This window comes from Cellulomonas sp. URHB0016 (genome assembly GCF_054057935.1).
This window is the reverse complement of sequence record NZ_JBSRZU010000001.1, coordinates 3718686-4432254: the sequence shown is the minus strand read 5'-3', so window position 1 is coordinate 4432254 and position 713569 is coordinate 3718686. Positions and strand designations below refer to the sequence as shown.

622 protein-coding genes, 6 tRNA genes, 3 rRNA genes, 1 other RNA gene, 13 pseudogenes and 1 riboswitch (1 of these 646 running past the window's edge) are annotated in these 713569 nt (G+C 72.8%); of the genes and pseudogenes, 237 read left to right on the top strand and 408 right to left on the bottom strand.

Annotated elements, in window-relative coordinates; genetic code table 11:
- Positions 1 to 352: 352 nt before the first annotated feature.
- From tyrS to argC, 11 genes are all read right to left on the bottom strand, one after another.
- Positions 353 to 1615, bottom strand: coding sequence for a tyrosine--tRNA ligase (gene tyrS, locus ACVW07_RS20300; RefSeq protein WP_456820997.1), 1263 nt, complete (start codon positions 1613 to 1615; stop codon positions 353 to 355).
- A gap of 82 nt (positions 1616 to 1697) precedes the next feature.
- Entirely contained in the window at positions 1698 to 2405 is a 708-nt protein-coding gene (locus tag ACVW07_RS20295; protein WP_456820996.1) for a DNA-3-methyladenine glycosylase, read from the bottom strand.
- Positions 2406 to 2546: 141 nt separating this feature from the next.
- Complete coding sequence (locus tag ACVW07_RS20290; protein ID WP_456820995.1) at positions 2547 to 3143, bottom strand: uridine kinase; 597 nt, start codon at positions 3141 to 3143, stop codon at positions 2547 to 2549.
- Positions 3144 to 3148: 5 nt separating this feature from the next.
- Positions 3149 to 4570, bottom strand: a complete 1422-nt coding sequence (argH, locus tag ACVW07_RS20285) for an argininosuccinate lyase (RefSeq protein WP_456820994.1) — start codon at positions 4568 to 4570, stop codon at positions 3149 to 3151.
- Positions 4563 to 5801, bottom strand: a complete 1239-nt coding sequence (locus ACVW07_RS20280; protein WP_456820993.1) for an argininosuccinate synthase — start codon at positions 5799 to 5801, stop codon at positions 4563 to 4565. The genes argH and ACVW07_RS20280 overlap by 8 nt, the downstream gene beginning before the upstream one ends.
- A 30-nt stretch (positions 5802 to 5831) precedes the next feature.
- Positions 5832 to 6401: an arginine repressor gene (locus ACVW07_RS20275; RefSeq protein WP_456820992.1), complete on the bottom strand. Its 570-nt coding sequence runs from the start codon at positions 6399 to 6401 to the stop codon at positions 5832 to 5834.
- Positions 6398 to 7336: an ornithine carbamoyltransferase gene (gene argF / locus ACVW07_RS20270; RefSeq protein ID WP_456820991.1), complete on the bottom strand. Its 939-nt coding sequence runs from the start codon at positions 7334 to 7336 to the stop codon at positions 6398 to 6400. The genes ACVW07_RS20275 and argF overlap by 4 nt, the downstream gene beginning before the upstream one ends.
- Positions 7333 to 8631: an acetylornithine transaminase gene (locus tag ACVW07_RS20265; RefSeq protein ID WP_456820990.1), complete on the bottom strand. Its 1299-nt coding sequence runs from the start codon at positions 8629 to 8631 to the stop codon at positions 7333 to 7335. Before ACVW07_RS20265 ends, argF begins: the two co-directional genes overlap by 4 nt.
- Positions 8628 to 9614, bottom strand: a complete 987-nt coding sequence (gene argB, locus ACVW07_RS20260) for an acetylglutamate kinase (protein ID WP_456820989.1) — start codon at positions 9612 to 9614, stop codon at positions 8628 to 8630. Before argB ends, ACVW07_RS20265 begins: the two co-directional genes overlap by 4 nt.
- Positions 9611 to 10816, bottom strand: a complete 1206-nt coding sequence (argJ, locus tag ACVW07_RS20255; RefSeq protein ID WP_456820988.1) for a bifunctional glutamate N-acetyltransferase/amino-acid acetyltransferase ArgJ — start codon at positions 10814 to 10816, stop codon at positions 9611 to 9613. The genes argB and argJ overlap by 4 nt, the downstream gene beginning before the upstream one ends.
- Before the next feature lie 97 nt (positions 10817 to 10913).
- Entirely contained in the window at positions 10914 to 11978 is a 1065-nt protein-coding gene (argC, locus tag ACVW07_RS20250; protein WP_456820987.1) for an N-acetyl-gamma-glutamyl-phosphate reductase, read from the bottom strand.
- Positions 11979 to 12060: 82 nt separating this feature from the next.
- Between argC and ACVW07_RS20245 the strand changes: the two genes are divergently transcribed.
- Genes ACVW07_RS20245 through ACVW07_RS20235 form a run of 3 tightly spaced genes read left to right on the top strand, consistent with a single transcriptional unit; the run spans position 12061 to position 14311 of the window.
- Positions 12061 to 13044, top strand: a complete 984-nt coding sequence (locus tag ACVW07_RS20245) for a quinone oxidoreductase family protein (RefSeq protein ID WP_456821134.1) — start codon at positions 12061 to 12063, stop codon at positions 13042 to 13044.
- Complete coding sequence (locus ACVW07_RS20240; protein WP_456820986.1) at positions 13041 to 13814, top strand: DsbA family oxidoreductase; 774 nt, start codon at positions 13041 to 13043, stop codon at positions 13812 to 13814. The genes ACVW07_RS20245 and ACVW07_RS20240 overlap by 4 nt, the downstream gene beginning before the upstream one ends.
- On the top strand, positions 13811 to 14311 hold the full coding sequence (locus tag ACVW07_RS20235; protein ID WP_456820985.1) for a GNAT family N-acetyltransferase: 501 nt from the start codon (positions 13811 to 13813) through the stop codon (positions 14309 to 14311). Before ACVW07_RS20240 ends, ACVW07_RS20235 begins: the two co-directional genes overlap by 4 nt.
- A gap of 15 nt (positions 14312 to 14326) precedes the next feature.
- On the opposite strand, the gene ACVW07_RS20230 is transcribed toward ACVW07_RS20235, so the two are convergent.
- The 19 genes from ACVW07_RS20230 to infC all read right to left on the bottom strand — a co-directional run bounded on the left by ACVW07_RS20230 (position 14327) and on the right by infC (position 40280).
- The gene (locus tag ACVW07_RS20230) at positions 14327 to 15136 is read right to left on the bottom strand and encodes an FHA domain-containing protein (RefSeq protein ID WP_456820984.1); all 810 of its coding nucleotides are present in this window, start codon (positions 15134 to 15136) and stop codon (positions 14327 to 14329) included.
- On the bottom strand, positions 15133 to 16410 hold the full coding sequence (locus tag ACVW07_RS20225; RefSeq protein WP_456820983.1) for a VWA domain-containing protein: 1278 nt from the start codon (positions 16408 to 16410) through the stop codon (positions 15133 to 15135). Before ACVW07_RS20225 ends, ACVW07_RS20230 begins: the two co-directional genes overlap by 4 nt.
- A gap of 17 nt (positions 16411 to 16427) precedes the next feature.
- Positions 16428 to 17579: a PP2C family protein-serine/threonine phosphatase gene (locus tag ACVW07_RS20220; protein WP_456820982.1), complete on the bottom strand. Its 1152-nt coding sequence runs from the start codon at positions 17577 to 17579 to the stop codon at positions 16428 to 16430.
- A complete protein-coding gene (locus ACVW07_RS20215; RefSeq protein ID WP_456820981.1) occupies positions 17564 to 19882 on the bottom strand; it encodes a tetratricopeptide repeat protein in 2319 nt (772 codons plus the stop codon). The genes ACVW07_RS20220 and ACVW07_RS20215 overlap by 16 nt, the downstream gene beginning before the upstream one ends.
- On the bottom strand, positions 19879 to 21006 hold the full coding sequence (locus ACVW07_RS20210; protein WP_456820980.1) for a hypothetical protein: 1128 nt from the start codon (positions 21004 to 21006) through the stop codon (positions 19879 to 19881). The genes ACVW07_RS20215 and ACVW07_RS20210 overlap by 4 nt, the downstream gene beginning before the upstream one ends.
- The gene (locus tag ACVW07_RS20205) at positions 21003 to 21977 is read right to left on the bottom strand and encodes a glutamate ABC transporter substrate-binding protein (protein WP_456820979.1); all 975 of its coding nucleotides are present in this window, start codon (positions 21975 to 21977) and stop codon (positions 21003 to 21005) included. Before ACVW07_RS20205 ends, ACVW07_RS20210 begins: the two co-directional genes overlap by 4 nt.
- Positions 21974 to 23290: a hypothetical protein gene (locus ACVW07_RS20200; RefSeq protein WP_456820978.1), complete on the bottom strand. Its 1317-nt coding sequence runs from the start codon at positions 23288 to 23290 to the stop codon at positions 21974 to 21976. The genes ACVW07_RS20205 and ACVW07_RS20200 overlap by 4 nt, the downstream gene beginning before the upstream one ends.
- Complete coding sequence (locus ACVW07_RS20195) at positions 23287 to 24801, bottom strand: AAA family ATPase (RefSeq protein WP_456820977.1); 1515 nt, start codon at positions 24799 to 24801, stop codon at positions 23287 to 23289. Before ACVW07_RS20195 ends, ACVW07_RS20200 begins: the two co-directional genes overlap by 4 nt.
- The gene (locus ACVW07_RS20190; RefSeq protein WP_456820976.1) at positions 24798 to 25331 is read right to left on the bottom strand and encodes a hypothetical protein; all 534 of its coding nucleotides are present in this window, start codon (positions 25329 to 25331) and stop codon (positions 24798 to 24800) included. The genes ACVW07_RS20195 and ACVW07_RS20190 overlap by 4 nt, the downstream gene beginning before the upstream one ends.
- 35 nt (positions 25332 to 25366) lie before the next feature.
- A complete protein-coding gene (locus tag ACVW07_RS20185; protein ID WP_456820975.1) occupies positions 25367 to 26596 on the bottom strand; it encodes a toxic anion resistance protein in 1230 nt (409 codons plus the stop codon).
- A gap of 225 nt (positions 26597 to 26821) precedes the next feature.
- Positions 26822 to 27637: a class I SAM-dependent methyltransferase gene (locus ACVW07_RS20180; protein ID WP_456820974.1), complete on the bottom strand. Its 816-nt coding sequence runs from the start codon at positions 27635 to 27637 to the stop codon at positions 26822 to 26824.
- Between the two features lie 94 nt (positions 27638 to 27731).
- Positions 27732 to 32711 (bottom strand): ExeM/NucH family extracellular endonuclease, encoded by a 4980-nt coding sequence (locus ACVW07_RS20175; protein WP_456821133.1) that lies wholly within the window; start codon positions 32709 to 32711, stop codon positions 27732 to 27734.
- A 215-nt stretch (positions 32712 to 32926) separates the two neighbouring features.
- Positions 32927 to 35491 (bottom strand): phenylalanine--tRNA ligase subunit beta, encoded by a 2565-nt coding sequence (pheT, locus tag ACVW07_RS20170; protein WP_456820973.1) that lies wholly within the window; start codon positions 35489 to 35491, stop codon positions 32927 to 32929.
- Positions 35491 to 36549 carry a phenylalanine--tRNA ligase subunit alpha gene (gene pheS / locus ACVW07_RS20165; protein ID WP_456820972.1) on the bottom strand — a complete coding sequence of 353 codons (1059 nt, stop codon included), beginning with the start codon at positions 36547 to 36549 and terminating at the stop codon, positions 35491 to 35493. Before pheS ends, pheT begins: the two co-directional genes overlap by 1 nt.
- Positions 36550 to 36866: 317 nt before the next feature.
- Positions 36867 to 37511: an RNA 2',3'-cyclic phosphodiesterase gene (thpR, locus tag ACVW07_RS20160; protein ID WP_456820971.1), complete on the bottom strand. Its 645-nt coding sequence runs from the start codon at positions 37509 to 37511 to the stop codon at positions 36867 to 36869.
- Positions 37508 to 38344: a TrmH family RNA methyltransferase gene (locus ACVW07_RS20155; protein ID WP_456820970.1), complete on the bottom strand. Its 837-nt coding sequence runs from the start codon at positions 38342 to 38344 to the stop codon at positions 37508 to 37510. The genes thpR and ACVW07_RS20155 overlap by 4 nt, the downstream gene beginning before the upstream one ends.
- A gap of 40 nt (positions 38345 to 38384) precedes the next feature.
- Complete coding sequence (gene rplT, locus ACVW07_RS20150) at positions 38385 to 38768, bottom strand: 50S ribosomal protein L20 (protein WP_456820969.1); 384 nt, start codon at positions 38766 to 38768, stop codon at positions 38385 to 38387.
- A gap of 70 nt (positions 38769 to 38838) precedes the next feature.
- Positions 38839 to 39033 (bottom strand): 50S ribosomal protein L35, encoded by a 195-nt coding sequence (gene rpmI, locus ACVW07_RS20145; protein ID WP_013883985.1) that lies wholly within the window; start codon positions 39031 to 39033, stop codon positions 38839 to 38841.
- A 92-nt stretch (positions 39034 to 39125) separates the two neighbouring features.
- Positions 39126 to 40280, bottom strand: coding sequence for a translation initiation factor IF-3 (infC, locus tag ACVW07_RS20140; RefSeq protein ID WP_456820968.1), 1155 nt, complete (start codon positions 40278 to 40280; stop codon positions 39126 to 39128).
- Positions 40281 to 40746: 466 nt separating this feature from the next.
- Here infC and ACVW07_RS20135 point away from each other — a divergent pair, with 466 nt between their 5' ends.
- The 4 genes from ACVW07_RS20135 to ACVW07_RS20120 all read left to right on the top strand — a co-directional run bounded on the left by ACVW07_RS20135 (position 40747) and on the right by ACVW07_RS20120 (position 43261).
- Positions 40747 to 41106 carry a DUF1844 domain-containing protein gene (locus tag ACVW07_RS20135; RefSeq protein WP_456820967.1) on the top strand — a complete coding sequence of 120 codons (360 nt, stop codon included), beginning with the start codon at positions 40747 to 40749 and terminating at the stop codon, positions 41104 to 41106.
- A gap of 112 nt (positions 41107 to 41218) precedes the next feature.
- Positions 41219 to 41980: a hypothetical protein gene (locus ACVW07_RS20130; protein ID WP_456820966.1), complete on the top strand. Its 762-nt coding sequence runs from the start codon at positions 41219 to 41221 to the stop codon at positions 41978 to 41980.
- A 29-nt stretch (positions 41981 to 42009) separates the two neighbouring features.
- Entirely contained in the window at positions 42010 to 42726 is a 717-nt protein-coding gene (locus ACVW07_RS20125; protein WP_456820965.1) for a S1C family serine protease, read from the top strand.
- A gap of 13 nt (positions 42727 to 42739) precedes the next feature.
- Positions 42740 to 43261, top strand: coding sequence for a hypothetical protein (locus ACVW07_RS20120; protein WP_456820964.1), 522 nt, complete (start codon positions 42740 to 42742; stop codon positions 43259 to 43261).
- Between the two features lie 123 nt (positions 43262 to 43384).
- On the opposite strand, the gene ACVW07_RS20115 is transcribed toward ACVW07_RS20120, so the two are convergent.
- From ACVW07_RS20115 to hisD, 12 genes are all read right to left on the bottom strand, one after another.
- Positions 43385 to 44122, bottom strand: coding sequence for an SseB family protein (locus ACVW07_RS20115; protein ID WP_456820963.1), 738 nt, complete (start codon positions 44120 to 44122; stop codon positions 43385 to 43387).
- A 12-nt stretch (positions 44123 to 44134) separates the two neighbouring features.
- Complete coding sequence (gene priA, locus ACVW07_RS20110; RefSeq protein ID WP_456820962.1) at positions 44135 to 44875, bottom strand: bifunctional 1-(5-phosphoribosyl)-5-((5-phosphoribosylamino)methylideneamino)imidazole-4-carboxamide isomerase/phosphoribosylanthranilate isomerase PriA; 741 nt, start codon at positions 44873 to 44875, stop codon at positions 44135 to 44137.
- Positions 44876 to 44909: 34 nt separating this feature from the next.
- A complete protein-coding gene (gene hisH, locus ACVW07_RS20105) occupies positions 44910 to 45560 on the bottom strand; it encodes an imidazole glycerol phosphate synthase subunit HisH (protein WP_456820961.1) in 651 nt (216 codons plus the stop codon).
- Between the two features lie 109 nt (positions 45561 to 45669).
- Entirely contained in the window at positions 45670 to 46833 is a 1164-nt protein-coding gene (locus tag ACVW07_RS20100; protein WP_456820960.1) for a GH12 family glycosyl hydrolase domain-containing protein, read from the bottom strand.
- Between the two features lie 86 nt (positions 46834 to 46919).
- Complete coding sequence (locus tag ACVW07_RS20095) at positions 46920 to 48602, bottom strand: cellulase family glycosylhydrolase (RefSeq protein WP_456820959.1); 1683 nt, start codon at positions 48600 to 48602, stop codon at positions 46920 to 46922.
- Positions 48603 to 48794: 192 nt separating this feature from the next.
- Complete coding sequence (locus ACVW07_RS20090; protein WP_456820958.1) at positions 48795 to 49280, bottom strand: hypothetical protein; 486 nt, start codon at positions 49278 to 49280, stop codon at positions 48795 to 48797.
- Entirely contained in the window at positions 49277 to 49888 is a 612-nt protein-coding gene (hisB, locus tag ACVW07_RS20085; protein WP_456820957.1) for an imidazoleglycerol-phosphate dehydratase HisB, read from the bottom strand. Before hisB ends, ACVW07_RS20090 begins: the two co-directional genes overlap by 4 nt.
- Before the next feature lie 39 nt (positions 49889 to 49927).
- Positions 49928 to 51073 carry a histidinol-phosphate transaminase gene (locus ACVW07_RS20080; protein WP_456820956.1) on the bottom strand — a complete coding sequence of 382 codons (1146 nt, stop codon included), beginning with the start codon at positions 51071 to 51073 and terminating at the stop codon, positions 49928 to 49930.
- A gap of 67 nt (positions 51074 to 51140) precedes the next feature.
- Positions 51141 to 52121, bottom strand: coding sequence for an NAD-dependent epimerase/dehydratase family protein (locus ACVW07_RS20075; protein ID WP_456820955.1), 981 nt, complete (start codon positions 52119 to 52121; stop codon positions 51141 to 51143).
- Complete coding sequence (locus ACVW07_RS20070; RefSeq protein ID WP_456820954.1) at positions 52118 to 54748, bottom strand: alpha/beta fold hydrolase; 2631 nt, start codon at positions 54746 to 54748, stop codon at positions 52118 to 52120. The genes ACVW07_RS20075 and ACVW07_RS20070 overlap by 4 nt, the downstream gene beginning before the upstream one ends.
- The gene (locus tag ACVW07_RS20065; RefSeq protein ID WP_456820953.1) at positions 54745 to 55767 is read right to left on the bottom strand and encodes a 3-oxoacyl-ACP synthase III; all 1023 of its coding nucleotides are present in this window, start codon (positions 55765 to 55767) and stop codon (positions 54745 to 54747) included. The genes ACVW07_RS20070 and ACVW07_RS20065 overlap by 4 nt, the downstream gene beginning before the upstream one ends.
- 132 nt (positions 55768 to 55899) lie before the next feature.
- Positions 55900 to 57222, bottom strand: a complete 1323-nt coding sequence (gene hisD, locus ACVW07_RS20060) for a histidinol dehydrogenase (protein ID WP_456820952.1) — start codon at positions 57220 to 57222, stop codon at positions 55900 to 55902.
- A 91-nt stretch (positions 57223 to 57313) separates the two neighbouring features.
- Between hisD and ACVW07_RS20055 the strand changes: the two genes are divergently transcribed.
- On the top strand, positions 57314 to 57532 hold the full coding sequence (locus ACVW07_RS20055) for an RNA-binding S4 domain-containing protein (RefSeq protein ID WP_456820951.1): 219 nt from the start codon (positions 57314 to 57316) through the stop codon (positions 57530 to 57532).
- Between the two features lie 61 nt (positions 57533 to 57593).
- Here ACVW07_RS20055 and ACVW07_RS20050 read toward each other — a convergent pair whose 3' ends face one another.
- The 22 genes from ACVW07_RS20050 to mraZ form a co-directional block, all read right to left on the bottom strand.
- Positions 57594 to 58091, bottom strand: a complete 498-nt coding sequence (locus ACVW07_RS20050) for an SRPBCC family protein (protein WP_456820950.1) — start codon at positions 58089 to 58091, stop codon at positions 57594 to 57596.
- Positions 58088 to 58432 carry an ArsR/SmtB family transcription factor gene (locus ACVW07_RS20045; protein WP_456821132.1) on the bottom strand — a complete coding sequence of 115 codons (345 nt, stop codon included), beginning with the start codon at positions 58430 to 58432 and terminating at the stop codon, positions 58088 to 58090. Before ACVW07_RS20045 ends, ACVW07_RS20050 begins: the two co-directional genes overlap by 4 nt.
- A gap of 58 nt (positions 58433 to 58490) precedes the next feature.
- A complete protein-coding gene (gene dnaE / locus ACVW07_RS20040; RefSeq protein ID WP_456820949.1) occupies positions 58491 to 62030 on the bottom strand; it encodes a DNA polymerase III subunit alpha in 3540 nt (1179 codons plus the stop codon).
- An 86-nt stretch (positions 62031 to 62116) separates the two neighbouring features.
- On the bottom strand, positions 62117 to 63055 hold the full coding sequence (locus ACVW07_RS20035) for an RluA family pseudouridine synthase (RefSeq protein WP_456820948.1): 939 nt from the start codon (positions 63053 to 63055) through the stop codon (positions 62117 to 62119).
- On the bottom strand, positions 63048 to 63749 hold the full coding sequence (lspA, locus tag ACVW07_RS20030; RefSeq protein WP_456820947.1) for a signal peptidase II: 702 nt from the start codon (positions 63747 to 63749) through the stop codon (positions 63048 to 63050). Before lspA ends, ACVW07_RS20035 begins: the two co-directional genes overlap by 8 nt.
- 20 nt (positions 63750 to 63769) lie before the next feature.
- Entirely contained in the window at positions 63770 to 64231 is a 462-nt protein-coding gene (locus ACVW07_RS20025) for a TraR/DksA family transcriptional regulator (protein WP_456820946.1), read from the bottom strand.
- A 136-nt stretch (positions 64232 to 64367) separates the two neighbouring features.
- Positions 64368 to 65036 (bottom strand): DivIVA domain-containing protein, encoded by a 669-nt coding sequence (locus tag ACVW07_RS20020; protein WP_456820945.1) that lies wholly within the window; start codon positions 65034 to 65036, stop codon positions 64368 to 64370.
- A 140-nt stretch (positions 65037 to 65176) separates the two neighbouring features.
- Positions 65177 to 65461, bottom strand: a complete 285-nt coding sequence (locus ACVW07_RS20015; RefSeq protein ID WP_456820944.1) for a YggT family protein — start codon at positions 65459 to 65461, stop codon at positions 65177 to 65179.
- 3 nt (positions 65462 to 65464) lie between these two features.
- Positions 65465 to 65950: a cell division protein SepF gene (locus tag ACVW07_RS20010; RefSeq protein ID WP_456820943.1), complete on the bottom strand. Its 486-nt coding sequence runs from the start codon at positions 65948 to 65950 to the stop codon at positions 65465 to 65467.
- A gap of 175 nt (positions 65951 to 66125) precedes the next feature.
- Positions 66126 to 66869, bottom strand: coding sequence for a peptidoglycan editing factor PgeF (gene pgeF / locus ACVW07_RS20005; RefSeq protein WP_456820942.1), 744 nt, complete (start codon positions 66867 to 66869; stop codon positions 66126 to 66128).
- Positions 66869 to 68122, bottom strand: coding sequence for a cell division protein FtsZ (gene ftsZ / locus ACVW07_RS20000; RefSeq protein WP_456820941.1), 1254 nt, complete (start codon positions 68120 to 68122; stop codon positions 66869 to 66871). The genes pgeF and ftsZ overlap by 1 nt, the downstream gene beginning before the upstream one ends.
- 219 nt (positions 68123 to 68341) lie before the next feature.
- Positions 68342 to 69109, bottom strand: coding sequence for a cell division protein FtsQ/DivIB (locus tag ACVW07_RS19995; protein ID WP_456820940.1), 768 nt, complete (start codon positions 69107 to 69109; stop codon positions 68342 to 68344).
- Between the two features lie 314 nt (positions 69110 to 69423).
- Positions 69424 to 72048, bottom strand: a complete 2625-nt coding sequence (murC, locus tag ACVW07_RS19990; protein WP_456820939.1) for a UDP-N-acetylmuramate--L-alanine ligase — start codon at positions 72046 to 72048, stop codon at positions 69424 to 69426.
- On the bottom strand, positions 72041 to 73288 hold the full coding sequence (ftsW, locus tag ACVW07_RS19985; RefSeq protein WP_456820938.1) for a putative lipid II flippase FtsW: 1248 nt from the start codon (positions 73286 to 73288) through the stop codon (positions 72041 to 72043). The genes murC and ftsW overlap by 8 nt, the downstream gene beginning before the upstream one ends.
- A gap of 6 nt (positions 73289 to 73294) precedes the next feature.
- Positions 73295 to 74710, bottom strand: coding sequence for a UDP-N-acetylmuramoyl-L-alanine--D-glutamate ligase (gene murD, locus ACVW07_RS19980; protein WP_456820937.1), 1416 nt, complete (start codon positions 74708 to 74710; stop codon positions 73295 to 73297).
- The gene (gene mraY / locus ACVW07_RS19975) at positions 74711 to 75793 is read right to left on the bottom strand and encodes a phospho-N-acetylmuramoyl-pentapeptide-transferase (RefSeq protein WP_456820936.1); all 1083 of its coding nucleotides are present in this window, start codon (positions 75791 to 75793) and stop codon (positions 74711 to 74713) included.
- Complete coding sequence (locus ACVW07_RS19970) at positions 75790 to 77244, bottom strand: UDP-N-acetylmuramoyl-tripeptide--D-alanyl-D-alanine ligase (protein ID WP_456820935.1); 1455 nt, start codon at positions 77242 to 77244, stop codon at positions 75790 to 75792. The genes mraY and ACVW07_RS19970 overlap by 4 nt, the downstream gene beginning before the upstream one ends.
- Positions 77241 to 78812: a UDP-N-acetylmuramoyl-L-alanyl-D-glutamate--2,6-diaminopimelate ligase gene (locus ACVW07_RS19965; protein WP_456820934.1), complete on the bottom strand. Its 1572-nt coding sequence runs from the start codon at positions 78810 to 78812 to the stop codon at positions 77241 to 77243. The genes ACVW07_RS19970 and ACVW07_RS19965 overlap by 4 nt, the downstream gene beginning before the upstream one ends.
- 73 nt (positions 78813 to 78885) lie before the next feature.
- Entirely contained in the window at positions 78886 to 80880 is a 1995-nt protein-coding gene (locus ACVW07_RS19960) for a peptidoglycan D,D-transpeptidase FtsI family protein (protein ID WP_456820933.1), read from the bottom strand.
- 56 nt (positions 80881 to 80936) lie between these two features.
- Positions 80937 to 81362, bottom strand: a complete 426-nt coding sequence (locus tag ACVW07_RS19955) for a hypothetical protein (protein WP_456820932.1) — start codon at positions 81360 to 81362, stop codon at positions 80937 to 80939.
- Positions 81359 to 82363 carry a 16S rRNA (cytosine(1402)-N(4))-methyltransferase RsmH gene (rsmH, locus tag ACVW07_RS19950; RefSeq protein ID WP_456820931.1) on the bottom strand — a complete coding sequence of 335 codons (1005 nt, stop codon included), beginning with the start codon at positions 82361 to 82363 and terminating at the stop codon, positions 81359 to 81361. The genes ACVW07_RS19955 and rsmH overlap by 4 nt, the downstream gene beginning before the upstream one ends.
- 218 nt (positions 82364 to 82581) lie before the next feature.
- Positions 82582 to 83058, bottom strand: coding sequence for a division/cell wall cluster transcriptional repressor MraZ (gene mraZ, locus ACVW07_RS19945; protein WP_456820930.1), 477 nt, complete (start codon positions 83056 to 83058; stop codon positions 82582 to 82584).
- 379 nt (positions 83059 to 83437) lie between these two features.
- Here mraZ and ACVW07_RS19940 point away from each other — a divergent pair, with 379 nt between their 5' ends.
- The 3 genes from ACVW07_RS19940 to ACVW07_RS19930 are packed head-to-tail and all read left to right on the top strand — an operon-like array spanning position 83438 to position 88013.
- Positions 83438 to 84439, top strand: a complete 1002-nt coding sequence (locus ACVW07_RS19940) for an AAA family ATPase (RefSeq protein ID WP_456820929.1) — start codon at positions 83438 to 83440, stop codon at positions 84437 to 84439.
- Positions 84439 to 85707 (top strand): DUF58 domain-containing protein, encoded by a 1269-nt coding sequence (locus ACVW07_RS19935; protein WP_456820928.1) that lies wholly within the window; start codon positions 84439 to 84441, stop codon positions 85705 to 85707. The genes ACVW07_RS19940 and ACVW07_RS19935 overlap by 1 nt, the downstream gene beginning before the upstream one ends.
- Complete coding sequence (locus ACVW07_RS19930) at positions 85704 to 88013, top strand: transglutaminase family protein (RefSeq protein ID WP_456820927.1); 2310 nt, start codon at positions 85704 to 85706, stop codon at positions 88011 to 88013. Before ACVW07_RS19935 ends, ACVW07_RS19930 begins: the two co-directional genes overlap by 4 nt.
- Positions 88014 to 88252: 239 nt before the next feature.
- Here ACVW07_RS19930 and ACVW07_RS19925 read toward each other — a convergent pair whose 3' ends face one another.
- A complete protein-coding gene (locus ACVW07_RS19925) occupies positions 88253 to 88651 on the bottom strand; it encodes a DUF3040 domain-containing protein (RefSeq protein WP_456820926.1) in 399 nt (132 codons plus the stop codon).
- Between the two features lie 462 nt (positions 88652 to 89113).
- Positions 89114 to 89593: an SAV_6107 family HEPN domain-containing protein gene (locus ACVW07_RS19920; RefSeq protein ID WP_456820925.1), complete on the bottom strand. Its 480-nt coding sequence runs from the start codon at positions 89591 to 89593 to the stop codon at positions 89114 to 89116.
- A 202-nt stretch (positions 89594 to 89795) separates the two neighbouring features.
- Between ACVW07_RS19920 and ACVW07_RS19915 the strand changes: the two genes are divergently transcribed.
- Complete coding sequence (locus ACVW07_RS19915; protein ID WP_456820924.1) at positions 89796 to 90620, top strand: spermidine synthase; 825 nt, start codon at positions 89796 to 89798, stop codon at positions 90618 to 90620.
- A 93-nt stretch (positions 90621 to 90713) separates the two neighbouring features.
- Here ACVW07_RS19915 and ACVW07_RS19910 read toward each other — a convergent pair whose 3' ends face one another.
- From ACVW07_RS19910 to ACVW07_RS19890, 5 genes are all read right to left on the bottom strand, one after another.
- A complete protein-coding gene (locus ACVW07_RS19910) occupies positions 90714 to 90917 on the bottom strand; it encodes a cold-shock protein (RefSeq protein WP_456820923.1) in 204 nt (67 codons plus the stop codon).
- 272 nt (positions 90918 to 91189) lie between these two features.
- The gene (locus ACVW07_RS19905) at positions 91190 to 92125 is read right to left on the bottom strand and encodes a proteasome assembly chaperone family protein (RefSeq protein ID WP_456820922.1); all 936 of its coding nucleotides are present in this window, start codon (positions 92123 to 92125) and stop codon (positions 91190 to 91192) included.
- A 100-nt stretch (positions 92126 to 92225) separates the two neighbouring features.
- Positions 92226 to 92663 (bottom strand): response regulator, encoded by a 438-nt coding sequence (locus ACVW07_RS19900; protein ID WP_456820921.1) that lies wholly within the window; start codon positions 92661 to 92663, stop codon positions 92226 to 92228.
- 34 nt (positions 92664 to 92697) lie between these two features.
- Positions 92698 to 94260, bottom strand: a complete 1563-nt coding sequence (locus ACVW07_RS19895) for a sensor histidine kinase (RefSeq protein ID WP_456820920.1) — start codon at positions 94258 to 94260, stop codon at positions 92698 to 92700.
- Positions 94257 to 95453: a PP2C family protein-serine/threonine phosphatase gene (locus ACVW07_RS19890; protein ID WP_456821131.1), complete on the bottom strand. Its 1197-nt coding sequence runs from the start codon at positions 95451 to 95453 to the stop codon at positions 94257 to 94259. The genes ACVW07_RS19895 and ACVW07_RS19890 overlap by 4 nt, the downstream gene beginning before the upstream one ends.
- 217 nt (positions 95454 to 95670) lie before the next feature.
- On the opposite strand from ACVW07_RS19890, the pseudogene ACVW07_RS19885 reads away from it, so the two are divergent.
- Both ACVW07_RS19885 and serA read left to right on the top strand, forming a co-directional pair.
- A pseudogene (locus ACVW07_RS19885) lies at positions 95671 to 97915 on the top strand (HelD family protein).
- Positions 97916 to 97977: 62 nt separating this feature from the next.
- The gene (gene serA, locus ACVW07_RS19880) at positions 97978 to 99177 is read left to right on the top strand and encodes a phosphoglycerate dehydrogenase (protein WP_456820919.1); all 1200 of its coding nucleotides are present in this window, start codon (positions 97978 to 97980) and stop codon (positions 99175 to 99177) included.
- Positions 99178 to 99240: 63 nt separating this feature from the next.
- Here serA and ACVW07_RS19875 read toward each other — a convergent pair whose 3' ends face one another.
- The 4 genes from ACVW07_RS19875 to ACVW07_RS19860 all read right to left on the bottom strand — a co-directional run bounded on the left by ACVW07_RS19875 (position 99241) and on the right by ACVW07_RS19860 (position 102643).
- On the bottom strand, positions 99241 to 99432 hold the full coding sequence (locus ACVW07_RS19875; RefSeq protein ID WP_456820918.1) for a DUF5302 domain-containing protein: 192 nt from the start codon (positions 99430 to 99432) through the stop codon (positions 99241 to 99243).
- Between the two features lie 144 nt (positions 99433 to 99576).
- On the bottom strand, positions 99577 to 101589 hold the full coding sequence (locus ACVW07_RS19870) for a S9 family peptidase (protein WP_456820917.1): 2013 nt from the start codon (positions 101587 to 101589) through the stop codon (positions 99577 to 99579).
- Positions 101590 to 101598: 9 nt separating this feature from the next.
- Positions 101599 to 102114 carry a transcriptional regulator NrdR gene (gene nrdR / locus ACVW07_RS19865; protein WP_456820916.1) on the bottom strand — a complete coding sequence of 172 codons (516 nt, stop codon included), beginning with the start codon at positions 102112 to 102114 and terminating at the stop codon, positions 101599 to 101601.
- A 118-nt stretch (positions 102115 to 102232) separates the two neighbouring features.
- Positions 102233 to 102643 (bottom strand): LysM peptidoglycan-binding domain-containing protein, encoded by a 411-nt coding sequence (locus ACVW07_RS19860; RefSeq protein ID WP_456820915.1) that lies wholly within the window; start codon positions 102641 to 102643, stop codon positions 102233 to 102235.
- Positions 102644 to 102973: 330 nt separating this feature from the next.
- On the opposite strand from ACVW07_RS19860, the gene lexA reads away from it, so the two are divergent.
- Complete coding sequence (gene lexA, locus ACVW07_RS19855; protein ID WP_456820914.1) at positions 102974 to 103729, top strand: transcriptional repressor LexA; 756 nt, start codon at positions 102974 to 102976, stop codon at positions 103727 to 103729.
- Between the two features lie 104 nt (positions 103730 to 103833).
- Here the strand turns inward: lexA and ACVW07_RS19850 are convergent, their stop codons facing one another.
- The 3 genes from ACVW07_RS19850 to hflX form a co-directional block, all read right to left on the bottom strand.
- Positions 103834 to 104835: an L-lactate dehydrogenase gene (locus tag ACVW07_RS19850; RefSeq protein ID WP_456820913.1), complete on the bottom strand. Its 1002-nt coding sequence runs from the start codon at positions 104833 to 104835 to the stop codon at positions 103834 to 103836.
- 70 nt (positions 104836 to 104905) lie between these two features.
- Positions 104906 to 107041 carry an ATP-dependent DNA helicase gene (locus ACVW07_RS19845; RefSeq protein ID WP_456820912.1) on the bottom strand — a complete coding sequence of 712 codons (2136 nt, stop codon included), beginning with the start codon at positions 107039 to 107041 and terminating at the stop codon, positions 104906 to 104908.
- Between the two features lie 89 nt (positions 107042 to 107130).
- Complete coding sequence (gene hflX / locus ACVW07_RS19840) at positions 107131 to 108651, bottom strand: GTPase HflX (RefSeq protein WP_456820911.1); 1521 nt, start codon at positions 108649 to 108651, stop codon at positions 107131 to 107133.
- Positions 108652 to 108758: 107 nt separating this feature from the next.
- Between hflX and ACVW07_RS19835 the strand changes: the two genes are divergently transcribed.
- Positions 108759 to 109370 (top strand): class I SAM-dependent methyltransferase, encoded by a 612-nt coding sequence (locus ACVW07_RS19835; RefSeq protein WP_456820910.1) that lies wholly within the window; start codon positions 108759 to 108761, stop codon positions 109368 to 109370.
- Between the two features lie 28 nt (positions 109371 to 109398).
- Here the strand turns inward: ACVW07_RS19835 and ACVW07_RS19830 are convergent, their stop codons facing one another.
- From ACVW07_RS19830 to ACVW07_RS19810, 5 genes are read right to left on the bottom strand one after another with little or no spacing between them, the layout of a single operon-like run.
- Positions 109399 to 109707, bottom strand: a complete 309-nt coding sequence (locus ACVW07_RS19830; protein WP_456820909.1) for a thioredoxin family protein — start codon at positions 109705 to 109707, stop codon at positions 109399 to 109401.
- Positions 109708 to 109712: 5 nt separating this feature from the next.
- Positions 109713 to 110732, bottom strand: a complete 1020-nt coding sequence (gene dapF / locus ACVW07_RS19825; RefSeq protein ID WP_456820908.1) for a diaminopimelate epimerase — start codon at positions 110730 to 110732, stop codon at positions 109713 to 109715.
- The gene (gene miaA / locus ACVW07_RS19820) at positions 110729 to 111685 is read right to left on the bottom strand and encodes a tRNA (adenosine(37)-N6)-dimethylallyltransferase MiaA (protein ID WP_456820907.1); all 957 of its coding nucleotides are present in this window, start codon (positions 111683 to 111685) and stop codon (positions 110729 to 110731) included. The genes dapF and miaA overlap by 4 nt, the downstream gene beginning before the upstream one ends.
- 4 nt (positions 111686 to 111689) lie before the next feature.
- Complete coding sequence (locus ACVW07_RS19815) at positions 111690 to 112130, bottom strand: YbjN domain-containing protein (protein WP_456820906.1); 441 nt, start codon at positions 112128 to 112130, stop codon at positions 111690 to 111692.
- A gap of 43 nt (positions 112131 to 112173) precedes the next feature.
- Positions 112174 to 112935 carry a hypothetical protein gene (locus ACVW07_RS19810; protein WP_456820905.1) on the bottom strand — a complete coding sequence of 254 codons (762 nt, stop codon included), beginning with the start codon at positions 112933 to 112935 and terminating at the stop codon, positions 112174 to 112176.
- An 84-nt stretch (positions 112936 to 113019) separates the two neighbouring features.
- On the opposite strand from ACVW07_RS19810, the gene ACVW07_RS19805 reads away from it, so the two are divergent.
- Both ACVW07_RS19805 and ACVW07_RS19800 read left to right on the top strand, forming a co-directional pair.
- Entirely contained in the window at positions 113020 to 113631 is a 612-nt protein-coding gene (locus tag ACVW07_RS19805; RefSeq protein ID WP_456820904.1) for a YbjN domain-containing protein, read from the top strand.
- A gap of 13 nt (positions 113632 to 113644) precedes the next feature.
- Entirely contained in the window at positions 113645 to 114166 is a 522-nt protein-coding gene (locus ACVW07_RS19800; RefSeq protein WP_456820903.1) for a YbjN domain-containing protein, read from the top strand.
- Positions 114167 to 114206: 40 nt separating this feature from the next.
- Here the strand turns inward: ACVW07_RS19800 and miaB are convergent, their stop codons facing one another.
- On the bottom strand, positions 114207 to 115832 hold the full coding sequence (gene miaB / locus ACVW07_RS19795; RefSeq protein ID WP_456820902.1) for a tRNA (N6-isopentenyl adenosine(37)-C2)-methylthiotransferase MiaB: 1626 nt from the start codon (positions 115830 to 115832) through the stop codon (positions 114207 to 114209).
- A gap of 129 nt (positions 115833 to 115961) precedes the next feature.
- On the opposite strand from miaB, the gene ACVW07_RS19790 reads away from it, so the two are divergent.
- From ACVW07_RS19790 to ACVW07_RS19775, 4 genes are all read left to right on the top strand, one after another.
- On the top strand, positions 115962 to 116771 hold the full coding sequence (locus ACVW07_RS19790; RefSeq protein ID WP_456820901.1) for an amino acid ABC transporter ATP-binding protein: 810 nt from the start codon (positions 115962 to 115964) through the stop codon (positions 116769 to 116771).
- A gap of 64 nt (positions 116772 to 116835) precedes the next feature.
- A complete protein-coding gene (locus tag ACVW07_RS19785; protein ID WP_456820900.1) occupies positions 116836 to 117696 on the top strand; it encodes a glutamate ABC transporter substrate-binding protein in 861 nt (286 codons plus the stop codon).
- A 90-nt stretch (positions 117697 to 117786) separates the two neighbouring features.
- Complete coding sequence (locus ACVW07_RS19780; protein ID WP_456820899.1) at positions 117787 to 118476, top strand: amino acid ABC transporter permease; 690 nt, start codon at positions 117787 to 117789, stop codon at positions 118474 to 118476.
- Positions 118473 to 119339: an amino acid ABC transporter permease gene (locus ACVW07_RS19775; protein WP_456820898.1), complete on the top strand. Its 867-nt coding sequence runs from the start codon at positions 118473 to 118475 to the stop codon at positions 119337 to 119339. The genes ACVW07_RS19780 and ACVW07_RS19775 overlap by 4 nt, the downstream gene beginning before the upstream one ends.
- Before the next feature lie 25 nt (positions 119340 to 119364).
- On the opposite strand, the gene rny is transcribed toward ACVW07_RS19775, so the two are convergent.
- The 6 genes and pseudogenes from rny to ACVW07_RS19745 all read right to left on the bottom strand — a co-directional run bounded on the left by rny (position 119365) and on the right by ACVW07_RS19745 (position 126152).
- On the bottom strand, positions 119365 to 120900 hold the full coding sequence (gene rny / locus ACVW07_RS19770; RefSeq protein WP_456820897.1) for a ribonuclease Y: 1536 nt from the start codon (positions 120898 to 120900) through the stop codon (positions 119365 to 119367).
- Between the two features lie 256 nt (positions 120901 to 121156).
- Positions 121157 to 121729: a regulatory protein RecX gene (locus tag ACVW07_RS19765; RefSeq protein ID WP_456820896.1), complete on the bottom strand. Its 573-nt coding sequence runs from the start codon at positions 121727 to 121729 to the stop codon at positions 121157 to 121159.
- Positions 121730 to 121797: 68 nt separating this feature from the next.
- Positions 121798 to 122787: pseudogene (gene recA, locus ACVW07_RS19760) on the bottom strand (recombinase RecA); the annotation flags it as partial.
- A gap of 296 nt (positions 122788 to 123083) precedes the next feature.
- Entirely contained in the window at positions 123084 to 123851 is a 768-nt protein-coding gene (locus tag ACVW07_RS19755; protein ID WP_456820895.1) for an MBL fold metallo-hydrolase, read from the bottom strand.
- Positions 123848 to 125905 carry an alkaline phosphatase family protein gene (locus tag ACVW07_RS19750; RefSeq protein WP_456821130.1) on the bottom strand — a complete coding sequence of 686 codons (2058 nt, stop codon included), beginning with the start codon at positions 125903 to 125905 and terminating at the stop codon, positions 123848 to 123850. The genes ACVW07_RS19755 and ACVW07_RS19750 overlap by 4 nt, the downstream gene beginning before the upstream one ends.
- A 13-nt stretch (positions 125906 to 125918) precedes the next feature.
- The gene (locus tag ACVW07_RS19745) at positions 125919 to 126152 is read right to left on the bottom strand and encodes a DUF3046 domain-containing protein (protein WP_456820894.1); all 234 of its coding nucleotides are present in this window, start codon (positions 126150 to 126152) and stop codon (positions 125919 to 125921) included.
- Positions 126153 to 126217: 65 nt separating this feature from the next.
- Here ACVW07_RS19745 and ACVW07_RS19740 point away from each other — a divergent pair.
- Together ACVW07_RS19740 and ACVW07_RS19735 are read left to right on the top strand one after the other, a co-directional pair.
- Positions 126218 to 131139, top strand: a pseudogene (locus tag ACVW07_RS19740) (ATP-dependent helicase).
- Positions 131140 to 131163: 24 nt separating this feature from the next.
- On the top strand, positions 131164 to 131949 hold the full coding sequence (locus tag ACVW07_RS19735) for a DNA-formamidopyrimidine glycosylase family protein (protein ID WP_456820893.1): 786 nt from the start codon (positions 131164 to 131166) through the stop codon (positions 131947 to 131949).
- 123 nt (positions 131950 to 132072) lie between these two features.
- Here ACVW07_RS19735 and ACVW07_RS19730 read toward each other — a convergent pair whose 3' ends face one another.
- The 6 genes from ACVW07_RS19730 to ACVW07_RS19705 form a co-directional block, all read right to left on the bottom strand.
- Positions 132073 to 132414 (bottom strand): helix-turn-helix domain-containing protein, encoded by a 342-nt coding sequence (locus tag ACVW07_RS19730; protein WP_456820892.1) that lies wholly within the window; start codon positions 132412 to 132414, stop codon positions 132073 to 132075.
- A gap of 235 nt (positions 132415 to 132649) precedes the next feature.
- The gene (locus tag ACVW07_RS19725) at positions 132650 to 133144 is read right to left on the bottom strand and encodes a CinA family protein (protein WP_456820891.1); all 495 of its coding nucleotides are present in this window, start codon (positions 133142 to 133144) and stop codon (positions 132650 to 132652) included.
- A 4-nt stretch (positions 133145 to 133148) separates the two neighbouring features.
- On the bottom strand, positions 133149 to 133742 hold the full coding sequence (pgsA, locus tag ACVW07_RS19720; protein WP_456820890.1) for a CDP-diacylglycerol--glycerol-3-phosphate 3-phosphatidyltransferase: 594 nt from the start codon (positions 133740 to 133742) through the stop codon (positions 133149 to 133151).
- Positions 133743 to 133861: 119 nt separating this feature from the next.
- Positions 133862 to 136057, bottom strand: a complete 2196-nt coding sequence (locus ACVW07_RS19715) for a putative bifunctional diguanylate cyclase/phosphodiesterase (protein ID WP_456820889.1) — start codon at positions 136055 to 136057, stop codon at positions 133862 to 133864.
- On the bottom strand, positions 136054 to 138771 hold the full coding sequence (locus tag ACVW07_RS19710) for a DNA translocase FtsK 4TM domain-containing protein (protein WP_456820888.1): 2718 nt from the start codon (positions 138769 to 138771) through the stop codon (positions 136054 to 136056). The genes ACVW07_RS19715 and ACVW07_RS19710 overlap by 4 nt, the downstream gene beginning before the upstream one ends.
- Positions 138772 to 138953: 182 nt before the next feature.
- Positions 138954 to 139745: an MBL fold metallo-hydrolase gene (locus ACVW07_RS19705; RefSeq protein WP_456820887.1), complete on the bottom strand. Its 792-nt coding sequence runs from the start codon at positions 139743 to 139745 to the stop codon at positions 138954 to 138956.
- A gap of 70 nt (positions 139746 to 139815) precedes the next feature.
- Between ACVW07_RS19705 and ACVW07_RS19700 the strand changes: the two genes are divergently transcribed.
- Together ACVW07_RS19700 and ACVW07_RS19695 are read left to right on the top strand one after the other, a co-directional pair.
- Positions 139816 to 140865, top strand: coding sequence for a GlxA family transcriptional regulator (locus ACVW07_RS19700; protein ID WP_456820886.1), 1050 nt, complete (start codon positions 139816 to 139818; stop codon positions 140863 to 140865).
- Positions 140866 to 140980: 115 nt separating this feature from the next.
- Positions 140981 to 141964, top strand: coding sequence for a DMT family transporter (locus tag ACVW07_RS19695; protein WP_456820885.1), 984 nt, complete (start codon positions 140981 to 140983; stop codon positions 141962 to 141964).
- 93 nt (positions 141965 to 142057) lie between these two features.
- Here ACVW07_RS19695 and ACVW07_RS19690 read toward each other — a convergent pair whose 3' ends face one another.
- The 4 genes from ACVW07_RS19690 to ACVW07_RS19675 form a co-directional block, all read right to left on the bottom strand.
- Positions 142058 to 143743, bottom strand: coding sequence for a ribonuclease J (locus ACVW07_RS19690; protein ID WP_456820884.1), 1686 nt, complete (start codon positions 143741 to 143743; stop codon positions 142058 to 142060).
- Positions 143744 to 143756: 13 nt separating this feature from the next.
- The gene (gene dapA / locus ACVW07_RS19685; RefSeq protein ID WP_456820883.1) at positions 143757 to 144674 is read right to left on the bottom strand and encodes a 4-hydroxy-tetrahydrodipicolinate synthase; all 918 of its coding nucleotides are present in this window, start codon (positions 144672 to 144674) and stop codon (positions 143757 to 143759) included.
- A gap of 73 nt (positions 144675 to 144747) precedes the next feature.
- The gene (locus ACVW07_RS19680) at positions 144748 to 145212 is read right to left on the bottom strand and encodes a dihydrofolate reductase (RefSeq protein WP_456820882.1); all 465 of its coding nucleotides are present in this window, start codon (positions 145210 to 145212) and stop codon (positions 144748 to 144750) included.
- Between the two features lie 36 nt (positions 145213 to 145248).
- Positions 145249 to 146073: a thymidylate synthase gene (locus ACVW07_RS19675; RefSeq protein ID WP_456820881.1), complete on the bottom strand. Its 825-nt coding sequence runs from the start codon at positions 146071 to 146073 to the stop codon at positions 145249 to 145251.
- Between the two features lie 100 nt (positions 146074 to 146173).
- Here ACVW07_RS19675 and ACVW07_RS19670 point away from each other — a divergent pair, with 100 nt between their 5' ends.
- The 4 genes from ACVW07_RS19670 to ACVW07_RS19655 all read left to right on the top strand — a co-directional run bounded on the left by ACVW07_RS19670 (position 146174) and on the right by ACVW07_RS19655 (position 149378).
- The gene (locus ACVW07_RS19670) at positions 146174 to 147643 is read left to right on the top strand and encodes an NAD-dependent succinate-semialdehyde dehydrogenase (protein ID WP_456820880.1); all 1470 of its coding nucleotides are present in this window, start codon (positions 146174 to 146176) and stop codon (positions 147641 to 147643) included.
- A 78-nt stretch (positions 147644 to 147721) separates the two neighbouring features.
- A complete protein-coding gene (locus ACVW07_RS19665) occupies positions 147722 to 148462 on the top strand; it encodes an AzlC family ABC transporter permease (RefSeq protein WP_456820879.1) in 741 nt (246 codons plus the stop codon).
- Complete coding sequence (locus tag ACVW07_RS19660) at positions 148459 to 148779, top strand: AzlD domain-containing protein (RefSeq protein WP_456820878.1); 321 nt, start codon at positions 148459 to 148461, stop codon at positions 148777 to 148779. Before ACVW07_RS19665 ends, ACVW07_RS19660 begins: the two co-directional genes overlap by 4 nt.
- 38 nt (positions 148780 to 148817) lie before the next feature.
- The gene (locus tag ACVW07_RS19655) at positions 148818 to 149378 is read left to right on the top strand and encodes an N-acetyltransferase family protein (RefSeq protein WP_456820877.1); all 561 of its coding nucleotides are present in this window, start codon (positions 148818 to 148820) and stop codon (positions 149376 to 149378) included.
- A 39-nt stretch (positions 149379 to 149417) separates the two neighbouring features.
- Here ACVW07_RS19655 and ACVW07_RS19650 read toward each other — a convergent pair whose 3' ends face one another.
- The 11 genes and pseudogenes from ACVW07_RS19650 to ACVW07_RS19600 all read right to left on the bottom strand — a co-directional run bounded on the left by ACVW07_RS19650 (position 149418) and on the right by ACVW07_RS19600 (position 162232).
- Positions 149418 to 149891, bottom strand: coding sequence for a hypothetical protein (locus ACVW07_RS19650; protein WP_456820876.1), 474 nt, complete (start codon positions 149889 to 149891; stop codon positions 149418 to 149420).
- A 1-nt stretch (position 149892) separates the two neighbouring features.
- Positions 149893 to 150648 (bottom strand): 4-hydroxy-tetrahydrodipicolinate reductase, encoded by a 756-nt coding sequence (gene dapB / locus ACVW07_RS19645; protein WP_456820875.1) that lies wholly within the window; start codon positions 150646 to 150648, stop codon positions 149893 to 149895.
- A gap of 17 nt (positions 150649 to 150665) precedes the next feature.
- Entirely contained in the window at positions 150666 to 151493 is an 828-nt protein-coding gene (locus ACVW07_RS19640; protein WP_456820874.1) for a hypothetical protein, read from the bottom strand.
- Between the two features lie 189 nt (positions 151494 to 151682).
- Positions 151683 to 153029 (bottom strand): M16 family metallopeptidase, encoded by a 1347-nt coding sequence (locus ACVW07_RS19635; RefSeq protein WP_456820873.1) that lies wholly within the window; start codon positions 153027 to 153029, stop codon positions 151683 to 151685.
- A 1-nt stretch (position 153030) separates the two neighbouring features.
- Positions 153031 to 155262 carry a polyribonucleotide nucleotidyltransferase gene (locus ACVW07_RS19630; RefSeq protein WP_456820872.1) on the bottom strand — a complete coding sequence of 744 codons (2232 nt, stop codon included), beginning with the start codon at positions 155260 to 155262 and terminating at the stop codon, positions 153031 to 153033.
- A gap of 227 nt (positions 155263 to 155489) precedes the next feature.
- Positions 155490 to 155759, bottom strand: a complete 270-nt coding sequence (gene rpsO / locus ACVW07_RS19625; protein WP_203755123.1) for a 30S ribosomal protein S15 — start codon at positions 155757 to 155759, stop codon at positions 155490 to 155492.
- Between the two features lie 92 nt (positions 155760 to 155851).
- Complete coding sequence (locus ACVW07_RS19620) at positions 155852 to 156955, bottom strand: bifunctional riboflavin kinase/FAD synthetase (protein WP_456820871.1); 1104 nt, start codon at positions 156953 to 156955, stop codon at positions 155852 to 155854.
- Positions 156956 to 157129: 174 nt separating this feature from the next.
- A complete protein-coding gene (locus ACVW07_RS19615; RefSeq protein WP_456820870.1) occupies positions 157130 to 159679 on the bottom strand; it encodes a glycoside hydrolase family 9 protein in 2550 nt (849 codons plus the stop codon).
- A 397-nt stretch (positions 159680 to 160076) separates the two neighbouring features.
- A pseudogene (locus tag ACVW07_RS19610) lies at positions 160077 to 160298 on the bottom strand (carbohydrate binding domain-containing protein); the annotation flags it as partial.
- A gap of 399 nt (positions 160299 to 160697) precedes the next feature.
- Entirely contained in the window at positions 160698 to 161651 is a 954-nt protein-coding gene (gene truB / locus ACVW07_RS19605) for a tRNA pseudouridine(55) synthase TruB (RefSeq protein WP_456820869.1), read from the bottom strand.
- Positions 161648 to 162232, bottom strand: a complete 585-nt coding sequence (locus ACVW07_RS19600; protein ID WP_456820868.1) for a TetR/AcrR family transcriptional regulator — start codon at positions 162230 to 162232, stop codon at positions 161648 to 161650. The genes truB and ACVW07_RS19600 overlap by 4 nt, the downstream gene beginning before the upstream one ends.
- Before the next feature lie 71 nt (positions 162233 to 162303).
- Here ACVW07_RS19600 and ACVW07_RS19595 point away from each other — a divergent pair, with 71 nt between their 5' ends.
- Positions 162304 to 163761 (top strand): DHA2 family efflux MFS transporter permease subunit, encoded by a 1458-nt coding sequence (locus ACVW07_RS19595; protein ID WP_456820867.1) that lies wholly within the window; start codon positions 162304 to 162306, stop codon positions 163759 to 163761.
- A gap of 100 nt (positions 163762 to 163861) precedes the next feature.
- Here the strand turns inward: ACVW07_RS19595 and rbfA are convergent, their stop codons facing one another.
- The 5 genes from rbfA to ACVW07_RS19570 form a co-directional block, all read right to left on the bottom strand.
- Positions 163862 to 164302, bottom strand: coding sequence for a 30S ribosome-binding factor RbfA (gene rbfA / locus ACVW07_RS19590; protein WP_456820866.1), 441 nt, complete (start codon positions 164300 to 164302; stop codon positions 163862 to 163864).
- Positions 164303 to 164383: 81 nt separating this feature from the next.
- A complete protein-coding gene (infB, locus tag ACVW07_RS19585) occupies positions 164384 to 167263 on the bottom strand; it encodes a translation initiation factor IF-2 (RefSeq protein WP_456820865.1) in 2880 nt (959 codons plus the stop codon).
- Positions 167264 to 167368: 105 nt separating this feature from the next.
- Positions 167369 to 167716: a YlxR family protein gene (locus ACVW07_RS19580; protein WP_456820864.1), complete on the bottom strand. Its 348-nt coding sequence runs from the start codon at positions 167714 to 167716 to the stop codon at positions 167369 to 167371.
- 107 nt (positions 167717 to 167823) lie between these two features.
- Positions 167824 to 168891 carry a transcription termination factor NusA gene (gene nusA / locus ACVW07_RS19575; protein WP_456820863.1) on the bottom strand — a complete coding sequence of 356 codons (1068 nt, stop codon included), beginning with the start codon at positions 168889 to 168891 and terminating at the stop codon, positions 167824 to 167826.
- Position 168892: 1 nt separating this feature from the next.
- Positions 168893 to 169513 carry a ribosome maturation factor RimP gene (locus ACVW07_RS19570; protein WP_456820862.1) on the bottom strand — a complete coding sequence of 207 codons (621 nt, stop codon included), beginning with the start codon at positions 169511 to 169513 and terminating at the stop codon, positions 168893 to 168895.
- 128 nt (positions 169514 to 169641) lie between these two features.
- Here ACVW07_RS19570 and ACVW07_RS19565 point away from each other — a divergent pair, with 128 nt between their 5' ends.
- Positions 169642 to 170673 carry a DUF4439 domain-containing protein gene (locus ACVW07_RS19565; protein WP_456820861.1) on the top strand — a complete coding sequence of 344 codons (1032 nt, stop codon included), beginning with the start codon at positions 169642 to 169644 and terminating at the stop codon, positions 170671 to 170673.
- A 25-nt stretch (positions 170674 to 170698) separates the two neighbouring features.
- Here the strand turns inward: ACVW07_RS19565 and ACVW07_RS19560 are convergent, their stop codons facing one another.
- A complete protein-coding gene (locus ACVW07_RS19560) occupies positions 170699 to 172489 on the bottom strand; it encodes a proline--tRNA ligase (RefSeq protein ID WP_456820860.1) in 1791 nt (596 codons plus the stop codon).
- Between the two features lie 90 nt (positions 172490 to 172579).
- Here ACVW07_RS19560 and ACVW07_RS19555 point away from each other — a divergent pair, with 90 nt between their 5' ends.
- Positions 172580 to 173470, top strand: coding sequence for an Fpg/Nei family DNA glycosylase (locus ACVW07_RS19555; protein WP_456820859.1), 891 nt, complete (start codon positions 172580 to 172582; stop codon positions 173468 to 173470).
- 9 nt (positions 173471 to 173479) lie between these two features.
- Here the strand turns inward: ACVW07_RS19555 and ACVW07_RS19550 are convergent, their stop codons facing one another.
- The 3 genes from ACVW07_RS19550 to ACVW07_RS19540 form a co-directional block, all read right to left on the bottom strand.
- The gene (locus ACVW07_RS19550; RefSeq protein ID WP_456820858.1) at positions 173480 to 174379 is read right to left on the bottom strand and encodes a GNAT family N-acetyltransferase; all 900 of its coding nucleotides are present in this window, start codon (positions 174377 to 174379) and stop codon (positions 173480 to 173482) included.
- Between the two features lie 69 nt (positions 174380 to 174448).
- The gene (ispG, locus tag ACVW07_RS19545; protein WP_456821129.1) at positions 174449 to 175585 is read right to left on the bottom strand and encodes a flavodoxin-dependent (E)-4-hydroxy-3-methylbut-2-enyl-diphosphate synthase; all 1137 of its coding nucleotides are present in this window, start codon (positions 175583 to 175585) and stop codon (positions 174449 to 174451) included.
- Between the two features lie 108 nt (positions 175586 to 175693).
- Entirely contained in the window at positions 175694 to 177004 is a 1311-nt protein-coding gene (locus ACVW07_RS19540; protein ID WP_456820857.1) for a M50 family metallopeptidase, read from the bottom strand.
- A gap of 260 nt (positions 177005 to 177264) precedes the next feature.
- Here ACVW07_RS19540 and ACVW07_RS19535 point away from each other — a divergent pair, with 260 nt between their 5' ends.
- Both ACVW07_RS19535 and gabT read left to right on the top strand, forming a co-directional pair.
- Positions 177265 to 179019: an APC family permease gene (locus ACVW07_RS19535; RefSeq protein WP_456820856.1), complete on the top strand. Its 1755-nt coding sequence runs from the start codon at positions 177265 to 177267 to the stop codon at positions 179017 to 179019.
- Positions 179016 to 180351 (top strand): annotated as a pseudogene (gene gabT, locus ACVW07_RS19530) (4-aminobutyrate--2-oxoglutarate transaminase). The gene ACVW07_RS19535 and the pseudogene gabT overlap by 4 nt, the downstream one beginning before the upstream one ends.
- Positions 180352 to 180355: 4 nt before the next feature.
- Here gabT and ACVW07_RS19525 read toward each other — a convergent pair.
- Entirely contained in the window at positions 180356 to 181627 is a 1272-nt protein-coding gene (locus tag ACVW07_RS19525; RefSeq protein WP_456820855.1) for a saccharopine dehydrogenase C-terminal domain-containing protein, read from the bottom strand.
- Positions 181627 to 183063: an aminobutyraldehyde dehydrogenase gene (locus ACVW07_RS19520; protein WP_456820854.1), complete on the bottom strand. Its 1437-nt coding sequence runs from the start codon at positions 183061 to 183063 to the stop codon at positions 181627 to 181629. Before ACVW07_RS19520 ends, ACVW07_RS19525 begins: the two co-directional genes overlap by 1 nt.
- 249 nt (positions 183064 to 183312) lie before the next feature.
- Here ACVW07_RS19520 and ACVW07_RS19515 point away from each other — a divergent pair, with 249 nt between their 5' ends.
- Genes ACVW07_RS19515 through ACVW07_RS19505 form a run of 3 tightly spaced genes read left to right on the top strand, consistent with a single transcriptional unit; the run spans position 183313 to position 186541 of the window.
- Positions 183313 to 183789 (top strand): Lrp/AsnC family transcriptional regulator, encoded by a 477-nt coding sequence (locus tag ACVW07_RS19515; RefSeq protein WP_456820853.1) that lies wholly within the window; start codon positions 183313 to 183315, stop codon positions 183787 to 183789.
- Positions 183786 to 185165, top strand: a complete 1380-nt coding sequence (locus ACVW07_RS19510; RefSeq protein WP_456820852.1) for an aspartate aminotransferase family protein — start codon at positions 183786 to 183788, stop codon at positions 185163 to 185165. The genes ACVW07_RS19515 and ACVW07_RS19510 overlap by 4 nt, the downstream gene beginning before the upstream one ends.
- Complete coding sequence (locus ACVW07_RS19505) at positions 185162 to 186541, top strand: NAD(P)/FAD-dependent oxidoreductase (protein WP_456820851.1); 1380 nt, start codon at positions 185162 to 185164, stop codon at positions 186539 to 186541. The genes ACVW07_RS19510 and ACVW07_RS19505 overlap by 4 nt, the downstream gene beginning before the upstream one ends.
- A gap of 23 nt (positions 186542 to 186564) precedes the next feature.
- Here the strand turns inward: ACVW07_RS19505 and dxr are convergent, their stop codons facing one another.
- From dxr to rpsB, 8 genes are all read right to left on the bottom strand, one after another.
- On the bottom strand, positions 186565 to 187728 hold the full coding sequence (dxr, locus tag ACVW07_RS19500; RefSeq protein WP_456820850.1) for a 1-deoxy-D-xylulose-5-phosphate reductoisomerase: 1164 nt from the start codon (positions 187726 to 187728) through the stop codon (positions 186565 to 186567).
- Between the two features lie 95 nt (positions 187729 to 187823).
- The gene (locus ACVW07_RS19495) at positions 187824 to 188378 is read right to left on the bottom strand and encodes a DivIVA domain-containing protein (RefSeq protein ID WP_456820849.1); all 555 of its coding nucleotides are present in this window, start codon (positions 188376 to 188378) and stop codon (positions 187824 to 187826) included.
- A complete protein-coding gene (gene rlmN / locus ACVW07_RS19490) occupies positions 188375 to 189502 on the bottom strand; it encodes a 23S rRNA (adenine(2503)-C(2))-methyltransferase RlmN (protein WP_456820848.1) in 1128 nt (375 codons plus the stop codon). Before rlmN ends, ACVW07_RS19495 begins: the two co-directional genes overlap by 4 nt.
- Positions 189503 to 189539: 37 nt before the next feature.
- Positions 189540 to 190385: a phosphatidate cytidylyltransferase gene (locus ACVW07_RS19485; RefSeq protein ID WP_456820847.1), complete on the bottom strand. Its 846-nt coding sequence runs from the start codon at positions 190383 to 190385 to the stop codon at positions 189540 to 189542.
- Positions 190385 to 190942, bottom strand: a complete 558-nt coding sequence (frr, locus tag ACVW07_RS19480) for a ribosome recycling factor (protein ID WP_456820846.1) — start codon at positions 190940 to 190942, stop codon at positions 190385 to 190387. The genes ACVW07_RS19485 and frr overlap by 1 nt, the downstream gene beginning before the upstream one ends.
- A 52-nt stretch (positions 190943 to 190994) precedes the next feature.
- Positions 190995 to 191738, bottom strand: a complete 744-nt coding sequence (pyrH, locus tag ACVW07_RS19475; protein WP_456820845.1) for a UMP kinase — start codon at positions 191736 to 191738, stop codon at positions 190995 to 190997.
- Between the two features lie 102 nt (positions 191739 to 191840).
- The gene (gene tsf, locus ACVW07_RS19470; protein WP_456820844.1) at positions 191841 to 192686 is read right to left on the bottom strand and encodes a translation elongation factor Ts; all 846 of its coding nucleotides are present in this window, start codon (positions 192684 to 192686) and stop codon (positions 191841 to 191843) included.
- Positions 192687 to 192791: 105 nt separating this feature from the next.
- A complete protein-coding gene (gene rpsB, locus ACVW07_RS19465) occupies positions 192792 to 193772 on the bottom strand; it encodes a 30S ribosomal protein S2 (protein WP_456820843.1) in 981 nt (326 codons plus the stop codon).
- A gap of 647 nt (positions 193773 to 194419) precedes the next feature.
- On the opposite strand from rpsB, the gene ACVW07_RS19460 reads away from it, so the two are divergent.
- Complete coding sequence (locus tag ACVW07_RS19460) at positions 194420 to 194947, top strand: peptidoglycan DD-metalloendopeptidase family protein (protein ID WP_456820842.1); 528 nt, start codon at positions 194420 to 194422, stop codon at positions 194945 to 194947.
- 57 nt (positions 194948 to 195004) lie between these two features.
- Here ACVW07_RS19460 and whiG read toward each other — a convergent pair whose 3' ends face one another.
- From whiG to ileS, 30 genes are all read right to left on the bottom strand, one after another.
- Positions 195005 to 195976, bottom strand: coding sequence for an RNA polymerase sigma factor WhiG (whiG, locus tag ACVW07_RS19455; protein ID WP_456820841.1), 972 nt, complete (start codon positions 195974 to 195976; stop codon positions 195005 to 195007).
- Positions 195977 to 195996: 20 nt separating this feature from the next.
- Positions 195997 to 196929 (bottom strand): tyrosine recombinase XerC, encoded by a 933-nt coding sequence (locus ACVW07_RS19450; protein ID WP_456820840.1) that lies wholly within the window; start codon positions 196927 to 196929, stop codon positions 195997 to 195999.
- Between the two features lie 143 nt (positions 196930 to 197072).
- Entirely contained in the window at positions 197073 to 198233 is a 1161-nt protein-coding gene (gene dprA, locus ACVW07_RS19445; protein ID WP_456820839.1) for a DNA-processing protein DprA, read from the bottom strand.
- A 41-nt stretch (positions 198234 to 198274) separates the two neighbouring features.
- Positions 198275 to 199795: a YifB family Mg chelatase-like AAA ATPase gene (locus ACVW07_RS19440; protein ID WP_456820838.1), complete on the bottom strand. Its 1521-nt coding sequence runs from the start codon at positions 199793 to 199795 to the stop codon at positions 198275 to 198277.
- On the bottom strand, positions 199796 to 200152 hold the full coding sequence (locus ACVW07_RS19435; protein WP_456820837.1) for a YraN family protein: 357 nt from the start codon (positions 200150 to 200152) through the stop codon (positions 199796 to 199798).
- Between the two features lie 109 nt (positions 200153 to 200261).
- Positions 200262 to 200585, bottom strand: a complete 324-nt coding sequence (locus ACVW07_RS19430) for a DUF2469 domain-containing protein (RefSeq protein WP_456820836.1) — start codon at positions 200583 to 200585, stop codon at positions 200262 to 200264.
- A gap of 60 nt (positions 200586 to 200645) precedes the next feature.
- On the bottom strand, positions 200646 to 201530 hold the full coding sequence (locus ACVW07_RS19425) for a ribonuclease HII (RefSeq protein ID WP_456820835.1): 885 nt from the start codon (positions 201528 to 201530) through the stop codon (positions 200646 to 200648).
- Positions 201527 to 202408: a signal peptidase I gene (gene lepB, locus ACVW07_RS19420; protein WP_456820834.1), complete on the bottom strand. Its 882-nt coding sequence runs from the start codon at positions 202406 to 202408 to the stop codon at positions 201527 to 201529. The genes ACVW07_RS19425 and lepB overlap by 4 nt, the downstream gene beginning before the upstream one ends.
- Positions 202409 to 202539: 131 nt before the next feature.
- Positions 202540 to 202905 (bottom strand): 50S ribosomal protein L19, encoded by a 366-nt coding sequence (rplS, locus tag ACVW07_RS19415; RefSeq protein ID WP_456820833.1) that lies wholly within the window; start codon positions 202903 to 202905, stop codon positions 202540 to 202542.
- A 268-nt stretch (positions 202906 to 203173) separates the two neighbouring features.
- A complete protein-coding gene (gene trmD, locus ACVW07_RS19410; RefSeq protein ID WP_456820832.1) occupies positions 203174 to 203956 on the bottom strand; it encodes a tRNA (guanosine(37)-N1)-methyltransferase TrmD in 783 nt (260 codons plus the stop codon).
- A 1-nt stretch (position 203957) separates the two neighbouring features.
- Positions 203958 to 204533: a ribosome maturation factor RimM gene (rimM, locus tag ACVW07_RS19405; RefSeq protein WP_456820831.1), complete on the bottom strand. Its 576-nt coding sequence runs from the start codon at positions 204531 to 204533 to the stop codon at positions 203958 to 203960.
- Positions 204534 to 204627: 94 nt separating this feature from the next.
- Positions 204628 to 204867 carry an RNA-binding protein gene (locus ACVW07_RS19400; RefSeq protein WP_203754940.1) on the bottom strand — a complete coding sequence of 80 codons (240 nt, stop codon included), beginning with the start codon at positions 204865 to 204867 and terminating at the stop codon, positions 204628 to 204630.
- Positions 204867 to 205295, bottom strand: a complete 429-nt coding sequence (rpsP, locus tag ACVW07_RS19395) for a 30S ribosomal protein S16 (RefSeq protein WP_456820830.1) — start codon at positions 205293 to 205295, stop codon at positions 204867 to 204869. The genes ACVW07_RS19400 and rpsP overlap by 1 nt, the downstream gene beginning before the upstream one ends.
- A 268-nt stretch (positions 205296 to 205563) precedes the next feature.
- Entirely contained in the window at positions 205564 to 206655 is a 1092-nt protein-coding gene (locus ACVW07_RS19390) for an amidohydrolase family protein (RefSeq protein WP_456820829.1), read from the bottom strand.
- Positions 206656 to 206658: 3 nt separating this feature from the next.
- Positions 206659 to 208260, bottom strand: a complete 1602-nt coding sequence (gene ffh, locus ACVW07_RS19385; protein WP_456820828.1) for a signal recognition particle protein — start codon at positions 208258 to 208260, stop codon at positions 206659 to 206661.
- A 24-nt stretch (positions 208261 to 208284) separates the two neighbouring features.
- A complete protein-coding gene (locus ACVW07_RS19380; RefSeq protein ID WP_456820827.1) occupies positions 208285 to 210084 on the bottom strand; it encodes a [protein-PII] uridylyltransferase in 1800 nt (599 codons plus the stop codon).
- A gap of 22 nt (positions 210085 to 210106) precedes the next feature.
- The gene (locus tag ACVW07_RS19375; RefSeq protein ID WP_456820826.1) at positions 210107 to 210448 is read right to left on the bottom strand and encodes a P-II family nitrogen regulator; all 342 of its coding nucleotides are present in this window, start codon (positions 210446 to 210448) and stop codon (positions 210107 to 210109) included.
- A complete protein-coding gene (locus ACVW07_RS19370) occupies positions 210448 to 211767 on the bottom strand; it encodes an ammonium transporter (protein ID WP_456820825.1) in 1320 nt (439 codons plus the stop codon). Before ACVW07_RS19370 ends, ACVW07_RS19375 begins: the two co-directional genes overlap by 1 nt.
- Before the next feature lie 183 nt (positions 211768 to 211950).
- On the bottom strand, positions 211951 to 213174 hold the full coding sequence (gene ftsY, locus ACVW07_RS19365) for a signal recognition particle-docking protein FtsY (protein WP_456820824.1): 1224 nt from the start codon (positions 213172 to 213174) through the stop codon (positions 211951 to 211953).
- Between the two features lie 168 nt (positions 213175 to 213342).
- Positions 213343 to 213678, bottom strand: a complete 336-nt coding sequence (locus ACVW07_RS19360) for a hypothetical protein (RefSeq protein ID WP_456820823.1) — start codon at positions 213676 to 213678, stop codon at positions 213343 to 213345.
- 93 nt (positions 213679 to 213771) lie between these two features.
- Positions 213772 to 217335, bottom strand: a complete 3564-nt coding sequence (gene smc, locus ACVW07_RS19355) for a chromosome segregation protein SMC (protein ID WP_456820822.1) — start codon at positions 217333 to 217335, stop codon at positions 213772 to 213774.
- Positions 217336 to 217409: 74 nt separating this feature from the next.
- Complete coding sequence (ndk, locus tag ACVW07_RS19350; protein ID WP_456820821.1) at positions 217410 to 217844, bottom strand: nucleoside-diphosphate kinase; 435 nt, start codon at positions 217842 to 217844, stop codon at positions 217410 to 217412.
- A 52-nt stretch (positions 217845 to 217896) separates the two neighbouring features.
- Positions 217897 to 218280 (bottom strand): DUF4233 domain-containing protein, encoded by a 384-nt coding sequence (locus ACVW07_RS19345; protein ID WP_456820820.1) that lies wholly within the window; start codon positions 218278 to 218280, stop codon positions 217897 to 217899.
- A gap of 9 nt (positions 218281 to 218289) precedes the next feature.
- Complete coding sequence (locus ACVW07_RS19340) at positions 218290 to 220095, bottom strand: MDR family MFS transporter (protein ID WP_456820819.1); 1806 nt, start codon at positions 220093 to 220095, stop codon at positions 218290 to 218292.
- A gap of 57 nt (positions 220096 to 220152) precedes the next feature.
- Positions 220153 to 220821 carry a TetR/AcrR family transcriptional regulator gene (locus ACVW07_RS19335; RefSeq protein WP_456820818.1) on the bottom strand — a complete coding sequence of 223 codons (669 nt, stop codon included), beginning with the start codon at positions 220819 to 220821 and terminating at the stop codon, positions 220153 to 220155.
- A 102-nt stretch (positions 220822 to 220923) separates the two neighbouring features.
- Positions 220924 to 221634 (bottom strand): dihydroxyacetone kinase phosphoryl donor subunit DhaM, encoded by a 711-nt coding sequence (dhaM, locus tag ACVW07_RS19330; RefSeq protein WP_456820817.1) that lies wholly within the window; start codon positions 221632 to 221634, stop codon positions 220924 to 220926.
- A complete protein-coding gene (gene dhaL / locus ACVW07_RS19325) occupies positions 221631 to 222263 on the bottom strand; it encodes a dihydroxyacetone kinase subunit DhaL (protein ID WP_456820816.1) in 633 nt (210 codons plus the stop codon). Before dhaL ends, dhaM begins: the two co-directional genes overlap by 4 nt.
- Before the next feature lie 37 nt (positions 222264 to 222300).
- A complete protein-coding gene (gene dhaK, locus ACVW07_RS19320) occupies positions 222301 to 223296 on the bottom strand; it encodes a dihydroxyacetone kinase subunit DhaK (RefSeq protein WP_456820815.1) in 996 nt (331 codons plus the stop codon).
- Between the two features lie 148 nt (positions 223297 to 223444).
- Positions 223445 to 224830, bottom strand: coding sequence for a bifunctional folylpolyglutamate synthase/dihydrofolate synthase (locus ACVW07_RS19315; protein WP_456820814.1), 1386 nt, complete (start codon positions 224828 to 224830; stop codon positions 223445 to 223447).
- A complete protein-coding gene (gene ileS / locus ACVW07_RS19310) occupies positions 224827 to 228093 on the bottom strand; it encodes an isoleucine--tRNA ligase (protein WP_456820813.1) in 3267 nt (1088 codons plus the stop codon). Before ileS ends, ACVW07_RS19315 begins: the two co-directional genes overlap by 4 nt.
- Before the next feature lie 386 nt (positions 228094 to 228479).
- Here ileS and ACVW07_RS19305 point away from each other — a divergent pair, with 386 nt between their 5' ends.
- Both ACVW07_RS19305 and ACVW07_RS19300 read left to right on the top strand, forming a co-directional pair.
- Positions 228480 to 229148, top strand: a complete 669-nt coding sequence (locus ACVW07_RS19305; RefSeq protein ID WP_456820812.1) for an HAD hydrolase-like protein — start codon at positions 228480 to 228482, stop codon at positions 229146 to 229148.
- A 57-nt stretch (positions 229149 to 229205) separates the two neighbouring features.
- A complete protein-coding gene (locus ACVW07_RS19300) occupies positions 229206 to 229961 on the top strand; it encodes a MerR family transcriptional regulator (RefSeq protein ID WP_456820811.1) in 756 nt (251 codons plus the stop codon).
- 47 nt (positions 229962 to 230008) lie between these two features.
- On the opposite strand, the gene ACVW07_RS19295 is transcribed toward ACVW07_RS19300, so the two are convergent.
- From ACVW07_RS19295 to ACVW07_RS19245, 11 genes are all read right to left on the bottom strand, one after another.
- Positions 230009 to 231823 carry an ABC transporter ATP-binding protein gene (locus ACVW07_RS19295; RefSeq protein WP_456820810.1) on the bottom strand — a complete coding sequence of 605 codons (1815 nt, stop codon included), beginning with the start codon at positions 231821 to 231823 and terminating at the stop codon, positions 230009 to 230011.
- Positions 231820 to 233592, bottom strand: a complete 1773-nt coding sequence (locus ACVW07_RS19290; RefSeq protein WP_456821128.1) for an ABC transporter ATP-binding protein — start codon at positions 233590 to 233592, stop codon at positions 231820 to 231822. The genes ACVW07_RS19295 and ACVW07_RS19290 overlap by 4 nt, the downstream gene beginning before the upstream one ends.
- A gap of 195 nt (positions 233593 to 233787) precedes the next feature.
- Positions 233788 to 234552 carry an SDR family NAD(P)-dependent oxidoreductase gene (locus tag ACVW07_RS19285; RefSeq protein ID WP_456820809.1) on the bottom strand — a complete coding sequence of 255 codons (765 nt, stop codon included), beginning with the start codon at positions 234550 to 234552 and terminating at the stop codon, positions 233788 to 233790.
- A 36-nt stretch (positions 234553 to 234588) separates the two neighbouring features.
- Positions 234589 to 235905 carry an aminotransferase class III-fold pyridoxal phosphate-dependent enzyme gene (locus ACVW07_RS19280; protein ID WP_456820808.1) on the bottom strand — a complete coding sequence of 439 codons (1317 nt, stop codon included), beginning with the start codon at positions 235903 to 235905 and terminating at the stop codon, positions 234589 to 234591.
- A gap of 76 nt (positions 235906 to 235981) precedes the next feature.
- Positions 235982 to 237145 carry an ABC transporter substrate-binding protein gene (locus ACVW07_RS19275; protein ID WP_456820807.1) on the bottom strand — a complete coding sequence of 388 codons (1164 nt, stop codon included), beginning with the start codon at positions 237143 to 237145 and terminating at the stop codon, positions 235982 to 235984.
- Between the two features lie 109 nt (positions 237146 to 237254).
- Entirely contained in the window at positions 237255 to 238016 is a 762-nt protein-coding gene (locus tag ACVW07_RS19270; RefSeq protein ID WP_456820806.1) for an ABC transporter permease, read from the bottom strand.
- Positions 238013 to 238822 carry an ABC transporter ATP-binding protein gene (locus ACVW07_RS19265; protein ID WP_456820805.1) on the bottom strand — a complete coding sequence of 270 codons (810 nt, stop codon included), beginning with the start codon at positions 238820 to 238822 and terminating at the stop codon, positions 238013 to 238015. Before ACVW07_RS19265 ends, ACVW07_RS19270 begins: the two co-directional genes overlap by 4 nt.
- Complete coding sequence (locus tag ACVW07_RS19260) at positions 238819 to 239688, bottom strand: ABC transporter permease (RefSeq protein WP_456820804.1); 870 nt, start codon at positions 239686 to 239688, stop codon at positions 238819 to 238821. The genes ACVW07_RS19265 and ACVW07_RS19260 overlap by 4 nt, the downstream gene beginning before the upstream one ends.
- Positions 239685 to 240731: a TIGR03842 family LLM class F420-dependent oxidoreductase gene (locus ACVW07_RS19255; RefSeq protein WP_456820803.1), complete on the bottom strand. Its 1047-nt coding sequence runs from the start codon at positions 240729 to 240731 to the stop codon at positions 239685 to 239687. The genes ACVW07_RS19260 and ACVW07_RS19255 overlap by 4 nt, the downstream gene beginning before the upstream one ends.
- A 26-nt stretch (positions 240732 to 240757) precedes the next feature.
- The gene (gene hydA, locus ACVW07_RS19250; protein WP_456820802.1) at positions 240758 to 242176 is read right to left on the bottom strand and encodes a dihydropyrimidinase; all 1419 of its coding nucleotides are present in this window, start codon (positions 242174 to 242176) and stop codon (positions 240758 to 240760) included.
- Between the two features lie 36 nt (positions 242177 to 242212).
- Positions 242213 to 243061: a nitrilase-related carbon-nitrogen hydrolase gene (locus ACVW07_RS19245; RefSeq protein WP_456820801.1), complete on the bottom strand. Its 849-nt coding sequence runs from the start codon at positions 243059 to 243061 to the stop codon at positions 242213 to 242215.
- 448 nt (positions 243062 to 243509) lie between these two features.
- Between ACVW07_RS19245 and ACVW07_RS19240 the strand changes: the two genes are divergently transcribed.
- The 4 genes from ACVW07_RS19240 (at position 243510) to cofD (ending at position 247368) form a co-directional block, all read left to right on the top strand.
- Positions 243510 to 244511, top strand: coding sequence for a putative F420-0 ABC transporter substrate-binding protein (locus tag ACVW07_RS19240; RefSeq protein WP_456820800.1), 1002 nt, complete (start codon positions 243510 to 243512; stop codon positions 244509 to 244511).
- Positions 244512 to 244595: 84 nt separating this feature from the next.
- On the top strand, positions 244596 to 245642 hold the full coding sequence (locus tag ACVW07_RS19235; RefSeq protein WP_456821127.1) for a putative F420-0 ABC transporter permease subunit: 1047 nt from the start codon (positions 244596 to 244598) through the stop codon (positions 245640 to 245642).
- Positions 245633 to 246412: a putative F420-0 ABC transporter ATP-binding protein gene (locus tag ACVW07_RS19230; RefSeq protein ID WP_456820799.1), complete on the top strand. Its 780-nt coding sequence runs from the start codon at positions 245633 to 245635 to the stop codon at positions 246410 to 246412. The genes ACVW07_RS19235 and ACVW07_RS19230 overlap by 10 nt, the downstream gene beginning before the upstream one ends.
- On the top strand, positions 246409 to 247368 hold the full coding sequence (gene cofD / locus ACVW07_RS19225; protein ID WP_456820798.1) for a 2-phospho-L-lactate transferase: 960 nt from the start codon (positions 246409 to 246411) through the stop codon (positions 247366 to 247368). Before ACVW07_RS19230 ends, cofD begins: the two co-directional genes overlap by 4 nt.
- A gap of 35 nt (positions 247369 to 247403) precedes the next feature.
- Here the strand turns inward: cofD and cofC are convergent, their stop codons facing one another.
- On the bottom strand, positions 247404 to 248081 hold the full coding sequence (cofC, locus tag ACVW07_RS19220) for a 2-phospho-L-lactate guanylyltransferase (protein ID WP_456820797.1): 678 nt from the start codon (positions 248079 to 248081) through the stop codon (positions 247404 to 247406).
- Positions 248082 to 248196: 115 nt separating this feature from the next.
- Here cofC and ACVW07_RS19215 point away from each other — a divergent pair, with 115 nt between their 5' ends.
- Both ACVW07_RS19215 and ACVW07_RS19210 read left to right on the top strand, forming a co-directional pair.
- The gene (locus tag ACVW07_RS19215; RefSeq protein WP_456820796.1) at positions 248197 to 248772 is read left to right on the top strand and encodes an HhH-GPD-type base excision DNA repair protein; all 576 of its coding nucleotides are present in this window, start codon (positions 248197 to 248199) and stop codon (positions 248770 to 248772) included.
- Between the two features lie 62 nt (positions 248773 to 248834).
- Positions 248835 to 249215 (top strand): YbjQ family protein, encoded by a 381-nt coding sequence (locus tag ACVW07_RS19210; RefSeq protein WP_456820795.1) that lies wholly within the window; start codon positions 248835 to 248837, stop codon positions 249213 to 249215.
- Between the two features lie 52 nt (positions 249216 to 249267).
- On the opposite strand, the gene ACVW07_RS19205 is transcribed toward ACVW07_RS19210, so the two are convergent.
- From ACVW07_RS19205 to ACVW07_RS19185, 5 genes are all read right to left on the bottom strand, one after another.
- Positions 249268 to 250074 (bottom strand): coenzyme F420-0:L-glutamate ligase, encoded by an 807-nt coding sequence (locus ACVW07_RS19205; RefSeq protein ID WP_456820794.1) that lies wholly within the window; start codon positions 250072 to 250074, stop codon positions 249268 to 249270.
- Positions 250071 to 251087 (bottom strand): TIGR03557 family F420-dependent LLM class oxidoreductase, encoded by a 1017-nt coding sequence (locus ACVW07_RS19200; RefSeq protein WP_456820793.1) that lies wholly within the window; start codon positions 251085 to 251087, stop codon positions 250071 to 250073. Before ACVW07_RS19200 ends, ACVW07_RS19205 begins: the two co-directional genes overlap by 4 nt.
- A gap of 134 nt (positions 251088 to 251221) precedes the next feature.
- On the bottom strand, positions 251222 to 252784 hold the full coding sequence (locus ACVW07_RS19195) for an outer membrane protein assembly factor BamB family protein (RefSeq protein WP_456820792.1): 1563 nt from the start codon (positions 252782 to 252784) through the stop codon (positions 251222 to 251224).
- Positions 252785 to 252793: 9 nt separating this feature from the next.
- Positions 252794 to 254107, bottom strand: coding sequence for a M1 family metallopeptidase (locus tag ACVW07_RS19190; RefSeq protein ID WP_456820791.1), 1314 nt, complete (start codon positions 254105 to 254107; stop codon positions 252794 to 252796).
- Complete coding sequence (locus ACVW07_RS19185; RefSeq protein WP_456820790.1) at positions 254104 to 258033, bottom strand: Pls/PosA family non-ribosomal peptide synthetase; 3930 nt, start codon at positions 258031 to 258033, stop codon at positions 254104 to 254106. The genes ACVW07_RS19190 and ACVW07_RS19185 overlap by 4 nt, the downstream gene beginning before the upstream one ends.
- A gap of 224 nt (positions 258034 to 258257) precedes the next feature.
- Here ACVW07_RS19185 and valS point away from each other — a divergent pair, with 224 nt between their 5' ends.
- From valS to ACVW07_RS19165, 4 genes are all read left to right on the top strand, one after another.
- Positions 258258 to 260930: a valine--tRNA ligase gene (valS, locus tag ACVW07_RS19180; protein ID WP_456820789.1), complete on the top strand. Its 2673-nt coding sequence runs from the start codon at positions 258258 to 258260 to the stop codon at positions 260928 to 260930.
- 256 nt (positions 260931 to 261186) lie between these two features.
- Positions 261187 to 263322: a M43 family zinc metalloprotease gene (locus ACVW07_RS19175; RefSeq protein WP_456820788.1), complete on the top strand. Its 2136-nt coding sequence runs from the start codon at positions 261187 to 261189 to the stop codon at positions 263320 to 263322.
- Complete coding sequence (locus ACVW07_RS19170) at positions 263319 to 263681, top strand: hypothetical protein (RefSeq protein ID WP_456820787.1); 363 nt, start codon at positions 263319 to 263321, stop codon at positions 263679 to 263681. The genes ACVW07_RS19175 and ACVW07_RS19170 overlap by 4 nt, the downstream gene beginning before the upstream one ends.
- A complete protein-coding gene (locus ACVW07_RS19165; RefSeq protein ID WP_456820786.1) occupies positions 263678 to 264961 on the top strand; it encodes a M28 family metallopeptidase in 1284 nt (427 codons plus the stop codon). The genes ACVW07_RS19170 and ACVW07_RS19165 overlap by 4 nt, the downstream gene beginning before the upstream one ends.
- Positions 264962 to 265014: 53 nt before the next feature.
- Here ACVW07_RS19165 and ACVW07_RS19160 read toward each other — a convergent pair whose 3' ends face one another.
- The 8 genes from ACVW07_RS19160 to ACVW07_RS19125 form a co-directional block, all read right to left on the bottom strand.
- Positions 265015 to 266205 carry a baeRF2 domain-containing protein gene (locus tag ACVW07_RS19160; protein WP_456820785.1) on the bottom strand — a complete coding sequence of 397 codons (1191 nt, stop codon included), beginning with the start codon at positions 266203 to 266205 and terminating at the stop codon, positions 265015 to 265017.
- Positions 266206 to 266338: 133 nt separating this feature from the next.
- On the bottom strand, positions 266339 to 266653 hold the full coding sequence (locus tag ACVW07_RS19155) for a chorismate mutase (RefSeq protein WP_456820784.1): 315 nt from the start codon (positions 266651 to 266653) through the stop codon (positions 266339 to 266341).
- 46 nt (positions 266654 to 266699) lie between these two features.
- Positions 266700 to 267980: an ATP-dependent Clp protease ATP-binding subunit ClpX gene (gene clpX / locus ACVW07_RS19150; protein ID WP_456820783.1), complete on the bottom strand. Its 1281-nt coding sequence runs from the start codon at positions 267978 to 267980 to the stop codon at positions 266700 to 266702.
- A 232-nt stretch (positions 267981 to 268212) separates the two neighbouring features.
- Positions 268213 to 268926 (bottom strand): ATP-dependent Clp protease proteolytic subunit, encoded by a 714-nt coding sequence (locus ACVW07_RS19145; RefSeq protein WP_456820782.1) that lies wholly within the window; start codon positions 268924 to 268926, stop codon positions 268213 to 268215.
- Positions 268927 to 268972: 46 nt separating this feature from the next.
- Entirely contained in the window at positions 268973 to 269590 is a 618-nt protein-coding gene (locus tag ACVW07_RS19140; protein WP_456820781.1) for an ATP-dependent Clp protease proteolytic subunit, read from the bottom strand.
- 221 nt (positions 269591 to 269811) lie between these two features.
- Complete coding sequence (tig, locus tag ACVW07_RS19135) at positions 269812 to 271179, bottom strand: trigger factor (protein WP_456821126.1); 1368 nt, start codon at positions 271177 to 271179, stop codon at positions 269812 to 269814.
- A gap of 165 nt (positions 271180 to 271344) precedes the next feature.
- Positions 271345 to 272889 carry a GAF domain-containing protein gene (locus tag ACVW07_RS19130; RefSeq protein ID WP_456820780.1) on the bottom strand — a complete coding sequence of 515 codons (1545 nt, stop codon included), beginning with the start codon at positions 272887 to 272889 and terminating at the stop codon, positions 271345 to 271347.
- Positions 272890 to 273008: 119 nt separating this feature from the next.
- Positions 273009 to 273081, bottom strand: a tRNA-Pro gene (locus ACVW07_RS19125).
- 211 nt (positions 273082 to 273292) lie between these two features.
- Here ACVW07_RS19125 and ACVW07_RS19120 point away from each other — a divergent pair.
- Together ACVW07_RS19120 and ACVW07_RS19115 are read left to right on the top strand one after the other, a co-directional pair.
- A tRNA-Gly gene (locus tag ACVW07_RS19120) sits at positions 273293 to 273363 on the top strand.
- A gap of 217 nt (positions 273364 to 273580) precedes the next feature.
- Entirely contained in the window at positions 273581 to 274285 is a 705-nt protein-coding gene (locus tag ACVW07_RS19115; RefSeq protein WP_456820779.1) for a helix-turn-helix domain-containing protein, read from the top strand.
- A gap of 26 nt (positions 274286 to 274311) precedes the next feature.
- On the opposite strand, the gene ACVW07_RS19110 is transcribed toward ACVW07_RS19115, so the two are convergent.
- From ACVW07_RS19110 to pflB, 4 genes are all read right to left on the bottom strand, one after another.
- Positions 274312 to 275109 (bottom strand): hypothetical protein, encoded by a 798-nt coding sequence (locus ACVW07_RS19110; RefSeq protein WP_456820778.1) that lies wholly within the window; start codon positions 275107 to 275109, stop codon positions 274312 to 274314.
- The gene (locus ACVW07_RS19105; protein ID WP_456820777.1) at positions 275106 to 275846 is read right to left on the bottom strand and encodes a PKD domain-containing protein; all 741 of its coding nucleotides are present in this window, start codon (positions 275844 to 275846) and stop codon (positions 275106 to 275108) included. Before ACVW07_RS19105 ends, ACVW07_RS19110 begins: the two co-directional genes overlap by 4 nt.
- A 991-nt stretch (positions 275847 to 276837) precedes the next feature.
- On the bottom strand, positions 276838 to 277722 hold the full coding sequence (gene pflA / locus ACVW07_RS19100; RefSeq protein WP_456820776.1) for a pyruvate formate-lyase-activating protein: 885 nt from the start codon (positions 277720 to 277722) through the stop codon (positions 276838 to 276840).
- A 42-nt stretch (positions 277723 to 277764) separates the two neighbouring features.
- Positions 277765 to 280020, bottom strand: a complete 2256-nt coding sequence (pflB, locus tag ACVW07_RS19095) for a formate C-acetyltransferase (RefSeq protein WP_456820775.1) — start codon at positions 280018 to 280020, stop codon at positions 277765 to 277767.
- A 259-nt stretch (positions 280021 to 280279) separates the two neighbouring features.
- Here pflB and ACVW07_RS19090 point away from each other — a divergent pair, with 259 nt between their 5' ends.
- The 4 genes from ACVW07_RS19090 (at position 280280) to ACVW07_RS19075 (ending at position 288841) form a co-directional block, all read left to right on the top strand.
- On the top strand, positions 280280 to 280924 hold the full coding sequence (locus tag ACVW07_RS19090; RefSeq protein WP_456820774.1) for a hypothetical protein: 645 nt from the start codon (positions 280280 to 280282) through the stop codon (positions 280922 to 280924).
- Between the two features lie 270 nt (positions 280925 to 281194).
- Positions 281195 to 283657 (top strand): sodium-translocating pyrophosphatase, encoded by a 2463-nt coding sequence (locus ACVW07_RS19085; RefSeq protein ID WP_456820773.1) that lies wholly within the window; start codon positions 281195 to 281197, stop codon positions 283655 to 283657.
- Positions 283654 to 284706, top strand: a complete 1053-nt coding sequence (locus ACVW07_RS19080; RefSeq protein WP_456820772.1) for a glycosyltransferase family 1 protein — start codon at positions 283654 to 283656, stop codon at positions 284704 to 284706. The genes ACVW07_RS19085 and ACVW07_RS19080 overlap by 4 nt, the downstream gene beginning before the upstream one ends.
- A gap of 124 nt (positions 284707 to 284830) precedes the next feature.
- On the top strand, positions 284831 to 288841 hold the full coding sequence (locus ACVW07_RS19075; protein ID WP_456820771.1) for a choice-of-anchor L domain-containing protein: 4011 nt from the start codon (positions 284831 to 284833) through the stop codon (positions 288839 to 288841).
- A gap of 46 nt (positions 288842 to 288887) precedes the next feature.
- Here ACVW07_RS19075 and ACVW07_RS19070 read toward each other — a convergent pair whose 3' ends face one another.
- Positions 288888 to 289880: a glycerate kinase family protein gene (locus tag ACVW07_RS19070; RefSeq protein ID WP_456820770.1), complete on the bottom strand. Its 993-nt coding sequence runs from the start codon at positions 289878 to 289880 to the stop codon at positions 288888 to 288890.
- Positions 289881 to 289976: 96 nt separating this feature from the next.
- Entirely contained in the window at positions 289977 to 291305 is a 1329-nt protein-coding gene (locus ACVW07_RS19065) for an MFS transporter (RefSeq protein WP_456820769.1), read from the bottom strand.
- A gap of 278 nt (positions 291306 to 291583) precedes the next feature.
- Between ACVW07_RS19065 and ACVW07_RS19060 the strand changes: the two genes are divergently transcribed.
- The 5 genes from ACVW07_RS19060 to ACVW07_RS19040 all read left to right on the top strand — a co-directional run bounded on the left by ACVW07_RS19060 (position 291584) and on the right by ACVW07_RS19040 (position 296905).
- On the top strand, positions 291584 to 292438 hold the full coding sequence (locus ACVW07_RS19060; protein ID WP_456820768.1) for a DeoR/GlpR family DNA-binding transcription regulator: 855 nt from the start codon (positions 291584 to 291586) through the stop codon (positions 292436 to 292438).
- Positions 292438 to 293469, top strand: a complete 1032-nt coding sequence (locus ACVW07_RS19055; protein ID WP_456820767.1) for an alcohol dehydrogenase catalytic domain-containing protein — start codon at positions 292438 to 292440, stop codon at positions 293467 to 293469. Before ACVW07_RS19060 ends, ACVW07_RS19055 begins: the two co-directional genes overlap by 1 nt.
- Positions 293470 to 293542: 73 nt before the next feature.
- Positions 293543 to 294382: a class I fructose-bisphosphate aldolase gene (locus tag ACVW07_RS19050; RefSeq protein WP_456820766.1), complete on the top strand. Its 840-nt coding sequence runs from the start codon at positions 293543 to 293545 to the stop codon at positions 294380 to 294382.
- Positions 294383 to 294422: 40 nt separating this feature from the next.
- Positions 294423 to 295913 carry a xylulokinase gene (locus tag ACVW07_RS19045; protein ID WP_456820765.1) on the top strand — a complete coding sequence of 497 codons (1491 nt, stop codon included), beginning with the start codon at positions 294423 to 294425 and terminating at the stop codon, positions 295911 to 295913.
- Positions 295914 to 295936: 23 nt separating this feature from the next.
- Complete coding sequence (locus tag ACVW07_RS19040; protein WP_456820764.1) at positions 295937 to 296905, top strand: 2-hydroxyacid dehydrogenase; 969 nt, start codon at positions 295937 to 295939, stop codon at positions 296903 to 296905.
- A gap of 46 nt (positions 296906 to 296951) precedes the next feature.
- Here ACVW07_RS19040 and ACVW07_RS19035 read toward each other — a convergent pair whose 3' ends face one another.
- The 8 genes from ACVW07_RS19035 to ACVW07_RS19000 form a co-directional block, all read right to left on the bottom strand.
- Positions 296952 to 299045: a PQQ-dependent sugar dehydrogenase gene (locus ACVW07_RS19035; RefSeq protein ID WP_456820763.1), complete on the bottom strand. Its 2094-nt coding sequence runs from the start codon at positions 299043 to 299045 to the stop codon at positions 296952 to 296954.
- A gap of 163 nt (positions 299046 to 299208) precedes the next feature.
- Positions 299209 to 300519, bottom strand: coding sequence for a ferredoxin reductase family protein (locus ACVW07_RS19030; protein WP_456820762.1), 1311 nt, complete (start codon positions 300517 to 300519; stop codon positions 299209 to 299211).
- A gap of 166 nt (positions 300520 to 300685) precedes the next feature.
- On the bottom strand, positions 300686 to 301621 hold the full coding sequence (locus ACVW07_RS19025; protein ID WP_456820761.1) for a hypothetical protein: 936 nt from the start codon (positions 301619 to 301621) through the stop codon (positions 300686 to 300688).
- Between the two features lies 1 nt (position 301622).
- Positions 301623 to 303044, bottom strand: coding sequence for a hypothetical protein (locus ACVW07_RS19020; RefSeq protein ID WP_456820760.1), 1422 nt, complete (start codon positions 303042 to 303044; stop codon positions 301623 to 301625).
- A gap of 247 nt (positions 303045 to 303291) precedes the next feature.
- Complete coding sequence (locus ACVW07_RS19015; protein WP_456820759.1) at positions 303292 to 303702, bottom strand: cupredoxin domain-containing protein; 411 nt, start codon at positions 303700 to 303702, stop codon at positions 303292 to 303294.
- 403 nt (positions 303703 to 304105) lie between these two features.
- Entirely contained in the window at positions 304106 to 305632 is a 1527-nt protein-coding gene (locus ACVW07_RS19010) for an alpha-N-arabinofuranosidase (protein ID WP_456820758.1), read from the bottom strand.
- A gap of 82 nt (positions 305633 to 305714) precedes the next feature.
- The gene (locus ACVW07_RS19005) at positions 305715 to 306719 is read right to left on the bottom strand and encodes a LacI family DNA-binding transcriptional regulator (protein WP_456820757.1); all 1005 of its coding nucleotides are present in this window, start codon (positions 306717 to 306719) and stop codon (positions 305715 to 305717) included.
- A 274-nt stretch (positions 306720 to 306993) separates the two neighbouring features.
- The gene (locus ACVW07_RS19000) at positions 306994 to 308649 is read right to left on the bottom strand and encodes a GH39 family glycosyl hydrolase (RefSeq protein ID WP_456820756.1); all 1656 of its coding nucleotides are present in this window, start codon (positions 308647 to 308649) and stop codon (positions 306994 to 306996) included.
- Between the two features lie 133 nt (positions 308650 to 308782).
- Here ACVW07_RS19000 and ACVW07_RS18995 point away from each other — a divergent pair, with 133 nt between their 5' ends.
- The 3 genes from ACVW07_RS18995 (at position 308783) to ACVW07_RS18985 (ending at position 311573) form a co-directional block, all read left to right on the top strand.
- Positions 308783 to 309844 (top strand): LacI family DNA-binding transcriptional regulator, encoded by a 1062-nt coding sequence (locus tag ACVW07_RS18995; protein ID WP_456820755.1) that lies wholly within the window; start codon positions 308783 to 308785, stop codon positions 309842 to 309844.
- Between the two features lie 178 nt (positions 309845 to 310022).
- Positions 310023 to 310439 (top strand): nitroreductase/quinone reductase family protein, encoded by a 417-nt coding sequence (locus tag ACVW07_RS18990; protein ID WP_456820754.1) that lies wholly within the window; start codon positions 310023 to 310025, stop codon positions 310437 to 310439.
- A gap of 63 nt (positions 310440 to 310502) precedes the next feature.
- Positions 310503 to 311573, top strand: coding sequence for a hypothetical protein (locus ACVW07_RS18985; RefSeq protein WP_456820753.1), 1071 nt, complete (start codon positions 310503 to 310505; stop codon positions 311571 to 311573).
- A 35-nt stretch (positions 311574 to 311608) separates the two neighbouring features.
- Here ACVW07_RS18985 and ACVW07_RS18980 read toward each other — a convergent pair whose 3' ends face one another.
- Positions 311609 to 312547 carry an NAD-dependent epimerase/dehydratase family protein gene (locus ACVW07_RS18980; RefSeq protein WP_456820752.1) on the bottom strand — a complete coding sequence of 313 codons (939 nt, stop codon included), beginning with the start codon at positions 312545 to 312547 and terminating at the stop codon, positions 311609 to 311611.
- A gap of 156 nt (positions 312548 to 312703) precedes the next feature.
- Here ACVW07_RS18980 and ACVW07_RS18975 point away from each other — a divergent pair, with 156 nt between their 5' ends.
- The 8 genes from ACVW07_RS18975 (at position 312704) to ACVW07_RS18940 (ending at position 318936) form a co-directional block, all read left to right on the top strand.
- On the top strand, positions 312704 to 313453 hold the full coding sequence (locus ACVW07_RS18975; RefSeq protein WP_456820751.1) for a TetR/AcrR family transcriptional regulator: 750 nt from the start codon (positions 312704 to 312706) through the stop codon (positions 313451 to 313453).
- 214 nt (positions 313454 to 313667) lie between these two features.
- Positions 313668 to 314042 carry a PASTA domain-containing protein gene (locus ACVW07_RS18970; RefSeq protein ID WP_456820750.1) on the top strand — a complete coding sequence of 125 codons (375 nt, stop codon included), beginning with the start codon at positions 313668 to 313670 and terminating at the stop codon, positions 314040 to 314042.
- Positions 314043 to 314533: 491 nt separating this feature from the next.
- A complete protein-coding gene (gene cysK, locus ACVW07_RS18965; RefSeq protein WP_456820749.1) occupies positions 314534 to 315469 on the top strand; it encodes a cysteine synthase A in 936 nt (311 codons plus the stop codon).
- A 53-nt stretch (positions 315470 to 315522) separates the two neighbouring features.
- Complete coding sequence (gene epsC, locus ACVW07_RS18960; RefSeq protein WP_456820748.1) at positions 315523 to 316107, top strand: serine O-acetyltransferase EpsC; 585 nt, start codon at positions 315523 to 315525, stop codon at positions 316105 to 316107.
- 45 nt (positions 316108 to 316152) lie between these two features.
- Entirely contained in the window at positions 316153 to 316521 is a 369-nt protein-coding gene (locus tag ACVW07_RS18955) for a GntR family transcriptional regulator (RefSeq protein WP_456820747.1), read from the top strand.
- Positions 316522 to 316845: 324 nt separating this feature from the next.
- Complete coding sequence (locus tag ACVW07_RS18950) at positions 316846 to 317520, top strand: hypothetical protein (protein ID WP_456820746.1); 675 nt, start codon at positions 316846 to 316848, stop codon at positions 317518 to 317520.
- Positions 317521 to 317566: 46 nt separating this feature from the next.
- Positions 317567 to 318604 (top strand): LLM class F420-dependent oxidoreductase, encoded by a 1038-nt coding sequence (locus ACVW07_RS18945; RefSeq protein ID WP_456820745.1) that lies wholly within the window; start codon positions 317567 to 317569, stop codon positions 318602 to 318604.
- A 2-nt stretch (positions 318605 to 318606) separates the two neighbouring features.
- Positions 318607 to 318936 carry an MGMT family protein gene (locus ACVW07_RS18940; RefSeq protein WP_456820744.1) on the top strand — a complete coding sequence of 110 codons (330 nt, stop codon included), beginning with the start codon at positions 318607 to 318609 and terminating at the stop codon, positions 318934 to 318936.
- Between the two features lie 25 nt (positions 318937 to 318961).
- On the opposite strand, the gene ACVW07_RS18935 is transcribed toward ACVW07_RS18940, so the two are convergent.
- On the bottom strand, positions 318962 to 320050 hold the full coding sequence (locus tag ACVW07_RS18935; RefSeq protein ID WP_456820743.1) for a PP2C family protein-serine/threonine phosphatase: 1089 nt from the start codon (positions 320048 to 320050) through the stop codon (positions 318962 to 318964).
- A 94-nt stretch (positions 320051 to 320144) separates the two neighbouring features.
- Here ACVW07_RS18935 and ACVW07_RS18930 point away from each other — a divergent pair, with 94 nt between their 5' ends.
- Positions 320145 to 321410: a GNAT family N-acetyltransferase gene (locus tag ACVW07_RS18930; protein ID WP_456820742.1), complete on the top strand. Its 1266-nt coding sequence runs from the start codon at positions 320145 to 320147 to the stop codon at positions 321408 to 321410.
- Between the two features lie 84 nt (positions 321411 to 321494).
- Here ACVW07_RS18930 and ACVW07_RS18925 read toward each other — a convergent pair whose 3' ends face one another.
- On the bottom strand, positions 321495 to 321944 hold the full coding sequence (locus ACVW07_RS18925) for a ribose-5-phosphate isomerase (protein ID WP_456820741.1): 450 nt from the start codon (positions 321942 to 321944) through the stop codon (positions 321495 to 321497).
- A gap of 122 nt (positions 321945 to 322066) precedes the next feature.
- Between ACVW07_RS18925 and ACVW07_RS18920 the strand changes: the two genes are divergently transcribed.
- Complete coding sequence (locus ACVW07_RS18920) at positions 322067 to 324064, top strand: M13 family metallopeptidase (protein ID WP_456820740.1); 1998 nt, start codon at positions 322067 to 322069, stop codon at positions 324062 to 324064.
- Between the two features lie 13 nt (positions 324065 to 324077).
- Here the strand turns inward: ACVW07_RS18920 and ACVW07_RS18915 are convergent, their stop codons facing one another.
- Together ACVW07_RS18915 and ACVW07_RS18910 are read right to left on the bottom strand one after the other, a co-directional pair.
- Positions 324078 to 324602 (bottom strand): hypothetical protein, encoded by a 525-nt coding sequence (locus tag ACVW07_RS18915; protein ID WP_456820739.1) that lies wholly within the window; start codon positions 324600 to 324602, stop codon positions 324078 to 324080.
- Positions 324603 to 324726: 124 nt separating this feature from the next.
- Positions 324727 to 325344 (bottom strand): mycothiol-dependent nitroreductase Rv2466c family protein, encoded by a 618-nt coding sequence (locus ACVW07_RS18910; RefSeq protein WP_456820738.1) that lies wholly within the window; start codon positions 325342 to 325344, stop codon positions 324727 to 324729.
- Between the two features lie 188 nt (positions 325345 to 325532).
- Here ACVW07_RS18910 and pepN point away from each other — a divergent pair, with 188 nt between their 5' ends.
- Complete coding sequence (pepN, locus tag ACVW07_RS18905) at positions 325533 to 328133, top strand: aminopeptidase N (RefSeq protein WP_456820737.1); 2601 nt, start codon at positions 325533 to 325535, stop codon at positions 328131 to 328133.
- A 45-nt stretch (positions 328134 to 328178) separates the two neighbouring features.
- Here the strand turns inward: pepN and ACVW07_RS18900 are convergent, their stop codons facing one another.
- Positions 328179 to 328763, bottom strand: a complete 585-nt coding sequence (locus tag ACVW07_RS18900; protein WP_456820736.1) for a toxin — start codon at positions 328761 to 328763, stop codon at positions 328179 to 328181.
- 150 nt (positions 328764 to 328913) lie between these two features.
- Between ACVW07_RS18900 and ACVW07_RS18895 the strand changes: the two genes are divergently transcribed.
- A complete protein-coding gene (locus ACVW07_RS18895; protein WP_456820735.1) occupies positions 328914 to 329915 on the top strand; it encodes a DsbA family protein in 1002 nt (333 codons plus the stop codon).
- Between the two features lie 34 nt (positions 329916 to 329949).
- Here ACVW07_RS18895 and malQ read toward each other — a convergent pair whose 3' ends face one another.
- Entirely contained in the window at positions 329950 to 332088 is a 2139-nt protein-coding gene (malQ, locus tag ACVW07_RS18890) for a 4-alpha-glucanotransferase (RefSeq protein WP_456820734.1), read from the bottom strand.
- Between the two features lie 244 nt (positions 332089 to 332332).
- Here malQ and ACVW07_RS18885 point away from each other — a divergent pair, with 244 nt between their 5' ends.
- Both ACVW07_RS18885 and ACVW07_RS18880 read left to right on the top strand, forming a co-directional pair.
- Positions 332333 to 334495 carry a prolyl oligopeptidase family serine peptidase gene (locus ACVW07_RS18885; protein ID WP_456820733.1) on the top strand — a complete coding sequence of 721 codons (2163 nt, stop codon included), beginning with the start codon at positions 332333 to 332335 and terminating at the stop codon, positions 334493 to 334495.
- Positions 334492 to 335688: a mechanosensitive ion channel family protein gene (locus ACVW07_RS18880; protein ID WP_456820732.1), complete on the top strand. Its 1197-nt coding sequence runs from the start codon at positions 334492 to 334494 to the stop codon at positions 335686 to 335688. The genes ACVW07_RS18885 and ACVW07_RS18880 overlap by 4 nt, the downstream gene beginning before the upstream one ends.
- Before the next feature lie 3 nt (positions 335689 to 335691).
- Here the strand turns inward: ACVW07_RS18880 and ACVW07_RS18875 are convergent, their stop codons facing one another.
- Together ACVW07_RS18875 and ACVW07_RS18870 are read right to left on the bottom strand one after the other, a co-directional pair.
- Complete coding sequence (locus ACVW07_RS18875) at positions 335692 to 336135, bottom strand: PTS sugar transporter subunit IIA (protein ID WP_456820731.1); 444 nt, start codon at positions 336133 to 336135, stop codon at positions 335692 to 335694.
- Between the two features lie 43 nt (positions 336136 to 336178).
- Positions 336179 to 336589: a glucose PTS transporter subunit EIIB gene (locus ACVW07_RS18870; protein ID WP_456820730.1), complete on the bottom strand. Its 411-nt coding sequence runs from the start codon at positions 336587 to 336589 to the stop codon at positions 336179 to 336181.
- Here ACVW07_RS18870 and ptsP point away from each other — a divergent pair.
- From ptsP to ACVW07_RS18845, 5 genes are all read left to right on the top strand, one after another.
- Complete coding sequence (ptsP, locus tag ACVW07_RS18865; protein ID WP_456820729.1) at positions 336555 to 338246, top strand: phosphoenolpyruvate--protein phosphotransferase; 1692 nt, start codon at positions 336555 to 336557, stop codon at positions 338244 to 338246. The two genes, ACVW07_RS18870 and ptsP, sit on opposite strands and share 35 nt — an antisense overlap.
- A 61-nt stretch (positions 338247 to 338307) precedes the next feature.
- Positions 338308 to 338691: a globin gene (locus ACVW07_RS18860; RefSeq protein ID WP_456820728.1), complete on the top strand. Its 384-nt coding sequence runs from the start codon at positions 338308 to 338310 to the stop codon at positions 338689 to 338691.
- A gap of 3 nt (positions 338692 to 338694) precedes the next feature.
- A complete protein-coding gene (locus tag ACVW07_RS18855) occupies positions 338695 to 339561 on the top strand; it encodes an acyl-CoA thioesterase (RefSeq protein ID WP_456820727.1) in 867 nt (288 codons plus the stop codon).
- A gap of 101 nt (positions 339562 to 339662) precedes the next feature.
- A complete protein-coding gene (locus ACVW07_RS18850; protein WP_456820726.1) occupies positions 339663 to 340679 on the top strand; it encodes a DNA topoisomerase IB in 1017 nt (338 codons plus the stop codon).
- Positions 340657 to 342342, top strand: coding sequence for an SDR family oxidoreductase (locus ACVW07_RS18845; protein ID WP_456820725.1), 1686 nt, complete (start codon positions 340657 to 340659; stop codon positions 342340 to 342342). The genes ACVW07_RS18850 and ACVW07_RS18845 overlap by 23 nt, the downstream gene beginning before the upstream one ends.
- A 31-nt stretch (positions 342343 to 342373) precedes the next feature.
- Here the strand turns inward: ACVW07_RS18845 and ACVW07_RS18840 are convergent, their stop codons facing one another.
- The 7 genes from ACVW07_RS18840 to ACVW07_RS18810 form a co-directional block, all read right to left on the bottom strand.
- Positions 342374 to 342868 carry an acyl-CoA thioesterase gene (locus ACVW07_RS18840; protein ID WP_456820724.1) on the bottom strand — a complete coding sequence of 165 codons (495 nt, stop codon included), beginning with the start codon at positions 342866 to 342868 and terminating at the stop codon, positions 342374 to 342376.
- A gap of 137 nt (positions 342869 to 343005) precedes the next feature.
- Positions 343006 to 344823 (bottom strand): GTP-binding protein HSR1, encoded by a 1818-nt coding sequence (locus ACVW07_RS18835; protein WP_456820723.1) that lies wholly within the window; start codon positions 344821 to 344823, stop codon positions 343006 to 343008.
- Positions 344820 to 346766 carry an ABC transporter gene (locus ACVW07_RS18830; RefSeq protein ID WP_456820722.1) on the bottom strand — a complete coding sequence of 649 codons (1947 nt, stop codon included), beginning with the start codon at positions 346764 to 346766 and terminating at the stop codon, positions 344820 to 344822. Before ACVW07_RS18830 ends, ACVW07_RS18835 begins: the two co-directional genes overlap by 4 nt.
- 181 nt (positions 346767 to 346947) lie before the next feature.
- Positions 346948 to 348630, bottom strand: coding sequence for an energy-dependent translational throttle protein EttA (ettA, locus tag ACVW07_RS18825; protein ID WP_456820721.1), 1683 nt, complete (start codon positions 348628 to 348630; stop codon positions 346948 to 346950).
- A gap of 221 nt (positions 348631 to 348851) precedes the next feature.
- Entirely contained in the window at positions 348852 to 349403 is a 552-nt protein-coding gene (locus ACVW07_RS18820) for a single-stranded DNA-binding protein (protein WP_456820720.1), read from the bottom strand.
- Between the two features lie 228 nt (positions 349404 to 349631).
- Complete coding sequence (locus ACVW07_RS18815; RefSeq protein WP_456820719.1) at positions 349632 to 351191, bottom strand: GTPase; 1560 nt, start codon at positions 351189 to 351191, stop codon at positions 349632 to 349634.
- Positions 351188 to 352957: a GTPase gene (locus ACVW07_RS18810; RefSeq protein ID WP_456820718.1), complete on the bottom strand. Its 1770-nt coding sequence runs from the start codon at positions 352955 to 352957 to the stop codon at positions 351188 to 351190. The genes ACVW07_RS18815 and ACVW07_RS18810 overlap by 4 nt, the downstream gene beginning before the upstream one ends.
- A 168-nt stretch (positions 352958 to 353125) precedes the next feature.
- Between ACVW07_RS18810 and ACVW07_RS18805 the strand changes: the two genes are divergently transcribed.
- Positions 353126 to 353201: transfer RNA gene (locus ACVW07_RS18805), tRNA-Arg, on the top strand.
- Here the strand turns inward: ACVW07_RS18805 and ACVW07_RS18800 are convergent.
- Positions 353160 to 353426, bottom strand: coding sequence for a helix-turn-helix domain-containing protein (locus tag ACVW07_RS18800; RefSeq protein WP_456821125.1), 267 nt, complete (start codon positions 353424 to 353426; stop codon positions 353160 to 353162). The two genes, ACVW07_RS18805 and ACVW07_RS18800, sit on opposite strands and share 42 nt — an antisense overlap.
- A 109-nt stretch (positions 353427 to 353535) precedes the next feature.
- On the opposite strand from ACVW07_RS18800, the gene ACVW07_RS18795 reads away from it, so the two are divergent.
- From ACVW07_RS18795 to ACVW07_RS18685, 23 genes are all read left to right on the top strand, one after another.
- Positions 353536 to 353739, top strand: a complete 204-nt coding sequence (locus ACVW07_RS18795; RefSeq protein WP_456820717.1) for a helix-turn-helix domain-containing protein — start codon at positions 353536 to 353538, stop codon at positions 353737 to 353739.
- Between the two features lie 103 nt (positions 353740 to 353842).
- The gene (locus ACVW07_RS18790; RefSeq protein WP_456820716.1) at positions 353843 to 354253 is read left to right on the top strand and encodes a hypothetical protein; all 411 of its coding nucleotides are present in this window, start codon (positions 353843 to 353845) and stop codon (positions 354251 to 354253) included.
- Between the two features lie 130 nt (positions 354254 to 354383).
- Entirely contained in the window at positions 354384 to 354641 is a 258-nt protein-coding gene (locus tag ACVW07_RS18785) for a hypothetical protein (protein ID WP_456820715.1), read from the top strand.
- Positions 354642 to 354935: 294 nt separating this feature from the next.
- Entirely contained in the window at positions 354936 to 355085 is a 150-nt protein-coding gene (locus tag ACVW07_RS18780) for a hypothetical protein (RefSeq protein WP_456820714.1), read from the top strand.
- Entirely contained in the window at positions 355082 to 355378 is a 297-nt protein-coding gene (locus ACVW07_RS18775) for an HNH endonuclease (RefSeq protein ID WP_456820713.1), read from the top strand. Before ACVW07_RS18780 ends, ACVW07_RS18775 begins: the two co-directional genes overlap by 4 nt.
- A 2-nt stretch (positions 355379 to 355380) precedes the next feature.
- Positions 355381 to 355635 (top strand): hypothetical protein, encoded by a 255-nt coding sequence (locus ACVW07_RS18770; RefSeq protein ID WP_456820712.1) that lies wholly within the window; start codon positions 355381 to 355383, stop codon positions 355633 to 355635.
- Positions 355636 to 355780: 145 nt separating this feature from the next.
- Positions 355781 to 356143 carry a hypothetical protein gene (locus tag ACVW07_RS18765; protein ID WP_456820711.1) on the top strand — a complete coding sequence of 121 codons (363 nt, stop codon included), beginning with the start codon at positions 355781 to 355783 and terminating at the stop codon, positions 356141 to 356143.
- A 19-nt stretch (positions 356144 to 356162) separates the two neighbouring features.
- Positions 356163 to 357482 carry a hypothetical protein gene (locus ACVW07_RS18760; protein WP_456820710.1) on the top strand — a complete coding sequence of 440 codons (1320 nt, stop codon included), beginning with the start codon at positions 356163 to 356165 and terminating at the stop codon, positions 357480 to 357482.
- A gap of 69 nt (positions 357483 to 357551) precedes the next feature.
- Entirely contained in the window at positions 357552 to 357749 is a 198-nt protein-coding gene (locus ACVW07_RS18755) for a hypothetical protein (RefSeq protein ID WP_456820709.1), read from the top strand.
- Positions 357749 to 358840: a hypothetical protein gene (locus tag ACVW07_RS18750; RefSeq protein WP_456820708.1), complete on the top strand. Its 1092-nt coding sequence runs from the start codon at positions 357749 to 357751 to the stop codon at positions 358838 to 358840. Before ACVW07_RS18755 ends, ACVW07_RS18750 begins: the two co-directional genes overlap by 1 nt.
- A gap of 3 nt (positions 358841 to 358843) precedes the next feature.
- Entirely contained in the window at positions 358844 to 360409 is a 1566-nt protein-coding gene (locus tag ACVW07_RS18745) for a hypothetical protein (RefSeq protein ID WP_456820707.1), read from the top strand.
- The gene (locus ACVW07_RS18740; protein ID WP_456820706.1) at positions 360406 to 360792 is read left to right on the top strand and encodes a hypothetical protein; all 387 of its coding nucleotides are present in this window, start codon (positions 360406 to 360408) and stop codon (positions 360790 to 360792) included. Before ACVW07_RS18745 ends, ACVW07_RS18740 begins: the two co-directional genes overlap by 4 nt.
- Positions 360792 to 361136, top strand: coding sequence for a hypothetical protein (locus tag ACVW07_RS18735; protein ID WP_456820705.1), 345 nt, complete (start codon positions 360792 to 360794; stop codon positions 361134 to 361136). The genes ACVW07_RS18740 and ACVW07_RS18735 overlap by 1 nt, the downstream gene beginning before the upstream one ends.
- A 14-nt stretch (positions 361137 to 361150) precedes the next feature.
- Complete coding sequence (locus tag ACVW07_RS18730) at positions 361151 to 361639, top strand: hypothetical protein (protein ID WP_456820704.1); 489 nt, start codon at positions 361151 to 361153, stop codon at positions 361637 to 361639.
- Positions 361636 to 362016 carry a hypothetical protein gene (locus ACVW07_RS18725; RefSeq protein WP_456820703.1) on the top strand — a complete coding sequence of 127 codons (381 nt, stop codon included), beginning with the start codon at positions 361636 to 361638 and terminating at the stop codon, positions 362014 to 362016. The genes ACVW07_RS18730 and ACVW07_RS18725 overlap by 4 nt, the downstream gene beginning before the upstream one ends.
- The gene (locus tag ACVW07_RS18720; RefSeq protein ID WP_456820702.1) at positions 362013 to 362321 is read left to right on the top strand and encodes a hypothetical protein; all 309 of its coding nucleotides are present in this window, start codon (positions 362013 to 362015) and stop codon (positions 362319 to 362321) included. The genes ACVW07_RS18725 and ACVW07_RS18720 overlap by 4 nt, the downstream gene beginning before the upstream one ends.
- 138 nt (positions 362322 to 362459) lie before the next feature.
- Positions 362460 to 363536, top strand: coding sequence for a hypothetical protein (locus ACVW07_RS18715; protein ID WP_456820701.1), 1077 nt, complete (start codon positions 362460 to 362462; stop codon positions 363534 to 363536).
- Positions 363536 to 364801 carry a hypothetical protein gene (locus ACVW07_RS18710; protein WP_456820700.1) on the top strand — a complete coding sequence of 422 codons (1266 nt, stop codon included), beginning with the start codon at positions 363536 to 363538 and terminating at the stop codon, positions 364799 to 364801. Before ACVW07_RS18715 ends, ACVW07_RS18710 begins: the two co-directional genes overlap by 1 nt.
- A gap of 1 nt (position 364802) precedes the next feature.
- Complete coding sequence (locus ACVW07_RS18705) at positions 364803 to 365333, top strand: hypothetical protein (RefSeq protein WP_456820699.1); 531 nt, start codon at positions 364803 to 364805, stop codon at positions 365331 to 365333.
- Between the two features lie 25 nt (positions 365334 to 365358).
- Positions 365359 to 365640 (top strand): hypothetical protein, encoded by a 282-nt coding sequence (locus ACVW07_RS18700; protein WP_456820698.1) that lies wholly within the window; start codon positions 365359 to 365361, stop codon positions 365638 to 365640.
- Positions 365637 to 366230: a hypothetical protein gene (locus ACVW07_RS18695; RefSeq protein ID WP_456820697.1), complete on the top strand. Its 594-nt coding sequence runs from the start codon at positions 365637 to 365639 to the stop codon at positions 366228 to 366230. Before ACVW07_RS18700 ends, ACVW07_RS18695 begins: the two co-directional genes overlap by 4 nt.
- Positions 366230 to 366430, top strand: a complete 201-nt coding sequence (locus tag ACVW07_RS18690; protein WP_456820696.1) for a hypothetical protein — start codon at positions 366230 to 366232, stop codon at positions 366428 to 366430. The genes ACVW07_RS18695 and ACVW07_RS18690 overlap by 1 nt, the downstream gene beginning before the upstream one ends.
- The gene (locus tag ACVW07_RS18685; RefSeq protein WP_456820695.1) at positions 366427 to 366678 is read left to right on the top strand and encodes a hypothetical protein; all 252 of its coding nucleotides are present in this window, start codon (positions 366427 to 366429) and stop codon (positions 366676 to 366678) included. Before ACVW07_RS18690 ends, ACVW07_RS18685 begins: the two co-directional genes overlap by 4 nt.
- Here the strand turns inward: ACVW07_RS18685 and ACVW07_RS18680 are convergent.
- From ACVW07_RS18680 to ACVW07_RS18660, 5 genes are all read right to left on the bottom strand, one after another.
- Complete coding sequence (locus ACVW07_RS18680; protein WP_456820694.1) at positions 366675 to 367142, bottom strand: hypothetical protein; 468 nt, start codon at positions 367140 to 367142, stop codon at positions 366675 to 366677. The genes ACVW07_RS18685 and ACVW07_RS18680 overlap by 4 nt on opposite strands.
- Positions 367139 to 367312 (bottom strand): hypothetical protein, encoded by a 174-nt coding sequence (locus ACVW07_RS18675; protein WP_456820693.1) that lies wholly within the window; start codon positions 367310 to 367312, stop codon positions 367139 to 367141. Before ACVW07_RS18675 ends, ACVW07_RS18680 begins: the two co-directional genes overlap by 4 nt.
- Entirely contained in the window at positions 367309 to 368235 is a 927-nt protein-coding gene (locus ACVW07_RS18670; protein WP_456820692.1) for a tyrosine-type recombinase/integrase, read from the bottom strand. The genes ACVW07_RS18675 and ACVW07_RS18670 overlap by 4 nt, the downstream gene beginning before the upstream one ends.
- The gene (locus tag ACVW07_RS18665; RefSeq protein ID WP_456820691.1) at positions 368232 to 368567 is read right to left on the bottom strand and encodes a hypothetical protein; all 336 of its coding nucleotides are present in this window, start codon (positions 368565 to 368567) and stop codon (positions 368232 to 368234) included. Before ACVW07_RS18665 ends, ACVW07_RS18670 begins: the two co-directional genes overlap by 4 nt.
- Positions 368568 to 368749: 182 nt before the next feature.
- Positions 368750 to 370246, bottom strand: coding sequence for a leucyl aminopeptidase (locus ACVW07_RS18660; RefSeq protein ID WP_456820690.1), 1497 nt, complete (start codon positions 370244 to 370246; stop codon positions 368750 to 368752).
- 184 nt (positions 370247 to 370430) lie between these two features.
- Between ACVW07_RS18660 and ACVW07_RS18655 the strand changes: the two genes are divergently transcribed.
- The 4 genes from ACVW07_RS18655 (at position 370431) to orn (ending at position 372432) form a co-directional block, all read left to right on the top strand.
- Positions 370431 to 370865, top strand: a complete 435-nt coding sequence (locus ACVW07_RS18655) for an META domain-containing protein (RefSeq protein ID WP_456820689.1) — start codon at positions 370431 to 370433, stop codon at positions 370863 to 370865.
- Positions 370866 to 370995: 130 nt separating this feature from the next.
- Positions 370996 to 371199, top strand: coding sequence for a hypothetical protein (locus tag ACVW07_RS18650; protein ID WP_456820688.1), 204 nt, complete (start codon positions 370996 to 370998; stop codon positions 371197 to 371199).
- Between the two features lie 190 nt (positions 371200 to 371389).
- A complete protein-coding gene (locus tag ACVW07_RS18645) occupies positions 371390 to 371641 on the top strand; it encodes a hypothetical protein (protein ID WP_456820687.1) in 252 nt (83 codons plus the stop codon).
- Positions 371642 to 371841: 200 nt separating this feature from the next.
- Entirely contained in the window at positions 371842 to 372432 is a 591-nt protein-coding gene (gene orn, locus ACVW07_RS18640) for an oligoribonuclease (protein WP_456821124.1), read from the top strand.
- 74 nt (positions 372433 to 372506) lie between these two features.
- Here orn and ACVW07_RS18635 read toward each other — a convergent pair.
- The 3 genes from ACVW07_RS18635 to ACVW07_RS18625 form a co-directional block, all read right to left on the bottom strand.
- Positions 372507 to 372582, bottom strand: a tRNA-His gene (locus ACVW07_RS18635).
- Positions 372583 to 372660: 78 nt separating this feature from the next.
- Entirely contained in the window at positions 372661 to 373584 is a 924-nt protein-coding gene (locus ACVW07_RS18630; RefSeq protein ID WP_456820686.1) for an ATP-grasp domain-containing protein, read from the bottom strand.
- On the bottom strand, positions 373581 to 374750 hold the full coding sequence (locus ACVW07_RS18625) for an ABC transporter ATP-binding protein (RefSeq protein ID WP_456820685.1): 1170 nt from the start codon (positions 374748 to 374750) through the stop codon (positions 373581 to 373583). Before ACVW07_RS18625 ends, ACVW07_RS18630 begins: the two co-directional genes overlap by 4 nt.
- 119 nt (positions 374751 to 374869) lie before the next feature.
- Here ACVW07_RS18625 and ACVW07_RS18620 point away from each other — a divergent pair, with 119 nt between their 5' ends.
- The 3 genes from ACVW07_RS18620 to ACVW07_RS18610 are packed head-to-tail and all read left to right on the top strand — an operon-like array spanning position 374870 to position 377386.
- Positions 374870 to 375541 (top strand): ABC transporter permease, encoded by a 672-nt coding sequence (locus tag ACVW07_RS18620; RefSeq protein WP_456820684.1) that lies wholly within the window; start codon positions 374870 to 374872, stop codon positions 375539 to 375541.
- 1 nt (position 375542) lies between these two features.
- Positions 375543 to 376343 (top strand): ABC transporter permease, encoded by an 801-nt coding sequence (locus ACVW07_RS18615; protein ID WP_456820683.1) that lies wholly within the window; start codon positions 375543 to 375545, stop codon positions 376341 to 376343.
- 38 nt (positions 376344 to 376381) lie between these two features.
- Positions 376382 to 377386 (top strand): glycine betaine ABC transporter substrate-binding protein, encoded by a 1005-nt coding sequence (locus ACVW07_RS18610; protein WP_456820682.1) that lies wholly within the window; start codon positions 376382 to 376384, stop codon positions 377384 to 377386.
- A gap of 47 nt (positions 377387 to 377433) precedes the next feature.
- Here the strand turns inward: ACVW07_RS18610 and ACVW07_RS18605 are convergent, their stop codons facing one another.
- The 5 genes from ACVW07_RS18605 to ACVW07_RS18585 all read right to left on the bottom strand — a co-directional run bounded on the left by ACVW07_RS18605 (position 377434) and on the right by ACVW07_RS18585 (position 384046).
- Positions 377434 to 378876 (bottom strand): dihydrolipoyl dehydrogenase family protein, encoded by a 1443-nt coding sequence (locus tag ACVW07_RS18605; RefSeq protein ID WP_456820681.1) that lies wholly within the window; start codon positions 378874 to 378876, stop codon positions 377434 to 377436.
- A 220-nt stretch (positions 378877 to 379096) separates the two neighbouring features.
- The gene (locus ACVW07_RS18600; RefSeq protein ID WP_456820680.1) at positions 379097 to 382963 is read right to left on the bottom strand and encodes an Ig-like domain-containing protein; all 3867 of its coding nucleotides are present in this window, start codon (positions 382961 to 382963) and stop codon (positions 379097 to 379099) included.
- A gap of 352 nt (positions 382964 to 383315) precedes the next feature.
- Positions 383316 to 383391: transfer RNA gene (locus ACVW07_RS18595), tRNA-Lys, on the bottom strand.
- A 66-nt stretch (positions 383392 to 383457) separates the two neighbouring features.
- Positions 383458 to 383661 carry a hypothetical protein gene (locus tag ACVW07_RS18590; RefSeq protein ID WP_456820679.1) on the bottom strand — a complete coding sequence of 68 codons (204 nt, stop codon included), beginning with the start codon at positions 383659 to 383661 and terminating at the stop codon, positions 383458 to 383460.
- An 88-nt stretch (positions 383662 to 383749) separates the two neighbouring features.
- On the bottom strand, positions 383750 to 384046 hold the full coding sequence (locus tag ACVW07_RS18585) for a GroES family chaperonin (protein ID WP_456821123.1): 297 nt from the start codon (positions 384044 to 384046) through the stop codon (positions 383750 to 383752).
- A gap of 110 nt (positions 384047 to 384156) precedes the next feature.
- Between ACVW07_RS18585 and bcp the strand changes: the two are divergent.
- Both bcp and ACVW07_RS18575 read left to right on the top strand, forming a co-directional pair.
- Positions 384157 to 384625 (top strand): annotated as a pseudogene (gene bcp / locus ACVW07_RS18580) (thioredoxin-dependent thiol peroxidase).
- 48 nt (positions 384626 to 384673) lie between these two features.
- Positions 384674 to 384759: transfer RNA gene (locus ACVW07_RS18575), tRNA-Leu, on the top strand.
- A 6-nt stretch (positions 384760 to 384765) separates the two neighbouring features.
- Here ACVW07_RS18575 and ACVW07_RS18570 read toward each other — a convergent pair.
- A complete protein-coding gene (locus ACVW07_RS18570; RefSeq protein WP_456820678.1) occupies positions 384766 to 385917 on the bottom strand; it encodes a sensor histidine kinase in 1152 nt (383 codons plus the stop codon).
- Positions 385914 to 386576, bottom strand: a complete 663-nt coding sequence (locus ACVW07_RS18565; protein ID WP_456821122.1) for a response regulator transcription factor — start codon at positions 386574 to 386576, stop codon at positions 385914 to 385916. Before ACVW07_RS18565 ends, ACVW07_RS18570 begins: the two co-directional genes overlap by 4 nt.
- A gap of 161 nt (positions 386577 to 386737) precedes the next feature.
- On the opposite strand from ACVW07_RS18565, the gene ACVW07_RS18560 reads away from it, so the two are divergent.
- The 4 genes from ACVW07_RS18560 (at position 386738) to ACVW07_RS18545 (ending at position 390337) form a co-directional block, all read left to right on the top strand.
- Entirely contained in the window at positions 386738 to 387337 is a 600-nt protein-coding gene (locus tag ACVW07_RS18560) for a hypothetical protein (RefSeq protein WP_456820677.1), read from the top strand.
- A gap of 2 nt (positions 387338 to 387339) precedes the next feature.
- Positions 387340 to 388389 (top strand): peptidoglycan-binding protein, encoded by a 1050-nt coding sequence (locus tag ACVW07_RS18555; RefSeq protein ID WP_456820676.1) that lies wholly within the window; start codon positions 387340 to 387342, stop codon positions 388387 to 388389.
- Complete coding sequence (locus ACVW07_RS18550) at positions 388386 to 389102, top strand: ABC transporter ATP-binding protein (protein WP_456820675.1); 717 nt, start codon at positions 388386 to 388388, stop codon at positions 389100 to 389102. Before ACVW07_RS18555 ends, ACVW07_RS18550 begins: the two co-directional genes overlap by 4 nt.
- 62 nt (positions 389103 to 389164) lie before the next feature.
- Complete coding sequence (locus tag ACVW07_RS18545; protein WP_456820674.1) at positions 389165 to 390337, top strand: ABC transporter permease; 1173 nt, start codon at positions 389165 to 389167, stop codon at positions 390335 to 390337.
- Between the two features lie 60 nt (positions 390338 to 390397).
- Here ACVW07_RS18545 and ACVW07_RS18540 read toward each other — a convergent pair whose 3' ends face one another.
- Positions 390398 to 393406: a glycosyl hydrolase gene (locus ACVW07_RS18540; protein ID WP_456820673.1), complete on the bottom strand. Its 3009-nt coding sequence runs from the start codon at positions 393404 to 393406 to the stop codon at positions 390398 to 390400.
- Positions 393407 to 393652: 246 nt separating this feature from the next.
- A complete protein-coding gene (gene trxA, locus ACVW07_RS18535) occupies positions 393653 to 394024 on the bottom strand; it encodes a thioredoxin (RefSeq protein ID WP_456820672.1) in 372 nt (123 codons plus the stop codon).
- Between the two features lie 122 nt (positions 394025 to 394146).
- On the opposite strand from trxA, the gene ACVW07_RS18530 reads away from it, so the two are divergent.
- Positions 394147 to 394701 (top strand): NUDIX hydrolase family protein, encoded by a 555-nt coding sequence (locus ACVW07_RS18530; protein ID WP_456820671.1) that lies wholly within the window; start codon positions 394147 to 394149, stop codon positions 394699 to 394701.
- Positions 394702 to 394717: 16 nt separating this feature from the next.
- Here ACVW07_RS18530 and ACVW07_RS18525 read toward each other — a convergent pair whose 3' ends face one another.
- The 12 genes and pseudogenes from ACVW07_RS18525 to clpS form a co-directional block, all read right to left on the bottom strand.
- A complete protein-coding gene (locus tag ACVW07_RS18525) occupies positions 394718 to 396547 on the bottom strand; it encodes an ABC-F family ATP-binding cassette domain-containing protein (RefSeq protein WP_456820670.1) in 1830 nt (609 codons plus the stop codon).
- Between the two features lie 177 nt (positions 396548 to 396724).
- Positions 396725 to 397351 carry an RdgB/HAM1 family non-canonical purine NTP pyrophosphatase gene (gene rdgB / locus ACVW07_RS18520; RefSeq protein ID WP_456820669.1) on the bottom strand — a complete coding sequence of 209 codons (627 nt, stop codon included), beginning with the start codon at positions 397349 to 397351 and terminating at the stop codon, positions 396725 to 396727.
- Positions 397348 to 398130 carry a ribonuclease PH gene (gene rph / locus ACVW07_RS18515; RefSeq protein ID WP_456820668.1) on the bottom strand — a complete coding sequence of 261 codons (783 nt, stop codon included), beginning with the start codon at positions 398128 to 398130 and terminating at the stop codon, positions 397348 to 397350. The genes rdgB and rph overlap by 4 nt, the downstream gene beginning before the upstream one ends.
- Before the next feature lie 185 nt (positions 398131 to 398315).
- Positions 398316 to 399716: a S1 family peptidase gene (locus tag ACVW07_RS18510; protein ID WP_456820667.1), complete on the bottom strand. Its 1401-nt coding sequence runs from the start codon at positions 399714 to 399716 to the stop codon at positions 398316 to 398318.
- A gap of 26 nt (positions 399717 to 399742) precedes the next feature.
- A complete protein-coding gene (locus ACVW07_RS18505; RefSeq protein WP_456820666.1) occupies positions 399743 to 400261 on the bottom strand; it encodes a hypothetical protein in 519 nt (172 codons plus the stop codon).
- 32 nt (positions 400262 to 400293) lie between these two features.
- Positions 400294 to 400803 (bottom strand): hypothetical protein, encoded by a 510-nt coding sequence (locus tag ACVW07_RS18500; RefSeq protein ID WP_456820665.1) that lies wholly within the window; start codon positions 400801 to 400803, stop codon positions 400294 to 400296.
- Between the two features lie 5 nt (positions 400804 to 400808).
- Positions 400809 to 404534 carry a hypothetical protein gene (locus ACVW07_RS18495; protein ID WP_456820664.1) on the bottom strand — a complete coding sequence of 1242 codons (3726 nt, stop codon included), beginning with the start codon at positions 404532 to 404534 and terminating at the stop codon, positions 400809 to 400811.
- Positions 404535 to 405207: 673 nt separating this feature from the next.
- Positions 405208 to 405615, bottom strand: coding sequence for a hypothetical protein (locus tag ACVW07_RS18490; protein WP_456820663.1), 408 nt, complete (start codon positions 405613 to 405615; stop codon positions 405208 to 405210).
- 58 nt (positions 405616 to 405673) lie between these two features.
- Positions 405674 to 406462 carry an MBL fold metallo-hydrolase gene (locus tag ACVW07_RS18485; protein ID WP_456820662.1) on the bottom strand — a complete coding sequence of 263 codons (789 nt, stop codon included), beginning with the start codon at positions 406460 to 406462 and terminating at the stop codon, positions 405674 to 405676.
- Positions 406459 to 407275, bottom strand: a pseudogene (gene murI, locus ACVW07_RS18480) (glutamate racemase). The gene ACVW07_RS18485 and the pseudogene murI overlap by 4 nt, the downstream one beginning before the upstream one ends.
- Before the next feature lie 10 nt (positions 407276 to 407285).
- Positions 407286 to 407990 carry a DUF2017 domain-containing protein gene (locus tag ACVW07_RS18475; RefSeq protein WP_456820661.1) on the bottom strand — a complete coding sequence of 235 codons (705 nt, stop codon included), beginning with the start codon at positions 407988 to 407990 and terminating at the stop codon, positions 407286 to 407288.
- The gene (clpS, locus tag ACVW07_RS18470) at positions 407990 to 408283 is read right to left on the bottom strand and encodes an ATP-dependent Clp protease adapter ClpS (protein WP_456820660.1); all 294 of its coding nucleotides are present in this window, start codon (positions 408281 to 408283) and stop codon (positions 407990 to 407992) included. The genes ACVW07_RS18475 and clpS overlap by 1 nt, the downstream gene beginning before the upstream one ends.
- Positions 408284 to 408370: 87 nt before the next feature.
- Here clpS and ACVW07_RS18465 point away from each other — a divergent pair, with 87 nt between their 5' ends.
- Complete coding sequence (locus tag ACVW07_RS18465; RefSeq protein ID WP_456820659.1) at positions 408371 to 409747, top strand: nicotinate phosphoribosyltransferase; 1377 nt, start codon at positions 408371 to 408373, stop codon at positions 409745 to 409747.
- Between the two features lie 81 nt (positions 409748 to 409828).
- On the opposite strand, the gene ACVW07_RS18460 is transcribed toward ACVW07_RS18465, so the two are convergent.
- The 3 genes from ACVW07_RS18460 to ACVW07_RS18450 all read right to left on the bottom strand — a co-directional run bounded on the left by ACVW07_RS18460 (position 409829) and on the right by ACVW07_RS18450 (position 412480).
- On the bottom strand, positions 409829 to 409984 hold the full coding sequence (locus tag ACVW07_RS18460) for a hypothetical protein (protein WP_456820658.1): 156 nt from the start codon (positions 409982 to 409984) through the stop codon (positions 409829 to 409831).
- 268 nt (positions 409985 to 410252) lie between these two features.
- Positions 410253 to 412079 (bottom strand): DEAD/DEAH box helicase, encoded by a 1827-nt coding sequence (locus ACVW07_RS18455; RefSeq protein WP_456820657.1) that lies wholly within the window; start codon positions 412077 to 412079, stop codon positions 410253 to 410255.
- Positions 412076 to 412480 (bottom strand): DUF3039 domain-containing protein, encoded by a 405-nt coding sequence (locus tag ACVW07_RS18450; RefSeq protein WP_456820656.1) that lies wholly within the window; start codon positions 412478 to 412480, stop codon positions 412076 to 412078. The genes ACVW07_RS18455 and ACVW07_RS18450 overlap by 4 nt, the downstream gene beginning before the upstream one ends.
- Positions 412481 to 412577: 97 nt before the next feature.
- On the opposite strand from ACVW07_RS18450, the gene ACVW07_RS18445 reads away from it, so the two are divergent.
- Both ACVW07_RS18445 and ACVW07_RS18440 read left to right on the top strand, forming a co-directional pair.
- Positions 412578 to 413048, top strand: coding sequence for a PadR family transcriptional regulator (locus ACVW07_RS18445; RefSeq protein WP_456820655.1), 471 nt, complete (start codon positions 412578 to 412580; stop codon positions 413046 to 413048).
- On the top strand, positions 413045 to 413764 hold the full coding sequence (locus ACVW07_RS18440) for a hypothetical protein (RefSeq protein WP_456820654.1): 720 nt from the start codon (positions 413045 to 413047) through the stop codon (positions 413762 to 413764). The genes ACVW07_RS18445 and ACVW07_RS18440 overlap by 4 nt, the downstream gene beginning before the upstream one ends.
- Before the next feature lie 8 nt (positions 413765 to 413772).
- Here ACVW07_RS18440 and nagB read toward each other — a convergent pair whose 3' ends face one another.
- From nagB to ACVW07_RS18410, 6 genes are all read right to left on the bottom strand, one after another.
- Positions 413773 to 414555, bottom strand: a complete 783-nt coding sequence (gene nagB / locus ACVW07_RS18435; RefSeq protein ID WP_456820653.1) for a glucosamine-6-phosphate deaminase — start codon at positions 414553 to 414555, stop codon at positions 413773 to 413775.
- On the bottom strand, positions 414555 to 415511 hold the full coding sequence (locus ACVW07_RS18430; RefSeq protein ID WP_456820652.1) for an ROK family protein: 957 nt from the start codon (positions 415509 to 415511) through the stop codon (positions 414555 to 414557). Before ACVW07_RS18430 ends, nagB begins: the two co-directional genes overlap by 1 nt.
- 2 nt (positions 415512 to 415513) lie before the next feature.
- Entirely contained in the window at positions 415514 to 416458 is a 945-nt protein-coding gene (locus ACVW07_RS18425) for a carbohydrate ABC transporter permease (RefSeq protein WP_456820651.1), read from the bottom strand.
- The gene (locus tag ACVW07_RS18420) at positions 416455 to 417435 is read right to left on the bottom strand and encodes a carbohydrate ABC transporter permease (protein WP_456820650.1); all 981 of its coding nucleotides are present in this window, start codon (positions 417433 to 417435) and stop codon (positions 416455 to 416457) included. The genes ACVW07_RS18425 and ACVW07_RS18420 overlap by 4 nt, the downstream gene beginning before the upstream one ends.
- 80 nt (positions 417436 to 417515) lie before the next feature.
- The gene (locus tag ACVW07_RS18415) at positions 417516 to 418859 is read right to left on the bottom strand and encodes an extracellular solute-binding protein (RefSeq protein ID WP_456820649.1); all 1344 of its coding nucleotides are present in this window, start codon (positions 418857 to 418859) and stop codon (positions 417516 to 417518) included.
- Between the two features lie 86 nt (positions 418860 to 418945).
- Positions 418946 to 420124, bottom strand: coding sequence for an ROK family transcriptional regulator (locus tag ACVW07_RS18410; RefSeq protein ID WP_456820648.1), 1179 nt, complete (start codon positions 420122 to 420124; stop codon positions 418946 to 418948).
- A gap of 150 nt (positions 420125 to 420274) precedes the next feature.
- On the opposite strand from ACVW07_RS18410, the gene ACVW07_RS18405 reads away from it, so the two are divergent.
- Positions 420275 to 421348 (top strand): LLM class flavin-dependent oxidoreductase, encoded by a 1074-nt coding sequence (locus ACVW07_RS18405; RefSeq protein ID WP_456820647.1) that lies wholly within the window; start codon positions 420275 to 420277, stop codon positions 421346 to 421348.
- An 18-nt stretch (positions 421349 to 421366) separates the two neighbouring features.
- On the opposite strand, the gene ACVW07_RS18400 is transcribed toward ACVW07_RS18405, so the two are convergent.
- Positions 421367 to 421690, bottom strand: a complete 324-nt coding sequence (locus ACVW07_RS18400; protein WP_456820646.1) for a hypothetical protein — start codon at positions 421688 to 421690, stop codon at positions 421367 to 421369.
- A gap of 279 nt (positions 421691 to 421969) precedes the next feature.
- Here ACVW07_RS18400 and pgi point away from each other — a divergent pair.
- Both pgi and ACVW07_RS18390 read left to right on the top strand, forming a co-directional pair.
- Positions 421970 to 423692: pseudogene (pgi, locus tag ACVW07_RS18395) on the top strand (glucose-6-phosphate isomerase).
- A gap of 269 nt (positions 423693 to 423961) precedes the next feature.
- Positions 423962 to 424333 (top strand): RNA-binding S4 domain-containing protein, encoded by a 372-nt coding sequence (locus ACVW07_RS18390; RefSeq protein WP_456820645.1) that lies wholly within the window; start codon positions 423962 to 423964, stop codon positions 424331 to 424333.
- Positions 424334 to 424340: 7 nt separating this feature from the next.
- Here the strand turns inward: ACVW07_RS18390 and ACVW07_RS18385 are convergent, their stop codons facing one another.
- Positions 424341 to 425234 (bottom strand): DUF72 domain-containing protein, encoded by an 894-nt coding sequence (locus ACVW07_RS18385; protein WP_456820644.1) that lies wholly within the window; start codon positions 425232 to 425234, stop codon positions 424341 to 424343.
- Between the two features lie 60 nt (positions 425235 to 425294).
- On the opposite strand from ACVW07_RS18385, the gene ACVW07_RS18380 reads away from it, so the two are divergent.
- The 3 genes from ACVW07_RS18380 to ACVW07_RS18370 all read left to right on the top strand — a co-directional run bounded on the left by ACVW07_RS18380 (position 425295) and on the right by ACVW07_RS18370 (position 427456).
- Positions 425295 to 426290, top strand: coding sequence for a DNA-3-methyladenine glycosylase family protein (locus tag ACVW07_RS18380; RefSeq protein WP_456820643.1), 996 nt, complete (start codon positions 425295 to 425297; stop codon positions 426288 to 426290).
- 120 nt (positions 426291 to 426410) lie between these two features.
- A complete protein-coding gene (locus ACVW07_RS18375; protein ID WP_456820642.1) occupies positions 426411 to 426638 on the top strand; it encodes a hypothetical protein in 228 nt (75 codons plus the stop codon).
- 8 nt (positions 426639 to 426646) lie between these two features.
- Positions 426647 to 427456 (top strand): pentapeptide repeat-containing protein, encoded by an 810-nt coding sequence (locus tag ACVW07_RS18370; RefSeq protein WP_456820641.1) that lies wholly within the window; start codon positions 426647 to 426649, stop codon positions 427454 to 427456.
- 108 nt (positions 427457 to 427564) lie between these two features.
- On the opposite strand, the gene ACVW07_RS18365 is transcribed toward ACVW07_RS18370, so the two are convergent.
- Together ACVW07_RS18365 and ACVW07_RS18360 are read right to left on the bottom strand one after the other, a co-directional pair.
- On the bottom strand, positions 427565 to 428962 hold the full coding sequence (locus ACVW07_RS18365) for an ATP-binding protein (RefSeq protein ID WP_456820640.1): 1398 nt from the start codon (positions 428960 to 428962) through the stop codon (positions 427565 to 427567).
- Between the two features lie 33 nt (positions 428963 to 428995).
- Positions 428996 to 429649, bottom strand: coding sequence for a response regulator transcription factor (locus tag ACVW07_RS18360; protein ID WP_456820639.1), 654 nt, complete (start codon positions 429647 to 429649; stop codon positions 428996 to 428998).
- 83 nt (positions 429650 to 429732) lie between these two features.
- On the opposite strand from ACVW07_RS18360, the gene ACVW07_RS18355 reads away from it, so the two are divergent.
- Genes ACVW07_RS18355 through ACVW07_RS18345 form a run of 3 tightly spaced genes read left to right on the top strand, consistent with a single transcriptional unit; the run spans position 429733 to position 432846 of the window.
- Positions 429733 to 431004 carry a LolA family protein gene (locus ACVW07_RS18355; protein WP_456820638.1) on the top strand — a complete coding sequence of 424 codons (1272 nt, stop codon included), beginning with the start codon at positions 429733 to 429735 and terminating at the stop codon, positions 431002 to 431004.
- Between the two features lie 8 nt (positions 431005 to 431012).
- The gene (locus ACVW07_RS18350) at positions 431013 to 431996 is read left to right on the top strand and encodes an ATP-binding cassette domain-containing protein (protein WP_456821121.1); all 984 of its coding nucleotides are present in this window, start codon (positions 431013 to 431015) and stop codon (positions 431994 to 431996) included.
- Positions 431983 to 432846: an ABC transporter permease gene (locus ACVW07_RS18345; protein ID WP_456820637.1), complete on the top strand. Its 864-nt coding sequence runs from the start codon at positions 431983 to 431985 to the stop codon at positions 432844 to 432846. Before ACVW07_RS18350 ends, ACVW07_RS18345 begins: the two co-directional genes overlap by 14 nt.
- A 1-nt stretch (position 432847) precedes the next feature.
- Here the strand turns inward: ACVW07_RS18345 and ACVW07_RS18340 are convergent, their stop codons facing one another.
- Positions 432848 to 433699 carry a UbiA family prenyltransferase gene (locus tag ACVW07_RS18340; RefSeq protein WP_456820636.1) on the bottom strand — a complete coding sequence of 284 codons (852 nt, stop codon included), beginning with the start codon at positions 433697 to 433699 and terminating at the stop codon, positions 432848 to 432850.
- Positions 433700 to 433820: 121 nt separating this feature from the next.
- Between ACVW07_RS18340 and ACVW07_RS18335 the strand changes: the two genes are divergently transcribed.
- The 5 genes from ACVW07_RS18335 (at position 433821) to ACVW07_RS18315 (ending at position 437706) form a co-directional block, all read left to right on the top strand.
- Complete coding sequence (locus ACVW07_RS18335; RefSeq protein WP_456820635.1) at positions 433821 to 434894, top strand: type III polyketide synthase; 1074 nt, start codon at positions 433821 to 433823, stop codon at positions 434892 to 434894.
- Positions 434891 to 435427, top strand: a complete 537-nt coding sequence (locus ACVW07_RS18330) for an isoprenylcysteine carboxyl methyltransferase family protein (protein ID WP_456820634.1) — start codon at positions 434891 to 434893, stop codon at positions 435425 to 435427. Before ACVW07_RS18335 ends, ACVW07_RS18330 begins: the two co-directional genes overlap by 4 nt.
- Positions 435424 to 436467 carry an NAD(P)/FAD-dependent oxidoreductase gene (locus ACVW07_RS18325; RefSeq protein WP_456820633.1) on the top strand — a complete coding sequence of 348 codons (1044 nt, stop codon included), beginning with the start codon at positions 435424 to 435426 and terminating at the stop codon, positions 436465 to 436467. The genes ACVW07_RS18330 and ACVW07_RS18325 overlap by 4 nt, the downstream gene beginning before the upstream one ends.
- 85 nt (positions 436468 to 436552) lie before the next feature.
- On the top strand, positions 436553 to 437005 hold the full coding sequence (locus ACVW07_RS18320) for an S-ribosylhomocysteine lyase (RefSeq protein ID WP_456821120.1): 453 nt from the start codon (positions 436553 to 436555) through the stop codon (positions 437003 to 437005).
- A complete protein-coding gene (locus tag ACVW07_RS18315) occupies positions 437002 to 437706 on the top strand; it encodes a 5'-methylthioadenosine/adenosylhomocysteine nucleosidase (protein ID WP_456820632.1) in 705 nt (234 codons plus the stop codon). The genes ACVW07_RS18320 and ACVW07_RS18315 overlap by 4 nt, the downstream gene beginning before the upstream one ends.
- Before the next feature lie 53 nt (positions 437707 to 437759).
- On the opposite strand, the gene ACVW07_RS18310 is transcribed toward ACVW07_RS18315, so the two are convergent.
- The 4 genes from ACVW07_RS18310 to ACVW07_RS18295 all read right to left on the bottom strand — a co-directional run bounded on the left by ACVW07_RS18310 (position 437760) and on the right by ACVW07_RS18295 (position 440154).
- The gene (locus ACVW07_RS18310; RefSeq protein WP_456820631.1) at positions 437760 to 438137 is read right to left on the bottom strand and encodes a hypothetical protein; all 378 of its coding nucleotides are present in this window, start codon (positions 438135 to 438137) and stop codon (positions 437760 to 437762) included.
- 119 nt (positions 438138 to 438256) lie between these two features.
- A complete protein-coding gene (locus ACVW07_RS18305) occupies positions 438257 to 439132 on the bottom strand; it encodes an LLM class F420-dependent oxidoreductase (RefSeq protein ID WP_456820630.1) in 876 nt (291 codons plus the stop codon).
- A 62-nt stretch (positions 439133 to 439194) separates the two neighbouring features.
- Positions 439195 to 439470, bottom strand: coding sequence for an acylphosphatase (locus ACVW07_RS18300; RefSeq protein ID WP_456820629.1), 276 nt, complete (start codon positions 439468 to 439470; stop codon positions 439195 to 439197).
- Positions 439471 to 439548: 78 nt separating this feature from the next.
- Positions 439549 to 440154 (bottom strand): TetR/AcrR family transcriptional regulator, encoded by a 606-nt coding sequence (locus ACVW07_RS18295; RefSeq protein WP_456820628.1) that lies wholly within the window; start codon positions 440152 to 440154, stop codon positions 439549 to 439551.
- A gap of 68 nt (positions 440155 to 440222) precedes the next feature.
- Between ACVW07_RS18295 and ACVW07_RS18290 the strand changes: the two genes are divergently transcribed.
- From ACVW07_RS18290 to ACVW07_RS18275, 4 genes are all read left to right on the top strand, one after another.
- Entirely contained in the window at positions 440223 to 441266 is a 1044-nt protein-coding gene (locus ACVW07_RS18290) for an ABC transporter permease (RefSeq protein WP_456820627.1), read from the top strand.
- The gene (locus ACVW07_RS18285) at positions 441263 to 442087 is read left to right on the top strand and encodes an ABC transporter ATP-binding protein (protein ID WP_456820626.1); all 825 of its coding nucleotides are present in this window, start codon (positions 441263 to 441265) and stop codon (positions 442085 to 442087) included. The genes ACVW07_RS18290 and ACVW07_RS18285 overlap by 4 nt, the downstream gene beginning before the upstream one ends.
- Positions 442080 to 442958 (top strand): ABC transporter ATP-binding protein, encoded by an 879-nt coding sequence (locus tag ACVW07_RS18280; protein ID WP_456820625.1) that lies wholly within the window; start codon positions 442080 to 442082, stop codon positions 442956 to 442958. Before ACVW07_RS18285 ends, ACVW07_RS18280 begins: the two co-directional genes overlap by 8 nt.
- A gap of 118 nt (positions 442959 to 443076) precedes the next feature.
- Positions 443077 to 444384: a glycoside hydrolase family 6 protein gene (locus ACVW07_RS18275; protein WP_456820624.1), complete on the top strand. Its 1308-nt coding sequence runs from the start codon at positions 443077 to 443079 to the stop codon at positions 444382 to 444384.
- A gap of 121 nt (positions 444385 to 444505) precedes the next feature.
- On the opposite strand, the gene ACVW07_RS18270 is transcribed toward ACVW07_RS18275, so the two are convergent.
- The 5 genes from ACVW07_RS18270 to ACVW07_RS18250 form a co-directional block, all read right to left on the bottom strand.
- On the bottom strand, positions 444506 to 444952 hold the full coding sequence (locus ACVW07_RS18270; RefSeq protein WP_456820623.1) for an SRPBCC family protein: 447 nt from the start codon (positions 444950 to 444952) through the stop codon (positions 444506 to 444508).
- Positions 444945 to 445313 carry an ArsR/SmtB family transcription factor gene (locus tag ACVW07_RS18265; RefSeq protein WP_456820622.1) on the bottom strand — a complete coding sequence of 123 codons (369 nt, stop codon included), beginning with the start codon at positions 445311 to 445313 and terminating at the stop codon, positions 444945 to 444947. Before ACVW07_RS18265 ends, ACVW07_RS18270 begins: the two co-directional genes overlap by 8 nt.
- 120 nt (positions 445314 to 445433) lie before the next feature.
- Positions 445434 to 446240: a hypothetical protein gene (locus ACVW07_RS18260; protein ID WP_456820621.1), complete on the bottom strand. Its 807-nt coding sequence runs from the start codon at positions 446238 to 446240 to the stop codon at positions 445434 to 445436.
- 38 nt (positions 446241 to 446278) lie between these two features.
- Positions 446279 to 446361: riboswitch (cyclic di-GMP riboswitch) on the bottom strand.
- Between the two features lie 126 nt (positions 446362 to 446487).
- On the bottom strand, positions 446488 to 448002 hold the full coding sequence (locus ACVW07_RS18255) for an MDR family MFS transporter (RefSeq protein WP_456820620.1): 1515 nt from the start codon (positions 448000 to 448002) through the stop codon (positions 446488 to 446490).
- Positions 448003 to 448249: 247 nt separating this feature from the next.
- Complete coding sequence (locus ACVW07_RS18250; protein WP_456820619.1) at positions 448250 to 448762, bottom strand: mycothiol transferase; 513 nt, start codon at positions 448760 to 448762, stop codon at positions 448250 to 448252.
- 202 nt (positions 448763 to 448964) lie between these two features.
- Here ACVW07_RS18250 and ACVW07_RS18245 point away from each other — a divergent pair, with 202 nt between their 5' ends.
- A complete protein-coding gene (locus ACVW07_RS18245; RefSeq protein WP_456820618.1) occupies positions 448965 to 449444 on the top strand; it encodes an Hcp family type VI secretion system effector in 480 nt (159 codons plus the stop codon).
- A gap of 3 nt (positions 449445 to 449447) precedes the next feature.
- Here the strand turns inward: ACVW07_RS18245 and biuH are convergent, their stop codons facing one another.
- From biuH to ACVW07_RS18215, 6 genes are all read right to left on the bottom strand, one after another.
- On the bottom strand, positions 449448 to 450146 hold the full coding sequence (gene biuH, locus ACVW07_RS18240; protein WP_456820617.1) for a biuret amidohydrolase: 699 nt from the start codon (positions 450144 to 450146) through the stop codon (positions 449448 to 449450).
- A 20-nt stretch (positions 450147 to 450166) separates the two neighbouring features.
- Positions 450167 to 450751, bottom strand: a complete 585-nt coding sequence (locus tag ACVW07_RS18235) for a cysteine hydrolase family protein (RefSeq protein WP_456820616.1) — start codon at positions 450749 to 450751, stop codon at positions 450167 to 450169.
- An 86-nt stretch (positions 450752 to 450837) separates the two neighbouring features.
- On the bottom strand, positions 450838 to 451989 hold the full coding sequence (locus ACVW07_RS18230) for a BMP family ABC transporter substrate-binding protein (RefSeq protein WP_456820615.1): 1152 nt from the start codon (positions 451987 to 451989) through the stop codon (positions 450838 to 450840).
- Positions 451990 to 452101: 112 nt separating this feature from the next.
- Positions 452102 to 453016: an ABC transporter permease gene (locus ACVW07_RS18225; RefSeq protein WP_456820614.1), complete on the bottom strand. Its 915-nt coding sequence runs from the start codon at positions 453014 to 453016 to the stop codon at positions 452102 to 452104.
- The gene (locus tag ACVW07_RS18220) at positions 453013 to 454095 is read right to left on the bottom strand and encodes an ABC transporter permease (RefSeq protein ID WP_456820613.1); all 1083 of its coding nucleotides are present in this window, start codon (positions 454093 to 454095) and stop codon (positions 453013 to 453015) included. Before ACVW07_RS18220 ends, ACVW07_RS18225 begins: the two co-directional genes overlap by 4 nt.
- Positions 454092 to 455624, bottom strand: coding sequence for an ABC transporter ATP-binding protein (locus ACVW07_RS18215; RefSeq protein ID WP_456820612.1), 1533 nt, complete (start codon positions 455622 to 455624; stop codon positions 454092 to 454094). The genes ACVW07_RS18220 and ACVW07_RS18215 overlap by 4 nt, the downstream gene beginning before the upstream one ends.
- Before the next feature lie 159 nt (positions 455625 to 455783).
- Here ACVW07_RS18215 and ACVW07_RS18210 point away from each other — a divergent pair, with 159 nt between their 5' ends.
- Positions 455784 to 456551, top strand: coding sequence for a hypothetical protein (locus ACVW07_RS18210; protein ID WP_456820611.1), 768 nt, complete (start codon positions 455784 to 455786; stop codon positions 456549 to 456551).
- 25 nt (positions 456552 to 456576) lie between these two features.
- Here ACVW07_RS18210 and ACVW07_RS18205 read toward each other — a convergent pair whose 3' ends face one another.
- From ACVW07_RS18205 to ACVW07_RS18175, 7 genes and pseudogenes are all read right to left on the bottom strand, one after another.
- Positions 456577 to 456816 carry a TOBE-like domain-containing protein gene (locus ACVW07_RS18205; protein ID WP_456821119.1) on the bottom strand — a complete coding sequence of 80 codons (240 nt, stop codon included), beginning with the start codon at positions 456814 to 456816 and terminating at the stop codon, positions 456577 to 456579.
- 39 nt (positions 456817 to 456855) lie between these two features.
- Positions 456856 to 457512 (bottom strand): annotated as a pseudogene (locus ACVW07_RS18200) (sulfate/molybdate ABC transporter ATP-binding protein); the annotation flags it as partial.
- Positions 457509 to 458372, bottom strand: a complete 864-nt coding sequence (locus ACVW07_RS18195) for a sulfate ABC transporter permease subunit (RefSeq protein WP_456820610.1) — start codon at positions 458370 to 458372, stop codon at positions 457509 to 457511. The gene ACVW07_RS18195 and the pseudogene ACVW07_RS18200, both read right to left, overlap by 4 nt.
- A complete protein-coding gene (gene cysT, locus ACVW07_RS18190) occupies positions 458365 to 459228 on the bottom strand; it encodes a sulfate ABC transporter permease subunit CysT (RefSeq protein WP_456820609.1) in 864 nt (287 codons plus the stop codon). The genes ACVW07_RS18195 and cysT overlap by 8 nt, the downstream gene beginning before the upstream one ends.
- Complete coding sequence (locus ACVW07_RS18185) at positions 459225 to 460286, bottom strand: extracellular solute-binding protein (protein ID WP_456820608.1); 1062 nt, start codon at positions 460284 to 460286, stop codon at positions 459225 to 459227. The genes cysT and ACVW07_RS18185 overlap by 4 nt, the downstream gene beginning before the upstream one ends.
- A 131-nt stretch (positions 460287 to 460417) precedes the next feature.
- Positions 460418 to 463003 (bottom strand): polynucleotide kinase-phosphatase, encoded by a 2586-nt coding sequence (locus ACVW07_RS18180; RefSeq protein WP_456820607.1) that lies wholly within the window; start codon positions 463001 to 463003, stop codon positions 460418 to 460420.
- Positions 463000 to 464499: a 3' terminal RNA ribose 2'-O-methyltransferase Hen1 gene (locus ACVW07_RS18175; RefSeq protein ID WP_456820606.1), complete on the bottom strand. Its 1500-nt coding sequence runs from the start codon at positions 464497 to 464499 to the stop codon at positions 463000 to 463002. The genes ACVW07_RS18180 and ACVW07_RS18175 overlap by 4 nt, the downstream gene beginning before the upstream one ends.
- 194 nt (positions 464500 to 464693) lie before the next feature.
- On the opposite strand from ACVW07_RS18175, the gene ACVW07_RS18170 reads away from it, so the two are divergent.
- From ACVW07_RS18170 to ACVW07_RS18160, 3 genes are read left to right on the top strand one after another with little or no spacing between them, the layout of a single operon-like run.
- On the top strand, positions 464694 to 466226 hold the full coding sequence (locus tag ACVW07_RS18170; protein WP_456820605.1) for an MmgE/PrpD family protein: 1533 nt from the start codon (positions 464694 to 464696) through the stop codon (positions 466224 to 466226).
- Positions 466226 to 467119, top strand: coding sequence for a methylisocitrate lyase (gene prpB / locus ACVW07_RS18165; RefSeq protein WP_456820604.1), 894 nt, complete (start codon positions 466226 to 466228; stop codon positions 467117 to 467119). The genes ACVW07_RS18170 and prpB overlap by 1 nt, the downstream gene beginning before the upstream one ends.
- A gap of 35 nt (positions 467120 to 467154) precedes the next feature.
- A complete protein-coding gene (locus ACVW07_RS18160) occupies positions 467155 to 468276 on the top strand; it encodes a bifunctional 2-methylcitrate synthase/citrate synthase (RefSeq protein WP_456820603.1) in 1122 nt (373 codons plus the stop codon).
- Positions 468277 to 468331: 55 nt separating this feature from the next.
- Here ACVW07_RS18160 and ACVW07_RS18155 read toward each other — a convergent pair whose 3' ends face one another.
- From ACVW07_RS18155 to ACVW07_RS18145, 3 genes and pseudogenes are all read right to left on the bottom strand, one after another.
- Positions 468332 to 468547, bottom strand: a complete 216-nt coding sequence (locus tag ACVW07_RS18155) for a hypothetical protein (protein ID WP_456821138.1) — start codon at positions 468545 to 468547, stop codon at positions 468332 to 468334.
- 35 nt (positions 468548 to 468582) lie between these two features.
- Positions 468583 to 468885: pseudogene (locus ACVW07_RS18150) on the bottom strand (mycothiol transferase); the annotation flags it as partial.
- 89 nt (positions 468886 to 468974) lie between these two features.
- Positions 468975 to 469583 (bottom strand): GNAT family N-acetyltransferase, encoded by a 609-nt coding sequence (locus ACVW07_RS18145; RefSeq protein WP_456820602.1) that lies wholly within the window; start codon positions 469581 to 469583, stop codon positions 468975 to 468977.
- 140 nt (positions 469584 to 469723) lie between these two features.
- On the opposite strand from ACVW07_RS18145, the gene ACVW07_RS18140 reads away from it, so the two are divergent.
- The 6 genes from ACVW07_RS18140 to ACVW07_RS18115 all read left to right on the top strand — a co-directional run bounded on the left by ACVW07_RS18140 (position 469724) and on the right by ACVW07_RS18115 (position 474677).
- Complete coding sequence (locus tag ACVW07_RS18140) at positions 469724 to 470476, top strand: DUF6345 domain-containing protein (RefSeq protein WP_456820601.1); 753 nt, start codon at positions 469724 to 469726, stop codon at positions 470474 to 470476.
- A gap of 14 nt (positions 470477 to 470490) precedes the next feature.
- Complete coding sequence (locus ACVW07_RS18135; RefSeq protein ID WP_456820600.1) at positions 470491 to 471414, top strand: hypothetical protein; 924 nt, start codon at positions 470491 to 470493, stop codon at positions 471412 to 471414.
- 298 nt (positions 471415 to 471712) lie between these two features.
- Positions 471713 to 472336, top strand: a complete 624-nt coding sequence (locus ACVW07_RS18130; RefSeq protein WP_456820599.1) for a hypothetical protein — start codon at positions 471713 to 471715, stop codon at positions 472334 to 472336.
- Entirely contained in the window at positions 472303 to 473778 is a 1476-nt protein-coding gene (locus ACVW07_RS18125; RefSeq protein ID WP_456820598.1) for an ice-binding family protein, read from the top strand. Before ACVW07_RS18130 ends, ACVW07_RS18125 begins: the two co-directional genes overlap by 34 nt.
- Positions 473779 to 473865: 87 nt before the next feature.
- Positions 473866 to 474354: an SRPBCC family protein gene (locus ACVW07_RS18120; RefSeq protein WP_456820597.1), complete on the top strand. Its 489-nt coding sequence runs from the start codon at positions 473866 to 473868 to the stop codon at positions 474352 to 474354.
- Positions 474351 to 474677: an ArsR/SmtB family transcription factor gene (locus tag ACVW07_RS18115; RefSeq protein ID WP_456820596.1), complete on the top strand. Its 327-nt coding sequence runs from the start codon at positions 474351 to 474353 to the stop codon at positions 474675 to 474677. The genes ACVW07_RS18120 and ACVW07_RS18115 overlap by 4 nt, the downstream gene beginning before the upstream one ends.
- Positions 474678 to 474747: 70 nt before the next feature.
- On the opposite strand, the gene ACVW07_RS18110 is transcribed toward ACVW07_RS18115, so the two are convergent.
- The 3 genes from ACVW07_RS18110 to ACVW07_RS18100 form a co-directional block, all read right to left on the bottom strand.
- Positions 474748 to 480747, bottom strand: a complete 6000-nt coding sequence (locus tag ACVW07_RS18110; RefSeq protein ID WP_456820595.1) for an Ig-like domain-containing protein — start codon at positions 480745 to 480747, stop codon at positions 474748 to 474750.
- A 110-nt stretch (positions 480748 to 480857) separates the two neighbouring features.
- Positions 480858 to 481514, bottom strand: coding sequence for a response regulator (locus ACVW07_RS18105; RefSeq protein ID WP_456820594.1), 657 nt, complete (start codon positions 481512 to 481514; stop codon positions 480858 to 480860).
- Positions 481511 to 482650 carry a sensor histidine kinase gene (locus ACVW07_RS18100; RefSeq protein ID WP_456821118.1) on the bottom strand — a complete coding sequence of 380 codons (1140 nt, stop codon included), beginning with the start codon at positions 482648 to 482650 and terminating at the stop codon, positions 481511 to 481513. Before ACVW07_RS18100 ends, ACVW07_RS18105 begins: the two co-directional genes overlap by 4 nt.
- Positions 482651 to 482832: 182 nt before the next feature.
- Here ACVW07_RS18100 and ACVW07_RS18095 point away from each other — a divergent pair, with 182 nt between their 5' ends.
- Positions 482833 to 485025 (top strand): MMPL family transporter, encoded by a 2193-nt coding sequence (locus ACVW07_RS18095; protein ID WP_456820593.1) that lies wholly within the window; start codon positions 482833 to 482835, stop codon positions 485023 to 485025.
- A gap of 107 nt (positions 485026 to 485132) precedes the next feature.
- On the opposite strand, the gene ACVW07_RS18090 is transcribed toward ACVW07_RS18095, so the two are convergent.
- Both ACVW07_RS18090 and ACVW07_RS18085 read right to left on the bottom strand, forming a co-directional pair.
- Positions 485133 to 485747: a hypothetical protein gene (locus tag ACVW07_RS18090; RefSeq protein WP_456820592.1), complete on the bottom strand. Its 615-nt coding sequence runs from the start codon at positions 485745 to 485747 to the stop codon at positions 485133 to 485135.
- 162 nt (positions 485748 to 485909) lie between these two features.
- A complete protein-coding gene (locus tag ACVW07_RS18085) occupies positions 485910 to 486206 on the bottom strand; it encodes a WXG100 family type VII secretion target (RefSeq protein ID WP_456820591.1) in 297 nt (98 codons plus the stop codon).
- A 201-nt stretch (positions 486207 to 486407) separates the two neighbouring features.
- Here ACVW07_RS18085 and ACVW07_RS18080 point away from each other — a divergent pair, with 201 nt between their 5' ends.
- From ACVW07_RS18080 to ACVW07_RS18060, 5 genes and pseudogenes are all read left to right on the top strand, one after another.
- Positions 486408 to 486893, top strand: a complete 486-nt coding sequence (locus tag ACVW07_RS18080; RefSeq protein ID WP_456820590.1) for a hypothetical protein — start codon at positions 486408 to 486410, stop codon at positions 486891 to 486893.
- A gap of 36 nt (positions 486894 to 486929) precedes the next feature.
- Positions 486930 to 487314: pseudogene (locus ACVW07_RS18075) on the top strand (VOC family protein).
- Positions 487315 to 487347: 33 nt separating this feature from the next.
- Complete coding sequence (gene dinB / locus ACVW07_RS18070) at positions 487348 to 488547, top strand: DNA polymerase IV (protein ID WP_456820589.1); 1200 nt, start codon at positions 487348 to 487350, stop codon at positions 488545 to 488547.
- An 89-nt stretch (positions 488548 to 488636) separates the two neighbouring features.
- Positions 488637 to 489899: a hypothetical protein gene (locus tag ACVW07_RS18065; RefSeq protein WP_456820588.1), complete on the top strand. Its 1263-nt coding sequence runs from the start codon at positions 488637 to 488639 to the stop codon at positions 489897 to 489899.
- A complete protein-coding gene (locus ACVW07_RS18060; protein ID WP_456820587.1) occupies positions 489896 to 490318 on the top strand; it encodes a hypothetical protein in 423 nt (140 codons plus the stop codon). The genes ACVW07_RS18065 and ACVW07_RS18060 overlap by 4 nt, the downstream gene beginning before the upstream one ends.
- Before the next feature lie 154 nt (positions 490319 to 490472).
- Here ACVW07_RS18060 and ACVW07_RS18055 read toward each other — a convergent pair whose 3' ends face one another.
- The 4 genes from ACVW07_RS18055 to ACVW07_RS18040 are packed head-to-tail and all read right to left on the bottom strand — an operon-like array spanning position 490473 to position 493395.
- Positions 490473 to 490769 (bottom strand): DUF1905 domain-containing protein, encoded by a 297-nt coding sequence (locus ACVW07_RS18055; protein WP_456820586.1) that lies wholly within the window; start codon positions 490767 to 490769, stop codon positions 490473 to 490475.
- Complete coding sequence (locus tag ACVW07_RS18050; RefSeq protein WP_456820585.1) at positions 490770 to 491963, bottom strand: acetyl-CoA C-acetyltransferase; 1194 nt, start codon at positions 491961 to 491963, stop codon at positions 490770 to 490772.
- Complete coding sequence (locus ACVW07_RS18045; protein WP_456820584.1) at positions 491960 to 492619, bottom strand: CoA transferase subunit B; 660 nt, start codon at positions 492617 to 492619, stop codon at positions 491960 to 491962. The genes ACVW07_RS18050 and ACVW07_RS18045 overlap by 4 nt, the downstream gene beginning before the upstream one ends.
- On the bottom strand, positions 492616 to 493395 hold the full coding sequence (locus ACVW07_RS18040; RefSeq protein WP_456820583.1) for a CoA transferase subunit A: 780 nt from the start codon (positions 493393 to 493395) through the stop codon (positions 492616 to 492618). The genes ACVW07_RS18045 and ACVW07_RS18040 overlap by 4 nt, the downstream gene beginning before the upstream one ends.
- A gap of 228 nt (positions 493396 to 493623) precedes the next feature.
- Here ACVW07_RS18040 and pdhA point away from each other — a divergent pair, with 228 nt between their 5' ends.
- Genes pdhA through ACVW07_RS18025 form a run of 3 tightly spaced genes read left to right on the top strand, consistent with a single transcriptional unit; the run spans position 493624 to position 497242 of the window.
- Complete coding sequence (pdhA, locus tag ACVW07_RS18035; RefSeq protein ID WP_456820582.1) at positions 493624 to 494772, top strand: pyruvate dehydrogenase (acetyl-transferring) E1 component subunit alpha; 1149 nt, start codon at positions 493624 to 493626, stop codon at positions 494770 to 494772.
- Entirely contained in the window at positions 494772 to 495779 is a 1008-nt protein-coding gene (locus tag ACVW07_RS18030; RefSeq protein ID WP_456820581.1) for an alpha-ketoacid dehydrogenase subunit beta, read from the top strand. The genes pdhA and ACVW07_RS18030 overlap by 1 nt, the downstream gene beginning before the upstream one ends.
- Positions 495776 to 497242, top strand: coding sequence for a dihydrolipoamide acetyltransferase family protein (locus tag ACVW07_RS18025; protein ID WP_456820580.1), 1467 nt, complete (start codon positions 495776 to 495778; stop codon positions 497240 to 497242). The genes ACVW07_RS18030 and ACVW07_RS18025 overlap by 4 nt, the downstream gene beginning before the upstream one ends.
- Before the next feature lie 14 nt (positions 497243 to 497256).
- Here the strand turns inward: ACVW07_RS18025 and ACVW07_RS18020 are convergent, their stop codons facing one another.
- The 3 genes from ACVW07_RS18020 to ACVW07_RS18010 all read right to left on the bottom strand — a co-directional run bounded on the left by ACVW07_RS18020 (position 497257) and on the right by ACVW07_RS18010 (position 500449).
- Entirely contained in the window at positions 497257 to 498435 is a 1179-nt protein-coding gene (locus ACVW07_RS18020) for an NAD(P)/FAD-dependent oxidoreductase (RefSeq protein WP_456820579.1), read from the bottom strand.
- 86 nt (positions 498436 to 498521) lie between these two features.
- Positions 498522 to 499484 carry an RNA polymerase sigma factor SigJ gene (sigJ, locus tag ACVW07_RS18015; protein ID WP_456820578.1) on the bottom strand — a complete coding sequence of 321 codons (963 nt, stop codon included), beginning with the start codon at positions 499482 to 499484 and terminating at the stop codon, positions 498522 to 498524.
- A gap of 359 nt (positions 499485 to 499843) precedes the next feature.
- Entirely contained in the window at positions 499844 to 500449 is a 606-nt protein-coding gene (locus tag ACVW07_RS18010; RefSeq protein ID WP_456820577.1) for an SACE_7040 family transcriptional regulator, read from the bottom strand.
- A 110-nt stretch (positions 500450 to 500559) separates the two neighbouring features.
- Between ACVW07_RS18010 and ACVW07_RS18005 the strand changes: the two genes are divergently transcribed.
- Genes ACVW07_RS18005 through ACVW07_RS17980 form a run of 6 tightly spaced genes read left to right on the top strand, consistent with a single transcriptional unit; the run spans position 500560 to position 506868 of the window.
- Positions 500560 to 502167, top strand: coding sequence for a carboxyl transferase domain-containing protein (locus ACVW07_RS18005; protein WP_456820576.1), 1608 nt, complete (start codon positions 500560 to 500562; stop codon positions 502165 to 502167).
- Between the two features lie 5 nt (positions 502168 to 502172).
- Positions 502173 to 504224, top strand: a complete 2052-nt coding sequence (locus tag ACVW07_RS18000; RefSeq protein ID WP_456821117.1) for an acetyl/propionyl/methylcrotonyl-CoA carboxylase subunit alpha — start codon at positions 502173 to 502175, stop codon at positions 504222 to 504224.
- The gene (locus ACVW07_RS17995) at positions 504221 to 505396 is read left to right on the top strand and encodes an acyl-CoA dehydrogenase family protein (protein WP_456820575.1); all 1176 of its coding nucleotides are present in this window, start codon (positions 504221 to 504223) and stop codon (positions 505394 to 505396) included. Before ACVW07_RS18000 ends, ACVW07_RS17995 begins: the two co-directional genes overlap by 4 nt.
- Positions 505393 to 505869, top strand: a complete 477-nt coding sequence (locus ACVW07_RS17990) for a MaoC family dehydratase (protein ID WP_456820574.1) — start codon at positions 505393 to 505395, stop codon at positions 505867 to 505869. Before ACVW07_RS17995 ends, ACVW07_RS17990 begins: the two co-directional genes overlap by 4 nt.
- Positions 505866 to 506741, top strand: a complete 876-nt coding sequence (locus tag ACVW07_RS17985; RefSeq protein WP_456820573.1) for an HpcH/HpaI aldolase/citrate lyase family protein — start codon at positions 505866 to 505868, stop codon at positions 506739 to 506741. Before ACVW07_RS17990 ends, ACVW07_RS17985 begins: the two co-directional genes overlap by 4 nt.
- A 1-nt stretch (position 506742) precedes the next feature.
- Complete coding sequence (locus ACVW07_RS17980) at positions 506743 to 506868, top strand: hypothetical protein (RefSeq protein WP_456820572.1); 126 nt, start codon at positions 506743 to 506745, stop codon at positions 506866 to 506868.
- Positions 506869 to 506980: 112 nt separating this feature from the next.
- On the opposite strand, the gene ACVW07_RS17975 is transcribed toward ACVW07_RS17980, so the two are convergent.
- A complete protein-coding gene (locus tag ACVW07_RS17975; RefSeq protein ID WP_456820571.1) occupies positions 506981 to 508111 on the bottom strand; it encodes a hypothetical protein in 1131 nt (376 codons plus the stop codon).
- A gap of 478 nt (positions 508112 to 508589) precedes the next feature.
- Between ACVW07_RS17975 and ACVW07_RS17970 the strand changes: the two genes are divergently transcribed.
- Positions 508590 to 509138, top strand: a complete 549-nt coding sequence (locus tag ACVW07_RS17970) for a pentapeptide repeat-containing protein (RefSeq protein ID WP_456820570.1) — start codon at positions 508590 to 508592, stop codon at positions 509136 to 509138.
- Between the two features lie 19 nt (positions 509139 to 509157).
- On the opposite strand, the gene fucP is transcribed toward ACVW07_RS17970, so the two are convergent.
- Positions 509158 to 510507, bottom strand: a complete 1350-nt coding sequence (gene fucP / locus ACVW07_RS17965) for an L-fucose:H+ symporter permease (protein WP_456820569.1) — start codon at positions 510505 to 510507, stop codon at positions 509158 to 509160.
- Between the two features lie 38 nt (positions 510508 to 510545).
- Positions 510546 to 510857 carry a putative quinol monooxygenase gene (locus ACVW07_RS17960; RefSeq protein WP_456820568.1) on the bottom strand — a complete coding sequence of 104 codons (312 nt, stop codon included), beginning with the start codon at positions 510855 to 510857 and terminating at the stop codon, positions 510546 to 510548.
- 90 nt (positions 510858 to 510947) lie between these two features.
- Between ACVW07_RS17960 and ACVW07_RS17955 the strand changes: the two genes are divergently transcribed.
- Positions 510948 to 511409, top strand: coding sequence for a hypothetical protein (locus ACVW07_RS17955; RefSeq protein ID WP_456820567.1), 462 nt, complete (start codon positions 510948 to 510950; stop codon positions 511407 to 511409).
- Between the two features lie 105 nt (positions 511410 to 511514).
- Here the strand turns inward: ACVW07_RS17955 and ACVW07_RS17950 are convergent, their stop codons facing one another.
- The 6 genes from ACVW07_RS17950 to ACVW07_RS17925 all read right to left on the bottom strand — a co-directional run bounded on the left by ACVW07_RS17950 (position 511515) and on the right by ACVW07_RS17925 (position 517742).
- Positions 511515 to 511943 carry a nuclear transport factor 2 family protein gene (locus ACVW07_RS17950; RefSeq protein WP_456820566.1) on the bottom strand — a complete coding sequence of 143 codons (429 nt, stop codon included), beginning with the start codon at positions 511941 to 511943 and terminating at the stop codon, positions 511515 to 511517.
- 78 nt (positions 511944 to 512021) lie between these two features.
- Positions 512022 to 513494: an aldehyde dehydrogenase family protein gene (locus ACVW07_RS17945; protein ID WP_456820565.1), complete on the bottom strand. Its 1473-nt coding sequence runs from the start codon at positions 513492 to 513494 to the stop codon at positions 512022 to 512024.
- 17 nt (positions 513495 to 513511) lie between these two features.
- Positions 513512 to 514672 (bottom strand): MFS transporter, encoded by a 1161-nt coding sequence (locus tag ACVW07_RS17940; RefSeq protein ID WP_456820564.1) that lies wholly within the window; start codon positions 514670 to 514672, stop codon positions 513512 to 513514.
- Entirely contained in the window at positions 514665 to 515882 is a 1218-nt protein-coding gene (locus ACVW07_RS17935; RefSeq protein WP_456820563.1) for a putative PEP-binding protein, read from the bottom strand. The genes ACVW07_RS17940 and ACVW07_RS17935 overlap by 8 nt, the downstream gene beginning before the upstream one ends.
- Before the next feature lie 4 nt (positions 515883 to 515886).
- Complete coding sequence (locus tag ACVW07_RS17930; RefSeq protein WP_456820562.1) at positions 515887 to 517035, bottom strand: hypothetical protein; 1149 nt, start codon at positions 517033 to 517035, stop codon at positions 515887 to 515889.
- Positions 517032 to 517742: an L-threonylcarbamoyladenylate synthase gene (locus tag ACVW07_RS17925; protein WP_456820561.1), complete on the bottom strand. Its 711-nt coding sequence runs from the start codon at positions 517740 to 517742 to the stop codon at positions 517032 to 517034. The genes ACVW07_RS17930 and ACVW07_RS17925 overlap by 4 nt, the downstream gene beginning before the upstream one ends.
- 328 nt (positions 517743 to 518070) lie before the next feature.
- Between ACVW07_RS17925 and ACVW07_RS17920 the strand changes: the two genes are divergently transcribed.
- From ACVW07_RS17920 to ACVW07_RS17905, 4 genes are all read left to right on the top strand, one after another.
- Complete coding sequence (locus tag ACVW07_RS17920) at positions 518071 to 518781, top strand: hypothetical protein (RefSeq protein ID WP_456820560.1); 711 nt, start codon at positions 518071 to 518073, stop codon at positions 518779 to 518781.
- 413 nt (positions 518782 to 519194) lie between these two features.
- Positions 519195 to 519854 carry a hypothetical protein gene (locus tag ACVW07_RS17915; protein ID WP_456820559.1) on the top strand — a complete coding sequence of 220 codons (660 nt, stop codon included), beginning with the start codon at positions 519195 to 519197 and terminating at the stop codon, positions 519852 to 519854.
- A gap of 112 nt (positions 519855 to 519966) precedes the next feature.
- Positions 519967 to 520734, top strand: coding sequence for an enoyl-ACP reductase FabI (gene fabI, locus ACVW07_RS17910; protein WP_456820558.1), 768 nt, complete (start codon positions 519967 to 519969; stop codon positions 520732 to 520734).
- Between the two features lie 106 nt (positions 520735 to 520840).
- Positions 520841 to 522292 (top strand): nitronate monooxygenase, encoded by a 1452-nt coding sequence (locus ACVW07_RS17905; protein WP_456820557.1) that lies wholly within the window; start codon positions 520841 to 520843, stop codon positions 522290 to 522292.
- A gap of 49 nt (positions 522293 to 522341) precedes the next feature.
- Here the strand turns inward: ACVW07_RS17905 and ACVW07_RS17900 are convergent, their stop codons facing one another.
- From ACVW07_RS17900 to ACVW07_RS17890, 3 genes are all read right to left on the bottom strand, one after another.
- Positions 522342 to 522722, bottom strand: coding sequence for a PH domain-containing protein (locus tag ACVW07_RS17900; RefSeq protein ID WP_456820556.1), 381 nt, complete (start codon positions 522720 to 522722; stop codon positions 522342 to 522344).
- Positions 522723 to 522989: 267 nt separating this feature from the next.
- On the bottom strand, positions 522990 to 524606 hold the full coding sequence (locus ACVW07_RS17895; protein WP_456820555.1) for a hypothetical protein: 1617 nt from the start codon (positions 524604 to 524606) through the stop codon (positions 522990 to 522992).
- An 80-nt stretch (positions 524607 to 524686) separates the two neighbouring features.
- Positions 524687 to 525265: a hypothetical protein gene (locus tag ACVW07_RS17890; RefSeq protein WP_456820554.1), complete on the bottom strand. Its 579-nt coding sequence runs from the start codon at positions 525263 to 525265 to the stop codon at positions 524687 to 524689.
- A gap of 481 nt (positions 525266 to 525746) precedes the next feature.
- Here ACVW07_RS17890 and ACVW07_RS17885 point away from each other — a divergent pair, with 481 nt between their 5' ends.
- Both ACVW07_RS17885 and ACVW07_RS17880 read left to right on the top strand, forming a co-directional pair.
- On the top strand, positions 525747 to 527969 hold the full coding sequence (locus ACVW07_RS17885; RefSeq protein ID WP_456820553.1) for a toxin glutamine deamidase domain-containing protein: 2223 nt from the start codon (positions 525747 to 525749) through the stop codon (positions 527967 to 527969).
- Positions 527966 to 528226: a hypothetical protein gene (locus ACVW07_RS17880; protein ID WP_456820552.1), complete on the top strand. Its 261-nt coding sequence runs from the start codon at positions 527966 to 527968 to the stop codon at positions 528224 to 528226. The genes ACVW07_RS17885 and ACVW07_RS17880 overlap by 4 nt, the downstream gene beginning before the upstream one ends.
- Before the next feature lie 195 nt (positions 528227 to 528421).
- Here the strand turns inward: ACVW07_RS17880 and ACVW07_RS17875 are convergent, their stop codons facing one another.
- Positions 528422 to 529315 carry an HNH endonuclease gene (locus ACVW07_RS17875; protein WP_456820551.1) on the bottom strand — a complete coding sequence of 298 codons (894 nt, stop codon included), beginning with the start codon at positions 529313 to 529315 and terminating at the stop codon, positions 528422 to 528424.
- 128 nt (positions 529316 to 529443) lie between these two features.
- Here ACVW07_RS17875 and ACVW07_RS17870 point away from each other — a divergent pair, with 128 nt between their 5' ends.
- The 5 genes from ACVW07_RS17870 (at position 529444) to ACVW07_RS17850 (ending at position 538483) form a co-directional block, all read left to right on the top strand.
- A complete protein-coding gene (locus tag ACVW07_RS17870; protein ID WP_456820550.1) occupies positions 529444 to 535812 on the top strand; it encodes a DUF3320 domain-containing protein in 6369 nt (2122 codons plus the stop codon).
- 64 nt (positions 535813 to 535876) lie between these two features.
- Positions 535877 to 536344 carry a phage tail protein gene (locus ACVW07_RS17865; RefSeq protein ID WP_456820549.1) on the top strand — a complete coding sequence of 156 codons (468 nt, stop codon included), beginning with the start codon at positions 535877 to 535879 and terminating at the stop codon, positions 536342 to 536344.
- A 25-nt stretch (positions 536345 to 536369) separates the two neighbouring features.
- Entirely contained in the window at positions 536370 to 537089 is a 720-nt protein-coding gene (locus tag ACVW07_RS17860; protein WP_456820548.1) for an MSMEG_4193 family putative phosphomutase, read from the top strand.
- Positions 537090 to 537099: 10 nt separating this feature from the next.
- On the top strand, positions 537100 to 537654 hold the full coding sequence (locus tag ACVW07_RS17855; protein ID WP_456820547.1) for a DUF3090 domain-containing protein: 555 nt from the start codon (positions 537100 to 537102) through the stop codon (positions 537652 to 537654).
- Between the two features lie 55 nt (positions 537655 to 537709).
- Entirely contained in the window at positions 537710 to 538483 is a 774-nt protein-coding gene (locus ACVW07_RS17850) for an SCO1664 family protein (RefSeq protein ID WP_456820546.1), read from the top strand.
- Positions 538484 to 538492: 9 nt separating this feature from the next.
- Here the strand turns inward: ACVW07_RS17850 and ACVW07_RS17845 are convergent, their stop codons facing one another.
- The gene (locus tag ACVW07_RS17845) at positions 538493 to 540514 is read right to left on the bottom strand and encodes a vWA domain-containing protein (protein ID WP_456820545.1); all 2022 of its coding nucleotides are present in this window, start codon (positions 540512 to 540514) and stop codon (positions 538493 to 538495) included.
- Entirely contained in the window at positions 540507 to 541892 is a 1386-nt protein-coding gene (locus ACVW07_RS17840; protein WP_456820544.1) for a magnesium chelatase, read from the bottom strand. The genes ACVW07_RS17845 and ACVW07_RS17840 overlap by 8 nt, the downstream gene beginning before the upstream one ends.
- Positions 541893 to 541969: 77 nt before the next feature.
- On the opposite strand from ACVW07_RS17840, the gene ACVW07_RS17835 reads away from it, so the two are divergent.
- From ACVW07_RS17835 to ACVW07_RS17825, 3 genes and pseudogenes are all read left to right on the top strand, one after another.
- The gene (locus ACVW07_RS17835; RefSeq protein WP_456820543.1) at positions 541970 to 543637 is read left to right on the top strand and encodes a phospholipase D family protein; all 1668 of its coding nucleotides are present in this window, start codon (positions 541970 to 541972) and stop codon (positions 543635 to 543637) included.
- Positions 543638 to 543795: 158 nt separating this feature from the next.
- Positions 543796 to 543983, top strand: a pseudogene (locus tag ACVW07_RS17830) (VOC family protein); the annotation flags it as partial.
- A 241-nt stretch (positions 543984 to 544224) separates the two neighbouring features.
- Positions 544225 to 544482 (top strand): YciI family protein, encoded by a 258-nt coding sequence (locus ACVW07_RS17825; protein ID WP_456820542.1) that lies wholly within the window; start codon positions 544225 to 544227, stop codon positions 544480 to 544482.
- 197 nt (positions 544483 to 544679) lie between these two features.
- On the opposite strand, the gene ssrA is transcribed toward ACVW07_RS17825, so the two are convergent.
- Positions 544680 to 545048: a transfer-messenger RNA gene (gene ssrA, locus ACVW07_RS17820) on the bottom strand.
- Between the two features lie 703 nt (positions 545049 to 545751).
- Between ssrA and istA the strand changes: the two genes are divergently transcribed.
- The 5 genes from istA to ACVW07_RS17795 all read left to right on the top strand — a co-directional run bounded on the left by istA (position 545752) and on the right by ACVW07_RS17795 (position 550518).
- Positions 545752 to 546978: an IS21 family transposase gene (gene istA / locus ACVW07_RS17815; protein WP_456819289.1), complete on the top strand. Its 1227-nt coding sequence runs from the start codon at positions 545752 to 545754 to the stop codon at positions 546976 to 546978.
- Complete coding sequence (gene istB, locus ACVW07_RS17810; protein WP_456819288.1) at positions 546978 to 547766, top strand: IS21-like element helper ATPase IstB; 789 nt, start codon at positions 546978 to 546980, stop codon at positions 547764 to 547766. The genes istA and istB overlap by 1 nt, the downstream gene beginning before the upstream one ends.
- 125 nt (positions 547767 to 547891) lie before the next feature.
- Positions 547892 to 548494: a DUF6318 family protein gene (locus tag ACVW07_RS17805; protein WP_456820541.1), complete on the top strand. Its 603-nt coding sequence runs from the start codon at positions 547892 to 547894 to the stop codon at positions 548492 to 548494.
- 140 nt (positions 548495 to 548634) lie between these two features.
- Entirely contained in the window at positions 548635 to 549405 is a 771-nt protein-coding gene (locus tag ACVW07_RS17800; protein ID WP_456820540.1) for a hypothetical protein, read from the top strand.
- 48 nt (positions 549406 to 549453) lie between these two features.
- A complete protein-coding gene (locus tag ACVW07_RS17795; protein WP_456820539.1) occupies positions 549454 to 550518 on the top strand; it encodes an ATP-dependent DNA ligase in 1065 nt (354 codons plus the stop codon).
- Between the two features lie 18 nt (positions 550519 to 550536).
- Here the strand turns inward: ACVW07_RS17795 and ACVW07_RS17790 are convergent, their stop codons facing one another.
- The 18 genes from ACVW07_RS17790 to ACVW07_RS17705 form a co-directional block, all read right to left on the bottom strand.
- Positions 550537 to 551274, bottom strand: a complete 738-nt coding sequence (locus tag ACVW07_RS17790; RefSeq protein WP_456820538.1) for an alpha/beta fold hydrolase — start codon at positions 551272 to 551274, stop codon at positions 550537 to 550539.
- A 111-nt stretch (positions 551275 to 551385) separates the two neighbouring features.
- A complete protein-coding gene (smpB, locus tag ACVW07_RS17785; protein ID WP_456820537.1) occupies positions 551386 to 551856 on the bottom strand; it encodes an SsrA-binding protein SmpB in 471 nt (156 codons plus the stop codon).
- A 160-nt stretch (positions 551857 to 552016) separates the two neighbouring features.
- The gene (locus ACVW07_RS17780; RefSeq protein ID WP_456820536.1) at positions 552017 to 553315 is read right to left on the bottom strand and encodes a peptidoglycan DD-metalloendopeptidase family protein; all 1299 of its coding nucleotides are present in this window, start codon (positions 553313 to 553315) and stop codon (positions 552017 to 552019) included.
- 1 nt (position 553316) lies between these two features.
- Positions 553317 to 554231: a permease-like cell division protein FtsX gene (ftsX, locus tag ACVW07_RS17775; protein WP_456820535.1), complete on the bottom strand. Its 915-nt coding sequence runs from the start codon at positions 554229 to 554231 to the stop codon at positions 553317 to 553319.
- Positions 554231 to 554920 carry a cell division ATP-binding protein FtsE gene (gene ftsE, locus ACVW07_RS17770; RefSeq protein ID WP_456820534.1) on the bottom strand — a complete coding sequence of 230 codons (690 nt, stop codon included), beginning with the start codon at positions 554918 to 554920 and terminating at the stop codon, positions 554231 to 554233. Before ftsE ends, ftsX begins: the two co-directional genes overlap by 1 nt.
- Before the next feature lie 170 nt (positions 554921 to 555090).
- A complete protein-coding gene (prfB, locus tag ACVW07_RS17765; RefSeq protein ID WP_456820533.1) occupies positions 555091 to 556206 on the bottom strand; it encodes a peptide chain release factor 2 in 1116 nt (371 codons plus the stop codon).
- A 156-nt stretch (positions 556207 to 556362) separates the two neighbouring features.
- A complete protein-coding gene (locus tag ACVW07_RS17760) occupies positions 556363 to 557136 on the bottom strand; it encodes an ATP-binding cassette domain-containing protein (protein ID WP_456820532.1) in 774 nt (257 codons plus the stop codon).
- A 65-nt stretch (positions 557137 to 557201) separates the two neighbouring features.
- Positions 557202 to 558404, bottom strand: coding sequence for an ROK family transcriptional regulator (locus tag ACVW07_RS17755; protein ID WP_456820531.1), 1203 nt, complete (start codon positions 558402 to 558404; stop codon positions 557202 to 557204).
- Positions 558405 to 558437: 33 nt separating this feature from the next.
- Positions 558438 to 559664 (bottom strand): multiple monosaccharide ABC transporter permease, encoded by a 1227-nt coding sequence (gene mmsB / locus ACVW07_RS17750; protein WP_456820530.1) that lies wholly within the window; start codon positions 559662 to 559664, stop codon positions 558438 to 558440.
- Positions 559661 to 561220 carry a multiple monosaccharide ABC transporter ATP-binding protein gene (mmsA, locus tag ACVW07_RS17745; protein WP_456820529.1) on the bottom strand — a complete coding sequence of 520 codons (1560 nt, stop codon included), beginning with the start codon at positions 561218 to 561220 and terminating at the stop codon, positions 559661 to 559663. The genes mmsB and mmsA overlap by 4 nt, the downstream gene beginning before the upstream one ends.
- A gap of 113 nt (positions 561221 to 561333) precedes the next feature.
- Complete coding sequence (gene chvE, locus ACVW07_RS17740) at positions 561334 to 562461, bottom strand: multiple monosaccharide ABC transporter substrate-binding protein (RefSeq protein ID WP_456820528.1); 1128 nt, start codon at positions 562459 to 562461, stop codon at positions 561334 to 561336.
- A 284-nt stretch (positions 562462 to 562745) separates the two neighbouring features.
- Positions 562746 to 563234, bottom strand: a complete 489-nt coding sequence (locus tag ACVW07_RS17735) for a pilus assembly protein TadG-related protein (RefSeq protein WP_456820527.1) — start codon at positions 563232 to 563234, stop codon at positions 562746 to 562748.
- Positions 563231 to 563713 (bottom strand): pilus assembly protein, encoded by a 483-nt coding sequence (locus tag ACVW07_RS17730; protein WP_456820526.1) that lies wholly within the window; start codon positions 563711 to 563713, stop codon positions 563231 to 563233. The genes ACVW07_RS17735 and ACVW07_RS17730 overlap by 4 nt, the downstream gene beginning before the upstream one ends.
- Positions 563710 to 564024: a pilus assembly protein gene (locus ACVW07_RS17725; protein ID WP_456820525.1), complete on the bottom strand. Its 315-nt coding sequence runs from the start codon at positions 564022 to 564024 to the stop codon at positions 563710 to 563712. The genes ACVW07_RS17730 and ACVW07_RS17725 overlap by 4 nt, the downstream gene beginning before the upstream one ends.
- Positions 564025 to 564083: 59 nt before the next feature.
- Positions 564084 to 564335 carry a hypothetical protein gene (locus tag ACVW07_RS17720; protein WP_456820524.1) on the bottom strand — a complete coding sequence of 84 codons (252 nt, stop codon included), beginning with the start codon at positions 564333 to 564335 and terminating at the stop codon, positions 564084 to 564086.
- A gap of 84 nt (positions 564336 to 564419) precedes the next feature.
- Positions 564420 to 565301: a type II secretion system F family protein gene (locus ACVW07_RS17715; RefSeq protein WP_456821116.1), complete on the bottom strand. Its 882-nt coding sequence runs from the start codon at positions 565299 to 565301 to the stop codon at positions 564420 to 564422.
- A gap of 47 nt (positions 565302 to 565348) precedes the next feature.
- On the bottom strand, positions 565349 to 566209 hold the full coding sequence (locus ACVW07_RS17710; RefSeq protein WP_456820523.1) for a type II secretion system F family protein: 861 nt from the start codon (positions 566207 to 566209) through the stop codon (positions 565349 to 565351).
- Positions 566210 to 566215: 6 nt separating this feature from the next.
- A complete protein-coding gene (locus ACVW07_RS17705) occupies positions 566216 to 567442 on the bottom strand; it encodes a CpaF family protein (protein ID WP_456821115.1) in 1227 nt (408 codons plus the stop codon).
- 188 nt (positions 567443 to 567630) lie between these two features.
- Here ACVW07_RS17705 and ACVW07_RS17700 point away from each other — a divergent pair, with 188 nt between their 5' ends.
- Positions 567631 to 568566 (top strand): aldose 1-epimerase family protein, encoded by a 936-nt coding sequence (locus tag ACVW07_RS17700; protein ID WP_456820522.1) that lies wholly within the window; start codon positions 567631 to 567633, stop codon positions 568564 to 568566.
- Between the two features lie 44 nt (positions 568567 to 568610).
- On the opposite strand, the gene ACVW07_RS17695 is transcribed toward ACVW07_RS17700, so the two are convergent.
- From ACVW07_RS17695 to ACVW07_RS17685, 3 genes are all read right to left on the bottom strand, one after another.
- The gene (locus ACVW07_RS17695; protein ID WP_456820521.1) at positions 568611 to 569435 is read right to left on the bottom strand and encodes a M15 family metallopeptidase; all 825 of its coding nucleotides are present in this window, start codon (positions 569433 to 569435) and stop codon (positions 568611 to 568613) included.
- 843 nt (positions 569436 to 570278) lie between these two features.
- The gene (locus ACVW07_RS17690; RefSeq protein WP_456820520.1) at positions 570279 to 571322 is read right to left on the bottom strand and encodes a hemolysin family protein; all 1044 of its coding nucleotides are present in this window, start codon (positions 571320 to 571322) and stop codon (positions 570279 to 570281) included.
- The gene (locus ACVW07_RS17685; RefSeq protein WP_456820519.1) at positions 571319 to 572623 is read right to left on the bottom strand and encodes a hemolysin family protein; all 1305 of its coding nucleotides are present in this window, start codon (positions 572621 to 572623) and stop codon (positions 571319 to 571321) included. The genes ACVW07_RS17690 and ACVW07_RS17685 overlap by 4 nt, the downstream gene beginning before the upstream one ends.
- Positions 572624 to 572873: 250 nt before the next feature.
- Here ACVW07_RS17685 and ACVW07_RS17680 point away from each other — a divergent pair, with 250 nt between their 5' ends.
- The 5 genes from ACVW07_RS17680 to ACVW07_RS17660 all read left to right on the top strand — a co-directional run bounded on the left by ACVW07_RS17680 (position 572874) and on the right by ACVW07_RS17660 (position 580691).
- Positions 572874 to 573641 carry a response regulator transcription factor gene (locus tag ACVW07_RS17680; RefSeq protein WP_456820518.1) on the top strand — a complete coding sequence of 256 codons (768 nt, stop codon included), beginning with the start codon at positions 572874 to 572876 and terminating at the stop codon, positions 573639 to 573641.
- Positions 573638 to 574741: a HAMP domain-containing sensor histidine kinase gene (locus ACVW07_RS17675; protein ID WP_456820517.1), complete on the top strand. Its 1104-nt coding sequence runs from the start codon at positions 573638 to 573640 to the stop codon at positions 574739 to 574741. Before ACVW07_RS17680 ends, ACVW07_RS17675 begins: the two co-directional genes overlap by 4 nt.
- A 27-nt stretch (positions 574742 to 574768) precedes the next feature.
- Complete coding sequence (locus ACVW07_RS17670) at positions 574769 to 575806, top strand: ABC transporter ATP-binding protein (RefSeq protein WP_456820516.1); 1038 nt, start codon at positions 574769 to 574771, stop codon at positions 575804 to 575806.
- Positions 575806 to 576621 carry an ABC transporter permease gene (locus ACVW07_RS17665; RefSeq protein WP_456820515.1) on the top strand — a complete coding sequence of 272 codons (816 nt, stop codon included), beginning with the start codon at positions 575806 to 575808 and terminating at the stop codon, positions 576619 to 576621. The genes ACVW07_RS17670 and ACVW07_RS17665 overlap by 1 nt, the downstream gene beginning before the upstream one ends.
- 284 nt (positions 576622 to 576905) lie before the next feature.
- A complete protein-coding gene (locus ACVW07_RS17660) occupies positions 576906 to 580691 on the top strand; it encodes a multifunctional oxoglutarate decarboxylase/oxoglutarate dehydrogenase thiamine pyrophosphate-binding subunit/dihydrolipoyllysine-residue succinyltransferase subunit (protein WP_456820514.1) in 3786 nt (1261 codons plus the stop codon).
- A 54-nt stretch (positions 580692 to 580745) separates the two neighbouring features.
- Here the strand turns inward: ACVW07_RS17660 and ACVW07_RS17655 are convergent, their stop codons facing one another.
- A complete protein-coding gene (locus tag ACVW07_RS17655; protein ID WP_456820513.1) occupies positions 580746 to 581705 on the bottom strand; it encodes a GlxA family transcriptional regulator in 960 nt (319 codons plus the stop codon).
- 93 nt (positions 581706 to 581798) lie between these two features.
- Between ACVW07_RS17655 and ACVW07_RS17650 the strand changes: the two genes are divergently transcribed.
- Together ACVW07_RS17650 and ACVW07_RS17645 are read left to right on the top strand one after the other, a co-directional pair.
- A complete protein-coding gene (locus ACVW07_RS17650; protein WP_456820512.1) occupies positions 581799 to 581963 on the top strand; it encodes a hypothetical protein in 165 nt (54 codons plus the stop codon).
- A gap of 166 nt (positions 581964 to 582129) precedes the next feature.
- A complete protein-coding gene (locus ACVW07_RS17645; RefSeq protein ID WP_456820511.1) occupies positions 582130 to 582726 on the top strand; it encodes a GDSL-type esterase/lipase family protein in 597 nt (198 codons plus the stop codon).
- Positions 582727 to 582838: 112 nt separating this feature from the next.
- On the opposite strand, the gene ACVW07_RS17640 is transcribed toward ACVW07_RS17645, so the two are convergent.
- The 3 genes from ACVW07_RS17640 to ACVW07_RS17630 form a co-directional block, all read right to left on the bottom strand.
- Entirely contained in the window at positions 582839 to 583447 is a 609-nt protein-coding gene (locus tag ACVW07_RS17640) for a PadR family transcriptional regulator (protein ID WP_456821114.1), read from the bottom strand.
- Between the two features lie 2 nt (positions 583448 to 583449).
- The gene (locus ACVW07_RS17635; RefSeq protein ID WP_456820510.1) at positions 583450 to 584265 is read right to left on the bottom strand and encodes a DUF4097 family beta strand repeat-containing protein; all 816 of its coding nucleotides are present in this window, start codon (positions 584263 to 584265) and stop codon (positions 583450 to 583452) included.
- Between the two features lie 135 nt (positions 584266 to 584400).
- On the bottom strand, positions 584401 to 585504 hold the full coding sequence (locus ACVW07_RS17630; RefSeq protein ID WP_456820509.1) for a type IV pilus twitching motility protein PilT: 1104 nt from the start codon (positions 585502 to 585504) through the stop codon (positions 584401 to 584403).
- Positions 585505 to 585613: 109 nt separating this feature from the next.
- Here ACVW07_RS17630 and ACVW07_RS17625 point away from each other — a divergent pair, with 109 nt between their 5' ends.
- Positions 585614 to 585688 (top strand): 50S ribosomal protein bL37, encoded by a 75-nt coding sequence (locus tag ACVW07_RS17625; RefSeq protein WP_456821113.1) that lies wholly within the window; start codon positions 585614 to 585616, stop codon positions 585686 to 585688.
- A 93-nt stretch (positions 585689 to 585781) separates the two neighbouring features.
- Here the strand turns inward: ACVW07_RS17625 and rsrA are convergent, their stop codons facing one another.
- Both rsrA and ACVW07_RS17615 read right to left on the bottom strand, forming a co-directional pair.
- Complete coding sequence (gene rsrA, locus ACVW07_RS17620; protein ID WP_456820508.1) at positions 585782 to 586066, bottom strand: mycothiol system anti-sigma-R factor; 285 nt, start codon at positions 586064 to 586066, stop codon at positions 585782 to 585784.
- Positions 586063 to 586815, bottom strand: a complete 753-nt coding sequence (locus ACVW07_RS17615; RefSeq protein ID WP_456820507.1) for a sigma-70 family RNA polymerase sigma factor — start codon at positions 586813 to 586815, stop codon at positions 586063 to 586065. The genes rsrA and ACVW07_RS17615 overlap by 4 nt, the downstream gene beginning before the upstream one ends.
- A 232-nt stretch (positions 586816 to 587047) precedes the next feature.
- Between ACVW07_RS17615 and ACVW07_RS17610 the strand changes: the two genes are divergently transcribed.
- From ACVW07_RS17610 to ACVW07_RS17590, 5 genes are all read left to right on the top strand, one after another.
- On the top strand, positions 587048 to 587557 hold the full coding sequence (locus tag ACVW07_RS17610) for a DoxX family protein (protein WP_456820506.1): 510 nt from the start codon (positions 587048 to 587050) through the stop codon (positions 587555 to 587557).
- A 63-nt stretch (positions 587558 to 587620) separates the two neighbouring features.
- Positions 587621 to 588949 carry a 3-phosphoshikimate 1-carboxyvinyltransferase gene (gene aroA / locus ACVW07_RS17605; RefSeq protein WP_456820505.1) on the top strand — a complete coding sequence of 443 codons (1329 nt, stop codon included), beginning with the start codon at positions 587621 to 587623 and terminating at the stop codon, positions 588947 to 588949.
- On the top strand, positions 588949 to 590022 hold the full coding sequence (gene rsgA / locus ACVW07_RS17600; RefSeq protein WP_456820504.1) for a ribosome small subunit-dependent GTPase A: 1074 nt from the start codon (positions 588949 to 588951) through the stop codon (positions 590020 to 590022). The genes aroA and rsgA overlap by 1 nt, the downstream gene beginning before the upstream one ends.
- Positions 590023 to 590051: 29 nt before the next feature.
- Positions 590052 to 590855: a histidinol-phosphatase gene (gene hisN, locus ACVW07_RS17595; protein WP_456820503.1), complete on the top strand. Its 804-nt coding sequence runs from the start codon at positions 590052 to 590054 to the stop codon at positions 590853 to 590855.
- A 48-nt stretch (positions 590856 to 590903) separates the two neighbouring features.
- Positions 590904 to 591692 carry a class I SAM-dependent methyltransferase gene (locus ACVW07_RS17590; protein WP_456820502.1) on the top strand — a complete coding sequence of 263 codons (789 nt, stop codon included), beginning with the start codon at positions 590904 to 590906 and terminating at the stop codon, positions 591690 to 591692.
- Here ACVW07_RS17590 and ACVW07_RS17585 read toward each other — a convergent pair.
- From ACVW07_RS17585 to ACVW07_RS17555, 7 genes are all read right to left on the bottom strand, one after another.
- Entirely contained in the window at positions 591646 to 592698 is a 1053-nt protein-coding gene (locus tag ACVW07_RS17585) for an ankyrin repeat domain-containing protein (protein ID WP_456821112.1), read from the bottom strand. The genes ACVW07_RS17590 and ACVW07_RS17585 overlap by 47 nt on opposite strands.
- A gap of 40 nt (positions 592699 to 592738) precedes the next feature.
- Positions 592739 to 593476 carry an HAD family hydrolase gene (locus tag ACVW07_RS17580; RefSeq protein WP_456820501.1) on the bottom strand — a complete coding sequence of 246 codons (738 nt, stop codon included), beginning with the start codon at positions 593474 to 593476 and terminating at the stop codon, positions 592739 to 592741.
- The gene (gltX, locus tag ACVW07_RS17575; RefSeq protein ID WP_456820500.1) at positions 593473 to 594981 is read right to left on the bottom strand and encodes a glutamate--tRNA ligase; all 1509 of its coding nucleotides are present in this window, start codon (positions 594979 to 594981) and stop codon (positions 593473 to 593475) included. The genes ACVW07_RS17580 and gltX overlap by 4 nt, the downstream gene beginning before the upstream one ends.
- Before the next feature lie 40 nt (positions 594982 to 595021).
- Positions 595022 to 595207: a hypothetical protein gene (locus ACVW07_RS17570; protein WP_456820499.1), complete on the bottom strand. Its 186-nt coding sequence runs from the start codon at positions 595205 to 595207 to the stop codon at positions 595022 to 595024.
- On the bottom strand, positions 595204 to 595989 hold the full coding sequence (locus tag ACVW07_RS17565) for a fumarylacetoacetate hydrolase family protein (RefSeq protein WP_456820498.1): 786 nt from the start codon (positions 595987 to 595989) through the stop codon (positions 595204 to 595206). The genes ACVW07_RS17570 and ACVW07_RS17565 overlap by 4 nt, the downstream gene beginning before the upstream one ends.
- Positions 595990 to 596047: 58 nt before the next feature.
- Complete coding sequence (locus ACVW07_RS17560) at positions 596048 to 596869, bottom strand: methyltransferase domain-containing protein (protein ID WP_456820497.1); 822 nt, start codon at positions 596867 to 596869, stop codon at positions 596048 to 596050.
- A gap of 73 nt (positions 596870 to 596942) precedes the next feature.
- Positions 596943 to 597329 (bottom strand): DUF1304 domain-containing protein, encoded by a 387-nt coding sequence (locus ACVW07_RS17555; RefSeq protein ID WP_456820496.1) that lies wholly within the window; start codon positions 597327 to 597329, stop codon positions 596943 to 596945.
- 396 nt (positions 597330 to 597725) lie between these two features.
- Here ACVW07_RS17555 and ACVW07_RS17550 point away from each other — a divergent pair, with 396 nt between their 5' ends.
- From ACVW07_RS17550 to ACVW07_RS17520, 7 genes and pseudogenes are all read left to right on the top strand, one after another.
- Complete coding sequence (locus ACVW07_RS17550) at positions 597726 to 598430, top strand: hypothetical protein (RefSeq protein ID WP_456820495.1); 705 nt, start codon at positions 597726 to 597728, stop codon at positions 598428 to 598430.
- 88 nt (positions 598431 to 598518) lie between these two features.
- Positions 598519 to 599220: a nicotinamide riboside transporter PnuC gene (pnuC, locus tag ACVW07_RS17545; protein ID WP_456820494.1), complete on the top strand. Its 702-nt coding sequence runs from the start codon at positions 598519 to 598521 to the stop codon at positions 599218 to 599220.
- Entirely contained in the window at positions 599217 to 600296 is a 1080-nt protein-coding gene (locus ACVW07_RS17540) for an AAA family ATPase (RefSeq protein ID WP_456820493.1), read from the top strand. The genes pnuC and ACVW07_RS17540 overlap by 4 nt, the downstream gene beginning before the upstream one ends.
- Complete coding sequence (locus ACVW07_RS17535; RefSeq protein WP_456820492.1) at positions 600293 to 600958, top strand: NUDIX hydrolase; 666 nt, start codon at positions 600293 to 600295, stop codon at positions 600956 to 600958. The genes ACVW07_RS17540 and ACVW07_RS17535 overlap by 4 nt, the downstream gene beginning before the upstream one ends.
- 54 nt (positions 600959 to 601012) lie before the next feature.
- Positions 601013 to 601291 (top strand): annotated as a pseudogene (locus tag ACVW07_RS17530) (3-methyladenine DNA glycosylase); the annotation flags it as partial.
- A gap of 175 nt (positions 601292 to 601466) precedes the next feature.
- Positions 601467 to 602534, top strand: a complete 1068-nt coding sequence (locus ACVW07_RS17525; protein ID WP_456820491.1) for a right-handed parallel beta-helix repeat-containing protein — start codon at positions 601467 to 601469, stop codon at positions 602532 to 602534.
- A 60-nt stretch (positions 602535 to 602594) separates the two neighbouring features.
- Entirely contained in the window at positions 602595 to 603635 is a 1041-nt protein-coding gene (locus ACVW07_RS17520) for a heparan-alpha-glucosaminide N-acetyltransferase domain-containing protein (protein ID WP_456820490.1), read from the top strand.
- Positions 603636 to 603706: 71 nt separating this feature from the next.
- Here the strand turns inward: ACVW07_RS17520 and ACVW07_RS17515 are convergent, their stop codons facing one another.
- The gene (locus tag ACVW07_RS17515) at positions 603707 to 604636 is read right to left on the bottom strand and encodes a helix-turn-helix transcriptional regulator (RefSeq protein ID WP_456820489.1); all 930 of its coding nucleotides are present in this window, start codon (positions 604634 to 604636) and stop codon (positions 603707 to 603709) included.
- Between the two features lie 82 nt (positions 604637 to 604718).
- On the opposite strand from ACVW07_RS17515, the gene ACVW07_RS17510 reads away from it, so the two are divergent.
- Complete coding sequence (locus ACVW07_RS17510) at positions 604719 to 605708, top strand: alpha/beta fold hydrolase (RefSeq protein ID WP_456820488.1); 990 nt, start codon at positions 604719 to 604721, stop codon at positions 605706 to 605708.
- 132 nt (positions 605709 to 605840) lie between these two features.
- On the opposite strand, the gene ACVW07_RS17505 is transcribed toward ACVW07_RS17510, so the two are convergent.
- Positions 605841 to 606578, bottom strand: coding sequence for a glutamine amidotransferase (locus tag ACVW07_RS17505; protein ID WP_456820487.1), 738 nt, complete (start codon positions 606576 to 606578; stop codon positions 605841 to 605843).
- A 130-nt stretch (positions 606579 to 606708) separates the two neighbouring features.
- On the opposite strand from ACVW07_RS17505, the gene ACVW07_RS17500 reads away from it, so the two are divergent.
- The 8 genes from ACVW07_RS17500 to ACVW07_RS17465 all read left to right on the top strand — a co-directional run bounded on the left by ACVW07_RS17500 (position 606709) and on the right by ACVW07_RS17465 (position 612814).
- Positions 606709 to 609261, top strand: coding sequence for a DEAD/DEAH box helicase (locus ACVW07_RS17500; RefSeq protein WP_456821111.1), 2553 nt, complete (start codon positions 606709 to 606711; stop codon positions 609259 to 609261).
- 82 nt (positions 609262 to 609343) lie between these two features.
- Positions 609344 to 609916, top strand: coding sequence for a VIT1/CCC1 transporter family protein (locus ACVW07_RS17495; protein ID WP_456820486.1), 573 nt, complete (start codon positions 609344 to 609346; stop codon positions 609914 to 609916).
- A 16-nt stretch (positions 609917 to 609932) separates the two neighbouring features.
- Complete coding sequence (ybaK, locus tag ACVW07_RS17490) at positions 609933 to 610424, top strand: Cys-tRNA(Pro) deacylase (RefSeq protein WP_456820485.1); 492 nt, start codon at positions 609933 to 609935, stop codon at positions 610422 to 610424.
- Positions 610425 to 610445: 21 nt separating this feature from the next.
- Complete coding sequence (locus tag ACVW07_RS17485; protein WP_456820484.1) at positions 610446 to 611189, top strand: YggS family pyridoxal phosphate-dependent enzyme; 744 nt, start codon at positions 610446 to 610448, stop codon at positions 611187 to 611189.
- Positions 611190 to 611490: 301 nt separating this feature from the next.
- Positions 611491 to 611685, top strand: a complete 195-nt coding sequence (locus ACVW07_RS17480) for a helix-turn-helix transcriptional regulator (RefSeq protein ID WP_456820483.1) — start codon at positions 611491 to 611493, stop codon at positions 611683 to 611685.
- Positions 611672 to 612115, top strand: a complete 444-nt coding sequence (locus tag ACVW07_RS17475) for a hypothetical protein (RefSeq protein ID WP_456820482.1) — start codon at positions 611672 to 611674, stop codon at positions 612113 to 612115. The genes ACVW07_RS17480 and ACVW07_RS17475 overlap by 14 nt, the downstream gene beginning before the upstream one ends.
- 7 nt (positions 612116 to 612122) lie before the next feature.
- A complete protein-coding gene (locus ACVW07_RS17470; RefSeq protein WP_456820481.1) occupies positions 612123 to 612512 on the top strand; it encodes a YidH family protein in 390 nt (129 codons plus the stop codon).
- The gene (locus ACVW07_RS17465) at positions 612509 to 612814 is read left to right on the top strand and encodes a DUF202 domain-containing protein (protein ID WP_456820480.1); all 306 of its coding nucleotides are present in this window, start codon (positions 612509 to 612511) and stop codon (positions 612812 to 612814) included. Before ACVW07_RS17470 ends, ACVW07_RS17465 begins: the two co-directional genes overlap by 4 nt.
- Before the next feature lie 50 nt (positions 612815 to 612864).
- On the opposite strand, the gene ACVW07_RS17460 is transcribed toward ACVW07_RS17465, so the two are convergent.
- Positions 612865 to 613941, bottom strand: a complete 1077-nt coding sequence (locus ACVW07_RS17460) for a lipoate--protein ligase family protein (RefSeq protein WP_456820479.1) — start codon at positions 613939 to 613941, stop codon at positions 612865 to 612867.
- 55 nt (positions 613942 to 613996) lie between these two features.
- Positions 613997 to 615616, bottom strand: coding sequence for a citramalate synthase (cimA, locus tag ACVW07_RS17455; RefSeq protein ID WP_456820478.1), 1620 nt, complete (start codon positions 615614 to 615616; stop codon positions 613997 to 613999).
- A 361-nt stretch (positions 615617 to 615977) separates the two neighbouring features.
- Here cimA and ACVW07_RS17450 point away from each other — a divergent pair, with 361 nt between their 5' ends.
- Positions 615978 to 616571, top strand: coding sequence for a hypothetical protein (locus tag ACVW07_RS17450; protein ID WP_456820477.1), 594 nt, complete (start codon positions 615978 to 615980; stop codon positions 616569 to 616571).
- A gap of 52 nt (positions 616572 to 616623) precedes the next feature.
- On the opposite strand, the gene ACVW07_RS17445 is transcribed toward ACVW07_RS17450, so the two are convergent.
- The 11 genes from ACVW07_RS17445 to ACVW07_RS17395 form a co-directional block, all read right to left on the bottom strand.
- The gene (locus tag ACVW07_RS17445) at positions 616624 to 617733 is read right to left on the bottom strand and encodes a branched-chain amino acid aminotransferase (protein ID WP_456820476.1); all 1110 of its coding nucleotides are present in this window, start codon (positions 617731 to 617733) and stop codon (positions 616624 to 616626) included.
- Between the two features lie 188 nt (positions 617734 to 617921).
- Complete coding sequence (locus ACVW07_RS17440) at positions 617922 to 618983, bottom strand: 3-isopropylmalate dehydrogenase (RefSeq protein WP_456820475.1); 1062 nt, start codon at positions 618981 to 618983, stop codon at positions 617922 to 617924.
- A 72-nt stretch (positions 618984 to 619055) separates the two neighbouring features.
- On the bottom strand, positions 619056 to 619595 hold the full coding sequence (locus ACVW07_RS17435) for an ASCH domain-containing protein (protein ID WP_456820474.1): 540 nt from the start codon (positions 619593 to 619595) through the stop codon (positions 619056 to 619058).
- Between the two features lie 385 nt (positions 619596 to 619980).
- The gene (gene ilvC / locus ACVW07_RS17430; RefSeq protein ID WP_456820473.1) at positions 619981 to 621009 is read right to left on the bottom strand and encodes a ketol-acid reductoisomerase; all 1029 of its coding nucleotides are present in this window, start codon (positions 621007 to 621009) and stop codon (positions 619981 to 619983) included.
- A gap of 46 nt (positions 621010 to 621055) precedes the next feature.
- Positions 621056 to 621580, bottom strand: a complete 525-nt coding sequence (gene ilvN / locus ACVW07_RS17425) for an acetolactate synthase small subunit (RefSeq protein ID WP_456820472.1) — start codon at positions 621578 to 621580, stop codon at positions 621056 to 621058.
- A gap of 3 nt (positions 621581 to 621583) precedes the next feature.
- Positions 621584 to 623464 carry an acetolactate synthase large subunit gene (locus ACVW07_RS17420; protein WP_456820471.1) on the bottom strand — a complete coding sequence of 627 codons (1881 nt, stop codon included), beginning with the start codon at positions 623462 to 623464 and terminating at the stop codon, positions 621584 to 621586.
- 215 nt (positions 623465 to 623679) lie between these two features.
- Entirely contained in the window at positions 623680 to 624264 is a 585-nt protein-coding gene (locus ACVW07_RS17415; RefSeq protein WP_456820470.1) for a pyridoxamine 5'-phosphate oxidase family protein, read from the bottom strand.
- 112 nt (positions 624265 to 624376) lie between these two features.
- Entirely contained in the window at positions 624377 to 625003 is a 627-nt protein-coding gene (locus ACVW07_RS17410; RefSeq protein ID WP_456820469.1) for a response regulator, read from the bottom strand.
- Positions 625000 to 626205 carry a sensor histidine kinase gene (locus ACVW07_RS17405; protein WP_456820468.1) on the bottom strand — a complete coding sequence of 402 codons (1206 nt, stop codon included), beginning with the start codon at positions 626203 to 626205 and terminating at the stop codon, positions 625000 to 625002. The genes ACVW07_RS17410 and ACVW07_RS17405 overlap by 4 nt, the downstream gene beginning before the upstream one ends.
- 42 nt (positions 626206 to 626247) lie before the next feature.
- The gene (locus tag ACVW07_RS17400) at positions 626248 to 627105 is read right to left on the bottom strand and encodes an ABC transporter permease (RefSeq protein WP_456820467.1); all 858 of its coding nucleotides are present in this window, start codon (positions 627103 to 627105) and stop codon (positions 626248 to 626250) included.
- Complete coding sequence (locus tag ACVW07_RS17395) at positions 627102 to 627989, bottom strand: ABC transporter ATP-binding protein (RefSeq protein WP_456820466.1); 888 nt, start codon at positions 627987 to 627989, stop codon at positions 627102 to 627104. Before ACVW07_RS17395 ends, ACVW07_RS17400 begins: the two co-directional genes overlap by 4 nt.
- Positions 627990 to 628151: 162 nt before the next feature.
- Here ACVW07_RS17395 and ACVW07_RS17390 point away from each other — a divergent pair, with 162 nt between their 5' ends.
- Positions 628152 to 628895: a DUF2306 domain-containing protein gene (locus ACVW07_RS17390; RefSeq protein WP_456820465.1), complete on the top strand. Its 744-nt coding sequence runs from the start codon at positions 628152 to 628154 to the stop codon at positions 628893 to 628895.
- A gap of 25 nt (positions 628896 to 628920) precedes the next feature.
- On the opposite strand, the gene ACVW07_RS17385 is transcribed toward ACVW07_RS17390, so the two are convergent.
- The 6 genes from ACVW07_RS17385 to ACVW07_RS17360 form a co-directional block, all read right to left on the bottom strand.
- Positions 628921 to 629259 (bottom strand): Rieske (2Fe-2S) protein, encoded by a 339-nt coding sequence (locus ACVW07_RS17385; protein WP_456820464.1) that lies wholly within the window; start codon positions 629257 to 629259, stop codon positions 628921 to 628923.
- Positions 629256 to 631760: a nitrite reductase large subunit NirB gene (gene nirB / locus ACVW07_RS17380; RefSeq protein ID WP_456820463.1), complete on the bottom strand. Its 2505-nt coding sequence runs from the start codon at positions 631758 to 631760 to the stop codon at positions 629256 to 629258. Before nirB ends, ACVW07_RS17385 begins: the two co-directional genes overlap by 4 nt.
- 1 nt (position 631761) lies before the next feature.
- On the bottom strand, positions 631762 to 634359 hold the full coding sequence (locus ACVW07_RS17375) for a molybdopterin oxidoreductase family protein (RefSeq protein WP_456820462.1): 2598 nt from the start codon (positions 634357 to 634359) through the stop codon (positions 631762 to 631764).
- 145 nt (positions 634360 to 634504) lie between these two features.
- Positions 634505 to 636871, bottom strand: a complete 2367-nt coding sequence (locus ACVW07_RS17370) for a hypothetical protein (protein ID WP_456820461.1) — start codon at positions 636869 to 636871, stop codon at positions 634505 to 634507.
- On the bottom strand, positions 636868 to 637518 hold the full coding sequence (locus ACVW07_RS17365) for an ABC transporter ATP-binding protein (RefSeq protein ID WP_456820460.1): 651 nt from the start codon (positions 637516 to 637518) through the stop codon (positions 636868 to 636870). The genes ACVW07_RS17370 and ACVW07_RS17365 overlap by 4 nt, the downstream gene beginning before the upstream one ends.
- Before the next feature lie 60 nt (positions 637519 to 637578).
- Positions 637579 to 639294 (bottom strand): glycoside hydrolase family 13 protein, encoded by a 1716-nt coding sequence (locus ACVW07_RS17360; protein ID WP_456820459.1) that lies wholly within the window; start codon positions 639292 to 639294, stop codon positions 637579 to 637581.
- 177 nt (positions 639295 to 639471) lie between these two features.
- Between ACVW07_RS17360 and ACVW07_RS17355 the strand changes: the two genes are divergently transcribed.
- Both ACVW07_RS17355 and ACVW07_RS17350 read left to right on the top strand, forming a co-directional pair.
- Positions 639472 to 639924: a hypothetical protein gene (locus ACVW07_RS17355; RefSeq protein ID WP_456820458.1), complete on the top strand. Its 453-nt coding sequence runs from the start codon at positions 639472 to 639474 to the stop codon at positions 639922 to 639924.
- On the top strand, positions 639924 to 640247 hold the full coding sequence (locus ACVW07_RS17350; protein ID WP_456820457.1) for a winged helix-turn-helix domain-containing protein: 324 nt from the start codon (positions 639924 to 639926) through the stop codon (positions 640245 to 640247). The genes ACVW07_RS17355 and ACVW07_RS17350 overlap by 1 nt, the downstream gene beginning before the upstream one ends.
- 63 nt (positions 640248 to 640310) lie before the next feature.
- On the opposite strand, the gene ilvD (ACVW07_RS17345) is transcribed toward ACVW07_RS17350, so the two are convergent.
- The 4 genes from ilvD (ACVW07_RS17345) to ACVW07_RS17330 all read right to left on the bottom strand — a co-directional run bounded on the left by ilvD (ACVW07_RS17345) (position 640311) and on the right by ACVW07_RS17330 (position 646500).
- On the bottom strand, positions 640311 to 642005 hold the full coding sequence (gene ilvD / locus ACVW07_RS17345) for a dihydroxy-acid dehydratase (protein ID WP_456820456.1): 1695 nt from the start codon (positions 642003 to 642005) through the stop codon (positions 640311 to 640313).
- Positions 642006 to 642096: 91 nt separating this feature from the next.
- Positions 642097 to 643959, bottom strand: a complete 1863-nt coding sequence (ilvD, locus tag ACVW07_RS17340) for a dihydroxy-acid dehydratase (RefSeq protein WP_456820455.1) — start codon at positions 643957 to 643959, stop codon at positions 642097 to 642099.
- A 197-nt stretch (positions 643960 to 644156) separates the two neighbouring features.
- The gene (locus ACVW07_RS17335; protein WP_456820454.1) at positions 644157 to 645470 is read right to left on the bottom strand and encodes an extracellular solute-binding protein; all 1314 of its coding nucleotides are present in this window, start codon (positions 645468 to 645470) and stop codon (positions 644157 to 644159) included.
- A 136-nt stretch (positions 645471 to 645606) separates the two neighbouring features.
- Positions 645607 to 646500, bottom strand: a complete 894-nt coding sequence (locus ACVW07_RS17330) for an oxygenase MpaB family protein (protein ID WP_456820453.1) — start codon at positions 646498 to 646500, stop codon at positions 645607 to 645609.
- Between the two features lie 218 nt (positions 646501 to 646718).
- On the opposite strand from ACVW07_RS17330, the gene ACVW07_RS17325 reads away from it, so the two are divergent.
- The gene (locus tag ACVW07_RS17325; protein ID WP_456820452.1) at positions 646719 to 648062 is read left to right on the top strand and encodes a cryptochrome/photolyase family protein; all 1344 of its coding nucleotides are present in this window, start codon (positions 646719 to 646721) and stop codon (positions 648060 to 648062) included.
- 40 nt (positions 648063 to 648102) lie between these two features.
- On the opposite strand, the gene ACVW07_RS17320 is transcribed toward ACVW07_RS17325, so the two are convergent.
- The 5 genes from ACVW07_RS17320 to ACVW07_RS17300 all read right to left on the bottom strand — a co-directional run bounded on the left by ACVW07_RS17320 (position 648103) and on the right by ACVW07_RS17300 (position 652619).
- Positions 648103 to 648651, bottom strand: a complete 549-nt coding sequence (locus tag ACVW07_RS17320) for a GNAT family N-acetyltransferase (protein WP_456820451.1) — start codon at positions 648649 to 648651, stop codon at positions 648103 to 648105.
- Positions 648652 to 648828: 177 nt separating this feature from the next.
- A complete protein-coding gene (gatB, locus tag ACVW07_RS17315; RefSeq protein WP_456820450.1) occupies positions 648829 to 650337 on the bottom strand; it encodes an Asp-tRNA(Asn)/Glu-tRNA(Gln) amidotransferase subunit GatB in 1509 nt (502 codons plus the stop codon).
- Complete coding sequence (gene gatA, locus ACVW07_RS17310) at positions 650334 to 651848, bottom strand: Asp-tRNA(Asn)/Glu-tRNA(Gln) amidotransferase subunit GatA (protein WP_456820449.1); 1515 nt, start codon at positions 651846 to 651848, stop codon at positions 650334 to 650336. Before gatA ends, gatB begins: the two co-directional genes overlap by 4 nt.
- Positions 651845 to 652144, bottom strand: coding sequence for an Asp-tRNA(Asn)/Glu-tRNA(Gln) amidotransferase subunit GatC (gene gatC, locus ACVW07_RS17305; protein ID WP_203756998.1), 300 nt, complete (start codon positions 652142 to 652144; stop codon positions 651845 to 651847). The genes gatA and gatC overlap by 4 nt, the downstream gene beginning before the upstream one ends.
- A gap of 52 nt (positions 652145 to 652196) precedes the next feature.
- Complete coding sequence (locus ACVW07_RS17300) at positions 652197 to 652619, bottom strand: pilus assembly protein CpaE (protein WP_456820448.1); 423 nt, start codon at positions 652617 to 652619, stop codon at positions 652197 to 652199.
- 202 nt (positions 652620 to 652821) lie between these two features.
- Here ACVW07_RS17300 and ACVW07_RS17295 point away from each other — a divergent pair, with 202 nt between their 5' ends.
- A complete protein-coding gene (locus ACVW07_RS17295) occupies positions 652822 to 653991 on the top strand; it encodes an ROK family protein (RefSeq protein WP_456820447.1) in 1170 nt (389 codons plus the stop codon).
- A 16-nt stretch (positions 653992 to 654007) separates the two neighbouring features.
- Here ACVW07_RS17295 and ACVW07_RS17290 read toward each other — a convergent pair whose 3' ends face one another.
- The 6 genes from ACVW07_RS17290 to ACVW07_RS17265 form a co-directional block, all read right to left on the bottom strand.
- Positions 654008 to 655444: a GNAT family N-acetyltransferase gene (locus tag ACVW07_RS17290; RefSeq protein WP_456820446.1), complete on the bottom strand. Its 1437-nt coding sequence runs from the start codon at positions 655442 to 655444 to the stop codon at positions 654008 to 654010.
- A 1-nt stretch (position 655445) separates the two neighbouring features.
- On the bottom strand, positions 655446 to 657662 hold the full coding sequence (gene ligA, locus ACVW07_RS17285) for an NAD-dependent DNA ligase LigA (RefSeq protein WP_456820445.1): 2217 nt from the start codon (positions 657660 to 657662) through the stop codon (positions 655446 to 655448).
- Positions 657663 to 657804: 142 nt separating this feature from the next.
- Positions 657805 to 658152, bottom strand: coding sequence for a hypothetical protein (locus tag ACVW07_RS17280; RefSeq protein ID WP_456820444.1), 348 nt, complete (start codon positions 658150 to 658152; stop codon positions 657805 to 657807).
- Positions 658153 to 658223: 71 nt separating this feature from the next.
- The gene (locus ACVW07_RS17275; protein WP_456820443.1) at positions 658224 to 659237 is read right to left on the bottom strand and encodes a hypothetical protein; all 1014 of its coding nucleotides are present in this window, start codon (positions 659235 to 659237) and stop codon (positions 658224 to 658226) included.
- The gene (mnmA, locus tag ACVW07_RS17270; protein WP_456820442.1) at positions 659234 to 660358 is read right to left on the bottom strand and encodes a tRNA 2-thiouridine(34) synthase MnmA; all 1125 of its coding nucleotides are present in this window, start codon (positions 660356 to 660358) and stop codon (positions 659234 to 659236) included. Before mnmA ends, ACVW07_RS17275 begins: the two co-directional genes overlap by 4 nt.
- Entirely contained in the window at positions 660358 to 661554 is a 1197-nt protein-coding gene (locus tag ACVW07_RS17265; RefSeq protein WP_456820441.1) for a cysteine desulfurase family protein, read from the bottom strand. The genes mnmA and ACVW07_RS17265 overlap by 1 nt, the downstream gene beginning before the upstream one ends.
- Before the next feature lie 80 nt (positions 661555 to 661634).
- On the opposite strand from ACVW07_RS17265, the gene ACVW07_RS17260 reads away from it, so the two are divergent.
- Entirely contained in the window at positions 661635 to 662624 is a 990-nt protein-coding gene (locus tag ACVW07_RS17260) for a phosphotransferase family protein (protein ID WP_456820440.1), read from the top strand.
- 68 nt (positions 662625 to 662692) lie between these two features.
- On the opposite strand, the gene ACVW07_RS17255 is transcribed toward ACVW07_RS17260, so the two are convergent.
- Positions 662693 to 663685: an electron transfer flavoprotein subunit alpha/FixB family protein gene (locus ACVW07_RS17255; protein ID WP_456820439.1), complete on the bottom strand. Its 993-nt coding sequence runs from the start codon at positions 663683 to 663685 to the stop codon at positions 662693 to 662695.
- A 47-nt stretch (positions 663686 to 663732) separates the two neighbouring features.
- Entirely contained in the window at positions 663733 to 664524 is a 792-nt protein-coding gene (locus ACVW07_RS17250) for an electron transfer flavoprotein subunit beta/FixA family protein (RefSeq protein ID WP_456820438.1), read from the bottom strand.
- Positions 664525 to 664627: 103 nt separating this feature from the next.
- Between ACVW07_RS17250 and glgX the strand changes: the two genes are divergently transcribed.
- A complete protein-coding gene (gene glgX, locus ACVW07_RS17245) occupies positions 664628 to 666829 on the top strand; it encodes a glycogen debranching protein GlgX (protein WP_456820437.1) in 2202 nt (733 codons plus the stop codon).
- A gap of 11 nt (positions 666830 to 666840) precedes the next feature.
- Here the strand turns inward: glgX and ACVW07_RS17240 are convergent, their stop codons facing one another.
- The gene (locus ACVW07_RS17240; RefSeq protein WP_456820436.1) at positions 666841 to 668496 is read right to left on the bottom strand and encodes an FAD-binding dehydrogenase; all 1656 of its coding nucleotides are present in this window, start codon (positions 668494 to 668496) and stop codon (positions 666841 to 666843) included.
- A gap of 42 nt (positions 668497 to 668538) precedes the next feature.
- Positions 668539 to 671112, bottom strand: coding sequence for an alpha-glucan family phosphorylase (glgP, locus tag ACVW07_RS17235; protein WP_456820435.1), 2574 nt, complete (start codon positions 671110 to 671112; stop codon positions 668539 to 668541).
- Between the two features lie 90 nt (positions 671113 to 671202).
- Here glgP and ACVW07_RS17230 point away from each other — a divergent pair, with 90 nt between their 5' ends.
- Genes ACVW07_RS17230 through ACVW07_RS17220 form a run of 3 tightly spaced genes read left to right on the top strand, consistent with a single transcriptional unit; the run spans position 671203 to position 676510 of the window.
- Complete coding sequence (locus ACVW07_RS17230) at positions 671203 to 673467, top strand: alpha-1,4-glucan--maltose-1-phosphate maltosyltransferase (protein ID WP_456820434.1); 2265 nt, start codon at positions 671203 to 671205, stop codon at positions 673465 to 673467.
- Entirely contained in the window at positions 673464 to 675242 is a 1779-nt protein-coding gene (gene treS, locus ACVW07_RS17225) for a maltose alpha-D-glucosyltransferase (RefSeq protein WP_456820433.1), read from the top strand. The genes ACVW07_RS17230 and treS overlap by 4 nt, the downstream gene beginning before the upstream one ends.
- Positions 675239 to 676510: a maltokinase N-terminal cap-like domain-containing protein gene (locus ACVW07_RS17220; protein WP_456820432.1), complete on the top strand. Its 1272-nt coding sequence runs from the start codon at positions 675239 to 675241 to the stop codon at positions 676508 to 676510. The genes treS and ACVW07_RS17220 overlap by 4 nt, the downstream gene beginning before the upstream one ends.
- A gap of 4 nt (positions 676511 to 676514) precedes the next feature.
- Here ACVW07_RS17220 and ACVW07_RS17215 read toward each other — a convergent pair whose 3' ends face one another.
- Positions 676515 to 677753, bottom strand: coding sequence for an ROK family protein (locus ACVW07_RS17215; protein ID WP_456820431.1), 1239 nt, complete (start codon positions 677751 to 677753; stop codon positions 676515 to 676517).
- Positions 677754 to 677943: 190 nt separating this feature from the next.
- Between ACVW07_RS17215 and ACVW07_RS17210 the strand changes: the two genes are divergently transcribed.
- From ACVW07_RS17210 to glgB, 3 genes are all read left to right on the top strand, one after another.
- A complete protein-coding gene (locus tag ACVW07_RS17210; protein WP_456820430.1) occupies positions 677944 to 680508 on the top strand; it encodes a glycoside hydrolase family 2 protein in 2565 nt (854 codons plus the stop codon).
- A gap of 52 nt (positions 680509 to 680560) precedes the next feature.
- Positions 680561 to 681457, top strand: a complete 897-nt coding sequence (locus ACVW07_RS17205) for a LacI family DNA-binding transcriptional regulator (protein WP_456820429.1) — start codon at positions 680561 to 680563, stop codon at positions 681455 to 681457.
- A 97-nt stretch (positions 681458 to 681554) separates the two neighbouring features.
- On the top strand, positions 681555 to 683744 hold the full coding sequence (glgB, locus tag ACVW07_RS17200) for a 1,4-alpha-glucan branching protein GlgB (RefSeq protein ID WP_456820428.1): 2190 nt from the start codon (positions 681555 to 681557) through the stop codon (positions 683742 to 683744).
- Positions 683745 to 683995: 251 nt separating this feature from the next.
- Here the strand turns inward: glgB and rrf are convergent.
- The 6 genes from rrf to ACVW07_RS17170 form a co-directional block, all read right to left on the bottom strand.
- A 5S ribosomal RNA gene (rrf, locus tag ACVW07_RS17195) occupies positions 683996 to 684112 on the bottom strand.
- A 75-nt stretch (positions 684113 to 684187) separates the two neighbouring features.
- Positions 684188 to 687297, bottom strand: a 23S ribosomal RNA gene (locus tag ACVW07_RS17190).
- Between the two features lie 429 nt (positions 687298 to 687726).
- A 16S ribosomal RNA gene (locus ACVW07_RS17185) occupies positions 687727 to 689249 on the bottom strand.
- Together the 16S, 23S and 5S rRNA genes form the textbook arrangement of a ribosomal RNA operon.
- 588 nt (positions 689250 to 689837) lie before the next feature.
- Positions 689838 to 690776 carry a co-chaperone YbbN gene (locus ACVW07_RS17180; RefSeq protein ID WP_456820427.1) on the bottom strand — a complete coding sequence of 313 codons (939 nt, stop codon included), beginning with the start codon at positions 690774 to 690776 and terminating at the stop codon, positions 689838 to 689840.
- A gap of 76 nt (positions 690777 to 690852) precedes the next feature.
- On the bottom strand, positions 690853 to 691863 hold the full coding sequence (locus tag ACVW07_RS17175; protein WP_456820426.1) for a hypothetical protein: 1011 nt from the start codon (positions 691861 to 691863) through the stop codon (positions 690853 to 690855).
- Entirely contained in the window at positions 691860 to 693734 is a 1875-nt protein-coding gene (locus ACVW07_RS17170) for a hypothetical protein (protein ID WP_456820425.1), read from the bottom strand. The genes ACVW07_RS17175 and ACVW07_RS17170 overlap by 4 nt, the downstream gene beginning before the upstream one ends.
- Before the next feature lie 232 nt (positions 693735 to 693966).
- Between ACVW07_RS17170 and ACVW07_RS17165 the strand changes: the two genes are divergently transcribed.
- Complete coding sequence (locus tag ACVW07_RS17165) at positions 693967 to 696648, top strand: hypothetical protein (RefSeq protein WP_456820424.1); 2682 nt, start codon at positions 693967 to 693969, stop codon at positions 696646 to 696648.
- A 10-nt stretch (positions 696649 to 696658) separates the two neighbouring features.
- Positions 696659 to 697084: a hypothetical protein gene (locus ACVW07_RS17160; RefSeq protein WP_456820423.1), complete on the top strand. Its 426-nt coding sequence runs from the start codon at positions 696659 to 696661 to the stop codon at positions 697082 to 697084.
- A 146-nt stretch (positions 697085 to 697230) separates the two neighbouring features.
- On the opposite strand, the gene ACVW07_RS17155 is transcribed toward ACVW07_RS17160, so the two are convergent.
- The 5 genes from ACVW07_RS17155 to ACVW07_RS17135 form a co-directional block, all read right to left on the bottom strand.
- A complete protein-coding gene (locus ACVW07_RS17155) occupies positions 697231 to 698025 on the bottom strand; it encodes an alpha/beta fold hydrolase (RefSeq protein WP_456820422.1) in 795 nt (264 codons plus the stop codon).
- On the bottom strand, positions 698022 to 698846 hold the full coding sequence (locus tag ACVW07_RS17150) for an alpha/beta hydrolase (protein ID WP_456820421.1): 825 nt from the start codon (positions 698844 to 698846) through the stop codon (positions 698022 to 698024). The genes ACVW07_RS17155 and ACVW07_RS17150 overlap by 4 nt, the downstream gene beginning before the upstream one ends.
- A gap of 15 nt (positions 698847 to 698861) precedes the next feature.
- The gene (locus tag ACVW07_RS17145) at positions 698862 to 699731 is read right to left on the bottom strand and encodes an HAD family hydrolase (RefSeq protein WP_456820420.1); all 870 of its coding nucleotides are present in this window, start codon (positions 699729 to 699731) and stop codon (positions 698862 to 698864) included.
- Positions 699732 to 699740: 9 nt separating this feature from the next.
- The gene (locus ACVW07_RS17140) at positions 699741 to 700046 is read right to left on the bottom strand and encodes a hypothetical protein (RefSeq protein ID WP_456820419.1); all 306 of its coding nucleotides are present in this window, start codon (positions 700044 to 700046) and stop codon (positions 699741 to 699743) included.
- 113 nt (positions 700047 to 700159) lie between these two features.
- Positions 700160 to 701608 (bottom strand): glycoside hydrolase family 1 protein, encoded by a 1449-nt coding sequence (locus ACVW07_RS17135; RefSeq protein WP_456820418.1) that lies wholly within the window; start codon positions 701606 to 701608, stop codon positions 700160 to 700162.
- Positions 701609 to 702476: 868 nt separating this feature from the next.
- On the opposite strand from ACVW07_RS17135, the gene ACVW07_RS17130 reads away from it, so the two are divergent.
- A complete protein-coding gene (locus tag ACVW07_RS17130; protein WP_456820417.1) occupies positions 702477 to 703481 on the top strand; it encodes a LacI family DNA-binding transcriptional regulator in 1005 nt (334 codons plus the stop codon).
- 8 nt (positions 703482 to 703489) lie between these two features.
- Here ACVW07_RS17130 and ACVW07_RS17125 read toward each other — a convergent pair whose 3' ends face one another.
- The 10 genes from ACVW07_RS17125 to ACVW07_RS17080 all read right to left on the bottom strand — a co-directional run.
- Positions 703490 to 704734 (bottom strand): N-acetylglucosamine-6-phosphate deacetylase, encoded by a 1245-nt coding sequence (locus tag ACVW07_RS17125; protein ID WP_456820416.1) that lies wholly within the window; start codon positions 704732 to 704734, stop codon positions 703490 to 703492.
- Positions 704735 to 704996: 262 nt separating this feature from the next.
- Positions 704997 to 706406 carry a YndJ family transporter gene (locus ACVW07_RS17120; RefSeq protein WP_456820415.1) on the bottom strand — a complete coding sequence of 470 codons (1410 nt, stop codon included), beginning with the start codon at positions 706404 to 706406 and terminating at the stop codon, positions 704997 to 704999.
- An 8-nt stretch (positions 706407 to 706414) separates the two neighbouring features.
- Positions 706415 to 707071, bottom strand: coding sequence for a TetR family transcriptional regulator (locus ACVW07_RS17115; RefSeq protein ID WP_456820414.1), 657 nt, complete (start codon positions 707069 to 707071; stop codon positions 706415 to 706417).
- An 80-nt stretch (positions 707072 to 707151) separates the two neighbouring features.
- Complete coding sequence (gene nucS, locus ACVW07_RS17110; RefSeq protein ID WP_456820413.1) at positions 707152 to 707847, bottom strand: endonuclease NucS; 696 nt, start codon at positions 707845 to 707847, stop codon at positions 707152 to 707154.
- 25 nt (positions 707848 to 707872) lie between these two features.
- Positions 707873 to 708277: a DUF2550 domain-containing protein gene (locus ACVW07_RS17105; protein ID WP_456820412.1), complete on the bottom strand. Its 405-nt coding sequence runs from the start codon at positions 708275 to 708277 to the stop codon at positions 707873 to 707875.
- Positions 708278 to 708290: 13 nt separating this feature from the next.
- Positions 708291 to 708584 (bottom strand): F0F1 ATP synthase subunit epsilon, encoded by a 294-nt coding sequence (locus ACVW07_RS17100; RefSeq protein ID WP_456820411.1) that lies wholly within the window; start codon positions 708582 to 708584, stop codon positions 708291 to 708293.
- Positions 708585 to 708685: 101 nt separating this feature from the next.
- A complete protein-coding gene (gene atpD / locus ACVW07_RS17095) occupies positions 708686 to 710167 on the bottom strand; it encodes a F0F1 ATP synthase subunit beta (RefSeq protein ID WP_456820410.1) in 1482 nt (493 codons plus the stop codon).
- Positions 710168 to 710231: 64 nt separating this feature from the next.
- Complete coding sequence (locus ACVW07_RS17090) at positions 710232 to 711128, bottom strand: F0F1 ATP synthase subunit gamma (RefSeq protein WP_456820409.1); 897 nt, start codon at positions 711126 to 711128, stop codon at positions 710232 to 710234.
- A 1-nt stretch (position 711129) separates the two neighbouring features.
- The gene (gene atpA / locus ACVW07_RS17085) at positions 711130 to 712758 is read right to left on the bottom strand and encodes a F0F1 ATP synthase subunit alpha (protein WP_456820408.1); all 1629 of its coding nucleotides are present in this window, start codon (positions 712756 to 712758) and stop codon (positions 711130 to 711132) included.
- A 69-nt stretch (positions 712759 to 712827) separates the two neighbouring features.
- Positions 712828 to 713569 carry the 3' portion of a F0F1 ATP synthase subunit delta gene (locus ACVW07_RS17080; protein WP_456820407.1) on the bottom strand. 71 nt of this gene lie beyond the right edge of the window, so 742 of the gene's 813 nt are visible here — the last part of the coding sequence; its start codon lies beyond the right edge, outside the window; it ends in the stop codon at positions 712828 to 712830.

Here is a 713569-nt window from a genome sequence, read left to right as displayed (position 1 = left end):
CAGGCCTTCCGGCCTATCTTCGAGGCTTTGTCGTTCTCCATCGTAGCGGACTTTCTCAGCGCTTCCGTCCGGCCCTTTCGGGCGGCGGTTGCGGACCGAGGTCCGGACCCGAACCGTACCAGGGCGCACGAAGCGCCGAGATCCATGTTCGGGGGCGGCCACCCTCGGGACCAGCCACCCGGGTTCGTTCCCTGGTGTCTGTTCCTCCCTGCCGGGCGACATCGAGAACATTACGCGCGGCCTGCCTCGCGTGGCAAATCGGTGTGCAGTGACGCCGCTCACCGGGCCCCCGGGTCGCTGCTGACCTGCGCGAACGCGCCCGGACCGCCCTCGGTGGACGGCCCGGGCGCCGTCACGCCCCGGCGTCGACGACGGCGAGCGTGCGCTTGCCGCGCCGCAGGACCGCCCAGCGGCCGTGCAGGAGGTCGCCGGCGGACAGGACCGCGTCCTCGTGGGACACGCGGACGTTGTTGACCGACGCACCGCCCTCGCTGATGGCCCGACGGGCGGCGGCCTTGCTGGAGACGATCCCGGTCGCCGCCAACAGGTCGACGATCGGCACGCCGGCGCCGCCGGTCGCGAGAGGGAGCTCGGCGACCGCCGCGGCGAGCGTCGGCGCGTCGAGGTCGCCGAGCGAACCCCGCCCGAAGAGCGCCTGGCTGGCTGCGACGACCTTGTCGGCCGTCTCGGCACCGTGCACGAGCGCCGTCACGTCGTAGGCCAGCGTCCGTTGCGCCTCACGGGCGCCCGGCCGCTCTGCGACGGCCTCGGCCAGGGCGTCGATCTCGTCGCGCGTGCGGAACGTGAAGACCTTGAGGTAGCCGACCACGTCGGCGTCCTCGGCGTTGAGCCAGAACTGGAAGAAGGCGTACGGGCTGGTGAGGTCCGCGTCGAGCCACACCGTGCCGGACTCCGTCTTGCCGAACTTGGTGCCGTCCGCCTTGGTGATGAGCGGCGTCGTGAGCGCATGCACAGCGGTGCCCTCGACCTTGCGGACGAGCTCGACGCCGGAGAGCAGGTTGCCCCACTGGTCCGAGCCGCCCGTCTGCAGGCTCACGCCGTGCCGGCGGTGCAGCTCGAGGAAGTCCATCCCCTGCAGGATCTGGTAGCTGAACTCGGTGAAGCTGATGCCTTGGTCGCTGTTCAGGCGCCGGGCGACGGTGTCCTTCGCGAGCATCGTGCCGAGGCGGTAGTGCTTGCCCACGTCGCGCAGGAAGTCGATGGCCGACATGGGCGCGGTCCAGTCGAGGTTGTTCACCATCGTCGCGGCGTTCTCCCCGGAGAACAGGAGCAGCGGCTCGATCTGCCGCCGGATCCGCTCGACCCAGCCCGCCACGACGTCGTGCGAGTTGAGCGTGCGCTCGCCCGTCATCTTGGGGTCACCGATGAGGCCTGTCGCGCCACCGACCAGGGCGTACGGGCGGTGGCCCGCGTCCTGCAGGCGGCGGACGGTGAGGATCTGCACCAGGTTGCCGATGTGCAGGCTCGGGGCGGTCGGGTCGAAGCCGCAGTAGAGGGGGACGGAACCCGCCGAGAGGGCGGTCTGCAGGGCGGCACGGTCGGTGGTCTGCGCGACGAGGCCGCGCCACTCGAGCTCGTCGAGGATGTCGGTCACGAGTTCTCCAGGTCAGGTGCAAGGCAGGTACGGGGAGCCGCAAACGCGCGGGCAGTGACGGGCACCGCCGACGTCGTCGCCCTCACGGGGCGTCTACCGACGTCGGCCTCCGATACGCCGGTCGGTACGCGGACACCGTGCGCTCGTCTGTCAGCCAGTAGCGCCACGGGTAGTGCTGCGGGTCGCCGCCGTGCCCGGCCACGCCGACACGGGGGCCGGTCGCCAGCGTCGGCTGCATGGTGGACTGGTCGCGGTGCAGGACGACGTCGCCGCCGGCCTCGGTCAGGTCCGCGCCGTTCGCTGCCATGTCCAGGGCCAGGCACACGGCCAGGCGGGCAGGTCCGCGGGCGAGCTGGCGGAACGAGTCGACCACGCCCACACGCTCCCGCCGCCGCCAGGCGAGCTCCGCTCCCTCCACGACCTCTCCGGCCCGCAACAGCACCGCGGCCGGGCTCCCCGTCGGCTGGGCGACCACGTTCAGGCAGTGGTGCAGACCCAGGTGCCGGTAGACGTAGAGGCGGCCGGGCTCGGCGAACATGACCGCGTTGCGGGGGGTCCGGCCCCGGTGCGCGTGCGAGCCGGGGTCCTCGGACCCGCCGTACGCCTCGACCTCGGTGATGCGGACCGTCACCTCGCCCTCCTCGGACCGGGCGGTGACGTGGGCGCCGAGCAGGTCGCGTGCGACGGCGTGCACCTCGCGGCTGTACCAGACCCGGGCGGGCACGGAGACGAACGCGCGCGGGTCAGCCGGTCCAGGCGGACCCGTCGGGGATGCGGACGGCGTGCTCACCCGCTCATCCTGCCGCACGACGAGCGGGAACCTCGCTCGAGCGCGCGACGGCGGACGGCCGCCGGACCCGCGGAGCGGTGCCGGCCGCCGCGGTGGCAGGCCGGCTGGGCGCGGCGCGTCGACGTGCGGGCGGGTCAGGCCTTACGCCAGCGGCACGCCGAACGCGTCGAGGTGCACGTCGGCTCGCTCCCGGGTGCGCTCCCGGGCGAAGTGGGCGGCTTCGTCGAGCATCCACTGCTCCCACCGCGCTCGGGCGTCGGTGCCGTCCCGGGCCAGCCCGCGCGCGAGGCGCACAGGGTCGGGTGCCTCGACCCACACCCGGAGCACGGCGATCGGGTCGGCGAGGCGCTGGCCCGCGCCGCAGCCCTCGAGCACGAGGACGTCCGGCACCGGGACGTCGACCCAGCCGTCGAACCGTGACGCACTCCAGTCGTAGCGCTGGAACCGGCCCGGCAGGCCGCGGCGCAGCGGTTCGAGGACCTGGGCTGCGAGCCGGGGCCACAGCGAGCCGTCGAGCCCGGACCAGCCCTCGTACAGGTCGTCGAGGTGGACCACCTCGGCCACCCCGCCCGTGGCTCGAGCGGTCGCGACCAGGGCGGCGGCGGTCGTCGTCTTGCCGGAGCCCGCCGGCCCGTCGACGCAGACCAAGCGGACCGGGCCGAGCCGCGGCTGCCGGGACAGCGCACGGGCGACGAGGTCGTCCGTGACCCGCCGGGCAGCCGCGCTCGAGTCCGCCACCAACGTCAGGACGCCCAGGAACGCAGCTCGGTCGCCCGCGCGCGCGCCCGGTCCAGCTGCTCGGCGACACGTGCCGGAGCCGTTCCGCCGTACGCCGACCGGGAGGCCAGCGAGCCGGCGACCGTGAGCACCGACCTGACCTCCGGCGTGAGGTGTGCCGAGACCGCAGCAAGATCGTCGTCCGTGAGGTCCCACAGCTCGATCGCCGGCTCGTGCTCCTCGCACGCGCGGACGCAGGCGCCCGCGACCTCGTGCGCCACGCGGAACGGCACGCCCTCACGGACCAGCCACTCGGCGATGTCCGTCGCCAGCGAGAAGCCCTGCGGCGCCAGCGCGGCCATGCGGTCCGTGTCGAACGTCAGCGTCGCGACCATCCCCGCGAACGCCGGCAGCAGGACCGTGAGCTGGTCGACCTGGTCGAAGACCGGCTCCTTGTCCTCCTGCAGGTCGCGGTTGTACGCGAGCGGCAGGCCCTTGAGGGTGGTGAGAAGACCCGTGAGGTCGCCGACCAGACGGCCCGCCTTCCCGCGCGCGAGCTCGGCGATGTCCGGGTTCTTCTTCTGGGGCATGATGCTCGACCCCGTGGAGTAGGAGTCGTGGAGCCGGACGAAGCCGAACTCCTTGGTGGCCCAGAGGATGACCTCCTCCGCGAACCTCGAGACGTCGACCGCGGTCATCGCTGCGACGAAGGCGAACTCGGCCGCGACGTCACGGGACGCGGTGCCGTCGATCGAGTTCTCCACGGGGCCGTCGAAGCCCAGGTCGGTCGCCACCGCCGCCGGGTCCAGGCCCAGCGACGACCCGGCGAGGGCACCCGAGCCGTAGGGCGACAGCCCCGCCCGGGTGTCCCAGTCGACCCAGCGCTCGACGTCGCGCATCAGCGGCCAGGCGTGGGCGAGCAGGTGGTGCGCGAGCAGCACCGGCTGCGCGTGCTGGAGGTGGGTGCGCCCCGGCATCGGCGCGTCACCCGCGGCGTCGGCCTGCGCGACGAGCGCGTCGACCACGTCGAGGACCAGCCCGGCGAGCACGCGTGCCTGCGACCGCAGGTACATCCGCACGAGCGTGGCGATCTGGTCGTTGCGGGAGCGGCCTGCGCGCAGCTTGCCGCCGAGGTCGGCACCCGCGCGCTCGATGAGCCCTCTCTCCAGCGCCGTGTGCACGTCCTCGTCGTCGGGCGCCGGCCCGAACGCCCCCGACGCCACGTCCGTCCGCAGCCGCTCGAGCGCGTCGACCATGCCGTCGCGCTCCTGGTCCGTGAGCAGGCCGGCCGCGTGCAGCACGCGGGCGTGCGCGACCGAGCCGGAGATGTCGTGGTCCGCCAGACGCCAGTCGAAGTGCGTGGAGCGCGACAGCTCGGTGAGGGCCGCGGCCGGGCCGGAGGCGAACCGGCCGCCCCACAGCGCGAGCGGGCCGGACTCGTCAGCCACCGATCCCACCCTGCGTGCCGAGGTCGACCCCGTTGCCGAAACGCACGTCGCGCGCCGCGGCGAGCTTGGAGCTCAGGCCGTAGATCTCGATGAAGCCCTTGGCCGCGGACTGGTCGAACGAGTCGCCGGTGTCGTAGGTCGCAAGGTTGAAGTCGTACAGGCTGGCGTCCGAGCGGCGGCCCGTGACGGTCGCGCGGCCACCGTGCAGCACGATCCGCACATCGCCCGAGACGTAGCGCTGGGTGTCGGCGACGAACGTGTCGAGCGACTTCTTCAACGGCGAGAACCACTGGCCGTCGTAGACCAGCTCCGTCCACCGCTGCTCGACCGTCCGCTTGAACCGGGCCTGCTCGCGCTCGACCGTGACGTTCTCGAGCTCCTGGTGCGCGGCGATGAGGGCCACCGCACCCGGTGCCTCGTAGACCTCGCGGGACTTGATGCCGACGAGCCGGTCCTCGACGATGTCGATCCGGCCGACGCCCTGGGCACCCGCCCGGCGGTTCATCTCCTGGATGGCCTGCAACGGCGTCACGGGCACGCCGTCGAGCGCCACGGGGACGCCCTGCTCGAACGTGATGACGACCTCGTCGGCGACCGGCGGGAAGGTCGGGTCGTCCGTGTACGTGTAGACGTCCTTGGTGGGGCCGTTCCAGATGTCCTCGAGGAACCCCGTCTCGACCGCGCGGCCCCACACGTTCTGGTCGATGGAGAACGGGTTGTGCTTGGTGGTCTCGATCGGCAGCTGCTTGCGCGCCGCGAAGTCGATGGCCTTGTCGCGCGTCAGGGCGAGGTCGCGGACGGGCGCCAGGCACGTCAGGTCGGGGGCCAGCGACGTGATACCGACCTCGAAACGGACCTGGTCGTTCCCCTTGCCGGTGCAGCCGTGGGCCACCGTCGTCGCACCGAACTGGCGGGCCGCGCGGACCAGGTGCTTGACGATGACCGGCCGGGACAGCGCCGAGACGAGCGGGTAGCGGTCGAGGTACAGCGCGTTGGTCTGCAGCGCGGGCATGCAGTACTCGGTCGCGAACTCGTCGCGGGCGTCCGCGACGTACGCCTCGACGGCGCCGCAGTCGAGCGCCCGCTGACGGATGACCGACAGGTCCTCCCCGCCCTGGCCCACGTCGACGGCGACCGCGATCACCTCGGTGCCGGTGGCCTCGGCGATCCAGCCGATGCCGACAGAGGTGTCCAGGCCGCCGGAGTAGGCGAGGACGACGCGCTCAGTCATGGGGAGTTCTTCTTTCGTGGTGGTGGGTGGTCAGTCGGTGGTCCGGCCGGCGACGGCTCGGGCCGGCTCGGGACGGGGGTCGGTGGCGAGGGACAGGAACCGGGCGGCCAGGGCGGCGCCGGCGGTGCTGGGTCCCTCGTCGGCCTCACGGGCGATCACGAGGACCGTGTCGTCGCCCGCGATGGTCCCGAGGACCGCCGGCAGCACCGAGTGGTCGATCGCGGACGCGAGGAACTGCGCGGCCCCGGGCGGCGTGCGCAGGACGACGAGGTTGCCGGACGCCTCGGCGGTGACGAGCAGCTCGCCGCACAGCCGTGCGAGCCGGGCGGCGAGCATCTCCTGGTCGGGGCCCGCGACGGGGGCCCGCACACCGCCCTCGGCGGGCACGGCGTACGCCAGGGCGCCCGTCGGTGTGCGGATCTTCTCGGCGCGCAGCTCGACCAGGTCGCGCGAGAGCGTCGCCTGCGTGACCTGCACGCCCTCGGCCGCGAGCAGCTCGGCAAGCTGCTGCTGGGAGTGGACCTGGCCGCGGGTGAGCAGCGCGGTGACGAGGGCCTGCCGGGCCGCCTTCGTCGCCGGGACGGGGCTCGTGACGCTCACGACCGCTCCAGCAGGAACGACAGCAGCGCCTTCTGGGCGTGCAGGCGGAACTCCGCCTCGTCCCAGACGACCGACTGCGGGCCGTCGAGCACCTCGGCGGTGATCTCCTTGCCGCGGTACGCGGGCAGGCAGTGCAGGACGAGGGCGTCCGGAGCCGCCAGCGCCATGGCCGCCCCGTCCAGGCGGAACGGCACGAACGGGGTCTCCCGCTCCCCCGCCTCGTCCTCCTGGCCCATGCTGACCCAGGTGTCCGTCGCCACGGCGTCGGCACCCGCGACGGCCTCCTCGATGCTGTGCACCACGCGGACCGAGCCGCCCGTGCGCCCGGCCAGCGCCGCGGCGTCGGCCATGACCTGCGGGTCCGGGAGGTAGGCGGGCGGCGTGCCGATGCGCACGTGCATGCCCGCGTTCGCTCCTCCGAGCAGGTAGGAGTGCGCCATGTTGTTGGCCCCGTCGCCCACGTACGCGAGCGTCCTGCCGCTCAGGCGCCCGACCCCGCCGCGGTGCTGCGCGATCGTCGCGAGGTCCGCGAGGACCTGGCAGGGATGGAACTGGTCGGTGAGCGCGTTCACGACCGGCACACGGGAGACCGTGGCCATCTGCTCGAGGCGGGACTGCGCGTGGGTGCGCCAGACGATCGCCGCCACCTGCCGGTCGAGGACCCGCGCCGTGTCCGCGATGGACTCGCGCTTGCCGATGCCGGCGAGCTTGCCGTCGACGACGAGCGGGAAGCCGCCGAGCTCGGCGATGCCCGCGGTGAACGACACCTGGGTCCGCAGCGTGGGCTTGTCGAAGATCACCGCGACCGCCCGGGGGCCCGCCAGCGGCGAGCGGATGAACCGGTCGTCACGGAACGCGAGCGCGAGCTCGAGCACGGAGCGGAGCTCGGCCGGGGAGAGGTCGTCGTCGCGCAGGAAGTGCCGGGTCGCGCTCACGGCTGCACCGCCAGGTCGTGCGGGAGGCCCGCGAGGAAGTCGACGAACGTGCCTGCCTGCTCGTCGGTGAGGACGAACGGCGGCGCGAGCCGCACGGCGGTCGGCGTGCACGGGTTGACGATGAACCCCGCCTCGAGCGCTCGCCGTGCGACGTCGGCCGCGACCGGCGACGTGAGCTCGACGGCGATCAGGAGGCCCTCGCCGCGCACCTCCGCCACCAGCGGGCTCGCACCGGAGAGCCGCTCGCGCAGCCGTGCACCGAGGTCGGTGACGTGGGCGAGGAGCCCGTCGCGCTCGATGACCGACATGGTCGCGAGAGCGGCCACCGACGCCACCGGGTTGCCGCCGAACGTCGTGCCGTGCTGCCCGCGGCCCACGAGCGTGGCCACCGGTTCGCCGAGGGCGACGAGCGCGCCGACCGGGAAGCCGCCGCCGAGTCCCTTCGCGACCGTGACGACGTCGGGGACGATCCCGCCACCGAGGTGCGGGAGCTGGTGGGCGAACCACGCACCCGTGCGGCCCATCCCGGTCTGCACCTCGTCGAGCACGAGCAGCGCCCCGCTCTCCGCGGTGAGCCGGCGCGCCAGGGCGAGGTAACCAGGGGGCAGCGGGCGCACACCGGCCTCCCCCTGGATCGGCTCGACGAACAGGGCCGCGACCTGCTGCCCCGCACCGTCGGCGAACGCCGCCTCGAGCGCGTCGGTGTCACCGAACGGCAGGAACTCGACACCGCCCGGGAGCGGCTCGAACGGCTCGCGGTACGCGGCCTTCGACGTCAGCGCCAGGGCGCCCATCGTCCGGCCGTGGAACGCACCCTCGAGCGCGAGGATGCGCGGCCGGCCGGCGCCACCGTTGCGGCGCGCGAGCTTGAAGGCCGCCTCGTTCGCCTCGGTGCCCGAGTTGGTGAGGAACACGCGTGAGCCGGCAGGGGCGCGGACGAGCGCGAGCAGACGCTCGGCGAACGCGATCTGCACCGGGCTGGCGAAGAAGTTCGAGACGTGGCCCAGCGTGCCGAGCTGGGCGCTGATCGCCGCCGTCAAGGTCGGGTGCGCGTGACCCAGCGAGTTGACGGCGATGCCCCCGAGCAGGTCGAGGTAGCGCTCCCCGTCGGCGTCCCACACGTACGGGCCCTCGCCACGGACCAGGACGCGCTGCGGCGCCCCGAACGTGTCCATCAGCGCGTGCGTGTACCGGTCGGTCCACTCGGCGACGGAACCCTCCGTCGCCGGCACCGGAAGGTTGGCGTCCGGTACGGACGGGGCCCGGTGCCGGGCTCCTGCGACGTCGGCGGTCATGCGGTCACCTCGTGGCTGGGGGTGGCGTGCGGCACGACGGGCACCGGGGCCGTGAACGGGGCGCCGGCAGGCTCCTCGTCGGGCAGCACCATCGTGCCGATGCCGTCGGACGTGAAGACCTCGACGAGGATCGAGTGGGGGGCCCGTCCGTCGATGACGTGGGCGCGGCCCACGCCACCCTCGACGGCCCGCCAGCAGGCCTCCATCTTCGGCCGCATGCCCGAGTCGAGGCCGGGCAGCAGCTCAGCGAGCGCGCTGGCCCGCAGGCGCCGCACCAGCGACGTCCTGTCCGGCCAGCTCGTGTACAGGCCCTCGACGTCCGTGAGGACGATGAGCTTGCGGGCGCCGAGCGCCACCGCGAGCGCCGCGGCGGCGGTGTCGGCGTTGACGTTGAGCACCTGGGTGGGGTCGTCGATGTCGGGCGCGACGGTGGACACGACGGGGATCCGGCCGGCGTCCAGCAGGTCGAGGACCGCACCCGGGTTGACCTTGACCACGTCGCCAACGAGTCCCACGTCGACCGGCTGCCCGTCGACGAACGCCTCGCGCCGGCGCGCCTGGAACAGCGCGCCGTCCTCGCCCGAGAGCCCGACGGCGTGCGGGCCGTGCGCGTTGAGGAGCCCGACGAGCTCGCGCGACACCTGGCCCGTGAGCACCATGCGGACCACGTCCATGGCCTCGGGCGTCGTGACGCGCAGCCCTCCGCGGAACTCCGACTGGATGCCGAGCCGGTCGAGCATCGCGTTGATCTGCGGACCGCCGCCGTGCACGACGACGGGCCGCAGCCCCACCTGGCGCAGGAACACCATGTCCTCGGCGAACGCACGCTTGAGGTCGTCGTCGATCATGGCGTTGCCGCCGTACTTCACCACCACGAGCGCGCCCGAGAACTTCTGCAGCCACGGCAGGGCCTCGACGAGCACGTGGGCCTTCTGGTCGGGGCGCAGGTCGGTCCGGGTGTCGAACACGAAGTCGTCGCTCACGTGGAGTACTCGCTGTTCTCGGTGACGTAGGCGTGCGTGAGGTCGTTGGTCCAGACGGTCACGACCTCCCCGCCCGCCTTGAGGTCGACGAGGACCTGCACGAGCCGGTTGGCGGCGAGGTCCACCTCGGAGCGGGGCGCGTGCGCGGCACCGTCCTTGCACACCAGGACGCTGTTGATCGACACGTCGAGGGTCGCGGGGTCGAACGCCGCGACCGACTCCGGGACCGTCCCGACCTGGGCGAGCACACGACCCCAGTTCGGGTCGTTGCCGTACACCGCGGCCTTGAACAGGTTGGAGCGGGTGACCGCGCGGGCGACCGCGAGCGCGGCGTCCTCGGTCTCGGCCCCCATGACGGTGACGGCGATGTCGTGGGTCGCACCCTCGGCGTCCGCGATGAGCTGGCGGGCGAGGTCTCCGCAGACCGCCGTGAGGCCCGCGACGAACCCCTCGGGGTCGGGCGCCGCACCGCTCGCACCGGAGGCCAGCAGGACGACCGTGTCGGAGGTGGACATGCACCCGTCGGAGTCGATGCGGTCGAACGTCTGCCGGGTCGCGGTGCGCAGCGCGCGCTCGGCGGTCTCCGCGTCGACGACCGCGTCCGTGGTGAGGACGCAGAGCATCGTCGCGAGAGCGGGGGCCAGCATGCCGGCGCCCTTGGCCATGCCGCCCACGGTCCACGTGCCGAAGTCCCCGTCGACCGTGAGGTGGGCGGTCTTCGGGACGGAGTCCGTCGTCATGATCGCGACGGCCGCGTCCGGCCCGCCGTCGTCGCTGAGCGCGGCCGCGGCCAGGTCCACGCCGTCGAGGAGGAGCTGTCGCGGGAGGCGCTCGCCGATCAGCCCGGTGGATGCCACGACCACGTCACCGGCGGACACGCCGAGCGCCAGCCCGACCCGTTCAGCCGTCGCGTGCGAGTCCTGGAAGCCCTCCGGCCCGGCGAACACGTTGGCCCCGCCCGAGTTCAGCACCACGGCACGGACCACGTGGTCCTGCACGACCTGGCGGGACCAGACGACCGGCGCCCCGACGACCCGGTTGGTGGTGAAGACCGCGGCGCCGACATCGAGCGGTCCCTCGTTCACGACGAGGGCGAGGTCCCGGCGGCCCGAGGGCTTGAGCCCCGCGGTCACACCGGCGGCGACGAACCCCGCAGGGGCGGTGACCCCCGGGGACGGGAGCTCTTGGGTCTGGTCGATCACGGCGTCTCCTCGGTCGTGGTGGTCGGACGGGCACCAGCCTGCTGGTCGTGTGCTCGTCGAGCGCGCCGGAGCGCCGCCGGGTCGGCGGCGAGGGCGCTCACGGGGCCACCCCGTCCAGTGGGAGGCCGAGGGTCTCGGGAAGCCCGAGTGCCACGTTGAGGGACTGCAGGGCGCCGCCGGCGGTCCCCTTCACGAGGTTGTCGATCGCGGTGACGGTGACGACACGGCCGGCCCGGTGGTCCACCGCGACCTGCACCAACGCCGTGTTGGCGCCCAGCGTCGACGCGGTCGTCGGCCACTGGCCCTCAGGCAGGAGGTGGACGAACGGCTCGTCGGCGTAGGTGTGCTCCCAGGCCGCCCGGACCGCGGCGGGGTCGACTCCTTCGACGAGCCGCGCCGTGGCGGTCGCGAGGATGCCGCGGGCCATGGGGACGAGCGTCGGCGTGAACGAGATGGTCACGGCCGGGGCACCGGCGGAACGCAGGTTCTGTGCGATCTCCGGGATGTGCCGGTGGCTGCCGCCGACCGCGTAGGGCTGGGCCGCACCGAGGCCCTCCGCGGCGAGCAGGTGGGTCTTGAGGGAGCGGCCCGCCCCGGAGTAGCCGTTGGCCAGGACCGCGACGAGATCGACGGGATCGACGAGACCCGCGGCGACGCCCGGCTGCAGGCCGAGGGTCACCGCCGTCACGTTGCAGCCCGGCACGGCGATCCGGGTGGCGCCCGCGAGCTGGTCCCGGTGCGCGGCGGCGACCGTCTCCCCCGCCGTCAGCAGCTCGGGCAGCCCGTACGGCCAGGTGCCCGCGTGCGGGGTGCCGTAGAACTCTTCCCATGCGGCCGGGTCGACGAGCCGGTGGTCGGCCCCGAGGTCGACGACGACCGCGTGGTCGCCGCGTGCGGCGAGCTCGGCCGCGACTGCGCCGCTCGCCCCGTGCGGCAGCGCGAGGACCACGACGTCGTGCCCGGCGAGGGCGTCGACGTCCGTCCTGTCGAGCACGCGGTCCGCGAGCGAGCGCAGGTGCGGCGCGTGCTCGCCGAGGCGGGTGCCCGCGTTGGAGTGCGCGGTGACGGAGCCGATGCGGGCCTCGGGGTGGGCCAGCAGGAGGCGGAGCATCTCTCCCCCGGCATAGCCGGAGGCACCGGCGACCGCGACCGTGAACGTCATGTGCATGACCATACACGGTGGTGCAGAAGGATGCGACGAGGATATCGGGATGACACAGGGCCTGTGCGTCGTTGCGTCCGACGTGCGCGCCATCATCGCCACCGCCGCGGGCGGTCCCGAGGTCCTGCAGGTCACCGACGCCGCCGACCCCCGGCCCGGCCCGGACGAGGTGCTGGTCCGCGTCGCCGCGGCGGGTGTCAACTTCATCGACACCTACCGACGGTCCGGCACCTACCCGATGACGTTCCCGCACGTCGTCGGGTCCGAGGGTGCGGGAGAGGTCGTCGAGATCGGCTCGGAGGTCACCACGGTGGCGGTCGGTGACCGCATCGCCTGGTCGTCGGCCCCCGGCTCCTATGCGGAGCTCGTGGTCGTGCGCGAGGACGCGGCCCTCCCCGTCCCGGAGGGCGTGGGCGACGAGGTCGCCGCGGCCCTCCCGCTCCAAGGGCTCACCGCGCACTACCTCGTCACCTCCACGTTCCCGGTCGGCGTCGGGCACGACGTGCTGGTGCACGCGGCCGCCGGTGGAGTCGGCCTCCTGCTGACCCAGCTCGCCGCCCAGCGCGGGGCGCGCGTGATCGCCACCGTCGGGAGCACGGACAAGGAACGGCTCGCCCGGGCGGCCGGCGCCGCGGCCGTCATCCGGTACCGCGAGCTCGCGGACCTCACCGCCGACCTGCCCGCCGAGGTCCGCGCCCTCACCGGTGGTCGTGGCGTCGACGTCGTCTACGACTCCGTGGGCAAGGACACGTTCGACGCGTCGCTCGCCTCCGTGGCCCGGCGAGGAATGCTGGTGCTGTTCGGGGCCTCCTCCGGGCCCGTCCCGCCGTTCGACGCGCAGCGGCTCAACGCCGCCGGGTCCGTGTTCCTCACCCGCCCCAAGCTCGACGACCACACCGCCACCCGCGACGAGCTCGTGTGGCGCTCGACCGAGCTCCTCGAGGCGGTCCGCGCCGGGACGCTCGACGTCCGCGTCGGCGCCACCTACCCGCTGGCCGAGGCGGCCGACGCCCACCGCGCGCTCGAGGGGCGCGCCACCACCGGAAAGGTCCTGCTCCTCCCGTGACGACTCCTGCCACTCCCCCTGTCACGCTCGCCCCGACCCGCACGCTGCGGGTCGAGGTGTGGTCCGACATCGCGTGCCCCTGGTGCTACATCGGCAAGCGCCGGTTCGCCGCCGCGCTCGACGCGTTCCGGCATCGCGAGCACGTGGAGGTGACCTGGCGCTCGTACGAGCTGTCCCCGGGCACGCCCGCCGGGCCGGGCCGCCCGGAGATCGACGCCCTCGTCGAGCACAAGGGCCTGCCCCGTGACCAGGTGCGGAAGATGTTCGCGCACGTCGCGACCGTCGCCGCGGGCGAGGGCCTGACGTTCGACTTCGACCGGGCGCTCGCCGCCAACACCTTCGACGGCCACCGGCTGCTGCACGTGGCCCGCGAGGTCGGCGGGGCGGCGCTCGCCGAGACGTTCGTCGAGGCGGTCTTCGACGCGCACTTCGCGCAGGGTGCCGATCTCGGTGACCACGAGACGCTCGTGCGGCTCGCACGCGAGACCGGCTTCGCGGCTGCCGGGCTCGACGACGCGGCCGTGCGCGACGTGCTCGCCGGTGACCGGGCTGCGGACGCGGTGCGGCGCGACGAGGCCGAGGCCCGGGCGCTCGGCGTCAGCGGCGTGCCCTTCTTCGTCGTCGACCGCCGGGTCGCCGTGTCCGGCGCGCAGCCCGCCGAGGTGTTCTCGCAGCTGCTCGAGGCCGGTTGGCGCGAGGCGAACCCGCTCGCCGTGCTCGCCGGCGACCCCGAGGCCGCCGCGTGCACCGACGACAGCTGCGCGGTGTGAGCACCCCGCTGCGGGCCGTCGCGGCCGGCGACGTGCCGGCGCTGGCCGCTCTCAACGACGCCGCCGTCCCCGCGGTCAACGGGCTCGGGGTCGACGGGCTCGCCGCCCACGTGCCGGCGTGCGACCTCGCCCTGGTCGCCGACGGCGACGACGGCCCGCTCGGCTTCCTGCTCGCGCTCGCACCGGGCGCCGGGTACACCAGCGAGAACTACCGGTGGTTCGCCGAGCACGTCCCCGGGTCGCTGTACGTGGACCGCGTCGTCGTCGCACCGCACGCCCACGGGCGCGGCATCGGGAGGATGCTCTACGCCGCCGTCGACGACCGGGCGCGCGAGCTCGGGCTCACGACGGTCACCTGCGAGGTGAACCTCGAACCGCCCAACCCGGGCTCGCTCGCCTTCCACAGCCGGCTCGGGTTCGCGCAGGTCGGCGAGCAGGCCACCAAGGGCGGCACCGTCCGCGTCGCCCTGCTCGCCAGGACGCTGCCCCGGGCCTGACCGGCGCCCTGGTGGTCACACCTCGCCCGGCAGCGCCTTGCGGATGACGATCCGGGTCCATGCGCCGACGTACAGCCGGTCCCCGTCCTGGAGCTCACGGCGCTGACCGCTCGGGATCGGCTGCGTCGGGATCGGGTCCCCCACCCGGCTGACGTACGTACCGTTCGACGAGTCGAGGTCCTCGACCCACCAGCGCTGGCCGTCCGTGTTCAGCTGGCACTGCCGGCGCGACACGCCCGAGTCCGCCCCGCAGTCGACCTTCGGGTGGATGTTGCGGGACACCGACGGGCGCCCGACGAGGACGCTGCGCTCACGCAGCGGGACCAGTGCGGGGGGTCCGGGAGACGGGATCGGGTCCTCGGGCTTCTGCACGGCGTACCAGTCGGGGTCGACCCAGATCTCGGCGACCCACTCGTCCGGCCCGGCGGGCGGCGGGGTGTCGAGGCCCGTCGGGGCGAGGGCGTTCGGCGTCTGGCCGGACGGGTCGGGAGCCGACGTCGACACGAGCGCCGGGGTGGGAGCGGGCGCCGGGGTCGGGTCCGGGGCCGACAGGCCCAGGGCTGACGGGACCGTCGAAGGGGCCCCGGACGTGCTCGCGACAGGCGTCGACGCCACCGGCAGGGATCCCGTCGTGAAGTCATAGCCGCAGTTCTCGCAGAACAACGCACCCGCGGCCGCCGGGAAGCCGCAGTGGGCGCAGGTGCTGGGCTCCGCCGCTGCGGGCGGCGCGGGTGCTGCGGCGGCCGCGACGATGGGCGTCCCGCACACGTCGCAGTAGTCGGTCGAGTCCGACGTGTGGCCCTGCGGGCACCGGACGGGGCTCACCGGCGCACCCTGGTCGTCTTCGTCGACGCCGTGTCCAGCGCCATCTCGTCGAGCTTGGCCGCGTTGCGCTTGAGCCGCACGGTGCCCTGCTCCTCGTCGTCGATCTCCACCACGCGTCGCAGGCGCGAGGTCGCCTCGTCGTTGCCCGTCTGCTGCGCGAGCTGGACGGCGCGCCCGAGCTTCACCGTCGCCGTCGCCTCGTCGCCCGCGGCCTTGGCGGCGAGCCCTTCCTGGATGACGGACGCGAGCTCGGCCTGGCCCGTGTAGTGGGCGACCTCCGGGTTGATGCGCGCGGAGAGCGCGTCGTCGTCGGTCCACCGGGCCTTGACCAGGCCCGACGTGAGGACCTCTCCCCCGACGGCGACCTGCACCCGTGCCGCGAGCTGTTCCGAGCCGACGGGCTTGGACGCCACCCGCACCGCCACGTGGTAGTCCCGCGACTCGTCACCCCAGGACCCGGTCGGGTACGCCCCCGTGAGCGCGTTGACCTCCGTACGGCGCGTCGTGAGGTCCTCGACGGTGGGCGCGACCTGCCGCACGAACAGGACCTGCGCCCCCTGCGGCGCCCAGACCCGCAGCTCGGCGGACGCCACCCCGCGGGCCATCGACGTCTGCACGATCTTGCGGAAGTCCTCGGCGATGTCGGCCGGGTCCGCGATCAGGTCGACCGTGCCGAGCAGCGCCGTCGAGATCTCCCGCAGCTCGTCGACCTCCCAGTGCTCCCCGACACCGCGCGCGTCGCACTGGAAGTGACCGGTGAGGTCCCGGACCGCGCGCGACAGCTCCGTGCGTGCCTCCGACTCGTTCTTCCCGTCGGTGAGCAGCACGGCGTGCCGCTGGGCGACCTGCGGAACGGTGGCGAAGATGATGTCCGCGAGGCGCAGCCAGGTGCTCATCGCCGTGCCGCCCGACGACCGGATGCCGGCGATCGCCTGCTTCGCGTCGTGGCGGGAGCGGTCGTCCAGAGGCACCATCGCGACCGCCCAGCTCGGCGGCGGGAAGACCCGCTGCGCGACGTGGCTGCCGCCGACGACCGCCACGAACGTCCCGTCCGGGATCTGGTCGATCGCGACCTGCGCCGCGCGCTTCGCCGCCGCCAGGTTCGCACCCTCCATCGAGCCCGACGTGTCGATGATGACGATCTCCGCGACCGCCCCCTGCGCGGCACCCGCCGGGCCGGCGCCCGAGGCGGCGACCGTGACGATCGCGTGCACGTCGGTGGCACCGTCGGACAGGAACTCGTTCTGGAAGACCTCGGTGCGGAACTCGGCCACGGTGGCTCCTTCGTGAATCAGCGGTCGGTCGGGTCGAGGTCGGGGCGCTGCTCCGCCTGGAGGGTATCGAAGCCCGGCACGCGGGCCAGCGCCACGGTGATGTTGTCGTGGCCGCCCTGTGCGTTGGCCCACCTCACGAGCTCGCCGGCGATGTCCCCGGGCGCAGGGCCGACGCGCGACCCGGCGTCCCGGACGAGAGCGTCCACGTCGGCCGCCTCGGAGCAGTAGTTCCACAGACCGTCGGAGCACACGAGCACCCAGCCGGGGCCCTGGGTGTGCGTCGCCGTGGTCCGCGGGACGATGTCGGGCGCGTCCGGGCCGAGCCACCGGGTGATGGCGTGCGCGGTCGGGGCGCGCTCCGCCTGCGCCCGCGGCACCCCGTCGGCCATGAGCTCGTTGGCCCCCGAGTCGTCCACGCTCAGCTGACGGGGCGCGTGACCGGGCACGCCTCCGTCGGGCAGCCAGTACGTCCGGGAGTCGCCGAGCCATCCCGTGACCACGAGCGGGCCGTCCACGACCGCGGCGACGAACGTGCACGACGGAGGCTCCTGCCGACCGGCCATGTCGCCGACGGCGCCACGGATCGCGCGGTCCGCGGCGGCCGCCGACTCGACGAGGAGCGCCGACCAGGCGGCCGTGCGGCCCGCGTCACCCGGACTGCCGGACGCGGCACCGTCGGCCAGCACGTCCCGGGCGGCGCGCGCCGCGGCGAGGCTCGCGATGTCGGAGTCCGGTGCCGTGGACACGCCGTCGCACACCACCAGGAACGTCAGTGTTTCGGTCGCGTGCAGCGCCATCGCGTCCTCGTTGCGCGCGTGCCTGCGGCCCCGGTCGCACACGCCCGCGACGTGCGCCGCCGGCGTCTCGGACCAGTGGTCGCGCCCGCTCACGGCGACGGCCCCGCACTGCTCGCAGTAGCCGTCCGCCGCGACGGCGCCGCCGCAGGACGCGCAGGGGGCGACACCGCCGGAGGCGGGCTCGGCGCCGGCGGGTCCCACAGCCGGGGCAGGGGCGGGCTCGACGGGCGCCGCCGGGGCCGGGGCGGGCTCGACGAGCGCCGCCGGGTCCGTCGGTGCGGTGAGCGGCACCCCGCACCCCTCGCAGAACCGGTCGGCGTCGTGCACCGCCACCCCGCAGGAGGGGCACACCGCGCTCACCACGTGGTCCACCGCCGCACCTCGTTGGCCCGGTCGACGAGGTCGATCCGTTCGTCGGGCGACTGGGCGAGGCCGGCGAGCCGCCGGAACGCGGTCTCGAGCGCGTCACGGAGCTCGGGCTCGCGGGCCGGGACGCCGTCGATGGTCACCGTCGTGGACGGTCCGTGCGCCAGGACCGTGTCGAGCGCGGACCCCAGCACGTCGACCTGCAGCACGGCCCGGTCCCGCGGCGCGATCGTGACCGCCTGCACGCTGCGCAGGGCGTCGGCGAGCGCGGACAGGTCACGCCGGGACTCCGCCAGGATCTGGGCGCGCAGCACGCGCGCATCGACGTACGAGCTGCGGGTGGGCGTGACGAGGTCCAGCGCGGCGAGCGCACCCTGCGCGTCGTCGCGGCCGCGCCGGATCCGGGCCAGCCCGAACGCCGCCGGCGCGGTGTAGTTGGCGTCGGACCGGGCGCAGACGACGTACAACGACTCGGCGATGTCCGGCTCACCGCTCAGCTCGCACGCGGCGGCCAGCGCGAGCTTGGGGGCGAGCTCGCCGGGCACCTGCCCGTACACGGCGTTGAACGAGGCGCGGGCGGCGACCGGGTCGCCCGAGGCGAGCTGCGCGAGGCCCCCGAGCCACGCCGCTCGCCACTCCCACGGGTCGTCGGCGAGCACCAGGCCGACGGCCTCCTGGAGCACGTCCGGCCTGCCTGCCTCGATCGCCGCACCGGCCCGCCGCAGGCGCACCTCGACGGTGTCCTCGGGTGCGTCGGCCAGCACGGCGAGGCGCTGGACCGGGTCGCTCACGTTGACGCCGGCCAGCCAGCTCGCGGCGGGGTCGTTCGCGTCGACACGCAGTGGGGGCAGCTCGTCCCACGTCAGCGGCCGGGTGGCCTGGTCGGACTGCGGCACCTCGAACAGCACGGACGCGGCCGAGTGAAGGGCAGGGCTGCCGTCGCCGCGGTCGGTCGCGACGACCTCCCGCAGCACGCCGAGCACCTGGGCGCGGAGCTCGTCGACCGTGCCGAACCGGTCCGCGGGGTCCGGCGCGCAGGCCTTGGCGAGCAACCGGTAGAAGGAGTCGTACCGCTGGAACACGGGGGTGTCGGCGACGTCGGGCAGCGACGCCGCGTACGTCGTGGTGTTGCCCCGGAAGTCGAGGACCAGCGTGGCGAGGGTCCGGCCGATCGTGTAGATGTCGGACGCCACCGACGTCCCCACCTCCGGGACCTCCGGTGCCTGGTAGCCGACCGTGCCGAAGATCGCGGAGTCGAGGTCGTCGACCCGCCGTACCCCGCCGAGGTCGATCAGCTTGACCGCGTCGCCCTGCTGGATCATGTTGTCCGGCTTGAAGTCGCAGAACAGCAGCCCGATGTCGTGCAGGTACGCGAACGCGGGCAGGATCTCGAGCACGTAGGCCAGGGCCTGGTCGACGGGGAGCGGGTCGTTGACGCCGCCCCCCGCGTCACGCCGCTGGCCGAGGATCTGCTTGAGCGACCGGCCGCCCACGAACTCCATGACGATGTAGCCGGCACCGTCGTGCATCGCGAAGTTGTAGATCTCCACGATGAGCGGGTGCTCGACCTCTGCGAGGAACTGGCGCTCGGCGATGGCCGCCGCGTAGGCATCGGGGTCACCGGCGTTCAGCAGACCCTTCAGCACCACCCACCGCCCCGAGACGTTCTGGTCCCGGGCGAGGTAGATCCACCCGAGACCACCGTGCGCGAGGCAGCCGACGACCTCGTACTGTCCGCCGACGAGGTCGCCCGGTGCGAGCCGGGGTGCGAAGTCGAACGCGTTGCCGCACTGCGGGCAGAAGCCCTCGGTGCGGCCCGGCACGCCGTCCCGGCCGCGACCGACCTTCTCCCCGCATGCCGGGCAGAACCGCTTCGCCTCGGGCACCTCCGGGTTCGCCATCACGGAACCGAGGGGGTCCGGAACCGGCGCCGGCGGGACGGTCGTCAGGCCGGCCCCCAGCCGGGCGCCACGCAGGCGCGTGGAGGACGTGCCGACCCGGCGGGTGGTGGTCGAGCCGGTGGCGGCGGTACGGGCGGAGCCGAGGGCCGCCGTGGCGAGACGGCTGGAGCTGGTGCGACCGGTGCGCGTCGACTGCTCCGCACCCGGCTCGCCGGCCGCGGCGCCACGGTCCGGGGCGGCCTGGCGGAAACCCGTGCCCAGCAGCGTCGTCGCCGACGCAGGTCCCGCCGTCGACGTCCGCGTCGAGGGCGCGCCCGACGGGGCCTGGGGCGACCCGCAGACGTTGCAGTACCCGTCCTCGTACGTTCCGGTGCACCCGAGCTCGGTGCAGGCGACGTCGGTGGTCATCGTCGGGCCCCTTCCGGCCCCGTGTGGGGCAGGTCGCGCGTGAGGTACAGGTACTGCTCGACGAGGAAGCGCGACAGGTCGACGTCGCACGGGGTCTGCTCGACCGCGGTGTGCGCCTCCTCGTAGCCGGCACGGACCGTGGGCGATGCGCTGCGGCCGTTGGCGTCGGCGGCCGCCCGGGCCTTCTCGAGCCGGTAGCGCAGCTCGGCGCGCTCGCGCAGCGGTGCGCTGTAGGCGTCGGCGACCGCGTCGAACGCGCGCTGCACGGCGGCCAGCCGGTCCAGGTACGCGTCGAGCTCGGTACGGGTCGCCGGGGGCGGCCCCAGGCGGGAGACGTCCGGGACGGCGAGCTTGGGCGGCCGCAGCACCTCGCGGCGACACCGGTCGGCCAGGTCGTGCAGGGTCGGCTCGCGGGTCTCGAGGGCGTCGAACGTGGTCCGCGCGGCGGCGCGGCCCGTCGCCAGGGTCCTGCGCTGGGAGACCTGGACGATCAGGTCGCGCTCGGCACGCGCCGCTGCTGCCTCGAGCTCGGCGAGCGGTCCGCCGACGTCCGCACCGCGGGCTGCCTGCTCGACCAGGCGGCGCTCCCGGTCGCGCAGCGCCCCGACGGCGGCCAGCGGCCCTTCTTCGACGCCGGCGAGGTCCTCGCACCGGACCAGCGCGGCCCGCAGCTCGCGCAGCCGCGCGACGTCGTCGGCCGTGCTCGGGTCGAACGCGAGACGCACCCGGACCTGGCCGATCATCGCGTCGCACAGGGTCACCGCCTCGACGAGCGACACGAGCGCGGACCCCAGGCCCGAGTCGAGCCGGCCCCAGACGAGCTGCGACATCTTCTCGCGGGCCACCGCGTCGGCGCGGCCGGCGTCCCACACCGCGACGAGCTCGTCGGCCCGGGTGCGGATCGCCTGCCACATCGCGAGCGCGAGCACGAGGTCGGGCGTCAGCGCGTCCCCGGTGCTCGACGCCTGCGCGGCGGTGTCGAGCCGGTCGAGCTCCGCGCGCCGGTCGGTGAGCCAGCGCTCCAGACCGGCCAGGTACCCGGCGAGCTCCTCGGCGGGTACCGCGTCCCCGAGCCTGCCGGGGGCCGGCGGCGGCGCCACCCGGCCCGAGGTCGTGCCCGTCACGGTGCTCGGCCGTACACGGACGTCGGCGGTGCCGGCGCCGGGCCGAGCGCCCCGAGCCAGCGGTCGTAGAGCGCGGTCCAGGTCCCGTCCGTCTTCGCCTGGTCGAGGACCGCGTTGACGAACCGCACCATGTCGACGTTCCCGGCCGGGACGCCGATGCCGTACGGCTCGGCGCTGAACGCGTCGCCGACGACCTTCGCGTACGGGTCCTGCGCGACGAAGCCGGCGAGGACCGTGTCGTCACCCGTGATCGCGTCGACCTTGCCCTGCTGGAACAGCACGAGGCACGCCGTGTGGGTGTCCGCGGCGACCGCGGTGAGGTCCGGGTACTGCGCGAGGCGGTCGAGCGTCGTCGTCCCCTTCGGCGCGCACACCTTGCTGCCGCCCAGGTCCTCGATGCCGGTCGCCGTGGAGTCCCGCGTGACGAGCACCTTCTGGCCGGCACGGAGGTACTCGGCCGAGAACGCGATCGACTGCCACCGGTCGCAGTTCATGGTGAACGTGCGCGCGACGAGGTCCACCTGGCCGTCCTTCAGCACGTCGAGACGCTGACCGGACGTGATGACCCGGAACTGGAGCCGGTTCGGGTCGCCGAACAACGCACGGGAGACCTCGTGCAGGACGTCGATGTCGAAGCCCTCGATCTGGCCGCTGAGCGGGTTGCGCGACCCCATGCGCAGGGTGTCGGCGGACACGCCCACCACGAGCGACCCGCGCTTCACGATCGTGTCCATGGTGCTGCCCGGCGCGATCGCCGTCCCTGCCTCCGGCGCGTAGGACGTCGTCGCGTCGTCGCACTGGACGGCCGCCGGTGCCGCGGTGGGTGCCGGTTCGGCACTCGCAGTCGGCGTGGGTGCGGGCGTGTCGTCCGCGGGGTCGCAGCCGGTCAGGAGCGCCAGGCCGACGAGGGCGACGAGGACCGCCGCCGTCCGGCGCGCCCGTCCGGCGGCGGTGGTGCGTGTCGTGGTCACCGGTACTCCTCCAGTCGCCTGCCGATACCGCGCCACCCGAGGACGGCCGCCGCGACACCCGCGAGGAGCGCGAGCCAGCCGAGCAGCACCACCGCGCCGACCGTGTTCGAGAGCGCCTCCTGGGTGGCGGCCACGTCCTCGTCCACGGCCGACGCGGCCGCCGAGGTGAAGGCGTCGAACGAGGTCCGCGGCTCCCCGGACGGGTCGACGGCCAGGGCGACGGCACCGTCCCAGTCACCGCCGTCGTCCCGTGCACGGATCTGGCCGTGGGCGCCGACCCACGCGGACAGCTGCTGCCCGAGCTGGTCGGCGGGTCCCGGCGCCGCGGCGAGCACGGCGCCGGCCGCGTCCGTCTCGGTCACGAACGTCTCCTCGAAGGCTGCGCCGGAACCGCGCTTGATCAGCGTGAACGACTCCATCGACTTGGCGTCCGTCGCCAGCGACAGTGCCTGCGAGACCGCCACGGCGCGCGCGTACGGTCCGTCGCGGGCCTCGTCGGCCCGTGCGCTCGCGCGGCCGAGGACGACCGCGCCCACGACCGTGGCCACGAGCAGCACCACGGTCGCGGCCGCCAGGCCGGCGTTGAGCCGCCGGTGCGTCAGCCGGGCCAGCCACGCCTGCACGACCACCAGCACGACGACCGCCAGCACGCACAGCGCCAGGACCCAGAGCACCGCCGAGACCGCGCCGAACGAGCTGCCGACGCGTACCCCGTTGTCCTCCACCAAGGTGTCGAGCGCGGGCAGCACCTCCGAGCGCAGGACGGCGGACGCCTGGTCGAGGTAGGCCGCCCCCACCGGGAAGCCCTGGCGGTTGTTGGCGCGCGCCTGCTCGACGAGGCCGGTGTAGGTGGTCAGGCCCGCTGTCGCCTGGCCCAGCAGCTCGGCGTCCGCCGCGTTCGAGCCCGCGAGCCGGACCAGACCCTCCGAGGCCTCCGCGATCGCGGCGTCGTACCGGGCTCGTTGCTCCGGCGGCTCGAGCCCACCGACGAGGAACGCGTTCGTGGCCGCCGCGTCGGCCGTCACCAGGTCGTTGCGGACCTCACGGACCCCGATGAGCTGTGCGGTGTCCGCCCGCGCCGCGTCGAGCGCCGCCGCCTGGGCCAGCCCTGACGCCAGACCCGCAGCACCGGCGACCAGCGCGGCGAGCACCACGAGGACGCCCGCGACACGCAGCCTGCCCGGCGTCCGCCGCAGAGCCGCGCGCAGTCCGTGAGCCGGTGCCGGCTCCCCCGGCGGAACGGCCGGCACCGGACCGGCCTGCGCCGGACGGATCGGGCCCGTCGTGGGGCCGGCAGGGGCGAGCGTCGTCACGCGAACTCCTCGAGATGGTCGGGACCGGCCGGGCGGGCCGCGGGTTCGGCGTCCGGACCGGAGTCCGGTTCGGCGTCCGGTCCGGAGTCCGGTTCTGCGTCCGGTCCCGCCTCCGGTCCGTCGTCCGGCTCGGCGACGAGGTCCTCGGGCAGCAGCAAGCGCAGCTGGTCGAGGCTGGGTCGCGCCACGTCGCGCAGCCGCCAGGCGTGCCGGGTGATGGCCCTGTCGAGCACGTTGCGGGCGTACCGGCCGTTGCCGAACCCCTCGTCACGGACCTGCGCCGAGGCGAGCCGCTCGAACTGTGCCAGACACTCCGGCGACGGCGCGAAGTCCGCCGTGCGCGCGGCGCGGTCGAAGATCTCCCGCAGCTCGGCGTCCGTGTAGTCGTCGAACTCCAGCGTGGTGGAGAACCGGCTCTCGAGGCCGGGGTTGACCTCGAGGAAGCGCGCCATGGGCCCGGGATACCCCGCCACGACCACCACGAGGTCGTCGCGGTGGTCCTCCATGTCCTTCACGAGCGTGGTGACCGCCTCGGCGCCGTACTGGTCCTCGGCGAGCCCGTACGCCTCGTCCACGAACAGCACGCCGCCCACCGCGGACGCGACGACCGCGGACGTCTTCTCGGCGGTCTGTCCGAGGTAGCCGGCGACGAGCTCCGAGCGGTCCACCTCGACCAGGTGACCCTGGCTGAGCAGGCCGAGCGCGCGGTACAGCTTCGCGACGAGGCGGGCGACGGTCGTCTTGCCGGTGCCCGGGTTCCCGAGGAACACGAGGTGCCGCGTGATCGTCGGGGTCGCCAGCCCGGCGTCCTGGCGGAGCTTCGCGACGCGCAGGAGCTGGGCCTGGTGCCGGACCTCGCGCTTGACGCGTTCCAGGCCGACGAGCGCGTCGAGGTCGGCGAGGAGGTCGTCGAGCGTCGGTGCCGGCTCGTCGGGCACGGGCACGGGCACGGGCACGGAGCCGGGTCGGGCGCTCTGGGCGACCGTCCCGGACGCGAGGGTCTCGGGCGTGGCGGGCAGCACCGAGCCGTCGGGTCCGTCCGGCGGCCACGGCTCGGGAGCCGGTCGCACCGTCACCTGCGGCGACCCGGGGTGGCGGGCGGCGCCCTGCTGCACCGCGGCGGTGGCCGAGGCGCGCGCGATCACGTCGATCGACGCGGGACCCAGGTCGCAGGCGGCCGCGACCACGCGCACCAGGGCGGTCGCGTAGGCGTCGACGTGCGGGGACCGCTCCGTGACCAGTCCCGCAAGGTGAGCGGTCGGAGTCGTGCGCCACCGCCTCGCGACCGAGGCGGACTCGAAGAACCGGTCCAGCCCCGGGCCCGTGATCCCGAGGGCCGCGTTCCACGCCGCAGCCGCCCCTGGGACGGCCTCCGCCACGGCGGCTGCCAGCGCCGCACCCTCGTCGCGGGCCTGTGCCCGGTCGAGGCCGGCTGCCGTCGCAGCCCCCTCGAGCGCGTCGAGCGCCGCACGCAGCTCGTCGACCGGGGAGCGGCTCGTGTCGGTGCTCACAGCCCGTCCCCTCGGATCGCACCCGGGCCGTCCGGCGTGATCGCCAGCGCCGACTCCCCGAACTTCTCCGCGAGGAACTGCCCGTGCGCGACGAGTGCCTGCGCGTCCTCACGGGACACGGCGTCGGAGATCTTGCCGAGCGTCACGCCGAGGAGGTCGAGCTGGTCGCACAGCACCATGAGCGACGTCTTTCCTCGGGACACGACCCGCCGGTCGGCGAACTCCCGCGGCAGCCGCAGATACCCGCCGACCGCCTCGGGGAGGTAGCTCGTCGCGGTCGCGACGACGGTGTGCGCCTGCCGGGAGCCGACACCGAACCGGTCGAGCCGAGGGGCCATGTCCTCGATCGTGCGGGCGATGCCGTGCACGCGCGCCGCGACGGCCGCCGGGACGCGTCCCGCGACCTGCTGCTCGACCGTCCGCACGGATTCGAGGATCTCCGCGGAGGTCGGGGCGGCGGGCGCAGCGGAGATCTCCGCCGGGCGCGGTCGGCCGCGCAGGCGCTCCACGACGTCACCGATCCAGCTCATCCCCACCCGATCCGACCGTCGACCCGACCCGTCCTTCAGCTGCCGCCGAGGTCGAACGAGCTCGACGACGGCAGCCCCTCACGAAGAGGCGTGTCGTCCCGCGACACCCGGTCGAGGTACGCCTGGGCCTTCGTCGTCTCCGCCTGCAGCACGCCGACGGTCTGCGCCATCGAGTCCAGGGCCTTGACCTTGAACTCGTCGATGGACTCCATCGTCGCGTAGATGTCGGCGAAGGCCTGCTGCAGCTGCGGCAGGCCGAGCGTCGACGACGCGGCCTGCTGCTGGATGGTCGCCGACTGGTCCTTGAGCATCTTGGACGTCGACGCGATCATCCCGGACGTCGTCGTGTTGAGCGCCGTGATCTGGTCGAGCACGAGCTTCTGGTTGTTGAGCGCCTGTGCCACGAGGACGGCCGTGCGCAACGCGGACACCGTGGTGGTCGTCGCGCGGTCGACACCCTTGATGAGCTCGATGTTGTTCTTGAGGATGATGTCGACCGCGAGGTAGCCCTGGATCGAGACGACGAGCTGCGTGAGCAGGTCCTGGTGCTTCTGGCGCACGTAGAACAGCACGTCCTTGCGCAGCGAGTCTGCCCGCTGCGGGTCGGCGACCTCGATCTCGGCGATCTTCGCCGACAGCTGCGTGTCCAGGCGCTCCGCGACGTACACGTACTGGTTGAGGCGGCCCATGGTCTCCCAGAGGCGCTGCTTCTCGAGGTTGAGCGCCGCGTTGTCCTTGCGGAGCTCGTCCTGGCCGTCGTAGAGGGCCTTCACGATGGCGTCGAGCTGCTTCTGCGCGCTCTCGTAGCGGCGGAAGTAGTCGGTGAGCTGCGAGCCGAACGGGATGATGCCGAGGAGCTTGCGACCGACGCTCGCCTCGGCGGGATCGAGGTCCTCGACCGTCCGGCGCAGGTCCAGCAGCGACCGGCTGACCTGCGAGGTGCCTGAGACACCGCCCTCACGCAGCTCGCGGACGGGGACCTGCAGAAGACGGTTCGACGAGTCGGCGGCCGTGCGGATGTCGGCCTCGCCCATGAGCCGCACGTCGTCCGCCTTCGCGGCGAGCTCGGGCGAACCCGGCTGCACCGCGAGGAGGCCGTCGACGTAGGCGGACACCTTCGCGTTCAGTCCGGGCAGCGCCGCCTCGTCGATCCGCGGCGCCATCGCGGGGGCCTGCGTGGCGGCGACCGGCTGCGCCGGCGCGGGCGGGTCCAGCGCGAACGACGACTGGGCCGCCGGAGGGGTCAAGGGGGCCGCGTCCGTCATGTGATCCTCCACGTCAGCCGTTCGTCGATCGGTACGCAGGTGCGGCGCACAGAGCAGCACCGGGCCGCTGCGTCGCGCCGTGCGGCGCTGCCGGACGATGGTCACGCGATGGTCAAGCGCTCCGCTTGCGGACGCTAGCACGGCGACGTGCACGCCAGAGGGTGGATTCCGCGCCCGGCGAAACCGGCGACCTGTGGTCCTCGGTGCGGCTGGGGGCCACCCGGGTCAGCGACGGACCCCCCGGACCAGCAGGTGGGCGCTGGCACCGAGCAGGCTCGGCTCCCGCTCGACCCGCCGGACCGCGTCCAGCACCCGCTCGCGCAGGGTGACGTCGTCGAGCAGCTCGTCGAGGGCCGTCGCGAACGACCCCGGCCCTTCGACCGCGACGGGCCCGTCGAGCTCCAGTCCCGCCTCGCGGACCTCGTCTGCCAGCCCTTCGGCGCGGTGGAAGTAGGCGGTCGCGAACCACCCGGGCACGCGGTCGTCGTTCACGTGCTCCCCTGTCTCGACGTCGCGACGCACCACCTCCGCGAACCGCTCGTCCCGCAGCAGGCCGTGGACGATCCCGTCGGTCGTCGACGCGAACCGGCCGATCGCGGCCGCCACCACGACGCCACCCGGTCGGAGCACCCGCCGCGCCTGCGCCCACACCCTCAGCCGGTCGCTCCGGGACGGCAGGTGGTACAGCGGGCCGAGCAGCAGCACGGCGTCCGCCGAGGCGTCGTCGAACGCGAGGGCGCGAGCGTCGCCCTCCGTCACGGACGCGAGAGGCCGGCGCGCGGCGGCCGACGCCGCCCGTGCCTGGTCGAGGTGGAGCGGCACCGGCTCGACGAGGTGCACCTCGTAGCCCTCGTCGGCGAGGGGCAGCGCGTATCGGCCCGCCGCCCCGCCGACGTCGAGCACGACCGCGGGGGCGGCAGGGAGCCAACGGTGCAGCAGCTCCGTCGTACGCAGGGCCTCGAGCCGGCCCGGACCGGAGTCGAGCCGGGACTCCTCCTCGCCCAGCGCGTAGTGGGCGAGGACGTCGGGCGGGATCTCCATGACGACACGGTCCCCGCCCGGGTCGACCGTGTCCACCGAGCTCCGCCGAGGCGGGCCCGCGTCCAGGTGCGGACGCGGGCCCGCCTCGTGGTGGTCAGCGGCTGCTTGCCGGTGCGCTCGTGCTCGGCGAGACGTTCGCAGGATCGTTCGGGACGAACGTCGCCGTGTAGGTGTGCCGCCCGGACGGCAGGGTGCCGAGCGCGACGCCGAGCACGACGTCCAGCGTCCTGACGACCGTGCCGCCCTCACGGATCTCCACCTTCCCGGCGGGGAGCCTCCCGTTGTCGGTGGTGACAGTGGCGATCGCCAGCGACGGCAGGACCAGGAAGCTGCGCGTCACCGTCAGGCCGGTCGTCGTGGTCACCTTGTGTACCACGACGGTGACCGGGGCGGACTCGGAGCCCGCCACCGTCTCGTCCCCCGCGAAGCGCGCGACCACCTCGTAGGTGCCCGCCGGGGTCGAGGACGGCAGCCGGAGGGTCGCCGTCCCGTTCCGCAGCGTGGCCGTCCCGAGCTCGTCGTCACCCACCATGAACACCACCGGGCCGGAGACCGGCGCGTCGGCCGTCACCGTCGCCGTGAGCGTCACCCGCGACGACGAGCCGAACACCTGGCCGCCCGGCGATGCCGTGAGCGCCGTGGAGGACGACGGGATGCCGGCCTCGACGGTGAGCGGCAGCGTGACGGTCGTCCCGCTGGGGCTGGCGACGAGCGTCAGGGCGTGGGCCCCGGCATCCGTGCCCGCCGGGACGGTGACGGACACGTCCGCGTTCCCGTCGGTCACCGTCGCCGTCCCGATCGACGTGCCGTCGAGCTGCACGTCGAGCGCGGTGTTCCGCGGCGACCCCAGGCTCGTGAGGTCGAGCTTCGACACCCGGAACGCGAGCTTGTCGCCTGCGGTGACCGAGCCGGGCAGGGCGGGGACGCCCACGGCCTGCCGGGCGAAGTCGGGCGCGAGGCCCGGGTGGGCCTGCAGGTAGGCGATCCAGCCGTCACGGTCGACGAGCCCCGAGTCCCGGGCGTCCGTGCCCTGCGTGAAGACGCGGAAGTTGTCGCCACCCGTCACGAGGAACGAGAACGTCCCGATGCGGTAGTCCGCCGCCGGGTCGAGCGGGACCCCGTCCACCGTGACCGACGTGATGTGCGACCCCATCGGCGCCGCGGCGTCGTAGGTGTACGTGACGTTGTCCGACAGGCCCAGCTGCAGGTACGGCCGCGACGGGATCGTGCCGTCCGCGTTCGTCTGCCACTGCTGCTCCAGCATCGTCTTCACCTGGGCGCCCGTGAGGGTGGTGGTCCAGAGGTTGTTGACGAACGGGAGCACGGAGTTCGCCTCGGCGGTGGTGACGACCCCGTCGGGCGCGTACAGCAGCTCCGCCCTCAGGCCGCCCGGGTTGACGACGCCGATCTGGGCGCCGCCGAGGTTGTCCGGTGCCAGGGTGTCCCGCAGCGCGTTGGCCACGAGGTCGCCGAGCGTCGACTCGCTCGCCCGGTCGTCGCGCCCGGACGTCACGTCCGGGCCCGGGCCCGTGTAGCCGTCCGCGGTGTAGGTGCCGCCCGAGAACGCCGTCGTGATGTCGTCGGTGACCGAGCCGACGGGTACGGAGCCGACCGTGCTCGCGTAGGCGAGCGCGGCGTCGACGATCGACTTCACCTCGGCGACCCGTGGGTAGGTGGCGGCGAGCTGCGCGGCGAACGCCGCCTCGCTCGTGCCGGCCGGTGCGACGAGCCGCGGGATGTTGGACTGCGTGTGCGCGAGCACCTCGTCGGTGCTCGGGTCGTACGTGAGCACGATCTTGCCGATGTTCTCGCCGTAGCTGCCGGTCTGCAGGACCGGACGCGTCTTGCCGGCCTCGCCCGGGACGGGCGCGTCCCACGCGTACACCTTGTGCGTGTGGCCGGTGAAGATGGCGTCCACCGACGGGGCGGTGTCGTTGACGATCTCCTCGAAGGCGCCGCCGGCGGCGAGCTCCTGCTCCAGCGTCGCGCCGTCCGGCGTCCCCGCCCCGGCACCCTCGTGGTACGTCGCGACGAGCACGTCGGCCTCGCCGTTCGACGGGTCCCCGTCGGTCAGCTCGCCCGCGACGCGGTTGACGGCCTCGACCGGGTCGCCGAACGACAGCTCGGTGATGCCACCCGGGCTGACGAGCGACGGCGTCTCCTCGGTGACCGCGCCGATGATGCCGACGGTCACGCCGTCCATGTCGAGCAGCGCGTACTCGGGCAGCGCCGGCGTCGTGGTGCCCGCGAGGTACACGTTCGCCCCGAGGTAGTCCCACGTGGCGTTCGCCCCGCCCGCGATGATGCGGTCCCTGAGATCGGCGAAGCCCTTGTCGAACTCGTGGTTGCCGACCGCCGACGCGTTGAGCTCGATCGCGTTGAGCACGTCGATCGTCGGCTGGTCCTGCTGGACCGCGGACGCGAACAGCGACGCGCTCACGTTGTCGCCCGCGGAGACGAAGGCGACGGGGCCGCCGGCGGCGACCGCTGCGGCCTTCTCCTTCTCGACGGTGCCCGCGAACTTCACGGTGTTCGCGTCGATGCGCCCGTGGAAGTCGTTGATGTCGAGCAGCGTGAGGTTCACCGGCACGGCCGCGCCGGTGACCAGGCCGACCACCACCGGGTCGTGGTCGGAGGACCGGTACGGGTCCGCCGCGTAGAACAACGTGCCGTGGTAGTTGTACCGGCTGTACTCGAGCGCGATGGACTCCTCGGCGTTGATCTCCCAGATGTCCGCGCCCGTGGCCCGGGCGAGCGCCGGGCCGTTGAGCAGCACGTGGTCCAGCGACCCCGACAGGCCGCTGAACGAGTACGAGTACTGCCCGGGTGCGAAGTGCGACCCGGCGTCGGTGTACCCGGCGTCGTACAGGAGCCGCAGCGGGTCCTCCTGCGTGTAGGAGTTGAAGTCACCGACGAGCGCGACCGCGTCGGCGTCGCCCTGGATCGTCGGCACCCAGTCGCGCAGCGCGGTCGCCTGCCGGACCCGGGACTCGTTCGAGGCACCCTGGCCGTCCCCGGTGTCGGCGTCGCCCGGCCACGGGCCCGCCGACCCCTTCGACTTGAAGTGGTTGACGACGACGAGGAACGGCTCTCCCCCGCCGGCCGGCGTGAACGCCTGGGCGACGGGCTCGCGCGCGTTCCCGAACGCCTGGTCGTCGGCGCTCAGCGTGCCGAGCGCGTGTGACGGGCCGGTCCGGGTGACGGCCGCGGTCCGGTAGATGATCGCGTTCGTGATGACGTCCATCTGCGCGGCAGGCGGCAGCTCGCTCGACGACGGGACGTACGCCCACACGGTCGAGCCCGCGTCCGCGTTGAGCGCGTCGACCAGGGTGCCGAGGGCCTCGTCGGCGACGCCGTCGACGACCAGGGAGTTCTCGATCTCCAGCAGCCCCACCACGTCGGCGTCCAGGCCGTTGATGGCCTTGACGATCTTGGCCTGCTGCCGGGCGAGGTCCGCCGGGTCCCATGCGCCGCGCGGCTCGCAGCCGCTGTTGACCGTCACCGGGTCGCCGGTGCGGTCGTTGAACGACGTGCACCCGGCGGTCCCGGCGCCGAGCGTCGTGAAGTAGTTGAGGACGTTGAACGACGCGATCCGCAGGTCGCCACCGATCGCGGCCGCGTCCGGCGCGGCCGTCCGGTCGCTCGTGAAGGACACCGGCGCGGGCAGGCCGGCGACCACCTGCGACGTCGGGTTGAGCTTCCAGGCGTTGTTCCGGTAGTCCACCACCAGCGGTGCGGCGAACGTCACGGCCTCACCGACCCGCACGGGGCTCGCCAACGAGACGTACGGCGGCGTCTGGCTCTGGTTCACGGCGGACAGGAAGTTCGTCGAGGCGCCGTCGTCGAGCACCACGCCACGCGCGGCGTCGTCGGCCGCGGCGGCGGCCGCCTCGGCGGACCCGGGCGCCCCGACCTCGGTCGGCTGGAGCAGCGGCGTGGTGCCGGAGGCGAGCCCGACCTCCCCGTACTGGTTGGTGCTGAACGTGTTCGACACGGTGAACGACCCGGTCGGCGTGAAGAGCATCGACTCCAGCGACTCGCGGTCGGCGTCTGTCGTCGGCCACGCGCTCGCGACGGGGGTCACCGCGGGAGCGGGGTCGCGCAGCTGCTCGAGGCCGTCGGCCGCGACCGTCAGCTCGGTGAGCCCGTTGAACTCGCTGACGACGCCCGTCACCTGGACGTGGTCGCCGATCCGGACCGCGCCGACGGTCGAGGCCGAGAACACGAACACCGCGTCGGACGCACCGGGCGTCGCGTCGGACGCCCCGCCGGTGCCGGGCGTCTGGATCACGTAGCCGTTGAGGCCGCCCGTCGGATACGCCGCCGTGACGACGCCCGCCGTGATCACCGTCTCGCCCACCAGCGGCGAGACGGCACCCGTGCCCTGGATCTCGGCGATCGTGCGCACGGTCGGCGTACCCGGGCCGCTGCCGCCACCGGCGCCCTGCGGGGTCGGAGTCCCCGTCGTGAAGTCGGCCGCGTTGTTCGCGGTGTTCGTGTGAGCAGCGTCGCGGGAGACGGACGTCGAGCTGGAGGTGCCGGACGCGGGGGCGGCACCGGCGAACACCACCGTGCTGCTGCCCCACCCGACGAGGTCGACGACGGCGGCATCACCCGCGCACGACGCCGCAACCGCGCAGACCAGCGTGTCCGAGGTGGTCGTCAGCGCCACCTTGCCGGCGCTCCCGGAGATCGCGATGGTGCCGTCGATGTCCGGCGTGATGGCCGGCTGGCTGGTGTCCGCCCCCGGTGCCTCCCCGACGAGCAGCGACCCACCGGCGGCGATCGTGCCGGACAGCACGGTCTTCGCCCCGAACGTCGTGTTGCCCGCCGCCCCGTACTGCACGGCCCAGCCCGTCACGTCGACAGCGGTGGTCTGGGTGTTCACGAGCTCGATGAAGTCCCGGTTGAACTGGCCGCCGGAGTTCCCCCCGCCGCCGTACACCTCGTTGACGAGGACCCGGGGCGTCGTGCCCGTCGAGGCGTGCGCGCCCCCCGCGCCGACGACCACTCCTGCCACCGCGAGCGCGAGGGCCGCGATGCCCCCGGTCGTCGACCTGACCCCTGCGTGCACGTGGTGCTCCTTCGTCGGGAAGCGCTCGACCACCCTCACGGGTGGCCATCGTTCACTCTCACGGGTTGTCCGATGTGTCGCAACTACTCATCGGTAACCATTTGGTGAACTCGTCCCACGACTCGTAGCCGCCCGGCACGTCACGACCCCGCGGCCGGTCCGGCTCGCGGGGTCGTGACGGTGGGCCCGCAGGTCAGCGCGGCTCAGGCCGCAGGTCAGGCGCGCAGCGTCGCTCCGAACCGCTCGTGCGTCTCGGCCACGACGGCGTCCCGCACCGACGCCTGCTCCTGCGCGGTGAGCGTCCGGTCGGCCGCGCGCAGCCGCAGCGCGAACGCGAGCGACCTCGTCCCGGCGGGCACCTGGTCCCCGACGTACACGTCGAACAACCGGACGTCCTCGACGACGTCGCCGGTCGGGCTCGACGCGGCACCGACCCGGACGGCAGCGAGCACGTCCGCCGCCGGCACCTCGGCGGGCACGACGAGCGCGATGTCCTCCTTGGCCACCGGGAAGGGCGACACGGGGTGCGCCTGGACGGGGTCGTGCGGTGCGTGTGCCAGGAGCACGTCGAGGTCGAGCTCGAACGCCACCGCCCGCGCAGGCAGGTGGTGCGCGGCGACCACCGTCGGGTGCAGCTCACCGGCGTGCCCGACGAGTGTCCCGTCTGCCGTCGTCAGGCGCGCGCACCGTCCGGGGTGCCACGGCGCGTGGCCGGGGTCCGCCGACACGACCAGCGGCACACCGACGATCTGCGCGACCTTCTGTGCGGCCGCGATCGCATCGGTGTGGTCGGCCTTGCGTCCGGGCCCCCACCACCCGGCCGGGAAGACGTTCCCGGCCAGTACTCCGGCGATCCGGCGCGGCTGCGGCGGGACGGCCGCCCGGATCGCCGCGAGGTCGTCGTCCGAGGGCCGGGCCCCGCCCGGGAGCCGGGGTGCGACCGGCGCGTCGGCGAGCGGCCGGGTGACCAGCCCGATCTCGAACAGCGCGATGTCCACGACACCTCGCGAGACGTTCCGCCGCGCGGTGTCGAGCAGCGTGACGAGCAGGTTGGTCCGCAGGTACGGCTGCGCGTCGGACATCGGGTTGACGAGCCGCACGGCCCTGCGACGCGCGTCGTCCTCGGGCAGCCCCAGAGCGTCGAGCTGCTCGGTCGAGACGAACGGGTAGCTCAGCACCTCGACGAGCCCCGCCTCGGCCAGCGCGCGGGCGACCGAGCGCCGGGTCCGCTGGCCGTCCGTCAGACCCCGACCGATCGGCGCGTCCGGGACGATGCTGGGGATCGCGTCGTACCCGCGCAGGCGCGCGACCTCCTCGACGAGGTCGACGCCGGCCACGAGGTCCGGCCGCCACGTCGGGGGCTGCACGGCGACGGTGCCGTCGACGACGTCGCCGACGTCGCAGCCGATCTGCGTGAGCGTCGCCACGACCTCCTCGGCCGTGTAGGGCACACCGACCAGGCGGGCCGGCAGCGTGACGTCCAAGGTGATCGGTGCCGGTGCTGCCGTGCGGTCCACGTCCGTCAGCTCGTCGTCCGCGACGCCACCGCCGTGCTCGACGAGGAGAGCGACCGTCCTGGCCACCGCCACCCGAGGCAGCTGCGGGTCGACCCCGCGCTCGAAGCGCCTGGCGGCCTCGCTCGACAGCTTGTGCCGACGTGCCGTCCGGGCGACCGTGATCGGGTCGAAGTGCGCGGCCTCGATCAGCAGGTCCGACGTGCCCGCCCCCACCTCGCTGTCGCCGCCGCCCATGACGCCCGCGAGCCCGATGACCCGCGACGCGCGGACGCCCGACGGGCTGTCGGTGATGAGCAGGTCCTCCGGGTCGAGGGCACGGTCGACGTCGTCGAGCGTGCGCATCCGCTCCCCCGGGACTGCTCGCCGGACCACGACCGGTGCGGCCACCTTCGCGAGGTCGTAGGCGTGCAGCGGCTGCCCGAGGTCGAGCATCACGTAGTTCGTGACGTCGACCGCGAGGCCGATCGGCCGCATGCCGGCCTGGGTCAGCCTGCGCTGCATCCACTGCGGGGACGGGTCGTTCGCCCGGACCCCGCGGACGACCTGCGCGACGAACCGGTCCGCGCCGGGCACGCCGTCGATCGGCGCAGCGTCGTCGATCTCGACGGGGAACCCGCCGGTCGCAGGCGCACGCTGGGCCTGCGACGCCAGACCGTGGTCGGTGAACCGTGCGCCCGTCGAGTGCGCGTACTCGCGGGCGACGCCGCGCATCGAGAAGCAGTACCCGCGGTCGGGGGTCACGTTGATCTCGAGCACCTCGTCGCCGAGGCCGAGAAGCTCGCGGGCGTCCGTGCCGATCTCGGCGTCGATCCCCAGCGCGGACAGGACGATGATCCCGGCGTGGTCGTCCCCGAGCCCGAGCTCGCGGGCGGAGCAGATCATGCCGTCGGACACGTGCCCGTACGTCTTGCGGGACGCGATCGCGAACGGCCCGGGCAGCACGGCACCGGGCAGCGCGACGACCACGCGGTCGCCGACGACGAAGTTGTGCGCGCCGCAGACGATCCCGCGGGGCGAGCCGTCCGGCTCGTTGTGGGCCGGACGCACGTCCACCCGGCACCAGTTGATCGTCTTGCCGTTCTTCTGCGGCTCTGCGGTCAGCTCGACGACCTCACCGACCACGAGCGGCCCGGTGACCGCAGCGGCGTGGATGGCCTCCTCCTCGAGCCCGACACGGACGAGGTCCGCCGCCAGCTGCTCGGCCGTGAGGCCCTCCGGCAGGTCGACGTGGTCGCCGAGCCACGTCAGGGGAACGCGGGGCATCAGATCTCCGTCCCGAACTGGATGGAGAAGCGCACGTCGCCCTCCACCATGTCGTGCATGTCCGCGATCCCGTGGCGGAGCATGAGCGTGCGCTCGACGCCCATGCCGAAGGCGAAGCCCGAGTAGACGTCGGGGTCGACGCCACAGGCGCGCAGCACGTGCGGGTTGACCATGCCGCAGCCACCCCACTCGATCCAGCCGGGTCCGCCCTTCTTCTGCGGGAACCACAGGTCCATCTCGGCGCTCGGCTCCGTGAACGGGAAGAACGAGGGCCGCAGCCGTGTCCGGGCGTCCGGACCGAAGATCGTCCGCGCGAAGTGGTCCAGGGTGCCCTTGAGGTGCGCCATCGTCAGGCCCTTGTCGATCGCAAGGCCCTCGACCTGGTGGAACACCGGCGTGTGCGTCGCGTCGAGCGCATCCGTGCGGAACACCTTGCCCGGGCACGCGATGTAGACGGGCAGCTCACGCTCCAGCAGCGTGCGCGCCTGCACGGGCGACGTGTGGGTCCGCAGCACGAGGCCCGACTCGGCCCCGGCTCCCCCGTCGACGAAGAAGGTGTCCTGCATCTGCCGGGCGGGGTGGTCCACGCCGAAGTTCAGGGCGTCGAAGTTGAACCACTCGGCCTCGAGCTCGGGGCCTTCGGCGATCTCCCAGCCCATCGCGACGAACATGTCGGCGATGCGCTCCTGCAGGGTCTCGAGGGGGTGCCTGGCGCCCTGCGGCCGGCGGTCCGTCGGGAGCGTGACGTCGACCGTCTCCTCGACCAGGACACGGGCGTCGCGCTCCGCCTCGAGCACGGCCTGCCGTTGGGCGAGCGCGCCGGTCAGCCGACCACGGGCAGCACCGAGCAGCCGCCCGGCGGTGCCCTTGTCGGCCGCGGCCAGGCCGCCGATGGCACGGTTCGCGAGCGCGACCGGGCTGTGCTCCCCGAGGTGCGCGAGACGCGCCTGCTTCAGCGCGTCGAGGTCCGTCGCGGCGTCGAACGCCTTGAGCGCGACCTCCACGGCGGCAGCGATGCCGGGCTCGTCGAGCGGGGACAAGGGGGTGTCGTCGGACATCCGGACCTTCCAAGGAGGTTGCGGGCGGCCCTGCCACGCCAGCGCGCGGCGACGGGCCGTGGCCGGGCGCGAGGCGCACGGCCAGCAGGGAAGTCTAGTGGCGCCCGTCCCGGAGCCTGTGTCTGTCCGTGCGCCGTCCGCCTGCACCGGCGGACCTGCTCACGTGCGCGTCAGCGCGGCCCGGAAACGGGCCGCGGAAATCGACGGGGGCACGGCGTCATGCCCGCCATCCTGCCACGCGAGCCCCTGGGCCGACCAACGCCTTGCTGTCGTCGGTGGTGAGCGGGCCGAGCGTCGCCCGCCCGGCCCCCGCCCGCTCAGCGGCCGAGCGGGAACCGCTCGACGGTGGTGTACAGCGGGCCACCACCGCGGCCGGCGCCCGGACGCGACTCGACGAGCACCACGTCCTGCACGAGCCACGACGGACCCTCGTACACCGCGAGAGCGCGAGCCACGCCGGCGGCGACGTCCTCGTCGGTGACCGATGCGCCAGGTCGACCGGGCACCTCGGGCCGACCGGGCCGCGACGGCCTGCGCCGCGGCGGGCGGCTCCCGGGCCGGATCCGTCCGACGGTCAGGTGGGCCCGGTCCCGCGGGCGCAGATCCTCGCGCGCCCCGGCGGCCGCGCCGGCGTCGACGCAGTGGGCAGTGAGCGCCCGCTGCGCCTGGAGGTCACCGGCGACCCCCACCCACATCGTCCGGTGGGAGAACACGCCGGCACCCCGCAGGGCCAGCGAGAACGGCGTCGTCTCCTGCGCCACGGCCGCGAGGTCTGCCGTGAGCCCGGGCACGGCGCCGTCCGGCACGTCGCCGTAGAACGCGGCCGTGAGGTGCCATGTCTCGCGCGCCGACCACCGGATCGCCGAGGACGAGCCCGCAGGACCGCCCCGCACCGATGCCAGCGCAAGGTCGAGGTGGTCGAGCACGTCGTCCGGCGGCCACACCGCGGCGAACAGCCTCATGCCGGCCGCCGCCGCTGGGCCCGGGAGCTCGCGTACAGGCACACGGTTGCCGCGGTCGCGAGGTTCAGCGACTCCGCCCGCCCACGGATGGGCACCCGCACCACGGCGTCGGCCAGCGCGCGCTCCTCGTCGCGCAGCCCCCACGCCTCGTTGCCGAACAACCAGGCTGTCGGGGCCGCGAGGTCCGGCACACCGTCGGGCGCGTGGCCGGCGAGATCGAGCAGGTCGTCGAGGTCGTGCTCACCCGCCCCGTCGGCCGCCAGGACGGTCAGCCCCGCGGCGCGCAGCCCGGCGACGGTCTCCGCCAGGGCAAGACCTGTCAGCACGGGCAGATGGAACAGCGAGCCGGCGGTCGAGCGCACCACCTTGGGGTTGTGCACATCGACGCTCTCGCCCGTGAGCAGAGCGGCGTCGGCACCAGCCGCGTCGGACGCCCGGACGACGGTCCCGGCATTGCCGGGGTCGCGCACGTGCGCGAGCACGGCGAGCAGCTGGGGAGAGGCGTCCAGGACGTCCGCGAGCGAGAACTCGAGCAGGTCGGCCACCGCCACCACCTGCTGCGCGTCGGGGCTCATGGCGTCGAGCACCTCGGCCGAGCCCGTGCTCAGCCGGATCCCGCGGTCCTGCGCGTCGCGCACGATCTCCGGATACCGGCGGGCGGCCGCCTCGGTGACGTACACGTCGTGCACCCGGGCACCGGCCGCGGCGACCGCCTCACGGACCGCTTGCGGACCCTCCACGACGAAGCGACCGGCACGCAGACGCGCCGAACGCCCAGCCAACGCCCTCACCGACCGCACCCGCTCAGCACGGGGGTTGGTCAGCTCAGGCATCGGCCGGGCGTCCGGGACAGTGCGGCTCCGGGCAGGAGCGTCACGCAGCCGAGGGCGCGTTGACGTCCGCCGGCAGCGCCTTCTTGGCGACCTCGACCAGCGTCGCGAACGCCTGGGCGTCGTTCACGGCAAGGTCGGCGAGGACACGACGGTCCACCTCGACGCCCGCGAGCTTGAGGCCCTGGATGAGACGGTTGTACGTCAGGCCCTGCTCCCGGGAGGCCGCGTTGATCCGCTGGATCCACAGCTTGCGGAAGTCGCCCTTGCGCGCCTTGCGGTCGCGGTACGCGTAGACGAGGGAGTGGGTGACCTGCTCCTTCGCCTTCCGGTACAGACGCGAGCGCTGCCCGCGGTAACCGCTCGCGCGCTCCAGGGTCGTACGACGCTTCTTCTGGGCGTTGACCGCCCGCTTCACGCGTGCCACGTGATGCTCCTTGCTGGTCTAGGGCTCGCAGAGCGACACCGACCGGGGCGCGAGGGGCGCCCCGACAGCGTCACTTGCCGAGCAGCTTCTTGATCTTCGGGGTGTCTGCGGCGGAGACGACGACGTCGCCGGCGATCCGGCGCGTACGGCGGCTCGACTTGTGCTCGAGAAGGTGGCGGCCGTTGGCCTGCTCACGCATGACCTTCCCGGTGCCGGTCACCCGGAAGCGCTTCTTGGCACCGGAGTGCGTCTTGTTCTTCGGCATGGCTGCCGTGTCTCCTTGTCGTTCTCATCGCACGGGTTCGTGCGACTCGTGTCGTGCGGTCCGGCTGGCGGCCGGGCCGTTCGTGGGGCGGGTCAGCTCTTGTCGTCGGAGGTCGACGAGGTGGGACGCCCGGCGGCCGGACCCGGTCGCGGGACAGGCTTCGGAGCCGCCGGCGTGGCCCGAGGAGCCGCCGGCGTAGCCCGAGGAGCCGCCGGCCGCGGCGTCGGGGATGCCGGACCGGCTGCCGGTGACGCGGACGCCGCCGGGCGGGCGGTGCTCGGACGCGGCGTCGCAGGTCGGGCTGCAGCCGGACGTGGTGCCGGCGTGCGCGGCGCTGCGGCCCGGGCCGGCGCGACGGCGGCAGGCTCGGGCGCTGCCACCGGCTCGGCGACGGGTGTCTCGGCGACGGGCGCGGCAGCAGGCGTCTCCGCAGCAGGCGTCTCCGCAGCAGCCGTCTCAGCGACCGGCGCCTCGGCAGCAGGCGCGTCGACGGCGGCCGGTTCCACGGCTGCGTCCTCGACCGGCACCGCGACGGGCTCGCTCGCGACGGGCGCAGCAGGGGCGGCGGACGCCGCGGCCGGGACAGGAGCCGACGCGGACGCGGCAGCGGCAGCGTTCGCCGCGCGCGCTGCGTCGGCCTGAGCCTGACGACGCTGCTCCTGCTTCTGGTCGGCCTTCTTCTTGACCGGCCCGAGCACCATGATCATGTTGCGACCGTCCTGCTTCGGCGCGCTCTCGACGAAGCCGAGGTCGGCGACGTCGTCTGCGAGACGCTGCAGCAGGCGGATGCCCATCTCCGGGCGCGACTGCTCGCGACCGCGGAACATGATCATGACCTTGACCTTGTCGCCGGCGGCGAGGAACCGCGTGACATGGCCCTTCTTGGTGCCGTAGTCGTGCGGGTCGATCTTCAGCCGGAACCGGATCTCCTTGAGAACCGTGTTGGTCTGGTTCCGCCGGGCCTCACGGGCCTTCATGTCCGCTTCGTACTTGAACTTGCCGTAGTCCATGATCTTGCAGACCGGCGGACGGGCTTCCGGGGCGACCTCGACCAGGTCGAGATCGGCGTCCTGGGCCAGGCGCAGTGCGTCTTCCACGCGGACGATGCCGACCTGCTCGCCGTTCGGGCCGACCAGGCGGACCTCGGCGACGCGGATCCGATCGTTGATGCGGGGCTCGCTGATTGTTGCTCCTCGGGTTCGTCGTGACCGACCGCCAGGAACGAGGAAGGCCCCCGTCCTGAGCACAGGAGGAGGCCTCGACGTCCGCACGACGGAGTCCGGCACACGGCCGTGCTCACGCCACCGGGAGGCGAGGCCGTCCGGCGCGGACTGTGACCCGGTCCCTGTTGTCGGCGTGAACCGAGCGGTCGAGACCCAGGTGGGAGGAGCTCCACTTGTGCGCCTGAGCCGCCGGTTCCGGAAGTCCGCAGAGATCTGCGGGCGTCCGGACAGACGACCCAGGTCAGTCGACCGCCAACACTACCAGAATGCGGACGCAGTCCACGCCCGGCAGTTGCGCCGTCAGCCCCGCCGTCAGCCCTGCCGTCAACCACGCCGTCAGCCACGCCGTCAGCCACGCCGTCAACCACGCCGTCAACCACGCCGTCAGCGACCGACGCGGAGCGGCCTCGCGGCTGCCCGGCCACGGCAGGTGCCCTCCGGACGCCCGCATGCACCGTCGCCCCTCTCACCCGGTGAGAGGATCGACGCCATGAGCAGCTCCTCCGACCCCACCGCCGCCGCGACGCGCGACATCGCGGACGTCGCCGCGGTCGAGGTCATCACGACCGCCGCGGTCCATCTCATGAGTGCAGCCGCCGTGAAGTGCGGACTGGCCGAGGACGGCCCTGGCGGCGCGGGCGCGGCGTACCTGGACCTGGACGAGGCGCGCAAGCTCATCACCGCCCTGGCCGCCCTGGTGACGGCGGCGGCTCCCGACATCGGCAACCAGCACGCGCGCTCGCTGCGCGACGGGCTGCGGTCGCTCCAGCTGGCGTTCCGTGAGGCCTCTCCGTTCCCCGACGCGCCGGGCGAGGGACCGGGCGAGAAGTTCACGGGTTCCGTGGTCTGACAGTTCACCGGCCGGCGGTGGCAGCCGTCCACGTCGCGCCCACGAAGCCACCGCCGGACAAGGGACGTGCGACCCTCGCCAGATGCACAGCGGGCGTCCCTATCCTGGGCGGATGCCGTCCGACGACCCCGAACCGGACCAGATCGACCCGCGGAGCGAGCCCACGAGCACCGTCGCTCCGCCCGTCGTCCCCCAGGCCGCAGCCATCACCGCCCTCGGACCGCCTCGCGAGCCCGTCGCGACACCCGCTGCGGCCAGGACGCCCTCGGACCCGCCGCACCCGGCAGTCGTGGCCCTCGCGCCGTCCGACGGGACGGAGCCGTCCACCACGACGGCGCTCGCACCGGATCGGGCCGCTCGTCCGCCTCGGCGCGCGGTCCTGCTGCTCGCGGCCGCCCTCGTGGTCGCGCTCGCCGTCGGGGGTGCGCTCGTCGGCCGGATGGTCGTGACGACGCACGCGTGGCAGCGGTCGAGCGCGGACTGGGAGGCGCTCGCCCGGACGCACGGGGCCGACCTCGCGACGGCCCAGGCGCAGCTCGCCGACTCCCAGGCGCAGCTCGCCGACGCGCAGACCCAGCTCACGGCGGCACAGGCGCGCATCACCGAGCTCGCCGACGAGAAGGCGCAGCTCGGCGACAGCAACGCGGCCCAGCTCCAGCTCGCGGACTACCAGGCCCGCGTGTCGCAGGCGGCGGGCGACGTCGCGACCGCACTGGCCCAGTGCATCACCGGCCAGCAGAGCCTCATCGGCTACCTCGAGGAGTCCGACCGGTACGACGCCGCGGCTCTCGCTCAGTACAAGAAGGACGTCACCACGGTGTGCGGCGCGGCGACCGACGCGAACGCCGCCCTGCAGCGTGAGCTCTCCCAGTGAGGTCGGCCCCGGTCCCACACCGTTCACTGGTGCTGGTGCTCGTACTGGCCGGGACGCTGGCCGGCCTGGCGGGGTGCGGCGCGCTGCCGGAGCTCCCGCCACCGGTCCCGACGAGCGTCGTGCCGACGGACAGGGCCGTGCCGACGCCGACCTCGTCCGGGAACCTGTCGCCCGACGGCTTCGACGCGGCGCAGCGGATGGCCGTCCGCATCCGGAACATCGGCTGCGGCTCCGTCTCGACGGGCTCGGGCTTCGCGATCGACGACCACACCCTCGTCACCAACCGCCACGTGGTCGCGGACTCCTCCACCCTGCAGCTCAGCACGTACGACGGCCGGGACGTCGCCGCGACGGCCGCCAGCACGGCCGGGCTCGCCGACCTCGCGATCGTCCGGACCGCCGATGCGTTGCCGTCGGCGCCGGAGCTGTCGACGACGGACCCCGTCGCGGGGGACGACGTCACGGTGGTCGGCTACCCGCTCGGCCATGCCCTCACGGTGACCACCGGGCACGTGCTCGAACCGACCACGGATCCCCTGAACGAGAACCTCGGCCAGGTGTTCCTCACGGACGCGGCGGTGGAGTTCGGCAGCTCCGGGTCCGCGGTCCTCGACACCGACGGCCGGGTGGTCGGCGTCGTCTATGCGAAGGACGAGCACAACCGGAGCTTCGTCGTGCCGGTGAGCACGCTGCGCGCCATGCTGGACGACGACTCGGCGTTCACCCCTGCGCCCACCTGCAGCTGACCCGGAGGTTCCTATGGCCGACGTCCCACGTTTCGACCCCGCCACGCTCACGGGGGCCGTGAACGACACCGTCACCGTCCGCCGCGTGTTCGGGGACGCGTACGAGCGAGGCGGGGTCACCGTCATCCCCGTCGCCCGTCTGTGGGCGGCGACCGGACTCGGTCTCGGCGACGGAGAGGGTGGCGTCCCGCTCGGTCTGGGCGCTCGTCTGCGCGGTCGCGTCGGGTCTGCGGAGAGCGACGACGCACCCCCGTCCGACACCTCGGCCACGCAGCAGGGCTACGGCGGGGGTCACGGCGGAGCGGGCGGGTACGGCGCCTACGTCAAGGCCGTCGGCGTGTACGTCGTGGACGACGCCGGAGTGCACTGGAAGCCGTCGATCGACGTGAACCGGGTGATCCTCGGGGGCCAGGCGGTCGCGGCCACCGCCGTCAGCGCGTTCGCCATGGCCGTCGCCGTGAAGGCCCTCGCCGGCGCGATCGCGTCGGCCACCGGGACGATCGCGACCGCCCTGTCGCGCTGGGGGTCCGCCTGACGTCCGAGCAGGAGGTACAGGGCCGGGCTCACGGAGCAGCACGACGACCGCGCGGGTCCTGCTCGTGCTCGGCCGTGCACGTGTCCTGAGCCGGCGGCGGTCGCCGGCACGCCCAGAGCCGCGTCAGGCAGGCCCTGCCGCGCGCAGCCGCAGGTCGAGGGAGTCCACCCTCGTCGCGACCGTCTCGTCGGCCGCGAGGGCTGCGTTCACCTGTGCCAGGACCGCGTCGAGCCCGGCCCGGTCGAGGCCGGGGACGAGAGTGAGGACGACGGCCACCTCGGCTCGCGTGCCGGGAACCGTCGAGGCGCCGACCACCCCGGCGACGGCGGACAGCGCCTCGCGGACGGCCCGGTCGATGTCCTGGTCCACACGTCCGTCGGCGACGGCGGGGACCCAGGGCAGCTGCTGCGCGAGCGCCCAGACGGCAGGCCTGGGGACGAGCGCCGTAACCGGGCCGCCCGGGTCCACGACGACGACGTCCCACCCCTCGCTGACCACGGACAGGGCCGCGCGCGCGACGTCCGACGGCACCGGCCGGGCGTCGGGCCGCCACGCCGCCACGGTGGCGACGCTGGTGAAGACCGGCAGCGCGGTGCGTCCGTCAGGGGTCCGCAGCGCCACGACCCCGGCGGACGCCTCCTTGTCCACCACGTGCGCGTGCCCGCCGTGCACCACCACGTCGGCCGTCTCGAGCTCGGCGAGCACCGGGACGAGCACCCGCGTCCCGGCGAGAGCGGCGACGACGTCCGCGAGCGGACCGCTGCCGGCGCCGTACGCCTCCAGCGCCGCCGTGACCACAGGGTCGGCCGTGCCGTCGTCACCGGCGAACGGCGACGACGGGGGCAGCTCACGACCGGCCACGAGGGGACCGCCTCAAGGACGGCCGGCGACGTCGAGCGCCTCCGGGAGCGTGAACGCCCCGGCGTACAGCGCCTTGCCGACGATCGTCCCCTCCACGCCGAGGGGGACGAGGGTGCGGAGCGCGCGCAGGTCGTCGAGGCTCGAGATCCCGCCGGAGGCCACGACCGGCGCGTCGGTCCGGCTGCACACCTCCCGCAGCAGCTCGAGGTTCGGGCCACGCAGCGTGCCGTCCTTGGTGACGTCGGTGACGACATAGCGCGAGCAGCCGGCCTCGTCGAGACGCGCGAGCACCTCCCACAGGTCCCCGCCGTCCTTCGTCCAGCCGCGTGCCGCCAGGGTGGTGCCACGGACGTCCAGGCCGACGGCGATCTGGTCACCGTGGCTGGCGATCACGCGCGCAGTCCACTCCGGGTCCTCGAGCGCCGCTGTGCCGAGGTTCACGCGCGTCGCGCCCGTGCCCAGCGCGTGCGCGAGCGACGCGTCGTCCCGGATGCCGCCGGACAGCTCGACCTTGACCCCTCGACCCGCGAGCTCGACCGCCACGTCCACCAGGAGCGGCGCGTTGGAGCCACGGCCGAACGCCGCGTCGAGATCGACCAGGTGGATCCACTCGGCACCTCCTTCGGCCCAGTCGAGGGCGGCGGTGAGCGGGTCGCCGTAGCTCGTCTCCGACCCCGCCTCCCCCTGGACGAGTCGGACGGCCCTGCCGTCAGCCACGTCGACGGCAGGCAGGAGCTCGAGACGATCGGTCATGGGTGTGTTCTCCGATGGTGTGGGGAGGGCCGGGTCAGCGGAGCGAGTCGACCCAGTGGGACAGCAGCTGCGCGCCGGCGTCGCCGGACTTCTCCGGGTGGAACTGTGTCGCAGCGAGAGGGCCGTTCTCGACGGCGGCGACGAACCGGTCGCCGTGCTGCGCCCACGTCACGAGGGGGGTCGTGAACGGGACGGCGCCGGCGCCCTCGTCGGTCAAGGGGAACGAGCGGGCCGCATACGAGTGCACGAAGTAGAAGCGCTCGTGCTCCAGCCCCTTGAACAGGGTCGAGCCCGGGGCGGCCTCGATCGTGGCCCAGCCCATGTGCGGAACGACGTCGGCCTCCAGGCGGTCGACGACGCCGGGCCACTCCCCCAGCCCGTCGGTGCGCTCACCGTGCTCGACCCCCTCGGCGAACATCACCTGCATGCCGACGCAGATGCCGAGCACCGGGCGCCCGCCGGCGAGCCGCCGGTCGACGACCTGGTCCCCGTCCACGTCGCGCAGCCCCGCCATCACGGCCGCGAAGGCCCCGACGCCTGGCACGACCAGCCCGTCGGCCTCGCCAGCCGCACGCTTGTCCGCCGTGAGCTCCACCTGGGCGCCGACGCGTTCCAGGGCGCGCACCGCGGAACGGACGTTGCCGAATCCGTAGTCGAGGACGACGACCTGAGGCTGGGAAGGCACCCGCCCAGGTTACCCGTGGGTGCCGGTCGTGCTTCGGCGCGTCCATGCACGACGGCGGGCCCGGCGACCAGGTCGCCGGGCCCGCCGTGAGCCGTGAGTCAGCGAGACCTCACGAGGCGGTGCAGGTGAAGCCCGACGGCGGCGAGCTGCCGTTGGCGACGAAGCCGAACGTCGTCGAGGCGCCGCCGTTGAGCAGCCCGTTGTACTGCGCGTTCTTCACGGAGATCGCCGACCCGCTCGTGCTGAGCGTGCCGTTCCAGAGGTTGGAGATGGTCGTGCCGCTCGGGAGGGTGGCCTTGACCGTCCAGCCGCTGATCGTCGACGAGCCGGCGTTCTTCACGGTGACGGTCCCCTGGAACCCGCCGTTCCACGGGTTGTCGACCTTGAGCGTCGCGGAGCAGCCCGAGCCGCTCGGCGGCTGGCTGGTGGTCGTCGGGGTCGGGGTCGGGGTCGAGGTCGGCGTCGGGGTCGGCGACGACGTCGGCGTGGAACCACCCGTGGTGACCGAGAAGTTCGTCACGGCGAGACCCGCGCCACCGATCCACGGCTCGAAGCCGGCCTGGATGCTGGTCAGGTACCAGCTCGTCGAGCCGTACCCACGGCTCACGACGTCGTTCCAGAAGGAGCTCACGGGGAAGCTGAGCGAGCTCGTGGGCGACTGGCGCACGTAGGAGATGACGTTCCAGCCCACCGACCCGTACCAGACGTCCCACGTGGCACCGGCGACGTTGGCCGTCCCGACCTTGGAGCCGATCGGCTGGATCGACCCCGTGTGGTTGAGCCACACCATCAGCTCGGCGCCGTCGTTCTGCTGCGTCGTGCTGCTCGGCCGCGACTTGTTGAACCAGATGTCGTAGGCGGCGTCGTACGTCCCGCTGCTCGGGTACGTCATGCTCACGCTCGTGCTGATCCCGGAGAACCGGGAGTCGCTGGCCTGCACGCCGTTCGGGCTGAGGATGTCGTCGGACGGCGAGCAGTTGCCGTAGTGGCAGCCGTAGTACACGGCCGGGTACGACTTCGGCGCGCCGTTGGTCGCCGTCTGGCCGTCGGCCTGGGTCACCGCGAAGCCGTTCGACGTCACGTCGATGCACTGCGTCGAGCTGGTGCCCCAGCGGTTGTTCATGACGACGTAGCGGCCGCCCTGGATAGTCGTGCTGCCGTACTGCTCACAGATGACTGGTGAAGCGCTGGCGACCTGCGCGCCGGACAGGCCGACGAGGCCCAGGACGGCGGTGAGCAGAGCGGTCAGCACCACGCGGGATCGGGAAGTCATGTCACTCCTAGGGCTAGGTGGACGAGACGGCACGATGCGTCGTCGGGCGACGGGCAGGGGACCCGCCGCCCGACGACGTGGTCAGCTCAGGAGCACGTGACCCCGTTGAGCTTGATGTTGCTCGCGACCGGGCTCGACGGGCCGTTGGCGACCAGTCCGACGCTCGCGACCGCACCCGCAGCCAGCGACGGGCTCCAGGTCGGCGCCGTGACGGTCACCGTGGTGCCGCTCTGGCTGAACGTGCCGTTCCAGCCGCTGCCGACCGTGACGCCGGACGGCACCGTGAACGTGATCACCCACGGGTTGAGAGCGGCCGACGAGCCGTTCTTCGCCGAGATCGCCGCCTGGAAGCCGCCCTGCCAGGTGTTGGTCAGCTGGACGGTCGACGTGCACGCGCCCGGGTTCTGCGTGGGCGTGGGAGTCGGCGTCGGCGTCGTCGGGGTCGGCGTCGGCGTCGTGGGGGTCGGCGTCGGCGTGGTCGGCGTCGGCGTCGTCGGCGTCGGCGTCGGCGTGCTGCCACGCTTGACCGGCGGGATGAGGGCCGACTGCAGGATCGACTGCTTGGCGGTCTGCACCGTCACCCAGTCGTCCTTGACGATGCCGCCGGTGTCACCCGAGTCCGGGTTCCACGACCAGTACGTGAACGACATGCCGTTGGTCTTCATGTAGCTGACGAGCGCCGTGAGCCACTTGGTGTCGCGCGGGTCGGCGAGCGTGCTGCCGAACTCGCCGACGAGCACCGGCGCGATGTTGTCCTTGACCAGGTAGCCCCAGTAGTGGTCCCAGGTGCTGGGGAGGTTTGCCGGGAAGTCCGGGTGCTTGGTGGTGTCGAACCACTCCTGGTGGTCGTACACCGAGATGCCATAGTCGTGCGCGGAGTACACGAGCTTGTTGGTCGCGCTCAGCCGCACCGGCTGCGTCCCGGCGTTGGCGAGGTTCCCGCCCCACCAGCTGCAGTTCGCCGGGTCGTCCGGGATGCTGTCCCACTGGTTCGCGACGCCGCCCGAGAGGCACGAGACGCCCTCGACGATGATGAGCCAGTTCGGGTTGGCGGCCAGGACGGCGTTGCCGATGCGCTCGGCGGCGAGCCGCCAGTCGCGCGCGGTGTCGCCACAGCCCCAGCAGGAACCGGTCGAGTTGGGCTCGGTGCCGTCGGCGTGCGGCTCGTTGAACAGGTCGGCGCCGATCACCGTCGGGTTGCCGGCGTAGCGCGCTGCGAGCAGCTTCCAGTCGGCGATCTCGCTGGCCTCGGACACCGTCGGGGTGTACCAGAGGGCCGTCTGGCCGGCGGCCGTCGGGCGGTGCCGGTCGAGGATCACGCGCATGCCGAGCTCACCGGCGTAGTCGACGACCTTGTCGAGGATCTGCAGCGGCGAGAGCCCGACGAGGTCGGGGTTCGTGGCGGTGTTGACACTGGTGGCGGTGGCGCCGGACTTGAGGGCGTCACCGGCGAACGGGACACGCAGCGTGTTGTAGCCGAGCTCGGCCATGTGCTCGAGCTGCGACTTCCACGTCACGCCCGCCCACAGTCCGTGGAACGTCTTGTTGTCCGTCTCCATCCCGAACCAGTTGATGCCGGTCAGGGTGACCGTCGCTCCCGTGGAGTCGACGATCTTGCTGCCCTTGGTGCTGAGGTAGCCGGTTCCGGTGCCGCCCGAGGCGGCCACCGCCGTGGTGCCGGTGACGGCGACCATGGTGGTCACGGCGACGGCCAATGCCGCTGCCGCGCTGACCAGACGGGCGACGGCGCCGCGTCTCGTGCTTGTCATGAAGGCTCCTGTGAGGGAGAGGGGAGCTTCCGCCTCTCCTGTGAGGCGGGCGAGCCAGCACGATGCATGGCGGGGCGGAAGGCTTGTGGGCAGCGTCATGCAAGCAGGAGTCGAACCGATCCGACAGCAGCCTGAACGTTTAAGCAGTGCAATCGGCCCGGTGCACGCGCGGATCGAGCAGAGCCCTGTGGGTCAGGACGCCGGGCGGCGCCGGACTCCCCCGGCCAGCATCCGCGTCGCCCGCCACCGCGACAGCCCGACGCTGGACACGGCGTCGTCGACGGTCGTGGGGTCGAGGGAGTCGAGCAGCAGGTCTTCGAGCACGGGCGGCGCGTCCGACATCACCAGGCCGGCGGGCAGCATCTCCCCCTGCTGGCCCCCGGCCCACCGGCTGGCCGTGATCCGCCCCTCCCGACGCTCCAGCAGCACGACCGGCACGGCACGCAGCAGCTTCGAGATCGCGGCGGCCCCGGCGCTCGCCGCCGCAGGGTCCCGCAGCACCGCGATCGCGCCCACCGGGGACGGCACCACGTCGACGTCGACCTTCGCGAGCGCACACGCCGCAGCGAGCGGACCCGGTGCGCCGACCTGCGTGAGCACCAGGGCGAGCGACGGGGGCTCGGCGGGGCCGTCGACGAGGCCCGACGGGTCGTCCGGCACCACGATGTCGTCGCTCACAGCGCACCCTTGGTGGACGGGATGCCCTCGACGCGCGGATCGAGGGCCACGGCGGACCGGAGCGCTCGGGCCAGCGCCTTGAACTGCGCCTCGACGACGTGGTGCGGGTCGCGTCCTGCCAGCACCCGCACGTGGATGCTGAACGCCGCGTGGTGGGCGATCGACTCGAGCACGTGACGCGTCAGGGACCCGGTGAAGTGGCCGCCGATGAGGTGGTGCTCCTGCCCCGGCGGCTCACCGGTGTGCACCAGGTACGGGCGGCCCGACACGTCGACCACCGCCTGCGCGAGCGCCTCGTCGAGCGGCACGGTGGCATCCCCGAAGCGCGAGATGCCGCGCTTGTCGCCGAGAGCCTGGCGCAGCGCCTCGCCGATCGTGATCGCGACGTCCTCGACCGTGTGGTGCGCGTCGATGTGCGTGTCACCGGTCGCCTTGACCGTGAGGTCGATGAGCGAGTGCTTGCCCAGGGCGGTGAGCATGTGGTCGTAGAACGGCACGGTCGTCGAGATGTCCGTCCGACCGGTGCCGTCGAGGTCGAGCTCGACCAGCACGCTCGACTCGCTCGTGGCGCGCTCGATCCGCGCCGTCCTGCGCTCCGCTGGGCTCACTGTCTCTCCTCGTCCAAGGCTCTGCACGTCACCTGCTCGTCACCTGCTCGTCGCACCCGGGCCATCCGTCCGGAGCCTCGCCACGTCGACCAGGGCGTCCTTGAAGGCCGCCGTCTCGTGCGGGGTACCGACCGACACACGCAGCCACCCGTCCGGCCCCGACTCACGGATCAGCACGCCGCGGTCGAGCAGACCCTGCCAGATCGCGTGCCGGTCGTCGAACGGCCCGAACAGCACGAAGTTCGCGTCGGAGTCGGCGACCGTCAGGCCGAGCTCCCTCAACCAGCCGACCAGGGCGTCCCGCTCGTCGCGGAGCGAGCCGACCTGGGCCATCAGCGTGGGGGCGTGGCGCAGGGCAGCACGGGCGACGGCCTGTGTGACCGCCGACAGGTGGTACGGGAGCCGCACCACCCGGAGCGCGTCCACGAACGACGTCGACGCGGCGAGATACCCCACGCGCGCCCCCGCCAGGCCGAACGCCTTCGACATCGTGCGGCTGACCGCGAGGTGCGGGTGGCCCCCCAGCAGCTCGAGCGCCGACGGCGTGCCACGGCGGCGGAACTCGCCGTACGCCTCGTCGACCACGACCACGCAGCCGCCCGGGACCTGCGCCGCGGCCTCGAGGACCGCGAGGACCGTCGACGCCGGCAGGGCGGTCCCCGTCGGGTTGTTGGGGCTGGCGAGGAGCACCACCGACGGCGCGAGCTCGGCGATCGTGTCCCGGGCCACCCCGGGGTCCAGGCTGAAGTCGGCCTCCCGCCGTCCCGTCACCCAGCCGGTGTGCGTGTCCCGCGCGTACTCGGGGTACATCGAGTAGGTGGGCGCGAAGGAGACCGCCGTGCGTCCTGGGCCGCCGAACGCCTGCAGGACGTGCAGCATGATCTCGTTCGACCCGTTCGCTGCCCACACCTGCTCCGGGGCGAGCGTCACGCCCGACTCGACGGCGAGATAGGCTGCGAGGTCCGCGCGCAGGTCCAGGAACTCCCGGTCCGGGTACCGGTTGAGGCCGGTCGCCGCCTGCGCCACTGCGGCCGCGATGTCCGCCACGACCTCGTCGGACGGCGGGTAGGGGTTCTCGTTGACGTTGAGCGCGTGCGGGACGTCGAGCTGCGGGGCACCGTACGGCTCGACCCCGGCCAGCTCGGGACGCAGGGGCAGCGAGGGGCGGGCGAGGTCGTGGGGCACGCACCGATTCTAAGGACGCCCCGGCGACGCCCGTCCCACCGTCCGCGCGACGGAGGCCGGACAGCGGTCAGGACGCAGCAGCGAGCCGGCGGAGACCCTCGTCGAGCGACAGCCGCGGAGACCAGCCGAGCGCCTCGCGGGTGCGGCGCTGGTCGAACCAGTGCGCGGTGGAGAGCTGCTCCGCGACGAACCGGGTGAGCGGCGGCTCGCCGTCCAGGGCCCACCGGGCCCAGACCGCGTCGAGGCCGCCCCCGAGCGCGCGGGCGAGGAACGCGGGGACGTGCACCGTCGGCCCGGGGGCACCGGACGCCGCGCAGATCGCGCGCAGGAGATCCAGCACCGGGCGCGGCTCGCCGTTGCTCACCACGTACGCCTGCCCGCACACGTCCTGGGGGGCGGACAGCGCTGCCACCAGCGCCTCGGCGGCGTTGTCCACGTAGGTCGTGTCGACGAGCGCCGCACCCGTGCCCAGCACCGGCAGGCGACCGGTCCGCGCCCGCGCCACGATGCGGGCCACGAGCTGGGTGTCACCGGGTCCCCACACGAGGTGGGGGCGCAGGGCGACCACACGCATCGCCGGGGTGTCCGCCGCGAGCGCGAGCAGCTCCGCGGCCGCCTTCGTGCGCGCGTACGGCCCGCGCGCCAGACCCGGCTGCGCCGGACCCGCCGGGGCGGCGACGAGCGAACCTCCGACGTGCGCGACCGACGGGGACGACACCTGCACGAACCGAGCGACCCCGGCAGCGCGGGCGGCCACGAGCAGGTGACGGGTGCCGTCGACGTTGACGCGGCGGTACTCGTCCTCCGGCCCGGTGATGTCCACCTTGGCAGCGAGGTGCACGACGGCGTCGCAGCCCTCGACGGCTCGCGCCACCGTCGCCGGGTCGGTCACGCTGCCGAGCACGTCCCTCGCCCCGTCGACCCCGGCCGGTCGTCGCTGGAGCGTCCGGACGCGCACGCCGCCCTCCACGAGCGTACGCGCGACGGCACCCCCGAGCATCCCGCTGCCGCCGGTGACGAGGACGGTCGACGCCGCGCCGGGCGTCACAACCGTGCTCGCCTGCCCGCGAGAACCGCCTCGGCCCAGCGCGCCACTGCCGTCCTGTCGATCTTCGAGTTGTGCCGCAGGTCCGTCGGCAGGCGCGCGGCGACGAGCACGGCCGCGACCGGCACCGGTGCCGCCGCCGCCCGGACCGAGGCGGTGAGCTCCTCCTCGGCGACGACCCCGGCCCGGGAGGGCGTGTCGTGCTCCACCACGACGACCACCTGCTGCGTGCCCCGTGGTCCGACACCGACGACGGCGGCCCGGGCCACCCCGCGGATCGCCTCGACCCGCCGCTCCGGCCCGACCGGCGACACGACACCGTCCGCCGTGACGACGACGTGTGCCAGCCGCCCGCCGACCCAGAGCCGGCCGTGCCCGTCGAGGTGCCCGACGTCACCGGTCCGGTGGCGGCCGGCGTCTCGCGACGACGCCTCCTCGGTGAGCCAGAGCAGGTCGTACCGGGCCTTGCGGTGCGAGCCGGAGACGAGGATCTCGCCGACGACACCCGGCGCGACGGTCGGCGCCCCGGTCGCGCGGCCTTGGCCGTCGAGAGGGCTGATCTCCACCCGGGCGCCGGTCACCGGCCGACCGACGCAGACACCGTCCCCCGCGCCTGCCGCCCGGATCTCGTCGAGGTCGACGTCGGTGACCGGGAGCATCTCGGTCATCCCGTACGGCGTGTGCAGCCTCGCTCCCGGAAACAGCGTCGTCGCCTGCCCGAGGAGGCGCTCGGGCACGGGCGCGCCGGCCGACAGGAAGGTCGTCACCTCCCCCAGGACGGTCCGACCCGCCCTGCCCAGGTCGTCCCTCGTCGCGAGCACGCCGGCGAGCGCGGCCGGTGATGCGAACACCACGCGGCCGTCGACGGCCCGAACCGCGTCGGCGAGCGCGCGGGCGGTCAGGGTCCGCGGTGCGGTGACGTCCATGTCCGGGCTCGCGGTCGTCGCGCCCAGCGCCGGACCGAGGAGCGCGAACGGGGCGAACGCAGCCACGAACGGGTTGTCGGGGCCGACCCCGTACGTCGTGCCCACCGCGTCACGCATCGCGCTCAGGCCGCGCTGCGTGTAGACCGCGCCCTTGGCCGGTCCCGTGGAGCCCGAGGTGAACAGGACGGCGGCGTCGTCGTCGGGCTCCGGCGCACGCATGTCGACCTCCGACACACGCCCCAGGTCGGCGAGCTCGGCGAGGCTGGCGACGACACCGAGGGCGCGCCTGGCCCGGCGGTGCAGCGGACCGGCGGCGACCAGGACGGGTGACCAGCCGAGCGCACGGGCCGCCAGCAGCGCACGCTCGACGCCGACGACCGCGGCCGGTCGCGCGGAGCGCACCGCCCGGCTGAGACCACGGACCCCGAGACCTGCGTCGGCGACGACGACGACAGCACCGAGCCGCAGGCAGGCGTACAGGACGGCCGTGAGCTCGCCGCCCGGAGGGACGAGGACCGCGACCCGGTCGCCCTTGCTGATGCCGAGCGTGGCCAGTCCCCTGGCGAGCTCGTCGACACGGGTCGCCAGCAGCGACCACGAGATGGTCCGCGTCGAGCCCTCGCGCAGCTCGACCAGCGCCGGACCGTCGTCGTCGTGCCGGTCCGCGAGCGCCGCACCGAGCGCACGCCACCCTTCGGGCGCCCGGGCATCGTCGGTGCCGGTCGGGTCGTCGGCCCGCGGCTGACCGGTGCCGCTGGCGGCGGGAGCACCGCACGGCAGCCGGGCGTCCAGCCAGCGGAGCACACCGCCGCCGAGGTCCTCGTCCTCCCCCACGAGGTGCCCGGCGACCGGCGACCGGTGCACGTCCGCGTGCGGCAGCCGCTCGAGGAGGTCGTCCAGGAACCGGTCGGAGAACACGGGGTCGCGGGCACCCCAGAGCAGGAACGCCGGGACGTCGATCGTCGCGACGTCCGCAGCGAGCCGGTCGAGCGTCGGCCGGCTCGGATGGTCGGGCGTCACCGGGATGTCGGCGACGAAGTCCCCGACCGCCTGGCGCCGGTCCGCGGTGCGGTACGGCGACCGGAAGGCGGCGCGGACGTCGTGCGGCAGGGCCGGGTGCGCCAGGGCGAGGGTCGTGTCCAGGAAGCCGGTCGTGGTCACCGTCGACGCGGCCCGGAGGGCCGGTGCCATCGCGGGCCGCAGCACCGCGGGAGCACGGTCGCCCGGCGCCAGGTGGATCGCGGTGTTGAGGAGCACGACCCCCGCGAGCAGGTCACGATGCCGGACGGCCCAGCCGAGGCTCACGACACCGCCCCAGTCGTGCCCGGCCGTGACGACCGGACCGTCGAGCCCGAGAGCGTCGGTGAGCCCGCCGAGCTCGGCGACCCGGTCGGCGAGGGTGCGCACGCGACCGTCACGCTCGGAGAAGCCCATGCCGAGCTGGTCCACCGCGACCACGCGCCACGGCCGCTCGGCGCGCGCCCCGGCAGCGACGAGACGACGCCACAGGTACGACCACGTCGGGTTGCCGTGCACGCACAGCACGGTGCCGACGGGCTCGGCGGACAGCGACTTCCCGTTGTCCAGCACGTGCCAGGTGCCACCACCGGGGACCTGGACCAGTCGGGACCACGCCGGGTCGAGGCCACGCAGACCGACGGGTGGCAACGACGCCGGCGTGCGCCGGCCGTCACCGGAGCTCACCAGACGATCTCGGTCATCGCGGTGTTGAGGCCGGACCCGACGCCCATGCAGAGCACCCTGTCGCCCGCCGACAAGCTGCCCTGCTCGGCGACGAGCGTCATCGGGAGGGACGCCGGCCCCACGTTGCCCCAGCGCGGGAACGTGACCGGCACCCGGGCCGGGTCGAGGCCGAGCGACTGGACGAGCGCGTGCGTGTGGACCGTCGAGACCTGGTGCGTGACGAACCGGTCCACGTCCGCCCAGCCGCGCTGCGGCGCAGCCTCGTTCCATGCGTCGACCACCAGCTCCAGGCCGCCGTCGAGAAGTCCTCGGGGGTCGGTGCTCATGCCGTCGACGCCGCCGACGCACAGGTCGTGGTGCTGGGTTGCCGCGCGGGAGATGCCGCCGACCAGGCGGTGTGCCCCGGGGTGCGCGGACGCCCGTCCGAGCACCGCCGCCGCGGCACCGGCCCCGAGGGTCAGCGTCGCGAATTCCCGCAGGAAGTCGGCGCGCGTGCTCGACGGCGCGGACAGCCGGCGGATGGTCGCCTCCTGGGTGGGCTGCGGGTCCTCACCGTCGACCACGACCGCGTAGTCCACCTGCCCCGCGTCGATGAGCTGGGCGGCCAGCGTCATGCCGTTCACGAAGCCCAGGCACGCGTTCGTCAGGTCGAAGTTCTGCGCTCGCGACGGCAGGCTCAGCCCGTCGTGGATCCGCGACGCGACCGACGGCTCCAGGTGGGTCCGTGTCACCGAGGTGTTGACGAGGAGGCCGACGGCGTCACCGTCGATGCCTGCCTCCGCGAGAGCCTTGGCCCCCACGGCGACGGCCGCGTCGTCGAACGTGGTGCCGGCGTCCCACCACCGCCGCTCGTGGACGCCCGCGACCCGGCCCAGCAGACCTCGCGGGAGACGCAGGCGCCTGAGGGTGGGACGCAGCTGCTCGTCGAAGGTCGACGAGGGGACCGGGACCGTGGCCTCGATCGCGGTCACTGCGAGCAGTGCCACGTCGTGGTGCTCGAACGTCGCGTTCCCGTTCACCTGGGCGCCCTCCGGAGTACGGACAGTCCGGGCGCACGCGAACGTCGTCCCGTCACCGCCCATGAAATCAGGTGCGCGGCGATGTGGCCTGGTCGGGGCGTTGTCTGCAAGATCACAGGGCCGCGCAGGCGGTCAGAGCCGAGCCTGGACTGCGTCGCCGTGCGCGGGCAGACCCTCGGCGTCCGCGAGCGCGACGATCCGGTCCGACACGGCGCGCAGCGCGTCCGCGTCGTACTCTACGACCTGGACGGCCCGGAGGAACGAGTGCACACCGAGCCCGCTCGCGAAGTGCGCGCACCCGCCCGTCGGCAGCACGTGGTTGGAGCCCGCCATGTAGTCACCGAGGGACACGGGAGAGAACGGTCCGACGAAGATGGCGCCCGCGCTCGTCACCCGCTCCGCGACCGCGGCGGCGTCCGCCGTCTGCACCTCGAGGTGCTCGGCGCCGTACGCGTTCACCACGTCGAGACCTGCGTCGAGGTCGTCCACCAGCACGATCGCCGACTGACGACCGTCGAGGGCGGTCGTGACCCGCTCCTTGTGCCGGGTGGCCCCGACGAGGTCGACCAGCTTGGCCTCGACCGCGCCCGCGAGCTCGACAGACGGCGTGACGAGCACGGCGGCGGCCAGCGGGTCGTGCTCCGCCTGCGAGACGAGGTCGGCGGCGACGTGCACGGCGTCGGCCGTCCCGTCGGCCAGCACGGCGATCTCCGTGGGCCCGGCCTCCGCGTCGATCCCGACGACACCGCGGACCAGGCGCTTGGCCGCGGCGACGTAGACGTTCCCCGGGCCGGTCACCACGTCGACCGGTTCGCAGAGGGTCTCGCCGTCCACGTCCTCCGTGCCGGCCGCGCCGAACGCGAGCATCGCGACCGCCTGAGCGCCGCCCACCGCGTACACCTCGTCCACGCCGAGCAGCGCGCACGTCGCGAGGACCACGGGGTCAGGCAGGCCGTCGCGGTCCTTCTGCGGCGGGGACGCGACCGCGAGCGAGCCGACGCCCGCTGCCTGGGCGGCGACCACGTTCATGATCACCGACGACGGGTAGACGGCGAGCCCGCCGGGCACGTACAAACCGACGCGGCGCACGGCGATCCAGCGCTGGCGGACCTGTGCACCCGGCGCGACGTCCACGGTGAAGTCCGCGGGCACCTGCGCGGCGTGCACGACACGCACCCGCCGGATGGTCTCCTCGAGCGCAGCGCGCACGTCGGGGTGGAGCGCGTCGACCGCCGCCGCCACCTCGTGCGCGGGCACCCGCAGGTGCACCGGGCGCACTCCGTCGAACCGCTCCGCGAGATCCCGCAGCTCGGCGGCGCCGCGCGCGCGGACCGCCGCCAGGATGGGGGCCACCACCTCGGTGGCGTGCTCGACGTCCACCTCGGCACGGGGCAGCACCTCGAGCAGCTCACGTCGGGACAGGGAGCGACCGCGCAGGTCGATGCGGGTGATCACCCCGCCGAGTCTAGGTGCGGCCAGGACCTGCGGGGACGGCCTGACCGTGCAATGAGCACCGAGCCGGTAACCGAGCGGGCAGACTGCTGCCATGACCCAGGTCCCCATCGCCGACGACTCCATCCGGCTCGGCCAGTTCCTCAAGCTCGCCGACCTCGCCGAGTCCGGTGCCCAGGCGCGTGAGCTCCTCGAGGACGGCGCCGTCACGGTGAACGGCGAGCCCGAGGCCCGGCGCGGCCGTCAGCTCGTGCGCGGCGACGTCGTGGACGTGGATCTTCCGGGGGGCCGGGGGCGCGCGACGGTCGGCTGACGGCAGGCGCCGCCACGACGTGCGCAGGCTCCCTCGCCGGTCCGGCGCCGGGCCGCGGCGCTCACGCCTGCCGGTAGCGAGGGAGGGCGGCGTCGAACGCGTCCTGCCACGCACGGACGGGACGGCCACCCAGCGCGTCGTCCAGCAGGTCGAGGCTGGCGTGCCAGCCGGCGCCGTACCCGCGGGCCGCAGGTTCCTGCAGGCCGCTGTGCTCGAGGACGAGCACGGTCTCGTCGCCGTCGGGACGGAGCCGGACCTCGATGCGCGTCACGACCTCGCCGGGGAACGCCCACGAGATCGCGAAGCCCCACGGCGGATCGCACGTGAGCACCTCGCCGACGGCGTTCTGGTCGGCCCCCGGCACGTCGTCGCCCATGCGCAGCTCGAACCGAGCGCCCGGTGCGAGGTCGCCGTAGAGCGGGCCCAGCCATCGCCGGACACGGTCCGGTTCTGTGGTCGCGGCCCACAGGTCGTCGACGGTCGTCGCGAATCGTCGCTCGAACCGCACCGTCGTGCCGTCCTGGTCGGGGACGAGCACGCCCCACACGTCACCGTTCATCGGGCCGCTCCCTCCTGGTCGTCGCGGCGCCTCGTCCGCGCTCCACGCGCCACCTCGGTCTCCAGAGCATCGAGCCGCGAGACCCAGAAGCGGCGGACGCCGTGCACCCACGTCTCGATCTCGTCGAGGCGCTCGGCTCGGACCGAGTAGAGCCGCACGGCCCCGTGCGCCTCGGAGGTGACCACCCCGGCCTCCCGCAGCACCCGCAGGTGTCGGGACGTGGCCGGCTGACTGATGCCGAACTCGGCGCCGACGGCCGTGGCGAGGTCGCCCGCCGTACGTCGACCGTCGGCGAGCAGCTCCACGAGCCGTCGCCTCACGGGGTCCCCGAGCGCGTCCATCACATGCACGCGGACGATGTTTCCACTCCGCGTTATATAACGCAACAGTGATATGCAGTCAGGACGACAGGCAGCTCGGGCCGAGCAGCGCCTTGAGGTCGCCGTACAGGGACGGCGAGCGGCCCACCCGCAGCCCTTCGTCGAGCCGCATCACCGTGGCCCGGCCCGGGCTCGTGAGGCGCAGGTGGACCTCGGTGACCCCGGGGTGAGTCGAGAGCACCTCCCGCAACCGCTCCACCACGGGTGGCGTGCAGCGCGCGACAGCCATCGACACGACCACGGGCGAGTCGGCGGCCTGGGACACGTCCGGCAGGGAGACCTCCATCGCCTGCAGCTGCATCGTCTCGTCGCGACGCCGCACCCGTCCCCGGATCACCACGACGGCGTCCTCCGCGAGGATCGTCGAGTACGCGAGATAGGTCTCGCCGAAGAACATGATCTCGACGGAGCCCTCCATGTCCTCGACCGTGACCGCCGCCCACGGGTTGCCCTGCTTGGACATCTTGCGCTGCAACGACGTGACCAGGCCCGCGACGACCACCGTCGACCCGTCCGGCCGGGCCTCGTCCGCCAGCAGCGTCGCGATGGACACGTCCGACGCGGCCGCGAGCACGTGCTCGATCCCCGACAGCGGATGGTCCGACACGTACAGCCCGAGCATCTCGCGCTCGAACGCGAGGCGCTGCTTCTTGTCCCAGTCCGGCAGCTCGGGGATCGTCACCGCGAAGCCCGGGCCGTCGTCTCCCCCGCCCATCAGGTCGGCGAACAGGTCGAACTGGCCCTCCGCCTCCTTGCGCTTGACACCGATCACGGAGTCGACCGCCTGCTCGTGCACGAGCAGCAGCGCCCGGCGCGGGTGGCCCAGCGAGTCGAACGCCCCCGCCTTGATGAGCGACTCGATGGTCCGCTTGTTGCACACGACCGCGGGCACCTTGTCGAGGAAGTCGGTGAACGACGTGAACGCACCCTTCTCCTCGCGCGTCCGCACGATGGCGTCGACCACGTTCGCGCCGACGTTGCGCACGGCGGTCAGGCCGAAGCGGATGTCGCTCCCGACGGCGGTGAAGTTCGCGGACGACGAGTTCACGTCCGGCGGCAGCACCGTGATGCCCATGTGCCGGCACTCGCCGAGGTAGAGCGCCGACTTGTCCTTGTCGTCGCGCACGCTCGTGAGCAGCGCCGCCATGTACTCGGTCGGGTAGTTGGCCTTGAGGTACGCGGTCCAGTAGGAGATGACGCCGTACGCCGCCGAGTGCGCCTTGTTGAAGGCGTAGTCGGAGAACGGCAGCAGGATGTCCCACAGCGTCTGCACGGCGGCCATCGAGAACCCGCGCTCGACCATGCCGTTCGAGAATCCCTCGAACTGCTTGTCCAGCTCTGACTTCTTCTTCTTGCCCATGGCGCGCCGCAGGATGTCGGCCTGGCCGAGCGAGTAACCGGCGACGCGCTGGGCGATCGCCATGACCTGCTCCTGGTACACGATCAGGCCGTACGTGGTGCCGAGGATCTCCTCGAGCGCCTCGGCGAGCTCCGGGTGGATGGGCGTCACCTCCTGCACGCCCGTCTTGCGCAGCGCGTAGTTGGTGTGCGAGTTCGCACCCATCGGGCCCGGCCGGTAGAGCGCACCGACGGCCGAGATGTCCTCGAAGTTGTCGGGGCGCATGAGGCGCAGCAGCGACCGCATGCCGCCGCCGTCGAGCTGGAACACGCCCAGCGTGTCGCCGCGGCCCAGCAGCTCGTACGTCCTGCGGTCGTCGAGCGTGAGGGCTTCGAGCTCGACCGGGTCCTTGCCGTTCATCACGATGTTCTCGAGCGCGTCGTCGAGGATCGTGAGGTTGCGCAGCCCGAGGAAGTCCATCTTGATCAGGCCGAGGCCCTCGGACGTCGGGTAGTCGAACTGCGTGATGACGGCGCCGTCCTGAGGGCGCCGCATGATCGGGATGATGTCGATCAGCGGGTCGCTCGACATGATGACGCCCGCCGCGTGCACGCCCCACTGCCGCTTCAGACCCTCGATGCCCTTGGCCAGCTCGACGACGCGCTGCGCGTCCGGGTCCACGGCGTGGATCTGCCGGAACTCGTCGGCCTCGTTGTACCGCTTGTCGGCCGGGTCGAAGATGCCCGTGAGGCTGATGTCCTTGCCCATGATCGCGGGCGGCATCGCCTTGGTGAGCTTCTCCCCCATGGCGAACGGCATGCCGAGCAGCCGGGCGGAGTCCTTGAGGGCCTGCTTGGCCTTGATGGTGCCGTAGGTGACGATCTGCGCGACGCGGTCCTCGCCGTACTTCTCGGTCACGTAGCGGATGACCTCGCCGCGCCGGCGCTCGTCGAAGTCGACGTCGAAGTCGGGCATCGAGACGCGGTCCGGGTTGAGGAACCGCTCGAAGATCAGGCCGTGCTGCAGCGGGTCGAGGTCCGTGATGCGCATGGCGTACGCCGCCATCGAGCCGGCACCGGAACCACGGCCCGGCCCGACGCGGATGCCGTTGTCCTTGGCCCAGTTGATGAAGTCGGCGACCACGAGGAAGTACCCCGGGAAGCCCATCTGGGTGATGACCTCGGTCTCGTACTCGGCCTGCCGGCGCACCTCGTCCGGGATGCCGTCCGGGTACCGGAAACGCAGGCCCTGCTCGACCTCCTTGACGAACCAGCTCGTCTCGTCCTCGCCGGGCGGGCACGGGTAGTTCGGCATGTAGTTCGCCGACGTGTTGAACGAGACCTCGCACTGCTCCGCGATGCGCAGCGTGTTGTCGCACGCCTCGGGCAGCTCGGCCCAGATCCGCCGCATCTCGGCGGCCGACTTCACGTAGTAGCCGTCGCCGTCGAACTTGAACCGGTCCGGGTCGGAGAGCGTCGAGCCCGAGTTGATCGCGAGCAGCGCCTCCTGCGACGCGCTGTCCTCCTGCTTCACGTAGTGCAGGTCGTTCGTCGCGACGAGCGGTGCGCCGATGGTCTCCGACAGGCGCAGCAGGTCCTTGAGCACGCGCGTCTCGATGTCGATGCCGTGGTCCATCAGCTCGACGTAGAAGTAGTCCTTGCCGAAGATGTCCTGCAGCTCGCCGGCCGCGCGGACCGCCTCGTCCCACTGGCCGAGCCGGAGCCGCACCTGGATCTCGCCCGACGGGCACCCCGTGGTGGCGATCAGGCCCTTGCCGTAGCGCTCGAGCAGGTCCCGGTCCATGCGGGGCCACTTGCCCATCTGGCCCTCGAGCGAGGCCAGCGAGCTCGCGCGGAACAGGTTGTGCAGGCCCTCGTTGTTCCGGGCCCACATGGTCATGTGCGTGTACGCGCCGCGTGCCGAGACGTCGTCCTGCTCCTGACCCTGCGTGCCGTACCGCACGCGGGTCTGGTCGAACCTGCTGGTGCCCGGCGTGACGTACGCCTCGATGCCGACGATGGGCTTGACCCCGGCCGCGGTGCCCTTCGCCCAGAAGTCGTACGCACCGAACAGGTAGCCGTGGTCGGTGGTCGCGATGGCCGTCTGGCCCTGTCGCTGGACCTCCGCGAACAGGTCGCCCAGCCGCGCCGCACCGTCCAGCATCGAGTACTCGGTATGGACGTGGAGGTGGACGAAGTCGGAACCTCCAGCAGCTGCCATGCGGGCCATCCTAGGTCGCCGCTCCCACACTCCTGAGCCCACCGTCCCGTGTCGGAGGCGACACGCCGGGAGCCGTCAGACCGTGCTCAGCGGTACCCGGCGGAGAGCGTCTCGAGGGCCGCCGCCAGGTCCTGCGGGTAGTCGCTGGTCAGCTCCAGCCACTCCCCGGTGCCGGGGTGCTCGAAGCCGAGGCGGACCGCGTGCAGCCACTGCCGTGTGAGCCCGACCCGGGCCGCCAGGGAGGGATCCGCACCGTACGTGAGGTCGCCCACGCACGGGTGCCGCAGCGCCGAGAAGTGCACCCGGATCTGGTGCGTGCGACCCGTCTCGAGGTGCACCTCGACGAGCGAGGCCGCCGGGAGCATCTCCAGCACCTCGTAGTGGGTGATCGACGGCTTGCCGTCCGCCACCACCGCGAACTTCCAGTCGGCGGACGGGTGGCGGCCGATCGGGGCGTCGATCGTGCCCGTCGTCGGCTCGGGGTGGCCCTGCACGAGCGCGTGGTAGACCTTCTCGACCGTGCGCTCCTTGAACGCGCGCTTGAGCACCGTGTAGGCGTGCTCGCTCTTCGCGACGACCATGAGGCCCGAGGTCCCGACGTCGAGCCGGTGCACCACGCCCTGCCGCTCCGCAGCGCCGGACGTCGAGATGCGGTACCCGGCTGCAGCGAGCGCTCCGACCACGGTCGGCCCGCTCCAGCCCGGCGACGGGTGCGCCGCCACCCCGACGGGCTTGTTCACGACCACCACGTCGTCGTCGTCGTGCACGATCACCATCCCGGGGACCGGCTCCGGGACCACCTGGACCCCCGCCGGTACCGTGGGGTCCGGAAGCTCGACCTCGAGCCAGCCCCCCGCCGTCAACCGGTCGGACTTGCCCACCTCACGGCCGTCCACGCGCACCCCGCCCGCCGCGGCGAGCTCGGCCGCACGCGTCCGGGACAGGCCCAGCAGGCGGGACAGGCCCGCGTCGACCCGCTCGCCCGAGAGGCCGTCGGGCACGGGCAAGGACCGGAGCTCAGGCACCCTTCGGTCCCGTCGCCGAGTCGTCCGGGAGAGCCCCGTAGGACGCCGGGGCGCCCGGCTCGTCAGCCGGGGGGCGCTCCCCGAGGCCGTCGTGCGCCGCACCGAGCTCGTCACCCGGCGCGTCGTCGTGCGGGCCGTCCGGGTTGCCGGTCGCGTCGTCGTCGCGCTCCCGCGTCCCGTCGATCCGGATGCCGAGCACCGCCAGCAGCACCACGAGCGCCGCCGCGACGACGATCGCGATGTCGGCGACGTTGCCGACGAACCAGTTCCCGTACGCGATGAAGTCCACGACGTGACCCCGAGCCACACCGGGCGACCGGAAGAGACGGTCGACGAGGTTGCCGAGCGCCCCGCCGAGCAGCAGCCCCAGGGCCACGGCCCACAGCGTGGAACCGATCCTCCGGGCGGCACGGACGACGACGACCACGACGGCGATCGCGACGAGCGTCAGCAGCCACGTCATGCCCGTCGCGATCGACAGCGCGGCTCCCGGGTTCCGGACCAGCTCGAACCCGAGGAGCGTCCCGAGGAGCTCCCGGCGCCCTTCGCCCTCGAGGGCCGACAGTGCCCAGATCTTGCTCAGCTGGTCGAGGACGAGCACGGTCACCGTGATCGAGACGAGCGTCAGCAGGAGGCGACGACGACGGCGTGGGGTGAGTGCTGTCTCGACCGGATCGTCCGTGGTGGTGGGCACCGGTGGAGTCTACGTGCGGGTCAGCGCCGCTCTTCGCGCTGCTTGCACTCGACACACAGCGTCGCCCGCGGGAACGCCTGCAGCCGCGCCTTGCCGACCGCGCGACCGCACGACTCGCACGTGGCGAACGTCCCGGTCGCGATACGGCCGAGGGCACGCTGCGTCTGGGCGAGCAGGTCGCGCGTGTTGTTGACCAGCGTGAGCTCCTGCTCGCGCTCCAGGGCGGAGGAACCCGAGTCCGCCTGGTCGTCGCCGGCGCCGTCGCCGGAGTTGCGCAGCAGGTCCGAGAGCTCGGCGTCCGCCGCGGCCAGTTCGCCGGTCAGCCGGTCGATGTCGCCCGTCAGCTCGTCCGCGATGTCCTTCACCTCCCGAGCGGTCCACGGCTTCTCGCCGTCCCGCACCGGGAACTGTCGGACGAGCTTGGAGAGCTCCTTGGCGTCGACCGTCGATGCGACGGCACTCAGTGAGTCGTTGATGGCCACGACCGGGCCCCCCTAGTCCTTGAAGTCACGTGACTCTAAACGGGCAATGTGCATCGCACAACACACCACGCCGGGTGAAACCCGGCGTGGTGTGTGTGTCGTGACCTGCTCGGACGCTCGCAGGACGGGCGAAATCTCAGAGATTCTGTCCGTCGCCGACCGGCTGCGCCTGACCGGAGCGCGGCGGCAGGGCGTTGCCTCGGTTGTCGAGATCGCCCAGGAGGTTCTCGAGGTAGCTCTTGAGGCGCGTGCGGTAGTCCCGCTCGAAGACCCTCAGCTCGTCGATCTTGCGCTCGAGGAGCGAACGCTCCTGCTCGAGCTGCCCGAGAGTGCGCTGCGACGTCTCCTCGGCCTCACGCACGATCCGGTTGGCCTGGGACTTCGCCTCGCCGATCAGACGGTCGGACTCCTCCTGGCCGCTGCGCACGTAGTCGTCGTGCAGCTTCTGCGCCAGCGCCAGCATCCCGGTGGCCGACTCGGGCTCGTTCGGGCGCTGCGGGGCGGACGCCACAGGTGCGACGACCGGCGGCGCCACCGGTGCCACCACGGCGGCGACCGGCTCGGGCGTGGGCTCGGGCTTCGGCGCGGGTGCCGACTGCTGGGCACCGGCGCGGCTCAGCTCGGCGATCCGGCGCTCGGCGGCGGCCAGCTTCGTCTTGAGGTCCTCGTTCTCGTTCTGGAGCTCGCGGAGCGTGTTGACGACCTCGTCCAGGAAGTCGTCGACCTCGTCCTGGTCATAGCCCTCGCGGAACTTGGTGGCCTGGAACTTCTTGTTCAGGACCTCGTCTGCGGTCAGCAGTGCCATCGTCGTCACCTCTGTCGGTCGAGCTCTCGGTCGGGCCGGCGGCAGCTTTCCTGCGACCGTCTCGGATCACCGTAGCGGACAATCTTCGGGCAGTCCGCCCCGCCCGACACGAGGTCAGACGTCGTGGAGGGACGTGTCGGTCAGAGGCTCCGGAGCACGGACAGCGCCACCGAGCACAGCAGGATCAGCACGAAGAACGCCAGATCCAGCCGCACAGAGCCGATGCCGACCGGGGGCAGGAATCGCCGGAGCAAACGCAACGGCGGGTCGGTCACGGAGTACGTGACCTCGGCGATGATCAGGGCCACACCCCGCGGCCGCCATTCGCGCGCGAAGAACTGCACCCAGTCGAGGACCAGCCGGACCAGGAGCAGCAAGAAGAACGCCAGGACGACGAAGTACAGCAGTGACCAGACGAGCTGCACGCGTCAGCTCTGGTTGTAGAAGCCCGCACGGGTGGCGGGCTCGGTCGCAGGGGCGGCGTCGCCGGCCACCTCGACGTGCGCGGGCGAGAGCAGGAACACCTTGCTGGTGACGCGCTCGATGGCTCCGTGCAGGCCGAAGATCAGACCGGCGCTGAAGTCGACGAGACGCTTGGCGTCAGCGTCGTCCATGTCGGTCAGATTCATGATGACCGGCGTGCCCTCCCGGAATGCCTCGCCGATCTTGCGGGCGTCGTTGTACGAGCGCGGGTGGATCGTCGTGATGCGGCGCAGCTCGCCCGTCGGGGCGGGCGCGGGCACGGCGACCGGGACGGCCGAACGGGCGGCACGGTGCAGCGGTGTGACCTGGGCCTCGTACTCGTGCTCCACCGTGGCTTCTCCCCCGTCGAACTCCTCGAGGTACTCCTCGTGCTCCGACCGGTCGTCGGCCAGGCCGAGGTACAGCATCGTCTTGCGCAGCGCTCCGGCCATCGGTCGCTCCCTCCCCGGATCAGCTCCGGACTCCCCCGGAGCCCGACTCACGGACCGGTGGACCACCGGCTCGGGCGGGGACGGGCTCCCTCTGCCGAGCACGCTAGCAACGCGCACGCGTGACGACGCGGCGACACGCCCGACACGCGCGCACCTCGCCTGCGACGGCGCGTCGTCAGGTCGCGACGGGCCGGACGACCCCTGCGAACCGGCCTGTCACGGCCGACCGCCGGTAGGAGAACAGCCGCTCGTCGGTGTAGGTGTCCCGGGACGAGACGGACACCACGGCCACACCGTGGCGCTCCAGGACCGCACGCACGCCGGCCGGCAGGTCGAGCGACGGCGTCCCCCACGACGTGGTCGACCACGTCGCGGGCACCACCCGGGCCACCTCCTCGCGCAGCCGGTCCGGGACCTCGTACGACGCGCCCGCGATCGCGGGGCCGACGGCCGCGCGGATCCGCTGTGTCTGCGCACCGCGGCCCACCATCGTGCCGATCGCGGACCGGAGCACCCCGGACACGAGACCGCGCCGCCCGGCGTGCACGGCCGCCACGACCCCCGCCACGGGGTCGGCGAGCAGCACCGGCACGCAGTCGGCGACGACCACGGCCACCGCGAGGCCGGGCGAGGCCGACACGAGGGCGTCGGCCTCGGGCGGCTGCAGAGGCAGCTCGTCGAGCACTGCCACGACACAGCCGTGCACCTGGCGGCCGTAGGCGACGGGCGCCCCGACCCACCGCTCGACCCGTGCGCGGTTCTCGCGGACCGCCCCAGCGTCGTCACCAACCTCAGCACCCAGGTCGAGCGACGCATAGGGCCCTTCGCTGACACCGCCGTCTCGCGTCGTGAACGCGGCACGGACGCCGGGGCCGAGGTCGACGAGCTCGACCGGGAGCTCGTCGTCCTCGCGCGCCACTACTTGAGGAAGTCCGGCACGTCGAGCTCGTCGCGCTCGCGGCGCGGGACCTCGTCGGTGAAGATCCTCGGGACCTCGAGAGCCCCGGTGATCGGCGTCGGCTCGGCCTCGGTCGACAGGAAGGCGGGGACGTCGGGCCGAGCCGAGCGGCCGGCGGCGGCGAACGAGGCGACGGGCACCACGTCGTCGTCGGGATCCAGGACCGGACGGGGCGTCGGCAGCCGCGGCGCCTGGACGGGCGGCACCTGACGAGGAGTCCCGCCGCTGATCTGCCCGAGGGCGCGCGCGTCCCGCCGGACGACCGGGGAACCTCCGTCGAAGCCCGCGGCGATCACCGTGACGCGGACCTCGTCGCCCAGTGCGTCGTCGATGACCGCGCCGAAGATGATGTTCGCCTCCGGGTGCGCCGCTTCCTGGACCAGCCGGGCGGCCTCGTTGATCTCGAACAGCCCGAGGTCGGAACCACCCTGGATGGACAGCAGCACGCCGTGCGCCCCGTCGATGCTGGCCTCGAGCAGCGGCGACGAGATCGCCATCTCGGCAGCCTGCACCGCACGGTCCTCGCCTCGGGCGAAGCCGATGCCCATCAGCGCCGATCCCGCACCCTGCATGACCGACTTCACGTCGGCGAAGTCGAGGTTGATGAGGCCCGGCGTGGTGATGAGGTCGGTGATGCCCTGGACGCCCGAGAGCAGCACCTGGTCCGCGGAGTGGAAGGCGTCGAGGACGGAGACCGAGCGGTCGGAGATCGACAGCAGCCGGTCGTTCGGGATGACGATGAGCGTGTCGACCTCGGCTCGGAGCGCCTCGATGCCGGTGTCCGCCTGGACCGAGCGGCGGCGGCCCTCGAAGGTGAAGGGGCGGGTCACGACGCCGATCGTCAGCGCGCCGAGCGAACGGGCGATGCGTGCGACGACGGGCGCACCGCCGGTGCCGGTCCCGCCGCCCTCGCCCGCGGTGACGAAGACCATGTCCGCCCCACGCAGGACGTCCTCGATCTCCTCCTTGTGGTCCTCCGCCGCTTTCTTGCCGACCTCGGGGTCGGCGCCGGCACCGAGGCCGCGGGTCAGCTCGCGGCCCACGTCGAGCTTCACGTCGGCGTCGGACATGAGCAGGGCCTGGGCGTCGGTGTTGACGGCGATGAACTCGACACCCTTGAGGCCGACCTCGATCATGCGGTTCACGGCGTTCACGCCGCCGCCGCCGATGCCGACGACCTTGATGACCGCCAGATAGTTCTGGGGAGCTGCCACGGTGGGTGCCTCTCGTTCTGTGCCGGTCGTGGTCGGTCGCGGGTCCGGCCACGGGGTCCGGCCGCGACACGCCGCGGCCGGCCTTCAACCTTCACCCTCAGGTTGAGGGTTATAGTTATGTCAGGTGCGCTGTCAGTGCGTGACGCTAGGTCCGCTTGCGCGGCGGAGCAACGACCGCGCCGCGCGTGTCTCCATCCGGTGCCAAATCGCCCGGTGCGCTCAGCGGGTGATCGGCAGTCGGGGCGCGGACACGTCGAACACCGAGGCCCCCTGGGTCGCGGGCGACGCCCGCAGCGTCCCGAGCACGGCGATCTTCAGCGGCGTCTCGACCGCGCTCCCCCAGTCGACCTCGACCCCGTCACGCAGCGTCATCGTGACCGTGTCCTGCGTGTGCGCGGACACCCCTGCGACCTGCGCGAGCAGGTCAGCGGGCAGCCGCTCCAGCACGCTCAGCACCGCGCGCAGCGCGCGCTTGTCCCCCACCGGCACGTCGACCACCGGCAGGCCGTCGGGCGCCACGTCCACGCGGCCCACCTGGATGCCGTCCATGTCCAGGAGCGCATAGCCGGGTGCGGCGCCGGATCCGCCAGGCTCCGGCACGGCCGCGACCGGCTCCCGGGCGACCAGCACCACGGTCAGACCGTGGGGCCAGGCGCGCGTCACCCGGGCCTCTCGCACTCCCGGGACCTCCAGCACCCGGTCGCGCAGCCCGACCGTGTCCAGCCGGGGCAGGGGCGTGCTCGCGTGCGTGTCGACGACCCGGAGGACCTGGTCGACCGCGACCACGGTCCCCGCGCCACGGACCTCCACCTCGCCGGGCTCCAGGGCCAGGACCGGTGACAGGAGCAGCAGCCATCCCGTGGCGGCCGCTGCCCCCACGCCGCACGCCGTCAGCGCGACCTTGCGGCGAGCCACCGTGCGGCGGGCCTGCGCCCGCTCCGCGAACCGGGCGACCGAGGTCGTCGACACCACGGACGGGCGGACCACGGGTCCGCCGCGGCCGCCGGTGTAGGTCGTGACCGCACGCCCGAAGGGCGTCGGGGCGGTGTCCGTCGAGACGGGGGGCGTGGCTGACGTGCGAGGGCGCGCGCCGGCGCCCCCCGTCCCGCTCGCCTGGCGCGGGACCGTGCCGGGAGGCGGCGCATGTCCGGCCCTCGAGGCAGGAGCGGCACGACGCACGGCGCCCTCGCTCAGCGTGCGCGCCGCGGCGCTGCCTGCCTGACGCGTCGCGGACAGGTCGGTGACCGGGAGCGCCGGACGCTCCGGCCGGGGCACGCGCGGGCGCGGCGGCCGTGACGGGCTCATGCTCTGCCCTGCTCCGTGGCCCGGCCGAGCTCGTCGAGCACCACGGGGGCGAGCGCCGTGACGTCGCCCGCCCCGACGGTGAGCAGCAGGTCGCCGGGCCGGGCGCAGGCCGCGACGGCGCGGGCCGCCGCCACGCGGTCCGCCACGAACGTGGCCTTGCCCGCGGTCGGGACCCGGTCGACGAGCAGGGCTCCGGTGACCGCCGGGTCGGGGTCCTCGCGTGCCGCGTAGACGTCGGTGACCACCACGACGTCCGCGAGGTCCAGGGCTCGGCCGAACTCGTCGGCGAACGTCCGGGTCCGCGAGTACAGGTGTGGCTGGAAGAGGATCAGGACGCGCCCGCCACCGACCACGGAGCGGGCAGCTTTCAGGATGGCTGCGACCTCCGTCGGGTGGTGCGCGTAGTCGTCGACCACCCGGACGCCCGCCGCGGTCCCGCGGTCCTCGAACCGCCGACCGGTCCCGCGGAAGGCCCCGAGCGCCTCGGCGGCGACGTCCGCCGGCACACCCAGCCGCCGGGCCACCACCCATGCCGCGGCGGCGTTGAGTGCGTTGTGCTCACCGGGCACCGACAGCGTGACGACGGACCGGGCGTCGGACGCCGTGAGCTCGACGCTCCAGCCCGTCTGCACCGGCAACAGGTCGCCGACGCGGACGTCCGCTCCCGCCGAGGTGCCGTACGTGACGACCTCCACCCCGCGCGCGGCGAGGCCAGCGCCCACCGCGTCGACGAGCCGGGCGGCACCGTCGTCGTCCACGCACGCGACGAGCACCCCACCAGGACGCACGCGGCCCGCGAACGCCACGAACGCGTCCTCGAAGGCGTCGGCCGACCCGTAGTGGTCGAGGTGGTCCGGCTCGACGTTCGTCACGACCGCCACCAGCGGCTCGTAGGCGAGGAAGGACCCGTCGGACTCGTCCGCCTCGGCCACGAACGCCGGACCGGCACCGTCCCGGCTGCCGCCGAGCGGGCCGTCGTCGGACAGGACGGTGCCGCCGATCGCGAACGACGGGTCCGCCCCGGCACGGAGCAGGGTCGTCGCCACCATCGCGGACGTCGTGGTCTTCCCGTGCGCGCCGGCCACCGCGACCGCGTCCCGGTCCGCCATGAGTGCCGCCAGCGCCTGCGAGCGGTGCACGACGCGCAGCCCGAGCGCTCGGGCGCGTGCGAGCTCCGGGTTCGTCTCACGGACCGCCGTCGACACGACGAGCGTGTCGACCTCGTCCACGAGCGCGGCGTCATGCCCGACGTGCACCGTGACACCCGCGGCCCGCAGGCCGGGCAGCGCCGGCCCGTCGATCGCGTCCGAGCCACTGACGGCAAGACCGCGGGCCGCGAGGAGCGCCGCGATCGCGGACATCCCAGCACCGCCGACGCCGACGAGGTGGACGCGCCCGAAGGTCGACAGCAGCGCGGGCTCGTCGGGTCGGGGCACCGGTGCCAGCGGCGCCACGACGTCCTGCAGGGGCGGGGCAGCGCCTGAGGCAGGCAGCTCGCGCTCGACGAGCGCTGCGACCCGCCCAGCCGCGTCCCGCACACCGACGCCCGCCGCGGCCGCCGCCATCCGACCTCGGGTCTCCGCCGCCGTGTCGCCCACCAGCAGCACCGGGACGTGCGCGCGGACCCATGCGGCGTCGAGCTCGTCGTCCTCCACGAGGAGGCCGCCGCCGGCCGCGACCACCGGTGCCGCGTTGAGCCGCTGCTCACCGTTGCCGATGGGCAGCGGGACGTAGACGGCAGGGATGCCGAGCGCCGCGAGCTCGCTCACGGTGCCCGCTCCGGAACGGCCGACCACCACGTCCGCGACGGCGAGAGCCAGGTGCATCTCGGCGAGGTACTCGAGCACGTGGTACCGCTCGGCACCGGGCACGCCGCCGATCGCGGCACGGACCGGGTCGTCCTTGCCGAGCCCGGTCAGGTGCAGCACCTGGGCGCCTGCCGCGAGCAGCTCCGGGGCCGCACCGGCCACCGCGGCATTGATGCTCGCCGCACCGAGCGAGCCACCGAACACCAGAAGCGTCGGGAGCGTCGGGTCGAGCCCGAGCAGGTCCGCCGCCGACGTCCGGGTGCCCGCGGCGTCCACCGCGCGGGCGTCGACGAGCTCGGCGACGGCCGCCCGCAACGGCAGGCCCGTGACCTGGGCGCCGCGCAGACGCGTCGCCGGGAACGTCACCGCGACGGCCTTGGCCCACCGCGCGCCCAGCCGGTTCGCGAGGCCCGCGCGCGCGTTCTGCTCGTGGATCACGACGGGGATCCCACGCCGCCGCGCAGCGAGGTAGGCGGGCGTCGACACGTAGCCGCCGAAGCCGACGACCACGTCCGCCCCTGACTCGACGATCGCCCGGTCGGCGGCGCGGACCGCGGCTCGGAGCCTGGCCGGCAGCCGCAGCAGGTCGATGCTCGGCCTTCGCGGCAAGGGCACGCGCGGGACCACGCTCAGCGTCAGCCCGTGCTCGGGCACGAGCCGGGCCTCGAGGCCCTCGGACGTGCCCAGGACGGTGAGCCGGACGTCAGGCCGGCGGCGCCGGAGCTCGTCGGCGACGGCGAGCAGGGGGTTGACGTGCCCGGCCGTCCCACCGCCCGCCAGCAGCACCGACCCGGACACGTGCCCGTCAGCCACGGGCCCGCCCCACGACGGCGAGCGACCGGCGCACGGCGGCACCCCTGGCCGCGAGCGCCTCGGCCGCCCCGGGCTCGTCCCGCGCGAAGGCGATGACCACGCCGAGCGCCGCCATCGTCATGATGAGCGCGGAGCCACCCGCCGACACGAGCGGCAACGGCAGCCCGATGACCGGTGCGAGACCGATGACGACGGCGATGTTCACGAGGGCCTGGCCGATGATCCAGCAGAGGATCGCGCCCGTGGTGATCTGGACGAACGGGTCGGGATGGCGGCGGACCACCCGGATCATGGCGAAGGCCAGCAGTCCGAAGAGGCCGACGACGAGCAACGTGCCGATCAGTCCCAGCTCCTCACCGATGATCGCGAAGATGAAGTCGTTGTGGGCGGCGGGCAGGTACGACCACTTCTCGGCGCTCTCACCGAGCCCCTTGCCGCCCCAGCCTCCGCTCGCGAGACCCCAGCCGCCGTGCAGCGTCTGGTAGCACGCGCTCTGGGCGTCGCACTCGTTGGAGAGCCAGCTCATGATGCGGGCCGTGCGGTTGGCGCTCGTCACGGTGAGCAGCGTGGCCACCCCGGCACCCGCGAGCGCGGCGAGCGCGAACATCCGCAGCGGCACCCCTGCCACGAACAGGGCTCCGGCGACCAGCATCAGCAGCACGAGGGCCGTCCCGAGGTCGTGGCCCGCGAGGACGACGAGCACGGCGAGCCCGGCGACGGGCACGGCGGGGATCAGCGCGTGCTTCCACTCCGAGATGAGGTGCAGCTTGCGGGTCAGCACGGCACCGAGCCACACCGCGAGGGTGAGCTTGATCGTCTCGGACGGCTGCGCGGTGATACCGCCGACGCGGATCCAGTTCTGGTTCCCGCCGACCCCTTGGCCCAGACCCGGGACGAAGACGAGGAGCTGGAAGACGAGGGCGGCGCCGAGCGCCGGCCACGCGAACATCTGGAGGATCCGCACCCTCGTCCGTGACAGGACGAAGAGCAGCGGGAGCCCGACGAGCGCGAACTTCGCCTGGTCGAAGAACACCGAGTAGGCGGAGTGGCCCTGGTCGAGCGACTCGACGCTCGAGCTCGACAGGACCATCACGAGCCCGATGACGAGCAGCAGCGCGGTGGCACCGACCAGCACGTAGTAGCTGGTCACGGCACTGTTCCACTGGCCGACCACCGAACCCGTGCGTTCCGTCTCCCGGTACGGCGCAGGCGCGCGCGGGCCGGTGCGGACGTCAGTCACGGCGGGTCACGCACCCTCGCCGAGCGCACGCACGGCGGCGGCGAACTCCTCACCCCGGACGGCGTACGACGCGAACTGGTCCATCGACGCGCACGCCGGCGCGAGCAGCACGCTCGACCCGGCGACCGCCAGGCGGCGGGCCTCCTGCACGGCACGGGTCATCACCGCCCCAGTGTCACCGGCGTCGACCTCGACGACCGGGATGTCCGGTGCGTGTCGGGCGAGCGCGTCGCGCAACGGCGCCCGGTCGGTCCCGATCAGCACGACGGCCCGGAGGCGGTCACGGCGGCTCCGCACGAGGTCGTCGAACTGGGCTCCCTTGGCGAGGCCGCCGGCCACCCAGACCACCGAACGCTCCGGGAACGACGCCAGCGACGCCGCGGCCGCATGGGCGTTGGTCGCCTTGGAGTCGTCCACGAAGGCCACGTCGTCGACGGTCGCGACCCGCGAGATCCTGTGCGCCCCGGGCTCGTAGGCCCGCAGCCCTGCGCGGACAGCGGCGGGGTCGACGCCGTGCGCGAGGGCGAGGGCGGCCGCGGCCAGGGCGTCGGCGACGACGTGCGGGGGCACGGTCCCGTCCGGGCCCGCGAGCCGCTCCAGGTCGCCGAGGGTGCCGAGCTCCGCGGCGTGCGTGTGCCGCAGTCGGGTGAACCCGCGGTCGACGAGGACGTCCTCGACGAGACCGACCTGCCCGACAGCGGGCGTGCCGAGCGTGAAGCCGACCGCGAGCGCCCCGTCGACGACGTCGACCCCCCGGACGAGGTCCGCGGTGCGGGGATCCGCCACGTTGTAGACGCAGGCGAGCTGTGCGCGCTCGAAGATCCGGCCCTTGTCGCCGGCGTAGGCGTCGAACGAGCCGTGCCAGTCGAGGTGGTCGGGCGCGACGTTGAGGACGGCCGCGGCCTGGGCAGACATCGTGTGCGTGAAGTGCAGCTGGAAGCTCGACAGCTCCACCGCGAGGACGTCGAGCGCAGGGTCGGTGGCCGCGAGCACGACCGGCGTCCCCACGTTGCCGACGGCCGACGCACGCTCGCCCCCGGCCTGCAGGATCGCCTCGAGCATGCCGACCGTGGTCGTCTTGCCGTTGGTCCCCGTGACCGCGAGCCACGGCGCGTGGCCGTTCGGTCGGGAAGCGCGCAGCCGCCAGGCGAGCTCGACCTCGCTCCAGACCGGCAACCCGCGTCCGAGGGCGGCCGTGAGCAGCGGGTGGTGCGGGGGCAGGCCGGGTGACGCCACGACGAGATCAGCCCGGTCGAGCCCGGCTCCCGCCAGGAACTCCTCCGCACCGATGACGTCGTCCGCGGCGTCGTCGACAGGCACCACGCGGGCGCCCTCGGACGCGAGGACGTCCGCTGCCGCACGGCCGGTGACGCCGAGCCCCGCGACGACGACGTGTGCGCCGTCGAGGTCGAGGGCCGCCATCTAGCCCGCCACCCACTCGGCGTAGAAGATCCCCACCCCGAGTGCCACGAACAACCCCGCGATGATCCAGAAGCGGATCACGATGGTGACCTCACCCCAGCCCTGCAGCTCGAAGTGGTGGTGCAACGGCGCCATCTTGAAGACCCGTCTCCCGGTCATCCGGAAGAACCCGATCTGGATGACGTCCGAGAGGACCTCGAGGACGAACAGGCCGCCGATGATGGCCGCGAGGATCTCGGTGCGGGACACGATCGACAGGCCGGCGAGCGCACCGCCGAGGGCGAGCGACCCGGTGTCGCCCATGAAGATCTTCGCCGGGCTCGCGTTCCACCACAGGAAGCCGAAGCAGGCACCGGTGATCGCGGCGGCGACGACCGCCAACGACAGCGGGTCACGTGCCTCGTAGCAGCGGGGACCGGCCGAGGCGAGCTCCTGGCAGGTCTGGTTGAACTGCCACACGCCGATGATGACGTACGCGCCGAACACGATGAGCGACACCCCGGTCGCGAGGCCGTCCAGGCCGTCGGTGAGGTTCACCGCGTTCGACCACGCGGTGATCAGGAAGTTCGCCCAGAGGACGAACAGCAGCAGAGCCACCGTCGCCCCGGCGAACGCGAGGTCGACGTTCGTGTCGCGGATGAAGGAGATCCGGGTCGACGCGGGCGTACGGAACGTGCTGTTCGCGAACTGCAGCGCGGCCACCGCGAACGTCACGCCGACGACGCCCTGCCCGACGATCTTCCATCGTGCCTTCAGGCCCAGGCTGCGCTGCCGGGAGATCTTGATGTAGTCGTCGAGGAACCCGACGACCCCCAGCCCCGTCATGAGGAACAGGACGAGCACGGCCGACGCCCGCGGCGGCGTGCCGGTCACCAGCAGTGCGCCTGCCCAGCCGACGACGGTCGCGCCGATGATGACGACGCCGCCCATGGTGGGGGTGCCACGCTTGGTGAAGTGGGCGGTCGGTCCGTCCTGCCGGATGAACTGGCCGTACTGCTTGCGGACCAGGAACCGGATGAACAGCGGTGTGCCGAGCAGCGCGATGAGCATCGAGAGGCCGCCGGCGAGCAGGACCGCCCTCACGTGACGGCCTCCCCCACCAGCCGGTCACCCAGCTGCCACAGGCCCGCGTCGTACGAGGACTTGACCAGCACGACGTCGCCCGGGCGCAGCTCCTGCTCCAGGAAGCGTCCGGCGGTCTCGAGATCGTCCGCGAGGACCACCTCGTCACCCCAGGAGCCCTCGTGGTTGGCGCCGTCGCGGATCGCACGGGCACCCTCCCCGACGACGACAGTGAGACCGATGTTGAGCCGGACCACGAGCCGGCCGATCTGGTCGTGCGCCTCCCGGGAGCCGGGCCCGAGCTCGAGCATCTCGCCCAGGACCGCGACGGAGCGGCGGTCCTGGCCCGCCAGGACGGCGAGCGCCTTGAGCGCGGCCCGCATGGAGTCCGGGTTCGCGTTGTACGAGTCGTCGACGACCGTCACGCCGTCGGGGCGGTCCACGACGTGCATGCGGTGCGGGCTCAGCGCGTCCGCCGCCGTCAGGCCCGCAGCCACCTCGGTCGTGGTCAGCCCGACCGAGCGTGCCGCCGCCGCCGCGGCGAGCGCGTTGTGCACGTGGTGCTCGCCCACCAGGCGCAGCTCGACGTCGGCGAGCTCCTCGCCCTCGGGCGTGCGCACCACCAGCGTGAACCTCGGCCGCCCGCTCCGGTCGAGCCGTACGTCGCGCGCGCGGACGACTGCGTCCGACGCCTCGCCGAACAGCACGACGTCCGCGGGTGCGAGCTCCGCCATGGCCCGGACCCTGAGGTCGTCGCCGTTGAGGACGGCGACGCCACCCGGCACCAGGCCCGCGACGATCTCCGACTTCGCCCGGGCGACCGCCTCGATCCCGCCGAACTCGCCGATGTGCGCCTGTCCGACCACGAGCACGACCGCCACGTCGGGAGGTGCGATGCGCGTCAGGTAGGTCAGGTGGCCGAGGCCGCTCGCCCCCATCTCGAGCACGAGGAACCGGGTCGACTCGTCCGCCCGCAGGACGGTCAGCGGCAGGCCGATCTCGTTGTTGAACGACCTCACAGGTGCGATGGTCGGGCCGACGCTGCCGCACAGCTGCGCGAGGAGGTCCTTCGTCGTCGTCTTCCCGACCGAGCCGGTGACGCCGACGACTCGCAGCCCGCTGCCTCCCGGTTCGAGCGCCGCCTCACGGAGCCGCTCGAGGACGGTCCGGGCGAGCTCACCGAGGGCCACCTGGACGTCGTCGACGACGACAGTGGGGAGCACCACCTCACCGTCGCGCAGCTCACGGTTCGCGAGCACGAGCGCCGCACCTGCGCCGACCGCCCTCGCAGCGAAGTCGTGCCCGTCCACGTGCTCGCCGGGCAGGGCCACGAACAGGCCACCCGGCAGGACCTCGCGCGAGTCGACCACGACGGGGCCGCTCACCAGCAGCGACGCAGGGTCGGTGTCCGGCTCGGCGTGCAGCACGCCGCCTGTCGCGGCCGCGATCTCGGCCGCCGTGAGTGCGATCACGCGTGCTGCTCCGCCCGCTCGTCGGCCTCGCCCGCACAGGCGGCCTGGAGCACGTCACGGTCGTTGTACCGGTGGAACACGCCGGCGATCTCCTGTGTCGGTTCGTGGCCCTTGCCCGTGATGATCACGGTGTCCCTCGCGGTGGCGAGGGACAGGGCGTCGCGGATCGCCTGGGTACGGCTCGCCGCCTCGTGCACGTCGGTCAGGTGCGGACGGACCGCCCGCACCCCGTCGAGGATGGCGGACCGGATGGCCTCCGGCTGCTCGGAACGGGGGTTCTCGTCGGTGACGACGATCACGTCCGCGAGCCGCGCGGCGATCTCACCCATGATCGGGCGCTTCCCCTGGTCCCGGTCGCCGTCCGAGCCGAACACGAGCACGAGCCGTCCGGGCGTGATCGGGCGCACCGCCTCGAGCGCCAGCACGAGCGCGTCGGGGGTGTGCGCGTAGTCGACGAGGGCGAGGGGCCAGCGGTCGTCCCGCTCGATGACACGCTCCATGCGGCCGGGGATCTCGCGCGCGTGGGCCACGGCGTCGATGACGACGTCGAGGTCCACGCCCGCGGCGTGCGCGAGGACGATCGCCAGCGCCGCGTTCGAGACGTTGACGAGACCCGGGAGCGGGCTCGCCGCGGCGTGGTCCACGCCGTCGGGCCCTCGCAGCACGAAGGACGAACCGACACCGTCGAGCCCGATGTCGGCCGCGACCACCGTCCAGTCCGCCGTGACGTCCGTCCCGACGCGGGTGGCCACCGACTCGACGGGGATCGGGGACTCCTCCACGAGGCGACGACCCCACTCGTCGTCGACGACCACGACGCCCCGACGGGCCTGACCCGCCGCGAAGAGGCGGGACTTGTCCCGGAAGTAGCCCTCCATGTCGCCGTGGAAGTCCAGGTGGTCGCGCTGCAGGTTGGCGAACCCGGCGACGTCGAAGGTGAGCCCCTGCACCCGACCCAGGGCGAGCGCGTGCGACGACACCTCCATCGCGACTGCGGTGGCGCCGCGCTCACGGGCGAGGGCGAGGATGGCCTGGAGCGCCGGCGCCTCGACCGTGGTGCGAGGGCTCTCGACGGCCTGCTCGCCGATCCGCAGCTCGACCGTGCCCAGCAACGCCGTCAGGGCGTGCGCCGCCCGCAGCGCCGCGTCGACGAAGTAGGTCGTCGTGGTCTTGCCGTTGGTGCCCGTGACGCCGACGGTCACCATCTCGGTCGCCGGCTCCCCATAGGCCCATGCGGCCACCCGGCCCGCCAACGCGCGCGGATCGGCCGTGACCAGCAGGGGGACGTCGAGGTGGACGACCTGTTCTGCCCCGACCGGGTCGGTCAGCACCGCGACGGCGCCTGCCTCGACGGCCTGGGCCGCGTACGCCGCACCGTGCACCTTGAGCCCCGGGACCGCGACGAACAGGTCACCGGGCACGACCTCGCTGCTCGCCACCGTCACACCGGTGAAGCTGACGTCAGGGTCGACCGGACGACCGGCGCTCACCAGCGAGAACACGCTCAGCAGATCAGTCACCCGGTGGGCGACGGGATGCTCTGGGCGCATCCGGACCGGGGACGTCATGGGGAGAATCTACCGTGCAGGCACGCGGCCCACGGCCGTCCGGGGGGCCGTGCGCGGACCCCCGCCACCGACGTCACCACGTCGTCGGGAACAGGTGCGTCGTCGCCCCGGACGGCGCCACGCCCAGGTCGCCCAACGCGTAGCCGGCGACGTCGCTGAACACCGGTGCCGCGACCGTCCCGCCGTAGATGGACGACCGCGGGTTGTGCAGGATGACGGCCACGGCGATCCTCGGGTCGTCCGCCGGCGCGACGCCGATGAACGACGCGGTGATGCCCTGCACGCCGTCGACCCAGTTCTGTGCGGTCCCCGTCTTGCCGGCGACCTGGTACCCGGGGATCGCGGCGCTCGCGCCCGTGCCGTCGTCGACGACGCTGCCCATCATCGTCAGGACGGTCTCGGCCGTCTCCCGCGAGACGACCTGGGTGGTCGGTGCGGCCGCGGTGGGGGTATAGGTGCCGTCCGCCGACGTCCAGCCCTTGATGATGTGCGGCTGCACCCGGACCCCGTCGTTCGCGATCGTCGCGAACACCTGGACCGCCTGGACCGCCGTGACCGACACCGACTGGCCGAACAGCACGGCGAACTTGTCGCGGCGCTGCCAGTCCTCGACGGGATGGAGCTGGCCCGCGGACTCGTTGGGCATCTCGATGCCCGTCCTGGACCCGAAGCCGAACTTCGCCAGGTAGTCATAGCGGGTCTGCACGGGCAGCTGCTGGCCGATCATCACCGTGCCGGTGTTCGAGGACTCGGCGAGCACGCCGGTCGTCGTCAGGTTCAGCACCCCGTGCTCGTGGGAGTCCTTGAACGTCTCGTGGCCGTCCGGCGAGTACGTGTACGGCACCTGCCACTGGTCGGTGGGCGTGGCCACGTGGTTCTCCAGGATCGCCGACATGGTGACGACCTTGCCGGTGGAGCCCGGCTCGAACACGTCGGAGACGGCGCTCGACAGCGACCCCTTGGACTCGCCGGGGTGGTTGGGGTCGACCGTGTTCGAGTCGGCCAGGGCGTAGATCTCGCCCGTCCGCGTGTCCATCACGATGATCGAGCCCGAGTCCGCCCCGGTCGCGGCCACCTGCGCCGTGAGCGCCTGCTGCGCCTTCCACTGGACGTCGGAGTGCAGGGTCAGCTGGACGGAGTCGCCCTGCTTCGCGGGCTCTTCCTTGGAGTAGCCGCCCGGGATCGCCTGGCCGTGGATCCCGCTCTCGTACGTCTCGGAGCCGGCCGTCCCCTTCAGCCTGTCGTCGAGCGACCGCTCCAGCCCGGCCAGGCCGGACCCGGAGGAGTTCACGTAGCCGATGACGTTCCCGGCCAGGTTCCCGTTCGGATAGACGCGCTCGGCGACCTTGTCGACGTAGATGCCCGGCAGGCGCAGCTCGTGGATCTGCCGAGCCACGTCGGGGAGGACGCCCTTGCGGATGTACTTGAAGGAACGGTCACCCACGAGCATGCCGCCCAGCTCCGCGGCGCCCATGTCGAGCAGCGGTGCGAGCCTGGCCGCGGCGCCGGCCGCACCGTCGGGCACGGCAGGCGTCCCGGTGCTCCTGAAGGTCCCGATGAGCTTCTGGTTCACCGAGATGTCGTAGCGCTCGACCGACGCCGCGAGCGCCACACCGTTCGCGTCGGTGATCTGGCCGCGGGTGCCGAGCTGCGTGAAGGAGAGCAGCCGCGCCTCGCGCGCCTGTGCGGCGATCTCCGGGCCTCGGAGGCCCTGCACCCACACCAGGCGCGCGGCGAACACACCGATGACGACGACGATCGCGATGGTCAGGAAGGCCATCCGACCCCGTGCACCCGAGCGGACGGGCAAGGGGCGGCCCTGCGGAGTCGGTACGCCGGCGGCCGCCGCCCGCACCCGGCCGGCCGGCCGGCGCCCGGGGACGACGTCCGAGCCCGGTGCCCGGCCACCGGCACCGGGTGTGCGGGTCCCGGTCCTGCCGGCGCTCCCGGTGGCGCCGGTCCGGGCACGCGGGACCAGCGGCGTGCCGGACCCCTCCGGGTCGGCTCTGGTGGCCGCGCGGGCCCCGCTCGGGGCGCGGGTGGCTCCGGACGGTCGGTCGGCGGGCATCCGCCCAGTGTGCGGGGCGCGCGGCGAAGACCGTGTCGACCCGCCGACCGGCGTCGTCATCCGCCGGCTCCGGCGGGTGCCGGCGCCCCCTGCACGGTGCCGTCGGCGAGAGAGACCCAGCCGGTGCCGTCGGCGGGCACCATGCCGAGTGCCTGCGCTGCGTCGGCGAGCTGCGCCGGGGCCGCCTTGCGGTCGAGCTCGGCGACCAGGTCCTTCTGGTCCTGGTTCAGCCGCCCGAGCTCGTTCGCGAGGCGGTACTGCTCGTAGGAGCCCTGCGCCATCTGCGTGTTCAGCAGCAGCGCCGACAGCAGCGCCCCGGCGAGGACCGCCATGCACGCGAGCACGAACGGCACGCGTGTCCGGGTGGTCTGCGGCGCGCGGACGAGCAGGAGCCGAGGAGTCGGGCTCTGCTCCGGACGGGGACGTGCGGGTGCCGGGTAGGCGCGCGCGGCGCTGGTACGGGCTGCCGACTGAGCGCTCATGCTGCCCTCCTGCCTGGCTGGGGACCACGCATGTGGTCGGGGGTGGGACGGATCCGCTCGGCCGCCCGGAGACGGACGGACTGTGAGCGGGGGTTGCGGGCGAGCTCGGCCTCGTCGGCCTCCTCGGCCCCCCGGGTGACGAGCCGCAGGTACGGCGCGTGCGTGGCGGGCTCGACCGGCAGGTCGGGCGGGGCGCTCGACGTGGCACCGGCCGCGAACGCGCGTTTGACGATCCGGTCCTCGAGCGACTGGTACGCCTCGACGACGATGCGGCCACCGACGGCGAGCGTCTCGATCGACGCGGGCACGGCGCGCTCGAGAACCTCCAGCTCGCCGTTCACCTCGATGCGCAGGGCCTGGAACGTGCGCTTGGCCGGGTGACCGCCCGTCTTGCGGGTCGCTGCGGGGATGCTCGCCCGGAGGAGGTCCACGAGCTCCCCCGTGCGGGTCAGCGGCGCCGTGGATCTCGCGCGGACGATGTTCCGGGCGATGCGCGGGGCGAACCGCTCCTCGCCGTAGACGCGCAGGATGCGGGCGAGCTCGCGCTCGTCGTAGCCGTTGACGACGTCCGCGGCGGTCGGGCCTCCGCCTGTGGCGTCCATCCGCATGTCCAGCGGCGCGTCCTGCGCGTAGGAGAAGCCGCGTTCGGTCTCGTCGAGCTGCAGCGAGGAGACGCCGAGGTCCATCAGGACGCCCTGCACCTGCGCGATGCCGAGCCGGTCGAGGACGTCGGCGATCTCGTCGTAGACGGCGTGCACCGGCATGAAGCGGTCGCCGAACGGCGCGAGCCGACGGCCCGCGAGGTCGAGCGCCTGCGTGTCCCGGTCGAGCCCCACGACACGCACGTGCGGGAACGCCCGCAGCACGCCCTCGGTGTGACCGCCCATGCCGAGCGTCGAGTCGACCATGACGGCCCCGTCCGCGGCGAGCGCGGGCTCGAGCAGCTCGAGGCAACGCCGGAGCAGCACGGGCGTGTGCCGGGTGGCGGCGTCGTCGGTCATGTCTGCTCCTCTCGTACGGTGCCGGACAGGTGCGTGGTCGGGCGGCCCCTGCGCCGTCCGACCAGATCCCCCACCGACCCTCTGACGCCGGGGAAGTGCGTCAGGAGGACGGGAGGAGGTCTCGTCGGACGGGAGCTCGGCCTACGTGCTGGACGGTGCTGCGGGTCGTGCGGTCGGGCAGGTGCTGTGCGAGTGCGAGCAGGCGGTCACGCGTGCGGTCAGAACGGGCCGTTCGGGAAGACCTCCTCAGCGGTGTCGGCATAGCCGGCCTCCTGCTCCGCGAGGTACGTCTCCCATGCCTCGAGGTCCCAGATCTCGACCCGCGTGCCCGCTCCGATGACGGCGACGTCGCGGTCGAGCCCGGCGTACCTGCGCAGCATCGGCGGGATCGAGATGCGGCCCTGTCGGTCCGGGAGCTCGTCGCTCGCGCCCGACAGGAACACGCGCAGGTAGTCGCGGGCCTGCTTGCTGGTGACCGGCGCCTGTCGGAGCTGGTCGTGCATGCGGCGGAACTCGTCCATCGGCAGCAGGAAGAGGCACCGCTCCTGTCCGCGTGTCATGACCAGCCCCGGAGCGAGCTGACCGCGGAACTTGGCCGGAAGGATGAGCCGCCCCTTCTCGTCGAGGCGCGGTGTGTAGGTACCGAGGAAGGGCGCGAACGACCCCACGAAGCCGACGGACGCGTCATGCGTCACCCCGCCTCCCTCCCAGGTGTCACGTGCAGGTCGCGTGCCGGTCGAGGTGCTGCACCCCCCGCCTCACCACGTGCCTCCACGGTACTCCACTTCCCTCCACCGGCCACTTGGGAAAGACCCCTTTTCACCCGCTCTTCACCATAAACGCGCAGGTCACGGCGGTGGAGTGAAGTGGAGGGCCAGTCGGCTCCCCGGGGCGCGCGGGCGTGTCGGGAACGTGCAAGACCGGACGCTCCTGGACGAACAGGACGCTCGACCGGCACGCTGCGTGCTGCCGCGGGCGCGACGCACGTCCGTGGTGGGGCGAAGTGGAGGGGACGTGGGTACCTCGGGCCCGCCCTTCGCTTAGGCTCGTCACAGTTCCGCCAAGGGAGGCGCCATGCTGCAGGCCGTGCCGTCGTCGAGCGAGCTCGACGACGTCGTCGACACCACGACCCGGATGCAAGCGGGCATCGAGACGGTGATGACCGGGCGGCCCGAGCTCGTCCGCACCACTCTCGCCGTGCTGCTCGCCGAGGGTCACCTGCTGCTCGAGGACGTCCCGGGTGTCGGCAAGACGACCCTCGCCAAGGCGCTCGCCCGGACGATCGACTGCTCGGTGGGCCGGATCCAGTTCACGCCGGACCTGCTGCCGAGCGACCTCACGGGCGTCAACATCTACCGCACGCAGACGCACGAGTTCGAGTTCCGACCAGGGCCGGTGTTCGCGCACGTGGTGATCGGCGACGAGATCAACCGCGCGTCCCCGAAGACCCAGTCGGCGCTCCTCGAGTGCATGCAGGAGGCGCAGGCCACCGTCGACGGCCGCACGTACCCCCTGCCGCGCCCGTTCCTCGTCGTGGCGACACAGAACCCCGTGGAGATGGAGGGCACGTACCCGCTCCCCGAGGCGCAGCGCGACCGCTTCATGGCGCGGCTCACGGTCGGCTACCCGAGCATCGACGCCGAGCTGGACATGCTCGACCTGCAGGAGACCTCCGACCCCCTCGACCAGCTGCGCCCCGTGACGGACGCGGCCGCCATCGGCGCGCTCATCGACACGGCCCGCCGCCTGTACGCGGCACCCTCGGTCAAGCGGTACGTCGTCGACCTGGTCACCGCCACGCGCGACGACCACGGGCTGCGACTGGGCGCCTCCCCGCGCGCCGCGATCCAGCTGCTGCGGGCCGCGAAGGCGCTCGCCGCCATCGGCGGTCGCGACCACGTGCTGCCCGACGACGTGCAGCAGCTCGCCGAGCCGGTGCTCGCGCACCGGCTGCTGCCCAGCACCGAGTCCCGCCTCTCGGGGCGCAGCACGTCGGACATCGTGGCGGAGATCGTCGAGCGGATCCCGCTCCCGGTGAGCGTCGGGACGGCGCGCGCCCGTCGCGCGACCGGCTGATGCGTCTCCGACCCACCGCCCGTGGCTGGGGGCTCGGGTTCGCGGGCATCCTCGTGCTGCTGGTCGGCGTGTTCCTCGGTGCGGTCGACCTCGTACGGATCGGGTCGCTCGCGCTGCTTCTCGTCGTCGGAGCGGCGATCGGCGTCGGCATGCTCGATCCGGGCCGCGGTCGGCACCGCCTCTCGATCATGCGCAGCACGACCCCCAACCCCGTGCACGCCGGCGACGAGGCGCGGGTCGAGGTGGTCATCACCGCCGCCGACCAGGCGGCCCGCGTGCGGCTCGCCGGCCTGCGCTTCGCCGAGCAGGCCGCCACCGAGCTCTCCGCGGGGCGGCCGCTGCGGGCCCGCGTCACCCGCAGCTCGCAGCGCGTCGCCGTCAGCTACACCGTCCAGGCCGCCCGCCGGGGGCGCTGGCCGCTCGGCCCGCTCGTGGTGACGCGCACGGACCCGTTCGGCGTCGCCCGGACGTCGGCAACCCTCGGCGACCCGGCCGAGGTCGTCGTGTGGCCCGCCGTGGTGCCCCTGCCCACGCCGTCCGACGTCCTCGTCGGCGAGCCCGACCGCGTCGCGCTCGGCGCGCGCACCCCGTCCACCGACGACGCCTCGCTGCGCGACTACCGCGAGGGTGACGACCTGCGGCGTGTGCACTGGAGCAGCAGCGCCCGCCGAGGGGCGCTGATGGTCCGGTCGGACGAGCGTGCGGGGATGCGGCCGGTCTCGGTCCTCCTCGACCTCCCGGCGAGGCCTGCGGCCCTGGAGTGGACCATCTCGCTCGCCTCGTCGATGGCGCTCGCGATGCTGGACGCAGGGCATCCCGTCCGCATGGTCGGCGGTTCCGCCTCGCAGGCCGGTACGGGCAGTGCCGGCCGGTCCTCCGTCGGGTTCGTGCATGCCCGCACCGGACCGTCGGTACGCGCCGCCCTCCTGGACCGCACGGTCGACCTGGAGCTGCCGCGCTCCGTGGAGCAGGCCGACGCAGAGCTCGTCGCGGCGGCGCACCTCCTCGAGAGCACCGACGCGGGTGGCGAGATCGTCCTGGCCGTCCTGGGACCGCTCGGTGCGACCGCCCGGGCCGCGCTCGCGCACGTCGCAGACACCGCTCAGGGCTGGGCAGTCGTCCGTGCCGAGGGATCCCACCCCGGCCAGCAGCGCGAGGCCGAACACACCGTGCACGCCCTGCACAGGGCCGGCTGGCGGGCCTGCGTCGTCGTCCCCGGTGAGGACATCGTGGCGTGCTGGCTCCGCCTGCTCGGGAGCGTGCGATGACCGCGCGCGCTCGGATCCCTCGGGGCCCCCGCGCCACGGTGGCGACCGGGCTGTGCGGCGTCGCCACCGGTGCGAGCCTGCTGGCCCTCACCGGCCTCATCGACGGCACGACGTGGCTCGTCAGGGCCTGGGTCGCGATCGTCCTCGTCGCCGCCGTGTGCGCCGGCGTCCGGTCCGTGACGCGCTCCTGGTGGGCACCGACGCTCGCAGGGCTCCTCGTCTCGGTCGCCGGCCTCGTGGTCCGGTACGGCGCTCCCCCGGGACGGATCCAGGTGCTGCCCGACGTCGGTGCGCTCGAGCGGACGATGGCGACGGCCCGCGAGGGGTTCACCGTCATCAACCAGTCGCTCGTCCCGATGCCGGGCATCCGTCCGGCCGAGCTCCTCGTCGTGACGGGCGCGCTGGCCGTGCTGCTCGTCTCCGACCTGGTCGCGGTCGGGCTCGGCTCACCCGCGTGGGCCGGTCTCGTCCTGGTCACGCTCTGGTTCCCCGCCGTGGTCCTCGGTTTCCCGGCGAGCCCGTGGGCGCTGGCGTGGTCCGGCCTCGCCTACCTCCTTCTCCTCGCCCTGAGCGCGGCACCGGCAGCGGCGCACAGCGACGGGGGCCGGCGGGTCGGCACCGCCGTGGTCTGCGCCGCCGCCGTCGTCGTGGCCACCCTGGTCGCCGGCCCGGTCGTCGCGGCCCTGCCGGGATGGGCGTCCCTGAGCCTGCCGGACTTCGGCACCGGCCCGGTCGGTCCGCTGCAGCTCAGCGACAGCCTCGATCTGCGGGAGAGCCTCGGCACGCGGTCGGGCCAGGTGGTGCTGCGCTACACGGTCGAGGGCGCCGACGGCGTCGAGCCCTCGCTCGCGCCTGCGCCCGACGAACCGTCGCCGAGTGCGTCGGCCGACCCCGTCGAGACCGTCACCGCGCGGCTCGTGGGCCCGCTGCGGGCGTTCACCCTCACGTCGTTCGACGGGCAGAGCTGGCAGCGTGACGACGGTGATACGAGCACCGCGTGGGACCGCGACGAGCTCCTGACGTCCGACCGCACCATCCGCGGCAGCGCGCCGGACGCCTCGCGGGGCACGCTCGCGACGGTGCAGATCGAGGTCGGCTCGCTGCGCGAGCGGCACCTGCCGGTCAGCACCTTTCCCCGGACGGTCGACGTGGGTGGAGCCTGGGGATACGACGAGCTGCGCGACGAGGTCGTGGGCCAGCGCAGCACGTTCGACGGGATGCACTACGCGATGGTCGTCCAGGTCCCCGCGCTGACGGCCGACGAGCTGGCGGATGAGGAGATCGGCGACCCGGGCGACGACGGGGCGTCGCTCACCGTCCCGACCACGTCCCACTCCGACGACATCGCCGCCCTGGCCCGGGAGCTGACGCAGGACGCGACGACACCGTACGAGCAGGCCATGGACCTGCAGTCGTACTTCCGCGCGGACACCAACTTCGCGTACGACACCCGGGTCGCGCCCGCCCGCAGCACCGACGCCGTATGGGACTTCCTCCGGTCGCGACGCGGTTACTGCGTCCAGTTCGCCACATCGATGGCGGTGCTCGCCCGCACCCTCGGTATCCCCGCACGCGTGGGCGTCGGGTTCCTGCCTGGGGACAACGACGGTGACGGGCAGTACGTCGTCACCGGACGCAAGTCGCACGCCTGGCCCGAGCTCTACTTCGAGGGCTCCGGCTGGGTCCGCTTCGAGCCGACCCCTGCCGTGCAGACCGGCGCACCCCCGATCTGGAGCGACCCGTTCACCGCGATCTCGCAGCCCGGCAGCCAGCCCTCCGAGGCTGTGCCCAGCGGCGTGGCGCCGTCGGTCGCAGCGACCCAGCAGGGCGGTGCGCCGGCCACCAGTGCCCCGCAGTCGACCGACAACGACTGGGTGACCGTGGGCGTGGTCGCCGGCTTCGTCCTGATCGCGGGCATCCTCGGCCTCACCGTCGCGCGGCGCCGGACCCGGACCCGGGCCGACCTGACGCCCGAGAGGGCCTGGCTGCGGGCCCGGCGCGGACTCGCGAACCGCGGCCTCACCTGGACCGACTCGACGACTCCCCGTGGCGCCGTCATCACCGTGCAGGACCAGCTGCGCACCGTCTCGGGTGCGGCACTGAGCGGACCACCCGAGGCCGCGCTGGTCTCGCTCGCCCGCACCGTCGAGCACGAACGGTACGCACGTGAGCCCATCGACTTCGATCCGGATCAGCTCGACCAGTGGGTCGTGGAGCTCGTCGGCGGGGTCGAGGCGCACCTCAAGGAGCGCCCGGCCGCGGCCGGCGAGCCTGCGGGGACCGACGCCGCCTCCCGCACGACCTGACCCCCAGCGACCTGTCCCCAGGCGCTGCGGCGCGGATCGCCCACAGCCTGCCGGTGCGACGTCCGTCCGGCGCACGGCTCCGTGGGGCTGCTCCGTGCCGCGGCGGTCGAGGCCCAGCACGGTGCGTCGTCACCGGCTGAGCCGATCCGGCGACCAAGGCAACGTCCGGGCGCCGGAGTGTCGGAACAGTTCAGGCGACCGCCGGCACGTCGTCGTGCCGGCGGTCGTCGCGATTCAGGTCAGCGGCCGCTCTCGCCGCGGCGACGGTCCCAGCGCTCTTCGAGCCGCGCCATGAGGCCGGCCTTCTTCGGACGTGACGCTGCCGAGGGCTTGATGGCGCCGTCCGGCTGCACGGTGCCCTGAGGCCCGCGACGCGCCGCGCTGCGTGGCTTCGCGAAGGCGAACGCGACAGCCGCGAACATCACGACGAACCCGATCACACCCAGCCATGCCGTGCTGTTCGCAGCACCGAGCACGAGAACGAGCAGACCGACGACCGCTCCAGTCCCTGCGATCGCGTAACGGCCGAACGGGCGTCGCCCGCGTTGCGTCAGCGTGTTCGCGAGCCGAGGGTCGTCAGACGTCAGCTGGCGCTCCATCTGCTCAAGTACGCGCTGCTCGTACTCGGAGAGAGGCATCCTGACCCCCGTTGCACCAAGGAAAACCCATGACGGGTTCAGGATAGATCGGCGGGAACGATGGTGGTAGTCGAACGGACCTGCAGACACACCCTTCGAGGGCCTGTCTGGACCGCTGCGGCCCCGGACCGGCCACGAGCCCACGCCGACACACGACGGGCATCCCGGTGCGTGGCGGGCGGCTCGCCCGTCGCCTGGCCCGGGGTCGATCGCCGGACCAGGACAGATACCCGCGGCAACGCGTCGACTCCCGTCTCCCACGAACCGCACCGGCCGCCCTCCGAGATCGCCATGGGTGAAAGACTCGCGCGCGACGAGATCCACCCCCTGCTCCCTGCGCGTGGGTTGGAGAGCCGGAGCGAACGGGTGAGTGTCCGGCGGTCGGACGCGCGGCGTGCGTGCGGACCGGCCGCGCCGAGCTCAACGCCGGTCCCGCGTCGGAGCACCTGCCGTACTGGTTCCTCAGGACGCGTCGGCGGCGACCCTCCCGGGAGCCCAGCCCCCGGTGGCGGAGCCCAGCTGGAGCATGGCGCGAGCAGCGTCGACGAAGTCCTCGGCGTCGCACACCGCCTGCTCGGCACGCTCGGGAGAGATCACGTCGAACCGCCCGGCATCGACGGCCGAACGTAGCGTCGCAGCGGCCGCAAAGGAGGCGGACCAGCGCGCGAGCTCGGGCGCGACGACGTCGAGCAGCTCCCAGACCGACCGCGGGGCGCGTCGGCTGCCCGGACGGCCCTGGGCAGCGACGACGGCAGCGCCCGCTCGCAGCGCCGCGAGATGCGCGTGCGAGAACTGCTCCCACGCCTCGGGAGAGAACTGTGCGGCGAGCAGCTCCCCGTCGGCACGCCTCAAGAGCTCGGCGACCCGATCGGAGCCCGGAGCGGTTCCCGGACCCGTGCCCAGGGTCGCACCCGGTCCTTGTCGGTGGATCTGGCGTGCCATCTGGTACCTCCATCCCTGGGGCAGTAGCGGATTCCGTCGACCCACTATCGAACACGTGTTCGAGACCCGTCAAGCGCAGCGGTCCGAGCGCGCGTCCGTGCTGCGTACCGTGTGTCGCATGCCAGGCCGTGAACGCAGTGCTCGACGCGCGCAACTCTCCCAGCGACCACCGACACGACGGGCGTCCTGGCCGACGGGGCCCGTGCCGATCCCGACGGGGACCGTCGAGCTCGTCGTCGACCCCGACGACCCGGACGCCGTCACGGTGCTGGTCAACGACGTGCCGAGCTCCTACCTCGACCTGGCCGATCCCACGCGGCTCGTGTTCGAGTACATGCAGCAGGTGGCGGCCGTCGTGGACCGCATCGGCCTTCCTGGCGAGCCGCTCGCCGTGGTGCACCTCGGCGCAGCCGGATGCACGCTCGCCCGGTGGGTGCACGCCACACGGCCGGGCTCGCTGCAGGTGGCCGTCGAGCTCGACACCACGCTTCCCGAGCTCGTCCGGGGCTGGTTCGACCTGCCCCGGGCTCCGGCGCTCCGCATCCGGGCGGGCGACGCCCGGGAGCAGCTCACCACGATGGCGTCGGCGTCGGTCGATGTGGTGGTGCGCGACGTGTTCGCGGGCGACGCCACCCCGGCGCACGTCCGGACGCTCGAGTTCACCCAGGACGTCGCGCGGGTCCTGCGGCCCGGCGGGGCGTACCTCGCCAACTGCGCCGACCGGCCACCGTTGGCGACGACACGTTCCGAGGTCGCGACCCTGGCTGCCGTGTTCAGGGACGTCGCCGTGGTCGCCGAGCCCGCGCTGCTGCGGGGGCGCGGGTACGGCAACGTGGTGCTCGCGGCGACCGACGACCCGGTGCTGCTCGGGTCCGCCGCGCTGGAGCGGGCGATCCGCAGCCTTCCGGCGCCGGCGCGACTGCTCCACGGCGCCGACGTCCTGGCATTCCGTGCCGGTGGGCAGGCGCTGCGGGATCCCGAGGTGGACCCGTCGGCCGGCCGCGGCTCGCAGTCGGCCGACCGCTGAGCCGGCGAACGGCCGGGAACGACGCGAGGGCCGCACCAGACGGTGCGGCCCTCGCGTCACACGATCGGCCGCCGGGCGACCGTCAGCAGGGCGTCAGAGCGGTCGGACGCTCTCCGCCTGCGGGCCCTTGTCGCCCTGGGTGATCTCGAACTCGACGCGCTGACCCTCGTCGAGCGAGCGGTAGCCGGACGAGTCGATCGCGGAGTAGTGGACGAAGACGTCCGCGCCGCCGCCGTCCTGGGCGATGAATCCGTAGCCCTTCTCGGCGTTGAACCACTTGACAGCACCCTGCGCCATGTTCTGTTCCTTCTGTCCAACCGGTGACGGCCGCGCCTTCTGCCCGTGCCGTGCCGCAATGCCTCACGTCCTGCACCGGGTGGCCCAGCCTGGACGGCTGGCGGGATCCGACCCTGGAGGACACCCCGGGATCGGCGCCGGTCGAGCGAGCATGTCACTGCAACGCAGGAATCCTTGCACGGCAGTGTGGGCTACGCCACGTTTTCGGACACCCGTCTGGCTCACTCCGACAACGATCCGGTAAAGGTGCCGCCACGAGCGCTGGCCCGCCCTCACGGACGAGGGTCGTCGTCCCCTTGCTGGGCGAGGAACCGCTCGAACTCCGCGCCCAGCTCGTCGGCTGTCGGCAGGTCCGCCGACCCTGCGAGGAGGTTCGTCCGGCCGGCGCTCCGGGCGAACGCGTCGTACTGCTCCTCGAGCGCCTGGACCACTGTCGAGACCTCCTCCGAGCCCGCCACCTGGCGCTCGATCTCGCGCATCGCCTCGTCGGCGGCCTCCGTGAGAGCCCCTGCCCTCAGATCGAGCCCCGTGGCCCGCTCGACACTGTGCAGCGCCGCGACCGTCGCCTGCGGGAAGGCCGACTGGGCGAGGTAGTGCGGGACGTGCACCGCGAAACCCATCGCGTCGTGGCCCGACTGCCCGAGCCGCAGCTCGAGCAGCGCGCTCGCGCTCGCGGGGACCTGCACCGTGCCGAACCACGCGGCGTGGTCGGCGACGAGCTCGGGACGGGTCGCGTGCGCCGTGACCGACATGGGCCGGGTGTGCGGGATGCCCATCGGGATGCCGTGCACGCCGACGGTGAGCTGCACGTCGAACCGTTCGACGATCTGCCTGACGGCGGCGACGTAACGCTCCCACTGCACGTCGGGCTCGACCCCGTGCAGGAGCAGGAACGGGACCCCGTTGACGTCGTCGACCACGTCGATCACGAGCTCGGGCTCCTCGTACGCGCTCCAGGTGCTCGCGTCGAACGTCATCATCGGCCGCCTCGACCGGTAGTCGAGGAGCTGGTCCACGTCGAAGGTCACGAGGCGCGTGCTGGACAGCTCGTCGGTCACGTGCTCGGCCAGCAGGGTGCCGGCGCTCCCGGCGTCGACGAAGCCTCGGACGGCGTGCACGAGCACCGGGCCGGAGCCCTCCGGCGCACGAGCCGCCAGCTGCGCGGCGACCTCCGGGTCGACGTCGTAGATGTCCGAGGGGTTCAACATGCGTGTGCACTCACTTCCGTCCACCGCCTGCCTCGTCGGGCAGGTACACCGGGCCACAACGCAGCGGGGCGGCGAACTCTTCCCCGGGAGAGCGGCCCAGTCAGCGACCCGGGAGGCGCACCACCTCGACGAAGAACTCGTCGATCTGGCGGACCACGTCGATGAAGCGGTCGAAGTCGACCGGCTTCGTGACGTAGGCGTTCGCGTGCAGGGAGTAGCTCCGCACGACGTCCTCCTCCGCCTCCGAGGTCGTGAGGACGACGACCGGGATCGAGCGCAGCGCTTCGTCGGCCTTCAGCGCCTGCAGCACCTCACGCCCGTCCATCCGCGGCAGGTTGAGGTCCAGGAGGATCAGGTCCGGGGTGGGGGCGTCGGCGTGCTGACCCTCCTTGCGGAGGAACTCCAGCGCGCTCACACCGTCCGGGACCACCGACAGCCGGTTGCGGAGCTTGTTGTGCTCGAAGGCCTCGGTGGTCATGAGGACGTCACCCGGGTCGTCCTCCACCAGGAGGACGTCGATCGTCTTGGGGTTCGGCACAGGTGCTCCGTTCTCGCCCTGCCGGGCGCTCAGCTCACAGTCGGTCGGGCAGCGTCCAGCAGATCCTCGTCCCGGCAGCCTCCGGCGACTCGATCCAGATGCGGCCGCCGTGGAACTCCACGATCTTCTTGCAGAGGGCGAGACCGATGCCCGTGCCCTCGTACACGTCCTTCGGGTGCAGCCGTTGGAAGATGACGAACACGCGGTCAGCGTACTGTGCGTCGATCCCGATGCCGTTGTCGCGGCACTCGAGCTGCCAGCCGTCGTCGGCGCGCTGCGCGCTGATGTGGACGCGCGGCTCACGGTCCGGGTGCCTGAACTTGACCGCGTTGCCGACCAGGTTCTGGAACAGCTGGACGAGCAGGGCGCCCTCGCCGCGGACGACCGGCAGCTCGTCGTGCGTGACGACTGCGCCCGACTCCTCGATCGACTGCTCCAGGTTGCTCGTGGCCTCGGCCAGCGCGCTGCCGAGGTCGACCTCGACGACCTCTCCCCCGAGCCGGCCCACCCTCGAGAACCCGAGCAGGTCCTGGATCAGGCGTTGCATCCGCTTGGCACCGTCGACCGCGAACTCGATGTACTGGTCGGCCCGTTCGTCGAGCTGGCCGCCGTAGCGCTTCTGCAGGAGCTGGGTGAAGCTGGCGATCTTGCGCAGCGGCTCCTGCAGGTCGTGGGACGCGACGTACGCGAACTGCTCCAGGTCACGGTTCGAGCGCCGCAGCTCCTCCGCCTGCTCGGTGAGCAGGTCGTGCGCCTGCACGATCTGCGCCCGGCTCGCCTCGACCGTCTGCACCTGGCGCACGAGCGCCACGCGCATCTTCTCGACGTCTGCCGCCAAGGTGGCGATCTCCCCGGGGCCCGTGGCCTCGACGGGGTGTTCCAGGTCCCCCGACGACACGGCGCGCGCGTCGGCGGCCAGCGCGTCCACCGGGTTCACCACCCAGCGCTTCAGCGCGATCCAGAGGAGGATCCCGACGGCGACGGCGGCGAGCACGAGCACCGCGACGATGGACGACGCGATGCCCGTCCACCGGTCCAGCTCGGCGACGGCGGAGGACCGGATCACCCCGAGGCGGTCGAGGTACGCGTCCGCCGCCGCCCGCGTGTGGTCGAACAGGTCCGTGCCGGCCTCGACCTGCGCAGGCTGCACCGACTCGGGGCCCTGGTCCTCGATCTGCGCGACCAGCGGCGCCGCGAACTCGTCCTCCCACCGCTCGGCCGCCTGCGCGGCGACCCGGGCGGCCTCGACCAGCTCGGCGTCGTCCGCCGTGGTCGACACCCGGTCCGCCAGGTTCGCGAAGTCGACGTCCGACTCCTGCGCCCGCTCGAAGGGCTCGAGCGTGACGGGGTCGCCCGTGAGCGCGTAGCCGCGGACGGCCGTCTCCGCGTCGACGAGCTGGACGTAGGCGGCGTTCGCCTGCGTGATGGCGATGAAGTACTCCTGCGTGACCGTGCGCTGCACGTCGACGAGGTGCGCGAACACCAGACCGGTGGCCGTCAGCACCAGGCCGAGCACCACGCCGGCCGTCACGAGCAGTGTCAGGAGGCGTCCGCGCAGCGTCGACGTCCGCCGCACGAGCGGCCGGGCAACGCTCACGCGTTCCACCCGACGACGACCACGGCGGCGTCGTCGACCAGGTTCCCGCCGTGCAGCTCGCGCACGTCACGCAGCACGCGGTCGACCAGCACGTCAGGCCCTGCGTCACCGTCGGAGGCCACGGCCGCGTCCACCAGCGCGAGCAGTCCCGCCTTGCCGACCCGCTCCGGACCGCCACGCACCGTCGCCTCGAGGATGCCGTCCGTGTACAGCAGGATGCGCCACCGCTCACCGAGCTCCAGCCGGTGAGGCACCCAGTCGCCCGCGACCGGGATCCCGAGCGCGCGCCCCCGCAGCTGCGTCGGCAGGAGCGACGACGGTGCGCCGAGCAGCAGCGGGACGGGGTGACCGGCGAGGTAGAGGTCCGCCGACGTCCGGTCGGGGGCGACGGCGAGCATCGAGACCGTCGTGAAGATCTCCGGCCGCGCCCGCTCGGAGGCCAGGACTCGCTCCAGGAGAGGCAGGACGGCCTCGGCGGGCACGTCGGCCAGCACCAGCGTGCGCCACGCCGTCCGCAGGGTCGCTCCGAGGGCCGCCTCATCGGGGCCGTGCCCGCACACGTCGCCGACCATCGCCAGGACGGTCCCGTCGGGCCGCTCGACGACGTCGTAGAAGTCACCGCCCAGCAGGCCGTCGCGCCCCGCGCGGTAGCCGACCCCGACCTCCAGGCGCTCGTCGCGCACGGCGGGGGTCGGCAGGAGCGCCCGCTCCAGCCGGTTGGTCTCCTCGGCACGGACCATGCCGCGGTACAGCTCGCGGCCCGCGTGCTCCAGCTGACGGCGTTGCACGGCGTAGCGCACCGAGCGCCCGAGCAGCTCGCCGTCGACCTCGCCCTTGACCAGGTAGTCCTGGGCACCGGCCGCCACGGCCCGCAGGCCGGCGTCGTTCCCCGCGAGGCCCGTCAGCACGACCACCGCCGGCGCCCCCGCGGCGAGCAGGCGCTCCAGGGCGCCGATGCCCATGGCGTCCGGCAGTCCGAGGTCGAGCAGCACGCAGTCGACGTCGAGGTGGTCGAGGGCGTCGTCGAGCGTTCGGCTCCAGACGAGGTCCACGACGAGGCCCGCGTCGTCGAGGTGCTCGCGGACGAGCATCGCGTCGCCGTCGTCGTCCTCGACGAGCAGCAGCTTGATGACGCCGTCGCGCGCGGTGGCCGGGGCATGACTGTGGCGCTCAGGACCTGCCGTGGTGGGGATCTGGGTCACTGGGCTCCTCTCTCCAGGCTCGACAGAGCGTAGAGCGTGACCGGGGCTCGCGCGCCTCGGAGGCACGGCGCCACCCGGACGGATGCGTGCGTTCGCGCCCGTCAGGCGGATAATGGACGGCCGCCCGCGCGCCCGCGCCGCCCCCGCCGCCGGACGCTGCTGCGGCGGGACGTCGACGCCGGTTCCCCGGCGGACAGGAGAACACGTAGTGGCAGGGATAGACAGCGAGCTCGCCGGTGAGCAGGCGGCCGTGGACGAGCGCTACGCCCGCCTGGACGCGCTGCGTGCGGCGACGCGTGAGCGCCTGGCGCACGTGCGCCGGACGGGCCCCTCGGGCTCACCCCAGAACCGCAGCGAGCGCGACGCGTTCGCCACGCTGTACGAGGACCGCATCGCGCAGCTCGAGGCCGTCGAGGAGCGGCTGGTGTTCGGCCGGCTGGACCTCGAGGACGAGTCCCTGCGCTACATCGGCCGGCTCGGGCTGACGGACGAGGACCAGACGCCGTTGCTGACCGACTGGCGCGCACCGGCGGCCCAGGCGTTCTACCGGGCCACGGCGGCGCATCCCGACGGTGTCGTCCTGCGACGGCACGTCGTCACGCAGGGTCGCACGGTGACCGGCGTCGAGGACGAGGTGCTGGACCTGGACCTGCTGGGCGGCGAGGGCGACGACCGCCTCTCCGGCCTGTCCGGGGAGGGCGCCCTGCTCGCGGGCCTCGCCGCCGGTCGCACCGGTCGGATGGGAGACATCGTCGCCACCATCCAGGCGGAGCAGGACGCGATCATCCGCTCCGAGCTGGGAGGTGCACTCGTCGTCCAGGGCGGTCCCGGCACCGGCAAGACCGCCGTGGCGCTGCACCGCGCGGCCTATCTGCTCTACGCGCACCGCAGGACCCTCGAGCGCTCGGGGGTGCTGCTGGTCGGGCCCAGCCGGACGTTCCTGCGGTACATCGACCAGGTGCTGCCCTCGCTCGGGGAGACCGGTGTCGTGACGAGCACGATCGCCGAGCTGTTCCCCGGCATCAGCGCGACCGGCGCCGAGGACGAGGCCGTCGCGGAGCTCAAGGGCCGGGCACTGATGGCCGACGTCGTCGCCCGAGCCGTCCAGGACCGGCAGCGGGTGCCGGCCCAGGCCACCCGGATCCGCGTCGACGGCCGGACGGTCGTCGTCCGCCCGCAGGACGTCGCGCAGGCCATCGCCCGGGCACGGCGCAACCACCGCCCGCACAACCTGGCCCGTGTCAGCTTCGTGCGCCGACATGCTCGCGCGGCTCGCGGACCAGTACGTGAGCCAGCTGCAGTTCGAGGTCCCCTCCGACGAGCGCAGCGAGATCGTCGAGGAGCTCCGCACCACGCGGGAGGTACGTATCGCGCTCAACCTGGCGTGGATGCCCCTGACCCCCGAGAAGCTCCTGGCGGACCTGTGGTCGAAGCCCGCTCGCCTCGAGTCGGCCGCCCGCGGGCTGTCCCCCGTCCAGCGACAGATGCTCGCGCGCCCGGCGGACGCGCCGTGGACCCCCGCCGACGTCCCGCTGCTCGACGAGGCGGCGGACCTGCTCGGCGAGGACGACCAGGCCGCCCGGGCGCAGGCCCGCGCCGCCGCCGAGCGGCGGGCGTCCGAGCTGGCGTACGCCCGTCAGGTGCTCGAGTCGACCGGCAGCGGAGCGATCGTCTCGGCCGAGATGCTGGCCGACCGCTTCGCCACCACCGGACCGAGCCTCACGACCGCCGAACGGGCCGCCGCCGACAGGTCGTGGACGTACGGGCACGTGGTCGTCGACGAGGCGCAGGAGCTGTCGGCGATGGCGTGGCGCAGCCTCCTGCGCCGGGTCCCGACCCGGTCGTTGACGATCGTCGGCGACGTCGCCCAGACCACCGCGGCCGCGGGTGCGCGCGACTGGGGGCGGATGCTCGACCCGGTGCTGCGATCGTCGTGGCGGCTGTCCGAGCTCACGGTCAACTACCGGACCCCCGCGGCGGTGGCCGACGCCGCCCGCAGCGTGGCCGTCGCGGCAGGCCTCCCGGTGAGCCCGCTGACGTCGGCGCGGGTGGTGCCCGACTCCCTCGTCGTCGAGCAGGTACCGGCGGACGGACTGGCGGTCGCCGCCGCCCGGCGCGCCGAGAAGGCCGCCGCGGAGGTCCGCGACGCGGCCGGCGCCGGCCGGGTGGCGATCCTCGCCGCCGCCCCTCGGGTGGCCGGGCTCGCGCAGATGCTCGCCGACGCCGGCGTCCCGGCCGTGGTCGGCACCACCTCGTCGGCCGCCGACCTCGACGCCACCCTCGTGGTGCTGACCCCTCGCGAGGCGAAGGGCCTCGAGTTCGACGTCGTCGTGCTCGTGGAGCCCGCCGAGGTGCTCGCCGCGAGTGCCGGCGACCTGTATGTCGCCATGACCCGTCCCACCCGCAGCCTGCACGTGCTCCATGCAGCACCACTTCCCGCAGGACTCGCCTGAGCTCCGTGTCCGAGGGCCGGACCGCCCGAGGTTCCGGCCCTCGCGGGGCGCACCATAGGGGCGTGCTGAAAGCCCTCCTGCTCGAGAACCTCCACCCCCAGGCCCGTCAGATCCTCGAGGCGGCCGGCTTCGACGTGACGACGCGCACCGGGGCGCTCGACGAGCCCGAGCTGATCGAGGCGCTCGACGGCGTCCACCTGCTCGGCATCCGGTCCAAGACCCACGTGACGTCGCACGTCCTCGAGAGCGCGCCGGACCTCGCCGCGATCGGTGCGTACTGCATCGGCACCAACCAGATCGACCTCGCGAGCGCCGCCGCACGAGGCGTCGCGACGTTCAACGCGCCGTTCTCCAACACGCGCTCCGTGGTCGAGATCGCGATCGCCGACATCATCGCGCTCACGCGCCGGCTCACCGAGTTCGACAAGGCGATGCACGACGGCGTCTGGAACAAGTCGGCCACCGGCGCACACGAGGTCCGCGGCCGGACCCTCGGCATCATCGGCTACGGCAATATCGGCACCCAGCTGTCCGTGCTCGCGGAGAACCTCGGCATGTCCGTCGTGTTCTACGACACCGCGGAGAAGCTCGCCCTCGGGAACGCCAGGCGCATGCACACGCTCGACGAGCTCCTGGAGACGGCCGACGTCGTGACCTTGCACGTGGACGGGCGCAGCGGCAACGCCGGGCTGTTCGGCGCCAAGCAGATCGCCCACATGCGTCCGGGGTCCGTCCTCCTGAACCTGTCGCGAGGCTTCGTGGTGGACCCGGCGGCGGTGCGCGACGCCATCGTCTCCGGCCACCTCAGCGGTGCGGCGATCGACGTGTTCCCGGTCGAGCCGAAGCGCAAGGGCGACCCGTTCGAGTCGCCGCTGCGGGGCCTGCCCAACGTCATCCTGACCCCGCACACCGGCGGATCGACCGAGGAGGCGCAGGAGGCGATCGGCCAGTTCGTCTCGCAGAAGGTGCGCGACTACCTGGCGACCGGGTCCACCACCCTGTCGGTGAACCTGCCCAACGTGGCGCTCGACCAGCCGCCCGGTGTGCACAGGCTCGCCTACCTCCACCGCAACGTGCCCGGCGTGCTCGCCGCCGTCAACGCGACGCTCGCCGAGCACGGCGTCAACATCGAGGGCCAGTTGCTCGCCACGCGCGGTGAGCTCGGCTACGTGGTCACGGACGCCGGTTCCGCGGTCGACCCGGTCGTGGTCGAGGCCCTCTCGTCGCGCCCCGAGTCGGTGCGGTTGCGGGTGCTCTCCTGACGCGCTGACATGCCGAACGCCCCCGACCTCGAGAAGAGGCCGGGGGCGTTCGTCGTCATGGGGTCAGGCGGAACCGCTCTTGCGCTGGAACCGACGCTGCGACGGGCCGGCCGTCTCGGAGCCGTGCACCTGACCGGTGTTCGAGCTTCCGTCGGCAGTCCGGTGCTGCGTGGACTTCTTGCGCTCCAGCGCCTCCCGGAACTTCGCCTTCGCGTCCTCGGTCACCGCCCCGGGCTTGCTCTCGTCGTTCGCCATGGGCGTCTCCTCCTGTGGGGTGCTCGGTGCTGGGGGCGTCGTCGGCCCCGACCGTCAGCCTGACCGACCCGAGCCGTGGACGCCAGGGCAATGGTCCCACCGCCGGGACCGTGCCGGTGACCGGCGGGCTCGTCGGCCCCGCCGTCAGGCCTGCTGTACAGGCAGGTGACGGCCCCACCAGGCGAGCACGTGCTCGAACCGCTGGTGGCGGTGACGCGGCCGGCCCGACCGCGTCAGCTCGTGCCCCTCCCCCGGGAAGAGGAGCAGCTCGGCCCCGACACCGCGGCGCTTCAGCTCGACGAACCAGCGCTGCCCCTGCTCGACCGGGCAGCGCCAGTCCTGCTCGGAGTGGATCACCAGCGTCGGCGTCCGCACGTCCCCGACGTGCGCCATCGGCGACTGCGCCGCCACCGCCACCTCGCCCCCGTCCCGGCTGTCGCCCAGGTAGGCCAGACCGAAGTACCAGCCGATGTCGCTGGAGCCCACGAAGCTCACGGGGTCCAGGAAGCCGCGCTCGACGATCGCACCTGCGAAACGATCGGTCCGGGTCGTCAACCACGCGGTCATGTAGCCGCCGTACGACCCACCCATCACGCCCACCCGGTCACCGTCGAGGGCCGGGTCCGCCAAGGCGCCGTCCAGGAGCGCGAGCACGTCGTCGGCGTCCACGGTCCCGAACCCACCACGGATCGCGCGACCGTGAGCACGTCCGTACCCCGACGACCCGCGAGGATTGCCGAGCACCACCGCGTAGCCGGCCCCTGCCAGCACCTGCACCTCGTCGAACAGCGCGTGCGTGTACTGGGCGAACGGTCCGCCGTGGATCAGGAGGATGGTGGGGTGCGGACCGCCGCCGAACCGCTCGGAATCTGGGCGGACCACCCAGCCATGCACCGCGTACCCGTCCGGCGCGTTCGCCGTCAGCTCGACCGGCACCCGCAGCCCGCCTGAGCGGACGAGGGGCGCCGACAGGTCCGTCAGCGCCCGGATCCGACCCGTGCCGAGATCCACCTCGAGAAGGTCACCGGACGACGACGGCGCGGCCGCCGTGACCACTGCCCTGCGACCGTCCGCCGTCACCGCGACTCCGGACACCACGTGCGTCCCCCCGAGCACCGTCCGGAGCCGTCCGTCAGCGTCCAGGCGGGCCAGGTGCACCGACCCGCGTGTCTCGACGGCGACCAGCGGCAACCCGTCGACCTCGACGAGCACGGAGCGCAGCAGCGCCGTGGAGTCCTCGTCCGTCAGGCGTTCCGGTGAGGTCACGGGCATGGCCGTCGCATCGAGTGCCACGCGGTAGAGCCCCGTGTGTGCGGCCACGAACTCGAGACCCGACTCCCGAAGGTCGGTCGCGAGGAGCCACAGCGTGCGCCCGTCGCCGGACGGCTGGGCGAGGTGGACGTCGAGGGTGCTGCCCGCGTCGGCATCGGTGATCGGCCGGGGTGCCGACGGCGGCCCCTCGGGACGAGCTTGCACGAGCACCACGTCGGCGCGCAGGTCGTGCTCGCGCGCGCTGTGCCGGGCGGTCGTGGCGACGAGCGCGTCGCCGGAGGGGAGCCAGCGGAACTCGTCGAGCTCCAGGTCTCCCGCGGTCAGCGCGACCGGTCGCGGCACCTCGATGCCGACGAGGTCGCCCTCGGGGACGTCGACCGCGAAGAGGCGCCTCGGACGGTCCCGGAGGAAGCCGACGTCGTCCGCCCGGTAGCGGAGCTCGGTGATGTGACGCGGAGGCTCCGCCGCAGGATCACCGTCAGGCAGGTAACGACCCTCGTCCGGCACGCGGGCGAGGAAGGCGACACGGGTGCCGTCCGGCGAGAAGCGTGGCGACGATGCGCCGAGCGGGGCGTCCGTCAGGCGCACCGGCTCGCCACCGGTCGCCTCCACGACGTACACCTGCGGCTTGCCCTTCGGCTCGGCTCGGCAGAAGACCACCCAGCATCCGTCCGGCGACACGTCCGGTGCGGTGTCGCGGTGCCCACGCGTGAGCCGGTGCGCGTCGGGCATGTCGTCCCCGGTGAGCGGTACCGACCAGAGCTGCCCGACGTACTCGTCGGCGTCGAGGTCGGGGTGGGTCACGGAGACGATCGCCGCGCTCCCGTCGGGGAGGACGGCGGCGACGCCGGGAACACGGAGCAGCGGCAGGTCGTCGGCGATCATCAGACGAACCTACGACGCCGACGCGCCCCCCGGCGCAACGGTCGCGTCCTCTCCGGTCGGGTCACCGGCATCGGTGGCGGTCCGGTCGGCGCGCAGCACGGTGATCGCCGCCTCGAAGTCCTCCAGGGAGTCGAACGCCTGGTACACGCTCGCGAACCTCAGGTAGGCGACCTCGTCGAGCTCCCGGAGCGGACCCAGGATCGCGAGCCCGATCTCGTACGCGTCGATCTCCGCCGAACCCGAACCGCGGAGCGCCTCCTCGACGCGTTGCGCGAGGAGCGCCAGGTCGTCCTCGCTCACAGGCCGGCCCTGGCACGCCTTGCGCACGCCCCCCGTGATCTTCGCCCTGCTGAACGGTTCGGTGACGCCCGAGCGCTTGACGACCGAGAGGCTCGCGGTCTCCACGGTGCTGAACCGCCGGTTGCACTGGGGGCACTGGCGGCGTCGCCGGATGGACGAGCCGTCGTCGGACGTACGGGAGTCGACCACCCGGGAGTCTGGATGTCGGCAGAACGGACAGTGCACCGCGATCCCCTTCGAGCTGACCTGACGACGCGGGACCGCGTTCGCCGTGGACGTCCAGGCGACGCTAGGCCACCGCCTTCGCCGCGTGCAAGGCGACCCGTGACCTGGAGACCGACGGTCAGGCCACAGGGACGACGATCGACTGCCCGGCCATGAGGCCGGCGCTCGGCAGGTTGTTGAGCTCGACGAGCCGCACGACCACGTCCCGCACGTCGTCGCCCGGACCTGCGACCTCACGCGCGATCCCCCAGAGCGTCTCGCCCGGCTGCACGACATGGCGCACGACCTCGACCGCTCCGGACGGCCCGTCGGCCGACGCCCGGCCCGCCTGCCACGGCACGATGCCGGCGCCCACGACGAGCAGGGTCAGCACCCCGAGCACGATCCGGCCCCGGGCAGTGAGGCGGAGCGGACCGTCACCGGCCGGAGTCGACGCGCGACCGGCGGGCGGGCGACCGGCACGGCGGACGGAGGATGCGAAGCCGGGCGCCCGGCCGAGCCAGGGCTGGTCGGTCACCAGTGCGGTCATCGTCGCTCTCTCCCTTACGTCCGGGCCGGCGTCGGGGCCGGTCTCGCTGCACGGTGCGGCGCTCCGCGATCCCCGTGTTCGAACGGGTGTTCGTCGAACGTCTGTACGATGTCTACCACTCACCGCCGACACGTGTCGAGACCGGATCGAACATGTGTTTGATCTGGACGACTGTGATCTCTACGCTGGCGGTGCGGGGACAGCCCACCACCGACCACTGACAGGACGGTGACCGGTGCGGGAGTGCTCGCAGGGCGACCAGCCCGAGAGCCGTCGGCGGCTCGCAGGACCGGACAGGGAGCCCACGCGGCCCCGACCAAGGAGGGTGCAGTGGCGGACACACGGGACGCGTCCCGGCACGACGCAGATCTGGCGACCATCTACGAGCTGCCCGACGGCGCCCAGGGACCCGACGAGCTCTCGGCGCGGCAGCGCCTGGTCCTGGACACCATCCGGACGTCCGTCGAGTCGCGCGGATATCCCCCGAGCATGCGAGAGATCGGGAAGGCCGTCGGACTGACGAGCCCGTCGAGCGTCAAGCACCAGCTGACCGCCCTGGAGCGCAAGGGCTACCTGCGCAGGGACCCCCATCGGCCCCGGGCGATCGAGGTCGTCCACCCCGACGACTCGCGCGGCGTCGGGGCCTGGACGGCTCCCGACGGGACGCGCAGCGGGCTGCTCGGCGGGATGGACGGAGACGAGTCGGTGCCCACGCCGTCGTACGTGCCCGTCGTCGGGCGCATCGCGGCGGGCGGTCCGATCCTCGCCGAGCAGGTCGTCGAGGACGTGTTCCCGCTCCCCCGCCAGCTCGTCGGCGACGGCGAGCTGTTCCTGCTCCGCGTGAGCGGCGACTCGATGATCGAGGCGGCGATCTGCGACGGTGACTGGGTGGTCGTCCGACGCCAGCCGGTCGCGGAGAACGGGGAGATCGTCGCGGCCATGATCGACGGCGAGGCGACCGTCAAGACGTTCAAGAGAGCCGACGGCCACGTGTGGCTGCTGCCGCACAACGCCGCGTACTCGCCGATCCCGGGCGACGACGCCACCGTGCTCGGTCGGGTCGTGAGCGTGCTCCGCAGCCTGTGATCGCCCCCGGGTGCCCGCGTCGCGCGGGCACCCGGGGCTCCACCGGGGATCCCGGACCCGTCAGGCGTCCCGTGCCTCGCCCGCCCGGTGGCGACACCGCGGAGTCAGAGGCCGAAGCGCTGCGCGACGGAGCGCAGCGCGTCCGCCGAACGACGCAGCCCGGCGAGCTCGTCCACGGACATCGGCACCGCGAGCCGGTCCATCACGCCTCGCGCGCCGACGATCGTCGGGACGGACAGGCAGACGTCGCTGATCCCGTAGAAGTCGTCGAGCAGCGACGAGACCGGCAGGACGCGGCGCTCGTCGTTGAGGATCGCCTCGATGATCCGTGAGCCGGCCAGCGCGACGGCGTAGTTCGTCGCCCCCTTGCCCTCGATGATCCGGTACGCCGAGTCGATGACCTCGCGGGCGATGACGTCGCGGAGCTCTGCGGTGAGCGGCCCGTGCCCACCGAGACCGTCCCACTCGAGCAGAGGGACGGCCCCGATGCTCGCGGAGCTCCACAGCGGAAGCTCGCTGTCGCCGTGCTCGCCGGCGATGTACGCGTGGACGTTCTGGACCGCGACGCCCGTCTGCTGGGCGATGAGGTAGCGGAGCCGCGACGAGTCGAGCACCGTGCCGGAACCGAACAGCTGTGTCGGGGGCAGCCCGGAGAGCTTGAGCGCGGCATAGGTGACGATGTCCACGGGGTTCGTCACCATGACGTAGATCGCGTTGGGCGCGACCTCGACGAGCGAGGGCAGCACGGTGCGGACGAGCGAGATCGTCGCCTCGGCGAGATCCATCCGGCTCTGCCCGGGCTTCTGCTTGGCACCGGCGGTGAACATGACGACGTCCGCGTCGGCGCACACCGCGATGTCGTCCGAGCCCACGACCTCCGCCATCGGCATGAACTGGATGCCGTGCCCCAGGTCCAGGACCTCGGCCTGCACCTTCGCCGAGTTGATGTCGTAGAGCGCGACGGTCCGGGCGGCGCCACGCATCAGGGCGGCGTACGCCATCGTCGACCCGACCGCGCCCGCACCGACGATCGCGAGCTTGGACGTGCGGCGGCGTGGTGGTGACGGTGCCAGCTGTACCTCGTCGCTGTCGCGGCTCTCGGTCATGCATCCTCCTCGGATCGCACGGCTGCGCGGTGCTGCCGACGTGTTCGGCACCCCCGCCGACACGTCGAGGCTAGCCGGACGCGGCCAGCCGCCGCAGGGCGGAGACGGCCACGTCCCGCTCGGTCGTCCGCCAGAACTCCGGCAGCGACCGCGCCAGGAACTCGCCGTAACGGGCCGTGCTGAGCCGCGGGTCAAGGACGGCGACGACGCCCCTGTCCTCGACGGTGCGGATGAGCCGGCCTGCCCCTTGGGCGAGCAGGAGCGCCGCGTGCGTGGCGGACACGGCCATGAAGCCGTTGCCCCCCGCGGCGGCGACCGCCTCGGACCGGGCGGACCGGACGGGGTCGTCGGGACGGGGGAAGGGAATCCGGTCGATCAGTACCAGGCGGCACGCAGGTCCGGGCACGTCGACCCCCTGCCACAGCGACAGCGTGCCGAACAGGCACGTCGGCTCGTCGGCGGCGAACCGGGCCACGAGGGTCGGCAGCTGGTCGTCGCCCTGGAGCAGGACGGGCACGTCCAACCGGTAGCGCATGGCCGCCGCGGCGGCGATGGCCGCCCGCCGCGACGAGAAGAGGCCGAGCGTCCGTCCGCCGGCGGCACCGACGAGGGCCTCGATCTCGTCGAGCTGGGCGTCGGTGGCGGGCTCGCGTCCGGGCGGTGGCAGCCGTCGCGCGATGTAGAGGATCCCCTGGCGGGCGTAGTCGAACGGGCTGCCCACGTCGAGACCGAGCCACGGCGACCCGGCGGCACCGGACGCGGACCGCGTCGGCGCCATGGTCGTCGTTGACGTCGTGGCAGCGCCGTCCGAGGCACCGTCGACGACGAGGGACGGCGGGCCGACAGGCTCGGCGTCCGGCCGCACCTCCAGGCCGACGGCACGTGCCACGGGATCGAACGATCCCCCGATCGCCAGGGTCGCGGACGTGAGGACGCCGGAGCGCCCGGCCAGCAGGTTGCTCCGGATGAGACCGTTGACGGCGAGCGGCGCAGCGTGCAGCCGGGTGAGGACTGCTCCGCGACGGTCCTCGCTCCGGGCGCACCAGAGCACCGTGTGCCGGTTGTCCTCCGGGTCGGCCGCCATGCGCTCCGCGGTCTCGTAGAGCGCGAGCATGGCGGACGACGCCATCTTGATGCCGCCGTCGGCAGCCACCTGCTTGCCGCCCGTGGCGGTGTCGGGCCTCAGGACGCTGAGCAAGGTGCGCGACGCGTCGCGCACCGCAGCCACGGCGTCCCGCGCGCCGTCGGGCAGGCCCTGCGGGAACCGTCCCTCCGGAAGGTCGACGAGCACCGTCGCGAGCGCCTGGCCCGCGGAGTCGAGGTCGGTCGTCGGCACCCCGCCGTACCGCCTGGCGAGCCGGGCCGCGTGGTCGACGCTGGCGAGCGACAGGTCGGAGGTCGCCTGGGCGGTCACCCGGTCCGTGAGCTCGTGGGCCTCGTCGACGACCAGGACGTCGTGCTCGGGCAGCACCCCCGGCGACCCGGACGCCGCGATGCCGAGCATCGCGTGGTTGGTGACCACGACGTCGGCGTCCCGTGCGGCGGCCCGGGCGCGCTCGGGGAAGCACTCGTCGAGCATCGGGCACCTCGAGCCGAGACACTCCAGCGACGTGACGGACACCTGGCGCCAGGCCCGGTCGCTCACCCCGGGGACGAGGTCGTCGCGGTCGCCGGAGCCGGTCTGCTCCGCCCACGCGCGCAGCCGGACGACCTGGTCACCGAGCGACTCGCCCCCGCCGCCGCGGCCGGTGCCGCCGAGTGCGGGATGCTCCGCGGCGCCGGCGTGCTCACCGAGGTCGAACAGGGTGCCCGCATCGTCCTCCGGGTACCCGCCCGCGACCTTGTGCACGCAGACGTAGTTGTGCCACCCCTTGAGCAGGGCGATCTTCGGTGCGCGGGGCAGCCGGGGCGCGAGCGCGTCCGCGACGAGGGGCAGGTCGCGCGTGATGACCTGGCGCTGCAGCGCGAGCGTCGCTGTGGATACGACGACCCGCTCGTCCGCCACGACGGCGTGCCGTACCGCGGGGACGAGGTAGCCGAGGGACTTCCCGGTGCCGGTGCCGGCCTGGACGAGCAGGTGCTCGCCGGTCTCCAGGGCGTGCGCGACGGCGAGCGCCATCTCGTGCTGGCCCTCGCGCCGCGACCCGCCGAGCGCGCCGACCGCCACGTCGAGCAGGTCGCCGACGGACGGGTCTGCGGGAGGCACCGCGTCAGCCTAGTGGGCGGCCGACGGGGTCCCGACCGGCGCGGAACCGCGGCCGCCGAGGCGAAGAGCGGGTCGACGGGTCGGTCGGGTCAGGCACGCGGCTGCGCGGCCGCCTGGAGCTCGGCAGCGAGGCCGGCGTCGACCCGTGCCCGCAGCGCGGTCCCGTCGGCGACGTGCTCCTCGGAGTCGATGTCGCCGTGCTCGTGGACGCGGCTCACGAGGTCGCCCCGGTGGTACGGGACGACCACGTCGACGGCGACGCCCGGACGAGGAAGCTGGTCGGCGACGAGCGCCTGGAGCTCCTCGATGCCCTCGCCGGTGTGCGCGGAGACCACGACCGAGTGCACCTCGCGGGACCTGAGCCGGGCGATGACCTCGGCCGAGGCCGTGTCGGCCTTGTTGAGCACGATGATCTCGGGCACGTCCATCGCGCCGGGGATGTCCGCGAAGACGTGCCGCACTGCGGCGATCTGCCCCTCGGGGTCGGGGTGCGACGCATCGACGACGTGCAGGATGAGGTCGGCGTCGGCGACCTCCTCGAGCGTCGACCGGAACGCCTCGACGAGCTGGTGCGGGAGCGCCCGGACGAACCCGACCGTGTCCGCGAGCGTGTACACCCGACCGTCGACGGTCTCGGCGCGGCGGACCGTCGGGTCCAGCGTGGCGAACAGCGCGTTCTCCACGAGCACGCCGGCGTTCGTCAGCCGGTTCAGCAGCGACGACTTGCCTGCGTTCGTGTAGCCGGCGATCGCGACGGACGGGATCGCGTGCTTCTTGCGCGACGCCCGCTTGGTGAGCCTGGCCGGCTCCATCGCGGCGATCTCCCGGCGCAGCTTGGCCATGCGGTTGCGGATGCGCCGCCGGTCGAGCTCGATCTTCGTCTCGCCGGGACCGCGCGAGCCCATGCCGGCACCGGCGCCGCCGACCTGGCCACCGGCCTGCCGCGACATCGACTCACCCCAGCCGCGCAGGCGCGGGAGCAGGTACTCCAGCTGAGCGAGCTCGACCTGCGCCTTGCCCTCCCGTGACTTGGCGTGCTGAGCGAAGATGTCGAGGATCAGCGCGGTGCGGTCCACGACCTTCACGCGCACGATGTCCTCCAGCGCTCGCCGCTGCGACGGTGCCAGCTCGCCGTCGACCACGACCGTGTCCGCGCCGACCGCCGCGACGAGCTGGGCCAGCTCGGCCGCCTTGCCCGAGCCCAGGTAGGTCCCCGGGTCCGGTGAGCGGCGCTTCTGCAGCAGTGCGTCGAGAACCTCGGAGCCGGCCGTCTCGGCGAGAGCGGCGAGCTCGCGCAAGGAGATCTCGGCCTCGTCGGCCGACCCGCTCGCCAGGCCGACGAGCACGACGCGCTCGAGTCGCAGCTGCCGGTACTCGACCTCGGTGACGTCCTCGAGCTCGGTCGACAGACCGGCGACACGGCGCAGCGACGTGCGCTCCTCGAGGTCCAGCTGGTCACCGTCGTACGACGAGTGGACGGTGCGGCCGTCGTGCACCGCCGTCCCGGCCCGGGCGAGCACCCGGGCGACGACGTCGTCGGCCACCTCCTGCGGCGTTCGAGGCGTCACGGCGACCTCGGCGTCGCTGGTGGTGTGCTGCGGGTCGTTCACGCGGTTCCTCTCGTCCGGGGGTGCCTCCAGGGTCGCACGCGCACCACGGACGGGCGACGCATTTCGCTCCGGGCCGAGCGCCCGCACGAGCAGGTAGGGTCGGCGCCGTGACCGGGCACGACCACTACTTCACCGCGCAGCCCGCGTCCACGGTCGAGCGCCGCTCGATCTCGGTCGAGCTGGCAGGCCGGACGCTGCAGGTCGAGACCGCCGGTGGGGTGTTCTCCCCCGACCACGTGGACCTCGGCACGCAGGTGCTGCTGCGGACGGCGCCGGCGCCGCCCCGCACCGGCGACCTGCTGGACCTCGGCTGCGGGTGGGGTCCCGTGGCCCTCAGCCTCGCCCTGGCGTCCCCGGGGGCGCGCGTCTGGGCGGTGGACGTCAACGAGCGTGCGCTCGACCTCGTGCGTCGCAACGCCGAGCGGCTCGGTGCCGACAACGTGGTGGCCGCGCTGCCCGACGACGTCCCCGACGACGTCGGCTTCGCCGCCATCTGGTCCAACCCGCCCATCCGGGTCGGCAAGGAGGCCCTGCACGAGCTCCTGCTGCGGTGGCTCCCGCGGCGGGCGCGCTCCGGCGAGGCGCACCTCGTCGTCGGGAAGAACCTCGGCGCGGACTCCTTGCAACGGTGGCTCGCGGCGCAGCTCGGCCCGGGCGTGAGCGTGGACCGGACAGCGAGCGCGAAGGGCTTCCGCGTCCTGGCGGTGCACGACCGCTGAGCCGGCGCGCCGTGGCGTCGGCCGCGCGTCAGCCGCCCGCGACGGCGATCGCCGCGCGGACCTGCGCCAGCGTCGGCGTGCCCGTCGCCCGGCGACGTACGGCACCCGTGGCGTCGAGCACGAGGACGGTCGGGGTGGTCTCGATGCCGAGCCGCTCGCCCAGCTCGAGGTGGCGGGCGACGTCGAGGTCCACGAACGCGACGCCCCAGGTGGTCGTGACCGCCCGCTCGACGACCAGCCGCGTGGCGCGGCACGGCGCGCAGAACGCGCTCGAGAACTCCACGACCGTGGCCCGCGCCCCCAGGGGTGCACCGAGCTCGGCCGGGGTGAGCTGCACGGCGGTCAGCGGCCGGCGGTCAGAGCGGTCAGGTCGACGGTGGCCTCCGCGACGAGCACGGCCGGACCCGCGAGCTCGACGTGCCCGTCGGGCAGCACCGTCACGCGCACCGTGCCGCCGGGCACCTCGACGAGCCACACGTCCGGCGCACCGGGCCCCGCCCAGGTCCGGACGGCGAGCGCCGCGGCGCACGCTCCGGTGCCGCACGAGCGCGTCTCGCCGACGCCCCGCTCGTGGACCCGCATCCGGACCCGCCCCACGAGCGCACCGTCCGCGGCCCGTTCCTCGCCCAGCGGGACGACGAGCTCGACGTTCGTGCCGTGCGGTGGCACGGGCGTGACGACCGGCGCGCGGGTGAGGTCGGCGGCGGCGAGCTCGGACTCGTCCGGCAGGGCGAGCACGGTGTGGGGGTTGCCGAGGTCGATGCTCAGCGCAGCGCGGGCGACCTCCAGGCCGGCGACCTCGACGTCCGCGTCGGCGCCGGCCTGCACGGCCGCCGCGCCGCCCGGGATCGACCAACGCCCCATGTCGACCGCGTACCAGACGTCGTCATCGACCCCGGCGGGCACCGGGACGCGCCGGACACGACGCACGCCCGCCCGGGTGCCGAGCGCGAGGGCACCCGCTGCGGGGTCCCACAGGCCGAGGCGCTCCAGGTAGGCCGCGAACACGCGCACGCCGTTCCCGCACATCTCCGCGACCGAGCCGTCCGCGTTCCGGTAGTCCATGAACCACGTGGCAGCGGGCTCCTCGGTGAGCGCCGCGACCCCCTCCGGGAGCCGCTCGCTCGCGACGACGCGGATCACGCCGTCGCCCCCCAGCCCCGCGCGGCGGTCCGCGAGCTCGCGCACGAGCGTCGCTCCGAGGTCGACGGAGCCCGTGCGGTCGTCCAGGAGGACGAAGTCGTTCTGCGTCCCGTGGCCCTTGGTGACCTGCAGGGTCGCCCCGTGCGCGGGCGCCCCGAGCGGGGCGGCGTCGGTCGTCGCAGCGGCGGAGGCCACCGTGGGAGCGGGCTGGGGGGTCACGAACCCAGACTACGACGCGGCGCCGGATCGTCCGTGGCAGGCCCGAGCCGCCCGTCGTCGGCCCGCTCGACGAGAGCGAGCGCGCGCCCGAGGAGGTCGGGGTCCTGCGCGTCGAGCCAGTGCACCCGGGGGTCACGGCCGAACCAGCCCATCTGCTTGCGAGCGAGCCGACGCGTGCCGGCCGTGATCGCGGCACGGGCCTCGTCGGGCGTCGTCTCCCCGCGCAGCATCGCCAGGACCTCGGCGTAGCCGACGGCGCGGGACGCGGTCCGGCCCAGACCGGTCGCGGAGAGCGTCCGGACCTCGTCGACCAGCCCCCGCTGCCACATCCGCTCCACCCGGGCGGCGACGTGCTCGTCGAGCGTGGGCCGGTCGCAGTCCAGCCCGATCTGCACGGCGGGCACCTCGTAGACGTGCTGGGGGAGCGACGCGGAGTAGGGACGGCCGGTGAGCGCGAAGACCTCCAGCGCCCGGACCACACGCCGGGCGTTGCGCGGCCCGATCCCCTCGGCTGCGAGCGGGTCGACGGCCGCCAGCTCGGCGTGCAGGGCCCGCGACCCCTCGGCCTCGACCCGTTCCTCGAGCCGGGCCCGGACCGCAGGGTCGGTGCCAGGGAACTCCATGTGGTCGAGGAGCGACCGGACATACAGGCCGGACCCACCGACGGCGACCGCGCGCCGGCCGCGGGCGTCGATCTCTCCCAGGGCCGCTCGCGCCCGGGCCTGGTAGTCAGCCACGGAGGCGTCCTCATGGGGGTCCAGCACGTCGAGCAGGTGGTGCGGCACGCCCTGTCGCTCGTCAGGGGTGAGCTTGGCGGTGCCGATGTCCATGCCGCGGTACAGCTGCATCGCGTCGGTGTTGACCACCTCGCCGTCGAGCGCGTGCGCGAGCGCCAGGCCCAGGTCCGACTTGCCGGTCGCCGTCGGGCCGACCACCGCCACGACCAGGGTCACGGCGTCACTGGTCGGCGGGGTACTGCTCGTCGAGCGCCTGGAAGAAGCCGAGAGAGGCACCCAGTCCGCATCGGATGTGCAGGTCCAGCTGCGCATCCGTGACCCCGTGCGTGTAGTCGACGCTGTGCTCGGTGTAGACGCGGACGACGTCGTCCTCGACGCGCACGTAGATCTTCGGCCAGATCACGTTGTCCGCCCAGCCGTTGGCGGCGAACAGCACCGAACCGAACTCGCTGCGCGGCAGCTCGCGCGCCCAGCGACCACGGATCTGGAGCACCTCGCCGTCGTTCCCGAGCGAGAAGAACCGGAACAGGTGCGCGTCCCACTGGCCGATGAGGTTGCCCTCCTCGTCCACCTGGTACGTGTCACCGTGCTCCTCGAGCCGAGCACCGACCCGGCTCATCGCGAAGGCGTGCAGCTGGTGCTCGGGGGCATCGGTGGGCATCGGGACCTCGTGGGGTGCGATCGTGTCGGGGGGCACGCAGAGATTACCCGGCGTTCGGCAGGCCGTTCGCCGAGTCGTGCGACGACTCGGCGACCGACCACAGGACGACGGCGTGGTGCGCGCCGGCAGGTGTCCCGACGGCCAGCACGGTCGAGCGGACGTCGGCGTCCGCCGCGGCACCGACGAGGACCATCCAGGGCGCCCGCCCCGTCACCGCGAGATCGGCAGCCAGCGCGGAGTCGAGCCCGGCGAGCACCGCCCTCGCGTCGGGACCTGCGTCGGCCAGGGCGGCGAGCAGACGCTCGTCGAGCGACGGCGCACGAGGGTCGTCGGCGAGCGGTGCGTCCGGCCCGTGGCGGCCGCTCCCGGAACCGACGACGACCATCGCGACCCGGTCCGCGGCGGCGAGGTCGCGGCCGAACGACACGAGACCGTCGTCGCCGGCCACCTCGACGACGCGCAGGGGCCCCTCCCAGCCGGTCCGCGCCAGCAGGTGCAGGGCGACGGCGGCCGGAACACCGAGCGGGCCGTCGTCGCCCGGCGGCCCGACGAGCGTCCGCACGGGCGCGGGCCAGCCCAGCATCGCGTCCGGGACCCCGGCAGGGCCCAGCGACGCCCGGACCGTTCCGCCGAGCTCGCGGACCGCGCTGCCGGGCGCGACGACGACCACCCGCGACGCCGCCGAGACCGCCTTCGCCACCGCCCGCAGTGCCGCCTCCCTCAGGTCGGCGGCCGGGTCGGCGGCTCCGGCGGCTCCCGGCACGAGGAGGGCGGTGTCCGGCACGAGGGCCGCGGCGACGAGCATGAGCCGACGCTACTGGCCCGGGGCAACCCGCCACCTGAGCGACACCGGGCCCGGCCGTCGGCGGCCCCCGGTAGTCTCGTGCGCATGGCCTCGTTCGCCCACCGCGCACGCCGATGGATCGCGCGTCGCCCGCTCACGGCCTCCCGCGCGGGCACACGCAGACCCGCGCCCGTTCGCCGTCCGGAGCAGACGGACGACGAGCTGCACGACCAGGTGGCGCAGCTCCTGGCCCGAGAGCTCGGCGTCGCCGAGCCCGCGGAGGACCTTCCGACGCCGGTCAGCCCCGCCCGCATCGCACGGTGGATGACGCAGAACCAGTTCAGCTACTTCGTCGACAACGACGGCGACCTCGGGGGGCTGTGGCGGGGCCGGCTGTTCTACTTCTTCCTGTTCGGTGAGGAGGCCGAGATCCTTCAGGTACGGGGGCAGTGGCACCGCGAGATCGCGATCGAGAGGCTCGAGGAGGTCCTCGACCTCTGCAACGAGTGGAACGCGGACCGCATCTGGCCCAAGGCGTACGTGCGGGTCCGCGACAACGGCCGCGTGCACGTGGTGTCGGAGGTCGCCACCGACCTGGAGCACGGCGCGACGGACGCTCAGCTCAGCCAGGTGCTGTTCTGCGGTCTGTCGACGGGCAGCATGTTCTTCGACGCGCTCGACGAGCGCTACCCCGACCCTGCGGGGGTCGCACCGTGACGGGGGTGGCGCGATGAGCGGGCCCGGTTGGCTGCTGCGCGTGCTGGGCGGCCTGCCCAAGCCCACGAAGCGTCCGTCCCCCGACGACGAGCCGCCGCGGCCCCTGTCGCGCGACCGCGTCGGCGAGTACCTGCTCGGCCGGGGCTACCGGTTCGTGGTCGACGACGACGGTGACCTCACCGGCACCTGGGACGGCAGCCGGTTCTGGTTCCTGCTGCTCGGCGAGCAGAACGAGATCCTCCAGGTCCGGGGCCGCTGGCACCGCGTGCTTCCCCTCGAGCAGCGCGCCGCCGTGGCGCTCGCGGTGAACGACTGGAACCGTGAGCGGATCTGGCCCAAGGCGTACCTGCGCGAGGAGGAGGGTGCGCTCGCCCTGTACAGCGAGGTCTCGTCCGACTTCGAGCCGGGCGCCACGGACCTGCAGCTCGCGCAGCTGGTCGCCTGCGGCCTGGGCACCGGGGTGCAGATGTTCACGGCGCTGGACGGACTGCTCCCCCGGGACGACGCGCCACCCACGGACCTGCCCGACAACTGACGCGCCGCCATGCGTCGGCGGACCGCCGTCCGGCTGCCCGTCAGGAGCGGGGCGAACCGAGCGTCGGCAGGCCGAGGCTCACCGGCCCAGCAGGCGCACCGGCTCCCGTGCTGCAGGACCCGGCCCCGTGCGAGTGCTCGTCGTTCGCATCCCGACGTGCGACCCAGGCGTCGCCGGCGCGGGTCCGGCGCACCGAGAAGGTCCCGCCGACCAGCGTTCCCGAGTCCGCGACCAGGTGGTGCGGCGCACCGTGCGTCACGTCGACGGTGACCAGGTCGCCCGGACGCGGAGCGTCTGCGTCCGGCAGCCCTGGCGGCAGCGTCAGGTGAACGAGCCGGTTGTCCGCGGCGCGGCCGGTGAGCCGGTGCGTGGCGCCGTCCTTGCGACCCTCGCCCTCCGCGAGCAGCACCTCGACGGTCCGGCCCACCTGCGCCAGGTTCTCCTCGAGGGAGATGCGCTCCTGCAGAGACACCAGGCGCTCGTACCGTTCCTGGACCACCGCCTTCGGCAGCTGGTCCGGGAGGTCGGCGGCAGGTGTGCCGGGCCTGGGCGAGTACTGGAAGGTGAACGCCGACGCGAAGCGCGACTCCTCGACGACCCGCAGCGTCTCGACGAAGTCCTCTTCCGTCTCCCCCGGGAAGCCCACGATGATGTCCGTCGTGATGGCGGCGTGCGGCATCGCGGAGCGGACCCGCTCGAGGATGCCGAGGAACCGGTCCGACCGGTAGGAGCGGCGCATGGCCCGCAGGATCCGGTCCGAGCCCGACTGCAACGGCATGTGGAGCTGTGGCATCACGGAGCGCGTCTCGGCCATCGCCTCGATGACGTCGTCGGTGAACGCGGCGGGGTGCGGCGACGTGAAGCGCAGCCGCTCCAGCCCGTCGGTCGCGCCGGCGGCCCGCAGCAGCTTCGAGAACGCCGCGCGGTCACCGAACTCGACCCCGTAGGAGTTGACGTTCTGCCCGAGGAGCGTCACCTCGATCGCACCCTGGTCCACCAGGGCGTGGACCTCGGCGAGGATCTCGCCGGGACGCCGGTCCCGCTCCTTGCCGCGCAGGTGCGGGACGATGCAGAACGTGCAGGTGTTGTTGCACCCGACGCTGATGGAGACCCATCCCGCGTACACCGACTCGCGCCGCGTCGGCAGCGTGGAGGGGAACACCTGCAGCGACTCGGCGATCTCCACCTCGGCGCGCTCGTTGTGCCGGGCGCGCTCCAGGAGCACCGGCAGCACGTCGAGGTTGTGCGTGCCGAACACCACGTCGACCCAGGGTGCCCGAGCGACGATCCCTGCCCGGTCCTTCTGGGCGAGGCAGCCGCCGACGGCGATCTGCATGCCAGGACGGGCACGCTTGGTGCCCGCGAGCCGTCCGAGGTTGCCGTACAGCTTGTCGGCGGCGTTCTCCCGCACGGCACACGTGTTGATGACGATGACGTCGGCGTCCTCCGCGGCGGCGTCCGCCGGGCTGGCCGCGACGTAGCCGGCCTGCTCGAGCATGCCCGCCATGTGCTCGGAGTCGTGCACGTTCATCTGACAGCCCAGGGTCTTGACCACGTAGGTGCGTGCGGCCGACGGCGCTCCGGTCGGGGCGTCGCGGCGGCTGGTCGTCGGGGGCGCAGGCTCGACGGGGGCGAGGGCCACCGGCAGGGGCAGGGTCGTGGACATCAGGACAAGGGTACGACCCGTCGACGGGCGTCCCCGTGTGCGACGCCCGCCAGGCAACTTTGCCGGGCCGTTGCACAACCGTGACCGACCGTGGTCGCCATTTCGGGCATTCCCCCCTAGGTTCGACGAATGGCGGACCTCGCACCCCCCGGACCGAGCACCGCCGGCGTCCCGTCCGCCGCCCCGACCGACCGGCCCGTGGGTGAGCCGCTCGTCGAGCTGCGCGACGTCGACAAGCACTTCGGCCCGCTCCACGTGCTGCAGCACATCGACCTCACCGTGCGCCGCGGTGAGGTCGTCGTCGTCATCGGGCCGTCCGGCTCGGGGAAGTCGACGCTGTGCCGCACGATCAACCGCCTCGAGACCATCGACTCCGGCACCATCACCGTGGACGGCAAGGAGCTGCCCGAGGAGGGCCGCGACCTCGCCCGGCTGCGCGCCGACGTCGGCATGGTGTTCCAGTCGTTCAACCTCTTCGCGCACCGCACCGTGCTGGACAACGTGACACTCGGGCCCATCAAGGCGAAAGGGGTCAAGAGCTCGGTCGCGAAGGCCCACGCCCGCGAGCTGCTCCACCGCGTCGGTGTCGGCGACCAGGCGCAGAAGCTGCCCGCGCAGCTGTCCGGCGGTCAGCAGCAGCGCGTGGCGATCGCGCGCGCCCTCGCGATGGACCCCAAGGTCATGCTGTTCGACGAGCCGACCTCCGCGCTCGACCCCGAGATGATCAACGAGGTCCTCGACGTCATGGTCGGCCTCGCTCGCGAAGGCATGACGATGCTCGTCGTCACGCACGAGATGGGGTTCGCCCGCAGCGCCGCGCACCGCGTGGTGTTCATGGACGGTGGGCAGATCGTCGAGGAGGCCGACCCCGAGACGTTCTTCACCGCCCCCACGAGCAACCGCGCCCGCGACTTCCTCTCGAAGATCCTCACCCACTGACCACCCGCCCCGGCAACCACCCCGCACCTGACCGACACCGCACATGACACGAAGGGGACGCACCATGCGCACAGGAAGACTGGCCGTCGCTCTGGCGGCCGCCGCCACGCTCGCTCTCGCCGGCTGCTCGAGCGGGGACGACAGCGGCGACGGTTCCACGGCGGAGAGCTCCGACGCCGTGACCGGCGGTGCCGAGGGCTCCGTCCGGATCGGCATCAAGTTCGACCAGCCGGGCCTGGGCTTCCAGGACGGCGACACGTACACGGGCTTCGACGTCGATGTCGCGAAGTACGTCGCCGGCGAGCTCGGCTACGGCGAGGACCAGATCGAGTGGGTGCAGGCGCCGTCGGCGCAGCGCGAGAACCTGCTGCAGACCGGCCAGGTGGACATGATCTTCGCGACCTACTCGATCACCGACAAGCGCAAGGAGGTCGTGTCGTTCGCGGGTCCGTACTTCGTCGCCGGACAGGACCTGCTGGTCGCCGCGGACAACGACAGCATCAAGGGGCCCGAGGACCTCGAGGGCAAGAACCTGTGCTCGGTGACCGGGTCGACGTCCGCGCAGCGCATCAAGGACGAGTACGCGACCGGGACGAACCTGCTCGAGCAGCCCGGGTACGCCGAGTGCGTCACCGCCCTGACCGGCGGCACGGTGGACGCCGTGACGACCGACGACATCATCCTCGCCGGTCTCGCCGCGGTCCCCGCCAACAAGGGCAAGGTGAAGGTCGTCGGCAACCCGTTCTCGGAGGAGAACTACGGCGTGGGCCTGCCGAAGGGCAGTGACCAGTGCCAGGCCGTCAACGACGCCATCACGAAGATGATCAAGGACGGCACGTGGCAGGAGCTGCTCGACAAGAACGTCGGGCCGTCCGGGTACGAGGCGAACAAGTCCAACCCTCCGACGCCGGCCGCCTGCGGCTGACCTGACGTCGCCAGGGCCGCTGACCTTCCCGGTCGCGGCCCCCGGCGGACGCCAGCCCGGCACGACCCCTTCGACGACCAAGGAGAGCCGGTGGACGATGGCTTCCTCAGCCAGTACCTGTCGTTGTTCGACCAGTTCGACGTGGTCGCCGCGTTCTGGGTGAACATCCAGCTCACGTTCTTCGCGGGCATCCTCGCGCTCGTCGCAGGGACGGTCCTGGCGGTGATGCGCATCTCCCCCGTGCCGAGCCTGCGGTGGGCGGGTTCGACGTACGTGACGCTGCTGCGCAACACGCCGCTGACCATCATCATCGTGTTCTGCGTGCTGGGGCTCTGGGGGCAGCTCGGTGTCACCCTGTCCCGCGACTTCCAGACGAACTTCTTCCGGCTCGCCGTGATCGGCCTCGCCGCGTACCACGCGGCGTTCGTGTGCGAGGCGTTGCGGTCCGGCGTCAACACCGTGCCCGTCGGACAGGCGGAGGCCGCCCGAGCCATCGGGCTCGGGTTCTGGCCGGCCGCCCGGCTCGTGATCCTCCCGCAGGCGTTCCGCGGCTCGATCGCGCCCCTCGGCAACGTGCTCATCGCCCTCACCAAGAACTCCACGGTCGCGGCCGCCGGGTCGGTGGCCGAGGCGTCGGGCCTGATGCGCACCATGATCGAGTTCCGGCCCGACGTCAGCCTCGCGATCTTCCTCACGTTCGCGGCGGGCTTCACGCTGATCGTCGTGCCGATCGGCCTGGCGACGACCGCGCTCTCGCGCAGGCTGGCGGTGGCCCGATGAGCGACTCGGTCCTGTTCGACGCCCCCGGTCCCCGGGCTCGCCGCAGGATGCGGTGGGCCAACGCCGCAGCCGCCGTGGTCGTCGCCGCCGTCGCGGTGGTGCTGCTCGCCCGGCTGCAGGACAAGAAGCAGCTCGAGTCGGAGCTCTGGACGCCGTTCCTCACGGGCGACGCCTGGGCGAACTATCTGATTCCCGGTCTGCGGTACACCCTGCGTGCGGCCGGGATCTCGATCGTCACGGCCGGGATCTTCGGCACCGTGTTCGGCCTCGGCCGCCTGTCGGGGTCGAGGGCCGTCCGGACGGTGTGCGGGGCGGTCGTCGAGTTCTTCCGCGCCGTCCCCGTGCTGCTCATGATGATCTTCTTCTACCTCGGCCTCGGGCACGCGCACGTCGTGGACCCCACCGATCTGCCGCTCGTCGCGGTGGTCCTCGGCTTGACGCTCTACAACGGGTCGGTCTTCGCCGAGCTCGTACGGTCCGGCGTGCACGGCCTGCCCCACGGCCAGCGGGAGGCCGCCCTGGCTGTCGGGCTGACACGCGGACAGTCGCTGCGGCTCGTCGAGGTCCCGCAGGCGCTGATCGCGATGCTGCCGGCGCTCGCGAGCCAGCTGGTCGTCATCCTCAAGGACACCGCGCTCGGCGCGATCATCACCTATCCCGACCTGCTCGACGCCGCGCGGCGACTGGGCTCGGGGAACGGGAACATCCTGCAGGCGCTCCTCGTGGCCGCCGGGATCTTCATCGTCATCAACTACGCGCTCACCCGGTTCGCCGCGCTGCTGGCCGGTCGGGTGGGCCGCCGCACCTCCGGCCGGGCACGGGCCGAGGCGCCGAGCCTGGTGGTGGCGACCCGCGACGACTGAGGGGTGACCCACCGCCGCCGTGCGGTCAGCCCGCGGTGGCGCTTGCGCGGATCTCGCGGACGACGGTCACCTTGATCTCGCCGGGGTAGGTGAGGTCCGACTCGATGTGCCGGGCGATCGCGACCGCGAGCTGCGGCAGCGCCGTGTCGTCGACCTCGGACGGCTCGACGACCACGCGGACCTCGCGACCCGCGGACATGGCGAGGGCCCGACGCACGCCGGCATGGGCAGCGACGAGCTGCTCCAGCTTGTCCATCCGCTCGACGTACTGGTCGAGCTCGTCGCCACGCCGTGCACCGGGACGGGAGGCGGAGATCGCGTCGGCCACCTGCACGAGGACCGCCTCGACCGTCTCCGGCGGCACCTCGTCGTGGTGGGCCTCGATGGCGTTCACGACGGCGTCCGACTCCCCGTGGCGCCGGGCAAGGTCAGCACCGACGATCGCGTGCGTACCCGGAACCTCGGCTGTCAGGGCCTTCCCCAGGTCGTGCAGGAGTGCGCCGCGACGAGCAACCTCGACGTCCGCTCCGGTCTCCGCCGCGACACCGGCCGCCAGCAGCGCGCACTCGACCACGTGCTCCAGCACGTTCTGGCCGTAGGACGTGCGCAGGCGGAGCCGACCCAGCGTGCGGACGAGCGTGGGGTGCAGGCCGCCGACACCGGCGCGCTCCGCTGCGTCGTGACCGGCCGTCTCCGTGCGCTCGTCGGCCCCCGCGACCGCCTCCGCGTAGGCCGCCTCGATGCGCTGCGGGTGGATGCGGCCGTCCGCCATGAGCGCCTCGAGCGCGACCTGGGCCACCTCGCGGCGCTCGGGATCGAAGCAGGACAGCACCACCGAGTCCGGCTGCTCGTCGACGAGCACGTTGACGCCGGTGAGCGCCTCGAAGGCCCGGATGTTGCGGCCCTCCTTGCCGATGATCCGGCCCTTCATGTCCTCGGACGGCAGCGCCAGCACCGTGATGGCGCTCTGTGCGCTCGTCGCGACGGCGGTGCGCTGGAGAGCGGTCGCCACGATCCGGCGGGCCCGGGCGTCGGCCGTGCGGCGTGCCTGCGCCTCGGCCCGACGCACCTGGGCCGCAGCATCGTTGACCGCCTGGTCGACGAGTCGCCGGGTGAGCTCCGACCGGGCGTCGGCGGCGGTCAGCCCACCGACGGACTCGAGCTCCGCCTGGGCGAGCCGCTCCGCCTCGGCGAGCCGTGCCGTGACGGCACGCTCCGTCTCGGCGGTCAGCCGTTCCGCGTCCCGCTCCGCAGCCTCCCGCAGCCGCACGCTCTCTCGCTGCGCCTCGGCCGCGGCCTCCGACCGTTCCCGCGCCTTGGCCTCGAGAGCCTCGGCCTGGAGCCGCTCGGCGGCGACGGCGGCCTCGCGGTCGACGACGCGGCGCTCGCGCCGCTCGGCGTCCGCCAGGAGCGTGCGGGCGTCCTGCTTGATCGTCGACACGTCCTCGGCGGCTCTGGTCCGCTGCGCCGACGCCTCACGGCGCGCGACGAGCACCAGGATGAGAGCCACGAGGCAGGCACCGAGCAGGCCGACGACCGTGGCGATGGGGCCAGCCTCCACCTGTTCCTCCCGATCCCGTGGAGTGCACCCCACGACGGTGATGGACAGGTCCGTCACCGTTCCACGTGCGCGACGACCGGCCGTCGGAGTGACGACGGGTCGCCACATTGTCTCCTACGGGGGTCGGCGATCGGGTGACCTCCACGCTGTGGGCTCGCACCTCGCCCGTCAGTGGCGCCGGTGTCTGCGGGGCGGGCCCCGCCCGGCGTGCCGCGGCGTACCCGCCGGTGCCGGAGGGACGAGGGTTGGCTCTGTCCTACTCGATCTCTGCGTCCCCCTCAGCGACGCCCTCCGATGCCAGCGCCTCACGGACGAGCCGCGCCACGAGGCCGGGCGGGTACCCCTTGCGGCCGAGCGCCGCGTACGTGCGCCTGGCGCGTACCTGCGCGTCGAGCCCTGTGGTCGCGGCCAGCCGGCGGCGCACGAGCTCGCGTGCCGCGGTCTCCTCGTCCTCCTCGCCCACCTGCGCGAGCGCGTCGACTGCCACGTCGTCGGCGATGCCGCGTCGTCGGAGCTCGAGCGCGATCGCCCTGCGGGACAGTCCTCGTTCGGTTTGCCGGGTGCGGACCAGGGTCCGGGCGTAGTCCGCGTCGTCGACGAGGCCGACGTCGGTGAACCGGTCGAGCACGCGCGCGGCGACGTCCTCCGGGACGTCGCGGCGAGCCATGGCGTCGGCGAGCTGCGACCGGCTCCGAGGCGAAGCCGTCAGCAGCCGGAGCGCGATCCCCCGCGCCACCGACTCGTGGTCGGGCTCGGCGTCGTGGGCGGCCGCGCCCGTCGGGGGCGGCTCGTCCTGACGCCACCCCCGACGGCGCGCCGTGCGTGTCACGCCCTTCCCCGACGTGCTCAGAAGTCGACCGGCGGCGGCACGTCCGCGGGGAGGTCGACACGCGCACCGATCCCGAGCTTCTCCTTGATCTTCTTGTCGATCTCGTTCGCCAGGTCGGGATTGTCCTTGAGGAACTTACGGGCGTTCTCCTTGCCCTGTCCCAGCTGGTCGCCCTCGTACGTGTACCAGGCGCCCGACTTGCGCACGAAGCCATGCTCCACGCCCATGTCGATCAGGCTGCCCTCGCGAGAGATGCCGACGCCGTAGAGGATGTCGAACTCCGCCTGCTTGAAGGGCGGCGCGAGCTTGTTCTTGACGACCTTGACGCGGGTGCGGTTGCCGACCGCGTCCGTGCCCTCCTTGAGGGTCTCGATGCGGCGGATGTCCAGCCGGACCGACGCATAGAACTTCAAAGCCTTGCCACCGGTCGTCGTCTCCGGGGAGCCGAAGAACACGCCGATCTTCTCGCGGAGCTGGTTGATGAAGATCGCCGTCGTGCCCGACTGGCTGAGGGCACCGGTGATCTTGCGCAGGGCCTGCGACATGAGCCGGGCCTGCAGGCCGACGTGGCTGTCACCCATCTCGCCCTCGATCTCGGCCTTGGGCACGAGCGCCGCGACCGAGTCGATGACGACGATGTCGATCGCGCCGGAGCGGATCAGCATGTCCATGATCTCGAGCGCCTGCTCGCCGGTGTCCGGCTGTGAGACCAGCAGCGCGTCGGTGTCGACGCCCAGCTTCTTCGCGTACTCGGGGTCCAGGGCGTGCTCGGCGTCGATGAACGCGGCGATGCCACCCGCCTTCTGCGCGTTCGCCACCGCGTGCAGCGCGACCGTCGTCTTGCCGGAGGACTCGGGGCCGTAGATCTCGATGACCCGGCCCCGTGGGAGACCACCGATGCCGAGCGCGACGTCCAGAGCGATCGAGCCGGTGGGGATCACCTCGACCGGGGCACGCCCCTCGTCGCCGAGGCGCATGATCGACCCCTTGCCGAACTGGCGGTCGATCTGGCTGAGGGCGGCCTCGAGGGCCTTCGCGCGGTCCTGGGGTGCGGGCATCGTTCCCACCTGTTCGTCTCGAGCAGCGGTTCCGCTGCGCCTACGGGGGCTGGTCTTCGTCTCGGGTGACGCTATGCCCGACCACCGACACGATCTCCGCGCCGTCACGTCCGCTGGGTCCGGCAGACACCGGTGCGGGCTGTGGGCGGCTCGGAGGTGGTCACCCAGGAACCACACTAGCCGAACATGTGTTCGATGCCAGCGACACGCCGCGTCGCGTGTCGCGGACCCAGGCGTGACGGTCGGGCGCCGGGCCTGTGGCTTCGGGCCGACACGGTCCCCGGCGACGACCACCGTCAGTCGACGGCCACGCCCTCCCCGGGCGTGAGCACGTGCACCCGGCACCCCGGCGCGACCCGCTCGGCGGCGTGCGCGAAGGCGGGGCCCGCCCGGTCCATCCACCCCGGCGGCAGCCGGCGCGAGACCGGCGGGTGCAGAGTGCCCCAGTGCACCGGTACCGCCGCCCTGGCCCCGACGACCGCGCACACGCGTGCCGCCTGCACCGGGTCCATGTGCCCCCCGGACAGCCGCGGGCCCCAGCCACCGACCGGGATGAGGGCCAGGTCGACCGGCCCGCCGGCGAGAGCAGGCAGGTCGCCCATCGACGCGTACGGTGCGGTGTCGCCTGCGAACCACACCCGGACCGAGGGCGACCGGACCAGGAACCCGTGCGCCGAGTTCGGCCGGTGCGGCATCGGCCGGTCGCCGTGCAGGGCGGGGACCATCCGCACCTCCACGTCGGTGTCGGGCACCGGCCACCACGCTCGCTCCCCCAGGCCGAGGGCGGACGCCACTCCGTGACCCCGCAGCCAGCGAGCGTTCGCCAGCGCGGTCAGGACGGGTACGCCGTCCAGAAGGTGCAGGGACCCGAGCTCCGCGTGGTCGTGGTGCAGGTGGGAGACGAGCACGGCCCGCGCGCCCTCCCAGTGCTCCTCGAGCGGAGCCCCACCCCGACGCCGCAGCAGCCCTGCGTGCCGCCGCAGGAGCGGGTCGGTGAGCACCCGCACCCCGCCGACGTCCAGCGCGGTGCTCGCGTGACCGAGCCAGCGGACGAACGTCGTCACGGTCGCAGCCCGGCCCCGGCAGCCCACTGGACGAGCTGCGCGTGGACCGCCTCGGCGCCCACGAGGAGTGCCTCGTCGCCGACCTCCTCGCGCAGGTCGTCGTCGACGGGCCACTCGGTCGGGTGCAGCAGGAACGCGAGGTTCTGGTGGCCGCCGATCCCCCCGTGCGACCCGACCTGGCCCTCGAACGCGTGGACGTGCCCGCGCGACGACACGACGGAGACCAGCAGGAGGTCTCCGGTGTGCTCGAGGCGCGCCGCGCGCAGGAGGTCGGCGCGACCGCGCGGTCCGTACGCGGCGAGCGGGTCCTCCCCCTCCGCGTCGTCGTCCCGCTCGAGGAGCCGGAGGCCGCGCGGACCGATCGCGACCAGGCCCCGCTCACGCGTGTCGACCACGACGACGCCGACGCTCGGGCACGCGGCGAGCCCCGCGACGAGCCCGGGCCACCGCTCCTGCAGCTCCTCCAGGACGAGCCGGTGAGGCGACCGCGGGAACCAGACGAGGCCGAGGTTGCCGGATCCCACGACGACGACCTCCGGCAGGTCCTCGTCCGTCGCCGCCTGCGCGGGACGCGCACCGTCCGGGCCGAGCACCGGGGTGGTGAAGGCGCTGGTCAGCAAGGCGTTGAGGGGGCCCCAGTCCTCTGTGGTGCCGCTCTCGACCCCTGGGGCCCCGGGGTCGGCCATGAGCTCGCGGACCGTGTCCAGCAGCGAGCGGCCCTCGACCTGCTCGAACGTCGCGCCGAGCGCCTGGCCGTGGTCGGACAGCACGCAGATCCGGTAGTCGCGCGGCGCCACCTCGCACACCTGCTCGAGCGTCCGCAGCACACGGTCGAGCCCTTCCAGCGCCCGGAGCGACTCGGGACGCGTCGGTCCGGCATGGTGGGCGATCTCGTCGTAGTCGACGAGATCCACGTACACCGTCGGGTCGCCCCGCATGACGGCCTCGGCGACCAGGGACGTCGCCAGGTCACGCATCATCACGTTGGTGACACCACGCAGCACGATGTACCAGCCGCCCCGCGAGATCCGCGGCTGCACCCCGCGCAGCCGCTGCCGTCGGGCCTGGTACAGCTCCTTGAGCATCTCCCCGAGCGACAGGCTCACCGCGCGGGCGAGCACGAACGGGCTCGCGAAGAAGCGCAGGAACGACGGCCCCGGCCCCAGACCGCCCCGCGTCCCGTCCGGACCCGGGCTGCGGGTGCGGCTCATCACGAGGAAGCTCGTCGCCGCGTCGCCCGAGAACATCGTCGACACGGCGGTGCCACCGCCGGCCAGCAGGCCCTTGCCGGACGTCAGGCGCTGCTCGACGAGTGCCGCGTCGGCGGGGTGGTTCGTCACCACCAGCCGGCGCAGCCCGCGGTCCCACCAACGGAAGGCAGGGATCTGCGTCGAGTCGCCGTGCAACAGGCCCGCCTGGCTCGCCGGCGTCGTCGAGGGCACGCGCGCCCACCACGTCTCGACGTCGTGGCTCCCCTCGGTGAGCCAGCGCTGCACGGTCGGCGCGAGCCCGGCCTCGATGGCCTCCTGCAGCACGGGTGCCGCGACGCCGTCGAGCTGGACGACCAGGAGGCCGGCCTCACGGACGGGCCCGGCGAGCGGTGCCCCGGGCCGGTCGGGTGCCGCGTGCCGCGCGCGCCGACGTGCCCGCCGCAGCACATCCGCGATGACGTAGTCGCTGTCGTTGGCGCCCCAGACCCAGCGTCCGGCCGCCATCACGATCGCCGTGACGACGAGCACCTGGACCGCTGCCCACGGCGAGGTCACCTCGATCCCCGGCACGCGGGCCAGCGCGAACCAGGCGACGCCGACCTGCACCGCGAGACCGGCGGCGAGCGCACCCATCGCCCCCGCGACCCGCGCGAACGCCCGGAGCGGAGCACGCAGGAGCAGGTCTCCGACGAAGACCACGAGCGCGACCACGAGCACCGCCGCGGGCACCGGCGCGCTCGCCTCGTCGACGACCGCGATCGCGACGCCGAGCCCGAGCGCCGTCGTGGCGAGGCCGACGGCGGCGTCACCGAGGTCCCCAAGGGTCGGCCGCCAGGACCGCATCGTCGTCACGGGGTCAGCGCCGGGGCGGCGCGACGCGGTGCGGGTCGCTGCCCCACCGCTGCGGGTCGGGGATGAGCAGCTCGTCGCAGAGCGCGTGCCACACGGTCCGTGGCTCGACGCCGTCGTCGAGCGCCTGCTCGGCCGTCCTGTTGTCGAGGGCGCCGACGACGAGCTCATGGGTCAGCGCTCGTCCTTGCGCGGGGCCGAGCACGTCGTCGACCAGCAGCCAGAACTCACGGAGTCTCACGGGGTCAGACTGCCATCAGTCGAGGGCGCAGCGCGCGTGTCGGTGCAGCCGGACACAATGGCCGCGTGGTGCTCACCCGGTTCTCGGCCCCGACCCGGTCGTGGTTCGCGGGTGCCTTCGCGGAGCCGACGGCCGCACAGCTCGGCGCGTGGTCCGCCGTGAGCGGCGGCGACCACGCCTTGGTGGTGGCGCCCACCGGCTCCGGCAAGACGCTCGCGGCGTTCCTGTGGGCGCTGGACGGTCTGCTCACCGGCGAGGCCCCGGTCGATCCCGTGGAGCGGTGCCGGGTGGTGTACGTCTCGCCGCTCAAGGCGCTCGCCACCGACGTCGAGCGGAACCTGCGCTCGCCGCTCGTGGGCATCCGGCAGGCGGCGACCCGGCTGGGCAGGACGCTGCCGGACGTGTCGGTCGGGATCAGGACGGGCGACACGCCGCCGGCAGAGCGCCGCGCATTCGCGACGAAGCCGCCCGACATCCTCATCACCACCCCCGAGTCGCTGTACCTCGTGCTGACGTCCGGTGCGCGAGCCGGGCTCGCCGGCGTGCACACCGTGATCGTCGACGAGATCCACGCGGTCGCCGGCACGAAGCGCGGTGCCCACCTGGCGCTGTCGCTCGAGCGGCTCGATGCCTTGCTCGACCGGCCGGGCGGGCCCGGACCGGCCCAGCGGATCGGCCTGTCCGCCACCGTGCGGCCCGTCGAGGCTGTCGCAGAGTTCCTCGGGGGCGCCCGCCCGCCCGCCGAGCGCGGGCGGCAGGTCGTCGTGGTCCAGCCGGCATCCACGAAGGAGATCGTCGTCGACGTCGTCGTGCCGGTCCCGGATCTCTCCGACCTGCGCTCGGCAGGCGGCCCCGCTGCCGTCGAGGAGCCGGATCTCGCCGGCAACGCCGACGCGCTGCTGCCCCGCCCGTCCATCTGGCCCCACGTCGAGGAGCGCGTCGTGGACCTCGTCGCGGGCCACCGCACGACGCTCGTGTTCACGAACTCCCGCCGCGGGGCCGAGCGCCTCACGTCCCGCATGAACGAGGTGTGGGCCGAGCGGTCGGGCCTCGACGTGCCGGACCCGGGATCGCTGCAGCCCGCCGCCGTGCCGGCGCAGTCCGGGACGAGCGTCGGCAGGGACACCCGCGACGCGGCCACCATGCTGGCGAGGGCGCACCACGGGTCGATGAGCCGCGCGGAGCGGACCCGTACCGAGACGGAGCTGAAGGCCGGCCAGCTCCCGGCGGTCGTCGCGACCAGCTCGCTCGAGCTCGGCATCGACATGGGAGCCATCGACCTCGTGGTCCAGGTCGGGTCGCCCCCGTCGGTCGCGTCCGGCCTGCAGCGGGTCGGGCGGGCGGGCCACCAGGTGGGCGCCGTGTCGCGCGGGATCGTCTTCCCGACGTTCCGTGGCGAGCTCGTGCCCGCGGCGGTCACCGCCGAACGGATGAGGTCGGGTGCGCTCGAGGCGCTGCACGTGCCGCACAACCCGCTCGACGTGCTCGCCCAGCAGATCGTCGCGATGGTCGCGATCGAGGACTGGGAGCTCGACGAGCTGGCCACCGTCGTCCGCCGTGCCGCGCCCTTCGCCACCCTGGGCGACGCGACGCTGCGCGCGGTCCTCGACATGCTGGCGGGGCGGTACCCGAGCGAGGAGTTCGCGGAGCTGCGCCCTCGGATCGTGTGGGACCGGGTGCGGGATGTGCTCACGGCACGCCCCGGAGCCCTGCGGCTCGCGGTGACGAGCGGTGGGACGATCCCGGACCGCGGGCTGTTCGGCGTGTTCCTCGCGAGCGGGGCCGCGACGAGCGACGTGCCGGTCGACGCGGAGCGCACGGCAGGCCGGCTCCGCGGTGGGAAGCGTGTCGGCGAGCTCGACGAGGAGATGGTCTACGAGTCGCGCGTCGGCGACACGTTCACCCTCGGCTCGAGCACGTGGCGCATCGACGACATCACCCCGGACCGCGTGCTGGTCACGCCGGCACCTGGCATCCCCGGCCGGCTGCCGTTCTGGAAGGGCGACTCCCCCGGGCGCCCGGCCGAGCTCGGCGCCGCGATGGGTGCCTGGGTCCGGGAGCTGGGCACGCTTCCCGACGACGTCGCGCGTGAACGGGTGGAGCGTGCCGGCCTCGACGGCTGGGCTGCCGACAACCTGCTCGCCTACCTGGCCGAGCAGCGCGCCGCGACCGGCGAGGTACCGACCGACGCGGTCCTGGTGCTCGAGCGGTTCCGGGACGAGCTCGGCGACTGGCGCGTCGTGCTGCACTCCCCGTACGGCGCCCGCGTCCATGCGCCGTGGGCCATCGTGATCGGTGCACGGCTCCGCGAGCGGTACGGCGTGGACGCCGCGGCGATGCACTCGGACGACGGCATCGTGCTGCGGCTCCCCGACGTGCTCGACACGGCTGCCCTCGGCGGCGACGGACCGCTCGACCCGTGGTCGGACCCCACAGGTCCGCAGATGGACCTCGCCGACCTTCTCGTCGAGCCCGACGAGGTGCTCGACTCGGTCCGCGCCGAGCTCGGATCCTCGGCCATGTTCGGAGCCCGTTTCCGGGAGGCAGCGAGCCGGGCCCTCCTCCCTGCCCCGGCGCCGGCCCGACCGGCGCCAGCCCTTGTGGCAGCAGCGACAGCGTTCGGCGCAGCTCCTCTCCGTCGCCTCTCAGTACCCCGACTTCCCGATCCTGCTCGAAGCGGTTCGCGAGTGCCTGCAGGACGACTTCGACACCGAGTCGCTGACCACCCTCATGCGCGACGTCGCAGCCCGCAGGGTCCGGGTGGTCGAGGTGACGACGCAGCAGCCGTCGCCGTTCGCACAGGCGCTGCTGTTCGGCTACACGGCCCAGTTCTTGTACGACGGCGACGCGCCGCTCGCGGAGCGCCGCGCCGCCGCGCTCACGCTCGACCCCACGCTCCTCGCCGAGCTGCTCGGTCAGGGCGGCGAGTCCCAGCTCGCGGACCTCCTGGACCCACAGGCGGTCCTGCGCACTGAGGCGGAGCTGAGCGGCAGGGCGCCCGAGCGACGGGCCGGGACGCTCGAGCAGGTCGCCGACATGGTCCGGCGACACGGACCTCTCACGTTGGCCGAGGCCGCCGAGCGCGTCGAGCCTCAGGCCGTGACGCACGTGGCGGGCTGGCTCACCGAGCTCGAACGGGCGCGGCGCCTGATCCGCGTCAGGCTCGGCGGCGTGGAGCCGGACCGTGCCGAGCAGTGGGCGGCCGTCGAGGACGCCGGGCGGTTGCGCGACGCCCTGGGGGTCGCTCTGCCCGTCGGGGTGCCCGAGGTCTTCACGGAGGTGGTGCCGGACCCGGTCGGCGACCTCCTGCGCCGGCACGCGCGCACGCACGGGCCGTTCACGGCAGCGCAGGCCGCCGCGCGGTTCGGCTGGGGCGTCGCCGTCGTCGCCGACGCGTTGCGGAGGCTCGAGTCCACAGGGGTGCTCGTCCAGGGGCGCCTGCGGCCCACCGAGCTCGGCGGCACGGGCGACGAGTACTGCGACGCCGAGGTGCTGCGGACGCTGCGCCGTCGCTCGCTCGCGGCACTGCGCGCCGAGGTCGAGCCGGTCGTCCCGCAGGCGCTCGGGGTGTTCCTCCCGCGGTGGCAGGGCGTGCAACCCGTCGGCGGGGCGGGGCACGGGTCTGCCACCGGGACCCTGCGAGGCGTCGACGGTGTCGCCCGGGTCGTCGAGCAGCTCGCCGGCACGGTGCTGCCCGCCTCGGCCTGGGAGACGCACGTGCTGCCCGCGCGGGTGAGCGACTACTCCCCGGCGATGCTCGACGAGCTCACGGCGGCCGGCGAGGTGCTCTGGGCCGGACACGGTGCGCTCGCAGGGCACGACGGCCTGGTCTCGCTCCACCCGACGAGCGTGGCCGACCTGACCCTGCCCGCGGTCGACCCGGCAGCGGCGCCTGCGGGCTCGCCGCTGCACACGGCCGTGCTCGGTGCGCTCGACGGCGGCGGTGCCTGGTTCCTCGGACCGTTGACCGACCGCGTCCAGGCCTTGATCGGCCCCAGCACCGCGGACCCGCCCGGTCCTGCCCCGACAGCCGCCGACGTGGCCGTCGCGCTGTGGGACCTGGTGTGGGCGGGACGCGTCACGAACGACAGCCTCGCGCCGCTGCGCGCGTGGCTCGGCACGGGCTCGACGGCCCACCGGAGCCGCGCGCCCGCACCACGCGGCCGGGCGCTCCGACCCCGGCTGGGCCTCCGGGCGCAGGTCCGCGTCGCCGGTGCGGCCGCGGGCTCCGGAGGCGGCGCATCGCGTGCCACGAACCTCGCCGGTGGTGGCCGCTGGTCCGTCCTGCCGGCCCGCGAGGGCGACCCGACGCTCCGCGGGCACGCACTCGCCGCCCAGCTCCTCGACCGGCACGGCGTCCTGACGCGCGCGGTCGCCCCGGCCGAAGGGCTCGGCGCACGGTTCACGGACGTCTACCGCGTGCTGTCCGCGCTCGAGCAGTCCGGGCAGATCCGCCGCGGGTACTTCGTCGAACGGCTCGGCGGCTCGCAGTTCGCCCTGCCGGGCGCCGTCGACCGACTCCGGGTCGACGCACAGCTCGTCGAACGGTCCACCGACACCGACGGGGGTCCCGGGTCAGCGGCTCGTCGTCGTGCTCGCGGCGACCGACCCCGCCAACCCCTACGGTGCCGCACTCGCCTGGCCCGACCCGGGCGCCATGTCGTCCGAGGGCGCCACAGGTCGCCACCGGCCCGGGCGCAAGGCGGGTGCGCTCGTCGTCCTCGTCGACGGGGCGCTCGTGCTGTACCTCGAACGGGGCGGGCGGACGTTGCTGTCGTTCGACGACCGCGCCGACGTGCTGCACGCCGCGGCCGACGCACTGGCCACCACGGCCCGGACCCGGGCTGCGGGCCGACTGACCGTGAGCCGCGTCGACGGCGTCGAGGTGCTCGGGGGCGGTGCGCTGCACGGGCCCGTGGGCCAGGCGCTCGTCGCCGCCGGGTTCGCGCCCACCCCGCGTGGCCTGCGTCTGCGGAGCGCGACGTGAGCCGTCCACACGAAGGGGGCGCCCGTGCCGGAGGGTGACGTGCTGCGCCGCACCGCGGCGCGGCTCGACCTCGCGCTCGTCGGCCAACCACTCGTGCGTGCGGACCTGCGCTGGCCCACGGCCGCGACGGTCGACCTCCTCGGTCGCACGGTGCTGGGCACCCGGCCGTACGGAAAGCACCTGCTCACCCGGTTCGACGACGGCCGTACCCTCCACACCCACCTGCGCATGGACGGCTACTGGCGGGTCCACCGGACCGGCGAGCCGGCGTCCCTGGCCCGTTCACCGCAGGTCCGGGCGGTCCTCGCGACGAGCCGCTGGACCGCGGTCGGTCACCTGCTCGGGATGCTCGACGTGGTGCCGACCAGGGACGAGCGGACGATCATCGGCCATCTCGGTCCCGACCTGCTCGACGACCCGTTCGACGTCGCGGAGGCCGTCCGCCGTTGGGGCGCGCGCGGACCGACGCCGGCCGCCGAGGTCCTGCTCGACCAGACGGTGGTGGCGGGCATCGGAACGATCTTCATGGCCGAGTCGCTCTTCGTGGAGCGGCTCTGGCCCTGGCTCCCCGCGGACGAGGTACCGGACGTCGAGCGCTTGTTCCTGGTGGCGCGTCGGCTCATGCAGCGGTCCGTGCTCAGTGGTCGCCCTCCGAGCAACGTGCACCCGCGGCTCCGGTTGCCGTGCCCCCGGTGCGGCACGCCGATCGCCCGCGGTGAGGCCCGGCGTCCACCGATGCAGCGGCCGGTCTACTTCTGCCCGCGCTGCCAACCGGCACCGGCGCGGTCCACCGCACCAGCAGTGAGCTGACCCGGACAGCAGAGAGCCCGCGACCATGGCATCGGTCGCGGGCTTCCCCGACGTGGTGCTGCGTCACCCTGTGGGTGCGCAGGTCACCTGAGAGGTGCGCGCGTCACCCGATGGGTGCGCACGTCACCCGATAGGCGTGAGCTCGGCGCGCGGCCGTGCCCAGCCACCGTCCGCGGTGCCGCCCAGCGATGCCGCGAGGTCCGCGGGCACCGTGTCCGGGATCAGCAGGCCCTCGGCGACGGCCACACGGTCGCTCACCTCGCGCAGCACGAGCGACATCGGCACGGCGAGCGCGTCGCAGATGCTGCTGAGCAGCTCCGACGACGCCTCCTTCTGGCCTCGCTCGACCTCACTGAGGTAACCGAGCGAGACGCGGGCAGCCGACGACACCTCACGCAGGGTCCGCCCCTGGCGTTGTCGCGCGTCCCGCAGAACGTCGCCGATCTCTCGACGGAGTACGACCATCCGGGCTCCCCCCCTCGCGTCGCGTCCCTGCCCGACGGACGGCGTCATTGCCGCCGCCTGGCTCTTCACCGCCCCCGGCACACCCTGAACCGGAAGACTTCCACCGTACCTTGCACCGCCCGTGCGCGGGATCATCGTGCGGACCGGCGGTCGAGTGCTCATCACGTGCCTTGCAACGATCCGGCTGGTCGCCGTGTTCCCGCCGGTCGGGCCTCCATCCGGTCAGCCAGCGGAATCACCCGCTGCGATCACCCGGCCGGCTGGCGAGGACGTCGTGGGCGAGAGCGAGGACCGCGCCGACCGCCGCAGCCCGGACCTGCGGGCGGTCGCCGTCGAGCACGAGCGAGCGGACGGTGACCCCCTCCACCGAGGACACCGCCACGTGCACCGTGCCCGGCGGGTGGCCGTCCTGCGACGACGGCCCGGCGACACCCGTGGTGGCGAGGCCGACGTCGGCACCGAGCCGCTCGCGGACACCGACAGCCATCTGCCGGGCGACGTCCGGGTCGACCGCACCGCGCGCGGCGAGCAGGTGCCGGTCGACACCCAGCAGGTCCGCCTTGAGGTCTGTGGCGTAGGCGACGACGGCCCCGCGCAGCACCGCGGACGCGCCGGGCACGCCCACGATGGTCGCCGACACCTGACCGCCCGTCAGCGACTCGGCGACGGCCAGCGTGCGGCCCTGGTCGGTGAGCGCGGCGACGAGGGCGAGCGCGCGTTCGTCGGGCACGTGCTCAGATCCCCGCGCCCGGCGGCACGACGGCGGCCCGACGGATGCGCCCGGCGGCCCGCACGTAGTCGAGGCCGGTGACGACGGTGACCAGCACGGCCGCCCCCATGAGCACGCCTGCGACGACCGAGAAGAACGTCGGCATCTGGTCGAGCGGCAGCAGGTACAGGCCGATGGCGAACGACTGCAGCACGGTCTTGAGCTTGCCGCCGCGCGACGCGGGGAGGACGACGTACCGGAGCAGGAAGAAGCGCATCGCCGTGATGCCGAGCTCGCGGGCGAGGATGACGACGGTCACCCACCACGGCAGGTCCCCGAGTGCGGACAGGAGCACCAGGGCGGTGCCGACCAGCAGCTTGTCCGCGATCGGGTCGAGGAGCTTGCCGAGGTCGGTGATCTGCCCGGACCGTCGAGCCACCCACCCGTCGAGCCGGTCCGTGAGGGCGGCGACGACGAAGATCAGGGTGGCGGTCAGCCGGCCGGTGACCGTGTGTCCCCCGTCGACCAGCATCGCCCACGCGAAGAACGGGACGAGGACGATGCGCAGCACCGTGAGCACGTTCGCCAGGTTCCAGGCGGAGGGAGCGGCATCGATCACCCGGACAGCCTAGATCGGCGCGCGCACCCCGCAGCGCAACCTGGTGGCGGTCGACACACATGAACGCCCGTCCGGCCCGGGGACGCCCACGGCGGCGGTCCGGGTCGCTCAGCCGCAGCTCAGGGGATCGACTCGGGTGGCTGCGCCCCGCCGAACAGCCAGCCCTGGCCGTACCGCCAGCCGTTGAGGTGCAGGTACTCGGCCTGCTGGTCGCTCTCGATGCCCTCGGCGATGGTCACCATCGCGAGCTCGCGCGCGAGAGCACCAAGCGCGCGTGCGACGCGTCCTGCCGTCGGGTCCTCGGGGATCCCGGACGTGAACGACATGTCCAGCTTGACGCCCGCCACGGGGAGGTCGCGCAGGTAGGACAGCGGGGACACGCCGGTCCCGAAGTCGTCGAGCAGGATCGGCACGCCGGCCGCCGAGAGCTGGGTCAGCTCGTGACGGATGCGCGTCCCGGAGGCAACGAGGGACGACTCGGTGAGCTCGACGACGATCCGGCCCGGGGCCACGCGGTGCCGGGAGATCTCCGCGAGGAGCGTCGTGGCGAACTCACCGTCGCCCAGCTGGTCCGCGGAGACGTTGACGGACACCCACCGGGTCTGGTCGCTGGTGTGTGCCACGAACTCCACGACCCGCGTCGCGACGAGCTGTCCCAGCGGCACGGAGAGGCCCGCCTCCTGGACCGAGGACAGGAACGCCCCCGGCAGCAGGAGGCCCCGGTGCGGGTGCTGCCACCGGACGAGCGCCTCGTAGCCGACGACCTTCTGGTCCGTGAGGTCGACGATCGGCTGGTAGTGGACGACGAGCTGGTCGTGCTCGATCGCGGCCAGCAGCTCTCGGTGCACACCGGCGGTCGTCGCCTGCTCCATCGACGCCTCGTACACCTCCGTCCGCCCGCGCCCGGCGGCCTTCGCCCGGTAGAGGGCGGCGTCGGCCGCGGCCAGCAGGGACGGCGCGCCGCCCTCGATCAGGTCCGGTGCGGCGAGCGCGATGCCGATGCTCGCTGCCACGGTCAGCCGTCGCCGAGCCACCCGGACCGGCTCGTGCAGCGCCGCGTGGATCGCCGTCGCGACCTCGAACACGGCGCGCGGCCCGTCCGGGTCCTGCACCACCACGACGAACTCGTCGCCGCCCAGCCGGGAGACCGTCCCCCGGCGTGCCGTCGCCGCGCGAAGCACACCCGCGACGTGCACCAGGACCTCGTCGCCCGCGGCGTGGCCGTACCGGTCGTTGATCTCCTTGAACCCGTCGAGGTCGCAGGCGAGCACCGCGACACGGTCCACGACGCCGGGCTGCTCGAGCACCGACTGCAGGACCTCCTGCAGGAGCGTGCGGTTCGCGAGACCGGTGAGCGGGTCGTGCATCGCCCTGTGGGTGAGCATCTCGGCCTGCAGCTTCGACTCGGTCGAGTCCCGGACCTGCACGACGAAGTGGTCGGGGTCGCCCGCGGGCGTCCGGACGAGGGCCGTGTCGAGCACCACCCACACCAGGTGGTCGTCAGCCCGCTGGTAGCGCTTCTCCAAGGAGAACCGGTGCTGGCCGCCTCCGAGCAGCCGATCCACCTCGAGCCGTTCCGCGGCGCGCTCCTCGGGAGTGGACAGGTCCTCCATCAGATACCCGCGCAGCGCGCCGACACTCGTGCCGAGGAGCTCGGCGAACGCTGCGTTGGCCTCGACGATCCTCCAGTCCAGGTCGACGAGCGCCATGCCGATCGGGGCGTTCTCCATCGCCACCCGGAACTGCATCTCCGAGCGGGTCAGGGCCGCCTCGACCTCACGACGCCCTGTGACGTCGACGAGCGTGGTGAGCACAGCGGCGGACTCGCCGTCCGCGCCGGGCACGAGCTGGCTGGACACCTGCACCATCCGCGGCGGAGCTGCGAGGGTGCCGGGCAGCGCGACACCGACGAGCTCGGCGTCGGTGCCCCGCCCCGCGGTGGGGACGCGGCCGTTGCCGAGCACGGCAGCGGGGTTCATCGCCAGTCCCTGCTCGTTGAGCAGGACGATCGGCAGGTTGGTGACCTGGAGCCCGACCGACGTCGACGCGTCGACCCCCAGGATCGCCGCCGCCCGCTCGGACATGTCGAGCACCCGCCCGCTCAGCGACTGGACGAGGACCCCTTCCTTGGTGACGGACTGCAGGGCGTCGTACCGGTGCCGCAGCTCGCGCGAGAGGTCGAGCAGCTGGTGCGCCCGACGTACCTGGGCCCGCTGCCGGCCGAGGAGGACCAGGACGGCGACCAGCGCCGCGAGCGCGACGACGGCGATGACGATGCTGACCGCGCCGAGGGGCGCGGTGGACGCTGCGGTCATCTGGCGCCGCCGGACCGGCGTGCGGCGTCGTCCTCCTCGGCGTCGTCGAAGTAGTCGGTCGCGACCGGCGGATCACCCGGCATCGCACCGCCGTCGGCCGCGTACCGGTCATCGTCGACCACACCGCCGTCCGCCGGCCCGTGGTCGCCGCGCAGCATCGCGAGGGTGCCCGCGAGGTCGTCCGGCTGCACCAGCACCTCACGCGCCTTCGACCCCTCGGACGGCCCGACGATCTCGCGCGACTCGAGCAGGTCCATCAGACGTCCTGCCTTGGCGAAGCCGACACGCAGCTTGCGCTGCAGCATCGACGTCGACCCGAACTGCGTGGTGACCACGAGCTCCGCCGCCTGCAGGAGCAGGTCGAGGTCGTCACCGATGTCCTCGTCGACCTGCTTCTTGACGGTCGCGGCGGCGACGTCCTGCCGGTAGACCGGCTTGAGCTGCTTCTTGACGTGCTCCACGACCGCGTGGATCTCGGACTCCGACACCCAGGCGCCCTGCGTGCGCATCGGCTTGGCGGCGCCCATCGGGAGGAACAGCGCGTCACCCTGCCCGATGAGCTTCTCGGCGCCCGGCTGGTCCAGGACCACGCGGGAGTCGGTGAGCGAGCTCGTGGCGAAGGCGAGCCGGGACGGCACGTTCGCCTTGATCAGGCCCGTCACGACGTCCACGGAGGGCCGCTGCGTCGCGAGCACGAGATGGATGCCCGCGGCGCGCGCGAGCTGGGTGATGCGCTGGATCGACGCCTCGACGTCCCTGGGGGCCACCATCATCAGATCGGCAAGCTCGTCGACGATCACGAGCAGATACGGGTAGGTCGCGATCTTGCGCTCCGACCCGGGCAACGGCTTCACCTTGCCGGCGCGCACCGCGACGTTGAAGTCGTCGATGTGCTTGAAGCCGAACATGGCGAGGTCGTCGTAGCGCGCCTCCATCTCCCGCACCACCCACTCGAGGGCCTCGGCGGCCTTCTTGGGGTTGGTGATGATCGGGGTGATGAGGTGCGGGATGCCCTCGTACAGCGTCAGCTCGACGCGCTTCGGGTCGACGAGCACCATCCGCACCTCGTCGGGCGTGGACCGCATCAGGATCGACACGATCATGGAGTTGACGAAGCTCGACTTGCCCGCGCCGGTGGCGCCGGCGACCAGCAGGTGCGGCATCTTGGCGAGGTTCGCGGTCACGTACCCGCCCTCCACGTCCTTGCCGACACCGATGACCATCGGGTGATCGGTGCGCTTCGCCGCGCTCGAGCGCAGCACGTCGCCGAGCGAGACGGTCTCGCGGTCGGTGTTCGGGATCTCGATGCCGATCGCGGACTTGCCGGGGATCGGCGACAGGATCCGCACGTCGGCGCTCGCGACGGCGTAGGCGATGTTCTTGCTCAGTGCCGTGACCCGCTCCACCTTCACGGCCTGGCCGAGCTCGACCTCGTAGCGCGTCACCGTCGGGCCGCGGGTGAAGCCCGTGACCCTGGCGTCGATCTCGAACTGCTCGAGCACGGACGAGAGCGACTCGACGACCCGGTCGTTGGCCGCCGAGCGCACCTTGTGCGGCGCCCCCTTGGCGAGGCTGTCCTCGGACGGGAGCGTGTAGAGGACGTCGCCCTCGAGCATCGGCTGCTCACCACGCGGGACGCCCTTCGGCTCCGGGGCGACGAGCTCCTTCGGGCGACGGGGCGGCGCGACCACCTCGGTCGGCGCGGTGACCGCGGCGGCCGCCTCCGTCACCTCCTCCTCGGCGCGACGGGCCGCCTCCACCAGCGCGGCGCGCTCGAACGCCTCGTCCCCCACATAGGCCTCGAGCCGCGTGGGGTCGGCGTCGTCGAGCTCGTCCGCGCGACGGCGACGACCCAGCAGGCCCTTCCTCCGGGCCGGCGGGCCGGCCTCCTCGACCGCGGTGTGGCCGGCGTTGATGACGAGCGGCGCGTCGTCGTCCTCCGGCGCCTCGGTGTCGGTGCGGTGGTTGCCCGTGAGCCGGTCGTAGACGCCCCGGAGCCGAGGCACGATCTGGTGCACCGGGGTGGCGGTCACGACGAGCACTCCGAAGAAGGCGAGCAGCAGCAGCAGCGCGACGGCGACGCCTGTGGTGAGCAGGCTCGCCAGCGGCGTCCCGACGAGGTAGCCGACCATGCCGCCGGCGCCACGCAGGGCCGCGAAGTGGTCGGTCCCCGGAAGTCCCTGCCCGACGTGCACGAGCCCGCAGACCGCGAGCGCGATCGCCGTGATCCCGATGGTGATGCGCGAGTTCGCCTGCACCCGGTCGGGATGCCGCATGAGGCGGACGGCGAGCCCGAGGAGGACCACCGGGACGGCCACGCCGACCCGGCCGAACGTGCCGGCCACGACGGCGTGGACCGCGGTCCCGGCCGTGCCGGACAGGTTCCACCACTCGCGGGCAGCGATCACGATCGCCAGCCCGAGCAACGTGAAGGCGAGCCCGTCGCGGCGGTGCGACGGGTCGAGCTCGCGCGCGCCGTGGCCGAGGTGGCGCGCGGCACCTCCGACGAGGTGCGCCGAGCCCATCCAGACACCGCGGATCATGCGCAGCGGCAGTGCGGGCCGCCGTGGCGCGGTGGCCGACGGCCGCGCACCCGGCCGGGTCGACCCGCCGGCACCACGGCCGCCCGCCGCCGGACGGCCCGTCGCCCGAGGGCCGGCGGCAGCGCCGGACGCGCCGTTGCGCGGCCGTGAGGAGGACGTACGTGTCGCCATGGTCCTCAAACTAGTCGGGGCCGGCCGCGCGGAGCGCGACGCGGGCGCGCGTGTCGGCGCCGGTCACGCGCCGGAACATCGACGCCGGCCGTCGGCGCGACCGCGACATGCTGCTCCCCGACACCGCCGCACAGGGCGTGGTGGCCGACGATCGCCCCACCGGGGCGATGTCCGGACGGGCGTCACACGTCCGTCGGCTCGCCCCGTCCCAGAACCCGGAGCCGGTGGGTCGCGCCGAGCGCGGCGAACCGGTCCTGCACCGCCGACAGCGGCTCGACGAAGTGCGCCCAGTCGGTGTGGTGCACGGGCACGATCGTCGCCGACGGGAGCAGTGCGGCGGCGGCCGCCGCGCGTGGCGCGTCGAGCGTGAGCGGCTCTGCCCCGAACCGGCCGACGTTCGCGCCGCCGACGAAGAGCACCGCGAGCTCGATCCGGTCGAACCGGCGGGCCACCTGGTCGAGGACGTCCAGCGACGCGTTGTCGCCGGAGACGTAGACGGTCCGCTCCCCCGCCGCCTCGAGCACGAACCCCGTGACCTCACCGCTCAGGGCCTGCGCCCCCTCCGGGCCGTGCCGCGCGGGGACCGCCGTGACCCGGACCTCGCCGTCGAGCACCACCGACTCCCACGGCACCAGACCACGCACGCCGGGGATGCGCCCCGCCGCGTCGGGCGTCGAGAGCACCTCCGCGACGGACCCGAGCAGCGCCCGCCCGGCGACGTCGAGGTTGTCGGCGTGCTGGTCGTGCGACAGCAGGACCACGTCGACGCGGCCGATCTCGCCGACCGGCAGGGCCGGCCCGACCAGCTTGTGCAGCGTGACCCTGCCCTCGTAGTCCGCCGGCGCGTCGTCGAACGTCGGATCGGTGAGGAACGTGAGGCCGGCGTAGGTGAACCGCAGCGTGGGGCCGCCGATCCACGTCGCGGACATCGCGGTACGGGTCTGGGTCACGGTGTCGTGCTCTGTCGAGGTCATGTCGTCAGCCTGCCCCGCAGGTCGCAGCGCTGCCAGTGGCCCGGAGGACGGTGACCGCTACGATCGGGCCATGTCCGCCATGTCCGCCATGTCCGCCGTGTCCGCCATGTCCGCCGTGCCAGCCACGCCCCGCGGCCTCCGCTCTGCCGGCGCTTCCCGGACGGTGGCGGTCGTCGCGTTCGCGGGCATCAGCCCGTTCCATCTCGCCGTCCCGTCGGCGGTCTTCACCGCCCGGTACGGCGGCACGCCCGGACGACCGTACGAGGTCGTCGTCTGCACGCCGGCGCCCGGGACCGTGCCGACCGAGGCCGGGTACGACCTCACGGTGCCCCACGGGCTCGACGTGCTGGAGCGCGCGGACACGGTGGTCCTGCCGAGCTGGGACCTCTCTCGCGAGCCACCCGTGGCGCTCGTCGAGGCGGTCCGGCAGGCCCACGCCCGCGGTGCCCGTGTGGTCGGTCTGTGCCTGGGCGCGTTCGTGGTCGCCGCTGCGGGCCTCGTGGACGGCCGGGAGGTGGCCACGCACTGGCACGCCGCCGGCGAGCTCGCCCGGAGGTACCCCGCCGTCCGCGTGCGTGCCGACGTGCTCTGGAGCGACCACGGCGACGTCATCACGTCCGCCGGGGTCGCCGCGGCCCTCGACTGCTGCCTGCACCTGGTCCGCACGGATCTCGGGGCGCGGGTGGCCGGGGAGGTCGCGCGGTCGCTCGTGCTGGCACCGCACAGGGACGGTTCGCAGGCGCAGTTCATCCCCGCGCCCGTCGCTGCGGACCCGGGCAGCGACCCGGTCGAGCAGGCGATGGCGTGGGCGCAGGCGAACCTCGGCGCAGCGGTGGACCTCGACACGTGGGCCGACGCTGTCCACCTGTCCCGCCGCACGTTCACGCGCCGGTTCCGGGCCCGGACCGGGACGAGCCCCGGCCGCTGGCTCCTGCACCAGCGGCTGACCCGTGCCCGGGTCCTGCTCGAGACCACCGAGGACCCGGTGGAGACGGTCGCGAGGCGTGCCGGGTTCGGCAGCGCCGTCGCGATGCGACAGCACTTCGCGGAGCGCTACCGCACGAGCCCGCACCAGCACCGGGCCGCGTTCCGCGCGGTGGACGACGCTGCCGGGTCGTGACGTCCGGCTGGCGGACCGTCGACGCAGGGTGGCAGGAATCCCTGCGGCCGGTGTCGGTGGTGGCGCCTAGGGTGGCGGGCATGCCCCGCGTCCACCTCGTCCGGACGGTCGAGCCATGAGCCGTCGTGGTTGGCTCCTGCTGCTGGTCATGGGCGTCGTCTGGGGCGTCCCGTACCTGCTCATCAAGGTGGCCGTCGGCGAGGTCACACCAGCGACGGTCGTCTTCGTCCGCACCGGACTCGGTGCACTGCTCCTGCTGCCGTTCGCCTGGCGGGCCGGTGGGCTCCGCGCCCTGCGGCGGCACTGGCCCGCGGTCACCGCGTTCGCCGTGCTCGAGATCGTCGGCCCGTGGATCCTGCTGTCCAACGCCGAGCGCACCCTGTCGAGCTCGATCACCGGCCTGCTCATCGCGACGGTCCCCATCGCGGCCGTGGTGCTGGGCCGCATCGTCGACCATGAGCGCGTCGCGCTCGTCCGGTGGGTCGGCCTGCTCGTCGCCCTCGGCGGCGTGGCGCTTCTGCTCGGTCCGGGCGCCGGCGCGCACGACCCCTGGGCCGTGGCCCAGGTGCTGCTCGCCGCCCTCGGGTACGCGTCGGCACCGATGATCGCCGACCGCTACCTCCGCGACGTCCCCGCCATCCCACTGACCACCGCGTGCCTGGGCCTCACAGCGGTCGCGTACCTGCCGGTCGTGCTGCTCACCGGTCCCCACCCGTGGCCGAGCTCCGACGCGGTGCTCGCGCTCGCACTGCTGGGTGCGCTGTGCACCGCGGTCGCGTTCGTGCTGTTCTTCCGGCTCATCGCCGAGGTCGGCGCCGCCCGCTCGACGCTCGTCGCCTACCTCAACCCGATCGTGGCGGTCGGCCTGGGCGCGCTGGTCCTCGACGAGGAGATCACGCCGACCGTGGTGGTCGCGACGGCGCTCATCCTCCTCGGGTCGGCCGCAGCGTCCCGCCGCGGCGGGCCGCGCGGCACTGCGACGCCCTCCGGCGAAGCGACGGTCGCGGGCAGCGCAGGCGCGGGCAGACCCGCGCCCGACGAGGAGGACCCCTCCGCTGGACCCGAGATCGCCGACCGGGCGGCCACACGTCCGCGCTGAACGGGTCGACGCGGGCACCGGAGACCCGCAGCTCCCGCACCGAAGGAGGGCGCCGCCGGCGGTCGTGGGTCGACCGCCGGCGCGAGCCCGAACCTACGCCTCGACGACCACCGGGATGATCATCGGACGGCGTCGCAGCCGGTTCGAGACCCAGCGGCCGACCACCCGGCGCATCACCTGCTGCAGCTGGTGGACGTCCGTCGCCCCGGTGAGGGCCGCCTCCTCGAGGGCCCGCGTGAGGTCCGGGAGGATGTCGTCGAACACGTGGTCCTGCTCGGCGAACCCGCGGGCGTGGATCTGCGGGCCGGCGAGCACCTTCCCGTCGGCCGAGCTGACCACCGCGAAGATCGAGATGAAGCCCTCGTCACCGAGGATGCGGCGGTCCTTGAGCTCGGCCTCGGTGATCCCACCGACGCTCGACCCGTCCACGTACACGTACCCGCAGGGCACGGCACCGACGATGGTCGCCTTCCCGTCGACCAGGTCGACGACCACGCCGTCCTCGGCGAGGACCACCCGCTCGGCCGGGATCCCCGTCTGTACCGCCAGCGCCGCGTTGGCGACGAGGTGCCGCACCTCGCCGTGCACGGGCATCACGTTGCGCGGCTTGAGGATGTTGTAGCAGTACAGGAGCTCACCGGCGCTGGCGTGGCCCGAGACGTGCACCTTGGCGTTGCCGGAGTGCACCACGCGGGCACCGAGCCGGGTGAGCCCGTTGATGACGCGGAACACCGCGTTCTCGTTCCCCGGGATCAGCGACGACGCCAGGATCACGGTGTCGCCGGGACCGACCGCGACCTTGTGGTCGTTGTTCGCGATCCGGGACAGCGCCGCCATCGGCTCGCCCTGCGACCCGGTGCACATGAGCACGATCTCGTCGTCGGGCAGCCCGTCGACCTGCTTGAGGTCGACGAGCACGCCCTGCGGGATCTTCAGGTAGCCGAGGTCGGACGCGATGGCCATGTTGCGGACCATTGACCGGCCGACCAGGGCGACCTTGCGCCCGTGGGCGTGCGCGGCGTCGAGCACCTGCTGCACGCGGTGCACGTGCGAGGCGAACGACGCGACGATGATCCGCTTCGCGGAGTCGGCGAACACCCCGTCGAGCACCGGTCCGATGCCGCGCTCCTGCGCCACGAACCCGGGCACCTCGGCGTTGGTCGAGTCGACCATGAACAGGTCGACTCCCTGCTCGCCGAGCCGCGCGAACGCGCGCAGGTCGGTGATGCGACCGTCGAGCGGCAGCTGGTCCATCTTGAAGTCGCCGGTGTGCAGCACGGTCCCGGCGGGCGTCCGCACCGCGACGGCCAACGCGTCGGGGATGGAGTGGTTCACCGCGACGAACTCGCACTCGAAGACACCGAAGCGCTCGGTCTGCCCCTCGCGGACGGCCAGGGTGACCGGAGCGATCCGGTGCTCCTTGAGCTTGGCCTCGACGAACGCGAGCGTGAGCTGTGAGCCGACGAGGGGGATGTCCCGGCGCAGGCGCAACAGGTACGGCACCGCACCGATGTGGTCCTCGTGGCCGTGCGTGAGGACGATGGCCTCGATGTCGTCGAGCCGGTCCCGGATGTACTCGAAGTCCGGGAGGATCAGGTCGACGCCGGGCTGGTGGTCCTCGGGGAACAGGACGCCGCAGTCGATGACGAGCAGGCGTCCGGCGTACTCGAGGACGGCCATGTTGCGGCCGACCTCGCCGAGCCCTCCCAGTGCGACGATGCGCAGTGCGCCGTCGGCCAGGGCAGGCGGCAGGGTGAGCTCGAAGTGCGGGTGACTCATGGGTCTCCTGGGGTCAGCGGAGCGCGATGTCGAGCAGCCCGGCGGCGCGCAGGCCGGACCGGATCGTCTCGAGCTCGTCGTCCGACGCGGCGACGAGCGGCAGGCGCACCGCGCGGGTGGGCAGATGTCCCGTGATCTCGAGCGCCGCCTTGGCGGCGACGGTCTGGAAGCCGGCTCCGTTGAGAGCGTCGATCGCGGGGATGATGGTGCGGGAGACGCGGAGCGCCTCCTCGTGGTCGCCGGCCTGCCAGGCGCGGACGACGGCGGCGAGCCGGCCCGCGGCGACGTGGCCGACGACGCTGACGATGCCGACCCCGCCGACGGACAGGATCGGCAGGAGGATGCTGTCGTCGCCCGAGTACCAGGCCAGGCCGGTGCGGGCGATCGCCTTCGACGACGCGTACGGGTCCCCGGCGGCGTCCTTCATCGCCACGACCCGCGGGTGCTCCGCGATCTGCTCGATGGTCGCGGGGGCCAGCCGCACGCCGGTGCGCACGGGCACGTCGTAGAGCATGACCGGCAGGTCGGTCGCGTCGGCGACGGCCTCGAAGTGGCGCAGCACTCCTGGCTGCGACGGTCGGGAGTAGTACGGGGCGACCACGAGCAGCCCGTGGGCGCCCGCCTCGGCGGCCTGCTCGGCCATCCGGACGGCGTGCGCGGTGTCGTTCGACCCGGCACCCGAGAGCACGTACGCCCGGTCACCCACGGCCTCGACGACCGCCTGGACGATCTCGGCCTTCTCGGGGGCGTGCGTCGTGGACGCCTCCCCGGTGGTACCGGACAGCACGAGGCCGTCGTTGCCCGCGTCGACGAGGTGGCGCGCGAGGCGCACGGTGGCCTCGAGGTCCACGGCTCCGTCGGCGGTCATCGGCGTGACCATCGCGGTCAGGACGCTCCCGAACGGGCGCGCGGTGTCGGTGACGTGCGGCATGGGGCCCACGGTACCGCCCATGCCACCGGCAGCGACGCCCCTGCCCACACCGCGACCGGGGCGGCGGCTCAGGTCAGGGCGCGACGGGCTCGTAGGTGTCGAACCGGTAGCGGAGCCCGCCCGACGACGTGGACCAGCCGTCCCCGGGCTCGGAGCGGACGCGTTGCCACTGCTCGGGGTCGAGCGCCGGTGCCCACGTGTCGCCCTCCGCCTCCGTGTCGACGACCGTCACCTCGACGCGGCCCGCCCGGGGCAGCGTCGCCGCGTAGACCGCGCCCCCTCCCACCACCCAGGCGTCGCGGTCGCCGACGAGGTCGAACGCCTCGTCGAGGCCCCCCACGACACGCGCCCCCGACGCCTCGAACCCCGGCGTGCGGGACAGCACGATGTTCTCCCGACCGGGCAGCGGCCGGAACCGGGCGGGGAGCGACTCCCACGTCGCCCGGCCCATGATCACGGGGTGCCCCGCCGTCAGTGCGCGGAACCGGGCCATGTCCTCCGGCAGCCGCCAGGGCAGCGCGCCGCCCTGGCCGATCACGCCCGTGTGGAGTCTGCCCCCAGATGAGCGCGAGCGTCACACCGCCACCGGCGCCTTGATGCCGGGGTGGTGCTGGTAGCCGAGCACCTCGATGTCCTCGTACGTGTAGTCGAAGATCGACGTCGCCTGCCGCAGCTGCAACGTCGGCAGCGGGAACGGCTCGCGCGTGAGCTGCTCGCGCACCTGGTCCACGTGGTTGTCGTACACGTGGCAGTCACCGCCGGTCCACACGAGGTCGCCCACCTCGTGCCCGGTCTGCTGGGCGACCATGTGCGTGAGCAGCGCATAGGACGCGAGATTGAACGGCACGCCCAGGAACAGGTCGGCGGAGCGCTGGTAGACCTGGCAGGAGAGCCGTCCGTCGGCCACGTAGAACTGGAAGAACGCGTGGCACGGCGCGAGCGCCATCGAGGGGACGTCCGCGACGTTCCATGCGGAGACGATGTGCCGCCGCGAGTCGGGGTCGCGACGCAGGTTCTCCACGAGCTGGGCGATCTGGTCGACGTGCCCGCCGTCCGGCGTCGGCCAGCTCCGCCACTGCACGCCGTACACCGGGCCGAGCTCGCCCTCGCCGTCCGCCCACTCGTCCCAGATCGAGACGCCGTGCTCCCGGAGCCACGACACGTTCGACTCACCGCGCAGGAACCACAGCAGCTCGTACGCGACCGACCGCAGGTGCACGCGCTTGGTGGTGACGAGCGGGAAGCCCGCCGCGAGGTCGAAGCGCATCTGGTGCCCGAACACGCTGCGGGTACCCGTCCCCGTCCGGTCCGACTTGGGCGTCCCGGTCGCCATCACCAGCCTCAGCAGGTCCTCGTAAGGGGTCTCGACGGCGGCGGCGGCGGTCGTGGCGTCGGTCATGGCGCCCAGGATAGGTCGCCGCGGACGACGCACCCGCGTCGACGCACGGGCGGTCGTCGTTCGGGCGGTGCGACTGCCCGACCCGCGCGACACTGGCCCGATGACCACGTCGTTGCCGCCGACCGTCGCCGCCCACGTCCCGACCGGGATCCTCGTCGACGGGACCTGGAGGTCCGCACAGGGCGGCCGGACGTTCGAGGTGGCGGACCCGGCCACCACCCAGACCCTGTTCGACGTGGCCGACGGCGGGGAGCAGGACGCGCTCGACGCGCTCGCCGCCGCCGACGGTGCCTTCGCCGAGTGGCGCGCGACCGCCCCACGGCAGCGGGCCGACCTCCTTCGTGCCGTGTTCGACACGATCACCGCACGCACGGACGACATCGCGGCGCTCGTCACCGCCGAAGGAGGCAAGCCGCTCGCCGAGTCGCGTGCGGAGGTCGCCTACGCCGCCGACTACGTCCGGTGGTACTCCGAGCAGGCCGTCCGCCTCGACGGCCTCGCCCGCCGGGCGCCGTCGGGGGCCAACCACCAGCTGGTGCTGCGGCGTCCGGTGGGCCCTGCCCTGCTCATCACGCCGTGGAACTTCCCGATCGCGATGATCGCCCGCAAGGTCGCGCCGGCGCTCGCCGCCGGGTGCCCGGTCGTCGTGAAGCCCGCCCAGCTCACCCCTCTGACCACGGCATTCGTGGCGGAGATCATCCGTGCGGAGCTCGTGGAGCGCGGGCTGCCGGCCGGCGTCATCAACGTCGTGCCGTCGTCGTCCGCGCGGTCGGTGTCCGGGCCGCTGCTCGCCGACCCGCGGCTGCGCAAGCTCTCGTTCACCGGATCCACCGAGGTCGGTGCCCGCCTGCTCAAGCTCGCGTCGGACAACATCCTGCGGACCTCCATGGAGCTCGGCGGGAACGCGCCGTTCCTGGTGTTCGACGACGCAGACGTCGACGCCGCCGTGTCAGGCGCCGTCACCGCGAAGATGCGCAACTCCGGCCAGACGTGCGTCGCGGCGAACCGGTTCCTGGTGCAGCGGGGCGTCGCGGACGAGTTCACCGCTCGGCTCACTGCAGCGTTCGACGGCCTCGTCGTGGGCCACGGCGCGGAGCACGGCACGACGGTGGGCCCGCTCATCGAGAAGGGCGCCGTGGACCGCGTCGAGCAGGTCGTCACCGAGGCCGTCGACGCCGGCGCACGGGTGCGGACCGGAGGCGACCGCCCGGAGCGTCCCGGCTACTTCTACAACCCCACCGTCCTCGACCGGGTCGACCCGGCGCTGCGGCTCGTGACCGAGGAGATCTTCGGGCCCGTCGCCCCGGTCGTGACGTTCGGCTCGGAGGAGGAGGGCGTCGAGCTGGCGAACGCCACTCCCTTCGGTCTGGTCGCCTACCTCTACACCCGTGACGTGGGGCGGGTGATGCGCCTCGCGGAGGCCGTCGAGACCGGGATGCTCGGCGTCAACCGCGGCACGGTGTCCGACGCGAGCGCGCCGTTCGGCGGCGTCAAGGCGTCCGGGCTCGGGCGCGAGGGCGGCGAGGCCGGCATCGAGGAGTACCTCGAGAGCACGTACGTGGCGCTCTGAGAGCGCAGCCCGGGCACGTCGGGCGAGCGCCCGACAGGTCCGGGACGAGTCCGGCACGGGTGTGCCACAGTGGCCCGCGTGACGCTGCCTGACGCGGACGCCCGACGGGTCGCCGTCCGCCAGGCCGTCTCCGTGTCCGTGGCGACCGGCCTGTACGGGGTGTCGTTCGGTGCGCTGTCCGTCGCCGCCGGACTGTCGATCCCGCAGACCGTCGCCCTCAGCCTCCTCGTGTTCTCCGGCGGCTCCCAGTTCGCGTTCGTCGGCGTGCTCGGCGCGGGGGGCGCTGCGGGGGCCGCGGTCGCGACCGCCGGCCTCCTCGGGGTCCGCAACGGCCTGTACGGTCCGCAGGTCGCGCCCCTGCTGCACGCCCGGGGCTGGCGCCGCGTGCTCGCCGCGCACCTGACCATCGACGAGTCCACCGCGGTGGCGACCGCCCAGCCGGACCGCGCGGCCGGGCGGGCGGGGTTCTGGTGGACAGGGGTCGGTGTCTTCGCCCTGTGGAACGCCCTGACGCTCGCCGGCGCGCTCGTCGGCGACGCGCTCGGCGACCCCCGCCGGTACGGCCTCGACGCGGCGGCCGCCGCCGCGTTCCTCGCGCTCGTCTGGCCGCGCGTGACCGGTCCGCAGGCCCGGGTGGCGCAGCTCGTGTCCGCCGGTGCGGTGGTCGTGGCGCTCGCCGTCACGCCGTTCGTGCCGCCCGGGGTACCCGTGCTCCTCGCCGCGAGCGTCGCCCTCGTCGCGGGCATGCTCGTCCGACCTGGTGCTGCGGTCCAGGACGGGACCGCATCCGCCACCGACCCGCCGGAGGGAACCGCATGAGCAGCGCCACCACCTGGGTCGCCCTCGCGCTCGCCGCCGCCGTGTGCTTCGGGCTGAAGCTCGCCGGCCACCTCGTCCCCGAGCACTGGCTGGCCCGGCCACGGGTCGCGCGCACCGCCGCGCTCGTCACGGTCGCCCTGCTGTCCGCCCTGGTCGCGGTCCAGGCGGCGACGACGGGCCGCGGGCTCGTCGCCGACGCCCGGCTGCCCGCCCTGGCGGTCGCCGCAGCAGCCCTCGCACTGCGGGCGCCGTTCGTCGTGGTCGTGGTGCTCGCCGCCGTCACTGCCGCGGTGCTGCGCGCCGTGGGTATGCCGTAGCCTCGCCCGGACCTGCTGCTCGACTCCCGGAGACCTCCATGACCCTGTTCCGCGAGTCCGCCGACGTGTCCGTGCGACCCGCCGTGCCGGGTGACGAGGAGGCGGTCGTCCGCATCCAGCTCGCCGCCTGGCGGCATGTCGGCGTGCTCGGCCCCGACGTCCTCGACCTCGTCGACGACGCGGCGATGACCGAGCAGTGGGCGCGCGCGATCGTCGCCCCACCCGCCACGGGCTATCGGGTCCTCGTGGCCTGTCGCGGCGCCGAGGTCGTCGGGTTCGCGTCCGTCGCCCCCGTGCCGGCGCCGGAGAGCCGCCCCTTCGACGCGCCCGGCGGTGCCATCCTCGCCCTCGAGGTCGCGCCGGACGCCCAGCAGAGCGGTCACGGCTCGCGACTGCTCGCCGCCGTCGTCGACCTGCTCCGCCAGGACGGCGCCGACCAGGTGCACACCTGGGTGCTCGACGGTGACGAGGCGCGGGCACGGTTCCTGGACGGCGCGGGCCTCGGGCCGGACGGTGCGTCGCGTGACCTCGCCACCGGCACGCTGCCGGACGGCTCGCCCACCACGGTCACCGAACGTCGGTGGTCCGCCGCGATCTGACCCGCCCTGCCGCGGCCCGCGACCAGGAACGACGTGCGGTCAGGATGTCCGGGCGCGGTGCAGCCGGCTCGCCGTGCGCAGCGAGGCACGCGCCTGCTTGCGGTCGCCGGCGGCGTCGTACGCGAAGGCGAGGTTGTACCAGGACCGCCAGTCCCCCGGGCTGGTCTCCGTGCGGGCCCGGAACTCCTCGAAGGCGCTGCGGGCTGCGGCCCGGTCGATCCGCCCCCCTGGCGACCGGGGAAGGTCGTCGACCGGAAGCGCGTCGGCGGCGGCCAGCTCGTCGGCCATCCGCTGCACGTCGATCGCCAGACCCCACTCGCGGGCCAGGAGCCACAGCACCAGGAGGGGCAGCAGCCAGAACGCCAGCCCCAGCACCACGCCCACGGGCTCACCGCTGGTGACGAGCGCCGTCGCCCGCAGCGCGACGAGCCAGATGTACAGCCCCAGCAGGGCGCTCAGCACCACCGCGGCAAGGAGCGAGGTGCGCCGCACCCGGCGGGAGGATCCGGCCATGTCAGCCGAGGTCGAGCAGGTGCTCGAGCCCGACCGTCAGCCCCGGGCGCGCGGCCACTCGGCGGACGCCCAGCAGCACCCCCGGCACGAAGCTCACGCGGTCGAACGAGTCGTGCCGGATCGTGAGCTGCTCCCCGGCGTTGCCCAGCAGGATCTCCTCGTGCGCGACGAGACCTCGCAGCCGCACGGCGTGCACGCGGACCCCGTCGACATCCGCCCCGCGCGCGCCGTCGAGCGACTGGGTCGTCGCGTCCGGGCTCCGCGGGACGCCGGCCGCCGCGCGTGCCGCAGCGATCGCGGACGCGGTGTGCCGAGCCGTCCCGGAGGGTGCGTCCACCTTGTCCGGGTGGTGCAGCTCGACGACCTCGACGGACTCGAACCAGCGAGCGGCCCGCGCCGCGAAGGCCATGGCCAGCACGGCACCGAGCGCGAAGTTCGGCGCGACGAGCACGCCGACCCCCGGCCGGTCGGCCAGGTGGTCGTGGACACGGGCCAGCGACTCGTCGTCCCATCCCGTGGTGCCGACGACGACGTGGACACCCGCGTCGACCAGCGCGTGCACGTTCCCCTCGGTCACGGCCGGGACCGTGAAGTCGACGGCCACCCGTGCGCCCGCATCGACGACGGCGCGGAGGTCGGCGCCCGCGTCGACCTGGGCGACGAGCTCCAGGTCGGGGGCAGCCTCGACGGCCTGCGCGACGGTTCTTCCCATGCGGCCTGCCGCACCCAGCACGGCCACCCTGATGCGCTCGCTCACGAGGAGAAACCCTAACGTCAGGCGGGCACCCCGAGCGCCGCCGCGATACCGGCCTCCAGCCGTCCCAGCTCCGTGTGGCTGAGACCGGTGAACCGCTCGACCTCCCGCGGCGGGTAACCGGCGCGCAGGTACCACCGGATCACGGCGAGCGCGTCGTCCGGCCGGACAGGACCGGTGCCGACGGCGTCACGGACGAACGCAGAGAACCGCACGGCGGCGAGGAAGGCCTGGGGGGTGATGCCCACGGCCAGCACGACCTCCCGGTACAGGACGCCCACCGCCAGGTCTGCCGCCCGTGCCAGGTCCGAGGTGCGGACGAGGCCTCGCTGCTCGATCACCGAGCGGAGGACGGGCGCGATGGCGTGCAGCGACGAGCCGACGACCACCGGCGCCGCCCGCGCGGCGAGCGCCGCCCCGAGCGTCTCCGCCGCGTCGGCGTCACGGCCCTCCTCGAGCGCCGCCACGCACTGCTGCTCGATCTCCGTCCCGAGCAGTGCGTCGAGCGCCACGACGTCGTACCGCGGTACGCCCACGCCCATCCGCGCGAGCGCGACGGGGTCGAGCTGGGCACCGAGACGGACGGACGGACCAGGCTGCTCGCGGACGAACGCGCGTTCGGCCAGGCCCCGGACCCCGGTGCCCTCCGGTGTCCGCAGCAGGCTCATCGGGTCGACGTGCTGCCCGGGCGTCCCCACCGCGACGGTGACGAGCCCGTGGCCGTCCGGGAGAAGGACCTCGCGCTCGACGACGCCCTCGGGGACGCGCACCACCCAGAGATGCTCGACGATCCCGCCCGCGGCGCTCGGCGGGGCGTAACGCCGGTAGACGACCTGGTCGCTGGTCATGCCCCATCATCTCGCGCGGGGAGCCGACGCGCGTCAACCTTCGGCCCGTCGGTGCTCGCTGGAGGTCCGGCGGCGCCGACAGCCTGTTGGGCACCACCGTGCTGGGGGTGGTCGCGGTCAGGCTCGCTGCGGCAGCGCACCCGCTCGCGACGGCGCTCTCCCGGCTCGACGAGCCGCGGGACGGCGCCGTCAGTCCCCGAAGGGACCGACGCGCACCACGGACCGCGGACGTGACGCCAGCTCCACCGCGAGCTCCTGGACGTCGGCCGCCGTCACGGCGCGAATCCGCTCGAGAGACTCGTCGACGCTGAGCAGCTCCCCGTGCACAAGCTCGGCCTTGCCGAGACGGCTCATCCTCGACCCGGTGTCCTCCATGCCGAGCACGAGGCCACCGGCGAGCTGACCGAGCGACCGGTCGAGCTCAGCCTGCGTGATCGGCGCGTCCGCGAGGCGCTCCCACTCGGCGATCATCAGTGCGACGACCTCGTCGACCTTGCCCGGCGTGCAGCCCGCGTACAGCCCGAAGATGCCCGTGTCGGCATGCCCGGACGCGAACGAGTAGGTGGAGTAGGCCAGGCCGCGCTTCTCGCGGATCTCCTGGAACAGACGCGACGACATGCCGCCGCCGAGCACCGCGTTGAGGACCGACAGCGTGAACCGCCGCGGGTCCGTGGCGGTGAGCGCCGTGCCACCGACGATCACGTTCGCCTGCTCGGTGGGCCGGCGGATCGTCGTCTCGACGCCCTCGGCCGGCAGCCCGGACGTCCCCGCCGGCGCCGCCACGTTGGTCGGCAGCCGACGACCGGTGGGCTCCTGCGCGCCGTCGAGGTCCCAGCCACCCGTCGCCAGAGCGTCGGCCACCTGGGCGCACAGCGTGTCGTGGTCGACGCCCCCCGCCGCGGTCACGACCAGCGTCGAGGGCTTGTAGTGCCAGCGGTAGTGCTGCCACACGGCGTCGCGCGGCACGGCCCGGATCGTCTCGGGCGTGCCGCCGATCGGCCGGCCGAGCGGGTGCTCGCCGAGCACCATGGCCGTGAACTGCTCGTGGACCACGTCGCTCGGGTCGTCGTCGTTCATGGCGAGCTCTTCGAGGATGACACCGCGCTCGGTCTCGAGCTCGTCGGTGTCGAGGCGCGCGGAGGTCACCATGTCCGCGATGACGTCGACCGCCATCGGAAGATCGGTGTCGAGCACCCGTGCGTAGTAGCACGTGTGCTCCTTGCCGGTGGCCGCGTTGGCCTCGCCCCCGACCGCGTCGAACGCTTCCGCGATGTCCATCGCGGTGCGGCGCGCGGTGCCCTTGAACAGCAGGTGCTCGAGGAAGTGCGTCGAGCCGAAGTGGCCCGAGGACTCGTCACGGGAGCCCACCCCGACCCAGGCGCCCACCGTGGCGGAGCGCAGGCCGGGCATGCTCTCGGTGAGCACCCGGACCCCGCCGGGCAGGACGGAACGACGCACGAGGGCGTCGCCGTCCTGCCCGACGGCCTGCTCGGCGCCCGGGAAGCCCGGGCGCACGAGCGGCAGGTCCAGCGGCACGTCAGGCGTCGACGGACGCAGGAGCCTCGGCGGTCTCGCCGCCCTCGGCGCCCTCGTCGATGACCGCGTGCAGCGACAGCTTGCCGCGCGGGTCGATCTCGCCGATCTCGACCTGGACCTTCTGGCCGATCGAGAGCACGTCCTCGACGTTCTCCACCCGCTTGCCACCGACGAGCCGGCGGATCTGCGAGATGTGGAGCAGACCGTCCTTGCCCGGCGAGAGCGAGACGAACGCGCCGAACGTGGTGGTCTTGACGACCGTGCCCACGAAGCGCTCGCCGATCTCGGGCATGTGCGGGTTGGCGATCGCGTTGATCGCCGCCCGCGCGGCCTCCGCCGACGGACCGTCGGTGGCGCCGATGTAGACCGTGCCGTCGTCCTCGATCGAGATGTCGGCGCCGGTCTCCTCCTGGATCTGGTTGATCATCTTGCCCTTCGGGCCGATGACCTCGCCGATCTTGTCGACCGGGACCTTCACCGTGATGACGCGCGGGGCGAACGGGCTCATCTCGTCGGGCACGTCGATCGCCTCGGCGATGACGTCGAGGATCGCCAGGCGTGCCTCCTTGGCCTGCGTCAGCGCGCCGCCGAGCACCGAGGCGGGGATGCCGTCGAGCTTGGTGTCGAGCTGGATCGCCGTGACGAACTCGCGCGTGCCGGCGACCTTGAAGTCCATGTCGCCGAACGCGTCCTCGGCACCGAGGATGTCGGTGAGCGCCGCATAGCGGGTCTCACCGTTCACCGTGTCGGAGACCAGACCCATCGCGATGCCCGCGACCGGCGCGCGCAGCGGCACACCGGCGTTGAGGAGCGAGAGCGTGGACGCGCAGACCGAGCCCATCGAGGTCGAGCCGTTGGAGCTCAGCGCCTCAGAGACCTGACGGATGGCGTACGGGAACTCCTCGCGGCTCGGCAGCACGGGCATGAGCGCCCGCTCGGCGAGCGCGCCGTGACCGATCTCGCGCCGCTTCGGCGAGCCCACGCGGCCCGTCTCACCGGTCGAGTACGGCGGGAAGTTGTAGTTGTGCATGTAGCGCTTGCGCGTCTCCGGGGAGAGCGTGTCGAGCTGCTGCTCCATGCGGAGCATGTTCAGCGTGGTGACGCCCAGGATCTGGGTCTCCCCGCGCTCGAACAGCGCCGAGCCGTGCACGCGGGGCAGCACCTCGACCTCGGCCGAGAGCGTGCGGATGTCCCGCAGGCCGCGGCCGTCGATCCGGAAGCCGTCCGTGAGGATGCGCTGGCGGATGAGCTTCTTCTGCACCGAGCGGTACGCGGCGGACAGCTCCTTCTCGCGACCCTCGAACTGCGCGGAGAGCTGCGCGACGACCTCGCCCTTGATCTCGTCCAGGCGGTTCTCGCGGGTCTGCTTGTCCGCGATGCTGAGCGCCTCGGCCAGCGACGCGCTCGACGCGGCCTCGACCGCGGCGTACGAGTCGTCCTGGTAGTCCGGGAACGTCGGGAAGGCCTGCGTGTCCTTCGCAGCCTGGGCCGCGAGCTCCTGCTGCGCCTTCACGAGCGCCTTGATGAACGGCTTCGCCGCCTCCAGGCCCTGCGCGACGATCTCCTCGGTCGGCGCGACGCCGCCCTCGAACTGGATGATGTTCCAGCTCTTCTCGGGCGCCTCGGCCTCGATCATCGCGATCGCGACGTCGTCGCCGACCACACGGCCGGCGACGACCATGTCGAACGTGGCGCGCTCGCGCTCGCTGTAGCGCGGGAACGCGACCCACTGGCCCTCGACGAGCGCGATGCGGACGCCGCCGACCGGGCCGGAGAACGGCAGGCCCGAGAGCTGGGTCGACAGGGACGCCGCGTTGATGGCGAGCGTGTCGTACGCGTCGTCCGGGTGGATCGCGAGGACCGTGATGACGACCTGGACCTCGTTGCGCAGACCCTTGACGAACAGGGGGCGCAGGGGGCGGTCGATCAGCCGGCAGGCCAGGATCGCCTCGGTCGAGGGGCGGCCCTCACGGCGGAAGAACGAGCCGGGGATCTTGCCGGCGGCGTACTGCCGCTCCTCGACGTCGATCGTCAGCGGGAAGAAGTCGAACTGCTCCTTGGGGTGCTTGCCGGCCGTCGTGGCCGCCAGGAGCATGGTGTCGCCGTCGAGATAGGCGGCTGCGGAACCCGCGGCCTGCTTGGCCAGGCGGCCGGTCTCGAAGCGGACGGTGCGGGTGCCGAAGCGACCGTTGTCGATCACGGCCTCGGCGAACTGGATCTCGGGACCCTCCACGGGTGCCCTCCTTGTCCTCGAAGGCGCCGGCCGGCCGCGAGCGGTCTTCGATCGAGACCCTCGGACCCTCGCGGGTGCCGGAGGCCACTACCGAGGACCGGACGAGCGGGTCGGCGCGGTTGATGGTGCGGTGGTGCGGGTGTGTCAGCTGCGGTGCGTGCAGCCCTCCACGGGCTCCACGCGGAACCAGCCCGGACCCGACCTCGGGTCCGGGCTGGTCCGGATGATCAACGGCGCAGGCCGAGCCGCTCGATGAGGCTGCGGTAGCGGTTGATGTCGACCTTCTGGAGGTAACCCAGCAGGCGACGACGCTGGCCGACGAGCAGCAGCAGGCCGCGACGGCTGTGGTGGTCGTGCTTGTGGGTCTTGAGGTGCTCCGTGAGGTCCTTGATGCGCTGCGTCAGCATCGCGATCTGGACCTCAGGCGAACCGGTGTCACCCTCGTGGGTGGCGTACTCGGTCATGATGGACTGCTTGACGGCACTTTCGAGCGGCACGGTTCTCCAGGTTGTCTCGTTGCGCGGTGCACCGGGGCATGTCCACCCGGGCTCTCTCGTTCCGCGGCCGTTCGTACGGCGAGATCACACTATCAGGCAGCGGGCGCTCCCCCGGCATCGGCCTCGTCGGACGGTCCGGACGACCGCTCGAGCACCGGATCGGCGGACGACTGGGCGGCGACCCCGTCGAGCACCTCACGCACCCGCTCGACGTCCTCGTGCATCCGGACGAGCAGCTCGTCGACGGAGTCGAACCTCAGCGTGGGCCGGAGCCGCTCGACGAGCTCGAGCACCACCTGCTGGTCGTACAGGTCGAGGTCCGTCCGGTCCAGGACGTACGCCTCGACCCGGCGCTCCTGGCCGTCGAACGTGGGGTTCGTGCCGATCGACACCGCCGCGGGGAGCACCTGGTCGGGGTCCTGCGCGCGGACCGCGGTGCCGTCGGCCCGGCGGGTACGCCGCAGCCAGCCCGCGTACACGCCGTCGGCGGGCACCATGCCGGCGAGGTCGGCGCCGAGGTTCGCGGTCGGGAAGCCCAGCTCGCGCCCGCGCGCGTCCCCGTGCACGACGGTCCCGCGCACCCGGTGCGGTCGACCGAGCACACGTGCCGCCTGGACCACGTCACCCACGTCGAGAAGCTCACGTACCCACGTCGACGACCAGCGGCGGCGCAGCGGGTCCGCGGCCCGGTCCTCGGCACTGCCCGGGTCGGCCGCCGTCGCCGGGGCGACGTCCTCGATGACCTCCACGTCGAACCCGTACTCGCGCCCGAGGTCCACCATGGTCGTGAGGTCACCCGAGTTGGCCCAGCCGAACCGCACGTCCCGCCCGACCACGACGGTCCGCGCGCGCAGCCCCTCGACGAGGTAGCGACGCACGAACTCCTCGGGCGACTGCCGGGCGAAGTCCCACGTGTAGTCGAGCATGAGGACGGCGTCGAGGCCGGTGCGGGCGAGGAGCTCGAGGCGGTCCTCGTCCCCCGTCAGCAGCGGCGGCGCCGTGTCGGGCCTGTGCACCTGCTGGGGGTGAGGGCTGAACGTGACCGCGACGGCGCGTGCACCCGCGACGCGGGCGTCGGCGCACATGCGCGTCAGGACGCTGACGTGCCCTCGGTGCACCCCGTCGAAGTTGCCGATCGTCACCACCGAGGGGCCGAAGCCCGAGGGGACGTCGGCGAGGTCGTTCCAGCGCAGCACACGAGGATCATGCCACCCGTCCGGCCGTACCTGGCCCACGTCTCCTGGACGACCGCCCGACGGGCGGCCGCCGAGCACGGGACCGGTCGCCGACGGAAGCTCCCTGCGGGGACGGCGACGCCCCGGCCGTCTCGGCCGGGGCGTCGCCGTGCTTCGGCTGTCAGCCGTCCCGCGTCACCGCTGCCAGGGCAGGATGACCGTCATCGACGCGGCACGGGTCGCGGCGCTCCCCGCGGGGTTGGTGAAGACCGCCCGGTACTCGGTGCCGAGCCCGAGCAGCGTCGCGGGCACCGTGAGGGTCGTCCTCGTCGCCCCCGGGATGGTCACCCAGCCGCTGCCGAACCAGCGGACCTGCCACGTCACGGTCGGAGCCGGGTAGCCGCTGGCCTCCGCCGTGTACGTGAGGGTCGCGCCGAGCTTGCCCCGGGCGTCCTTCGGCTGCTTCGTGATGACCGGCTTCTCGGGCGCGACGGTCAGTGTCGCCTCCGACGTGACGACGGAACCCGCCGAGCTCGTGAACACCGCGCGGTAGTGCGCGCCGTCGAGCCTCGGCGTCGCCGTCACGGTCAACGAGCCGCTCGTCGCGCCTCGCACGTTCTCCCACGGGCCCTTCGTCCGCACCTGCCACTGCACGGTCGGCTCGGGCGTGCCCGACGCCGCCGCGGTGAAGGTCGCCTTCGCACCGAGCGCCACGCGGGCGTCGGCCGGCTGCGTGGTGACCGCGGGAGCGACCTGTACCGGCTCGCCACCGTTCTGGTCGGCGAGGAACGACGCCACCCAGGAGATCGCCGACTGCCAGTTCACGGCCACCTCGTTCGTGGACCACGCGCCGATCTCGTCGATGTAGCAGGCCGACGGTGCGCAGCCGTTCGGGAAGGCCGCCTGCGTCGTCGGGTCCCATGTGCCGGCCTGCGAGTTGGGGCCGCCCGCGAGCGATCCGACGGGCGGGCTCGGCAGCGCCGGGTCGAGCTCGTGCGCCCACCACCGGTTGTGCTGCTGGTGAGAGGCGACCTCGCCCCAACCGGTCACGTACGACTGGTTGAGCGCGTTCCGGCCGAGCAGGTAGTCGACGCCCTCGAGCATCGACGACCGGTACTTCTCGTCGCCGGTCAGGTCGAACGCCGTGCCGACGACCACGAGGTTGTTCGCCACCTGGGAGCTCGAGCCCCAGGCGTAGTCACCCGACGGCGAGTAGACCGAGCCCCACGGCTGGTCCGCCTGGCTGGCCACGTAGCCGTCCGCGCCCGCGACGACCGACGCCTTGACGTCGTCGAGGCCGGGCAGGTGGTTCGGCACGGTCGCCAGGTCGAGGCGGCCGAGCGCGGCGGTGCTCCCCCAGCCGAAGCCGTCGGCGGTGAAGACGTCCGCCGTGTGCTGCGGGCTGTCGAGCACCGCCTGCTGGTACGCGTCCTCGCCGGTGGTGAGGAACAGCTCGGAAGCCGCCCAGTAGAACTCGTCGGTCACGTTGCGGTCGCCGTAGGCCCCGCCACCGTCCGCGCCGGCCGCGTCCGGGGCGTAGACCGCCGGGTGGGCGACGGCTGCCGCGTAGGTGGACCGGGCGGCGGCGAGCAGCGTGTCGGCGAACGCCGGGTCGTAGTCCCGGAACAGCCGGGCACCCTGCGCCGCGACGGCCGCGACGTTGAGCGTCGCCGCGGTGGACGGCCGGGCCAGGGAGCGCGGCTGTGCGTCGTCGGACGGCAGCAGGGGCAGGCCGGTCCAGCCCTCGTCGTGCACCTTGTGGTGGACCATCCCGGCGTACTGACCGGACGGCGCGACCATCTTGAGCATCCACTCGAGCTCCCAGCGCGCCTCGTCGAGCACGTCGGGAACGTCGTCGCCGTGCTCCGGGACGGCGAGCGTGCCGTCGGCGAGCGCCCCCGCGTCGGCCGATGCGGCGTGCTGCGAGCGCTCGTAGGTGCCGAGCAGCTGCGCGACGGCGATACCGCCGTTGACGACGTACTTGCCGTGGTCGCCTGCGTCGTACCAGCCGCCCGAGACGTCGAGGCGGTAGTCGCACGTCCAGCCGTCGTAGTAGTCGCGCGGGCCGATGCAGGGCACGTCCGTGTCGCCCTGGTTCGGCGCGACGCCGAGGTGTCCGGCGGGCCGGGCGTACGCCTCGCCACCGATCGCCCCGTCGATCTCGATGCCCGAGCGGGCCAGGTAGAAGTAGTTGAGCGCGTCGTAGCGCAGCTGCTGGTAGAGGTCCGCGTCGATGTCGAACGGGCGGCTGGTGTCGCCGTCGGCCACGAGCGTGTACCCGTGACCCGTCGCGGTGACGTCGGAGAAGTCGATCGTCTGGACGTTCAGCCGCGAGGACGCGTCGCGCCCGTCCGGCGTCGTCTCGCCGTCGGCGACGACCGCACCGGCGGCGTCGTGCAGCTCCCAGGCCAGCGCCTCGGTCTCGTCGGTGACGAGGGTGGCCCGCTTGGGGCCGTGCGGCAGGTAGCCGACCTGGTTGACGCGCACCCGCGGGCCCGTGTCGGGCTGGTAGGCGGGCGGCGGCGTGGCCGACGTGGTGAGCGACACGTCCGAGATGCAGAACGTGTAGGCCGCGGACTTCCCGAGGTGGAACGCGACCTGTCCCGGCGCCGTGCCGTCCGCGGGGAAGCTCAGGCCGGCCGTGAACGGGTACTCGTACGCCGCGGACTCCGTGGTGAGCGGCACCGCCGACTGGTCCAGGACGGTGCGGTACGCACCGCCGCCCTCGCCGACCAGCACGCGCACGGGGGTCGCCGGGCTGCTGGACGCCGTGAAGGACAGGACCGTAGTTCTGTGCCTCCTCGATGGGCAGGCCGTTGTAGACGAGCCCGGCGTCCCAGGGGTTGACCTGACCGCCCGGGACCGCGACGCACATGCGGCCGTCGGCGAACACCGGGTCGCCCGTGCCGTAGACGGTCCACGGTCCGAGCGACTCGGCGAAGGACGTGTGCGGCAGGAGCTCGGACTCCGAGGACAGCGACACGTCGTCCAGGCAGAACGTCCACGCGTCGGGGCTGAACCCGCCGAGCTGGAACGCGATCTGTCCGCGAGGGTCACCCGCGCTGCTCTCCGCCGGGTAGGTGGCGCCGGCCGTGAACGCGTAGGACGTGGCGGTGGCCTCCGACGTGAGCGCGGGGCTCTTGTCGAGGACGGTCCCGTACGGCGCACCGTCCTGCCCGACGAGGGCACGGATCGTGACGTCCGAGCTCGCGGAGGCCGTGAACCCGAGGGTGTAGGTGGTCCCCTCGTCGATGGCGACGCCGTTGAGCACCACGCCGACGCCGTACTGGCTCGACCCGGCCGGCACGTCGACGCACAGCGCACCGCTGCTCGTGTCGAGCGGGCCGTCGGTGCCGTACGCCACCCATCCCTCGGCGCCGGACTCGAACGTCCCCTCGCCGATCGGGGAGGCGGCGCTCACCGGCCCGACGGTGCCGAGCGTGAGGGCCGCGGTCGCCAACGCGGCTGCCGTCGCCGCACCCCACCTCCGTCCCGCTGATCGGCGGTGTGCGTTCGGTGCGGTGCGAGAAGCCACGTCGTCTCCCTCGGTCGGATGGCCCACTGCCCTGTGAGCCACCTGTGGAACCGCGGGAAGGCTATGGGACACCGGGGCCCGGCCGTAGCGGTCCGAATCGATTTGGTCGGATCGATTCGCCCGCGCCGAGCTCTGTGAGTCCCGGGAGACCTTCCGCCTCGGTCGGCGGTCCACCGCCCGTGCCGGACAGCCGGCAGCCAACCCCGGCCAGAGGCATGGCGAGGACGATCAGGCCGGAGCGAACACCAGCGTCGGCCGGACCACGGGGCCGCGGGTCTCGACGAGTGCGACCAGGCCACCGTCCGGCGCCATCGCCGCGACGGTGCCGCGGGGCGCGTCGAGCAGCGGCGTGATGGTCTGCCCATAGGACAGCGCCCGCGCCTCGTCCACCGTCAGCTCGCGGACGGGGAAGGTCGCGCGCGCCGCGTCGGCGAGCGGCAGGACGGTGAGCGGCACGTCCTCGGGTGTCGCGGCGAGCTCGTCGAGCGTGCTGGCCGCAGCGAGCGCATAGCCGCCGACCCTCGTCCGTCGGAGCGCCGTGAGATGGCCGCCGACACCAAGAGCGTCGCCGAGATCGCGGGCGAGCGCGCGCACGTACGTGCCCGACGAGCAGACGACGGTCACGTCGACGTCCGCGACGGGCGTGCCGCCGGGGCCGGCGAGGGTGCGCAGCTCCCCCACGTCGAACCGCGAGACGGTGACCTGGCGGGCGGCGAGCTCGACGGTCTCCCCCGCCCGGACCCGCGCGTAGGCCCGCTGGCCGTCGACCTTGATCGCCGACACCGCGCTGGGGACCTGGGCGATGGTGCCCGTGAGCGCAGCGGCGGCCGACTCGACCGCGGCCCGGGTCACGCCCGAGGCGTCCACCACGTCGAGCGTCTCGCCCTCGGCGTCCTCCGTCGTGGTGGTCACGCCGAGCCGCACCGTCGCGGCGTACTCCTTGCCTGCACCCACGACGTACGTCAGCAGCCGGGTCGCGCGGCCGATGCCGACCACCAGCACACCGGTGGCCATCGGGTCGAGCGTGCCGGCGTGGCCGACCTTGCGCGTCCCGGCGAGGCGGCGCATCCGGGCCACCACGTCGTGGCTGGTCCAGCCCTGCGGCTTGTCCACGACGACGACACCGTCGGGTGCCGTCGGGCGGCGGGGCTGGTCGGTCCGGGCGCGGGCGCCGCCGGTCACGCGTTCCGCTCCCTGATGGCCTGGATGGTGCACTCGACCAGCGCGTCCATGCCGGCGTCCTCACCGGCGTGGTCCGTGGCTCCGACCGCGAGCAGGACGTTGATGAGCATGCCCTGCGCGACGAACTGCCGGGCCTCGTTCTCGTCCGCGCCGGAGGCGTCCCGGAACAACCGGAACGCCTCGCCGAGCGTGTGCCGTGCGATACGGCCGACCTCCTCGTCGGTGCCGGCGATGAACCCGTGCATGAGCAGCAGCAGCAGCTCGCGGTCGGCCAGGAGCCCGACGTAGGCGTCGCCCATCCGCTTGCCGGCCTCCGGGCCGGGCTCGACGCCCCGCAGTGCGGCAAGAACCTCGCCGCTGGCCTGCCGGTAGGTCTCCACGAAGAGCTCCCGCTTGGACCCGAAGAGCCGCACGACGTAGGGCTGCGAGACGCCCGACGCGCGGGCGACCTCGTCGGTGCTGGCCGTGTAGCCGCGTGCGGAGAAGACCGTCCGGGCGGCCGCGAGGATCTGGTCCCGCCGGGCGGCACCCGTCATGCGCTGGGCCACGACAGGTTCGGCGACGACGTTCTGCTGGGACATGTTGACATGTTATCAGCCGATGCCTACGGTCGCTCTTGTTAGTAATCACTCAATGCCAACAAGGAGCCATCGTGACCATCGCGCCCTCCGCCCCACCGCGGTCAGCCGTCACCGACGCGCCCGGCCGGGTCCGGGCCCCCCGCACCGTGCCCGTGGCCGTGGCCCTCGTCGCCGCGTCCCTCCCGATGTTCATGGCCACGCTCGACAACCTCGTCATGACCACCGCGCTTCCCGTCCTGCGCACCGAGCTGTCCGCCTCGCTCGAGCAGCTGCAGTGGATGGTGAACGCCTACACGCTCTCCTTCGCGAGCCTGATGATCGCCGCCGCCACCCTCGGCGACCGGTTCGGGCGCCGCCGGGTGTTCGTGATCGGCATCACCGTGTTCGCGCTGGCCTCCATCGCGTCGGCGCTCTCGACGAGCGCCGAGATGCTCATCGCCGCCCGCACCCTGCAGGGAGCGGGCGCTGCAGCGGTCATGCCGTTGTCGCTCACGCTCCTCGCCGGTGCGGTCCCCGTCGCCCGGCGCGCCATGGCCATCGGGATCTGGGGTGGCGTGTCGGGCCTCGGCGTCGCACTGGGGCCCGTGATCGGTGGCGCGGTCGTGGAAGGCATCTCGTGGGAGGCGATCTTCTGGATCAACGTCCCGGTCGCCGTCGTCGCCGTGCCGCTCGTGCTGTGGGCCCTGCCGGAGTCGCACGGACGCCGGCAGTCCCTCGACGTGCTCGGGCTCGTGCTCGCCGGCACCGGTGTGCTGTCGCTGGTGTGGGCGATCATCCGTGGCAACGACGACGGCTGGGGCTCCGCGCGCGTGGTCGGAGGGCTCGTGCTCGCCGTGGCCCTCCTCGCCGGGTTCGTGCTGCGGGAGTCCCGCACGGACCACCCGCTCGTCCCGCTCCGGCTGTTCCGGGTCCGCTCGTTCAGCATCGCGAACGCCAGCGCGCTCACCTTCTCGATCGGCGTGTTCGGCGTGGTGTTCCTGCTGTCCCAGTTCCTGCAGATCGGGCTCGGCTACACGCCCCTCCAGGCCGGCCTGCGCACCCTTCCCTGGACCGCGGCGCCGATGATCGTCGCGCCCATCGCGGGCATGCTCGCCCCGAGGGTCGGGGTCCGGCCACTGCTCGCCGCCGGGCTCGCGCTGCAGGCCGCCGGGCTCGCGTGGCAGGGGGTGCTCGTGGGGCAGGGCGGTGTGGTGTACGCCGACCTGGTGCCCGGGCTGGCCCTGGCCGGCATCGGCATGGGCCTGACGTTCGCCCCGTCCGCCACCGCCGTCCTCGCCGACATGGCGCCCGACGACCACGGCACCGCGAGCTCGGTCAACGCGACCATCCGCGAGATCGGCGGGGCCCTCGGCATCGCCGTGCTGGTCGCCGTGTTCCAGGCGGCCGGCGGCTCGCTCACTCCCGAGGGGTACGCGGCCGGCCTGGAGCCTGCCGCCTACGTCGCGGCGGCGATCGTCGGGCTCGGGGCGCTGCTCACCCTGGCGATGCCCCGGTCCACCGGGCGCGCGGTCCGCAGCACCGCCGGCTGACGGTGACACGACGGAGCCCCGGAGACCGCGCTGGTCTCCGGGGCTCCGGCTGTGCGTGCGGGGGTCGTACGCGGTCCCGCCGGACCGCCGTCAGGACCGGTCAGAGATCGCCGGCGTCCTCGTCGTCCGGGTGACGGTACGGGTCCGCCTCACCGGCGAAGCTCGCCTGAGCCGCGAGCGCGGCGACCTCGGCGTCCCGACGGGCCGCCTCGATCAGCGCGGCGTCGAGGTGGGCCGCCGTCTCGGGCACCGCGTCGAGGTGGAACGCGAGCGTCGGCGTGAGCCGGATCCCCGTCTGCTTGCCGACCTCGGACCGGATGATGCCCTTGGCGCTCTCCAGCGCCTTCGCGCTGTCCGAGCGGGCCTCGTCGTCGCCGTAGACCGTGTAGAACACGTCCGCGTGCTGCAGGTCGCCCGTGACACGGACGTCCGTGACCGTGACGAACCCGAGCCGCGGGTCCTTGACCCGGGTGTCGAGCATCTGCGCGACGACCTGCTGGATGCGCTCCGCGAGCTTGCGGGCGCGTGCGGTGTCAGCCATCTGAACCGTCCTTCCTTCCATGGTGACGCCGCGGGGCGGGCGAGGTCGATGCCTCACCCGCCCCGCGGTCAGACGTCAGGATCAGGCGCGAGGCTTCTCGCGCATCTCCCACGTCTCGATGACGTCCTCGACCTGCAGGTCGTTGAACGACCCCAGACCGATACCGCACTCGAAGCCCTCCCGGACCTCGGTCGCGTCGTCCTTGAACCGCTTGAGCGAGTCGATCGTGAGGTTGTCCCCCACGACCTTGCCACCGCGCAGCACCCGGGCCTTCGTGTTCCGGCGGATGATGCCGGAGCGCACGATCGAGCCGGCGATGTTGCCCAGCTTCGAGGACCGGAACACCTCGCGGATCTCCGCGGAACCGAGCTGGACCTCCTCGTACTCCGGCTTGAGCATGCCCTTGAGAGCAGCCTCGACGTCGTCGATCGCCTGGTAGATGACCGAGTAGAAGCGCACGTCGACGCCCTCGCGGTCCGCCAGCTCCTCGACACGCTCCGCGTACTTGACGTTGAACCCGATGATGATCGCCGAGTCGACGGTCGCCAGGTTGACGTCGTTCTGCGTGATCGCGCCGACGCCGCGGTGGATGACCCGCAGCTCGACCTCGTCGCCCACGTCGATCTTGAGCAGCGCGTCCTCGAGCGCCTCGACGGCACCCGAGACATCGCCCTTGAGGACCAGGTTGAGGGTCTCGACCTTGCCCTGGGCCAACGCCTGCGTGAAGTCCTCGAGGCTGACGCGCTTGCGGCGCTTGGCCAGGAGGGCAGCGCGCTCGGCGGCCTCGCGCTTCTCGGCGATCTGACGTGCCGTGCGCTCCTCCGGAGCGACGAGCAGCGTGTCACCGGCGCTCGGCACCGACGCCAGGCCGAGGACCTGGACCGGACGAGCCGGACCTGCCTCGGTGACCGGGCTCCCGTGCTCGTCGAACATCGCCCGGACGCGGCCGTGCGCCGTGCCCGCGACGATCGCGTCGCCGACGCGCAGCGTGCCCGACTGGACCAGCACCGTCGCGACGGCACCACGGCCCTTGTCGAGGTTCGCCTCGATGGCGACACCGCGCGCGTCCTTGTTCGGGTTGGCCCGGAGGTCGAGCGCCGCGTCGGCCGTCAGGAGGACGGCCTCGAGCAGCTGGTCGATGCCCTGGTTCTGCTTCGCCGAGACGTCGACGAACATCGTGTCGCCGCCGTACTCCTCGGCCACCAGGTTGTACTCGGTGAGCTGCTGGCGGATCTTGTCGGGGTTGGCCCCCTCCTTGTCCACCTTGTTGACCGCGACCACGATCGGCACACCGGCCGCCTGGGCGTGGTTGAGGGCCTCGATCGTCTGAGGCATCACGCCGTCGTCCGCCGCGACCACGAGGATCGCGATGTCGGTGACCTGCGCACCACGGGCACGCATGGCGGTGAACGCCTCGTGGCCCGGGGTGTCGATGAACGTGACGGCCCGGTCGATGCCCTCGTGCACGGTGCGCACCTGGTAGGCGCCGATGTGCTGCGTGATGCCACCGGCCTCGCCCGCGACGACGTCCGTCTGGCGGATCGCGTCGAGGAGCTTGGTCTTGCCGTGGTCGACGTGACCCATGACGGTGACGACCGGCGGGCGTGCCTGCAGGTCGTCGTCGCCCTCGGCCTCGAGCTCGGCGTCGAGGTCGATGTCGAAGCCCCCGAGCAGCTCGCGGTCCTCCTCCTCGGCCGACACCATCTCGATGATGTAGCCGAGCTCGGTGGCGAGCGTGCCGAACGTGTCCTCGTCGAGCGACTGCGTCGCCGTGGCCATCTCACCGAGGTGGAAGAGCACCGTGACGAGCGACGCCGGGTTGGCGTCGATCTTGTCGGCGAAGTCGTTCAGCGACGAGCCGTGCCGCAGGCGGACGACCGTGGAGCCGTTGCCGCGAGGGACGCTGACGCCGCCGAGCGACGGCGCCTGCATCTGCTCGAACTCCTGGCGCTTCGCACGCTTCGACTTGCGGCCGCGGACGGGACGACCGCCCGCACGACCGAAAGCACCCTGCGTGCTGCCACGACCGGCACCACCGGGACGACCGCCGCCACCGGGACGGCCGGCGAAGCCGCCGCCACCGCCCGGAGCGCCGCCGGCGCCGGGGGCACCGCCACCGCCACCGGGGCGACCGGCGAAGCCGCCTCGGGCGCCACCTGCACCGCCACCGGGACGACCGGGACCGGCCGGGCGCTCACCCGGACGACCGACGCCGCTCGAGGTGCGGCCCGGCATCATGCCGGGGTTGGGACGCGGGCCACCGGGACGGGGACCACCCGGGCGGGGACCGCCGGGACGCTCGCCGGCCGCGGCCGCCGGAGCGCCCTCGGCGGGGGCGGGGCGACGGTCGCCGGGACGCGGCATGCCCTGCGACGGTGCGAACGGGTTGTTCCCGGGACGCGGACCGCCGGGACGAGAACCGCCCGGACGCTCACCCTGCCGGGGCATGCCCTGCGACGGTGCGAACGGGTTGTTGCCCGGACGCGCCGCGGGTCGCGGTGCAGGCCGGGTCCCCGGTGCGGCGGCCGGTGCCTGCGCGGCGGCCGGAGCCGGACGCGCGGGAGCCGGACGTGCCGGGGAGGGAGCTGCCGGAGCCGGAGCCGGAGCCGGTGCTGCCGGCGCGGCGACAGCCGCCGGCGCCACGGCCGGCGCCGGCGCTGCAGCCGGAGCCGGTGCTGCAGCCGGAGCCGGTGCTGGGGCCGGAGCCGGTGCTGCAGCCGGAGCTGGTGCTGGGGCCGGAGCGGCGGCAGGTGCCGGCCGTGCCGGAGCCTTGGGAGCGGGCGTCGCAGCGGACGTGCCGCCACCCGCGGGATACGTGTCGCGCAGCTTGCGCACGACTGGCGGCTCGATGGTCGAGCTCGCAGAACGGACGAACTCACCGAGCTCGTTCAGCTTGGTCATGATGGTCTTGCTGTCGACCCCGAGCTCCTTGGCGAGCTCGTAGACGCGGACCTTGGCCACATCTCTCCCTGTCTCGGTCCGCCCGGACAGGGTCGGACCGTCGTTAGTGCGAGGTACTCATCGCTGGGTACTCATCGGTGCGTGCTCATCGGGAAGCCATCGGCCCTAGACCCGCTTTCCGTCTCGACGATCTGTCTCGTCACCGGGAGGACCCGGTGACGTCGTGCTCTCTGCATGTCCCTCGACGTACCGCCGGACCGCGTCCGTCACGGGCTGACCCTGCGTCCGCAGGGCCCGCCCGAACGCACGGCGACGTTCGGCGACCTCGAAGCATGTGGTGTCGGGGTGCAGCCACGCTCCCCGTCCCGTCATCGCGCGGCGCACGTCCACGACCAGCACGGGAGACCCCGTATCGACCGCTGACACGACCACCCTCAGCAGGGCCTGCCTCGGGCCGGCGACTCGACACCCCACGCACGTGCGCACCGGACCCTGACGACTCGTCGTGCCCATCGGCACGTCTGCATCGGTCGAGCTGTCGCTCGAGGGGTCGGGGGTGCGCCTTGACGGCGAGAAGTGCCGGGCATCCGGCCCAGCCGCCGCAAGTCTAGCGCGTCGGGTCACCTCTCGGGACCGGACGTGTCCTCCGTCACGGGAGCCCGGTGCTCACGGGCACCGGTCTCGGCGCCGGTCTCGGCGCCGGTCTCCGCGTCGGAACGGATGTCGATGCGCCATCCGGTCAGCTTGGCGGCGAGGCGGGCGTTCTGCCCCTCCTTGCCGATGGCGAGCGACAGCTGGTAGTCCGGCACCACCACGCGGGCGGCCCGCGCCTCGGCGTCGACGACCGTCACCGACAGCACCCGCGCGGGTGACAGTGCGTGCGCCACCATCTCCGCCGGGTCGTCGGCGTGGTCGACGATGTCGATCTTCTCGCCGTGCAGCTCCGCCATCACGGCCCGCACCCGGCCGCCCATCGGCCCGATGCACGCGCCCTTGGCGTTGACGCCGGCGACTGTCGCACGGACAGCCATCTTGGTGCGGTGCCCCGCCTCACGGGCGATCGCCGTGATCTCGACCGTGCCGTCCGCGACCTCGGGGACCTCGAGCGCGAACAGCTTCCGGACGAGGTTGGGATGCGTGCGGGACAGCGTCACCTGCGGACCGCGCGGGCCACGCGCGACCTCCAGCACGTACCCGCGGATCCGGTCGCCGTGCACGTACTCCTCGCCCGGCACCTGCTCGTGCGCCGGCAGCACTGCTTCCGTTCCGCCGACGTCGACCAGCACGGTGCGCGGGTCTCGACCCTGCTGGATCACCCCGCCGAGGACCTCGCCCTCCTTGCCCCGGAACTGGCCCAGCACCTGGTCGTCCTCGGCGTCCCGAAGCCGCTGCACGATGACCTGCCGCGCCGTCGCGGTGGCGATGCGGCCGAAGCCGGCGGGGGTGTCCTCGAACTCGGGGGTGTCGACGCCCGTCGCGTGCCCGTCCTCGTCGACCGGTGCCGGCTCCCGCGCCCAGACGGTGACGTGGCCCGAGCGTCGGTCCACCTCGACCCGTGCCCGCTGCGACGCACCCGGCGTCCGGTGGTACGCGGACAGCAGCGCCTGCTCGATGGCGGAGACGAGCACGTCCAGGCTGATCTCGCGCTCGCGCTCGAGCAGCCGCAGTGCCTGCATGTCGATGTCCATGTCAGCTCTCCTGTCCGGCAGAGCCGGTCTCGTCGTCGTCCACAGGTCCGGCCTCGTCGTCCACGGGACCCAGCTCGTCCACCGGACCCAGCTCGTCGACCGGACCGAGACCGGTCAGGTCCACCTCGACCCGGCCGTCGCGCACACGCACGAGCGGGACGTGCACGGGGTCGCCCACCTTGGGGCGGCGACCCTTCTGACCGGCGGTCACGGGGACGACCACGAGCGTCCCGCCGCCGGCCCCCTCGGGCTCGACCGCCGCCAGCCGCCCGCTGATCGTGCCTCCGTCGACCAGCCGCAGCGCCACCGTCCGGCCGACCGCGCGCACGAAGTGACGGCGCTGCGTCAACGGTCGCGACACGCCCGGGCTGGACACCTCGAGCGTGTACTCCCCCGCCACCACGTCGTGCGCGTCGAGGGCGTCGGAGACGGCGCGGGTGGCGTCGGCGACCCGGTCCAGGTCGAGGTCGCCGTCGTCGTCCTCACCGAGGTCCACGACCACCCGGACCACCGAGCGGGCCCCTGCCCGCGTCACCTGGACGTCCTCGAGCACGAGCCCGAGCGACACGACCGCGGGCGCGACGACCTCCCGGACCCGCTGCGCGGGTGCTGGCGCGACCATGTCCGTCTCCTGTCGGCTCGAGCGGGTCACGACGCTACGGCTCGACCCTGTGATGTTGTGACAGCCAGCGTAACGAGTCCGGCCGTGCCCGTCGGTCCACGGCCCTGCTCGTGGCAGGATCGCGGGCGATGAACGACCCCCGCCACCCCCGCCCGCGCCGCACCGTCGTGCGGAACTCGGCCTCCCGTGTGATCTTCGTCGTCCTGGCGTGCGCCGCGCTCGCCGGCTGCGGCGTACGCCTGGAGACGCCCGCACCCACCGAGCCTGCCCCCGACGCCGTGGAGCAGGTCCGAGGTCGCACGGTCGACGACGCCCTGCGCCTGCAGGCCGACGCCACCGCCCTGCTCGGGGCGGCGCCGGCCGATGCGGTGACCGCCGTCCTCACCGACGTCGCCGCCTTCAGCGCCGCGCACGCCGAACAGCTCGGTGGCGAGTACGAGTCGGGGCTGCCCGTCCCCACCACGACCACCACCGCGTCGAGCGCACCGCCTGCGACCGTCGAGACGCTGCTCTCCGACCTGTCCGCCACCGCGTCGTCCGCGGCCGCGGACGCGGACGGCGTCCCGGACGGCGACCTCGCGCGCCTCGTCGCCTCCGTCGCGACGGCACGCAGCGAGCTCACCGCACGCCTCTCGGCCGCGACGGCCCTGCCCGTGCCGCAGGAGCCTGCCGACGCTACGGGCGACGCCGCGGCCGACACTGCCGCGCCGACCCCAGGGCCCGACGGTCCGACGGCCGCCGACCTCGACACGCTCGCACTCGTGCACGACCAGGCGGGCTTCGGGTTCGAGGTGGTGGCGGCCAAGCTGTCGGGCGACCAGCGAGGCGCCGCCGAGGCGGCGGCCGACCAGCACCGGGGCCAGAGCGCGCAGTGGGCGCGGGCCGCCGGCTCGGCGGGCACCCCGCAGGACCCACGACGTGCCGCCTACGCCCTGCCGTCCGGCATGGAGGACCCGGCCGTCGCCCAAGCCACCGCGCGCTCGCTGGAGACGAGCGTCGGCAACGTCTACGCGACCCTCGTCGCCCGGGTGCCGGCCGGTTCCCGGGCGCCGTACGTCGACGGGCTGCGCCGGGCGACGGTCGCGGCGCGCGCGTGGGGCGCGGCGCCGGTCGCGTTCCCTGGCCTGCCCGAGCGCGTGGAGCCAGCCCCCGTGGGGTGATCCGTCGGGACGGACGGCCCCGCGGTCAGCCTGCGACGAGGTCGTCGACGAGCTCGGCGACCCGGTCGGGGGCCTCGGCGAGAGGCACCTGCTCGGCGGTGCCGCCGACGCGTGGCCGGACCTCGACGAGGCCGTCGGCCAGGCCACGCCCGACGACGACCACGAGCGGGACGCCGAACAGCTCGGCGTCGGCGAACTTCACGCCCGGCGACACCTTGGGACGGTCGTCGTACAGCACCTCGATGCCGCGGTCGGCGAGGGTCGTCGCGATCGACTCGGCCGCCTCGAAGACGGCCGGGTCCTTGCCGGTCGCGACCACGTGCACGTGCGCGGGCGCGACGTGCGGGGGCCAGGCCAGCCCGCGCTCGTCGTGGTTGGCCTCGGCCAGCGCCGCGAGGACACGCGTCACGCCGATCCCGTACGAGCCCATCGTGACGACCTGCGCCTTGCCGTTCTGGTCGAGCACCGTCAGGCCGAGGGCCGCCGCGTACTTGCGGCCGAGCTGGAAGATGTGACCGATCTCGATGCCGCGGGCGAGCTCGAGCGGGCCGGAGCCGTCCGGCGCCGGGTCGCCCGCGCGCACCTCGGCGGCCTCGACCGTGCCGTCCGCGGTGAAGTCCCGGCCGGCGACCAGGTCGAAGACGTGCCGGCCAGGCTGGTTCGCGCCCGTGATCCACCGGGTGCCGGGCACGACGCGGGGGTCGAGCAGGTAACGCACCGCAGTCCGCTCCGCCCCTTCGGGAACCTCGACGTTGGGGCCGAGGACAGCCGGGCCGAGGTACCCGCGGACGAGCTCGGGACGTGCGGCGAAGTCCGCGTCACCCGCCGCCTCGACCTCCGCGGGCGCGACCGCGGCCTCGAGCCTCTTGAGGTCGACCTCGCGGTCGCCCGGGAGCCCGACGACCAGCAGCTCACGCTCACCGGTCGGCTGCACGAGCGCCAGCACGACGTTCTTGAGGGTGTCCGCCGCGGTCCAGGGCCGGTCGGGTCGCGGGAAGGACGCGTTGGCGAGCGCGACCAGCGTGTCGATGGTCGGCGTGTCCGGCGTGTCCTCGACGTGGGCCGCGGGTGCGTCCTCCTGCGGCGACGGTGGGACGACGGTCGTGACAGCCTCGACGTTCGCCGCGTAGCCGCCGGCAGACCGGACGAAGGTGTCCTCCCCGATGGGCGTCGGCGTGAGGAACTCCTCCGAACGTGAGCCGCCCATGGCCCCCGAGGTCGCCGCCACGATGACGTGCTCGAGGCCGAGCCGGTCGAAGATCCGCCGGTACGCGTCCCGCTGCGACTGGTAGGAGGCGTCCAGGCCCGCGTCGTCCACGTCGAACGAGTAGGCGTCCTTCATGACGAACTCGCGGCCGCGGATGAGGCCGGCCCGGGGGCGCGCCTCGTCGCGGTACTTGGTCTGGATCTGGAAGAGCGTGAGCGGCAGGTCCTTGTACGACGAGTACAGGTCCTTGACCAGGAGCGTGAACATCTCCTCGTGCGTGGGGGCGAGCAGGTAGTCACCGCCCTTGCGGTCCTTGAGCCGGAAGATGTTGGGCCCGTACTCGCTCCAGCGGCCCGTCGTCTCGTAGGGCTCCTTGGGCAGCAGCGCCGGGAAGTGCACCTCCTGGGCGCCCGCGGCGGCCATCTCCTCGCGGACCACCTGCTCCACCTTCGCCAGCACCCGCAGGCCGAGCGGCAGCCACGTGTAGATGCCGGGGGCGGCGCGACGGATGTAGCCCGCACGCACCAGCAGGCGGTGGCTGGCCACCTCGGCGTCGGCGGGGTCCTCACGCAGCGTGCGGACGAACAGCGTGGACAGGCGCAGGAGCATGTGCCGAAGCCTAGTGTCGGGTGCCCCGCGGGCCGGAATCGTGGGCCGGAGCCGGTGCCGTCGCCCGTTCCGTGCGCCACGATGGTGCGCGTGCCGGAGCTCCCCGAGGTCGAGGCGCTCGCGCAGTTCCTGCGCGGGCGGGCGTCCGACCATGTCGTCAGGTCGGTCGAGGTGGGCGCGATCAGCGCGCTGAAGACGTTCGACCCGCCACCGGACGCGCTCGTGGGAGGCACGGTCGTCGACGTGTCACGGCACGGGAAGTGGCTCGACCTCATGGTCGCCACGTCCACCGGTGAGCCGGTGCACCTGGTGTGGCACCTGTCGAGGGCGGGCTGGGTGCGCTGGTCGGAGCAGCTGTCCGACCGGCCCGTCCGTCCGGGCAAGTCACCCATCGCGCTGCGCGTGCGGCTCGACGACGGGTCCGGGTACGACCTGACGGAGGCCGGCACCCGCAAGCGGCTCGCCGTGCACGTGGTGGCCGAGCCGACCGACGTGCCGCAGATCGCGACGCTCGGCGTCGAGCCGTTGTCGGACGAGTTCACGGTGGACCGCCTCGCCGAGCTGCTCGCTGCCCGCAACCAGCAGGTCAAGGGCCTGCTGCGCGACCAGGGCACCATCGCGGGCGTCGGCAACGCGTACTCCGACGAGATCCTGCACGCCGCCCGGATGAGCCCCTTCGCGATGACCCGGTCGTTCGACGCGGCGCGGACCGCCACGCTGCACGCGGCGATCCGGTCGATCCTCACGGAGGCCGTCGCGGCGGCGTCGGGGCGGCCGGCAGCCGAGCTCAAGGACGCCAAGCGGCGAGGCATGCGCGTGCACGGCCGTACGGGCGAGCCGTGCCCCGGCTGGGACGGGATCCCGTGCGGCGACACCGTGCGTGAGGTCTCGTTCGCGGACTCGTCCCTGCAGTACTGCCCCACCTGCCAGACGGGCGGCAAGCCGCTCGCCGACCGGCGGCTGTCCAGGCTGCTGCGCTGAGGGCGACGGTCAGAACAGGACGGTGGCGTACGTGCCGACCTGCCGGAAACCGACGGCGCGGTACGCGGCGAGCGCCCGTTCGTTGAACGAGTTCACGTACAACGACACGACCGGCGCGACCTCTGCCCGCGTCTGCTCGACCACCGCGGCCATCCCGCGCTCGGAGAGCCGCTCGCCGCGTCGTTCCGGGGTCACCCACACGCCCTGGACCTGGGCGACACCGCCCGCGACGGCACCGAGCTCGGCCTTGAACACCACGTGCGGACTACCGTCGGGTCGCTCGCCGAGCCGGACGAACGAGCGACCGCCGGCCACCAGACCGTGCACCCTCGTCTCGTACGGACCGCCCGGGCCGCTCGCCGGCGAGTAGCCGACCTCCTCGGTGAACATCCGGATGCAGGCCGGCAGGACCACGTCGAGCTCGTCGAGCCGGGAACGCCGCACCTGGACGTCGGGCGCCACCAGGGGCGGGTGGTCGATGACCATCGACGGCTGCTCGGGCCGCAGCTCCCGGGCCCCCGGCCACGCGTGGCGCAGGCGGTCCCACAGGCCGAGCACGGCCGGGGCGTCGCCGACGATCGAGGAGCAACGCCTGCCTTGTGAGCGGGCGAGCATCGCGAAGGCGTCCAGCGCCCGTTCCCGTACGGGCCCGCCGGCGAGGGGCACCACGGGCACCAGGTTCGCGCCCGCCCAGCACAGCGCGAGGAGCTCGCCGTCCTGCTCGAAGCCCCACAACGCACCGCCCGCGGCGCGCAGGCCGGAGTGGGCGGCCGCCTCGATCCGGGTCGTCGCGAGCACCGCCGCGACGGCGTCCTGCGCGCACACCGCGAGCGCGGGCGCGATGTCCGCGTCCCCGAGGACACGACCCCCCGCCCGTCCGTCGAGCAACATCGCGCGGCGTGGACCCATGAGTGGATTCTGCACCCCCGAGCCCGTCGGGACCGGCCGAACGATCCTGTGAGTAGGTCGAAAGTCCCGTCAGCCGACGCTGACGACGGGTGAACCCGAACCGGACTCGACGGGATCCATCGACTCCGCGAGCCGCATGGCCTCCTCGATCAGCGTCTCGACGATCATCGCCTCGGGCACCGTCTTGATGACCTCGCCCTTGACGAAGATCTGGCCCTTGCCGTTGCCGGACGCCACGCCCAGGTCGGCCTCGCGGGCCTCCCCCGGACCGTTGACGACGCAGCCCATGACGGCCACGCGCAGCGGCACCTCCATGCCCTCGAGGCCGGCAGTGACCTTCTCGGCGAGCGTGTACACGTCCACCTGGGCCCGGCCGCACGACGGGCACGAGACGATCTCGAGCTTGCGGGGCCGCAGGTTGAGCGACTGCAGGATCTGGATGCCGACCTTGACCTCCTCGACAGGAGGCGCGGACAGGGACACGCGGATGGTGTCGCCGATGCCCTTGCTGAGCAGCGCACCGAACGCGGTCGCCGACTTGATCGTGCCCTGGAACGCCGGACCGGCTTCGGTGACGCCGAGGTGCAAGGGCCAGTCGCCACGCTCGGAGAGCAGCTCGTAGGCGCGCACCATCACGACGGGGTCGTTGTGCTTGACAGAGATCTTGAAGTCGTGGAAGTCGTGCTCCTCGAACAAGGACGCCTCCCACACGGCGGACTCGACGAGCGCCTCCGGGGTGGCCTTGCCGTACTTGGCGAGCAGCCGGGGGTCGAGCGACCCCGCGTTCACGCCGATCCGCAACGAGATGCCGGCGTCGGTCGCGGCGCGGGCGATCTCCTTGATCTGGTCGTCGAACTTGCGGATGTTGCCCGGGTTCACCCGGACGGCCGCACAGCCGGCGTCGATCGCGGCGAACACGTACTTCGGCTGGAAGTGGATGTCGGCGATCACCGGGATCTGCGACTTGCGGGCGATGGCGGGCAGGGCGTCGGCGTCGTCCTGGCTCGGCACCGCGACGCGGACGATGTCGCACCCGGAGGCGGTCAGCGCGGCGATCTGCTGCAGGGTCGCGTTGATGTCCGTGGTGGGCGTCGTGGTCATGGACTGGACGCTCACCGGGGCGTCACCACCGACCTCGACCTTGCCGACACGGATCTTGCGGGTGGGTCGGCGCGGGGCCAGCACGGGCGGCGGGGCCTCCGGCATGCCGAGGCTGATCGGGATGCTCACCCCGCCATCATCGCACCGCCGGACGCCGCCCCTGTCCTGGGACGGCGCCCTTCCGGGAGCCCGCACAGAACCCCCACGCGCCGCTCAGATCTGGACCGGGTTGACGATGTCCGCGTAGACGAGCAGCAACCCGACCGCGCCCAGGAGCGCGAACACCGTGTACGCCAGCGGCACGAGCTTCGCCGTGTCGAACGGTCCCGGCCGCGGCAGCCCCCGCAGGCGGGCCACCTGCCGGCGACCGCCCTCCCACAGCGCCGCGGCCACGTGGCCGCCGTCGAGCGGAGGCAGCGGGATGAGGTTGAACGCGAAGAGCGCGATGTTGAGGCTCGCGAGCATGTCGAGCAGCGCGAGCGTCTTGATCTGCCAGTCGAGGTCGTCGGTCGAGGCGATCTCCCCGGCGAACCGGCCGATGCCCACGACGCCGACCACGCTGCTGCTGTCGCGGGGCGTGCCGTCGACCTGCGACTGCACCAGGTCGACGATGCGGGTGGGCAGCGTCGCCACGACGGTGGCCGTCTGCCATGTGCGGTCGGCGACCGCGGCAGGCACGTCGAGGAGCGACTGCCGGCGGAGCTCGGACTGGGGGGCGACGCCGACATAGCCGACGCGGCGGGTGACGGGCTCGCCGTCGGCTCCGACGACGACCTCGCCGTTCTCGTCGACGACCGGACGGTCGGCGGTGACCGGCGTGAGCGTGAGCGTCAGCTCCTCGCCGTCCCGCTCCACCACCACGGGGACGGTGTCGTCTCCCGAGGCCCTGATCAGGGGCGTGAGGTCGTCCCAGGAGTCGACGGGCGTGCCGTCGTACGTGCGCACGGTGTCGCCCGGCTGCAGGCCGGCCGCTGCGCCGGGCGCGGCCTCGTCGGACGAGGTGCAGGTCCGGTCCTGGGGGGCGTCCGCGGGCAGGATGCACTCGGAGACCGAGGAGAGCGTGGTGCCGAACGCCGGCATGCCGAAGCCGACGAGCGTGATGCTCATGAGCACCACGGCGATGAGCAGGTTCATGACGGGCCCGCCGAGCATCACCACGAGCTTCTTCGGCGTCGACAGGTGGTAGAACGCCCGGGCGTCCTCGCCCGCGTGGATCTCCTCGGCGCTCGCCTGGCGGGCGTCCCGGGCCAGCCGGCCCAGCCACGTCCGGGCCGGCGGGTTGCCGACGGCCTCACCGGGGGGGTACATCCCGACCAGCCGGACGTAGCCGCCCAGCGGGATCGCCTTCAGGCCGTACTCGGTCTCGCCCCTGGCGCGCGACCACAGCGTCGGGCCGAAGCCGACCATGTAGTGGCTCACCCGCACCCCGAACCGCTTCGCGGGGACCATGTGCCCGACCTCGTGGAGCGCGATGGACAGCAACAGCACGACGACGACCACGAGCACGCCGACCAGGTATTCCATGGACCCTCCGACGCCGCAGGAAGGGTGCGGCGCGCCCGCCCGGCCGGATGCACCAGGCAGCACATTGTCGCCGATCAGCCTGGACGTGGGCTGAACGCCTGGCGCCCTTCCCACGGTCGGCCTAGCCCGCTACGGTTTCGATCGTCTGACCGCCCCTGGACGGTGGAATGCAGTCCCTGGGCGCGCACGTGCAACGGATCTCATGGGTTTCCCCCGCCGGATGCACCGCCCCGCAGCCGGCCCGACCGATGCGAGGTTCCATGTCCGTCGCCCCCACCGCCGACGCCGCGCCGCTCGGCTACCCCGAGACAGCCGGCAAGGGACTCAAGGGCGGAGCGCTCGGGCTGCTGTCCAGCGTCGTCGTCGGCACCGCGTCCACCGCCCCCGCCTACAGCCTGGCCGCCAGCCTGGGGTTCGTCGTCGCCGGCGGCGGCGCGCTGCTCGCCGGCGTGAAGGCGCCCGCGATCATCCTGCTGGCGTTCGTCCCGATGTACCTCATCGCGCTCGCCTACCAGGAGCTCAACAGGGCCGAGCCGGACTGCGGCACCACGTTCACGTGGGCCACGCGCGCCTTCGGACCGCTGACCGGCTGGATCGGCGGCTGGGGCATCATCGCGGCCGACGTCATCGTCATGGCCAACCTGGCCCAGATCGCCGGCATCTACTCGTTCACGTTCGCCGGCGAGCTCGGCTGGGACGCGGCGGGCGAGCTCGCCGACAGCACCCTGTGGACCACGGTCGCGGGCCTGATCTGGATCGCCGTGATGACCTGGATCTGCTACCGGGGCATCGAGGTGTCCGCGCGCATCCAGTACGTGCTGCTCGCGGTCGAGGTGCTCGTGCTCCTGATCTTCTCCGTGGTGGCGCTCGCCAAGGTCTACACCGGCAACGGCGAGGACGGGTCGATCCTGCCCGCCTGGTCGTGGTTCTGGCCCGGCGGGCTGAGCATCTCCGACGTCATCGCGCCCGCGCTCCTGACGGCCGTGTTCATCTACTGGGGCTGGGACACCGCCGTCTCGGTCAACGAGGAGTCGGACGACCCGTCCCGGACCCCCGGCCGTGCCGCGATCCTCTCGACGGTGCTGCTGCTCGTCACCTACACGCTGGTCTCGACGTCGGCCGTGGCGTTCGCCGGGGTGGGCACCGAGGGCATCGGGCTGGCCAACCCCGACAACGCGGACGACGTGTTCGCGGCGATCGGTCCGGCGCTGTTCGGGGACACGGCGCTCGGCCACCTCGGTCTCCTGCTGCTGTCCGCGTCCATCCTCACGTCCGCGTCGGCCTCCACCCAGACGACGATCCTGCCGACGGCCCGCACCACGCTGTCGATGGCCGTGTACAAGGCGATCCCCGAGTCGTTCGCGAAGATCCACCCGACGTACCTCACCCCGGCCGTGTCCACGATCGCGATGGGCATCGCGTCGATCGTGTTCTACGCCGTGTTCACGCTGATCAGCCCCACGCTCCTCGGGGCGCTCGTCGGGTCCGTCGGCCTGATGATCGCGTTCTACTACGGGCTCACCGGCTTCGCGTGCTCTTGGTTCTACCGCCGCACGCTGCACCACACCCGGCGGGACTTCTTCATGCAGGGCGTCCTGCCGTCGCTCGGCGGCCTCATCCTGCTCGCGGCCTTCGTCTACGCGCTCAAGTCGTACGCCGCAGCCGACTGGCTGCAGGACGACGACGGCAACGACGTGACGATCCTCGGGTTCGGCGCCGTCGCCGTCGTGGGCATCGCCGCGATCCTCATCGGTGTCGTGCTCATGGTGATCTGGCGCCTGCGGGCCCCGGCGTTCTTCAAGGGAGAGACCCTGCCGCGCCGGGGTGCGCACGACCTGGTGCTGGTCGGGCCGCAGTCGGTCGGCGAGCCGGTCTTCCGGTTGCCCGACTCGGGTCTGCCGGGCATCGTCGTGGCGCAGAACCTGTCGAACCTGCCCGACGGGGCGACGGCCGTGAACGTGGCGACCGGTGAGGAGGTCGACGTGGACGACGCCGAGGACGGCCGGACCACATGAGCGCGCCCGTCGTCGAAGGGCTGCCCCAGAGCCGGTCGCTGCGGACGGCGATCCCCGGGCCGCGATCAGTCGAGCTGGCCGCGCGGCGGGCCGCCGCCGTCTCGGCCGGGGTGTCGTCCGCGCTGCCGGTGTACGTGGCGCGCGCCGGCGGTGCGGTCCTCGAGGACGTCGACGGCAACCGGTTCGTGGACCTCGGCGCCGGGATCGCGGTGACGTCGGTCGGCGCGAGCGCGCCCGCGGTGGTCGCCGCGGTCGCGGCGCAGGTGGCCGACTTCACGCACACCTGCTTCATGATCAGCCCGTACGAGGAGTACGTGGCGGTGTGCGAGGCGCTCGCCCGCCTGACGCCCGGGACGCACGAGAAGCGGTCGGTGCTGCTCAACTCCGGGGCCGAGGCCGTCGAGAACGCCGTCAAGGTCGCTCGCCGGGCCACCGGACGGGACGCGGTGCTCGTGCTCGACCACGCGTACCACGGGCGCACCAACCTCACGCTCGCGATGACCGCCAAGGCCATGCCCTACAAGACGGGGTTCGGCCCGTTCGCAGCCGAGGTCTACCGGGTCCCGGCGTCGTACCCGCTGCGGGACCCCGAGGGGATGACGGGCGAGGAGGCCGCGGCGCGGGCGATCGACGTCGCGCAGCGTCAGGTCGGTGCGGAGAGGGTCGCGGCGCTGGTCGTGGAGCCCGTCCTGGGCGAGGGGCGGGTTCGTCGTGCCCGCACCCGGGTTCCTGCCGTCGCTCGCCCGCTGGTGCGCCGAGCACGGGATCGTCCTGGTGGCCGACGAGGTGCAGACCGGGTTCGCCCGCACGGGCGCGATGTTCGCGTGCGAGCACGAGGGGGTCGTCCCCGACCTGGTGACGACCGCCAAGGGCATCGCGGGCGGCCTGCCGCTCGCCGCGGTGACGGGACGGGCCGACCTCATGGACGCCGTGCACCCCGGTGGCCTCGGCGGGACCTTCGGTGGCAGCCCTGTCTCGTGCGCGGCCGCGCTCGCCGCGATCGGGATGTACGAGCGCGACGACCTGGCGGCGGCGGCCCGGACGATCGAGGCCCGGGTGGTGCCGCGGCTCCGGGGGCTGGACGCCCCGGCCGTCGCCGAGGTGCGCGGCCGTGGCGCGATGCTGGCGGTGGAGCTGGTGCGACCCGGCGGGCTCGAACCCGATGCGACCGCCGCGTCCCGTGTGTCACGGGCGTGCGCGGCCGAGGGCGTGCTGGTCCTCACGTGCGGTACGTGGGGCAACGTCGTCCGGCTCCTGCCGCCGCTCGTCATCGGCGACGACCTGCTCGACGACGGCCTGGACGTGCTGGCCGCGGCCTTGTGCGCCGTCTGAGACGTCACCGGGGCGTCCGCTCCTGCAGACCCCAGGGCGACCCGTAGCCGTCCGCGAGCAGGTCGAGGAACGGCACCGCGTCGAACGCCTCCGGCCCGAGGACCCCGGAGCCCTTCCAGGTGCCGGCCGCGAGCAGCTCGAGTGCCACGACAGGGTTCACGGCCGTCTGCCACACCACGCACTGGGCGCCGTACTCGGCCATCGACCAGGCGTTGTCGACGATGTGGTGCAGGTAGACCTCACGCGGCGCGCCGTCCTTCCCGGTACCCGTGACCAGCACTCCCGCGCACGTCGACCCGGTCATGCGCGGCCCGAGCGTCGCCGGGTCGGGCAGTACCGCCGCCACCACGTCACGCGGGCTCACCTCGACGCCACGCACCCGCACGGGCGTCGTCGAGTCGAGGCGCAGGCGGTGCAGCGTGCGCAGGACGCCGATGAACTCCTCGCCGAGGCCGTACTTGAACGTGACGCGCCGCGCGTCGACCCACCGCGGGACCAGCAGCACCTCCTCGTGCTCCACGTGCACGCACTCGACCGGGCCGACGGGTTCCGGGAAGTCGAACACCTCGGGCTCGTGGAACGGCGGCACGGTGTACCACCCTGCCTCGATGCCCCCGCCGGTCTCGGCCCGGTCCGCCGACCACACGACGGGCGGGTTGAGGCACTCCTCGATCGTGGTCCAGACGGAGAACGACGGGGCGAACACCGGCTCGCCGTGCTCGTCGCGGACCACCAGGTTCGCGCCGTCGCGGACACCGACCTCGTCGACCGCCGAGAACAGGTGGTCCGCGGCGTAACGGGCGAACACGTCGGACAGCCCGGGCTCCACACCCATCCCGACGAGCGCGAGCCGTCCGGCGGCGGACCACGCCTCCGACTGCGCGAACTGCTCGTCGCCGAGCTTGACGCCGGGCAGCTCGTACGGCCGCTCGGGGTGAGGTCGGGACAGCGACATGGCCATGTCGAGGTAGTCCGCCCCGGCTGCGGACGTCCCCGCGAAGACCGGCATGACGAACCGTGGGTCGACGGCGTTGAGCACGTGCGTCGCGCCGTGCTCGCGGGCCAGGGTCTCGACCGCGAGCGCGTCGGAGGCGTCGACGGCCGCGGCCACGAACCGGTCCGTACCCACGTCGTGCGCCCGGGCTGCGGCGACCGTCCGCTCGGACCGCGCCGGGTCGACGTCCGCCACGACCATCCGCTCGAAGAAGCCGCGCCGGGCGGCGATCCGGGCGACCGCGTCACCGACGCCGCCGCTGCCGACCAGCAGGACGCGCATCAGAACGCCGACATCACGTGCTTGATCCGGGTGTAGTCCTCGAAGCCGTACATCGACAGGTCCTTGCCGTAGCCGGACTGCTTGAAGCCTCCGTGCGGCATCTCCGACACGAACGGGATGTGCGTGTTGATCCAGACGACGCCGAAGTCGAGCGCCCTCGACATCCGCAGCGCCGTGCCGTGGTCGGAGGTCCACACCGAGCTCGACAGGCCGTACCGCACGCCGTTCGCGCGCGCGACGGCCTCCGCCTCGTCGGTGAACGTCTGCACGGTGATGACGGGGCCGAAGATCTCGTCCTGGACGGCCTCGTCGTCCTGGCGCAGACCGTCCACCACGGTCGCCTCGACGAAGTAGCCGACGTCCCCGACCCGGCCGCCACCCGCGACCACGTCCGCGTGGTCCGGCAGCCGCGCGAGGAAGCCGGTCACACGCTCGAGCTGGTGGATGTTGTTGACCGGTCCGAACGCGACGTCGGGGTCGTCCGGCGGTCCCGTGCGCTGGCCGCGGGCCGCCTCGGCGAGCGCCGCGACGAACTCGTGGTGCACCTTCTCGTGCACGAGCACGCGGGTCGCGGCCGTGCAGTCCTGCCCGGCGTTGTAGTACCCGGCGGCGGCGATGCCCGCGGCGGCCGCGGCCAGGTCCGCGTCCGGGAAGACGACGACGGGCGCCTTGCCGCCGAGCTCGAGGTGCACCCGCTTGAGCCCGTGCGACGCCGCCTCGGCGACCTCGGACCCCGCCCGGACCGACCCGGTGATCGCCACCAGGTCGGGCCGCGGGTGGGACACGAGCGCCCGGCCGGTCTCCCGGTCGCCGCACACCACGTTGAGCACGCCCGGCGGCAGGACCTCGGCGGCGATCTCTGCGAGCAGGAGGGTCGAGGCGGGCGTCGTGTCGGAGGGCTTGAGGACGACGGTGTTGCCGGCCGCCAGCGCGGGCGCGATCTTCCAGACCGCCATCATGAGCGGGTAGTTCCACGGAGTGACCTGGCCGACGACGCCCACGGGCTCACGGCGCACCCACGACGTGTGCCCCGCCAGGTACTCCCCGGCGCTCAGCCCGTCGAGCACCCGGGCGGCGCCGGCGAAGAACCGCAGCTGGTCGACGCAGGGCGGCACCTCGTCGGTCGCGGTCAGGTGCAACGGCTTGCCCGTGTTCCGCGACTCGACCGTCACCAGCTCCTGCGCTCGAGCCTCGACGGCGTCGGCGAGCCGGAGCAGCCCGAGCTGCCGCTCGGCCGGGGTCGCGCCGCCCCAGCCCGGGAAGGCGGCAGACGCGGCGGCGTAGGCGGCGTCGACGTCGGCCGGGCCGCTGAGCGGGGCCTGGGCATACGTCTGGCCGGTGGACGGGTCGACCACCTCCGTCGTGCGTCCGTCGGCGGCAGGCCGCCGTTCGCCCCCGATCACGTTGAGCAGCGTCTGGCTCACGGGCACCTCCATCGCACGGGACGGTCCCCCTCCACCAGCGCCTCGCGGCACGTCCGTGTCGCGTCGGTGCACGCCGCCCGGCCGGCGCCGGTGGTCACGGGGTCGGTGCGCCGCACGCTACGCCGACCGGCGCCGTCGTGCGAGGGTCGACGAAGACTTCCCCCGCCGCCAGGACCTTCTACTGCCGGAATCAGAGCCTGCGCCGTGGTCCGACGACGGAATCCCTTGCGGCGGACGGTCGCCGCACGACACGATCGACGGGTGCAGACGCGGAGACCGCCAGCCGGGCAAGCGGTGCTGGACGACCTCTCGAAGGCCATCATCGAGCAGCTCCAGGAGGACGGTCGCCGGTCGTACGCCGCGATCGGCAAGGCCGTCGGGCTCTCCGAAGCGGCCGTCCGCCAGCGCGTGCAACGGCTGACCGAGTCGGGGGTCGTCCAGATCGTCGCCGTCACCGACCCGCTCCAGGTCGGGTTCACGCGGCAGGCCATGATCGGGCTGCGCTGCGAAGGTGACCTCGAGGCCGTCGCCGACGCACTCGCGGAGCTCCCGGAGGTCGACTACGTCGTGATCACCGCCGGCGGCTTCGACCTCCTCGTGGAGGTGGTGTGCGAGGACGACGACCACCTCCTCGAGGTGCTCAACCAGAGGATCCGCGGCCTGCCGGCCGTGCGGAGCACCGAGACGTTCGTGTACCTGCGCCTGCGCAAACAGCTCTACAACTGGGGGACGCGATGACCGGGACCACTCCGGCGGGCACCGACCGCGACGACGCCGCGCGGGCGCACCTGTGGGGGCACTTCACGCGGCAGAGCACGTGGGAGTCCGGAGTCCCTACCATCGTGCGCGGCGAGGGGCACCACATCTGGGACGACGCCGGCCGACGGTACATCGACGGGCTCTCCGGCCTGTTCGTCGTGCAGGCGGGGCACGGGCGTGCCGAGCTCGCCGAGCGGGCACGCCGGCAGGCCGAGCAGCTGGCGTTCTTCCCGCTGTGGTCGTACGCGCACCCGCAGGCGATCGACCTCGCCGAGCGGCTCGCCGCGTACGCCCCCGGCGACCTGGACCACGTGTTCTTCACGACGGGGGGCGGCGAGGCCGTCGAGACCGCGTGGAAGCTCGCCAAGCAGTACTGGCGGCTCGTGGGCCGGCCCGGCAAGTACAAGGTGATCTCCCGGTCGATCGCCTACCACGGCACCCCGCACGGCGCGCTGTCCATCACCGGCCTGCCCGCCCTGAAGGAGCCGTTCGAGCCGCTCGTCCCCGGGGCGCACAAGGTGCCGAACACCAACCTCTACCGCGCGCCCGAGCACCTGCGGGACGACCCCAAGGCGTTCGGGGCCTGGGCCGCCGACCGCGTCGCCGAGGCGATCGAGTTCGAGGGTCCCGACACGGTCGCGGCCGTCTTCGTCGAGCCGGTGCAGAACGCCGGGGGGTGCTTCCCGCCGCCGCCGGGCTACTTCGAGCGGCTCCGCGAGATCTGCGACCGGTACGACGTGCTCCTCGTGTCCGACGAGGTGATCTGCGCGTTCGGCCGGATCGGGTCGATGTTCGCGTGCGAGGACTTCGGGTACGTCCCGGACATGATCACGTGCGCCAAGGGCATGACGTCCGGCTACTCCCCCATCGGTGCACTCATCGCGTCGTCGCGCGTGTACGAGCCGTTCGCGTCGGGAGAGGCGATGTTCCCGCACGGGTACACGTTCGGCGGCCATCCTGTGTCCGCCGCGGTGGCGATGGCCAACCTCGACCTCTTCGAGCGTGAAGGGCTCAACGACCACGTCAAGCAGCAGGGCCCGGCGTTCCGGCGGACCCTCGAGCGGCTCCTCGACCTGCCCATCGTCGGCGACGTCCGCGGCGAGGGGTTCTTCTACGGCATCGAGCTCGTCAAGGACAAGGACGACCGCACCACGTTCGACGCCGACGAGAGCGAGCGCCTGCTCCGCGGGTTCCTGTCCGGCGCGCTGTTCGACGCCGGTCTCTACTGCAGGGCCGACGACCGTGGCGACCCCGTCGTCCAGCTCGCGCCGCCCCTGACCTGCGGGCAGGCCGAGTTCGACGAGATCGAGCAGATCCTGCGCGGCGTCCTCGCCGAGGCCTGGACGCACCTGTGACGGACCTGCGAGGGCTCTCCCTGTGGTTCGACCAGCTCGACGACGCCGAGCTCGTCCGGCGCGACCCTCTCGACGGGGACACGCAGGCCGACGTGGTGATCGTCGGCGCGGGCCTGACGGGTCTGTGGACCGCCTACTACCTCCTCGAGGCGGACCCGTCGCTCGACGTGCTCCTCGTGGAGCAGGTGGTCGCCGGCTTCGGCGCGAGCGGCCGGGCGGGCGGCTGGTGCTCGGCGCAGCTCCCGGTCGGCGCGGACGCCCTCGCCCGGGCCCACGGTCACGAGGCGGCGCTCGCCATGCGGGCGGCCATGCGCGACAGCGTCGTCGAGGTGGGCGGGGCCGCCGCCGCCGAGCTCATCGACTGCGGCTTCACGTTCGGCGGCACGGTGACGCTCGCGAGGAACGAGCCGCAGCTCGAGCGGGTGGCTGCCGAGGTCGCCGCCGGCCTCCCGTTCGGGGACGAGGCCACCCTCCTCGACGCCGACGGGATCCGGTCCCACGTGCGAGCGGACGGGGCGCTCGGCGGGGCGTTCTCGCCCGACTGCGCACGGGTCCAGCCGGCCCGCCTGGTCCGGGGACTGGTCGAGGTGGTGCTGGCCCGTGGCGCACGGCTCGCCGAGGGCACGAGGGCGATGCGCCTGTCGCCGCGTGCGGTCGTCACCGACCACGGCACCGTGCGGGCACGGTTCGTGGTCCGCGCTACGGAGGCATGGAGCACGCAGCTGCCCGGCTCGCGCCGGTCGGTCGCCCCGGTGTACTCCCTCATGATCGCGACGGAGCCGCTGTCCGACGAGCTCTGGGGCGAGATCGGGCTCGGACGGGCCGAGACGTTCACGGACGCCCGGCACCTGCTCGTGTACGGCCAGCGCACGACGGACGGCCGGCTCGCGTTCGGTGGGCGCGGGGCGCCTTACCATCTGCGGTCCGCCATCCGGCCGGCGTTCGACCAGGACACGGTCGTCTCGGAGCACCTGCACGGCTCGCTCGTCGACCTGTTCCCGGTGCTGCGCGACGTCGAGGTGACCCATCGCTGGGGCGGTCCGATCGGCGTCCCGCGGGACTGGCACCCGTCCGTCGGGCTCGACGAGGACGGCATCGCCTGGGCCGGTGGCTACGTGGGCGACGGCATCGCGACGAGCAACCTTGCGGGCCGCACGATCGCGGACCTCCTCACGGACACCGACTCGCCGCTCGTGCGGCTGCCGTGGGTGGGGCACCGGTCTCCCGAGTGGGAGCCGGAGCCCGTCCGGTGGGCGGGGATCACCGCCGCGCGGCAGGCCGCGGCGCTCGCCGACCGGACCGAGCACCGCACCGGACGGGCGAGCCGCCTCGCGCCGGTCCTCGACACGTTGCTCGGCGGTGCGGACCGGGCCTGACGGTCGCCTGGCCGCGGCCCTGCTCAGCGCCGAGCGAGCACCTCGTTCGCCCGCGCGCGTGCCCAGTCCTCCGCCGCCAGCACGGCGCCGAGGTCGAGCGCGTCCCCTGCCGTCCCGGTGTGCTCGTGGAGCACACGGCTGACCGTGGCGACGATGTCGAGGAACCCGATCCGCCCGGCCAGGAAGGCCGCGACGCACTCCTCGTTGGCAGCGTTGTAGACGGCGGGGTGGGTCGCTGACGCCGCGACCGCCTCACGGGCGAGGCGAACGGCGCCGAACACCTCCTCGTCGAGCGGCTCGAACGTCCAGCTCGTGACCCGCGTCCAGTCGCACGGCGGCGCGACGTCCGCCACCCGGTCCGGCCACGACAGGCCGAGGGCGATCGGCAGCCGCATGTCAGGCGGCGACGCCTGGGCGATGGTGGACCCGTCGACGAACTCGACCATCGAGTGCACGACCGACTGCGGGTGCACGACGACCGCGATGTCGGTGACGGCCACGTCGAACAGCAGGTGGGCCTCGATAAGCTCGAGGCCCTTGTTCATCAGCGTGGACGAGTTGACCGTGACCACCGGACCCATCGACCAGGTGGGGTGCGCGAGGGCCTGGTGCGGGCCGACGGCCTTGACGTCGTCCAGCGACCACCCACGGAACGGGCCCCCGGAGGCGGTCAGGACGAGGCGCCGCACCTCGCCCCGTGCACCACCGCGCAGGCACTGCGCGATCGCCGAGTGCTCCGAGTCCACGGGCACGATCTGGTCCGGGCGGGTGCGGGCGGCCTGCACGAGAGCGCCACCGACGACGAGCGACTCCTTGTTCGCGAGCGCCAGCGTGCTCCCGGCACGCAAAGCGGCGAGCGTCGGGCCCAGACCCACCGAGCCCGTGATGCCGTTGAGCACCACGTCCACGCCGCGACCGGCCAGCTCGGTGGAGGCGTCCGGTCCGACCAGGACCTCGACCGGTCCTCCGGTCCACGCGGCACGGAACGCCCGCTCGGCCGCGGGGTCGGCGAGGGCCACGACCTCGACGCCGAGCGCAGCGCCCTGGCGGGCCACGAGGGCGGCGTCGCGTCCACCTGCGCTGAGCCCCGTGACCCGGAACCGGTCCGGGTTGCGGGTCACGACGTCGATCGCCTGGGTGCCGATGGATCCCGTGGACCCGAGAAGGATGACGGTGCGCTGGCTCACCGGCCCATCATCGCGGACGACGGCAGCATCCCTGCACGCCTGCTCCGGGGCCCGGTGCTTCGTCGGCGGTCGGTCCGTGCCAGCTCCTCGTGCGCTCACTCGACGCCGAGGAGCACCTCGATCGCCCGGGCGAAGAACGCGTCGACCGCGGGCTCGCCGTAGCCGTTGGCACCCTTGCGGCTGCGGAACGTCGCCGCACGGATCTCCCCCGCGGTCAGCGGGGCGCCCTTGTCGAAGTAGGCGACGAGCCGGTGGCACAGCTCGTCGACGTCGGCGGGCTCGTAGCCGGCGTGCCGGCCCTCCGGTGGGGCGAACCGGTCACCGTCCGGCCGGCCGAGGCGGCCGTACAGGGAACGGGCCTGCTCACCGAGCTTCGCCATCCACGCCTCCTGCCCGCGCTGGGAGACGAACTCGGCACGCGCCCGGGCGACGAAGGCGGCCTCCAGACGGTCCAGCGCAGCGTCCACCGCCGACGTGACGTACCCGCCCCGGACCATGTCGAACGCCACGCCGCGCACGTCCTTGCTGGCCAGCGCCCCGGCCGGACCCTTCTCGTACACGGCACGCGCGTGCGAGAAGAACTCGTCGACCTCGTCGGGGTCGTACCCCTGCTTCAGCCCGGAGACCGTCCGGAACATCCCGTCGCTCACTCGTCCTCCTCCGCCGCCAGCTGCCCGCAGGCACCGTCGATCTCACTGCCCCGGGTGTCCCGGATGGTCGTCGGGATCCCGTGCGCGCGCAAGCGTGCCACGAACTCCTGCTCGACCCGCGGATCGCTCGCCGTCCATCGGGAACCCGGCACCGGGTTCAGCGGGATGGGGTTGCAGTGCACCCAGCCGCGGCCCCGGGCGTTGAGCTTCTCCCCGAGCAGGTCGGCCCTCCACGCGTGGTCGTTGACGTCGCGGATCAGGGCGTACTCGATCGAGACGCGCCGTCCGGTCTTCACGAAGTACCGGTGCGCCGAGTCGAGCGCCTGGTCCACGTTCCACCGGGTGTTCACCGGGACCAGCTCGCTGCGCAGCTCGTCGTCCGGTGCGTGCAGCGACAGGGCGAGCGTCACTGGGATCCCCTCGTCGGCGAGCTTGTCCATCGACGCGACCATGCCCACCGTCGACACCGTGACGTTCCGGGCCGACATGCCCAGGCCGTCCGGTGTCGGCGCGACGAGCCGACGCACCGTCTCCATGACCGCCTTGTAGTTCGCCAGCGGCTCCCCCATGCCCATGAAGACCACGTTCGTCAGGCGCGTCGGACCGCCGGGGACCTCACCGTCGGCCAGGGACCGCGCCGCCGACCGCACCTGCTCGACGATCTCCGCCGTCGAGAGGTTGCGCGTCAGGCCGAGCTGGCCCGTCGCACAGAACGCGCACGCGAGCCCGCAGCCCGCCTGGCTGGAGATGCACAGCGTCGTCCGGTTCGCGTACCGCATGAGCACCGACTCCACCTTGGCGCCGTCGAACAGGTGCCACAACGTCTTGACGGTGGTGCCCTTGTCGGCCGTCTGCGTGCGGTGGGCCGTGAGCAGCGTCGGGAACAGTCCCTCGACGAGCTTGTCACGGCTCGCCTTCGGCAGGTCGGTCATCGCCGCGGGGTCGGACGTCAGGTGCGTGAAGTAGTGCGTCGCGAGCTGCTTGGCCCGGAACGGCTTCTCGCCGAGCTCGGTCACCGCCGCGACACGCTGCTCGGGCGTGAGATCGACGAAGTGCCTCGGCGGCTTGCCGCGCGGTCCTCGGCTCGGCGACGACAGGTCCAGGCGGACGGGTGTGCCGGTCATGGCGCCCCCTCCTTCGGGTCGGGGTCAGGCCTCGCGGTCACGCGGGGAGCAGGACCGAGAGGATGAGGTACACGGCGGGGACCGTCAGGAGCAAGGAGTCGAGCCGGTCGAGCAGGCCGCCGTGGCCGGGGATGAGCCGGCCCATGTCCTTGAGCTCGAGGTCGCGCTTGAGCAGCGACTCGGCCAGGTCCCCGAGGGTCGCCGTCACGACGGTCGCGAGTCCGAGGAACACACCGACGAGCGGCTCACCGCCGAACCCGACCTGGACGCCGACCACGCCGACCACGCACGCGAGCACGATCGAGCCGATCAGGCCCTCCCACGACTTCTTGGGGCTCACCGACGGCGCGAGCGGGTGCTTGCCGAGCAGGGTGCCGACGACGAAGCCGCCGGTGTCGCTCGCCACCACCAGGAGGATGAACAGCATCACGCGGGCGGGCCCGTCGGGCGCCGCCAGCATGAGCATGACGAACCCGGCGAGGAACGGCAGGTATGCGGCCGCGAACGCCCCTGCGCTCGCGTCCCGCAGGGCGGCCTCGCCGTTCCCGTCGAGCACGCGCCAGATGACGACGCCGCCGACCGTCAGCATGAACGCGACGAACATCGCTTCTGGGCCGGCGGTGTACGCGGACACGAGGATGCCCACCGCACCCACGAGCAGGGGGACCAGCGGCAGGTGGATCGCCCGACGGGTGAACGCCTGGGCGAGCTCCCACAGTCCGGCGCACACGGCGACGATCGCCACGACGGCGAACGCCTCCTTGCGGATGAACAGCGAGGCGACGACGCCGACGAGCAGGGTGACGCCGACGACGATCGCGACGGGAAGGTCCCTGCCCGGTCGCGGCGTGCGCGGTGCGGCGAGTGCGGTGTGCTCCGACATCAGACCTCGAGGAGCTCGCTCTCCTTGGACGAGAGCAGGTGGTCGATCAGGTCGACATGCTTCTTGGTGAGCACCTCGAGCTCCTTCTCGGCCCGTCCGACCTCGTCCTCCCCGGCTTCACCGTCCTTGACGATGCGGTCCAGCTCCTCCTTGGCGCGCCGGCGCACGTTGCGCACCGAGATCCGCGCGTCCTCCGCCTTGGCCTTCGCGAGCTTGACGAAGTCGCGACGACGCTCCTCGGTCAGCGCGGGCAGCACCACCCGGATCACGTTGCCGTCGTTCGACGGGTTCACGCCCAGGTCCGACTCGCGCAGCGCCTTCTCGACGGCGACCATGGACGACTTGTCGAACGGCGACACCAGGATCGTGCGTGCCTCGGTCACGTTGAACGACGCCAGCTGCTGCAGCGGGGTGGGGCTGCCGTAGTAGTCGACGAACACCTTGGAGAACATCGCGGCGTTGGCGCGGCCGGTACGGATCGTGGAGAAGTCGTCCTTGGCGACCTCGATCGCCTTGTCCATCTTCTCCTCGGCCTCGAGGAGGGTCTCGTCGATCACCGGTGCTCCTTCGTGCGTGCGGTCGGGGGTGTGGCTGCGGGACGAGCGGGCGTCAACCCGCCGTGACGAGCGTGCCGATCTTCTCACCCTGGAGGGCACGCGTGACGTTGCCGGGCTCCTCGAGGCCGAACACGCGCATCGCCACGTCGTTGTCGCGGCTCAGGCTGAGGGCCGTCTGGTCCATCACGGCCAGGTCGCCGACGAGCGCGTCCGTGTAGGTGAGCGAGTCGAGCTTCACGGCGGTGGGGTCCTTGCGGGGGTCGGCGGTGTAGACGCCGTCCACACCGTTCTTGCCCATCAGGACCTCCTGGCAGTGCGTCTCCAGGGCGCGCTGCACGCACACGGTGTCCGTGGAGAAGTACGGCATCCCGGCGCCCGCACCGAAGATCACCACGCGGCCCTTCTCGAGGTGCCGGATGGCGCGCAGCGGGATGTACGGCTCGGCGACCTGGCCCATGGTGATGGCGGTCTGCACGCGCGTGCTCACGCCCGCCTGCTCGAGGAAGTCCTGCAGCGCGAGGCAGTTCATGACGGTGCCGAGCATGCCCATGTAGTCCGCCCGGGCCCGGTCGAGGCCGCGCTGCGACAGCTCGGCGCCCCGGAAGAAGTTGCCGCCGCCGACGACGATCGCGACCTGTACGCCGGTCCTGACCGCGATCGCGATCTCGGCGGCGACGCGCTGCACGACGTCCGCCGCCAGGCCCACGTCACCGCCGCCGAACGTCTCGCCGGAGAGCTTGAGCAGGACACGGCGGGCCGGAGCGCTCTCGTCGGTCGCGGTCGCGCGGTGGCTCACGGTGTCTCCCTGGGTGCGTCCGGCATGGGTGGGCGCGCATCTGCGCCCGGTGCGACGGTGGCCCCGACCCGGTGCGGGTCGGGGCCACCCCGTCACACGGGGTCAGGCTCCCACGCGGTAGCGCACGAAGCCTGTCAGCGTGCCGCCGGCCTCGGTGAGGACCTGGGCGACCGTCTTCTTGTTGTCCTTGGCGAACGCCTGCTCGAGGAGCACGTTCTCCTTGAAGAACCCGTTGAGGCGGCCCTCGACGATCTTCGACAGCGCAGCCTCGGGCTTGCCCTCGTTGCGGGCGGTCTCCTCGGCGATGTGACGCTCGTTCGCGACAGTCTCCGCCGGGACGTCCTCACGCGTGAGGTACGTGGGCGAGAACGCCGCGATGTGCGTCGCGATGTCCCGCGCCACGCCGGCGCCGGCGGCGTCGGTCGCGACCAGCACGCCGACCTGCGGGGGGAGGTCCTTGTTGACCTTGTGCAGGTAGACCTCGACGTGCTCTCCGGCGAGGCGGGCCAGACGACGCACGACGACGCGCTCCCCCAGGGTCGCGGCCGTCTCGTCGACGATCGACTGGACGCTGCTGCCGTCGACCTCCGTGGCGAGCAGCGCGTCCGCGTCACGGGCGGGCGAGTCGACGGCCGCGCTGAGCACGCGCTCGGCGAGGGCCACGAAGTTGGGGCTCTTCGCGACGAAGTCGGTCTCCGAGTTGACCTCGACGAGCACGCCGGTCTGGCCGTCGCCGTCCGAGGTGGGGCCGACGTGGGCGGCCACGAGACCGTCCGACGCGGCGCGTCCCTCACGCTTCCCGACGCCCTTCAGGCCCTTGACGCGGATGATCTCGAGCGCCTTGTCGGCGTCGCCCTCCGCCTCCTCGAGCGCCTTCTTGACGTCGAGCATGCCGGCACCGGTCTTCTCGCGCAGCGCCTTGATGTCCGCGAGCGAGTAGTTCGCCATCAGTCGTGTCCGTTCCTGTTGAGTCGTGAGCTGCGTGCGTGACCCTCGCGGGTCGGTGACGTGCCGCGGTGCCGGTGACCCGTCGGGTCACCGGCACCGGCGACGTCACTCGGAGTCGGCTTCGCCCTCGGTCTGGGCCGCGGCGTCGCCCTCGACGGGGGCCTCGGCGACGGCCTCGACGACCTCGGTCGCCTCGACCGCTGCCACGGCCTCCTCGACCGGCGCGTCTGCCGTCACGACGTCCGCGGCGGTCGGCTGGTCGGCCTGCACGGCGGCGGGGGCCGCAGCGGCCTCACCGGACTGGAGGTCCGCCTCGGCACCGGCGAGGAGCTCGCGCTCCCACTCGGCCAGCGGCTCGGCGGCCTCGGCACCCTCGGCGGCCGCGGTACGACCCGAGTGGCGCTTGAGCAGGCCGTCGGCGGCGGCGTCGGCGATGACCCGGGTGAGCAGCTGGACGGCGCGGATCGCGTCGTCGTTGCCCGGGATCGGGTAGTCCACCACGTCGGGGTCGCAGTTGGTGTCGAGGATCGCGACGACCGGGATGCCGAGCTTGCGCGCCTCGTTGACGGCGAGGTGCTCCTTGTTCGTGTCGACGATCCACACGGCCGAGGGGACCTTGGCCATGTCGCGGATGCCGCCGAGCGTCTTCGCGAGCTTGTCCTTCTCGCGGCGCAGGACGAGCAGCTCCTTCTTCGTGAGGTTCGAGCCCGCGACGTCGTCGAAGTCGATCTGCTCGAGCTCCTTGAGGCGCTGAAGGCGCTTGTGCACCGTGCTGAAGTTGGTGAGCATGCCACCGAGCCAGCGCTGGTTGACGTACGGCATGCCGACGCGGGCAGCCTGCTCGGCGACCGGCTCCTGCGCCTGCTTCTTGGTGCCGACGAAGAGGATCGTGCCGCCGTGCGCGACGGTCTGGCTGACGAAGTCGTAGGCGTTGTCGATGTACGACAGCGACTGCTGCAGGTCGACGATGTAGATGCCGTTGCGCTCGGTGAAGATGAAGCGCTTCATCTTGGGGTTCCAGCGGCGGGTCTGGTGTCCGAAGTGGACACCGCTCTCGAGCAGCTGGCGCATGGTCACGACGGCCATGGCACGTCCTTCCGACGCGCACCGCGAGGTGCGCGCATGCAGGCAGGCCCGACCAGCGGGCCGCATCTCGGTTGTCGGCCCGACCAGGTGGTCGGAGCCCCTGGCGCCATGCCGGCGGCTGCGCCGGGCCACGCACATGACGTGCGGTACCCGGACCGGTGCAGCGTCCGACCCCGGACCTGTCCCTGCCGGTGAGGCAAGGTGGACACCGGGAAGATGGCGCGCGATGTCGACCGGCACGGACCGGTCGCACGCGAAGTCTAACCGATCGACGGCGCGCCGCGGGCGTCGCGCATCGAGCCACCCACAGCCCCGGCTCCACTGCACCGGAGCCCGAGTCCCGGGGCCGCGACCGATGCGCCGTCGCCGTCCACGCCACCGTGCTTCCCATGAGCCCCGTCCCACCGTCCAGCACCCCGTCCCTGCAGCGTCCCGGGGGGACCGTCGTGCATCCCGGCAGCACCGGCCGGCAGCAGAGCGGAAGCGGTACACCGCGGCGTCCGGGCCACGGGACACGGCGGCATCCGCCCGGTGCGGCCCCGGACCGCCGGTCGACGGCACCCTCGGAGCAGGGTCGCCTGTCGCGTCGTCCGCATCACCACCTCGCAGGCCGCCGGCGTGCCGTCACCGTCGCGGTCCTCGGAACGGTGCTCGGCTGGGTCGTCGCCGTGGTCGCGGGCAGCGCCGCTGCCCCGCAGTCGGCCGACGAGGTGGTCACGTTCCGCCCACCGGTCGCCGGTCCCCTGCGCGTGACGCATCCGTTCCTGGCACCCCCTGAGCCCTGGTCCGCCGGTCACCGCGGCGTCGATCTGGCGTCCGACGTGGGGACGCCCCTCGTCTCGCCGGCGGCGGGGATCGTGACGTTCGTGGGCGAGGTCGCCGGCCGCGGGGTCGTCACGGTCACCCATCCCGGTGGGTTGCGTTCGAGCCTGGAGCCGGTCGTCCCTACCGTCGCGGTGGGCGCGGCGGTCGCCGCCGGGGACACCCTGGGCACGCTGGCAGGGAACGGGTCGCACTGCGCGCCCGCCTCGTGCGTGCACTGGGGGGTGCGCCGGGGCACGACCTACCTCGATCCCCTGGGGACGCTCGGCGCACCGGGACCGATCGTGCTGCTGTCCGAACGTCCCCCGTCCGGCGGTGCCGGCCCGCGGGACGAGCGGGAGTCGCCGGCGTGAGCTCCGTCGCCGAACCTGCCCCGACCGGAGCGCACAACCGGCGACACCGCAGGAAGGTCAGACGCGCTCGGCGTCCAGCAGCCGCGTCCGCAGCCGCAGCATGGCGGCGGTGTGCATCTGCGAGATCCGCGACTCGGTGACACCAAGCACCCGGCCGATCTCGGCCAGCGTCATGCCCTCGTAGTAATAGAGGACCACCACGATCCGCTCGCGCTCGCCGAGCTGCTCGATCGCGCGGGCCAGCAGGTACTTGGTCTCGGCTGCGTCGATCGCGCCGGCCGGGTCGAGCATGCGGTCGTCGCCCAGGGTGTCGCCCAGCGAGGCACCCCCGGGGCGGTCGTCGCCGCCGCCGAGGAGCTCGTCGAGCGCCGCGACATTGACGGTGGCGAGCTGCGAGAACACCGCGCGAAGCTCGTTGACGGTCAGCTCGAGGTGGGCAGCCGCCTCCTGCTCCGTAGGCGTGCGGTGCAGTCGCGCTTCCAGCTCGGCGTAGGCGCGGTCGACCGCACGTGCCTTGGTCCGCACCGATCGCGGCACCCAGTCCATCGCGCGCAGCTCGTCGATGATCGCGCCACGGATCCGGGAGGACGCGTAGGACTCGAACTTCACGGCGCGGTCGGTCTGGTACTTCTCGATCGCGTCGATGAGCCCGAACATGCCGTAAGACACCAGATCCGCCTGCTCGACGGTGCTGGGCAGCCGCATCCCGACACGTCCGGCGACGGCGGAGACGAGCGGCGCGTAGTGCAGGATCAGGTTCTCCCGCGCCCGGGCTGCGCCCGTCGACTTGAACGTGTCCCACATGGCCGCGACGTCGGAGGCGTCGGCCGGTCCGCCGCGTTGGGTCGGAGGCTCGTCGACCACGAGCGACAGGTGTCCACCGTCGATCTCGGTGGCGTCACCGTCCTCGAGGAGCTCGGGCGCGACCGAGCCGTCCGGCATGGTGCGCTGCTGCGGGATGACCCCCTCGGCGGCGGTGCCTGCGAAGCGGGCGTGCAGGACGTGGACCGCATCGAGTGAGGACGCCATCGTCGACTCCGTTCGTGCCTTCATGCGCGGGGGTGCGCCAGTGCGAATGCCGAGCGAAGACGCTCGGCCGAGACGTGGGTATAGCGCTGCGTCGTGGCGAGGCTCGCGTGGCCGAGCAGCTCCTGCACGCTTCGCAGGTCCGAGCCACCGTCGAGCAAGTGCGTCGCGGCGGTGTGGCGCAGGCCGTGTGGTGCGACGTCCTCGACGCCGGCCAGCGCCGCGGCGGCGTGCACCGCCGCTCGGACCTGTCGCTGGTCGACCCTGCCGCCCCGGCGGCCGAGGAGGAGCGCCGGCGGGGAGCCCGGACGTACGAGGAGCGGCCGGCCGCGCTGCAGCCAGGCGGCCACCGCGTCCCGAGCGGGCCGACCGAACGGCACGACGCGCTCCTTGTCGCCCTTGCCGACGACGTGGACCAGCCGCTCGTCGAGGTCGATGTCGTCGACGTCCACGCCGCAGAGCTCGCCGACCCGCGCACCCGTCGCGTACAGGAGCTCGAGCGTCGCCCAGTCCCGCAGGTGGGTCGGCTCGTCGTCCTCCGCGCGGTCCCGGGCGGCGTCGATCATGCGCGTGACCGGCCCGAGCTGCAGGACCGTGGGCAACAGCTGCGACACCCGCGCGGTGCCGAGGCGCAGCGACGGGTCCGACGGGACGAGCCCCGTGTGGACGGCCCAGGCGAAGAACGTCCGCACGGCGGCACTCCGACGGGCGAGCGTCGACCGGCTGCGCTGGGCCTGCGCCATCGATGCGAGCCATGCGCGCAGCACGCCCAGGTCGATCGCACCGAGCGAGTCGAAGCCGTGCCGGTGCGAGTACGCGAGCATCTGATCGACATCACCCAGATATGCCCGAATGGTGTGCTCGGAACAACCGCGCTGCACGCCCAGATATGCCGAGAAATCACCGAGCAGACGGGCATGCGATGCGCCCGTCGGGGTGACCTCGGTGGTGTTCATGGCCCTACGGTGACCTGAAACACATCACGGAAACAAGCGCGACTCTGCCCTCCAGGGCCTGCTCCTGGGGGATTGCGCCGCGCTTGTCCGATTCGCCGACCGTGAATGGCCGATGATCGATGCGTTTTCACCCGCGGACGGACTCACCCTCGCGATCCCAGACGCCAACCGGCACCCGATCGGGTGGCCGCGCCGTCGAGCTCGAGCAGTCCCAGCGCGGCGCGCGCTTCACCTGCCGTGACCCCCGCCGAGGCCGCCACGGATACCAGGTCCGCAGGAACCCGGAGGGGCAGCGCCTCCAGGACGCGACGGGTCACGGCGTCCAGCCCGTCACCTGCGCGCGGCGGTTCGACAGGGTCGTCGATCAGGGCTGTACCCGCGGCCCCTGCCAGCTCGGCGACCTCGTCGGCGTCCGTCACGCACACAGCGACACCGTCGCGCAGGAGGCGGTGGCACCCCGCGGAGGCGGCCGACGTCACCGGTCCGGGGACGGCGCCCACGGGCCGAAGCAGCCGCGCCGCATGGTGAGCGGAGCTCATCGCCCCGGACCGCCACGCCGCCTCGACGACGACCGTGGCCCTGCTCCCCGCGGCGATGAGCCTGTTCCGCTGCAGGAATCTGCTCTTCGTCGGCAACCGCCCGGGCCCCAGCTCGGCCACGACGGACCCTCCACCGTCGAGGACCGCCGCGAACAGGCGCGCGTTGCCCGCGGGGTAGGCCCGGTCCACGCCTCCGGCGAGCACCACGCTCGTCGGACCGCCGGCGGCGAGCGACCCCCGGTGCGCTGCCGCGTCGATGCCATAGGCGCCGCCGGAGAGCACCGTGGCTCCACGCCGCGTCAGACCCTCGGACAGGTCGAACGCGACGCGTTCGCCATAGGTGGTCGCCGCCCTCGATCCCACGAGTGCCACGGAGCTCAGCCAGGCCCGGGCGATGTCCGTCGTCCCGCGCACCCACAGGCAGAACGGCCGCTCGTCGCCCAGGTCGTCCAGTCCCCTGGGCCAGTGCTCGTCCCCGGGGACGAGCACCGACCCGCCCAGCCGGGAGACTGCGTCGAGGTCCCGACCGGGATCCACGGTCGGCCACCGGGTCGCCCACCGGCGGACCGACCGCTCGAGCCGCTGCCGCTGCGCCGGCGGGAGCGGCCCGACCCTGTCCTCCAGCGGTCCCCAGGGGACCGGGGCGTCCCCGTCCCGCGAGAGCCGTAGCCACTGCCAGGCATCCACGGAGCCGATCGCGTCGACGAGCGCGCCTGCGACCCGGTCGCCGGGTTCCGCCAGTCCGCTCCACGCGACGCGCGCCACGCGCTCCGTGCCACTCTCCCGATCGGCCCGGTCGGCGCCGCTCATGCGCCGTGCCCACGGGTGCGCAGGAGGAGCGCCTGTCCGACGTCCGCCCGCGACGGTGCATGCCTGCCGGCGAGATCCGCGAGCGTCCATGCGACGCGCAGCACCCGGTCCACGCCACGCAGGCTCAAGGTGCCACGGTCGACGGCACGGTCGAGCTCGGTGGTGAGCGACCGGTCCGCTCCGAGCCGCGCCCGCAGCCAGCCGCCCGGAACTTCGGCGTTCGTCCTCCATGCGGTGCCGGAGAACCGTGCGGCCTGAGCAGCGCGGCAGGCCGCGACCCGCGCCGCGACGACCGCCGACGACTCCCCGGCGCTCCCGCCCGGTCTGGCGGGACCCAGCTCGACCTGCAGGTCCACCCGGTCGAGCAGCGGCCCGGACAGCTTGCCGAAGTACCGGCGACGCTGCTCGGAACGGCAGGTGCAGCCCAGAGCCTTGCCGACAGCCTTGCCGCAGGGGCACGGGTTCGCCGCGAGCACCAGCTGGAACCGGGCCGGGTACCTCGCGGCACCTGCCGCCCGGTGCAGCACCAGCTCGCCGTGCTCCAGCGGCTGCCTGAGCGTCTGCAGCACCGCCGTCGTGAACTCGGGGGCCTCGTCGAGGAACAGGACGCCTCGGTGCGCGCGGGACGCCGCCCCCGGCCGCGGCACCCCGGACCCGCCGCCGACGACGCTCGCGGGCGTCGCGGTGTGGTGCGGGTCCTCGAACGGCGGACGGCGCAGCAGTCCCGCGCCCGGGTCGAACGTGCCGGCCACCGAGTGCACCGCGGTCACCTCGACGGCGTCCGCCTCCGAGAGGTCGGGCAGCAGACCGGGCAGGCGTGCCGCGAGCATCGTCTTGCCGGTTCCCGGCGGTCCGACCATGAGCAGGTGGTGACCGCCCGCTGCGGCCACCTCGAGGCTCTGCCGGGCGTCCTCCTGCCCGACCACGTCGACCAGGTCGAGGTCGGGTCGCAGCGTCGAGGCCGCGTGGTCCGCGGCCACCGGCGTGACGTCCGGGACGTCGACGTCGGCGCCGTAGCCGGCCGCGACCTCCGCCAGGCTGTCCGCGCCGACCACCCTCGCCCCCGGCACGAGCTGTGCTTCCGACAGGTTCCCCCGAGGCACGACGACCCGCAGGTGGCCCGCGGCCACCGCGGCGGCGACGGCAGGCAGCACCCCACGGACGGGGCGGAGCCGGCCGTCGAGCCCGAGCTCGCCCAGGTGGACGACGCCCTCGGCTGAGGCCGGCTCGACGGCCCCGGCACCCGCGAGCATCGCCACCGCGATCGCCAGGTCGAACGTGGAGCCGGACTTCGGGAGTGTCGCCGGCGAGAGGTTCACGGTGATCCGGCGCTGCGGCCACGCGAGCCCGGACGACGACACGGCGGCCCGGACCCGGTCGCGGGACTCTGCGAGTGCGGCGTCGGGGAGGCCCACGAGCGTGAATGCCGGCAGTGACGGCGCCAGGTGCGCCTCCACGTCCACGACGTGCCCGCGCAGCCCCACCAGCGCGACGGCCAACGTCCGCCCCAGCGTCACTCAGACCACCCCGACGAGATGTTCGACGTGGGCGGCACCCTGTCGTGGCAGCAGCACCGCGATCACGTCGATCCGTACCGATGCCGGGCGGGTGTCGTGCGAGGCGAGCCACTCGGCGGCGAGCCTGCGGACGCGTGCGAGCTTGCGCGGCGTCACCGCCTCGGCCGGATGCCCGAACGCCGTCGACCGCCGCGTCTTGACCTCGACGACGACGAGCTCGTCGCCGTCGAGCGCGACCAGGTCCAGCTCACCGGCAGCGACCCGCCAGTTCCTGTCGAGCACCCGCCATCCCTGCGCCGACACGTGCGCCGCCGCCAGGTCCTCGCCGTACCGTCCTACTGCGTCCTTCGCCTGCACCGGACCACCTCCGGGCAGGACAGTCTCAGACGGAGCGGGGGCTCCGGGAAGCGCGGGGACGGCGCCGTGCATGCGATCGCATGGTCCTGGGCTGTGGACGGTTGGGCCGCTACCGAGCGAAGCCCGCGCTCCCACCGAGGTCCAGGTCCGCCTTGGCGAGCTCCTCGACGTTCACGTCCTTGAACGTCACGACGCGGACGGACTTCACGAAGCGGGCTGACCGGTACACGTCCCACACCCAGGCGTCGGCGAGGCTCAGCTCGAAGTAGACCTCGCCCGCGGCGGACCGCACCTGCAGGTCCACCTGGTTCGCGAGGTAGAAGCGGCGCTCCGTCTCCACGACGTAGGCGAACAGCCCCACGACGTCCCGGTACTCACGGTAGAGCGCGAGCTCCATGTCGGTCTCGTAGTTCTCCAGGTCCTCCGCGCTCACCGGGCCATCATCCCCCATGGGCCGCGCTCCGGTGGCGCAGCACAGCCTCCAGGAGCGCCGTCAGTCCGAGTCGACCGTGCCGGTCCGCTCCGCCACGGCGAGCGAGCCGGTTCCCAGGGCCTCGGCCTCCGTGTCGCACCCGGGCAGACGCCACGACCGACGGTGCAGCTCGCTCGGACCCAGCTCGCGCAGCGCTGCCAGGTGGACCGGCGACGCGTACCCCTTGTTCTCGTCCCACCGGTACGCGGGGTGGTACGTCGACAGGCCGACCATGAGGGCGTCCCGCTCGCACTTGGCAAGCACGCTGGCGGCCGCGACGCTGGCGCACGTCCGGTCCGCCTTGACGCGCGTCCGGACGCGAGGCGCCGACGACAGGGCGCACGACCCGGCCGTCGGCGGAGCCGCCTCCTCGACGGCCGTGAACAGGTCGACCACCGGCGCGGGCGGAGTCAGCCAGTCGTGCGACCCGTCGAGAAGCACGACGTCCACCCGACCGACGTTGTCGACCACCGCCGCCAGCGCACGCGTGCCGGCGAGCCGGAGCGCCGCGATGATGCCCAGCTCGTCGATCTCCGCGGCACTGGCATGACCCACCGCACGGGCAAGACCCCACCGGCCGAGCGCGGGCAGCAGGGCCGTACGCGCCGCCGGGGTGAGGAGCTTGGAGTCCGCGACACCGCGCGGGGCGGACCGCGTGCTCGCGTCCACGACGACGACGCCGACGCTGACCGGACCGGCGAGGGAGCCGCGGCCGACCTCGTCCATCCCCGCGACCAGGGTGGCCCCCTCGCGGAGCAGCACCCGCTCGTGCCGGAGGTGCGGTCCAGGGCGCGTCGCGCCGTCGGCGGCCGCCCGGGCGGTGGGGCTCGGGCGGGGCACCGCCCGACGCACGTCGTCCCGCTCGTCGGCCGTGCCGGGTCCGGCCGGGCCGACCGCCGGGGTCATTCCGGGTCGGGCACGTCCTCGAACGTGCCCGAGGGGTTGCGCAGCAAGGTCGCCCGGTCCAGCGGCCACACCGTGACGAAGGCGGTCCCCACGACGTTCTCGATCGGGACCGAGCCGCCCCCCGGCTTGAGCTGGTTCCAGCGTGAGTCGGCCGAGTGCTGCCGGTTGTCCCCCATGACCCACAGGCTGTCCGCCGGCACGACGACGTCGAACGCGATGTCGCTCGGCATCGCGCCGGGTGCGAGGTACGGCTCGTCGATGGCCTGGCCGTTGACGGTCACCGGCTCGCCGGGACCCGAGCACGCCACATGGTCGCCCGGCAGCCCGATGACCCGCTTCACGAGGTGCTCGCCCGCATCCTGGGGATAGAGGCCGACCCAGGTCAGCGCGTCGTTCAGCACCCGACGGGCACCGACCGCCTCCGCCTGACCACCGGGTGCGAGCCAGCCACCGGGATCCTTGAACACGACGATGTCGCCACGGCGCAGGTCGAACGGCCCCGGGGTGAGCTTGCTCACCAGGATGCGGTCGTCCTCGATCAACGTGTCGTGCATGGACGGGCTCGGGATGAAGAACGCCTGGACCAGGAACGTCTTGACGATGAGCGAGAGGACCAGTGCGCTCACCAGGATGATGACCGTCTCGCGGAGCATCGACATGGCGCCGCTGCGCGGCTTCGCCTCGGCATGCCGGTGGGACTCCGACCGGCGCGACCGCCGGGAGCCCGACCCTTCCCCCTCTGCCGGCGCCGCAGGTGCCGGGCCGTCGTCCGGGACGGTCGCCGACGGCTCGGAGCCCTCCGGGCCGGAGCCCGCGACGGTCGGCCAGGTGAAGGGCCTCGTCGGGTCCTCGATGTCCTCGGACGGGCGCTCGATCACCCGCACACTCTCGCACGCGGGCGCGGTCCTGGGGTAACGAACCGGCATGCGACACCGCCCAGGACGGACATTCACAGAAAGGCGACGGGCGGCCACCCGGAGGTGACCGCCCGTCGGACGCGCAGGAAGGCTCAGGCCTTCTTGGCGGGGATGCTCTCGCGCTTCTCCTTGATCTTGGCCTTCTTGCCACGGAGCTTGCGCAGGTAGTAGAGCTTCGCACGGCGCACGTCACCACGGGTGACGACCTCGACCGAGTCCAGAGTCGGGGAGTGCACGGGGAACGTGCGCTCGACGCCGACCTGGAAGCTGATCTTGCGAACCGTGAACGTCTCGCGGACGCCGTCGCCCTGGCGGGCGATGACGACACCCTGGAACGCCTGGATGCGGGAGCGGTTGCCCTCGACGACCTTGACGTTGACCTTCAGCGTGTCCCCGGGCCGGAAGTCCGGGATGTCGTTGCGCAGCGATGCTGCGTCGAGCTGGTCGAGCGTGTGCATGGTGTGTCGCTTCCCCGCCCTGCCACAGGTCAGGAACGTCGTCGAGGACGCCGCGGCATCAGCGTGCGGGCGTCCTGTGGTCTGGTCCGGTGCGTTCGGGGACACGTCCTGGACGTTTCCTGGACCTGTCCCCGGTGGTCGTAGGTCGTCTCCCCTGTGGCAGAGACGCGGCCGGCGCGCACCAACGGGCAAGTCTGCCACAGCTGGGACCCGCGCCACCAATCGCTCGCGGCCCCGGAACCCGGGGCGCAGTCACAGGGCGGAGGAGTCAGGACGCCGGACCGACGAGCCTGCCGTCCTGAGCGACCCAGCCGAGCTCACCCAGCGTCGCGAGGTCATGGCGGTCGAGGGTCGCGACATCGAGCGCCGCGACGAGGTCCGGCCGGCGCGCCACCGTGCGACGGAGGGCCTCGTCGCGCCGCCACCGGGCGATCCGTCCGTGGTGGCCGGACAGCAGCACCTCCGGCACGCCGAGTCCCGCCCACTGCGGCGGCTTCGTGTAGACGGGGTACTCGAGGAGCCCTGCGGCTCCGTGCGACTCCTCCACGAGCGACTCCGGGTTGCCGACGACACCGGGCAGCAGGCGCGCGACCGCCTCCACGAGCACGAGCGCCGCGACCTCCCCGCCGTTGAGCACGTAGTCACCGATGGAGTACTCGCTCACGCGGACGCCCGGGCGCGAGCGGTAGTGCTCGACGACGCGCGCGTCGATGCCCTCGTACCGGCCGCAGGCCACGACCAGGTGCTGCTCGGCCGCGAGCCGCTCGGCGGATCTCTGGGTCAGGACGGGGCCCGTGGGCGTCGGCACGAGCAGATGGGCGCCGTCGTCGAGGACAGCGTCCAGCGCTGTGCCCCACACGTCGGGCCGCATGACCATGCCGGCACCACCCCCGAACGGCGTGTCGTCGACCGTGCGGTGCCGGTCCGTCGTCCAGTCGCGCAGGTCGTGCACCCGCAGCTCCAGCAGGCCGGCGGCCCGCGCCTTCCCGACGAGCGAGAGGTCCAGGGGTGCGAGGTAGTCAGGGAAGATCGAGACCACGTCGACGCGCACGTCAGTCCTCGGTGCCGTTCCGGGACCCGGGTCCGGGCTCGCCGCGAGTCTCCTCCGAGACCACGAGGTTCGCCGCGTCGGACGCGAGGAGCCCGCCCGGGGGGTCGAGCACGACGCGACCACCGGGAACATCGACGACCGGCACGATGGCACGCACGAACGGGACCAGGGTGCGAGCACCGTCCGGCTCGCGCAGCACCAGCACGTCCTGCGCGGGGAGGTGCTCCAGGCCCACGATCTCGCCGAGGACACGACCGTCGACCCCTTCCGCGCGCAGCCCGGCGAGCTCGTGCGGGTACCAGGCGTCGTCCTCGTCGTCCGGCATCTCCTCGGCGACGAGCTCGACGCCGCGCAGCGCTTCCGCGGCCGTCCGGTCGGCGACCTCGTCGAACGTGACGTACCAGCGCCCCTGCTGGCTCCGGGTCGAGGACACGGTGAGCGGTCCGGCACCGGCGGGCTCCGTCTGGATCCGGGCACCCACCACGAACCTGTGCTCGGGGGCGTCGGTCCGCAGGTCGAGCGCGACCTCCCCTCGCAGACCGTGGGCGCGGCCGATCCTCGCGACGGTGAGCAGCATGGGGATCCTCTCAGGGACGTGCGGAATGACGGCGAAGGCCCGGCCCCACGTGACGGGGGCCGGGCCTTCGAGAAGCCTCGACGGGTGGTGCCCGTCAGCGGCGGTCGACGTCCACGACGTCGATGCGGACCGCGCCGTCCGGCGACAGGGCACCGACCACCGTGCGCAGAGCACGGGCGGTGCGACCACCACGCCCGATGACGCGACCGAGGTCCTCGGGATGCACGCGCACCTCGAGGAGCTCGCCACGACGCAGGGACGAGGCGTTGACCCGCACGTCGTCCGGGTGGTCGACGATGCCCCGCACCAGGTGCTCCAGCGCGTCGGCGAGCATCAGGCCTGCTCGTCCTCGGTGGCCTCGGGCTCGGCCGGGGCCTCGACGGCAGCGGCCTTCTTCTCCGACGCCTTGGCCTTGACCTTCTCGGCGTCGGCGGCGGCAGCCTCGATGGCGGCCTTCGGGTCGACCTTGTCGCCCTTGCGGCGCAGGGTGCCCTCCTGGCCGGGCAGGTTCTTGAACTTCTGCCAGTCGCCCGTGATCTTGAGGAGCACGGCGACCTGCTCGGTCGGCTGCGCGCCGACGCCGAGCCAGTACTGGGCCCGGTCGGAGTTGACCTCGATGAACGAGGGCTCCTCGGTGGGGTGGTACTTGCCGATCTCCTCGATCACGCGACCGTCGCGCTTGGTGCGCGAGTCGGCGACGACGATGCGGTAGTACGGCGCACGGATCTTGCCGAGACGCTTGAGACGGATCTTGGTGGCCACGGTGTGGTCTTCTCCTGAGGTCTGCTGAGGTGGCCTCGCAGCGCTGGCCCCGTGGGGTGGGGCGCGCCGGTCTGGCCGAGGACACGGTGGGCACAGGTAGAGGGGCTGCGGTCCGCCGGGTACAGCGGACCATTGTGCCAGACGACGGGCGTCACCCCTAACCTGCGCGAAGCCCCCGTCGTCCGACAGCTCGCGGGCGCTCGCCCATGACAAGGAGAGGGTGCGGGTGGCGCCCATCGACACGGGGACCGCCGAGGGCTGATCGGCGTCAGGCGACCCGACGACCGCGCAGGACCACCGCAGCCGGTCGGGCCAGGGCGGCGATCCGTTCTCGGGGGTCGGCGTCCAGGACGACGAGGTCCGCCGACGCGCCCTCGACGAGCCCGTCGACGCCGAGCCACGCACGGGTTCGCCAGCTGGCGGCAGCCACGACGTCGCGGTCGGGAATCCCTGCGCGGACCAGCTCCGTCGCTTCGTCCGCGATCCGGCCGTGGCTGATCGTGCCGCCCGCGTCCGTCCCGACGAGCACCGGGACGCCCGCCTCGTGCAGGCTGCGCACCAGCTCGTACCGGTGGGCGTGCAGGGCGCGCATCCGGGCGGCGAACCTCGGGTACCGCTCGGCACCCTGGGCGGCGATCGCCTCGAACTGGGCGATCTGCAGCAGCGTCGCCGTGACCGGGACGCCCGCCGCAGCGATCCGGTCGACCTGGTCCGGGGTCGCGCCCGTCGCGTGCTCGAGACAGTCGACGCCGGCGTCGAGGAGGTCGTCGAGCGCCTCGGTCGCGAACGTGTGCGCGGTGACCCGGGCCCCGGCCTCGTGGGCCGCGGCGACCGCGTCGCGCAGGACGTCACGCGGCCACAACGGGCGCAGGTCGCCGTCGGCGCCGAGGTCCCGGTCGATCCAGTCGGCGACGAGCTTGACCCAGCCGTCGCCGCGCGCGGCCTCCTCGCGCACGGCGTCGGACAGGGCGTCGACGGACGTGAGCTCGCGCCCGTAGTGCCGCAGGTACCGCTTGGGCAGCGCCAGGTGACGTCCGGCGCGGATCAGGCGCGGCAGGTCGTCGCGGTCGTGCACCCAGGCGGTGTCCGCGGGCGAGCCCGCGTCCCGGACGAGCAGCACCCCCGAGTCGCGGTCGGCCAGCGCCTGCTTCTCCGCGGTGCCGTCGTCGACGGGCCCGTCGGCGGCGAGCCCGATGTGGCAGTGCACGTCGACCAGGCCGGGCAGCACCCAGCCCTCGAGGACACCGGTGACCGGGGCGGACGGGCGCGTGAACGTCAGCCGGTCCCCCACCACCCACGCCTCGCCCACCTCACGGTCGTCGTCGACGACGACCGTGCCACGCAGGTGCAGGACGGCCACCGCTCAGCGACCGAGGAACTTGTCCAGCCCGGCCGGGAGCTTCAGCGCCGACGGGTCCACCTCGGCGGGCTCCGGCGGGGCACCGATGCCGAACGCCGAACCCGGCGCGCTCGTCGGCGCGGCCGCGGAGCGGTCGAGGGCGGCGCGCTCCTGCTCGGCGCGACGGGCCGGGTTGCCGGACTTTCCCTTGGCACGCTTGGCGGGGGCCGCCTGACGACCGCGCGACTTCTTCCCGACCCCCGGCAGGCTGCCCATGCCCGGCATGCCCGGCATCGCACCGCCCTTGGCCATGTGGCGCATCATCTTCTGCGCGCTGTCGAAGCGCTCGATGAGCTGGTTGATGTCCGTGACGGTGGTACCGGAGCCCTGGGCGATGCGCGAGCGGCGCGACCCGTTGATGATCTTCGGGTTGTGCCGCTCGGCGGGCGTCATGGACTGGATCATGGCCTCGATGCGGTTGACCTCGCGCTCGTCGAAGCTGTCGATGGCCTCCCGCATCTGGCCCATGCCCGGGAGCATCCCGAGCATGTTCTTCAGCGGACCCATCTTGCGCAGCTGCTGCATCTGCACGAGGAAGTCCTCGAGCGTGAAGTCCTGCCCGGCCGCGATCTTGCCGGCCATCTTCTCGGCCTGCTCGCTGTCGAACGCCTTCTCGGCCTGCTCGATGAGGGTCAGCACATCGCCCATGTCAAGGATGCGCGACGCCATGCGGTCCGGGTGGAACACCTCGAAGTCGGTGAGCTTCTCACCGGTGCTCGCGTACAGGATCGGCTTCCCGGTGACCGACGCGACCGAGAGCGCCGCACCACCGCGGGCGTCGCCGTCGAGCTTCGACAGCACGACGCCGGTGAAGCCGACGCCGTCGGCGAACGCCTGCGCCGTGGTGACCGCGTCCTGGCCGATCATCGCGTCGATCACGAACAGGATCTCGTCGGGCTCGACCGCGTCACGGATGTCCGAGGCCTGGCGCATGAGCTCGGCGTCGACGCCGAGGCGGCCTGCCGTGTCGACGATGAGGACGTCGTGCTGCTTGGTCCGGGCGGTCTCGAGGCCCTGGCGGGCGACGGCAACGGGGTCCGCGCCGAACGGCATGACGTCGTCGGAGCCCTGGTTGCCCGGGTGCGGCGCGAACACCGGCACGCCGGCCCGGTCGCCGACCACCTGGAGCTGCGTCACGGCGTTCGGCCGCTGGAGGTCGGCCGCCACGAGCAGCGGGGTGTGGCCCTGCGATCTGAGGTGCAGCGCGAGCTTGCCCGCGAGCGTCGTCTTGCCGGCACCCTGCAGGCCCGCGAGCAGGATGACGGTGGGCGGGCGCTTCGAGAAGGTCAGCGGACGCGTCTGGCCGCCCAGGATCCCGACGAGCTCCTCGTTGACGATCTTGACGACCTGCTGGGCCGGGTTCAGCGCGCCCGACACCTCGGCGGACAGCGCACGCTCCCGGACCGCACCCGTGAACGAGCGGACGACCGGGACCGCCACGTCCGCGTCGAGGAGCGCACGACGGATCTCGCGCACGGTCGCGTCGATGTCCGCCTCGGACAGACGGCCCTTGTTGCGCAGGTTCTTGAAGGTCGACGTCAGTCGGTCGGACAGGGTGGCGAACACCGGACGGTCCTCACAGCTCAGGGATCACGGACGGTCCAGGGTACCTGCCAGCGCACGGCGGGCCCGTGCGGCGAGGTCGTCGACGAGCGTCCCGCGCCAGGCGCTCCACGCCGCAGGTCCGGCCGCCGACGCGTCCGCCTCGGTGAGGGCACGCAGCACCTCGAGCAGGTCGACACGATGGTCCACCGCGTCGAGCAGCCTCGCCAGCGTCGCAGGGTCGTCGGGGTCAGCCGTCGTCGCGAGGTCGACGAGCGTGAGGTGCTCCCGGACCAGCCTGGCCACGTCCGCCGCGACCTCGTCACCGAAGCCCATGCGCAGCACGATCGGCCCGGCGAGCCGGGCACCTTCGACCGAGTGGTCGCCCGCGCCGGCGCGCTTGCCGATGTCGTGCAGCAAGGCTGCGAGCAGGAGCGTGTCCCCGAGCGCCACCTCTCGCCGCACCCGCCCGGCCCGGGCCACCGTCTCGACGAGATGGCGGTCCACGGTGTGCCGGTGCACAGGAGAGCGCTGCGGCCGGTTGCGGACGGCCGCCCACTCCGGGATCCAGGTAGTGACGACTCCTGCGAGGTCCAGCGCCTCCCAGATCGGCACCTGCGACTGTTCGGAGCCGAGCACCTGCAGCAGGTACGTCCGGGCGACCTTGGGCCACGGCGTCGGCAGCGGCGGTGTGGCCGTCAGGCTCGCGACGGTGACCGGCGAGAGGGCCAGGCCTGTCCGGGCCGCGGTGGCCGCGGCACGCAGCGACAGCAGCGGGTCCTCGGCGGGCCGAGCGTCGACGGCCAGCACGATCTCGCCGTCGTGCTCCACGAGGTCCTCCGCGATCGCCCGGAGCCGGGGCGCCGTCCGGCGCCCGCGCACCAGCACCGGCTTGCGCGCCGGCCGCTGCAACGCCTGACGGGCGTTGCGGGCCGTCGTGTCGAGGGCGTACGAGATGACGCGCCCCGCCTCCGCGATGCTCGCCAGGAGGTCGTCGCGGTCGTCGAACCCGACGAGGGCCGCGACCTCGTCCTGGTCGGCGAGCAGCAACCGGTTCGTGTGCCGCCGGCTCGCGACCTGGACCGTGTCGCGCACGTCGAGCAGGTGGGCGTAGGCGCTGTCGACGGCGCCGTGCGGACGGTCCGTGAGCCAGGTCGCCGCCAGGGCGCTCAGGACGACCGCGTCGCGGATCCCGCCACGGGCCTCCTTGAGCTCGGGCTCGAGCAGGTAGGCGAGCTCGCCGTGGCGGTCCGCGCGCTGGCGGGTGGACGCGAGGAGCTCCGGCAGCCGTCGCCGAGCGGCGTCCCGCCAGTCCTCCAGGAGGGCGGATCTGGCGCGCGCGATCACGACGGCGTCGCCCGCGACCGGCTGCAGGTCGAGGAGACCGACCGCCGCCGGCAGGTCCTTGGACGCGACCTGCCGGCACTGCGCGAGCGACCGCACCGAGTGGTCGAGGTCCAGGCCGGCATCCCAGATGGGGTACCAGAGCCGCTGGGCGATCGCCTGGAGCTGCTCGGGCGGGTGCCCTCGCCCTTCGTGCACGAGCAGGAGGTCCAGATCGCTCACCGGGCTGGCGTCGCCGCGTCCGATGCTGCCGACGGCACCGAGCGCCACGCCGGCGACGTCCTCCCCTCGCGTCGCCTCGTCCCAGAGCTCGCCGAGGCGCTTGCGCACGAGGTCGACCACGGCTGTGCGTCGGGCGACGCCGTCCGAGTGTGGGCCCGACAGCAGGGCGGCGAGCTCGAGCCGTTCGACGCGGAGGTCCCGCACCCCCGTGATGGCGGGGTGCGGGACCTCCGGCGATCCGTGCTCGGCCGCGCCCCCCGCGGGCGGCCGTTGCTGTGTCATGTGGTGCGTGCGACCGTCCCGGTCAGAGGGCGTCGTCGCCGTGCTCACCGGTGCGGACGCGAGCCACGTCCTCGACCGGCACGACCCAGACCTTGCCGTCGCCGATCTTCCCGGTCTGCGCCGCCTTGATGAGGACCTCCGTGACCCCGTACGTGTCCTCGTCGGCCACCAGCACGTCGATCCTCACCTTCGGCACCAGGTCGACGGTGTACTCCGCACCCCGGTACACCTCGGTGTGCCCGCGCTGCCGGCCGTAGCCGCTCGCCTCGCTCACCGTCAGACCTCGCACTCCGGCGGCCTCGAGGGCCGACTTCACGTCATCCAGCCGGTGCGGCTGGATGACCGCCGTCACGAGCTTCGTCATCAGTTCACCTCCGTCAGGACCCGGGAACCGTCCAGGGTCTCGTACGCCGTCTCGCCGTGCACTGCCAGGTCGATGCCGGAGACCTCGTCCTCCTCGCTCACCCGCAGGCCCGTGATGGCCTTGATGATGGTGCCGATGACGTACGTCAGCACGAAGGAGAACACGACCGCGATCGCGGCGACCAGGATCTGCGTGACGAGCTGGGTCGCACCGCCGCCGTAGAAGAGGCCGTTCTGCGCGCCGTCCGGGTACCAGCCCCCCTGCTTGTTCGTCGCGAGGAGCCCGATGAGGACCGTGCCGGTGATGCCACCCACCAGGTGGACGCCGACCACGTCGAGCGCGTCGTCGAAGCCGAACTTGAACTTCAGGCCGACGGCCAGGGCGCAGACCGCACCGGCGATCGCACCGATCGCGATCGCACCGAAGGAGTCGACCGCCGCAGCCGCCGGGGTGATGGCCACCAGGCCGGCGACGACGCCCGAGGCGGCACCGAGCGACGTGGCGTGCCCGTCACGGATCTTCTCCGTGATGAGCCAGGTGAGCATGGCGACGCAGGTGGCGACGAAGGTGTTGATCCACGCGCGGCCCGCGGTGCCGTCGGCGGCGAACTCCGAGCCGGCGTTGAAGCCGAACCAGCCGACCCACAGGAGCGCGGCGCCGAGCATGACGTAGGGCAGGTTGTGCGGGCGGATCGGGGACGTCGGCCAGCCCTTGCGCCGGCCGAGCAGGATCGCGAGGGCGAGGCCGGCCGCACCGGCGTTGATGTGCACGACGGTGCCACCGGCGAAGTCGATCGGGGTGGAGAGCCACTCGGAGACCTTGCCGCCGACGCCGAGGAAGCCGCCGCCCCACACCATGTGGGCGAGCGGGAAGTAGACCGCGGTGACCCAGACCACCGTGAAGGCGATCCAGCTGCCGAACTTGATCCGGTCGGCGATCGCGCCGGAGATCAGCGCCACGGTGATCACGGCGAAGGTGGCCTGGAACGCGACGGCGACGAGCGCGGGGACGCCGGATGCCGCCATCAGGCTCTTGTCGTCGGTGAGGCCGACCAGGCCGAAGTACTCGAACGGGTTGTCGACGAACTGACCGATGCCGGTGGTGCTGCCACCGAAGGTCATCGAGTACCCGTACAGGATCCAGACGAGTCCGACGGTCCCGACCGCGATGAAGTTCATCATCAGCATGTTGAGGACCGACTTGCCGCGGACCATCCCGCCGTAGAAGAACGCCAGGGCCGGCACCGTCATCATGAGGACGATCACGGACGAGATGAGCATCCAGGCCGTGTTGCCGGTGTCCAAGGTGAAGTCAGGCATTGCTCGCTTCTCCACTCTCCGACCGGGCGGCCGGACGGGACAACAGTCGGGGAGGCGAGTTACTCGCGTGCACGTGGGCCGTTACGGGCGTGTGACAAGGCGCACGTCCGTGTAAACAGTCCGTTTCGCACTGGGCGGACGTCCAACCGCTCGGCCCGTCCCGTTGCCTTCGCGGACGTGGGTTCAGGCCCCGAGGATCCCGTCGACGAACTCCTCGGGGTCGAACGGAGCGAGGTCGTCCGGGCCCTCGCCGAGACCGACGAGCTTGACCGGCACGCCGAGCTCGCGCTGGACGGCCACGACGATGCCGCCCTTGGCCGTGCCGTCGAGCTTCGTCAGGACGATGCCGGTCACGCCGGCGACCTCGCCGAACACGCGCGCCTGGTTCAGGCCGTTCTGCCCGGTGGTCGCGTCGAGCACCAGCAGCACCTCGGCGAGCGGCGCCTCGCGGGTCAGGACCCGCGTGATCTTGCCGAGCTCGTCCATGAGACCCGCCTTGTTCTGCAGCCGGCCCGCGGTGTCGACCAGCACGACGTCGACCCCCTCGGCCCGGCCCTGCCGGGCGGCGTCGAAGGCCACCGCCGCCGGGTCTGCGCCGTCGCGGTCGGACCGCACGGTGTGCACGCCGACACGCGAGCCCCACGTCTGGAGCTGGTCGGCCGCCGCGGCGCGGAACGTGTCCGCGGCACCGAGCAGCACGGTGCGGTCCTCGGCCACGAGGACGCGGGCGAGCTTGCCGACCGTCGTGGTCTTGCCGGTGCCGTTGACGCCGACGACGAGCACGACCGCCGGGACGTGCGACCCGTCCGCCGCTGTCGACGGGGAGGTGTGCAGCGTGCGGTCCAGCGACGGGTCGACGAGCGCGAGCAGCTGCTCGCGGAGCAGGTCGCGGACCTGCCCGGGCTCGCGGAGCCCTTCGACGCGGACGCGGGTGCGCAGCGCCTCGATGAGGTCCTGCGTCGGTCCCGCGCCGACGTCGGCGAGGAGCAGCGTCTCCTCGAGCTCGTCCCAGTCGTCCTCGGTGAGGTGGTCGCGGGACAGGACGGCGAGCAGGCGCGCGCCGAGCGGGGAGCCCGACCGGGCGAGCCGCCCACGCAGGCGGGCCAGGCGGCCGGCGACCGGTGCCGGCGTCTCGAGGGCGGGCTCGACAGCCGCCTCCGAGGGTGCCTCCGTCGCCGGGGACGCTTCCACCGGGGCGGGGGTGCTGGTGGGTGCGGGCGGTGCCTCGGCGGTCCGCGGCTGATCGAGCACGTCGGTGGCGGTGCCGGTCGGTCCTGCGGGCCCGGTCGGCCCCTCCGGACCGATGCCGTCCCCGGACCGTCGTCGGACGACGGCGGTGACGACGGTGACGGCGAGGGCGATCGGCACACCGGCCGCGAGCAGCCAGGTCAGGGTGTCGGGGTTCACCGGGACAGTGTCTCGTCCGTGCGGGCGCCCGCGCGAGCCGGTCCGCGGTCCGTCGCGGAGCGGGCGGCCGCCTGAGCCGGGCCCCGAGCGGGAGCGACGTGCGGGCGCCCAGGTGCCGCGTGCGCGCAGCCGGAGGCGCCGCGGCGGGTCAGCGCCTGCGCCAGGCGCTCAGCTGCGGCGCGGGAGCGGCAGGACGCGGGCGGCACGCTCGCGAGCGCGGTGCAGGGTGGCGCCCAGCTCCTCGACGTCCAGGTATGCGGAGCCGCGGTCGGTGGTGGCGTTCAGGAACTCGTCGAGGGACACGTCGACGGGCTCGGCCGACGCGGCCACCGCCGCCTCGCGCTGCTCCTCGTCGGGATGCCGACGCGCCGAGAGCCCTGCCTGGAAGGTGCGCAGCGGGCTGCGCCGGTGCTCCTCCGGTGCACGGCCGCCGACCGCGCTCGCGACGAGGAGCACGGCGGCGGCGACGATGAGGGCGACGAGGACTGCGGCGAGAACGGGCACGCGACCAGTCTCTGCCGTGCCACGCACCGCGGCATCGTGACCCACCCGTCCGCCCGTCAAGCCGCACACAATCTCCACAACGGGACCGGCTCGTCAGACGGCGGCGTCCTCGCGCATGCGCTGGCTGATCACGGTGGTGACCCCGTCGCCACGCATGGTCACGCCGTAGAGGGCGTCGGCGATCTCCATCGTCCGCTTCTGGTGGGTGACGACGATGAGCTGGGAGTCCTCCTGCAGCTCGCGGAAGAGCTCGAGCAGGCGGCCGAGGTTCGCGTCGTCGAGCGCCGCCTCCACCTCGTCCATCACGTAGAACGGGCTGGGCCGGGCCTTGAAGATGGCGACCAGCATCGCGACGGCGGTCAGCGAGCGCTCGCCGCCCGACAGCAGGGACAGTCGCTTGACCTTCTTGCCGGCGGGACGCGCCTCGACGTCGATGCCGGTCGTGAGCATGTTGTCCGGGTCCGTGAGCACGAGCCGCCCCTCACCGCCCGGGAACAGGCGGGGGAACACGACGTCGAACGCTGCGGCAGTGTCCCGGTACGCCTCGGCGAACACCTGCTCGACGCGTTCGTCGATCTCCTTGACGATCTCCAGGAGGTCCAGGCGGGACTTCTTGAGGTCGGCGAGCTGCTCGGTGAGGAACTGGTGGCGCTCCTCCAGGGCGGCGAACTCCTCCAGGGCGAGCGGGTTGACGCGACCGAGCAGCGAGAGGCCACGTTCCGCGGCGCGCAGCCGCTTCTCCTGCTGCTCGCGCACGTACGGCACCGCGGTCGGGGCGTCGGGGTCCACGGCGGCCCCCGGTGGGTGCACGACGGGGACGTCCCGGTGGGGACCGAACTCCTCGAGCAGCACAGCGGGGTCGAGCCCGAGCTCCTCGACGGCGCGGGCGTGCAGCTGCTCGATCCGCAGCCGCTGCTGCGTGCGCGCGACCTCGTCGCGATGTGCGACGTCCGTGAGCCGCCCGAGCTCCGTGGCACGCGCGTCCGTCTCGGCGCGCGTGGCCGCGATGAGCGTGTCCCGTTCGGTGCGCGCCTGCTCGGCCGCGTCCCGCTCGGCGGACGCCCGGCGCAGCGAGTCCTCGAGCGTCGTGAGCGCGTGCTGGGCCCCGTCCCGCACCGCCAGGGCGACGGTCACCTGACGCGCACGGGCCTGCTCCCGCTCGGCCGCCTTCTCGCGCGCGACCCGCTCCGCGCGGGCGGCCCGCTCGAGGGACTCGGCCCGGCCGGACAGGGCGCGTGCGCGTTCCTCGCTGGTACGCAGCGTCAGCCGCGCCTCGGTCTCGCGGGCCCGTGCGCCGGTCGCCAGCTCCGCGAGCCGGTCCCGACGGGCACCGCCCTCGACGATGGCGGCCTCGCTGTCCGCCGGCTCGACCTCGGCGGCGGCCAGCCGTGCCGTCAGCTCGGCGAGATCTGCCGTGTCCTGCTCCAGGGTGCGGGAGGCCGCCTCGAGGGTCACCTGCACGCGCTCCGCCTCGGCGCGGGCCGCACGAGCCGTGGAGCCCAGGTGGCCGAGCTGCTCGGCCACGGCGGCGAGCGCCGCGTCGGACTCGTTGAGGCGTTCGAGCGTCGCCTCGTACGCGGTGCGGGCCGCGGCCTGCGCCTGGGCGGCCGCCTCGATCTCGAAGCGCAGCCGGGACGCCGTGTCAGCCGCCTCCTGGGCGCCGGTGCGGGCCTGGTCGAGTGCCGCCTGCAGGTGCAGCGCGCTTGGCGCGGTGGCCGACCCGCCCGAGGCACGGTGGCGGGACAGCACGTCACCCGTGCGGGTCGCGACGACGAGGTCCGGCCGGGCCGCCACGAGGGCCCGCGCGCCGGCGAGGTCGTCGACGACCACCACGTCCGCGAGCAGCATCTCGACGGTCGACCGGACGTGTGCCGGGGCGCGGACGAGGTCCGCCGCACGGTCGGCCCCGTCCGGGAGCGGCGGCCTCGGTGCGGCGAGGTCGGCTCCCGCGACGAGCAGCGTGGCGCGGCCCGCGTCCTCGGTGCGCAGGTACCGGAGCGCGTCCACCGCGGCGTCCACGGACTCGACCGCCACCGCGTCGGCGGTCGCACCGAGGGCCGCCACGATCGCCTCCTCGTCGCGGGGGTCCACCTGCAGCAGCGCGGCGACCGAACCGATGGTCCCCACCAGCCCGTCGGCCGCGAGCAGCGCACCGGCGCCGTCCTTGCGCAGCAGGCTCAGCTCGAGCGTCTCGGCCCGCGACGCGAGGGCGGACCTGTCCTGGTCCGCGGCGGCGAGCCGCTCCTGCAGCGACGCCAGGTGCCCGGTCGCCGCGTCGAGGGCCTCCACGGCGGCCTCGTGCTCCGCGTCGAGACCCTCCTCGCCCTCCTCGACACCAGCCACCTGCGACTCGAGCGCCGTGAACCGGGTCGCCGCCTCCTGGCCTCGCTGCTCCGCGGCGGCGAAGGTCTCCCTGAGGCGGCCGAGCTCCGCCTGCGTGGCCTCGACCCGGCTGCGCCGTGCGGCGACCTGACCAGCGAGCCGCGCGACGCCCTCGCGGCGGTCGGCGGCGCCGCGCAGCGCGCTCGCCAGGTCCTTCTCGGCGGCCGCCGCTTCCTGCTCCGCCTCGTGGCGCAGCGACACCGCCGCCTCCAGGGCCGCCCGGGCGAGCTCCACCTCGGCCGCCAGCTCGGCCTCCGCGGCGCGGACCCGCTCGGCCTGCCGGGCCAGGTCGTCGGGATCGGAGCCACCGGACCGCTCCGCTCCCGCGGAGCCCAGCAGCCGCACGCGGTCGGCGGCGAGGGAGGACGTGCCGCGGAGCCGCTCGCGCAGCGACGACAGCCGGTACCAGACCTCGCTCGCCTCGCTCAGCGCGGGGGCGGCCTCGGCCGCCTGCCGTTCGAGCGTCGCGAGCAGCGCCCGCTGCTCGGTGAGGAGCCGCTCGACCCGTTCGCGCTCCGCGAGGACGGCCGTCTCGTCGGCGATCTCCTGCTCGAGCGTCGCCGTGAGCTGGGCGAGGTCGTCGGCGAGCAGCCGGGCACGGGCGTCACGGAGGTCGGCCTGCACGACTGCCGCCTTGCGGGCGACCTCGGCCTGCCGTCCGAGCGGCCCGAGCTGGCGCCGGATCTCCCCCGTGAGGTCGGACAGTCGCGTGAGGTTGGCCTGCATGGCCTCGAGCTTGCGGAGCGCCTTCTCCTTGCGCTTGCGGTGCTTGAGGACACCGGCGGCCTCCTCGATGAACCCACGCCGCTCCTCGGGCGTCGCCCGCAGCACCGCGTCGAGCTGGCCCTGGCCGACGATCACGTGCATCTCGCGGCCGAGGCCCGAGTCAGACAGCAGGTCCTGGATGTCGAGCAGCCGGCACCCCTGGCCGTTGATCGCGTACTCGGAGCCACCGCTGCGGAACAGCGTCCGCGAGATGGTGACCTCGGAGTACTCGATGGGGAGGGCACCGTCGGCGTTGTCGATCGTGAGCGACACCTCGGCTCGACCGAGCGGCGGCCGACCGGACGTCCCGGCGAAGATGACGTCCTCCATCTTGCCGCCGCGCAGCGACTTGGCGCCCTGCTCCCCCATCACCCAGGCGAGCGCGTCGACGACGTTGGACTTGCCCGAGCCGTTGGGGCCGACCACGCAGGTGACACCCGGCTCGAAGTTCAAGGTGGTCGCCGAGGCGAACGACTTGAACCCCCGCAGGGTGAGGGTCTTGAGGTGCACCCGCGAAGCCTATGGCGCGGACAGGGCGCCGCCCGGGAGGCCCACCCGCTCGGCGGTGCGGCCGTCGGGACGTGTCAGAGCGCGGGGAACCAGAGGGCGATCTCGCGGGCCGCGGACTCCTCGCCGTCCGAGCCGTGGACGAGGTTCTGGAGGACCTTGAGCCCCCAGTCGCGCGCCAGGTCGCCCCGGATGGTGCCGGGCGGCGCGACGGTCGGGTCGGTCGCGCCCGCGAGCGAGCGGAAGCCCTCGATGACCCGGTGGCCCTCGACGACGAGCGCGAGCACCGGGCCCGAGCGCATGAACTCGACGAGCGGCGTGAGGAACGGCTTGCCGGCGTGCTCGGCATAGTGCTCGGCGAGCAGCGCCTCGTCGGCCTCGCGGAGCTCCGCCGCGACGAGCGAGTAGCCCTTGGCCTCGATCCGGGCCACGATCTGGCCGACCAGGCCGCGGCGGACCCCGTCGGGCTTGACGAGGACGAGGGTGCGCTGGGGGGCGGTTGCGTCAGTCATGGCGTCACCCTAACGGGCGGTCCGTGAACGTCCCGTGACCGTCCGGCGGCCGTCAGGCGCCGGGGTGGGCCGCGTCGAAGTCCGCCCGCTCGCGGTCGATTCGGCCGCCGAGCCGCAGGGCGACGACCCACAGCACGACGAACACCACACCGACCACGAACATCATCGGCACGGCGAAGCCGCCGGCCAGCACCAGCACCTGGGCCACCGAGCCGGCGACGTAACCACCCGGGCGCGACACGAACCCGGACAGCAGCACGAGCAGGATCGTCAGCCCCCCGCCGACCCACCAGACGGTGGCCACGTCGGCGACCCGCAGGCCGTACGCGACGAGCGTCGCGAAGAACACCAGCACCGCCTCGAGCACGAGGATGGCCTGCGTGAACTGCGGCTTCGCGGGTCGCTTGCGGCGCACGGCCGGCGGGGTCGAGCTCATCGGTCCAGGCTACCGGCGGGCCGCCACGTCCCCGTCCGCGAGGCCGTCGTCGGCGCGGTCGCCGCCGCGGTCGTCGTCCGGGGCTCCGTGCGGCACCGGGACGAGCAGCCCGTCGTCGTGCGCGGCGTCGTGCGGACGGCCGAGGGCGTGGTCCTCGAGCTCCTCGTGCAGCGCCGCGGAGACCTCGTCGACGACGACATGGTCCTGGGCGGTCGCGCCGGGTGCGCCGGTGCCGTCCGCGGCGAGCGCCTCGCCGCGCGCCACCATGCCGGCGACGTCGGAGAGCTTGACCTCCCGCAGGAAGACCGCCAGGACCACGCCGACCACGATGAGCGGCACGAGGTACCAGAACGCCGGGGCGAGAGCATCGGTGAACGCGTCGACGACACCCTTGCGCATCGGCTCGGGCAGCTGCTGGACGGCCGCGGGCGTCAGGCCCGACGCCTCCCCGGAGCTCCCCGCAGGAGCACCGGCGAACACGTCCGCCAGACGCTCCGCGAGCCGCGACGTGAACATCGTGCTGAACAGCGCCGTGCCGACGGCCGCGCCGATCTCACGGAAGAAGTTGTTCGCGCTGGTCGCCGTGCCGATCTCGTGCGGGTCCACGGAGTTCTGCACCGCGAGCACGATCGTCTGCATGACGAGGCCCATGCCGGCGCCGAGGACGAAGATCATGGCCCCGAAGAGCCACATCGACATGTCGCCGGTGATCTGGGTCAGCCACGCGACGCCGGCCGTCGTGACGGCCAGGCCGACCACCGGGAACGCCTTGTAGCGGCCGGTCCTGGTGATCGCCACGCCCGACCCGATCGCGGTGATCATGACGCCGACCATCATCGGCAGCATGAGGAAGCCGGACTCCGTGACACCGGCGCCGGTCGACATCTGCAGGAACGTCGGCAGGAACGCGAGCGCGGAGAACATGCCCATCCCGAGGATGAGCCCGATGGCCGTCGCGATCGTGAACGTCGGGTTGCGGAACAGACGCAGCGGCAGGATCGGCTCCTCCGCACGCAGCTCGACCATGATGAACGCCGCGATCGCCACGAGGGTGCCGCCCACGAGGGTCAGCAGGCCCGGGCTGGTCCAGTCGTAGCCGGTCTCACCGGTCCAGCTGCTCCAGCTGGTGGTGAGCACGAGCCCGGACGTGCCGACGACGAGGAAGAAGATGCCCGGGACGTCGATCTTGCGGCCCGAGCGGTGGCTGGGGAGCTTGAGCGCGAACCACGCGACGGCGAACGCCGCGATGCCGACGGGGATGTTCAGCCAGAAGCACCAGCGCCAGTCGGCGTGCTGCGTGAACAGGCCACCGAGCAGGGGGCCGACGACGGCCGCGATGCCGAACAGGGCGCCCATCGGGCCCATGTACTTGCCCCGCTCCTTCGCGGGGACGATGTCCGCGATGATGGCCTGGGACAGGATCATGAGGCCGCCACCGCCGAGGCCCTGGATGCCGCGGCCGGCGACGAGCCAGCCGAACGAGCCGGCGAACCCGGCGACGGCCGAGCCGACGATGAACAGCGCGACGGCGACGAGGAACGGCCAGCGCCGCCCCCAGAGGTCGCCGAACTTGCCGTACAGCGGCATGACGATCGCGATCGCCAGGATGTAGGCGGTGACGACCCACCCCTGGTGCTCGACGCCGTCGAGCTCGCCGACGATGGTCGGCATCGCGGTGCCGACGATCGACTGGTCGAGCGACGACAGGAACATGCTCGCCATGAGGGCGCCGAAGATCAGCCAGACGGTGCGGGGCGTGAGGACGATGAGCGGCTTGTCGGGCGCGCTCGTGTCCGGGACGGTGGCGGTGGCCATGCGGGATCCTTGCGTGGTGGGGGACGAGTACGGGGAGGTCGGTGCGGTCGGTGCCGGTCAGTCGCTGAGGAGGCTGCGCAGCTCGCGCACGACGGACGCCACGTGGTCGGGCGCCCGGCCCTGACCACCGGAGGCGTCCCAGCGCATGAAGGTGGCATGCGTGAGGAACATCGCGAACGCGGCGACGACCTCCGGCGGCTGGCCGGGCCGGTCGCCGAGCCGGCGCTCGACGAGGTCGACGAGCTGGCCCTTGTGCTGCTCCATCCAGGCGAGGTGCTTGGCCAGCAGGCGCGGCTCACGGCTCGCGAGCTCCAGCGCGCGGCCGAGGCGGTCACGGCCCATGGGCGGGTCGTCGAGGACGGCGGCGACGAGCTGCTCGAGGTCCGCGAGCAGGTGCCCGGTCGGGCCGCCGGCCGCGAACTCGTCCGCGGCCTCGGTCCGCAGGGGCCACGGCGTGTGGCCGAGCACCGCGTCGTCCTTGGAGTCGAAGTAGTTGAAGAAGGTGCGGACCGAGACGCCGGCGGCGTCGCAGATGTCTTCGACGGTCACGGCGTCCAGGCCGTCACGCTCGACGAGCCGGTGCGTGGCGTCGATGAGCGCCTCCCGACGGGCGCGCTTCTTGCGTTCGCGCAGGCCGAGTGGGCCGCCGAGCTCGGTGAGCGTGGGGCGCTCCTCCTGGTCGGCGGCGTCGACGGACGCACGGATCTCCTGCACGAGGTGCAACATTACACCGCGTGCAAGTTTGCACGAGGTGCAAACTGGACATGCGCCCAAGATCACCCGGGGACATCACGAGAGGATCACGCCGGCTCGGCGCCCGCCCGGGTGTCAGACCTCGCCGAAGCCCTCGTGGACGGCAGCCAGCAGTGCGTCACATGCCTCGGTCGCCTGCGGACCCTCCGCCTCGACCCGGAGCTCGGCCCCCTGCGTCGCGCCCAGCTTCATGAGCTCGAGCACGCTCGCGGCGTTCGCGCCGTTGACCCGGACCTTGGCGTCGTACGCCGCCAGCATCCGGGCCACGATCGCCGCCGGCCTCGCGTGCAGCCCCAGCGGGTTGCGCAGCGTCGCGGTGCCACGCACCACCCCGTCGTCGTCCGAGCCCTCACCGGCGGGCTCACGCACGCCGTCCGTGCCGAACATGGTGCCCGCGTGCTCCGCGGCGGCGACCACCCGGTCCAGGTCCGCTCCGCCGTGCGCCGTCACCGCAGCGGCGACGGCGCCCTCGACGAAGGGGGCGTCGGCGATCCGCACCCGTGCGGCGACGTCGGGATCCGCCAGGTCGAGCACCGACTCGGCCGTCAGCACGGCGGACCCGAGATCCGTCAGGACCACCGCCGACCGGCCGTCGGCCACCGCCCGCCGCACGGCCGCCTCGACCGCGTCGAAGCTCGTGCCCAGACCGTCGTCCTCGGTGCCACCCGCGGCGAGCAGCAGCACCCCCGGCGCCATCTGACCCGCGAGCTCGGCAGCACCTTCGGCCAGCACCCGCGAGTGCGACACGAGCACGAGTGCGACAGGGGCGGGATCGCGCTCGCTCACGCGGCCGCCCGTGCCGCGGCCTGCAGGATGAGCTCCGTCGAGCGGGCGCCCGGGTCGAGGTGGCCCGCGGAACGCTCCCCCAGATAGCTGGCCCGGCCCTTGGTGGCCACCAGCGGGATCGTCGCCCGTGCACCGTCGGCCGCCGCCCGCGCCGCCGCCGCCAGGGCCTGTGCGGGCGACGCGCCCTCGCCCGAGGCCACGGCGGCCGCCTCGGACGCCGGTGCCCATGCGTCGACCATGGTCTTCTCACCGGCGTGCGCCTTGCCGCGCACCACGATGCCTTCGAGCGCAGCCTCGAGCAGGGCGACCACGCCGTCCGTGTCGAGCTCGGGCACGGCCGTGGCTCTCGCCGCCCGGAGGAACGCCGTGCCGTACAGCGGCCCCGCCGCACCGCCCACGGTGGACATCAAGGTCGTCGCGACCAGCTTGAGGACGTCACCGATCTCCGCCGGCGGCTCCTCGAGCGCGTCGAGCTTGGCCACGACCGCCGTGAACCCGCGGTTGAGGTTCTCGCCGTGGTCGCCGTCGCCGATCTGCCGGTCGAGCTCCACGAGCTCGTCCCGGTGCTCGGCGACCGCCTGCGCGGAACGCCGGACCCAGTCGACCGCCCACGCCACGTCCAGCGTCATGCCACGCTCCCTCGCCCGTCGTCGACCGGCCCCGTCGTCACCAACGGAGGGCGGTCGTGTGCACGGGCGCGTCCCACAGGGCCGTCAGCTCGTCGTCCAGCCGAAGCACGGTGACCGACGCGCCCTGCATCTCCAGTGATGTCACGTAGTTGCCGACCAGCGAGCGGGTGACCTCGACCCCGCGCTCGGAGAGCAACGCGCGTGCCCGACGATAGACGACGTACAGCTCCGAGGCAGGCGTGCCGCCCATGCCGTTGACGAACAGCAGCACACGCTCGCCGCCGGACAGCCCCAGGTCGTCCGCGACCGGGGTGAGCAGCATCTCCGTGATCTCGTCGGCGCCGGCGAGCGGGATGCGACGACGGCCCGGTTCACCGTGGATGCCGATGCCGATCTCCAGCTCGTCCTCGGGCAGGTCGAAGCTCGGCCTGCCGGCGTGCGGGACGGTGCAGGCGGTCAGGGCCACGCCCATCGACCGGACGTTCGCGATGACCTTCTCGGCGACGGCGACGACGGTGTCGAGGTCGTCCCCACGCTCGGCCGCCGCACCCGCGATCTTCTCGACCGCGACCGTGCCGGCGACTCCCCGACGGCCCGCGGTGTAGAGCGAGTCCTCGACGGCGACGTCGTCGTTGACGACCACCGACCGGACCGTGACGCCCTCGGCCTCGGCGAGCTCGGCGGCGGTCTCGAAGTTCAGCACGTCGCCCGTGTAGTTCTTCACGATGGCGAGGACGCCCCGCCCGCCGTCGGCGGCCTGGAGCGCCGGGGCGATCTGGTCCGGCGTCGGTGACGTGAACATCGCCCCCGGGACGGCCGCGTCGAGCATGCCGACACCCACGAACCCGCCGTGGAGCGGCTCGTGACCGCTGCCGCCGCCGCTGACGAGCCCGACCTTGCCCGCCGTCGTGCCACCGGCCCGCGCGACGAACGGCGGGTCCGTGCGGACCGTCACCAGGTCGGCGTGCGCCGCCGCGAAGCCCTCGAGGGACTCGGCGACGACGTGCTGCGGGTCGTTGATGAGCTTCTTCACGCTGGTTCCCTCTCTCCGGGCTCCCCTGCGAAGCCGTCGGGACGACGACGTCGCCCCGACGTACCTCACCCTCACGGGGGGCCACAGGGGCGTCAAGGGGAGGGCGTGCGCGAGGCCTGCACGTTCGTGCAGGTGCGCTCGGGAGCCGTCAGGGCCGTCCGAGCAGCGTCCTCGCCTCGGCCACCAGCACGATCGAGCCCGTCACGAGCACCGCCGCACCGCGCTCGACGTCCCGCTCCGCACGGGCGGCCGCCAGGTCGACCGCCTCGTCGAGTCGCTCGACCACGTGGACCCTGTCCTCGCCGAACACGTCGCGCGCCACCTCGGCCAGGTCCTCGAGGTCGACGGCGCGCCCCGACGACGCCCGGGTCACCACGATCTCGGACAGGACCGGCTCGAGCACCGACAGGATGCCCTCGAGGTCCTTGTCGGCCATCATGCCGACGACCCCGACCACGTTCTGGAAGGCGAACGCCTCCTCGAGCGAGGCCACGAGCGCAGTCGCGCCCGCCGGGTTGTGTGCCCCGTCGACGATCACCGTCGGGCTCGTCCGCACGATCTCGAGCCGGCCCGGTGACGACGCGTCCCCGAAAGCCGCCTCGACGACCCCGCCGTCCAGTGCCGCGCCACCCGTGAGCAGCGCCTCCGTGGCCGTCAGCGCGAGCAGCGCGTTGTGCGCCTGGAACTCGCCGTGCAGCGGCAGGAAGATGTCCGCGTACACGCCGCCGAGCCCCCGCAGGGTCAGGAGCTGGCCGCCGATCCCGACCTGCCGCTCGACGACCGCGATCTCGACGCCCTCCCGGACCACGCGGGCACCGCGTTCGGCAGCCGCGGCGAGCACGACACCCTCCACGTCCTCGTCCTGCGTCGCCAGCACGAGCGTCGACCCGTCCTTCACGATGCCGGCCTTCACCGACGCGATGTCGAGGAGCGTGTCACCGAGATACCGCTCGTGGTCCATGGCGATCGGGGTGATGATCGCGACCTCGCCGTCGGCCACGTTGGTGGAGTCCCACGCACCGCCCATGCCGACCTCGATGACGGCGACCTCGACGGGCGCGTCGGCGAACGCCGCGAACGCCATCACCGTGAACACCTCGAAGAAGGACAGCTGCGGCTCGCCACGCTCCGCCGAGCGCTGGTCCACGAGCTGGACGTACGGCGCGACGTCCTGCCACACCTCGACGAAGCGCTCGTCGCTGATCGGCTCGCCGTCGATCACGATCCGCTCGTTGACACGGCTGAGGTGCGGGCTGGTGAACCGTCCCGTCCGCAGGCCGTGCTCACGGACCAGCCGTTCGACCATGCGGGCCGTCGACGTCTTGCCGTTCGTGCCGGTGATGTGCACCACCCGGTACGCCTTCTGGGGGTCGCCCAGGAGCTCGCACACCGCCAGGGTCCGGGCGAACGACGGGTCGATCTCGTGCTCCGGTGCCCGGCGCAGGATCGCCCGGTAGACCTCGTCGGCCGCCTCGCGCGCCGCACGGGCCTGCTGCGTGCGCACGTGCTCGGCGCCTCCGTCGTGCGTGCTCATGCCTCGTACCCGCCTGCCTCGACGCCCGCCACGCCGACCCGCAGGGCCCCGGCGGTCGCCACCTCGATGGACACCGCGAGGGTCTCGCGGCCGATGACGTCCCGGTGCGCCTCGACGGCCGCCAGGTGCTCGGCGGGGACGTCGAGGGTCAGGACGATGCGGTCGCCGACCTGGAGGCCGGCGGCCTTGCGGGCGTCCTGGACGGCTCGGACGACGTCGCGGGCGTACCCCTCGGCGCGCAGGTCGTCGTCGAGGGTGAGGTCGAGGACCACGAACCCGCCGCCGGCGAGGACGGCCGCCGCCGCGGCCGGCTCCGACCCGTTGTCGGCCGTCGCCACGACCGTCGTCAGCTCGTACTCGGCGGGCTCGAGCGGGACGTCGGTGCCGTCCTCGATCGTCACCACGACGCCCCCCTGCGCATCCGTGCGCCACGTGCCGGTCCTCGCGCCCTTGATGACCGCCTGGACACCGCGACCGAGCCGCGGACCGGCCGCACGGGCGTTCACCGCGAGCCGCTGCGTGATGCCGAAGCGCTCCGCCGCACCGGTGTCGGCGCGCACCAGGTCGACGGCCTTCACGTTGAGCTCGCCGACGAGCAGGCCGAGGTACGGCTCGAGGGCGGACGGGTGGTCCACGGCGACGGTCAGCGTGCGCAGCGGCTGCCGCACCCGGACCCCTGCGGCCTTGCGCAGGCCGAGCGCGGTGGACACGACCGCCCGGACCTCGTCCATCGCGGTGACGAGAGCCTCGTCGCGCACCACGGACTCGGGTGACGGCCAGTCCGTGAGGTGCACGCTGCGGCCACCGGTCAGGCCGCGCCACACCTCCTCCGTGACGAGCGGCGCGAGCGGTGCCATCACGCGGGTGAGCTGCTCGAGCCCCGTCCACAGGGTGTCGAACGCGTCGGCGTCCTCCGCCCAGAACCGGTCCCGCTGCGTGCGGACGTACCAGTTCGTCAGCACGTCGAGATGCTCGCGCACCGCCTCGCACGCGGCGGCGATGTCGTACGCGTCGAGGTGCTCCGTCACGGTCACCACGAGGTCGCGCGTGCGGGCCAGCACGTAGCGGTCCATCGGCGGCAGGGTGCCCGCGCGAGCGGGGTCGACGGGTTTCGCGACGTACCCGGCTCCCCCGGCGGCAGCGCCCGCGTACAACGTGAAGAAGTAGTACGTGCTCCACAGCGGCAGCAGCACCTGCCGCACGCCGTCGCGGATCCCCTCCTCGGTGACGACGAGGTTGCCGCCGCGCAGGATCGACGAGGACATGAGCGACCAGCGCACCGCGTCCGACCCGTACACGTCCCACATCTGCGCCGGGTCCGGGAAGTTGCGCAGCGACTTGCTGGCCTTGCGGCCGTCGTCGCCGAGCACGATCCCGTGGCACAGCACGTTCCGGAACGCCGGCCGGTCGAAGATGGCCGTGGCCAGCACGTGCAGCGTGTAGAACCAGCCGCGGGTCTGCCCGATGTACTCGACGATGAAGTCGCCCGGGTAGTGGTGCTCGAACCAGTCCGCGTTCTCGAACGGGTAGTGCACCTGGGCGAACGGCATCGACCCGGAGTCGAACCACACGTCGAACACGTCCGCGATGCGGCGCATCGTCGACGCGCCGCTCGGGTCGTCCGGGTTGGGGCGCGTGAGGTCGTCGATGAACGGGCGGTGCAGGTCCGGCTCGCCGGACTCGTTCGTCGGGAGCCGCCCGAAGTCCGCCTCGAGCTCGGCCAGCGAGCCGTACACGTCGACGCGCGGGAAGCGGGGGTCGTCCGACACCCACACCGGGATCGGCGTGCCCCAGTAGCGATTGCGGCTGATCGACCAGTCGCGCGCGTTCGACAGCCACTTGCCGAACTGGCCGTCCCGGATGTGCTCGGGCGTCCAGGTGATCTCCTGGTTGAGCTCCACCATGCGATCCCGGAACGCGGTGACGCGCACGAACCACGACGACACGGCCTTGTAGATGAGCGGGTTCCGGCAGCGCCAGCAGTGCGGGTAGGAGTGCTCGTAGGTCTCGTGGCGGACCAGCGCCGCGCGCCGGTCGTCGCTCACCCGGGCGAGGGGTCCGGTGCCGCTCTTGAGGTCCGCGATGATCGCCTTGTTCGCCTCGAACACCTGCTGGCCGGCGTAGTCCCCGACCTCGGTGGTGAAGCGGCCCCGCGAGTCCACCGGCACGACGGGCGCGATGCCGACGGCCTCGCAGGCCACCATGTCGTCCTCGCCGAACGCGGGGGCCAGGTGCACGATGCCCGAGCCGTCCTCGGTGGTGACGAAGTCGCCGAGCAGCACCTGGTGGGCGTTCTCGTGCCCCGTGAAGTAGTCGAACGGCGGGGTGTAGCGGCGGCCGGCGAGCTCCGCGCCGAGGACCGTCCCCACGACCGTCGCCTCGCCGAGCTCGCGCGCGTACGAGGCGAGCCGGGCGGCGGCGAGCACCACACGCTCACCGGGGTTCGCCTGCGCGAACGGCGAGTCCGGGGCCGGCTCGACCACCACGTACTCGATCTCGCGCCCGACCGCGACGGCCAGGTTGCTCGGCAGGGTCCACGGGGTCGTCGTCCAGATCAGCGCGAGCTCGCCGGTCTCCAGCCGCAGGCCCACCGTGAGCGCCGGGTCCTGCCGGGACGCGTAGACGTCGTCGTCCATCCGCAGCTCGTGGTTGGACAGCGGGGTCTCGTCGACCCAGCAGTACGGCAGCACCCGGTAGCCCTCATAGGCGAGGCCCTTGTCGTACAGCTGCTTGAACGCCCAGATCGCCGACTCCATGAAGGTCGTGTCGAGCGTCTTGTAGTCGTGGTCGAAGTCGACCCAGCGAGCCTGCCGCGTGACGTACTCGCGCCACTCCCCCGTGTACTTGAGGACCGACTCGCGGCACGCCTGGTTGAACTGCGCGATGCCGAGGTCCTCGATCTGCGACTTCTCCGTGATGCCCAGCACGCGTTGGGCCTCGAGCTCGGCGGGCAGACCGTGCGTGTCCCAGCCGAACCGCCGCTCGACGCGGTGCCCGCGCATCGTCTGATAGCGCGGCACGACGTCCTTGGCGTACCCCGTGAGCAGGTGCCCGTAGTGCGGGAGGCCGTTGGCGAACGGGGGGCCGTCGTAGAAGACGTACTCGTTGCTGCCGTGCTCGCCGGCGTCGCGCTGGTCGATCGACGCCTGGAACGTGCCGTCGGACTCCCAGAACCTCAGGACGTCGGCCTCGAGGTTCGGCAGGTCCGGGGACGCGGGGACGGGCTGGTCGGGGCGGTGCAGCGGGTACTTGGCGGCGGTCACCGGACGGTCTCCTGGTCGATGTGTCGCTCACGGCCGCGAGGACGATCGCCCCTGGTCAGGGCCACCGCGGTACCACCCCGCTTGCCGGCGCACCCCGCTCGTGGGGGTTCGTCGACCACTCTCCGACGGCTGTCACGGGCCTGCCCCGTCCGGTTCTACTGAGGCGCTGACACGCCCGTTCTTCCGGAGGCTCACCGGTGATGGCCGGGTCGACGCCTGTGCGGCCCAGGGTAACGCACGCGCCCGTCCCGGGTCCTGGCCGCGAGGGGACCCGGGCGTCCTCGGCCGTCGCCCTCGACGCCGGCGCTGACGGTCCGCGAACCCGTCCCCACCGGGGCTCTGGACGACCCGGACGCCCGGGCGGCAGCCCGGCGACAATCGTCGCCATGAACGACGGCCTGGTCCTCCTCGACCTCGACGGCACCCTCATCGACTCCGGCCCGTCCATCATCGCCTCGGCCCGTGCGGCCTACGCGGAGCTCGGCCTTCCCGTGCCGGAGCCGGACGCGCTGCGGACGTTCGTCGGACCGCCGCTGGTCGACACCTTCCGCGCGCACGGCGTCCCCGCGGACCAGGTCGACGACGCCGTCGCGGCGTACCGGCGCACGTACGTCGACGGCGGGGTGATGCTGGGCGCCACCGTGTTCGACGGGATCCCCGACGCGCTCGAGGCGCTGCGTGACGCCGGGCTGACGCTCGTCCTGGCGACCTCCAAGCCGGAGTCCTACGCGTCCACGCTGGTGGACCACCTGGGACTGCGCCCGCTGCTCGACGGTCTGGCGGGGGCGACCCTCGGCGGGGTGCGGACCAGCAAGGCGGACGTCGTGCGGCACGCCCTCGACGGTCACGCGCCGGCGCCGACACTCATGGTGGGTGACCGCGAGCACGACGTGCACGGCGCCCGAGCCTGGGGCGTCGACTGCCTCGGCGTGCGCTGGGGCTACGCGGCACCCGGCGAGCTGGAGGACGCGGGCGCGGTGGCGGTCGCGGAACATCCGCGCGACCTCGTCGGCGCCGTCCTCGTCCTGCTGGAACGGATCTCGACGACCGCTTGACCTTGACGCTGCGTCAACTCCTAGCGTGGGTACCACACCACCGAGGAAGGGACGGCGATGGAGGCCTCGATCCAGGAGGTCGCCCGGCTCACGGGCACGACCAGCCGCACGCTGCGGCACTACGACGCGATCGGGCTCCTGGAGCCCAGCCGGGTCGGCGACAACGGCTACCGCTGGTACGACGAGCACTCGCTCGTCCGCCTCCAGCGCGTCCTGCTGCTGCGCGGGCTCGGGCTGAGCCTGCCCGAGATCGGGCGGGTGCTCGACCGGGAGCAGGACGAGTCGGCCGCGCTGCGCCGCCACCTCGACTGGCTGCGCAGCGAGCAGCAGCGGATCGCACGTCAGGTCGCCTCCGTGGAGCGCACCCTCACCGCACGAGAAGAAGGAGGTCGGCTGATGGCCGAGGACATGTTCGACGGGTTCGACCACACGCAGCACAAGGCGGAGGTCGAGGAACGCTGGGGGCCGGACACCTACGCCGCGTCCGACGCCTGGTGGCGGGGCATGAGCGTGGAGGAGCGGGCCGCGTGGAAGGCGCGGACCGCGGAGCTCGCCGGCCAGTGGACGGCGGCGGCCGAGGCCGGGACCGACCCCGGCTCCGAGCACGCACAGGACCTCGCACGGCGCCACGTCGCCTGGCTGTCGTCGATCCCGGGTACGCCCGGGCACGGCTCCACGCCCGTGCGCGCGTACATCGAGGGCTTGGGCGACATGTACGTCTCCGACGCTCGCTTCGTCTCGCACTACGGCGGCGACGAGGGCGCGACGTTCGTGCGCGACGCGCTGCACGAGTACGCCGCCCGGCACCTGTGACACCGGCGGCGCCCGTCCTCGCGGCGGCCGGCGGCCGGGGACGCCGGTCAGCCGGTGCGGCGCAGCGAGCGCTGCCACTCGGCGTGGAGCTGGGCGAACCGGCCGCCGGCGGCCACCAGCTCGTCGGGTGAGCCGTCCTCGACGATGCGGCCGCCGTCCACGACGAGGACCCGGTCGGAGCTCATCACCGTGGACAGGCGGTGCGCCACCACCACCGAGGTCCGGTCGTGCAGCAGGGTCTGCATGCCGTGCTGCACGAGGGCCTCGCCCGGGACGTCCAGCGAGCTCGTGGCCTCGTCGAGGATGAGGAGCGCGGGGTCGGCGAGGAAGGCCCGCGCGAACGACACGAGCTGACGCTGCCCGGCGGACAGCCGCACGCCGCGCTTGTCGACCTCGGTGTCGTACCCGTCGGGCATCCCGGCGACGAGGTCGTGCACACCGACCGCCCGTGCCGCCGCCTCCACCTCCTGGGCCGTCGCGCCCGGGCGGCCCAGGGCGATGTTGGCCCGGATGGACCCGGAGAACAGGTACGCCTCCTGCGTCACCATCACGACCGCACGGCGCAGGTCCACCGGGTCGAGCTCGCGCACGTCGACGCCGTCGAGCAGCACCGCTCCCTCACGCACGTCGTAGAACCGGGCGAGCAGCTTCGCGACGGTCGACTTGCCGGCGCCGGTCTCCCCGACGAGGGCCACGGCCTGGCCGGCGGAAAGATGCAGGTCGAACCGCGGCAGCACCGTCGGCCCCGAGCCGTAGCCGAACTCGACCCCGTCGAAGCGGACGTCGCCGCGTGCCCGGTCCAGCCGCACGGGCCGGACCGGGTCCGGCACCGACGGCTCCTCGGCGAGCAGCCCCGCGAGCTTCTCCAGTGCCGCGGTGGCCGACTGGAACGCGTTGTAGAACATGCCGATCTGGGACAGCGGCGTGAAGAACCGCCGCGCGTACAGCACGGCGGCGACGAGGACACCCACGTCGAGGCCGCCGTCGAGCGCGCGCAGGCCGCCGACCAGCAGCACGGCGGCGACCGTGACGTTGCCGATGAGCGTGAGGCTGGTGTCGAACACGCCGTTCGCGCGGATCGCCTCGGTGTTGATGCCGCGGTAGCTCTCGGCGAGGTCGTCGTACGTGGCGGCGACCTGGGACTCGCGCCGGAACGCCTGGACCGCACGGATGCCGGTCATCGTCTCGACGAACCGCACGATGAGCCGGGCGGCGGCGGTGCGCTGCCTGCGGTACTGCACCCGTGAGCGGAGCTGGAACCGACGCGTCACGAGGAGTCCCGGGATCACCGCGACGAGCAGGAGGAGCCCGCTGCGCCAGTCCAGCAGGGCGAGGGACACCGCCGTCAGCACCATCGCGAGCACGCTTGCGGCGAGGGTCGTGACGCCGCCGTCGAGCAGCTCGCGCAGGGCGTCGAGGTCGGAGGTCTGCCGGCTGATGATGCGGCCCGACGTGTACTGCTCGTGGAACTCGAGGCTCAGCCGCTGCGTGTGTCGGAACACCCGGCGCCGGAGCTCCAGCAGGACCGTCTGGCTCACCCGGGCCGTCGCCCGCACGGACGCCGCGGTGAGGAGGCCGCCGAGCAGGGCGGTGACGAGGTAGGCGCCCGACACCAGGGCGATCGGTCCGGCGTCCCCGTCGGTGAGCGCGGGCAGCGCGTGGTCGATGCCGTACGCGACGAAGGCCGGCCCCGCCACGGCCGCGAGCTGCGCGCCGACGACGAGTGCCACGATCCACCAGGTCTGCACGGACAACGGCCGCAGCAGGGAGCCGAGCAGGGCCAGCGATCGCCGTCGGGTCCGGCGGGACTCCTCCCGGGGAACGTCTGCCGTCTCGACGGGCTCCTCGGTCGTGGCGCTCACCGGCTCACCTCCGCGTCGAACCGGTCGAGCTCGAGCTGCGCCGCGTCCTCCTGTGCGCTCCGCATGGCGGTCAGCACGAACCGGTAGTGCGGGTGCTCCGCCAGCAGGTCGCTGTGCCTGCCGACGCCCGTGATGCGGCCGTCCTCCAGCACCGCGACCCGGTCGGCGAGCGCGACGGTGGACGGGCGGTGGGCGACGACGAGCGTCGTGGTGCCGGTGAGCACCTCGCGCAGCCGGGCCGTCACGGCCGCCTCCGTGGTGACGTCGAGCGCGGACAGCGGGTCGTCGAGCAGCAGCACGCGCGGCCGCACGGCGATCGCGCGGGCGAGCGCGACGCGTTGCCGCTGGCCGCCGGACAGGCTCAGTCCCTCCTCGCCGATCACCGTGTCGAGGCCGGCGGGCAGCCGGTGGACGAAGTCGGCGCTCGCGACCTGGAGCGCCTGCTCGACGACCGCGGCGGGGTCGTCCGGGTCGTCGACGCCCATCAGCACGTTCTCGCGGACCGACGCGGAGAACAGGATCGGGTCCTCGAAGGCGACGGCCACCGCCCGCCGCAGGTCGGCCCGCGTCAGGTCGCGCACGTCCACGCCGTCGATCCGGACCGCACCGTCGGTCACGTCGTAGAGCCGGGGCACGAGCTGGAGCAGGGTGGTCTTCCCGCTGCCCGTGAGCCCGACGAGTGCCATCGTCTCCCCCGGCTCGAGCACCAGGTCGACGCCCGCGAGCACGTCGTCCTCGCGGCCCTCCTCCGGGAGGGGCCGGCCGCCCAGGACGGCCGGGTGCCTGAACCGCACACCGACGAGCTCCACGCGCGACCCGGCGGGGTTCGCGGCGGGCAGCGTCTCGGGCGCGGCCGGGTCGCGCACCGCGGACGCCGTGTCCATCACCTGCAGGAACCGGTCGGTCGCGGCCTTGGCGTCGAACGTCATCGCGAGCAGCTGGCCGAGTCGCTCGACCGGGGTGTTCACCACCGCCGCGGTCGCGAAGAACGCGACGAGCGCACCGACGCTGAGGTCCCCTCGCGCCGCGAGCGTGACCCCGACGGCGAGCGACACCGCGAGGACCGCCTCGGGGATCGCTCCCAGCGCGAACGAGACGCGCGACAGCGTGCGCGCCTTGTGCACCTCGGTCTCCCGCAGCTCGGTCGCCTGCCGGGAGAAGTCGTCCAGCGCGTCCTCGCCCCGTCCGAACGCCTTGAGCACGCGGATCCCGTGCACGGACTCCTCGACGGCCGTCGCGAGGTCGCCCGTCTGCTCGCGGGCGCGGCGGGCGACGACCTTGTAGTCCTCCCGGAACCGGAACCCGAGCCACACCATCGGCACCGCGCCGGCGACGTACACGAGCCCGAGCTGCCAGCTGGTCAGGAACATCAGCACCGACCCGACGACCACGGTGACGGCACTGACCACGAGCATCACCAGCCCGAACACCGTCCACCGGCGGATGGTGCCGAGGTCTCCCATCGCCCGGGAGAGCAGCTGGCCGCCGGACCAGCGGTCGTGGAACTCGACGGGCAGGTCGAGCAGGTGGCGGAACAGGGACGTCCGCATCTCCCGCTCCACGGTGGTGCCCGGGGTGGCGATGAGCGCTCGGCGGCACCAGACGAAGAAGGCCTCGAGGACGCCGAGCGCGAGGACCACGAGCGCGCCGACGACGACGGCTCGAGGCGAGCCGTCGGTGAGCAGCGGACCGTTGACCAGCGCACGCAGGACCTGCGGCACGGTCAGCGCGAGCAGGCTCGCGCCGAGGGCGGTGACCCCGCCGACCATGACACGCGGGACGGCGGGCCGCGCCCACGCGACGAGGCGGAGCAGGACGCGCGTGGTCGACTCACCGTCGCGGCGGGCGATGAGCGCGGGCGCGGGCCGTGGCTCGGGCAGGGTGGGGCGTGCGGGCGACGCTGGAGGCACACCTTTACCCTACGTAATGATCTGGGACGGCGCCCGCCCGTCCGCGATGCGACCTCAGACGCCCGTGCGCGCCGTCTTGGTGTTGTGCGCCTGGGCGCGCGGCCGCACGACGAGCGAGTCGATGTTGACGTGCGCGGGCCGGGTCAGCGTCCAGACGATCGCGTCGGCGACGTCGTCGGCGACGAGCGGCTGGTAGCCCTCGTACACGGCGGCGGCCCGCACCGCGTCCCCGCCGAACCTCACGAGCGAGAACTCCTCGGTCGCCACCGTCCCCGGCGCGACCTCGATCACCCGGATCGGCTCGCCGACGATCTCCCAGCGCAGGGTCGTCGCCAGCATCAGCTCGGCGGACTTCACGCCGGTGTACCCGGCGCCGCCCTCGTACGCGCCGTGCGCGGCGGTGGAGGTCACGACCACCACGTCACCACCCCCGCGGGCCCGCAGCTGCGGCAGCAGCGCCTGCGTGACGCGCAGGGTGCCGAGGACGTTGAGCTCGTACATGTCGCGCCACTGGCCGACGTCCGTCGCCTCGACCGGCTCGAGCCCGAGCGCGCCGCCCGCGTTGTTGACCAGCGAGTCCAGGCCGCCCGTCTCCTCCACGTAGGCGGCGAGCCGCGCGACGTCCGCGTCCACCGTGACGTCGGCGACCACGGCCTCCGCGCCGGTCTGCTCGGCGAGCGCCTGCAGCCGGTCGGCCCGGCGGGCGGTCGCGACGACGTCCCACCCGTCGGCGCGCAGGCGGCGCACGGTGGCCGCGCCGATGCCGGACGACGCGCCGGTGACGACGGCGCGACGGGGACGGGACTGCGCTGTGCTCATCAGGGGCTCCACGGTGCTCCTCGGTGGGGACGACGGTCAGAGTGTGCGCGCGACGTCGTCGAGCACGCCAGCGAGCAGGTCGAGGCCGGTCGCCGCCTCGTCCGCGGTGACCACGCAGGGCGGCACCACGTGGACGCGGTTGTCCGCGACGAACGGCAGCAGCCCGCGCGCCAGGGCACCGGCCCGCACGCGCGCCATGACGTCCCCGCCGACGGGCTCGCGGGTCGCGCGGTCGAGCACGAGCTCGACGGCCCAGAACACCCCGAGACCACGCACCTCACCCACCAGCGGGCTCGCGTCCGCGAGCGAGGCGAGCCCGGGGCCGAGGACGTCACGGCCGATCGACGCCGCGTGCTCCACGATCCCCTCGTCGGCCATGGCGTCCTGCGCGGCGACGATCGACGCCATCGCGAGCGGGTGCCCCGAGTACGTCAGCCCGCCCGGGTACACCCGGTCCTCGAACGTTCTGGCGATCGCCTCGCTGACGACGACGCCACCGACGGGCACGTAACCCGAGTTGACGCCCTTCGCGAAGGTCACGAGGTCCGGGACCACGTCGAAGGCGTCGAACGCGAACCAGTGGCCGGTGCGGCCGAAGCCCGCCATGACCTCGTCGAGGACGAGCACGATGCCGTACCGGTCCGCGATGCTCCGGACGCCGGCCAGGTACCCGGGTGGTGGCACGAGCACCCCCGCCGTGCCGGGGACGGTCTCCAGCAGGATCGCCGCGACCGACTCCGGCCCTTCCGACTGGATCACGCGCTCCAGGTGGTGCAGCGCGCGCTCACACTCCTCGTGCGGGGTCGTCGCCCAGAACTCCGAGCGGTACTGGTACGGCCCGAACACGTGCACGTGCCCCCGCGCGTACTCGTTGGGCACCCGTCGCCAGTCACCGGTCGCCACCACCGCCGCACCCGTGTTGCCGTGGTACGAGCGGTAGTGGGAGACGACCTTGTCGCGGCCGGTGTGCAGGCGTGCCATCCGGATCGCGTTCTCGTTCGCGTCCGCCCCGCCGTTGGTGAAGAAGACGTGCGAGAAGCCGTCCGGCATGCGGCGCAGGACCCGTTCGGCCGCCTGCCCCCGGACCAGGTGCGCGGTCGAGGGGGAGACCGTGGTGAGCCTCGCCGCCTGGTCCCGGATCGCCGCGACCACCCGCGGGTGCTGGTGGCCGATGTTGGTGTTGACGAGCTGGCTGGAGAAGTCGAGGTAGCGACGCCCCGCGTGGTCCCAGACGTGCGACCCCAGGCCGCCTGCCAGGACGAACGGGGACACGTGCGCCTGGGCGGACCAGGAGTGGAACACGTGCGCGCGGTCGAGGGCGAGGGCGTGGTCGTCGTCGGGGGCGGTCGTCATCTCGTCTCCTCGGGTGAGTCGCGGACGGGAGGGGCCGGTGGGCGGGGCGCGAGCTGTGCCGCGCCCCGCCCGGGCGTCATCTCCCGCCGGCCTCCAGCGTCACGTCGAGCGGCGCGAAGCCGGCACCGCGTACGTCGACGCCCTCGTCCTCCAGCTCGGCGAGCGCCTTCTCGACGTACTCGTTGGTGTACGCGTCGTCGTCGGGCTCGGCCGTGATGACGGTCGCGCCCTGGTCGTTCTTGGTGTGGAGCGCGACGTCGACCGTCTGCTTCCACAGGTCCGCGTCGACCGTGCCGATCCCGTCCGCCGAGGGCCAGACCAGCTTGTTGACCTCGTTGACCTGCCAGAGCTGGTGGCTGGCGCCGAGCTGCGAGCCCGCCGCCACGACGACGTCCCGGGCCTTCTCCGGGTTGTCGCGCGCGTAGACCCAGCCCTTGAGGCTGGCCTTGAGGAACTTCACGGTCGTGTCCTGGTAGTCCGCGTCGTCCGTGAGGCGCTCGGTGTTCGCCCAGATGGCGTCCTGGAGCATCGCGGTGCCCTCGTCGTTCCAGTCGACGACGGAGAAGTCGTCCGGCGTGTACAGCGCGCCCGTCGCGGGGTCCGTCGCCTCCAGGACCTGCGCGTACTCGTTGTACGTCATGGCCTGGGCGGCGTCGATCTCCCCGGACAGCAGGGCGTTCATGTCGAACTGCTGCTGCACGAGCGTCACGTCGGTGGCCGGGTCGAGACCAGCCTTCGTCATGCCCGCGAAGAGCTCGAACTCGTTGCCGAAGCCCCAGTTGCCCACCTTCGTGCCGGCGAGGTCCGCGGCCGAGGTGATGCCCTTGTCCTTGAAGGACACCTGGAGGGTCCCGGAACGCTGGAAGATCTGCGCGACGTCGGTGATCCCCGCGCCCTGCTCACGCGACGCCAGGGCCTTCGGGACCCACGCGATCGCGTAGTCGACCGAGCCGTCGGCGAGCACGGACTGCGGCACGATGTCGACGCCGCCCTCGACGATCTCGACGTCGAGGCCCTCGTCCTCGTAGTAGCCCTGGTCGAGGGCCGCGTAGTAGCCGGCGAACTGCGCCTGCGTGAACCACTGGAGCTGGAGCTTGACCTTCGTCGGCCCGTCCCCGGCAGAGCCGGAGCCGGACGGTGCGTCCGCCGCGTCCTCCGAACCGCCGCAGGCGGTCAGGAGGAGAGCCGTGGCGGCGCCGATCGCGGCCGTTGCCCACGCGGTGCGTCTGGTGAGTCTCATCGGTGTTCCCTTCGTCGGATGCTGCCGGGCCGTGCTGGTGCGTCCGTCGGGGCGGGACGCGGGTCGGCCGGCCTGGCGCCGTCGGCAGGCGGGACGCGCGGGCGGGGACTCATCCCCCGTGCCGTCGGGCGACGGCACGTTCGAGCGCGAGGGTGACCACGTAGAACGTGAGGCCGAGCAGGATCGCGCCGAGCACGAACGCCCACGCCCGGGCGTACGCGCTGTTCGACGCGGCGGCGGTGATCCGTGAGCCGAGCCCGTTCTGCAGGCCGCCGAAGTACTCGGCGACGACGGCCGCGACGACGGCGGTCGCGGACGCGATGCGCAGCCCGGTGAACACGTACGGGACCGCGCCGGGGACCGTCACCGTGCGGGCCGCCTGGCCGGGCGTCGCGGCGTAGGCACGCAGCAGGTCGCGATGCACCGGCTGGACCTGGCGCAGCCCCCGCAGCGTGCTGACGAAGACGGGCGCGAACACGACGATCGCGACCACGAGCCGCCGGGGGGTGCTCGACGTGGTGCCGAACATCGTGTTGAGCGCCGGGGCGAGCGCGACGATCGGCATCACCGAGACCGCGGCCGCCGTGGGCGACAGGAGCAGGTCCGCCGACCGGCTGCGGGCGGCCAGGAGCGCCGCGACGATCGCCGTGACCGCGCCGACGAGCAGCCCGACGAGGGCGTTCGCGCCGGTCGCCAGCGTGGCGCTCCAGACGAGCGGGCGGACCACACCGAGCTGCTCGGCGATCGCCGTGGGGCTGGGCAGGAGGTACGGCTTGATGTCCGCCATGACGACGAGCGCCTGCCACAGCCCCAGCGCGACGACGCCGACGAGCGCCGGGGCCAGCCAGCGGCGGACCTGCGCGGCCGTCATCGCACGTCCGCGCCGCGCGGGGCGACCGGGGCACCGTGCAGCAACTCGCGCACGGCCGTGACGGCGGCGAAGAACGCGACGTCCTCGCGCAGCCCGTCCGAGCGGTCCGCCGTGGCCGGCAGGTCGACGTCCACGATCCCGCTGATCCGGCCGGGCCTCGACGACATCACCACGACCCGGTCGGAGAGGAACACGGCCTCGGGGATCGAGTGCGTGACGAACAGGGCCGCCGCGCCGCTCGTCGCGCAGATCCGGATGAGCTCGGTCTGCATCCGCTCGCGCGTCATCTCGTCGAGCGCGCCGAACGGCTCGTCCATGAGCAGCAGGCTCGGCTGCTCGGCGAGCGCCCGGGCGATCGCGACCCGCTGCTGCATCCCGCCCGAGAGCTGGTGCGGGAACGCGTCGGCGAACTGGGCGAGCCCGACGAGCGCGAGCAGGTCCGCCGCCCGCATGGCCCGGGCCTTGCGGCCGACGCCGTGCAGCTCGAGCGGCAGCTCGACGTTCGCCGCGACCGTCCGCCACGGCAGGAGCCCGGCCTGCTGGAAGGCGATGCCGTAGTCACCGGCCTCGCGGGCCGTCCGCGGCGCCTTCCCGAACACGAGCAGCTCGCCGCCCGTGGGCTCGTCAAGGTCGGCGACGAGCCGCAGCAACGTCGACTTGCCGCACCCGGACGGCCCGATGAGCGAGACGAACTCCCCCGCGGCGACCGTGAGGTCGACGTCCTCCAGCGCGGTGACCGTGCCGGTGCGGGACTCGAACACCTTGCCGAGGCCCCGGGCGTCGATCGCGGTGGCAGGCGTGCTCATGTGACCTCCGAGTGGCGGAACCGGCCCAGGCCGAGCCCGACGAGACCGACGAGCCCCGCGGCGACCAGGCCGAGCAGCGCGGCGGCGGCGATCGCGGCCCACGGCTTGGCGGGGTCGCCGCTCGCGGACTGCGCGTACGAGATGATCAGGCGGCCGATGCCGCCCTTCGTGCCCGTGGACACCTCCGCGACGATCGCGCCGACCACGGCGGTCGCGGCGCCGAGCCGGAGCGCGGGCAGCAGGTGAGGGACGCTCGCAGGGATCCGCAGCCGCACGAGCGTGCGGCCCCAGCCCGCGGCCTGCGACCGGAACAGGTCCACCTGCGCCGCGGGCGGAGACTGCAGCCCACGCAGCGCCCCGATCGCGACCGGGAAGAACGCCAGGTAGGACGCGATGAGCGCGACCGACATCCACTTCTGCCACTCGAGCCCGCCGAGGTGGATGCGGCCGCCCCAGCCGACGACGAGCGGCGCGAGCGCGACGAGCGGCACCGTCTGGCTCAGCACCAGCCACGGCTCGAGCGACTCCTCCGCGACCCTCCAGCGCTGCATGAGCACCGCGAGCGCGAAGCCCGAGACGACGCCGAGCGCCCACCCGACGGCGGCGACACGCAGCGTGAACCAGCACGACCGCAGCATGGAGGTCAGCACGGACGGCGCGCCGGTCGCCGACGTCTCCGGCTGGAGGGTGCGCTGCACCACCTCCCACACGTGCGGCATGGCCATCGCGTCGGTGCGCGGCAGGATGCTCGCGCCGCCCACGTGGACGCCGCCGTCCGGGACCCCCACCTTGACGACCTCCCACAGGACGCAGGCGACCACGAGCGCAGCCAGGCCGAGCGCGGCCGCCCGCAGGCTCCTCGTCATGCGGGAAGCGCGCTCGTGGTCGCCACCACGGCCTCCGCCATGGCGGGGATGACGCGCTCGCCGTACAGCCGGAGCGTCTCCTCCTTGTTGTCGTGCTGCAGGTACCCGGCGAACTGCGTCACGCCGAGCTCCTCCAGCACCCGCAGCTTCTCGACGTGCTCGCGCGGGCTGCCCAGCAGGCAGAACCGCTCGACGATCTCGTCGGGCACGAACGCCGTGTGCGAGCTCCCGGCGCGGCCGTGGTCGTTGTAGTCGTAGTCCTGCCGGCCGGCGATGTAGTCGGTGAGCGCCCTCGGCACCGCCGAGTCGGCGCCGTAGCGGGCGACGAGGTCGGCGACGTGGTTACCGACCATGCCGCCGAACCAGCGGCACTGCTCGCGCATGTGCGCCCGCGCGACGGGCGAGTCGCCATCGCCGACGTACATCGGGGCTGCGACGCAGAACTTCACCGCGTCGGGGTCACGGCCGGCCCGCTCGGCGGCGTCCCGCACCACCTGGATCGTCCACGCCGCGATGTCCGGGTCGGCGAGCTGCAGGATGAAGCCGTCACCGACCTCCCCGGTCAGCGCGAGCGCCCGCGGCCCGTAGGCCGCCACCCACACCTCGAGCGCGGAGCCCGTGCTCCACGGGAACCGGACCGAGCGGCCGTTGACCTCCACCGCCCGGTCGTTGGCGAGCTCACGGATCACGTGCACCGACTCGCGGAGGGTCGCGAGGTCCGACGGCCGGCCGTTGAGCGTGCGGACCGCCGAGTCGCCGCGGCCGATGCCGCAGACGGTCCGGTTGCCGTACATCTCGTTGAGCGTCGCGAAGAGCGACGCGGTGACCGTCCAGTCGCGGGTCGCCGGGTTGGTCACCATGGGGCCGACCATCACCTTGCGGGTCGCCGCGAGGATCGCCGAGTAGATGACGAACGGCTCCTGCCACAGCAGGTGCGAGTCGAACGTCCACACGTGGTCGAAACCGTGCGTCTCGGCCTGCCGGGCGAGCTCGACCGTGCGCGACGCGGGCGGGTTGGTCTGGAGGACGACTCCGAAGTCCATGCGGGGCTCCCAGGGGTCCGAGGGTGTCAGACGAGGTACTGGCTGAGTCCTCGCTCGAGGTACCGGCCGTGGCCCGGCCGGCCGTGGTACCCGTCGGCGTCCACGAGCACCTCGCCGCGGGACATCACCACGTCGACGTGGCCGTCGACCTCGAAGCCCTCCCACGCGGAGTGGTCCATGTTCATGTGGTGCGTCGCGTCGACGCCGATCGAGGTGTGGCCCGCGGGGTCGTACACGACGACGTCCGCGTCCGCGCCGGGGGCGATCACGCCCTTGCGGCCGTACAGGCCGAACATCCGCGCCGGCGTCGTCGACGTGAGCTCGACCCAGCGCTCCAGCGTGATCTCGCCGGTCACGACGCCCTGGTACATGAGGTCCATGCGGTGCTCCACGGACCCGATGCCGTTGGGGATCGCCCGGAAGTCGCCGACCCCGAGGTCCTTCTGGCCCTTCATGCAGAACGGGCAGTGGTCGGTCGAGACCATCTGGAGGTCGTTGGTCCGCAGCGCCTGCCACATGTGCTGCTGGTGCCCCTCGGCCCGGGAGCGCAGCGGCGTCGAGCACACCCACTTCGCCCCCTCGAACCCCGGGGCACCGAGCTGCTCCTCCAGGCTGAGGTACAGGTACTGAGGGCACGTCTCGCCGAACACGTTGGCGCCGCGGTCCCGCGCGCCGGCGAGCTGGGCGACCGCCTGCTTGGCGCTCACGTGGACCACGTACAGGGGTGCCCGCGTGACGTCGGCGAGCATGATCGCCCGGTGCGTCGCCTCCTCCTCGAGCTGCCAGGCGCGCGCGACCCCGTGGAAGTACGGGTCGGTGCTGCCGGCCTCGACGAGCTGGGCGGCGAGCACGTCGATCGCGGGCCCGTTCTCGGCGTGCATCATCGTGAGCAGCCCCAGGTCGGCCGCCTTCTGCATGGCCCGCAGGATCTGGGCGTCGTCGGAGTAGAAGACGCCCGGGTAGGCCATGAACAGCTTGTAGCTGGTGATCCCCTCGGCGGCGAGGCCCCCCATGGCCTGGAGGGCGTCGTCGTCCACCCCACCGATGATCTGGTGGAACCCGTAGTCGACCGCGCAGGTTCCGGCGGCCTTCTCGTGCCACGCGGCGAGCCCGTCCATGACCCGCTCCCCCGTGCGCTGCACGGCGAAGTCGATGATCGACGTGGTGCCGCCCCACGCCGCGGCGCGGGTGCCGGTCTCGAACGTGTCGGAGGCGTGGGTGCCGCCGAAGGGCAGCTCCATGTGGGTGTGCGCGTCGATCCCGCCGGGGATGACGTACCTGCCCGTCGCGTCGACGACCCGGTCGACGTGCGCCGCGAGGTCGAAGCCGAGCAGCGTCGAGCCCGGGGCCAGCACGGCGGCGACCGTCTCGCCGTCCACGAGCACGTCAGCCGGGCCGCGGCCCGTGGCGCTGACGACGGTGCCGCCCGAGATGAGGGTCCTCATGGGTGCCGTCCTTCCGGGCATCGCGGGGTCACGGGGTCACGGGGTCACGATCGGGCCGTAGGCGTCGGGCCTGCGGTCGCGGAAGAACTGCCAGCGCTCGCGGACCACCCGCACCTGGTCGAGGTCGAGGTCCCGCACCAGCAGCTGGTCCTGCGTCGACGAGCCGATCTCACCCACGTAGCTCCCGTCCGGGCCCACCGCGTACGACGAGCCGTAGAACGCGACCGCCTCGTCGCCGTACTCGTTGTCCTCGAGGCCCACCCGGTTGTTCGCGACGACGAAGTAGCCGTTCGCGACGGCGGCGGCGGGCTGCTCGATCTCCCACAGCCGGTTGGAGATGCCCGGCGCGGTGGCGTTGGGGTTGAACACGATCTGGGCTCCGTGGAGGGCCAGCACGCGCCACCCCTCGGGGAAGTGCCGGTCGTAGCAGATGTTCACGCCGATACGTCCGACCGCCGTCTCGAACACGGGGTACCCGAGGTTGCCGGGGCGGAAGTAGAACTTCTCCCAGAACTTGGGCAGGTGCGGGATGTGGTGCTTGCGGTACTTGCCGAGGTAGGTGCCGTCGGCGTCCAGGACCGCGGCCGTGTTGTAGAGGACGCCGGGCTGCTCCTCCTCGTACACCGGCAGGACGACCACGATCCCGAGCTCGGCCGCGAGCGCCGCGAACCGCTCCGTGGTCGGCCCCGGGACCGACTCCGCGTAGTCGTAGTACGCGGTGTCCTGCGTGATCCCGAAGTACGGGCCGTAGAAGAGCTCCTGGAAGCAGATGACCTGTGCGCCCTGCGAGGCCGCCTCGCGCGTCCACGCCTCGTGGAGCGCCGTCATCGACTCCTTGTCCCCGGTCCACGTGGCCTGGGTGAACGCGACGCGTACGACGCTCATGGGTCCTCCGGTGCTCTCGGTGCCGTCCCCTCGACGGCCCCGGAGCTCCGACCCACGGGACCCCGAGCCTCGTCGCCTGGAGTGCGACTGTCGGTGTTGAACATTTCTGCGGGGTTTCCGCCCGTTTGCCTGCCGCGAACATCGGTGCCACCTGGGTAAACATCCGCACTGGCGTTCCCCTTCGGGGCGTCTCCCCCGCCGAGCGGGCGCCGTGGCGCGAGGGACTGGCCTGCCACGTCGACCTGGCGGGTGGTGCGCCGCCGGTCGCGTTGCACGCCGGACGCACGACCGACCTAGGCTGTCCGACGGAACCCGGCCGGTCTTGGCCGTGGCCCGGCCGCCCGGAGTGGGCGGCCCTCCGGGGTGCGACGTGCACCCGATCCCCTGCCACGCCCGACGTCGGGCCGACCCCTCGCGGGCCGGTCCGCACCGCAGACCCGGAGACCCGATGCCCGCCCTGCGTCACCGCCGAGCCACCGCCGTCGTCGCCCTTGCTGTCACCGTGCCGCTCGCCGCCTGCTCGGCAGGGACGTCGCAGCCCCCGGCCGCGTCGGCTGCCCCTGTGACCGCGACCTTCTCGCCCGTCTCCGTCGATAACTGCGGGACGGCCGTCACGGTCGACGCGCCGCCCCAGCGCGTCCTGACGATCAAGTCGACCGCCACCGAGATGCTGCTGGCCCTGGGCCTGGCGGACCGGGTGGTCGGCACGGCCTTCGCCGACGGACCTGTCCCTGCCGAGCTCCAGGCCGACTACGACGCGATCCCGGTCGTCTCGGACAAGGTCCCGGGCCAGGAGGCAGTCCTCGCGCTGGCCCCGGACCTCGTCTACGGCGGCTGGGAGTCGAACTTCTCGGCGGACGGCGCGGGCGACCGCGCCACGCTGGCCGACCGGGGCATCACGTCGTACGTCTCCCCGGCCGCGTGCAAGGAGGCGGGGTACATGCCCGACCCGCTCACGTTCGAGGCCGTGTTCGACGAGATCCGCGAGGTCGCGGCGATCTTCGGCGTGCCGGACCGGGCGGAGGCGCTCGTCAGCGAGCAGCAGCAGACGCTCGCGGCCGTGACGAAGCCGACCGCGAGGACGACGGCCCTCTGGTACAGCTCCGGCAGCGACCAGCCCTACGTCGGCGCGGGGATCGGAGCACCGCAGATGATCATGGACGCCGCAGGCCTCACGAACGTGTTCGCCGGGGTGCACGACACGTGGACGTCGACCGGGTGGGAGCAGGTCGTGGCAGCCGACCCTGACGTCATCGTCCTGGTCGACGCGACCTGGAACACCGCGGACAAGAAGATCGAGCTGCTGGAGTCGAACCCGGCGACGAGCCAGCTCGACGCCGTCCGGGAGCACCGCTACCTCACGGTCCCGTTCCCCGCCGCCGAGGCGGGCGTGCGCAACGCGGCCGCCGTGGCGTCCCTCGACGAGCAGCTCGCGGCGCTCGACCGGTGACGAGCAGGTGAGGAGGACGGAGAGGGGCACGTGACGAACCAGACGACCCGTGCGGCCACGAGCGCGACGGCCGCTGCACGGCCGGTGGACCGGGCGACGGCACCGGGTTCGCCCGCGCGCCGCACGCCGCTCGCCGTCCTGGTCGCCGTCGGCGTCGCCCTGCTCGTCGCCTCCGTCCTGGTCGCGGTGACGATCGGCCCGGCGGACCTCGGCGTCGCGGAGGTCGCCCGCAGCATCGGCGGGCACCTGGGGCTCGACGTGGCGCCGGTGCCGAGACTGGACGACGCGATCGTGTGGGAGCTGCGTCTGCCGCGCGTGCTCACGGCTGCGGCTGTCGGCGCGGGCCTGGCGCTCGCGGGGGCCGTCATGCAGAGCCTGACGCGCAACCCGCTGGCGGACCCGTACCTGCTCGGCCTGTCCTCCGGCGCGTCCCTGGGTGCAGTCGCGGTCCTGGTGGTCGGCATCAGCCTGCTGCTGCCCGTCGCGGCGTTCGCCGGGGCGCTCCTCGCGCTCGTGGCCACCCTGGCGCTGGCCCGCACGGGCGGCACGCTCGCCCCCGGCCGGGCCGTCCTCGCCGGCCTCGCCGTGTCGCAGCTGTGTGCGGCCGGCACGTCGTTCGTTATCTTCTGGACCGCGACGGGCGACTCCTACCGCGAGATCCTCAGCTGGCTGCTCGGGTCGCTCGCCGGGTCGACGTGGCAGACGGCGACCATCGCCGGCGTCGCCCTGCTGGTGGTGGGCTCGGTCGTCGTGGCGTCCGCCCGTCGGCTCGACGCGTTCGCGTTCGGCGACACGTCGGCGGCGGCTCTGGGCATCGACGTGGGCCGGACCCGCTGGGCGCTGATGACGCTGGTCGCGCTGCTCACGGGGGCGATGGTCGCGGTCAGCGGCGCGATCGGGTTCGTCGGACTGGTCCTGCCCCACGCCGTGTCGTCGCTCACCGGTCCCGCGCACCGTCGGCTCCTCCCGGTCGCCGCACTCACGGGCGCGGTGTTCCTGATCTGGGCGGACACCCTGGCCCGCACGCTGTTCGACCCGAGGGAGCTCCCGGTGGGCATCGTCACGGCGCTCGTCGGCGTCCCGGTGTTCGCCGTGCTGCTGCGCCGTGGACGGGGTGCCGCGTGGAGCTGACCCTCGACCGCGTCGGGACCCGGCTGGGCGGCCGCTGGGTCGTCGACGGCATCGACGCCACGCCGCCGGCCGGCCATCTCACCGGGCTCCTGGGACCCAACGGCGCAGGCAAGACGACGCTGCTTCGCCTCGTCGCCGGGCTGCTCACCCCGGAGTCCGGCTCCGTGCTGGTCGACGACGGTGCCCCCGTGCACCGGCTGCCGCGGCGTGCGCGGGCTCAGCGGATCGCGCTGCTGGAGCAGGAGTCGTCGAGCGCGGTCCCGCTCACGGTCCGTGAGGTCGTGGCGCTCGGCCGGATCCCGTACCGGTCGCTGTGGGGAGGCGGCGACGGGGACGGCGCGGCGGTCGAACGGGCGCTCTCCAGCGCGCACGCGGCCCACCTGGCCGACCGCGCCTGGTCGACGCTGTCGGGCGGGGAGCGCCAGCGCGTGCACATCGCCCGCGCCCTCGCCCAGGAGCCGGACCTGCTGCTCCTCGACGAGCCCACCAACCACCTCGACGTCAGTGCGCAGCTCAGCCTGCTGGCGTTCGTCCGCGACCTCGGCACCACGACCGTCGCAGCGCTGCACGACCTGAACCTGGCCGCGGCGTTCTGCGAGCACGTGCTCGTGCTCTCGCAGGGGCGGCTCGCGGCCGCGGGCCATCCGCGCGAGGTGCTGCGGCCGCCCCTCCTGCGCGAGGTCTACGGCGTGGAGGCCGACGTGCTCGAGCACCCCCGCACGGGGCGGCCGGTCATCGCGTTCCACGAACCTGCGAGAGGCGAGTCATGAAGGTCACGGTCCTGTCCGGCGGCGTCGGCGGCGCCCGGTTCACGCGCGGGCTGCTCGCGCTGCTCGGGCCGTCCGCCCAGGTCACCGTCGTGGCGAACACCGGCGACGACCTCTGGCTGCACGGCGTCCGGGTGTGCCCCGACCTCGACACGTTGATGTACACGCTCGGCGGCGCCGTGCACGAGGACCAGGGATGGGGCCGCCGTGAGGAGTCGCGCCGGGTGTCCGACGACCTCGCCGCCTACGAGCTCGGCTGGGAGTGGTTCACGCTCGGCGACCTCGATCTCGCGACGCACCTGGCGCGCACCGAGCTCCTGCGCTCGGGGCTCCCGTTGTCGCAGGTCACGGCTCGGCTGTGCGAGCGGTGGGCGCCGGGGGTGACGCTGCTGCCGATGTCCGACCAGGAGGTCGAGACCCACGTGCGGCTCGCGGACGGCACGCTCATCCACTTCGAGGAGTGGTGGGTCCGGCACCGTGCCGCCCTGCCCGCCGCCCGGTTCGAGCAGGTCGGCCTCGGGTCCGCGACCGCTGCGCCGGGAGTGGTCGAGGCGCTGCGGGACGCCGACGTCGTGGTGCTGCCACCGTCCAACCCCGTCGTCTCCGTCGGCACGATCCTCGCCGTCCCGGGGATCCGGGACGCCCTGGTGACGACTGCCGCCCCCGTGGTCGGGATCAGCCCCGTCGTGGGCGGGGCCCCCGTGCGCGGCATGGCCGACGCCTGCCTCACCGCGATCGGCGTGGCGACCGACGCGGCTGCGGTCGCCCGCCACTACGGCAGGCGCGCCGAGGGTGGGGTGCTGGACGCGTGGCTCCTCGACGACGCGGACGCCGAGGAGGTCGATGCGCTGGCCGCCGAGGGATGGACGGTCCGTGCCGCCCCGACGCTCATGACCGACGTGCCGGCCACGGCCGCCATCGCGGCAGCGGCGCTCGCGCTCGTCGACCGGCTCCCCTGAGCGGTCGGCCGGTGAGCGCTCAGCCGGTCGGCCCGTCAGCCGGGCTCCCCGGGGGTCCCGAGCACCGCCCGGGTGCGCGGACCGGCATCCCTGGCCGCCCGCCTCAGGTCGGCCGGCAGGTCCACGTCCCGTCGCAGGCTCGAGGTCACGGGGACGTCCAGGCGGACATGGCCCGTCGCCTCGTGCGCGGCGGCCGAACCAGTGCCGAACCGGGGTCGCACCGCCACGCCGGGCGCCGACGTGAGCAGGGTGGTCCCGGTGCCGTCGGTGTCGGCGACGACCGCGCGCGCGTGCCGCGCCGCGAGGACCAGCGCAGCGGCGAGGTCGTCGGTCCGCAGCGCCGGCAGGTCCCCCAGCAGGACGGCCACGCCAGCTCCGGGGTCGAGCGCGGCCGCCCGGTCGGCGCCGGCCAGCACTGCCGCGTCGAGCCCGGGCTCGGGACTCCCGGGCTGCCGCGACTCGCTCGACGGCTCGGCCACCGCCTCGGCCCCGGGAGGCAGCTCGGTCCGCACCGGCTCGTCCCCGGTCACGACGAGCACCCGGACGACCCCACGGGCGGCCGCCGCGGCGGCGACGGTGTCCAGCGCCATGGCACGCACGAGCGCCTGACGACGGCTCTCCGGCAGCACGCCCGCGAGGCGCGTCTTGCCGGCAGCGGCCGTCTTGACGGGCACCACGACCACCCAGCGGGCCTCGGGAAGGGCGGCGGGCACTAGCGCAGCTGCAGCCTGCGGGAGCACATCGACACGACGCGACCCTACCCACCCCCCGATCGAACCCCGTGACCAGGGCACGACGGACCATCGGCCCCCGGGAGAGGATGACCTCATGACGCTGTGGCTCACGGGCGACCCCGCCGCCGACCGCCTCCTGACGGAGGACCCCTTCGCGCTGCTCGTCGGCATGCTGCTCGACCAGCAGGTGACGATGGCGAGCGCCTTCGCCGGCCCGGCCAAGATCGCCGACCGGATGGGCGGCCTCGACCCACGACGCATCGCCGAGGCCGACCCCGACGCGTTCGTCACGCTGTGCTCGACACCGCCCGCGGTGCACCGCTACCCCGGTTCCATGGCGGCACGCATCCAGGCGGTCGCCGCCGAGGTCGTCGGCACGTACGGCGGCGACGTCACGCGGCTGTGGACCGACGGCGACCCCGATGGCGCGACGGTGCTGCGCCGGCTCAGGGCGCTGCCCGGGTTCGGCGACCAGAAGGCGCGGATCTTCGTGGCCCTGCTGGGGAAGCAGGCGGGGGTCACGCCCGACGGGTGGCGCGAGGCGGCCGGTGCCTACGGCGACGTGGACGCCAGGCGGTCCATCGCCGACGTCACCGACCCGCAGTCGCTCGCGGAGGTGCGCGCGACGAAGCAGGCGGCGAAGGCGGCGGCGAAGGCCGCACGCGCGTGAGCGCGCGCGCAGGCGGGTGACGTGCGGTCACTTCGCGCCCGCTGTGTGACAGCATCGGCAGCGTGATCGTGGTGACGACGAACGAGGTCCCGGGCTACCGCATCAACGCCGTCCTCGGCGAGGTGATGGGGTTGACAGTCCGCGCGACGAACATCGGCCAGTCCTTCACGGCGGGACTGCGCTCCATCGGCGGCGGCGAGCTGCCCGAGTTCACGAAGATCATGTACGAGAGCCGCCACGAGGTCATGCGTCGCATGGTCGCGGAGGCGCAGCAGCGCGGGGCCAACGCCGTCGTCGCCATGAGGTTCGACACCGACTCGCTCCAGCAGTTCTCCGAGGTGTGCGCGTACGGCACGGCCGTCGTGGTCGAGCCGATCGCTGCCGGACAGCCGGGGGCCACGGCCCAGTCGGCCCGTGACGCCGGGACGCCGGCGCCGGCCTGAGCCGAGCCCACCGAGCGGTCGGGCGCGGTAGCGGCGCCCACTCAGCCCTGCCTCAGCCGCGAGGTGCCGGGTCCGGACGCTCCAGCGCGTCCTTCCAGCCCTGGGCGTAGGCCTCGGCGCTGCCCTGGTGGAACATGTCGTCGTCGCCCGTCCGTACGAGGACCCGCGCCCCCGGACCGTCGTCGGCCGTGACGAGGCGCCCCAGGCCGCGCACGACGGCGAGCGGCCGCCCGGCCGCCTTGCCCTTGACGAGCTCGGCGGCGGACGCGATCTCGTCCGCGACGGCGGCCACGGTCATGACGAGCGGCCGCCCGAAGCTGTCGACCTGCCCACGCAGGTCGTCGAGCACCTCCACACCGGCGGCTCCGATGGCGAGGTCCGTCACACCCTGACGCCACGGCCGGCCGGCGGTGTCGGTGAGCACGAGCCCGAGCCGCACGCCGAACGCGACCTGCAGCGCCGTCCGCAGCGACCTGGCAGTGCCGTCGGGGTCGACGGGCAGCAGCAGCACCGTGCCGGCCGGGGTGTTGCTCGCGTCGACGCCCGCGGCGGCCATGACGAGGCCGAGCCGGTTCTCGACGATGCGCGTCACGCCCGTGGCGTGCTCACGGGTCGCGACGACACGGACCGTCTCGTCGGTGATCGCCTGCTCCCGGTCGTCGGCGGCAACCACCCGGCCCTCGGCCTTGGAGACGACCTTGCTGGTGAGGACCAGCACGTCGCCGTCGCGGAGCGCGTGGTCGGGCGTGCCGCCGGCGTCCTCGCGCAGCAGTGCCGTGAGCAGGGCTGCGAGGTCGTCGCCGGGGGCCACCTCGGGAAGCCCGTCGGGCGCCCAGACCCGGAGCTCGGGCGCGGTCATCGCACCAGCTTCGGCAGCACCTGCTCGCCGAACGTCTCGATCCACTCCCGCTGGTTGCGTCCCACGTTGTGCAGGTAGATCCGGTCGAACCCGAGGTCCACGTACTTCTGGATCTCGGCGCGGTGGACGTCCGGGTCGGCGGAGATGACCATCCGGCCCTCGAAGTCCTCGGGTCGGACGAGCTTGGCCATCTGCTCGAAGTCGAACGGCGAGCGGATGTCGGCCTTGGGGAACTTCATGCCCCCGTTGGGCCACTCGTGCATGGCGTTGGCGAGGGCCTCCTCGTCGGTCGCGGCCCAGGACAGGTGGAGCTGCAGCACCTTGGGCAGATCCTCCGGCGCCCGGCCGGACTCCCGCACGCCCTCCTCGAACCGCCCGAACAGGCCGGAGATCTTCTCCAGCGGCGCACCGACGGTGATGAGCCCGTCGGCGTGCCGGCCGGCACGCTTGGCGGTGACGGGACCGGCGGTCGCGACGAGGATCTCCGGGGCGACCTCGGGCATGGTCCAGAGCCGGGTCGACTCGAGCTTGTAGAACTGGCCGGAGTGCTTCACGTCCTTGCCCGCGAGGGACGACGAGAACAGCTTCTTGATGAGCTCGATCGCCTCGAACATGCGGTTGATCCGCTCCGGGGCCTCCGGCCAGTAGCCCGCGACGACGTGCTCGTTGAGGGCCTCACCCGAACCGAGCCCGAGCCAGTGCCGTCCCGGGTACATCGCAGCCAGGGTCGCGGACGCCTGTGCGACCATCGCCGGGTGCCACCGGAACGTCGGCGCGGTGACGCCCGGTCCGATGTCGCCGACCGTCCGCTCGCCGAGCGCCGTGAGCACGTTCCACACGAACGAGGCCTGTCCCTGGGCCGGGACCCACGGCTGGTAGTGGTCGGCCGCCATCACGCCGGAGAAGCCGTGCTGCTCCGCGTGCACCGACAGGGCGACCGCCTCGGTGGGGTGGAACTGTTCGAGCATCGCCGCGTAGCCGACCTTCAGCCCGCTCGCACTCACACCGCTCACCGCGTCGCACCCCTTCGTCGTCCCGGCTCGTCATCGGACCACCGTCGGTGCTCCTCCGTGACCCTAACCCGCCCGGTGCGAGGCGTGTTCCCGCAGGCCGTGGCCCGGCAGGCGGGTGCGGACACGGACGCGCCTCATCGGAGCACGACCAGGCGGGAGGCTCCCGTCGGGTCGCTGTAGGCGAGGTGCCCGTCCCTCGTGACCGTCCACCATCCGTCGTCGAGGCCGCTCGTGGGCGCGCCGTCGGCAGTGGTGGGCTCGTCGGTGACCCGGCGCTCGAGCACGGGCGCCCCGTCCTCGCCCACGTCCAGCCGTGCGGTCCATCGCAGGACGCCGTCGTCGATCCCGTACGCGCGGACCGTCCGGCCGTTGACACCGAGCGCGAGCCTGCCGTCGGTGAGGAGCTCGTCGACCGGCATCGGCATCGTCGTCCGCCAGCGCACGCCGCCGTCGTCCGCGTCGACGGCGACGAGCTCGCCGGCCGCCGCCGCCACGATCGTCCCGTCGAGCAGCAGCGTGCTGGACCCCACACCGACATGGGCCCGCCACGCCTCGGCCCCGGACTTGTCGCGCCCGACGAGGTCGCCGGTGCTCTCGGCCACGGTGAACACCCTGTCGGGTCGGCTCCCGTCATCGACGGAGAACCGGACCAGGTCGTCCCCCCGCACGTCCACCGTGGTGCCGTCGTCGTGCCAGACGACCGCACCGTCCAGCCGTCCGCCGCCGGTCCCGTCGAACCTCTGGACCAGCACGCCACCGGGGACGAGGGCCACGCCACCGGAGCCGGAGCCGGAGCCGAGCGCGTGGAGGACCGCACCGTCCTCGCCCAGGAGCCACGCCCGGGTCCCGACGGCCAGCACGGTGCGGCGCTCGTCGTGCAGCACGTACGGCGTGCTCCCCACCGGGACGGACCCGGGTACCGCCACGTGCGTCGTCCACCGGTCCTCGCCGTCGTACGACCGCGCGACGGCGGTGACACCTGCGCGGTCGTCGTCCACGGTCGTGACCCAGTACTGGTCCTCGGCCGTGTAGATGTCGGATCCCAGCGGCTCGTCCCGCCGCGCGACCACCGCTCCGTCCGTCGCGTCGAGGACCACGAGCCCGCGGACGGCGACCTCGTAGCCGCTCCCGTCCGCCTCCACCTCCCAGCCGTAGGACCAGCTGACGACGCAGGCCACGCGAGGGTGCGCGCCCTGCGGCGGGTGCGCCGCGGTCGTGCACCAGACGGCGGACGTCACGTCGTCCTGCGTCCTCAGGTCGGGCGCGGGGACCGGCGGGGGCGGCAGCTCGACGGAGACCCGCCAGACCGGCGCGCCCGTGGTCCGGTCGACGGCGACGACGTCCGGGTCGGAGAGCACCGGACGGTACGAGCCTGCGACCAGCGTCCCGCCGACGAGGATCCCGGACTGCATCGCTCCTGCGACGTCGCCCTCGGCCGACACGAGGGTGTGCAGCGGCAGGTCGACCGGACGCAGCACCCCGGGCACGTGGGCCAGCCGGGCGAGCCTGGCCCGCTCGCCCGCGTCGACGACCGCCTGCCCGACGAGCCCGGCCACCACCACGACGAGCACGGCTCCCGCCGCGACGGCCGCCCGCACGGGGTGCCGCCGCGCGCTGTCCACGAGCCGGGGTGGTGGGCCGTCCTCCGGCCGCACGGCCCCGTCGTCCTCGACGAGCTCGACGTACGTGCGCACCATGCAGGCACGCTAGCCCGTGGCCACCGGCACCGGGGGCAGCGGCCGAGTGAACAGCCACTCGGCGAGGAGCGCGTCCAGGGGGACCCCGGTCACGACCGACGCCGTCTCGACGAAGGCGTCCGTGCTCACCGAGCCATAGGCGTACCGGCCGGTCCACTCGCGCAGCACGGCGAAGAACGCGTCGTCGCCCACGGTGAGCCGGACGGCGTGCAGCGCCAGCGCCCCGCGCTTGTACACCCGGTCGTCGAACATGCTGTCGCGGCCGGGGTCGCCCACGAGCACCTCCTGCGGGAGCCCGGCCAGCCGCGCGTGCGCGGCCCGGGCCAGCTCGTCGGCCGTGCGCCCACCGGACGCCTGGGACCAGAGCCACTCCGCGTAGCACGCGAACCCTTCGTGCAGCCAGATGTCCTTCCAGCTCGCCACGGTCAGGCTGTTGCCGAACCACTGGTGCGCGAGCTCGTGCGCGACGAGGCGCTCCGACCCTCGCCCGCCGTCCACGTGGTTCGCGCCGAACACCGACAGGCCGTGCGCCTCGAGCGGGATCTCCAGCGGGTCGTCGGTGACCACCACCGTGTACTCGGGGAACGGGTACGGGCCGAACCGGTCGGCGAAGAGCGCGATCATCTGCCCCTGCCGGGCGAAGTCGTGCCGGAACGCGTCCCGCAACCGCGGCGGGACCGACGCCCGCTGCGGCACCGGGGCCGATCCTGTGACGAGCCGCTCGTAGCGGCCGATCTGCACCGTGGCGAGGTAGGCGGCGGTGGGCTCCGGCTGGTCGAACACCCAGCGGACCCGGCTCGCCTTCGGGGTGCGCGACCGCAGGACCCCGTTGCACACGACGTCGTAGCCCGCCTCCGTGGTGAGCTCGACGTGGAACGCCGCCTTGTCCGACGGGTGGTCGTGGCACGGGAACCACGACGGCGCGCCGTCCGGCTGCCCGGCGACGATCACGCCGTCGGTCAGCTCCTCCCAGCCGACCTCACCCCACGGACCTCGGCGGGGTCGAGGGTGGCCCGCGTAGTGGACCTCGACCACGAGGCCGGCACCGGTGGCTGCGGGCAGTTCCGGGCGCACCACGAGTCGGCCGTCCCGGTGCGTCCAGCGGACCGGACGCCGCCCGTCGACCAGCACCTTCGTCACGCGCAGGTGGTCGAGCGAGAGCGTGATCCGGTCGAGCGGGCGCAGCGCGGTCGCGTGCACGCGCGCGCGGCCGTCCAGCCGGTTGCTCGCGACGCGGTAGTCGAGGTCGAGCTCGTACCGGGAGACGTCGAGGCCGCCGTCGACCCAGGCGGGCACGTACGGGTCGGGTCCGGCTGCCGTCATGCGGCGGCCACGGGCACCACCGGGTTGCCGGTCCACGCGGAGCCCGCGGGGATGGCCTCCCCGCGCAGCACGAGCGAGGCGGGGCCGACGGCCGCCCCCGCGCCGAGGCTCGCGGCGGGCAGCACCACGCCGTGCGGGCCGAGGCTCGCGCCGGCGCCCAAGGTGACGGTGTCCATGCTCATCACCCGATCATGGAACAGGTGCGTCTGCAGCACGCACCCGCGGTTCACGCTGGCACCGTCGCCCAGCTCGACGAGGTCCGCCTCCGGCAGCCAGTACGTCTCGCACCACACCCCCCGGCCGATGCGCGCCCCGAGCGTCCGGAGCCACACGTTCAGCGCGGGTGAGCCGACCGTCGCCGGGCCGATCCACGGCACGGCGACGGTCTCGAGGAACGTGTCCGCCAGCTCGTTGCGCCAGATGAACGAGCTCCACAGGGGGTGCTCCCCCGGGGTCAGCCGTCCGACGAGCAGCCACTTCGCCGCGGTCGCCAGCGCGCACGCGGCCGTGCCGGCGCCGAGCACGACGAGCGGTGAGACGAGCGCGGCGACCCCCAGCCCGGCGCCCTCCAGCACGCGTTGCAGGGTGAGCAGCACCAGCACGCCGAGCCCGAACGTGCAGATCACCGGCACCACCCGGCACAGCTCGACCAGGGCGCGCGCGACCCGCAGCCGGGCCGGTGGGTCGAACGTGCGCTCCTCGTCCCCCTCCGCCGCGGCCCGGCGCAGGCGCACCGGCGGGGACCCCAGCCATGAGGAACCCGACTTCGCGTGCTCGGGCGTCGCCGACAGCACCGCGACCAGCCCCCGCTTCGGCACCGCCCGGCCCGGCGCGATCATCCCCGAGTTGCCGAGGAAGGCCCGCTTGCCGACCTTGGCGCCCTCGACGCGCATCCAGCCACGACCCAGCTCGTAGGACCCGATGAGCGTGTCGTCGGCGAGGAAGGCACCGTCACCCACCGTCGTCATCGACGGCAGCATGAGGACGGTCGACGCCTCGACGCCGCGTCCGACGTCCGCCCCGAGCGCCCGCAGCCACAGCGGGGTCGCCGTGCTCGCGTACAAGGGGAACAGGGTGGTGCGGGCGTCGTCCATGAGGCGCTGCGTGGCCCAGACCTGCCAGCCCTTGCGGCTGCGGACCGGGTGGTAGCCCTCACCGACGCCGAGCGAGAGGAGGCGGACGCCCACCAGGGTGCTGAGCGCGAGGACGGCGAACGCGGTCACCGCCCCGAGCGGGACGCCGCGCAGGGCGCCGACCGCCCCTTCGGACCAGGAGCCGGACCCGCGCATGCCGACCCCGACCACCACCAGCCCGCACACCACCGCGACCACCGGCATCGCGGCCAGCGCCGCGGCACCGGCCGCATAGACCGGCACCCAGGCGCGCCCCCGGGGTGCCCCTCCCCGGGGCCACCCCTCACCGGCCGGCCCGTCGAACTGCGCCGGCGACCCCACCCAGAGCTCCCCCGGCGGCACCGACGTGAGCACGGCCGACCCGGGCGCGACCTGCGCGCCCTGGCCGACGCGGGTGCCGGGCGCCAGGGTGCTGCGCGTGCCCACGGTGGCCCGCTTGTCGATCCGGATGCGTCCGACGTGCAGCACGTCGCCGTCCACCCAGTGCCCGGACAGGTCCACCTCGGGCTCCACGCTGCACCCGTTGCGGAGCGTGAGCATGCCGGTGACCGGCGGGAACGCATGCAGGTCGACGTCCTTGCCCACCTCGGCGCCGAGCGCCCGCGCGTACACGGCGGTCCACGGCGCGCACGACAGGTTCCCGGCCCCGGCCGCCGCCGCCCAGCTCTCCGCGAACCACAGCCGCAGGTGGACGCCACCGCCCCGCGGGTACCGTCCGGGCCGCAACCCGCCCAGCAGGGACCGGGCGACCAGCACCGTGGTCCCCATCCGTCCGAGCGGGCTGACGAGCACGACCCACCCCGCGAGCATCCACCAGCCCGCCCCCGGGACGGCCGGCACCCACGGCCCGGCACCGGTCCACCGCAGGACCGCCCCCGCGGCGAGGAGCCACGTGAGCCAGCGCAGCCCGACGAGCAGCGCCAGCGGGAGCGCGAGCACGGTCTGGACCACCTGCGCGCGGCGCGGGGTGGGTCGCACGGTCCGGGCGTCACCGTGCACCGGGGCGTCGAACTCGTCGAGCCGCTGGGCGAGCGCACCGAGGCGCGGGTTGTCGTACAGGTCCGCGACGGTGACGGTGGGGAACCTCTCCCGGAGCGAGGACACGAGCTGCGCGGCGACGAGGCTGCCCCCGCCGTCGGCGAAGAAGTCCTGGTCCGGCCCCGTGACGGCCGCGCCCAGGGCGGCGGTCCACCGGGTGGCCACCCACGCGGCTGTCGCTGACAGCGCCTGCGCAGGCACGTCGTCGCCACCCACGCGCTCCAGCGGCCACGGGAGCGCGTCGCGGTCGACCTTCCCCGAGCCGCGGGCGGGCAGCGACCCGACGACCGCGAGGAGCGGCACGATCGCGGGAGGCAGCACGGTGCGCAGCTCCGCCCGGGCCGCGTCGAGGTCGAGGTCGAGGCCCGGCGCCGCCATCAGGTAACCCACGAGCACCGCGGTGCCGGCGGGGGTCCGCCGGACCGCCGCGGCAGCCCCCGCCACGCCCGGCAGCGCCGCGAGCGCGGCGTCCACCTCACCGAGCTCGATGCGCCGGCCGCCCACCTTCACCTGGTCGTCGGCCCGGCCCAGGAACACCAGACCGGCGCTCTCGTGCCGCACGAGGTCCCCGCTGCGGTACGCCCGGTCCCACCCGAGCCGGGGAGCAGCGGCGAACTTCTCGGCGTCCTTCACGGGGTCGAGGTACCGCGCCAGGCCGACGCCACCGATGACGAGCTCACCGACCTCGCCCTCCTCGACCGGTGTCCCGTCCGCGCCGACGACGGCCAGGTCCCAGCCGTCGAGCGCGTGCCCGATGCGGACGGGTCCGTCGCCGGTCATCCGGCTGGCGCACGCCACCACGGTGGTCTCGGTCGGCCCGTACGTGTTCCAGACCTCCCGCCCGTCGGCGACCAGCCGGGTCGCCAGCTCGGGCGGCACCGCCTCGCCGCCGAAGATCAGCAGCCGCACCGCGGCGAGCTCGTCGGCCCGCCACAGGCCTGCGAGCGTCGGCACGGTGGAGATCACGGTGACGCCCTGGGCGACGAGCCAGGGCCCGAGGTCCATGCCCGTGCGGACGAGCGCGCGCGGGGCGGGCACGAGGCACGCACCGTGCGCCCAGGCGAGCCACATCTCCTCGCAGCTCGCGTCGAACGCGACCGACAGCCCGGCGAGGACCCGGTCACCCGGCGCGATCGGTGCGTCCTGCAGGAACAGCCGGCGCTCGGCGTCCACGAACGCCGCGGCGGACCGGTGCGTCACGGCGACGCCCTTGGGCGCACCGGTGGAGCCGGACGTGAAGATGACCCAGGCGTCGTCGTCGAGCGCGGGCGGTCGAGCCTGCGCGGACCCGGCGCGGGCGGCGAGCCCCGGCAGGTCGCCCTCGGCGAGGACGCGGGCGACCGCCGCCTCACGGAACACCGTCCGCGCGCGCTCGTCGGGGTCGTCGACGTCGACCGGCACGTAGGCGGCGCCCGCGGCCAGGACGGCGAGGATCGCGGTGTAGAGCTCGGCGGTCCCCGACGGGATGCGGACACCGACCCGGTCCCCCGGACCGACGCCGACCCGCGCCAGACCGGCGGCCCCCGACCGCACCGCGTCGGCGAGGCCCGCGTAGGTGAGCACCGTCGTGCCGTCGTCGATCGCGATGGCGTCCGGGTGGACGGCCACGGTCGCCGCCAGGAGGTCGACCAGGGTGCGGGGCTCGGTCGCGAGCACCGACCTGCGGAAACCGTCTGCTTCGTCCACGTGCCGTCCCGGGCCTGCCGTCGCGGGACCTCCCCCGTGCCGGCGTCGCCGGCCTCCCGTCGTCGTCATGCGCGCCGTCGTCGACGAGGCGCAGCCAGTGAGCCTGGCACCACCTCGGCGCCCGCCACGCTCGGTCGGGCACCTGTTCATCGGCACGTCACCCAATGTTCGCCCCCGGAGAGGTGCCGCGCCGAGCGGGCCGGCGGCGAGCCGGTCCGGGTCGTCGGACGCGGGCCCGCTCGCTGGCCGGCGGCGGAACGCCGGCGGTCGTGGATCTGGGAAGATGTCTGACCATGAGCGACCTGCGCCCGGACCACGCCCCGACCACGCCGAGCACCACCGGCGCGCGCGAGGTACCGGACCGCGTCTCGCTCGACGGTGTGGAGGACCGCTGGGGTGCCGCGTGGTCCGCGGACGGCCTGTACACGTTCGACCGCACGAAGACGCGCGACGAGGTGTACTCGATCGACACCCCGCCGCCGACGGTCTCGGGATCGCTGCACGTCGGGCATGTGTTCTCGTACACGCACACCGACGTCGTCGCCCGCTTCCAGCGCATGCGCGGCCGTGAGGTGTTCTACCCGATGGGCTGGGACGACAACGGCCTGCCCACCGAGCGCCGCGTGCAGAACTACTACGGCGTGCGGTGCGACCCGTCGCTGCCGTACGTCGAGGGCTTCGTGCCGCCGCACCAGGGAACGGACGGCAAGCCCGTCAAGCCCGGCGACCAGGTCCCGGTCAGCCGGCGCAACTTCATCGAGCTGTGCGAGGTCCTCACGGCGGAGGACGAGCGCCAGTTCGAGGCCCTGTGGCGCCGGCTGGGCCTGTCCGTCGACTGGTCCATGACCTACCAGACGGTGTCGGCCGAGTCGCGGGCCGTCGCGCAGCAGGCGTTCCTGCGCAACCTCGCACGCGGCGAGGCGTACCAGGCCGAGGCACCGGGCCTGTGGGACGTGACCTTCCAGACGGCCGTCGCCCAGGCCGAGCTCGAGGCCCGCGACTACCCGGGGGCGTTCCACCGCGTGGCCTTCCACCGGCCGGACGGCTCGCCCGTGCACATCGAGACCACACGGCCCGAGCTGCTGCCGGCATGCGTCGCCCTCATCGCCCACCCCGACGACGAGCGCTACCAGCACCTGTTCGGCACCACGGTGACGACGCCGCTGTTCGGCGTCGAGGTCCCGGTGCTGGCCCACCCGGGCGCGGAGCCCGACAAGGGTGCCGGCATCGCGATGTGCTGCACGTTCGGCGACCTGACGGACGTGCAGTGGTGGCGCGAGCTGCAGCTGCCCACCCGCTCGGTGGTGGGCCGTGACGGCCGGATCGTCCGGGACACCCCGGACTGGATCGCCACGGACACGGGCCGCGCGACGTTCGGCGACCTCGCGGGCAAGACCACGTTCTCGGCGCGCGAGACGGTCGTGGCGGGCCTGCGCGAGACCGGCGACCTCGACGGCGAGCCGGTGGCGACGCAGCGCAAGGCCAACTTCTACGAGAAGGGCGACAAGCCCCTCGAGATCGTGACGAGCCGCCAGTGGTACATCCGCAACGGCGGGCGCGACGAGGCCCTGCGTGACGCGCTCCTCGCCCGCGGCGCCGAGCTCGGCTTCGCGCCCGAGTTCATGCGCGTGCGCTACGAGAACTGGGTCGGCGGCCTCAACGGCGACTGGCTCGTGTCGCGGCAGCGCTTCTTCGGCGTGCCGTTCCCGGTCTGGTACCCGCTGGACGAGCACGGCGAGGTCGACCACGAGTCGCCGATCCTGCCGTCCGAGGACCAGCTGCCCGTCGACCCGTCCTCCGACGTCCCGGCCGGCTACACGGCGGACCAGCGGGGCGTGCCCGGCGGTTTCGTCGGCGACCCCGACATCATGGACACGTGGGCCACCAGCTCGCTGACCCCGCAGATCGTGGGCGGCTGGCGCAGCGACCCCGACCTGTTCTCCCGGGTGTTCCCGATGGACCTGCGCCCGCAGGGCCAGGACATCATCCGCACCTGGCTGTTCTCGACGGTGGTCCGCTCGCACCTCGAGCACGGCTCGCTGCCGTGGTCGCAGGCCGCCATCAGCGGCTGGATCCTCGACCCGGACCGCAAGAAGATGTCGAAGTCCAAGGGCAACGTGGTCACACCGATGGGCCTGCTCGAGGAGCACGGCTCGGACGCGGTGCGGTACTGGGCGGCCTCAGCCCGCCTCGGCACGGACGCGGCCTTCGAGGTCGGTCAGATGAAGATCGGGCGCCGGCTCGCGATCAAGGTGCTCAACGCGTCGAAGTTCGCACTGTCCTTCGGTTCGCCGTCCGAGCCGGTGGTCCTGGACCCCGCACTGGTGACGACCCCCCTGGACCGGGCGATGCTCGCCGGCCTGGTGGACGTCGTGGAGAAGGCCACAGCGGCGCTGGAGTCGTACGACCACACCCGCGCCCTGGAGGTCTCGGAGACGTTCTTCTGGACGTTCTGCGACGACTACCTGGAGCTGGTCAAGGACCGCGCCTACGGCGCCGGTGCCGCCGAGGTGAGCGCCGAGACGGCGTCGGCCCGTGCAGCGCTGGGCATCGCGCTGGACGTGCTCCTGCGCCTCTTCGCCCCGGTCCTGCCGTTCGCGACCGAGGAGGTCTGGTCGTGGTGGCGCGACGGCTCGGTGCACCGTGCGCCGTGGCCCGACGCCGCCCCCCTGCGGTCGGCCGCCGCCGACGCCGACCCGGCCGTGGTCGGGGCGGCGGGTGCCGCGCTCGCTGCGCTGCGGAAGGTGAAGTCGGAGGCGAAGGTGTCGATGCGCACCGAGATCACCGCCGTCCGCCTGGCCGTACCGACAGCGCTGCGGGCCGGTGTGGACGCGGCCCTCGGCGACGTCCGGGCCGCCGGCCGCGTCGTGGGCACGCTGACCCTCGTGGGCGACGACGGTGAGCAGGTCGTCGCCCATGACGCCGTGCTCGCCGAACCCGAGCCGAAGGTCACCGCGCAGGCCTGAGCCGTCGAGCCCGACGACCCGGAGGACGCACGCCGCCCTCCGGGTCGTCGCGCGTCCGGGGCCGGACCTCACCCGCTATTCATCTTGAACAAACCGGACGAACCGGCGCATTCTGGACATCGGGCAGGCTCGCCGGGGGCCACCTGCCCGCCCTACCCGCCGCCGCCCGCAGCACCATCGTCCCGACTCGTCGCCGCCCGTCGGGGCACGGACCGCGACGAGCCCGTGCGCCCCCACCCACGAGGGGGACCACGTCATGCCCAACACGAACGAGGGCGGCGGCCACATGCCGAACGAGCCCGAGCACCCGACCGCCGCAGCGCCGCCGCCGCCCACGTCCCGTGGCTGGTGCGGCACGATGGACGAGCACCGCAAGCTGCTGTCCACGTCCGAGATGTACGCCCGCGCGCGGTCGTCCATCGAGAACCAGGCACGCTCCCGTCGCAGCACCGCCCGGTTCACGGGCGTCGTGCACATCCCGGTCGTGGTGCACGTGGTCTACCACGCCGCCACGGAGAACATCTCGGACGCGCAGGTCCAGTCGCAGATCGCCGTGCTCAACCGCGACTACCGCGCCACCAACCCGGACGTCGCGATCGTCCCGCCCGTCTTCGCACCGCTCGTCGCGGACTCGCGGATCGAGTTCCATCTCGCCACGTCCGACCCGGACGGCAACCCGACCACGGGCATCACACGCACGTCGACCACCACCGCCTCGTTCGCCCAGGACGGCAACCCCATCAAGTTCGCGGCCCACGGCGGTCACGACGCCTGGCCGTCCGACCGCTACCTCAACATCTGGGTCGGCACCGTGCACAGCGCGCAGGGCGGCCTGCTCGGCTACGCGCAGTTCCCCGGCGGCCCTGCCGAGACCGACGGCGTCGTCATCCTGCACTCCGCGTTCGGCGACACCGGCACAGCCGCCGCTCCGTTCAACCTCGGCCGCACCGCCACGCACGAGGTCGGCCACTGGCTGAACCTGTACCACATCTGGGGCGACGACGGCACGGGCTGCAGCGGCTCCGACGAGGTGGACGACACACCGAACCAGGCGAGCGAGAACTACGGCACGCCGGCCTTCCCGCACGTCAGCTGCACCAACGGGCCCAACGGCGACCTGTTCATGGACTACATGGACTACGTCGACGACGCCGCCATGGTCATGTTCACGCACGGCCAGGCCTCCCGCATGGAGGCCGCGCTCGAAGGACCCCGCGCGTCGTTCCTGGACGTCACGCCGCCCGCGACGGTGATGCCCGAGCCGGCCGGTCCGGTCGTCTCGTGGGACGCCGACCGCATCGACGCGTTCGTGATCGGCACGGACCAGGCGATGTACCACAAGTGGTGGGACGGCAGCGCCTGGGGGCCGTCCGTCCAGGGCTACGAGTACATGGGCGGCGTCAGCCTCAGTGCACCCGAGGTCGCTGCCTGGGGCCCGGACCGGCTCGACGCGTTCGTGCTCGGCACCGACCACGCGATGTACCACAAGTGGTGGGACGGCACCGCGTGGGGACCGAGCGTGACCGACTGGGAGTCGCTCGGCGGCACCTGCCTGGAGACCCCGAAGCTCGTCACCTGGGGGCCGAACCGGCTCGACGCGTTCGTCGTGGGAACCGACCACGGGCTGTACCACAAGTGGTGGGACGGTACCGCGTGGGGGCCGGGCGTCACCGACTGGGAGGCCATGGGCGGCACGCTCGTCGGTCGCCCCGAGGCGGTGTCGTGGGGCGCCAACCGGCTGGACGTGTTCGTCGTCGGGACCGACAGCGCGCTCTACCACAAGTGGTGGAACGGGTCGGCGTGGGGTCCGAGCGTCAGCGGCTACGAGTACATGGGGGGCATCTGCTCCAGCCCGGCGACCGCCGTGTCGTGGGGCGCCAACCGGCTCGACGTGTTCGTCATCGGCACCGACAGCGCGCTCTACCACAAGTGGTGGGACGGCACGGCATGGGGTCCCGGCGTCACCGACTACGAGTCGCTGGGCGGCATCTGCACCAGCCCGCCCACGGTCGTCTCGTGGGGCGACGGCCGGCTCGACGTGTTCGTCATCGGCACCGACAGCGCGCTCTACCACAAGTGGTACGACCGCAGCTCGGGCTGGGGGCCGTCGGTGACCGACTGGGAGTTCATGGGTGGCGCCTGCGTCTCCCCGCCCCGTGTCACGTCCTGGGGCCCGAACCGGCTCGACGTGTTCGTCGAGGGCACCGATGGTGCGCTCTACCACAAGTGGTGGGACGGCTCCGCGTGGGGTCCGAGCGTCACGGGGTACGAGTCGCTCGGCGGGATCATCAGCAACATCCGCACCGCGGAGGTCCCGCACTCGCCTGCCGACCTCGACACGGTGACGACGGACGCCCCCGCGGGCACCCGGAGGACGCCCCCGCGCCCGTGAGGCACGCTGGGACGACCGACGACGCGCACGAGGAGGTCGACGACATGGGCGACGACGCCCGTCTGACCGGAGGCTGGATCCGGACCCCGGAGGAGGACCACGACGGTGTGACGGTGTACCGGGCGCGCGGCAGCAACCTGCCGCCCGCCCGGCTGCGCCGCGGCATCGAGCTGGCCCCCGACGGGACCATGACGGAGCTCGGGATCGGTCGCGACGACACGGAGACCCGGCGGACGGGGCGATGGACCGCCCCGTCGCCGGACCGGCTCGTGCTCACCGGCGACGGTGAGCAGGGCAGCCGGACGCTGCGGGTCGTGCGCCTCGACGCCGACCGCCTCGAGGTCGTGGAGGAGCCATGAGCGGCGTCACCTATGTCGTCGTCGACGACCGCAGCGCCGCCCGCACGGTCCCGGCCGGCGACCGTGCCGAGGATGCCGCCGGTGTCGCCCAGGCCTTCCGCGCCCGGGTCGGGGGCCGTGAGATCCGGTGGGACGCGGCGCCCGACGACGCCGGTGGGAGCACCGGCGCCGACGGTTCCCGGACCCGAGGTACCCGTACCGCCGCCCTGCGGCTCGTCACGCAGGTCGGACGCGCGTTCGAGCACGCGCACCCGGGGGTGCGGCCCATCCTCGCCCACGGCCGGCACCTCGTCGTGGACGGCTCGGTGGACCTCGGCAGCACCGACCACTGGCGGGTCATGCCGCTGCCGGACGGCATCGCGATCGCCGAGCCGTCCACCGCCGCCCCGGCACGGCTCGATGACGCGGCACGAGCCCTGGCCGACGCCGTCGACGCGGAGGCGTTCCGGGCCGACGTCGCCTGGCTGTCCGGCTTCCCGACCCGTCACTCGCTGAGCTCCGGGTTCGCCCAGGCGCTCGACGGGGCGCAGGCCCGGCTCGACGCGCTCGGCTACACGACGCGGCGCGAGCCCGTCACCGTCGGGACGGGCGCCTGCGAGAACCTCGTGGCCGACCGCACCGGCGACGGTGGCGACGGCCTGGTCGTCGTGACCGCACACCTCGACTCGATCAACCAGGCGGGCGGTCCGACCGCACAGGCCCCGGGCGCCGACGACAACGGCAGCGGCTCGGCCGGGCTCCTCGAGCTGGCTCGCGTCCTCGCCACCCGTGCATGGCGGCACGACCTGCGGCTCGTGCTGTTCGGTGGTGAGGAGGAAGGGCTGTTCGGCAGCACCCAGCACGTCGCGGCACTCCCCCGGACGGACCGGACCCGGATCCGCGCGGTGCTCAACATGGACATGATCGGCACCCGGAACACCGGCGCGGCGACCGTGCTCCTCGAGGGCGCGGAGCTGTCGTCGTCGCAGATCGCCGACCTCGCCTCCGCAGCAGCCGCCGTGACCGGGCTCGCCGTCGAGACCTCGCTGTCACCGTTCGCGAGCGACCACGTGCCGTTCATCAACCGTCGCATCCCCGCGGTGCTCACCATCGAGGGCGGCGACTCCGCCAACAGCCACATCCACTCGGCCGCCGACGTCGCCGCGCACGTCGACCCCGCGTTCGCCCGCGAGATCCTGCGGATGAACGTCGTCGCACTCGCGGGTTGGCTCGTCCCGGCGGTGCCGACGGACGACGTGCCGACCGACCCGGTGGCGGACGACGCGACCGACGTCTGCTGAGCAGCGGGACCCGTCCGGGGCGCACCGCAGCACGGCGCGCACCGGACCGGGCGTCACACCACCGTACGCAGCCGTCGCTGGTCCGCGGACTGGCTCGGCACGGCCTCGCTCGGCGTCGACCCGTCGGACCACCGCAGCAGCGCACCGATGCCGTCGACGAGGTCCACCGTGCCGTTCTCCGCGAACGTCACACCGGCGTCCTGCCCCAGCGCCGCCCGCACCAGGGCCACCCCGGCAGGCAGCCGCCGTCGGTCACCTCCGACACCGAGCGACGTCAGCTCGTCCTCGCCGACGGCGACCTGCAACGGCTCGGGCCCCACCCAGAGCTCCCGCTCGGTGAGTGCCGTGAGCGCCGACGTGTGCAGCACCAGCTCGTCCACCTGCCCACGACGCAGCACCTCGATGACGTCGTCCAGCGCGGTCACGGCGCCCTCGCCGCGACCGAGCTGCTGCCGGAACCGGTCGAGCACGGTGTCCCGCCGGCGGTGCCGGAACTCGGTGACGACCTCGGAGACCCTGGACACGAACGACTCCTGGTTGGCTCCCTCGCCGCGCGCCCCGCCGGGCACCTCCACGACCAGCTCGGCGGTGGGTCGTCCGACAGCCTCCTTGACGAGCGCGACGGCCCGGACGTCCCCCGTGAGGACCACGATGTCGGGCGCGTGCTCGGCGATCTTCCGGTCCAGCGCCGCCGCGACGGCCTCCGCGTTGCGCTGCCACGAGTCCTCGGCGCGCGTCTGGCTGCGCCGGTCGAGACCGCCCTCGCGGGTCTTGTGCACGTCGTCGTGCCCGCCCTCGACGTGCTCCAACGTCGCCCCGGCCGCCGGGCTCGCCCCGTGGCTCGTCCGCGCGAGGTCCGCACCGTTGCGATCCACGCGCGCCACCAGGAGGTCCACGGTCTCGTCGGCCGCCCGGACGGCAGGGAGCAGGGCCGGCGCGGGCCCGTGGACGGCGGTCGACTGCGCGGGCGGCTCGGCCAGGACACGGTCGACGACGACGCCGTTCGCATCGGCGACGACCACCCGGCCGTGCGGTCCCCGGACGCCGGTCGGTGTGGCGACGAGATCACCGATCTCGTCCAGCACCCCGCTCGACGCGCCGTCACGTTCCAGCGTCCGCCGCAACGCACGCCAACGGTCGGCCGTCTCGGTCTCGCCGGCGGACTCGGCACGGGTCGCGTCGAGGTAGACGGTGGTGAATGGGGCCGGGCGTCCGAGCAGCGGCTTGAGCCAACGAAGATCCATGGGCAGCACCCTCCGGGTCGACAGGTCCCCGGCGACCGCAGGCACGCTCCGCCCCCGCGCGTCCTGCCGGAGCTGACCCTCCTACACTCGTCCACCCGACGAGCGGGCGCCACTCCTGCCGAGGACCGGTCGATCAGCCGCGTGCGGCGTGGTCCTGGGCGATCTCCTCGTGGTGGCGGATGACCTCCTCGACGATGAAGGCGAGGAACTTCTCCGCGAACACGGGATCGAGATCGGCCTGGTGCGCGAGGTCGCGCAACCGGGCCACCTGCTGCGCCTCCCGGCCCGGGTCGGACGCGGGCAGCCCGCGCGAGGCCTTGAGGACGCCGACCTGCTGGGTCGCCTTGAAGCGCTCGGCCAGGAGGTACACCAGGGCGGCGTCGATGTTGTCGATGCTCCCGCGGAGACGGCCGAGCTCGGCGGGGATCGGAGCCGGCAGGTCGGTCACGTCCGCGATCCTAGGGGCAGCGGCCGGGCACCCGACGCACCGTCCGTCAGGCGCTCTTCTCGCGCGGTGTGCGCTTGTCCTGCGGGGTCTCGCGCGGCACGAGGGTCGGGTTCACGTTGTCCAGGACCACGTCGCGCGTGATGACCACGCGAGCCACGTCGTCACGGCTCGGCACCTCGAACATCACCTGCTGGAGGACCTCCTCCATGATGGCTCGCAGACCGCGGGCACCTGTCCCCCGCAGCAGCGCCTGGTCGGCGATGGCGGCGACCGACTCCTCGTCGAACTCCAGCTCGACGCCGTCGATCTGGAACATGCGCTGGTACTGCTTGACGAGCGCGTTGCGAGGCTCGGTGAGGATCCGGACGAGCGCGTCCTGGTCGAGCCGGGCGACCGCGGCGACGACGGGCAGACGGCCGATGAACTCCGGGATCAGCCCGTACTTCTGCAGGTCCTCCGGCCGGACCTCGGAGAACAGGTCGCCCTCGTCGTGCGCCTCGAGGAGTGGAGCGCCGAAGCCCACGACGCGCTTGCGTGCACGGGCGGCGATGATGTCGTCGAGACCCGAGAACGCGCCCGCCACGATGAAGAGCACGTTCGTGGTGTCGATCTGGATGAACTCCTGGTGCGGGTGCTTGCGACCACCCTGCGGAGGCACCGATGCAGTGGTGCCCTCGACGATCTTCAGGAGCGCCTGCTGCACGCCCTCGCCCGAGACGTCACGAGTGATCGACGGGTTCTCGCTCTTGCGGGCGATCTTGTCGATCTCGTCGATGTAGATGATGCCCGTCTCGGCCTTCTTGACGTCGTAGTCAGCGGCCTGGATGAGCTTGAGCAGGATGTTCTCGACGTCCTCGCCGACGTAGCCCGCCTCGGTCAGGGCCGTCGCGTCCGCGATCGCGAACGGGACGTTCAGCATCCGGGCCAGGGTCTGCGCCAGGTACGTCTTGCCCGTGCCCGTAGGGCCGACGAGCAGGATGTTCGACTTTGCGATCTCGACGTGGTCGTCGGCCGACGCGCGACCCGCCTCGCCGGCCTGCACCCGCTTGTAGTGGTTGTACACCGAGACAGCCAGGGCCCGCTTCGCGGACTCCTGGCCGATGATGTACTGCTCGAGGAAGTCGAAGATCTCCTTCGGCTTCGGGAGCTCCACCATGCCCACCTCGGTGGCCTCGGCGAGCTCCTCCTCGATGATCTCGTTGCAGAGCTCGATGCACTCGTCGCAGATGTAGACGCCAGGCCCGGCGATCAGCTTCTTGACCTGCTTCTGGGACTTGCCGCAGAACGAGCACTTGAGGAGATCGGCTCCGTCTCCGATACGAGCCACGCGCGTCCCCTTCCTGTGCCGCCCTCCGCCCGGCGGGCGGTGCGTCGTCCATCCTCACCCCACGGGGTGACGTCTCCCCCATTGCACACCACGGCGGGCGCCCTGTCAGCCGAACCGACCCGCGTGGCGACGGCGTGTCCCCCGTCCGGACCTCGGCGTGTCGCGTTCCGTGGTGGTCGACGAGCAGAACAGGGGCGCCGCCGGGTCCTCACGGACCCGGCGGCGCACGTGCTCAGGTGGGCTGCACCACCGTGGGGATGACCCCCTTGCGGCTCGCGAGCACCTGGTCGACGATCCCGTACTCCGCCGCCTGCTGAGCGGTGAGGATCTTGTCGCGCTCGATGTCCTTGCGGACCAGCTCGAGGTCGCGGCCCGTGTGATGGGACAGCGTCTCCTCGAGCCACTCGCGCATCCGGATGAGCTCGTTGGCGTGGATCTCGATGTCGGACGCCTGCGCGTAGCCGCCACCCTCCATCGCCGGCTGGTGGATGAGCACGCGGGCGTTCGGCAGCGCCAGGCGCTTGCCGGGCGAGCCCGCCGCGAGCAGCACGGCCGCCGCGGACGCGGCCTGCCCGAGGCAGACCGTCACGATGTGCGGCTTGATGTACTGCATCGTGTCGTAGATCGCCGTCAGCGCGGTGAACGAGCCACCGGGCGAGTTGATGTACAGCGTGATGTCGCGGTCCGGGTCCGTGCTCTCCAGCACGAGCAGCTGAGCCATCACGTCGTCGGCCGACGCGTCGTCGACCTGCACGCCGAGGAAGATGATCCGGTCCTCGAACAGCTTGGTGTACGGGTCCTGGCGCTTGAAGCCGTAGGCGGTGCGCTCCTCGAACTGCGGCAGCACGTACCGGCCGGACGGCGACGTCGGGGCCAGGCCGCCGGCGGCCCGTGCTGGACCGGCGAGACCGCCGGCCCGGGCCATGAACTGGGACTCCATGCTCACGGTGTTCTCCTTCTGTGCAAGTGGCTCGGGTGGGGCGCGGCGCCGGTCAGGCGGTGCCGCCGCCGCCGGTGACCGACCCGGCTCGGGTCACGACATGGTCGACGAAGCCGTAGTCGAGGGCCTCGGGCGCCGTGAACCACCGGTCGCGGTCCGCGTCGGCGTTGATCTGGTCGACGCTCTTGCCGGTCTGCTCAGCGGTCAGCTCGGCCAGCACGTTCTTCATGTGCAGGATGAGCTGGGCGTTGATCCGCACGTCGGTCGCCGTCCCACCGATGCCGCCCGAGGGCTGGTGCATCATGACGCGGGCGTGCGGCAGCGCGTAGCGCTTGCCCTTGGTGCCCGACGACAGCAGGAACTGGCCCATCGACGCGGCCATGCCCATCGCGATCGTTGCGACGTCCGGCTGGATGTACTGCATCGTGTCGTAGATCGCCATGCCGGCGGTGATCGAGCCGCCGGGCGAGTTGATGTAGAGCCAGATGTCCTTGCTGGGATCCTCCGCCGCCAGGAGCATCAGCTGCGCGCAGATCGCGTTGGAGTTCTCGTCGCGCACCTCGGAGCCCAGCCAGATGATCCGCTCACGCAGCAGTCGGTTGTAGATGTGGTCGTTGAGGCCGAGGCCCGGGGAGTCCGCCCGGGCGATCGCCGGCATCTGCTCGTTCACGAAGGCTCCTTCGTCTGACGTCCGCTGCTGGTCCTGCAGCGCGCACCCGGGGCGTCCCCGCCGCGCGCTGCAGTGACAGTAACGCCCGGGCGCACCCCCTCAGGGCGCGGCGCCCGAGGTTTTCGCTGACGGCGCAGCCAGGACCACGGACGGCGCAGCGGGACGACGAGGGCCCCGAACCGGTCACGGTGCGGGGCCCTCGAGAGGTTCGTGCGTGCGGGTCAGACCGCCGGGATCGCCGTCGCGGCGTCGGAGCCCGCCACCGCGGTCGACTCCTGCTCGGAGGCGGCCTCGGCGGCGTCCTCCTCGTCCGAGCCGATGAACTCGCTGAGGTCCACGACCTGGCCGGCGGCGTCGGTCACGGCGACCTGACGCAGCGCGACGGCGAGCGCCTTCGACCGGGCGACCTCGGCGACCATCGCGGGCACCTGGCCCTGCTGGTCGACCGTCTGGATGAACGTGTTCGGGTCCATGCCGTACTGACGCGACGCGCTCACGAGGTAGTCAAGCAGCTCCTGCTGGCTGATCTTGATCTCGAGCTGCTCGGCGAGCGTGTCGAGCAGGATCTGGTTGCGCAGGGCGGTCGCCGCCTGCTCGCTGACCTCGGCCCGGTGCTCGTGGTCCTCGAGACGGCCCTCGCCCTCCAGGTGACGGTGCACCTCGGCCTCCACGACGCCGCTCGGCACCGGGATCTCGGTACCCGCGAGCAGCTTCTCCAGGAGCAGGTCGCGCGCCTGCACGGCCTGGTTGGAAGCCTTGATGCGCGCGGCCTGCTCGCGCAGGTCGGCGGTCAGCTCCTCCAGCGTGTCGAACTCGCTGGCGAGCTGGGCGAAGTCGTCGTCGGCCTCCGGGAGCTGGCGCTCCTTGACGGTGCTCGCCGAGACGGTGACCTGCGCGGTCTCGCCGGCGTGCTCGCCCCCCGCAAGAGCGGTCTCGAACGTCGTGGACTCGCCGCCCGACAGGCCGGTGAGCGCCTCGTCGAGGCCCTCGAGCATGTTGCCGGCGCCGATCTGGTAGCTGACGCCACTCACGGAGTCGACCTGCTCGCCGTCGATGCTCGCGACGAGGTCGAGCACCACGAAGTCGCCCTCGACGGCGGGGCGGTCGACGCCGACGAGCGTGCCGAACCGCTCGCGCAGCGCGTCCAGGCGGCCCTGCACGTCCTCGTCGGAGACCTCGAGGTCGTCGACCGAGATCGCCAGGCCGTCGAGCGCCGGGACCGTGATCTCGGGACGGACCTCGACCTCGGCGGTGAAGTGCAGCTCGCCCTCGTCCTCGCCTGCGACGAGGCCGGGGACCTTGGTGACCTCGACCTCGGGCTGGCCGAGCGGGCGCAGCTTGTTCTCGCGGACGGCCTCGGCGTAGAAGCCGGACAGGCCCTCGTTCACGGCGTGCTCGATGACCGCGGGACGGCCCACGCGCTGGTCGATGATGCGCGGCGGGATCTTGCCCTTGCGGAAGCCCGGCACGGTGACCTGCTCGGCGATGTGCTTGTAGGCGTGCTCGATGCTCGGCTTGAGCTCGTCGTACGTCACCTCGACGGTCAGCTTGACCTTGGTGGGCTCCACGGTCTCGACGGCGCTCTTCACTTCGATGATCTCCAACTGATTCTGGGCGGGCGCCGGCGATATCCGGCTGAATGGCACGCTCTGAGGGCTGCGCGCAACCGGCTCGGGCTCGCACAGGCGACCCTCGATGCTACGCCACGGCGCCGATCTCCCGCCAAAGCCCTCGACGGACCGCGACCGGGGTCCTCAGGCGAGGATCCGCCGGGTGGTCTCCACCTGTTCGGACAGGACCCCGCTGATGGTCGTCTGGGTCTCGTTGATGCGCTCGACGACGTCCCTGATCTCGGCGAGCGAGCCGATGACGCCCCCGACCTGCTCCTGGATGGCCAGGACCCGCGCGTCGACGTCCCGGGTGGCGGCCGCCGTCGCGTTCGCGAGGTCCTTGACCTCGTTCGCGACGACGGCGAACCCCTTGCCGGCCTCACCGGCACGCGCGGCCTCGATCGTCGCGTTCAGCGCGAGCAGGTTCGTCTGCGCGGCGATGCCCTGGATGACCTTGACGACCTGACCGATCTCGGCGCTGGCCGCGCCGAGCAGCCCCACCTTCGCGTTCGCCTCACCCGTCAGCTCGCGCCCGTCGTTGGCCACCGCCGCCGCCGCGACGACGTTGCGTTCCACCTTCTCGATCAGCGTGACGAGCTGGCGACCGGCCGTCGTCAGACGCTCACCTGCGGCGAACCGCGCGAGCGCCTGAGCCATCAGGAAGGCGGTGCTGCGCAGCGCGTCCGCCCGAGCGTCGGACAGCGTGAGCCGCGTCGTGGTGAAGAAGTCCATGGTCCCGATGACCTCGCCGTCGACGATGATCGGCAGGCACACACCGGATCGGACCCCGGCCCGGCCCGCCGCAGGTGCCCGGACGCAGTCGGTCAGCTCCGCGAGGTCCGCCACGAAGACGAGGTCCCGTGACCGCCACGCCCGTCCGGAGAGGCCGACCCCTTCGCGGAACGACGCCGTGACGGTCACCTCCCGGAACTCGTCACCCGCGCTGCCGGACTCCTGCACGAAGTGCAGGGCGTCGTCGGACGGGTCGACGGCCCAGTACGAGCCGTACTCCCAGCCGAAGCCCTCACGGACCGTGTCCAGGGCCGCGCTGTACGCGGCCGCGTAGGTCGTGGCCGTCGTGATCGCCCGCAGGACCCTGTTCACGGCGGCCAGGTCGCGCGCAGCGGCGTCCTGGTCCTCCGCGACGGCCGCGCGCGTCAGGGCCTGCGAGACCAGCACGCCGATGCTGCTCAAGGTCGCCCGGCGCACCGGCGAGACCTCCCGCTCCTCGGTGGACATGAAGTCCATCGTCGCGACCACATCCCCGTTCGCGACGATCGGGAGGCATACGGCCGAGCGGACACCGACCTTGCGCGCGACGGGTGCGCGGGGGCAGTCGGTCACCGCGCCCAGGTCGTCGACGACCACCAGGTCACGCGTCTTCCACGCCCTGCCTGAGAGGCCCACCCCCGGGGCGAAGGTCGCCTCCGCGGTGACCCGACGGAACTCGGGGCTCACGTCCCCCGACTCCTGCGCGAACCGGAGCACGCCGCCGTCACCGATGGTCCAGTAGGACCCGTAGGCCCACCCGAACCGGGCGCGGACGAGGTCGAGCACGCTCGCGACCTTCGCGGTGACGGTGCCAGGGGCGGCGAGGGCCTCGACGACGGCGGTGATCGCGTCGATGTTGGCGCGGCCCTCGTCGTCGGACCCGGTGGACGGTGTGCTCGGGGCAGGCCGGCGAAACATGGTGTGGCTCCTGTGGGCGGGGAGCGGGCGATCGGCCCACTACTCACGTCCATCGGGCACGGTTCGCGATAGTTGAGCCCATCTTCCGGGCTCCGCCGGCCGCGCGACGTGGTGCTGTGTCGGGGTGACAGGACTCGAACCTGCGGCCTGAGCGTCCCAAACGCCCCGCGCTACCAACTGCGCCACACCCCGTTGCCGCAGACCCCTGGACCGCATGCGATCCGCCGGTCCGCCAGCGACTCGTGCCCGACTCTAGCGGCGACCGGCTCGGAGGCCGTCCACGACCGGACGCGACGAGCCGGCGGATCGCGGTGACAGGTTCTCGACAGCCGGGGCCGACACTGGACAGCGGGCCCGCCCGCACCCGGTACCCTGGGTGCCGCGGTCCGGGTCCCGGACCTCTGCGGACGTAGCTCAATGGTAGAGCCCCAGTCTTCCAAACTGGCTACGCGGGTTCGATTCCCGTCGTCCGCTCGCTAGGGGTGTTTGCGGATTGACCGCCCAGTGTTTGCACATTGCGCATGACCACGGGGCTGTGCAAGTGTCGCGCGTCGGAAATGACCTTTTGGTTGGGTTTCGGGATCACGGGGTGTGGCGAACAGACCTGCTCCGGCGTTGATGTTGCGTGAGGGTGACCGGGCCGAGCTGGAGCGTCGGGTTCGGGCGTCGACGATCGAGGCGGGCGCGGATCGTGCTGTTGGCAGCGGACGGGGTGGCGAACTCGCGGATCGCGGTGGCGGTCGGGGTGTCGGTCCCGACCGTGCTGCTGTGGCGTGAGCGGTACCAGTGCCACGGGCTGGCCGGGCTGGTCGATGAACCGCGCCCGGGCCGGCCGCGGACCTTGGACCACGCGGCGATCGTGACCGCGACCCTCAAGCCGCCACCGAAGCGGCTCGGGGTCACGCACTGGTCGAGCCGGTTGCTGGCCGACCGCCTCAAGATCAGCGCCTCGACGGTCGCGCGGGCGTGGCGGGCCTATGGGGTCCAGTCGTGGCGCGCGGAGTCGTTCCGGTTCTCCACCGATCCCGAGCTGGTCGGGAAGGTCACCGACGTGAACGGCAGTGTCGGCCGCGTCCTTGACCGCGGCGCGCTCCGGGATCGCCGGCGACCAGACCAGCTCGGGGCCGAAGAGATGGGCGACACCACGAAGATCTTCTCGAACCCGGTGGAGAAGGCGACCGAGGACTACATCTCGGGCCCGCTTCGGCTCATCGTCCGCATCTGTCGAGGTGGCCCGTCCCCCGGTGGGGGCGGGCCACACGCGTCCCGGCTCGCGGCACGCCGGGCTGGGCGCGGTCGCCGACCACGCCCTCTCCTGGGCCCTGGAGGCCGCGAGCATCGCGGACCCCGTCGTCGACCTGCCAGCCGCGGACCTGCCCAGCAGCACCCCGGCTGACGGCGCGTGATCCAGCGGCGGGTCGCTCAGCCGCAGCCCTGCTCGTCGGGCAGCACCACCCGCCAGCGCACCCTCGCGGTCACGTCCCCGTCCCGCCAGGTGCTCCCCTGCGCCGCCGGTGCCAGCGTGGCCACGAGACCGGCGGCGGCGGGTCCGTCCACGAGCCGGCACCCGGGCGGCGAAGGCAGGTCGCGCAGGCTCACCGCGGCGTCCGGCCACGAGAGTGCCGGCGCCACCGCGGTCGCGGGCGAGGCCGCCACCGCGACGCGCTGCACGAGCAACGGGACGGCCGGCCCGACCCCCTCGCCCGCGAGCCGGGTGTCGTCCTCCAGCCACGAGGCGACCTCGTCGAGCCGCGAGGCACGGGTCGGGCCGTCCTTCGGCCCGTCGAGGGCCTCACGCCAGGCGCGCCCGTCCAGAGAGCCCGCCGCGACGACGACCTGCCGGTCCGGTTGCGCCGCCTCCGGCGGCCCGGCCGGGGCGCTCAGCGCCGCGGCCAGCTCGGCCCTCACCCGCGTCGTGACCTCCGCCGGCAGCAGCCGGACGAGAGGCGCCTGGGCGGTGCCCGTAACGAGGTGACCGTCGGCGTACAGCGTGAGCAGCGGGGCCCGCAGGTCGAGACCCGGGGCCAGACCCCCCTCACGGGTCAGGCGGAGGACGACGTCCTGCGCCTCCTGCGTGCCGGGCTGGGGGTCGGCTGCGGCCGTGGAGGAGACGCGGCCCGGGGGCGGCGTCACGTCGTCCCCGCCGCAGGCCCCCAGGGCCCCGAGGACGCACGCCGCGGTGGCGACCACCGCGGCCGTGCGTCCCCGGACGGCATTCACGCGCGGTCGACGACCGACCACACGAGCTGCTGCCTCACCCCGGACGCCGTCCACGACGCGGTCCCTCCCACGCTCGACGTCCCCGTGGTGGTCACCGGCGACTTCTGCAAGGTAACCAGGTCCGCGGGCCTGGCCGCATCGGCTAACCGGGTGGTGCCGGTCCCGAGGCCCTTGTCGATGACGACGTTGAAGGTGACCGTCGCCGTCCCGACCACGGCGGTGCCGCGCACGTGCGTGATCTTGGTGCCGCTGCGTACGAGCTCCACGTTCCCGCTGCTGGTCTCGCCCGAGTACCGGCAGGACTGGCTGCCCGTGCGGGTGAGCGTGACGCCGTCACGCAGGGGCGCCGGTGCGGCGACGGTCACGGAGCGGCGGCTGGTCGCCGTCGCGCCGTCGGAGTCGGTCGCGGTGAGGGTCATCTCGAACGTGCCCGCTGCCGCGTAGCGGTGGGTGGCCGTGGAGCCGCTCGCCGTGCCGCCGTCCCCGAAGGCCCAGGACCAGGCGGCGATCCCCTCGACGTCCGCGCTGGCCGTGCCGTCCACCGTCACCGTCACGGGCGCCGTCACCGGGGTCGGCGCCGACAGCGTGAACGACGCCGCGGGCAGGTCGTTGACCGGCCTCACGGTGACCGTCGCCGTCCCGGTGGCGGTGCCCCCGCGACCGTCGGAGACCCCGAACCCGACGCTGTCGGTCCCGGACCAGTTCGGAGCAGGCGTGTACCGGCAGGTACTCTTCACCGCGCCACCCGGGAAGGACAGGGACGGTTCCGTCAGTCCCATCGCCGCGATGCAGCAGGTGTTCTCCAGCGGACACTCGCCCGTCCTGCTCCCAGTACCGATTCGCCGGCGGAGTGATGCCCGATATGGACGGGTGCTGATTTCGTGATCCCAGGGCGCGGCGCGGGCCGGGTTGTTACAGAAATGCCCGCGGGACCTGCGCCGCGACACATCCGCAAACACCCCTCGCTACGGAGCTGCAGGTCATAGCGCCGCTGCGGCCCACCGGGTACTGAGGTCAGTACAGCCCCTGGGCTTCCCAGACCGCGGGGGCCCCGGTGAGTGGGTCGCGTGTCCGCCCGGGGCGGTCCCAAGGACTCGACCTGTGCGCCGCGAGTCGACCACCTCGGGAGTGTCGCGTCGCACAACTGCCCGCGCTGAGGTTCCGGACCGGCGACAACCCGCTCGGGCGACGGAGAGGCGGCAGGCCGACAGGCGTGGAAATCTGGAACCGCGCCGAGAACCGAGCCGCGACGACCGTGTCGGAGGTGGCAAAGTGCGCGCGTCGGTCTCTGCAGGTGCCGCGGTGGCGGCGACTGGCACCTGGACCGATCCAGACGGTGTGCGTCGACCCGCGGGCGAGGTGCACGCCTGGCGCAGCGGCTCGAACCAGACGGTGTGCGGGCTCAGCCTGCACCGCAGCAGGCTGGGCCGCTTCCCTCACGTGACCTGGGCCGACGTACAGCCGGCGACCGGTCGCCATGCCGACGAGGTCGCGCACGTCTGCCCGCGCTGCGCCGCCGGGATGGGCCGGCGCCGCGACGAGCGCCCGTGGGTCCGCACGCGCCCCCGACCCTGAGCCGTCGCGGCACGTCCATGGTGAACAGCAGCGAGGACTTCCCCGACGACGGCTCGGGTCGGGCTGCGGGCCAGCACCGCTCTGACGGTGTGCTGCGCGAGGCGGACAGACGCGGTGACGTGGCACCGTCCTCGTCGCAGGACCGGCCACCCGTCAGTACGTGGTCAGGCCGAGCGCACGGAACTGGCCCCGGACCCGGGCCATCAGCTCGGGGCCCGGTGCGGGGACGCCGTCCAGCTCGTACGTCATCCCGAGCTCGGCCCACTTGTCCTGGCCCATCTGGTGGAAGGGCAGCACCTCCACCCTGGTGACGACCGAGCCCAGCGACGCGACGTACTGCGCCACTGCCTCGACGTTCTCGACCGCGTCGGTCAGGCCCGGCACGAGCACGAAGCGGACCCACACCTCCTCTGTGCCGCGCTCCGCCAAGCGACGGCCGAACGCCAGGGTCGGGGCCAGCTCCTGCCCGGTGACCCGCCGATACGTCTCGTCCAGGCCGGACTTCACGTCGAGCAGCACCAGGTCGATGTCGTCGAGCATGTCGTCGGTGCACGATGCTCCGAGGAAGCCGGAGGTGTCGATCGCGGTGTGGACGTCCATCGCCTTGGCGCCGCGCAGCAGCGTGCGGACGTACGGCGCCTGCATCATCGGCTCGCCGCCGGAGAGCGTCAGCCCGCCGCCGGTCGCCTGCATGACCCCCCGGTAGCGCTTGACCCGACGGAGCAGCTCCTGGGCGGTCACGCTCTTACCTCGTCGGATCTCCAGCGTGTCGGGGTTGTGGCAGTAGAGGCACCGCAGCAGGCAGCCGGCCAGGAACACCGTGAGCCGGGTGCCGGGGCCGTCGACGGCCGTCACCAGCTCCCAGGAGTGCACCGACCCGAGCTCGCCCGCGCGCACCGCTTCGAGCCGACCTCCGTGGTCGTACTCGACGTCCTGCAGGCCGGCGGTGCCGTGACCTGTCGGGCGCTCGTTCGAACCGCCGACGACAGGGAGCCCGAGAGGCACCACCTGCGCACCCGTGCTCTCGTTGCTGACCATGCCTCTCCTGGGTCGGAGGACCGGAGCCGTCGTCCGGCAGGCTCAGATGGAGCCGTGGAACGTCCGCGACAGCACGTCGAGCTGCTGCTCGCGGGTGAGGCGGACGAAGTTCACCGCATAGCCGGACACCCGGATGGTCAGCTGCGGGTAGCTCTCCGGGTGCTCCATCGCGTCGCGCAGCGTGTCCTCGTTCAGCACGTTGACGTTCATGTGGTAGCCCTCGGACATCATCTGGGCGTCCAGCAGGCCGACCAGGTTGCCCACCTGCTCCGTCCGCGTGCGGCCCAGCCCTGGAGGGGTGACCGTGTTCGTCAGCGAGATCCCGTCCTGCGCCTCGTCGAAGGGCAGCTTGGCCACCGACAGGGCGGAGGCGAGCATGCCGTGCGAGTCGCGGCCGCTCATCGGGTTGGCTCCCGGCGCGAACGGCTCTCCGGACCGGCGGCCGTCAGGGGTGTTGCCTGTCGCCTTGCCGTAGACGACGTTCGAGGTGATCGTCAGCACCGACTGGGTGTGCACCGCGCCACGGTAGGTCGGCAGGTGCCGGATCTTCGCCATGAACGCCCGCACCACCTCCACGGCGATCTCGTCGACCGAGTCGTCGTCGTTGCCGTACGTCGGGTAGTCGCCCTCGATGACGTAGTCGACGACCAGGCCCGACTCGTCGCGCACCGGGTGGACCGTCGCGTACCTGATGGCCGACAGCGAGTCGGTCACGACGGAGAGCCCGGCGATGCCGCACGCAAGGGTGCGCAGGACCTGGCTGTCGTGCAGCGCCATCTCGATGCGCTCGTAGGCGTACTTGTCGTGCATGAAGTGGACGACGTTGAGCGCGTCGATGTAGGTCTGCGCGAGCCAGTCCATCACCGCGTCGAACTTGGCACGGACGTCGTCGTAGACCAGGACGTCACCCTCGACCGGCGTGGAGACCGGCGCGACCTGCGTGCCGGACACCTCGTCGCGGCCGCCGTTGATGGCATAGAGCAGGGCCTTGGCGAGGTTGACCCGCGCGCCGAAGAACTGCATCTGCTTGCCGACCCGCATCGGTGACACGCAGCAGGCGATGGCGCCGTCGTCGCCGCAGACCGACGTGATGTGCGCGTCGGACTCGTACTGGATGGCGGAGGTGTCGATCGACACCTTCGCGCAGAACTCCTTGAAGCCCGCCGGCAGGTTCTCGCTCCAGAAGACGGTCATGTTCGGCTCCGGCGCCGGGCCCAGGTTGTACAGGGTCTGGAGGAGGCGGAACGAGCTCTTGGTGACGAGGGTGCGCCCGTCCTCCCCCATGCCGCCGATCGACTCGGTGACCCACGTCGGGTCGCCCGAGAACAGGGCGTCGTACTCCGGGGTGCGCAGGAACCGCACGATGCGCAGCTTGATGACGAAGTCGTCGACGAGCTCCTGCGCCTGCTCCTCGGTGAGGACGCCCGCCGCCAGGTCCCGCTGCAGGTAGATGTCGAGGAACGTGGACGTGCGGCCCAGCGACATGGCCGCGCCGTTCTGCTCCTTCACGGCGGCCAGGTAGGCGAAGTACAGCCATTGCACGGCCTCACGGCCCGTCGTCGCCGGGCCGGAGATGTCGTAGCCGTAGGACGCGGCCATCGTCTTGAGCTCACCGAGCGCCCGGGTCTGCTCGGCCAGCTCCTCACGGTCGCGGATGACGTCCTCGACCGACCGCTCCATGTCGAGCATCGAGCGGTCGCGCCGCTTGGCCGCGATCAGCGCGTCGACGCCGTACAGCGCGACGCGGCGGTAGTCGCCGATGATCCGCCCACGACCGTAGGCGTCCGGCAGACCGGTGATCAGGTGCGCGGACCGTGCCTTGCGCACGTCCGTCGGGTAGGCGTCGAAGACGCCGTCGTTGTGTGTCTTGCGGTACTTGGTGAAGATGTCGCGCACGGCTGCGTCCGGCTCGTAGCCGTAGGTGGTGAGGGCGGTCTCGACCATCCGGTAGCCGCCGTTCGGCATGATCGCGCGCTTGAGCGGGGCGTCGGTCTGGAGCCCGACGATCAGGTCCTTGTCCTTGTCGACGTAGCCAGGGGCGTGCGACGTGATGGTCGACGGTGTGTGCGGGTCGACGTCGTAGATGCCCTTGGCACGCTCCTCGGGGAACATCGCGGCGACCTGCGCCCAGACGGCAGCGGTGCGCGCCGTAGGACCGGCCAGGAACGTGTCGTCGCCCTCGTACGGCGTGTAGTTGCGCTGGATGAAGTCACGGACGTCGATGCCGTCCGCCCACGGCCCGGTGGTGAAACCCGCCCACGCCTGCGGGGCGACCGGGTCGATGGTGGTGGTGTTCATGGTGGCTCCCTCGAGGTCGTTCACCGACCGCACCCGCATGCGCAGCCAGACGCGCAGAGCCGTCTCGAACGGCTGCCGGGACCTCGGAACCTTCGATGAAGAACGGACTTTCACCGTAGACCTCGAACGCACCCAGGTCGACGCCGGGCGCGCGGACCAGGGACGTTCGACCCTGGTTGTTATGCCCGTTTCGCGATGGGCTGGGTGGACCACGTGCAAGGGGGCAACGGTGATGGTGGGCACACGGGACCGCGCGGACATGACGTCGGAGCAGGCGACGGTGGAGACCAGGTACGACGATCCGCTGCGCGCCACGCTCGAGGTCCGGACGGAGGAGGGCCTGCCTGCCGCGCGAGCCGCCGCCCGGCTGGTCCGCCAGGCCGTGCTCACCGCGGCTGCCCGAGGCACCCGGACCGTGTGGGCCACGCTCGACGTCTCCGGGCCGGTGTGCGGGGCTGCGCTCGAAGCGTTCCGGGACCTCGCCGGCCACGGGATCGGTGACCTGCAGGTGCGACGGGTCGGCGGGAGCATCCTGGTGGACCTCCAGCTCACGGTCCCGGTCGACACGGGAGTCGCCCCGGCGGCCGGCCGTGGGGAGGCGCCTCCCGCGTCCGGGCCTGTCGCCGCATCGCGGCCAGCACACCGGGACCGGGCACCGCATCGCCGGCACGTCCGGTCGCGGACCGCACGCGCCGACCTCGAGTCCGCCCGCAGGGCCCAGGGTCATCTCCGGACCGAGCTCATGGGTCGCGCGGGTGTGACCGGCGTCGGTGTGGCGAGGAGGGGAAGCGGCTACGTCCTGCGCGTCAACGTCGTCGACCCGACCGTCGACGTTCCGGCAGACACCGACGGTGTGCCCGTGGACGTGCGCGTCACGGGCGCGCTGGCGCCGCTCGGCGAGTAGGCCCGGAACACCCCGTCGGCACCCGCCGGGCCTGTCCCCCTCCCGGGGCCGGGCCTGCGCACCGTCACGGCGGCATGACGGCGCCTCGGTCCCGCGGCGCCCCGGCCGTGGCGCGCCTGTGATCGAACATCCGCCCGCGGCCCGGCGCTCGCGCCCTGACCTGGGTGCTCGAGACGCGCCCGAGAAGTGACTTTGGTCTCAGACCGTGCCTGACCTGCGCACCTATTTTCGACGCAGACGTGAAGGATCTGTGACGAGGTGAGGACGGCCGTGGTCAGGACAGCAGCAGGTGCGGGGATCGGCACCTCCGGCGGGGAGGCGAGCCTCCAGCTCCCCGACCTCGGTGGCGTTCATGTGCTCTGGGGGATCTCGGGACGGGTGCTGCTCGCGCTCGGGCTGGTGGTCTGCATGGCGGGGCTGGCGTTCGGGGCGGCGGTGTACCGCGAGCTGCGAGCGCTGCCGGTACACCGGTCGATGCTCGAGGTCTCCGAGCTCATCTACTCGACGTGCAAGGCGTACCTGACGAAGCAGGGCAAGTTCCTGCTGATGCTGTGGGTGTTCATCGCCGCGGTGATCGTCGTGTACTACCGGGTGCTCGTCGGGTTCGGGTGGGGACGGGTCGCGGTGGTCATCGCGTTCTCGCTGATCGGCATGGCCGGCTCGTACGCCGTCGCCTGGTTCGGGATCCGCGTCAACACGCTCGCGAACTCGCGGACGGCCTTCGCGTCACTGCGCGGCAAGCCGCTGCCGCTGCACCGCATCCCGTTGCGGTCCGGCATGTCGATCGGCATGGTCCTCATCAGCCTCGAGCTGATGATGATGCTGCTCATCCTGCTGGCGCTGCCGCGCGACATCGCCGGCGCCTGCTTCATCGGCTTCGCGATCGGCGAGTCGCTCGGTGCCTCGGCGCTGCGCATCGCGGGCGGCATCTTCACCAAGATCGCCGACATCGGCTCGGACCTCATGAAGATCGCGTTCAAGATCAAGGAGGACGACGCCCGCAACCCCGGCGTCATCGCCGACTGCACGGGCGACAACGCGGGCGACTCGGTGGGCCCGAGCGCCGACGGGTTCGAGACGTACGGCGTCACCGGCGTCGCGCTCGTGACGTTCGTGCTGCTGGCCGTTCCCGACGCGACCGTGCAGGCGACGCTGCTCGTCTGGATCTTCGTCGTGCGGGCCGTGATGATCATCGCCGCGGCCGCGTCGTACCAGGTCAACGACGCGTGGACCAAGCGGAAGTACCGGGACGCCGAGCGGATGGACTTCGAGGCGCCGCTGTCGAGCCTCGTGTGGCTCACGTCCGCCGCCTGCATCGTCGCCACGTTCGTCACCACGCTCGTGGTGCTCGGGGGCGGCGAGGTCGACGCCCAGTGGTGGCGGCTCGCGCTGATCGTCTCGTGCGGCACGATCGCCGGCGCCCTCATCCCGGAGCTCGTCAAGGCGTTCACCTCGACGCAGAGCCGGCACGTCCGCGAGGTCGTCAAGAGCTCCCGCCAGGGTGGGGCGTCGCTCAACATCCTGTCCGGCCTGGTCGCCGGCAACTTCTCGGCCTACTGGCTGGGGATGGTCGTCGTCGGGCTCATGGGCGGCGCGTACCTCATCAGCACGCAGGGTCTCGGCGACCTCATGGTGGCGCCGTCCGTGTTCGCCTTCGGACTCGTCGCGTTCGGGTTCCTCGGCATGGGCCCGGTCACCATCGCGGTCGACTCCTACGGTCCCGTGACCGACAACGCCCAGAGCGTGTACGAGCTGTCCGTCATCGAGGACATCGACGACATCGACGCCGAGCTGGACAGGGACTTCGGGTTCACGCCGCAGTGGGACAAGGGCAAGCGGATGCTCGAGGAGAACGACGGCGCCGGCAACACGTTCAAGGCGACCGCCAAGCCGGTGCTCATCGGCACCGCCGTGGTGGGTGCCACGACGATGATCTTCTCGATCATCGTCGGCCTGACCGACGGCCTCACGTCCGGCCTGGAGAACCTGTCGCTGCTGCACCCGCCGTTCCTGCTCGGTCTCATCACCGGCGGCGCGATGATCTTCTGGTTCACCGGCGCGTCCATCCAGGCGGTGACGACCGGCGCCTACCGGGCCGTCGAGTTCATCAAGGGCACCATCAAGCTCGACGGTGAGACGAAGGCCAGCGAGGAGGACTCCCGCAAGGTCGTCGAGATCTGCACCCAGTACGCCCAGCAGGGCATGCTCACGATCTTCCTCGGCGTCTTCTTCGCGACGCTGGCCTTCGCGTTCGTCGAACCGTCGTTCTTCATCGGCTACCTCATCTCCATCGCGATCTTCGGCCTCTACCAGGCGATCTTCATGGCGAACGCGGGCGGCGCCTGGGACAACGCGAAGAAGATCGTCGAGGTGGACCTGCACGCCAAGGGCACCGCGCTGCACGATGCGACGATCGTCGGCGACACCGTCGGCGACCCGTACAAGGACACCTCCTCGGTGGCCCTCAACCCCGTGATCAAGTTCACGACCCTGTTCGGCCTGCTCGCCGTGGACCTCGCCGTCGACATGACCGCCCGCGGCCGGCACACCCTCGTCGTCATCCTCGCCGCGGTGTTCTTCCTGACCTCCGCGTACTTCGTGCACCGGTCGTTCTACGGCATGCGGATCCGGAGCTCGCTCGACGAAGGGCCGTCTGCCGTCGACGACGGTGCGCCGCCCCAGCCCGGGCCCGTCGAGACGGCGGAGCCGGTCCTCGAGAGCCCGGCCCGATGACCAGGATCGCGATCCGCTACGGCCAGCTGCTCGTGGAGAGCGGGCGGGTCGCCGGGCACGACGCCGGCGCCACCCTGGTGCGGCGCCTGCTGCGGGTGTTCCCCGGGGCGCTCGTGATCGGCGACGGGCCGCGCCGCTGCGACGGGTTCGACATGCTCCCCCTCGCGTTCGTCGACGGGTCCGACACGGTCGTCGTCAACATGGACGTCGTCGACTCCGTCAGTGTGTGGCGGCAGCTGCGCGCTGGTTGCGACGAGCCCAAGGTCATGAACTTCGTGTGGTGGGACACCGCCCAGTTCGACCATCGCGTCGAGCGTGCCGCCCTCGCCCTGTCGTGCGCGCTGTTCCCGACCTTCGCCAACTCCGAGCGCACCGCCACGGAGGTCCGCGAGATCGTCGGGCAGTGGACCGTCCAGCAGCTCGCTGAGCAGGCATGCACGGGCTGGGTCAATCTCGGCATCCGCCTCGAGCACGTCCGGCCCCGGCAGGAGCCACCGATCCCGGTCGTGCTGTACCCGGCGATCTACCTGTCCGAGCGCAAGGCCCCCGCGACGTTCATCGACGTCGTCGAGCGCGTGCACCGTCGCACCCCGATCCGCGTCGAGGCGCGGCTCGTCGAGTCGCACCTCGTCTCCGAGCAGGCCATGCGGCTGTCCCGCCGCCCGTGGTGCTGGATCGGCCCGCTCACCGCGAGCCGCGACGACTACTGGGAGGCCCTGTCCCGCACGACCGCTTTCCTCGCGACCGCCACCGAGGAGTCCTACGGCCTGGAGTACATCGAGGCCCTCGTGGCCGGTGCGGTCGGCGTCTTCCCGGACCTGCCCTGGGCCCGGGCCCTCCTGCCGGCCGCGTTCCCGTTCTTCTACCGCACACCCGCCGAGGCGGAGGCGCTGCTCCTGCGCGCGGTCACGGACACAGCCGCGTGCCGGCGGGAGCTGGACGCCGCCGCCGCCGGGGAGAGCTTCCAGGAGTGGCTGCGGGAGCGGCACGACGACGACGCGTTCGACCGCGCGATCGTCGAGCACGTGCAGCGGTGGTTCCCCGGCTGACACACGGTGCGACGGCGGATTGCGGTCTTTGCGGCATTGGGGTGAAATCGTCCTTTTCTGCTGTCCCCCCGTTCCGCGCGACCCATAGGTTCGTCCCACACGCGCGCATCTCCGGGGGGAACCGATGGGCGTCCGCATCGTCGCCACTGCCGTCCTCTGTCACGCCCTGGTGGCCGCAGGACTGGTCACTGCCCCGGCCGCGATCGCCGCTCCGACGAGCGCCGCGCTGATCACGGCCGTCGACGCCCCCGCCGGCACGGTCACCGGGGTCACGCTCGACGCGGACCCAGCCGCAGTCGCGGTGGGCAGCAGCCCGGTCGTCGACTTCCCGACCAGAGCCGGCACCTACCTGGTGCTGTCGACCGGAGACGCGACCGCGGTCGCGCCGGGCACTGCGGACACGTTCGTGTCCACCGACCTGCCGGGGGCGCCCGCCGGCGCCGACGGCAACGACCTCACCCAGGTCCGGCTGCGCCTGGCACCGCCGGCCCGCGCCACGTGCGTCCTGTTCGACTTCACGTTCCTGTCCGAGGAGTACCCGGAGTTCGTCGGGACCGAGTTCAACGACATCTTCACCGCCGAGCTCAACGACTCCCAGTTCACGCTCGGCGAGAACGAGGTCGTCGCGCCGTTGAACTTCGCGTACGACAGCTCGGGCAACCCCGTGAGCATCAACACGGTCTTCGGGATGTCCCCGACGCCGGGCACCACCATGGACGGCGCGACACCCGCCCTCACGGCGAAGAGCCCACTCCAGAGGGGCACCGACGGCGGATACCAGCTCATCTTGTCCGTCCAGGACCTCGGCGACCCCGACTTGGACTCCGCCGTCATCATCGACCACCTCCGGTTCGGCAGCGGCACGAGCTGCAAGGAGGGAGTCACCGAGATCACCGACACTGCGGCGCGGCTCGGGTTCGTCGACCAGTCCGACGAGCTGAGACAGCTGTCCCGGTCGTCCGCCGGCACGGGCGACACCGGGCTCGCGGATGCTCTCCCCGGCGCCCTTGCTGCTGCCGGCACCGGGAGCGGGACCCTCGACGGCAGCGCGGCTGCCGCCCGACCCACCGCGATCGTCGACCCCACGCCGCCCAGGGACTCGAACATGCCCGCCGTGTTCACCGAGGACGCGGAGACCTCCGACAGCCCGTTCCGACGTGGTCACGGCCACGACGGGGAGGCCACCGGCGGTACCACGAGCACGCAGGGCACCTCCGCAACCACCGTCACCTGGGTCAGCACGGCCGCACGGGAGGACCCGGACGCGCCGACCGGGGCCGAGGACCCCGGCGAGGTCTACTTCCAGCCCGAGCTGTCGGGGAGCGGCGGCCCCGACGCGCGAATCACCTGTGACCCCGCCCAGGAGACGCACCCCTCGATGTCCCCGGACGGCAAGCGCATCGCGTACGCGAGCAACGCCCACGGCACCTGGGACATCGTGGTCGCGAACGCCGCGCCGGCCGGTGTCGACTCCTGCCGGCAGGCCGACCCGCAGTGGGTGACGAACGGCGAGGGCGACAGCTCCTGGCCGACGTGGCTCGACGCCGACACCGTGGTGTTCTCGAGCACGCGGGACGACCCGCTCGGCGACCTGTATCGCATCGACATCGACGGTTCGGACCTGCTGCGACTCACCACCGACGTCGGTGTCGCCGACACGGAGCCCGACGCCCGCGTCGTCGGCGAGGACGACGGGTGGGTGATCGCGTTCACCACGACCCGCTGGGAGCCGGACGGGTCGCTCGCGTTGCTCGTCCTGGACGGCGCCGCCCTCCCGGACCCGGTCGAGGACCCCTACGCCGGGTTCCCCGAGCTCCGGGTCCAGGCGGACGAGCCGTCGTGGAGCCCGGACGGGTCGCCGTGGGCGCTGGCGTTCACCTCGACGCGGGACGACCCCGCCGGAGGCATCTGGGTGGCGGCGTGGACGAACGACGGCGAGCTGTTCTTCGACGGCCAGCGCTCGCAGGTCGACGTCTACGGCCGGGCCGAGTCGCACGCCACCTGGACGTTCTACGACCGGTTCCCCTCGGGCACGTTCGCGAACCTCGTCTACACGTCCGAGGTGGCCACCACCGACGTGAGCGACGCGTTGGCGGCCGACGGTTCGGCGGTGCGGGAGATCTACCGGAACCAACCCGTGGACGAGGACCACGTCAGTCGCCGGCGGGACATCAGCGAGGCCGGGATCGACTACTCGCCCGACGGCAGGTTCGTCGCGTACAGCGTGCGATCCGACGGGGGCGGTGGTCCCGGATGGCGGCTGGCAGTAGCACGCGCGGACACGCTCGAGGCGGTCGACTTCCCGTACGACCGGTCGAGCCGTGACATCGACCTCAACCCGACGTGGTCGCCCGACGGCTCCACGGTCGCGTTCGTGCGCCGGCAGGCGATCGGCACCGCCGGCTACGACCCGCCGCGGATCTTCACCGTGCCCGTGGCGGAACCCGGCAACGGGGGCAGCCGTCGGACCAGCACGATCACGTCGCACGACCGACCGGAACGTGGCACGCCGTTCGACGTCGACCCCTCGTGGTTCCCCGACAGCCGCCACATCGCCTTCGCGCGGGCCTGGGGCGACACGCAGACGCGTCCGACCGAGCGGTTCACCGTCTGGACGGTCGACACGCAGACGCGCGACGCCACGGAGCTGACCTACTGCATGCCGTCCGGGTCCGGCCCGGAGGGCTGCCGCACGCCGGTGCTCGGCACGTCGGTCTCGGTGTCGCCGGACGGCGCCGAGATGGCGGTCGCGTCGCTGGAGCTGTCGGTCCCGCCCGACGACCCTGCGCGGGTCGACGCCCGGGGAGGCATCGGCGTCCTCGAGCTCACCACGTCCGCCGTCGGCATCGACGTGGCGGGCGCGCGCACCCTCACCGGGCTGGACGCGACGCGCTCGGCCACCCCCAGCCGCACGCTGATCGCCCGGTCCGACCAGCCGCAGTGGTCACCCGACGGCACCGAGATCGCGTTCTCCGGCGTGCCCGCCGGTCAGCCCCAGGTCCGCGGCATCTGGGCGGTGTCGGCGGACGGCACCGCGGTCCGGCGGGTCGTCGACCGTCCGGGGCCGCAGCACCAGCCGGCGTACCGGCCGTTCACCGACCTGGTGCTGACCATGGCGTCGGGGCCCGTGTCCTCGAGCGGCGCGACGGTGACGGCGACCGCGACGAACGCCGGACCCGCGCTGGTCACCGACGGCTCCGTGACGGTGCAGCTGCCGGACGGCGTCAGCACGCTGGGGGCCACCGGGTGCACGGTCTCGGGCACGCTCGTGACGTGCCAGCTGCCCGACTCCTTCGCTGCGGGCCAGGCGGCGCAGTTCTCGATCCCCGTGGAGGGCGTCCGCGACGGGGTCACCACGACCGTCGCAGGGGTGGTCGCCAGCTCGACGCCCGAGCGGGTGGTCGCCAACAACGCCGCACAGGTCGAGCTGCACGGGACGGGAGGTGTGGCGGTCACGGTCGCCCTCTCCTCCCCCGACGTGTGGGCCGGCGGACACGGGCTGACGGCGACGTTCACCGTCCGCAACGTCGGCACCCAGCCCGTGCAGGACGTGCGGCTGACGACCACCTTCCCGGCGCCGCTCGTCGTCCTGCCGACGGGCCAGCCGTGCCTCGACGGTGCGGGGACCTGCGCCCTCGGGGCGCTCGCGGGTGGCGCGGCCACCGTGCTGACCGCCACGCTGAACCCGCCGCCCGTGCCGTCGCTGCCCTCGCCTGCTCCCACGCCGCCCGTCACCGTGGCGGTCACCGGCAGCGTGACGACGACGTCGCCCGACGAGAGCGCCGCGGACGACACCGCTGCGCAGGAGGTGACCGTGCGACGGCCGCGCGTCGTCGTCACTCCGGCCGTCGCGCGACCCGGCGACACGGTGTTCGTGATCGGCACCGACTTCCCGCCCGGCCAGGACGTCGACCTCCGGTGGTCGCAGGGCGTCATGAGCGTGCACAACCCGCTCGTCGCCCGTCCGGACGGACGCTTCACGCAGTCGGTGGTCCTGATCGCGGACTCGCTGCTCGCCGAACGCCGGCTGCGGGCGAGCAGCCGCCCCGCGTCTCCCCTGTACGGGGAGGTGAGCGCCCGGTTGCTCGTCGTGCAGACCTCGATCGACGCCCCGACGTTCCTCTACCGCAAGTGACGCCGTGGCCGCAGGCGGACGTGGAACGGTCCGACGCTCTCCCTGCTCAAGGCACCGCAACCGCGTCGTGGAGCAGCCCCTCGGTGACGGCGGTGATCGACTCGGTCGTCGCGTGCAGAGCGCGCTCCAGGCCGCAGACGTCCACCAGGCTGAGGACGCGGATCGGAGCGGCGACCCGGTCGGCGACACCGACGACGGCGAGGCACGGCACTCCGGCCCGCGCGCAGCGCTGAGCGACGCCTCCGACGACCTTGCCCTCGAAGGACTGCTGGTCGAGCCGGCCCTCCCCCGTGAGCACGAGGTCGGCCTCCGCGATGGCGGCGTCGAGCCCGAGAACGTCGGCGACGAGGTCGATGCCCGGCACCAGGCGGGCGCCCAACGCGGCGAGCCCACCGGCGAGCCCTCCGGCCGCCCCGCCCCCCGGCACGTCCTGGACGTCGCACCCGGTGTGCCGGAGGTACTCGTCGCGGAGGCCGACGAGCCGCCGGCTGAGCGTCTCCACGTCCGCCGCGGTCGCGCCCTTCTGCGGGCCGAACACCCGTGCGGCGTCCAGGAACCGCGTGGTCACGTCGCACGCGACCCGCACGTCGACGTCGTCGGGCATCCTGCCGCCGAGCGCGTGCCAGACGCCGTCGCCGCCGTCGGTCGTCGCGACGCCGCCGACGGTGACGAGGATCCGGCGCGCCCCGGCAGCGACAGCTGCCAGCAGCAGCTCGCCGACGCCGTGGGTGGTGGCCTCGAGCGGGCGGTTGCCTGTCGGGCCGCCGGCCAGCACGAGGCCGGCGCAGTGGGCGGCCTCGATCACCGCGAGGTCACCGTCGAGCCGCCAGCCGGCCGTCACCGGCGAGCCGAGCGGCCCGGTGACGGTGCTCGTCCTGGTGGGTCCGCCGAGCGCGGTGAGCGTGCCGTCGCCGCCGTCGGCCATCGGCATCAGCACCGCGTCCCAGCCGCGCCGCTCGACCGCGCGGGCCATGGCGCGGGCGACCTCGTCGGCGGACGCCGTGCCCTTGAACTTGTCGGGGCAGATCAGGACATGCACCGGAGCTCCTCGTGAGGTGGGTCGCGCACAGGCGGAGGTGGGGACAGGCGCGCCGGGGGGTCGACCGCCCGGCGCGCCCGCCGTTCGGGGCGTCGGTCAGGCGACCGGCAGGGGCTTCACCAGCGGCTCCACGCGTCGCAGCATGACGCCGAAGATCAGCGCACCGGCCACGGCGACCGCGCCGGCCAGGACCAGCGGCACCTCGAAGGCGCCGGTGGCCCCGTACAGCGCGCCGATGACGATCGGGCTGAGGGCCGAGCCGATGTTCGCGAAGAAGTTCTGCGTGGCGCCGAGCGAGGCGACCGTGCCTGTGGGGGCGACGTCGGCCGGCAGGCACCAGATCGTGACGATCGTGAAGGCGGCCGCGCCGTAGGAGATCGACATGAGCGCCAGCGCCTGCCACGCCTCGGGGGCGACGGCCGCCAGCGAGATCACCGCGCACAGCAGCATGCCCGCGACCAGGCAGGTCTTGCGCACGCGGGTGACCGACCAGCCGCGCGCGAGCAGGAAGTCGCCGGTCAGGCCGCCGATCCACGAGCCGAGGATGGCGGCGATCGGCGGGATGGCGCCGAAGATGCCGAGCTTGAGCAGGTCGAAGCCGCGCTCGTCGACCAGGTACGACGGGAACCAGGTGAGGAAGAACGTCACCATGAAGTTGACGCAGAAGAATCCGAGCATCATGGCCCAGACCGTGCGGTAGCGCAGCAGCCGGCGCAGCGCCATCGGACGCTCCGTCGCGGCGGAAGGGGCTGCGACGCCGCGGTCCTCGTTGATGACGGCCAGCTCGTCGGCGTTGACCCGCTTCATGGCCTCGGGGCGCCGGTACAGCGCCCACCAGCCGATCGTCCACAGCGCACCGAGGACGAAGGCGATGGCGAAGACGGCACGCCATCCCCACACCGCGATGATCACCGCGATGACCGGGGTGGCCACGGCGCTGCCGATGCGGGCGCCGGAGTCGTAGACGGAGGTGGCGCGTGCGCGCTGGCGGCTCGGGAACCACCGGGAGATCGTCTTCGCCGACGAGGGGTAGGCGCCGGCCTCCCCGACGCCCAGGCCGAGCCGCAGGCCCATGAGGACCCCGAACCCGGAGGCGAGGGCGGTCAACCCCGTGAACAGCGACCACACCAGCACGGACGCGCCGAACATGATGCGCTCGCCGAACCGGTCGATGAGGCGGCCCGCGGGGATCTGCATGAGCGCGTACGACCACGAGAACGCGGAGAGGACGAGTCCCTGCTGCGCCGGGGACAGCGCGAAGTCCTCCGACATGAAGGGCAGCGCGACCGAGACGGCCGACCGGTCGATGTAGTTGATGGCCAGGCCGACGGCACACGCGATGGCGATGAACCACCGCACCCGCGTCGCGCGGCTGGAGACGCTGGGGACGGTCATCCGTCCCTGAGCCTGCGTTGTGCTGCTCACGATTTCCTCCCTAGCACCGAGGCAGAGGCCAGGCGACCTGTGCGTGATCCGCTCACCAAGCGGGAAGGCGATGGCGCGATCGAGAGCCGCTGCTTGACGCGTCCGCGCATCCTGTCGAGAGCACGATGATCGTTTCAATCATCCACGTGCGTCAAGGGTCACTTTCGCCAGATCTTCGGTGCTCGGTTCCCTCACGTGAAGCGCGCGATCGATGTTCAATGCGCGATTCGCGCATCTAACGCTTGACTGAGCGATCCGCGCACGGTAGAACTTCTCTCATGACGAACGACGCCACTCAGCGCAGGACCGACCACAAGGGCGCGGCCCGCCGCGCCCAGATCCTCCGCATGCTGCAGGACGACCCGGAGGCGGACCTGTCCGTCGAGGAGATCGCCCGCCGCTTCGGCGTCTCGTTCGCCACCGTCCGGCGCGACCTGACGCGGCTGCGCGAGCGGCACGGGGTGGCACGGACCTACGGCGGCGTCGCGCTCCTGCGCACCGTCGAGGTCCCGACCCGAGAGCGCCGGACCACGTTCCGCCGCGCGAAGGACGCCATCGGCCGGGAGGCGGCCGGCTTCGTCTCCGACGGCGACCTGGTGATCCTCGACGCGGGCAGCACCACGAGCTGCCTCGCCGAGCATCTCGGCGACCGCGACCCGCTCACCGTGGTGACGAACGGCATCGGCGTGGTGAACGCGCTCATGGCCGCCGACGGCGTCGACCTGGTGGTCCTCGGCGGCCGGCTCCGCGGCATCAACGAGACCATCACCGGTGGCGTCGCGGAGGACATGCTGCGCCAGGTGCACGCCGCCACGGCGTTCCTCGGCACCGACGGCCTCGACCCCTCGACCGGCCTCGCCTGCCGCACGCTCGAGCAGAGCCGGCTGAAGACGGTGATGATGCAGCGCGCCGCGCGCGTCGTGCTGCTCGCGGACTCGTCGAAGCTCGACGGCGGGGCCTTCCCGTTCTGGTCCCCGCTCGACCGCCCGTGGGAGCTCGTGACCGACTCCGGCGCCTCCCCCGCGCAGCTGGAGCGCATGCGCGACGCGGGCGCCACCCACATCCATCTCGCCCCGGTCGACGGCCTCGTCGACGTGGGCGAGACCGCCACCCCCCGACAGGAGATCTCGTGATGCGCCACGCCGTCCTTTCCGCCCCGCTCGACCTGCGCATCGAGGAGGTGGACGTCCCCGAGCTGGAGCCCGGCGACGTCCTCGTCCAGGTCGACGCGACCCTGCTCTGCGGCACCGACCTGCGGATCTACAACGGGACCAAGAGCCGCAACGTCTCCTTCCCCACGGTGCTCGGCCACGAGTTCGCCGGTCACGTGGTGGACAGCAACGGCCCGCTGCCGGCAGGGCTCGAGGTCGGGACGCAGGTGTGCGTCTACCCGATCGTGGCGTGCGGAGAGTGTGCCGCCTGCCGCAAGGGCCACGAGAACATCTGCCGCAACCGGGTCGCGTTCGGCTACCAGCTCGCCGGCGGGCTGTCGCAGTACGTCCGCGTGCCGGCCCGTGCCGTCCGCAACCTGGTCCCGCTGCCGGGCGTGTCCGCGGCGGAAGCGGCCATCGTCGAGCCCACGGCCTGCGCGTACAACGCACAGAAGCTGGTCCGCACCACCGAGGCGGAGACGCTGCTCGTCGTCGGCTGCGGACCGCTCGGGCTGCTGCACATCCGCCTCGCCAAGGCGCTCGGCGTGCCCCGCGTCGCCGCCGTCGACCCGATCGAGGCCCGGCGCGAGGTCGCCGCCGCCTCGGGCGCCGACCTGGTGCTCGCGCCCGGTGACGACACCGCGACGCAGATCGCCGAGTGGAGCAAGGGCGGCGTGGACGTCCTCATCATGGCGATCGGGCGGACCGACGCGTTCACCCCGTACACCGCGGCGCTCGCGCCCGGGGCCCGCGTCTCCGTCTTCGCCGGGTTCCCCTCGAGCGCCGAGCTGTCGGTCGTGGCGAACGACATCCACTACAACGAGTGGGAGATCGTCGGCGCCTCGTCCTGCCGGCTCGACGGTTTCCACGCCGTCGCCGGTCTCATCGCCGACGGCCGGCTGAAGGTCGCCGACCTCATCGGCTCGCAGCTCCCCCTGGACCGCACCGCCGACGCGCTCGAGCTCGCGGCCTCCGGCAAGGACATGCGCGTCGGCGTCGACCCCTGGGCCTGACGCGTCGCCCGCCACTCTCCCAGCCTGACCACGGTGCCGGCACGGCGCCGACCACACCCAGGAAGGAAGCATCATGAGCACCAGCACCGCATACTCCCTCAACACGACGGGGACGACCGCCGGCCTCGGCCGCGAGATCCGGCTCCGCCGTCTCTTCGGCCTCGACGGCCGCACGGTCACCGTCGCCCTCGACCAGGCCGTCCCCCGCGGCGTCTCCCCCCGGCTGGCCTCCATCGGCTCGACGTTCGCCGCGATCTCCGAGGGCCGCCCCGACGCCGTCACGATCACGAAGGGCATCGCCGGCCACGTCTTCGGCGGCAACCCCGCGCCGATCCCGTGGATCCTCAAGGCGTCGATGTTCTCCGTCGACTTCCACCCGACCTACGACGCGACGATCGCCACCGTCCAGGACGCGCTGCGCCTGGGCGCCGACGGCATCGCGGTGGGCATCTCGGCCGGGTCGTCCAACCAGGTGGCCATGCTCGAGATGCTGACGAACGTCGTCGAGGAGGCCCACCAGTGGGGCATCCCCGTGGTCTGCCACGCCTACCCGAGCGGTGAGCTCTGGGGTGACAGGAAGGGCAGCACGGAGTCGGTGCTCTACGCCGCCCGCGCGGCAGCGGAGCTCGGTACCGACATCGTGAAGACCTGGTACACGGGCTCGGCCGACGAGTTCCGCACCGTCGTCGACGGCACCCCGGCCATCGTCGTCGCGGCCGGCGGGGCGCCGGTCTCCAACCCGCGCGACGTCCTCGAGCAGGCGGCCGCGGTGGTGGAGGCCGGTGCGCACGGCATGACGGCCGGCCGCAACGTCTGGGGCGCGCAGGACCCCGCCAAGATGGTCCGGGCGCTGCGGGCCGTCATCCACGACGGCGCCAGCCCGGCCGACGCGGAGAAGCTGCTCACCGACTGAAGGCGGGGGGCCCAGCGGCCACCCGGGAAAGGTCTCGACGATGAGCACGTACGTAGGGGTCGACCTGGGGACGACGGCGACCAAAGCGGCGCTGATCGACTCCGACGGCACGGTCCTGGCCCGCTCGCGCGTGGCCCACTCCGACGCACGGAAGGTCGGGGTGGGCCGCGCGGACCCCGTCGCGTGGATCGCCAGCGTGACCGGCGCATGCCGGGCACTGGGTCCGGCAGCGGAGTCCGCCGTCGCCCTCGGACTGGCCGTGCACTGCCCGACCGCGGTGCTCTTCGACCCGGACGGCGTGCCGCTCGCGGCAGGCCTGACGTGGGACCACCCGGAGAACGTCGGTCACAGCGCCCGCGCGCACAGCGCCCTCGGCGCCGAGGACCGGCGCCGGACGGGCAACCACCTGTCGCCCGCCACCACGATGATCGGCGCGCACTCGTTCTTCGCCGAGCACGAGCCGGAAGCACTGCGCGACGCGCACCGGCTCGGCCTGGTCGGCAGCTGGCTGGGACAGTGGTTCACCGGGGAGTCGGCCCTGGACCGCACCCAGGCGTCCTACACGGGAGCGTTCGACGTGAGCTCCCCTGCGGGGGACTGGATGCACGACGTCCTCGCACGCCTCGACGTGCCGGCGGAGCTGCTGCCGCCGATCCGGCCGTCGTTGTCCGTCCTCGGCGCCCTGCGGCCGTTCGTCGCGGAGTCGCTCGGGCTGGCTCCGCACATCCCGGTCGTCGTGGGCTCGGCCGACACGCCCGCCGCCTCGTTCTGCCTCGGGGTGCGGCCCGGCGGCGCGCCGCTGTTCATCATGGGGACGACGCACGTGATCTCGAGCTGCATCGCGGCGCCGGACACCCGGGCGCAGGCGCTCCAGCGGGCGGACGTACGGCCAGGGCAGTGGCTCATCAACGGGGTGACCAACGGCGGCGACGCGCTCGCCATCGGCGCCCGGCTGCTCGGCTACGGGAACCACGGCGGATCCGTGCAGAGCCTCATCGAGGACGCGTGGGCCGATCCCCGGCGCGACGTCGGCGGTGCGCCCGTGTTCATCCCGCACGTGGTGCCCGAACGCGGTCCCCTCTGGCTGACGGAGCCGCGCACCGCCCTGATCGGCATGGTCGCCGGCACCGGTGAGCGCCAGGCGGCGCGTGGAGTGCTGGAGGGTGTCCTGTTCGCCGACCGGATGATCATCGAGAGCTGCGTGTCGCCCGACCAGGGACCCGTGCTGCTCTCGGGCGCGTTCGGCTCCGACGTCGCGGTCCCCCAGCTGCTCGCCGACCTCCTCGACAAGGACGTCCGCGTCGTCGACGAGAGCCACCTGCCGTCGATCGGGGCCGCGGCCATGGCGGTCGAGACCCTCGAGGGGCACACCGTCGCTCCCCCGTCCTCCCGGCTCGTGCACCCCCGGGAGTCGTGGCGCACGGCCATCGAGGACCGGTGGCAGCACTACCAGGAGCTCTGGCAGCTGGTCGTCGGCCGGCCGCCTCTGACGCCCCTGCGCACCCCGTCCGACCTGACCACGGTCGCCTAGACCCGTCCTGCGAGGAGCTCGTCGTGACCCAGCCTCATCTGTACGTCGCCCGCACCCTGACCGACCCCGCGATGGAGAGCCTGGCGGACCTCGGCCTCCCGGTCGTCACCGGTGAGGAGGCGCCCCCCGAGCGGGACCGCCTGCTCCGCGACGTGGCGGGCGCCGCTGCCGCGGTCGTCACCCTGACCGAGAAGGTGGACGCCGAGCTCCTCGACGCCGCCGGCCCGCAGCTGCGCGTCGTCGCGAACGTCGCCGTGGGGTACGACAACATCGACGTCGCCGAGGCGACGCGGCGCGGCGTGGTCGTGACGAACACGCCCGGCGTGCTCGACGACGCCACCGCCGACCACACGTTCGCGATGATCCTGGCCGTCACCCGCCGCGTCGTGGAGGCGGACCGGTTCGTCCGGTCGGGCGAGCCGTGGATCTGGGGCCCGCGCATGCTGGTCGGCCTGGACGTCAGCGCCGGCGCGACCCTCGGCATCGTGGGCCTGGGCCGCATCGGCCGCGCGGTGGCGAGGAGGGCGCAGGCGTTCTCGATGAACGTCCTCGCCCACGACCCGCACCACGCACCCGGTGACCGTGTCGACGGCGTGACGATCGCGGAGCTCGACGACCTCCTCGCGGGCTCGGACGTCGTCAGCCTGCACGTGCCGCTGCGGGACTCGACGCACCACCTCATCGACGACGACGCGATCGCGGCCATGAAGCCCGGCTCGTACCTGGTCAACGCCGCGCGTGGCGGCGTCGTCGACGAGTCGGCACTCATCCGCGCCCTGCGTTCCGGCCGGCTCGCCGGCGCCGCCCTCGACACGTTCGAGGGCGAGCCGAAGGTGAACCCCGAGCTGGCGACGCTCGACAACGTGGTGCTGCAGCCGCACATCGCGAGCGCGGGCGACCGGACCCGCGACCGCATGTGCCGGCTCGCCCTCGACAACGTCCGCGACGTCCTGGCCGGGCGCGACGCCCGCACGGCCGTGCCGGTCAGGTGACGCGTTCCCCGGACGGAGCGGTGCAGGCGCCCTCGACGCCCCGGCATCAGCCACCGAGAGCGACGCGCAGCACCTTCTCGTTGCTGTTGCCCGCGATGCTGTCCTTGTCACCGTAGTTCGTCGTCGTGAGCCACAGACCCTCGGGCGCGGGCTCGACGGTCCGCAGGCGCCCGTACGTGCCGGTGAGGTACGCCTCGACGTTGACCAGCGAGGTGCCGCTGATCTCCGCCCGGTAGAGCCGGGCGCCGCGCTCGCAGGCGACGTACAGGACGTCCCGGACGATCGCGATGCCGGAGCAGGAGCCCTGGGCGGTCGGGTACGTGTGCTTGGGTGCGACGTAGCCTGCGGTGCCGCAGGTGCCCGTCGTGCCCTCGCACGCCGGCCACCCGTAGTTGCCGCCCTTGGTGATGAGGTTCGTCTCGTCCATCACGGAGTTGCCGAACTCCTGCTCCCACAGCCGCCCTCGGGAGTCGAACGCCAGGCCCTGCGGGTTGCGATGGCCGTAGCTCCAGACGTAGTTGCCGAAGGGGTTGTCCGACGGGACGGACCCGTCGGGGTCCAGACGGAGCACCTTGCCGTTGAGGCCGTCGATGTCCTGCGCGTACGCGCCGTTCTGCGCGTCCCCGGTGGCGGCGTACAGCTTGCCGTCGGGGCCGAACCGCAGGCGGCCGCCGTTGTGGTACTTGTTGCGCAGGATCCCCGTGAGCAGCACCTGCAGGCTCGACGGCACGAGCGCGCCGTTCTCGTAGCGCACGCGCACGATGCGGTTGTCGGTCGCCGACGTGAGCATGAGGTAGAGCCAGTGGTCGGTCGCGAACGTCGGGGCGATGGCCAGGCCCAGGAGACCTCCCTCACCGTCCGTCCCCTCGACGCCCGGCACCGTCCCGGCCGTCGTCCTCACGCCGGTGGTCGGGTCGAGGCGCACGATGTCGTGCGCGTCGCGCCGGGTGTACAGGATGCTGCCGTCCGGCAGGGTCGTCAGACCCCACGGGATGTCGTTGTCGGTGCCGACCTGCGTCACGCCGCACACGGATGCGCCGCACGCCGCACCCGTCGTCACGGCGACCGCTGCGCTGTGCGCCGAGGCGTTGTCCTGACCGTCGCGCGCCACGACGTCGTAGCGGTACGCCGTGCTCGCCGCGAGACCGCTGTCGACGAAGGACGTGCCCGGCGGCACGGTCGCAGTGCCCGTCACCGTCCCGACCTTCGTCCCGCCGCGATACACGTCGTAGGCGCGCACTCCCGTGTCGTCCGTCGAGGCGGTCCACCGGAGGGTCACGGTGGTGCCGGAGACCGAGGCGACGAGGCCGGTCGGCGTGGTCGGAGGCGTCGTGTCGACCTGGCACTGCGGAGGTGTGACGAACACCGTCGTGCTCGCCTGCGACACGTTGCCGGCCGCGTCGCGCGCATTGACGTACAGACCCCAGCGCACCCCCGCCACGACCGCCAGCGTCGTGGACAGGGTCGTGCCGCTGACGGTGCTGACCAGCTGGCCGTCGTGGAACACGTCGTAGTACGCGACCCCGACCGCATCGGTGGACGCGTCCCACGAGAACGTCACCGAGCTGCACGCCAGGTTGCTCACCCGCGGGTTGGCGGGGACCGTCGGCGGGACACCGTCCGGAGCGCCGAACCCGCTGGTCCACCGCTGGTTCGGCAGTCCGTGGCAGGTCGAGATGATCACCGGCGTGCCGTTGGCGGTGCCCGCGCCCCTGACGTCGAGGCACAGACCGGTGCTGGTGTGCGTGATCAGGCCGTCGGCGTCGACCCGCCACCGCTGGCCGGCGGAGCCGTTGCACGCGGAGATCCGCGCGGCCGCGCCTCGCGCCGGCGACTGCCCGGCGTCGAGGCAGGTCTGCGAGTCGTAGACCGTCAGCTCGCCGGCCGGCGTGAGCGTCCATGACTGGTTCGACGAGCCCTTGCAGTCGTAGATGATCACCCTCGCCCCCGGGGTGCGACTGCCGCCGTTCACGTCGAGGCACCGGCCGGAGCCGACGCCGACGACCGGTGACGGCGACGCCGCCGAGGCGGGCGACCCGGTCGGCACGATCGCGAGGAGGGCGACGGCCATGACCAGCGCGAGCACACGGCGCCAGTGACGGGTGGGGGCGGGACGCACTGCGGGCATCGGAGCGGACATGGCGATCTCCGTCGATCGAAGGGCCGGCCAGCCCATGGTTCGCCCGCTCCTGCGGTGCCGCAACTGGTTGCCCCGGACGCGGTCGCAGGCCGGCGCTCCGGCTCCGGCGGCCGGACTCCGGCAGCGGTCCATGAGCTCGTCGGGGCGGAAGAACCTGCTCAGGTCACCCGTACCCCTCGGCGTGCAGCTGTGCCCGCGGCAGCCCGGCACGGGTCAGGTCCGCCATGAGCATCCGCGTCATCGCCGGCGGCCCGCACACGTACACGTCGCGCCTCACCAGGTCCGGCACCCGGCCCAGCAGCGAGGCGGTGGTGAGCTGTCCTCCACCTGGCTGGGTCAGATAGCGGAGCCGCGCGCCGGCCCGCGTCGCGAGCCGGTCGAGCTCGTCGCCCAGCAGCGCGTGCTCGGCATCGGCCGTGCGATAGAGCAGGAGCACGTCGCCCCCGGGTGGGATGGCCAGCGTCTCGAACAGCGCTCTCATCGGGGCGATGCCCACCCCACCGGCGATGAGCACGACGTCACGCCGGGTGCGCCGGCGCTCGGTCAGGATCCCGTACGGGCCCTCGGCGACGACCCACGTGCCCGGCTCGACCGACTGCAGCGCGCGGGTCCCGTCGCCCCGGTCGCTGACGGTGAGGCGGAAGGCGTCGTGACGCGGTGGCGCCGACAGGGAGAACGGATGGGCGCTGAGCCATGTGTCCGGTGTCAGGAAACGCCACCGGAAGTACTGTCCCGGCTCGGCCCGGAGCTCGTCGAGACGGTCCCCACCCACCGTGATGGAGACGGTGCCGACGCCTTCCTCGACGACGGCCGCCACCCGGAACCGATGCCGCATCGCGGCGCGGACCGGCACGAGGACCCGGTGGTGCACGACGAGCGCGAACACCGCCGTGTAGAGCAGCGACCAGCCCACCTGTACCGCCCGGTGCCCGGCCAGGTCCGGTCCGGCCAGCTGGTGGACGAACCCCGCGGCGACCGCCAGGTAGCTCAGCAGGTGGATGCCGTGCCAGGTCTCGTACCTGACCTTGCGCCGGGCACGGCGGACGGAGGTGCCGGCGACGGCCAGGAGGAGCAGGACGGCGACCACCGCAGCGGCCACGCCGGGCATCCGTACCACCTCGACCATGGCGTTCCCGGCATCGAGACCGCGGACCCTGCCCCAGACCGCGACGGCGGCGCAGGCGTGCGCGACGACGAGGGTCATGACGAGCCGGCCTCCGCGTGCATGCCACCGCGCGAGCTCGTCGGCACCGATCGCCCGCTCGATCACCGGCCACCGTGACATCAGGGCGACGAGGACGATCGCGCCGTATCCCGCGAGCATCCCCGACACGTGTGCGACGACGGCATCGACGCCGATCCCCGCTCCCCCGGCACCGGTCGACGGACGAACCGGCCAGGCGGCGACCAGCGCACCGAGCACGATCAGCACCGTCGGCAGGGCGGCGTGGCCCGCCCGGCGGTCGGTGCTCATGGCCCGTGGACGGGCGCCCCCGCCGTGCCGGGCGCGGCGGGCCGCCCCTCGCTCACGGGGGACGTGGCGGGTGCGGTCAGTCCGAGGCCGAGGGCCACGGCGAGCGCCACCGACGCCAGCGCGACCGTCGCCCGATGCCTCCGGTACCACTGACGCGGCGCCACCCTCATGGCACGCTCCCCGCCAGTGACAGGGCCGGGCCGGGGTGATCGGCGTCGAGGCTGGTGAGGTAGCCGGCCATGGTGCGCTCGGCGCCGTACGTGCGCAGCAGCCACCGGTAGTACAGGAAGGCAGCGGGGCCGAACGCCGCCTGCGCCGGCACGATGACGTCGGTCCGTGCGTCGATGAACACGTCGGTGAGCACAGGGAGCAGCGCCGGCACGACCGCACCGCAGGTCACGGCGATGACCGCCGCGCCGCGTGCCGCTCGCGGACCGTACGCCTTCAGCGCGGCGATCACGAACAGGCCGTAGATGAGCAGGTCGCCCAGGCCGACGGTCGCGTTGTAGATGCCGACGCGGAAGCCCACGGACGGGTCGAAGGGCCACCCGATGAACCGTTGCGCGAGGGTGTTGGTGACGGGCCAGACGAAGGTGAAGACGGCGTCGTACACCGCCAGGACCAGCCCGAACCAGGCGACGTGCCGCAGCCGCATCCCGCCCTGCACGTAGAGGTTCGCGGTCGTCACGGCCGCACAGACCACGAGCACGTCGTTCTCGAGCCAGAACAGCTGCCAGCCGGTCACGGTGCCGAGCATCGTCCGGCCCATCCACACGTTCGCGGCGACCACCGTCCCGACGACGATCCACGTCGCGCCGGCTCCGATGAGCGGCCGCAGGCCGAGCACGAGGGCCGAGGTGAAGGTCAGACCCAGGACGACGAGCAACGGCGTCAGCGGCAGGACCAGGTAGAGCAGCGGCAGCGCGACGATGAAACCGAACACGACGACGACGTCGACACCGTTGAACGTCCCGATCGCGGGACGGTCCAGCCGCACACGGCGCAGGTAGGCCACCGAGAGCGCGATGGTGACGAGCGTCCCCGTGAGGGCCACGCTCAACGCGAGCACGGTGGGCAGAGTGGAGGAGGTCGGCGTCGGCATGTCAGGCTCGCACCGGCTCGGGCGCGGCGAAGGTGAGCTCCCGCAGGTCGCTGCGGACCCGTCGCAGGCGTGACGCCTCGTGGTCGTCGAGGACCCGCACCCGCGCGTCGAGCCCGTGTCCGGCGAAGTGCTCGGCCAGCCCGGCGCTGCTCAGGCCGGCCACCGCACCGGCCGGCAGGTCGATGCGCAGGCGACCATGGTCCGGCTCCGCATGGAAGCGCGCCGGCCAGGGTCTGCTGGGCAGGTCCTCGACCGCCTCGACGAGCTCGCGCGGGGTGACGACCCGTTCCGGCGTCACCTCGATCAGCTGGCTCGCCTTGCCCAGCACGGCGCTGGTGGCGGGGATGCCGGCTTGCTCGCACACCGCCGGGCCGGCGAGCTGCCGCACGACGTCTCGGGTGTCGTACCGCAGGACCGGCATGCACTCCCGATAGGGGAAGTACGGGGTGACGACGAGCGAGCCCAGCTCCCCCGGGCCGGCCGCGACGCCGGACCCCAGACCGAGGACCTCCACGTGCCCCATGGTCAGGTCGTGGTGGAGGTGCCCCGCCGAGCAGCTCGTGCCGGTCACCGGGATGACCTCGGTCATGCCGAAGTTGTCCGACACCGGTGCCCCGAAGGTCTGTTCGGCAGCCTCGCGCACCGCAGGCGAGAGGATCTCGCTGACGCAGTCGATGCGGCGCAGCCGGAAGTCGGCAGGGCCGAGGCCGCAGCGCTGGGCGGCGACGACCAGCTCGGCGAGATAGCTGGCGTTGACCGACATCGTGGTGGCACTGCCGGCGAGCGCGTCGAGCGCATCCTCGGCGGCGATGATGCCCAGGACCCGGCAGCGTGCACCCACCAGCCGGCACGTCATGGACGCGAGCTGCACGGCGGCGGTCGCCCGCGAGCTGACGTGCACCTGCATCAGGTCGTCGACGTGGAGCTCGTCGTGCAGGACCGCGCTCAGGGCGCCGAGCGCCGCCGCGACCTCGAGCTCGTACCGGGACAGCCAGATCTCCAGGGCACGACCGGTGGTCCCCGTGGTCCGGGTGGCCAGGTGCGGGCGGCTCCCGTGGCAGATGAAGTCCTGCGGGCGGCTCATGAGGTCGTGCTTCGTGGTCACGGGCACATCGAGCAGCGTGGTGGCGTCGGCGGTACCCACCTGGAAGCCGCCGGCGGCGAACCGTTCGGCGTAGAAGGGCGACAGGTCCGCGAGCCGACGGACGGTGCGCCGGAGCGAGCGGTCCGCGTGGTCGGCCCGGTCGGCGGCGTCGGCGAAGGGCGTCTCGATCACCTCCCGCGCCTCCAGGCCGAGCTCACCGAACTCGGCGATCGTGGCGACCGCGTCGGCGACGAGCCGGGTGAGCGAGTCGGTGTTGAACGGTCGACCCCAGGTCATGCTCAGCGCCATGCGCAGCTGGCGGACTCCGGTCTCGAACACGGCGTGCTCCTGTCCTGGTGCGGAGGTGGGGAGACTGTCCGCCCGGATGGTGCCCGGGCGGACAGTCTGGGCTGACGGTCAGAAGCCGTTCCCGGCGCCGACGGCGAACATGACGGCCGACAGCGAACCCAGCACGTACTTCGCGTGCTTGGCGCTCTTGAGCAGAGACTTCATGGCGTTACCTCCCTTCGCAGCGAGAATGGCGGTGGCCGATCTGGTGACCGGCCGGCTCTGTGGACGGCACCCGTCAGGGCAGGACGACGACCTTGGCGTTCATCTCGGGGTGCACGGTGCAGGTGAGGAGAAAGGTGCCCGCCGTCGTCCACGGGGGCGTGGTGTACACGTCGTTCTCCTCGAGCATCTTCAGAGCCGCCATGGCCCCGTGCCCCGGATCGGTGAGCAGCCCGCGAGATCCGGGACCGATGATGTGCACCCATCGCGAGTCGTTCTGGAAGCTGAGCCGGTCCCCGCGATGGATCCTGATCACCGGGACGCCGTCGGCTCCCAGCCGGGCGTCGTGGACGCCCTTGATCTCGTACCCCTCATGGCCCATGCCGACCATGCCGGACGGCAGCGGGTCCAACGGTGGCGCCGCAGCGGGGATCGCCATGGCGGCCACGACGAGAGCCGCCGCGACCATGAACCGGGGAATCCTCATCAGCACCTCCGTCCCGACCACCCGGCTCGCCGGGCGGCCACGAGTGCGTGCGGCACCGGAGGAACTCGGCGTGCCGCACCCTGCCGACCTTGGACGAGGCGCGGGTGCGGACCCCTGATACGCGGTGGTGCCCGGAGGGGCCGCACCGTGCCCGGACGGTCCCCCGCGGTGCCCGCGAGGGCGCTCGGACCTGCCCGCGGGCGCGAGTGGACCTGCCCGACCGCCGGCCCGTCCGGTTCGCGCAGCGCCGGTTCGGGCAGCGCCGGTTCGGGCAGCGCCGGTTCGGCAGCGCCGGTTCGGGCGGCGGCGGGCCGTCCTCCGCGCGGCCTGCCGCCGGAGGACGGCGTGATGTCGTCTGGCTCGACCGGCGGCGCCGGTCACGACCGCCGGGACGTGTCCGCGGTCAGCCGAGCTCGAGCGCGACGGTGACGTACGAGTGCGCCGGCAGGTCGATCTCCAGGCCCCGCGGGTGGGCCCGGACCCCCGCGTGGGGCGCGGGCGCCACGGCGTCGCGCTGCTCGGGGGTGTTGTGCGCGTCGAGCGTGGGCGCCGTCAGGACGCGTGCCGTGTGACCGACGACGTCGCGGCCCCGCAGGTCCAGCACCAGGGTGCGGGCCGCGTCGGCGTCGAGGTTCGACAGCGAGACCAGCGCGGTGTCGTCCTTGACGGAGGCGGACGCGGAGACCAGAGGCAGGGCGGTGCCGTCGACGTCACGTGTCTCCACGTCGCGCAGGTGCACGGTGAGCGCGGCGGCGTCGTGGTGGCCGACGTTCATCGAGAACACGTGGTACGTGGGCGTCAGGACGAGGGCGCCCGTGTCGGGGTCCGTGAGGATCATCGCCTGCAGCACGTTGACGGTCTGGGCGATGTTCGCCATGACCACGCGGTCGGCGTGGGCATGGAAGGCATCGAAGTGGACCGTGGCGACGAGGGCGTCGCGCAGGGTGTTCTGCTGGTACAGGAACCCGGGGTTCGTGCCAGGCTCGACGTTCCACCAGGTGCCCCACTCGTCGACGACGAGCCCCACCTTGCGGTGCGGGTCGTGACGGTCCATCACGGTGGAGTGCCGCGTCAGCAGCTCGTCCATGTAGTGGGCGCGCGCCATCGTCCGGTACCACTCGTCGGTGGTGAACACGGTCGCGGCACCCTTGTCGGACCAGGGGCCGCTCATCGTGTAGTAGTGCAGCGAGACGGCCTGGAACGGGCCCGCGGGGGCAGCAGGGTCGGCGGCGAGGTCGCCGAGCGAGCGCATCAGCGTCTCGGTCCAGTGGTAGTCCGCGTCAGCCGCCCCGGCGGCGATCCGCAGGAGGGTGTTGCCGCCCTGGTCGCGGGCGTAGGTGGCGTACTGGCGGGCCAGCGAGGCGAACTGCTCCACGCGCAGGTTCCCGCCGCAGCCCCACGCCTCGTTGCCGAGGCCCCAGAACGGGACCCGCCACGGCTCCTGACGCCCGTTGTCCCGGCGGAGCGCCGCCATCGGCGAGTCGTCCGCACGGGTCAGGTACTCGACCCACTCGCTCATCTCCCGCACCGTGCCCGAACCGATGTTCGCGGACACGTACGGGTCGGCTCCGAGCAGCTCGCACAGGTCCATGAACTCGTGCGTGCCGAACGCGTTGTCCTCCACCACGTCGCCCCAGTGCGAGTTCACCATCCGGGGCCGGGCGTCCCGCGGGCCGATGCCGTCACGCCAGTGGTAGTCGTCGGCGAAGCAGCCGCCGGGCCACCGGAGGTTCGGGATCGCGATCGCGCGCAGGGCGTCCACCACGTCGGAGCGAATTCCCCGCACGTGCGGCACCGCGGAGTCCTCGCCCACCCAGAACCCGCCGTAGATGCAACGGCCGAGGTGCTCGGCGAAGTGGCCGTAGACGTGCCGGGAGATCGTCGGGCCCGGCAGGTCCAGGTCGATGACGGCGGTCGAGATCGTGCTCACAGTGTTCCTCTCGATGACTTCCTGCGGGCGCGGCGGGGACAGGTGATGCCGCGCGCACGGTGGCGCTGTGCGTCGGTGCCGGCTACCCGCCGCCCCGCGTCGACCCGCGCACCACCAGGCTGACCGGTGCCACGACATGCTCGGCGGGCCCGGCGCCGCCCGCCATCCGCTGGTCCAGCAGACGGACGGCATGCTGCGCGACCCCGCGGTGGTTCGGGTCCACCGACGTGATCCCGGGAGGGACGAAGCTCGAGACGTCGAGGTTGTCGAACCCTGCGAGCTGGACCTCGTCGGGCACGCGCAGCCCTCGATCGGCGAGCCCTGCGACGGCCCCGAGGGCGATGACGTCGGTCGCGGCGAAGATGCCGTCGAACGGCAGACCCGACGCGATCACGTCGAGGACGGCTCCACGTGCACCGTGCGAGGAGAAGGACGGGACCGGCACGACGTACCGCTCGTCCACGGGGAGGCCGGCCTCCCGGTGCGCGTTCTCCCAGCCGAGCCGACGGTCCGACGACATCATGTGGGCGCGGTCGAGCGTGCATCCCAGCGCCAGGATCCGGCGGGAGCCGCGCTCGATCATGTGGGCCGTGGCGAGGTGCGCCCCCTGCTCGTTCGCGAGCCGGACATGGTCGAAGTGGTCGGGGACGTCGCGCTCCCCCAGGAGCACGATCGGCTTGGACGTCCGTACCCGTCCGAGCTGCTCGGGATCGAGACCGGCCACGGAGAGCAGGACGCCGTCGTACAGCTGGAGCCTGGCGACGCTCAGCGACTCCATCTCGTGCTCGGGGCTCGCGCTCGTCCGTTCCAGGACCAGGTGGCGCCCGTGCTCCTCGACGAGGGGCGCGATCTGGTCGGCGACCTCGCCGAAGTAGTCGTGGAAGCTCGGCACGATGAGGGCGACCGTGTCCGTCCGTCCCGCCCGCAGGTGCCGGGCGGTGAGGTTCACCTCGTACCCGAGCGACTCCACCGCGGCCAGGACCCGCGCGCGGGTCGGCGCGCCGACGGGGAGGCGGTCGTTGAGGACGTTCGAGACGGTCATGACCGACACGCCGGCCTCGCGCGCGACGTCAGACATCCTCACCATCGGCATCCTCCTGCGGGCATTGTGTCAGGCGGGAGACCCCGCGAGGCCTCGACCGTCCGACCGCCGCGCCGCGAGGGTGCAGATAATATCGTTAAAATCTGCCGCCTCGGAACACCCGACCCCCGAGCCCGGGACGACGGCGGTGGCGCCTCTCGCTCCGACGTCCGCGGACGGGCTGGCGTCCCAGCCACGAGAGCCCCTCCCGGCAGCCACGACGAGGCGCCCGCCGTCCACCTGCGGGACCGCGGCGGCGACCAGGGGGGACCCGGCTCGGTCACGGGCTGACGGAGGGCGACCGCAGGTCCTGCACGACCGACACGACAGCCCACGGACGCAGCTCCAGCCGGAGCTCCAGGACCCCCGTGTCGGGGACGACGAGGGTGTCACGGTGCAGGCCGTCGGCGACGTCGCGGAGCCGCTGTGTCTGCTGCGGCGTGAGGTTGAGCGGCTCGCCCATCTGGTGCCACGCCTCGGCGACGTTGCCGTGATCCCAGTCGAGCACCTCGACGGCGAGCGTCGTCCCTGGTGCGAGCCCGCCGACGGTGTGCTGGACCACGCGGGTCGGGCCCTTGTCGGCGAGCGGGCGTGTCGCCTCGTAGGTGATCCGCGAGCCGATCGCCGTCGTGCCCATGTCGTCCGGGTAGTTGAAGAAGACCGCGGCGAACGCTCCGTCCGTGCTCCGGCGCGTGACCACCCCGTGCGGCGTCGACGACAGCAGCCTGTCCCCCAGCCGCGCGAGCATCGCCATCGCGTGGAACGTGGGCTTGTGGATGCCTTGCTCGTTGACCAGACCGAAGCCGCCGTGGAACGGACCGATGCCGGCGCCGCCCTCCTCGAAGACGTCGGTGAAGGTCCAGTACGAGATCGAGTCCGCCAGAGCGGCGCCCCGCAGGAACGCCCGGGTGATGTAGGTGGCGGCGAAGAGGGTGTCGTGCATCCGGTCCCGGCTCGACGGCGAGCTGGACCACTCGCTGATGTGCAGCTCGGCGTCCGGGAACGGGCTCCCGTCGATGATCGCGCGCATCACGACCAGGTCGTCGTAGGTCGCGTCGACGTGCCGCTCGATCGGGTGTCCCTGCCCGTCGGCGTCGAAGGCGTAGTCCGTGGGGTACAGGTGGGTGGACAGGAAGTCGACCGGCACGTCACGCGTGGCGCACCAGTCGACGAACTCGTGGATCCACACCGGCTTCCAGTGGAGCGCGTCGGGGTCGGTCGTCTCGGCGGTCCCGACCTCGGCCGACCTGTCCTCCGTCTCCCCGTCGTAGCGGGCGTCCGGGACGAAGACGCTCGTCGACGGTCCGCCGACCCTGAGCCGGGGATCGATGTCCTTGATCGCCCGGGCCGTGGCCTCGTACAGCTCGAAGTACTGCGTCCGCGTGCCGGTCCAGAAGTGCGGGACGAGGTTCGGCTCGTTCCACACCTCGAAGCGCCATTCCCGGACCTCGTCGATGCCGTACCGCTCGATCCAGTGCCGGACCGTCGTGCTGACCAGCTCTACCCATCGCGCCATGTCCTGCGGCGGGCTGGCGTGCGCCTTCCACCAGAACACCGTCCCGGTCTGCGTGGCGAGCTCGCTGGGCATGAAGCCGAGCTCCACGAACGGGCGGGCCCCGGCAGCGAGGACGGCGTCGAACACCTTGTCGACGTAGGAGTAGGTGTAGAGGGGCTCGGCCAGCGGCTGGGGCGGTCCGAAGCCACCGCCGTCGCTGACCCGGTACACGAACATGTCGTCGTGGAAGACGCCGTGGAACCGCACGTAACGCGCACCCAGCACGTCGACGGCCTCGCGGAAGTGGTGCTGCCAGTCGGCGCGCAGCACCTCGTTCGCCCGGCCCGCACCGAGGCAGGCGCTCCAGACGTGCCTGAGCTCGCGCTCGTCCGGTACCCGGCCGTCGATCTGGAGGAGGGACGGCTCGGCAGAGGAAGGCATCGGAGCTCCGAAAGGATGTCGAAAGATTTCGACCTTGGTCGGTCGGCGCGACTAGGGTAGGCGACACTGCGGGCGGTGGCGAGAGGGACGCAGCCTGCCGGGAAGCGAAAACAGTTTCGAAGGGATTCGGCCCATGGTCGGTCGTCCGCAGCGGGGCAAGCCCACGCTGGCCGACGTGGCGACGGCAGCGGGTGTGTCACCGGCGACCGCCTCGAAGGCGCTGAACGGGCGCCTCGACGTGGCCACCAGCACGCGGGAACGGGTGCTCGCCGCCGTGGCGGAGCTCGGGTACCGGGCCGGCTCGCCGGCGGCCTCGGGCAACGCGCGCCGAGCGCTCACCGTGGTCTTCGACATCCCCGCGTCGCCCTACGTCCTGAACGTGCTGCAAGGGGTCCTCGCGTCGGCCACCGACGCCCACCTCGACCTGCTCACCCGTCTGGCACCCGACCGAGCGGCCCGCACGCAGCGTGCGGCAGCCCGGGCCTGGATCGCCGAGCAGCGCTCGTCCGGTGCCGTCGGGATCGTCGGTCTGACCCTGTCCGAGCCGGACGCGCTGCTGGGCGCCGCCGCGGACGCCGGGCTGCCCTTCGTCATGGTGGACCCCGTCGACGCCCGGCACCGGCGGATGGTCAGCGTCGGGTCGAGCAACTGGGCGGGTGCCCGCGCTGCAGCGGACCATCTCATCGCGCTCGGCCACCGACGCATCGCGTGGGTGGGAGGCCCGGAGACCTCGGACGCCGCCCGGGACCGGTTCCACGGGTATCGCGCGGCCCTCGACGAGGCGGGCATCGACCTGGACCCCACGCTGGTGCGGAGCGACCGTTTCGATGTCGACACGGGCGTCCGGCATGCCAGGGACCTGCTCACCATGACGGCACCGCCCACCGCCGTCATGGCGGCCGACGACGAGATCGCCGTCGGGGTGCTGGCCACGGCCCACCGGCTCGGGGTGCAGGTCCCGGGCCAGGTGAGCGTCGTGGGCTTCGACGACACCCCGCAGGCGGCGTGGACCACTCCCGCCCTGACGACGGTCCGCCAGGACCTGGACGGGATGGGACGGCTGGCCGTGCAGACGGTCCTCGCCATGTCCTCGGGAGCACACCCGCCGTCGCGGCACGTCGAGCTGGCGACGTCGCTGACGGTGCGGGACACCACCGGGCCGGCCTGGACGGCAGAACCGTCCGGGCAGCGGTAGCGGCGAGCAGGCGGGCTCGTCGCTCCGTTCGTCGAGCGCGCTCGCCCCGACGAACGACCGCACCGTCGTCATCCAGGCGGTGAGGTGGACCGGCGCGCGCAACCCTCGTCGACACCGGGCGAGGTCGCCGCGCGACGACGGGTCGCGGGCTGACCCCGGCCGGCGCGACACTGAGCGCATGAGCGACTGGAACCAGCAGATCATCGACGAGTTCCGCTCCAACGGCGGCGTCGTCCAGACGAACGGGTTCGGCAAGGGCCTCATCCTGGTGCACCACCGCGGGGCGAGGACGGGCACCGAGCGCGTCAGCCCGGTGGCCGGCATCCGGGACGGTGACGGTGCCTGGCTCGTCGCCGCCTCGAAGGCCGGTGCACCGGAGAACCCCGCCTGGTTCCACAACCTGCTCGCGCACCCGGACGTCGAGATCGAGACACCGGACGACGGCACGGTGCCGGTCCGCGTGACGCAGCTGACCGGCGCCGAGCGCGATGCGGCTTGGGCCCGGTTCACCGCCCTGTCGGAGGGCTTCCGTTCCTACGAGGAGCGCACGACGCGGACGATCCCCGTGCTGCGGCTCGCGCGTCGAGACGCCTGACAGCACCGGGCGGACGTCGGCCGGCGTCGACGGCGTACGACCTGCCGACGCGAGGGGAGCGACGTGGACGGGACGCACGACCGCCTGGGTGCCACCGCGCGGACCGCCCGCGCGGCACTCGTCGTCCTCCCACCTCGGCGACGCCGACCGGGGCTCTCCACGCGGGGGCTGCCCGCAACCTCGGGGCACATCACGTCGGGAGACCTGCTCCGGCTGCAGCGGCTGGTCGGCAACACCGGGGTGAGCAGTCTCGTAAGCGGGGGCGGGCCGGAGGTCGTCGTCCAGCGCACGGAGGCCTACGACAAGCCCGCGGTCCACCAGAACATGAACGACGTGATCTCCGCCCTCGGTGAGGCCTTCGCGACCTTCGGCGCGTCGAGGAAGAAGGACCCGGACAAGGCCGCGCTGGCCCTCGACGCACAGACCCGCCTCCGCTCTGTGCTCAAGGCGGCGACCGGCAAGGGAAGGATGACCGACACGCTCGACGGCGCCTCGGTGCTGCTGGGAACAGGCGGGGGCGCGGCCGTCGGCCTGGAGGTCAGGTCCGACGCCTCCCTGGGCGACTCGGCGGTCACCGTCGCGCACGCCGACGGCGTGTCGATCACGTTCGGCGACTCGGCGCTCACGTCGGCGAGCCGGTTCCGCTCGGTCATCTTCCACGAGTTCGTGCACGCCCTGCAGAGCGCCGACCAGCCGGACGAGCTCCACGTGGATGGGCGCGACATGTGGGTCCACAACCTCGAGACCGTCGAAGGCCCGGACAGGACGGAGCACCTGAGCCTCGGGAGCACGCCTTTCGACGCCGCGAAGGTCAAGAGCCTGGACGACAAGGTCAACGACCACCCGGGCTATGCGCTCAACGACGCGCTGCGCGAGATCCAGTCGTACGCGTACGAGCTGAAGTACGCCGCCGCGACCGGGATCTCCGCCGGTGGCGCGAAGGTCTACCGGGACGAGACCGTCCGGAACCTCAACGTGTACTCGGACGCCGTGAAGCGTGCGCTCCAGGTGCTGAACGTGGTCAGGGCCGACACCGCGACCGTGGCCTACTGGGCGGGCTACGTGGACAAGGCCCGGGCACTGGTGCTCGACGCGGGCAAGTCCTTCCCGGACGTCGTGGCACCGAAGTTCTGAACGGTGCCCGAGCCGACCACACCGCCGTCCCCAGGTCACGCAGCGACGGATGCCGCACGGGCTGCCAGCGTCTCCGACACGACCGTCGACCACGGTGTCGCCGTGGTCTGCAGGACCTGCTCCGACGCCGCCGTGCTCATCACGTAGGGGCGCGAGAAGTGGTCACCGACAGCGGCGATCTCGCGGACCACGGGCGCGACCAGCCCGATGGCGCGCACGGCGCCGGCGGGCAGGGGGCGCACGCGAGCCGGCGGCGCGCCCGCGGCGCCGGCGAAGCGGTCGGCGAGCTCACGGAACGTGAGCGGCTCGGCCGTGGGAACGTGCCAGGCGCGCCCCCAGGCCTCGGGCGTGGCGCCGGCGGCGACGAGCGCACGGGCGAAGTCGGGGAGGTAGGTCCAGCTGTGCGGCTGGTCCACGGCGACGAGCGTCCGGACGACCTTCCCGGACAGGACCGGGCCGAGGAGCCGTGGCCCGGCGTGCGCCTGCGAGTCGGCGAGCGGTCCGAGGTAGTCGCCCCCGCGCACCTCGGTCGCCCGGACCTCGCCCCGCCGATGACGCCGCTCCGCCTGGCGCCACATCTCGGCCCGCACGGCTCCCTTGGCGTCGGTGGCCGCGAGCGGCGACGCCTCGGTCATGACGGCGCCCTCCGTCGCGTACCCGTAGAGGTTGCCGGCGGTGACGAGCACCGCTCCGGTGGCCGCGGCGGCGTCGAGGACGCCGGCCATGAGCGGGGGCCAGTCCCGGGGCCACCGGTGGTAGGGCGGGGTCGCGCAGTTGTAGAGGACCTCCGCACCCGCGGCGGCACGGGCGAGCGCGGTGCCGTCGGTCGCGTCGAGCGCCACGTGCTCGACACCGTCGACGACACCCCGTCCGCCCGAGCGGCTCACGACGAGCACCGACTCCCCTCGCTCGACGAGCAGGTTCACCAGGGTCGAGCCGACCGCACCCTTGCCGAGGACCACGTGACGCGCCATCAGTTGTTCTCCCTCTTTCGAGAGCGCTGCTCTCTATTGTGAGCGATGCTCTCTTGTGGGCACACAGTTGCACGAATGGCCCACCGAGCACAAGAGCGGTGCTCCGACATGAGATCAGTGCTCGCACGCGGCGGCGGCACCCGGCACACTGGGCGCATGACGCCCTCGGAAGTGCAGTCCGTCCCGGCGAGCGCGCGCGAGCGGGCGCGAGCCCAGGTCATGGCCGAGCTGCTCGCGGCTGCGCGCGTCCGGCTGGAGGCCGACGGTGCGGCCGCGCTCTCGCTGCGCGCCGTCGCCCGGGACCTCGGGGTCACGTCCTCGGCCGTGTACCGGTACGTGGAGTCGCGGGACGCGCTCCTGACGCTGCTCATCATCGAGACCTACGACGCCGTGGGCGCCGTCGCCGAGGCGGCCGCCTCCGACGCCCGCGCCGCAGGGACCGCGCCCTCGCAGGCGTGGCTGGAGGTCGCCCGGGCCGTCCGCCGGTGGGCCCTCGCCCAGCCGTACGCCTTCGAGCTCGTCTACGGGACACCCGTGCGCGGCTACCGCGCACCTGACGACACCGTGGCGTCCGCGCTGCGGTTGTGGGGCGTGATCGCCGGGATCCTCAGGCAGGCCGTGGCCGAGGGCGGGCTCGAGCCGACGGGACCGGACTTCGACCCGCACGGCGCCGTGAGCCCCCAGGTGGCGGCACTCGGCCGGGTCGATGCCCATCCGCTCCCGGACGACGAGCTCAGGACCGCCACCCGCTCCGCCACGTTGTTCTGCTCGCTCGTCGGGGCCGTCTCGGCCGAGCTGTTCGGCCACCTGCGCGGCTTCGCCGACGACTACGCGGTCCTCTTCGACGTCACCGTCGCGACCGCGGCAGCCGGCGTGGGCCTGCACGCCGACCTCTCGCGGTCCTGACACCGCCGCCCGGCCGGCTCCCGCCGCCGTGGGCGGCGCGGCCGGTCAGACCTGTGCCGGCGGGTCCCAAATGAGCACGACTCGTGTCAGTGGTCGCCGCTACGGTCGACCGTGCCGCACAGCGACGTCCTGCGGCCGTCGCGGGCTTCGCCCGCATCCCGTGGCCGTCACGGCCCGGAGGCAATCTGCCACGATCTCCCCAGGGGGCTACGCCATGAAGCAGTCCATCACCCGCGCCAGTCTCGTCCTGGCTCTCGCGTCGAGCGCCGCACTGCTCGCCGGGTGCTCGTCCGACAGCTCAGGCGACGACTCGGCAGCCGAGACGACGTCGACCGCGGACGCGCAGGTGACCACCGACTCCGGCTCTGTCGAGGTCATCGACCAGACGCACCTGCTCCTCGCGACCGCCCAGGAGACCCTCGAGGCGCGCGGCCTCCAGGTCGAGGCCACCGATGCCACCGGCCAGGGCCGCACCATCGACGACCCGACGCTGTGGGTCGTCGTCACCCAGGACCCGACCTCGGGCGAGGTCGACGCCGGGAGCACCGTCGCGCTCACGGTGAAGAAGACGGACGACCCGGCCGGCTGACCGCGCGGGACCGGCCGGAGGCTCCCACGCCCCCGGCCGGTCCGTGGCCGGTCCGTGGCCCGGCCCTCGCACCACCAGCGCGAACGCCCTGTGGTGTCCATCTGGCGGGGAACCTTTGCGCCCACCGCCACGCAGGCGCTACGGTCGGCCCGACTGCGGTCGCGCATCCGTGCGGCCCCACCTGCGGCACCGGTGACACACCTGGTGGCTGCGGCACAGAAGGAGGGCGATGAGCGTGCATCACAGCACCGCCGCCTCCGCCCCGCACGCCCCCGCGGCGCGCGCCTGTTGTCGCTGTCTGTAGAGCGCTGGCTGCTCCTCCGCGTGAGGAAGCCCCCGACCGGGGTGCGCCCCGTGCGCCAGCGCTCGCCCCGCGGCCCCACCACCGCATGACGTCGCTCCCGAGCCCGGCGCGCGGTACTCCCGTCCTCGCAGGACCACGTCCCCCCACTCGTCGCCGGACCACCCGGCGGCTCGACCGAAGAGGAACCATGGCACGCATCTACGACGACGCGACGGCGCTCATCGGCAACACCCCGCTCGTCCGCATCAACAAGATCACCGACGGCGCCCCCGCCACCGTGGTCGGCAAGCTCGAGTTCTACAACCCCGCCAACTCCGTCAAGGACCGCATCGGTGTCGCGATCATCGATGCCGCCGAGCAGTCCGGTGAGCTCAAGCCCGGCGGCACCATCGTCGAGGCGACCTCCGGGAACACCGGCATCGCGCTCGCGTTCGTCGGTGCGGCGCGCGGGTACAAGGTGGTCCTGACGATGCCCGAGACGATGTCGAAGGAGCGGCGCCTCCTGCTGCGCGCGTTCGGCGCGGAGCTCATCCTCACGCCCGGTTCCGAGGGCATGAAGGGTGCGGTCAACAAGGCCGACGAGATCGTCGCCGAGCGCTCGGGTGCGGTCCTGGCCCGCCAGTTCGCCAACGAGGCCAACCCGGCGATCCACCGCCGCACGACGGCCGAGGAGATCTGGGCCGACACCGACGGCGAGATCGACATCCTCGTCGCGGGCATCGGCACCGGCGGCACCATCACCGGCGTCGGCCAGGTGCTCAAGGAGCGCAAGCCGGGCGTGCAGATCGTCGGCGTCGAGCCGGCCGAGTCGCCGATCCTCAACGGCGGCGCCCCCGGCCCGCACAAGATCCAGGGCATCGGCGCGAACTTCGTGCCCGAGATCCTGGACACGACGATCTACGACGAGATCATCGACGTGGACGCCGAGACGGCCGTGTCCGTCGCCCGCCGGGCTGCTGCCGAGGAGGGCCTGCTGGTGGGTATCTCGTCCGGTGCCGCCCTGCACGCCGCGACGCTCCTGGCGCACCGCCCCGAGAACGCCGGGAAGCTGATCGTCGCGATCATCCCCTCGTTCGGTGAGCGTTACCTGTCCACCGTGCTGTACGCCGACCTGCTCGACTGAGCGACGCGAGCAACAGGACCACGACAGCCACGCCGACGGGGGCACCCATCCACATGTCCGAGCCGCTCCACTTCTTCGCCGTCCTCCGGGAGGACCTCGAGGCTGCCCGGCACCGCGACCCCGCGGCCCGCAGCATGCTCGAGGTCGGTCTGGCGTACCCGGGGGTGCACGCGGTGTGGGTGTACCGGCTGGCGCACCACATGTGGCGGACGCCTTCCCTGCGGCTGCCCGCGCGACTGGTCTCCCAGCTCGCGCGGGCAGCCACCGGCATCGAGATCCATCCCGGGGCCCGGCTGGGCCGCCGGTTGTTCATCGACCACGGCATGGGCGTGGTCATCGGTGAGACGGCCGAGGTCGGGGACGACGTGGTGCTGTTCCACGGGTCGACGCTCGGCGGGAAGACCATGCGGCACGGCAAGCGGCACCCCACCCTCGGCGACCACGTGGTCGTCGGCGCCGGCGCGAAGATCCTCGGTCCGGTGTGGATCGGGTCGGGTGCACAGATCGGGGCGAACGCCGTGGTGATCCACGACGTCCCGTCCGGTGCGATCGCGGTGGGCGTACCGGCGCAGATCCGGCTCCGGCCCTCCAAGGCGGCGTTCGACGTCGAGGTCGACGACCCGGCGATCTACATCTGACGGCCTACTTGTTCTAGTTGTCGCCTAACAACTAGAGTCGCCGTCGTGCTGCTGCGCATCGACCCCACCTCGACCGAGCCCCTGTTCGCGCAGCTCGCCGCCCAGGTACGTGCCTCCGTCGCCCGCGGCGACCTCGCACCCGGCACCCGGCTCCCCGCCGCGCGGGACCTGGCCGCGGCGCTCGAGATCAATCTCCACACCGTCCTGCGGGCGTACCAGGACCTGCGCGACGAGGGCCTCATCGAGCTGCGCCGCGGCCGTGGCGCCGTGGTGAGCGAGCACGCCGCCCTCGACTACGCCCCGCTGCGCTCCGCGCTGACCGAGGTCGTCCGCGCCTCCCGCGCGCTGGGCCTCGCGCCCGAGACGACGACCGCCCTGCTCAAGGGCGCATTCACCGAGGAGTCGACCGCATGACCTCCCCCAGCACGCCCATCGACGTCCGCACGGTCCCTCACCGCGTCGCCAGCACCGCGCTCGCGCTCGTCGTGCCGCTCGTGATCACCGCCGGGACGGTCGTCGTCGCACTGCCCTGGTGGGGGGACCTGCCCGACCCGGTCGCGGTGCACTGGGGACCGGACGGGCCTGACGGCTCGGGCTCGGCCGGCGGTTTCCGTCGGGGGCTCGGCGATCGCCGCGACCGTCCTGAGCGCCGGTGGCTGGGCGCTCGCGTTCTTCGCCGGCCACGCCGCCCTCACCCGGCGCCTCGGCGCCGGCTTCTCGCTCGGGTGCGCAGGATTCATGAGCACCCTCGTGCTCGGCACGCTCGGGCTGCAGCGCGGGATCGCCGACTGGACGCAGGCGCCGTCGGCAGACGGCGTGGTGCTGCTGACCCTCCTCGCCGGCATCGTGGCGGCGGCGCTGGGTGCGGTCCTGACACCGGGCGACCGACCGGCTCCCACCACGGACCACGTGCCCGACGACGCTGCCCGACTTCCGCTCGGCGCCGCCGAACGGGCCGGATGGGTCCGGCACGTCCGCAGCCGAGGCGTCCTCGTCGTCGTCGTCTCCGTCCTGCTCGTCCCCGCGCTCGTGGTGGCGGTGGTCCTGCGGACGCCGGCCGCACTCGTGCCCGCCGTGCCCGTGGCCACGCTCCTCGTCGCGTCGATGGCGTCGTTCACCGTCAGGGTCGACGGTCGAGGGCTCGCGGTGCGCTCCGGGCTCGGCTGGCCGCGACAGAGCGTCCCGCTCGACGAGGTCGTCCGTGCCGAGGTGGTGCAGGTGCAGCCGTTCCGCGACTTCGGCGGCTGGGGCTACCGCGTCGGCCGGGCAGGCCGCGTCGGCATCGTCGTGCGCAGCGGTGACGGGCTGCTCGTGGAGCGCACCGGCGGCCGGTCCCTGGTCGTCACGGTGGACGACGCGGCGACGGCGGCCGCCCTGCTCAACACGCTCGCCGACCGCGCCCGGGTAGCGTGACGCGCGCGTCGACGTGGACGCTGGACGCTGGACGACGAGGAGAACCATGCGGCTGGGTTATCACACCGGGTACTGGTCGGCAGGTCCCCCACCCGGCGCACAGGAGGCGGTCCTCGCCGCGGAGCAGCTCGGCTTCGACTCCGTCTGGACCGCCGAGGCCTACGGCTCCGACGCGCTGACCCCGCTCGCCTGGTGGGGCGCCCGCACGTCCCGCATCCGGCTCGGCACCGCCATCGCGCAGCTCTCCGCACGGACGCCCACCGCGACCGCGATGGCCGCCCTCACGCTCGACCACCTCTCCCGCGGCAGGTTCGTGCTCGGCCTCGGCGCCTCCGGCCCGCAGGTCGTCGAGGGCTGGTACGGCCAGCCGTACCCCAAGCCGCTCGCCCGGACCCGGGAGTACGTCGCCATCGTGCGCCAGGTGCTGGCCCGCCAGGCGCCCGTGACGTTCTCGGGCGACTTCTACACGCTGCCGCTGCCGGCCGACCAGGGGTCCGGGCTGGGCAAGGCCCTCCGCTCGACGGTGCACCCCCTGCGAGCGGACCTCCCGATCCACCTCGCCGCCGAGGGGCCGCGCAACACCGTGATGACCGCCGAGATCGCCGACGGCTGGCTCCCGCTCTTCTACTCGCCGCGGATGGACGACGAGTACCGGGCACTGCTCGCCGAGGGGTTCGCGCGACGGGCGCCCGAACGCGGCCCCGCGGACGAGTTCGAGGTGACCGCCACCGTGCCCGTGGTGCTCGGCGACGACGTCGAGTCCGCGGCGGACACCGTGCGGCCCTTCGTCGCCCTCTACGCGGGAGGCATGGGCGCCAAGGGCGCCAACTTCCACCGCGCCGTGCTCGACCGGCTCGGGTACACGGAGGCGTGCGACGAGATCCAGGCGCACTACCTGGGAGGCGACCGAGCGCGCGCCGTCGCCGCCGTGCCCACCGAGCTCGTCCAGGACATCGCACTCGTCGGGACGGCGGACGACATCCGCGCCCAGCTCCCGGCGTGGCGCTCCACCGCGATCACGACGATGCTCGTCCAGGCCGACCCTCGGACCCTGCCTGCCGTGGCGCAGGTGCTCGCCCCCTGACCGTGGACGACGAGTACGTCGAGGCGGTCCTCGACCTCGTCGCCGCGATCCCGGCGGGGCGCGCGATGACGTACGGCCTGATCGCCGAGGTGCTCGCCGACCGCGCTCTCGCCGCAGGTCGAACGCCGCGAGGCGGACCCCGGCAGGTCGGACAGGTCATGGGTCGGGCGGGGTCGCAGGTGCCGTGGTGGCGGGTCGTCAACGCCACCGGGAGCCCGCCCGCCCGGCACGCGGCGCGTGCGGTCGCGCTGCTCGTCGCCGACGGCACGCCGATGGTCGCGGACGGCACCCGGGTCGCGCTGCGGCGAGCCGTGTGGTTCCCCGACGACTGACCTCCGCGCCGTCCCCGACGGGCGGTCAGTCCCGGTGCACCAGCACGAGGGCACGGTCGTCGTCGTCCGCGGCTGCAACCCGCGCCAGGACCGCGGCCGCTCCTCCGCGCCGAGGGCCGAGCACGGCGTCCGCGGCACCCATGAGGCGGTCGAGCGCCCGGTCCAGGTCGGTGCCCGGTGCGTCGACCAGCCCGTCGGTGTAGAGCAGCAGCACGTCACCGTGGTCGAGGCGGCCCAGCTGGGGAGGGCACGCGATGTCGCTCACCACGCCGAGCGCGGGGCTGCCGACCGTGTTCACGACCTGGATCCGGCCCGCGCCCGCGTGCAGGTGCAGCGGCGGAGGATGACCCGCCGAGGCGGCCCAGTAGGCGCCCGAGTCGAGGTCGACCGCGACGTGCACCGCGGTCGCGAACCCCTCGTCCCAGTGCTGGTTCAGCAGGTAGGCGTTCGCGGCGGGCAGGAAGCCCTCGCGGGGCATCGCGCCCAGCAGGCCGCCGAACGCTCCGGAGAGCTGCAGCGACCGCACACCGGCACCCTGCCCCTTGCCGGACACGTCGACGAGCGCGATCTCCAGCAGCGACGTCGACCGCAGGACGGCGACCATGAAGTCGCCCGAGAACGCATCGGCGTGCGCCGACCTGATCTCGCTGTCGACCCGCCACCCCGGTGGGAGCGGAGGCACCCGCCCGTGCGCGGACAGCCGGTCGCGCAGGTCGACGAGCATCCGGTCGCCCGGTGCGCCCTGCAGCCCGATCTGGTGCCGGCGCCACCCGAACGTCAGCGTCAGTACCACCGAGATCACGATGACGACGACGACACCAGGGATCATGCTCGGCGGACCGTCGACCCACAACCACCAGGTGAGGACCAGGATCACGACCCCCAGCACCACGAGCATCCGCTGCCGCAGGAAGAAGACGGCCACCACCTCCAGCAGGAGGAACGTCGACGGCGGGACCCACTCCGGGGCGAGCCGCACGCCCAGCCCGATCGCGACGGCGCTCGCGAGCAGCACCACGCTCGCGACGGCGTGGACCCGGGACGAGCGCCGGTGCACCGCCCGTCGCGCGCCCGCCAGCAGCCGCCCAGGCGTCGGCCAGCCCGGGGTGCTCATCGCCCGAGCGTATCCGCAGGTCGTGAGCGTGAGACCAGGCCGCTCACGGATATTGCCTCCGTACGGAGGAGGCTCCTGGGCCACGATGGGGCCCATGAGCCCGCTCCCGGACGGATACCGCGTCGTCGAGGTCGCCGAGTCCCGCCGGCAGGAGTTCCTCGAGGTGGACCGCCTCGCCTTCGCGTTCGACTCCACCCCGGAGACCGATGCGCTCGTGCCCCTGACCCTCCCGTGGGACCGCACGATGGGCGTCGAGGCACCCGGCGGGGCGCTGGCCTCGGTGCACGCGTCCTTCCCGTTCCAGCTCCCCGTCCCCGGCGCCACCGTGGCGTGCTCAGGGCTGACGTGGGTCGGCGCCCGGCCGGACCAGCGCCGCCGCGGGCTCCTGCACGCGATGATCGACACGCACTTCGCACGGTCGCTCGGCCGCGGCGAGCCCGTGTCGGCGTTGTTCGCCGCCGAGCCCGCGATCTACGGGCGGTTCGGGTACGGCTCCGCCGCGTCCGACGTGCGCGCCACCGTCGGCCGGGGCGCCGTGCTGCGGCCGGTGCCGGGCAGCGAGGACCTCACCGTCCGGTTCGCCACGGTCGACCGCACGGCGCACACCGACATGGTCGACGAGCTGCACCGGGCGGCAGGGCAGGGCCGTCCGGGATGGATCACCCGCGACACCGACGTGCTGCGCGTCCGTGCGATCGTCGATCCCCCCGCGTGGCGCGACGGCGCCGAGCCGCTGCGGATCGTCTCCGTGCACACCGCGGACGGCGAGCCGCGGGCGTACGCGCTGTTCCGCCGCAAGGAGAAGTGGGAGCAGGCCGGGCCGCGGCACACCGTGGCGGTCCGGGAGGCGGTGGCGCTCGATCCGGCCGCGGCGCACCGGCTCTGGTCGTTCCTGCTGGACCTCGACCTCACGGCGAGCGTCGAGAGCCCGATGCTGGCGGCCGACGACGCCCTGCTGCACCTGCTGGTGGACCCTCGTGCCGTCGTCCCGAAGCTGACCGACAACCTCTGGGTACGCCTCCTCGACGTGCCAGCGGCGCTGGAAGGTCGCCGGTACGCCTCCCCGGTCGACCTCGTGCTCGAGGTCACCGACACCAGGCTGCCCACCAACGCGGGTCGCTGGCGGCTGCGCACCGAGGACGCCGGTGACGGGTCGTGGTCGGCGTCCGTCGGGCGTACCGAGGACCCCGCCGACGTCGAGCTGGACGTGCGCGAGCTCGGTGCGGCCTATCTCGGCGGCCGGTCGCTGGAGGCGCAGCGGCGCGCGGGTCTGGTCACCGAGCGCCGGGGCGGGGCGGTGCTGCGAGCCGCCGCCGCGTTCGCGTGGCCCGTCGCACCGGTGTGCAGCTGGGTGTTCTGACGGCCGTCTCCCGAGCACCCGTCCCGGACACGCTGGTCGGGCGCCCGTCCCGAGCGCGGGGTCTCAGGCCCCGGCCCGAGCCGGTCAGGCGCGCTGCTCGTAGGCCGTCATCAGGTCGATACGGCGCTGGTGGCGCGGGTCCCCGCTGAACGACTCCGCGACGAACGCGTCGACGAGCTCGAGCGCGTCGTCGACCGAGTGCTGCCGTGCCCCGATCGAGACGACGTTCGCGTCGTTGTGCTGCCTGCCCAGGCGGGCGGTGTCGACGTTCCAGGCCAGCGCCGCACGGACGCCCGGCACCTTGTTCGCGGCGATCTGCTCGCCGTTGCCCGAGCCGCCGATGACCACGCCGAGCGAACCCGGGTCGGCGACGACGGCCTCTCCCGCGGCGAAGCAGAACGGCGGGTAGTCGTCCTGGGCGTCGAACGTGTCCGCGCCGTGGTCGACGACGTCGTGGCCCTCGGAGCGGAGGTGCTCGACGAGCGCGACCTTGAGCTCGTAGCCGGCATGGTCGGAGGCGACGTGGATGCGCATGGGTCCATCCTGCCGCAGGCCGACGCCTGTCGCGGCTGACGCCCACCGTCCGGTCGCCGGCGGCGCGCCGGTTCGCTCCGAGCGGGTGACCACGCGCGCCCCTTCCTCCGTAGGCTGTGCGCATGACGCGCAGTGGCATCGACCTGACGGCCCTCGACCCCGCCGTCCGCCCGGCGGACGACCTCTTCGCCCACGTGAACGGACGATGGCTCACCAGCCACGAGATCCCCGCGGACCGCGCCATGGACGGCGCGTTCAGGGCGCTGCACGACCAGGCGGAGGAGCAGGTCCGCGACATCATCGTCGAGGCCGCCGCCGCGGCGGCCGGTCGGGCGGACGACGGTGACACCGACGACGTGGAGGCCAAGGTCGGCGCCGTCTACGCGTCGTTCATGGACACCGACGCGGTCGAGGCGGCGGGCGTGCAGCCGCTGCGTGCCGACCTCGCTCTCGTCGAGGCCGCGACGTCCGTCGCCGAGCTCACGGGCGCCCTGGGCGCGCTGCAGCGGACGGGCGCGGGTGGTGCGGTGGGGTTCTGGGTCGACAACGACGCGAAGGACCCGGACCGGTACGTCGTGTACCTCTACCAGGGCGGGCTCGGGCTGCCCGACGAGTCGTACTACCGGGACGAGCAGTACGCCGCGGTCCTCGCCGCCTATCGTCCGCACGTCGCCCGCATGCTCCTGCTGGCGGGAGCGGCGACCGACGAGCACGCGGCCGACGAGCTCGCGGGCCGGGTCGTCGCGCTCGAGACCAAGCTCGCCTCGCACCACTGGGACGTCGTCAAGGACCGCGACGCCGACCTCACCTACAACCCGACGACGCTCACGGACCTCGCCGAGCGGGCACCCGGCTTCGACTGGCACGCGTGGGCGCTCGGGCTGGGGGCACCGGCCGGCTCGCTCGACCAGGTCGTGGTGCGCGAGCCGTCGTTCGCGGAGGGCTTCGCCGCCCTCTGGCAGAGCGAGCCGCTCGAGGACTGGAAGGCCTGGTTGACCTACCACGTCGTCACGGACCGGGCGCCGTACCTCTCGCAGGCCGTGGTCGAGGCCAACTTCGACTTCTACGGCCGCACCCTGACCGGCGCGCAGGCGATCCGCGACCGGTGGAAGCGCGGCGTCGCGCTCGTCCAGGGTGTGCTCGGCGAGGCCGTCGGCAAGGTGTACGTCGAGAAGCACTTCCCCGCGTCCCACAAGGAGCGGATGGACGAGCTGGTCGCCAACCTCGTCGAGGCCTACCGCGAGTCGATCAGCGGGCTCGAGTGGATGGGCGAGGAGACGCGCACGAAGGCGCTCGCGAAGCTCGACGCGTTCACGCCGAAGATCGGCTACCCGGTGAAGTGGCGGGACTACTCGTCGCTGGTCGTGTCCCCCGACGACCTCCTCGGCAACGTGCGACGCGCCTCGACGTTCGAGCTGGACCGTGAGCTGCACAAGATCGGGCGGCCGATCGACCGCGACGAGTGGTTCATGACGCCCCAGACGGTGAACGCGTACTACAACCCCGGGATGAACGAGATCGTCTTCCCCGCAGCGATCCTCCAGCCGCCGTTCTTCGACGCCGACGCGGACGACGCCGTGAACTACGGCGGCATCGGAGCCGTGATCGGTCACGAGATCGGGCACGGGTTCGACGACCAGGGCTCCAAGTACGACGGCACCGGCCGGCTCGAGGACTGGTGGACGGCCGCGGACCGGGCCGAGTTCGAGAAGCGGACCAAGGCGCTCGTCGACCAGTACGGGGAGTTCTCCCCGCAGCAGCTCAACGGCTCGCACAAGGTCAACGGCGGCCTCACGATCGGCGAGAACATCGGCGACCTGGGAGGCCTGTCGATCGCGCTCAAGGCGTACCGGATCGCGCTGGGCAGGCCGCTCGAGGAGGCACCCGTGCTCGACGGTCTGACGGGCGTGCAGCGCGTGCTGCTGGGCTGGGGCCAGGTGTGGCAGGCGAAGGGGCGCGACGAGGAGGTCATCCGCCGGATCGCCACGGACCCGCACTCCCCCAACGAGTTCCGGTGCAACGGCGTGGTGCGCAACCTCGACGAGTTCTACGAGGCGTTCGACGTGCGGCCCGGCGACGCGCTCTACCTGGCCCCGGACGAGCGCGTGCGGATCTGGTGAGCCGCCCGACGGGTCAGGGGACCTCGGCCCAGGCCGCCCGCGCGAGGCGGAAGCCCCGTCCCTGGCCGTTCGTGCACGTGACGCCGTCCGTCGCGCTCGTGCACGAGTAGTCGCCCGCGCTCGAGGACGAGCCGTACTCGAGCGTGGGGACGTCGTCGCCCGCCGCCTCCGGCGCGGGACCGGTCTCGCACTGGAACACGACCCCGTCGGCGTCGAGCACCAGCACGTGCCCCGTCGGCGCGGTGCAGCCCTCCACGACCGGCGGCGCGTAGGTGTACGAGGCGATCGTGCAGGTGACGCCCTGCTCGGACACCACGCAGGCGATGTTGCCGCTCGGCAGGCGGAATGCCGCCGGACCGACCGTCCCCTGTGAGCCCGAGCCCGTCGGGGTGCCGCTGGGTGCAGAGACCACCGCCGCGTCGCCGTCGCGGTGGTCGGACGTCCCGCTCGTGGCGAAGGCCACGAGCATCACCACGAACGTCAGCACGAGGACGACGTCGACGACGACCATCGCGCGGATGGTGCGCGTCTCGGTCATGCCGCTCCTGCCGTCGTGGACGCCGACAGGATCACACGGGACGCGCCGGACGTTCCAGTCGTACGTCCAGGAGCCGCCGGGGCACGCCCGGATCGCGCACGGTCCGACCGGTCCGCCGGCGCGCTCAGAACTGCGGGCCCGAGGTGCGTGAGCGCTTCAGCTCGTAGAAGCCGGGCACGCTCGTCATGAGCGCGAGCCCGTCGAAGAGGCGTCCGGCGGTGTCGCCCGTCGGCGCGGGGGTGACCACCGGGCCGAAGAACCCGACGCCGTCGATCGCGACGACCGGCGTGCCCACGTCGTCACCGACGAGCTCCATGGCCTGGGCGTGCGACGCGCGCAGCAGCACGTCGACCTCGTCCGTGGCGCCGACCGCGGCGAGCTCGGCAGGCAGGCCCACCTCGTCGAGCGACTCGATGATGATCTGCGCGGTGTCCTTGCGCCCACCGGGGTGCCGCCGGGTGCCCATGGCGTCGTAGAGCGGCTTGACGACGTCGCTGCCGTGGTCCCGGGCTGCCGCGACGATGGTGCGGACCGGGGCCCAGGAGTCCGCCATCACCGCCCGGTAGTGCTCGGGGAGGTCGCGCCCCTCGTTGAGGACGGACAGGCTCATCACGTGCCAGCGCACGTCGACCTCGCGGACCCGGCTCACCTCGTCCATCCAGCGCGACGTCATCCACGCCCAGGGGCAGGCGGGATCGAACCAGAGGTCGACGACGGGTCGTGCGGTGGGCGTGTCGGTCACGGGTGCTCCTCGGGTCGGCCAGGCGAGTCTGCCCGGTCGTGGGTCGTCTGTGCACATCGGTCCGTCCACAGCCCCTGGATCGACCGGGCTCCCCCACGCGGGCCGATATCACCGCAGGACGATCCGCCCTGCATGGGATGATCGAGCCGGCCACGAGCCACCACCGATCTCGTCCGAGGAGGACCCGCGTGCCCGCTGAGAACCTGACCCGTGCCGAGGCGCGCGAGCGTGCCGCCGTCGTGACGACGCGGTCCTACGACGTGACGCTGGACCTCACCACGAGCCCGACCTCGTTCGGGTCCAGGAGCGTGGCCCGGTTCGAGGCGACTCCCGGTGCGAGCACGTTCGTCGACCTCATCGCCCCGGCCGTCCACGAGGTCACGCTCAACGGTCGCAGCCTCGACGTCGCCGAGGTCGTCGCCGACTCGCGCATCCGGCTCGACGACCTCGCCGCCGAGAACGAGCTCGTGGTCGTGGCCGACGCCGCGTACATGAACACCGGTGAGGGCCTGCACCGTTTCGTCGACCCGGTCGACGACGAGGTGTACCTGTACTCCCAGTTCGAGGTCGCGGACGCCCGCCGGGTGTTCGCGGTGTTCGACCAGCCCGACCTCAAGGCGACGTTCACCTTCACGGTGACCGCACCGGCACACTGGAAGGTCGTGTCGAACTACCCCCAGGTGGGCGAGCAGGCCGCTGTCGAGAACGGCGTGAACCGCAACGGCGGAGTCGACAAGGGCACCGCCACGTGGACGTTCGAGACGACCCCGCGCGTCTCGCCGTACATCACCGCGGTCATCGCCGGCCCGTACCACGAGGAGCGCGGCGAGCTCACGAGCAGCGACGGCCGGACCATCCCGCTCGGCGTGTACTGCCGCGAGTCGCTGGCCGAGCACCTCGACACGGACAACATCCTCGACATCACGCGCGCCGGCTTCACCTTCTACGAGGAGAAGTTCGACTTCCCCTACCCGTTCGCCAAGTACGACCAGCTCTTCGTGCCCGAGTTCAACGCCGGCGCGATGGAGAACGCCGGCGCCGTGACGTTCCTCGAGTCGTACGTGTTCCGGTCCAAGGTGCCCGAGGCCACCGTCGAGCGCCGCGCGGTGACGATCCTGCACGAGCTCGCCCACATGTGGTTCGGCGACCTCGTCACGATGCGCTGGTGGGACGACCTGTGGCTGAACGAGTCGTTCGCGGAGTACGCGTCGACCCTCGCGACCGCCGAGGCCACCCGCTGGACGAGCGCCTGGACCACCTTCTCCTCGCTCGAGAAGAACTGGGCGTACCGGCAGGACCAGCTCCCCTCGACGCACCCGATCGTCGCCGACATGCGCGACCTCGAGGACGTCGAGGTCAACTTCGACGGCATCACGTACGCCAAGGGCGCGAGCGTGCTCAAGCAGCTGGTCGCCTGGGTCGGCCAGGACCAGTTCTTCGCCGGGGTCCGGGCGTACTTCGCCAAGCACGCGTGGGGCAACACCGAGCTGCGCGACCTGCTCTCGGAGCTCGAGACCACGAGCGGTCGCGACCTCTCCGCATGGTCGGGGCTGTGGCTCCAGCAGGCAGGCGTGACCCTGCTGCGCCCCGCGATCGAGGTCGACGAGCACGGCGACATCACGTCGTTCGACGTCCTGCAGGAGGTCCCGGACGAGCACCCCGTGCAGCGCCCGCACCGCCTCGCGGTCGGCGGCTACGACCTCGATCCCGCCACCGGCCGGCTGGTCCGCACCACGCGCGTGGAGCTCGACGTCGACGGCGCCCGCACCCCGGTGCCGGACCTCGTGGGCCGTGCCCGGCCGGCGCTCCTGCTCGTGAACGACGACGACCTCGCCTACGCCAAGATCCGCCTCGACGAGCACTCCCTGGCGACCGCGATCGAGCACCTGTCGGCGTTCGACGACTCGCTCCCGCGCACCCTGGTCTGGACCGCCGCCTGGGACGCGACGCGCGACGGCGAGACGCCCGCCCGCGACTTCGTCGACCTGGTGCTGCGCAACATCGCCCACGAGTCGGACTCGTCGGTGGTCCTGGTGCTCCTGCGCCAGCTCTCGACGGCTCTCGACCTGTACGTCGCCCCCGAGCACCGGGCGGCGACCGAGGTCGCCGCAGCCGACCGGCTGCTGGACCTAGCCCGGGCCGCGGTCGCCGGGTCGGACACGCAGCTCCAGCTCGTCAAGGCGTTCGCCGGCCGAGCCTCGACGCCTGCGCAGCTCGACGCCGTCGTGGCCCTCCTCGACGGTCACGACTCCCTCGAGGGCCTGCCGATCGACACCGACCTGCGTTGGGAGCTGCTGACGTCGCTCGTGACGGGCGGCCGGGCGGCCGAGCTCGACGTCGCCGCGCAGCTGTCGGTCGACGCCACGGCCACCGGTCAGCGGGCGGCGGCCGCCGCCCGTGCGGCTCTGCCGACGCCCGAGGCCAAGGCCACCGCGTGGGCAGTGGTCGTCGACGGCGACGAGCTCCCGAACGCGCTCCAGGCGGCCACCATCGCCGGCTTCGGACGGGTGCACGACCGCGGCCTGCTCGTCCCGTTCGTCGAGCCGTACTTCGCCGCGCTCGAGCGGGTGTGGTCGGACAAGACCAACGAGATGGCACAGAACATCGTGGTCGGCCTGTACCCGACGGACCTCGCCGACGACGACCGCGTCGACGTGCTCGGTGCGACGGACGCGTGGCTCGAGGAGCACCCCGACGCCGCTCCCGCCCTGCGCCGGCTGGTCGGCGAGTCCCGAGACGGAGTCCGGCGGGCGCTGCTCGCGCAGGAGGCGGACCGCCGCCGGCCGTGACAGCGGCGGACGACCGGCACCTCCGTGAGTTGCACGACGGCGCCGTCAGTGCGCGGCGGTCCTCTCGAGCCACGCCCTGGCCTCTCGCGGTGAGGTGAGCCGGACCATCCTGGTCCGGCCTGAGTCGTGGAGCGCCTGGTTCCGCGACCGCATGGTGTGGTGCGCTCGCCACGAGTACAGGACGACGTTGTCGTGGACGTCGCGCGACAGCAGGTTCCTGCCCCGCTCACGATTCCCGTGCCAGAGCTCGCGGCGCAGCACCACCCGCTGCAGCGAGCGCCTGACGACCCGGGACGTCACCACCCGTCGCGGGAAGTCGAGCCACACGAGCACGTCCGCGTCGTCCAGCAGACCCGCCCTCGGCTCGTCCCAGTTGCCGTCGGCGACCCACCCGGTCACGGCCTCCGGGGAACTCAGGAAGTCGCGGATCAGGCCCCGGGCCTCCTCGACGTCCCGCTTGCGCCAGTCGGCCGCCCAGAACACCGCGTCCAGCTCCAGATGGCCGACGGCGAGCCGCCCGGCCAGCGCGCGGGCGAACGTCGTCTTCCCCGCCCCGGAGTTGCCGACCACCCTGATCCGCCGGTCCGAGGTCCGCAGGGCCGGGGGGAGAAGGGGAGGCGTCGACGGCATCCCGGCATCTTGCCAGGTCACCGCCGTGGTCTCCGCACCGCTCAGCCGGCGCACAGGAACGGATTGGGCATGCCGGTGCGGTGTGGGGCACCATGATTCGTCGTCGTCCCCGTCGGCAAGCCCGACGACCACGCTGGAGGCTTCGCCCCGATGACCCGCCCACCCCGTGACTGCCGCGCCGTGCACGACCAGCAGGCTGTGGACGCCCACCAGCGGCGCGCGTCTGCCGCGCGCTCCGGCCGGGTCCGGGCGGTGCGCCGGTCCACGGTGGCGACCGTGGCCGGGGTCGCCGCCGTGCTGGCGCTGACGTCGGCGTGCGACGGCTCCCCGGACGCCTCCGAGCAGCCATCGGGCAGTGCGTCGGCGGCACCAGCGGGCGGCCCGGAGAACATGCTCAGCGACGGTGCGGTGTTCGTCGGCGAGGCCGGCACGATCGCGGTGCGACCCACGGCCGCGCTGGCCGAGGGAGCGGCGCCGGTCGCGACGTCGACCCTGCGCGACGGCGGCCTCATCGACGTGGTGCTGTACGTCGACTACCGCAGCCCCGAGGCGGCGACGTTCTGGTCGACGAACTCCGCGATGCTCGAGGACTGGCTCTCGGGCGGCCACGTGACGTTCGAGGTGCACCCGGTGGCCGTCATGGACGGCGCCGGCGCGACCGCGACGCCCGGAGAGGACGCGACGGCGGGCGCGGGAGCGACCGCCGGCGACTACTCGGCACGGGCCGCCGGTGCGTTCGCGTGCGTCGCGGCGACGGATCCAGAGCACGCGTACGCCGTCAACGCGGCGCTGCTCTCGGCCCAGCCCGACCTGCCGGCGGAAGGGTTGACCGACGAGGCGCTCGTGGACCTCGTGGCCGAGTCCGGCGCGACCGGCGAGGACGTCGCGAGCTGTATCGAGAACGGCGACTGGACGGACTGGGTCGCGCAGTCGACCGCCCGCGCCGAGGAGTCGGTGCCGTTCGACAACGTGCCTGCGCTCGACGTCCCGATGCGCCTGTTGATCGGCGGCGTGCCCTACCCGGGCAAGGTCGACAGCGGCGAGCAGTTCTTCACGTTCATGGCCCAGACGTACAACGGGATCATGGCAGCCGCCCAGCAGAAGGCGCTCGGAGACCCGGGGACGCCGCCCACGCCGGCACCAGGGGGCTGAGACCGGGACCGTCGAGCGCTGCGACAGGCCCCGTTCACCGGATGTCGGCGTTCAGCACCGCCGCGAGGGAACGGAGGCGGGCGCTCGTGAACAGGTCCTCCACGAGGACGACCTGCCCCGAGCTGTCCGCCAGCGGCACCTTCCAGTTCGGGTACTCCTGGTCGGTGCCGGGCTGGTTCTGCGCGCGACGCTCGCCGACCGCGTCGGTCAGCGCGACGCCCACGAGGACGGACGGCGTCGCCGTCACGTAGCGGTGCAGCGCCTCGACGATCTCCCGCTCCGACGGGTCCTCCCCCAGGAGCCCCCGGTCCCGCAGCACGCCGATCATCTGGTCGCGCTCGGCCCGCGCGGCGGCGCGCACCACGCTCACCGGCTCGGCGAGGAGGCCGAGACGGTCACGGATCGTCACGTGCTCCCCGGCGAGGTACCCGGCCGTCGGCGGCAGGTCGTGCGTCGTGACGGTGGCGAGCACCAGCGGGCGGTAGTGCTCGGGGGCGAGCGGTGCTCCGTTCATGTCCCGCTCGAACCAGAGCACCGACGTGCCGAGGATGCCTCGCTCCGAGAGGTAGTCCCGCACCCACGGCTCCACGACACCGAGGTCCTCGCCGATGACGACCGCCCCCGCGCGGTGAGCCTCGAGCGCCAGGATCCCGACGAGGGCCTCGTGGTCGTACCGGACGTAGGCCCCCTGGGACGGCGGGGCTCCCTCGGGCACCCACCACAGCCGGAAGAGCCCCAGCACGTGGTCGATGCGGATCGCCCCCGCGTGCCGCAGCACCGTGCGGAGCATGTCCCGGTAGGGCTTGTACGCGGCGCGAGCGAGCGCGTCGGGCTGCCACGGCGGCTGGGACCAGTCCTGGCCCTGCTGGTTGTACATGTCCGGCGGGGCACCGACGCTGGCACCCGTCGCGAGCACGTCACCGAGCGCCCACACGTCCGCCCCCCGCGGGTGCACGCCGACGGCGAGGTCGTGCATGATGCCGATCGTCATGCCGCCGTCGAGCGCGGCCCGGTGGGCGTGCGCGATCTGCTCGTCGGCGACCCACTGGAGCCACTTGTGGAAGTGGACACGGTCGGCCAGCTCAGTGCGGGCCGCCGCCACGAGGTCCGACGACGGGTCGAGCGCCTCGTCGGGCCACTGACCCTGCCCGTACCGCTCCGCGAGGGCACACCAGAGCGCGAAGGTCTCGAGCCCGCCGCCCTCCTCCTCGACGTAGGCGTCGAACGCGGCCTGCCGTGCTGCGGACCGCGGCGCCGCGAAGACGACCTCGAGCGCCCCCCGCTTGGCGGTCCATGCCGCGTCCCGGTCGATCGGACCCGGGTCGGTGTCGAGCGCACGGACCGGCTCGCCCGCCCACTCGAGGAGGGCACGGTCGGCGGCGGGGAGGTAGGCGGCCTCGCGGACGTCCTCGACGCGGATGTACAGGGGGTTCACGAACCGGCGCGTGGTGGGCAGGTACGGGGACGGGGTGAGGGGTGCCTGCGGCTCCGCGGCGTGCAGCGGGTTCACCAGCAGGAAGTCGGCGCCGAGCTCCCGCCCGGCGAGCCAGCTCACCTCGGCCAGGTCAGCGAGGTCGCCGACTCCCCACGAGTCCCGCGAGCGCACCGAGTAGAGCTGCGCCATCAGACCCCACGCCCGCGTGCCCTGCAGGGCCGGTGGCAGCTCGAGCCGGTCGGGGGTCACCACCACCGGGCTCCGCGCGACGGCGCTGGGCCCCTCGGCGCGGATCTCGTGCCAGCCGAGCGGGAGGTCGACCGGGAGCGTGAACGTCGCGCGCCCGATCATGCGCCCGTCGACCGACCGCGGGGGCACAGGCACGTCGGCCTGGGTCAGCTCGCGGCGCCCGCCACCCGCTTCGGGGTCGAGCTCGAGCCAGACGTCGACGGGATCGCCATGGGCCACGTGCACCGGAACGTGCGCCAACCGGCCCGACCGGACCACGACGACCGGCGGCAGGGTGCGCCGCCATGGCGTGTCCTCGACGAACGCCGCAGCGAGCGTGATCCGCTCGGGCGACGAGGCGTCGACCCCGAGCGCGGCGAGGACGGCACGCAGCGTCTCGGCGGACGCGACCTTGTGCGTCCCGTCGAAGCCCCAGTACTCGGCCGTCACGCCGTAGGCGGTCGCGAGGCGCAGCAAGGCGTCGGACGGGAGCTCCGGGTCGTCTGCCACGTCCCGATCCTGCCAGAGCCCATGGCCCCGGTGCGCGGTGACGCGGCCGGTCGGCGTGGTCCGCGACCTGCGGGGACGCCGTGCCGGGCGGCTCGCTCACAGGCCGGCCGCATCCGTCGGGCCCGCGCCGCGCCCGTGACGACGAGCCGCACCCCGGTCGGTCGGACCGGCCGGCGGGTGCCAGCAGGCACCATGACGGGTGGCCCGTGAGCGCGCGGGTCCGCGCGTCGTAGCCTTGCGGACCATGACCGCACGCACGCTGCGCACCTACCCCACCGCCCGGCGCGAGGACCTCGTCGAGGACCTGCACGGGCACCGCGTCGCCGACCCCTACCGGTGGTTGGAGGACGCGGACCGTGACGAGACACAGGCCTGGTCGACCGCCCAGGACGCCCTGTACGCGGGCTACGTCGAGGAGCTGCGGCTCACCGGCCCCTTTGCGACGGACACCCTGACCCGCAGGATGCGCGAGCTGCTCGGTGCCGGCGTCGTCGGGGCGCCGGCGTGGCGGGGTGAGCGGTACTTCTTCTCCCGCCGGGCCGGTGACCAGGAGCACGCCGTCGTGATGGTGTCCGAGCCGGGGCCGGAAGGCACGGGACGCCGCGAAAGGGTCCTCGTCGACCCGATGGCCCTCGACCCGGCGGGCACCACGACGCTCGACGCGTGGCAGCCGTCCAAGGAAGGACTGCTCCTCGCGTACCAGGTCTCCACGGGCGGCACCGAGGAGAGCGTGCTGCACGTCCTCGACGTCACGACCGGCGAGGTCGTCGACGGCCCCGTGGACCGCGCCCGGTACTCCCCCGTCGCGTGGGTGCCCGGCGGCGAGGAGCTGTACTACGTGCGCAGGCTCGCACCCGAAGGGCTGCCCGAGGACGAGCACCAGTACCACCGCCGCGTGTGGCTGCACCGCGTGGGCACGTCGGCCGAGGACGACGTGGAGGTGTTCGGCGACGGCCTCGACATGACGAGCTACTACGGCGTCTCCGTCTCGCGCGACGGGCGGTGGCTCATCGTGTCGGCCTCGGCCGGGACGGCGCCGCGGACGGACGTGTGGATCGCCGACCGGCACACCGGCGCACCGCCGGTGTTCGTCGACGTCGCGGTCGGGCTCGACGCCCAGACGGGCGCGTGGGTCGCACGGGACGGCCGCCTGTACGTGCACACCGACCTCGACGCCCCGCGCGGCCGGCTCGCCGTCACCGACCCGGAGCACCCGGGCGTCGACACCTGGGTGACGCTGCTCGACGAGGACCCGACGGCGGTGCTCGAGGACGTCGCGTTCACGGACGACGGCGGCCCCGGCACGACACCCACGCTCCTGCTGGCCTCGTGGCGCCGGCACGCGGTCTCCGAGATCACGCTGCACGACCCGGTGACCGGCGACCGGCTGCCTGGCGCGAGCGGCACGCTGCCCCTGCCCGGGCTGGGGTCGGTCTCGGGACTCGTGACCAGGCCGGACGGCGGGCACGACGTGTGGTTCTCGTACACCGACCACACCACCGTCGCGAGCGTGCACCGGTTCGACGCCGCGACCCGCGCGACGAGCCTGTGGGCCGCCCCTCCCGGAGCGGTCGCCGACATCCCCGCGATCTCCACCCGCCAGATCGAGGTCACGAGCCCCGACGGCACCACCGTGCGCGCGTTCGTGCTGGTCCGCAGCGACCGGCTGGACGCCCACGGCCGTCCTCTCGCACCGGCACCGACCGTCCTGTACGGCTACGGCGGCTTCCAGATCTCGCTCGATCCGGGGTACTCCGCGACCACGCTCACCTGGGTCGAGGCCGGCGGCGTCTACGTCGTCGCCAACCTGCGCGGTGGCGGCGAGGAGGGCGAGGACTGGCACCGCGACGGCATGCGCGCGCACAAGCAGCACGTGTTCGACGACTTCCACGCCGTCGCGGAGGCGCTCGTCGCGGACGGCTGGACGACACCCGAGCAGCTCGCCTGCTGGGGCGGGTCCAACGGTGGCCTCCTCGTCGGCGCGGCGCTCACCCAGCGCCCGGACCTGTTCGCTGCCGTCGTGTGCTCCGCGCCGCTGCTCGACATGGTCCGCTACCAGCGGTTCGGCCTGGGCGTGACATGGACGGAGGAGTACGGCGACGCCGACGACCCCACGGAGCTGGGCTGGCTGCTGGGCTACTCGCCGTACCACCGGGTCGTCGACGGCACCGCGTACCCCGCGACGCTGTTCACGGTGTTCGAGGGCGACACCCGGGTCGACCCGCTGCACGCCCGCAAGCTCGCCGCCGCGCTCCAGGCCGCGACGTCCGCCGACCCGCTCGAGCGGCCGGTGCTGCTGCGCCGCGAGACCGGAGTCGGGCACGGCGGCCGCTCGCTGTCGCGCACGATCGGGCTGACCGTCGAGCAGCTGCAGTTCGTCGCCGACCGGACGGGCCTCGCCCGATGAGCCCGGTGCCCGCCGTCCTGCCCTCCGCCGCGAGCGCCGCGGGAAGCACACCCGAGCCGACGGCGGGCACCGGACACGTCCCCGACGACCTGACCGACCCGGGTTCCTGGGTCACGTGGTTCGTCGGGACGCCGCTGAAGATCATGCTCATCGTCGTGATCGGCGGCATCGTGCTGGTGCTGGTCCGCCGGTCGATCCGGGGCGTGACGAACCACATCGCCGAGGGCACCCCGCTGCTGCAGCGCGGCGTCATGAGACCGATCGGCGAGACCGGCGTGGGCAGCGTGCTGCTCAAGGCCGACCCGCTCGCGAGCGCCCGCCGCGCGCAGCGCGCCCGCACGATCGACTCGGTGCTCCGCTCGTCGGCGACGATCCTCATCGGCAGCACGATCGTGTTCATGGTGCTCGCCGCCCTCGGCGTCAACATCGCGCCGTTCATCGCGTCCGCCGGCATCATCGGCGTCGCGCTCGGCTTCGGCGCGCAGAGCCTCGTCAAGGACTTCCTCACGGGCACGTTCATGCTGCTCGAGGACCAGTACGGCGTCGGTGACGTGGTCGACGTCGGGCCTGCGACCGGCACCGTCGAGGCGGTCACGCTGCGTGTCACGAAGATCCGCGACGCCGACGGCACCCTCTGGTACGTGCCGAACGGGTCGATGCTCCGTGTCGGCAACAAGACGCAGGGCTGGGCGACGGCGGTGGTCGAGATCGACGTCGACTACTTCGCCGACCTCGACGAGGTGCGGGCGCTGCTCGCCGAGGCAGGGGCCCGGGTGGCGCGCGACCCTCAGGTGGGGCACTACCTGCAGGGTGAGCCCGCCATCACCGGCATCGAGCGGCTCGCAGCAGACGCCGTCTCGCTGCGCCTCAAGGTGACGACGTCGCCCGCGATGCAGTGGGAGGTGGCGCGTGCGCTGCGGGTGGCCGCCCGCGACGAGCTCGAGAAGGCCGGCGTGCCGCTCGCCGGGCAGCGTGACCTGCTCGCGGCGCACCGGGCGGCGGTCGCGGCGACGGACGGGCACGCGGGCTCCCCCGAGCACGACGAGACCGTGGAACCGCCGCCACCCTCGGAACAGGACGGGCACAGGCCGGCGGACGACGGCACCACCGTCGTCCGGGACCCGCACGACACCCCGCTGGACGACGTCGTGAACCAGCAGGACGCACGACGGGCGTCGCCACCGACGCCGTGACGGTCAGTGCCAGTCGAGCAACGGCTCCCCCGCCTGCACGCTCGTGCCGTCCTCGACGAGCAGCTCCAGCAGCTCCCGGTCCGCCTGGAGGGCGACGACCGGGCACACGGTGGCGAGCCCGGACGCGGCGACGTCCACCGGCGACCAGGTCACGAGCCGGTCTCCCACCGTGACCCGCGCACCGCGCTCGACGTGCAGGGTGAACCCCTGTCCGGCCAGCCCGACGGTGTCGATGCCCAGGTGCACGAGCAGCGACCGGTCGTCGGGCAGCTCGAGGGCGAAGGCGTGGGCGTGCAGCGCTCCGACGACGCCGTCGGCAGGCGCGACCACCGTCTGGGTCTGCGTCCGCCGCGGCTCGATCGCCACGCCGGGCCCGACGATCTCCTCGGCGAAGACCGGGTCGGGCACGCTCGACACGGGGCGCACCACGCCGACGAGCGGGCTCATGATCCGCAGCGTGCTCATGGTCCGACGCGCCGCGGCCGTGAGGTCAGCGCAGGGTGTCGAGCTCGGCCGCGAGGTTGTCGGCCTCGGGACCGACGATCACCTGGACGATGCGGCCGGAACGGACCACACCGAATGCCCCGCTGGCCTTGAGCGCCGCCTCGTCGACGAGATGGGCATCAGTCACCTCGACGCGCAGCCGCGTGATGCACGGCTCGAGGTCGACGACGTTCGAGTCGCCGCCCAGCGCTGCGAGGATCTGCTCTGCCTTGCTCATGGAACTCCCCGGCTCGACCGGCGCCGGCTGGTCGGCGCGCAGGATCAGCCTAACCCTGACCTGCCCGTCGTTCTCGGGTTCCTGCTTTGCACCGGTGCCTCCGGAGGGACGAGACTGCCTCAGGTCGACGAGGAGGTCTGTCCAGGTGAGTGCACGCCCCGCCACGGTCGTCACCGGCATCGGTGTGAGCCCCGGCCGGGTGGTCGCCCCCGTGGCCCTGCTGCCCGACCCGGTCGCCGAGCCCCCGTCCGGCCGCCGGCTGCCTCCCGGGTCCGACTACGCCGCGGAAGCTGCGCGCATCGGCCAGGCGTCCCTGCGCGTGCAGGCCGACCTCGAGTCGGCCGCCGACGGTGCGACGGGCGACGCGGCGGGCGTGCTGCGCGCGACTGCCGCGATCGCGACGGACCCCACGCTCGTCGCCGACGCGGCGCAGCGCGTGCTCGAGGACCGGCTGGTGCCGGAGCGTGCCGTGTGGGAGGCCGCCGATGCCGTCGCCGCGCAGTTCGAGGCGCTCGGCGGGCACCTCGCCGACCTCGCCCGGGACATCGCCGACGTCCGGGACCGCCTGGTCGCCGTCCTGACCGGCCGCCCCGCGCCCGGTCTGCCGGCCCGCGACGTGCCGTACGTGCTGGTCGCGACAGACCTCGCGCCCGCACTGGTCGCGACGCTCGACCCCCAGCGCGTGCGGGCGGTCGTCACGTCCGAGGGCGGTCCGACGTCCCACACGGCGATCCTCGCCAGGTCGCGGGGCATCCCGGGTGTCGTCGCCGCGCGGGGCGTCGACCTGCTGGTGGGCGAGGGCGACATGGTGCTCGTCGACGGCAGCGCCGGGACCGTCACGCTCGCGCCCGACGACGGCCAGGTCGCCGCGGCGCTCGCCCTCGCCGGGCAGGTCCGCACGTTCGACGGGGTCGGCCGGACGGCGGACGGGCACCGGGTCGAGCTGCTCGCCAACGTCGGCGACCCCGCCGACGCCGTCGCCGCCGCCGCCGCCGGCGCCGAGGGCGTCGGTCTGTTCCGGACGGAGTTCGCCTTCCTCGACCGGGCGGAGGCGCCCGGCCTCGACGAGCAGGTCGCCGCGTACCGGCAGGTCCTGGCCGCGTTCCCCGGCCGCAAGGTCGTGGTGCGCACGCTCGACGCGGGTGCCGACAAGCCGATGCCGTTCCTGGCGGGGGATGCCGAGTCCAACCCCGCGCTCGGGGTCCGTGGGCTGCGGACGGTCGCACGCCACCCCGGCGTGCTGGAGGACCAGCTCGTCGCGATCGCGCAGGCCGCGAACGCCGAGTCCGCCCAGGTGTGGGTCATGGCGCCCATGGTCTCGACCGTCGACGAGACCGAGCAGTTCGTCGCCGCGTGCGCCCGGCACGGGCTGGCCAGCGCCGGCGTCATGGTGGAGGTGCCCAGCGCCGCGCTGCTGGCCGGCCCGATCCTCGCCCACGCGACGTTCGCGAGCATCGGCACCAACGACCTGACCCAGTACGCCATGGCGGCCGACCGGATGCTCGGAGCGGTGGCCCACCTCTCCGACGCGTGGCAGCCGGCGGTCCTGCAGCTCGTCGCCTCGACGTGCGCGGGGGGCGCGGCACAGGGTCGGCCGGTGGGGGTGTGCGGCGAGGCGGCCGCCGTGCCGGCGCTGGCGGTCGTGCTCGTCGGGCTCGGTGCCTCGTCCCTGTCGATGACCCCGCGCGCGCTGCCGGACGTCGCCGCCGTGCTGGCGGCGACGACCGTCGACGAGTGCCGGCGGCTGGCGCGGCTGGCGCTGGCGTCGTCGACCGCCGAGCACGCGAGGGCCGTGGTGCGACGAGGTCTGCCGGTGCTCGACGAGCTGGGCCTGTAGGGCCGGAGGTCCGCGTCCGCGACACGTCGGGACACGCTCGGGGCGTGTGAGGATGGTCGGCGTGAGGCCCGACTCCTTCTACGCCGCGGTCGGCGGCCACGCCACCTTCGTCCAGCTGGTCGCCGAGTTCTACCGCGGCGTGGCCGACGACCCCGTGCTGCGCGACATGTACCCCGAGGACGACCTGGGCCCGGCCGCCGAGCGGCTGACGATGTTCCTCGAGCAGTACTGGGGCGGCCCCACCACTTACTCGGACCAGCGGGGCCACCCCCGCCTGCGCATGCGGCACGCGCTGTTCAAGGTGAACCCCGATGCGCGCGACCGCTGGCTCGCGCACATGCGCGCCGCGGTCGACACGCTGGACCTGGCCCCGCTGCACCGGGCGGAGCTCTGGGACTACCTGGAGCGCGCGGCGCACTCGATGCTCAACACCTTCGAGGACTGACCGATGACGACCGACCCCACGGCGCCCGTGCTCGACATCCTGGACCTGCAGGCGGACGCCGGGTCACCGGACGTGTTCGCCGGGCGCAGCCTGCAACAGCCCGGCGGACGGGTGTTCGGCGGCCAGGTGCTGGCCCAGGCACTCCTCGCCGCAGGGCGCACGGTCGACGTCGACCGGCTGCCGCACTCGATGCACGGGTACTTCCTGCGTCCCGGCGACGTCCGGGACGCCATCACGTTCGCGGTCGAGCGGCTGCGGGACGGGCGGTCGTTCTCCGCCCGGCGCACGCACGCGCTGCAGGGTGGCGTGCCGATCCTCTCCATGATCGCCTCCTTCCAGGAGGACCAGCAGGGCCTCGACTACCAGGACGCGGTGCCCGTCGACGTCCCAGGACCCGACGGCCTGACGTCGGTGCACGAGCGGCTCGCCGGTGTCGACCACCCTGTCGCACGCTTCTGGGCGCACGAGGCGGCGTTCGACGTCCGGCACGTCGGCGACAACGTGAACCTGCAGCCGGCACGCGACGGGTCGGGCGAGCAGAAGGTCTGGTTCCGGTCCCGCGGCCCGGTGCCTGCGGACGACCAGCTGCTGCACCGCGCGCTGCTCGCGTACGCGTGCGACCAGGTGATGCTCGAGCCCGTCCTGCGCCGCGCGGGCCGGGCCTGGGTCTCGCCCGGCCTGTCGATCGCGAGCCTCGACCACGCCATGTGGTGGCACCGCGACGTCCGGGTCGACGAGTGGCTGCTGTTCGTCCAGTCCACGCCCAGCGCACAGGGCGGACGAGGGCTGGGCGCCGCACGCGTGTTCACCCGCGACGGGGTGCTCGTGGCGTCCATCGCCCAGGAGGGCATGGTCCGCTTCACCGACTGAGCTCGGAGCTCACGACCGGTCGGCCGGGTGCTCCGGCCCGGTCGGCAGGGCCCGGTCACCTCCCCGCGCGCAGCCGGCGACCCCGGGTGACACTGTGCGGCATGGTCCGGCTCCGACGCGTGCGCATCGACGGACCGGGCTGGACGCGGCGGCGCACCGGCCGCGGGTTCGTGTACCTCGACACCGACCGTGCCCGCATCACGGAGGGCGACCACCTCGACCGCATCGCGTCCCTGGCCATCCCGCCCGCATGGCGGGACGTGTGGATCAGCCCGTGGCCGAACGGCCACATCCAGGCGGCGGGGCTCGACGACGCGCGTCGCCGGCAGTACCTCTACCACCAGCAGTGGCGCGTCAGGCGCGACCGGCTCAAGCACGACCACGTCCTCCAGGTGGCGCGACACCTGCCGGCAGCCCGCCGCCGGGTCCGCAAGGAGCTCGCGCTCGACGGCATGCCCCGCGAGAAGGCGCTCGCCCTCGCGTTCCGGCTGCTCGACCTCGCCTACCTCCGCGTCGGCGGAGAAGGCTACGCCGCACGCCACGGGTCGTACGGCCTCGCCACGCTGCTCCGCGAGCACGTCACCGTGCTGCCCCCGGCGCAGGACGGCGTCGAGGGCAGGGTCCACCTGCACTTCCCCGCGAAGTCCGGTCAGGTGCGGGACACCGTGGTGGAGGACGACCAGGTCGCCGCCGCCGTCCGGCTCCTCGTCCGGCGCGACGACCCGGGGACCGAGCTGCTCGCGTGGCACGACGCGGCCGGGTGGCGTGACGTCACGAGCGCCGACGTGGGCACGGCGGTCAAGGAGCGGCTCGGGCCCGACGCGACACCGAAGGACTTCCGGACCTGGCACGCGACGGTGCTGGCCGCCCGCGGCCTGGCCGCCGTCGGCCCGGCGCCGAGGTCCGACCGTGCCCGCCGACGCGCCGTCACCCAGGTGGTGAAGGAGGTCGCCGAGGAGCTCGGCAACACACCGGCCGTGTGCCGCGTCTCCTACGTCGACCCGCGCGTCATCGAGCTGTGGGAGCACGGCACGACGATCCGACCGACCCGCTCGCAGGCGGTCGCCGAACGCGAGACCTTGAGGATGCTGACCGATGACGACCGACGACACCGCTGACCGGCCTGCCGAACCGGCCGCCGGCCACCGCACGCCCGTGCCCAAGCCCGGGCCCGAGCGACGAGCCGGTGTGCAGGAGGTGGCGGCGGACGACCTCGCACCCGAACCGGTCGCGGCGACGTTGACCGGCCTGGTGCCAGGTGTCGGACCGGACGGCCGGCCGCGCCCCGACGCACCCCTCGCCGCCGTCACCGGCGTCACCGGGTACGTCGGGGGGCGACTCGTGCCCGAGCTCCTGGCGGCGGGTTACCGGGTGCGGGCCGTCGCGCGCAACCCCGACCGGCTGCGGTCCCAGCCCTGGTACGACCAGGTGGACGTGGCGACGGCGGACGCCTCGGACCCCGACGCGATCCGCGCCGCCCTGGACGGCGCCCAGGTGGCCTACTACCTCATCCACTCGCTCGGCTCGGGCCGGTCGTTCGAGGCCCGTGACCGGCACACGGCCCTGGTGTTCGCCCAGGCGGCGCGCGAGGCGGGCGTCGGTCGTGTCGTCTACCTCGGAGGGCTCCACCCGGAGGGCGAGGAGCTGTCTCCGCACCTGCAGTCCCGCACCGAGGTCGGCGAGATCCTGCTCGCCTCCGGCGTGCCGACCACCGTGCTCAGCGCCGCCGTCATCCTCGGCTCCGGGTCGGCGTCGTTCGAGATGATGCGCTACCTCACCGAGCGGCTGCCCGCGATGACGGTCCCGCGGTGGGTCGAGAACCGGATCCAGCCCATCGCGATCCGGGACGTGCTGCGGTACCTCGTGGGGGCGGCCGCGATGCCGTCGGACGTGAGCCGCACGTTCGACATCGGCGGTCCCGAGGTGCTGACGTACCGCGACATGATGCAGCGCTACGCGGCGGTCGCGGGCCTGCCACGGCGGCTGATCGTCGGCGTCGGTGTGCTGACGCCGCGCCTGTCGAGCCTGTGGGTCTCGCTCGTCACGCCCGTCCCGTCGGGGCTGGCGCGGCCCCTCGTCGAGTCGCTCGTGCACGAGGTCGTCTGCGACGAGCACGACGTCGCCGCGTACGTTCCGGACCCTCCTGGGGGGCTCGTCGGGTTCGACCGCGCCGTCCGGCTCGCGCTGCAGCGTGTCCACGACGCCGCCGTGGCGACCCGGTGGACCTCGGCCGCCGTCCCGGGTGCGCCCAGCGACCCCCTGCCGACGGACCCGGACTGGGCCGGCGGCTCCCTGTACGTCGACGAGCGCCGCACCGACGTGGACGCGTCCCCGGCGGCGCTGTGGCGGGTCCTGGAGGCGGTCGGCGGGGAGCGAGGGTGGTACTCGTGGCCGCTCGCGTGGCAGGTGCGCGGCCTCGCGGACCGCCTGGTCGGTGGCCCCGGCCTGCGGCGGGGACGGCGCGACCCGTGGACCCTGCTCGTCGACGACGCGGTCGACTTCTGGCGGGTCGAGGCCGTGGAGCCCGGTCGGCTCCTGCGGCTGCGGGCCGAGATGCGCGTCCCCGGGCTCGCGTGGCTCGAGCTGCGCGTCGAGGGCGACGGCGATCCACGGCAGGCGCCGACCAGGTTCGTCCAGCGCGCCCTGTTCCACCCGCGCGGACTGGCCGGACAGCTGTACTGGTGGTCCGTCTACCCGTTCCACGGACTCGTGTTCGGGGGCATGCAGCGCAACATCGCCGGGGCCGCCGAGCGGCTCGAGCGGGCACGCACCGACCGGTGACGGTCGTCGGCCGGTCGCCGGACCTCCGGCTTCACCGGCGCCGTCGGAAGGCCACCGGCTCCTCGACGAACGGAGACCACGCGGCACGCTCCGCGGGACCGATGCGCTGCGGCTGCCCCGTCGCGGTGTCGACGAGGACCACCGTCGTGACGGCCCGTGCGTACACGGCGCTCCCCTCCTCGTCCCCAGGGCGGTCGCGCACCTCGTAGCAGACGTCGAGGCTCGCGCCGCCGAGCCGCCCGATCCACATCTCCACGACGACCGGCCGGCGCTGGTAGCCCAGCGGGAGCAGGTACTCGATCTCCTGCCGGGCGATCAGCGTCGACATCCCGGAGTCCGGCCCGGCGTCGAGCACCGCCGTCGACCACGCGCCGTCAGGCCGGGTGCCGTCCGGCCCGGCAGGGTGGCTCCAGAACGCCTGGATCCGCGCCTCCTCGAGCAGCCGCAGCATCTCGACGTTGTTGACGTGCGCGTACGCGTCCATGTCGGACCAGCGCAGCTGCACCGGGACCTCGAGCCGAGCCATCCGACCTCCTTCGACCGGGTGATCCTATGCGGGCCCGGACAGCCGGTGAGCACCGGTCAGCCCGGGCGTCCACCGGTCAGGCCCGGTCAGGCTTCGGTCAGCCCCGGTCAGGCCCGGTCACCTGCGGTCAGCGGCGGTCACCGCCGTCCGGCCGCCCGGAGCGCGGCAGCGCGGCACCGGTCGCGCGCGGCCCGGTCGGTCGCCAGGGGGTCCACGACGAGGCGACCGGCCACGTCGTCGACCGCGGCGCGCAGGGCGCCCCGGATCCGCCGGGCCCGTCGCCCTGCACCGAGCGAGGCAGCGACCCGTGCGAGCAGGGCGACCGCCACGCCGACCAGCGCCCCGCCGACGGCCAGGACGGTGGGCCACGGCACGGTCCCCCACACGGGCGTCGGGGGCTCGGGCAGCCGCAGGTAGCCCACGAGGGCGAGCGCCCCGAGCCAGAGCAGACCGGCTACCGCCACCGCCAGCACCGCCCACTGCACCGTCGCGACGGAGCGCCACCACCGGGGGTCGGCACCGGACGCGGCGTCGACGCGGACGACGGCCCGGTCCAGCGCGTCGACCAGTCCGCCCGCCTGGACGGTGCCCCGGGCCTCCAGCACCCAGGCGTCGGGCGCCCCGGCCGTCGCGGCGTCCACGTAGTCGCGCACCGCCAGAGCCGCCCGTGCGCGGGCCGCGGGACCCGGGTCCTCGAGCGAGCTGCGCCGGGTGGCCGACGGGTCGACCTCCGCGCCCGTGTCGGACACCGCAGCGTCGGCGCGCGGGTGACGCGCGACCGTGACCCCTCGCGGGCCGACCGGCGGGCGCGCCCGGCCCAGCCCGAGCCGGCGCAGGGGGTCCGCACGCCAGCGACCGACCCATCGGGTCGGCGGCCAGCCCGTCGCTGCACGGGCGCGACGGACGGACGACCTACGCGTCGCGTCGACGACGGCCGGCACCCCGGCTGCGGCCTCGAGCGCGTCCACCAGCGCCGTCCGGGCCCGTTGCGGCACCGCCTGAGGGCCGGCATCACCGCACGCCGCCACGACGCAGGACGCGCTCGACCGGACGTCGGCGAGCACCCGATCCGTCGCTGCGCGTCGCCGTCGTGCCGCATCCGCGAGGAGCGAGCGCAGCTCGTCCACGCCCTCACCCGTCCTGGCGCTGACGGCGAGCACGCGTGCCGCCGGCAGGCCGTCCGCCGCGACGATCCGCCGCAGGTCCGCCAGGCACGCCTCCGCGTCGTCCGGAGCCAGCCGGTCCACCTGGTTGAGCACCAGGACGACCACCGCCTCGTGGTCGGCGAGCGGTCGCAGGTACCGCACGTGCAGCGCCGCGTCCGCGTACTTCTGCGGGTCTACCACCCACACCATCAGGTCGACGCGCTCGTACAGCCGCTCCGCGACCGCACGGTGCTCGGCGACCACGGAGTCGTGGTCGGGCAGGTCGAGCAGCACCAGCCCGGTGGCGAGCGACAGCGGCGAGCCCGCACGGTCGGTGACCACCCGGTCATCGACCCTCAGCCAGTCCAGCAGCGCGTGCGGACCTGATCCCGCTGCGCCGGCGGTCACCGGGGCGGGCCCCGCGGCTCGGCGGGACCGGCGTGGCCACCGACGGTCGGGCACGGTTCCCGTCGTCTCGCGCGGGACGGGACCGGCGGTGCCGGACTCGGGGTCGGGGACGACGAGTGCGAGCGGACGGCCCGTCGTGGGCCGCAGGATGCCGGGCCTCGCCACCGCCGTGCCCGCGAGGGCGTTGACGAGCGACGACTTTCCGGCGCCGGTCGGACCGGCGAGAGCCACGACGGTGTGGTCGCCGGACAGCGTGAGCCGTCGCCGAGCGCGCTCGACGACGGCCTCGGCATCCGCGAGCACGTCCTTCGGCAGCCACCGGCGCCCGAGCGAGGCCGCGTCGTCGAGCGCCTCCACCCGACCGAGCGCGTCGGTCCCGTCGGCGTCGCGGGCCGCGCTCACCCCGGCCGCCCGAGACGCCACCACCGCCGCCGGACGGCGGGCCGCGCACCGGCCTCGGTCGACCCGTCGTCGACGGTGGCGCGCCCGCTCACGCGTTGCCCGGCACCGCGCAGGCCGACCCCTGCCGAGACGGGCGGGCGGGCGTCCGCGGCCTCCCGCGGAGCAGCGGCTGCGGCGCGAGCGGCCGCCTCGACCAGCGACGCACGGGAACGCACGGCACCGCCGTCCCGCACCTGTGCCGCCACCGGATCGAGCAGGGCGAGGAAGCGTGCGACCTCCGCATCGAGGAGCCCGCCCACCCGCTCGTCGAGCCGTTCGTGGGCCGTGCGGGTCAACCGCCGCACCGCGTCGTCCCCGAACACGGCCTCGAGGAGCCTCTGCGCCAGCAGCACGGTGCCGCCCACGATGCCCACCTCGGCGCCGGTCAGGCCGCCCGTCGACGCGAACACCGCCACCATCAGCGCAGCGCCGAGCCCGTTCACGCCGAAGGACAGCGCGCGCGCGGCGGACCGACGTCCTGCTCCCTCACCCCGGACCAGCTCGAGCACGTCGCCCTGCCAGTCGCGCACAGCCGCATCGACGCGTTCCCGCAGGTCGGCCGACGCACGCGAGAGCGCGAGCCCGCCCAGCAGCGCGTGCCCGGCAGGGTCGTGGTACCAGTCGGCGTGCGCCCGGCCTGCGGCGTCCTGTGCCGCGTCCAGCACCACCGCCTCCAGCCCGTGACCGACCGCCTCGACGAGACCTGGGTCCGCCGCACGCCGACCGCGCACGGTCGCCGCGAGGCGGTCGCGCAGCCGTGAGACGCCGCCCTCGATCGCCCGGACCCACTCGCCCGTGCCGACGACGTCCTGCCAGCGGGCCAGCACCTCACCGCGGAGCATCGAGCCGTCGGACGTGCGCTCCGCGACCAGCTCACGTGCCGCCGCGTAGGAGGCGAGCGCCGCCCCCCGCAGCCGGTCGGCGGCGGCCCGCTGGTCGTCCGCGGCGTCTGCCAGGGTGCGCGCGGCGCGCGCCGCCTCGAGCGCGGACCCGTCACGGGTCGCTGCGAGCGCCTGCTCGCGCGTCGTGGCGTCGAGAGCGAGCGCGGTCACCCACGTGGCGACGGCCGCGACCGCCGACTCCGGGAGCAGCCCGTCGTCGTCGGGGCGGGACTCGGGGACCAGCAGCACGGGGGTTCCGCCGAGGCCGCGCTCGTCGAGCATCACGGTGAGGTGCGCTTGCACCGCGGGGGCGTCGGCGGCGTCGACCCGGTCGAGCACGAGGGCCAGGTGGGTGCGCCGGCGCGCGGCGTCGCCGAGCAGCTCCCAGGGCACCGCGTCCGCGTACCGGGCGGCCGTCGTGACGAAGAGCCACGCGTCGGCCGCACCCAGCAGCTGGACCGCGAGGGTGCGGTTCGCGTCCTCGACCGAGTCGATGTCGGGTGCGTCCAGAAGAGCGAGACCCGGTGGGACCGCCCCGGACGCGACGAGCCGGACGCCCCGGCTGACGGAGGCATCCGTGCCCGCGGGGTCCCCCGGGAGGGTGCCCGCGGGACCGGACGTAAGAGCGCCGGTGACACCGCCCGCAGCACTGCCCGAGACGCGGGGCAGCCCGGGCAGCACCCGGTCACCGGTGAACTGGTCGGCGTCGACCGGGTGGTGAACCAGCACGGGCCAGCGGGTGGTCGGCCGCAGCACGCCGGACGGGCTGACCACCTCACCGACCAGGGAGCTGACCAGGGTGGACTTGCCCGCACCGGTCGACCCTCCCACCACGAGCAGCGTCGGGGCGTCAGGGTGCCGCAGGCGGGGCAGCAGGTGGTCGTCCAACCGGTCGAGCAGGCGGCGACGCTCGTCCCGCGCCGCGGGGGCGGACGTGACCTCGAACGGCAGGGCGACCTCGTCGACGGCGGTCCGCAGCGCGGCGACGGCGCCGACGAGCGCCGCGATGTCGCTGTCCGTCACACGCACGCTCCCAGGGCCCCGCGACGCTCCGACAGCGCCGCTCCTTGGTGGCTCAGGATGCCGTGCCGACGTGCTGGCTGCCCGTCGGGCGTGCCACACCCACCGGCGAGGCCGGCGTCACGCCCTACGTGGTGGCTGCCCGCCGGGCATGCCGCACCCACCGGCGACGCCCGGTCACGCCTCAGTCACGACGCAGCTTGCGGTACGTGACCCGGTGCGGACGAGCGGCGTCGGCACCGAGCCGGCTGACCTTGTTCTCCTCGTACGAGGCGAAGTTCCCCTCGAACCAGTACCAGGCCGACGGGTTCTCCTCGGTGCCCTCGTAGGCGAGGATGTGCGTCGCGACCCGGTCCAGGAACCAGCGGTCGTGGGACACGACCACCGCGCAGCCCGGGAACTCGAGCAGCGCGTTCTCGAGGGACCCGAGGGTCTCGACGTCGAGGTCGTTGGTCGGCTCGTCGAGGAGCAGCAGGTTGCCGCCCTGCTTCAGCGTGAGCGCGAGGTTCAGGCGGTTGCGCTCACCACCCGACAGGACGCCCGCGGGCTTCTGCTGGTCCGGGCCCTTGAACCCGAACGCGGCGACGTAGGCCCGCGAGGGCATCTCGACGTTGCCGACCTTGAGGAAGTCCAGGCCGTCGGACACGACCTCGAAGAGCGTCTTCTTCGGGTCGATCCCGCCCCGGGACTGGTCGACGTAGCTGATCGACACGGTCTCGCCGACCTTCAGCTCGCCCTTGTCCAGCGGCTCCAGCCCGACGATCGTCTTGAACAGCGTGGTCTTGCCGACGCCGTTCGGGCCGATGACCCCGACGATGCCGTTGCGCGGCAGCGTGAAGCTCAGGCCGTCGATGAGGACCCGACCGTCGAATCCCTTCTCGAGGTTCTTGGCCTCGAGCACGATCGACCCCAGGCGCGGGCCCGGCGGGATCTGGATCTCCTCGAAGTCCAGCTTCCTCGTGCGGTCCGCCTCGGCCGCCATCTCCTCGTAACGCGCGAGACGCGACTTCGACTTGGTCTGGCGGCCCTTGGCGTTCGACCGGACCCACTCGAGCTCGTCCTTGAGTCGCTTGGCGAGCTTGGCGTCCTTCTTGCCCTGGATCGCGAGCCGCTCGCCCTTCTTCTCGAGGTACGTCGAGTAGTTGCCCTCGTACGGGTACAGCCGCCCGCGGTCGACCTCACAGATCCACTCGGCGACGTGGTCGAGGAAGTACCGGTCGTGGGTGACGGCCAGGATGGCGCCCGGGTAGTCCTTGAGGTGCGCCTCGAGCCAGAGCACGCTCTCGGCGTCGAGGTGGTTGGTCGGCTCGTCGAGCAGCAGCAGGTCCGGCTTCTCCAGCAGCAGCTTGCACAGCGCGACGCGGCGGCGCTCACCACCGGAGAGCACGGTCACGTCGGCGTCGGCCGGCGGGCAGCGCAGGGCGTCCATGGCCTGTTCGAGCTGCGCATCGAGGTCCCAGGCGTCGGCGGCGTCGATCGCCTCCTGGAGGGCACCCATCTCGGCGAGCAGGGCGTCGAAGTCGGCGTCGGGCTCGGCCATCAGCGCCGAGATCTCGTTGTACCGGTCGAGCTTGCCCTTGATCTCGGACACGCCCTCCTCCACGTTCCCGAGCACCGTCTTCGCCTCGTTCAGCGGCGGCTCCTGCTGCAGGATGCCGACGGTGTACCCCGGGCTCAGCCGGGCCTCACCGTTCGAGGGCTGGTCCAGGCCGGCCATGATCTTGAGGATCGTCGACTTGCCGGCGCCGTTGGGGCCGACGACACCGATCTTGGCGCCGGGCAGGAAGTTCAAGGTGACGTCGTCGAGGATGACCTTGTCACCGTGCGCCTTGCGCGTCTTGTACATGGAGTAGATGAACTCAGCCACTGGCTCTTCGTCCGCCTCGGTGCTCGGGTGCCCGACCGGCGCGCGCGGACCGGCGCGGCGGGGCAGGTGGGGCTGTCTCCAGCTCACGGTCCTGCCCGCAGTGTCGTCCGCTGCGACGTCGGGCGTCGTCGGATGGTGGTTGCCGGTCCCCCAGCCTAGGCGATCACGGCTGGGGACCCCGGCTCCACGACGTCGGCGCCGGTCGGCGCGCGTCGACCTGCTCAGCGGGCCCCGACGAGAGTCCGCTCCTCCTCCACCGCCACGTGCTCGGCGGGGACCAGAGCGTCGCCGTCGGCCACCTCGGCGGGCTCCCCGGGCTCGGTCACCTCGGCGAGCCCGGTGAGGTCCGCCACGTCGGCCGGAACCGCACCGACGTCCGCACCGTCCTGCTCGGTCGCGCCGGCGGTGACCGTGCGCCGGAAGTGGCTGGTTCCGAAGGTCAGGTCGTGGCCGACGGCGGTCGCCTCGATCACGAGCGTGGTCCGCGGACCCTCGGGCGCCGCCCACTCCTCGGTGGACAGCCGGCCGTGCACCACCACGGGGTCCCCCTTGCGCAGGCTGTGCCCGGCGTTCTGCGCGGCCTGCCGCCAGAGCTTGACGGTGAACCACTCGGTCCGCCCGTCCTTCCAGACGTTCTCGCGGCGGTCGAACCACCGACGCGTGCTGGCCATCCGGAACGACGTGAACTCCGTCGAGCCGTCCGTGCTCGGGTAGTTGCGGACCTCGCTGCCGATCCAGCCGACGAGGGTCAGGTCCAGGGTGTGGGTGCTCATGGCGTCCTCCGTGCCGCGTGCCCCGCGGGGTGCGGGACGGGTACGGCCAGCGTCGGTGAACCGGCGTGGCCACCGTCGGGAACGCACCGTGGCCGGGGATCACGACCGCGGGAAGCGGGGGTGTGGGCGGCTCACGGCGGAGTGCCGTCCAGGCGGCACACCCTCGACCTGGACCGGGAGCTGCCGGTGCCTCGAGCCCGGGCGTCCCCGCGACCCAGGTCCCCCGGATCAGTCCCGGGCGACCGCGACCAGCTCGCGGACCCGTCGGTGCTCGGCGAGCACCGCCTGCGTCGGCTCGAGGAGCCGCGCCCGGGCCACCCCGTCCAGCGCCGACCGGCCGTCCCGCAGGACGCGCGCGGCCCGTCGCCGGGCCGCCGCCCGGCGCGTCGACGCCGCCGCGACCGAGACGAGCACCGCGGCGACCGCGAGCACGACGGCGGCCACCGGTGCCCACGGGTTGGCCCGGACCGACGCCATCCCCGAGCCCAGCGCCACCGCGCCGGTCACCACGGCCCCGAGCCCCAGCAGCAGCGCGACCGCGACGAGGCCGGCAGCCAGCAGCGACCGCCGCGCAGCGACCGTGACCTGCGTGAGCGCGTCCGACACCGCGAGCCGCAGCTCGGTCGTCGTCGCGACCCGGCTCGCGACGTCCTGTCCCCAGCGGCGCGGCAGGCCGGGCGTGACGGCGTCGAGCCACTGGCCGCGGGCCAGTCCGACCGTGTCCTCCTGCACCGCGCCGAACGCGGGCCGGTCGGACGAGCCGCCGCGCACCACCGCCGCGACCGCTCCCGCCACGGCGGTCAGGCCGGCGGCGTCCGCGAGCGTGTCGACGACCTCCGACACCGAGAGCGCCGACGGCGGCGGTTCGCTCAGGGCCACCTGGGCTGCGAGCAGCACGGCGGCGTCGTGGATCTCCGCACCGGCGCGGCGGGCGGCGAGCGAGCGGGTCTCCACCCCGGCGGCGAGCCGCGCACGCAGACCCGCGACACCTTCACCGGTCCGCGCGGACACCTCGTGCACCGGCACTCCGACGAGCCCGTCGTCCACCAGCAGGCGCGCCACGTCGAGCGCGAGCTCGGGACGCACGTCGGACGGCACCGTGTCGACCTGGTTGAGCACGACGAGCATCGACGCCTCGTGCCCGACCAGACCGCGCAGGTACCCGGTGTGCAGCGCGTCGTCGGCGTACTTCTGCGGGTCCACGACCCAGACGAGCAGGTCGGCCTGCGGCAGCATCCTGTCCACGGTCTCCCGGTGCTCGGGCGCGATGGAGTCGTGGTCCGGCAGGTCGAGCAGCACGAGGCCGCGCAGCACCGCCTCGGACTCCCCGTCGAGCAGGCTCTCCCGCTCGATGCGCCGGTCGGGCACCACGCCGAGCCAGTCCAGCAGCGGCCCGCCGTCGTCACCCCAGACACAGGCGGTGACCTGTGACGTCGTGGGCCGCTTGACCCCGACGTCCGCGAACTGCAGTCCGCTGATGGCGTTGAACAGGCTCGACTTCCCCGACCCCGTCCCGCCGACCAGCGCGACGACGGTGTGGTCGACGCCGAGCTCGAGCCGCTCGCGCACCCGGTCGATCGCGCTCACGACCCGTCCGACGACCGGCTCCTCGAGCCGCGTCCCACCCACCACGAGCGCACTGTCGAGCGCGTCGACCCGGGCGTGCAGGAGCTCGGTCTCGCGTCCGTGCAGCACCCCGTGCAGCACGTCGCGGTGCACGCCGTGGGACGTCGTCGACACCTCGATCCCGGTCGCGTCGTCGCCCTGCCTCGTGTGCGTTCCGGTCACGTCAGTCCCTTCAGCACGGCGAGCCGCAGGCGCAGCCGGGACGCGGCGTCCTCGGCCAGGTCGGGGTCGTCGAGCACCGCACCCACCGACGTCCGCTCCAGCGCCACCTGCGCCACGACCCGGTCGGCCAGGTCGCTGCGGAGCTCCGCGACGGCCTGCTCGCCGGCCGCACCCAGGAGTTCGACGAGCAGCTCGCGGGCCTCGTCGACGCCGGCCGCGGCCGCGAGCGCGACAGCGCCCAGCCCGGCCTCGCCGAGCGCCCGCTCCGCCTTCTCCCGACGTCTCGCCTCCCGCGCGACGTCGCGTGGCCGGCGCGGCTCGTCGTCGCGCCCGGGCGCCGCGACGAGCGCCGCGCGGACGGCTCGTGCACCCTGCGAGGTCCACCCACGGGCGGCGAGGTCCGCCGCGTGCGCGCGGGTCCGCCGCAGGCCGTCGGTGGTCCAGGCGGCGTCGACCGACGCGCCGCCCTCGGGAGCGGACGGTCCCGACAGGGCTGCACGCAGCACGTCCTCCGTGTGGGCGCCGGCCGCAGCGAACGACGCGGCAGCCGACCGTGTGAGGTCCTCCACGAGGGGCGCCACCGCCGCCGAGCGCACCCGTCCTTCCCTGGCCGACCCCCGGACCCGCCCGGAGGAGCTCACCACGGAGGCGAGCGCCGCGCCGTCGGTGGTCAGCTCGGCCCACCGGGCACGCACCGCGCCGTCGGCCAGGGCCCCGCCGCGCAGCGACGCGGCAGCCTGCCGTGCGGGGCCGTCGACAGCCTCGTCGAGCGCGCGAGCGATCCGGGTGGCGGCGTCCGCCTGCGCCTGGACCGCCTCGGCGAGCTCGTCGACCCACGGTCGCAACGCCGCGAGCGACCCTCGCAGGGTGCGGCCGATGACGGTCCGCGACCGGTCCGGACCCGCGAGCATCATGAGCCACCGCTGCACCGGGGCGACGACGGCCGGCGCGAGCATCCCCTCGTGCGGGCCGAGGTCGGGCACCACGAACAGCGGTGAGCCGGCGAGCCCGTGGCCCCGCAGCCGTTCCAGCAGGTCACCCCGGACGGTGGGCAGCGACGCGGGCGGCACCCTGTTGAGCACCATCGCGATCGAGGTGCCGCGTTCGACCGCCGCCTCCAGCACCTTCCAGGGGAGCGCGTCGCCGTACCGCGCCGCCGTCGTCACGAAGAGCCACAGGTCGGCGGCCTCGAGCAGGCGGTGGGCCTGCTCGCGGTTCGACTCGAGGACGGAGTCGAGGTCGGGGGCGTCGAGCAGCGCGATGCCTCTCGGGACGTGGTCGTCGGCGACCACCTGCACCGACTCGAGGACCGGGTGGTGCGAGAGGAGCTCGGTGTCGGCCGGATGATGCACGAGGACGGGCTGCCGGGTGGTCGGTCGCAGGACGCCGGCCTGGCTGACCTCGGTGCCGACGAGCGAGTTGACCAGGGTGGACTTCCCGGCACCCGTCGACCCCGACACCACCACGACAGCCGGCGCCGACAGCTCGGTCAGTCGCGGTACGAGGTGCTCGCCGAGCTGGTCCACCAGCCGCGCGCGGGACTGCCGCGCGGACACCGTGCCCTCGAGGTCGAGCGGGAACCGGGTGAGCTCGACGTCGCGACGCAGGTCCTTGACGGCGTCGAGCAGCGACTGCGCCGCGAGAGGCCGCGCCAGCACGTCCCTCGGGTCGCTCGCGACGTGGCGCGCCTGGACCACCAGGGGCTGCTGCGCCAGTGGCGCAGGGTTCGCTGGCTGCGCTGGCACGATGCCGGGCTGCGCACTCACGGGCCCATTGTCCCGGGCACATCTGACCAGGCCAAACGCAACGCGCGGAGAATCTGTCCCGACCGAGGGGAACACGGGCGGTCAGGCAGGCCTGCGGGAAGCCGCGACGTCCCCGCGGGATGCGCCGCGGCTGCCCGCCGGTCCGTCTAGGCTTGGCCCGCACCTCAGGCCCCCGTAGCTCAACGGATAGAGCAACGGCCTTCTAATCCGTCGGTTGCAGGTTCGAGTCCTGCCGGGGGCGCCAACCCACCTCGAGGCCGAGGAGCCATCGCGCGTCGACGTCGGTGGCCGCCTCGACGCGCTTGGCGATCGTCACGAGGTCGCGCGGCGTGGCCCGGCCGGCCTCCCACTGTGCGTACGCCGACGAGGTCACGCCGAGCTGCTCGGCGAACGTGCGCTGATCGGCGCCGGTGCGCTGCCGCGCCTTCCGCAGCTTGTCGGCGAGCGTCCAGTCCGGGATCACGGTCATGGTGGGAAGGGTCCCACCGCTGAGCGACCTTGAGCAACCATGCAGCCCGACGCGGCGTGTCGGGTAGCCGATGCTCGCCGACACAAGTTGAGCATGCTTGCCTTGCCGCATGGTTCAGGACGAACGTGTACCCGTGGCGACGGCGGCACGAATCCTCGGGGTTCACCCCCAGACAGTCAGACGCTGGTCGCGCGCCGGGATGCTCCCCACGAGCTGGACACCCGGCGGTGAACGCAGGTTCCTGGTGAGGGACCTCGACGACTTCGCACGCAGCCACCAGGCCCCTCCACGAAAGACGAGGACGGCGCCGTAGCCGCGGCGCCGTCCTCAAGGGGTCTTCACATGAACGCTAGTCCAGAGCCGGGCTACGCAGGCAGAACCCGAACGGGCGACTGCCTGCTGCCCGAGGTCGCCTGATGGGCGCCCGCAACGTCTCAGGCGCCCTCGCCATGTACCCGCAACTCGGCCATCGAGCTATGCGGTTGCTCGTCGGGATGAGCCTGAGGGCCCTCGACGGACCGACCGAGCTGCACCCTGCCCGGACGTACTTCGCCGGCCGTGACGACCTCGCCGAGATCTTGGGCTACCGCTTGCCGGCAGCTCCCGACACGTCAGAGGCAGCGGCGAAGCAGCGCACGAGCGCGTACGTCCAGGTGCGCAAGGCCCTGGGTGAGCTCATCGCCGCCGGCGCCATCGAGCGCACGGTCGACGGGCGTGGCGGCCGCCGCAGCGAGTACGTGCTGAACGTGTCGTCGCTGCCTGTGGACGGCGTACCGCAGGGGTACCGAAACGGTGCGCCTGAGGGGTACCGATTCGGTGCGCCATAGGAGTACCGAATCGGTACGCACAGGCGAACCGAAACGGTGCCCCCTAGGAAGGAAGAGGAGCCACGGAGGAGAACATGAGGAGCAAGATCACCCCGCCGACCCGACCCAAGACCGCGCGCGAGGCGCGCTGATGGCCCTGTTCGCACGGATCGACTTCGACGACGAGGACCCGGAGATCCACGCCAGGCCCTACCAGCACGCCCGTGCCCTCCTGGACGACGACCCGGCCGAGTTCGTGCGTGTCCAGCAAGTCCTCGCTGACTCCCTGCGGGACTACGCCGCGCGCGTCGACGCCGACGCGGCCAAGCTCGGGGACCGCCTCGAGCACGAGGCCGCTGCCCGCGCGCAGCTTGGCCGCGACCAGCACCCCGCGGACCAGCCGTGGTGAGCGAATGCTGCGGGGTCGGGTGGGTGTACGACGGGCAGTTCAGGTGCTCCCGCTGCTGGGCGGTGCTAGTCGACGCCCACGACATCGCGACCGCGGACGACGCCATGCGCGCCCACTGGGACAACCCGTGAGGACCGAGTGGGTCACGTGGGACTGCTTCGCGGGCGAGCACCACTGGTGTACCGGCACGGCGTGGGACGAGGAGAGCCGGGAGTGGACGCCGTGCCAGTGCCGCTGCCACACGCCAGGCGTACGTCCGTGACGTACGTCGCACACCCGTTCGATACTGGACGGGTGAGGTATGGCAAGGCCGAGTGTGAGCACGGGATGCCCGGCGGCACCCCGGCCACGTGCGCGCTGTGCCGCATCGCCCAGCCCGACCAGCTCGAGCTCGAGGTCGACGACGTCGTCGACGTGCGGATGCTGGCCGCGGGCGAGCGATGAACACCAAGGCCCCACGCTGCCCGCGCTGCAGCAAGCGCCACCTCACCGCGCTGCCCTGCTGGCGTGGGCGGTACGTGCAGCGGGTGGCCCTGGCCGTGCGCGAGCGGCACGGCGACGTGTGCGTGCACTGCGGCCAGGCCGGCGCCACCAGCGTGGAGCACGTGGTCCCCCGCAGCTACGGCGGCCTCGACACCCTCGAGAACTGCAGGCCGGCCCACCTCCTGCACAACCTCGAGCGTGGCACCAAGCCCATGCCCGGCTTCGCCCTGCCCACCACCTCGAGGAGCTGGTAGCCGTGGCCGCCCCACCGAACCTGACCACGGGCACCTACTGGGTGGACCTGCCCTGCCCACGGTGCGGGGTGCTCGCCGCCGTGTCCGTGCACCTCGGCTCCATCCTCACCACACCCGACGACGCCGGCGCATCGCTGCGCCTCAAGGCGAAGTCGAAGCCCGTCGACCACTGGTGCGGTGCACGACCGATGATCAACGCCCCCGACCTCTCACTGTTCGAGGACGACGAGGTCGAGCGGGGCCGACACCCCACATGACCTGACCTGCGGTTTTTTGGTGGGGTGAGGGGCCCGGAAGCCCCGCGGCTTCCTCGTGTGTGTCCCGGTCGGCCCCAACCCGTTCCGAACGAAAGGTAAAGGCTAGGTAAAGCGAACATCTGTACGAATGGGACAGGATGGTCTGATGAGCGACGGCGCGGGTGAGCTGTTCGGCATGCCGGCCACCCGCCTGCCCACCGGGCGCATCCGGCACGGCCTCGACCACGACATCGCCGCGGCGCGCGAGGGCGGCACGACCCTGCAGGGCGCCGGCGTGGCGGCGCTGCGCAGCATGGCCGACCAGCTCGACCTGATGGAACGTGGACTGCGCACCAACCCCAAGCCGTACGACCGCATCCCGCTGGCCCAGCTGCAGAGGCAGTTCGATGACACCTACGACCGCGTCTTCGCCGCCGTCGCCGCGGCCGCCGACCCGTTCCTCGCCGCCCTCGAGGCGTTCGGTGCCGCCGAGGCTCGCGACACCACGCACACCGGGTCGCCCGACTGACGCCGCCGCCGGCGCGTTCGTGGCGCACGTCCTGGGCCGCCCGTGGCTGCCCTGGCAACGCCAGGTCGCCGACGTCATCGGAGAGCGGCTGCCCGACGGCCGCTACGCCTACCCGATCGTCGTGGTCCTCGTGCCGCGCCAGTGCGGCAAGACGACGTTCGTGTTCGACCTCGCCCTCGGCCGCGGCTTGCAGCAGCACGACTACAGGGCCGCGTACACGGCACAGACCGGCCACGTGGTCACCGAGAGGTTCGGCGACCGGTTCACCGAGCTGGAGGGCACCCTGCTGGGCTCCCGGGTGCGCACCAGGCGCTCGGCCGGCACCGAGCGGATCACGATGTCCGGTCGCTCGTACGTCAAGGCGTTCCCACCCAAGGACGGCGCGCTGCGCGGGTCCGCGCTCGACCTGGTCGTCATCGACGAGGCCCAGGAGCACGACGAGCTGCTCGGCGCCGCCCTGGACCGCACCGTGCTGCCCGTGTTCACCACCCGCCCGCGCCGTCAGCTGATGCTCGTCGGCACCGCCGGCACCGACGCCTCCGGCTACCTGCACCGCTACCTCGAGGCCGCCCGTGCCGGCGAGCCCGGGTTCGCCCTGTTCGAGTGGGGCGCCCACGACGACGACGACCTCGACGACGAGGACGTCTGGACCGCCCGCCACCCCGGCCTGGGCACCCTGACGGACCTCGACATGATGCGCACCGCCCGCGCCGCGATGGGCGCCGCCGGGTTCGCCCGCGAGTTCCTCAACGTGTGGACCCGCACGACCTCGCACGCGATCCCGCCCGACGCGTGGCGAAGTATCCAGCACACCACCGACATGCCACCTGGGCGGCTGTGCCTGGGCGTCGACGTCGCCGCCGACCGCTCCGCCGCCTCGATCGCGATCGCCGGCCCCGGCCGTCACCTCGAGCTCATCGACGACGGCGTCGACGTCGACGCCGCCGCCGCGCGTGTCCTCGAGCTCGCCGAGCGCCACGGGGCGCCGATCGCGATCGACTCGGTCGGGCCCGTCGGCACGGTGCTGGACGAGCTGCGCCGGCTCATCCGCCCCGACGAGCACGAGCACCGGCTGCTGGTCATGAAGATGCAGGACGTCGCGAACGCCGCCGCAGGGTTCCTCGACGACGTCACCGCGACCCGGCTGTCCGTGTGGCCGCACCCCGCCCTCGACGAGGCCGTCGCCGCGGCGTCGACCCGGCCACTGGGCGACGGGTTCGCCTGGTCCCGGCGCCGGTCCGCCGGCCCCATCGCGCCGCTGGTCGCCGCGTGCGCGGCCCGCTGGGGGCACGACCACCTCCCGCCCGTCGCACCCCGCCCGATCGTCGCGTCCGCCTGACGTACGCCAGACGTACGCCGGGCGCGTCGCAGCGGCGCGTGTCCCCCCTGCGCGCGTACACCTGTTCGCATGGCAGCGCGGCACGGCCGAGTGGACTGCTCGGCGGAGACCGCCGTCGCGGTGTGCGACTGCGGGTTCGTCGGTGCACCCCACGCCCGCAAGGCCTCCGCCATGGCCGACCTCGAGGCGCACCGCCGCCGCATGCACCCCGCCCAGGCCCGCGACGCCCAGAAGAAGCGCCGCCGCCGTGAGCTGATCGAGACCTGATGGGCTGGTTCAGCCGGCCGGTCGACCTCATCGACCAGACGACCCGCCTGCAGCCGCAGGTCGAGGCGTGGGTCGACCGCTCGAACCTCGAGGAAGTCGCGTTCTACGACATCACCGGCGAGTACCTGCGGATCATGTCGCGCGCCGCCGGCATGCGCGTACCGGCCGTCGCACGGGCGCGGCACCTGACCTGCGGGGCGATCGCGAAGGCGCCGCTGGTCGCCTACCGTGCGGACGTCGCGGTCGCCCCGCAGCCCTACTGGGCGTACGGCACCGACGGGCAGCTCGGCGACCTGTCCGCGACCGAGGCGCAGCGTCTGGGTCTGACAGCGCAGTCGCCCTGGTACCGGATGCTGTGGACCGTCGACGACCACATCTTCTACGGGTCGTCCCTGTGGTACTCCACCGCGCTGGCGCCGGCCGTCAACGACGACGACCGGCGCCGGCCCGCACGCATCGCACGTATCCCCTGGGACTACTGGGCGTTCGAGGACGGCGCGTTCGTCGACCAGGACGGCCGACCCCTGGACCAGGCCCGCTGCATCCTGATCCCCGGCCCGCACGAGGGCATCCTGCGGTTCGGCGAACGCACCATCCGCATCGCCGCCGACCTGGAGTCCGGCGCCGCCGACGTCGCCCAGCGACCGTTCCGCCTTGAGCTGCACCAGACCTCCGGCGCCGAGCTGAGCAGGGAGGAACGTCGGGAGACGATCGCCGAGGCCCGCACCGCGCTCGCGGCCAACGACGGCGTGCTGTTCACCAACCAGGCGATCGAGACCAAGGACCACCCGCTGACCTCCGAGCAGCTGCTGGTCGAGGCCCGCAACGCCTCCGCCGTCGACATCGCCCGCCTGGTCTCCACCCCAGCGAGCCTCATCGATGCCGCCAACGCCGGGTCCTCGATGGACTACTCGAACCTCGACCACCGCAACCAGCTGTGGCTCGACTTCTCCCTCGCGCTGTACATGGACGCGATCACCGCCCGCCTGGGCATGGACGACGTGCTGCCAGCCGGGCAGCGCGCCGCGTTCGACACCACCGAGCTGACCGCGACGCCCGCGGCCGCGACCGGATACCCGACGGAGGACTGACCGATGACCATCCCGCTGCTGACGTTCTCGCAGGCGACCGAGGCACGCCCGCGCCTCGAGCTCGCCTTCGCCGAGCAGACCACCACGATCGACGCAGCCGGCCGCCGCATCCGCGGCACCGTCGTCCCCTACGGCGTGCCGTCCGCACCGACCCGCAACGGTCGCCGCTACCGGTTCTCCGGACCGCCCACCAACGTCGACGAGCTCGTCGACGTCGTGCGCGAGCACGACGAGGACGCCGTCGTCGGGCGCCTCGAGGCGTGGGAGCCGACCGAGGGCGGGCTGGCCGCGTCCGTGCGCGCGTTCACCACGACCGCCGGTAACGACGCGCTCGTCGAGGCCAGCGAGCAGGTCCGCACCGGCTTCTCCGTGGGCGCCGAGGCGCTCGAGGCGACCCTGGGCGACGACGGCGTCTACGACGTGAACGAGTGGCTCGCCCGTCACGTCGGGCTCGTGCGCCGGCCCGCGTTCGCCGGCTCGAAGTTCTCCTCGATCGCCGCTTCCGAGGCCGAGCCGGAGCAGCCCGAGGAGGACACCGACGAGGACGAGGACGACGAGCCGGCCCCCCCGAAGCCCGCGGCGCCGCCCGTCGAGCTCTCGCGCCGGCCGCGGCGCGCCTCGCAGCTGACGTTCGCGAGGGCCCGCGACGAGCTCGCCAACGCGATCCGCCGTTCGCCGGACGCCGCGTTCGTGAACGCCGCGCTGTCCGACATCGTCCCGGCCGCCGACGCCGGCGCCGGGTTCCTGCGCCCGCAGTGGCTCGACGAGCTGTGGACCCCGGTCGCCGTGCGCCGCGACTACATCGAGTCCATCAACCGGCAGGCCCTGACCACCGGGACCCGCGTGTACGGGTGGCGGTGGGTCACCTACCCCGAGGTCGACGACTACGCCGGCAACAAGACGGCGATCCCGTCGAACCTCGCCGCCACCGAGCCGGCCGAGGCCCCGATCAGCCGCCTGGCCGGCGGGTGGGACGTCGACCGCATCTACGTCGACCTCGGAGACCCCGGGTTCCTCGAAGCGTTCTTCCAGGCCGCCACCCGCGACTACGCGATGAAGACCGAGGCGAAGGTGTCCGCGGCGCTGCAGGCCGAGGCGACCGACGCCACCGCGACCGACCTGGTCGGCGCGCTCGGTGTGATCGCCACCAGCCTGTCCGCGGTCGGCGCGACGCCCTCGTTCATCGGTGTCGCCTCCGACCTGTGGGGCGACTTCCTGACGATCACGGCGGACGCGGCGCCGTTCTGGCTGGCGTCCTCGACGAGCGTGTCCCTGTCCGGGTCGGAGGGCACCGTGTCCGGGATGCGGTTCTTCGTCGACCCGAGCCTGCCCGCCGGGCACATCCTGGGCGGCGACCGCAACGCGGCCACCTACTTCGAGGCGTCCCCCGCACCGCTGCGCGTGCAGGCCGTGAACATCCCGAACGGCGGCATCGACATCGCCGTGTTCGGCTACCAGGCCGTCCTGGTCAACGACCCGCGTGCCCTCGTCGACGTCACGGTAGGCCCGGTCCTCCCGCTGGCCGAGGCTGCCCCGGGCAGGAACGCGAAGGCCGCGGCCGGCAAGTGACCGAGCCGCCGACGCTGCCGCAGCCGCGCATCTTCACGCCGACCTGGCTCGCGCCGGCCGACGTGAAGGCGTGGCTGCGCATCAACGACCAGGACGCCGACGACGACGACCTGGTCGTGCGGTGCTGCGCCATGACGGAGATCTACGCCGCGCGGTGCCGCCCGGAGTTCACCGACCTGACCGTCGACCCGGCCGTCTACGAGCCGGACGCCGAGACCTACCAGGGCGCCGTGATGTACGCGGCGCGCGAGGTGCGCCGGCGCAACTCCCCCGCCGGCCTGCAGGCGTTCGCCGACGGGCAGGTGTCCTTCGTCGCCCGCTACGACTCCGACATCGAACGGGCCCTGCGCACCGGGGCGTGGACCCGCCCGGGGGTCGGCTGATGCAGCTCGGGCAGGCGATGCGGGCCGTGGTCGACCAGCTGACCGCGGCCGGTCTGCGCGCCACCGCGGACTCCCGCAGCCTGAACCTGCCGGCGGTCCTCGTGCGGCCCCCGACCCTGGACTACCGGTTCAAGGGAGGCACCTGGGAAGGCGGCTGGACCGCGTACGCCCTGGTCCCCGACAACGGGCCGGTGCCGACCGCCGACGCGCTCGGCGACCTGCTCGAGCGCACCCAGGCCGCCCTGGACGGAGCCGTCCGCACCGCCCGCCCCGTGGACTTCCTCACCGAGGAAGGCGTCACCGTGCCAGCCCTCGAGCTGACGTTCACCACCCGCATCCGCTGAAGGAGGACTGACCCATGCCCACCACCGACGACGGCACCGGCAACCTGGGGCCCGGGACGCTGAAGATCGGGCAGACGGCGACCATGATCGACGTGTCCTGCCTGGTGAACAACGCTGCGATCGAGCCCAACGTCACCGCCGGCGACACCAAGACCATGCTGTGCGGCAACCAGAAGTCCGCCCCCGACGAGACCGAGTGGACCCTGTCCGGCAACGTCGACGTCGACGCCGGCCTCGCCGACGGGCTGTTCGCCCTGTGCAACGAGCATGCCGGCGAGACCGTCGACTTCGAGTTCACCCCCTCGACCGCGGTCGGCACGATGGCGGAGGGGCAGCTCAAGCTCACCCCGCTGAAGTTCGGCGCCGACAACCAGGGCGACTACCTCAACGCCGACATCGCGTTCACCCTGATCAACTTCGACCCCAAGACGGCCTACACCTACGGCGGCGCGGCGCCCTTGGCCGACGACGTCGTCGCCGACGACGAGCTGGTGTCCGCGTGAGCTCGCCCGTGTTCGTGGTGCACGGCGGGCGCGAGCTGCGCCGCACGTTCAAGGAGGCCGGCCAGGACCTGTCCGACCTGAAGGCCGTCAACAAGAGGGTCGGAGACGTCATCGCCGACGCCGCCCGGTCCCGCGCCCCCATCCGGACCGGTCGCCTGGCCGCCTCGCTGCGACCCGCGGCCGCGGCCGCCAAGGTCACCGTCCGCGCCGGCGGATCGTCGCTGCGCTACGCCGGCCCGATCCACTGGGGCTGGCCGGCGCACCACATCGCCGCCAACCCGTTCATCTCCGAGGCCGCCACGAGCACCGAGCCGACCTGGCTGGAGCTCTACTTCCGGGAGCTGCAGGACATCGTCGACGGGGTGAAGGGCGCATGAGCGGCAACCGGCTGCGGACCATCCGCCAGCACCTGCACGTCACGATGCCCGCCGGCGTCGTCGACGTGCACACCCGCCCCGACGACTACCACCAGTTCGCCGCGCTGCGGCAGCGCCACGGGTGGCCGACCGCCGAGGAGGACCCCGTCGGGTTCCTCATGTTCCTGACGTGGCACGCTGCCCGACGCGACCCCGAGACCGACACCGGCCTGACCCTGGAGAAGTTCCGCTCCGAGGCCCTCGACGTCGCCGAGCTCGAGCCCGAACCGATCACCCCTACGCCGCCGGCACCTGGGGCCGGCTGATCGCGCAGCTAGCAGTCGCCACCCACACGCACCCAGGGCCGTGGTGGCACGAGGACCCGGAGATGGTCCTCACCGTGCTGGACGTCCTGCAGGAACAGGCCGACGAGGTCGAGAGGGCATCGAAGCGGAGGTGAGCTCGTGGGCAAGACCGCCGTGCTGTCCGTCGACATCCTCGCCGACGCCCGCGACGCCACGAAGGGCTTCGAGGACGCCGGCAAGGCGGCCGGCTCGGCCGCGGAGAAGATCGACGACGTCGGCGGCAAGGCCGGGGACACCGCGACCGGGCTCGGCGCCCTGGCCGGTGCGCTGGACGCGGCCGGGTTCGGGCCCGCGGCATCCGCGCTGCAGCTCGTCGCGACCGGGATGGACGCCGCCGAGGGCGCGTCCATCCTGTTCAAGGTCGCCCAGGAGTCCCTGGCCGTCACCACGCTGAAGGACACCGCGGCCCGGATCGCGAACACCGCCGCCACCGTCGCGCACACCGTCGCGTCCACGGCCGCGTCGGCGGCGACCAAGGCGTGGGCCGCGGTGCAGTGGATCCTCAACGCCGCGATGACCGCCAACCCGATCGGCCTCATCATCGCCGCGATCGTGCTCCTGATCGGGGTCGTCGTCCTGATCGCCACCAAGACGACGTGGTTCCAGGACCTGTGGGCCGCGGCGTGGGCCGGGATCCAGGCCGCCGCCGGCGCGGTGTGGAAGTGGCTCGTCACCGCCGCGACCGGGGCGTGGAACCTGATCATCGCCGGCGTGCGGCTCTACATCGGCATCTGGGTCGGCATCTTCGAGGGCATCAAGACCGCCGCCACGACCATCTGGGACGCCGTCAAGGGCGCCGCGACGACCGCCCTGGACGCGATCCTGCACCCGATCGACGCTGTGAAGACCGCGTTCGACCACGTCGTCGCCGCGATCCAGTCGGTCATCGACTGGCTCGGGCGGATCAAGATGCCCAAAGTCCTGACCGACATCGGCAACGCGATCGGCAACCTGTTCGGCAAGTCCGGCCCCGGAGCCGGCACCGCATCCTCGTCGGCCCCCGGCGTCGCACCGGCCACCCGTGCGCTGCGGGCCGGGTCCAGCTCGAGCGGCGCCGGCGTGGTCAGCATCACCCTGAACGTGCCCGAGTCCTCCGACCCGGTCGCCACGGCCCGCTACCTCAAGGCGCTGCTGCGCCGCGGGCAGGCCGCCGGGGTCCGGTTCGGGGTGACGTGATGCCCGGGACAACGACCTACGGCGTCGACCTGTCGGTGCAGCTCGCCGTCGGCCGCGCCGTCGACGCCGCCGTCTGGGGCACCTCGAAATGGGGCCAGGCACGCTGGGCGACCGCGGACACCGCCCTGGGCGACTGGCTCGACGTGACCTGCGACGTCCTGGACGGGCTGCGGCTGACGGCCGGGTCGAACACCGAGGACGGCGTCGCCCGCCGCTGGGAGTCAGCGTCGGCCGCGTTCACCCTGGACGGCCGACAGTGGGACCCGTGGAACGGCCCGCACGCCGGCATCATCGGCGACCGGACCCCCGTGCGAGTCCTGTACCGCACGACCTCCCCGGTGGGCGCCTGGGCGGCCGCGTTCACCGGGTACGTCGCGACCCGCGGCTACTCGTGGGACCCAGGCGAGGCGCAGGCCGACGTGCAGTGCGTCGACGGCACGTCGATCCTGGTCGCCTCCGACCTGGTCGCCTCACCGGCGGCCGGCGCCGGCGAGCTCGCCGGCGCCCGGGTGACCCGGATCGCGGCCGCGGCCCGCTGGCCGGGCGCCCTGGACGTCACCGCCGGCGGCACCGCGCTGCAGGCGACCACCCTGGACGCGCCCGCCTGGGACGAGCTGCTGTCCGTCGCCGACTCCGACCTCGGCCTGCTGTGGGTGACCCGCGCCGGCGCCCTGGCCTACCGGCCCCGCGGCCGCGTCGGGCAAGGCGTGACGCTGGCCGGGCGGCTCGTGGTGTGCGCGACCAAGCCCGGCGACGTGGCCGTGATGACGATGGGCGCCAACCAGCCCTCGGTCACCCGGAACCGGGTCACGATCTCCCGCAAGGTCGACGTGTCGGTCCCGGGTGACGTCCCGGTGCCCGCACAGCGCGAGGACCGCGAGTCGATCGCCCGCTACCAGCCGTTCGCGTTCAAGGACGTCGAGCTCCTGCACACGAGCGACGCCTGGTCGACGACGATCGCCGAAGCCGTCCTTGGGCAGGGCGCGTGGCCCTCACCGGCCCCCGGGCAAGCGCTGCTCGACACCATCAGCGAGGACCCGCGCGTGCCCGCGGTGCTGCTCGGCATCGAGCCCGACCGCACGTTCGACGTCGTCGACGACGCCGGCAGCATCTACCGCCAGGCCGTCACCGGCTGGGACGTCGAGGTGCGGCATGACTCCCTCGAAGGGCTGCTGCTGCTCGAGGACGTGTCCCGCTGGACGAACGTCGCCAAGTGGGGCACCGGCAAGTGGGGCATCGACCGCTGGGGCATCGGAGGGATCTGACATGGCAACCGGACGCAAGACCGTCGTCGTCGGGCAGGTGATCGACCCTGTCACCTGGGGCAACCCGCTGTGGGACCAGTCGGTGCAGACGTTCGCGTCGGCCGCGGACCGCACCGCGCAGTTCCCCGCACCGCTCAAGGGGGCCAAGACCTACCTCGAGGACGTCGCCCGCTGGGAAGGGTGGGACGGCACCCGGTGGGTCCCCGAGGTCGTGTTCATCCCGCCGGGTGGCTGGCCGGCGCCCGTGGTGGGAGCGAACAACGGCAAGCCGATGGAGACGTTCTCGTGGACGTTCACCGCGTCCACCAACGCCGGCGGCGACGTGAACCTCAACATCCCCGCCGGCCTGACCCTCGCGTCGATCTACTACCTCAACGTGGTGGGCCGTGGCTCCACCGCGTTCCCGATCACCGCGTTCTTCTACGGGGTGTCGAACCTGACCGCGCCGTCGGTGCGCCTCTACAACGCGGGCACCCCCGCCGCCAGCACGTCGGTCGCGATCGCGGTCACCCTCACCGGGCAGCGCGCATGAGCCAGCAACCACACCAGGAGGAGACATGACCTACCAGGACACCGCCGAGCTCGTCGTCGACCCCGCGTCCCAGGGGCGCGTCATGGCCGCGGCGACCGAACAGGCGCTCATCTTCGTCGACGACGCGCGCCCCGAGTTCATCGCGCCCGCGCAGCTGATCATCTTGTCTCCGGGCAACGCCGTGCCGTTCGTGAACCTCGTCGCCGGTCAGCCCGGCATCACGGCCGCGTCAGCCGACGCCGACATCCTCGCCGGCGTGCAGGCCGTCTGGCCGAAGTACGGCACCGCGATCCTGCAGCCGACATGACGCGGCTCGGCGACGACGCGGTCGCCTACGCGCTGTCCCGGGTCGGCGGGGCCATGCCCGACTCCGGGCTGTGCCTGCAGTGGACCCGGGAGCCGTTCGCGATCGGCGCCCTGTACGGGTCCGCCGTCGACGCCTGGTACGGGTCGAACCACCGCGTGCCCGGCGACCGCAACCCACCGCCGGCCGTGCCCGTCTGGTTCGACTCCTCGAGCATCTACGAGCACGTCGCGTTCCACTGCGGCGACGGCGTGATCGTGTCCACGTTCAACGCCGAGATCCGCCGGTTCGAGTCCATCGGCGCGATGGAAACCGTGTACGGCCCGTACGCGGGCTGGGGTCCCGGGCTCAACGAGGTGCAGGTGTGGTGGCCGCCGACGACGCCGGCCCCGGAGATGGAGGACGACGTGAAGGCGCTCATCTACACCGACGGCACCCCCACGTGGTGGCTGTACGACGGCCTCACCAAGCGCGAGCTGCGCCCGGGCGAGCCCGACCAGCTCGTCGACCTCGGGCTCATCACCCGCGAGCAGCTCGACGCCGGCCCGAAGTGGCTGCCGGCCACCACCATCGACGGCATCCCGGACGCCTGATGTCCGCCCGGGACGCCGTCGCGCTCGTCCTGGCAACCACGGTCGGCGTCGCGTGGGTCGTCGCCGTCGTGGCCGCCGTGACCAACCCGGGGTCCCTGACGTTCAAGGGCTCCGTCGTGCTGTACGGGCTCGGCGGGACGCTCGTCGGGGCCGTCGTCGGGTGGCTCGCCCGCTCCACCAGGAAGGACGAGGAACGATGACCCACCAGGACCGCGGAGTCCCTGAGCCGCGGGTGCGGCTGCGCCGGCTGCTCGCCCTCATGCGGGCCCTCGCCGGCCCCCGCGGCGAGTCCGCCGTCGCATGGCACGGCGCCGGGTTCACCTACGTGCTGTCCGTGAGCCGGGAGCCCGACCCGCCCTACGAGCTCGACATGGACGTCGACCCGAACGCCGACCACCTCGACGTGCTCGTCGAGGCGGTCCGCGACGCCCTCACCGTGCAGCCCTAGAGACCGGCGAGTCGGCGGATCGTCGCCAGCGGGATCACCCAGGCACGCTCGTGGTCCGACAGACGGCGCCCCCACTGCCGGCCGTCGAGCTCTACGGCGTTCTCGCGTACGACGTCCGCGGGAATGCCGAGCAGCCGCGCCGCGGTCACCACGTTGACGAACGCCGGCAACGTGGCGATGGCGTCCGCCAGACGGACGTCTGGCGGAGGGGGAACCACGTCAGGCTCCGCCTGGCGGACGACAGCAGTAGACGGCAGTAGCCGCGCATCGGCAGGGATCCGCCACGCTCCCCGCGAGTCCTTCACCGCACCCTCGATGCGCCCCTCGGGCAGGTACCGGTCCAGGGTCCGCGGCGCGATGCCCGTCTTCTCCGAGTACTTCTCCTTCGAGAGCATCGTCGTCATCACCTCGATGGCGGACGCCTGGCGGACGTCTGGCGCGGTCACTCCGTCGAGTCTGCTCATGCGGGTCTCCTTCGGGGTCGGGGCCGTTCGGGGTGGGTGATCTGCCAGGCCGCGTCAGAGACGGCCTCGGCCACGCGGTACGCGGTACGGGCCTGCATCGCCACGACGACCTCGTCCTCGACGACGAGCACGACCAGGTCCCCATCGACGACGATCTCGACCTTGGTCACGCCGGCCGCCGGCGAGAGACCACAGATCTGGAGGTTTGTGGTCTGGCGTCCGGTACGCGATGGGGTGTGACATTCGCTGCGAAACTTTCACTCGGGCTTTCACTAGCGACTCGGAACCCGGAGGCCGTCCGGATGCGCCGGGCAGTGTCGTCCGGGAGCTGCACGTAGCGCAGCGTCGTCGCCGGCGACGCGTGTCCCAGGAGCGCCTGGACACCGAACACGTCGGCCGACTGCGCGTAGGCCGCCGTCGCGAACCTGTGCCGCAGCGTGTGCGTGGTCCAGCCCTTCGGCAGAAGCCGCTGCACGAGCTTGCCGACCCACGCCGGCGACAGGTGCCCGTCGACCTGCCCAGGGAACGCGTAGCCGGCGGCGTCCAGGATCACGCCGGCGACGACGTCGTCGAGCGGGACCATCCGCGTCCGGCCGCCCTTGCCGTGCACGACCAGGGAGTACCCGAGCAGGTCCGCCACGACGTCGCGGGTGTGCACGACGGCGATCTCGGCACGCCGCAGCCCGTGCTCACCGGCGAGCCGGACCATCAGCGCCTGGCGCTCGTCGGCCGCCGCCAGCGCGGCGAGGGCGTGGTCCTCCGGCAGCGGCCGGGCACGCGGCGGCGTACGGCGGACGCGCGGCAGCTCGAGCGCGGGGTCGACGTCTACCAGGCCCCGGCGCTTGGCCCAGGCGTAGAACCCGCGCAGCGCGCCGCGGTGCGCGTGGCGGGTCTCGGCGGCCCACCGCTGGGCACCGAGGTAGGCGAGCAGGTCGTCGAGCGTGACCGCCCACGGGTCGGGGACGCGCTCGGAGGTCGCCAGCTGCGAGAGCTGCTGACGACGGGTTCGGATCGTGGTCTCAGGCTGTCCTGCGGCGCGGAGGCTCACCAGCCACTCGTCGATCGCGGACGCCCACGGGGCTGTGAGTGTCATGGGCCAGGCGTACCGGGTCCAGGCTGTCGCGGCATCGCCTCGATACGAGCCATGAGCTCTGCGAGGAAGTCGGGCCCGACACGTCCGGCGAGCCCGAGCAGCTCGCTGATGATGGTGGCGGCGCCGTCGCTGTCCATCAGGTAGAGCACGTCGACGCGCGTCGTGCCCTTGTTCAGGCGACCCTCAAGGTTCAAGGCGAGAGCCCGACCAGCGCCGGCCGGGTTCGCCGTGCCCACCACCGCGACTGAGACCGCATCCAACAGGATCGCCCGTGTTACGTCGATCGAGGCGTCCCCGATGCCGAACGCGTCGCCGCCCCTGATCTTGCTCATGCGGCCAGGGCCCAGCGGGAGGAACTCGAACCTGCAACCATGCGCAAATCCGTCGGTTGCAGGTTCGAGTCCTGCCGGGGGCGCTCCGGGTGGTGGTGCGACGCCTCGTCCCACCACCGCACGTCTGCCTCGGGACTCGCCCGACGCCGACGTGGCGTCACGGCCGGCAGCATGCACCTCGGCTACCGGGCCGCGGCCCAGCCGGCCACGACCTCGGCGAGCAGCCGGGCGCCGTACCCGGTCGCGCCCTTCGTCCGCCACGCGTCGTCCTTCTCCGACCGCATGGGCCCGGCGATGTCGAGGTGCGCCCAGGGCACGTCGCCGACCCACTCCGCGAGGAAGAGCGCCGCGGTGATGGCGCCCGCGAACTCACCGCCCAGGTTCTTGATGTCCGCGACCTCGGAGTCCAGCAGGTGCCGGTAGCGGTGGTCGAGGGGCAGCCGCCACACCCGCTCGTCGGTGCGGTCCGCGGCGGCCTCGACGAGCGCCGCCAGCGTGTCGTCGTTCCCGATGAGGCCCGCGCTCAGCGGGCCGAGCGCCGCCAGGCAGGCACCGGTGAGGGTGGCGATGTCCACGATCGCGTCGACACCGTCCTCGCGTGCGAGCGCGATCGCGTCCGCGAGGACCAGGCGGCCCTCGGCGTCCGTGTTGACCACCTCGATCGTCCGCCCGCTGCGCGTCGTCAGGACGTCGCCGAGCTTCGTCGCGGACCCGGACGGCATGTTGTCGGTGCAGGCGAGGTAGGCGCTGACCCGGACCGGCACGTCGAGGTCCCGCAGGACCGTCATGGCGGCGAGCACCGCACCGGCGCCGCTCATGTCCATCTTCATCGCGGCGTGCATCGCGTTCGACGGCTTGAGGCTGATGCCGCCCGAGTCGTACGTGATCCCCTTGCCGACCAGCCCCAGGTGCCCCGGAGCAGCATCGTCCGGCGTGTGACGCAGGACGATCATGCGGGGCTCCTCGACCGACCCGGCGTTCACGCCCAGCAGCCCGCCGCACCCCAGCTCGACGAGCGCCGCCTTGTCGTGGACCTCGATCTCCAGCCCGGTCGCGGCGGCGAGACGCGTGGCCACGTCCGCGAGACCGGGTGCCGTCAGGTGCCCCGCCGGCGTCCCTGCCAGGTCGCGGGACAGCGCCGCCGCCCGGGCCAGGACGAGCCCGCGCTCGGCGCCGCGCTGCGTCTCCGCCAGGTCGTCGTCGACGTCGACCACGAGCACGATCTCCGAGACCGCCACCGCGTCCGACGACGACCGCAGCACGTCGTAGCGGTACCGGCCCAGCAGCACGCCCTCGACGACGGCCTGTGCGGCGGCCGCCACGTCACCGTCGCGCGTCGGCACGGAGGCCAGGTCCGAGACGAGGACCGCCTCCCGCGCCGCAGCCCGCGCGAACGACGCCGCCGCATCCCGCAGCACCGCCGGCGTGACCTCGCCGGGCGCCCCCACCCCGACCGCGACCACGGGCGCCTGGGCCCGCGCCACGGTGAACGTGCTCCCCGCCTTTCCGGTGAACCCCCACTCGCGGAGCACGCCGCGGGACAGCCCGACCACGCCGGGCACCGGCCCTGCGCTCGCGACGGCGACGCCGAGCACGTCGTGCTCGCCGCGTCCCACGGCACGGACCCGGACGTCCCGGGTGGCACCGACGGAAGGGGTGGGGTCGAACGTCGTGCTCATCGCGCGCTCCTGCGGGAGGTCGGTGTGGACGGTCGGCACGCCCGGACGGGCGCCGGCTCCTCAGCACCGTAGCGAGACCGGAGGTGCGTGGCGCTCCTCCGCGCCGCGGCACCGGCGAGCGCGCCACGACCATGTCCGGGCGCCACCCGAGCGAACTGGCCCCGACGGCGCTAACGTGCCGGACATGGGACGCCGAGCAGCCGTGCTGGCCCTGGTCACCGCCCTCGCAGTCGGGGCGCTCGCCGCCTGCGCGGACGACGGCGGAGGGTCCGGGGGCGACGCGAGCGCGGCCGTGAGCACGAGCCCGTCCGGCGCCGCCTCGTCGGCGAGCTCGGGCGACCCCGTCGGCACCTGGGGCACGTCGAGCACGGGCGAGGCGTACCTGGTCCTGGCCAAGGACGGGACCGTGACCGGTTCCGACGGGTGCAACCAGCTGTCCGGCACGTGGAAGTCTGCGAGCGACGGCGTCACCTTCTCGCCGTTCGCCGCCACCCAGATGTTCTGTGCGGACGTCGACACGTGGCTCGGCCGCGCCACCTCGGCCCAGGTCCAGGGCGACGAGCTCGTCCTGTCCGGCGAGGACGGCACTCAGATCGGCACCCTGCAGCGCACCGCCTGACCCCCGGCGCCAAGGGCCCGGTATGCCCGAAAAATGATGTGACGCCCCCGTCGGCGGGGTGGTCTGGTTCTCCTGCACACCGATCACCAGGGCCGCTCGGGCCCTGGTTCGCCATGTCCAGGAGACGACCATGCATCCCACCATGACGTTCGAGCTCGCACGGCAGGACGCCGCGGCCCGCCTCGAGCATGCCGAGACCATGCGGTCCCGGGCACGCATCCTGCAAGCCCGCCATGCGAGCGACGCCTCCCGTCGCCCGCCGGATCCGCGGCGCGTGACCGTCCCGTCGTGGCTCCTCGCCGGTGTCACGTCGGGCACGGCGCTCGCGCGCTGACCCAGCTCCGTCATCGAGCACGAAGGGACGACGCACTCCGGGTGTCGTCCCTTCGTGCTCGACCCGTGTCCCGCACAGCCACGTCCCCACGGGCACCGCCCGGGCGCACGCCGCGCGGTCCGTGCCCGTGCCACCATGACGCCATGCCGCAGCGCGTCTCCGCCCCGAACCCGCAGACCGGGGCTCGTTGATGGGGCGTCATGCCACCCCGGCACCGGGCGCGGCGCGCCCACCGCGCGAGCGCTTCCTCTCCCGGGTCGTCACGTGGCTCGAACGGCTCGTGCTCGGCATCGCGGCCGGCGCGGTGACGCTCGGCGTCCTGCACTGGTCGGGAGCCGACTCGACCACGGCCCGGTGGTGCGCGGGCATCGCGACGGTCGTCGTCGTCGCCGCCGCCTGGCTGGCCTCGACGGTTCCGGGGCACGAGGACACCCGGGCCTGAGCGCCACGTCCCCGGGCAGGTCACGGCCGCGCCGGGCGTCCGCACGGCGTCCCCGCCCTGCGGGACCCGATGGGCTCGATCCGCACAGCGGCACGCTCGTCACCCCGTAGGCTGACCGGGTGACGAGCGCGACGACGCCTGGGGGCGCACCCTCGAACGGCCACGAGAGCGCGGAGCGCATCGTCTGGATCGACTGCGAGATGACCGGACTGGACCTGGGTGCCGACGCGCTGGTCGAGGTCGCCGCGGTGGTCACCGACTCCGAGCTGCGGGTGCTCGGCGACGGGGTCGACGTGGTGATCGCCCCACCGGTGGAAGCCGTCGACCAGATGAGCGACTTCGTGCGGACCATGCACACCACCTCCGGGCTGCTCACGGCCCTGTCGGCCGGTACCTCGCTCGCGGACGCGGAAGCGCAGGTCCTCGACTACATCCGCACGTGGGTCCCGGACGCCGGGAAGGCGCCGCTCGCCGGCAACTCCGTGGGTACGGACAAGGCGTTCCTCGACCGGCACATGCCCGAGCTCGTCGCACACCTGCACTACCGCGTGATCGACGTCTCGTCGATCAAGGAGCTCGCACGCCGCTGGTACCCGCGCGTCTACTTCGCGTCGCCGCGCAAGAACGGCGGCCACCGGGCGCTCGCCGACATCCTCGAGTCCATCGACGAGCTGCGGTACTACCGGGCGGCGCTGCTCCCCGCGCAGCCGGGACCCGACTCCGCGTCCGCCCGGCGGATCGCCGCGGAGATCGTCGCGACGTCCGTCAAGCGCCCGGCGACGTCCGCCTGACCTCCATCGGCCCCGGGCACCGGGCCGGGACGACGAGAGGCGCCGACCGTGACGGTCGGCGCCTCTCGCCATCATGGGGTGGCTAACGGGACTTGAACCCGCGACCCCCTGGACCACAACCAGGTGCTCTACCACCTGAGCTATAGCCACCACGTGACGGACCAGGCGCGAACGCCTGGGCCGTCGAAAAGTGTACCGGGTGCCACGGCGTGCCCCGGACACCATTGCTCAGAGACGCGCCGCCAGGGCGTCGGCGAACCGCTCGACCGACCCGGGAGCGAAACCGAAGAAGAACGACGGCTCGGTGAGCTCCACCTCGAGGATCACCGGCTCGCCGTCGTCGTCCGGGATCAGGTCCACCCGGTTGTACAGCAGCGGCCCGGCGTCCGGGAAGATCTCGGACAACGCGGCCACCACCCGGTCGCCGACCTCCCGCTCGGCGTCGCTCGCCTCGCGAGGGGTCATGACCTCCCGGCGGTACAGGACTCCCTCGGTGTCGCCCTCGCGGTACGGGCCTTCCAGCAGCGCGCCCTTGCGGACCGCGTGGCTGTACTGGCCGTCGACGTACACCAGTGCCGTCTCGCCCGCCGTGTCGACCTGCCGCAGGTACCGCTGGATCATCACGCGGCGGCCGACGCCCAGGAGGTTCTTGGCGTGCGTGATCGCGAGCGACCGGCTGGACGTGACACCGGCGTCGTACCGGCCGGTGTCACGCGAGCCGGCACTCACCGTGGGCTTGACGACGAAGTCACCGAACGCCGGGAAGCGGGTGTGGATCGCGCGCGCGTCGAAGTTGCGCTCCGGGTCCAGCCAGATGGTGGGAACGATCGGGAGACCACGCTGCTCGAGGTCGCGCAGGTAGGTCTTGTCGATGTTCCACGCGACCACGTCGGCCGGGTTGAGCAGCGTGCTGCTGCGCGTCACGCGGCGGGTCCAGTCCGCGAACTGGGCGGGCCGCTCCGTGTAGTCCCAGGTCGAGCGGATCACGACGTGGTGGTACGTGGCCCAGTCGACGGTCGGGTCGTCCCACACGACGACGTCCGTCGGGATACCGCGTGCCACCAGCAGCTTCAGCAGCGGGTGGTCATCGGGGTCGAGCTCGGGGAGCTCGGCACAGGTGGCGAGCGCGAGTCGTGCGGTCGGAGTCGTCACGTGGGAAGCGTACCGACGGGGTCCTGCTCCGCATCAGGTGCGCGGCGGGCGTCCTGCGTCACACTGCCCGGCTCGCCCGGGGCACCGTCCGTCAGGCGCCGCAGGGCCTCGAGCACGCTCCGAGGCGTCACCCAGCCGATGGTCCGACCGCCCTGCGTCACCGGGAGCCGACCGTCCGGGCGGCCCACGAACGACGCCAGGACGTCGCCGAGCTCGGTCCCCAGCGGGACCGAGGCCGCGTCCGTGCCGAGCGTGACGACGGACCCGCCGGCGCCGGCCGCCGGGGAGCGCGTGTCCGCGGCAGCCTGCGCCGTCGCGGGATCGTCGACCACGGCACCGTCGACGGTCTCGGCGAGGTCGTCGTGCTGCAGCCGCCCGAGCGCGAGGAGCCGCGCCATCCGGCCCCGTCCCACGAGGTCGGCCACGGCCGGGCTCGCCGGACGGGCCACGACGTCGAGGGGCGGTGCGAGCTGCTCGACGTGCGCGCCGGTGCTGAGCACCGCGACCCGGTCGCCCATCCGGACGGCCTCGTCGATGTCGTGCGTGACCAGCATCACCGTGGTGCCGACGGCGCGCTGGATCCGGGCGAACTCGGTCTGCAGACGCCGACGTCCCACCGGGTCCACCGCACCGAACGGCTCGTCCATCAGCAGCACCGGCGGGTCGGTGGCGAGCGCTCGTGCGACACCGACGCGCTGCCGCTCCCCGCCGGAGAGCTCGTGCGGGAAGCGGCGGGCGTACCGGTCGGGGTCGAGCCCGACGAGCTCCAGGAGCTCGTCGACGCGCGCCGACGTGCGGCGCCGGTCCCAGCCGAGCAGCTTCGGCACGGTGGCGACGTTCTGCGCGACCGTGCGGTGCGGGAACAGCCCGACGTTCTGGATGACGTAGCCGATGCGGCGGCGCAGGGCGACGGGGTCCGTGGTCGTCACGTCCTCGCCCTGCAGCAGGATCCGGCCGGACGTCGGCTCGACGAGCCGGTTGGCCATCCGCAGCGTCGTCGACTTGCCGCAGCCCGAGGGGCCGACGAGCACGAGCACCTCGTGCTCGTGCACGTCGAGCGTCAGGTCGTGGACGGCGGCCTGCTCACCGCCCCGGCCGACCGCGCGCCCCTGCTCGGACGCGTAGTCCTTGCTGACGTGCTCGAACCTGATCGCGCCGGCTGCCACTCGAAGGACGCTAGCCCACAGGGTCGACGGGCGCCGTCGCAGGCGGCACCGCGGCGGGCGGCGAAGTCGGCGACCGTCGACGCAGCGCGGGTGTCGGGGCGTGCCGGTACGTTCGCTGGATGCGGATGGCAGCACCGTCCAACCCCTGGTTCTCCTGGGAGTACCTGCAACGCAACAGCGCGGACGTGCTCGCCGCGCTGCAGCAGCACACCACCCTGACGCTGGAGGCGGTCGTGGTCGCGTTCGCGCTCGCGCTCCCCCTCGGCGCGCTCGCGCACCTGCGCCCACGGCTCGGGGGGCCGCTGCTCGGGGTCGCGGGAGTCATGTACACGATCCCGTCGCTCGCCCTGTTCGCGGTGCTCGCGCCGTACACGGGCGTCGGGCGCACCACCGTGCTCATCGGCCTGGTCGCCTACGCGCTCCTGGTGCTGATCCGCAACGTGCTGGTGGGGCTGCAGGGCGTGGATCCCGCTGTCCGGGACGCCGCCCGCGGCATGGGGTACGGGCGCGTCCGGCTGCTGCTCACGGTCGAGCTGCCGCAGGCCGTGCCGAGCATCGTGGCGGGTCTGCGACTGGCCACCGTGTCGACCGTGGCGCTCGTGACGGTCGGCGTCGTGGTCGGCTACGGCGGGCTGGGGCAGCTGATGTTCCGCGGGTTCCGCAGCAACTACCACGCGGAGATCATGACGGCGACGGTGCTGTGCCTCCTGCTCGCGCTCCTGTGCGACCTCGTGATCGCGGGCGTCGGCCGTCGGCTCACCCCGTGGGCCCGCAGCACCAGGCCGGTGTGACGTGGACGTCCTGCAGGAGGCGTTCGCCTGGCTCAACGACCCGCTGAACTGGACGGGACGCAACGGGGTCCTCGCGCTCACCGTCGCGCACGTCACGGTGTCGGTGCTGGCGGTGCTGCTCGCCGCAGCGGTCGCGCTGCCCGTCGGCCTCTGGCTCGGCCACCGGGGCCGGGGGGCGACGGCGGGCGTCGTGGTCGCGAACACCACGCGCGCGCTGCCCACCCTCGCGCTCCTCACCCTCCTGGCGGCGAGCGGGTTGTTCGGCAGCACCGCCACGGTGATCGCGTGCGCCGTGTTCGCGGTGCCTCCGCTCCTGTCCGGCGCGGTGACAGGCCTCGGTGACGTGGACGCCGACGTCCGCGAGGCCGCCCGGGGCACGGGGATGTCGGGCGCGCGGAGCCTGTGGTCGGTCGAGATGCCGCTCGCCGTGCCGCAGCTGGCCGCAGGCATCCGGACGGGGGCGGTGCAGGTCATTGCCACCGTCCCGCTCGCGGCGCTCGTCGGAGGCCGCAGCCTCGGCACGATCGTGGTGGAGGGCTTCGGCACGCAGAACTACGGCCAGGTGGTCGCCGGCGGGTTCCTCGTGGCCGCGCTGTGCCTGGCCGCCGAGGGTCTGCTCGCTCTCGCCCAGCGCCTGGTGACGCCAGCAGGCCTGCAGGCCCTCGGGCGTGACGGACGCTCCGCACCGGGTCGCCGCAGCTCCCGACGCACCGGGCGACGCCCCACACCACCGAGCCCAGCGCCGACACCGGTTGCCATCGACGCACCGACCGGCTCGAATGGGTCACGCTCCCCCGTCTGACCGGCCCACCCTCCCGTCCCCTGCCCCAGGAGTGACCGATGAACGCCAGACGTACGACCGCCCTCAGCCTGCTCGCCGCCGCGACCCTCGTGCTCGGCGCCTGCGGTACCCCCGGGTCGGGCGGCGGAGAGGCCGACGCCCAGGTCAGCGGGACCTCCGGGCTGCCGACGTGCGACCCGGTCGCAGGCGAGAAGCTCGTGGTGCTGACGGACGACCAGGGCCTCCAGAACGCCGACAACATCATCCCGGCCGTCAACAAGGCGGCCGCTGACGCCAACCCGGCGATCCTCGCGACGCTCGACAAGGTGTCCGCAGCACTCGACACCGACACGCTCATCGAGCTCAACAAGGCCGTCGACATCGACCGCCAGACGTCCAGCGAGGTGGGCGGGAAGTTCGTGACCGACGAGGGCATCGCGGCCGACGACGCCACCGCGGGCTCCGGCACGTCCCTCGTGGTCGGCGCGGCGAACTTCTCCGAGAGCGCCACGCTGGCGGAGATCTACGCGGCCGCACTGCGCACCGCCGGGTTCAGCGTCGAGGTCCGCACCATCGGCAACCGCGAGCTGTACCTGCCGCAGATCACCGACGGCACGCTGACCGCGGTCCCCGAGTACGCGGCGACGCTCGCCGACTTCCTCAACGCCCAGCAGAACGGCGCGGACGCCGAGTCCGTCGCCTCCGACGACGTCGACGCGACCGTCGCCGCCTTGACACCGCTGGCCGCGACGGCCGGTATCAAGGTCGGGAAGCCGTCAGCGGCCCAGGACCAGAACGCGTTCGCCGTCACCGAGGCGTTCGCACAGGAGCACGACGTCACCACGTTGAGCGATCTCGCCACGAAGTGCGGGGGCCTGGTCCTCGCCGGTCCGGCCGAGTGCCCCGACAGGCCGTTCTGCCAGCCCGGTCTCGAGGAGACCTACGGTCTCGAGTTCGGCGAGTTCAAGTCGTACGACTTCGGGCTCATCGGCGAGGCGATCCGCAAGGGTGACGCGGCGATCGGCCTGGTGCTGTCCAGCGACGGTTCCCTGGCGGCCGACTGAGGCGGCACGGGCGCCCCGTCACAGGGGCTCGCGGCAGCAGCCCGCCGTCAGAGGCCCGCGGTCTCCAGGAACCGGAGCCACACCTCGCTCAGCGTCGGGTACGACGGCACGGCGTGCCAGAGCCGGTCGAGCGGCACCTCGCCGACGACCGCGATCGTGGCGGCGTGCAGCAGCTCGGCGACGTCAGGCCCCACGAACGTCGCGCCGACGACGACACGCCGCGCACGGTCGACAACGAGCCGCCCCGTGCCCTCGTAGTCGGGTGACAGGACGGTCGCGCCTGCGACGTCCTCGAGCGCGTAGTCGAGGACCTGCACGTCGATCCCCGCGTCGCGCGCCTCGGCCTCCGTCCGGCCGACCCAGGCGACCTCGGGTCGGGAGAACACGACCTGGGGGACGGCACCGTGGTCGGCGGTCGCCCGGAAGCGGCTCCACGGAGGCGCGGCTCGCTCGTCGTCGCCCCCGCCGGGCCCGAACCGGTGGGCGATCACGTCGCCGGCCACCCGGGCGTCGTACTTGCCCTGGTGGGTCGTCGCGGTCCGGCCGGAGACATCACCCACGGCGAACAGCCAGCCGTCCGTCACGGCGGTGACGCAGAGGGCGTCGTCGACCTCGGCCGGCTTCCCCGGTTCGAGGCCGACGAGGTCGAGGCCGAGGTCGTGCGTGCTCGGGCGCCGGCCGGTGGCTGCGAGCACCTCGGACACGGTCAGCCGCTCGGGTCCGTCGGGGGTGCTCAGGTCCAGGTGCACGCCGTCGTCGTCGCGTGTCGCCGCCGTCACCTCGGAGCCGAAGAGCAGCCGCACACCGGCCGCACGCAGGGCGCCCGCGACGAGCTCGCCCGCGGAGGGCTCCGCGCCGGTGAGCAGCCGGGACCCACGGACCAGGAGCGTCACCTCGCTGCCGAGGTCCGCGAACGCCGTCGCCATCTCGACGCCGACCACACCACCACCGAGGACCGCCAGCCGTGCCGGCACCTGCTGGGCGGACGTGGCCTCCCGGCTGCTCCACGGCGCGACCTCCGTGAGCACGGGCGGGACGACGGGTACCGACCCGGTGGCGAGCACCACGGCGTGCCGGGCGACGACGGCGCGATCACCGTCCGCACCGTGCACGGTCAGGACGCGCGGCCCGGTGAACCTGGCGTGGCCGCGCAACAGCGTGATGCCCGTGCTGTCGAGCCAGCCGACCTGCGAGCCGTCGTCCCAGTGGTGCGTCACCTCGTCGCGCCGCGCGAACGCCGCCGCCACGTCGACCGTCCCGGTCACCGCCGCCGCCGCACCCGGCACCGCACGGGCCGCCGCGAGCGCCGTGCCCGGTCGCAGCAGCGCCTTCGACGGCATGCAGGCCCAGTACGAGCACTCACCGCCGACCAGCGCGTGCTCGACGACCGCCACGCTCAGGCCCGTCCGGCCGGCGCGGTCGGCGACGTTCTCCCCGACGGCGCCGCCACCGATCACCACGACGTCGAACTCCTGCGCCTGCTGCTCCATCGTCGCGCTCCGTCCGTGCCGCGGGACCGCCCCGGGACGCCCCGGGCGGTCCCTCCATGCTGGCGGGGCCCGCGGCCCTTCGCAGGCCGAGCCGGTCCTCCAGCCCTGCCTCGACGGTGGGCCCGGTGCTGCGGGCCGGCCGGCAGCACCGGCCGACCCGCTCGCCCGAGGAAGTCCCCCGACGGGCGTTCGGCCGGGGACTTCGTCGTGCGGGGGGAGGTCAGCTGATCGCCACCAGGCGTGGCCAGCTCATGAAGTTGCTCCCGAGCGAGCCGTCGCCCACGACCGCGATCTGCCCCTTGGCTTCCACGACGTTGCCGGCCTGGACCCCGCTGCCGAACGTGAAGGTCCGCACCGGCGCGCCGCTCGTGCTGTAGCCCACGAGGCGACCGGCGTCGTCGTTCGCGAAGGGCTCGCCCACGAGCACCCGGCCCCCGGCGATGTCGACGTCCGTACCGAACGAGTAGCCGGTGCCGTTCCGCGCCGTCAGGTCGTCCTGTCTGACCCATGAGGTCCCCGACCGGCGGTAGACCCGCACCTCGCCGGCGACACCCCGCGGGGCGTAGCCGACGGCGAGGGTGTCGCCCTCGACGGCGACCGACTGGCCCAGCGGCGAGGACTTGGCGTCCTCGCTCCAGACAGCTTCCGACGACCACGTGCCGTCGTCGCCGCGGTGGTACACGTGGACCGCGTGCTGCGGGTTGGCTCCGTAGAACGACCCGACGGCGGCGACGTCCCCGTCGATGTCGATGTCGCCTGTCGCGTACGTCCAGTAGTCGATCCCGGAGGAGCTCAGGTCCTGCGTGTGCGTCCAGGTCTGACCGGTGCGCTCGTAGACCCGGACGACGCGTGACATGTCCCAGAGCTCGTCCTGGACGGCGTCGGTGAACATCAGCGTGTCACCGTCGAGGGCCACCTCGTAGCCGATCCCCGTGAACTCCCAGGTGGTGCCCGGCGCGGTGAACGTCTGGGTGCGGGTCCACGTGCTCCCGGTGCGCGTGTACAGCCAGAGCTCGTACGGCCCCGGGGTGTACGCGCCCGAGGTGACCACGATCGTGTCGCCCGAGATGGCGACCTCGAAACCGGCCTGGGTTTCCTCGACGCCGCCGGCGAACGGTGTGACGCTGTCCAGGTTCCAGCTGTCGCCCGCCCGGGTGTACACCCCGAAGTTGCCCACGGTGTCCGTGACGACGACGGAGGTGCCGTCGGTGGCGAACGCACGGGCCTTGCCCGACCCGAACGTGCTGATGCTCATCCACGTGGTGACGTCCGGGTCGTCGCCCGGGTCGCTGCCACCGCCGCTGCCGGTGCCGCCGCCACCACCCGTGCCACCACCGCCAACGCCACCGCCGGCGCCGCCACCACTGCCACCGGTTCCGCCTCCCCCGTCACCCGGGTCGCCGCCCCCTTCACCGGGGTCGGTGTCGGAGCTCTCCCAGGCCGACGTGTGGGTCCACAGCCGCGCGGTCTTGGTGGGGAAGTCGAAGTGCTTGTCCGCGAGCGCCTTGCCCGCGACGGTCATGCGGGCCCCCACACGCAGCGTGTACTCCATGTCGACGGTCTGCAGCGCGGTGAGCGTGATGAGGTCGACGTCGATCGCGTACCGCGGGCCGACCTTGAGGCCGACGTACGGTCCGGCGAGGTCGTAGATCCTGATCACGAAGTCGAGGGTCACCCCGGCACTGGCGTCGAGCTTGATGTGCGCGTCGGCGGCCGGCTCGGCCGTGAAGCTCAGGTCGTCGACGGGCTCCCACGTCCCGTCCGCGTAGATCATCCCGATCGTGGACACCATCGACAGCTCGTACGTCGCCGTGATCGAGCCCTCGGCCGACGCGTCGACGTAGACGCCGGGGTCGAGGTTGTACGTCATGACGAGGGGGACGGGACCGATCATGATGGTCGAGGCGCCCAGGCGCACAGAGCCGAGCGTCTTCTCCTTGTCGAGCTCCCACTTCTTCGTCGCGGTGATGTCGACGTCGATGCCGGCACGCGTGCCGAACATGTAGCTGAACTCCGTCAGCTCCGGGTCGGGGCCCGTCCAGTCCCAGTGGGCGTCGATGTCGAGCTTGAAGGTCAGGCTGATCGAGGCGCTGGCCTCGACGTGGGCCTTGAGGATGGGCTGCGGTGTCGTCGAGATGTCCACCGACGCGATCGTGAGAGTGTCCTTGAACTCGGCCTCCGCGGTCGCCACAGCGGCCGGCAGAAGCACGGTGGACAGGCCGAACCGACCGCTCGGGGACGGTGTGCCGTCGCCGGCGAACACCCGCGACCCGCCGTCCAGCGGGAGGTCCTCGATGTCGACGTGCGCTTCGAGGAAGACGTCGGTCAGAGTGGCCGGTGTCGTGTGCACGACCGTGGTGTCCCCGAGCCGCTCGACGCTGGCGACGCGGCGGAGCAGGCCTTCGGGGGTGGCGTCGCTGATGCCCGAGACGAGCACGTCACCGCTGTGCACCGGCGTGACCGCCGTGAACACGACCGTGTCGTCGTCCACCGTGGTGATCGCGGCCTGCTCCGCGGGGGTCAGGACGTCGGCGTCGGGATCGATGACGACATCGAGGCCCGCGGCTGCCTGGACGGTGTAGGTGCGGGTCGCGGTCGTGCTGCGCCCTGCCCAGTCCGTCGACCTCACCGAGAGGGTGTGCTTCCCTGCGACCGCGGGCACGTCCAACGACCAGGACTGCGTGGCGCTGCCGGTGGACCTCAGAGCAGCGACGCCGATCAGGGTGCCGTCGGCGCTGACGGTCACCTCGCGCACGCCCGAACCGGCGTCCGAGGTGCTTCCGGCCACGGTCACCTGTGCGGAGTCCGACTGCCGCAGCGTGACGCCCGCGACCGGTGTGGTGATCGCCAGGACCGGCGCGACCGTGTCCACGGACGCTGTCACCGGCCGCGACTGGTAGCCCGTGAGAACGACCCCGGTGAGGGTCGACCCGAGGGGCACGGCGAGGAAGGTCTGGCCCGTCTCACCGACCGGCGCGACCACGGTGACGGTGGTCGTCGTGAGGCTGGGGACGAACGCCCGGACCGAGGGGTCCGACAGGGACTGTCTCGCACTGTCGCCGACCTGCAGCTGGCCCGGCAGCAGTCCCGAGCGGACGCTGACCTGGAGGACGGCGGAACGGACGGAGCCAGGGACCTCCTTGCCGGTCACCGTCACCGACCGCGTCCCGTAGGCCGCCACATCGGCGAGAGAACGTCCGGGGACCACGACGATGCCGTCCGTCATCGGAGCACGCACCTGGCCCGCGCTCTGCCCCGCGACCCACCCGACCACCGTGATCCGCAGCCCGGCCGGCGCGGCGCCTCGCACGGAGTACGAGAAGGCCCCGTCACCGTCGATGGCAGTCAGCACGAGCGATGTCGACCAGGCGGAGGTGTAGGACACGCCCGACGTCCCGGTGAACGACAGGGACCCCGGCCCGGCGCCCTGCACCTGCACCGACAGCCACACGGCCTGCGCACCCTGCGCGGGAACCCCGGCCAGGCCCGCGAGCGGGACGGTGGACACCGCGCCGGGCCCGGGGACCGTCCCACCGGCACCTGTCGCCCCGTCCACGGCCGTGCCTGCCGGTACGACCGTCGTCCCACCCAGACCGACAGGGACCGAACCGTCACCGTCGACGTACCCCACGACGGTCATCGAGACCAGCGTCGGCGCCGAGGACCGCAGCGAGACGGCACCCGCCGGACCCGTGCGCAGCAGTGTCGTGGCGGACGAGGTCCCCGCGGGGAACGACACCGCGGACCCGTCCGGCTCCGTCTCGCCCGCCGGCCACACCGTCATCGCCCCGGCGGTCGACGTGATCACCTGGACCTGGACGACCAACGACCGGGTGCCCGCGGGCACCTCGCGGCCCGGAGCCAAGGCCGCGTCGCGCTTCTCGCCCGACCGCAACGTCACGCCCAGAGCGGGCGTCGGGTCCACCTGGTGCCACGCTCCGGCGGGCGCCGACGGCCGTGCCGCGGCGTGCGGCGACAGCCGGTCGAGCGCCGAGGCGCCACCTGCCATGGGCCCGGCCAGGGCCACACTGACCGCGATGACCGTGGCGGCCACCAGACGACCCGCACGGGGTCCCCACTTCTTCACGAATTCCTCCGACGACGGCGCAGCGCCGGAGAGGATCGGTCGCCCCGGGCCGGTGCATCGTGCCAACCCGCCGACACCGCCACGGCGCGATCGACTGGAGGTTCACTCATCCGCCGCCGGACATCACCCGGTGTGCGGCCTCTGCCACCGACTGCGGCGTCTGCCACCGAATGCGCGGATTGACGCACGCCGGCGGCCAGGGCCCCCGGCCTAGGGGAGCTCGACGACACGGCGGAGCCGGCACAGGAGCCGACGGTGGCGGGCACTGCCCGGGGAGGGGTCGTCCACCCACAGCCACACCCACGACGAGAAGGGCACCCGACCGGCGTCTCCGCTGGTCAGGTGCCCTCGATGGTGCGCCATCAGGGACTCGAACCCCGAACCCGCTGATTAAGAGTCAGCTGCTCTGCCAATTGAGCTAATGGCGCGCGGTTGAGAACGTTAGCAGGCTCTGGGCCCGGCAGGCGAACCAGACAGCCCGGCAGTGACGACCGTCACGCACCGGGCTCGTCGGAGGTGCCGGGGGCCGGTGGGTCCGCCTCCCACCAGGCGGTGTCCGGCAGTCCCTCGGCCTCGAGGATCTCCGCCGAAGGGGGCGCGGCGTCCGTGAACAGGTCCACCAGCAGCGTCAGCGGCACGTGGGCGTCCAACAGGTCCTTGACCGGCTCGATGTCGTCGGGGGCGGCGTCGGGATGCACGTCGTCTCCTCCCTGGTCGGTGTCTGGGTCGTCGCCCGTCGTGGAGCGGCACTGGGCGCGACTGGCCGCACCCGCGCGGACGCGAGGCTCACAGGTACAACCCCGTTCCCTCCCCGATCGTTCCCGGGGCCGCGACGGCGTGCACGTCCTTCTCCCTGAGCAGCAGGTACGTGGTGCCGGCGAGCTCGACCTCGGCGCGGTCCTCCGGGTCGAACAGGACCCGGTCGCCCACCGCGACCTGCCGGACGTGCTGGCCGACGGCGACCACCGCCGCCCACGACAGGCGCTTGCCGACCGCCGCCGTGGCCGGGATGACGATGCCCGAGCTGGAGCGTCGCTCGGCCGTCTCGCGGTCGATCGTGACCAGCAGACGGTCGTTGAGCATGCGGATGGGCAGGGGCGGCTGGGCGTCGGTGTCCTGTGCGCTCACGAGCCCGACGGTACCCGTCCGACGTAGGCTGACGCCGTCCTCGCACCGCCTCGTCAGGAGTACCCGTGCCTCGTCTCGCCGTCGGCGACCTCGCCCCCGACTTCACGCTGCCGACCGCCGACGGAGGGAAGCGTCACGCTGTCCGCGCTGCGCGGCCGGCACGTGATCGTGTACTTCTACCCGGCGGCGATGACACCGGGGTGCACCACGCAGGCGTGCGACTTCCGCGACTCGCTCGCGTCGCTGCAGGGCGCCGGGTACGCCGTCGTCGGGCTCTCCCCGGACCCGGTCGACAAGCTCGCGACGTTCGTCGAGCAGGAGCACCTCACGTTCCCGCTGGCGTCCGACCCCGACCACGCTGTCCTCGAGGCGTGGGGCGCATGGGGCGAGAAGTCGCTGTACGGCAAGACCGTCACCGGGGTGATCCGCTCGACCGTCGTCGTGGACCCGGAGGGACGCGTCGCGCTGGCGCAGTACAACGTCAAGGCCACCGGGCACGTCGCGAAGCTACGACGGGACCTCAAGGTCGCCTGAGGTCGATCCCCGCGGGGGCCGGGCGGCCCTCGTGGGAGACTCGGCCGCGCGGGAGTGGTGAAACGGCAGCCACGCCAGGTTTAGGTCCTGGTGCCCGAGAGGGCGTGCGGGTTCGACTCCCGTCTCCCGCACCAGCACGTTCAGGACGACGGCAGCCGCAGCTCGCCGACCAGCCCGCCCTCCGGGCGTGGCGTGAGCACCAGGACACCGCCGTGATGGTCGGCCACCGCACGGACCACCGTGAGACCGAGCCCCACCCCGTCGCCGTTCGCCGTACGGTCCGCGGCGCCTCGACGGAACGGCAGGACGAGGTCCGCGGCGGCGTCCGGTGGCACGGCCGGCCCGGTGTTCTCCACGACCACGCGGGCACCGTCCGGCGCGCCGGTCAGGGACACCACCACCCGGCCCGCGGCGACGTTGTGGTGGGCGGCGTTGTGCACCAGGTTGGCCACGGCCCGGCCGATCAGGGCCGGCTCCCCCGGCACGGTCACGTCGGTGAGCCGCACGTCCCAGGTCAGGCCGTCGTCGGGTCGTCGCACCTGCTCCACCGCATCCTCGACGGCGACCCGCAGGTCCACGGGGACGGGTGGGCCGACGGCCTCACCGGACTGCGCGCGTGCCAGCACCAGCAGCGCGTCGATGGTGCGGGCCGCCCGGCGGCTCTGGTCGAGCGCGGTCGACGCCGCGGTGCGCAGCTCGTCGGCGTCGGCTTCGGGGTCCGCGAGCGCCACGTCGAGCGCGGCCTGCTGGTTGGCCAGCGGCGTGCGCAGCTCGTGGGACATCGTCGCGACGAGCCGCCGCTCCGAGCTCACCGTCTGCTGCACGCGGCCGAGCAGGGCGTCGAACGTGTCAGCCAGCTCCCGCAGCTCGTCACGGGGGCCACCGAGCGCGATGCGCTCGTCGAGGGAGTCGGCGGAGATCCGCTGCGCCCGCGCGGTAATGGTGTGCACGGGCCTGAGCACCCGGCCGGCGACCAGCCAGCCGATCCCGACCGACGCGCCGGTGACGAGCACGAAGCTGAGCCAGGAGTTGCGGACGAGCTGGTCCATCGTCGAGCCGACAGCCTCGTCGCGGACCTCGTTGACGACGGGGCCCGGCAACGGCACGGTCTCCGGCAACGGCGCGGTCCCCGGCGCGTCGCCGGGCAGCCGGTGGGTCTCGACGTTCATCGACCGGCTCTGAGCCTGGGTGACGAGGCCGTAGACCAGCAGCAGGAGCACCGCACCGGAGAGCGCCACCAGCAACGTGTAGAAGATCGTGAGCCGCCAGCGCACGCTCAGTGAACGCCTCATCGCATGACCAGGCGGTAGCCGGCGCCACGGAGCGTCTCGATGAGGGGTGGGTCGCCGAGCTTGCGCCGCAGGCCGACCATCGTGACGCGCACCGCGTTGGTGAACGGGTCGGCGTTCTCGTCCCACACCCGTTCCAGCAGGTCCTCGGCGGACACCGTCGCGCCGCCGGACCGGACGAGCTCGACGAGGACGCCGTACTCCTTGAGGGTCAGCTCGACGGGACGCCCGGCCCGCGTCACGGCGCGGCGGGCCACGTCGACGCGCAGGTCGCCCGTGGACAGGACCGGTGGCTGGGCCGGGGCGGTGCGCCGGGCGAGCGCCTGGACGCGCGCGAGCAGCTCCGCGAACGCGAACGGCTTGGCGAGGTAGTCGTCGGCACCCAGCCCGAAGCCGTCGACCTTCTGCTGCAGGCCTCCGGCCGCCGTCAGCATGAGGATCCGCGCGGACGAGCCTGCGGCGACGAGCGCACGGCACACCTCGTCACCGTGCACCACCGGCAGGTCGCGGTCCAGGAGCACGACGTCGTACCTGTTCACGGCGGCCAGCTCGAGGGCGCACCCGCCGTCGGCGGCGACGTCGGCCGCATACCCGGCCCGGCGCAGCCCGCGCGCGAGCGCGTCCGCCATGACCTCCTCGTCCTCGGCCACGAGCACCCGCACGTGCACCTCCGTCGCGATCCGCATGGTCTGCGCAGCATCGGACCCCGTGTGTTCAGCCAGCGTAAGCGCCCGGGCGGCGCCGGGACCTGCAGCCAACGCTGGCGGAACGGGCGCGGCGGTGGGCTGGGCACACCTGACCGCTCGAGACGAGGAGCACGACCATGGACACCGCCCGCCATCTACCACGCCGCCTCGGCACGTCCGCGCTCGCGGCCGTCGGCGTCGTGCTCGTCGCCGCGGCGTGCACCGCGAACCCGCCCGGCTCCGCGCTCCCCGGCGCCACCGACGGCCCGGTCCCGGACGGCGCATCGTCGGCGCCGGCCTCCATGGACCCCGACGACGCGATGCTCCAGCTCGCCCGCTGCATGCGTGAGCACGGGATCGACATGCCGGACCCGGTCGACGGGAAGGTGACAGTCAAGGGCGACGGGATCACGGACGAGCAGATGGAGGCGGCCGAGAGCGCCTGCGCGAAGTGGCAGCAGCTCGCCGAGCCGCAGGACGGCGGGCGCGAGCTCTCCGAGCAGGAGAAGCAGGCGTTCCTCGACCAGGCGCAGTGCATGCGGGACCGCGGCTGGAACGTCTCCGACCCCGAGTTTGACGGCGGCCGCGTGAGCCAGAAGTTCCATCGGAGCACGGAGGGCGCTGCCGGTGACCCGAAGCCCGGCGACCCCGCGTTCGAGAAGGACCTGCAGGAGTGCGCCGACGAGGCCGGGGTCCGGCCCCCGGAGGACGGCGACACCGGGACGGGTGGGGAGTGACCATGACCAGCCGCGCACGCATCGGTCCTGCCGTGGCCCTGGTGGCGATCGGCGGCCTGCTCTCCGCGTGCGGTGCGCCTGACGAGCCGGCCGCAGGCGCCTCGCCGTCGGCGTCGACCGAGCGCCCGACGGTGTCCGTCGAACGGACCGACCTCACGTCGAGCATCACGACGAGCTGCGCGCTGGGCCACGGCGAGAGCACGCCGCTGCAGGCGGCGACGGAGGGCACACTGACCGCGCTCGCCTCGGCCGGTTCCACCGTCGGCGAGGGCCAGGTGCTCTACGCCGTCGACACCCGGCCGGTCGTCCGGCTCACGGGCACCCTGCCCGCGTGGCGGGACCTCGGCCCCTCGTCCACGGATGGTGCCGACGTGCAGCAGCTGGAGCAGGCGCTCGTGGACCTCGGGTACGCGACCACCTCGGCCCTGACCGTGGACGAGGACTGGACGTCCGCAACGACGACCGCGGTGAAGGCCTGGCAGAAGGCGCTCGGCGTCACCCGGTCCGGCACCGTGCGGCTCGGCGACGTCGTGTTCACACCCGCCGACCTGCGGGTCGCCGAGCAGGTGACGGACCTCGGCGAGCACGTCGAGCCGGGGATGCCGGTGCTCGACGTCGGCGCCACGGCTCAGGTCGTGTCCTGCACGCTGCGTCCCAGCCAGGCGGCCGTCGCCCCTGTCGGCGCGACCGCCCACCTCACCCTGCCCGACGGCACCACGACCGACGGCACGGTCGCGGCGGCGGACCTCGTCACGGTCGACGAGCAGCGGGACCTCGACGTGACGATCACCGCGGCGGGTGACGTGATCGGCACCCTGCTGGAGGGCGCCCCGATCCAGACGGTCCTCGACCAGGTCGTCGCGACCGGCGTGCTCGTGGTGCCCGTGACCGCGCTCGTCGCGCTCTCCGGTGGCGGGTTCGGCCTCGAGAAGGTGCTCGCCGACGGCTCGACCCAGTACGTGCCGGTGACGGCGGGTGCGTTCGCCGGCACGTCCGTGGAGGTGTCCGGCGACGGCGTCGTCGAAGGCGACGAGGTGGTGGTCGCACCATGACGGTCCTCGACCTGCGCGGCGTCACCAAGACGTACGGGACGGGGCCGGCGGCCCTCACGGTGCTGCACGACGTGGACCTGGTCGTCGAGGCCGGCGACTACCTGGCGGTGGTCGGACCGTCCGGCTCGGGCAAGTCGACGCTGCTCCATGTCATGGGTGCGCTGGACCGGCCGACGACGGGCCGTGTGCTGCTCGCGGGCGACGACGTCACCGCGATGTCGGACGCCGCCCTGTCCCGGGTCCGGGCCGTGCACCTCGGGTTCGTGTTCCAGCAGTTCTTCCTGCTGGACGGGCGGTCGGCCGTGGAGAACGTGGCCGACGGGCTGCTCTACCAGGGCGTCCGGCGGCCGGAGCGGCTGCGGCACGCCCGCGAGGCGCTGGACCGGGTCGGGCTGGGTGCGCGCGCCGGCCACACCCCGGCCGAGCTGTCGGGCGGGGAGTGCCAGCGCGTCGCGGTCGCACGGGCGCTCGTGCACGCGCCGCGGATCCTGCTCGCGGACGAGCCCACGGGCAACCTCGACCAGGCGTCCGGCGCCGCGGTCCTCGACCTGTTCGACACGCTGCACGACCAGGGGGCGACGATCGTGGTGGTCACGCACGACGAGCACATCGCGGACCGGCTGCCCCGCGTGGTGTCGATGCGCGACGGGCGCGTCGAGCACGACACCGGTCCGGTACCGGCGCGGTTCGCGGCGACCGGGGTGGCGCCGTGACCGGGACCCAGACGGCCGTCCGACCCTCGGGTGGGGCGCCCGCACCTGCCACGGTTCGACGCATGTCCGCCGGGGACAGGCTCCGGCTGGGTGCCCGCGGGCTGACGGTCCGCAAGGGCCGCACGGCGCTGTCGGCACTCGGGGTGGCGATCGGGATCACGGCGCTCGTGGGCGTGCTGGGGCTGTCCGAGTCGTCGCGGGCCGACCTGCAGGCGCAGCTCGACGCGCTGGGCACCAACCTGCTCACCGTGTCCCCGGGACAGGGGCTGATGGGCGACGACGCGACCCTGCCCGACGAGTCGGTCGCGATGCTCGCCCGGGTCCCCACCGTCCAGGCCGCCGCCGCCGTGCGGGCGGTCGAGGCCACGGTCCGGCGCAGCGACCGGGTGCCGGAGAGCCAGACGAGCGGGATCCGGCTCGTCGCCGCCGACCTCGGCCTCCCGGACGCCGTGGCGGCCACCGTCCGGGAGGGTCGCTGGCTCGATGCGGCCGTCGAGCACTACCCGGCCGTCGTCCTGGGGGCCACCGCTGCACGGCGGCTCGCGATCGGGCCTCTGACCACGGGGGTCGACGTGTGGGTCGACGGACGGCCGTACACCGTGATCGGCGTTCTCGAGCCCGTGGTCCTCGCACCCGAGCTCGACGACGCGGCGATCATCGGCACCCCGGTCGCGGACGCGCTGTTCGACGACGACCTTCCCCCGTCCGCCGTGTACCTGCGGGTGGACCCGGGCCAGGTCGCCGCGACCCGGTCGATCCTCGGCCGTACCGCGAACCCCGCAGCGCCCGACGAGGTCCGGGTCTCCCGCCCGTCCGACGCTCTCGCCGCACAGGACGCCGCGAACCGGTCCTTCACGCTGCTGGCGCTCGGCCTCGGTGCGGTCGCCCTGCTGGTCGGCGGCGTCGGCATCGCGAACGTCATGGTCGTGTCCGTGCTGGAGCGTCGCCGCGAGATCGGCGTGCGGCGCGCGCTCGGGGCCACCCGGGGGTCGATCGGCGGACAGTTCCTCGTGGAGTCGGTGCTGCTGTCGCTGCTCGGCGGCGCCGCCGGTGCTCTGATCGGCGTCGCCCTGACCTGGGCGTTCGCGGCGGCGCAGGGATGGGCGCTCATCGTGCCGTGGCGTCCGGTCGCGGCCGGGCTCGCGTGCTCGCTCGTCATCGGCTCGCTCGTGGGGCTGTATCCGGCCATGCGGGCCGCGAGCGTGCCGCCCACCGAGGCCCTGCGCACCGTGTGACGCGCGGACGAGCCGCCGGTCCTGGGAAGGTCCGGCGGCTCGTCCGTGCGGCTCCCGCGGTCAGTGCAGCGGCAGCCGGATCACCGTCTCCGGCACCCCGACGCTCGTGGCGCCCGAGCCGATGGCGTTCCACAGGGCGACCCTGACGCGCCCACTGTGCAGAGCGCCCAGCGTGCCGGTCTCCGACTGCAGGCCGACGGCCTGGGTCAGGTGCTCGAACCCGGGCACCGGGTCGGTCGGGAAGTACCGGTAGATCTCCACCCGGTCCCACGTCCCGTCACCCGTGAGGTCGTAGGAGATCGAGATGCGCGTCCCATTGCCCACGACCGCTCCCGCGTCGAGCGCGACATCGAACGTCGCGGCTGCGCCCGTCGGGGTACCGGTCAGCCCGCCGGCCGTCCAGACGAGCGCGTTCGACGACTCCTGGCCCGTGTCGATGCCCAGCGCCTGCGGGACCACGACCGTGGCCGGGCTGGTCGGCCGCTGCGTCACCAGTGCACCCGACGCACCGAGGTACCGCGTGAACGGGTCCCCCGGGACGACCGTGGGGGTGGGCGTCGGCTTCGGCGTCCTCGTCGGCGTGGGCGTCGGCGTCCTTGTCGGTGTCGGCGTCTTCGTGGGCGTCGGCGTCACCGTCGGCGTCGGTGTCGACGAGTCGGTCGGTGTCGGCGTCGACGTCGGACCGCCGGGGGCTCCCCCGCCGCTCCAGGTGAACGCCCCCGACGTGACCGTCTTCCCCGCAGGCACCGCGAGCCGAGTGCCGTCGCTGAACGCCACGGTCAGCGCCGCGGAGGTGACGTTGGACGCGACGTAGGTGCGGCCGGCCCCGCTCTTGAACACGACGGCCAGGGGGTGGTCCGCGTGCACGGTCGCGTCCACGGTGCCGAGCGAGGCGAGGTTGGCGACCCAGTGCAGCGTGTGCGCCCGGCTCTCCCCCTCCTCGACGGGGTACCCGGGATGCGCCTGGAGCGCGGCGAGCGCGGCGGGCCCGTCGGCCAGCGCCAGGTAGCTCCACAGGATGTCCTGCCAGACCGACGGCTGGCCGCCGTTGGCCTGGACGAGCTCGGCGTAGTTCGCCTTGACGTCGTCGGGCCGCAGTCCGAGGTAGAGGTGACCGCCCGTCACGGGCAGGGTGTTGATGCCCTGGATCATCTCCGGCTCGGCGCTGAACCAGGTGGCATAGGCCGCGCCGTCGCCCCAGACCATGCCCACCGTGGAGTGCCCGAAGCCCTGCGGCATCGCCCCGGACCCGTCGAACCAGTAGTCCTGGATCGCGGCCGCCTGGGTGGCGTACAGGTAGACACCGGCGTCGCGGACGGCCGTGTCACCGGTCGCCTCGCCCCACTCGACGAGGCCCGCGGCGAAGTTCATGCCCTCCGAGCTGGACTCCTGGTTGTTGCCGGCGACGAAGGCGCCGTGGCCGGACGCCCAGTCGTGACCGGCGTAGATGTCGAAGTCACGCAGGTACGGGAACCGGGTCTCGCTGCGGTCGTAGCTGTTCGCGTCCCGCACGAGGGTGTCCACCATCCCGCCGTACGCGCTCTTGCGGGCCCAGGCGGGGTCGAACCTGGCGAGCGTCGCGGCCGCCACGACGAAGTAGCCGTAGTGGAAGTGGTGGTCGTTGAGCTCGGTGTCGGAACCGTACGAGGCGGGGTAGCCGATGAGCGTGCCCCAGTCCTTGTCGTACGCGAACACCTGCTCCGTCTTGCCGGGCGTCGCGGTGAACCAGTTGGTGAGCGTCGACTTGATCGTCGCGAGCGTGCGGTCGCGGACGTCCGTGTCCCCGAGCTGGTCGGCGATCTCGACGATGCGCGTGGCGCGACCCAGGGCCTTGCCGGTCCAGTACGTGTCCGCCTTGAGGGCCGGCAGCGTGTCGGTCACGGCGTCGGCGAGCAGCTTGTCGAGCTGCGTGCGCAGCGGGCCCGTGGCCGTCGCGACGGCGGGGACCTCCGGAAGCACCCCGGTGAACGGCGTGGAGGTCGTGAAGGACGACGAGCCGACGTAGGCGGTCATGGCCCCTCGCGGCGACACGTACGTCGACGACAGCTTGCTGCCGCCACCGGTGCCCGTCACGTGCTGCTGCTGGTGCGGGTAGAGCGCGACGACCGTGCCCTTCGCAGATCCTTCGAGAGCCGTGGTGGTGAGCGCGTAGGAGGTGCGGACCACCGAGCCGGCCTCGTCGTAGGCGTAGGTCGCCTTCGTCCCGGTGACCTCGGAGTACGCGTACGGGGCGAAGGCGGTCGCCTGCGCGACCCGGTCCGCGTTGCTGCTGGCGGCACCGGTGGTCAGCGAGGCGACCGACAGGTAGCCCTTCCCGGCCAGCGAGCTGCTCAGCGTGCTGCCGGACGCGGTCCAGGAGGACCCGGTCGGGGCGTACGCCACGTAGTCGTGGCCGGCGGCGGTGAAGCCGACCGTGGGCCCGTTCTGCAGCCAGACGGTGAGCGCTCCGCTGCCCGTCAGCACGGCGTTGCCGCCGCTCACGTGGTACCAGCTGAACGGGAGGCCGTGCCCGATCGTCGCGGTGAGCTTGCGGGTCCCGTCCGTCCAGGACGGCGTCACGGTCCAGTCGGTCCAGCCCGCCACCTTCACCTCCGGTGCGGCCAGGCCGGCGACACCGACGAGGACGTCCTGCGAGTACATGTAGTGGAACTCGCCCACGCCACCGGGTGTCCCGGTGATCACGGGGACACGCGTCGACGAGAGCCCGAGCCCGCCGGCCGACGGCTTGTAGGACACGGGGTGCGCGTGCAGCGGTTCGCTCCAGCGGCAGTCGAGGCGCTTGTACAGCAGCGACGACCACCAGTCGTTGGTGGGGAGGGGGCCTTGCGGAGCGTCGGTCGTCACGGCGGAGCGGGGGTCGGTCTCGATGGCGTCGCAGCCCTCGGGGGTGGGCCCGACGGGTGTGGCGACGTACCCGCCCTGACCGACGGGGACGATGTCCCCGTTCGCGGCCGCGAGCGGTGCGGTCGTCCCAGAGGCCGCGGGTGCGGCCGTCAGGGCGAGCGCCACAGCGGCGATCAGTGCGACGAAGAAGACGAGCGGACGTGACGTCCGTGGCGCAGGTTGCATGGCTCAGGCCCCCAGAAGAGGGCAGGCGTCACCGCCTCGGCATGGAGGGCGGCGGCGTGCTGCCGAGGTCGGGAGACCACGCCGACGCGGTCTCCCGCGGATCGCCCCCCGCACGGCCCCCATTGGACGTGCTGCGATGACGGCGATCTTCGACACGGTAACCACGCAGGTGAAGTTTAGGCAAACTCAACACAAAGGGAGCCGGTGACTCGTGTGATCACCGGCTCCCTTTGGAGGTGACTCGTGTCAAGCAGACTCGGACTTCGAGGCGGCGATCTTCTCCCGGACCTCGTCCATGTCGAGGCCCTTCACCGCGTTGAGGACCTGCTCGAGAGCGGGCGCGGGGAGCGCACCGGCCTGGTTGAACACCAAGATCCCGTCACGGAACGCCATGAGCGTCGGGATGGAGAAGATCTGCAGCTCCTGGGCGAGCGCCTGCTCCGCCTCCGTGTCCACCTTGGCGTGCACGACGTCAGGGTGCTCCTGCGACGACGCCTCGAAGACCGGCCCGAAGCGGAGGCACGGGCCGCACCACTCCGCCCAGAAGTCGACGAGGACGATCTCGTTGTCCTTGATGGTCTGACCGATGGTCTCGGCGGTCAGCGTGGTCGTGGTCACGTGCTACCTCCCGTGATGAGTGTCGCGTGGTTCAGCGTCACGCCGATCAGGACTATTCCCCTGCCGGTCCTCGCCCGCGCGCCCTTGACCTGACTGGGCCGGGCGCACGGTAGAACTGCACGGTGACCGAGACCGCCCACTTCCCCACCGGCCCCGAGCGACCAGCGGGCTGGTTGAGCCCCGAGGAGATCGGTGCGGTCCGGCGCCAGCTCCCGATCCTCTACGTGGACGCGGTCCCGGTCCGGGTGGACGACTCGGGCGACGTCGTCGCCGTCGGTCTCCTGCTGCGCGTCACCCCCGAGGGCGTGATGTCGCGGGCTCTCGTGTCCGGGCGCGTCATGTACCACGAGCGGGTGCGCGACGCCCTCGTGCGGCACGTCGAGAAGGACCTCGGACCGGTCGCCCTGCCGCAGATCCCGTCCTCGCCCCAGCCGTTCACGGTCGCCGAGTACTTCCCGACGCCCGGCGTGACCCCGTACCACGACCCCCGCCAGCACGCGGTGTCGCTCGCCTACGTCGTACCGGTGCTGGGCGACTGCCGGCCGCAGCAGGACGCCATCGACCTCGCGTGGATGACCCCCGAGCAGGCGTGCGCCGAGCAGGTGCAGGTCGAGATGAACGGCGGCCAGGGGCTCCTGCTCCGGCAGGCGATGGCGTACGTGGGGCGCCTGCCCTGACGGCCGCGGCCGACCGTCAGGCGAGCGTGAGCTCCGGCCAGTCGGCGAGGTCCGCGCGCATCCTGCGGTCGTGCGTCGCGACGACCACGGCGGCCGACGTGAGCCGCAGGGCCTCCGTGAGCTCGTCGACCAGGCCGACGGACAGGTGGTTGGTGGGCTCGTCGAGGAGCAGCACGTGCGGCGCGGCCAGCAACGCGCACGCCAGGTCGAACCGGCGGCGCTGACCGACGGACAGGTCGCGCAACGGCCGGTCGAGGTCCTCCTCCGTCAGCAGCCCGAGCGCCGCCACGGGCACGAGCTCGGCCGGGTCGAGCAGACCACCGCGGAGCAGGTCGAGCGCATGCCGGGCGTAGGCGTCGAACGCCGTCACCGGCGGCTGACCCGTCTCGAGCTGCCCAGGCCTCTCCGGTCCCACGCTCTCGAGGCCGGCCCTCCCCTGCCCGGTACTCCCCTGCCCGGCCCTCCCCTGCCCTGCCCTGTGCTGCCCGGCCCGCTCCTGCCCGGCGTCGCGCGCGTGCTCCGTCGGGCCCTCCTGCGCGAGCACCCCCAGCCGGACGCCCGGTGCGAGCGACCGCGTCCCGCGGTCGAGCGCGATCCGGCCGGCGAGGGCGGCGACGAGCGTCGACTTGCCGGACCCGTTCGGTCCGGTGACCAGCAGGCGCCCGCACGGCGGGACGTCGATGCGGACGCCCGGCAGGTCGAGCCGGCCATCCACGCGTGGTGCCCGGACCTCCAGGAGCGGCCCGCGGGGCTGCGGGACGGACGTGGTCGGGTCGTCGTCCCGGGACGGCCGGTCCGGGTCCTGCACCGTCGCGTGACGAGGGATCGACGGCAGGTCGGGGAACGTCAGGGTCAGCGGGGGCGCGGGCACCTCGACGGCCTGAGCCTCCAGCCGCTCGACCAGCCGGTCCGCGGCCTTCACGTGGATGCGGGCACGTGTGGCCCGACGGTGTGCCTGCGAGCCCTTCGGGGGCCGCCACTCGTCCGACAGGCCCTCGTAGGCGGCGTCGAGGCGCTCGGCGAGCTGCACCGCCCGCTTCCGTTCCGCCCGGTAACGGGACCGCCAGCGCCGCAGCATTTGGTCCTTCGCGAACCGGTAGTCCGCGTACCGGGTCGCGCCGTACAGCGCGGGGCGGCCGTCCATCGACGGGTCCAGGTCGAGGATCGCCGTCATGACGTCGTCGAGCAGCCGGCGGTCGTGCGTGACGATGACCAGCGCCCCCGGCCATGCCTGGAGCTGGCGCGTGAGGTGGTCGATCCCGCTGGCGTCGAGGTGGTTGGTCGGCTCGTCGAGCAGCAGCAGGTCCGCCCGCTCCCCCAGTCGGCACGCCAGCCGCACCCGGTAGCGCTCGCCGACGCTCAGCTCGGCCAGGCGCCGTCCGGGGTCGCGCGGCGCACCGAACCTGGTCAGCGCCTCGTCGATCCGCCGGTCCGCGTCCCACGCGGCGAGGTGCTCGTACTGCTGCATCGCGTGCGCGAGCGCCGCGAGGTCGCCGGACTCGTGGTCGAAGGTGGCGACGGCGTGCTCCACCGCCTCGGACGCCCTCCGGACCGTCGTGAGCGCGCCCGCGACCATCGAGCGGATCGTGTCCTCGGCGGCCACGTCGAGCTCCTGGTCGACGACCGCCAGGCTGCCGACCCGACGGACCGTGCCCGACGTCGCGACGAGGTCGCCGGCGAGCAGCCGCAGCAGCGTCGTCTTGCCTGCGCCGTTCTCGCCGACCAGCCCGATCCGGTCCCCCGCCGAGACCACGAGGTCCACGTTGTCGAGCACGGGGTGCCCGGGGTATCCGAACGTCAGACCCTCGGCGACGAGCTGGGCCTCCGCGGCGCCCACGTCAGCCACGGCGACCCGCTCGCGTCGTCCGCCGGGGGGTGCACCTGGCCGTCGTGATGGCCGGTCTGGTCGTCCGCCCGGTCGTGCACCTGGCCGTCGTGATGGCCGGTCTGGTCGTCCGCCGGACAGCGCGGCCGGCCGTCGTCACCGTGCCCGGCCTCGTGGTCCGCCCGCTCGTCCGTCCGGTCATCCGCCCAGGGCCCGGACCACGACCGGCGCGAGCGCGCGGAACGCCTGCCCACGATGGCTGATCGCGTTCTTCTCCTCCGGCGGCAGCTCCGCGCACGTCCGCGACTCCCCGAGCGGCACGAGCACCGGGTCGTACCCGAAGCCGTGGTCCCCCCGGGGGGCCGTCGCCAGCGTGCCGAGCAGCGCTCCCGTCTCCACGTGCTCGAACCCGTCGGGCGTCACGAGCGCCGCCGCGCACACGAACCGTGCACCCCGGTGCGGGGACGCGATGTCAGCGAGCTGGGCGAGGAGCAGGTCGAGGTTCGCGGCATCGTCGCCGTGCCGACCGGCCCACCGCGCCGAGAAGATGCCGGGTGCACCGCCGAGCACGTCGACGGCGAGACCGGAGTCGTCGGCCACGGCCGGCAGCCCCGTGAACGCCGCCAGCGCCCGCGCCTTGAGCAGGGCGTTCTCCGCGAACGTCACCCCGTCCTCGACCGGCTCGGGCGCGCCCACGTCCCGGGCTCCGACGACCGCCGCCGGGTCCAGCCCGGGCAGCAACGGCGTCAGGATCGCGCGCAGCTCTCCGACCTTGTGGGCGTTGTGGGTGGCGAGGACGAGCCGTGCGCCGGTGGGCAGGGTCACGGCAGCGCGATGCGCGTCGCCGAACCGTCGCCCGCCGGCGCGGCGAGCACGGCGGCCTGAAGCTCGGAGAGGCGGGCGGTGCCGGCGACGGCCAGGTCGAGCAGCACGTCGAGCTCGGCACGGTCGAACGGCGCGTGCTCGGCGGTGCCCTGCACCTCGACGAACGTGCCCGACCCGGTCACGACCACGTTCATGTCGGTCTCGGCGCGCACGTCCTCGACGTACGGCAGGTCGAGCATCGGGACACCGTCGATGATGCCGACGCTGACCGCGGCGACCGAGTCCTTGAGGACCGTGCGCCCCTTGGGCACGAGCCGCTTCTCGGTGGCCCACGCCACGGCGTCGGCAAGTGCCACATACGCGCCCGTGATCGCCGCGGTGCGCGTCCCTCCGTCGGCCTGGAGCACGTCGCAGTCCAGCACGATCGTGTTCTCGCCGAGCTGCGCGACGTCGATGATCGCGCGCAGCGACCGCCCGACCAGGCGAGAGATCTCGTGCGTCCGCCCGCCCACCCGGCCCTTCACCGACTCGCGGTCCGACCGGCTCGACGTGGCCCGCGGCAGCATCGAGTACTCCGCCGTGACCCAGCCCTCGCCCGACCCCTTGCGCCAGCGCGGCACGCCCTCCGTGAACGACGCGACGCACAGCACCTTCGTGCCGCCGAACTCGACGAGCACGCTGCCCTCCCCGGCCTCGAGGAACCGGCGGGTGATCGTCACGGGGCGCAGCTCGTCCGGCCGGCGGCCGTCGGCGCGCAGCGCGGGGGTGGTGGCAGTCATGCGGACGAGCCTAACCGCGGGGGCCGACAGGCCTGTTCTCGACGCAGGTCAGCGGGGCGGAACCGTCGAGGTTCCGCCCCGCTGACCGTGATGGCACTCGTGGTCGGGGCACGCTCCGCGCACCGCGGCCCGGTCCGAGGCGCCCGCCCCCTGCTCAGGCGCCTCGGACCGCGTCCCCGACTACGTCACTTCGTCTTCCAGACCCCGACCAGGGGAACGTCGCTCGGACTGCCGTACGCGAACGAGTGCTCGGGTGCGGAGCTGTCCGTCTGGTTGTTCAGGTGCCAGGTGCCGGCGCGCCACACGCCCACGGAGTCCGAGCCGTCGCCGTCCCAGTCCCCGACCACAGGAGTGTCACTCGAGACGCCGTACAGGAACGTGTACTCGGGTGCTGAGTTGTCGTTCTGGTTGTTGAGGTACCAGGCCCTGCCACGCCAGACACCGACGGTGTCGATTCCGTCGCCGTCCCAGTCCCCGACGAGGGCGGTGTCACCCGAATTGCCGTACATGAACGCGTACTCGGGTGCGGAGCCGTCGTTCTGGTTGTTCAGGTACCACCACGCGCCACGGTGCACACCGACGGTCTCGATCCCGTCGCCGTCCCAGTCCCCGACGATGGCGGTGTCACCCGAATTGCCGTACATGAACGCGTGCTCGGGTCCGGAGCTGTCGTTCTGGTTGTTCAGGTACCACCACGTGCCACGGTGCACACCGACGGTGTCGAGTCCGTCGCCGTCCCAGTCCGCGAGCAGAGGGGTGTCTGTCGGATTCCCGTATCCGAACGGGGCTCCGGTGTCCTTGAGGTACCAGGCGCCGCTCTGCCACACCCCGACGTTGTACGCCGATCGGGGCACGTACCTGCCGATCCAGCTCCGCAGGTTGTCGAGTCGGGTGTCCGTGGCGCCCTGCAGGGTGTTGGTCTGCCCGAGGCAGCCGCCCTGGTAGGCGCTGTGGTGGATCCCGACCAGCTCGACGCCGGTGCTGGTGGTGCGCAGCGTGGGACCGCCGGCGTCGCCCTTGCAGATCGTCGCGCCGGTCTCGCTCGCCTGGAGGTCGGCCGTGCCTGCCGTGACGTTGGTGACGGTGTAGGCGGCGGCGTGCGCCGTGTCGGGCACCAGCGCGGTGGCCGTGCGCCCGTAGCCGGTCACCGTCACCTTGTCGCCGACCGCCGGGGCCGCGGATGCGACCTTCACCGGAGCGACATCGGTCACCGGCGAGACCAGCCGGGCCAGGACCACGTCCTGGCTGCCATGGGGCACCAGCCGATCGACGCGCACGACGTGCCCGGCGGTGCCGGTCAGGTCGACCCGCCCGACCGTCACGGTCGTGGTCAGCTTCGGAGCCCCCGCGCTGACAGCGGCACCCGACGTCTCCGCGAAGCACGACGTCGCCGTGATCACCCACCACGGGCTGATCAACGCACCCGAGCAGGCACCCTTCCCACCGATGTCGACCGTCACCGTCGCAGCCGCGACCGCCCCGGTCGGCGTGGAACCGGCCACCGCAGACGCAGCCGGCACCCCCACACCCACCAGCACCGCCGCCGTCGCACCGACGCGGACCACCCAACCCTTGCGCACGCCCATCAACCCTCTGCTCCCGTTACGCCCGCTCACCAGGCACCGAACCGCAGCTCGACCAAGATCGCCTGCGGCGTCTCTGCACCATCACCCGGGTCCACGGCCACCGACGCGTTCGCCGGCACCGCATAGGTCTCCAACGCCTCACCCGGCAGCTTCGCCGTGGCCTTCACCGGCTTGTCCCCACCACGCAGCAAGAACGTGTTCGGCACCTCCAGGGTCAAGAACCCGCGAGCCCCCGAGGTGGCGAAGCAGAAGTACCCGAGGTACGGCTCCACATCGGGCATCGACTCCACCTGGATCAGACCCGGCGCGCACGGCTCCCCCGAGGACACCACCTCGATGTGACCGTCACCCTTGAACACCTTCAGACCGTGCTCGGCCAGAATCACGTCAGCCCCGGGGTAGGCGAAGTCCTCCACCAACGACGACTGCACCTCGGTCCCCGGCTCACCGGCCGCAACAGCCGCCCCACCGCCGTTCAACACCACCACCACACCGGCCACGATCACCGGCAATCCGAACCAACCCACAAACCTCTTCACCATCACTCCGATCCGTCATAGATGAGTACCGCCAGAACCTATCCGTGGAGCCAATTTTCGGCCACATTCTCGAGGAGCGAATCGATCGCCACCAATTCTCCGCCGCTCGAAACGCCGATCCGGATCGACTCCACCTGCAAGAACTTCGCTATAGGCTCATCGGAGAACCAGATGACCAACCGGTTGTGGCTGGAGGAACAGGCGAGGCTACTCTCGATGTCGATATCAAGACGCTCCGGCTCGCTGTAGTCGGGGGTCACCTTCCACGGCCAATTCCCCAGATCAAGCAATGCGATCTGTCGGTCCCGAACAATAGCAGGCTCCAACTCCCGGTCGACCATCGCCGGCAGGTTTATAACTACAAACCCGCGGAGCGCACCCGAGTCTGGGTCGATCTTTAACTCCACATAACCCTGTCTCGGATCAGAAACGAACAGGTACAGTCGCGGAGCCGGCGCCAGGTCGCCCCAAGTGACCTTGAGCGGTATCCACGGGTCAGGCTCGGAAAAGGCTGATTGACATGAAACCGTTCCCACGATCTTGATCATCGCATTCACCCTACCTGCCGTCCGTGCACCAGCGCCGGCAAGATGTCGCTCGCCCGCTGACGAAATTCGAGTTCCCAACCGCCGACCGTTACTGGATCATCTAGCCGCAATCCATTGCTTGTCGCTTCGGCGATCGCCGCCTGCAGGCTGCGGAGCTGCTGCTGGGTCCCGAGAGCCAGCATCTCAGGGCTCTTTCCCCGCCGGACTGCTCCTGCGGCCTGCTCTGCCATGTGGTCCGTCACGTTTGGGCTCACCCACACGCGGACATCCCCAGCTGACATCTCGAATGATTTCGGAAGGCCGCCCGTGCCGGGGATTATATCCTGCGTCGCAGCAATGTCGTCCCATACCGTCGATCCGGACTTCAAATACTCTTCGATCTTTTCGGACGTGCGGACCATGCTTGTGATGTCTTGGCCGATCTTGGCCCCTCCAGACCCCCAACCGGCGAATGGGATCATCGCGGCGGCCGAAAGCCCAGCCCCTAGCCAATCGCCCCGCAGACCGGAGATGACCATGTCGACGCCGTCGCATGCCTCCCCCAGCCCGGGCGCAAACCCGCAGAGGCCGAGGAGCGTTTGGAATACATCCAGGCCCAACGAAACGAGGAGTTCCGGATGGCTCTCTGCGATCTCGACAAAGGTCCGGATCCCGTAGTCGAGCACCTGGCAGGAGCCGGCCTGCCGGTCCCGGGAGTACGGGGCGCACTTGCCACCGGAGACGACCACTTCGGTAGCTTCAATCGCGACCGCCTTGCACGCGGGCCATGGGTCCCGGGTGGCCACAGAGGTCAGGCAGTTCCTGTACCGGTGGGCGTCGTTCGCCGTGCCGGTGCCGTCTGGCCCGGTGCCAGCGGCGGTGCTGCGGTCCGCGGCTTCCTCCTGGGCGAGCCGCAAGGTATAGGTCACAGCGGCCTGCAGCGCGGCCGACGTGGCCGTGGCCGCGTCCAGGCCTGCGGCGGTGGCAGAGGTCCGTGCATCCCGCTTCGCCCATTGAGCGGATTCGGCGTCCGTCTTTGCGCGCTTTGCCGCCGCCGACGCGGTGACGACAGAGCGGGCTGCGTTGTCGGCGCTGGCCTGTGCCTGTGCTGCTGCGTTCTTGGCGGTTTGTGCGGAGGTGGCGGCTTGGTCGGCGGAGGTTTTGGCGGCTGCGGCGGACTGGTTGGCCGCGGCAGCGTAGCCGGCGGCTTGTTGCGCGGCGGCGGCGGCCTGGTCGGCGGCAGCGGCTGCCTCGGTGGCGGCGCCAGCGGCGACGGCGGCGACCCGGCGGGCCTCGGCGGCGTCACCGACGGCTTTCTGGGCGTACTGCTGGGCCTGGGCGACCAGGCCTTGCACGGCCTGGACGTGCGCGGTCTGTTCGGTGTCGCGTTGGGCGGCTTTGAACTGGCCCACGGTCAGGAAGTACGACCCGTACGAGGCGGGTCCGGCCAGGGCGACCTGGGCGGCGGCCTTGACCTCCGGGCCGCCGGCGTCCAGGACCCGGGCGATCTCGACGCGCTGGTCGGCGGCCCGGGCGGTGTACTGCCCGGTCCGCAGGAACTCGTGCGCCGCCGCGGCGGTCCCGGCCAGTGCTTTCTGGGTCGCGGCATACAAGGCAGGTCCGGGCTTGGCGGCCAGGATCCGGGCGAGCGCGAGCCGGTCGTCGGCGGCCTTGCGCGGGTAGGCCCTCGTGCGCAGGAACGTGGCCACGGCGGCGTCGTCACCGTCCAGGGACGCCCGCGCGGCGACCTTCTGCTGCCCCTCGGGCAACGTGTCGACCAGGTGCCAGACCCGGGCCCGGTCGTCCTGCCCGGCCGCCGCCACCCGGCCCTGGCTCAGCCAGGACCGCAGCACGGTCTCGTCACCGGCCAGCGCCTCGGCCGCGGCGGCCTTGGTCCACTCCCCACCGGTGGACATCAACGCCAACGCCGCCCGACGCCCCTTGTCGAGCACCGTCTGCGTGGACGCGCCCGACGCGGTCGCCTCCGTGAGCAGCGTCTGGGTGGCCGCCGGGATGCGGGCGTCCTCGGCGGTGTCCCACAGCACCGCCCGGTCCCACCCGGCCAGCTCCCCACCCGCCGCCGCGGCGGCCTGCTCGTCGGCAACCGCGGCCTGGGCGTCGGCGACACCCTGCTCGGTGGCCTCCGCCAACCGGGCCGCGTCCGCCTCCCGGGCCAGCTTCTCCACCTCGACCGCCGCCGCCGCGGCAGCGACCGCGACCTGCGAGGCCGCGGTCGCGGCCGTCGCGTGCTCGGCGGACTTGGCGGCAGCCACCGACGCGTCCCCGGCCGCACCGGCCGCCTCGTCGGCGGCCAACGCCGCCAGCCGGGCGTGCTCACCGGCCTGCCGGGCGAACTCGAACGCCTCATCGGAAGCCGCCGCTGCGTCCTCGGCGAAGCCCAACGCCCGCTGCGCCGCACTCGCCGCCCGCGCCGCCTGCACCTTGGCCGAGGCCGCCGCGGCCCGGGTCCGCTTGGCCTGCGCCGCCGAGACCCCCGCCTGCCTCGAGGCCGAGTCGGCCGCGACCGCCGCCGCATCAGCGTTCACCGACGCACTCATGGCCGCACCCGCCGCGGTGCGGGCCTGCGCCAACGCCGCGTCCCGCTGCGCCTTCACTTCGTTGAGGACCACCAGCTGCGCCGCCGCGTCCCGGGCGGCCTGCGCCGCGACCCGCGCCGCGGACGCCTTACCCGCATCCGTGCGGGCCGCCGCCGCCGCCGACTGCGCCGCCGCCGCCGCCCGCGCCGTCAACGACGCCGCCGCCGTGGCCTGCCGGGCCCCGTCCGCCGCGGTCTGCGCCGCCCGCAACGCCGCCGACGACGCCGACACCGCCTCCGCAGCAGCACCCTCCGCCGCCGCCGCCGCGTCGCCAGCCCGACCCGCCGCCGCGGACGCCCCGTCCGCCGCACCACCGGCCGCACCCGCCTGCGCCAACGCCTCACCCGCCGCGGCCTTGGCCCGCTCCGACGCCGACACCGCCCGCGCCGAAGCCTCCGTCGCGTCCGCCGCCTCGGTCGCGGTCACCGCACCGGCCTGCCGGGCCTGCTCGGTCAACCCACGCACCGTGGCCAGCTCCGCATCCCGGGCCCGCGCCACGAACTGACCGTTCGCCAAGAACTCGTGCAGATCCTCCGCGGTGCCCGCCAACGCTGCCTGCCCCGCCGCGTCCAACGCCGCACCGGAGTTGTTCGCCGCACCGGTCAGCATCGTCGCGGCCATCAACCGCTCATCGGCATACCGCGCCGCCGCCAACCCCGAGGACAAGAACTGCGACCACGCCGCCGCATCCCCCGCCAACGCCGCCTGCGCCGCCGCCCGGGTCGCCGGCCCGCCACTGTCCAGCGCCCGCGCCACCCGCAACCGCTCGTCCGCGGTCCACGCCGACCGGAACCCGCCGTCGACGAACTCCCGCAAGGAGGCATCCGAACCGGCCAACGCCGCCACCGCCGCAGCCTTCAACGACGGACCGTCCGTGCTCGCCAGCACCTGCGCCGAAGCCCGGTAGTCCGCGCCCAACGCCGACTCGAACCCGGCATCCACGAACGCCGCCAGGTCCTCATCCGACCCCAGCAACGCCGCCTCAGCCGCACGCCGCATCGACGGCGTCCCCGACCCCACCAACGACACCACCCACGACCGGTCAGCCACCCCAGCGCCGTCCTCGACCCCCACCGCAGGCAACCCGCCCACCGTGCAGCCCAGAACCACCGCCACCACACCAGCAACCAACGACCGCAAAGCAGTGCGAACCACGAGCTCCCCTTTTCGAACCAACACACCTCGACGACCGCCGAACCGGCGACCGCCCGTTGAACACCACAGGACCCACCCGCACACCACCCGCCGGATCAACAGAACTGGCGCGCGAGAGCCCCCATCGAGGGGAGCGGACCAGGTCACCGTAGAGGGCCCGATCCGTGACAAACCGGCCATTCGGCGATGACTTTGGACCAATGTGGAGGACCTCAAAAGGGTTGTGCTCGAACCCGACAAATTTCCTTTGGATTGACGGGGGGGCTCCACAGCAACCATCGGCCAGGGTTGCCCGCCGCACGGTCGCAGCATCCGCACAGGTCAGCGACGCACGCCGCCAACGAGTACTCGATGACGGCCGGGCCGGGCCCTCTCGGTCACCCGGCCGTGTCGTCCGGCCCCGCGCCCATCTGGAGGGGACGCGCATCCGGGTGACGTCTGTGACTCCGTCGAACCGCCGCGTCGTCTGCTGCAGGGATGCCGTGGGGCAGCAGACAGCCGGTGGGCGCGGCGGGCTCCGGCCCGGCGATCTCCGACGCGTTCGACGAGTCGACCGGGCCGACAGGTCGACGGGGCCAGACCGCCGCTCAGGGATCCGACCGTCGACACGGTCGCCGTATCCGTACCAGCAGACGTCACCACGACGGCAGGACCAGCGGGGCGCCGGACCCGATCAGTCGCGGCCGCTCGGCCGTCGACCGGTCGGCTCGTAGACCACCGTCGTCGCACGGTCCGGGTCCGGCCGGAAGTAGACGTCGCCGTTCCGAGAGACGTACAGCTGGACACCCGCGATCAGCGACGCGCCGCCCACGACCTCGTCGATCGACAGGTAGACGAAGTCGGCGCCGCTCGTCTCCAGGTACTCCCACCTGCCGGACAGGTCCACGCGCTCGGCGTCCATCACGTCGCCCAGGACCGACGAGGGCACCGAGACCGCGGTGAAGGTGCTGTCGTCGGCGAGGACGAGCTCGCCGTCCGTGTCTACGGAGGCGTAGGCCCCGACGAGCGACTCCGCGTCGACCGCGCTGCCGGTGCAGCCGGTCGCGGTCACGACTGCGGCGAGCGCGATGGCCGCCGCCAAGACCGATCTCCTCAGTGCCGCACCAGAAGTGCGATGCCGGTCACCGGGAAGGCGTCCCTCAAAGAACGTGCACCGCGCCGGGCACGGCGACGTCCACCGGCCCGTCGTACACGTCCCGCGCCTCGGCCACGGCCACCGCTGGGTCGTTCCAGGCCGGGATGTGCGTCAGCACCAGACGCCCGGATCCCCCGCGGGCGGCAGCCTCGCCGGCCCGTCGACCGGTCAGGTGGATGCCCCGCCACGAGTCGTCGCGCCCCTCGACGTACGCGGCCTCGCTCAGCAGCAGGTCGGCACCGGTAGCGAGCGCGTCCAGCCCGGGGCACCCGTCGGTGTCACCGGTGTACGCGAGGGTGACGGTCGCGGAAGGGTCGATGTCGGACGGCCCGGTGACGCGCACCCCGAACGCGGGCAGCGGGTGCTCGACGGGCACCGGGGTCAGGGTGAGCGGCCCGACGACGACCGGAACCGACGGGTCCCACTCGCGCACGTCGAACTGGCCACCGACGTCGGTGGCCGGGTCCTTGCCGGCCATCATCGCGAGCCGGTCGGCGGTCCCGGCGGGGCCGTAGACGGGCACGGGGTCGCACGGACCCTCGGGGCGGTACCGGCGCAGCACGTTGAGCACCACCATGTCGGCGACGTGGTCGGCGTGCAGGTGGGACAGCCCGATGGCGTCGAGCGCTGTCGGGTCGCCGTACTTCTGCAGGGGCCCGAGGGCGCCGTTGCCGAGGTCGAGCAGCACGGTCCAGGTGCGGCCGGCGTCGTCGTCGGCCTGCACCAGGTACCCGGACGCGGCGGAGTCCGGGCCGGGGAACGACCCGGCGCAGCCGAGCACCACGAGCCTCATCGCAGCGATCCCGCGGGCTCCACGGCGCCCACCTCGGGTCCGAGGAAGCGGCGCGCCAGCGAGTGGAAGGCGACGGGGTCGCCCGTCGCGAGGAACCGGTGCGCGGGCGGGCCCGCCAGGGCGTCCCGCTCCAGCTGGTGCGCCACGAGCGTGCGGTACACGTCCTTGGCGGTCTCCTCGGCGCTCGACACGAGCGTCACCTCCTCGCCCATCACGTACGAGATCGCGCCGGTGAGCAGCGGGTAGTGCGTGCAGCCCAGGACGAGGGTGTCGACACCGGCGGCCCGCACGGGCTCCAGGTACTCGCGGGCGAGCGCCAGCACGTCGGGCCCGGACGTGATGCCCGCCTCGACGAGCTCGACGAAGCGCGGGCACGCCTGCGTGGTGAGCTCGACGCCCGGCGCGACCGCGAACGCGTCGTCGTAGGACCGGCTCTCCACCGTCGACTTCGTCGCGATGACGCCGATCCGGCCCGAGCGGGTGGCGGCGACCGCGCGACGGGCGGCGGGCAGGATCACCTCGACCACCGGGATGCCGCGGCGCAGGGTGTACCGCTCCCGGGCATCCCGCAGCATCGCCGACGACGCCGTGTTGCACGCGATCACGAGCACCTTCACACCGGCGTCCACGAGGTCGTCCATCACCTCGAGCGCGTGTGCACGGACGGCCGCGAGCGGCTTGCTGCCGTACGGGGTGTTGAGCGTGTCACCGATGTAGAGGGTCGACTCGTGCGGCAGCTGGTCGAGGACCGCACGGGGCCACGGTGAGACCGCCGACGCCTGAGTCGAAGATGCCGATGGGGGCGTCGTTCACGGAGCCGAGCCTAACCGCTGGGAGGGTTCTCCCCCGTGTCGGCGGGCCCGGGCGGCACGTCACGGCGGGTCCTACGGGCCTGCCGGGCGTCCGCGAGCATGAGCACCACGAGCGACTCCTGGAGCCAGGTCAGTGCCCCGTACACGGAGACGAGGTACCGGCGAGTCTCGTGTTCGCCATGCGCGGCGGGCGTGCCCGGTGGCGGGTCCCCCAGCACGGCGTACATGGCGTCGGCCTCCGCGTCCGTGTGCACGCCGAGCCGCTCGGCGAGCACGAGGCGCAGGTCGGTCAGGGCGGCGGCGACCGCCGGTGCGTCCTGCGACTGCACCACCAGCTCGTCGCGGCGGCGGCCGCCGCCCGGCGCCATCAGGGCCTGCCACAGCGCCACGAGCCGGTCCACCTTCTTCGCCCGCAGGTCGTCCTCCGTGAGCCGGCGGAACTCCGCTGCGACCGCCGGGTCGTCACGCGAGGCATCAGGAAGCAGGCGCCTGACCGCGGGGTCCACGGGCGCCGCGGGCGTGTCGCTCCGCAGGTGCGGCATCTCCCCGTCGGCCACGGGAGCGGGCGCCGTCCGCTCACCGGCGGCGTGCTCCTCGTCGGGGCGGGCTGCACCGAGGAGCTCGAGGACGTCGGCGACCACCGAGGCCACCACCTCCCGCTCGCCCTGGTCGACGCGCGCCACGAACCGGCCCTGCCGGGCCCGGAAACCGTGCATCACTGGCCGCTGCGCTGCAGGGTCGCCCACAGGCCGAAGCCGTGCATCGCCTGCACGTCGACCTCCATGGACTCCAGCACGCCCGTCGACACCACCGCGCGACCCTCCTCATGGACCTGGCGCATGAGCTTCTCGGCCTTGGCGTGCGGGTGGCCGAAGTACGACTCGAACACGTACGTGACGTAGCTCATGAGGTTCACGGGGTCGTTCCAGACGATCGTGACCCAGGGGTCACCGAGCGCCGTCTCCGCGACGGCCTCGACGCGCTCGTCGGGCGTGGTCTGCACTGGCACGCCCACCACTGTAGGTGTGTGGGGGCGGCTCCTTCCGCCTTCGTGCACCTGGGTGCACCAGCCGTGCCCCGCACCTACGTTGGCGACATGACCACGTCCCCTGAGCAGGGCACGAGCGGCACAGCCCCCACGGAACGCCCGAGCGCCGCGCTCCTCACGGACCGCTACGAGCTGACCATGGTGGAGGCCGCGCTGCGGGACGGCACAGCGGACCGGCGGTGCGTGTTCGAGGTGTTCACCCGGCGCCTGCCGCCGGGGCGCCGGTACGGGGTGCTGGCCGGCACGGGACGCCTGCTGGAGCTGCTCGACCAGTTCCGGTTCTCGACCGCAGAGCTCGACTGGCTCGCGGACGGTCACGTGGTCGACGACGCCACGCTCGACTTCCTCGCCCGCTACCGGTTCTCGGGGTCGATGGTCGGGTACGCCGAGGGCGAGGTGTTCTTCCCGTCGTCGCCCGTGCTCGTCGTGGAGGGCACGTTCGCGGAGGCGGTGCTGCTGGAGACGCTCGTGCTGTCCGTGCTCAACTACGACTCCGCGGTCGCCTCCGCGGCCTCCCGCATGACCAGCGCGGCCGTGGACCGGCCCTGCCTCGAGATGGGATCACGCCGGGCCCACGAGGAGGCGGCCGTCGCCGCGGCCCGCGCCGCGGTCGTGGCGGGCTTCGCGGGCACGTCGAACCTGGAGGCCGGGCGACGGTACGGGCTGCCGACCATCGGCACCGCCGCGCACGCGTTCACGCTGGTGCACGACGACGAGCGCGCGGCGTTCGCCGCGCAGGTGGCCGCCCTCGGCACCGGGACCACGCTGCTGGTGGACACGTACGACGTGCGGCAGGGCGTCGAGAACGCGCTCGCGGTCGCGGGCACCGGGCTCGGGGGCGTGCGGCTCGACTCGGGCGACCTGGGGGTGCTCGCCCTGGAGGTCCGCGCGCAGCTCGACGCGGCGGGCGCGGTCGGGACGCGGATCACCGTGACGTCCGACCTCGACGAGTACGCGATCGCGGCGCTGGCCGTGGCACCGGTGGACCTCTATGGCGTCGGCACGTCCGTCGTGACCGGCTCCGGGGCACCGACGTGCGGGATGGTCTACAAGCTCGTCGCCCGCGAAGGGCTCGACGGGTCATGGGTACCGGTCGCGAAGGCGTCGCGGTCCAAGACGAGCGTGGGGGGCCGCAAGGCTGCCGCGCGACGGCGGGACAGCGAGGGCCGGGCGGTCGAGGAGGTGCTCGTGAGCGGCCCCGAGGCGCAGGTGGTGCGGTGGGTGCCCGACGGCGAGGAGCTCCGCGCCCTGCACGTCCCGCTGGTGGCCGACGGGAGCGTCGACCGTGCCTGGACGGGGGCGTCGGGCGTGGCCCGGGCACGAGATCGGCACCGCGCCTCGCGTGACGAGCTGCCGCGGGGGGCGCGGCGGCTGTCGGCCGACGAGGCCGCGGTGCCGACTGTGACGCTGCGGCTGGGTGACTGACGGCACCCGGCAGCGTCGAGAACCAGGCCGCTCGCGCGGCGGAGCAGTCAGGGGGTGTCTGCTCCGCCGGCGGCGGCCCGGTCAGACCCTGGTGCGACCGCGTCCCACCAGTCCGAGGATCAGGCTGACGACGAGAACGATCACGCCGATCCAGATCAGGAATGAGCCGATGTTCGTCGCGACCCCGAGGACGAGGAGGACGACACCGACGAGGATGAGGATGAGCCAAGCGGGCATGGGTTGACCTCTTTCTTCTGGTCACCGATACGGCCTCCGGGGGTACCCGGCGCCGTTGGGCACACCAAGAGAGTTCCAGCCGCCCGGGCCGTCGGCACGTCGAACGCGAAGTTGCGCCACCGTCGACGCCTGCTATGTGGTCGCGCGTCCAGCGCCGTGACCTGCACCAACGCACCGAGTACCGCGCGTCCGCATCATGAGACAGGGCTTGTGCCTGGGTGCCGGCAGTGCATGCATCGGGCGATGCTCATCCACCCGAGGCGCAACATCAGCGCTTGCCGACGAACCAGCCCCGGACCATCTCGACCCGCGCGGTGAGCTGGTCGGGGTCGGCCAACGCCACCTCGGGTCCGCCGCACCGTCGCCGGAGCTCGTTGTGCACCGCGCCGTGCGGCTGCCCCGACCGTCGTGACCACGCCCCCACCAGCTGGGACAGCTCCTTGCGGAGCTCGGCCTGCCGACGGTGGTCCATGGCCTGCAGGTCGGCCGCGGCGGCCGCCGACGCGGTCCGGCGCTTGCCGCTCTGCTGGTCCGCCTGACGCTGCCGCAGCAGTGCGGACACCTGGTCGGCGTCGAGCAGCCCGGGCAGGCCCAGGAAGTCGAGCTCCTCCTCGGAGCCCACCTCCGCACCCGTCCCGAACTCGCCGCCGTCGAACAGCACCCGGTCGAAGGACGCCTGGGCCTCGAGCGCCTCGAACGCTCCCTGCTTGCCGTCCGGACCGAGTGCGTCAGGGCCGTTGCGCTCCTGGTTCGCCGCCGCGAGCAGCCCGTCCTCGGGGTTGTAGTCGAGCCCTTGCTCCTCGGCGGTCTTCGGCCGGTCGAGCGCGTGGTCCCGCTCCAGCTCCATGCTGTTCGCCAGCACCAGGAGCTGCGGCACGGACGGCAGGAACACGGACGCGGTCTCGCCGCGCCGGCGTGCCCGCACGAACCGGCCGACCGCCTGGGCGAAGAACAGCGGCGTGGCCGTGCTCGTCGCGTACACCCCGACGGCGAGGCGGGGCACGTCCACCCCCTCCGAGACCATGCGGACGGCGACGAGCCAGCGCGAGTCGCCCGCGGAGAACTCGTCGATCCGGTCGCTCGCGCCGTCGTCGTCCGACAGCACCACCGTCGGTGACTCGCCGGTGAGGCGCGCCAGGTGGCCCGCGTAGGCCCGGGCGTCGGTCTGGTCGGTCGCGATGATCATGGCCCCCGCGTCGGGCACCGACCGCCGGACCTCGGTGAGCCGGCGGTCGGCCGCCGCGAGGACGCTCGGGATCCACTCGCCGTTGGGGTCGAGTGCCGTGCGCCAGGCCTGGGCCGTCATGTCCTTGGTCAGCGGCTCGCCGAGCCGGGCGCTGATCTCGTCGCCCGCCTTCGTCCGCCAGCGCATCGACCCCGAGTACGACAGGAAGATCACCGGGCGCACGACGTGGTCACGCAGGGCGTCCCCGTAGCCGTAGCTGTAGTCCGCCACGCTGCGCCGGATGCCCTCCCGGTCCGCCGCGTACTGGACGAACGGGATGGCCGCGGTGTCCGACCGGAACGGCGTGCCCGTGAGCGACAGCCGCCGGGTCGCGTCCTCGAACGCTTCCCGGACCGCGTCTCCCCAGGAGAGCGCGTCGCCGCCGTGGTGCACCTCGTCCAGGATCACGAGCGTCGGCGCCGCGGTGGTGCGCGCAGCGTGCAGCGCCGGCTTGCTGGCGACCTGCGCATACGTGACGGCGACGCCGTCGAACCCGTGACCGTGGCGCCCTTGGGCGTTGCTGAAGTTCGGGTCGAGCGTGATGCCGACCCGCGCGGCGGCGTCGGCCCACTGCCGCTTGAGGTGCTCGGTGGGCGCCACGACCGTGACGCGCCGGATCAGCCGGGCCTCGAGCAGCTCGGTGGCGATCCGCAGCGCGAACGTCGTCTTGCCCGCGCCCGGCGTGGCGACCGCCAGGAAGTCGCGCGGCTCACGCGCGCGGTAGGTCTCCAGCGCCTCCGCCTGCCAGGCGCGCAGCTTGCCCGCCGTACCCCACGGCGCACGCGACGGGAACGCCGGTGGCAGGTGGGAGGCCGCCGACGACGACGCGTGGCTCGAGCTGACGGAGGACGGGCGCGGTGTCGGGCTCACTCGCCGGACGAGCCGCGGCCGAAGCCCCAGCGGCGTCCACCGGACCCGCCGGCACCGCCCGAGCCCCCGGCCCCACCGGAGCCGCCGGACCCGCTGCCGCCGCCCTCGCCGTCCTGCGGCGGGCGCAGACCGTCGTAGATCTCCTTGCAGACGGGGCAGACGGGGAACTTGTTCGGGTCGCGCCCCGGCACCCAGACCTTGCCGCAGAGGGCGACGACGGGCTTGCCGCTCATCGCCGACTCCATGATCTTCTCCTTGCGCACGTAGTGCGCGAAGCGCTCGTGATCCCCCGGCTCGACCTGCTCGTGGGTCTCCTGACGCTCCAGGACGCTCGTCGAGGTGCCCTGGTCCGGGCCGAACGGGTCGTCGGGTCCGGTGCTCGGCGGGAAGGGCTCACTCATGCCGACGAGTGTACGTCGGAGGCACGCCGCTCCCCCGGAGCACCGCTCGGCGCTCCCTAGGTAGCCAGGCTGACTAGATAGCCGTACTGTCTAGCCCGTGACGGCTCCTTCCTGGCCCGGCGAGTGGCTCCGCGGCGTGCTCGACGTCTGCGTGCTCGCCGTGCTCGCCGACGGCCCCACCTACGGCTACGCCGTCTCGGCCCGGCTCGACGAGCTCGGTCTCGGGGCGGTGAAGGGCGGCACCCTCTACCCGCTGCTGGCCCGGCTGGAGCAGGGCGGGCTCGTCACGACCCAGTGGCGGCCCGGCGACGGTGGCCCGGGCCGCAAGTACTTCGCGCTGACGCCGCAGGGGCGGCGCGAGCTCCGCAGCCGGGGAGAGTCCTGGCGTGCCTTCGCCGCCCTCACGGCGGAGATCACGACCGGCACCGGGGCAGGCACCGCGGTAGGCACCGCGGCAACCACCGCTGCGGGCGGCCCGTCCGGGACCACGACCGGCACCGCCGCCGGTACCACCAGCAGCATCCACGCCGGCGGCACCGGCACGACGACCGAGGAGATGCACCGATGACCCAGGAGGACCTCGTCCCGGCGCCCTGGCGCGACGCGTTCGTGCTGGCCATGCGGGAGCGGGACGCGGACGGCAGGCGGATCGGCGACGCGCTCGCCGAGGTGCGGCAGTTCTGCGCGGACAGCGGCCAGCAGGCCGCAGAGGCGTTCGGGGCGCCCGCCGAGTTCGCCGCCGGGCTCGTCGTGTCCTCGCCGGAGCCGTCCGCACTGCGCGACCTGCGACGGTCGGTCCCGGACCTCGTCGGCCTCGTCGGCATGCTCCTGGTGCTGTGGGCCGGGCTGGCGGACGGTGACGTGCTGACCGTGACCGTCGGACAGCTGGCCGGTGCCGCGGTGATCGCCGTGAGCTCCGTCGTCGTCGCACGTCTGCTGATGGCCGGGCGCGCTCTCGTCGTGACGTGGCTCGTGTGCGCGGCCCTGCTCGCCGTCGTCGTCGCGCTGCTGCTCCTGGCGACGGCGCCGGTCGTCGCGATGCCGGTCCCCGTCGCCGTGGTCACCGGTGCGGTCCTGCTCGTCGGCGAGGCGACGTGGCAGACGCTGCGGGAGCGGAGCGCACCGACGGCCGACGTGGTGGCAGACCCGTTCGAGCCCGCCGAGCACGTCCGTCGGCGCAACGTGCGCTGGAGCGTCGCCGGCGCCTGGCTGATGCCGGCACTCACGGTCCTCGTGTCGCTCGTGCTCACGGTCCTCGACCGGCTGCTCGACGCCGCGGCCTGACCGCCGGGCTACAGGCCCTGCCAGGCCGGTTTCGCGGCGTAGGTCTCGCGGTAGTAGTCGGCGAGCTGCAGCCTGCTGGCCGCGGCGTCGTCGACGAGCACCGTCACGTGCGGGTGGTGCTGCAGGACCGTCGCCGGCCACAGGGCGCTCACCGGCCCCTCCACGAGCTGGTGCACGGCCTCCGCCTTACCCCGGCCCGACGCGAGGAGCACGAGGTGGCGGGCGGACACGATCGTGGCGAGGCCCTGCGTCAGGCAGTGCGTCGGCACCCGGTCCAGGTCGCCGCCGAAGAACCGGGCGTTGTCCTCGCGGGTCTGCCGGGTGAGCGTCTTGATGCGCGTGCGCGACGCGAGCGACGAGCCGGGCTCGTTGAACGCCACGTGCCCGTCGGTGCCGATGCCGAGCAGCTGGAGGTCCACGCCACCCGCGGCGACGATGGCCCGCTCGTAGGCCGCACAGGCCTCGGCCACGTCCGACGCGAGGCCGTCGGGCCCCTGGACGGCACCGCGTGCGAGGTCGACCCGCGACGCGATCTCCCTCTCGATGACGTTGCGGTACCGCTCCGGGTGGTCGGCCGGCAGGCCGACGTACTCGTCGAGCATGAAGGCGCGCACCCGCGCGAACGACAACCCCTCCTCGGCGTGCCGGCGCGCCAGCTCGTCGTAGACCGCGAGCGGGCTCGACCCCGTCGCGAGGCCGAGCACGGCCTCGGGGCGCGCCCGGACGAGCGTCTCGACGGCGTCCGCCGCGAGCCGCGCGAGCTGCTCGGCGGGGGCGATCACGACCTCCATCAGGTGGAACCTCCTCGACCGACGACCGCCGCCCCGAGCGCGCCGACAGGCACGCCCCGCGGAGCCAGGCTCACCCGCTGCGCCAGCCCCATCGAGCGCAGGAACGGCGACACGGCGGCCTCCGTCTCGAGCTCCGCGCGGACCACCGTCAGCAGCTGCTCGCCGAGCGAGCTCACACCACCGCCGATCACCACGTGCCCGACGTCGCACGTCAGCACGAGGATCCGCACCGCCGCCGCGACCGCCCACGCGAACCGGTCGCGGATCTCCACGGCACGGGGGTCCCCGTCCGCGGCCGCGGCGAAGATCTCCACCGGCGCAGGCAGCCCTTCACGGCTCGCCCACGCCGCGTCGAGCGCCGAGCCGGACGCGTACTGCTCCAGGCAGCCGGACTGCCCGCACTTGCACGGCAGGCCACCGGGGACGAGCGTCAGGTGCCCGATCTCGCCGGCCGCGCTGCCCCAGCCGCGGCGGAGCCGACCGTCGAGCAGCAGCCCGGCCGCGACGCCTGTCCCGAGGGCGAGGAACGCGATGTCCTGACCGGGTGCCGGTGAGTCGTCGGACCCGGCACCCAGCACGTGCGCCGACCCGACGACGGCGACCGTGAGGTCGTTCTCGACGCGCACGGGCACGCCGCCGAGGGCGTCCGAGACGAGCGCGGCGAGCGGTACGCGGTCCTCGATGCCCAGGTTGACGGCGTGCTCCACCGTGCCCGCGGCCGCGCGCACCGTTCCGGGCACCCCGATGCCGACGCCCACGAGCCCGCCGACCGGCACCCGCGCGAGCGCCGCGAGACGCCCGACCACCCCGACGATGCCGTGCACGACGCCTTCGGTGCCGCGCACCGTCGGCGCGCGCACCTCGTGCCGTACGGCCCCCGTGCCGTCGACGGCGACGCCGAGCACCTTGGTCCCCCCGACGTCGAGGCCGACGGACCACCCGTCCTGCACCGTCACGATCAGCCCTTCACCGCTCCGGAGACGAGGCCGGAGGTCATCCGCCCCTGCACGCAGAGGAAGAAGATGATCACCGGCACCGCGATGAGCGAGGACGCCGCCATGACCTGACCCCAGTCGATGTCGCGCGCGGCGCTCGTCTGGACGAAGGATCGCAGCCACAGCGGGAGCGTGGCCGACCGTTCCGACTGCAGGACCACGAGAGCCACGGTGAACTCGTTCCACGCCTGCAGGAACGCGTACACGCCGGCGGCCACCAGCCCGGGGGCGAGCAGCGGGAACGTGATCCGCAGGAACGCCTGCGTGCGGCTCAGACCGTCGACCATCGCGGCCTCCTCGAGCTCGGCCGGGACGCCTGCGACGAAGCCGCGCAGCATCCAGACGGTGAAGGGCACCACCGCGGCGACGTAGACGATGGAGATCCCGATCACCGAGTTCAGCAGGTGCAGCGACCCGATGAGCTTGTACTGGGCGATGAACAGGCCCTCCGCCGGCAGCATCTGGATGAACAGCACCGCCAGGATGAAGCTCCGCCGGCCCTTGAAGCGGAACCGGCTGATGGCGAGCGCCGCGAGGAACGCGAACAGGATCGTGACGACGATGGTCAGGAACGTCACCGCGAGGCTCATGCGCAGCGCCGGGAAGAAGGACCCCGAGTCCAGCACGGACCGGTAGTTCGCGAACGAGCCACCGACCGGGAAGAAGATCGGCTTGCCGGACTGCAGCCGCACGTCGGGAAGCAGTGACGAGCTGAGCATCCAGTAGACCGGGAAGACCCACACGAGGGCGACCACGAGGCCGACGACGCTCAGGACGACCCGGGCGAGGCCGCCGGGCCCGCGGCTCTCTCCGCGGCTCTCTCCGCGGCTCGACCGGCGGCCCGAGCGGCGGCCCGACCGGCGGACGGCGGCACCGACCGGGGGCAACGTGGTGGTGGCCTGGCTCATGACTCGTCCTCCCGCAGCAGCGTCCGCACGTACCCCCAGGAGAGGGCGACGGTGAGCACCAGCACGAAGATGGAGACGGCGGAGGCGGTGCCGAAGTCACCGGCGCCCACGCCGAGCTGGTAGATGTACGTGCCGAGCAGGTTCGTCTCGCTCGGCGTGCCGCCCGCGTCCTGGAGCAGCTTGATCTGCGCGAACACCCGCAGGTCCCAGACCACCTGCAGCAGCAGGACGATCGAGAGCACGGGGCGGACCATCGGCAGGAGGATCCCCCAGAAGCGGTCCCAGGCGTTCGCGCCGTCGATCTCGGCCGCCTCGAGCACCTCCCCCGGCACCTGGGTGAGCCCGGCATAGACGGAGAACGCCACGAACGGCACGGACATCCACACGACGATGACGGTGGCGACGAAGAAGAAGGACAACGGCTCCTCCAGCCAGCTGTGCCCCTGGAAGTCGAGCCCGAGCTGGGTCAGCAGGTAGTTGACCGCCCCGCGGCGGTAGTCGAACAGCCAGCGCCACACGGTCATGACGGCGACCACCGGCATGGCCCACACCAGCAGCATCGAGACCTGCAGGACGATCCGCACGGCCTGGGGCACGGCGCGCATCAGGAGCGCCACCAGGACGCCGAGGAGGACGGTCACGAACGCGTTGACCAGGCAGAAGACCAGCGAGCGGACCACGACGGTCCACAGCTCGGAGTCGGTGAACAGCCGCGCGTAGTTGTGCAGCCCGACGAACTGCGCGGGGGCGCCGAACTGCTGCTTGAGCCCGAACTCGTGCGTCGAGGTGAAGACCTGCCAGCCGAGCGGGTACGCGAGCGCGAGCAGCAGGATCGCGACCGACGGGACGAGCAGCAGGTACGGGGTGCGGGGCGCTCGGCGGCGGCGCTGCGCCGGCGCACCGGCGGTCGTGCCGGCGGGGTCGGCGCCGGGAGCCGCGCCCGCGGGGGCGGCGACCGCGGGGGTGCTACGGGACATGCGGGGGTCTCCTTCGTCCGCCTGCACGGCGCTGGGCCGTGGGACCCGGGGCAGGGCAGCCCCGGGTCCCACGACCGGGATCAGCTGGACTCGCCGTTGAGGATCGGCGTGGCGTCCTTGTCGAAGGCCGCCGCGGTCGCCTTGACGTCCGCACCCTCGGCGATCTTCTGGAAGAACTCCTCGAGCTTCTTGGAGTTCTCGAGCGCGGCCCAGCCCGGGGCCGCCGGGGTGAGCTTCGACGCCACGGCCGACGCGACGAGCGCCTTGGCGAACTGGTCGTCGCCGAGGGAGCTCGTGTACTCGGTGTTGGCCGGGCCGAGGCCGTTCTTCCCGAGCATCTGCTGGTACTCGGGCGAGAAGATGATCGTCATCAGGCTCTTGGCCAGCTCGGGGTGCTTCGACGTGGCCGAGATGCCGATGTTGGAGCCGCCGGCGAACACGGGGGCCGCACCGCCGTCGACGCCCGGGAGCGGGAACGCGCCGAACTTGTCGTCGTTCCACACGCGCTTGTCGCCCTCGAGGTCACCGATCGACCAGTGGGCCCAGCCCGGCGCCATGATCGTCGCCGCGTCGAGCGAGTAGTCGGTCGTGGTGCCGTCCTCCGCCTTCACCTGGTCGGCGTCGTTCAGGTGGTTGTACGTGTTGGCGTCCGTGGCGTCGCGCGGAGCCTTGGAGGCGTCCGTCCAGATCTTCTGGAGCTGCTGGAGGCCCTCGATCGACTTCGGGTCCGACATCGTGGACGTCCACGTGCCGCCGTCCTCGACGGCGAGCTCACCACCGTTGGCGAAGATCCACGAGATGCCGTTGCGCCAGTCCTGTCCGCCGAGCCAGAAGCCCGAGAGGTTCGGGATCCCGTTCGGGTCCGCCGCGGCGACCTTCGCGACGTCCGCGTTGTAGTCGGCCAGCGTCGTGGGCGGCGTCGTGATGCCCGCGGCCGACCAGAGGTCCTTGCGGTAGAACACGTAGCGCGAGCCGAAGTAGTACGGCAGCGTGTAGTTCTTGCCGTCGACCTCGCCCGCCGCGACGAAGCCGGGCAGCAGGCTGTCGCCACCGAGCTCGTCGTACATGTCGCTGATGTCGAGGAACGCGCCGACGTTGGTGAACGTCGAGGACTGGGTGTTCCCGAGCTCGGCCACGTCGGGCGTGTTGTCGGCGTCCGGCAGGGCGGTGGTCAGCTTGGTGACGAGGTCGCCCCAGCCCTGCTCCTCGATGACGAGCTTCGAGCCCGGGTTCTCCTTCTCGAAGGTCGTGGTCAGGTACGTGCGCAGCTCGTCCGGTGTGTCGCCACCCGCGAGCCACAGCTTGATCGTCGCGGCCTCGGGCGTGCCGGCTGCCGTGGCGTCGTCTCCGGCGTCACCGGAGCTGCAGGCGCTCAGCGTCAGCGCAGCCGCCACGCCGACGGCGGCGAAACGTAGGATCTTCACGTTGGGGTTCCTCCCGTGAACGAGGCGTCCGCCGGACGGCGGCGCCGGGTGGTGAATGCCGACTGCAGTCGGTCGGCTCGGGGTCGTCACGTGACCCCGAGCTGACCGGACAGGACCAGGACCGCCGCACCGGCGAGAGCCCCGTCCTCGTCCAAGGAGCCCATCCGCATGTCCAGTCCCTGCCCGATGACCGGCATGGTGCGTGCGCGGAGGGTGGCGAGCGCCGACTCCCGCAGAGGACCGTCGAGCAGCTCCGGGGGGCCGGAGAGCAGGACCTCGGCGAGGTCGAGCGCGGAGACGACGGGCGCGAGTGCGATCCCGAGCAGTCGTCCGACCGACGCCAGCGCGGCGTCGGTGTCCTGGGGGGTGAGGCCCTGGGTGCGGCGGCGCAGGGCCGGCACGGAGAGCACGGTCTCGAGGCAGCCCACGCGGCCGCAGGCGCACTCGAGCGGCGTCTCGTCGCGCGGGTCACCGTCGACGACGGTGACGTGGCCGATCTCACCGGCGGCGTGGTGGCGGCCGCGGACCAGCGCCCCGTCGACGACGAGGCCGGCGCCGACGCCCTCACCGACCGTGACGACGATGGTCCCGGTGTCCGCGGCGTGGCCGTACGTGAACTCGCCCAGCGCCCGCGTGTTGGCGTCGTTGGCGACGTGCACCGGGACGTCGAGGCGGGCCGTGAGCAGCGCCGCGAGCGGCAGGTCGTACCAGCCGCGGTTGGGCGCCTGCACGACCACGCCGTCCGGGTCGATGACGCCGGGCGACGCGATGCCGATGCCGAGCACGGGGCGGTCAGCGGCGGCGAGCAGGTCGCGGCACAGGCTCTCGAGCAGGCCGAGCGCCCGCTCCCCGGTCTGCCCGTCGAGCGGCACCTCGCGGCGCGCGACGACCTGGCCGGCGAGCGACAGGACGCCGCCCAGGATCCGCGACTCGCTCGTGAGGTCGACGGCGACGATCTGGAAGGCCGCGGACCGCATCGCGACGAGCGTCGCGGGCTTGCCGACCTTGCCCTCGATGCGCGGGCCCCGCTCCTCGACGAGTCCTTCCGCGACCAGCTCGGCGACGAGACCGGACACGGTGACCCGGGTGAGTCCCGTGCTGCGGGCGATGTCGGCGCGGGAGGCGGCGGTCTCGTGGAACAGGTGCCCGAGGACCAGCGACCGGTTGTGGGCCCGTGCGTGCTCCGGCAGCACCTTCCCGGTCGGGCGCAGTGCCCGGCCGACTCCTCGCGCGGTACCCGCGGGCGGCGCCGTCGTCGCTCTCATGTTTGTTAGTAGACCTTCCTTACTAATCGCGAGTCAACGCCCGGGGGTGACCGTGATCACATCGTGACCGGCCGGTGACCGGCGGGACCCAGGGGACGTATCGGGTGCGGCGTCCGGGCCCACCTGCACGGCCGCCGGAACGGCACCCGCGTGCCGTTCGTTCCACTGCGCATGGAGCTGGGCCTCTACACGTTCGGTGACGTCCACCCCGATCCGGTGAGCGGAGCGGTCACCTCCCCTGCCCAACGCCTCCGGGACGTGCTCGAGCGGATCCGGCTCGCCGAGGAGGTCGGTCTGGACCACGTCGGGATCGGAGAGCACCACCGGCCCGACTACGCCATCTCCTCGCCGTCCACCGTCATCGCCGCCGGCCTCGCACAGACGAGCCGGATCACGGTCGGCTCGGCCGTCACGGTGCTCTCGACCGAGGACCCCGTCCGCGTCTACCAGCAGTTCGCGACGATGGACCTCTACTCGGGCGGGCGGGTGGAGCTGCTCGCCGGGCGCGGGTCGTTCATCGAGTCGTACGCGCTGTTCGGTGCGTCGCTCGACGACTACGACGACCTGTACGACGAGAAGATCGCGCTGCTCCTCGAGCTCGACCGGGCGGAGCGCACCACCTGGTCGGGCCGCTTCCGGCCGCCGCTCGAGGACGCCCTGGTGCTTCCCCGCCCGGCCGACAAGCCCGGGCTCGGGCCGCACCTGCGGATCGCCGTCGCCACCGGTGGCAACCCCCGGTCGTCGGTCCGCGCCGGCGCGCTCGGTCTGCCGGTCAGCTACGCCATCATCGGCGGCCGCCCCGCGTCGTTCGCGCCGCTGGCGGACCTCTATCGGCAGGCGCACGAGCAGGCCGAGGTCAAGCGACCCGGCAGCCCTTTCGTCTCCGTCGCCGGCATGGGGTTCCTCGCCGACGACGGTCGGTCCGCGCGCGAGCTCTTCTACCCGTACTGGCGGGACACGATGGCCCGCATCGCCTCCGAGCGCGGGTTCGCCCAGCCCAACCGGATCGCGTTCGAGTCGCAGGCCGCCCGCGGTGGCGCCTACTTCGTGGGCGGACCGGAGGAGGTCGCCGAGCGCATCGTCGACCTGCACGCGGTGCTGGGGCACGACCGGCAGTCGTTCCAGATGGACCTGTCCGGGGTGCCGCAGCGCGAGTCGCTGCACGCGATCGAGCTCCTCGGCACCCGCGTCGCTCCGCTGGTCCGCGAGGCCTTGAGCGGCTGACGCGCCACCCGAGCCGCGTCAGGACTGCGCGAGGAGCCCGCTCGTCCGGCGGTCGACCAGCACCCACGTCGCGATGCCGAGGACGGCCGCGACGAGGAGGACCGACGGCCACGCGCCGAGGACCGGCGCGAGGAGATGTGACGCGACGAAGCACAGGGCACCGATCACCACGACGGCGAGGGTCCGGGCCGGTCCGGCCGGCCGCCACGCCCGCACCGCGCACCACCCGACGCCCGCCAGCAGCACAGCCCCGCCGAGCGCACGGACGCCGGTCACCTGCGCCACCGCGAAGCCGACGACGAGCGTGAGGGCGGCGATCAGGGCGGTGGGGATGCGAGGCACCCCGTCACACTAGAGCGCCTCCGCCGACTCCTGGTCCGCGGGTGCGTCCGCTCCGTGCGCTCCGCGCGCTCGCACCACGTCCGTGCGCACCGACCCCTCGAGGAACGCGTCCGTGAGGTCCGCGTCCGTCAGGGCTCCAATCCGCCGGGCACGCCGCCGTCGCCAGGGAGAGCGTCGCCGGGACGGGCCGGGAGGTCGGCGCCCGCGAGGTGCCGCCGCCGGTCGTCCGGTGCGACCCCCGACCCGGGCGCAATAGGTTGGGACCTCGGCCGCGCGGCGATGCCCGGCACCGACCCACCCCGGCAGAGAGGGAACCCCGTGTCCACGCACCCCATCGACGCGACCACCACGAGCGCCTGGCAGGACCTCAGCACCCACGAGTCCGCCCTCGCCCCTGACCTGCGCGGTTGGTTCGCCTCGGACCCGCAGCGCGCCGAGCGCCTCGCGTTCCAGCTCGCCGACCTGCACGTCGACCTCTCGAAGAACCTGGTCACCGACGAGACGCTCGCGCTGCTGGTCCGGCTCGCGCAAGGACGTCGGGCTCGCCGACCGCCTGCAGGCGCAGCTGCGTGGCGAGCACATCAACGTCACGGAGGACCGGGCCGTCCTGCACACCGCCCTGCGCCGCCCGGAGGGTGCGCAGCCGCGCCTCGTCGTCGACGGCCAGGACGTGGACCACGACGTGCACGAGGTCCTCGGACGGGTCTACGCGTTCGCCGAGAAGGTGCGCTCGGGGCAGTGGACGGGCGTGACGGGCGAGCGGGTGCGCACGGTGGTCAACATCGGCATCGGTGGCTCGGACCTCGGCCCGGTGATGGCGTACGAGGCGCTCAAGCCGCACGTCCAGGAGGGCCTGGAGCTGCGGTTCGTCTCCAACATCGACCCGTCCGACCTGGCCGAGACGGTCAAGGGACTCGACCCGACGACGACACTGTTCATCGTCGCGTCCAAGACGTTCGGCACCCTGGAGACGCTGACGAACGCGCGCCTCGCCCGGACCTGGCTGTGGGAGCAGCTCGCCGCCGCCGGTCACCTGGCCGACGACGACGCCGCGCGTACAGACGCCGTCGCGAAGCACTTCGTCGCCGTGTCGACGGCCCTCGACAAGGTCGCCGCGTTCGGCATCGACCCGGCCAACGCGTTCGGCTTCTGGGACTGGGTCGGCGGCCGCTACTCGGTGGACTCCGCGATCGGCACGTCGCTCGCCATCGCCATCGGGCCGGACGGGTTCCGCGACTTCCTCGCCGGGTTCCGCGCGGTCGACGAGCACGTCGCGACCACGCCGTTCGAGCGCAACGTGCCCGTCCTGATGGGCCTGCTCAACGTCTGGTACGTCAACTTCCTCGGCGCGCACACCCATGCCGTGCTGCCGTACGCGCAGTACCTGCACCGCTTCCCGGCGTACCTGCAGCAGCTGACCATGGAGTCGAACGGCAAGTCGGTCCGCTGGGACGGCACGCCCGTCACCACGCAGACCGGCGAGGTGTTCTGGGGCGAGCCCGGCACCAACGGCCAGCACGCGTTCTACCAGCTCATCCACCAGGGCACCCGGCTCATCCCGGCGGACTTCATCGCCGTCGCCAACCCCGCGCGCCCGCTGCGCGACGGCGACACGGACGTGCACGCGATGTTCCTCGCCAACTACTTCGCGCAGACGAAGGCACTCGCCTTCGGCAAGACCGCCGACGAGGTGCGGGCCGAGGGGACCGACGAGGCGATCGTGCCGGCCCGCGTGTTCTCCGGGAACCGGCCGACCACGTCGATCCTCGCGCCGTCCCTGACCCCGTCGGTGCTCGGTCAGCTCATCGCGCTGTACGAGCACATCACCTTCGTCGAGGGCGTGGTGTGGGGCATCGACTCGTTCGACCAGTGGGGTGTGGAGCTCGGCAAGAAGCTCGCCACCGAGATCGCCCCCGCCGTCGAGGGTGACGCCGCAGCGCTCGACGCGCAGGACCCCTCGACCAAGGCGCTGATCGCCAAGTACCTCGAGCTCCGGCGCTGACTCTCGGAATGACGTCCGCACGAGCGGTCCCGGCACGCTGGACCGCTCGTGCGGCGGACCGCGGCGCCACCGACCGCAGCGCGACGGACGGCACCGCCCGGGGCGGACCCAGGGGCGGTGCCGTCGTGCGGTGGACCGGGTCAGCGCGGCGTGCAGCGCGTGCCCACCACGAGCCCCACACCGGTGCACTGGAACCCGAAGCCCGGGTGCGGGGCACGCCAGAGCCTGCCTGATCGTGACGCGTTTCGACGGCGTGAGATCGTCGGTGCATGGCAGAGGTGGTGCGTGCCCGGGTCGACGCGTGGGCGTGGGCGGTGCGGCTGTTCCCGACACGGTCGGCCGCGGGCGCGGCGTGCCGGGCGGGTCACGTGCGCGTCAACGGCGACCGCGCCAAGCCCGCCACGCAGGTGGTGCCGGGCGACGAGGTGCACGTGCGCGGCGGTGCGCGGGAGCGGATCGTCGTGGTGCAGCGGACCATCGTGAAGCGCGTCGGCGCAGACGTGGCGGTCGCCTGCTACCTCGACCGCTCCCCCGCCGTCCTGCCGCGCGAGCAGGTGGCCGTGAACGCGCAGCGCGACCGCGGCGCCGGTCGGCCGACCAAGCGCGACCGGCGGCTGATCGAGCGGCTGCGCGGGCACTGACGGACCGTCAGGCCACCGGCAGGGCGGCTTCGGCGGGCAGGATCCCGAGCCGGGACTCGAGCCCCATGGCGTCGACGGGCGCCCGGACCTTGACGTCGTTGTCGAAGTAGACGAACACGTCGCGGCCGCCGGACGCCGGCGCCGGGCCGGCGATCCGTCGTGCGTCGGCGGGCTCGCCCCCGTCGGCCCATGCGCGCACCTTCGCCGCCCACCGGTCCAGCGCCGGGTCGTCGTACCCGCTCACGTAGAGCTCCGAGTCGCCGTGCAGCCGCACATAGACGACGTCGGACGTGACGTCCTCGAGGAACGGCCACCGTCCGGCGGTGTCGGCGACGACGAGCCCGATGTCGTGCGCCCGCAGGAGCTCCACGAGCTCGGGCCGCTCGAACGTCGCGTGCCGCACCTCGAGGACGTGCCGGAGCGGACGGTCGGCGTCGGTGCTGGTCCAGGCCCTGTTCTCCACCCGCTCGTCGTGCTCGGCGGCGAGCGCCGCTGCGGCGACCGTGGTGCGCGGCAGGAGGTCGAAGAACCGGGCGAGCCGCTCGGCGTCGTAGCCCAGCGTCGGCGGCAGCTGCCACAGCACGGGTCCGAGCTTGGGACCCAGCGCGAGCATCCCGTTCGCGAGGAAGTTCGCCACCGGGGTGCGGGCGTCGGCGAGCTTCTTCATGTGCGTGACGAACCGCGGGCCCTTCACGGAGAACACGAAGTCATCAGGAGTCTGCGCGGCCCACGCCTGGTAGCTCTCCGGGCGCTGGAGCGAGTAGAACGAGCCGTTGATCTCGATGGACGTCATGCGGTGGGACGCGAACGCGAGCTCCTCGCGCTGCACCAGGCCCTTCGGGTAGAACACACCGCGCCACGGCGCGTACCGCCAGCCCGAGATGCCGATCCGGATGGTCACCCGCGGCAGTGTGCCCGCCCGGCGGTCCCGCGGCATCCCGGCGCGGCGCATAGTGGTGACGTGACCGCCGTCGCTGCCCACCCGGACGACGCGCCCGCGTCCGCGCCGGTCCAGGCCGCCGTCCCGCCCGAGGCCGGGGGCGACGAGCGCGCGGTCAGCACCGTCTACCGGCCGGTCGCTCCCGTGGACGTCCGGCTGACGCTCGCACCCTTGCGACGTGGCGCCGGCGACCCGACCTGGGCGACGACGCCGGACGGCACCCTGTGGCGCGCGACGACCACCCCGGCCGGCCCGACGACGATGTGCCTGCACGTGCGCAGGGACGGCGTGCACGTGACGGCCTGGGGGCCCGGTGCCGAACGGGCCCTCGCCTCGGTGCCGGACCTGCTCGGCGCTGCGGACGACGACACCGGGTTCCGCGCCGACCTGCACCCCGTCGTCCGCGAGGCCCACCACCGGCTCCCCGGGCTGCGGGTGCCGCGGTCGGGGAACGTGATGGAGGCGCTCGTCCCCGCGATCCTGGAGCAGCGCGTCGTCGGCCTCGACGCACGGGCGTCGTGGCGGTGGCTCGTCGAGCGCCACGGCACACCTGCGCCCGGTCCCGCGCCGTCCGGCCTCCGGGTCGCACCGTCCGCGCACACCTGGCGGGACCTGCCCGTGTGGGAGTGGCGACGCGCCGGGGTCGACGAGGCCCGGTCCGGGACCGTGCGCCGGGCGGCCGCGGTCGCGCGCGGCCTGCAGGCGGGCGCGGACCTGCCGCTCGACGAGGCGCGGCGCCGGATGCTGACCGTGCGGGGCGTCGGACCCTGGACCGTCGCCGAGGTCGCGTCGCGCGCGCTCGGGGATGCCGACGCGGTGTCCGTCGGTGACTTCCACCTCGCCCACCTGGTCGGGTGGGCGCTCACCGGGCGACGGACCGACGACGCCGGGATGCTCGAGCTCCTGGAGCCGTGGCACGGTCACCGGCAGCGCGTGGTCCGGCTGCTGGAGATCACGCAGGCGTCCCGCGCGCCGCGGTTCGGGCCTCGGGCACCCCGCGCCCGGCCGCTGGCCTGACGGGCACCGGTCCTGGTGCGCAGTGGACACTCCGTGGACGCGGTGGCGCTCGGCGCCGTCCACGGATCACACTCGACGTCAGGACCCCGGCCGGTCCGTCGACGACGAAGGAGCCCTGCCATGACCTACCCCGTGATCGAGCCTCGAGACGAGCAGAGCAGCGAGTCCGCGGGACGGGTGGTCGGCGCCTTCTTCGCGTTCGTGCTCCTCCTCCTCGGGTTCGTCCTGTTCGCTCTGTCGTTCAGCGGCGGCGAGGACGTGTCCTGGGTGTTCCTGGGCGCGATCGCCAGCATCACGCTCGCGTTCATGATCCCGACCACGATCCTCCCCGCGATCGAAGGCGAGTAGCCGTCGCGGTGCCCGTACCGCTGACCCTGCGCGACCTGCGGGCGGACTGCGCCCGGTGCGTCGGCCTGTGCTGCGTCGCGCTGCCGTTCGCGGCGTCCGCCGACTTCGCCGTGGACAAGCCGGCGGCCGTCCCGTGCCGGCACCTGCAACAGGACCACGGTTGCGGCATCCACGCGCAGCTGCGGGAGCGCGGCTTCCCCGGGTGCACCGTGTTCGACTGCTTCGGCGCCGGCCAGCACGTCACGCAGGGCACGTTCGCGGGCCGGTCCTGGCGGGACGGTCCCGACGTCGCCGGGCCGATGTTCCTGGCGTTCGCCGTCGCCCGGCAGCTCCACGAGCTGCTCTGGTACCTCACGGACGTCCTCGAACGGGACGCGACGGCACCGCTGCACGACGGCCTGCGCCAGGCCGTCGACGAGGTTCGAGCGCTCAGCGACCTCCCCGCGGACGAGCTCGTGCGCGTCGACGTCGCCCCCCACCGCCTCCGCGTGGACGAGCTGCTGACCGCCGCGAGCCGGCTGGTCCGCGGGGCGGCCGGCGGCCGGGACCGGCGGCGCGCGGACCTCGTCGGGGCGGGGCTGGCCGGGGCAGACCTGCACGGCGCCGACCTGCGCGGCGCGCTCCTGCTCGGCGCCGACCTGCGGCGCGCCGACCTGCGGGACGCCGACCTGCTCGGCACGGACCTGCGCGGGGCCGACCTGCGGGGTGCGGACCTGACCGGCGCGGTCTACCTCACCCAGCCGCAGGCGGCGGCGGCGCGGGGTGACCGGACGACGCGCCTGCCCGGGCGGGTGGCGCGTCCCGCTCACTGGACGTGACGACGGCGGCCGGTCAGGGCCGGTCGGCGCCGCGGCCAGGGCCGGTCAGGGCCGGTCAGGGCCGGTCAGCGCCGCGGCCAGGGCCGGTCAGGGCCGGTCAGGGGCCGGTCACGGCCGGTCGGGGCCGGGAACGACCAGCTCGGCCCGCAGGCCGCCGAGCGCGGACGCGCCGAGCAGCACGTCGCCCGCCTGCTCCCGGGCGATCTCCCGGGCGATCGACAGGCCGAGGCCGCTGCCGCCCGCCTCACGCTCCCGGGCGTCGTCGAGGCGCACGAACCGCTCGAACACGCGCTCGCGGTCTCCTTCGGCGATCCCCTGACCGTCGTCCTCCACCACCACCGCACCGTCGGCGACCGTGACGAGCACGCGGGTCGCCGCATGCCGAGCCGCGTTGTCGACGAGGTTGCGGACCACCCGTCCGAGGGCGGCACCCTGCCCGCGGCCCGCACCGGAGCCGACCACCGTCACCGGGGCACCGGCGCGCGACAGCACGGCGACCTCGCGGGCCAGCGCGCCGAGGTCGACGTCGGTGCGGGACGTCGGTGCCGACCCGACCCGGGCGAGCAGCAGCAGGTCGTCGACGAGCGCCTGCATCCGCAGGAGCTCCCGGTCGAGGTCACCGGCGAGCTCGCCGGTGGCGTAGGACTCGGGGTGCGCACGCGCGACGTCGACGGAGGCGCGCAACGCGGCGAGCGGGGAGCGCAGCTCGTGGGCGGCGTCGGCGACGAACGTGCGCTGCCGGGCGGCGGAGGTCTCGAGCCGGTCGAGCATCTCGTTGAGGGTGCGGGCCAGGGCGGCGATCTCGTCGTCCGCGTGCGGCACCGGCAGCGAGCCGGGCCCCCCGCTGCGGGCGACCTCCGCAGCGGCCCGGCGCATCCGGTCCACAGGTCGCAGCGCGCGGCCGAGCACCACCCAGATCGTCCAGGCGAGCAGCAGGGTCAGGACCGGCACCACACCCACCAGCGACAGGCGCAGGGCCCGGACCAGCCCGCGCACCTCCCCCAGCGGCACGCTCGCGACGACCGTCGCAGGTTCGCCACGGAAGGTGGTGCCCCGGAGCGCGACGAGCGCGTCGGTGTCGTACCCCGTCGTCGTGGTGGTGACGGTGATGCGGTCATCGGCCGGCCGGAGCCGGTCGAGCCCACCGCGGTCCAGGAGCGGGAGGGTCGCGCTGGCGTTCGGTGAGGTCGCGAGCACGTGGCCGCGCGCGTCGAGCAGCTGGGCGATCTCCCCGGGCTCCTCCACCGGCAGCGTCGACGGCAGCCGGTCGGCCGCTGCGAGGTCGGCGACCGTCGTCGACCGTGCTGTCACCACCTCCCGCAGCGCCGTGACCCGGCTCGTCGAGACGACCGTCGTCAACGCCACCGCACCCGCGACGAGCGCGACACAGAGCAGCCCCGAGGTCAGGACGGTCAGGCGCAGCCGCAGGGACCTGCCGCGCCATCCCCACCGCCGCCCGCGCCCCGGTCGGTCCCGGGTCGCGGGTTCCTGCACAGGTTCGGTCACGGCTCGCTCACGGTCGCGCCCGCACGCCCGTGGTCATCCGGCGACGCGGTAGCCGGCGCCCCGCACGGTGGCGACGGTCGCGCGCCCGAGCTTGCGCCGCAGGTAGCCGACGTACACCTCCACCACGTTCACGTCCTCGCCCGTGCCCTCCCAGACGTGGTCGCGGAGCTCGACCTTTCCCACCACCCGGTCGGCATGGCGCATGAGGTACTCCAGCAGGGCGAGCTCGCGGACGGTCAGCGCGACCTCGCGGCCCGCCTGCGTCACCGTGCGGGCGGACGGGTCGAGCAGCACGTCGCCGACCTCGAGCACCACCGGCCGGACCTGTGCGGGGCGCCTCAGCAGGGCGCGGAGCCGGGCGACGAGGACCACGAACGAGAACGGCTTGGTGAGGTAGTCGTCGGCGCCCACGTCCAGACCGTCCGCGACGTCGTACTCACCGTCCTTGGCGCTCAGCACGAGCACGGGCGTCCGCACGCCCCGCTCGCGGAGCTCGGTCACCACGTCGTAGCCGTTGCGCCGCGGCAGCATGATGTCCAGGACGACCGCGTCGTACTCGTTGTCGGTCGCGAGGCGCAGCCCCGTCTCCCCGTCGAACGCGACGTCCACGGCGAACCCCTCGGCGCTCAGCCCACGATGCAGCGCACGGACCAGGCCGCGCTCGTCGTCCACCACGAGAACTCGCACGTGAGCAGCATCCCACCCGGGGGCGGCGCCGGCCGGGAGGCGTTCTCAGGATGCCCTCAGGGGCCGTGCAGCAGCATGGAGCCATGACCGAGACCACTCCCCTGAGCCCGCCGCCGCGGCGCACCCCGTCCACCCGCGCCCGGTGGGCGGTGCCCGCGGTCGTCGCCGTCGGCGTCGGTGCCGCGTTCGCCGGACCGGCCCTCATGGCGTCGGCCGACAGCGACGGCCTGCCGCCCGTCACCGCCGAGGAGCTCGTCGCCGCCGTCGCGTCGGCCGAGCCGCAGGCGCTGTCCGGCACCGTCGTGCACACCGCGCGCCTCGGGCTGCCGTCGCTCCCGTTCGGCCCCGAGACGGCTGACCCCGTCAACCTCCTGGACGGCAGCTCCACGCTGCGCGTGTGGACGGACGGCGGCGAGCGCAGCCGGGTGTCGCTGCTCGGCGACATGTCCGAGTTCTCCGTGGTGCACGACGGACCCGAGGCCTGGACCTACGACAGCACGGCCGACGAGGTCGTCCACTACACGCTGAGCGGCGCCGACCAGGACCGGTACACGGCGCTCGAGGGCGCGGCCGCCGCCGGTCAGGTGCCCGGCGCCCCCGAGCTGCCGACCCCCGCCGAGGCCGCCCAGCAGGTGCTCGACCAGGTGGAGCAGTTCTCGACCGTCTCGCTCGACGCCGAGAGCACCGTCGCCGGCCGCAGCGCCTACCAGCTCGTGGTCACCCCCACGACGCCCGGGACGCTCGTGTCCCGCGTGGTCGTCGCGATCGACGCCAAGACCGACACACCCTTGCGGGTGCAGGTGTGGAGCGTCCAGGACGCGAAGACACCCGCGCTCGAGCTCGGGTTCACCGACGTCACGTTCGGCACACCGTCGGACTCGGTGCTCGCCTTCTCGGCGCCGGCCGGCGCGACGGTGACCGACAAGGAGGTCGCGCTGCCGACCGACGAGCAGATCGCGGCGGACCGCGCGGCGCACACCGAGGCGAGCGCCGCGCTGCCGCCCGGGGTCACGGTGTCCGGCACCGGCTGGGCGACCGTCGTCGAGGCGTCCGACCTGGACGTCCCCGGTCTCGTCGCCGGCGACCCGTCGGCGCTCGCCGGCCTGCCCGACGCGGGCCCGACCATCGGTTCGGAGAGCGCTCAGGGCCTCCTGGACGAGTTCGGCCCGCAGGACGGCGAAGGTCCGGCGAGCAAGTTCGACGGACTCGACCCGGCCGCCCTCTACGACTCGCTCACCACGGTGGTCCCGGAGGGCCACCTGATCAGCTCCGCGCTGCTCAGTGTGCTCATCACCGACGACGGCCGGGTGCTGGTCGGCGCGGTGCCCGCCGCCACCCTGCAGGCGATGGCGTGAGCGCAGGGGTGCTCGACCCGGCGCGGGTCGACCAGGGGTCCGGTGACCACACCGGGCCTCTGGCCGTGCGCACGGAAGGACTGACCAAGCGGTTCCGGTCCGGCCAGGTCGCCGTCGACGGGCTCGCGCTGCGGGTGCCGCGCGGGGCGGTCTACGGCTTCCTCGGCCCGAACGGCTCCGGCAAGACGACCACCATCCGCATGCTGCTGGGGCTGGTGCGCCCGACGAGCGGGCAGGCCTGGTTGCTCGACCAGCCGATGCCGGACGCGGGCGCCGCGGTGCTGCCACGGGTCGGCGCCCTCGTCGAGGGGCCCGCCTTCCACCCGTACCTCAGCGGTCGCGCGAACCTGGACCGCCTCTCCGCGGTCGACGCGACCGCGGACCCCCGCACGTCCCCACGGCGGCGGGACGAGGCTCTCGAACGGGTGGGGCTCGGCGCTGCGGCGGACAAGCGGTTCCGGCAGTACTCCCTCGGCATGAAGCAGCGGCTCGGCCTGGCCGCGGCCCTGCTGCAGCCGCGCGAGCTGCTGGTCCTCGACGAGCCGACGAACGGCCTCGACCCGCAGGGCACCCGCGAGGTGCGCCACCTGGTGCGGGAGCTCGCGGACGGCGGCACCACCGTGCTGGTCTCGTCGCACCTGCTCGCCGAGATCGAGCAGGTCTGCAGCCACGTCGGGATCATGAGCCGCGGGCACCTGGTGCTCCAGGGTGACCGGGAGGCGCTCGCGAGCCGCGGCCAGGCCCGGCTCTCGGTCACCACGACCGCAGGGAACGTCGGTGCGGCCGCCCGGGTGCTGCGCGGACTGGGGCTCGACGAGCCCGTGGTCGACGGAGTGCGGCTCGACGCGCCCGTCGACGGGCTGGCGGCGCAGGAGGTGTCGGCCGCGCTCGTACGCGCCGACGTCCCGGTCGTCGGGTTCGAGGTGCGACGGCCCGGCCTCGAGGAGATCTTCGTGGAGCTCACCGGGGAGGGTTTCGATGTCGCACGCTGAGACCGTGGTCCAGGCACCGGTGGCCGTCCGCGGCTCGTTCGGGCGCCTGCTGCGCAGCGAGCTGCGGCTCGTGCTGGGGCGCCGGCGCAACGTCGTGCTGCTCGCCGGGCTGGCGGCGGTGCCGCTCCTGCTGGGGCTCGTGCTGTTCCTCACGCGCGACTCCGCACTGGGCGAGCAGGGCCCTGGCTTCGTCGGGAAGGTCACCGAGAACGGCATCTTCCTGGTCGTCGCATCGATCTTCGTGTGCCTGCCCTTCCTGCTGCCGCTGACGATCGGGATCGCGTCGGGGGACGCCGTCGCAGGCGAGGCCTCGGCGGGGACGCTGCGGTACCTGCTCGTCGTGCCGGTGACCCGCACCCGGCTGCTGGTGGTCAAGGCGCTCGCCGCGCTCGCGTTCGCCGGGTCGGCCGTGCTGGCGATCGCGGTGGTCGGCCTCGTGACCGGGGCCACCTTCTTCGGGCTGCACGACGTGGTGCTGCTGTCCGGCGACACGGTGCCGCTCGGCGTCGGCGCCACCCGCATCGCCGCGGTCGTCGCGTACGTGGCCCTGTCGATGACCGGGTTGGTGGCGGTGGGGTTGTTCTACTCGACGCTCACCGAGGTGCCGGTCGGGGCGATGGCGGCGACCGTCGTCACCGCCATCGTCTCGGGCGTGCTCGACACGCTCCCCGCCCTGTCCGCGATCCATCCGGGGCTGCTCACGCACCACTGGCTCGACTTCGCGGAGTTCCTGCGCATCGAGCCCGACTGGCAGGTCGTCGCCGGCGGGCTGGCCGTGCAGGCCGCCTGGGTCGCCGTGTTCTCCGCGCTGGCGTGGGCCCGGTTCACGACGGCCGACGTGTCGTCCTGACCTACCGGACCACCCAGTCGGAGGCGACGAGGAGCACCACGTCGAGGGCGGCGACAGCGATGGCCGCCGCGAACGGCAGCCGGCTCCGCGACGCCCGCAGAGCCACGAGCGTGCCGGTCACCGTCAGCGTGGCCGCACCGGCCAGCGCCGCGACGGCAGCCGCGGACGGACGGCCCGCCGGGGCGACGACCACCACCACGGTCGCGGCCAGCAGGAGTCCCGCGGCAGCAACGCTCGTGGCCGTCCGGCCGATCCGGTGCGCCGCGCCGCGCACCCCGGTGCCCTCGTCGTCCTCCAGGTCCGGCAGCACGTTCATCGCGTGCGCGCCGACACCGAGCAGGGCTCCTCCCGCCACCGCCCACCAGGCCGCCGGCGGCCACCCGGGCAGTGCGAGCGCCACGACCATCGGGAGAAGCCCGAACGAGAAGGCGAACGGCGCCCAGGACCACGCGGTGCTCTTGAGCCGCACGTTGTACGACCAGGCGGACGCGACGGTCGCGACGTTCAGCAGACCGGCCCGCCACCCGAGCGACGCCGACACGACCACGCACGCCGCCGCGGCGGACCAGGCGGCCGACCGCACGGCGCGGACCGACACCCGCCCCGCGCTCACGGGCTTGTCCGTGCGGCCGACCGCGGCGTCGCGGGCGGCGTCGACCCAGTCGTTGGACCAGCCGACCGAGAGCTGGCCGGCGAGCACCGCGAGGGTGACGAGCACCGCCGTCCGGGCCGGCGCGCCCGCGCCGAGCGCCATCGCCGCCGCGAACAGGGTGACCGCGACCGTCGGGCCCGGATGGCTCGCCAGGGCGAGGTGCAGGAGCGCGCGCCGCGGTCGCACGTCCACCTGCGTCATGGCCCACCTCCCCGGTTCCGCGCCATCGTCGCAGGTGCCGGGGCCGGGCCGACAGACCGGGCGGCCGGTCGTGGGCGTCGGCCCGGGCGACGGACCGGACATCGCGTGACACGATGCCCCCATGGCGCGGATCGCCTCGATCGCCCCCGTCCTGCCCCCGTACTCGTACCCCCAGTCCGACATCACCGCCGCCATCGCCCCGCTGCTCACCGCTGACCCGCGGCGCCGGGCGGTGGTCGAGCGGGTGCACGCCGGCACCGGGATCGCGACGCGGCACACGGCGCTGCCCCTCGACGCGTACGCGTCCCTGACCTCGTTCACCGACGCCAACGACGCGTTCCTGCGCGAAGGGCTCGCGCTCGCGGGCGCGGCGTGCCGGCAGGCCCTGGACGACGCCGCCCTCACGCCGGCCGACGTCGACTTCGTGCTGTTCACCTCGATCACCGGCATCGGGGCCCCGTCGCTGGACGCGCTCCTGGTCGACCATCTCGGGCTGCGGAGCGACGTGCGCCGCATCCCGGTGTTCGGGCTCGGGTGCGTGGGCGGGGCCGCGGGGATCGCGCGGGTGCGGGACTACCTCCAGGGCCACCCGGACGACGTCGCGCTGCTCGTCTCCGTCGAGCTGTGCTCGCTCACGCTGCAGCACGGCGACGACTCGATGGCCAACGTCGTCTCGACCGGGCTGTTCGGCGACGGTGCGGCCGCCGCGGTCATGGTGGGCGCGGCCCGAGCACCGCACGTGGGCGGCGTGGACGTGGTCGACAGCCGCAGCGCGCTGTACCCGGACACGGCCGGGATGCTCGGCTGGGACATCGGTGGCACCGGGTTCCGCATCGTGCTCGCCGCCAGCCTCGCGGACGTGGTCGAGCGGCACCTCGGGCCCGACGTCACGGACCTGCTCGCCGCCCACGGCCTCAAGGTCAACGACGTCGACACCTGGGTCGCGCATGCCGGCGGCCCGCGGATCCTGGAGGCCGCCGCGCGGTCGCTGGACCTGCCCGACTGGGCGTTCGCGGCGAGCTGGGACTCCCTGGCCCGGGTCGGGAACCTGTCGTCCGCCTCGGTGCTGCACGTCCTGGCGGCGAGGATGCGTGAGGGTGACCACGTGCCCGGGTCCGCCGGGGTCCTGTTCGCGTTCGGGCCGGGCGTGAGCGCCGAGGCCGTCCTGCTCCGCTGGCCCGAGGAGGCCGTGTGACCTGGTACGACGCGTTGCTGCTCGCGGTCGCCCTGGAGCGCCTCGCCGAGCTCGTCGTCGCGTCCCGGAACGCCCGGTGGGCGTTCGCACGGGGCGGGGTGGAGAGCGGGAAGCGGCACTACCCGCCGATGGTGGCCCTGCACACCGCGCTGCTCGCCGCGTGCTTCATCGAGGTGCACGCCGCCGACCGGCCGTTCCTGCCCGTGCTCGGGTGGACGGCGTTCGTCGCCGTGCTCGCCGCGCAGGGGCTGCGATGGTGGTGCATCAGGACGCTGGGCCCGCAGTGGAACACCCGCGTCATCGTGGTGCCCGGGGCGGACCTCGTGCACCGTGGGCCGTACCGCTGGCTGCGCCACCCCAACTACCTGGCCGTCGCGGTCGAGGGCGCCGCGCTCCCGCTCGTCCACACCGCGTGGGTCACGGCCCTGGCCTTCACCGTGCTCAACGCCGTGCTGCTGCTCGGCTTCCGCATCCCCGCCGAGGAGCGCGCGCTCCGCGCGGCCGACCCCGCGGTCCGTACGACGCACCGATGACGTCCGACGTCGACGTGCTCGTCGTCGGCGGCGGTCCCGTGGGGCTGGCCGCCGCCATCGAGGCGCGGCTCGCCGGGATGTCGGTGGTCGTCGTCGAACCACGTGCGACTCCGATCGACAAGGCGTGCGGCGAGGGCCTGATGCCTGGCGCGTTGGCCGCTCTGGCCCGGCTCGGCGTGGATCCGGGCGGGCACGTGCTCACCGGCATCCGGTACGTGTCGGGTGAGCGGGTCGCCGACCACCTGTTCGGCGGTGGTCCGGGCCGGGGTGTGCGGCGGACGACCCTGCACGCGGCGCTCGCCCGGCGGGCCGAGGAGCTCGGCGCGCGGGCCGTCGCCGGGCGGGCGGGGGTCGTCCAGCAGGACGCCACCGGTGTGACGGCGGCGGGCGTGCGCGGCCGGTGGCTGCTCGCGTGCGACGGCCTGCACTCCGTGGTCCGCCGTCACGTCGGGCTGGACGCGCCGTCCGGCCAGACGCCGCGACGGCGCAGGTTCGGTGTCCGCCGGCATGTCCGGGTGCCGCCGTGGTCGGACTTCGTCGAGGTGCACTGGGGCCGCACCGCCGAGGCCTACGTCACGCCGGTGTCCGACGACCTGGTCGGGATCGCCCTGCTCGGCCCGCCGCGCACCGATGTCGACGGCACGCTGGCGGCCCTCCCCGCACTGCGCGACCGGCTCGCCGGCGCACCGGTCGTCGGCCCGACGCGGGGTGCCGGCCCCCTGCGGCAGCGCACGACGGCCCGCACCGCGGGACGGGTGCGTCTCGTCGGCGACGCCTCGGGATACGTCGACGCGCTGACCGGTGAGGGCCTGCGCGTAGGGCTCGCGCAGGCGCACGCGGCCGTCGCGACGCTCGGCTCGGACGTCGCCCGGTCCAACGCGGCCTACGAGCGCGCCTGGAGCGCCGCCACCCGGGACTACCGAATGCTCACCTCCGGCCTGGTGTCGGCCGCGGGTTCGCCCCTGCGCGGCGGGATCGTGCCCCTCGCGTCCGCCCTGCCCGCCCTGTACGGCGCGGTCGTCGAGCGCCTCGCCCGCTGAGCGGACGCCCGTCCGCCGCACCGGGCGGGCGAGGGACAATGGGCCATTCCCGAGCCGAAGGATCTGAGCCGTGAACCAGCCCCGCATGAACGTCGAGTCCTTCAACCTCGACCACCGCACCGTCGTGGCCCCGTACGTCCGCCTCGCCGACACCAAGGTGCTGCCCGCGGGCGACGTCATCCAGAAGTTCGACGTGCGCTTCACGCAGCCGAACGTGGCCCACCTCGAGATGCCGACCGTGCACTCGTTGGAGCACCTGTTCGCCGAGCACTCGCGCAACCACTCGGACCGGGTCGTCGACTTCTCCCCGATGGGCTGCCAGACGGGCTTCTACCTGATCCTGCAGGGCGAGTGGGCCCACGACGACGTCCTCGACCTCGTGCAGAGCACGCTGCAGGACATCACCACCGCCACCGAGGTCCCCGCCGCCAACGAGGTGCAGTGCGGCTGGGGCGCGAACCATACGCTGGCCGGCGCCCAGGAGGCGGCTCGCACGTTCCTCGCCGCACGCGACGAGTGGAGCCAGGTGACCGCGTGATCGCCGTCGACGCCGTCATCGTCACGGCGATGGCCGACGAGGCCGCGCCGTTCGTCGAGCGCGCGGACTTCGTCGGACCCGCGACCCGCGTGGGTCACGCCGAGCACCGGATGGCCACCCTCGCCGGGCGACAGGTGCTCCTCGTGACCTGTGGCATCGGCCTGGTGAACTCCGCGACGGCCGCTGCGGTCGCGATCAACGCGACCCACCCGCGGGCCCTCGTCAGCGCCGGCTCCGCGGGCGGCGTCGGGGTCGACGTCCGGGTCGGCGACGTGGTCGTCGGCTCGGAGTACCTGTACTCGGGTGCCGATGCCCGGGCGTTCGGCTACTCGCTCGGCCAGGTGCCGGGGATGCCCGAGGTGTACGCCGCCGAGAAGGCGCTGCACGACGCCGCCGCGACGGCCGCCGTCGACCTGACGGTGCACTCGGGCACGGTGCTGTCCGGCGACGCGTTCATCGACGCGACCCGCGTGGACCGGATCCGCGAGTCGTTCCCGGGAGCGCTCGCCACGGACATGGAGTCGGCGGCCCTCGCCCACACGAGCCACCTGTACGGCGTGCCGTTCCTGTCGGTCCGCGGCATCTCGGACCTGTGCGGCCCGGTCGCCGGCGTGGACTTCCTCACGCACGTCGACGACGCGGCGGACCGGTCCGCGTCCGTCGTGATCGAGGTGCTGCGCTCGCTCGACGCGACCGGCTGAGGGTCCTCCGTCGGCCTGACGCAGGCCTGTGCACGCCCCCGGTCGGACGCGCGTCAGGCGCGCGTCAGGAGCCAGAGAATCGTGTCGTGGATGTGCTTGGCCTTCTCGTCGCCGCGGAACGTGGCCTCGCGGACCGTCGCACCGGCCGTGATCGCGATCGAGGCCGAGGCGAAGAAGCGGCCGAACATCGACTTGTCGGAGAGGAACGACACCGACGAGACGGACTTGATCGGCAGCGACGTGACCGCTGACTTCCCTCCGACGAACGAGTTGTCCTGGAGGATGACGCGCAGGTTGGTCACGGCGACGAAGCCCGTGCCGGCGCCGGTGCAGTCGTAGACGGCGAAGACCTGCTCACCCTCGATCAGTCCGGCGAGGATCTTCTGCAGCTGGTCCGGCTTGTCGTGCGGGATCGTCGTCTGCTGGCTCATGGCTCGGTGGCTCCTTCAGGGGACGGGAGCGGACACGTCCTGTGCATGTCCGGCCCCCGAGACATCGGGATGTCTCGTCGAACCCTTGATGGGACCTCTCCCACATCGGCGGCCCGCGGTCACAGGTCGCGGAGCCGCTCCACCGCCTCCGGCGTCACCGCGTCGCGGACCCACGCGGACAGGCTGGTCGCCGGTGGCCGCAGGATCACCGTCTCGACGCCCAGCGCGGCGTACGGCGCGAGCTGGTCGACGAACGCGCCGACGTCCCCTGCGATGAGCGCTTCGCTGCCGTGGAGCATCGTCACCCGGATCGTCGAGTAGTCACGGCCGACGTCGTCGCAGTGCGCCCGGAGCACGTCGAGCTTGTGCGCGACCTCGTCGGGCGAGGTGGCGAACAGGTTGCAGGCGTCGGCGTACCGGGCGACGAGTCGCAGCGTCTTGCGCTCTCCACCGCCGCCGACCAGGATCTCGGGCCGCCTCAGCGGGAGAGGGCGGCACAGCGTCTCGGCGAGCTGGTAGTGCGTGCCCTCGTACGGTCCGTCGTTCTGCGGGTCCCACATCTGACCGGCGATCTGCAGCGCCTCCTCGAGGCGTTCGAACCGTTCGGCGAGCGGCGGGAAGGGGACGCCGAGGGCATGGTGCTCGCGGTCGTACCAGGCGGCGCCGATGCCGAGGGTGGCCCGTCCGCCGGAGAGCACGTCGAGCGTCGCGACGGTCTTGGCGAGCAGCGCCGGGTACCGGTAGGTGACGCCGGTGACGAGCACGCCGAGCTGGGCCTGCGAGGTGACCCCCGCGAGATAGCCGAGGGTCGTGTACGCCTCGAGCATCGGGTCCTCGGCGGGGAAGCCGGCGCGCTCCATCTGGAACCAGTGGTCCATCACCGAGATCCACGAGACGCCGGCGGCCTCGGCAGCGGAGGCCGTGTCCGCGAGCTCCTGACGCAGCTCCCCCGGTTCGACGGAGTCGAAGCGCATGAGGTGGATGCCGACTCGCATGGAAGATCCTTTCTCGATGGTGCTGGCAGCGTGCCGGTTGGAGTGCGCTCGAAGTCAAGCCGCTACGGCCGGATCTCGAACGCGCGCAGGTGCTCCGGCGGCTCGTCGTGCTCCTCCACGTCGGTGACCGCCGCGCCGGCGGGACCCCGTCGCGCCCAGAGGACGAGCGCGTCGACGACGTCCTGCTCGCCCTCGAGGACAGCCTCCACGGACCCGTCGTCGCGGTTCCGCACCCAGCCGTGGGCGCCACGCCGGTCCGCCTCGCGGGCCATGGACCAGCGAAAACCCACACCCTGGACCATGCCGTGGAGCACGAGCCGGCGCCGCGTGGTCCCCATGCGGCCACGCTGCCACGGCCCAGGCGCACGCACGAGCCGGCGTCGCGCGGCCGGAGGGCCCGCCCGCAGGCGCCGGCGTCAGCCGAGGCGGTCGTCGAGGTAGTGCCGCAGCACGGGCGCGATCGCGGCGGCGACCGTCTCGGGTGACGCGGACGCGAGCGGCTCCACCGCGATGACGTACCGCGCCATCATGAGGCCGAGCAGCTGGCTGGCGAGCAGGGACGCGCGCAGCTCGGGCGTGTCACCGCCGAGCTGTGCGGCCACGGGTGCGAGCACCTCGCGCACCAGGAGGTCGCGGAGCAGCGGCGCGGCGGCGGGCTCGGTGGCGGCCGCCCGGATCAGCGGCACCATGCGGGACCGGACCGCGTCCGTCTCCATCTGGGCCACGACGAACGCGGCGAGCCGGTCGGGCAGCGTGGCGGGGTCACCGGTGCTGCGCAGGTCGGCCAGAGCGACCGCCGGTCGGATGGGCAGCTCCACGACCTGCAGGAAGAGCTCCTGCTTCGATCCGAACCAGTGGCCGACCAGCTTCGGGTCGCAGCCGGCCTCCGCGGCGATGCCGCGCACGGTCGCGCGGTCGTAGCCCAGGTCCGCGAACTGGCGCCTGGCGGCCGCGAGGATCGCGTCGCGGGTGGTGCTCGGCCCGCGGCGGCGCCCCCGGCGGGCGGGCTCGCTCTTGACCATGACACCCCACCCTCGTAGATTTCCACACACGTGGATATTTCTCCCGATCGTACGACGAGGGAGTCGACATGCGGGCCATGATCCTCAAGGAGTTCCGCGAGCTGCGGCGCGACCGCCGCACGCTGGCGATGCTGGTGGTGCTGCCGGTCGTGCTGCTGGTCATCTTCGGGTACGCGGCGAACTTCACGATCGACACCATCGCCACCCAGGTGGTCGGGCCGCAGGCGGCGGCGGTGGCCGCAGCACTGCCGGAACCGTTCGACGTCACCGGCACCGACACCGCTGCCACCACGCAGGACGCCCGCGACCTCGTGCAGGACGACGTCGCCGACGTCGTGGTCGACACCTCGACGACCCCGCCCACCGCGTTCGTCGACGGGTCGAGCCTCTTCGTCGCGCAGACCGCCGACGCGGCCCTCGGCCGGGCCGGTGACCAGGTGAGCGTCGAGATCCTCTACAACCCCGACCTCGAGACCTCCTGGGTCATGGTCCCGGCGCTGGTCGGGCTCATCCTCACGTTCATCGGCACGATCATCACGAGCATCGGGCTGGTCCGGGAGCGGCAGGCCGGCACCCTCGAGCAGCTCGCCGTCATGCCGTTCCGGCCGTCCGACGTGATCGTCGGCAAGATCGCGCCGTACTTCATCCTGGCGGCGATCGACATGCTCCTGGTGACGGTCCTCGGCGTGTGGATCTTCGGCATCCCGTTCAACGGCAGCCCGTGGCTCTTCGCGCTCGGCGGCGCCGTCTTCCTGTTCGTCGTCCTCGGCATCGGCGTGCTCATCTCGACGGTGTCGCAGACCCAGGGGCAGGCCATCCAGACGGCGATCCTCGTCCTCATGCCGCAGATCCTGCTGTCCGGCTTCATCTTCCCGCTGCAGGCCATGGCCCCGGCGATCCGCTGGATCGGCTACTGCCTGCCGCTCACGTACTTCGTGAAGATCTCCCAGGGTGTGATGCTGCGCGGCTCCGACCTCGCCGCCCTGTGGCTCCCGTTCACGGTGCTCACCGGCATGGCACTCGTCGTGTTCACCGCCGCCGTGCTGCGGTTCCGCCGCGACCTCGCGCCCACCACCGGCCGCGAGACGCCCGTGGAGGCGGTGAACGCATGACCGGACCGACCTGGGGGCTGCAGGGCGTGACGGTGCGGTACGGCCGGACGACGGCCCTGGACGACGTGTCGCTCGCGGCCCCGTCGGGCGCCGTCGTCGCGCTCGTCGGGGGCGACGGCGCGGGCAAGACGACCCTGCTGCGCGCGTTCGCCGGCGCGCTGCGGCCCGAGACCGGCGCCGTCACCTCCCCGCCGTTGGCCGAGACCGGGTTCATGCCGACCACGTCGGGGGTGTGGCGTGAGCTCACGGTCGACGAGAACGTCTCGTTCGTCGCAGCGGCCTACGGGGTGCGGGGCGCCGAGCTGCGACGCCGTCGTGACGCGCTCCTGACGACGGCCGGACTGGAACGGGTGGGCGGGCGGCTCGCAGGGCACCTGTCCGGCGGGATGCGCCAGAAGCTCGCGTTCTGCTTGGCGATGCTGCACCAGCCCCGGCTGCTGGTGCTCGACGAGCCGAGCACGGGCGTGGACCCGGTGAGCCGGGTGGACCTGTGGCGGATGATCTCTCAGGCCGCGGCCCAGGGTGCGGCCGTCGCGATGGCGACGACCTACCTGGACGAGGCCGAGCGCGCCTCGTCGGTGCTCGTGCTGGACGCCGGTCGGGTGCTGCTCTCCGGCCCTCCGGCGGACGTCGTCGCGCAGGCTCCCGGGGCCGTGTTCCGGACCGAGCGGCCCACCGTGCGCGAACGCGCGTGGCGTCGCGGTCGCGAGTACCGCGAGTGGTCGCCGGACCCGACGAGCAACCTCGGCACGCGGCTCGTCCTCGACCTGGAGGACGCCGTGATCTCGGCGTCGCTCGCGAAGGAGGCGGCCCGTGCCTGACGCCCTGGTCTCCGTCGAGCGCGTGACCCGCCGGTTCGCGGACGTCGTCGCGGTCGACGACGTGACCCTCGAGGTCGGGCCTGGCGAGATCGTCGGCCTCCTCGGCGCGAACGGTGCCGGCAAGACGACCGTCATCCGGATGCTGCTCGGCCTCGTCCCGCCGACGTCCGGCGTGCTGCGCCTGTTCGGCGAGCGACCTTCTCGCCGGACGCGGCAGCGGCTCGGCTACGTGCCGCAGGGCCTCGGGCTCTACGACGACCTGACCGTCGACGAGAACGTCGCGTTCGTCGACCACGCGTTCGGCTCGCCGACCACCAGCCTGCCCGCCACGCTCCTCCCTGTCCGGGGTGAGCTCGTCGGCACGGTGGGGCTGGGCCGGCAGCGCCAGCTCGCGTTCGTCACGGCCTTGTCGCACGCCCCGGAGCTCCTGGTGCTCGACGAGCCGACGTCCGGCGTCGACCCGCTGGCCCGCGCCCGGCTGTGGGACGCCGTGCACGACCAGGCGGAGCGCGGTGTGGGGGTGCTGGTCACGACGCACTACATGCACGAGGCGCAGCAGTGCGACCGGCTCGTGCTCATGTCGCACGGCCGCTGCGTCGCCACCGGCAGCGAGCGCGACATCATCGGGGACACGACGGCCGTCGAGGTGCGCACCGAGCGGTGGCAGGAGACGTTCGTCGCCCTCGACGCGGCTGGTCTGCCGGTGACGCTCGCGGGGCGGCACGTGCGGGTCGCCGACGTGCCGGCCGCCGCCGTGCGGCACGTGCTCGACGACGCAGGGGTCGACGCGCAGGTCGTCGACGTGCCGGCGACGCTCGAGGAGGCCATGACGGCGCTCGACCGGGTGATGCTGGGCGCCAGGCGATCCTGATCGATTGGTACCCCTTGCGGTCGTTCGTCCAGGTCGTCATGCTCGGCAGGTGGTGCCCCGGCTCGCTGGAGGCACCTGTACGGCACCGGCCATCCGACAACGACGTAGGAGCTCCCCCGTGGCCAGATCTCTGTCCCGCCTCCGCACGACCCTGCTTGCCACGGCCGTCGTGGTAGCGCTCCCACTAGCCGCCGCCCTGCCCGCCTCCGCGCACGGCGGACCGGCGCACCCCCCGCAGCCTCCCCACCACCCGAAGCCGCCGGTGACCCGGCTCTTCACGCCGCCGCCGAACGACGGCGCCGTCACGCAGATCAAGCAGCTGGTCAAGTCCCACCAGCTGTCCGACGCCGCGCTCGTCACCAAGATGGTCGCCACGCCGTCCGCCGTGTGGTTCACGTCCGGCTCGCCGCAGGACGTCCGCAAGTCGGTCGAGAAGACGATGAAGCAGGCGAAGCAGACCCACTCCGTCCCCGTGCTCGTGGCGTACGACCTCCCGTTCCGGGACTGCTCGCAGTACTCCGCCGGCGGCGCCGCCGACACCGCGTCGTACCTGGCGTGGATCGACGGCTTCGCCAAGGGCATCGGCGACGGCGAGGCGATCGTGCTCGTCGAGCCCGACGGGCTGGGCATCATCCCCTGGTACACGTCGATCACCGGCGCCCAGGAGTGGTGCCAGCCCGCCGAGGCCGACCCCGCGACCGCCGCGAGCGACCGCTTCGCGCAGGTCAACGGCGCCGTCGACCGGCTCGCCGCGCTCCCGAAGACGTCCGTGTACCTCGACGGCACCCACTCCGGCTGGCTCGGGTCGGGCGACGCGGCCGACCGCCTGCACAAGGCGGGCGTCGAGCGCGCCGACGGGTTCTTCCTCAACGTCTCGAACTACCAGGTGACCGAGAAGCTGCAGAAGTACGGCTCCTGGGTGTCGCAGTGCCTCTGGTACGGCACCAACGACGCCGAGGGCGGCTGGCGGCTCGGCCACTTCGACTACTGCGGCAGCCAGTACTACCCGGCCGACCCCAACGACTTCAGCACGTGGGGCTTGACCGACCAGTGGTACCTGGACAACGTGACCAACGCGGCCAACCCGCCGAGCAGCCCCGACGCGCTCGCCGGCTTCGTCATCGACACCAGCCGCAACGGACAGGGTCCGTGGACCGCGCCCGCCGACCACCCGGCCGGTGACGCGCAGGACTGGTGCAACCCGCCGGACCGCGGCCTCGGCCTGCGCCCGACCACGAGCACCGGCGTGCCGATGCTCGACGCCTACCTGTGGGTGAAGATCCCGGGTGAGTCCGACGGCGAGTGCACGCGGTGGGACCCGGCCGGTGGCATCGACCCGGTCCGCGGGTACGCCGACCCTGCGGCGGGCTCGTGGTTCCCGCAGATGGCGCTGGAGCTCGTGCACAACGCGAACCCGAGGCTCTGACGCGCGTCCGTCCGGCGACGACGTGACTTCGGGGTGAGAACGGCAGCTCTGACTGCCGTTCTCACCCCGAAGTGCCGCGCTCACGCCCCGGGCCCCGGGGCCGGTCGCCCGGGCCCGGGGATCAGGCCACGTGCTCGGCGAGCACCTCGAGTGCCGAGACCCAGCCGTCGTAGTAGCTGCCGTCGCCGGGTGCGCCCGGCACGCCGTCGAGCCGGAACGTCATGCGCGTCCGGTCGCCCAGGTCGTCGAGCGTCACGGTCGCGACGGGCGCCTCGTCGTCGCCGGGGTCGCCCCACGTGAACACGAGCCGCTCCGGCTCGACGACCTCGCGGTACACGCCACCGGTGGGGTACGCGGTGTCGTCGGGCGCGACCATCGTGTAGCGGTACTCGCCGCCCGGTCGCAGGTCGACGGCGACGGACTCGCGCGGCGTGGTGAGCCCGCGCGGGTGGTACCAGTGCGTCATCTCGTCCGGGTCGGTCCATGCCCGCCACACCGCCGCACGTGGCGCGTCGAGCACCCGCGTGATCGTGAACGTCTTCTCCATCGTGCGGTTCTGCTCACTCATCGGTTCTCTCCTCCTGCGCCCGTGAGGTCGCCGGGGCGTCGCGCGTCGCGCGGAGGCGGTCCTCCAGGAGGTCGAACCGCTCGTCCCAGTACCGGCGGTGCCGGTCGACCCACGACGCGATCTCGTCGAGGGGCTCGGTCCGCAGGGCGCACGTGCGCCACTGCGCGGTGACGGTCCGCTCGATGAGGCCGGCGGTCTCCAGCACCCGCAGATGCTGGGAGATCGCCGGGCGGCTCATCGCGAACGGCTCCGCGATCTGGCCCACCGTGGTGGGCCCCTGGGCGAGGTGCGTGAGGATCGCGCGCCTCGTGGGATCGGCCAGGGCCGCGAACACGATGCTCAGCTCGTCCCGGTCGGCCATGTAAGCAACTCCTTAATTAAGGAATGGCTTCACGGTAGGTGGGACAGGAGAAGGCGTCAAGGGCAGCGCACACGACAGCGAGGCCACACCCCAGGGGTGCGGCCTCGCTGCGTGCGTAGGTCAGCCGACGACCGCGGGCGTGATCGGGAGCGGGACCGAGTTCACGAACAACGCCACCGGGCCGGTGGCCGCAACGGCGCCGTACGCGGGTGTGCCGTAGGAAGCGGGACCCTCGAGCAGGAGACCTGCCACCGGGTCGTGCGCCACCAGGTCGTTCGTCAGGTCGGTGACCCCGGGGTTGCCACCGAGGCAGTCGGCCGGGTTCTCGCCGGGCTCGGCCTCCCAGCCGCCCCAGACGACCTCACCGAACGTGTAGTCCCCGAACGACCAGTCACCGTACGACGCCGCACCCCACGAGACGTCCCCGGACGCCGTGAACGAGGGCCCGGCGGCGTAGCCCTTGAGGTTGAAGCCGGTGAACTGGTTGGCCTTGCGGGCCTCGTAAGCGACGTCCGACGCCAGGACGCCGCTGAGGGCGCCGGCCCGGCTGCCCGCACGGGTGCCGGCACGGGTGCCGTCGCTCACCCCGGCGCGCTCACCGTCACGGTGGAAGGACTTCTTGCCGGTCACGAGCGTGCATGTCACGTCCTGCGAGACCGTCTGGCTGGCGAGCTGCTGCCCGGTCTGGCTGACGCCCTGCGTGACGGACTGGGCCGCCGCCTGCCGGCTGGTGAAGGTCAGGGACTCGGCGTTCTTCTGGAGGACGGCGTTGTTCCACCCCAGGGCCGTCTGGACGTCGCCCTTGCCGACGAAGCCGGCGCCGGACGCGGCGTCGAGCGTGACGGAGGCCTGTGCGGCACCCGCGCCGGCGACGACGAGGGTGGACGCGCCGAGGAGGGCGAGGGATCGACGGACGGTCGTGCGCATGTGGTGCTCCCAGCTGCGAGTCGTGTGCACGGGGATCGGGTGCACAGCGCCGGGTTCGCCACTAGCTCCCTCGGGCCCAGGCGACCAGGTACAGGACCGAGATCAGTGCTTCGCTGGCACGAACCATGGCAGAAGCGGACGATCCGGTGGTCCCGGGACGCCACGGTTCACTCCAACGAGGACCGACCCTCACCGCGTTCGGCCCACGACGAGGGTCGACACTCACCAGGTCGGCCCAGTGCGCCCGTCAGACGGCCGCGACCTCGCCGACAGCGCGCTCCGCCTCGTTCGCGGGCGCCTCGTGCGCCTGGTGCGCGCCATGTCCTCCGGGACCGCCACGCACGGCGAACGCCGCCGGGATCGCCAGCAGCGAGATGCCCGCGCCCACCAGGAACGCCACGTGCGCTCCCCCGGCGGTCGCCTCGACGACATCCGCACCGCCGCGGGCGAGCGTCGCCGCCTGCGCGGTGAGCACGGTGACGAACAGCGCGGTCCCCGCCGCGCCGGCGACCTGCTGGACGGTGCCGACCACGGCGCTGCCGTGCGAGTACAGGCGACCCGGCAACGAGCCGAGGGCCGACGTGAACAGCGGCGTGAACATCAGGGCGAGACCCGCGCTGAGGATCACGTGCGCCACCAGCAGCAGCCACGGCGAGCTCGTCGCGGTGAGCAGCGTGAACGCCCACGCACCGGCGCTCACGATGACGGCGCCGGGCACGAGGAGCACCCGCGGCCCGAACCGGTCGAACCCGCGGCCCACGCTCGGCGCCAACAGGCCCATGAGCAGCCCGCCCGGCAGGAGCAGCAGCCCGGTCTGCAGCGCGTCGAGCCCGAGCACGACCTGTGCGAAGAGCGGCACCAGGATCAGCGTGCCGAACAGGGACATCATCGTGATCGCCATGACCCCGACAGCCACGGCGAACGCAGGCGTCGAGAAGGTCCGTAGGTCGAGCAGCGCGTCGTCGACCTTCTGGAGGCGCAGCTGCCGGGCCACGAACACGACGAGCCCGACGACGCCGACCCCGAGCGCGACCCACGTGGCCGTCGCGACGCCGGTCGTGGCGGCCGCGCCGAGCCCGCTCAGCCCGTAGACGAGCCCGCCGAACGCGAGGGCCGACAGGATCACGGACGGGACGTCGACCCGGGCACGCCGCGGCTCCGTGAGGTTCGGCAACCGGGCCGCACCGAGGGCCAGGGCGCCGAGCGCCACCGGAAGGACGAGCACGAACAGCCACCGCCACGGCAGCACGCTCAGCACGAGCCCGGAGATCGTCGGGCCGAGCGCCGGCGCCACCGAGATGACGATCGAGATGTTCCCCATCGTCCGGCCACGGCTCACCGCCGGCGTCACGGTCATCACGGTCGTCATGAGCAGCGGCAGCATGATCGCCGTGCCGCACGCCTGCACCACGCGGCCCACGATCAGCACCTCGAACCCGGGCGCGAGCGCGCACACGAGCGTGCCGAGGCTGAACAGACCCATCGCGGCCAGGAAGGTGGTCCGGGTCGTGAACCGCTGGATGAGGAACCCGGTCACAGGGATGACGACCGCCATCGTGAGCATGAACGCCGTGGTCACCCACTGGGCCGTGCTCGCCGGGATCTCGAGGTCCGCCATCAGGTGCGGCAGCGCCACGCCCATCACGGTCTCGTTGAGGATGACGACGAACGTCGAGATGAGCAGCAGCCGCACGGCGAGGCGGTCACGGGCAGAGGTGCTCGTGGGTGGGGCGGAGGACAGGCTGGCGGCGGTGTCGGTCATGGTGGGTCGTCCTCACGGGTCGATGGCCGGGGAGAGGGGCTCACCCTCAGGTCGAAGCGCGAACCGCCATCTCGACATACTCACGCCCGCTGTGTCCCTCTCAATTCGCCGACGGGCCGGCTCATTCCGCCCGATCGGATGCCGAGACCGCCTTCGGGCGGCGGTCGCCTTGCGCAGGTCGCCTGGCGCAGGTCACCCGGCGCAGGTTGCCCGGCGCAGGTCACCTGGCGCGGGACACCGGCCGCCCTCACCGGAGGGAGCGGTCCAGGAGGCCTCTCACGTAGGACGCCTGGCCGGCATGCTGCAGGCAGTCGCCGAGGATGCTCACGAGTCGCACGCCGAGCGTGACGGGCGGGTCCCAGGACTCGTCGACGACGTCGTCGAGGTCCGCGGCGGAGAGCCGCGCCAGGAAGTCGAGCGTCTGGGCGGCGACGGCGTCGTAGTAGCCGAGCAGCAGGTCGGCGGGGGCGTCCACCAACGCCACCTCGTCGGACGACTGGCCATAGCCGGTCGCGGCGGACGAGAACGGCAGGCCGAGCCGTTGCGCCCAGCCCGCGACGACCCAGACCTGGCCGATCCCGGCGACGTCGGCGACCTGCGCGTCCTGGACACGGGCCGCGTGCCACACCAGCCAGGCCAGCGTGTTGGCCTCACCGTCGGGGCGGTACGTCAGGCCGCGGCTGTCGAGCCCCCGCGCCGCCCGGTGCAGGATCGGCCCGATCCGGCCGTACGACTCGGTGAGCAGCGCTGCGACGTCCATCCGGTGGCCCCCGACCTCGTCGACCGGCGCGACCGGTGGTCACGGTCGCGGATGCCGCCGACGCTACCGGCGACCTCGGCGGCCGGCACGGCGGCCACCTCTGGTCGGCGCTCGTCGGGGGTGCCAGACTCCGGGCAACGCCCGGGCTCCGGGCGTCGCCCCGACCTCGGGCGTCGCACCGCACCGGCGAAGGCTGACGACCATGTCCAACGCGTTCCTCAGGCTCGACTCCGTCCCGGGCGGATCGGTGGACCGGAGCCACCGGGACTGGATCGACGTCCGCAGCATGCGGTGGTCCGAGGCGGTGAGCGGCCCCGGGCTCGCAGGAGCCGGCGCCGGGGCGGGGAAGGTCGAGGCGCGGCCCGTGCAGCTCACGTCCTCCTTGGGTGTCGCGTCGCCGCTGCTGTTCCTCGCCTGCGCGCGCGGCACCCACGTCCCGACCGCGACGCTCGAGATCGTGCACGCGGGCGGCCGCCCGGCGGTCGTCCTGCGCTGGGAGCTGCACGACGTCACGGTGGCGTCGTACGAGCTGGAGGACGACGTCGGCGCCGGGGAGCCCGTCGACACGTTCTCCCTCTCGTTCCGGACGCTGAGCTACTCCTACCTGCCGCAGGGCAGCGACGGGAACGCGGGCGCGCCCGTGACCGCGGGCTGGGACTTCGGCCGGCACGTCCCTGTGTGACCCTCAGGTGCCCGCCGCGAGCGAGGCGAGGAGGGCCGCCGAGTCGGCGACCGCACCGAACACCCCGCCCTGCATGGTCACCATCTTGAGCGCCGCCTCGTGGTTGCCCCGGTCGGTGGCGCCGGTGCAGTCGCCGAGCACCAGGCACTCATACCCGCGGTCGTTGGCGTCGCGCATGGTGGTGTGCACGCACACGTCCGTGGTGATGCCGGTGAACACCACGTGCGTGATGCCGCGCGTGCGGAGCAGCAGGTCGAGGTCGGTCGCGTAGAAGGCGCCCTTACCCGGCTTGTCGACGACGAGCTCACCCGGCACCGGGGCCATCTCGGGAACGATCTCCCAGCCCGGTTCTCCCCGCACGAGGATCCGGCCGCACGGGCCGGTCGAGCCGATCGCCGCGCCGATCCGCTCCGAGCGCCACAGCTTGTTGGGCGGCAGGTCCGCGAGGTCCGGGCGATGCCCCTCACGGGTGTGCACCACGAGGAACCCCGCCGCCCGGCACGCGGCCAGCACCTCGGCGGCCGGCCCGAGCGGCGCCCGGGTCAGCGCCAGGTCGTAGCCCATCGTGTCGACGTACCCGCCCGGTCCGCAGAAGTCCACCTGCCAGTCGATGTTCACCAGCGCCGTCCGCGCCGGGTCGATGGTGCCGTCGTAGGGCCAGGCGTACGGCTCCGCTTTCACGGCTGCGTAGTGCGTCGTCACGTGCGTCTCCTCCGTCGTCGTCACTGCCCTGCGCTCGTCTCTGCGCCTGCGACCGCTCCGCCGGCGGCCGCCAGGTTCGCCGTGCCGAGCCGGTCGGCGACCGCACCGGACGACACGACAGCCCCGAAGATGCCCCCCGAGAACCGGATCGTCGACAGGGCTCCCGGCGCGAGTGCGGTGTCCCACGGTGTGCACAGGTCGGCGACCACGGCGCACTCGTACCCCATGTCGTTCGCGGCCCGCAGCGTCGAGTGCACGCCGACCTCCAGCCAGTAGCCCGTGAGCAGGAGCGTGCGACGTCGGGACGCCCGCAGCAGGTCGTCGAGCGGGCTCGCCGAGAACCCGTTCCAGCCCGGCGCCGCGACCGTCTCGTCCACCGGCGTCGGGCCCAGCCAGTCCGCCGGCAGCTGCCGGACGTGGCCTGCGCCGACGGAGACCCGGTACGTCGGGACGCCCGCGCGGCCGGTGTGGTCCAGCCAGGCCTGCAGCCGAGCACCGAGGCCTGCCGGTGCCGGCATCGCGCAGTCCACGACCAGCACCGCCCAGCACTCGGGCCCCGCGCCGTCCCACGGCCACGGATACGGCTCGCTCTCCGCCACGTGCATGTCCGTCCTCCTCCTGTCGGTACCGGTCGGCGCCGGGTGCGCCACCTGCGGAGCGGAGCACCCGGCGCCGCCGCGGTCCGGGCCGGTCAGCCCATGGCCGGGAGCGTCCCCACCACGCCCTTGACCAGGCAGGTGAACGTCGTGTTCACGTCCTCGTACGTCGCCACCTCGCCCGCAGCGACCAGGACCGAGCCGTCCTGGCAGTAGATGGGGCCGACGAACGTCGACGCGTCGGGCTTCTTGAGCTCGTCCTCCGCCGCCGTGATCTGGGTCTGCAGGTCGCCGGTCACCGCGGAGCCGAACGACGCGAGCTCGATCGGGTTGTCGCCCGTGGCGAACGAGCCGATCCAGTTGGCGTTGAACTCGCTCCCGGCGAAGTCGCCCGACTCGACCGTCTCGACGATCCGGGAGTACAGCGGCGCCCAGTTCCATGCCGACCCGGTGAGCCAGCCGTCCGGGATCAGCTCGTTCGCGTCGTAGTGGTAGCCGACGAAGTACTTCCCGGCCGACTTCACGGCCTGCACGATCGTCGCCTGGCAGTCCTGGTGGTCCGAGAAGACGTCGACGCCCTCGGCGAGCAGGGTGCTGACCGCCTGCTTCTGCTTGATCGGGTCGCACCACGTGGACGTGTTCACCACGTACGTCTCCGCGTCCGGGTTGACCTTCTGTGCGCCCAGCGCGAACGCGTTGATGTTGGCGATCGTCTGGGAGATCGGGAACGCGTAGATGAAGCCGAGCTTGTCGGTCTTCGTCGTCCCACCTGCCGCGATGCCGCCGAGGCTCACCGGGTCGTAGGACTCCCCCCAGTACGTGCCGAAGTTCGCCGGGAACGCCTCCTCGACATAGCCGCCCTGGTGCAGCACCACGACGTCGGGGTGTGACGCCGCGAACTTCTGCGCGTAGGGCAGGTAGCCGTAGCTCGTCGCGAAGATGACCTTGGCGCCCTTGTCCACCATGGCCTGCATGGTCTGCGTGACGTTGTTGTTCTCGGGGATCTGGTCCGCCGTGAGGACCTTCACACCGAGCTCCTTGCCGACCTTCGCCGCCGCGACGTCGACCGCCTGGTTGTACCCGGCGTCCTTCTTGGAGCCGACCATGACGAACCCGACGGTCATGGCGCCGGGGGACGCTCCGTCGTCGGAGCCGGCCTGGCTCCCGCCGGCGCAGGCACCGAGCAGGGACAGGCTCACGACGAGCCCGGCGGCCGCCGCGACGCGCACGCGCATGTGCTGAGGCATGACGTTCCTCACCTTCCGTGGGTTGGCAGTGCGGTCCAGCAGTGCGTCCGGCAGGGCAGCACCCGGGGACGCGGGGGACGTCCCCTCGCGGGTGGGCCTGGCCGGTGTGGTGCTAGGTGACGGCCCCGATGGCGTTGCGCAGGGACTCGGGACCCACCGACCGCCCGCGGGCCGACGTGAGGACCAGGACCACGACGGTGAGCACGTACGGGACCACGTCGAGCAGGTACTGGTTGATCGCGAGCCCGTTGGCCTGCGACACGGTCGCCGCCGCGAGCGCCAGGCCGAACATGTAGGCGCCGGCCATCACACCGAACGGGTTCCAGCGGGCGAACGACACGATCGCGACGGCGACGAACCCGTAGCCGTTGGTCATGCCGTCGCTCCAGTTGCCCACCGAGCCGACGGTCAGCATCACGCCACCGAGCCCCGCGAACGCCCCACCGACGGTCACCGCGACCAACCGCACGCGGGCGGGGTGGTGTCCGGCGGCGACCACCACCTGGGGACGCTCCCCCGTGGCCCGCAGCGTCAGCCCGGACCGCGTGCGCAGCACCCACCACCACACGAGCGGCACCACGAGGTACCCGAGGTACACGAGCACGTTCTGGGCGAACAGCGCCGGTCCCACCACGGGGATCGCCGACAGCAGAGGGATCTCGACCGGACCGAGCGGCTCGATCACCTGCCCGTAGAAGCTCGCGCCGAGCACCGACGTGACGCCGAGCACCAGGAACCACACCACCAGGCCGCTGGCGAGCTGGTTGGCGTGCCAGCGCACCACGGCGAACGCATGCAGGGCACCGCACAGCGCCCCGGCCACGATCCCGGCCAGGACGCCGAGCCACGGGTCGCCCGTGGCGATGGCCACGCCGATGCCGGCCATCGCTCCCGCGAGCATGCCGCCCTCGGTCCCGAGGTTGATGACGCCGCTGCGCTCGCCGATCAGCTCACCGACCGCCGGGAACAGCAGCACGGTGCCCGTGGCGACCGCACCCGTGACGAGCTCCTGGACCGCTCCGCTCACGAGAAGGCCTCCTTCTTGCGCCCGCTCACCACGAGCATGGTGAGCACGATGAGCCCGAGCAGCACGTTCACGGCGCTGCCGTTGAGGCCCTCGGACAGCTGCAGGCCGTTGCCGCTGTTCGCGATGGCGCTGAACAGGACGGCGGCGCCGAGCACCGGGAACGGCCTGCTGCCGCCCAGGAAGTTCGCGAGGAACGCGACATAGCCGAACGACGCCGTCATGCCCGGCCGCAGCGCACCCTCGGCTCCCATCACGTTGAGCGCGCCGCCGATCCCGGCGAGGGCGCCGCCCGCCAGCATCGAGCCGAGCAGGATCCGCCGCACCGGGAGGCCCGACCGCAGGGCGGCCGTCGGGTTGCCGCCCGCGACGGCCAGGCGGAAACCCCAGCTCGTGTACTTCAGCAGCGCCCACACGCCGACCACGACGAGGACCATGAGCGGCACGGCGAGCGTGAGCTGCAGCCCGCCGAACGTCGGCAGCATCTGGTCCGCGGTGAGCGGTTCGCTCTGCGGCAGGGACGTGGCGTCGCCCTCGCGCCACACCTGGTAGATGAAGAAGAGCATCACGTCGGCCGCGATGAAGTTGAAGAACAGGGTGGTGACGGACTCGCTCGCGTTGAGCCGGACCCGCAGGAACCCGCAGATCCCGCACCACACCGCTCCGGCCGCCGCTGCGCCTGCCACGACCAGCAACCACGCGAGGGGCCCGCCGAGCGACTGGCCGAGGAAGAGCCCCACGCCGACCGCGGCCACCGACCCCATGATGATCTGGCCCTCGCCGCCCACGTTCACGAGGCCGGCGCGGGCGGGGATGGTGCACGCGAGGGCGGCGAGCACGATGGGCACGGACCGGACGAGCGTCTGCTGCAGCGTGCCCCAGTCGAGGACCGAGGACTGCAGCATCGTCGAGAAGATCGACGTCGGGTCGGCGCCCTGCGTCGCGGCGAACGCCGCGAAGACCAGCAGGCAGAGCACGTAGGCGACCAGGACGAACAGCGCCCGTCTCCAGAAGGGCTGGTCGAGACCGGTCGAGCGGGCGGGCCCGACGACCTTCGGCGGGTCCTTCTCCAGGACGCTCATGCGGCACCCTCCGTCATCAGCAGGCCGAGCTGGTCGCGGTCGGCGTCGACGGCGCGGACCGTCCCCGCCACCCGCCCGTGGTGCAGGACGACGACCTCGTCGCAGAGCGCGAGGAGCTGGTCGAGGTCCTCCGAGACGAGCACGACCGCCTCGCCCCGGTCCCGTGCCTCGAGCAGCAGCTCGTGGGTCCGCTCGGTGGTCAGCACGTCCAGCCCTCGCGTGGGGTAGGAGGCGACGACGAGCTTCGCGTCCTCGGTCAGCGCGAGCGTGAGCAGGACGCGCTGGATGTTGCCGCCGGAGAGCTGGTCGAGGCGCCGGGACGGGTCGGCGGCGCGCAGCCCGGCCCGTTCGTTGCGCCGGACGAAGCTCTTGACCGCGCCCCGCACGTCGAACCGGCTGCGCCCCGCGGTCGTGGCCTCCCACAGGGCGGCGTGGTCGCTGATCGTCATGCCCCGGACCACGTAGTCGTGCACCGGGTTCGCCACCACGTCGACCACGCCCGCGACCCGCAGGTCGCCGGTCCCGGTGCCGCGGGCGTCGAGCCCGGGCACCTCCATCGAGCCGGACCTCAGCGAGGCGACCCCGACGAGGAGGTCGGCGAGCTCCCCCTGACCCGCGCCCGCGATCCCGGCGACGCCGAGGATGCGGCCCGCGCGGACGTCGAGGTCCACGCCGTCGAGCCCGAGCACCCCGTTGGGGCGCAGCACGCTCGCGCCGCGCAGGCTCACGACGGCAGGGGCCTCGGCGGGCTCGTCGGCGCGAGCGGGCCGTCGCTCGACGGGCTTGACGCTCGTGCCGACCATCGCGCGGACCAGCTCCGCGTCGGTCAGCTCGTGCGGGTCGGTGTCCGTGAGGACGGTGCGGCCGCCGCGCAGCACGGTGACCCGGTCGGCGATCTGGCGGACCTCGCGGATCTTGTGCGCGATGAGGATGACGCCCACGCCGTCGGCGGTGAGCCGGCGGAGCACGTCGAACAGCGCGTCGGCCTCCTGCGGCGTGAGCACGCTCGTCGGCTCGTCGAGGATCAGCACGCGCGCCCCGGCGAGCAGCACCTTCAGCAGCTCCGCGCGCTGCCACTCCCCGATCGACAGGTCCCGGACCAGCGCCGTCGGGTCCACGTCGAGGCCGTAGTGTGCACTCGCCTCGGTGATGGCGCGCTGTGCGTCACGGGGTCGGAGGATCCGGGGCGTGTCGCGCAGCTGGAGCGCGATGTTCTCCCACACCGTGAGGGCGGGGATGAGGCGCATGTCCTGGAACACCATGCCGATGCCGAGGTCGCGGGCGTGCGACGGGGAGCCGATGCGCTCCTCCTGCCCGTCCACCACCACGCGGCCGCCGTCGGTCTGGTGGATGCCGTACAGCGACTTGACCAGCGTGCTCTTGCCGGCGCCGTTCTCGCCCAGCAGGCCGTGTACCTCGCCCGCCCGGACGGTGAACGTGACGTCGTCGTTGGCGACGAGGGAGCCGAAGCGCTTGGTCAGGCCCTGCACCTCGAGGAGCGGCACGAGGAGTGCCGCATCGGCGGTCACCGGCCCGCCGCCGAAGCGGGGTGCAGCGCCGCATACAGGTCTGTATACCGCCATAGGCCGAGGGCCTGCGGGTCTCGCGGACGGTGGGACATGACCGAACGGTACGAATCGGACATTGCCGCGGCGTTTCCGCCCGGGGTCGACTCTGCAACGGTCTACGTGCCGCCTCGGCTGCCGCCCGCTGCCCACGAGCTCCGCTCGCCGCCCCCGTGGATCCCCCGCACTGGCTCCCGGCTCGTGCTCGTGCACGGCACGGCGACCGACGGGCGCGTCTGGACGTCCGGCCCGCACGGTGCCCGGGCCGCGACGTTGCTCGCCCACCTGCAGGCGCACGGGGTGGACATCCACACCCCCACCCGCCCCCAGTCCGGCGACCTCGACACCGAGGTCGCGTTCCTCACCCCGCTGTGCGAGGGCGCCTTCGTGATCGGGGTCAGCGGCGGCGCGACGCTGGGTCTCGAGCTCGCAGCGCGCGGCGTCGAGATGGCCGGAGCCGTGCTGCACGAGCCGGCCGCCGGATCGCTCGTGCCGGGGCTGCTCGCGCATGTGGTCGCCGGGCTCGACGCCGACGGCGTGCCCGGGTTCGGCCGTGCGCTGTACGGGGCCGCGTGGACGGCGCGGATGACGAGGGCCTCGTCGGCGACCGTGCGCGCGGAGCTGGCGATGTTCTCCGCGTTCGAACCTGCCACGCCGACCGCGAGCGCCGGCCGCGTGGCGCTCACGGTCGGCGGGCGCTCGCCCGAGATCCGCCACCGGTCCGTGACGGCGCTGTCGAGCCTCCTGGACCTCCCGGCGGGGACGGTGCGCGGCGTGGGGCACGCGGCGCACCTGGAGGGCGGGCTCGCCGACCTGCTCGGGGCGCTGCCCCGGAACGGCCTCGGCGGCCGCGTCCCCGACGCACCGGTGCGCCCGTCCGGCCGGTCCTGACCGCTCGGTCGTCCCGCGAGCGCCCTCAGATCAGGGCGCGCAACCAGACGTCCGACCCGGGTGTGAGCTCGAGAGTGTCCGCCTGCCCTCGGGTGAGCTGCACCCAGAGGTCGCCCTCGGCGGTGACCACGTCCGCACGGACCTCGAAGCCGATCCGCTGCAGCCGGGCGACCCGGCCGGGCACCGCACCGTCCACGTGCGCGCCCGACACCTGCACGTCGTGCGGCCGGACGAGCCGGCCACCGAGCCGCGTGACAGGACCCATGAACTCCATGACGAAGTCGTTGGCCGGCTTGTCGTAGAGGTCCGACGGGGAGCCCACCTGCTCGACCTTGCCGCGGTTGACGACCACGATCTCGTCGGCGACCTCCAGGGCCTCCTCCTGGTCGTGCGTGACGAACACGGTCGTCACGTGCACCTCGTCGTGCAAGGCCCGCAGCCAGCCGCGCAGCTCGCGCCGCACCTTGGTGTCGAGCGCCCCGAACGGCTCGTCGAGGAGCAGCACGGACGGCTCGGCCGCGAGCGCCCGGGCGAGGGCCATCCGCTGCCGCTGCCCGCCGGAGAGCTGCGCCGGCTTCCGGTCGGCGAGCTCCTCGAGGTGCACGAGCTCGAGCAGCTCCCCGACCCGGCGACGTACCTCGGCCTTGGGCCGGTGCCGGATCTCGAGCCCGAACGCGATGTTGCGGTACACCGACAGGTGCTGGAACGCGGCATAGTGCTGGAACACGAAGCCGACGTTGCGCTCGTGCGCAGGCACCCGCGTCATGTCGCGGCCGGCGATGCTGACCTCGCCGGCGTCGGGCGTCTCGAGCCCTCCGATGACGCGCAGCAGGGTCGACTTGCCTCCCCCGCTCGGACCCAGCAGGGCGGTGAGCGCGCCCGCGTGGACGTCGAGGTCCACGTCGTCGAGCGCCACGAACGCGCCGAAGCGCTTGATGACACCGTTCGCCTGGATGCTCATGAGAGCTCGTCCTTCCGACGCAGGTTGGCGGCGACCAGAAGGGCGGCGACCGTCGTGATGATGAGCACGAACGCGAGCTGGTACGCCCCCGGTTCCATCTGCTGGACCCGTTCGGCGATGACGAGCGTCGTCGTCTGGGTCTGACCGACGCCGCTGACGTTCCCGGAGACGACCGCGACGGCCCCGAACTCCCCGACGCACCGGGCGAGCGCGAGGACCACCCCGTAGGTGAGGGCCGGCTTGATCGTCGGGACCGTGATCCGCCAGAACGTGTGCCACCCGCCGGCACCGAGCACACGGGCGGCCTGCTCCTGGTCGGTGCCGACCTCCTGGAGCACGGGGACGACCTCGCGCAGGACGAGCGGCAGGGAGACGAACGTGGTGGCCAGGATCATCCCCGGCACGGCGTAGATGATGTCGATGCCGGCCGCCTCGAACGGGCCGCCGAGCCAGCCGTTGTGCCCGTAGACGAGCACCAGCGCGAGGCCAGCGACGATCGGCGACACCGCCATCGGCAGGTCGGCGAGCACCCCCAGGAGCCGCCGGCCGACGAAGTGGTACCGGGTGAGCAGGATGCCGAGCGCGACCCCGAAGGCAGTGCCCAGCAGCACGGACGCGAAGGCGACCTCGGCCGTGAGCCGGAAGGCCGTGATCGCCTGCTGGGAGCTGATCGCCGCCCAGAAGGCGGGCATGCCCGGGCTCAGCGCGCGCCACGTGATGATCCCGAGCGGGACGAGCACGAGGATGGCGACGTACAGGAGGCCGACGGTGCGCAGCGCGAGCCGGCTGCCGCGCCCCGAGCCGGCGACGGGACCGCTCCGTCCGGTCACGGCACGGGCAGGGGTGAGGGTGTCAGCCACGTCGACCTGCCCGGTGGGACACGATCTCGAACCCGGCGAGGACGGCGAGCGAGACCACGAGCAGCACGGTCGCGATCGCGGCGGCCCCCGGGAAGTCGTAGCTCTCGTACAGGCTGAACGCGTACATGGACGACACCTGCGTGCGGTCGAGACCGCCCGAGATGAGCAGCACCGACCCGTACTCCCCCATCGCCCGCGCGAACGCGAGCGCGGCACCGGCCGCGATGGCCGGGACGAGCGGCGGCAGCACGATGCGACGGAAGACGGTGCGCGGGCGGGCGCCGAGGGTCGCGGCGGCGTGCTCGGTGTCCCGGTCGAACGCCATGAGCGTGGGCTGCACGGTGCGCGCGACGAACGGCAGCGTCACGAACAGCAGGGCGACCATGACGCCCCAGCGGGTGCCGAACAGGTCGATGCCGACCGGGCTGTTGCGCCCGTACACGCTGAGGATGACGAGGCCGGCGACGATGGTCGGCAGCGCGAACGGGACGTCGATGACGAGCTCGAGCCATCGCTTGCCCGGGAAGTCGTCCCGCACGAGCACCCAGGCGAGCAGCGTTCCCATGACGACGTTGACGGCCGTGACGACGAGCGAGCTCGACACCGTGAGCACCAGGGCGTCGACGGCGGCCGGGGCGGTGACGGCGGCCCAGAACCCGGACCAGCCCGCGCTCGCCGCCTCGGCCCCGACGGCGGCGAGCGGCAGCAGGACCAGCAGGCTCAGGCCCAGCATGACCACGCCGAGCGTCAGACCGGACGCGCGCCCGAGGGGGGCACCCGTGCGCTCGGCACGCGCGCCTGTGGGCGCGACCGCTGCGGCGGCCGCGCCCACAGGCGTCTCGAGGGTGGTGGTCACCCGACCGACGCCTCGATCTTCGTCACGAGCCCGTCAGCCTTGTCGAAGTACTCCTTGTCGACCTTCGCCCAGCCACCGAGGTCCTCGACGGTGATGAGCGTCTTGACCGCCGGGAACGGGTCCTTCGGGTCCGTCGCGCCCTCGACCGTGCCGGGCTCCACCACGTCGGCGACCGGGCGGAAGCCGTGCGAGGCGAAGATCTTCTGGCCGTCCGCGCTGGTCACGAAGGTGAGGAAGTTCTTCGCTGCGTCGGAGGAGTCGACCGTCACGGCGCCGGGGTTCTCGATGAGGACGCTCTCGTCCGGGACCACGTACTCGACGTCGGCACCCTTCTGCCGGGCGGCGATGGCCTCGTTCTCGTAGGAGACGAGCACGTCACCGGTGCCCTGCGTGAACGTCGTCGTGGCGTCGGCACCGCTGTCCGGCTTGCTGACGATGTGCTGGAAGAAGCTCGTCAGGTAGGCGGACGCCTGCTCCGGTGTGCCGCCGTTGGCGATGACGTGCTGGTAGGCGGCGAGGATGTTCCACTTGGCCGAGCCCGACGTGGCCGGGTCAGGCGTCACGATCTCGACGCCGTCCTTGACGAGGTCGTCCCAGCCCGTGATGTTCTTCGGGTTGCCCTTGCGCACCACGAGCACCACGACCGAGCTGGACACGATGCCCTTGTTGGCGTCGGCGTCCCAGCCCTCCGCGACCTGGTCCGGCACGAGCCGCGTCAGGTCGGGGCCGACCGAGAAGCCGACGTAGTCGGCGGGCTGACCGGCGGCGACGGCCTTGCTCTGCGAGCCGCTGGGACCGTACGACGCCGAGAACTCGACACCCTCGCCCTCGTCCGTGCCCTGGAACGCCTTCTCGAGGTCGTCGTACGCGGGCTTGGGGACCGAGAACGCGACGATGTCGACCTTGCCGCCCGCTGCGGCGGTGCCGGTCGCACCCGCCTCGTCGGCGTCCGCCTGCGAGGAGCACCCCGCGACGGTCAACGCGGTGGCCGTCAGGCACGCGACCGCGGCCCAACGGCGGGCGGCGGTGCGAGGTCGGGGGGTGCTCACGGCAGTCATGGTTCTCGTTCCCTCGGGGGTAGGGGTGGAGCTTCGGTGGGAGAACCAAACCAGAGTAAGCCGACCAGGGCGATGGGGTATTCACCATGTGAGACAAGCGTCTCAGATCGCAGGCAGAGCGAAGATCCAGGTCAGAGCCGCGGGTCGACCGGCTCGGATTCGAGAGCCAGCACCCCGAACACCGCCTCGTGCACCCGCCACAGCGGCTCGGCCGCGACGGCCCGCTCCACCGCCTCCAGGCCGAGGGCGTACTCCCGCAGCGCCAGCCCGCGCTTGCGGCCCAGGCTCCGCGACCGCAGCCGGTCGAGGTGGGCGGGCTCGGTGTAGTCCGGGCCATAGATGATCCTCAGGTACTCCCGGCCCCGGACCTTGATCCCCGGCTGGACGAGTCCCCGGGAGCCGCGCACCAGGTTCTGGAGCGGCTTGACGACCATGCCTTCTCCCCCGGCGCCCGTGAGCTCCTCCCACCAGGAGGTCCCCGCAGCCACCGACGCGTCGTCCCCGAGGTCCACGACGACGCGCCGCGTCCGCTCGAGGACTCCCGCCGGGTCCGCATCGACGAGTGCGTCGGCGACGCCCAGGTGCCACAGGTGGTCGCGGTCGTGGAACGCCGCGGCGTCGGAGGCCACGACCTGGAACGGCGCCAGACGCACGCCGTCGAGGCCGTCGGTCGGCCACACGTACCGCCGGTAGGCGTCGACGAAGTCCCCGGCGTTCTCCTGGCGGCGACGGGTGCGGTCGAGCAGGCCCTCGACGTCCAGGCCGCGCGACGCCGCGCCCTCCAGCGCGCCCACCGCGGCCGGCAGGGCGCAGAGCGCGGCCGCCCCGACGCTGGCGTACTGGTGCCGCAACAGGTCGCCGGCCTTCGCCGACCAGGGCAGCAGCTCGCAGTCGAGCAGCAGCCAGCGCGCGTCCGTCCCGTCGGCCCCGAGCGCCCGCCAGGTGCCGGCCGCCTCGGCGGCCCGGCGCACCACGTCGATCAGCTGCTCGGTCAGGTCCGGACGGAAGAACGGGCGACCGGTGCGGGTGTGCACCATGCCCGTCACGCCGTCCGGCATGCCGAACCTGTCCCCCGCCACCTGCGCGTCGCGGCACACGAGGACGACCGCCCGGGACCCCATGTGCTTCTCCTCGCACACCACCGTGCCGACACCGTCCGACCGGTAGGCGTCGAACGCCTGCCGCGGGTGCTCGAGGAGGTCGCCGTCGGGCGCCGTCGTGCAGGGGCTCATGGTCGGCGGCAGGTAGAGCAGCCAGCGTGGGTCGACCGCGAACCGGCTCATCACCTCGAGCGCGCCGACCGTGCTCTCCTCGGCGATCGTGACCCGGCCGTGCAGACGGGTCTCGACCACGCGCTTGCCGAGCACGTCCGAGACGTCGAGGACCTCGGGGTCGCGGTGCGCCCCGGCCGGCACGTCGACCGTCTCCGTCCCCGCCGTGGGGAACGGCCGCGCCGGTTCGTACCAGACCTGCGCCGCCGGGACCTGCACGAGCTCCTTCTCGGGGTACCGCAGCGCGGTGAGGTGCCCGCCGAACACGCACCCGGTGTCGAGGCACATCGTGTTGTTGACCCACGTCGGCACGGGCGTCGGCGTGTGGCCGTAGAGGACCATCGCCCGCCCGCGGTAGTCGTCCGCCCACGGGTAGCGCACCGGCAGGCCGTACTCGTCCGTCTCACCGGACGTGTCCCCGTACAGCGCGAAGCTGCGCACGCGCCCCGACGCCCGGTTGTGGAACGCCTCCTTCAGGCCGGCGTGCGCGACGACGAGCCGGCCGTCGTCGAGGACCAGGTGGGCGACGAGCCCGTCGCAGAAGGCACGGACCTCGTCGCGGAACTCGGCCGGCTCCTCGCCGAGCTGCCGGAGCGTCTCCGCGAGCCCGTGCGAGGTCTGCACCTGCCGGCCGTCCAGCGCCCGGACCAGCTTGTTCTCGTGGTTGCCCGGCACGGCGAGCGCGTGCCCGGCCCGCACCATCCCCATCACGAGGCGCAGGACGCCCGGGCTGTCCGGGCCGCGGTCCACGAGGTCTCCGAGGAACAGCGCGCGGCGACCCTCGGGGTGCGCGGCGTCGACCGGCCGACCGTCCTCGTCGCGCGCCAGCACGTAGCCGAGCCGCTCCAGGAGCGCTTCGAGCTCCGTGCGGCAGCCGTGCACGTCGCCGACCACGTCGAACGGGCCGCGCTCGGTGCGACGGTCGCTGCGCAGCGGCTGGCGGACGATCTGCGCCGCGTCCACCTCGTCGGTGCCGTGCAGCACGTGCAGGCCACGGAAACCCTCCCGGCCGAGCCCGCGCAGCGAGCGGCGCAGCTGGTCGCGCTGCCGCCGGACCACGTGCGCGCCCAGGTCACGGTCAGGGCGGGCCGCGTTGCGCTCGACGCAGACCTGCTCCGGCACGTCGAGGACGACCGCGACCGGCAGCACGTCGTGCGCGCGGGCGAGCTCGACGAGCGCCCGGCGGGCGGTGGGCTGCACGTTGGTGGCGTCGACGACGGTGAGCAGGCCCGCGTCGAGCCGCAGAGCGGCGACGTGGTGCAGCGCGTCGAAGGCGGCGCGCGTCGCGTCCTGCGAGCTCACGTCGTTCGAGACCAGGCCACGGAAGTAGTCGCTCGACAGCGTCTCGAACGGGCCGAAGTGCCGGGCCGCGAACGTCGACTTCCCGGACCCGGACACTCCGACGAGCACCACGAGCGACAGGTCGGGAACGGTGATGGTGCTCACGCGACGGCCCCCTTCGTGAGGACGGCGAGCTGCGTCGGCGGTCCGACCTCGGGATCCTCGGGCCCGACGGGCGCGAACCGCACGGCGTACCCGTAGCGTTCGGCGGCGGCGCCGGCCCACTCCTGGAACTGCGCCCGCGTCCACTCGAAGCGGTGGTCCGCGTGCCGGAAGTCGCCGGCCGAGAGGCGTTCGTAGCGGACGTTGTGCTCGGCGTTCGGGGTCGTGACGACGAGCGTCCCCGGCGCCGCCGAGCCGAGGACGGCACGCTCCAGTGCGCCCAGACGCGACAGGTCCACGTGCTCGACGACCTCCATCAGCACCGCCGCGTCGAACCGCGCGACGCGGGCGTCGGCGTAGGTGACCGACGACTGCGCGAGGTCGACCCGCTGCCGCAGGCGGTCCGGGAGGGTGTCCAGGTGCAGCCTGCGGGCGGCCAGCTGCAGCGCCCGGTGCGAGACGTCCACACCGAGCAGCCGCTCGAACCGCGCGTCGGCCAGGAGCGCGCTGAGCAGGACACCCTCGCCGCAGCCCAGGTCGACCACGCTGCGTGCACCCGACGCGTGCAGCGCCGCGACGACGGCGTCGAGCCGCTGGGCGGCCAGCGGCCCCGCCGCTGCGGCGACCTCCTCGACGGGACCGGGCGGGGCCGCGTCGCCGTCGGGCGCAGGCTCCGGCCCGCCGGCCACCTCGGGCGACCGGTCGAGGACCGTGCCCGGCTGGACCTCGGGCACGGCGTCGTCGAGAACCTCCGGCTCGACGTCGTCGACCTCGGCGAGGCGTGCGAGTGCGGACCGCGCCAGCGACCTGCGGTGCGCGAGGTACCGGCGCGCGATCTCGTCACGCTCCGGATGGCTGCCCAACCAGCCCTCCCCGACGCGGACCAGCTTGTCGACCTCGTCGCTCCCCACCCAGTAGTGCTTCGCGGCGTCGAGCGTCGGCAGCAGCACGTACAGGTGGTTGAGGGCGTCGGCCACCCGCATGGTGCCGGTGAGCAGCAGGTCGACGTACCGCGAGTCGCCCCACGCGGGAATGGTCGGGTCGAGCGGCACCGGCCGGGCCCGGACCTGCCAGCCCAGCGGGCCGAACAGCCGCTCGGCGACCTCAGCACCTCCCCGGCAGGGGACGGCTGGTGCATGCACGGTGAGGGGCAGCGCCTGGTCGACGAGCTCGGGGCGGAGCTCGCACCGGCCGGCCATCGCACTGCGGAACACCCGCCCCAGCGCCACCGCGAGCATCGACGAGGCCGCGTACGGCCGGTCGTTCACGTACTCCGCGAGGCTGAACCCCGCGTCGCGGACCCCCTTGCCGCGCACCAGGGCGATCGGGTCCACCTCGAGCAGGAGCGCGACGGTGCAGGTGGTGGCCGTGGCGACCGGGTAGAAGACGTGCGCGCGTCCCACCGAGAGGTCGAACGACTGGGCCCGGTCGGGGTGCTTGTGCAGCAGGAAGCCCAGGTCGGTGGCCGAGGGCGCGGTCGACGTCAGGGTGAGCAGCACCGCGCGATCGTCGCACGGGCCGGGCTGCGTGGTGGGCTGGATTTCCACCGTCCGCCTGCGCGGCTGCAGCGGCGGGCACGACGCCGGACGTACCGCACAGTAACCTCGGGCGATGGTCGTCGTGCTCGACGAGGTGCGCGCGCGACCCGCCCGGGAGCCCACCGGCCGCCCGTGACGAGAGGCAGAGAGCACCGATGACCCAGCAGCACGACGTGCGTGTCCACCCGAGCGCCGACCGGCTGGCCCCGACCGAGCAGCTGGCCTGGAAGATCGCCGAGGTCGCCGCCGACCCGGTCGCCGTGCCGGACGACGTGACCGACATGATCGTCAACCGGGTCATCGACAACGCGGCGGTCACCGTCGCCTCGCTCGCGCGGCGGCCCGTCGTCGCCGCCCGCGCCCAGGCGCTCGCCCACCCTCTCGCTCCCGGCTCCGTGCGGCACGGCTCGACGGTGTCGGGAGTCGACCGGTCCACCCGCGTCACTCCCGAGTGGGCCGCGTGGGCGAACGGCGTCGCGGTGCGCGAGCTCGACTACCACGACACGTTCCTCGCCGCGGACTACTCGCACCCCGGCGACAACATCCCGCCGATCGTCGCGGTGGCCCAGCACACCGGCCGGTCCGGCGCCCAGCTGGTCCGGGCCCTCGCCACGGGCTACGAGATCCAGGTGGACCTCGTGCGGGCGATCAGCCTGCACGCGCACAAGATCGACCACGTCGCGCACCTCGGCCCCTCGGTGGCGGCCGGCCTCGGCACGCTCCTCGACCTGCCCACGGAGGTCGTCTTCCACGCCGTCGGCCAGGCTCTGCACACCACCACCGCGACGCGACAGTCCCGCAAGGGCGAGATCTCGTCGTGGAAGGCCTACGCCCCCGCCTTCGCCGGCAAGGTCGCGATCGAGGCCGTCGACCGGGCGATGCGCGGGGAGACGTCCCCGACGCCGATCTACGAGGGCGAGGACGGCGTGGTCGCCTGGCTGCTCGACGGCCCGTCGGCGCACTACGTGGTGCCGCTCCCCGGTCCCGGCGAGCCGAAGACGGCGATCCTCGACACGTACACCAAGGAGCACTCGGCCGAGTACCAGTCGCAGGCGCTCATCGACCTGGCCCGGCGCCTCCACCGAGAGCGCCCGGACCTGACGGACCCGGTGAACGTGGCCTCCGTCGTGATCCACACCTCGCACCACACCCACCACGTGATCGGCTCGGGTGCGAACGACCCGCAGAAGTACGACCCGTCGGCGTCGAGGGAGACGCTCGACCACTCGATCCCGTACATCTTCACGGTCGCCCTGCAGGACGGCGCCTGGCACCACGTCGACTCGTACGCCCCCTCGCGGGCGGCGCGCGCAGACACGGTCGCGCTCTGGCAGAAGGTCACGACGACCGAGGACCCGGAGTGGACGCGCCGGTACCACTCGACGGACCCGGCCGAGAAGGCCTTCGGCGGCCGCGTCGAGATCACGACGACGTCGGGCGAGGTGGTCGTCGAGGAGATCGCCGTCGCGGACGCACACCCGCTGGGCGCCCGACCGTTCGCCCGCGAGCAGTACGTCGCGAAGTTCCGCTCGCTCGCCGCCGGGGTTCTCCCGGACGCCGAGGTCGAGCGTTTCCTGGACGTCGCCCAGCGGCTGCCCGAGCTGCGGCACGACGAGCTCCTCGGCCTCACCGTCGTCGCGCCGTCAGCCGTCCTCGACGCCGTCCGCACCCCGGAGGGACTGTTCTGATGCTGTACGCCACCACCACCCCCGCCGACCGCCGGGCGACGCTGAGGGCCGAGCTCGCCAGCGGGCGGCTGCTGCAGCTGCCCGGTGCGTTCAACCCGCTGTCGGCGCGGCTCATCGAGCGCAAGGGGTTCGACGGCGTCTACGTCTCCGGCGCGGTGCTGTCCGCCGACCTCGGGCTGCCGGACATCGGTCTGACCACGGCCACCGAGGTGACGCAGCGTGCGGGCCAGATCGCCCGGATGACGAACCTGCCCGCGATCGTCGACGCCGACACCGGCTTCGGCGAGCCGATGAACGTCGCCCGCACCATCCAGGGTCTCGAGGACGCCGGGCTGTCGGGCTGCCACATCGAGGACCAGGTCAACCCGAAGCGGTGCGGCCACCTCGACGGCAAGGCCGTGGTCGACGACGAGACCGCGCTGCAGCGGATCCGGGCGGCGGTCGACGGGCGTCGGGACCCGAACTTCCTCGTCATCGCGCGGACCGACATCCGCGCGGTCGCCGGTCTGGCCGCGACCGTCGACCGTGCGCGCGCTCTCGTCGACGCCGGTGCCGACGCGATCTTCCCCGAGGCGCTCACCGGACCCGAGGAGTTCGCCGCCGTCCGGGCCGCTGTCGACGTGCCGCTGCTCGCCAACATGACGGAGTTCGGCAAGGGCGAGCTCCTCACCACGCAGCAGCTCACCGACGTCGGCATGAACATCGTCATCTACCCCGTCACGCTGCTGCGACTCGCGATGGGCGCCGCGATGTCCGGGCTCGACACCATCCGGGCGGACGGCACGCAGGCCGGCCTGCTGGACCGGATGCAGACCCGTGCCGAGCTCTACGAGCTGCTCGACTACGCGTCGTACGACCACTTCGACGCGGACGTCTTCAACTTCCGGCTCTGACTGTCCCTGCACCATCAACGACGATGGAGGCTGCCGTGAGCGACACCACCGAGATCCACAAGGGCCTGGCCGGGGTCGTCGTCGACACCACCGAGGTGTCGTCGGTCGACTCGGCGAGCAACTCGCTCCTCTACCGCGGCTACCCCGTGCAGCAGCTCGCCGCCCGCTGCTCGTTCGAGGAGGTCGCGCACCTCCTGTGGCACGGCGAGCTCCCGACGCCGTCCGAGCTGGCGGAGCTGCAGAGGACGGAGCGCTGGCACCGCGTGCTCGACGAGCACGTGGTCGCCGCCGTCCTGGCGCTCCCCGAGTCCTGCCACCCCATGGACGTCGTCCGCACCGCCGTCAGCGTCATCGGCGCGCACGACCCGACCGCGTCGGACTCGTCGCCCGAGGCGAACCTCGCCAAGTCGGTGCGCCTGCTCGCGCAGCTCCCCGGCATCGTCGCGCTCGACCAGCGCCGCCGTCGCGGGCAGGACGCGGTGGCGCCACGCGACGACCTCGGGTTCGCGGAGAACTTCCTGTGGATCGCGTTCGGTGAGGTTCCCGACCCCGTCGTCGTCCGGGCGTTCGAGGTGTCGATGGTGCTGTACGCCGAGCACTCGTTCAACGCGTCGACCTTCACGGCACGGGTCATCACCTCGACCCTGGCGGACCTGCACTCGGCGGTCGTCGGGGCGATCGGGGCGCTCAAGGGCCCGTTGCACGGCGGCGCCAACGAGGCGGTCATGGCGACGTTCGCCGAGATCGGCTCCGCCGACCGGGCGGCGGCGTGGCTCGACGACGCCCTGGCTCACCACCGCAAGATCATGGGCTTCGGGCACCGCGTCTACAAGCACGGCGACTCCCGGGTGCCCACCATGCGTGCGGCCCTCGACGAGCTCGTCGCACACTACGACAGCCCGGACCTGCTCGCCCTGTACGAGGCGCTCGAGACAGCGATGGCCGAGCGCAAGGACATCCAGCCCAACCTCGACTACCCCACCGGCCCCGCCTACCACCTGATGGGCTTCGACACCCCGACGTTCACACCGCTGTTCGTCGCGAGCCGGGTCACCGGGTGGACGGCGCACATCATGGAGCAGCTCGCGTCGAACGCCCTCATCCGCCCCCTCAGCACGTACACCGGACCGGAGCGCCGGGACGTGCCCGGGGCTTGAGTGGCACCCTCGATCGGCCGTGCGTACCGGCGGCGGCGAGGTGCCCGGCGGGCCGTCACCGTCCGAGGCGAGAATCGATCCGCTCCCGCAGCAGGTCGGCGTCGCGCTCGATCATCGGCGGGAGCACCTCGCGGAGTGACCTCGATCCCGCGCCGCTCCCCTGCTCGTCCGCCGCATCGTCGGCAGCGACGTCACGGCTCGGGGCCAGCTCGACCAACCGGGTCGCGAAGCCCACCTCCGCCCGCCAGGCCGGCCGCGCGTGCGGGACCACCTGCGGTCGACGACCGCACCATCGACGTCACTGTCACGGTCGGTGGCCCACCGCGGGGCGTCCTGGCCCCCCGTCACGCCCCGGAAGGTCACACGCTCCACCTGCGCGAGATGACGCACGAGCCCCAGGAGCGACGCCGTCGACGGCTCGACCGAACGGCGCGCCATGGCCTGGGCGTCGAGGCCCTCGCACGTCAGCCTCAGGGCGAGCCGCTGGAAGCGCGGCGGCTCCGACGGTGTGGTCCACCCGTCGCCCAGCCTCGCCCTGTGCGCGCCCTGGTCGTCGGTGGACGGCAAGCCGTCGGCGGTGAACACGTCGGCGCGCCGAGAAGTGGCCATGAGGAGATCCTGGGCACACGCCGTGCTGCCTCCAAGCCATTTCCGCCGCGTGCCTCGCCCCTGTCGCGGCACGCCGATCCGCTGAGGCCTCACGCCTCGCCGGGGGCCACCTGCATGGTCATCACGCAGTTGCCCTGCCCCTTGGACCGCTGGTAGACGAAGCCGAGCCCCTCGTACATGGTGCGCGTGGCGTTGTAGAGGAACGACGCGGACGTCTTCTTGCCGGGCGGCAGGTCGTGCGGGTACGACTCGACCAGGCCTCCCCCGGCGGCGGAGATCAGGGCGAGCGCGCCCCGGACCGCGACCGAGGCCATCCCCTTGCGCCGGTAGTCGCGGTCCACGAAGAGACACGTGATGCGGAAGTCCGGGCTGCGGGTGAGGCCCTTCTCCCACTCCTTGCGGTGGTGGATGTTGGGCAGCTCCTCGACGGGCCCGTACTCGGCCCACGCGACCGCAGCGTCGCCGTCGAGGACGAGCGCCGCGTGCGCGCGGCCGGCGATCACCCGCTGCCGCTTGAACTCGCGGTTGCCGATCGCCCTGCGCTCGTCCAGGGGGTCGGGGTACAGGTGGAAGTACGTGCACCAGCACCCGCCCCAGACGCCGTTGTGGCGTTCCGCCAGGGCCGCGAACGCGTCCCACGTCCCCTCGGACAGCGGCTCGATCCGGTAGCCGTCGACGGTCACGCCCGCAGCGCCCATGCCTCGCGACGGTAGTCCGGCCGTCGTCGTGCGGCAACGGAGCCCGGATCACCTCCTCCCGGCGTATCCCCCTCCCTCGTCGACCGCTCCTCCCCGATGACCGCCCTGCGAGGGCGGTCACTCGATGAGGAGGGGGAATCATGGCAGCGACGTTCGGCGTGGAGGCCATCCGGCACTTCGGCAACGCCCGGGCCAACGGCATCTCCACGGCCGCGGACCTGACGTACACGTTCAACCGCAGCAACGGGTTCGACTCCGAGCTCCGCGACGCCGGGCACAGCCGTGCCTGGTACTGGTCGGAGCAGGACGTCTGGGAGAACGACATCCAGGACACGAGCGGCGGCGGTGACGACGCCACGTGGGTCGACACGGTCGACCTGTTCTGGATCGAGACGCACGGCAACCACACGGCCGACGGGCAGGCCCGCCTGCTCTACGACGTGCCACGCGACCAGTGGCGCACGTTCTCCGGCACGTGGGAGCTGGGCGAGGACTGGAACGCCGAGTGGGTCATGGCCTACTCGTGCGAGACGGCACCGCTCGACACCCTGACGGGGCTCTGGAACATCTTCGACCGGCTCCACCTGTACTGCGGTGCCTGGGAGAACATGTACGACGGCATCACCACCGACGAGTGCGGTGAGGACGTCGCCGACAACCTCACGGACGGCGACACGGTGTCGTCCGCCTGGATCGACGGCGTGTCCGACTGGGCCGTCGACAACCACCCCGTCGTCGTGGGCCCGTCCACGAGCCAGACGTGGAACGGCGGCAACGTGATCTGGCCGCTGAGCACGCACAACCAGGACCACCTGTGGGGCGAGGGCTCCGTGACCGCCGACCTGTCCCCGTCCCAGCAGGGCTGCCTGCTGTGGCGCTGGGCCGAGGGCTGAGAGGGAGGACGACGATGACGACGACGAAGGAGCTCACCGAGAAGCTCGCGTCCCTGGTGGGCGACGTGCCGGACGTGACCGAGGTGGTCGAGCTGGCCGCGCTGCGACCCGAGGAGGTGCTGCGGCGCAACGAGAAGGTGCTCGCGGACCTGGCGCGGACGGCGGAGATCTCGCTGGAGGTGGAGAAGGGCGGCGAGCGGCTCAGGGAACGCACCGTGTACCGGGGCGAGGACGGCGGCCGTGCGGTCACGTTCCACGCCTCGGGTGCGTTCACGCTGCACGCCGGGGTCGACCCGCTGGACGACCTGTTCGCCGAGGTCGCAGCCGACGACGTGCTGCGCAAGGCCGTCGACTCGGTGGCCGACAGGCTCGGTCTGACCGGGTTCGTCGACCAGGAGGACGCCCTCGCGTTCGAGCGGCTGTGGAAGCTCAAGGCGGCGGGCGCGGACCGCGAGGGCAAGGTCAGCGACCCCGTGCTCACCCGAGCGGTGGGCGCGTACCGCCAGTCGGTGCGGGACCTCCCGGTGCTGGGCCGCTCGTCGGCCAGCGTCGAGGTGACCGGCACCGGTCGGCTCTCGCAGCTGACCGTCTCGCTGCGCCGGTTCGCCGGCGACGGCGGCGGGTCCACCCTGGACAAGGCCCGGTCGCGCCGGCCCGAGGAGGCCGCGGCGGAGGTCGCCGCCCGGCTGTCGCGGATGCTCGGCGGCCAGGAGGAGGACGTGGTCCTGGACGCCCAGTCGTTCGCGTTCGGGTACCTCAGCCTCGGCCGCCGTCGCGCACAGGCGCTGCTCGCCCCGATGTACGTCGCCGCGGTCGTGGTGGACGGCGGTCCGGAGCGGGAGCGGTCGGCCCACGTCGTGGCGGTCACCGGCAGCGAGCAGCAGTACCTGAAGCTGCCGACCGGGGTCCGGCCGACGGCGGCGCCGCGCGTCGCCTGAGCGGAGCACCACGAAGGCGGTCGTCCGTGCGGACGGCCGCCTTCGTCGCGCCCGGCGTCTACGCCGGCGGGTGGCAGGCCCGACGAGCCTCCTGCACACCCGTGACCCGCGTCACGCAGCGTGGCCCGGCGCGCCGGTGACGTGCAGCGACGTGCAGTGACGCGTCACCCGGGACCAAGGTCCCGCGCGCCCGGACGTGGACATCGGTCCAATTGTCATAACCCACGCGAACTCACCCGAGGTTCGCGTGCGCCCAGAAGTCCGACACGGACGCCATCTCAGCAGGGAGCACCCACCCATGACCGCACCGTCCCGCACCGCCCGCCGCGTCGTCGCGCTGGCCGCCGCACCCGTCGCCATCCTTGCCGCCGGCGCGCTCGTCTGGCAGTCGTCGTCCGCCGCGTTCACGTCCACCACGCGTGACGCGGGCAACGCGTGGAGCACCGGCCAGGTCACGCTGACCGACGACGACGCCGGCCGCGCCGGCTTCACCGTGACGAACCTCGTGCCCGGCCAGACCGGTGAGCGCTGTCTGGTCGTCAAGTCCGGCGCGACCGTCCCCGGCGAGGTGCGCGCGTACACCCAGAACGTGAACTCGTCCAACCCCCTGCTCGCCGACCGCATCATGTTCAAGGTCGAGAAGGGCACCGGCGGCACGTTCGACAGCTGCGCCGGGTTCGTCGCCGACCCGGGCGCCCTTCCCGCCCAGCCGCTGTCCACGCTGGCCACGGTGAACAAGGACTACGCCTCCGGCGGCGGCCGGTGGACCACCGCGGGCACCCCGAACGAGACCAAGGTGTACCGCGGCTCGTGGAGCTTCGACGTCACCGGCCTGACGCAGCAGCAGGTCGACTCGCTGCAGAACGCCCAGGTCACCATGGACATGGTGTGGGAGCTGCAGAGCACGGGCACCGGAGCGTGACCCCGCTCGGGTCCCTGGCTCCTGCGCGCCAGTCGTCGCAGGAGCCGGGGGGCGCCCGAGCCGAGAACGACCGCCGTCCGACCGTCCTGGGGAAGGACGGCTGGCTCGCCTTCGTCCTCGGCACGGTCGCTCAGTGCTACCTCGTCCTCCTCCTCGCCCTCACCGCCATCGGCACGCTGCCCCTGGCGTTCGGCTGGGACGCGTCCGTGGTGCAGACCGGGTCGATGCGCCCCGACATCGCGCCGGGCGACCTCGTGCAGACCAGTCCCCTGCCGGACAGCGAGCCGGTGCCGCTCGGTGCGGTCGTGCAGTTCAGCGCGCCCGCCGCCGGCGGCGGCGAGCACCAGGTCGTCCACCGGATCGTGGCGAAGGGCGACGCCACCGGTGAGTGGGTCACCCAGGGGGACGCGAACATCGACCCCGACAGCACGGCGCTGACCAGGGAGAAGATCACCGGTCAGGGCCGCCTGCTGGTGCGCTGGGTCGGTCTGCCGAGCCTGTGGTGGAGCACCGGACAGCTCGGGCCGTTCCTCGCCTGGCTGGTGGGCACGGTCGCCGCCACGTGGCTCACCCTGTGGACCTGGCCGGGCGACGACAGCCGCCGGACCGACGCTCGAGGGGTCCAGGTGCCTCGTGCACGGTCCGGTCTCGGCCGCGCACGACGAGGCTCGGCCGTCCCGCGCCCCGGCGCGCGGCGAGCCTGGGTCCGCACCTCCGCCGTCGTCGGGCTCGCCGCACTCGCGGCCGGCACTCTGGCGCTCGTCGGGCCGGAGCGCGCGTCGGCCGCGTTCACCGCGAGAACGACCAACGTGAACAGCACGTTCACCGTCGCCAGCTGGTCGAACCTGTCGCTCGGACGAGCGAGCACGTACGCGATCCTCGCGTGCACGCGCATCTCCAACGCCGACAGCCACAGCGTCGTCCTCGGGAACGTCGGCGTCACCCCCGGGACCAGCGTGTCGGGCTTCAACGCCGTCGACATCACGGGCAACGTCGACAAGAACACCCCGGGTGCCGCCAACGCCCGGACGGACGCCCTGGCCGTGTACGACGCGATCGGGAGACGGCCGGCCACCGGGAGCGCTCCGGCGACGGTCACCGGCACCCTCCTGCCCGGCACGTTGCGCCGGACCGGCCCGGTGACGCTCCAGGGCACCGTCACGCTCGACGCCCGCGGCGACGCCTCCTCGGTGTTCGTCGTCCAGGCGGACGCGCTGACGTTCGCGCCCGGGACCAAGGTGGTCCTCGCGAACGGTGCGGCGACGGACAAGGTCTTCTTCGTGAGCGGCTCGACCGCGACGGTCGGCAGCGCCGTGGCCCTGCGTGGAGTGCTGCTCGCGCAGAGTGACGTGAGCCTGGACAAGGACACGACGGTCGCCGGGCGAGTGATCTCGCTCCAGGGCGGGGTGTCGACGAAGAGCGTGTCGGTCACGCAGCCGTGACCTGGGTGCAACCAATGGGTTGCAAATAGCCGGTGCTGGTGCAACTGTGGAGTTGCACCAGCCAGGCACCCACCCAGGAGGACGACCATGACCACCCCTCAGCCGCCCGCCGTCGCCGACGTCGACGCCTTCACCGTGACCCGCACCGTGCACGTCGCCGCCCCCGCCGAGCGCGTCTGGCAGGCGCTCACCCGCGAGGACCACATGACCCGCTGGTTCGGCGCCCGTGCCTCGCTGCCCGAGGTGCACGTCGGCGCCGAGGGCTCGATCGGGTTCGAGGGGTACGGCGACTTCGTGATCCGCGTCGAGGAGTACGACGAGCCCCGCGCGTTCGCCTTCACGTGGGGGGCGCACCCCGGCGATCCCGAGCCGCTCGGCGAAGGCACGTCGACCCTCGTCCGGTTCAGCCTCGAACCCGAGGGCGACGGCACCCGGCTCACCGTCGTCGAGAGCGGGTTCGGCTCGCTCACCAGCCGCGACCCACGACTCGCGCTCGAGGACAACCGTCAGGGCTGGACGTCCGAGCTCGACGAGCTGCTCGCCTACCTCGAGCAGGACGTCGTGAGGTCCGTGTGACCGCGCCGGCGCCCGGCGCCCTCGTCCCCGTGTTCGCCGCGCTCGCCGACGACACACGGTGGCGGGTGCTCACGGAGCTCGGCCGCGGGGAGGCATCGGCCTCGGCGCTCGCGGCCGTGCTCCCCGTCAGCCGGCAGGCGATCGCGAAACACCTGGCCGTCCTGACCGAGGCGGGGCTCGTCGAACCCGTCCACGTGGGGCGGGAGATCCGGTACCGGCCCCTGGGTTCCCGGCTCGACGAGACGGCCCGGGCGCTCGACGCGATCGGCGCCGAGTGGGACCGCCGCCTCGACGAGGTCAGGCGGATCGCCGAGTCGCTCTGACCCGCGGGTCCCGGCGGTTGCTCCGGCCGGGCCGCGCTCCGGCCGGCCCTCGCTCCGGCGGGGCCGGCCGTCAGCGCCGACGAGGCCGACGGCTCGCGGCCCGGACAAGGACGGCCCCGAGGCCCACGGCGAGCAGCCCGGCCGCCACGAGCTGGGCCCACCCCTCGACACCGGTCGCCGACAGGGCACCGGCCGCAACGGACGCGGGCGTCCCGGGCGCCGCTACGGGCGGCATCGGGGTCGGCGACTCCGTCACGGGCGGTTCGGTGGGTGGTTGGGTGGGCGGTGCCACCACGGGCTGGACCACGACGACCACGGCCGTCTCGCTGCAGAGCGTCGTCGACTCGGCGCAACGCGAGTAGAGGAAGCTGTCCGGGCCGACGTAACCGGGCTCGGGCGTGTACACGAGCGGCTCGACGGCCGAGAGCTCGACGTTCCCCGTGCCGACGATCGCCCGGACGAGCTCGAGCCCGCCGCCGGTGACCGTGCCGTGCGCCGGCGGGCGGGTGACGACGGGCGTGCCGGCGTCGCCGAAGTCGTTGGCCGTGACGTCGATCTCGATCGACGTGCTCTCGACGGTCCTGGTCAGGACCGGGTTCACGTCCGGGGACACCTCGACGAGGACCTGCGCCTGTGCGCACACCGGCTGCACCGGGGCGCACACCTCGTAGACGAGCTGGTCGTGACCGGTGAACGTGCCGTCCGGCGTGTACGTGAGCACGCCGCCCGCGACGGTCGCCGTCCCGTGGGACGGACCCGAGAGGAGTGTCGCCACCGGATCAGGGCCGACCACGTCGTTGGCGAGCAGGTCCTCCGTGCCCGGGGCTCCGGCCTCGGTGGCGAGCACGTCCCCGGTCGCCAGGGGTTGGACCGCGACCTGGACGGTCGCGGTCGCGCACACGTCGGCGTCGACGGTCGAGCAGATCGTGTAGCTGAAGGCGTCGGTGCCGACGAACCCGTTGTCCGGTACGTACAGGACCGAGGCACTGACCTGCGCCGTGCCGTGCGGCGGCTGGGTCAGGTCCTCGATGCCGCCGACGGAGCCGACGTCGTTCGCCTCGACCGGGATGTCGACGGCACCGTTGGCCTCGACGACCGCGGTGTCGTCCTCGGCGACCGGGAGCACGGTCACATCGACGACGGCGGTCCCGCAGCTGGCCGGCTCGAGCACCGAGCACGCCTGCACGGTGAACCGGTCCCGTCCGGTGAGCTCTCCGATCGGGGAGTAGACCACGCGGCCGACGGCGTCGACGGACGCGGTGCCGCGGGTCGGACCCGAGGACACGGTGAACCGCAGGTCGGCCGCCGCGTGGTTGTACGTCAGGTCGGCGACCACCGGCACGGTCGCGATCGTCGTGAGCGCCTCGTCCTGGAGCTCGACCGGCGGCAAGGGCTGCGTGTCGACGTGCACGGTGGCGGAACCCGTGGCGCACAAGGTCGGCTCCGCCGTGGCACAGGTCGAGTAGCGGAAGCTGTCGTCGCCCGTGAACCCCGGGTCCGGCGTGTACGTCGCCCGGCCGTCCGCCTCGATGGTCACCGTGCCGTCCGCAGGACCGTCGACGACGACCGGCACCCCGACGCCGCCACGGTCGTTGACGGTCAGCGGGAAGGTCACCGGGACGCCCGCCGTCGTCGCTGCGGCGTCCGGGTGCGCGACGGGGGTGACGGTGACGGTCACGGTCGCCGGGTCGCAGAGCTGGTCGGGGTGGTCGTCGCACACCTGCACACCGAACGTCAGCACGTCGGCGGTGTCTGCCGGCGGGGTGAACGTGAACGAGCCGTCCGCATCGACCACTGCGGTGCCCGCGGACGGCGGCACGACGAGGACGACGGTCAGCTGCTGGTCGAAGTCGGCGTCGGACACGACGACCTGGCCGGACACCGGGGCGTCCGCGGGGCCCGTCACGCTCGTGTCCTGTGCGGTCGGCGGCTCGTTGGGCGGCTCGGTCACCACGACCGAGACCATGGCCGTCGCGCACACGTCGAGGTCGACCGTCGAGCAGATCGTGTACGTGAAGGCGTCGTCGCCGACGAACCCGTCGTCCGGGGTGTAGCGGACCGACGCGGTGACCTCGGCCGCGCCGTGAGCGGGGTCGGTGAGGTCCCGCGGTGCGCCGACGGCCCCGACGTCGTTGACCTCGACCGGGATGTCGACGCTGCCCCCGGCGATGGCGACCGCGGAGTCGTCCCCGGCGACCGGGAGCACCGTCACCGTGACGACCGCTGTCCCGCAGTTGGCGGGCTCAGCCAGCGAGCACGCCCGTACGGTGAGCTGGTCGCGGCCGGTGAACGCGCCTGCCGGGGCGTAGGTGACCCGGCTGCCCGCGACGCTCGCCGACCCGTGCTCCGGGGCGGTCGAGACGTTGACGTCCACGTCCGCCGCGTCGTAGTTGAGCCGGAGGTCCGCCACCACCGGGATCGTGGCCGTCGTGGTCAGGTCAGCCGGCTCGATCTGTACCGGCGGCAGCGGCGCCGCGCCGACGTTCACCGTCGCGATGCCCGTGGTGCACGACGCCGCGTCGGCGCTCGCGCACACCCGGTACTCGAAGTCGTCGTCGCCCACGAACCCGGCATCCGGGGTGTACGTCGCGAGGCCACCCGGCTCGAGGTCGACCGAACCGTCCGTGGGTCCGGGCGCGACGAGCGACGGCTCACCGACCCCGCCCCTGTCGTTCCCCGTCAGGGAGAACGTCACCGGGACGCCGGCCGCCGTGGTTGCGACGTCCAGGAACGCGACCGGGGCGATCGTCGCGGTGACGACCGCCTCGTCGCACAGCGGGTCGGCATGGTCGTCGCAGACCTGCGTTCCGAACGTGAACGTGTCCGCGGTGTCCGCCGGTGGTGTGAACGTGAACGTCCCGTCGGGGTGCACGACCGCGACGCCGGCTGCCGGTGGGGCGGTCAGCGTCACGGTCAGCACCTGACCGGCGTCCGGGTCGGAGACCACGACCCGCCCGGAGACCGGGGCGTCCGCCGGTCCCGCCACCGTCGCGTCCTGGGCGGACGGCGGCTCGTTCGGCGGCTCGGTCACCACCACCGAGACGGTCGCTGTCGCGCACACGTCGGTGTCGACCGTGGAGCAGACCGTGTACGTGAAGCTGTCGTCGCCCACGAAGCCGTCGTCGGGCGTGTACCGCACCGGGCCGGTCACGACCACGCTCCCGTGGGCCGGGTCGGACAGGTCCTGCGGTGGGCCGACCGCGCCGACGTCGTTCGCCCCGACCGGGACGTCGACGCTGCCGCCCGCCTCGACGACCGCGGTGTCGTCACCGGCGACGGGGAGGACCGTGACGGTGACCGCCGCCGTCCCGCAGTTGGCCGGCTCCAGGTTCGAGCACGCCCGCACGGTGAACCGGTCACGGCCGGTGAACTCGCCGGCCGGGGTGTACGTGACCCGCCCGCTGCCGGCGACGGTCGCCGCCCCGTGCTCCGGAGCGGTCGGCAGCGTGAAGGTCAGGTCGGCGGCGGCGTGGTTGAACTGCAGGTCGGCCACGACGGGCACGGTCGCCGTGGTCGTGAGGTCCGCGGGCTCGATCTGGACCGGAGGCAGCGGCGCGGCGTCCACGGACACGGTCGCGGTGCCGGTGGTGCACAGCGTCGCCTGCGCGGAGGCGCACACCGCGTACTCGAAGGCGTCCTGGCCGGTGAAGCCAGGGTCCGGGGTGTACGTGGCCCGCCCGTCGGCGGCGACGGCGGCGGTACCGTCCGCCGGCCCGGGCGCGACGACCGTCGCTGTGCCCACGCCGCCGCGGTCGTTCGCGGTCAGGCTGAACGTCACGGGCGTCCCGGCGACGGTGGACGCGGCGTCCGGGTGCGCGACGGGCGTGACCGTCGCGGTCACGGTGGCGGGGTCGCAGAGCTGGCCCGGGTGGTCGTCGCAGACCTCCACCCCGAACGTGAACACGTCCGCGGTGTCCGGCGGTGGCGTGAACGTGAACGACCCGTCCGGGTCCACCACCGCCTCACCGGCGGGCGGCGGCACGTCCAGGGTCACGGACAGCTGCTGCGCGAAGTCCGGGTCGCTCACGGGCACGATGCCCGAGACGGGCGAGTCGGCGGGCCCTGCGACTGCCACGTCCTGCGCCGTCGGTGCCGCGTTCGGGGCGGCGACGTCGACGGCCACGACCGCCTGGCCGCACACGGTGACCGGGTTCGAGCAGACCTTGTACGTGAACACGTCGGGGCCGACGTAGTCGAGGCCCGGCGTGTACTCGATCTCCTCGCCGACCACGGCAGCCGTACCGTGCGCGGGGTCGTCGACGACCTGGGGACCGCCGACGGTGTCGCCGATGTCGTTGGTCAGCACCGGGATGGAGACCGCCACGTTCTGGGTGGTCTCGGCCCCGTCCCGGACCGCGAGGGGCGCCACGACGACCGTGACCGTCCCCGTCCCGCACAGCACCGGACGCCCGTTGTCGCACCCCTCGACGGCGAACTCGTCGACGCCCGTGTAGCTGCCGGCTGGCGTGTACTCGAATACGCCGTCCGGTCCGGCGGTCGCGACGCCGTGCGCCGGCTGCCACGCGAGCGCGGTGACGACCTCCTGCCCCTGGTCCGGGTCGCTGACGGGAACCGCGCCGGCGACGGTCTGCGTCGCGCGGGTGGACACCACGACGTCGCCGACGGCCGGTGGCAGGTTCTCCGCGGGCAGGGTGCCGTTCACCTTGGTCACCACGGACTGCCCTGGCGTGGACCCGTCGTTGTTGGCGGGGTTCGGGTCGCTCGTCGTGCTCGTCGCGCTCACCGTGTTGGTGAACGACCCCGACCCGGGCGCGAACCCGCCGACCACCAGCGTGACGTCCCCCTGGTCCGCCAGGGACGCCACCGTCCAGGTGACCGTCCCGCCGGACACGACGCCACCGTTGCTCGCGAACGCGCCCGTCAGCTCGGGCGGAAGCGAGTCGGTGACCGTGATGCCCGTCGCTGTCCCGGGCCCGGCGTTGTGGACCGTGACCGCGTAGCTGACAGTGCCGCCCGCGGAGACGGAGGCCGGGCCTTCCTTGGTCATCAGGACGTCGGCGACGGCCGACGCCCCGGTGCACGTACCGACCAGCGCGCCCGGCGGTGGGCTCTCCACCACACCGGGGACCGTGTTGGCGACGGCCCCCGCCTGTTCGTCGAACACCTGCGGCGGCGGTGGAGGCGTGACGTCGTGCACGACGATGGGCTGGGCGTCACTGGCACCGGCGAAGACGAGCTCGGTGTGGGTGGTCCCCGTGAACCGGAAGCGACCGAAACCGTCGACGGTGCCGGAGCTGTCGAGCGACCCGGCGACCGTGATGCCGTCCGGGGTCTGGGTGAACACACCGTCCTTGCCGATCCGCAGGCCGCCGGCGAGCGCACGGATGATGCCGGCGTTCGTGACACCGGCCGCGCTGCCGCTGTTGACGGTGACGTCGCCGCTCGCGTCGATGACGCACTCGTTGCTCATCGTCGAGCCCACGTTCAGCTTGGACGCACCCCCGACCACCTGGATGTGCCCGGTGTTCCGCAGCGCCCCGTCGACCGCGAGCCCGGAGCGGGTGACCAGGTCGCCGGAGTTCACCAGCGTCGAGCCGGCGTCCGTGGTCAGCCGGACGTCGAGGACGCCGGCGTTGTCGATCAGCGAGCCGGAGTTCGCCCTCAGGTTCCCGGTCCGCACGGAGCCGGTCGTCGCGACCGTGAGCTCGCTCGAGTCGTCCAGGGTGAGGTTGCCGAGCGTGGCGGATCCCACGACCACCAGGTCGAACCCGGAGTCGGACGTGACGGCCGGCAGGTCCACCGACCCGAGGACGACCAGGTCACCGGCCGGACTCTTGACGTTCTGGGGTTCGAGGGCCGCGTCGGTGTCCACGCAGGCGGTGCCGTCGGGCAGCAGGTCCAGCCGACCCGTGTACGTCCCGCCGGTCAGGAGCAGCACCTCCCCGGCGCCGATCGTGAGGTCCATGCTGCCGCCGCCGTCGAGCGTCGACGTGGGCGAGGCGCACACCGTGACGGGCGGGGCCGCCGCGGCGGGCCGTGTCGGCGCGGTCATGGCGAGCGCCGCGACGAGCACTGTCACGACCACTGTGGCACCGTTGCGCACGCGCACGCCTGCCTCCCGTCTCGGGCACACGCCAGAACCCAATGTTCCTCATGCACACCGTCCGGGCGAGCGGAGCAGGACCGCCGGTTCACCTGGGCGACCGGTCGCCCTCGCGGTCACGACGTGACGCGACCCGTCTCGTACGCCCACATTGCGATCTCGACGCGGTTCCGTGCCCCGAGCTTCGCCATCAGCGAGCCGAGGTGCGTCTTCACCGTGCTCAGGCCGATGTGCAGCTCGTCCGCGATCTCGGCGTTGGTGAGTCCCCGCGCGACCGTCAGGAGCACCTCTTCCTCCCGGGCGGTGAGCGGGTCGATCGGCTGCTGCGGGAGCCGGGGCGGACCCGTGCCCGCGAACGCGGCCAGCAGCCGCACGGTGACGTTCGGCGCGATCAGCGCCTCCCCGTCCGCCGCCGCACGGACCGCCTGCGCAAGCAGCTCCGGCCCGGCGTCCTTGAGCAGGAACCCCCGGGCACCGGCACGCAGTGCGCCGTGCACGTACTCGTCGAGGTCGAACGTCGTGATGACGACGACCGCGGGCACGTCCTCGTCGCCGGAACCCACGATCAGCCGGGTGGCCTCGAGCCCGTTGACCTGCGGCATCCGGATGTCGAGGAGGCACACGTCCGGCCGGAGCTCCCGGGCGAGGCGGACGGCCTCCCGACCGTCACGGGCCTCCGCGACCACCTCGATGCCCGGCTGTGCGTCGAGGATCATCCGCAGCCCGGTCCGCACGATCTCCTGGTCGTCGGCGACCAGCACGCGGATGCTCACGCGGTCGCCCGGACACGCGGCAGGGACCCGTCGACGACCCAGCCACGGTCCGGCCCCGGCCCGATCGAGACCGTGCCACCGAGCAGCGCGGCCCGCTCCGTCATGCCGACCATGCCGTAGCCGGGCACCCGCGACGTCGCAGGGTCACCGTCGTCCGTCACCGTGAAGCACACCTGACGATCATCCCCGACCACCCGGACCACGATGCGGGTGGCGTGCCGCGCATGGCGGAGCGCGTTGGTGAGGGACTCCTGCACGATCCGGAACACCGCCGCCCCGACGGCCGGGCCCAGGTCGTCCAGAGCCCCGGTGAGCTGCACGTCGACCTGCGGGTCGCCGCCGAGCGACCGGGCCAGCGGCTCGATGTCCGCGATCCCGCGCGCGGGCGCCAGGTCGGCGTCCTCGCCGGCCCGCAGCGCACCGACCATGGTCCGCATCTCCCGGAGCGTCCGCGCCCCCTCGGCCTCGATGACCGCGAGCGCCTCCCCCGCCGCCTCCGGACGGGTGGCCGCGACGACCCGGCCGGCCTGGGCGCGCACCACCATCGCGGACACGTGGTGGGCCACGGTGTCGTGGAGCTCCCGCGCCAGCTGCTCGCGCTCGCGCATCCGCACCTGGTCGAGCTCGCGGAGCCGCGACGTCCGCACGAGCCGCACCGTGGAGCCGAGCGCCGCGGCGAACGCGACGACGACGAACCCGAAGACCGCGTCACCCCACGTCGTGTAGTCCCGGACCGTGCCCAGCGTGAAGGCCGCCGCTGTGACCGCGGAGCCGAGCACCACCTCCCTCCCGGCGCCCCAGCGGTACAGCGCGTACACGAGGATCAGCACGTACGCCGTGGTGCCGAGACCGACGGAGGCCGGGGTGCGGGCCGCCAGCGAGACCAGGTCGGTGACCATCACCGCCCCGAAGGCCACCGTGACCGCCGCCAGCGGCCGCGTCCGCCGGATCATGAGCACGGGAGCCAGCCCGAGCGCGAGCACGATCGCCACGGGCCGCCACGGCACGTCACGGCGGAGCGTCCCCTCCAGCACGGCTCCGACGACGACGAGCGCCAGCAGCACCCAGTCCCGCCAGACCCTCGTCGGGGCGTGCGGGGCGCGGGGTTCGTCCCAGAGCCGTCGGACCGCCTGCATGATCACGGGCTCAGCGTAGGGACACGGCACACACCGGGGATCGACCGAAAGGACCAGCGCCCGGCCGACCGTCCGGCCGGTGCCCGTCCGGCTCGCCGGCCGATGTGACCAGCCACGACGCCTCGCGACGATGGGTCTCGCGCCGGCCCGCCGCCGGATGCCTCAGCCACCAGGAGGACCCCATGCTGTCGCACGCCTTGTCCCGTCTCGGACGGTCCGCCGCCCGGCACCGCTGGACGGTGATCGGCACCTGGCTCGTCCTCGCCGCCGCCGTCGTCGGCCTGTCGAACGCGTACGGCACCACCCTCGAGGACTCCTTCCGGGTGCCGGGTCTCGACTCCCAGCAGGCCAACGACCTGCTCGCAGCGACAGGATCCAGCCGCGCCGGGGTCACGGCCCAGGTCGTGGTCACACCGGCCGACGAGGACGAGACGTTCGCCGGCTCCGCGGCCGCCCGCGAGGCGCTGGCCGCGCTCCAGGCCGAGGCCGCCGGGCTCCCGCACGTGCTCGACACCACCGACCCGGCCGGGGCGCTCGCCGACGGTGCACCACCGGGGGCGACCGCCGGCGTGGTGTCGCCGGACGGGCGGGTCGCGCTGCTGCGGCTGCAGTACCCGCCGCTCGACGAGCTGTCCGTGGCCGACCTCGACCGGCTCAAGGCCCTGGGAGCCGGGGTCGACACCTCCGTCCTGCGCGTCGAGATGGGCGGCGACCTGTTCTTCGCGTTCGACTCCGCACCCGCCGGCGTCGGGGAGCTCGTCGGCGTGCTCGTCGCGCTCGTCATCCTGCTGTTCGCGTTCGGGTCCTTCGTGGCCGCGACGATCCCCATCGGCATGGCGGTCCTCGGCCTCGCCGTGGGCGTCGCCTCGATGCCGCTGATCAACCACCTCGTCGAGATCCCCAGCTACGCCCCCGTGCTCGGCGCGATGGTGGGGCTCGGGGTGGGTATCGACTACGCGCTCTTCGTCATGACCCGGCACCGCGACTTCCTGGCCCGCGGCATGACCGTGGAGGACTCGGTCAGCCGGGCCCTCGCGACCGCCGGGCAGCCGGTCGTCTTCGCGGGCGGCATCGTCGTCGTGTCGATCCTGGGCCTCGCCGTCGCGGGCGTGCCCTTCATGACCGCCGGGGGCATCGCCATCGCCGTCGTGGTCCTGATCATGGTGGCCGCGTCCACGACCCTCCTGCCGGCCCTGCTCTCGCTCGCCGGACGACGTGTGATCGGTCGGCGCGCCATCGCGCAGGAGGGCCCGGGCTGGCAGCGGTGGGTCGGGCACGTCACCCGGCACCCGGCGCTGTACGCGGTCGGCGCCACCGCGGTGCTCCTCGGGCTGGCCGCGCCCGTCGTCGCCCTGCGCGTCGGCATCCCCGACGACGGCGCGCTGCCGCCCGACTGGACGCAGCGGCAGGCGTACGACCTGCTCGCGGACGGCTTCGGGCCGGGCACCAACGGCCCGCTCGTCGTCGCCGTCGAGCTGCACGGCGACCCCGGCGCGGTCGGGCCGCTCGTCACCGCGATCTCCGCCGACCCCGGCGTCGCGGGCGTCAGCGAGCCGACCGTCGACGAGGCCACGGGCATCGCCACGGTCGTGGTGCTCCCCACCACCGGACCGCAGGACGAGGCGACCACCGCCACCATCGACCGGCTGCGCGCCGCCGTGTTCCCGGCCGCGCTGGCAGGCACCCCCGCCGAGGCGCACCTCGGCGGGCAGGCCGCGAACTTCGCGGACGTCGGCGTCCGGGTCAACGACCGGCTGCCCGCCTTCGTCGGGGCGGTGCTCGCCATGTCGTTCGTGCTGCTCGTGCTCGTGTTCCGCTCGGTCCTGGTGCCGCTCAAGGCAGTGGTCCTCAACCTGCTGGGCGTCGCCGCCGCCTACGGCGTCATGGTGATGGTGTTCCAGTGGGGCTGGGGCGCCGACCTCATCGGACTCGAGGCCACCGTGCCGATCGTGTCGTTCATCCCGATGTTCATGTTCGCGATCCTGTTCGGGCTGTCCATGGACTACGAGGTCTTCCTGCTGTCGCGGGTGCGCGAGGAGTACGCCGTCTCCGGGTCGCCCACCGGGTCCGTGGTGCACGGCGTCGCCCGCACCGGCCGGGTCATCACATCGGCGGCGCTCATCATGGTCTCGGTGTTCTTCGCGTTCGTGCTCGGCGAGGACGCGGCCACGAAGATGTTCGGCGTGGGGCTCGCCACCGCGATCTTCCTCGACGCCACCCTCGTCCGGATGGTCCTCGTGCCGGCCACGATGACCCTGCTGGGCCGCGCCAACTGGTGGCTGCCGGGGTGGCTCGACCGGATCCTGCCGCGGGTCTCGTTCGAGGGCGAGGACATCGCCACCGCCGCCCGGGACCGGGAGCTGACGCCGGCGTGACAGCACGGACGCCGCCGCCCCTGTTGTCGTGAGGGGGCGGCGGCGTCCGCGTCAGCCCACCGCCACCGGCAGGCGGCCCACGGTCGGCTGGACCCGGTCCACGAGGTTCACAGCTGCGCGGCGGCGGCGTCCCGAGCAGCGCGCACCTGCGCGACGAGGTGCACGACGACCTCGCGGGACGCCGGCAGCAGACCGCCGCCCGCATACCCGCACGGCACCACCACCAACGTCGCTCCCGCGACCGTCTCCACGACGAGCGCCGGCCGTGGCGTCGACGCCGCCACCCCGGTGCCCAGCGTCACCGACGCGATCCCCGACCACGGCTCGGCCACCAACCGGTTCACCGCGCCGCGCGGGCCCGACCACACCGCGAAGCCTGTCGACGACCAGCCGACCGTCAGTCGGGTACCGGACCGCAACCCGCGCTCCCGGCGCCCCACCCGCGCCAGCTCGGCCTGCAGCGACGCGTCGGCCCAGGCTTCGTGCAGCGTCCAGCCGGGGAGCTCGGCAGCCAGCCTCTCGTGCCGGCCACGACCACGACGGATCCCCCACCGCATCCCGAGCGCGACACCGCCCAGGACCAGCGCCACGACCAACAGCGCGACGGGCATCGTCCCGGAGGCCGAACCGTCGGCGAGCCCCCGCCACGCCCTCAGCGACAACGCGACCACGCCCACGGCGGTCAGCCCCACACCCACCCAGCGAGCTGAGCCAGTCTTCATGAGAGCTCCTCCTGCTTCACGTCATCCCCCTTCTCCGGTACTCCGGAGTCGTCCGTGCTCTCGACGTCGATGGTGTCGACCACCGTCGGACATGCCCCTTCCCCGTCGGAGAACGGCGCCGGGCCGCCGTTGCGGCGGCCCGGCGTGCTCGGCTGCGTCAGGTCAGCCGCGCAGGCCGGAGGCGAGCTGGGTGTCGGCGTCCTCGAGGGTGGCGGCGGCCTTGCGCAGGTACTCCCCGAGGCTGGTCAGGGCGGCGACGGTGTCGGTGGCGCCCTGGGTGAACTGGCGGTAGGACTCGCCGAACGCGACGGAGGCCTGGTCGGTGACGAACCCGGAGGAGATCAGGGACTCGATGAACCCCTTGAGCTCGTTGAGCTTGGTGGTGATCTCGTCCTGCCCGTTGGTCAGGCGCGTCGCCGCATCCCGCATCTCCTGGTACGACACGTTCAGGTTGGCCATCGAAAACCTCCACGCTCGACCCGGCGGACCGGGTGCGGACCGGCGCCGCGCGGGGAACGCTAACCGGCATCTCGGACCGCGACCGCCACTTGTCCACAACCTTCAGTCCTCCGGACCGCCGAGATCACCCACTGCCGCGCACCGGTGCGAGGGCAGCCGCAGTGCGCTCACGCCACGAGGTCGGTCTGCCGATGCCTCCGCATGAGCCGCCTCCGCACGCCGTTGGTGGTCGCGCTCGTGGTCAGCGTCCTCGGCGCAGGTGCCGCCCTCGTCATGCCGGACGCCCTCGCAATGCTGGAGGCGAGTCGGCGTGAGCAGGCGTACGACGAGGCCCGGTCCGTGGCCCCGCCGGAGGGCGCGACACCGTCCATGGACTGCCCCGGGCAGGGGCACGGCGACGGGATCGTCGCCTGCTGGCAGTCGGACGGGACCGTCCCCGACGTCACGCGCGTGCTGCAGGAGTCGATGGAGGGTCGGATGGCCGAGCCGATCGAGCGGGTCTGCATCCCGGCCCTGGGGCCGCCGGCCCCGAAGCCGCCGCGGGGCTCTGTCGGGAGCTGCGTCCTGGCGCTGCGCCACGGCGATCGTCACGGGGTCTTCGTGTTCGTCGACCCGCGGATCGGCCGGGACGGAGCCGACGACGGCCCAGTCGTCACGGGATCGGTGGTCACCGTGGCCGCGAACTGACAGGCGGGTGTCGGTGGTCCCTGGAAGCATCCCGGCATGAGGTTCACTCGCACCCCCACCATCGTCTTCGACGCCGCAGACCTCTCCGCGGAGAGCGCGTTCTGGGCCGGCCTGCTCGGCGGGACGGTCGACGCGGAGGACGACTGGCACACCGTGTCGGTCGAGGGCGGCCCTCGGCTCGGTTTCCAGCTCGCGCCGAACCACGTCCAGCCGGACTGGCCGGACGGCGAACAGCAGCAGATCCACCTGGATCTCTACGTGGAGGACCTCGACTCCGCTCACGAGGAGGCCCTCGCACTCGGCGCTCGGCTTCTCCAGGCCGCCCGAGGACCGCACTGCCGCCGAGGGTTTCCAGGTCTACGCGGACCCCGCCGGCCACCCGTTCTGCCTCTGCTGGGGCCGACCGCCCGTCGTCGGGTAGGGCGATGTCAGTGGTCGGATCGAACATGTGTTCGTGCCCTCCAGCCCACGCACCGCCGCGATCCTGCACGCCGACCTCGACGCGTTCTACGCGGCCGTCGAGCAGCGCGATGACCCTCGGCTCCGCGGCCGCCCGGTCGCGGTGGGCGGCGGCGTGGTGCTGGCCGCGTCCTACGAGGCCAAGCGTCAGGGCGTGAAGACGGCGATGAGCGGCCGCGAGGCCCGCATGCTGTGCCCGGGCCTGATCGAGGTGCGGCCTCGGTTCGACGCCTACGTCGAGGCCAGCCGCGCGGTGTTCGACCTCTTCCACCGCACGACGCCGCAGGTCCAGGGCGTGTCGATCGACGAGGCGTTCCTCGACGTCGCAGGCCTGCACCACATCGACGTCCCCCCGGTGGACATCGCGGCGCGGCTGCGTGCCCAGGTGCTCGACGAGGTGGGCCTGCCCATCACGGTCGGCGTCGCCCGCACGCCGTTCCTCGCCAAGGTCGCCAGCCGGGTCGCCAAGCCCGACGGCCTGCTGCTCGTGCCGCCGGACGGCGAGGAGGCCTTCCTGCACCCGCTGCCTCTCGAGCAGCTCTGGGGCGTCGGTGACGTGACGGCCCGCAAGCTGCACGGGTACGGGCTCGTCACCGCGGGCGACGTGGCGTCGCTCCCGGAGTCCGTCCTGATGGGAGCCCTGGGAAGGGCTGCCGGGAGGCACCTGTTCGCTGTCGTGCACGGGCGCACGCCCGAACAGGTCGTCACCGGCCGCGCCCGCGGCTCGATCGGTGCGCAGCGGGCGGTCGGCCGCGGGCCGCACTCACCGGAGTTCGTCCGGGCGGCCCTCCTCGGGCTCGTCGACCGCGTGTGCCGCCGGATGCGCAAGGCGAACCGGACGACCGGGACGGTCGTGCTGCGCCTGCGGTTCGACGACTACACGCGTGCCACGCGGTCGAGGTCGTTCCTGCACAACACCACCTCGGGGGCCGACGTCGCCGCGGCGGCCGTGGGGTTGCTGGACGCCGCCGCACCACTGGTCCGAGACCGCGGGATCACGCTCGTCGGCATCGCGTTGACCCGGCTGGGGTCCGACTCGATCGTGCAGCCCACCCTTCCGCTGGACGGCCCGGACCTCGGCGGGCTCGACGCGGCGGTGGACGCGGTGTCGTCACGGTTCGGCAAGGGCGCGCTGGTGCGCGGCAGCCTGCTGCGGGCCGGCGAGGGCCTCGCCGTCCCGCTGCTGCCCGACTGATCCCCGGCCCTCGACTCCTGTGGATGACGCGCGAACGTCGCTGACCAGCGCTGCTACGTTCCACGTCACTCGACCACAAGGGGGACGTCATGCGCCGCACCTTCTCGGTGCTCTCCATCGTCGCGGGTGCGGCCCTCGCGCTGCTCGGTGCCGTCGTCGGGCTCGCCATCGGTCCCGACGACGTCGCCACGCTGCCGTCCACGACGACCGTGTCGGGCGGCGCCCGGACCGCGCTCACCGCGGCGGACCTGTTCCCGTACCGGAACGCGACGGTGGAGGTGGCGGCACGCAACGCCGGCGGCACGGTGTTCGTCGGCGTCGCCAACCCGGTGGACGTCGGCAGCTATCTCACCGACGTCACGCGGCTCCGGATCACGAAGGTCGACGCGAACGGCACGCTGTCGGGGAAGACGACGGTCGGCACGCTCACTGCGGCCCCGGTCGCCCCCGAGACCACCACCTTCTGGGACCACAGCACGTCAGGGTCCGGAACCCAGCGCCTCGACGTCGCGCTCACCGGTGAGCCGGTCTCGATCGTCGTGGTCTCCGGCCCGACCGGCGGCGCCTTGACGGTGACGCTGGGAGTGGCCGTCCCTCACGGCTTCGTCACGGCTCTCGCGACGACCGCTGCCGGACTGGTGCTGGTCGGCATCGGGATCGCGCTGCTCCGTCGCGGTGGGCGCACGCCGAGCGAGCCTGTCGGTGCCGACGTGGCGCCCGAGCAGGCACCGTCCGAGCCGGTGCAGAGCGGTTCCGTCTGGTCCCGGAGTGCGCGTGCAGGTTTCCGACCTCGCCTCACCGTCCTCGGACTGGCGGGCGCGACGATCCTGACGGGCTGCGCGGCACTCCCGGAGCGCGTCGACACGACACAGACCACCCCGGTGCGCACAGCCATCCTCGACGACGAGATCCTGCCGGCCTTCGCCTCCTACGACGAGCGCAACAACGCGGCGATCGCGCTGAGCGTGCAGAGCCATGACCCGAGCGGCTGGGAGGCGGTCGACTCGGGGGCACCCTTGCGCTCCGACGTCTTCTCGACGCTGCTCGCCAAGGCGAGGGGCGAGACGGCGGCTCCGTACGTCCGGACCACCTCGCGCTGCAGGTGTTCGCTCCGGCCTTCGACTCGTACCCCATGTGGTTCATGGCGACCACCACCACGGCATCCACCGGCGAGGCCAGCGGACTCGGTGACGTGGTCGAGCTGCGCGTGTACGAGCGCGGCTCGGTGCTCGAGCCGTGGCGTCTCGTCACCGACAGCGCGCTCGAGAAGGACGAGGTCCCGCGACCCCTGCCACCTGGTCGCGCCAGCACCGCGACGCCCGCGCAACGGGCAGCGGCGGTCGAGGCGATGACGGCCGTCCAGACGTACGCCACGACGGGTGACGCCGGGACACTCGTGCCCGACGACGGCCTCACCGCCTACCGCGAGGAGATCACGGCTGTGCCCAGCGACATCGGCACCCTCACGCAGCACGAGGTCCGCCCCCTCGGCGACGGCGAGGACCCCACGGGTCCTCGCGGTGCGGTACGGGTGGTCGCCGTCAAGGGCGGTGCTGTCGCGACCATCGCCTACGAGTACGTGGACACCGTGAGCGCGAACGCCGACGAGACGATCCGCCTGACCGACGAGGCCGTCGCCGGGGTCGTCGGTCAGGTGGGCGACCTCGATGCCATCACGACGCACGGCGTCCTCGCAGTCGCGGTGATGCTCCCGGACGGCGGGCCGCCCAAGGTTCTCAACTCATGGCACTCGACGACCGCGACGCCGTGACGGTTGCTCGGACCGAGGGGGGCGCGTGCGACCCGTGGTCGCACGCCGGTAGGGAGCCAACACCGGGGCGCCGGTCGCCGCCGGAGGATTGCGGCGGCCGGGTCGGCGCAGTCGCCCCCGGAGGATGCGGCGGCCGAGGGACCGCGGGGTGCCCTCAAGACAGGCGCTGCTCCAGGTGGACCGTCACCTCGTCACCGACCGCCTTGCCGAGACGGGCGCGCAGCTTCGCGCTGATCGACAGCATGTGTCCGCCGGTGCCCGTCGGCATGAAGGCTGCTGTCACCGGGACCGCGTCGACCGTGGCGACGACCTTGACGCTTCTGCCGGTACCGAAGAAGGCGGCCGAACCGGGCATCTCGACGCACGACCACACCTCACCCTTCACCTCGACGCCGATGGGTGCGGTGAACGTGTGGTCGAGCCGTTGTGGCAGTCCGGGTCCCGTGGTCACTCAGTCATTGTCCCGCCAGAGCAGCAGCGCCTCGCCCTGCCCTCCACCGCCGCACAGTGCGACCGCCGCGCGTCCGTGCCCCCGTCGTGCGAGCTCCATGGCGGCGTGCCCGGCCAGCCGGGCACCGGACGCCCCGATCGGGTGCCCGAGAGCGATCGCGCCGCCGTGCACGTTCGTCTGCGAGAGCGGGTAGCCGAGGTCCCCGAGCGACTGCACGACGACGGAGGCGAACGCCTCGTTGATCTCCACGAGGTCCACGTCCGAGAGCGACCACCCGGAGCGCTTGAGCGCGGCGTCGATCGCTGCGGACGGCTGGGAGTGCAGCGACGTGTCCGGCCCGGCGACCTGCCCGGACCCGCCGAGCGACGCGAGCCACGTCAGCCCGCGAGCCTCGGCGACGTCCCGGGCCGAGACCACGACCGCCGCTGCCCCGTCGGTGAGCGGCGACGCGTTGCCCGCGGTGATCGTCCCGTCGGCCGCGAAGGCCGGTCGCAGCGCGGCCAGCGACTCCACCGTCGTGTCGGGCCGGATGCCCTCGTCGGTCTCCACGCGCAGCGGCGACCCGCGCCGCTGCGGCGCGTCCACACCCACGATCTCCGCCGCGAACACCCCGGACTCGACGGCGGCGGCCGCACGGCGGTGGCTCGCCGCCGCGACCTCGTCCTGCTCCCGACGACCGATCCCCAGCGACGCGTTCCCCCGTTCGGTCGACGCCCCCATCGACGCATGGTCGAAGGCGTCGGTCAGCCCGTCGTGCGCCAGCGAGTCGACGGCCTGCAGGTCGCCGTAGGTCCAGCCGCGGCGCGACCCGGGCAGGACGTGGGGCGCCTGGCTCATCGACTCCTGGCCGCCGGCGACGACCACGTCGGCCTCCCCCGAGCGGATCAGCCGGGCCGCGTCGACGATCGCCGTGAGGCCGCTCAGGCACACCTTGTTGACGGTCGTCGCCGGCACCGTCCACGGCAGCCCGGCCCGGTGGGCGGCCTGCCGGGCGGGGTTCTGGCCGGCACCGGCCTGGACCACCTGACCCATGATCACCTGGTCGACCAGCGCCGGCGGGATGTCCGCGCGGGCCAGGGCGCCGCGGATCGCGACGGCCCCGAGCTCGGCGGCGCTCAGCCCGGACAGTGACCCGTTGAGCCGCGTCATGGGCGTCCGCGCGAACCCCAGCAGGACCACCTCGCGCCCGGTCATGAGTGGACCATCTCGGGGACGTCGCTCCTGGCCAGGGGCACGGACGGAGTCGCGGCGAGGATGTCGTCGACCGACACTCCCGGCGCCCGCTCCCGCAGCACCAGGCCGCCCGGGGTGACGTCGATGACGGCGAGGTCGGTGATGATCCGGTCGACGACCCCCTTGCCCGTCAGCGGCAGCGTGCACTCGGACAGCACCTTCGGCGAGCCGTCACGGGCCACGTGCTCCATGAGGACGACGATCCGGCGGGCGCCGTGCACGAGGTCCATCGCGCCGCCCATGCCCTTGACCATCTTCCCGGGGATCATCCAGTTGGCGATGTCCCCATTGACCGAGACCTGCATCGCTCCGAGGACGGCAACGTCGACCTTGCCGCCGCGGATCATCGAGAAGCTCGTCGCGGAGTCGAAGTAGCTCGCCCCGGGCCTCACGGTGATGGTCTCCTTCCCGGCGTTGATGAGGTCGGCGTCGACCTCGTCGTCGGCCGGGTACGGTCCGACGCCGAGCACGCCGTTCTCCGACTGGAGCACGAGCTCGACGCCGGGCGGCAGGTAGTTCGGCACCAGGGTCGGCAGCCCGATGCCGAGGTTGACGTAGCTGCCGTCGGGCAGCTCCTGCGCCGCACGAGCAGCCAGCTGCTCCCTGGTCAGGCTCATGACGGACCCCCCACGCGGACGGCGCGCCGCTCGATCCGCTTCTCGGCGGCCTGCTCGGGCGTCAGCTCGACGACCCGGTCGACGAAGATCCCCGGCAGGTGGATCTGGTCGGGATCCAGCGACCCCACCGGGACGAGGCGCTCGACCTCCGCGACGGCCACCGCTCCCGCGGCCGCGCAGAGCGGGTTGAAGTTGCGGGCCGACCCGCGGAACACCAGGTTGCCCGCCGGGTCGCCCACGGCGGCGCGCACGAGAGCGAAGTCCGCACTGATCGCCTCCTCGCGGACGAACTCCTGCTCGACGCCCCGCACCAGGAACCGTTCGACCGGCTTGGGCGGGGACGCGACAGCGACAGCGCCGTCGGCGTCGTACCGCCACGGCAGGCCTCCCTCGGCGACCTGGGTGCCCACGCCCGTCCGCGTGTAGAACGCCGCGATCCCGCTTCCTCCTGCACGGAGGCGCTCGGCGAGCGTGCCCTGCGGGGTGAGCTCCACCTCGAGCTCTCCGGCCAGGAACTGTCGGGCGAACTCCTTGTTCTCCCCCACGTACGAGGCGACGACGCGCCGGACGCGGTGCTCCTGCAGCAGCAGGCCGAGCCCCCAGTCGTCCACCCCGCAGTTGTTGCTCACCACCTCCAGGTCCTTGACGCCGGAGTCCAGCAGAGCGCGGATCAGCACGCTCGGGATACCGCACAGACCGAATCCACCGACCGCGAGGGTCGCCCCGTCGGGGATGTCGGAGACCGCCTCGACGGCGGAACGGACAACCTTGTCCATCGTCTGCCTCCTGTCGACGTCGTCATTGTGCGCCGTCCGGTGCACACCCGCCGCGCGCCCAGCACGACACCCGCCGCGCGCCCAGCACGACACCCGCCGCGTGCCCAGCACGACACCCACCCGGCGCATGGGCACAAGGTCCCTGCCGGACTTACATTGGCGGGACATCAGGCAATGGAGCCTCTGCTTCACAAGAGCGACGGGCTCCGCCGACCGACGGAGCGAAACATGTTGCGTTCAGATGTGTCCGACGGGCGCGCCCCACGTGCCCACGCCCAGAGCGACCACCTCCCCGCCCCCGACTGGGGAGCGATGGTCCAGCTGCTCTCCCCCGAGGGCACCCGCCACCCGGACCCCGTCTACGACCCGTGGGTCGAGGACGTCGACGACGACGCCCTCCTCGCGCTCTACGAGGACATGGTCGTGGTGCGCCGCTTCGACGTCGAGGCCGTGGCGCTCCAGCGGCAGGGACAGCTCGGGCTGTGGCCGCCGCTGCTGGGCCAGGAGGCCGCGCAGGTCGGCTCGGCCCGCGCCCTGCGGACCGACGACTTCGTGTTCACCAGCTACCGCGAGAACGGCGTCGCGTACTGCCGCGGTGTCACGCCGACGGACCTGGTCCGGACCTGGCGGGGCACCGCGCTCGCGGGCTGGGCTCCTCGCACGGTCGGCATGGCGACACCGCAGGTGATGATCGGCGCGCAGACGCTGCACGCCACCGGGTACGCGCTCGGCTGCCAGAAGGACGGCGTCGACTCCGTCGCCGTCGCGTACTTCGGCGACGGTGCGACGAGCAAGGGCGACGTGCACGAGGCGATGGTGTTCGCGGCGACCTTCGCCGCGCCGGTCGTGTTCTTCTGCCAGAACAACCAGTGGGCGATCTCCGAGCCGGTCGGTCTGCAGGCCCGGCGCCCGGTCGCGGACCGCGCCCCCGGCTACGGCATCCCGAGCGTCCGGGTCGACGGGAACGACGTGCTGGCCGTGACGGCCGCGACCCGCGTCGCGCTCGACCGGGCACGACGCGGCGAGGGCCCGACGTTCGTCGAGGCCGTGACGTACCGGATGGGCCCGCACACCACGTCCGACGACCCGACCCGCTACGCCGACCCGGAGGTCCGCGCGCAGTGGGCCGCCAAGGATCCGGTGGTCCGCGTCGAGAGACTGCTGCACGCGCACGGGGCGCTCTCCGAGGATCGTGCGCAGGAGGTCAAGGAGCGGGCCGAGGCGTTCGCGACGCAGCTGCGCGACGCCACCTACGGACTTGCCGCCCCGCCGCCGTCGAGCCTGTTCGACCACGTGCTCGTCGAACCGTCGGCCGAGCTGGAGCGGCAGCGCAGCCAGTACTCCGCATACCTCGCGATGTTCGAGGGTGAGGAGTGATGGCCGTCTCCACCATGGCCGCCGCCCTCGGGTCGGGTCTGCGGCACGCCCTCGACGACGATCCGACCGTGGTGCTGCTGGGCGAGGACATCGGCCGCCTCGGCGGCGTCTTCCGGGTGACCGACGGGCTCCAGCGGGACTTCGGTGCCGACCGCGTGATGGACACCCCGCTCGCCGAGGCCGGGATCGTGGGCGTCGCCGTCGGCCTGGCCTACCGGGGCTACCGGCCCGTCGTGGAGATCCAGTTCGACGGCTTCGTCTACCCGGCGCTCGACCAGCTGGTCACGCAGGTCGGGCGGCTGCACTACCGGACCGGCGGGACGGTGCGGATGCCGATCACCATCCGCATCCCGTACGGCGGCGGCATCGGCGCCGTCGAGCACCACTCCGAGTCGCCCGAGGCGTACTTCGCCCACACGCCGGGCCTGCGCGTCGTCACGTGCGCGAGCCCGCAGGACGCCCACACGATGCTCCGTCAGGCGATCGCGTGCGACGACCCGGTCGTGTTCTTCGAGCCGAAGCGGCGGTACTGGGTCAAGGGCGAGGTCGACGAGTCGCTCGACGACGCGCTGGCCCTCGACCGGGCGCGCGTGGTCCTCGAGGGCACCGACGTGACCCTCGTCGCGTACGGGCCGCTCGTCATCACCGCGCGGGACGCGGCACTGGCTGCGGCGGACGAAGGGCTGTCGATCGAGGTCGTCGACCTGCGCTCCCTGTCCCCGCTCGACCTCGACACCGTCGAGGCGTCCGTCCGCAGGACCGGTCGGCTCGTCGTCACCCACGAGGCGCAGCGCAGCGGTGGGCTCGGGGCCGAGATCGCCGCGAGCATCACGGAGCGCTGCTTCCCCGTGCTGCACGCGGCCCCCGTGCGCGTGACCGGCTTCGACACCCCCTACCCGCCCGCCCAGCTCGAGGAGCACTTCCTGCCCGACCTCGACCGCCTCCTCGACGCCGTGGACCAGGTCATGGGCCGCCAGCACTCCCTGACCGGATGGAGTGCGTCATGACCACCGACAAGCAGGTCACGATGCCCGACCTCGGCGAGGGCCTCACCGAGTCCGACCTCGTCGAGTGGACCGTCGCCGTCGGCGACACCGTCACGCTCAACCAGGTGGTCGCGGAGGTCGAGACGGCGAAGGCCCTCGTCCAGCTGCCGTCGCCGTACGCGGGGGTCGTCCAGTCGCTCGCCGTCTCCCCCGGGACCACCGTCGCCGTGGGTGCGCCGATCATGACGATCGCGGTCGAGGAACGGGTCGAGGCCACGGCCGACGAGCCGGCACCGGCGCCCGCCGTCGAAGCGGCACGGTCCGAGGTCGCGTCCCAGGGAGCCTCCGAGGTCGCGGCCGACACCACGGCCGCGCCCGAGCGCACCGCGGTGCTCGTCGGGTACGGCCCGCTCGTCGAGGCGTCGGACCGGCCGCACCGGCGGTCACGGTCCGCGGAGTGGGTCGCGGCGCACGCCGTCGCCGAGCACGAGGCCGGGCTGGCGCTCGCGGGTCACCGCATCGGTCCGAAGGTGCTGCCGCCGGTCCGCAAGCTCGCGCACGACCTCGGCGTCGACCTCAACCGGGTCGAGGGCACCGGGCACGACGGCACCATCACGCGGGATGACGTGCTGCACGTCGTGTCGAGCTCGGCACCCGCACCCGGTGCTCACCGGCCGGCGGAGGCACCGGCGGCTCCGCGGCGCAGGCTCGGGATCACGCCGCCCGTGCACCAGCCGGACTCGGCGGCTCCGACGTCGACCGCGGTACGGCCGACGGCTCCGCTCGACGAGGTCCACATCCGCGTCGCGGGCGTCCGCAGGCAGACGGCCGCAGCGATGGTGGCGAGCGCGTTCACCGCCCCGCACGCCTCGACGTCCCTGACGGTCGACGTCACACCGACGCTGGAGCTCATGGAGGCCTTCCGGGCCGACCCAGCCCTGACCGGCCACCGCATCACGCTCCTCACGATGGTCGCGAAGGCACTGACGATCGCCGTCGCCCACAACCCGTCCCTCAACGCCCGCTGGGACGAGGCCGCCGGCGAGATCGTCCAGCTCGGCTTCGTCAACCTCGGCATCGCGGCGGCGACCCCGCGAGGGCTGCTCGTGCCGACCATCAGGGACGCGGGCCACCTCCGCCTCGCCGACCTGGCCGACGCTCTCACCGCTCTGACGGAGACGGCCCGCACCGGCACCACGAGCCAGGCCGACCTCTCCGGCGGCACGATCACGATCACCAACATCGGCGTGCTCGGCGTCGACACCGGCACCCCGATCCTCGTGCCGGGCCAGGCGGCGATCGTGGCGACGGGCGCGGTCCGTCGTCGCCCGTGGGAGTACCGCGACGAGATCGCGCTGCGGCACGTGATGACGCTCAGCGTGTCGTTCGACCACCGCGTGGTCGACGGCGCCGAGGCCGCGCACTTCCTCACGGACCTCGGCGCGATCCTGGCGAACCCCGGGTCGGTGCTGCGGATGGTCTAGGGGCCCGAACCACGTCAGCGATGCGCAGGCGCCGGCTCCGTCGCCAGGTCGGCGCGCGCGCGCCGGCGCCGCACCGGGTACGGCAGGGGGTGGGCCACCATCCACGCCGCTCCGGCGCAGACGAGCTCTTTGTACCGCGCGGCCAGCCGACCGCCGGGTGCGAACGACCGGGAACGGTCGTCGCTGGTGACCAGCTGGATGAGGCCGTCACGCCGCCCCAGGCTGATGCACTGGTGCACGTAGCCGAGCGGCGATTGCGGGAGCCGGGCACCGGTCAGCCGGGCGCTGATCGAGTCGGCGGCCTGCCACGACATCGGCATCCCCGACGCGCAAGACATCCGCAGCGTGTTGCCGGCCGGCCCGTGGGCGAGCGCCGCGTCCCCCACGGCGTAGACGTCCAGGTGCGAGACGGACCGCATGGTCTCGTCGACGAGGATCCGCCCGCGGTCGTCGACCTGGAGCGACGTCGCCGCCGCGATGGGGTGGGTGGTGAACCCGGCGGCCCACACGGTCACGTCGGCCGGGAGATCGGTCCCGGAGTCTGTGCGTACCCCGGCGCCGTTCACGCCGACGACGGTGGTGTGCTCGTGGACCGTGATGCCGAGGCGGTCGAACGTGCCGCCCAGGTGTCGCCGGCCCGACGACGACAGCCAGTCGCCGAGGGCCCCGCGCACGGCGATCACGGCCTCGAGGTGCGGGAACGACTCGGCGATCTCGGTCACCGCCTCGATCCCGGTCAGGCCGCCGCCGACGACGACCACACGACCGCCGGGCGCGAGCGCACCCAACCGGTCGCGCAGGCGGAGGGCTCCAGGGCGGCTTGCGATCTCGTCCGCATGCTCGCGCACGCCGGGCACACCGTGGTCGTCGTGGGCGCTGCCGAGGGCGTAGACGAGCGTGTCGAACGGCACCTCGTCGCCGCCCACGAGCGCGACGGTCCTGCCGTCGACGTCGACCGAGGCCACCCGCGCCACGCGGACCATGACACCGGTCCCGGCGAACATGTCGTCGAGCGGGCGCGGCCGCAGGTCGTGCCCGGTCGCCAGCTGATGCATCCGGACCCGCTCGACGAAGTCTGGCTCGGCGTTGACCAGGGTGATCTCGACGTCGTCGGGGTGCAGGCGACGTGCCAGACGTCCGGCGGCGGAGGCCCCGGCGTACCCGGCTCCGAGGATGACGATGCGGTGCTTCATGGCTCGCTCCTGTCGTGGATCGGTGGTGCCTCCTGAACCGGACGGCTCCCGGATCCCTGACAGTCCCGCGGTGTGACCTCGGTCACTCACCAACCGGCGAGCAGCGGCTCCCCGTGATCCGAGGCTGCCCACCGGTCCGTAGCGCGGCCGAGCTTGTCGGGGTTGACCTGCGAGCGGACGGCGACGATCCCCTCGTCGGTCACCTCCAGGCTCATGACGCCGACGAGCCGGTCGCCGACCACCGCCAGCAGGGCCGGGCTGCCGTTGGCGGTCCCGGCGTAGAAGTCGGGGCTGCCGCCGATGAGCGCCCGCTTGGCGTCGGCGGGGCGGAACAGGCCGCGCAGGAACTGGGCGACCGCCGCGGCACCGAAGAACGGCTTGCCGCGCGCGGGGACGTGGCCACCGCCGTCACCCACGCCCATCGCGTCGGCGGTGAGCAGCCGCAGCAGCGGCTCCGTCCGTCCGCTCGTCGCGGCCGCCAGGAACTCCTGGACGACCTCCCGGGCGGCCCGGTGGTCCACCTCCGTGCGAGCCCTCGGCGTGGCAAGGTGCTCCTTGGCGCGGTGGAGGACCTGCTGGCTGCCCGCCTCGGTGAGGTCCAGCAGCTCGGCGATCTCGGCGTGCGAGTACGAGAACGCCTCCCGCAGCACGTAGACCGCCCGCTCGGTCGGGGTGAGCCGCTCCATCAGCACCAGGACGGCCGTCGAGACCGACTCGCGCTGCTCCGCGGTGTCCTCGGGCCCCAGCATCGGGTCGCCCGCGAGCAGCGGCTCGGGGAGCCACTCGCCGACGTAGACCTCCCGGCGCGCCCGCGCCGACTGCAGCTGGGTCAGGCAGAGGTTGGTCAGCGCCCGGGTCAGCCACGCGGCCGGCACCCGGACCTGCTCGCGGTGCGCGCCCTGCCACCGCAGGTAGGTCTCCTGGACGGCGTCCTCGGCCTCGGACGCGGAGCCCAACAACCGGTAGGCGATGGCCCCGAGACGCGGCCGGAGCTGCTCGAAGACGTCGACGTCGACGTCGACGGACCTGTCCGGGTCGGGCGCGCTCACGCCACCGACCCTACGACGCAGGCAGTCGCGGACCAGGGCGCGGCGGACGGCAGTCGCAGACCTCCTGCTGCGGGACCGCGAGGTCCACGAGGAACGCATCGACGGCGGTGTGCGCGCAGTCGGACGTGTAGTACGACGTGTGGCCGTCGCTCTCGCGGTCAGCACGCGGCTGCCCTCGATCTGCGCGGCCCGGCTGTGGGCCCGCTCGTAGGGCAGCCGGGAGACAGGCGCGACGAGATGGTCTGGGATGAGTCGGCCCGAGTTCGACCGCGCAGTCCTGGTCGACGTTCCTCGCGCAGCGCGGGCACGGTCAAGGTCTCGGCCGCCCGCCGTGCCGTGATCACGCGACGGCGACGGGCCTAGCGGCCGAGGGCGGCGAGCGCCATCTCCTCCAGCACGCCCCGGGTCCGGGCGGCGGACAGCGAGCGACCGCTGTGCGGTGTGGAGTTGAGCAGCCCGAACGTCGCCTGGGCGCGCAGCCGGAGCTCGGCGCGCTCGCTCGCCGGGCTGAGCCGGGCGAGCACGTCGACCCACACCTCGACGTAACGGCGCTGCAGGTCGCGGACGGCCTGCCCGTCGGGCTCGGAGAGGGCCGCGAGGTCGCGGTCCTGCACGCGGATGACGTCGGGCTCGGCGAGGGCGAAGTCGACGTGGAACCGCACGAGCGAGGCGAGGGCCTCGGCGTCGTCGGGCGCCGCCTGGACCACGGCCGCACCCCCCACGAGCAGCCGCTCGCTGACCCCGACCAGGAGCGCCCCGAGCACGGCCTGCTTGCTCGGGAAGTGCCGGTACACCGCGGGCCCACTGACCCCGGCGGAGGCCCCGAGGTCCTCGATCGACACCCCGTCGAACCCGTGCCGGGCGAACAGCCGGGCGGCGGCCGACAGCAGCGTGGCGCGCCGCTCGGCCTTGGCGCGCAACCGGGCCGTGGGCGGCTCGACGGCCGCGACGGACTGGTCGGTCATCTGCTCCCTGCTCACCCGTGGACAACGACGTGATCGCAGACTAGCGTCATTTCAGTTAGCGATCATTAACTCAGTGGTCGTCGCACCCGGCCGCACCGGAGCCAGCGTCGATGGAGACCCTCTGCACCGCCGCCGACCCGACCGCGCCCGCGTTCGTCGCGTACGAGACCGCCCAGCGCACGCTCGTCGCGGACCTGCGCGACCGTCTCCGCACGGCAGCCCTGGGCGGCCCCGAGAGGTCCCGACAACGACACGTCGCCCGCGGCAAGCTGCTGCCCCGCGAGCGCATCGACGCCCTGCTCGACGACGGCAGCCCGTTCCTCGAGGTCGCCCCGCTGGCCGCGCACGAGCTCTACGGCGGCGAGGCCCCCGGCGCCGGTGTCATCGCGGGCATCGGCCTGGTCCACGGCCGGCACGTCATGGTGCTGTCCAACGACGCGACCGTGAAGGGCGGCACGTACTACCCGCTCACGGTGAAGAAGCACCTGCGGGCGCAGGAGATCGCGCTCGAGAACCGCCTGCCGTGCGTCTACCTCGTGGACTCCGGCGGCGCCTTCCTGCCGATGCAGGACGAGGTGTTCCCGGACCGCGACCACTTCGGCCGGATCTTCTTCCACCAGGCCCGGATGTCGGCGGAGGGGATCCCGCAGGTCGCGTGCGTCATGGGGTCGTGCACCGCGGGCGGCGCGTACGTGCCGGCGATGAGCGACGAGACCGTGATCGTGCACGGCCAGGGGACGATCTTCCTGGGCGGCCCGCCCCTGGTGAAGGCCGCGACGGGCGAGGTCGTCACCGCCGAGGACCTGGGCGGCGGCGAGCTGCACTCACGCACGTCGGGGGTCACCGACCACCTCGCGGAGAACGACGCGCACGCGCTGCAGATCGTCCGGGACATCGTCGCGACCCTGCCGGCGCCGCGGACCTCTGCGTGGGAGGTCGTCGAGAGCCGCCCGCCGAAGGTCGACGAGGCCCAGCTGTACGGCGTCGTCCCGACCGACCTCCAGACAGCCTACGACGTGCGCGAGGTGATCGCGCGCCTCGTCGACGGCAGCGAGCTGCACGAGTTCAAGCGCGAGTACGGTCAGACGCTCGTCACCGGGTTCGGCCGCCTGCACGGGCACCCCGTCGGGATCGTCGCGAACAACGGCGTGCTGTTCAGCGAGTCCGCGCTCAAGGGCGCCCACTTCGTCGAGCTCTGCGACCAGCGCGGCATCCCCCTCGTGTTCCTGCAGAACATCTCCGGGTTCATGGTCGGCCGCGAGTACGAGGCGGGCGGCATCGCGAAGCACGGCGCCAAGATGGTCACGGCCGTCGCGACGACCCGGGTGCCGAAGCTGACCGTGGTGGTCGGCGGCTCGTTCGGCGCCGGGAACTACTCGATGTGCGGGCGCGCGTACTCGCCGCGGTTCCTGTGGATGTGGCCCAACAGCCGGATCTCCGTGATGGGTGGGCCACAGGCGTCGTCCGTGCTCGCCACCATCCGCCGCGAGCAGCTCGAGGGCCGCGGCGAGACGTGGTCGGACGACGACGAGGAGGCGTTCAAGGCCCCCCTGCGCGCGCAGTACGAGACGCAGGGCAACCCGTACTACTCGACGGCACGCCTCTGGGACGACGGGATCATCGACCCGCTCGACACCCGCCGGGTGCTCGGGATGGCCCTGGACGTGTGCGCCACCGTCCCGCTCGGCGAACCGCGCCTCGGTCTGTTCCGGATGTGACGACGATGTTCGGGACCGTGCTCGTGGCCAACCGCGGCGAGATCGCCTGCCGGGTGATCCGGACGCTGCGCCGGATGGGCATCCGGTCGGTCGCCGTCTACAGCGACGCCGACGGGGACGCGCTGCACGTGACGCTCGCCGACGTGGCGGTCCGGATCGGGCCCGCGGAGCCCCGCGCGAGCTACCTGTCGGTGGACGCCGTGGTCGACGCGGCGCGCGCCACCGGCGCGGACGCGCTCCATCCCGGGTACGGCTTCCTGTCCGAGAACCCCGACCTCGCCAAGGCCTGCGAGGCGGCGGGGATCGTGTTCGTCGGTCCGGGGATCGAGGCGCTCGTCGTCATGGGCGACAAGATCCGCGCGAAGAAGCACGTGTCGGCCGCCGGCGTGCCGGTGATCCCCGGCGTCGCCCTGCCCGGGCTCGCGGAGCCCGAGGTCGTCGCGGCCGCCGCCGCCGTCGGCTACCCGGTGCTCGTGAAGCCGTCCGCCGGTGGCGGGGGCAAGGGCATGACGGTCGTCGCCGGTCCCGCGGACCTCGCCGAGGCGCTGGTCGCGTCGCGTCGGGTGGCCGGAGCGGCGTTCGGCGACGACGCCCTGCTCATCGAGCGCCATGTCACGGCCCCGCGCCACATCGAGGTGCAGCTGCTCGCCGACTCCCACGGGTCGGTCGTCCACCTCGGCGAGCGCGAGTGCTCGCTGCAGCGACGGCACCAGAAGGTCGTCGAGGAGGCGCCGTCGCCGCTGCTCGACGACGCGACGCGCGCCCGCATCGGCCAGGCGGCCTGCGACGTCGCCCGCAGCGTCGGGTACGTCGGTGCGGGGACGGTGGAGTTCCTGGTCTCCGACGACGCACCGACGGAGTTCTTCTTCATGGAGATGAACACCCGGCTCCAGGTCGAGCACCCCGTCACCGAGCTCGTCACCGGTCTGGACCTCGTGGAGTGGCAGCTCAGGATCGCCGCCGGGGCGCCCCTCGGCCTGCGACAGGAGGACGTCCGCCTGACCGGCCACGCCGTCGAGGCCCGCGTCTACGCCGAGGACCCGTCGCGCGACTTCCTGCCCACCACGGGAACCGTCCTGGTCCTCGACGAGCCGAGCGGTGACGGCGTCCGCGTCGACTCCTCGCTGCGTCGCGGGCTGGAGATCGGCACGGCGTACGACCCGATGCTGTCGAAGGTCGCCGCCTGGGCGCCGACCCGTGCCGAGGCACTCTCCCGGCTGGACGGCGCGCTGGCCCGGACCACCGTGCTCGGCGTCCGCACCAACATCGCCTTCCTCCGCTCGGTGCTCGCGGCACCCGACGTGCGCGCCGGCCGCCTCGACACCGGGCTGCTCGCACGCCTGACCACGGGGGCCACCGCCACGCCTGCCGTCGACCACGTCCCCCTCGTCGCGGCCGTGCTGTGGCGGCACGAGTCGCTCTGCGTCGAGGGCCACCGTTCGTCGCCCACGTCCCCGTGGCACCCGGACGGCTGGCGGCTCGGCGACGCGCGACCGGTGCGCTACGAGGTCGCCTCAGGGGCGCAGGCAGGGACGGGATCGGGCACGGGCACGCTCGTCGAGGTCGCCGTCACCGGTCCGGCGTCGGCCGCGAGCGTCACCGTCGGCACCGACGATCCCGTCCGCGCGACGCTCACGCGGCGCGGGCCGGACGCCGCGTCGCTCGAGCTCGGCGGCGTCATGCACTCCCTGCGCCTGGCGACCGTCGGCCCGGTGACCTGGGTCGGCACCGGCGGCTCGTCCACCGAGCTCCGATTCCGCAGCCGCGTCGAACGCCTCGCGGCCCAGCTGTCCGTCCTGGTCCGCGGGGACCTCCCCGCGGACCCGGTGGTCCGCTCCCCCATGCCCGGCATCGTCGTCTCCGTCGACGTGGAGTCCGGCGACACCGTCGCCGCCGGCCAGACCCTCCTCACGATCGAGGCGATGAAGATGGAGCACCGGGTCGTCGCCCCTGGCGACGGCATCGTCACCCTCACGGTCCGACCGACCGACCGGGTGGCTCTCGACCACGTGGTGGCCACCATCTCCGGCCACCCCCACGAAGGGACCCCGGCATGAGCTACGACCTCACCCCCGAGCAGCAGAAGCTCCGCGACGAGGTGCGCGACTTCGCCGACACCGTCGTCGCGCCCGCGGCGTACGAGTACGACACCAAGCGGGAGCTGCCGTACGAGATCCTCGCGCAGATGGGCGAGCTGGGACTGTTCGGCCTGCCGTTCCCACGGTCGTTCGGGGGTCAGGGCCGCGACTACGTCGACCTCTGCCTGGCCGTCGAGCAGCTCGCGCGCGTCGACCAGTCCATCGCCGTGACGCTCGAGGCCGGGGTCGGGCTCGGGGCGATGCCCGTCTGGCGGTCCGGCACCCCCGAGCAGAAGGAGGAGTGGATCCCCATGCTCGCGCAGGGCCGGGCGCTCGCGGCATTCGGTCTGACGGAGGCGGACGCGGGCTCGGACGCCGCCGGGACGCGCACCACGGCCGTGCTGGACGGTGACGAGTGGGTCATCAACGGGACCAAGCAGTTCATCACCAACTCCGGCTCGGCGATCACCCGACTGGTGACGATCACGGCGGTCACCGGACAGACCGTGCGCGCCGACGGGTCCGTGAAGAAGGAGCTGACCGCGATCCTGGTCCCCTCCGGCACGCCCGGGTTCACGGTGCTGCCCGCCTACGACAAGGTCGGCTGGCACACGTCCGACACGCACCCCCTCGCGTTCTCCGACGTCCGCGTACCGGCCGCCAACCTGCTCGGCGAGCGCGGGCGGGGCTTCGCGCAGTTCATCCAGACGCTCGACGAGGGCCGCGTCGCCTTCGCCGCCCTCTGCACGGGCGCCGCCCAGGGCTGCCTCGAGGAGGCGATGAGGTACGCGCACAGCCGCAACGTGTTCGGCCACCCCATCGGCGACAACCAGCACATCGCGTTCACCCTCGCCCGCATGGAGGCCCGGGTGCACTCCGCCCGCCTGGCCTGGCTGGACGCCGCGCACCGGCTCGTCGCCGGCCTGCCGTTCAAGCTCGAGGCCAGCCTCGCCAAGCTCATCGGCAGCGAGGCGGCCGTCGCCAACGCGCACGACGCGACGCAGATCTTCGGCGGGTACGGCGTCCTGAACGAGAACCCGGTGGCCCGGCACTACCGCGACTCCAAGATCCTGGAGATCGGAGAGGGGACCACGGAGGTCCAGCTCATGGTCATCGCGCGCGAGCTCGGGTTCGCCGGGGCCTCCCGATGACGTCGGACGTCGAGCAGCGAGGGCTCTTCTACGAGGAGCTCGCCCTGGACGCGCGGTACGTGCACCGCCCGGGTCGGACCTTGACCGAGGCGGACAACGTGCTGTTCTCGACGCTCACGATGAACCCGCAGGCTCTGCACCTGGACGCCGCGTGGGCCGCGTCACAGCCCTTCGGGCAGCGGCTGGTGAACTCGTTGCTGACGCTCTCCGTGCTGGTGGGCTCGTCGGTCGCGCAGCTCACGCAGGGGACGATCGTCGCGAACCTCGGCTTCACCGACGTGCGGTTCCCGCACCCGTTGTTCCACGGGGACACCCTGACGTGCTCCACGGTCGTGACGTCGAAGCGGCTGTCCTCCTCGCGGCCCGGGCAGGGTGTCGTCACCCTCGCGCACACCGGGGAGAACCAGGAGGGTGTCGTGGTCGCGGTCGCCACCCGGTCGGTGCTGTGGTGGTGCCAGGACGCGGCACGATGAACACGCTCACCCTCGGGCCGGCGCTGCTCTTCTGCCCGGCCGACCGGCCGGACCGCTACGAGAAGGCCGCGGCCCGCGCCGACGGCGTGATCCTCGACCTCGAGGACGCGGTCGGGCCCGCCGCCAAGGCCGAGGCCCGGACGTCGCTGACGTCCGTCCTGCTGGACCCGGCGACGACGATCGTCCGAGTCAACCCTGTCGGCTCCCCCGAGTTCTCCGCCGACCTCGCCGCGCTGCGCGACACCCCTTACCGGACCGTCATGCTCGCCAAGTCCGCCGCCGCCGCGGACCTGCGCGCCCTGGCCGAGTACGACGTCATCGCCCTCGTCGAGACCGCCACCGGTGTGCTGAACGCCGCCTCGCTCGCCGCGTCCCCTCATGTCGTCGGCCTCATGTGGGGTGCGGAGGACCTCGTCGCGTCACTGGGTGGCACGTCCAGCCGCAGGCCGGACGGCCGCTACCGGCTGGTCGCCGAGCACGCCCGCTCGACCGTCCTGGTGGCGGCCGGTGCCCACGGCAAGGCCGCCATCGACGCGGTCCACGTCGACCTCGCCGACGTCGACGGGCTCGCCGCCGAGGCGGCCGACGCGGCGGCCAGCGGCTTCATGGCGACAGCCTGCCTCCACCCGTCCCAGGTGGACGTGATCCGCGATGCCTACCGGCCGCAGGACGCGGAGCTCGACTGGGCCCGGTCGGTGCTGCGGGCGGCGGAGTCGCAGCACGGCGTCTTCCGATGGCAGGACCGGATGGTCGACGGCCCTGTCCTCCGGCACGCGGAGCAGGTGCTGCACCGGGCCCGCCGAGCGACCGAGCGGTCGAACACGGGCCTTACGTCCCTCGATCCGGCCCGGACGCCGCGGGACGATCGATGACATGAACGCACCGTGGTGGCGCCTCGCCCCGACCCAGAAGTACGTCCCGACCAGCACCCGCCCCGACACGCTCCGGACGTCCCCTGACGAGCTCGAGACGGACCTGCTCCCGCCGTTCATGGACTGACCGGAGCGTGACCGGCCCACCGGCCGGCAGACGACCCGGTGGGCGACGTCGCTGAGTGCCGCGGCTCCCCTCGAGCTCCCGGCGGATCGGCGCCCAGAACGGGTGCAGCGCTCTAGGAGGACGACGCGTCCCGCTGCGGAACGCGTCTGATGGACAGCGGTGAACGGCTGGCATCTCGTCGTGGCCGCATGCCGGCCCCGGGCCCGCCAGGATGGCGGTACACGATGTCGGCGGCGTCGCCGCGGGCCGGATCGCTGCCGGCGACGCTGCGCCACGCGGCGTTCGCGGATCGCTCGGCGGCCGCCGTGGACGGCGCGCCGAGCCGCAGCTCCTCGTACAGCCGGAACCTGTTCAGGTCGGTGAGCGCAACCAGACCTTTGCCGTACTCGGCTGCGACCGTGACCGCGCCGCGATAGCTCAGCCAGGCGGCGCCGTACGGGACCAGCGCAAGCCCGAGCCACACGCCGTGAGGCAGCATGGCGACCACCGTGACCGCCGTCGCCATCAGTCCGACGGCGCTGATGCGAACCGCCAGGTCCAGGCTCGACCGTTGGTCGTTGATGTAGCTCACGTGCTCCGGCCGCGCCACCATGACCAGCGCCGCCGACTGGTCGAGGAGCGGCAGCCCGTATCCCGCCCCAGCGGCCGACTCATACCGTCGCAGGGTGTTGCCGAGCCGGGTGGGCATGATGTCGGCGACCTCGATCGGATAGCCCGCCCGCAGGGTCTGGCCCGTCTCGATGGCGATGCGGCTCCGGAGCGCCCGCTGCGCCCGCTCCGCCCCGTGCGCAAGCCCCTCAGCGTTGAGGATCTCCTCCATCACCTCGTTCTCGTCGTCACCGCCGAGCCCGACGGAGAGCCCGAGGTCACCGCCCGCGAACTGGAGCTCCTCGGCTCGGTTCAGCAGGCGGGCGTGCGCGAGCGACCGTCGGAGCCGAAGGGCCCTGGCCGTGCGTGACGGACCCCAGTAGCCCTCCATGAGCTGCACGATCGTGAACTGGAGCGGGTGCAGCGCGGCCGCGAGGGCGAGCGACGTCGCGACCAGGCCCAGGGCACCGACCACGCCGAGCTGCGCCACGGCCTGCGGGACGTTCCCCGGGTCGGGAGACGTGCTCCAGGCACCGGTCGCGCCGAGGAGGAAGACCCAGGTGACGAGCAGCACGGAGGGGAAGACGGAGACGATCCCGAAGTAGCGGCCGACCGATGTCGACGTGCCGAGGGTCGCGTCGGAGAATCCAGCCATCGACATGGTGGCTATTCCGGCTTTCGCTGGGCTTGTTGTTCCGCCCGGTCCGCGTCTGCGTCAGTGAAACGGTGCGAGTTCTTGCACCGGTACTTCCCATGGCGCACCGGAATGGCCCAGGTCCCGTCCGTGGGGCACGGCCGACCCTTTTCATACCGGTTTCCAGGTGGGCTCGCGCCCGGTCCAACCGTCATGGCGACCCCCGATGGGCGCAGATCTTGCCGTGAACCCGATGGTAGGGGCACGGTGTGGCGGCGTCGACAGCAGCGGCGCGCCGACGCCTGGAACGGCAGGACCCGGTGCGACGATCGAGGTCGTGGACGGCAGCTCCGAGAAAAGTCCGAGCGAGACGCTCGACCGGGATGTTCGTCGGCGCTCGCCGTGGATATGGCCCGCGGTCGGGATCACCGCCATGGCCATTGCTGGTGCCGCAGCCGGGCCCGTGGGCGCAGCCGTCGTTCTCAGCGCTCTGGTGGGTATGGCAGCGAGTGCCGTTCTGGACGTCGGGCTGCCTGCGTCGTGGACACGCGCTGCACCCGCGATCGGCGTGCTCGTCGGGCTCGCCGTCCTCGCCGCATCCCTCCTGTTCGTCGACGGGCGTGGCGGCGGACAGGAGCGGTCGGCGGCCCCGGCGTCGAGCACCGGCAGGTCCTTCGAGGACCTCAGGGGAGAGACCCTCTCCCAGTCCTTCACGGACTCGGCGGACCTTCGTGGTGCGGCACTCGGCGGCGCCGTGCTCGCGTCGCTCGACCTGCGGGGCGTCGACCTCAGCGGTGCCCAGGCCGCGGGGATCGACCTGCGCGACGCCGACCTCACCGGCGCGACCCTGGTCGGGGCGGACCTCCGGGGCGCTGATCTCCGCGGGGCGTGTCTGGACCGGGCGGAGCTCTCCGGCGCGAACCTCACAGGCGCCGACGCCTCCGGCGCCTCGACCGTCCGGACCGTGGTGACACCCGACCAGACGGCGGCGGCCTCCGCCTGGCCCGAGGTCGGCGCGGCGGTGCGGCCGTGCCTGTCGGACCGCTAGCTCCCACGCGTACCGGCGCTCAGTGCGCCGCGCCCTCCGTCACCAGCGGCCCGACCTGCCGGTCGGACCGGAGGTCGAACAGCGCGTACGCAGCGACGAACCCGAGGCAGGCAGCCGGCACGATGAACCCCGCGTTGGTGCTGGCCCGGTCCATGATCAAGCCCTGGATCGGCGGCATGAGCGCCCCGCCGAGGATGGCCATCACGAGGCCCGCGGCACCGAACTTCGTGTCGGGGCCCAGCCCGTGCAGGGCGACGCCGTAGATCGTCGGGAACATCAGCGACAGCGACACCGAGATCGCGACGACGGCGATCAGCCCGACCATGTTGGGCGACACCACGGCGACGAAAGCGAGCACCACACCGAGCAGCCCCATGGCGAACAGGAGCTTCGTCGGCCGGATGATCCCCAGCAGGTACGTCATCACGAAGCGCGAGACGAGGAACAGGATCAGGCTGGCCTGCAGGTACCACCCCGCCTGCGAGGCGGGCACGCCCACCACGTCCTGGGCGTACTGGATGGTGAAGCTCCACGCGCACACCTGGGCGCCGACGTTGAGGAACTGGGCGAGCACGCCGAAGCGGTAGTGCCGGTTGTGCCACAGCCGCCCGAACGCTCCCCCGCTGCGCTCCTCGACCCCGAAGTGGGCGTGCTCGTCGGGCACGTTGATCTTCCGGAACGCGATGAGCAGCCAGATGAGCAGCAACGCGATCGCGATGCCCGTGTACGGCCCGAGCACGAGGGCGAGGTCGTTCTCCTGCGCCTGCTCGAGCTGCTGCGCCGTCATGTCGGCCTTCTCGGCCTCCGTCGTGATGTTGGGCAGGATCAGCACGGCGCCGAGCAGCACGCCGATGTTCGCGCCGACCGGGTTGAACGCCTGCGCGAGGTTCAGGCGCTGCGTCGCGCTGCGCTCCGGACCCATGGAGATCACGAAGGGGTTGGCCGACGTCTCCAGGATGGAGAGCCCGGCGGCCAGCACGAACAGCGCGATCAGGAAGAACCCGTACTCGAGGAGCCTGCCCGCCGGGATGAACAGGAACCCGCCGACGGTGGCCAGCCCCAGGCCGGTCAGCACGCCGACCTTGTAGCCGAACCGCTTGTTGATCAGTGCCGCGGGGATGGCGAGCGCGAAGTACGCCCCGTAGTACGCGAACTGGACCAATGCCGACTGGAAGTTCGACATGAGGAAGATGTGCCGGAACACGCCGACCAGGACGTCCGTGAGGTTGGCCGCCGAGCCCCACGCGGCGAAGCACGCGACGATCATGATGAAGGGAACGGTCAGGCCCGGATAGACGAGACTGCTCTTGTTCTTCTTGCCGGTGCTGTCGACGGTCGGTTCTGGCTTGATCACGGTCGGTCGGTCCATGCGGAACTACCCCCCCGTCACACGTGCCCTCTACAAGGTCACTTCTCGTCGAACAGCCGCAGGTCCGACGGTTCGCGAAGCAGGTCCTCGAGGATGCGGTTGCCCTCCGTGTTGTACGGCTGCTGCATGTGCTCGTCCCAGGCCGCACGCGAGCGGAACATCTCCAACATGACCCACGAGTCGGGGTCGTCCTGCGGCTGCACCAGGTGCATGAACACGCACCCGGGCTCGGTGAGCGTGCTCCGACGCATCGACTGCAGCTGCGCCTCGGCCTCCTCGAGGCGGTCCAGGCGCGGCTTGATGGTCACCACCAGGAAAAGCGGTCGGTCCTCGTCGTCCGGTTCGCTCATACCCTGTTCCTACACCCGCTCGCGGATCGCCACCCTTTGTCAGCCGCGGTAGCGTGCGCCCATCGGGCAGGTGTGTGACCGGAGGTCATCATGCGGCGTTACCTGATCGTGGCGAACCAGACGCTCGACAGCGACCAGCTCATGAGCGTCATCCGAGAACGGAGCGCCGCCGGCCCGGCCGAGTTCCGGCTCGTGGTGCCGGCCACCCCCGTCAAGGACCTGGCCTCGAACGCCGTCGCCGTCCCCATGCCGGTCATGGGCGGTCCGCTCACGCTGCCTCATCCGCCTGCTGAGGCGGAGAAGCTCGCGCAGGCCAAGCTCGACGCTGCCTTGCACAAGCTGACCGCGGCCGGGGTGACCGCCACCGGGGCGGTGTCGGACCCTGACCCCATGCACGGTGTGGAGGCGGCCACGGCCGACGGGACGTTCGACGAGATCATCGTCGTGACCCTGCCGTCGCGGTTCTCCCACTGGCTGCACGCCGACCTGCCTGACCGCCTGGCCCACCGGTTCCACGTGCCGGTCACGCACGTGGCCACGCAGGACCTCTGACCGCGTCCACCGGCTCGCCGACGACGGGCCGCCAGGTGGCAAGTCGTGCCGTCGCCCGCCGCAGCGCCCGGCGGGCCGGAGCTCCAGCCCGCCGGGCGTCGCAGGTCAGCCTGCGACGAAAGCTGCGTGGATCGCGTAGCTGTCCTCGTACATGTGGAAGCGGGTGATCCGGCCGTCAGCGACCGAGAAGTGCAGGGCGAAGTCGTTGTGGAACGCCTTGCCGGTCGCCAGCGCCACGAAGTCGCAGGAGGCGAAGGCCACCGCGTCGCCGCCCTGCGTGACCCGGCCCGTGAGGTCGAAGGCCTGCGGCTCGAGCTGGTCACCGAGGATCCCGAAGAACTCGGCCACCTCGGCGGCGGTGCTCCGGGAGCCGGCCCACGGCACGTTCGAGGCGCCGGCGACCCGCAGGTCCACCGGGTCCGCGAACAGGCCGAGCAGCGTGTCGTGGTCCCCGCCGCCGAAGGCGGTGAAGAACGCGTCGACGGTCTCGTCGGTCGTGCGCGTCGTTGCTTCCGTGCTCTGTGTGACGGTCATGCGTCATTCCTCCTGTTGTCGAGCTGTGTGTCACGCCGCCGTGAGCACGCTCAGGTGCGGGGCGGCGTCCGGCGCGCCTCAGGCGCGCGGGTCGAAGGGGTCGCGCACGCCGAGACCGCGGTCCACCCACACCGCCTTGACCTCGCTGAACTCCTCGAGGCACCCCGGCCCGTTCTCCCTGCCGAGGCCGCTGGAGCGCATCCCGCCGAACGGGACGTTGTACGCCACCTTGCGGTAGTTGTTCACCCACACGGTCCCGGCGACGAGACGGCTGGCCACCCGGTCGGCGCGACCGAGATCCCGGGTCCAGCAGCCGGCCGCGAGCCCGTAGCGGGTCGCGTTGGCGAGTGCCACCGCGTCGTCCTCGGTGTCGAACGGCACCACGCAGACCACCGGGCCGAACACCTCCTCCTGGAAGATCTCGGTGTCCGGTGCGACGCCGGTCAGCACCGTCGGGCGGAAGAAGAGCCCGTCCGGAAGGTCGTCGACGACCTCGCGGTGACCTCCCGCCGCGACGGTCGCGCCGTCCGCCACGGCGCGCGCGACCATCGTCTCGATCCTCGCCAGCTGGCTGGGGCTCGCGATCGAGCCCATGTCCGTCTCGGGTGCGAACGGGTCCCCCAGCCGCATCGTGTCCGCGACGGCTACGAGCCGGGTCAGGACATGGTCGAAGACCTCCCGCTGGACCAGCACCCGGGAGCCGGCCATGCACGTCTGCCCGGAGGCGCCGAAGACCCCCGCGACGACGCCCCGCACCGCCTGCTCGAGGTCGGCGTCCGCGAACACGATGTTGGCGCTCTTGCCCCCGAGCTCCAGCGACACCGGACGCAGACCGGTCGCGGCGGCCCGGGCGACCGTCTCACCGGCCGCGGAGGAGCCGGTGAACGCGATCTTCGCGATGTCCGGATGCTCCACGAGCGCGCGGCCGACGGACGCGTCGCCCGTGACGACGTCGAGGACGCCCGGCGGCAGGCCCGCCTCGACGGCGAGCTCGGCGAAGCGCAGCGTGGACAGGGGCGTGACCTCGGACGGCTTGACCACCACGGTGTTGCCCACGGCCAGCGCCGGCCCGACCTTCCACATCAGGAGGTTCAACGGGGAGTTCCACGGCGTCAGGCACGCGACGACCCCGAGCGGGAGACGCTCGGTGTGCACGCGCATCCCGCCGATCGGTGGTTCGACGACGTACCCGCTCGGCATCGTCAGGAGGCCTGCGTAGTAGCGCAGGTGGTCGCCGAGCTGGTGCGCCTGGCCGAGCATCTCCTTGTGCAGCTTGCCGTTCTCACGGACCTGCAGCTCGGCGAGCTCACCCGCGGCTGCGTCGAGGACGTCCGCCAGTCGCAGGAGCGACCGACGACGCTCGGCCGTCGGCGTCTCGCGCCACGTCGACCAGGCCGCGGACGCGTCGGCGACGGCGGCCCGCACGTCGTCGTCCGACGCCGTGGTGACGGTGCCGACCACCGACCCGTCCCACGGCGAGCGGACCTCGAGCGGCTCGCCGTGGCCCGTGGCTCGCGAGCCACCCAGGAAGCAGCCGTCGACGGCTGCCACCACCCGTGCCGTACCGGTCATCGGGTGGCGACCGCCGGACGGGCCGACCGCTGTCCCCGCACCGCGGCCACGGCTGTCAGCACGAGCAGCAGGGTGGTCAGCACGAGTGCCAGTCCACCGGAGGCGCCACCCAGGACGGGGCCGAGCAGGCCGGCGGCCGAGCCACCGACGAACAGCGAGCACGTGAACGTCGCCACGGCGACCGGTACGGAGCGACGCGCCTCCATGACGACGAGCTGGATCGACGCCGGGACCATGAGCGTTGCACCGCAGGTGACCAGCGCGACGGCGACGAGCGGCTCACCGCCGAGCGCCACCGTGCCGGTTCCCGCCAGTGCGAGCGCCAGGCCCACGGCACGGCGCGCCTCCGCCGGGCGGCCCGCGAGGACCCGGGCGGACGCGAGCAGCGCCAGCACGCACACCAGCACGATCACGAGCGCGAGGGTGGGATGGTCGCCGTCGCGCGCGGCGGCGTTCACCGTGACGAAGGAGGCCATCAGCACCGCCGCGCAGACGGCGCTGAACGCCCCCTGCGGGCTGGCCACCTCGTACCGGAACAGCGGGTAGGGCAGCCCCAGCGCCGGGTTGCCGTCGGCCAGCCCGCCGAGCCGCGTCGCCACCCCGGCGACCGCCACGAGCGCCAGCCCGTACAGGACCAGCGTGGGGCGCCACCCGATGGTCGTGCCCAGCAGCGTCGACGCGAGACCGACGACGCCGGCCGAACCGAGCAGGCCGAACACCATCGACGAGTTCGCGAGCAGACGCTTCTGCATCGGCACCCGCTGGGTCGTGGCGACGAACGCCGCAGGCGGGAACCCGCCGAGCAGGATGCCCTCGAGCAGTCGCAGCGGGAGGAACACACCGGTCACGGGCGCCACGGCGCACAGGATGCTCACGACCCCGCCGCTGGCCAGGCTCAGCACCAGCACCCGCCGGGCGCCGAGGCGCCCGGCGAGCGAGCCGAGCAGGACCATGCCGATCGCGTACCCCGCCGCGAAGGCGGCGACGCCGAGCGCGGCACCGTGACCGAGCGACGTCGTGATCGCAGGCACCAGCGGGATCAGCCCGTAGAGCTGACCCGTGGCGAGCGTCGCGCCGGTCACGAGGAACAGGCAGAACTGGGCGACCGGCATGACGGGGGCGTCGACGCCCGGCGCGGGGGCGGTGCGCTCAGGCACCGCTCGCCACCGGGACGTCGTCCTCGGACGCCGGCACGCCGGCGGCGGCGGACAGTCGCGTCGCGAAGCTCAGCTCGTTGACGCGCGCCGAGCAGATCAGCTCGCCGACACCGGCTCGCACCAGCTCGGTCATGATCTTGGTGTCCCGCCGGATCTCGCCGCACACGAACGTGTGCACGCCGTGCCGGCGCGCCTGTGCCACCACGCGTCGCAGCAGGCTGAGGTTGGCGGGACTGTCGTGCACGACCTTCAGCCGGCGGTTGCTCCGGTCCACGCCGTTGAAGAGCGCGAAGAGGTCGGAGGTGCCGATCGCCATGAAGTCGACGTCCCCGCTGCCGAGGAGCGCGTCCAGATCCTCGGCGACGGCGGGGACCTCCAAGGTGAAGCCGAGCCGCACCTGGGACCGGTCGATGCCCGCCCGGGCGACGAGCGCGACGAAGTCCCGGTACTCCTGCGCCGAGGACACGAAGGGGGCGCAGATCTGGATGGGCGTCTCGAACTCCGCGAGGAACCGGCGGACCGCGGCGAGCTCGGGCAGCCATCGCTCCATCGCCCGGGGCCCACGCACACCCATGTCAGGGTTGACCTCGGCCTCCACGTGGATCCCGACCTCGTCCAGCTCGGCCGACGTCGGGTCCGAGAGAACGCACCGGATGTCCGTCCAGTGCTGCTCGCCCAGCTTGGTGAGCTCCTGGTACAGGTGCTGCTCGATCCGCGCAAGGTCGTCGTAGGCAGACGGGTCCGTGCTGAACAGCTGGAAGAGCTGGAACTTGAACCGGAAGTATCCGAGCGAGGTGACCCCGAACCGCCGGTAGGCGTCGAGGTTGCGCCCGCTCATGACCGAGCAGATGGCGGTGACCGGGACGCCCTCGTCGAGCACGATCAGGCCTTCGTCGCTGACCAGGCACCGGGCGTCGTCGGGTGCCTGCGACGCGTCGTCGACGACGAGTGCGATCCCCGCCTCCTGCAGCATCTTGCGGGCGTGGTCCGCGAACTCACCGCCCGTGACGACGACGGCGCCGATCCCGTCCGAGCTGATCACGCTGTTCACCACGCCGAAGTCCAGCGTGTGCGTGAACAGGATCCGCTCGGCGCCGCTCTGCGCGGCGTCGACCGTGCGGGTGACGGTGCCGATCGCGATCCCCTCCGGGGTCACGATGACCTCGCCTGTGGGGCCGTGCGCGTCGACCGATCTACTGAGTGGGGGCATGTCCTCAGTCCTTTCCGCTGGTTGTCGGCTGCTCCGGGAGGACGACTGTCCCCGGCTCGCCGCGAAGAATCCGATCGGTCGCCGCGAGGACCGCGGCGCAGTACCCGAGGGTGTTGTGCACGTACCCCTGCATGACGAGCTCCGTGACGTCACCGATGCGGTGGGTCACCAGGTGCTGCTCGGCGGTGAGGAGGACGGTCGAGGCGGGCACCGAGGCCCACGCCCGCGACCCGATGGTCGAGGCCGTGACGCGGAGCTGGGCGGGCTCGGCGTCTGCCAGGGCCTGCGCGGCCGCGACGATCCCCGCGCGGTCCACGTCGATCCCCCGCACGAAGAAGCGCTGCACCTGGTACCCGGGGGGCTGGACGAGGGTGCGCAGCGACACGTGGTTCGCCGACGTCGCGGGCCCGAACCGCCGCATCGACTCGGCGACCTGCGACACCCCCGGCCGGAGGTTGTCGCGCGGGTCCTCGGTGCGCGGGCCGACCCGCTTCATGCCGAAGGCCGACGACGCCGTGTCCGGGTGGACGATCTCGACCTCGGTGTGGACGAGGACGTCCTGGAGCAGCGCACCGCGCGACTCGGCGTGCTCGGCGAGCACGCGCAGCCCGGCGGTCCAGCCGGCGCACTGGCAGCTGCCCAGCGCGTACGCGCCCGCGAACCCGCCGGCCGGCTCGGTCTCGCCGGCGGCGAAGTGCTTCGCCGACGACGCGAGGAGCGCAGGGTAGACCGCGGGCAGCGCCGCGCTCTCGGCGACCCCCACGACCGTGCGCGCGATTTGCTGGACCCGGGCCAGCGTCTCGGCCGACCTCACGTGCCGCCTGCTGGTGGCCAGGATGGCGAGGTCGAAGGTCCCGATCGAGCCCAGGTCGTCCTCGAGGTCCTGGAAGTGGATCCGGAACCGTCGGTCGTCGATGCTGACGGAGCTGTCACTGGCGTCGACGCCGATCCTCCCCGCGAGCTGGGGGTTCGCGAGCAGGAGCCGGGCGGCGGCCTCCTCCAGGGACGCGGCCACGTCGACGCTCGTCCCGTCGTGCACGATCGGGTTGGTGAGGACGTCGGTCACCGGGTGCTCGACGCCGTCGGTCGCGGACAGGTGCAGCAGGTTCGATCCGATGTCGGCACCCAGGCCGATCAGCAGCACCCCGGTCACAGCCGGATACCGCCGAGCCGCGCGGTCATGGCCGCGCGGTACGCGTCGAAGTCGGTGACGAGGTCCGGGAAGTGCTGCCGCAGCTTCTCGGTGGGGAACCGCCCGGCGCGCACCAGGTACGGGGTGTCGAACGAGAAGTCGACGACGGTGTTGCTCTGGAAGTCGCCGGAGGCGTCGTCCCACACGATCGGACCCCCGTCGATCACCAGGTCGGCGTGCTCACCCAGGTCGTTGATCGCCTGCTCGCGGGTCACCTGCGCACCCCCGGTTCCGGAGATGTTCGACGACGTGAGGGCGATCGGGCCGAAGTCCCGCCCGATCTCCCACATGGGGCTCGTGCCGTGGCAGAACAGGCCCACCGTCGGAGCGCCCATGGTCATCTCGGGAGGGAACGCCTCGGACTCCCCCGCCTTGAGGAAGACCAGGGTCGTCAGGTTGAGCAGGAGGTCCGCGACGAGGTCCTCGGAGATGTTCGCCGGGATGTCGGCGTACTTGCGGGAGTCCGCCGGGTCGCCGATCCCGAGAGTGAGCGGGCCGAACTTGGACCGCTCCTTCATCTCGAAGATGCGCTCGATGCCGGGCTTGCTGGTAGCGGAGCAGAAGACGCCGTAGTTGGTGACGCTCGGCGCGATGATGACGCCGTCGCGGCCGAGCAGCTCGACCGCGTACCTGCGGGTGTCGTCGTCGTACGTGCGGATGTCGGGCATGCGGAGCACTCCGTGGGGTTTCAGGGTGGGTTCTCGGGGGCCGTGACTCTGGGGCACCCAGCACGACGTCTGTGCGCCAGGGACGACCGTCCCGAGGGGACGGCGGCCCGGGAGGGGCGAGCGACCGGGGCGCGGCGGGGCGACGTCGGTGCGAGGTGCGGGAGCCATCGTGTCCAGATGGACGAGCGGCTCGGCAGTGGTCACTTCCGGACATCGCCGGCGTCTCAAAGGTCGGCGCACGAACACTTTCGGGTGACACGGCGGCTAACGTGGACACGTTCCCACACCCGCCGAAGCCAACACGTCGCCGACTCGACATGGAGTACCAATGGTCCGGACCGCGGATGTGCTCGAGCTCGGGCTCGGGCTGCCCCAGGCTGACGCCGAGGTGATCGTCGGGATCGAGAACGTGAGGTCACGGATCGCCGAGATCGCGCGTCGGTGCACGCGGTCGCTGTGGGCGTTCCAGCCCGGCGGCGCGCAGTCCGCCGCCTGCCTCGAGGCGTGCCGACCCCTGGACGAGGAGTCGCTCGCCGGCGGGGTCGACATGCGCACGGTGTACCTCGACAGCGTGCGCAACGACAGGGCGACGATCCGGTACGCCGAGTGGCTCACGAGCCAGGGCGCGCAGCTCCGTACCGCTCCCGAGCTCCCGCTGCGCCTGCTCGTCGTCGACCAGATGCTCGCCGTGCTGCCCATCGACCCCGTGGACAGCTCGATGGGCGCCGTGGTCGTCACGTCGCCGACTGTCGTCCTCGCGATCTCGGCGCTGTTCCTCGCGGTGTGGCGGGACAGTCGGCCGTTCGCCGTCTCCCGACCGCGGCGCAGCAGCCTGCTCAACGACCAGGAGCGCACCGCGCTGGAGATGTGGGCGCAAGGGCTGGCGGACGACGTGGTCGCTCGGCGTCTCGGGGTCTCACACCGCACCGCACGGCGGATCAGCGAGAGCCTGGCCGCGACGCTCGGTGCGCGAAGCCGGTTCGAGCTGGGCCTGAAGGCCGGGGAGCAAGGGCTGATCCGCTCCACCGAGCTGTCATGACCGCCGCCTCCCCCCGGTCCGGGCCGCGCGACCCAAAGTAACCACTGGTCCCGCGCCCCCCGTCTTGATGGTCTTGTGCCGCAGTCGGACCATCCAGAGAGGCACGGACATGACCCAGCTCATCCATTCGGCACTGACGATCTTCGCCACCCCCGTCACGGCGGCCGGCGCGAACGAGGTGGCGGCACTCGCTCTGGCACTCCCGTCCAGCTGGGGCTGGGACTGAGCACCTCGAGCACGGCGGTGTGCGGCAGCCGAGGGGGCTGCCGCACACCGCGGCGCGACGTGTCGTCTGTCGGGTGAACCCTGCGGGAGCCTGAGGGGCCGACCTGCACGGACGTCCTCGCTCGTCCCGGCGCATTCCCGGCGGTGCGGAACGATGGAGCCATGAGGACCGACGTCCGCGCTCCACGATGAGCGTCACCCGCGCGACCAGGCGCCGCCCGAAGGAGACCCGGGCCCAACGACTCGCCCGCCACTCCGCTCCGGGAAGCGCGCTCCGGCTGCGGCTCGTCGCATCGGACGCGGCGTTCCGGGCCGATCGCCTCCGGAAGCGACGCCGAGCCGCTGCCGTCATCCTGGCCGGCGCCCTGAGCCTGTGCGGTGTCGCCACAGCAGCCACGGCCCGGATCGTCGCGGGGTACGACGGCGCAGACCTGACCTGGTGGATCGGATTCGGAGGCAAGCGAAGCCACGCGGTGCACCACCACGCCGTCCCCACCGGTGACGCCACCCGGTTCGCCATGACGGTCACGGCCGTGCCCGTCATGCTCGCCGTCCTGTCCCTGACCGCGCTGTGCGTACCGAGGATTCGCGACACGCTCTGGAGCACCGTCCCCGCGTGGGTCGGCGCCTGGCTGGCTCCGGGTCTCGCCGTGGGCGTCGTCGCCAGCTTCTTGGGCTCCGTCGCCGGGCAGGACGGGGACGACTTCCTTCCCGCGCTCGCCGGGGTCGCACCCCAGGGGCTCCCGCTGTTCGCGTTCTTCGCGGTGGCGCCGGTGCTGGTCTGGGCCGAGGACCGGCGCAAGGGAGGCAGATCGAAGCGCCGGCGCACAGCCCGAGCTCGCGCCTAGCACGGACGGCCGGCCTTGCGGCCGCCGGACGGCCCAGGTCGAGCCCGCACGGCCGACTAGGTTCGTGCGCGCCCGACGAACCGCGGACGGCACCGACAGGCGGGAGACGCTGATGGGACTGCTCGACGGCAGGACGATCCTGGTGACCGGGGTGCTCACCGAGGGCTCGATCGCCTTCCATGTCGCGCGGCTCGCCCAGGGGCAGGGTGCGCGAGTGGTCCTCACGTCGTTCGGCCGCCAGCAGCGGCTGACGGAGGCGATCGCCCGGCGGCTGCCCGACCCACCGCCCGTGGTCCGGCTCGACGTCACGTCCACCGAGGACCTCGCGGCCCTCGCCGGCGCCGTCGGCCAGCACACCGACCGCCTCGACGGTGTCGTCCACTCGATCGGGTTCGCTCCGCAGTCCGTGCTCGGCGGGCAGTTCCTGCAGGGCGAGTGGCCGGACGTGGCGACGGCTCTGCAGGTGTCGGCCTACTCGCTCAAGGCCCTCGCCGTCGCCGCGCAGCCGCTCATGGCGCGGGGTGGCGCGGTCGTCGGCCTGACGTTCGACGCCACGGTCGCATGGCCGGTCTACGACTGGATGGGCGTGGCCAAGGCCGCGCTCGAGTCGACGTCCCGGTACCTGGCCCGTGACCTCGGGCCCGAGGGGATCCGGGTCAACCTCGTCTCCGCCGGCCCCATCAGGTCGACCGCGGCCAAGGCGATCCCCGGCTTCGAGTCGATCGAGGGCGGCTGGGACGGCCGGGCACCGCTCGGCTGGGACGTCAACGACGCCGAGCCCACCGCCCGCACCGTCGTCGCGCTGCTGTCGGACTGGTTCCCGGCGACGACCGGCGAGATCGTGCACGTCGACGGCGGGGTGCACGCGATGGGCCTGTAGGCCTCGGTGCGCGGTGCTGCGGCGCCAGGGTCGTTCGTCCCGACCCGACCGGATCCATGGACCTACGTTGGCGTAGCTTACGCCGCCGTAGGTCTGGAGAGATCGAATGTCGACACCCGTGCCCGTGACGTCGCTGCGACGAGCACTCCCGACGATCATCCAAGGCGGGATGGGGGTCGCGGTCTCGTCCTGGCGCCTGGCGTCCGCCGTGGCCCGGCGGGGTCAGCTCGGCGTCGTGTCGGGCACCGCGCTCGACCTCGTCCTGGCCCGTCGCCTCGAGGACGGGGACCTCGACGGCTCGGCCCGTCGCGCGATGGCCGCATTCCCGGTGCGTGCCGTCGTCGACCGGGTCCTGAACCGGCACCTGCGACCCGGCGGACGCCGGCCAGGGGTGCCGTACACCCCGGTGCCCAGGCTCGGCCTGCGACCGCGCAGGGCCTCCCAGGAGCTGACCGTGCTCGGCAGCTTCGTCGAGGTGTGGCTCGCCAAGGAGGGTCACGACGGCCACGTGGGCATCAACTTCCTGGAGAAGATCCAGCTGGCGATGCCTGCCGCCGCGTACGGCGCGATGCTCGCCGGCGTCGACGCCGTCCTCGTCGGCGCCGGCATCCCGCGGCACCTGCCGCACCTGCTCGACGACCTGGCCGACCACCGCGCGACCCGGATGCCCGTGCAGGTCACCGGCGACGCGGGCGGCGACCACGCGGTGGAGATCGACCCGCCTGACCTCGTCGGGCGCGAGCTTCCGGCGCTGCGCCGACCGATGTTCCTCGCCATCGTGTCCAGCGAGGTCCTCGCCGCCTACCTAGCGCGCGACCCGGCTGTCCGACCCGACGGCTTCGTCATCGAGGGGCCGCCTGCGGGAGGTCACAACGCACCGCCCCGCGGCAGGCCGGTGCACGACGAGCGGGGCCAGCCTCTGTTCGGCGCGAGGGACGAGGCGGACCTCGGGAAGGTCGCCGCCGTGGGGCTGCCGTTCTGGCTGGCCGGCTCGCGCGGCACGCCCGAGGCGGTGCGGGACGCCCGCGCTGCGGGCGCGGCGGGCGTCCAGGTCGGCACGGTCTTCGCACTGAGCACCGACTCGGGCCTGACTCCCGCGCTCCGCGCGCTGCTGCTGACCAAGCTGCGGGAAGGCTCCCTCGAGGTGCTCACCGACGCGGCCGCCTCGCCGACGGGCTTCCCGTTCAAGGTCGCTCAGCTCGACGGCTCGCTGTCCGACCCGGCCGTGCGCGCGGCCCGGCCCCGGCTGTGCGACCTCGGCTACCTGCGGACGACGTACCTCAAGGACGACGGCCGGGTCGGGTACCGGTGCCCGGCCGAGCCGGTCGAGCAGTTCGTCCGCAAGGGCGGGGACATCGCGGACACCGTCGACCGCGTCTGCCTCTGCAACGCGCTCTCCGCCGACGTCGGTCTCGGCCAGACCCGGGCGGACGGGCGCGCCGAGGAGCCGCTCGTCACGCTCGGCGCCGACCTCACAGGCGCCAGCCGGCTGGCCGAGCTGCACCCTGGCGGGTGGTCCGCGGACCAGGTGCTCGACTGGTTGCTCGCGCCCGTGTGACGAAGGCTCGACCGCGACGCCACCCCCGGCGACCGCGTCGTCGTTCTGGTCAGCTGCGGGTGACCAGCGTCAGGACGGCGTCGTGGACGTGCCGGGCCTTGTCCTCGCCGCGGAACGTTGCCTCGTGCGTCGACGACCCGACGGTGAACGCGACGGTCGCCGAGGTCAGGAAGCGCCCGAACGCCGACTTGTCGGCGACGAACGACACGGACGAGATCGACCGCAGCGGCAGCGACGTGACGGCGGTCCGGCCGCCGACGAACGACTTGTCCTGGATGATCACGCGCAGGCTCGTCACGGCGAGGAAACCCGTGCCGGCACCGGTGCAGTCGTAGACCGCCAGGACCTGCTCTCCGTCGATGAGCCCGGCGAGCACCTTCTCGAGCTGCTCCGGCTTGTCGTGGGGAATGTTCGCGTCGGGAGGAGTCATCAGGGTTCCTTCGGTGTGGCCGCAGGAGCGGCGCTGGGAGGGGATACCTGGAAGTTCTACCGCGTGGCGGCGCATGGCGGGGTGGTTCCCGAAAGAACCGCCCGAGCAGTACCGAAACTCCCGGTCAGGATCCTCTGACCGGGAGTTTCGTCGTTGGTGGGGTGCTGTGGGCGCCTCGTCAGTTCGGGAGGCGGGGCCTCGAGGCAGGCTCGCGGCGATCGGGCATGGTGCGAGGTGCTCCGGGGCGTGCCGGAGTCAGGCTCTGTGCTAGTTCTTCGCGGTCCTTCTGGTCCTTCTGGTCCTTCTGGTCTTCGCGGTGGTTGCCGGCCTGTCTGGACTTCGTTGTCGGACGCCGCGGGTGCGGGTCTGCCGGTCCATCCAACGGTCGTCGTCCGGCTCGCCGAGCTGAACCTGCCAAGGATCGGGAAGCCCTCGGGACGTGTACCAGTCATGCAGACGCTCGGTGTTGCGGCCGGCGAGAGTGAACGCCAGGAGCAGCGTGGTCGCGCCGAGCCCGGTCATGTGGAAGAACCCGCGATTGATGGTCAGGTTGTTGTTCTTCACCTGGGCGTTGAGGCCTTCGACGAGCGACCGCCGGTTGTAGGACAACGTCCAGGGAGTTGACTGCCACGGCAAGGGCTGGCGGTCGCGTTCCCGGTCGGTGTCTCGGATGGTCACGACCTTGCTGCATCCGCAGGGCACGCCTTGGACGCAGGTCGTGGTCGGGAACTTGTAGGACAGGCGCATGGACTCGGGGTTGTTCGCGCACCGCACGTGCTTCGCGAGGGCGGGCCCCTTGAAGCGCTGGGTGCCACGGGAGTCGTTGTGGCTCGAGTGCGGCGTGAACTGGAACGGGGCGCGCTTGTCGAACTCGTGCCGCGCTGCAGCCTTCGTCGCGGCGGAGTCCCCAGGGCTCGACGGCTCGAGCTCGATGAGGCGGGGCGGGATGGCGCTGGTGTATAGGTGCCCGTCGCGCCACTCCGTCCCGGCGACGGGTCCGGGGTGGGTTTTGCGTTGGTTGGCGACGAGGTCCATGGTGATTGCGATGTTCCGCTCGCGCAGCGGCCGCGCCAGGCTGGGGGCGGAAGCGCCGCTGTAGCCGCGATCGACGAGCATCTCGTCAAGATTGCCGAGCACGTCGACGATCGCCATGGCGGCCCGGTACCGGTCGGTGACCCCTGGGCGTAGGGCCAGGCCGGCGGTCAGCTGGGGAATCGGGCTGCCGTTCACTGCTGGGACGTAGGTCGCCAGGTGGGCTTCGTACCCGATGTAGAACTCGGTCGGGTGCTGCTGGGTCGCGGTGCGCTTGCCCCACCGGGCGTCGGCGTCAGCGCAGCACCGCTCGCGGCCGCTTGTGTCGACGAACTTTGCGCGAGCCCTGGTGTGGGATTCGATGTCTGTCCCGTCGATGGCGACGGCCGTGCTTCGCGGTGCGGAGTCTGGCAACGACGCCTGGATGATTGCGGTCGCGACCTGGTCCAGGCTCCCGGGCTGAACCGGGCATGAGGACGGACACGGGAACACGTGGCCCGTCTTGGGGTCGGACTCGAGCGGATGGTTGTGGGCGACGGTGCTGCCGCTGGTAGCGACTTCGATCAGCGCGTGAAGACCGGAGAGCAACTGCCGGTAGGTCGGGCGCACCCCACCGGCGAAACCGAGTCGTTGCAGCTCGAACGGACGCAGCGACGCGATCGAGCGCACGACTTCGCGGATGTGCATCCACTTCGGAGAACACATCGCGTGGAAGAGGATGGCCGCCACGACCGCGTCCAGCGGCGCCTTGCGAGGCCGTCCGGTGCGCGCCGTCCGAACAGCGACCAGATCCTTGATCACAGGCGAGTCCGCTTGGGCGCGTGCACGCGCGATGCGCTGCTGCACGGTCATCGGGTTGGCGATGTGTACGACGTCGCTGCGCCCGCTGGCCGACTTGGTCGGCAGCGGGTACTGCAGAGAACGTCGTGGGGTCATCGACGCGCCATCGACTCGATCAGCTCGTCGGCCACAGCGGGTCGCATGTGTGCGATGGCCTTCTCGAATCCACTTGCTGACTTGACCGCGGCCATCTCGGCGAGCCCGCGCAGGTTCACGCCGTGGTCGAGGTGGGCCACGAGCCACGTAACGCGCAGCCGGTAGGTCGTCAGCCGTGGGCAGTGTTCGGGAAACTCGGCCTCCTCCAGCATCTGCGACAGGCGTGAGCTCACCCATTCGCTCTCGACTCTTCCGATGAGCCGTGAACCGCGGTCCTTGGCTGCGATCTCGAGTAGTGGCGCTTGGTAGGGGGCCGTGATGGGGACCGTGCGCGGATGGTCGCCGACGAGGCGGACGCACCACACCCCGGACACCTTCACGAAGTCACTGGTTGTCACATGGCCGATCTCGCCGGGGTGCACTCCGGCACCCAACCCGAGCGCGAGGATCACGTTCAGGCGCCGCCGGCGCACGGCAGTCGACTGCTGTCCGGCGACCTCCCACAGCCTGGCGATCTCGACCGGTGTGTAGGCACGGGACCGGGGCGCCTTCCGATCCGGTCGACCTCGGGCCACGGCGCTCTCCGGGTCAACTGCCTGCTGTAGCGGCGCATCTCCGAGCGGATCGTGGCGCGTGACTCCAAGCGGAGGGCATCGCAACCGACCTTCGTGTACCGGTCGACCTGGTCGGGGGTCAGCATCACCTCTCGGTCGAGCGGCAGCCCTTCGCCGTGAGCCCAGGCGACGAAGCGGGACAGCACCGTCATCGCGCGCCTCGCTTCCCCCTCGGCCCCGGCGCTACACCACTATCAGGGACTCCACTCGGTAGGCCTCGCCGTTGTCGTCAGGAGCGCGCAGAGTTCGGGTCAGACCGAGCGGCGTGCTGCTGGTGTCTGGCCACTTGACGTTGGTCCGCGTCGGCGGCCGGCCTGCAGAGGTCCGGCCCTTCTTCGCGGACGGCGCTCTCGGACCTGTGGACAACGGTGACCGACCCAGGTCCGCATTCGCTACGGTCCGCCCGGGATCGTGATGAATAGGGGCATACGTGCAGTTGGAAATGACGGAGCGGACCCGCACGGGCCCACCGCCCGAGTGGTGGGAGCATCTCGCGGCTCGTCCGGCGGCCTGGCTCGCGGCCCGGCCTGCTACGGCCGCGCGCCTGCGGCGCGTCCGGGCGGTAGGGACGTGGGTCGCGTTGCCGGTGCTCGCCGCGATGCTCGTGCTGGTCCCGAGCACCCGTGAGTCCGCCCGGGCGTACGCCTGGAGCTTCGCGATGCTGGTGGTGTGGTTCCTGCTGGTGCGCACCAAGACCGTGTCGTGGGCGGGGACCGCCCGGTGGTTCTCCCTGTGTGTGGCGTGGTCAGCCGTCATCGGCTGGTTCACGCTCCGGGTCGCCGACGCTCTCGACCTGTCCCCGAGTTCGGACGGGTCCGCCACCGCCCTGGCCGGCTTCCTTGAGGAGTCGGGGAAGCTCATCCCTCTGCTCGTCCTCGCGGTTCTCGCCCCCGGACGGGTTCGCCGGTTCGGTGCCGGTGACTGGGCAGTCCTCGGGTTCGCCAGCGGCGCGGCGTTCAACGGCTACGAGGACGCGATGCGCCAGCTCGCCGTCCAAGGCCAGTGGTTCCTGTGGCAGGACCCGTCCCGCGTGTACTCGTGGAATCCGTGGGCGTCGGGTCAGTTCGTGTCGACGGACGGTGTCGCGCTGAGCCCCGGGCACCACATCTGGACCGTCGCGGGTGCCATGGGCATCGGTCTGGGGATCGCCTTGTGGCGCACCCGCCGAGCATGTCTGCGCGCCCTCGCGGTCGTGCTGCCGACAGCTCTCGTTCTGTGGCAGATCGCCGACCACGCGTCCTTCAACGCGCACAACAACCAGTCGTCCTGGCCGGCCGAGCCGGCGCCGGGGTTCCCGACGATCCTGTCGGGCGTGTGGTCGGCCGGCGGACACGGACGGTTCCTCAGCATCGCGTCGGCCGTGCTCCTGGTCGCGTGCCTCCTGATCGACGTCCACCGTCGCCACCGAGCCGCTCGTCTGGCCCCCGCCGGGCTCGACCGGAGCCAACCCGGCGGCGCGGTGAACGACGACGAGCCCGGCCAGCGGGTGCTGGGGTGGTGGGCCACCACCGTGAACCCGCAGGTCGGCCCCGGCCGCACGCTGGAGCGGGTGGGGTCGATCGCGATCCGCGCCCTAGCCCAGTGGACGGCAGACATCGGTGTCGTCCTCGCCGCCCATGCACCGCTGGCTGGTGAGTCACGCCGCGCGGCAGTCCTCCGCGGACGCACGATCGCCGTCGGTGTCCGGCACATCCGCGGCGAGGCGATGGACCTCACCACGCCCGGAACGGAACCCGAGACCCGCCGACGGTTCGCAGCCGCCGCCGCCGTCCTCGGCTCGGTGGCAGTGGTGGTCTGCGTGCTGTGGGGTGCGCACGTGGCCGCGGCGGTCGGGACGTACCTGCAGCTGGACGGCGACGGCGTGTACCTGGCCGGGCTGCTGGACGGCGTCGGCGACTGGTGGAATGGCCTCAGCGGATGGCAGCAGATCGCCGTGGGTGCCGGCGTGGCTGCCCTCGTCACGCTGTCCGGCGGCTCCCTCGGTCTGGCGATGGGCATCTCCGGGGTCGCGACCTACGGCTTGTCGCACGCCGAGGGCGCCGCAACGTTCACGCGCGATCCCACCCGCGCGACCGCCGACTACCTCTCCACGACCACTCCCTTCGAGGCGAGTCTCGACGCCGGGGAGTTCATCCTGACCTTCCTGCCCGGGAACTTCGCGGGCGCCGCCGCGGGCCGCGGGGCGCGATCACTCCTGAGCCCGAGCGGACGCGTTCTACGACGTGCAGAACCACCCTTACCGTCGTCTGCGGCGATCGAGGAGTGGATCGGTGACGTCAACCCCGGATACACCGGAGATCCGTTTGATCCGCGGTCGGTCAACTGTGGACGGTGCGCCGAGTCGGTGCAGGGCGTGCTTCATGGGGGACCTCTCAAGCCCGCCGGCCCTGGGACCTACAGCATCGAGGAGATGGAAGCGATCACCGGCCTGCGCCAGATCGAGATGACGCCCGAGGAGATCGCGGAGGCACTCAGCTCAGGAGGGGCTGGGTCACACGCCGTCGTAGGGATCGATCGGGCCGCGGGCTCTGGCCACTGGTTCAATGCGTACTTCGACGGGGATCGCGTCGTCGCGGTCGACGGCCAGACGGGGCAGATCCTCGACTGGCCACCCGATTTCGGGGCCATCCGATGGGACGCGGCAATCTGGAGGGCGAACGGATGATCGAGGACCGGCTAGGCGGCGCCGTGCTTGCGAGCAGGCTCCTGCGCATCCCACTAGATGTGGCGTTGGAGAACTCGCGCGACCTTGACGACGTCGACGCCTTCTTCTACTGGGAGCCGACTCGCGGAGGAGGGCAGATCATCGTCGGGCACGACGAATCGGTGCTCTTCGGGATCTCGGCACTGTCGATGCAGCAGATGGTCGAGGCGTTCGCTGCCGGGCGACGTACCGACCTCTCGCTGTTCGAGTCCGGCTGAACACCAATCGGTCGCTCATGTGATCGTCGGCTCTGATATCTGTCGACGCAAGAGCGTCGAGGGAGGGTGTGCCTGCATTGCCGTTCTGGGTGTGCCCCGGCCGCTGGAACGGGCAGTCCTGCGCCAGGTCAGCGAGTTTCGGGAACCACCCATGGCGGTCAGGTTCCCGGTGTACCGCGCGTGGGCGACCCGGCGTCAGCGTGCGCTGGTGAAGCGCTCCCATCGCCACGCGAGCAGATCGCGCGAGGGCGCATCCACCGGCCGTCGCGGCAGAGTGATGCGAGTCCCGTGCATCTCCTGCAACCCATGCCGGAGCATCGGGCCGTCGATCTCGTCGAGAAGCCGACGATCGAGGTGGATGGTGTAGTCCGGGTTCACACCGAGCATGTTCTGGTCGTAGGCGGCGTGGTGAATCTTGCAGAGCGCCAACCCGTTGACCGTCGTCGGAACACCGAGCTCCTCGCCGTCAGGGACGATGTGCGCGGCGTCCAGCAGCGAACCGTGCGCCAGCCGACACATCGCGCAACGCGTCTCGTACGCGAGCAGCACTCGCGTACGGAACGCCGGCTGGTGCAACCGTTGCCTTGCCAGCCGCACCGCGTATGCCCGCTGCTCCACGGTGAGCTCCTTGAGGTCACCCATGAAGCGGAACGACTCGTCGAGAGCGACGAGAAATGTCCGTTCCTCCGGATAGTCGTCGACCACGTAGACCGGTGCGATCGGCGTGTAGTAGCTGGGGACCTCCTTGCGGAACAAGATCAGCGGCATGCCGGTCCTGATCGCCGCCCGGAGCTTGACGTTGTCGCCTCCGAACGGGTCCCCGTCGCGGTACGCGTAGTGCAACAGCCCGTCGGCCTCGCTCTCGACATCGTCGTACGGCCCGTGCACGGACGAGACGATCGCCAACGTCGAGCTGAAGCCGGCGGGATTCCGGATGCCGCGGGAGTAGTCGATGATCGGCAGCCGGGTGCCGTCGACCGTGAAACCCAACAGCTCGTCCCGGTGCAGGAAGCCGCCGTTGGCCTCGGCCCGCTCACGCACCCAGCGAATGATGTGGTCGCGGATCGCGGCTTCGACGGCGGTGTCCACGGAGGTCAGCTCATCAGACTTCGCACGCTCGAACAACGGCCGCGAGATTCCGGACGCTGTCGGTGGTAAGCATCACCATGGGGCGCCGGGTCCGAACGGTCGGGCAAGGCTGCACGAGACGGAGCGGGGTGCCGGAGTTGGACGAGGTCGACCACCATGGCGAGGTCGGTGACGCGCTCGCCCTCCTCATCGACGGCCTGGCGCCGTTCGTCGAGCGCACGTTCGCCGAGCTCCTCCCGGTCGAGGTTCCCTGGACGGAGCTGCTGCGGCGCAAGGACGCGACCGCCGGCAAGCGCGGCGGTGTGTACTCCGAGCGGGATCTCTCGCTGCTGCTGCGTGCCATGACCGAACGGCTCGGCGAGCTGGGGTTCCCGTTCAGCCGCTCCGTCTCCCGTCAGGGGCAGAACTACGCGAGCGAGCTCCGGCAGGTCCGCAACCAGTGGGCGCACAACCAGCCCTTCTCGGGTGCGAGCGCGTTCCGCGCCCTCGACTCCGCCGAGCTGCTGCTCCGGGAGGTCGGGGCCGAGGTGCAGGCGGACCGGATCGCAGCGGCCAAGGGCGGGCTGATCCCTGGCCCGGTCGCCGCTCCGGCAGTCTCGGAAGGAGGAGAACCCGCCGACGTGCAGTCGACGACGGACGCCGACCCGGCGTCACCGTCCGGTGCGTCGACGATCCGCGTCAGCGGTCTGCCGGTCCTCAGCTACGCGATGGCGCACTGCAGGGTGACGGTCATCGACGAGATCGCGGTGACACACCACGGTTCGGACGTCCGCGGCGCTTCGCTCGAGGTGGAGGTGACGTGCGCGGGCGGTTCGCTGGGCGGACCGAAGGTGCTCCTGCTCGACGTCGCCGACGGACAGACCACGAGCTTTCGCACGGTCGGGCTGGTGCTGGACCCGGCGAGCATGCTGGCTGTCGACGAGCAGCAGCCGGGCCGGATCGTCGCGACGCTGCGAGATCCGTCGGGACTGCCGCTGGCGACCACCGCGAAGGACGTCCAGGTGCTGGCCGCGAGCCAGTGGATGGCCCGTCCGGAGCACCTGGCGATGGAGATGCTCGCGGCCCACGTCCAGCCCAACTCCGCGTCGATCGCGCCCTTGCTCCTGGAGACCTCGGACCGGCTCAGGTCGGTGACCGGTGACTCGTCGCTCAACGGCTACCAGTCGGACGACCCCGCACGGGTGGACGCGATCGCCGCGTCGGTCTACGAGGCGATGCGCGGCCGGGACATCCGGTACGCGGAGCCTCCGGCCAGCTGGGGTGGTGTCGGCCAGAAGGTCCGCACACCGCAGGAGGTCCTCGAGGGGCGTCTCGGCACGTGTCTCGACACGACGCTGACGATGGCGGCGGTCCTCGAGCAGGCGGGCATCAACTCGACGTTGTGGCTGCTCAGGGGGCACATCTTCCTGGGGTACTGGCGGTACGACTCCAGCCTCTCGGTCGTGACGTCCGTCGAGGTCGACGAGATCGTCAACCTCGTCGACCTCGGCCTCATCACCCTCGTCGAGACGACGATGCTCACCGGCGGAGCCGACGGCGCACCGTTCGACGACGCGACCCGTGCGGCACGGTCCCGGCTGGGGGGTGACCTCTCCGACGTGCTCGGCGTCACCGACGTCCGTCAGGCTCGCCGGACCGAGATCTTCCCGCTCCCGAGCCGCACCGTCGCAGGGGACGGCCAGGTGGTCGTCACCGTCTACGAGCCGGGGGTGGGGCCCGTCGTCGCGCCGTACCTCGGCAGTCCGGCCGAACGCGCCGCGACCGAGCGGGCATCGGCGCCGGTGCGGGTCGCCCGGTGGAAGAACGCGCTGCTCGACCTGAGCCTGCGCAACCGGCTGATCAACTACACCGACCGGTCCGGGTACCACCTGGAGGTTCCCGGCCCCGCACTCGCTCACCTCGAGGACCTGGTCAACGCACGGAACCCGATCACGCTCGTCCCGTCCGACTCGGTCGGCAGCGTGGAGTCGGCACGAGGGCTCCGCTTCGGTCGAGACCTTCCCGAGAAGGAGCGCGAGGTGATGCTCGCGGACAAGCGAGCGGTCTTCGTCGACGTCACGGGAGCCAGCTACAAGACCAAGCTCCGCTACCTGGCGTACAAGGCGAAGACGATCGTCGAGGAGACGGGTTCCAACAACCTGTACCTCACGTTCGGGATGCTTCGGTGGCGGTTCGGCGAACGCGACCTCCGCTCACCGCTGATCCTCGTCCCCGTCACGTTGTCGACGACGAGCCGGGGCGAGACGTACCGCCTGAGCATCGACGAGTCCGGGGCGTCGACACCGAACTACTGCCTGCTCGAGAAGCTGCGCGTGAGCTTCGGGCTCGAGGTGCCCGACCTGGAGAGCCCCGTCGAGGACGCCTCCGGTGTGGACCTCCCCGCCGCTCTCAGCGCCCTCCGGGCGTCGGTCGCCAAGGCAGGGCTGCCGTTCCGGGTGGAGGAGACTGCGGAGCTCGCGATCCTCCAGTTCGCGAAGTTCCCGCTGTGGAAGGACCTCGACCAGAACTGGGAGACGCTCTCCTCGAACAGCCTCGTGACGCACCTGATCCACACCCCGCTGGAGAGCTTCGTCGATCCGGTCGAGCGTGCGGCCGACACCGACCTCGACGAGCTGGGGGCGCTCGTACCGGTCCCCGCAGACAGCTCGCAGCTCGAGGCCGTCGGCGACGCGGTCGCGGGCCACACGTTCGTGCTCGAGGGCCCACCAGGGACCGGCAAGTCACAGACGATCACCAACCTGCTGGCGCGAGCGCTCGCGTCGGGACGACGGGTGCTGTTCGTCGCGGAGAAGCGGGCAGCGCTCGACGTGGTGAAGAAGCGGCTCGTCGACGTCGGGCTCGGAGACCTGTCGTTGGACCTGCACGACAAGGGGGCTCGCCCTGCCGCCGTCCGCAGCCAGATCAGGACGGCACTCGACCTGCACGTGCGGGCCGACGAGGACGCGATGCGATCCGACGTGGAGACCGTCGACGCCGCCCGGCGGCGCCTCGGCCTCTACGCCGACCGGTTGCACGAGCAGAACGCGGTCGGCCACTCCCTCTACTCCGCCCGGGCGTTCGACCTCGCCTCCGACCACAGCGTGCCGGCCATGGACGTGCCGCACGCACTGGTGTCCGCGGGCTCCGTCGAGCAGGCCGACGAGCTCCGCCGCGCGCTCCGTCGGGTCCCGGAGCATGCCGACCTCGCCCGCCCCCGCCCTCGTCATCCGTGGCGCTTCGTCGACGAGGGGGCCACGCCGCTGGATGTCCCGGGCGTGCTCGCCGCGAGCCGGGATCTCGACGGCGCGCTCCGGCAGGTGATCGACGCCGGCGCGTCCCTCGACCCGCTGCGACACCTCGACCACCCCGACGACGTCCGGGCCTGGGCGCGGCTGGCAGAAGCGCCCAGACACCCGCTCGATGCCGTCGACGCGCTGCACGCTCCCGCGTGGCGAGGTCACCTCGAGACGTTGCACAGCGAGCTCGACGCGCTGTCGCAGGACGGTGCCGCGTGGCGTGCCGTCGTCTCCCCGGAGGTCATGGAGCGCGATGTGGCCGCGATCCACCAGGCCGCTGTCACGGCGGACGCGTCGGGTTTCTTCGGCCGCAAGAAGCGCAGAGCAGCAGTGCTCGCGCAGCTCTCCGACGCGCTCGTCGCGCCTGCGACCTCGGTGCCCCTGAAGTCGCTGTCGACGCTCACCGGCGACCTCGCGGACACGTTCGAACGCGTCTCGGCGGCACGCTCCGCCGCTCGGCAGGTCCCGCTCCCGTTGACCGACGACGCGTGGAACCCTGCGGTGCCCGAGCAGGCGGCGCGGATCCGTGACGAGATCGCCTGGGTCGTGTGGACCGGAGACGTCCTGAGCGACGCGGGCGCTCCCCGGTCGGCAGACCTGCGCGCGTACTACGCGTCGACGCCGCGACATGCTCTGGAGGTCGAGCTCGGCGCCCTGGCCGACGCATGGTCCGCGTTCACGGTCGCCGTCCCCGCGCAGCCCGACGAGCTCCGCAGGTGGCAGGGCGAGTCCGGTTTCCTCCCGTCGTGGCTGGAGTCCCGAGCCGAACGGAACCTCACGACCTCCGTGAGCCTCGAGCGCTGGCTGGACCTCACCCGAGCCGTCGAACCGCTCCGCACCCGCGGGCTGACCGCCGCCCGCTCGGCGCTGCTCGACGGGACGATGGCTCCCGACGACGCGGTGATCGCCTTCGACCGGGGGCTCGCACTCGCCTCCCTCGCCGAGCGGAGCGAGGCGACGGCGCTCGGCGACTTCGACATCGCCGCCCACAACCGGACGATCGAGCGCTTCACCACGGCGTCCCGTTCGGTCCGCGGTGAGCTCCCCAGGGCGATTCCCCAGGCGATCCTCGAAGCGCGACGGTTCAGCTCCGGCGCCGCGACAGGGCAGATGGGCGGGCTGCGCCGCCAGCTCGAACGGCAACGAGGCGGCATGACGGTCCGCGCCCTGATGGACAGCTACGGCGACCTCATCACGCAGATCATGCCCTGCACCCTGATGAGCCCGGAGTCCGTGGCCCGGTTCTTCCCCGCGCGGGCGGACCTCTTCGACATCGTCGTGTTCGACGAGGCGTCGCAGATCCGGGTCGCGGACGCCGTCGGCGCCATGGGGCGCGCGCACTCCGTGGTGGTGGTCGGCGACAGCAAGCAGATGCCCCCGACACAGTTCGCCGAGGCGAGCGCGAGCGCGGAGGACGACGAGGAGTACCTCCCCGAGAACGTGGTCGACGAGGAGTCGATCCTGAGCGAGTGCGTCCAGGCGAGGGTCCCGAGCAAGTGGCTGTCGTGGCACTACCGGAGCCAGGACGAGTCCCTCATCGCGTTCAGCAACCACCACTACTACGAGAACCGTCTCTCGAGCTTTCCCGCACCGCTCCCGCGCGACCCACGTTCGCACCCGGACGGCTACGGGATCTCGCTCGTCCGGGTCGACGGCACGTTCGAGCGCGGTGGCCGGGGTCGGTACCTGAGGACCAACCAGGTCGAGGCCCAGGCGATCGTCGAGGACGTCCGGCAACGGTTCTGGGCGGCGCCGGACCACGTGCCCTCGCTGGGCGTCATCACCTTCAACGCCCAGCAGCGCGACCTCATCGAGAACCTGCTGCGCGACAGCGGCGACGACCGGATCGTCCACGCCCTCGACCAGGCCGACGGGCTGTTCGTCAAGAACCTGGAGAACGTCCAGGGCGACGAGCGCGACTGCATCCTGTTCTCCATCGCCTTCAGCGCGAACGACAAGGGTGTGGTCCCGCTGAACTTCGGTCCGCTCTCCAAGCCCGGCGGTGAGCGCCGGCTGAACGTCGCCGTCACGCGAGCGCGACGCCAGGTGGTCCTCTACGCCAGCTTCGACCCCGGTCACCTGCGTGCCGAGGAGACGACCCAGATCGGCACCAAGCACCTCAAGGCCTACCTCGAGCTCGCCTCTCGCGGGGTCGAGGCGGTGCGCGACGACGGCCGGCGGGTCGCGCTCGTCGACCGTCACCGCGACGACATCGCCGGTGAGCTGCGGCTCGCCGGTCACGCGGTCGGCACGGACGTGGGGCTGTCGGACTTCCGCGTCGACATCTCCGTCGCCGACACCGCCGATCCCGACCGGCCGCTCCTCGCGATCCTCCTGGACGGACCGAGCTGGCGATCGCGCCGAACCGTCGCCGACCGGGACGGGCTTCCGGTCGACGTGCTCAAGGTGATGATGCGGTGGCCAGGGGTCGAGCGTGTCTGGCTCCCCGAGTGGATGAGGGATCGCCCCGGCACCCTCGCTCGGCTCGAGCACGCGATCGCCGAGGCGAAGGTGGTGGCCTCACGACCGGCGGAGCCCGCTCCGGCCCACCCGGTCACCACCCACTCGGAGCCGAGCAGCGTGGCGTCGGCGTCTGCGCAGCCGCCACCTGGCGGGCCGGCACCCTCGTCGGACGGGATCCGACCGACGAGGAGGCACCCGCTCGTCATCGAGTACCGCGAGTGGACACCACAGCGACAGGGCGAGCGGAAGGTCCTCGACGACCTGCCGTTCCACCATGCCGCTGCCCAGGTCGCCCGCGCGGCCCAGGCCGCGATCGAGGCGGAGGGCCCCATCCACCCCGACCGGCTCGCGAAGCTCGTCGCGAGCTCCTTCGGCCTCAGCCGCGTCAGCGAGGACCGCAAGCGCGCGATCCTGGGAGTCGTGCCTGCCGAGCACGCGCCGAGGAACGGCGACGACTTCTACTGGCCGAGCGGGATCGACCCCTCGGAGTGGCCGTACGCGCGTGAGCCGGTCGCCGGGGAGAGCAGGCCCCTGGACGAGGTGTGCTTGCGGGAGATCGCCAACGCGATGCGGATCGCGGCGGAGGAGTCGGGCGGCATGACGGACGACGAGATCATGCTCGCCGCCCTGAACCGCTTCGGTGGACGACGGCGGACCGACGCCATCAGGGAGCGGCTCGCCGGGGCGCTGGCGTTCGCGGTCGCGGCAGGTCACGTCGACCGCGGCGCTGACGGGGTACTTCGGACGGGTCCGCGATAGCTCACCCCCGTGCGGGACGGTGGATAAACTTCCCGGCGTCAGGTCCCCCGCTGAGAGGGTTCACGTGCCGTACGTCGTCGACTTCACAGATGTGTCCACCACCGGGCTGGAGTCCTCGCCGGTGCCGGACGCTCTCGCCGGCCTCAGGGCCAACGAGGCGCGCTACTTCAAGAACAAGTTCGACCACGTCTTCACCGTCGAGCCGGCGGCCGAGGCGGCGGAGACGATCGCGTGGGTGCACGGGATCCTGCAGGACGAGCGTGACCTGGTGATCTCCGCCCGGCCGCTCGAGGCGACGGAGTTCGTGGTCGACGGGACCCGGATGGCGTACGTCTTCTACGAGTCGGGTCTGTCGATCAACGTGATGTACGGCCTCGCGGACGGGACCAAGCGTGCGGTCGGGTTCAAGCTCTCCGACGGCATGGACGTTCCCGAGGAGCTCGCCGCGGCGGGCTTCAAGTTCGCTCGACAGAAGTCCAAGCTCGCGGGCACCATCCGCGGCTCGTACTTCGTGATCAAGCACGAGCACTGAGACGGCGGCTGCCTAGGCTCCGGACATGCCCACCGTCATCCTCGTCCGGCACGGCCGCAGCACGGCCAACGTCGCGGGGATCCTGAGCGGACGCGCCGCCGGGGTCCGGCTCGACGAGGTCGGACGCGACCAGGCCCAGCGGACAGCGCGACGGCTCGCCGACGTCCCGCTGGCGGCGGTCGTCTCGAGCCCTCTGGTGCGATGCCGGCAGACCGCACGGATCATCGCCGCGAGCCAGCGGGACTCCCTCGTACCGCGTCTCGACGCGGGCATCGTGGAGTGCGACTACGGCCGCTGGCAGGGCCGAGCCCTTCGTGAGCTCGCTCAGGAGCCGCTGTGGTCGGTGGTGCAGAACCAGCCGTCTGCCGCCGAGTTCCCGGGCGGCGAGTCGCTCGCCGCGATGCAGGCCCGGGCGGTGGCGGCGGTCCGCCGGCAGGGCGCGGCGCTGGAGGCGGAGCACGGTGCCGGCACGGTGTGGGTCGCGGTCACGCACGGTGACATCGTCAAGTCCGTCCTCGCGGACGCCCTGGGCATGCACCTCGACCTCTTCCAGCGGATCACCGTCGACCCGGGATCGGTCTCGATCGTCCGGTACGGCGCCCGTCGCCCCGAGGTGGTGTCGACCAACACGGACGCCGGTGACCTGTCATGGCTCCGCGCCCCCGCCCCCGTGGGCGACGCGCAGGTCGGCGGCGGCTCCGGCCGTGGCACCCCTGAACCGGTCGACGGCCCGTCCCCCTCGTAAACTGACCGGCATGCCGACCCTCGTGCACCAGTTCGACTGGCCCGACCGTGTCGTCGTCGGCACCGTCGGGCGTCCAGGTTCGCGCACCTTCTACCTGCAGGTCCGCGACGGCGCCCGGAGCGCGAGCGTCGCCCTGGAGAAGCAGCAGTCCTCGGTCCTCGCCGACAAGATCGACGAGATCCTGGACGCGCTCATGGCCGACGAGGGCAACCGGTTCAGCGTCCCGGCCACCACGCCCGCCGAGCTCGTCGACGACGAGCCCCTCGACCAGCCCGTCGAGGAGCAGTTCCGCGCCGGGTTGATGCGCCTGGGCTGGGATCCGGCCACCGCACAGGTGGTCGTGGAGGCGTTCCCGTTCGTCGAGGCCGACGACACCGACGACGAGGCCGGGAAGGACGAGACCGAGCCGACCGAGATGCTGCTGGTGCGCATGCCGGTGGGGACCGCGCGGGCGTTCGTCCAGCGCACCCGTCAGGTCGTCGCTTCGGGTCGCCCGCTGTGCCCGCTCTGCGGCAGGCCCGTGGACGACGGCGGCCACGTGTGCGGCGTCCTCGACGAGTCGTGACGGCCCAGCCCGTGAGGGCCCGGTCCGTGACGGCCCAGTCCGTGAAGGGCGACTCGTGACGGCGGGCGAGCTCGACCTCGTCGCCGGTGAGCTCGAGCTCGTCGGGCGCATCTCGACCGCGTCGAACGCGACCTTCCTCGCGAAGATCGGCGACACCTCCGTGGTCTACAAGCCGGCCGCCGGCGAGCGCCCGCTGTGGGACTTCCCGGACGGCACCCTGGCGTGTCGGGAGTGGGCGGCCTACCTGGTCTCCGAGGCGTTCGGGTGGGACGTCGTGCCGGCCACCTGCCTGCGTGACGGTCCGCTGGGCCGAGGCATGGTGCAGCTCTGGCAGGAACCGGACCGCGAGCAGGAACCGGTCGACGTGGTTCCTGCACGGGCCGCGCCCACGGAGGGCTGGCGCGCGGTGTTCCGGGGCGTCGACGAGCACGACCGGCCGGTGACCCTCGTGCACGAGGACTCCCCTGCCCTGCGGCGGATGGCCGTGTTCGACGTCGTCGTGAACAACGCGGACCGCAAGGGCGGCCACATCCTCCCGACGCGGCACGGTCACCGCTACGGCGTCGACCACGGCGTCACCTTCCACCCGGAGCACAAGCTCCGGACGGTCCTGTGGGGGTGGCAGGGCGACGCGCTCGACCCGGCCGAGGTGGCGGGCGTGGAGCGGGTTCGTGCCGATCTCGACGGCGAGCTCGGCCACCGTCTCTCCGAGCTCCTCGACGATGCCGAGCTGGGCGCGTTGGCAGCCCGCTGCGACCGGCTGCTCCGCAAGGGAGTGTTCCCGGGCCCCCGCGGAGAGATGCCGGCGTTCCCGTGGCCCTTCTTCTGAGCCGTCGGCTCACCACTCCTCGTCGCGACCCCATCCGCCGAAGGCGCCGCTGCGCCGGGAGCGCAGGTAGGAGCCGATGACCGCGGCGCCGAGGTCGTCGGCCTCGGGCGTCACGACGGTGCCTCCGGCCCGCTTGGCGATGGCATCGACGAAGCGGGCGAGGGCGGGGTCGTCGCCGAGGCGGAAGAACGTCGTGCGCGCGCCCAGGCGCGTCGAGGCGTCCAGCTCCCGGACCGCGAGCGCGATCGTCAGGGGGTGCGGCGGGTAGTCGAAGAAGACCTCACCGTCGGACTCGAGGTGCGACGTCGGCTCGCCGTCGGTGACCACGAGAAGCACCGGTTGAGCGTTCGGGTGCTTGCGGAAGTGGCGGTTCGCGAGCAGCAGCGCGTGATGCAGGTTCGTCCCCTTGTCCCACTTCTCCTCCAGCCCGACGAGCTGCTCGATCTGCATGACCGACGCGCTGCGTCCGAAGCCGATGAGCTGCAGGTCGTCGCCGCGGAACCGGCTCGTGACCAGCGTGTGGAGGGCGAGCGCCGTGCGCTTCATCGGGACCCACCGGCCCTCCAGCGCCATGGAGAACGACGTGTCGACGAGCAGGGCCACGCACGCCTGCGTCCGCGCCTCGGCCTCCCGGATCTCGACGTCCTCGACCACGATCTGGACCGGTCGCCCGTCCGGACGCCGCTCGGCGGACAGCCGGGTGAGCGCGTTGGTGATCGTCCGGGTGACGTCCCACGGCTCCGTGTCGCCGAACGCCCACTCGCGGGTCGACCCCGACGGCTCTCCGGCACCGCCGGACCGGCGGACCTCGTGGCCGCCCGTCCGGCCCGACATCGTCTCGGCGACGGAGCGCAGCACCGCCTTGCCGAGCTGCCGCATGGCCTTCGGCGTCATGGCGAGCTGGCCGTCCGTGCCACGACGGAGGGTGCCGGACTCGCGCAGGGCCTTCTCCAGCCGCTGCAGGGTCCGCGCGTCCACCACCGCGTCCGACCCCAGCTGACGCGCCAGCTTCTCCAGGTCGAGGTCGTCGAGCTGGGAGCCCTGGTAGGACTGCGCGAGCTGCTCGGCCAGCGCGTCGAGATCGGCGAGGTCCTGGAACACACCCGTACCGTCCCCGAGCCCGAGCCCGTTCTCCCCGTCCAGCCGCTCCGATCCTCCCCAGTCCTCCCCGGGCCGCAGGGAGCGCAGGCTGTCGTCCAGCCGACCGAGGCCGCTGATGAGGTCGGGAGAGCCGAAGGCCTGCTGGGCCAGTGCGTCGAGCTCGTCGCGCTGCTCGCGCGTCATGGAGTTGCGCATGCGCTGCGCAGCGGCGGCCCGGTCCGCGAGCGCGTCCAGGAGCTCGTCGAGGGTGCGTGGCCGCTCAGGAAAGTAGTCGCCGTGCTTGGCCATGAAGTCGTCGAACTGCTCCGGAGTGTCTTCGCCGCGCCTTCGGGCGTCGAGCAGGTCGTTGAGATCGGCGAGCATCTCGCTCAGGGCGGCCCGGTCGGCGTCGCTCGCGTTCTCCAGCGCCTGCTTGATGCCGGCGAATCGCTGGTCCAGGACCTCCCGGCCGAGGAGGTCCTTGATCTTGTCGAACTCCGCCCGCGCCTCACCGCTCCGCCAGTCGTAGGCGCTGAGGTCGTTGACGGCCGCCGCTGGTGAGGACGGCAGGTCGTCGAGGAGCATCTGCGCCAGGGCACGGTCGCCCTCGTCCATGTCGACGTCGCGCGCGAGCTGCTTGCGCTCGGCCAGGACCGCGCGGTCGAGCAGCTCCTTGACCTCCTGCAGCGTGCCGTCCAGGTGGTGTGTGCGCGTGAGCGTGCGGCGCCGTTCCACGACCCGCCGCGCCAGCTCGTCCAGCCCGGCGCGGTCCCGCCCGCCGCGCCTCAGGAACTCACGCACCGCCCGCTCGGGCGAGGAGCCCGCCATGACGTCCTCACCGATCGCGTCCAGCGCCTCGGCGAGGTCCACCGGCGGCGCGAGCGGGTCAGGCCCGTCGGCGTACGGGGTGTACCGGGAGCGCCGGGACAGCCGCCGGTTGGCCCTAGCCATAGATGGTCTCGCCGCCCCCCGACTCCTTGCTGATCCGGCGAGCCAGGTACAGGCCCTCCAGCGCGAGCTCGATCGCGGCGGCCCGCTCACCGTCGTTCGTCGCGCCGAGCCGAGCGCAGATCTCGTCGTAGAGCTCCGACTCCCCGAGCGCGGGCAGGCCGGTCAGCACGTGGCGTGCCGGCACCTGCTCGCCGGTCGACACCATGGCCCCGCCCTGGATCGCGTCCACCAGGAGCCCGAAGTCGACGCCCCGGAAGTGCGCCCGGACGGTCTCCGCCGTCGCGGTGCGCAGCAGGTGCTCGAGGATCTCGTCCTCGCGGCCCTCCTCGCCGGACTCGAACTCGATCTTGCCCGCCAGGACGTCCACCGCCGTCTCCAGGTCGACAGGCCTCGCCACGGCGGCGGCTTCGCCCTGCCGTGCGGCACGGTGCAGAGCCGAGGCGGCGACCGTCTCCGCCCCCGCGATGGCGAACCGGGCGCTCACCCCGCTGCGCTGGTCGACGGCGCTCGACTCCCGCAGCGCCCGGGTGAAGCGAGCCAGGATCTCGACGAGGTGGTCCGGCACCTGCGCGACGAGCGCTGCCTCCTGACGGATGACGGCGACCTCGTCGGCCAGCTCCGTCGGGTAGTGCGTCCGGATCTCCGCGCCGAAGCGGTCCTTCAACGGCGTGATGATGCGGCCGCGGTTCGTGTAGTCCTCCGGGTTCGCGGTCGCCACCACGAGCACGTCGAGCGGGAGCCGCACCACGTAGCCGCGGATCTGGATGTCTCGCTCCTCCATCACGTTGAGCATGGCGACCTGGATGCGCTCGGCGAGGTCGGGTAGCTCGTTGATCGCGACGATCCCCCGGTGGCCGCGTGGGACGAGGCCGAAGTGGATCGTCTCGGGGTCGCCGAGCGCACGCCCCTCGGCGACCTTCATGGGGTCCACGTCGCCGATCAGGTCGGCGACGCTCGTGTCCGGGGTCGCGAGCTTCTCGACGTACCGCTCGTCACGGTGGCGCCACGTGACCGGCAGGTCGTCGCCGAGCTCCGTCGCCCGACGTCTGCTGGCCGCGGTGATCGGCTCGAACGGGTGCTCGCCGATCTCCGACCCGTCGATGACCGGGGACCACTCGTCGAGCAGTCCCACCAGCGTGCGCAGGAGCCGCGTCTTGCCCTGGCCCCGCTCGCCGAGCAGCACCACGTCGTGACCCGCGATCAGCGCGCGCTCGAGCTGCGGGACGACCGTGTCGTCGAAGCCGTGGATGCCGGGCCAGGGATCGTGCCCTGCGCGGAGAGCAGACAGGAGGTTGGTACGGATCTCGGCACGCACCGACGTGTGCACATGCCCGGACGCACGAAGGTCGCCGACGGTTGCGGCTGTGGGACGCATCATCCGATCGAGCGTAAGCCCGGCGCGGCCGGATGCACCCGTGCGTGGCCCCCGCCGCTCGCCTGTGCGAGTTTTGTCCCGTGCACCGCCACGCGTTCTCGACGCACCGCCTCACCGCGCGCCTGCGTCGCACGCCGCGCTCCGGCGTGCACCTGCCGGCGATCGCCGGAGGCCTGAGCGACCTGGGCTGGTTCCTCACCGCGGAGCAGCGGGGCAACGACGCCACAAGGATCCGTCCCTGGACGGAGGGCAACGATGTCCGCCCGCTCGTGCACGGCTCCACGTACTTCGCGGTCCTCGCCAAGGCGCTGGCCCAGGCCGGCACAGGCGACCTGGTGCTGTTCAGTGACTGGCGAGGAGACCCCGACGAACAGCTGACGGACGGTGGTGCGAGCGTCACTGACGCGCTGTCGGCAGCGGTGCGGCGCGGCGCTCTGGTCAAGGGCCTGATGTGGCGTTCGCACCTGGACCGGTTGCGGTTCTCGAGCGAGGAGAACCGCAACCTCGCGGAACGCGTCAACGAGGTCGGTGGTGAGGTGCTGCTCGACCAGCGTGTGCGCGCGGTCGGCAGCCACCACCAGAAGTTCGTCGTCATCCGCCACGCAGAGCGGCCCGCCGACGACATCGCCCTGCTCGGCGGGATCGACCTGGCGCACGGCCGGCGGGACGACGCCGACCACCACGGCGATCCGCAGGCCCTGCCGTTCGCCCACCAGTACGGGCCACGGCCGCCCTGGCACGACGTCCACGTCCAGATCCGTGGCCCGGCCGTCCGCGACGTCGAGGACGTGTTCCGCGAGCGGTGGGAAGATCCCGCCGCCCTGTCCCGGCTGCCGTGGCAGGCGATCCCCGACGTGCTGCACCGGGAAGACCGCGAGTCCGGCCCGCTCCCGCCGCCAGCCGCCGACCCGCCCGAGGCGGGCACGTGCGCAGTCCAGCTCCTGCGCACCTACCCCCGGCGCCGACCCGGCTACCCGTTCGCCCCCGGCGGCGAACGCAGCGCCGCCCGCGGGTACGCCAAGGCGCTGCGGCGAGCCCGCCGCCTCGTCTACGTCGAGGACCAGTACCTCTGGTCGGCCGACGTCGCACGCGTGTTCGCCGCCGCGCTGCGCCGCGAGCCCAGGTTGCACCTCGTCGCGGTCGTGCCCCGGTACCCCGACCAGGACGACCGGCTCGGCCTGCCGCCCGTCCGGCTCGGCCACGCCCGGGCCCTGCAGATCGTGCGTGCCGCGGGTGGCGACCGCGTCCAGGTGCTCGACGTCGAGAACCGGGACGACGACCCCGTCTACGTGCACGCCAAGGTCTGCGTGATCGACGACGTGTGGGCCACGGTGGGCAGCGACAACTTCAACCGCCGCTCGTGGACGCACGACTCCGAGCTCACCGCGGCGATCCTCGACCGGCGTCTGGACGGACGGTCCCCACGGGATCCCGGCGGCCTCGGCGACGGTGCGCGACGGTTCGCCCGAGAGCTCCGGCTCGAGCTGTGGCGCGAGCACCTCGACCGTGACGACGACGCCGGGCTGATCGACCCCGGCGAGGCGGTCGAGGCCATGCGCTCGAGTGCGGCCGCCCTCGACGCGTGGCACGACGGAGGGCGCTCGGGCCCGCGTCCGCCCGGTCGGCTGCGGGTGCATCCTGCCGTGCACCTGCCGCTCTGGCAGCGACTGCTGGCGGCGCCGGCGTACCGCGCCGTCGTGGATCCCGACGGGCGGCCGGCGTGGATGAAGGTGCGCGGGGAGCACTGAACGTCACCGCTCGCACGACACGGGCCTGGACGACACAGGCTCGGCGCGCACGCTCGCGCCGACGTGGGCGGACCCCGCAGCTCCCTGACGTCAACGAAGCCCTCCCCGGTTCAGCCGGGGAGGGCTTCGTTGGTGTTGCGCCGAGTTCTATGTGAGCCGGCACAGATCTTTCATCCGTCGCCCAGCCCGGCATCGTTGCTGCGATCTGGCTCCACGCCACGGGCATCCAGGCCATTCACGATCGCCGGCCACCCATTGTCTCGGGGCCGATCGACGGGCCTTCGGTCGGACGTTCACCTTCGCCGACCCCGACGGGTACCACATCACGCTCCACGACCGCGGCTGATCGCCTCGACGGCGACCGCCTCCAGCGTTGCTGGACCATCGGCCGCCCAGGACATCCACCAGCTGCGCGTTCGCTCGACCAGCGTGTCGATTCCGGCAAGGCTCGTCCGTCAGAGTGATAACAGGTCACACGGGGCGCCGCACAGGAGGAGCGACATGACGCAGTACGCCATCTACTTCAACCAGCAGTGGGTCGGAGACCACCCAGCCGAGTGGTTCCAGACCCGCGTGGAGAGCCCAGCATGGCGGTCGTCCGTGACATGGAGGCGGCCGGGGTCCTGGTCTTCGCCGGCGGGCTCGAGGAGGACCTGGCCGACGCGTTCAGCGCCGACGCGACGAGCGGGACCGTGTCGATCACCGACGGTCCCTTCACCGAGACCACCGAGTACCTGGGCGGGATCACCGTCATCGACGTGCCAGACGTGGATACGGCCAAGATGTGGGCGGGCAGGGTCGCCGAGGGGTGCGGCTGGCCCCAGGAGGTCCGGGTCATCAAGTAGGTCTCCGAGGTCGGAAGCGTCGGCCGCAAGGGTCCGGCCTCCGACACCGGCAACCAGGAGCGGGGCGCCTGTCCCGTCCTCGTGGAACCCGGCGGGCGCGCGACGTGGATGAAGGTGCCTTGCCGAACGAGAAGCCATTCGCCAGAACCACGAGCGCCTCCGCCCCGCGATGTGCGGGGCGGAGGCGCTCGACTGAATGGTGGAGGTGGCGGGAATCGAACCCGCGTCCGATGACGCAGAACCAGGGATTCTCCGGGTGCAGTCTGCTATGAGTTTCTCGGCCCCCACGATTCACGCAGACAAGATCGTGGACGGGCTCAGTCAGCTAAAAGTCCCGGTAGCCCCACTGACGAGGACTACCAGCAGTGGCTCTCTAGATGACGCCAGTTACTGAGTCGAGAGCGTACTCAGGCCGACGGACTTCGAGGCTCGCTCAGGCGGCGAGGGCGAAGTCGGTGCTGTGTGTATTGGCACCTATAAGTTTGCACGGAGCGTTGACGAGATAACCGTGCGTCCTCGACCCGCTTCTCCTGGCTCGACGATCACCGTCGAAACCGATCACCCCCATGTTCAGTTGTCAACCACCGCCCGCCCCGCGAGGGACGAGCAGCGCGGCCAACCTTACCGTCCAACCGCCCTCGGGGCTCGCACATTCCCACGGCCGGACGGGCGACTCGACCCGCGGCGACGGAGGGCTTGTGCTCGTCAACCCTGTGGCCGTCGCAGCTGTAGCTGCGGGGCAGTACGTCCCAGCCTTCAGACGACGGTGGCGTCCACTGCCCGTACGGTTCCCATGCCGCCCCTGCGCCTGGGGCGTACCCGTCGTCTGGCACTCGTCAGCCACTTCATCGAGGTGCGGAGCTCCGACACCCCAAACCCCCCACGACCATCCCCTGCGACTACAGCCCGCACCTACCCCGCCGAAAGCCAGCCCTCGCGGCGCGGGCTACCGGGACGCGACCTTCGGCGGAGGCTGGTCCTTCAGCGCCGATGCACCGACTGGACCGGACCGTGACTTGCCGTCTGTTGCTCTCCCGCGACACTGCCCTCTTCAGCCGACCCATTGCCTAGGCGCTCTGGAGAAACAGGACACGGCGCGAACCAGGACGAGCGCTGGACTGTACGCATGAGCAACCTGTGGACCGTGACGGGCCGGCGAGACCGCTACGGAGAGACGATGCGGGCGCCATGTTGTCCATGTCGGCGACGCGTGAAAACTAACCCCGTGGCGTCGGATGAACACGGACCCCCTCGGCGACGCTGAGGAGGGTGATGACCGTGGAGGACTGGGCGGAGATCCGTAGGCTGCAACGGGTCGAGGGCATGGCGATCAAGGCGATCGCCCGCAAGCTGCGAGTCTCGAGGAACGCGGTGCGGCGGGCGTTGGCTCGTGACGCGCCGCCGAAGTACGAGCGCCCGGCGAGAGGCTCGCTGGTCGACGAGGTTGAACCACTGATCCGTGGGCTGCTGGTCTCGTGCCCGACGATGCCGGCGACGGTGATCGCGCAGCGGATCGGTTGGCAGCACTCGTTGACCGTGCTCAAGGACCGGGTGCGGGTGCTGCGCCCGTACTACCTGCCGCCGGACCCGGCCACGCGCACCACCTACGAGGCTGGGGCGCGGGTGCAGTGCGACCTGTGGTTTCCACCGGTCGACGTGGCACTGGGCGCCGGGCAGGTCGGCTCACCGCCGGTGCTGGTGATGGTCGCGGGCTACTCGCGGATGACGTTCGCGATCATGCTGCCGTCACGGCTGTCACCGGACCTGATCGCCGGGCACTGGGTCCTGCTGCAGCGCATGGGCGCAGTCCCCAGGGAGTTGGTCTGGGACAACGAGGCCGCGGTCGGGTCCTGGCGGGCCGGCAAGCCGAAGCTGACTGACGACTTCGAGGCGTTCCGCGGGATGCTCGGGATCGGGGTGCATCAGTGCCGGCCGCGGGACCCGGAGGCCAAGGGCCTGGTCGAGCGGGCGAACGGCTATCTGGAGACCTCGTTCCTGCCCGGGCGCACGTTCACCGGCCCGGACGACTTCAACACCCAGCTGGTCGACTGGCTCGTCCTGGCGAACGCTCGTCAGCATCGAGCGTTGGGCTGCCGGCCGCAGGATCGCTGGCAGGTCGACCGGGCGGCGATGCTCACGCTGCCGCCGGTGGTCCCTGAGCTGGGTTGGCGCACCCGGGTCAGGTTGCCGCGCGATCACTACGTGCGCCTCGGCTCCAACGACTACTCGGTCGACCCGGTCGCGGTCGGCCGGTTCGTCGACGTCGTCGCCGACCTGCAGCAGGTCACCGTCCGGCTGGGCACCAAGGTCGTGGCGACCCATCCGCGCTGCTGGGCGCGGTGGCAGACGATCACCGACCCCGCCCACCGGCAAGCAGCGTTGGCGATGTCCGCCGCCGCTGCCGTTCGCCGCTCGGCACCCGCGCCGGTCGACGACGTCGAGCAGCGTGACCTGAGCGCCTACGACGCGGCGTTCGGCCTGACGGACGTGGCGTGATGAGCCCGGTGAAGTCCCCGGCCCGGGACGTGAGCAGCGAACTGGCCTACCTCACCCGCGCGCTGAAGGCACCGAGCTTGCGTGAGGCCGTCGACCGGCTCGCCGAACGGGCCCGGGCCGAGTCCTGGTCCCACGAAGAGTTCCTCGCCGCCTGCCTGCAACGCGAGGTCGCCGCCCGCGAGGCCCACGGCGGCGAGGGACGCATCCGGGCCGCGAGGTTTCCGTCCCGCAAGTCGTTGGAGGACTTCGACTTCGAGCACGCCCGCGGCCTGCCCCGCGACCAGATCGCCCACCTCGGAACCCTGGACTTCGTGACCGCCCGGGAGAACGTGGTGTTCCTCGGCCCACCTGGGACCGGCAAGACCCACCTCGCGACCGGGATCGCGGTCCGCGCCTGCCAAGCCGGTCACCGGGTCCTGTTCGCGACCGCCTCGCAGTGGGTCGACCGGCTCGCGACCGCGCACCACGACGGGCGCCTGCAAGACGAGCTACGCCGCCTGGGCCGCTACCCGCTGATCGTCATCGACGAGGTCGGCTACATCCCGTTCGAGCCCGAAGCTGCGAACCTGTTCTTCCAGCTCGTCTCGGCTCGCTACGAACGTGCCTCGCTGATCGTCACCTCGAACAAGCCGTTCGGACGCTGGGGCGAGGTCTTCGGCGACGACACCGTCGCCGCCGCCATGATCGACCGGCTCGTCCACCACGCCGACGTCATCGCCCTCAAAGGCGACTCCTACCGCCTCAAGAACCGCGACCTCGGCCGCCCACCCGCGGCCACCACCGACTGACCACACCAACGAGAGGGGTTCACTTTCGCCCGTCGACAGGGGGTTCGTTTTCAGCCGTCGTTGACAGTCCACAGGGCGTGAGATCCCCACCACGAGTGGTGTCCCGCTTCGGTAGGTTCCCCGCCATGCGGATTCTCCAGGGGGCTCGGTTGTCGGCGGCACTCACCGTGGGATTGCTCGTGCTTGCAGGGTGCACCGGAACTGATCAACACGCCGCAACGCCGTCAGCGAGCCGCTCGCCCAGCCGAAGCTCGACTGCGTCGCCAGCCCTGCCGACGCCAGCCCAGCCGAGCGCGCCCTCACCGTCGGCTGCTATGGCTGAACCGAGCATCGATGGCGCGATAGCCGCGGCTCGCTACTTCCTGGAGTTGTATTCGTACTCGATGGCAACAGGCGACCTCGTCGCGTGGCGTGCGATGTCAGCAGACGACTGCATTATGTGCAACAAGGTCATCGCCGAAGTTGAGGGTCTGGCAGCGATTGGTCACACCGTCTCCTCATCCCCGCTGGAGATATCCACGGCAAATGGCATCGAGGTTTCGCCCAGCCAGTTGTACGGCGCCGACCTCGATGTCGTCCAGGGGGCTTGGAGCGAGATCGATAGGGCCGGAAATGTCGTCGACAGCGGTCCGTCCTCGGCCGCATTCATGCAGTTCGCGATCGGATGGGGCGCCGACGGATGGATCGTGCGACAGGTGGACGTCCATGAACCTCGGGCCCCGCGGTGACCGGATCGCATCGCCACCTCGGCTCGATCAGTGTCGTGGTACTCATGGCCGTCTTCTCGACCATCTTCAGCATGCCCGCTGCGACCGCCGCTGACCCCCCTCACAGCATTGGTGCGCTGATCGGCCCAAACCAGGCCTCGGTGGATCTGCTGGTCACTGAGGGCGAGGCACTACGGCTCAAGCACGCCGCCTCCACGGACCCGGAGGCCGCCCGTTTCGAGTACGAGCGGGCGCCCCTGTGCAACGTCAACGGCCCGGTGCCGACCACGCCGCTGAACGGGCCGTGCCCGCCGGCGATCGGTGACACCGGCCCCAATGCCTGCGGCGAGGACACCGTCGTGGACCCGCTGTGGATGCGGGAACGCTCCACACCCACCTCGCAGGACTGGGGACCGTGGACGCAGGTCGACCGGGGCGGCTGCGGCGCGGACCTGCTGCCCGTCCTGACCGCCGAGGACTTCCGCCGCCTCCCCCTGGCCGCCCCCACCCTGACCATGCAACCCGACCGCGGCTGGGTCCTGGTCAACATCGAGACCATCGTCATGACCGACCCGACCGAGCAGACCTTGCGCACCGAGCTGCTCGGCCACGGCATCGACGTGGTCGCCGCCCCCACCACCTACCGCTACGACTTCGGCGACGACCTCGAACCCCTGATCACCGACAGCCCCGGCCACCCCTGGCCCGACCACGACACGTTCCACATCTACCAACGACCCGGCACCCGGCAGATCACCCTGACCACCACCTGGCACGGCACCTACCGCGTCGACGGCTCACCGATCTGGCGCGACGTCGACGGCACCGCCCAGACCTCCACCACCAGCCCACCGTTCGAGGTCCAGGAACGCCGATCCCACCTCGTCTCCACCCTCTGCACCGACATCCCGAAACCCGACGACTGCCGGTAAGGCCCCCAGCCCTGCGGGGTGTGGGCGGCAGCGGGCAGGATGGTCGACATGCGCCTCCCCGTGATGCCGCCGGTCTCGCCGATGCTCGCCAAGTCGGTCCCGCAGATCCCCGACCTGGGCCACACCGAGCCGAAGTGGGACGGGTTCCGCACCATCGTGTTCCGGGACGGCGACGAGGTGGAGCTCGGAAGCCGCAACGAGAAGCCCATGACCCGGTACTTCCCCGAGCTGGTCGAGGCGATCAAGGCACACACCCCGGACCGGTGCGTCATCGACGGCGAGATCATCCTGGTCACCGGCGACCGGCTCGACTTCGACGCCCTCCAGCAGCGCATCCATCCGGCGGTCAGTCGGGTGAACCTCCTCGCAGAGCAGACGCCGACGAGCTTCGTGGGCTTCGACCTGTTGGCGCTGGACCACGACGACCTGATGGAGCGGCCGTTCCTGGAGCGTCGCGCGCGCCTGCAGGATGCGCTCGGTGACGCCGGTGCACCGATCCACCTGACGCCGGCGACCGCCGACCTGGCGGAGGCCCAGGACTGGTTCACACGGTTCGAGGGCGCGGGCCTCGACGGCGTCGTCGCGAAGCCGCTCGACGGCACATACCAACCGGACAAGCGGACGATGTTCAAGATCAAGCACGAGCGCACCGCCGATTGCGTCGTGGCGGGCTTCCGGTGGCACAAGACCGGGGACGTCGTGGGGTCGCTGCTGCTCGGCATCTGGGCCGACGACGGCCACCTGCAGCACGTCGGGGTCGCGGCGTCGTTCCCGATGGCACGGCGCAAGAGCCTGCTCGACGAGCTCGCGCCCTATCGCGACGTCGACCTGGGCAACCACCCTTGGGGCGAGTGGGCGGACCCGGCGGCGCACGCGGACAGCCGGATGCCCGGCAACGTCAGCCGGTGGAACGCCAAGAAGGACCTGTCCTTCGTCCCGCTCCGGCCCGAGCTCGTCGTCGAGGTCGCCTACGACCACATGGAGGGCAACCGCTTCCGGCACACCGCCCAGTTCCGCCGCTGGCGCACCGACCGCGACCCGCGGTCGTGTACGTACGAGCAGCTCGAGGAGCCGATCCGCTTCGATCTGGCCGAGATCCTCGGAGCTCGCTGACCCTTACCACGGCCGCCGTCAGGCGAGCCCTCCGCGGCACAGTCGAGCGACCAGCTCCGGGCGCGAGTACATCACCACGTGCGCGGCCCCCGGTACCACCACCGCGTGGCCGTCCGGCGCGAGCCCCGCCAACCGGGCGACCCAGGCCTGCGGAGCCACCATGTCGCGCTCGCCGCGCACGACGACCACGGGGCAGCGGACGTCCGGCAGACGTTCCTCGAGCCGGTACCCGAGCATGTGGGGCAGCTGCGCGAGGTACCAGCGTGGACCGGCGCGGAGGTAGTCGGTGAACGTGACCAGGTTCGCGCCCAGCGGCTCGCGCAAGGTGTCGCGGGCCAGACGCAGGCCCTGAGCCGGTCCCGAGCGGGCGTCGTCGTCGACGACCGGACTGAGCAGCACGAGCCTGCCGGCGAGATCGGGACGGCGGCAGGCGAGCTCGGTGGCGACCTGAGCGCCCATCGAGTGCCCCACGAGTGTCGCACCGCGCACGTCGCGTGCGTCCAGCTCCGCCGCGAGCCCGTCGGCGAGCTCGTCGACGCGCGGCGCCCGCGCCGTCCTGGGTGTCCGCCCACACCCGGGAAGCTCGGGCACGAGCACCCTGCCGTCGGTCGCCAGCTCCGCGGTGAGCCGCCGAAAGTACCGGGCCGACATCCCGATCCCGTGCACCAGTACGCGGGCGGACGACCCGCCCGGGTCACCGTGCGACTCGACCACCCACGTCCCGCACGCCGGGACAGCGGTCCGCGGATCGTTCATCGGCGCCTCCTCACTCAGCGTGTCGACCGTGGCGCCACACCGCGCGGATAGACCTGCGCCGGGCGCGACCCCAGGATGCGGGCCCACGCCGACAGCCGCATCCGGCACGCGTCAGAGGTCCCGCTTCTCCCGGATGGCCTTCTGGGCCTCGAGGTTGTCCTGCCGCTCGCGCAGCGCCTGCCGCTTGTCCCAGTCCTTCTTGCCGCGGGCCAGGGCGATCTCGACCTTCGCGCGCCCGTCGAGGAAGTACAGCTGCAGCGGCACGATGGTGTGCCCCTTCTCGCGGGTCTTCGTCGCCAGCCGGTCGATCTCCTCGCGATGCAGCAGCAGCTTGCGCTTGCGCCGCGGCGCGTGGTTGGTCCAGGTGCCCTGCGAGTACTCGGGGATGTGGACGCCGTGCAGCCAGATCTCCTGGCCGTCGATCTCGCACCAGCCGTCGACGAGGGACGCCCGGCCGAGCCGCAGTGCCTTCACCTCGGTGCCGGAGAGCACCATGCCGGCTTCGAGCACGTCCTCGATCACGTAGTCGTGCCGCGCCTTGCGGTTCGAGGCGACGACCTTGCGCCCCATCTCCTTGGCCACGTCACGGCCTCCGTCCCTGCGTCGTCGAACAGCGAGTCAAGCAGCGCCGTGGCGCCGCCGGACGAGCGTACCCGGGGCGTCCAACGGATTCCGGCACCCACCGCGGGGCGAGCGACGGCCCTGCCCGAACGGCAGGAGGACCCGGCTGGGAGCGAGACGGTCAGAGCCCGAGCAGCGGCCGCGGGTTCACCGTGGAGCCGTTGACGTACACCTCGAAGTGCAGGTGGCACGCGGCGGACGTGCCGGTGTTCCCGGCGTACCCGACGAGCTGCCCGGCACCGACGCGCTGCCCGGCCCCGACGGCGAAGCTGGTGAGGTGGTTGTACGACGTGGACAGGGCGTTGCCGTTGACGAACCCGTGGTCGACCATCACCTGGTTGCCGAACCCGGTCCGCGGGCGCGCCCACTGCACGGTCCCGGCGCGGCCGGCGTACACGGGCTGTCCGCAGTGGTCGCGCAGGTCGATCCCGGCGTGGAGACGCCAGTAGTGCAGGATCGGGTGGAACCGCTGGCCGTACTCCGAGGTCACCACGATCGGGTCGGTGGCCGTGGGGTTGCCGAACAGCGCGCCGGGGAGCGGCCCGGGCGTCTGCGCCTTGCCTGCGGCGGCATCGCGCGCGCGTTGCTCGGCGATCGCGGCCTCGAGCTCGGCCTGCACCCGCGCGGCCTCCGCATCGATCGCGGCGAGCTGGGCCGCGAGCGCCGCCTTCTGCGCCTCGAGGTTCGCCTGCGCTGCGACCTGTTGGGCGAGAAGGTCGTCGAGCGTCTTGCGGGCGGCGGCCGCGGCGGCACGGGCCGCGTCCGCCTCCACGACCTTCTGGTCGGCGGCGACCTTGAGCTCGGCGACACGGTCCCGCACGGCGACGAGCCGCGCCTGGGCGTTCCTGTTCTTCGCCTCGGTCGCCTTCAGCTCGTCGAGCACCTGCGCCTGGGTGCGCAGGGCTGTCGACATGAGCCCGTACCGCTGGACGAAGTCCTCGGTGCTCTGGGCGTCGAGGACGATGCCCACGCCGGACACCTCACCGCCGCTGCGATACGCCTCGCGCGCCATCTGGCCGATCGCCGCGCGCAGGTCGGCGGCCTTCTGCGCGTCCTGGTCGATGGTGGTGGTGATGCTGGCTTCCTGCTCGGTGGCGTCCTGGAGCCGGGCGGCGATGATCGCCGCCTCACGCTGGGCCTTCTCGAGCGCCGCGTTGGCGGCGTCGAGCGCGGCCTGCGCGGCGGGGATCTGCGCCTGCACGGCCTGGAGCGCGGCGACGACGGCCTGGAGGTTCGCGTCGAGGCCCTCCATGGCCTCCTCGGCGTCCTCGCGCGCCTGGGCGTTGGCGGCCTGCTTCTGCTCGGCGGCCCTGCGCTTGTCGTCGACCGGGTCGGCGCCGGCCGCGGTCGCGAGCGCGATCCCGAGCACGAGGGTCATGGCCGCCGCCACGGCGGGCAGGCGGAGGGGGCGGAGGCTCATGTCACACCTTCGTGTAGCGGCTGAGGGTGACGAGGGAGGAGATCGCGGCCAGGAGGATCGCCACGCCGACGAGTGCGGGCGCGACCGTCATGACGTCGGCGGTGCTCACGTACGGGATCCACGTGACGGAGGCGCCGAGCCAGTCGGTGACGAGGTACTCGACGCCGACCCACAGCCCGGCGACGGCGAGCAGCGCTCCGACGGTCGCGGCGATGGCCCCTTCCAGCATGAACGGCAGCTGGATGAACATCGTCGAGGCGCCCACGAGCCGCATGATGCCCGTCTCGCGGCGACGCGAGAGCGCGGACAGCCGGATGGTCGTGGTGATGAGCAGCACCGCGGCGACGAGCATGACGGCCGCGAGCCCCGACGCGAGCAGCGTGGCGCGGTCGAGGACCAGGAACAGGTTGTCGAACAGCTTGCGCTGGTCCTGCACCTCCTCGACGCCCTGGCGGCCGGACACGACGTCGGCGACCACCTGGTACTTCTCCGGATCGGTGAGCTTGATCCGGAACGAGGAGTTCATGTCGTCAGCGGTGGCCGCCGAGGCCCAGAACTGGTCCTTGAACTGCTTCTGGAACGACTCGAACGCCTGCGCCTTGTCCTCGAAGTAGACCTTCTCGACCCACGGCTTGATCTCGGGGGCATCGAGCGCGGCCTGGATCGCGGCCTTCTGCTCGTCGGTCACCTCGCCGGCGGCACAGGTCGGCTTCGACGAGTTCTGCGGGCACAGGAAGACCGAGACCTCGACCTTGTCGTACCAGTCGTCCTTCATCTTGCCGATCTGGATCTGCAGCAGCGCCGCCGAACCGACGAACGTCAGCGAGACGAAGGTGACGAGGATGACGGAGATCGTCATCGACAGGTTGCGCCGGAGCCCCTGGCCGATCTCGGAGAGGATGAACTGGAGGCGCATCAGCGGTCCGACCCGTACACGCCGCGCGACTGGTCACGCACCATCTCGCCGGTGGACAGCTCGATGACCCGCTTGCGCATCTGGTCGACGATCTCGTCGTCGTGCGTGGCCATGACCACGGTGGTGCCGGTGCGGTTGATGCGGTCGAGCAGGCGCATGATCCCCAAGGAGGTCGTCGGGTCGAGGTTTCCCGTCGGCTCGTCGCAGAGCAGGATGCTCGGCCGGTTCACGAACGCCCGCGCGATGGCCACGCGCTGCTGCTCACCACCGGAGAGCTCGTGCGGCCGCCGCTTCTCCTTGCCGGCCAGCCCGACCATCTCGAGCGTCTCGGGAACGGTCGACAGGATGTGGTGACGCGGCTTCCCGATGACCTGCAGCGCGAACGCGACGTTCTCGAACACCGACTTGTTCGGCAACAGGCGGAAGTCCTGGAACACGGCCCCGATCTGACGGCGCAGGTGCGGCACCTTCCACGACGAGAGGTTGCCGAGCTCCTTGCCTGCCACGAACACGCGCCCGGCCGACGCCCGCTCCTCACGCAGCACCAGCCGCAGGAACGTGGACTTGCCCGAGCCCGAGGCCCCGACGAGGAACACGAACTCGCCCCGCTCGACGTCCAGGGACACGCGGTCCAGCGCCGGTCGGGCGCCGCGCGCGTAGACCTTGGTGACGTTCTCGAATCGGATCACGACATCGGTGGCCAGTGCTCGGGGACAGGCGGGGAACTGCTGCTGGCCTCGTCGAGACTAGGCACCGTGAGGTGCCCCGCCCGCACGTGACACGCCGACTGTCGCCCGTGAGAACCAGTGCCCGTCCGGTTCGCCCGGGTTCGTCGCCCGTCGCCATCCCCGCTCGGGTGTCAGGAGACGTGGAGCTCCTGCGACTTGCGCCAGCGGATACCGGCCTCGATGAAGTCGTCGATGTCGCCGTCGAACACGGCGCTCGGGTTCCCGACCTCGTGCTCGGTCCGCAGGTCCTTGACCATCTGGTACGGCTGCAGCACGTACGACCGCATCTGGTCGCCCCAGCTCGCCTTCACGTCGCCCGCGAGCGCCTTCTTCTTCGCGTCCTCCTCCGCCTTGCGGACCAGGAGCAGGCGGGACTGCAGCACGCGCAGCGCCGCGGCGCGGTTCTGGATCTGCGACTTCTCGTTCTGCATCGAGACGACGATGCCCGTCGGGATGTGCGTCATCCGCACGGCGGAGTCGGTCGTGTTGACGGACTGGCCACCCGGACCGGACGAACGGAACACGTCGACCTTGATCTCGGACTCCGGGATGTCGACGGAGTCGTTCGACTCGATGAGCGGGATGACCTCGACCGCTGCGAAGGACGTCTGGCGACGGCCCTGGTTGTCGAACGGCGAGATCCGCACCAGGCGGTGCGTGCCGGCCTCGACCGACAGGTTGCCGAACGCGTACGGAACCTTGACCTCGAAGGTCGCCGACTTCAGGCCCGCCTCCTCGGCGTAGCTGGTGTCGAGCACCGACGTGGGGTAGCCGTGCCGCTCCGCCCAGCGCAGGTACATCCGCAGGAGCATCTCGGCGAAGTCGGCGGCATCCACGCCACCGGCGCCCGAACGGATCGTCACGACCGCCTCGCGCTGGTCGTACTCGCCGGAGAGCAGGGTACGGACCTCGAGCTCCCCCAGGTCCTTGGTGATCGTGACGAGGTCGCTCTCGGCCTCGGCGAGGGTGTCCTCGTCGCCCTCCTCGGTGGCCATCTCGACCAGCGTCTCGAGGTCGTCGATCCTCCCGCTGAGCTTGCTCATGCGGTCGAGCTCGGCCTGCGTCGCCGACAGTGCGCTGGTGATCTTCTGCGCGGCGTCGGGGTCGTCCCACAGGTCGGGCGCCGACGCCTGCTCCGAGAGCAGCGCGACCTTCGCCTCGAGCGCCGCCGGGTCGCTGACCGCCTGGATCGTGCCGAGGGTGCTGCGCAGGTCATGGATCGCGGTGCTGAAGTCGGTGGCTGCCACGACCGTCCAGGCTACCGGAGTCGGTCGGACGCCCGCGCAGCCCGCTCGGCGGCCGTGCCCCAGCGCAGGGCGGCGGAGATCATGGTCCGCCCGTCACCACGGGGACCGGCCCCGCCGAGCCCGCTCTGGCCACGCGGGCGGCGCCTCGTGGCGCGGTCAGCGCAGCGCGTGCAGGCGTGGGCGGCGATGGAGGGTGGCGCCGGTGATCGCCGCCAGGATCTCCTCGTGCGTCGTCGTCGCGGCGTCGATCACACCGTTGTTGCGCCCGTGCCGCAGCACGACGATCCGGTCCGAGACCGCGAGGACGTCGGTCATGTTGTGGCTGATCAGCACCACTCCGAGGCCCAGGTCCCGCAGGCGCTCGATGTGGATGAGCACCTCAGCCGTCTGGGCGACCGACAGCGCCGCGGTCGGCTCGTCGAGCACGACGATCCGCGGGTCACCGATGAGCGTGCGAGCGATCGCGACGGACTGCCGCTGTCCGGCCGAGAGTGTCCCGAGCATCGTGCGGACCGACGGGATCCGGCTGTTCAGCTCGTCGAGCACATGCCGCGCCTTCGCCTCCATGTAGCCGTCGTCCCGGAGCGGGCCGATCCGCACCTCGTGCCCGAGGAAGATGTTGCTCGCGACATCGAGGTTGTCGCAGAGCGCGAGGTCCTGGAACACGGTCGCGACTCCCAGCGCATGCGCTGCCGCCGGGGTCGGGATCACCGTCGGCTCACCGTCGATCTCGACGAGCCCTGTGTCGGGCGCCACAGCGCCCGCGATCACCTTGGCGAGCGTCGACTTACCGGCGCCGTTGTCACCGACGAGGGCTACGACCTCGTGCGCGTGCACGTCCAGATCGACGCTCACGAGCGCCTCCACGGCGCCGAAGTTCTTGCTGATGCCGCGCATCGACAGCAACGGCGGCTGCGGCCCAGCGGTCATCGTGTCGGGTGCTCCTGACCTCGTCGAAGGCATCGCGTGCAGAGAGTGTCCCACCATGTGGCCCGTCACAAGGCTCTTCCGACGTCCACGGTCTCGTCGACGCTCAGCGGCACGTCGGTCGACTGCAGCGCCAGGACGAGCGCCCCCACCATCTCCGCACGGGTTCCGAGCCCGGCGCGCACCACCTCGAGCGGCGCGATCCGGTTGGGCAGCAGCCCGCGCACGACCGCCCCGCGCAGTGGCGCGATGAAGGTCTCCCCGGTCTCGGCCAGCTCCCCTCCGACCACGACGACCTGAGGGTTCACAGCCAGACCCAGGCCTGCGACCACGGCACCGACGATGGCTCCGGCGTGGGCGACGACGTCCCCGAACCTCTCGTCACCGTGGTTCGCGCGCTGCACGATGTCCCGCAGTCCCGACACCCCCGGGATCGGCCCGAGCTGTTCCAGGAGCCCCGCCGCGCCGACGACGGTGTCCAGGCAGCCGCGCCCGCCGCAGCGGCACTCGGCGCCGTCGGGCTCCACCGTGAAGTGGCCAATTTCACCCGCGGTCCCCGCGAAGCCGCGCAGCACCTGCCCACCGATGATGATCCCCGCTCCGACGCCGTACGAGGCGCGGACGAAGACGCTGTCCGTGTACTCACGAGAGGCACCTCCGGTGCTCTCGGCGATCGCGCCGAGGTTGGCGTCGTTCTCGACGTAGACGGGCAGGTTCAGCCGCTTGGACAGCACCTGACCGACGTGGACGTCGTCCCACCCCGGCATCACGCCGTGCACCGAGATCATCCCTGTCCCGACGTCGACCGGGGCCGGTACGCCGACCCCCATCCCGACCACGTCGTCGAGCGACGCGCCGACCCGCTCGAGCAGATCCACCACGAGGAGCGCGACGCGGTCGAGCGTCGTGTCGACCCGGTGCTCGACCGGCAGCGGGAGCGACTGCTCCACGAGGATCTCGTGGCTGAAGTCTCCGAGCGCGACGCGCAGGTGGCGGTGCCCCACCTGAACGCCGACCGCCAGCCCCACCCGGCGGGCGAGCGTGACCATCTGGGCACGCCGCCCGCTCCGGGTGGTGCTGGCGGTGTCGACGACACCGGCGGCGAGGAGCTCGCGGACGATCGTCGAGACCGTCGCCTGGGAGAGACCTGTGGCCGACGCGAGCTCGACCTGCGTCAGGCCGCCGTACCTCTTGACCGTCTCGACGACGAGCTGGCGGTTGGCCTCCCGCAGGGACGACTGGGATCCGGCCGTGGCCGCCCGCCTGGTCACCGGCCGCTCCTCATCGACGTCGACCTCAGCGCGTCAGCTCGTGCCTGCGCGCCGCTTGCTGATCAGGTCGAACGCGACGGCGAACAAGAGCACCATGCCCTTGATCGCCTGCTGCCACGACGGGTCGACGGACAGGATCGACAGGCCCATGTTCAGCACGCCCATGATGAGCGCTCCGACGATGGCTCCGGAGATCTTGCCGATGCCACCGGTGACCGCGGCTCCACCGATGAAGCACGCGGCGATGGCGTCGAGCTCGAAGCCCGTGCCCGCCGCCGCGATCGCGGCGCCCGAACGGGCCGTCGTCACGATCGCCGCCACGCCGGCCAGAGCGCCGATGTTGACGAAGATCAGGAAGTCGACACGCTTGGTGTTCACCCCGGACAGCCCTGCGGCAGCCCGGTTGCCGCCGATCGCGTAGATGTGCCGGCCGAAGACGGTACGACCCATCAGCAGCGTGTAGATGACGATGAGGACGCCGCAGATCACCAGCACGATGGGCGTGCCGTGGGCCGACATCGACAGGAGGACCGTCAGGAAGCCGATCGCGAGCGCGATGCCGATGATCTTTCCGAGGAAGGCGCCCCTGGGCTCGAGCTGCAACCCGTGCTTGCGCATCTGGCCGCGGGCGCGCGTCTGCGAGATCGCGAGCGCCGCGATCGCGAAGGCGCCGATCCAGAGGGTCACGACGTCCATGCCGTTGAGGAAGCCCAAGAAGTTCGGGATCGAGCCGGTGGCGATCTTGATGAACGACGGCGGGAGCCCGGCGATGGTCTCGCCGACGACGACGAGCGCGAGGCCGCGGAATATCAGCATCCCCGCCAAGGTGACGATGAACGCTGGTACTCCTACGTAGGCGACCCAATAGCCCTGCCAGGCGCCGACCAGCGCGCCGAGGGCGATGCCGAGGGCGACGGCGAGCAGCCAGGGCATCCCCCAGTCGCGCATCGCCAGCGCGATGACGCCACCGACGAACGCGACCACCGACCCGACCGACAGGTCGATGTGGCCCGCGACGATCACCATCACCATGCCGATGGCCAGGATCATCACGTACGCGTTCTGCTGGAACAGTGCGACGACGTTGTTGGGCTTGAGCAGCTTGCCGTCGGTCAGGACCTGGAAGAGCAGGACGATGACGATCAGGGCGCCGAAGATGCCGTACTCGCGGGCGTTGCCCCCGAACCCCGACAGGCGTTGGCGCAGCGAGGAGCTCCCCCCGGACGGCAGGGTGGGCGAGAGCTTGGTGTCGGTACTCATCGGCGAGTCACGTCCTTCTCCATCGTCATGTAGTGCATGAGTCGCTCCTGGGTCGCGTCCTCCCGGGCCACCTCGCCCGTGATGCGGCCCTGCGACAGGGCGTAGATGCGGTCGCAGACACCGAGGAGCTCAGGAAGCTCGGACGAGATGACGATGACGCCCCTCCCCTCGTCTGCGAGCCGGTTGATGATCGTGTAGATCTCGTACTTGGCGCCGACGTCGATGCCACGGGTCGGCTCGTCCAGGATCAGCACGTCCGGGTCGGAGTAGATCCACTTGCTCAGGACGACCTTCTGCTGGTTGCCACCGGAGAGCTTTCCGACGAGCGTCGCGACGGTCGGGGTCTTGATGTTGAACTCCCGGCGGTACTGCTCGGCGACCTTGAGCTCTTCGTTGCTGTCGATGACGCCGAGCCTGGCGACCTTCTCGATCGCGGCGCCGGAGATGTTGGCCTGGATCGTCGAGATGAGGTTCAGGCCGTACCGCTTCCGGTCCTCCGTGGCATAGGCGAGGCCGTGGCGGATGGCCTGGTGCACCGAGCCGAGGTGCACCTCCTCGCCGTCCTTGAAGACGCGACCGGAGATGTGGGCCCCGTACGAGCGACCGAAGACCGACATCGCGAGCTCGGTCCGCCCGGCGCCCATGAGGCCGGCCAGCCCGACGATCTCGCCACGCCGCACGTTCAGCGACGCACCGTCCACCACCTTGCGGGTCTGGTCGATCGGGTGGTAGACGGTCCAGTCCTCGATGCGCAGGACCTCGTCGCCGATCGTCGGGACGTGGTCGGGGAAGCGCTGGTCGAGAGACCGGCCGACCATCCCGCGGATGATCCGCTCCTCGCTGACGGGCTCCTCACCGCGCATGTCGAGGGTCTCGATGGTCCTGCCGTCGCGGATGACCGTCGTGGTGTCGGCGATCGCCTCGATCTCGTTCAGCTTGTGGCTGATGATGATCGAGGTGATGCCGTGGTCGCGCAGCCCGTCGATCAGCCCGAGGAGGTGCGCGCTGTCGTCGTCGTTGAGGGCGGCGGTGGGCTCGTCCAGGATCAGCAGCTTGACGTCCTTGGACAGCGCCTTCGCGATCTCGACGAGCTGCTGCTTGCCGACCCCGATGTCCTTGATCTTGGTGTCCGGCCGCTCGTCCAGGCCGGCACGGGCGAGCAGCTGTGCTGCCTCGGAGTTCGTCGCGTTCCAGTCGATCAGGCCACGCGAGGCTCGCTCGTTGCCCAGGAAGATGTTCTCGGCGATCGACAGGTACGGCGAGAGCGCGAGCTCCTGGTGGATGATGACGATGCCCAGGTGCTCCGAGTCCCGGATGCCCCTGAGCTCGACGGGCTCGCCCTCGAAGACGATCTGCCCGTCGTAGGTGCCGTGCGGGTAGATGCCCGAGAGCACCTTCATGAGGGTGGACTTGCCCGCCCCGTTCTCGCCGCAGATGGCATGGATCTCGCCGCGGCGGACCTTCAGGTTGACGTCCGACAACGCGAGCACACCAGGGAAGCGCTTGGTGATGTCGTGCATCTCGAGGATGTAGTCGGTTGGTGCAGTGGTGTCCATCTCGACCTCGGTTCCGTGTGCGCCCGCACTAGAGGCGCTGCGGGCCGTCGGCGCGCCCAGGACGAGTCCTGCGCGCGCCGACGGCTTCTGCTGTTGCGAACCTCTCGGTCAGGTCAGAGACCGAGGTCCTCCGCCTTGTAGAAGCCCGAGTCGACGAGGACGGACTCGACGGTGTCGGGCAGCACGACCTGCGGGTCGAGCAGGAGGGTCGGGACGTTCTTGACACCGTTGTTGTAGGTGTCCGAGTCGTTGGTCGTGACCGTCGCATCGGTCAGGATCTCGTCGACCATCTTCGCCACCGCGTCACCGAGAGCGCGGGTGTCCTTCCACACGGTCATCGACTGCTTGCCGGCGAGCATGTTCTGCACGTTCGCCTTGTCGGCGTCCTGGCCGGTCAGCAGCGGCCAGTCCGTCTTGGGCACGTAGCCGGCGCCCTCGAGGGCCTGCGAGATGCCGAGCGCCAGCGAGTCGTTCGGAGACAGGACGGCCTGGACCTTGGTCCCACCGCTGTAGAACGAGTTGAGGCGGTTCTCCATCTCGGCCTGCGCGTCGTCCGAGCCCCAGCCGAGGATGCCGATGCTCTGCCAGTCGTCGTCCGTGGCCGGAGCCTTGCCCGACGGGACGACGAGCTGGCCGCTCTTGACGTACTCGTTCAGCACGTCCCAGGCGCCCGAGAAGAAGAACTTGGCGTTGTTGTCGTCCGGCGAGCCGGCGAAGGGCTCGAAGTTGAACGGGCCCTTGCCGTCCTTCAGGCCGAGCGCGTCGCGCAGGAACTCACCCTGCAGCGTGCCGACCTTGTAGTTGTCGAACGTCGCGTAGTAGTCGACGTTCGGCGTGTCGTTGATCAGTCGGTCGTAGGCGATGACCTTGATGCCGGCGTCGGCTGCGGTCTGCAGCACCGGGCCGAGGGCCGTGCCGTCGATCGACGCGACGACGAGCACCTTGGCGCCGTCGTTGACCATGTTCTGCAGCTGCGTGATCTGCTGCTCGACCTTGTTGTCCGCGTACTGCAGCGACGTCTCGTACCCGTCAGCCTCCAGCAGCTCGACCAGGTGCGCACCGTCGCGGTTCCACCGCTCCAGCGACTTGGTCGGCATCGCGATGCCGATGAGGCCGCCGCCCGCGCCGCTCTCGGATGCGGAGTCGCTCGTCGTGTCCTCGCTCGTGCACGCCGTCAGGGCGCCGCCGAGCAGGACGACCGTCGCCACGGCCGCACCCAGCTTCTTCCAAGTGAATGACATCGTTGTCAGCTCCTCTGGTCCCACCGTCCGGGATGCGCCGAGCCGGCACTTGCGCCGGCACGAAAGTGGGGCTCGGACCGTCCGTGGCCCGCCTCCCGGTGTGACGGTTGAATTCAAGACTCAAAGACAGGGTCAGCGCAAGCGGCGTTACCAAAGCGTGTCCTGACCGATATCCGCAGATCTCGGACCGGACCGGCGACTTCAGTTCACGACGCGAAGCCAACGGCGGCCTCATGGTGAGGCCCCGCCGGGCTCGCGACCGGTCCACGCCTGACCCGGGGTCGTCAGGACGCCCGGGCGACGGACTCCGCCTCGAGAGCGATCCCGTCCGACCACGGCGCCAGCACCCAGCTCAGGACCGCAGGCTTCGCCAGAGCCCCGAGGCGCACCCTCGCCGACTGCCCGTCGGGCGTGGTGGCCGACAGGACGGTCAGCTGGTCCAGGCCGGCGGCCGCGCCCGGGTCGTCGCGCAGGTAGTCCTCGACGGCCGCCCGGACGCTCGCGTCCGACAGCGGCAGTCCGCCACCACCACCAGGACGGCCACCGCTCGGGAAGTACCCGTTGTCGGCGAGCGCATCCGCCGACTCCAGCGCGACCAGGTCCGCCAGCGCCAGGAGCCGTTTGCGCTCGAGATGTACCGCGGTCGCGGAGGCGACGACCGTGACGAGCAGCAACGCGATGACGACGTAGCCGAGCGTGAGAACCAGGATCTGGCCGTCGTCCCCTCGCACCTCTCGCCGCCGCGCCGCGAGCCGGACCAGCCATGCCCTCACGAGCGGCTCCGAAAGACGTCGACGGCCGCCACCCGATCGGCGCTCACGGGCACCTCGAGCGGTATTGCGCCCCGGACGAACTCCGGCACGAACGGCAGCGGCACCAGGATCTCGACGCGCGCGCGGACCCGGCCACCCGGCACCAGGCACGGTGTGGCCGAGCAGGTCAGCGTCAGCGCCTCCGCGGCATCGTCGTCGAACGACTGGTCCCGCAGGGCAAGCCCGACCGACGCGACCGCGCGCTGAGCGCCCACGGCCTCGGAGTCCGACGTCACGTACGTCCGCGCGGCCTCACGCGCCGCGCCCTCCGCGGCGAACGTCGCGGCCTGGACGCGACCGAGCACGAGGGTCAGGTAGACGATCGGGACCAGCAGCACCACCGACAGACCGAGGAACTCGAGGATGCCGTTGCCCTCCTCGCCGTCGCCGGCGCGCACGCGTGCCAGAAGATCCGACCACCCCCGACGCCATCGGCTCACGGGTTCTCCTCGAGCGCGTGGCCGTGCACCGTGAGCCGCCCACCCGGGCCGATCAGGCCGAGCACGGGCAACGGGCTGCTCACCCTGACGTCCACGACGTCCAGCCCGTCGAGCGTGGTCCGTGCGACCGTCACGTCACCCGAGTACGCCGCCGAGAGGGTCTGCTCGATCAGCATCCGCGTGCGCTCCTCGCCGTCGGCCGGGGTGTGACCGGCGAGCGCCGCGTAGCGGGCACCCTCGGCCGCACAGTCGACGAGGGTGTTCCGGACGTGCTGAACCACTGCGAGCTGCAGCACGGCTGCGAACAGCACCGTGACGAGGGCACCGACCAGCGCGAAGTCGACGATCGCGGAGCCGCGGTCCGGGTCTCTCAGGGACCGGTGACGCCCGAGATCGCCCGCTCGAAGACCTCGCCGAGCTCCCGACCGGCCACCACCCACAGTGCGGTCACCAGCCCGGCGGTCATGAGCGTGACCAGCACCCAGCCGGGCACGTCCCCACGATCGGCCGGACCTCCGTGTCCGCGGACCCGGTCGCGGCACCGATCCACGACGGCGCGGCTCCAGTCCGTCGCGCGCACGGCGAGGCGCAGGCGCCAGTCCGTCGTCCTGACGTGGGTCATCGGTGTCTCCTTCGTTGTCATCCACCTGCCGTCGCACCGCGCCCGCGCGCACCATGGGCGCCTCGACGGGACACAGCCGACCAGTCACAGACCGAGCCTCAGCACGACGAGGCTCGGGAACACGGCGAACACGACGGTGACCGGGAGGATCAGGAAGACCACCGGCACCATCATCAGCACTTCCTTGCGGCCGCCCGACTCCATGAGCGCCCGACGCCCTTCCTCCCGCACGTCCTGGGCCTGAGCGCGCAGGACCTCGGCGAGCGGCGTCCCGCGCTCGACCGCCACGGCGACGCCCTCCGCGAACCGCGCCAGCGCGGCCAGTCCTGTCCGGTCGGCGAGCCCGTCGAGCGCCGCCGTGAGCGGGGCGCCCGCGCGCGCGTCGGCGAGTGTCCTGGACAGCTCGCCCGTCAGCTCACCGTGCGTGGAGCGGACCACTCGCTCGAGCGCACCCACCGCTCCCTCACCGGCGCCGACGGCCAGCGCGAGCAGCTCCGCGACGGTCGGCATCTCCGCCAGCATCCGCGCTTCCCGCTGCGTGACCTCCCTGGTGAGCAGCCAGTCGCGCCCGAGCACCCCCGTGATGCCGCAGAGACCCACGAGGACCACGAGGGCGAGCGGGGAGGTCTGTCGGACGGACAGCAGCGCGAGGGCCAGCCCGAGACCGGCGGCGAGCCCGACGACGCCCCACACGACCTGCCCGGCCCGGAACTGCTCGACGGTGTCCGGGCGACCTGCCCGCGAGAGCCGCCGCCGCAGGTCAGGTGCCGTGGACCCGATCCGCGCGACGAAACGCACGGCGTCGGCCATGACGGGGGCGATCAGGCGCTCGACGGTCGGGAGCGCGGTGTGCGCGACGGGTGCCCGCAGCAGCCGCGAGCCGGTAGCCCTCGGCCGCAGGTACGGTGCGAGCCGCTGGTCGAGGCCGATCCGGCGCGCACGCAGACGCGCGACGACGAGCAGCATCCCGAGGCCGCCCAGGAGGCCCACGAGCGCACCCTGCAGCGTCGGGCTCACCGGAGCACCCGCGGGTCCTCGGGCAGCCGAGCGATGCGGAGCATCGCCAGGTACGCCACCACGGTGCACGCACCGCCGATCAGCAGGACCGCCAGGCCCTGCGGCGTGTCGTAGGCGCGGGCGGCCTCGGGCCGGCTGGACAGCAGCGCCAGCACGATCCACGGGGCGGCGACCGCGAGCCGGGCGGCGTAGACGGTCCAGCTCTGACGCGCCTCGAGCTCGCCGCGGGTGCGCAGGTCGTCCCGCAGGAACGTCGACAACGTGCGCAGCAGCCGGCCGAGGTCCGTGCCGCCGACGTCCCGCGTCAGGCGCAGGGACTCGACGATCCGGTCCGCGACGGGATCGGCGAGCCGCACCTTGAGCGCGTCGAGGCACTCGCCGAACCGCCCCGTCGAGCGGTAGTCCTCGGCGAACGCCAGGAACGGCACCCGCAGCTCGACCGGCCCGCGCTCGGCGACCTGGGCCACCGCCTCGGGCAAGGAGAGGCCCGCCCGGATGCCGGACGCCAGGTGGTCGACGACCTCGGGCCACAACGCCCGCAGCCGTGCGCGCCGCCGACGTGCCCGGCCTCGCACGAGGGCCGACGGGGCCAGTCCCGCGAAGACGCCGAAGCACAGGGCGATCGACGGCACCCTGGTGAGCACGACGCCGACGAGCAGAGCCAGGACGCCGAACCCGACGCTGGTGAGAGCAAGACCGCCAGGCGTCACGCCGTCCATCCCCGCCTGCACCAACGTCTCCCGGGTGCGGGTGGTCCATCCCGGCCGCGCGGTGGCCGGCCGCTCGACCGGCGCCCACCACGACCACCAGACGCACGCGAGACCGGCGCCGAGGAGCAGGCCGACGACGACACCCATGGCGCCTCAGCCCCGTCCACGCAGCAGAGCGGCGAGGTCCGTCCCGGTGCGGGCGAACCGTTCCGGGTGCGGCGGGAAGCCCTCGGCGCGCACGAGCTGGCCCGCACGCGTGGTGAACACGTCGGCCGTCTCCACCACCCCCTGCTCCACGCGCCCGGGCACCGCGACGATCTCCCGCACCAGACGACGGCCGTCGACCTCCACGCCGAGGTGCACCACGAGGTCCACCGCGGACGCGACCGTCGGCACCACGAAGCGGTCCGACACGTTCTCCCCCGCCAGCAGCGGCAGCGTGCACAGCTTCGTGAGCGCCTCACGGGCCGAGTTGGCGTGGATGGTGCACATCGCCGGCACGCCGGCGTTCAGCGCGATCAACAGGTCGAGGGCCTCCGCCTCTCGGACCTCACCCACCAACAACCTGCTGGGTCGCATGCGCAGCGCCTCCTTGACCAGGCGGCGCAGCGGGATCTCTCCCGTCCCCTCGAGGCTCGGCTGCCGGCACTGCATCGCGACCCAGTCACGGGCGCTGAGCCGGAGCTCGAAGACCTCTTCGCACGAGATCACGCGCTCCCGCGGCGGGATGGCGCCGCAGAGCGCGTTGAGCATGGTCGTCTTGCCCGCCTGCGTGGACCCGGAGACCAGCACGTTGAGCCCGGCACGCACGGCAGCGTGCAGGAACGCCCCCGCGTGCGGCGTCAGCGAACCCAGCGCGACGAGGTCGTCGAGACCGGTCGCCCGGACAACGTACTTGCGGATGTTGACGCTCCAGTGCCGCCGGGTCACGTCCGGGATCACCGCATGCAAGCGCTCCCCGCCCGGCAGCGACGCGTCGACGAACGGGCTCGAGAGGTCGAGCCGGCGGCCGGACACCTTGAGCATCTGCTCCACGAGGTCGCGCACCTGCCCGTCCGTCAGCATCGTGGTCGTGAGCTCCGCCTCGCCCCGCCGCGCCACGAAGACCTGGCTCGGCGCGTTGATCCAGATCTCCTCGACCTCGGGGTCGTCGAGGTAGCGCTGGAGCGGTCCGAGTCCCGCGACGGCGTCGACGACCGCCTTGTGCGCCGCGGCGGGATCGGCCAGCGGAGGCACCGCGCCGACCACCGAGCGCTCGTCGTAGTCCGCGATCGCGTCCGACACGAGGGCGACCACCCCGGCCCGATCACGCGCAGGGTCGAGGCCCGTGCGTCGGATCAGCTCACGGACCTCGGTCTCCAGGATCGCCACCCCGTCCACGGTCACCCCCCTGCCCGATTCGCCCGGTTCCTGTCCCGGGTGAAGGTAGAGCAACGCGCGCCGCCTGCTGCGGCGTTGTCCACAGTCCAGACCCGCACGGCCGTCGGGACGACGACACGAAGGTCCGCAGGACGACACGACACCCGCCTGCGGACGGCAGTCCCGTCCTCCGGCACTACCGTGTGAGCGTGAACACCAGCTCCACCACCACGCCTGCCCAGAAGGTGCTCCCGTCCGGCACCCAGCACGTCCTCGCCCGAGGCGGCCATCGCGTCGTCGTCGCGGCCGTCGGAGCGAGCGTGCGCGAGTACTCGGTCGACGGCCGCGACGTCGTGCTGCCGTTCGACGAGGACCGCATCGCCCCCGCCTTCTCGGGTGCCGTGCTCGCCCCGTGGCCGAACCGGATGCGGGACGGCGAGTACACGTTCGACGGCGTCCACCACGAGGTTCCCGTCACCGAGCACGCGCGGCACACCGCCCTGCACGGCCTCGTCGCCTACGTCGCGTTCACCGAGGTCGCCTCGCGCCCCGACCTCGTGACGCTCGAGCACGTGGTGGTCCCGACGCCCGGGTACCCGTGGCCGCTACGGCTGCGCGTGACGTACTCGCTCGGTGACGGCGGTCTGACGGTGCACGTCGCCGCGACGAACCTGGGCACGACTGCCGCCCCCTACGGGATCGGCTTCCACCCGTGGCTCTCCCCCGGTGACGCGACGGTCGACGAGTGCACGCTGAGGGTCGACGCCACCCGTCGGGTCACGGTCGACGACCGCCTCCTGCCCGTCGGCGACGAACCGGCCGCCGGCCAGTTCGACCTGCGCAGCCCCACCGCACTGCAGGGGATCGTCCTCGACGACGCCTGGCTGGGGATGCTCCGGGACGAGCAAGGGCTGTCGTGGATCAGGCTCACCGGACCGGACGGACGCACGGTCGCACTGTGGGCCGACGAGTCGCTCGACACCTGGCAGGTCTGCACGGGTGACGGCATCCCGGGGATCGAGCGGGGCGGCGTGGCGGCCGAGCCGATGACCTGCATCGCCGACGCCTTCCGCACCGGCGACCGTCTGGTCCGGCTGGAGCCCGGCGACACGCACGAGGTCACCTGGGGCCTGACGCTCCTCTGAGGCCGCTGCTCGACCTCGGGCGTCCGGGACGTCCGGGCCCCGGGTCAGCCGTCGTAGTACTCGCCGTCCTCCTTGACGCCCTTGACGTACTCCCAGTGCCACTTCTCGAAGGGCCCGCTGCCGCCCGGCTTGGCCCAGCTGGGGTTCTGCCAGCCGTAGGTGGGGCCGTTCTCGTTGAGCCACGCCCACCGGGCGCCCGACGTCTGGTCCTGGCACAGGTCGACCGCCAGACCCCAGCCGTGGTTGCTCTTGCCGGGGGCAGCGGCGAGGCCGCCCTTCTGTGCCTTGACCGCCCGCTGCTGCGCGAGCGTCCGGTAACCGGAGCTGAGGCACAGATCGGCGCCGAAGCGCGCCGCGAACGCCTGGTCGAACTCGGCGAGCGAGACGGCGGCGTCGGCGCGGAGCTGGGTGTGGCCGTCCCACAGGGTGCAGAGGTCCGCGACCTTGAGCAGGCCGTTCTCCCCGGAGGCACGGGTGGACCCGTCGCAGCCCGCAAGGATCGAGCGCTCCTCGTCGCGGCTCGCGCTCACGGCGCCACGGTCGACCAGGGCGCCGTCCGTCGCGACGAGCGAGGCCGGCGGGAGCGCGGACAGCGACGCACCCGTGAGGGCCGACACGGTCGAAGGGAGCGTCGAGTCGGCGAGGGCGTCGTAGCTCGCGGTGCCGTCACCGGCGAACGCCCCCTGGCTGATGAACGGGATCACGACCGTGCCGCCCGCCAGGCAGCCGAGCACGCCGAGCCGCACCACGAGCCGGGACGGCAGACCGGCGCGGCGCACGGGCGCCTCGGGCCGGCGGGGTGGACGGTGCCGGCTGGACGCGGCCCGCGCCGTCTCGACCGGGGCCTGGGCGACGCCGGTCGGTGCCACGGACGGGACGCGCTCCGTCGGAGCGGGTCCGGCCGGCGGCGCCGGGGCCACGCGGGCGGCGTTCGGTGGGACCGCAGAGGCCGCAGAGGCCGGTCGGACGGACGCCCACGCCGGCGTCGAGGGGGCCGAGCCGTTCGGCACGGCCGGAGCAGCGAGAGGAGCCTGGGCGGGCGCGGCGGCCGGAGCCGCTCGCACGACAGTCGCCGCCGAGGGCGATGCCGTCGCGGCACGCGCTCCGCCGGCAGGGTCCGGGCGGGAAGCAGGCTCGGTACGCCGCACGCCGGGCGACGGAGACGTGGGGCCGGGCGACGGGCACAGGCTGGTGATCCGCGGCAGGCGGTCGGTGGCTGGCGCGAAGCCGGGCGCCGATCGGTGGGCGCTGACGGCCCGGGGGCGGTCGGCGGCGGGCGGGAGGCCGGGGCCCGCCTGGAGGGGGCGGTCGACCTGGGCCGGCAGCACCGCCACGGAACGCGGCGAGACCGAGGAGGAGGACGGGGCGACGGTGACGGGGGCGGGACGGGGAGCGGGCGACTGCGGGCCCTGCGTCTCGACTGCTCGCCGCTCAGCCTCCCGGAGGCTGCGGCGTGTCGGGAGAGCCGTGCTCGACTCTGCTCGATCAGACGCCACGACACCTCCAGTCCTCGTTCGATCGCATCCTTCGCGCGAAGCACCGCGGTCGTGCGCGGCACCCTGGTGCGGATGCCTCGTCGACCGCGGTCACGAAACCATAACGGGTCGCGGTCACGCTTCCAAGCCCCTGGACAGGCGTCCAGTGGGCCAGGGCGCGCGGATTCGCGCGACACGCCCGGACACAAAGGAGCGACACGCCGTCGGCGGCACCACTCAGGCCCGCTGTCCGCGCTGCATGGCGTCCCGGACCTCGCCGACGAGCTCCTCGAGGATGTCCTCGAGGAACACCACGCCGACGGTGGCGCCATCGGCGTCGACCCGGGCCAGGTGCGACCCGGAGCGCTGCATCGCCGACAGCGCCTCCTCCACCTCGTCCAGCGGACCGACGACGGCGAGCGTCCGCACCCGCCACGACGGCACGGGGACGTGCCTGCCGGGACCGTCGGCGTACAGGACGTCCTTGACGTGGAGGTAGCCCGTCGGGCGGCCGTCGTCGTCGAGCACAGGAAACCTGCTGAAGCCGGTGCGGGCGACGAGCCGCTCGATGTCGTCGGGCGTGCTGTCGTGACCTGCCGTGACGAGCCGCGGGACCGGGATCATGACGTCCTGCGCCGTACGGTCGGAGAACTCGATGGCGCCGGTGAGGAGCCCTTGCTCGTCGGCGAGCAGCCCTTCCGCCTGCGAGCGCTCGACGATCGACTGCACCTCCTGCGCGGTGAACGCCGACGCGACCTCGTCCTTCGGCTCGACGCCGGCGAGCCGCAACGCGTGGTTCGCGAGCCAGTTGAGGACGGAGATCACGTGGCGCACCAGTCGGGCGATCCACACCAGCGGAGGGCCGAACAGCAGCACGGCCCGGTCAGGGCCGGCGACCGCGAGGTTCTTGGGCACCATCTCGCCGAGGACGACGTGGAGGTAGACGACCAGCGCCAGCGCGAGGACGAACGAGATGACGTGCGTGAGGTCCTCGTCCACGCCGAGCGCCGCCAACGGGCCGGCGATGAGGTGGGCGATCGCGGGCTCGGCCACGACACCGAGGCTCGTCGAGCAGATGGTGATGCCGAGCTGGGCGCACGCCAGCATCAGCGACACGTGCTCCATGGCCCAGAGCACGGTACGGGCCCGCCGGTCCCCCGCCTCCGCGAGGGGTTCCACGGCGCTGCGGCGCGCGGAGATGATCGCGAACTCGGCGCCCACGAAGAACGCGTTGCCGGCGAGCAGCAGCGTGGCGACGACGAGCGCGAGGGCGCTGCTCACGGCTCCTCACCGACCTCGTCGGGCTCCTCGGAGACACGCACCCGTTCCACCCGCCGGCCGGCCATGCGCTCCACCTCGACGCGGACGCCGTCGACGACGACGGCGTCGCCCTCGTCGGGCACGCGCCCGAGCCGGTACATGAGCAGCCCGCCGAGGGTCTCGTAGGGGCCGTCCGCCGGCACCCGCAGGCCCGTGGTCTCGACGAGCTCGTCGGGCCTCAGGACGCCGGGCAGCAGCCACGAACCGTCCTCGGACCGCGCCGTGGAGGTACGCCTGCGGTCGTGCTCGTCCGCGACCTCGCCGATGAGCTCCTCCACCACGTCCTCGAGCGTCACCACACCGGAGGTCCCGCCGTACTCGTCGACGACCACCGCCATCTGGAGCCCGAGCCCGCGCAGCTCGACGAGCAGCGGGCCGAGGTGCACGGTCTCGGGCACGCGGGGCGCGTCGACCATCAGTGCCGCAGCGGGGACCTCTGCCCGGCGCTCGAACGGCACGGTGACCGCGCGGCGCAGGTGCACCAGACCCTCGATGTCGTCCGCGGACTCGCCGATCACAGGGAACCGGGAGTGGCCGCTGAGGCGGGCGAGCGCGAGGACGTCCGCGGCCGTGTCGTCGCGGCGGACGACGACGACCCGCTGCCGGTCGGTCATCACGTCGACGGCGGTGAGCGCGGTGAAGTCGATGGAGTTCGTGAGGAGCGTGGCCGTCGACTCGTCGAGCGTCCCCACCTGGGCGGACCGGCGCACCAGTGCGGCGAGCTCCTGTGGCGAGCGACCGCCCGAGAGCTCCTCGCGGGGGTCGACACCGACGGCGCGCAGGAGCGCGTTCGCGCTGCCGTTGAACAGGTTGATCAAGGGCCGCAGCGCCGTGGTGAACGCGCGCTGCATGGGGGCGACCGCGCGTGCGGTGGCGAGCGGCCGGGCGATCGCGAAGTTCTTCGGGATGAGCTCGCCGACCACCATCGAGAAACCGTTGACGAGGACGAGCGCGAGCACCGCGGCGAGGGCGCCGCTCCAGGGCGACTCGTCGAACGGCGCCCGCAGGAGGCGGGCGACAGCCGGTTGCGTCGTGTACCCGAGCAGGATCGTGGTGAGCGTGATGCCGACCTGCGCGCCCGAGAGCTCGGTCGAGAGCCGGCGCAGGGCGGCGACGACGGACTGTCCACGACGGTCGCCCGGCCGCAGCTGCTTCTCGACGACCCCCGGGTCCAGGGTGACGAGCGAGAACTCGCTCGCCACGAACACCGCCGTGCCGAGCGTGAGGAGCACTCCGAGGCCGACGAAGAGCCAGTCGGTCATGAGTCACCACCGGTCACTCTGGTGGGCAGCGGTGCGGCGGACAGAACCATCGAGGGGCCGGCGCGGTTCCCGCCGGGCACGCACACCCGGCCGGGGGGCCGGCAGCTACTTGAGCTGCTCATCGTGGCGACAGCATACGAGGTGGGAGCCGTCGAGGAGCGACCCGGTGCGCGCCCGGCCTGCACGGGACCCCCACGAGTCTCGCACTCCTTCCCAGGTCGTCCCGGGAGCGCTGTGCCACGCTGACCTCATGATGAACAGCATGGGCGCCTCCGGCAGCGCGGCCGGAGGACAGGCCACCACGGTGCTCGTGGTGGAGGACGAGCCGGCCATCGCGCAGGCCATCGCCCACCGCTTCTCGGCGGAGGGATGGCGCGTCGAGGCGGCGGGCGACGGCCTCACGGCCGTGTCGGCAGCGGCGAGGCTGCGCCCCGACGTCGTGGTGCTCGACGTGATGCTCCCCGGTATCGACGGCCTCGAGGTGTGCCGTCGCATCCAGGCGGAGCGTCCGGTCCCGGTCCTGATGCTGACGGCACGGGACGACGAGACGGACATGCTCATCGGTCTCGGCGTCGGCGCCGACGACTACATGACGAAGCCGTTCTCGATGCGTGAGCTGGTCGCCCGGACGAAGGCGCTGCTGCGTCGGACGGAGCGCGCCGCCCGAGCGGCCGAGCTCGCCCAGGCGGCGGCCCCCGACCCGCCGATGGTCATCGGCGACGTCACCGTCGACCGCGCCCAGCGCCGGGTGCTGCGCGGCGAGGACGAGGTGCACCTGACGCCGACGGAGTTCGACCTGCTGCTGGCGCTCGCCGGGTCGCCGCGTACCGTCCTGACGCGTGAGCGGCTGCTCGCCGAGGTGTGGGACTGGGTCGACGCGAGCGGCACCCGGACGGTCGACTCGCACGTCAAGGCGCTGCGTCGCAAGCTCGGCCCGGACCTGATCCGCACGGTGCACGGGGTCGGCTACGCCTTCGAGCCCGCGGGCAACGGTGGCCAGGAGCCCGAGGACGCGTGAGCGCACCGCGGCACGTGCGGGGCGAGCTCGGACGCTCGCGCCTGCCTGACGTCCGACCGCTGGACCGCTTCCGCTCGATCAAGATCAAGCTCGGCATCCTCGTGGCGGCCAGCGTCACGCTCGCGTCGTTCGTCACGTGGGTAGGGCTGTCGCGGCACCTCGGCCCGAGCCGGACCCTCCCGCTGGCGATCGCGGCCTCCCTGGTGGTCACCCAGGTGCTGGCGCGCGGCATGACGTCGCCGCTGCGCGAGATGACGCAGGCGGCCCGCCTGATGGCCGCCGGCGACTACAGCCGCCGCGTGACCGCGTCCAGCGCGGACGAGGTGGGACAGCTCGCGGACGCGTTCAACACCATGGCGGACGACCTGCAGCAGGCGGACTCGTTCCGTCGCGAGCTCATCGCGAACGTGTCGCACGAGCTGCGCACCCCGGTGACGGCGTTGCAGGCCCAGCTCGAGAACATCGTCGACGGGGTCTCGGACCCTGACCCGACGACGATGCAGGCCGCCCTGGCGCAGACCGAGCGCCTCGGGCGGCTGGTGGCGTACCTGCTGGACCTGTCGCGCCTGGAGGCCGGCGACGTCCCGCTGGAGATCAGCGACGTGCAGCTCGACGACTTCCTGAACGAGGCCGCCGACGGCGCCGCGCTGGTGGGGGCCAGCAAGCGGCTGCGGTTCCCTGTCGTGGTGACACCGCCCGACCTCACCGTGCCGGCAGACCCCGAGCGGCTGCACCAGGTGGTGGCGAACCTGCTGCACAACGCGGTGCGGCACTCGCCCCCGGACGACGAGGTCCGGCTCGAGGCCTCACGCGTCGGGAGCGAGGTGCGGATCGACGTGGTGGACCACGGGCCAGGCATCGCCCCCGCGCAGCGTCCGCACGTGTTCGAGCGGTTCGTGCGGGGCAACACCCCGGCCATCACGGGCCAGGGTTCGACCGGCGGGACCGGCCTCGGCCTCGCGATCGTGCGCTGGGCGGTGGAGCTGCACGGCGGCAGGATCGAGGTGGCGGACGTGGAGCCCGGCTGCACCATGCGGGTCACGCTGCCGGCGGGTCCGTCGCTGGGGTCGGCCCGGCCCGAGCGCACACCGTTGTTCTAGCCCGTATAGAACAGTAGTCTGGCGGCCATGCCTCCGAGCACCCGCCCTCGCCCCGACGTGCGGCCCGCAGGGCAGCCCGACGACCTGACGATCCGCGTGACGCGCCTGTCGAAGTCGTTCGGCGAGGTGCTCGCGGTGGACGACCTGTCGTTCGACGTCGGCCCCGGGAGGGTGACGGGCTTCCTGGGGCCCAACGGCGCCGGCAAGACGACCACGCTGCGCATCCTGCTCGGCCTGGTCCGTCCCACGTCGGGCACCGCCACGATCGGCGGCCGGACCTACGCGGACATCCCTCACCCCGGCCGTACCGTGGGAGCGGCGCTCGAAGCGGCGAGCTTCCACCCGGGCCGCACCGCGCTGGACCATCTGCGCGTCTACGCCCCTCAGGTCGGCGTCCCCGACGCACGTGCCGCCGAGGTGCTCGAGCTCGTGGGGCTCGGCGCCGTCGCGGACCGCCGGGTGGGCGGGTTCTCCCTCGGGATGCGGCAGCGGCTCGGCCTGGCGACGACCTTGCTCGGCGACCCGCCGGTGCTCCTGCTCGACGAGCCTGCCAACGGTCTCGACCCTGAGGGCATCCGCTGGCTGCGGGTGCTCCTGCGGACGCTCGCCGCCGAGGGCCGCACCGTCCTCGTGTCGAGCCACGTCCTGTCCGAGGTCGAGCAGACGGTCGACGACGTGGTGATCATCGCGGGCGGCCGGCTCGTGCACGCGTCGTCGCTCGGCGACCTCGCCCGGCTCGCCAGGCCGCAGGTCCGGGTCGCCTCGCCCGACGTCGCAGGGCTGGCCGCGCTCGTCGACCGGCACGCCTGGACGCGTGCCGCTCCCGACGGACCGGGTACCGCGCAGCTCGTGGACGTCGCCGCCGGGGTCGTGGGCGCCGCGGCGTTCGCCGCGGGCCTCGAGCTCCACGAGCTCTCCAGCAAGGACGCGGGCCTCGAAGGGCTGTTCCTCGAGCTGGTCGCGCCCCCGGGTACGGGCGGCGACGCGGGCACGGGCACAGGCACCGGCACCGGCACGGGGACGGGCACGGGCACGGGCACGGGCACGGACGGGACGGCCGCCTGATGCGCGCCGCCCTCGTCACGGAGTACCGCAAGGTGGTCACGACGCGGCTGTGGTGGGTCCTGCTGATCGCGATGGTCCTCTACATGGCGTTCCTCGCGGCGCTCCTCGCCTGGGGCGTCTCCGAGGGAAGCGGCATGTCGAGCACAGGCCCCGGCGGCTCCGACGACCTCGCCCTGACCCCGGAGGGTGTGACCAGGGCGGTGTACACGATCGCGGTGACCTTCGGGTACGTCTTCCCGCTCGTGGTCGGCGCGCTCACGTACCCGGCCGAGCTCCGGCACCAGACCATCACGCCGACGTTCCTCGCGGAGCCCCGCCGGACCGTCGTCCTGCTCGCCAAGCTCGTGTCGGGGACGGCCGTGGGGCTCGTCTTCGGCGTGGCGGGCACCGCGGCGGCGGTCGGCGCCGGCGCGAGCGTCCTGAGCCTGCTGGGGAGGCCTACCTTCCTCGGCGCCGGCAGCACGTGGCGCACCCTGCTGCTGTCCGCGCTCGCGCTGGCGCTGTGGGCGTTCGTCGGGGTGGCGCTCGGCACCGTACTGACCAACCAGGTGGCCGTCGTCGTGGTGGTGCTCGCGTTCACGCAGTTCGTCGAGCCTGTCCTGCGGTTCACGCTCGCGCAGACGTCGTGGGGCGCGGGGGTCGTGTCGTTCCTGCCAGGGGCGGCGGGTGAGGCGGTGTCGGGCGGCAGCTTCTACTCGGAGTCGGGCCTCGGAGAGCTGCTGCCCTGGTGGCAGGGCATGCTGCTCCTGCTCGGGTACGGCGTCCTGTTCGCGGCGATCGGCCGGTTCACTCGCCTCGCCCAGGACATCACCTGACACGCGGGCGTATCAGCATCCGAGACCGTGATCTCTCGCCCATCGACCGCTGCCGGTCGAGGCATGACCTCGTCGGGCGCGCGCCGCACCCTCGCTTGAGCCTGCGCGTGGGACTTCGTTGCCCCGCATTGACCCCTGCCGTGCGGACCAGGTGAAACCCTCGTGAGAACGTCCCGCGGGCGGCTCCCCGAACGGGCCGGACCGTCCTCACGTCGTAGTGTTGTCGTCAACAGATCCGGCGACGACGCGGTCACCAACCGCAGGCGGAAGTGGGCGATCCCAGCGTGACCCAGAAGGCGGAGCCTGACTCGACGCGTGCCGATTTCGGCGCGAACGAATGGCTTGTGGACGAGCTCTACCAGCAGTACCTGCAGGACCGGAACGCGGTCGACCCGGCGTGGTGGGACTTCTTCGAGGGCTACAAGCCCGAGGAGTCCGGCTCGGACGCCGCTCCCGCCCCGGCCGGTACCAACGGCAGCACCTCGGCGCCACCGGCGCCCGTGGCCCCGACCGTCCCCGCACCGGCCCCCGTCCAGGCCGGCCCCGCACCGGCGCCGGCGCCTGCCGAGCCCGCGGCCCGTCCGGTCACGTTCGTCGAGCCGCCCGCGACCACGTCCCCCATCGCGACCGCCCAGCCGGCCACCGCACCGTACGCGGAGGTCGCCCAGCGCCCGGCCCGTGCCGACGAGCCGGAGGCCGAGGACGACGTGCAGAAGCTGCGCGGGCCCGCGGCCAGGGTCGTGACCAACATGGAGGCCTCGCTCGACGTCCCGACGGCGACGTCGGTGCGTGCGATCCCGGCCAAGCTCATGGTCGACAACCGGATCGTGGTGAACAACCACCTGTCCCGCGGCCGCGGAGGCAAGATCTCGTTCACGCACCTCATCGGCTTCGCGCTGGTCGAGGCGCTGGCGGAGATGCCGGCGATGAACGCGTCGTACACGCTGGTCGACGGCAAGCCCGGTGTGAACCAGCCCGCACACGTCAACGTCGGCATCGCGATCGACCTGGCGAAGCCGGACGGCACCCGCCAGCTGCTCGTGCCGTCCATCAAGAAGGCCGACACGTTCGACTTCGCGCAGTTCTGGACCGCCTACGAGGACGTCGTTCGCCGGGCGCGGGGCGGCAAGCTCACGGTCGACGACTTCGCCGGCACCACGATCTCGCTCACCAACCCCGGCACGATCGGCACCGTCCACTCGGTGCCGCGCCTCATGCAGGGACAGGGCACGATCGTCGGGGTCGGCGCCATGGACTACCCCGCCGAGTTCGCGGGCACGTCCGAGGACCGCCTCAACATGATGGGCGTCTCGAAGGTCCTCACGCTGACCTCGACGTACGACCACCGGATCATCCAGGGTGCCCAGTCCGGCGACTTCCTGCGGATCCTGTCCGTCAAGCTGCTCGGCCAGGACGGTTTCTACGACCGCGTGTTCGCCGCCCTGCGGGTGCCGTACGAGCCGGTGCGCTGGGTGCGGGACTCCTCGACGGACCCCGACGCCGAGGCGATCAAGCCGGCGCGGATCGGCGAGCTGATCCACTCCTACCGGTCGCGCGGTCACCTCATGGCGGACACCGACCCGCTGGCCTACCGCCAGCGCAAGCACCCGGACCTCGACATCCAGAACCACGGCCTCACGCTGTGGGACCTGGACCGGACGTTCCCGACCGGCGGGTTCACGGGAAAGCCACGCGCCAAGCTCCGCGACGTGCTCGGCCTGCTGCGCGACTCGTACTGCCGCACCATCGGCATCGAGTACATGCACCTGCAGGACCCGCGCCAGCGGCGGTGGCTCCAGGAGCGGCTCGAGTCCGGCTACGCCCGCACACCCCGCGAGGACCAGCTGCGGATCCTGCGCCGGCTCAACGCGGCCGAGGCCTTCGAGACGTTCCTGCAGACCAAGTACGTCGGGCAGAAGCGGTTCTCGCTCGAGGGCGGCGAGTCCGTCATCGCGATCCTCGACGCGATCCTGTCGAAGGCCGCGGACGCGGGGCTCGACGAGGTGGGCATCGGCATGGCGCACCGCGGGCGGCTCAACGTGCTCGCGAACATCGCCGGCAAGTCGTACGCGCAGATCTTCAGCGAGTTCGAGGGCAACCAGGACCCGAAGTCCGTGCAGGGTTCGGGCGACGTGAAGTACCACCTCGGGACCGAGGGGTCGTTCACGGCCGAGTCGGGCGCCACCACGTCCGTGTACCTTGCGGCCAACCCGTCGCACCTCGAGGCCGTCGACCCGGTCCTCGAGGGGGTCGTGCGGGCCAAGCAGGACCGCATCGACCTCGGCGGCGACGGCTTCTCCGTGCTGCCGATCCTGATCCACGGCGACGCGGCGTTCGCCGGCCAGGGTGTCGTGTTCGAGACCCTGAACCTGGCGCAGCTGCGGGGCTACCGCACCGGCGGCACCGTCCACGTCATCATCAACAACCAGGTCGGCTTCACGACGGGCCCGTCGTCCTCCCGCTCGTCGCAGTACGCCACCGACGTGGTGAAGGGCCTGCAGGTCCCGGTCTTCCACGTGAACGGCGACGACCCCGAGGCGTGCGTGCGTGTCGCGGAGCTCGCGTTCGAGTACCGCGAGCAGTTCGACCGCGACGTCGTGATCGACATGCTGTGCTACCGCCGCCGCGGCCACAACGAGGGCGACGACCCCTCGATGACGCAGCCGCTGATGTACAACCTCATCGAGGCGAAGCGGTCCGTCCGCAAGCTCTACACCGAGACGCTCGTCGCGCGTGGCGACATCACGATCACCGAGGCCGAGCAGGCGCTGCAGGACTATCAGCAGCAGCTCGAGCGTGTCTTCAGCGAGACGCGGGAGGACGGCTGGACGCCGCCGCCCGCCGAGGCGGAGGCCGTCGCCGGCCTGGAACGGCCCGAGTCGCAGCTCGAGGACGCCGGCGTGATGGTCGGCTGGAAGACGGCCGTCGACGCGTCGATCCTCCAGCGCATCGGCCGCGCCCATGTCCGGCCGCCCGAGGGCTTCACGGTGCACCCGAAGCTGCAGCAGGTGCTCGGCAAGCGCGAGCAGATGTCGCGCGAGGGGGGCATCGACTGGGGCTACGGCGAGGTGCTGGCGTTCGGCTCCCTGCTCATCGAGGGCACGCCGGTGCGGCTCGCCGGGCAGGACTCGCGACGCGGCACGTTCGTGCAGCGGCACGCCGTGATGCACGACCGGGAGACGGGTGCCGAGTGGACCCCGCTCCTCTACCTCTCGGCGGACCAGGCGAAGTTCTGGGTGTACGACTCGTCCTTGTCCGAGTACGCCGCCCTCGGCTTCGAGTACGGCTACTCCGTCGAGCGCCCCGATGCCCTCGTCCTGTGGGAGGCGCAGTTCGGCGACTTCGTGAACGGAGCCCAGACGGTCATCGACGAGTTCATCTCGTCGGCCGAGCAGAAGTGGGGCCAGCGCTCGTCGGTCGTCATGCTCCTGCCGCACGGGTACGAGGGCCAGGGGCCCGACCACTCGTCGGCCCGCATCGAGCGGTTCCTGCAGATGGCCGCCGAGGACAACATGGTCATCGCCCAGCCGTCGACGCCCGCCTCGCACTTCCACCTGCTGCGCCGCCAGGCGTACAACCGGCCGCGCAAGCCGCTCGTGGTGTTCACACCGAAGTCCATGCTGCGGCTCAAGGCGGGCGCGTCGGCCGTCGAGGACTTCACGTCCGGCACGTTCCGGCCGGTCATCCCCGACGACCTCGCCGCTGCCAAGGCCGGCCAGGTCAACCGCGTGCTGCTGTGCTCGGGCAAGGTCTACTGGGACCTGCTCGCCGAGCGGGTGCGGTCCGGGGACGAGCACACGGCGATCGTCCGGCTCGAGCAGCTGTACCCGCTCGACGAGGACGGTGTGAAGGCGGCGCTCGCGCCGTTCGACGGCGCCGAGCTGGTGTGGGTCCAGGACGAGCCCCGCAACCAGGGGCCGTGGACGTTCCTGTCCATGCATCTCCCGCAGGTGCTCGGCCGGACGCTGCACGTGGTGTCGCGTCCGGAGTCGGCGTCGCCGGCTGCAGGGTCCGCCAAGAAGCACCAGGCACAGCAGGCCGAGCTGGTCGCGACCGCGTTCGCGCGCTGACGTCCGACGTCCCGAGGCCCGCACCCCCGACGAGGGGTGCGGGCCTCCGTCGTGTCAGCCGACGGGCACGGGCGCCGGCGCGAACGTCCGGCGGTAGGCCTGCGGGCTCGTGCCGAGCGAGCGCGCGAAGTGGTGGCGGAGCACCGCGGCCGTGCCGAACCCGCACAGCCGGGCGACCTCCTCGATCCCGGCGTCGCTCTGCTCGAGCAGCTCCTGCGCCCGGACGAGCCGCTGCCGGGTGACCCACGCGGCAGGCGTCGTACCGGTCTCGGCGCGGAACCGCCGGGCGAACGTCCGCTCCGAGACGAGCACGCGGGCGGCGAGGTCCGGGACGGAGAGGTCCTCGTCGAGGTGCTCCACCATCCAGCCCAGCAGGGGCGCGAGGGTGTCCGCGTCGCACGGCAACGGGGTGTCGACGTACTGCGCCTGCCCGCCGTCGCGGTGGGGCGGCACGACCATGCGCCGAGCGACGGCCGAGGCGGCCGCGGCGCCGAGCTCACGCCGGACGAGGTGCAGGCACGCGTCGATGCCCGCTGCGGTTCCGGCGCTGGTGATCACCCGGTCGTCCTCGACGTACAGGACCGCGGGGTCGACCTCCGCGGCGGGTACCCGGCGGGCGAGCTCGTCGGTGTACAGCCAGTGCGTGGTGCACCGGCGACCGTCCAGCAACCCCGCCTCACCGAGTGCGAACGACCCGGAGCAGATGCTCAGCACCCACGCGCCACGCGCGTGCGCGTCACGCAGCGCCTGCAGCACTGCCTCCGGCACGGGGCCCGTGTCGCCGTAGGCGGGCACCGCGACGAGATCGACACCCTGTGTGGCTTCCAGGCCGTGCTCGACGACGAGCGAGAACCCGGTCTTGGTCGGCACGACGCCCGGCTCGAGCCCGCACACCGTGAAGTCGAAGGACGGCCCACCGGTGTCCGACCGGTCGATCCCGAAGACCTCGCAGAGGACGCCGAGCTCGAACGGCGCGGTGTTCGGGAGGGCGATCGCGGCGACGGAACGGAGCATCCCGCCAGTATCGGTCCTGGTTGGCAGAACATCAACGACCATCGTCTGTTCTGCCACTCGTGGCAGGTCCTGCACGGGTGAAGAGTTTCCGCCATGACGACCATCTGGATTGTCCTCGGCCTCCTCGTCGTGGCGTGGTGGCTTGCCCGGCTCCTCTCGACGGTCCGTCACGACGGACTCGGCCACCGCAGCGGACCGCGCTCGCACCACGACTGGTCCGACCTCGCGACGGACCTGCCGAGCCGCCCGTACCGCTGACCCGCCCGACTGTCGCTGCTCACCGGCCGACCGCGCGGCACCCGTCGGACCTCGAAAGCGTGACAGGGCCGGAGATGAGCCGACGCCCTGTGCCCCGCACTGCGACACTTGTCCGCGGGCCCCGACCGGGCCCGCGCAGGGGAGCGGACGGCGAGGAGTGGTGCACGTGGGTGAGCTGCCGTTGCGGCTCGCGGTGGTCGGCGACGAGCTGGCCGCCGGCGTCGGCGACCCGAAAGCGCTCGGCTGGGTGGGGCGCGTCGCGGCCCGCACACCGACGCCGGACCCTCTGACGGTGCTGACCCTCGCGGTTCCCGGCGAGACCAGCACGGGGCTCGGCGCCCGCTGGGAGGACGAGGTCTTCCGCCGGCTGGCTCCGGACGCGGACAACCGGCTGGTGGTCGCCCTGGGCCGGGCGGACGTGGCGGCGGGGCTGTCGCTCGCACGCAGCCGGCTCAACCTCGCCAACATCCTCGACATCGCCGACCAGCGGAAGATCCCCGCGTTCGTGGTGGGCCCGCCGCCCGGCAGCACGGCCGACGCGGACAAGCTCGCCGATCTGTCGGCGGCGTTCGCCGACGTGGCGAGCCGTCGTCGGGTGCCGTTCGTCGACACCTACAGCCCTCTCGCCGCGCACGACCAGTGGCTCGGTGACCTCGCCGCCGGGAACGGCGTGCTGCCGGGTCAGGCCGGATACGGGCTGATGGCCTGGCTGGTGCTGCACACCGGCTGGCACTCCTGGCTCGGGCTGCCCGAGGACGGCTGACGGCCGTCGTCCGGAGGTCCCGTCGGCCGCCAGGTCGCCGGCCCGGTCGGCCGCGTGCGCGGCCCGCCAGGAAGGAGGAGCCGGCGCCACCGCCACAGGAGCATCGTCACCCTCAGCGCAGCGTCGCCCGGACCGCCGTGAGGGCGGTGTCGAGGACCGTGCGCAGGGTGTCGACCGTCAGCTGCTCGACCGCACCTCGTGCGTCCGCCCGGCGCAGGTCCGCCCGGATCTCGTCACGGAACCGCTGGAGCATCGCCTCCGCGTCGGCACTTCGCAGGTGCGACGCGAGCCGCGGGTCGTCCGACGGCGTCGGTGCGTGCGGGACCGCGGACGCACGGGCCTGCTGGGCGGCGGCCGCGAGGTCGGCGCGCAGACCTCGCATGGAGCCGCGCACGTCCGCCCGCACCTCCTCCGCACGCTCCCGGACCGTCTCGGCGATCCCGTCCTCGAGGTGCGCCAGGTCGTCGCTGCGTGCGGCGAGCTCGGCTCTGCCCGCGTCGGTCAGCGAGTACGTGCTCTTGCGATCCTCGTCGACCCTGCGGACGAGGCCCTCCTCCTCGAGGCGGGCGAGCCGCGGGTAGACGGTGCCCGGACTGGGGCGGTACGTGCCGCCGAAACGGTCGGACAGGTCGGTGATCAGCTCGTACCCGTGCTTGGGCCCCGACTCCAGCAGCGAGAGCAGGTACAGCCGGAGCTGCCCGTGCGCGAACACCGGCGCCATCATCAGCCGACCCCCGTCCCCGCGCCGCGCAGCACCGTGACATGCCCGGACACCGTGTTCGCCTGGACGAAGCACGCGCCGTCCCCGGTGCGCAGGTCGACCTTGCGATGTCCCGGCGTCGTGCCCTTGTAGTCCTGGTCGTCGATGACGATCCGTCCGGAGGCGGACTGCGCCTTGACCTGCACCCCGTGTCCCTGCGGCAGCCGCACGGTGACGTCCCCGGAGACGGTCGAGGCCGTGACGGAGGAGGTCCCGGAGGTGACGTCGAGCGTCAGGGCGCCCGACACGGTGCTCGCCTGCACGACGCTGAGCTGCCCCGACGCGGCCAGGTCACCGGAGACCGACGTGAGCCGAAGGCCGCCGACATGGTCCCGCACGACGATCTCCCCCGACACCGTGTTGGCGCCGAGCCGGCCCCGCGTCCCGTCGACCACCAGCGACCCCGTCACGGTCGAGACCGACGAGTCCTCGGACACACCCACGAGAAGACCTTCGGCGCTGACCGTGCCGAGCTTGGCGGCGATGTGGCGCGGGACGGCGATGTGCACGTCGGCACGGTCCTTGTCGCGGAAGTTGAGGAACCGCTCGACGAAGCCCTCCCAGCCGCTGAGGGTGAAGGAGTAGCCGACGCGGACCTCGCCGTTGGCGAGACCGATCTCGAGCGGACGCCCGTCGACGCTGTGCACCTCGATCCGGGCACCCGGCTGGTCGTGCGCGACCACGTCGACGCGCCCGCCGACGAGCTGCACCCGCAGGGACTCGACGTGTTCGATCTCGATGATCTGCGGGCCGGCGACGACCCAGGTCTCGGTTGCCATGACGCCTCTCCATTTCGCGATATATCTCGTGTGGAGACACGATATATCGCGTTGTACGGCATGGCAAGGTACGCGTCACGTCGCGTCCGCCGGCACCTCGGGTGCGGGCGAGCACCGGCCCGCCCGCACCCGATGTCACATCGCCAGACCGGCCTGGCGGAGCTCGACGGTGAGGTCGTGCGGGTTCGACGAGGCCGCCATGGCCTCCTCGTACGTGACGACGTCATCCCGGACGAGGCGGAACAGGTGCTGGTCGAACGTCTGCATCTTGTAGAAGTCGCCCTCGCGGATCAGGTCGAGCAGCGGCGGGGCGTCCTGCGGGTCGAGGATCGCCTCGGCCGTGCGGCCCGTGTTGACCATGACCTCCACCGCCGGCTGGCGGCCGTTGCCGTCGGCCTTGCGGACGAGGCGCTGCGAGATGATGCCGCGCAGCGCCTGCGACAGGGCGACTCGCACCTGCTTCTGCTCGTGGGGCGGGAAGAAGTCGATGATGCGGTTGATCGTCTCGGGCGCGTCGATGGTGTGCAGCGTCGAGAGCACCAGGTGACCCGTCTCCGCCGCGGACAGGGCTGCCCGCACGGTCTCGACGTCCCGCATCTCGCCGACGAGGATCACGTCGGGGTCCTGCCGCATCGCGGCGCGGAGCGCGACGGTGAAGTCGGCGGTGTCCTGGCGCACCTCACGCTGCGAGACGATCGCCTTCTTGTCCTGGTGCAGGATCTCGATCGGGTCCTCGATGGTCACGATGTTGACCTCGCGGTACGTGTTGATGAGGTCGACCATCGACGCGAGCGTCGTCGTCTTGCCGGAGCCGGTCGGGCCGGTCACGAGCACGAGCCCGCGCGGCTCGAGCGCGAGCTCCCCCACCACCTCGGGCATCCCCAGGTCGCCCAGCGACTCCGCGCCCACGGCGACCCGGCGGAACACGAGACCGTACGTGCCGCGGGCCTGGTAGGCGTTGACCCGGAACCGTCCGACGCCCGACAGCGAGTAGGCGAAGTCGGCCTCACGCGACTCGCGGAACTTCTCCACGAGATCGTCGGGCAGGACCTCCTCGAGCATCCGCTCGGTGTCCGCGGGCTTGAGGTCGGGCACCTGCAGCTTGCGCAGGCGCCCGTCCACGCGCACCCGCGGGGCCGATCCCACCTTGCAGTGGAGGTCGGAGCCACCCGTGCTGGCGAGGGCGTGCAGGAACGGGATCACGGACTGCGTCGCAGGCTTCGTCACGTCAGTGGTCATCGGCCGATCGGCTGCCCGACTTGAGGGCCGGACTCGAGGACTCGCCGGATGTGGGACGATGGGGCGAGTCCGGCGCGCAGCACGGGCGCCAGAAGCAGAGGAGACACCGATGAGCAAGCGCGGCCGCAAGCGTCGTTCCCGCAAGGGCAGCTCCGCGAACCACGGCAACCGCCCGAACGCCTGAGTCGTCCGGCGGTCCCCGCACAGCGGGCCCGGTGCGTTGCACCGGAAGCACGAAGGCCTGGTGCCTCGCACCGGGCCTTCTGCATGCCGCGGGTCAGTCGGGGACGCTTACCCGCATCACGGTGAGCTGCTCGTGAATCCGCACGCGCAACGCGTCGGGCGCAACCTCCTGGCAACCGCGCTTCACGAGGTGCTTCACCACGACGTCCAGGTCGTACTCCTCGAGGCAGACCTGGCACTCGGCCAGATGTGAGCGCACGGTCGCGGCGTCGAGCTCCGGGAGCTCGGAGTCGAGGTACTCCCACAAGCGGTCCAACGCGTCGGTGCAGTTGTTGCCACAGCCGCCGGCAAGTTCTGCCGGCTCCTTGCGCTCGCTCATCGAGCACCCTCCGGTGCCGTCGGCGCCGAGGCGACGAGCCCACGACCGCGCGCGTAGTCCGCGAGCAGCTCGCGCAGCTGTGCGCGGCCACGGTGCAGCCGGGACATCACCGTCCCGATCGGCGTGCCCATGATCTCGGCGATCTCCTTGTAGGCGAAGCCCTCCACGTCGGCCAGGTACACGGCGATCCGGAACTCCTCCGGGATCCGCTGCAGGGCGTCCTTGACGTCCGAGTCGGGCAGGTGGTCGAGCGCCTCGGCCTCGGCGGAGCGCAGCCCGCTCGCCGTGTGCGACTCGGCCCTCGCGAGCTGCCAGTCCTCGATCTCCTCCGACCGGGACTGCTGGGGCTCGCGCTGCTTCTTGCGGTACGAGTTGATGTACGTGTTGGTGAGGATGCGGTACAGCCACGCCTTGAGGTTCGTCCCCGGCCGGTACTGGTGGAACGCGGCGAACGCCTTCGCGAAGGTCTCCTGCACGAGATCCTCGGCGTCCGCGGGGTTGCGCGTCATGCGCAGCGCAGCACCGTAGAGCTGGTCCAGGTAGACCAGCGCCTCGGCTTCGAACCGTTCGGTGCGTGCCGCGTCGTCCTCGGACTCGGGGGCGCGGTTGAGGTCCTCGCTCATCGCCCGCGAGCCTAGTCCGTCTTGCTGAGGGCCACCTGAGGGAGGGGGCCACGGACCGAACACGTCGTCGATGGTGGGCACGGTCCCCGTGCGGGCCAAAGGTCGCGTCGGCGCGGCGCAGCTCATGGGGACCTCAACCACGGCCGGACGGCGACCATTCCCGCGGTGCGTCAGCCGTGCGTCCCGTGCGACAGCCGTGCGTCGGCGGTGAGCGGGCGCGGCGGCGACCGCGGGCAGGCGGTGCAGCGGTACGGCGGTACGGCGGTACGGCGGGGCGGCGGTGCGGCGGTGCGGGGACGGGACCCCGGCACTAGCGTGACCTGCAGGGCGTGCACCGTGCGCCAGAGGAGGAGAAGCCGTGCTGCTGCGCCGTGTCGCCCGTCCCCTGTTCGCCTCCTGGTTCGTCTCGGAGGGACTGGGCGTCGTCCGCCACCCCGCGTCCCACGCGGCCGACGCGGCCGCCGCCCTCGCCGGGTGGCGCGCTCGGCTGCCGGACGCGGCGGTCGACGTGGTCCCCGGCGGGTTGCTGCGTCGCGAGCTGACCCAGCGGCAGCTGACGACGGCTGTCCAGCTGCACGGTGCGGCTCTCGCGGGTGCCGGCGTGCTGCTCGCCCTCGGCAGGGCGCCGCGGACCGCGGCGCTCGCGCTGGCCGTCCTGATGGCACCTCTGGCGGTCGTGAACCTGCCCGACAAGCGCGCCGACGCGGGCGATCGTGTTCTGCGCCGGCAGCGGCGCGACCGCCTGGTCCGGGCGCTCGCCTTCGGCGCTGGCGCGGTGCTCGTCGCCGCCGACCGCGAGGGCAGGCCCGGGATCAGCTGGCGCGTCCACCACGCGCTCGAGGAGCGGGCCGCGGCGAGCGCCGACTGAACGCGCCCCGCACACGATGGACGGCCGCGGGACGCCCGTGACCGGGGCACTAACCTGGTCGACATGACGCTTCTCGACGCCGGGCCGCACCCCGCCGCTGCGCTGTGGCCGGCCCCGCAGGCCGACGGCCCGCTCGACGCGCTCGTCGACGTCCCCGGGTCGAAGTCGCTGACCAACCGGTACCTCGTGCTGGCTGCGCTCGCCGAGGGTCCGGGCAGTCTGCGGGGAGCTCTGCGGTCGCGTGACACCCTGCTGATGGCGGCGGCGCTGGGCAGGCTCGGCGTCACCGTCGAGGAGGACGGGGCCGACTGGGTCGTCACGCCCGGGACGCTCACCGGCTCCACGACCATCCACTGCGGTCTCGCCGGCACCGTCATGCGGTTCCTTCCGGCGGTCGCGGCCCTCGCCGACGGTCCGGTCCGCTTCGACGGCGACGCCACCGCGCTCGTCCGGCCGATGGGCCCTGTCCTGGCTGCCCTGCGTCAGCTCGGCGTCCGGGTGGACGAGCACGGCGAGCCCGGGCACCTGCCGTTCACCGTGCACGGCCGCGGCGGCGCGCTCGGGGGGCAGGTCGACGTCGACGCGTCGGCGTCCAGCCAGTTCGTGTCCGGGCTGCTCCTCGCTGCCGCGCGGTTCACGAACGGGCTCACCGTCCGGCACACCGGCCGTACCCTGCCGAGCCTGCCCCACATCGAGATGACCGTCGCCGTCCTGCGTGCGGCGGGCATCTCGGTCGACGACTCGCGGCCGGCCATCTGGCACGTGTCCCCCGGTCCGGTGGCGCCCCGTGACGTGCGGGTCGAGCCGGACCTGTCGAACGCCGCACCGTTCCTGTGCGCCGCCCTCGTCGCGGGTGGGACCGTGCAGGTCCCGGGGTGGCCGACGTCGACCACGCAGCCCGGCGGTCTCCTGCCGGGGATCCTCGAGCGGATGGGCGGCGCGACGCGCCTCGAGGGCGGCGTCCTGTCGGTCACCGGGACCGGCGTCGTCCGCGGCGTCGACCTCGACCTGCACGCGGCCGGCGAGCTCGCTCCCACGATCGCCGCCCTCGCGGCACTCGCGGACTCCCCCACCCGGCTGCGCGGCATCGCGCACCTGCGCGGGCACGAGACGGACCGCCTCGCCGCGCTCGCCAGCGAGATCACACGGGTGGGCGGCCAGGCGGAGCAGACGGCCGACGGTCTGGTCATCACGCCGCGCGCCCTCACGGCGGGCACCTGGCGGACGTACGAGGACCACCGGATGGCGACGGCCGGTGCGCTGGTCGGGCTGCGCGTGCCGGGCATCGACGTCGAGGACGTCGCCACGACGAGCAAGACGCTGCCCGACTTCGTCGGGATGTGGACCGGGATGATCGCCGCCGGCGCCGGGCCGGGGACGGCGCCCGCCTGATGCCGGCACGGCGCTACGACGAACGGGACGTCCGCATCCGTCCCGGACGTGGGTCGCGACCGCGCACCAAGCAGCGCCCGGAGCACACCGACGCGCGGACGGCCCTCGTCACCGGCGTCGACCGGGGCAGGTACGCCGTGCTCGTGGACCCGGACGGTCCGGACGAGCGGCGGGCCATCGCCATGAAGGCCCGTGAGCTGGGGCGCGAGCGCGTGGTCCCCGGGGATCGGGTGGACCTCGTGGGTGACACGTCGGGCGACGACGGGTCGCTGTCCCGGATCGTGCGCATCGGCGACCGTCGGACCGTGCTGCGGCGCACCGCGGACGACACGGACCCGGTGGAGCGGGTCATCGTCGCGAACGCCCAGCAGCTCGTCATCGTCACGGCCCTCGCCGACCCCGAGCCGCGGACCCGGATGATCGACCGGTGCGTCGCGGCGGCGTACGACGCACGGATGGACGCGCTGCTGGCCCTGACGAAGGCGGACCTCGCCGACCCCGCCGAGCTGGTGGCGATGTACGCACCGATCGGCGTCCGTGTCGTCGTCACACGCACGGAGGGACCCAAGGAGGCCCGCACCATCCACGGTCTCGAGGACCTGCGGGCGGCCCTCGACGGCCGCACGTCGGTGCTCGTGGGGCACTCCGGGGTGGGGAAGTCGACGCTGGTCAACGCGCTCGTCCCCGACGCGTACCGGGCGGTCGGCGTGGTGAACGACGTCACCGGCCGGGGGCGCCACACGTCCACCTCGGCCGTGGCGCTGCGGGTGCCGGCGACGGCCGGGCCCACGTGGGTCATCGACACCCCGGGGGTGCGCTCGTTCGGTCTCGCCCACGTGGACCCGCAGCACCTGCTCGGCGCCTTCACGGACCTCGCAGAGGTCGCCGCGGAGTGCCCGCGTGGCTGCACCCACGCGGACGACGCCCCCGACTGCGCACTGGACGACTGGGTGGCCGACTCCCCCGACGACGTCACCCGGGCCGCCCGGTCCGCACGGGTCGAGTCGTTCCGCCGTCTGCTCGCGAGCCGGCTCGGCACCACGGACGACCCGCGGGAGCCGTCCCGTCCGTGACCAGCGCGCCAGCCGCTACGGTGAGCGGCATGAGCCTGCGCCCCGGGTACGACGACGACCTGCGCCTCGCGCACGTGATGGCCGACCAGGTGGACGGCCTGACGATGTCCCGGTTCAAGGCCCAGGACCTGCGCGTCGAGACCAAGCCGGACCTGACGCCCGTCTCGGACGCGGACAAGGCCGCCGAGGAGCTGATCCGCGGGCAGCTGTCCCGGGCCCGCCCGCGGGACGCCGTGCAGGGCGAGGAGATGGCCGACACCGGTCACGGGCCGCGCCGCTGGGTCGTGGACCCGATCGACGGGACGAAGAACTTCGTCCGCGGTGTTCCCGTCTGGGCCACGCTCATCGCGCTGCTCGACGGCGACGAGGTGGTCGTCGGGGTGGTCAGCGCACCAGCCCTCGGCCGTCGCTGGTGGGCAGCGCAGGGGAACGGTGCCTGGACGGGCAAGTCGCTCGCCGCGGCATCGCGTCTGCGGGTGTCGCAGGTGGACCGGCTGGCCGACGCCTCGCTGTCGTACTCGAGCCTGTCCGGGTGGGAGAAGCAAGGGCGGCTCGACGAGTTCCTCACGCTCGAGCGGACGGTGTGGCGCTCCCGCGCGTACGGGGACTTCTGGTCCCACGTGCTCGTCGCGGAGGGTGCCGTCGACCTCTCCGCCGAGCCGGAGCTGGCCCTGCACGACATGGCGGCGCTGGTGCCGATCGTCACGGAGGCCGGCGGGAGGTTCACGTCCGTCCGCGGCGTGCCCGGCCCGTTCGGCGGGTCCGCGCTGGTGACCAACGGGCTGCTGCACGAGGCGGCGCTCGAGATGCTCGACCCGATGCCCGGGGACTGAGCCGACCGGCACCTGCGGTGCTGCGCTGCCCCTGGCAGCATCGCCGGCATGACCGACGAGCACCGCGACGCCCGCGCCGCGTCCTTCAAGCTCGGGGCGGACGCCTATCACGCCGCACGTCCGGACTACCCCGAGGACGTCGTCCGGTGGGCGGTTCCCGAGGGCGCCCGGGACGTGCTCGACCTCGCCGCGGGCACCGGCAAGCTCACGGCAGGGCTCGTGCGGCTCGGCGTGCACGTCGTGGCCGTCGAGCCGTCAGACGCGATGCGCGCCGAGCTGGTCCGCACCGTCCCTGCCGCCGACGCCCGGCCCGGCACCGCGGAGGCCACCGGCCTCCCTGACGGGTCGATGGATGCGGTGACCGTCGCGCAGGCCTGGCACTGGTTCGACCCGCCGGCTGCGACCGGCGAGATCGCGCGTGTGCTCCGGCCGCACGGCCAGGTCGCCGTGATGTGGAACATCCGCGACGAGGACGTCGACTGGGTGAGCCGCTGGACGGAGATCGTGCACCGCGGCGACGCCCTGACGATCGCGTACGCGGAGCCGGCCCTGGGGGACGCCTTCACGGTGCCGGAGCACCGGACGGTCCGGTGGGTGACCACGGTGCGTCCGTCGGACCTCCGGTTCCTCGCCGCGAGCCGGAGCCACCTGCTGCTGCTCCCGCCCGACGAGCGCGACGCGCTCCTCGACGCGGTCGACGAGCTCACCGCCACCCATCCGGACCTCCGCGGCCGCGACAGCATCGACCTGCCCTACCGCACGGAGTGCTGGCGCGCGCGGCTCCGCGACCTCAGCGTCGGTACACCGGGGTGGCGAGCGGTACCGGCTCGGGGTTGAGCAGGACCCACCGGACCGTGAGCTCCGTGAGCCGGCCGAGGTCGGTGGTGTCGGCGTCGCCCGTCCGGACCGTCGACGCCAGTCGCGTCGCGTCGTCCAGCTCCGCCGGCGGGAGCGCCGTCCCGCTGCGCACGTGCACGACCAGCGCGTCGCACATCTGACGGTGGTCGCCGTCCCAGTTCGCACCGCCGTTGCGCAGGATCTCGTCGGCGAGCCGACCGCAGATCCGGACCGCCTCGCCCTGTGAGGTCGCCGCGGCGCCCGAACCCGGCACCAGCAGGCCCCAGAGCTCGTCGAACTGCTCGTTCCACCGCGTGGCGGTGACCTCGATCCTGGACCGCCCGTCGTGCTTGTGCAGCGCCGCCACCGGGGGGACGCCGAGCAGCGCGTACAGGTCCCGCAGGGCCGCGTCGGCCTCGTCGAGCGAGTCAGGATTGAACGACGTCCGGAAGAACTCGAACGTCTCGCCCATCTCCCGGACCCGCGCACGCATGCCCTCGTCGACCACCGCACCGGCCTCCACGAGCAGCCGCGCGAGCGGCGCCACGTACGCGATGTCCGCGTTGCGACAACGCGCCAACGCGTTACCGAGCGGGGTGCGGCCCTGCCGGTCGGTGGCGTGCGGGTCGGCGCCCGCACGCAGCAGCGCGTCGACCGCCTCGACCCGCCCGTGACCGGCCGCGCAGTGCAGCGGCGTCGCCCCCTCGGTGTCTCGCACCGCGACGTCAGCACCCAGCTCGGTGAGCACCTCGATCCCGGCGCGCCGTCGCCGGTGGTACAGCGCCGTACGGGAGTACCGGTCGTGGGTGTCCACGTCGAGGCCCTGCCCGACGAGCCAGCGGGCCAGCTCGTCCGGGCAGTCGTCGAATGCCAGTGCCGTCCGGTGCAGCAGCTTGTCGGTCGCGTCGAGCGCGCGACGCTCGTACACGGCCTGCAAGGCCGGCAGGTCGCCCGACGCGAGCAGGTCCTCGAAATCCTTCGGCAGGTGCGCCCGCTTCGCCTTCATCACGGGCGCGATCATAGAGGCGGCCGACGACACCGGGATTTCAGAGCCCGAGCACGGCCGGCAGCTCGTCCAGGGCGTGCACCACGGTGACTCCGGCCGCCTCGATCTGCTCGTCGGAGATGGTGTGCCGCCGGCCGCCGGGCCTGTCCAGCCACACCCCGAGCAGACCCGCAGCGCGTGCCGCCTCGGCGTCGACGTCGAGCTCGTCGCCCACGTAGGCCGTCCGGGCGGGGTCGGTGCCCAGCCGACGGCAGGCCTCCGTGAAGACGTCGGGGTGCGGCTTCCCGTAGCCGAGCGTGTCGACACCCACGAGCATCGGGACCCGGCCGATCAGCCCGACCCGCTCGAGCTTGGACGTCTGGTACGCGACCGACGCGTTGGACAGCGCCCCGACCGCCAGCCCGGCGGCCAGCAGCCGGTCGACGACGGTGACGTCGGGGTGGGCCGTCCACGCTGACGTGAAGCCGTCCTGGAACACCTCGTCCCACCGCGCGAACGCCTCGTCGTCGAGCGCCGGTCCGCCGAACTGCGCGTGCAGCTCGTTGGCGCGCGCCAGCCGCTGAGCGACGAAACCGACCTCGCCGCGGGTGTACGCCGCGTAGTGCCCGTTCACGTCGGCACGCCAGGTGGTGACCAGCTCGGCGTCGCGGTCCGCCGGGAGGTCCGGCAGGTACCGCCGCGCGACGACCCCGAGCGCCACGGCGAACGCGCCGCGCGTGTCGACCAGGGTGTCGTCGATGTCGAACAGCACCCCGTCCACGAGGGGCGAACCGGTCACAGCGTCGCGCGCAGCGCAGCGAGCCGGGCCAGGGTGGAGGCCTGGCCGAGGATCTCCATCGACTCGAAGAGCGGGGGCGACACGCGGCGGCCGCTGAGTGCCACGCGCAGCGGCGTGAACGCGAACCGGGGCTTGAGCCCGAGGCCGTCCACGAGGGCCGCCTGGAGCGCCTCCTGCGTCGCGGCCGTCGTGAACCCGTCCTCGGGGATCGCGGAGAGTGCGGCGTGTGCGGCGTCGAGCGCAGCGGCGGCGTCGTCGCGCAGGGCCCCGCGTGCGTCGTCCTCGACGGTCAGCGCGTCGTCCGCGACGAACAGGAAGCCGAGCATGGGCACGGCCTCCCCGAGCAGCGTGATGCGCTCCTGGATCAGGGGCGCCCCGGCGTCGAGCAACGCCCGGTGGGCGGGCTCCAGGTCGGCGTAGGAGTCCGTCGGGACCAGGCCACCGCGGTGCAGGTACGGGACCAACCGGTCGCGGAAGTCGTCGCCCGCGAGCATGCGCACGTGCGCCGAGTTGATGGCCTCCGCCTTCTTGAGGTCGAACCGCGCGGGGTTGGGGTTGACGTCGGCGATGTCGAACGCGGCGACGAGCTCGGGCATCGTGAACACGTCGTTGTCCGGCGAGATGCCCCAGCCGAGCAGGGCCAGGTAGTTGAGGAGCCCTTCGGGGGTGAAGCCACGGTCACGGTGCAGGAAGAGGTCGGACTCGGGATCGCGCTTCGACAGCTTCTTGTTGCCCTCCCCCATCACGTACGGCATGTGGCCGAACTGCGGGAGGACGCTCGCGACCCCGAGGTCCAGCAGGGCGCGGTACAGGACGACCTGCCGCGGGGTGGACGAGAGCAGGTCCTCGCCGCGCAGCACGTGGGTGATCCCCATGAACGCGTCGTCCACCGGGTTGACCAGCGTGTACAGCGGGTGGCCGTTGGCGCGCACGATCACGTAGTCCGGCACCGAGCCGGCCTTGAACGTGATGTCACCGCGGATGAGGTCCGTGAACGTGATGTCCTCGTCGGGCATCCGCATGCGCAGCACCGGCTCGCGACCCTCGGCACGGTAGGACGCCCTCTGCTCGTCGGTGAGGTCGCGGTCGTACCCGTCGTAGCCGAGCTTCGGGTCGCGGCCGGCCGCCCTGTGCCGCGCCTCGACCTCCTCGGGCGTCGAGAACGACTCGTACGCGTGACCGCCCTCGACGAGCCGCCGCACCACGTCCTGGTACAGGTCGTAACGCTGCGACTGCCGGTACGGCGCGTGCGGGCCGCCCACCTCCACACCCTCGTCCCAGTCCAGGCCGAGCCAGCGCAGCGCGTCGAGCAGCTGCAGGTAGCTCTCCTCGGAGTCGCGCGCCGCGTCGGTGTCCTCGATGCGGAACACGAACCGGCCGCCCGTGTGGCGGGCGTACGCCCAGTTGAACAGCGCCGTGCGGATCATGCCGACGTGCGGCGTCCCGGTGGGCGACGGGCAGAAGCGGACGCGCACGGCGGAGCCGGCAGAAGCGGGGGTGGTCACAGGGACAGGCTAGTTGGCGCGAGCCACGTGGTTCCGCTGGTCATGGAGCCAGGCCCGGGTGCGGCACGTCGGTGCCGGCCCCGGTGCGGCGACGGCGGCGCACCGCGACGGCCGCGACCGTGATCGCCGCCGCCGCGACGCCGACGAGCGGGAAGAGCACGAGGACCGTCCAGATCACGTCGTACGCGGACGGCAGGAGCGGGTTCGGCAGCTCCTCGGCGCTCACCTGCGGCGCAGGACCGGGTTGCGGAGCACGCCGATCTCCTCGACCTCGACCTCGACGACGTCCCGGTCGACGATCGGGCTGACGCCCGCGGGGGTCCCCGTGAGGATGACGTCGCCCGGCAGGAGCGTGAACACCTCCGACACGTACGAGACGAGGTAGGCGGTGTCGAAGATCATCTGCGACGTCCGGCCGTCCTGCTTCGTCTCGCCGTTGACGCGGGCGGTGACGGCGAGGTCGTCGACGTCCAGACCGGGCACGATCCACGGGCCGATGGGGCAGGAGCCGTCGAACCCCTTGGCCCGCGTCCACTGCTCGTCGGAGCGCTGGATGTCGCGGGCAGTGACGTCGTTGGCGACCGTGAAGCCGAACACGTGCTCCAGGGCGCGCTCCGGGCTGACGTCCTTGGTGACCTTGCCGATCACGACGGCGAGCTCAGCCTCGTGGTCGACGTGCTCGGTCCAGTCGGGCAGCACGATCGGGTCGTCGGGGCCGATCACCGACGTGTTGGGCTTGAGGAACAGCAGCGGCGCGGCGGGGACGTCGTTGCCGAGCTCCTTCGCGTGGTCCGCGTAGTTGCGGCCGACGCCGATGATCTTGGACCTGGGGATCACCGGTGCGAGCAACCGCACGCTGTCGTCGTCGAGGGGGACGCTCTCCCCGGTGGGCTGCACCGGCGTGTACAACGGGTCCCCGGTGATGACGACGAGCTCCTCCGCTCCGGGCTCACCCTCGACGAGGGCGTAGCGGGGGTCTCCTCCGGTGGTGAATCTCGCGATGCGCACGCTCGAAGCCTAGGGCGTGCCTCGGGCTCCGCGACGACGCCACCAGCAGGGGCGCCGCTCAGACGCGCGCGAGGACCTCACCGTGCAGCACGGCGAACCAGCCGTCGGGCTCTTCGCCCCACTCCCGCCAGGCGTCCGCGAGCAGCTCCAGCCCGACCTCGTCGGCCAGGCCGTGGTCGATGGCCTGCGCCGCGAAGTTCGACTTGACCGACCGGTCCGCCCACAGGCCCGCCCACCACGTGCGGTCCTCCGGCGTCGCGTAGCACCAGACGGCCGCGCTCGGCACGATCCTGGACGGGTCGAACCCCGCCTCGCGCACCCACGAGAGCAGCTTGCGCCCGGCGTTGGCCTCGGCCCGGTTGGCCTGCGTGACCTCGTGGTACAGCGCGAGCCACTCGTCGAGCCCGGGCGACGGCGGGTACCACGTCATCCCGGAGTAGTCGGCGTCGCGGACGGCGACCACGCCGCCGGTCCGGGTGACGCGACGCATCTCGCGCAGGGCGGCGATGGGGTCGGTGAGGTGCTGGAGCACCTGGTGCGCGTGCACCACGTCGAAGGTGCCGTCCTCGAAGGGCAGGTCGTACGCGTCGGCCACCTCGAAGGTGACGTTGGACGCCCCGGCCTCCTTGGCGGCGTCACGGGCGATCTCCACGACGGCCTCGGACGCGTCCACACCGATGACCTCACCCGGCTCCAGGCGGGCGGCCAGGTCGATCGTCACGGAGCCGGGTCCGCATCCCACGTCGAGCAGCCGGGTGCCGGGCACGAGGGCGGGCAGCAGGTACCCGGCGGAGTTCTCGGCCGTCCGCCACCGGTGGGAGCGCAGCACGGACTCGTGGTGCCCGTGCGTGTAGACATCGGGGTTCGCCGGCGTGTTCACATCGAACTGTAACCATTTCGGCCCGGGGTATTTCAATGGTCGGGACGACTCGTATCGAGTGGTGAGATTCCGGCTATCCGGCCAGGGCGGCCACGGAGCAGAGCACCGCCAGCAGCGGGACCAGCCCTTGCGTCGCTGCCGCGCGGGCCATCCGCCCGTCCGTCGCCACGAGGACCACCGCCGCCGCCAGCATCGACCCGCAGGCCAGCAGCACGAGCGACAACCCGACGGTCTGGTCGGAGCCCGCCGCGAAGGCGATCCCGACGACCGCTCCCACGGCGAGGAACAGGTTGTAGAAGCCCTGGTTCAGCGCCCAGGGCCGGACTGCCGCGACGTCCTGCGGCCGGGTGCGGAACCGGGCGTACACGTCGGGGCGTGTGAACAGCACGGCCTCCAGCACGAAGATGACGGCGTGGAGGGCGGCGGCGAGGGCGGCGAGGACGAGCGCGACGGTGAGCACGCGTCAGTCTCCTCGGTGCCGGGCCGGGCGGGCAACGACCGTCCCGTGCCTACGCTGGTGGCATGACGACGGCCCTGGGCACCACCGCGCTCGACGCGCCGGCCTGGGTGGCCCTCGCGGCCCGGCACGCCGAGCGCGCCGACGGCCTGACCGCCGCCCACCGCGCCCGCAGGGCGGCCGGGGCGAGGCACGCCGTCGAGGACTTCCTGTTCGAGTACTACCCCACCAAGCCGGCGGCGCTGCGTCGCTGGCACCCCGGCGTGGGCGTGGTGCTCCTCGCCGGCGAGGACGGGTCGGCACCCCACGCAGCGTGGCGGTGGTACCGCGCGGACGACGGCGCGGTCGCGCTCGACGCCCACGCCTTCCTCGCGGACCGGGGCGACACGGTCTCGGTTCGTGGTCGACCTGCTGTCCGCGACCTCGTCACGCCCGGCGTTCACGGGCTGCTTCGGGCTGCACGAGTGGGCGATGGTGTACCGCGAGGACGAGCACCGCCACGCCCTCCCCCTGCGGCTCGGCGGCGCGGGGACCGACCACGTCGTCGAGTCGCACCGCATCCGCTGCTCGCACTTCGACGCCTTTCGGTTCTTCACCCCGTCGGCGGCACCGCTCAACGCCCTCCGGCCGACCCGTGAGTCCCAGGTCGCGCTCGAGCAGCCCGGATGCCTGCACGCCGCCATGGACCTGGTTGTAGGTGAAACAGGCAGCGCTCAACTTGCTGGTGATGTCTCGCTGACCAGCGACGACGGCGTCAGGACTTTGCTGCCGCTGACCCGCGAGACGCAGGTGGACTACGAGCAGCCGGGATGTCTTCACGCAGCTATGGATTGCTACAAGTGGGCAAGCAAGCTCGGCCCGATCGTGCCGGGCGAGCTGCTGCTCGATTGCTTCGAGCTCGCGATGGAGATCCGCTACACCGACATGGCGGCGTCCCCGTACGACTTCACGTCCTACGACCTCGCACCGATCAAGATCGAGACCCCCGAGGGCAAGTCCGAGTACGTGCGGCGCCAGCGCGACTACGCCGAGCGCTCGAACGCGCTGCGCGGGCGACTGCTGGACGCCTGCCGGATAGTCCTGCCCTCCGTCGCGAACGAGTGAATCGGAGGGTGTTTAGCGCAGAACTGCGTTAAGTCGCCTAGGGTGAGGTCATCGCGGAGCGCGATGCACCGAACGGAGGCTGACGAGCATGGCTGTGCAGACGGATATCGACACGGCGGCCGGTGGGCGCACCGGCTGGTCGCGCTCCCCCCAGCGCGACATGGTGATGGCGATCGGCGCGGCGGCACTCCTCACGCCCGCGAGCTACGTGCTCGGCCGTCTTCTCGGTTGGACCTCTGAGGTCGAGTGGCTCGAGGTCCTCGCGGTGGCGACGTCGTACGCCAGCACCGCGCTCTGCATCCTCCAGCGTCGGTTCAACTATGTCTTCGGAGCCGTGAGCACGGTCCTGTACGCGGCGTTGTTCTTTCGGCACGGTCTGATCGCCTCGGCGCTGCTCAACGTGTACCTGACTCCGCAGCTCGTCTACGGCTGGTTCCGCTGGCGCCGGGACGCCGACACGCGGCCCGTCACGTGGCTCGTCAAGGAACGTCGATGGATCCCGGCGTACGTCGGGGTGACGATCGCCGCGTACGCCGGCGGCGTCTGGCTCGTCGGCGTCCTCGGCGGGCACCTCGCCTGGGCGGACTCGGCGATCCTCGCCGGCTCCCTCCTCGCCCAGTTCCTGCTCGACAACAAGCGCATCGAGACCTGGTTCGTGTGGATCGCCGTGAACGTCATCGCCGTCTGGACCTACATGGCGTCGGGACTCGTCGTCGCGGGCATCCAGTACGTCCTGTTCATCGCGACGGCCGTGCTCGGCTTCGCCGCCTGGCGCCGGAGTATGCGATGAGCGAGCGCGCGTGGGTTCTCCTGACGGCACTCCCACCGACCACGGGTCACGGCGACTTGATCTCCTTCGCCACCCGGGCGGCCCGGACCGTCCACGTGGTCCTGTGCACTCAGCCGAGCGAGCCGCTCGCCGACGCGCGTCATGCCGCACTGCTCACGCTGGCACGCCGGCCCGAGCTCGGCGGTGCCGTCGTCGTGCACCGCATCCACGACGAGCTGCCACAGGAGCCGGCCGACGCGGCCGACTTCTGGCCGATGTGGCGCGGCCTCCTTCGCGGCCTCGGTGCGCAGGACGGGGACCTCATCGTGACCTCGGAGGCCTACGGCGCCGACCTCGCGTCGGCGATCGGCGGCCGGTTCCTTCCCTACGACCCGTGCCGCCTGGTCAACCCGGCGAAGGCCACCCGGGTGCGCGAGCACCCGATCGACGCGTTCTCCGAGCTGCTCCCCGAGTTCCAGCCGTACCTGCGCAAGCGAGTCACGGTGTTCGGTGCCGAGTCGGTCGGCAAGACGACGATGACGCGACGCCTGGACGAACTCGGTCTCGCCGTGGCGCTCCCCGAGTGGGCCCGCCCGTACCTCGAGCTCGACGTCGTCGGGCCCGAGGTCACTCCCGAAAAGATGTACACGATCTGGCAGGGCCAGCTCGCCCAGCAGCTAGCCGCGGAGGCGATCGCGACCCGGCGCGGCCGGCCGTTCATCGCCCAGGACACCGACCTTTTCTCCACGGTCGGGTACTGGCTGCTCAAGGGTGTCAAGTTCGGCGAGCCCGAGGTGCCACCCGCGCTCTGGGCCGACGCCACCCAGAACGCCAGCGACCTGTACCTCATCCTCGGCCAGGACGCCGTGCCCTTCGAGGCTGATCCGCTCCGATACGGCGGCGACCGGCGGGAGTCCAGCGACGCTTTCTGGGTCGACCTGTGCGAACGTACCGGTCTGAACTGGGTGCTCGTCGACGACACGACCGTCGCCGCGCGCGAGGAACGGGTCGTGGCAGAGCTCCGTCGCGTGTTCGGTGCCCCGCTCAACTATCGACGCCGAGGGCGCGAGTACCAGGCCGCGGGCGGTCGGGCATGACGCTCCCTCGCGACGACTCGGGCCGGGCGCTCGAGGACTACCCGCGCCCGTCGGTCGCCGTGGACACCGCCGTCCTCACCGTCGATCGGGGACTGCTCTGCGTCCTGCTCGTTCGGCCGACCAGCTCCGAGCCCGCTGCGGCGTGGCGGCTCCCCGGTACGTTCCTGCACCCCGGAGAGACGTTGTCGGACGCGGTCGTGCGCTCGCTCACGGCAAAGGCCGGAGTCACCGGTCTTCGACCGGAGCAGCTCCACGTGTTCGACGACCCCCGCCGTGACGACCGCGGGTGGGTGCTGTCAGTCGCCCACCTCGATGTCGTACGTGCTGACCGCATCCCGTCCCGGCCCGAGAGCCGGCTCGTGCCTGTCAGCGAGGTTCCCGACCTGCCGTTCGACCACCGCTCCATCATCGACTTCGCAGTCGACGAGCTTCGCAGCCGCTATGAGTCCTCGGCCGACCCGTTCTCGCTCGTCGAACACGCAGAAGCCGACGGCGCATTCACCCTACTGGAACTGCGAGCGGTCCACGAGGCGGTCGCCGGTCATCGCCTGCTACCCGACACCTTTCGTCGCGCGATGCGCACGTCTCTCGTCGAGACCGGACGGCGGAGCCAAGGGCGACGCGGGAAGCCAGCGGAACTGTTCCAAAGACGAGTCAACTGAGTGTCCATGTCCACCGCGTTGATGGGCCGGAGCCCACGAGATGCATGTTGGCGGCACGCATTGATAGACGTGTACAAGTGGGCCACCAAGCTGGGCCCGGTCGTGCCCGGCGACCTGCTGCTCGACTGCTTCGAGCTCGCCCGCGAGATCCGCACGCTCGACATGCAGGCATCGCCGTACGACGTGAGCTCGTACGGGCTCGACGCCGTGGCGATCGAGACCCCCGAAGGCAAGGCGGAGTACGTCCGTCGGCAGCGGGACTTCGCGGTCCGGTCCGACGGCCTCCGGACGCGCCTGCTCGCCGCGTGCGACGCCGTCGGCCCGTTGCACTGAAGGGCTGGGGCGCTGAGGCGCTGCGCGCTGCCGCGCTGGGGAAGGAGTTCACCCCCCAGATCGGGTCGAAGCGGTTGTTCTCCGGCGCCCGATGCGAGGACGGTTCGATGCGTACGCCGGGGCGCGGCCCCAGCGGCGTCATGAGAGGCCAGTCATGCACCGTGGAGCCGCTGTCATGTCCTGCGTCGCCCTCTCGGCGGCTGCCACCCTCGTCGCCGCACCGGCGACGGCCGGACCGCCGCCGGTGTGCGGCTCGACGCTGACCGTCGACACCCGGCTCACGGCCGACCTCTGGTGCCCGGCCGACGGGGTGCGGCTCGCCGCCGGAGTGACGCTCGACCTGGGCGGGCACACCCTCGGCGGGTCGGCCGGTGGCATCGGCGTCGCGGTGTCCAACGAAGGTGCGGTGGCGGTCCGCGACGGGACGCTCTCGGGGTGGAGCAGCGCGGTGCACACCTGGGCGGTCGGCGGCCCGGACGCGACCAACGGCCCGCTCACAGTGCGCGGCGTGACCTTCGAGGAGAACGGCGTCGGCCTCGACGCCTCCGGCGAGTCGAGCACCGGGCTGTACGTCAAGCCGACGACCGTCAAGGGCTCCACCTTCCGGCGCAACGACCTGGGGCTGAGCACCAACTGGTTCGGGCGGGCCCAGGTCGAGCTGTCCACGTTCGACGGCAACACCATCGGCCTGTTCGACGGGGGCGACGTCGACGTGCGCCGCTCCAAGTTCCGCGACAACACGTACGGGGTGGTCGTCACCGAGGCCTCGGGGCACATCCAGGACTCGACGTTCACCGACAACCGGACGGCCGTGCGCCTGAACGAGGTCGGCGCCGTGACGATCGCCGGGAGCCGCTTCGCCGGGTCGGACGTCGCGGTCGACGGGAGCGGCTGGGCCGTCGACGTCGCGGGCTCGACGTTCGTGTCCAACACGACCGGCGTGGACGTCGGCGAGTACGGCGGCGCCGTCGTGCGCAGCACGTTCTGGCGGAACGGCACCACGATCCGGCTGCCCGACATGCCGTCGGGGCCCACCCTCGTGCAGGACAACACGTTCCGGCAGAACACGGACGGGCTCTACGTCGCGGCCGGGGACCCGTCGTTCCAGATCGGTGGGAACGTCGCCCGCGCCAACACCGGCTGGGGCCTGCACGTCCCGGGCGCCACGGATCTGGGCGAGAACAGGGCCGCTGCCAACGGCAGCGTCCCGCAGTGCGTCGGGGTGGTCTGCGCCGCGCCGTGACCCGGTCGACGACGGGCGGGCTCCCCGCCGGGGCACTGGCCCGCGGATACCATCCGGGGCATGCGCCGCATCGTGGGGATCGACGCCGCCCGGGGGCTCGCCGTGCTGGGGATGATGACGGCGCACGTGGGTCCCGACGACCACGGTCCGGTCCCGCCCGGCGGCTTCGCACAGCTGGCCGACGGGCGGCCGGCCTCGCTGTTCGTCGTGCTGGCGGGAGTCTCCCTCGCCCTGCTCTCCGGCGGGCCGGACGTCGTCACCGGCACTCGGCTGGTGCAGGCGCGCGTGCGGATCCTGGTGCGGGCGCTCCTGCTCTTCGGTCTCGGTGAGCTGCTCGTCCTGCTCGGCACGCCCATCGCCGTCATCCTGCCCACCTACGGGCTCATGTTCACGCTCGGCTCCGTCGCGCTGCGATGGTCACGCTCCGCACTTCTCATGGGTGCCTTCACACTGGCCGTCCTCGGCCCGCCCCTCGCGCAGTCGCTGTCTGCGACCCTGGTACGCGGACCCGTCGCGGAGGTCGCGGACCTGGCGATCGGGCACTACTACCCCGCACTCGTCTGGACGGCGTACCTGCTGGTCGGGATGGCCGTCGGACGTTCGGACCTGCGTTCCCCGCGCCTGCGGGCGAAGGGCGCCCTCCTCGGTGCCGGCCTGGTGGTCCTCGGCCACGGCGGCTCCTGGGTCGCGCTCCACGTGCTCGGCTGGCCCGACCGGCTCGCCACCTCCGAGCCGCACTCGTCGACCACGTTCGAGGTGGTCGGCAACGTGGGCGTCGCCCTGATCGTGCTCGCGGCGTCGCTCGTCGCAGCCGAGAGGTGGCCGCGTGCACTCGCCCCCCTCGCGGCCGTGGGGTCCCTCGCGCTCACCGCGTACACCGTGCACATCGTGGCCATCGCCGTCCTGGGCGACGCGGTGGTCCGCGAGCCGACGGTCGGTGGGTGGATCGCCTTCCTCGGCACGACGGTGGCCCTCTGCTGGCTGTGGGCGTCGACAGTGGGGCGTGGACCGTTCGAGTGGCTGCTGCACCGGGTGTCCACGGCCACCGCCGACGTCGGTGTCCCGGACGACACGACGGGTGAGCCGACGCACGCCGCCTGACCGCGCCGTCCGTCGTCGACACCCGTGCCTCTCGAGCTGCGGGCGCACCCGTCGAAGAGTGCTCGGCCCGGTCAGCCGTACCGCTCGACGAGCGCGCCGCCGATCGAGGCCAGGCGGCCTCGCACGGCCGGCGGGCCGGTCACCTCGACCCATTCGACCAGCCCCGAGAGCTCGCCGGCCATCACGTACTCGTCCTGCCCCCGGATCACGAGCTCGATGCGGCCGTCGGCCGTGGCACCTCCGACCTCGAGCCGATCGCCGAACGCCATCCGGAGCACGCCGATGCCGTGCGGGGCGCACACCGCCTGGACCTCCAACGGCGTGCGCCTGCGGTCGACCTCGTCGGCGATCTCGTGCCAGCTCTCGGCGAGGTCGAAGTCCTCGGGCCGCTGCGCGGGATCGTCGGTCAGGTCCACGGAGGACACGCGATCGATCCGGAAGCTGCGGCGGCCGGCGTCGGTGTGGGAGACGAGGTACCACGACGGACCCTTCGCGACGATGCCCAGCGGGTGGACGGTGCGCTCGGTCTCGACCCCCGTGCGGTCCACGTAGCCGAGCCGCACCTGGACGCCACGGATCACCGCGTCCTGCAGCTCGTCGAGGAAGCGCGGCGGCCGGTGCTCGACCCGGCTCGACCCCCACCGTCGCGGGTCCGTGACGACCGACGACGCTGCAGCCTCCGCCTGCACCCGGAACGGCTCCGGGAGGGCACGGACGAGCTTGCGCAGAGCCGCCTTCACGGCGGGTGTCGCAGCCGAGGCCGGGCCGGCGACGAGGAACAGAGCGCGAGCCTCACCGGCGGTCAACCCGGACAGGTCGGTGCGGGCACCGCCCACGAGGCGCCAACCACCGCTCCGGCCCTGCACCGAGTACACGGGCACCCCGGCCATCGCCAGGGCGTCGAGATCACGGCGGGCGGTGCGTTCCGACACCTCCAGCTCTCGGGCGACCTCTGCCGCGGTCACCTGCTCGCGGTGCTGCAGGAGCAGGAGGGTGGCCATCAGCCGGTCGGCTCGCACCCCGGCCACACTTCCACAGAAAACCGGTCACAAGGTGACCGGTTTCGGTCCGCACGATGGCTGCATGACCTCACAGACGAGCCCGACGACCCACGACCGCATCGACACGACGTCCGATCCCGCCGAGTTCCCCGCGCCCACCCGGGTCGCCCTCAACGGAGTGGAGCTCGAGGTCTTCGAGGCGGGCCGCGAGAATGCCGGAAGGCCCGTCGTGCTGTGTCACGGCTGGCCGGAGCACGCCTTCTCCTGGCGCCACCAGGTGCCTGCCCTCGTCGCAGCGGGCTACCACGTCATCGTCCCGAACCAGCGTGGGTACGGGAGCTCGTCCCGTCCGACGGAGGTGACGGACTACGACATCGAGCACCTGTCGGGCGATCTCGTCGCACTCCTCGACCACTACGGGTACGACGACGCGACGTTCGTCGGGCACGACTGGGGCGCGATGGTCGTCTGGGGCCTGGCCTTGTTGCACCCCGGTCGTGTCAACAAGGTGATCAACCTGAGCCTGCCCTACCAGGTACGTGGTGAGGTGCCCTGGGTCGAGCTCATGGCGAGCGTGCTGGGCGGCGACTTCTACTTCGTCCACTTCAACCAGCAGCCTGGCGTCGCGGACGCGGTGTTCGAGGAGAACACCTCCCGGTTCCTGCGCAACCTGTACCGCAAGAACGAGCCCCCCGCAGCGCCGGCACCGGGCATGGCGCTGATCAACCTCGCCCGGGCGGACACGCCGCGCGGCGAGCCCGTCATGAGCGACCAGGAGCTGGCCGTGTTCGTCTCCGCCTTCGAGTCGTCCGGTTTCACGGGCAGCATCAACTGGTACCGCAACCTGGACCGCAACTGGCACCTGCTGGCGGACGTGGATCCGGTGATCCACCAGCCCACCCTCATGATCTACGGCGACCGTGATGCGGTCCTGAGGTCGGAGAACCTGAGCGAGCTCGTGCCCGACGTGGAGGTGGTCAGCCTGGACTGCGGCCACTGGATCCAGCAGGAGATGCCGGACGAGACGAACCGCGAGATCCTCCGGTGGCTGCACCAGCGGGACGCGGGCTAGCGAGCTGCTCGGGCCGGGGGCGGCCCCTCCGCGGGCCGCGGAGGTGACGGTCGGCGCGGCGGCGCTCCCGGCTCCCGGCTTCCCGCTCCGGCTCCCGGCTCCCGGGGAGAGCACCGGTTCGTCCTGAGACGGTCACCCGTCCGACGCGTACCGCCGGACGAACGCCGCGAGCACCAGCGGGGGCGCCCACACGTGCGACCGCCGCACCTGCTCGCGGAGGGTGTCGTGCTCGGCCGGACGGAAGTATCCGTACTCCCGGTAGACGGCGATGCGGGTGACGATCCCGGCGACGTCGAGCTCGGGGTGGAACTGCGTGGCGTACAGGTTCTGCCGCACGCGGAACATCTGGACCGGGCAGGTGGCGGACGACGCCAGCAGGGTGGCCGACGGCGGCAGGACGCTGCACGCCTCCTTGTGGCCGACGAACGCGTCGAACGTGTCCGGCACCTGCGCGAGCAGCGGGTCCGCGCGCCCCTCCGGCGTGAGCCTGATCGTCACGGCACTGATCGGCTCCGCGTAGGTCCGGTCGATGACGCCGCCCTGGTGCACGCCGAGCGTCCCGACCCCGTAGCAGGCGCCGAGGAACGGCAGGTCGCGGTCCACGAGCTCGTCGAGCAGAGCGGACACCTCCTCCTCCACGCGTCGCTGCACCGGCGACTTGTCCTCGTCCGGCGTGCTCGCGTCGAACGGGCTGCCACCGACGAGGACCCCCGAGATGTCGTCGAGCGCGAGCGGCGGGATCGGGCCGGCCTCCATGCGGATCCGGCGCAGCTCGTCGGGCTGCAGGCCGCCGTACCGCAGCATGGCCGCGTACTCCCCGTCGGCGGCCGCGTCCTGCGCGCGGGAAGCCAGCAGCACGAACGGCTTCATGCACCGAGGCTAGCCAGGGGTCCCCGGCGCGACGCTCCGAGCGCCCTGCCGGTGAGCTGCCGGTGCACTGCCGGTGCACTGCCGGTCCCTGTCGGCGCACGGTCACGTGCGAGGATCGGGCGTGCCCGCCATCTCGACCCCGACCCTCGCCGACCGGATCCCCGCCGACCCGACCGACGCCGACGCGCTGTACGGGGCGTTCACGCAGTGGGCCACGGAGCGCGGCCTGTCGCTGTACCCGCACCAGGACGAGGCGCTGCTCGAGCTGGTCACCGGTTCGCACGTGATCCTCTCCACACCGACCGGGTCGGGCAAGTCGCTCGTCGCGACAGCCGCCCACTTCGTGGCCCTCGCCCAGGGGCGCCGGACGTTCTACACCGCTCCCCTCAAGGCCCTGGTCAGCGAGAAGTTCTTCGCGCTCGTCGAGGCGTTCGGCTCGGCGAACGTCGGCATGATGACCGGCGACTCGTCGGTGAACCCGACGGCGCCGATCATCTGCTGCACGGCGGAGATCCTCGCCAACCTCGCCCTGCGTGACGGCGACGACGCCGACGTCGGTCAGGTCGTGATGGACGAGTTCCACTTCTACACGGACCCGCAGCGCGGGTGGGCGTGGCAGGTGCCGCTCCTCGAGCTGAGCAAGGTCCAGTTCGTGCTGATGTCGGCGACGCTCGGCGACGTCAGCTTCTTCGCCGAGGACCTCACCCGCCGCACGGCACGCCCGGTGGCCGTCGTCGCGAACGCCGAGCGGCCCGTCCCGCTGACGTTCGCCTACGCGATCGAGCCGCTGCACGAGCTGCTCGACGAGCTGGTCAAGACCCGCCGGGCACCCGTCTACGTCGTGCACTTCACGCAGAAGGAGGCGGTCGAGCGTGCGCAGTCCCTGCTGTCGACCCCGCTCGCCGGCCGCGAGCAGCGTGACCTGATCGCGGCCGAGCTGGGGGCGTTCCGGTTCGGGCCGGGCTTCGGCCGGACGCTGTCCAGACTGCTCCGGCACGGCGTCGGGGTGCACCACGCCGGGATGCTGCCGAAGTACCGCCGGGTCGTGGAACGCCTGACGCAACGTGGCCTGCTGCCGGTCGTGTGCGGTACCGACACCCTCGGCGTCGGTATCAACGTCCCCATCCGCACGGTGGTGCTGACGAGCCTCGTGAAGTACGACGGCGTCCGCATGCGGCACCTGTCCGCGCGCGAGTTCCACCAGATCGCGGGCCGGGCCGGCCGGGCGGGCTTCGACACCATCGGTGAGGTCATCGTGATGGCCCCGGAGCACGTCATCGAGAACCGCAAGCTCCTGGAGAAGGCCGGCGACGACCCTCGCAAGGTCAGGAAGATCGTCCGCAAGAAGGCCCCCGAAGGCGCCGTCAACTGGACCGACAAGACGTTCGAGCGGCTGCGCGACGCCCCGCCCGAGCCGCTGACCTCGAGCTTCCAGGTGTCGCACGCGATGGTGCTGCACGTGCTGGCCCGCCCTGGCGACCCGGTCGCGCACATGGTCCGCCTGCTCACCGACAACCATGAGCCCGAGGGAGCCCGGGGCCGCCACGTGCGCCGTGCCGTCGCGGTGTACCGGTCGTTGCGCGCCGCGGGCGTCGTCGAGCGCGTCTGGGTGGAGGACCCGACAGCGCCGCGCGGCCGTCGACGCGCCGTCCGCCTGACGCTCGACCTGCCGCCGAACTTCGCCCTGAACCAGGCCCTGTCACCGTTCGCCTACGCCGCACTCGACCTGCTCGACCAGCAGGACGCCGCGTACGCGCACGACGTGGTCTCCGTCCTGGAGGCGACGCTCGACGACCCCCGTCAGGTCCTCGCTGCGCAGGAGAACCGCGCCCGTGGCGAGGCCGTCGCGGCCATGAAGGCGGAGGGCCTGGAGTACGACCAGCGGATGGCCCTGCTCGAGGACGTGTCCTACCCCCGTCCGCTCGCCGAGCTGCTCGAGGCCGCGTTCGCCATGTACCGGACCACGAACCCGTGGGTCGCCGACCTGGCCCTGTCCCCCAAGTCCGTGGTCCGCGAGATGCACGAGCGGGCGATGACGTTCGCCGAGTACGTCTCCCACTACCAGCTCGACCGCACCGAGGGCGTGCTGCTCCGGTACCTCGCGGACGCGTACCGGGCGCTGCGGCAGACGGTCCCGGAGGACGCCCGCACGGAGGAGCTGTGGGAGGTCGTCGAGTGGCTCGGTGACCTGGTCCGTCGCACCGACTCGAGTCTGCTCGACGAGTGGGAGAGGCTGAGCAACCCGCTCGACGAGCACGGCGCCGACGCGCCCGGCGCGACGGACGACGACACCCCCGAGCCGATCACCGCGAGCCCTCGGGTGTTCCGGGCGCTGGTCCGCGGCGCCCTGTTCAAGCGCGTCGAGCTGGTGGCCCGCGAGCAGTACGGGGCGCTCGCTGCCCTCGGTGACCGCGACGCCGACGACGCGCCCTGGACGTCCGAGCGGTGGAGGACGGCGATGGACCCGTACTACGACGACCACGACGAGATACTCACGGGGCCGCCCGCGCGTGGTCCGGGCCTGTTCCAGGTGACGCCCGGGGCGGCCACGTGGCAGGTGCGTCAGCTCCTCGACGACCCGGAGGGCGACCACGACTGGCGGATCGACGCGACCGTGGACCTCGCGGGCTCGGACGAGACCGGCGAGGTGCAGCTCCGGGTGGTTGCCGTCGGACCTCTCTGAGGCAAGGCTTGCCTGTGTTTGCGCTGGTCAGGGCAGCCTTTCCTGCGATGACAAGCCGCCGCGCGAGGCCTACGGTGGCCGCATGACCGTGCTCTCGAACGCCTTGGTCGGCACATCCCGTCCGGCCGACGTCCCTCCGTCGGCGGGCACCCTCAACCAGCTGCGCGCCGGGGTGCTGGGGGCGAACGACGGGATCGTGTCCGTCGCGGCGATCGTCGTGGGCGTCGCCGGCGCCTCCCCCTCCCGGTCCGTGCTGCTGACCGCAGGCGTCGCCGGTCTCGTCGCGGGGGCGCTGTCGATGGCGAGCGGCGAGTACGTGTCGGTGAGCTCGCAGCGCGATGCCGAGCGTGCCGGTTCGGCCCCCGAGGACGAGCAGACGAACCCGTGGCACGCAGCCGTCGCGTCGCTCGGTGCCTTCGTGCTCGGCGGTCTGATCCCCCTGCTCGTCGTGCTCCCGCCGTGGGGCGCGGCGAGGATCCCCGCGCTCGTCGTCGCCGTCGTGCTCGCGCTCGTCGCGACGGGCGCCGTCAGCGCCCGGATCGGCAACGCACCGGTGCCCCGTGCCGTGCTGCGCAACGTGCTCGGCGGTGGGATCGCCATGGCCGTCACGTACGGCGTGGGGACGCTCGTCGGCCGGTCCGACCTGTTCGGCTGACGCCTACCCTGGCGTCGTGGCCAAGCACGCCCCCACGGGCACCCCGGCGCTCGTCGCGCTCGCGACCGCGGGAGTCCCGCACACCGCCCACCCGTACGAGCACGACGCGGCGACCGACCTCGGCTACGGCCTCGAGGCGGCGCAGGCCCTCGGAGTTCCGCCGGAGCAGGTCTTCAAGACGCTCATGACCGTCGTGGACGGGATGCTCACGGTGGCGGTGGTCCCCGTGACCGGCAAGCTCGACCTCAAGGCGCTCGCGCAGGCCGTCGGCGGCAAGAAGGCGGTGATGGCGCCCAAGCCGGATGCCGAGCGCGCCACGGGGTACGTGGTCGGCGGCATCTCGCCGCTGGGCCAGAAGTCCACCCATCCGACGGTGGTGGACGAGACGGTGTGGCTGTTCGACACCGTCCTGGTGTCGGGCGGGCGTCGCGGCCTGGACGTCGAGCTGGCGCCCGACGACCTGGTCCGGCTCACGGCCGCGACGGTCGCCGACATCGCGCGCGACTGACCGCCGGTACCGTCTGACCCCATGATCGACGTGCCGGAACGCGACGTGGTCGTCGCGCGCCTCGTTGCCGTCCGCGAGCGCATCGAGCGGGCCGCTTCGGCCGCAGGACGACCATCCGGCCAGGTCAGGCTGCTGCTGGCGACGAAGACGATGCCGGCGGCGGTGGTGCGCGCGGCCGTCGAGGCCGATGCCGCTCTGCGTGCCGCCGACGACCGGCTCGCTCCCGTGCTGGTCGGGGAGAACCGGGTGCAGGAGCTCGTCGCCAAGGGGCCCGAGCTCGCCGACCTCGCCCCGACGACGCACCTCATCGGACCCCTGCAGTCGAACAAGGTCAACGCCGCCCTGCGGTGGGCCGGCTGCATCGAGTCGGTGGAGAGCCTGGACCTCGCCCGGCGCCTGTCGACCCGCGCGGGAACCCGACGGATGGACGTGTGCGTCCAGGTGAACGTCTCGGGCGAGACGACGAAGCACGGGGTGCCGCCGGACGCCGCCGCGGACCTCGCGATCAGCGTGGCGGCACTCGACGGCGTCCGGCTCGTCGGGTTCATGACCGTCGGGGCGAACTCGTCGGACGCCGCCGCGGTACGCGCCGGTTACGCGCTCCTGCGCCAGGTGCGCGACGAGGTGCTGGCTTCCGGTGCCCCAGGGACGACCGACGCACGCGAGCTGTCGATGGGCATGAGCCGGGACTTCGAGGCCGCGGTCGCCGAGGGCGCCACGATCGTCCGGGTCGGCACCGCCGTGTTCGGCAGCAGGACCACCTGACGCAGGGCGACCAGGCGGGCGGCACGGTTCAACCTCCGCGCCCCTCGTGCGCGACGGGACGCCGCGAGCTCGCGCTCGTGCAGCACACTCATCCGGCGCAGCGCGCGGTCGAGATCCGTGCGGTCGTGGTCGTCGTCCATCCCGTCCCCCTCCGGTCGCTGCACAGGAGTCCTGGACGGACCACCAGATACACGTGACCGCCGAGCATGGTCGATGACCAGCAGGCTTGACACTGCGCCGGGTGTCAAGCACGCTTGTCACGTCAAGGAGGCTTGACACACGGACGGCGGGAGGGCCACCGGTGAGGAACGAGATCCGTCGCCTGCGGGACGAGACCGGCCTCTCGCAGGCCGGTCTCGCCGAGGCGCTGGGCGTGTCGCGCCAGACCGTCAACTCGCTCGAGACGGGCCGGTACGACCCGTCCCTCCCCCTCGCCTTCGCCCTCGCCCGCTACTTCGACACCACCATCGAGGAGCTCTTCCATGTCGACGAATGACAGCGCTGCGCGCCCGCCCCGCCTCGTCTCGAGAGGCCGGTTCCTCGTCGCACTGGTCTCCGGTGCGGTCGCCATCGGCGTCCTCGTCGTCGTGTTCGTCGCGATCCACCAGCCCGACGCCGCCAGGGGGGCGGCCATCAGCGGCACGACGATGCTGTTGCTGCTCACGCTCGCCCGCCTACGGTCACGTCGCTCGCCCGCCAAGGTCAGCACGGCGGCACGGCTCGGAGCGGGGGTGCCCGACGAGCGCGACAAGGCCATCGTCAACGGCGCGCTCTCCCGTGTCGGTGCCATGTCCTTCCTGTTCGCGTCGGCGGGCCTCGCGTGCGTGATGGCAGGGCTCGATGCCCGCTCGGTCCTCACGCTCACCGTCGTGGCCCTGGCCGTGACCCTCGTCGTGTCGCTCGTCGTCCTGGAACGGCGGGGCTGACGCCAGGATGGGGTCCATGGACGACGCTCCCCCGCTCCGCCGGTCCCGCTTCCCCCGCTGGGTCTACGGCGTGGGTTCCGAGCCCGACGCCCGGTTCTCCCTCGCCAACGAACGCACGTTCCTGGCCTGGGTCCGCACGGCGCTCGCCCTGCTGGCCTCCGGCGTGGCGCTCGAGGCGCTCGACCTGCCCATCGAGGAGCACCTGCGGTTCACCGCGGCCCTCGTGCTGGTGGTGGTCGGGGTCGTGGCACCGGTGCTCGCCTGGCTCGGCTGGGCACGCGCGGAGCGCGCTGTCCGGCTCGGCGCCCCCCTGCCCGCGCCGTCGTCCTTCGGGCTGCTCGTGGTCGGTGTGCTCGTGGCCGGCGTTCTCGTGCTCGTCGGCATGGTGCTCGCATGACGACGGACCACGACCCCGGTACGGGACTCGCCGCGGAGCGGACCCGGCTCGCGTGGCGTCGCACCGGTCTGTCGCTGGCCGCCGGCAGCGTCGCCGCGGCCCGGCTCTTCCAGGAGGTCGTCGGAGGCGCCGCCTGGTCCCTCGGCGCCGCGGGCCTGGCCGCGAGCGCGGCGTTGCTCGTCGCTGCCTACCGCCGGCACACCGGCAGCCTGACGGGCGGTGGCGGGCTCGTCACGGTGTGCGCGGCCGGCGTGGTGGTGATCGGGGTCTGCTCGGTCCTCATGGTGGTCGGCCGGCTCTGACCGGCCGCCGGCGACGGTGCGGCCGCACGCCATGGCGACGGACCGCCGGGTCAGGGAACGCGAGCGGTCCACGACGGGTCGGTGAACTTGGACTCCATCAGCTCGGCGGCCCGAGCCAGCTCGTCGGGTCGGAGCTCGCCGTCGACCGTGGTGTACCGCCGCCGGAAGTGCGCCACGAACGCGGCGACCACGTCCTCGCGAGGAAGCCCGGTCTGGGAGCGGACCGGGTCGACGCGCTTGTTCGCGCTGGTGGTGCCCTTGTCCGACAGCTTCTCCCGGCCGATGCGGAGCACCTCCAGCATCTTGTCCGCGTCGATGTCGTACGACATGGTCACGTGGTGCAGCACCGCGCCGCCGACCATGCGCTTCTGGGCCGAGCCGGCGAGCTTGCCGGCCGCGGAGGCGATGTCGTTGAGCCCGCTGTGGAACGCCTCGACACCGACGTCGGCGAGCGCGCCGAGCACCCACTCGTTGAGGAAGGCGTAGGACTGCTCGAACGTCATGCCGTCCACGAGCGACACGGGCACCACCAGCGAGAACGTGATGCAGTTGCCCGCCTCCATGAACATCGCGCCGCCGCCCGAGATGCGCCGCACCACGGTGATGGCGTGGCGCTCGGCCGCCTCCAGGTCCACCTCGTTGCGGAGCGACTGGAACGACCCGATGATCACCGCCGGCTCGACCCACTCCCAGAACCGCAGGGTGGGTCCGCGACGTCCCGCCGCGAGCTCCTCGGTCAGGACCTGGTCCAGCGCCGTGTGCATCGCCGGCGGCAGTGGGCCAGGATGCAGCAGCTCGACGGTGTGGTCGGACCACGACGTCGAGCGGCCGAGGGCCCGGCGCACCGCGATGCCGACGGCATGGGCGTCGAACCCCACCATCGCGACCGGGCCGACGAGAGAGCCGTCCACCTGCGCCGCGGTCAGCGCCGCGCTGATCGCAGCGGCCAGGACGTTCGCCGGGGAGTCGGCCGGAAGGCCGTCGAGCGCCCGTGACACCACGGGGAGCGCGTCGTCCGGCTCCAGGAAGAAGTCGCCGCTGACCTCGACGGCCGTCAGGACGCCGTCGACGACCTCGGCGTCGACGGCGACGAGCTTGCCACCGGGCACCTTGTACTCACCGTGCACGCGCACCAACCTAGGCGACGGTCCCCGCGCGCAGGTGGTGGCGGCCCCATGCGCCTCAGCGCGGCGCGACTCCCACGTTGCGCAGACCCCAGATGGCCGAGTCGGTGAGCGCCTCCCAGGACGCCTCGAGCAGGTTGGGCCCGACGCCGACGGTGCTCCACGACGCCTGCCCGTCGGTCATCTCGATGAGCACGCGCGTGACCGCGTCCGTGCCGTGCATCGAGTCGAGGATCCGGACCTTGAAGTCGATCAGCTCGAAGGACTCGAGCTCCGGGTACACCCGCGCGAGCGCCTGTCGCAGCGCATGGTCGAGGGCGTTGACAGGACCGTTCCCCTCCCCCGTGCTGACGATCCGCTCGCCGCCGGCGTGGAGCTTGACGGTGGCCTCGGCGGTCGCCGGGGTGCCTCGGCCGCCGGCCCGCTCGACGATGGCCCGCCACGACTCCACCGAGAAGTACTGCGGGCGCCGGCCGTCGAGCTCCTCGACGAGGAGCAGCTCGAACGACGCGTCCGCCGCCTCGTAGGTGTAGCCGTTGGCCTCGGCGTCCTTGACCCTCTCGGTGACGCGACCGAGCACCTCGGGACGGCCGGACAGGTCGAAGCCGAGCTCGCGGCCCTTGAGCTCGATGGACGCCCGGCCGGCCATCTCGGACACGAGCATGCGCATGTCGTTGCCCACGTCAGCCGGATCGATGTGCTGGTAGAGGTCGGGGTCCACCTTGATCGCCGACGCGTGGATGCCCGCCTTGTGCGCGAAGGCGCTCGCTCCGACGTACGGCTGCCGGGCGAAGGGCGAGATGTTGGTGATCTCCGCGATGGCGTGCGCGAGCCGCGTGAGCTCCGGCAGGCCGCCGGGCCGGTCGCCGTCGGTCCGCAGGACGTGCAGGCCGTACTTCAGCTGGAGGTTCGCGACGATCGAGAGCAGGTCCGCGTTCCCGGTCCGCTCGCCGTAGCCGTTCACGGTGCCCTGGACGTGGGTGCAGCCCGCCTCGACGGCCGCGAGCGAGTTCGCCACCGCGCACCCCGAGTCGTTGTGGGCATGGATCCCGAGGATCGCCTGCGGCCCGGCGGCGTCGCGGACCTCGTGCACGATGTCCGCGACCCAGGTGGGCACCATGCCGCCGTTCGTGTCGCACAGGGCGACCACCTCGGCCCCGGCCTCGAAGCCGGCGAGCACCGCCGCCGTCGTGTACGCCGCGTCGAACCGGTACCCGTCGAAGAAGTGCTCGGCGTCGACGACGACCCGGCGGCCCTCCCGCACCAGGAACCGCACGGTGTCGGCGATCATCGCGATGTTCTCGTCGCCGGTGGTGCGCAGCGCCCTCTCCGCGTGCCGCAGGTCGTGCTTCGCGACGAGGGTGACGACCGGCGCTTCCGAGTCGACGAGCGCGCGCACCTGCGGGTCGTCGGCCGCCCGGTTCCCGGGCTTGCGCGTGCTGCCGAATGCCGCGAGCTCGGCGTTGCGCAGGTCGAGCTCCTTGGCGGCCCGCTTGAAGAACTCCGTGTCCTTCGGGACCGCGCCCGGCCAGCCGCCTTCGATGAAGCCCACCCCGAGCTCGTCGAGCATCGGCGCGATCGCGAGCTTGTCGGCGACAGAGAGGTTGATGCCCTCCTGCTGGGCGCCGTCGCGCAGGGTCGTGTCGTACACGTGGAAGGGGGTGGGGCTCGTGGTCACGATGAGCTCTCTTCGCTGCTGTGGTGCTTCGTGTGGTGCTCGTGCGTCCTGCTGATCCTCGTACCTGTCGAGCGGCGGCCGGCCGGACGGGGGTGGTGTCCGACCAACAAAAAGACCCCCCGGGGTACGGGAGGTCTGCGCGTCGGTAGGTTGCCCGACGCGCTACTCGATAATGAGCGTGATGGTGGTCACGACGTCATGGTGGCACACAGGGTGGGTCGTGGTCATCCGTTCCACGCACTGGACACCGTGTCGCGGTCGCACCTGACGGCAGACCAGGCGCCGGGCCCGCCGCTTCGCTACCTTGGCGAGTGGCCCACGACGCCGGCCCGACCGGCGTCCCGCGTGTCGAGGAGGTCGCATGACCGTCCCGTCCGGTGACCCGCACTACCCGAACCAGCCCCCGGCGGTGCCACCACCGGTACCACCCGCCCAGGTCCCCGCCTATGAGGTCCCCGTCGCCCAGGTGCCTGCCCAGGTGCCCGCCGCCGCGGTACCTGTGGCTCCGGCGGCACCACCACCCCGGCCGCGTATCGCGATCGACGGCGGACGCTACTGGGCGGGCGTGGCTGCGACCGCCGTCGTGGCCGCGCTCGTCGGAGTCGTCGGCGTCGTCGTCTTCGAGCGCATCTTCGACATCCCGCTCGTGAACAAGGACCCGTTCGGCACGGGCTCCTCGATGGGGGCGTACGTGGTCGGTGCGGTCGCGACCACACTCGTCGCCGCGCTGCTGCTGCAGGCGCTCGTGCTCTCGACACCGGAGCCGTCGACGTTCTTTGGCTGGATCATGGGGCTCGGCACGCTGGTGGTGGCACTCCTGCCGCTGACGTGGACCGACGACAAGACCGCGGCACTGTGCAGCGGGCTCGTGAACCTGCTCATCGGCATCGCCGTGTGGTCGCTGCTGACGGGCGTGCTCGCCCGCACGTCGCAGCGCACGATCCCGCTCGTCTGACAGGTCGACGGCCCCGTCCCGGCGGTGTGGGGACGGGGCCGTCGACGAGACGTCAGACCAGCCGGGTCAGCCAGCCGTGCCGGTCGGTCGCCCGGCCGTACTGGATGTCCGTGAGCTCGGTGCGGATCTGCATGGTCACCGGTCCCGCGGCACCGTCGCCGACCGTGAGGTCGAAGTCGTCGCTCGCGAGCCGCCCGATGGGCGTGATCACCGCGGCCGTCCCGCAGGCGAACACCTCGCGCACCGTGCCGTCCGCCAGACCGGCGCGGAGCTCCGCCAGCGGCAGGGACCGCTCGCTCACCTGGTGGCCGGCGTCGGTGAGCAGCTGGATGATCGAGCCGCGCGTCACGCCTTCGAGGATCGAGCCGGACACGGGCGGTGTCACCGCGCTCCCGTCGGCCTGGATCACGAAAACGTTCATGCCGCCGAGCTCCTCGAGCTCGGTGTTGGTCGACGCGTCGAGGAAGCACACCTGCTCGAAGCCCTTGTCGTACGCGAGCTGCTGCGGCAGCAGGCTGGCGGCGTAGTTGCCGCCGCACTTGGCGGCGCCCGTGCCGCCCGCGCCGGCACGGTGGTACTCCTGGTCCACCCAGATGGCCACCGGCTTCACCCCACCCGCGAAGTACGGTCCCACCGGCGAGGCGATGACGAGGAACTCGGCCTCGAGCGAGGGCCGCACGCCGAGGAAGGGTTCGGACGCGTACATGAACGGGCGCAGGTACAGGCTCTTCTCCTCGCCGGAGGGCACCCACGCGCGATCGGTCTGCACCAGCGCCGTGATGGCGCCCATGAAGTCGGCCTCGGACACCTCCGGGAGCGCCAGCCGGTGCGCGGACCGCGCGAACCGCGCCGCGTTCGCCTGCGGCCGGAACGTCCACACCGAGCCGTCCGCGTGCCCGTACGCCTTCAGCCCCTCGAAGATCTCCTGCGCGTAGTGGAGCACCGCCGTGGCGGGGTCGAGCTGCAGCGGTCCGTACCGCTCGACGCGACGGTCGTGCCAGCCCTCGCCGTGCGCGTACGTGATCCGAGCCATGTGCTCGGTGAAGACGGTGCCGAACCGCGGCGCGGCCAGCGCGGCCTCCCGCACCGCGTCGGGCACCGGGGTGTCCGTGCGGTGGATCTCGAAGAGGTCGGCGGACGTCGGTGTCGCAAGAGTGCTCATGGTCGAGGGCCTTTCACCAGGGTCGAGTCAGACGCTACCTGGGCGTGCGGCCGGGTGGACAGTCACCGTGCGGCTCACGGTGAACCGTGCCGCCCCGGACCTCCGCCGGTGCACGTGCGGGTCCGGTGAGACGGCTGAGGTGGTGGTGTCGGGGTCGCCCAGGTGGCCCGGGTCGACGACGGCGGGGATCAGCCGGCGATGCGCGCGGCGAGGTCCTTGCCCACCTCGGCCGTCGACCGTACTCGGTCGGTGGACCGCTCGGCGATGTCGGCGGCGACCGCCGCCTCCACCCGCCGGGCGGCGTCGGTGTGACCCAGGTGGTCCAGGAGAAGCGCGACCGACAGCACCGTGGCCGTCGGGTCCGCCTTGCCCTGGCCGGCGATGTCCGGGGCCGAGCCGTGCACGGGCTCGAACATGCTCGGGGTGGTGCGGTCGGGGTTGATGTTGGCGGACGCGGCCAGGCCGATGCCGCCCGTGATGGCAGCGGCGAGGTCGGTGAGGATGTCGCCGAACAGGTTGTCGGTGACGATCACGTCGAACCGGGCCGGGTTCGTGACCAGGAAGATCGTCGCGGCGTCCACGTGCAGGTAGTCGACGGTGACGTCCGGGAACTCCGCGTTCACGGCCTCGACGGTGCGGCGCCACAGGTGGCCGGCGTGCACGAGCACGTTGTGCTTGTGCACGAGCGTGAGCTTCTTGCGCGGACGCACCGCGGCCCGGGCGAACGCGTCGCGGACCACGCGCTCGACGCCGAACGCGGTGTTGACGCTCACCTCGTTGGCGACCTCGTGCGGCGTGCCGACGCGGATTGCGCCCCCGTTGCCGACGTACGGGCCCTCGGTGCCTTCGCGGACCACGACGAAGTCGACGTCCCCCGGGCTGGCCAGCGGGCTCGCGACGCCGGGGAAGAGCTTGCTCGGGCGCAGGTTGACATAGTGGTCCAGCGCGAAGCGGAGCTTGAGCAGCAGCCCCCGCTCGAGGACGCCCGACGGGACGGTCGGGTCGCCGATGGCGCCGAGCAGGATCGCGTCGTGCGAGCGGATCGCGGCGAGGTCGGTGTCCGTGAGCGTCTCGCCCGTCGCGTGCCAGCGGCGCGCACCCAGGTCGAAGTCGGTCGTGGAGACCGTCACCCCACCGCCGTGCAACGCGGACTCGAGGGCCAGGAGACCCTGCTCGACGACCTCCGTGCCGATGCCGTCCCCGGCGACGACGGCGAGGCGGATGTCCTGGGCGGGGGCGCTGTCGACCATGCGTTCCAGCGTAGACCCTGTCCCACCTGGCGGGACCGCCGTCTCATGTTGCGGTCACGCCGCAGACGTCGTTCAGTCCACGGCGGGCGTGGCGCCGACAGTCGGATAGATCAACTCGAAGCGCTCCGCCACCACCTGCAGGTCCGTGCTGAACCGCTCGTCCCCCAGCACCCGGCGCCAGTACCGCTCGTGCTCCGCCCGCCACGAGTCCAGGCTGAGGTCGTCCTCGCCCTCCGCGGCGGCGTGGGCCGCGTCCACCTGGTCGAACGGGACCACCTCGACGTCCGTCGTGCGCAGCAGCGCCCTCGGCTCGCCGTCGGCGTCCACGACGATCGACAGGTCTCCCGGCCGCGGGACGTCGAGGTCGGCCTCCTGGAGCTCCAGCAGCGCGGTCGACGTCGCCGACTTGCGGCCGTCCAGGACCAGACCGAGCAGCTGGCTCGCGAGCTCCGGGCTGTCCCCGAACGACCACGACGGCGGCGGCACGGCGTCGTTGGGCGACGACCCCAGGACAGGGCCCAGGTCTCCCATGCCGACGTGGCCGCGAGCGGCCCTCCAGAACGCGGCGACCCTGTCGTCCTCGACCCCGTCGCCCTGCACGCTCTCCGCCATCGTCGTCCTTCCGTCGTGGGTGCGCCCCATCATGTCGGGAAACGCGACGAGCGTGCGACCCGGCGGTGGCCGGGGCGCACGCTCGTCACGTCGGAGCGGGTCAGCGCGCGGCCGAGCCCTCAGTGCTTCTTGGTCGGGGTCGGCCGCGCCCTGCCCTCCGGCAGGTGCCGCGCTGCGCGGGGCCCCTACCTCCGGTCAGCGCGCCGCCGACGCCTCAGTGCTTCTTGGTCGGGGTCGGCCGCGCCCTGCCCTCCGGCAGGTGCCGCGCTGCGCGGGGCCCCTACCTCCGGTCAGCGCGCGGCCGAACCCTCAGTGCTTCGTGGTCGGGGTCGGCCGCGCCCTGCCCTCCGGCAGGTGCCGCGCTGCGCGGGGCCCCTACCTCCGGTCAGCGCGCGGCCGAACCCTCCACGTAGTCGCTGTCCGAGGGCTTGACCCAGGCGAAGAGCTTGCGCAGCTCGCGGCCGACCGGCTCGATCGGGTGGTTCTGGCCCTTGTCGCGGAGCTCCTTGAACTCGGGAGCGCCGGCGTCCTGGTCGTTGATGAACCGCTCGGCGAACGCGCCGTTCTGGATGTCCGCGAGCACGGCCTGCATGTTCGCCTTGACGTCGGGCGTGATGACGCGCGGCCCCGAGACGTAGTCGCCGTACTCGGCCGTGTCGGAGACCGACCAGCGCTGCTTGGTGATGCCGCCCTCGAAGATGAGGTCGACGATCAGCTTGAGCTCGTGCAGCACCTCGAAGTACGCGACCTCGGGCTGGTAGCCGGCCTCGGTCAGGGTCTCGAAGCCGTACTGGATGAGCTGCGACACGCCACCGCACAGGACGGCCTGCTCGCCGAACAGGTCGGTCTCGGTCTCCTCGGTGAACGTCGTCTTGATACCGGCGGCACGCAGGCCACCGATCGCCTTGGCGTACGAGAGCGCCAGGGCCCAGGCGCCGCCCGACGCGTCCTGCTCGACGGCGACGATGACCGGGACCCCACGGCCGTCCGCGTACTCACGACGCACGAGGTGGCCGGGGCCCTTGGGGGCGACCATGAGCACGTCGTGCTGCGCGGCCGGCTTGATGTAGCCGAACCGGATGTTGAAGCCGTGGCCGAAGACGAGCGCGGCGCCGTCCTTGAGGTTCGGCTCGATCTCGTCGCGGTAGACGATCCGCTGCACCTGGTCGGGCGCGAGGATGACGACCACGTCGGCCTCGCGGACCGCGTCGGCGACCGTGGCGACCTTGAGGCCCTGGTTCTCGGCCTTCTCGCGGGACGCCGAGCCCTCGCGCAGGCCCACGGTCACGTCGACACCGGAGTCGCGCAGGTTGAGGGAGTGCGCGTGCCCCTGGCTGCCGTAGCCGATGACGGCGACCTTCTTGGACTGGATGACCGACAGGTCGGCGTCGTCGTCGTAGAACAGCTCAGCCACGGTGGTTCTCCTCAGATGATGTGGTGGTCGTGCGGGACGAAGGATGTCAGGAGGCGCGCGAGACGCGCTCGAGCGCCCGGTCCGTGATCGACCGCGAGCCGCGGCCGATGGCGACGGTGCCGGACTGGACGATCTCGCGGATGCCGAACGGCTCGAGGGCCGCCAGCAGCGCGTCGAGCTTGCCGGGGCCGCCGGTCGCCTCGATGACGACCGTGTCGGGCACGACGTCGACGACGTGGGCGCGGAACAGCTGGACGACCTCGAGCACGCTGGTGCGCTGCGTGGTGTCGGCCTTGACCTTGACGAGCAGCAGCTCACGCTGCACGGACGCGGCATCCTCGAGCTCGACGATCTTGATGACGTTGATGAGCTTGTTGAGCTGCTTGGTAACCTGCTCCAGGGGCAGCTCGTCGACGTCGACCACGACCGTGATGCGCGAGATCTCCGGGTGCTCAGTCGGGCCGACCGCGAGCGAGTGGATGTTGAACGAGCGACGCGCGAAGAGGCCCGCGACGCGCGTCAGCACGCCGGGCTTGTTCTCGACGAGCACCGAGAGGGTGTGGCGGCTCATGGGTCAGTCCTCCCGGTCCCACGCCGGGCTGATGCCGCGGGCGTACTGGATGTTGTCGTTGCTCACGCCGGCGGCGACCATCGGCCACACCATCGCGTCGCGCGAGACGGTGAAGTCGACGACGACAGGCTGGTCGTCGATCTCGAGGGCGCGCTTGATCGTCGCGTCCACGTCGGCCTTCGTCTCGCACCTCAGGCCCACGCAGCCGTAGGCGTCGGCGAGCTTCACGAAGTCGGGGATGCGCGCCGTCCCGTGGCCGGTGTTCAGGTCCGTGTTGGAGTAGCGCGACTCGTAGAAGAGGGTCTGCCACTGCCGGACCATGCCGAGCGACGAGTTGTTGATGATCGCGACCTTGATCGGGATCTCGTTGATGGTGCAGGTGGCGAGCTCCTGGTTGGTCATCTGGAAGCAGCCGTCGCCGTCGATGGACCACACGGTGCGGTCGGGCTGCCCGACCTTCGCGCCCATCGCCGCCGGCACGGAGTAGCCCATGGTGCCCAGGCCGCCGGAGTTCAGCCACGAGTTGGGCCGCTGGTACTTGATGAACTGCGCGGCCCACATCTGGTGCTGGCCCACGCCCGCGACGTAGATCGCCTCGGGGCCGGAGAGCTCACCGATGCGGCTGATGACGTGCTGCGGCGCCAGGTGGCCGTCGGCGGGCTCGTCGTAGCCGAGCGGGAACGTGCCGCGCCAGTCGTCGAGCTGCTTCCACCACGCCTCGAGGTCCGGCTTGCCGTGCTGGGCGTGCTCGCGCGCCAGCTCCGGCAGCAGGTCCGTGAGGACCTCCCGCAGGTCGCCGACGATCGGCACGTCGACCCTGCGGTTCTTGCCGATCTCGGCCGGGTCGATGTCCGCGTGCACGATGGTCGCGTTCGGGGCGAAGCTCGACAGCTGCCCGGTCACGCGGTCGTCGAACCGGGCGCCCAGCGCCACGATCAGGTCGGACTTCTGCAGCGCCGCGACCGCGGCGACCGTGCCGTGCATGCCGGGCATGCCGAGGTTCTGCGGGTGCGCGTCGGGCAGCGCGCCGCGGGCCATCAGCGTGGTCACGGCCGGGGCGCCCGACGCGTCGACGAGCGCCTGGAGCTGCGCGGCGGCACCCGCACGGATCACGCCGCCGCCGACGTACAGGACGGGACGACGCGCCGTGGCGAGGAGCCGGGCCGCCTCGCGGATCTGCTTCGCGTGCGGCTTGGTGACCGGGTGGTAGCCGGGCAGGCTGAGCTCCTGCGGCCACGCGAACGTGGTCTGGGCCTGCATGGCGGACTTCGAGATGTCGACGAGCACCGGGCCCGGGCGGCCGGTCGACGCGATGTGGAACGCCTCGGCGATGACGCGCGGGATCTCGTTCGCGTCGGTGACCAGGTAGTTGTGCTTGGTCACCGGCAGCGTGATGCCGACGATGTCGGCCTCCTGGAACCCGTCCGTGCCGATCAGCGACGCGACGACCTGACCGGTGATCGCGACCAGCGGCACGGAGTCCATGTGGGCGTCGGCGAGCGGGGTGACGAGGTTCGTCGCTCCCGGGCCGGACGTCGCCATGCAGACGCCGACCCGGCCGGTCGCGGAGGCGTAGCCGGCCGCCGCATGCCCGCCGCCCTGCTCGTGGCGCACGAGGATGTGGCGCAGGCGGGTCGAGTCCAGCAGCGGGTCGTACAGCGGCAGGATCGCGCCGCCGGGGATGCCGAACACGACCTCGGCACCCGCCTCCTCGAGCGAGCGGACGATCGACTGCGCGCCGGTGACCTTCTCGACGCTGCCGACGACACCCACGCCGGCCGGGGCCGGCGCCGTCCGGGCGGGGGCCGGGACGACGGTCGGGGTGGCGGGCGAGACGGTGGGACCGGACGAGCGCGGCGGTGCCGGGTGGGGACCCTGGACCATCGATGTCTCCCTGGGTGGTGCTGGTGGCGGGAAGGAGCCGGACAAACGAAAACCCCTCGACGCCATGATCGGCCTGCCGAGGGGTGAGCGCGCTGACGAGACCTGGACGGGTGGCCTCAGCCGGCGCGCTCAGGGCGTACTACGAGGAGGATCGTCTGCACCTGGCCGACAGTACGCCGCGCGCCCAGCGATGTCACGTCGTCTCACATCGTGGTTCACGGGACCACGTTGTGGACATCCTCGTCGACGGGATCCATGTCGAACGCCGGGAGACCGTCGATGCTGCGACGGTTCTTGAGCCTGCGGTAGTCCGCCTGCCCCTCGACGCCCTTGCGCTCCATGTACGGCGGAAGCAGGTCCCGCTCCCCCACGTACTCCATGAAGGGCACGCCGTACCCGCACGAGTCGCTGACCCGCTGGACGTCCACGACGACGACCGCCCGGGCGCCGCGCGTCTCGGGGAACATCGCGACGAGCTCGTCGAAGCCCTCGTCGTACAGCGTGACGAACCGTCCGTGGCCGTGCAGGCGGAGGATGTTCGGCGGACCCTCGAACGCGCAGAACATCAACGTGAGCCGGCCGTTGTCCCGCAGGTGCGCGATCGTCTCCGCGCCGCTCGCCGTGAGGTCGACGTAGGCGACCGTGTGGTCGTCGAGCACCACGAAGGAGCCGCCGATGCCTTTCGGGGACACGTTCACGTGGCCGTCCGGGCCGCTGGGGGCCGTCGCGACGAAGAACATGTGCTGCCTGTCGATGAACGCGCGGATCTTCTCGTCGATCCGCTCGTGGACCTTGCCCATCGTCGACCACCTCTCACTGGCGTGCCGGTCGTGTCGACCTTAGCCAGCCGACCCGTGCGCGCCTCGCGCATATGTGCCGTCGTGACGGGCGCGACGTCGGCCCGGTGACGCGTCACGCGCCTGGCAGGATGCCCCGCTCGATCGCGACGGTGACGGCCCGCGTCCGGTCGTCCACCCCGAGCTTGGCGAACGCGCGCAGCAGGTGCGTCTTGACGGTCGCCTCGGTGATGAACAGCTCTCGCCCGACGGCCGCGTTGGACAGCCCGCGGGCCACCCCGGCCAGCACCTGCTGCTCGCGGGCGGTCAGCCGCTCGGACGGGACCCGGACCTGCTCCACGAGCCGCCTCGCGACCGACGGCGACAGCGCCGACTCCCCGCGGGCGGCCGCGCGGACCCCGGCCACGAGCTCGTCGCGCGGTGTGTCCTTGAGCAGGTAGCCGGTGGCGCCCGCCTCGACGGCACGCAGGATGTCGGTGTCCGTCTCGTAGGTGGTGAGCACCAGCACCCGGACCCCCGGGACGGTGCCGACGATCCTGGCCGTCGCCGCGGCGCCGTCGAGCACCGGCATCCGCAGGTCCATGAGCACGAGGGCGGGGCGCAGGGTGCTCGCGAGCGCCACCGCCTGCTCGCCGTCGCCGGCCTCCCCGACCACCTCGATGTCGGGCTCGACCCCGAGCATGCCGGCGAGCCCCGAGCGGACGACCGGATGGTCGTCGGCGAGCACGACCCGGATGCTCACCGCGCACCCCCCGTCGGCAGGGTGACGCGGACCCGGGTGCCGCCTCCGGGCACGGCACCGACCTCGAGGGTCCCGCCGCCCGCGTCGGCGCGGTCACGCATACCGCGCAGGCCCACCCCCTCGGAGACCTCGTCGGGCAGTCCGCGCCCGTCGTCCGTGACCTCGAGCCGCACGTGCTCCTCGCCGCCCGTCAGCGACAGGCGCACCCGGCGGGCGCCCGCGTGCCGGCGGACGTTCGCGAGCGCCTCCTGGGCGGCGCGCAGCAGCACCACCGACGACTCGGCGGCCACCGCCCCGCCCGCGGCGAGCTCGACCTCGACGCGCACGTGCGTCTCGGCCTGGAACCGCCGCGCCAGCCGGTCGAGGGCGTCCGCGAGCGACGCGTCCTCGAGCCCCGGCGGGCCGAACGCGGCGACGAGGGCCCGCGACTCGGCGAGGTTGTCGCGCGCCACCTGCTCGATCTGTGTGAGCCGGTCGTGCACCGCGTCCGGCCGTCCGCGCTCGAGCTCGGCGGTGGCGGTCTGGGCGAGCATGACGACGCTGGTGAAGCCCTGGGCGAGCGTGTCGTGGATCTCCTGGGCGACCCGGGCCCGCTCGGCGAGCACCCCGGTGTCGTGGTGGGTCGCGGCGAGCTCGTCCTGCACGGCTTCCAGCCGTTCGAGCAGGACTGTCCGCTCCTCGCCGTGCTCCGAGACCCACGTGATCCACAGGCCCAGCACGATGCTGAAGACCAGACCCGCGGCGGCCTGGCCGATCGTGACGGGAAGCTCCGACGCGGGCGCCTGCTCCTCGAGAGCGAGCACCGTGACGAACGCCACCGTGAGCGAGACGGACCACAGGACGCCGTACAGCCGACGGGTGTTGAAGAACCAGATCTGCGAGTACGCGACGAACAGCAGGACCGGGCCGAGGTCGACGAGCCAGACCTCCACGCACAGCACGACGCACAGGAGCACCAGGTACGCCGTCGTCATGCGGATGTCGGCGCGCAGGATCCCGCGGCGACCGACTGCCACGTACCCGGCGACCAGGACGGCGACGGCGCCGAGCACCGCGGCGGCACGGGCGGCGCTGCCGGCGTCGAACGACATGGACACCGCCGCGACCGCGACGAGCGCGTAGAAACCGATGTCCCAGCCCCGGAGCGACCTGGCCCAGAACGCCCGCCGGGCCAGCAGGTCGGGCGGGGCGGTGCGGGTCATGGCCGTGAGCCTGCCACGTCCGCGCCCCGCACCGGCACACCGTCAGCCGTCGTCACGCCGGCGCCACCGGAAGGTGCGGACGCCCACCACGAGCCCGGCGACGAGCCACGCGCCGAGCACGAGCGCGGTCGTACCGTGCTGCGACGACCCGGCCGCGTCGGGCAGGAACACCGAGCTCATGCCCTCGACGAGCCAGCGCAGCGGGAACACCGACGCGAGGTGCTGCATCCAGGACGGCAGCTGGTCGTACGGGAAGAACACCCCGGACACGAACTGGAGCACGAGGACGAAGGGCGTGACGACCGCGCTGGCGGACCGGCCGGACCGCGGCACCGACGAGAACGCCACCCCGCACACCGACCCGCAGGCCGTGCCGAGCACGAAGACCCAGACGAAGGTGGCCCACGCGGTGGCCGTGCTCGGCAGGGTCACGCCGAACACCGAGGCCGCCACCACGAGGAGCACCGCGTTCTGCAGGAGCGAGACGCCCAGCACCTGACCCACCTTGCCGGCGAAGTAGGACGTGGCCGGCAGCGGCGTCCCCCGCAGCCGCTTCAGGCCGCCCTCGTCGCGCTCCACGGCGATGGAGATCGCGAGCGCCTGGAAGCTGGACAACATGATCCCGGTGGCGACCATGCCGGGCAGGAAGTACTGCGCGAACGGGATCTCGACGCCGCCCTGCGTGACGGTGGCGCCGTCCTGCCCGAAGACGGCCGCGAAGATCGCCAGCATGATCACCGGGTAGGCGAACACGAACACGACCGCGTCGCGCCCCCGGAAGAAGACCCGGAGCTCGTACCGGGCGCGCGTCAGGCCGAGAGTGAGCGGGCCGGGCAGCGCACGCGCGGGCCGGGCCGGGGTGGTGGCCGGGGTGGTCCTGGTCGTGGTCAGCGTGCTCATCGTGCGCCCTCCTGCAGCGTGGCGGTCGGCACGTGGGCGTCCTGGAGGAGCCCGAGGTAGACGTCCTCGAGCGTGGGGCGCAGCACCTGCAGGCCGGGGATCTCGTCGAGGCGGGCCGCCAGCTGGGCGACCGCCCGGGTCGGTGTGTCCGTGCGGATCTCGCGGGGGCCGCCGTCCTCGTCCCACCGGACGACCGCGCGGCGTGCGGTGCGCCCGCCGAGCTGGTCCGGCGGACCTTGCGCGACGACCTTGCCGCCTGCGACCACGACGACCCGGTCGGCGAGCCGCTCCGCCTCCTCGAGGTAGTGGGTCGTGAGCAGGATCGTCGTGCCGTCCGCCCGGAGGCTTTCGACGAGGTCCCAGAACGAGCGGCGGGCCTGCGGGTCGAACCCGGTGGTCGGCTCGTCGAGGAACAGCAGCTCGGGGCGGCCGACGATGCCGAGCGCGACGTCCAGGCGGCGGCGCTGCCCGCCGGACAGCTGCCGGGCGCGCGTGCGGACCTTCTCGCGGAGGCCGACCGCGTCGATCACCTCGTCGGGGTCCCGGGGCGACGGGAAGAATCGGGCGAAGTGCCGGACCAGCTCGCCGACGCTCGCCTCCGCGAGGTCGTCGGTGCCCTGCAGCACCACCCCGATGCGGGACCGCCACGCGCGCCCGGCGGTCGCCGGGTCGTCGCCGAGGACGCGGACCACGCCGTGGTCCCGATGCCGGTACCCCTCGAGGATCTCGACGGTGGTCGTCTTGCCTGCGCCGTTGGGGCCGAGGATCGCGACGATCTCGCCGCGGTCCACGTGCAGGTCGAGGCCGTCGACGGCCTGCTTGTCGCCGTACCGCTTGCGCAGGCCGGTGACCTCGATCGCGGGGGTGATCGGGTGTGGGGTCATGCACCCAGCGTCGTGCGCGGGGACCCGCCACCGGGACGACCAGGACACCGGTACCCGTGTCCACCGATCGGTGGACAGGCCCGCTCCCTGGGGCGTGCCACCGTGGCGACCCGTGGGACCGCCCCACCGACACGAGCGAGGGGCATACCTACCATCTTCGACATGACGACCACCTCGACCGACGCCCGACCGGTCCGTCCCGAGCGGCCACCCGCGTCCGTACGACGACGTCGCCGGGTGACCGGCCGCGTCGGCTGGGCCGCGGTCCTGCTCACCTCGCTCGCGATCGTCGCCTACTCGGCGGTGCCGTACCTGATGGGCTCCCTCGAGGACCTCGACCCCGGCCGGGCGCCGCTCGCCGCGGCGTACTCGCAGACGCCGCCCGTCGTCCGGGTCGCGTTGGTCATGCACATCGTCGGGGCCGGCATCGCGCTGCTCACCGGCCCGTTCCAGTTCTGGGCGACGTCGCGACGACGGTTCCCGGGCCTGCACCGGTGGCTCGGACGCACCTATCTCGTCGCCGTGTGGATCGGTGGCGCCGCGGCGCTCGTCATGGCGCCGTACAACACGGCGGGGATGGTCGGGTTCCTCGGGTTCGGCACGCTCGGCGTGCTGTGGGTCTGGACGGGGTGGTGCGCCTACCGGGCGATCCGCACCGGGGACGTCCGATCGCACCAGGCGTGGATGATCCGCAACTTCTCGCTCACGTTCGCCGCGGTCACGCTGCGGACCTGGGTCGGGGTGCTCGTCGCCGCACAGGCCTTCGCGGCCGGCGGCAGCTTCGACTTCGACGCCGCCTTCGAGAACGCGTACGCCGCCGTCACGTTCCTGGCGTGGGTGCCGAACATCCTCATCGCCGAGTGGATGGTCCGGCGACGCGGCCTGCCGACGCTGCAGATCGTCTGAGGTCCCGCCCACCCCGCCGTCCCGGTCAGGCGGGCAGGAGCACGACGACCTGCCCGTCCTCGACGGCCACCGGGTACGACGCGACGTCGTCCTGGCCCGAGCGGCACGCGCCCGTGCCGAGGTCGAACACGTGCGCGTGCAGCGGGCAGACGACCACCTCCGCGTCGGTCTGCCCGTCGGCGAGCGGACCCCCGCGGTGCGGGCAGACCGCGTCGAGGGCGCGCACGCCGCCGTCGCGCAGCCGGAAGACGGCGACCTGCCTGCCCGCGACCGCGTAGGCCCGGCCCTCCCCGGGTGGGATGTCGGCCAGCGGGCCGAGCACGTGCGCGACACCGACCGCCCGGGCGTCCGTCCCGGCGCTCATCGGACCGGCACCCGCGGGAGGACCGTCAAGGGCAGCGCCGTGCGGAACTGGCCGGGCTCGGCAGGGTCGTTGCGTTCCTTCCACGGGTCGCGGTAGGCATCGACCGACGCCTGCACCGCCGCGTCGAGCTCCGCGGCGCGGCCCTCGGCGTCGTCGACGACGACCGCCCGGACGTGGTCGATCCCGATCCGCGGCACCCACGCGTAGGTCCGCTCCAGCCAGTTGGCGGTCTCGCGGTAGTACTGGATGAACCGGCCGGTGAGGGTCAGCACCTCCTCGGGGCTGTCGACGGTCGTCAGCAGGTCGCCCTTGCGGATGTGCGCGCCGGCCGCGCCCCCGACGTAGATCTCCCAGCGCCCGCCGTCCACGGCGACCACCCCGACGTCCTTGACGTACGCCTCGGCGCAGTTGCGCGGGCAGCCGGTGACGGCGAGCTTGAGCTTCGCCGGGCTCTCCAGGCCCTGGTAGCGGGTCTCGATGGCGATCCCGAGCGCGGTCGAGTCGCCCAGGCCGAAGCGGCAGAAGTCGCTGCCGACGCACGTCTTCACGGTGCGGAAGGACTTGCCGTAGGCGTACCCGGACGGCATGTCGAGGTCGGCCCAGACCTTCGGCAGGTCCTCCTTGGGCACGCCGAGCAGGTCGATGCGCTGACCGCCGGTGAGCTTGATCATCGGGATGCGGTGCTTGTCGGCGACGTCGGCGATGCGACGCAGCTGGTCGGCCGTCGTGACACCGCCCTTCATCTGCGGGACCACGGAGAACGTGCCGTCGCGCTGGATGTTCGCGTGCACGCGGTCGTTGATGAACCGCCCGTCGCGCTCGTCGACCACGTCCGCGCCCCAGATGGTGCGCAGCAGCGAGGTCAGGCCCATCTTGGAGCGGGCGTCCTCGACGCCGCCGGGCGCGAGGGTCGCGAAGACCGCCGACACCGCACGCAGGTCGTGCTCCCGGATCAGCGCGACGAGCTCGGCCTTCGGGTACGGCACGCCCGGCACGTACCAGGATGCTGACTCGTCGACCTCGAGCGCTCCGCCCGCGGCCCACTCGACGACCTGCCCGACGAGCTTCTTGCACGACCCGCAGCCCTTGCCGGCACGCGTGGCGTCCATGACGCCCGAGACGGTCGCCACGCCACCGCGCACGCACGCCGCGATCGCACCCTTGCTGACGCCGTTGCAGTTGCAGACCGTCGTCTCGTCGGGCAGCTCGGCGACGCCGACCTCGGCGGGCGCCGTGCCGAGGTCGAACAGCAGCTTGATGCGGTCCTCGGGCAGGGGCGAGCCGCGGTCGAACGCCTGGATGAGGGGCGCGACCTTCTCCAGGTCCCCGACGAGCGTGGCGCCGACGAGCCGGTCGTCGCGCACCACGACGCTCTTGTAGAGGCCGCGACGTGGCTCGGAGACGACCACGTGGTCGTCGTCCGGCCGCTCGGGCGCCGTGACGCCCATCGACGCGACGTCGATGCCCGCGACCTTGAGCTTCGTGGCGGTCCGCGAGCCGTGGTACTGCGCGCCCGGGTCGGCGCCGGTGAGCACGTCGGCCAGCACCCGGGCCTGCTCCCACAGCGGGGCGACGAGCCCGTACACCTGGTCGCGGTGCTGCACGCACTCGCCGACCGCGAACACGGTGGGGTCCGGCGACCCCTGGTCGTCGAGCACCCGCATCTGGTCGTCGACGACGATGCCGCGCTCCACCAGGAAGCCGCTGGCCGCGGCGACCGACGAGTTGGCCCGGATCCCGGCCGCGACCACCACCATGTCGCACGGCAGCACGCGCCCGTCGGCGAGCTGCACACCCTCGACCTGCGCGCTGCCGAGCACGGCGACCGTGCGCGCGCCGGTGACCACGTCGATCCCGAGCGCCTCCACGCCGCGCCGCAGGACGTAGCCGCCCGCAGGGTCGAGCTGCTGGTTCATCAGGTGACCCGGACCGTGCACGACGGTCACGTCGACGCCGTGCGACTGCAGCCCGCGCGCCGCCTCGAGGCCGAGCAGACCGCCGCCGATGACGACGGCCCGCTTGTGGGTGCGGGCGTACCGGATCATCGCGCGGGTGTCGTCGAGCGTGCGGAACCGGAACACGCCCTGGTGGAACCCGCGCCCCGTCGTCCGCATCCCGGGGATGTCCGGCACGAACGCGCTGCTGCCCGTCGCGATGACGAGCGCGTCGTACGGCGTGCGGCCGTTGTCGCTGGTGCGCACGGTGCGCGCGTGCCGGTCGATGCGGCCCACCCGCACTCCCGCGTGCAGCGTGATGGCGTTCTCCCGGTACCACGCCATCGAGTTGAGGAAGATCGCGTCCTCGCTCTCGACCCCGGCCAGCACGTTCGAGAGCATGATCCGGTTGTAGTTCCCGTAGGGCTCCTCACCGAACATCGTGATCCGGAACTGCTCCGCACCGCCGCGCTCGAGGATCTCCTCGACCGTGCGCGCCCCGGCCATGCCGTTGCCGACCACGACGAGGTGACGGCGGCCGTCGTCGTCGCGTGCGCGCCGGGCCACGTCAGACCTCCACGAGGCCGAGGTCGACGATGACGACGCCCGAGACGCCGGCCGCCCCGGCCGCGTGGACCTCGAGCGTGGTGCCGGGCTCCAGGTCCTCGACGACGCGCAACGGCACGTGCACGTCGCCCTTGGCGCCGATGGGGAAGTACCGCATGGGCGTGCCGTCGCGCACCAGCACCACCACGATGAGCTCGTCCGCGCTGTTGCCGCCGCGGAAGTAGACCGTCTGCGCGACCGCGCCGTCGGGGACGGTGTAGCTGAGGCTGACGTCGAGCAGCGCCGGTGCGGCGAGCCCCTTGCCGGTCAGTGCGTAGACGCCCTGCAGGAAGGTCGGGTGGCTGTCCAAGGCAAGTCCCTTCGGTCGGGCCGGGGGCCACGGTGCGCGGGTGCGGCCCGTGGTCGTGCCGGCCTGCGGTGCAGGTGTGGGTGGTGCTGCGGGAAGCGGGGCGACGGCCACGGCGCACGCCTTGAACGCCGGCATGCGGGAGACCGGGTCGAGGGCGGCGTGCGTGAGGCTGTTCGCGCGCGACGCACCGGACCAGTGGAACGGGACGAACACGGTGTCGCTGCGGATGTCCGGGGTGACCCGCGCGCGGAACACCGCGGTGCCGCGCCGGGTCCGCAGCTGCACCGGCTCGCCGTCGACGACGCCGCACCGCCGGGCCAGGTCCGGGTGCAGCTCGGCGTGCGGCAGGACGGTGCCGTCGGGGCCGACCTCGTCGCCCGCGAGCGCCGCGACGCGTCGGGTCTGCGTGCCCGACTGGTACTGCCGCATCAGCCGGCCGGTGGTCAGCACGTAGGGGAACTCGGGGTCGGTGCGCTCCGCGGGCTCCCGGTACTCGGCGCGGTAGAAGCGCGCGAGGCCGTCCGGGTGCGCGAACCGATGCGCGAACAGCCGCGGCGTGCCGGGGTCGTCCGGGTCCGCGCACGGCCAGAACACGCCCTGCTCGTCCTCGATCCGGGCGTAGGTGATGCCCGCGTAGTCGGCGACGCCGCCCGCGCTGGCCCGGCCGAGCTCCTCGAACGCCGCTGCGGGGTCCGTCGTCATCAGGTGACCGTGCCCGAGCCGGTCCGCGATCCCCGACAGCACGTCGAGGTCCGTGCGCACGCCCGGTGGCGGGTCGAGCGCACGACGCCGCCGCAGCACGCGCCCCTCGAGGTTGGTCGTCGTGCCGTCCTCCTCGGCCCACATCGCGACGGGCAGCACGACGTCGGCCTGCGCGGCCGTCTCCGAGAGGAACAGGTCCCCGACGACGAGGAAGTCCAGCGCGTCGAGCCGGTCCGTGACAGCGCCCGCGTCCGGAGCCGAGACCGCGACGTTCGACGCGAGCAGCAGCAGCGTACGGACCCCGCCCGGCGTGCCCATCGCCCGCAGCATCTCGGTCGCGGACACGCCGGGGCCGGGCAGCCGCGTCGGGTCCACGCCCCACACCGCCGCGACGTGCGCCCGGTGCGCCGGATCCGTGAGCTTGCGGTACCCGGGCAGCTGGTCGGCCTTCTGCCCGTGCTCGCGGCCGCCCTGCCCGTTGCCCTGGCCGGTGATCGTGCCGTAGCCCGACCCCCGGCGGCCCGGGAGCCCGAGCGCCAGGGAGAGGTTGACGAACGCCTGCGCCGTCGCCGTCCCGGACGCGTGCTGCTCAGCCCCCCGGGCGGTCAGGACCATCGCCGTCGACGCCGTGGCGAGCAGCTCTGCGACCCCCTCGAGGTCGCGGGCCGGCACCCCGGTGATCCGCTCGACCCGGTCCGGCCAGTAGCCGGCGACGGACTCGCGCACGGTCTCGAACCCGACGGTGCGGGCTGCCACGTAGTCCTCGTCGACCCAGCCTCCGCGGACCACGAGGTGCAGGAGGCCGTTCGCGAGCGCCGCATCCGTCCCGGGGCGCGGTTGCAGGTGCAGGTGCGCGGTCCGGGCGGTCGCCGTCTTCCGCGGGTCGACGACGACGTGCCTCGCCCCGCGAGCACGGCCTGCCTCCAGGTGCTGCACCAGCGGGGGCATGGTCTCGGCCGGGTTCGCGCCGACGAGAAGCAGCACGTCGGCCAGCGCGAGGTCCGTCACCGGGAAGGGCAGTCCGCGGTCGATGCCGAAGGTGCGCGTCGCGGCCGCGGCCGCCGACGACATGCACCAGCGCCCGTTGTAGTCGATCGACCGGGTCCGCAGCACGGTCCGTGCGAACTTGCCGAGCAGGTACGCCTTCTCGTTCGTCAGGCCGCCGCCGCCGAAGCAGCCCACGGCGTCCCGCCCGTGCCGGCGCTGCGTGCTCCGCACCGCCTCGGCCACGGCGTCGAGCGCCTCGTCCCACGTCCCGGCGCGCAGCGGCGACGTCCGGTCCCCCGGGACCGATCGCACGAGGGGTGACGTCAGCCGGTCCGGGTGCTGCAGGAGGTCAGCCGCCGACCACCCCTTGGCGCACAGCCCCCCGCGGTTCGTCGGGAAGTCCGCGGCCGCGACCCGCACGTCGGGCCGTCCGTCCCCCGCCCGTGGGGTGACCTGCAGCTCGATGCCGCACTGCAGTGCGCAGTAGGGGCAGTGGGTCGCGACGGTGCGGCCCGCGTCAGGGCCACGGACGACCGTCGGCGACGCGAGCTCCTGCCCCATCGGTCGATCGTGCGGTGTGCCTGTTACGTCGGCCCGTGCGACCGGTTACCGCCGGGTTTCCCTTCCCTCTCAGGCATGGCACCTCGGCGCACGGCGTGTCGGGCGGTCCGGTGCTACCGCTCAGGACTGCAGCTGGCTGCCGGGCTCACTCGCGTGAGTCGGCGGCCGGCGTGGTCGACATCGCTGCCCCGACCACCAGGGAGGCGAGGAGGGCCGCCGCCGCTGGGAGGAGCCAGAAGTACCCGAGCGCCACGTCATCGGGTGGCACGTCACGGGCGAGAACGAGGGCCACAAGAGGGACCGTGGCGGCGAGGGCGACCACCAGCACGGCGTTCCACCGGACGAAGATCCCGCGTCGTCGCGACGCCAGAGCACCGAGATCGACGAGCGTCCGGCGCGCGAGCGTGTGACCGACGACCAGCCCCAGTCCGCCGGCAAGAACGACGACGACGGCCAGCGCTGCGCCGGCGACGCTCACTGCATCGGCCAGTCCGCGGATGCGGTCGTAGGCGGTGGGGTCGGTGCCGTCAGCCGTCTGCGCGCCGGGGGCCAGGCGCGTCGCCGCAGCGCGGATCAGGAACTGGTCCTGCGGCTGCAGCTCATGGAAGTCGAGCAGCACGACCTCGCTCGTCCCGCCGGCTCGCAGGCCGAACGTCGTCGCCACCGAGCCGTCGCTGGGCACGACGAGGCCCGGCAGGTTGCCGCCCAACGTCGGGTCGGGATCCGCGTGGGTGTCCGCGACCTGCCGCGCGTCGGCGTGCTGGGCGGCGAAGAGCAGGAGGCCCACCTTGCCGTCGTCGAGAAGCTCAGGGTCGGCCAGGGGACGCGAGCCGGGGGGGCCGAGCAGGACTGCGTTGACGGGTGACGCCGCGCGCTGCGGGAAACAGCTGGCCGGCAGGTCCTGGGGCGTCCGGATGTCCTGCTCCGCCATGCACGAGGCGAGTCGGGTGCCGGTCACCCGGAGGTTCGCCGTGGACTCGTCAGGGATCCGGTAGTCCACCACGTCCGAGCCACCGACGTCTGCATAGACGGCGACGAGCGTCGCGATCGTCGAGTCCGGCATCTCGCTGATGACGAACGAGCCCGCAGGTTCCAGTGGACTCGACTCGGCTTCACCGACGTTGGCGCTGAAGGTGGTCTGGGCAGCCCACAGCCCGCTGCCCAGCACCACGACGGAAGCGACGGCGGCCACCGCACCCAGACCGCCGAGCAGGTTCCGGAGCAGGGCGCTCGTCGCGGGCGCGAGCCCGATGAGGACGATCGGAACGAGAAGCAACGGCACACTCGCCGCCAGGACCACCGCCCCGGCGGGTGCGATCCACAAGGGCTCGGCCGGCCCTGGCCCCACCCCGGGCCGTGGGCCGAGATACAGCGCAGCCGCGCCGGTGACGGCCATGGCCAGCCCCACCGCCGTCAGGCGGCGGGGACGAGGGCGCCGCGCACGCACCAGCACCACGGCCTGCCCGCCCCGTCTCAGCGCCGACGGGGTCACGGCCGCGACAGCCGCTGTGAGAAGCACCAGGACGGCCACGGTGGACCACGGCACTGCAACGCCGACCCAGTACTGGCCGAGAGCGCCGGACACCGGCTCCCGGAGCACCAGGAGCGCGCTGACCGCGCCAGCCGCCCCGAGCACCTCACCCACGACGACCACGCCCGCGATGACGACGACGAGCCGATGCCACGCCTCCTGTCGGGACATCCCCGCCGCGACGAGGCTGTCGCAGTCCGCGCGCCAGCCCCGCGACAGCAGCGCGGCGACCGACACCAGCACCAGGCCGAACAGCAGTCCGAGGCCGACGGGGACGAGCTGCAGGGCGCTGATCAGCTGCGGGGTGTTCTGCGTCGCCTGCTCGAGCAGCGAGCCGATCGACCGGTAGCTGGCATCGCGACTGTCCAGAGCGGCCCGCAGCGCCGGGTCCGCGTAGAAGTCGGTGTCGCTCAGCCAGATCCCCGGCCGGTCCACCGCCTGCGGCGGCACCACGCGGACGAGCACGCTCGCCGCGACGTCGGCGGGGTCGACGACGAGGCCGACGACCGTGACGTCGCTGCGGTCGTCGTCGACCTGCACCCCGATCGTGTCGCCGATGCCGACCCCCAGCGCTGCCGCGGTCCGCCGGGAGAGCAGCGCTTCACCGGCGACCCGAGGGCGGGCTCCGGCTGTCAGCACGCCCAGCGCCAAGGACGGGTCGCTCGTCGTACGCACGAGGACCGGCCCGGCCAGGGGACCTGCCGACACCGTCCCCGACCCGTCCTGCACGGGGGCGGCCCCCGGGAGCGCGCGCACGGTCTCAGTGACCTCGGCACGGCCGGTCTGCAACGCGTACGCCCTGCCCCCGAGGTCGGCTCGCACGGAGTCCAGGACCGCGCGCTGCGCGCTGTCGTGCACGGCCGCCAGGCCGACGACCAGCGCTGCGAGCACGAAGCCGAGCAGCGCGAGCGTGCTCGTCTGGGCGATCCTCCGCCGCACGAAGGCGACGTACAGAGCCGAACCGTCGACCCGTCGTGTCATGCGGCGACGGCCTGGGTCAAGATGCCCGACGCGAGGGCGAGGCGCGCGTCGAGACGTGCCGCCACGGTCGGGTCGTGCGTCGCCACCACGACCGTCAGCCCGTCGGACGAGCCGAGATGGACGAGGATCTCGGTGACCCGCTCCGTGTTCTCCACGTCGAGCGCGCCCGTGGGCTCGTCGGCGACGATGACGGGCGCCCCGACGATCAGCGCACGTCCGATCGCGACGCGCTGCTGTTCACCTCCGGACATCGACGCCGGATAGCGGTCACCCATCTCCGAGCCGAGGTTGACGCGGGCGAGAACCGCGACGACATCGGCCGCGCTTCGGCTGACCCCTCGGATCTCGGAAGCCAGGAGCAGATTCTGCTCGACCGTCAAGAACGGAACCAGCCGGTAATCCTGGTGAATGAGTGCTACCCGGGGATCGCTGGCCGTCCGCCACGTCGCCGTCACCACCGGACTGTCATTGATCGTCACGGTGCCGGAATCAGGTCGCTGGAGCCCGCCGATGACTCGCAGCAGCGTGCTCTTTCCGCTTCCGGACGGGCCCATGACCGCTGTGGTGCCCGAGCCGATCGCGATGGTCACGCCATCGAGCGGCGTCGACGTGCCGTAGCGGACGGTCACGTCGTCGAGAACGATCATGCAGCAGCTCCACTTGTCTGGCTCCTTGCTGACAGGTGCCCGTCAGAGGAAAGAATGCCCTCAGGCCCCAGCGCGGCGGTAGACGCGCGCCTCCCACGGGCGCAGCTCCGGGGTGGAGTCGTCCTCGTAGTTGCCGAGCAGGAGCATGCTGCGCTCGTCGAACGTCCATGCGTCGCCCACGTCGAACGACTGCGGCTCCCCGGTGAAGTTTCCCAGGACGAGCAGGGCGTCGTCACCGAGGCGACGTGTGAACGCGTAGACGTGCTCGTCGTCGGGGAGCAGCATCGTGAAGTCCCCGAGGGCGACGACCGGTTCGTCGTGGCGGAGCCGGATGAGCCGCCGGTAGTGGTGGAACACGGAACGGGGGTCGGCGCGCTCCGCGACCGCGTTCACGGTCGTGCGGTTGTCGTTCACCGGGAGCCACGGTGTGCCCGTCGTGAACCGGGCGTGCTCCGAGTCGTCCCACTGCACGGGGGTGCGGGCGTTGTCGCGGCTCATCCGCGCGAGCCCTTGGAGCAGCTCGTCGTCCGTGGAGTGGCCGCGGGCGCGGGCCTCCGAGATGTGCCGCAGCGACTCGATGTCCTGGTAGTCGGCGAACTGCGTGAAGTGCGCGTTCGTCATCCCGAGCTCCTCGCCCTGGTAGACGTACGGCGTGCCCCGGTGCAGGTGCAGGACCGTGGCCAGCATCGTCGCCGACTCCCGGCGGTACCGGTCGTCGTCGCCGAACCGGGACACCACCCTGGGCTGGTCGTGGTTGTCCCAGTAGAGCGAGTTCCAGCCCGTCTCCGCCAGACCGGCCTGCCAGCGGCCGAAGGACCTCTTGAGGTCGGTGAGCCGCAGGGCGCGGGTGTCGAACTTGCCGCCCGGTCCGTGGTCCAGCCCGACGTGCTCGAACTGGAACACCATGTCGAGCTCCGCGCGGGCGGGGTCGGTGAACAGGACGGCGTCGTCGATCGTCACGCCCGGCATCTCCCCCACGGCCAGCAGGCGCTCCGGGCGGCCGGCGAACACCTCACGGTGCATCTCGGCGAGGAACTCGTGGATGCGCGGGCCGCAGATGTAGGACGGCGAGCCGTCGCCCCACAGGCCGCCGTGCACCACGCCGTCCGGCAGGGTCACGTCCTTGGACACCATGTTGATGACGTCCATCCGGAAGCCGTCGACCCCGCGGTCGAGCCACCAGCGCATCATCGCGTAGACCGCCTCGCGGACCTCCGGGTTCTCCCAGTTGAGGTCCGGCTGCTTGCGGCTGAACAGGTGCAGGTAGTACTCCTGCGTCTCCTCGTCCAGGTCCCAGGCCGGTCCGGAGAAGAACGAGGCCCAGTTGGTGGGCTCGGCGCCCGGCTGCCCCGGCTCCATACCCGCGCGCGGCGGTCGCCACCAGTACCAGTCCCGCTTGGGGTTGTCCGTCGAGGAGCGGGACTCGACGAACCACGGGTGCTCGTCGGACGTGTGGTTGACGACGAGGTCCATCACAAGCCGCATGCCGCGCGCGTGCAGGGCCCCGATGAGCTCATCGAGGTCTTTGAGCTTCCCGAACACGGGGTCGACGTCCTGGTAGTCGCTGATGTCGTACCCGTTGTCGTCCTGCGGGGAGCGGTACACGGGCGACAGCCACACGACGTCCACCCCGAGCTCCGACAGGTGGTCGAGGCGGCCGAGGATGCCCCGCAGGTCGCCGATGCCGTCACCGTCGGAGTCCGCGAAGGACCGGGGGTAGATCTGGTACACCACGGCCTTCGTCCACCACGGTGCGTCGTCGACGGTCCAGGTCATGCGCGTCCTCCAGCTGCTGCTCGACGGCTCACGCGACGGCGAGCGTGTCGTTGGTGTCGAAGGTGCTCTGGAACCGGTGCTCCTGCAAGGGGAGCGTCGCGCCGCGGTTCGGACGCCGTGGTCGTTGCCGTGGATCGCTCCCTTGCGAAAGTGCTTTCCGTCGTGGAAACTAGTTTCATGAGCATCCACGACGAGACCCACGCCACCGACGGACCGACCCCCGAGGAGGCGCGTCAGCTGCTGAACGCCTCCGCCGGCGCCGCAGGCGCTCTGCGCGCCGCCGGCCAGAACCGGCACGCGCAGTGGCTGACCGGCCTCGCGACCAGCACGTTCATGTTCTACGTCGCGCTCGCGTCCGGGCCCGACGACACCTTCGCCCTCCTGCTCATCGGGTCCTACGCGGCCACGTGCGCCACGCTCTGGTTCTCGCTCGTCCGCGGCGCCCCGGTCACCAAGCGCGACATGGGGACGCGGTGGGACCCCGCGATCCGGCTCTGGGGTCTCGCGTACATCGTCACGTTGATCGTCGGCCTCACCTGGCTGCGCGACTCGTCGCTGTTCTGGCTGCTGTCCGCCGTCGTCGTGACCGCCCCGCTCGCCGTCGGAGCGTTCCGGGAGGGTCGCGCCTGATGCCCCCGCTCCCCGACAGCGACTCCGTCGGCGAAGGCGCTCGCGCGCGGCTCGACGACGTCCTCCAGTCCCCCGTCCGGCTGTCCGTCGTCGCCGCGCTCGCCGCCACCGACGAGGCCGAGTTCGCCGCGGTCCGTGACGCCGTCCAGGTCAGCGACTCCGTCCTGAGCAAGGCCGTCACCGCGCTCGAGCAGCCCGGGTACGTGCACGTGCGGAAGGGATACGTCGCCAAGCGACCCCGCACGTGGCTGTCCGTCACGTCCGCCGGCCGTGACGCGCTCCAGGCGCACGTCGAGGCGCTGCGGGCGATCGCCGGACAGTGAGCCCGACGGGCGTCCCCCGCGCCAGCGCGCCGGCTCGTCGCCGGCGCGCTGCCGTCTCCCACCTCAGATCAGGACGGCACCCTTCGACGCCGACTGGACGAGCTTGGCGTACTTGGCCAGCACACCGCGCGTGTACGTGGGAGGCAACGGCGCCCAGCCCTGCTTGCGCGAGTCGAGCTCCGCGTCCTCGACGAGGACGTCCAGCGTGGCGTTCGCGACGTCCAGCCGGATCCGGTCGCCGTCCCGGACGAACGCGATGGGTCCGCCGTCGACGGCCTCCGGGGCGACGTGCCCGACGCACAGTCCCGTGGTGCCGCCCGAGAACCGGCCGTCGGTCAGCAGGAGCACGTCCTTGCCCAGACCGGCGCCCTTGATCGCGCCCGTGATCGCCAGCATCTCCCGCATGCCCGGGCCACCCTTCGGGCCCTCGTAGCGGATCACCACGACGTCACCCGCGACGATCGTGCCGTCCTCGAGCGCGTCCATCGCGGCCCGCTCGCGGTCGAACACGCGGGCGGTGCCCTCGAAGACGTCGGAGTCGAACCCGGCCGACTTCACCACCGCCCCCTCGGGCGCGAGCGAGCCGTGCAGGATCGTGATGCCGCCCGTCTGGTGGATCGGGTTGCCCATCGCGCGGAGGATCTTGCCGTCGGGGTCCGGCGGGTTCACGTCGGCCAGGTTCTCCGCGATGGTCTTCCCCGTCACCGTGAGGCAGTCGCCGTGCAGCAGGCCCGCGTCCAGGAGGGCCTTCATGACGACCGGGACGCCCCCGATGCGGTCGATGTCGTTCATGACGTACCGGCCGAACGGCTTGAGGTCACCGAGGTGCGGCACCTTGTCCGCCACGCGGGAGAAGTCGGCCAGCGTCAGGTCGACCTCGGCCTCGTGGGCCATGGCGAGCAGGTGCAGGACCGCGTTCGTGGACCCGCCGAACGCCATGACGACGGCGATCGCGTTCTCGAACGCCTCCTTCGTCATGATCTGGCGCGCGGTGATGCCCTGCCGGAGCATCTCGACGACGGCCTCACCGGACTTGTGTGCGAACGCGTCACGGCGGCGGTCGGCCGACGGCGGGGCGGCAGACCCGGGGATCGACATGCCGATCGCCTCCGCGACCGACGCCATCGTGTTCGCGGTGTACATGCCGCCGCAGGCGCCCTCGCCCGGACAGATCGCACGCTCGATGCGGTCGACGTCCTCCCGGCTCATCAGCCCGCGCGCGCACGCGCCGACCGCCTCGAACGCGTCGATGATCGTCACGTCCTTCTCCGTACCGTCCTCGAGCTTGACCCAGCCCGGCGCGATGGATCCGGCATACAGGAACACGCTCGCCAGGTCGAGGCGGGCGGCCGCCATGAGCATGCCCGGCAGCGACTTGTCGCAGCCCGCCAGGAGCACCGAGCCGTCGAGGCGCTCGGCCTGCATCACGGTCTCGACCGAGTCGGCGATGATGTCGCGGCTCACGAGGGAGAAGTGCATGCCCTCGTGGCCCATCGAGATGCCGTCCGACACCGAGATGGTGCCGAACTCCAGCGGGTAGCCGCCCGCGGCGTGCACCCCCGCCTTGGCGGCCTGGGCGAGCCGCTGGAGCGACAGGTTGCAGGGCGTGATCTCGTTCCAGGAGCTCGCGACGCCGATCTGGGGCTTCGCGAAGTCGTCGTCGCCGAGGCCGACCGCCCGGAGCATGCCGCGGGACGCGGTCGCCTCCAGGCCGTCGGTGACGGTGCGGGAACGGGGCTTGATGTCCGGCGTGCTCATGTCGCGAGTCTAGGGACGCGCGCCCGATCCGCCCGGCGCCACGACCGTCCGGCGGGGCGCCGGACCTGCGACGACCCGGCGACGCGACCGCTCAGCGGCGACGCAGCCGCGACACGTCGCGCACCGCACCCCGGTCCGCCGACGTCGCCATCGCCGCGTACGCCTGCAGCGCCGGGGACACGTACCGGTCGCGGTCCAGCGGCTGCCACGGGTTCTCCGAGGCCTCCATCTTGGCGCGCCGCACCGCGAGCACCTCCTCGGGCACGTTGACCCGGATGAGGCGGGTCTCGACGTCGATCTCGATCTCGTCGCCGTCCTCGATGAGCCCGATCGTGCCGCCGGCCGCGGCCTCGGGTGAGATGTGCCCCACGGAGATGCCGCTCGACCCGCCGGAGAACCGCCCGTCCGTGATGAGCGCGCACACCTTGCCGAGGCCGCGCCCCTTGATGAACGACGTCGGGTAGAGCATCTCCTGCATGCCGGGTCCGCCGGCAGGGCCCTCGTAGCGGACGACGACCACGTGGCCGGGCTGTACCTGCTTGGTGAGGATCTTCTCGACGGCCTCGTCCTGCGACTCGCAGACCAGCGCGCGCCCGACGAAGTGGAAGACGTCCGGGTCGATGCCGGCGGTCTTGAGCACCGCACCGTCCTCGGCCAGGTTCCCGCGCAGGACCGCGAGTCCGCCCTCGACGGTGTAGGCGTGCGCCAGGTCGCGGATGCAGCCGTTCGCCGCGTCGGTGTCGAGGTGGTCCCAGCGGTTGGTCGTCGAGAACGCCTGCGTGGTGCGCACACCCCCGGGCGCGGCGTGGAACAGCTCGACCGCCTTGTCCGTGGCCCGACCGCCTCGGACGTCCCAGTCGTCGAGCCAGGCGCGCAGCGTCGGGGTGTGCACCGACGTCACGTCGTGGTCGAGCAGCCCGGCCCGGTCCAGCTCGCCGAGCAGCGCCGGGATGCCGCCGGCGCGGTGCACGTCCTCCATGTGGAAGCTCGGGTGGTTGGGCGCGACCTTCGACAGGCACGGCACGCGGCGGCTGAGCGCCTCGATGTCGGTGAGGTCGAAGTCGACCTCCCCCTCCTGGGCCGCGGCGAGGATGTGCAGCACGGTGTTCGTCGAGCCGCCCATCGCGACGTCGAGCGTCATGGCGTTGGCGAACGCCGCCTTCGTGGCGATCCCACGCGGGGCGGCCGAGTCGTCCTCGTCCTCGTAGTACCGGCGGGCGAGGTCGACGACGGTGCGGCCGGCCTCGAGGAACAGCTCCCGGCGGGCCGCGTGCGTCGCGAGGGTCGAGCCGTTGCCTGGCAGCGACAGGCCGAGCGCCTCCGTCAGGCAGTTCATCGAGTTCGCCGTGAACATGCCCGAGCACGACCCACAGGTGGGGCAGGCCGACTCCTCGACGGCCGCCAGCGCCTCGTCCGAGACGTTGTCGTCCGCCGAGTAGTTGATCGCGTTGATGAGGTTGAGCGGGGTCGACGCGACACCGTCCGCGACGACCGCCTTGCCGGCCTCCATCGGGCCGCCGGAGACGAACACGACGGGGATGTTGAGCCGCAACGCCGCGTTGAGCATGCCGGGCGTGATCTTGTCGCAGTTCGAGATGCACACGAGGGCGTCCGCGCAGTGCGCGTTGACCATGTACTCCACCGAGTCCGCGATGAGGTCCCGGCTGGGCAGCGAGTAGAGCATCCCGGCGTGGCCCATCGCGATGCCGTCGTCCACGGCGATCGTGTTGAACTCCTTGGACACGCCGCCCGCCTGACGGATCGCGGAGGCCACCAGGTCACCCATGTCCTTGAGGTGCACGTGGCCGGGCACGAACTGCGTGTACGAGTTCGCGATGGCGACGATCGGCTTGCCGAAGTCCTCCGACCCCATGCCCGTCGCGCGCCACAGCGCACGGGCGCCGGACATGTTGCGGCCATGGGTGGATGTCCGAGAGCGCAGGGGGCGGCTCATACCGGTCAGCTCCTTCGACGCACCTGAGCAGCCGCACCTCGCGGTCGCCGCGTCAGGCTATGTCCGCCGACGGGCGCGGACCGAGGGCGTCCGCCCCGTGGTCCACCGCGGGACGGACGCTCCCCGACGCACGCCGGGCGGGGACCGTCGGCTCGGCCGACGGTCCCCGCCCGGAGCGGAGGGGCTCAGTCCTGACGTCAGGCGCCGCCGGCTGCCGCCGTCATCGCGGCGACGATGTCCTGCGGCGTGCCCTGGCCCCCGAACATCGCACCGATGGCGTCGTTCATCGCCCCACCGATGCTGCCGCCGTAGGCGACGTCGAGCCAGACCTGCACGAAGGTGGCGCTGTTCCGGTACTGCAGCAGCGTCTGCATGTTGGGGTCCGAGACACCGGCCTCCGACCCGAGCGTCACCGGCAGGCCGGCGCCCGTCTCGGCATAGCGCTTCTGCACGTCCACGCTGGCGATGTACTTGAGCAGCTCGACGCACTCCGGCGGCGCGGAGTACGAGCACGAGAAGCCGTCACCGCCGCCGAGCGCCGCGGCCGGGTCCCCCAGACCGCCCTCGACGATCGGGAACGGGAACCAGCCGAGGTCCGCCCCGAGGCCGGCACCGCCGGTGAGGCTCTCCATGATCCCGGGCTCCCAGTGGCCCATGAGCTCCATCGCCGCGTTGCCGTTGGCCACGAGGCCGGCCGAGCTCGCCGACCCCAGCTGGGCGGGCGTGGCGAGGAAGTCCTGCTGGAACGGCTCGGTCGCCAGGAACGCGGCGAGGCGCTCCCCTGCCTGCGTGAAGCACGGGTCCTCGAACCGGAAGTCGACGCCCGCGTTCTTCATGGTGTCGGTGCTGCACTGGCGCACCGCGAAGTTGTACCAGTAGTGCGCGGCGGGCCAGGTGTCCTTGGCGCCGACGGCGATGGGCGTGATGCCCGCCTCCTTGAGCCTGGAGACGACCTCGTCGAGCTCCGTCATGGTCGTCGGCGTGGCCTCGATGCCGGCCTGGGCGAAGAGCGCCTTGTTGTACCAGAAGCCCTCGACACCCACGCTGTACGGCAGCCCGTAGGTCGCGCCGTCCACCTGCCAGCCGGCGGTCGACCCGCCGATGAGGCCGACCTCGTCCAGCACGTCGCGGCTGATGTCCTTGACCTTGCCGTCGGCCACCTGGGCCGCCAGCTCGCCGCCGCCCCACTGCTGGAACAGGTCCGGCGGGTCGGCGGACTGCAGCGCGACGGGGATCTGGTTCTTCTGGAGCTCTTCGTTCTGGACGGCGCTCACCTCGACGGTGACGTTGGGGTGCGACGCCTCGAACTCGCGCGCGACCGAGTCCCAGAAACCCTTGAGAGGCTCGCCCGTCCCGTTGTGCCACCACGTCAGAGTGACGTCTTCGTCAGGCGCGCTGGCCTCGTTGCCACCGCCGCCGCTGCAGGCAGCCAGCAGTGCGGTCGTGGTGGCGAGCGCCATCATCACGCTCATCCGGCGCTTCGTCGCCATCGGGGTCCCCTTGTTCGTCATCGTCTACGTGCTGATCAAGCCGGGAGTTTTGCAGCAGACGAGGCAAGGGTCAATCGTTATCGACAACGTTATCTATCGAAACACGGAATGCCCGGAGCACGATGTCGGGTTGCTCCGCAAGCATACCCAAAAGATGTCACTCGACCGGCGGAAGCAGCCATCGCACGGAGCGGGTGATCATCTGCCCGGCGGCCCGGGCAGGCACTCCGCCGAACGGGGGACGCGGCCGCAGACCGAGCTCCGCCCGAGCCCACACCGGGAGCGTCGCCGACGCTCCGGCAGCCAGGCCGGCGTACGCGGGGCGCAGGGCGAGCGGCAGGGGCGGCGTCCGCAGCAGGAAGTCGACCGTCTCGCGCGAGGCGTCCGTCGATCGCAGCTCCGGCCGGTACGAGCGCAGCACCGCGCCGACGTCCGCGATCGTCAGCGGCGGATCGACGACGCCGAGCCCGCGTGCGACGACCGCCGACTGCGCCACGTACTCGTCGTAGCCGGCCCCGTCGAGCGGCCGCAGGCCGAACGTGCGGTGCGCGGTCACGAAGCTGTCGACACCCGCGGCGTGGATCCACGCGAGCAGGTGCGGGTCGTCGGCCGAGAAGGGGACCCCGTCGGGTGTCACGCCGCGGACGTAGCCGTGCACCCGTCGGACGTGCTGCACGGCCGCCTCGGCGTCGTCAGCCGTGCCGAACGCCGTCATCGCGAGGAACGTGCTCGTCCGGGCCAGCCGACCCCACGGGTCCTCGCGGAAGTCCGAGAACGACGCGACGGCGGCCATCGCGACGGGGTGCAGCGCCTGCAGGAGCAGGGCGCGCAGGCCGCCGACGAACATCGAGGCGTCGCCGTGCACCACCTGGACGGCCGAGCCCGGCGGGAACCACCGCGGGCCGGGCGAGTGGTGGATGCGGTCACGCGTCGAGAAACCGTCCGGCCCCGACACCCGGATGAACAACGCCTCGCCCGCCCGGCGGCGCAGGGGTCCACGGGGGTGCGCCGGCTCGGTCGTGGCCCCGCGCGCGTGCGGTGTGGTCGTCATGCCTCGATGGTGCGCCCTCCGCGCCGGGCGACGCGCGCCGGAGACGCCGGCGGCGGCGCGTCGGGCGCCGTCGCGCCGCCCACACGGAGGCACCCGGCCACTCACCGGGCGACGCCGAGCACCCCCGGCGCACGCGGGCGCGACGGGCCCGGTCCCTCGCCGGCCGCCCGGCCGAGCGCACCCGTGACGGCGGAGGTAGCGTCGCCCGGTGCCCGTGGTTGCTGTGGTTCCGCCGAGACCTGCGTCTTGCGGACCACCCGGCGCTGCTGGCCGCGGTGGGCCAGGCGCGCGCGGCCGGCGACGAGGTCGTCGCCCTCTTCGTCGTCGACCCGGTGCTCTGGCGGAGCGCGGGCACTCCCCGCCTGGCCTACCTGGCCCGGTCGTTGCGGGCACTCGACGACGCGACAGGTGGACGGCTCGTCGTGCGCGGCGGCGCGCCGGAGCACGTCGTGCCCGCGCTGGTCCGCGAGGTGGGTGCGACGGCCGTGCACGTGACCGCGGCGACGGAGCCGTACGGGCGGCGGCGTGACGACGCGGTCGAGCGGGGCCTGGCCGTCCCGCTCGTCCGCACCGGCTCGCCGTACGCGGTCGCTCCCGGGCGGCTGCGCACGCAGGCGGGGACACCGTTCCAGGTGTTCACGCCGTTCCGCACGGCATGGCTCGACCACGGTTGGTCAGCACCCGCCCCCACCCCGCGCGACGTGCCGTGGGCGTCCGTCCGGTCGGACGGCGCACCGGACGTCCCGGGGACGGACGTCGACCTGCCGGACGCCGGTGAGGATGCCGCCCGTCGCCGCTGGGCCCGCTTCCTGCGGGACGGGCTCGACGACTACCGCTGGGCGCGGGACCGGCCCGACCTGTCCGGGACATCGGCCGTCTCCCTGCACCTCAAGTACGGGGAGCTGCACCCGCGGACGCTGCTGGCCGACCTCGCCGGCGCCGCCGCCGATGCGGGGTCGGTCGCGACGTACCGCTCGGAGCTCGCCTGGCGGGAGTTCCACGCCGACGTGCTCTGGCACCACCCCGGCGGTGCGCACCGGTCGCTGCGCGACGTGGTGCCGGACGACGCGTGGGCCTCCGGTGCGCCCTCCGACGCGGCGTTCGCCGCGTGGGCCGACGGGCGGACCGGCTACCCGTTCGTCGACGCGGGCATGCGGCAGCTGCGCGCGACCGGGTGGATGCACAACCGCGTCCGGATGGTCGTCGCGTCCTTCCTGGTCAAGGACCTGCACGTGCGCTGGCAGCGCGGTGCGGAGCACTTCATGGCGTGGCTCGTGGACGGGGACGTGCCGCAGAACCAGCTCAACTGGCAGTGGGTCGCCGGCACCGGGCGGGACGCCGCACCGTACTTCCGGGTGTTCAACCCCGTCACGCAGGGCGAGCGGTTCGACCCGGACGGCGACTACGTGCGCCGGTGGGTGCCCGAGCTGCGCGGGATCGCCGGGGGCGCCGTGCACCAGCCCTGGCGGCTGGGCCTGGTGGCGCCCGACGACTACCCCGCGCCGATCGTCGACCATGCGACCGAGCGGAAGGTCGCGCTCGACGACTTCGGGCGACGCTAGGCCCCGCTGCCTCGAGCAGCCGCCGGGGACGGCGAGCCCGTCACGCCGAGCCCTTGGTCGCCCGGTACTCGTCCTCGAGCATCGCCATGTCGATCCCGTCGCACCACCCGTCGCCGTCGCGGTACGCGTCCCGGCGCCTGCCCTCGAACCGGAAACCGATGTTCTCGTACAGCGACGTCGCGCGGGCGTTGATCGACAGCACGTCGAGCTCCACCCGATGCAGCCCCAGCCCGTCGAACGCGAACCCCAGCACCAGCTCGATCCCCTCGGTGCCGTACCCCCGGCCCCGGTAGGCGGGCCGCATGACGAGCCGCATGTTCGCCTTGCGCACCACCTCGTCGATGTCGTTGAGCACGATCTCGCCGCGCAGCTCGTCGGAGCCGTTCACCGTCACCGCGAAGTCGTAGCGCCCCTCGGCCGTCGCGCGGCTCTCGCACCAGGCGTCGATCTGCTCGCGGGTGAACGTCTCGGTGGTCCCGGTGAGCCGGCGCCCTTCGGGGTCCGCGAGCAGGTCCCACATCGCGTCGGCGTCGTCGGCGCGGATGGGACGCAGCACGAGCATCTCGCCCTGCAGGGTCGGCTTCTCCATCGGACCTCTCCCGTCCGGCGCCCGGGCCGGGGTGCCGCGTCCGATCGTAGGGACGTCGTGTGACGCCCGTGTTGCACCGCGCCGGTTCCGGCCGGGACCCGCCGGGGACCGTCGTGTGCAGGGCCGACGTCGTCGACGCCCGCGCCACACCCGGCGGCCTGCCGGCGGGACCGTGGATCAGCCCTGGGCGACACGCTCCAGCAGCAGCTCGCGGACCCGGCCCGGGTCGGCCTGGCCGCGGGTCGCCTTCATGACGGCACCGATGATCGCACCGACCGGGCCGAGGTTCCCCGAGCGGATCTTCTCCGCGATGTCCGGCTGGGCGGCCAGCGCGGCGTCGATGGCCTCGAGCAGCGGGCCGTCGTCGGACACGACCTCCAGTCCCCGGGCGACCACGACGGCGTCCGGGTCGCCCTCGCCCGCGAGCACGCCCTCGAGCACCTGCCGCGCGAGCTTGTCGTTGATCCGGCCGTCGTCGACGAGCTTCTGCAGCGCGGCGATCTGCGCGGGCGTGATCGGGAGCGCCTCGAGCTCGACCTCCTGCTGCTTCGCGGTGCGGGCCAGCTCGCCCATCCACCACTTGCGGGCGGCGGCCGGGCCGGCGCCTCCGGCGACCGTCGCCTCGATGAGCTCGACGGCACCGGCGTTGACGACGTCGCGCATCTCGGCGTCGGCGTAGCCCCACTCGCCCTGCAGCCGGCGGCGACGGGCCGCGGGCAGCTCGGGCAGGGTCGCACGGATCTCCTCGACCCACGCGCGGTCCGGCGCGATCGGCACGAGGTCCGGCTCCGGGAAGTACCGGTAGTCCTCGGCGTCGGACTTGATGCGGCCCGACGTGGTCGTGCCGGTGTCCTCGTGCCAGTGCCGGGTCTCCTGGACGATCGCGCCGCCCTCGTCGAGCACGCCCGCCTGCCTGCTGATCTCGTAACGGACCGCACGCTCGACCGAGCGGAAGGAGTTGACGTTCTTGGTCTCGGTCCGGGTGCCGAGCGCGTCCTGCGGCGTGTTCCGGAGCGAGACGTTGACGTCGGCGCGGACGTTGCCGCGCTCCATGCGCGCCTCCGAGACGCCCAGCGCCCGGAACAGGTCCCGCAACGTCTGCACGTAGGCGCGGGCGACCTCCGGTGCCCGCTCCCCCGCGCCCGTGATGGGACGGGTGACGATCTCGACGAGCGGGATGCCGGCACGGTTGTAGTCCACCAGCGAGTACTCGGCGCCGTGGATGCGCCCGGTCGAGCCGCCGACGTGCGTGTTCTTGCCGGCGTCCTCCTCCATGTGCGCGCGCTCGATCTCCACGCGGAAGATCGACCCGTCGTCGAGCTCGACGTCGACGTGGCCGTCGAACGCGATGGGCTCGTCGTACTGCGACGTCTGGAAGTTCTTCGGGACGTCCGGGTAGAAGTAGTTCTTCCGCGCGAACCGGCACGTCTCGGCGATCTGGCAGTTCAGCGCCAAACCGATGCGGATCGCGTACTCGACGGCCGTGCCGTTGACCACCGGGAGGGAGCCCGGCAGGCCCAGCGACACCGGCGTGACGGACGTGTTCGGCTCCTCGCCGAAGCCCGACGGCGCACCGTCGAACATCTTGGTGCGGGTGCCGAGCTCCACGTGGACCTCGATGCCGATGACCGGGTCGAACCGGGCGATCGCGTCGTCGTAGTCGACCAGCGTGCTCACCGTGCTCATCGGGCCACCTCCAGCTCGGGCGCCCGCGACAGCAGCGGACCGCCCCACGTGTTCTCCAGCAGCGCCTCCAGCGCGGCCCCCACCCGGTACAGCCGGTCGTCGGCCTTGGCCGGGGCGAGCACCTGGAACCCGACGGGCAGGCCGTCGTCCGACAGGCCGTTCGGCAGCGACAGACCCGGGACGCCCGCGAGGTTCGCGGGGATCGTCGCGACGTCGTTGAGGTACATGGCGAGCGGGTCGTCGAGCTTCTCGCCGAGCTTGAAGGCCGTGGTGGGCGCCGTCGGGGAGACCAGCACGTCGGCCTGCGTGAACGCGGCGTCGAAGTCGCGCTGGATCAGCGTCCGGACCTTCTGGGCCGAGCCGTAGTACGCGTCGTAGTAGCCCGCGGACAGCGCGTACGTGCCGAGGATGATCCGGCGCTTGACCTCGTCGCCGAAGCCCTGCCCGCGGGTCGCGCTCATCACACGCTCGGCCGTGGGGTTCTCCTCGGGGACCACGCGCAGGCCGAAGCGCATGCCGTCGAACTTCGCGAGGTTGCTCGACGCCTCGCTCGGCATGATCAGGTAGTACGCACCGAGCGCGTACTCGAAGTGCGGGCAGGAGACCTCGACGATCTCGGCGCCGGCGCCCTCCAGGACCGCGAGCGACTCCTGGAACCTCGCCAGCACGCCCGCCTGGTACCCCTCGCCCTGCAGCTCGCGGATGACACCCACCCGCACGCCCGTCAGGTCGCCCTTCGCGCCGTGGCGCGCTGCGGCGACGAGCCCCGGGAGCGGCTCCGCGATGGACGTGGAGTCGAGCGGGTCGTGGCCGCCGATGAGCTCGTGCAGCAGCGCCGAGTCGAGGACGGTGCGGGTCACCGGGCCGGCCTGGTCGAGCGACGACGCCATCGCGATGAGGCCGTACCGCGACACCGAGCCGTACGTGGGCTTCACGCCGACCGTGCCGGTCACCGCCCCCGGCTGGCGGATCGAGCCGCCGGTGTCCGTGCCGATGGCGAGCGGCGCCTCGTACGCCGCGACCGCCGCCGCGCTGCCGCCGCCGCTGCCGCCGGGGATGCGCGTGAGGTCCCACGGGTTGTGCGTGTTGCCGTACGCCGAGTGCTCGGTCGACGAGCCCATCGCGAACTCGTCCATGTTCGTCTTGCCGAGAATCGGCAGGCCCGCCGCCTTGATCCGCTCGACGAGCGTCGCATCGTACGGGGGCAGCCAGTTCTCGAGGATCTTCGAGCCGGCCGTCGTCGGCAGGCCCTTCGTCACCACGACGTCCTTGACGGCGATCGGGACGCCGGCCAGCGGGTGCAGCTCCTCGCCCGCTGCCCGTCGGGCGTCCACGTCGGCCGCGGCCGCGAGCGCCTCGTCGGCGCTGACGTGCAGGAAGGCGTGAACGGCACCGTCCACGGCGGCGATCCGGTCCAGGTGCGCCTGCGTCGCCTCGACGCTGGACACCTCCTTCGTCGCCAGCTTCTCGGCCAGCACGGCCGCGGAGACCCGCGTCAGGTCGCCGCTCACGCGTCCTCCCCCAAGATCTGCGGGACGAGGAACTTGCCGTCCTGGGACGCGGGGGCGGCGGCCAGGACCGCGTCGCGGTCCACGGGCGCCACCGGCACGTCGGCACGGAACACGTTGGTCAGCGGAAGGGGGTGGCTGGTGGCCGGCACGTCGGGCGTGGCGATCTCGCTCACGCGGGCGACCGACTCGACGATGACGTCGAGCTCGCCCGCCAGGCGGTCGATCTCCGCCGGCGTGAGGTCGATCCGTGCCAGGCCCGCCACGCGCGCGACCTCGTCGCGAGAGAGGGTGGACATGCCGAGGAGTCTAGACGGGGCACCCGGCCGCACCGGCAGCCCCAGGATCCGGTCAGCCGGCGCGCTCGACCGCCGCCGCGACCAACGAGAGCAGCGCAGCGGCGTACGCGTCGGGCGCGTTGTCCGCCGAGAACACCTGCTCCGGACGGCCCGGCCGCTCGACGAGCACCTGGTACGTGCCGTCGGTCGAACGAGCGAGGCTGCGGAACGTGGTGCCGAGCAGGTCCCGCAGCTGGTCCTCGCGGGGCAGCCAGATGGCGTCCTCCTGGGCGACGGAGTCGAGCGCCCACTCCGTCGTCCCGTTGAACCCCAGCACCGTGCCGGTCGGGTACGTCCGCGCCTCGATCGTCATCTCGCTGATGGTGAAGATCTCGCCGTCCATCTCCGGCTGCAGCACCGCGAACCGGTCGCCCGACGACGGGCGCCAGCGCAGGCCTGCGTTACGGAGAAGGAGTGCGAAGTCCAGGGAGATCATCGAGCCAGTATCACTCCCGACGAGCGCCGCGCGCCTGACGTGAGCCTGCCGTTCCCCGGGCGCCCGACGGTGCGTCGCCGCCGGCAGGCCGTCCGGAGCGCACCGGCCGCCGGCGCCTCGGCGTCCCGGGCGTCCGGTGCCTCCCGGCGTCCTGGCACCCCGCACAGATCGGCGACGTCAGGAGGAATGGTTCACTGTGCGCATGGACGAGCTCCTCAGGGTCGCGGCCAGGCCGACGGGCGCCGGGGAGATGTTCCAGCTCCTCCGGGACGGGCAGCCCCGCACCCGCTCCGACCTGGCCGTTCTGACGGGTCAGGCCCGCTCGACGATCGCCGCGCGCATGGACCTGCTGCTGTCCTCCGGGGTCGTCTCACCGGCCGGCGAGGCGAGCTCGACGGGGGGCCGGCCGCCGGCGAGGTTCGCCTTCAACCCGTCCGCCCGGGTGGTCCTCGCGGTCGACCTCGGCGCCACCCACTCGCGGCTCGCGCTCACGGACCTCGCGGGCACGGTGCTCGCCGAGCACCACGAGCCCATCGCGATCGCCGAAGGGCCGGTCCCGGTCCTGGACCGCGTCGTGGAGCTCGGCCTCGGGCTGCTCGCGACGGCCGGACGGCCGGAGAGCGACCTCGCCAGCGTGGGGGTCGGCCTGCCCGGGCCCGTCGAGCACTCGACCGGCCGGCCCATCAACCCGCCGATCATGCCCGGCTGGGACGACGCCGACGTGCCCGGCCTGCTGAACCGCAAGCTGCGCGTCCCGGTGCTCGTCGACAACGACGTCAACGTCATGGCCCTCGGCGAGCACACGTCGCAGTGGCCGGGGGTCGACCACCTCCTGTTCGTCAAGGTGGCCACCGGCATCGGCGCCGGCATCATCTCCGACGGCCGGATCCGCCGCGGCGCCCAGGGTGCGGCGGGCGACCTCGGCCACATCGCCGTGCACGGCGGGCCCGACCTGCCGTGCCGCTGCGGCAACACCGGCTGCCTCGAGGCCGTCGCGAGCGGGCCGGCGATCGCGAGCGCGCTAGGCGACGCGACGACCAGCGCGGACGTCGTCGCCCTCGTCCGCGCCGGCGACCTGGCGGCCTGCCGCGAGGTGCGCCAGGCCGGCCGGCACATCGGCGAGGTCCTCGCCGCCTGCGTGAGCATGCTCAACCCGTCGGTCATCGTCATGGGCGGCGTCGTGGCCGAGGCCGGCGAGCACCTCCTGGCCGGCATCCGGGAGGTCGTCGACCGCCGCTCCCTGCCGCTCGCGACCCAGCACCTGCGCATCGTGGCCTCACGCACCCAGGGCCGCGCGGGCGTGCTCGGAGCGTCCGCCATGGCGTCCGAGCACGTCCTGTCCGCCGCCGCCATCGACGCCCTGCTCACCTGACACCCGCTGCCGCCCGTCAGCGCTCCCGGTACAGGTACCGCTCGGAGGGCTGGAACCCGAGACCCGCGTACAGCGTCGCCGCGCCGGTGCTCTCGGCCTCGACCTGGAGGAACGCACGTCGCGCCCCTCTCCGGGCCCCCTCGTCGAGGGCGAGCACCGTGAGGTGACGGCCCAGGCCGCGGCGGCGGGCGCGCGGCGCGACGACCAGGCACGACAACGCCACCCAGTCCTCGGCGAACGCCGCCCGGACGACCCCGACAGGTCCGTCCGGGTCCGTGGCCAGGAGGTACACCGCAGGCGCTCCTCCGAGCACCACGCGGGCCATGGCCAGGGCCGTGCCGTCGTCGGACGCCGCGCCGGTCGCGTGCAGCCGGGCCTTCGATCCCGCCCAGAGCCCGAGCCAGGAGTCGTCGGGCCGGGCCGCGGACGACACCCGCACCGGTCCGGCGTCCGTGTGCACGTCGGCCGTGTGCAGGTCAGCGGCGCGCAGGTCAGCGGCGTGCAGGTCGGCCATGTGCACGTCGGCCCTGTGCGCGTCGGCCGTGTGCGGGTGGGCCGTGTGCGGGTCGGCCGTGTGCGGGTCGGCCGGTCGCCGTCCGAGGCGCTCGATCCCTCGTACCAGCACGTCGGCACGTGACACCGCCACATACCCACGCCGTTCGAGCCGGTCGTCCAGACCCGGGGTCGCCGCGCGGCACACCCGGAACACCGACGGCTGCCCGGCGTCGGCGTAGATCTCCTCGACACGGTCGATCGCGGCGTCGACGTCCGCCGGCACGCCGAGCGGCAGCACGCTGTTCGCCCGGCGGGTCATGCCGCCCGACAGGCCCACCCGCCAGCCGTCCACCTCCACCACGCGGGCGGGCGGCCACGTCGCAGCCTCGACCAGGGCGCCGGGAGCGTCGGGCGGCGTCCAGGTGTGCACCCGCAGGTGCACGACGACGTGGCCCCAGTCGCGCTCCGGGGCCGCGACGAACCCGAGCCGCCCGTAGAGCCGCCGCGCGGCCTCCATCGAGTCGAGCGTCGAGAGCACCACCCGACGGGCGCCGTGCGCGACCGCCTCGCGCAGCGCCGCCGCGACGAGCAGCTCCGCGATCCCCTGCCGCCGCGCCTCGGGTGCCACCGCGAGCATCCGGATCTCCAGCTCCCCGGGCTCGGCGACCTCCGCGTACGACGTGCCGTACGGCGCGAGCGTCACGGTGCCGACCACCACGAGGTCGTCGTGGTCGGCACCCGCGTCCGGCACGCGGGCGTTCGAGGCGTCACCCTCACCGGGCGGCAGCAGCGCGACGAGCAAGCACCCCTCGCGTGACCTCCGTTCGGCGTCCCGCAGCTCGTCCGCATACGCGTCGGTGGCGTCCACCAGGCGGTCCGCCAGGTAGGCCTCGGCGGTCAAGGCGCCCGCGTCGGCGACCTGGCGGCCGCGGGCCACCCGGACCACGGCACCCGCCACGTCAGGCCTCCCCGACGGCGGGCGCACGGTCCTCGGTGCCCTCGACCTCGCTCGCGTCGCCCACGCCTGCCGGCCCCTGCGCGAGCAGCCGCTCGAACCCTGCCTCGTCGAGGATCCGCAGGCCGAGCTCGCGTGCCTTGGTCTCCTTGGACCCGGCGTTCTCCCCGACCACCACGTAGTCGGTCTTCTTCGACACGCTCCCCGCCGACCTGCCCCCCCGGGCGAGGATCGCCTCCTTCGCCCCGTCGCGGCTGAACCGCTCGAGCCCACCGGTGACGACCACGGTGAGGCCCTCGAGCGTGCGCGGCGCCGACTCGTCGCGCTCCTCCTGCATCCGCACCCCGGCGGCGGCCCACTTCTCGACGATCGCCGCGTGCCACTTGTCGTCCTCGCCGGGCTGGTCGAACCAGGCCCGCACCGCTCCGGCGATGGTGGGCCCGACGCCCTCGGCCGCGGCGATCTCCGCCTCCGTGGCCTGCGCGACGGCCGGGACCGACCCGAAGTGCTGCGCGAGCGCTCGGGCGGCTGTCGGACCGACGTGCCGGACGGACAGCGCGACGAGCACCCGCCACAGCGCCGCCTGCTTCGCCTTCTCCAGGTTGGACAGGAGGGCGGTTCCGACCGCGTTGAGGTCGCCCGCCTCCCGGGCGACCCCGCCGACCTTCGAGCTGGTCGAGAGCGTGAACAGCGGCACCCGGCGCAGCTTGTCGGCGGTGAGGTCGAACAGGTCCCCCTCGTCGGTCACGACGTCCGCGGTGAGCAGCGCGCCGGCTGCCTCCCAGCCGAGCGCCTCGATGTCGAACGCCCCGCGCGACGCGACGTGGAAGAGCCGCTCACGCAGCTGGGAGGGACAGGACCGCTGGTTGGGGCAGCGGATGTCGACGTCGCCCTCCTTCGCGGGGGCCAGCGGCGTGCCGCACGACGGGCACTCGGTCGGCATCACGAACGCCCGCTCGGTACCGTCCCGCAGGTCCACGACGGGGCCGACGATCTCGGGGATCACGTCACCGGCCTTGCGCAGCACCACGGTGTCGCCGATGAGCACGCCCTTGCGCACCACCTCGCTGGCGTTGTGCAGCGTCGCCATCTCGACCGTCGACCCCGACACGAACACCGGCTCCATGACCCCGAACGGCGTCACGCGCCCGGTCCGCCCGACGTTGACCCGGATGTCGAGGAGCGTGGTGTTCACCTCCTCGGGCGGGTACTTGTACGCGATCGCCCAGCGCGGGGCCCGGCTCGTCGACCCGAGCCGACGCTGCAGCGCGATCTCGTCGACCTTCACCACGATGCCGTCGATCTCGTGCTCGACGTCGTGCCGGTGCTCGCCGTAGTACGCGATCATCTCCCGCACGCCGTCGAGCCCCTGGACGATCCGGGTGTGCCCCGACACGGGCACGCCCCACGACGCCAGCAGCTCGTAGACCTGCGACTGCCGCTCGATGCCCGTGCCCCGGCCGGCGCCCCACACGAGCGCGCCGATCCCGTGGGCGTACATCCGCAGGTCCCTCGACGCGGTGACGCGCGGGTCCTTCTGCCGCAGCGACCCCGCGGCCGCGTTGCGGGGGTTCGCGAACGGGCTCCTGCCCGCCTCGACCTGCGACGCGTTGAGCTCGGCGAAGGCCGTCACGGGCAGGAACACCTCGCCGCGGATCTCGATCCGCTCGGGGTGGGTGGCCGGGTCGCCCGCCAGCACGTCCGGGATCGTGGAGATGGTCCGGACGTTGAGCGTCACGTCCTCGCCCGTGCGCCCGTCTCCGCGGGTCGCGGCCCGCACGAGGCGGCCCTTCTCGTAGAGCAGCGCGATCGCGAGACCGTCGATCTTGAGCTCACAGAGGTAGTGCAGGGCGGCGTCGGTCTCCAGGTCCCGGTGCGCGCGCGCGGCCCAGGTGTCGACGTCCTCGTCCGAGAACGCGTTGTCCAGCGACAGCATGCGCTCCACGTGCGCGACGGCGGCGAACTCCGTCGAGAACGTGCCGCCGACCCGCTGGGTCGGTGAGTCCGGCGTCCGGAGGCCGGGGTGGGCGTCCTCGAGCGCCTGCAGCTCCCGCAGCCGCGCGTCGTACTCCGCGTCCGACGACGTGGGAGCGTCCCGGACGTAGTACGCGAACTGGTCGGCCTGGATCAGGTCGGCCAGCTCGGTCCAGCGGTGCCGCGCGTCCGCGGGGATCTCTTGGTCGGCGGAGGCCGTCACCTGCGCGGGCACGTCGTCGGTCACGCCCCCATCATCGCGCGGACCACCGACAGGCGCGGACCCCGGACCGGCGCGCGGACCGGCACCCCAGCGGGACGAGCGCTGCCCGACGACGTCGCTGCGTGCGCCTTCGTGGCGGTCGCCCGCCGTCCGCCGGAGCGTGCCGTCAGGCGGCCGACGCTCGGCGGGCCCGGACCCACGGGACCACCACCAGCACCACCGACGCGACGAGCCCCGCGACTGCCAGCGTGCCGCCCACGGTGACCAGCGGCCCGGACGCGCTCGCCACGACCACCGACTCGCGGGTGCCGTCGACGTCCCACTCGCACACCGATCTCGGCGGGAAGACCTCGTAGTGCACGTACGCGTCGGCCGTGTCCGCCGCGTAGGCGTCCAGGCACGGATCGCCGCCGGCCCGGGGGGCGTTGAGCGTGTCCACGCCGACCGAGACGAACGCGACGACGAGCGCCACGATGCCGACGATGGCCAGCCCCGACGCCACCAGCAGCGCCACCGCACCCCCCGTGCTGCGCCCCTTCGGCCGGTCATGTGCGCGTGCGGCTCGCGCCCCACCATCCGTCACGGTCAGTCCTCCGCTCGTTCGGCGACGATCGTCGCCGCCTTGACCACGCCGGCCAGCCCGGCGCGGGCGTCGTCCGGGGTACCGCCCTCGTCGCCGGCGAGCAGCACGACGCCACGCAGCCCGGCGGACGGCAGCCCGACGGACCGCCACGGCCGCAGGAGCACGTCCGCCTGCCCGGCGACGTCCGGGCCGGCGCACTGGGACGACCCCTGGCGCGGCACCTCGGCCCACAGGTCGAGCCCGCCCTCCACCGCCTCGGCGACCCGTTCCCACGCCCGCTCGTCGAACCCCGCCACGGCGAGCCCGACGCCGTCCACGCCCGCGTGCCGGATCGCCGGGAGCGACACCCACGCGGACCCGCCGTGCACGACGACGGCCGAGGCACCGCCGTGCCGTGCGCCGTCGGCGACCGCACCGATCTGCTCCGCCGCCACCGGGCCGGGCACGGCGCGCAGCGCGGAGTAGCCGGAGAACGTGGGCAGGACGCCCGCGAGGACCTGCGCGAGCAGCGGCTCGTGCACGAGCACGGTGGGCTCGGCGCCGGGCACAGCGACCCGCAGCGCCGCCAGGTGCTCGCCGACACCGGCGGCGAGGGAGGCGGTGACCTCACGGACCGCTCCCGGGTCGGCGAGGACGCGGTCACCACGCGCCAGGTAGACGGTCGCGGCGAAGGTCAGCGGGCCCAGCACGGGGACCACGAGCGGGCCGGTGTACCCGTGCGCCGCGACAGCGAGCGCGTCCAGGTCCTCGCGCAGGTACGCCCGTGCGCGGCCCACGTCGCCGCCGGGCCGGTCGGCCAGCTTCCAGCCGTGCGGTCCGAGCTCCGTCGGCAGCTCGGCGAGGACGGCGGCGGCGTGGCCGGCCCGGTCGCCCCACGGCCCCCGGCCGGGCAGCAGCACGGTGAACGGCAGCCCGGTGATCCCGGAGGGCGGGTCGGCCAGGTCGCCGACGACCACGGACGCCGCGTCGAGCGCGTCGAGGCCGGGCCAGGCGCCGGTGCCGCTGACACCGGTCACGAGGCGCGGCCGGTGGCGGTCGCCGGTCGCACGGGTTCGGCGTCGCGTCGGGTCCCCGTCACCGTCGCCTGGCCGAGCACGCGGCTGCCCGCGTAGAGGACGAGCGACTGACCCGGCGCGACACCGCGCAGCCCGGACCCGACGGCGACCGAGAGGCAGCCGTCGTCGAGCACCGTGGCGGTCGCCTGGACCGGCGCGCCATGAGCCCGCACCTGCACCTCGCACGTGAACGACCCCGCGGCCGGGACGAACCAGACCGCTCGGTCCGCCTCGACGAAGGACACCGCGAGCTCCTCGGCCCCGCCGACCACCACCCGGTTGCGCACGGGCTCGACCGCCAGCACGTACCTCGGCCTCCCGTCCGGGGCCGGGCGCCCGAGCGACAGGCCGCGCCGCTGGCCGACCGTGTAGGCGTAGGCGCCGTCGTGCGTCCCGAGCACCTCGCCCGAGGCGTCGACGATCTCGCCCGGCCGCTCGCCGAGCCGCGACCGCAGAAACCCCTGGGTGTCGCCGTCGGCGACGAAGCAGATGTCGTAGGAGTCCGGCTTCGCGGAGACAGAGAGCCCTCGGGCGGCCGCCTCGGCGCGGGTCTGCTCCTTGGACGGCACGTCACCGAGCGGGAACATCGACCGGGCGAGCCGTTCCGGGCCCATCACGGCGAGCACGTACGACTGGTCCTTGGCCGGGTCGAGTGACCGGTGCAGCGCCCGCGCCCCGTCCGAGCCGACCTCGACGCGGGCGTAGTGCCCGGTGCACACCGCGTCGAAGCCCAGCGCGACCGCCTTGTCGAGCAGCGCGCTGAACTTGATGTGCTCGTTGCACCGCACGCACGGGTTCGGGGTCCGCCCCGCCTCGTACTCGGAGAGGAAGTCCGCGACGACTGTCTCCTCGAAGCGCTCGGACAGGTCCCACACGTAGTACGGGATGCCGAGTACGTCCGCGGCCCTGCGCGCGTCGCCCGCGTCCTCGATGGAGCAGCACCCGCGCGAGCCGGTGCGGAACTGGTCCCGGGTGCGGGACAGTGCCATGTGGACGCCGACCACGTCGTGCCCGGCATCGACCGCGCGGGCCGCCGCGACGGCGGAGTCCACACCTCCGGACAGGGCGGCGAGGACGCGCATCAGGCCCGCACCGCGGTGCTGTGCCCGGCCAGGCCCGCCGCGCGGGCGCGTTCGACGACACCCGGGAGCGCCGCCAGGAGCGCGTCGACGTCGGCTGCCGCGCTCGTGCGCCCGAGGCTGAACCGCAGGGCGCCGCGCGCGTCGTCCTCGTCGACGCCCATCGCGAGCAGCACGTGGCTCGGGCGGGGCACCCCTGCCTGACACGCCGACCCGGTCGAGGCCTCGACGCCCGCCGAGTCCAGCAGGTACAGCAGCGAGTCGCCCTCGCAGCCGGTGAACGTGAAGTGCGCGTTGGCCGGGAGCCGGCGGGCGGCGTCGGCGGGGCCGCGCAGGATGGCGCCCGGGACCGCGGCCTGCACCCGTGCGACGAGGTCGTCCCGCAGGCCACCCACCCGCGCGGCATGCTCGGCCCGGCCCGCCACCGCGAGATCCACGGCCGCACCGAACGACGCGACGAGCGGCGCGTGCAGCGTCCCCGACCGGACACCGCGCTCCTGACCGCCACCGTGCAGCACCGGCGTCAGGTCGAGTCCGCGGCGCGCCAGCAGCGCGCCCACACCGCCAGGGCCGCCGAGCTTGTGGGCGCTGACGGTCAGGGCGTCCAGTCCTGACGACGCGAAGTCGACCGGCACCTGCCCGACGGCCTGCACCGCGTCCGCGTGCACCGGCACGCCGAACCGGCGACCGAGGGCCACGACCTCGTCGAGCGGCTGCAGGGCGCCGACCTCGTTGTTCGCCCACATCACCGACACGAGCGCCGCCTGCTCGCCGTGCGCCTCGAGCTCCTCGCGCAGCGCGTCGACCACCAGCACGCCGTCGGCGTCGACCGGGAGCAGCACGAGCTCGGCGCCCGCGTGCTCCGCCATCCAGAACGCCGGGTCCAGCACCGCGTGGTGCTCTGCGGCCGACACGAGGATGCGGCGGCGGGACGGGTCCTGCGTGCGACGGGACCAGAACATGCCCTTCACCGCGAGGTTGTCCGCCTCCGTGCCACCGGCCGTCCAGACGACCTCGCTCGGCCGGGCACCGAGCGACGCGGCCGTCCGTTCGCGCGCCTCCTCGACCACGCGCCGGGCCGCTCGGCCCGACGCGTGCAGCGACGACGGGTTGCCCGTGCGGAACAGCTGGTCGGCCAGCACCCGCGCCGCCTCGGGGACCATCGGCGTGGTCGCCGCATGATCCAGGTAGACGCTCACCCGCAGCAGTCTACGAACCGGAGGGCCGCCGGCTGGAATCACCCACCCGTGGAGGGCAGGGCACCTGGCAGGATGTGCGCGTGACTGCCGACGACGTCATCGCACTGCCGCCCGCGTTCAGCGGTCAGCGGCTCGACTGGCGCGACCTCCCCCGGCACGTCCGCACCCGCATCGCGGAGCTGGCAGGTGCGCAGGTCACGGCGGAGATCAGCGCCACCAGCGGGTTCAGCCCGGGCTTCGCCGCCGTCCTCGAGCTCGGGGACGGCCACGGGGTGTTCGTCAAGGCGGTGTCCGCCGAGCAGAACCCGGTGTCCCCGCACCTGGCGCGCAACGAGATCCGCGTCGCCGCCGCACTGCCGCCCGAGGTGCCGGCCCCGCGGCTGCTCTGGTCGAGCGACGACGGCGACTGGGTGATCCTCGGCTTCGAGGTGGTGCACGGCCGCTCGCCCGAGCTGCCGTGGCTGCCGGACGACCTGCGGCTCGTCGCGGACGCGGTCGGAGCGCTCGCTGACGTCGAGCCGGTGCCCGGCAACGGCCTGCCCCGCACGGACGACCTGCTTGCCGAGGACTTCACGGGGTGGCGGCGGATGCTCGGCGTCGACGAGGCGACCCGTCAGACGGTGGTGGCACGATCCGGCGACGTGGGCCGCTGGGCGGACCAGAACCACGAGCGGCTCGTGCAGTGGGAGCAGGAGGCGCTGCGCGTGTGCGCCGGCGACTCGCTGGTGCACGGCGACCTGCGCGCCGACAACGTGATGATCGACCAGGACCACCGCCACGTCTGGCTCATCGACTGGCCGCACGCCAGCGTCGGCGCGCCGTGGCTGGACCTCGCGTTCATGCTGCCCAGCGTCGCGCTGCAGGGCGGCGGCGACCCGGCGGCGGTGTTCCGGTCCCACGCCGTCTCGGAGGGCGTCTCCGACGACGACCTGCGCGCCGGCCTAGCGGGGCTCGCGGGCTACTTCGTCGCGAGCTCGCTCCAACCGGCCCCACCCGGCATCCCCAACCTGCGCCGGTTCCAGGCCGCGCAGGGCGTCGCCACGCTGCGGTGGCTCCGCGACCTGTCCTGACCGCCTGGCCGCGCGCCAAGCGCCTGCCCGGCGTGTGAGCGCCTGCCCCGCGCGGGGTCGGTGCCCGGTCAGCCCTTGAGGCGGCGCAGCTCCGCGGCGGCCTGCGGGAGCACCGTGAACAGGTCGCCCACCACGCCGAAGTCTGCGATCTCGAAGATCGGGGCGTCGGGGTCCGAGTTCACGGCGACGATCGTGCCGGACGCCTGCATGCCACCCCGGTGGTGCACCGCACCCGAGACCCCCGCGCCGACGTACAGCCGCGGCGCGATCGTCACACCCGTCTGACCGATCTGGGCGTCGTGGCCGATCCAGCCCTCGTCGGTCGCGACGCGCGTCGCCCCCACGGCGGCGCCGAGCGCGTCCGCGAGGTCCTCGACGGGCGAGAAGTCGCCTTCCGTACCGCGGCCCCCGGCGACGACGACGTGCGCGCTCCCGAGGTCCGGCCGCCCGCTCGCCGGCCGCTCGACGCGCTCGACGAGCGCGACGCGCCGGGCGGCCTCGCTGACCGCCACGACGTGGTCCTCGACGTGCGGCGAGGCGGGCGTGGCGGCCTCGAGCGCCTGCACGGCGTTGGCCTTCACGGTGACGACGGCCAGCGGCGTGGTCACGGCGCAGCGGGTGTTCCAGGTGCCGGCGAACACCGTCTTCGACGCGACGTACCGCCCGTCCTCGATCGCGAGACCGTCGACGTCCGTGACGACCCCCGCACCGGCGCTCAGCGCGAGCCGGGCGGCCACCTCCTTGTTCTCGAAGGAGGAGACGGTCAGCACCAGCCCCGTACCGGTGGCGGCCACGAGCGAGTCCAGCGCCTCGGCGAGCACGGCGGACAGGTGCGTGTCGGCGTCGGCCACGAGCCGGTGCACATGGGTCACCCCGAGGGCCCCGAGGTCGGCCAGCACGTCGGCGTTCAGGTCGGCGTCGGCCGCCCACGCGGCGTGCACGGCGACACCGGCGGCGAGCCCACGGGCGAGGGTGACCACCTCGCGGACCGGCCCGCGCAGGGCACCGTCCGGGGTGTGGTCCAGCAGCACGAGCACGGGCGCGGTCGTGGGGTCGGTCACGGCGTCTCTCGATTCCTTCGCGGTGGCGCGGACGGCAGCAGTGAGGCTCAGACGAGCTTGTGCTCGACGAGGTAGGCGGCGAGCCGGACGCCGGCGTCCCCCTGGTCGGTGAGCAGCACCCGGTTCTCGCGCGGCGGCCGGGCGGCCGCCTGGACGACCTCGGTGCGCGCACCGGCTTCGCCGACGGACGACGGGTCGAGGCCGAGGTCGGCGAGCGTGAGCGTGGTGACCTGCTTCTTGCGGGCGGCCATGATGCCCTTGAAGTTCGGGTACCGCGGCTCGTTGGCCTGGTCGGTGACGGACACGAGCGCGGGCAGGGACGCCTCGAGCACCTCGGTCGCGTGGTCGAGGTTGCGCCGGACGCGCACCGTGGTGCCGTCGATCGTCAGCTCCGCCGCGAGCGGCAGGGCCGGCAGGTCGAGCAGGTGGGCGAGCGCGGTGGGCAGCAGCGACGTGAGCCCGTCGAGTCCTGCCATGCCGGTGACCACCAGGTCGACGGGTGCACCGGCGCCGACGTGCCGCACGGCTGCGGCCAGGACGCGTGCGGTACCGATCACGTCGGACCCTGCGATCGCCTCGTCGACGACGTGGACAGCCTCGTCGGCGCCCATCTGCAGGCCCTTGCGGACCGCGTCGACCGCGTCGTCGGGCCCGACCGTGAGCACGACGACCTCGGCGTCGCCGTGCGCCTCGGCGACGGCGAGCGCGGCCTCGAGCGCGTTCTCGTCCAGCTCGTTGAGCGTCCCGTCACCGCCGTCCCGCACCACGCGGCGGTCGGCGCCGAGCGCCCGCTCCGACTGGATGTCCGGGACGTGCTTCACACAGACGACGATCCTCACGCGCGGAAGGTTACCTCCCTGCGCCGGCCGGCCGGACCTCCGTGTCGCCAGCCGGAAACCCGCTGGACCCACGAGCGGCCCGACCGTCCCCCACAATGACGGGGTGAACGCGACCCCCGCCCGCAGACGACCCCCGCGGCTCGGCGTCCACGTCACGGACGAGGGCGTGGACGTCGCCGTCCTCGCCTCGCACGCGACCTCGGTCCAGCTGTGCCTGTTCGACGGACCGGCCGACGCCCCGCACGAGCGCACCGTCCCGTTGCACGGCCCCGCGCACGGCGTGTTCAGCGCCTCCGTGCCGGGCGTCCGTCCCGGGCAGCGCTACGGGTTCCGCGTCCACGGCCCGTGGAACCCCGAGCAGGGGCTGCGGCACAACCCGGCCAAGCTGCTCGTCGACCCGTACGCGCGAGGCCTGGACGGCGAGGTGACGTACGGACCCGAGACCTACGGGCACGCCGTGGGGCCGGACCTCGTGGGCGACCCGTACGGTCCCGCCGACCCACGCGACTCCGTCGGTCACGTGCCGTACTCGGTGGTCGTCGACACGCGTGCGCTGCCGGGGCCCGACCCGACCGCGAACCGGCCGTGGCACCCGTGGTCCCGCACCGTCGTCTACGAGGCGCACGTCCGCGGTCTGACCCACCTGCACCCCGGCGTGCCGCCCCGCCTGCGCGGGACGTACGCCGGCCTCGCACACCGTGCCGTCATCGACCACCTGCTGGGTCTGGGCGTCACCGCGATCGAGCTGCTGCCCGTGCACGCGTTCGCCTCCGAGCCCCACCTGGTCGCCAAGGGGCTGACGAACTACTGGGGCTACAGCACCCTCGGGTTCTTCACGCCGCACGCCGCGTACGCCACGAGGGCCGCTCAGGACGCGGGACCCGCCGCCGTGCTCGACGAGGTCCGCCGCGCCGTGCACGCCTTGCACGACGCCGGCCTCGAGGTGCTGCTCGACGTCGTCTACAACCACACCTGCGAGGGCGGCCTGCCCGGCCAGCACCTGTCGTTCCGTGGGCTCGACAACCCCCTGTACTACGCGCACGACGGGACCGCGCCCGCGGCGCTGGCCGACGTGACCGGCACCGGCAACTCCCTCGACTTCCGGCGCAGCGAGGTTGCCCGGCTCACGCTCGACTCGCTGCGGTACTGGGCGGACGTGGTCGGCGTCGACGGCTTCCGGTTCGACCTCGCGGTGACCCTCGGCCGGGACTCGGAGGGCTTCAACCCGCACCACCCTGTGCTCGTCGCGGCGCGCGCCGACCCGAGCCTGCACGGGCTCAAGCTCATCGCCGAGCCGTGGGACGTCGGCCCGGGCGGCTGGCGCACGGGTCAGTTCGGGCTGCCGTTCGGTGAGTGGAACGACCGGTTCCGCAACGCGGCGCGCTCGTTCTGGCTGGCCGACCCCGCCCGCGCGGCCCACGGGCTGCCCGGCCACCGGGTGCGGGACCTCGCGACCCGGCTCTCGGGGTCGGTGGACCTGTTCGGCCACTCCGACCCGCCGCTGGCCCGGGGCCCGGTGGCGAGCGTCAACTACGTGACCGCGCACGACGGCTTCACGCTGGCCGACCTGGTGGCGTACGACCACAAGCACAACGCCGCGAACGGCGAGCAGAACCGTGACGGCAGCGACGACAACCGCTCCTGGAACCACGGGCTGGAGGGTCCCGTCGCCCGGGACTCGCCTGGCGCGGAGATCGTGCCGCTGCGCCGGCGGTCCATCCGGAACCTGCTCGCGACGCTGGTGCTCGCCGCGGGCACCCCGATGATCACCGCCGGTGACGAGATGGGTCGCACGCAGCGGGGCAACAACAACGCGTACTGCCAGGACAACGAGCTGTCGTGGGTGAGCTGGGACCTCTCGGAGTGGCGGCACGACCTGCTCGCGACGGCGAGGTGGCTGCTGACGCTCCGACGCGAGCACCCCGCCCTGCGCACGGAGCAGTTCTACGCGGGCCGCCCGGTGCTGCCGGGTGGCCGCCAGGACCTCGCGTGGTTCGACACGCTCGGGGCGCCGTTCGACCACGAGCGGTGGCACGACCCGTCGGTGCGCACGCTGCAGATGGTGCGGACCGCGGCACCGCCGGACGACGACACCGTCCTCCTCGTGATCAATGGTGCGCTCGACGCCGTCGAGGTCGTGCTCGGCGACGGACACCCGGGACGCTGGCGACTGGCGTGGGACTCCGTCTGGGAGAACCCCGGGGACGAGCGGGCCGCGGCGATAGCGAACGGGCTGCACGCCGCGACCGGCGACGTGGCGGTCATGGAGCCGCTGAGCATGCGCGTGTACGTTCTCGAGGCCTGAGCCGGGAACGGTCAGGCGATCGTCGCTGCGACCGCCCGCCCCGTGGTCCGCCCGGTGAACAGGCAGCCCCCGAGGAACGTCCCCTCGAGCGCGCGGTTTCCGTGCACCCCGCCCCCGCCGAACCCGGCGGCCTCCCCCACGGCCCAGAGACCGGGCAGCACCTCGCCGTCGGGCCGCAGCACGCGGCCCTCCAGGTCGGTGTGCAGCCCGCCGAGGGTCTTGCGGGTGAGCACGGAGAGCCGCACCGCGAGGAGCGGACCGTGCGCGGGGTCGAGCAGCCGGTGCGGCTTCGCCACCCGGATGAGCCTGTCGACGACGAACCGGCGGGACATCGCCGTCGCGGTCACCTGCAGGTCCTTGCCGAGGCCGCTGGCGACCTGCCGGTCCCGCGCGACGATCGTCCGCTCGAGCTCGGCCGCGTCGATCCGTCCGGTCCCGCTGAGGGCGTTCATCCGGGCCGCGAGCTCCGCGGGCGTGTCGGCCCAGAGGAACTCCTCCGACCGCTCCGCGAACGCCTCGACGGGCCCGACCGCGCCCGGCAGGACCCGCTGCAGGAGCTGGGCGACGCTCCTGCCGGTCAGGTCGGGGTTCTGCTCGGACCCCGACAGCGCGAACTCGGAGCCGAGGATGGTCCGGTCCAGCACGAACCAGGAGTGGTCGTCGCCCCGCTCGGTGATGTGCCGGAGGGCGCCGAGCGAGTCGAACCCGGGGAACAGCGGGACCGGCAGGCGGTGGCCGTCGGCGTCGAGCCACAGCGACGAGGGGCCTGCGAGGATGCGGATCCCGTGCTGCGACCACACGGGCGAGTGGTTGGAGATGCCCTCGGGGTAGTGCCACATCCGGTCCTCGTGGACCACCGCGGCGCCCGCGGAGCGCGCGGCGACGATGCCGGAGCCGTCCACGTGGTCCGGCACCCCGGACAGCATGCGCTGCGGGAGCCGGCCGGCCGACGCCGGCCACGTCGCCCGCACGAGGTCGTGGTTCGCGCCGATGCCGCCGGTCGCGACGACCACGGCCGACGCGGTGAGCTCGAACGGTTCGAGGACCTCGCGGGAGCTGGGCACTGCTCGCTCCACGCCGGAAGGCGCCAGCACCTCACCGCGGACACCGGTGACGCGGCCGTCGGTGGTGACGACCTCCGTGACCCGGTGCCGGAACCGGACGTCGGCGCGGCCCTCGCGGCGGGCGTCGAGCAGCACCCGCACGAACGGCTCGAGGATGCCGGGGCCGGTCCCCCAGGTCACGTGGAACCGTGGCACGGAGTTGCCGTGCCCGTCCGCCAGGTAGCCGCCGCGCTCGGCCCACTGCACGAGCGGGAACCACCGCACGCCCTGCCCGTGCAGCCACGGCCGCATCTCCCCCGCGGCGAAGTCGACGAACCCCTCGGCCCACGCGCGCCCCCAGCGGTCGGAGCCGTCGTCGACGAACGCCGCCGAGCCGAGCCAGTCCGCGAGCGCGAGCTCGGCGGAGTCCTGGATGCCCAGGCGGCGCTGCTCCGGCGAGTCGACGAGGAAGAGCCCGCCGAAGGACCAGAACGCCTGCCCGCCGAGCGACGCCGCGGGCTCCGCGTCCAGGAGCGTGACCCGCCGCCCGGCGGCGAGCAGCTCGGCGGTGGCGACCAGGCCGGCGAGGCCTGCGCCGACGACCACGACGTCGTGGGTGTCCATGAGGCCGACTGTACGACGTCGGACGCTCGTCCAGGAGCGCGCTCAGGCGGGCGCGTTGGCCACGAGCGCCAGCTCGGCGACGGTCGACAGGCCGGGCCGGTACGGCACCACCCGGACGGTGTAGCCGAACGGCCCTGACGACTCCAGCCGCACGTCGCCGCCGAAGGCGTGCCGACCTGCCTCGAACGACTCGACGAGCCGGAGCGCGTCGACCGAGCAGCCGTCGAGGTCGTCGGTCTCGGTGACGCGGCCGTGCACCACCTGGACCTGCACGTCGTCCGGGTCGAGGGAGCCGAGGGCCACGTACGCCTTCACGTGCAGCTCGTCGCCGACCTGCGGCACCTCGCCGATGCCGCCGGTCTCCACGTGGTCGACGTGCACGTGCCTCCACGCCGCGCGCACGCGCGCCTTCCACGCGGCCAGCTCGCGTGCGCCGCCATGGTCGGACGCTGCGAGCGTGCGGCCGGCCGTCGTCGCGGGCACGTAGAGGAACCGCACGTAGTCGGCGACCATCCGGGTGGCCTGCACCTTCGGGCCGAGCGTCGCGAGCGTGTGCCGCACCATCTCGAGCCAGCGGACGGGCAGGCCGCTGCCGTCCCGGTCGTAGAACCGCTGCGCCACCTGGTGCTCGACCAGGTCGTACAGCGCTGCCGCCTCGAGGTCGTCGCGCCGGTCGACGTCGTCGACACCGTCCGCGGTGGGGACGGCCCAGCCGTTCTCGCCGTCGAACCACTCGTCCCACCACCCGTCGAGCACGGACAGGTTCAGGCCGCCGTTCAGGGCCGACTTCATCCCGGACGTGCCGCACGCCTCGAGCGGCCGCAGCGGGGTGTTCAGCCAGACGTCGCAGCCCGGGTAGAGCGCCTGCGCCATGGCGATGTCGTAGTTGGGCAGAAATACGATGCGGTGCCGGACGTCCGGGGAGTCGGCGAACCGGACGAGCTGCTGGACGAGCCGCTTGCCCTGGTCGTCGTCGGGGTGCGACTTGCCCGCCACGACGAGCTGGACCGGCCGTTCAGGGTGCAGCAGCAGGGCCCGCAGCCGGTCCGGGTCCCGCAGCATCAGCGTGAGCCGCTTGTAGGTCGGCACCCGGCGCGCGAACCCGATGGTCAGCACGTCGGGCGACAGGACGTCGTCGACCCAGCCGAGCTCCGCCCCGCTCGCCCCCCGGCGCAGCCACGACCGGCGCAGCCGCGCACGCGCCTCGGTGACGAGCTCCGCGCGGAGCGACCGGCGCAGGGCCCACAGCTCGTCGTCCCGGATCGCGTCGCCGCGCAGCCAGCCGCTCCCCGTGGCGACCTCCTCCGGCCGCAGCCGCCGCTGCACCAGGTCGACGAGCGAGGGGTGCACCCAGGTCGGCGCGTGCACGCCGTTGGTCACGGACCCGATGGGCACCTCGGCGTCGTCGAACCCGGGCCACAGCCCCGCGAACATGCTCCGGGAGACCTGGCCGTGCAGGAGCGACACCCCGTTGGCGCGTCCACCGAGCCGCAGGCCCATGACGGCCATGTTGAACACGAGCGGGTCACCACCTTCGTGGTCCTCCGCACCCAGGGCGAGCACGCGCCCGACCGGCACACCCGGACGCTCGTTGTCACCGCCGAAGTGCTGCGCCACGAGCGTGGCCTCGAAGCGGTCGATGCCCGCCGGGACAGGGGTGTGCGTCGTGAACACGGTCGCGGCCCGGACCGCCTCGAGTGCCTCGTCGAAGTCGAGGCCCGTCGCGACGAGCTCGCGGATCCGCTCGACGCCCAGGAACCCCGCGTGCCCCTCGTTGGTGTGGAACACCTCCGGCTCCGGCGCACCGCTGAGGCGCGACCACGCGCGCAGCGCCCGCACGCCGCCGACACCGAGCAGCAGCTCCTGGCGCAGCCGGTGCTCCCCGCCACCGCCGTACAGCCGGTCGGTGACGCGGCGGACCGCGTCGTCGTTCTCGGGCACGTCCGAGTCGAGGAGCAGCAGCGGGACCCGCCCCACGGCCGCCCGCCACACGTGGGCGTGCAACGTGGCGCCCCCGGGCAGCTCGACGGTCACGACCGCGGGCGCCCCCTCCGGCTCGCGCAGCAGCGTGAGCGGCATGCCGTCGGGATCGAGCACCGGGTACGTCTCCACCTGCCAGCCGTCCCGTGTGAGCGACTGCGTGAAGTACCCCGCGCCGTACAGCAGGCCGACCCCGACCAGCGGGACGCCGAGGTCGGACGCGCTCTTGAGGTGGTCGCCCGCGAGGATGCCGAGCCCGCCCGAGTACTGGGGCAGGACCGACGTGATGCCGAACTCCGGCGAGAAGTACGCGATCGACCGCGGCAGGTTCTCGGCCCGCTGCTGCTGGTACCAGCGGGGTGCCGTGAGGTACGTCCGCAGGTCGTCGACAGCGCTGCGCACCCGGTCGACGAACGCCTGGTCCGCCGCGAGCGCCGCCAGCCGGTCCGGCCCGGTGGCGCCGAGCAGTGCCACCGGATCGCCGCCGACCGTGGCCCACCGGTCGCGGTCGATGTCGGCGAACAGGTCGCGGGTCGCCGGGTGCCAGCACCAGCGGAGGTTGTGCGCGAGCTCGTCGAGGGGCGCGAGCTCGTCGGGCAGCACGGTGCGGACGACGAACCGGCGGATGGCCCTCACGTCTCCCGACACTACGCAGATCGGACAGCGGGGGCCGCGCTCCGGCGCACCGGATGCCCGGGGGGTCGCCGTGCGGATAGGTTCAGGAACGTGACGACTTCCCCTCCGTCCCGCGCCCCCGGGTCGCCCTCCCGCCGCACGAGCGCCACGCCGCCGGCCTCCGGTGTCGCGGCGACGCCGGTCCCTGCCGCACCGCTCGGTGCCTCCACCGAGCCGCAGGCCGAGCGCCCGGCCGAGACCCCCGCTGAGACCGCCGCTGAGACCGCGGCTGAGACACCGGCGACGGCGACGACCCGGGCGACATCACGGGCGGCGGCACAGGCCGGGACACCGTCGGGGACGACTCCCCCCGCCCTGGCGCCCCGGATCGGCCGCATCCCGGTCGTCGACGTGGCACCCGTCGCCGAGGAGGGCCGGTTCCCGGCGAAGGCCGTGGTCGGCGAGGCGGTGCCGGTCCGCGCGACCGTGTTCCGCGAGGGCCACGACGCGGTCGCCGCCACCGCCGTGCTCACCGACCCCGACGGCGTCGACCGGGTCCGCACCCGGATGGTCGACATCGCGCCCGGGCTGGACCGCTTCGAGGGGTGGGTCGTCCCGGACCGCACCGGTCCGTGGACCTTCCGCGTGGAGGGCTGGTCGGACCCGTTCGGCACGTGGGCGCACGATGCGGCGATCAAGGTCGAGGCGGGTATCGACGTCGAGCTCATGCTCACGGAGGGGGCGCGCGTGCTGTCCCGCGCGGCCACCCGGACGGGCCCGGAGGCGATGTCGCCCGGTAGCGCCCAGGTGCTCGTCGACGCTGCGCACGCGCTGCGGGACACGGGCCGGCCGCCGCTCGCGCGGCTCGCGGCCGGGCTGTCCGCGGAGGTCCGTGCCGCCCTCGCAGACGAGCCGCTGCGCGACATGGTCACCTCGTCCGAGCGATACCCCCTGGTCGTCGACCGACCGCTGGCGCTCGCAGGGGCGTGGTACGAGCTCTTCCCGCGCTCACAGGGCGCGACGGTGGACCCGGACACCGGCACGTGGCGGACCGGCACGCTGCGCACCGCCGCGCTCGAGCTGCCGCGGATCGCCGAGATGGCCTTCGACGTCGTCTACCTGACGCCGATCCACCCCATCGGCAGCACGTACCGCAAGGGCCGCAACAACTCGCTGGACGCGCAGCCCGGCGACCCCGGCTCGCCGTACGCGATCGGCTCCGAGGCCGGCGGCCACGACGCGATCGAGCCGAGCCTGGGCACGTTCGACGACTTCGACGCGTTCGTCGCCGCCGCCCGTGGTCTCGGCCTGGAGGTGGCGCTCGACGTGGCCCTGCAGTGCTCGCCCGACCACCCGTGGGTCACCGAGCACCCCGAGTGGTTCACGACGCGCGCCGACGGGACCATCGCGTACGCCGAGAACCCGCCGAAGAAGTACCAGGACATCTACCCGCTCAACTTCGACAACGACCCTCAGGGCATCGCCCAGGAGATCCGCCGGGTGCTGCAGGTCTGGATCGACCACGGCGTGACCCTGTTCCGGGTGGACAACCCGCACACCAAGCCCCTGGACTTCTGGTCCTGGCTCCTGGCGGACGTCCGCCGCGCCCACCCGGGCGTGATCTTCCTGTCGGAGGCGTTCACGAAGCCCGCGATGATGCAGACCCTCGCGAAGATCGGCTTCCACCAGTCGTACACGTACTTCACCTGGCGGAACACGAAGGACGAGATCACCGAGTACCTCACCGAGGTGTCCGGCGACCAGGCGGCGTGGATGCGGCCCAGCTTCTGGCCCACGACGCACGACATCCTGCCGCCGTACCTCCAGGCGACGGGGGTCCGCGGCTTCGCCGTCCGGGCCGTGCTCGCGGCCACGGGGTCCCCGACGTGGGGCATCTACTCCGGCTACGAGCTCGTGGAGGACGTGCCCCGCCCCGGTGTCGACGAGCAGATCGACAACGAGAAGTACGAGTTCAAGCCGCGCGACTGGTCGAGAGGCGACGCGCTCGGCATCGCGATGCTGCTCGGCCGGCTCAACGGGATCCGGCGCGCGCACCCCGCGCTGCAGCAGCTGCGCAACCTCCGGGTGCACCCCACGACCGACCCGGCGGTCCTCGCCTTCTCACGTCATCTCGACGCCGCGCACTCGCCGACCGGACGGCCGGACACCGTGGTCGTCGTGCTCAACCTCGACACCTGGAACACCCGCGAGGCGGGCGTGGAGCTCGACATGGCGGCGTTCGGGCTGCCCACCGACCGTCCGGTGGTCGCCCGCGACGTCCTGTCGGGCGACACGTACGCGTGGGGCTCGACGGTGTACGTGCGGTTCGACCCGAGCGTGCGCCAGGCCCACGTCGTCTCGCTGGACGCCCCGTGACGACGCCGGAGCCGCCCTTCCCTCCCGTGCGCGTGCGGGAGCCGGCCCCGACCACCGGGCAGATCGCGCTGACCGCCCTGCCCCCCCGGCGCCAGCCGGCCGTGCCGGCAGCGGGTGAGACGCCCACCGGCCTGGTCCACGACCCGGAGTGGTACCGCACGGCCGTGTTCTACGAGGTCATGCTGCGCTGCTTCTCCGATGCGACGGGTGCCGGCAGCGGTGATCTGCGCGGCCTCATCGACCGCCTCGACTACCTCCAGTGGCTCGGCATCGACTGCCTCTGGCTGCCGCCGTTCTACCCGAGCCCGCTGCGGGACGGCGGGTACGACGTCGCGGACTACACGGCCATCGCCGCGCAGTACGGCACCGTCCAGGACTTCGTCGAGCTCATCGAGAAGGCGCACGCCCGGGGTATGCGCCTGGTGGTCGACCTGGTGATGAACCACACGAGCGACCAGCACCCGTGGTTCCAGGCGTCGCGGTCCGACCCCGAGGGCCCGTACGGCGACTTCTACGTGTGGAGCGACGACAACACGCGCTACCAGGACGCCCGGATCATCTTCGTCGACACCGAGACGTCGAACTGGACGTTCGACCCCGTGCGACGCCAGTACTTCTGGCACCGGTTCTTCAGCCACCAGCCCGACCTCAACTTCGAGAACCCGCGCGTCGTCGAGGCGATGAAGGACGTCGCCCGGTTCTGGCTCCGGCTGGGCGTCGACGGCTTCCGGCTCGACGCGGTGCCGTACCTGTTCGAGCAGGAGGGCACGAACTGCGAGAACCTCCCGGAGACCCACGCGTTCCTCCGGGACGTCCGCGCCATGCTCGAGGAGGAGTTCCCGGGGCGCATCATGCTGGCCGAGGCGAACCAGTGGCCCGAGGACGTCGTGCACTACTTCGGCACGGAGGACGAGCCGGAGTGCCACATGTGCTTCCACTTCCCGGTGATGCCGCGGATCTACTACGCGATCCGCGACCAGCGGGCGACGCAGATCATCGACATCCTCGCCGACACGCCGGCCATCCCCAAGGGCGGGCAGTGGAGCACGTTCCTGCGCAACCACGACGAGCTGACGCTCGAGATGGTGTCCACCGAGGAGCGCGCGTCGATGTACGGCTGGTTCGCGCCGGACTCCCGGATGCGCGCCAACGTCGGCATCCGCCGGCGGCTCGCCCCGCTGCTGGACAACTCCCGCAAGGAGATCGAGCTCGCGCACGCCCTGCTCCTGAGCCTGCCGGGCAGCCCGTGCCTGTACTACGGCGACGAGATCGGGATGGGCGACAACATCTGGCTGCCGGACCGTGACGCGGTGCGCACGCCGATGCAGTGGACGCCGGACCGGAACGCGGGATTCTCGACGGCCGACCCGGGCAAGCTCTACCTGCCGCTCGTCCAGTCGCTCGTGCACCACTACAGCCACACGAACGTCGAGGCACAGCTGGCGCAGCCCACGTCGCTCCTGCACTGGGTCCGCGGCATGCTGACCGTGCGGCGCCGCCACCCCGCGCTCGGCAAGGGCGACTTCCAGGTGGTGCAGAGCGACAACGACGCCGTGCTCGCGTTCCTGCGGACCACGGCCGACGAGCAGCTGCTGTGCGTCGCGAACCTCGCCTCGACGGCCCGGGCCGCGATGCTGAAGCTTCCCGAGCTCGCCGGCTGGTCGATGCGCGACGTGTTCGGCGGCGCGGCGTTCTCGACCGTGTCGGACGCCGGCACCGCGTTCTTCACCCTGGGCTCGCGCGACTTCTACTGGCTCGAGCTGACGGCGCCATGACGACGCCCGACGTGGCACTGCTCGAGCTGCTGCGCGGCTGGCTGCCGGCACGTCGGTGGTACCCCGCGAAGGGCGCTGAGGCGACGCTCACGGTCGTCGAGCGCCGGCCGCTGGCCGACGACGTGGAGCTCGTCCTCGTCCGGGTGCGCGCCGGCTCGATCGACGCGGTCCTGCAGGTCCCCCTCGTGCACGCGCCCGCCGGTGCCGACGTCCCGGACCACGCGCTGGGGGTGCTGGACGGCCGTGCCGTCCTGGACGGCGCAGCGCACCCGGCGTTCGTGCGGGCGTGGCTGGCGGCCGCTGACGGTCCGGGCACGTCCGCCGACCCGGAGACGGCCCGTGCCGTGTCCGGTGAGCAGTCCAACTCGTCGGTGATCCTGGGCGGGGAGCAGCCGACGGCGATCCTCAAGGTGCTGCGGGCGGTCCAGCCCGGGGAGAACCCGGACGTCGAGGTCCCCCGCAGGCTCGTCGAGGTCGGCTGGACGCACGTGCCCGCGCCGCTGGCCTGGTACGAGAGCGGCTGGCCGGCACCGGACGGCGGCACCGAGCGCGGGTACCTCGGGGTGCTGAGCGCGTTCGTGCCGCAGGCGAAGGACGGGTTCGTGCTGGCATGCGGGTACGCGGAGCGTGGTGAGTCGTTCGCCGCGCTCGGGCGCGAGCTCGGCGAGGTGGTGGCGACGATGCACGCGGCGCTGGTGCGCGGTTTCGGCACGGACTCCACGACGCGCCCGGAGGACGGCCCGGAGGCGGTGGCGTCCTCGCTGGCCGGCCGGTTCGCGTGGTCGACGTCCGCGGTACCGGCTCTGGCACGCTTCGCCCCGGCGGTCGAGGCGGTGCTCGCACAGGTCCGGGCCCTGTCGACGGCGCCGCCGCGGCAACGCGTCCACGGTGACCTGCACCTGGGCCAGGTGCTGCGGTCGACCGACCGGTGGTTCGTCACGGACTTCGAGGGCGAGCCGTCGGCGCCGCTGGAGCAGCGCACCCGGCCGGACCTGGCGGTGCGCGACGTGGCGGGGATGCTCCGGTCGTTCGACTACGCGGCGGCGGTGGGCGGCCTGACCGGTGAGGCCGCGGCGGCCTGGACTGACGGGGCCCGGGCCGCCCTGCTCGACGGCTACGCGGCCGGTGTCGACGGCACGCCTACCAGCCCGGTCCTGCTGCGGGCCCTGGAGCTGGACAAGACGCTGTACGAGGTCGTGTACGAGTCCCGCAACCGGCCGTCGTGGGTGTCGATCCCGATGGCCGGGCTGGACCGGCTGCTCGGCTGAGCAGTCACGTCCCGGTCGGCACCTCGAGAGACCGTTCGGGCATCCGCATCCCGGCCCGCCGAGGAGCGAGCTCGCTCTGCAGCACGAGTGCTGCCGCACCGACGGCGGCGGCCTCGGGCGCATTCGTCGAGATGGCCACACGCACGGGGTGGCTGCCGCGTGCGAAGAACGACCGCGCCAGACGCCTTTCCACCTCGGGCACGTACAGCGAACCGGCGAGCGCGAACGCCGGCCCGGTGAGCACCACGAGCTCCAGGTCGAGGACGTTGGCGAGGGTCTGGGCGGCGACGCCGACGTAGCGGGCGGACCGCTGCAGGAGCTCCATCGGTTGCTGCTCGCCCCTCGCCGCAGCACGGGCGAGCACCGCGAAGTCCTCGGACACCACCCGACCGGGTAGCTCGACGCCGGCTTCCCGCGCGGCCGCCACCACGGCTGCGGGGCCCGCGAGCGCCTCGACACAGCCGACGCCACCGCACCAGCACGGCGGCCCGTCGAGGTCGACGCAGATGTGGCCGATCTCGCCCGCGTTCGAGCTGGACCCGCGGTAGACGGTGCCGTCGACGATGATCCCGGCGCCGATCCCGGTGCCCATGTAGAGCGCCGCGAACGCCGCCCCCGCGGCGATGCCGCCGGACCAGTACTCCCCGATCGCGGCCGCGGTGGCGTCGTTGTCGAGCAGCACGGGCAGGCCGACCGCGTCCTCGAGGGCGGCGGCGAGCGGGAACTCCGTCCACGCCTGCATGACCGGCGGCGTGAGCGTCATGCCGGTCGACGTCGAGATCGGTCCCGGCGACACCACGCCGAGCCCGAGCAGCCGGGCGGGGTCGACGCCGACGCGCGCGACGGTGGCGGAGATCTCGCCGGCGATGCGGTCGACGACCTCGCCCGGGTCGTCCGAGCCGGCGCCGGGCCGCTTCCAGCGGGCGACGATGGCGCCACCCAGGTTGGCGATCACGTAGGTGATGCCGGCGTGGTCGAGGTGGACGCCGACGGCGTACCGGGCCAGGGGGTCGAGCTCGAGAAGCATGCGCGGCTTGCCGCCGGTCGACTCGGCGCGGCCGACCTCCAGGACGAGCCCGTCGTCGATCAGCCGGCGGACGACGGTGGAGATCGTCGCTGCGGTGAGCCCCGTCGCGCGCGTGAGCTCGACCCGGCTGATGGTGCCGGACGCCCGGATCAGGTCGAGGATCGCTGCACGGCTGGACGCGTGGGCGGCGCCGAGCCCGGGCTGCGATCTCCTCACAGGTCTCCCCTTCCAACGATGCACGGACCGCGCCCACCATAACGACCGGAGCCGGCGACGTCGGTGGCCGCGACACGAGCGTTGACTTACTTTGTTCACTTGCCGAACAATGCCGTCCGGCAGCCGCACGAGCCATCGGCAACCCGGCGTTCGTGCCACAGCAGCGCCCCTGCCACGACCTGGAGCTCCCATGCACACGCACGCCCTGTTCGACGGCTGGACGGTCACGGCCGTCGGGAGCACGGTCCCCGAGGACCTCGTCGGCCGCCGCGTCCGCACGCACGTGCCGAGCACGAGCCACACGGCCCTGCTCGGCGCGGGCCTGATCCCGGACCCCTACCTCGACCGGCACGAGGAGACCGTGGCGTGGATGCGTCGCGCCGACTGGCTGTACGAACGCGACCTGCACCTCGCCCCGCCAGAGACCGACGAGCGCGTCGACCTGGTGCTCGAGGGCGTCGACACCGTCGCGGTGATCACGCTCGACGACCACGAGCTCGGTCGCACCGCCAACATGCACCGGTCGTTCCGGTTCGACCTGCGCGACCTCGTCCGCCCGGCCACCCAGCGGCTGCGGGTCGCGCTCACCTCGGCGCTCGGGCACGCCGAGGCCGAGGCCGAGCGGCTGGGCGCCCGCCCGCTCGCGTACGAGCAGCCGTTCAACATGGTCCGGAAGATGGCCTGCTCGTTCGGCTGGGACTGGGGACCGGACCTGCAGACCGCCGGCCTGTGGCGGCCGGTCACGGTGGAGCGCTGGCGGGTGGCGCGGCTGGCCTCCGTCCGCCCCCTGGTGACGGTCGACAGCGAGGGCACCGGCCACGTGGCCGTGCACGTCGACGTCGAGCGTTCCGGCCTGCCCGGAGCCGACGTCCCGCTGGTCGTGCGCGCCCAGGTGGGTGGCGCCGAGGCGACGATGACCCTCCCCGTCGGCACGTCGTCGGGCGTCGTCACGCTCGAGGTCCCGCACGTCGCGCTGTGGTGGCCCACCGGCCATGGCGCGCAGCCGTTGTCCGAGCTCTCCGTGGTGCTCGTGGACCCGGACGCCGAGCGGCCCGCTGCGCTGGACACGTGGACCCGACGCGTGGGCTTCCGGACGGTCGAGCTCGACACGGCGCCGGACGAGGACGGCACGCCGTTCACCTTCCGCGTCAACGGCCGGCCGATCTTCGTCAAGGGCGCGAACTGGATCCCGGACGACCACCTGCTCACCCGCATCACCCGCGAACGGCTGGCGCACCGCATCGACCAGGCCGTCGACGCCCACCTCAACCTGCTGCGCGTGTGGGGCGGCGGGATCTACGAGTCCGAGGACTTCTACGAGCTGTGCGACGAGCGAGGCGTGCTGGTGTGGCAGGACTTCCTGCTCGCCTGCGCGGCATACCCCGAGGAGCAGCCCCTCTGGGACGAGCTGGAGGCGGAGGCCCGCGAGCACGTCGCCCGGCTCACGCCGCACCCGTCGCTCGTGCTGTGGAACGGCGGCAACGAGAACCTGTGGGGCTTCGTGGACTGGGGCTGGCAGGGGGCGCTCGGTGGCCGCACCTGGGGCTACCGGTACGCCACGCAGCTGCTCAAGGGCGTCGTCGCGGAGCTCGACCCGACGCGTCCGTACTCCGACGGCTCGCCGTCCTCCCCCGGCCACGCCCTCGACGACGTCCACCCCAACGATCCCGCCCACGGCACCCACCACCAGTGGGAGGTGTGGAACCGCGTCGACTGGACCGCGTACGGCGACGAGGTGCCGCGGTTCTGCTCGGAGTTCGGGTTCCAGGGTCCGCCGACGTGGGCCACGCTCACCCGAGCCGTCCGCCCGGTGGTCGGCGACGCGCTCACCAAGGACGACCCCGCCTTCCTGCTGCACCAGAAGGCGGACGACGGCAACGGGAAGCTCGACCGGGGTCTCGCACCGCACCTCGGCGTGCCCGACGACTTCGTCGACTGGCACTGGGCCACCCAGCTCAACCAGGCGCGTGCGGTCCGGTTCGCGATCGAGCACTACCGGTCGTGGTGGCCGCGCACGGCAGGGGCGATCGTCTGGCAGCTCAACGACTGCTGGCCCGTGACGTCCTGGTCCGCGGTCGACGGCGACGAGCGCGCCAAGCCGCTCTGGTACGCGCTCAAGCACGCGTACCGGCCGAGGACGCTCACGGTCCAGCGCCGCGACGGTCGGCTCAGGCTGGCGGTCGTGAACGACACCCCAGCCATCTGGCAGGGTGCCGTCCACGTCTCACGGCAGCAGCTCGACGGCACCGTGCTGTCCGGGGTCGATCTCACCCTCGCGGTCGGTGCGTGGTCGGTCGGCCTCTTCGCCCTGCCCGACGACGTCGCTGAGCCCGAAAACGCGACGACGGAGGCGCTCGTCGCCGTGCTCGCGGACGGGCTCCATGACGTGAGGACGGTGCACACGTGGGTCGACGACGTCGACCTGCGGCTGGACCCTCGACCGCTGCGCGCCACCGTGAGCCCCGAGCAGGACGGCTACCGCGTCGACGTGCACGCCACGTCGCTGGCCCGGGCGGTCACCCTTCTCGTCGACCGCCTCGATCCGGACGCCGTCGTGGACGACGCCGTGGTCGACGTCCCCGCCGGGACCTCCGTGAGCTTCCACGTCCGCACGCTCGGCCGGTTCGACCCGCAGGCGCTGACCCGCCACCCCGTGCTCCGCACGGCCAACGACGTCGTCGTTCCTGCACCACCGGCGTCCGCCGTCGCGAGCGCGCGCTCGAACGGGTCACTGCCACGGCCCGGCACCGCCTGACGCCCACCGGAGGGGCGCGGGCCAGGTGCGCTCCGCCGTTACGCTGGCGAGCGTGACCCCACGGATGGACGCGGTCGGCCTGGTGCTGGCCAGGCCCGCCCGGATGCTCGGACTCGAGCCCTTCTTCATGGAGCTGATCGCCGGCATCGAGGAGTCGATCGCCGTCGAGGGCCGCTCGCTCCTCCTGCACGTGGTGCCGGACCAGGAGGCGGAGATCCGCGCGTACCGCCGGTGGGGCGAGGGTCAGCTCGTCGACGCCGTCGTGGTGGTGAACGTGGCCGTGGAGGACACCCGGCTGGACGTGCTCCAGGAGCTCGGCATCCCCACGGTCGTGGTCGGCGGACCGACCCGCGAGATGCCCGTGTCCCACGTGTGGATCGACAACGCCCAGGCGATGCGCGACGCCGTGGGCCACCTCGTCGCCCTCGGCCATGTCCGGCTCGGACGCGTGTCCGGGCCGCGCCGCCTCGCGCACACCCAGGCGCGCACGGAGGCGTTCGTCAGCGAGTGCGCCCGGCTGGGCGCCCAGGGCAGCGTGCTGGAGGGCGACTACGGCGAGGAGTCGGGCGTCCGTGCGACGCGCACCCTGCTCGGCCGCGGTTCGGCACCGTCCGCCATCATCTACGACAACGACGTCATGGCCGTCGCCGGACTCCGTGTCGCCGGCGAGCTCGGCATCACGGTCCCCGAGCGGCTCTCGCTCCTGGCCTGGGACGACTCCGCCCTGTGCCGCCTGTCGCACCCCCCGCTGTCCGCCATGAGCCTCGACGTGCACGGCATGGGGGTGCAGGTCGCCGACAGCGTGCTCAACCTCCTCGCCTCAGGGGCCGTCGTCTCGTCGAGCGCTCCCCTGCCCTGCCTCATCTCCCGCGGGAGCACGGCGCCCGCACGTCGCCCGCGGTCTGACCGCCCCGCTGCCCCGTCCGACGCCGGGGGCCGGCCGAGCTGACCCGCCCAGGCACCGGGCGTCCTGTCCGCGCGATGACCGGCGCGTTCGTTCGGCAGGTCCACCTGCACGTACCCCCTCCGGGTGGTTGGGTAGGGGGATGAGCCAGGCCGCGCCCTCCCCGGTACCCGTCGACCCCGACACCCTGCGCACCATCGCCGAAGGCGCCCACTACGACCCCCACGGCGTCCTCGGTCCCCACGTCGCGGACGGTGGCGTCACGATCCGCACGCTGCGCCCGCTCGCCGAGAAGGTCGTGGTCATCACGCCCGACACCCGGGTGGCCGCCCGGCACGAGCAGGACGGCATCTGGGTCGCCGTGCTCCCGGGTACCGACGTGCCCGACTACCGCATCGAGGTGACGTACGACGGTCGCGCGACGCTCGTGGACGACCCGTACCGCTTCCTGCCCACCGTCCAGGAGCTCGACCGCCACCTCATCCGTGAGGGCCGCCACGAACAGCTGTGGACGGTGCTCGGCGCGAACGTCCGGACGTACCCGGGGGTGCTGGGCGAGGTCCAGGGCACGTCCTTCGCCGTCTGGGCACCCAGCGCACGGGCCGTGCGCGTGGTCGGCGACTTCAACCACTGGCAGGGCGCGACCCACGCGATGCGCTCCCTCGGCGACAGCGGCGTGTGGGAGGTCTTCGCACCCGGCGTGACCGCCGGGGCACGGTACAAGTTCGAGATCCTGGGCCAGGACGGGTCGTGGCGGCAGAAGGCCGATCCCCTCGCGCAGGGCACCGAGGTCCCGCCCGCGACCGCCTCCGTGGTCGTCGAGACCCGCTTCGAGTGGTCCGACGACGAGTGGATGACCGCCCGCGCCCAGCGGGACCCGCACACCGGACCCATGAGCATCTACGAGGTCCACCTCGGCTCCTGGCGCCTCGGCCTGTCCTACCGCGAGCTCGCGAACCAGCTCACCGAGTACGTGCTGGCCCTCGGCTTCACGCACGTCGAGTTCCTGCCGGTCGCGGAGCACCCGTTCGGCGGCTCGTGGGGATACCAGGTGTCGTCGTACTTCGCGCCGACGTCCCGCTTCGGCCATCCCGACGACTTCCGGTTCCTCGTCGACACCCTGCACCGCGCCGGCATCGGCGTCATCGTGGACTGGGTACCTGCACACTTCCCGAAGGACGAGTGGTCGCTCGCCCACTTCGACGGCACGTCGTTGTACGAGCACCCCGACCCGCTGCTCGGAGAGCACCCCGACTGGGGCACGTACGTCTTCAACTTCGGACGGGTCGAGGTCCGCAACTTCCTCGTCGCCAACGCCGTCTACTGGCTCGAGGTGTTCCATGTCGACGCCCTCCGCGTCGACGCCGTCGCGTCGATGCTGTACCTGGACTACTCCCGCCGCCCGGGACAGTGGCGGCCCAACAAGTACGGCGGCCGCGAGAACCTCGAAGCGATCTCGTTCCTCCAGGAGGCCAACGCGACCGCCTACCGGCGCGCCCCCGGCACCATGATGATCGCCGAGGAGTCCACCGCCTGGCCGGGCGTCACCGCCCCGACCAACAGCGACGGACTCGGGTTCGGCCTCAAGTGGAACATGGGCTGGATGAACGACACGCTCCGCTACCTCGCCGAGCAACCCATCCATCGTCGTTATCACCACCACGAGATCACGTTCTCGATGGTCTATGCCTACTCCGAGCGCTTCATCCTCCCGATCAGCCACGACGAGGTCGTGCACGGCAAGGGCTCCCTGTACGGCCGCATGCCTGGTGACCATTGGCAGAAGCTCGCCGGCGTCCGCCTCCTGCTGGCGTACCAGTGGACCCACCCCGGCAAGCAGCTCCTGTTCATGGGCTCCGAGTTCGCACAGCGCACCGAGTGGGCCGAGGGCAAGTCGATCGACTGGGGCGCGCTGGACTTCGACGCCAGCCACCACGGCGTGTGGGACGCCCTCCGCGACCTCAACGCCCTCTACCGGAAGACGCCGGCGCTGTGGGAGCTCGACCACACGCCAGACGGATTCGAGTGGATCGACTCCGACGCCGCGGACCACAACCTGCTCGCGTACCTGCGCAAGGGGACCGACAGCCCGGACGTCGCGGTGGTCGTCAACTTCTCCGGCGTCCCGCACGAGAGCTACCGTCTCGCCCTGCCGAAAGCCGGGCGTTGGCGCGAGGCCTACAACTCCGACTCCGTCGCCTACGGGGGTTCCGGCGTCGGCAACCTCGGGGAGATCGAGGCCACCACCGAGCCGCACTACGGCCGGCTGTACTCCGCCACGATCCGCGTACCGCCGCTGGGCGCCGTCCTGTTCATCTCCGACCCCGCCTGACCGGCACGTCTGGCCTCGTAGCCTGGAGCCCATCAACCTGAACCCCGGGCTACGGGGCAACGCCCCGTCCGCGGCGAGCCTCACCGGCCATCCCTGGCGTCCTTGTCGCGATGGATGGGACCGGTCCCCGATGCATATGCATCTCTCCGGCCGGCCCGGATTGTCCCGGGCGCCCTTGGGGAAACCGACCTCGGGACGTTTGGGTAAACAGAAAGAGCCACCCCCGGAGGGGTGGCTCTTTCTGAATGAGTGTCCGGCGGCGTCCTACTCTCCCACACCCTGGCGAGTGCAGTACCATCGGCGCTGAAGGGCTTAGCTTCCGGGTTCGGAATGGGACCGGGCGTTTCCCCTTCGCTATGACCGCCGTAACGTTGTCGAGTTGTCAAACGGGTTCCCGTTCGTCTCTCGGGAACCGCACAGTGGACGCGTAGCAATGAATGAAGGTGGTGAAGTTGTCGGCATATTAGTACCGGTCAGCTGCGAGGGTCTTTCGTCCCCTCTTCCACATCCGGCCTATCAACCCAGTGGTCTAGCTGGGTGCCTCTCAGGGATCAAGTCCCCGTGGAAACCTCATCTTGAAGCAGGCTTCCCGCTTAGATGCTTTCAGCGGTTATCCCTTCCGAACGTAGCCAACCAGCCGTGCTCCTGGCGGAACAACTGGCACACCAGAGGTTCGTCCGTCCCGGTCCTCTCGTACTAGGGACAGCCCTTCTCAAGTTTCCTGCGCGCGCAGCGGATAGGGACCGAACTGTCTCACGACGTTCTAAACCCAGCTCGCGTACCGCTTTAATGGGCGAACAGCCCAACCCTTGGGACCTACTCCAGCCCCAGGATGCGACGAGCCGACATCGAGGTGCCAAACCATGCCGTCGATATGGACTCTTGGGCAAGATCAGCCTGTTATCCCCGGGGTACCTTTTATCCGTTGAGCGACGGCGCTTCCACAAGCCACCGCCGGATCACTAGTTCCGACTTTCGTCCCTGCTCGACCTGTCAGTCTCACAGTCAAGCTCCCTTGTGCACTTGCACTCGCCACCTGATTGCCAACCAGGCTGAGGGAACCTTTGAGCGCCTCCGTTACATTTTAGGAGGCAACCGCCCCAGTTAAACTACCCACCAGGCACTGTCCCTGGTCCGGATCACGGACCGAGGTTAGATATCCAGAGCGACCAGAGTGGTATTTCAACGTTGACTCCACCGACACTGGCGTGCCGGCTTCACAGTCTCCCACCTATCCTACACAAGCCGCACCGAACACCAATACCAAGCTATAGTAAAGGTCCCGGGGTCTTTCCGTCCTGCTGCGCGTAACGAGCATCTTTACTCGTAGTGCAATTTCGCCGAGTTCGCGGTTGAGACAGCGGAGAAGTCGTTACGCCATTCGTGCAGGTCGGAACTTACCCGACAAGGAATTTCGCTACCTTAGGATGGTTATAGTTACCACCGCCGTTTACTGGGGCTTAAATTCTGAGCTTCGCCTTGCGGCTGACCCGTCCTCTTAACCTTCCAGCACCGGGCAGGCGTCAGTCCGTATACATCGTCTTGCGACTTCGCACGGACCTGTGTTTTTAGTAAACAGTCGCTTCTCCCTGGTCTCTGCGGCCCTTCACGCTTCCCCGAGCTAGTCGGTTCACGCTTCAGGCCCCCCTTCTCCCGAAGTTACGGGGGCATTTTGCCGAGTTCCTTAACCACGATTCTCTCGATCGCCTTGGTATTCTCTACCTGACCACCTGAGTCGGTTTGGGGTACGGGCGGCTAGAACCTCGCGTCGAGGCTTTTCTTGGCAGCATAGGATCACCATTTTCCCGCGTTCGCGGTCACCATCAGCTCTCAGGCTTCATGAGAGGCGGATTTGCCTACCTCTCGCCCTACGACCTTGGACGTGGACTACCATCGCCACGCACGGCTACCTTCCTGCGTCACCCCTGTTAATACGCTTACCTACTACCGGTTCGGGTCACGAGCTCCCCGGCACGGTACCCCCGAAGGGGTGGTGTGCCGGCTCGGTCGTTTAGCATCACCGGGCTCGGTATGGGCGGTTCTTCGCCGGTACGGGAATATCAACCCGTTGTCCATCGACTACGCCTGTCGGCCTCGCCTTAGGTCCCGACTTACCCAGGGCGGATTAGCCTGGCCCTGGAACCCTTGGTCATTCGGCGGACGGGTTTCTCACCCGTCATTCGCTACTCATGCCTGCATTCTCACTCGTGTAGCGTCCACCGCTGGGTCACCCCGCGACTTCACTCGCCACACGACGCTCCCCTACCCATCCACACACCTGAACCACGAAGGCTTAGTTATCGTGTGAATGCCACAGCTTCGGCGGTATGCTTGAGCCCCGCTACATTGTCGGCGCGGAATCACTTGACCAGTGAGCTATTACGCACTCTTTCAAGGGTGGCTGCTTCTAAGCCAACCTCCTGGTTGTCTGTGCAACTCCACATCCTTTCCCACTTAGCATACGCTTAGGGGCCTTAGCTGGTGGTCTGGGCTGTTTCCCTCTCGACTACGGAGCTTATCCCCCGCAGTCTCACTGCCACGCTCTGGCTTACCGGCATTCGGAGTTTGGCTAACGTCAGTAACCTGGTGGGGCCCATCGGCTATCCAGTAGCTCTACCTCCGGCAAGAAACGCGTGACGCTGCACCTAAATGCATTTCGGGGAGAACCAGCTATCACGGAGTTTGATTGGCCTTTCACCCCTAACCACAGGTCATCCCCCAGGTTTTCAACCCTGGTGGGTTCGGGCCTCCACGCGGTCTTACCCGCGCTTCACCCTGCCCATGGCTAGATCACTCCGCTTCGGGTCTAGAGCACGCGACTGAGACGCCCTATTCGGACTCGCTTTCGCTACGGCTTCCCCACACGGGTTAACCTCGCCACGTACCACTAACTCGCAGGCTCATTCTTCAAAAGGCACGCCGTCACCCCTGCTAGGGAGGCTCCGACGGATTGTAGGCACACGGTTTCAGGTACTATTTCACTCCCCTCCCGGGGTACTTTTCACCTTTCCCTCACGGTACTTGTCCGCTATCGGTCACTAGGTAGTATTTAGGCTTACACAGTGGTCTGTGCAGATTCACTCCAGGTTTCTCGGGCCCGGAGCTACTTGGGATCCCTCACGGGAGGCCACGCCATTTCGTCTACGGGGGTCACACCCTCTGTGCCGGGCCTTTCAATGCCCTTCGACTATGACGCGACTTTCTGACTCCCTGTCGGTTCGGCAGAACCAACAGCAAGGTCCCACAACCCCGCATACGCAACGCCTGCCGGCTTGAACACGTAGACGGTTTGGCCTGATCCGCTTTCGCTCGCCACTACTCACGGAATATCTCTTCCTGGCGGTACTGAGATGTTTCACTTCCCGCCGTTCCCTCCACACACCCTATATATTCAGGTGCGGGTCACACGACATGACTCGTGCGGGGTTTCCCCATTCGGACATCCTCGGATCACGGTTCGTTTGCCAACTCCCCGAGGCTTATCGCAGGCTACAACGTCCTTCTTCGGCTCCTAGTGCCAAGGCATCCACCCTGTGCCCTTATAAACTTGACCACAAAGATCATTCAAAGATGCTCGCGTCCACTGTGCAGTTCTCAAGCTACGACCGGGTGACTCGCCCTTACACTCCCCCGCCTACCCACCACACGGTGAGCGGTTCGAAGGACCAGGCGGCCCGCAGGCCGACGCGCACCACCCCCACCCACAGGCGGCGACAGTGCGCGACTCGACCCCAAGTTCCCAACCTTCCGGCTGTTCCCTCAGGACCCAACAGCGTGCCAAGCCCACCCAGATCATCCGGCGATCCACTCGTTCCCTCCCCACCGCGAACGGCAGGCGTACTAGAGCAACCACCGGCACCAGGCCGGCCATAGTCGATGTTCCACCCTCGAGCACCACCACACGATCGTTCGCCGTGTGTGCGGGCCTGGACACCCTGCACCCACCCATGACAGGCGAGCACGGCTGCCAGATGCTCCTTAGAAAGGAGGTGATCCAGCCGCACCTTCCGGTACGGCTACCTTGTTACGACTTAGTCCCAATCGCCAGTCCCACCTTCGACAGCTCCCTCTCTTACGAGTTGGGCCACCGGCTTCGGGTGTTACCGACTTTCGTGACTTGACGGGCGGTGTGTACAAGGCCCGGGAACGTATTCACCGCAGCGTTGCTGATCTGCGATTACTAGCGACTCCGACTTCATGGGGTCGAGTTGCAGACCCCAATCCGAACTGAGACCGGCTTTTTGGGATTCGCTCCACCTCGCGGTATCGCAGCCCTTTGTACCGGCCATTGTAGCATGCGTGAAGCCCAAGACATAAGGGGCATGATGATTTGACGTCATCCCCACCTTCCTCCGAGTTGACCCCGGCAGTCTCCTATGAGTCCCCGGCATAACCCGCTGGCAACATAGGACGAGGGTTGCGCTCGTTGCGGGACTTAACCCAACATCTCACGACACGAGCTGACGACAACCATGCACCACCTGTACACCGACCTTGCGGGGAGCGCATCTCTGCACTTTTCCGGTGTATGTCAAGCCTTGGTAAGGTTCTTCGCGTTGCATCGAATTAATCCGCATGCTCCGCCGCTTGTGCGGGCCCCCGTCAATTTCTTTGAGTTTTAGCCTTGCGGCCGTACTCCCCAGGCGGGGCACTTAATGCGTTTGCTGCGGCACGGAACTCGTGGAATGAGCCCCACACCTAGTGCCCAACGTTTACGGCATGGACTACCAGGGTATCTAATCCTGTTCGCTCCCCATGCTTTCGCTCCTCAGCGTCAGTTGCGGCCCAGTGACCTGCCTTCGCCATCGGTGTTCCTCCTGATATCTGCGCATTCCACCGCTACACCAGGAATTCCAGTCACCCCTACCGCACTCTAGTCTGCCCGTACCCACTGCAAGCCCGAGGTTGAGCCTCAGGTTTTCACAGCAGACGCGACAAACCGCCTACGAGCTCTTTACGCCCAATAATTCCGGATCAACGCTTGCGCCCTACGTATTACCGCGGCTGCTGGCACGTAGTTAGCCGGCGCTTCTTCTGCAGGTACCGTCACTTGCGCTTCTTCCCTGCTGAAAGAGGTTTACAACCCGAAGGCCGTCATCCCTCACGCGGCGTCGCTGCATCAGGCTTGCGCCCATTGTGCAATATTCCCCACTGCTGCCTCCCGTAGGAGTCTGGGCCGTGTCTCAGTCCCAGTGTGGCCGGTCGCCCTCTCAGGCCGGCTACCCGTCGTCGCCTTGGTAGGCCATTACCCCACCAACAAGCTGATAGGCCGCGAGCCCATCCTTGACCGATAAATCTTTCCAGACGCCACACATGCGTGTACGTCTCATATCCGGTATTAGCCACCGTTTCCCGTGGTTATCCCAGAGTCAAGGGCAGGTTGCTCACGTGTTACTCACCCGTTCGCCACTGATCAGACCAGCAAGCTGGCCATCACCGTTCGACTTGCATGTGTTAAGCACGCCGCCAGCGTTCGTCCTGAGCCAGAATCAAACTCTCCGTAAATGTCTACATGGCACCGGCACCACCAAAGCGGACCGGCAACCGACACACGAAACAGTCCCGAAGGACCAATCAGATTCGGCTGTATTCGAGCCGCCCACCCACGGAGGCGGGTATCACGACTCGCATCTCAACCAAGACCCACCACATCACTGCGATGGACCATCTTGGCATCGACTACTTGGCACACTGTTGAGTTCTCAAGGAACAGACGCGCATCCGTTTCGGTCTCTCGACCCGCCCGGAGGCAACTGCTCTAACTTAGCGGAGCCGGCCCACCGCGTCAAACTTCCCTGTCAGGCAAGCTTGTGGCGAGGACGAGGTCCCTGGTCCGGACACTCTCGATGACCGACGATCGTGTCGCCGGTCGAGGTGTCCGAGGCTGTCTGCCCGGGGGACCAGCCACCGAGTTGATCTTCGGTGTCCGTTCCTCCCTGCCGGGCGACATCGAGAACATTACGCAGCCGTCGAGCCGAAGAGCAAATCCGGTCAAGGTGACGCCCGTCACCGTCCCGTCGGCACCGGTGCGGGCGCGCCGTCGGGGACCTCGGCCCGCCGGGATCGGCCCGGACGGGGCCCGTCCCGAACGGGTCAGTACAGGGCGCTCGCCATCGCACGGCGCGCGGTGACGACCCGCGGGTCGTCACCGCCCACCACCTCGAACAGGTCGACGAGGCGCAGCCGTACACGCTCCCGGTCCGGGCCGAACACCGAGCGCAGCAGGTCGACCAGGCGCGCGAACGCGTCGTCCACCTGTCCGCCGAGCACATCCACGTCGGCGACCGCGAGCTGGGCGTCCACGTCGGCCGGCTGTCGAGCCCCCAGCTCGCGCGCCGCACGTGGGTCGACGTCACGCGTCCGGTCGAGAAGAGCGACCTGCGCGAGGCCGGCACGGGCGAGGGCGTCCCGCGGGTTCTCCCGGAGCGCCTGCTCGTATGCGGCCGTCGCCGCCGGGAGGTCGTCGCGCTCGATCGCGTCGTAGGCCGCCTGGTGCAGGGGCGGGAGGGCCGGCTCGGGCTCGGCCGCGGGCTCCGTGGGCGCGCCGGCGGGGGGCACACGACCGGTGATGCCGTTGGCCTCCGCGGCGGCGAGGACCTGGTCGATCACCGCTCGCACCTGGTCCCGCGGGTAGGCGCCCTGGAAGAGCGGCAACGGCTGACCCGCCAGCACGGCCACCACCGTCGGCACCGACTGTGCCTGGAACGCCGCCGCGACCTGGGGGTTCGCCTCCGAGTCGATCCGGGCCAGGAGCCAGCGTCCGCCGTCCTCGTCGGCCAGCGCCGCCAGGTCGGCGGCGACCGTCGAGCTGACCTCGCTCCACGACGCCCAAAGGACCACGACGACCGGGTACGTGGTGGACTGCTGGACCATGTCGCCGAAGGACGCCTCGTCGACGTCCTGGACGTAGGCGCCTGGCGCCGACAGTCCGCCCGGGCTGCCGGGTGGCGGGGTCGCGGGGCGGGCGAGGGCCGACAGGTCGACCGCGCCGCGGGCGTCGAGTCGAGGCCGTGGTCCTGTGGGCTGCGACATGGGGCGTCTCCCTTCGGCGGCGCGGACGCACCGCCCGTGGCTCGGGTGGGGTCGTGAAGTTGTGGTGGGCGCGCGGTCAGGAGGCGGTCGCGGACGTGACCGCGTGCTCCGCCGCCAGCACCTGGACCGGTGCGCCGCTGCCCGCGGGGGGCACGTACATGACGAGGACGTCGCTGAACGTGCGGACGAAGCTGGTGCCGGCCGACTGGGTGCCCGCCAGCGCGGCGTAGAACGGGTCCTGGATGGGGATCGTGCCGCCGGCGACCGTGAGCGTCACGGTGGAGACCGTGGTGAGGTGGCCGACGACGAGCGCACCCCCGTCCACCGTCGCGAGGCTCACCTGGGGAGCCGGTTCCGGCGTGTAGGTCTCGGTCGCCGTGCCGGCGGCCTCGACGCCCGACGCCGTCGCGGCCCGGGCTGCCTCGATACCGGCGCGGAAGGCGTCGGGCGCGAACGTCGGCGCGAACGTCGACGCGGCGCCGTTGGTCAGCACGTCCGCGTACTGCGCCATCGCCTCGGCCGGCGTGACGACCAGACCTGTCGCGTCCGGCGCCAGCACGGGGCTGCCGGTGGCCGGTGCGGCAGTAGGTGGCATCTGCACACCTTGCCCCATCCGCGCCCAGCCCCACAGCCGGTACGGCTCGCGGGGCGCCGACTGCTCCAGCGCCAGGATCCGCGGCGCCTGCAGATCGTCGGGCTGCGTCGTCACGATGAGCTGTGTCCGGGGCCAGGTGGTGGTCTGCGGGACGATCTGCACCTGGGCCGTCGTCGGCAGGGCGGTCGGAGGCTTCGCACCACCGGTCGCCCCGGCGCGCACGTACTCGGCAGACCGGATCGCGAGTGCGGGCCCCTCGACCCGCCGCGGCAGGCCGCTCGCGTCGAGGATCGCGTCGCCCTCCTTGAGGACGGCGCCCAGGTCGGTCAGCACGTCGTTCGACTGCGCGACCGTGACTGCCGCCGGCGCCACGGGCGGCACGGGCTCGGGCGCGGGCTGCGGCAACGGGCTGCTGCAGGCTGCGAGGGCCATCGACAGCAGCAGGGCTGCGCCGATCCTGCGATGCCACTGCCGGACTGAGCGCGGGGTCATCGGTCCTCCTCCCTCGTCGGTTCCTGCGGACCGTCGTGCTCCAGCGGAGGCAGACCCCACGCCCGACGCCAGGCATCGCCACGCGACCCTGCCTGGTCTCCCGGGCCCTCGTCCGCGGGGCCCTGCGGTGCGGAGGCGTGCGGGACCGTGCTGCGCGACGGCTGCCCGGCGGGGCTCTGCGTGCCGGGCTCGTGCAGCCATGCGGGACGGTGCGCGACGTGCGACCGAGGCCCGTCAGGTCCGCTCGAACCGCTCCCGCTCCCCTGGACGGACCGCGGCCCGGGGGCCGGTGGAGCTGCGGACCATGCGGTCGGACGGCCCGACGCGCCGGTGCCCGGCCCCGCCGCAGCAGGTCCCGACGCGGCCCGTCCCGCCGGGCCAGGACCTCCCGCAGCCGCACCGACCGCGCCCGCACGGACCGCGCCCGGTCCGGAAGTGCCTGGCGCGGCAGGGCGGGGAGAGCCCGACACGGCGCCGGGCGCCGGCTGGCCAGGGCCGGCCGACGCCGGTCCGGGACGGGTGACGGGAATCGGTCCGGTGGCCCAGGCCGGGCGGCCGTGGACGGCCTCGGCGGGCTCCGTCCGGCCGCCAGGGCGTGACCCGGACCGGTCGGCGTCCCCGCCCGGTCCGCCGGCGCCGGTCGGCACCCCGGGATGCGGTGCCGTGGCCGGAGCCGGGCCTGGGGTCCAGGCGCCGGTGCGACCCTGCGTCGTGGAGCCCGGCCTCGACGAGGCGGAGCCCCACGCGGCTGCTGACTCGCTCGGCGGTCCGCCCGACGGGGCCACCGGCACGCGCGCCTGGTTGGCCTGGCCGGCGACGCGAGCGGCCGCGGCGGCGTCGGGCGGTTGGTCGGTCACGTGCCCGGCAGGTGCCACCGCGGGCTGGGAACCGGTGCGGAGCGCACGTCGGGTCGACGCCGCCGTCACGGCGGTCAGTCCGGGTCCTTCCGCCGTCCGCGCCGGGACCGGCGCGGACGTGCGGGCTCCCGTCGTGCTGACCGGAGCGGGCATCTCGGCTCCACGGTCGCCCGACGGGTTGTGGGGGGCCGCGGGCTCGGTGAGCCGGGACGACCCGGCCGCGGCGCCCTCGCGCAGCTGACGGCGGGTCAGTGCGGGCAGCCCTGCGCGGCTCGGCTCCACCGTGGGAGTCGGACCGGTGCCGACGTCCCGCCACTGGGGGCCGACGATGCCCGCCCGGCGACGGAGCGCCCCGCGCAGCACGAGGCCCAGGGACAGGAGCACGAGCAGGCCGCCGACCACGACGCACGGCCAGAGCCACGGCGTGGTCACGACCCGCGGCCACGCCAGGGAGAGCGTCGGGACCGCGTCGCCCTCGGCGCTCACGGCGAGCAGGCTCCAGCGGCCCGGCTGCGCATGCCAGACCAGCGTCGCGCTGCCCTTGCCCTCCGCCTCTGCGACCCACATGTCGGACCCGGTCGGGTCCGCGACCGTGGACGCGTCGGCCGCCGTCACCCCCGCGGCGTCGGTCGGTGCGGGGGTCGGCGGTGCCGCCGCGTCCGACGGCGCCGGGGAAGGCGTCACGTCCGGCTCCACACCCTTGAGGGCGAGCTGGTCCCACGAGGACAGCCCCGTGACGCGGTCGTGCGCGTCCGGACCCACCCACCCCTCGACGTCGGTGTCCCGACCCACGGCGAGAACGACCCGGCTCTTGTCCGGCACGCGCACGGTGACGGTCACGGGATCGCCACCGAGCTCGAGCACGCCCGGGTCCGTGACCAGCGTCCGGGCATCTCCGTGGGACTGGGCGACGAGCACGTCGTCCGCACGCCAGACCGTCGCCGAGGCGATGCCGAGCGCGACGACGACGAGTCCGACGACGCCGATGGCGGCGGTGAGCAGTCGCTTGAGCACGCAGGATCCTCCCGGGAAGAGAAGCCCCAGGATAGGCAGAGGCGCCCGCTCCGTCCGAAACGGGCGTCTTCACGGGCCGAGGGTGGACCTGATGTCGGACCTCTCGGAGGCCGGGCACGCGAGGCGACGCCGAGCCTGTCACGCGTATTCTGACAGGCGGGATCCGGCCGTCGACGAGCGGCTCGACCGAGACTGCACCGCGCCGGGACCCGCGCGACCTGGAGGACCCACCGTGCCCGACGCCCGGACCCCGTTCCCCGTCGTCAACTTCCGCGGATACGAGCGCGAGTCTGTCGACACCCGTATCTCCGCGCTGGAGAAGGCGCTCGCCGACGCACGCCAGCAGGTCGAGGCCCTCGACGCCAAGACGCTGCAGGCCGCAGGCGAGCTCTCCGAGGCGCACCGCCAGCTCCGCGAGGCCGAACGCCCCACCTACTCGGGCCTCGGTTCTCGGATCGAGCAGCTGCTGCGCTCCGCGGAGGAGCAGTCGTCCGACGTCGTCACCCAGGCGAACGCGCAGGCCGCTGACTCGCTCGCTCGCGCCAAGCTTGCGTCGGGCCAGCTGCGGGCGCGTGCCGAGAACGAGGTCGCCGAGCTGCTGGCCACGGCACGCCGCGAAGCCGACGAGGTGCGCACCACGGCGACGTCGGAGGCCGAGAGCACCCTGCTCGCCGCGCAGCGCCGCGCCGAGGAGCTCGTCGGGTCGGCGGAGCGTGAGGCCGCCCGGATCCAGAGCGCCATCACGACCGAGGAGGCGGAGCGGCGAAGCTCGCTCGAGCGCGAGCTGGGCACGCTGCGGGCGAGCGTCGAGCACGAGGCGACGCAGCTGCGGGTCGCCACGGAGCGCACCGCGAGCGAGCTGCGGTCGCGGACCGAGGCGGAGACGACGGCCACCCGCGAGGAGGCCGAACGGTACGCGCAGGACCTGCGACAGAGCGCCGACGCCGACACCACCGAGCTGCGTCAGCGCGTCGAGGCCGAGCTCGCAGCCGCCCGTGCCGAGGTCGACCGGTACGTCGCCCAGCAGCGGTCCGAAGCCGCGCTGGAGATCGGCACCGCCCGGCAGGCGGCCGCCGCCGAGGTCACGTCACTGCGGGTGCAGACCCAGGAGTACGCAGACACCGTGCGCGCCACCGCGGAGCGTGAGGCTGCAGCCCTGCAGCAGCGCGTCGCCGCCGAGGTCGCGGCGCTGCGGGCGGAGGCCGAGCAGTACGCCGCGTTCGTCCGGGCCAGTGCCGAGCGAGAGACGGGCGAGCTGCGGGCGGCGACCTCGGACGAGCTCGCCGCCGTCCGCGCGGAGTCGGAACAGGCCGTCGCGGCGGTGCGGACGGAGGCGGAGCAGTATGCGGCCGAGCTGCGTGCGCAGGCCGACCGGGAGACGGGTGAGCTCCGCGAGCGGACGGCCCACGAGACGACCGCCCTGTGGGACCACACCGACCGCGAGACGACCGAGCTGCGCGAGGTCACACAGCGCGAGACGAGCGAGCAGCGGGCCGCGACCGAGCGCGAGACGACCGAGCTGAGGGAGCGGACCCGCCTCGACGTGGAGCGGGCGCTCACCGAGGCACGGCGCACGGCCGGGGAGCTGCTCGCCTCCGCGAAGGCCCAGGCCGACGAGCAGATCGGCTCCGCGGAGCGTCAGCTCGCCGACGCAGAGCTGACGATCGCGTCCCGCCGCGAGGCCGCCGAGCGGGACGACGCCGAGCGCCACGAGGCTGCTCGGGCCGAGACCGAACGCCTGGTGCGCGACGCCGAGGCCCACGCGGCCGAGGCGGAGGAGCGCGTCGCGAAGGCACTGGCCCAGGCCGAGAAGGTGCGGACCGACGCCGAGTCGCACGCCCGCGAGCTGCTCTCGAACGCACGACGGAACGCTGACCGGGTGGTCGCCGAGGCCCGCGAGCACGCCGAGAAGCAGATCAACGACGCCATGACGGAGTCCGAGCGGGAGCGCACGACGGCGAACCGGCAGGTGGAGGACCTCAACCGGCAGCGCGAGTCCATCACGTCGTACCTCGACGAGCTCCGGAACCTGCTCGGACACAACCCCGACCGCGCGACGCTCGACCGGGCGGCGCGAGCCGAGGCGGCGTTCGAGAAGGACAAGGGTGGTGCCGGCTCGGGGAAGGGCTCGGGGCCCGGCAAGGCCTCCGCGCCGAGCAAGGCCCCCGCGGTGAGCGCGAACGGTGGCGCACCGGCGGTGAGCGCGACCGGTGGCGACACAGCGGGCGCCGCGGCGACCCAGGGAGGGGCAGAGTCCGCCCCGGGGGACGCACCTGCGCGCCAGGGCGGCGCACCTGCGACCGGGAGCGACGCGGCGACCGCCTCCCCGAGCGCCCCGGTGGACACCCCGTCCGCAGGGGACCGCAGTACCTCGTCGGACACCGCGTCCCCGGCGGACAGTGGTACGCCGGCGGACACCGGGTCCGCGGCGGACAGTGGAACTCCGGCGGACAGTGGCACCACGTCGGGCAGCGGAACTCCGGCGGACAGTGGGACTCCGGCGGACGGTACGACCGGGTCGGACGCCGCGGCACGGAAGGCGGGTGCGCCTGCGGCGCGCGCCACGTCCACGGGGAGCGGTGCACCACGGCCGACGTCGGCCGGTGGCGGCGACAGGCCGCAGCAGGCGCCCTCGAAGGCAGCCCGGCCAGCGCCGCGGACGAAGTCACGTCCCGCACCGGTCTCCGCGGCGATCCCCGTGGTGCCGGCACCCGCCGGAGCCTCGGCCGCCGAGGTGCCGGACGGCTCGGCGGCCGGCACCCCGGCGGCGTCCGAGAAGGCCGGGTCCGCGCCGCACGACTCTGGTCAGCAGGGTGCGCGTCCACACGGTGCGCCCGAACCGGACGCGGCCCTCGGCGGTGACGGGCAGGGGTCCGCGGAGGCACACGGCGACGCGCCCGCCGTCCGACACTGATCATCCGGTCGTGACCTCGGAGCGCGACGCGGCCGCACGCTGGCGTGACGACCGCCGGGTCGCGGCCCAGGCGCACGCGGACGCCCTGGAGCAGCGTCGTCTCGCGGAGTCGGCCCGCGCCCGCGCGCTCATCACGGCGTTCGTGGAGCAGGCGCTGGCACGCGGACCGGCACCCGTCGAGCTGCGTGCGCGCAGCTACGACGGTCGGTCACGCTTCCGGACGCCGCTGCGCGGCTGGTACCTGCGGCGCGACGAGTCGGTCGCGGTCGACGTGGGCGGTGCGTTCTACGTGCTGACCGCACCGCCGAGCCTGGCGGCCCGGTTCCGCGGCGTGACGCCGGTGCCGTCGGACCCGCCGCTCGTGCTGGGAGCCGGCGGCAAGGACGGCGAGTCGCTGGACCTCGTGCAGGCGCTCGACCGGGTGCTGAACGCCTGACGTCGCCGGGTGGGGCGCCTCCCGCCCGCATCATGGCGGGGGTGTCCAGGGCCGGGCGGGATCGGCGGGCGTGTCGGCCCGTCCTCCTCGGGCCGTTGTGGAAGCGGGACGACCCGCGGCCGCAGCGCGTGCCCGACGCCGGCCGGTCAGGCCGTCGTCGACGACCCGGTGTCCGCGCGCTGTGCGAGCTCGGCGAGCGCGTCCGCGACCGAGCCGGGCTCCTCCAGGGCTGTCATGTGGCCGGCGTGCGGCACGACCACGAGGACAGCCTGCTGCGCCGCGGCCAGCATGTGCTCGGCGGCCTCCACCGGCGTCGCGGTGTCCTCGTCACCGACGACGACGAGGACGGGGCCTGCGAACCCGCGCAGCACCTCCGTGCGGTCCGGGCGGGCGGCCATCGCGCGCTGCGACCAGGCGATCCCGTCCGGCCGCTGCTCGTCGATCCAGGCGGCGATCGTCGCGACGATGTCCGGTCGTGCCGAGCGGGTGGTCTCGCCGACGAGCGTGGCCGCCATCGGCCGGACCGGGGCGACCGTGCCGCCCGACTCGGACTCGTCGGCGATGCGCAGGCGCTTGGCGCGGGCTTCCTCGCCGTCGGCCGTGGACTTCGTGCTGACCAGTCCCGCGCCCGCGACGAGGTCCGGGTGCCGTTCCAGGAGCGCGAGCACGACGAAGCCGCCCATGGACAGGCCGGCGACGACGGCGCGGTCGATGCCTGCCGCCCGGAGCGTGCTGGCCACCCGGTCGGCGGACGCCTCGATCGACGGGCCGGGCAGCTCGCCACGGTCGGAGATCGTGCCCGGCAGGTCGACGGCCAGCACGGGCCGCTCCCCCGGCACCAGCTCCGCGGCGGCGTCCCACATCCGGTGGTCGAGCGGGAAGCCGTGCAGGAGCACGAGCGGCAGCCCGGAGCCACCCGTCCGGTAGGTGTGCAGCGTCATGCGTCCTCCTCGCCGGCGGGCGCGAGCCCGCTGGTAGCAGTGCTGCTGGGGCCGTCCCAGAGCGTCGGGAGCGGGCCGTGCCCGGGCAGCACGTGGGCGACGACCTCGTCGAGCACGCGGCGGACCGCGGACTCGCCCACCCACAGGTGCTTCGCGCCGTCCACCCCGATCACCTCGGCCTGCGGGACACGGGCGAACCTGGCACGAGCCTCGTCGGGTCGCAGGTAGTCGTCGTGCTCGGGCACGAGGACCACGAGCGGTCTGCCGAAGTCCGCCCAGGCGTCGAGGTCGGCGTCGGTGGCGCGGTGCAGCGGTGGGGACAGCAGGATCGCGCCCTCGACCGACGGGTCCCGTCCGTGCATGAGGACGAGCTCCGTGCCGAACGACCAGCCCACCAGCCACCGGCGGGGCAGGTCGCGGAACTCGGCGAGCTCGATGGCCGCGTGCACATCGAAGCGCTCGGCCGCACCGCCGTCGAACGTGCCCTGGCTCGTGCCGCGCGGGCTGGAGGTGCCACGCGTGTTGAAGCGGAGCACCGCGAGGCCCGCGAGGGCGGGGAGCCGCCACGCCGCCTTGCGGTAGACGTGCGAGTCCATGTACCCGCCGTGCGTGGGCAGCGGGTGGAGCGTCACGAGGGTCGCAGCCGGTGTGGTCGGAGCGCCGTCCGGGCCGACCGGGAGGGCGAGCTCACCGACGAGCGTCAGGCCGTCGGCCGTGTGCAGCTCGATGTCCTCGCGCGCGGCCGGCAGGACGGTGAGTGAGCGGATCGGTGCGCCGTGTCGCTCGCCCCGCTGGGCGGCAGGTCCGGTGTGCGTGGTCATCGGCACGAGCCTAGGTCAGCGGCGGCCGGCGCTCGCGTCGGCGGCGAGGGACGCGGCGAGCTCGAGCACGTCGGCCGCGCCGTCGTCGGCGTTCGAGGCGCACCGGTCGGTCGCGGCCGCGAGGACCTCGGGGAAGGCGTTGGCCACGGCGAAGGACCGCCCCGCCCAGGTGAGCATCGGCAGGTCGTTCGGCGCGTCACCGAGCGCCCACACGTCGTCGGCCGCGATGCCGCGCTCGCCGGCCCAGCGCGCGAGAGTGGCGGCCTTGGTCACGCCGGGGCCGGAGATCTCGCCGAGGTCGGGCGCGCCGGAGTCGGAGACGACGGCGACGTCCCCGAGCACGTCGGCGAGGTCGAGCGAGAAGGACGCTCCCCCTGTCCGGGAGGAGCGCACCAGGAGCTTGAACGTCGACGACGTCAGGACGTCCTCGATCCGATGGACGACTGCGCTGCCGGCCGGCACCGGATGCTCCGACCGGTAGCCCACCTCGGCGGCGAAACCGGCGGCGTTCTCCACCGCGAGGTGCACGTCCTCGGCACCCCACGCGTCCCGCAGCCGCTGCGCGACCTGTGCGACGAGACGCGGGGACATCCCGTGCTCGCTGATGACCGAGTCGCTCGCCACCTCGACGACCGCTGCGCCGTTGGCGCAGATGGCGATGCCGTGGCCCGCGACGTGCGGCGCCAGGTCCGCGAGCCAGCGGGGTGGTCGAGCGGTCACGAACACGACGTCGATCCCGAGCTCCGCCGCCCGGACCAGCGCGGTGGCCGTGCGGGGCGCGACCGTGCCGTCCGGTCGTAGCAACGTGCCGTCGAGGTCGGACGCGACGAGCCGGGGCGGCCGGTTCCGGTCCGGGTGCCGGTCTGGGTGCGGCTCGGGAGTCACGCGGTCACGCTAACGCCTCGTCGGGCCACGCCGGTCACGTGCCTGCCAGCACGACGAGTGCCAGTGCCGTCGGTCGTCGACGGCCGCGCCGAACAGTCCGTCGACGCGCCACGCGACGACGTGGGGCGTACCCGGCGCGACGAGCTGGTCGCAGCCGGGGCAGCGGTACTCGCGCTCCGAGCCGCGGACCTGCTGGACGACCCACTCCCCGTCCGGCGCGGTCTGGACGGCGCGGCCCCCGGTGGCCCGGTCGACGTCGAGCTCGGCGTGCGCGGTGCCGTACGGGCGCTTCGTCGAGCGTCGGCTACGCGGCATGGGTCCATCCTCCCCGGTCCTCGCCCGACGGTGCGCGCCGGCACGGCGGTGCCTGCCGGCACGGCTGACGACCCGTCCCCGCGGCGGCAGGGACGGGTCGTCGACACCGGGCGTCAGAGCGTGGCGGCCGACTCCGCGGGCGCGATGGTGCCCGTCCGGATGAGCTCGCGGTACCAGAGGCCCGAGTCCTTCACGATCCGCTCGTGCGTGTCGTAGTCGACCCGGACGACGCCGAACCGGCGGTCGTAGCCGTACGCCCACTCGAAGTTGTCGAGCAGCGACCACACGAAGTACCCGCGCACGTCGGCGCCGGCCTCGATCGCCTCGCCCACCGCGTCGATGTGGTCGTGCAGGTAGGCGACGCGGTCGGCGTCGTGCACCCGGCCGTCCTCGCTGACCGTGTCGTAGAACGCGGCGCCGTTCTCCGTGATGGCGAGGGGCTGGCTCGGGTAGCGGTCGCGCAGCTCGAGGAGGAGGTCCACCAGGCCCCTCGGCTCGATGTTCCAGCCCATCGCGGTGTGCGGGCCGGGCTGCGGGAGCCACTCGACGTCGTCGGCGCCGACCCACGGGGTGTGCTCGGAGACGCGGTGCCCGTCGGGGCCGGGCGTGCCGGGCTCGAGGTCCGGACCGCTCCCGTGCTTGACGCGGCCCGTCGAGTAGAAGTTCACGCCGAGGACGGAGAGCGGGATCTTGATGAGCTCGAGGTCGCCCTCCTGGACGAAGCCCCAGTCGGAGATGTGCTCGGTGTCGGCGAACACCTCCTTGGGGTACTCGCCGTCGAGCACCGGGCCGAGGAACACCTCGTTGGCGATGGTGTCGATGCGACGCTTGGCCTCGACGTCCTCGGGGGCGTCGGTCGCCGCGCGCGTGACGTGGAGGTTGAGCGTGATGGAGATCGGCGTGTCGTCGCCGAGCACCTCGCGGATCGCCCGGCCTGCGAGGCCGTGGGCGAGGTTGAGGTGGTGCACGGCCGCGAGGGCCTTGGCGGCGTCGGTGACCCCCGGGGCGTGCACGCCCGACGCGTACCCGAGGAACGCCGAGCACCACGGCTCGTTCAGGGTGGTCCAGAGGTGCACGCGGTCACCGAGCACCTCGGCGAGCTTGCGCGCGTACTCGGCGAACAGGAGCGCCGTCCGGCGGTTCGCCCAGCCGCCCTCGTCCTCGAGAGGCTGCGGCAGGTCCCAGTGGTACAGCGTCACGACGGGCTTGATGCCGGCCTCGATGAGGCGGTCCACCAGGTCCGAGTAGAAGGCGAGCCCGGCGTCGTTGAACTCGCCCGAGCCGGTGGGCTGGACCCTGGGCCACGCGACCGAGAACCGGTAGGCCTGGAGGCCGAGGTCCTTCATGATCGCGACGTCCTCAGGGACGCGGTGGTAGTGGTCGACGGCCACGTCGCCGGTGTCCCCGTCGAGCACCTTGCCGGGCGTGCGCGAGAACGTGTCCCAGATGGACGGCAGACGACCGTCCTCGTCGTGCGCACCCTCGATCTGGTACGACGCGGTGGCCGAGCCCCAGAGGAAGTCGGCGGGGAGCTGGCGTCCGGACGGGCGCGTGGTCGGCATGGCGGTCCTTCGTGGTCGGAGGAGAGCAGAGCTGGGCGCCGACGGCGTTGAAGCAGCGGACGCGGCGCGGTGACAGGGCGACTCTGCGCTGTCGAATCGATACGATACACGGCTCGACGCTTCCACGGGTGCGCAACGGGCTGCGGGCGAGCTCCGGCGTCGTCCGTCGCGACGCCACCTCGTGCCGGCCCGCCCGCGCACGTCACACGTCGGCCTCCTCCGCCGCCCCGTCGGCGGGCACGGACACACCCACCCGGTGTGCGTCGGGCCGCCTGAGCATGGGCCTGCCGCGCACGCCGAGGGAGAGCCGGTCGAGAACGTGGGGTTCCCCGCAGCGTCGGTGACGACTCCGACGCTGCGGGGCGTCGAGGCCGCGAGCACACGGCCGCCGGCCTCGGCTCGACATCCCACTCCCTCGCGTGCCGACCTTCGCAGACGTACCGCCGGCGCGCGACCTCGCCACGCCGTCGTTGAGCCGGTCGGGTCACCGCCGTCGAGGGACCTCGTCACGCCGTCGTCGAGCCGCTCGGGTCCGACCACCTTCACGACCGTGCCGGCCCCCGGGTCCGACGCGCGCCCTACGCCCCACCGCCGCTCTCGTACCCCCACGGGGACGCCGATGACCTCGTCCGTGCCGCGGCTGAACCGTCCTGTCTCTCGGAGCGCTTCGATGCAGGTCACGGACCTGGTACGGCCATTCTGGAGGAATGTCGTGACTCGTCCGGTCATACCAGCACGCCGTCGCGTCGAAGCGCTTCGGTGAGGTGGCCGGCGCCGCGACGCGCTCGGCCGTCACCGACACACGGCCCGCTAGGGTGACTCCCGACCAGGGCAGGTCGGCCGGAACAGGACCGTCGGAGGTGCCGCCGTGACCACGATCGACGACGTCGCGCGCGCGGCCGGGGTCTCCGTCTCGACCGTGTCGTACGCCCTGTCCGGGAAGCGGCCCATCTCCGCCCCGACCCGGGCCCGCGTCGAGCGGGCGGTGCGCGAGCTCGGCTACCGGCCGCACGCCGGGGCCCGCGCGCTCGCCTCGCAACGCACCAACGTGCTCGCCCTCATGGCACCCCTGCGCGTCGACGTGAACGTCGGCGTCATCATGCAGTTCGTCACCGGCGTGGTCACGCGTGCCCGGGACTTCGAGCAGGACGTCCTCCTGCTCACACAGGACGACCTCGCCGGCGTCGACCGCGTCGCGGCAGGCTCGATGGTCGACGCGCTCATCATGATGGACGTCGAGGCGGAGGACGCCAGGCTCCCGCTGCTCCGTCGCCAGAAGCAGCCCGCCGTGCTCATCGGCCTCCCGCGCGACCCGCACGGGCTGTCCTGCGTCGACCTCGACTTCGAGGCGGCCGCCCGGCGCGCCGTCGACCACCTCGCCGACCTCGGCCACCGGCAGATCGCGCTCGTCGGGTCGCCGCACCTCGTCCTCGAGCGGCGCACGACCTACGCGCAGCGGATGGTGCACGGGTTCACGAGCCAGACGACCCGTCGGGACGTCAGGGGGCTGTTCGTGCCGTGCGAGTCGTCGCACGCGGGCGCCGTCGACGCCGTCGACCGCGTCCTGGACCAGCTGCCGGACGTCACCGCGCTCGTCGTGCACAACGAGGTCGCCCTGCCGGCGGTGCTCGCCACCCTGCGCGAGCGCGGACGCGAGATCCCGCGGGATGTCTCCGTCGTCGCCGTCTGCCCGCAGGACGTGGCGCTCGGTCAGCCCCAGCCGCTGACGTCCGTCGACATCCCTGCCATGGCGATCGGCTCCGTCGCGGTGGACATGGCGGCGGCCAGGCTCGCCGGCGACCAGCCCGCCGAGACCCGGCTCCTGTCCCCCGTGCTCACCGTGCGCGAGAGCTCGGGACCCGCGCCGGCCTGACCGGTCGATCAGGCCTCCTGCAGCCACCGGCCCGCGCGCATCACCCGGACCGGCCGCAGGTCCGCGTCCGTGACCAGCAGGTCCGCCCGGCGCCCGGCGACGAGCGCGCCGACGTCCCGACGACCCAGCACCTCCGCCGGTGTGGTGGCCGCGGCCCGGACGGCCTCGACCAGTGGGACCCCGGCCGCGACCACGGACCGTAGGACGTCGACGAGATGAGCCACGCCGCCGGCGACGGCGCCCGGTGCCCCTGCCTCGTCGACGACCCGAGCGACGCCCCGTGCCACCCGGACGGCGACGGGGCCGAGCCGGTAGTCGCCCTCCGGCATCCCCGCGGCGGACATCGCGTCCGTGACCAGCGCGATCCCGTCCGCTCCGACGAGGTCGAACACGCTACGGACGGTGCCGTCGGCAAGGTGCGTCCCGTCCGCGACCAGCTCGACGACCAGCTCGCCCCTGGCACCCGCCGCCAGGCAGGCCGCCACCGGTCCCGGGTCGCGGTGGTGCATCGGACGCATGCCGTTGAACAGGTGGGTGGCGGTCAGGCGCACGGCACGCGTGGTCGACGAGCCGGCGAACAGGTCGAACCCGCGGTCGACCGCCGCGTCCACCTGCTCCGCGGACGCGTCCGTGTGGCCGATCGACGGGACGGCGCCGGCAGCGACCAGCGCCGCCAGCACGTCGTCGGCGTCGCCGCTCCCGTCGGCGACCCCCGGCACCTCGGGAGCGACCGTCATCGTCACGAGGTGTCCCCGCGCAGCCCGCGCGATGCTCGCGACCAGGTCGGGGTCCCCCGGCAGCATGTCCGCCGGGTGCTGTGCCCCGCACCGGGCGGCAGACAGGAAGGGCCCCTCCAGGTGGATCCCCGCGATGTCGCCCGCGTCGGCGAGGTCCGCGAGGAGTGCGACGCGGGCCAGCAGCACGTCGGGCGGCGCCGTGACGAGCGAGGCCACCACGCTCGTGGTGCCGTGTCGACGGTGCTCGTCGACCGCCCGCTGCGCCGTCGCCGCGTCCGTCGCGTCCGGGAAGCTCGCTCCTCCGCCACCGTGGCAGTGCAGGTCCACGAGGCCGGGCAGCACGGTCGTCGTCGTCGCGTCCGGCGCGGGCCCCCAGTGCTCCGGCAGGTGCTCCGCCGGGCCGACCCAGCTGATCACGCCCCTGTCGACCACGACGACACCGACCTGGAGCACGCGGGACGGGGTCACCACGCTCCCGCGGACGAGGAGAGGGGCTGGCTCCGTCGCGTCCGTCACGTCGTCATCCTGCCGCACCCGGCCCGGTGGGCGCCGTGCCCTGCGTCGGCGCCACCACCGGGCCCGCCGGCCGGTGGGGTGTCGCCGCGCGACGTCGGCTCGACCACCCTGCCCACCAGCGTCCGCCGCCCGCACCGACGGCCCCTTCGACGGCTGCGACGCCGGTCCGTGCCGCACCGGACGCAGATCGCGGTGACTGCTCCGGGCCCTCGCAACGTGTTCGCGTCGACCGCCGGCGCGGCCGCCGACCACTCCGCCGCGCTCACCGGGCAGCCCCCGCCACACTCGCTCGCTGCGCCGTGATCCGCCGCGCCCCCTTCGCCAGCTGCCGGAGATACAGGCGTTGTGCCACGACCACGAGCGGTCCGAGCGCCCTGACCCAGCCGACGGCCGGCACGGAGTACGCGACGACGACCAGCCAGAGCGCGCCCCCGTCGAGCTCGACCGTGAACGCCTCCTCGCCGTGGAAGAGGTGGCCCGGGAGCGTGCCGTAGCCGAACCCGTCGGGCGTGGACCAGACCACCTCGCACGGCTCGCTCAGCCGGAGACCGGGCACACCGATCCGGGTGACCACGCGGACGCCCGGCTCCGCCAGCTCGGCGTCGGCGAGCAGCTGCACGTGCGCGGCCGAGTGGACCTGCCAGGTGCGCAGCGCCTCGCCGAGGCGGGCACGGTCGTGCTCGCCGGCGTCGGTCAGGATCCGGTGCCGGACGGTCAGGTGCCGGAAACCGGAAGGGAGCACCCCCGAGCGTGTGCCGCCGACGGGGTAGTACGTCACGGCATCAGGTGTCTCGTGATCGGGCTCGTCGACGAGCCCGGCCCGGAGCTCCCGCCGGAGCCCCAGGAGCGTGCAGAGCACGAAGCCTCCTGCGTTGAGCACACCGTGAGTCGCCACCATGGCGGACGGGCCGGGGTGCGCCAGACCCGTCGCCTCGCCGAGGGCCCACCACACGGCGAGCACCATCGAGCCCGCGACCGCGACGCTGCCGACCTGCAGGAGCGAGCGCGTCCGGCGCTGCGAGCCCACCCGCCACGCCGCCGCTGCGGCGGCCCACAGACCGACCGTCAGCAGGACCGCACCAACCAGCTCGACGGCGTCCGTCGCGAAGTACCCGACGAGGACGACGACGACCCCGACCGGGGTGGCGACCGCCGCGACCCTGACCGCCCGCGGCAGGACACCGTCGGGCGCCACGACGGCCCGGGCGAGCAGGCCGACGACCAGGCAGGCCCCGAAGCCCGCGAAGAGCATGTGAGGGACGGTCAGGGCGAGATACTCCTCCGAGAAACCGAGCAGGCTCTTACCGGCACGCTCCGCCACGAGCGCGACCGCCCCCACCACCGGCGTGCCGAGCGCAACGGCGGTCGCCGCGACCACCAGGCCGCCGTCGGGACGTCCCAGGAGCAGGCGGACCGCGCAGCCGGCCAGCACGGCGCCGGCCACAGCGAACGGGACGGCGAGGAGTGCCGCCACCGGACCGACGGGGAACCACACCGACACGGCGGCGAGGGCCCCGACCAGCACCCACGCGGGCGACGTGGGGACCGGCACCGCACCTCGCCGCAGCAGCCGCAGCCCGGTCGGGAGGACGACGACCGCGCCGAGCGCGACGGCGACCCGGACCACCCCGAGCGCCGCGGGTGTGAGCTCCTCGCTCAGCACGGTGCTCATCGAGGCGCTCACGGGCGCGCCGCCCGCACCAGGCCCAGCACGTCGTCGACGACGCCGCGGAGCACCGGCAGCCTGCTGAGCCGGACGAGGCGTGCGACCAGTGGCGCCGCCCCCTCCGCCAGGGCCCTGGTCCGCCGGGCGTCCGGCGACGTGTCGTAGACCCAGAACAGCGTCAGGCCCAGGTGGGCGAGCCACAGCAGCTCCGGCAGGTCGGCGCGCAAGGCCGCCGGGACCGCGGGCACCGCTCCCTCGACGACCTCTCGGAACAGGCCCTGGCTCAGCTCGCGCGCGTTCGTCGAGGCCGGCGAGAACGGGTTGGCAGCCGACCCGGGACGGATCGCCACGGTCACGAACTCGCTGCCGAACGCGTGGTACTCCGCGAACGCCTCCACACCGGCCAGCATCACGGCCAGCAGGCGGGACCCGAGGTCCCCACCGGCGTCGAGCGCCGGCCTGGCACGCGCGGCGTGCTCCCGGTTCACGTCGAGGTACAGCTCCTGGACCAGGTGGTCCTTGGACGCGAAGTGGTAGTACGCGTTGCCGGTCGCGACCCCGGCTTCCTGCGCGATCGCGCGCATGGTCGTCGCGGCGTAGCCACGTTCACGGAACAGCCGCAGCGCGGTCGCCCGCACATGAGCGCGGGTATCTGGCGGGTTCTCTGTCATGCGCCCAGTTGAACACGTTCAGTTGAACGCGTTCAAGTAGCCGGACCGAGATCAGCGCCACACCGGACGAGCCGTCCGCGTCAGAAGAGACGGGCGTCCACGTCGTCGACGCCGCGCATCGCGTCGTAGTCGAGAACGAGGCAGCCGATGCCGCGGTCGGTCGCCAGGACGCGGGCCTGCGGCTTGATCTCCTGCGCGGCGAACACTCCCCGCACCGGTGCGAGCAGCGGGTCGCGGTTCAGCAGGTCGAGGTAGCGGGTCAGCTGCTCGACGCCGTCGATGTCGCCGCGCCGCTTGATCTCGACGGCGACGGTGCCGCCCGACGGGTCCTTCGCCAGGATGTCGACCGGCCCGATGGCGGTCGGGAACTCGCGCCGGATCAGGCTGTGTCCCGAGCCGAGCAGCACGATCTGCGCCGCGAGCAGCTCCTGGAGGTGGGCCTCCACCCCGTCCTTGACCAGCCCGGGGTCGACGCCGAGCTCGTGCGCCGAGTCGTGCAGGACGTCGTACAGCTCGATCTCGAGCCGGTCGTCCGACTTGGCGTGCTGCACGACCCAGGTCTGCGAGACGCCTGCGGCGCGCGACTCCTCGTCCGGCGCGCCGACCACGAGCGTGCACGGCGGGCTCATCCAGTTCAGCGGCTTGTACGAGCCGCCGTCCGAGTGCAGCAGCACGCTGCCGTCGGCCTTGACGACGAGCAGCCGCGTCGCGAGCGGCAGGTGCGCGTTGAGCCGCCCGCTGTAGCGAGCCGCGCAGCGGGCGACGACGAGACGCATGTGGGAGTCCTCGGAGAGCCGGGTATCAGATGACGGAGCCCGCGCGCGCCGGCGTGGCCTCGATCCAGGACGTCATCCCGGCGTACGCCTCCGGGGACATCTGCAGGAACACGTCCTGCGCACCGGTCCGGCACGTCACGACGACCTGCCCCGTGCCCTCCACCGGACGGCGCTCGACGACGGTGAGGCCGACCCGCTCCCAGCGGATCGCGGGCCGGGGTGCGAGCGAGGCGCGACGCCACCAGTAGAGCTGGCGCGAGCCGTACTGCGCGATGCCCGCGGACCAGGGGCCCTGCCCGCTCCGCGAGAACGCGCAGTGGAACGAGCCGACCCGCCGGTCGAGCGTGTGCGAGCGGGACAGGGCCAGGCCGACCAGCACGAGGACGATGACGACCGCCCCCACCACCAGACCGACCTGGAACCCGGACACGTCGGGCGAACCCTCAGTGTCCGGTGGTCGCGGCGGCCGGGCGTCCGCCCGTGACCACCGAGTCCACGACCACCGTGGCCTGGTCGGAGTCGAACGAGAGGAACCCGCCCTCGACCTGCCAGCGCATGACCTCGCCGCCGCCGGCCGGTGTCACCCGGATCTCACCGGGCTTCAGCACCGTCAGCACCGGCGTGTGACCGGCGAGGATGCCCATCTCGCCGTCCCCCGCCGGGGCGATGATCCGCTGGGCGGTGCCCGACCAGACCTTGCCGTCGGCGGCGACGACGTCGACCTCGATGTCAGCCACTGACCTTCTCCTTCATGTTCGGGCGGGGGCGGGAGGCGCCGGTGGGCGCCTCCCGGTCGTCGCCCTGCGGACGACGACACCCCATGGGCTCAGGGACCGACTCAGACGCCGTATTCCTTCTGGATGCGGGCCCAGTTGCGCTCGAGGTCCTCGAGCCCGCCGATGTTGAAGAAGGCCTGCTCGGCGATGTGGTCGAACTCGCCGTCCGCGATCTTGCCGAACGCCTCGACCGTCTCCGCCAGGGGCACGGTCGATCCGGCGACACCCGTGAACTTCTCGGCCATGTACGTGTTCTGCGAGAGGAACTGCTGGATGCGGCGGGCGCGAGCCACGACCGTCTTGTCCTCCTCCGACAGCTCGTCGACACCGAGGATCGCGATGATGTCCTGCAGCTCCTTGTTGCGCTGCAGGATCGACTTCACGCGCGTCGCGGCGTCGTAGTGCGCCTGGCCGACGTAGCGGGGGTCGAGGATGCGGCTCGTCGACGACAGCGGGTCCACGGCGGGGTACAGACCGCGGCTCGCGATCTCACGGCTGAGCTCGGTGGTCGCGTCGAGGTGCGCGAACGTCGTCGCCGGCGCGGGGTCCGTGTAGTCGTCAGCAGGCACGTAGATCGCCTGCAGCGACGTGATCGAGTGCCCACGCGTCGAGGTGATGCGCTCCTGGAGGAGGCCCATCTCGTCAGCGAGGTTCGGCTGGTAGCCCACCGCGGACGGCATGCGCCCGAGCAGCGTCGACACCTCGGAGCCCGCCTGCGTGAACCGGAAGATGTTGTCGATGAAGAGCAGCACGTCCTGCTTCTGCACGTCGCGGAAGTACTCCGCCATCGTCAGAGCCGACAGGGCGACGCGCAGACGCGTGCCCGGCGGCTCGTCCATCTGGCCGAAGACGAGCGCCGTCTTGTCGAAGACGCCGGCCTCCTCCATCTCGACGATGAGGTCGTTGCCCTCACGGGTGCGCTCGCCGACACCGGCGAACACCGAAACACCGCCGTGGTTCTGGGCGACGCGCTGGATCATCTCCTGGATGAGGACGGTCTTGCCGACGCCGGCACCGCCGAACAGGCCGATCTTCCCGCCGAGCACGTACGGCGTGAGAAGGTCGATGACCTTGATGCCGGTCTCGAACATCTGCGTCTTCGACTCGAGCTGGTCGAAGGCCGGGGCCTTGCGGTGGATCGGCCAGCGCTCCGTGATCTCGAGCTTCTCGCCCTCCTGGAGGTTGAGCACCTCGCCGATCACGTTGAACACGTGGCCCTTGGTGACGTCACCGACAGGCACGGAGATCGCGGAGCCGGTGTCACGCACCTGCGCGCCGCGGACCAGGCCGTCGGTCGGCTTGAGCGCGATCGCCCGCACGAGCGAGTCACCCAGGTGCTGGGCGACCTCGAGCGTCATGGTGAACGAGCTCTCGCCCTCACCCTGCGCGGACAGGTCGATGTCGACCTGCAACGCGTTGTAGAGCTCGGGGATCTGGTCCGCCGGGAACTCGATGTCCACGATCGGACCGATGACCCGGGCGACCCGTCCCACGCCGGGCGTGTCGGCGGTGCTGGCCGTCTCGTCGACGGTGGTGGCGGTCATGTCTGGCCTCGCTTCGTTCGTCCGGAGCGGGGCTCCGGCAGGGGCTGTGTCGTGCGGTCGGTGTTCAGGCGGAAGCGAGTGCGTCGGCGCCCGACACGATCTCGCTGATCTCCTGGGTGATCTCACTCTGGCGGGCCTGGTTGGCCAGCCGCGTGTACATGCGGATGAGGTCTTCGGCGTTCTCGGTCGCGGTGTGCATCGCACGCTGGCGCGCAGCGAGCTCGGAGGCGGCAGCCTGCAGCAGGCTGGCGTAGATCCGGCTCCGCACGTAGCGCGGGAGCAGCGCGTCGAGGACGACGGCGGGCTCCGGCTCGAACTCGTACAGCGGCAGCGTGTCCGTGTCCTCGACGGGCGCCACGCCCTCGACGACCTCGAGGGGCAGCAGCCGGATGACGCGCGGACGCTGCGTCACCATGTTCACGAACTGCGTGTAGACGATGTGCACCTCCGCGATGCCGCCCGCGTCGGCAGGGGCGCGGTACGCCTCGAGCAGCGTCTCCGCGATCTCGCCGGCGACGTCCGAGGACGGCGCGTCCGACGAGCCGGTCCACACGCCCGCGAGCTCACGCCCGCGGAACGAGTAGTAGGCCGAGGCGCGACGACCCGAGACGTACAGGGCGACCTCCTTGCCCTCCCGCTCGAGCCGCCCGATGAGCCGCTCCGTCTCGCGGATGACGCTCGCCGAGTAGGCGCCTGCCATGCCCCGGTCCGACGCGATGAGCAGCACGGCGACACGCGAGGTGTCGGTCCGCTCGACGAGGAACGGGTGCGTGACGTTCGAGTGCGTCGCCACGGCCGACACCGCGCGAGTGATCGCACGCGAGTACGGCGCCGCGAGGCTCACCCGGTCACGCGCCCGTCCGATGCGGGACGCAGCGATCAGCTCCTGTGCCCGGAACATCTTCTTGAGCGACTGCGTGGACTTGATCCGCGCCTTGTAGATCCGCTGGGAACCGGCCATCTCAGGACCGCTTCTGCTTGACGATCTGCTCCTGCTCGACCTCGACACCGGGCTGGCCGTCGTCACCGCTGACCAGCGGCGTGCCGTCCGAGACCAGGAAGCCGTTGCGGACCTCGTCCACCGCCTCTGCCAGCGCCTTCTCGGTCGCGTCGTCGAGCTTGCCCGTCGAGGCGATCGTGGTCAGCACGTCCGTCTTGCGGCGCAGGTGCTCGATCAGCTCTGCCTCGAAGCGGCGGACGTCCTCGACCGGCACGTCGTCGAGCTTGCCCTTGGTGCCGGCCCAGATCGACGCGACCTGGTCCTCGACCGCGAACGGGCTGTACTGGCCCTGCTTGAGCAGCTCGGTCAAGCGGGCACCACGGGCCAGCTGCGCACGGCTCGTCGCGTCGAGGTCCGACGCGAACATCGCGAACGCCTCGAGCGAGCGGAACTGCGCCAGGTCCAGCTTCAGCGTGCCGGAGACCTGCTTCATGGCCTTGACCTGGGCGGCACCACCGACGCGGGACACCGAGATGCCGACGTCGACGGCGGGGCGCTGGTCCGCGTTGAAGAGGTCCGACTGCAGGAAGATCTGGCCGTCGGTGATCGAGATGACGTTGGTCGGGATGTACGCCGAGACGTCGTTCGCCTTGGTCTCGATGAGCGGCAGGCCGGTCATCGAGCCCGCGCCCAGCTCGTCCGAGAGCTTGGCACAACGCTCCAGCAGACGGGAGTGCAGGTAGAACACGTCACCGGGGTAGGCCTCGCGGCCCGGCGGGCGGCGCAGCAGCAGCGACACGGCGCGGTACGCCTCCGCCTGCTTCGACAGGTCGTCGAACACGATGAGGACGTGCTTGCCCTGGTACATCCAGTGCTGGCCGATGGCCGAGCCGGTGTACGGGGCGAGGTACTTGAAGCCGGCGGGGTCGGACGCCGGAGCCGCGACGATCGTCGTGTACTCCAGGGCGCCGGCCTCCTCGAGCGCACCGCGGACGGCGGCGATCGTTGAGCCCTTCTGGCCGATGGCGACGTAGATGCAGCGGACCTGCTTCGTCGGGTCGCCGGTCTCCCAGTTGGCCTTCTGGTTGATGATCGTGTCGATCGCGATCGCCGTCTTGCCCGTCTGGCGGTCGCCGATGATCAGCTGACGCTGGCCACGGCCGATCGGGATCATCGAGTCGATCGCCTTGATACCGGTCTGCAGCGGCTCGTGCACGGACTTGCGCGCCATCACGCCGGGAGCCTGGAGCTCGAGGGCACGACGACCCTCGGTCTCGAGGGCACCGAGGCCGTCGATGGGCTCGCCCAGCGGGTCCACGACGCGACCGAGGTAGCCGTCGCCGACGGGCACCGACAGGACCTCGCCGGTGCGGCGGACCTCCTGGCCCTCCTCGATGCCGGTGAACTCACCGAGCACGACGACACCGATCTCGCGCACGTCGAGGTTGAGCGCGAGGCCGAGCGTGCCGTCCTCGAACTTGAGCAGCTCGTTCGCCATCGCGCCCGGCAGGCCCTCGACCTGCGCGATGCCGTCGCCCGCGAGCGTGACACGGCCGACCTCTTCCGAGACGGCGCCCTTGGGCTCGTACGTCTTCACGAAGCTGTCCAGCGCGGCGCGGATCTCCTCCGGTCGGATCGTCAGCTCAGCCATTGCTTCTCTCCTGTCGTGGCGCACGCGGTGCGTGCGGTCTCACATGTCTGGTGCGCGCGGGCGCGCAGGTCAGCCCGCCAGCTGTCGGCGGGCGTCGGCGAGGCGGGCGAGCACGGTCGCGTCAACGACCTGCGGTCCCACCTGCACGCGCAGGCCACCGAGGATCTGCGGGTCGAGCACGGTGTTGAGCTGGATCACGCGACCGTAGGCACGCTCGAGGATCTCTGCGAGCCGGTCGCGCTGCACCACGGTGAGTGGCGACGCCGAGTGCACGGTGGCCACCTGACGGTTGCGGCGGTCCGCGATGAGGTCGGCCAGGTGACCGAGGCTCGCCACGTACCGGCGCCCGCGCGGTGCGGCCGCCACACGCTCGGCGACGAGCAGCGTCACGGGCGACACACGGCCGCCGATGATCTGGTCGACGAGGTGCACGCGGGCCTCCGCCAGGACGCTCGTGTCGAACAGCACCCGGCGTACCTCACGCTGCCCGGCGAGGGCGCGCGAGAACCGGAACAGCTCGTCCTCGACCTGGCCGAGCGTGCCGTCCGCCTCCGCGGCGGCGAGCACGGCATGGAACGCCAGGTGCTCGACCGCGTCGGCGACGTCGGCGTCCGCCGACCACCGTGACCGGACCAGGCCCTGCGCGGCCTCGACGACCCTCGGGTCGGCCGAGTCGAGCAGGCGGCCCACGAGCCCCGCCTTCGCCTCGGCCGCGATCGACGGGTCGGCGAGGACCCGGCGCAGCGAGCCGGAGGAGTCCAGCGCGTCCACCAGGGCGAACAGCTGTTCACCGAGGACCGACGACTGCGCA

What these genes read in the sequence shown, in the direction of transcription:
- ACVW07_RS18750 (WP_456820708.1), top strand. Translation starts at nt 357,749, where the DNA reads ATGGGCTGGTTCAGCCGGCCGGTCGACCTCATCGACCAGACGACCCGC.
- ACVW07_RS17505 (WP_456820487.1), bottom strand. Translation starts at nt 606,578, where the DNA reads ATGAAGCCGTTCGTGCTGCTGGCTTCCCGCGCGCAGGACGCGGCCGCC.
- ACVW07_RS20135 (WP_456820967.1), top strand. Translation starts at nt 40,747, where the DNA reads ATGAGCAGCTCCTCCGACCCCACCGCCGCCGCGACGCGCGACATCGCG.
- ACVW07_RS19920 (WP_456820925.1), bottom strand. Translation starts at nt 89,593, where the DNA reads ATGGCACGCCAGATCCACCGACAAGGACCGGGTGCGACCCTGGGCACG.
- ACVW07_RS19650 (WP_456820876.1), bottom strand. Translation starts at nt 149,891, where the DNA reads ATGGCCGGATCCTCCCGCCGGGTGCGGCGCACCTCGCTCCTTGCCGCG.
- ACVW07_RS18540 (WP_456820673.1), bottom strand. Translation starts at nt 393,406, where the DNA reads ATGCAACCTGCGCCACGGACGTCACGTCCGCTCGTCTTCTTCGTCGCA.
- ACVW07_RS18705 (WP_456820699.1), top strand. Translation starts at nt 364,803, where the DNA reads ATGGCAACCGGACGCAAGACCGTCGTCGTCGGGCAGGTGATCGACCCT.
- ACVW07_RS19520 (WP_456820854.1), bottom strand. Translation starts at nt 183,063, where the DNA reads ATGGAGGTGCCCGTGAGCCAGACGCTGCTCAACGTGATCGGGGGCGAA.
- rpmI (WP_013883985.1), bottom strand. Translation starts at nt 39,033, where the DNA reads ATGCCGAAGAACAAGACGCACTCCGGTGCCAAGAAGCGCTTCCGGGTG.
- ACVW07_RS18130 (WP_456820599.1), top strand. Translation starts at nt 471,713, where the DNA reads ATGACCGCACCGTCCCGCACCGCCCGCCGCGTCGTCGCGCTGGCCGCC.
- ACVW07_RS18290 (WP_456820627.1), top strand. Translation starts at nt 440,223, where the DNA reads ATGCGGGCCATGATCCTCAAGGAGTTCCGCGAGCTGCGGCGCGACCGC.
- ACVW07_RS19450 (WP_456820840.1), bottom strand. Translation starts at nt 196,929, where the DNA reads ATGAACACCACCGAGGTCACCCCGACGGGCGCATCGCATGCCCGTCTG.
- hisN (WP_456820503.1), top strand. Translation starts at nt 590,052, where the DNA reads ATGAGCCTGCGCCCCGGGTACGACGACGACCTGCGCCTCGCGCACGTG.
- ACVW07_RS19925 (WP_456820926.1), bottom strand. Translation starts at nt 88,651, where the DNA reads ATGCCTCTCTCCGAGTACGAGCAGCGCGTACTTGAGCAGATGGAGCGC.
- ilvD (WP_456820455.1), bottom strand. Translation starts at nt 643,959, where the DNA reads ATGAGCCGCCCCCTGCGCTCTCGGACATCCACCCATGGCCGCAACATG.
- ACVW07_RS18820 (WP_456820720.1), bottom strand. Translation starts at nt 349,403, where the DNA reads ATGAGCACCCACACCCTGGACCTGACCCTCGTCGGCTGGATCGGCAGC.
- cysK (WP_456820749.1), top strand. Translation starts at nt 314,534, where the DNA reads ATGGCACGCATCTACGACGACGCGACGGCGCTCATCGGCAACACCCCG.
- ACVW07_RS19160 (WP_456820785.1), bottom strand. Translation starts at nt 266,205, where the DNA reads ATGGATCTTCGTTGGCTCAAGCCGCTGCTCGGACGCCCGGCCCCATTC.
- ACVW07_RS19870 (WP_456820917.1), bottom strand. Translation starts at nt 101,589, where the DNA reads ATGATCGCCGACGACCTGCCGCTGCTCCGTGTTCCCGGCGTCGCCGCC.
- ACVW07_RS19485 (WP_456820847.1), bottom strand. Translation starts at nt 190,385, where the DNA reads ATGTCGGAGCACACCGCACTCGCCGCACCGCGCACGCCGCGACCGGGC.
- ACVW07_RS20180 (WP_456820974.1), bottom strand. Translation starts at nt 27,637, where the DNA reads ATGGAGATCCCGCCCGACGTCCTCGCCCACTACGCGCTGGGCGAGGAG.
- ACVW07_RS17355 (WP_456820458.1), top strand. Translation starts at nt 639,472, where the DNA reads ATGAGCATCCACGACGAGACCCACGCCACCGACGGACCGACCCCCGAG.
- ACVW07_RS17365 (WP_456820460.1), bottom strand. Translation starts at nt 637,518, where the DNA reads ATGATCGTTCTCGACGACGTGACCGTCCGCTACGGCACGTCGACGCCG.
- ACVW07_RS19800 (WP_456820903.1), top strand. Translation starts at nt 113,645, where the DNA reads ATGAGCGGGCCCGGTTGGCTGCTGCGCGTGCTGGGCGGCCTGCCCAAG.
- ACVW07_RS18205 (WP_456821119.1), bottom strand. Translation starts at nt 456,816, where the DNA reads ATGGGTCCTGTCACGCGGCTCGGTGGCCGGCTCGTCCGGCCGCACGAC.
- ACVW07_RS17825 (WP_456820542.1), top strand. Translation starts at nt 544,225, where the DNA reads ATGGCGGTCGTCCGTGACATGGAGGCGGCCGGGGTCCTGGTCTTCGCC.
- epsC (WP_456820748.1), top strand. Translation starts at nt 315,523, where the DNA reads ATGTCCGAGCCGCTCCACTTCTTCGCCGTCCTCCGGGAGGACCTCGAG.
- ACVW07_RS19300 (WP_456820811.1), top strand. Translation starts at nt 229,206, where the DNA reads ATGGAGGCCTCGATCCAGGAGGTCGCCCGGCTCACGGGCACGACCAGC.
- ACVW07_RS17475 (WP_456820482.1), top strand. Translation starts at nt 611,672, where the DNA reads ATGTCGACGAATGACAGCGCTGCGCGCCCGCCCCGCCTCGTCTCGAGA.
- gatB (WP_456820450.1), bottom strand. Translation starts at nt 650,337, where the DNA reads ATGAGCACGGTGAGCACGCTGGTCGACTACGACGACGCGATCGCCCGG.
- ACVW07_RS19345 (WP_456820820.1), bottom strand. Translation starts at nt 218,280, where the DNA reads ATGAGCTCGACCCCGCCGGCCGTGCGCCGCAAGCGACCCGCGAAGCCG.
- ACVW07_RS17440 (WP_456820475.1), bottom strand. Translation starts at nt 618,983, where the DNA reads ATGGTCGACAGCGCCCCCGCCCAGGACATCCGCCTCGCCGTCGTCGCC.
- ACVW07_RS17335 (WP_456820454.1), bottom strand. Translation starts at nt 645,470, where the DNA reads ATGACGAACAAGGGGACCCCGATGGCGACGAAGCGCCGGATGAGCGTG.
- ACVW07_RS17840 (WP_456820544.1), bottom strand. Translation starts at nt 541,892, where the DNA reads ATGATGCGTCCCACAGCCGCAACCGTCGGCGACCTTCGTGCGTCCGGG.
- ACVW07_RS17975 (WP_456820571.1), bottom strand. Translation starts at nt 508,111, where the DNA reads ATGGCTGGATTCTCCGACGCGACCCTCGGCACGTCGACATCGGTCGGC.
- ACVW07_RS19075 (WP_456820771.1), top strand. Translation starts at nt 284,831, where the DNA reads ATGGGCGTCCGCATCGTCGCCACTGCCGTCCTCTGTCACGCCCTGGTG.
- ACVW07_RS19245 (WP_456820801.1), bottom strand. Translation starts at nt 243,061, where the DNA reads ATGAGCGTCGTACGCGTCGCGTTCACCCAGGCCACGTGGACCGGGGAC.
- ACVW07_RS17435 (WP_456820474.1), bottom strand. Translation starts at nt 619,595, where the DNA reads ATGGCGGAGAGCGTGCAGGGCGACGGGGTCGAGGACGACAGGGTCGCC.
- ACVW07_RS18305 (WP_456820630.1), bottom strand. Translation starts at nt 439,132, where the DNA reads ATGCGAGTCGGCATCCACCTCATGCGCTTCGACTCCGTCGAACCGGGG.
- ACVW07_RS18090 (WP_456820592.1), bottom strand. Translation starts at nt 485,747, where the DNA reads ATGAAGACTGGCTCAGCTCGCTGGGTGGGTGTGGGGCTGACCGCCGTG.
- ACVW07_RS19785 (WP_456820900.1), top strand. Translation starts at nt 116,836, where the DNA reads ATGCGCACAGGAAGACTGGCCGTCGCTCTGGCGGCCGCCGCCACGCTC.
- ACVW07_RS17420 (WP_456820471.1), bottom strand. Translation starts at nt 623,464, where the DNA reads ATGGTCCAGGGTCCCCACCCGGCACCGCCGCGCTCGTCCGGTCCCACC.
- ACVW07_RS18335 (WP_456820635.1), top strand. Translation starts at nt 433,821, where the DNA reads ATGGCGCGGATCGCCTCGATCGCCCCCGTCCTGCCCCCGTACTCGTAC.
- ACVW07_RS17760 (WP_456820532.1), bottom strand. Translation starts at nt 557,136, where the DNA reads ATGACCGCTGGGCCGCAGCCGCCGTTGCTGTCGATGCGCGGCATCAGC.
- murD (WP_456820937.1), bottom strand. Translation starts at nt 74,710, where the DNA reads ATGGCGGCCCTCGACCTCGACGGCGCACACGTCGTCGTCGCGGGGCTC.
- ACVW07_RS18645 (WP_456820687.1), top strand. Translation starts at nt 371,390, where the DNA reads ATGGGGCGTCATGCCACCCCGGCACCGGGCGCGGCGCGCCCACCGCGC.
- ACVW07_RS20215 (WP_456820981.1), bottom strand. Translation starts at nt 19,882, where the DNA reads ATGACCACCGACGTCGCCTGCACCGAGCTCGGGTGCACCGGAACGTAC.
- ACVW07_RS19275 (WP_456820807.1), bottom strand. Translation starts at nt 237,145, where the DNA reads ATGAGACTCACCAGACGCACCGCGTGGGCAACGGCCGCGATCGGCGCC.
- ACVW07_RS17370 (WP_456820461.1), bottom strand. Translation starts at nt 636,871, where the DNA reads ATGACACGACGGGTCGACGGTTCGGCTCTGTACGTCGCCTTCGTGCGG.
- ACVW07_RS20155 (WP_456820970.1), bottom strand. Translation starts at nt 38,344, where the DNA reads ATGCCTGAGCTGACCAACCCCCGTGCTGAGCGGGTGCGGTCGGTGAGG.
- ACVW07_RS18250 (WP_456820619.1), bottom strand. Translation starts at nt 448,762, where the DNA reads ATGGACGTCGCAGCGCTGCTCACCGAGTCGTACGGCCGGATCGGGCCG.
- ACVW07_RS20280 (WP_456820993.1), bottom strand. Translation starts at nt 5,801, where the DNA reads ATGACTGAGCGCGTCGTCCTCGCCTACTCCGGCGGCCTGGACACCTCT.
- ACVW07_RS17395 (WP_456820466.1), bottom strand. Translation starts at nt 627,989, where the DNA reads ATGACCCCACACCCGATCACCCCCGCGATCGAGGTCACCGGCCTGCGC.
- ACVW07_RS18460 (WP_456820658.1), bottom strand. Translation starts at nt 409,984, where the DNA reads ATGCCCGCTTGGCTCATCCTCATCCTCGTCGGTGTCGTCCTCCTCGTC.
- rsgA (WP_456820504.1), top strand. Translation starts at nt 588,949, where the DNA reads ATGCCGGCACGGCGCTACGACGAACGGGACGTCCGCATCCGTCCCGGA.
- ACVW07_RS18570 (WP_456820678.1), bottom strand. Translation starts at nt 385,917, where the DNA reads ATGAGGCGTTCACTGAGCGTGCGCTGGCGGCTCACGATCTTCTACACG.
- ACVW07_RS18735 (WP_456820705.1), top strand. Translation starts at nt 360,792, where the DNA reads ATGCAGCTCGGGCAGGCGATGCGGGCCGTGGTCGACCAGCTGACCGCG.
- ACVW07_RS19335 (WP_456820818.1), bottom strand. Translation starts at nt 220,821, where the DNA reads ATGTTGCACCTCGTGCAGGAGATCCGTGCGTCCGTCGACGCCGCCGAC.
- ACVW07_RS17520 (WP_456820490.1), top strand. Translation starts at nt 602,595, where the DNA reads ATGCGCCGCATCGTGGGGATCGACGCCGCCCGGGGGCTCGCCGTGCTG.
- ACVW07_RS18260 (WP_456820621.1), bottom strand. Translation starts at nt 446,240, where the DNA reads ATGCGCACGACCGTCCGTCGATCCCTCGCCCTCCTCGGCGCGTCCACC.
- ACVW07_RS19935 (WP_456820928.1), top strand. Translation starts at nt 84,439, where the DNA reads ATGCGTCTCCGACCCACCGCCCGTGGCTGGGGGCTCGGGTTCGCGGGC.
- ACVW07_RS19710 (WP_456820888.1), bottom strand. Translation starts at nt 138,771, where the DNA reads ATGGCGACACGTACGTCCTCCTCACGGCCGCGCAACGGCGCGTCCGGC.
- ACVW07_RS18555 (WP_456820676.1), top strand. Translation starts at nt 387,340, where the DNA reads ATGACCAGCCGCGCACGCATCGGTCCTGCCGTGGCCCTGGTGGCGATC.
- ACVW07_RS19965 (WP_456820934.1), bottom strand. Translation starts at nt 78,812, where the DNA reads ATGACGTCCCCGGTCCGGATGCGCCCAGAGCATCCCGTCGCCCACCGG.
- pflA (WP_456820776.1), bottom strand. Translation starts at nt 277,722, where the DNA reads ATGGTCAGCAACGAGAGCACGGGTGCGCAGGTGGTGCCTCTCGGGCTC.
- ACVW07_RS17990 (WP_456820574.1), top strand. Translation starts at nt 505,393, where the DNA reads ATGACGTCGGACGTCGAGCAGCGAGGGCTCTTCTACGAGGAGCTCGCC.
- ACVW07_RS18585 (WP_456821123.1), bottom strand. Translation starts at nt 384,046, where the DNA reads ATGCTCAACGACCGTCTGCTGGTCACGATCGACCGCGAGACGGCCGAG.
- rsmH (WP_456820931.1), bottom strand. Translation starts at nt 82,363, where the DNA reads ATGACCGACGACGCCGCCACCCGGCACACGCCCGTGCTGCTCCGGCGT.
- ACVW07_RS18285 (WP_456820626.1), top strand. Translation starts at nt 441,263, where the DNA reads ATGACCGGACCGACCTGGGGGCTGCAGGGCGTGACGGTGCGGTACGGC.
- ACVW07_RS18925 (WP_456820741.1), bottom strand. Translation starts at nt 321,944, where the DNA reads ATGCGCATCCACGTCGCCTCCGACCATGCCGGCTACGAGCTCAAGGTC.
- ACVW07_RS18620 (WP_456820684.1), top strand. Translation starts at nt 374,870, where the DNA reads ATGCGGATGGCAGCACCGTCCAACCCCTGGTTCTCCTGGGAGTACCTG.
- ACVW07_RS17120 (WP_456820415.1), bottom strand. Translation starts at nt 706,406, where the DNA reads ATGAGCACCGTGCTGAGCGAGGAGCTCACACCCGCGGCGCTCGGGGTG.
- ACVW07_RS17090 (WP_456820409.1), bottom strand. Translation starts at nt 711,128, where the DNA reads ATGGCCGGTTCCCAGCGGATCTACAAGGCGCGGATCAAGTCCACGCAG.
- ACVW07_RS20095 (WP_456820959.1), bottom strand. Translation starts at nt 48,602, where the DNA reads ATGACAAGCACGAGACGCGGCGCCGTCGCCCGTCTGGTCAGCGCGGCA.
- ACVW07_RS19030 (WP_456820762.1), bottom strand. Translation starts at nt 300,519, where the DNA reads ATGAGCACCGACCGCCGGGCGGGCCACGCCGCCCTGCCGACGGTGCTG.
- ACVW07_RS17465 (WP_456820480.1), top strand. Translation starts at nt 612,509, where the DNA reads ATGACGACGGACCACGACCCCGGTACGGGACTCGCCGCGGAGCGGACC.
- ACVW07_RS17360 (WP_456820459.1), bottom strand. Translation starts at nt 639,294, where the DNA reads ATGACCTGGACCGTCGACGACGCACCGTGGTGGACGAAGGCCGTGGTG.
- ACVW07_RS18355 (WP_456820638.1), top strand. Translation starts at nt 429,733, where the DNA reads ATGACCGAGACCACTCCCCTGAGCCCGCCGCCGCGGCGCACCCCGTCC.
- dhaL (WP_456820816.1), bottom strand. Translation starts at nt 222,263, where the DNA reads ATGACGCTGGACGTGGCGTGGGCGGTCGACTGGGTCCGGCGTTCCGCG.
- ACVW07_RS18050 (WP_456820585.1), bottom strand. Translation starts at nt 491,963, where the DNA reads ATGACCGGGCGCGAGGTGGTCCTGCTGGGGTTCGCGCGGACGCCCATG.
- ACVW07_RS18690 (WP_456820696.1), top strand. Translation starts at nt 366,230, where the DNA reads ATGTCCGCCCGGGACGCCGTCGCGCTCGTCCTGGCAACCACGGTCGGC.
- ACVW07_RS20185 (WP_456820975.1), bottom strand. Translation starts at nt 26,596, where the DNA reads ATGACGGACGCGGCCCCCTTGACCCCTCCGGCGGCCCAGTCGTCGTTC.
- ACVW07_RS19525 (WP_456820855.1), bottom strand. Translation starts at nt 181,627, where the DNA reads ATGCGCGTCCTGCTGGTCGGCAGCGGCGGCGTCGGTGACGCGGTCGCC.
- ACVW07_RS19090 (WP_456820774.1), top strand. Translation starts at nt 280,280, where the DNA reads ATGACGTCGGAGCAGGCGACGGTGGAGACCAGGTACGACGATCCGCTG.
- ACVW07_RS19260 (WP_456820804.1), bottom strand. Translation starts at nt 239,688, where the DNA reads ATGACGAGGAGCCTGCGGGCGGCCGCGCTCGGCCTGGCTGCGCTCGTG.
- ACVW07_RS18670 (WP_456820692.1), bottom strand. Translation starts at nt 368,235, where the DNA reads ATGACACTCACAGCCCCGTGGGCGTCCGCGATCGACGAGTGGCTGGTG.
- ACVW07_RS17925 (WP_456820561.1), bottom strand. Translation starts at nt 517,742, where the DNA reads ATGCCCGACATCCGCACGTACGACGACGACACCCGCAGGTACGCGGTC.
- ACVW07_RS18745 (WP_456820707.1), top strand. Translation starts at nt 358,844, where the DNA reads ATGACCATCCCGCTGCTGACGTTCTCGCAGGCGACCGAGGCACGCCCG.
- ACVW07_RS17115 (WP_456820414.1), bottom strand. Translation starts at nt 707,071, where the DNA reads ATGACAGAGAACCCGCCAGATACCCGCGCTCATGTGCGGGCGACCGCG.
- ACVW07_RS18450 (WP_456820656.1), bottom strand. Translation starts at nt 412,480, where the DNA reads ATGAGTGAGCCCTTCCCGCCGAGCACCGGACCCGACGACCCGTTCGGC.
- ACVW07_RS20100 (WP_456820960.1), bottom strand. Translation starts at nt 46,833, where the DNA reads ATGACTTCCCGATCCCGCGTGGTGCTGACCGCTCTGCTCACCGCCGTC.
- ACVW07_RS18560 (WP_456820677.1), top strand. Translation starts at nt 386,738, where the DNA reads ATGGACACCGCCCGCCATCTACCACGCCGCCTCGGCACGTCCGCGCTC.
- ACVW07_RS18030 (WP_456820581.1), top strand. Translation starts at nt 494,772, where the DNA reads ATGGCCGTCTCCACCATGGCCGCCGCCCTCGGGTCGGGTCTGCGGCAC.
- ACVW07_RS18845 (WP_456820725.1), top strand. Translation starts at nt 340,657, where the DNA reads ATGACGACCGACGACACCGCTGACCGGCCTGCCGAACCGGCCGCCGGC.
- rsrA (WP_456820508.1), bottom strand. Translation starts at nt 586,066, where the DNA reads ATGAGCGAGCGCAAGGAGCCGGCAGAACTTGCCGGCGGCTGTGGCAAC.
- ACVW07_RS19240 (WP_456820800.1), top strand. Translation starts at nt 243,510, where the DNA reads ATGCCCGCCCTGCGTCACCGCCGAGCCACCGCCGTCGTCGCCCTTGCT.
- ACVW07_RS19560 (WP_456820860.1), bottom strand. Translation starts at nt 172,489, where the DNA reads ATGCTCCTGCGCCTGTCCACGCTGTTCGTCCGCACGCTGCGTGAGGAC.
- ACVW07_RS19425 (WP_456820835.1), bottom strand. Translation starts at nt 201,530, where the DNA reads ATGACCCCGGCGGTCGGCCCGGCCGGACCCGGCACGGCCGACGAGCGG.
- ACVW07_RS19215 (WP_456820796.1), top strand. Translation starts at nt 248,197, where the DNA reads ATGACGCTGTGGCTCACGGGCGACCCCGCCGCCGACCGCCTCCTGACG.
- ACVW07_RS17710 (WP_456820523.1), bottom strand. Translation starts at nt 566,209, where the DNA reads ATGGGTGTCGTCGTCGGCCTGCTCCTCGGCGCCGGTCTCGCGTGCGTC.
- ACVW07_RS18080 (WP_456820590.1), top strand. Translation starts at nt 486,408, where the DNA reads ATGAGCCGCCTCCGCACGCCGTTGGTGGTCGCGCTCGTGGTCAGCGTC.
- ACVW07_RS18755 (WP_456820709.1), top strand. Translation starts at nt 357,552, where the DNA reads ATGGCAGCGCGGCACGGCCGAGTGGACTGCTCGGCGGAGACCGCCGTC.
- ACVW07_RS18020 (WP_456820579.1), bottom strand. Translation starts at nt 498,435, where the DNA reads ATGAAGCACCGCATCGTCATCCTCGGAGCCGGGTACGCCGGGGCCTCC.
- ACVW07_RS18010 (WP_456820577.1), bottom strand. Translation starts at nt 500,449, where the DNA reads ATGACCGACCAGTCCGTCGCGGCCGTCGAGCCGCCCACGGCCCGGTTG.
- hydA (WP_456820802.1), bottom strand. Translation starts at nt 242,176, where the DNA reads ATGAGGACCCTCATCTCGGGCGGCACCGTCGTCAGCGCCACGGGCCGC.
- ACVW07_RS19130 (WP_456820780.1), bottom strand. Translation starts at nt 272,889, where the DNA reads ATGTTTCGCCGGCCTGCCCCGAGCACACCGTCCACCGGGTCCGACGAC.
- ACVW07_RS18320 (WP_456821120.1), top strand. Translation starts at nt 436,553, where the DNA reads ATGAACGTCGAGTCCTTCAACCTCGACCACCGCACCGTCGTGGCCCCG.
- atpD (WP_456820410.1), bottom strand. Translation starts at nt 710,167, where the DNA reads ATGACCGCCACCACCGTCGACGAGACGGCCAGCACCGCCGACACGCCC.
- ACVW07_RS17985 (WP_456820573.1), top strand. Translation starts at nt 505,866, where the DNA reads ATGAACACGCTCACCCTCGGGCCGGCGCTGCTCTTCTGCCCGGCCGAC.
- ACVW07_RS19790 (WP_456820901.1), top strand. Translation starts at nt 115,962, where the DNA reads ATGGCGGACCTCGCACCCCCCGGACCGAGCACCGCCGGCGTCCCGTCC.
- ACVW07_RS18340 (WP_456820636.1), bottom strand. Translation starts at nt 433,699, where the DNA reads ATGACGCAGGTGGACGTGCGACCGCGGCGCGCGCTCCTGCACCTCGCC.
- ACVW07_RS19340 (WP_456820819.1), bottom strand. Translation starts at nt 220,095, where the DNA reads ATGGCCACCGCCACCGTCCCGGACACGAGCGCGCCCGACAAGCCGCTC.
- ACVW07_RS18875 (WP_456820731.1), bottom strand. Translation starts at nt 336,135, where the DNA reads ATGAGCCCGCTCGTCGGCGTGGTGCGCCCCGTGTCGAGCGTGCCCGAC.
- ACVW07_RS18270 (WP_456820623.1), bottom strand. Translation starts at nt 444,952, where the DNA reads ATGAGTGAGCAGAACCGCACGATGGAGAAGACGTTCACGATCACGCGG.
- pheS (WP_456820972.1), bottom strand. Translation starts at nt 36,549, where the DNA reads ATGTCCGACGACACCCCCTTGTCCCCGCTCGACGAGCCCGGCATCGCT.
- ACVW07_RS18235 (WP_456820616.1), bottom strand. Translation starts at nt 450,751, where the DNA reads ATGCACGTGGCGGAGAGCGAGCCGTATCCGTGGCCGTGGGACGGCGCG.
- ACVW07_RS19265 (WP_456820805.1), bottom strand. Translation starts at nt 238,822, where the DNA reads ATGAGCACGCCTGCCACCGCGATCGACGCCCGGGGCCTCGGCAAGGTG.
- ACVW07_RS19370 (WP_456820825.1), bottom strand. Translation starts at nt 211,767, where the DNA reads ATGCCTGACTTCACCTTGGACACCGGCAACACGGCCTGGATGCTCATC.
- ACVW07_RS18005 (WP_456820576.1), top strand. Translation starts at nt 500,560, where the DNA reads ATGGAGACCCTCTGCACCGCCGCCGACCCGACCGCGCCCGCGTTCGTC.
- ACVW07_RS19375 (WP_456820826.1), bottom strand. Translation starts at nt 210,448, where the DNA reads ATGACGAAGCTCGTGACGGCGGTCATCCAGCCGCACCGGCTGGATGAC.
- ACVW07_RS19380 (WP_456820827.1), bottom strand. Translation starts at nt 210,084, where the DNA reads ATGACACAGCAACGGCCGCCCGCGGGGGGCGCGGCCGAGCACGGATCG.
- ACVW07_RS19015 (WP_456820759.1), bottom strand. Translation starts at nt 303,702, where the DNA reads ATGAGGATTCCCCGGTTCATGGTCGCGGCGGCTCTCGTCGTGGCCGCC.
- ACVW07_RS18425 (WP_456820651.1), bottom strand. Translation starts at nt 416,458, where the DNA reads ATGAGCCAGGCCACCACCACGTTGCCCCCGGTCGGTGCCGCCGTCCGC.
- ACVW07_RS20020 (WP_456820945.1), bottom strand. Translation starts at nt 65,036, where the DNA reads ATGGCACTGCTGACCGCAGACGAGGTCCTGAACAAGAAGTTCCAGGCC.
- ACVW07_RS19580 (WP_456820864.1), bottom strand. Translation starts at nt 167,716, where the DNA reads ATGGGCACGACGAGTCGTCAGGGTCCGGTGCGCACGTGCGTGGGGTGT.
- ACVW07_RS18245 (WP_456820618.1), top strand. Translation starts at nt 448,965, where the DNA reads ATGTCCAACGCGTTCCTCAGGCTCGACTCCGTCCCGGGCGGATCGGTG.
- ACVW07_RS17320 (WP_456820451.1), bottom strand. Translation starts at nt 648,651, where the DNA reads ATGGAGAAGCCGACCCTGCAGGGCGAGATGCTCGTGCTGCGTCCCATC.
- ACVW07_RS18255 (WP_456820620.1), bottom strand. Translation starts at nt 448,002, where the DNA reads ATGACCGACACCGCCGCCAGCCTGTCCTCCGCCCCACCCACGAGCACC.
- ACVW07_RS18120 (WP_456820597.1), top strand. Translation starts at nt 473,866, where the DNA reads ATGACCACCCCTCAGCCGCCCGCCGTCGCCGACGTCGACGCCTTCACC.
- ACVW07_RS19930 (WP_456820927.1), top strand. Translation starts at nt 85,704, where the DNA reads ATGACCGCGCGCGCTCGGATCCCTCGGGGCCCCCGCGCCACGGTGGCG.
- ACVW07_RS17915 (WP_456820559.1), top strand. Translation starts at nt 519,195, where the DNA reads ATGAGCGTCACCCGCGCGACCAGGCGCCGCCCGAAGGAGACCCGGGCC.
- pdhA (WP_456820582.1), top strand. Translation starts at nt 493,624, where the DNA reads ATGTTGCGTTCAGATGTGTCCGACGGGCGCGCCCCACGTGCCCACGCC.
- nagB (WP_456820653.1), bottom strand. Translation starts at nt 414,555, where the DNA reads ATGGAGGTCGTGATCGCCCCCGCCGAGCAGCTCGCGCGGCTCGCGGCG.
- rplS (WP_456820833.1), bottom strand. Translation starts at nt 202,905, where the DNA reads ATGCACACGCTCGACCAGCTCGACGCAGCATCGCTGCGCAACGACATC.
- istB (WP_456819288.1), top strand. Translation starts at nt 546,978, where the DNA reads ATGAGCCCGGTGAAGTCCCCGGCCCGGGACGTGAGCAGCGAACTGGCC.
- atpA (WP_456820408.1), bottom strand. Translation starts at nt 712,758, where the DNA reads ATGGCTGAGCTGACGATCCGACCGGAGGAGATCCGCGCCGCGCTGGAC.
- thpR (WP_456820971.1), bottom strand. Translation starts at nt 37,511, where the DNA reads ATGAGGCTGTTCGCCGCGGTGTGGCCGCCGGACGACGTGCTCGACCAC.
- ACVW07_RS17655 (WP_456820513.1), bottom strand. Translation starts at nt 581,705, where the DNA reads ATGCTCCGTTCCGTCGCCGCGATCGCCCTCCCGAACACCGCGCCGTTC.
- ACVW07_RS17955 (WP_456820567.1), top strand. Translation starts at nt 510,948, where the DNA reads ATGCGGCGTTACCTGATCGTGGCGAACCAGACGCTCGACAGCGACCAG.
- cofD (WP_456820798.1), top strand. Translation starts at nt 246,409, where the DNA reads ATGAAGGTCACGGTCCTGTCCGGCGGCGTCGGCGGCGCCCGGTTCACG.
- ACVW07_RS19565 (WP_456820861.1), top strand. Translation starts at nt 169,642, where the DNA reads ATGAACGACCCCCGCCACCCCCGCCCGCGCCGCACCGTCGTGCGGAAC.
- nusA (WP_456820863.1), bottom strand. Translation starts at nt 168,891, where the DNA reads ATGGACATCGACATGCAGGCACTGCGGCTGCTCGAGCGCGAGCGCGAG.
- ACVW07_RS17640 (WP_456821114.1), bottom strand. Translation starts at nt 583,447, where the DNA reads ATGGCGCCGGTGTTCGCGCACGGGCAGCTCCGGCTGTACCTGCTCTCG.
- ACVW07_RS18840 (WP_456820724.1), bottom strand. Translation starts at nt 342,868, where the DNA reads ATGGCTCGGCTCGAGGTCCCGGTGCAGCTGCGCTGGTCCGACATGGAC.
- ACVW07_RS19815 (WP_456820906.1), bottom strand. Translation starts at nt 112,130, where the DNA reads ATGCCCACCGATGCCCCCGAGCACCAGCTGCACGCCTTCGCGATGAGC.
- ACVW07_RS17980 (WP_456820572.1), top strand. Translation starts at nt 506,743, where the DNA reads ATGAACGCACCGTGGTGGCGCCTCGCCCCGACCCAGAAGTACGTCCCG.
- ACVW07_RS18390 (WP_456820645.1), top strand. Translation starts at nt 423,962, where the DNA reads ATGGCAGAGGTGGTGCGTGCCCGGGTCGACGCGTGGGCGTGGGCGGTG.
- ACVW07_RS18420 (WP_456820650.1), bottom strand. Translation starts at nt 417,435, where the DNA reads ATGTCCCGTAGCACCCCCGCGGTCGCCGCCCCCGCGGGCGCGGCTCCC.
- ndk (WP_456820821.1), bottom strand. Translation starts at nt 217,844, where the DNA reads ATGACTGACGCAACCGCCCCCCAGCGCACCCTCGTCCTCGTCAAGCCC.
- ACVW07_RS17510 (WP_456820488.1), top strand. Translation starts at nt 604,719, where the DNA reads ATGACCTCACAGACGAGCCCGACGACCCACGACCGCATCGACACGACG.
- prpB (WP_456820604.1), top strand. Translation starts at nt 466,226, where the DNA reads ATGCTGTACGCCACCACCACCCCCGCCGACCGCCGGGCGACGCTGAGG.
- ACVW07_RS19875 (WP_456820918.1), bottom strand. Translation starts at nt 99,432, where the DNA reads ATGGCGAACGACGAGAGCAAGCCCGGGGCGGTGACCGAGGACGCGAAG.
- ACVW07_RS19400 (WP_203754940.1), bottom strand. Translation starts at nt 204,867, where the DNA reads ATGCTCGCCGACGCGCTGGAGCACCTGGTGCGGGGCATCGTCGACCAC.
- ACVW07_RS18045 (WP_456820584.1), bottom strand. Translation starts at nt 492,619, where the DNA reads ATGAGCCTGACCAGGGAGCAGCTGGCTGCTCGTGCGGCGCAGGAGCTG.
- ACVW07_RS17680 (WP_456820518.1), top strand. Translation starts at nt 572,874, where the DNA reads ATGATGAACAGCATGGGCGCCTCCGGCAGCGCGGCCGGAGGACAGGCC.
- ACVW07_RS17535 (WP_456820492.1), top strand. Translation starts at nt 600,293, where the DNA reads ATGACGCTCCCTCGCGACGACTCGGGCCGGGCGCTCGAGGACTACCCG.
- ACVW07_RS19810 (WP_456820905.1), bottom strand. Translation starts at nt 112,935, where the DNA reads ATGCTCGTCGCCGCGGCCCTCGTGCCGGACACCGCCCTCCTCGTGCCG.
- ACVW07_RS17900 (WP_456820556.1), bottom strand. Translation starts at nt 522,722, where the DNA reads ATGACTCCTCCCGACGCGAACATTCCCCACGACAAGCCGGAGCAGCTC.
- aroA (WP_456820505.1), top strand. Translation starts at nt 587,621, where the DNA reads ATGACGCTTCTCGACGCCGGGCCGCACCCCGCCGCTGCGCTGTGGCCG.
- ACVW07_RS17445 (WP_456820476.1), bottom strand. Translation starts at nt 617,733, where the DNA reads ATGAGCACTCTTGCGACACCGACGTCCGCCGACCTCTTCGAGATCCAC.
- ACVW07_RS19045 (WP_456820765.1), top strand. Translation starts at nt 294,423, where the DNA reads ATGAGCACGTACGTAGGGGTCGACCTGGGGACGACGGCGACCAAAGCG.
- ACVW07_RS17180 (WP_456820427.1), bottom strand. Translation starts at nt 690,776, where the DNA reads ATGTCGCAGCCCACAGGACCACGGCCTCGACTCGACGCCCGCGGCGCG.
- ACVW07_RS17805 (WP_456820541.1), top strand. Translation starts at nt 547,892, where the DNA reads ATGCGGATTCTCCAGGGGGCTCGGTTGTCGGCGGCACTCACCGTGGGA.
- ACVW07_RS19655 (WP_456820877.1), top strand. Translation starts at nt 148,818, where the DNA reads ATGACCCTGTTCCGCGAGTCCGCCGACGTGTCCGTGCGACCCGCCGTG.
- ACVW07_RS17795 (WP_456820539.1), top strand. Translation starts at nt 549,454, where the DNA reads ATGCGCCTCCCCGTGATGCCGCCGGTCTCGCCGATGCTCGCCAAGTCG.
- ACVW07_RS17150 (WP_456820421.1), bottom strand. Translation starts at nt 698,846, where the DNA reads ATGACCACGCACACCGGACCTGCCGCCCAGCGGGGCGAGCGACACGGC.
- ACVW07_RS20130 (WP_456820966.1), top strand. Translation starts at nt 41,219, where the DNA reads ATGCCGTCCGACGACCCCGAACCGGACCAGATCGACCCGCGGAGCGAG.
- ACVW07_RS18185 (WP_456820608.1), bottom strand. Translation starts at nt 460,286, where the DNA reads ATGACTGCCGTGAGCACCCCCCGACCTCGCACCGCCGCCCGCCGTTGG.
- ACVW07_RS19910 (WP_456820923.1), bottom strand. Translation starts at nt 90,917, where the DNA reads ATGGCGCAGGGTGCTGTCAAGTGGTTCAACGCCGAGAAGGGCTACGGA.
- ACVW07_RS17515 (WP_456820489.1), bottom strand. Translation starts at nt 604,636, where the DNA reads ATGGCCACCCTCCTGCTCCTGCAGCACCGCGAGCAGGTGACCGCGGCA.
- ACVW07_RS17405 (WP_456820468.1), bottom strand. Translation starts at nt 626,205, where the DNA reads ATGACCCGCACCGCCCCGCCCGACCTGCTGGCCCGGCGGGCGTTCTGG.
- ACVW07_RS17685 (WP_456820519.1), bottom strand. Translation starts at nt 572,623, where the DNA reads ATGACCGACTGGCTCTTCGTCGGCCTCGGAGTGCTCCTCACGCTCGGC.
- ACVW07_RS18310 (WP_456820631.1), bottom strand. Translation starts at nt 438,137, where the DNA reads ATGAGCCAGCAGACGACGATCCCGCACGACAAGCCGGACCAGCTGCAG.
- ACVW07_RS18410 (WP_456820648.1), bottom strand. Translation starts at nt 420,124, where the DNA reads ATGAGAGCGACGACGGCGCCGCCCGCGGGTACCGCGCGAGGAGTCGGC.
- ACVW07_RS19080 (WP_456820772.1), top strand. Translation starts at nt 283,654, where the DNA reads ATGACCAGGATCGCGATCCGCTACGGCCAGCTGCTCGTGGAGAGCGGG.
- ACVW07_RS18660 (WP_456820690.1), bottom strand. Translation starts at nt 370,246, where the DNA reads ATGAGCACGACGTTCGACCCCACCCCTTCCGTCGGTGCCACCCGGGAC.
- ACVW07_RS17665 (WP_456820515.1), top strand. Translation starts at nt 575,806, where the DNA reads ATGCGCGCCGCCCTCGTCACGGAGTACCGCAAGGTGGTCACGACGCGG.
- ACVW07_RS18610 (WP_456820682.1), top strand. Translation starts at nt 376,382, where the DNA reads ATGAACGCCAGACGTACGACCGCCCTCAGCCTGCTCGCCGCCGCGACC.
- ACVW07_RS19805 (WP_456820904.1), top strand. Translation starts at nt 113,020, where the DNA reads ATGGCCTCGTTCGCCCACCGCGCACGCCGATGGATCGCGCGTCGCCCG.
- ACVW07_RS18775 (WP_456820713.1), top strand. Translation starts at nt 355,082, where the DNA reads ATGAACACCAAGGCCCCACGCTGCCCGCGCTGCAGCAAGCGCCACCTC.
- ACVW07_RS18000 (WP_456821117.1), top strand. Translation starts at nt 502,173, where the DNA reads ATGTTCGGGACCGTGCTCGTGGCCAACCGCGGCGAGATCGCCTGCCGG.
- ACVW07_RS18230 (WP_456820615.1), bottom strand. Translation starts at nt 451,989, where the DNA reads ATGCCTCAGCACATGCGCGTGCGCGTCGCGGCGGCCGCCGGGCTCGTC.
- ACVW07_RS18060 (WP_456820587.1), top strand. Translation starts at nt 489,896, where the DNA reads ATGACGGCCGTCCAGACGTACGCCACGACGGGTGACGCCGGGACACTC.
- ilvN (WP_456820472.1), bottom strand. Translation starts at nt 621,580, where the DNA reads ATGAGCCGCCACACCCTCTCGGTGCTCGTCGAGAACAAGCCCGGCGTG.
- ACVW07_RS17970 (WP_456820570.1), top strand. Translation starts at nt 508,590, where the DNA reads ATGGCAGCGAGTGCCGTTCTGGACGTCGGGCTGCCTGCGTCGTGGACA.
- priA (WP_456820962.1), bottom strand. Translation starts at nt 44,875, where the DNA reads ATGACCGATCGTCTCGAGCTCCTGCCTGCCGTCGACGTGGCTGACGGC.
- ACVW07_RS17375 (WP_456820462.1), bottom strand. Translation starts at nt 634,359, where the DNA reads ATGGGGCAGGAGCTCGCGTCGCCGACGGTCGTCCGTGGCCCTGACGCG.
- ACVW07_RS20045 (WP_456821132.1), bottom strand. Translation starts at nt 58,432, where the DNA reads ATGGACGCGCTCGGGGACCCCGTGAGGCGACGGCTCGTGGAGCTGCTC.
- ACVW07_RS17935 (WP_456820563.1), bottom strand. Translation starts at nt 515,882, where the DNA reads ATGCCCCCACTCAGTAGATCGGTCGACGCGCACGGCCCCACAGGCGAG.
- ACVW07_RS17140 (WP_456820419.1), bottom strand. Translation starts at nt 700,046, where the DNA reads ATGCCGCGTAGCCGACGCTCGACGAAGCGCCCGTACGGCACCGCGCAC.
- ACVW07_RS19775 (WP_456820898.1), top strand. Translation starts at nt 118,473, where the DNA reads ATGAGCGACTCGGTCCTGTTCGACGCCCCCGGTCCCCGGGCTCGCCGC.
- ACVW07_RS17175 (WP_456820426.1), bottom strand. Translation starts at nt 691,863, where the DNA reads ATGACCCCGCGCTCAGTCCGGCAGTGGCATCGCAGGATCGGCGCAGCC.
- ACVW07_RS19690 (WP_456820884.1), bottom strand. Translation starts at nt 143,743, where the DNA reads ATGAGTCACCCGCACTTCGAGCTCACCCTGCCGCCTGCCCTGGCCGAC.
- ACVW07_RS19750 (WP_456821130.1), bottom strand. Translation starts at nt 125,905, where the DNA reads ATGCGGTCCTGGCGGCCGACCCTTGGGGACCTCGGTGACGCCGCCGTC.
- ACVW07_RS18100 (WP_456821118.1), bottom strand. Translation starts at nt 482,650, where the DNA reads ATGCAGGCGGTCCGACGGCTCTGGGACGAACCCCGCGCCCCGCACGCC.
- ACVW07_RS18980 (WP_456820752.1), bottom strand. Translation starts at nt 312,547, where the DNA reads ATGGCGCGTCACGTGGTCCTCGGCAAGGGTGCGGTCGGCTCGACCCTG.
- ACVW07_RS18785 (WP_456820715.1), top strand. Translation starts at nt 354,384, where the DNA reads ATGGCCCTGTTCGCACGGATCGACTTCGACGACGAGGACCCGGAGATC.
- ACVW07_RS19550 (WP_456820858.1), bottom strand. Translation starts at nt 174,379, where the DNA reads ATGGGTCCACGCCGCGCGATGTTGCTCGACGGACGGGCGGGGGGTCGT.
- ACVW07_RS18485 (WP_456820662.1), bottom strand. Translation starts at nt 406,462, where the DNA reads ATGAGGCTCGTGGTGCTCGGCTGCGCCGGGTCGTTCCCCGGCCCGGAC.
- ACVW07_RS18895 (WP_456820735.1), top strand. Translation starts at nt 328,914, where the DNA reads ATGACCCGCCCACCCCGTGACTGCCGCGCCGTGCACGACCAGCAGGCT.
- ACVW07_RS17895 (WP_456820555.1), bottom strand. Translation starts at nt 524,606, where the DNA reads ATGACCGTGCAGCAGCGCATCGCGCGTGCACGCGCCCAAGCGGACTCG.
- ACVW07_RS18710 (WP_456820700.1), top strand. Translation starts at nt 363,536, where the DNA reads ATGCCCGGGACAACGACCTACGGCGTCGACCTGTCGGTGCAGCTCGCC.
- ACVW07_RS18605 (WP_456820681.1), bottom strand. Translation starts at nt 378,876, where the DNA reads ATGGAGCAGCAGGCGCAGGAGTTCGACGTCGTGGTGATCGGTGGCGGC.
- ACVW07_RS18880 (WP_456820732.1), top strand. Translation starts at nt 334,492, where the DNA reads ATGAGCCCGGTGCCCGCCGTCCTGCCCTCCGCCGCGAGCGCCGCGGGA.
- ACVW07_RS18655 (WP_456820689.1), top strand. Translation starts at nt 370,431, where the DNA reads ATGGGACGCCGAGCAGCCGTGCTGGCCCTGGTCACCGCCCTCGCAGTC.
- ACVW07_RS18915 (WP_456820739.1), bottom strand. Translation starts at nt 324,602, where the DNA reads ATGACCGAGACGCGCACCATCCGCGCGATGGTCGTCGTCGACGTCGTC.
- ACVW07_RS17330 (WP_456820453.1), bottom strand. Translation starts at nt 646,500, where the DNA reads ATGACGACCACACCGCACGCGCGCGGGGCCACGACCGAGCCGGCGCAC.
- ACVW07_RS19005 (WP_456820757.1), bottom strand. Translation starts at nt 306,719, where the DNA reads ATGGTGAGGATGTCTGACGTCGCGCGCGAGGCCGGCGTGTCGGTCATG.
- rimM (WP_456820831.1), bottom strand. Translation starts at nt 204,533, where the DNA reads ATGCTGCTCACCGTCGCGAGGATCGGCCGCGCCCACGGTCTGCGAGGG.
- ACVW07_RS17495 (WP_456820486.1), top strand. Translation starts at nt 609,344, where the DNA reads ATGACCGTGCTCTCGAACGCCTTGGTCGGCACATCCCGTCCGGCCGAC.
- ACVW07_RS17780 (WP_456820536.1), bottom strand. Translation starts at nt 553,315, where the DNA reads ATGAGCCTCCGCCCCCTCCGCCTGCCCGCCGTGGCGGCGGCCATGACC.
- ACVW07_RS19205 (WP_456820794.1), bottom strand. Translation starts at nt 250,074, where the DNA reads ATGACCGCGCCCGAGCTCCGGGTCTGGGCGCCCGACGGGCTTCCCGAG.
- ACVW07_RS17630 (WP_456820509.1), bottom strand. Translation starts at nt 585,504, where the DNA reads ATGACCACTGACGTGACGAAGCCTGCGACGCAGTCCGTGATCCCGTTC.
- ACVW07_RS18920 (WP_456820740.1), top strand. Translation starts at nt 322,067, where the DNA reads ATGACGCGCAGTGGCATCGACCTGACGGCCCTCGACCCCGCCGTCCGC.
- ilvD (WP_456820456.1), bottom strand. Translation starts at nt 642,005, where the DNA reads ATGAGCACGCCGGACATCAAGCCCCGTTCCCGCACCGTCACCGACGGC.
- ACVW07_RS19700 (WP_456820886.1), top strand. Translation starts at nt 139,816, where the DNA reads ATGTCCGCCATGTCCGCCATGTCCGCCGTGTCCGCCATGTCCGCCGTG.
- ACVW07_RS18500 (WP_456820665.1), bottom strand. Translation starts at nt 400,803, where the DNA reads ATGATCAAGATCGTGGGAACGGTTTCATGTCAATCAGCCTTTTCCGAG.
- nucS (WP_456820413.1), bottom strand. Translation starts at nt 707,847, where the DNA reads ATGCGTCTCGTCGTCGCCCGCTGCGCGGCTCGCTACAGCGGGCGGCTC.
- ftsX (WP_456820535.1), bottom strand. Translation starts at nt 554,231, where the DNA reads ATGCGCCTCCAGTTCATCCTCTCCGAGATCGGCCAGGGGCTCCGGCGC.
- ACVW07_RS18295 (WP_456820628.1), bottom strand. Translation starts at nt 440,154, where the DNA reads ATGGTCAAGAGCGAGCCCGCCCGCCGGGGGCGCCGCCGCGGGCCGAGC.
- ACVW07_RS17485 (WP_456820484.1), top strand. Translation starts at nt 610,446, where the DNA reads ATGATCGACGTGCCGGAACGCGACGTGGTCGTCGCGCGCCTCGTTGCC.
- ACVW07_RS18265 (WP_456820622.1), bottom strand. Translation starts at nt 445,313, where the DNA reads ATGGCCGACCGGGACGAGCTGAGCATCGTGTTCGCGGCCCTGGCCGAT.
- ACVW07_RS17650 (WP_456820512.1), top strand. Translation starts at nt 581,799, where the DNA reads ATGACGACCATCTGGATTGTCCTCGGCCTCCTCGTCGTGGCGTGGTGG.
- rph (WP_456820668.1), bottom strand. Translation starts at nt 398,130, where the DNA reads ATGACTGCCACCACCCCCGCGCTGCGCGCCGACGGCCGCCGGCCGGAC.
- ACVW07_RS17525 (WP_456820491.1), top strand. Translation starts at nt 601,467, where the DNA reads ATGTCCTGCGTCGCCCTCTCGGCGGCTGCCACCCTCGTCGCCGCACCG.
- gatC (WP_203756998.1), bottom strand. Translation starts at nt 652,144, where the DNA reads ATGTCCACCCTCTCTCGCGACGAGGTCGCGCGCGTGGCGGGCCTGGCA.
- ACVW07_RS19255 (WP_456820803.1), bottom strand. Translation starts at nt 240,731, where the DNA reads ATGGACTTCGGAGTCGTCCTCCAGACCAACCCGCCCGCGTCGCGCACG.
- ACVW07_RS19190 (WP_456820791.1), bottom strand. Translation starts at nt 254,107, where the DNA reads ATGACGGCAGCCGGACCCGACCCGTACGTGCCCGCCTGGGTCGACGGC.
- ACVW07_RS18475 (WP_456820661.1), bottom strand. Translation starts at nt 407,990, where the DNA reads ATGCACGGTTTCCGGGCCCGGCAGGGCCGGTTCGTGGCGCGCGTCGAC.
- ACVW07_RS18140 (WP_456820601.1), top strand. Translation starts at nt 469,724, where the DNA reads ATGGCAGCGACGTTCGGCGTGGAGGCCATCCGGCACTTCGGCAACGCC.
- valS (WP_456820789.1), top strand. Translation starts at nt 258,258, where the DNA reads ATGAGCGACCTGCGCCCGGACCACGCCCCGACCACGCCGAGCACCACC.
- whiG (WP_456820841.1), bottom strand. Translation starts at nt 195,976, where the DNA reads ATGGCGTCCTCACTCGATGCGGTCCACGTCCTGCACGCCCGCTTCGCA.
- ACVW07_RS20265 (WP_456820990.1), bottom strand. Translation starts at nt 8,631, where the DNA reads ATGACCGCCGACGTCGCAGGAGCCCGGCACCGGGCCCCGTCCGTACCG.
- ACVW07_RS19510 (WP_456820852.1), top strand. Translation starts at nt 183,786, where the DNA reads ATGACCGGGACCACTCCGGCGGGCACCGACCGCGACGACGCCGCGCGG.
- ACVW07_RS18950 (WP_456820746.1), top strand. Translation starts at nt 316,846, where the DNA reads ATGAGCACCCTCGTGCTCGGCACGCTCGGGCTGCAGCGCGGGATCGCC.
- ACVW07_RS18085 (WP_456820591.1), bottom strand. Translation starts at nt 486,206, where the DNA reads ATGGCCAACCTGAACGTGTCGTACCAGGAGATGCGGGATGCGGCGACG.
- ACVW07_RS18145 (WP_456820602.1), bottom strand. Translation starts at nt 469,583, where the DNA reads ATGGGCGCTGCGGGCGTGACCGTCGACGGCTACCGGATCGAGCCGCTG.
- ACVW07_RS19305 (WP_456820812.1), top strand. Translation starts at nt 228,480, where the DNA reads ATGAACGACGGCCTGGTCCTCCTCGACCTCGACGGCACCCTCATCGAC.
- ACVW07_RS18065 (WP_456820588.1), top strand. Translation starts at nt 488,637, where the DNA reads ATGCGCCGCACCTTCTCGGTGCTCTCCATCGTCGCGGGTGCGGCCCTC.
- ACVW07_RS19270 (WP_456820806.1), bottom strand. Translation starts at nt 238,016, where the DNA reads ATGACGGCCGCGCAGGTCCGCCGCTGGCTGGCCCCGGCGCTCGTCGGC.
- ACVW07_RS19535 (WP_456820856.1), top strand. Translation starts at nt 177,265, where the DNA reads ATGTCCGTCGCCCCCACCGCCGACGCCGCGCCGCTCGGCTACCCCGAG.
- ACVW07_RS18975 (WP_456820751.1), top strand. Translation starts at nt 312,704, where the DNA reads ATGACGCCCTCGGAAGTGCAGTCCGTCCCGGCGAGCGCGCGCGAGCGG.
- ACVW07_RS19905 (WP_456820922.1), bottom strand. Translation starts at nt 92,125, where the DNA reads ATGTTGAACCCCTCGGACATCTACGACGTCGACCCGGAGGTCGCCGCG.
- rlmN (WP_456820848.1), bottom strand. Translation starts at nt 189,502, where the DNA reads ATGACCGGCACACCCGTCCGCCTGGACCTGTCGTCGCCGAGCCGAGGA.
- ACVW07_RS18680 (WP_456820694.1), bottom strand. Translation starts at nt 367,142, where the DNA reads ATGAGCAGACTCGACGGAGTGACCGCGCCAGACGTCCGCCAGGCGTCC.
- ACVW07_RS18970 (WP_456820750.1), top strand. Translation starts at nt 313,668, where the DNA reads ATGAAGCAGTCCATCACCCGCGCCAGTCTCGTCCTGGCTCTCGCGTCG.
- ACVW07_RS18765 (WP_456820711.1), top strand. Translation starts at nt 355,781, where the DNA reads ATGAGCGACGGCGCGGGTGAGCTGTTCGGCATGCCGGCCACCCGCCTG.
- ACVW07_RS17240 (WP_456820436.1), bottom strand. Translation starts at nt 668,496, where the DNA reads ATGGACACCCACGACGTCGTGGTCGTCGGCGCAGGCCTCGCCGGCCTG.
- ACVW07_RS18550 (WP_456820675.1), top strand. Translation starts at nt 388,386, where the DNA reads ATGACGGTCCTCGACCTGCGCGGCGTCACCAAGACGTACGGGACGGGG.
- ACVW07_RS17950 (WP_456820566.1), bottom strand. Translation starts at nt 511,943, where the DNA reads ATGACCGTCACACAGAGCACGGAAGCAACGACGCGCACGACCGACGAG.
- ACVW07_RS18900 (WP_456820736.1), bottom strand. Translation starts at nt 328,763, where the DNA reads ATGCCGTCGACGCCTCCCCTTCTCCCCCCGGCCCTGCGGACCTCGGAC.
- tsf (WP_456820844.1), bottom strand. Translation starts at nt 192,686, where the DNA reads ATGGCGAACTACTCGCTCGCGGACATCAAGGCGCTGCGCGAGAAGACC.
- mmsB (WP_456820530.1), bottom strand. Translation starts at nt 559,664, where the DNA reads ATGAGTACCGACACCAAGCTCTCGCCCACCCTGCCGTCCGGGGGGAGC.
- ACVW07_RS17790 (WP_456820538.1), bottom strand. Translation starts at nt 551,274, where the DNA reads ATGAACGATCCGCGGACCGCTGTCCCGGCGTGCGGGACGTGGGTGGTC.
- ACVW07_RS19165 (WP_456820786.1), top strand. Translation starts at nt 263,678, where the DNA reads ATGAGCGGCGTCACCTATGTCGTCGTCGACGACCGCAGCGCCGCCCGC.
- dnaE (WP_456820949.1), bottom strand. Translation starts at nt 62,030, where the DNA reads ATGGCAGCTGCTGGAGGTTCCGACTTCGTCCACCTCCACGTCCATACC.
- ACVW07_RS18930 (WP_456820742.1), top strand. Translation starts at nt 320,145, where the DNA reads ATGAGCCCGCTCCCGGACGGATACCGCGTCGTCGAGGTCGCCGAGTCC.
- ACVW07_RS18790 (WP_456820716.1), top strand. Translation starts at nt 353,843, where the DNA reads ATGGGCGCCCGCAACGTCTCAGGCGCCCTCGCCATGTACCCGCAACTC.
- ACVW07_RS19000 (WP_456820756.1), bottom strand. Translation starts at nt 308,649, where the DNA reads ATGCCTTCCTCTGCCGAGCCGTCCCTCCTCCAGATCGACGGCCGGGTA.
- glgB (WP_456820428.1), top strand. Translation starts at nt 681,555, where the DNA reads ATGAGCCAGGCCGCGCCCTCCCCGGTACCCGTCGACCCCGACACCCTG.
- ACVW07_RS17885 (WP_456820553.1), top strand. Translation starts at nt 525,747, where the DNA reads ATGACGGAGCGGACCCGCACGGGCCCACCGCCCGAGTGGTGGGAGCAT.
- ACVW07_RS17415 (WP_456820470.1), bottom strand. Translation starts at nt 624,264, where the DNA reads ATGGGCAAGGTCCACGAGCGGATCGACGAGAAGATCCGCGCGTTCATC.
- ACVW07_RS19960 (WP_456820933.1), bottom strand. Translation starts at nt 80,880, where the DNA reads ATGCCCGCCGACCGACCGTCCGGAGCCACCCGCGCCCCGAGCGGGGCC.
- ACVW07_RS18545 (WP_456820674.1), top strand. Translation starts at nt 389,165, where the DNA reads ATGTCCGCCGGGGACAGGCTCCGGCTGGGTGCCCGCGGGCTGACGGTC.
- ACVW07_RS18665 (WP_456820691.1), bottom strand. Translation starts at nt 368,567, where the DNA reads ATGAGCAAGATCAGGGGCGGCGACGCGTTCGGCATCGGGGACGCCTCG.
- ACVW07_RS18990 (WP_456820754.1), top strand. Translation starts at nt 310,023, where the DNA reads ATGAGCGACTGGAACCAGCAGATCATCGACGAGTTCCGCTCCAACGGC.
- ACVW07_RS19185 (WP_456820790.1), bottom strand. Translation starts at nt 258,033, where the DNA reads ATGACGACGACGGGAGGCCGGCGACGCCGGCACGGGGGAGGTCCCGCG.
- ACVW07_RS17860 (WP_456820548.1), top strand. Translation starts at nt 536,370, where the DNA reads ATGCCCACCGTCATCCTCGTCCGGCACGGCCGCAGCACGGCCAACGTC.
- ACVW07_RS17210 (WP_456820430.1), top strand. Translation starts at nt 677,944, where the DNA reads ATGCACACGCACGCCCTGTTCGACGGCTGGACGGTCACGGCCGTCGGG.
- ACVW07_RS17400 (WP_456820467.1), bottom strand. Translation starts at nt 627,105, where the DNA reads ATGAGCACGCTGACCACGACCAGGACCACCCCGGCCACCACCCCGGCC.
- ACVW07_RS18095 (WP_456820593.1), top strand. Translation starts at nt 482,833, where the DNA reads ATGCTGTCGCACGCCTTGTCCCGTCTCGGACGGTCCGCCGCCCGGCAC.
- pflB (WP_456820775.1), bottom strand. Translation starts at nt 280,020, where the DNA reads ATGAACACCACCACCATCGACCCGGTCGCCCCGCAGGCGTGGGCGGGT.
- ACVW07_RS18700 (WP_456820698.1), top strand. Translation starts at nt 365,359, where the DNA reads ATGACCTACCAGGACACCGCCGAGCTCGTCGTCGACCCCGCGTCCCAG.
- ACVW07_RS18945 (WP_456820745.1), top strand. Translation starts at nt 317,567, where the DNA reads ATGCGGCTGGGTTATCACACCGGGTACTGGTCGGCAGGTCCCCCACCC.
- ACVW07_RS19195 (WP_456820792.1), bottom strand. Translation starts at nt 252,784, where the DNA reads ATGGTGCGCACGTACGTCGAGCTCGTCGAGGACGACGGGGCCGTGCGG.
- ACVW07_RS19060 (WP_456820768.1), top strand. Translation starts at nt 291,584, where the DNA reads ATGACGAACGACGCCACTCAGCGCAGGACCGACCACAAGGGCGCGGCC.
- ACVW07_RS18650 (WP_456820688.1), top strand. Translation starts at nt 370,996, where the DNA reads ATGCATCCCACCATGACGTTCGAGCTCGCACGGCAGGACGCCGCGGCC.
- ACVW07_RS19850 (WP_456820913.1), bottom strand. Translation starts at nt 104,835, where the DNA reads ATGACCGAGAGCCGCGACAGCGACGAGGTACAGCTGGCACCGTCACCA.
- ACVW07_RS17845 (WP_456820545.1), bottom strand. Translation starts at nt 540,514, where the DNA reads ATGGCTAGGGCCAACCGGCGGCTGTCCCGGCGCTCCCGGTACACCCCG.
- mnmA (WP_456820442.1), bottom strand. Translation starts at nt 660,358, where the DNA reads ATGCGCGTCCTCGCCGCCCTGTCCGGAGGTGTGGACTCCGCCGTCGCG.
- ACVW07_RS17960 (WP_456820568.1), bottom strand. Translation starts at nt 510,857, where the DNA reads ATGAGCGAACCGGACGACGAGGACCGACCGCTTTTCCTGGTGGTGACC.
- ACVW07_RS17390 (WP_456820465.1), top strand. Translation starts at nt 628,152, where the DNA reads ATGACGACCACCTCGACCGACGCCCGACCGGTCCGTCCCGAGCGGCCA.
- ACVW07_RS17135 (WP_456820418.1), bottom strand. Translation starts at nt 701,608, where the DNA reads ATGCCGACCACGCGCCCGTCCGGACGCCAGCTCCCCGCCGACTTCCTC.
- ACVW07_RS17350 (WP_456820457.1), top strand. Translation starts at nt 639,924, where the DNA reads ATGCCCCCGCTCCCCGACAGCGACTCCGTCGGCGAAGGCGCTCGCGCG.
- ACVW07_RS18935 (WP_456820743.1), bottom strand. Translation starts at nt 320,050, where the DNA reads ATGAGCACCCCGGGCTGGCCGACGCCTGGGCGGCTGCTGGCGGGCGCG.
- pheT (WP_456820973.1), bottom strand. Translation starts at nt 35,491, where the DNA reads ATGCCCCGCGTTCCCCTGACGTGGCTCGGCGACCACGTCGACCTGCCG.
- ACVW07_RS18800 (WP_456821125.1), bottom strand. Translation starts at nt 353,426, where the DNA reads ATGACCGTGATCCCGGACTGGACGCTCGCCGACAAGCTGCGGAAGGCG.
- ACVW07_RS19640 (WP_456820874.1), bottom strand. Translation starts at nt 151,493, where the DNA reads ATGACCAGCGACCAGGTCGTCTACCGGCGTTACGCCCCGCCGAGCGCC.
- ACVW07_RS17590 (WP_456820502.1), top strand. Translation starts at nt 590,904, where the DNA reads ATGACCGACGAGCACCGCGACGCCCGCGCCGCGTCCTTCAAGCTCGGG.
- ACVW07_RS17585 (WP_456821112.1), bottom strand. Translation starts at nt 592,698, where the DNA reads ATGAAGGCGAAGCGGGCGCACCTGCCGAAGGATTTCGAGGACCTGCTC.
- ACVW07_RS18300 (WP_456820629.1), bottom strand. Translation starts at nt 439,470, where the DNA reads ATGGGGACCACGCGGCGCCGGCTCGTGCTCCACGGCATGGTCCAGGGT.
- ACVW07_RS19675 (WP_456820881.1), bottom strand. Translation starts at nt 146,073, where the DNA reads ATGACCGACGCCACGACCGCCGCCGCCGCCGTCGAGACCCCTTACGAG.
- ACVW07_RS20010 (WP_456820943.1), bottom strand. Translation starts at nt 65,950, where the DNA reads ATGGCCGGAGCGCTGCGCAAGACGATGCTGTACCTCGGCCTGGCCGAC.
- ACVW07_RS18720 (WP_456820702.1), top strand. Translation starts at nt 362,013, where the DNA reads ATGAGCGGCAACCGGCTGCGGACCATCCGCCAGCACCTGCACGTCACG.
- ACVW07_RS18040 (WP_456820583.1), bottom strand. Translation starts at nt 493,395, where the DNA reads ATGGACAAGGTTGTCCGTTCCGCCGTCGAGGCGGTCTCCGACATCCCC.
- ACVW07_RS18375 (WP_456820642.1), top strand. Translation starts at nt 426,411, where the DNA reads ATGACCTACCCCGTGATCGAGCCTCGAGACGAGCAGAGCAGCGAGTCC.
- ACVW07_RS18465 (WP_456820659.1), top strand. Translation starts at nt 408,371, where the DNA reads ATGACCACGTCCCCTGAGCAGGGCACGAGCGGCACAGCCCCCACGGAA.
- ACVW07_RS19730 (WP_456820892.1), bottom strand. Translation starts at nt 132,414, where the DNA reads ATGGTCGTACTCCGTCGAGAGATCGGCGACGTTCTGCGGGACGCGCGA.
- ACVW07_RS18220 (WP_456820613.1), bottom strand. Translation starts at nt 454,095, where the DNA reads ATGAGCGTCCTGGAGAAGGACCCGCCGAAGGTCGTCGGGCCCGCCCGC.
- ACVW07_RS17635 (WP_456820510.1), bottom strand. Translation starts at nt 584,265, where the DNA reads ATGGCAACCGAGACCTGGGTCGTCGCCGGCCCGCAGATCATCGAGATC.
- rpsB (WP_456820843.1), bottom strand. Translation starts at nt 193,772, where the DNA reads ATGGCCGTCGTGACCATGCGCCAGCTGCTCGAGAGCGGTGTCCACTTC.
- ACVW07_RS18685 (WP_456820695.1), top strand. Translation starts at nt 366,427, where the DNA reads ATGACCCACCAGGACCGCGGAGTCCCTGAGCCGCGGGTGCGGCTGCGC.
- ACVW07_RS19705 (WP_456820887.1), bottom strand. Translation starts at nt 139,745, where the DNA reads ATGACCTCGACAGAGCACGACACCGTGACCCAGACCCGTACCGCGATG.
- ACVW07_RS19570 (WP_456820862.1), bottom strand. Translation starts at nt 169,513, where the DNA reads ATGGTCGCGCCAGCACCCGCGCAGCGGGTCCGGGAGGTCGTCGCGCCC.
- ACVW07_RS19600 (WP_456820868.1), bottom strand. Translation starts at nt 162,232, where the DNA reads ATGTCCCAGCAGAACGTCGTCGCCGAACCTGTCGTGGCCCAGCGCATG.
- ACVW07_RS17880 (WP_456820552.1), top strand. Translation starts at nt 527,966, where the DNA reads ATGATCGAGGACCGGCTAGGCGGCGCCGTGCTTGCGAGCAGGCTCCTG.
- ACVW07_RS18795 (WP_456820717.1), top strand. Translation starts at nt 353,536, where the DNA reads ATGGTTCAGGACGAACGTGTACCCGTGGCGACGGCGGCACGAATCCTC.
- ACVW07_RS19540 (WP_456820857.1), bottom strand. Translation starts at nt 177,004, where the DNA reads ATGGAATACCTGGTCGGCGTGCTCGTGGTCGTCGTCGTGCTGTTGCTG.
- ACVW07_RS19715 (WP_456820889.1), bottom strand. Translation starts at nt 136,057, where the DNA reads ATGACCGCAGCGTCCACCGCGCCCCTCGGCGCGGTCAGCATCGTCATC.
- ACVW07_RS18855 (WP_456820727.1), top strand. Translation starts at nt 338,695, where the DNA reads ATGACGACCGACCCCACGGCGCCCGTGCTCGACATCCTGGACCTGCAG.
- argC (WP_456820987.1), bottom strand. Translation starts at nt 11,978, where the DNA reads ATGACGTTCACGGTCGCGGTCGCCGGTGCCTCCGGCTATGCCGGGGGA.
- fucP (WP_456820569.1), bottom strand. Translation starts at nt 510,507, where the DNA reads ATGGACCGACCGACCGTGATCAAGCCAGAACCGACCGTCGACAGCACC.
- pnuC (WP_456820494.1), top strand. Translation starts at nt 598,519, where the DNA reads ATGGCTGTGCAGACGGATATCGACACGGCGGCCGGTGGGCGCACCGGC.
- ACVW07_RS19055 (WP_456820767.1), top strand. Translation starts at nt 292,438, where the DNA reads ATGCGCCACGCCGTCCTTTCCGCCCCGCTCGACCTGCGCATCGAGGAG.
- mmsA (WP_456820529.1), bottom strand. Translation starts at nt 561,220, where the DNA reads ATGGACACCACTGCACCAACCGACTACATCCTCGAGATGCACGACATC.
- ACVW07_RS18885 (WP_456820733.1), top strand. Translation starts at nt 332,333, where the DNA reads ATGACCGCACGCACGCTGCGCACCTACCCCACCGCCCGGCGCGAGGAC.
- ACVW07_RS18510 (WP_456820667.1), bottom strand. Translation starts at nt 399,716, where the DNA reads ATGGGCGTGCGCAAGGGTTGGGTGGTCCGCGTCGGTGCGACGGCGGCG.
- fabI (WP_456820558.1), top strand. Translation starts at nt 519,967, where the DNA reads ATGGGACTGCTCGACGGCAGGACGATCCTGGTGACCGGGGTGCTCACC.
- ACVW07_RS20120 (WP_456820964.1), top strand. Translation starts at nt 42,740, where the DNA reads ATGGCCGACGTCCCACGTTTCGACCCCGCCACGCTCACGGGGGCCGTG.
- ACVW07_RS18995 (WP_456820755.1), top strand. Translation starts at nt 308,783, where the DNA reads ATGGTCGGTCGTCCGCAGCGGGGCAAGCCCACGCTGGCCGACGTGGCG.
- ACVW07_RS19025 (WP_456820761.1), bottom strand. Translation starts at nt 301,621, where the DNA reads ATGCCGACGCCGACCTCCTCCACTCTGCCCACCGTGCTCGCGTTGAGC.
- ACVW07_RS17855 (WP_456820547.1), top strand. Translation starts at nt 537,100, where the DNA reads ATGCCGACCCTCGTGCACCAGTTCGACTGGCCCGACCGTGTCGTCGTC.
- ACVW07_RS19860 (WP_456820915.1), bottom strand. Translation starts at nt 102,643, where the DNA reads ATGACCGCACTGGTGACCGACCAGCCCTGGCTCGGCCGGGCGCCCGGC.
- ACVW07_RS19035 (WP_456820763.1), bottom strand. Translation starts at nt 299,045, where the DNA reads ATGTCCGCTCCGATGCCCGCAGTGCGTCCCGCCCCCACCCGTCACTGG.
- ACVW07_RS17450 (WP_456820477.1), top strand. Translation starts at nt 615,978, where the DNA reads ATGACCGTCCCGTCCGGTGACCCGCACTACCCGAACCAGCCCCCGGCG.
- ACVW07_RS19940 (WP_456820929.1), top strand. Translation starts at nt 83,438, where the DNA reads ATGCTGCAGGCCGTGCCGTCGTCGAGCGAGCTCGACGACGTCGTCGAC.
- ACVW07_RS18440 (WP_456820654.1), top strand. Translation starts at nt 413,045, where the DNA reads ATGACCCAGGAGGACCTCGTCCCGGCGCCCTGGCGCGACGCGTTCGTG.
- ACVW07_RS17905 (WP_456820557.1), top strand. Translation starts at nt 520,841, where the DNA reads ATGTCGACACCCGTGCCCGTGACGTCGCTGCGACGAGCACTCCCGACG.
- ACVW07_RS19280 (WP_456820808.1), bottom strand. Translation starts at nt 235,905, where the DNA reads ATGACGACCGCCCCCGACGACGACCACGCCCTCGCCCTCGACCGCGCG.
- ACVW07_RS20055 (WP_456820951.1), top strand. Translation starts at nt 57,314, where the DNA reads ATGACCCAGGTCCCCATCGCCGACGACTCCATCCGGCTCGGCCAGTTC.
- ACVW07_RS19670 (WP_456820880.1), top strand. Translation starts at nt 146,174, where the DNA reads ATGACCACGTCGTTGCCGCCGACCGTCGCCGCCCACGTCCCGACCGGG.
- ACVW07_RS18850 (WP_456820726.1), top strand. Translation starts at nt 339,663, where the DNA reads ATGGTCCGGCTCCGACGCGTGCGCATCGACGGACCGGGCTGGACGCGG.
- ACVW07_RS20050 (WP_456820950.1), bottom strand. Translation starts at nt 58,091, where the DNA reads ATGAACGGTGACGTGTGGGGCGTGCTCGTCCCCGACCAGGACGGCACG.
- ACVW07_RS17155 (WP_456820422.1), bottom strand. Translation starts at nt 698,025, where the DNA reads ATGACGCTGCACACCTACCGGACGGGTGGCTCCGGGCTGCCGCTCGTG.
- chvE (WP_456820528.1), bottom strand. Translation starts at nt 562,461, where the DNA reads ATGTCATTCACTTGGAAGAAGCTGGGTGCGGCCGTGGCGACGGTCGTC.
- ispG (WP_456821129.1), bottom strand. Translation starts at nt 175,585, where the DNA reads ATGCCGGAGGCCCCGCCGCCCGTGCTGGCCCCGCGCCGACCCACCCGC.
- orn (WP_456821124.1), top strand. Translation starts at nt 371,842, where the DNA reads ATGACCGGACTGGACCTGGGTGCCGACGCGCTGGTCGAGGTCGCCGCG.
- ACVW07_RS19955 (WP_456820932.1), bottom strand. Translation starts at nt 81,362, where the DNA reads ATGAGCGCTCAGTCGGCAGCCCGTACCAGCGCCGCGCGCGCCTACCCG.
- ACVW07_RS19285 (WP_456820809.1), bottom strand. Translation starts at nt 234,552, where the DNA reads ATGAGCACAGCGCAGTCCCGTCCCCGTCGCGCCGTCGTCACCGGCGCG.
- ACVW07_RS17920 (WP_456820560.1), top strand. Translation starts at nt 518,071, where the DNA reads ATGGTCCGGACCGCGGATGTGCTCGAGCTCGGGCTCGGGCTGCCCCAG.
- ACVW07_RS18345 (WP_456820637.1), top strand. Translation starts at nt 431,983, where the DNA reads ATGTCGCACGCTGAGACCGTGGTCCAGGCACCGGTGGCCGTCCGCGGC.
- ACVW07_RS17470 (WP_456820481.1), top strand. Translation starts at nt 612,123, where the DNA reads ATGGGGTCCATGGACGACGCTCCCCCGCTCCGCCGGTCCCGCTTCCCC.
- ACVW07_RS17995 (WP_456820575.1), top strand. Translation starts at nt 504,221, where the DNA reads ATGAGCTACGACCTCACCCCCGAGCAGCAGAAGCTCCGCGACGAGGTG.
- ACVW07_RS19315 (WP_456820814.1), bottom strand. Translation starts at nt 224,830, where the DNA reads ATGAGCACGCACGACGGAGGCGCCGAGCACGTGCGCACGCAGCAGGCC.
- ACVW07_RS18730 (WP_456820704.1), top strand. Translation starts at nt 361,151, where the DNA reads ATGCCCACCACCGACGACGGCACCGGCAACCTGGGGCCCGGGACGCTG.
- dapA (WP_456820883.1), bottom strand. Translation starts at nt 144,674, where the DNA reads ATGCCGCACGTCACCGACACCGCGCGCCCGTTCGGGAGCGTCCTGACC.
- ACVW07_RS19050 (WP_456820766.1), top strand. Translation starts at nt 293,543, where the DNA reads ATGAGCACCAGCACCGCATACTCCCTCAACACGACGGGGACGACCGCC.
- ACVW07_RS17220 (WP_456820432.1), top strand. Translation starts at nt 675,239, where the DNA reads ATGACGACGCCCGACGTGGCACTGCTCGAGCTGCTGCGCGGCTGGCTG.
- ACVW07_RS19175 (WP_456820788.1), top strand. Translation starts at nt 261,187, where the DNA reads ATGCCCAACACGAACGAGGGCGGCGGCCACATGCCGAACGAGCCCGAG.
- ACVW07_RS18135 (WP_456820600.1), top strand. Translation starts at nt 470,491, where the DNA reads ATGACGACGACGAAGGAGCTCACCGAGAAGCTCGCGTCCCTGGTGGGC.
- ACVW07_RS17715 (WP_456821116.1), bottom strand. Translation starts at nt 565,301, where the DNA reads ATGCTGCTCGTCGTCGCGCGTCTGCGTGCGCGCCGGATCGGCCTCGAC.
- ACVW07_RS18325 (WP_456820633.1), top strand. Translation starts at nt 435,424, where the DNA reads ATGACGTCCGACGTCGACGTGCTCGTCGTCGGCGGCGGTCCCGTGGGG.
- miaB (WP_456820902.1), bottom strand. Translation starts at nt 115,832, where the DNA reads ATGTCCACGACCCTGCCCCTGCCGGTGGCCCTCGCCCCCGTCGAGCCT.
- ACVW07_RS17670 (WP_456820516.1), top strand. Translation starts at nt 574,769, where the DNA reads ATGCCTCCGAGCACCCGCCCTCGCCCCGACGTGCGGCCCGCAGGGCAG.
- ACVW07_RS17300 (WP_456820448.1), bottom strand. Translation starts at nt 652,619, where the DNA reads ATGATCTCCCTGGACTTCGCACTCCTTCTCCGTAACGCAGGCCTGCGC.
- ACVW07_RS17615 (WP_456820507.1), bottom strand. Translation starts at nt 586,815, where the DNA reads ATGAGCTGCGCCGCGCCGACGCGACCTTTGGCCCGCACGGGGACCGTG.
- ACVW07_RS17295 (WP_456820447.1), top strand. Translation starts at nt 652,822, where the DNA reads ATGGACGAGCTCCTCAGGGTCGCGGCCAGGCCGACGGGCGCCGGGGAG.
- ACVW07_RS19695 (WP_456820885.1), top strand. Translation starts at nt 140,981, where the DNA reads ATGAGCCGTCGTGGTTGGCTCCTGCTGCTGGTCATGGGCGTCGTCTGG.
- ACVW07_RS20190 (WP_456820976.1), bottom strand. Translation starts at nt 25,331, where the DNA reads ATGAGCTGGATCGGTGACGTCGTGGAGCGCCTGCGCGGCCGACCGCGC.
- ACVW07_RS17385 (WP_456820464.1), bottom strand. Translation starts at nt 629,259, where the DNA reads ATGAGCGCCGGGACGGACGCCCGGGCGGTCGGTGTCGCGCACGTGCTC.
- ACVW07_RS17720 (WP_456820524.1), bottom strand. Translation starts at nt 564,335, where the DNA reads ATGACCCACGTCAGGACGACGGACTGGCGCCTGCGCCTCGCCGTGCGC.
- ACVW07_RS18870 (WP_456820730.1), bottom strand. Translation starts at nt 336,589, where the DNA reads ATGCCGGTGACGACCGTGGCGGGGCGTGCACTCACCTGGACAGACCTC.
- ACVW07_RS18025 (WP_456820580.1), top strand. Translation starts at nt 495,776, where the DNA reads ATGACCACCGACAAGCAGGTCACGATGCCCGACCTCGGCGAGGGCCTC.
- ACVW07_RS18170 (WP_456820605.1), top strand. Translation starts at nt 464,694, where the DNA reads ATGACCCAGCAGCACGACGTGCGTGTCCACCCGAGCGCCGACCGGCTG.
- ACVW07_RS18695 (WP_456820697.1), top strand. Translation starts at nt 365,637, where the DNA reads ATGACGCGGCTCGGCGACGACGCGGTCGCCTACGCGCTGTCCCGGGTC.
- ACVW07_RS17540 (WP_456820493.1), top strand. Translation starts at nt 599,217, where the DNA reads ATGAGCGAGCGCGCGTGGGTTCTCCTGACGGCACTCCCACCGACCACG.
- rbfA (WP_456820866.1), bottom strand. Translation starts at nt 164,302, where the DNA reads ATGGCTGACACCGCACGCGCCCGCAAGCTCGCGGAGCGCATCCAGCAG.
- ACVW07_RS19660 (WP_456820878.1), top strand. Translation starts at nt 148,459, where the DNA reads ATGAGCAGCGCCACCACCTGGGTCGCCCTCGCGCTCGCCGCCGCCGTG.
- ACVW07_RS19290 (WP_456821128.1), bottom strand. Translation starts at nt 233,592, where the DNA reads ATGGTCGGCGGGGTCACCGCCCTCGGCGCGAGCCTGCTCGCGCTGACC.